Origin of the sequence: Citrobacter sp. C13 (genome assembly GCF_014596815.2) — a bacterium.
In the GTDB taxonomy this organism is placed as follows: domain Bacteria; phylum Pseudomonadota; class Gammaproteobacteria; order Enterobacterales; family Enterobacteriaceae; genus Citrobacter; species Citrobacter portucalensis.
Map to the genome: position 1 here is coordinate 1665853 of NZ_CP115024.1, position 922746 is coordinate 2588598.

A 922746-nucleotide genomic window follows, 5' to 3' on the forward strand; every position below is an offset into this window, starting at 1 on the left:
AAACACCTGATTTTGCATCAGCTCGGCTAAAAATTGCTGCAACAACCACTGACTGCCGTTGTTATTGAGCGCTTTCATATTCTGTACCGCCGGAAGCAGTTCATCAGGGCAAATAAGATAGCCAAGCCGTGCGCCTGGCCCCAGCGTTTTAGAAAATGTCCCCATGTAGATAACCCGGTTGTGATAATCCATGGCTTTCAGCGCGGGAAGGGGATTTTCCCCATAGGTAAAAACGGCATCGTAATCATCTTCAATGATGTAAGCGCCGACGCGTTGCGCCCACGTTAATAATGACTGACGGCGCTCCAGCGAAAGTACATTTCCCATCGGATACTGATGCGCTGGAGTAACATAACAAAGCTGGGTTTCATACTCGGGTAAATTATCTGTTTGCAGCCCGAGGTTATCTACGGCGATTGACGTAATGTCTGCACCGTAATAATTGAAAAGATGCCATGCGCCAGAATAACAAGGGGATTCGGTCACAATATGGCACTTTTTTTGCTGACTGACAGCATGGTGAATAATAAATATTTGGCTGAGCAGTGATAATCCTTCCTGAATCCCGTTGGTAATGATGATGTTCTCTGCTCGGGTATTAATTCCGCGGGATAAATTAAGGTATCTGACCAATTGCTCACGCAATGAAAATAATCCATTTGGTGAATGATATCGGGTAAATAATTGTTCTTTAAGTATGCTTGGAGCATTATTCCATTTCCGCCAGCTTGACCAGGGAAAAGCGTTGGGATCGGGGACGCCCATCCGGCAGTAGCACTCTCGTCCAGGCTCGGCGTAAACATCGGTAGAGACCCCGGCAGCTTTAGGTTTTGTGGGCGGAGAACCCTGGGTAACGGGCACAAGTGTTGGTGTTATACGTACAGGCGTTGTGAATATCACTTCATAGCCAATACCGTGTCGGCTCTTGATTAACCCTGCAGCCATAAGCTTATCATAGGCCATCACTACCGTTATTTTGGCTACGTTCAATACCTGAGCCTGCTCGCGAATAGAGGGAAGCTTATCGCCACAAAGCAAATCTCCCCGCTGAATAGCCTGGAAATAAAATTGAAAAATTTGCAATTGCAGCGGAGTGCGGAGTTCTCTATTGAGCGTTAATGTAAGCATGAGGAATTCCTTATTAATATATGGCCACTATATTACGAATTTCTCGTTTTTACTATTTGATACACCTCATGGAGTAGTGGCTGTTCCTATAACTTGCTATCGCTGTCTCTATTTTTGGTTTTTATTATCCCTTAGCGTGTCGCTATTAAAAAAATGGAGGCAAGCATGTCGTGGATAAGAAAGAACGCATTGTGGTGCGTATTGGCTGGGGCGGTGGCAATGGCCCTGGCTATTTGGGGAACGTGGCAAGGCGTTCATTACACCAGTACCACCGAATTTTGTTTATCGTGTCACTCGATGCGCACGGCTGGAGAGGAATATAAAACCAGCGTGCATTTTCGCAACGCATCTGGCGTGCGGGTTGAGTGTAAGGATTGTCATATTCCACCGGGCGTTATTCCAACGCTTATTCGTAAAACTGAAGCCTTAAACGACCTCTATCACACCTTTATTTCTCCTTCTATCGATACTCCTGAAAAGTTTGCTGCCAAACGCCCGGAGCTGGCCCAGCGGGAGTGGGCGCGCATGAGCGCGAATAATTCAGCGGCGTGTAAATCCTGCCATAGCTATGAGGCAATGGATCATGGCAAGCAATCGGCAAATGCGGCGGCGCAAATGACCGCAGCGGCAGCAAAAGACAGTAACTGTATCGATTGTCACAAAGGAATTGCCCATCACAAACCCGATATGAGCAGCGGTTTTCGCGATCGCTATAAGCAACTACAGCGTCAAGGAGATACGCCAACGGATGCGACCACGCTGTTCTCATTAAGCGAAAAATCACTGGCGGCAACGGCAGAGAGTCCGGCCGGGAAGGCGCTGTTATTTCCCGCCACCGAGGTCAAGGTGCTGAAAAAAGAAGGCCGTAACGTGCAGCTCGAAATCACGGGCTGGCGTGAAAGCAAAGGACGCGGACGGGTGATCACCCAGTATATGGGGAAACGCGTTTTCTCCGCCGTTCTCGATGAGCCCCTGATGGCGAACGTAAAAGTGCTACAAACCCAGGTCGATCCTGACTCACATCAGGAATGGCAGCAGGTGAGCGTCACCGCCTGGACCACCGATCAGGACTTTATCAACACGCTCGCGCCAATCTGGGAGTACTCAGATCAAATGCTGCAATCCACCTGTAGCGCCTGTCATAGCACTCCTCCTACAACCCGATATACCGCTAACGGCTGGATCGCCGGACTGAAAGCCATGTCGACCTATTACCGGCTTAATCCGGTGGAGGAACGTACGTTGTTGAAATACCTCCAGACCCACGCCAGTGATGTGTCTGAAACCAACAAAAAGTAAGGATAATGTATGGATATTCATGACTTTAATCCGTCCCGCCGCCGTTTTCTTAGCGGTATGTTGGCGGTGGGTGCTGCCAGCGCACTGGCGCCTAATCCGCTGATATCAAAAGTGTGGGCGGCGGGGGAAAATCCCGAACAGTGGATTCAATCTGGTTCGCACTATGGCGCTTTTGAAGCCAAAGTGGTCAACGGTGAGTGGACCGAAACCCGTCCGTTCAAACATGACAAATACCCCTGCGATATGCTGAACGCGGTGCGTGAAGTGGTTTACAACCCGTCGCGGGTGCGCTACCCAATGGTGCGTCTGGACTGGTTGCGTAAGCGTGAGAAGTCGGATCGCAGCCAGCGCGGAGATAACCGTTTTGTACGGGTTAGTTGGGATCAGGCGCTGGATCTGTTTTACGAAGAGCTGGAGCGGGTGCAAAAAACCTATGGCTCATCAGGCGTATTTACCGGGCTTGCCGACTGGCAGATGGTGGGCAAATACCATAAAGCGGGCGGGGCGATGGACCGGGGACTTGGCCTGCATGGTAGCTATGTGACAACCGTCGGCGACTATTCTGCGGCAGCGGCACAAGTCATTTTACCGCATGTGATTGGTTCGCTGGAAGTTTATGAGCAGCAGACGTCGCTTCCGCTGGTGATTCAAAACAGCAATACCATCGTGCTGTGGGGCTGCGATCCGATCAAGAACCTGCAGATCGAGTTTTTGGTTCCCGATCACGATGCGTTTGGCTACTGGCAGCAGATTAAAGAGGCGGTAGCGCAGGGTAAGATGCGCGTTATCAGTGTCGATCCGGTGCGTAGCAAGTCGCAAAACTTTCTTGGCTGCGAGCAGTTGGCGTTGCGGCCACAAACCGATGTGGCGTTAATGCTGGCGCTGGCGCATACCTTGTACGAAGAAAAATTGTACGACACGGCGTTTATTACCGATTACACCGTCGGCTTTGAGCAGTTTTTGCCGTATCTGCTGGGCGAAGCCGATAAACAGCCGAAAAATGCCGAATGGGCGGCAGAAATCTGCGGCCTGACGGCAGAGCAGATCCGAGACTTCGCCCGCCTGTTGGTGAAAGGCAGGACACAGTTTATGGGCGGTTGGTGCGTACAACGCATGCACCATGGTGAGCAGTATCCGTGGATGCTGGTGGTGCTGGCCAGCATGGTCGGTCAAATTGGTTTGCCCGGCGGCGGGGTAGGATTTGGCTGGCACTACAACGGTGGAGGTACGGTAACATCCGCCGGGCCTGTGCTCTCTGGACTGGGAGGGATCACGAATCCCCCGCAGGCAAAGTACAACGCGGATTTTCGCGGCGCATCGGAGCATATCCCCACTTCACGTATCGTTGACTGCCTGCTTGAGCCGGGCAAAAAGGTTGCCTTTAACGGCGAGACGTTAACATGGCCTGACATCAAAATGGCGATCTACAGTGCGGCAAATCCATTTCATGCGCAGCAGGACAGGAATCGCATGATCGACGCGTGGAAGAAGCTGGAAACCGTGGTGGTGTTGGATCATCAATGGACCGCGTCGTGCCGATTCGCCGATATCGTCCTGCCCGTTACCACCCGCTTTGAACGTAACGATATTGAGCAGTTCGGTACGCATTCGAATAAAGGGTTGATGGCGTTGCATCAGATCGTCAAACCGCAATATGAAGCGCGACATGATTTTGATGTGTTTGCCGGGCTGTGTAAGCGCTTTGACAAGGAAGCGGTGTACCGAGAAAACCGTGATGAAATGCAGTGGATACAGGTGCTTTATGATGAAGGCGTGAAGATGGGAGCGTCGCTCGGTGTCTCATTACCGGATTTCACAACGTTCTGGCAGGGTGACGGATATATTGAATATCCGCCGGGTCAGCCGTGGGTACGGCACGGTGAGTTTCGCGACCAGCCAGACCTGAATCCGCTGGGAACGCCGTCAGGTCTGATTGAAATCTACAGCAAAACCATCGCGGGCTTTGCCTATGAGGATTGTCCGGGGCATCCGGTGTGGATGGAACCCTTTGAGCGTACCCATAGTGGCAAAAAAGATAAATACCCGCTGCATCTGCAATCCTGCCATCCGGATAAACGTCTGCATTCCCAACTGTGCTCTAGCGAGGCGTTTCGCAACACCTATGCGGTTGCCGGAAGAGAGCCGCTTTATATCAGTGAACAGGATGCCACCGCTCGTGGCTTAAAAGCCGGTGATATCGCCCGCGTTTATAACGCTCGTGGTCAGGTACTGGCTGGCGTGGTTGTCAGTCCGGATTTTTCCCCTGGCGTGATTCGTATTCATGAAGGCGCATGGTATTCCCCGCAGGAAGGAGGGAAAGCCGGGACATTATGCACCTATGGCGACCCGAACGTGCTGAGCGCGGATATCGGTACTTCACAGTTGGCCCAGGGGCCTTCAGCACATACTGTGCTGGTGGAGGTCGAGCGTTATCAGCAGAAAGCCCCGCAGGTGACGGCTTTCGGTGGTCCGCAGATTGTGAAAGAGGAGGGGACCAGTGCAGCATAAGCAAATTCATCAGCAGCGGGCGGCTGTGTACCAGTGGTTTTCGCAACTGTTATTTCGTGAGCTGGATGAAAAACAGCTCGCCAGTCTGGAAAACGGCGATAGCCAGGCTTGGATTGCCTCACTGGCGGCGGTTCCTGGAGTGTCTGCCGAGGTTAAACGTTTTGAGCGTAGCCTGGGCCGGGTTTTGCGGCGCGACTCCCGTCAGCTGGAGCTGGCAGCAGATTTTGCCTCGCTGTTTCTGCTGGCCCCGCCGGCTAGTGTTTCTCCCTATGCAGGGCACTATCCACACACGACAGCGGCAGAAGAACGTCGGCAAATGAATGTGTTGCTGATTGAGCAAGGTCTGGCAGCGAGAGAGAATGAGCCCTCCGATCATATTGCCGTGCAGTTGGCATTAATGGCGAGGATGGTTGCTAAAGAGGAGAGGCTATCGGCGCAATATTACTTTTTGCATCATCATATTCTGTGCTGGGCACCGTTATTTCGCGACGCTTGTCTGGTGCGGGATAACGAGGGGTTTTATCCTCAGGCGGTTAATCTGATAGTGCGTTTTATGCAAGAGGATGAACAGTATCTGGAGTCATTGTTGATGGATGATTTTTATCTCAGCAGCCAGCGCTGAAAATGAAAAAAGGGACAGCCTGCGCTGTCCCTTGCCGTCACTGCGCAGCAGAAAATTAATCTGCACGGCCCATATAGCGACGTTCTTCGATATGAATACGGATTTTTTCACCCGCACTTAGATACTCAGGAACCTGGATCACCAGACCGGTGCTCAGGGTTGCTGGCTTGTTGCGCGCGCTCGCTGAAGCGCCTTTAATACCCGGTGAGGTTTCAACGATTTCCAGGTCTACAGTCTGCGGCAGTTCAAGCGCCAGCAGTTGGCCGTCCCAGGTCAATACCTGCATGTCCGGCATACCGCCTTCCGGCATGAACAGCAGCTCTTCTTCAATCTGGTCTTTGGTGAAGGTATACGGGGTATAGTCTTCTTTATCCATAAAGATGTATTCGTTGCCATCGACGTAGGAGAAATCAACGCCACGACGGCTCAGAGTGACGGTATCCACGATATCGTCGCCTTTGAAGCGCTCTTCAACTTTCAGACCGGTACGCACATCAGAAAAACGCATTTTGTACAGCGTGGCAGCACCACGTGCAGACGGTGATTGAATATCGATATCTTTTACAATCAGCAGTTTGCCGTTGTAGTTCAGTACCATACCTTTTTTAATTTCGTTCGCTCTTGGCATCGAAAAAATCCTGTAGTGAGGAGTGTCTAAAATATCGCGTAAAACTACTCGCGCCGGGGCATTCAGGCAAGCGGAATTCATGCTTTTGCTGGTGCAAAAAAGGTGGTACTGTGCCCTTCCCGCACAATCCGATGGTTTACGATAAAGAGAGTACTGTATGGAATGCCGTCCGGATTGTGGTGCATGCTGCACCGCGCCTTCAATCTCCAGTCCCATCCCCGGTATGCCTGATGGCAAGCCCGCTAATACGCCCTGCGTTCAGTTGGATGAATCCCTGCGCTGTAAAATTTTTGCTTCACCGCTGCGACCAAAAGTGTGCGCCGGTTTACAGCCCAGTGCGGAAATGTGCGGGCGGACGACGCACCAGGCCATGGTTTATCTCATCGAGCTTGAAGCGCTGACCGCGCCTTAAACGTCCTTGATGCGCGCCAGGCATACGACGGTGGCGACGATCATCACCAGCGCAAACCAGAACACCGCGTGATAGTTCCAAATTTCAGCGGCAATTCCCGCCAGCGATCCGGCAATAATCCAGCCCACGCGAATGGTATTCGTATAGAGGGTGGTGGCTGAACCCGCCTGTCCCGGCATCAGGTCCTGGAAATAGAGCATACCAATCCCGCCGAGAATACCGATGTAAATCGCGTTCAGCAGCTGTAAGCCAAGCAATATCGCCGGAGAGTGAGCCAGCAGCATACCGGCATAAAAGAAGAATCCGGCAACGACGGCAATTCTCATCAACAGACGTTTACCCAGACGCTTTGCAAAATAGCCAGCAATCAACATGGTCGGGATTTCCAGACCGGCTGCGGTGCCCATCATGATGCCAGCCAGTTTTTCCGGCAGATGCAGTTCGTTGATGATAAACAGCGGCATATTAATGATATAGAGACTATTGGTTCCCCACATTAATGTGCAGATAACAAACAGCAGCAACGTGTCGCGTCGATTGCGGCGCGGGGCCTCAACTGCGCCTGTCGCGAGAGGCACGTTTTTACTCATTGAGGGTAAAAACAGCCAGACCATTACGCCGCAGACAACAAACGCCACCGCCGCGCTGAGATACATCACTGTAAAGCTGAATCCCATGGCCAGCGCGTAGGCCAGCGGCGGGCCAATTACCCAGGCTAGCGAAACCTGCGCACGTAATATTGAGCTGAACATGACGGCTTCCCGACCTGTGCGGTCGGCGTGTTCACGGGCGAGAGCAAACATTTGCGGGTTGGCGGTCGATCCAAAGCTGCTGAGGAATACCCCGACAAACAGCAAGATAAAATAATTACGATTCCAGGCAAACAGCACGCAGGCCAGCATCCCCAGCACGCAGCAAAACACAATCAGGTTCTTGCGATCGCCTTTTCTATCTGAACGTCCGGCCAGAAACTGACTTACCAGAATGCCGATCACAGCGCTACCGGTAAAAAAGAACCCGACCATGCCGGGACGGGCGTGGACTTCATCCGTCAGAAAAAGGCTGAGCGTTGGCGTCTGCAACGCACCGGCGATACCCGTCAGAAATGCGACAAGCAGGAACGCCGAAGACGTTAAATCAAACGCCTTGGGTGTGGCGGCTACGGGGGTGTTATGCATGTTTTGATATCAATGATGTGAAGAGACGCGGAGTTTACGCCGCTTGTCAGAAAATAAACAGGGAGCCAAATCAAAATCGGCATCAAAAATCAAAATAGCATTTCAGTCAAAGAATGCTGCTTGCTGACGTTGCTGAATCTGACAAGCTGACGGCGTTTTTGCGTCAGCAATTTTTTCTCCTCCGCAGAGAAAATGTGCGTTATCTCTAAATTCAGCAAGTAATTTGTCAACTTTACTTGTGTGCTGAAGAAAAAAGAGCAAGACTTCTTGAAACGTTTCAGCGTCATCTTGCCTTAACTGATGGAGTCGGGTGACGCCTTTTTTCTCATGTTGGCTGAATCGTTTCAATTCAGCGGGAGAGGAGAATCATGTTCCAGTTATCTGTTCAGGATATTCACCCGGGCGAACAGGCCGGGAATAAAGAAGAGGCTATTCGCCAGGTTGCCGCTGCCTTAGTGCAGGCGGGTAACGTCGCGGAAGGCTACGTCGATGGCATGCTGGCGCGCGAACAACAGACGTCCACGTTCCTCGGCAACGGTATTGCGATTCCTCACGGTACGACGGACACGCGCGATCAGGTACTGAAAACCGGTGTGCAGGTATTTCAGTTTCCGCAGGGCGTGACCTGGGGCGAAGGGCAGGTTGCTTATGTGGCAATCGGCATCGCCGCAAGTTCTGATGAACACCTCGGTTTACTGCGTCAGCTGACACACGTGCTGAGCGATGACTCCGTCGCTGAACAGCTGAAATCTGCGACCACGGCGGAAGAACTGCGTGCGCTGCTGATGGGTGAAAAGCAAAGTGAACAGCTGAAGCTTGATAACGAAACGCTGTCGCTGGATGTCGTGGCCAACTCGCTGGTGACGCTGCAGGCACTCAACGCGGCACGGCTGAAAGAAGTCGGTGCGGTTGACGCCACCTTTGTGGCCAGAGCAATCAATGAGCAACCGATGAATCTCGGTCAGGGGATCTGGCTGAATGACTGTGCTGAAGGTAACGTGCGTAGCGCCGTTGCGGTTAGTCGTGCAGCAACAGCGTTCGATGTACAAGGTGAAGCGGCAGCCTTGCTGGTGACCGTCGCCATGAATGACGATCAACCGGTTGCGGTGCTGAAGCGCCTTGGCGATCTGCTACTGAATAATAAAGCTGACCGTTTGTTGAAAGCTGATGCGGCAACGGTGCTGGCGTTGCTGACCAGCGATGACGCCTTAACTGATGATGTACTGAGCGCCGAATTTATTGTGCGCAATGAGCATGGTTTACATGCCCGCCCGGGCACCATGCTGGTGAATACGATTAAACAATTTAACAGTGAAATTACCGTGACAAATCTTGATGGAACCGGCAAACCGGCGAATGGACGCAGTCTGATGAAAGTTGTGGCATTAGGTGTGAAGAAAGGACATCACCTGCGTTTTACTGCACAGGGCGAAGATGCTGAACAGGCGCTGAAGGCGATTGGCGAAGCCATCGCAGCAGGTCTTGGGGAGGGCGCGTAATGAGCAGACGTGTTGCTACTATCACCCTTAACCCGGCCTACGACCTGGTGGGTTTCTGCCCGGAAATTGAACGCGGTGAAGTGAACCTGGTTAAAACCACCGGTCTGCATGCGGCAGGGAAAGGGATCAACGTCGCTAAGGTTTTGAAGGATTTAGGTATCGATGTCACTGTGGGTGGCTTCCTGGGTAAAGACAACCAGGATGGTTTTCAGCAGTTGTTCAGCGAGCTGGGCATTGCCAACCGTTTTCAGGTCGTGCAGGGCCGTACCCGTATTAACGTCAAGCTGACCGAAAAAGACGGTGAAGTATCTGACTTCAACTTCTCCGGCTTTGAAGTCACCCCGGCTGACTGGGAACGCTTTGTAAATGATTCGCTGAGCTGGCTAGGCCAGTTCGACATGGTGTGCGTCAGCGGCAGTTTGCCAACCGGCGTGAGCCCGGAAGCCTTCACCGACTGGATGACGCGCCTGCGTAGTCAGTGTCCTTGCATTATCTTTGATAGTAGTCGTGAAGCGTTGGTAGCAGGTCTGAAAGCGGCGCCATGGCTGGTGAAGCCAAACCGTCGCGAACTGGAAATCTGGGCCGGTCGTAAGCTGCCGGAAATGAAAGATGTGATTGAAGCGGCGCATGCGCTTCGCGAGCAGGGGATCGCTCATGTGGTGATTTCACTCGGCGCGGAAGGTGCGCTGTGGGTTAACGCCTCAGGCGAGTGGATTGCTAAACCGCCGTCAGTTGAGGTGGTCAGCACCGTCGGTGCGGGTGATTCAATGGTTGGCGGTCTGATTTACGGCCTGCTGATGCGTGAGTCCAGCGAACATACCCTGCGTCTGGCGACGGCTGTTGCCGCCCTGGCGGTAAGCCAAAGTAATGTAGGCATTACCGATCGTCCTCAGTTGGCCGCAATGATGGCGCGTGTCGACTTAAAACCGTTTAACTGACAGCAGGAGAGGCATAATGAAAACGCTGCTGATTATTGACGCTAATCTCGGCCAGGCTCGCGCTTACATGGCGAAAACCCTGCTTGGAGCGGCGGCACAGAAAGCACATCTGGAAATTATTGATAATCCGAATGATGCCGAACTGGCAATTGTTCTGGGCGATACGCTTCCTGCCGACAGTTCGCTGAATGGCAAAAAAGTCTGGCTGGGCGACATTGGTCGTGCGGTTGCGCATCCTGAACTCTTCCTTAGCGAAGCTAAAGGCCATGCAAAACCCTACAGCGCCCCGGTTACAACAGCACCTGTGGCCAGCAGTGGTCCAAAACGCGTGGTGGCGGTGACGGCGTGTCCGACCGGTGTTGCTCATACGTTTATGGCCGCTGAAGCGATTGAAACTGAAGCGAAAAAACGTGGCTGGTGGGTGAAGGTTGAAACCCGAGGTTCTGTTGGCGCAGGTAACGCTATTACGCCGGAAGAGGTGGCTCAGGCTGATCTGGTGATTGTGGCAGCTGACATTGAAGTTGATCTGGCGAAGTTTGCCGGCAAACCGATGTATCGCACCTCTACCGGTCTTGCGTTGAAGAAAACAAAGCAGGAGCTGGACAAAGCGCTGGAAGAAGCAACACCGTACCAGCCAACCGGTAAAGCGCAGACTTCAGCAACCGAAAGTAAGAAAGAGAGCGCGGGGGTGTATCGTCACCTGCTGACGGGCGTCTCTTATATGCTGCCGATGGTAGTTGCTGGCGGCCTGTGTATTGCACTCTCGTTCGCTTTTGGTATCGAAGCGTTTAAAGAGCAGGGTACGCTGGCGGCGGCGCTGATGCAGATTGGCGGTGGTTCAGCCTTCGCGCTGATGGTGCCGGTACTGGCAGGTTATATCGCGTTTTCCATCGCTGACCGTCCGGGTCTGACGCCGGGTCTTATCGGCGGTATGCTGGCGGTAAGCACCGGTTCCGGCTTTATTGGCGGGATTATTGCTGGTTTCCTTGCCGGTTATGTGGCGAAGCTTATCAGCACGAAGCTGAAACTCCCGCAGAGTATGGAAGCGCTGAAACCGATCCTGATCATTCCGCTGTTCTCAAGCCTGGTGGTTGGCCTGGCCATGATTTACCTGATCGGCAAACCGGTGGCGGGTATTCTGGAAGGTTTGACTCACTGGCTGCAAACCATGGGTACGGCCAATGCGGTGCTGCTTGGCGCGATTCTCGGCGGCATGATGTGTACCGACATGGGTGGTCCGGTTAACAAGGCGGCGTATGCTTTCGGTGTGGGTCTGCTGAGTACACAAACTTATGCGCCGATGGCGGCCATCATGGCTGCGGGTATGGTACCTCCGCTGGCTCTGGGTCTGGCAACGCTGGTTGCGCGTCGTAAGTTCGACAAAGCGCAGCAGGAAGGCGGAAAAGCTGCGCTGGTACTGGGCCTGTGCTTTATCACCGAAGGGGCAATCCCGTTCGCTGCCCGTGACCCAATGCGCGTTCTGCCTTGCTGTATCGTTGGTGGTGCGATTACCGGGGCTATCTCGATGGCGGTGGGTGCGAAGCTGATGGCGCCACACGGCGGGCTGTTTGTCCTGTTAATCCCAGGTGCAATCACGCCGGTGTTGGGATACCTGCTGGCAATTATTGCCGGTACGCTGGTAGCCGGTCTCTCCTACGCGGTGCTGAAGCGCCCGGAAGCTGAGGTTGTGGCAAAGGCGGCCTGATTTAACGTCAATACCAGGGGCAGAGAATTCTCTGCCCCTTTTTTATGCTTTTACCTATACCGTTGCAGCATCGCCACAATAATCCATCCAGCCTTAATAAAACGGGTCAGGTAATCATTGGCGCGATGATAAAACCAAAGGCAACGCCAGCAATGATCCCACCCAGTCCTGGCAGCATAAACGGATGGTTTAAGACATACTTGCCCACGCGCGTTGTCCCTGTGGTGTCGAACTCCATTGCCGCCAGCGAAGTTGGGTATGTTGGTAGAACAAACACCCCGGTTACCGCCACATAGGAGGCCAGAATTGCCCATGTAGGCACGCCGAGCGCAACGGCCAGAGGGATGATCAGCGGCGTGGTGGCGCCTTGCGAGTAGAGAAGCGCACAGGTACCAAACAGCACCAGTGCCAACAGCATGGGATAAGCCCGTAGAATATCGCCTGCGATATCCTTAATCTCCGCTAAGTGGGCATCAATGAAGGTCGTTCCCAGTGTAACAATCCCGAGAATGACCGCCAGTGAACTCATCCCTGATCTAAACGTGGATGTCAGGACAATAGCATCGGTTGATGTTTTGCATAACACCACCATCAGGCAAGCGGCAGCCAACATACAGATAATGATGATATCCCGGGTATTCATTGGGTTGCCTGCATCGAATCCAGGGCGTAGCTGCGGGCAGGCGGCAAGAATAACGATGACGACCGTTGCCAGCATAAACAGGGCGACCGAGAGTTTGGCACCCGGCGTGGTGCTGTTTTGCCCTTCATATTTACGCACTAATCCTTTTTGCAGGCGTTCCAGATAGACTTCATCATCCTGAAGCTCGCATCCCTGACGTGAGGCGATAAAAGCGGCAACCATCGCGGCGACAAACGAAGCTGGTAGACATACCGCCATGACCTGAATAAAGGTGATACCGTTGCCCTCCATAATGGTCAGCATCGCCGCCATTGCGGCACTGATCGGCGAACCGGATATCGCCACCTGGGAGGCGACTACGGATCCGGCGAGCGTACGAGAAGGGCGGATACCGGACTCTTTGGCGACTTCGGCAATCACTGGCAGGGTAGAAAATACAATGAACCCTGTTCCGGCCATTATGGTCATCGACCAGGTGATAATCGGTGCAATAATATTGATATATTTAGGGTTACGCCGCATGAAATTACCGGCAACACGAACCAGATAGTCCATACCTCCTGCGGCCTGTAGCGCCGATGCTGCCACGACAACTGTCATAATAATAAGGATAACGTCAACGGGTGGCGAGCCAATTTGCAGATCAAATCCCAACGTTAAAATAGCCAGCCCCAGACCACCGCATAAACCGATACCTATTCCGCCGAGGCGGATACCAAAAAATATTGCACCCAACACGACGATAATTTCTAACCAAACCATAATGGCCTCCGCCAGAGAATAATTTGTTATTAAAATAAGTGGTTGTTTAATGCTTTATTAATCTGGTAATGGCTGTTATTGCGCCAGAAGATGATGTTTGCCAACTCGTTTTTCGTACCATTTAATACCGGCGCGAACTAATGATCCGGTTGAGTCAATATATTTATCTGGAGACTTTCTGACTGCGTCGGCAAGAATGACGGGGACTTCAGTACATCCCAGTACAATGATTTGTGCGCCGCGTGAGAAGAGCACTTCAGCCTGTTCACTCATCAGCGTTTGTGCCCGCTTAAGGTCGCCGGCTTTTAAGCAATAAATACTTTCCATGACCTTTTCCTGATCGGATGAATCAGGACTGATGCAGGTTAAACCAAGAGATTCTATGCCTTTTTGGTAGAGTCCCATGTAAAGGGTGGCGTTAGTAGCAAGTAAACCGATACGTGATTTTCCGCAGTTTTTGACCTCATTCATGGTTGTTTCAACGATACTGAGTAACTCTGTATGACAGCACTCTTTTAATTCATTAAACCAAAAATGGGCGGTATTACAGGGGATCACAATACACTCCGCACCAGCATCTTCCAGTTTGTGCATATAATCACGCATTGCCGGAAGTGGGGAATGACCATGATGCATTAACGCATCAGTTCGGTCTGGAATATCAGGGATGGATGAAATAATTAATGGGATATGTTCCTGATCGCGTTGCGCTGCGGTAAAGATGACGAATTTATTAAAAAGATCGACGGTTGCAGCAGGCCCCATACCACCAAGTACGCCAATTAAACCTTTCACGATATATACCTCTAATTTACCGATATTTAATATTCAGAGCTGGTGTCTATCTGGTGCTTATGTTTAACAGCAGAGTGTCGTGAGGAGAAATGCAATAATGTTTGGTTTAATGCAAAAAACGCATGAGTGTGATGTCTTTTACCACCTCAGCAGGCCGGTAATCAGCCAGAGGCCCGACGTTACGCGGTGGGTGAGCGGTCGTGGTCGATGAGTAAAGAAACATGTTAATGTCAAAAATGAAGGCATTATGCAAAAAACGAATCACCAGATACTGATGTTGAATATCATCTCCGGGAATATTCAGGCATGATGCTTAAGACTAATCGACATATTTAAACATCCGCGTGACAGGCATGAAAAATATCGAGACAAAATGGTTATATGATTTTCTGACGCTGGAAGCGTGTCGTCATTTTTCCCAGGCCGCGGAGGAGCGCAACCTATCCCAACCGGCATTTAGCCGGCGGATCAAGGCGCTCGAATCCGCTGTTGGGGTGCTGCTGTTTGACCGTACGACGAGTCCACTGCAGCTGACGGAGGAGGGTAAGTTATTCCATTCGCAGACCCGTAGCCTGCTGCAACAACTGGAATGCAATTTAGATGAGCTAAGTGGTCACAACCTGCTTGGCGTTCCCAATATCAAAATAGCGGCGGCACATTCTTTGTCGCTGACGATGTTGCCCAGATTAGTACATTCAATGTCGGCATGGGGCGAGGAGTTTGTTTACCACGTCGAAGCGATTGACGTAGTCCAGGCGGTGAATACGCTGCGCGAGGGGAAAAGTGATTTTATTATCTCCTTTCGCGATGAAGACTTAATGCAGTCACCTTTCTGCGGCTTGAAGGTTTTTGAGTCTGAGCTGTATCCCGTCTGTGCTGCGGATGCACAGGGTAAGGCGTTGTTTGATATCTATCAGCCGCAGGTGCCGATTCTGAACTATACCAGCACTTCCTACATGGGAAGATTGGTTAACCGTCACCTGGCGGAGGTGGGCAGTATTTCTGCGCGTACGCTGTTTATGTCTTCGATGAGTGAGCTATTGAAGAATATGGCATTAGATGGTCATGGTATCGCCTGGCTGCCAGCGTGGACGATCGTGAACGAATTGCGCGATAAGCGCCTGGTTTGTCTGGACACGCCGGAGTTGATGGTGCCTATTCAGGCCTATATTTACCGAATGGATACCCGCTTGAATAAAACGGCTGAGCATTTCTGGCGGATTTTGTACAACCATATGCCAGAGAATCTGGTTACGCTCACTTGATACGCGCCAGCTTGTCTGGCGCGCGGAGATCGTTACGCCACTGCTTTTTCTGTTTGCTGGGCTTTCAGCCAGGCAATCTCTTCGGCCCAGATATCCGGATTAATGGTTTCCAACACCATTGGAATACCGTCAAAACGATTATCCTGCATAATCCAACGGAAGGCATCATGGCCAATATTGCCCTCACCCAGGCTGTGATGACGGTCAACGCGACTGCCAAACGCGATCTTGGCGTCGTTCAGGTGCATACCGCGTAGATACTTGAAACCGACAATACGTTCAAATTCCGCAAACGTTTTTTCGCACTCTTCTGCGGAACGCAAATCGTAACCCGCCGCGAAAGCGTGGCAGGTATCAATACAAACGCCAACACGGGACTTATCTTCGACGCCGTCGATAATGGCGGCCAGGTGCTCAAACTTGAATCCCAGATTACTACCTTGTCCGGCGGTATTTTCGATAACTGCCGTAACGCCCTGGGTCTGAGCGAGGACGATGTTGATGGATTCGGCAATGCGCGCCAGACACTCATCTTCCGGGATCTGCATCAAATGGCTGCCAGGGTGAAAGTTCAGCAGGGATAAGCCAAGCAGTTCACAGCGTTGCATTTCATCAAGAAACGCATCACGCGATTTTTCCAGCGCATCGCTGACCGGGTGACCGAGGTTAATCAGGTAACTGTCGTGAGGCAGGATTTGTGCAGAGGTGTAGTGGTACTTCTCACAGGCAGATTTGAAATCATCAATGATTTCGGTGGTCAGCGGCGCGGCACGCCACTGGCGCTGATTCTTGGTGAACAGGGCGAATGCGGTCGCTTCGATTTCTGCGGCTCGAATAGCGGCGTTAGCCAGACCGCCAGCGGCGCTTACGTGCGCTCCGATGTATTTCATAAATTTAACCCGCCATACTCAAATACAAAAAGGGAGAGTATAGCGGGTTAATGGAGGTGAGTCGTGATCGTTTATGCCATCAGGGCGTGGACAGCGACGTTAATCGCAGCACCACCGACAATCAACCAGACAAACAGCAGCAGGGCCATCAGTAACGGTTTGGCACCGGCTTTTTTCAGTGCGCTAACGTGAGTGGTTAACCCCAGTGCAGCCATTGCCATTGCCAGCAAAATGGTGTCCAGCGTTACCAGCATGTTCACAACCGACTGCGGCAGCAGGTGGAACGAGTTAAAAATCGCGACCACAATGAACAGGATGGCAAACCATGGAATAGTGATTTTGCTTTTCTCACCACCCGTAGCCGGAGACAGTTGTTTAACGCGAGCTGCCAGCAGGATGAGGAACGGTGCCAGCATCATGACGCGCAGCATTTTGGCAATAACCGCGGCGTTTTCTGCATCCGGGTTAATGGCGTGCCCGGCAGCCACTACCTGCGCCACTTCATGCATGGTGGAACCAATGTAAATGCCGTAGGTTTCTGGGCTAAACCAGTGTGCCAGCAGCGGATACATTGCCGGATACAGGAAGATAGCGATGGTACCGAAGATCACCACGGTGGCGACAGCGACGGTTACCTTACTGGCTTCCGCTTTCACTACCGGCTCGGTTGCCAGCACGGCGGCGGCACCGCAAATGCTGCTCCCCGCGCCAATCAGCCAGCTGGTGTGGCGGTCCAGACCAAACACTTTTTGCCCCAGGAAGCAGGCAATCATAAAGGTACTGCTCAGCGTTAACACATCAATCACGATACCGCTGACGCCGACGTCAGCAATTTGCGCGAAGGTGAGGCGGAAGCCGTAGAGGATGATCCCCAGACGTAATAAATGTTGTTTAGCAAACAGCACGCCGCCGTCACAGCTTTTCCAGATGTGCGGATAGACGGTGTTGCCGAGGACCATCCCCAACAAGATTGCTAAGGTGAGGGCGCTGAACCCGGCACCTGCGACGGCGGGAATAGATCCACCCCATAAGGCGACCCCAGTGATAACTGCACTCAGGGCAAGCCCCGGAATAAAATGCCACGCTGTACGACGATGAGTCTGCAAGGTGAGTTCTGTCATATCCTTCTCCTTTATCTGGGTAAAAGAGTACGGCGAAGTGGTTTAAAAATAAAATTGATTATATATTTATAATTAATCTATATAAGTGGTATACCCGTCATACTTCAAGTTGCATGTGCGTTGGCTGCGCTCGTTCACCCCAGTCACGTACTTAAGTACGCTCCCGGGGATGCTCTCTCTTACCGCCTTCCTGCAACTCGAATTATTTAGGGTATAAGTAACGGATATCCGGTGGAAAACGACTATGCATATCACCCTGCGACAACTTGAAGTGTTTGCTGAGGTACTAAAAAGCGGTTCAACGACCCAGGCGTCTGTCATGCTGGCATTGTCGCAGTCGGCGGTGAGTGCGGCACTTACCGATCTGGAAGGGCAACTCGGCGTGCAACTGTTTGACCGTGTCGGTAAACGACTGGTGGTCAACGAGCACGGGCGTTTGCTCTACCCACGAGCGTTGGCGTTACTTGAGCAAACAACCGAAATCGAACAGCTTTTTCGTGAAGATAATGGTGCTATCCGGGTTTATGCCAGTAGCACCATTGGCAACTATATTTTGCCGGCGATGATCGCCCGCTATCGTCAGGACTTTCCTGATTTGCCGCTCGAGCTAAGCGTGGGAAACAGTCAGGACGTGATCAATGCGGTGCTGGATTTTCGGGTAGACATTGGGCTTATCGAAGGGCCGTGTCACAGTACTGAAATTATCTCTGAACCGTGGCTAGAAGACGAGCTGGTGGTGTTTGCCGCACCATCGTCACCGCTCACAAAGGGGCCTGTTACGCTGGAACAGCTGGCTGCTTCGCCGTGGATCCTGCGTGAACGAGGATCGGGTACGCGCGAACTGGTGGATTACCTGCTGCTGTCTCATCTGCCGAGATTTCAGATGGCAATGGAGTTGGGTAACTCCGAGGCCATTAAGCATGCGGTGCGTCATGGTCTCGGGATCAGCTGCTTGTCGCGTCGGGTTATTGCGGAGCAGTTGCAGGCGGGAACGCTGAGCGAAGTTCCCGTGCCGCTGCCGCGTTTAGTCCGTACTCTCTGGCGCGTGCATCACAGGCAAAAACACATCTCCAATGCCATTACGCGTTTTTTACATTACAGCGATCAGGTCGAGCTGGGCGAATAGGGCGCTTACTGTCGTAATGTCACCTCTGTAGAACGGCGGTTATAACTTAACCGCCTTACACCGCATATTTTCTGCTTTACTTATAATCCGCGGCCAGTCATGAAGGTCTCTTATAACAGCGTATTTGTGCCGGAAGAATGCCATTTCGTCTGCTACAATCGCGCCTCATTTTTTGGATGGATAGCATTTTCACATGGTTTCCGAAACTAAAACCACAGAAGCGCCCACGCTACGTCGTGAACTGAAGGCGCGTCACCTGACGATGATTGCCATTGGAGGCTCCATCGGTACAGGTCTTTTCGTTGCATCTGGTGCAACTATTTCTGCAGCGGGTCCAGGTGGCGCGTTGTTCTCTTATATTCTGATCGGTCTGATGGTGTACTTCCTGATGACCAGCCTCGGTGAACTGGCTGCCTATATGCCGGTTTCCGGCTCGTTTTCCACCTACGGTCAGAACTACGTAGAAGAAGGCTTTGGCTTCGCGCTGGGCTGGAACTACTGGTACAACTGGGCGGTAACGATTGCCGTTGACCTGGTGGCCGCACAGCTGGTGATGAGCTGGTGGTTCCCGGACACGCCGGGCTGGATCTGGAGTGCGCTGTTCCTCGGCGTTATCTTCCTGCTGAACTACATTTCCGTTCGTGGATTTGGTGAAGCGGAATATTGGTTCTCACTGATCAAAGTTACCACCGTCATTATCTTCATCGTGGTTGGTGTGATGATGATTTTCGGTATCTTCAAAGGCGCTCAGCCGGTGGGCTGGAGCAACTGGACGACCGGTGATGCACCGTTTGCCGGTGGTTTTGCTGCGATGATTGGCGTGGCGATGATAGTCGGCTTCTCCTTCCAGGGGACAGAGCTTATCGGTATCGCGGCTGGCGAATCTGAAGATCCTGAAAAGAACATTCCACGTGCGGTACGTCAGGTATTCTGGCGAATCCTGCTGTTCTATGTGTTCGCAATTTTGATTATCAGCCTGATCATTCCGTATACCGATCCAAGCCTGCTGCGCAACGATGTAAAAGACATCAGTGTTAGCCCGTTCACGCTGGTATTCCAACATGCGGGTCTGCTGTCTGCGGCGGCGGTGATGAACGCGGTTATCCTGACGGCGGTGCTGTCTGCAGGTAACTCCGGGATGTACGCCTCCACGCGTATGCTTTACACCCTGGCATGTGACGGTAAAGCGCCGCGTATTTTCGGTAAACTGTCTCGTGGCGGCGTACCGCGTAACGCGCTGTATGCGACCACCGTGGTGGCGGGGCTGTGCTTCCTGACCTCGATGTTTGGCAACCAGACCGTGTACCTGTGGCTGCTGAATACTTCCGGGATGACGGGCTTTATCGCCTGGCTGGGGATTGCTATTAGCCACTATCGCTTCCGTCGCGGTTATGTGCTGCAGGGTCACGATGTGAAGGACCTGCCGTACCGTTCTGGCTTCTTCCCGCTGGGTCCGATCTTCGCCTTTGTGCTGTGCCTGATTATCACCCTGGGTCAGAACTACGAAGCGTTCCTGAAAGACAGCATTGACTGGGGCGGCGTGATGGCTACCTATATCGGTATCCCGCTGTTCCTGATTATCTGGTTTGGCTACAAGCTGACCAAAGGAACCCGTTTTGTTCGCTACAGCGAAATGAAATTCCCGGGCCGCGTAAAGAAGTAACAGTATAAAAAAGCATAACAAAAACCCCGGCATGATGAGTGCCGGGGTTTTTTATTGCGCCTAACTTAGAAGCTGTAAGTCATGCCAACCGTGTAACGACGTCCATCAAGGACGGTGTCGTAGGTATCGTAATCGATTTGTTTATCCAGCACGTTATACACGCCAGCGGTCATCAACAGATCCTTGGTAGCATAGTAACGTAAACCAACGTCGACCTGAGTATAGGACGGGGTGCCCTGTGCCATGGAGGTACGGCTCAGGTATTCAGACGTTTTCCCGCGCAGATTCAGACGGCTCCAGAAACCGAGATCCTGCGTAGCCTGCCAGTCCAGTGTCGTGTTAAACATATGCTTCGGCATTTTGTTCAACGGTTGGCCTGAGAACTGACCGCTTTTCTGCTCAGATTCTGTGTAGGTGTAGTTCGCGGTCCAGTTGACGTCAGAGGTTATTTTCCAGCCGAAGGTGGATTCTACGCCGCGCATATTGGCTTTATCGACGTTAACGCGATCGCTGACGAAGTCATAATGGGTGCCGCCGATGGTGCAGGCCGGATCGGAACTGCTGTTACAACGGCGAACTTCGGTGATTTTGTTTTTAAAGTCGGTATTGAACAACGTAACGCCTGCGTTGAGGTCGTTGCCGTTATCCCACAGTAAACCGATCTCTTCGCTGAGGCTTTTCTCCGGTTTCAGGTCCGGGTTGCCGACAATGATTCCGTTCAGACGACCGCCGCCGGTGACCTGTCCCCAACTGGCAGAAGACTGGCGCAGATCCGGTGCGCGATAGCCCGCGGAAACGCCGCCTTTTAAGGTCCACTTCACGCCCTGAGACATTCGACAAGCTTTTTATGGCTTCAGTAAGGGCGAGTGTCTCGCTTCGAGAGCCAGCAAATATTTCGCTTCGTCATAACAGGTTCTGGCCTTCCAGCAGCGGTAAATGATCCTTATCCATTTGAACGCCAGTGCCCGGATCGCAGACTGATGAGATTTGCCCTTTTCTCTGAGGCCCTGATAATACAGTTTGGCCCAGTATGATGAATTAACCGTCTTGGCAGCCCATTCAACAAAGGTCTGCCTGACGAACTTGGCACATTGCCATCGCCAGTGAACCCAGGATTTTTGGCCGCTTCGTTCGGTCACCGGTGCTATACCTGCGTAGTTTTGAATTTCTTCAGCGCTGTTAAACCGGTCACGGTTATCACCAAGTGCAGCAAGCATCCGTGGGCCCATGCACGGTCCCATGCCCGGAAGTGATTTGAACAGCCCCGCATCTGGCAATGTGTCAAACAGCGTTTCGATTCGTTCGTCATAGGTTTTGATGATTTCACTCACGACTTTAATTTGTGTCGCCAGTGCTGCTGCCATCAAAGCATTAGCCTCTATAACACTCGGGTCTGTAGTCAATGGGATCGCATTATCAATACTCGCAACACGTTGCTCGGTAAGGGCCATAGCGCGACCACCTTTGGCATTCAGAAAGTTGCGGATCGTGTCGCGTCTGGCTCGTTTCAGTTGTTGCAGACTGGGCCACCGGATAATCAGCTCACACAACAGTAAGCTACCCCGATGTGAGAACCACTCCAGTGGCTGAGGATAATACTGTTTAAGCGTGTTGATTATCCGGTTCACAAAGCGTCGTTTATCTTCAACCAACTGACGACGTTGCTCAACCAGTTGCTGAAGTAAGCGAATATCCGCATTGTCGGGTTCAATAGCTTTTATCTTCTGGGGGTAACGCAGCATTAACTCTAATGCCAGCTCGGCATCCTGCGGATCATCTTTAGCGCCGCTGGGCGAGAAGGCTTGCCGATAACGAGCCAGGGACAATGCGTGGACGGGGAAAACGGTGATAAAGGGGTATTTTTGAAGAGCATATACCACGGGGCCCTTCTTCAGTTCGAGAGCTATTGCGATTCTACCTTTTACTTTCTGGTGTAACTCAGTAAGCCAGGCATCAAGCGCTTCTGCTGTATGTTCAATCACATCGAATACGCGTTCACCGTTTTTAAACTGAACACAGACATCGTGTTTTTTATCAGCCCAGTCCAGACCAACGTGCGCAGCAAATTGATTAGTCACAGTCATCACCAACTCCTTTTTATCGGGGATTGGTATGCATTCCACGCTCTTCGAAAGAAATATAGCCAGCAGTTTATCTGCATGCCCTGAGTATTCGTTAGCGAACGTGGAGCACCTACTGGCTCGAAAGAAAAGCGGCGATCATCACATGATTCTCGCTCAATATTCGTAACCAGTAAGCGCATACCCTGAATCACTTCAAAGTGTAATTCTCAGGGTACGAATGACTATAGATCGCTCAGATGCCATACGCCATAGCCGCGCGGCGTCCAGTTGTCACCGTAGTTTTCATCCTTATCCATACGCAGACCGCCGGTCAGCGTGAAGGTATCGGTAACGGCCCATTCATCTTCAGCAAACAGCGCCCAGCTCCAGCGAGTCAGTTTGTTCAGTCCATCAGCAGCTTGCAGCTGGTTGCCATTATCGCGCAGTTTTTCATAACGGTATTGCCCGCCCAACGTCAGGGTGTGCGCCCCAAGGAATATCTGGTTCTGGTTATTGAAAATCGTGTTGTAGGACTTCATCTGGCGACCGGGGTTGTCGGTCTCTTCCTGCTGGACATAGCTGGTGGAGTTGAAGTCGTCGTAATAACCGCTGTGGGTTATTGAGTACGTGGTGTGCACATACTTGTTTTCGCTTTTACTGTTGGGCTTACAGCTTCCGTTGCGGCAGTTTTCCTCGGCCATGGATTTGCCCGGCGTACTGTCGCGATCCTGCAATTCACGTGCATAATCGAAATCGATGTCGTTTTTATCATCTGGCGTAAAGTTCAGGGTTAATCCCCCGCTACGCATACGCTGTTCATTGTAGCCATTAACGATTTCATCTTCCGCGCGGTGGGAGAATAATCCGGTCACCTTCGCACCAAGTAATCCGTCAATCAGTGGCCCAGACGCATAGGCGTTGGTCTGGTAAATATCGCCGGAGTCTCTGTCTTCCTGGAAAGTGGCATCGCCGTGCAGAGAACCAGTCCAGGCTTTAGTATTCGACACTTTCTTGGTGATGACGTTAATGACGCCGCCCATCGCGTCGGAGCCGTACAGGGATGACATCGGGCCACGGATTACCTCGATACGCTCGATGGATTCCAGCGGCGGCAGCCAACCTTGCTCAATACCTGAGTTGTCGCTGTTAGGACGTGTACCGCGGGTGCTGATGCGTTTACCGTTGACCAGGAAGAGTGTGTATTGCGAAGCCATACCGCGAATACTGATATCGCTACTGCTCCCCCCGCCAGTGACGACGACGCCAGGGACATCTTTTAGCGCATCGGTGACATCTCGATAGGCTTTGTCCTCAATCTGCTGCTTGGTAATAACAGATATTGAAGCCGGGGCATCCTGAATTTTCTGCTCGAAACCGGTAGCGGTAACGACCACGGTGTCTTGTTCAGCGGCATGGCCGAGTGATGGGAGGCAGGCGACGCATACTGCGGCAGCTACAGCCTTAACGTGAGGTATAGTCATTTGTATCATTCCATTTAAATGAATCAAACTGCGCGTCATGTGAAAGGCCATGACAATTGTATGTATTTGTCTTTTAAGGACTCTTTTCAGTAAAGAAGCGAGTGGATTGTACAAAAGTATGAATATTTGTAAACACAAATGATAATAGAAATCATTTGTGTTTGATGTGATTTGGAGTGAAATTCTTTTTTAATCAATAAGATAGTTGGGGAAGAAAAAAGGAGAAAAAGTGAAGGAATGATGGAGAAATGAAGAGGGCTTCCGCCCTCAACTAAGAAATTACTTCAGCAAATTCTGGGCGTGGAAGCGCAGGTGATCCTCAATAAACGACGCAATAAAGTAATAGCTGTGGTCGTAACCAGGCTGGATGCGTAGCGTCATTGGCCAAGCGGTCTGACGGGCAGTTTCGGCCAGTACCGCGGGCTGCAACTGATCGGCAAGAAACTGATCGCTGTCTCCCTGATCGATTAGCGTCGGGATCGCGTCTGCGGGTTTGCTGGCCAGCATCAACGCGCAGCTATCCCACTCTGCCCACTGTGTTTTATCTTCGCCCAGATAAGCACTAAAAGCCTTCTCACCCCACGGAACACGACAAGGGTTTACGATCGGCGCAAAGGCGGAAACGCTGGTGTATCTCCCGGGATTTTTCAGCGCCATAATTAATGCGCCGTGGCCGCCCATGGAGTGTCCGCTGATGGCGCAGCGATCGCTGACGTTAAACTGCGACTGAATCAGTGCCGGAAGCTCATCACGCAGATAGTCATACATACGAAAATGCGTTGCCCACGGCTGCTGGGTGGCATTGAGGTAAAATCCGGCCCCTTGACCTAAATCGTAGCCATCATCGTTGGCAACCTGTTCGCCACGCGGGCTGGTGTCCGGCATCACGAGAACAATACCCAGCTCAGCTGCAATGCGCTGCGCGCCTGCTTTGGTGGTGAAGTTTTCATCATTACAGGTCAGGCCCGACAGCCAGTACAGCACCGGAGGCGCGGCGTTATCACGGGGTGGTGGAAGAAAAATACTGAAGGTCATGGCGCAATTTAACGTGGCGGAGTCGTGACGCCAGCGTTGCTGCCAGCCTTCAAAACAGCGGTGCTCTTCAAGCATTTCCATGCGTGGCTCCTTGTTGTGTTGAACCTGAATGTGTTTGCGAACTCATCATAATACAGATTATTCATAGCACTGTGAGTAACTTTCACTTCCGCATTGAGCAAACATACTTCATCATCTATATAACTTTACATTAACACTCGACGTCACCGGGCTGAACGACAAGTGAAATCAGCGACGCTGAAAGGCTGTGCCAATTTCAATAATTATCACGGTGAATACTGGATTATGTGCGCCGCCTCACGCACAATGTTCTGGCTGTGACACAGCCTAAAAACTTTGCCCCATGCAGGGCAGAGGCGCCCCACCTGCAGGAGAAGAAGAAATGTCATCACTCAGTAAAGAAGCGGCACTGGTTCATGAAGCGCTGGTTGCGCGTGGTCTCGAAACCCCGCTGCGCCCGCCTGTGCAAGAGATGGATAACGAAACACGCAAACGTCTTATCTCTGGCCATATGACCGAGATTATGCAATTGCTCAATCTCGATTTGAGCGATGACAGTCTGATGGAAACTCCGCATCGCATTGCGAAAATGTATGTCGATGAGATTTTCTCTGGTCTCGATTACGCCAACTTCCCGAAAATCACCGTCATTGAAAACAAAATGAAGGTGGACGAGATGGTCACGGTCCGCGATATCACGCTGACCAGCACCTGCGAACACCACTTTGTCACTATCGATGGCAAAGCGACGGTGGCGTATATTCCGAAAGATTCGGTCATTGGTCTGTCGAAGATTAACCGCATTGTGCAGTTCTTTGCACAGCGTCCGCAGGTACAGGAACGCCTGACCCAGCAAATTCTCACCGCGCTGCAAACGCTGCTCGGGACGAATAATGTGGCGGTATCGATTGATGCGGTGCATTACTGTGTGAAAGCGCGCGGCATTCGCGATGCGACCAGTGCGACCACCACCACTTCTCTTGGCGGATTGTTTAAGTCCAGCCAGAACACGCGTCAGGAATTTCTGCGCGCAGTACGTCATCACAACTGATTAGGGCAGGAACCATGGAGCGTAATGTCACGCTGGATTTTATTCGTGGCGTTGCCATTCTTGGTATCCTGCTTCTCAATATTAGCGCCTTTGGCCTGCCGAAGGCGGCATACCTCAATCCCGCCTGGTATGGCGACATTACCTTATCTGACGCCTGGACCTGGGCGCTGCTCGATCTCTTCGCGCAGGTAAAATTCCTTACCCTGTTTGCTCTGCTGTTTGGTGCTGGTCTGCAAATGCTGCTCCCGCGTGGTAAACGCTGGATCCAGTCGCGGCTTACGTTGCTGGTGCTATTGGGATTCATTCACGGTTTACTCTTCTGGGATGGCGATATCCTGCTGGCATATGGCTTGATCGGCCTGATTTGCTGGCGGCTGATCCGGGATGCGCCGTCGGTGAAAAGCTTGTTTAACACCGGCGTGGTGCTTTATTTGGCGGGCGTTGGTGTATTGCTGCTGTTGGGTGTGATCTCCGGGAGCGAAACCAGCCGGGCCTGGACGCCGGATGCTTCAGCGTTGCTGTATGAAAAATACTGGAAAGTGAACGGCGGAATGGAAGCAATCAGCAATCGCGTGGATATGATGTCCAATAGCTTGCTGGCGTTAGGTGCGCAATATGGCTGGCAACTGGCGGGGATGATGCTGCTCGGCGCGGCATTAATGCGTAGCGGCTGGCTAAAAGGGCAGTACAGTTTGCAGCATTATCGTCGCACTGGCGTTCTGCTGGTTATTATCGGCATGGCGATTAACCTGCCTGCTGTCATCGCCCAGTGGCAACTGGACTGGGCCTACCGCTGGTGTGCCTTCCTGTTGCAAGCTCCGCGAGAACTGGGGGCGCCGTTGCAGACCATTGGTTATGCCGCGCTGATGTTTGGTTTCTGGCCACAGCTTAGTCGCTTAAAATGGGTCATTGCCGTCGCCTGTGTGGGTCGCATGGCATTAACCAACTATCTGTTACAGACCTTAATCTGCACCACGTTGTTTTATCAGGCCGGTTTATTTATGAAATTTGACCGGCTGGAGCTGCTGCTTTTCGTCATCCCGGTCTGGGCGATTAACTTACTTTTCTCTGTCATATGGCTGCGTTTCTACCGGCAGGGCCCGGTGGAATGGCTGTGGCGTCAATTAACCCTGCGTGCTTCGGGGACATCATTACCACGAACATCCAGATAACGATCTGGATCACATTCATTAACAAAATGGATGTAAGCGCTTTCATTCCTGTGACATCACTCACGCAGTCCGTTTCATTGTGCTGACAAAATACCCAGCCTGGGGTGTCTGCGGGCAGCCGCAATCTAAAACAGGGCAGTGAATATGGTAACCATTCGTGATGTGGCACGGCAGTCTGGCGTTTCTGTAGCGACCGTTTCCCGCGTACTGAACAACAGTGCGCTGGTGAGTCCCGATACGCGTGAAGCGGTAATGAAGGCAGTCACTCAGCTTGGCTATCGACCTAATGCCAACGCACAAGCGCTGGCGACGCAGGTAAGCGACACGATTGGTGTTGTCGTCATGGATGTATCAGATGCGTTTTTTGGCGCGCTGGTAAAAGCCGTGGATATGGTTGCTCAGCAGCATCAGAAGTATGTCCTGATTGGCAACAGCTACCATGAGGCGGAAAAAGAACGTCATGCCATTGAGGTGTTGATTCGCCAACGCTGTAACGCGCTGATTGTACACTCTAAAGCGCTGAGCGATCGGGAACTGGCCGAGTTTATGGATCAAATCCCCGGCATGGTACTGATCAACCGCCTTGTTCCTGGCTACGCCCACCGTTGCGTCTGCCTGGATAACATCAGCGGTGCCAAAATGGCTACCCGAATGCTGCTAAATAATGGTCATCAACGCATCGGTTATCTGGCATCAAGCCACCGCATTGAAGATGACGCCATGCGCAAAGAAGGGTGGTTAACTGCTCTGAAAGAGCAGGGGATTGTTGCGGCAGAAAGCTGGGTCGGCACCGGTTCGCCCGATATGCAGGGCGGAGAGTCCGCGATGGTGGAACTGCTGGGGCGTAACTTACAACTGACGGCGGTCTTCGCTTATAACGACAATATGGCAGCCGGCGCGCTGACCGCGCTAAAAGATAACGGCATCGCTATTCCATTACACCTTTCTATCATTGGCTTCGATGATATTCCCATCGCGCGTTACACCGATCCGCAGCTAACCACTGTGCGCTATCCCATTGCTTCAATGGCAAAAATGGCGACGGAGCTTGCGCTACAGGGGGCGGCTGGCACGTTGGATCCGCAGGCGTCGCATTGTTTTATGCCAACGCTGGTGCGTCGCCATTCAGTAGCGCTGCGGCAGAATGCGGCACCGATCACTAACTCATAACGTTGCGCGATGTAACCGCTTTCAATATGTGAGTAAATTCACAGTATATTAACAATGCGATAGCTATGATGACACTGTTTGTTGCGCTGTAACTACTATGTAACGGTGAATAATCACTTTCATCGAGGTATAGGTGCCTTAAACAAAAATTAAAGCCTGTTTTTGGAGCGTTGCCAGACACGGAAGAAATATTTTTTAAAAGTGAGCTTCGGCGTTCAGTAACACTTCAGTAACGTTCTGCCTGCCGAGCATTTATCTCAAGTACTACCCTGCATAAGAAAACCGGAGATACCATGAATAAGAAGGTGTTGACCCTGTCTGCTGTAATCGCAAGCATGTTATTCGGCGCGGCTGCGCACGCTGCTGATACCCGCATTGGTGTGACTATCTATAAGTATGACGATAACTTTATGTCTGTAGTACGTAAGGCTATTGAAAAAGATGCCAAAGCGGCACCAGATGTACAGCTGCTGATGAACGACTCGCAGAACGACCAGTCCAAACAAAACGATCAGATCGACGTGCTACTGGCAAAAGGCGTTAAAGCACTGGCGATTAACCTGGTTGACCCGGCAGCTGCTGGCACGGTCATTGAAAAAGCACGCGGACAGAACGTACCGATCGTGTTCTTCAACAAAGAACCTTCTCGTAAAGCGCTGGACAGCTATGACAAAGCGTATTACGTCGGTACCGACTCTAAAGAGTCCGGCATTATTCAGGGTGATTTGATTGCCAAACACTGGGCAGCTAACCCGAACTGGGACCTGAACAAAGACGGCAAAATTCAGTTTGTTCTGCTGAAAGGCGAACCGGGACACCCGGATGCTGAAGCACGTACCACTTACGTGATTAAAGAGCTGAACGACAAGGGCATTAAAACTGAGCAGCTGCAGTTAGATACTGCAATGTGGGATACCGCTCAGGCGAAAGATAAGATGGATGCGTGGATGTCTGGTCCAAACGCGAACAAAATTGAAGTGGTTATCGCTAACAACGATGCGATGGCAATGGGTGCAGTTGAAGCGCTGAAAGCGCACAACAAAACCAGCGTACCGGTATTTGGTGTGGATGCGCTGCCTGAAGCGCTGGCTCTGGTGAAATCTGGCGCCATGGCCGGTACCGTCCTGAACGATGCCAACAACCAGGCGAAAGCCACCTTCGATCTGGCGAAAAACCTGGCTGACGGCAAAGGTGCGGCAGATGGCACTAACTGGAAAATTGAGAACAAGATTGTTCGCGTTCCGTACGTAGGTGTCGATAAAGATAATCTGGCAGAGTTCACCAACAAATAAATACTCCGTATGTGGGCGCAATTTCATTGCGCCCTTAATAATGCACTCTGCAAGGCCAACAAGGTATAATTATGGTCAGCACACATACTCAGTCGTCAGGCGAATACTTGTTGGAAATGACCGGCATCAACAAGTCCTTCCCCGGCGTTAAGGCGCTTGATAATGTCAATTTAAAAGTTCGCCCGCATTCTATTCACGCCCTAATGGGAGAGAATGGAGCGGGGAAATCAACATTATTGAAATGTCTTTTCGGCATCTATCAAAAAGATTCCGGCAGTATTTTATTTCAGGGTAAAGAAATCGATTTTCATTCTGCTAAAGAAGCGCTTGAAAATGGTATTTCGATGGTACACCAGGAATTAAACCTGGTATTACAACGTTCTGTGATGGACAACATGTGGCTGGGACGCTATCCCACCAAAGGCATGTTTGTCGATCAGGAAAAAATGTACCGCGATACCAAAGCGATATTTGATGAACTGGATATTGATATCGATCCGCGTGCGCGCGTCGGTACATTATCCGTTTCACAAATGCAGATGATTGAAATTGCGAAAGCATTCTCCTATGACGCCAAAATCGTCATCATGGATGAACCAACTTCATCGTTAACTGAAAAAGAAGTTAACCATCTGTTCACCATCATCCGTAAGCTGAAAGAGCGTGGATGCGGTATTGTTTATATCTCTCACAAAATGGAAGAAATCTTCCAGCTGTGCGATGAAATTACCGTACTACGCGACGGTCAGTGGATTGCGACCCAGCCGCTGGAAGGGCTGGATATGGATAAGATCATCGCCATGATGGTCGGACGTTCACTGAACCAACGTTTTCCGGATAAAGAAAACAAACCTGGTGAAGTCATTCTGCAAGTGCGTAACCTGACCTCGCTGCGCCAGCCGTCGATTCGTGATATCTCGTTTGATTTGCACAAAGGGGAGATTCTTGGGATTGCAGGTCTGGTAGGCGCAAAACGCACGGATATCGTTGAAACGCTTTTTGGTATTCGTGAGAAATCATCAGGTACGATTACGCTACACGGCAAAAAAATTAATAACCACAGTGCAAATGAAGCCATCAACCATGGTTTTGCACTGGTCACGGAAGAGCGCCGCTCAACCGGTATTTATGCATATCTGGACATTGGTTTTAACTCGTTAATCTCCAATATCCAAAACTATAAAAACAAAGTTGGTCTGTTGGATAATTCCCGCATGAAGAGTGATACCCAGTGGGTAATTGACTCCATGAGGGTAAAAACACCGGGTCATCGTACGCAAATCGGTTCACTTTCTGGCGGTAATCAGCAAAAGGTGGTTATTGGTCGTTGGTTATTAACCCAGCCAGAAATTCTGATGCTGGATGAACCGACGCGTGGAATCGATGTTGGCGCGAAATTTGAAATTTATCAGTTGATTGCCGAACTCGCGAAAAAGGATAAGGGGATTATTATTATTTCCTCTGAAATGCCGGAGCTGCTGGGTATTACCGATCGTATTCTGGTGATGAGCAATGGTCTCGTTGCTGGAATTGTTGACACTAAAACAACAACGCAAAACGAAATCCTCCGTCTTGCGTCTTTGCACCTTTAAGATTAGGGGCTCCTCATGAGTGCGTTAAATAAGAAAAGTTTTCTTACTTACCTGAAAGAAGGCGGAATTTACGTTGTTCTTTTGGTTTTGCTGGCGATTATTATTTTCCAGGATCCCACTTTCTTAAGCTTACTGAACCTGAGTAATATTCTCACGCAATCCTCGGTGCGTATTATTATCGCATTGGGTGTGGCTGGACTGATTGTTACCCAAGGGACCGACCTGTCGGCGGGGCGTCAGGTTGGCCTGGCGGCAGTGGTGGCGGCAACTCTGTTGCAGTCGATGGAGAATGCCAACAAGGTATTCCCGGAAATGGCGACGATGCCAATCATTGTAGTGGTGCTGATTGTTTGCGTGATTGGCGCCATTATCGGTCTGGTGAACGGTATTATCATTGCTTATCTGAACGTAACACCGTTTATTACCACACTGGGTACGATGATTATCGTTTACGGGATCAACTCCCTGTACTACGACTTCGTCGGCGCATCGCCAATTTCTGGCTTTGACAGCGGATTCTCAACCTTTGCGCAGGGCTTTATTGCACTGGGCAGTTTCCGACTCTCCTACATCACTTTCTATGCGCTGATTGCGGTGGCTTTTGTGTGGGTGCTGTGGAACAAGACCCGCTTCGGTAAAAACATTTTCGCCATCGGCGGAAACCCGGAAGCTGCGAAAGTGTCCGGGGTAAACGTTGCGCTGAACCTGCTGATTATCTATGCGTTGTCTGGCGTGTTCTATGCCTTCGGCGGTTTGCTCGAAGCCGGGCGTATCGGCTCGGCGACCAACAACCTCGGCTTTATGTATGAGCTGGATGCGATTGCGGCGTGCGTGGTTGGCGGCGTGTCGTTCAGCGGCGGGGTAGGTACCGTGTTTGGCGTAGTAACCGGTGTGATCATCTTCACCGTCATCAACTACGGTTTGACCTACATCGGCGTGAACCCTTACTGGCAGTATATTATCAAGGGCGGCATTATTATCTTCGCGGTCGCGCTGGACTCACTGAAGTACGCGCGTAAGAAGTAATCTGGGAAGAGAAAAATAAAACCGGTGCAGAGGCGTTCTGCATCGGTTTTTTTATTTGATAAAGAGTAACCAGATACCAGTGAACAGTGCACCAATGGCCATACCGAAATAAACGATGATATAGCTCCAGTAAGTGCTGGGTTCTTTAGCGCGAGAAATGATCATTGGCGTCTGCGAACCTTTCACTGTTTTCTCGACGATACCGGAACGCAGTCCCTTCAGGCCTTCTCTGCACGTCCAGAGAACAATCATCAGTACGCCAATAACGATAAAGATCGTTTTTCCTTCCATGCTTATTTTCCTTGTTTCTTTTGTAATTCGAGTAATTGTTCAGGCGTGACCGCCGGATACCCCTGCGCATCGTCCGGTACCTGATGCATAGTAGGGATGGGCACCAGTGGGCCTAAAAAACGGGGCTCACGTTTGAAAATGTAGAGATCGGCGAGTGCGCCAAAACGGGCACCAAATTCACGTACCCGCACGGTGAGCATATCTTTTGGCGAAGGTACGGCGTAGCACTGGGCCTGAATACCCATATGCAGCGCAATAAACAAGGCGCGCTCACAGTGGAATCGTTGAGTAATAATGATGAAATCGTTGGTATCAAAGACCTTGCGGGTACGCACGATGGAGTCGAGTGTCCGGAACCCTGCGTAATCAAGCACGATGTCAGCGGGATCGACGCCTGCGGCAATCAGATCCTTACGCATCGTCATGGGTTCGTTGTAGCTTTGCTGGGCATTATCGCCGCTTAACAGCAGATAGTTTACCTTCCCGCTGTTATAGGCGTTCAATGCGCCCTGAATGCGGTAACGGTAATATTGGTTGATGACGCCGGTGCGGTAATACTTCGCCGTGCCCAGAACCACACCTACCTGGCGGTAGGGTAAATCCTGCAGTTCGTCGTAAATGTAGGGAGCCGTCTTCCAGCTCATCCAGCGATCGAGTCCAAGCACAGTCAAAAGCAGCAAGCCTAGCAGGACTAACAGGCTGTAAAACACGCGCTTTAACATGCAGAAAACTCGTTATTTGGATGGAATTTCAATCAGGCTACTGTACCGGAAGACGTAGCGCAAGAAACAGCAGTCTGATTGAGGGGATTTTAGGCATTGCGCATAGTGCCGGATAGCGGTGTAAACACCTTATCCGGCCTACGAACTGGCGTTATTGAGTCGATTAACCCAGAAGTACGCGCTCTATATTGTCGCAGCCTAGTGCTTTCAGCGTGGCGGAGGTTGCATCCCACTGAATCAATGGCGCGTCGGCTTTTTCAGCAAGTACAGCACGTTGGATATCTGGATAATCATAACCGTTGAGATTCAACAGGTTTAACGCGCCCTGCAGCGGTGGCAGGGTCGGGTTAAAGGCGGCATTTTCAGCATAGCTGCCGCTAAAAATACGACCATCTTTACACTCCAGCGCCACGCCGCTTGGGGATTTGCTGTACGGCATATGGCATCTGTTGGCAGCGGTGATTGCCGCCTGAGTCAACGTATCGCCCTGCAGCGCGAAGCCGTGATCCTGATCGTCCATCAGCAGCGTTTTAATCTCCAGATCCTTCGGGCCGAAGGCATCTGGCAGGTAATCGCGCAGCGCGTGTGGCGCACGTCCCGGCAGATGAATCCGTAAATCCAGTCCGCTGTTTAGTTCGTTCATAAACTGGCGACAGTGGCCGCACGGCGTGTAGTTGACGGTGATGGCAGCGAGTCCTTTTTCACCGCGCAGCCAGGCGTGGCTGATAGCGCTTTGCTCGGCATGAACGGTTTGCTGCATGGTCGCGCCCAGGAACTCCATGTTCCCACCGAAGTACCAGTTGCCGCTGATGCCGCGAGAAATTGCCCCAACGTTGAAGTTGGACAGCGGAGTACGCGCGCAGGCCGCAGCCAGCGGCAGCAGAGCGAATGCCAGCGCGTCTTCGTCCAGTCCCGATTCGCGTTTCAGCAAAGAGACCTGCTCAGCAGTCAGCATGGCGGGGAAATGTGCATCCGCCAGAACAGGGGCCAGGGCTGATTGCAAGTTATCCGCGAGTTGGGCAAAAGCAGTTTGAAAACGTGGATGCATGGCGATGCCTCATAACAATGTAATGGAATCGTAGTTTACGGGCCTGTTATGGCTTTATATGTGATCCAAATCTCATTGTGTATGCAACTTATGAAACTTAAATGAAAAATGTGCAACGCATCGCAAATAAATAGCTAAAAAATGAAGGTTAACCCACTACTGCCAGAATAATCGGGAACAGGAACGGGGCTACCAGCGAGGTAATAATGCCGCAAATGACCAGTGCCAGTGAGCTAAACGCACCTTCCTGATAGTCCAGTTCCGCACAGCGCGCGGTGCCCAGGGCGTGTGACGCGGTGCCCATTGCCAGCCCACGAGCGGCCTTGGTGCGAATACGCATGGCATTGAGTAACGTATGACCAAATACCGCCCCGAGAATGCCGACAAAGATGACGCATACGGCGCTGATAGCCGGAATGCCACCAATACTGCCTCCCACCGCCATAGCGATAGGCGTGGTGACCGATTTTGGCATGATAGACGCGGCAATTTGCGGCGATGCGCCCATCAACAAGGCGATTGTTGTACCTGTTACCATCGCCACAACGCTCCCGGCAAAACAGATAGCAATGATTGATTTCCAGCGGGCGCGAATCTGGTGCAGCTGTTCGTATAACGGATAGGCCAGCGCGACCACGGCAGGTTGCAGTAAATCGTTCAGTACTTCGCTACCTTTGAAATAGTGATCGTAGGGAATACCGGTCAGCAGCAGAATGGGAATTATCACCACCATGGCAACCAGCAGCGGGTTCAATAGCGGCATTTTAAATCGTGCAGCCAGCTTACGTGCGCCAAAAAATACCGCCAGCGTAAGAGGTAACGACCACCAGATATACGACATCATTCTTTAGACCCTTTTTGCCCAACGATTTTGCGTTCACCGTGCACAATGTGCGAGCTCCAGCTCACCACCAGGAAAACGACCAGCGTACTGATGGTACAAGACACCACCACCGGACCAAATTGTGCGCGGAGCAGGTCAAAGTACTGCATGATCCCCACGCCAATCGGGACAAACAGCAGGGCCATATAACGAATCAGCACGTAGCAGCCAGGGTTAACCCATTTTGCCGGTAACACCTGCAAAGCCAGTAAAACAAACAGAATCAGCATGCCGATAATGCTGCCCGGAATGGTGATAGGAAGTAGCGACGCAAGAAAAATACCTGCATAGAGGCAGGCATAAATCAGGACGAACGCGCGCAAATATTGCCAGATAATGTTCAGTGCTTTGCTCATAGTTGAAACCCTTGACGAGACTGATTCATCATACAATTAAACTTAAAAACGTGCTACCGATCACATCATGAATTCTAAGCATAGAAGAAATAGATATCTGGAACATCGGGCGGTGGCCCTAACTCTCCGCGCTAAACTTGTGCCAGATAATACAAAAAACGATTCAGGGCAGTAGTCGGCGTTTCGTTGTTGCGCCAGAATACGCCGACGCTGCCTTTTTGTTCAATCTTCGGCAGATTCAGGATAGCCAGCTGTCCCTGGGCAGCATACCGTTGTGCCAGGCGTAGAGAGAGAATAGAGATCATGTCGCTACTTTGCAGCAGATTGGTGCTGACGTTGATCGATGCTGATTCAATGATGTTTTCCGGCAACATGACACCGTTATCAACCAGCGCGTTATCAATGCTTATCCGGATAGGGGTTCCTGTCGGCCAGACAATCCAGCGCCAGTTCGCCAGATCGTGCCAGGTGAGCAGGGGATATTTTGCCAGGGGATGGTCGGGACGGGCGACGAAACACACCGGTTCGGTATACAGCACCTGATAATTGAGCGGCAACTGAAGCGCCCGGCCACCGACGCGACCGACGACGACATCCACAGAACCCGCTAGCAGATCGTGCAGCAGCGGGGTCATCACTTTCTCTTCAATATTAAGATGCAGGGTTGGTAACTCTTTAAGCAACCCCAGTATTGCCTGAGAAACACAGTCGGTCGCTACCGGCGAGCAGCCAATCTTCAGACTCCCTACAAGGCCGCCTTGCTTAAAACGGGCGATCTCATACTGCGAACGTTCCATATCATTGATCAGGCGTTGGGCATGTTGCAGTAGCAGTTTGCCGCCTTCGGAAGGACGCAAGCCTTTGCTATGACGTTCAAAGAGCGTGATGCCAATATCATCTTCGAGTTGTGATAACCATTTCGACAACGCGGGCTGGGTGATATTCATCATCCGGGCAACGTGAGTCAGATTTCCCTGTTCGCCCAGCGCGATAAGTGTTTGCAGGTGGTGCAACTTAAGTTTCTGCGCCCAGTTTGCCATTTGCTATAACCTCCAGGTTATGCCTCTGCATGAAAAGCCATTGTACATTTCATCTCCAAACATACAAAGTCGCAACATACCTAAAACAAAACAGACATCTACTCTACCTGCACTGAGGCATTCACTATGACTCAACAACGTGATCTACAAGCGCTGATCGATTCCGCCCCCGTCGGTAAGACCCAGTGGCGCGTTATCATCTGCTGTTTTCTGGTTGTCATGCTCGACGGATTTGATACCGCGGCGATTGGTTTTATCGCACCCGACATTCGCACTCACTGGCAGCTGACTGCCGGCGATCTGGCCCCGCTGTTTGGCGCAGGCCTGCTGGGACTGACCGCTGGCGCGCTGCTCTGTGGCCCGCTGTCCGACCGTTTTGGCCGCAAAAGAGTGATAGAACTCTGCGTGGCATTGTTCGGTGCGCTAAGTCTGATCTCGGCTTTTTCACCCGATCTACAAACGCTGGTTATTTTGCGCTTCCTGACCGGTTTAGGTCTGGGCGGCGCAATGCCAAATACCATCACCATGACGTCTGAATACCTGCCAGCGCGTCGGCGTGGGGCACTGGTCACCATGATGTTCTGCGGATTCACCCTGGGATCGGCAATGGGCGGCATCGTCAGCGCGCAGCTGGTGCCGGTGATTGGCTGGCACGGCATCCTGGTGCTGGGAGGCGTTCTACCGCTGATGCTGTTTGTGGCCCTGCTGTTTGCGCTACCGGAATCCCCACGCTGGCAGGTTCGTCGTCAGCTGCCGCAAAACGTGATTGCCAGAACCGTTAGCGCCATCACCCGGGAACGTTATGACAATACCCATTTTTATCTCAACGGGGGCGCCGCAATTGCTAAAGGCAGCATTCGCCAGCTGTTCGTCGGGCGACAGCTGCCCATTACCCTGATGCTATGGGTAGTGTTCTTTATGAGCTTGCTGATTATTTATCTGCTCTCCAGCTGGATGCCAACGCTGTTAAACCACCGTGGAATTGATCTGCAGCATGCCTCCTGGGTGACCGCTGCCTTCCAGATTGGCGGTACGCTTGGCGCGCTGGCGCTGGGCGTGCTGATGGATAAATACAATCCTTTCCGCGTGCTGGCCGTGAGCTATGCGCTGGGCGCGGTATGCATCGTCATGATTGGTCTGAGTGAGAACGGCCTGTGGCTGATGGCGCTGGCCATTTTTGGCACCGGCATTGGTATCAGCGGTTCTCAGGTTGGTCTTAATGCGTTAACCGCCACGCTTTATCCGACACAAAGCCGGGCGACGGGCGTCAGCTGGTCTAATGCGGTGGGACGCTGCGGCGCGATTGTCGGCTCGCTTTCCGGCGGCGTGATGATGGCGATGAATTTCTCATTCGATAACCTGTTTTTCATTATTGCCGTCCCGGCGGCCATCAGCGCGGTGATGCTTACGCTGCTGACGGTTGTTATCCGCCAGTCGGCCTCTGCCTCGAATACTCTGCCTCGCGCAGGTGTTGTGAATGAATAAGGAGAATCCCTATGTCTGAACTGAATCAGGATGTTAAGAACAGCCGTCAGCAGTTTTACCAGCATATTTCCGGGCAGAATCTGACCCCGCTGTGGGAGTCGCTGCATCGTCTGGTGCCGCCAACTCCGAACGCACATTGCGCGCCAGCGTACTGGAACTATCAGGAGATCCGTCCACTACTGTTAGAAAGTGGCAATCTGATTGGCGCGAAAGAGGCGATTCGTCGCGTGCTGGTGCTGGAAAACCCAATGCTGCGCGGACAGTCTTCAATCACCCCAACGTTGTACGCGGGATTGCAGTTAATTATGCCGGGCGAGGTTGCGCCGAGTCACCGCCACAACCAGTCTGCGCTGCGCTTTATTGTCGAAGGGAAAGGGGCATTTACCGCCGTGGATGGCGAGCGCACCCAGATGCAAGAAGGCGATTTTATTCTGACGCCGCAGTGGCGCTGGCACGATCACGGCAACCCGGGCAGTGAACCGGTGGTGTGGCTGGACGGTCTGGACCTGCCGTTGGTGAACCTGCTGGGCTGTGGCTTTGCGGAAGACTACCCGGAAGATCAGCAGCCGGTCACGCGCAAGGAAGGGGATTATTTACCGCGCTACGCGGCCAATATGCTGCCGCTGCGTCATCAGAAAGGTAACTCATCGCCGATTTTTAACTATCGCTACGATCGCAGCCGTGAGGCACTGCATGACCTGACCCGCATGGGAGACGCCGATGAGTGGGACGGTTACAAGATGCGTTACGTCAACCCGGTAACCGGCGGTTATCCCATGCCTTCGATGGGAACCTTCCTGCAACTGTTGCCGCAGGGCTTTTCCTCACGAATGGCGCGTACCACTGACAGCACTATCTACCACGTGGTGGAAGGAAGTGGGCAGGTCACCATCGGCAACGAGACCTTCAACTTTTCGCCAAAAGATATCTTTGTGGTGCCGACCTGGCACGGCGTGTCGTTCAAGACCCGCGAAGATACCGTCTTATTCAGTTTTTCGGACCGACCGGTTCAGGAAGCGCTGGGGCTGTTCCGCGAAGCACGTTATTAATTTGGGAGAGAGAAAATGACGCAATACGTATTTGAACCACAAGCGCCTGTTACCGTTCCGGTTGTTGGCTGTGATGAACAATTTCCTGTGCGCCGAGTTTACTGTGTGGGCCGTAACTATGCCGCTCATGCCCGTGAAATGGGCTTTGATCCGGATCGCGAACCGCCGTTCTTTTTCTGTAAACCTGCCGATGCGGTAGTCCCGGTGGCGGCTGGTCAGACCCTCGAACTGCCGTACCCATCGCAAACCGATAACTATCACTATGAGATAGAGCTGGTGGTGGCGATTGGCAAAAAGGGCAGTGATATTCCGCTGGAAAAAGCGCACGAATATATCTGGGGCTATGCCACCGGTCTGGATATGACTCGCCGTGATCGGCAGATGGAGATGCGCCAGATGGGGCGTCCGTGGGAAATTGGCAAAGCGTTTGATCTCTCCGCGCCCATCGCGCCGCTGCATAAAGCCAGCGAAAGTGTGGATGTTAACCATGCGCCAATCTGGTTGCAGGTCAACGGCGACGATCATCAGCGTAGCGATATTCGCCACCTCATTTGGTCTGTGAATGAAACCATCAGCTATCTGTCTGGCTTCTTCGAACTGCAGCCGGGCGATCTGATCTACACCGGTACCCCTGAAGGCGTGGGGGCGGTAGTGAAAGGGGATGTGATCACCGGAAACGTAGACGGTTTAACCCCCATCGCCGTGAAGATTGTCTGAGGTGGATGATGAAGCTGTACAGTTTCTTTAATAGCTCGGCGTCATATCGGGTGCGCATTGCGCTGGCGCTGAAGGGGCTGGATTACCAGACGGTGGGCGTCAACATTCGCATTGGTCAGCAGAACGAACTGGCCTACCGACGGATGAACCCGGTGGGACTGGTGCCGACGCTGGTGACCGATGACGGAGAATCACTTGGGCAGTCGCTGGCAATAATTGACTGGCTGGATGGCCACTTTCCGCAAACGCCGCTGCTGCCTGCCGACTTCCCGGTGCGCAGTAAGGTGCTGGAAATTGTCTATGCCATCGCCTGTGATATCCACCCGGTGAATAACATGCGGGTACTGCGCTACCTGAGCGAAGAGTTAAAGGTCAGTGAAGAAGATAAAAAACGCTGGTATGCACACTGGATCCAGCAAGGGTTAAGCGCGGTGGAACAGATGCTGCGCCAGAGTCATTCGGGTAAGTTCTGCGTGGGTGATGCGCCGACGCTGGCGGATTGCTGTCTGATCCCACAGTGGGCGAACGCGTTACGTATGGGCTGCGATCTGAGCGGATATCCGCGCTGTAAGGCGGTATATGATGCCTGTACTCAGCTTCCGGCGTTTATCGCCGCCGCGCCCGAGAATCAACAAGATAAAATTCCAGCCTGATAAGGAGAACGACAATGGCTAAAGTGACACGCGCAATTATCGTGGGTGGCGGGATTGGCGGCGCGGCAACCGCGCTATCGCTGGCCCGTCAGGGCATTAAAGTGATGTTGCTGGAGAAAGCGCACGAGATTGGTGAAATTGGCGCGGGTATTCAGCTCGGGCCGAATGCATTCTCTGCTCTGGACAGCCTTGGCGTGGGGGAAGTCGCCCGTCAGCGTGCTGTTTTTACCGATCATATCACGATGATGGATGCGGTAAACGCAAAAGAGGTTGTGCGCATTGAAACCGGGCAGGCGTTCCGCGATCACTTTGGCGGTCCTTATGCGGTTATCCATCGGGTTGATATTCACGCCAGCGTTTGGGAAGCGGCGCTGGTGCATCCTAACGTTGAGTATCGCACTTCAACTAACGTGGTTGATATTCGCCAGACAGAGAATGACGTGACGGTATTTGATGAGCACGGCAACAGCTGGACGGCGGATATTTTGGTGGGCTGTGACGGTGTAAAATCGGTCGTTCGTCAGTCTCTGATTGGCGATGCGCCACGGGTTACCGGACACGTGGTCTATCGCGCCGTGATTGATTGTGATGATATGCCGGAAGATTTACGCATTAACGCACCGGTGCTGTGGGCCGGACCACACTGTCACCTGGTGCACTATCCGCTGCGCGGAGGTAAGCAGTATAACCTGGTGGTGACCTTCCACAGTCGTCAGCAGGAAGAGTGGGGCGTGAAGGATGGCAGCAAAGAGGAAGTGCTCTCCTATTTTGCGGGTATCCATCCGCGCCCGCGCCAGATGCTGGATAAACCGACATCATGGCGGCGCTGGTCCACCGCCGACCGCGAGCCGGTAGAAAAATGGGGATCCGACCGCATCACGCTGGTGGGAGACGCCGCGCACCCGGTGGCGCAATATATGGCGCAGGGTGCCTGTATGGCGTTGGAAGACGCGGTAACGCTCGGTAAAGCGCTACAGCAGTGTGATGGCGATGCGGCTGATGCCTTTGCGCTGTATGAGTCGGTGCGTATTCCGCGTACCGCACGCATCGTCTGGTCAACGCGTGAAATGGGCCGTGTCTACCATGCTGCAGGCGTCGAGCGGCAGGTGCGTAATCTGCTGTGGAAAGACAAATCGCAGGCGGAGTTTTATCGCGGTATGGAATGGCTGTACGGTTGGAAAGAAGATAACTGCCTGTTGCCGCGCTGAGCCTCTTTAATCTCCCGAACGGAGGCGCTACCATAGCGCCTCTTTTTTTGCGGGTGACGATATGCGTGTTTTACTGGCGCCGATGGAAGGCGTGCTCGACTCACTGGTGCGCGAGCTGCTGACTGAAGTGAATGATTACGATCTGTGCATCACCGAGTTTGTGCGCGTGGTGGATCAGCTCCTGCCGGCAAAAGTATTTCATCGACTCTGCCCGGAACTGCATAATAACAGCCGGACGCCATCCGGCACGTTGGTTCGCATTCAGCTGTTAGGACAGTATCCGCAGTGGCTGGCGGAGAATGCCGCACGCGCGGTAGAACTGGGCTCGTACGGTGTCGATCTGAACTGCGGCTGTCCGTCGAAGCTGGTGAACGGTAGCGGCGGTGGCGCAACGTTATTGAAAGATCCTGAGCTTATCTACCGGGGCGCAAAAGCTATGCGTGAGGCGGTCCCGGCTCATCTTCCGGTGACGGTGAAAGTTCGTCTGGGCTGGGACAACAGCGACCGGCAGTTTGAAATTGCCGATGCCGTCCAGCAGGCCGGTGCCAGCGAACTGGCGGTGCATGGCCGAACCAAAGAGCAGGGCTACAAGGCCGAACATATTAACTGGCAGGCGATTGGCGAGATCCGCCAGCGGCTGACCATTCCGGTTATTGCGAATGGCGAAATCTGGGGCTGGCAGAGCGCCCAGGATTGTATGGCCATCAGCGGATGCGATGCGGTGATGATCGGACGTGGCGCATTAAATATTCCGAACCTGAGCCGCGTGGTGAAATACAACGAGCCGCGTATGCCGTGGCCTGAAGTCGTGACGCTGTTGCAAAAATATACCCGCCTTGAAAAGCAGGGGGACACCGGGCTGTATCATGTAGCGCGGATTAAGCAGTGGTTAGGGTATTTGCGCAAAGAATATTCAGAGGCAACAGAACTGTTTCAGGAAATTCGTGCGTTAAATAATTCGCCGGATATCGCACGAGCGATTCAGGCTATCGAGATTACTGCCTGATCTCAGCTCCAGTAGGCCGGATAAGGCGTTTACGCCGCCATCCGGCATCAGAGAGAATAATAGCCTGAGATTTCTGCTATCAGGCCTGGGCGAAATGACGACATCAGAAAATCATCTTAAACACGCCTGTTACCACCAATAGCCCAATCAGAAAAATAATCAGAATTACCCACAGCAGAATTTTCATTAACTTTCCTTTTTTTGGTAAGTTCAGATTGAGTATAGGAAAGTATCAATCATTCTGCCTGGGGGCGTTGTTATGCTGGTTTACGTGCGCTGAGCAGAAACACCATCGGCCGCTCTTTTTCTTCATCTAAAGCCGGGTTTTCAGCAATCTGTTGCCCGGAAGGTCCCCATTCATCGAGACAAACGATCTCGAATCCGGCGGCAATCAGCGCATTAATCCAGGTCGCCAGCTTACGGTGCTGTTTTTTGACGCCTTCAGCAAACCAGTTACTGATGCGCTCACCTTCCTGCTGATAATGATTAACCGGCCAGGACAGCTGCCCGGTTTTATCTTTTATCCAGCCCTGATTAAGCGGTGCGGTATAAATTGGATGCTCGGCAGAGAAAACTAACATACCGCCTGGTGTTAATGAGTGGTAAATGGTTACGAATAATCGTTCTATATCGTGCAAATAGTGCAGGGCAAGCGAGCTATAAATCAGGTCAAAAGAATTTGGGGACAGGGTTAGCGTTTCGAGATCTTCACGCTGATAAACGATGCCATTACCCTGCGTCATACTGTGTGCCTGGGTTAACATTTTTTGTGAAATATCCAGTCCCATTACGCTGGCTGCCTGATTATCGCGCGCGTAGCGGCAAAACCAACCATATCCACAGCCCAAATCAAGAATGTTTTTGCCTTGAAGAGAGGGGAGCATCGCTTGTATTGTCGGCCATTCTGGCGCACCGTCGAGTCCCTTTACTGAACGATCCAGCGTGGCATATCCGGCAAAGAACTCAGGATCGTCATAGATATTCTGTGACATAACATCTCCATCCATTAATTATTAAAATTATTTAATCTATATTATTCACGAGGTGTATATTTTTCTGATTATATATTTTTATTGCCAAAGATGTATTGCCACGCGTAACTAAAAAAGCAACAGCGACAAGTCGTAATCTCTGCACATCTTTTCTTACCTGTATATCTCCATGAATCGTAATTCTGTGTTTGTCACGACGGCATTGTTGCCACTTTTTGTTCTGATGTCTGGCTGCGCGCCGATGCATGATGACCGCCAGTCTCTGTCACAGCAGACGCCTGCCGCAAATGTCGATACCACATTGCCTGCCGCGTTAAAAAATGGCTGGCCGGACAGCCAGTGGTGGAAGGCATATCACGACCCCCAGCTTAATGCGTTGATTGACAGCACGTTGCGAAATTCTCCTGATATGCAGGTCGCGGAACAGCGCATTCAACTGGCGGAGGCGCAGGCTAAGGCCGTGGAAGCGCAGGATGGCCCGGAGATCGACTTCTCCGCAGACGTTGAGCGTCAGAAAATGTCAGCCGAAGGGCTGATGGGACCTTTCGCCATAACCGATCCCGCAGCAGGAACCACGGGGCCGTGGTACACCAACGGTACCTTTGGTTTAACTGCAGGCTGGAATCTGGATCTGTGGGGTAAGAATCGGGCCGAAGTGACTGCGCGCATTGGAGCCGTTAAGGCGCGTGAGGCTGAGCGCGAGCAAACCCGACAGCTGCTGGCGAGCGGTGTCTCCCGTCTTTACTGGGAATGGCAGACGCAGGCCGCGCTGAAAACCGTGTTGACGCAAATCGAAAGCGAGCAGCAAAATGTGATAACCGTCGATCGTCAGCTATATCAAAACGGCCTCACTTCTTCGGTGGAAGGTGTTGAAACCGATATCGATTCCAGCAAAACAGAGCAGCAGCTGAACGATGTCAGCGGTAAAATGAAGGTGATTGAGGCGCGCCTAAGCGCGTTGAGCAACTCGCAGTCCGTTGCCCTGAAGCTCCATTCGACCAAACTGCCCGTGGTTGAAAGTCAGCTCCCATCCCAATTGGGCTACTCGCTTCTGGCCCGTCGACCAGATTTGCAGGCGGCACACTGGTACATTGAGTCATCGCTGAGCAGCATTGATGCGGCGAAAGCGGCGTTTTATCCCGATGTGAATCTGATGGCATTTTTACAACAGGATGCGTTACATCTGAGTGACCTGTTCCGCCATTCCGCGCAGCAAATGGGCGTAACCGCCGGGTTGACGCTGCCAATCTTTGACAGTGGCAGGCTGAATGCGAATCTCGATATAACGAAAGCGCAAAGTAATCTGACGGTGGCGAATTACAACAAAGCTGTGGTGGATGCGGTGAATGACGTGGCACGTGCGGCATCGCAGGTAGAAACACTGGCGCAGAAAAATCAGCATCAGCAGCAGATTGAACATGACGCTCAGCGCGTAGTGGGGCTGGCACAGGCGCGCTTTAATGCGGGTATTATTGCGGGCTCCAGGGTCAGCGAGGCAAAGATCCCGGCATTACGTGAGCAGTGCAACGGTCTGCTTTTACAAGGACAGTGGCTGGATGCCTCAATCCAGTTGACCAGCGCGCTGGGTGGCGGTTATCACGCATCCTGATTGTTCGGCCCGCCGGTGTTCCGCTGTCGGGCCATCTTCATTGCGCTTTACGCGTGCTTCGACGTTTCATCCACCAGCGGACGCCCGCGACTATCCCGATAACCAGCACCAGCCAGATGCCATGCTTGATATGCTGGTCGAGGCTGTGCAGCCACGGCGCGATCACTTCGCCACCGACGTAGCCGAGGGTGGTAAATAGCAATGCCCAGACAAACGCGCCAAGAATATTCAGCGGTAAAAAGATCTTCGGCGGCAGGTGACTGGCGCCAATCAGTAAGGGACCAATAACGCGAAAGCCGTACATAAAGCGCGTACCGACCACAAACAGGTAAGGACGTCGCTGGATCATCTTCTGTGCGTAATCAATTTTTGCCTGGTGGCGCGAGAAACGACGCAAAATTTTGCCGCCAAAACGGCGTCCGAGTAAATAAAGCAACTGATCGCCAATCATCCCGCCCAGCGCGACCGAGAGTACCACCAGAGGAAATTTCAGAACGCCCTGATGCACCGCAACGCCGCCTAACAGGGTAATGGTTTCGCCTTCCGCCAGACTGCCGATGATTAACGCAGCATAGCCGTATTGCGCAACATAATGATTTATATCCATACGATTGTATGACCTCCACTGCTAATAGCATACACCCTAAGATTATTTGATGCCGGAAAAGCCGCGTAGTCGCGCTTAACGTCGTTCAGCTCTCCAATGCCTGATGGCGCTTCGCTTATCAGGCCTACGGCTTACACACTTTTTACCCGGCGTTTCGGTATTTTTCCTGTGTACATAAAATAATCAAAAGCTGAATTATACTTGAAGTGTTGAGGTCCGGAGCTGACAAGAAGGGGGCGGTATGAACCATGTCTGGGGGCTGTTTTCCCATCCCGATCGTGAAATGCACGTGATCAACAGCGAAAACGAAAGCGTTTCGCATCACTATACCCACCATGTACTGCTGATGGCGGCAATCCCGGTTGTTTGCGCGTTTATCGGCACAACGCAAATCGGCTGGAATTTTGGCGATGGCAATATCCTGAAGTTATCTCTGTTGACCGGATTTGCGATGGCGATTCTGTTTTACGGGGTGATGCTGGCAGGCGTCGCCGTCATGGGCCGGGTTATCTGGTGGATGGCGCGAAATTATCCGCAGCGTCCGTCGCTGGCGCATTGTATGGTGTTTGCCGGATATGTCGCGACGCCGCTATTTTTAAGCGGACTGGTCGCACTTTATCCGCTGGTCTGGCTGTGCGCATTGGTGGGAACCATCGCGCTGTTCTACACCGGCTATTTGCTTTATCTCGGCATACCGACATTCCTGAATATCACTCGTGAGGAAGGGTTAAGTTTTTCCAGTTCAACGCTGGCGATCGGGGTGCTGGTCCTGGAAGTTTTGCTGGCTATTACGGTAATCCTGTGGGGTTACGGCTATCGGTTATTCTGACGGATAAACCTGTCAGCGCTGCGTTGTTGACGTAAAAGTCAGCAACGCAGCATTTCGAGACGATTCTCCTGTGGCGGCAAACCTGCCGGATCGCTATGATGCCTGAGCTAGCTTGAGATAATACTTAGTCTCAGGCGGTGTGCGTTGTGACGTGCGTGAATCATTATCAGAAATCTCATCATGCTGAAATTCCGAGTTTCATTATTAAGCCTTGCCCTGGTGCTGGCCGTTCCTTTTGCACCCCAAGCCGTGGCTAAAACGGCAACTACCGCAGCGGCTTCTCAACCTGAGATAGCGTCCGGTAGCGCGATGATTGTTGATCTGAATACCAACAAAGTTATCTATTCGAACCACCCGGACCTTGTGCGTCCGATTGCGTCGATTACCAAATTAATGACGGCGATGGTGGTGCTTGATGCGCGGCTGCCGCTGAATGAAAAGCTGAAAGTTGATATCAGTCAGACGCCGGAAATGAAAGGCATCTACTCCCGTGTGCGACTGAACAGTGAAATTAGCCGTAAAGACATGCTGCTGCTGGCGCTGATGTCATCAGAAAACCGCGCGGCGGCGAGCCTGGCGCATCATTATCCGGGCGGGTATAACGCGTTTATTAAAGCCATGAATGCCAAAGCGAAAGCGCTCGGCATGACTCAGACACGCTTTGTGGAACCGACTGGCTTATCGATTCATAACGTCTCGACCGCCCGTGATTTAACCAAGCTGCTGATCGCCAGCAAGCAGTATCCGCTGATTGGCCAGTTAAGCACCACGCGTGAAGATATGGCGACCTTTGCCAACCCGGCTTATACGCTGCCATTCCGTAACACCAACCATCTGGTGTATCGCGATAACTGGAATATTCAGTTGACCAAAACCGGATTTACCAATGCGGCAGGCCACTGCCTGGTGATGCGCACCGTGATCAATAACAAACCGGTGGCGCTGGTAGTGATGGATGCGTTCGGTAAATATACCCACTTTGCCGATGCCAGCCGTTTACGCACCTGGATCGAAACGGGCAAGGTGATGCCGGTTCCGGCGGCGGCGTTGAGCTATAAAAAGCAAAAAGCGGCGCAGATGGCTGCGGCGGGTTCAGCGACGAGCGAGCAAACTGCACAAAACGATTAAATAAGACACCTTATCCGGCATGCACATAGCTAATGTAGCGGTAGGCCGGGCAAGCGAAGCGCCCCCGGCAACATGCCCGGTGGCGCTTATCTTTTTCTGGTTTACGACTCTTTCCAGAACTTTTGCTTACTCGTTTTACCAATCCCCGGATTCATACTGTTGGTGGGGTCATTCTCGCGGTAAAAACGGGTTAATGTTTCCGGTGCTTTATACAGATGTCCGACGTTATGCTCTGCCGGATACTGTGCTCCGCGCTCGTGCAGAAGCTCCAGCATCTGCTCTTTCAGCGCATGCGCATCCACGCCTTTTTTCACGATGTAATCCTGATGGAAGACGTAGCACATAAAGTGGCCGTAATAGAGTTTGTGCACCAGTTGGCTGTCGATCTCTGCAGGCAGATGCTCGTACCATTCGGTATCGTTCCGACGCAGTGCGATATCCAGCGCCAGAATATCTTCCACTTCATCGGCATGCACGGCCTGATAACGAATCGCCGCGCCAGCCGCCGCAAAGCGATGCAAAAACGCCTTGCTGCCTTCTTCTGGCGTACAGGCAAAGAAGTCGCCTTCAGCAGTTTTGAAATATTCGCTGAGCCAGTTTTGCGCTTCAGCCACGCCGCCACCGGCCATTTTTAGCAGCAGGTGATGTTCGTACTTATCGCGCCAGCTTTTCATGCGTGCCGGTAAGTGGCTGGGGAACAAATGGCCAAATTTCTGCATTGCCCGGTCGGTAAAGTGAGGACGGAAAATTTTCACTTTTTCCAGCATCGCATCGGTGCGACCTTTCAGGGTGAAGAAGAACGGCATTTTGTCGGTGCCGAGCTTGTCGATCATCAGAAATGTATCTTTGCCGTATTGCTCAGCGATGTCATAAATATCGCGGTGCATATATTCACCGGCGACCGGCAGGTGCTCAAATTTTGCCAGAATATGACGGCGGATCTCCGTCAGCACCTCTGGTTGGTTGGTACCGATGTAAAAGACCTGCTGGTTTTTTTCGGCTTCGAAGGTGTCCAGACGCACCGCAAAAACCGCGAGCTTGCCTGCACAACCGGATGATTCAAACAACCGATCCGGGTCGGCGTTATAGCGAGCTGGCGTGTCCGCCTCAATATCTCTGACGCGGGTAACGTAGTCGTGATCGTGTGCATGACGGCCATCGTGGCGCACATCGTCATCTTTAATCCGCTCGTCATCAAGTTTGCTCAGGATCTGTTCCGGGGTCTGGCCCAGTTCGATACCCAGATGGTTAACCAGCTGCAATTTGCCCTGTTCGTCAATACGCGCAAACAGCGACATCTCTGTGTATGCCGGACCGCGCTGAACCAGCGAGCCGCCGGAGTTGTTACAAATACCGCCAATCACCGAAGCGCCGATACAGGAAGATCCGATCACCGAATGCGGCTCACGGCCAAACGGTTTGAGCGCTTTTTCCAGCGAATAAAGCGTGGTGCCTGGATAGGCCAGCACCTGTTCGCCTTTGCCGATGACGTGCAGCTTATCAAGACGCAGGGTGCTGATAATGACAATCTCGCGGTCGTAATCATTACCGCTCGGCGTAGATCCTTCGGTCAGGCCAGTATTGGCGGCCTGCATCAGGATAATTTTATCTGCGGCGACGCAAGCGTTCAGGACGCGCCACAGTTCTAAAAGCGAGCCTGGGAATACCACGGCGAGCGCATCGCCCTGACCGGAGCGGAATCCCTTGCGATAGCGGGCGGTTTTAGCAGGGTCTGTGAGCAGGTGTGAATGACCTACCAGACGGGTCAGTTCATTCAGAAAAGCTTTATTATCTGTTGTAATGGAAGACATTCTCCACTCCTTGTGGTGGGACTCAATATCAGGAACAAGCATAGCGCTTTGTATGACAATACGCTTTCTCATTCACATTGTCTCTGGTTCGTCTTCTACTGATTCGCGCTGGTTTTGAAAATTAGGAGAATAACCTTAGCTTTCTTTATCGCTCCCGTTTAGTCTTACGGCAAACTGCGGTTTTTGTTATATTTTCGCTGCCTCGTCGGGAAAAAATAAAGAGAGAATCAACATGAAATGGCTATGTTCTGTAGGTGTCGCGGTGAGTCTGGCGTTGCAACCAGCGCTGGCGGACACGCTGTTTGGTAACCATCCGCTGACGCCAGAAGCGCGGGATGCATTCGTTACCGATTTACTTAAACAGATGACCGTGGATGAGAAAATTGGGCAACTCCGTTTGATAAGCGTCGGGCCAGATAACCCGAAAGAAGCCATCCGCGAGATGATCAAAGACGGGCAGGTTGGGGCAATTTTTAACACCGTCACGCGCCAGGATATCCGCAAAATGCAGGATCAGGTGATGGAACTCAGCCGCCTGAAAATTCCTCTCTTTTTTGCCTACGACGTATTGCACGGCCAACGTACCGTGTTCCCGATAAGCCTCGGTCTGGCATCCTCTTTTAATCTCGATGCGGTCAGAACCGTTGGTCGTATTTCCGCGTATGAAGCTGCTGATGATGGTCTGAATATGACCTGGGCGCCAATGGTCGATGTCTCTCGCGATCCACGCTGGGGCCGTGCCTCGGAAGGCTTTGGTGAAGACACGTATTTAACGGCTACGATGGGTAAAACCATGGTGGAAGCGATGCAGGGGAAAAGCCCGGCGGATCGCTATTCGGTGATGACTAGCGTCAAGCACTTCGCCGCCTATGGCGCGGTTGAAGGTGGCAAGGAATATAACACCGTCGATATGAGCCCACAGCGTCTGTTCAACGACTATATGCCGCCGTATAAAGCCGGGCTGGACGCCGGTAGCGGTGCGGTGATGGTGGGTCTTAATTCGCTGAACGGTACACCAGCAACCTCAGATGCATGGCTGCTAAAAGACGTGCTGCGAGATGAATGGGGCTTTAAGGGGATTACCGTTTCCGATCACGGCGCGATTAAGGAACTGATTAAGCACGGTACCGCCTCTGATCCTGAAGATGCGGTGCGTGTGGCGATCAAGTCCGGCATCAACATGAGTATGAGTGATGAGTATTACAGCAAATATCTGCCGGGCTTGATTAAATCCGGCAAAGTGACGATGGCGGAGCTGGACGACGCCGCGCGTCATGTGCTGAACGTGAAATATGATATGGGGTTGTTTAACGATCCGTACAGCCATCTGGGGGCCAAAGAATCTGACCCACAGGACACCAACGCAGAAAGCCGTTTGCATCGCAAAGAGGCGCGTGAAGTGGCGCGCGAAAGCCTGGTGTTGCTGAAAAACCGTCTGGAAACGTTGCCGCTGAAAAAATCCGCCACCGTGGCGGTTGTCGGACCGCTGGCCGACAGCAAGCGTGATGTAATGGGCAGTTGGTCCGCCGCCGGTGTTGCCGATCAGTCGGTAACGGTGCTGACGGGGATTAAAAATGCCGTCGGCGAACAGGGCAAAGTGCTGTACGCCAAAGGGGCGAATATCACCAACGACAAAGGCATTGTCGATTTCCTCAACCTGTATGAAGAAGCGGTAAAGGTTGACCCGCGTTCGCCGCAGGCGATGATCGATGAAGCCGTTAACGCCGCGAAGCAATCTGATGTGGTTGTCGCGGTAGTCGGTGAAGCGCAGGGCATGGCGCATGAAGCCTCCAGCCGCACCGATATCACCATTCCGCAAAGTCAGCGTGACCTGATTGCTGCGCTGAAAGCCACGGGTAAACCTCTGGTTCTGGTGTTGATGAACGGTCGTCCGCTGGCGCTGGTGAAGGAAGATCAACAAGCCGATGCGATCCTCGAAACCTGGTTTGCCGGGACGGAAGGCGGTAACGCCATCGCCGATGTGCTGTTTGGTGATTACAATCCGTCAGGCAAGCTGCCGATGTCTTTCCCGCGCTCTGTTGGACAGATCCCGGTCTATTACAGCCATCTCAATACCGGCCGTCCGTATAACGCCGATAAGCCGAACAAGTACACGTCGCGCTACTTTGATGAAGCCAATGGTCCGTTGTATCCCTTTGGTTATGGCCTGAGCTACACCACGTTTACGGTTTCTGATGTGAAGCTCTCTTCTCCGACGATGAAGCGTGACGGAACCGTGACGGCCAGCGTGCAGGTGACCAACACCGGCAAACGCGAAGGTGCAACGGTGATTCAGATGTATTTACAGGATGTGACCGCCTCCATGAGTCGTCCGGTAAAACAGCTGAAAGGTTTTGAAAAAGTGAATCTTAAGCCTGGTGAAACCCAGACCGTCAGCTTCCCGATTGATATTGAAGCGCTCAAATTCTGGAACCAGCAGATGAAATACGATGCAGAACCTGGCAAATTTAACGTTTTCATCGGCGTGGATTCCGCCAGAGTGAAGCAGGGCGAATTTGAACTGCTGTAATAGATGAATAAAGTCATGCAGCATGCCTGATGGCTCTACGCTTATCAGGCTGACAAAGTCGTATAATCCGGCAAATTCACATTGGGTTTGCCGGATTTTTTTTATTTTATTATCGCCTTACCGCTAATAACTCTCAGCGTTACCACCCAATTGCCAGGTTAAGGCTTGATTTTTCGACTATGCTTTTTCCTCAAGTCTCTGAAAAGGGCCGTAAAAGGATGAGGAGTACAGCATGATAATCTCAAAAGTATCGGTGGGTTCGCTGGTGCTGTTAGCCGCGATAAGCCTACCCTTACAGGCCGCGTCACCCGTCACGGTTGGTTCAAAAATAGATACCGAAGGGGCGCTGCTCGGCAACATTATTTTGCAGGTGCTCGAAAGCCATGGCGTGAAAACTGTCAATAAAGTACAGCTGGGCACCACCCCAGTAGTACGTGGGGCAATCACCTCCGGTGAGCTGGATATTTATCCGGAATATACCGGTAATGGCGCATTCTTTTTTAAAGATGAAAATGATCCGGCGTGGAAAAATGCGCAGGCCGGTTTCGAGAAAGTGAAAAAGCTGGATGCAGAGCAAAATAAGCTGGTCTGGCTAACGCCTGCTCCTGCCAACAATACCTGGACCATTGCGGTACGCCAGGATGTCGCGCAAAAGAACAAGCTTGAGTCCCTTGCTGATTTAGGCCGCTACCTGAAAGACGGGGGAACGTTCAAACTTGCTGCCTCTGCTGAATTTATCGAACGGGCTGACGCGTTGCCTGCGTTTGAAAAAGCCTATGATTTCAAACTGAATCAAAATCAGCTGTTGTCGCTAGCTGGGGGAGATACCGCGGTGACGATTAAAGCAGCGGCGCAGCAGACTTCTGGCGTCAATGCGGCGATGGCTTATGGCACAGATGGCCCGGTTGCGGCGCTCGGTCTGCAAACTTTAAGCGATCCAAAAGGTGTCCAGCCCATTTATGCGCCAGCACCCGTCGTACGTGAATCGGTGCTGAAAGACTACCCGCAAATGGGAGAATGGCTACAACCGGTTTTTGCCAGCCTGGATGAAAAAACGTTGCAGCAGCTGAATGCCAGTATTGCCGTGGAGGGGCTGGATGCGAAAAAAGTTGCAGCAGACTACCTGAAGCAAAAAGGATGGGTGAAGTAACGGAGTTTGCAGCAGGTGGGTGTTTTGTCAAAGATTTCAGTTAATCGGGTGCTGTTGTTACTGGTACTTCTTACCTTCGCGGCGGCAGCGCTGCCTTTCATTAGCTATGCGCCTAATCGCCTGGTCTCCGGTGAGGGGCGCCAACTCTGGGATATCCGGCCCGACATGGCGTGGGGATTGGCAGTAGCCTGTTCGCTGCTGTTTCTTCTGTGCTTTGTACCGGGAAAGCCCGGCAATATATTGACGCTTGTTATTAGCCAATTGCTGGTGATTGCGGCGCTGGTAACCGCAGGAACAACGGCAACGTATCTGGCCCAGACGGGAAGTCCACTGGCCAGAACCAGCCTGGGCAGCGGGTTCTGGTTGGGGCTAGGACTAATGTTGCTGGCCGCCAGTGACGCTATTCGTCGCATAACCGAGCTGGCATCATGGCGTTGGCTGTTGCACGCGCAAATGTTTATTTTTCCGCTGGTGCTTTTGTTCTCCGGCACGTTTAACGATCTTTCCCTGCTTAAAGAATATGCCAACCGTCAGGATGTCTTCAACGACGCCCTGGCGCAGCATCTGACAATTCTGTTCGCTACCGTGGTGCCCGCGCTGCTTATTGGTGTGCCGTTGGGCATCTGGTGTGCTTTCTCTGTCTCCCGTCAGGGGCCGGTTTTTGCGGTACTGAATATCATCCAAACCATTCCCTCAGTCGCGCTGTTTGGCCTGTTAATTGCGCCCCTTGCCGGGTTGGTGAAGCACTTTCCTTTGTTGGGTTCGCTCGGCATCGCCGGAACCGGCCTGACGCCTGCGCTTATTGCGTTAGTGCTATATGCGCTGTTACCGCTGGTACGTGGCGTTGTGGCTGGGTTGAATCAGGTGCCGCAGGAGGTACTGGAAAGCGCCCGGGCGATGGGAATGAACACTTTCCAGCGATTTGTCTCGGTGCAGTTCCCGCTGGCATTGCCGATCTTCTTGCGCAGTTTACGGGTAGTGATGGTGCAAACGGTGGGAATGGCGGTGATTGCTGCGCTGATTGGCGCAGGGGGATTTGGCGCGCTGGTCTTTCAGGGATTGCTCAGTAGCGCCGTCGATTTAGTGTTGCTGGGCGTGATCCCGGTTGTGGTACTGGCAGTATTGATTGATGCGCTGTTTGATTTAGGGCTCGCGCTGCTAGAGGTATCGAATAATGATTGAATTTCGCCATGTCAGTAAAACCTATGGCCAGCAAAAAGCCGTTGACGACCTTAATCTGCGGTTGGGGGAGGGCAGCTTTTCGGTGTTAATTGGCACGTCAGGTTCCGGGAAATCCACCACGCTGAAAATGATCAATCGGCTGGTTGAACATGACAGCGGACAGATTCGCTTTGCCGGGGAAGAGATCCGCAGCCTGCCTGTGCTGGAGTTAAGGCGGCGCATGGGATACGCGATTCAGTCTATTGGCTTGTTTCCCCACTGGACCGTCGCGCAGAACATCGCCACGGTGCCGCAGCTACAAAAGTGGTCGCGTTCTCGTATTGATGACCGAACAGACGAACTGATGGCGCTGCTGGGTCTTGAGGACAGTTTGCGCCATCGTTATCCGCATCAGCTGTCTGGCGGGCAACAGCAGCGGGTCGGAGTGGCGCGTGCCCTGGCGGCAGATCCGCAGGTTCTGCTGATGGATGAGCCTTTTGGCGCGCTGGATCCGGTCACCCGCGGTGCGCTGCAGCAGGAGATGACGCGTATTCATCGTCTGCTCGGGCGTACCATTGTGCTGGTGACGCATGATATCGACGAGGCGCTAAGGCTGGCGGAGCATCTGGTTCTGATGGATGCAGGAAAGGTAGTACAGCAAGGCACGCCGCTGTCGATGCTGACAGCACCGGCGAACGAATTCGTGCAAACATTCTTTGGCCGTAGTGAACTGGGCGTACGTCTGTTGTCGCTTCGTACGGTAGGGGATTTTATCCGTCGCGGTGAACACGCAGCCGGTGAACCGTTGGTAGATGAAATGACGCTGCGTGATGCGTTGTCGGTGTTCGTAGCGCGCGGTTGCGACGTCTTGCCGGTCGTGACCCCGCAGGGGTTGTCCTGCGGGACGCTTCATTTTCGTGATTTGCTTTCGGAGATGCCGACCCGTGAAACGTCTTGCTGATCCGTTGTTATGGCTTATTGTTCTGTTTCTGGTCCTGTTAGTTGGGTTGCCTCATAGTCAGGCCTTGTTCAGTGCGCTATTTCCGGCGCTACCGCGTCCCGTGTATCAGCAGGAAAGTTTTGCGGTGCTGGCACTGAGCCATTTTGGTCTGGTGGGGATTTCAAGCCTGATTGCCGTACTCATTGGCACCGGGGCCGGTATAGCGGTAACCCGGTCCTGGGGCGCGGAATTCCGGCCGATGGTGGAAACCATTGCCGCCGTGGGGCAGACCTTTCCGCCAGTTGCGGTGTTGGCGATAGCTGTACCGGTGATGGGATTTGGTCCTGAACCGGCAATTATCGCGTTGATCCTGTATGGCGTATTACCGATCTTGCAGGCAACGCTGGCCGGACTCGGAGGAATTTCACCCAGCGTGATGGATATTGCCAGCGGAATGGGAATGAGTCAGGGGCAGCGGCTGCGTAAAGTCGAGTTGCCGCTGGCGGCCCCGGTGATTCTGGCCGGGATTCGCACGTCGGTGATTATTAATATCGGCACTGCAACCATCGCCTCAACCGTTGGGGCGAACACGCTGGGTACGCCGATTATTATCGGGCTAAGTGGGTTCAATACCGCCTATGTGATTCAGGGGGCGCTGCTGGTCGCGCTGGCGGCGGTAATTGTTGACCGCGGGTTTGAGAAATTAGCGAGACATCTTACCCGGCACGTAAAATAAAGGTATAGCCTGCCAGCATGACACCGCCGATACCGCCGATAGCCATTAGCAGAAAGAGGGTGATAACACCGATTTTAGCTGCGCTCATTATGCACTCCTTATGTGAATTCAAGGATTGTACACGTTTGTTAATAGAATATTAAATACCGAGTGGATAAATATCGTGACCTAACGCGCGCCATTCATTCAGCTGTTGCTGCTGAGCGGGCGTTTGGTTCTCGCCGCACCAGACAAGCAAGGTGCGACCTTCAAACAGCTCCGGTCGCAGTTGGTTCAGCGAATGGGCAAGGACGTCAATGCGCCATCCCTGCTGGCTGGCGACCCAACCTTCCAGCCATAAACGGGTCGTATCATGAATGTTCCAGCCAACCACCAGAGCATCTTTCCCCTGTTTCTTACGTGCTGAGGCAAGACAAATCGCGATGTAGTTGATCAGTACGCCGTCGAGGATCCCCAGTAACGCCTGCAGGATCGGCTGTTGGCATTGCAGACGTCGGCGCAGCGGAATGAACAAATGGGTGTTGAGCGTTTGCGCGGGATAATCCTGGCCGCGCTCTTTGATCCACAGTCTGAGGCTATGCAGATTATTACTTTGCAAATAGCTCAACAGCGTCTCTTGTTGTTCACGCCAACCGTTATGCACATCAATGCTCTCATTGCTGAGCAACATTTTAACCTTGCTGACCTGAACACCGTTGTTTATCCAGCGTTTTATCTCGCGGATCCGGTCGATATCCGCATCGTTAAACAGGCGATGCCCGCCGTCTGTCCGCTGCGGTTTAAGTAATCCGTAACGCCTCTGCCACGCGCGTAAAGTGACAGGGTTGATATCACAAAGCAAAGCCACTTCACCTATTGTGTAAAGCGCCATCGTCGTCTCACTCTTGCTCGCGAGGTCCCAGTTTTACTTTAGACGCTCTTTTGCGAACCAGGTAGTTTTGTCTGTTTTTTGATCTATGAATGGGTGAATTTGTAACCATGCTCGCGCTTTCGAGTGATCGTTCTCACAAATTCGTCTTTTTTTGCAACACTTCAAAGAAAGTTACACGCAGCCCATGTATGTTACGCGCTTTTAAGTGATGTGTGGTTGGCGGGTATGTACGAGTTTAATCTGGTGTTGCTGCTGCTTCAGCAGATGTGTGTGTTCCTCGTTATCGCGTGGCTCATGAGCAAAACGCGTTTGTTTATCCCGCTGATGCAGGTGACTATCCGACTCCCGCACAAACTGCTTTGCTATGTTACTTTTTCCATTTTCTGCATTTTAGGCACCTATTTCGGGCTGCATATCGATGACTCTATTGCTAACACTCGCGCTATTGGCGCGGTGATGGGCGGGCTGCTTGGCGGCCCGGTGGTTGGCGGTTTAGTTGGTCTTACCGGCGGTTTGCATCGTTATTCGATGGGGGGGATGACTGCGCTTAGCTGCATGATCTCGACCATTGTGGAAGGGTTGCTCGGCGGGCTGGTGCACAGCGTGCTTACCCGTCGTGGTCGTACCGATAAAGTCTTTAGTCCGCTGACCGCGGGAGCGATTACCTTTGTTGCCGAACTGGTGCAGATGCTGATCATCTTATTAATTGCGCGTCCGTTCGATGATGCGTTTCGGTTGGTCAGCAATATTGCCGCGCCGATGATGGTGACCAATACCGTGGGCGCCGCCTTATTTATGCGTATTTTGCTCGATAAACGGGCGATGTTTGAAAAATATACCTCCGCTTTTTCCGCCACAGCACTCAAAGTTGCCGCCTCAACGGAAGGTATTTTGCGCCAGGGATTCAACGAGGTTAACAGCATGAAGGTTGCTCAGGTGCTGTATGAAGAGCTGGATATCGGTGCGGTGGCGATTACCGATCGTGAGAAACTGCTGGCATTTACCGGTATTGGTGACGATCACCATCTACCCGGAAAACCTATTTCATCGTCATATACCCAACGCGCGATTGAAACCGGAGAGGTGGTGTATGCCGATGGGAATGAAGTTCCTTACCGTTGCTCTTTGCACCCGCAATGCAAATTAGGCTCGACGCTGGTGATCCCCCTGCGAGGTGAAAACCAGCGGGTAATGGGGACCATCAAACTTTATGAAGCCAAAAACCGCCTCTTTAGTTCGATCAACCGTACGCTGGGGGAAGGGATCGCCCAACTGCTTTCGGCGCAAATTCTGGCCGGGCAGTATGAGCGGCAAAAAGCGATGCTCACGCAGTCGGAAATAAAACTCCTGCACGCCCAGGTCAATCCCCATTTTCTGTTTAATGCACTCAACACCATCAAAGCTGTGATCCGACGCGATAGCGAGCAGGCCAGCCAACTGGTGCAGTATCTGTCGACGTTCTTTCGTAAAAATTTAAAACGCCCGTCGGAAATTGTGACGCTGGCCGATGAAATTGAACACGTTAATGCTTATCTGCAAATTGAAAAGGCACGATTCCAGTCACGTCTTCAGGTGACCTTGACGGTGCCAGAAGAACTTTCGCATCAGCAATTACCCGCCTTTACTCTGCAACCCATCGTGGAGAATGCCATCAAACACGGTACTTCTCAGTTACTGGATACCGGTGAAGTATCGATTACCGCCCGTCGCGAAGGGCAATATCTGATGCTGGATATCGAAGACAATGCCGGGCTGTATCAGCCAACCTCAGAAGCCAGTGGACTGGGTATGAATCTGGTCGATAAACGACTGCGCGAGCGGTTTGGTGATGATTTTGGCATCAGCGTAGCGTGTGAACCTGACCGCTTTACCCGAATCACTTTACGACTTCCTCTGGAGGAACTGGCATGATCAAAGTGCTGATTGTCGATGACGAACCGTTAGCCCGGGAGAATCTGCGGATCCTGTTGCAAGAGCAAAGCGACATCGAGATTGTCGGTGAATGTTCGAATGCGGTGGAAGCCATTGGCGCGGTGCATAAATTGCGTCCGGATGTTCTGTTCCTTGATATTCAGATGCCGCGAATCAGCGGCCTGGAAATGGTTGGTATGCTTGATCCTGAGCATCGTCCATACATTGTTTTTCTGACCGCCTTTGATGAGTATGCGGTGAAAGCCTTCGAAGAACATGCGTTTGATTATCTGCTCAAGCCGATTGAAGAAACACGGCTGGAAAAAACGCTGATCCGTTTGCGTCAGGAGCGCACCAAGCAGGATGTATCACTGCTACCAGAAAATCAGCAGGCACTGAAGTTTATTCCGTGCAGCGGCCATAGTCGGATTTATTTGCTGCAAATGGATGATGTGGCGTTTATCAGCAGTCGCATGAGTGGTGTGTATGTGACGAGCAGCGATGGTAAAGAAGGCTTCACTGAGTTGACGCTCAGGACGCTGGAGAGCCGTACTCCTCTGCTGCGTTGTCATCGGCAATATCTGGTGAATATGGCGCAATTGCAGGAGATCCGTCTGGAAGACAACGGTCAGGCGGAACTGATTTTGCGTAACGGACTGACCGTTCCGGTGAGTCGTCGTTATCTTAAAAGTCTAAAAGAGGCGATTGGACTGTAAAACTGATACACTGCGCGCCATTGCATCACCGACAGTTGAAGGCTCTATGCTAAGTAACGATATTCTTCGTAGCCTGCGCTACACCCTAAAAGCGAACAATAACGACATGGTGCGTATTCTTGCGCTTGCTGACATGGAATCCACCTCCGCAGGTTTCGATACCTGGATGACAAAAGAAGATGAAGCAGGGTTTGTTCGTTGCCCGGATATCATTCTCTCCGGTTTTTTAAACGGCCTGATTTATCATCTGCGTGGTAAAGATGATTCTGCACCGGAACTGGCGCTGGAGCGTCGTGTTAATAACAATACGGTGCTGAAAAAGCTGCGTATCGCTTTTTCGCTGAAAACCGACGATATTCTGGCTATTATGACCGAGCAGAAATTCCGTGTGTCGATGCCGGAAATTACCGCCATGATGCGTGCACCTGATCATAAGAACTATCGCGAATGCGGCGATCAGTTCCTGCGTTATTTTCTGCGTGGTTTGACATCACGGGTACATAACGCGAAGCCATAAAGAAAAAATGGGCGACGCCGATTAACATCGGGTCGCCGATGGTTTACTTCACTTCTTTAAAACCCGCCGATTCCATTACCGTTTGCATTTGCTTCATGCTGATGTTTTTATCGGCGTTTTCAGATAGCTTCATCCCTGAAATAGCCTGCAACGCTTTTATATCAACTTTTTCCATATCGATAGTGACATTTTCTTGCGCGTAGGTATCTGAATAGGTGAGTTTTTCTTCTATGCCAGTAATGTTTTGATATTTGGCGCTTAATGCGTCGAATACTTTTGCTGCCTCCTCTTTATTGCTGGCACCGACTGACGCATAGCTAATTTTACTTTCGGAGATTTGCTTCAGGACTTTATCACCTTTATAGGTGTAAGAGACGGTGATATCAGAACCATTAAGGTTGGCATTGAATGTTTTTGTCTCTTCTTCATCACCACATCCCGCCAGGGAAAAAACCACAATCGATGCCACGGCGAGAAAAAATAATTTTTGTAACGCTTTCATGTAAAACTCCATTTCATGAATATCGGATGTTAAATAATAACGTCCACGAATCTGGTGAGCTCAGACTACCTTGATACCAGAGCAGTATAGAATAAATCTAATATTAACAACGAAGCAGTCCGAAAATGGAGCAGGGGTTGAGATTAGAGGAAGCACTTGCGTAGCAAAAAAAAAGCGCTGCAGTTGCAGCGCTTGAGATGTTTGATTTACTTCACCTGTTGGCCAGGTTTTGCACCTTCATCCGGGCTTAACAGGAAGATATCTTTCCCGCCAGGACCTGCGGCCATCACCATCCCTTCGGAAATGCCGAAGCGCATCTTACGAGGAGCCAGGTTGGCAACCATAATGGTCTGGCGGCCAATCAGGACCTGCGGATCTGGATACGCAGAACGAATACCAGAGAAGACGTTACGTTTCTCACCACCGAGATCCAGCGTCAGACGCAGCAGTTTGTCGGAACCTTCCACGAACTCGGCGTTTTCAATCAGCGCTACGCGCAGGTCAACTTTGGCGAAATCGTCAAAGGTGATGGTTTCCTGAATCGGGTCATCAGCCAGCGGGCCGGTAACCGGTGCAGCTGCTGCTTTCACTTCTTCTTTCGATGCTTCAACCAGCGCTTCAACTTGTTTCATGTCGATACGATTGTAGAGCGCTTTAAAGGTGTTGACCTTGTGGCCGAGCAGTGGCTGCTCAATGGCATCCCAGCTCAGTTCGCTGTTCAGGAAAGCTTCAACACGTTCAGCAAGCGTTGGCAGAACCGGTTTCAGGTAGGTCATCAGCACGCGGAACAGGTTGATACCCATAGAGCAGATCGCCTGCAGGTCGGCATCGCGGCCTTCCTGTTTAGCCACGACCCACGGTGCCTGTTCGTCAACGTAGCGGTTTGCCACGTCGGCTAGCGCCATGATTTCACGGATCGCTTTACCAAATTCGCGGCTTTCCCATGCTTCGCCAATCACCGCTGCGGCGTCGGTGAAGGTTTTATACAGCGCCGGGTCGGCCAGTTCATTCGCCAGAACGCCGTCAAAACGCTTAGCAATAAAGCCGGCGTTACGGGATGCCAGGTTGACTACTTTGTTGACGATATCGGCGTTAACGCGCTGGACAAAGTCTTCCAGGTTCAGGTCGATGTCATCAATACGTGAAGAAAGCTTCGCGGTGTAGTAGTAGCGCAAGCTGTCGGCATCGAAGTGCTTCAGCCAGGTGCTGGCCTTAATGAAGGTGCCGCGAGATTTGGACATCTTCGCGCCGTTCACCGTCACATAACCGTGTACAAACAGGTTGGTCGGCTTACGGAAGTTGCTGCCTTCCAGCATGGCAGGCCAGAACAGGCTGTGGAAGTAAACGATATCTTTACCGATGAAGTGATACAGCTCGGCGTCGGAATCTTTCTTCCAGTATTCGTCAAAACTGGTGGTGTCACCGCGCTTATCGCACAGGTTTTTGAATGAACCCATATAGCCAATTGGCGCGTCCAGCCAGACATAGAAGTACTTGCCAGGCGCATTCGGGATTTCAAAACCGAAGTACGGGGAATCGCGAGAGATATCCCACTGTTGCAGGCCGGATTCGAACCATTCCTGCATTTTGTTGGCGACCTGCTCCTGCAACGCGCCACTGCGCGTCCATGCCTGCAGCATTTCGCTGAATGACGGCAGATCGAAGAAGAAGTGTTCGGAGTCACGCATCACCGGCGTTGCACCAGACACGACGGATTTCGGCTCGATAAGTTCGGTCGGGCTGTAGGTTGCGCCGCAGACTTCACAGTTATCGCCGTATTGATCCGGAGACTTACATTTCGGGCAAGTGCCTTTAACGAAACGGTCCGGCAGGAACATGCCTTTTTCCGGATCGTAAAGCTGGGAGATTGTACGGTTCTTAATAAAACCGTTCTCCTTCAGGCGCGTATAAATCAGCTCAGACAGCTCACGGTTCTCTTCGCTGTGCGTCGAGTGGTAGTTGTCGTAGCTGATGTCAAAACCTGCAAAATCAGTCTGATGCTCCTGACTCATTTCACCGATCATCTGCTCTGGCGTGATCCCAAGCTGCTGTGCTTTCAGCATGATTGGCGTACCGTGTGCGTCGTCCGCGCAGATGAAGTTAACCTGGTGGCCGCGCATTCGCTGGTAACGGACCCAGACATCAGCCTGGATGTGCTCCAGCATATGGCCGAGGTGGATTGAGCCGTTGGCGTACGGCAGCGCGCACGTTACCAGAATTTTCTTCGCGACTTGAGTCATAGTGGGCAATTACTTCTTTTGTAGTGAAAAGGGCTTTGATAGTACCAAAATGGTAATTACTGCGCCAAGCGATAAGGGCATTTATCCGTAAATGAATAATTGTTGCGGTTGGAGTAAACTACCTGGTGACTATTGTATATTCAGAACAACAAAAAGGAGTCGGGATGAACGCACAATCCCAGGCCAAATCACCAGAGACCCTGCGCGCCATGGTTGCCGGGACGCTGGCGAATTTTCAGCATTCAACCCTGAAGCATAATCTGACGACGCTTAAAGCGTTGCACCACGTCGCCTGGATGGATGACACGTTGCACGTTGAGCTGGTCATGCCGTTTGTCTGGCATAGCGCGTTTGAGGACTTAAAAGAGCAATGTAGCGCCGATCTGCTGCGTATTACCGGTGCGAAAGCGATCGACTGGAAACTGTCGCATAACATCGCGACGCTGAAACGCGTGAAAAACCAGCCGGGTATTAATGGTGTGAAAAACATCATCGCCGTCAGTTCAGGTAAGGGTGGTGTGGGTAAATCCTCTACCGCCGTGAACCTGGCGCTGGCGCTGGCTGCAGAAGGGGCGAAGGTGGGGATTCTGGACGCCGATATTTATGGTCCGTCTATCCCGACAATGCTTGGCGCGGAAAACCAGCGTCCAACCTCGCCAGATGGTACCCACATGGCACCGATCATGTCTCATGGTCTGGCAACGAATTCCATTGGTTATCTGGTCACTGACGATAACGCAATGGTATGGCGCGGCCCGATGGCCAGTAAAGCGCTGCTGCAGATGTTGCAGGAAACCTTATGGCCGGATCTTGATTATCTGGTACTGGATATGCCGCCGGGCACCGGTGACATCCAACTGACACTGGCGCAGAACATTCCGGTAACGGGCGCGGTTGTTGTCACTACGCCGCAGGACATCGCGCTGATCGATGCGAAAAAGGGCATCGTGATGTTCGAAAAAGTCGAAGTGCCGGTACTGGGTATTGTTGAGAATATGAGTATGCATATTTGCAGCAACTGCGGTCACCATGAACCGATCTTCGGTACCGGTGGGGCACAGAAGTTGGCGGAACAGTATCACACCCAACTGCTGGGACAGATGCCGCTGCATATTTCTCTGCGTGAGGACCTCGATCGTGGTACGCCGACGGTGATCAGCCGTCCTGATAGCGAATTTACTGCTATTTACCGCGACCTGGCAGGACGAGTGGCTGCACAGCTCTACTGGCAAGGAGAAGTTATTCCGGGCGAGATTGCCTTCCGCGCGGTGTAATTTATAGCATTACAGATATTCACCGTATCAATGTATTATTGATGCGGTGAATATATTAAATTTAAAAATCTTACGATATTGTTCATTCTGCGTTTATAATTCATGCCTTTTTCCGAATAAATCACCTCGATGCATCATTATAATTGATCAAATCTATCTCATTAATCTACAATTTCAATTGGTTCAAATAGGGTGTTATGCCCATAATCTGCTGAACAGGTCCTCTGTATGCTATTTGATGCTAACCACAGGAATAACGATTAAAATGAAAAAAAGTTTACTGATGGGAATTATAGCTCTGACTTATGGAATGAGCGCCCCTACCTTCGCTTCCGATACTGCGACCTTAACAATCAGTGGGCGAGTCGTTGAACCAACCTGTAGTGCTGACGTCGTGAATAACAACGTTCAACAGAAATGTGGTCAATCTCTTCATCTTTCAAATGTCAGTCATGTGGATCCTGTTCCGGCGAAGGGTGTCGTGACCGAGGTCGTTTCTGTGCCTGGAGATTCTTTGCGGCAAATAGTGTTAAATCGTTACGACTAGACTAAGAATCTCAGCGTTAATATTAAGCACTCATCATTTATATGAATGATGAGTGCTTTTTTATTATCATCACAAATAAAAATCAACAATTAATAACGCTAATTTATTAAATGTATAAATAGTGTTTATCTTCACTTATTTGTTGCAATTATATTGCAATTCGTAACTTGTTTTAAATCAACAAAACAACGCGTTCACATTGCGATAACGTTTTTGTTGTGCGAATTTAAATCCAAGAGTTAACCCTCTTAACAAATAGAAATTATTTTATTAAGGAAGATATTATGAAACGTTCAATTATTTCTGCTGCTGTGCTGTCTGCTGTATTTATGAGTGCTGGGGCTTTTGCTGCCAATGAAATTGGCACGTTAACCATCAATGGTACGGTGGAAAATAGTTCCTGTTATTTTAAAAATAGCGATGCGAAAAGCACTATTACACTGCCAAATATTGATGCTTCACGTTTTTCTGGTTTGTCTACTGGTGCTACCGTAGGTGACGAAAAGAGGGATGATGATTCAACACCAATGGTTATTGTGTGTCCAGTAGGTACAGAATTAAATACTGTAAGAATTACTGGTGCACAATTTACATCCGGAGTTCTGAATAAAACGTCTGGTGATGCAAACGGTGTTGGTTTTAATTTAGCATTGGGTGATAAGCAAATTACAGATGCTGAAGAGAGTAATCTAAAAAATGAGCTTACAGCAAAAGAAACCAATGATGGAATTGAGTATACTCTGGATTTCAAAGCAAAATATGCTCGTCTTAATTCTGATATCCCGGTAACCGCAGGGACATTGTCTTCGGTTTTAACCATTTCCGTTTCTGCAGACTAAATTTCTATGCCGGTGTCTTCACCGGCAATTTATTAAAAAGGACGAACGCGAAATGAAATGGATTCTAACGGCTTTATTAATTGCATCTACGCACCCCGTCCATGCTGGTATAGTGATTTATGGCACTCGCGTTATCTACCCGGCAGAAAAAAAAGAAGTATTGGTTCAATTGATGAATCAGGGGGTGCGGTCTTCACTGGTACAGTCATGGATTGATGATGGATATACATCGTTACCACCGGAAAAAATTCACGTACCATTTATGCTTACTCCTCCAGTGGCTAAGATAGCAGCGGACTCTGGCCAGCAGTTGAAAATTAAAAAAATGCCGAATATGTTGCCAAATAATAAAGAAAGTTTGTTTTATCTTAATGTACTGGATATTCCACCAAACAATCCAGACAGTACTGGTAAAAATGTATTGAAATTTGCAATGCAGAATCGCATTAAATTATTCTATCGGCCTAAAGGAATTGCCCCAGTTAATAGAGGTACATTTCAGAAACTTTCCATGAAACGTAGCGGTAGTATTTATTCCATTAAGAATGATGCCGCTAACTGGGTCACGGTGACGGAAGTAAAAGCTAATAATGTTAAAATTAATAACGAAAGTATTATGCTTGCACCGCTCTCCAGCACAGACGTGGCATTAAAAAGTGCTAATGCCAATCAGTATAAAATGACTATTATTGACGAACACGGTAATTATATTAGCCATAACGTCAGCCTAAAATAACAGGAGCTGGTTATGTTAAGGATGACTCCGATTGCTTCGGCGGTATTACTGTTGCTACTTGGCATTGATGCCCATGCCGCAGAAGAAACGTTTGATACAAATTTTATGATGGGTGGAATGAAGGGTGAGAAAGTTTCTGATTTTCGCCTCGATGATAATCAACCTCTGCCAGGCCAATATGATATTGACATCTACGTCAATAAACAGTGGCGTGGTAAGTATGATATTACTGTTAAGGATAATCCGGATGACACCTGTCTATCCCGCGATGCATTAACGCGTCTGGGGATAAATATACAAGCATTGGACAAGCAGAATGAATGCCCAACCCTAAAGCAGGTGGTGCAAGGGGGCAGTTATGCCTGGAATATCGGCACGTTTCGTCTGGATCTCAGCGTTCCGCAGGCGTTTGTCGATGAACTTGAGCAAGGGTATGTTCCTCCTGAGAATTGGGATCGTGGCATCAATGCTTTCTATACTTCCTATTATGCCAGTCAGTATTACAGCGACTATAAGGATTCTGGTAACAGCAAAAGTACCTATGCGCGTTTTACCAGTGGGTTAAACCTGCTGGGCTGGCAGCTGCATTCTGATGCCAGCTATAACAAAACCGATGACAGCAGCGGGGAGTGGAAAAGCAACACCCTGTATCTGGAACGCGGCATCCCGCAAATTTTGGGCACTCTGCGTGCCGGGGATATGTATACCTCATCAGATATTTTTGATGCTGTGCGCTTTCGTGGCGTACGGTTGTATCGCGATATGCAGATGCTGCCAAACTCAAAGCAGAATTTTACGCCGCTGGTTCAGGGGATTGCGCAAAGCAATGCGTTGGTCACCATCGAGCAGAACGGCTTTGTGGTTTACCAGAAAGAGGTTCCGCCTGGCCCGTTCTCAATTGCTGATTTGCAGTTGGCTGGTGGCGGTGCGGATCTTGACGTCAGTATCAAAGAGGCGGACGGATCGGTAACAACCTATCTGGTGCCCTATGCTGCGGTGCCCAATATGTTGCAGCCGGGTGTCTCAAAATATGATTTTGCCGCCGGGCGTAGCCATATCGAAGGCGCCAGTAACCAGACCGACTTTGCACAGATGAGCTATCAGTACGGGCTGAATAATCTGTTAACGCTGTACGGCGGTACCATGCTGGCGGATAACTACAATGCGTTTACGTTGGGTACCGGCTGGAATACGCGTATTGGCGCGATTTCCGTTGATGCAACACAGTCCCACAGTAAGCAGGATAGCGGTGATGTGTTTGACGGGCAGAGCTACCAGATTGCCTACAACAAGTATTTGACGCAAACCGCCACCCGTTTTGGCTTAGCGGCGTATCGCTACTCTTCAAAAGACTATCGCACGTTTAACGATCATGTCTGGGCCAATAACAAAAATAGCTACCGTCGTGATGAAAACGATGTGTATGACATTGCAGATTATTATCAGAATGATTTTGGTCGTAAGAACAGTTTTTCGGGGCTTTGTTGAATAAATCGAACTTTTGCTGAGTTGAAGGATCAGATCACGTATCTTCCCGACAACGCAGACCGTTCCGTGGCAAAGCAAAAGTTCAAAATCACCAACTGGCCCACCTACAATAAAGCCCTCATCAACCGTGGCTCCATAACTTTCTGGCTGGATGATGAAGCTATTCAGGCCTGGTATGAGTCAGCAACACCTTCTTCACGAGGCAGACCTCAGCGCTATTCTGACCTTGCCATCACGACTGTGCTGGTCATTAAACGCGTATTCAGGCTGACCCTGCGCGCTGCGCAGGGCTTTATTGATTCCATTTTTTCTCTGATGAACGTTCCGCTACGCTGCCCGGATTACAGCTGTGTCAGCAGGCGGGCAAAGTCGGTTAATGTCAGTTTCAAAACGCCCACCCGGGGTGAAATCGCACACCTGGTAATTGATTCCACCGGGCTGAAGGTCTTCGGTGAAGGCGAGTGGAAAGTCAAAAAGCATGGCCAGGAACGCCGCCGTATCTGGCGTAAGCTGCATCTCGCCGTTGACAGTAAAACACATGAAATCATCTGCGCTGACCTGTCGCTGAACAACGTTACGGACTCAGAGGCCTTCCCCGGGTTAATCCGGCAAACCCACCGGAAAATCAGGTCAGCCGCCGCCGATGGCGCTTACGATACCCGGCTATGTCACGATGAACTGCGGCGTAAGAAAATCAGCGCGCTTATCCCTCCCCGAAAAGGTGCGGGTTACTGGCCCGGTGAATATGCAGACCGTAACCGTGCAGTGGCTAATCAGCGAATGACCGGGAGTAATGCGCGGTGGAAATGGACAACAGATTACAACCGTCGCTCGATAGCGGAAACGGCGATGTACCGGGTAAAACAGCTGTTCGGGGGTTCACTGACGCTGCGTGACTACGATGGTCAGGTTGCAGAGGCTATGGCCCTGGTACGAGCGCTGAACAAAATGACGAAAGCAGGTATGCCTGAAAGCGTGCGTATTGCCTGAAAACACAACCCGCTACGGGGGAGACTTACCCGAAATCTGATTTATTCAACAAAGCCGTTTTTCGGCCAACGTCAGCCAGTCTCTGCCGCAAGGCTGGGGTTCATTCTCGCTCAGTACGCTGTGGCGAGATTACTGGGGGCGTAGCGGTAGCAGCAAAGATTATCAACTGAGTTATTCCAATAGCTGGCAACGGATTAGCTATACCTTTTCAGCTAGTCAGACTTACGATGAAGATCATCACGAAGATAAACGTTTTAACATCTTTATCTCCATTCCGTTTGACTGGGGAGATGATATTAGCGCTCCGCGCAGACATTTGTATGTGTCTAACTCAACGACTTTTGATGATGATGGTTTTGCGTCTAACAATACCGGGCTTTCCGGTACTGCAGGCAGTCGCGATCAGTTTAACTATGGGGTGAATCTCAGTCATCAACGGCAGGACAGCGAGACAACAGCGGGCGGCAATCTGACGTGGAATGCGCCAGTTGCTACGCTTAACGGCAGCTACAGCCAGTCGTCTAAATATACGCAAGCTGGCGGCAGCATTTCGGGTGGCCTTGTGGCCTGGTCTGGTGGTGTGAATTTAGCCAATCGATTATCAGAAACGTTTGCTGTAATGCATGCACCGGGTCTGGAAGGGGCTTATGTAAATGGGCAAAAATACCGTACGACCAACCGTAATGGTGTGGTGGTCTACGACGGTTTAACGCCGTTTCGTGAAAACCACCTGACGCTGGATGTGTCTAACACCAATAGTGAAACCGACCTGCAAGGCAACCGCCGCAGCGCCGCCCCGTACCGCGGAGCGGTAGTGCTGACAAGGTTTGATACCGACCAACGCAAACCCTGGTATATCCGGGCGCAGCGCCCTGATGGTTCACCGCTGACGTTTGGTTACGAAGTAGAGGATATTCATGGACACAATATTGGGGTGGTAGGCCAGGGAAGCCAGCTTTTTATTCGCACCAATGAAGTACCGCCGGAAATAAAAGTAGCGGTCGATAAACAACAGGGACTTTCATGCTCAATCACCTTCGGCAAAACGATTGATGAAAGTAAAGTTTATATTTGTCGGTGAGGAGGAGATATGAGATTTATCCTGGGATTAATTTTGGTTATGATGTCAAGTTCAGTATTCTGCAATTGTTTTCCGGTTTCATTTAAATTTTTGGATTTTAATCCAAGTACTACTGGTGCAACAGCTGAAAGTGACGTGATTGAGTTGGATTTGAATGATGCCTCTCTTAATTCATTTCAATCAACAGAAGACATTCCTCTTAATTTTACGGGAGGAAATAGTACCTATCATTGTGATTTTGGAATGTCTAACCCAGGCTCACTTTATAAGTTAACAGCCAGAAGTCAAGAATCTGGCACCTCTGAATACTATCAGATATTAACAACTGGAAATAATGATGGTGTATATGTTAAAGTTCAGCTGTCTGTTAATAGTTTACTCGGTTCTTATAGCGTTGAGAATAGTCTTTATGGTTTTGCTCGTTATTATTTTAATTTCCCAAGAGATGATCTTAATTCTAAGGTAACCTATGCAATTAAATACAGATTAACGAAAAATAAACCTGTTTCATCTGAAACAAAAAACATAGGGGATACAGTGACTCTTAAAGATCATGTGCGTTTTAATGAAAGTCCTGGATCGAATTCTTATAATTTAAAACAAAATATAAGAGTTAAGTTTAATTACACTCCAACCACGTGTTCTTTTAATGATACTACCGTTAAAGTTAGCAACATAAGTTACGGAGATGTAAGTAAAGGGCTTGCGCATGATGCTGATGCCGAAGTAAAAATTGATTGTGACCAAACTGTGGCCTATGCCACAAGATCTGTTCATTACAGATTCGTTTCTGATAATGCTGTAGGTAATGTTTTGCCTAATGAATATACGAATAGTGATAGCGCGGGAAATATTGGCTTTGAGTTAATAAAAGATGGTTCTGTAGTGAATTTAAGCAATAACCGTTATGATCTGATAGCATGGGGAGATTTAAAAGAAAACGTGGCCAGAAATACGATTATACCGCTGAAATATAAATATACTCCTTATGGAAATAAGATATTTAAAGCCGGGCAGGTACTAAGCCGTGTAAAAATTGTTATCGATTATGATTGATCATGCTATGGTATTTTACGCACTCCCTCATCAGAGCGAGTGCGTATTTTTTCACCGATGATAAAAAATCTCGCCATCGTAGGCTTTAATGATCTTTGCATCGGCATCATTGACCAGCACATACGCGCCGCCCATGTAGGTCCAGTGGGTGCCTGCCGTCGGCGCGGGCAGGTTGCGCAGATTCCACTGTTTAATGGTGTATTCTTCGGTGAGATACAGTGGTGGAACCTTGTCACCGGGTTTGAAATGGGTGAAGTCAGCAATAAAGCTGCTCAGTTCATACTTATCGATACCGGTGGGGGCAGCTGTTGCAGCAGGTGCGGCCCAGACGACGCTGCTTGCAAGCAGAAGTGCACCCAGCAACATTTTATTCTTCATACCCATCCTCTCTACCTCTTCGGGTCATCAAAATCAGTCATGTATCATTCCTGGCATACCGGATGTCTGACAAGCACTATTTTGTGATCACTCCAGTCATTTCGTAAAAAGTGTAAATGAAAGTACAGAATTGCAGCAACCTTGACCAGTAGTTTCACTGCGGGAGTGGGGAGTGCGCCAATTTACATCGTTAAGCACAGGCAGTATCCTGTTACTGAAACCAGCATATTACGTTTGTGTTTCAACGACTCGGGGTGCCCTTCTGGTGAAGGCTGAGAAATACCCGTACCACCTGATCTGGATAATGCCAGCGTAGGGAAGTCTGACACTGCTCGTGTCCCTTCTTCGCGCGGGCAGGAGCTGAACCATGCAGCCTGACCTGCACAGCCGCGCACTCGCGGCTCACACTTTGCACCAATTTAGAACCTTATCCCCGCTCACACACTGTATGACCAATGAGGTCGTGCAAAGCTTTACTGCCAATACATTACTGGCGCTGGGCGCATCGCCTGCGATGGTGATCGAGCCTGAGGAAGCCAGCCAATTCGCCGCTATTGCCAGTGCATTGCTGGTTAATGTCGGCACCTTAACTCGGGAACGGGCCGCGGCGATGCGTGCCGCAGTTAAGCAGGCTCATCATGCTAAAACCCCGTGGACGCTCGATCCCGTTGCCATAGGTGCGCTTGAGTTTCGCCGTCACTTCTGCCTGGAATTATTGTCACTACAGCCTGCTGCTATTCGTGGCAACGCTTCGGAAATACTTGCTCTGGCCGGCATGAACGGTGGTGGACGCGGCGTGGATACAACCGATACGGCTGTTGCTGCGCTTCCGGCAGCGCAGGCGCTGGCTCGTCAGATTGGGACCATTGTCGTGGTTACCGGCGAAGTGGATTACGTCACCGATGGTCAGCGTACCGTCCGCGTTGACGGCGGTGACCCATTGATGACTCGCGTGGTGGGCACTGGATGCGCTCTTTCAGCGGTTGTTGCGGCCAGTTGCGCTTTACGTGGTGACAGACTTGATAACGTCGCCTCCGCCTGTAGCTGGATGAAACAGGCCGGGCAAATCGCCACCGAGCAATCAAACGGACCGGGCAGCTTTGTCCCGGCATTTCTCGACGCCCTCTATAACCTGAACGCCCAGGAGCAAGCATGAAACGGATTAACGCATTAACGATCGCCGGAACCGATCCTAGCGGTGGCGCGGGTATTCAGGCTGATTTAAAAACCTTCTCGGCGCTGGGCGCTTACGGCTGTTCGGTTATCACGGCGTTGGTGGCGCAAAATACGCGCGGGGTGCAGTCGGTGTATCGTATTGAACCTGATTTTGTCGCCGCGCAGCTGGATTCGGTGTTGAGTGATGTGCGTATTGATACGACTAAGATCGGTATGTTGGCGGAGACGGACATTGTCGAAGCTGTCGCCGAACGTTTACGTCGCCATCGGGTACAAAATGTGGTGCTGGACACGGTGATGTTGGCGAAAAGCGGCGATCCGTTGCTGTCTCCCTCGGCGGTAGAGACGCTGCGTACCCGTTTGCTGCCGCAGGTTTCGATTATCACCCCTAATTTACCCGAAGCTGCTGCACTGCTTGGGGCATCGCATGCGCAGACTGAGCAGGAGATGTTAGAGCAGGGAAGGGCGCTACGGGCGTTGGGCTGCGAGGCGGTGTTGATGAAGGGCGGTCATCTGGATGATGCACAAAGCCCCGACTGGCTCTTTACTCGCGATGGTGAGCAGCGTTTTACCGCACCAAGGGTGATGACCAAAAATACCCATGGCACCGGTTGTACGCTATCGGCGGCGTTGGCAGCCCTGCGTCCGCGCCATAACAACTGGGCCGATACCGTACAGGAAGCCAAACTGTGGCTTTCAGCGGCGCTGGCACAGGCCGACACGCTGGAAGTTGGCGAAGGAATCGGTCCGGTCCATCATTTCCACGCGTGGTGGTAATGGGTATACTGGCTGCAGAAACGGCGGCCAGGAAAAAGATAAATGGAACAAGCGCATACCCAGCTTATCGCACAACTGAATGAACGTATTTCAGCGGCGGATAACACGCCGCTGTATATGAAATTTGCGCAGACGGTGAAGAATGCTGTGCGCAGTGGGATCCTGGAGCACGGCAATATCCTGCCCGGCGAGCGCGACCTCAGCCAGTTGACCGGCGTTTCTCGGATTACGGTACGTAAGGCGATGCAGGCCCTGGAAGAAGAAGGTGTAGTAACACGTGCCCGCGGTTACGGAACGCAAATTAACAATATCTTCGAGTATTCGCTTAAAGAAGCGCGCGGTTTTTCTCAGCAGGTGGTGTTGCGCGGTAAAAAACCGGATACGTTGTGGGTTAACAAAAGAATTGTGCCTTGCCCGGAAGAGGTGGCACAGCAGTTGGCTGTTGTCGCAGGGAGTGATGTTTTCCTGCTCAAACGCATTCGTTACGTTGACGAAGACGCAGTCTCTATTGAAGAGTCCTGGGTACCCGCACATCTAATTCATGACGTGGATGCCATCGGTGTTTCGCTGTATGACTATTTTCGTAGCCAGCATATTTTCCCGCAGCGTACGCGCTCACGTGTTAGCGCCAGAATGCCTGACGCAGAGTTCCAGGCGCACATTCAAATGGATAGCAAAGTGCCGGTACTGGTGATCAAGCAGGTAGCGCTTGACCAGCAGCAACGGCCTATTGAATACAGCATCAGTTACTGTCGTAGCGATCTATACGTTTTTGTATGCGAGGAGTAGCTCCTCGCGTGACGGGGCGCAATCGCCGCCGCGATGCCCAACTACCCAGGACGCTACCGCGTTACCTAACAGCACTGAGTCGGCCAGCGTCCAGCCAGATGCCAGCCCAGCCAGCATGCCGCCAGCGTGGCTGTCACCTGCGCCGATAGTATCAACGACCGCCGTTGCAAATGCCGGTACGCAGCCGGATGTCTGTGCGCTGAAATACCATGCGCCGTCTTTATCGTGCCGCACGACCAGCGGTGCGGTGAAACGCTGCACCCATTCTGCGCCAAAACCTTCCACATCCTGACTTAATGCAAACCGCTCGGCAGCAATTTCCGCCTCCTGGCGATTGAGGGAAACCAGCGGACGACAGGCCATAATTCTTGCCAGTAAGGGCTCGGGAATGTCGCCGATGCGCGGGCCAAAATCGATAAACGGTGTCACCTCTTCCAGACCTTCCAGCCACTGCACCAGCAATTCACCGCACGGGGACGCTAGCTGATAACCCGAAAGATACACCAGGCTATGACGCGGGATATCCAGCTGTGCCAGCCAGGCGGCATTCCACTGATTCTCAACGCCGCTAAAAGACATAAAGGTACGCTCGCCATCCGGCTCCACCAGCGCCAGACACCAGCCGTTATCGCCTTCGGCATCGTCGATCCGGCTGTGCAGTCCCTCTTTTGCCATCCGGTTGCGGATAATGTCGGCCCACACTCCCTGACCCAGCGGTAGAGCATTGCAGGCATCGATACCTAAACGCTTAAGCGTGACGGCGATATTGAGCGCGCAGCCGCCAACGTTAACACCTTGCTGCTTGAGCTCGATGTCACAGCCGCGCCAGGGGAGGGCATACGCATCGGCAATGACATCAATCACCGCCGCACCCACCACCGTTACTGGCCGCTGTGTACGTAACTGCGAGAGAAGTTGTTGCAGATGCGTGTTGCTCATAGCGCCTCCCGCTGCTCACGCAGTCGCATTAACCCACTGGCGTAGCGGGTAAAGTCCAACTGATTAACCGCATCCAACTCCTGCTTCAATGCTGGGTTGATCGCGCTCACGCCGTGTAATGCACCACAAATGGCGGTTGCCATCGCCCCGATGGTGTCGGTATCACCGCCGAGGTTCGCGCACAGAATGGCGCAGCGGTTAGGATCGGTCTGCGCCAGTTCAACCATGGCGATGGCGCAAGGCACGGACTCAATGGTGCTGGTTCCGGCACCTACAACCTGATACAGCTGCTCGCTGGCGGACTCGACGCCATCGGCGTTACGGACGATTTTTAGCGCCAGTTCAAGGCGTGCACAAAGCGATGCGCTAAAAGTGGTGATTCGTTTTTGCTGCGCATGCAGGGCAATGGCAGGTAGCGCGTCGACAATCTCTGACCATTTTCCTCCGTCGATAGCGCGCGATACCGCCCACGCGACGACAACGGCTCCCGCGATAGCCAGATCCGATTTATGCGTCGGGCTGGAGGCCAATGCCACATCATCGATAAAGGCATCAAGATTGCGAGCGGGCAGCAGGCATCCCAGCGGGGAAACGCGCATTGCCGCGCCATTGGTCACGCCGTTGTTTTCCAGTTCGGCGACCGGTTTACCGTCACGAATAGCTTTCAACGCAATTTTCGAGGTCGGGCCGAGCACGTTTTTATTAAAGGCATCAAACTGCTCGGCCCAGGCCAGAATATTGCGACCAATAACGTCAGGCACAATTTCGCCGTCGCACTCAAGCAGGGCATCTGCCAGACACAGTGCCATGGACGTGTCATCAGTGAACTCCGCCTGGTTAAAATAGCAGGCGGCATTATTTTCCGCAGAGCCGGGCAAAAAACGGTCGATCCAACCGAAGTGTGCTTTTACCCGGGTTCTTGGCCACAGTTCCGACGGCATGCCCATCGCATCCCCTAACGCCTGCCCATAAAGAGCACCGAGAATACGTTCTGCTTTCATTTTACTTCCCCTTGTTTCAACGCTATATCGCGATCGTCCACCTTAATGGCGGTGATTTCTTTGTCTGATTCGCGAAAGAAAATCATGAACAACACGGCAATGATGGCAATCATGACCGCGCCAAATCCCCACATGCCAGCCCAGTTAAAGGTGAGACCATTAACCGGTTCCTGATAAGCAAACATTTTTTCCATCATCATGCCGCCCAGACGGTAACCGAGCAGGCTGCCGAATCCCTGACAGCAGAGGGTGATAAGCCCTTGCGCTGCGGTGCGCATGTGGACCGGCGCTTTTTTATCGACATAGATGTAAGCCGTGACGTAATAGAAGTCGTAACTGACGCCGTGCAGCAGAATGCCGAGAAACAGCAGGGCGTAAGTGAAATATTCTTCCGCACCGCCGTAAACGAAAAATCCGTAGCGGATCGCCGCAGTAATAAGACCAAGCAACAACACCTTTTTAATACCAAAGCGTTTGGTGAAAAACGGTAGCGCCAGCATGAAGAAGATTTCAGAGAACTGGCCCAGCGTCATCCAGCCGGTGGCGTTTTTCATTCCGACTTCTGTCAGATAGCCGTTGGCGAAGATGTAATAGAACGCCAGTGGCATCGCAAACAGGAAAGAGCAAAAGAAGAAGACGAGGAAGTTCTTATCGCGCAGCAGGATCAGCGCATCCAGACCCAGCATAACTTTGAAATCCATTTTGCCGGTACTTTTTGGCGGCGTATCCGGTAAAAAGAAGGCAAAAACGCCTAATAATGCGGAGCTTCCGGCAGTGATAAGCAGGGGAATATTGGTGGGTGAGATGTCGTTATAGCCAAGCATTTGCGGTAAGAAACCGCAGGCCAAACCGGAGGCAATCCAGCCAATGGTCCCCATCACGCGGATGCGCGGGAAATCACGTTCAACATCCGGTACGTTGGCAAAAGCAATACTGTTGGTCAGCGCAATCGTCGGCATATAGGTCAACGAATAGGCCAGTAACAGAGGGAAGAATCCGCTAAAGGTGGTTTGCTGGGCGGCGAAGTACATCAGAATAGCGCCGACGAACATCAACACCGCCAGCACTTTTTGCGCGGAGAAAAAGCGGTCAGTGATTGAACCGACCAGAATGGGCGACAGGATCGCCGCAATGGCTGTGCAGGCGTAGGACCAGCCGATCTCTCCGGCACTAAAGCCACTTTTACTCAGCCACAGCCACAGTGGTACAAACCAGGCGCCCCAGATAAACCACTCTACAAACATCATGAACGACAGCTTAACTGTAGTTTTCATCTTTAAATCCTTCATGACAGGTAAGGTACGCGCTGATAGTACCATTCAGTAATACCTTTAAAATACCTTTGGGGTTAAACTTTGACCGTCTTAACATTATTTTTTCCTGAATCGAGCCAGCAGAAGTTGCTGAAAAGTGCGCTAAAGATGGAAAAAAAGTGCAGTCGGTACCAGGCTTAATGCTGCCCGCAAAAAGGCGGGTCAGGACAATCCATATTCCGGTTTTAAACTGGAACTTACGGGAGCATAGCTATGACTGATATTGCGCAGTTGCTTGGCAAAGATGCCGACAGCCTTTTACAGCATCGTTGTATGACCATTCCTTCTGACCAACTTTACCTGCCTGGACATGATTACGTCGATCGCGTAATGGTGGATAACAACCGGCCGCCTGCCGTGCTGCGTAATATGCAGACGCTGTATAACACGGGGCGACTTGCCGGGACAGGGTATCTGTCGATCCTACCGGTGGATCAGGGGGTAGAGCATTCTGCTGGGGCTTCGTTTGCCGCTAACCCGCTGTACTTTGATCCGAAGAATATTGTGGAGTTGGCTATCGAAGCAGGGTGCAACTGCGTGGCATCAACTTACGGTGTGCTGGCTTCTGTCTCCCGCCGCTACGCGCACCGTATCCCGTTCCTCGTTAAAATTAACCACAACGAAACGCTCAGCTATCCGAATACTTTTGACCAGACGCTGTATGCCAGCGTAGAGCAGGCGTTCAATATGGGTGCGGTTGCGGTAGGGGCAACTATCTATTTCGGTTCTGAGGAATCTCGCCGCCAGATTGAAGAGATTTCAGCAGCGTTTGAGCGCGCCCATGAGTTGGGTATGGTTACCGTGCTGTGGGCGTATCTGCGTAACTCCGCGTTTAAAAAAGATGGCGTGGATTACCATGTTTCCGCCGATCTTACCGGGCAGGCTAACCATCTGGCTGCCACTATCGGAGCGGATATCGTTAAGCAGAAAATGGCGGAAAATAACGGCGGGTATAAAGCGGTTAATTTTGGCTATACCGATGATCGCGTCTATACCAAGTTGACCAGCGAGAATCCAATTGACCTGGTGCGTTACCAACTGGCGAACTGTTATATGGGGCGTGCCGGGTTAATTAACTCTGGCGGGGCGGCCGGCGGCGACACCGACCTGAGCGATGCAGTACGTACGGCGGTTATTAACAAACGTGCGGGTGGTATGGGGCTGATTCTGGGGCGTAAAGCGTTCAAGAAAACCATGGCCGACGGCGTTAAGTTGATTAACGCCGTACAGGACGTTTATCTGGACAGCAAAGTTACTATTGCCTGATCCTCGGATTGTCGTTGGGTTAGCGCAATAGCGGACAACCTGGCGGCAGTCTGCAACGTAGCGCAGCGGGCAGGATTTCAATATGAAACTCTTGTCCGCTGAGTGGTTCACCATCGAGATTAAAGGTAATTTCGTGTGGGGCGCGGATATCAAACCACGACGATGCGCCGTCAATAATGTTAGGGTTGTCTTCGGATTGCGTTAACGCCGAAAGCAGTCCTGGCAGTAGTTCTTCGCCGGTAAAAATGCGCAGTTGCAGCAGGCCGTCGTTGATCAGCGCCGTCGGGCAAAGCTGTTGCCCACCACCGGCCTGGCGACCGTTACCGATACCAATCACCAGCGCTTTACCCTGCCAGTGAAAATCCTCCCCACGAATGTCACAGATGTCGGGCTTGAGCGTATCCATGCGCATTAATCCGTGAATAAAATACGATACACCGCCCAGTGCGGCCTTGAGTTTTTCCGGCGTTTCGGTGGTGATGCGCGTGCCAAATCCCCCGGTCGCCATGTTGATAAAACAGGTTTTATCGTTGACCTGCACCATATCGATCGCAGTCGCATTTGCAGCGATAGCCAGCTTTAACGCCTTATCAAGGTCGTCGGGTATACCAACGCTGGTGGCAAAGTCATTCGCCGTTCCCAACGGTAAAATACCCAGCGCTGGAATATTGCCACCCTGCGACTGAATCAGCGCTGTCGAAACTTCGTTGATGGTGCCGTCACCGCCGCCGGCTATCACCGTAGCAACGCCTAGCTGACGAGCTTCATCAACGTAGCGTTGGGCATCGCCTTTTTCCCAGGTCACGCGAACATGGATTTCCACGCCTTCATCGCGAAGCTTCGCAATGGCATCACGCAGGGGGAGATTATCAGCACTTTTTCCATTGAGGATCAGTAAACTGGCAGGGAACGCTATCATCCGTTTGCCTCACTTTTTTTCGTTTTAACAAGTGTATGCCAGGAAAGCGTTTATGGCGTAAGAACTGACTGAAAGCGCAGGCGAAGAGATAAAAAAGCCGCAGAGCGCGGCTTTTCAGATTGGGCAGACGTTACTGCGGGAACCACTGATCGCTGATTTTCTGGTATGTGCCGTCAGCTTTGATTGCCGCCAGCGCGCTGTTCAGTTTTTCCAGCAGGGCTTTGTTATCCGGGCGAACCGCGATGCCAAGGCCAGTACCGAAGTATTGCGGATCGGTTACTTTGTCAGTGGCAACGCCTAACTGCGGGTTGGTTTTCAGCCATTCGTTAACCACAGCGGTATCGCCAAATACGCCATCAATACGGCCATTTTTCAGGTCGATAATCGCATTCTGATAGCTATCGTAGGCCACGGTTTTCACTTCAGGATGTTTGTCCTGCAGGTATTTCTGGTGCGTGGTGCCGTTTTCCATACCGATGCGTTTTCCTTTCAGATCGGCAAAGGTTTTATAGGTATCTTTTTTGGCAATAACCAGTGCGGAGTTAGCATAGTAAGGCTGAGTAAATGCAACCTGCTTGCTACGTTCAGGTGTGATATCCATTCCGGAAATTACCGCATCATATTTCTTGAATTTCAGCGCGGGGATCAGGCTGTCGAAAGCGTGATTGGTGAAAGTACATTCTGCCTGCATTTGTTTGCACAGCGCCGTTGCCAGGTCGATGTCAAAACCGACAATTTTATTGCTTGCGTCCAGTGATTCAAATGGCGGATATGTGGCTGATACACCGAAACTAATTTTATCAGCAGCTGAGGCGCCAGCGGCGAAAGTAGCAAGTAATGCGGCCAGTACTAACTTTTTCATGGTGGAACTCCCGTCTGTCAATCTTATGATTATTACCGTGTCTGCGGCGTGGAGTAACAATGCCATCTAATGAATTTATATGCAATAAAAATGATTAAGTATTTTTGCTGGTTTAAAAAAAGACGGCCAATTTAGGTTGTTGTCCGTCTTCATTATTTTGCTTTATGCATATTTGCCGGATGGCGGTGCTAGCACCTTATCCGGCCTACAAAAGGTGCATGAACCGTAGGCCTGATAAGCGTAGCGCCATCAGGCATATGCTTAATTCCGGTGTTCAAACGCCAGCGCTTTACGTTCGATTAAGCGCATCATCAGCGTCAGCAAGCCGTTGACGATCAGGTAAATCACACCCGCGGCACCGAAGACCATAACGTCATAAGTACGACCGTACAGCAGCTGGCTATAGCCCATGACTTCCATCAGCGTGATAGTGTAAGCCAGTGAGGTACTTTTAAATACCAGCACCACTTCGTTGGAATACGAGGAGAGGGCGCGTTTAAAGGCATACGGCAACAGAATCGCCAGCGTATCCTTTTTGCTCATCCCTAACGCTCCGCAGGACTGCCACTGGCCTTCCGGGATTGCACGAATAGCGCCATAGAACAGTTGCGTAGTGTAGGCCGCACTGTTTAACGACAGCGCAATTAAGGCGCATAACCAGGGTTCAGAGAGCAGATGCCACAGTACCGGATATTCTTGCAATGCCGGAAACTGCCCTGGTCCGTAGTAGATCAGGAAGATTTGCACCAGCAGCGGTGTACCGGTAAACAGCGTGATATACGCGCGTACCAGCCACACCAGCACCGGCGTTTTCAGCGTCAGGATGACGGTGAAGATTAGCGCCAGCACCAGAGCAACCACGATGGAGGCGACCGTCAGCGTCAGGCTGGTATGCAGCCCTTTCAACAATTCAGGTAAATACTCAAGCATCAGCCTGGTCTCCGCTCAAAACGTGTCGCGCGCAGGTCAATGCGTTTGAGAATGTACTGACTCACCAGCGTAATCACCAGGTAAATAGCGGCCGCCACAATGTACCAGGTAAACGGCTCCTGGGTGCGGGTGGCAATACTCTTGGTTTGCAACATCAGATCGTTCACGCTGATAAGGCTGACCAGCGCGGTATCTTTCAGCAATACCAGCCACTGGTTACCCAGTCCCGGTAAGGCATGACGCCACATCTGCGGCATCACCAGACGAAAGAAGATCGCGGCTTTAGACAAACCCAACGCCTGACCTGATTCCCATTGTCCGAGTGGCACGGCCTTCAGCGCGCCACGCAGCGTTTGCGACGCGTAAGCGGCGTACAATAATGACAGTGCAATGACACCGCACAGGAACGGGCTGACGTCGAAGTTTTCGATCTGCATCTGAACCGGGATTTGTACAAACCCGAGATTGATCGTAAAGCCATCGGCCAGCGTCAGCAGCAATTGTGAGGAACCGAAATAGATAAACAGAACCACCAGGATTTCTGGCAGACCGCGCAGGATGGTGACCAGGGCCGAGCCCGCCCATGCCACCGGGCGCCATTTTACTGACTCCCAGACGGCAAAAAACATGGCGAGTGCAAGGCCAATGATCAGCGCACAAACGGCAAGGCCGACGGTCATCCCGGCGGCGCTTGCTAAAGGAAAAAATTCATTCATCAAATATTACTTCTGGAACCATTTGTTGTAGATGGTCTCGTAAGTCCCATCTTTCTTCACTTTTTCCAGCGCAGCGTTAAATTTCTGCTGCAGCTCGGTATTGCCCTGGCGTACCGCGATGCCCAGACCTGTACCGAAGTAATCTTTATCCGTGACTTTGTCACCAACCGCGGCAAGCTTAGGATTGTCTTTCAGCCACTCGGTTACTACTGCGGTATCACCAAAGACGCCGTCAATACGACCGTTTTGCAGATCGAGTTTGGCATTCTGGTAGCTGTCATACGGCACAGTGGTCACTTCCGGATGTTTATCCATGATGAATTTCTGGTGCGTGGTACCGTTTTGAACGCCGACTTTTTTACCTTTCAGCTGGTCGATGCTGGTGTATTTACCCTGCTGGCCCACAAACAGCGCAGAGTTGTCGTAGTAAGGGGTGGTGAACAGCACCTGTTTTTCACGCTCAGGCGTGATGTCCATACCGGCCATCACCGCGTCAAAACGACGGAATTTCAGGCTCGGAATCAGGCTGTCGAAGGCCTGATTGGTGAAGGTACAAGTAGCGTCAATCTCTTTACACAGCGCGTTTGCCAGATCAACGTCAAAACCTACGATCTTGTTATTCGCATCGATAGATTCAAACGGAGGATAAGACGCTTCGGTGGCGAAACGAATGGTTTGGGCTGCGGTAGCGGAAAGACTAAAACCTGCGATTAGCGCGGCAATCAGAACTTTTTTCATTGTATTGTCCCGAATCTTAGTGAGAAAGATAGTTTTTAAACGCTTCGGTTTGCGGGTTGGCAAAGCAGCTCGCATCCCCAAACTCGACGATGTGACCGTTTTCCATATACACCACACGACTGGCCGTTTTACGTGCAACTTCCACTTCGTGGGTGACGATCACCTGAGTAATATTGGTTTCCGCCAGTTCGCGAATGATGCTGACGATTTGGGCGGTAATTTCCGGGTCAAGCGCGGCGGTCGGTTCATCAAACAGCAGCACCTGCGGCTCCATCATCAACGCGCGGGCAATGGCTACACGCTGTTGCTGGCCACCGGAAAGATGTAATGGGTAACGATCGCTGTAAGGCTTGAGGCGCAGACGTTCCAGCAGTTTCTCGGCGCGCGCCATCGCTTGCTCTTTTGTCAGACCCAGTACGCGGCAGGGCGCTTCAATCAGGTTCTGCACCACCGTGAGATGCGGCCAGAGATTATATTGCTGAAAGACCATGCCCACGTTCTGACGCAGATCCCGAATGGCTTTATCTGACGGGGTCTTCGTGAAGTCGAAACGGTTGCCCGCAATAGAGAGCGTGCCCGAGCGCGGCATCTCAAGCAGGTTGAGTACGCGCAGCAGCGAGCTTTTCCCGGCTCCACTTGGGCCAAGTAACACCAGTGTTTCACCCTGAGGGCAATCCAGCGTGATATCGAACAGCGCCTGATGTGCGCCGTAGAAGCAGTTAATGCCGTTTAATTGAATACTCATTGACACTCGATACTGGCAGTCTGATAGCTATTGAAGCCGCAGATACTACCTTTGACAGAATAGTTATGCAATATTTATGCGTTAAAAGTTAAATGCAAACCGCATTCTTCTCTAAACATAGCACAAAATAGCGAGGTCACCAGTGGGTAAGAATAATTGTCGGCATTCTATGCAGAATGCCAGACAATTTATGGGGGTTATGATTTAAGCGGGTGAATGGGGCGGTTAGCGGTTTTCGACAGACTGGCGCAACGTCCCGGCTGGCGCGTGTACGCTGCCGCCCAGATAGCGTACATCATCAACGACCCAGCACTGACCTTCACGGATCATCAGCACTTCATCACGCCAGCTTTGGTCACCCTGTTTCAGCTCTACGCGCAGTGGAATGTTGCGTGCATCACTATTCGGAATAGTCGATGCGCTAGCGACACTGGCGCTGTCTGGTAACGTAGCGCGACTGGAGAACGGATCGCTGTTAAACAGGTCGCGGTGTGCATTATCGCGGCTGGCGTCGGTCAGCAGTTTAGCCAGATTGTCGCTCAGGTACGGACGAAGGGCGGTAATGTCATTGTTTCGATGCTGAATACGGTAATCATAGAATTGTTGAGCCACGCTGTCTGGCCCACCTTCTATGCATGAACCACTACGTGTGCCGTTATCTTTATAGACCGGCGTCACGGTAGTACAGGCGCTGAGAAGAAGTGCACAGGGAACCAGCAGAGAGAGTTTCGAGTAGCGCATAATGATTTCCTTATTAGCTTTCTATGATTAGTGTTCTACGTTGATAGAATATATCCTTTCAATGATAGTGGATCGGTTCGATAATGCTTTTGAGATCGTGCTCTTAGCGCAAAAAGGAGATTAACCATGCAGTTTTCGACAACCCCTACGCTGGAAGGACAGAGCATCGTGGAATACTGCGGTGTTGTTACCGGTGAAGCCATTTTAGGCGCGAATATCTTCCGCGATTTCTTCGCCGGCATTCGCGATATTGTCGGTGGTCGCTCCGGCGCGTATGAAAAAGAGCTGCGTAAAGCGCGTGAAATTGCTTTTCAGGAGCTGGGCGAACAGGCGAAAGCGCTGGGTGCTGATGCGGTGGTCGGTATCGATATCGATTACGAAACCGTAGGCAAAGACGGTAGCATGCTGATGGTGAGCGTCAGCGGTACCGCGGTGAAAACTCGCCGATGAAACGTCTGTTGTGTCTGCTGGCATTTACGCTGTTGCTGGTGGGATGTGCTGGCGAAAAAGGGATTGTCGACAAAGACGGGTATCAGTTAGATACCCGCCGACAGGCACAGGCTGCTTATCCGCGCATTAAAGTGCTGGTTATCCATTACACGGCCGATGATTTTGACTCTTCTCTGGCTACGCTGACCGATAAAAACGTCAGTTCGCACTATTTGATCCCAGCAGTGCCGCCGCTTTACCATGGTAAGCCGCGTATCTGGCAACTGGTGCCGGAAAAAGATCTGGCCTGGCATGCGGGGATTAGCTTCTGGCGCGGCGCTACGCGTATTAACGATACCTCAATTGGCATTGAGCTGGAAAACCGCGGCTGGCAAAAATCAGCGGGCAGCAAGTATTTTGCGCCGTTTGAGCCCGCGCAGATTCAGGCGTTAGTCCCATTGGCGAAAGATATCATCGCCCGCTACGACATAAAACCGCAAAACGTGGTGGCTCATGCAGACATTGCGCCGCAGCGTAAGGACGATCCCGGTCCGCTGTTTCCGTGGCAAGCACTGGCCGTTCAGGGCATTGGCGCATGGCCGGATGCTCAGCGTGTGGCATTTTATCTCGCTGGACAAGCGCCCCATTCGCCGGTAGAAACCGCGTCATTGCTCGATCTACTGTCACGCTATGGCTATGAGGTAAAACCCGAGATGACGCCGCGTGAACAGCAGCGGGTGATTATGGCGTTCCAGATGCACTTCCGCCCGACGTTGTGGAATGGCGTGGCGGACGCGGAAACGCAGGCGATTGCCGAAGCGTTACTGGAGAAATACGGGCAGGGTTAACGCAGACACCAATGCCTGATGGCGCTTCGCTTATCAGGCCTACGGTTAATTTGGCAGGTATTTGTGGCGCTTGTGCCGCCACCCTGCAATGGATATCAGCCTAACGCGGCAGCTTACCGTGGTCGCGCAGCCAGGCCGCGGTACGCTCAATCCCTTCATCCAGCGTCACAACGGGCTGATAACCTAACTCTTCCTGAGCGCGGCTGGTATCCAGCGTAAAGTCAAAATTTAGCTTCGAAACGCCGTAATGCGTAAGCTTTGGCTCTTTCGCCGATTTATTGCCTAAGCGCTCCATGCTGCGGGCAATCATGTCCAGCATCGGGTAGGGCACGGAGCGGATACGGCAGTCAATATTCAGCTCGTCGATAAGTTTCTGCACAATACTGCGCAGGGTGCGATGTTCACCGTTGGTTATATTGTACGCACGACCCGACGGCAGCTTATCGCAGGCTTCCTGACTCGCCAGCCACATCGCGTGAACTGCGTTCTCGTAATAGGTCATATCCACCAGCGCACTCCCGCCGTGCGGCAACAGGATACTGCCGTAGTGGTACATCATATGGGCGAGGCGGGGAATAAAGACTTTATCGTGAGGTCCGAACAAGCTTTGCGGGCGCAAGACAGTAAAGCGAGTCTGCGGATTGGCCTGGGCGAGCAGCGCAATCACCTCTTCTCCAGCCGCTTTGCTGCGGGCGAATTCATTGGCGAAGCGATGGGGACGGAAGTCTTCTTTGATATCGCGATGATGGTGATAATCAAAATACAGCGACGGAGAGGAGATATGAATAAAGTTACGTACGCCCCAGGCTACGGCCCACTCGCCCAGACGGCGGGTAGCACGAACGTTGGCCAGATCAAAAGCTTCCTGAGTTCCCCATGGAGAGGTGAAGCTGGAGCAGTGCCACAGCGTGTCAATGCTGGCAAGCATCACTTTTGCCTGCGAAGAAACCAGCTCGGTCAAATCCGCATGCACAAATTCTGCGCCCATTTTCTCCAGCAGCTTGCCCATCGCTTCGTTGCGACCGGTGGCTCTGACGCTGACGCCTTTGCTGCATAAAAACTCAACCGCGTTTCGGCCCAAGCCGCTGGTGGCTCCGGTAACCAGTACCTTCATATCAATCCACTGTGTTTAAAAAACGTCGTGCGCATTCTTCCGTGAATTACGCCTGTATGCAATGGGAAACATGAAAGAATACAGGCTCTTTTTATCATTAGTCTGTGATTTGTTCTGCAAGTTTGGCTATACGCTTCGCCATCCCCCTGAAAATGAACAGGTGGGCGGGGATCATCAACAGCCAGTAGAAGAGGCCAGGCATACCGTGCGGATGCCACCACGCGCGTACATCAATGCGTCGGTGGTCACCTTTATCTTCCAGTGTGAAGCTCAGACGACCCAGTCCCGGCGCTTTCATCCCAAACAGCAGTGTCAGCTGTTTCTCCGGCTCAACGATGATGACTTTCCAGCTATCAACGGTATCGCCAACTTGCAATAGTGGGTGTTTGGGACGACCTTTTGCCAGCTTATGGCCGACCAGCAGGTCCAACGCCGCGCGCGTCTTCCATAGAATATTGCCAAAGAAATAGCCTTCTTTGCCGCCGAGTCGATTCACAACCTGCCACAGAGCCTTTTTGCTGGCGGAGGTTTCAACGCTAAAGCCAGCTTGTTTAGCAAAATAGCCATATTCTGGACGCCAGCGGGCAAACGCCTGTGCGTCGTAACCCCAGTCGCTGGAGTTGACCAGCTTCTCTTCTTCCTTCAAGGTGCTGCGCACCGCGTCATCAAAGGCAATCAGCTTTTGCGGGATCAGCGCACGTAATTCGGTGTCATCAGCCAGCAGGTCGTGTTTTAAGCCCTGGATCAGCGCTTTGGCCGTGGTCGGCGGCACTGACGTAATGACGTTCAAAAACCAGACCGAAATCAAGCGGGTAGGGAAGGGGATGGGGATGAGCAGGCGATGTTTACCGCTGACCGCCATAAAATGCTCGAACTGTTCCTGATAGCTCAACACCTGCGGCCCGGCGGCTTCGAGGACGCGGTGATGCTGTGTGGGATGATCCAGCAACGCCACCAGGTAGTACATTAAATTCTCCAGCGCGATAGGTGTGGTACGCGAGCGTACCCAGCGTGGAGGGGTGAGAACCGGCAGGTTGTAAACCATATCGCGCATGACTTCAAAGGCAGCGGAACCCGCTCCCACGATAATGCCCGCGCGCAATTCCGTCATTGGCACGCCTGACTCGCGCAGGGTGTCTGCGGTTATCTGTCGCGCACGCAGATGATCGGATTGTTCATGCCGGGGAGCCTGCAATGAGCTCAGGAAAATAAGCTGTTTAACTGGCGTATTACGCAGCGCATCGCGCACGTTCATCGCCACCTGACGTTCGTGGGCGATAAAATCACCGCCTTCGCCCATACCATGAACCAGATAATAAACCGTATCAACACCCGTCAGCAGCGGGGTGAGGTTTTCTGGCCAATTCAAATCGACCTTGTGGCAACTGACATTGGGCAGTTGCTGCTTTTCCAGCCGTTCAATGCGACGTGCCGCAGCCAACACCTGATGCCCTTGCTGACTGAGCGCCTGTACCAAATGCTGACCAATGTAGCCACTGGCGCCAAGAACCAAAATCCGTTGCGGCACGCCCATCTCCTTATTGGGTTAAAAAAGCGCGCCAGTGGGCGACGACTTCAGCAAGTTGTTCACGTGATACGTCCAGATGCATCACCAGGCGCACAATCGGGGAGGCGTTAATCAGCACACCTTGCGTTTTCATATACTCACCCAGCGCGGCAGCGTGCTCTTCGCCAACGCGAACAAACAGCATGTTGGTGTCGTGGCGCATGACGTCCGCCCCTGCTTCGCGCAGTTGCTCCGCCATCCAGGCGGCGTTGTCGTGATCTTCCTGTAACCGCGCCACGTTATTTTTCAGCGCATACAGTCCCGCCGCTGCCAGAATACCGGCCTGACGCATTCCGCCGCCGGTCATTTTACGCCAGCGAATAGCGCGTTTGATGTACTCGTGGCTGCCGACCAGCAGTGAACCAACCGGCGTTCCCAGACCTTTGGAGAGGCAAATGGTGAACGAATCACAATATTGCGTGACATCTTTAAGTTCACAGCCGTAGGCGACGATGGCGTTAAAAATACGTGCGCCGTCGACGTGCAATGCAAGATTACGCTCACGGGTGAATTCCCAGGCGTCTTTCAGATACTCACGCGGCAGCACTTTGCCGTTATGGGTATTTTCCAGACTGAGCAAGCGGGTGCGGGCAAAATGGATATCGTCCGCTTTGATTTTCGCTGCTACCTTGTCCAGAGGCAGGGAGCCATCCGGTGCGGCGTCGATAGGTTGTGGTTGAATGCTACCGAGCACCGCTGCGCCACCCGCTTCGTAGAGATAGTTATGCGCACCCTGACCGGCAATGTACTCTTCGCCACGCTGACAATGGCTGAGCAGCGCCACCAGGTTAGCCTGAGTACCGGTAGGTAAGAAAATAGCGGCTTCTTTACCAGAAAGCTCTGCGGCGTATTGCTGGAGGGCGTTAACGGTAGGGTCGTCTCCATACACGTCATCCCCGACCGGGGCTGCCATCATCTCTTCCAGCATGGCGCGACTCGGCCGAGTGACGGTATCACTGCGTAAATCAATCATGGTGTCTCCTTATTACACTTCATCCTTCAAGCTGCTTCGGCGTTGGCCGCACCCTTAAACCCCAGTCACATAGTATACCTATGCTCCTGGGGATTTTCGGGCTAGCCGCCTAGATGCATCATGAATGATTTTGTGTGTGATTTAATAAGGATGTTTTACCTGAGCCAGTTCGTTTTCGCCAGTTCGATCACTTCATCACCGCGTCCGCTGATGATTGCGCGCAGCATATACAGGCTAAAACCTTTGGCCTGTTCGAGTTTGATCTGCGGCGGGATCGCCAGCTCTTCTTTCGCCACGACTACATCGACCAGCACCGGGCCGTCAATCGACATCGCCCTTTGTAGCGCTTCATCAACCTCTGAGGATTTTTCCACGCGAATGCCTGTAATGCCGCAGGCTTCGGCAATCCGCGCGAAGTTGGTGTCGTGCAGTTCGGTGCCGTCGGTCAGATAACCGCCCGCTTTCATCTCCATTGCGACAAATCCCAGCACGCTGTTGTTGAAGACAATAATCTTCACCGGCAGCTTCATCTGGACAACCGACAGAAAGTCTCCCATCAGCATGCTAAAGCCGCCGTCACCGCACATTGCCACAACCTGGCGTCCTGGTTCTGTGGCTTGTGCGCCGAGTGCCTGCGGCATGGCATTCGCCATCGACCCGTGGTTAAACGATCCGAGCAGGCGACGTTTGCCGTTCATTTTCAGATAGCGTGCTGCCCACACCGTTGGCGTGCCAACGTCGCAGGTAAAGATGGCATCGTCAGCGGCAAAGTGGCTGATCTGCTGCGCCAGATATTGCGGGTGAATGGCTTTATCGCTGGGTTTGGCTAAATCATCCAGCCCTTTGCGCGCCTCGCGATAGTGCTCCAGCGCTTTGTCCAGGAACTGCCGCTCGGTTTTCTCTTCCACCAGAGGCAGTAGGGCCCGTAACGTGGATTTAATATCGCCTACCAGCGCCATATCAACTTTACTGTGCGCGCCAATACTCGCCGGATTGATATCAATCTGAATAATTTTGGCGTCGGTGGGGTAGAACGGGCGATAAGGGAACTGGGTACCGAGCAGGATCAGCGTGTCGGCATTCATCATGGTATGGAAGCCGGATGAAAAGCCAATCAGCCCGGTCATACCCACGTCATAGGGGTTATCGTACTCAACATGCTCTTTACCACGCAGGGCGTGAACAATCGGCGCTTTAATTTTAGCCGCAAACTCAACCAGTTCTTTATGCGCACCAGCGCAGCCGCTGCCGCACATCAGGGCGATATTGCTGGAGTAGCGCAGCAGTTGCGCCAGTTTTTTCAGCTCTTCTTCTTGTGGAGTCACCACCGGGAGCGGCGCATGATACCAGTGCGTGGTGGCGCTTTCAGGCGCAGGCTTTAGCGCCACATCACCAGGTAAAACCACCACGGAAACGCCACGGTTGAGCACCGCCTTACGCATGGCAATTGCCAGCACCTGTGGGATCTGTTCTGGGCTGGAAACCAGCTCGCAATAGTGGCTACATTCACGGAACAACTCTTGCGGGTGGGTCTCCTGAAAATAACCGCTGCCTATTTCACTGGAGGGAATATGTGCGGCGATTGCCAGTACCGGAACGTGGTTACGGTGACAATCAAACAGCCCATTAATCAGGTGCAGGTTGCCTGGCCCACACGAGCCTGCACAGACAGCCAGCTCGCCCGTTAACTGCGCTTCAGCGCCCGCGGCGAAGGCTGCAACCTCTTCATGACGGGTTGGCATCCAGTCAATTGTTCCCATACGATTCAGACTGTCACTCAGACCATTTAGCGAGTCACCCGTTACACCCCAAATACGTTTTACGCCAGCCTGTTCGAGTGTTTTAGCAATAAAAGCGGCAACCGTTTGTTTCATGGTTTTCCTTCTCCTCTAATGTGATACCGGTTACAAGTTTAGATCAAGATAATAGTTATGCTTCTCATTTCCCCCTTATTTCCGGCAGGTTTCATTTAACCTGTATTAAGCGTAGTTTGTTATTGGACATGGTGAAACAAGGAATAAATTCAAATGGTTATAAAACTATTAAATTCAGTTAACCGAGTATTGACTCACGAAGATTTTGGCAAGTTATTGTTACGCTTTGCCGTCGGTGGGCTGATGCTGTTTCATGGGCTGCATAAACTCTTTGCGGGTATTGATGGCATCAGCGGTATGTTGATCGCGAAAGGTTTCCCTGGCTTTATTGCTTATGGCGTTCTGTTGGGAGAGGTCGTGGCACCGTGCCTGATTATTCTTGGCATCCTGACGCGTCCGGCGGCGTTGGGGCTGGCGTTTACGATGGTTGTGGCATGGCTGATGGTCGGGATGGGTGAAACCTGGACACTGGATAAAACCGGTGCATGGGCGATTGAAAGTCTGGTTTATTTCTTCATCGGCGCGCTGGCCGTGGCGTTTTTGGGGGCGGGGCGTTACTCCGTTGCCGGAAATTCAGCCTGGCGATAGTTACCATCTGAGAGTCAATACCGAGGCGGGAAAGCGTAGCATTGCTCCGCCTCGTCGTTCAATCTGTCGCTAATCTATGTCGTCACTGTTCCATAGTTTGTGCCGACGTCTCAGCGCTCGCTGCGTCAATGCCCTTGCCATCGCGGCGCCTATTTCAGCGCTGACCACTAATCCCTGAATAAACGGACGATCGTGCATCAACCACGGCAGCCCGCCAAAAGCGATGCGATTGCGGGCGTTTTCCGGCGCTTGCAGCGTGTAATCTTCGCCGACATCCGGGATCTCATCGCCACAGGCCAGCAGTTGATCGCGTAGCGTTGGGAATGGGATATCTTTGCTCTGCAATGCCCGTTGTCCTCGGGCGTCAATAAACACATCAAATTCGCTGCGCTGACCGTGGTGGGAAATTACCGTCATTTCCTGTTCATTCATACGCTCATAATCTGTGCCAAGCGCGAGGATCTCAATCAGCCCGGCTTCGTGCAGCGCCAGCATTCGGCGAACTGACTCTGACGGGATTGCCGCATAGTTATCAATAAATACCCGCGCCAGTCCGCACCTGAAACGTTTTTCGTCGCGGGTATCAAGATGAGGGACTATCTCCTCGATAACCTCGTGCAGGCGCAGCAAGGTATAGCGCCAGGCGACGGTATGTTGTTTTTGCTTGTTGCGCTCAACTTCTACCAGGTTACGTCTCGCCCAGTCAAAAGGGTCATGTCTGAGCCTGTCGGCGAAATAGACTTCGGGGAACGTGTCGGCGTTAAGCGTCGCAAGCGCCACCTGTTGGCACCAGCCTGGCGCTGCGTCTTGCAGTTGTTGCGCCATAAGCTGAAAGATGCGGTCCAGTAATCCGTTTTGGCCATGGGCAATGGCATCTTCAATCGCTTCTGGCGTCGCGATATTCAGCGATTCATACGGAAGGGGGCAGTAAAAATCCGCTTCAGGCAGTACCCCGCTGCGCGACATCAGGGTCAGTTTCAGGTTTTGACTGTCGGATGTAGGTGTGAATTGCAGTGAATGGTCGGTATTGGTAGTGAAGGTGCCATGCTGACTGGCCACAGCCATCGCGGCGTCGATAGCACTTAACGAGGTGCCCAGAATCCCTACCCGGCAAGCACCAATCTGCGCGTCCATCAGACCGGTCCACGGACTGGGGAAAAATTTGCGTGCCTGAGCATCCGTTTCAGGCCACAGATGACCAGTGGCGATAGCGGCGAAATCCACCTCAACGGGCTGTGACGCGTGGTTGATCCACAAAGAAACCCCATTCGGGTCTGCTCGCAGGTCGGTGACTTCGCTTGATTCATGTACGCGAATCGTGAAACCGGCTTGTTGCACTTTCTCGACAATGGCTAAGAAACGATCGCGATAATAGTCGCCGAGGATCACGCGGGGCAAAAATTGCCGCTCATGCAAAGACGCGCGTTCAATCTGAAACTGAGCCAGATATTCATCACTTTGATTCTGAAGCCACGTCAGATAACTGATATAGATCGGCGGGATCTCAATGCTGGCTATATTTGCCAGCATGTGGTCTGCGTTGTTATCGCTATTGTAAGGCATGCCAACGCCCGCCTCTTCAGCTTGTTCATAAAGCACTATTTCCAGCGGTTCACCGCGCTCAACCAGGGCATGAAACGTATAAATCCCGGTGGGACCGACGCCGACAATGGCCACTTTTTTCATGAGGATCCTTGTAGAAAGTTCGACGTGCTAGTCGGGGATTATGTTTAATCTGCGCAGGGTAAGTGTGGTCGATAATTTGCGGGGAGAGTGAAAACATCAGAATTTTTCAACGCCTGACAGCATAAAAAAAGGCCACCCGGTACAGCCAGGCAGCCTTTTGTACATCAGATACCGGCCAATTACGCCAGCACTAAATCACCCTGCGGATGACAGGAACAAGCCAGCACATAACCTTCAGCGATTTCTGCGTCGGTCAGCGTCATGGTGCTGCTGACCGTGTAGTTACCGTCAACCACTTTGGTTTTGCAGCAGCCGCAAACGCCTGCACGGCATGCGGCGACAACCGGAACTTTGTTGCTTTCCAGCGCATCCAGCAGCGTACTGCCCACCGGCGCGTAGAACTCTTTCGCCGGCTGTAGCTTGGTAAACTTCAGACCGCTGGTGGCGGCTTCGGCAACAGGTGTGAAGAACTGCTCCTTAAAGAAGCGCGTCACGCCCAGCGCTTTGACTTCTTTCTCGACCAGATCCATATACGGTGCCGGGCCACAGGTCATCACGGTACGCGAGGTCAGATCCGGTACGCTTTTCAGCAGTTCAGTCGTCAGTCGGCCGGAAACAAAACCTTCTGTGGCATTGTTTTCAGCAACTAATGTCACCGGATATTCGCGCCACTCGTCGGCAAAAATGACATCTTGCGGCGAGCGAACGTTAAAGATTACCTGTACATCCGCTTGTGGGCGGTACTTTGCCAACCAGCGACGCATTGACATGATTGGCGTGACACCACAGCCGGCGGCCAGCATCAGGAACTTGTCTTCCGCTTTATCTTCACAGGTGAACTCACCCATTGCATCCGACAGCCAGATATAGTCGCCGCGCTTCACGTCGCGGGTTAGCCACTGTGAACCTGCGCCATCGTCAATCCGGCGGATGGTCAACGTGATGTACTCGCTAACGCCCGGCGTTGAAGAAATGGTGTAAGCACGCAGCGTATCCGCTGAATTACGTACGCTGACCAGTGCATACTGCCCGGCGCGGTAAGGATAATAATCGTGGCACAGCAACGAAATTGTCCATACATCCGGCGTTTCCTGATGGATGTGGTGAACCTGCATCCGCCATGGGCACTGATGAGTTGGCATTGTCATTCTTTACTCCTTACGCGCTCAGCAGTTGCTTCATGTCTTCTTCAACGGTGGTCACGGAACGCAGACCAAATTTCTCGTTGAGAACTGCCAGCAGATCCGGTGTGAAGAAACCAGGTGCAGTCGGGCCAGTGACGATGTTTTTCACGCCCAGAGACAGCAGGGTCAGCAGAATAACAATCGCTTTCTGTTCGAACCAGGAGAGCACCAGAGACAGCGGCAGATCGTTCACGCCACAGCCCAGTTTCTCAGCCAGGGTTACCGCCAGGATGATGGCAGAGTAAGCATCGTTACACTGACCGGCATCCACCAGACGCGGCAGACCTTCGATATCGCCGAACTCCAGTTTGTTGAAACGGTATTTACCGCAAGCAAGGGTCAGGATCAGGCAGTCATCCGGCACGCTGGTGGCGAAGTCGGTGAAGTAGTTACGTTCACCACGTGCACCGTCACAACCGCCAACCAGGAATATGTGACGCAGTTTTTCGCGGCTCACCAGGTCGATCAGGGTATCAGCAGCGCCCAGCAGGGTCTGACGACCGAAACCTACGGTGATCAGGTGCGGGATTTCGCTGTACGGGAAGCCAGCCATCTGCTGTGCCTGAGCGATAACCGGACCGAAGTTGTCGCCTTCGAGGTGGCTGACACCCGGCCAACCGACGATGCTACGGGTCCAGATACGGTCGTCGTACGCGCCAACGGTCGGGTCGATGATGCAGTTAGAGGTCATGACGATCGGACCTGGGAAGCGGGCAAACTCTACCTGCTGGTTCTGCCAACCGCTGCCGTAGTTACCGATCAGGTGTTTGAACTTACGCAGTTCCGGGTAGCCGTGTGCCGGCAGCATTTCACCGTGGGTATAGACGTTAACACCGGTACCTTCGGTCTGCTCCAGCAGGTTGTACAGATCTTTCAGGTCGTGACCGGAGATCAGGATGCACTTACCTTCGGTTGCTTTTACGTTGACCTGGGTCGGGGTCGGGTGACCGTATTTGGTGGTTTCACCGGCATCCAGAATGCTCATTACTTTGAAGTTCATCTGGCCGATTTCCATTGAACACTCCAACAGAGCGTTCATATCGGAAGGCCAGGTACCCAGCCACGCCATGATTTTGTGGTACTGAGCATAGATATCGTTGTCGTACTGACCAAGAACGTGCGCGTGCTCCATGTAAGCTGCCGCACCTTTCAGGCCGTACAGACACAGCAGGCGCAGGCCGAGAATGTTCTCGCCGATGGTTGCTTTGTCTTTGTTCGGGGTAAATTCAGCGGCCTGACGTTGCAGGTCGCCCAGATCGTCGCTGACCAGTTGCAGATCGGCCATTGGGTTGGCGACCGCCGCATTCGCATCGATGTTCAGGCATTGCGCTTTCAGGGCGTCGCGCATGGCGATAGCTTCACGGGCATAGCCAACAATACGCGGGGAATCGAAGTTAACGTTAGTCAGCGTGGAGAAGAACGCACGCGGCGCAAAGTTATCAACCTCATGGTCGATGATGCCGTATTCACGTGCTTTAACAGCCCATGCAGACAGACCTTGTAGGGAAGCAATCAGCAGATCCTGCAAATCGGAGGTTTCAGCCGTTTTACCGCACATACCCTGCGCGTAAGAGCAGCCGTTTCCTGCCGGAGTACGGATGGTTTGTTCACATTGCACACAAAACATGGTCACACCTTTTAAAGTTATATTTAATATACATGTTTAAGGTTATGCCTGTGCGCGTAGGGATAAAAGGGATTTCTGCTACTACTTGCAGGGAGATTGATTTAGCGCAATTTTGGCGGTAGCTGACTACCGCCAGAGAGGTATTTGCCCGGGCGTCAGGCGGAGAAAAACGCCATCAGCAGAGGCACTAAAAGACTCAGAATAAAGCCGTGGACGATGGCTGCCGGGACCATTTCCAGACCGCCGCTGCGTTGTAAAACGGGCAGGGTGAAATCCATTGATGTCGCGCCGCATAATCCCAGCGCGGTAGAGCGGCTGCGGCCCACCATTCCTGGAATCAACATAATGGCGATCAGCTCACGGGCCAGGTCGTTAAAGAAGGCGGCACTACCAATTACGGGCCCGAATGATTCGGTTAACAGAATACCGGATAGGGAATACCAGCCAAAACCTGATGCCATCGCCAGCGCGGTTTTCAGCGGTAGACCGAGGATCAAGGCATTGATAACCCCCGCCAGCATCGAACTGGCGACGACGACGACGGCCACGATCATCCCCCGACGGTTCAGCACAATTTGTTTTAAGGTCATGCCGCTGTTGCGCAGTTGAATCCCCACCAGGAACAGTAAAAAGATTAACGTATATTCGCTGGCTTCGGTGGCATGTTGCAGAATGGGAAGCCCAGTGAGGCCGAGCAGGAAACCGATGACGACGACGCCGCAAAGCTGAAGCGACTCAAGCGCCATTGCAATTCGCGAAGGGAGCTTTTCTTGCTTGTGGTTGTGTCTCCAGGGCAGCGAACGTTCCAGCCAGAACAGCGCCGCAATATTACACAGTATAATGACTGTCACGCTGACCGCAGAATAATGAAGAATGGCTAACAGGTTGCTGGCGAGATTATCCAGAAACGCCAGGCTAATACCCATAAAAAAGAGAATAAGGTAGACGATCCAGCTTAACAGGCGATTGATAAGTTGTAATGCAGTCCTGTGCCGGAGCGGAATAAGGTAGCCCACAATAAGGGGAACCAGAATGATTAACAGCCCTGAAAACATGAAAATCAGATCCTTGCTGAGAAGTAAGACGAAATGCGCTAGCACACACTACTCAATGCAAAGAGGGGAGTAAAGTTGCAAATAAAAGGAAATATAGCGTGGAGAAAAAAGACCTGACAATAGTCAGGTCTTTTTGTTAGCGATTAATCGCGTTTTTCCAGCAGAGTGCGGTAAATAAGACCGCCGAGTACCCCACCGATGATCGGCATAACCCAGAAGAACCACAATTGTTGCAGTGCCCAGCCGCCCTGGAAGATGGCGACTGCGGTACTACGTGCCGGGTTTACGGAAGTGTTGGTGACCGGAATACTGATCAAGTGAATCAGTGTTAACGCCAGACCAATTGCGATAGGTGCAAAACCTGCCGGAGCATGTTTATCGGTCGCGCCGTGGATCACTAATAAGAAACCTGCGGTCAGAATAATTTCAATGACGACGGCAGAAAGCATGGAATAACCGCCTGGAGAATGTTCACCAAAGCCGTTCGAAGCAAAACCACTGGCCGTTGCATCAAAACCAGCTTTACCGCTGGCAATAAGATACAGGGCCGCAGCTGCAACAATACCGCCCACAACCTGAGCAATAACGTAACCAATAACGTCTTTTGCCGGGAAGCGACCGCCAGCCCATAAACCGAAGGTTACCGCTGGGTTAAAGTGTCCACCGGAAATATGACCCACAGCGAATGCCATGGTTAATACTGTCAGGCCGAATGCCAGCGCGACACCGGCAAATCCAATACCCAACTCCGGGAATGCTGCGGCCAGTATTGCGCTACCGCACCCGCCAAAGACGAGCCAAAACGTACCGAAGAATTCAGCTGCTAATTTCCTGAACATAACCACCTCAATTAAAAGTTCCGGGTTCGAGTTCCTTGCCCGGTAATTCATCGCTAAAAAGGGACGATGATGAAAGAGCGGGTATTTTAGAAAAAAACATCATCCCTTCGCCAGTTAAATTGATGAAAAAATTTGATTTAAGGCAATATGTTGTTATTCCTTTATGAATATTGGATGAATGAAGCATAGTTCAATTAGGAAAAGGTGATGATTGAGTTCTGAAATAATATTCCGAGGAAAACATAAGAAGAATATTCTTATATTTTTCAATTTCTGCTACTAACCTCCTGATCATACCGGGTGTCCTGAGCGCCCGCTTGCCGTTATACTCCTGATAACTTGAAGGAAAAAGTTAGCATTTCCGGAGGCTATATGATTCTCGAACGCGTTGAGATTGTTGGATTTCGTGGTATTAACCGTCTGTCGTTGATGCTGGAGCAGAGCAACGTGCTGATTGGGGAGAACGCGTGGGGTAAATCCAGTCTGCTGGATGCCTTGACCCTGCTGCTGTCGCCGGAGTCAGACCTGTATCATTTTGTCCGCGAGGATTTCTGGTTCCCGCCGGGTGATATACAGGGCCGGGAACACCACCTGCACATTATCCTGACGTTTCGTGAATCCCAACCAGGTCGTCACCGGGTGCGTCGCTATCGTCCTCTGGAAGCCAGCTGGACGCCGTGCCAGGATGGCTATCACCGCATTTTTTATCGCCTGGAAGGCGAGTGTGCGGATGACGGTAGCGTTCTGACCTTGCGCAGTTTTCTTGACGGCGACGGCCATCCATTACCTCTCGATGACATTAACGATCAGGCGCGACACCTCGTGCGCCTGATGCCGGTACTGCGTCTGCGTGACGCGCGATTTATGCGACGGATCCGCAACGGTACGGTGCCAGATTCGGCGGATGTCGAAGTCACCGCCCGCCAACTGGATTTTCTGGCGCGTGAGCTGGCTACCCGGCCGCAAAACCTGACAGACGGGCAGATCCGTCAGGGTTTATCGGCCATGGTACAGCTGTTGGAGCACTATTTTTCCGAGCAGGGGGCTGGCCAGTCCCGCTACCGTCTGATGCGCCGTCGCTCCAATAACGAACAACGGAGCTGGCGCTATCTGGACATTATTAACCGCATGATTGATAAACCCGGCGGACGTACGCACCGGGTTATTCTGTTGGGCCTGTTTTCGACCTTGTTGCAGGCCAAAGGCACGCTAAGGCTGGATAAAGACGCCCGACCTTTATTGCTGGTGGAAGATCCAGAAACGCGTTTACATCCCATCATGCTGTCGGTGGCCTGGCACTTGTTGAATTTACTGCCTCTGCAGCGAGTGGCGACCACCAACTCCGGTGAGCTGCTGTCCCTTACGCCTGTTGAACATGTTGTTCGTCTGGTACGTGAATCATCCCGCGTCGCTGCCTGGCGGCTGGGGCCGGGTGGGATCAGTGCAGAAGATGGTCGGCGAATCGCATTTCATATTCGTTTTAATCGTGCGTCATCGTTGTTTGCCCGCTGCTGGTTGCTGGTAGAAGGTGAAACGGAAACCTGGGTGATTAACGAACTGGCCCGCCAGTGCGGACACCACTTTGATGCGGAAGGGATTAAAGTCATTGAATTTGCCCAGTCCGGTCTTAAGCCGCTGGTTAAATTCGCCCGCCGGATGGGAATAGAGTGGCATGTGCTGGTCGATGGAGATGAAGCCGGGAAAAAGTACGCGGCCACGGTACGTAGCTTATTGAATGACGACAGAGAGGAAGAGCGCGAGCATTTGACCATGCTCCCCGCGCTGGATATGGAACACTTTATGTATCGCCAGGGGTTTGCTGACGTCTTTCACCGGGTGGCGCAAATTCCGGAGAACGTGCCTATGAATATGCGCAAAATAATCTCCAAGGCGATTCATCGGTCGTCAAAACCGGATCTGGCGATCGAGGTGGCGATGGAAGCCGGGCGGCGGGGCGTTGATGCGGTGCCAACGCTGCTGCGAAAAATGTTTTCCCGCGTGCTGTGGCTGGCACGCGGCAGAGCGGATTAGTGGCGAAACATCGACGACAGCTGCGAATGGATGCTGTCCAGTAGCTGATAGCGGCGGCGGTATTCTGCGCGTTTTTTGCTCGCAATATCCGCCTCGCTTTTTCGCGCCAGCGTGCGCGGAATATGATAGTACCCGTTGCTGTCGCACTCACCGCCAACCGACTCCCAAAAAGTGTTGTAGTCGGAAAGGATTACCTTGTTTTTATCGTCGTAGCGCGGGCTGCGAAAAATATGCTGTTCATTGCTTACAGCCAGAATTTGTTCGATATTTAATTGTTCCGCAAAACAGCAAATGGCTTCCATCACAATACGTTTTGGGAAAATCCCATGGCATGATTTGGTCGCTTTTTGAATTTCTTCATGTGGCAGTAATCGGCTGCCTCCCTGTAACCCGCCAATAAACAGTGTACTGCTCCCTTCATAATTGCAAAGCGTAAACGTCATTTCCGCTAAAGTCTCGCCAGTGCAATTGCGTACCAGAATGGTGCTTTCACCTTCTTTATCCAGTATGATGAATGAAGTCATTATTACGCTAAATACTTCGCTATTTTTTCCCTCAATTTGTGCTAGTTGTAATCCATCTTCACTTAAATAATTCTTAAATTCAGTGGCTGAAAAAAAGCTACGGATAGCATTGTAATGATAACGCACGGCATCCAGTTTCGTTTTGTGGTCAAGATTTTTCGCGAGATAGGCGCGATGCAAACGAACCGGCAATCGTGGCTGGCGTGCAAGTATGCTATCAAGGTCAGGCCATTGCGCCAACTCGGTCATCCATTCACGCGTTAATCGCGGCATAAGCGCTGAGCGCAACAAAAACTTACGACGAAAGCTACGCTGATGCCAAAATTGTCCGGGGCGCCAATGTCCGGTCATCAGGCTACAAAAGAGGCTAAAACTTGTGACTGGTTTTGAAGAATGAAAAGTGCTTTCAGTTAGCTGGCTCATAATATAAATCCGATTGATACCCTTGTACTAATTTCAGCACAGCGGATCTTAACCATTCATCAATAACTCTGTTATTCTTGCGCTTTTCAACGGCGATTTATTTAACGTTGATGTTTAGCACTCCACTCTGGTGGACGTATTGGGGGAATTGGGACATTTATGAAGCTCAAGGGAAAAATCAAAAAACGCTATTTTCTGTTCGCCATCATCCTTATTGTGGCGGTAATTGCACTTTGGCGAACGCTTAATGCGCCTTTACCTCAGTATCAAACATTAATTGTTCGTCCTGGCGATCTGCAGCAAAGCGTGTTGGCTACCGGTAAGCTGGATGCGCTGCGTAAAGTTGACGTCGGGGCGCAGGTCAGCGGGCAGTTAAAAACGCTGTCGGTTGCGATTGGCGATAAAGTAAAAAAGGATCAGTTGCTCGGCGTTATCGATCCTGAACAGGCGCAAAACCAAATTAAAGAGGTTGAAGCAACGCTGATGGAATTGCGCGCCCAGCGTTTACAAGCCGAAGCTGAGTGGAAGCTGGCGCGGGTTACTCTTTCCCGCCAACAACAGCTGGCGAAAACCCAGGCTGTTTCACAGCAGGATCTCGACACGGCGGCCACCGAAATGGCGGTCAAACAGGCGCAAATTGGCACAATTGACGCGCAAATTAAACGTAATCAGGCCTCACTCGATACGGCAAAAACCAACCTTGATTACACCCGCATCGTTGCGCCAATGGCTGGCGAAGTAACGCAAATTACTACGCTGCAAGGGCAAACCGTTATTGCCGCCCAGCAGGCCCCTAATATTCTGACGCTGGCGGATATGAGCACCATGCTGGTAAAAGCGCAGGTTTCTGAGGCTGATGTAATTCACCTGCATCCAGGGCAAAAGGCCTGGTTTACCGTGCTGGGCGATCCGCAAACACGCTATGAAGGTAAACTCAAAGATGTTCTTCCGACGCCAGAGAAAGTGAATGATGCGATTTTCTACTATGCCCGCTTCGAAGTTCCAAACCCGAAAGGGATCCTGCGTTTGGATATGACCGCGCAGGTCCATATCCAGCTCACGGATGTCAAAAATGTCCTGACCATCCCGCTGTCGGCTCTGGGCGATCCTATTGGCAATAATCGTTATAACGTCAGGCTGCTGCGTAACGGCGAAACCCGCGAACGTGAAGTGGTTATCGGCGCGCGTAATGACACCGATGTGGAGATCGTGAAAGGGCTGGAAGAGGGGGATGAAGTCATTACCGGTGAGGGCAACGCTGGAGCTGCAAAATGACAGCATTGCTTGAGCTGAGCCATATCCGCCGCAGCTATCCGTCAGGTGAAGGCCAGGTTGAGGTGTTGAAGGACGTATCCTTGAGCATTCAGGCCGGGGAAATGGTGGCGATTGTCGGGGCGTCGGGTTCGGGTAAATCGACGCTGATGAACATTCTCGGCTGTCTGGATAAGCCAACCAGCGGTACGTATCGCGTTGCCGGACGCGATGTCTCTACGCTGGATAGCGATGCGCTAGCGCAACTCCGTCGTGAGCATTTTGGTTTTATCTTCCAGCGCTATCACCTGCTGTCGCATTTAACCGCCGCACAAAACGTTGAGGTACCCGCGGTCTACGCTGGCACTGAACGTAAGCAGCGCCTGGCGCGTGCGCAGGAATTACTCCAGCGGCTGGGGTTGGGTGACCGGGTTGACTATCAACCTTCCCAGCTCTCCGGTGGTCAGCAGCAGCGGGTCAGTATCGCGCGTGCGCTGATGAACGGGGGGCAGGTTATTCTTGCCGACGAACCCACCGGTGCACTGGATAGCCATTCCGGCGAAGAGGTGATGGCGATTTTGCATCAGCTGCGCGATCGCGGGCATACGGTAATTATCGTTACTCACGACAGCCAGGTCGCCGCGCAGGCCGAACGGGTCATTGAAATTCGTGACGGCGAGATTGTGCGCAATCCACCGCCACAGAAACCCTCTGGCGGACGCGATATCGCGGAGCCAACGGTGAAAACGGCATCCGGCTGGAGCCAATTTGTCAGCGGTTTTCGTGAAGCGCTTACCATGGCCTGGCTGGCAATGGCCGCGAATAAAATGCGAACGCTACTGACCATGCTTGGGATCATCATCGGTATTGCTTCGGTGGTGTCGATCGTGGTGGTAGGCGATGCGGCTAAACAACTGGTACTGGCAGATATTCGCGCTATTGGTACTAACACCATTGATATCTATCCTGGCAAAGACTTCGGCGACGACGATCCGCAATATCAACAGGCGTTGAAGTATGACGATTTGACGGCGCTACAGAAGCAGCCCTGGGTCAGTTCAGTAACGCCTGCAGTGTCGAAGAACCTGCGGTTACGCTATGGCAACATCGATGTTGCTGCCAGTGCTAATGGCGTTAGCGGCGACTATTTCAACGTCTATGGCATGACATTTAGCGAAGGGACCACCTTTAACGCCGAGCAACTGGCGGGGCGTGCTCAGGTGGTGGTGCTCGACAGCAATACCCGTCGTCAGTTGTTCCCCAACAAAGCGAAAGTTGTTGGCGAGGTCGTGCTGGTGGGGAATATGCCTGCCACGGTGATTGGTGTTGCAGAAGAGAAACAGTCGATGTTTGGCAGTAGCAAGATCCTGCGTGTCTGGCTGCCTTACAGCACTATGTCCGGGCGCATAATGGGACAGTCGTGGCTGAACTCGATCACCGTGCGGGTGAAGGATGGTTTTGACAGTGCCCAGGCCGAACAGCAACTGACCCGACTGTTGACGTTGCGCCACGGTAAGAAGGATTTCTTCACTTGGAATATGGACGGTATCTTGAAAACCGCCGAAAAGACCACACGTACATTACAACTCTTCCTGACGCTGGTGGCGGTGATTTCGCTGGTGGTCGGTGGGATTGGCGTGATGAATATTATGCTGGTTTCGGTAACCGAACGAACGCGTGAGATTGGCATTCGTATGGCGGTTGGCGCTCGCGCCAGTGACGTGCTGCAACAGTTCTTAATTGAAGCAGTGTTGGTGTGTCTGGTTGGCGGCGCGTTGGGCATTAGCCTGTCGATGCTGATCGCCTTTACGCTACAGCTATTTCTGCCGGGCTGGGAAATTGGATTTTCACCCGTCGCGCTGTTGACGGCTTTCCTGTGTTCGACTGCAACCGGGGTGTTGTTTGGCTGGCTACCGGCGCGGAATGCGGCACGTCTGGATCCGGTAGATGCTCTGGCGCGGGAATAATGCCACAGAGATAAAAATGCCAGCCGCAAGGGCTGGCATTTTGACTGCGGGATGTACACAATGAGACAGAAGAGCTATGCGACAGCTTCTGCTTCAATGACAGGCACGATGACACTGGCATGATTGCCTTTTGGCCCCTGGTGGACATCAAACTGGACAGACTGTCCGGCTTTTAGCGTTCTGTAACCATCCATCTGAATGGTGGAGTAATGGGCGAAAATATCTTCGCCGCCGCCTTCGGGGCAAATGAAACCAAACCCTTTGGCGTTGTTGAACCACTTAACAGTACCCGTTTCCATACTTCGACATCCTTCGTAAATCTTATATAAGTAAGATGGAATGAACCGGTGGCGGAGTGGGGGCTGTTCAAAACCTCGCCAACTCTCGAAACTACAATTTAGAGAAATCAGGCGGGGCGTCAAGCGCCATACAGACGGAATAGGGTAAAAATGCATCAAAATTTGAAGCAGTTAACGCTATTGTCGGTTATGTGACAGATGTCGCGGATGGCACTAATAGATGATAGTTATCTAATACTTGAGGTAGATTGATTGTGCGCATAGGCTGCTTGTCAGCGGCAAGATTTTCTGCCGGAAACCGTAACTGAAGATGACGACTGACAATGGGTAAGACGAACGACTGGCTGGATTTCGATCTGCTGGCGGAAGACAAATTGCGCGACGCGCTAAAACCGCCATCTATGTATAAAGTGATATTAGTCAATGATGATTACACTCCGATGGAGTTTGTTATTGACGTGTTACAAAAATTCTTTTCTTATGATGTAGAACGTGCAACGCAACTGATGCTTGCAGTTCACTATCAAGGTAAAGCTATCTGCGGTGTGTTCACTGCCGAAGTGGCTGAAACCAAAGTAGCGATGGTGAACAAATATGCGAGGGAGAACGAGCATCCGTTGCTGTGTACGCTGGAAAAAGCCTGAATGCAGGCATAAACATTGGGGGAGGTGCCTATGCTCAATCAAGAACTGGAACTCAGTTTAAACATGGCTTTCGCCAGAGCGCGCGAGCACCGACATGAGTTTATGACCGTCGAGCACTTGTTACTGGCGTTGCTCAGTAACCCATCGGCCCGCGAAGCGCTGGAAGCGTGTTCTGTGGATCTGGTGGCGCTCCGTCAGGAACTCGAAGCCTTCATTGAACAGACCACACCTGTATTGCCTGCCAGTGAGGAAGAGCGCGACACGCAGCCAACGTTGAGTTTTCAGCGTGTACTGCAACGCGCGGTCTTTCATGTTCAGTCCTCCGGGCGCAATGAAGTTACCGGCGCAAATGTGCTGGTCGCTATCTTCAGCGAGCAGGAATCTCAGGCGGCTTATCTGCTGCGTAAGCATGAAGTAAGTCGTCTTGATGTGGTGAATTTTATTTCTCATGGCACGCGCAAAGACGAACCCAGCCAGTCTTCTGACTCTGGGAATCAGCCAAATAACGAAGAGCAAGCTGGCGGGGAGGACCGTATGGAAAACTTCACGACTAACCTTAACCAGCTTGCCCGAGTGGGCGGAATTGATCCGCTCATTGGCCGGGACAAAGAGCTGGAGCGCGCCATTCAGGTACTGTGCCGTCGCAGAAAAAACAACCCGCTGCTGGTGGGAGAGTCTGGTGTCGGTAAAACCGCCATTGCCGAAGGTCTCGCCTGGCGTATCGTCCAGGGTGATGTGCCTGAAATTATGGCTGATTGTACTCTTTACTCCCTGGATATCGGCTCGCTGCTGGCAGGCACCAAATATCGCGGTGATTTTGAAAAACGCTTTAAGGCGCTGTTGAAACAGCTGGAACAGGATACTAACAGCATTCTGTTTATCGATGAGATCCACACCATTATTGGTGCGGGTGCGGCATCGGGCGGCCAGGTGGATGCGGCTAACCTGATCAAGCCGCTGCTCTCCAGCGGGAAGATTCGTGTGATAGGGTCCACAACCTATCAGGAATTCAGCAATATCTTTGAAAAGGATCGTGCCTTAGCGCGCCGTTTCCAGAAAATCGATGTCACTGAGCCATCGGTAGAAGAGACCGTGCAGATCATCAACGGTCTGAAGCCGAAATACGAAGCGCACCATGACGTCCGCTATACCGCCAAAGCGGTGCGTGCAGCAGTCGAACTGGCGGTGAAATACATTAACGATCGTCATCTGCCGGATAAAGCGATTGACGTGATTGATGAGGCGGGCGCGCGTGCGCGTCTGATGCCGGTCAGCAAGCGCAAGAAAACCGTCAACGTGGCGGATATCGAGTCCGTTGTGGCCCGCATTGCGCGGATCCCGGAGAAGAGCGTTTCGCAGAGCGATCGCGACACGCTGAAAAACCTGGGCAACCGTCTGAAAATGCTGGTATTCGGACAGGATAAAGCCATTGAGGCGCTGACTGAAGCGATCAAAATGAGCCGTGCCGGTCTGGGACACGAGCATAAACCGGTCGGTTCGTTCCTGTTTGCCGGGCCAACTGGCGTCGGTAAGACCGAAGTTACGGTGCAGTTGTCCAAAGCACTCGGTATTGAACTGCTGCGTTTTGATATGTCCGAATATATGGAACGCCACACCGTCAGCCGCCTGATTGGTGCGCCTCCGGGGTATGTCGGTTTCGACCAGGGCGGTTTGCTGACCGATGCTGTTATTAAGCATCCGCATGCGGTACTGCTGCTGGATGAAATCGAAAAAGCACACCCGGATGTCTTTAACCTGCTGTTGCAGGTGATGGATAACGGCACGCTGACCGACAATAACGGGCGTAAAGCGGATTTCCGCAATGTGGTGCTGGTCATGACCACCAACGCCGGTGTGCGTGAAACTGAGCGTAAATCGATTGGGTTGATTCATCAGGACAATAGTACTGATGCAATGGGCGAAATCAAAAAAGTGTTTACGCCGGAATTCCGTAACCGCCTCGACAACATTATCTGGTTTGATCATCTCTCTACCGAGGTGATTCATCAGGTTGTTGATAAGTTTATCGTCGAGCTTCAGGTTCAGCTGGATCAGAAAGGTGTCTCTCTGGAAGTGAGCCAGGAAGCACGTGACTGGCTGGCAGAGAAAGGCTACGACCGCGCAATGGGCGCACGTCCAATGACGCGTGTTGTCCAGGATAACCTGAAAAAACCATTGGCTAACGAACTGCTGTTCGGTTCGCTGGTGGATGGTGGCCAGGTGACCGTTGCGCTGGATAAAGAGAAAAATGAGCTGACTTATGGTTTCCAGAGTGCGCAAAAGCACAAGCCAGAAGCTGCACATTAATCTTTAATCACCTAATCAGCCGGGCGTAATGCCCGGTTTTTTTTCGCCTGATAAAAGTGATTTGAATTGGGATATTCAGGGAGTTTAAACGGCAGGCAAAAAATAAGCCTGCGTAAGGGAGATTACGCAGGCTAAGGAGGTGGTTCCTGGTACAGCTAGCATTTATGGGTTATGTTTTTCAGCGGAGGGGATAATACCCTTAATGAACGAAACGGTATGTGATCGATTTCTAAGAATCTTCCGAACGCTGAAAAATAACCGTAATTAACTACTTAGCATGCGGGTCGCGCGTGGACTCACCGGTAAAATTACGCATCAACAATGCATAATTCAGATCTATATCCTCCGGTACAGGCATCCACACGGTGTAACCATCGCCCGGCGCAACCGGCATCGCTTCGCCTTTCGCGTTTTCCATCTGTTCGAGGGTAAAGTTGATGTTGCCCTGTGGGGTCATCAGCTCCAGGCTGTCGCCGACGGTGAATTTGTTTTTCACCAGTACGGCTGCCAGTTCACCTTTACGTTCGCCGGTAAACTCGCCGACAAACTGCTGACGCTCGGAAACTGAGAAGCCGTATTCGTAGTTCTGATAGTCGTCATGCGTATGGCGGCGCAGGAATCCTTCGGTGTAACCACGATGCGCCAGACCTTCCAGCGTTTCCAGCAGTTGCGGGTCGAACGGTTTACCGGCTGCGGCATCATCAATGGCTTTACGATAGACCTGCGCGGTACGTGCACAGTAATAGTATGACTTGGTGCGGCCTTCGATCTTCAGGGAATGCACACCCATCTGCGTCAGACGTTCAACGTGGGCAATGGCACGCAAATCCTTCGAATTCATGATGTAAGTGCCGTGTTCGTCTTCGAACGCGGTCATGTACTCGCCCGGGCGCTGGGCTTCTTCGATCATAAAGACTTTGTCTGTCGGTGCGCCAATACCCAGCGTAGGCTCAACGTTTTGTACCGGGATAGGCTCGTACTTATGCACGATATTGCCCACCACGTCTTCTTTGCCTTCCTGCACGTTGTATTCCCAGCGGCAGGCATTGGTGCAGGTACCCTGGTTAGGGTCACGTTTGTTGATATAGCCAGAAAGCAGGCAACGGCCGGAGTAGGCCATACACAGCGCACCGTGAACGAAGATCTCAAGCTCCATATCCGGCACCTGGGTGCGGATCTCTTCGATTTCTTCCAGCGACAGCTCGCGGGAGAGGATCACGCGGGTCAGCCCCATCTGCTTCCAGAATTTCACCGTCGCCCAGTTTACGGCGTTAGCCTGTACTGAAAGGTGAATGTCCATGTCAGGGAAGTTTTCGCGCACCAGCATAATCAGACCAGGGTCTGACATGATCAGTGCATCCGGCCCCATTTCCACCACCGGTTTCAGATCACGAATGAAGGTCTTCAGCTTGGCATTGTGTGGGGCAATGTTAACCACCACATAGAATTTTTTACCCAGTTCATGAGCTTCATTAATGCCGAGCTGCAGGTTTTCGTGGTTGAATTCGTTGTTGCGTACGCGCAGTGAGTAACGCGGTTGGCCCGCATACACAGCGTCTGCGCCATAGGCGAAAGCGTAACGCATGTTTTTCAGCGTTCCCGCCGGGGAAAGGAGTTCCGGTTTAAACATAATTTTCTCGTTCTGATGACAGGTCAGACTCGCCTCACTCAATGAGGCGGTTAGGGGAGTGCCCCCATATTAAGGGCGGGCATTGTAGCGCTGCGAGGAAGTCAGGTAAAGAAAAACGCCGGGCGACAGCGTTGCGTTACCCGGCTGAGCGAGTAATTATCAGGTCTTATCTTTTATCGTCTGACTGGCACCATTGGTCTTAACTGAAGCAATACCGGTCTCGCGTGACTGTTCATTCGCATACAGTTGACTGCTACCAATAATCTGGTGGTTTGCAGCTTTCAGGTTGAAATGTAATTTGCCATTAGCCGCTGTTTTTTTCTCATAACGCTCATCCAGAGGGCTGTTAGCCTGGACAGATGCGATCCCTTTTTCTGCAGCGCCTTTTGTAGTGTAAAGCTCACTGGTAAGGATTATTTCCCCGTTCCCAGCTTTAAGAACAAAGCGGTACTGATCATCGCTACTCTTACTTAATTCAAACCAACCAGCCATATGAACTCCTTGATTAAAAGTTTTATATCAAACAGTTATTGACGACAGTATTGTCAGAAACAGTATGAGCGATATTTGGAGAGTTGCTAGTTACCAGGGCTCACGGAGCCCTGAAGGGCAGGAGAGTTTAAGCAATTCGGCAGGCGTCGGCTTCCCAGCGATACCCCACGCCATAGACCGCGCGGATAAACGACTGCTCGGCATCCAGCGACTCCAGCTTGCGTCGCAGGTTCTTAATATGGCTGTCGATGGTGCGGTCGGTAACGACGCGGTAATCGTCATAGAGATGATTGAGCAACTGTTCACGGGAGAACACTTTTCCCGGCTCATGTGACAACGTTTTAAGTAAGCGGAATTCGGCGGGCGTTAAATCGAGCATCTTCCCACGCCAGGAGGCCTGAAAACGGCCTTCATCGACGATAAGCGGGCTTTCTGCATCCATTTGTTGCAGTTCGCGCTGCGGTTTGCATCGGCGCAGGATCGTTTTTACGCGCGCGACAACTTCACGCGGGCTGTAAGGTTTACAAATATAATCATCAGCACCGATCTCCAGCCCCAGCAGGCGATCAATCTCTTCGATTTTAGCGGTTACCATCATGATGGGGACTTCTGAGAAGCGGCGGATTTCCCGACACAGGGTCAGACCGTCGGTACCGGGCAGCATCAGATCCAACAAGATCAGATCGGGCGGCGTTTGGCGCACGTAAGGCAGAACCATGTCGCCGTGGTTGATCAGCGTAGGGGCATAGCTCGCTGCCCGCAGGTAGTCGATCAGTAGTTGCCCCAGCTTAGGCTCATCTTCCACGATCAGAATACGCGGTGTGTTTTCATCAATGGGTAACTCAGTCATACATCTCTCTGTAAATCGCGTTCCAGCGGTAACTCTACTGTAATGCTAACCCCACCAAAAGGCGAATGGGCGGCACGAATCAGACCATTATGCGCCTGTACGATATTGACGCAAATCGCCAGCCCCAATCCGGAACCTCCGCTGGCGCGGTTGCGCGAGCCTTCGGTGCGATAAAATCGTTCAAACAGCTTCTGTAACTGCTCGTCACTTACGCCAGGAGCGGAATCTGCGAAGGTTAATAACACCATGCGTTCGCGTTGTTCGGCGCTGATATGCAACCCGCCACCGCTATCGGTGTAGCGCAGACTGTTTTCCAGCAGGTTGTTGAACAGCTGCATCAGACGATCCCTGTCACCAAATACCGTCATGCTGTCGGGGAGCGAAAGTTGTATGGTCAATCCACGGCTGGCGAAGCGTTCACGAAATGCGCCGCTTGCCACTTCCAATAGGGGGATGAGGTCCAGCGATGTTTTCTGATAGGCCAGCGCGCCTTCATCTGACATGGAGAGCTGATGAAGGTCGTCAACCAGTTTGGTGAGCGTACCGACTTCAGCCTGCAACGAGGCAACGGAGTCAGGGGTAAACTGGCGTACGCCATCCTGAATGGCCTCCAGTTCACCGCGCAACACCGCCAACGGCGTACGCAGTTCGTGAGAAATATCGGCCATAAAGTCACGACGCATCTGCTGGTTTTTTTCCAACGTACTGGCGAGCTGGTTGAAGTCCTGCGCCAGCTTGCCCAGCTCATCCGTACTGGTTGGCGTAACGCGAGTGGTGAAATCGCCCGCTGCCAGTTTGTGCGTGCCTTCCACCAACCGCTTAACCGGGGCCAGCAGGCTGCGCGCCAGCGTAAACGTCGCCAACGCGGCCAGGATCGTGGAGAGCGCAACGATAAGCCAACTGGATCGTCTTTGCTGCATGTCGAAATTGATATCCGTATTCCGCGTTAAGCGTTCTACAGGAGAGGCGATCACGGCGCCCACTTCGCTACCGTTAACGCGTATGGGATGGCGCATGCCGTCGCGAGGAACTGGGCCGCGCGGGCCGACCAGCACGCGGGCATTTTGGTCGACAACCCAAAACTGTGTACGCCAGCCGTGTGGCGGCATGCCTGGGCCCGGTTTATCATCGTCGTTATCGTGTTCAAAAGAGCGCAGGATCTGGAAAACAAAACGATCGTTATTGCGTAAGAATCGCCAGTTGCCGTGCTGCTCGTACTGCTCGCTTAATGCGTCGCTGAGCATTTGCAGCCGCTGCTCGTTGCCGTGCTTGATATAGTCAATAAAACCACGTTCGAAGCTAATGCGTACGGCCCAGTGCATGCTGATCAGCAACACAATGCAGGTGGCGAAAATTGCCAGAAACAGTTTGCCGGTGATACCGGGCCGCCAGAACTTCATCAGGTGCTCCTTTTGCGCCGTGAAATCACCGCGTTGGTTTGCGTGTCGTTCGGCACGCGGGCAAAAATAATGGCGGGCAGCGCAATAATGAAGGCGATGCACAGCCAGGTATACATAAAGACGGTATGCGTACTTCCGCTGTCGATGGCGATATGCTGTTGGCCGAACATGCCCAGCAGCAGGCCTGCGATGGTCACACCAATACTCATCGATAGCTGCATGATCATAGACAGCAGGCTGTTACCGCTGCTGGCCAGATCGTCAGGCAGATCTTTTAACGTAAGCGTGTTCATGGATGAAAAACGCGTTGAGTTGACCATTCCTTGTAAAAACAGCACGAAGGGCAGGGCGTAATACCAGCCCAGCAGTGCCGTGGTCATTAGCAACAGACTGACCAGCGAAAGGCCAAGCGTAGTGGTAATCAGCACACGACGGTAACCAAAGCGGTTCACGACCTGCACCACAATGCGCTTCATGCCCATACTGCCCAGCACCATCGGGATCATCATCTGCCCGGCATGAAAAGGTGAAAAACCGAGGCCAATCTGTAAAAACACCGGTGTCATAAACGGCAACATGCCGCTGCCGATGCGTCCGGCAAAACTGCCGAACAGACCTAGCGAGAAGGTTGGTGTGCGAAACAGATTCAGGCTGAATAGTGCACGCGGATTACGATGGGCGTGTTTCAGATACAGCGCAATAGCCAATACCCCGCAGATAACCAGCGCCGCCAGCGTGATACTGGAGAGGCCGGTTCCTTTGCTGCCATCGAGCGCCAGCGTCAGTACCGCCATGCCGACCGCCAGCATCGCGAACCCTGAGAGGTCGAAACGTCGGGTTTGCATGGTGTAGTTGGGCATCAGCATTAACGTCGCTATTGCGCCGACAATGCCTACCGGAATGTTAATCAAAAATATCCAGTGCCAGGAGGCGTATTCAACCAGAATCCCGCCTAACGCTGGGCCCAGCAGCGGGCCGATTTGACCGGGTAAAGTGACAAACGTCATTGCCGCCATATATTGCTCACGCGGGACGATTTTCATCACCGTTAGCCTGCCGACCGGCACCATCATCGCGCCGCCAACGCCTTGTAAGACGCGCGCCATCACCAGCTCGTTGAGCGTGCTGGACCCGGCGCAAAACAGCGAGCCAAGCGTAAACAGGATGATGGCGGTGAAGAAGATATTACGCACGCCAACTTTGTCCGCCAGCCATCCGCTGGCGGGCAGCATCACGGCAACGGTTAAAACATATGACACAATGACCATATGCATGTGTAACGGGCTTTCCCCGAGGCTTGCCGCCATCGAGGGAAGCGCGGTGTTAACGATAGTGGTATCCAGCGACTGCATAAAAAAGCCAAATGCCACAATCCAAAGTTGCCAGCGGGTGCTGTCGGGAAGTTCTGTCATAACTCTGCTACCGGTTTGCTGTTTTTACGCGAAAAACGCAGACGCAGACGGTCGAAAAAGAGATAGACCACGGGCGTGGTGTACAGCGTCAGGAGTTGGCTCACGACCAGCCCACCGACAATGGTTATCCCCAAAGGCTGGCGCAGTTCAGAGCCATCCCCTGCGGATAACACCAACGGCAACGCGCCAAACAACGCCGCCAGCGTGGTCATCATTATTGGGCGAAAGCGCAACAGGCAGGCCTGGAAAATAGCTTCTTCCGGCTGCAGCTTACCGTTTCTCTGCGCTTCCAGCGCAAAATCGACCATCATGATGGCGTTTTTCTTCACAATGCCAATTAATAGCATGATCCCTATCAGGGCGATTAGGCTGAACGGGGCATTGAACAGTTCCAGCGCCAGCAACGCCCCGACGCCAGCCGAAGGTAGCGTGGAGAGGATGGTCAGCGGATGGACATAGCTTTCATACAGCATACCCAGCACGATATAGACCGTGGCGATGGCGGCGATAATCAGGATCACCTGCGAATTCATGGTGTCCTGAAATACCTGTGCGGTACCGGCAAAGCTACCGCGAACCGTGGAAGGGACGCCGAGCTGGGTCATGGTTCTGTTGATGGCCTCTGTCGCTTCTGACAGTGAAGAACCTGTCGGCAGGTTAAACGACACGGTTGAGGCGGCAGACAAGCCCTGATGGTTCACAGACAGTGGCGCATTCGCCGGCTGCCATTTGGCAAAGTACGATAACGGGATCGCTTTACCGTTATTGTTGATGACGAACATTTTGTCCAGTGCGCTGATGTCCTGGGTGTAACGTCGATCGACCTCCATCACCACTTTGTACTGGTTCATCGGCTGATAGATGGTTGAGATCTGTCGTTGTCCGAAAGCATTATTCAACAGGCTGTTGGCGGCTGCCACGTCGATCCCCAGACGAGACATGGTGTCGCGATCGTAAATCAGATTCATCTCCGCGCCATTGTCCTGCTGATCGGAGTTAACGTCTGCCAGTTGGGGCAGGGCGGCAAGCGCCTTACGGATCTTCGGTTCCCACTCACGCAGCGCCGCGAGATCGTCGGACAGCAATGTGTATTGATAGCTGGCGTTGGCCTGGCGTCCACCAACGCGAATATCTTGCACCGCCATTAAAAACAGATTCGCACCTGGCTCTTTTGAAAGCGCGACGCGCAGGCGGTCGATCACCTGCTGAGCGGTTTCACGGCGCTCATCGCGTGGCTTGAGGGTAATAAACATCATCCCGCTGTTAACCCGCGAACCACCGGTAAAACCGGTGACGTTATTCACCGCCGGGTCGTCGCGGATGATCTTCATAAAGTCCTGCAGTTTGCCGCGCATGGCCTGAAATGAGATGCTCTGGTCGGCCTGGATCCCACCCATCAATACACCCGTATCCTGCTCCGGGAAGAAGGTTTTGGGGATGGAAATATAAAGCCAGATATTCAGCGCAATGGTACCGAGTAACACCACGCCTACCAGTCGCGTATGACGTAGCACCCATTTAAGCGAGGTGCCGTAACTCTGTTGCAGCGCCACCAGCACACGACCAAAACCCCGTTTGCGAGACTGTTCGCGTGGGGTGCTGGATTTAAGCATCCAGCCGCACATCATTGGCGTTAATGTCAGCGACACCAGCAGTGAGATGCCGATAGCAACTGACAGCGTGACGGCAAATTCGCGCAGCAAGCGCCCAGGCAATCCGCCCATTAATAGCAGTGGCAGGAACACCGCCACCAGCGACAGACTCATGGAGAGCACGGTGAATCCCACTTCGCGCGTACCCTGTAACGCTGCCTGGAGAGGCTTCATTCCTGCTTCCAGGTGGCGGGCAATATTTTCCAGCACCACGATGGCGTCATCGACGACAAATCCCGTGGCAATGGTTAACGCCATCAACGACAGGTTGTTCAGGCTGAATCCGCACAGATACATGGCGGCAAAGGTACCGATCAGCGAGACCGGGACTGCTACCGCGGGGATCAGCGTCGCACGCCCGGAGCGCAGGAAAACAAAGACCACCAGGATAACAAGCGCCACGGAGATAATCAGAGTCTGTTCGACTTCCTCCAGTGAAGCGCGAATGGTCGGCGAGCGGTCCTGGGCGATTTGCAGATCGATGGCGGCCGGTACCAGCGTTTGTAGCTCCGGTAATTTGGCGCGAATGCTGTCTACCGTCTGAATGATATTGGCTTCCGGTAGCTTGCGGATCATCAACAGAATGGCCGGTTTGGCATTGGTCATCCCCGCGTTGCGTACGTCCTGCACCGAGTCGGTTACAGACGCAACGTCGCCCAGCCGCACTGCCGCGCCGTTGTTGTAGTGGATGATAATCGGCTGGTATTCGGCGGCGGTTTTCAGCTCGTCGTTGGTCTGGACCTGCCAGCGGTGGGTATCATTCTCGATAGCGCCCTGCGGCTTACGCACGTTGGCGTTGTCAATTGCGCTACGCACGTCGTCCAGCGACACGCCCTGGTTAAACAGCGCTTGTGGATTAAGCCCTACACGCACGGCAGGCAGAGAGCTGCCTCCAACGTCCACGTCGCCCACGCCATCAATTTGCGCGATGGTTTGCGCCAGTTGAGTTGATGCGAAATCGTACAGTTCACCTTGCGAGTACGTATCTGATGTGAGCGTCAGGATCATGATTGGTGCATCGGAAGGGTTGGCTTTGCGATACGTTGGTCGGCTCGGCATCCCGCTGGGTAGCAGACTTTGCGCGGCGTTAATCGCGGCCTGAACGTCCCGCGCCGCGCCATTGATGTCACGGTCGAATTTGAATTCGAGAATAATACGCGTACTGCCAAGCGAACTACTCGAAGTCATTTCGTTCACGCCCGCGATGCGGCCCAGCGAGCGCTCCAGCGGAGTTGCGACCGAAGACGCCATCGTTTCAGGAGAAGCGCCGGGTAATGATGCGCTGACCATGATCACCGGAAAATCCACCTGCGGCAGCGGAGCGACCGGCAGCAGACGAAATCCGAGTATGCCGCACAGGGTGATGGCCACCGAAATGAGAATGGTCGCCACCGGACGATGAATGAAAAGCGCGAAAAATTTCATTTACGCTTCCTCTTCCTGACGCGGGAAGCGGCTTTTCACGTACAACGACAGACGGTCAAACAGCAGATAAATCACCGGGGTGGTAAACAGGGTTAATACCTGACTCACCAGCAGCCCACCGACCATGCCAATACCTAATGGGCGACGTAACTCTGCGCCCACGCCGGTACTCAACATCAGCGGCAACGCGCCGAGCAGTGCCGCCAGTGTAGTCATCAGGATCGGGCGAAAACGCAGCAGACAGGCCTGGAAAATGGCATCGCGTGGTGACATTCCCTGTTCGCGCTCCGCGGCAAGGGCAAAATCGATCATCATGATGGCGTTTTTCTTGACGATACCGATGAGCAAAATAATGCCGATAATCGCGATGACGTCCAGTTCGCTGCCGGCAATCATTAACGCCAGAAGCGCCCCGACACCCGCCGTCGGCAACGTGGAGAGAATAGTAATTGGGTGAATAAAGCTCTCATACAGCACGCCGAGGACGATATACATCGCGACAACCGCAGCCACAATCAACCAGATGGTATTTCCCAGCGCGGCCTGGAAAGCGAGCGTACTGCCCTGGAACTGGGTGGTAATATTTGCGGGCAAGTTAAGCGTTTTTTCGGTATCCAGAATGGCCTGTACCGCATCGCCCAGCGAATGTTCGTCTGGCACGTTGAACGAGATGGTGGTGACCGGGAACTGATCGAGGTGGTTAATCGACAGCGGGGCAAAACGCTGTTCAACACTGGCGATCGCGCTGAGCGGTACTATGCCACCGTCGCTACTGGTCAGACGTATTGTATCCAGTGCCGCAAGCCCCGGTGTATTGTTGGTGTCATGTTCTAACACCACGCGATACTGATTTGCCTGGGTGTAGATGGTTGAAATCAGTCGCTGGCCGAAAGCGTTGTACAGGGCGTTGTCGACATCTGACATGCTGATGCCCAAACGGCTGGCGCTGTCGCGATTGACGTTCACATACGCCACCAGCCCTTTGTCCTGCCAGTCGCTACTGACATCGGACAGTTGCGGTAGCTGATTTAGTTTTGCTATCAGTTGTGGAACCCAGGTGCTGAGGGCATCAAGGGATGTCGCTTGCAGCGTGAACTGATATTGCGTCCGGCTGACCTGAGTATCAATCGTCAGGTCCTGAGTGGGCTGAAGATAAAGGTCAACGCCGGGAACTCTGTCAACCGCGTCCTGTAGGCGCGCAATCACTTTCTGCACCCGATCGTCGCGTTCATCCAGCGGCTTAAGGTTGATTTGTAAGCGCGCGCTGTTCAATGCCGTATTAGTGCCGTCCACACCGACAAAAGCGGTCAGGCTTTCTACTGCCGGATCTTTCAGAATGACATCTGAAACCTGACGCTGGCGCTGGGCCATGCTGGCAAATGAGCTGGACTGTGGCGCCTGCAGCGTTCCCTGGATAATGCCGTTATCCTGGATCGGAAAGAAGCCTTTGGGGATAAAGACCCATAGCATAACGCTCAGCGCCAGCGTGCCGAGCGCTACGCTGAGCGTGAGCCACGGATGGTTGAGCACTTTCGCCAGCCAGTGTCCGTACCCGGCAATAACGCGTTCAAACATTCGCTCTGAGGCACGGGAGAAGCGGTTTTGCTTACGTAATGAGGCCTGATTCAGCATACGCGCGCACATCATCGGCGTAAGAGTGAGCGAGACAACGGCGGAAATCAGAATCGCTACGGCCAGCGTCACAGCGAACTCACGGAACAATCGACCTACGATATCTCCCATAAACAGCAGTGGGATCAGTACGGCGATCAGTGAAAATGTCAGAGAGATGATGGTAAAACCAATCTCGCCCGCGCCCTTCAGGGCAGCAGTCAGCGGTTTTTCGCCTTTTTCGATATAGCGTGAAATATTCTCGATAACCACGATAGCGTCATCCACCACAAAACCTGTCGCAATGGTTAGCGCCATGAGGGTCAGGTTGTTGATGGAGAAATCAAGGAATACCATCACCGCGAAAGTACCGATTAACGATAACGGTACGGCGACCGCAGGAATAATGGTTGCCGGAATATTGCGCAAAAACAGGTAGATAATCATGACTACCAGCGCAATCGCCAGCATCAACTCAAATTGGGTATCCGCTACGGACGCACGGATATTGGTCGTACGATCGGAAAGTACGCTGACCTTAACCGATTTGGGCAGGCTTTCGGTAAGCTGCGGCAGCATCTGGCGGATACTGTCTGCCGTGGAGATGATGTTCGCGCCAGGTTGGCGCTGAACATTCATCACTATAGCTTGTTGCTTATTGGCCCATGCGCCTAGCCAGCTGTTTTCTGCTCCTTGTTCGACGGTGGCGACATCACCCAAACGAACCGGCGCACCGTTTTTATAGGCAATAATGAGCTGACGATATTCGTCTGCGGACTGCATCTGGTCGTTGGCTGAAAGGGTAACGGCACGCGTTGGGCCATCAAGACTCCCTTTTGCTGAATTGACGTTGGCACCGGTAATGGCCGTACGGATGGTTTCGCTGGTCAGACCGAGTGCGGCAATGGCCTGAGCGTTAAGTTTCACGCGGACCGCCGGACGTTGCCCTCCGGAAAGTGTTACCAGACCCACGCCGGATACCTGAGAGATTTTCTGCGCGACGCGGGTTTCGACCATATCTTCCACCTGCGTCATCGGCATGGCGCTGGAAGTGACCGCCAGTGTCATGATCGGCGGATCTGCCGGGTTTACCTTGCTGTAGACCGGAGGGTTAGGGAGATCGCTGGGTAATAAATTGGTGGCGGCGTTAATCGCGGCCTGAACTTCCTGCTCGGCAACATCCAACGGGAGCGTCAGTTGAAACTGTAACGTAACGACCGATGCGCCACCGGAACTTTGTGATGACATCTGTTTTAAGCCAGACATCTGCCCGAACTGACGTTCAAGCGGTGCGGTGACCGCCGAGGTCATGACGTCCGGGCTGGCGCCGGGGTAGAGCGTAACGACCTGAATCGTGGGGTAATCCACTTCAGGTAAGGCGGCGATTGGCAGGAAGCGATAGCCGATAATACCGGCAAGCAAAATCGCGACCATCAGCAGAGTGGTGGCGACGGGGCGCAGAATAAACAGGCGCGATGGTCCGCCTGTGCTGTCCGGAGGTAACACCTGCATCAGGAGTTGGCTCCTTTTTTGCCGTATCCGCGTGGCGCTGTTTTCTCATCGGAAACAGAGGCGTCGTGCGCCTCAACGACTTCGACTTTTGCGCCTTCCGTCAGACGATCGATACCGTCGGTCACGACTCGATCGCCCGCAGACAGCCCGGCGGCGATCACCACTTTTTGGCTATCCTGAATACCCGGTTTCACCAGATGTTTGCTCACTTTGTTATCGCTATTCAGTACCCAGACAAAGTGGCCTTCGTTGCCCATCTGCAGGGCGGCAGTTGGGATCACAACGGCATTTTGTTGTGTGTCGACCAGCATGCGGGCGTTAACGAACTGGTTAGGGAATAAGGCATCATCCTGATTGGAAAAACGAGCCTTAACTTTGATTGTTCCGGTGGTGGCATCAATCTGATTGTCGAGACTGAGCAGGACGCCTTCGCTGAGCTTTTGCGAATTGGTTCGGTCCCAGGCTTCGACCTTCAGCTGGCTCCCCGATTTTTGTGCCTGCAACACGGTAGCAATGTCGTTTTCAGGCAAAGTAAATATCAGGTCGATGGGATGCGTTTGCGTAATGACGACGATTCCGGTGGTATCGCCGCTGGAAATTTGGTTACCGACATCGACCTGTTTCAGGCCGACACGACCATCGACAGGCGCGGTTATCCGACTCCAGTCGAGCTGCAACTGAGCGCTGGCGACGCTGGCTTCATCCGCTTTGATTGTGCCTAACGTCTCGTTGACCAGCGCCTGCTGGGCATCCAGTTCCTGGCGGGAGACCAGATTGGTTTTAACCAACTGTTGATAGCGGGCAAGATCGCGACGGGCATTCGCCAGCGTGGCTTTATCTTTTGCCAGTTGTCCCTGCGCCTGAGCCAGAGCAACTTTGAACTGGCTGGGATCTATCTCTGCCAGCAGGTCGCCGGCTTTCACCTGTTGTCCTTCCTCAAAGTGTAAGGCGATGAGTTGACCATCCACCCGACTACGCACCGTGGCGGTATTTGCGGCAGTAACGGTCCCCAGCCCTGTCAGATAGCGTGGCACGGCTTCCTCGGTGGCGGTGGCAGCCTGCACGGGAGCCAACGGTCCGGAGCGCATTCCACGCCGTCCTGACCCCGCCGTGTGCTGCGCGGGTTTGGTCGCGCCTGGTGCGGTTTCCTGGGATGCACTGCGGCTTTGCCAGAACCAGATGGCGGCGACGGCGGCCACGACGATCACGACGATCACGATTGCTATCACCCAGCGGGATTTATTACTGCCTTTCATTGTTATGAGTTTCTCATCCTGAAACGATTCGCGGAATGATACTAGTTTAGCCAGTGAACAAGGGAGAAAAATGGAGGAATTATGAAACACTGTCGGGATTCGTCTGAATGCTGACGCGGCTTTGCGAGGCGTTACGCAACAATCGGTGGTGAAGATAGCGAATGCGCAATTGTGCGATAGAGTGCTGACAGGGCAAAAAGGAGGAAAGCCAGAGATTTCAGCGGGACGCTGGAACGGGAAAGCCCTCCAGAGGAAGGGGCCAAAATAAGGAAAGGGTTATGATGAAGTACGTCATCATACTGGTGATACTCTTAGTCATTAGCTTACCGGCTTACTAAGACACCAGGGGGAGGGGAAACCCTCCCTAACCCTCACTCCTGAAAATAAGCCACAGCAAGGATGATGTCAATATGCACACTTTTCAGCATGCGAGCGGCTTAGCGGAAAACAACGTCAGCCCAGCGGGCCAGTCCGGCGGTAACTGAACCGAAATCATCGCCACCCGCGATAGGGATTCCGGGAAGCTGCTGGGCGAGGGCTTTTTTAATCAGCGGTGAACGCGCGCTGCCGCCGGTCAAATAAATCACGTCCGGTTTTTCCTGCGCGTTGTCCAGCGCCAGCTGGACCTGCTCCAGAATGCGCGCCAGGGGCTGATTGAGCGCGGCTTCCAGTCCGTGTTGATTGATATCGGTTGCCAGCGTGTCGCTGATAAACGGTATCGCCGCCGTTACAATGGTTTGGTCAGAAAGCGCGATTTTGCTCTCTTCTGCGCTGCGCACCAGGCGGTAGCTCAGACGCTCGCGCCAGACTTTAAGCAGAAAAGCGACTTTATCGGCTTCTTTCGCGTCGCGGACAAGATCGTTCAGTAAACGACCATTGGCGCTGCTGTAGAAATCACTTTGCGCGGGAACGTCGTTGATTGCGACCGCGTTCCACCAGGGGAGAATCGGTAAGGCGATACCTTTTTCAGTCTCACCGCCCATACCCAGCAGCGGCATCAGGTGTTTAAACGCCAGCGCGATATCCAGATCGTTCCCGCCTACGCGGCAGCCACTGTGTCCCAGCAGGCTGTTTTCGCGATCGGCACGCTGATGCCATTGCTGCCCCATCAGCAGCAGTGAACAGTCGGTCGTCCCCCCGCCAATATCTACCACCAGCACGCGTTTTTCTTCCTGCAGCGTCGCTTCGTAATCCAGTCCCGCCGCTACCGGCTCGTACTGGAAGACGACATCCTGAAAACCGGCGCGTTTGGCCGCACGTTCAAGAATACCCTGCGCCTGGGTGTTGGCGTCATCGCCACCTAATCCCTGGAAGTTGATGGGCCGACCAATCACGGCCTGAGTGATAGCTTCCGGCAGCTGGCTTTGCGCCTGGTTGCGAATGTGCAGCATCATTGCACAGACCAGATCTTCAAACAGCGCAACCTGCTGCGGCTTCAGACCGCTGGCGCCCAAAAATGATTTTGGCGATTTAACGAAATACACCTCTTCCGGGTCTTCAATATACTGACCCAGCGATGCCAGACCGAACTGCACGCTGTTGGCGTTAACGTCGATGTCTTCTTCGCGGTTGTAGCGCATCGCGCGGCGAAGCAGCGCCTGCGTTTCATCGTCCGTAGTTGGGATGTCGTGATGGCGATACAGCCACTCGCTAACCGCTTCGCGCGTTGGTGCGCACAACATTGAGGGTAGCAGCGTGCTGTTATTTTCCATTTTGAGCAGGTGAGGCTGCCCGTCACGCATAACGGCCACTGAACAGTTTGCCGTACCGTAGTCAAAACCAATAAACACCGTAAAAATCCCCATGCCAGTGAAGAAGGGGCGTGACTTTAACGAATAGTTGACGCCCCGACAACTGGAATATGAAAGCAAGGCGTACTGATTGAATACCGTTTATGCTGTAGGTTTGCGTAAAAAGGAAAACTGAATGTTCACGCTGAGCTGGCAACCGCCTTATGACTGGCCCTGGATGCTGGGGTTTCTTGCCGCCCGTGCGGTTGAAGGTGTCGAAACCGTAGGAAAGCTGGATTATGTCAGAAGCCTGTCCGTAGGGGGACATCGTGGTCTGGTGCGCGTTGTCCCGGATCTGCACGCCAACGTGCTACACGTGACATTGAGCACAGGGTTACAGCCGGTAGCTTCCGAGTGCCTGGCAAAAATAACGCGCTTGTTCGATCTTGGCTGTTGCCCGCAGCAAATTATCGCCGCGCTGGGTAGCCTCGGTGCGGCGCGTCCTGGACTGCGCCTACCGGGATGTGTCGATGCGTTTGAGCAAGGGGTGCGGGCGATTTTAGGGCAGTTAGTCAGCGTATTGATGGCCGCGAAACTGACGGCGAAAGTGGCGCATGCTTACGGGGAAGCGCTGGAGGATGCACCCGAGTATGTGTGTTTTCCTACGCCGGAAGCGCTTGCCAATGCCGATCCGCTGCACCTGAAAGCGTTAGGAATGCCGCTCAAACGCGCTGAAGCGTTGATTCATCTGGCTCGCGCAATGCTTGAGGGAGCGCTCGCGACAACAGCCCCTACCGATATCGAACAAGGCGTTAAGCAGCTACAAACGTTTCCCGGGATAGGACGCTGGACCGCCAACTACTTTGCACTGCGCGGCTGGCAGGCGAAGGACGTTTTTCTGCCGGATGATTATCTGATTAAGCAGCGTTTTCCCGGCATGACACCGGCCCAGATCCGACGGTATGCAGAGCGCTGGAAACCCTGGCGCTCCTATGCGCTGTTGCATATCTGGTATACGGATGGCTGGCAGCCGTCAGTTGATGGCGAAATTACTGGTATTCAGTAGCAGATCCAGCGGTTGGGCGTCGGCAATAATATCGCCATAAATCATATCAATACCGATGCCAGAAAGCGTATCCATGATGAGTGGCAACTGCACCGGGCCGGCGATAGTTTTTATGTCCAGGCGCTGGGCATGACCCTGGATAATGGACACCCACATTTCGTCGATCAGGTTGCCGGGAGCGCTGGCACTTAGCTCGCTGTCGAGCAACAGGTAATCGACAATGTGATATTTCAGGTTGTCAAAAAGCTCTAAATCGCGACCAACCTGACTTAACACAATTCGACAACCGTACTGACGCAGTCGATGCAGGGCGGATATCGCCTGCGTTGGGTTGGTTTTGATGACGCTTGCCGGAACGGTCAGATGCAGCAATCGCGGCGGTAGTGGACTGTGTTGCAAGTGCTCCAGCAGCTCATCGATAAGTTCTGTGTTGAGCAGGCCGGCGGCGGAAAGGGGCAGGGCAATACTGAGACCCTTGTTGGCGACGGCTGGGGCAGCATTCTGGAAGAACTCGCTAAATACCCGACGGTCAAGCGCCTTGCTTAACGCGGGATCGACCAGCCCGGCGCGGAAGGCTTGCTCCTCAATGGCTTCACCTTCAGCGGTGCCTAAGCGAAGCGAGAGAAGCCAGAAGCTAAACGTCTCCGGTATACGCGGGGAAGCCACACCTCTGGCGATCATCAGCATTGGGTTGTGCATAATGGTGTGTCTTTGCTCATCCAATGTCAGTTGACTACGCGCGGCATGACCCTGGCTTTGCTGCGGTTCATAAACGCAGACGCGTCCACGCCCACTGTTTTTCGCCGCATAACAGGCAATATCGGCCTGAGACATCACATCGGTCGCGACATGGTTTTTCTCATCAATGAGCGTAATCCCTGCGCTGGCGCCAATACGGTGTAAGCGGCCTTCCCACATGAAGTGGTAATCATTAATGGCGCTGATGACGCGACCTGAAATAAAGCGGGCGCTTTCGATATTACAATCCGGTAGCAACAGACCAAACTCGTCGCCGCCCAGGCGCGCCAGCATATCGCTGGATCGCAACATGCTGAGCATAAGCGCTGAGAGTTCACGCAGCAGGGCATCGCCAGCGGCATGACCCGCGCTGTCGTTCACCGCTTTAAAACGATCCAAATCGATAAAAACCAGCACATGACGCTGGTGCGTATCGTGTACCGAATGCAGCAATTGTTTTAGATGGTTTTCGAAACTGACCCGGTTTGCCAACTGCGTCAGGTCATCATGCGAGGCGCTGTAGCTAAGCTGGCGGAGCATCTTCCGTGACTCTGTGACGTCCTGAATAACCAACACTGAGCCAATGCTGCCGCCGTCGAGGGTGCTGAGAGACGTGATGCTGTACTGAATGTCATAACTGTTGCCGTTACGGCAATGCAGGACCACTTCCTGTTCGATTGCCGTACGCGACATGTCAGCACTGTAGATATTTTCCATCAGCGGACCGTTCTCGCCAAAAGTAATATGTAGTACCGTCAATAGCGGAATGCCGATGGCACTGTCCTGCTGCCAGCCGCTCATTTTCTCAGCGACCGGATTCATAAAGGTCACGTTCATATCGACATCAATACAAATCACCGCTTCGCCGATTGAATCCAGCGTAATGTGCAGGCGCTCTTTTTCCTGATACAGCGCTTCGTTAAGCTGCTTCACTTCGGTCATATCCATATTGATACCAAGTAAGCGTTCAACCTCACCGTCTTTATTCAGCACTCGGTTGGCCAACGAACGGATATGGCGAATGCCATCTTTCACCGCGATACGAAACTCAAGCTTAAACGGAGCCCGTGCTGCCAGAGAATCACGAATCACATTTTCGGCGTACTCGCGATCTTCGGGTACAACGCACTCATACCAGACCTGCCAACTGGGCTTGATATGTGCAGGAACTTCGTAGAGATCGAACATCCGTTTATCCCAGCTGATCACGTCAGGCTGGAGTTCCCATTCCCAAATCCCAATCCCCCCGGCTTCATTGGCGAGGGTGATGCGCTCCATCAACCGTTTGTTGATCCATTCGGTATGCTTCAGGTCGTTAATGTCCTCAACCTGCGCAATAAAGTAGAGTGGGGTATTGTCGCTATGACGCACTAACGAAACCGCCAGCAACGCCCAGACGACGTCGCCTGCGCGGGTGTAATAGCGTTTTTCCATGGAATAGCTATTAATCTCTCCGCGTGCCAGCATGTTCAGCTGTTCAATGTCGTTGTTCAAATCTTCCGGCCAGGTCAATTGCTGGAAGGTCAGTGAACGTAACTCCTCCTGGCTATAGCCCAGAAACTGGCACAAGGCTTTATTGGCCTGTAACCATTGCCCCTCGGTACCGACTAAAGCCATGCCAATCGCGGAATATTCCATGGCGTTACGAAAGCGTGACTCGCTTTCTGAAATGTGCTTGCGTTCGGCTCGAAACGCGTACATCACCATGGTCATCATATTAGCGGGCAACAGGATCATCAAAAACGGCAACCAGGGGATGTCCGTCATCATGTTCGGTTTCGGGGTGTAAAGCAGCGAAGGGTCGGCAGCCAGCATCAGCGAAACCATCATCACGGTGCTGAGGAATATTAAAAACGCCTCCATACGCGGCAGACGGACAGCGCTCCACATCAGCAGGACAATAACGCAGGTAAATGGCCATGGAATGTACATCATGGACAGCCAACTGAGCGTTAAGGTCACCAGCAGGGTAATCAGGGTCTCAAGCAATAATCGCGGGTCGCGATGGCGCAACAGGTAATGTGGTTTAAACAGTAAACCTAACGGCACCAACGCCAGTGCGCCAATGGATTCTGACAGTACCCAAATGAGAAAGGTATTTAATGACGTGTCCTTCGGCAGCAACAACCACATCAATATGCCGCCCAACAGTGGCGGAACAACCGCGCTACCAAATGCCAGGCGCGCCCAGTCATTCAAATTTTGTAAGGGATTGTACCAGGGCAGCAGTTTACGCAATAACATTGCGCCAACAACAGCCTCAATAATGTTAATGACCGTATAGGAGAAATTAAGCGACTGTCCGGGGAAAAAAAGTAAAGAGGCACCGATGCTACCGAATGAGCAAGCCAGCGCGATCCCTGGCCACATCTTTCCCGCGTGACGGTAAAAAGCCACCATCATGATAGAGGTTGGAAACCACAGCGGTGCAAGCTGTGCGCCGTAACGTGACAGTTCCAGCGAAAACAACGTAAAGATGAAAGCCACCAGACCTAAACTGGCCAGGCGCAGTAGAGGATGGGGTAAGGTAACTAAAACATGTTGGGATTGTTTACTCATTACCACTCTACCCAAATAGCCGTTGTCGCCCAGCAGAGATGCCGAACGCATCACATTTAATCTGGGATTATGCTAGTACAAACAATTTACAATTTATACGCCAGCTGCTCATAAATTAACACTCCCAAGCTATTAATTCCTAAGGCAGGTGAATAAATATAGCGGCTGTTCTAAATCTGACCATTTTAATTTGCGACAGGGACAGCATTGGTGCAGCCTGGGGTGGCATCGCGCCGCTGAAATCCCTATAATTGCCGCGTTTGGCGTTTCGGCGCCGCCCTTCCTTACATCCAGGTTAATCAGGTCGCTAAATTTATGACTGATCAGTCCCATCAGTGCGTCATTATCGGCATTGCCGGCGCATCGGCTTCCGGCAAGAGCCTTATTGCCAGTACTCTTTATCGCGAATTGCGTGAACAAGTCGGTGACGAACATATTGGCGTTATTCCCGAAGACAGCTATTACAAAGATCAAAGCCATCTGTCGATGGAAGAACGCGTAAAAACCAACTACGACCATCCGAACGCGATGGACCACAGCCTGCTGTTTCAACATCTGCAAACGCTGAAACGCGGCTCTGCCATTGAGCTGCCGGTTTATAGCTATGTTGAGCACACGCGTACGCAAGACACTATTCATATCGAACCGAAGAAAGTCATCATCCTGGAAGGCATTTTGCTGCTGACGGATGCGCGTTTGCGCGATGAGATGAACTTTTCTATTTTTGTTGATACGCCGCTGGATATTTGTCTGATGCGCCGTATCAAGCGCGATGTGAATGAACGTGGTCGTTCAATGGATTCGGTGATGGCGCAATACCAGAAAACCGTCCGCCCAATGTTCCTGCAATTTATTGAGCCTTCAAAACAATACGCCGACATCATTGTGCCGCGCGGGGGTAAAAACCGCATCGCCATCGATATTCTGAAGGCTAAAATCAGTCAGTTCTTTGAATAAGTTCAGCGAATTGTGTACCGTTCAGTGATAACCTGGTTCACCCTTAACGCACCTGGCATTAAGGGTTTGAAGCACGAAAGGAGAAAGTGCCATGCGTTTATGTGACCGAGATATTGAAGCCTGGTTGGATGAAGGTCGCCTGTCGATCACTCCACGCCCTCCTGTCGAGCGAATCAATGGCGCCACGGTAGATGTGCGTCTTGGCAACAAATTCCGTACGTTCCGCGGTCATACAGCGGCGTATATCGATTTGAGCGGACCGAAAGATGAAGTCAGCGCCGCGCTGGATCGCGTGATGAGTGATGAAATCGTCCTCAAGGACGGCGAGGCATTCTTCTTGCATCCGGGTGAGCTTGCGCTGGCAGTAACATTTGAATCTGTGACGCTGCCTTCCGATCTCGTCGGTTGGTTAGATGGCCGTTCTTCGCTGGCTCGTCTGGGACTGATGGTACACGTCACCGCACACCGTATCGATCCGGGCTGGTCTGGCTGTATCGTACTGGAGTTTTACAACTCCGGAAAATTACCCCTGGCTTTGCGTCCGGGCATGCCGATTGGCGCGTTAAGTTTCGAACCGCTTTCTGGTCCGGCAGCGCGACCATACAACCGTCGTCAGGATGCGAAGTATCGCGACCAGCAGGGCGCCGTTGCCAGCCGGATCGATAAAGACTGAGTGTTTATCAGTCCATTGGGGATAGCATGAGACGATTTCTGACGACGCTGATGATTCTTCTGGTCGTGCTGGTGGCCGGCTTTTCTGCGTTAGTACTGTTGGTGAATCCGAATGATTTCCGCGCGTATATGGTCAAGCAGGTTGCCGCACGTAGCGGGTATCAGCTGCAGTTGGATGGCCCCCTGCGTTGGCACGTATGGCCGCAACTGAGTATCCTCTCAGGGCGAGTGATGTTAACGGCTGAAGGCGCCAGCGAACCCCTGGTTCGTGCCGATAATATGCGTCTCGATGTTGCATTGTGGCCGCTGTTGAGCCACCAGCTCAGCGTGAAGCAGGTGATGCTCAAAGGCGCAGTGATTCAACTGACCCCGAAAACTGAGGCGGTGCGCGCTAAAGATGCGCCCGTTGCCCCAAAAGACAATATGTTGCCCGATCTGGCGGAAGACAAAGGGTGGTCGTTTGATATCGCCCGTTTGCGGGTTGCCGACAGTGTTCTGGTATTCCAGCATGAAGACGACGAACAAGTTACCGTTCGTGATATTCGTCTGGAGATGGAACAAGATAGCCAGCACCGCGGCACGTTTGATTTTTCCGGGCGTGTGAACCGCGATCAGCGCGATCTCGCGTTATCCTTTAACGGTACGGTCGATGCCTCCGATTATCCGCACAACTTATCTGCGAATATTGCGCAGTTAAGCTGGCAACTGCAGGGGGCCGATCTGCCGCCGCAGGGAATCAACGGTCAGGGACATCTTCAGGCGCAATGGCTGGAAGAGAAAAAACAGCTTTCGTTTAGCCAGATAAATTTGACCGCTAATGACTCTTCTTTCTCTGGGCAAGCGCATGTGGCCTTGTTGGAAAAACCGGAATGGGCCGTCGACCTAAAATTTGGCCAGCTCAATCTGGATAACCTGCTCGTACAACATGACGCAGCGGCGACAGCAAACGGTGACGTTCAGCAAGGTCAGAGTCAGCCAACGCTGGTGCGCCCCGTCATTGCTTCCCAGGTTGATGCCGTTTCGTATCAGGGACTCAAAGGCTTTTCGGCCGACATCGCTTTGCAGGCTGACAAAGTGCAGTGGCGGAAAATGGCGTTTGAGAATGTCTCGGCAAAAATAGACAACCGGTTCGGCTTACTGAACATTGCGCAGTTGCAGGGAAAAAGTGATGGCGGGCTGATCTCACTGCCCGGCACGCTGGATGCCAGAAAGGGAGAACCGCGAGCGGTCTTTCATCCGCGCCTGGAAGGTGTGGAAATTGGCACTATTTTGAAGGCCTTTGATTACCCCATCGCACTCACCGGCAAGCTGTCGCTGGCAGGGGATTTTTCCGGCTCAGATATTGATGCCCAGGCGTTTCGCCATAGCTGGCAAGGGCAGGCTCATGTCGAAATGAACGATACGCGAATGGAAGGGATGAACTTCCAGCAGATGATTCAACAGGCTGTAGAACGCAGCGGTGGGGATGTTAAATCTCAGCAAAACCTCGATAACGTGACCCGGTTGGATCATTTTGTAACCGATATGACGCTGGATAACGGAGAGGTGACGCTGGATAACATGGCAGGGGAGTCCGCGATGTTGGCGCTAACCGGCAAAGGAACGTTAGATCTGGTGAAGCAGAATTGCGACACGCTGTTTAACATTCGCGTGCTGGGCGGTTGGGATGGCGAAAGTCAGTTGATCAATTTCCTGAAGGCCACCCCGGTTCCTCTCAGGGTCTATGGCCAGTGGCAATCACTGAACTACAGTCTGCAAGTTGATCAGCTTTTGCGTAAGCATCTGCAGGATGAAGCAAAACGTCGTCTGAATGACTGGGCAGATCGCAATAAAGATTCCCGCAACGGCAAAGATGTTAAAAAGTTGCTGGATAAGCTCTGATTCATATTGCCGGATGGTGGCTAATGCCCCATCCGGCTCGTGACTTACACCTCGTAATCCATCTCTTCTTCACCGTGTAGCGGTATCAGCTGGACCTTTTGCACGCGATGATTTTCCACCTGCAGGGTTTTTAGCCGATAGTCGCCAACCTGAACTTCCTCCCCGGTTTTCGGGATGCGCTGCAAATACTCCATTAACAGCCCGGCAATGGTGTGATACTCACGCTTTTCGTCTAACGGGATAGGGACGTACTGCACCAGGTCTTCCAGCGGCATATGTCCGTTAGCGGTCCACGAACCATCGGCGTTTTTCTGAATATCATGGCGGGCGTCGATTTCCTCTACCTCGTTTGGCAGATTGCCGGCGATGGTTTCCATCACATCACTCAGCGTCACAATCCCTTCGACGGAACCAAATTCATCGGCTACAAACGCGAAATGCGTGCGGGCATTACGGAACTGCTCAAGCGCAGGAAGCAGCGGCAGAGTTTCTGGGAACACCAGCGGCTGGCGAATCAATACGCGCAGGTCGAGCGGCTCGCCGCGCAGAGACTGTTGCAGCAAATCGATGACATGCACCACGCCCAGCAGTTCCTCCTGCTCGTCTTCGCCAGTGACCACCAGACGCGTATGCTGGTTTTTTTCCAGTAAGGCGCGGATTTCTGCTTCGGGCGCATTGAGGTCGATATGTTCAATATCGTGGCGCGAGGTCATGATACTGCTGACGGTACGCTGATTGAAGTTCAGCACACGTTCAATCATCCGCCGCTCCTGAGGCGCAAAAATTTGACCTTCATGATGATCCGCCAGCATCGCCACGGTTTCGGCATCCAGTTCAGCATCTTCTTTTTGCCCGCTCAGCAGTCGCATTACCGCCTCGGCGGTGCGCTGGCGCAGAGTATGGTTGGCTGAGAGGAAGCGACGACGGTTAAAGATAGCCAACTGGTTCAATGCTTCGATCATGACCGAGAAGCCGATGGCCGCGTACAGGTAACCTTTCGGGATATGGAAACCAAACCCTTCGGCCACCAGACTGAAACCAATCATCAGCAGGAAGCTCAGACACAGAATAACAATAGTTGGATGGCTGTTAACAAAGCGCGTCAGCGACTTGCTGGCCAGCAACATCAGGCTGATGGCAATAATGACTGCCGCCATCATCACCGCCAGGTGATCGACCATGCCAACAGCGGTAATGACGGAATCCAGAGAGAAGATGGCGTCCAGCACCACGATCTGTGCGACCACCCCCCAGAACTTAGCGCCTTTACGCTGGGTGGGGTTATCGCTGTCTTTCCCTTCCAGCCGTTCGTTGAGCTCCATAGTGGCTTTAAACAGCAGGAAGAAACCACCGAACAGCATGATCAGATCGCGGGCGCTGAAGCTGAGATCGCGAATGCTGAACAGCGGCGTGGTCAGCGTTACCAGCCAGGATATTGATGCCAGCAGCAGCAGGCGCATAACCATCGCCAGCAGTAGCCCGGTAATACGCGCCTTATCCCGCTGGGCAGGAGGCAATTTCTCCGCGAGGATGGCAATAAAAACAAGATTATCAATGCCAAGAACAAGTTCGATCACGATTAACGTGACCAGTCCGGCCCAGATTGACGGATCGGCAATCCATTCCATAGTAAATGCTATACCCATAGTTGTATGACAATTGTCACAATTCGATCATGGGTAAAACTGGCGAAAAATGCAATGGCGAGAAGGGATTTCTCTGTCGGTTATATCAGAACAAACGCAGGATAATAGCCTTAATGTAACTACAGGAAATGATTTTATTAATCTAAACATATTTAGGAAATATCGCAGGTAGAATATTTCTATATCAATATTGTCAATATCAATAAAATCCTAAAAATATATAAACCCGACGCTTAATATTAATCTTAAAAGCCGGGTATCGGCGGTTTGTTATCTTGCCTGATATTCGCATAGCTGCAACAATTCTTGCGGTAATAATCAAAAGATAAATATTTCCTCATCAATCAGTGACGCCATTCCCGATGCGTTAACGCTGTAAAAGTGATGAAAATAAAGGAGAAGATAAAAATCTAAATTAATCAGTGCATTGGTAGCTAGTGAAGCCAGGGGCGGTAGCGTGTCTGGAAGCCTGAAACAAGCCTAAATTATTCTGTCAAGAGACCGCAGATGAATACATTTTTTTAGGACTGATGCCAGTTAAATTCCATTTCAATTAACGGCAAGGTAAATACGTACAGGCGAAGTCGCTATTTAGATTGCATGTGATAAATACTCTGCCAAAGTGATAAATAATCAATGATGAAATCCAAACTTAAATTGATGCCAGTATTGGTATCGGTGATCTTGATAAACGGTTGTACCGTGCTTCCGGGCAGCAATATGTCTACGATGGGCAAAGATGTGATTAAACAGCAGGACGCTGATTTTGATATCGATCGCATGGTGAATGTTTATCCACTCACGCCACGGCTGGTCGAACAATTACGTCCTCGACCAAATGTTGCACAGCCTAATATGTCGCTGGACCAGGAGATTTCCGGATATCAGTACCGGGTCGGCCCGGGGGATGTCCTGAATGTGACCGTCTGGGACCATCCTGAACTCACCACGCCAGCCGGGCAGTACCGTAGCTCAAGCGATACCGGCAACTGGGTGCAGCCTGATGGCACCATGTTTTACCCCTACATCGGCAAAGTCAGCGTGGTAGGGAAAACGTTGGCAGAGATTCGTAGTGATATTACCGGGCGCTTAGCGAAGTACATTGCTGACCCGCAGGTGGACGTTAATATCGCCGCTTTCCGCTCGCAGAAGGCCTATGTCTCCGGGCAGGTGAACAAATCCGGCCAGCAGGCCATCACCAACGTGCCGCTTACCGTTCTCGATGCCATTAACGCCGCTGGTGGTCTCACCGAGGCAGCAGACTGGCGCAACGTTGTGCTGACTCATAAAGGGCAGGAGCAACGTATTTCACTGCAAGCGCTGATGCAAAATGGCGACCTGAGCCAGAACCGTCTGCTCTATCCTGGCGACATTCTGTTTGTTCCGCGTAATGACGATCTGAAAGTCTTCGTCATGGGGGAAGTGAAAAAACAGAGCACCCTCAAAATGGACTTCAGCGGCATGACGCTTACCGAAGCGCTGGGCAATGCCGAAGGTATTGACCTGACCACCTCCAACGCCAGCGGCATTTTCGTTATTCGACCATTGAAAGGCGAGGGCGGGAACAACGGCAAGATCGCCAATATCTATCAGCTTGATATGTCCGATGCGACGTCGCTGGTGATGGCAACATCATTCCGACTTCAGCCATACGATGTGGTGTACGTCACTACCGCGCCGGTTGCTCGCTGGAACCGTTTGATCAATCAGTTGCTGCCGACTATTAGCGGTGTTCGCTATATGACGGACACGGCCAGCGACCTTCACAACTGGTAATCATCATGTTTAACAAAATCTTAGTTGTCTGTGTGGGGAACATTTGCCGTTCCCCGACGGCAGAGCGCTTGTTAAGGCAATTTCACCCGGCATTGACGGTCTCTTCTGCCGGTCTTGGGGCGTTGGTGGGGAAAGGCGCGGATCCGTGCGCTATTAGCGTGGCGCAGGCGCACAACCTGTCCCTGGATAATCATTGTGCCCGGCAGATCACGGGACGAATGTGCCGGGAGTATGACCTGATCCTGACCATGGAAAAGCGCCATATCTCTGCCCTGTGTGAAATGGTGCCGGAGATGCGCGGCAAAGTGATGCTTTTTGGTCACTGGGATAGCGAGCGCGAAATTCCCGATCCGTATCGTAAAAGCCGTGATGCGTTTGACGCGGTGTACGCATTACTTGAACGGTCTGCCCGCCAATGGGCTCAGGCACTGAACGCAGAGCAGGGAAAACAATGACAGAAAAAGTAAAACAGTCTGCTGCGCCGGTAACGGGCAATGATGAAATCGATATTGGCCGTCTGGTCGCAACGGTGGTGGAAGCCCGCTGGTGGGTACTTGGCATTACCGCGGCTTTTGCATTGTGCGCCGCGGTCTACACGCTGTTCGCCACACCCATCTACAGTGCGGACGCGCTGGTGCAAATTGAGCAAAATACCGGAAATTCACTGGTGCAGGATATTGGCTCGGCGTTGTCGAACAAACCTCCGGCCTCGGAAGCGGAAATTCAGCTCATTCAGTCACGACTGGTATTAGGGAAAACGGTAGACGATCTCAACCTCGATATCGCCGTAACCAAAGATACGTTCCCCATTTTTGGCGCGGGCTGGGACCGGCTGATGGGCCGTCAGAACGAAACGGTTAACGTGACCACCTTCACGCTGCCAAAGGCAATGAATGAACAGACCTTCACGCTCAATGTGCTGAATGACACAAGCTATCAACTGGTGAGTGACGGGGGTTTTAGCGCCCGGGGGCAAGTCGGCAAGGTGCTGGAACACGATGGCGTGACGATGCTGGTTGAGGCGATTCATGCCAGCCCGGAGAGCCAATTTACCGTCAGTAAATTCTCCACGCTGGGCATGATAAACACCCTGCAAAATAATCTGATGGTGGCGGAAACAGGCAAAGATACCGGCGTATTAAGCCTGACCTTTACCGGCGAAGACCGCGAGCAAATCCGCCAGATCCTCGACAGTATTACCCGCAACTATCTGCAACAAAACGTGGAACGTAAATCCGAAGAGGCCGCCAAAAGTCTGGCGTTTCTGGCAAAGCAGTTACCCGAAGTGCGTAATCGACTGGACGTTGCTGAAAACAAGCTGAACGCCTTCCGTCAGGATAAAGATTCCGTGGATTTGCCGCTGGAAGCCAAAGCGGTGCTGGATTCGATGGTGAACATTGACGCTCAGCTGAATGAACTGACCTTTAAAGAAGCGGAGATTTCCAAGCTGTTCACCAAAGCGCATTCGGCGTACCGCACGCTGCTGGAAAAACGCCAGGCGCTGGAAGATGAGAAAAGTAAGCTGAACGGGCGCGTAACGGCAATGCCGAAAACGCAGCAGGAAATTGTTCGCCTGACGCGTGATGTGGAGTCCGGTCAGCAGGTCTATATGCAGTTGCTGAACAAACAACAGGAACTGAAGATTACCGAGGCCAGTACAGTCGGCGATGTGCGCATTGTCGATCCCGCGATTGCCCAGCCAGGCGTACTGAAGCCGAAAACGGCGCTGATTATTCTCGGCAGTATCATTCTTGGATTGATGCTTTCCGTGGTGGGCGTACTGCTGCGTTCTCTGTTTAATCGCGGTATTGAAAGCCCACAGGCGCTGGAAGAGCATGGTATCAGCGTGTATGCCAGTATTCCGCTGTCTGAATGGCAAAAAGCACGTGATAACGTTCAGACCATTAAAGGTGTGAAACGCTACAAGCAAAGCCAACTGCTGGCCGTGGGGAATCCAACCGATCTCGCGATAGAAGCGGTCCGTAGTCTGCGTACTAGCCTGCATTTTGCCATGATGCAGGCGCGTAACAACGTATTAATGCTGACCGGCGTCAGCCCGTCGATTGGCAAAACATTTGTCTGCGCCAACCTCGCGGCAGTCATTAGTCAGACCAACAAACGCGTGCTGTTGATCGACTGCGACATGCGCAAAGGCTATACCCACGAACTGCTGGGGACCAATAACGTCAACGGCCTGTCTGAGATCCTCATCGGCAAGGGGGATATTTCATCCAGCGCCAAACCGACATCGATTCCGCATTTTGATCTGATCCCTCGTGGTCAAATTCCGCCCAATCCTTCCGAGCTGTTGATGAGCGAGCGCTTTGGCGAACTGATTGCCTGGGCCAGCGCGAACTATGACCTGGTACTGATCGACACCCCACCAATTCTGGCGGTGACCGATGCGGCTATCGTGGGGCGCCACGTCGGAACCACGCTGATGGTAGCGCGTTATGCGGTCAATACGCTGAAAGAGGTGGAAACCAGCCTGAGTCGCTTCGAACAAAACGGCATTCAGGTGAAAGGGGTGATCCTCAACTCTATCTTCCGCCGCGCCAGCGGGTATCAGGATTACGGCTACTACGAATACGAATACACGTCGGATTCGAAATAACTCACAGCAACGCATATCGAATGTAGGCCTGATAAGCGTAGCGCCATCAGGCAACTTTTTTTGGAAACGAAAATGACCACAGAAAACCCGCTAATTTCAATTTATATGCCAACCTGGAACCGCCAGCAGCTGGCCATTAGGGCGATTAAATCGGTGCTGCGCCAGGACTACCCTCACTGGGAGATGATCATTGTGGATGATTGCTCCTCCTCATATGAGCAGTTGCAGCAGTTTGTTGAGGAACTCAACGATCCGCGTGTGTCGTATACGCATAATTCCACCAACTCCGGGGCCTGCGCGGTGCGTAATCAGGCCATTATGCAGGCCAACGGGCAATACATTACGGGGATTGATGATGATGATGAATGGACGCCGAACCGCCTGAGCGTATTTCTCAACTATCGCCATCATCTGGTCACGCGGGCGTTTCTGTATGCCAATGACTATGTCTGTGAGGGCGAAGTGTATTCGCAGCCGACCAGTCTGCCGCTCTATCCGAAGTCCGTTTATTCACGTCGCAGGTTTTATAAGCGCAACATCATTGGTAATCAGGTATTTACCTGGGCATGGCGGTTTAAAGCATGCCTGTTCGATACCACGCTGAAAGCGGCGCAGGATTACGACATCTTTCTGCGCATGGTGGTGGCGTATGGCAAACCGTGGAAGGTCAAAGAGGCGACGCAGATCCTGCATGTCAATCACGGCGAGATGCGTATTACCTCATCGCCGAATAAATTCTCCGGCTACTTTCAGTTTTACCGCAAGCACAAAGGCAAATTTGACCGGGCCAGCAAGAAATATCAGCTGTTTACCCTATATCAGATCCGCAACAAACGGATGAACTGGCGCACGCTGCTGACGCTGCTTTCTGTTCGCAACAGTAAGCGTCTGGCCGACGGACTGCGAGGACGCTAATTATGCTGGAAGATTTACGCGCGAACGGCTGGAGTCTGCGCCCCTGCTGTATGGTGGCGGCCTATCGGATTGCCCATTTTTGCTCCGTCTGGCGTAAAAAAAACATCTTAAACAACCTGTGGGCCGCCCCGGTGCTGGTGATGTACCGCCTTATTACCGAATGCCTGTTTGGCTATGAAATTCAGGCTGCTGCATCAATCGGTCGTCGTTTCACCATCCATCATGGTTATGGGGTGGTTATCAATAAACACGTGGTGGCGGGGGATGATTTTACCCTACGCCACGGCGTTACCATCGGCAATCTTGGCACCAACGATTTGTCCTGCCCGGTCATCGGTAACAGCGTTGAGCTGGGGGCCAATGTCACTCTGCTTGGCGACGTTGCTATTGGCGATAACGTGACGATTGGCGCCGGGAGCGTCGTGGTGGATAGCGTTCCGGCCAATACGCTGGTCGTGGGCGAGAAGGCACGGGTGAAGGTAATAAAATGAAGATATTACAGTTTAATGTGCGACTCGCAGAAGGTGGGGCGGCAGGCGTGGCGTTAGATTTGCATCTGAGGTCGCTGGAAAAAGGGCTGTCGTCACGGTTTGTCTATGGCTATGGCAAAGGCGGTAAAAAAAGTGTCAGTCATGCGAAATACCCGCAGGTTATCAAATATACGCCGCGCCTGACGTCGGCGGCGAACATTGCGTTGTTTCGTTTCGCGAACCGCGACATGTTCGGCAATCTCGACAAGCTATATCGCACGGTTACCCGCACTAACGGCCCGCTGGTACTGCATTTTCATGTGTTGCACAGCTACTGGTTGAACCTGGAAGAGGTGGTCTCCTTTTGCCAAAAAGTGAAGGCGCATAAACCGGATATCACCTTCGTCTGGACGCTGCACGATCACTGGAGCGTGACCGGGCGCTGTGCCTTTACCGATGGCTGCGAAGGCTGGAAAACGGGCTGCCAGAAATGCCCAACGCTCAGCAACTATCCGCCGGTAAAAATCGATAAAGCCCATCAGCAGCTGCCCGGTAAGCGGCAGATGTTTCGCGCCATGCTGGCGCTGGGTTGCCAGTTTATCTCGCCCAGTCAACATGTGGCCGACGCATTCAACAGCCTGTATGGCGTGGGACGCTGCCGTATTATCAATAATGGCATTGATGTGGCAACTGAAGCCATTCTTGGCGAACTGCCCGCGATGCCTGCGGAGAGCGGTCGGCCGAAAATTGCCGTGGTGGCTCATGACCTGCGCTATGACGGCAAAACCAGTCAACAACTGGTGCGAGCGATTGCCGCGCTTGGGGACAAAATTGAGCTGCATACCTTCGGCAAATTTTCTCCATTTGCGGGAGATAACGTCATCAACCACGGTTTTGAGAGCGATAAGCGCACGTTGATGAGTGCGCTTAACCAGATGGATGGACTGGTGTTCAGCTCCCGTGTCGATAACTACCCGCTGATTCTGTGCGAAGCACTTTCCATCGGCGTACCGGTAATTGCTACACACAGCGATGCCGCGCAGGAAGTGCTGGCTAAATCAGGCGGCAAAACGTTCAGCGAAGCGGATGTATTGCAGCTGGTGCAGCTGAAAAAATCAGACATTGCGCAGGCGGTATTTGACACGTCCCTTACCGCGTTCAGCCAGCGCAGTCGGGTGGCATACAGTGGGCAACAGATGCTGGAGGAATATGTCTCGTTCTATCAGAATCTGTAGCTATCTGGTGCTACCGCTGCTTTATCTGCTGGTTAACGTCAAACTTGCCCAGCTTGGCGAGAGCTTCCCGATAACCATCGTCACGTTCTTGCCCGTTCTGCTATTGCTGTTTGTCGAGCGCATCAATATCAAAAAATTAATGATCGCACTGGGCGTGGGGGGCGGGCTGACGGCGTTTAACTACCTGTTCGGTCAATCACTGGATGCCAGCAAGTACGTAACGTCAGCGATGCTGTTTGTTTATACCGTGGTGATTATTGGCATGGTGTGGAGTATTCGCTTCAAAACCATTTCACCGCATAACTATATTAAGATTTTGCGTTTTTTCTGGCTGGTGGTGGGGCTGGTGGTGGGGTTAGCTGCGGTTGAAATGGCACAGATAATTCTCAGCGGCGGCAGCAGTTTAATGGAAGTTATTTCGAAATATCTTATTTACAGTAACAGCTATGTTCTGAACTTTATTAAGTTTGGTGGGAAACGTACCACCGCACTCTATTTCGAACCGGCATTCTTCGCTCTGGCGTTAATCTCAATTTGGCTCAGTATCAAACAGTTTGGTATCAAAACACCTAAGTCCGATGCTATGATTCTGGCAGGGGTAATATTATCAGGATCTTTTTCAGGGGTAATGACGTTTATTTTGTTTTATCTCCTGGAGTGGGCATTCCAGTACCTGAATAAGGATGCGATAAAAAAGAAGCTACCGCTGGCGATAATCTCATTAAGCGTGTTTTTAGTTGGGGTGATATTTGCTTTTCCGTACATCGCAACGCGGCTTGGTGATTTAGGAACTGAAGGTTCGTCATCGTATTATCGTATCGTAGGACCATTGGTGATGGTCGGTTATTCATTACTGAATGTTGATGGCGTAGTGAGATTTGGCTCACTTTATGAATACGTCGCGTCATTCGGAATTTTTAACGGTGCAGATGTCGGTAAAACAATAGACAATGGTTTGTATCTGCTGATTATTTATTTTTCATGGTTCGCGGTGATATTAGCCCTATGGTACATGGGGAAGGTCATGAAAATGATGGTTAATGCGTTTGGCGATAATCAGAATTATCGGGTGCAGCTTTATCTTTTTACGCCGTTGTCCCTGTTTTTTACAGGTTCAGTATTTAGTCCGGAATACGCGTTTTTAATTGTGTGTCCGTTTATATTGCGCAAGGCGCTGAATATCGCGAGGTAACTCACATGCTGCTCAGTATCATTACCGTCGCCTTTCGCAATCTGGAAGGGATCGTCAAAACTCACGCATCGCTGGCACATCTGGCGCAAGCGGGTGATATCAGTTTTGAGTGGATTGTTGTTGATGGCGGCTCCTCGGATGGTACGTCGGCGTTTCTTGAAGGACTCAGTGGGGAACACCGGTTAAGGTTTGTCAGCGAGCCGGATAACGGCATCTATGATGCGATGAACAAAGGCATCGCGATGGCGCGCGGGCGGTTCGCGCTGTTCCTCAACTCCGGGGATATTCTGCATGCAGATGCGGCACACTTTATCCGCCAGCTAAAAATGCAGAGCGACCAAACCATGGTCATTGGCGATGCGTTGCTGGATTTCGGCAATGGCAACAAAATTAAGCGTCGGGCAAAACCGGGTTGGTATATTTATCACAGCCTGCCCGCCAGCCATCAGGCGATATTCTTTCCGCTCTCAGGACTGAATGTCTGGCATTATGATTTGCAATATAAAATATCGTCAGATTACGCGTTGGCAGCCCAATTATACAAGTCCGGTTACGCTTTTAAAAAGCTGAGCGGGTTGGTATCGGAGTTTTCTATGGGCGGAGTGTCAACGACGAATAATCTGGAATTGTGCCGGGATGCCAAAAAAGTACAGCGCCAGATATTACACATGCCAGGTTTTTGGACCGGTTTGTCAGAATATTTACGTCTGCGCACAACCGGTAAAACAAAAACCTTATATGGGAAAACGTAAGGGCACATTATGCAAGATTTAAGCGGATTTAAAGTGCCTGGAGGTTTTCGCGGCGGCGGCGCTATTAAAGTGCAATTATGGTGGGCGGTGCAAGCAACATTATTTCGCTGGTCTCCACAGGTCATGTATCGCTGGCGTGCATTTTTATTACGAATGTTTGGCGCAAAAATAGGAAAAAACGTAGTCATTCGGCCTTCAGTAAAAATTACTTATCCGTGGAAACTAACCCTGGGCGATTATGCCTGGGTGGGTGACGACGCGGTTTTATATACGTTAGGTGATATTACGATTGGTGCCCACGCGGTTATTTCGCAAAAAAGTTATTTATGCACCGGGAGTCATGATTATGCCAGTCAACATTTTGATATTAACGCCACGCCGATTGTGGTTGGCGATAAATGCTGGCTGGCGACAGATGTCTTTGTCGCGCCTGGCGTGACGATTGGCGATGGCACCGTCGTTGGAGCACGAAGCAGCGTATTTAAATCGCTGCCAGCAAATGTCATTTGTCGGGGAAATCCCGCAGTAGTCACGCGCGAACGCGTCGAGAAAGTTACTCCCTGAGGGGATCACTGAAGAGGTTATAACATGTCAAAAGTCGCTCTCATTACTGGCGTAACCGGGCAGGATGGTTCTTACCTGGCAGAACTCCTGCTGGAAAAAGGGTACGAAGTACACGGTATTAAGCGTCGCGCTTCATCATTCAACACCGAACGTGTGGACCACATCTACCAGGATCCGCATTCAGGCAATCCCAAATTTCATCTGCACTATGGCGATTTGACCGACTCCTCCAACCTGACCCGTATTTTACAGGAAGTCCAACCGGATGAGGTCTATAACCTGGGCGCCATGAGCCATGTCGCGGTGTCGTTTGATTCACCGGAATACACCGCAGACGTTGATGCGATCGGCACCTTGCGTTTGCTGGAGGCGATCCGCTTCCTTGGTCTGGAGAAAAAGACCCGTTTTTATCAGGCGTCCACCTCTGAGCTGTACGGTCTGGTACAGGAAATCCCGCAGAAAGAGAGCACGCCGTTCTATCCGCGCTCGCCGTATGCCGTTGCCAAGCTGTACGCCTACTGGATAACCGTCAACTACCGCGAGTCTTACGGGATGTATGCCTGTAACGGCATTCTGTTCAACCACGAGTCTCCGCGCCGTGGCGAAACCTTTGTTACTCGCAAAATTACCCGGGCGATCGCCAACATCGCTCAGGGGCTGGAGTCTTGCTTGTACCTGGGCAACATGGATTCACTGCGCGATTGGGGGCATGCCAAAGATTACGTCAGGATGCAGTGGATGATGCTGCAGCAGGATAAGCCGGAAGATTTCGTGATTGCCACCGGCGTGCAGTATTCCGTGCGCCAGTTTGTAGAAATGGCGGCCGCTCAGCTGGGGATTAAATTGCGCTTTGAAGGTGAGGGCGTGAATGAGAAAGGCATCGTGGTTTCTGTGACCGGACACGATGCGCCGGGGGTGAAACCCGGGGATGTCATGATTGCCGTTGATCCGCGCTACTTCCGTCCGGCTGAGGTGGAAACGCTGCTGGGCGATCCGGCCAAAGCCCATGAAAAACTGGGCTGGAAACCGGAAATCACACTGCGCCAGATGATCTCGGAAATGGTTGCCAACGATCTTGATGCGGCGAAGAAACATTCCCTGCTCAAGTCGCACGGTTACGAGGTCGCTATCGCGCTGGAGTACTAAGGATGAAGACACAACGTATTTTTGTGGCGGGCCATCGCGGGATGGTGGGGGCCGCCATCGTCAGACAATTGTCGCAGCGAAATAACGTAGAGCTGGTGCTGCGTACCCGCGACCAGCTTAATCTGCTGGACGCCGGTGCGGTGCAGGCGTTCTTCGCCACTGAACACATTGATCAGGTTTATCTGGCGGCGGCAAAAGTAGGGGGGATTGTGGCAAACAATACTTATCCTGCTGATTTTATTTATGAAAATATGATGATTGAGAGCAACATTATTCATGCAGCGCATCTGCATAACGTGAATAAACTGTTGTTCCTCGGGTCATCCTGTATTTATCCCAAGCAAGCTACCCAGCCAATCGCCGAAAGTGAACTGTTGCAGGGGACACTTGAACCGACCAATGAGCCGTATGCGATTGCCAAAATTGCCGGTATCAAGCTGTGCGAATCGTATAACCGACAGTATGGCCGTGATTATCGCTCGGTGATGCCGACCAATCTGTACGGACCGCATGACAACTTTCATCCGAGTAATTCGCATGTGATCCCGGCGCTGCTGCGCCGCTTTCATGAGGCTCTCGAGCAAAATACGCCGGATGTGGTGGTGTGGGGAAGCGGGACGCCAATGCGTGAATTTCTGCATGTCGACGATATGGCGGCGGCCAGTATCCACGTGATGGAGCTGGCTCAGGAAGTGTTGCAGGAATATACCCAACCAATGCTGTCGCATATCAACGTGGGCACCGGTGTGGACTGCACCATCCGTGAACTGGCCCAGACCATCGCGCAGGTTGTGGGTTACAAGGGGCGCGTGGTGTTTGACGCCAGCAAACCGGACGGCACGCCGCGCAAATTGCTCGACGTTACGCGTCTGCATCAGTTGGGCTGGTATCACGAGATATCTCTGGAAGCGGGGCTTGCCAGTACATATCAGTGGTTCCTTGAAAACCAGCAGCGTTACCGGGGGTAAGCATGTTTTTACGTCATGAGGATTTTGCCACCGTTGTACGTTCAACCCCGCTGATTTCCATCGATTTGATCGTGGAAAACGCCCACGGCGAATTTCTGCTTGGCAAGCGCCTCAATCGTCCGGCGCAGGGGTATTGGTTCGTGCCCGGTGGTCGGGTGCAAAAAGATGAACCGCTGCGCGCAGCCTTTGAGCGGCTGACTGAAGCTGAGCTGGGGTTACGTTTACCGCTGTCCGCTGCAGAGTTTTACGGGGTCTGGCAGCACTTCTATGACGACAACTTTTCCGGGGAAGATTTCTCAACGCATTACATCGTGCTGGGATTTCGTCTGCGGGTGTCGGAAAACGACCTACAACTGCCTGACATTCAACATGACGCGTACCGCTGGCTGGCAATTGAAGAGATTCTGACCAGTGACCATGTGCACGACAACAGCCGGGCTTACTTCCGTGAGAAGAGTCAGGCCGGAGTACCCGGGCTATGAAGATCCTTGTGTATGGCATCAACTATTCGCCGGAGTTGACCGGTATCGGTAAATACACCGGTGAAATGGTGGAGTGGATGGCGCAACAGGGGCATGACGTACGGGTGATCACTGCGCCGCCTTATTATCCGCAGTGGAAGGTCAACGGTCGCTACTCATCCTGGCGCTACCGTCGTGAAGAAGGCGATGCCATCGTCTGGCGTTGCCCGCTGTATGTACCTGAGCAGCCTTCTACGCTCAAGCGCGTGCTGCATTTAGGTAGTTTCGCCCTGAGTAGTTTCTTCCCGTTGCTGGCGCAGCGCCGCTGGAAACCGGATCGCATCATTGGGGTAGTGCCGACGCTGTTTTGTACGCCGGGCATGCGCCTGCTGGCGAAGCTGTCCGGGGCGCGCACGCTGCTGCATATTCAGGATTACGAAGTCGATGCCATGCTGGGGCTTGGTATGGCGGGCAAAGGCAAGCGTGGCGCGGTGGCAAAACTGGCCAGCGCCTTTGAGCGCAGTGGGCTGTTGAATATGGATCATATTTCGACCATTTCTCGCTCAATGATGAATAAAGCGCAGGAGAAGGGCGTTGATGCACAGAAGGTCATTTTCTTTCCGAACTGGTCAGAAGTAGCGCGTTTTCGTGACGTGAACGATGCCGATGCTCTGGCGTTGCGCCAGCAACTGGGCTTGCCTGATGATAAAAAAATCATTCTCTACTCAGGCAATATCGGTGAAAAGCAAGGGCTGGAGAGTGTGATCGACGCAGCGGCCCTGTTGAGCGAACAGCCCTGGCTGTTTGTGATTGTCGGGCAGGGCGGGGGGAAAGCGCGGCTGGAGAGTATGTCTAGTGAACGCGGCCTGAACAATGTGATGTTCTTTCCGCTGCAATCTTATGACGCGCTGCCTGCGCTGCTCAAGATGGCGGACTGCCATCTGGTGGTACAAAAGCGCGGTGCGGCGGATGCCGTATTACCCTCCAAACTGACCAATATCCTCGCCGTTGGCGGTAACGCGGTGATTACCGCCGAACCGGAGACCGAGTTGGGTCAGCTGTGTGACGCTCACCCAGGCATCGCGGTGTGTGTCGAACCTGAATCAATGAATGCGCTGGTTGGCGGGATTCAACAGGCGTTAACCATGCCAAAAGTGAACACGGTGGCACGTGAGTATGCCGAACGCACGTTGGATAAAGAAAACGTGCTGAGCCAATTTATTGCAGATATTCGGGGTACATGATGAGTCAAACCAAACTCTTTCCGGTGGTGATGGCCGGTGGCTCGGGTAGCCGTTTATGGCCTCTGTCCCGCGTGTTGTATCCAAAGCAGTTCCTGTGCCTGAAAGGCGACCTCACCATGCTGCAGACAACGATTTGTCGTCTGAACGGCGTGGAGTGCGAAAGCCCGGTGGTTATCTGTAATGAACAACACCGTTTCATTGTGGCGGAACAGCTACGACAACTGTACAAGCTGACTGAGAATATTATTCTCGAACCCGCCGGGCGCAATACGGCACCGGCGATAGCACTGGCCGCGCTGGCGGCAAAACGTCAAAGTCCGGGGGAAGATCCACTGCTGTTGGTATTGGCGGCCGATCACATGATTGCCGACGAGGAGGCATTTCGCGAGGCGGTTCGCAATGCAATGCCCTACGCCAGCGCGGGTAAGCTGGTGACGTTTGGTATCGTGCCGGACCAGCCGGAGACCGGCTATGGTTATATACGTCGCGGCGAGGTTTCGCCATCCAATACTGACGCCGTGGCTTTTCAGGTGGCGCAGTTTGTTGAAAAGCCCAATCTGGAAACCGCGCAGGCTTACGTGGCGAGCGGCGACTACTACTGGAACAGCGGTATGTTTCTGTTCCGGGCCGGGCGCTATCTGGAAGAACTGAAAAAATATCGCCCCGACATTCTTGAGGCCTGCGAAAACGCCATGAGTACGGTTGACCCCGATCTTGATTTTATCCGCGTTGATGAACAGGCGTTTCTCGCCTGCCCGGAAGAGTCTGTGGACTATGCGGTAATGGAACGTACGGCCGATGCGGTGGTTATGCCCATGAACGCAGGCTGGAGCGATGTTGGCTCCTGGTCATCATTGTGGGAAATCAGCGCCCATACCGCTGAAGGCAATGTGCATCATGGTGACGTCATTAGCCATAAAACGGAAAACAGCTACGTGTATGCCGAGTCTGGCCTGGTGACGACCGTCGGGGTGAAGGATCTGGTGGTGGTGCAGACCAAAGATGCGGTGCTGATAGCCGATCGCAACGCGGTGCAGGACGTCAAAAAAGTGGTGGAGCAAATTAAAGCTGACGGACGCCATGAACACCATATTCACCGTGAAGTTTACCGTCCATGGGGCAAGTACGACTCTATTGATGCCGGAGACCGTTACCAGGTGAAGCGGATTACCGTTAAACCCGGTGAGGGATTGTCCGTGCAGATGCATCATCACCGGGCTGAACACTGGGTTGTGGTGGCTGGTACCGCGAAGGTGACAATCAATGACGACATTAAACTGCTCGCTGAAAACGAGTCTGTCTATATTCCGCTGGGGGCGACCCATTGTCTGGAGAACCCGGGGAAAATCCCGCTCGATCTGATTGAAGTGCGCTCCGGATCTTATCTCGATGAGGATGATGTGGTGCGGTTTGCGGACAGATACGGGCGTACCTGATGCCGGATGCGCTGCGCTTATCCAGCCTACAACACCGTAGGCCCGATAAGCGAAGCGCGCCGGAAAATGCATTTAACACTCATTAAAAGGCTCATTAAGAGTCAGGGCCTCCTGTTGCCTGAAGAAGGGTAAATTATGACGAAATTAACCTGTTTCAAAGCCTACGATATTCGCGGCAGGCTGGGCGAAGAGCTGAATGAAGATATCGCGTGGCGTATTGGCCGCGCTTACGGCGAGTTCCTGAAGCCAAAAACCATCGTCCTCGGCGGCGATGTGCGCCTGACCAGCGAGACGCTGAAGTTGGCGCTGGCGAAAGGACTGCAGGATGCAGGCGTGGATGTGCTGGATATTGGTATGTCGGGCACCGAAGAGATTTATTTTGCCACTTTCCACCTGGGCATTGACGGCGGTATTGAAGTCACTGCCAGCCATAATCCGATGGATTACAACGGCATGAAGCTGGTGCGGGAAGGGTCGCGGCCCATCAGCGGTGATACCGGTCTGCGCGACGTGCAGCGCCTGGCGGAAGCCAATGACTTCCCGGCGGTTGATGAGACAAAACGTGGCCGCTACCAGCGCATTACTACCCGTGATGCCTACATTGACCACCTGCTGGGTTACATCAATCCAGCCAACCTGAAACCAATGAAGCTGGTGCTCAATTCCGGCAACGGCGCGGCAGGTCCGGTGGTTGACGCCATTGAAGCCCGTTTTAAGGCGCTGGGCGTGCCGGTCGAGTTCATCAAAATTCACAACATGCCGGATGGCAACTTCCCCAACGGTATTCCCAATCCTCTGCTGCCGGAATGCCGGGCCGACACGCGCAATGCAGTGATTGAACACGGCGCGGATATGGGGATTGCCTTCGACGGTGATTTTGACCGCTGCTTCCTGTTCGATGAAAAAGGTCAGTTCATTGAAGGCTACTACATTGTCGGCCTGCTGGCGGAAGCGTTTCTGGAGAAGAATCCGGGGGCGAAAATTATCCACGACCCACGCCTGTCCTGGAACACCGTGGATGTGGTGACGGCGGCAGGCGGTAAACCGGTGATGTCTAAAACCGGGCACGCGTTTATCAAAGAGCGGATGCGCCGTGAAGATGCCATTTATGGCGGTGAAATGAGCGCGCACCACTATTTCCGAGATTTTGCCTATTGCGACAGCGGAATGATCCCGTGGCTGCTGGTGGCGGAGCTGCTGTCTCTGAAAGGGCAGTCGCTGGGCGAACTGGTTCGTGACCGGATGGTGGCCTACCCGGCGAGCGGAGAAATAAACAGTACGCTGGCAGAGCCGACGGCGGCGATTGCGCGCGTGGAGCAGCATTTTTCCCGTGAGGCGTTGTCGGTGGACAGAACGGACGGTATCAGCATGTCGTTTGTCGACTGGCGCTTTAATTTACGCTCATCCAATACCGAACCGGTGGTGCGCCTGAACGTGGAATCGCGCGGAGATATTCCGTTGATGGAAGCGCGAACGCGCACTCTTCTGGCGTTACTGAATCAGTAATGCTGGTGCTTCCTTTGCCCGATGCTGGGCAAAGGGTGACTAACAGGAACCACGATGACACATCTAAAAAAGCGCGAACGCGCCAAAACCAATGCGTCGTTAATTTCGATGGTGCAACGCTTTTCAGATATCACCATCATGTTTGGCGGGTTGTGGGTAATCTGCGAATTAAGCGGTTTGCCTTTCCTGTACATGCACCTGCTGGTGGCGCTGATCACGCTGGTCGTTTTTCAGATGCTCGGTGGCATAACGGATTTTTATCGCTCCTGGCGTGGTGTCAAAATTTCCACTGAGCTGGTGCTGTTACTGCAAAACTGGTCGCTGAGTCTGATTTTTTGCGCAGGTCTGATCGCCTTTAATAACGATTTTGACAACCGTCTCGCCGTCTGGCTGGCGTGGTATCTGCTATCCAGCGTTGGCCTGGTGTTGTGCCGTTCGTTTATTCGCTACGGCGCGGGATGGATGCGCAATCGCGGGTACAACACTCGTCGGGTGGCGGTGGCAGGTGAGCTGCCAGCCGGACAAATGCTACTGGACAGTTTTCGCCATGAACCGTGGCTGGGGTTTGAAGTAGCAGGTGTCTATCACGATCCTATCCCTGGAAAAAACTCCCGCGACTGGGCCGGTAATCTGCAACAACTGGTGGATGACGCCAAAGCCTCACGCATTCATAACGTTTATATCGCCATGTCGATGAGCGATGGCGCCAGCGTCAAAAAACTGGTGCGTGAGCTGGCCGATACCACCTGTTCTGTGATCCTTATTCCTGATGTCTTTACCTTCAACATTCTGCATTCACGGATTGAAGAGATGAACGGCATTCCGGTGGTGCCGCTGTATGACACGCCGCTCTCGGGGATTAATCGTCTGTTAAAGCGCGCGGAAGATATCGTGCTGGCTTCGCTGATCCTGCTGCTTATTTCTCCGGTGCTGTGTGGCATAGCGCTACTGGTAAAACTGACCTCCAAAGGACCGGTGATTTTCCGCCAGACCCGCTATGGCATGGACGGCAAACCGATCAAAGTCTGGAAGTTTCGTTCGATGAAAGTGATGGAAAACGACGCGGTGGTGACGCAGGCGACGCAAAACGATCCGCGCGTTACCCCTGTGGGGAATTTCCTGCGCCGAACATCGCTCGATGAACTGCCGCAGTTTATTAACGTGCTGACCGGAGGCATGTCTATCGTCGGGCCACGCCCGCATGCGGTAGCGCATAACGAACAGTATCGCCAACTGATCGAGGGGTACATGTTACGCCATAAGGTGAAACCGGGGATTACCGGCTGGGCGCAAATCAACGGCTGGCGGGGTGAAACCGATACGCTGGAAAAAATGGAAAAACGTGTGGAATTTGACCTCGAATACATTCGCGAGTGGAGCGTGTGGTTCGATATCAAAATTGTTTTTCTGACGGTATTCAAAGGCTTTGTCAACAAAGCGGCGTATTAACATGAGCTTACGAGAAAAAACGCTGAACGGCGCAAAGTGGTCGGCGATTGCCACGGTGATCATCATTGGTCTGGGGCTTATCCAGATGACCGTACTGGCAAGGATTATTGATAACCACCAGTTCGGGTTGTTAACCGTGGCGCTGGTAATCATCGCGCTGGCCGATACGCTGTCTGACTTTGGTATCGCTAACTCAATTATTCAGCGCAAAGAGATTGGCTATCTAGAACTGACCACGCTGTACTGGCTCAACGTTGGGCTGGGTATCGTGGTATGCGTGGCGATGTTTCTGCTGAGCGAGACGATTGCCCATGTGCTCAACAACCCAGAACTGGCACCGCTCATCAAAACTTTATCACTGGCGTTTGTGGTGATACCACACGGGCAGCAGTTTCGCGCGCTGATGCAAAAAGAGCTGGCCTTCAACAAAATTGGCATGATTGAAACCAGTTCGGTGCTGGCCGGTTTTACCTTCACCGTAGTCAGCGCCCATTTCTGGCCGCTCGCGCTGACGGCCATTCTCGGGTATCTGGTGAACAGTTCGCTACGCACGCTGCTGTTCGGCTATTTTGGTCGCCGGATTTACCGTCCGGGGCTGCATTTTTCGCTGGCATCGGTTTCGTCGAATCTGCGTTTTGGTGCGTGGCTGACGGCAGACAGCATTATCAATTACATCAATACCAACCTTTCCACGCTGGTTTTAGCCCGCACGTTGGGAGCTGGCGTGGCTGGTGGATTCAATCTCGCCTGGAATGTGGCGGTTGTCCCCCCGATCAAACTGAACCCGATTATCACCCGCGTGCTGTTTCCGGCGTTTGCCAAAATCCAGGATGACAGCGAAAAGCTACGGGTGAATTTTTACAAGCTGCTGTCGGTGGTTGGGATTATCAACTTCCCGGCGCTGCTGGGACTGATGGTGGTGTCGAATAACGTGGTGCCGCTGGTATTCGGCGAGAAGTGGAACGGCATTATCCCCATCCTGCAACTGCTGTGCATTGTTGGGCTGCTGCGCTCGGTGGGGAATCCAATAGGATCGCTTTTGATGGCGAAAGCGCGGGTTGATATCAGCTTTAAATTCAATGTGTTCAAAACCTTTCTGTTTATTCCGGCCATTTTCATCGGTGGGCATCTGGCGGGGGCGATTGGCGTGACGCTGGGCTTTTTGTTGGTCCAGGTGATTAACACCGTCCTCAGCTACTTCGTGATGATCAAGCCTGTTCTTGGCCCCAGCTACCGCCAGTACATGCTCAGTCTTTGGCTGCCGTTGTATCTCTCCTTGCCAACCCTTGTGGTGAGTTATGCGCTGGGTGTGTTGCTGCATGGGCAACTGTCGTTGGGCGTGTTGTTGGGGAGCCAGATAGCGGCAGGGGCGCTGGCGTTTGCGCTAATGATGGTGCTGTCGCGTCATCCGCTGGTGGTGGAAATAAAACGCCAGCTCTGTCGCAGTGAAAAAATGAAAACCTTGCTCCGTGCAGGATAAGAACAACGCTTTAAGAGGTCATAATGAAACTATTAATTTTGGGCAACCATACCTGCGGGAACCGAGGGGATAGCGCGATCCTGCGCGGTTTGCTGGATACCATTAACGCGTTGCGTCCTGAGACTGAAGTGGATGTTATGAGCCGTTACCCGGTGAGCTCCTCATGGTTGCTGAACCGCCCGGTGATGGGCGATCCGCTGTATTCGCAGATGAAGCAACACAACAACGCAGCGGGTGTTATGGGGCGCGTGAAGAAAGTGCTGCGTCGCCGCTATCAGCATCAGGTACTGCTCTCGCGTGTTACCGACTCCGGTAATCTGCGCAATATCGCTATCGCCCAGGGTTTTACCGATTTTGTTCGTCTGCTGTCGCGCTATGACGCCATCATCCAGGTCGGCGGATCGTTCTTTGTCGATCTGTATGGCGTACCGCAGTTTGAACATGCCCTGTGTTCGTTTATGGCGAAAAAACCGTTGTACATGATTGGTCACAGCGTGGGGCCATTCCAGGATGAGCAGTTTAATCAACTGGCGAACTACGTGTTTGGTCACTGTAATGCGTTGATTTTACGTGAATCCGTCAGTCTTGATCTGATGAAGCGCAGCGCAATTACCACGGATAAAGTTGAAACAGGCGTGGATACGGCCTGGCTGGTCGACAATCATCATGAGGATTTTGAGCCAGGTTATGCGGTACAGCACTGGTTACACATGGCGGCTAAACAGAAGACTGTTGCCATTACATTGCGTGAACTGGCTCCTTTTGATAAGCGTCTGGGGACAACGCAGCAGGCCTATGAGCAAGCCTTTGCCGGAGTGGTGAACCGCATCCTCGATGAAGGTTACCAGGTGATAGCGCTGTCAACCTGCACCGGTATTGATAGTTACAACAAAGATGACCGCATGGTGGCGTTAAACCTGCGCCAGTATGTTAACGACCCGGCCCGATATCACGTGGTGATGGATGAACTTAACGATCTGGAGATGGGGAAGATTCTGGGGGCATGCGATCTGACGGTGGGTACTCGCTTGCACTCGGCCATCATCTCGATGAATTTTATGACGCCAGCCATCGCCATTAACTACGAGCATAAATCGGCAGGGATTATGCAACAGTTGGGGTTGCCGGAGATGGCTGTCGATATTTGCCATCTGCTCGATGGCAGTCTGGAAGGAAAGGTCGCCGATACCCTCGGACAGTTACCTGATCTGAACATACGGCTTGGGGATGCTGTGACACGCGAACGCGAACGCGGGGTACACATGGTGCAGTCGGTTTTAACGCGTATTGAGGGGGAAAAATGAAGATTGGCTTTTTCCTGCTTAAATTTCCGCTCTCTTCTGAGACCTTTGTACTCAATCAGATAACCGCATTTATCGATATGGGCTACGACGTGGAGATTGTCGCTTTGCAGAAGGGCGATCTTGAAAATACGCATGCCTCATTTAATACCTACCGGCTGGGTGAAAAAACGCGCTGGTTGCTCAATGAACCGGAAAGCAAACTGGCGAAGCTGAAATATAGGGCCGCGGCGGCTCTGCACGGTCTCACCCGCGCAGCGACCTGGAAGGCGCTTAATGTTGCACGCTATGGCGAGGAGGCGCGCAATCTGATTTTGGCGGCTATTTGCGGCGGGAATCCGCAGGCGTTTCAGGCAGATGTCTTTATTGCTCATTTTGGGCCAGCAGGCGTAACGGCCGCCAAGCTGCGTGAGCTTGGGATGATCCGCGGAAAAATCGCCACGGTATTTCACGGCGTCGATGTTTCGCATCGGGATGTGCTTACCCGCTATACCCCTGAGTATCAGCAACTGTTTCAACGTGGAGATTTGATGTTACCCATCAGCAATCTCTGGGCCGGACGTTTAAAAAACATGGGATGCCCGCCGCAAAAAATCACGGTTTCGCGGATGGGTATTGATATGACGCGTTTTACCCCTCGCCAACTAAAAGCCCCAGCCGCACCGCTGGAAATTATCTCTGTCGCCCGGTTAACCGAGAAAAAAGGACTGCACGTCGCCATCGAAGCCTGTCGTCAGTTAAAAGAGCAGGGCGTCTCATTTCGTTATCGCATCCTGGGTATCGGCCCGTGGGAGCGTCGTTTACGTACGCTGATCGAACAATATCAACTTGATGACGTGATTGAGATGCCCGGCTTTAAGCCCAGTCATCAGGTAAAGGAGATGCTTGAGCAGGCGGATGTTTTTTTGCTGCCGTCGATTACCGGAAGAGACGGCGATATGGAGGGGATCCCGGTGGCGCTGATGGAGGCGATGGCGGTAGGTATTCCGGTGATTTCTACCGTTCACAGTGGGATCCCTGAGCTGGTCGAGTCGGGCAAGTCTGGCTGGCTGGCACCGGAAAATGACGCGCAGGCACTGGCAGAGCGTTTAGCGGCATTTAGCCTGCTCGATAGTGAGCAGGTACAGCCGATTGTGCTGTGTGCGCGCGAAAAAATTGAAACTGAATTTAATCAGTTAGCAATCAATAAACAGTTAGCCAGCCTGCTGCAAACGATGTAAATCGAGGTCGTATGTCAGAGAATAAACTCTCACGCCGTACTTTTCTGACGGCAGGTTCTGCGCTTGTTGTGCTGAATTCTCCCGTGGTCCGGGCGCTTGAATCATCGGATAGCGTCAACATTCAGGATTACAACCCAAAGGATTGGGTCGCTTCTTTCCGGCAGGCGTTCAAAGAAGGACAAACGGTAGTCGTACCAAATGGACTGGAATGTAAGGATCTCAATACCGCTATCGTTATTCCTCCTGGCAAAACGCTACACCTGCAAGGCAGAATCAGCGGCAATGGCCGTGGTCGCTTTGTTCTGCAGGATGGATGCAGGGTAGTGGGTGAGAAGGGCGGGAGCCTGAGGAATGTTACCCTCGATGTGCGCGGTTCGGATTGCGTGATAAAAGGGATTGCCATGAGTGGTTTCGGGCCAGTGACGCAAGTCTATATCGGCGGTAAGACACCGAGGCTGATGCGCAATCTGGTTATCAATGATATTACCGTCACGCGCGCTAACTATGGGATCCTGCGTCAGGGCTTTCATAACCGAATGGATGGCGTAAAGATTACAAACTGCCGTTTTAGCGATCTTCAGGGGGATGCCATTGAGTGGAATGTGGCGATAAACGACAGCAACATCCTCATTTCTGACCATGTCATTGAACGTATTAACTGTACCAATGGCAACGTGAACTGGGGCATCGGCATCGGGCTGGCGGGCAGTACCTATGACAATTCCTATCCCGATGAACTGGCGGTAAAAAACTTTGTCGTGGCGAATATCACCGGTACCGACTGTCGACAGCTAGTCCATGTAGAGAATGGCAAACATTTTATCATTCGTAATATCACTGCACGAAATATTACCCCAGATTTTAGTAAGAAAGCGGGCATTGATAATGCGACGGTCGCTATTTATGGATGCGATAATTTCGTGATTGATAATATCAATATGGAAAATAGCGCAGGTATGCTCATTGGCTACGGTGTTATTAAAGGACGATATTTATCCATTCCGCAGAACTTTAAGTTAAATAATATCCATCTGGATAACACAAAACTTGAATATAAATTACGCGGCATTCAGATCTCATCAGGTAATGCAACGTCGTTCGTGGCCATCACCAACGTTGAGATGAAGCGAGCCACGCTTGAGTTGCACAACCAACCGCAGCACCTTTTTTTACGTAACATCAGAGTGATGCAGCAATCCGCAACAGGACCCGCGCTCAAGATGCACTTCGATCTACGCCAGGATGTGCGCGGCAAGTTTATGGCTAAGCAGGACACCTTGCTATCACTGGCGAATATCCATGCGGTAAACGAAAGCGGGCAAAGTTCAGTTGACATCGATCGGGTAAACCATCAGGTGGTGAATGTCGAAGCGGTGAATTTTCGACTGCCGGGGCAGAGGAGGTAACTTTGCGACCATTCCTGGCAAAAGTTGTACCCGCCTGGGATTAAGATTACTGCATTTCGCAGTTAAGCGGCGTAACATACGCGGCATCGGAGTAATGTAATTCATACTGGCTAAAACAAGCTAAAAAGCTATAATTCAACAACAATTGAATAGGTGAATGACTTAATGATTAATTTGAAAGCAGTTATTCCGGTAGCGGGTCTGGGGATGCACATGTTGCCTGCCACGAAGGCAATCCCTAAAGAGATGCTGCCGATCGTAGACAAGCCGATGATTCAATACATTGTCGACGAAATTGTAGCTGCCGGTATCAAAGAAATCGTTCTGGTGACTCATGCGTCTAAGAATGCAGTTGAGAACCACTTCGACACCTCTTACGAACTCGAATCACTCCTTGAGCAGCGTGTTAAGCGCCAGTTATTAGCCGAGGTTCAGTCTATCTGTCCTCCGGGCGTGACTATCATGAACGTTCGTCAGGCTCAGTTGCTGGGTCTGGGGCATTCCATTCTTTGTGCTCGCCCTATCATTGGCGATAACCCGTTTGTAGTGGTATTACCTGACGTCGTTCTGGATACCGCAAGTGCGGATCCGTTGCGCTACAACCTCGCTGCTATGGTTGCTCGTTTTAATGAAACCGGGCGCAGTCAGGTGCTGGCTAAGCGTATGGAAGGTGATCTCTCTGAGTACTCTGTTATTCAGACCAAAGAGCCTTTAGACAATGAAGGTAAAGTCAGCCGCATCGTTGAGTTCATCGAAAAACCGGATCAGCCGCAAACGCTTGATTCCGATCTGATGGCTGTAGGGCGCTATGTGCTTTCTGCTGATATCTGGGCAGAGTTGGAAAAAACCGAACCAGGTGCCTGGGGGCGTATTCAGTTAACGGATGCCATCGCGGAGCTGGCAAAAAAACAGTCCGTTGATGCCATGTTGATGACGGGCGACAGCTACGACTGCGGTAAGAAAATGGGCTATATGCAGGCTTTCGTTAAGTATGGGCTGCGTAACCTGAAGGAAGGTCCGAAGTTCCGTAAGAGCATTGAGAAGTTGCTGAGCGAGTAGAGATTTACAGGTCTTTGTGACGGTAAGCCAGAAAAAATAACGGCAGTTAACATTCCACCGCCTATGATTTATGCAGCGGAGTGTTACTGTCGTTTTTCATATAAAAACAAAGAATTACAATAAGTTAACCTACCAGATTTAATCTGTTTTTTGTTGGATTTTTTCTTGTTTCTGGTCGCATTTGGTAAGACAATTAGCGTTTGAATTTTAGATAGCTTCGCGCTAACTGGCGGGGGCTAGTTACATCATTATCATTCAAGTAGTGCTCTGGTTGCTGCAAAGCCAGGGGCGGTAGCGTGCGTAATGCCCAGAAACGTGCATTATGTGCCAGCATATTAATAGTATTCGTATAAACGATATTCGGAATTAAACGTGAAAATACTAGTTACTGGTGGAGCGGGTTTCATTGGATCTGCAGTAGTTCGTCATATTATTAAAAATACTCAGGATACCGTTGTTAATGTTGATAAACTAACCTACGCCGGTAACCTGGAATCTCTTGCCGAAGTCAGCGAAAATAATCGCTATTATTTTGAACACGCGGATATCTGTGATAAAGCGGCAATGGAGCGTATTTTTGCCACTCATCAACCGGATGCGGTGATGCATCTGGCAGCTGAAAGTCATGTTGACCGCTCTATTACAGGGCCAGCAGCGTTTATCGAAACGAATATCGTCGGTACTTATGTACTGCTGGAAGCTGCTCGTGGCTACTGGAACGAGCTGGATGCAGATAAAAAACAGGCATTTCGTTTCCATCATATCTCCACAGATGAAGTATACGGCGACCTGCCACATCCAGATGAAGTGGCTGCCGGTAATGTGTTGCCTCTGTTCACTGAAAAGACAGCTTATGCGCCGAGTAGCCCATATTCTGCTTCAAAGGCCTCAAGCGATCATCTGGTTCGTGCATGGTTGCGCACCTATGGCTTCCCAACAATTGTCACCAACTGTTCCAATAACTACGGGCCATATCACTTCCCTGAAAAACTAATCCCGCTGGTGATTCTGAATGCGCTGGAAGGTAAAGCATTGCCAATTTATGGCAAAGGCGACCAGATTCGCGACTGGCTTTATGTCGAAGATCACGCCCGAGCGTTGTACACCGTAGTGACCCAGGGGATTGTAGGTGAAACATACAATATCGGTGGCCATAACGAGAAGAAAAATCTGGACGTGGTCCATACTATCTGCGACTTGTTGGACGAAATAGTGCCAAAAGAAGGTTCTTACCGCGATCAACTTACCTACGTAGCCGACCGCCCAGGACACGATCGCCGCTATGCGATTGATGCAGCGAAAATCAGCAATGAACTGGGGTGGAAGCCGCAGGAAACCTTTGAGAGCGGGATCCGTAAGACCGTTGAATGGTATCTCTCGAATACGCAGTGGGTTGAGAATGTGAAAAGCGGCGCCTACAAGACGTGGATCGAACAGAATTACGGAGAACGCCAGTAATGAATATTCTGCTGTTTGGTAAAACGGGCCAGGTTGGTTGGGAATTGCAACGTGCGCTAGCCCCGCTGGGGAACCTGATTGCGTTAGATGTACATTCGACTGACTATTGTGGTGACTTTAGTAATCCACAAGGTGTGGCAGACACCGTACGCCGTATCCGGCCTGACGTTATCGTCAACGCGGCAGCCCATACGGCTGTAGATAAGGCTGAGTCCGAAGTTGAATTTGCCCGGTTGCTTAATGCGACCAGTGTGGAGGCAATTGCCAGAGCTGCCGCAGAAATCGGGGCGTGGGTGGTGCATTACTCCACGGACTATGTTTTTCCCGGCACTGGCGAAACACCATGGCGCGAAACGGACGCTACAGCGCCGCTTAATGTCTACGGTGAAACCAAACTGGCGGGAGAAAAGGCGCTTCAGACGCACTGCGCCAACCATTTGATTTTCAGAACCAGCTGGGTGTATGCAGGTAAAGGTAATAATTTTGCGAAAACGATGCTGAAACTGGCAAAAGAGCGCGCAGAGCTTTCGGTGATTAACGACCAGTTCGGTGCGCCAACCGGGGCTGAACTTCTTGCGGACTGTACGGCGCATGCTATCCGTGTTGCGATGAACAAACCCGACGTGGCTGGACTCTACCACCTGGTTGCGGGTGGAACCACGACCTGGCATGACTATGCTGCACTGGTGTTCGACGAAGCCCGTAAAGCAGGAATTAAACTGGCATTGACCCAGTTAAATGCAGTGCCGACTAGTGCGTATTCTACACCTGCACGCCGCCCAACAAATTCTCGCCTGAATACTGATAAATTCCAGAAAAACTTTGAACTGGTATTACCGCAGTGGGACGTTGGTGTAAAACGTATGCTGAATGAGTTGTTCACGACAACGGTGATTTGAACCTTGTTAATGCCCGTGAGCGGGCATTTTGTACACAAAGAGATGATGAAATGAAAACGCGTAAAGGGATTATTTTAGCTGGTGGCTCAGGTACTCGTCTTTATCCTGTCACTATGGCGGTCAGTAAACAGCTTCTGCCTATCTATGATAAGCCGATGATATATTATCCGCTGTCGACACTGATGCTGGCAGAAATTCGTGATATCTTGATCATCAGTACGCCTCAGGATACCCCGCGGTTTGAGCAATTGCTTGGCGATGGTAGCCAGTGGGGATTGAACCTGCAATATAAAGTGCAGCCGAGTCCGGACGGGCTGGCGCAGGCTTTTATTATTGGGGAAGATTTTATCGGCAATGATGATTGCGCACTGGTTCTGGGCGACAACATTTTCTATGGTCACGATTTACCTAAGCTGATGGAAAAAGCGGTGAATCAAAAAAGCGGCGCCACTGTTTTTGCCTACCATGTTAATGACCCTGAGCGTTATGGCGTGGTGGAATTTGATAAGAACGGAACGGCCATTAGCCTTGAAGAAAAACCGCTTGAGCCAAAAAGTAACTACGCAGTGACAGGGCTTTATTTTTATGACAACAGTGTTGTCGAAATAGCGAAAAACCTTAAACCATCAGCCCGCGGCGAGCTGGAAATTACTGATATCAACCGTATTTATATGAAAAATGGACATCTGTCTGTTGCCATGATGGGCCGCGGATACGCCTGGCTGGATACAGGTACACATCAAAGCCTGATTGAAGCGAGCAATTTTATTGCTACCATCGAAGAACGTCAGGGATTGAAAATATCTTGCCCGGAAGAGATAGCCTATCGTAAAGGATTTATCAATGCAGAGCAGGTCAAAATAATGGCAGCGCCACTATCGAAAAATGCTTATGGGCAATACCTGCTGAAAATGATTAAAGGTAACTAAGCAATGAACGTGATTAAAACAGCTATTCCTGACGTGCTGATTTTTGAACCGAAGGTATTTGGCGATAATCGTGGATTTTTTTTCGAAAGTTTTAACCAACGTATTTTTGAGGACGTCACTGGCCTAAAGGTTGGGTTTGTCCAGGATAACCACTCTAAATCCAGCAGGGGTGTGCTGCGCGGCTTACACTATCAGTTACCTCCTCATGCACAGGGTAAACTTGTTCGCTGCGTCGCAGGCGAAGTTTATGATATTGCAGTCGATATTCGTAAATCATCTATTACGTTTGGGCAGTGGGTTGGGTTTAATCTTTCTGCTGATAACAAACGGCAACTGTGGATCCCCGAAGGGTTTGCCCACGGCTTTCTGGTGCTGAGTGAGACAGCAGAGTTTGTGTATAAAACCACTAACTACTATGAGCCGCAATCGGAAAGAGCCATCAGGTACGACGATCAGCTCCTCAATATCCAGTGGCCGTATAATGTCCATCTGAAGCTCTCGCCCAAGGATGAAGCCGCTCCACTGCTGAATACTATTCCGGTGAATGAGCTATTTGAATGAGCATAATAAAAAATAGCATCTGGAACCTGATGGGATACGTTATCCCGTCGCTTGTTGCGATACCAGCACTGGGCTACCTGGCACGCGAGTTGGGGCCAGAACTTTTTGGCATCTACACCATCGCAATTGCGGTGGTGGGTTATGCGGGTATTTTCGATATGGGGTTAACCCGAGCAATTACCCGGGAAATTGCTATTTATCGACACAATATTGCCGAGCGGAAAAAAATCATAGCCAGCGCAACCATATTCCTGTTGGCGTTAAGTACCCTAGGGGGATGCGCAGTATTGATTTTTTCTGCCTCTATTGTTCATTTCCTCAATATTTCACCGGCAGACTTTGTTGATATCAACAACTCTTTTAAACTGTTGGCGTTGTCTATCCCACTTTTTCTACTCAATCAGCTGTGGATAGCCATTCTTGAAGGTGATGAGAAGTTCAAAGTCGTCAATATCCAGAAGTCATTTAGCAGCACTTTCATTGCGGGAATGCCTGCGCTGTTTGTTATGTTCAACGGGACGCTCTTCTCAGCAATAGCAGGGCTGGTTGTTTCCCGTGTCATTTCGCTAGTTATAGCTTTCATATTGGTTCGAAAAGAGATCGTTCAGTCAGGGATGCGACTCGATCTGGTTACCTTTAAGCGGCTTATTTTCTTTGGCGGCTGGATCACAGTCAGTAATATTATTAGTCCCGCGATGGTCTATTTTGACCGATTTATCATTTCGAATATGCTGGGTGCAAAGCATGTCGCTTACTACTCCGGTCCTTCGGAAGCTATTGCGCGGTTGGCTATTCTGCCAGCTGCGGTAGGTAGGGCCATCTTCCCCAAATTAAGCTGTGTAGTGCATAAAGACGAACTGAAAAAAAATATTACTATCTCGTGGCTACTGATGTTTGCCGTTTGTGCTCCAATAGTTATTCTCGGGATAGTTTTTGCTGAAAAAATATTGAATCTGTGGTTAGGTGCTAGCTATTCAACACATTCGAAAAATATATTGATTATTTTACTGGTAGGATTTCTGTTCAATGCACTCGCTCAGGTTCCCTTTACAGCTATTCAGTCGGCGGGTAAAGCTAAAATCACAGCCTTGCTTCACTGTTTTGAGATCGTGCCCTACTTTATTTTGCTCTATTTTTTAGTACAGCATTATGGGCTGATTGGGGTCGCTTTCGCTTGGAGCATAAGGGTTATTGTGGACTGCGCTATGCTGACGCTTATCAACCAAGTGATACTTAAACGGCAATTGCGTACCGACTTTGCCTAAACATTAAAACTGGTAAAATTGCCACTGATTATATTTTTTATAGATAAAAGAAAACTATGAAAGTTAATATTATTGTTGCTCTTTATTATCCACACTATTATGAAAAAGTTAGAAAAGAGATATTTTCCATCTTTAATAACGCTAATTTTCATCTTTTATTTGTAGATAACAGCGGTAAGATTATCCCTGAAAACGAACCTGATGCGAACGTACAGTGGCTCAAAGGAAGCAACACCGCTGGCGAATTCTCTGCTTGGGATGAAGGTTATACACTCCTTGCGACCAACGATACTCTGGGCAACGATGATATCGTTATTTTTATGAATGATACCTTCTGTCATCATCGCTTCTTTACTTTCTACGACAGAATACTCTACCGCAAGATTGTTGCGCGCTGTACTTTCAAAGGTATCTATGGTGAGTTAAACAGCACAGGAACAAGATTTACTATTAATCAATTGCCGCTTACCACATGGATCTCCTCTTATGTTTTCCTGAGTCGTAAGGAAAACATCGATAGGCTACTGCCCTTGAATACCGCGTCGGTCATGGGTGATGAAGTTCTTGCTCAAATCGAGAGTGGTCTGGCGAATCGTAAAGTGGATGTCTCTCTCTTTTCGGACAACCTGAACCAGCATCTTAGCAACTGGCTTTTCCCGGTGAACGGTAACGGCTGGTACAATGCAGGTAAAACTTCTCCGGCTGTTATACTCTTTAAACTTAAAGCAATTATAAATGAAAAAATGCTGACTCATAAGGCGTTGGAAAACGATCTCGATGTAAACGATATCTATCAGGGAAAAGCAAACAGAATTTATAACTCGGTGCGTAACAGACTCTATACTTTTTACAAACGCCATTAATGAGTATAAGTGACATTAATTTATGAATGCCAATAATCTTGAAATTAGCGCTTCGGGTAGAAAGTATTACAGATTCGCATCGCTATGCTTACTGATTATCCTTCTGGCTATGACCCTGAATGACTTACCCATACAGAAAGTATTAGGCACGTTAGGTGCAAGTCCAATTTGGGCAGTGTCAGCGGTTATATTTCTTTTTTTTCTTGTTCATAATCGGTTCTGTCTGTACTTAGACAAGTATAGTAGACTTTTTATAATCTACTTTTTTTGGACGTTCAGTGTCTCATTGGCCCAGTGTGTCTGGTACTACTTTGCTGAAGGGACAATATTAAATCATTACGGTGCATCCGTATTCAATAAACATTTTTTTGCTTCTTCTTATTACCTTTTCTACTTTTTAGTTATCTATTGTGCAAGTTATGCATTACGCCTAGTGCCGGGAGTTTTTTTCAAGAAGGCGATTATTTTAATTGCGTTTTTTCTGACCTTGGTTATTGCTGTCGAATACGTTTTGCCTGATATTCTCGCTCCTTTTCACTTGAGTATGGAGGGGTATGGCATTGGATCGCGCCTGCGCCTGCTGTCGCCCGAACCTTCGATAGCTGCTTTTACATTTAATATCTTTTTGCTTCTTGCGATTACCCTCAGCAATGTTAGCCTTGTCAGACTCATTCTTTGGGGGACACTGGTGGTAGGGAATTTGCTAATCGGATCTAAGTCCTCACTGGTGTTGATTATGTCTGGCGGACTACTGGTATTCTATTTCAATATGTCGCTTATACAGAAACTGAAGTCTTTGGTTATGCTTATTCCGGTTGTCGGGGTCGTAGTGTATATTTTCCTTCATACGGTTCTGCCTGCATTGGCTATCGACATTGAAAATTTCTCTAGCGTTAGCACACGTATGATTACCTCGTTATGGGCCGTCTGTAGTTTATTCTATTATCCTCTTGGTGAGGGGTATGGAACATATACCGTCTGGTTTTTTCATCCCTTGGATACAGCAACAAGCTTGGCTGATAGTCTGGTGCCATTTCAGCTTAATCTACTTGAAATTAATGATATGGCAGATACTGGAGATTATCTATCGGCGAAGTCAGGTATTTTATTCTCAATTATTCATAGTGGTTTTATGGCAGTCATTTTCTACTTTATCCTTTTTAGAAGTTCTTTTAAGGATGTACAAAAGATTAATATTGGATATTATCAAAAAACATTATTAAGGGTGACCCTGTGGTACTCACTGCTGTCAATCTTGTTTGCTGTAAATATGGAAGTATTATATGCGTTTTTATTGCCTTTTATTGTTGTAAATTATCTAAAAATAAATCATAAACGGTAAGTGATGATAATGGAAAAACTTCTTTATATCTCAATGTCTCTGGAAAAATCTAACTATGGTGGAAGCATTGTATCCCGAGCAAACTTAAAGGCATTGCAGGCTAATGAACGTTTACAGGTTAAAGAGATTGCGATCGTCAGGGAACAAGAAGGTAGTTATGCTTGGGAGCTACTGGCTAAGAGTTCAAAAGTTCAGACGGCGGTTAACAATCTACGCGGTTATGCCGGCAAGCTGAATGCGAATATTATAAGCAGAATAAAAGGGATTGTTAAGGAATATCAGCCAACTACGCTCTATCTTGATTCAAGTCTGCTCGGCTGTGTGGCAGAATGGTGTAAAAACGCGTTCCCGGCTATCCGGATAGTGACCTTTTTCCACAATGCTGAAATCGATTTTGAAAAAGATCGCCTGAAGAGCGGGAAAGTATATTTTCTACCATCTCTGTTTTCCACGATTATTGCTGAAAAAAAAGCGGTCAAATATAGTGATGTGATGATCGCCCTGCATCAGGCCGATTCGGAGCGGCTTTTCCAACTTTATCAGAGAAAAGCAGACTATTGCGTACCTGTTTGCATTGTAGATGAGCCAATTGCTGATGAGGTTCTCTATAACTCGACTACGGTTAAGGAGAGTCCTTTTACTGTTGGTTTTATAGGAACGGCCTTTTATGCTAATACCGAGGCGGCGAAATATATCTCCCGGAAAATAGCACCAGCATTTATCAATGATAATCAGGTGCAGTTTGTTATCGCCGGAAATGGGTTTGAGGGCTACACGGCAAAACTTAACAAACCTAACTTGAAAACTGGTGGCTTTGTGGAGTCTCTGGATGATTTTTATCAAGGGGTTGATGTGATTTTATCGCCGATTTCAATTGGTGGCGGTATGAAAGTAAAGGTTGCCGAAGCACTAAAGTATAATAAAAAAATTATCGCATCTCCCTTTTCACTGATTGGTTACGAGCATGCGCTGAGCAGCCCTGATATTATTAGTTGCAATAGCTTGAAAGAATATATAACAGCGATTAAAAAATTAAAGGATTTGCGCACTACAGCATCTTCAACGAGAGTGCTTTTCCAGCAACATTACTCTGATCAAGCATGTGCAGAATATTTTAGAATAATATTTAAATAATATATATGATAAAAGTCGGATTTCATTTTTATAACGAGGTTATAAGTGCGTATTCTCGAAGTAAGTAAACTGTATCCCCCGTTTTGGGGCGGAATCGAGACGGTAGTGTATGATATATCAACAGTATTAAAACAAGAAGGTTACGACGTTGATGTATTGTGTGTATCAGAAAATAATAACTCTACTGAAGAGTTTATCGATAACGTTAAAGTATATCGATGTGCGAGTTTTGCTCATTTGGCAAGTACCTATCTATCCTTCGAATTCATAAAAATATGGCGCAAAATTAGAAATGATTATGATGTTATTCATGTTCACTTGCCAAACCCACTCGCGCTGCTTGCCTTTTACTTATTCAAACCGCGAAAGGACTGTAAAATCATTGTTCACTGGCACAGCGATATCGTAAAACAAAAGTATCTGAAAATACCTTTTATCCCTTTACAGAAAAAATTACTTGCCTGCTGCTCCAAGATTATTGCGACCAGCCATGTCTACGCTGATGCTTCGCAGGATCTTAAAAAATTCCTCAACAAGATTGAAGTCATACCAATTGGCATTGATGAAGAGAGAATGGTCGCTGCGCCGGAGGCGTTTGAGCAGATTAAAGGACGTTATGCCGGTAAGTTTGTCATTTTCTCTTTGGGTCGTCATGTGTACTACAAAGGTTTTGAGTATCTCATCGAAGCAGCTAGGTATCTTGATGAAAGTTATATCATTTTGCTGGGTGGGCAGGGGGAGCTAACCCCGGAGCTAAAAGAAAAAATAACAGAATATAATCTTGATAGCAGAGTTAAAATGCTGGGACGGATCTCCGCCCAGGAATTGCCAGCCTACTTCAGCGCAGCGGATGTATTCTGCTTACCCTCTATTGAACGCTCTGAAGCCTTTGGCGTGGTGCAGCTTGAGGCAATGGCTTGCGGTACGCCTGTTATCTCCACCGATATTCAGGGTTCCGGTGTCTCGTGGGTCAATAAGCATGGCGTTACAGGGCTAATAGTACCGGTTAAAAATGCTCAGGCACTAGCAATTAGTTTTAATAATTTACGTGAACATCCAATCAATAGAAGTCAAGTGCAAGAGTATTTTACTCAGCATTATACTAGGTCCAAAATGGTTAATTGTCTCATCAAGGTGGTAGAGGGAGCATAATATGAAAATATTACCTGTTGTTATGGCTGGTGGCTCAGGAACACGACTTTGGCCTCTTTCCCGCTCTCTGTACCCAAAACAATTTTTGTCATTAGTTGACGACTCTTCGTTATTGCAGGCTACTCTCCTCCGGCTCGAAAGTCTTGAGTGCACTATCCCGCTGATTATCAGCAACAATGAGCATCGTTTTATCGTCGCTGAACAGCTCCGACAGGTGGGGATTGTCGATTTTGACATCATCCTTGAGCCTGTTGGTCGCAACACCGCCCCGGCTATCGCCCTCGCGGCGCTCCACGCATTAAGGGATGGAGACGATCCTATTATGCTGGTGCTGGCTGCCGATCATGTCATCCAGAACGTAGAGGCGTTTTGCAGTAGCGTAACCCAAGCGCAGACCCAGGCGGTAAACGGCAAAATGGTGACCTTTGGCATCGTACCATCGCGTGCGGAAACGGGTTATGGCTACATTCGTCAGGGCGATGCTGTGGCCGAGGCGGTCTACAAAGTTGATGCGTTTGTTGAAAAACCTGATCAGACGACGGCAGAAACCTATTTTCGTGACGGCCACTATCTGTGGAATAGTGGCATGTTTATGTTCAAAGCCAGCGTCTACCTGGCCGAACTGGAAAAATTCCGTCCGGACATCCTCGACGCCTGTAAGTTGGCGATGGCAGGTGCCTCAATTGACCTTGACTTTATCCGCCTTGAAAAAGATGTTTTTGCCGCTTGCCCGGACGACTCTGTTGATTATGCCGTGATGGAAAAGACCGGTCATAGCGTCGTCGTGCCTATGGATGCCCAATGGTGTGACGTCGGCTCATGGAACTCACTGTGGGATATCTCCATTAAAGATTATAATGGTAACGTAACTCATGGTGATGTGATCTATCACAACAGCAAGAACAACTATGTTTATGCTGAAAACTCTCTTGTAACAACCATTGGTGCGGACGATCTTGTCATTGTCCAGACTAAAGATGCTCTATTAATTGCGAAACAAGATCAGGTTCAGGATATCAAAAAAGTTGTTGATGTTCTCAAAAGTGAAAATCGCAGTGAGCATATTTTCCACCGTGAAGAGTACCGCCCTTGGGGACGCTATGATTCTGTTGACCAAGGTAGTCGTTACCTGGTTAAACGAATTACTGTTAAGCCAGGAGAGCGCATCTCAACGCAAATGCACTACCACCGTGCAGAACATTGGGTTGTCGTCGCCGGAACAGCAAAAGTAACGCGAGGCGAAGATAGTTTCCTGGTATCCGAAAATGAATCGACTTTTATCCCGGTAGGAGTAGTACATACCCTAGAAAACCCGGGTAAAGTTCCGCTGGAAGTCATTGAAATTCAGTCAGGGGCCTATCTTGGTAGTGACGATATTGTGCGAATTGATGATAAGTATGGACGAGTTAAGGACAATAAATAATGTTAAATTCCAGACATGTAATTGAAAACAGCAATATTGCGTTTGGAACCAGCGGAGCGAGAGGACTAGTAGTCGATTTTAAACCTGAGGTGTGCGCCGCTTTTGCACATTCATTTATTGATGTAATAGCAAAGGATTTCACCTTTGATACCGTTGCCTTAGCCATTGATAACCGTCCAAGTAGCTATGCTATGGCGCAGGCCTGTGCTCGTGCCATTATAGATAAGGGAATGACAGCAGCCTATTACGGCGTGGTCCCAACGCCTGCGCTGGCTAATAAATCACTGCAAGATAAGATCCCGGCCATTATGGTCACTGGGAGTCATATTCCATTCGATCGTAACGGTCTGAAATTTTACCGTCCGGATGGTGAGATCACGAAAGCCGATGAACTCAGCATCTTGCAGTGCGAGTCTTCTTTTAACCTGACACTGCCGCTACCCGACTTGATTACGTCGCCGCTGGCGGCTAGCAGTTATATTGAGCGCTATACCTCATTGTTCTCGGCTACTACGCTCGCCGGCAAGCGAGTAGGAATTTATGAGCACTCCAGTGCCGGACGCGATCTCTATGCTAAAATCTTTACCCAACTTGGTGCAGAGGTGATCAGTATTGGTCGTAGCGATGAGTTTGTGCCTATTGATACCGAAGCTGTGGCGGAGGAGGATAAGGTTAAAGCGCGCAAATGGGCGGTAGAATTTAATCTCGATGCAATCTTTTCGACTGATGGCGATGGTGATCGCCCCTTGGTGGCTGATGAAAAGGGCGAATGGTTGCGTGGAGATATCTTGGGTCTGCTCTGTGCTAGGGCACTAGGCATTGAAGCACTGGCTATACCGGTAAGCTGCAATACAGCAATCGAAAAATCTGGTCTGTTCAAACATATCGAACTCACAAGAATTGGCTCGCCGTATGTGATTGCTGCTTTTAGCGGACTGAATGCTAATTTTGACCGTGTTGCCGGTTTTGAAGCTAACGGCGGGTTCTTGTTGGGCAGCAGTGTCTCCTTCGGTGAAAATACGATTAACGCATTGCCGACACGTGATGCCGTGTTGCCTTTCCTTATGGTATTTACCCGCGCAGTGACGGCAAATAACACGGTTTCGCATCTCCTACTTGATCTGCCACAGCGGTTCACCCATTCAGATCGTATCCAAAACTTTGCAACGGCACTGAGCAAAAAGATTATTGCTGATGCACAGGATGATCCACTCGCGTTTGTGAAATCCCTCGGCTTTAACGAAAGTGTTAAAAGCGTGGACTGCACCGATGGCATACGTATTACCCTTAGCGATGACGACGTGATTCATCTGCGCCCGTCGGGCAATGCGCCAGAACTGCGCTGCTATGCAGAGAGCAACAGTGCGGTAGCCGCTGTCACACTTGTAGAAACTACGCTCACCCAACTAAAAGAACTATCGTCGTAGTACTTATTCAGCGATGTATTTAATCTAAATAGGGCAACAGTATTTGTTGCCCTATTTGTTATTAGTCCAGATAGATAAAATTTATATGAACGCAAAAAGAATGCAAGGTATTGAGGTACTTAGAGTCTTTGCTATATTCATGGTGGTTTTAATTCATTCGACTCCTGAGTATACACGCGGCGCAGATACGAATGTTGCTGCATTGATATTACAGTCGGTATCACGTGCGGGATTTATCTCATTTTTCATAATTAGTGGGTATTTTGCGCTTAATGAACAGATCGTTAGTCTGAAAAAGTATTACTACAACAGATTTGTGGCTATTATCATACCTTTTTTGATCTATGCCTATATTCATTACTTTATGGTGCACTTTAACTTTGGACGAGCCGATTATGCTTTGTCGGGTTTCTTTTCGTTGACTACTGTTACTAATTTCCTGCATGCGGTCATTATCGGTCCGGCATTTAATGGTTCAATGTTCGTTTCTCTCCACTACTGGTTTGTATACTGGATCATTGGCGCTTATGCTGTTGCACCCTTTGTTGGCTATGTTATACAGCGTATTGAGTTAGGCGTTCGCCTCAAAGCGATTGCTTTCTTGCTGGGTATTAGTTGGTATCAGCTTTATATCAACCGCTACTTTCCCTCGGCTAATATTATTTCTATACCTTATATCGCGGATGGTTGGTTTATCTATTTTCTAATTGGTGGATTACTCAACGGCCTGAAACTCTCTAAATATAGAAAGTACGCTTACGCGCTCTGTATCGCAGGGTATACACTCACGCTCGTGATAACGTGGGTTAATTTTAACGTACTGAGTAATAATCAACCACCCTATGGTATTGATATAAATATGGTGCTCTGTGCAAGCGGGTTTTTTATTTTATTTCAAACTATGCGCGAATCGACGTTAACGCGTTGGATTACAAAGTCTTCTAAACATACCTATGGCATCTATTTAACTCATGTTTTTATGATGTACTATGTCAGTGGCTTCACAAAAACCGCTACAAGCAGCGATGTTATTAATTCAGTATTAACCGCAGTAGCTGCTTTTGTACTGGCATTGATATTCTCCATTATACTAGATAATCTACTCATTCTAAGATTGTTAAAAAAACTAAAGTTAAGTAAGAATTGATGATTGTATTTAATATCATCATATATAACGATACTTCACGCGTAGTAAATGTAGAATGATGCTATTCAAATGAGCCTAAGATGGGTTAACATTACAAGAGTATTTACCTGCGTAATGATTCGCAGAACCACACCTGACAGGAGTATGTAATGTCCAAGCAACAGATCGGCGTCGTCGGTATGGCTGTGATGGGGCGCAACCTGGCGCTCAACATCGAAAGCCGTGGTTATACCGTCTCCATCTTCAACCGCTCTCGCGAGAAAACTGAAGAAGTTGTTGCCGAGAACCCGGGTAAGAAACTGGTTCCTTATTACACGGTGAAAGAGTTCGTCGAGTCTCTTGAAACCCCACGTCGTATTCTGTTAATGGTTAAAGCAGGGGCGGGAACTGATGCTGCTATCGATTCCCTGAAGCCGTACCTTGATAAAGGCGACATCATCATTGATGGTGGTAACACCTTCTTCCAGGACACTATCCGTCGTAACCGTGAACTGTCTGCTGAAGGTTTTAACTTCATCGGTACCGGCGTGTCCGGCGGTGAAGAGGGAGCCCTGAAAGGTCCATCTATCATGCCTGGTGGCCAGAAAGAAGCGTATGAGTTGGTTGCGCCTATCCTGACCAAGATTGCTGCGGTTGCTGAAGATGGCGAACCATGTGTAACTTACATCGGCGCTGACGGTGCGGGTCATTACGTGAAGATGGTGCACAACGGTATCGAATATGGTGATATGCAGCTGATTGCTGAAGCCTATTCCCTGCTGAAAGGCGGCCTGAACCTGTCTAACGAAGAGCTGGCTACCACCTTCACCGAGTGGAATGAAGGCGAGCTGAGCAGTTACCTGATCGACATCACCAAAGACATCTTCACCAAAAAAGATGAAGAGGGTAAATACCTGGTTGATGTTATCCTGGACGAAGCGGCGAACAAAGGTACCGGTAAATGGACCAGCCAGAGTTCTCTGGATCTGGGCGAACCGCTGTCGCTGATCACCGAGTCTGTATTCGCGCGCTACATCTCTTCTTTGAAAGACCAGCGCGTTGCGGCATCTAAAGTGCTGTCTGGCCCGCAGGCTAAACTGGCTGGTGGTAAAGCAGAGTTTGTTGAAAAAGTTCGTCGCGCGCTGTACCTGGGCAAGATCGTCTCCTACGCACAGGGCTTCTCTCAGCTGCGTGCCGCGTCTGACGAGTACAACTGGGATCTGAACTACGGCGAAATCGCGAAGATTTTCCGCGCGGGCTGCATTATTCGTGCGCAGTTCCTGCAGAAAATTACTGACGCGTATGCTGAAAACAAAGGCATCGCGAACCTGCTGCTGGCTCCGTACTTTAAAAATATCGCTGATGAATATCAGCAAGCGCTGCGTGATGTAGTGGCTTATGCTGTGCAGAACGGTATTCCGGTACCGACCTTCTCAGCAGCGGTAGCCTACTACGACAGCTACCGTTCTGCGGTACTGCCGGCTAACCTGATCCAGGCCCAGCGTGACTACTTTGGTGCACATACGTATAAACGCACAGATAAAGAAGGTGTATTCCACACCGAATGGATGGAGTAAGTCTTCTGACGTACACTAGCCCGGTTTTTTGACCGGGCTTTTTTTTATCTCAAATTCTATTGATTTAAGTTGATTGCTTAATCTTTTCTTAATATTCCTGGCGTAATCTGATAAAGAAAATCTTAATTGTTTTAACCTTCGTTGACATGATATTTAAAAAAAAGTTAAAACATTATCCTCTTATCAAGATGTACGGCATCATGATTAAATATTAAGATAATACTGAGAGCATGAAATGAAAATCACCATTTCTGGTACTGGGTATGTTGGTCTGTCAAATAGTCTTCTTATCGCCCAACATCATAAGGTCATTGCTCTGGACATTGTTCCCTCACGTGTCGAGATGCTAAATAATAGGATATCTCCGATAGTTGATCAAGAAATTGAACAGTTTCTGCAATCAAAAGATATAAAATTCGAAGCTACACTAGATAAATACTACGCTTATCAGAGTGCTGAGTTTATCATTATTGCAACCCCAACAGACTACGATCCTAAAACTAATTACTTTGATACTAGCAGTGTCGAGTCAGTCATAAGGGATGTTATTGAAATAAATCCAGATGCCATAATGATAATAAAATCGACAGTTCCTGTCGGTTTTACTCAATCAATGCGTCAAAAATATAGAACAAATAATATCATCTTCTCCCCTGAATTCCTGCGTGAGGGTAAAGCTCTATACGACAACCTGCATCCGTCTCGTATTGTTATTGGTGAACGTTCTGAACGTGCCGAGCGCTTTGCCGGGTTGCTGCTGGAAGGGGCGGTGAAGAAAGATATCCCGACCTTATTTACTGACTCGACTGAAGCCGAAGCCATCAAGTTGTTTGCTAACACCTATCTGGCGTTACGTGTGGCCTACTTTAACGAGCTGGATAGCTATGCCGAAAGCCTTGGTCTGAACTCACGACAGATTATTGAAGGCGTGTGCCTGGATCCCCGTATCGGTAATCACTACAACAATCCGTCATTCGGCTATGGCGGCTACTGTCTACCGAAAGATACTAAGCAGCTATTGGCGAATTATGCATCTGTGCCGAATAACATTATTGGCGCAATCGTTGATGCTAACCGTACGCGTAAGGACTTCATTGCAGACTCTATTCTTGCCCGTCAACCTAAAGTAGTTGGCGTATACCGTTTAATTATGAAAAGCGGTTCCGATAATTTCCGTGCATCATCCATTCAGGGCATCATGAAGCGCATTAAGGCAAAGGGCGTGCCCGTGATTATTTACGAACCCGTCGTAGAAGAGGACGAATTTTTCCACTCTCGGGTAGTGCGTGATCTTAATACGTTCAAAAATGAAGCAGACATTATTATTTCTAACCGCATGGTGTCAGAATTAGCTGATGTTGCAGAAAAAGTATATACCCGCGATTTGTTTGGTAGTGATTAATCTCGTCTCCATAAAAAAGGCCTTAATATAAGGCCTTTTTTATTTTAATCAGGCCAGTAATAAAACTTTGTAGAAATCACGGTACCAGCCAACAAAGTTCTTCACCCTATCTTTTATCGTGGTTTCAGGTTTAAAACCAATTACCTCATACAGTGCTTTAGTGTCCGCGCTGGTTTCCAGAACATCACCTGGCTGTAGCGGTAGCATATTTTTCTTCGCTTCAATACTCAGTGCATCTTCCAGAGCCTGGATATAGTCCATTAGATCAACCAGTTAACTATTGCCGATATTGTCAACGGGATAGGGCGCATGCTGGCCGCGGGCTTGCGCGTCTCTACGGTCCATTGCGTGTCTGCATCAGTCCACTTTATAAACGTATCGTATTCCAGTAGTGTTTGAAAAACCAATCAAAATCCCTGAAACAATTTGATTTTTTTATCATTAATCCTATGGCATTGCCTCAATTTATAGCTAAACTAATCCCAGTTTAAGTCTTTCCTTATCTAGGGTTTCTATGTCTGTAAGTGATAACAACATGTCCGGGCGCAGTCACGATCCGGAACAGATTGATCTGATTGATTTACTGGTACAGTTATGGCGTGGGAAAGTAACAATCGTTATCGCGATTGTTATTGCCATAGTGCTTGCTGTGGGCTATCTGGCAGTTGCTAAGGAGAAATGGACCTCAACAGCCATTATTACTCAACCGGATGTTGGTCAGATCGCCACATATAACAACGCCCTCAATGTGTTGTATGGTGTCAGCGCCCCCAAGGCTACTGAACTGCAGACAAACGTGGTTGGTCGGTTCAGTACTTCTCTCTCTGCATTGGCTGAAACGCTTGATAATCAGGAAGAACCACAGAAACTGTCAATTGAACAATCTGTTAAAGGTCAACCGCTGCCGTTGGCGGTTTCTTATGTGGGTAGCTCACCAGAAGACGCTCAGCGTCAGCTCGCCGAATACATTCAACAAACAGATGAAAAGGTTGCTAAAGAGCTGGAGCTTGACCTGGTTGATAATATCAAGTTGCAAACAACCACGTTGCAAGACTCTCTGAAAACTCAGGAAGTGGTCGCTCAGGAGCAAAAAGATCTGCGAATTAAGCAAATTCAGGAAGCGCTGCGTTATGCAGAGCAGGCCGGGGTGATTAAGCCGCAAATTCAGCAGACGCAGGATGTGACGCAGGACAGTATGTTCCTGTTGGGTAGTGATGCCCTGAAGTCCATGATTGAGCACGAATCTACACGCCCTTTGATATTGTCTGATAACTACTTCCAGACCAAACAAAAGCTGTTGGATTTCGAAAGTCTTAAGCTTGAAGGGGCTGAGTTACACGCCTACCGCTATGTGATGAAACCAACGTTACCGATTCGTCGTGACAGCCCGAAAAAAGCGATTACCCTCGTGCTGGCGGTTCTGCTCGGTGGGATGATTGGTGCAGGCGTAGTGCTGGGGCGAAATGCTCTGTGCGGTTACAAAGCCAAAGCTGAGTAAGTTTGAACCTGACAACAAAAAACCGGGCAGCGCCCGGTTTTTTCATATCTGCACCTTACTGATGACGCTTACGTAAATTCTCAATCACCGTCGTCAGGTCGAGGTCCTGGTCCTGCAGCAGCACCAGCAGGTGATACATCAGATCAGAAGCTTCATTTGTCAGCTCAAAACGGTCGTTCACCGTCGCGGCCAGCGCGGTTTCTACGCCTTCTTCACCCACTTTCTGTGCGATGCGTTTGGTGCCGCTGGCATACAGTTTCGCGGTGTAGGAGCTGGCTGGGTCAGCATTTTTACGTTCGGCCAGCAGTTGCTCCAGCTGATACAGGAACAGCCACTGGTGGCTAATGTCGCCAAAGCAGCTTGAAGTGCCTTTATGGCAGGTCGGGCCAATCGGGTTAACCAGCACCAGCAGGGTGTCGTTGTCGCAGTCAGGCGCAATGCTCACCACATTCAGGAAGTGACCGGAGGTCTCTCCTTTGGTCCACAGGCGCTGCTTGGTCCGCGAGAAAAAGGTTACTTTGCCGCTTTCGAGCGTTTTATCCAGCGCCTCCGGGTTCATATAACCCAGCATCAATACTTCACCGGAAACCGCATGCTGCACGATGACTGGCATCAGTCCGTCGGTTTTTTCCCAGTCCAGCTCGCGGCATTGTTGCTTCGTTAACATATCCTGATCTCCACGCCCTGTGTTGCCAGGTACGCTTTTAATTCGCCAATATTGATAATTTGTTTGTGGAAGACGGAGGCGGCAAGCGCGCCGTCAACGTCGGCATCCCGGAAGGCTTCGAGAAAGTGTTCCATGGTGCCCGCACCGCCGGAGGCAATCAGCGGGACGTGGCAAACGTCACGCACTTTTTTCAGTTGTTCCAGGTCATAACCGTTACGTACGCCGTCCTGGTTCATCATGTTCAGGACGATTTCGCCCGCGCCGCGTTTTTGGACCTCCTGCACCCAGTCCAGTGTTTCCCACTGCGTGACGCGGGTACGGCTTTCATCTCCGGTATACTGATTTACATGATATTTGCCGGTTTCGGCGTCATACCAGGTATCAATGCCCACCACGATGCACTGCACGCCGAAGCGGTCCGCCAGACGGGTGATAAGTTCCGGTTCGGCCAGGGCCGGGGAGTTGATGGAGATTTTGTCCGCCCCGAAGGAGAGAATGCGCGCCGCATCGTCGATGGATTTAATGCCACCGGCAACACAGAATGGAATATCGATCACTTCCGCCACGCGTGATACCCAGCTTTTATCCACTACGCGGCCATCGCTGGAAGCGGTGATATCGTAGAACACCAGTTCATCTGCGCCTTCATCGGCATAGCGTTTTGCCAGCGGGACAATGTCGCCAATAATCTCGTGATTGCGGAACTGGACGCCTTTTACCACCTGCCCATCACGGACGTCCAGACAAGGAATTATGCGTTTTGCCAGCATTGAATAGCCTCCTCAACGGTGAACTTTCCTTCCAGCAGGGCTCGTCCGACGATAACACCACGAACACCGGTCCCGCGCAGGGCCGCTACGTCCTCGATTCCACCAATACCACCAGATGACTGAAACGCCACCTGCGGATATTTGGCGCACACTTCTTCATACAGCGCGACATTTGAGCCTGCCAGAGTACCGTCGCGGGAGATATCGGTGCACAGCACGTGCTTCAGACCGACGGGCAAATAGGTCTCAACCAGTTCTTCCAGTGAAACCCCGGAATCTTCCTGCCAGCCGCTGACCGCTACCTGTTTATTACCGCGCTCGTCAATGCGAACGTCCAGCGCCAGCACCAGCGCGTCGGCGCCAAAACGGGCAAACCAGCTCTTGACTATCTCGGGGGATTTTACCGCCGTCGAACCCACCACCACGCGCGCCACACCTGCGTCAAGAAGCGCCGCCACGTCTGCTTCTGTACGCACGCCGCCGCCAACCTGAACCGGAACGTTGACGCCAGCGACCAGCGTTTTGATCAGCGGGATCTGGCGCTGTGCCGGGTCTTTCGCGCCGGTTAAATCAACCAGGTGCAGCACTTCAGCACCCTGGGCTGCATAATCCTGCAAACGGGGGAGAGGATCGTTGCCGTAATCACGTTGCTTAGCGTAATCGCCCTGATGAAGACGCACCACCGTGCCGTCGATTAAATCTAATGCCGGAATAATCATTACATCTCCAGAAAGTTTTTCAGCAACTGTGCCCCAGCCGCGCCCGAACGTTCCGGGTGAAACTGTACGCCAAAGAAATTGTCCTTTTGTACTGCCGCGGTAAACGGTTCGCCGTAATTGCACCGGGCGATGGTCCACGGGTTTACCGGCATAGCGTAGCTGTGTACAAAGTAGAAATACGCACCATCTTCAATGCCCTGGAACAGACGGTTCCCCGCCTGCGGATAGACGCGATTCCAGCCCATATGCGGCAGCGGCAGACCGAAATCGGTCATCTTCGGGACGTCCTGTTCAATAATGCCCAGTAGTGAGACACCGTTACTCTCTTCGCTGCGACGGCCCAGCAGTTGCATACCTAAACAGATCCCCAGTACCGGTTGCGTACAGGCTTTAATCAGTTCAATCAGTTCGCGCTCGTGCAACTGGTCCATAGCCGCCTGCGCGGTGCCGACGCCCGGCAGAAACAGTTTATCGGCGCGCAGCACCACGTCCGGGTCACGGCTGACAACGGGATCATATCCGTGGCGTGCGACGGCGGATTTTACCGAGTGCAGATTGGCGCAGCCGGTGTCCAGAATCACCACGTTCATTACAGCACTCCTTTTGAAGAGGGCAGCGTGTCGCCTTCTACACGAATCGCCTGACGCAGCGTACGGCCAAAGGCTTTAAACAGGCTCTCCACACGGTGATGGTCATTTTTGCCTTTGGTTTTCAGGTGCAGGGTGACGCCCATGGTGTAGGAGAGTGAACGGAAGAAGTGTTCGATCATCTCCGTGCTCAGATCGCCAACGCGCTGGTAGGTAAACTCCGCGCGGTACTCCAGGTGTGGACGGCCGGAGATATCCAGCGCGCAACGTGCCAGGCATTCGTCCATCGGCAGTACAAAACCAAAACGGTTGATGCCGCGTTTATCGCCTAACGCCAGCTTTAAGGCTTCGCCCAGCGCCAGACCGGTATCTTCAACGGTGTGGTGATCGTCTATATACAGATCGCCCTTGACGGCAATCTCCATGCGAAAACCGCCGTGGGTGGCGATTTGATCCAACATGTGGTCAAAGAAGCCAACGCCAGTATTGATTTTGCTGCGGCCTTCGCGGTCCAGCCAGACTTTGACGTCAATCTGCGTTTCTTTTGTATTACGCTCAACGTGTGCGTAGCGGTCACGTTTGGTCAACTGCTCGCCGATCATCGCCCAGTTTAGGGTGTCGCGATGGTAACGCAATCCGCTAATGCCCATGTTTTCAGCGAGCTGGATATCGGTCACCCGATCGCCAATGACGTAGCTGTTCGCCATATCCATGGCCTGTTCAACCAGATACTGTTCAACCAGATACTGTTCAACCAGCTTCACTTTTGGCTTACGGCAATCACACTCGTCCGCTGGCAGGTGCGGGCAGATCAATACTTCATCAAACGTCACGCCCTGAGAGGTGAAAATTTGCATCATCAGGTTATGCGGACCGTCAAAATCAGTCTGTGGGAAACTCTGGGTTCCGAGTCCATCCTGGTTAGTAATCATAACCAGCTTAAAACCTGCTTTTTGCAGTTTCAGCAAAACGGGAACAACTTCCGGCTCGAAGGCGAGTTTGTCAAAGCGATCGACCTGAAAGTCACTTGGCGGTTCGGAAATCAGGGTTCCATCACGGTCAATAAAAAGATACTTCTGGCTCATACTTGCTCCGCACGTAAGGCGTCAATGACGCGCTGGCTCTCTTCACGGGTTCCGACAGTAATTCGCAGGCAGCCGCTTAACGAAGGTTGTTTATTCTGATCTCGTAAGATAATGCCCTGATCCCACAAAGATTTAAATACGCTACTTGATGCGGTGAAGCGCGCCAGAACATAGTTGGTTTCAGAATCGAATACCTGCTCTACACAGCGAATTGTTTTCAGGTTATCTACCAGATACTGACGCTCTTCCAGGATCTGCTCTACGCGTTTACGCATGGCGGAAATCCCTTGCGGCGTCAGCGCCTGGGCGGCGATATCTGCCACCGGCGTAGAGAGTGGGTAAGGGGCAATCACTTTTAACAGCAGATTGATAACCTCTTCATTCGCCAGCGTAAACCCGCAGCGTAAACCGGCGAGCGCAAACGCTTTGGACAACGTGCGTAATATCACCAGATGCGGATACTCAGACAGCCAGCCTGCCAGCGTGGCCTGCGGGCAAAACTCGATATACGCTTCATCGGCAACCACGATAGCTTTACCCTGCGTCATGTCGAGCAGCGAACGCAGATCCTGTGGCTTGATCAGTTGGCCGGTTGGGTTGTTCGGGCTGCATACGTAAACAACTTTCACGCCATCAAGCTTGTCCGCGATGCCTTGCAAATCAAGTTGCCAGCTATCAAGGGTTGGAACGGTGCGGCACTCAACGCCAATCGTTTCGGCGCTGACGCTGTACATGCCATAAGTCGGCGGGCAGTACAGAATCGCATCTTTACCGGGTTCGCAAAACGCGCGCACCAGCAGTTCGATCCCTTCATCTGCGCCGCGGCTGACCAGCACCTGCTCCGGTTTGACGCCAGCATACTGCGCGTAATTTTCAATCACCGCTTTCGGCTGACATTCCGGGTAGCGGTTCAGCGTTTGCTGAGTGAGCTGGAACTCAACGGCGGTGGGGTATTCATTCGCGTTGAGCCAGACATCTCCGTTACCGCCGAGACGACGGGCAGACTGATAGGGCGTTAATTCGCGAACATTCTTACGGGCTAAATCAGTGACGCTGAGAAAGTTGTCAGTGCTCATGCTTGCTCCTTCAGGGCGTTAACGCGCAGGGTGACGGCATTTTTGTGGGCAGTCAGTCGTTCAGCAGCGGCCAGTGTTTCAATGGTTGAGGCCAGGGCAGAGAAACCTTGTGGGGTTAATTCCTGTACGGTCATCCGTTTCTGGAAATCAGCCAGTCCAAGGCTTGAGCAGGTCGCGGTATAGCCGTAGGTCGGAAGAACGTGGTTGGTGCCAGAAGCATAGTCGCCTGCGGATTCCGGCGACCAGTCGCCGAGGAACACCGAACCGGCGCTGGTGATCTCATCAACCAGTTCACGCGCGTTGCGGGTCTGAATAATCAGGTGTTCCGGACCGTAGGCGTTAGATATTTCAACGCACTGCGCCAGATCTTTCGCCACGATTAAGCGGCTGGAGGAGAGTGCCTGACGTGCGGTCTCAGCGCGGGAAAGCTCAGCAAGCTGGCGTTCAACGGCTTTGGCAACGCCTTCGGCAAGCGTAGCGTCTGGCGTCAGGAGAATAACCTGCGAGTCGGGACCGTGTTCTGCCTGAGAAAGCAGGTCAGAGGCAACAAAGTCCGGCGTCGCGCCGCTATCGGCGATAACCAGCACTTCGGACGGGCCAGCAGGCATGTCGATGGCCGCGCCGTCAAGACGCTGGCTGACCTGGCGTTTGGCTTCGGTCACATATGCATTGCCTGGCCCGAAGATTTTATCGACCTTAGGAATAGATTCGGTGCCCAGCGCCAGCGCGGCAATGGCCTGCGCGCCGCCCACATTAAACACCTCTTTTACGCCACATAGCTGCGCGGCGTAGAGGATTTCATCGGCAATCGGCGGCGGTGAGCACAGCACCACTTTTTTGCAGCCAGCGATGCGCGCCGGGGTCGCCAGCATTAATACGGTAGAAAACAGCGGCGCCGAACCTCCAGGAATATACAGGCCCACGGAAGCGATAGGGCGGGTAACCTGCTGGCAACGCACGCCTGGCTGGGTTTCGATATCCACCGGCGGCAGGATCTGCGCGGTGTGGAAAGTATCAATATTTCTCACCGCCGCCTGCATCGCTTGTTTTAGCTCGTTGCTCAGGCGACTGCTGGCTTGCTGGATTTCTTCCTCGGTCACGCGCAGCGCGCCAACCTCGGTTTTATCGAACTTTGCGCTGTATTCACGCAGCGCCCGGTCGCCGTTATTTTTGACGTTCTCAAGGATCTCGGCCACCGTACGGCTGATGCTTTCAGAGGCGGAAATTGCCGGGCGCATCAGCAGTTCGCGCTGCTGCTCAGGGCTACAGCTATTCCAGTCAATCGGGGTATTGAAGCTCATGGTCGTTACTCCATCATCGGGTGTTGCCGGATGGCGTCGCTGCCTTATCCGGCCTACAAGACCCGTAATATCAATAATTGTGACAATTCTTGTAGGCCTGATAAGCGAAGCGCTATCAGGCAACAGATCACTCCATCATCTTCTCAATCGGCAACACCAGAATTGAGCTGGCACCGAGCGCTTTCAGTTTTTCCATTGTTTCCCAGAACAGGGTTTCGCTGCTGACCATGTGCATGGCAACGCGCTGCTGGTCTCCTGCCAGCGGCAGAATAGTAGGGCGCTCAGCGCCGGGCAGCAGGGCGATGACCTCGTCCAGACGCTCGCTCGGCGCGTGCATCATGATGTATTTGGATTCGCGGGCCTGAATAACCCCCTGGATACGGGTCAGCAGTTTGTCGATCAGTTGTTGCTTGGCTTCGGCCATTTCGCCGTCGCGCTGAATCAGACAGGCTTTAGAGCGGTAGATCACTTCTACTTCGCGCAGACCGTTGGCTTCAAGCGTTGCGCCGGTGGACACCAGATCGCAAATCGCATCAGCCAGACCCGCACGGGGAGCGACTTCTACTGAGCCGTTTAACAGACAAGATTTAAACGAAACTCCTTTCTGATCGAGATAACGTTTGAGCAGGTGTGGGTAAGAGGTCGCGATACGTTTACCGTTCAGCGCTGCCGGGCCATCCCAGGCTTCATCAACCGGGGTTGCCAGCGAAAGACGGCAGCCGCCGAAGTCCAGACGGCGCAGGGTAAAATAGCGAGGGTCTTCACCCTGGGCCCGGCGGTTGAGCAGTTCCTCTTCCAGAACGTTTTCCCCGATGATGCCGAGGTCAACGACGCCGTCCATCACCAGACCTGGGATATCGTCATCACGCACGCGCAGAATATCGATCGGCATGTTCTCCGCCATCGCAATCAGGCGCTGGGTGTGAAGATTAATTTTAATGCCGCAACGGGCCAGTAATTCGCGTGAATCATCGCTTAAGCGGCCTGATTTCTGCATAGCTATGCGTAAACGGGTGTTGTCTAACATTCTTTATTCCTCGTTATCCTGTCTGAATCAGTTTGGGTCACGCACAAAAAAAAGCCCCCGGAAGAAATCTTCCGGGGGCTTTCTCATACGCTCATGCACCGCTGGAAGATTTAAATGTCTCCCAGCACACATCGCCTGAAAGACTAGTCAGGATGATGGTGATGATGGTGTTTGAATTGAGCGCGTGTCATAAATTTTCTCGATGAATGTTTATTCATTTGATGTCTTTTAACCTAAACCACTTTAGCTACGGAAAGCAAGGGCTTTTTTTGATCATTAATTCATTTCATATTGATACTATGAATTGTCAGCCACCGTGGGCTGGCGTAGCCTTGCGTTATAGGCCAAAAGTCAGGAGAGAAGGCATGAAAAAGGTCGCAATTGTCGGGTTAGGTTGGTTAGGCATGCCGTTAGCCATGTCGCTGGCGGCGAGAGGCTGGCAGGTTACCGGCAGCAAAACCACATTGGATGGGGTGGAAGCGGCCCGCATGAGCGGTATCGAGAGCTACTCGCTGCGCCTGGAACCTGAACTGGTCTGTGAGGCTGACGATCTCGATGCACTGATGGACGCCGATGCGCTGGTTATTACGCTGCCTGCACGCCGCAGCGGTCCTGGGGAAGCATTTTACCTGCAGGCAATGCAGGAACTGGTCGACAGCGCGCTGGCGTATCGCATCCCACGAATTATTTTTACCAGTTCGACGTCAGTCTATGGTGACGTTCAAGGAACAGTGAAAGAGGGAACGGCGCGTAATCCGGTCACGGCGAGCGGTCGTGTCCTGAAAGAACTTGAAGACTGGTTGCACAATTTGCCAGGTACGTCGGTGGATATTTTGCGTCTGGCCGGGTTGGTCGGTCCGGGAAGACATCCTGGTCGCTTCTTCGCTGGCAAGACAGCACCTGACGGACATCATGGCGTCAATCTGGTGCATCTGGACGATGTAGTTTCTGCCATCACGTTACTGCTGCAAGCGCCTAAAGGGGGACACATCTATAATATATGTGCGCCTATGCATCCGGCGCGTAACGTGTTCTATCCGCAGATGGCCCGCCAGTTGGGGATGGAGCCGCCGGAATTTCGCGGCGGTACGGATAACGGTAAAGGTAAAGTCATTGATGGCAACCGTATTTGTAATGAGCTTGGGTTTGAGTACCAGTATCCTGACCCGCTGGTGATGCCGATGGAGTGACAATCCAGCAGAGTGCCGCTGTATACCGCCAGGGGGCGAGTATGAAACCACTGCTGGACGTTCTTATCATCCTCGATGCATTAGAAAAAGAGGGCAGTTTCGCGGCGGCGTCGGCAAAATTGTTTAAGACGCCGTCTGCGCTTAGCTACACCGTCCATAAGCTGGAAAGCGATCTTAATATTCAGCTACTCGATCGCAGCGGACACCGGGCTAAGTTCACCCGCACCGGACAGATGCTGCTGGAAAAGGGGCGGGAGGTGCTGCACACCGTCCGTGAACTCGAAAAACAGGCGATTAAACTTCACGAAGGCTGGGAGAATGAACTGGTTATTGGCGTAGATGATACGTTTCCCTTTTCACTGCTGGCCCCACTCATCGAATCTTTCTATCAACACCACAGCGTGACGCGCCTGAAATTTATCAATGGCGTGCTGGGCGGCTCCTGGGATGCCCTCATTCAGGGCCGGGCGGATATTATCGTTGGCGCCATGCATGAACCCCCAGCAGCGAGCGAATTTGGTTTTGCACGGCTGGGAGTTTTGGAACAGGTGTTTGTGGTTGCGCCGCATCACCCGCTGGCGCAGGAACAGGAACCGTTAAATCGTCGTACCATTCGCCGTTTTCGCGCCATTGTGGTGGGCGACAATGCGCAGCATGCCAACGTCTCAGGTTCCCAGGTGCTTGACGATCAGGAAGCTATTACCGTTTTTGACTTCAAAACCAAGCTGGAATTGCAAATCAGCGGTCTGGGATGTGGTTATATTCCGCGCTACCTGGCGCAGCGATTTCTGGAAAGCGGCGCACTGATTGAGAAAAAAGTGGTCGCACAAATTGTCTTTGAACCCGTGTGGATAGGCTGGAATGAACAGACCGCCGGGTTGGCCAGTGCCTGGTGGCGGGATGAAATTTTAGCAAATAGTGCTATTGCAGGGGTGTATGTGAAAACGGCTGCTGATAAATCAATCAGTTAAGAAAAAATATTCTTTTGTGGCTACTTCAATCTCTTGTTATTTCTCCCCAATTTAGTGCAAAATACGCCGCTTGCAAAAAATGACATTAACCGACGTTTTAATACGCGTCGGTTATTTTTTTGCATCAAACCAATCATTCATAAAAGAGGCCGGGCTTCGTACCGGATAGATACTTACTTAAAAATCGACAGTTGTTGTCGCTGAGGATTAACAAAAAATGGGGCAATTTTTTGCTTACGCGACGGTTTTCGCCGTAATGGGGGATAACCATGTCGCATAACGCTACTCCAAACACCTCTCGCGTGGAATTACGTAAAACGCTTACGCTGGTTCCGGTTGTCATGATGGGCCTTGCCTATATGCAGCCGATGACGCTGTTCGATACATTCGGTATCGTATCAGGAATGACCGATGGTCACGTCCCGACAGCTTACGCCTTTGCACTGATCGCCATCCTCTTTACCGCACTGAGCTACGGTAAACTGGTGCGTCGCTATCCGTCTGCAGGCTCTGCCTACACTTACGCCCAGAAATCCATTAGCCCGACCGTTGGCTTTATGGTGGGTTGGTCATCACTGCTGGACTACCTGTTCGCTCCGATGATCAACATTCTGTTGGCAAAAATTTATTTTGAAGCCCTGGTGCCGTCGATACCGTCATGGATATTCGTGGTGGCGCTGGTGGCCTTTATGACCGCCTTTAACCTGCGCAGCCTTAAATCCGTTGCGAATTTCAACACCGTAATCGTGTTGTTGCAGGTGGTGCTGATTGCAGTGATCCTCGGCATGGTCGTTTATGGCGTGTTCGAAGGGGAAGGTGCCGGTACGCTGGCGAGCAGCCGTCCGTTCTGGTCAGGTGATGCACACGTGATCCCGATGATCACGGGCGCGACCATCCTGTGCTTCTCGTTCACCGGTTTTGACGGTATCAGCAACCTGTCAGAAGAAACCAAAGACGCTGAGCGTGTGATCCCGCGTGCGATTTTCCTGACTGCGCTGATTGGTGGCCTGATCTTTATCGTCTCCACCTATCTGTTGCAGCTGTACTTCCCGGATATCTCGCGCTTCAAAGATCCAGACGCTTCACAGCCGGAAATCATGCTGTACGTCGCCGGTAAGTTCTTCCAGGTTGGCGCGCTGATTTTCTCTACCATTACCGTACTGGCGTCCGGTATGGCGGCGCATGCTGGCGTAGCGCGTTTAATGTACGTGATGGGGCGTGACGGCGTGTTCCCGAAAAGTTTCTTCGGTTATGTACACCCGAAATGGCGTACTCCGTCTATGAACATCATTCTGGTTGGTGCGATTGCTCTGCTGGCAATCAACTTCGACCTGGTGATGGCGACGGCGCTGATTAACTTTGGTGCGCTGGTGGCGTTTACCTTCGTTAACCTGTCAGTGATCTCCCAGTTCTGGATCCGTGAGAAGCGTAACAAGACGCTGAAAGACCACTTCCAGTATCTGTTCCTGCCGATGTGCGGTGCGCTGACAGTTGGTGCGCTGTGGGTTAACCTGGAAGAGAGCTCAATGGTTCTGGGTCTGATCTGGGCCGGTATTGGTCTGATTTACCTGGCTTGTGTGACCAAAAGCTTCCGCAACCCGGTACCGCAGTACGACGAAGATGTCGCGTAATAACAGCATTTTACTAAAAAAAAACGGAGACATGTTCTCCGTTTTTTTATACGTGGGATTTATACAATCTCTTCGGCATACTGCCAGAGTGATTTCAGCAGCATCAACTTTTCTTTGTTATCCGCATATTGCTGGCTCAATAACTGCAGTTCATTGGCGTAATTTTGCAAAAACTCCGGTGTGAATACCTGGCGGCGATGGTCCAGCCAGCGTTGCTGTTCTGCTTCGTCCAGCGTTCCCGGGAAGTTACGTGCACGGTAATTAAACAACAGTTTTTCAATGCGCTTATCGACAAAGGAGATATCCAGCGCCGGTAAATTGCGTGGTTCGGTTTCCAGAACGATTTTCATCGCCGCACGGTCGGCATCGCTGAAAAAGCCGTTGTACAGCTGGGCATCCACGTTTTCTGATGGCGTAAAGGGTTCTGCATCGGCAAAGATCGCGACCACTTTGTCGCGTATTTGCGGATTTTCGCGCAGAATTTTGAGATTATCCAGACAGTGCTGGCGGTTAATGCCAAGACGGTCGGCATCTTCCGGACGCAGGGTATTCGCCTGTGCCAGGACCGGGCATTTGTTGATGTGCACCAGTTTAACCGGTACGGCCGGGTTATCACCCAGATCCGCTTTAGACGTGTAAAGCCTCTCGCGCAGGGCGTCACTGTCGAGTTCGAGCAGCGGCGAAATATCACCGGCTAAGTCGACCATAATAACCGCGTTGCGATTCTCCGGATGCCACGCCAATGGCGCTACCCAGCTGGTGTTGCCGCGCCATGCGCCGAACATACCAGAGACATGGACCAGCGGCTTCATTTGCGGGACATCAATCAACGCGGCCAGCTTGTGCTTATTACGATGGCTGTAGAGATAATCAAACAGTCGCGGCTGGCGCGACTTCACTAATTGCGCCATTGCAATTGTGGCGTATACGTCCGCCATCGCATCGTGAGCATTGGCATGCTCAATACCGTTGGCTTTGGTCAAATGCTCCAGGCGAAAGCTGGGTAAGCCGTCGTCGTTTTCCGGCCAGTTAATGCCTTCAGGGCGCAGGGCATAGCAGGCGCGCATCACATCCAGCAGATCCCAGCGCGAATTATCGTTCTGCCAGCTCCAGGCATAGGGATCGTAGAAATTGCGATACAGGATGTTGCGCGTCACCTCATCATCGAAGCGCACGTTGTTATAGCCCAGGATACAGGTTTTCGGCACGGTGAACAGGGCGTGGATGCGGGCAGCAAAAGCGGCTTCATTCTCTCCCTTTTCACGTGCTTCCTGCGGTGTGATACCCGTAATCAACACCGCCTCAGGCTGCGGTAGATAGTCGTCTGCGGGTTTGCAATAAAAGACCTCTGGCTCGCCTATGATGTTGAAATCATTATCTGTGCGAATAGCCGCAAATTGCGCGGGTCTGTCCAGCGCCGGATGGGTACCAAAGGTCTCGTAATCGTGGAAGAGAAAACCAGGTTGCTGCTTGCCGTCATTCATTGTTCAGTTATGTCCGGGATCAATTTAGCGCTCGTCCAAGAATACCAAAAAATAGCGAGATAATCAGCTATGGCATTATCGAAGCTGGATTGTGTACGCAATAAAATTGAGATAAACAGGACTTTAATAGAATTAATAAATAAATTCCGCACTGTTAAAATAAATTACGGAAATAAAATATCTTGAAGTTGCGGATTTGTAAATAATCTAACTGATAACCATTATTGTTATTTTATTCTTCTTTGTTGTGTTCTGGAAACTTTAAAAGTCTTTTATAAACAATGGTTTTTTATTTATGCCAATTCGCTGTCATGCATTGTAATGAAATGTGATTGATGTAAAAAATAAATATTCTAAACGCCATATAATTATTGGATATATCTAATAACAGGAGGTTATATGAGCATTAGTCGGCGTAATTTTTTGCGAGGCGTGGGTATAGGCTGTTCAGCCTGCGCGATAGGCAGTTTCCCGCCCGGGGCACTGGCACGAAATTCTCCGGAGAGTATCAAAGGGAAAACATCCCTGACGCCAAGTTTGTGCGAGATGTGTTCTTTTCGCTGCCCAATTCAGGCTCAGGTGATTAATAATAAGACGGTTTTTATTCAGGGAAACCCTAATGCGCCACAGCAGGGGACACGTGTCTGCGCTCGCGGCGGCAGCGGCGTTAGCCTGGTCAACGACCCTCATCGCATTGTTAAACCCATGAAACGCACAGGACCTCGCGGGAGCGGTGACTGGCAGGTTATTAGCTGGGAACAGGCGTATAAAGAAATCGCCGAAAAAATGACGGCAATAAAAACGCAATATGGTCCCCAGGGAGTCGTCTTCTCGTCTAAATCCGGCTCGCTGTCTGGCCATTTATTTCACCTCGCAACAGCTTTCGGGTCACCGAATACCTTTACTCATGCCTCAACGTGTCCTGCCGGTAAAGCCATTGCCGCTAAAGTTATGATGGGTGGCGATTTAGCCATGGATATCGCCAATACCCGTTATATGGTCTCTTTTGGCCATAACCTCTATGAAGGGATCGAGGTTGCTGATACGCATGAGCTGATGACCGCGCAGGAGAAGGGTGCGAAGATGGTCAGCTTCGATCCCCGTTTGTCCGTATTCTCCAGCAAGGCGGATGAATGGCATGCGCTCAAACCGGGCGGCGACTTACCGGTGCTGATGGCCATGTGTCACGTCATGATCAATGAAAATCTGTATGACGCGGAATTTGTGGCGCGCTACACCACGGGGTTTGAGCAACTGGCAGAAGCGGTACAAGAGACCACGCCGGAATGGGCGCAGCAGCTCGCGGATGTGCCTGCTGATGTCATTGTTCGGGTCACCCGCGAAATGGCCGCCTGCGCGCCTCATGCCATCGTCAGTCCGGGCCATCGAGCGACGTTTTCGCAAGAAGAAATTGATATGCGGCGCATGATTTTTACCCTCAATGTGCTGCTTGGCAATATTGAGCGTGAAGGCGGTTTGTATCAGAAAAAAGCGGCGGCAACTTACAATAAGCTGGCTGGAGAGAAGGTCGCTCCGGTGCTGGCAAAACCCGATGTCAAATTACCCAAGCCTACGGCGCAGCGTATCGATCTGGTAGCCCCGCAGTTTAAGTACATCGCGGCGGGCGGTGGTGTGGTGCAAAGCATCATTGATGCTGTGTTAAACCAGACGCCTTATCCGGTGAAGGGATGGATTATGTCCCGACACAACCCTTTCCAAACCGTAACCTGTCGACCAGATCTGGTCAAAACCGTTGAACAGCTCGACCTTGTGGTCAGTTGTGATGTCTATTTAAGCGAAAGCGCGGCGTATGCCGACTACCTTTTGCCTGAATGTACTTACCTTGAGCGCGATGAAGAAGTTTCAGACATGTCGGGCCTGAATCCCGCCTATGCCCTGCGTCAGCAGGTAGTAGAACCTATTGGGGATGCGCGTCCGAGCTGGCAAATCTGGAAAGAGCTGGCCATGCAGTTAGGCCTTGGCCAATTCTACCCATGGCAGGATATGCAAACGCGTCAGTTATACCAGCTTAATGGCGATCATGCGCTATCGGCTGAGTTGCGTCAGAAAGGGTATCGGGCGTGGGGTGTTCCGTTACTGCTGCGTGAACCTGAAGCGGTGCGTCAGTTTGTGGAACGCTATCCGGGCGCGGTGGCGGTTGACAGCGACGGTACCTATGGCGAGCAACTGCGCTTTAAATCTCCGTCAGGAAAAATCGAACTCTATTCCGAAGAGCTGGAAACGCTCCTGCCTGGCTACGGTATTCCACGCGCGCGCAATTTTGCTCTCAAAGGCGACAGTGAACTCTATTTTATCCAGGGAAAAGTGGCGGTTCATACCAACGGTGCGACGCAATATGTGCCACTGCTTAGCGAGTTGATGTGGGATAACGCGGTGTGGATCCACCCGCAAACGGCCCGTGAAAAAGGCATCAAAAGCGGCGATGACATCTGGCTAGAAAATGCAACGGGCAAGGAAAAAGGCAAAGCGCTGGTCACCGCCGGAATTCGGCCCGATACGCTGTTTGTTTATATGGGATTTGGCGCCAAGGCGGGAGCCAAAACCGCAGCGACAACGCACGGTATCCATTGCGGTAATTTGCTTCCGCATGTCACCAGTCCGGTTTCCGGTACGGTGGTCCACACCGCTGGCGTTACGCTTCGTCGGGCATGAGAAAGGAGAACATCATGAATCAATCTACAAACCCTTATGTCATGCTGCATGACGAGAAACGCTGTATCGGCTGTCAGGCATGTACGGTTGCCTGCAAAGTTTTGAATGATGTGCCAGAGGGATTTAGCCGCTTACAGGTGCAGATCCGTTCACCCAAACATGAACCCGAGGTGCTGTCCCACTTCCAGTTTGTTCGCGTTTCCTGTCAGCATTGTGAGGATGCGCCGTGTGTCAGCGTTTGTCCGACCGGGGCGTCATTTCGCGACGAAAATGGCATTGTACAAGTGGATAAGTCTCGCTGTATTGGCTGCGACTACTGCGTTGCCGCTTGTCCGTTCCATGTCCGTTATCTCAATCCGCAAACGGGAATTGCCGACAAATGTAACTTCTGTGCAGATACCCGACTCGAGAGCGGTCAATCGCCCGCCTGCGTTTCCGTTTGTCCGACGGATGCGCTGAAATTTGGTCGTCGCGACGACCCGGAAATTCAGCACTGGATAAATCAAAAAGAGGTTTATCGCCAACAGGATACGCGTAGCGGCCCGGTGAGTGTTTATCGGCGTAAAGAGATCCATCAGGAGGGTAAAGCATGAATTCTATCTGGGGAGCAGAGCTTAACTATGCGCCGGACTACTGGCCGCTGTGGCTCATTTATGCAGGCGTTGTTATTGTGCTGATGATTGCGGGCCTGGTTATGCACGCGCTGTTACGTCGGATGCTGGCACCCAAAACAGCAACCGGAGAAGAGCACCGGGATTACCTTTATTCTCTGGCAGTCCGCCGCTGGCACTGGGGTAATGCGCTGCTTTTTATCCTGCTTCTGCTGAGCGGCCTGTTTGGTCACTTCTCTCTCGGACCGGTGGCATTGATGGTGCAGATACATACCTGGTGCGGTTTCGCCTTGTTGGCCTTCTGGGTTGGTTTTGTGCTAATCAACGCAACCAGCGGCAACGGTTGTCATTACCAGGTGAAGTTTAACGGGTTGATATCACGCTGCTTGTTGCAAACGCGCTTTTATCTGTATGGCATCATGAAAGGTGAGCCGCACCCGTTTGCCGCAACGGCAGAGAGTAAATTTAACCCGCTACAACAGCTGGCTTATCTGGCCATCATGTATGCGCTGGTTCCGCTGCTAATCATCACCGGGTTGTTATGCCTCTACCCGCAGGTGGTAGGGGCTGGGCCTTTGATGCTGGTGCTGCATATGGTGTTGGCGATTGTCGGCTTACTGTTCATCTGTGCACATATTTACCTGTGCACGCTGGGTGACACACCGGGGCAAATTTTCCGCAGCATGATAGATGGCTATCATCGTCATCGCAGCCATCACGCAGAGACAGCACCGCGCAAAGGGTAACGCCAGACGCGGTCGATATCTGAAATCCTTTCCTTACAGCAAGAAAATGTGCCTTATGTCACATTTTCTTGCAATTTATCCATGTTTGTTCGCCAGAACTTCCGTAAAAAGAACGGCTATTTCTCCATTTCCTGAGGACATGCTGTTGAAACGCCGTTTGTTTATTGCCGCTTCACTATTTGCGATGAGTTTTTCGCCCGCGTACGCGACCGACGTCGCCAGTTTCGCTCCACAGCCTCCGGCAATTAATGCCGGGGCGTGGGTATTAATGGATTACACCACGGGCCAAATCCTGACAGCCGGAAATGAACACCAGCAGCGCAACCCTGCCAGCCTGACCAAGCTGATGACCGGCTATGTTGTCGATCGCGCAATCGACAGTAAGCGTATTAGTCCGACAGATATTGTCACTGTAGGACGAGATGCCTGGGCGAAAGATAATCCGGTATTCGTCGGTTCATCCTTAATGTTCCTGAAAGAAGGGGATCGCGTTTCTGTGCGCGATCTGAGTCGCGGGTTAATTGTTGATTCCGGTAATGATGCCTGTGTGGCGCTGGCGGATTACATCGCCGGAGGGCAGCCGCAGTTTGTCGCGATGATGAACAACTATGTGCAAAAGCTGAACCTGCGGGACACGCATTTTGAAACGGTACATGGTCTGGATGCGCCAGGTCAGCATAGCTCAGCTTACGATCTGGCTGTGCTGTCGAGAGCTATCATCCATGGAGAGCCGGATTTCTACCATATGTACAGTGAAAAAAGCCTTACCTGGAACGGAATTACGCAGCAAAACCGTAACGGTTTGTTGTGGGATAAAACCATGAACGTCGATGGTCTGAAGACAGGACATACCTCCGGCGCTGGATTCAACCTGATTGCTTCTGCCGTTGACGGGCAGCGCCGCCTGATTGCGGTCGTGATGGGGGCGGAGAGTGCGAAAGGGCGTGAAGACCAGGCGCGAAAACTGCTGCAATGGGGACAACAGAACTTCGATACCGTGCAGGTTTTACGTAGCGGTAAGCAAGTTGGTATTGAACGGATCTGGTATGGCGATAAAGAAAAAATTAGCCTTGGCACAGAGCAGGATTTCTGGATGGCCCTGCCAAAAGCCGAAGTCGCTAATATCAAGGCAAAATATGTTCTTGATAAGAAAGAACTGGTTGCCCCCATTGCTGCCCATCAACGTGTGGGGGAAATTGAACTCTACGATCGGGATAAACTGGTGGCGCACTGGCCTCTGGTTACGCTGGAGTCTGTCGACGAAGGCGGCGTCTTCTCGCGTTTGAGCGATTACTTCCACCACAAGGCGTAGTTTTTCCTGATGTGCCTGACTGGCAAGAGTGCGAATCTGCTCACATAATAATCACTGATTCCTTGTGGCCGTCATACCTAAAAATTACACTGTATATAAATACAGTGTAATAGCGGAGGTTATATGGAGTACGAGATAAAGCAGATCGAGAGACGCATAATTGCCGGTTTCCATATGGTTGGACCGTGGGAACAAACGGTAAAGCAGGGTTTCGAGCAGTTAATGATGTGGGTCGACGGTAAGCAGATCGTACCGCTGGAATGGATAGCCGTTTATTACGACAATCCTGACGTTGTTCCGGCGGAAAAACTGCGTTGTGATACCGTGGTGTCTGTGCCTGAAGGTTTTGAGATCCCAGAAAACAGCGAAGGGGTGATCCAGACCGAACTGGCGGGGGGCGACTATGCTATCGCCGTTGCGCGCGTTGAAAATCATGACTTCGCGACGCCGTGGTATCAGTTCTTTGAGCGCCTGCTGCAGGATTCGACGTATGCGATAGCCGCTAAACCCTGCTTTGAAGTTTATATGAACAATGGCATGGAGGACGGCTACTGGGACATTGAAATGTACGTGCCGGTACAGTCGAAGTAACTGTTTTTGGTGTAAATCAGGATGAATGTCCTGGTCATCAGGGTGATGTTTTCACTCAAAAAACAGGTACAATTCTGTTCTTTGCAATTCCCTGACGGAGTGCATGAGTGCGTGCAGATAAGTCACTGAGTCCTTTTGAAATTCGTTTGTATCGTCATTATCGTGTGGTGCATGGTGTTCGCATTGCGCTGGCGTTTCTTTTTACTTTTCTGTTGGTTCGCCTGTTGAACATTCCTGAAGGTACATGGCCTCTGATTACGCTGGTGGTAATCATGGGGCCTATTTCCTTTTGGGGGAACGTTGTCCCCAGAGCATTTGAGCGTATTGGCGGAACAATTCTGGGATCGGTACTTGGGCTGGTGGCCCTTCGTCTGGAGCTCTTTTCACTTCCGCTAATGCTGATATGGTGTGCGGTGGCGATGTTTCTCTGCGGCTGGCTGGCGTTGGGTAAAAGGCCGTATCAGGCGTTGCTGATTGGTATAACGCTTGCGGTCGTTGTGGGTGCCCCCGCTGGAGATATGAACACAGCGTTATGGCGCGGTGGCGATGTTATTTTGGGTTCATTACTGGCAATGCTGTTTACCGGTATCTGGCCGCAGCGGGCATTTATACACTGGCGAATTCAACTGGCGCATTGTGTAACGGGGTACAATCGGGTGTATCAGGCTGCGCTATCTCCCAACCTGCTGGAGCAACCGCGACTGGAGAAGCATTTACAACAGCTTTTAAGCGATGTTGTCAAAATGCGTGGGCTCATCGTCCCCGCCAGCAAGGAAACCCACATTCAAAAATCAATCTTTGAAGCTATTCAAACGGTTAATCGTAACCTGGTCTGCATGCTTGAGCTGCAAATCAATGCGCTTTGGGCCAGCCGTACCAGCCACTTTGTTATGTTGAATGCCCATACTTTGCGTGAAACGCAGCTCAGGACACAACAGGCGCTACTGACGATAACCCACGCATTGTATGAAGGTAATCCACAACCGGTGCTTGCCAATACGGAAAAACTCAATGACACCGTGGTGGAGTTACGTCAGCTTATTGCTGAGCATAAGGGCGATAATGTCGCTGAAACGCCCATTCACGGCTACGTTTGGCTAAATATGGAAATGGCGCGACAGCTGGAGTTGCTCTCTCATTTGATCTGTCGCGCGCTGCGCAAATAAAGAGCAGATGAGGGGATTGGTTCTACTGCTGCTTCGATTCAGCAACGATTAGAGGTATGATACTGAAAAAGGCTAAAACCATTGGTAACTGCAATGGCTTTACCCTCGATAATTCAGGTTTCAACCATGCATGGTCGATGCAGATGCAACTTGAAGTATGGCGGGCATGAAAGTAATGTTGACCCACTTTAGCCGTTGTTTTAACGAATCCGAATCTCACATTATCAGGGGTGTAAAAATGGAAACTACCAAGCCTTCTTTCCAGAACGTGCTGGAATTTGTTCGTCTGTTCCGTCGTAAAAACAAACTGCAACGTGAAATCCAGGACGTTGAGAAAAAGATCCGTGACAACCAGAAACGTGTTCTGCTGCTGGACAACCTGAGCGACTACATCAAGCCTGGAATGAGCGTGGAAGCGATTCAGGGCATTATCGCCAGCATGAAAAGCGATTATGAAGATCGTGTTGATGATTACATCATCAAAAATGCTGAGATCTCTAAAGAGCGCCGCGATATCTCTAAAAAGCTGAAAGCGATGGGCGAAGTGAAAAACGGCGAAGCGAAAGCCGAGTAACGATTTTATGCTTGTTCGGGTCGCTGCTTAGCGGCGGCCCTTATTGCAGTTCGACCCCGCCAGTTACCATCCGCAACAAATGCTGTTCCGGCCAGTGCTCCGTCAATTTTTTCTGCGTCAGCATCCATTTAATGTAGTCCACATCATGACGCTTTCTGTCGAGCATCAGACCGACTACGCTGCCACTGTGCGCAACGTTGACACCGTATAAATCACATTCTTCTACCAGCGCTAAAAGTGAATCAAAATTTGGTTTAGGTAACAGCAACTGGCTGGCGATCGCGCTCAGCGTGGCGGCTTCACCCATCCGATAGGGATTTTGACTGATACAGGCTTCCTGTACCTTTTCCCATGCGCGTTTCAGCGCTGGAGCGCCTGCCAGTAATCCTGACTGGCGTGGAGTACGGTGATAATCAGCAGTAAGCAAGGTTTCCGGACTTTCGAGAACCAGCAGATCGAGTTGAGGCTGGGCTTCACAGGCAATTTGCGTGGAGGCGTCGTTATGATCGAACAGCGTAAGCTGGCGGAAAACGGTGCTGTCGGTAGGTTCCAGCGAAACGCAAAGCTGCGCCAGAGTGGATTCGTCTAGCTGATGCCCCAGATACTGCGCCGTGGCGATTGCCGTGGCGGCGATATCCGCTGTGCTGCTGGCCATCCCTTTAGCGACAGGAATGGTTGACTGGACATCAATTCGAATATCCTGACTCATTTGTGCCGGGTATTGCCAGTGCAGCAATAACCTCTCAACCATCGCCCGCGAAAGTGGACGTTCATCTGTCAGCGGTGAACCTGAAGTGACCTCAACGGTGCTATACCATTCAACCGGGCAGGAGACCAATTTCTCACTGCCCAGTATCCAGCCCTGGATAAGTTCTCCGCACGATGCGGGACATTGCGCAACAGCCACGTCTTCACCTATGTGATCAGCAATCCTCGGCGCATAGTGTCATGGCGATCGCGCTATTACCATGATTTGCCGCAATTTGCGGTGCGGCAGTATTATGCAGGAATGCCCAATGTCACAGTTTCAGATATCGCTAAACGCATAACGTCTTGCGCAATCATTAGCTCTTCATTGGTATTAATCACTGCTACTTTGACCATCGCATTTTCTGTCTGAATGAAGGTGGCATTACGCTGATTTTTTTCCTCATCAACGGCCAGACCCAGGAAATTCAGATTACGACAGATCGCAGCGCGCGCCCGTGCGGAGTTTTCGCCAATACCACCGGTAAACACCAGGGCATCCAGACCGCCCATCTGCATAATATAGCTACCAATGGTGGCACGAATGCGCTCAGCAAAAAGCGTCAACGCCAGCGCAGCCTGGTGATTGCCCGTATCTGCGGCATGTTCAACGTCGCGGTAGTCAGGTGAGATACCAGAAACACCGAGCAATCCGGACTCATTGTTGAGCAATTGGTTGAGCTGCTGCGGTGTTTTGCCTTCTCGCAGGGCAATCCACGGTAAAATGGACGGATCGATATCGCCACTTCGCGTGCCCATCATCACGCCAGACTGCGGCGTAAAGCCCATTGACGTATTTACCGATTGTCCGCCTTTGATGGCGCAGATGCTGCTGCCGTTGCCCAGATGACAACAAACAACGCGCAGGGCGCTGAGTGGTACCCCCAGTTTTTCAGCAAGCTGCGAGCTAACGTATTTGTGGCTGGTACCATGAAAACCATAACGACGAATACCCAACTCTGCATAGTAACGCCAGGGCAGGGGATAGATAAAAGAAGTCTCATCAAGCGTTTGATGAAACGCCGTGTCGAACACCGCAACGGCTGGCGTTTTGGGCAATAGCTGGCGGAATACCGCGATCCCCAACGCATTTACCGGGTTATGCAGAGGTGCCAGTTCCGCGAGGCGCTCGATTTCTGCCAGCGTTTCATCAGTTACCAGCGCGGAGTCTTTAAAGGATTCTCCGCCGTGCGCGACGCGATGTCCCACGCCGTCAATCTCTTCCAGGCTGCTGATAATGTGGTGGTTGAGCAGTTTTTCCAGGAGCAACGTTACTGCTTCACGGTGATCGGCTACGGGCAAAGTTTCCTGCCATTTATGTGCTGGCGTTTTTAGGGTGACCTGTGCATCAGACAAACCGATACGTTCAATCAACCCCTGGCAGATCATTTCACCCTGCGGCATCGCCAGTAATTGAAACTTAAGCGAGGAACTACCTGCATTAATGGCCATTATTTTGTGAGACATGAAGGTTCCTTTGCATTCAGAAAAATGAACATCTCATCGACCCCGGTATTCTCCAGCGCGCTGGTGACAAATACTTTTTGCGCACCAGCCTGAACTAACCAACTCTCCACAAGAGAAATACGCTGCGGGTTGGCTAAATCGGCTTTGGTAACGAGGCCAATAACGGGTCGGTTCATTGGTCCGGTAAAACCGGGAGAAAATGGTGACCACGGCGCGTCAGCATTGAGTACCAGCGCAATAATGTCTGCTTCACAGGCGCTGGCCAGCAGCGCACTGTACAGGCAGCGGTTCTCAAGATATTCACCCGGCGTGTCTATTGTCGTAGGAGACCAGACTATGGCCTGGGTCTTCTGATAGTGAAGTGCCTCTCCCCGCATGCACTGCGTGAGCGACGTTTTACCGCACTGGCTGGGGCCAATTAGCATGATACGTTTCATGAGATTACGTCCGGGTGATGGGACACGCGGTAAAACGCATCATTTCGCCCAGCGTTCGGGTTACCTGTTTCAGTGCGTACTCAACGGCAGAAACATCACCCGTCAGTACCACCGCGCCGGTAAACCGGTCGAGAAAACCAATCTCTACCGCCCCGGATTTCGTGGCGATATCACAGGCGATGATTGAGGCTTCGCTGGGGGTAATGGTCAGAATACCGATTGCGGAAAGCGAATCGGGTAATCCCAGTTTCTTGAACAAATCTTTACCTGGATTAGCAATAAGATGCGCCAGCGTGACCTGTTTGCCAGGTACATATTCCTGAATCATCCGATCCGTGGTGGGTTGTCTTTCCATTATCCCTCCACCATTTGTCGCCACATGCTTTCATGCGGGCGGGGTATGACCGAGCGGTAAACCAGCAGGCCTTTTTCACCCGCACTTTCACTGGCAACCGTCACCGCGTTATTCACATCGGATACATCGCCAGCAACGACCATGTAGCACTTGCCGCCAATACCAAATGCCATATGGACGCGTACCAGCGTGACGTTGGAGGCTTTAACCGCCCGGTCGGCGGCGCAGATGCAGGCAGCAACGCTCCATGTTTCGACAATACCAATAGCCTGACGCTTATCCACGCTGTTTAGTCCGCTGATTGCGGGGAGTACGCTGGCATGAATGTTGGGGAGTACCAGACTGTCAACGAGCATATCGCCAGCAAGAGATGTTCCAGTGGCAATCGCCTGTTGTACGGCACCTACGTCACCACCGAGCATGAGTAGAAATTTTCCCGGGCAGATGGTCTTGCTGACCAGTAAATTCACATTCGCGCTTTTTAACATGGCATCGCCAGCTTCCATTCCTTTGGCAATGCTGGTGAGTTCTAAAATCCCTATAGCCTGAGACATGATTAACCTCTAATTACCGTGATGGATTGCTCAGTGATTTCGCTGACAATACCGTCAATACTGGCGTGAACAGGCGCGCCTAATGCACCGGAGGGCACATCGGCAACACATTGACCGCGAACAACGCGTTCGCCTTGTTCTACACATGGGATGGCGCTGGTACCTATATGCTGGCGTAACAACAGCGTCGTTTTATCTGTGGAATAATCAGTTTCAGCCAGTGGCGCATCGTGATACCAGTCGCTAAGACCCAGTTTTGTAATAAGGCGTTTAACTGGGATCAGTCGGTACTTCGCCATTTCATCCTCAGGATTTAGCGGCCCTTCATAACGGTGGTTGAGCGCCCGCAATTCACGTTTAAGCATACGGTTGATGCGCATCGGTGAAATCCCAACCGGACAGGCTACGCTTTCACACACATTGCATTCTGAACAGGTCAGGGCCGTGAGCAGCAGTTGCGGTGTGGCCGCCTGCTGATAATTAACCGCACGAACCAGCAGATGCGGGGATAATTCATGACCGATCAAATGCCTCGGGCACAAATCCGTACACAAACGGCACTGCTCGCAAACGGTCTTTGCTACAGAAAGCACGGTGCGTTCATCCTGCATCCGCCGCTGAATCAACGCATGAGACTTAGGCAAAACCAGCAGGCCCCCGGTGGTCTTGCTGACAGGGGTACCCAGTGAAGTAATCAGGCCGCCCATCATCGGACCACCGTTAATAAAGCCGGGATCGTCAACGGTTGCACCCCCGGCCAGCGCCAGAACGTCACGTAAAGACATTCCGATAGGGACAGTGAGTGTGATGGGACTGGCGACTGCGCCGTTAACGGTCAGGGTACGACGCGTAACAGGGTACTGCTGCTCAACTGCTCTGGCGATGTTGAGCACGGTCTGGACGTTATTGACCACCACGCCGACGCTGACCGGCAGCGCGGCAGGCGGAACTCTCCGACCTGTTGCCATCCAGATGGTCAGAACCTCGTCACCAGCCGGGTAGACATCAGGCAAAATATGTAAGCGGATCCCGGTAGGCAGAAGGGGCGTTAATGCATTGATAGCCTTCTGGTATTTCTCTTTGAGTGCAATAATTCCGGCACTGGCTCCGGTAGCCGTCATGGCATATTGAACGCCGCGGATAAGTCGCTCAGCCTGGACGGCCATCAACTGCTGGTCAACTTTCAGCATTGGCTCACATTCAGCCGCATTGACCAGAAAGGTATCGACCTGCGCCTGTAATTTTACGTGAGCAGGAAAGCCTGCGCCTCCGGCTCCGACAACACCCGCTGCGCGAACGCGTTCACGAATGGTCTGCGCATCATAGAGCGTGGACTCTGCCGTCATGGCTGTCTTCATAATAATTCCTCAAGCAGTTCCTGCATGGCACTAGCGTCGGCAACACGAGGATTGGTTTGCAGCGTGACGTCAGCCAGCGCGGCCTGAACCATCGACGGGATACGTTGTGACCAGACTCGCTTTCCGTCTTTAAGCGCGTCAACAAAAGAAGGCAACGCACACTGTTTTTTGAGTAACTCGATGTGATGGATGAGCGCATTCAATGCCGCTGTATCGTTCGCGTTATCCGGGCATAAATGGCAGGCTTTAGCAAAACGGGCATAGCGCTTCGCAGCCCGCGGATCGCGGGCATTAAAATGAATGACATGGGTCAGCAGCAGCGCATTGGCAAGTCCATGCGGCAGATGAAACTGACCACCCAACTGATGGGCAATCGCATGATTGATCCCCAGTCCAGCCTGACTAAATGCCATTCCCGCGAGCGTTGACGCATTGTGCATTTTCCCTCTGGTTGCCAGACAGTCGCCTTTGCTGACGGCGACAGGCAGGTACTGGAAGACGATTTGAGCCGCTTTTTCAGCCAGTGCGTCTGTGAAGTCGCTGGCCTTCGTGGATACGTAAGCCTCCAGCGCATGCGTTAACACGTCCATGCCGGTATTCGCGGTGATGGCAGGTGGTACGCTGACGACCAACGTTGGATCAAGGATGGCCATGTCCGGGTAAAGCGCATTATTGAACAATGGGTATTTAATGCCTTTATCCGGATCGCTAATCACGCAGGCGCTGGTTACTTCAGAGCCTGTGCCGCTGGTGGTGGGAATTGCGACACAGGTTTCAATTTCAATACCGAACTGTCGGCTGAACCAGACGATGGCTTTTGCGGCGTCCAGTGCTGAGCCGCCACCAAAACCCATCACGACGTCCGGTCGCAGGGACTGCATTTGTGCAATCCCTTGAACTACCGTACCGATGGTGGGATCGGGGGTGATATCGCTGAAAATGCTGATGCGGTTATCCGCTGGCAGAGCGTTGCGCAGCTTTTCAATCAGGAGAGAACGCGCGAGAAAAGCATCGCAAATAATCCAGATATGCTTATTCGTGAAACGCTTGAGCACATCCAGACTTCCCTGGCCGCTGTACAATCGAGTTTGCAGTGAAAAGCTATTCATAACGGCCCCATTAGCGAATAGAAAAACCGTTTGTCAGCACGCAACGACGAGAGCGTGCGAAAGTGCGCGCAGATGTTGTTCCTTCACCGGTTGGCGTCGCAATAGTGAAGGTGGTAAAGCCTTCACCACCAACGCCAATCCCGGCGTAAGAGGGGCCATTTTTCACAAAGATGGAGGTCTGAAGCGTGCGCGCGGCAAGGTTCAAACGTGACACATTTTGCGAATGCATAATGGCGGTGTGATGCAATCCCTCTTCAACCTCCAGGGCCAACGTTAATGCACTGTCAAAATCGCTCACTGTTACGACGGGGAGCATTGGCATTAATTGCTCGCTGGTAACCCACGGGTCATCAGCCTTGACGATGCCTATCAGTAATCGAGGTGCTTTTACCGGAACCGGTATTCCTGCTGCTTCCAGTAAGGTTGCCGGGCTTTTACCCACCAGTTTTTTATTGGCTATGCCTTCTGGTAGACAGACAGCGCGCAGTTTGTCTACCTCTTCGCTATTGAGAAGCATCGCACCAAAAGACTGCATCTGTTGAACCAGTCGTTCGGCAACGGCATCAACAACAATCAGGCTCTTCTCAGCAATGCAGGGGAGGTTGTAATCAAAGGATGCGCCATTGATGATATCTTCCGCCGCCTTAACCAGGTCGGCCGTTTCATCAACAATGCAGGGTGGATTTCCTGCGCCTGCGCCGATGACTTTTTTCCCGCTTTTCATGCCCATAGCAACAATGCCTGGGCCACCGGTAATCGCCAGAACTGCGATTTTAGGGTGCGCCATCATCTGCTGGGTAGCCTCAAAAGTGGGTTCTGTGACCGTGACGACAAGATTACGAATTCCGCAGCAACGGAAAGCAATATCTTCAATCATGGCAATCAGCTTGAGTGAAACCTTTTTAGCACCCGGATGCGGACTGAAATAAACGCTATTCCCTGCCGCCAGCATGCTGATGCTGTTGTTAATAATGGTCTCTGTCGGGTTAGTACTGGGGGCGACAGAGCCAATCACGCCAAACGGTGAATACTCGAATAACACCATGCCGCCGTCGCCGGTTAACGCCGTGGTGGTGAGATCTTCGATACCTGGAGTGTTGTCCAGCGCGGCTTTATTTTTAAGGAACTTATCCTCTTTGTTGCCCATCCCCGTTTCGGCAGCGCTCTCAGCGGCCAGTGAAGCAAGATGAGGCGTCAGTTCTTCGCGTAGGGCGTTTATGATGGCGCTGCGGGTTTTCAATGGACATTGCTGGTAACGCAGAAAAGCCTGATGCGCTGCATCGATAGCTTCGTCAACGGACGGAAAAATACCGTTACCCTGAACTTCTGCTTTTGCCGGGGCGAGTTGTTCACTCAAAATATTACGAATAAGGGTTTCAAGTTCTGAAGTATTCATTGATGTGTTCTCACGTTAATCGCCGCAATGGCCGTTTCTGCAATGTCCATATCCTGTTCAACGCTTCCTCCGCTGATGCCAAGACCCCCGAGGAGTAAACCCTCACGCCATAATGCGTACCCGCCACCGAAGGTGACGACTTTTCCCTGCATATGGCTTTCCAGACCGTAAAGCGCAGCACCGGGTTGAACTGCTGATGTCAGCTTATGTGTGGCGGTTTTCATCGCCACGGCAGTCCAGGCTTTTTTGGGTGCCAGTTCGCTACTCACGAGTAATGCGTCAGGCATGCGCCAGGTCACCATTTGGGTCCCGTTCGCATCAACAATGCTAATGACGATCGGAACCTGAAGTTCTTCTGCTCTCGTCACCGCAGCGCGAGTGAGTTGGTGGAGCTCCTGAAAAGACAGAGACATAGTCGGCTCCTTTATGGCTGGTGCTTGAACGGCAGCGAGATAGCGCTCAGCCACTTTCTGAATGATGTCGTTTTGATGGGCGTCATGATCTTCTGCTCGTGCAAGCGCATATAAGCAGTCGGACAGGCGATTGATATAACGCATCAGCACGTGTCTGACGGATATCTCGGTGGAGAGCTCGACCAGTCGTCTCTCTGCACGGCGTGCCAGCGTACGGGCAAAGTGCAGTCGGCTGGCGGCTTCGCTGCGGCCAGGTAGAATAAAGCTGCGCAGGGGCGGAACTCTTCCCATTGCGGTATCGATGGCCGCTTCCAGTGCCGCAATTTCTTCCGAGCTGATATAGCGCTGCTCTGGCGTTGGTTCTTCGCTTTCGCTTGCCAGTTCGGCGCTGAACCAAAAAAGCTGCAGCTGGATATTTTCAAGTAACTGCCGGTGCTGCGGGTTTTTCGCTGCACAAATGCACAGACTTAGCGCCGCATTCAGTTCGTCCAGCGTACCGTAGGCTTCCACGCGTGGATGCGTTTTGCTCACGCGCTGTCCGGTAAAGAGGGCTGTTGTTCCGGCATCACCAGTGCGGGTATAAATCGCCATAGTTCCTCCTAACGAGAAAGCGTGTCGACAATGCCGACGATAGCCAGATCGATGGCCTCATTAGGGCCAGAAAAAACGTGCCTGGCGCTGGAGCCGCTGCTGAGTAATACCAGTTCGCCAGTTCCCGCGCCGACAGAATCAACAGCGACTTCATCTCCACTCGCAGGGGACGCAGGAAGCTCTCCGTCAGCACTTACCCGACGTACCAGCAACAGTTTTTTTCCCACCAGTGATGGGGATTTTTGCGTGGAAACCACAACGCCTGTAACCCGTGCCAGATGCATAGCTCACTCCTGCTTAATTAGTTGGACATTTCGCAGACTGACTGCTTCCTGAGCCAGAGCCGTCACGACACACCGACGGCGCAACACCAGTACGCCATCCCTTAATTGGGCGACGTCGGCATAGCTGAGAAGCTTCTCAGGATGCAAAAAGATGATTCGTCCCCGTTCGTCATTGAACTCCAGCGGCAGACGTGCGAGTTTTTTCACGGGGATTGCGGGTAATAATCGGTGTTGTAGTGAAATTTTCACGCGGACTCCGCATGCCAACGCGTCGTGAATCTTTCCCACCGACATGTTGGCTGGGCAGCCTTCGGCAATTCGTTCCAGTAATGGCAGATCCACTTGCTGGAGATGGAGCGACGAGTACTGGCAGCATACTGTCCGTGAATCGATTTCCCGTAACTGCGCGACGCTAAGAGTGAGCGTGCTTTCCGCGCGTTTTTTTAATCGGGAAACAACCTCCTCGATAATGCGTTGCAGCAGTTCGTTGTTCATCGTGAGGTCACCAGTGTGGCGAATGCCTGGGGATTATCAGCGCCTGCAGCATTGGCTTCGTCTGTATCGATATGCATTTCGAGGCGCATATCCGGCGAAACGCGTACGGCGACGTTATCGAAAATCAGTCGACGTTCATCGCCATTAATGGCGACCGAGACTCTATCACCATGGGAAACCCGCAGAATCAGAGCATCGAGCGGCGACATATGGATATGCCGTTGGGCGACGATCACCCCGGATGCTAAGTCCAGTTCAGCAAATGGGCTGACGAGACGAACACCGGGTGTGCCCTGAATATTGCCCGACATCCGCAGCGGAGCAGCAATTCCCAACGTGCGGGCGTCGGTACGAGAAATTTCGACCTGGCTGGTACTGCGCAGCGGGCCGAGTAAACGCACATTTTTTAACTGACCTTTTGGCCCCACCAGCGTGACAGTCTGCTCTGCTGCATATTGTCCTGGCTGCAATAGCCCTTTTTTCTCACTAATGGGGTGATTGGGAAACAAGCGACCGTAATCTTCAGCGCACAGATGAATATGACGATTAGAGATCCCCAGCGGAATCGGGCGCTCGCGCATTTCATCCAGAACCTTAGCGACAGTGGTCTCCAGTTGCTGTTTATCCATTACGCTTCACCTCGTTTGCCAGAGTGAAGACAAAGCGTGCGCGGCTCGCCTTTTTGGCGAGGGCAGGCAGGATCAAGACACAAATTGCAGCTAATCAACTCTGCATCTTGCGGGGCTTCGGGTACATCATGGACTACAAATATCTCTTCATGCGGTACGGCTGGTATGGGTTCTGGCGTTGGCTCAGGCTCCAGGGCAACGCTATGCGACAGGATCCCGTCCCCGGGTCTGGAAATGACTTTGTGAGCCACCAGTCCATCTCGCTGGTCAGCGAAACTGACACCGGTGGAAATGGCCGCCTGGACGGAGGCCACATCCCCGATTATCTTGATCACCGTCCAGCCTGAGCCGTTGGTTTTTTCGAGGCCCACCAGCGTGATGGAGGCGGCTTTCGCCATGACGTCCGCGCAACTGATGGCTAATGCCAGACCACTAACTTCAAGTAATCCCAGTGATTGCTTCACGCTGTGCTCCTTGGTTGCAACGACTTATGCGGATTTAGGTAAAATGGCTTCAACGTCGCTGTGCGGACGCGGGATAACGTGGCAGGATTTCACCTCACCAACGGCGCTTGCGGCTGCGCTTCCAGCATCTACGGCTGCTTTCACCGCGCCGACATCACCGCGAACCATAACGGTGATAAGGCCAGAGCCGATTTTTTCGTAACCAACCAACTGCACGTTTGCGGATTTCACCATGGCATCAGCGGCTTCAATAGCGCCGACAAGCCCTTTTGTTTCAACCAGTCCCAGTGCGTTATTCATACTGCTTTTCTCCTATGGGTTATGAGTGGCATTCCCGGAACGGAATGCCTTTAACCAGCCGCGCAGCGTTGTTACCAATGCTGCGGCGATCGTGGCTATTTTGTTGATACGTCAGCGTAAAAAGTGGTGCTGACGTGGGTAAGTTTTTGTAGTGCACGACCAGTTTTTCGCGGCTACAGCCAATACCGACCAGCAATGGAGACTGGCAGGCGGCCAACCATGCGTTGTGGATAACGTCAGCTGAGCCACTCTCCTGAATCACAAAGGGGATCCCTTCTTCTTCAATACCCAGCAGTACGTCATTCCAGACGTCAGCACAGTCAGCACTGGTGAAGATAACGATGGCTGGTGTGGTGAGATTACTTTCCATGAGCGAATGCCTTATGCCAGGAGAGAATCAGTCCTGTCGCAACCGCATTGCGCGGACCTTCGGTACCACGAATGTTGCCGCGCCCGGCAACCAGTCGATAATGCGCCAGAGCATCGGTGACCAGCTGTGGAACTTCAAAATCCAGAGATGAGCCGCCAACCAGCACCACAAAGGGAATATCCCGAATGTTCCCGGTCGGACTGACCTGACGTAGCGCTCTGAGTGCGTTAGTAACGAAAACGCGCTCCTTGGCGCTTCGACGAATGGCCCGTACTTTCTCCAGCGCCAGTTCACCAGGCAGTGGCACCAGTTCATCGGGTTTCACTACGCACACGCGCGCAAAAACCGTTGGTGGGAGAGGCGTAGGGAAGAACTGAACGCTGCCGTCTTCGTGGCGAAGGTGGAACAAGCTCTCAACTTTCGCCAACGGATACTTTTTAATCTCTTCAGCGAGATAACGGTCATCCAGACCCAGTTCACGGGCAATGATCATCGTGACCATATCGCCTGCGCCTGCCAGGTGCGTGGCAATAATTTCGCCCTTAGGATTGATGATAGAAGCGTCGGTTGAACCCGCGCCGAGGTCCAGAATTGCCAGTGGTCGCGTTGTGCCCGGAGTAGTTAAGGCCCCCAGAATGGCAGCTTCGGCTTCGGCGCCGCCAACCTGGACGTCAATGTTGAGCTTTTGCGTGATCTCCTGGGCAATCATCGCCATTTGCAGGCGGTCTGATTTCACCATGGAGGCTATGCCGACAGCCTGTTCCAGCGAGAATTCACCGGCAAGCCCACCCGTCACGCTGACGGGAACCGAGGTATCGACCGCCAGCAGATCCTGAATAAAAATTTCATGACTGGGTTTGTTGGTTAATTCAGCCATTGTCTGGCGCACATGCTCCAGCATGCCGCCAATATTGGTGCCAGCTTCTCCGGTAACGTTATCCAGTTTCGGGCATTCACCAACCGCTTTCATAATCGCTTCGGCGCCCGCGGCAACGTCGACCCGTACGGTACGCCCCTGAGACTGTAGCTCCAGATTTCCGGCAGGAATCGCTCGCGCTTTCACATCACCTGACGGCGTTTTCACCACCACGGCTGAACGGTTGCCGATCAGCGCCCGTGCCATCGGAACAATGTTTTTAGTCTCATCGGCATTGAGGCCAAAGACAGTTGCAATGCCGTAGGGGTTAGAAAGGGTTTCAATGACCTTTCCTGGTACAGCGACCTCAATGGCAGCCAACATCCCCAACGGGATACGGTCGATATGAAGGACTTCATCGACGATGGGCAGGGGGTGAGTCAGACGATTGCTGACCAACACGCCATCGTCCTGTTGTAAAATAACACCAGTCAACTGGTATCCAGCACGGACGGAGGCATTAATCATCGTAGCGACATCGGCGAAATCAAATGCCGATGACACCACCAGAATATAGGGCGTATCCGCCGGGCGACTGAGAAGGTCTTCCGGCGTAATAGTGACGCCCACGCCTAACCCGACACCGCCCGGTGTTTTAGGGTTATGGCCGATCATGGTGGATTCAGTGATGATGGTTTCGGTTATTGTTTCCATCGCCACATCGCCAATGACCGGAGTGGCTTCGTTAATGCGGATGAGCGAAATATCACTGACATTGATACCGGCGTTTTTTGCCGCCAGCGTCAGGGCCTCCTGAATGCCAAACACATTACGTAATGTGCCCTTAATTCCGGTGGTTTCTGCCAGCGCGCTGCCGGTGATGCTCAGCACGCCAGACTCATCGAGAGTAGCCAGAGCGACTTCCGTTGATGAGTTGCCTATGTCAATGCCAGCTATATATCGCATGATCCTTTCCCTGAGTTAGTCGTCGCCTTTGAGTTTTTTACGCTCAACGTACAGCGCTGCCGCTTCACGAACGAAAGCTGCACAGATTTTTGCCTGATAACGATTTTCGAGATCGTCGGCGATAGCCATCAGCTCATCTTTTGTTGAGCGGTACGGGCGCAGCGCGTTGTAGATCTCAAGAATGCGATCGTCAGGAACAGCGGTTAGCTCGGCTGCGCGCTCGAAGTTCATCGCCAGCCTGTCACGTCCGGCATCTTTGGCGATTTCCGCCTGCAGGCGCAGTGTTTCAGGGGTGATGCGCATGTCCTGCGCGGTCACTTTGTTGCTCAGAACATTTTCAAGCGTGAAGTCGTCCAGCGTTTTGTTGGTCGCAGTTTTTACCCACTCAGGATGTTTATTCGCGAGAGGGTAATCCGTGACTTTCGCGGTATGTGCTGATGAACTCACCGCGGGCGGAGTCGCGGACTCGCCTTGCAGGCTGTTCATCCGGCTCAACACATCCCGAACCATCGATTCAATTGCGTCGGTATTCATGGAGGTATCCTTTATCAAAGCGCCACGCGCAGTTCCTGCGGGTTTTTGCCTGTCACAACGTATTTGGTCTCTTTAATGTGCAGAATGGCTGATTTCGCCTGGTACTTAGGACGGGCCATCTGGTCATTCAAAGTAGGGACCGGTTGCGGAGATTCACGCTTGGCATAACGCGCGGCGTTTTTACCGATCTGACGATAGGTTTCCAGCGTCAGAAGAGGTGCCTGAGGGAACAGCTCCAGGTTTGAAAGCGGCGGTAACCCCTGCTGGTGGATAACCGTGGTACCTTTTGACTGGATGCCGATAGAGATCCCGGAACCGCTCAGACGGTTCCCCTCAACGGCGACAAACGCCACATCGGAGGATTTAAAGCAGCGGATAACGCGCGCTTTAATGCCTTCTTCTTCAATACCGGCAATCACTTCGCGCAAGATATTCTTATGCGGGATCCCTACGATATTGACGGTTTGCGAGAGCCCGAACGCCGGCCCTACGGCAATAATCACTTCGTCCTGTTGCTGGCCTTGTTTGGCTTCACCAATCTCGGTCAGAAAGCTGTCTCCCTGTGTCGCCGCAGCCTGAGGTGCGCTTGCCGCTGTAGATGCGCGGAAAGAGACGGGTTTGTCGCTGGTCTGCATTTCAGACAACACATCTTCAATTATCTGGCGCAGCAGTTTTTCATTAATTTCCATTTTTCACCCCTTAGCCAAGCTCGTTGGGATCAAGTGCGCCAGGGATGTTTTTGATCTCTTCCCAGCGTTCGCCCTGCAGGCGATAACCTGTTGCCGGACCGGCATAGTCGTTAACATCATTGACAGCGGATAGCACCTGTCCGTCGCCAACGATAATGGCGGAGGTATGCAGGTAATCCCCGGTTAACTTGGCTTTCTGGATGTTGAGCATGTCCTGAGCGACATCGGTAAATCCGCCCTGAGCAAGGGCTTTCACCACTTCCAGACCGTTACGGTTCTTATTGATGATCTCTTGTGCAAACTTGATGTCTTCAACGATGTTACGTTCCGGCATATCTTTCGAACCGTGGGCGTAGGTCGCAGCTTCCACTTCTGCATCAGTGATTGGTGGTAATCCCATCCCGGCAAAGACGGCCTGCAGCGCACGTGCCGCTTTGTTACGAATGGCGATAACGTCTTCTTCCCGAACAGGGCGCAGACCACCGTCTACTTTCAGGTCACGCTGGAGAACGTTGTAGTCGTCAAAATCTTCAGCATCTTCGTTCGAACCCGCAAACATGTTGTCGTAGTTCGGCACCGCGGAATAACCAGAAGAAATGAAGTCAGTACCCGGCAGGAACTGCATCAGCAGACGAGCAGTACGACGCATATCCGAATGGGTAAAGGTTTGGTCGTTGCTGGAGGCGCATTCCAGATCCAGAGAGGAACAAATCAGGTTTTCAGCCAACACTGCACGAATGCCTGACGGCACGGCGGAAGGGACACCGATGCAGCTTACTGAACCGTTTTGCAGGCCCTGTACGCCCGCAGCTTTGGTGATGTAAATGCAGCGGGCTTCCAGATAAAGCATTGATTTGCCTTCGGCGTAACCCATCTGAACTTCTGAGCCAGAGCCGGAGGTAAAGCGCATTTTCAGACCACGGGAAGCATAGGACGAGGCGAGGAAGCCTTTAGACCATGGCGTGTCATCGCCGTCGGTAAAGACGGGTTCAGTACCATAGACGGAGATGGTTTCCGCGTAGCAGGTGTGGCCTAGCATGCCGAGTTTAAGTTCGGTAGCTTCTTCCAGCGAGCACTGGGTTAATACGCCAGGGCGTCCAACCTGCGAGCCGACTAACAGCGCAATGGCGTTAAATGGCGCATAACGTGCAACGGCAACGGTTGTTTCCTGTTCGTCAAACCCGCGCCATGCGCCTTCAGCGGCATCAGCGGCAATCTGCACCGGGTTATCTTTGACGTTAGTGACGTGCGCTTGTTGAGAGGGTGTACGACGAGCACGCATTTTCTGCATCGCCATCATCATCTCAACGACGTTCATATGGGACACCACTTCGACAATTTTTGCCGGCGTCATTGCGGTGGTCAGCGGCACTATGTCTTTGCGCTTCACGTTAGGGTCGCAAAGCATATTGGCCAGTTTGACCGAATCCATCGCCATGACTTCTTCAGCGCGCGCCAGGTTAATGCCGTAGCGGGCAATGAAATGGTCGATTAAGTCAAATTCACTGGCGGATTTACCGTCCAGTTCAGTGACTGTACCGTTGACGATTTTAATCGACGGTTTGGGGTCGTTCGGGCTTTCCATCGCAATGAAGCCTTCTTCGATCCACTCCTTAACGAAACCATCCTGATTCACAGGGCGCTTCGCCAGTGCTTCAAATCTTTTCGATCTCATGAATCAGCCTCACTGATATCAGATGTAGGACGGACGATCGTTTTTCGGCTCTGAGCCGAGGGTCCCGAGTACGGTTTTACCGATTTCACGGGCGGAGATAACGGCCTGACGAACAGCGCCAGAGTCACCCGAAATAACCAGAATGGCTTCGTTACTGAAGCTGGTGCCATGGGCAGGGGAGCTGTAGGCCACAACTTCCACGTTGGCGGATTTCAGGGCCGTATCGGCCATCAGGACACCAACGGATGCTGGTGCACCGACGATAACGCCACAGGCACGGCCAATCGGTGCGCCAAAGGCTTTTTCAAGTGCGTAGCTGGCGCGTGCGGTGTACTGCATTTCGATGTGACCCGCTTCATTGGCATAAACATCGCCAAAGGTGCGATCCAGTTCTTTCAGTGCGACTTCAATGCCGCGTTTCACGTCGGAAACATCGTTGCCGCCAAGAATAATCAGCGAACCATGACCTGCGCCGCCTTTGGTATCACGTGGTAACTCAATACTGACGACTTCAGTATTGGTGGCTTTTACCGCTTCATCGGCGGCCATGATGTGCGGGCCTGCGCCAGTACGGGCGCCAAGGATGCCAATGGAGCGATACCGTTTTTCAAGTTTCATTGCGTCCAGTAGGGCGCTGTCTACGTTGGCGATTACCAGACCGACGGTGTCGCCAATCGCGGTACCGACAAACTCCGTTAAACTGCAGCTTTTCTCTGCCATAGCCGTTTCTCGTGTTGGAGGATTATTTTCAGGGATAGCCTGCTGTTCCGGCGTTGCCACGCGAGCAATCACCTGCGCCATGATCTGTTCAACCAGCTCATTGCTGCTCATTAGCTAATTCCCTTCGGTAAGATTTTTTCTACATCGGTATGCGGGCGTGGGATGACGTGTACGGCTTTCACTTCTCCCACATTACGGGCTGCGGCGGCACCTGCATCTGTTGCTGCTTTGACTGCGCCGACATCTCCACGAACAATGACTGTTACCAGCCCCGAACCAATTTTTTCGTAGCCGACCAGCATTACATTGGCTGACTTCACCATTGCATCTGCGGCCTCTATGGCTGCAGTTAAGCCTTTGGTTTCTACCATTCCTAACGCTTCTTGTTGCATAAAGACCTCGCCTGGGTTGTCCCGATTTTCATGACTATAAAAAGAAGCGAGGAAAAAGAATGGCTGAGTTGAAAGTAAGAGTGAAAAAATAGTGGGGTTATGGTGAGATAAAATTGCTATGCACAATTATAACAATTTGTTTTTATTGGTTGTTTCTAGTCTTAACAATGTGACTATTTGGTTATGTTAATTCCATATTTACACTTTTCCGAGTGACAGTTTAAATATCATTTGCTATGCGAGAAAAATGAAATTGTGATGATCGTTTGAAAATGGAATTCTGCTGTTCGCAATATTTTATTATTTTGAAAATGTACTTTTAATAGGGTAAATCCTCGTTTTACCGCCTGCTTTATTAAAGGTGATGGCAAGAATTTGCTATCACAACACGATTTTTAAGGGCATGTGGCTTGCAGATTGCCAACAATTTGCCGATACAGATTTTTATAGTAAGCCTTGAAGTAATCTTCCTGCCAGCAAGGAGTCCGCTGGTAAAGACACGAACTCTGCTTAGAAGGTGTCACAATGAACGATTCACTAAGAGCGCAATGTATTGCTGAGTTTTTGGGTACCGGACTATTTTTGTTTTTTGGTATTGGGTGCCTGAGCGCCCTGAAGGTCGCGGGTGCCAGTTTGGGATTGTGGGAGATCTGCATCATATGGGGCTTGGGGATCTCGCTTGCAGTTTACCTGACAGCCGGGATTTCTGGGGCCCATCTCAACCCCGCGATTACCATCGCACTTTGGTTGTTTGCCTGTTTTCCGGGGCGTAAAGTACTGCCTTATTCTGTCGCTCAAATAGCGGGTGCCTTTGGTGGCGCTATGCTGGCCTATTTGTTGTACGGCAGCTTATTTATTGAGTATGAATCAGCCCACCAAATGGTACGCGGCAGTCTGGAAAGCCTGCAACTTGCCAGCATTTTTAGTACGTATCCTGCCGCCGCACTGAGTGTCTGGCAGGCCGCACTGGTCGAAGTGGTGATTACCTCCATTCTGATGGGGATGATTATGGCGCTAACGGACGACGGTAACGGTGTTCCCAAAGGCCCGTTAGCACCACTGCTGATTGGTATTCTGGTTGCTGTTATCGGCGCATCAACCGGTCCACTTACCGGCTTTGCGATGAACCCGGCACGTGATTTTGGTCCTAAATTGTTTGCCTGGATGGCCGGGTGGGGTGATGTTGCGATGACAGGTGGGCGTGATATCCCTTATTTCATCGTGCCGATTGTGGCACCCATCATCGGCGCCTGTGCGGGCGCAGCAATTTATCGTTATTTTATTGGCAAAAATTTACCGTGTAATTCGTGTAAGTTGGAGGAAAACGAGAGCTAGCTTCACGAAAGATGTTTATTATTGAAAGGTAAAAACTGTTTTCGTGATCCGGTTTCCTGAACGGCTTAAAAAGTCTCCCAACAATGGGAGACTTTTGTTATGTTCAATGCTGACTTTCATCAGCGCGCCGGATCGCGAGATGAAAATGAATGTGTGAATAATATGTTTTATTTATAACAATAAATTAACTGAGAGGTTTTATCATGATTTCTGCGAGTGCCCTGAACTCAGAACTCATTAATAAAATCGCACAGGATTTTGCACAGGCCACCAGTCTGGCTGTTGTGGTTGTCAATATTCACGGTGATGAAATTTCTGAGCTTTTTAATTTCACTCCTTTTTGCCAGTTGATGCGCCAGCATCCTCAGCATAGTACGCGTTGTCGTATGAGCGACCGCTGTGGAGGGTTGGAAGCCTCTAAATCCGATCAACCCTGCATTTATCGCTGCCATGCCGGGCTTACCGATTTCTCAATTCCGCTGGTCATCGCGGGACACCTGGTAGGGTTCGTGCTTTGTGGACAAGTACGCTTAAGTAACGATGTAGGCCTCGTTGATATTCTGAACGTCGATGACCGCTGGCAAGCCGATCCCGAACTGGTAAACGAGTTCCGTAATGTACCTGAAATGGACTATTCTCGAGTCATTGCTTCAGCGGATTTACTCAAGCTCATCGTCGAAAATTGCCTTAAGAAACAACTTAATTTTGTTGTTATCAAAGATAACCCGCAGCAGTCAGAGCCGGTACGCGCTAACCGTAGTACCAACCCTCATGACAGTAAAATGAAAAAAGCCCTGCGCTATATTGATGCACATTTATCAGACGATCTGCGTCTGGAAGATGTTGCCTCTCATGTTTTCCTTAGCCCGTACTATTTCAGCAAATTGTTCAAAAAATATCAGGGTATTGGTTTTAACGCATGGGTAAACCAGCAAAGAATGGCCAGTGCCAAAGAGCTGCTTTGTCACAGTGACTGGAGCATAGCCAGCATTGCGCGTAATTTAGGCTTTTCGCAAACAAGTTATTTTTGCAAAGTTTTCCGCCAGACCTATCAGGTTACGCCGCAGGCATTTCGCCAGCAAATAAATGTCATTTCACGCGGTGAATCCGCTTAAATAGCAATATTTTGCTATTGCCGATTTTTGATATCGGGTGCTATGTCAGTCATTATAAAATGAAATGTGACAACAGCAGTCAATAAATTGTCATAGCGCAACAAAATAATGGTATTAGAGGGATAAACTGCACCAGTTTTTATTTTTGTGATGAGATACAGTGTCTGTGTGAATGACTTTCTTTATTCTTAGCTGATACTTTCATTCAAAAAGTGAACGTATGAATAAGTGGGTTAAGGCCAGAAAATTGGCTGAATGAACTCGGAAAGATATTAAATTGAATTATTGTCATGAGGTTGTGAAATTACCTCATAACAGAGAGCTTAATTAACCAGGCTCTTGAACTGACAGGTTTGCCACATTTGTGGTAGGGAAGGGGGTGAGAATCCCCCGCAGCCCCCGCTGCTGTGATGCTGACGACCCCGTATGGACCACTGATCGCAAGATTGGGAAGGACGGGTGAGGATGACGCTAAGCCAGAAGACCTGCCTGTCAGTGACTACCAACAACTTCGGTGGGAAGTGGGTGGTTCAGATGCATACAGTCGAGAGACTGGGTATCTCTACATCCCTACCACCCTGAACAGGATCAGGGTATGGCGGCCAATTTTCACGCATTTGTTCTTGCAGGTACCGGAAGCGGCTGTGGTAAAACCACGGTGACGCTGGGCTTGTTGAGCTTGTTGAAAAAACGCGGTTTGCGCGTCCAGCCTTGCAAAGTAGGTCCTGATTACCTTGATACCGGCTGGCATACAGCGGTATGCGGTACCGCTTCCCGCAATCTTGATAGCTTCATGCTTCCCGTCCCCACGCTGAACGCTCTATTCAACGAGCAGATGCAACATGCGGATATCGCCGTTATTGAAGGTGTGATGGGGCTGTATGACGGCTATGGTACCGACCCAAACTACTGCAGCACCGCCGCGATGGCTAAACAGTTAGGCTGTCCGATCATCTTACTGGTTGATGGTAAAGCCGTTTCCACTTCAATCGCCGCAACGGTAATGGGGTTTCAGCATTTTGATCCCACCCTGAACATCGCCGGGGTTATTGTTAATCGGGTTAACAGCGAAACGCATTACCAGTTACTGAAAGTCGCAATCGAACGTTACTGCGATGTACCCGTCTTGGGCTACGTACCCCGTATGGAGGGCGTTGCCCTTCCCGAACGTCATCTGGGTTTAGTAACCGCACGTGAGTCGGTTATCAATCAGCTACCGTGGCAGGCTTTTGCCGCGACACTGGAGCAAACCCTTGATATTGACGCGCTGCTGACATTAAGCCAGTCAACCAATCTTCCTGCTGGCGAATGGCCAACGCTGCCCGCCGCAGACGCCGGAGCAGGGCTAACGGTTGCAATTGCCGATGACGAAGCCTTCAACTTCTACTACCCGGATAACATTACGCTGCTGGAACGTACGGGGCTAAATATTGTTCGTTTTAGCCCGTTGCACGACACCTGTTTGCCGGACTGTCAGATGATCTGGTTAGGTGGCGGATATCCTGAGCTACACGCTGCGGCGCTGGCTCGCAATGTCTCGATACTGAATCAACTGCGAGAGGCACATCAACGTGGCGTCGCGATTTATGCAGAGTGCGGGGGGCTGATGTATCTCGGCAGTTCGCTTGAGGACAGCAACGGCGATACCTGGCTGATGGCGGATATCATTCCCGGCCACAGCAAAATGGGGAAACGTCTGACCCGATTTGGCTACTGCGAAGCGCAGGCCGCGCAGCAAACATTGTTAGCTGCAGAAGGTGAAGTGCTGCGCGGACATGAATTCCACTACTCCGATTTTACTCCTGAAACGCCAGCGGTGATGAACTGTCGCAAAGTTCGCGATGGTAAAACGCTGCAAGCCTGGTCCGGCGGCTGGCAGGTCGGAAACACCTTCGCCAGCTATCTACACGTTCATTTTGCTCAACGTCCGCAGATGCTTAACCATTGGCTGGCAGCCGCGAGGAGTGCGCTATGACGATCTTTGCGTGGTGTGTTGCCTGGCTGCTTGATTTTATCATCGGCGATCCGCAGAACTGGCCGCATCCGGTGCGCTGGATTGGCAATCTGATTTCTGCCGTGCAGCGAATTGTTCGGCGTTACTGTCATAGCGACCGTGCGCTGCGCATTGGCGGTGCGGTGATGTGGATTGTGGTGGTTGGTCTGACCTGGGCTGTGTCCTGGGGCGTGCTGGCACTGGCAGAATCTGTTCATCCCTGGTTGGGTTGGGTGGTAGAGGTATGGATGATCTTTACCGTGCTGGCCGGGCGCTGCCTGGCAAAGGCCGCGCAGGATGTCGAACGTCCGCTGCGGGCCGGTGACCTTGCTCAGAGTCGGGAAAAATTGTCATGGATTGTGGGGCGTGATACCTCACAACTGCAACCGCAGCAGATCAATCGCGCGGTGGTGGAAACCGTGGCTGAAAACACCGTAGACGGCATTATCGCGCCGTTGTTCTTTCTCCTCCTCGGCGGTGCGCCCCTGGCGATGGCCTACAAAGCGGTAAACACCCTTGACTCCATGGTGGGCTACAAACATGAAAAATACCGCGCTATTGGTATGGTCAGCGCGCGTCTGGACGATGTTGCGAACTTTATTCCTGCAAGACTGAGCTGGCTGTTGCTGGGCGTGGCGGCATTTTTATGCCGTAAAGACGGCTCGCGAGCTTTACAGATTGGCTGGCGCGATCGCTACAACCACAGCAGCCCAAACTGTGCGTGGTCAGAGGCATCCGTAGCCGGGGCATTAGGCATTCGTCTGGGTGGTCCTAATGACTACTTTGGCGAGCGCGTTGAGAAACCGTGGATCGGTGATGCACAACGCGACATTTCGGTAGACGACATTTCCCATACGATTCGACTGATGTGGGTGGCATCGACGCTGGCACTGGCGCTGTTTATTGCGCTGCGGTGGCTGTGGGTCGGTGTAGCCTGAGGACAACATAATGCAATATATCCAGCAACCCCAGGCGATTGAAGCCAAAAGTTTCGACATTATTGGCGAGATCATCCGTGAAACCCGTCCGGACTATCAGTTTGCCAGTCCGTTACATGAAGCCATTATCAAGCGGGTCATTCACACGACGGCGGATTTCGACTGGCTGGACATTCTGTGGTTTTCCAGTGATGTGCTGGAGCAGTTTTGTGCCGCGCTTAGCCGTTCGAGCGTGATTTATACCGACACCACGATGGCGCTTTCCGGGATCAATAAAACGCTGCTGGCACAATTCGGCGGTGAATGCCGCTGCTACATCAGTGACCCGCGGGTCGTGCGTACGGCAAAAGAGCAGGGTATTACCCGGTCCATGGCGGCGGTTGACATTGCGGTGAAGGAAGAGGGGGAAAAGCTGTTTGTCTTTGGCAACGCGCCGACTGCGCTGTTCCGCCTGCTTGAGCATGATGTTGCCGTCAGCGGTGTGGTGGGTGTACCGGTCGGGTTTGTTGGTGCTGAAGAGTCGAAAGATGCCCTGACCCAAAGCAATTTGCCCGCCATTGCAGCGTTAGGCCGCAAAGGGGGAAGCAATGTCGCCGCCGCTATCGTCAACGCCATGCTTTATCACATGCAGGGGGCGCGATGAGCGAGGCCTTCGATACGCCGGTGTGGCACAACGGTAAAGCGCTGCGTAAAGGATATACCACGGGATCGTGCGCCACGGCTGCGGCAAAAGTTGCCGCGTTGATGGTATTGCGCCAACACCTCATCCATCAGGTTTCCATCGTGACGCCTTCCGGGGTGACGCTGTGCCTGAGCGTGGAGTCACCGCATATCGAAGGGCAGCAGGCAATAGCGGCCATCCGCAAAGACGGTGGAGATGATGTGGACGCCACCCACGGCATGCTGATTTTTGCCCGCGTGACGTTAGACGATAGTGGCGTGATTGCCTTACAGGGCGGTGAAGGGGTCGGTACGGTAACCCGCAAAGGGATTGGCCTGCCGGTGGGCAGTTCGGCGATTAACCGTACACCTCGCCAGACCATTGAATCTGCCGTCCGCGAAGCGATTGGTCCAAATCGTGGGGCGCAGATTGAAATCTTCGCGCCAGAAGGCAAAGAACGGGCGCAAAAAACCTACAACTCGCGCCTTGGCATTTTGGGCGGCATTTCGATTATTGGCACCACGGGTATTGTCACGCCGATGTCGGAAGAGAGCTGGAAGCGTTCACTGTCGCTGGAGCTGGAAATTAAGCGGGCGGCGGGGCTGGAGCGTGTCGTACTGGTGCCTGGAAACCACGGCGAGCGTTTTGTTCGCGAGCAGATGGGTATCGACACCCAGGTTGTGGTCACCATGAGCAACTTTGTCGGTTACATGATTGAAGAAGCCGTACGTCTGGGGTTCCGGCAAATCGTGCTGGTGGGGCACCCCGGTAAGCTCGTCAAAATCGCGGCGGGGATCTTCCACACTCATAGCCATATTGCCGATGCCCGCATGGAAACGCTGGTGGCCCACCTCGCGCTACTTGGCGCACCGCTGGAACTGCTGACGCTGGTCAGCGACTGCGATACCACCGAGGCGGCGATGGAACACATCGACGCATACGGTTTTCAGCACATTTATAACCACCTGGCTAAGCGCATCTGTATGCGTGTCCTGCAAACGCTGCGCTTTACCAAAAATCCCCCGACCTGCGACGTCATCATGTTTTCTTTTGATAATCAGGTGCTTGGCAGTAATCGCCCGGTCGCAGAGATTGCTGAGGAGATGCAATGTTAACCGTTGTAGGGATGGGGCCAGCCGGTTTGCATTTGATGACGCCTGCGGCGCGTGAAGCGGTCGCGACGGCGGATGTTCTGGTCGGTGGAAAGCGGCATTTGCAGCAATTCCCGGATTTTGCCGGTGAACAGTTTGCTCTTGGCGCCAATATCCCGGAACTCCTGAGCTGGATTAGTGCGCACCAGGAGAAGCATGTTGTGGTACTGGCGTCTGGCGACCCGCTGTTTTACGGCATCGGGACGCGCATGGTGGCGCATTTTGGCATTGAGAATGTGCGGATAATTCCCGGTATTAGCGCGGTGCAGTACCTGTGCGCGCAGTCCGGTATTGATATGAACGATATGTGGCTGACCAGTAGCCATGGCCGCAGCGTCTGTTTCGACGAGCTGGCGCGGCATAACAAGGTGGCGATGGTGACTGATGCGCTGTGTGGCCCGCGTGAAATCGCACAGCAGCTCATTGCCCGAGGCAAGGGGCATCGCTGGATGGTGATTGGCGAAAACCTGGCGATGGAAAACGAACAGATCCATTTCCTGCCTGTGCGTGAAGTTAACGCTGACTATGACATGAATGCAGTGGTGATCCTTGATGAAAGATGAGCTGTTTCTGCGTGGAGAGAAAGTGCCGATGACCAAAGAAGCGGTACGCGCACTTGCCCTCTCAAAACTTGAATTACACCGCGCCAGTCACCTGATTGATATTGGCGCCGGAACCGGCAGCGTGTCGATAGAAGCCGCGTTGCAATATCCCGGATTACGTGTAACGGCCATCGAACGTAACCCGGCGGCTCTCAGGTTGCTGGATGAAAACCGCCAGCATTTTGCCTGCGCAAATATCGATATTTTTCCCGGTGTCGCACCAATGACCATCACGGAAAAGGCTGATGCCATCTTCATGGGCGGCAGCGGCGGCCATCTGACCGAACTGATTGACTGGTCGATGCGCCAATTGCATCCCGCAGGGCGTTTGGTGATGACGTTTATCCTCCAGGAAAACCTCAACACCGCGCTGGCACATCTGGACCATCTTGGCGTACAGGGAGTGGATTGCCTGCAGTTACAGGTTTCCTCGCTTGCCACGCTTGGCAGTGGTCACTATTTCAAACCGAATAACCCCGTATTTGTTATCGCCTGTCAGAAGGAAGGAAACCATGTCTGAGATTTTTGATCCCCGTAGCGTGTGGTTTGTTGGCGCAGGTCCTGGCGATCGCGAGCTGATTACCCTCAAAGGTTACCGGTTGCTGCAGCAGGCGCAGGTTGTTATCTACGCCGGATCGCTGATTAACACTGAACTGCTGGAGTATTGCCCTGCCGGTGCTGAATGTCACGACAGCGCTGAACTGCATCTGGAGCAGATCCTTGATCTGATGGAAGCTGGAGTGAAAGCGGGCAAGACCGTTGTGCGCCTGCAAACCGGCGATGTCTCGTTGTACGGTTCCGTACGCGAGCAGGGTGAGGAGCTGACCAAACGCGGGATTGACTGGCAGGTGGTGCCTGGCGTCAGCGCGTTCCTCGGCGCGGCGGCGGAGCTGGGTGTGGAGTACACCGTACCTGAAGTTTCACAGAGTCTGATCATTACGCGCCTGGAAGGCCGCACCCCGGTACCGGAACGTGAACAGTTGGAGTCTTTTGCCAGTCACCAGACATCTATGGCGATTTATCTTTCCGTCCAGCGCATTCATCGGGTGGCTGAGCGTCTGATTGAAGGCGGCTATCCGGCGACCACGCCCGTGGCGGTGATCTATAAAGCGACCTGGCCGGAAAGCCAGACTGTGCGCGGGACCCTGGCGGATATTGGCGACAAGGTTCGCGATGCGGGCATCCGTAAAACGGCCCTTATTCTGGTCGGTAATTTCCTGGGCTCGGAGTATCACTACTCCAAACTCTATGCGGCGGACTTTAGCCATGAATACCGTAAAGCCTGAGTCAATTGCGCTTTTTTGCCTGACTCCTGGTGGCGTTGTGCTGGCGAAACGTCTGGCAGCCATGCTGCCGGTTACCTGTTTTACCAGTGAAAAGCTGCTGGAGGAGGGGTTTATTCCCTTTGAAAACGGTTTTGCGAATACCGCCCGCGAAGCGTTTACGAATTACTCGGCGCTGATTTTTATCGGTGCGACCGGCATTGCGGTGCGCGTACTGGCCCCGCTGGTCAATGACAAATTCTGCGATCCGGCAGTGGTGGTCATTGATGAACGTGCCCAGCATGTCATCAGCCTGCTCTCCGGCCACGCGGGCGGTGCCAATGCGTTGGCGCGTTATCTGGCGGGCATGTTGGGCGCTGACCCGGTTATCACTACCGCGACGGATGTGAACGATATGGCGGCACTGGATACGCTGGCATTTCAACTGAATGCCCGGATGAGTGATTTCCGTTCGGCGGTGAAGATCGTGAATCAGATGCTGGTCAGCAATAAACGGGTTGGTCTGTGGTGGGATGACGAACTGACGCAGGATGTCAGCCATTGCGACCGGCGCGGATTTATTACGGTTACCGATCTTAACCAGCTCCCCGAACTGGATGCGTTGGTGTGCATCACCTTACGCACCAATTTACCTGACCTGCCTGTTCCGCACTGGAAGTTGGTGCCACAGCGGGTTGTGGCCGGAATTGGCTGTCGCCGTGATACGCCGTTCCCTCTGCTGGCTGCGCTGCTTGCCCGGCAACTTGAAGCTCAACAGCTCGATCCGTTGGCGCTAAAAGCGATTGGCAGCATCACGCTGAAAAAAGATGAACAGGGACTTATCCAACTGGCTTCGTGCTGTCGCGTTCCTTTCGAAACCTTTACCGCTGACGCGCTGCGTGAGCATGAGCACCGTTTTCCGGCCTCATCGTTTGTTCGCAAAACGGTAGGTACAGGAAGCGTTTCCGGTCCTGCAGCCTGGCTGTTGAGCCACGGAAAACTGTTAGGCGAGACCCTGCGAGAACAGGGCGTCACCATCACTTTGGGAGTTTCACACTGATGTTAAGCGTAATTGGAATTGGCCCTGGCTCGCAGGCAATGATGACCATGGAAGCCGTTGAAGCACTGCAGGCAGCGGAAATCATCGTTGGCTATAAAACCTACACCCATCTGGTAAAAGCGTTCACGGGCGACAAGCAGGTGATCAAAACCGGAATGTGCAAAGAGATTGAACGCTGCCAGGCGGCGATCGAACTGGCACAGGCGGGTCATAACGTGGCGCTGATCAGTAGCGGTGACGCGGGGATTTACGGTATGGCCGGGCTGGTGCTCGAACTGGTCAGCAAGCAAAAGCTGGATGTTGAGGTCAGGCTAATACCTGGCATGACCGCTAGTATTGCCGCGGCCTCTTTGCTGGGCGCGCCGCTGATGCACGACTTCTGCCACATCAGCTTAAGCGATCTGTTAACGCCATGGCCGGTTATTGAAAAACGCATCGTTGCCGCCGGTGAGGCAGACTTTGTTATCTGTTTCTACAACCCGCGCAGTCGGGGTCGCGAAGGTCATCTGGCGCGCGCATTTGAGCTGCTTTCCGCCAGCAAAAGCGCGCAAACGCCGGTTGGTATTGTGAAGTCTGCCGGACGTAAAAAGCAGGAAAAATGGTTAACCACGCTCGGTGAAATGGATTTCGAACCGGTTGATATGACCAGCCTTGTGATCGTGGGTAACAAAACAACCTATGTTCAGGACGGCCTGATGATCACGCCACGAGGTTATGTGCTGTGAATTACGGTGATGTGCTGGTCATGGGCGGTACGAGCGATGCGCGCATGCTGTGCCAGCAACTGGATGCGGCAAACGTGGCCTACACCCTGTCAGTTGCCACCCCAACGGGGAAACAACTGGCGGGAGACATCAAAGGCCAGGTGCGCTGCGGGCGTCTGGAGCGCGAACAAATGATTGCCTGGCTACAGGAAAATCGGACGCGCTGGGTGATCGATGCCTCGCATCCGTACGCCGAGGTAGTGAGCCGCAACATCATGAGCGCCTGCGAAGCGGCGGGCGTACTGCTGAGCCGCTACCAGCGCCCTGAGCAGTTGAGCGGATTAACTCACCCGCACCTGTATACCGTACAAAGTATTCCGCAAGCCTGTGAGGTGGCGCGACGCTTTGGCGATCGCGTGCTGCTGACGACCGGCAGTAAAGATCTGGCCATCTGGCGCGAAGGGTTGCCTGAAAAAACGCTGCTGGCGCGCGTTCTGCCTGTTCCTGAGGTCATTCAGCAATGCGCGGATCTGGGATTTGGTGTCGGTGAAATCTTCGCACTGTGCGGACCGTTCAGCGCCGAGTTCAACGCCGCGTTTTATCGCCAGTGTCAGGCTGATGTGGTGATCACTAAGGCTTCAGGCGCTGAAGGTGGTTATCAGGAAAAGGTTCAACCCTGTCTGGATGCCGGTATCCCCTGCATCGTGATTACACGTCCGGCACCGTTGGTGACGGGAGAAGAGTTACTGGAAAGTCAGGCCGCCTTTGGGGCGCGTTTAACGCGCTGGCTGGCCGCTGCTTAAGGAGTTAGAGATGAAAAAGGCGCTTCTGGTGGTCAGCTTTGGCACCAGCTATCACGACACCTGCGAGAAAAATATTGTGGCCTGTGAGCGCGATCTCGCAGCCAGTTGCCCCGACCGCGACCTGTTCCGGGCGTTTACCTCCGGGATGATTATCCGCAAGCTCAAGCAGCGCGACGGCATTGAAATCGACACGCCGCTGCAGGCTCTGCAAAAGCTGGCGGAGCAGGGGTATCAGGATGTGGCTATTCAGTCGCTGCACATTATCAATGGCGACGAATACGAAAAAATTGTCCGCGAAGTGCAAAGTATGCGTCCGCTGTTTTCACGCCTGACGCTGGGTGTACCGCTGCTGAGCAGCCATGAAGATTACACCCAGTTGATGCTGGCGCTGCAACAGCAGATGCCGGCGCTTGGCGAAAGTGAAAAAGTGGTGTTTATGGGACACGGCGCCAGCCACCATGCTTTTGCCGCCTATGCCTGTCTCGACCACATGATGACGGCGCAGCGCTTTCCCGCGCGGGTTGGGGCGGTGGAAAGCTATCCGGAAGTGGATGTGTTGATTGAAAGTTTATCTCAGGAAGGGGTGACGGCGGTGCATCTGATGCCGCTGATGTTAGTCGCTGGCGACCATGCCATCAACGATATGGCCTCCGACGAAGATGATTCCTGGAAAACGTTGTTCAATGCAGCAGGGATACCGGCTACGCCGTGGCTTAGTGGTCTGGGTGAGAACCCGGCGGTTCGCGCCATGTTCGTGGCACATTTACAGCAGGCGCTTAATGTGGCGCTGGAGGAAGCAGCATGAGCGGAAAACTGTATGCACTGAGCACCGGGCCAGGTGCTTCCGACTTGATTACCGTGCGTGCCGCACGCACGCTGGGCGCGCTGGATATTCTCTATGCGCCTGCCGGGCGTAAAGGCGGTGACAGTCTGGCATTGTCGATTGTACGTGAGTATATCGGTGAACAGACCGAAGTCCGCTGCTGTCATTTTCCTATGAGTGCCGATAGCGTTGAAAAAGAGGCCGTCTGGGATGAAGTTGCTGCCGCGCTGGTTCAGGAAGTCGAGGCCGGTAAGCAGGTGGGGTTTATCACTCTCGGCGATGCGATGCTGTTCAGCACCTGGGTCTTTTTACTTCAGCGTATTGGTTGTCCTGACTGGCTGGAAATCGTTCCTGGCGTCACGTCTTTCGCCGCGATTGCCGCGCGTTCCAAAACGCCGCTCGCTATGGAGCAGCAGTCACTGGCGGTGGTCTCCTGTACCGCACCGGAAGCGGAAATCCAGCAAGCGTTAAAACAGCATGACAGTCTGGTGTTGATGAAAGTGTACGGTCGTTTTGCGCGTATTAAAGCGCTGCTACAACAAGAGGGTTTGTTGGACTGTGCATTAATGATGTCTGAAGCCACGCTGCCAGGTGAACAGTGCTGGCGTCATCTCGATGAGGTGAGCGACGATCAGCCGCTGCCTTATTTCTCGACCATTCTGGTCAATAAACAGTGGGAGTATGCACAATGAAGCTTGAACAACAGCTAAAACAGCTGTCTTTCAGCGGGTTGGCTGCGGCGCTATTACTGATGATTGTTCCTGAACAAGCGTTCGCCATGCACATTATGGAAGGTTTCTTGCCGCCGATGTGGGCGCTGGCCTGGTGGCTGCTGTTTTTACCTTGCCTGTGGTACGGGCTGGTACGTCTGCGCCAAATTGTGCAGGAGGATAACCACCAGAAGGTTTTGCTGGCCCTGTGTGGCGCTTTTATTTTTGTGCTGTCGGCGCTGAAAATTCCTTCCGTTACAGGAAGCTGCTCACATCCTACCGGTGTAGGCCTGGCGGTTATCCTGTTTGGACCGGGCGTGGTTGCCATCCTTGGGGCGATTGTCCTGCTGTTCCAGGCTCTGCTGCTGGCACACGGTGGTTTAACGACGCTCGGCGCGAACGGCATGTCGATGGCGGTAATTGGCCCGGTAGTGGGTTACATGGTGTGGAAAATGGCCTGCCGCGCAGGGCTGCGTCGTGATGTCTGCGTCTTCCTGTGTGCGATGCTGGCGGATCTCGTCACCTATTTTGTGACCTCGGTACAGCTGGGTGTTGCGTTCCCGGATCCCTCTGCTGGTGCTACCGGCTCAATCATTAAGTTCATGGGGATTTTCTGCCTGACGCAGATCCCAATTGCGATTGCGGAAGGGTTACTCACCGTGCTGATTTACGATCAGCTAACCAAACGCCAGTTGATAACCGCGCAAGGGCATTAACGATGAAAAAGACGCTGATTATATTGGGCATGGTAGTGGCGCTGGTGATCCTGCCGTTCTTTATCAACCACGGTGGGGAGTACGGCGGTTCAGACGGTGAGGCGGAAAGTCAGATTCAGGCTATTGCCCCGCATTATGAACCCTGGTTCCAGCCGTTGTATGAACCTGCAAGCGGTGAAATTGAAAGTCTGCTGTTTACGCTCCAGGGATCGCTGGGCGCAGCCGTGATTTTCTACATCCTGGGTTATACCAAGGGCAGGCAACGCCGTGATGACAGGGCTTGACAGGCTTAGCTATCAAAGCCGTTGGGTTCATGTCTCGCCGGTGCGGAAATTTCTGCTCTGGCTGGTGATGATGATTCTGGCGTTTACTCTGCCCCCATTGGGGCAGGGTATTGAGCTTTTACTTATTGCCGCGCTGAGCTGCTGGCTGCTGCGTATTTCCTTCTGGCGCTGGTGCCGTTGGATGGCATTACCGTTTGGTTTTCTCACGGTTGGCGTGGTGACCATTTTGTTTAGCATCAGCCGCGATCCACAGACGCTGTTGGCCAGCATACCTGTGGGAAGTTACTGGTTGGGGATCAGCGCACCAGGTCTGGTAACCGCCAATGAAACCTTCTGGCGCAGCCTTGCCGCGCTGGCGGCAACTTTCTGGCTGGTGCTGAATCTGCCGTTTCCGCAATTAATTATCTTACTCAAACGCGCGCATGTTCCTCGCCTGCTAACTGAGCAGATCCTGCTGACCTGGCGGTTTATTTTTATCCTGTTAGACGAGGCGCTGGCTATTCATCGCGCACAAACGCTGCGTTTTGGTTATCGTAGCTTGCCGTTGGGCTACCGCTCTCTGGCAATGCTGGTGGGATTGCTGTTTACCCGCGTGTTGATCCGCTACCAGCAAATGACCACCACACTGGATATCAAACTGTATCAGGGTGATTTTCACCTGTAAGGAAAAGTATGCTTGCCACCTCAGCGCTTTGGTTTCGCTATCAGGATGACCCGATCCTCAAAGGGCTAACGCTGGATTTTTCTACGCATGCCGTCACCGGGCTGGTAGGCGCTAATGGTTGCGGGAAATCCACGCTGTTTATGAACCTGAGTGGCTTATTGCGCCCACAGCAAGGGGCGGTGATGTGGCAGGGCAAACCGCTGGATTACAGCAAGCGCGGCCTGCTGGCGCTGCGTCAACAGGTGGCAACGGTATTTCAGGACCCCGATCAGCAAATCTTTTATACCGATATCGACAGCGATATCGCCTTTAGCCTGCGCAATCTTGGGGTGGATGAAGCTGAAATCGCTCGCCGCGTGGAAGATGCGCTTACGCTGGTCGACGCCCAGCATTTTCGCCATCAGCCCATTCAGTGTTTAAGCCATGGGCAAAAAAAACGCGTAGCGATTGCCGGGGCGTTGGTGTTGCAGGCGCAGTATTTGCTGCTGGATGAACCTACTGCTGGTCTTGACCCATCAGGCCGCACGCAGATGATTGAGATTATCAAACGCATCGTAGCGCAAGGAAATCACGTCGTAATTTCCAGCCATGATATCGATCTTATCTATGAAGTCAGCGATGCGGTGTACGTTTTACGCCGGGGCGAAGTGCTCACGCACGGCGCGCCAGGCGACGTTTTCGCCCGTACGGATCTTATTGAACAAGCGGGATTAACTCAGCCCTGGCTGGTGAAGCTGCATACCGAGCTGGGCTTCCCGCTGTGTAAAACAGAGGCTGAATTTTTTAGCTGTATGCGAGAGAACGCACTGAAGGAGGCGTCATGACGCAGGCAATAATGTTGCAGGGAACGGCATCTGATGTGGGTAAAAGCGTATTGGTCGCCGGGCTGTGTCGTATTTTTTATCAGGATGGACTGCATACCGCGCCGTTCAAATCGCAGAACATGGCGCTGAACTCTGGCATTACGCCAGAGGGAAAAGAAATGGGCCGCGCGCAAATTTTTCAGGCTGAAGCCGCAGGTATTACGCCAGATGTGCGTATGAACCCGGTGCTGCTTAAACCGACCAGCGATCGAAAAGCGCAGGTGGTGCTGATGGGCAAAGTGGCGACCAATATGGACGCGGTGAGTTACCACGAGTACAAGCCACGTCTGCGGGAACAGATCCTGTCAGTTTATAACAGCCTGGCGCAGGAGTTTGATGTGCTGGTGCTGGAAGGTGCGGGGAGCCCGGCAGAGATTAACCTGCGCGATCGCGATATCGTCAATATGGGTATGGCAGAGATGGCTCAGTGCCCTGTCGTTTTGGTGGCGGATATCGATCGTGGCGGAGTGTTTGCTTCCATCTACGGCACGCTGGCGCTGTTGCACGATCACGAACGCGCGCGGGTAAAAGGGGTGATCATCAATAAGTTTCGCGGTGATGTGACGCTGCTGCACTCTGGTATCGAGCAAATTGAAGCGCTGACCGGTGTTCCGGTACTGGGCGTGATGCCATGGCTGGATGTTGATCTGGAAGATGAAGATGGCGTTGCGCTGCAAAAGGGCAAGTATTTGCGCACTGACAAACGCGACATCGACATCGCCGTTGTTCAAATTCCACACATATCTAACTTTACTGATTTTAATGCGCTTGCTGCGCAGCCGGATGTGCGCGTGCGCTATGTTCGTCAGCCTGAAGAGTTGGCGGGGGCCGATCTGGTGATTTTGCCGGGTAGTAAAAATACCCTTGGCGATCTGGTGTGGCTGCGTGAAAGCGGGATGGCACATGGCGTCGTGCAATTACATCGTAATAACGTACCGGTGGTGGGGATTTGCGGCGGCTATCAAATGCTCGGTGACACCATCATTGATGAAGTAGAGTCGGGACTCGGTACGCTGCCGGGGCTGGGCTTGCTCAATACAGTCACCCATTTTGCCCAGCACAAAACCACGACCCTGGTTGAGGGAAAAATGTCCTCATCGCTTCCTGACTGGTTGGCGGGCACGGCGGGGTTATCCGTTCGCGGTTATGAAATTCATATGGGCGAAACAGCATTAACCGATGAATGCCGGTCGGTGATGACGTTGCACAAAGACGGCGGCAACGTTGCTGACGGCGCGGTCACTCCGGATGGCCTGGCGTTCGGCACCTATCTTCACGGTCTTTTCGACAGCGATGATTTCACCCGAGCGTTGATCAATGGCCTGCGAGAACGTAAAGGGTTAGCTCCGCTGGATTCCACCTTCCATTACGCGCAATATAAATCGCAGCAGTTTGATCTGCTGGCGGATGCGATGCGGCAACACATCGATATTGAGAAAATTTATACCATCATGCAGCAACACCGGGAGCCAGTATGATGATTCTGGTTACTGGCGGCGCGCGAAGCGGTAAGAGTCGGCATGCGGAAGCGCTGATCGCTGATTCCCCAAACGTTTTGTATATTGCGACTTCGCAGATTTTTGATGAGGAGATGGCTGCGCGAATTCAGCATCATCGCGATGGACGTCCTGCGCACTGGCGGACAGCCGAACGTTGGCAACATCTTGATGAACTGATCACGGACATGAACGATCCTCAGGAAGCTATTCTGCTGGAATGCATCACCACGATGGTGACCAACTTGCTGTTTGCGCTGGGCGGTGAAAGCGATCCGGACAGCTGGGATTACGCGGCGATGGAGCAGTCTATCGAAGGTGAAATCCGTTCGCTGATCGCAGCCTGTCAGCGCTGCCCGGCAAAGATCGTGTTGGTCACAAACGAAGTGGGAATGGGGATTGTGCCGGAGAACCGTCTGGCGCGGCATTTTCGTGATATTGCAGGACGCGTGAACCAGCGACTGGCGGCGGCAGCGGATGAGGTCTGGCTGGTGGTATCAGGAATTGGAGTCAAAATTAAATGAGTAAGTTGTTCTGGGCAATGCTCTCTTTTATCAGTCGCTTGCCCGTTCCTGCTCGCTGGTCGCAAGGACTGGATTTCGAGCATTATTCCCGCGGTATTGTGATGTTTCCCCTGATTGGCGTCGTGTTGGGAGGGCTGACGGGGCTGGTCTTTATGGCGCTCCAGCCCTGGTGCGGTATTCCGTTGGCGGCCCTTTTTGCGGTGCTGACGCTGGCGTTGCTGACCGGGGGATTTCATCTGGATGGTCTGGCGGATACCTGTGACGGCATTTTTTCGGCGCGCCGACGCGAGCGGATGCTGGAAATCATGCGCGACAGTCGTCTGGGCACCCACGGTGGACTGGCGTTAATTTTCGTTTTACTGGCGAAGGTGCTGGTGGTGAGTGAACTGGCTTTGCGTGGCACGCCGATGCTGGCCGCGCTGGCAGCTGCATGTGTCGCCGGGCGAGGAACGGCGGTGTTGCTGATGTATCGGCATCGCTATGCCCGCGAAGAAGGGCTGGGCAACGTTTTTATTGGCAAAGTCACCGGGCGTCAAACCTGCGTTACGTTGGGATTAGCGGCGATCCTTGCCGCCGTGCTACTTCCCGGCATGCGCGGCGTGGCAGTGCTAGTTGTCACAATAGTGGCGATTTTTATTCTTGGGCAGTTATTAAAACGCACGTTGGGTGGGCAAACCGGCGATACGCTGGGCGCTGCCATTGAACTTGGCGAGTTGATTTTCTTGCTGGCTCTGCTCTGAGTCAGCCCACATACTGGAACCCTTATGCAGACTTTAACCTCTTTACTCCGCACGATCCCATCACCCGACAGTGCCGCGATGCTGCGTGCACAGCAGCATATCGACGGCTTGCTTAAGCCGCCGGGAAGTTTGGGGCGACTCGAATCTCTCGCCGTACAATTGGCCGGGATGCCTGGCCTGAAGGGTGTGCCGCATGTGAATGGCAAAGCGATGCTGGTGATGTGCGCCGATCACGGTGTGTGGGATGAAGGGGTTGCCGTTTCGCCTAAAGTTGTCACGGCTATTCAGGCTGCCAATATGACGCGTGGAACGACCGGCGTCTGCGTCCTGGCCGCTCAGGCGGGGGCGAAGGTCCATGTGATAGATGTTGGGATTGATGCTGAACCTATTCCCGGTGTGGTGAATATGCGTGTGGCACGCGGCTGCGGCAATATAGCCGAAGGTCCGGCAATGAGCCGTTCGCAGGCAGAAGAGCTGTTGCTGGAAGTCATCCGCTATACCCATGAACTGGCAAAAGACGGCGTAACGCTGTTTGGTGTCGGTGAGCTTGGTATGGCAAATACCACACCTGCGGCGGCCATTGTCAGTGTGCTGACCGGCAGTGATGCTGAGGAAGTCGTGGGTATTGGCGCTAACCTCCCTCTTTCTCGGGTGGGGAATAAGGTAGACGTTGTGCGCCGGGCAATTGCCGTCAATCAACCGGATCGCCTTGACGGTGTCGATGTGCTGGCTAAGGTTGGCGGGTTTGATCTTGTCGGTATGGCGGGGGTGATGCTTGGTGCGGCCTCCTGTGGCCTGCCGGTCGTGCTGGATGGTTTTCTTTCGTATTCTGCTGCTCTGGCGGCCAGCCAGATTGCACCGCAGATTAAACCCTACCTAATCCCGTCACACTTCTCCGCTGAGAAGGGTGCCCGCACCGCGCTGGCGCATCTTGAATTAGATCCTTATCTGAATATGGGGATGCGTTTAGGTGAAGGTAGCGGGGCCGCGCTGGCGATGCCGATTATTGAAGCTGCCTGCGCTATGTACAAAAATATGGGGCAGTTAGCCGCCAGCAATATTGTGCTTCCAGATGGTAAGGAAGCGTAGTTACCGCTCAACCTGAACCTCGCCTGATGGCGAGGTTTTTTTATGCGCAGATATGTCGTAACCCACTAAAACAGATAATAAAAGCTATACTTAACGGATATCTGTTGCGACGAAGGAAAGGAAAAAGATGCGTCGTGTAAAACTGCTTTGTTCACTCATTATGCTGCTTGCGAGTCAGGGCGCACAGGCGGTGAGTTATCCGCTGCCGCCAGAGGGGAGTCGCCTGGTGGGTAGTCCTTTGACTATTACGGTTCCACCAGGAAACACCAAGCCGCTGGAGGCATTTGCCGCTCAGTACGGGCAGGGGTTGAGCAATATGCTTGAAGCCAATCCGGGCGTCGATGTTTTTCTGCCTAAATCGGGTTCAACGCTGGTTGTGCCGCAGCAACTGATACTTCCGGATACCGTGCGCGAGGGGATTGTCATCAACGTCGCCGAGATGCGGCTTTACTATTATCCTGCTGGCAGCAATACGGTTGAGGTTTTACCCATTGGCATTGGTCAGGCGGGTAGAGAAACGCCGCGTAACTGGGTGACGGCGGTCGAACGTAAGCAGGAAGCACCAAGCTGGACGCCGACGCCAAATACCCGACGGGAATACGCTGCACGCGGGGAAAGCTTGCCAGCATTTGTGCCTGCCGGGCCAGAAAATCCGATGGGCCTGTATGCAATTTATATTGGCAGGCTTTATGCCATTCACGGGACAAATGCCAATTTCGGTATTGGTTTGCGGGTAAGTCAGGGGTGCATCCGTTTGCGGAATGATGACATCAAGTACCTGTTTGATACGGTGCCTGTAGGGACGCGTGTACAATTAATTGACCGACCGGTGAAATACAGCGAAGAGCCGGACGGTAGTCGCTGGGTGGAAGTACATGAGCCGCTGTCACGAAACCGTTCGGAATGCGAGTCTGACAGAAAGGTGCCTTTACCAGTCACTCCCGCTTTGCGCACCTTTATCAGCGGGAATGACGTGGATGTGAGCCGCGGGAGCCAGGCGTTGGAAAGACGTTCCGGTATGCCGGTGAACATCAACCTGGTACAGAAGCATTTTTAATTTTCAGGGCGACTTTGTTGACCTTCAGGTCGGATGGGTCGCTTTTTTAATTTGATACTGCCCCATTTTTACCACGCCAATATGGTCAGCCATTAGTTGGGCTTCGTGTTCACTGTGGGTAACCAACAGCGCCGTTTGCCCGGCGGCGCGCAAAATATCCCGTACCTCGTTGCCAAGACGCTCACGTGTGCGCTTATCCAGGCTGGAGAAGGGTTCATCCAGCAACAGGATTTCCGGATGTGGCGCCAACGCGCGCGCAAGGGCGATACGCTGTTGTTGCCCGCCGGAAAGCTCATGCGGATAGCGGTTGGCATGGCTGTGTAACTCCACCATTTTCAACAGCTCAGTCACTCTGGCCTGTTGTTCCTCACGCGGCATGCGACGCAATCCAAAGGCCACATTTTGCTGTGCAGTCAGATGGGGGAATAACGCATATTCCTGGAAGACCATGCCGACATGACGTTTTTCCGGTGGCAGATGAACGCCGGGACCGGCAACACGGCGCTGTGACACATAGATCTCTCCGTTTTTCAGGCGTTCAAATCCGGCAACTGCGCGTAGTACCGTGGTTTTCCCGCAGCCTGAAGCACCCAGCAGACAGGCAATTTCACCTTTACGTACCGACATTGAAAATCCGCTCAGTACCGATTGCTGGCTGTTGCCATAAGCAACGTGTACATCCTCGAGTCGTAATGCAATTTCTGACATTGTTGCTCTCTTAACCACGGCGAGTCATTTGGTGACGCACCAACAAAATAACCGGTAGCGTGCCAGCTAAAACAATCATTAGCGCGGCGATAGCACCTTCTTCATAGGTTCCACGTGCGGCTTCCGCATACAGTAACGTTGCCAGCGTTTCAAAATTGACCGGGCGCAAAAGCAACGTTGTTGGCAGCTCTTTCATGGCATCAGCAAAAACCAGCAGGGCACTGCTGACTAATGCCGGGCGCAGCAGGGGAAAATGGACTCGTGCAAACGTCCCCGCACCATTCTCGCCCAACAGACGAGACGCCTGTTCCAGCGAAGGTGGAATGCGGCCCAGACCAGAATCCAGCGCGCCAATGGCAATCGCCTGGAATCGCATGGCACAACAAATTACCAGCAGGATCCCTGCGGACATCAGCGGCAGACCGCGAACATCCAGTAAATCGGCCAGCCAGCGGTCGACAGCCATGGCGGGGAGTAAAAAACCAATCGCCAGAATTGTGCCGGGAACCGCATAGCCTAAAGAGGCCAGACGCATCACGCCGCGACGAAATCCCGGCATGGCGTTGTCTGCGGCGCTATGGCGCGCGCTCCAGGCCACCAGCATACTGACACAAACCACCACCAGCGTGGTTCCCGCTGCCAGCGATAGCGTATTTTGCAATGCTGACAGTAACGAAGAGGAAAGGGGGTTCTCATCGCCTATGCGTTTGGCGCTTTCCCACATTAAAAACAGTACCGGTGCCAGAAAACCCAGTACAACCGGCAGTGAAATAACGCCACCGAGCAGCCAACCGCGCCAGCCCTGCACGCGCGAAGGTTGAATTTCCCGCAGGCTGCGGCTGCTGAATCCTTGTTTTCTGCGACCATAAAATTCCAGTGTCAGAATCAGGAATATAAACATCAGCATCATGCAGGCAATTTGCGCCGCAGCAGATAAATCAGAACGCGAGATCCATGTGGTGTACACGGTAACGGTTAACGTCTGTACCCCGAGAAACTCCGATGCGCCAATATCGTTGAGCGTTTCCAGCAGTGCCAGGCTGATCCCAACGGCCAGTGCCGGACGGGCCATGGGCAAAGCAACACGAAAAAAAGTTCCGGTTGCGCTGCATCCCAGCGTGCGTGCGGCTTCCAGTAAATGGGCGGGCTGGCTGATAAACATAGCGCGGGTTGTCAGATACACGTATGGGTAAAGCACTAATCCGAGCAGGATGATTGCGCCGGAAAGTGAGCGTAAATCTGGCAGCCGGAACTGTCTTGGGCTGTCAAAGCCCAGTAAAAAACGGATAAAGGTTTGCAGGGGGCCAATCGGATGCAGCAGATCGAGCCACGCAAAGGCCACAATGTAGGTTGGCATTGCCAGCGGCAACAGTAACGCCCAGCTAAGAATTTTACGTCCAGGAAAATCCCATGCCGTTACCGCCCATGCGCTGCCTACGCCAATCACACCGACCATCACCGCGACACCGGCTAATAACAGCACGGTATTTTTTAGTGCGGCAGGCAGTACATACGTCAGGAGATTATCCCAGTGAGATAAATCGGCCTGGGTAGCCTGCCAAATCAGCGCAATGATCGGTGTCAGAACGCCAAGCGCTACGCACAGCGCGCCAAGATGTAGCGGCGTTAATAATGACTGCGGCCCGGAAACCAGGCCGCGTAACGTCGGAAACTGCAGAGGTTTATTGATCGAATCCAACTTTATCTACCAGCAGACTAGCTTGTTTACGATATTTAACGATTTCGGTTAACGGCGTTTTATCGACGTTGATTTCACCAATAGTTGCGCTGATAACCGGATCAAGCGTCACGCCTTTCAGTACCGGGTATTCGAAGTTCGCTTTCGCATACTGCTGCTGGGCAGGTGCGGAAACCAGATATTCCATCAGCTTAACGGCATCGGCTTTATTTGGCGCATAGCGGGCTACAGCTGCGCCACTGATGTTGACGTGTGTACCGCCATTTTCAAAGGTGGGTTTAACGACTTTAATCGCATCGCCCCACTGACGTGCATCACTGCCTTCTTTGGCGTTTTTCATATGGCCGACGTAATAGGAGTTGGCGAGACCAATATCGCAAATTCCGCCGAGAATATCGCGAGCAACATCGCGGTCGCCACCGGTAGCTTTACGCGCCAGGTTAGCTTTCACACCGCGCAGCCATTCTTCGGTCTTTGCTTCACCGTGATGAGCAATCATTGCGGCGATCAGCGCCGTGTTATACGGGTGCTGTCCGGAACGAATACAGACTTTACCTTTGTACTCAGGGCTGGCGAGTTGTTCGTAATGCCAGTTATCGATTGGCAGTGACTTCTCGGCATACAGCACGCGGGCACGCATCGACAGCGCAAACCACTGATTATCTGCGCCGCGCAGATTAGCCGGAATAGCGGTTTTCAGTGCTTCAGACTCTACTGGCTGAGTTACACCCGCTTCCACTAAATCAATGAGGTTACCGGCATCGACGGTCATCAGCAGGTCGGCAGGTGAATTTTTACCTTCAGCTTTAACGCGCTCAAGCATACCGTCCTTGATATAGACCGTACTGACTTTGATGCCGCTGGTTTTGGTCCAGCTATCAAGCAAAGGCTGGATCAGACCCGGTTCACGGGTGGTATAGAGCGTTAACGTTTCCTGAGCGAAAGCCGGTAGGCTAACAGAGAAGACCAGGGCAGAGGCAAGTGTGATACGGCGCAGTCCGGCGCGAGGCAGAGAATTCATCGTTTATATCCCAGAGTAATTGGAACGTACAGTGAACCGAGCGGGGGCTCGTTCCTTTGGCTCGCGTACAATAAATGATAATCACTAGCACTTACAATAATTGCAAAGTTTAAACGATTTACATTTACATAACTTTAATCAACGTTGTGATGTGGCATGTAACAGCGGTGCAGAGCAGGCAGGGGGCTTATTAGAGTGTTTTTATAGCGAACGGAAAAGCAAAAAGCCTGCTTAGTTTCCTAAGCAGGCTTCTTAAAAATGGCTCCTCTGACTGGACTCGAACCAGTGACATACGGATTAACAGTCCGCCGTTCTACCGACTGAACTACAGAGGAATCGTGTGAACGAGGCGCATATTACTGACCTCACCATGAGGTGTCAACAGTAAAATTAGCACGTCATTTCAATTGGTTAATTAATCTTCAAATTCAGCGTTAATGCACATTTGGTGAGCGACAATGGCCACCTTAGCGGGTATCGCGTAACCGCTCCATGGGGTTCTGGCGGTAAAATTGAATGAAACGTTGCCATAAGGCCGGAAAACGTGGTGCAAATAATTCAGGGGCACTGAAGAAATACTCCGATAGAACGGCAAAGCATTCGGCAGGATCGGTCGCTGCGTAGGCATCTATACTGCACGCGGTTTCACCGACCAGATCAATTTCATCCTGAATGTTATTCATTGCGGCATGCAGGTCGTGCTCCCAACTGGCGATATCGCGCAGGGGGATTGCCGGAACACCGCTGGCACGGTCGCCATTACGCATATCAAGCTTATGTGCCACTTCATGGATGATCAGATTAAAGCCGGAGGCATCAAAAGAATCCTGAATGTCGAGCCAGTTAAGGATTATCGGACCTTGTTGCCAGCTCTGCCCGGACTGTACAACGCGTTGATTATGCACCAGCCCAATATCGTCCTCCCATTCATCGTCTACGACAAACGGGGCAGGGTAGATGAGAACTTCATGAAACCCGTCGAGCCACTCGATCCCTAATTCCAGAACAGGTAAACAGAAAAGCAGCGCAATGCGCGCACTTTTCAGTGGGTCAAGTTCAAACCCCTGAAGCGCTACCAGTCTTTTTTGCTGTAAAAAGCGCTCGGCCAGGGCGATAAGCCTGGCTTGTTCTTGCTCGGTGAGATTCACCAGAAGAGGAATAGCCAGGGCGTCGTCCCACGGCCAGTCGTCACTCCGGGTTGTTTCTTGCTCTTTCCAGGGCCACTTAATCATCGTTTTGCTCGCAAACTCGTCACTTGAACGAAATTGACGGAACGGGGTCTGTTAAAATGCCAAATTACCTGGCATCATGGCAACCGCCAAAACGGAGAGATGCCAGAGCGGCTGAATGGACCGGTCTCGAAAACCGGAGTAGGGGCAACTCTACCGGGGGTTCAAATCCCCCTCTCTCCGCCACTATTCAAGCACTTGCACGCCTCGCTTTCAACGACAGTTCTCATGGATGTTTTTTTCTTTGAGTATCCTCACAAGTTTATCGTTGTAATGCCCGTGTGATAAAAAAATACGTTTCGTATAAATAAAAAGCCCGCTTCATATGAAGCGGGCTTGCTTGTTTTTGCGTCAATTAGAACTGGTAGACTAAACCAACGGCAACGATGTCGTCAGTTGCGATACCATTGCTTTCATAGAAGCTGTCGTCTTCGTCCAGCAGGTTGATTTTATAATCGACATAGGTGGACATGTTTTTGTTGAAATAGTACGTCATGCCCACATCAACATATTTTACCAGGTCTTTGTCGACATAACGCCAGTTACCACGACTGACTTCCTGACCACCTAAATCGCTACCTTTAGATTGCAGGTAAGCGATGGAAGGGCGCAGACCGAAGTCGAACTGATACTGTGCAACAACTTCAAAATTCTGCGTTTTGTTGGCAATACCGCCTTTCGCGGAGCCATCATCATTTTTTCCGCTACCGTATGCTGTCATGTTACGGGTTTCTGCGTACATAGCAGCCAGGTACACGTTGTTCGCGTCATACTTCGCACCAACAGTCCATGCATCTGCTGTTTCACCGCCTGCATAGCTGTTGCGATGATTAATTCCATCTTGATAACCTTTAGCAACCTGGTTATTTGAACGGTCAGAGCTGGAGTATGCTGCCCCGAGGCTTAAACCGAAGTCGAAATCATAGGAGGTTGACAGGCCGAAACCGTCGCCGTTCTCTCTAGATAATTTACGGTTCTCACCGTTACCAGTACCTTCGCCTGCTCCTGCACTTTCATTATTACCCTGGTATTGCAGGGCGAAGTTCAGGCCATCAGCCTGGCCAAAGAAACCATTATTGCGGTAGGTGGCCACGCCGTTGGTACGACCAGTCATATAGACGTCGGTCTGGGTGTAGCTATCGCCACCGAATTCCGGCAGCATATCGGTCCAGGCTTCAATGTCGTAGACCACGCCATAGTTACGACCGTAGTCGAAAGTACCGTTTTGGCCAAAACCTAAACCGGCAAAGGCCAGACGGGTCGCAGAATTTGCGCCTTCACCTTCAGCTGTGTTGGCCTTAATGTTATATTCCCACTGGCCATAGCCAGTCAGCATCTCATTAATCTGTGTTTCGCCCTTAAAACCCAGACGGGCATAGGTCTGATCGCCATCGTCGCCAGGGTTATCAGAGAAATAACGCAGACCATCGACTTTACCGTACAGATCCAGTTTATTGCCGTTCTTATTATAGATTTCAGCCGCATTTGCTGCGCCTGCAGCTAATAAAGCAGGGAGAAGCAGTGCCAATACTTTTCTTTTCATTATGTATTCCCTTTGCATGATAATTAAAATGAATATGTAGTACTATCCGAGTGACTACATTTGGATACTATCTATGAAGTTCATTTAATTTAAAATATAACATGTAACAAATATATTTAAAATATTCCAAATGTTTCTTTTGCATCTTTATATAATTATGCGTGTGTGTTAGTTACATTGGTATTCGCCATGTCAATTGTTTTTAATCAGTTAGTTATATGTGTTTATCTATTTATTTGTTATGTGTATTTTATTTGTTTTAGATGTTTGTTTTTAATATTCATATAAATTATTTTTCGATATTGGCGTGGTGGGCTTTATAAATTCATGTGGATTTTATTTTTAGTGCAATAATAAAAGATGATTATGTAATGGGGCGGGCAGTGGTCTGCAATGAAAATTATTGCTAAGGTGATTTTCTTTCTACAAAGGGAGATAGCATGGAACTGCACGACTGGCAGTCGCGATTTGAAGCCTGGTTAGCTGATAACCATTCCGGACAAGATGCTGCGCATGACATCTTTCACTTTCGACGTGTGTGGATGACGGCGCAAAAGCTGGGTACAGATGCCCCCGTGGACTGGCTGGTGGTGCTGACCGCATGCTACTTCCACGATCTCGTCAGCCTGCCGAAGAACCATCCTGAGCGTTATCGTTCGTCGGTACTGGCAGCTCTGGAAACACGTCGCGTTTTGATGCGCGATTTTCCGGATTTTCCACGACAGCGGTTATCGGCAGTGTGTCATGCCATTGAGGCGCACAGTTTTAGCGCCAAAATCGCGCCAGAAACCCTTGAAGCGAAAATCGTGCAGGATGCAGACCGGCTTGAGGCGCTGGGTGCAATTGGTTTAGCGCGCGTATTTGCCGTTTCAGGGGCGTTAGGGGTTGCGCTGTTTGATGCGGAAGATCCGTTTGCCCGCAAGCGTAGCCTTGACGATAAACAGTACGCGCTCGATCACTTCCAGACCAAGTTATTGACGTTGCCGTTGACGATGCAAACCGAACGAGGGCGGCATTTGGCACAACATAATGCGGATTTTTTACTGACGTATATGGCGAAGCTGAGTGCGGAGTTAAAAGGAGAATACGAAATGCTGGATCTTGACGCGATTCAACCCTTTAAAGCGCGCTAGTCGTCAATACGGCTGAAACGTCAACCGTGCTAATTTATGTTAATCTGTCGGTTATCCATTTCTGCCGGTTAAATGTATGCAGGATAATTTTTCAGTAGCAGGCTCCATGAACCCGATGACAGATGAAAACGAGACCGACGTGCAGGTGATGTTGGCCAAGTTGCTTGAAATATATGACGTGAAAACGCTGGTTGCTCATCTGAATGGCGTTGGCGAGAACCGCTGGAGCCCGGCCATCTTTAAGCGAGTGGTTGCTAATGAAACATGGCATCGCCTCAGCGACCGCGAGCTCATTCATCTGAATACTTTGTTGCCGAAACCACCTGCGCATCATCCGCACTATGCCTTTCGCTTTATCGATCTTTTTGCTGGCATTGGCGGTATTCGTCGCGGCTTTGAAGCGATTGGCGGGCAGTGCGTGTTTACCAGTGAGTGGAACAAGCATGCGGTGCGCACCTATAAAGCGAACAACTACTGCGATCCGCTCCAACACCGCTTTAATGAAGATATTCGTGATATCACACTCAGCCATCATGACGGGGTGAGTGACCAGCAGGCGGCAGAACATATTCGCCAGCATGTTCCTGAACACGACGTGCTGTTGGCCGGATTCCCTTGCCAGCCATTTTCTCTGGCTGGTGTATCAAAGAAAAACGCGTTAGGGCGGGCCCATGGTTTCGCCTGTGATACGCAAGGCACGCTATTTTTTGACGTGGTGCGCATTATCGATGCGCGTCGGCCAGCCATATTTGTGCTCGAAAACGTCAAAAACCTGAAGAGTCACGATCAGGGCAAAACGTTTCGCATCATTATGCAAACGCTGGACGAGCTGGGTTATGACGTGGCGGATGCGGCGGATAACGGTCCGGACGATCCGAAAATTATCGATGGGCAACATTTTTTGCCTCAGCATCGCGAACGTATCGTGCTTGTCGGCTTCCGACGCGATCTAAATCTGAAATCAGACTTCACGCTGCGGGATATCGTCACGCGTTATCCGCCGCGGCGTACCACGCTGGCGGAGCTGCTTGAGCCGACCGTCGATGCGAAATATGTGCTGACGCCGGTGCTGTGGAAATACCTCTATCGCTATGCGAAAAAGCATCAGGCGCGGGGCAATGGATTTGGCTATGGCATGGTGTATCCCGGTAACCCTGATAGCGTAACGCGCACATTATCTGCGCGTTATTATAAGGATGGGGCGGAGATCCTGATTGACCGTGGCTGGGATATGGCGCTGGGTGAAAAAGATTTTGACGATCCGCAGAATCAGCGCCACCGCCCACGCAGACTTACGCCCAGAGAGTGCGCGCGTCTGATGGGGTTTGAATCTCCGCAGGGCTATCAGTTCAGGATCCCCGTGTCGGATACCCAGGCTTATCGCCAGTTTGGTAATTCGGTGGTCGTTCCGGCATTTGCGGCGGTGGCCAGGCTGCTGGAGCCGAAAATCAGGCAGGCAGTTGCTATTCGCGAGAAAGAGAATCAGCGTGGCAGACGTTCACGATAAAGCAACACGCAGTAAAAATATGCGGGCGATAGCTACCCGCGATACCGCAATTGAAAAACGCCTTGCCAGCGTGCTGACAGAGCAGGGGGTAACTTTTCGCGTGCAGGATGGGACGTTACCCGGTCGCCCCGATTTTGTGGTGGATGATTATCATTGTGTGATTTTTACTCACGGCTGTTTCTGGCACCACCACGATTGCTATTTGTTTAAAGTCCCCGCGACACGAACGGAATTCTGGCTGGAAAAAATAGGCAAAAATGTCCAGCGCGATGCGCGGGATTGTGAAAAGTTGCAGGTTCTGGGCTGGCGCGTACTGATTGTCTGGGAGTGTGCCCTGCGTGGTCGCGAAAAGCTGGACGATGAAGCGTTATCTGAACGTGTCATCGAGTGGATCTGCGGCGGTGGTGACACCGCGCAGATCGACACTCTCGGTATTCATTTACTGTAACGTTTTTTCCGACGGGGTAGCAACGGCATCCGCTTTAACAGGGAACAGGTATTTCCCCAACGTCACCAGCACCACAGCAAACACGATCACGCCGAGTGCCAGCCATTCGATAGGAGCCAGTCTTTCTCCCCCCAGACCGGTACCTAACAGCACGGCAACAACCGGATTGACGTAGGCATAGCTGGTGGCTAGCGCCGGGCTGACATTGCGGATCAGGAACATATACGCATTAATGGCAATAATGGAACCAAACAGGGCCAGGTAAGCCACCGCCATAAAGCCTGAAAATGTTGGCATGGTGGTCAGTTTTTCCCCGGAGAGTAGCGATGCACACATCAGCACTATACCGGCGGCTAACATTTCAATGGCTCCGGCCATCATGCCAACGGGTAGGGTAATGCGTGAACCGTACACCGAGCCAAACGCCCAGCTTATCGAACCGATCAGGATTAAAATAGCGCCCCACGGATTGCCACTTAAATTGCCTCCGCTGTTTAGCATGATGATCCCTGCTAGCCCAATCGCTATCCCCAACCATTCCAGCTTGCGCGTTTTGATGCCAAAAAAGTGGCTAAAACACAGCGTAAATAGCGGGACGGTGGCGACCACCACGGCGGCAATACCAGAAGGGACATTTTGATGTTCTGCGACGGTGACCAGCCCATTACCCACAGCCAGCAGCAGGATACCAATTAGCGCGGCGTTCAGGATTAGGCGTAAGGGGGGCAGCTTATGCCCACGAATAAGTAAGAAACTTGTTAATAAAACTCCCGCGGAGAGAAAACGTACGGCTGCCATCATTAACGGCGGCCAGCTTTCAACGCCAATGCGAATAACGAAGTACGTGGAACCCCAAATGATGTACAGCGCGAATAGCGCACTGAAAAGCGGTAACAATTGCCTGAAACGCATAATCCCTCACGGTGGAAATAAAAAGGTGCAACATAGTAAACGTCAAAACTATCTTACTGGCGAGATTTATAATTACGTGTTGATGTTAAAAACTTGTTGACCAGAAAGGTCAGTTTCAGCATGGCGTGTTTTACTTCATACTTATGACTGCAAAAAAATAATATTGAGGGTGAAAATTTTGGCAGGAAGTAGCTTACTGACCTTACTCGATGATATCGCCACGCTGCTGGATGATATTTCAGTGATGGGAAAACTGGCCGCGAAAAAAACCGCGGGCGTGCTGGGGGATGATCTGTCGCTTAATGCGCAGCAGGTGTCGGGCGTGCGGGCTAACCGCGAACTCCCGGTAGTCTGGAGCGTGGCGAAAGGATCGTTTGTTAACAAAGTTATTCTGGTGCCGTTGGCGCTATTGATAAGCGCATTTATCCCCTGGGCGATCACCCCCTTATTAATGGTAGGCGGGGCGTTTCTCTGTTTTGAAGGGGTGGAAAAGGTTCTGCATACCCTGGAGGCGCGTAAGCACAAAGAAAGCCCGGAAGAGCGTCAGCAGCGTCTGACTGCTCTGGCCGCACAGGATCCACTCACCTTTGAGAAAGATAAAATCAAAGGGGCAATACGTACCGACTTCATTTTGTCTGCCGAGATTGTCGCGATTACGCTGGGTATTGTCGCGGACGCACCCTTGCTGAATCAGGTGTTGGTACTATCTGGTATCGCGTTAGTGGTGACCGTGGGCGTGTATGGCCTGGTTGGGATTATCGTTAAGCTTGATGACATCGGGTACTGGTTGGCAGAAAAGCGTAGCCTGCTTGCCCAGTCGCTGGGCAAAGGGTTGCTGGTGGTTGCCCCCTGGCTTATGAAAACACTTTCTGTGGTCGGCACACTGGCGATGTTTTTAGTGGGAGGCGGCATTGTGGTACACGGAATATCGCCGCTGCATCATGCGATTGAACATTTTGCTCAGCAGCAAAGTACATTGATTTCGCTAATGCTTCCGACCCTGCTTAACCTGGTGCTCGGCTTTATCATCGGTGGGATTGTCGTTCTGCTGGTAAAAGCTGTCGCCAGAGTGCGCGGAGTTTCGCACTAATTGTTACAGGACTGATTACGCAAAACGCCTCTTTGTCATCTAAGGTGTAAAGGTTTCTCTTGATACAGGAGGCAGGTATGGTCTTTTCTGTCAGTGAGGAAGTCACCTCCAAAGAGGGTGGCCCACGTATGATCGTTACCGGGTATGCCAGCGGAATGGTGGAGTGTCGCTGGTACGACGGCTTTGCCGTTAAACGGGAAGCATTCCGTGAAGATGAACTGGTGGTGCCTGGCGAGCGAAGACAGCTCTCCCAGGATGCCTGAACATTTGGCTCGACCGTAACCTGGTGATCTCTCACCCATTAGTTATATTTATCATTCCGGTGAGAATTATTTACTTGTCAGGCAAAAAAATTGCAGATAAGGTTTGGTTCACATCAGATTTTCTGGTGTAACGAATTTACAAGTGCTTCTTGCATAAGCAAGCTTGATCCCGACCCGATAAGGGCCGGGATTTTTTTCGCCCTCAGTCAGCGATTGATCTCCGACACGCTAAAGTCATGGATATCAAGCTCGAACGCATCGGCCAGTTCATGCCATGTATGGTAATCACGCCCGTCAACGCTGACGCGCTCCGGGTCATCCTGGCTACGATGAATTTCACTCTCGCAGATTTCGTTGATTGCCTTTAGCAGCGCGTCGACATCGACGCTGACTTCACGTTTGGCCGTATCGCTGTACTCTTTCGCGGTTTTCATCCTCATACCTCTCAACCGTTAAGGATACCGGGGGAGCGTACCCAAACATCAGATACGCACAACTTAAGTATAGACCGTCGATAAAACCCGCAATCGCGCGTGCACAGCGCTGCCAGAAAAAGGAATTTGTTCTACACTGGCACAAAGCCACAGGAGGAAAACTATGAAGGTGAATGATCGGGTCACAGTCAAAACGGACGGCGGTCCTCGTCGACCGGGCGTGGTACTGGCAATCGAAGAGTTTAGTGAAGGCACCATGTACCTGGTTTCGCTGGAAGACTACCCGCTCGGTATCTGGTTCTTTAATGAATCAGGTCATCAGGATGGTATCTTTGTGGAAAAAGTGGAGTGACATGAGTTCTGCTGTTTGATTCTGACTGGTGGAGTCGCCACCAGTCAGAACGTCTTAGCGCATATTCACAAAGATACCATTGGTGACGTTATCCGTAAGCCTCACAACGTGATAGATAACTTGCTTATTATGCGTTTTAATCTTTCGTTTTATATTCCCCTTATGGGATGACACCGTCTTGGCTTTGATATTCATTTGATCTGATATCTGTATTGTTCCCTGACCCTCCATCCACATACGCAGCATGCTGGATTCGGTTCGACTTAATGATAATGTCGGCAGATTCACATCAATAGCAATATCTACTTCCTTTTTCAGAATATCGCCAAGTAGTTTATCCAGTGAGTCAGGTTTAATCGATTTAGAACTAATCAATAAATTTTTTCTGACGAGTAGATATTCATCAAAATGCACGTTGGCAATTGCCATAAACACAATAAATAATGTGCTGGGATGCTGATTAATGATTTGCTTTATTTGCTGGCTATTAGCAGGATCGTGGATAAAGCAGTCCTCATTAATAAACACCACAGCAGGTTGTTGAGAGACACAGGCGAGACTGAGTTCATCAACGTTGGAAATGTTGTTGATTTCCCTTTTTTTCACTCCCCGACTTACCAGATATCCGGTTAACCCTAGTCGGGTGTAACTGCATAAATCCATAATAATCGTTGACATGGCATACCCTCACTCAATGCGTAACGATAATTCCCCTTACCTGATTATTTCATCACAACTAAACGGAATAATAACGACCCAAGATGACGCTTTCGCTGTTTTTCAGGCGAATTTACTATCCCGTAAAGTTGCGTATAATTTGCCAGGAAACATCTTAAAGTAAAGTGAATGTTGCGTTATGTGAGTGAGGCAAAAACAAATAAGCCGCGACAGAGATATCCTGGTGGATGTTGTCACTTTTTAAATTTAGGACAATCCTTAGTAAAACAGGATAAAAAATAAGGTTTATTATTTTCCAGGCATTTCGCTGACGATATCGGCCAGTAAATTAAAAATTTCACTGAATAATCGTTCGCAGAATGGCGCAATTAATGGCATTAGTGCCGCCATTAGTGAAATACCTACGGTCAGAGTGAGAGGAAAGCCGATGACGAAAACCGACAGCTGTGGCGCCATGCGATTTAACAAACCAAGTGCGAGGTTCAGCGTGAGCAGCAGCGTCATTACCGGCAGGGCCAGCATTAGCCCATTGAGGAAAATCAGGCTGCCCGCCCGTGCCAGCGCGAGAAACGCATTGCTGTTCACCGGATTGCCGCCGATGGGCAGAGTATGAAAAGTATCTACCAGCAGCGATATCAGCCATAAATGGCCGTTAAAGGTCAGGAACAGCAGCATGGCGAGCATGTCGATCAGTCGAGCCAGTACCGGCATATTCAGACGGCTACCGGGATCGAAGAACGTCGCGAAGGAAAGGCCCATTTGCAGGCCAATTAATTCCCCGGCGGTACGTACTGCGGCAAACGCAAACTGCATGGTGAAGCCTAAAGCGATACCGATCAGGATTTGTTGCATTGCCTGCCAAAGCGCGCCAACAGAAAAGATGGGGACGTCAACGGCGGGAATCGACGGGGCAATAACGACGGTAATCATCAATCCCAGCCCCAGCTTTACCCGTTTAGGGATGGCTCGTTCACTGAGGATGGGGGCCGTTGAGATGAGCGCCAGTATGCGCAGCAAAGGCCAAAAGTATAAATTCAGCCAGTGGAGCCACTCAACGCTGGACACCTGCAACATAACGTTGTCTACCCGATGATATAGGGGATATTGCTGAACAGCGTACGCACGTAGTCGAGCAGCAGGTTAAGCATCCACGGGCCAGCAACAATGATGGCAATAAACACCGCGACAATTTTGGGGATGAAAGACAGCGTCATTTCGTTAATCTGGGTCGCCGCCTGCAGAATACTGATGATAAGACCTGTGACCAGAGCGACCAACAGCAAAGGTGCAGCAAGGGCCAGGGCGACTTTCATCGCCTCTGTGCCCATCATCATGACCGATTCAGGAGTCATTTCGCGCCTCTAACTGTAAAAGCTTTGTGCCAGCGAGCCGACAAGCAGCTGCCAACCGTCTACCAACACAAACAGCATCAGCTTGAACGGCAACGCGATTGTGGCGGGCGGTACCATCATCATCCCGAGCGCCATCAGCACGCTGGCAATCACCAGGTCGATAATCAGAAACGGGATAAAAATGGTAAAGCCTATCTGGAATGCTGTTTTCAACTCACTGGTGACATAAGCAGGCAGCAAAATTCGCATCGGCACGGCTTCTGGTCCCTGTAACGGACCGCTGTTTGCTAAGCGCGCGAAGAGTGCCAGATCGGCTTCACGGGTCTGGCGCAACATAAACTCACGCAGCGGCTGGGCGCCTTTCTCCATTGCTTCCTGCATGGAGATCTTCTCTTCGCTGAACGGTTGGTATGCGTCAACGTAGATTTTATCGATCACCGGCGACATGATGAAAAAGGTCAAAAAGAGCGCCAGGCCCAGGAGCACCTGGTTAGGCGGTGCAGAGGGGGTACCCAGCGCATTTCGCAGTAGACCGAAAACGATGATGATGCGGGTGAAGCTGGTCATCATCAGTAAAATTGCAGGCAGGAACGTCAGCGAGGTGATGAACACCAGCGTCTGCACGGGCAACGTCCAGTTTTGTCCGCCGCCCGGCAATGGCTGACTAACCAGACCCGGGAGTTGGGCGAGGGCAACGGGGCTGAAAAGCCACAAGCCTGCCAGCGTGAGGGATAACAAACGGCGCATCAGGATCTCCCAGGACGCTTAAGCAAACTCTTCATCATGGCCTGGAAATCCGCAGGGGAGGCCGTTTTTTCTTCTGCATCGGCAGGTGCCGGGGGCAGGGTGTGCAGGACGTTAATCTGTGAGGCTGTGACACCCAGTACCAGGCGGGCATCTTCGACCTCGACAATCACCACTCGCTCACGTGGGCCCAATGAGGTGCTGGCCGTGACTTTCAGCCCGCGCGTACCGGCACTTTTGGGGGCAAACCCCAGACGTTTAATGACCCAGGCCGCCGCCAGGATCAAGACGATGATCCCGAGCAGCGCGCCGCTTACCTGCACCAGCGGTGAGCCGGGAACGGCGGCGGGTTGAGAAACGGTAGCCTGGGTATTCATGATTAACGGCTCAGACGGCGCATACGTTCAGACGGGGTGATAATGTCAGTGATACGCACACCGTATTTATCCGCTACCACGACGACTTCGCCCTGGGCAATCAGATAACCGTTGATCAGGATATCCAGCGGTTCGCCTGCCAGACCATCCAGTGCGACAACCGACCCTTGCGTCAAACGCAGCAGTTCTTTGATGGTCATGCGGGTACGGCCCAGTTCGACGGTCAGTTTGACCGGAATGTCCATGATCAGGTCGATGTCCTGCAAAGCACCGCTGACGTCGCCGCCACCTAACTGCTGGAATACCGCATCGGCCGCACTTTTGGTGGGCGTGGTTTTTTGCTCGTTTAACGCGTCAGCCCACAGATCGTCCAATGCGCCAGTGTTCTCATCGGACGGATTATTCATATCACTCATTTGGGCTGTTCCTCATTCAGCGAATTCAAAATCGGGTTTATCAGATGTTCTACGCGTAACGCATACTGACCGTTTACGGTGCCATACTGGCTGGTCAGCACAGGCACGCCGTCCACATGAGCAATAATGCGGTCGGGTTTTTCAATCGGCAGTACATCGCTGGGTTTCAGTTTTAAAATCTGGGATAGCCGCAGCGGAATGTCGGCAAAGTTTGCCACCAGCTCCAGCTCAGAATGCTGAACCTGACGCACCAGATTATTGCGCCAGTTCTGATCTTCATTACGTGAGTTTTCCAGCGGCGGATTCACCAGCAGCTCACGCAGTGGTTCAATCATGCTGAATGGCAGACAGATGTTAAATTCACCGGTCAGGTTGCCAATTTCAACGTGGAACGGGGTATTCACCACGATGTCGTTCGGAGAGGTGGTGATATTGGTAAATTTCACCTGCATCTCGGAACGAACGTATTCCACTTCCAGCGGGTTGATGGCCTTCCACGCGTCGCTATAGCTTTCCAGCGCCAGCTTCAGCATGCGGTTGATAACGCGCTGTTCCGTGTGTGTAAATTCGCGACCTTCGACTTTCGTCGGAAAACGACCGTCACCGCCAAACAGGTTGTCTACGGCGATAAATACCAGACTCGGTGAGAACACAACCAGACCCGTACCGCGCAGCGGCTTCAGGTGGATTAAGTTCAGGTTGGTCGGAACCGGTAAGTTGCGCGCAAATTCATGGTATGGCTGGATACGGATCGCACCCACGGTAATATCTGGGCTACGGCGCAACAGGTTAAATAACCCCATACGGAACTGGCGCGCAAAGCGTTCGTTAATGATCTCCAACGCCTGTAAACGCTCACGTACCACGCGACGCTGAGTGTTGGGATCATAAGGACGAATATCGCTTTCTTTTGCGATACCTGAAATGGGTTCGTCTTTGGTTTCGCTATCGCCGTTGAGCAATGCGTCGATTTCAGCCTGAGAAAGAATACTGTCGCCCATGTCTTTACCGCAGAATAAAAGCTGTATAAAGAACGTCGGTGACAACCTGTTTCGGCTGTCCAACAACGAGCGGAGTCGCCAGCGTCTCTTTGATGGCGGTAATCAGCTGTTGCTTACCTTCCTCGGTGGCGAGTGTGGCTGCATTCTGACGAGAGAACAGCAGCAGCAAGCGGCTGCGCACTTCCGGCAGATATTCATTAAGACGTGAACGTGTCGCCTCATCTTTCATGCGCAACGTGATACCGATATACAGCACACGGTCTGCATCACCCAGATTGACGGTAAAGGTATCCAGCGCAAAGAACACCGGGGCTGGCGGTGGAGGCGGTTCCGCTTTGACGCTGGCGGACGGCTGCTGCTGCATGCGCCAGTAGCTATAACCCGCAGTTGCGCAGGCGGCGAGGGTAATTAATACCAGCAGAGGGATCCAAATAGCGCGTTTACTTTTTTTGTTAATCGCGGAGTCAGTCATCAGATACGGGCTTCCTGTTTCGGTACAGCTTATGGGCTGATTATCCCGTGTCCTGTCCACGACAAAGCGTGGAAAAGACGCGGATAATCATGCTACCTCTGGCGTTAGGCGAAGATGTCTACTGCGCCATCGCCGCGGGCAGCGGCTTGCAGTGAGGCTGGGGTTGCCAGTATTGCGTCATCTTCAGCAGCAAAAATGTCTTGTCCCTGAGCGCGACCCGCCTGCTGTTGCTGCCCGGAAGACTGCTGTTGTCCGGCGAAGCTTTCACTGCTGATGTTGCTTTGCCCCAGTTGGATCCCGCTTTCAGCCAACTGCGTACGCAGCATCGGTAATGCGGCTTCCAGTGCGGCGCGCACGTGACTGTGCGGTGAAACCATTTGCAACTGTGCGAGGTTGTCGTCCATCTTGAGGGAAATATGTACCTGACCCAGGTCCTGCGGATGCAGACGCAGCTCTGCGCTTTGCTGGCCCTGGCGCGTGAACAATGTGACGTGCTGGCTCAGCGATTGCTGCCATTCATGGCTACCTAACGGAGCGCTTAACACCGGCGCGGCCGTCGGTAACGGTTGTGCGTGTGTTTGCGGACCACTTAGCGGGGCCGCAGTCATGCCAATGCTGGTTGGTGATGGGGTGCTGTCGATTTCAGCTCTGGCGTTCGCCGCCGCCGTCAGCGGGGTTAATGTTGGATTGTTTGCCTGATTTGCACCACCGCCAGCAATCGTGACATCCGCTTTGCCTTTTTTGGCATCACCCGCCAGCAATTCGCCAGCGTTATCGGCGATAGCACCGTGTGCAGCGCCACGTGACAACGCCGAAAGCGTGGCATCAACTGGGGCTGGTGCGCTGTCGACGGCAGGCGTAGCCAGCGGTTGTCCTGGTAGCATGGCGAACAACGCACTCAGGTTGGCGAGATCGTCATCACTCAGCGTGGTGTTTTTTTCGTCCTGCTGAGCAACTTTACCCAGTGTCGTCAGGGCATTAGCTTTTAGTGAAGGTGTGAGAGCAGACAACAGTTGCTGAGCGTCCGTCATGTCGGCAAGAGAAGCCTCGGTTTGTAGCTCCTGTTGCGCCAACAGATCGGTTAATTTGACCGACTGCGCGGCATCGCCATTTTTTTGCAGTAACCCTTTTTGCAGCTTACTGCTGGCCGCCTGTAAGTCGGCAAGCGACAGAGGTGCGTCTTTACCTTGCGCGTCGCCCGCGCCTAATGCGCCAGCCAGCAGCGCTAAAAAATCCTCGGGTGAATCTACCGCTTTGCCTGACTGAAGACCTGCGGCTACGTCGGTGTCGGTGGTAATCAGTTGGGGTAAAGTAATCATTCGGGTTTCCTCATAGCTGCGCGCTGAGCAAATTCATCCATTTTTTTCTGATCCAGACGGTTTTCGGCCAGTAACGCCGCCGAGGTTTGTCTGTCCTGCAACGTCTGCCACGCCTGTAATCGTTGTTTTTTGTCGCGCCAACTGTTCAAAGCCATGTCCACTTTTTGCGTCCACTGATTGAGCTGTTGGCGGTGTTGCTCAATCGCTTTTTCCAGCGTCTGTATAAATTGCTGGTAGTTAATCCAGCGATTGCTGGTAATACCCTGGCCCATATCGGTATTCAGATTGTTGCGATACTCATGCTGATAATCGATCAGCATTTTTAACTGTTCTTCCGCCTGCTGACAGCCACGACGCATCTCTCCTAATAAGACAGCGGCGTCATCTACCTCTTTTTCAGCCAGGTCTTTCAGTGTTGCTAACGCACCATGTTGTGCCATGACCTATGCTCTCCTGCTTAATCACACACCAGGGAAAATCAGTTCCAAAGCTTGTAGAGAATCTTCCCAGTCAGCCCGTTCAAAGATGCCTTGCTGTAAGAACGCTTCCAGCTGTGGCCATAAGGCGATGGCTTTATCCAGCATCGGATCGCTGCCTTTGGCATACGCCCCCACGCTGACCAGATCGCGGTTACGCTGGAAGCTGGACAGCAGCTGTTTAAAGTTACGTACCCGTGCATAGTGTTTTTCACTAATGAGCGCGGTCATGGCGCGGCTGATCGAGGCTTCAATATCGATGGCCGGATAGTGACCCGCTTCGGCTAAATGACGAGACAGCACGATGTGCCCGTCCAGTATCGCGCGCGCGGAATCGGCAATCGGGTCCTGCTGGTCGTCACCCTCGGTCAGTACTGTATAAAACGCGGTAACTGAACCGCCGCCGTGGATACCGTTCCCGGCCCGTTCAACCAGCGCCGGTAATTTGGCGAATACTGACGGCGGATAACCTTTGGTTGCCGGCGGCTCGCCGATTGCCAGGGCTATCTCACGTTGCGCCATCGCATAGCGGGTGAGGGAATCCATAATCAGCAATACGTGCTGTCCACGATCGCGGAAATCTTCGGCGATGCGCGTGGCGTAGGCCGCGCCTTGCATACGTAACAGCGGCGAGACATCCGCCGGAGCGGCAATCACTACCGAGCGTGCGCGACCGTCAGCGCCGAGAATATTTTCAATAAAATCTTTAACTTCGCGGCCACGCTCGCCAATCAGGCCCACGACGATGACGTCGGCCTGGGTATAGCGCGCCATCATGCCGAGCAGGACGCTTTTACCGACGCCGGAGCCTGCGAAAAGTCCCATACGCTGGCCGCGACCTACGGTTAACAACGCGTTGATGGGGCGTACGCCGGTATCCAGGACGTGTTCTATTGCGGTACGTTGCAGCGGGTTAAACGGCGGTGTAATCAGCGCGCCGGTTTCGGTGGTGTCCGGGGCGGGCAGTCCGTCGAGCGGTTTGCCGCTGCCGTCCAGCACACGCCCCAGCAGAGCAGGGCCAAGCGGTAATTGCTTCCCGCTTTGCAGACCTTCTCCGGCAATGTTCTTCGCGTAGACGCGCGCGCCGGGCAGAACGCCTTCGACCTCTTCGAGCGGCATCAGAAACAGACGTTGACCGTTAAAGCCTACGACTTCGCTTTCAACTTCCTGGGTTTCGTTGCCATCCTGGCGTTCAATGACGCAGGTGGCACCCAACGGCAGCTGTAACCCCGTGGCTTCCAGCACCAGCCCGGTTGCGCGGGTCAGGCGACCGTAACGACGCACTGCAGGCAGCAGCGACATTTTCTCTTCAAAGTTGTCCAGCGTATTGAGCCAGCGAGTCAGTCGAGTGGTCATTACACGACTCCCGGCGCTGCCAGACGGCAGAGTTCTTGCCAGCGAGTGGCGACGCTGGCATCCAGATCGCCTTCGTCTGCTGAGACTTTACAACCGCCGTGATGCAGCGTGGGATCGCCGCGCAGCCGCCAGCCGTGCAGGCTGAGAGTGGCACCGAGCATCTCCTCAACACGCTGGAGATCGTCCGGATGGACGCGCAGCTGCGGTTTACCGCTAAACAGCGGTTCCTGTTGCAATAACTGTTGAATCTGCTTAATCAGCGCAGCGTTATCCACGATAGGCGTCTGACCAATCACCTGACGCGCAGCTTCCAGCGCCATTTGCATCAGGCGCGAGGCAATGACGCTGTCCAGTGCGTCCAGCGTATTCTGAAACTCGCTCACCAACTGCTGCATGCGGGCATGGATCGGCGCATGCTGCGCGCGCGCCTGGTTCTGGCCTTGCTCCAGCCCCTGACTCAGACCTTCCTGATAACCTTGCTCGTGACCTTTTTGTCGACCTTCTGCCAGCCCCGCGTTATACCCTTGCTCATGGGCCTGCATTTGCAGCTGTGCGAGCTGTTGTTCAAGCTGTTGCTCTGCTGAAAGCTCGGGTTCTTCCGTCTCTTCGGACAGCGGCGTTTCGCTGTGGTCAGCCAGCACGAACTCTGCCATTGGTGGGGCGAGATCGTCCGGAGTCCAGACTTTCCACGGCAGTTCGTTAGACATAGGTATCCTCGCCGCTGCCGATCACCATCTCGCCGGTTTCCGCCAGACGGCGCACAATAAGCAGAATCGCTTTCTGTTCGTTTTCCACCTGCGACAAGCGCACCGGACCGCGGTTGGCAAGGTCGTCGCGCAGAATATCGGCAGCACGTTGCGACATGTTGCGCAGGAACTTCTCGCGTAGTGGCTGTTCGGCACCTTTCAGCGCAATCAGCAGCGATTCGGAATCCACTTCCTGCAGCAGACGCTGGATACTGCGATCGTCGACTTCCACCAGGTTTTCGAACAGGAACATCTCGTCGATAATTTTCTGCGCCAGTTCGCCGTCAAATTCGCGTACGGCGGTAATAACCGCTTCTTCCTGCTGGGTTTTCATCAGGTTGATAATTTCTGCCGCCGTTCTCACGCCGCCCATTTTGCTGCGCTTGAGGTTCTGGCCATCGAGCAGACCGTTCAGTACCTCGGTCAGTTCTGCCAGCGCGGCAGGCTGCACGCCGCCGAAGGTGGCGATACGCAGCATCACGTCGTGACGTAAACGCTCGTCGAACAGCGCCAGAATATCGGCGGCCTGGCCCCGTTTGAGGTGTACCAGAATGGTGGCGATAATCTGCGGATGCTCGTCGCGGATAAGGTCGGCGGCGCTTTGCGGTTCCATAAAGTTGAGCGTTTCAATGCCGCTGGTGGTATCGCGGGTTTCCAGAATATCTTCCAGCAGGCTGGAGGCGCGTTCCTCGCCCAGCGCTTTCACCAGCACGGAGCGCAGATATTCGTTGGCGTTGATATTCAGCGCGGCAAACTGTTCTGCTTCTTGCTCAAACTCGGCCAGCACTTCCGTCAACTGTTTGTTGGAGATCTGGCGTACGTTCGCCATCGCTGTACTCAGCGCCTGAACCTCGCGCGTGGAAAGGTGTTTAAACACCTCTGCCGCGCGATCTTCGCCAATGGTCATCAGCAGGATGACGCTTTTATCGGTACCGGTAAGGGCATTACTCATGGTCGTTACTCATCCACTGGCGAATGACCAGCGCCACGACGCGCGGATCGTTATCTGACATTTCACGAATACGCTGGCTCATCACTTCTGCACCCAGACGCTGATTCGTACGACGCTGCTGGGTCTGTTCGTCTTTGCTGAGGCGAACTTCTACCGCTTCTTCGGTTTCCTGACGGATCCGCGTTTGTTCTTGTACCGCTTTTGCTTCTTCGCTGCGGCGAACCAACTGCGGGCGAACAGCTTTGCGCCACAGGATCCAGGCAACTAGCAGAACCAGTAACCAACGGCCTGCGGTCATCAACTGATCAATAAAGAACGGCTGTTTCCAGAACGGCAGCTCGCCAATGGAATCGTCGGTCGCCGTGAACGGAGAGTTCACCACGTTCAGGGTATCGCCACGTTTGTCGGAGAAGCCCATCGCTTCGCGGGTCAGGTCCTCAATCTGTTTCATCTGATCGGCGGTTAACGGCAGCGGTTTGCCGTCCGGCAACGTTTTATAGTTGACCACCACAGCCACCGAGAGACGCTGCACATCGCCGACGTTCATTTTGGTGTGGCGAATGGTACGGTCGACTTCATAGTTGCTGGTTTCATTGCGCTGCGTACTGCGTGGACCGGCATTATTGCTGTTATTTGCCGTCTGCGTGGTTTGCGCATTTTGCTGATTAGCCGGAGGGTTGGCGATTGGCGCGGTATTCGCCGGTGCTGGCTGATTAGACAATGCGCCCGGTACGCCGCCTGGCGCTCCGCTCCCGATCTGCTCGCTGACGTTTAACTGGCGTGAACGCAGCACGGCCTGGGAATCATCACCGTTTGGGCGGTACTGTTCTTCGGTTTGCTCTTTATTAGCAAAATCCAGCTGCGCGGTGACCTGCGCATGTACGTTACCGTTGCCGACAATCGGCGACAGGATCGATTCGATACGACGTTGAACGCGGCCTTCGACATCGCTGGCGTATTTCAACTGCGCATCGTTAAGATCGCGGCTGCTGGTGTTCGACTGAGTTAACAGATGACCAGCCTGGTCGACCAGCGTAACGTTGCCCGGTGGCAAGCCTGCAACAGCGCTGGAAACCAGATGCGTGACCGCGCTGATTTGACCTTCATCCAGTGCGCGGCCCGGCTCAAGGTTAACGGTCACGGAGGCTGAAGGCGCTTTTTGCTCACGCACAAACAGCGACGGTTTCGGCATTGCCAGATGCACGCGGGCGCGTTTTACCGGTCCCAGCGTTTCAATGGTACGGGCTAATTCACCTTCCAGCGCACGCTGGTAGTTGACCTGCTCGCTAAACTGGCTGATACCAAACTTTTCCTGATCCAGCAGTTCAAAACCAACGGCGCCGCCTTTCGGCAGACCTTGCTGCGCCAGACGTAAACGCAGTTCGTGGACTTTATCGGCAGGAACTTCTATAGCACCGCTTCCCTCAGTAAAACGATAGGGAACGTTCATCTGCGTCAGTTGGGTGACAATCGCGCCACCATCCTGATCGGAAAGATTGCTGAACAGCGTGCGATAGTCAGGCGCTTTGGCCCACAGGACCATCGCCACGATGATAGCGACGGCAGCGGCTCCCGCCACAATCAAAGGAATTCTGGGATTCGCGCGCAGGCGGTTTAACCACTCGAGAGGTTTAAGCTGGGTTGCAGTCGATGCTGTCGCACTCATCTCGCACCTCGTGGCTTATCGTGGACGGCGTTTTTTGCAAAGTGGAACAAGACTCACTCCCGGGTCAGCAAACTCGAAAAATTGACGGTCTCATTATTTGCGGTTTCGAATTTTTCTATGCGTTAAAAACCGTGGTTTTTTATCGTTATTTAACGCCTTTATCTTATTGACTAACTGGTAATCTCAGCTACGTAAAAAATCATCCAGGGGATCAGAATGTCGGCAATACAGGGGATTGAAGGGGTCATCAGCCAGTTACAGGCCACGGCGATGTCAGCAAAAATGCAGGATATGCAGCCACAACCGACCGTGAGTTTTGCCGGACAACTGCATGCTGCGTTAGACAGGATCAGCGATGTGCAAACCGCGTCCCGTACGCAGGCTGAGAAATTTACCCTGGGTGAGCCGGGTATTGCGTTAAATGATGTGATGACCGATATGCAAAAAGCGTCGGTATCGATGCAGATGGGTATTCAGGTGCGTAATAAACTGGTGTCGGCCTATCAGGAAGTAATGTCGATGCAGGTGTAGGGACAACGTGCAGAAAATGTTTGCCGGATAAGCGCAGTGCCATCCGGCAACCAGTTACTTCTGAATCAAATAGCGGATCGTTGGGCCATCCTGCTGAATATCCAGCACCGTATAGCCGTGATTACGCGCATCCAGTGGAATATTGTTGATTGACTGCGGGCAATCGCTCACCACTTCCAGAATTTCACCTTTCTTCAATTGCGGCATCGCTTCCAGCGTGGCTACAGCCGGATATGGACACGGTTCGCCGACCATATCGAGGCGATAATCAGGCACGATATTTTTCATACAGACTCCTTGGCAGGCGTCAGCCCTGCGCGACGGAAGAAACGTTTTTCCCAGCCAATAATGAGCATCAGCGCGGCAAACAACAGCAGATAGGTCACCAGCAGACCGCCGAGAGGACCGAAGGTGTTGAGCAGATTCACTTTGTCCCAGTTGGTGGCAAGCGCGGGAGCAAAATCATCCCAGTAGTAGGCCAGAATGGTCGAGCCAATAACGTTGCCCAGACCAACCCACCAGTAATGCACCTGGCCTTCAACGGCGCGGTACATCCAGCCGGTTTCACATCCGCCCGCTAAAACGATGCCAAAGCCGAACAGCAAACCGCCGATCACCGCATTTGGACCCGCCCACATGATTTTAGGCTCGACGCCCAGTTGCACGTAGCTAAAGATACCGATGGCGCTGACCGCCATCCCGAAGATGATCGCTTTTGCCATATGGGTGCGACCGGAAATCCACAGGTCGCGGAAGGCGGAGGTGAAGCATATTTGCGCCCGTTCAATCAGCAGACCAAACCCGACGCCGAACAGCATCGCCAGACCGAGCTTGGGTTTATCCATCGCGGTGAGTAGCGCCCAGCCGATCATGCCGATAAACACCAGCATGCCCAGGCGGAAACGGCGACGGGCCTGATCCGGCTTTTGCGTTAACGGCGAAGCGGCGGAGACTTTCTGCATTTTGACCGGAATACGAAATATTGGCAGCAGGGTAAAGCGTGCACCAAACCAGGAGCCAATGGCCGTGGCCAGCGCAAAAAACCAGGCGTGTAGTGAGAACTGCGGAATGCCGGTGAAGAATGCGGCCAGGTTACAGCCCATTGCCAGCCGTGCGCCGAATCCGGCGATTGCCCCGCCGACTATCGCCTGCATAATGCGCACCCGACTGCGCGGCATGCGTAACTTGACGTTGTTGGCCCACAGTGCGGCAGCAAAACAGCCGCCGAACATACCGAGGATCATCATGCCGTCGATGCGGGTCAGGGGCGAGCCTTCGAGATGGATCAGCTTGTAGTATCCCCACTCTTCGGCGTGCACACCAAACAGTTGCAGGATTTGACCACCCCAGCGGGTGAATTCACCGGTAACGGCCCAGAAGGTTCCCGTAATGCCGAAATAGTAAGTGGAGAGAATACCCGCTGCGATGACCGCAGGGGCGGGGGCCCAAAATTTAATTAACCAGGCCTGTTTGAAGTGTTGCCATGACATGCGTTGTGCCTCTGAACTCAGAAGGTATGTAACAAGAAGTGTGGATACTACACCGTTCAGAATTTTTGACTATGAGTAATAAGAGGTAACACCGTCTGGATCAATCTTTCTCAACGCTGCCGAAAGGCTGGCGACATCAGGCCTTTAATGCCACAATCCCATTTTCTTCGCATGCAGGATGAATGATGAAAAAATTAGCAATCGTTGGTGTATTTCTGGCGCTTACCGGATGCGCCGAAGTAGAAAATTATAACGACGTGGTGAAAACGCCAGCGCCAGCCGGTCTGGAAGGATACTGGCAGTCAAAAGGTCCACAACGCAGTCTGGTCAGCCCGGAAGCCATTGCCAGCCTGGTGATAACGAAAGAGGGCGATACGCTGGATTGTCGCCAGTGGCAGCGGGTGATCGCGCTGCCGGGGAAACTGACGATGCTCTCTGGCGATCTCACCAACGTGACGGTGAAACGCGAGCTGTACGAGATCGAGCGTGAAGGCAATACGCTGGAATATGACGGTATGACGCTGCAGCGGGTGGATCGCCCGACGCAGGAATGTGCTGACGCGTTAAAGAAAACGCCGCTGGCCACGCCACTGCCATAAGCCGTACGCCCCGGTAACCATCGGTCACCGGGGTTGAGCTTTACAACACGTCTTCAATCACCCATACGCTGACGCTCCCGCCGTTACAGAAAAACGTCGCTTCACCGTTTTCATCGGTGACCACGCTTTCTTCACGATTCCCCAGATAGTCCCGCCAGGTTTTATTACCATAATTGGCGCCGAGATTGATGGTCTTTTCTCCGTCATCGCCGTTAGACAGTACCACCACACAGCCGGGATCCTCATCCGTACCGCTGCGGCTAAAAGCGATACAGTTAGGATGATCGAAAAAGAGCGTTTGTACCCCATGCGCGAAGCGCTGGCGTGCGAGGATCAGTTCATCAAGTTGTTCAATGATCGGCATGTCAATAGGATAGGTTTCGCCATCGCCACCGGTGTCTTCGTAATGCGCTCCGTAGAGGTCAGGGTAAAACACCGACGGTACGCCGTTTTCGCGTAACAGGATCAGCGCATAGGCCAGCGGCTTAAACCATGCCTCGACCGGGGCTTCCAGCGCCTGTAACGGCTGGGTGTCATGGTTCGCAACCAGCGTCACCGCATGAAAGGGATCGGCCTCCACCAGCGTATCGGTGAAAATCTGGCTCATGTCATAATCGCGCCCCTGGCGGGACGCTTCGTGAAACTTCATTTGCAAAGGGGCATCAAACAGCATGGTTTTCCCCTCGACCTGGTTAATATAGGTTTGCAGTTTATCGACCTCATGGGACCAGTATTCCGCCACGATAAACAGCGGCTTCGGGGCGACTTCCTGGACGTGCTCGATCCACTCTTTATAGAACCATGCCGGGATATGTTTGACGGCATCCAGGCGAAAACCATCGCAATGGGTTTGATCCATCACCCAACGCGCCCAGTATTTGAGCTCCTCAGTCACCGCGTGATTGCGAAAATCAATGTTTTCGCCCATCAGATAATCAAAATTACCCAACTCATCATCAACCTGATCGTTCCAGCCTTCGCCAGTGTAGTCGTTAACGATTTTAAAAATCCCGTCTTCGGTTGGATTCTCGATATGGTCAATGCCGCTGAAGCATTTAAAATCCCAAATGAATTGCGAGTACTGGCCAGCGCGGGCAGGGAAGGTATAGCGCGTCCAGCCCTCACATTCGATAATCTCATCATCTATTTGCGTGCGATCTTCGGCGTTAACGCGCTGGACGCGGATCTTTTCTTTCTCATCAGCGCCCATTTTGTGGTTAACCACCACGTCCAGCAGTACGGCAATATCATTGTGTTTTAGCGCGTCTATCGCCGCCAGCAGCTGGTTTTTATCGCCGTATTTGGTGGCGACGGTTCCCTTTTGGTCGAATTCGCCCAAGTCAAACAGATCGTAGGAATCATAGCCAACGGAATAGCCGCCAGACGCGCCTTTATAGGTGGGGGGCAGCCATACCATATTGATGCCGATATCATTGAGTCCGCCTGCGCGTTCGGCAAGTTCGGGCCAGAGTTGACCGCCATCAGGGTAATACCAGTGGAAGTACTGCAATAACGTGGGATTTTTCATCTTCCGTGCTCCAGAAGTCGTTTGGCCGACCTCTGGAGTATGGAAGATAATTCAGACGAGACGGGAAATTATTGTGGCGAGGTGGGGGCGTCGGGTACCAGCAGCATACCGGAAAGACGACCATAGGCGTTATTCAGCGTCTTTTGGCGTGTCGACTGGCCGATGAGGTTGCTGAGCTCATCCAGGCGCTGCTGCAACAACGTTTTAAGTAATTGTTCGTTATCCAGCGTCTGTTTAATATACCCGGCAACCAAGTCCTGAATACTTCGCGTAATGCCCGGTGGAGTTTGCTCTTCCATGACCACTTCAATACTTTGCAGATAAGTAACTTCCTGTTCCAGTAAAAGGTCCCATTCACCGCGCTGCGCCAGTTCCAGCAGCGAGTGACTGAGTAGCGCAATGCGCTGCCAACGGTTGATAAACTCCACGGCTGAGGTCATTAACGAGACTCCTGGGACGACGCTTTCGGTGAGATCTGTTTCCAGGCATCTGCAATGTTGCCGAGTAACTCTTCGACTTCTTCAATGGCCTGACAATCATTACGCAAGTTAGCTTGCAGTAAACGGCGGATCATATAGTCATACAGCGAAGACAGGTTGGTGGCGATTTCACCGCCAGTTTCCTGATCCAGGCCTGCTTTCAGACCATTGTCGATAATGTTAATGGCTTTGCTTATAGCCTCGCCTTTGGCGACGATATCACCCTGCTGCATAAACAGGCGAGCGCGCACCAGGGCGCTGTTCGCGCCATCAAACAACATTTCAATCAGCTGATGCGGATTGGCGCTCATTACGCCACTCTCTATGCTGACCTGTGCATAGGCTTTGGTACCGCTCGCGGTATACATACTTACCTCGTGTTATCAGGATTTATTCATCGCTGTAAATTGTTGGCCCAGATAAGTACTGGTGTTATTCAGTTTGCTCATCATGCTATCCAGCTGGGTAAACTGCGCCGTATAGCGCGCAACCATGTCATCAATGCTGGCGCTCACAGACAGGTACTGTTTGGTCAGCTTTTTCAGCGTGGCATTAATGCTGTCCTGTGCGCTGTCGATAATGCCGTCATCAGCCAGGTAGCTTTTAACTTCAGCTGCAATCTTGGTAGTAATACCGGTTTCTTTACCATCGCCGGCCAGCAGTTCGCGAACAGAGGCGGTGTTTTCGTCCAGCGCTTTTTTCAGTTTGGTATCATCAATGGACATCTTGCCGGTTTTGCCATCTTGTTTGATGCCAATTTCATTCAGCGTTTTAAAGGTACCTTCAGTACCAGCGTTGGCAAATTGTGCGCGAATACCGGTCTGGATCATACGCACTACGCTATCACCCACCAGCGCGCCGTTGTCTTTGTCTTGTCCTTCAGCACCTTGATCAACGGCTTTATACTTGGTTAGCGTATTAAAAGTATCGATCAGCGAGTTATAGGCATCCACCCAACCTTTAATGGCTTCCGTGGCTTTGTCATTGCTTTTGGTCACTGTCACACGGGCGTCGGTGACTTTTTTGGTCAGCTCCAGCGTAACACCTTGCGGGGCATCGGTGACTTTGTTGCTTTGACGTTCAATATCGATACCGTTCATCGTGAGCTTAGAGTTTTGGGCTTTAACCAGCTCGGTCATTTTTCCAGTACCGGTATTACTGTCGTAGGCCAGTATATCGTTCAGCTTGCTGTCGCCGTCTACGGAGATGGTCATTTTACTGTCCAGACCTTCTGCTGCGGTAAGTACCAGTTTGAACTCGCCGTCTTTCACCTTCACGATACTGGCGGAGATACCGCTGTCGGTATCGTTAATTGCCTTGCTGATATCATCCAGCGTGGTCTTATCTTGCGACAGTTTAATCTCCAGCGGCTCTTTCCGACCCGTCTGTTCAATTTTAATAGTACGAGTACCAGAACCATCACCCAGAGCCTCTTTGCTGGAAGCAACCGATGAGGTGCTCAGAGACTGTGCCTGGGCCAGCTGCGTGACGCTGATGGTATAAATACCCGGTGCCGCGCCGGCTTCGGTGGTAACTTTCAGGTCTTCGCTACTGCTGGTCACATTACTGCTTCTGAACAGTTCTGGTTTATTTAACGCAGTATTGGCCGTCTGGAATTTTTCCAGCGCACTCTTCAGCGTACCGTAGGCCGTCAGGCGGGCGGTATTGTCGGTTTGTTGCTGAGTGATTGGGTTTAAACGTTTTTTTTCCGCGATAGTCAGGTTGTTTAGCAACGTGTCCAGTGGTAAGCCTGAGCCTACGCCCAATGATGTAAATGAAGCCATGCCCGATTCCTTGTGATTGCAAACAATTGTTAAATGGGGTATCGGCAATTTGCGCACAAAGTTTAATGATAGTTTGGTGAAAATAATGCGCGGAATAGTGGGGCATATAGCGGGTATTTCGCGGGCTAAGAAAAAAACGGGCGGAAAGTAAAAATTTTCTAAAGTTCGAATTTAAGGTGCCGATACATGGGTTACGGTGAGAAACCGTGGGCAACAGCCCAATAACATCAAGTTGTAATTGATAAGGAAAAGATCATGGCACAAGTCATCAATACAAACAGCCTGTCGCTGTTGACCCAGAACAACCTGAACAAATCTCAGTCTTCCCTGAGCTCCGCTATCGAGCGTCTGTCTTCCGGTCTGCGTATCAACAGCGCGAAAGATGATGCGGCTGGTCAGGCGATCGCTAACCGCTTCACTTCTAACATCAAAGGCCTGACTCAGGCTTCCCGTAACGCCAACGATGGTATCTCCATCGCGCAGACCACTGAAGGTGCGCTGAACGAAATCAACAATAATCTGCAGCGTGTACGTGAACTGGCTGTTCAATCTCAGAATGGGACAAACTCTGATTCAGATGTTCAATCCATTCAAGAGGAAATTCAACAACGTTTAGCTGAAATTGACCGGGTTTCTGGTCAAACTCAATTTAACGGCGTTAAGGTATTAACAACAGACTCAAAACTTAGCATCCAAGTTGGCGCTAACGATGGAGAGAAGATTGATATCGATTTGAAGAAAATTGACACAGGTACTCTCGGCTTAGCAAACTTCTCAGTTGATTCAAAATTTGATTCAACAAGCACTAAAACTGTTGCTAATGGCGGTGATATCGTTCTGTCCTCTAAAACTATTAAAGCAGAAATCCAGATTGATAGTCATAGCGCAGATCCAAAAGCGGCAAACGGTTTGTATGCATTGAAGGATGGTAGCGGATATGCAGTAAAAGATGAAGATGGTGTATATCACGCTGCTACTAAAAATGCTGATGGTAAGGTCACTTGGGATTCAAATAGTGCTGCTGTGACAGCAGGTGATGTTGACGAAACCACAAAGGTTACAGAATTCAAGGAAGTAGATAAAAAGGTTACTGCAAATACATCTGGACTTGCTGCTAACCAAACATTTAAATCTTACAAAAAAGATAATGGCGAACTTGGATATGTAGTTGAAAACGCTGATGGCACTTTTAACCGTGCTAACGTCGATTCAAAAACGGGTGTTGTTTCTGTAGGAACTAAAATTTCCACAAGTCCTGATGTGTTAGCAACTATCGATAATGCTTTGAAGATTGTTGACTCTCAACGTAGCTCTTTAGGTGCCATCCAGAACCGTTTCGATTCAGCTATTACCAACCTGGGCAATACCGTTAACAACCTGTCCTCTGCCCGTAGCCGTATCGAAGACTCCGACTACGCAACCGAAGTGTCTAACATGTCTCGTGCTCAGATCCTGCAACAGGCGGGTACTTCTGTTCTGGCACAGGCTAACCAGACCACGCAGAACGTTCTGTCTCTGCTGCGTTAATTAACGCTTATCGCGCAAACCCCGCTCCGGCGGGGTTTTTTACATTTAGCTTTACCCGTAACCCCCAAATAACCCCCCATTTCACCCACTATTCACCCGATTAAAACCCCTGCAGAAACGGATAATCATGCCGATAACTCATTTAACGCAGGGCTGTTTATCGTGAATTCACTGTATACCGCTGAAGGTGTAATGGATAAACACTCGCTGTGGCAGCGTTATGTACCGTTGGTGCGTCACGAAGCATTGCGCCTTCAGGTGCGTTTGCCGGCGAGCGTAGAACTGGATGACCTGCTACAAGCGGGCGGCATCGGGTTATTGAATGCCGTTGACCGATATGACGCTTTGCAAGGAACGGCATTTACCACTTACGCAGTGCAGCGTATTCGTGGAGCAATGCTGGACGAACTACGTAGCCGGGATTGGGTGCCGCGTAGCGTTCGGCGCAATGCTCGCGAAGTGGCACAGGCGATGGGACAACTGGAGCAGGAATTAGGGCGCAACGCGACGGAAACCGAAGTGGCGGAGCGTCTGGCTATTCCTGTGCAAGAGTATCGTCAGATGTTGCTCGATACCAATAACAGCCAACTCTTCTCTTATGACGAGTGGCGGGAAGAGCATGGCGATAGTATCGAGCTGGTGACGGAAGAACATCAGCAGGAAAACCCGTTACAACAGCTTCTTGAGGGTAACCTCCGTCAGCGCGTGATGGACGCGATTGAGGCGTTGCCGGAGCGCGAAAAGCTAGTGTTAACGCTGTACTACCAGGAAGAGCTGAATCTGAAAGAGATTGGCGCGGTACTGGAAGTCGGGGAATCACGGGTCAGCCAGTTGCACAGTCAGGCCATCAAACGTCTACGCACCAAGCTGGGTAAGCTATAGGGGTACATTATTACCCCTGAACAATGCCGCATTACGAATTGACTACCAGGAGTTCTCATGACGGTGCAGCAATCAAAAAGACGGCCTCTAAGCCGCTACCTCAAAGATTTCAAACACAGCCAGACGCATTGCGCCCATTGCTTTAAGTTGCTCGACCGGATCACGCTGGTTCGTCACGGGCAAATTGTGAATAAAATCGCCATCGCTCGACTGGACACTTTGTTGGATGAAGCCGAGTGGGAGCAGGAGAAAAAAGAGTGGGTGGCACTGTGTCGTTTTTGCGGTGATTTGCATTGCAAAGAGCAGAGCGACTTTTTCGACATTATCGGTTTTAAACAGTTTTTATTTGAGCAGACCGAAATGAGTCACGGCACGGTACGTGAATACGTTGTCCGCCTGCGTCGCCTCGGGAATCACCTGACCGAACAAAATATCTCTCATGACCTGCTGCAGGATGGGTTCCTCGACGAAAACCTTGCCCCGTGGCTGCCGGAAACCAGCACCAACAATTACCGCATCGCCTTGCGTAAGTATGAGCAGTTCAAAGCCCATACCCATATGGGACATATGCAGAAATCCTCCTGGACAGCCAGTTCTGATATATATTAAAAACGAATAAGGTGTAACAGAGTCGTGTTTGTGGAACACAGCAAACGCTTTACACTATGCTCATAAATAGCAGTCACTAATGACAATATTCGGGGTAACTATGAAATTAGCACTTCTGGGACGTCAGGCTCTGATGGGTGTAATGGCTGTTGCACTTGTCGCTGGAATGAGCGTAAAGACTTATGCAGATGAAGGTCTGTTAAATAAAGTTAAAGAGCGCGGCACGCTGCTGGTGGGCCTGGAAGGGACCTATCCCCCGTTTAGTTTTCAGGGTGACGACGGCAAGCTGACCGGTTTCGAAGTGGAGTTCGCTGAGGAACTGGCCAAGCACCTTGGGGTGAAAGCTAACCTGAAGCCGACCAAGTGGGACGGTATGCTGGCCTCTCTTGATTCTAAGCGCATTGACGTGGTCATCAACCAGGTGACTATCTCTGACGAACGTAAGAAAAAATACGATTTCTCTACCCCGTATACGGTTTCTGGTATTCAGGCGCTGGTGAAAAAAGGCAATGAAGGCGTTATTAAGACCGCTGCCGATCTGAAAGGTAAAAAAGTCGGCGTTGGTCTGGGCACCAACTATGAAGAGTGGCTACGCCAGAACGTGCAGGGCGTGGATATTCGTACCTATGATGATGACCCGACCAAATACCAGGATCTGCGTGTAGGCCGTATCGACGCCATTCTGGTTGACCGTCTGGCGGCGCTGGATCTGGTCAAGAAAACCAAGGATACGCTGGCTGTAACCGGTGAAGCATTCTCCCGCCAGGAGTCCGGCGTGGCGCTGCGCAAAGGCAATGAAGATCTGCTGAAAGCGGTTGATGCGGCCATTGCTGAAATGCAGAAAGACGGTACGCTGAAAGCCCTGTCTGAAAAATGGTTTGGAGCGGATGTGACGAAATAATCGGCATCCGATGAAAAAAGGCGCCTTTAACAGCGCCTTTTTTTATTCCATTGCGCCTGAACGTGCATAATAAAAAGAACATCACAACAACGAATACCGGAGGCTGTATGCCGCTGCATAACTTAACGCGCTTTCCACGTCTGGAATTTATTGGCGCGCCAACGCCGCTCGAATATCTTCCACGCTTCTCCGACCACCTCGGGCGCGATATTTTCATCAAACGCGATGACGTCACGCCGATGGCCATGGGTGGCAATAAGCTGCGTAAGCTGGAATTCCTGGCCGCAGACGCACTTCGTGAAGGCGCTGATACGCTGATAACCGCGGGTGCCATCCAGTCTAACCATGTTCGACAGACGGCGGCGGTAGCGGCTAAGCTTGGCCTGCACTGCGTGGCGCTGTTGGAAAATCCGATTGGTACCACGGCGGAAAACTATCTCACCAATGGCAACCGTCTGCTGCTGGACCTGTTTAATACGCAGATCGAAATGTGCGATGCGCTGACCGACCCGAATGCGCAGCTTCAGGAACTGGCGACGCGCATTGAAGCACAGGGCTTCCGCCCGTATGTGATCCCGGTTGGCGGTTCTAACGCGCTGGGCGCACTGGGTTATGTGGAAAGCGCGCTGGAAATTGCCCAGCAGTGTGAAGGGGCCGTCGCGCTCTCTTCCGTAGTGGTTGCCTCGGGCAGTGCGGGAACGCATGCCGGACTGGCCGTGGGTCTGGAACAATTGATGCCAGACGTCGAACTTATCGGCGTGACTGTCTCGCGCAGCGTGGCGGATCAAAAACCCAAAGTTGTTACGCTGCAGCAGGATATTGCCCGAGAACTGGAACTGACGGCCTCCGCGGATATCCTGCTATGGGACGATTATTTTGCGCCAGGCTACGGTACGCCAAACGAAGAGGGCATGGAGGCGGTAAAACTGCTGGCGCGCCTGGAAGGCATTTTGTTGGATCCGGTGTATACCGGTAAGGCGATGGCGGGTTTGATTGACGGTATCAGCCAGAAACGCTTTAAAGACGAAGGGCCAATCCTCTTTATTCATACCGGTGGGGCACCAGCACTGTTTGCCTACCATCCTCATGTGTAACAACCAGGTCGAAAACGCTAATGCATGAAAGTATCCAACTGGTAATTGATTCTCTGCCGTATCTGCTCAAAGGCGCGGTTTTTACGCTGCAACTGAGTATCGGCGGGATGTTTTTTGGCCTCGTGCTGGGGTTTATCCTGGCGCTGATGCGTTTGTCACCGCTGTTGCCTGTGCGCTGGCTGGCGCGTTTTTATATCTCTATTTTTCGCGGAACACCGCTGATTGCCCAGCTGTTCATGATCTATTACGGTCTGCCGCAGTTTGGTATTGAGCTTGATCCCATCCCGGCGGCGATGATTGGCTTGTCGCTGAATACGGCTGCCTACGCTGCGGAAACCCTGCGTGCGGCAATCTCTTCCATCGACAAAGGACAGTGGGAGGCGGGTGCCAGTATTGGTATGACGCGCTGGCAGACCATGCGCCGGGCAATCCTGCCGCAGGCTGCGCGCGTTGCGTTGCCGCCGCTGAGCAACAGCTTTATCAGTCTGGTGAAAGATACTTCTTTGGCCGCCACTATTCAGGTACCGGAACTGTTCCGTCAGGCGCAGCTGATTACCTCGCGTACGCTGGAAGTCTTTACGATGTATCTGGCGGCCTCGTTGATTTACTGGGTGATGGCGACGGTGCTTTCTGCGCTGCAAAACTATTTTGAAGAACAACTGAATCGCCAGGAGAGAGAGCCGAAATGAGTGCTATCGAAGTCAGAAACCTGGTCAAAAAATTTCATGGGCAAACGGTGCTGCATGGGATCGATCTTGACGTCAAACCTGGTGAAGTAGTCGCGATTATCGGGCCGAGCGGATCGGGCAAAACCACGCTGCTGCGTAGCATTAATTTGCTGGAGCAACCGGAGGCGGGCACCATTAAAGTGGGTGAGATTACCATTGATACCGCGCGTTCGTTGACCCAGCAGAAAGGGCTGATTCGTCAGTTACGTCAGCACGTCGGTTTTGTTTTCCAGAACTTTAATTTGTTCCCGCACCGGACGGTGCTGGAAAACATTATTGAAGGGCCGGTGATAGTCAAAGGTGAACCAAAAGCTGAAGCGACAGCTCGTGCGCGTGAATTGCTGGCGAAAGTTGGGCTGGCAGGTAAAGAAACCAGCTATCCGCGGCGTTTATCGGGCGGACAGCAGCAGCGAGTAGCGATTGCCCGAGCGCTGGCGATGCGACCTGAGGTTATTCTTTTTGATGAGCCGACCTCTGCGCTTGATCCTGAACTGGTTGGCGAGGTACTTAATACCATCCGCCAACTGGCGCAGGAAAAACGCACCATGGTGATTGTGACGCATGAAATGAGCTTTGCTCGCGATGTTGCCGATAGAGCGATATTTATGGATCAAGGACGGATTGTAGAGCAGGGACCCGCAAAATCCTTATTCACGCATCCGCAGCAGCCGCGTACCCGTCAGTTTCTTGAAAAGTTTTTGATGCAATAAATAGTACATATAGCGCTCGCTGGGATTGTTTCTGGCGAGTGCTCTTCGCATAACTATTTATAATTATTGCTTTATTATTAGCATTTGATTCTGTTACTTCCTTCCGCTGTTGAGTAATACTCAAGTAATTGTTCATTTGTCCGATAATTTGCATATATAAAATACATTTATGTGTTAGCTTGTTTCATATGTTTGGATGATTATCAATCTCAGGGGCATTACCACTTAGTATGCAGGATCATGATTTCTTCACCTGGCGACGGAGCATGCTGTTACGCTTTCAGGAAATGGCGGCGGCAGAGGATGTCTATAATGAATTACAGCAACAGACGCAGCACTTAGAGTTTGATTTTTACGCGCTCTGTGTTCGTCATCCGGTACCTTTTACCCGACCTAAAACGTCACTTCATACGACCTATCCCAAAGCATGGGTGGCGCATTATCAGTCCGAAAATTATTTCGCCATTGATCCGGTGCTGAAACCTGAAAACTTCAGTCAGGGGCATTTACCCTGGAACGATACTCTGTTTCGCGATGCGCAACCTTTGTGGGACGCCGCACGCAATCACGGTTTACGCAAAGGGATGACGCAATGCTTAATGTTGCCTAATCGGGCGTTGGGTTTTTTATCGGTATCGCGGGCGAGTATCCGTAATAGTCGCTTTGCAAACGATGAAGTGGAGCTCAGGATGCAGCTTCTGGTACGGGAAAGCCTGTCTGTACTGACGCGGCTGGAAGATGACATGGTTATGGCGCCAGAAATGCGCTTTAGCAAGCGGGAAAAGGAAATATTGAAATGGACGGCCGAGGGCAAGACCTCTTCAGAGATAGCCATCATTCTGTCGATTTCCGAAAATACAGTGAACTTCCACCAGAAGAATATGCAAAAGAAATTCAATGCGCCAAACAAAACGCAGATAGCCTGTTATGCCGCGGCAACCGGGCTTATCTGAGTAAATTATCGTTCTGAGTGTCAGACGCAAAACCGGCTGAGAGCATTGCTATCAGCCGGTTTCTTTTTTACTGGCGGTAAGCTTGTTTAATTTGCTTAACCGTGTTGGAAAATACCGCCGCCTGTGATTGATCTTCAATCAGCGCGAGCTGTTTTTCCATTTTAAGAATCACGCGGCCTGCATCGGCTTGACCCATTGCCTGCAGCATCAGCGTTAACATGGCTTTCAGGCAGGTGACTTCATTGGCCAGTTCCTGGTTATTCTCAGCAGTGGAAAAGTCAGGCGTACTCATTTATTTTCCTCGTTATGTTTCAATGAAAAAGTGCGATGTCAAATCTTAAGGCGGCGGAGTATACCATAAGCGAGGCTAAAAATATCTGTGGTTGTTTTTTGCGCGGATTAATGTTGTGGACATTAAAATAAACAATATGTTGCAGTGCATATATTTTCTCCACATGTTGTTTATTTCGAGTATTTTCCTCGTTAATTATTGTTACAACTTTGACTGCCTATTTTGCATTCAGCGGGGGAATATGAATTTTTTGTCACTATTCTGAAACAGCTATGCAGATATAACCGTGGCAGAAGGCTGTCAGGACTGAAAGTTTCCACTCGTCGTACAATCTAATTTCCAAAAACGAGAGCAAAATCGAAAGTCGGGCGTTTTTTACATTTCAAAGTTGAGATAAAACCCGTTAACATAGGACCGATTAACTATCGGTAGCGTTATCCCTATTCTGGAGATATTCCTTTGATCAACGTTTTTCTTGTTGATGACCACGAACTGGTGCGCGCAGGGATACGACGCATTCTGGAAGATATAAAAGGCATAAAAGTTGTCGGCGAAGCGTGCTGCGGTGAAGATGCGGTAAAATGGTGCCGCTCAAATTCCGTTGACGTTGTGCTGATGGATATGAATATGCCCGGTATTGGCGGTCTGGAAGCAACCCGCAAAATTGCGCGTTCCACTGCAGACATTAAAGTGATCATGCTGACGGTACACACCGAAAACCCATTACCTGCAAAAGTTATGCAGGCAGGGGCGGCAGGGTATCTCAGCAAAGGCGCCGCCCCCCAGGAAGTAGTGAGTGCGATTCGTTCGGTTTATTCCGGGCAGCGTTATATTGCCTCCGATATCGCTCAGCAAATGGCGCTCAGCCAGATTGAGCCTGAGAAAACGGAAACCCCGTTTGCCAGTTTGTCTGAACGCGAGTTGCAGATTATGCTGATGATCACCAAAGGTCAGAAGGTCAATGAGATCTCAGAGCAACTGAATCTTAGTCCTAAAACGGTGAACAGCTATCGCTATCGAATGTTCAGTAAATTAAACATTCACGGCGATGTAGAGCTGACTCACCTGGCAATTCGCCATGGCCTGTGTAATGCGGAGACATTAACAAGCCAGTGACCGATCAGTTTGATGCCAAAGCGTTCCTGAAAACCGTGACCAGTCAGCCCGGCGTCTATCGTATGTATGATACCGCCGGGACGGTTATCTATGTCGGGAAAGCGAAAGACCTGAAAAAAAGGCTTTCCAGCTACTTCCGTAGTAATCTTGCGTCACGCAAGACCGAAGCGCTGGTCGCGCAAATCCAGCAGATTGATGTCACGGTAACGCACACTGAAACCGAAGCGTTATTGCTTGAGCACAACTACATCAAGCTGTATCAGCCGCGCTATAACGTATTGCTGCGCGATGATAAATCCTACCCTTTTATATTCCTTAGCGGCGATACCCACCCGCGTCTGGCGATGCATCGCGGGGCAAAGCATGCCAAAGGCGAGTACTTTGGACCGTTCCCTAACGGTTATGCGGTGCGTGAAACGCTGGCGCTGTTGCAGAAAATATTCCCTATCCGCCAGTGCGAAAACAGCGTTTATCGCAACCGTTCTCGGCCTTGTCTGCAATATCAGATTGGCCGCTGTCTTGGTCCGTGTGTTGCGGGTCTGGTGAGTGAGGAAGAGTATGCTCAGCAGGTCGAGTATGTTCGTCTGTTTCTGTCCGGAAAGGACGATCAGGTATTAACGCAGCTGATCGCCCGCATGGAAAAGGCCAGCCAAAATCTCGAATTTGAAGAGGCTGCGCGCATTCGTGACCAAATCCAGGCCGTACGCCGCGTGACAGAAAAACAGTTTGTCTCTAATAACGGAGACGATCTGGACGTCATTGGCGTGGCGTTTGACGCCGGTATGGCCTGTGTGCACGTTCTGTTTATTCGCCAGGGTAAAGTGCTGGGCAGCCGCAGCTATTTCCCGAAAGTACCCGGTGGCACGGAACTCGGCGAGGTCGTCGAAACCTTTGTCGGGCAGTTTTATCTGCAGGGGAGCCAGATGCGTACCTTACCCGGGGAAATCCTGCTCGATTTTAATCTTAGCGATAAAACCCTGCTGGCAGACTCTCTGTCTGAACTGGCCGGCAGAAAGATTAACGTGCAGACGAAACCGCGAGGAGATCGCGCACGTTATCTCAAGCTGGCGCGGACCAACGCGGCAGTGGCGCTCACCACAAAACTTTCTCAGCAGTCGACGATTACGCAACGTCTGACGGCGCTGGCATCGGTATTGAAGTTACCTGCGGTGAAGCGTATGGAATGCTTCGACATCAGCCATACGATGGGTGAGCAGACGGTAGCCTCCTGCGTGGTCTTTGATGCCAATGGCCCGCTTCGCGCAGAATATCGCCGCTACAACATTACCGGTATTACGCCGGGTGATGATTATGCGGCGATGAATCAGGTCTTACGTCGGCGTTACGGGAAGGCGATTGAAGAAAGTAAGATTCCGGACGTCATATTGATCGATGGTGGTAAAGGCCAACTGGGGCAGGCGAAAGCCGTTTTTGCTGAGCTGGACGTTCCCTGGGACAAACAGCACCCACTCTTGCTGGGGGTGGCAAAAGGGGCCGATCGTAAAGCCGGTCTGGAAACGCTGTTCTTTGAGCCGGAAGGTGAGGGCTTTAGTTTGCCGCCGGATTCGCCTGCATTGCACGTTATCCAGCATATCCGCGATGAATCTCACGATCATGCGATTAGCGGGCATCGTAAAAAGCGGGCGAAAGTGAAAAGCACCAGTACGCTTGAGACCATCGAAGGTGTCGGGCCAAAGCGTCGCCAGATGTTGTTGAAATATATGGGAGGTTTGCAAGGCCTTCGTAACGCAAGTATCGAAGAAATTGCAAAAGTGCCGGGTATTTCGCAAGCTCTGGCAGAAAAGATCTTCTACTCGTTGAAACATTAGGCCCTCTGTAGCAACATAGGGGTAATTTCACTGACAACAGATAGTTATCCGTCATATGCAATTTAATATCCCTACGTTGCTCACGCTGTTTCGCGTCATCCTGATCCCATTCTTTGTATTGGCTTTTTACCTGCCATTCACCTGGGCTCCCTTTGTTTGTGCGCTGATCTTCTGTATCGCAGCGGTCACTGACTGGTTTGACGGTTTTCTGGCGCGCCGCTGGAACCAAAGCACGCGTTTTGGCGCCTTCCTCGATCCGGTCGCTGATAAAGTGCTGGTGGCAATCGCGATGGTCCTGGTGACAGAGCATTACCACAGCTGGTGGGTGACGCTTCCTGCCGCAACAATGATTGCGCGTGAAATTATCATCTCTGCACTGCGTGAATGGATGGCCGAACTGGGTAAACGCAGCAGCGTAGCCGTATCCTGGATCGGTAAAGTGAAAACCACTTCGCAAATGGCTGCTCTGGCCTGGCTGCTGTGGCGTCCAAATATCTGGGTAGAGTATGCTGGGATCGCACTTTTCTTCGTCGCCGCGATACTGACTTTGTGGTCAATGTTCCAGTATTTGAGCGCTGCGCGTGGAGATTTGCTTGATCAGTGATCGTTTCGACGCAAATTTCAGCAAACGATCGTCAGTGGTGAAAAATATCGTTGACTCATTGCGTCAGGTAAGTAGAATGCAACGCATCGAACGGCAGCACTGATTGCCAGACGATAACAAAATCAAGTGATTAACAAAGTTACTTGGTGATGCGGGAATAGCTCAGTTGGTAGAGCACGACCTTGCCAAGGTCGGGGTCGCGAGTTCGAGTCTCGTTTCCCGCTCCAAATTTAAGACATCGGCAATAGCGGATGTTGGCTGTAAAGCCAGAAGATTTCGGCGCGTTAGCAAAGCGGTTATGTAGCGGATTGCAAATCCGTCTAGTCCGGTTCGACTCCGGAACGCGCCTCCAATTTCTTCCCGAGCCCGGATGGTGGAATCGGTAGACACAAGGGATTTAAAATCCCTCGGCGTTCGCGCTGTGTGGGTTCAAGTCCCACTCCGGGTACCATGGGAAACATCAGAATAATCAAAGCAATAAGCAGTGTCGTGAAACCACCTCCGGGTGGTTTTTTTTGTGCCTGAAATTCATGTCCTGTGCATATCCTGTGCTCACGGGGTGCGATGAGCTGCAATCTTCAGCCCGGCAATGCCGAATCGAACGTGTCGCCTCCAGCATAGAGAACCAGGCCGCTTTGCCTGTTTTCCGGTACGCTTCCGGGAAGGGGGGCCTGCTGAGCAAGCTGTAATGCTCTAGCCACCCTGAGTACAAAGTTGCTTAATTCGTGCAATCACCTCATCTCTGTACTTCTGGTGTCCGCGCATAGCCCGTGGATGGGCAATTCTGAAACAGATTGCATTACCTGTTTTGAACTCCCATAGCTTCCCCGGAATGACTGAAGAAGTCTCATAGCCGCCCAGCTCAGTAAGCACCTGTTTTATGATGTAGTCTGTTCTCCGGGCTCCGGATGCAAAGATGATGAAATCAGGCTCAAGGTGTTTAATTTGTACCGCCAGCAGCTTCAGCGAGGCTAATATGACTTCCTGCAATTCATTTTGAGGGCGATTGAGAGGGGTCAGTCCGTCGTAATCCCACGCCAGTAGATTGGCATACACGATTGCCTGGGGAAGAATATTAAGCTCCCGGGCCAGCCTGAAATGATATTGCGTGAAGCGGCTACGTGATTTGAGGTTGGTGGTGCCATCATTTTGTACCGGAAGATGTTTCCTGTAACGATCTACAGCTTCTTCAACCACCTGCCCGATGGTGACGTCAGGCATAAGTCCCAACACCCGTGATATCGTATTCTTACCATTCAGCGTATTCCAGCCAGCGGTTTCACGTCCAACCAGCATGATTTTTACCGGTGAATGCCAGTATTCTTCAAACGGCACGGGTAAAAAGACGCCTGAGTATTTATCTTCATTCAGGTTAAATGACTGGGCGTCAACTTCCTGTAATATCCGTTTGTACGCGTCTAATAGCCTTTCCATTCTTCAATCCTGCCCCGTAATAAAAACACCTTCAGATATATATTATCTCCATGATATCAATCAGATACATGAGGATAAATATGCAAAAATCCTTCCGATTCACCAATTCATCCATCAAAGCCCTTCCGGCAAACACAGATACCCGATCTACAGAGCTTGAGGTATCTGATACCGAGGTCATTGGCCTCAAATGCCTCTCAGGTCGAACGGGTAACAAACGTTTCCTCCTGCGCTACACATTCCACGGTACCAAAAAAAGTATCAGTATTGGCAGATTCCCTGAAATTGATGTGGGGACAGCCCGTCAGATAGCCCGTCGTCACAAGGAGGCGATTGCACTGGGAAATGACCCCAAGGCAGAGCGCGATAATTATCGTGCGATGCCAACGCTTAGTGAGTTTTTTCACCTGACCTATGTTCCGTTCATCAAGCGCCATAAAAAGTCCTGGGATAAGGATGTTCAGCGTTTCACGCAATACATTGAACCTCGTCTGGGGAAGATACGTTACTGCGACCTTCGGGCCCGGGAAGTCCAGCAGTTGCTTTTCGACATGCTTGAGGGTCGTATTCACGGCCAGCAGTATGCACCGTCTACCTGTAACAGGGCACTGGCTATTCTGAAAACTATGGGGCGTTATGCGCTACGACAGGATGTCCTGGAGAAGAATGAAGCCGATAAGATCCCTTTGCTGAAGGAGAATAATCAGCGGACGCGCTTTTTTGACGCCGATGAGATCAGAAGGATCCTCGACGCTGCGGCACGATACCCCAATAAGGCAGCCGGGGGACTGATAGCCATGCTGCTGTTAACCGGTACACGCAAATCAGAAATGCTGAATGTCATGCACAAACATATTGATCGGGATAACAGGTCGTTATTCATTCCTTATACTAAGAATGGTCGCAGCAGAACTGTGTATCTCAGTGATGTTGCATTATCCATTATTGATTCGATCCCACGGGCTGGCAGCAACCCCTATCTGTTTGCCGTAAAAGATAATGGAAAACCAATATCAGAACCCCGGTGGGCCTATGAAAAAATACTGGCAGAGTGCGGGATAGATAAAAGTGAAGTCTGTTTCCACACTACGCGCCATTCCGTCGCATCATTACTTGTCTCCAGCGGACAGTACAGTCTGTATGACGTTAAAGCCCAGCTTGCGCATGCCAGTATTCAGAGTACGGAGCGCTACGCAAAACTGACACCAGAGCGAATGCGTCAGACCGGGCAGGGTGTTACCGACCTTCTTTTACCCCCCGTAGCTACCAGTAAAGAACAGTGATTTTTGCGTCTCTTAAACGTGGAGAATGATTATGCCGTTAAAGTGCCCTAAGTGCGGTAGTCGGAATACAGTCACAGAAACTGCCGGAAATATAGCAAAGGTGACTCGCGATGACCGGTTTCTGACATCGACATCCGGTTATATTAGCCCGGAGCAATTACCAGAATTGCTTAAAGAAATCATCAGGGCGATACAGCGTCTATTTGGATTCCTTAAACAGCGTGAAAGAAATAATGCGCCAGTGCTTATCTGCAAGGATTGTGGATATTATGAAAGAATATAGATGACGCCTGAAGGCAATTCCAGATTCTTTACCCTGTCTGTGTAACCCCGATACTTAAAACGTATCGGGTTTTTTGTTTATGAGGATTATTCAATGAAATTTATCTCGAACTGGCAAGACCTGCCGTCGCTCCTTCTTCCCGATTCAGTTATGACTGTCCTGAGAAAAGAGCTGATACTCCCATTTGATGATGAATCTTCTGCAATGAATTTCTGGGGAGAGGTCGGAGTAACATTAATGTACATTGAACCCGGTGATGTTCCCGAAGATATTAAACGACAAGTACTGGATGTAATTTATCATTTAATTGCAAACCCTGAGTTCGTGGTCCATCTGACAGATGAATATTACTTGATGCTATCAATTACAGAAGATAATGGAAATGGTATTTATCTGTTGTTTCATCCCAATTGTCCTCTGGGCGGGATTGATAAATTAATGTCTATGGCGGAATCCCGTCTGTAAATCAGATTAAAACCAGGAGATGAAAATGAGAAAATCAAAGTTAGAGAAAAATAATAATGAACACGAGAAGCTGGAGTTAAATAATGATTTAAGTGATATTGAAAAAGGTATCACTGAAGATGGCCAAATATTACCTGAAGAGAGTTATAAGCTGCTAATTGAATCAGGTCAGGCGGAAAAAATCAGCCCTAAAGCCAGCGGTATTCTGACATGGCAACTGGCTATGTCTGAAACGGATAATGAACTTTACCTGCGTCTCATGGCAAATGGCAGCGGTGGATTGTTCTCTAAAGACTGGGTCCCACTTTCTAAGATTGAAAGTGTACTCGAAGTTCAACCGACAACGGGCTTCACATCAGGCGTATTCAGATCATTATTTAAAGGAGCAAGTGCCAATAATGCCGGTTTTCTGGCTGCTGTTTTACGCTCCCCGGATATATGTCTGCTTGAGGCGCACCCTGAGAAGTTGTTTACGCATGTTTTATATGCTGACTGGCGGGCGCGTCTTAAAACACTCGGTAAGGTTGGCGATTGAGAAAGGATTGCGAAGAATTAATTCTTTACCAGAACTGTTATACAACCAGAAACTACTACACACCTCTACTCACCTTTTACAGGAAAATCTATTATGCAAACCCAGTATGCCTTAAAACAGGCAGGATTAACGCTGCCTGTCACTAAATTATTTCAGCAGCACATCGTTACGCTTCTGGCAGAACAATCTCAGCAAACATCGGTCAGGGCAGTAGTCATTAATTTTCGTGACCCGGACTACAGTGCAGAATCCGGCGGATTTCATCCGGTTGAAATGCGGTTCATCCGCCAGGATAACGAATGGTATTTCGATTATGTCACAGACTTTAGTTACATGGGACGAGTCTATCCGGAGCTGGAAAAGGAAATGGACTTTTGTTGGTCAGGTCAATACGTCTTCCATTATCTGGCTGGGGATATTTCACTGGCGGCAGAGAGGAATGAACTCTGGTCCTTATGGGAGGGTAATTTTATGGATTACCTGTCTATGGGGATTTACCGGGTAACGGTAACTGTGGAAAGTTGTTGACCTGTTATGAACAGGAAGAAAACGGGCATCTTTGTAATCCTCTTCATGCGCAGTACATCGCAGCATGATGATGATACTGGTTGTACCGGACCGTTCGCATAAACATGTGCAGACGCGGGGGATCTCAGATCCCTCGTGGTTTAGCCCTAAATGGCGCATTCATCAGTGACATGGTGATAACGATTACTCTATTACCCCAACGGCAGTTTTACACCGCATAAAGAATATCGAAATTACAGCATGTTAGGTGATGAATTGTCCGATGGATTGTTAAAACGAAACCATAAAGGTACCCATGATGCGTCAGTCACGAGGCGAGAAGATCGCTGAAAGACTGGGGTGGATATTGCTCCAGCTCTATACCGGTAATTCTCTGTCGGTTAATGATATTTGCCAGCAGTTTTCGGTTTCCCGTCGGACAGGGCGACGGGACTTATTGAGGGTTGAAACAGTAACTGAAACAGTTTCTCCCGGGAAAGTGAAGTTGGCTCCCCTGATAAGAGATCGAGTCAGGCAAGGAATATGCAAATAATTTTCTCTACATGGACATAACCTGTCCTCGCATTGCATTAGGCTCTGAAATGAACCAAATAAATCCCATTAATTAAGGATGTAGGATGAAAAGAAAAATAATTGTGGCTATGTTGTTCACAGGTTTTCTGTCACAGGCGCATGCCGGGCTTGTTCAGGTAAATAATCGTGTGGCCTGTTATCTTGTGATGGACAATACAAACAGGCAACTCATGCAGTCAGATAAAAAACTTACAGCTGAAATTTATGAATATTTGGGAGGAGAGCTACAGCGTTATGGCGTTGACGAAGAGTCGATTAATGAAAATACCATAGCGCTGGAGAATGATCTGCCTCGGGCATACCAGCAGGCAGCGTTTGCAGATAAGTGTGTAGCATTCTACCAAACCCCATCAAACAGAAAGTAGCCAGAACAGATAACTTCGCGCACCTAAGTGGATAATCATGATATGAAAAATATAATTACGGGAAGTCTTGTGGCCATTATACCTGTCACCTCAATAGCCGCTTCTGTTTCGCTTGATACAGCAGGACGTTGTTATGAAGCAACCCGCCAGTCAACCCAAATGGCGATGTTACTGGATCCAAATGCAGCGGAATACAAAAATCTCAACAGCAATGCCAAAGAGCTATTTGGAACGCTCTCCGGTGGCGTAGGTGAAAAAGACTCAAAGAAAGTTCGGGATGCCTGGAAGGCCATTCTTGATAATGCCGGAATGGAAGGCAGTATGGCTAAATCTGATGGGTATAGGGAAGTGAACAGATATCCGCAGGACGTCATTATGCAGGAGGCTAATAAATGTGTCCGTCTTGCAATTAAAGCAGGGATTGTAAAATTCTGATGAATAACGAGGTGTAAACAATTCGGGAGCAGCTGCTCCCGTTACTTTTTTTAGCGATGTTAGTCAAAGATCCAGTTCCAGGCTTTTTTCAATCCACTGACTACAGCTTTTTTGGCAGCTTTCACCACCACGCGCAAAGGCGCTGGCAGGGTATTATCAATAATATCATCAAGAACGCGATCAACGGTATCACCAAATCCTTCCGTTGCCTCTTCTGTAACTGTACGGGTTTTGTGCTCGTCTCTCACCTGAGAAGCGACGCCGCTTTGAGCGTGCTTTGGGAGCGCACGAACCATTGCCTCCACCAAATGGGTCACATTGTATCCCTCACTGGCGGCGACAGCGATCACCGGATGGTCAGTAAACCCAAATCGCTGTGTGATATATGCTTCTTTATCGAGGATATTTTGCATCTGGGATGGAGAAGGCCGGGCGTTGTCAACATCCCACTCACGGAATGGCTCAATTTTGTCGACCTGATTAAGCACAAACAGTGTTTTAGCCTCACCGCCAGCAGGGGCCAGCACATTTTTGTAGAAATGTTCATCCGCAGAAAAGGCGCGATCATCGCCTTTAATCACCCAGAGAACCAGATCCAGCTGTGGTAACAGATCACGATAAAGTTGTTCATATTCAGCGTCACGCTCAGCATTTTCGCCCACACCCGGAATATCAATCAACCGCACTGAGCGTTTGCCAAACTGGATGCGCATTTCCTGCGTTTCACGGGTACAGGCGGCGACATCGCTGACTGCACAAATATCACCCTTAAAAATCGCATTACATAAGCTGGACTTCCCGGCTCCGGTCTTTCCCATAATGCCAATGACCGGCTCATAACTGATAACGTCATTGATGCGTCGGGCAATACTGTCCCTGATATTTTCAGGTAATATTTCAAGAGCATCCTTCACAGGATTTCGATTTTTAGTTTCTGTATTATTCATCTTGAGCACCATTCTCCATTCTCGCTTTAATTAACGCACACTCGTAATAAGAAATAATTACTTTTAGCAAGGCATTCACTTTTTCCAGATCACGGGGTGCCGCGTAACCGACGATCCCTTTTTTCATAGGGCTGAAGCGTTCCTTGCGGGAAAGGTTCATTGCGGCCAGTTGATCATCAATACCGTGCATTAACAAATGACCGTTTTCACCAGCACTGAAGTGATTGCAAATCATCTCGGCATGCCTGAGTAGGTTTTCGGGAACTACATTGAATGGCGCGTCAAGCCAGGCTTTAAGATGCGCATTCTGTTCATTATCATTGGCGTCAAGAAGACCGCTGAGTAAGTCCGTTGCTATGTTTTCGAAAAAATTCTCGAGCGCTTTTTCATCTTTATTCATTAGAGGTATCTCCGGTTGATTCCGTACTTTCATTCTGCTCGTATCGTTTCAGGGCAAGGCGTATGTCTTGCGTAACCTGATTACGAATCGATGCTGGTTTTAGAACTTCAACCTCGGGCATCCAGTATTTGATGAGAGGGATAATTTGGCCGAAGTGAGCCACCCGTGAAATCACGAGCAAATCACCGCTTGCGGAAGTGTGAATAATTTCCTGACCCGGCAACAGCGCGCGGCGCAAGAACCACGGGGCTACACGTGCAGAAACTGACATCAGTACTTCAGTAAGCTCTGCGCCATACCAGATACTTTCCGCATTCTCGATTTGCAGATGAATTTCCGGCGACATGGCAAATGACATGTTACTGGGGAGAACCTGTTTCATCGCTGAAATGACGAAACTTTTCAGCACTCCTCCCTCAATGGCAGCGAGATACCAGATCCCTCTGTCACTGACGAGACGATAGGGTTCAATGGCGCTGTAACTTTTCGCTTTATACATAAAGCTTATTTTTTTGCTGCCGCGAATCGCGTCTGACAATGTATTCAACGTAGACATAAAAACCCCACAATTTTCGTAGGGACGCTGTTTGATCAGAAACGGATTATTTTCGGCATTGCCCAGCAATATGCCTAACAGGCGGTCATCCCAGCGTGGAAATAACCCTTCAATACCCAGAATACACGTAAAGCGGCGCAAGTCAGTATTGCTGCGCTGTCCCAGAACACCAACGGGAAGATGATATTTCTTACCACTGCGAAGAAGGTTGAGATAAGCCAGTCGCTGCGTAAGGTCACGCCGGATGGTCTTATCACAGACATTAAACTCTTCAGCGAGCCCACTCACCGTGACTGATTCACCGTTGTTAAGGCGAGTCAGTATCAATCCAAGGCGATACCCAAGTTTGTCATGCTTATCCATTCAGGCATCCAATCAATTGAAGCTGGAAGGATATTTTCAGCAGGGTGCTGGACAAGATGAGTCCAGGCTGAAGCAGGATTTCTAAAAAATAAAAACCATAAAATTCAGTGATATATTTTCTGTATGGTTTTTGTGGACTCAACCTGTCCATGTTGTGGTGGTTGCGGGAAGCAGCTTTATTACCAGTGCCTCATTACCCCCAAACAGTAAAGCCCACGACAGGGAGAGTGGGCTTAGCAAACAGGTATTCAGCGTGAAGGATTTACAACACGGCCGAGGGCAATGCGAAGCCGGGATATACCAGCTTTATAAGGTCCATCAGGAGATTCATTCGGGCAGTCAGGGAATCAAAGATAATGGGTGGGAGCTTAGCCCGACCTGCATTTTTTACATCGCTGGGTGTCACAGAGTAGCCTGCCTCGACCAGCCATGCAGCTATCTCCACACTGGTTTGTCGCTTTCTGTCGTCCGGCGTAAGCCCCCATTGATATTGAGCCAGGGCCCGCAGGAAAAGGCGAACAAGGACGTCATCGCTTCGATTTTGTCCTACTTTCAGTTTCAGAGGGGTAAAAATGTTTCTGCAATAGAGAAAATCACACCAGTCCTCCCAGTCGGATTCGTCTTTCAGGGTATGTGTCTGCCGCCAGTCATCAAAAAGCTGGCGTTGCTTAAGTGCCTGCGCTATATCATTCCACGGACGGGAATACATCAACAAATGGCCATCATTCATCGTTGGGGCGATCAGTTGGCGCTTAAAGTCGAACTCAAGATTTAACCGGATATCCGATTCAACGGCGACAAGGTCGCTTTCATTCAACCACATGTCACGGGTTGAAATGAGAGAGCCCCTGCGAAGCTTCTGACCCGGAGCCCTGTTAAGATAGAGGTCCACCATATAGCGGTTATAGTCGTCGCGTGGAATATCAGCAGGGGGTTTAACTCCTGCACGGGCGTGTACGATTGGGTAGCCTGCAAGTTCTTTATAGGTCAACTGTCCCCGGGTTTTCATGGCGACAAGTTGTCGGACCTGATGTTTACAGGTCAGCATAGACGAGCCCGGATCCGCAATGTCACATAACGCCTGAAAACGTGACGATAACGGACCAGACATATCGATATTCTCGGTAGAGGCATCTGTCAGAAAACCATCTGTAGTCACACTGACCACGGTTGTATTCGGGGGAAGTGTATTCATCAACTCGCCCACCACCGCGCGGACAAATCCCGTGACATGTGCAGCAAAGAATGGCTGGGTGACTGACGAAGGCGGCAGAGGGCTGTTCAGCCCACGGGCGGTATCAAATGCAGTCTTTGCGTGAAGACCCTGAGCAAGTTTTCCATACAAAGAATTTCCGATCTCTTTCCAGAATTTCTCCTCCAGAGACCCTTTATCATGGCGATTACGATTTTCGCGAACCTGTTGCACAAAGGGTAAAAACACGGAGCTTGCTGGTTTTGTCGGGGACGAGGCATTATCAGATTTATATTGACGCCATGGGATTATAATACCGTGCTGAATAGCTATTTCCGCACCCAGAGACAGTGCGAGGGCTATTTCCGGGGCGGTCGCCCAAGACTCGCCTGTCAAAGGGAAAAACAATCCGTACTGGTCGGTTCTGACAGGCAGACAGGGGTAGCGTACCATGTCGGGGAACCGAAAACTGACCAGCGCAAATCCCATGGTATGTCCGCAAAATTCCTCAGGATTTTGGCTCGTATAAAGATTGTCATAATCGGGTTGCAAAACATCTAACAGGCCAGTGGTGTATGCGCCTGCCAAATCGTAGTCATACCATTGGCTTTCAGGGGTGATGCCCATCATAAAGCACTCATTTCGACCGCCGTGATAGCAGTTGATGGCGAACGTCTCATAGAGTTCCCTTGCGGGTATACTCTGCGTCGATTTTAACGTTCTGAATCCATGAGTATCCGGATTCCAGCACTGTTGCGATATTGTCCGGGTACCCATACAGACTTCAGGAGACTGGCCGCTTTCCTTAATGGTCTTGAGAAACCGGGAAACAGCCATCGCACCAATCGTGGTGGGGACGCGCTCAATCATCAGACTTTCAGTGCAGAACGATTTCACCTGTAAGGCATAGCGCACGGCAATTTCGGCATCACGAACTGCATAAGCTTCGAAACCGCGTCGATCGCCTTTTAAATACTGGCGCATATCGCTGATTGAATAAGGTGCTGGGATGGTGAGTTTCGGCAGGCCAAGTAATTGGCCACATTCCGCCAGCCCCATCCCACCCGGCGTGATCAACAACGTATCGGTGAACGTCACATTGCTGCAACGGGGCGGGCTGGTCCGTTTATCAAACATGATTAGGCTGTTTTTTTCACGACGAGTTTCGACTTCATCAAAATCAATACCGTAGCGATTTTTAAAACTGCTGACAGTGCTGCGAATTCCTTTCAGCAGTATTTTGTGATCGCTCCAGAAATCGGAAAACGAGGCAACATCAGCCCGCAGGAAATGAGCATACAGCGTAATCGAACCCGGCCATTCGTTAATCTGCTCATTCTTCAATAGCGGCGTCAGGGTTTTCGCGAGAAAGTTTTTCAGCGACAGGCGATCTTTTTTGTGGGCGCTGGCGGGGTACAGGATTCCGGGAACACCCGTTCCATCAGGCAGCACGACATAACTCTGATAAGACAGAATGTCGTTTTGTTTTGTTGCAGGGTTATAGACGTATTCAGTGTCAAAGCCGATATCAAGATGTAACTGGCTGCTGACGTCCAGCCGTTTTTTTGATTTTTGCGGTATTAACGGGAAACTATCAAGTGTTTTAGCAGGTCTGGAGCCAGATTGCGTCACGCCAGCCGCATTCGCGAGCAGTGCATTCATGTCAAACATAAGTGTTTTTCTTATTCAGGTGAGCGGTGTCACTATCGACACCGCTAATTAAGGGGAAATCAGGCAAGGGCTGTGCGAATATCCGCAAAAAGTTGCTCTTTATGTCCATCATCAATGGTCGCGACGAATGAAACGAAGTTATCGTTTACCTTGATAACCACGCCATTCGGGGTCTTTTCTACCATCGGCAGGAGTCGCGAGGAGAGAAGGCAATTTGCATGTAACCAACGGAAGCGCATTGATTCATATTCGCGACCGCCAAGAGCGGTAGCCAGTTCCTGAAATGCATCATCAAGAGTGTCAGATTTGGCTGATTCACTGACGAGGGTGCCGCCATAGCGGTTAATCAGCATCAGGATAGCCTGCTCGTCTTTCTGAAACAGGCTGATGCCGTATACGAATCTCAGTCGGGCAATGCAGTGATTACCTTCGTAAATAGCCTCGTCAGACAGACCGCTTTTGAAAATGCTGGCATAGACGGTAAATGTGGCTTTCGCAGCCTCGTCCGAATCAAAATGCTCAATGTGCAGTGCGCGGCTTGCCCGGCCAATAAAGTACAGACGGTTTTCAACGATACCGATGCCACTGACATCAGAGACAGGGATGAGCTTATCGCTTGAGTTCACCAGGTAATCAGTGCTGAGTGTTGTTGAGGTTGTCATAATTTTTTCGCCTTATCAGGAAGTAATGTTATTAACGTGAAATTTGGATGTTCGTGAGTTGCTGCCGTTCCCAGGCCTCCACCTCAGCTATGGGAAAGCGGATGGCTCGACCCAGTCGGATAAACGGAGGGAGCTTGGTCGGGTTACGGGTGATGTCGCTGGCAATCGTGCTGGGTGAAATACCCCAGCGGGCGGCAAGTTGCCTGGAGTTGATATACATGAGTTGTGCTTCCTGTTCTCGGGTTTATTGAACCGGTTATTCGGTCCTGCAACTTGCTGCCGGGCCTGGCAGCAGTGCGCACATCAACGATATGCGCACAGCTAACCAATTTCATTCACAGCTCATATCGTCAATATTTTTTCTTATTGAACTAAAGTTTTTACTCATATTTATCAATAACCTGACTGGCAATGCTCTGCATTGCCGTGGTGTTGTGGAAAGCATAACGCCGGGTGACCGAGAGCGAATGATGATTCAGCAGGCGGGAGGTCATGTCGATGTCACCGGTTTCGTGCAGCACACGAGTCGCAAAGGTCCGGCGGAGATCATGTATACGTAAACCACTTATTCCAGCATCCCGGCATATACGGGAAAAGGTTCCACGCGGATAACCCAGTGGTCTGGTGGTATCTGTAATTTGCGGAAAGATATACGTTGTACTGAGTGCCAGTTGTTGTTGTTTTCGAATCAGATTAAAGGCAGGAGTTGCAAGTGGGCAGGTAAACGGGTGCCCCGATTTGGTATCGGGCAGGATCAGCTGATTCTGGTCAGGGTACCAATAATCCCAATTCAACGTACAGACTTCACCAATACGCATGCCGGTATAGAGCGCAAGTAGGATCGCATCGGCGGCCGGGGTTTGCAGGTTTTTTGCAGCGTCTATAAATAACCGGATCTCGGTGTCAGAAAGGGTGCGATAGCGAATATTATTTTCTTTAAGATAGCGAACGTGCCCCATTGGGGAGTGGGTGATCCAACCGGCTCTGACAGCAAGAGTGTATATTTTTGACAGAATGGCCAGAATGCGGTTGATGGTTGCCGGGCGCAATTGTTCTCGAAGGGATGCAGCATACAACTCTATTTCGCCAGCAGTAATATCGTGCAGCTGGCGGCTACCCCAACTGGGCAGGATATAGCGATGGAGTTTGGAAAGTTCAGACTGGGGGCTTTTTTTATACAAGCGCATATCAGGAAGCCACAGGCTATTAACAGCATGCTCAATAGTATGCGAATGTGATTGCATTTGAAGCCGGTGCTTATCAGTCAGCAGTTGTTGAACGTATTGACGGGCAGCATCCACACTGAGAAGAGGGAAAGTACCGAGGGTTTCGTAGATGCGTTTGTTTTTAATTGTACAGCGAAGGGCGAGTGTGATCCGTTTTGGATATACGAGTGCCCTGAGATGGGGACACAAAGTATCGCGGTATTCCTGACACCCGGCAGGTGGATGAGGTAGCTGAGACAGTGATTTATGGCTGAAGCGGATATCGATAATGGGCATTGTATCTCTCCTGTAAATTTTCAAGGAAAAATACACAATAATCATCTGTATGGCTTTCACAGCTCATCGTGTGAATTTTTACGGGAGAGAGGTCTGGTAAGTAAAAATGACAAAGCAGGCAATGACGTGCACCGTTCTATACAGTCATTGCTTCTGTGCTTATTTGTTTTTCGCCCTTTTGAGCAGTTTTTTTGTATATTCGGTCCTGCCCAGTGAGCTTATATTATTGGTTTTCGAGTTGAGATTTCTGGATGTGGATTTAAAATTAAGTGATCCTGTTATTTTCTCGTTGCTACCTTTAAGAAAAGAGATTAATTCATTAGCGGTAGGAGCCCATTTCGGGTTGATGAGCAAAGCTATATAAATATAGAGCTTACGAAAGAGTTGTTCAGTATCTTTTTTATAGCCTGTCAAATTGGCTTTGCCGAACGGGATCACATTTTTTACAATGAATTCATCAGGACAGGTAATCGTAATGTTGTATTGGTTTTTTGATATGACAGGGACCATTACGATATAAGGTAGTATCGCTAATGTAATTAACGGAATCATCTTATGATGATGAAGTTTAGTGGTACATATAATATCTTTGCGCTGCATGGAATCAAGAGTTGAAATGATTAAATGAAAATAATTTTTTGCACAAAAAATAGAGAATACCAGCCAGGAAACTCGCATGCGTTCCTCACGCTCCTTGCATTTATTGCACATTCCAACGTTCTCACGTTCGTTGCGGCTCTTAGCCTTAAGGAGCAGGTCTTTGGGAATGCTATTCAACCAGATTTCAGAAGTTAAATACTCAGTGACTGCTTTAGGATGTTCTTCTACGAATTTATTGAATGTATTAATGCCAGTTTTATTGTCAGGATAATCATGGAAGGTATGGGGATCCTGCATATCATCCAGTACATTCAGAAAAGAACGTAAAAGAGGGTGGGGAATATGATCATTAGCCCATCCCCTGTCTATGAATTTTTTTATCCGTCTTATTACTCTTCCAGGTATTCTATTCTGATACTCTGATTCATCAGCATAAATCTTTAGTGCTAATTGATAAAATTCCCGGCTTTGTTGCGTGCACCATTCTTTCAGAATAGCCACATCCTGAAAAAAACTAATCTGATTAGAGTTTTCGGCCAATGAGCTGATGACATCAACTATCCCACTGGCGGGTTTCATCTGCCTGTCGTTATTTTGATCAGTTACGGTCATCAAATTTAGCAAGCCTTCTTTAGAGAAGCGTTCACACAGGGCGTCAATATCCGGCTGATACTTTTCGAGAAGACTGGCATTTTTGGCGTCGCGGTTGGTAAGGCCCAGATAAGTTTCGAACATAGTTAAGCCCCTTGTGATGCAATGCCGAGTAGGGCGGCTGGTGAGAGTTAAGGGAGTATAACATTACCCCAACGGCAGTTTTACACCATAGTTTACATTGAGTCTATCCTGCTAATATCATTAGAATTTACAAGCTTGTAAGCATAAGGGCATCCGTAAGTCATCTGTCGGTATCAGGTGGACAATTCCCGTAAAGATACTGTGATTCAGGTGTGTCCAGGGGCGTTTCTTGAGGTATCATTTACCACAATTTTTTAGGATGCAAAGCCCTGCATCGCTAGCTTTTCTTCATACCAGGATGATTCATGAACGACAAAATCAGTCAGGACACGATCAACAAAGCCCTGTGGGCCGCGTGCGATACGTTCCGTGGCACCATCAGTGCTGACACCTATAAAGACTTTATCCTTACCATGCTGTTCCTCAAGTACATTTCAGATGTCTGGCAGGATCACTATGATGATTATAAAGAACAGTATGGTGATGCGCCGGAGCTGATTGAAGCCATGATGGCGAATGAGCGCTTTGTGTTGCCGAAAAGCGCCAGTTTTTACGCACTTTATGAGCGCCGTCATGAGCCGGGTAACGGTGAGCGTATCGATCAGGCATTGCATGCCATCGAAGAAGCCAACGGCACCAAACTGAAAGATGCCGGGAAAAGCGTGTTCCAGGATATTTCGTTTAACACCGATCGTCTTGGCGAAGAAAAACAGAAAAACACCATCCTGCGTCAGCTACTGGAAGACTTCGCCGGTGAAGATCTCAACCTGAAGCCGAGTCGTGTCGGTACGCTGGACGTTATCGGCAATGCTTACGAATACCTGATCAAAAACTTTGCCGCCAGCGGTGGGCAGAAAGCCGGGGAGTTCTATACCCCGCCGGAAGTTTCGGACCTGATTGCAGAACTGCTCGATCCGCAACCGGGTGATACCATCTGCGATCCAGCCTGTGGTTCCGGTTCATTATTGATGAAGTGTGGGCGTAAAATTGTCTCCGGGCATGATAGTCGTAACTATGCATTGTTCGGTCAGGAAGCGATCGGTTCTACGTGGTCGCTGGCGAAAATGAATATGTTCCTGCACGGGGAAGACAACCATAAAATCGAGTGGGGCGATACCATTCGTAACCCGAAGCTGCTCGATAAAAATGGCGACCTGATGCTGTTTGATATCGTGACCGCTAACCCACCGTTCAGCCTCGATAAGTGGGGCCATGACGAGGCCGAGAACGATAAGTTTGGCCGTTTTCGTCGCGGTGTACCGCCGAAGACTAAAGGAGATTACGCTTTTATCTCGCATATGATCGAAACCCTGAAACCGGGAACTGGCCGTATGGGCGTGGTGGTGCCACACGGTGTGCTGTTCCGTGGCTCCAGCGAAGGCAAAATTAGGCAGAAACTGATTGATGAAAATCTGCTGGATGCGGTGATTGGTCTACCAGAGAAATTGTTCTACGGTACGGGGATTCCTGCTGCGATTCTGATTTTCAAAAAGCAGAAAGTTGATGACAAGGTGCTGTTTATCGATGCCAGCCGTGAATTCAAGGCAGGTAAAAACCAGAACCAGCTTAGCGAAGAAAACATTAAGAAAATCGTCAAGACCTACCGTGATGGCGATAACGTCGAGAAATACGCCTATCTTGCCAGCCTGAAGGAGATTCAGGACAACGACTATAACCTCAATATCCCTCGTTATGTTGATACCTTTGAGGAAGAGGAAGAGATCGATTTGCTGGACGTTCGCGCTGAGCGGGAGGAATTGAAAACGGAACTGGCGAAACTGGAAACAGAGATGGCAGGTTATCTGAAGGAGTTGGGTTATGGCGTTTAATTACGAGATAAATCAACTAGAATTGATGCAGGCAAGAATTAAAAGCGTGCCTCACGGGTGGCAATTCACTTATGTAGGTAAGGCGTTTTGCATCCGTAATAACTTACGGAAGCCGATTAGCGAAGAAGAACGTAGTATGAGTCCGGGCAACTATCCTTATTACGGACCGACTAAGATCCAAGGTTATATTGGCACTTTTGAACAAGATGGAAGTTATGCTTTGATTGGAGAAGATGGTGATCACTTCCTGAAGTTTGAAAAACATTCAATGACGCAGTTGGTGGATGGGAAATGTACAGTTAATAACCATGCTCATATTATTGAAGGAACGAAAGAGGCCTCAAGAGAATGGTTTTACTACTATTTTATGCATAGGGACATTTTCAGTTTCTTGAGTCGGCAAGGGGCGGGTAGGTACAAGCTAAACAAAGCATCCCTTGAAAAAATGCCTTTGTTGCTCCCTCCTATCGTTGAGCAAAAGAAAATCGCCCAAATCCTGTCAACCTGGGATAACGCGATTTCAGTGACGGAAAAGCTGCTCGCCAATAGTCAGCGGCAGAAAAAAGCCCTGATGCAACAATTGCTTACCGGGAATAAACGGTTGCTGGATGAGAATGGGGTGAGGTTTAGTAGGGAGTGGAAACAAGTTGAACTTGGAGATGTTTTCGAAAAAGTGAGTAATGGACTTACTTATGATGCCAACAGTTTGGACGGATTACCTGTTACTCGTATTGAAACCATCTCTACTGGTAGAGTTAACTTTGAAAAAGTGGGCTGGGCACCTGATTGTGATAACACCAGACGCTTCAAACTCAATTTAGGCGATATCCTATATAGTCATATTAATAGCTTGGAACATATAGGTCGAGTGGCATATTTTAATGATGATAAACCCCTTTATCATGGTATGAATCTTCTCCTTCTCAGAACCAAAATGCAAAATAACAGTTTGTTTTTATTCCATCTTCTAAATTCACAAGTTGGAAAAAAATATGCTAAAACTTATGCCAAAAGTGCTGTAAACCAAGCAAGTATATCGACTACAGATATCAAAACTTTCAAAGTCTTTATACCTGAAAGATTAGAACAACAAAAAATCGCCTCCGTCCTGTCCGCTGCCGATGCTGAAATCTCCATCCTGGAGAAAAAACTCGCCTGCCTCAAAGACGAGAAAAAAGCGCTGATGCAGCAGTTACTGACCGGGAAACGTCGGGTGAAAGTGGATGAGGCGGTTGCCGTATGAAACTGACGAAAAGCGGGCCGCTGATTGACCGGGAAATCGACTGGCTGGAAGAGGTGTTGCTGAAATACGGCAATGATGACTCTGTACTCTGTTTCTCTGAGCTGGATGGCTTCCTGACGGCGGTTGTCTCTGGCCCGAATACGATTTCCCCTAATACCTGGCTCAGTGCTATCTGGGGGCGAGGTGATTACCACCCTCGCTGGACCACCGAAAAAGAGATGACGCGTTTTGTGGGGCTGTGTTTTCAGCATATGAACGATATCGCTGGTTGCCTTTATGACGCCCCTGAACTGTTTGAGCCGATTTTCAATGAGCGTGAGGTAAAGGGGGAAAAATATACCATTGTGGAAGAGTGGTGTTTTGGTTATATGAAAGGAAAGTCACTGGATGACTGGTCTGGTCTTCCCGGTGAGTTACGGCCTTCTCTGGAAGTGATCGCTCTTCATGGCGTGGAGAAGAATTTTCCTGTACTTGAGAAAATGACCGGAGAGCAGTTTGAGAAAAGTATTTCCCTTATTCAGCCTGCTGCACTGGCACTTTATCAGTACTGGTTGTCAGTGAGAATGTCAGAGGCATCATCCCGGCCTGTTCCAGTGAAGGGGGCAGAAAATATGCCCGGGCGAAATGACCCGTGTCCGTGTGGCAGCGGTAAAAAATTTAAGAAGTGCTGTCTGCATTGATGAATCTTCATGTGACCAGTAGCGAGTAGCGCCAGAAAGAAAAGGATTAATGATGAACCAGACGTACACGCCAAAATTCCAGGAAGAATACAGCGCCAAAATTCCGGCACTGACGTTACTGACCAGCCTCGGCTGGACGTTTTTATCTCCGAAACAGATTATGGATTACCGGGGCTATAAACAGGATGAGGTGGTGCTGCGTCCGGTTCTGCGTGAAGAGCTGTCGAAGCGTTCCTTTATGGCGGGTGGCAAAACCTGCCAGTTATCGGAAAAAGCACTGGATAACCTGATATCACAGGTCTGTTCTCCGGCGCTGAATGAAGGGCTGCTCAAAGCCAATGAACGGATGTATAACCATCTGCTCTACGGTATCGCCGTCACGGAGTTTGTCGATGGCAAGAAGGTCAACCCCACCATTGCGCTGATCGACTGGGAACATCCGAAAAATAACCAGTTCCATTTTACTGAAGAATTTACGGTATTGCGGTCAGGTGGTGTTGAAACCCGGAGGCCAGATATTGTCTGCTTTGTTAATGGTATCCCGCTGGCTGTTATTGAAGCGAAAAGCCCGGCTGGTCATGGCAAGAAAGGGCCAACCATTGACGAGGGGATATCCCAGAGTATCCGCAACCAATTCAACGATGAAATCCCGCAGCTGTTTGTCTACAGCCAGTTATTACTTTCGATTAACGGTCATGACGGGCGCTACGGTACCTGTCATACACCAATGAAATTCTGGGCGGCATGGCGCGAAGAAGATATTACTTACGCGCAGATGTATGCGCTGCGCAACCATAAGTTATCGACTGAACAAATTCATGCGTTGTTTGATCATCGTCCTTCAGTCGATCTCAAATGGTATCAACAGTTAATCGATGGGGGGGAACTGGCAGTCAGCGGGCAGGATAAGCTGCTCATCAGTCTGCTTTCACCGGAACGTCTGCTGGAGATGACCCGCTTCTTCACCCTGTTTGATAAAAAAACCGGAAAAATTGTTGCCCGCTATCAGCAGGTGTTCGGGATAAAAAGACTGCTGGAACGCATCAGTACCCGCAGACCAGACGGGGGCAGGGAAGGTGGGGTGATCTGGCATACCACGGGGTCAGGTAAATCTTACACCATGGTGTTCCTCAGCAAGGCGCTGATTCTTCATGACAGCCTGAAGCGGTGTCGTATCGTGGTGGTGACGGACCGTATCGATCTTGAAGAACAGCTCAGCAATACCTTTGCATCCGGCGGCGAGTTGGCCGGGAAAAAAGACAAAGCCAATGCAATGGCGACATCCGGGCAGATGCTGGCGAAACAGATTGGCTCCGGTAAAGAACGCATCATTTTCACCCTAATCCAGAAATTTAATTCAGCGACAAAACTTCCTGAATGCGTCAATACCAGCCCCGATATCATCGTTCTGATTGATGAAGGACACCGTAGCCAGGGTGGTGAGAACCATGTGCGAATGAAACTGGCACTGCCGAACGCCGCCTTTGTGGCATTTACTGGTACGCCATTGCTAAAAGAAGATAAGACCACCAATAAATTCGGACCGATTGTCCACGCTTATACCATGCAGCGAGCGGTAGAAGATAAAGCCGTTACACCTTTGCTGTATGAAGAACGTATTCCCGACCTTGAGGTTAACGATCGGGCAATAGATGCCTGGTTTGATCGTATTACCGATGGGTTAAGCGAAGCGCAAAAAGCCGACCTTAAGCGTAAATATGCCCGTAAAGGTGAGGTTTATAGTGCAGATGATCGCATCCGTCTGATCGCACTCGATATCGCCACGCACTTCTCGAAGAATATTGATGAGGGACTGAAAGGCCAGCTTGCCTGCGACAGCAAGATTTCCGCCATCAAATATAAAAAGTATCTTGATGAAGCCGGGTTGTTTGAGTCAGCTGTAGTTATCAGCCCGCCGGATACCCGGGAAGGGAATACTGAGGTGGATGAAAGCAAACTGCCGGAAGTGACGAAATGGTGGAAAGATAACGTCGGCACGCAGGATGAGTCTGTGTATACCCGCAATATCATCAGTCGTTTCGATACCGATGAGAAGCTCAAATTGCTGATAGTCGTTGATAAACTGCTCACCGGGTTTGATGAGCCGAAGAATACCGTGCTGTATATCGACAAGCCGCTTAAGTCCCACAACCTTATCCAGGCGATTGCGCGGGTGAACCGACTGCATCCACTAAAAAAGTTCGGTCTGCTGATTGATTATCGCGGTATTCTGGCTGAGCTGGACACGACTATCGGCAAATATCAGGACCTCGCCTCCCGAACTCAGGGCGGATACGACATCAAAGATATTGACGGGCTGTACAGCGCCATGAGCTCTGAATACAAGCGCCTGCCGCATCTGTATAACCAGCTGTGGGCCATATTTGCTGGTGTCAAAAACAAAAATGATACTGAGCAGTTACGTGCGGTACTGGTGCCTAAAATGGAAGAACGTGACGGAGAGATGGTCGATATCCATCAGAAAACCCGTGATGATTTCTTCGAGGCGTTAACGGCCTTTGCCGGATGCCTGAAAGTGGCACTGCAGTCCGCTACCTTCTTCACCGACAAGAGCTTTACGGAACAAGACCGAAATCTCTATAAAGAAACCGTAAAACAGATGTCCAGCCTGCGCCAGTGGGCGATGCAGGTCAGTGGAGAGCAGGTCAATTATGACGACTACGCGGAGCAGGTGAAAAAACTGCTGGATAAGCATGTCACCGGCGTTGAGGTTCGTGAACCGGATGGCGTGTATGAAGTCGGTAAAATGGGCAAGAGCGAAAAGCCCTCAGAGTGGGACAACAATAAAACCCGCAATGAAACCGACATCATTAAAACCCGCGTGACGAAGATGATTGAGCAGGAATTGCGTGATGACCCGTATGCTCAGGAGGCATTTTCAAAACTCCTGCGTATGGCTATCGAAGAGGCTGAAAAACTGTTTGACCATCCGCTGAAACAGTACCTTTTGTTCCGTGAATTTGAAGAACAGGTTGAAGCCCGTAAGCTCAGCGATATCCCGGATGCACTGGCGGTAAACAAGCATGCTCAGGCGTATTACGGTGTATTTAAAAAAGAGCTACCTGAGGTTTTTGCGGTAAACGACGTTCAGGTGCAGGATAAGTGGACGAAGCTGGCTTTTGAAGTGGACAACATTATCGTCAAAGCGGTGGCAGAAAACTCCCTGAACCCACAGGATATTGAAAAAGCCGTTAAGACAAGTCTTTTGCCGCTGCTGTTTACGGCCTGCCGGGAGATGGGTGCCGGAATGAATCAGGTAAACCGTATCGTGGAAAACATCATCCAGATCCTGCGTGTTGGTTTGATGAAATCATGAGTGAAAAAGAGTCGCCAGCAATGAAAACGTTACGCATTGTTTATGGTGATGAGGTCATCGTCGTACAGTGTGTTCCGCGTCAGGTCGTAAAGGGCAGGGTGCTCATCAAGGTGCATCCCGACTGCCGGGTAGTGGCCTCTGTACCGCCAGAAACACCGGAGCACGAGGTGTTGTCTGCGCTGAAAAAACGAGGGCGCTGGATATACCAGCAACTGCGTGATTTCAGGGAGCAACAGACACACATTGTTCCGCGTCAGTATGTCAGCGGAGAAAGCCATTATTATCTCGGTAAGCAATATCAGTTGAAAGTGACAGAAGACGCTACTGTGCCGCAACGAGTGAAAATGTTGCGTGGGCGTCTGGAAGTGACTGTCAGACACAAATCGGCAGAAAAGATTAAAGCCTTGCTGGCTGAATGGTATCGGGAACGTGCCAGAGATGTTTTTCAGCGCAGGCTTGATTTACTGATTCCGCAGACCCTTTGGGTTAGTGAGCGTCCGCCGATACGTTTGCGAGCGATGCAAACGCAATGGGGAAACTGTTCTGCGAAAGGTTGTCTGACCCTGAATCCATGGCTGGTTAAGACATCCTCAGAATGTATCGATTATGTCTTGCTACATGAGTTATGTCATGTTGCTGAGCACAACCATAGTGAGGAGTTTTACCGCTTGATGGGGCAGGTTATGCCGGGGTGGGAAAAGGTCAAGAAGCGACTGGATGGTATGGCTGGGATGTTGTTGGCGGATATGTGATTTTGGGGCTAATTTTCATTTAGGGAAGGTGCGAATAAGCAGGTCATTTCTTCCCAAGCTGACTCGCTGATTAAAATTTCGCGGATCTGGGCCGATTTTTTTCCCGCAAACACATCGAATCAGCCTATTTAGGCTATTTTTTCCACCATTTCTGGCGTTATTTCCGGTTTTTACTGAGATCTCTCCCACTGACGTATCATTTGGTCCACCCGAAACAGGTTGGCCAGGGTGAATAACATCGCCAGTTGGTTATCGTTTTTCAGCAGCCCCTTGTATCTGGCTTTCACGAAGCCGAACTGCCGCTTGATGATGCGAAACGGGTGCTCCACCCTGGCACGGATGCTGGCTTTCATGTATTCGATGTTGATGGCCGTTTTGTTCTTGCGCGGATTCTGCTTCAAGGTTTTTACCTTGCCGGGACGCTCGGCGATCAGCCAGTCCACATCCACCTCGGCCAGCTCCTCGCGCTGTGGCGCTCCTTGGTAGCCGGCATCGGCTGAGACAAATTGCTCCTCTCCATGAAGCAGATTACCCAGCTGATTGAGGTCATGCTCGTTGGCCGCGGTGGTGACCAGGCTGTGGGTCAGGCCACTCTTGGCATCGACACCAATGTGGGCCTTCATGCCAAAGTGCCACTGATTGCCTTTCTTGGTCTGATGCATCTCCGGATCGCGTTGCTGCTCTTTGTTCTTGGTAGAGCTGGGTGCCTCAATGATGGTGGCATCCACCAAAGTGCCTTGGGTCATCATGACGCCTGCTTCGGCCAGCCAGCGATTGATGGTCTTGAACAATTGACGGGCCAGTTGATGCTGCTCGAGCAGGTGGCGGAAATTCATGATGGTGGTGCGATCCGGCAGGGCGCTATCCAGGGATAATCGGGCAAACAGGCGCATGGAGGCGATTTCGTACAGGGCATCTTCCATGGCACCGTCGCTCAGGTTGTACCAATGCTGCATGCAGTGAATACGCAGCATGGTCTCCAGCGGATAGGGCCGTCGGCCATTGCCCGCCTTGGGATAAAACGGCTCGATGACAGCGGTCATATTCTGCCATGGCAAAATCTGCTCCATGCGGGAGAGGAAAATCTCTTTTCGGGTCTGACGGCGCTTAGTGCTGAATTCACTATCGGCGAAGGTGAGTTGATGGCTCATGATGTCCCTCTGGGATGCGCTCCGGATGAATATGATGATCTCATATCAGGAACTTGTTCGCACCTTCCTTAGTGCTTCGGCGAAAATTCCGATTAACCTTCGCCATCTTTCCCTATAAAACAATGCTGTAGCATGTCATTCGCTATTAACCGGCAATATTAATGATTTGCTTCAGAATGATTTCATTTAAACTGTGACTGAATTATCGATTATTCATCCGAACAGGCAATATTTGTGACTGATATTGGATTTATGGATCATTTTCTTGAAGCATGGAATCGATTCCATATATCGTAGTTCTAACGGGCGCAGAGGCAGTGATTGGAGAGCCCCGTAACCCAAATCCCCTACATTTATTCATGTCGTACGGATGGAAAACTATACATATGAAGAATACCAGAGCGTTTTTTAAAACAACCCTTATTGCTGCCAGCTTATCTTTGATTTCTTTCACCTCTCAGGCTGCCGATATCAGTTCCCGAAACCTGAAAATGCCTATTGTTAACGCGATTGACCACCCCCAAGGAATCGGTGCCAAAGTTTTTGTTGATGAAGTGGCTAAACACTCAGACAACAAAATTAAGATTAAAATTTTCCCTAACGGCACGCTGGGTGGCGAGCAACAAGTCGCTTCCGCCATGCAAGGGGGCACAATTGAAATCTCCATGATGTCACCGGCGCAAATTGTCGGCACTATCCCGGAGTTTGTGGCTTTGGATTTCCCGTTCTCGTTTAAAAATACCGCACAAGCGGACGCTGTTTTAGACGGTCCGTTTGGACAGAAACTGCTGGATTACATGCCAGCAAAAGGGTGGGTGGGATTGGCCTATATGGAACAGGGCTACCGTAGTATCAGTAATAACAAACACCCGATCACAAAACTGGAAGATGTGAAAGGATTGAAGATCCGTACCATTCTTAACCCGCTGTATGTCGACATGTTTAATGCGCTGGGTGCAAACGCAGTGCCGCTGCCGATGCCGGAACTTTACACCGCCATGGAAACCCGCACGGTCGATGGCCAGGAAAACCCGGAAACGTCTGTTGATGCCAACAAATACTATGAAGTTCAGAAGTATTTCAGCGGCACTCGTCATATCTATAACCCACAGTTGCTGATGGTCAGTAAAAAGCTGTGGGACAAGCTGTCTGACGATGAGAAGAAAATCTTCAAAGATGCGTCAATTGTGGCCCGTGATGCTCAGCGTAAGGCCGCTCGTGATATGACCGAAGTTTCCCGTAAGAACCTGATTGAAAAAGGTATGCAGCTCAATGAATTGTCACCGGAAGAAATCGAACGCATGCGTGTTGCTGTCGAGCCAGTGACACAAAAATATGCGGCGAAGCTGGATCCGGCACTGCTCAAGCAATTCAAGGATGAGCTCGAAAGAACAAAAGACTTGTAATTTATCTCTTCAGCGGCGCGTTTGCTTTCGCGCCGCTTGCAGGTTTTCGTTCAAGGAAAATACTCCATGGCAACCCTAGAAAAATATATTCTCCGCATTATCAACTTTATCATCGTTTTTTGCCTGGCCTCTATGATGTTAATGGTCTTTGTTAACGTCGTTCTGCGATACGGATTTAATTCAGGCATTACTTTTTCCGAAGATGTCTCACGACTGTTTTTCGTCTGGTTGACATTTTTAGGGGCTATCGCCGCGATGAAAGATGGTACTCACATTCGGGTCGATTCTCTGGTTGAAAAAATGCCTCGCTGGGGAAAGCAGGCCTGTGAATTAGTCGGCAACGCGTTGATATTGTTCGTATGCTGGCTCCTGTTTCAAGGGGGTTGGCAGCAAACTGTCATTAATATCGACACCGTTTCGCCGGTCACTGGCTGGCCGATGGCTGTATTGTATGTAACCAGCGTTGTCGCCAGCATTGGTATTGCACTTTACGCATTTAAAAACATTATTTGTCTTTTCCTCAACAGCAAACATTAATCTGAGGATACGTTAAACATGACAGTCCTTATTTTCCTTGGGATCCTGCTGAGCGCTATTGCTATCGGCATTCCTATTTCTTTTGCGCTGTTTCTGAGTGGTGTCGGTTTGATGTGGCATCTCGATCTGTTTGATGCGCAGTTAATTGCGCAAAACTCAGTAGATGGCACAAACAATTTCGTTCTGCTTGCTGCGCCGTTCTTTATGCTGGCGGGGGAGTTTATGAACGCCGGTGGCCTGTCACGGCGCATTGTTCGTATGGCGCTGGCACTGGTTGGTCACATTCCTGGCGGACTGGGTTACGTTGCTGTATTCGCCGCGATCCTGATGGCCAGTCTTTCTGGTTCGGCGCTGGCTGATACCACCGCACTGGCCGCCATGCTGTTACCGATGATGCGCGAAGCCGGGTACAACCTGAACCGCTCTGCGGGGCTAATTGCCTGTGGTGGCGTCATCGCGCCGGTTATTCCTCCCAGTATTGGTTTGATTCTGTTCGGTGTTGCGGCTCAGGTTTCCATCACCAAACTGTTTATGGGAGGTATCGTACCGGGGATCCTGATGGGGTGCAGCATTCTGATTACCTGGTGGTTTGTCTCCCGTCGTGACAAGGTTGTCACGTTCGAAAAACCTACCCGTGCAGAAGTGTGTCAGGCCTTTAAAGAAGGCATCTGGGCGATGATCCTGCCATTCATCATTCTGTTTGGTCTTAAATTTGGCATTTTCACACCGACGGAAGCCGGGGTTGTTGCTGCCGTATACGCACTGTTTGTCGGCAAATTTATATACAAAGAGCTGAAATTTAGCGATCTGTATGGCTTGTTCCTGAATGCCGGGAAAATGACCGCTGTCGTCATGTTCCTCGTTGGCGGAGCGATGGTCACCTCATGGTTGATCACGGTAGCTGATTTACCGGGTGAGCTAATCACCTTGCTTGAGCCATTTATGGACCATCCAACCCTGTTCCTGCTGATTCTGGTCACGCTGTTGTTTGTTATCGGCACCGCAATGGATCAGACGCCAATTATCCTGATTCTGGCGCCGGTACTGATGCCGGTGGTGAAAGCTGTGGGTATCGATCCCATCTACTTCGGGGTGATCTTTGTGATGATTACCGCGCTGGGACTGATTACCCCGCCTGTGGGCACATCCCTGAATGCCGTCTGTAGTGTAGGGAAACTCAAGATAGGTGACGTGACCTGGGGGATGATGCCATTCCTGCTGGCTGAATTTCTGGTCGTCGTTCTGCTGATTATCTTCCCCGCACTGGTGACGGTTCCACTCGAATGGTTTAGTTAATTAACGGCTGTGTTATTCCGTGTTTCTACATGCTAACCGGCAATAACACATGGATAAAAACCCTGAGATAACAGCCCATTATGTCTGTCGTCTCAGGGCGTTGAGTCTTTATGGAGTACGATTACTGTGACAGTGAACCTTATATCCCCACGTAATACCCATAATAATCTGGATCTGGTCACTATTGGTGAAGCCATGGCGATGTTTGTTGCCGATGAGTATGGCGATTTGGCAGATGCGGAACACTTCACGAAACGCATCGCTGGCGCGGAGATGAATGTGGCTACCGGCATCGCCAGAACAGGACTTCGGGCAGGTTGGGTAAGCAGAGTCGGTAATGATGCGTTTGGTCGCTATGTTCTGAACTGCCTGGCAAAAGAAGGCATCAATTTTCAGCAGGTCACGACCGATACGGGGTACTCCACTGGGTTTCAAATCAAGTCACGGGAAAAAGAAGGAATGGATCCTGTTGTGCAGTATTTTCGCAAAAATTCTGCCGCCAGCCATCTTTCGCTGGCCGATTTTTCCGCCGACTATTTTCTCTCTGCGCGCCACCTTCATCTGACGGGGGTTGCTGCCGCACTCTCGGAAAGTGTTCTGGCGCTGTGCCACCATGCCGCTGATACGATGATTGCCGCCGGGAAAAGCGTCTCTTTTGACCCCAATCTGCGGCCCGTATTGTGGCGTGATACAGCCACGATGGTGAATACCTTAAATGCCCTGGCTTTTAAGGCAACGCTGGTGATGCCCGGCCTGGGAGAAGGGAAGATACTCACCGGCCTCGAGCATCCGGAAGCGATTGCCGATTTTTACCTTAAGCAGGGTGTGAAGGCCGTGGTCATTAAACTTGGGCCCCAGGGCGCATGGTTTAAATCTGCCGATGGCGAGCAGGCAACCATTCCGGGTTTTCCGGTCACGAACGTTGTGGATACGGTCGGTGCCGGAGACAGCTTTGCGGTTGGTGTACTGAGCGGATTAATTGAAGGAAAAAACCTATCTGAAGCCGTGCGACGAGGCAATCTTCTGGGGTCTCTGGCCGTTCAGGTATCGGGTGATAGCGAGGGACTACCTAATCGCGAAAAGTTAAATTTACTTGAACAGGAGAGTGCTCATTGAAACCTGCCATCGTATTGTACAAACGTATACCGGATGCGTTGTACCACAAACTGGAAAGCTATTTTGAGGTGCGCTTTTTCGATGGGATCAACGACACGAATCGGGACGCAGTAAAAGCAGCTCTACAGGATGCCCAGGGGATGATCGGTGCCAGTGTGCCGGTTCGTGACGCATTACTGGATTGTGCACCCCATCTGAAAGCCATTTCAACAATCTCCGTCGGCGTCGATCAATTTGATATTCATGACCTGACACGGCGCGGTATTTTGCTGATGCATACCCCGTCTGTATTAACCGAAACGACCGCAGATACAATTTTTATGCTGTTGATGATGGCTGCTCGCCGAGCCAGCGAACTGGCAGAATGGGTGAAAGCCGGAAACTGGACGAGAAGCATTGATGCGTCAATGTACGGTGTGGACGTCAATCATAAGACGATAGGTATTGTCGGCATGGGCCGTATTGGTGCCGCCCTGGCGCGTCGGGCGAATGCCGGATTTGGTATGCAGGTGTTATACGTCAACGAAACGACACATAGCGAAGTGGAACAACATTACGGAGCACGTCGTTGCCCGTTGGATCAGTTGCTGGCAGAAGCAGACTTTGTCTGTCTGACGTTACCGCTGACACCGCAGACAGAAAAAATGATCGACGCTCGCAGCCTGGCACAAATGAAATCCGGCGCAATCCTGGTCAACGGTGCCAGAGGCAAAATTGTGGATCAGCAGGCGCTAATTCATGCGTTAAAACAGGGTGTTATCCGCGCCGCGGGACTTGATGTCTTTGAAACCGAACCGTTGCCTGCCGACTCGGAACTGTTGCAATTACCCAATGTTGTCGCGTTACCGCACATTGGTTCTGCGACTCATGAAACCCGTTACAACATGGCAGCCTGCGCCGTCGATAATCTGATTACCGCCTTAACCGGTACGGTCACGCAAAATGGGTACAATCTGCACCAACTGGTTCAGCGATAACCGACTGTCCGAATAAAGAAAGCATTAACCATTTTGCCAGGATGAGTGTCCTGGGATGGCATTAGCAAAACGACGTTAAGAATCAGTGTCGCTAAGCCCTCAGAGGCACCTTTGAACAATACGGATATGACTTCAGGGCGTTTGTAGATAATGACGAGAAAAGTACCTATGGAACCCGCACCGCGCCCTACCATTAAAGATGTTGCCAAAACGGCGCAGACAGGAAAAACCAGCATTTCACGTTATTTAAATGGTGAAAAACATCTTCTCTCTGCGGCGCTGCTGGCACGGATTGAAAAAGCCATTGCCGACCTTGGTTACCGCCCAAGCCTGATGGCGCGCGGTTTAAAGCATGGGCGAAGTCGTCTTATTGGTCTGCTTATCGCCGATATTACCAATCCCTATTCGATCGATGTTCTCAGCGGCATAGAAGCAGCATGCCGTAAAAATGGATTTACCCCACTGATTTGTAATGCCAATAATGAGGGCGTTCAGGAGCAACACTATCTCGATTTACTGCTCAGTTATCAGGTTGAAGGGATGGTAGTCAACGCGATACACATGCCTGAGGATATGCTGAACCGTCTTAAGCAGTCGGCGCTACCGATGGCGCTGATTGACCGTAAGATCCCCCATTTCATCTGTGACAGGGCCGCTCTGGACAATGATCAGGCAACAACGCTGGCAACCGAACACCTTGTCACACAAGGATTTGAAGCCATTCTTTTTCTGAGTGAGCCGATCGGGACCGTCAATACCCGTCGCGAACGCCTGGATTACTTCAATGCCACTCTCGCCCGTTATCCTGAGATTGTGGCGGACAGTGCCGAAATACCCCTGACACAAGGCGACCTTCTTGATGACACATTGCGTCAGTTTCATACCCGTTACCGTGGCATGCGCAAAGCGGTTATTTCCGCTAACGGCGCCTTAACGTTACAGGTTGCCCGCTCCCTGAAACGTATTGGTCTGCAATGGGGGAGCGATATCGGCTTGCTGGGATTTGACGAACTGGAATGGGCTGAACTGGCAGGCGTTGGTATCACCACACTTAAACAGCCCACGTGGCAAATTGGTTATGCTGCCGCCGAACAGGTTCTCCGGCGTATTGACGGTGCCAGAGGCCCCGTCAATGAACAGTTATTTCCTGGTGAATTACTGGTGCGCGGTTCAACGGTCTGTTAGCTTTCGTTTATAACAGTCAACACGGGTGAAATATAACCTTTCTGGGATCGATTCCATTTAGTGCAAAAATCAGGTTTTGGAAGCAACGGAACGGTGGTAATCGCTGAATCGCCACAGGCTTAAGGAAGGTGCGAATAAGCAGGTCATTTCTTCCCAAGCTGACTCGCTGATTAAAATTTCGCGGATCTGGGCCGATTTTTTTCCCGCAAACACATCGAATCAGCCTATTTAGGCTATTTTTTCCACCATTTCTGGCGTTATTTCCGGTTTTTACTGAGATCTCTCCCACTGACGTATCATTTGGTCCACCCGAAACAGGTTGGCCAGGGTGAATAACATCGCCAGTTGGTTATCGTTTTTCAGCAGCCCCTTGTATCTGGCTTTCACGAAGCCGAACTGCCGCTTGATGATGCGAAACGGGTGCTCCACCCTGGCACGGATGCTGGCTTTCATGTATTCGATGTTGATGGCCGTTTTGTTCTTGCGCGGATGCTGCTTCAAGGTTTTTACCCTGCCGGGACGCTCGGCGATCAGCCAGTCCACATCCACCTCGGCCAGCTCCTCGCGCTGTGGCGCTCCTTGGTAGCCGGCATCGGCTGAGACAAATGTAAGCGTGCAGCAAGAACCGTATTGACGGGGATGTGTTATTCAGTCGGCAGTGCTACGCGCCAGGGGAGCAGTTCGCCGACCCGGTTTATCGGCCAGTCGGCTATGACGTCAAGGACATAGCGGAGGTAGCTTTCTGGCTCCACTCCGTTCAGTTTGCACGTCCCGATCAGGCTGTACAGCAGCGCTCCCCGCTCTCCTCCATGATCCGAACCGAAGAACAGGTAGTTTTTGCGGCCCAGACTGACCATCCGCAGCGCATTTTCAGCGATGTTATTGTCCGCCTCAGCCCAGCCATCATCTGCATAGTACGTCAGCGCCGGCCACTGGTTCAAGGCGTATGCGAACGCTTTCGCCAGTTCTGAGTGTCGCGACAGGGTTTTCATCTTTTCACGCAGCCAGCTTTCCAGGGATTTCAGCAGCGGTTTCGTTTTCAACTGACGTTCGGCAAGGCGCTGCTCCGCCGTCATTCCCCTTATCTCTGCCTCGATGGCGTACAGTTCGCCGATCCGTTTCAGCGCTTCCTCCGTCAGGGCTGACGGGGTGCGAACGTGCACATCGTGGATTTTACGGCGGGCGTGAGCCCAACAGGCGGCTTCCGTTATCCGACCATCCCGGTACAGCTCGTTGAACCCAGCGTATGCATCCGCCTGCAGTACACCACTGAACCCCGCAAGATGGGTCTGCGGATGGATGCCTTTTCTGTCCGGGCTGTAAGCGAACCACACCGCCGGCGCCAGCGTTGACCCGGCGTTACGGTCGTCACGAACGTAGGTCCATAACCGCCCGGTCTTCGTTTTCTTATTGCCTGGCAACAGCACCGGGACAGGCGTGTCATCAGCATGGAGCTTACCGTCAGTCAGCACATAGTCCTGAAGCGCTTCTTCCAGCGGTGACAGTAGCCGGCAGCATGCATCCACCCAGCCCGACAGCAGTGAACGACTCAGCTCCACGCCCTGGCGGCCGTATATTTCAGACTGGCGGTACAGCGGGGTGTGCTCTGCATACTTTGAGATCAGCACGCGGGCCAGCAGCCCCGGTCCTGCGATACCCCGCTCGATGGGCCGTGAAGGCGCGGGGGCCTGCACGATGGCATCGCACTGAGTACAGGCATGCTTTTCACGTACAGTCCGGATAACCCGGAAGGCGTTGCGCATCAGCTCCAGCTGTTCGGCGGCATCCTCACCCAGATAGCTCAGCGAGCCTCCACATTCCGGGCAGCATGACGCTGCCGGCAGTAGTCGTTTTTCATCGCGGGGGAGTGATTCGGGGAACGGTTTGCGGGTGCGGGTTTGACGCAGCGGGCGCTGCACGGCCGGGTCGTCAACCCGACCGGTAAGGGTATCACTTTCTTTCTGAAGTGCCTTCAGGTCAGCTTCCATCTGTGCGATACGACGGGAGACTTTTTCGGAGCGGCTGCCGAAGTTCATCCGGCGCAGCTTATCCAGCTGTGCCTGCAGATGGTCTATTTCGCGTTCACGCTCGTTCAGCTTTTCCAGCAGGGCACGGTTCAGCGCCTCCTGTTCGGCAAGGGGACGTTTCAGTGCATTGATATCGTCAGGAAGTGAGCTGCTCATACCGGGTATATTACCAGGCTCATTCAGCGTCGACCAGGATAAAGAGGCTTACAACATAGTCAGGGACGTAAGCAGTCTTTTAGGCTGCCGCCAGTCGATACCTTCAAGGAGCATCGCCAGCTGTGCCGGTGTGAGGAACACTTTGCCATCCCGGGCTGACGGCCAGGCGAAGCGGCCGCGCTCCAGCCGTTTGGTCAGCAGACACAGTCCATCGCCGGTAGACCAGAGGAGCTTTATCTGACTGCCATTACGCCCACGGAAGATAAAAACGTGACCTGACATCGGATCGTCTTTCAGCGTCGTCTGCACCTTTGCCGCCAGGCCGTTGAAGCCGTTTCTCATATCGGTGATGCCAGCGACCAGCCAGATCTTTGTCCCTGATGGTAATGGGATCAACGTTTGAGCTCCCGTATCAGCAGGTTCAGGATATTTTCGCTGATGGCACCATTCAGACGGAGTGATCCGTGCCGGAACGTTACTTCACAGCTGATATTGAGTGATTCAGGTGCCGCAGCAGCTACAGGTTGTGACCGGGGGGAGGTTGTAGGGACAACATCTTCGGCATCAAGTGTTATCGGGAGCAGCTCAGGCACGTTGTTTTCTGTTGTTGAAGGAGGACGTAGTTTTCCTTCGCGCCAGTACTGGCGCCACTTGAACAGCAAATTATCGTTGATCCCATGCTCACGAGCGAGTTGCGCTACGGAGATCTCTGGTAGATGCGAGAGTTCAACCATTTTGATTTTGAACTCAACGGGATAATTAGGGCTTTTTTTACGCACTGCGGTTAATGATTTCATGGATAGCGTCCACCATATTTGGTGTCCACTATCCTCTCAGGAATATCAGGATCTGCCAGACGGTGCTGAGACGACGCTTACAGACAAATTGCTCCTCTCCATGAAGCAGATTACCCAGCTGATTGAGGTCATGCTCGTTGGCCGCGGTGGTGACCAGGCTGTGGGTCAGGCCACTCTTGGCATCGACACCAATGTGGGCCTTCATGCCAAAGTGCCACTGATTGCCTTTCTTGGTCTGATGCATCTCCGGATCGCGTTGCTGCTCTTTGTTCTTGGTAGAGCTGGGTGCCTCAATGATGGTGGCATCCACCAAAGTGCCTTGGGTCATCATGACGCCTGCTTCGGCCAGCCAGCGATTGATGGTCTTGAACAATTGACGGGCCAGTTGATGCTGCTCGAGCAGGTGGCGGAAATTCATGATGGTGGTGCGATCCGGCAGGGCGCTATCCAGGGATAATCGGGCAAACAGGCGCATGGAGGCGATTTCGTACAGGGCATCTTCCATGGCACCGTCGCTCAGGTTGTACCAATGCTGCATGCAGTGAATACGCAGCATGGTCTCCAGCGGATAGGGCCGTCGGCCATTGCCCGCCTTGGGATAAAACGGCTCGATGACAGCGGTCATATTCTGCCATGGCAGAATCTGCTCCATGCGGGAGAGGAAAATCTCTTTTCGGGTCTGACGGCGCTTAGTGCTGAATTCACTATCGGCGAAGGTGAGTTGATGGCTCATGATGTCCCTCTGGGATGCGCTCCGGATGAATATGATGATCTCATATCAGGAACTTGTTCGCACCTTCCCTAGGCGATTGGCACACGCGTCCTAACAACCGTAATGTTGAGCCTGATTTGCTCAGTCATTGGTTGATTGACCGTGGTGTGCCCATATGCTCCCCCTATACTCAAACTATAGGGCAGGATCGTCTACCGGGGTGGGGTCAGTCCAACTATAGGGCAGGATCGTCTACCGGGGTGGGGTCAGTCCATTACTAACTGACAGTTGTACCGAATACTGGGGGCAGGTCAAGCGCTTTAGCTTGTGTGGCAACAACCTCCTTTACAGGACCAGGTAGACGATTACCCTGTGCTGTTTCTGTGCTCAACGCAATCTACGGCTATCCATTTTCTGCCAGTGGTTGCAAAGACGACCATTCAACGTCAGCAAAGTTTCGCAATGCACTGCTATGTAACTCATTGATCCTACGTAGAATTTAAAATCCCTCGGCGTTCGCGCTGTGTGGGTTCAAGTCCCACTCCGGGTACCATGGGAAAGAACAGAATAATCAAAGCAATAAGCAGTGTCGTGAAACCACCTACGGGTGGTTTTTTTGTGCCTGTTTTTTACAAGTCATAGAACTCACTATTGCTAACGCCGAATCGGCGCGTTAAACATAAAGCCCCCTCGGGCAGGGTTGTTGATAAACCCATCGCGGGCGGGATTATAGTTGTGGTCCTGGAAACCATTCATCAGGATGGGATCGCCAAAGCCATCCTGTATCGCCAGCTGTCTGTGGATTCGGTTTCGTGCTCTGAACGTGAAAGCGAAATCATCCGTCCCGCCAATGATGAACACACCATTACCAGCTCGAAGTGCCGCGCTCAACTCTTGCTCTCTGACGGCCTGGTTTTGTAACGCGCTGGCTGTGGCAGACGATGACGCCAGCAGCAGTAATATGAGAACGGCGCATGAAAATACCGATGGCAGTTTCATGATTAATACCTATAAAAAGCATGGCTATTAAAGTATAGCTTTATGTTGTCATCTTAACTGAAAAGAAAACCAATATTTTAAACCTGCTGTCCATACTGTATTTAAAAGACCGGAAGAGTAGTGCTGCGCAGTTAAGAACTATAATAAAAACAGTCAACAGGTGATTACATCTGTTTGCAGACAGTGCTGGTTCAGGGGGCTGCTATGAACATTTCATCTTTTCCGATAGTCATGTTCGCAGCATTGCTCACCCTTAGTGGCGCAGCATATTCGGTGGAAAAAGAAGATATCTTTTCGCAGAATGCCAGGGCTACGGATCCCATCGAATTTTCTCAACAGTCATTTAATAACCTGAGGTCTTATCAGGTTATGATGCGCTCCTCGTCGCCATCCGATGAAAGCAAAATTATTCGCTATAGCTTTCAAAAGCCTGGGTATGTGCGGATGGATTTTACCCAACCGCATTCAGGTGCGGTGCTTATCTTTAATCCTGTCAGCGGTAAAGTGACGTTATGGCCATTTGGTGTGGGTACATTGCCCATTTTGCACCTGTCGCCTACTAATTCATTGATCCAGGATGAGCGTGGTCATCGGGTGGATCGCTCTGATATCGGCGTGTTGTTGGGCAATATTCGTCATCTGCAACGCGAAGGGACAACAACCACAGTTGGTACGGAAAACCTTGCAGGACGGGCGACAATGCACGTATCTGTGGTTGGGCCAGGAACAATGGTGATTGATGGAGTACATCGTTATGACGTCTGGCTGGATAATTATCACGGACTCCCTGCCAAAGTGATCAGCTATGCGCCAGATGAGCAGCGATTAGAAACCGTGCTTCTGGATGCTATGGTCATTAACATCCGTTTTCCCGCCAATTTCTTCTCGCCTTGAGGGAGTCTGTATTATGGCTAACTATCGGTTTTCCACTGTCTGGCGGGTTGAGGCTTCTATTCAGGAGGTATGGGATGTTTTTTCTCATCCCGATCAGTGGCCTGAATGGTGGGAAAGTCTGGAACGCATTGTTGAGATTAAAAAAGGTGATATACAGGGCATTGGGGCGCTGCATCGTTATACCTGGAAAGGAGCGCTTCCTTATCACTTAACCTTTGACATCAACGTGTTGAATATTTTGCCCTGCTCGCTGCTTGAGGGGCAAGCCAGCGGGGCGGTTGAAGGGCGAGGCGTGTGGTCTTTTTCTGCCAGTGGCGAAGAAACCATCGTCAGATATGACTGGAATGTTCGCACCACGATTCGCTGGATGAATTACCTGGCTCCGCTGGCGGCACCCGTTTTTCGCTGGAATCACGATATGGTTATGCGCGAAGGGGCCAGAGGGCTAGCCCGTAAGCTTGCAACGAATGTCTATATTTTCTGAACTCGCCCTCACGGCTGTACTTTTTGCCTGTCTATGGCTTACTATCTGTCGCGCAGTTTCTTATTTCATTCACAGTTAACAGGTCTGTTATTGATGAATAACCTCCATCGGCTCACCTTTTTATGTCAGCGTCTGTCTGCTGTGATGATCGCATACGGTTTTTACCTTCTTAGCCGTAGCTCAACTCTTATAACATGGACAGACAGCAATGCAACGTCGACAATTTCTCAAAAATAGCGTTCTCCTTTCCGCCGCCGGTTTAGTCGGTCCTGCGGTTATTAGCCAGACGGTTCACGCCGCTGAGCCATCCGTTGCACCAGCCGTGCGTCGGCGCTTTGTATTATCCCAGACATATAAACTTAACCCTCCTAAGGGGTCGAGCGGCGTGGTAAAACTGTGGATCCCGCTTCCGGTAGATACCGCGTTTCAACAAATGACGGCGCTTGCCTTTAGCGGAAACTACAAGCAGGCGTACGTTACCACTAATAATACTTATGGCGCGAAAACGCTGTTTGCCACCTGGCCTGACTCGCAGGGCGAACTGTTGATTAACGTTGATATCGACATTGAAACCGCCGACTGGGAGCCGCTGAAGCAGGACGCGCTGAAAACCTGGCAAGCGCCGGAGCAGATTATTTATCCGCTGGATGTAAAACCGTACCTGCTGCCGACGACACATACCCCAGTTGATGGGCAGGTTCTGGAAACCGCACGTAAAATTACCGGTAATGAGCAGGATCCGCTGAAAAAAGCGCGCCTGATTTACGAGTGGGTGAGTAGCCATATGGAGCGCGATAACGACGTCATCGGCTGCGGCACGGGGGATGTGGCGGAGATCTTAAAAAGCGGTAAGCTCAAAGGAAAATGCACTGACATGAGCTCCGTTTTTGTGGCTCTGGCGCGGGCCAGCGGCATTCCAGCGCGCGAACTGTTTGGCATCCGTCTGGGTAAAGCCAATAAGCTCGAACGCTACTCGAAAAGCGCTTTTGGCAAAGCTGACAGTGCAGGTGTCGCTGATGTGAGTGGCGGACAACATTGTCGCGCCGAATTCTATCTGGCCGGTTACGGCTGGTTACCGTGCGATCCTGCTGATGTGACCAAAATGCGTCTGGCAGAGAAAAAGTCGCATCAGGACGCCGATGTCCAGGCGGTAAACACTTACCTGTTTGGTAACTGGGAAATGAACTGGGTTGGATTCAACTACGGGCGTGATTTCGAGCTGTATCCGGCAACGGAGCAGGGCGCGATGAACAACTTTGGCTATCCTTACGCTGAAGTCGATGGCGACCCGATCAATTTCTATGATCCTAAAGCGTTCTCCTACAGCTATGTCGCCACAGAACAACGCTAAAGGGGCGGGACTCACCCTGTTGACGGCCGCTGCGGCTGCCGTCACCGCCGGCTTATGCTGCGTTGGACCGCTGCTCTATCTGTTGTTTGGTATTTCGGCGGCGAGCTTTGCTGTCTTCACCCGGTTCGAGTTCTTGCGAATTCCCCTGATGCTGGTGTCATTGGGCTTATTACTGCGCGTTTTCTGGCGGCTCTATTTTTCCAAACGACTGTGGTGCTCCGGGTGGTTAACGCTGAAGCAAGCGCGCATTCTCTACTGGTGCGCGTTGGCGTTGATTTTGCCGGTGCTATTTTATCCAACGCTCGTTGCCTGGTTTTATGAGGTATTTGAATGAAAATCTTCACATTAGTTGCATGCTTGTTGCTGCCGCTGTGGGCCCAGGCGGCCAATCAAAAAGTGGTGCTGGATATACAAAATATGACCTGCTCGCTGTGCGTTATTTCGGTCAATCAGGCGCTACGTGAAACCGACGGTGTGATTAAAGCAAAATCCTCCCTAAAAACCCGACAAGCAGAAGCGATTGTACCGGAAGGTTTCCCAACCGATACTTTACTTAACGCGGTAGCGAAAACGGGCTATACCGCAACGCTCAACCGTATTGAACGACAGTAAACCACCTGCGGGTGGTTTTATTGTTTTTTCCCGGTATGATGCCCGGCGGCTTAGTGTTCTCTTTTGTGCGTTAACTTCCGGAATTCCCCTCGTTTCCTGTTAACCTGAACAGGCGGCAGCTGTATGCCGCATATGCCCATTTGTATCTGTTATCCCTCCAGCCATGTAGGATGATCACAGGCAAGATTTTTTGACTAAGGAAAAGCGTTATGAAAACGGGACCATTAAACGAGAGCGAACTGGAATGGCTGGATGATGTACTGACTAAGTACAATACGGACAAGGCTATTCTGGATGTGTCAGAACTGGATGGTTTGCTGACGGCGGTGCTGAGTTCACCGTATGAAATTGAACCAGAGCAGTGGCTGGTCGCGATTTGGGGCGGTGCGCAGTATGTCCCTCGCTGGTCTTCCGAAAAAGAAATGACGCGTTTCATGAACCTGGCGTTTCAACATATGGCGGATACGGCCGATCGTCTGGATGAGTATCCTGAGCAGTTTGAGCCGCTGTTTGGTTTGCGTGAAATTGACGAGCATGAACTGACCATCGTTGAAGAGTGGTGCTTTGGTTATATGCGCGGCGTCGCACTGTCAGACTGGTCCGCGTTACCGGACACGTTAAAACCAGCACTTGAAGCTATTGCGCTGCACGGTACGGAAGAGAACTTTGCGGTGGTTGAGAAACTAACGCCGGAAGCGTTTGAAGAGAGCGTGGACGCCATCCGCCTGGCTGCGCTGGACCTGCATGCTTACTGGATAGCGCATCCTCAGGAAACGCCGGTCAAAGTACCGGTGAAAGTGGATGCCAAAGTAGGGCGAAATGACCATTGTCCGTGTGGCAGCGGCAAGAAATATAAGCAGTGCTGTTTGCACTAACAGAAAGGGGCGAAAGCCCCTTTGTTTTAACCCACTTCTGGTAGTAATCCTGCTGCAATAGAAAACTGTACTGCTATCACCACAATGCCGCACAAAAATACCAGCGCCAGCGCCGGAGCACCGCCTGCTACGCGGTAGTTGGCCTGCGGATTATGTTTTCTGCTCTGCCAGGCCAGCATCGAGGGAATGAGCAGCGCCAGCACCGCCAGGGCAACGCCCGCATACCCTAATGCCATGACAAAACCACGCGGATAGAACAGCGCAAATGCCAGCGGCGGCAGGAAGGTCACCGCGCCGGTTTGCATTCTTCCCGCTACGGTATTGCGGCGCTGGAAGAGGTCGGCCAGGTAGTCAAATAATCCCAATGCAACGCCGAGGAAAGAGGTCGCCAGCGCGAGGTCAGCAAACAGATGCACCGCCAGTTCGACGTGCGGCGAAGCCACGACTTCACGCAATGCCTGCAATAAGCCATTTAAGCCTGCGTGGTTGGCTAATAGCCCCATGAACGTTGTCGAGTTAATGCTGCCAAGCGTCGCCAATTGCCAGAAGATATAGGCGACCAGAGGAATAGCGCTACCCGTAATAAACACCCAACGCAGTTTACGAATGTTACCGTTCATATAGCTGACGATACTGGGAACACTGCCGTGAAAACCGAATGAGGTGAAGATGACCGGGATTGCGGAGAGCGCCAGCCCCTGTTGCAGCGGCAGCGTAAGCAGGTTCACTTTATGAATATGCGGCATTAACAGAGCCAGCATCGTCACCAGGAAGATTATCTTGGCACTGAATAGCAGACGGTTGAACAGATCGACCAGCGAGGTCCCAACGCAAACCACGCCACCGGCAACAAAGGTGAACAGCAGTACGCCTGTTGTCGGGGATACATTTGTTCCGGTCCAGTCACTGATGCTGGAAGCCAGCAGTTCACCTGCACCACTGATGTACGCCGCCGTCAGGGCATACATTAAAAACATCATGCTAAAGCCCGTTACCCATTGTCCGTAACGACCAAGATAACGTTTTGCCAGCGTGCCCAGCCCGGTGTCTGCCGGAACATGTTGATACACTTCAAGCAGCAACAGCGCGGTGTAGCACATCAACGCCCAAAGACTGACTAACAATACCAGCGTGACGCTAAACCCCACGCCTGCCGCAGCCAGCGGCATTGCCAACATACCGGCACCAATCGTGGTTCCCGCCACGATAAAAATACTACCCAGGGTTCTGTTTTTCACGCTTTCCTCTGTCCCAGAGATAATCAATGGTTATATCTGCGGCGCAGATTAAGGCAAAACGCTATTTTCGTCAAATCACCGTTACAATGACTGTACATTAATGTTTACGATGCTTTGACCGTTAAGGTGTATAACAAATGACATTTATCTGCTGATAAACCTGCGTTAGCGCAAAGCGACGATGTGCGGTTCACATTAGGCTACGGACTTTATTAAGGAGGTAGTATGGAATCTATTCACGGTCACGAAGTGCTCAACATGATGATTGAATCTGGCGAGCAGTATTCAAATGCCAGCCTTGAAGCGGCGATTACGGCACGTTTCGGCGAGCAGGCGCGTTTTCACACTTGTTCTGCGGCGGATATGACAGCAGGCGAGTTGGTGGCGTTTTTAGCGGCGAAGGGAAAGTTTATTGCAAAAGAAGACGGCTTCTCTACGCACGAAAGCAAGATCTGCCGTCACTGATTTCAAGGGGTAATGATGGCGGGCTGCCATCATTGCCCTAAAATATTAATTCTGTGTATCAAGCGTAGCCAGTTCTTTGTCGATGAAATAAAGACCTTCGCCGCTTTTTCCTGCCAGCGACAGCTTATCAATAACAGATTTAAATAATTTCTCTTCTTCATGCTGCTCGGCAACATACCATTGCAGGAAATTAAAGGTTGGATAATCCTGGTGGGTCATTGCCGCGTGTGCCAGCTCATTAATTTTCTGGGTGATTAGCTGCTCGTGTTCGTAAGTAACACGGAACAGTTCATCCAGAGACGCATATTCAGCAAAGGGTGAAGAAACGGTATTAATACGCGGCAAACTGCCGGTATCGGTCAGGTAGTCGAACAGACGCTGCATGTGCGTCATCTCTTCCTGAGCGTGACGGCGCAAAAATGCGGCGGCACCTTCGAAGCTGTGATAGCTGCACCACGCGCTCATCTGTTGGTAGAGCAGAGATGAATATAATTCAAGGTTCATTTGCTCATTCAGTTGCTCGATCATTTCTGTTTTCAGCATGGTTCTGCTCCACAAACGTTATTATATATTGACGTGGCGTCACTATAATTTGTTATTTAATTATTTGCAAAAGGTAAAATAATAAATTTATTTATTAAAAATGCGAATGGGAATAAAACGCATTAACTCTATTAAACAGAGGAAATAAATAATAAAAAGGCAGAAGACCAGCAATAATGTGCTGGTCGGAAATATTAATAACTCAAGGAAGGCGACTGGGGTACCGCGACGCCGTGGCACTGCCACGCGAGCGTAATTTTGGTATTCAAACATAAAGAACCGGCATATACGCTACAGGTTGACACCGGCTGACCAAACGCTTCTGCGCTGGCATAGCCCAGGCGCTGACACTCTTTGGTGGCTGTCCCTTGGGTAACGTAGTCATCGGTACGTGCTGTTTGTAACATGGCCTGATTATAAGTCAGGCGAACCACACCAGTGATGGCGCTGGCTTCGCTGACCTGTGCCTGTTTTGTGATTGTGCATCCTGTCAGCATGAGCGGCAAAAGCGCCAGGATAAAAGTCTTCATGAGATCGCTCTGAAAGTTCGAAGATACACTATCATGGCATACAGAGACCCTCATCAATGGCTTGAATAGCCCGAAGATCACCTGCGATTAATCACAACGAGGTCATTTGTTTGCGGCAATTCTGAACTGTTCAGACAGGAATGTGAGCGCAACTTTGTTTTTTAAAACTAAATTTCATTAAATTTGAAAGTGTGATTGCAAAATAGTAATGTGGCTGAATGTTATGACTTTCAGCGGGCTACCGCAGCGCATTCAGGAGAGTACAGAATGAAAATTGCATTGATGATGGAAAACAGCCAGGCAAGCAAAAACGCCATCATCCATAACGAGCTTAAGGCCGTTGCGGATGAGAAAGGTTTTCCGGTCTATAACGTTGGGATGAGCGACGAAAATGATCATCATCTGACTTACATCCATTTAGGAATTATGGCCAGCATCCTGCTTAATTCCAAAGCTGTAGACTTTGTTGTTACAGGTTGCGGTACGGGCCAGGGGGCAATGATGTCACTGAATATCCATCCGGGTGTGGTGTGTGGTTATTGCCTCGATCCTGCAGATGCGTTCTTGTTCTCTCAGATTAACAACGGCAACGCGCTTTCTCTGGCATTCGCCAAAGGTTTTGGCTGGGGTGCTGAGCTGAATGTGCGCTATATGTTTGAAAAAGCGTTCACCGGGCGTAACGGTGAAGGCTACCCACCGGAGCGTAAAGAGCCGCAGGTGCGTAACGCCGGTATTCTGAATCAGGTGAAAGCGGCTGTGGTAAAAGAAAATTATCTGGACACGCTGCGCGCGATCGATCCTGAACTGGTGAAAACCGCTGTATCAGGCCCGCGCTTCCAGCAGTGCTTCTTTGAAAACTGCCAGGACAAAGCAATCGAAGCGTTTGTACGCGAGGTGATTGGCTAAATCCTGTTGGCCCGGCGGCGTTCACCCTCCGGGCTACCTGTTCTTGTTCGATACTGCGCTTCCTGCATCACGGGTGAGCCGCAGCGTATCCACCATACCTACCAGACAAATAATGGCAATAGCGACAAAGGCCAGCCGGAAACTGATCCCCGGAACATTGCCCAATGCCAGCTTTTCACTGACCACATCGCCAATGCGGATGCCAATAGCGGCTAAAGAAATGCCCAACCCCACCGCTAATTGTGTCGCCGTACTGAACAGCGTATTAGCGTAGCTCATTTGTGCCGCGGGGACGTCAGCGAAGGCAAGTGTGCTGACGCCGGTAAACTGAATTGAGCGGAACACGCCGCCCAGATACAACACCAGCAAAATAACCCACACGGGGGTCTGTGGCGTAATTAATGCACAGGCCAGCAGCGCCAGAACGTTAAGTGCACCGTTAATCAACAGCAGTTTCTTAAAGCCCAGCCAGCGTATCAACGGTGTGGTGGCAGGTTTAATCGTCAGATTGCCGACAAATACCGCCAGTACCAGCGAACCCGCGTGAAAAGCGTTCATGCCAAAACCTACCTGAAACATTAACGGCAGCAGAAACGGCACGGCGCTGATAGAGGCACGAAACAGCGATCCGCCATACATGGTGACGCGAAAAGTAGGGACGTTCATGGCATCAAGGCGAATCATTGGCCAGGCGGTGTGATGAAAATGATGCAGGGCAAACAGAAAGGTCACTGTTCCTAGCGCCAAAAGTCCGGCGGTCAGCCAGCCCTGAGGCTGTTGGGTCCCCAGTAACTCCATGGCATACACCAGGCTCACCATCGCAACAGAGGTTGCGATAAATCCCGTTATATCAAATCGGCGGCGCTCGTCGTCATGTATATCGGGGATAAAACGTAGCGCTAGCGCAATCGCCAGTATTCCGAGCGGTACATTAATGAAGAAGATCCAACGCCAGTTGGCATAGCTGGTAATGAATCCGCCAAGGGGAGGGCCAATGATGGGCGCGACTAATGCGGGCCAGGTCAGGGTCGCAATAGCGGTGATCAACTGATGTTTAGGCGTGGTACGCAATACCGCGAGTCGGCCAACCGGAACCATTAACGCACCACCTACACCCTGTAAGATTCGCATGGCGACAAAGCTCTCAAGGCTTTCGGACAAACCGCATAAAACCGAGGCGAGAGTAAATATCGCCAGCGCCAGGGTAAACACCTTTCGGGCGCCGAAGCGATCCGCAATCCAGCCGCTGGCGGGGATCAGTACCGCGAGGGTGATCAGATAGGCGCTGATACCTATGTTTAGGTCAACTGCCTGCACGCCAAAACTTTTCGCCATGTCGGGCAGTGCGGTGGCAATCACCGTGCCGTCAATAAACTCCATAAAGAAAGCCCCGGCAACCAGTAATGCTGCCGGGGATAGACCGCGTTTGTTCTCAACCGCAAAATGTTCACTCATGTTGTGCTTGCCATCTCAAAAGAAACTGACTGGAACTATTTTTATTTTCAGCGCATTCGGAAGGCATGCGCGGCTATCGTTTCGTTCGTTGAATGGGTACTATGACGACCTTTCTATAAGGAGCTCACTATGTCCCAAACACTGAATGCCGATCAGGAACTGCTCTCGGACGTTGTTGCCTGTCAGCTGGTTATCAAGCAGATTCTGGATGTTCTTGATGTTATTGCCCCAGTAGAAGTTCGGGAGAAAATGTCCAGCCAGCTGAAAAGCATCGACTTTTCCAGCCATCCTGCAGGTGCCGATCCGGTCACTATGCGCGCAATACAAAAAGCGGTTGCCTTGATCGAGTTGAAATTCACGCCGCAGAATGAATCTCACTAAAATAAACCGTTGTTTCAGGTTTTAGAAAGGTTTTTTTGCGCCTCGCAGAATGAGAGGCGTGAGCGTAGAGAAAATTAAGCACCAGCCGGATAAGGTGCGTCGCATCGTTATCCGGCATTAACACGATGAAAATTGAAGATTAGTGATGTTGATAGTTCACGACGTTCAGAAGGTGCTTATCGGTTTGCGCCATGCACAGTCCCGCACGTTTAGCGCTGCGGACTTCATCAAGAATCGTCTGTAACAGCACGCCATCCTGCTGCTGCTCTTTTTCCAGATCGTGAAGAAAATCAATGGTTGTTGCATCATTCAAAGCTTCTGCTTCATTAGTTAAGCGTGATAGCTTGCTGTAGCGCTGTTGGTATTCATCCAGCGTTTTCTGAAACAGTTCTTCAAGGGAAGTTAGTTCATCACCCGGAACATCAATAGCCTTGACGATAGGGTTAGCCCCGGCACTTTTCATAAAATTAAACATACGCATCATTTGAGTCACGTTACCTTGCGCCTGGGTGCGTAGAAAGGTTGCGGTGCCAGTCAGGCTGTGTTCGTAGCACCATTCACTGAGATGCAGGTAAAGATTCGATGCGTAGAACTCGAGGTTCATTTGTGTGTTGAGTTTATGAACAATTCCAACTGCAGCCATATCAATATCCTTATTTCCAGAAAGGGGGATGTACGTTACTAACGTCAGTGCAACGGGCTGCCGCTACACGTCACCACTACGTACAATTAAAACTGTTAGCAGAATAAATCCGTTCCGCCGGTCCTTTAGTGATCACGAATTATATTCGCTCCCGATCGAGATTCAGCATAACTCCAGTCCCGACATAAGAAAATCCTTAAATCTGCGTATTTATGATTTTTTACATATTGTCATAGCAATATTAGTGATTTTTCCGCTTGTGCATATAAATGCTGTGAATATAACAGATTGATATTTATGGGATTAAATTAAAATATTGATAATGAAATGATGTTTCATATCACGAAATGGAATTTCACAATCAGGTATTGTCTGTCGCCAGATGATTATCTTGTCTTCGGATGAAGAAATTTCACCATTGACCCGCGTCGGTGAACGTTATCTGCTGGCTAATTTTTTGCGCCAGATCAGTTTTGTGGAAATTAATAAAGTTAAGCGCCTGAATGATTCGGCATTTATTGTTTGGTGTATTTGGAAAAATCGAGGAGTGTGTATGAAAAAGGTTGCCGTGCTACTGGCACCTGGTTTTGAAGAGGCGGAAGCCATTGTTACCATTGATATTCTGCGTCGCCTGCAGATCGAAGTTGAAACACTGGCCTGCGCCGAATCCTGTGCGGTGGTGAGCTACCATGACGTGCCGATGATGACGGACAGCACGCTGGCTGCGCGTCAGACGGATCTTTATGATGCCGTTGTGTTACCCGGCGGGCCGCAGGGCAGCGTTAACCTTGCCGCCAGTGAGGCTGTCATCCAGTTTATCGCTCGCCATGACGATGCAGGAAAACTCATTTGCCCGGTGTGTTCTGCGGCGGCGCGTGTGCTGGGCGGCAACGGCCTGCTGAAGGGGCGCCGCTATGTATGTTCGGGAGATCTGTGGCAAAACGTCGCGGATGGAGAATATATTGATGCGCCGGTTGTTGAAGATGGCAACCTTATTAGCGGCAAAGGGTTAGGGCATATTTTCGATTTTGCTTTCACACTTTCAGCGCGTCTGCTGGAAGATGACATTCCGGTTCGCGATCATGCTGACCACATTTATTACAGATGGTAATCATTGTGCTCCCGAATGCTTCGGTATTCGGGAACAAGGATTCGTTGGCTGATGTTATGGACTAATCTGCTATCCCTCTTTTTTCCCGTCGACAAAACCGCGTTTTTTTATGTCATTTCCCGCTGAATTTATGTACGCAATTACTGTAATTCTGTGGTGTGATGCCGCTCTCTTATGGAGAATCAATTTCCCGCTAAAAATACTCTCAGCACTGGCATTGATCTTATCAATAAAAGGTAATGCCTTGTTTTACGTCCGAATTACAAAAAATCGTCTGATTTTACCCTACATAAAAGAACGTTAAAGCTGGAGTTAACCATGCACAAATTCACTAAAGCGCTGGCTGCCATCGGTCTGGCTGCCATTATGTCACAATCCGCTATCGCTGAATCCATGAAGCTCGGTTTCCTGGTCAAACAGCCGGAAGAACCGTGGTTCCAGACTGAATGGAAATTTGCCGATAAAGCCGGTAAAGACCTTGGTTTTGAGGTGATTAAAATTGCCGTTCCGGATGGTGAGAAAACCCTGAACGCCATCGACAGCCTGGCTGCAAGTGGAGCAAAAGGGTTTGTGATTTGCACGCCAGATCCAAAACTGGGGCCAGCCATTATGGCTAAGGCGCGTGGCTACGATATGAAAGTCATTGCCGTCGACGACCAGTTTGCCAACGCTAAGGGTAAGCCGATGGATACCGTGCCGCTGGTGATGATGGCGGCAACCAAAATTGGTGAACGCCAGGGCCAGGAGCTGTACAAGGAGATGCAAAAACGCGGTTGGGATGTGAAATCCACCGCCGTAATGGCCATTACCGCCAACGAACTGGATACCGCACGTCGTCGTACTTCTGGTTCAATGGAAGCGCTTAAAGCCGCAGGCTTCCCGGAAAAACAGATTTACCAGGTCCCAACAAAATCGAATGACATCCCCGGCGCATTTGACGCCGCCAACTCCATGCTGGTTCAGCATCCTGAAGTCAAAAACTGGCTGATTGTCGGCATGAACGACAACACCGTGCTGGGTGGCGTACGTGCTACCGAAGGGCAGGGCTTCAAAGCACCAAACGTGATTGGTATCGGGATCAACGGCGTTGACGCGGTTAGCGAGCTGTCTAAAGGCGAAGCGACCGGATTCTACGGTTCACTGCTGCCAAGCCCGGATGTGCACGGCTATAAATCCAGTGAAATGCTCTACAACTGGGTAACGAAAGGTGCAGAGCCACCGGCATTCACTGAAGTGACGGATGTGGTGCTGATTACCCGCGATAACTTCAAAGAAGAGCTGGCGAAGAAAGGCTTAGGCGGTAAGTAACAGAAATGCTGCGATGTTGTAGGCCGGATAAGGCGAAGCCGCCATCCGGCGCAATGCCCGGCGGCGCTGTGCTTACCGGGCCTACGTCCGGCGGTTTTCCAGGCCGGTAAAATCCTGACTCACGGAGACGTTATGCAACAGTCTACCCCGTATCTCTCATTTCGCGGCATTGGCAAAACGTTCCCGGGCGTTAAGGCGCTGACGGATATCAGTTTCGACTGCTATGCCGGACAGGTGCATGCGCTGATGGGCGAAAATGGCGCCGGGAAATCAACACTCTTAAAAATTCTCAGCGGTAACTATGCGCCAACAACGGGATCTCTGACGATCCGCGGACAGGAAGTTTCGTTCGCGGATACCACTGCCGCACTCAACGCCGGTGTCGCCATTATTTATCAGGAACTGCATCTCGTCCCGGAAATGACCGTTGCCGAGAATATTTACTTAGGGCAGTTACCGCACAAAGGCGGGATTGTGAACCGCTCGCTGCTGAACTATGAAGCAGGAATCCAGCTGAAGCATCTGGGGATGGATATTGATCCCGATACCCCACTGAAATACCTCTCCATTGGCCAGTGGCAGATGGTGGAGATTGCAAAAGCGCTGGCGCGAAACGCCAAAATTATCGCCTTTGATGAACCAACCAGCTCCCTGTCGGCTCGCGAGATTGAGAATCTGTTTCGCGTTATCCGTGAGCTGCGCAACGAAGGACGTATCATTCTGTACGTTTCGCACCGTATGGAGGAGATTTTTGCTCTCAGCGATGCCATCACTGTGTTTAAAGATGGTCATTACGTCAAAACGTTCTCGGACATGCAGCAGGTCGATCACGATGCGCTGGTGCAGGCGATGGTCGGGCGTGACCTCGGGGATATCTATGGCTGGAAATCCAGACCGTATGGCACAGAGCGTCTGCGGCTGCATGAAGTCAAAGCTCCTGGCGTGCGTACGCCAATCAGCTTATCTGTGCGAAGCGGTGAAATTGTCGGGCTGTTTGGCCTGGTGGGGGCCGGACGTAGCGAATTAATGAAAGGGCTGTTCGGCGGTACGCGTATCACGGCGGGCCAGGTATTTATTGATGAACAGCCTATCGATATCCGTAAACCAAGCCATGCCATTGAAGCGGGTATGATGCTGTGCCCGGAGGATCGCAAAGCCGAAGGGATCATTCCGGTCCATTCAGTGCGCAACAACATCAACATTAGTGCACGGCGTAAGCATGTTCTGGGGGGATGCGTGATCAACAACGGCTGGGAAGAGACCAATGCCGATCACCATATTCGTTCACTCAACATCAAAACGCCGGGTGCAGAGCAACTGATCATGAACCTCTCCGGCGGTAATCAACAGAAGGCTATTCTCGGTCGTTGGTTATCGGAAGAGATGAAAGTGATTTTGTTGGATGAGCCTACACGCGGCATTGATGTGGGCGCCAAGCATGAAATTTACAACGTGATTTATGCCCTCGCAGCGCGCGGTGTGGCCGTATTGTTTGCTTCCAGTGACCTGCCAGAAGTGCTCGGTGTCGCCGATCGTATCGTGGTGATGAGAGAGGGCGAAGTTGCCGGTGAGTTGCTTCATGAACAGGCGGATGAGCGCCAGGCGTTGAGCCTTGCTATGCCTAAAGTCAGCCAGGCTGTAGCCTGAATAAGGAGAGTATGATGTCTTCCGTTTCTACATCGGGTTCTGGCGCAGCGAAGTCGGCGCTAAATCTGGGCCGCATTTGGGATCAATACGGCATGCTGGTGGTGTTCGCCGTGCTGTTCCTGGTTTGTTCCCTCTTTGTGCCAAACTTTGCGACTTTCATCAACATGAAGGGGTTAGGGCTGGCGGTATCGATGTCGGGCATGGTTGCCTGCGGGATGCTGTTTTGCCTGGCATCCGGTGATTTCGACCTGTCTGTCGCATCTGTGATTGCCTGTGCTGGTGTTACCACTGCCGTAGTTATTAACATGACCGAAAGTCTGTGGATTGGTGTGGCTGCCGGACTGCTGCTCGGTATTCTGTGTGGCCTGGTGAATGGGTTCGTGATTGCGCGGTTAAAAATTAACGCCCTGATCACTACTCTTGCGACAATGCAGATTGTACGTGGTCTGGCCTATATTATCTCCGACGGTAAGGCAGTCGGGATTGAAGACGAGCGTTTCTTCACACTCGGCTATGCTAACTGGTTTGGTCTGCCGGCGCCTATTTGGATCACGGTCGTTTGTTTCATTGTCTTTGGCTTACTGCTGAACAAAACCACGTTTGGGCGTAATACGCTGGCCATTGGGGGCAATGAAGAGGCGGCGCGCCTGGCTGGGGTTCCGGTTGTTCGCACCAAGATTATTATCTTTATTCTTTCCGGTCTGGTATCCGCCATTGCCGGGATTATCCTCGCATCGCGTATGACCAGCGGCCAGCCAATGACCTCAATCGGTTATGAGTTGATCGTTATTTCGGCCTGCGTGTTAGGGGGCGTTTCGCTTAAAGGCGGCATCGGAAAAATCTCATATGTGGTGGCCGGGGTGCTGATCCTGGGTACAGTTGAGAATGCGATGAACCTGCTGAATATCTCTCCGTTCGCGCAGTATGTGGTACGTGGCCTCATCCTGCTGGCGGCGGTGATCTTCGACCGTTATAAGCAAAAAGCGAAGCGTACCGTTTGATGATTTAAACCCCAACTTTTTAGTCTAGCTTCTGCCCGTCGCCAGCCGCTACCCGGCTGGCGATTGTTTTTTCAAATGGCGAGCATGGTCACACTGTCTATACTTATATCCGTCATACATCATCTATATGCCGCGATCCGCGTGGCGTTCTGACCATGATGAGGAGGATAACCGGGTGACAGCATCACTGACTTTACCCCCTGAACAATCTGCAAACTGTGCTTACTTTTTTGATCTCGATGGGACACTTGCTGAGATTAAACCCTTTCCCGACCAGGTCGTTGTCCCGAAGACAATCCTGCAATGTCTACATCAGTTAGCGACGCAGAATGCGGATGCGCTGGCATTGATTTCAGGGCGCTCAATGGTTGAGCTTGACGCACTCACTACTCCGTTTCGTTTTCCGCTTGCCGGAGTACATGGGGCAGAACGCCGTGACATCAATGGTCAGACGCACATAGTAAACCTGCCTGAAGGTATCGAACGTGAAGCCGGGGCGTTATTACACGCAGCGTTGGTGACGTTACCGGGGGCAACACTTGAAACCAAAGGCATGGCCTTCGCGTTGCATTATCGCCAGGCACCCGAACACGAAGCGGCGCTGGTTACCCTGGCTGAAGGCATCACGCGCAGATGGCCGCAGCTTGCTCTGCAGCACGGAAAATGTGTCGTGGAAATAAAGCCTAAGGGCAGCAATAAAGGCGACGCGATAGCTGCATTTATGCAGGAAGCGCCTTTTGCTGGCCGGATCCCTGTGTTTTTCGGTGATGACCTGACAGATGAAACAGGATTTGCTGTGGTTAACCGCGCTGGCGGTATTTCCGTGAAGGTGGGGATCGGGCCGACGCAGGCGACATGGCGTCTGGATGGCGTCAGGGATGTCTGGCACTGGCTGGAGAAAAATAACTCTTCGCAGCAAGAACCGAAAGCAACGAATAACAGAAGAGGTGGCTATGAGTCGTTTAGTCGTAGTATCTAATCGTATCGCCTCACCAGATGACAAAGGGAGCGCGGGTGGGCTCGCGGTCGGTGTACTGGGCGCGTTAAAAGCTGCTGGTGGTTTATGGTTTGGCTGGAGTGGTGATACAGGTAATGAGGATAAACCGTTAAAAAAGGTCACGCGTGGCAATATCACCTGGGCCTCGTTTAATTTGAGTGAGCAAGATTACGAAGAGTATTACTGCCAGTTTTCAAATGCGGTTTTATGGCCCGCGTTTCACTATCGACTGGATTTAGTTCAGTTTCAGCGCTCTGCCTGGGAAGGCTACCAACGGGTTAATGCCTTATTGGTGGATAAACTTCTGCCGTTGCTTGGCGATGACGACATTATTTGGGTTCATGATTACCATCTGTTGCCGTTTGCCTGCGAGTTACGTAAGCGCGGCGTGCGCAATCGCATCGGTTTTTTCCTGCATATTCCTTTTCCGACGCCGGAAATTTTTAATGCGCTCCCGCCACATCTGGCGCTGCTTGAGCAAATGTGTGATTTTGATTTGCTTGGTTTCCAGACCGAAAACGATCGCCAGGCTTTTCTGGACTGTCTCGCAGCCCAGACTCGGGTGACCACGCATAAAGATAAGCAGCACCTGGCATGGGGAAAAGCGTTTCGCACTCAGGTCTATCCCATCGGTATTGAACCGGATGAGATTGCTCGACAGGCGTCCGGTCCGCTGCCGCCAAAACTGGCACAGCTAAAAGCGGAGCTTAAAAATGTGCAGAATATTTTCTCCGTGGAGCGTCTGGATTACTCCAAAGGCTTGCCGGAGCGCTTTCAGGCCTATGAGGCCTTACTGGAACATTATCCGCAGCACCACGGTAAAATTCGCTATACGCAGATAGCACCGACCTCGCGTGAAGAGGTGCAGGCCTATCAGGATATTCGCCACCAACTGGAAACAGAGGCAGGGCGAATCAACGGCAAATATGGGCAACTGGGCTGGACGCCGCTTTACTATCTGAACCAGTATTTTGATCGTAAATTGCTGATGAAGATCTTCCGCTACTCGGATGTAGGGTTGGTGACCCCGTTGCGCGATGGTATGAACCTGGTGGCGAAAGAGTTTGTGGCCGCACAGGATCCTACTAACCCTGGCGTGCTGGTTTTATCGCAATTTGCCGGGGCGGCGAACGAGCTAACCTCCGCGCTGATTGTTAATCCTTATGACCGGGATGAAGTGGCAGGCGCATTAAACCAGGCGCTGACGATGCCACTTACCGAACGTATCTCGCGCCACGCTGAAATGCTTGAGACTATCGTTAAAAACGATATCGACAACTGGCAGGCGACGTTCATTTGCGATCTTAAAACGGTCACGCCGCGTCGGAGTCAATGCCAACTGCCAGACAATATCTCTTCCTGTTCTAAACTCGCATGAAGTCGTGGCACCGTGGATTAATCTCCAGCTAGCGGAACCAGAAGAACGTCCACCTGGCTGGTATGAATCACGCTTTTCGCTGAACAGGCAGCGCGCGAAAAAAAACTGTGGTTATGGTTGCCGTAAATGACCAGATCAACGGCGTGTTTGCGGCATACATCCAGGATATGTTCATTCAGAGCCCCATAGGTAATAAAGGTATGTTCAATGGGGTATTCTGCTTCTTTGCTAAGTTTGTCGATAAAATCCTGAGTCTCTTCCTGCATGACTTCACGCAGGTCTTCCAGCATGGGGGCAGCAAACTGGTTATACAGTTCGGGGTCTGAGACCAGTGTAATCAGGCTAATTCGGGCGTTGACAGGGCGAGCGATAGAAACCGCCTTGTCTAACAACTGCTGACTTTCAGGGGTGGCGGCAACAGCAACAAGAATGTGCGAATAGCTCATAACTCGCTCCTTTTTTTCAAGAATTATGAGAGGGCTTTTCAGCTTTACTCAGCTTACTCCATACTGCAACGTTTCCTTCCTTCATAGTGTGAATGTCATCATGATTATTCATTAATTATTCTTATAAATAGAATAATCGATTCATATTAGTTGCAGATATGTTCAAGTTACTTAAGTGAAACCCACTGCTAATGAAAACAATGTGTTAATAGAAATTAAACATATATTAACATTTGCAAGGTCGTCACATCGCGGTATTAATTAATCACTCTAAATATTTAACTTATTGTTTATAAAGAATTTAATTAAAAAAGTTTTTTGAGTTAAATATGTGATCCAGCTCGCTATTTCACGGCGTGATATTAACGGATGTGAACAAAATACTATTCGCTTTTATTGCAAGAATATTCGTACATCAGGAATTGAAATGGATGATGGCAGAGTAAAAAATAAGCAAAGTAAAAGCTACGCTGATGGATTTATGTTAAGTGTTTGGCTGGTTTATGTGATCTTGATCACATATTCTTTAAATTCGCAGCATAGCTCCGTTGTATGTGTAACTGACGGCGGGTAGAGTTGCGTCGAATTAGGAAAAATCTTAGACATTTGTAAGAATTGATGTGAGCTTGTAAGGGACGCTGCCTTCTTAAAAGGGAATGTTTAGACAACGCGTAAGTGTCGTCACGCTGCTATGTATTTGACCTTTTGCTTTTTTTTACCGGGCCTTCCCGGCGACATCACGGGGTGCGGTTTTACCGCATGAAAACAATGTTGGTTATTATGGATGCAAATAATGCATACATCCGAGTTGCTGAAACACATCTATGACATCAATTTGTCATATTTATTGCTTGCACAGCGTTTGATCGTTCAGGACAAAGCATCTGCGATGTTTCGCCTTGGTATCAGCGAGGAAATGGCGGACACGTTGGCAACATTAACACTTCCTCAAATGGTCAAACTGGCCGAAACAAACCAACTGGTATGTCATTTCCGTTTCGACGATCACCAGACTGTTACTCGCCTGACGCAAGACTCCCGCGTTGACGATCTTCAGCAAATTCATACTGGTATCATGCTTTCAACACGCCTGTTAAGCGACATCGATGATGCAGCACGTAAGAAAAGGGCTTGATGATGAGCGAAAAAAGCATTGTTCAGGAAGCGCGTGATATCCAGTTAGCAATGGAATTAATCACATTGGGCGCCCGTTTGCAAATGCTGGAAAGCGAAACGCAATTAAGCCGTGGTCGATTAATCAAGCTGTACAAAGAATTACGCGGTAGTCCTCCGCCAAAAGGGATGCTCCCGTTTTCCACCGACTGGTTTATGACGTGGGAACAAAATATTCATGCGTCGATGTTTTGCAATGCATGGCAATTCTTGCTCAAAACGGGTCTCTGTAGCGGCGTGGATGCCGTGATCAAGGCGTATCGGTTATATCTTGAGCAGTGCCCGCAGCCTGAAGAAGGGCCACTGCTGGCGTTAACCCGCGCGTGGACGCTGGTGCGATTTGTCGACAGCGGATTGCTGGAGTTGTCTCAATGCAATTGCTGCGGTGGGAATTTTATCACCCACGCGCACCAACCCGCAGGCAGCTTTGCCTGTAGTTTATGCCAACCGCCATCACGGGCCGTAAAAAGACGTAAACTTTCCCAGAATGCTGCCGATATTATTCCACAACTGCTGGATGAACAGATCGAACAGGCTGTTTAACTGATACGGTGTGGATGAACACTCCAGCAGCGGTAAGCAATTACCGCTGCTTTTTTTTGTCCTGGCCTTACGTTAATTGCCCGACTGCGCATCCTGTCATAGTCAATTGCGAAAGGATGATGTCGTGCTTATCTTATTAGGTTACCTGGTTGTTATTGGTACAGTTTTCGGCGGTTACATGATGACCGGCGGACACCTTGGGGCACTCTATCAACCGGCTGAGCTGGTGATTATCGGTGGTGCGGGTATTGGGGCATTCATCGTCGGCAATAACGGGAAAGCCATCAAAGGGACGATGAAAGCGATCCCGTTGCTTTTCCGTCGTTCGAAATACACCAAAGCGATGTATATGGATCTGCTGGCGCTCTTGTATCGCCTGATGGCCAAGTCACGTCAACAGGGCATGTTCTCGCTTGAGCGCGACATCGAAAACCCAAAAGAAAGTGAAATCTTCGCCAGCTATCCGCGCATTCTTGCGGATGCTGTAATGCTTGATTTTATTGTCGATTATCTGCGCCTGATCATCAGCGGCAACATGAATACGTTTGAAATTGAAGCGCTGATGGACGAAGAAATTGAGACTCATGAGAGTGAGGCTGAAGTCCCGGCGAATAGTCTGGCGATGGTCGGCGACTCACTACCGGCATTCGGGATCGTCGCGGCCGTTATGGGGGTTGTGCATGCGCTGGCTTCTGCCGATCGCCCAGCAGCAGAGCTGGGTGCGTTGATAGCGCATGCGATGGTGGGAACATTCCTCGGTATTTTGCTGGCCTATGGATTTATTTCTCCGCTTGCCAGCGTTCTGCGACAGAAAAGCGCTGAAACAACCAAAATGATGCAGTGCGTGAAGATAACGCTGCTCTCCAATCTGAATGGTTACGCGCCGCCGATTGCCGTTGAATTTGGTCGTAAAACACTGTATTCCAGCGAACGTCCTTCGTTTATCGAACTGGAAGAACATGTTCGTGCGGTGAGAAATCCAACTGCGCAACAGACGACCGAGGACGCATGAAAAATCAGGCCCATCCCATTATCGTTGTAAAGCGACGCAAGCATAAGAATCACGGTGGTGGGGCGCATGGCTCGTGGAAAATCGCCTACGCCGATTTTATGACCGCGATGATGGCCTTCTTTCTGGTGATGTGGCTCATTTCTATTTCCAGCCCTAAAGAATTGATCCAGATTGCCGAATATTTCCGTACACCGCTGGCCACCGCAGTGACTGGGGGAAATCGTATTTCGAATAGCCAAAGCCCGATTCCAGGCGGCGGGGATGATTACACCCAGCAGCAGGGCGAGGTGAACAAGCAGCCGAATATTGATGACCTGAGAAAACGTATGGAACAGAGCCGCTTGAGCAAACTTCGCGGCGATCTCGATCAACTGATTGAATCCGATCCCAAACTGCGAGCGCTGCGTCCGCATTTAAAGATTGATTTAGTTCAGGAAGGTCTGCGGATACAGATTATCGACAGCCAGAATCGCCCGATGTTTAAGACCGGTAGCGCTGAAGTTGAGCCGTACATGCGCGATATCCTGCGCGCGATTGCACCAGTGCTCAACGGGATCCCTAACCGGATCAGCCTTTCCGGTCACACGGATGATTACCCTTACGCGAATGGTGAGAAAGGGTACAGCAACTGGGAATTGTCTGCCGATCGCGCAAATGCATCGCGTCGCGAGCTGGTTAGCGGCGGTCTGGATGATGGAAAAGTATTACGTGTGGTAGGTATGGCCGCCACGATGCGTCTGAGCGATCGCGGTCCTGAAGACGCTATCAACCGCCGTATTAGCCTGCTGGTTCTCAATAAGCAGGCAGAAGAGGCCATTTTGCATGAAAACGCTGAAAGCCAGAATGAGCCGGTAAGTGTCTTACAACGGCCAGCGGAACTCCCGCCGGTAAGCGTTCCCACATCGCCACCAGCCAATCCGAGGTGATAGCGTGAGCATGGATATTAGCGATTTTTATCAGACATTTTTTGATGAAGCTGACGAACTGTTGGCTGATATGGAGCAACACCTGCTTGATTTGGTTCCTGAAGCCCCAGATTCCGAACAGCTGAATGCCATTTTTCGTGCAGCGCACTCGATTAAAGGCGGGGCGGGCACCTTCGGCTTTACCATTTTGCAGGAAACGACCCATCTGATGGAAAACCTGCTGGATGAAGCGCGGCGTGGCGAGATGCAGCTCAATGCCGACATTATCAACCTGTTTTTGGAAACGAAAGATATTATGCAGGAACAGCTCGACGCCTATAAAAGCTCAGTGGAGCCTGATGCCGACAGTTTTGAGTATATCTGCCAGGCGTTACGGCAGTTAGCGCTCGAAGCGAAAGGTGAAACCGCACCGGCAGTTGTCAACCCAGCAAAACTTAGCGTTATTGACAGCGCCGCGATGCAGGAAGAGGCGGTTGCAAAGCCTGAACCCGCCAGTGAAGAGAGCAAAAAACGCATTACTCTCTCGCGCCTGAAAGCCAGCGAAGTGGATTTACTGGAAGAGGAACTGGGGAATCTGGCGACCTTAACCGATGTGGTAAAAGGAAGCGACACGTTATCAGCAACGCTTGATGGCAACCTCGCAGAAGATGACATCATCGCGGTGCTTTGCTTTGTCATTGAAGCTGACCAAATTGAATTCGAAACCGTCAGCGCAGCGCCTGTGGCAGCTGAAGCTGAAGAGGTAGCTGTTGTCACTGGGCCGCAGCCGGTTGCTGTGGCACCTGCGGTGAAAGCTACCACCAGTGAAGCACCACATAGCCGCGCGGAACGTGAAAAACCCGCCCGCGCCAGCGAGTCGACCAGTATCCGCGTAGCGGTTGAAAAGGTTGATCAGCTTATTAACCTGGTTGGCGAGTTGGTGATAACCCAGTCGATGCTGGCCCAGCGCTCTAACGAACTGGATCCTGTCAATCATGGCGATCTCATCACCAGTATGGGTCAGTTACAACGTAACGCCCGAGATTTGCAAGAGTCGGTGATGTCTATTCGTATGATGCCAATGGAGTATGTTTTCAGCCGTTTCCCTCGTCTGGTGCGCGATCTGGCCGGTAAGCTGGGTAAACAGGTCGAGCTGACGCAGGTAGGTAGCTCAACCGAACTCGATAAGAGCCTGATTGAACGCATCATTGATCCGTTGACGCACCTGGTGCGTAACAGCCTCGACCATGGTATCGAATTGCCGGAAAAACGCCTTGAATCCGGCAAAAGCCCAATCGGCAATCTGACGCTTTCCGCGGAGCATCAGGGCGGGAATATTTGTATTGAAGTGACCGATGATGGCGCTGGCCTGAACCGCGAACGTATCCTGGCTAAAGCTGTCTCTCAGGGCATGCCGATCCACGAAAACATGAGCGATGACGAAGTGGGTATGCTGATCTTCGCTCCAGGCTTTTCGACCGCCGAACAGGTGACGGATGTTTCCGGACGCGGCGTGGGTATGGATGTGGTGAAGCGAAATATCCAGGAGATGGGCGGCCATGTTGAGATCCAGTCTAAACAGGGACAGGGGACCACTATTCGCATTCTGCTGCCGCTGACGCTGGCGATCCTCGACGGGATGTCCGTGCGTGTGGCCGATGAGGTCTTCATTCTGCCACTGAATGCCGTTATGGAATCGCTGCAACCGCGCGAAGAAGATCTCCATCCGCTGGCCGGAGGAGAGCGCGTTCTGGAAGTGCGTGGCGAATATTTACCGCTGGTTGAGTTGTGGAAAGTCTTTGAGGTTGAAGGCGCTAAAACTGAAGCGACTCAGGGCATAGTGGTCATTTTACAAAGTGCAGGGCGTCGCTATGCGCTGCTGGTGGATCAGTTAATTGGCCAACACCAGGTGGTGGTCAAAAACCTGGAAAGCAACTACCGCAAAGTGCCAGGTATTTCTGCTGCAACGATCCTCGGCGACGGCAGCGTCGCGCTGATTGTCGATGTCTCTGCATTGCAGGGGTTAAACCGCGAACAACGTGTGGCGATCACAGCCGCCTGATTGAGTGAGAAGGGAATAATATGACCGGTATGAGTAATGTAACTAAACTGGCCGGCGAACCGTCAGGTCAGGAATTCCTCGTGTTTACGCTGGGGGATGAAGAGTACGGTATCGATATCCTGAAAGTGCAGGAAATCCGTGGTTATGATCAGGTGACGCGCATCGCTAACACGCCAGCGTTTATCAAAGGCGTCACAAACCTGCGTGGTGTGATTGTGCCTATCGTCGACCTGCGCGTGAAATTTAGCCAGAGCGATGTGGATTACAACGAAAACACCGTGGTGATCGTGCTGAATCTGGGTCAGCGGGTGGTTGGCATTGTGGTAGATGGCGTCTCGGATGTGCTGTCGCTGACAACGGATCAAATCCGTCCGGCACCGGAGTTTGCGGTCACGCTGTCAACGGAATATTTGACGGGATTGGGTGCGCTGGGTGACCGGATGCTGATTCTGGTCAACATTGAGAAGCTGCTGAACAGCGAAGAAATGGCGCTGCTGGATATTGCCGCTTCCCACGTCGCATAATCGCCATAACTCATCCGGCCTACAATGATTGCTGTTGCAGGCCGGATGAGCGTAGCGCATCCGGCAGATTTCTCTCTTACGCTTCCCGCTCAACCAGCTCGGGTTCTTCTTCCAGTAAACCTTCATCCTGCGCCAGCATCGCCGTTGCAATCCCGTTACCTAATACGTTGATTGCTGAACGTCCCATATCCAGGAAGTGGTCAATTCCCATCAGCAACAGGATCCCGGCGACCGGAATGTTAAAGCTCGGGATGGTTGCAGCCAACACTACCAGTGCTGAACGTGGCACACCGGCAATCCCTTTGGACGCCAGCATCAGCGTCAGCATCAGGACGGTGATTTCTGCGAAGGATAGGTGGATGTTATAGGCCTGCGCGATAAACATAGAGGCAAATGAACAATAGACCATGGAACCGACCAGGTTAAACGAATAACCGATAGGTAGCACGAATGACACGATGTTGGGTGAGCAGCCAAATTTGGTTAATTGCTCCAGCGTTTTCGGATAAGCGGCCTCAGAGCTGCTGGTAGTGAATGCGACCAGAACCGGGTCTTTCAGCATGCTCACCAGACGGAATACCTCTTTTTTCAGCATGACATAACCCACAGCCAGCAGAACCAGGCAGGTCAGCAAAATCGCCACATAGTAGCCGCCGATAAACGACGCATAGTTAAGCAGGATCCCCAGCCCTTGGGTGGAGATGACGGAAGAGATGGCGGCAAAAATAGCCAGCGGCGCAACGTACATCACGTAGCCGGTCACTTTCAGCATAATGTGGGAAACCACATCCAGCGCGGCAACCAGTGGAGCGTTAAATTTCTCTCCGAGCGATGCGCCACCAATACCGAAGAACATTGAGAACACCACAATTTGCAGGATCTCATTGTTAGCCATCGCTTCGGCGATGCTGGTTGGAATGGTATGCGTCAGAAAACCTTTCAGGCTCATGCCGCCCACGGCCAGGCCGGTGTCGGTGGCTTCCAGCGGGATCGCCAGGTTCAGCCCGCTGCCGGGTTGCTCAAGGGAAACCACAAACAGACCGACCAGGATAGACAATATAGAAGAACTGATAAACCAGATCATCGCTTTGCCGCCCACGCGTCCGATGGTGGACGTTTCTCCCAGGCGCATAATACCAACTGTCAGGGTGCTGAATACTAAAGGCGCGATCACCATTTTAATCAGGCGTAAAAAGATGTCGGTAAGAAGCGTAATGTTATCGGCCCAGGCGGTCACAACGCCGGGGGAGGCATAAGAGTGGATCACCGCACCCGACAGGATCCCCGCCAGCATGAAGATCACGATAAACAACGTGAGTTTGTTTGCATTTGCCACTAAAAAGCCCTCAGTAAGGATTTAACATTTATTGATCGGTTACTCATTTTTTATACTTATTAAGTGGTAACGAAGTATTCATCATATAAATTGGATTAAAGCGTAAACGGATACAACTTTTTTTAATTTTTTATCCATTTTGTTGTGGTATTTACGATGCGTATGTGTGATCTCAATCACATAAAAATGCGTACTTCGGCCATTCTGGCCGTGCTCATCGATGAAAATAAATGTTATTTACATGATAATTATGGTGTTTTTATGTGAATGATTTGTGGTTGCTGCGCACCCGTTTTATTTTCCCCTCGCCAGGCTTCACATCCCTTCAGGATTTCCTTTTCGCAAACGTAAAGTTATCTCAGCGAGTGCCGATAACGTTGATAACTCGTTTTCAGGAAGGTGCCTTATGTTTAACCGTATCCGCGTTGTCACAATGCTGATGATGGTGCTGGGGGTTTTCGCACTGCTACAGCTTGTTTCCGGTGGTCTGTTGTTTTCTTCATTGCAGCAGAATCAGCAAAGTTTTGTTATTTCTAACGATCTTCGACAGCAGCAAAGTGAACTCACCTCAACATGGGATCTGATGCTGCAGACACGAATCAATTTAAGCCGTTCTTCTGCGCGCATGATGATGGATGCGTCTAACCAGCAAAGCAGCGCTAAAAACGATCTGCTGAAGAATGCGAAAGCATCGCTGGCGCAGGCCGAAACGCATTACGCAAAATTTAAAAACATCACACCGTTGCCGGAAATGGCAGAAGCCAGCGGCAACGTTGAGGAAAAATACCAGCAGTACCATGCGGCCCTGGCAGAACTGGTTCAGTTTCTGGAAAGCGGCAATATGGACGCCTACTTCGCGCAGCCTACGCAGGGAATGCAAAACGCGCTCGGCGAGGCGCTGGGCAAGTACGCCAGCGTTAGCGAAAAGCTTTACGTCCAGGCATTTGATCAAAGCGCGCGGGATTACCATTTTGCCCAATGGCAGCTTGGCGTGTTGGCCGTCGTGCTGGTGCTGATTCTGGTGGTGGTCTGGTACGGCATCCGTCATACCCTGCTTAATCCTCTGTCCCGTGTCATTGCCCATATCCGGGAAATCGCCAGCGGTAACCTGACCGCAACTCTCGCTGTTAGCGGTCGTAACGAAATCGGCGAGCTGGCCAGTACGGTTGATCATATGCAGCGCTCCTTGACGGAAACTGTCACCCTGGTGCGTGAAGGCTCTGATGCGATTTATTCCGGTACCAGCGAAATTGCCAGCGGAAACACTGACCTTTCATCTCGTACGGAACAGCAGGCGTCTGCACTGGAAGAGACCGCAGCCAGCATGGAACAGCTGACCGCAACCGTGAAGCAAAACGCGGACAACGCGCGTCAGGCCTCGCAACTGGCGAAAAGCGCGTCCGATACCGCGCAGCATGGCGGCAAAGTGGTTGATAGCGTGGTGAACACCATGCACGAAATCGCCGATAGCTCGAAGAAAATCGCCGACATCATCAGCGTCATCGATGGCATTGCCTTTCAGACCAACATTCTCGCACTGAACGCGGCGGTTGAAGCAGCGCGTGCCGGTGAGCAAGGCCGCGGCTTTGCTGTGGTGGCGGGTGAAGTGCGTAATCTGGCAAGCCGCAGTGCGCAGGCGGCGAAAGAGATTAAGGCATTGATTGAAGATTCCGTTTCCCGGGTTGATACCGGTTCCGTACTGGTAGAAAGCGCTGGCGAAACGATGAACGATATCGTCAATGCCGTGACGCGGGTGACAGACATTATGGGCGAGATTGCCTCGGCATCTGACGAGCAAAGCCGGGGGATTGATCAGGTTGCGCTCGCGGTCTCTGAAATGGATCGTGTTACGCAGCAGAACGCCTCTTTAGTACAGGAGTCAGCTGCCGCAGCGGCCGCTCTTGAAGAACAGGCCAGTCGCTTAACGCAGTCGGTATCGACTTTCCGTCTTGCGTCACGTCCGGCCTCGACAAAACCGCGCGATACACGATTACCTGCAGCCCCGAGCGCATCCTATCCGCGCCAGAGCATTGAACAAGATACGAATTGGGAAACATTTTGACTGATAGTTAAACCGCGGCCAGTGCCGCCCGATGGGAGCGTTGATGTTTAATCGTATTCGAATTTCGACCACGCTGTTTTTGATTTTGATCCTCTGCGGAGTTTTGCAGATTGGCAGTAATGGCTTGTCCTTCTGGTCATTTCGGGACGGTTTTCAGAACCTGAATCAGGTCGAACGGAGTAATCAGCAACGCGCTGCGCTGGCCCAAACCCGCGCTGTGTTATTACAGGCCAGTACGGCCCTTAATAAGGCAGGGACGCTGACTGCCCTGAGCTATCCGCCAGAGGACATCAAAACGCTGATGACCCTCGCGCGCGATAGCCTGACGCAGTCTGAATTGATGTTTAAACGCTTTATGGCGACGTCGGATTCGACGGAGCAAGGCAAGGCGCTGTTTGGCGCAACGGAGAATAGCTTCAGCCAGTGGCACAGCGCTCTCGCGCATCAGGCAACCTGGCTTGAAAACAATCAGTTGTCAGATTTTCTGACCGCGCCGGTGCAGGCGGCTCAGGATGCTTTTGATGCGAATGTGAATGCGTGGCAGAGCAACATTGACAGCGTGTTGCAAACGGCGGGGGAGCAGAGTCAGCGTAATTACCATATGTCGGGGGTGATTTTCGCCACCATGGTGGTACTGGCGGCACTGCTCACCAGCGGTGCGCTGTTCTGGTCACGCAAGATGATCGTTCAGCCGCTGGCGATTATTGGCAGCCATTTCGACAGTATTGCCGCGGGGAACCTAGCACGACCGGTAGCGGTTTATGGGCGCAATGAGATCTCGGCTATTTTTGCCAGCCTGCAGAAGATGCAAAAGGCGTTACGCGAAACGGTAAGTGACGTTCGTCAGGGCAGCTCAGCCATGCATAGCGGTATTTCAGAAATCGCGATGGGCAATAACGATTTGTCTTCACGGACTGAACAGCAGGCGGCTGCGCTGGCGCAAACGGCGGCCAGCATGGAACAACTGACCGCCACCGTCGGCCAGAACGCTGATAACGCACGCCAGGCGTCAGGAATCGCCAAAAGTGCGGCAGACACAGCGCATAAAGGTGGCGAGCAGACGTCCCGGGTCGCCAGCACCATGCATGAGATTTCTGCCAGCTCGCAGAAAATCGGCGACATTATCGGGGTGATTGACAGCATTGCCTTCCAGACCAATATCCTGGCGTTGAATGCCGCGGTAGAGGCCGCCAGAGCGGGGGAGCAAGGGCGTGGTTTTGCCGTCGTCGCCGGAGAAGTGCGCAATCTGGCAAGCCGTAGCGCACAGGCGGCGAAAGAAATTAAGGGACTGATTGAGGAATCCGTCATCCGGGTGCATCAGGGATCGCAACTGGTGGATATGGCGTCGCGCACGATGACGGAAATTGTCAGTTCGGTGACCCGGGTTAACGACATCATGGGCGAGATTGCCTCGGCATCCGATGAACAGCGCAGAGGCATTGAGCAGGTGGCGCAGGCCGTCAGCCAGATGGACTCCGTGACGCAGCAAAACGCCGGTCTGGTGGAAGAAGCCGCATCCGCCGCCGGACAACTTGCGACGCAGGCCGATCATCTTTCTGCTTGTGTCGCATTTTTTAAACTTGAAGAGCAAACCGTAGCAAAACAAGAGTTGGCGCAGCCTCAGGTTGCGCCCGTTGTATCCTGAATGTGATTGAGAAGGCGCTATGACATCATCTCTGCCCTCCGGGCAAACGTCATTATTGTTACAGATGACACAGCGCCTCGCGCTGTCTGACGCGCATTTTCGTCGGATATGTCAATTAATCTACCAGCGTGCGGGGATCGTACTGGCCGACCATAAGCGGGACATGGTTTATAACCGCCTGGTTCGTCGTCTGCGTACCCTGGGGCTGGATGACTTTGGTCGCTATCTCAGCATGCTGGAAGCTAACCAGAACAGCGCTGAGTGGCAGGCTTTTATTAACTCCCTGACTACCAACCTGACCGCGTTTTTTCGCGAAGGGCATCATTTTCCGGTGCTGTCAGATCACGCTCGTCGGCGCAGCGGTGAATACCGCGTCTGGAGCGCGGCGGCGTCAACCGGAGAAGAACCCTACAGCATTGCGATTACGCTTGCCGATACCTTAGGTATGGCACCGGGCCGCTGGCGTGTTTTTGCCAGCGACATTGATACCGAAGTGCTGGAAAAGGCCAGAAACGGCATTTACCGCCTCGATGAGCTAAAGACGCTGTCACCCCAGCAGTTGCAGCGTTATTTCATGCGCGGCACCGGGCCGCATGAAGGGCTGGTACGCGTTCGGCAGGAACTGGCAGGGCATGTTGAATTTTCCAGCGTGAATTTACTGGATAAGCAGTACAACGTGCCCGGACCGTTCGACGCCATATTTTGTCGTAACGTTATGATCTATTTCGATAAAACGACGCAGCAGGACATTTTGCACCGTTTTGTTCCTCTTCTTAAACCCGATGGGCTGCTGTTTGCAGGTCATTCAGAAAACTTTAGCAACCTCGTGCGCGAGTTTAGCCTGCGTGGACAGACCGTGTATGCGCATGCGCCAGGTAAGGATAAAGCATGAGTAAAATCAGGGTGTTGTCGGTAGATGATTCTGCATTGATGCGTCAAATCATGACCGAAATTATTAATAGCCACAATGATATGGAAATGGTGGCGACGGCGCCGGATCCGTTGGTCGCCCGGGATTTAATCAAAAAATACAATCCCGACGTCCTGACGCTGGACGTGGAAATGCCGCGCATGGACGGCCTCGACTTTCTTGAGAAGTTGATGCGTCTGCGTCCGATGCCGGTAGTCATGGTTTCTTCGCTGACCGGTAAAGGTTCAGAGGTCACGCTGCGGGCGCTGGAGCTGGGGGCGATTGATTTTGTCACCAAACCGCAACTGGGGATCCGCGAAGGAATGCTGGCGTATAGCGAGATGATTGCGGAGAAAATCCGCACCGCATCGCGCGCAAAACTGGCGGCCCATAAGCCCATGGCGGCACCCACAACCTTGAAAGCGGGGCCATTACTCAGTTCAGAAAAACTGCTGGTCATCGGCGCCTCAACCGGAGGAACAGAGGCAATTCGCCATGTACTCCAGCCATTGCCGCTTTCAAGTCCCGGTATTCTTATTACTCAGCATATGCCGCCAGGATTTACCCGTTCGTTCGCCGAACGTCTGAACAAGCTGTGTCAGATAACCGTGAAAGAGGCAGAAGACGGAGAACGTGTGCTTCCAGGGCATGCGTATATCGCGCCGGGTGACAAGCATATGGAACTGGCGCGCAGCGGCGCGAACTATCAAATCAAAATTCATGACGGTCCGCCAGTTAATCGGCATCGGCCCTCAGTGGATGTGCTGTTCCATTCGGTGGCGAAACATGCGGGGCGCAATGCCGTCGGGGTGATCCTGACCGGTATGGGCAACGATGGCGCAGCCGGAATGTTAGCGATGAACCAGGCGGGTGCCTGGACCATTGCGCAAAACGAAGCAAGTTGTGTGGTGTTCGGCATGCCGCGCGAGGCCATCAATATGGGTGGCGTAAGCGAAGTGGTCGATCTTAGCCAGGTGAGCCAGCAAATGTTGGTGAAAATTAGTGCCGGACAGGCAATACGTATTTGAATCAGGAGTTTATTTTTATGGCGGATAAAGAGCTTAAGTTTTTGGTTGTGGATGACTTTTCCACCATGCGTCGCATCGTGCGTAACCTGCTCAAAGAGCTGGGATTCAACAATGTTGAAGAGGCTGAAGACGGCGTAGATGCGCTGAACAAGCTGCAGGCTGGGGGATTCGGTTTTGTTATTTCTGACTGGAACATGCCGAACATGGATGGGCTGGAACTGCTGAAAACCATCCGGGCCGATGGCGGGATGGCTTCTCTGCCGGTGCTGATGGTCACGGCAGAAGCGAAAAAAGAGAACATCATTGCGGCAGCACAAGCAGGCGCCAGTGGCTATGTCGTGAAACCGTTCACGGCGGCGACGCTGGAAGAAAAACTGAATAAAATCTTTGAGAAACTGGGCATGTGAGGGTGTGATGATGATGCAACCACAAATTAAACCTGCTGACGAACACTCTGCAGGGGACATCATCGCGCGCATCGGCAGTTTGACCCGAATGCTGCGCGACAGCTTGCGTGAACTGGGGCTGGATCAGGCCATTGCCGAAGCGGCAGAAGCGATTCCCGATGCCCGCGATCGTCTCGATTACGTTGTACAGATGACCGCTCAGGCGGCAGAGCGCGCGCTGAACAGCGTAGAAGCTTCGCAGCCGCATCAGGACGCGATGGAAAAAGGGGCCAAAGATCTGACCAAACGCTGGGATGAATGGTTCGAAAATCCGATCGAACTGTCTGATGCCCGTGAACTGGTCACCGATACCCGTCAGTTCCTTGGTGATGTGCCCGGACATACCAGCTTTACCAATGCCCAGTTGCTGGACATCATGATGGCGCAGGATTTCCAGGATCTCACCGGACAGGTCATCAAGCGCATGATGGATGTTATCCAGGAAATTGAACGTCAGCTGCTGATGGTTCTGTTGGAAAACATTCCGGAACAGGGCGCTCGTCCAAAACGTGAAAACGAAAGCTTGCTTAACGGCCCGCAGGTTGACGCCTCGAAAGCTGGCGTAGTGGCAAGCCAGGATCAGGTTGACGACCTGCTGGACAGCCTCGGGTTCTGATGCGTATTTGCCGGATGTGAGGCGTGGACCTCTCATCCGGCTTACGCGCAATTCTGCTTAAAGCCATAAATCCCGTCTTTTTTACCGCTTACTCTTCCCATTGCTGGATAGCTGTTCTGGCATCATTCTCGCCTATATCTCTATCCAGGGTCTGATGCGTGGCAGAAGAAAGCGACGACGACAAAACAGAAGCCCCCACACCCCACCGACTTGAAAAAGCACGGGAAGAAGGGCAGATCCCCCGATCCAAAGAGCTGACCTCACTGCTTATTTTGCTGGTGGGTGTGTGCATTATCTGGATTGGTGGGGAGTCGCTTGCCCGCAGACTGGCTGGCATGCTGTCGACCGGATTACGTTTTGACCACAGTATGGTCAACGACCCGAATCTGATCCTCAGCCAAATCATCCTGCTGATTAAAGACGCGATGATTGCGCTGTTGCCGTTGATTACCGGCGTCGTTCTGGTGGCACTAATCTCCCCGGTGATGCTTGGTGGCTTGATTTTCAGCGGTAAATCCCTGCAACCCAAATTCTCTAAGCTGAATCCGTTACCGGGCATTAAGCGCATGTTTTCCGCGCAAACCGGCGCAGAACTGCTCAAAGCGATACTGAAGTCCACGTTAGTGGGAAGCGTGGCCGGATTTTATCTCTGGCATAACTGGCCGGCGATGATGCGTCTGATGGCGGAGTCACCGATTACGGCGATGGGCAACGCCCTGGATTTAGTCGGTATGTGTGCACTACTGGTGGTACTTGGCGTTATTCCGATGGTGGGGTTCGACGTCTTTTTCCAGATCTATAGCCATGTGAAAAAGCTACGTATGTCGCGTCAGGATATCCGCGATGAATTTAAGCAAAGCGAAGGTGACCCGCACGTTAAGGGCAAAATTCGTCAAATGCAGCGCGCGGCCGCTCAGCGTCGCATGATGGCGGATGTGCCGAAAGCAGACGTTATTGTCACTAACCCTACGCACTACTCAGTGGCGTTGAAGTATGACGAGAACAAAATGAGTGCCCCGAAAGTTGTTGCGAAAGGGGCCGGGCTGGTTGCGCTGCGCATCCGTGAAATTGGCGCAGAGCACCGTGTCCCGACATTAGAAGCGCCGCCACTGGCGCGTGCGCTCTATCGCCATGCTGAAATTGGTCAGCAAATACCTGGTCAATTGTATGCCGCCGTTGCTGAAGTACTGGCATGGGTATGGCAGCTAAAACGCTGGCGTCTGGCTGGCGGCAAGCGTCCACCACAACCTGAAAACCTTCCGGTGCCTGAAGCACTGGATTTCATGAACGAGAAGAATACTGATGGCTAATCTGGTCGCGATGCTGCGTCTGCCCAGCAACCTGAAATCCACGCAATGGCAAATCCTTGCCGGACCGATCCTCATCCTGCTGATCCTGTCGATGATGGTGCTGCCGCTGCCGGCTTTCGTCCTCGATTTGCTGTTCACATTTAATATTGCGCTGTCGATCATGGTGCTGCTGGTGGCGATGTTCACCCAGCGTACGCTGGAGTTTGCCGCATTCCCGACGATTTTGCTGTTTACCACATTATTACGTCTGGCCCTGAACGTCGCGTCTACCCGTATCATTTTAATGGAAGGACACACCGGCGCGGCGGCGGCGGGGAAGGTGGTTGAAGCCTTCGGCCACTTCCTGGTGGGCGGTAACTTCGCGATCGGCATCGTGGTCTTCGTGATTCTCGTCATCATTAACTTTATGGTAATCACCAAAGGTGCCGGACGTATCGCCGAGGTTGGCGCGCGCTTCGTTCTGGATGGTATGCCCGGCAAGCAGATGGCGATTGATGCAGATTTAAATGCCGGTCTGATTGGCGAAGATGAAGCTAAAAAACGACGCTCGGAAGTGACCCAGGAAGCGGATTTTTACGGCTCAATGGACGGTGCGAGTAAATTCGTCCGTGGAGATGCCATCGCTGGTATTTTGATCATGGTAATCAACGTGGTCGGCGGTCTGTTAGTTGGGGTGTTGCAACATGGTATGAGCATGGGCAGCGCTGCGGAAAGTTATACCCTGCTGACCATCGGTGACGGGCTGGTGGCACAAATTCCTGCGCTGGTTATCTCTACCGCGGCGGGTGTTATCGTGACCCGCGTGAGTACCGACCAGGACGTAGGCGAACAGATGGTGACCCAACTGTTCAGCAACCCCAGCGTCATGTTGCTCAGTGCGGCGGTACTTGGACTTTTGGGTCTGGTTCCGGGCATGCCGAACCTGGTGTTTCTGATGTTTACTGCCGCATTGTTGGCCCTGGCATGGTGGATGCGCGGTCGTGAGCAAAAAGCGCCAGATGAACCGCAGCCGGTGAAAATGCCGGAAAACAACTCCGTGGTGGAAGCCACATGGAACGACGTGCAGCTGGAAGATTCGCTGGGCATGGAGGTTGGTTACCGCCTGATCCCAATGGTAGATTTTCAGCAGGATGGCGAGTTACTGGGGCGAATTCGCAGTATTCGTAAGAAATTTGCCCAGGATATGGGCTTCCTGCCGCCGGTGGTACACATTCGAGACAATATGGATCTGCAGCCGGCCCGCTATCGAATTTTGATGAAAGGGGTAGAGATTGGCAGCGGTGACGCCTATCCGGGACGCTGGCTGGCCATTAACCCGGGTACTGCCGCCGGGTCGCTGCCGGGCGAGAAAACGGTCGATCCGGCTTTCGGACTGGACGCTATCTGGATTGAAAGCGCATTGAAGGAACAGGCGCAGATTCAGGGCTTTACGGTGGTTGAAGCCAGTACTGTTGTCGCTACGCATCTTAACCACCTGATTGGCCAGTTCGCCGCCGAGCTGTTTGGCCGTCAGGAGGCGCAGCAGCTACTGGACCGTGTGTCGCAGGAGATGCCAAAGCTGACGGAAGATCTGGTGCCGGGCGTTGTGACGCTCACCACGCTGCATAAAGTGCTGCAGAACTTACTGGATGAGAAAGTACCGATTCGCGATATGCGCACCATCCTTGAGACGCTGGCGGAACATGCGCCGCTGCAAAACGATCCGCATGAGCTTACCGCGGTGGTCCGTGTTGCGTTAGGACGCGCTATCACTCAGCAGTGGTTCCCGGGGAATGAAGAGGTTCAGGTTATCGGCCTTGATACTCCGCTCGAGCGTTTGCTGCTGCAAGCGCTGCAGGGAGGCGGCGGCCTGGAGCCTGGGCTGGCAGACCGCCTGCTGGCGCAGACTCAGGAAGCGCTGTCCCGGCAGGAAATGTTGGGCGCGCCGCCGGTCTTGCTGGTTAATCACGCGTTACGTCCGTTACTGGCGCGGTTTTTACGTCGCAGCATCCCGCAGCTGGTGGTGTTATCGAACATGGAGCTTTCCGATAACCGCCATATCCGTATGACGGCGACCATTGGAGGTAAATAATGCGTAAGCTACTGTGGTTGTTGTTTTTTCCTCTGGTGGCGCAGGCCGCTGGAGAAGGGGCCTGGCAGGCAAGTGGCATGGGGATCACCTTAAATCACCGTGGCCAATCAGCCTCGTCTGATCCTTTGGTTCCCAGCCAGCCGGTCTCAGGCTTGATGACGCTGGTGGCCTGGCGCTATGAGCTGAATGGCCCCACGCCCGCAGGTTTGCGGGTGCGTTTATGTTCTCAGTCCCGTTGTGTCGAGCTGGACGGGCAAAGTGGGACCACCAACGGGTTCAATAACGTTCCGGCCATTGAACCGATGCATTTTGTCTGGGAGGTCCCCGGCGGTGGTCGCCTGATCCCCGCGTTACGCATTCAGAGCAATCAGGTGATTGTGAACTACCGTTAACACCCTCTGTCATTCAGAGCAGCAGTTGAAACTGCTGGTTGTTTCAACATTTCAGTCTCTCACTCAATTAAATAGAAACGCCGTTTTATAAAATAAGTGATGTACGTTGCCGGACTCTTTGTATTCTTGCCATTTCACGAATCCTTCTGGCAGAAATAGAAAGGTTTCACTTCCTGTTAGCTTTTACTGTGACCCTATAAGGATGCCCATTGTCAAAGCGAGGATTGCGGGGCCTCCAAAAAAGCTGCTGCGCCGTAACAGGGGCAAGTCTCAGCATTGAATCCGACATTGACAGAGGTTAAGTAAATGATTGTTTACCCGGTTAAACATAGCCCGTTATTGCGCCAGCCAGAACATTTTATTGCCAGGGATGAATTAAAAACGCTGATCAAAAAGGTGACGCATAACCTGGTCAATATTCATGACGAAACCGGCGAGTTCTTGCTGCGTCTGGACGATGGACGCGTAATTGATACTAAAGGCTGGGCGGGATGGGAGTGGACACACGGCGTCGGCCTGTACGGGATGTATCAGTACTATCTGCAAACCGGCGATGAAACGATGCGCGATATCATCGATAGCTGGTTTGCCGAGCGTTTTGCTGAAGGTGCGACCACCAAAAACGTGAACACCATGGCGCCATTTTTAACGTTGGCGTATCGCTATGAAGAGACGCGTAACCCAGCGTATCTGCCGTGGCTCGACAGCTGGGCTGAGTGGGCAATGCATGAGATGCCGCGTACCGAATTTGGTGGTATGCAACACATCACGCTGGCGGAAGAAAACCATCAACAGATGTGGGATGACACGCTGATGATGACGGTTTTACCGCTGGCGAAGATTGGCAAGCTACTCAATCGCCCGGACTACATCGAAGAGGCAACGTATCAGTTCCTGCTGCACGTGCAAAACCTGATGGATAAAGAAACGGGGCTGTGGTTCCACGGCTGGAGCTATGAAGGAAATCATAACTTTGCTAATGCCCGCTGGGCGCGTGGCAACAGTTGGTTAACTATCGTGATCCCGGACTTCCTCGAATTACTTGATTTACCGGAAAACAATTCTGTTCACCGCTATCTGGTTCAGGTCCTGAACGCGCAAATCGCGGCGCTGGCGAAATGCCAGGATGAAAGTGGGTTGTGGCATACCTTGCTGGACGACCCTCAGTCGTATCTGGAGGCATCGGCAACTGCCGGATTTGCCTATGGGATCCTCAAAGCAGTACGTAAACGCTATGTTGGGCAAGAGTATGCGCTGGTGGCCGAAAAAGCCATTCGCGGCATTGTGCAGCATATTTCACCGGAAGGTGAACTGCTGCACACCTCGTTTGGTACCGGGATGGGACATAATCTTGATTTCTACCGCAACATCCCTCGGACCTCCATGCCTTACGGACAGGCGATGGCGATGCTGTGCCTTACCGAATACTTGCGAAAGTATTTTTGATATCGGTATTCAATGGCGATACCGCTATCGGACCTGATTGTTCAGTCGTCACTGTTTGTACCGTGTTGTCCTGCGGGGCAAACAGATGATCCATGATTTGACGCATAACCGGCGCGGCGGTGACACCATCGCTGCCGCCGTTTTCCAGAATTAAGGCCACCGCGACCTTCGGGTTCTTATAGGGTGCAAATGCGGTATAGAACACGTGGTCGCGCAAGCGGACAGGGATCATCTTCGCATTGTAGGTCTGATTTTCTTTCAGGCTAAAGACCTGCGAGGTGCCGCTTTTTGCCGCAATGCCGTAAGGCGCGGTGTGAAAGAACTTATAACCTGTACCATTTGGTTCATTCGCCATGCCGAACATCGCCTGACGCACCAGTCCCCAGTAGGGCGATGAGGCCGAGGCGATTTGTGAAGGTGCTTCTGGAGCCTGATACGGCGTGATGGTTTTGCCGCTCTCTTCATCGAGCAGCAGGTGAGGGACGATAACCTTGCCGTTGTTAATCAGTGCGACCATGGCTTTTACCATCTGGATAGGCGTGGCAATCCAGTAGCCCTGACCGATGCCAACTGAAATAGTGTCCCCCTGATACCAGGCTTTTTTGTGTACTTTTTGCTTCCATTCGCGGCTCGGGAGCAGGCCGTTATACTCCTCATCAAGATCGATGCCGGTCGGTTTACCGTAACCAAACTGGCTGAGCATGCTGTTAATCCGGTCGATCCCCATCATATACGCCACCTGATAGAAGAACGTATCGGCAGACTCTTCTATCGCTTTGGTGACATCCAGCATACCGTGGCCCGTTTTTTTCCAGTCACGGTAATGTCGCTCGGTGCCGGGTAGCGTCCAGGTAGGGGCACCGAAGAAACTGGTCTGCGGCGTGATCACACCGTTCAGTAATGCCGACATCGCCATATACGGTTTGACCGTTGAAGCGGGAGGGTACAATCCCTGCGTGACGCGGTTGATTAATGGCAGGTCTTTATCCTGGAGTAGCTTGTTATAGTCCTGATAGCTGATGCCTTTGACAAATGGATTAGGGTCGTAGCTGGGGTTTGAGACCATCGCCAGTACGGAACCGTCGTGTGGATCTTCAACCAAAACGGCGGCACGCTGGCCAGCCAACAAGCTCTCAATGTATTGCTGTAAATGTAAATCCAGCGTCAGATGGATATCTTTTCCGGCAACGGGCGGCACATCTTTGATCAGGCGTACGATGCGTCCGTGGTTATCTACTTCCACCTCCTGATAACCGGTCTTTCCATGCAGTTCGTTTTCGTAATAGCGCTCAATACCTTGCTTACCGATGTTGTGATCGGCGGCGTAGTTCTCCGCCAGACCTTTTTGATCCAGTGCTTTCAGGTCGTTGTCATTGATTTTTGAAACATAACCCAGGACATGCGCCAGCGCCGCGCCATAGGGATACTGGCGGTCTTCGTAACTATTGATGTTGACGCCGCTAAAATGAAACTGGTTTACCGAGAAACGGGCGATTTCGACATCGGTTAGCGCATTTTTTAGCACCACAGGACGATAGCGGCTGCTGGTTTTCAGCTCATGGCGAAACTGGTCTATGTCATCAGGAGTGAGGTCAACGATCGGCGTGAGCTGCTGGAGTAACGCATTCATATCGCTGATTTTATACGGCGTAACAGAAATATCGTACCAGGTAACGTTGCGCACCAGCGGGATGCCGTTGCGATCGTAAATCATGCCGCGCGTTGGGGCGACGGGCAGCATTTTGATGTCGTTTGCATTCGACCGGGTGGTGTAATACTGGTGCTGACAGATTTGTAAGTTATACAGATTGTAAATCAGGATGCCAAAACAGATGACTACCAGGCCAAAGGCCACCAATACACGCCGCTGGAAGAGCTTTTCTTCCGCCTCAAAATCTCTGAATGTCATTGACCCGTACCCGATTAATTCGCCGCCTAATGATACGGAGGCTTAGACGGGATGACAGGCAAAAGATGTTCCATATCTCTAGGGAAATGTGTCATTCCTTGTGGGTTGTTACAATTGTAGATAAGTAATCATCTGTAAAGTCCATCAGGAAGGATTGTAGTTGGAGATAATTTTTACGTCTAAACCATATTCTCCTTCATTCTTAATAGGATTTAGCGAGTATGAACATAGGTTCGATCCACCCTCCAGTCCAATCGGATTCTGGGTGATATACCGTCCCTGTCCCGGATTGTAGTAGCGGTGGTGGTTGTAGTGCAGCCCGGATTCGTCGTCATACTGCTGTCCCGGCAAGCGAATAGGCTGTTGAAGATTGTGTCGATTATCCTCCCGCAGCATGTTGCCCCATTCGTCATACTCCGCACGCCAGTTGATGGCGCTGTCCTGGCTAATCAGTGCCAGCGGCAGGCTGTGGTGGGAGTAGACTCCTTGCCCTGTTGCATAGAACGCTTTTAATTGGAGCATAAAATATCGTTTAAATTATTTATGTTCTCATCTGAGAGGCCACCACAGACAATTTCACACCATTCAATCTCATTTTTTGACAAGCATGGAATCGGGTTCTCATCCAAGGTTTTTATTTCTTTATTAGAACTACCATTGAGCAAAAGCCAGACATTATTTTTCTTTAAAAAACAATGCCCATCAATATCAATTGCATTTGGGGTATTTTCCCCATTGGTGAGTTTATCATGCAGACTCACATATTGAAGGACGCTGTAATCCTTATAATCCGTAGCTGCATAATAATAATCGCATGCAACTAAAAAAATCGTAAACAGCAATGTCAATCGCTTAAAAAATCTCATTTTCCACCGCTGCTAAAACCATTTAACTCGGGAGGTAAGCTAAGGAAATTACCTTTAGGTATCATTATATGCTGAGAGCCGTAGAGCCCACCTAACACTTGCAAGCTAACGGGTGAATTAGTGTTCATATGTGGATTGATAAAACCACAAGCTTCAAAAATAGCATTTGTTCGACTATAGCAGTTATCAACAAAGAGACCTTGGTGTCTATCCATTTCTTTTGCTTTGTTGAACATACACCCTTCTTCTTCGGAAGTTGTATCAACGACCCAAATCCAGCTGTCTCTTCGCGGCTGCATTTTATTAAAGTAAGAATTCAAGGAGGTAGTGCCTATACTATCCCCAGTGCCAAAACTCATAACACCATCTCTCGTTGTTGCTAGAGCCGCATGACCAAAAGGATTATCAGGCACTGGTCCATTACCAATAATTATAGAAGTTAATCCCAACGGATCTATCTCTATGAGCGGATTTAATGGATACGTATACAGGTTTAATCCTCCTCTCAGCCCAATAGGATCCTGGGTGATATACCGTCCCTGTCCCGAATTGTAGTGCAGCCCGGATTCGTCGTCATACTGCTGTCCCGGCAGGCGAATAAGCAGTTGAAGATTGTGTCGATTATCCTTCCGCAGCACGTTGCCCCATTCGTCATACTCCGCACGCCAGCTGATGGCGCTGTCCTGGCTAATCAGCGTCAAGCCCCGGTGGTACAGGTGGAGTTTACGCAGCGGGATATATAACGGCGTCAGCTGGTTCAGCATCCGCTCCAGCGTTAACCCGCACTGCGCTAGCCAGTGCTGGTTTGTCTCGCTGATTTCACCGAGCCGCAGTTCCTGCTCTATCCCATCTTGTGATAATTAACTATATCGTGTTGGGAACACACAACCTTGTGTTTCCGCCCAAAGACTGACGCCAAAAGTTATAAGTCCAAGCAACGCACCGCCATATATACAAACCAACATTAAAATAGAGAAATATTTATTTTCAAACATGAAAATACGCCGATACATTTCAAGCATGCCTGAAAAAGTATTCATGTCTATATTGTTTTTTTTACAAAATCTTACCCCGTAAAAAACAACAAATAAAGCCATTGAGAATACACAAAAAAATACAACAATTCTGGCAATTCTGATTTCTTCACACATATCATCCTCTACTAAAATACTGGAACAGATACACTTGGTGTATATGGTATTTTTACTTCGGGACCGATACCTGCACCAACACCAATATATACTTCAGGCCATGTTGATGTTTGAGCTATCTCAATACTAAAGATCCCCAATCCAAAAGAAGCCCCTGCGTTAACTTTTAAATCTTTGGCATCAGGGTCTCTAAACTTCAATCCACAGGTAGCAGAAGCTCGGGCACCAACAGCAGCTACTGGAAAGCTCATTAGTCCCCCCGGACCTGTCTTTTCATTAGCCGAAATTGTTCCAGATATACCACTACCTGCCGCTGCAAATGCTGAAGCCCGGCACTCTCCCGTAGCAATAGGTTTTGCAGATGGTGGAGACATAGCTTTAGCAATATCTTCGGGAGATTCGCCATTTTCACACATATGCAAACCGAGTGAAGATCGCTCACTGACTCCATAACCCATATTGCTAATAAATGATGATAATCCTAGCGCATCCACTTCCATAACTGGATTTAACGGATACGTATAAAAATTCAACCCGCCTTTCAACCCAATCGGATCCTGGGTGATATACCGTCCCTGCCCCGGATTGTAGTAGCGGTGACGGTTGTAGTGCAGTCCGGATTCGTCGTCATACTGCTGTCCCGGCAGGCGTATCAGCTGTTGCAGATTGTACGGATTATCTTCCCGCAGCACGTTGCTCCATTCGTCATACTCCGCACGCCAGCTGATGGTGCCGTCCTGGCTTATCAGCGCCAGCGGCAGGCCCCGGTGGTCGCAGTGGTACAGATGAAGCGTCCTTTCCGGGACCGGCTCCATCTGCGTCGCCATCTGTTCGCACCCGGCCAGCCACTGCCGGTTTTATCGCTGAAGCACTATTAGCATGTATCTCTATTAGTTATTGCCCCGCCATTATGTGGAGAACCAGATAATGGCAGGGCTTCAATATCTGCCATTGCTGTCTCCACTAAAGAAGAAGTGTGAGCTTGGAAAAAACCTAATTGTCACTATCATTATATACAGCGCCATTTAATGTAGGATCAAAACCATCTGGCCATAGTGTATATTTATCAAATAACGCATTTGTGACATTCATGCCATCATATCTCTTGAACAATAAGTTCGCTCCACACAAATTAGCACCAGAAAAATTGGCATGCCAAACATCTGCATTATTAAAATTTGCTTTAACCAATATAGATAGTTCAAAGTTTGCACCTATTGGCTTTGACTCTCTAAAATCCCCTCCACTTATGTCTGAATTATTAAGGAGAGCGTTCATTAATGCCGCTTGATAAAATATTGCATTCCTGGCAGATGTATATTGAATGAGAACATTTCTTAAATGAGCATTTTTAAATACAGTGCCATCCAGACAAAATTCATTGAGAATAGCTCGATGCAAATTCATTCCACTGAAATCATATCCGGTCAATGTTGTCGCATCGATATCAAGAAAATTATCTGTTACAAAATTTACTCTTATCATCTGTTCCCCCAGTCATCAATATCAGGATTAATCTGGCTAAATGGATGTATAGGTACTGTTAAGGGACGAGTTCCTGGCGTTACTGGAGGAAAAGTATCACATAATAAGCCAGCAACCATCCGGTGATTACCTTCAACAATAACGTCTTTATCCATTTCCACTGGAGGCGGCACACTTCCATTTTCCAGCATTTCTGTATATGCGGCTATGGCAGGAACTGAAACGTTTTGTTGCAAAGTCATTAAAGGGCTATCAGCTACAACCATTCTAATGTTTGCCGGGGTTGCAGGTAAACATTTTGCGTCCCCTTTGTTGAAAGTATTACTCCACCATTTTGTTAACGCTTGTGCAGCCCTGTTATTAAGCTCGCTTGTTGAGTTTGACATACCTGGCGCAAGGACTGGTGGAAATGGAAGTACATTCAGCCCCAGCGGATCCATATATATCACCGGATTTAACGGATACGTATAAAGATTCCATCCCCCCTCCAGCCCTATCGGATCCTGGGTGATATACCGTCCCTGTCCCGGATTGTAGTAGCGGTGGCGGTTGTAGTGCAGTCCGGATTCGTCGTCATACTGCTGGCCCGGCAGGCGTATCAGCTGTTGCAGATTGTACGGATTATCTTCCCGCAGCACGTTGCCCCATTCGTCATACTCCGCACGCCAGCTGATGGCGCCATCCTGGCTTATCAGCGCCAGCGGCAGGCCCCGGTGGTCGCAGTGGTACAGATGAAGCGTCCTTTCCGGGACCGGCAGCGGCTCCATCTGCGCCGCCATCTGTTCCGGCGTCAGGCCGCACCCGGCCAGCCACTGCCGGTTCTCATCGCTGATAACCCCGGCGCGCAGCTCACCTTCCAGGCGGTCCAGCATCTGTACCAGCGCCGGCGGGAACACCACGCCAGCGCCATCCTCGCTGCCTTCCTGCCGGAGTTTCTCCGCCAGCGTCCGGTGACGGCGCAGGGTATCCAGCTCCTCCGTGGCGGTCGCCACCCGGATGAGCGGCGTGAAGCTGCCGGGTTCGTAAATCGTCTGGACACGGTGTTGCGCCGTCTGCGTGGTGGTCAGCCGGTCGCCGTCCCAGCCGTACCAGGTGGTGTACGGCCTGTGCGACAGCGCCATCTGGTCATGGTCCGGATGTTCACGCTCCCGTTTCCACACCTGCTTTCCGATACGCCTGCCCAGCGGGTCGTGGAGATACCCTCCTTCCGCCTGCTTTTTGCCGTACTGTGTGCGGAGGTAGTGCACCAGCCGGTGCTGGTTGTCGTAGCTGTAGCGGTGTGTGCGTTCATCGTACATGCGGATGGCCCCGTCCGGGATACGGTCCGTCTTCTCCGTCAGCCTGCCGTAACGGTCATAGCGGTACAGGTACTGTGCATCCTGCACGATACGGTTATCCGGCCATACTGTGAGGAGGCTGTCCGGGTACAGTTCCGGGTCCGGCAGACGGTTGCCCGCCGGGTCGGTGGCGTAAGGGAGGCGGATATCCAGGCCGTCCGCAGTCATGCGCACGCCGGTGAGCCTGCCGGTCTGGCTGTAGTCGTATTCCCGGGTCTGGCGCGGGGTGCTGATGCGGGTCAGATGCCCGGCCCCGTCATACCCGTAGTCGCGGTTCAGAAGCGGACTGTTCAGGTGCCGGCTCAGCAGCTGTCCGGCCGCGCTGTAGCCGGTGGTGAGCGTGTATTCGCCGAAAAGGCGTTGTGTCTCCCGGTGCAGGCGGTCGCGGGTGAAGTCGATGAGTGGGGTGCTGCCGAGTTTCATTCCAGCCAGATAACCGGAGCCGTAAGTCAGCCACTCCACGGCAGGCAGTTTGTCTGATGTCATGCGGTGCGCCAGGCCAGCGTCGCTGTAGTCGTGCCGGGTCTCATGCTGCCAGAGCGGTTCGTCCGTTTCCGGGTGATGCACCACCTGTTGTTCGTGGATGAGACGGCCTTTCTCATCGTAGCCGTAGTGCACGGCGACCCGGTGGCCTTCACTGAGGTGGCTGATTTCCGCCAGCCAGCCGCGTTCGTTGTACTGCCACTGTTCCGCCGGTTCGCCGTTCACCGTGCGGTGCGTCAGGCGGTCAGCGTCATCGTAATACCACACCGTGACGAGGTCTTCGTCCTTACTGCACACCCTTTTCCCTGTCAGGTCATAGTCATACTGCTGCGTTCTCCCGTCAAAGCCGGTCTGCTGCGTCAGCCTGTCCAGTGCATCGTAAGTGAATTCAGTGTGGCTGCCGTTCTCATTGGTCAGCTGCGTCACCCGTCCGGCGGCATCGTACTGCATCCGGCGGGTCAGGCCGCCTGCGGTGATACTGACCGGTCTGCCGCCCGCATCGTACTGCGTTTCAGTGCGGTTGCCGTCCGGGGTAATCACTGCCGTCAGGTCGCCGGCCTCACTGTATTCATAGCGGGTCTCGCGGCCTGCCGCATCTCTCTGGCTGACAGGCCGGCCCCGGGTATCGTAAGCGCGATACTGGCTGAGACCTTCTTCCTGATGAACGGCTGTGACCTGCCCGAAACGGTCATAGTCATAGCGGGTTTCATACCCCGAACAGTCGGTGAAGCTCAGCAGTTGCCCGTGGCGGCTCCACACCATCTGCTTTTTGCTGCCGGTGGCGTCTTCGCTGGTGCAGGGGTATTCACTGTGCGGGTCATCATACACATAGCGGGTGATGCTCCCCTGACGGGAAGTCTGCGCAGTCAGGCGGCCATATTCATCGTATTCGTGCTTCTCCCGTAAACCGTCCGGGTGGGTGATACCGGTCAGCTGACGCCCGTCATTGTAATAAAACGCCGTCTTCCGGCCGTCAGGGGAGATAATTTCGGTGATGTTACCGGAAGCGATACTGTACCGGTATTCGGTTTTCCGGCCTGCCGCATCCGTCTGCGCGGTGAGCCAGCCCGGGGGGCTGTATTCACTGCGGGTCACGCTGCCGTCGGCGTATTCCTTTTTCACCACCCGCTTCAGGCCACCTTCGCCTTCGGTGTGCAGCACTTCCCGGCGGTGCAGGCTGTCGGTAATGGTGACGGCGTTTTTCCCGTATTCATAGCGGTAGCTCAAGCCTGCCGGATTATGCTGCTCCACCACACGGCCCGCTGCATCGTGGCGGTAGGTGGTCTGCGGGCGTCCGGCGTACTGGTGTGCCACCATCCTGCCCGGGGTATCCGCGGCATAGTCAAAGCGGCGAACCTGCACCCCGCCCCGGTCATACACCGCTGCCAGCTCCCCGCGCGGGGAATAGTCATAGCGCGCCAGCGGGGATGCCGGCAGGTTGTCCGGGTATTCCGGGTCGTGCGTCAGCCAGACGGCACCGAGGCGGACCCCGTCATCCTGGCCGTAGCGGGTGGCGGGCAGTGTGTTCATCTGCTTCAGCACCAGCCGGAAACGGCGGCCTGCGCCATCGGTCACCCCGGTGATATGGCCGCTGAACGGCCCGGCGGCATCACGGTGATATGAGAGTCTGCGCCCGAAACTGTCCACCAGCCCGGTCAGCACCCGGTACGGCGGCAGCGGGGCAGGAAGTACCTCATCCGGCTCCGGTACCCGTTCAGGCCACCCCAGTATCCACCATGGTCCCTGTGGGCTGTTTGCCGCCAGGTACTGATGCGGGCTCAGGCGGGTGTCTTCCGGCAGCGCCTGCCAGAGACGGTGCAGGGGATGACTCTCGTGCCGCTTCGCCACGCCGCCACGGGCGAGCCAGAAGCGTTCGCTGCGGCTGAAGGCCACTTCCCCCGGGAGCAGGTGTTCAAAGTGAATACTGCGCCCGCCGTTATCATTGAGGATAAGTTCCTCATCACGTATCTGTAAGCGAATATCGAATGGTGCTTTCCAGCCGGGGCCGAAGATGCCGGCCGGTGCCGGGGTACGGGTCCGGTAACTGCTGTAGGCGCGGGTGAGGACAAAGGGCAGCGGGCCGGGCAGGGCGAAATCGGTCTCACCGGGCAGGACCTTGGCGCCGAGCAGCGGGTTAACCGGGGAGCCGTAGGTGACACCGCCGGGACACACCGAGCAGGCGACGCCGGTGGGGGCGCCAATCATCACGCCCATGGAGCCCTGGGCTATCGGGCCGCCGAACTTCGTCATGTCGCCCAACCGGGCTGCCGGTTTACCGCCGCTCATGATTCAAATCCTTTTGTAAAACATCAGGATTTGCAGATTACGCCTGTTTGAGAATGTATTGCAGTGGTATCTGGGGGATAGGGAGAATATTCAGAAATCGTTTAGATCAGAAACAAAAAAGGCCTGAGTCCGGATTACAGACTCAGGCCTTATTGTTAGCTAACTTACATACGTTCTACGGTTTCGATACCCAGTGTATCCAGACCCAGCTTCAGCGTTTTCGCCGTCAGCTGTGCCAGTTTCAGTCGGCTGTTACGAATCTCTTCGTTTTCAGCGCTGAGAATAGGGCAGTGCTCGTAGAAGCCGGAGAACAGACCAGCAACGTCGTACAGGTAAGCACACATCACGTGTGGCGTACCTTCACGTGCAACGACGGTCAGCGTTTCTTCAAACTGCAGCAGACGTGCCGCCAGTTGAGCCTCGCGATCTTCGCTGATGACGACCTGCGCATTTGCCAGCGCGCTTTCGTCGATATCTGCTTTACGGAACACGGACAGTACGCGGGTATAAGCGTACTGCATATATGGCGCGGTGTTACCTTCGAACGCCAGCATGTTGTCCCAGTCGAAGATGTAGTCGGTAGTACGGTTTTTGGACAGATCCGCGTATTTCACTGCGCCGATACCGACCGCATTTGCCAGTTTTTCCAGTTCGTCGGCAGGCATGTCTGGGTTCTTCTCCGCGACCAGACGACGTGCGCGCTCCAGCGCTTCATCCAGCAGATCGGCCAGTTTTACCGTGCCGCCCGCGCGGGTTTTGAACGGTTTACCGTCTTTGCCCAGCATCATACCGAACATGTGGTGTTCCAGTGGCACTGAATCCGGCACATAACCAGCTTTACGTACGATGGTCCAGGCCTGCATTAAGTGCTGATGCTGACGGGAGTCGATGTAATACAGTACGCGGTCGGCATGCAGGGTTTCGTAACGATATTTGGCGCAGGCGATGTCGGTTGTGGTGTAGAGATAGCCGCCATCTTTCTTCTGAATGATAACGCCCATCGGTTCGCCTTCCTTGTTCTTATACTCATCAAGGAATACGACGGTAGCGCCTTCGCTTTCAACAGCCAGGCCTTTAGCTTTGAGATCGGCCACGATACCAGGCAGCATCGGGTTGTACAGGCTTTCGCCCATGACGTCGTCACGGGTCAGAGTAACGTTGAGGCGATCGTAGGTTAACTGGTTTTGCGACATGGTAATGTCGACCAGTTTGCGCCACATCTCGCGGAAGTATTCGTCGCCGCCTTGCAGTTTCACGACATAACTACGGGCGCGTTCCGCGAAGGCTTCATCTTCGTCGTAATGTTTTTTCGCATCACGGTAGAAACCTTCCAGGTCAGCCAGCGCCATCTCTCCGGCATTTTCCTGCTGCTGTTTTTCCAGCCACGCGATGAGCATACCGAACTGAGTACCCCAGTCGCCGACGTGGTTGGCGCGGATAACTTTGTGACCGAGGAATTCCAGCGTACGCACCGCCGCGTCACCAATGATGGTGGAACGCAGGTGACCAACGTGCATCTCTTTCGCTACGTTAGGCGCGGAGTAGTCAACCACGACGGTTTGTTTAGCCGGTTGAGTGACGCCCAGACGATCGGAAGCCAGCGCCTGCTGAACGTGCTGCGCCAGAAATGCCGGATCGAGAAAAATATTGATAAAGCCCGGGCCTGCAATTTTAACTTTGCTGGCAATCCCGTTGAGATCCAGATGAGTCAGCACCTGCTCAGCCAGTTGTCGCGGCGCCATACCCAGTTTTTTAGCGACAGCCATCATGCCGTTAGCTTGATAGTCGCCGAACTGTACTTTTGCTGACTGACGAACCTGCGGTTCGCAATCTGCAGGCGCACCTGCAGCAATCATGGCCTGACTGACTTTTTCTGAGAGAAGAGCCTGAATATTCACCGGAATACCTTACATTTATGAAGCGGCCTAAAATTCACCGCACCAGTTTAAGAATTAAGGGCGGGAGTATACTGCAAATGCCCGTTGCCGTCAGCATTGTGTGTACCGCCAGTAGCCTGAAATATAAACAATGCAATGGCGTAAATTTATTCATGATGTGTTCGGAGAAAACAGCGGTTGGATGGCGCAGCGCAACAGAGTAAATTAGCGACTTTGAACATGGATATGAGCTTTTAATATGGCGAACTGGCAAACCGTTGCAGAACTACAGGATATTTCTGCAGATTTACCGCATTTCACGCAGGCATTAACGGAACTTTCTACCCGTCTTGGGCTGGATATCACAGGCCTGGAAGCCGATCACATTTCCTTGCGTTGCCATCAAAATACCACCGCAGAGCGCTGGCGTCGTGGGTTTGAACAGTGCGGTGAATTGTTGTCAGAAAACATCATTAACGGCAGACCTATTTGTCTTTTTAAACTGCATGAGCCGGTTTGTGTGCAACATTGGCAATTTTCCATCGTCGAACTGCCGTGGCCGGGCGAAAAACGCTACCCACATGAAGGCTGGGAACATATTGAAATTGTTCTGCCGGGAGAGGCGGAAACGCTGAATGCGCGCGCGCTGGCGCTGCTTTCCGATCACGGTCTGAGTCAACCGGGCATTTTTGTGAAAACCAGCTCGCCAAAAGGAGAGCGTGAGCGTTTACCGAATCCGACGCTGGCGGTTAGCGATGGCAGCGTGACGATAAAATTCCATCCGTGGTCGATTGAAACCATTGTGGCAAGCGAACGTCAGGAGTGAGCATGGCTATACTGGAAATCTGCTGTTACAGCATGGAGTGCGCGCGCACGGCGCAGCAAAAAGGCGCGGATCGCATTGAACTATGCTCGGCACCCAAAGAAGGGGGCTTAACGCCGTCACTGGGCGTCTTGCGTTCCGTTCGCCAGCACATTTCGATTCCCGTCAATCCCATTATTCGCCCACGTGGAGGCGACTTTTACTACACCGAAGGTGAATTTGCTGCAATGCTGGATGATATTGCGATGGTCAGGGAACTGGGATTCTCAGGGCTGGTGACCGGCATTTTAGATGTGGATGGCAATGTCGATATGCCGCGCATGGAGAAAATAATGATTGCCGCCGGTTCGCTGCAAGTCACTTTTCATCGGGCCTTTGATATGTGTGCTAACCCACTCAATGCGCTTAAAAAATTAGCTGATTTGGGTGTTGCCAGAGTACTCACTTCAGGGCAAAAATCAGATGCGGCGCAAGGTTTAACAAAAATAATGGAACTTATTGCGCAGCCCGGTGCTCCAATCATTATGGCCGGAGCGGGGGTTCGCGCCTCGAATTTGTCCCTGCTCCTTGATGCTGGAGTGCAGGAAGTCCACAGTTCTGCCGGAGTATGGCTGGCTTCACCAATGCGTTATCGCAATTCGGGGTTGTCGATGTCTTCGGATGCGCAGGCGGATGAGTATTCGCGCTATGCGGTAGACGGGACGGCGGTTGCTGAAATGAAAGCAATCATTGCACACCATCAGGCCAACTGATTTTACCGTTGCATCATGTCGCCCAATATGATGCTTGCTCGTACCAGGCCCCTGCAATTTCAACAGGGGCCTTTTTTTATCCTTCTCCTGCATATTTCGGTCTGCTACTGCGTTGGCTTTCCTCGCGCACCCCGGTCACGTAGTTATCTACGCTCCCGAGGATTTGCTGCGTCGCCGCCTTGTCGCAAACCGAACTATTTTGGAGAAAATGTGCCACCAGTCAAAAATGACTAGGGCTTACGCGCAATTAAGACTGCACGCAGCGGGGCGGGGTAACCTTCTACCGTTTTGCTGTGGTCGTTCGGGTCGAGGAAGTCGGCCAGTGACTCGGTTACCATCCACTCGGTGCGGCGCTGCTCTTCGGTGGTGGTGACGCAGACATCGGCGATGCGCACATCAACAAAACCGCATTTTTCCAGCCAGTTTTTTAAAGCCAACGCAGATGGAATAAAGTAGACATTACGCATTTGCGCGTAGCGATCGCCCGGCACCAGTACGGTATTTTCATCACCTTCGACGACCAGCGTTTCCAGCACCAGTTCGCCATCTTTTACCAACTGATCCTTTAACTGCCACAGGTGTTCCAGCGGCGAGCGGCGGTGATAAAGCACGCCCATGGAGAACACAGTGTCAAAGGCGTTGAGCGCTGGAAGTTGCTCAATGCCCAGCGGCAGCAGGTGAGCGCGCTGGTCATTGCCCAGCAGTTTACGCACTGCCTCAAACTGGCACAGGAACAGTTGCGTAGGATCGATGCCAACCGCCAGATGCGCCCCCGCGCCAATCATGCGCCACATGTGATAGCCACTGCCGCAGCCGACGTCAAGAATGGTCCGCCCGGTGAGATCAGACAAGTGCGGCAGGACACGATCCCATTTCCAGTCGGAACGCCATTCGGTATCGATGTTGACGCCGTACAGCGAGTACGGTCCTTTACGCCATGGCATCAGGTTCCGCATCAGGGTGTCGATGCGTTTAAGCTGGCCTTCGCTGAGCGGTTCTTTACTTTCTGCGGTAACGCTGTGTAGTAAGTCCAGACGATGCGGCATCAGCTCGGGCAGAAACTCGACGGCGTTTGACCATTGCTTAAAAAGACCGTGCTGATCGCGCTGCCAGGCAGCGATTTGCGCCGGAAGCGTTTCCAGCCAATGGGACAGATGATTTTTGGCAATCAACTGATAAAAGTTACCAAAATCGATCATGCGCTAACCTCAGCTTTCAACGCCACCAGAGAGCCAAAGTTGAAGCACTGGAACCACAATTCGCTGTGCTCAAAGCCGGCCTGATGCAGTCGCGCTTTGTGCGTTTCTACCGAGTCGGTCAGCATCACGTTTTCCAGCATGCTGCGTTTCTGGCTAATTTCCAGTTCGCTGTAGCCATTGGCCCGTTTGAAGTCGTGGTGCATGTTGAACAGCAGCTCGCCAACGTTAGCGTCTTCGAAACTGAATTTTTCAGACAGCACCAGCGCGCCGCCGGGATTCAACCCTTGATAAATCTTATCCAACAATGCCTGGCGCTCAGGTGGCTCAAGGAATTGCAGGGTAAAATTCAGCACCACCATCGAGGCGTTTTCGATAGTAATGTTGCGAATATCGCCTTCGACAACCTCAACCGGGGTCGGTGCCTTATAGGCATCAATATGACGACGGCAGCGCTCAACCATCGCCGGGGAGTTATCGACGGCAATAATTTTGCAATTCTCGTGATAAATATTGCGACGCACCGAGAGCGTCGCCGCGCCCAGAGAACAGCCCAGATCGTAGACCTGCGTGTTGGGTTGTACGAAACGTTCGGCCAGCATGCCAATCATAGATATGATATTGGAATAGCCAGGAACGGAACGCTGGATCATATCCGGGAAGACTTCAGCTACCCGTTCATCAAAGGTCCAGTCACCCAGACTGGCGATAGGCGCAGAAAAAAGCGTGTCGCGGTGAGACATAACGTAAAAATCCGGGAAAAATAAAGTGGCGTATTGTGCGCTAATGCAGGGAGAAAACCAACTCCCAGGGCATATACCAAAGATTCGCCAGCACCATTAGCAACAGCGAACACCAGGTTGCGCTCATGCCCGAACGGCGCCAGCGGAATAGTCGGTGGTGGAATCCGTAATAATGCATCAGACGTCCGGCAATCAACATCAGCCCGCAAATATGCACCATCCACGTCTCTGCGCCGTTCATTTCCATAAATAACAGCAGCACTAATGCGACGGGAATATATTCCACTGCATTACCGTGAATGCGGATAGCGCTTTGCAGCTCGCTAAAACCTCCATCGCCATAGGCAACGCGGTATTGCATGCGCAGGCGAACGACGTCAAAGGAGAACTTTATTAACAATAACGCACCCAATACGGCATAAAGCGCGCTTACCATACAAACTCCCTTTTAAAATGGCTGCTGGCATTGACTATGATAGGTGGCATTTTCAGAAAAGAGAAGATTGCTGTGGAATAGAGGGAGCTGATCCGATCTCTGGCAGAGCACTGTGTAAATCTGCCCATAGCGTATCAACAAGCTCTGGGGCTTGCGCGATGTCCGGCGTATGCAAAAACAGATACGGCGTCGTGGTGCGTTGCCATAGCGGCAGCTTGGTCAGCCAGACGGCAAAAAGGGCGCTGTTTTGTGCCATATCATCGCTACCGATAAAGCGTACCATCGGATGGTTTGCCGTCACCACAGCATGCACCGGAACCTTCGGTTTTTTGCGCTGAGCGTCACGTATTGCTTCAGTATGTGGGATTGCGGCATGCACCGGGCGGCTGTCCAGAATCACCCGGTTTACTCCACGCTCGTGTAAACCGCGATTAAATAGCTGTTCGGCTTCGCCTTTGGCAAAGAAGTCTGGATGGCGAACTTCCACACCGTAGGTAAAGGGTTTCGGGAGCGCATCGAGAAACTGCCACAGGGCAGGCAGGTCGCGTGGGCTAAAGGTCGCGGGTAATTGCAACCAGTATTGTCCAATGCGCGATTCCAGCGGCGACATACGCGTAAAAAATTCCTGTACCAGGTCATCACAATTACGCAGCGCGGCCTGGTGCGAGATGGTCGCCGGAAACTTAAAACAAAATCGAAACGCATCGGTGGTCTGTGCCTGCCAGCGGGCAACAATATCGGCTTTAGGCAGCGCATACAGCGTAGTGTTGCCCTCCACGCAGTTAACATGACGGGCGTTAGGGGTTAACTTACTGATTTTAATAATCCTCCCGTACTGCTCTCGTGGCTATGGGGCATCAATGGGGCAAAATCTGCCAGCTTCTGATTCAGCATTGCGATCTGCTCTGCGCTGCTGTCAGCCATCCATGCACCGTAAACATTGAACACCATCTGCGCGCTCGCATGCCCCATCTGACTGGCAATAAAACTAGGGTTTGCACCAGCTGATAATGACCAGCACGCATAGGTGTGTCGTGACTGGTACGCCTTTCTGTGTCTGATCCCCGCACGCTTAAGTGCCGCTTCCCATGAGTCGCCTACTGAATCGACCCGGTAGATAAATCCGACCTGCTTACTGCGTCTGACCACATGCGGATTAAAGACGAATGTACACTCATGGTTCACCGAACGGCCGTACTCACGTAACTGCACTTCAATGTGATATTGCCTGCCCAGCCTTGTCATTTCAGCCTGATTTTTCAGGATACTGATTGCGGGCTGGATAAGATGCACCACTCGATCTGTGCTTGCCTCGGTTTTCGGTAGAGTGAACTCACCAAGTTTCGTATAATTACGTCTGACGGTAATTGTTCCAGCCTTCAGGTCGATATCTTCCCAGGCCAGGGAGACCAGTTCCCCGTGACGCATTCCTGTGTACACTGCTAATGACCACAGGTTTTTCGTCTGCTGATGCCGGCATGCATCTATCAGGCGAATAAATTCATCACGAGACAGAGGATCTGGTTCTGCCCTGGCTTTTTTCAGAGGCTTAATTCCCTCGAATGGGTTCACCTCTAAGTAACCGTGATCCGCAGCAAACTGAAACATTCCGGCCATTGTCGTCATGTAATAGTTCACAGTAACAACGCTTCGCCCTTTTGCCGGGGCTTTGTTTTTCGTCGGATTCTGATAACCAGTTAGCAAATATTTCCTGAGATACAGCAATTCCTCTTTGGTTACTGCTGACACCAGGCGATTACCTCCGATCCTCGGCACCATATTCCTTGCGACAGATTCATAGCGATTAAATGCGTTCGCGCAGATTTCCATCCGTTTCAGATCCAGCCATTTTTCTTCAAGTTCTTTCACTGTAATGTCTTTTTTACTTACACCAAAAGCCTTGAGGTTAGGGGAGTCAGGAAACTGGGTTGCATAATCAAAGGTTCCTGTGCGGATGGCAAAACATACTGATGTCCGCAGTTCCCCGGCTATCTTCCTGTTCTTAGCGGTGTCAGGGACACCGAGACTTTCCCTGACACGCTTACCTTTAAAATTAAACCAGATGCGTAATGTGCCACCGTGGTTTTCGACGCCTGTTGGATATGTGACTTTATCCATTGGTGTTACCTCCAGACGCCCAAGAGCGATACGAGCTTACCTTTTTCATGGCATCAAATCACCCTGGTTGCTTGCTTTTCATTGAAGCGACCCAGGCATCTACAGCCTTTCTGTTATACATGCACTCACTGGAAGGTTTAGGATTTCCGTCAGGCGATACGTGGATATACTCCCTCCCAATCATCCAGCATTCTTTTCTGGCACGGAGGATGGTTCCGGGTTTGAGCCCAGTAACCGCGATCAAAACGCTTTCACAAACCCAATCGTTGGGAGCTAACTGGAAAATATTGCTCATAGTTATTTCTCCATTATCCCGGCTGCACCCGGGGAAAACTTTAGCTGTTGCTGGTGGTTGGGATTAGTTTCTGCCAAATCGCTGAAACATATTTCGCCTGGTGGCGGGCATCAGCCAGTGCGTTATGTGCAACCCCATCAAATGGCATATCACGCTTAGGATCGAAACCTACAGCTCTGCCTAATGTGACGATGGTTCTGACGTCGTGATCATTCCAAAATTGCCACGGGCAAACCTGGCCGGCACGCTCATATGCGCCGCGCAATATAACGTTGTCGAAAGTAGCTCCATTGCCCCAAACTTTTAAATATTTAGGGTTATCAGAATGCCGATTAATGAAATGGCTCAGTTCAGATAGGGCAGATGATATCGGCATCGCATCATCAACACAGATTGCTGATCGTGCTTCTGAGCTTTGTCTTAACCACCACAGAATAGTGTCACCATCCGGCACCGCTCCCTGCTCCATAGCGCTTTCAAGATTAACAGCGGTGTAAAACTCCTGACCCAGTTCACCGCTTTGCGGATCGAAGAATACGGCACCAATGGAGACAATAGGGGCATTCGGTTTTTTGCCCATGGACTCAAGGTCGATCATTAAGTTGTTCACGTTAAATATTCTCCTGTTTGGCTATTCAGTAATCTTGCCGCGACGCATCGCACGTAGGTTTTTCAGGTTTGTTTCCTGCTCTATTTCGGCACATATTTTGCGATACTCATCATGCTCCACTCGTTCAAAATCTTCGTTAAAGCGTTTGATGCTAATCGTTCTCAGCTCGCCATCATTGCGTTTAATTCGGACCGAGTGATCACTACAGCTATGGATAATTACGGGCCAGTTGCTACTGTCCGTGTAGATTTGACCGCGCCGAATCAGGCTAAACATTCTTATTTTTTCTCCTGCTCTGACTGTTCTTTGATATGCAATCGAGGTTCCCCGTCTTTCGGCTCAGGCCATTGGCGAACCTTATTTATAGCCAGCTTTTTTATCATTGCCTGGGTAATCTGCTCATCACTGATACCGGCACGACGTTGCGCATCCCATAACAGGAATTGCATGTCAGCCCATTCGCTAAGGTCGCCTGGTTCAGCAGCAGCCTCGAGCGCTTCTTTGGAAAGGTGCTTCAGCGGACCAACTGGACCGACATCGCCGAAAGTAGCCTGTGACCACGCTGCATGCTCACGGCGTACCAGCTCGCGGGCAATAGCCCCATCAATCACCTTCAATACATCAGCGAGAATGTAGGCTCTGTTCCCGCCGTTTGAGTATTGGGTATCATGCAGCAGGTGTTCGCGTATCTGGTGCGGGCGATCGAGTGATACAGGACCGTGCGCCGGGTGGTTAGTTGTCATGCCGTAGCCCCTTCTTGATATTTTTCAAACCAGAACACCACTGGGTCAGATTTCATTTCAACCAATCCCATACGAACCAGCGCTTTTCCTTTCCCGGACACAAGGAATTCACGACGACCATCACCGATAATTCGCCGGTAATCTTCCAGGCTACTGCAATGCTTGTGCAGATTGCATGGGTGGCATGCTGGAACCATGTTTGATATATCGTCACGTTCCTGGTGAAGCATATTCCCATCAAAACGAATGACAGGCTTAACGTGGTCGGCATGCCACTTATCACCAAGCTCGCACCCGCAATAAGCACAGCGACCGCCAAACTTCATGCGTAGCTCTGCGCGTTGTTTTTTCGTCAGCGCCATCTCACTCCCCCTTCACGCCAATGCCAGCGGCTACAAGTTCTGCGGTGTTGGCATCCTGCTGTCGGCAGTCGCATTCAATCTCAATCGGCTCGCCCCATGGCTGCGTGCCGCCACTATCAGTCATTCCTGTGTCGTTGCATTTCGGGCATGGTTTTTCCTCAAGCGCATTCAGCAACATACGGATCTCATGTTGTTGTGCTGCTATCGTTGAGTCTTTGGCTTCCAACTCATCCAGCAGCGCCTCCGCCTCGATGTAAATCACCTGCCGATCGTGGTCTGCCGGGTCGCTATAGTTGTCCTGCATGAACTGGAATTCTTCACGCAGCGCCTGTTTGTTGAGTGCTGTCATTGGGCTGCTCCTTGTCTGGCTCTGCTCAAGAGCTGGTTAAACATCATGGTTAGGCTGTTACTGCAACCAAACGGCATATCGTTAATGCGGTATGTTGGAATACCCTTGCGAACACCAGACTTCACGATCCGACCGGTGCCATAGAGCTGAGATAATGCTCCGGCGACCGCTGGGGTCTTTTTGTTCATACCTTTGGCGATTTCACCGCTGGTGGTATTCGGATTAGCCTGTAGATATTCAAATACAGTCATGGCGTTTTATCTTTACGTTCCTGTTCCAGTTGCACCAGAGACTCTTTTAATGCTGCGAACGTAGCGTCCAGTCTGGTGGCGACTTCGCGCATAAGCGGCGCATGCTTTGGTGGCAATTCAGCAACGGAGGCAAACGCCTCCGCTACGAGTTCTTTTACCTTCATGCGGCGCATTGGCGCTGCTCCATCAACTCGTTAAAGCGATTGATGAACATGCCGTATGACTGGCCAGGACGAACTGGGTTGATAATGAATAAATCCGTTGGGACAACTCCCTCGAGGCATGGCCAAATGGAACCTTCGTCAATCTCAAAATCGCGGCGTTCGCTGGCGAGCATCACCAGGTCGGCATATTTCACGGTTGGGTGTTGCTCAGTTGGTAGACCGAACTTCTGCCGAATGGCTGCGTCCACACGAGCTTCGATTGCCTGGTAATCCGGAAGCAGGCGCTTAAGTGGGGAGGGGATGTCCTGCAGGTAGGCTTCAGCAGCATCATGAAGCAGTGCTTCTAATGCAAACTCCTGCGGAACGAGGTGGCTGGTTAAAACGCTATGCTGGCCGACACTGTAAAACTCAGGAAGATGCCCTGCAAAGCGGCAGATATGAGACAACGCGGTAGCAATATCCTCGATCACGATATCGTCCTGTTGGATATCGAGGTAATTAAAATGTTTGCCGGATAATGTCTGAATGTAGCTCATGGTTTTCTCCATATTGGCGCGCTGCACCGCGCCATTAAATTAATGAATTGCTGAATTTAGCGTGCAGCAACCCAACCCATGCTTATGGGGGTAATTGTTGCCTGGTGTTTATCGCTTGGCTTCGCCGCCGAGAGAGGTTGTTAATCCGTTAATGAGAGAGATAAGCTCGCCGGTCATCAGAACAAAGTCAGCGTCGAACCGCTGAGCCGCATCCTCACGGTCGATATCGTCGTTTTGTTCTGTAATCTCATTAGAGAACTTAAGGCGTTTGATGCTGCCGTCATCGCAAAGAACGAACTGAATGCGCTATTGCCAGTCGATAGACAGCTTTGTAACTACTTTGCCAGCTTCCAGATGCACATGAATTTCGTCACTGACCAGAGTCTGTTTTTTAAAGCGTCCAATACCGCCATCTTCAAGAATAGCTTTCAGTTCGGCTTCATCACCCAGGCCAAAGCCAGCAGGCGCACTACCGGAACGAACCCAGTCGGTCATAGTTAGTTCGATCGGCGTTTCCATAGTCAGCGGTACCACCGGGAGAGAACCGAGAGTTTTACGAAGCAGGGCCAGTGAGTCTTCGGCACGTTTAGCGCTGGCTGCATCAACCATGATCAGACCGTCGGTGACGTTGATCCACAAACTAACAGTCGAGTTTTTGGAGAACGCCCGAGGAAGCAGGGAGTGCAACACTTCATCACGCAGCGAATCTTTCTCAGTTTTTTTGAGGCGACGCCCCTGATCGGATTCCAGATGCGACACACGCTTGCGCAGTTCTTCAGCAATGACAGGAGATGGCAGTATTTTTTCTTCCCGGCGAATAACCAACAACACTTGATTATTGACAGTGTGATGCAAGCGATCTGACAGCTGACCAAGTGGTGATACCCAACCGGTTTTTGCCATATCCTGGCTACCGCATGGAGTGAAGCGAAATAGTTCAAGCTGCTGTTCCAGCTCTTCCTGGTTGATGGTGAAATCGCGACTAATGCGATACACCAACATATTTTTGAAAAACGGATTATTCATTCTCGGTTCCTCAGCGCATCTGCACAGACGCTAAAAAGTTAGTTTCTCCATACACAACAGAGAAGGGCACCTGCATTGGTCGGCGGCTTGAGAGACCGCTTTCTTTTTGCCCGGGTGGATTGGGTTATGAGCCCGTCGCCCGGTGATGCCCTTTTCTGTTGTGCCCTGAAAAAGGCTGGCGGTTACCGGAAATACACGGGAAAACACCGTGCCGCCAGAACAGGGAGTTACTTGTTATTGCTTTAGCCTGCTTTTAACCACATCAGGCGCGGTGGTATCTTGGTGTTCTCACACAACCAAGAGGGATGTTTATGGGCGCTTTTGATAACCAGGAAATTACGTTACCCGCATGCCCTAAGTGCGGCACTAAGACGAAGAAGAAAATCGCTTGGCTCAAGTCGAACAAAAGTTTCACTTGTCGATGTGGAGCTACTATCAATGTCAACAGCAGCCAGCTTACTTCCGAAATCAGGAAGGTTGAGGACAAGCTGAAGAAGCTCTTTAAATAGTTTTTTATCGACTGATATTATTTCGTTATCAGAGGTTGGTTTTTCAGCCTCTGATTTTTTAGTCAGGATCATTTTTTCTACACATGTGACTACGCATTCCGAACAGATGGCAGGTTCGTCCTTACCACCTTTTGCGACGATCTTTATCGCTCCCAGTTCGGTTGCTCCGCAAAATGAGCATGTGAATAAATGATTCATGTAAACCTCTACCCCCAACCTAAGTTTTCTGTCAGCGAATCATCCGGTTATTCATATGCCACCGGCGGCTACTTCGTGGGCGTCCTGCCTGTTCGCTGTTGATGAATAAAATCTAACTTAACTTAGCTTTTAGATCAAGAAAAAACATCAAACTATTCTTAGCTTGATGTTAAGAGGAAGGTTAGAGGTGGGTTAAAGTTCGTACTGAACGCCTTTGACAACTCCGATAATCAGGCAATTACCGTTTATTGAAATGTTTGGATAGCGTGGATTCAAGGGAACTAAGAACTTTTGAGGCCCATCGATGACGAGTTTTTTTACAGTAGCCTCGTTTGTCCCATCAAGCCTAGCTACGACTATCTTTCCATTAAGTGGCTCTGCATCAGGATCTACTATGACCGTTGCCCCTTCAGGGATTGTGGGGAGCCCATTAGGGTTTGTCATCGAATCACCTTTGACCTCCAATGCAAAGGAGCTATCACCTATCCTGAGTGATGTTTCTACCCACTTATCTACTTCACTGAAAACTTCTGCTGCTTTACATTCTGTAAACTGTCCAGCCTGAACCCAAGATATCACCGGAATCCTTCGCATCTTGGTTATCAGGTTCCCTTCGAATTCAGTGCCATAAAGTATGTAATCAATTGATGTGTTGAAATACTTTGCAAGTTTCGCAAGTGACTCACCGCCTGGCACATTAATGTCTTTTTCCCAATACCCAACCGCCACATCGCTAACACCACAGAACTTACCCAGTTCTTTCTGCGAGGTTTTAGTTATGCGCCTGAGAGCTTTGATGCGCTGACCGACAGTTTCCATTTGAACACCATAAAAAATTAAAAGGCTAAGCAATCTTAGTTTTTATTGACCAAAGTTAGATTGGTTATTAATATCTAATCAAACTTAGCTAAGGAGGCATTATGACAACCGATGATATTGAAAACTACTTCGGCAGTACTGAGAAAGTTGCCGAGTTTTTTGGAATAACAAGCGAGGCCGTTTACCAGTGGCGTAATAGAACTGGTCGCCTAATCCCGAAAGGACGTGCAGCAGAAGCAGCCTATCGGACTGGTGGAAAATTGGTTTTCCATCCCGACCTTTACGAAAAGCGTAGCGAAGCTTCAGTAAAACTCAAACCACAGGAATAAGGGGGGAACTGTGGGTAACGAACCTATTTGGAAAGTCGAACGTCAGCCTTCTTGGCTGGTGGTAGCGATTAAAAAGACGATTACCGACCTGCCTGGAGGCTATGCCGAGGCGGCGGAATGGTTGGGGGTAACAGAGAATGCGCTGTTTAACCGCCTTCGTGTGGATGGGGATCAGATCTTCCCTATGGGGTGGGCGATGGTGCTACAGAAAGCTGCTGGTGTTAGCTACATAGCTGATGCGTTTTCTCGTCAAACCGATAACGGGATCCATATCCCGGGCGCGGCACCAGAAACAGAGAACGAAGAGATTGGTTTAAAGCTGGCTGAGCTGGTGGGCAGGCTTGGTGACCTGGTTAACGCATATCGTCGATACATCGATGATGGTGTGGTTGATAAAGGGGAGTGGGACAGTCTGAACGAAATCGCCTACCAGTTCCGGGTAACGCTTATGACGTTTCTGAACCTGATTTCACGAGTCTATTGCCTTCCAGAAAAGAGTGACGCCCGCGAGTGTGCAGCTCCGGGCGCCTTGGCGAACAACTCTTCGAGTATGGAGAAATAATCCGCATGAGCAATTTAATCGTAAATCCTCACTTACCGCAACTACGAATGATCCCGGTGCCGGGTCTTCCGCTGTTTCGGTATGAATGCAAAGTATCAAATCGCTGGGTGTCATGTAACCACAGCCAGGCTGCCGTAATTGTGGGGGTCTACTATCGGAGGGCAAAACGCCTGTGCGCGAACTTAACCGAAGGTTCAAAGATCACCGCGGAGTGCCAGTCCGTGTTATCCGCTGGGAGCCAGAAACACAGCGCGTTATCTACCTGCGAGATGGCTATCCACACGAATGTTTCAGGCCGCTTGAGCAGTTCAGGCAAAAGTTCAGGGAGATAGAGGATGAGAGCTAACCCAATGAAAAAAAACTTAACTAAGAATTTATCCTGCCAGGGCATTAATCCTCAATTTGATAGCCTTTTCTTCAACTTTGAACCTCTTTTTCAGGTCTTCGAGTTCTTTGGCGAGAGCAATGTATTGATCCGCAACTCCATATTGAGCAATCAGTCCGGTTGCCAGTTTAGCATCGGCGTTTTCTGGATCATCAACATCGATGATTTTTCCATATTTTCCGGTAATAACGGCAATACGGTGCTTGCACATCGTGCCCATTTCACCAGCAATGCAAGTGCATTCTATTTCGAGGTTACCGCTCTGATCGCTGATGGTTACATCGTAAAAACCATCACCGCTGCTGCTGTTAGCCAAAAGTTGGTAGATCACGTTGTATCTCCTTATTTTTTTGTAGCGGTTAACGCTCATCCCAACCTCATTATTGATCATGCTTTATTCCAGGTATACACTGTCTCGGCAGCGGCAAAATCCGTTGCCGGGATTGGCGTCCTGGAATTGATTAAAGAGCACAACCGCGCTCTGGCGGTTTTTTTGTGCGAAATGCATTGCTACACCCTGATTATGGTGGGGCGTGCAGGGGCATCGAAAGATGCGCCGGCTTCTTTAGTCACCGGTTACGCCAACCCTGCACGTCTCACCACCAATGAGATTGGCGTCTCTTGTGGTGAGTTGTTAAAACTGACTAAAGAGGCAGCCATCATGGCTACGATCCCAACCCTCGTTCAACCTGAAATTTCCGTAATTAACGGTCAGGCCGTTACCTCCTCTCTGGCTATTGCCGACTTCTTCACTAAGCGTCACGATGACGTACTGAAAAAAATCCGCGCTCTGGAGTGTTCGCTAGAATTCACTGCCCGCAATTTTGCGGTGAGTGAATACACCGACGCTACAGGCCGCAAACTTCCCTGCTATCAAATCACCCGCGATGGCTTCGCGTTCCTCGCTATGGGCTTCACTGGTAAGCGAGCAGCACAGTTCAAAGAGGCATACATCACAGCCTTCAACAGGATGGAAAATGCGCTTCACGGGGCAAGTGATAATTTCTGCGCAGCGCACAATGCCCACGTTGTTTACCTCTACATGTCTGAAATTCACCGCGTCTGGTTAGAACAACTTTATCCGATGTTGGTTTCTGTTCAGTCTCCGCTAGCTTCATCACTCTACGACTACATCAACGATGGTGTATTCGTGGCTGGGTTGGTGGACTCGGAACTGAACAAAAAGCACAAGGAGGTGCGAAAGTGAGCACTAAATTAACCGGCTACGTATGGGATGGTTGCGCATCGTCGGGCATGAAGTTGTCTAGTGTTGCGATCATGGCTCGTCTTGCTGACTTCAGCAGCGATGAAGGTGTGTGCTGGCCGTCAATTGAAACTATCGCTCGCCAGCTTGGCGCAGGGCCGAGCACTATCAGAACGGCAATCGCAAAGCTTGAAAAAGATGGCTGGCTCACGCGCACACAGCGCCGTAATGGTAACCGTAATGCTTCGAACGTGTACCGCCTGAATGTGGCGAAACTTCAGGCTGCCGCATTTTCTCAACTGTCAGATTCTGACACATCAAAATCTGACGCATCAAAATTTGACGCCTCAAAAACTGACCCGTCGAAATCCGTCAAAAACGGTGGTTTTGACCCGTCAGAATCTGGCGGGGATCCGTCAGTAAAATCAAAACAAGATCCACAAGTAACTTCAAAACCCTCTTGTCCGGTTGCGGCGCAACCAGACCCTGAAGTCGTGATTACTGATCAGGCCAGACAGGTCTTGTCTTACCTGAACCAGACAACTGGCTCACGCTACCAGGTATGCAGTACGTCGCTGGAGAATATTCGCGCCCGTCTTCGGGAACAATTCACGGTTGATGACCTGTGCCTGGTAGTGGATTACAAAAATGCCGATTGGCGTGATAGCGAGCAGGCGCAATACCTCCGCCCGGCAACTCTGTTCATTCCAAAAAACTTCCCTGGTTACCTGCAAAGCGCGACCAAATGGTCCAGTGCTGGCCGGCCTGAACGCGTTAACGGCAAATGGGAGACTAACTCAGCCAGCCGCGCAAACTTCCAGAGTGTTGATTACTCACTGCCAGAAAATTCGGGGTTCCGTTCATGATGACCAATAAATATTGCCAGGCGCTGGCGGCACTGCGTAGCAAACCAGCTCACGAATTGAAAGAAGTTGGCGATCAGTGGCGGACACCGGATCTGCTTTTTTGGGGGATCAACGCGCTATTTGGTCCATTAGTTCTGGACTTGTTTGCTGACGACGACAACGCGAAGTGCCCGGCATGGTACACCGCCGAAGATAACGCGCTGACGCAGGACTGGTCTGAACGTCTGGCAGAACTGGGCGGCGCTGGTTATGGCAACCCTCCGTATAGCCGTTCGCAGTACCACGAGAAGCAGGCGATCACTGGTATGACGCACATCATGAAGTACGCAGCAGCCCAGCGCGAGAAGGGCGGTCGCTATGTATTCCTGATAAAAGCCGCGCCGAGTGAAACGTGGTGGCCGGAAGATGCCGATCACATTGTATTCATTCGCGGGCGCATTGGGTTCGATCTGCCTGTGTGGTTTGTACCTGCTGACGAAAAACAGAAGCCCACCAGCGCGTTTTTTGCCGGTGCTATAGCTGTATTCGATAAGTCATGGCGTGGTGAGCGGTTCAGCTATATCAACCGTACCGAACTGGAGGCAAAAGGGCGGGCGTTTATGACTTTGGCGCAATTTGCTGCCAGCAAGTCTCAACCTGCAACTGCCACACCATCTGTAGCTGACAAGCCAGAAGCAGAGTTGCCACTTACCCAGAAAGATATTTTTGATGTCAGCGGTGTAGAGGCGTGGGCATGCGTAAGAGCTGCGTTTGGCGATAAAGAAGAATACACATTCAGTGAATCGAAGTTTGGGCATACCTGGGCCGCGGATTCTGTCGAAGCACCGGAATTCACTCAGGTATCACCATTAACGATCGACAAAGCGAAGCTGCTTATTCGTGAGAGTATTTTGTTCGGTGTGGATGAGTGGCTGTTGTCGATTGAATTCGATGACGCTGCTGTGCGCCTGGATATGTCGGAACGTATTCGCACTGTTGCCCTTGAAGCATCTGGTGAATATGGAATGAACAGTACTGATTTCATAGCAGCTATGGGAAGCCTGGATGTTTCCAGTTGGTCCAATATTCGCCAGATCCGCATGCACATCCGTGAGAAAGCTAAACCAGTCGCGGATCCGCTTCCCGAGTCCCGTATCTGGCCGCTGGAGGTTGGAATTGTATTCGATCAGGTAGACGGCGCTGACATGCTGGATGAGTCACAGCAACACAAGCTGAAAGCCAATATCAATCAACTCTGGCTGGAGCGGACTGCCACCAGCGAAATCATTACTGCTGCTTCTGAACTTGTTCGCAATATGCGGGGAGAGGCCGCGTGAAACTGGTCCTGCCTTTTCCTCCGAGCGTGAACACTTACTGGCGCGCCCCTAACAAGGGGCCGCTGGCCGGTCGTCACCTCATTAGCGCTGATGGCCGTAAATACCAGAGCGCTGCCTGCGTGGCGATCATTGAGCAATTACGACGTCTCCCGAAGCCATCGACTGAACTGGCAGCGGTAGAAATCACTCTGTACCCGCCGGATGCGCGCCGCCGGGATATCGATAATTACAACAAAGCCCTGTTTGACGCGCTGACGCATGCGGGTGTCTGGGAAGACGACAGCCAGATTAAGCGCATGCTGGTGGAATGGGGGCCAATAGTACCGAAGGGAAAAGTTGAGATAACCATAACGGCATATAAAAAAGAGGTGGTTATATGTCCAGCTGTGGGTTGAATATTGGTCGATATGGCAGTAATGTCGGAAAGTGCAAGCGAAACGGGCGTGCAGGCCCTTCGCAACAATCAGAGTATGGAGATAATATGAGCAATCATCATGTTATGGGCACCGCTACGCCCAAAAATAGCACTTCATCAGTAATTTCCGTTAATCACTCATCGGTGCCGGTGATCACTTATCGCAATCAGCGCGTAGTGACTACGGAATCTTTAGCAAGCGGCTACGGTACAACAGCGCAAAACATCACGAATAACTTTAACCGCAATAAAATGCGTTTTGTTGAGGGTAAGCATTACTTTCGAATTGAGGGTGATGAAGTCGAAAATTTGCGCAACTCTTTCAGCAGTGTGCAAATATTATCAAAGGCTCGCAGCCTTTATCTTTGGACTGAGCGCGGCGCCTCCCGCCACGCAAAAATGCTTGAAACCGAATTAGCCTGGGACTTCTTTGAACAGCTTGAAGATCATTACTTCAATCTTCGTGAGGTCCACGGTGTCATGCTGCCGAATATGTCTGATCCAATAACCCTGGCGCGTGCGTGGGCGGATGCCATGGAGGCAAAGCAGCAAGCTGAGGCGCTTACCCACCAGCAAGCCGAATATATCGAGCATCTCGAGAGCCTCTTCACTGATGGGCTTTCCCCGGTACAGTTCTGTAAACGTCTGAATGGCGTTAATACCTCAAAAATTAGCGCCTGGCTTGTTTTGATGAACTGGTTATATGACGACAATCCGGAAGGGCGCAGCGCACAATGGCGTGTCCGGTCATACGCGCGCGATAAATACCTCACTGAGAAAAGCAGCAAAGTCTCTCCAAATTCAGCAGTCAGCTTTACCACCTATCAGCCGGTTCTGCTTCGGGAAGGGGCCACCTGGAGCTACAAAAACTATCTGAAAGGGAAGCTTCCGATGAAGGTGACCTGGAACGGGAGTTTCACCCACGATAAAGAACTGGCTGGTGGCGACAATTGAGGGCATTACTCACACCTGAAATAGCCCCCCGTATGGGGATTGTGTTGTTCCGTCCCGGTGCGGAACTGATGCACCTCTTCATGCGTGGTCGCGTTCTGCTTGAGCCTGAACCAGAAGAAATGGCGTCATTCAGTACCGGGGCTGTTCCGGCAGTCATTCAGCCGCTGGCTGATGATCCGGTAATGCGGCAGGTCTTCGGGAATGAGCGGGTTATACAGCGTGCCGGTGGGCTTTCTTCCCTTGAGCAGTGGCTGAGTTCACGGTTTGAATGCCAGTGGCCCCATTCATCGTGGCACGACAAGAACTTCACAACAATGCGGCACGAGCCTGGAAGCATTCGACTGTGCTGGCATTGCGATCACACTTTGTCCGGGCAGCATACCGAGCAGCTTGCAGGTATAGCGGCCGGAAACCTGGTATCCTGGATTCTGGAAGTCATTCGGCGTGATTCTGGTTTTCCCGAGTCGCATATCCTGACGCTACCGGAACTGTGCTGGTGGATGGTCAGGAACGACCTGGCTGATGTTATACCGGAAAGCGTCGCGCATAAGGGGTTACGGCTTCCGGATGAGAAGATCCGCTCAGTCATGAGGGAAAGCGACATTGTGCCTTCAGTGTCTGCAACCAGCATCGTGCAGGATAAGGCGAAGAAGATCCTCACGCTCTCTGTTGATCCGGAGTCGCCAGAGTCTTTTATGCTCAGGCCAAAACGTCGCCGCTGGGTAAATGAGACGTACACCCGCTGGGTTAAAACACAAGCGTGTGAGTGTTGCCGACGGCCAGCAGACGACCCCCACCACCTGATTGGCCACGGGCAGGGGGGAATGGGTACAAAAGCACACGACTTATTTGTGATACCGCTGTGCAGAGCACATCACAACGAGTTGCATGCTGATCCCGTGGCATTTGAAGCGAAATACGATGACCAATTGGTGATGGTTTTTCGGGTTATAGATCGAGCGCTGGCAATCGGCGTACTGGCGTAAGTGGAGAAAGCTTAATGATTAATCCTTCTGAAGTTGGCAAGGCTGGTGAAATGGTGCGCCTTCGTACTCTGGAAAGCATCTGGGTGCAGGGTAAGTTGCGCATGTGGGGGCGCTGGTCTTATATCGGCGGTGGTAGTGGAGGGAACATGTTTAACCAGCTACTGGCATCCGGGAAAATCACCAAGACGGCAATCAACGAAGCGCTACGCCGCATGAAGAAGGCGGGCATCAGCAAACCCGAACTGGAAGCATTCTTCAATGAGATCCTCGAAGGCAAAAACAAAAGCGGCCTGGCGTTCTGTACCGATGAAGAAGCGCTGACCATCAACGCTGTACTCAGCGGTGTCCTTGTGCAGTCAGGACAGAAGAAGTTATACGCTCTTATTGAAGATCGTTATATCAAGCGGCTGAGCAAAAAGGCGATGGCAAGAGACCTAAATGAAAATCATCCTGAATGGTGCCTGAGAACGTGTGAGAGTCGCATTGACGTTTGGCTAAATGTAGCAGAATCGATGCTATACAAGCCAATGTGTGACGCATTCGGCACAAATAGCGACAGATTCTACTTGAATAGTTGCGCGGAAAGTGCTTAAATTATGTTAAGCTCGGGACGTTAAAGCGAACTGAGCAACAGAACAAAAAGAAACCCGCCACTGTGCGGGGTTTGTTATGCACTATCGTTGACTAGTGTCTTTGTCACATGTAAATTTGATTAATATCCAGTTTTGGGAATGAAGAGGCGGCTCCCAAATATTAACCGCCGAGTTGGTCACTTCGGCTAAGGCCTGGGACTCCAACCATGTCGGCTGAGAGGTCGGCACTCACCTACTGCCATTTCGTTCAGGTAACGGATTTTTCAATTTAACTGGTTTAGTTTCGATATCGCGAAAACCACGGGTTTTGTCATAAAATAACCAGATATTAAACTTCCGCTCAGTGGGCCAAGTATCATACGTAAGAGCGTCCCATCCGAGATTTTCTGCAATTTTTCCAGCCAAAGTAACTTTTGCTTCGGATGATATCTTTCCTTGGTATGCGCTCATTATTGCCCCCAAGAAAAAATCAGAGATCTGAATATTCTCAGATGATTTAGAGTCTTTGCTGACAACGGATGTTATGAGATTTTTCGCCCCGTGCTGAAGAAATAGCATGTTATTGGCAATCACATGGAATGCCTCATCAGCTTTCTTGTACCGAGACGCTATTGGATCAACTTCTACTCGGAAGCAGCAATCTCGTTCCGGATGAGCTCGCAAGATACTTGAAATCTTAGTTGTCATAAGTTTGGTGAAATGCTTTCGCATGGCCAGATCATAGTCACCATTATGAAAACTTTTATTGACCATAGATTTTTCAACGACAATGCAGTGAAACGCGAGCCACTGATGTTTGAAGAAAAGATCAATCAAGTCTGTATGAAACGGCAAATACTTTTTTGAGTTTGCTTTTTGCCATTTTATTTCCTGGAAGAAACCGTGCTTTTCGCGGACATCACGTATTAGTTTTGCAAAATCGCCACGGCGTTGATATTTCATCCATAGGCTACCGAAGCCATAAAATCGCTGCCCATCAATTCCTGATTCATCACAGGCAACATGCCAAATTACTCGGCCAGGATTATCTTGCTCAGCCATACGCTTTAGTCACTTGTTTAGTGTGGAATGTGTGATATTTAATCACAAGTGTAAGTCATTGATAAGGATCGTTTTGCTAAAAAACACAAGCTTATTGGTGTCTATCGGGGACCTGAATGTGGTTTTCTGCCTTATGGCACATTCTGCTTCGGCTTATACTTCCTGCTTGGTTTTGCGGGGGTGCGAATGAAAGAAGGATATTACTGGATTCGGCATTGCGGTTGTGTACAGGTGGCGTACTACACGAATGACACTGTTGATGATCTGGAAACGGGAAAAACAATCACAGGTGTCTGGCATCTGACCAGAGGCGATGACATTTGCCATAACGGTGAAGCGGAAGTTTTAGAAGGACCTCTCGCTCCACCTATATAAACAAGTTAACTCACTTCGAGGCTGCCAACTGGTGGCCTTTTTCATTTCAGGCTCACGGGAATCAATTACTACGTGCTTTGTTGATAAATCCAGCCCGTGAAGCCTGATCCTCCTTTCATCACACAGCGCCATCCGAACTATCGGAGGTGAGAGACCATGAAAATGCACAACGACCCTCACTCCTGGACGGAGTTAATTGAGTTACTTCATAGCTGGTGGCGCGGTGATACGCCAATGGGCGCAGTTCTTTTATCGGTAGCGATGGCTGTACTGCGGATTGCGTATGACGGCGGCAAAATTTCGTGTTTACCACGACCTCGACAAAAAAGAGAACATCCGTGACTACCTGACGCCGGAGCAGATCCACTGCGTAACTGAGTTGCAGCGGGCCAATACAGTTTTCATTGGCATGGGCTGGGACTTTGAGCAGCGCAAAGAGGCGCTAAAGGGTGTATTTGATCGCAATCATCGCCAGCCGCTGATTGAAGAACAGCACAGTTTAGCAGCGTAATGAGCGTCACTTCGACACACAGACTAATCATCGGAACCCTGCCAGTCGGCGGGGTTTTTGCTTTTCGCACTCAGTGTAAGTGAAATATAACCATGTGCTTTCAGGGAGAGTTACTATGCAGATTCCTTTCAAAAGTTGTCTGGAGAGTGGCATGGAATTAACATTTAAGGATCTGAAAGAAAAACGCACTAAACTGGTCGAGGCGCAATGGAAGTTACAGGATAAACTTCAGGAGAAGGCGAGCGAACTACTACGAGAGTATTCAGGTTCTCTTGATCTTACATCTCGTGAGTGGACTGGTTCTGACGGAACAAGATGGCCTTATGTGGACATTGGTATTTGGGAGGAGGAGGGGAAGTTCTTTCCTGTCTTAATCCCCCAACTCAATATGGACAGCCGTTACCACTTGAATTTCGTGATTGCAACCACTCTTGATGATTCTCCGCTAACAGGTGGCTACAGGCAGGGCGTAAGCATCTCACTCTGGTATGAGAACTCATCATTTTATGCTGAAGTAGGCTCAGGAGACGACGTCTCCCGTTTTTCTGTCTCATCTCAGCTGGGTGGATTTTATCAGGTATGCAACGCTATTAAGGCGTTAATTAGCTCTTCTATGGATCGCGCCATGCCAGATATTCCAGCGAATTAATAAAGCATAAACATCTTTCAGGGCTATGCAAATGCATGGCCTTTTCTATATCCCGTTGTGAAATGTTCGTGAGGCATGGGTTGTCAGCCAAAGGATCACCGGGAGACACCCAGCACCACGCATCCATTATTGCATAGCAAAAAGGCTCACAACGGTGGAACTTTTAGCAGGGCGAAAAAAAGCCCGCATTGGGTTGCGGGCATAACAGAGAACAAATAGCTAATATTCAAGTTGTCTTTCATCAACTTGTCAGAAGAATTTAACCTTAAGAAAAATTGATGTAAAGACAATATTGATTTCTGGCTACGGGCTGCGCATTTGCGTGGCCTTTTTCGTATTCAGGCTCACGGGAATCATCCGCTACGTGCTTTGTTGATAAATCCAGCCCGTGAAGCCTGACCTTTTCATCACACACAGCGCCATCCGAAAAATCGGAGGTGAGGCTATGACCAGAATGAGCACCATTTACAGCAGACTTTCATATGGAACAGGAACCACGCTGACCGGCTGCGGTGTATCAGCGAAGGCATATGCCGAAACAGCTAAAACAGCAAAAGAGGTGTCCTGGATGTTGGCCGACAGAATTGCAGGGTTAAGCCTGAGCGACTGGGCAATTATTGTCGGTATCGCATGCACCGTTATCACCTGTGCAGTGAACTGGTATTTCCGCTGGAAAGAACGGGAGGATCGGCGCAATGGCTATGCCACCAAAGCTGAAGAATAAACTGAGTGCAGCGGTCGTTGGTTTAATTCTTGCGGGGGCTTCCGCGCCCGTGATTCTCGATCAGTTTCTGGATGAGAAAGAGGGTAACAGCCTGACGGCGTATCGTGACGGCGGCGGAATCTGGACCATTTGTCGTGGCGCCACGATGGTTGATGGCAAGCCAGTAGTTCAGGGCATGAAGCTGTCTGCTGAGAAATGCGATCAGGTAAACGCCATTGAGCGTGATAAGGCACTGGCGTGGGTTGACCGAAATATCAAAGTACCACTGACCGAACCACAGAAAGCCGGGATCGCGTCTTTCTGCCCATATAACATCGGCCCCGGAAAATGCTACCCGTCCACGTTCTATAAGCGCATCAATGCTGGCGACCGTAAAGGAGCCTGTGAAGCGATTCGCCGGTGGATAAAAGACGGTGGCCGCGACTGTCGCCTGACCAAAGGCCAGAAAAACGGCTGCTATGGTCAGGTAGAACGGCGGGACCAGGAAAGCGCACTGACGTGCTGGGGGATAGACCAGTGAGCCTGCGCTATCAGTTTATTGCCATTTCGCTGCTGGTGGCCGTCGCATTTATCGCCGGGAACGAGTGGAGTAACTGCGGTTGGGAAAAAAGGTGGGCGGAACGTGATAGCGCGGAATCATCGCAAACAGCGAACGCACAAACAGCAGCCCGCATGATTGAACAAGGGCGCATAATTGCCCGTGATGAGGCCGTAAAAGATGCACAAGCGAAAGCCGCAAAATCTGCTGCCACTGCTGCTGGTTTGTCTGCCACTGTTAGCCAGCTGCGCGCCGAAGCAACAAAACTTGCCACCCGCCTGGACGCCGCAAAGCACACCGCAGATCTTGCCGCTGCCGTCAGAAGCAAAACAGCCGGAGCCGACGCCGCAGTGCTCGCCGACATGCTCGGACGCCTTGCAGAAGAAGCTCGATATTATGCTGGACGAGCTGACGAAAGCTACCGCGCTGGAATGACGTGTGAGCGGATTCATGACTCGGTGAGAGAGTCAAATAGCCAACAATGAGCTTCGCAATCAGCAGTCGCCAGATGAAAGAGAATAAGCATGTACTGGCTGTTGAGCATGAGTACATTATGCATCCACGTTTGCTAGTTGGATGACAGAAATTGGTTAATAATTGAACGGAATGCGGTATGATAAACCACATTCATTAAAAGGTCAGCCATCATGTCATTCTTCGATTACGCAATGCAGCGTGTTGGGCTTGTAGCCAATATGACTGTCACGTGTCCGATATGTGGACATAAATCTACTCAGTCGACCACGAAAGTACGTCAGCAACAGGTATTACTTTGCCCAAAGTGTAAATCGCTTTTTATCATTCACAGGTAGTCGGTCGCGATACAAATAACCCTAGGCCTCGCAATAGCGGGGCTTTTTAACAACTGAGGTATGCGCATGACAGTAGTTCTTACAGCTACGCAGATTGAAGACCTGGCAGCATTCGCGAAAGAAGATGGCCAGCCACAATACACTATCACTACCGGGACAATCCCTGAGTTCGAAGCTGATGATGGTGAGGTTATCCCCGAATATAAAGGACTACTCGCTTACTCAGATTCACTGGATCACGGTGTATTGCAGCTTGACGACTAACGGCATTACAGCAGGCATTCCATGAGTGTCTGCGATAATGCTTTATTATCATTGTTAACGACGGGGTAAAAATCATGAAAATTTTAGTTGAACACAACTCCAAAGTTATCTGGATGCGTGATAATGAAACATCTGAAGGTGTGGCCTGCAGGAGTTATATTAAGGACGGCGTACAGCAAAAGATTATTGCCGCCCTTGAGGATGCCTTAGCTCAGGCAAAGGGTGAGTTATTATGCTGGAATGACTCTGATGCTGTGAGTGACATTTCCTGAGCCACCACCTAAATCAATCGTAACGTTCCAGTATCCCATATGAGGCGCAACCAACCGGGCCGGAAGTCTCTCGAAGAAACCACCACCACCATGATGATGAAAACCCCGGTTATTTTTATAACTATTGAAGTTACTGTCGGTAGTGAGAAGGATGTTGCACTGGTGCGAGCAGTCAACAACAACGACATCACCTGCATTCAGGTGCATTCGTTTGTGAAGAAATTGCATAAGTCTCCTTATCAAGAGGCAATCAGCCACTCCTCTCAAGGCTGGTACGCCAACGTCCCACCGCTGACGGGCTGAGCCATTACCTTACCCAGACTCAACGATAAGTAACATCCTGATATTCAGACAGTAACTGTAATCGATAATGCTGAAGAATAGGCAGTAAATACAGGTGACTGATATGGCAACACTGAAGGATTTATCAAACCAGTTAAAGCAACTGCAAAAGCAAATCCCGTTTGCCACAGCTCAGGCGATGACAAAAGTTGTACGCCAGATTGAGTTGGCTCAGAAGACGGCATTCGAACGACATCTGGAGAGCCCCACGCCGTTTACCGTTAAATCAGTTGGTTCGGTGGCGGCAAGAAAGAACAATCTGACCGCAAAGGTTTTTGTCCGTGATACCGCTGCTGGTTATCTGGAACCATTCGAGTTTGGCGGAGAGCACAAGCTCAATAGCCAGGCTCTATTAAATCCCAAGAACGTTAAGCTAAACAAATACGGCAACATGCCGCGTAATAAGCTCTCACAGCTTAAAGCAAAGGAAAATGTATTCGTAGGTGAGGTTGATGGCGTTAACGCTGTCTGGCAGCGTAAGAAGCCGATGAAAGCTAAGAAGCGACGGGCCAAACGTTCCGCTAACGGGACGCGAAGACCGAAACGCAAACAGCGTTCTCCAAAGCTTTTGATCCGGTTTGGTGATGCGCTACCTGTGACTCCAGTGCTGGGGTATATGGATAGGGCCCGTACCATGGCGAACGCACTGCTACCGTCTGCTTTAAATCAGGCGATAGCAGAAGCCATCAGGACGGCAAAATAAAAGCAGTAACTTATAAGTTAATTTCGCAAGCTTTTATGAAGCTGTTTACTGCAGTTGTCGATCCAGAAACATTGGCTGACATGGAATGCTGGTTTCCGCCATCCTTTGTTTGCACACCAACTAACACTTTGGATTTCGCCCCCTGAAGCTGCTTAAGCACTGTTTTTAGTTGGTCCGCGTCATCCGATTGAATCTGGAGGCTCTGAACATTACGTCTTGAAAGGGTAGCATCGAGCTTCACTGCGGTATTCCCGTCGACCTTCATTATCAGGTCCATTGGTACCTCTGATAGTGATTCGGTGCTTTTATCCATTTCAACGTATGCCGCCGATAGCTTTTCTTTAGTGCAGTCAAACACAATGGCGCCATTGTCGGATGAAACCTCGCCAAGCATCATTGCTTTCTTACCACCAGAGAAAAGGTCATCTTCAGTATTAGTTACCCACTGGGCATGAGCAATTGGTGATGCCAGCACTGCGGCTACGAAAGTTATTTTGATTATATTGTTACCCATTACATTCTCCTTGTATTGAATAGGAATAATCATAGTCGGAGCGAATGGTCGAAGCCATTAAAAAAATGGGTCCTTCCTGAGACTTTTGTAAGGCACGGGCATTGCGCGCCGCGGTGTTTTCCTAGCTACAACTTTCAGATTTGTGTCCCATGTCCCACCTCTGGCGATCATTACGGACACCTCGCCAGCTCTGGCTATTCCAGTTTATTCCAGTGGGACATTCTGGTGGGACATGGCAAAAATGTCCCAGGCGAATGTCCCACCCCAGAAAATGTCCCAGGTGATGTCCCATGACCACGATGAACCAGAGTCAGTACGCACAACATTCAGGTGTGGATCGCAAAACAATTGGTCGGTGGATTAAAGCCGGGCGCTTCATTGTGATGGACGGAGACCTGATTGACGTAGAGGCCAGCGATGCGGCATTGAAGAAAAACCGCGATGGCAAAGACCCGCGCGCCTCGAACGCGAAGAAAAAGAAAACTCCCGTCGTTAGCGATAACGATGATGACGGTGATGAAATCAATAAAACTGTCCGCCAGATAATGCTCACTGAAGGGGCAGATCTTTCGAGAGAGGAAGCGGGACGTATCCGCGAGAATTACATGGCCCTGCAGGCAAAGCTGCAGTATGAAAAAGACAGCGGCCAGCTTATTGAGCTGACAGCAGCCGAGGAGGTTTTATTCAACGCCTTTCGCCAACAGCGTGATGCCTGGCTTAACTGGCCGTCCAGGGTGGCGCCGCTAATGGCTGCTGATCTGGATGTACCGGCGGACAGGATGACAGAGGTGCTGATTGAACATGTCCACAAACACATCTCAGTCCTCGGAGAGCCAGAGTTTAACCCGGCAGAAGATTGAGCGTCTTGAATTAAGCGTCCGCAAAGGCTGGACACCCCCGCCGCGTATCAGTGTGCCGCAGTGGGCAGATGACTATCGTAAGCTGGCAAAAGAGGCTGGGAGCACTTCGGGAAACTGGGAAACATCGACGGTAGAAATTGCCCGCGGACCGATGCTTGCCGCGACGGAGTCCGGGGTTCATATCATCACTGTAATGTGCTGTACCCAGTTGATGAAGACAGCACTGCTGGAAAACCTTTTTGGCTATTTTGCCCACCTCGATCCTTGTCCGATACTGCTGCTGCAGCCGAAAGAAGAAGCCGCTGAACAGTTTTCGAAAGAGCGTATTAGCCCGCTGGTAAGGGTGACGCCGGTACTGCGTAAAATCATCGGTGATTCGAAACAGAAAAGCTCGAAAGAAACCATTCTTTACAAGGCGTTCACTGGCGGATTTCTGGCGCTGGCGGGTGCTGGTAGCCCTGATAACCTTGCGCGTCGTCCGATTCGTGTCCTGCTGGCGGATGAAGTGGACAAGTACCCGATAACCCGCGAAGGCGATCCAATTGCGCTGGCCGAAGAGCGTACAGCGACATTTGGCCTGACCTGGCTGTCTGTACGCGCCTGTTCGCCGACGGTGGAGGATGAGAGCCGCATTGCTGACAGCTACGCCGACTCCGATCAGCGCCGGGCATCTGTGGTTTGCCCGCACTGTGGCCACCGCCAGTTCCCCGACTTTTTCAAACACGTTCAGTGGCCGAAAGAGGGAGATAAACACCTGACTAAATCGGCGATGCTCTATTGCGAATGCTGTGGTAGTGGCTGGTCCGAAGGACAGCGCCTCAGAGCTCTGCAAACTATTCGATGGCATCAGACGCGCCCATTTGAGTGCTGCGGGGAGCGGCACTCACCGCTGATGGATTATGACCTTGCCTGGCGGGCGGCAGACGAGGGCAGCGTTGAAAAGGTCTGGCAATGGTCAGAGTCGGAACGGCATGCGGTCTATCGCGCAATCTGCCCCTCCTGTGGAAAGGAGGCAGTCGATAACCACCACGTGGGGTACCAGGCATCCAAGCTTTTCAGCCCCTGGCAAAAAGATAAGCCGTCGGATATTGCGAAAAAATATATCGATGCGAAGGGCGATCCGGATAAGGAACAGGCGTGGTGGAATACCCAGATGGGGCTTCCGCACCGACCTAATCATGGGAAACAGCTCCCTGTTGATGTTCTGCTGGCGCGCCGGGAAATATTTCCGGCCCTCGTTCCGGACGGGGTGGCATTGTTAACAGCTGGAGTTGATACCCAGGACGATCGCTTCGAAATTACGATCACCGGCTGGGGGAGAGATGAAGAATCGTGGTCGGTCGCGCATGACGTTATTTATGGTGACCTTGAGACGGAAGAACCCTGGAAGCGACTGGATGCATACCTGAAACAGATCTGGCGACGTGGTGACGGGCGCGGCCTGAATATCATGGCAACGTGCATGGACTCCGGCGGCCACCATACGCAGAAGGTATACGAATTCGCCAAAGAGCGTCTTGGCCGTCGTGTCTGGGCAATTAAGGGGGAGTCTGCACAGGGAGGCAAACGCAATCCTGTCTGGCCGACCAAACGACCATCATCGAAAAGCAAAGCCAGTTTCCGCCCTGTCATTCTGGGGGTTAACTCAGCGAAAGACGTGATACGCGGTCGCCTGCATCTTGAGCCACCCAAACCTGGCGCCGCCGCTGCGGGTTATATGCATTTTCCTGACGATCGCGATCTCGGGTACTTCAATCAGCTGCTGGCGGAGCGACTGGTTTACAAAGTCATTTCCGGGCAGCGGTACAGTATCTGGGAAGCAATACCAGGACGAGCTAACGAAGCGCTTGACTGCCTCGTTTACAGCTATGCCGCGCTGTGCGGTCTCAAACATATGGGGTTAAAACTCAACGTCCGGGCCGCCAACCTCGAAGCCGATCCGGATAAGTTCCTGCCAGCGCCAGTTGGACAGGAAGAAAAAATCAATTACGAGCTGCCCGGTGCGGTTATTGAAGAACCAGCGCCGGTCAAACGTAAGCGAATATCGCAACTCCTGCCGAAATAAGGAAAATCATGTTCAACCGGAACACCAGCCTGCTTGCCGGCGCAATGACTGACGATCAGCTCAGGGATGCGCTTGCGAAAGCTCAGCAGGCGTACATTGATTTAGCAACCGGGAGCCACGGTGTTTCATTTTCCTATACGCAGGGAGACGGGACGCGATCAGTGTCCTATCAGCAAAGCACCCTGGCTGATCTGCTGGCCCTGATTCAACTTCTGCAGGCGCAACTGGGGATTATCTCTCGTCCCCGGAAACCAGCGAGGTTTAGATTCTGATGAATAAAGTACAGATACTGGGCTCTGATGGGCAGCCGTTGCGACAGCAGCGTCCCTCTATGCTGGTGGGGGGGAGCCGCGTACCTTATGACGCAGCTGACTCTTTCAGCGATCAACTGGCGAACTGGCAACCCGCGCTGTGGTCCCCGGACAATGAAATTAACATTTACCGGGATCGCATCGTGTCCCGCGCACGCGATCTGGTCCGTAATGACGGCTGGGCAAACGGTGCGGTCACACGTCTGCTGGATAATGCGGTTGGTGCCAACTTCCGCCCCATCATGAAACCCGATTACCGTGTTCTCAGAATGATCACCGGAAACAAGGCGTTTGATGCGTCCTGGGCGAAAGAGTACGGAAAAGCACTGGACGGGCACTGGCGGACCTGGAGTAACGATCCTGGCCGGTATTGTGATGTTGAACGAAAACTCACCGTGTCGCAGATGTTACGCCTGGGATTTCGTCACAAGCTTATTGACGGGGATGCTCTGGCCATTCTCCAGTACAGAACTGACAGGCTTGGTCCCGGAAGAGGGCGTTACGCCACCACGGTACAGATTGTCGATCCTGACCGCCTCAGTAATCCTCAGCAGAATTTCGATATGCCAAATGTCCGTGGTGGCGTTGAAATTGATGCGGACGGTGCGCCGGTTGCTTACCACATCAGGGAGGCCCATATCGGTGACTGGTGGAGCGGGGCTAAAACCATGACGTGGCAGCGTATCCCGCGTGAAACTGACTGGGGCCGCCCGCATGTGGTTCACGATTTTGATCATGAGCGTGGCGCGCAGCACCGCGGTAACGGCATCCTGACTCCGGTTATTCAGCGTCTGAAAATGCTGGTGAAGTATGACCAGAGTGAGCTTGAGGCAGCAATTCTTAATGCCATATTTGCCGCTTACATTGAGTCACCCTATGACCCTGCGATGGTTCAGTCTGCCCTGGGCGAGACCTATGACGAGTCGGAGTTAGGCACTTATCAGGACGGGCGTGTTGAGTTCCATAACGATCGGCGTCTGACACTTCAGAATGGTGCCCGAATGCCCATTCTTTATCCTGGTGAGAAAATCACGACGGTTAACGCGGCGCGGCCCTACAGCAATTTTGAAGTCTTCGAATCTGCTGTTCTCCGTAATTTTTCTTCAGGAACAGGGTTGTCCCCACAGCAGGTCACCCAGGACTGGTCTGACGTTAACTACAGCTCTGCACGCTCCTCGTTGCTGGAGGCATGGAAAACACTGACTCGCCGCCGGGACGATTTTTCTACCGGCTTCGCTCAGCCCATTCTCACCGCCTTTGTTGAAGAAGTTCACGACAATGAGGATTTACCCCTGCCCGCAGGCGCACCTGATTTTGTTGACGCCAGAGCCGCGTATTCTCGCGCGCGCTGGATGGGGCCAGGGCGCGGCTGGGTGGATCCGGTTGCAGAGAAAAAAGGCGCCATTCTTGGTCTGGATGCCGGACTTTCCACCCTCGAGATTGAGGTGGGTGAAAACGTCGGTGAAGACTGGGAAGAAGTGCTTGATCAGCGCCAGAGAGAAATTGAGTCATGTCTTAAACGCGGATTACCGCTTCCGAGCTGGGCACAGGCTGACCAGTTTGCGAGCCAGACCATTACCGATCCGGAGGAAAAGTGAATCTACCCCATCTGGCCCAGCGATTATTTAACACCCCGCTGGCGCTGCACCCGAGTAAAGCCGAAGTCATCATGGCATCCGTAATGGACCGATTTGGTATCAGTAAAATCGAATCTTCTCTTGCCATGGAGGATGACTGGTACGGATATGACGATAACCGGGGACGTGAATCCCGTAGTGATCCGGGTTATGACAATGTGCTGGGTGTCGCCGTCATCCCGATATGCGGAACGCTGGTGCAAAAACTGGGCAGTCTGCGTCCGTACAGTGGAATGACAGGGTATGACGGCATTCGTCAGGCGTTTCTTACTGCGATGGAAGATCCCGACATTTCGGGCATTTGCCTGGATATCGACTCACCCGGCGGCGAGGTCGCTGGATGCTTCGATCTGGTTGATGTCATTTACGGCTCCCGGGGGAAAAAGCCTATCCATGCCATTCTGACGGAAAGCGCTTATTCCGCTGCGTATGCCATTGCCAGTGCAGCGGACCGGATTTCTGTTCCGCGCACCGGCGGAGTGGGTTCTGTGGGTGTGATCACCATGCACCTTGACTGGACGCAGCGGATTAAAGATGACGGTCTTAAAGTTACGATCATCACCTATGGATCCCGCAAGGCTGAAGGTTCGCCGCTGAGAGAGTTGTCAGATGAAGCGCTGGCCGCCATCCAGCAGGACATTAACACCATGGGCGAATTGTTTGTGAACACTGTTGCCAGAAACCGGGGGATTAGCGCAAAGGTTATAAAAAGTACCCAGGCCGCCTGTTTTATGGCTGCTGATGGCGTTGAAATTGGACTGGCTGATGAGGTGTGTCCTCCTGACGCTGCGTTCAAAAACTTACTTGAAAAAACAGGAGCCTGAAATGGCAAAGAAAAAGACGTTTAGTTTTGCTCACCTCATTGGTCTTGGCCCTTCCGCTTCTGAGGAAGAAGAGGATAAAAAAGCCAAAAAAGCGAAAGCCCGTCGCGCGGAAGAGGACGAGCGCGAAGATGATGCCGATGATGATGAGCGCGACGACGACGCGGAAGAAGACGAACGCGACGATGATGCTGAAGATGACGGCGATGATCCGGATGCGTCAGAAGATGATGATTCTGAAGACGACGGCGACGACGATCGCAAAGAGAGTAAGGCGGTAAAAAATGCACGCGCTGCTGAGCGTAAACGCTGCGCCCGTATTTTCGGCAGTAAGCATGCAGCTGCGAATCCTTCACTGGCCGCGTCACTGGCTTTCAATACCGGGATGAGTTCTGCGGCAGCAATTAATGTCCTAGCCTCTTCGGCTCCGGCCGCAGCCGCATCTCAGCCATCCCGTAAACGCTCTCTCGATCAGCGTATGCAGGAAAGCCACCAGGTCCGGCTTAATCCGGATAGCGGACAGAAAGAGACCGGAAAGTCTGCGCTGGTAAGTAAAATGACCAGCCTCTACAACTCCACAAGAGGAGAGAAATAATGGATCAGTTTGGTCAGAATGCGTTTGCGCCTGGCATGAAGAGCGCGCTGTTTGTTCCGGATCAGCTTGTCGCTGGCACGCTCCAGCTGGTGACTGACACCGGGATCATTACGGGCGGTGCCTTTAAGCGTGGTACTGTCCTGGGCCTGGTGGCTGCCAGCGGGAAATACACGCAATGTGTGAAAACGGCTGTAGATGGCAGTCAGTTACCCGTTGCTATTCTGGTTGATGATGTTGATGCATCGTCTTCCGATCAGAACGGCGGCCTGTATCTGATGGGGGAATTCAACCAGCACCGAATTATTTTTGATAACTCCTGGACGACCGCTGACCTGAAAAAAGCGCTCCGACCGCTGGCTATCTTCCTGAAAGACAGTGACCAGGCACCTGTAACCACCTCCTGATTTCCCCCACGGCTCTCCTGACGAATGCTTTAACCGGCAGGGGCTGGCTCGTTTAAATTTTTTGCCAGCTGCGGCTGGCACTATCAAGAGACTGAATATGGAAAATATTTTTGATACCAGCGTGCTGGTGCAGGTTGTTCCTAACCTGAAAACCAGTCAGAACTGGCTGCTCGATCGCTTCTTCCCGAATGTCGTGACTTACGAGACTGAAGAAGTGGCGATTGATGTTGATGTCGGCCTGCGTCGTATGGCGCCGTTCGTCTCCCCGCTGGTGGAAGGTAAGCTGGTCGAATCCCGTAAATACCAGACCAATACCTTCAAACCGGCATACATCAAAGATAAGCGCGCGCCGGACCTGCGCAAACCTATCCGCCGCCAGATTGGTGAGCGTATTGGCGGGGAATATACCGCTGCCGAGCGCGAAATGCTGAACCTTCAGTTTGAAATGACTGACCAGATTGACATGATCAACCGTCGTCTGGAATGGATGGCGGCGAGTGCGCTGGTGTCTGGGACCGTAACCGTCGCCGGGGAGGGCTATGAAACTAAGGTGGTGGATTTCGGGCGTGCTTCGGATCTGACCATCACTCTTAGCGGCTCGGATAAATGGCCACTGACCGTTGCAGCTGGCGCTACCAATACCCAGCCATCAGATGACATTGAAATCTGGCAGACTACTTTCCTGAAAGAGTCCGGCTCTGTCGCCACGGATCTGGTCTTTACGAATAAGTCATGGCGTGCATTCCGACTGGATACCACCATCAAGGATAACGCCATTACATTCCCGGCGCTGAGCCCGTTTGGTAACCAGATTAACGCCGGCCCACAGGTAATGAAGGGCGCAATTTATAAAGGGCGCTGGGGTAACTTTGACCTCTGGTTATATAACGACTGGTTTATTGATCCGCTGGACAACGTCGAGAAGCCTATGATCCCCGATGGCGCTGTCATTATGAGTGGTGCCGATCTGATGGGTACCCGCGCCTTTGGCGTTATCCTGGACCCGGCTTTCAACTACGGTCCGCTGGCTTATGCGCCAAAATCCTGGGTGAAAGAAGATCCAGCCCAGCGTCTTATCCTGATGCAATCCTCCCCGCTGGTTATTCCGAGCCGGGTAAATGCATCCCTCTGCGCAACGGTGGTCTGATATGGCAAAACAACCTAATACCGGGCTGGCTGATGATCTGAATGCAGAAGGATCTGCCAAAGACGGCCTGAGCGTTGACGACCTGAATGCTGGCGATAACACCCAGGAAAAACAGCCTTTGAGCAAAACAGATGATGCCGAATTGTCTGTTGATGACGATGGTGGTGACGAAAAATCCGGAGACACTGAATCGCAGGAGTATGTGGTGTTGAAAGGGAATTGCATTCGTCATGACGGGGAGATGTACCGCGAAAATATGCGCATCCCTGTAACCGGCAAAGATGCTGAGCGTCTTCTGCAGTCCGGCGTTATTGCTGATGTTGATGTGCTTCGTAAGCGAGTTCTTGCTTCTCAGCCATCAGTTTCAGTTACGACAGGGTAATGACATGGGCGTGGACTGGGATTCTCATCTTCTGAGTCCGCTGCATGATGTCTTTGGCGATGAGCACGAGTACCGCCCACGTAACGGTACTCCTTTTACAATTAACGGGATTTTTGACCGTGGTTATGCGCAGGTTGCTGAAAACCTTGATGGCGATTCAGAAATTAACACCTCCAGCCCGATGTTGGGTGTGCGCGATGCTGAATTTCGCAAGCTGGGTAAATCGCAACCTGCTGTATCTGACCGGGTATTTATAAAGACGGTCGGTGGTCACATCATCAATCAGTTATTTGTTGTGTCAAACGTCGAACCCGACAGTCATGGCGGATCTCGTCTTGTCCTCAATGTGGTAAAACCGCGATGAATTCAGCAGCGATACGGCAAATGGTTGTCACTGCACTAACCGGGACAACCAGCGCGGGCGACCGCGTATTCTCTCCACGCGACTGGTCAACTTCACCAGATATGTATCCTGTGTTGTTGGTTCAGACGCCTTTTGAACAGAAAAAATCACAGGGGCGTAATACCCCTGCTTTTACCACCCTCACCACTGTCAGGATCACTGGGCGCGTTCAGGAGTATGACGGCGATACAGTGGATGATGGAGCCATGCGGGCAGAGCTGGCGCTTGAAAGCCTTCGCGAGCAGGTGGAGCGCGCGGTGATCAACAGCTACGAACTGACGCGGAATATTCAGAAATACGCGGAAGTTCGTTCAACCATCAATGTTGATTCAGAAGGAGAGGCCCATATGGGGCAGCTTCTTTTCGAGATCGACATAGAGCATTACCAGGGGCCGGAAGATTTTTATCCTGTCCAGTCGGTTCCCCTTGAGGGCATGGATATTGCGGTCGACATGCCAGACGGCACAGTTAAACCGGGTATCAGCCTCAATCTTCAGGAGTAATCCATGTTTGTTAAGCCGAACAACGGGCTCAGCGTTCGCTGCCCCGTCAAGGGCATCCCATTGCCTAAAGAGGGTGCTGAAGTACCTGACAATATTTTCTGGCGTCGCCGTCTGAGCGATGGGGACGTGATCCTCTCTAAAAAGGATGAGGGCGCGCCAGAGAAACAATCATTACCTAAAAAAGCGGGAGAAAATGAATGACCGTACCTTTCGCTCGTGTTCCCGATAACCTGCGGGTAGGGCTTTTCTTCGTTGAGTTTGATAACTCAATGGCGAATAACGCCACTGCCACGCAGCGCACCCTGCTTATCGGTGGGATGCTCAGTACCGGCTCAACCCCCCCTGGTATTCCGCAGCGAGTTTCCTCTTCGGATACCGTCGGTGAGCTGACAGGAAAAGGGGGAATTCTGCAGGCCATGATGGCGGCGTATCAGAAAAATGATACCGCAGCCGAAGTCTGGATCCTGCCGCTGGAGGAAGACTCCGATTCCATGGTGGCTGCAACCGGCACCATTAAAGTGAGCAGCGCACCGACGGCAACCGGAGTGATCTCCCTTTATATTGCTGGTGAGCGCATTCAGTTGACCGTTGTAGCAACAGATACGGTGGCAGCGATCGCCACCTCTCTGGCCGCGGCGATTAACGCAAAAACCACGCTACCTGTAACCGCCAGTGCGACTACGGATACCGTAACCCTGACCGCGAAGAATCTTGGTGCTACGGGTAATGGGATCGACATTCGCCTGAACTTCCTCGGCTTACCTGGAGGCGAGTCCACACCTGCAGGCCTGGAACTGACGATTACTGCTATGTCTAACGGAGTCGGGGCTCCGGATATTACCGGCGCGCTGGCAAACCTGCAGGATCGAACATTCGATTTCATCATCAACCCTTACGACGATACAACCTCGTTGAATGTGATGAAGGAGTTCCTGTCAGACACTGGCGGTCGCTGGGCATGGGACAAGCAGCTTTATGGCCATTCCTTTGGTACCACCACCGGGACTTACGCCCAGCTCGGTACCAAAGGTGAGCTGCGCAATAACCAGCATGAGACCCTGCTGGGCGTAAATAAATCGCCGTCCCCTTCCTGGGCATGGTCTGCAGCTTACACCGGCGCAGCTGCGGTGAGTCTGCGTAATGACCCCGGCCGCCCGCTACAGTCGCTCGCTGTTCAGGGGGTGCTTGCGCCAGAACTGCAGGATCGCTTTGAGCTGACCGAGCGTAACAATCTGCTGTACAGCGGCATTTCGACATTTACGGTCGATGACGATGGCACGGTGCGCATTGAAAACCTGATCACCACCTACCAGAAAAACAGCTATGGCGATGCAGATGACAGTTATCTGGAAATGGAGACGCTGTTCAGCCTGATGTTTGTGACCCGCTACCTGCGCACAGCGGTGACCAGCAAGTTTGGCCGTATGAAGCTTGCTGCGGATGGAACCCGATTTGCACCTGGCGCGGCGATCGTCACGCCAAACATTATCAAGGCCGATCAGATTGCCGAGTACCAGACTCTGGTATGGAACGGTTATGCGCAGGATGCGGAGGCATTCGCAAAAAATATCATCGTCGAGCAGAACGCCAAAAATCAGAACCGCGTCGATGTGCTGTGGCCGGGAACCCTCATGAACCAGTTGCGCATTTTCGCGCTGCTCAATCAGTTCCGCACTCGGGCTGAATCAACAGGAGCTTAAACGATGGCAGGTGATACTACTAACCGCCTGGCGGGAACCGCCTATGTCACTGTTAACGGTGTGACGGTAATGGTGGAGGGCTCGTTTAAATACCAGGCTGCCACCGTAAACCGTACCACCCTGACAGGGATGGATGGTGTGCACGGATATAAGGAAAAACCTGTGGCGCCATACATTTCTGCCCGACTGCGTGACAGTAGCGGAACGAATGTGCAGGGCTTTAACCAGCAGACGAACGTCAACGTGATCGCCGAGCTGGCTAACGGGAAAACTATCATTGGCCGTTCACTCTGGACGGTCAACGTCCAGGAAGTGGAAAGCGAAGATGCAGTATTTGATGTTCGCTGGGAAGGCCGCGACGTAACGGAGAACTAAGATGGCTGAGATTGAACGCGTTAAAACCATTCCATTAACCGTAGCGCTGGATGATGCTGCGGAGAAGACCACTTATACGCAGCTGGAGCTGAAAGCACCCACGCTAAGCCAGGCTGAGCAGTTTTACGAGAAACAGGCTGCATCAACGTCGCTCGCGGCGATGCGCCTGCTTATTGCGCTGGTTTCCGGTACGCGTGAAAGCGTACTGCAGCCGATGGATTTTCTCGACTTCCGTAAGTGTGAGGAGTATCTGCTCAGTTTTTTGACCTGGAAGCCCTGACAACCTGGCAGGAAATGGCCGCTGACGTCACCTTCTATTTCCGCTGGTCTGAGGACAGGGCGTGGGGAATGACCCGCGCCCGGCTGAAATGGTGGGTGGCGCAGGCATCCCGGATAAACAAGCTTAGGAAACCTGAAGACGATGAGTAATTCTTTTGATTTTGAGCTGGTGGCCAGCGACCAGGTTAGCGAGGCTATAGACCGCATTAATGAGGCTGCCCGTGACCTGGAGCCGAAGCTAGATAAAACTAAAGAAGGGCTCAAGTTAGGCGGTCAGGAAACAGCCGACGGACTGAGCGGTTTTATTTCTCGCCTCGAGAATATGTCGAAGAGCGCGCGGGATAACGTGCAGTTTATTGGCGACATGGTTCCCCCACTGAAAATGGTGGGGGAGCTCACGGGGAAGATGGGGGCGCTGGGGTTAGCCGGTGCTGCCGGCTACGGACTGAAACAGGTCGCTTATGGATTTCGGGAGGCATCCCGTCAGGCCTATAATCTTGATGTCTCGGCAAAAAATGCGGGAATGCGCGTTGACGATTTTACCCGACTTTCCGGGGCAATGCGTATTCTTGGGGCAGACAGCGAGAGCGCTAATGCATCAATAGAAGGTATTTTCAAAGCATTCAATGAGGCTGCCAGTGGTAAAAACGAGGGGGTTATGGCAGCGATGGCGCAAATTGGTGCTCAAATCCAAAAAAACAGCGATGGTTCAGTAAATACCCTTAAAACACTGGAGTCTATCGCAAAAATTTTTCCAACCTTGCGACCTGAACAGCAGAAGTCCGCCGCTGATGCACTTGGGCTGACGCCCGAATTGCTGGCGCTAATGCGTGACGGTGAGCGCATGAAAAAGCTGCTGGCGAAATCGGATGAATTTGGTCTGACTGTGGATCCGGCACTAAATCAGCAATTGAGTGAAGTGAACGGCACTATGAATGAGCTCAGCGCATCCTGGGATGGTCTGTGGCAACGTTCAAAAAACAAGGCACTTAAGACCATTCTTTCGGATGGTTCAGTCAAAGACGGCCTTGAAGGTGTTACCGATCTGTTCACTAATGGTGATTTTACTGGGCTGTCTCATGCTCTCGGTTTTATCAACAGCAATGATGCTGAGAAACTACGGCGCATTCAGAACGATAAGGAACTTTATAACAGCTTACCCCGCAGTGAACGTGGGCAGGTTGACGCGGGTTTCATGACTGATGCTGTAAGAAAGCGGTACGATGCGAATTACCGCGCGACCGATTCTGCGATTCAATTGCAGAATGACTTATCCGCTATCAGCCAGCCACAATCCAACGTTGCACGCGGCAATGTTCCTTACGGGGAAACAAGGAATAACGCAATTGGCTTCAGAAATAATAATCCCGGTAATTTGAGGGTTGCAGCAAACGCAACGGGTAAAAATGGCGGATTTTCTACCTTTGCGAATGATGCCGACGGAAGAACTGCAATGGCGAGACAGCTGATGTTGTATGGTGACAGGGGGAATAATACTCTGGATGGGATTATTCATACCTATGCTCCGCAATCAGAGAATAATACTCGTGCATATATTGACTCCGTCTCAAAAGCCACTGGATATGGAGCCAAAGAGCAAGTAAATCTGCACGATCCGGAAACATTAAAAACGATAATGGCAGCTATGATTAAACATGAGAATGGCGCACAACCTTATACTGAGGAACAACTGCTAAACGCCATCCAGACCGCCATTACTGATGATCGGTGGTCAGGGAAGAGAAATCCGGATGTGCTGGCCCAGCAGCGGTATGACATTATCTCTGGATCACGCGGCGTGGATCAAGAACCCACGATACTCAGAACACAACAAGGGAAAAGTGATGAAGTTGCCCTTAGTGAAAATCTGGCGCGGTCGTTTAAGGAGGCCATGTCCGATCAGTCTCTCAAGCTTGAAATCACGATGGTCAATGATAAGGGGGAGCGTAAAACCTATAATGCGGAAAATAATGGCAGAATAACAACGGCCATGAATTACTGATCACTGTCGTCATTTCGTTAAGGAAGAAGTTATGAATGAAAAAGTTTTTGGAGCAAAAGCCATTTAGACTCCAAAGGTTTTTGCGCTTGTTTACCTGGTAATTGGCATTTACCTCGTTTTTTCTGTTGTCTCAATGAATTTCACGGCGATTACGATATCGGTGGTAAGTGCATTGCTTTTACGTGTGCTTTATGAGTTCCTAATGAACTCATTCAAGGCGACTGAGCATCTTTACAGGATCGCCGAATCTCTTGACCGTAATGGATCCAGCGATAAATAGATAAGTCATTTCAGTGCATATGTAAACCGCCGACATGGCGGTTTTTTTATTTCCGGAGGCGTGATGCCGTCAATTATCCAGGACGCAATAACTTCTCTTTTGGGGGGAGATACCAGCGATGACTGGCAGGGGCAGTTACGGCCCAGCTCATTCAGAGGTGTGCCATTTGCAATTGTTGCTGAGGAAGGGAGCCACGGCCGACGCCAGGCGGTACATGAATATCCCTACCGTGATACAGCCTGGATAGAGGATATCGGGCGGGCAACACGGCGATTTGTTATTCGCGGTTTCTTGATCCAGAACAGCCAGGTTTACGGCGGCGGCGATGCTATCACGCAGCGCCAGTCACTGATTGAAGCCTGTGAACAAAAAGGTAGCGGTACGCTTGTCCATCCGACACTGGGCGAATTAACGGTTTCCATCCCTGAGAATGGTTTGCGTATTTCCGGTTCGATGGAGAACGGGCGAGTATTTGAATTTACCCTGATGGCAATTGAATCAGGGCTTAAAGTGTTTGCTGTCACGGGCAGTACCGTTGCAGGCGCCACGGTGAAAACCAACTATCTGAAACTGGTCAGCACTGCTGTGCTGAGCACGATTGCCAGGGTTAAGAGTGAAATCCGCGGTGTCACACAGGCTATAAACACCATCAGAGGCACGGTCACGTTCTGGACTAACATGGTTGACAGCACCATCAGTCAGGTCACGAATCTCAGCAATGTCCTGAACTCCACGTTCGGGAATACCCGGTACGGACGTTACAGTAAAGGCTCTGTGGGCGGTAGTTCCTCTGCTGTTGCTGGCAAATCGTCAGTTGCTGATGTGGATGATGAGAGAGCACTGGCTGACAAGGTAACAGCCCAGTCGGTAATGGACCGGAAAAATGTTACCGACAGGTCGAGCCAGCTTAGCAGCTCCAACACACCTGATGAGTTTGTCCAGGGCGTCGCCGACGTGGTAAACGCAATTCTTAACAGCGCCGGCAGCGTTAATGACCGAATCACAGCGCTGGAAAAACTGGCTAATTCAATCAGCACGGAGTACCAGCAGTCCGACAGCAGCAAAGCGATTTCGGCGACCATGAACACGCTGATTGTTGTGCTATGTACTGGTGCCATGACCAGTGCCGCTGCGGACTCCAGACCAGCCAGTACAGACGAGGCAGAAGAGTTAACTCAACGAGTTTCTGTGCAACTTGATACGGCGCTGGTTCTGGCTGGAGACCGCGCGGACGATGATATGTATAACGCGCTTCTCGCCGTCAGATCGGCATTCCTTTCTACGATGAGTGAGCGTGCTTCTGGTCTGAGCGAGCTTCTGCAGGTTACTACCGCTCAGCCGCTTCCGGCGCTGACGCTGGCAAACCGATTATACCAGGATGCCACCCGTGCAGATGAACTGGTACAGGAAGCGCGCGTACCGCATCCGGCGTTTATGCCGACAACCATGAAGGTACTGAGGCAATGAATGCAGACAGCGATCTGGATGTTGTTTCTTTGACGGTCGACGGCAAAATCATCGAGGGGTGGGATTCTGTCCGGGTAACGCGGGGTATTGAGCGTTTTCCCTCTGATTTCGATCTTGGGCTAATGGATTACTTCCCTGGCAACGAAGATCGTCAACTCGTTGAAGAGGGAATGTCTTGTGAAGTTCGTATCGGAGATGATCTGACACTGACGGGATATGTTGATGACTGGGAACCCGCACTATCGCGCTCCCGCCATGAGGTCCGCGCCACGGGCAGGAGCAAATGTCAGGACCTGGTGGATTGCTCAGCTGAGTGGCCTAACAACGTCATTAATGCCAGTAATGCACTTGAAATTGCTTCTCGCCTGGCATCCTACTACGGCATCACCGTAACCACGGATGTTGATGAGCTTGTGAAGGTACCCCAGTTCACTCTGAACTGGGGTGAGTCTCCGCAAGAAGTCATCGATCGGGTGGCCAGATGGTCTGCTCTGCTTTACTACGATCAGCCCGATGGAAACCTGTTACTGACCCGGGTGGGAACACGTCGTGCGGCGAGTGGGATAGCCGAAGGGGTAAATGTCGAGCAGGCATACTACCGCAAATCGATGGCTGACAGGTTTTCAGATTATGTCGGTGTATCAATGAGCGTTTCTCCAATTGCAGGGTATTCGCCTGATACGGCCTATGACGCTGTGACTCTGGCAACGGCGAGAGATCCGGAGGCCGCCCGTATGCGGTACCGAAAACATATATCGATTGTGGAAAGTACCCTGATGGCTACTCAACAGGCACAAAGTGCGATCGACTGGGAAATGAACCGGCGGTACGGACGTTCAAAACAGCTCTCGGTAACCATCGATTCCTGGCGGGATAAAGACGGGAAACTGTGGGAACCAAACACATTGATCCCCGTTGATCTTCCCAACTTACGGTTGCCGGAGACTGAATTGCTACTGGCAGAAGTCACCTATATGCGCGATGACTACGGCACCCATGCACGCATGACGCTGATGCCGCCTGAAGCATTCGCCGTTCAGCCATATGCCTTCTACCAGAACCTGGCGGGATTCAATACATGAAGCAACTATTTAAACATGCAGCGACCAGGATCGCCGGCATGCTGGGGATTGGCCGGATCACGGCTATGAAAGATGGTGGGGTGGTGCAGTCAATCCAGTACCAGACTCCGCTGGAGGTGGCCAGCGCACCGCGGATGGCTGAATTTGGTTTTTCATCCGGCCTGCCGTCAGGGACTGACGTGGTTCTGGCTTTTATTGGCGGTGATCGTTCCAGCGCGGTGGTAATTGCGTCCAACCATCAGGGGTTCCGTCATACAGGCCTGAAAGCGGGCGAAACGGTCATGTATAACCAGTGGGGTCTTAATATTCTCCTGACGGAGAAGGGGATCTTCCTGGATGCAAAAGGCCAGAATGTTGAGGTCAATAACGCCACTAACGTGACCATCAATGCCAGCCAGGGGATTCTTGCAAATACCCCGATCCTGAGGTGCACGGGTGACATTGTTGATAACTGTGAAACCAATACCCGAACACTGAAAGAGCTGCGGGATGCACATAATGACCATGATCATGTGGTTAAAAATGCCCAGAGTGGCAATGACAATATCCGCAGCCAAAAAACAGAGGATCAGGTGACATGAGTGACATCGCTTCATTCTGGAATGTGGATGAGATGTTTGCTGACTGGCAGAAAGGGCTGGGTGAACTCACCACGGGGAACGATTTACAGACTGCAATACTGGACAGCCTGTTTACCGACAGGCTGGCGCGCGCTGACGATGATTATGAGGATAGCGATCGCCGCGGCTGGTGGGGGGATTCCGGGGAGGAATCCCAACTGGGATCCCGGCTGTGGCTGCTACGGCGGAAAAAACTGACCCCGGATGTAGCAAAAAAAGCGGAGGAATACTCGAGTGAAGCGCTCAACTGGTTAAAGGTTGATGGCGTTGTCAGCGAGGTTATTCCTGTTGCAAGGATCGTCCTGCCTGACCGGCTCAATCTCATTATCCGCTATCAGGCACCGGGGAAGGACTGGCAGGAATTCAGGTTTTACTGGATATGGGAGCAACGTTAATATGCCGTTTAAACGACCGACGCTGAGCGAACTCCGCGACGGAAACCGGAAATTTATGCAGGCGGAGCTTGAGGATGTTGGTGCGCTCCTGCGCTTCGCGAACCTGAAGGTACTGGCTGACATGGATGCGGGGATGGGGCATCTGCATTACGCCTACCTTGACTATATTGCCCTGCAGACAAACCCGTTTACCTCTACCGATGAGTATCTCGCCGGGTGGATGGCCCTTAAGCAGGTATTCAGAAAACCAGCTGCAGCGGCGAAGTCGCCTGCGGTACAGGCTAGTGGCAGTGTTGACTGTATTATCCCTGTTGGCTCGATCATTAACCGCGGGGACGGATACCAGTACCGGACGGATGCAGATCTTAAAATTCAGGCAGATGGATTTGGTATCGTCGCGGTGACGGCCATACTGCCGGATATTACCAGTGATGTAACGGGTGGAGGCGCGCGCGGTAACGCTGATGCCGGGACCATAATGACCCTGGACGCGAATATTGCTGGCGTGGATCCACAGGTAACGTTACTGTCCGCTGCGACCGGCGGAGCCGATATTGAAACGGAAGAGGATTTTCGCAGTCGTGGCTTGCTGGCATGGCAGAATCCGCCTCAGGGTGGAAGCGACGCCGATTATAAAAAATGGGCGCTTGAGGTTTCGGGCGTCACCCGCGCGTGGGTAAAGCGGCGTCTGAACGGGGCCGGGACCGTTGGCGTGTATATCATGTGTGATCGGAATGACAATGGTGGGTTTCCGGTCGGTACCGACGGAATATCCCAACTTGAGGACTGGGGGGCTGTTAAAGCCACCGGAGACCAGCTCGCTGTCGCCGACCACATCTATCCGCAGCAGACAGACACTGCCATTGTTTTCGTATGTTCCCCGATCAAGAAAGTCATCAATATTGAAATCTCTGGGATCAAAAATGCCGACAGCACCACAGTTCAGGGGATAAAAGACGCGCTGACGGCGCTGTTTTTTGATGAAGCTAACCCTGATGGTTCCGGGAAAGTTTACCTCTCTGATATTAACGGGAGTATCGGCGGTGTTAGCGGCACGACGGGCTATATTCTTAACTCTCCGACGGCCAATATCACCTTTGCTGTTGGCGAAATTCCGGTGCTTGGCGGGGTGAATTTTGTATGAGCCTCTTTTCAAAAAATGATTATGCCGGTGCGCTTGGTGCGCTGCTACCGACGGGCAGGGCGTGGCCCCGGTCGCAAAGAACGGTACAGGCTGCGGTATTACGGGCACTGGGCAGCGCGTTTCAGCGTTCTGACAACGATGCGCAAAGCCTGATTACTGGTGCTTTTCCCCCTACAGCGACGGTAATGTTGTCAGAATGGGAAAGCTCTCTGGGGTTACCAGATGATTGTGCGATTGGTGAATCCGGTGGCGTCAGCGATCGCCAGCGCGCCGTGGTGGCAAAGTTAATCAGCACCGGCGGCCTGAACCGCGATTATTACATCCGGGTGGCTGCAGCTCTTGGTTATACCATCACTATCACACAGTTCCGGCCCGCTATGAGTGGCATGTCAGTATGCGGTGATACGCTTAACGGTGACGAGTGGCCATTTACCTGGCGGATAAATGCGCCACAAACAACGATCAAGTATTCGCTTGCTGGCGCGTCCTACTGCGGAGATCCGCTCGCATCGTGGGGCAATAAACAACTGGAGTGTTCAATCAACAAAATTGCCCCATCCCATCTGAACATCATTTTCAATTATTCATAACTGATATTTCCCCCTCTGATTTTATCGCTTAACACTAAGTGAGGATTAACTATGCTCCGAATCGGGCAAGTCGAAGCCACTGCAACGCAGGATGGCAAATATACTGATGGAAGTGTTGCTGGTGGTATTGCCGCAACGAGGCTGCGGGCAGCAGCGTTTAATGCCATGCAGGAAGAGTTAGCGCATATCGTAGAGTCAGCAGGATTGGCGCTCGACATTAACGATATGACTCAGGTTTTAAAAGCCATTCAAAAACTCACACTGAGCCGTGCAAACCCATTTGCCGATATCAAATCAGATGGTGCAGCGGCGATTTCTACGGCTCTCACAAACCTTGGTTTCTCATCATATATAAAAGGCTTGATTGGCCAGGCTGATCAGTGGTCTACCTGGCAATATTTGGGACTGGTTGACGCACTTAACAGCAAGCAACAGGCGGATGCAACATTGACGGCACTTTCCGGGTTAGTTAATGGCGCAGATAAACTCCCGTATTTCTCGGGAGTTGACCAGATGGCGGCAACTGACCTGACAGCTTTCGCACGAGGGCTTTTGGGGAAAGCAGATGCTGCGACAGCCAAGGGGCACCTTGGTGTGGGGAGTGCAGGTGGCAGAAATGTTGGGGCTGGTTTTAGCTCCGGTGGAAGTGAAATTCCTGATATGACGTTTTTTGCGGGGTTGAAAGGCGCTGCGGGATATCAGTATTTTCCAAACGGCACGCTTCTGCAGTGGGGAAACGTTGGATTGATGTCCGCTCCGGCAGGAACCTCGATAGGGACATTTCCTATCGCATTTCCCGAGGCCGGGCAGCAGATAGTTGTTACTCATGATAATCCCATCGACAGTGTGATGGCATATGGTGTTGCCAGCATTATCAATGAGTCGCACTTTAGAGTTAATGCCCTGGCTATTAACGCTGGCACATTCACGATGGTACCGGGATATGACCTCAACCTGCGCTGGTTCGCTATTGGGAGTTAATAATGACAATTAAATTTAGTGTTAATAAACAGGCATTTTATGATGAAAATACAGATGTTATACCCGAGGATGCAGTGGTTATTACCAATGAGCAGCATCTATCGCTGATTAGTGGTATGAACGATGGTGAGAGACGTGTTTACATCGGTAAGAATGGTGAACTAACGCTATCAGACAGCAAGCCATCTCAATGGCATACCTGGGATAGTGGCAGCGGCAGCTGGACTATTTCAGATGATGCGCGGGTCCAGCTTGCAGAAGGTGAGAGATATCGTCGAATCCAGGAGGCAAACGACTTTATCAACAGACAGCAATGGCCGGGAAAAGCTGCTATGGGAAGGCTGAAGGATACCGAAAAAGCCCAGTACAATTTGTGGCTGGATTATCTTGACGCGCTGGAAGCGGTGGACACCTCCAGCGCTCCAAAAATTAACTGGCCTGTTCCCCCGGAGGTGTAGGCCATACGGGTTTTGCTGTATCAACTCGGACAGCAAGACCCGGTATTTTCCCATCTAAGCAACATTGCCATTCATAGCCCAGGGCTATCCTTCCGGTTCGAAACGAACCTTTTTAAAACCCTCAAGTATCTGGCGATCTCTCGCCGTTTCTCCTGTTTTCACAACAGGAGAAATACCCATGATTTACGGCTATGCCCGAGTATCAACAAACCACCAGGACACCGAACTTCAGCGAATCGCGCTCGAATCAGCAGGGTGCGAACACATAATGGAAGAGCATGCCAGCGGTAGAAAATCAAACCGCCCCGTACTGAAGCGCCTAATTACGGCGATGCATACGGGAGATGAGTTGGTGGTCTGGAAGCTGGACAGGATTGGGCGTAACGTTTTACATGCGCTGCTGATGTTTCAGCAACTACAGGAGAAGGGCATTAACTTCCGAAGTATTACCGATGGTGTTGATCTCAAAACAGCCAGTGGTCGCTATAACTTTCGCAACATCCTCTCTGCGGCACAATACGAATCCGACCTTAATAGTGAGCGCACTTTGGCGGGTTTAGCTGTTGCCAGGGCAAAAGGTCGTGTTGGTGGCAGAAGACCAAAGTTTACTGACGATCAGTGGAAGGAAATTGGTGAACTGATAGCTGCCGGAGAATCCAGACAGATTATTGCCAGCAGGTATAATGTTGGCATGTCCACGCTGTATAAGAAGTTTCCCGCTGGATGCTAGATAGTTGCTGTGGGCCGTGATTTTACGCCACGACCCACAGCTGTAGGCCAGGTGTTCATGCCGTGGCGCTGGCGCAAGTATAGGGAGAATCACTCATTCAGCAACAAGCCAGAACTCTGCTTCTTCAAACATTTCCTGAACCACACGGCTAATCTGCTCCTTCTCATGCTTGCTGGCGTCAGTATTGATCGCCGGCAACGTCATCATAGGTTTCACCCTCACATCAGCATCAGGGAAGATGCGCTGCACCCTTTTGCTCAACTCCCCCAGAATGATGTCTTTCGCACCGGGCAAACCATCAAAATTCCTTTTGTCATAAACGAGTTCCACAAACATTGCTTATTGCCTCTTTACTGGTTGGATATACAGTATTTATACTGTGTTTTTATCCAGTACTCAAGAGAGGGAGTAATGATGCCACGACGCAGCGATATTGAAATAGCCTGGCATGCTTCGATACAGCGAGAACCGAATGGCCGGAAGACTGTCACCACACAGCGGTTTGTCCAGGAACTGGGTAAGGTTAACTGGCACTGGACGATGAAGCAGGCCAACGATTGGATAGAATGTTATGTGACAACATTCCGCGATGTATCAACGCAGGAAGGCGAGAACCGAACCTTTCAACTGTTCAATCCAAACGGAGGACTTTAGCCATGGGCTTCCCTTCACCGGCCAGCGATTACGTTGAAACGAGGATCTCCCTCGATCAGCAGCTTATCAGCCAGCCAGCAGCGACTTACTTTATGCGGGCATCGCGTTCACATTTCAGGGAAGGGATACTCCTGGGTGCGCTGCTTGTGGTAGATGCGTCACTTACTGCCTGCGATGGTTCACTGCTGATATGTGCAATCGACGGGGAATTCAGGATCAAGCGATATCGGACTCATCCTCAGCCGCACCTGGTTAATCTGGATAACGGGAGAAGGGAAGCGCTGCCAGCAGATGATGATGGTTACAGTTCTGCACCCGCTATATTTGGAGTGATCACGTACATCATTAATGATGCCAGGAATGCGGAGTTTGATGACTGCCCGGTGATGTGAGCACTTCACTGTTAAGTGAAGTATGAAGTATGAAGTATGAAGTGTGGTTACGTGGTTGAGGTTAATTATCATTTCTGTCTGGATTGTTAGACAAACCAATCCCTACTTTTACCGCAGCGAACACCATGATACATAGAGTGACTATTACAGAAGATATCAATGAGAGGCTAGTGATCATAACGCTTCTTAATGTTAGATGGATTCGACTATTAGACTACTACATTGTGGAAAGGTTCCTGGTAATTCTCGCACACTCAATAAAGTAGGTATTGTCGACACCCCGGATGCAAGAATGTAACTCGGTATGCTATGGATATAGACGACTTGAAGACGTGACTTGTGGGGCATACTTGGGGCAAAAATGTCTGCTTTGGGGCATTTTGGGGCATGAATGGGACATTATTGCACACATGAAGTTTACCGAATTTCATGCGAAACTATTTTTTAATGCATTGAATAAACTAAAGAAAACACATGCTCTTGGGCGTTCTTTAGTGATTTTTAAAATGCCCGCGTCACGCAGTTAAAGTGGCGGGCATACTCTTCAAGGCTGGTGATCCCCAGACGCACCCATTTTGGATGCGACCACTGGGGTAAACCGATATAGATCATAGCGCTTGCAGAATCTCCTCCACGCTGCGAACGCGCGCAATGCGCGGGAAAATGTGAGTCATGCTGCCCTGGTGTTGTTCAGCACTGGCGGCGCTACAGGCATCCTCTGCAATGATCAGACTGAAACCCAGCTCCCACGCATTTCGCGCCGTTGACTCCACGCCAATGTTCGTAGAGATGCCGCACAGGACGATGGTATCGATGCCCCGGCGACGCAACTGCAATTCCAGATCAGTGCCATAGAAGGCTCCCCACTGGCGTTTAGTCACTTCGATATCGCTGGCGCATTTCCCCAGAGCCGCCGGGTAATCCCACCAGTTTTCGGGCAACGCTTTTGCCGGAGTCTGAGCATCTACGGGTTGTTTCAGCGCTTCGGCGTAATCGTCAGACCAGCCGACGCGCACCATTACCACCGGGGAACCGTGGGCACGGAATTTTTCCGCCAACTGCGCGGCGCGGGTAACCACATCATGTGCCGTATGAGGCCCGCCAGCGAAAGGCAGGATCCCTTCCTGTAAATCAATCACGACAAGGGCGGTTGTTTTAGCGTTCAATTCCAGCATGGTCACTCCAGTAATAAAAGAATTCCGTTACACCTTAATCGCGAATCAGTGTGAAAGGGGCGACAATTTTTGTTATTTTTTGTGAGATTACGCAATGCCCGTCCAGGAAACAGGCGTACAGTCAGTACCGGACTGAGAGTCTATCCCAGTAGGCTCTTATCGTGCGGCAGAATTTCCAGTATAATAGCCGCCTTTTTTCATTCAGTTGTGACATTCAGCTAAAGCTGCGACTTCGTCATCTGCGAGACAGGTGACAATCCGCCTGCGGCAAAGTTAAGGGATATCTCATGCGTACAGAATATTGCGGACAGCTACGTCTGTCCCACGAGGGGCAGCAGGTGACTCTGTGTGGTTGGGTCAACCGTCGTCGTGATCTTGGTAGCCTGATCTTTATCGATATGCGCGACCGCGAAGGTATCGTGCAGGTATTTTTCGATCCGGACCGTGCGGACGCGTTAAAGCTGGCCTCCGAACTGCGTAATGAGTTCTGCATCCAGGTTACGGGCACTGTGCGTGCGCGTGACGCGAAAAACGTCAACGCCGATATGGCGACGGGCGAAATTGAAGTACTGGCCTCCGATCTGACCATCATCAACCGTTCAGACTCGCTGCCGTTGGACTCTAACCACGTCAACACCGAAGAAGCGCGACTGAAGTATCGCTATTTAGATCTGCGTCGCCCTGAAATGGCGCAGCGCCTGAAAACGCGTGCTAAAATCACCAGTCTGGTGCGTCGTTTTATGGACGACCACGGCTTCCTCGACATTGAAACACCGATGCTGACCAAAGCGACGCCGGAAGGTGCGCGCGATTACCTGGTACCTTCTCGCGTACATAAAGGTAAATTCTACGCACTGCCGCAATCACCTCAGTTGTTTAAACAGCTGCTGATGATGTCTGGCTTTGATCGCTACTATCAGATCGTAAAATGCTTCCGTGATGAAGACTTACGTGCTGACCGTCAGCCAGAATTTACCCAGATCGACGTTGAGACTTCCTTCATGACCGCACCGCAGGTGCGTGAAGTGATGGAAGCGCTGGTGCGTAACCTGTGGCTGGAAGTGAAAGGTGTCGATCTGGGTGATTTCCCGATCATGACCTTTGCCGAAGCTGAGCGTCGTTACGGTTCCGATAAGCCAGACCTGCGTAACCCGATGGAGCTGGTTGACGTCGCCGATCTGGTGAAAGACGTTGAGTTCGCAGTGTTCTCTGGTCCGGCAAACGATGCGAAAGGCCGCGTAGCTGCTCTGCGTGTACCGGGCGGTGCTGCACTTAGCCGTAAGCAGATCGACGATTACGGTAACTTTATTAAGATTTACGGCGCGAAAGGCCTGGCTTACATCAAAGTCACCGAACGTGAGAAAGGTCTGGAAGGTATCACCAGCCCGGTTGCTAAGTTCCTGAACGCAGAAATCGTGGAAGCGATTCTGGCGCGTACCGGTGCGCAAGACGGCGACATGATTTTCTTCGGTGCCGACAACAAGAAAGTAGTTGCCGACGCGATGGGCGCGCTGCGTCTGAAACTGGGTAAAGACCTGAACATCACCGACGAAGCCAAATGGGCGCCGCTGTGGGTTATCGACTTCCCAATGTTTGAAGACGATGGTGAAGGCGGACTGACCGCAATGCATCACCCGTTCACCGCGCCGAAAGATATGACGGCCGCTGAGCTGAAAGCAGCGCCGGAAGACGCGGTTGCCAACGCGTACGATATGGTCATCAACGGTTACGAAGTAGGCGGCGGTTCCGTGCGTATTCACAACGGCGACATGCAGCAAACCGTATTCGGTATTCTGGGCATTAACGAGCAAGAGCAGCGTGAGAAATTCGGCTTCCTGCTGGATGCGCTAAAATATGGTACACCGCCGCATGCGGGCCTGGCGTTTGGTCTGGACCGTCTGACTATGCTGTTGACCGGTACTGACAACATTCGTGACGTTATTGCTTTCCCGAAAACCACGGCTGCAGCGTGTCTGATGACTGAAGCGCCAAGCTTTGCCAACGCAGCTGCGCTGGCGGAACTGAGCATTCAGGTTGTTAAGAAGGCCGAGAATAACTGATATGACATATAAACAGCCTGTCTCGGTGTTAGTCGTGATTTATGCAAAGGACACCGGGAGAGTGCTGATGTTACAGCGACGCGACGATCCTGATTTCTGGCAGTCGGTCACCGGCAGCCTTGAAGAAGGTGAAACCGCGTCGCAAGCCGCTATGCGCGAAGTAAAGGAAGAGGTCGCCATTGATGTTGCATCTGAGCAACTGACCTTAATTGACTGTCAGCGCACGGTGGAGTTTGAGATTTTTAGCCATTTACGTCATCGCTATGCACCGGGAATTGAACGTAATACTGAATCCTGGTTTTGCCTGGCACTTCCCTCAGAACGAAAGATCGTGTTCACCGAACATCTGACCTATCGTTGGGTTAATGCGGTTGAAGCCGCCCAATTAACCAAGTCGTGGAGTAACCGGCAGGCGATTGAAGAGTTTGTAATTAACGTCGCCTGAAAAGGCGCGCTTTTTGGAGATATTATTTATGGCAGGTCATAGTAAATGGGCCAACACCAGACACCGTAAAGCAGCGCAGGATGCTAAACGCGGTAAAATTTTCACCAAAATAATTCGTGAGCTGGTGACGGCGGCTAAACTGGGCGGCGGCGATCCGGATGCTAACCCGCGTCTGCGTGCAGCGGTTGATAAAGCGCTGGCTAACAACATGACCCGTGACACCCTGAACCGTGCAATCGCGCGCGGTGTGGGTGGTGATGAAGATTCCAACATGGAAACCATCATCTATGAAGGTTACGGTCCTGGCGGTACAGCCGTTATGATTGAATGTCTGTCTGACAACCGTAACCGTACCGTTGCGGAAGTGCGTCACGCGTTCACGAAAACGGGTGGTAACCTCGGTACCGACGGTTCCGTGGCTTATCTGTTCAGCAAAAAAGGCGTAATCTCCTTTGAACAGGGCGACGAAGACGCCATCATGGAAGCGGCGCTGGAAGCAGGTGCTGAAGACGTTGTGACCTTCGACGACGGCGCAATTGACGTTTACACCGCGTGGGAAGAGATGGGCAAAGTACGTGACGCGCTGGAAGCGGCTGGTCTGAAAGCGGACGCAGCTGAAGTGTCTATGATCCCATCCACCAAAGCGGATATGGATGCAGAAACAGCGCCGAAGCTGATGCGTCTGATCGATATGCTAGAAGACTGCGACGACGTGCAGGAAGTTTACCACAACGGTGAAATCTCCGATGAGGTTGCTGCCACCTTAGAATGATGTGGTTAAGCCATAAAATAACAGGAGATGCGTGATGTCTATTATTCTCGGCATTGACCCGGGGTCGCGCATCACCGGTTATGGTGTTATTCGTCAGGTCGGCAGGCAGCTGACCTACCTCGGCAGCGGTTGTATCCGCACCAAAGTCGACGATCTTCCGTCGCGTCTGAAGCTGATTTACGCAGGCGTGACGGAAATCATCACCCAGTTCCAGCCGGACTATTTTGCCATTGAGCAGGTTTTTATGGCGAAGAACGCCGACTCGGCGCTAAAGCTGGGGCAGGCTCGCGGCGTGGCAATCGTTGCGGCGACCAATCAGGATCTACCGGTCTTTGAATACGCGGCCCGCCAGGTAAAACAGACCGTGGTGGGGATCGGTAGCGCGGAAAAAAGCCAGGTCCAGCATATGGTACGCACGCTGCTAAAACTCCCGGCGAATCCGCAAGCGGATGCCGCGGATGCACTGGCGATAGCCATTACCCACTGCCATGTCAGTCAGAACGCCATGCAAATGAGCGAGTCGAGGCTGAATTTGGCGCGAGGTCGATTACGTTAGTGACAAATGAGGCTGGATATCTATCCAGCCTTTTTTTATGATAGCGCATTACCTTTTAGCCCTTAACGCAGGAGCGTCACGTGATAGGCAGACTCAGAGGCATCATTATTGAAAAACAACCCCCGCTGGTCCTTCTGGAAACGGGCGGGGTAGGCTATGAAGTGCATATGCCGATGACCTGTTTCTACGAGTTGCCGGAAGCCGGGCAAGAAGCGATTATTTTCACCCATTTTGTGGTGCGAGAAGATGCTCAGCTATTGTATGGCTTTAACAACAAGCAAGAGCGCACGTTGTTTAAAGAGTTAATCAAAACCAATGGCGTGGGGCCGAAGCTGGCGCTGGCGATCCTCTCCGGTATGTCTGCTCAGCAGTTCGTTAATGCCGTGGAGCGCGAAGAGCTGGGCGCGCTGGTGAAATTACCGGGTATTGGTAAAAAAACCGCAGAACGCCTGATTGTAGAAATGAAAGACCGCTTTAAAGGTTTGCATGGTGATCTCTTTACACCAGCAGCGGATCTGGTCCTGACGTCTCCGGCAAGTCCGACAACGGACGACGCCGAGCAGGAAGCGGTTGCTGCGCTGGTGGCGTTGGGCTATAAACCACAGGAAGCCAGCCGCATGGTGAGCAAAATTGCCCGCCCTGATGCCAGTAGTGAAACCCTGATTCGTGAAGCGCTTCGCGCGGCATTGTGAGGTAACGGATGATTGAAGCAGATCGCCTGATTTCGGCTGTCAGCACTACCCCTGAAGATCTGGTGGATCGTGCGATTCGCCCAAAATTGCTGGAAGAGTACATTGGCCAGCCTCAGGTCCGTTCGCAAATGGAGATTTTTATCCAGGCGGCGAAGCTGCGCGGTGACGCTCTCGATCACCTGCTGATTTTCGGTCCTCCTGGTCTGGGTAAAACTACGCTTGCCAATATTGTCGCCAATGAAATGGGTGTTAACCTGCGCACCACGTCCGGTCCGGTACTGGAAAAAGCGGGTGACCTGGCGGCAATGCTTACCAACCTTGAACCCCACGATGTGCTGTTTATCGATGAAATTCATCGTCTGTCACCGGTGGTGGAAGAGGTGCTGTATCCGGCGATGGAAGATTATCAGCTGGATATCATGATTGGTGAAGGGCCGGCTGCCCGTTCGATTAAGATCGATCTGCCGCCGTTCACGCTAATCGGGGCGACGACGCGCGCCGGGTCGTTAACCTCTCCGCTGCGTGACCGTTTTGGTATTGTGCAGCGCCTGGAGTTCTATCAGGTGGCAGACCTGCAGCACATTGTTGGGCGTAGCGCACGCTTTATGGGCCTGGAAATGAGCGATGAAGGCGCGCTGGAAGTGGCACGCCGCGCCCGCGGTACGCCGCGTATCGCCAACCGTTTATTACGCCGGGTACGCGATTTCGCTGAAGTGAAGCATGACGGCACGATTTCGGCTGATATTGCCGCCCAGGCGCTGGATATGCTCAATGTGGATGCGGAAGGATTCGATTATATGGACCGTAAGCTGCTGCTGGCGGTTATCGATAAATTCTTTGGCGGACCGGTAGGGCTGGATAACCTGGCGGCGGCGATTGGGGAAGAGCGTGAAACCATTGAGGACGTGCTGGAGCCGTATCTGATTCAGCAAGGTTTTCTGCAGCGTACGCCGCGTGGACGTATGGCAACCGTGCGCGCCTGGAACCATTTTGGCATTACACCGCCACAGATGCCTTAGTGCCTGATGTCGTGACGCTCATCAGGCCTGGGCGATTTTGTAGGCCCGGTAAGCGCAGCGCCACCGGGCAACGCATGCTTAGTTCGCCTGCTTTTTCATCATGCTGAAAATAAACAGCAGCGCGGCGCACAGCACCACGGAAGGACCTGCCGGGGTGTCATAGAAGGCCGAGAAGGTCAGCCCGCCTGTAACCGCTATCATTCCCACTCCAACGGCAACCCCTGCCATCTGCTCCGGCGTACGGGCAAAGCGACGGGCGGTCGCCGCAGGGATGATAAGCAGTGAGGTGATAATCAGCGCCCCGACAAACTTCATCGCCACACCAATCGTTAACGCCGTAACCAGCATCAACAGCAGCTTCACGCGTTGCAGCTTCACACCATCGACAAATGCCAGATCAGGACTGATGGTCATCGACAGCAGGTTACGCCACTGCCAGAACAGAATCGCCAGAACAATAACCACGCCGATGGCGATGGAGATAAGATCTTCTGGCGTCACGGCGAGCAAATCACCAAACAGGTAAGCCATCAGATCCACACGGATGTTGGACATCAGGCTGACAACAACCAGCCCCAATGACAACGCGCTGTGCGCCATAATACCCAGCAAGGTATCGATCGCAAGGTGAGGGCGCTTCTCCAGCCATACCAGACCGCCAGCCAGCAACAGGGTGACGGCGATAACCGCATAGAAAGGGTTTACATCCAGCAGCAGGCCAAAGGCGACCCCCAGCAGCGAAGCGTGGGCCAGCGTATCACCGAAATAAGACATTCGACGCCAGACTACAAACGAGCCGAGTGGGCCAGCGGCACAGGCCAGCATGATCCCGGCTAACCAACCGGGTAATAACAATTCAATCATGAGTGACCATTTCCCCGGCGTAAGACGATACGACCCTGTAAATCGTGGCGGTGATTGTGATTATGACGGTAAATTCCGAGTTGTTCGGCGCCGCGTTGCCCGAACATGGAGATGAATTCCGGGTGCATAGAAACCACTTCCGGCGCACCGGAACAGCAAATATGATGGTTCAGGCACAGTACCTCATCGGTTTTGGCCATCACCAGATGCAGGTCATGGGAAACCATCAGCACGGCGCAATCCAGTTCACGTCGCAACTGGTCGATAAGGTCGTACAGTGCGACCTGCCCATTGACATCCACGCCCTGGGTTGGTTCATCGAGCACCAGTAGCTGAGGTTTATTCAATAAAGCACGGGCCAACAGGACGCGTTGTGTTTCCCCGCCAGAGAGCTTTTGCATCGGCGCATCCATCAGATGCCCGGCCTGAACGCGCTTCAGTGCCGGAAGGATATCCTCTTTTTTGGTACCGGGACGTAAGCGCATAAACCGACTTACCGTCAGTGGCAGCGTAGTATCGAGGTACAGTTTTTGCGGTACATAGCCAATCCGCAATTGACCATTACGCTTGATTACTCCCTCATCAGCCGCTACCAGCCCTAATACAACGCGCACCAGCGTAGACTTCCCGGCGCCATTTGGGCCGAGAAGCGTTAAAATTTTACCGGGTCGAAGTTCAAGCGATACGTCAGACAGGACGCGGCGTTGACCATAAGAGACCGAGACATTTTCCAGTGAAACCAAAGTCGTCATATCAATTTTAGTCTTGCAGAAGTTATAGAATGTTATAATATCACATTTCTTACATTCATTACGATGATTGGTCGCATTATGTTACATAAAAATACGCTTCTTTTCGCAGCATTATCCGCTGCTCTTTGGGGTAGTGCAACACAGGCAGCAAATGCCGCTGTGGTGGCCTCGCTCAAGCCGCTGGGGTTTATTGCTTCAGCTATTGCAGACGGGGTAACAGACACTGAGGTTCTGTTGCCTGATGGGGCTTCCGAACATGACTATTCACTGCGTCCATCAGACGTAAAACGCTTACAGGGCGCGGACTTAGTTGTTTGGATTGGACCTGAGATGGAAGCGTTTATGGAGAAGTCAGTCAAGAATATTCCTAACGCGAAACAGGTAACGATTGCGCAGCTCAATGACGTGAAACCGTTACTCATGAAAGGTGCCGATGACGACGATGACGATCATGGACACGATGATGCTGGCAGTGAAAAAAGTGACGAGCATCACCATCATGGCGATTACAACATGCATCTTTGGCTTTCCCCAGAGATAGCGCGGGCCTCAGCGGTTGCAATCCATGAAAAATTAGTGGAACTTATGCCGCAAAGTCGAGCCAAACTTGACGCCAACCTGAAGGATTTTGAGGCACAATTAGCCGCAACCGATAAGCAGGTAGGTAACGAGCTCGCACCGCTCAAGGGAAAAGGTTATTTCGTTTTTCATGACGCCTATGGCTACTACGAAAAACACTACGGACTAACACCGCTTGGTCACTTTACCGTGAACCCTGAGATTCAACCTGGTGCGCAGCGTTTACATGAAATAAGAACACAGTTGGTTGAGCAAAAAGCAACCTGCGTTTTTGCTGAGCCACAGTTCAGGCCAGCGGTCGTTGAAGCCGTCGCGAGAGGGACATCCGTTCGAATGGGAACGCTGGATCCGCTCGGAACGAATATCAAACTGGGTAAAACAAGCTATTCAGCGTTTTTGAACCAATTAGCCAACCAGTATGCGAGCTGCCTGAAAGGAGATTAATGAGGAAGTGAATACGTGCAACAGATAGCCCGCTCTGTCGCTCTGGCATTTAATAATCTGCCGCGACCCCATCGCGTTATGCTGGGGTCGCTTACCGTACTGACATTGGCCGTCGCCGTCTGGCGGCCTTATGTTTACCATCCCGATTCTGCACCCATCGTTAAAACTATCGAGCTGGAAAAAAGCGAGATTCGTTCGCTGTTGCCTGAGGCCAGTGAACCTATCGATCAGGCCGCGCAGGAAGACGAAGCCATTCCGCAGGATGAACTGGATGACAAAACGTCTGGTGAAGCCGGCGTGCATGAGTATGTCGTCTCCACAGGCGATACGCTGAGCAGTATTCTTAATCAGTACGGCATCGATATGGGCGACATCAGTCAGCTCGCTGCTTCCGATAAAGAACTGCGCAATCTGAAAATTGGTCAACAGTTATCCTGGACGTTAAGCGCGGAAGGTGACCTGCAGCGCCTGACATGGGAAGTGTCCCGCCGTGAAACCCGCACTTACGATCGCACTGCGACAGGTTTCAAAATGAGCAGCGAAATGCAGCAGGGCGATTGGGTTAACAGCCGTATCAAAGGCACGGTGGGCGGAAGCTTTGTCGCCAGCGCCAAAGAGGCCGGACTGACCAGCTCTGAAATCAGCGCGGTGATTAAGGCCATGCAGTGGCAGATGGATTTCCGCAAACTGAAAAAAGGCGATGAGTTCTCAGTGCTGATGTCTCGCGAAATGCTGGACGGTAAGCGCGAGCAAAGCCAGCTGCTGGGCGTGCGTTTACGTTCTGAAGGCAAAGACTATTATGCCATCCGTGCTGCAGACGGTAAGTTCTATGACCGTAACGGTACCGGGCTGGCGAAAGGCTTCATGCGTTTCCCGACGGCGAAACAGTTCCGTATTTCCTCGAACTTTAACCCGCGTCGCCTGAATCCGGTGACTGGACGCGTAGCACCGCACAAAGGTGTCGATTTTGCGATGCCGCAGGGGACGCCGGTACTGTCGGTGGGCGATGGTGAAGTGGTTGTGGCGAAGCGTAGCGGCGCCGCCGGATACTATGTTGCGGTTCGTCATGGTCGCACCTACACCACGCGTTATATGCACCTGCGTAAGCTGTTGGTGAAACCAGGTCAAAAAGTGAAACGTGGCGATCGTATCGCGCTGTCAGGTAACACCGGGCGTTCAACCGGTCCGCACCTGCACTACGAAGTGTGGATCAACCAGCAGGCCGTGAACCCTCTGACGGCGAAACTGCCGCGTACAGAAGGTCTGACCGGCTCGGATCGCACCGATTATCTGGCGCAGGTGAAAGAAGTTATGCCTCAGCTACGTTTTGATTAATTAGCACACTGATAAAGCCGGTACGCGATGCGTACCGGCTTTTTTTATTTTGTACGGCGCATCGTGCGCCGCTACACTATCAGCAGATCTACTTTTCGCCGCACCAGACACTGGAAGAGCATGGAAACGAAAAAAAAGAATATTGAGTATATCCCTGAGTTTGATAAATCATTTCGCTATCCGCGCTACTGGGGCGCCTGGCTGGGTGTAGCGGCGATAGCTGGGATTGCGTTAACGCCGGCGTCACTTCGCGATCCTATTCTGGCAAAGCTCGGACGGATGGTTGGACGTTTGGGAAAAAGCTCACGTCGCAGAGCACTGATCAATTTATCCCTTTGTTTTCCTGAACGCAGCGAAGCTGAGCGCGAAGCCATTGTCGATGAGATGTTCGCGACAGCCCCTCAGGCGATGGTCATGATGGCGGAACTGGCCCTGCGCGGTCCGGAGAAAATTCAGAATCGGGTTGACTGGCAGGGCCTTGAAATCATCGAAGAGATGCGCCGCAACGATGAAAAAGTGATTTTTCTCGTTCCTCATGGCTGGGGCGTAGATATCCCGGCGATGCTGATGGCTTCCCAGGGACAGAAAATGGCAGCAATGTTCCACAATCAGGGGAACCCGGTATTTGATTACGTCTGGAACACGGTGCGCCGTCGTTTCGGAGGCCGATTACATGCACGTAATGATGGCATCAAACCGTTTATTCAGTCTGTACGTCAGGGATATTGGGGATACTACTTGCCGGATCAGGACCATGGGCCTGAGCACAGCGAGTTTGTCGATTTTTTTGCTACCTATAAAGCAACGTTACCGGCAATTGGTCGCTTGATGAAGGTTTGCCACGCGCGTGTAGTGCCGCTGTTTCCGGTGTATGACGGTAAAACGCACCGCCTGACGATTAAGGTCCGTCCTCCGATGGATGACATCCTGACAGCGGATGACCACACCATTGCCAGACGAATGAACGAAGAGGTGGAAATTTTTGTCACGCCTCATGTCGAACAATACACCTGGATACTGAAACTGCTTAAGACGCGTAAACCCGGCGAGATTGAGCCCTATAAGCGCAAAGATCTCTATCCGAAGAAATAAAAAAAAGCCTCTCAAACGAGAGGCTTTTTTACATCAAACGCTGGCGTTACTCGACGGTCAGAATACGCGTGGTGTTAGTTGAGCCAATAGTGCTCATCACATCGCCCTGTGTCACAATCACCAGATCGCCGGAAACCAGATAGCCTTTATCGCGCAGCAGGTTCACTGCTTCATTGGCGGCAACGACGCCATCTGTTTCGCTGTCAAAGTGAACCGGGGTGACACCGCGATACAGAGAGGTCAGATTCAGCGTACGTTCATGACGAGACATCGCGAAAATTGGCAGACCGGAACTGATACGAGAAGTCATCAGCGCAGTACGACCAGACTCCGTCATAGCGATAATAGCGGTGACCCCTTTCAGGTGGTTAGCAGCGTACATCGCTGACATCGCAATCGCTTCTTCAACGTTATCAAACTGCACGTCAAGGCGGTGTTTAGAGACGTTGATGCTTGGGATCTTCTCTGCACCCAGGCAAACGCGCGCCATTGCCGTGACGGTTTCCGCCGGGTACTGACCTGCTGCTGTTTCGGCAGAGAGCATCACGGCATCGGTACCGTCGAGGACGGCGTTAGCCACGTCCATCACTTCCGCACGAGTCGGCATTGGGTTGGTGATCATCGACTCCATCATCTGTGTGGCGGTGATGACCGCACGGTTCAGCTGACGCGCACGGCGAATCAACGCTTTCTGAATACCTACCAGCTCAGGGTCACCGATTTCAACACCCAGGTCGCCACGGGCTACCATCACTACGTCAGAAGCCAGGATGATGTCATCCATCGCATTCTGGTCGCAGACGGCTTCTGCACGTTCTACCTTGGCGACAATTTTCGCATCGCAACCGGCGTCGCGTGCCAGACGGCGGGCATAGTTTAGATCTTCGCCGCAGCGCGGGAAGGAGACAGCCAAATAGTCAACGCTGATTTGCGCTGCGGTAATGATGTCGGCTTTGTCTTTTTCGGTGAGGGCTTCAGCAGAGAGACCGCCGCCCAGTTTGTTGATGCCCTTGTTATTGGACAGCGGGCCACCGACAGTGACTTCGGTGAAGACTTTCATGCCCTGAACTTCCAGCACTTTAAGCTGTACGCGACCGTCGTCGAGCAGCAGGATATCGCCAGGCACGACGTCTGCAGGCAGTCCCTTATAATCAATGCCGACTTTTTCTTTGTCGCCTTCGCCTTTACCGAGGTTGGCGTCTAACAGGAACTTGTCGCCAACATTAAGAAAAACTTTACCTTCTTTAAAGGTAGATACGCGGATTTTAGGTCCCTGCAGGTCACCCAAAATAGCTACATGACGTCCCAGTTTTGCGGCAATTTCACGGACCTTATCCGCCCGCAGTTTGTGATCTTCTGGAGAGCCGTGGGAAAAGTTCATACGTACGACGTTCGCACCCGCGGCAATAATCTTCTCAAGGTTGTTATCGCGGTCAGTTGCCGGGCCTAACGTGGTAACGATTTTGGTTCTGCGAAGCCTTCTGGACATGTAATACTCCGTTGACTGAAACAACTAGGTGTTGCGTGAACATTAATCCGGCCGTTCTCAAACATTAACGGTAAAATGAACGACCCGGATGATAAAAGGGTAGAACATTGTTATTGCTTTTAGCGGTCATCACTCTTGATGAGTAATTCTTTATCAAAACGCGATTCCTTGAGCGCTTCCTTGACACGCTTCAAGTTATCTCTAAATTTTGCCCCTCGGCGCAAAGTAAATCCTGTAGCCAGCACATCTATCACGGTCAGTTGAGCAAGTCGAGAGACCATGGGCATATAAATGTCAGTATCTTCCGGTACATCGAGGGTAATAGCCAGCGTGGCTTCACGCGCCAGTGGCGTGCCGGGAGAAGTGAGGGCGATAACCATAGCGTCGTTTTCCCTTGCTAACTGCGCCAGTTCAACCAGACTTTTGGTTCTTCCGGTATGAGAAATAAGCACAATGACGTCGTCGTCGCTACAATTCATACAACTCATCCGTTGCAGGACAATGTCGTCGGAATAGATTACCGGTACGTTAAAGCGGAAAAATTTGTTCATCGCGTCGTGCGCGACCGCGGCGGAAGAACCTAAACCAAAGAAGGCGATTTTCTTCGCCTGGGTTAACAAATCTACCGCCCGGTTTACCGCCGTGTTATCCAGCGACTGACGAACGTGGTCAAGGCTTGCCATCGCCGATTCGAAGATTTTCCCCGTATAAGATTCTACGCTGTCATCCTCATCCACATTGCGATTAACATAAGGGGTACCATTTGCCAGACTTTGTGCCAGATGCAGTTTAAAATCAGGGAAGCCGCGCGTATCCATGCTACGACAGAAACGGTTCACCGTCGGTTCGCTGACGTTGGCTTCTACAGCAAGCGCAGCGATGCTTGAGTGAATTGCCCGCTCGGGAGAGGCAAGAATAATGTCGGCGACTTTACGCTCTGACTTGCTCAAATGTTCCAGTTTTAACTGGATTTTTTCCAGCATATTCATGATGTAGGTAGACTCATGGGTCATGGGCAAAAACGATTTCAACGATAAGGGGAAATCGAGTGGTAACTCTGGTAGATAGTACCCCTGCTAGTGCATCAACGGGGCAAAATGGACAAAATAGTTGTTGTTTTTTTTCATTACATGATCGGAGTCGGATTTTCATACTTCTTCATGGGTACGAAAAAGACGACTTTTTTATCCATTTTGATGGGTTATACGCCAATAAAGCGGCTGTTCGCGGTAACAGCACGGCTGGATAAGCGTTTACGGTTTCCGGATTCACGTAAAAGCAGTACAGTGCACTGTAATAAAATTACAACCAGTGTCTGGCAAAAGCACCAGGCACTTAATTGAGGAGAATGACATGGCGGTAACGCAAACAGCCCAGGCATGTGATCTGGTCATTTTCGGCGCGAAGGGCGACCTGGCGCGACGGAAATTGCTGCCTTCCCTGTATCAACTGGAAAAGGCCGGCCAGATTAACCCGGATACCCGCATCATTGGGGTTGGGCGTGCCGACTGGGACAAAGCAGCCTATACCAAGGTTGTGCGCGAAGCGCTCGAAACCTTCATGAAAGAAAAAATTGATGAAAGTTTGTGGGAAACCCTCAGCGGTCGTCTTGAGTTTTGTAACCTGGACGTCAACGACACCGCCGCGTTTAAGCGTCTGGGCAAAATGCTGGATCAAAAATCGCGTACCACCATCAACTATTTTGCAATGCCGCCTAGCACCTTTGGCGCGATCTGCAAAGGTCTGGGTGAAGCAAAGCTGAATGCTAAGCCTGCCCGCGTGGTGATGGAAAAACCGCTGGGTACATCACTGGCAACATCCCGTGAAATCAACGATCAGGTTGGCGAGTATTTCGAAGAGTGCCAGGTTTACCGCATCGACCACTATCTCGGCAAAGAGACGGTACTGAACCTGTTGGCACTGCGTTTTGCCAACTCCCTGTTTGTGAATAACTGGGATAACCGCACTATCGACCACGTAGAAATTACCGTGGCGGAAGAAGTGGGCATTGAAGGGCGCTGGGGCTACTTTGACCAGGCCGGTCAAATGCGCGACATGATCCAGAACCACCTGCTGCAGATCCTGTGCATGATCGCGATGTCTCCGCCGTCCGATCTGAGCGCCGACAGCATCCGTGATGAAAAAGTGAAAGTACTGAAATCACTGCGTCGCATCGATCGTTCGAACGTACGTGAAAAGACAGTTCGTGGTCAGTACACTGCCGGTTTTGCCCAGGGCAAAAAAGTTCCGGGATACCTGGAAGAAGAAGGCGCGAACAAGAGCAGCAACACGGAAACGTTTGTGGCGATCCGTGTGGATATCGATAACTGGCGCTGGGCGGGCGTACCGTTCTACCTGCGTACCGGTAAGCGTTTACCGACCAAGTGCTCTGAAGTGGTGGTTTACTTCAAAACGCCTGAGCTGAACCTGTTCAGAGAATCCTGGCAGGATCTGCCGCAGAACAAGCTGACTATCCGTTTGCAGCCTGATGAAGGTGTCGATATCCAGGTACTAAACAAAGTGCCGGGGCTGGATCACAAGCATAACCTGCAAATTACCAAACTTGATCTGAGCTACTCCGAAACCTTCAACCAAACGCATCTGGCCGACGCTTATGAGCGCCTGCTGCTTGAAACGATGCGCGGCATTCAGGCGCTGTTTGTGCGTCGAGATGAAGTTGAAGAAGCATGGAAGTGGGTCGATTCTATTACTGAAGCCTGGGCAATGGACAACGACGCACCTAAACCGTATCAGGCCGGGACCTGGGGACCGGTTGCCTCTGTGGCCATGATTACCCGTGATGGTCGTTCCTGGAACGAATTCGAGTAAAATATCATCTAGCCCATAGGTGTTATTTTACCGGTAACATGATCTAACACAGATTGTAGAATAATTTTTGCACTTTTAAGCTCCGCGTGGATTCACCCGCGGGGCTTTTTTTATTACACTGCCTGAAACGATTTTGCCCCTGAGCTACGGCTAACAAGCGATTCAGCTGCTTTTAACCCAACTGAAACACATTGTTGATCCAACGCTCTGACAGATAAATTTTAGGAGCCTCTATGAATCCGAATTTGTTACGCGTAACAAAACGTATTGTCGAACGTTCTCGCGACACGCGTTCCGCCTACCTTGCCCGTATTGAACAAGCGAAATCGACTACCGTTCATCGTTCACAACTGGCGTGCGGTAACCTGGCGCATGGTTTTGCTGCCTGCCAGCCAGATGACAAGGCCTCGCTGAAAAGCATGCTGCGTAACAATATCGCGATCATTACCTCCTATAACGACATGCTTTCCGCGCATCAGCCGTACGAACATTATCCGGACATCATTCGTAAAGCGCTGCATGAAGCCAATGCGGTAGGCCAGGTCGCTGGCGGTGTTCCTGCGATGTGCGACGGTGTGACCCAGGGACAGGATGGGATGGAGCTTTCGTTACTGAGTCGCGAAGTGATTGCGATGTCGGCTGCTGTCGGCCTCTCACACAATATGTTCGACGGCGCGTTATTCCTTGGCGTGTGCGACAAAATTGTCCCGGGTCTGGTGATGGCGGCACTGTCATTTGGTCATCTGCCTTCGATCTTTATTCCCTCCGGCCCGATGGCGAGTGGTCTGGCGAACAAAGAAAAAGTGCGTATCCGTCAGTTGTATGCTGAAGGCAAAGTCGATCGCATGGCGCTGCTTGAATCCGAAGCGGCGTCTTATCACGCACCGGGGACCTGTACGTTCTATGGTACGGCAAACACCAACCAGATGGTGGTGGAGTTTATGGGGATGCAACTGCCTGGCTCCTCATTCGTACACCCGGATGCCCCGCTGCGCGAGGCGTTGACCGCTGCGGCTGCTCGTCAGGTAACGCGTCTGACCGGTAACGGCAATGAATGGATGCCGATCGGTAAAATGATCGATGAAAAAGTAGTGGTGAACGGTATTGTCGCGCTGCTGGCGACCGGGGGGTCAACCAACCATACAATGCACCTGGTTGCGATGGCGCGCGCAGCCGGGATTCTGATTAACTGGGACGACTTCTCCGATCTGTCCGATATCGTGCCGTTGATGGCGCGTCTGTATCCGAATGGTCCGGCAGACATTAACCACTTCCAGGCAGCGGGTGGCGTGCCGGTGTTAATGCGCGAACTGCTGAATGCGGGTCTGCTGCATGAAGATGTGAACACCGTTGCTGGGTTTGGTTTGTCGCGTTACACCATGGAACCTTGGCTCAACGATGGTGAACTGGACTGGCGCGAAGGGGCAGCGAAGTCGCTGGACAGCAATGTGATTGCTACCATCGATCAGCCATTCTCCCACCACGGCGGTACCAAAGTGCTGAGCGGTAACCTCGGACGTGCGGTGATGAAAACGTCGGCGGTTCCGGTAGAAAATCAGGTAATTGAAGCGCCCGCGGTTGTTTTTGAAAGTCAGCATGATGTATTGCCGGCCTTCGATGCGGGACTGCTCGACCGTGATTGCGTAGTCGTTGTGCGCCATCAGGGACCAAAAGCAAACGGAATGCCAGAATTACATAAACTCATGCCGCCACTTGGTGTATTATTGGACCGTTGTTTCAAAATTGCGTTAGTTACCGATGGACGACTTTCAGGTGCTTCAGGTAAAGTGCCTTCAGCAATCCATGTAACCCCAGAAGCCTACGATGGCGGGCTGCTGGCAAAAGTACGCGATGGCGACATCATTCGTGTGAATGGACAGACAGGTGAATTGACGCTGCTGGTTGATGAAGAGGAACTTGCTTCTCGTCAGCCTCACATTCCTGACCTCAGCGCATCGCGCGTGGGCACAGGCCGTGAAATGTTCAGCGCGTTGCGTGAAAAGCTGTCCGGTGCGGAACAGGGCGCAACCTGTATCACTTTTTAAGACTTATTTTGTAATCAGGCGAGAGAAAACTCTGATGAAAAACTGGAAGACAAGTGCAGAAGCAATCCTGACCACTGGCCCGGTTGTACCGGTTATCGTGGTTAATAAACTGGAACACGCAGTGCCGATGGCAAAAGCGCTGGTTGCAGGCGGCGTGCGCGTTCTGGAAGTGACCTTACGTACAGCATGTGCGATGGATGCCATTCGCGCGATCGCAAAAGAAGTTCCGGACGCTATCGTTGGTGCAGGTACTGTACTGAATCCACAACAGCTGGCTGAAGTTACCGAAGCCGGTGCACAGTTTGCTATCAGTCCGGGTCTGACCGAGCCGCTGCTGAAAGCCGCAACGGAAGGTACTATTCCGCTGATCCCTGGTATCAGCACCGTGTCTGAACTGATGCTGGGTATGGACTACGGTTTGAAAGAGTTCAAATTCTTCCCTGCTGAAGCAAATGGCGGTACCAAAGCGCTGCAGGCAATTGCGGGTCCGTTCTCTCAGGTGCGTTTCTGCCCAACCGGAGGGATATCTCCGGCGAACTACCGCGACTACCTGGCTCTGAAAAGCGTGCTGTGCATCGGTGGTTCCTGGCTGGTTCCGGCGGATGCGCTGGAAGCGGGCGATTACGATCGTATTACCAAACTGGCTCGTGAAGCAGTAGAAGGCGCGAAGCAGTAAGCCGTTATGTATAAACCGTAGGCCCGATAAGACGCGCCAGCGCCGACATCGGGCTTTGCCGGATGCGGCAAAAATGCCTTATCCGGCCTACGGGTCTGGTTTTTATCCTGCGACTTTCACCTGTGCGGCTGCGTCTTTCGCGCGTATCACCGCATCTTCAATGCTCTGTGCTGTGGCCAGCACAACGCCCAGACGACGGCTCCCGTCGATTTCCGGCTTGCCAAAGAAACGCACTTGCATACCCGCACCTACAGCGGCTTGTACGTTATCAAATGTGATATTCTGGCTGGTAAGTTGCGGCAGAATAACGGCGGAAGCAGAAGGTCCATACTGGCGGATTTCGCCAACGGGCAGACCGAGAAATGCACGTACGTGCAGGGCAAACTCAGACAGATCCTGCGAAATTAAGGTCACCATACCCGTGTCGTGAGGGCGAGGGGAGACTTCGCTGAAAATCACCTCATCACCGCAGACAAACAGCTCCACGCCAAACAGTCCGTGACCGCCCAGCGCCAGTACCACCTTGCGGGCTATTTCCTGCGCGCGCGCCAGCGCCAGATCACTCATCTGCTGCGGCTGCCAGGACTCGCGATAATCGCCATCTTCCTGACGATGACCTACCGGCGCGCAGAAATGCACGCCATCAACGGCGCTGACGGTTAGCAGGGTGATTTCAAAATCAAACTTCACTACGCCTTCGACGATAACGCGCCCGGCACCTGCACGGCCTCCCTGCTGAGCATAGTTCCACGCCTCGGTGAGCTGATCGGCTGAACGGATAAAGCTCTGCCCCTTGCCGGAAGAACTCATGACCGGCTTCACAATGCAGGGATAGCCGATTTCGGCAACGGCCTCACGAAAGCGTGTTTCGGTGTCTGCAAAACGGAAAGATGATGTGGGTAAAGACAATTCTTCGGCGGCGAGACGACGGATTCCTTCCCGGTTCATGGTCAGTTGGGTCGCTCGTGCGCAAGGCACAACGTGTTGACCTTCCTGTTCGAGTTTGACCAGCATATCCGTGGCAATCGCCTCTATTTCCGGCACGATGTAATGTGGTTTTTCACGCTCGACAAGCTGGCGTAATGCCTCGCCATCCAGCATGTTAATTACGTAGGAGCGATGGGCAACGTGCATGGCTGGCGCGTCGGGGTAACGATCCACGGCAATGACTTCCACACCCAGGCGTTGGCATTCAATCGCCACTTCTTTACCCAGTTCACCTGAACCTAATAACATCACTCGCGTTGCTGCGGGACGCAGCGCTGTGCCTAATAACGTCATAAATTAATCCCCTGTTTTATCTGGGCGCAGTATATACGAAAACGTTTGCGCCTGTCTTTATCACCAGGTTGATTTCAGGGCTTAAAAAGAATATACTGTACATAAATACAGGTAATTTAAGAGGCTGCAAAAATGGCGGTTGAAGTTAAATACGTAGTCATTCGGGAAGGTGAGGAAAAAATGTCGTTTACCAGCAAAAAGGAAGCCGATGCGTATGACAAAATGCTGGATACAGCAGATCTGCTCGACACATGGCTGGAGCAATCGCCGGTAGCGCTCGAAGACGAGCAGCGTGAAGCTCTCTCCCTGTGGCTGGCTGAGCAAAAAGATGTGCTGAGCGCCATTCTGAAAAACGGCAAGCTGCCTTCGCCACAGGCTGTCGAAAACGATGCACACACTGAGGATGATACTCAGGCTGCCTGAAACGACTTGCGCTCCTGACGTTTTGTACCATGCTTTTCCCTGAATCATTGTGCAATCCCTGACGTTATTTTACGTTGCTGCAGGCAACCTGAAGGACGAAGGGGAGATTAAGGAGAAAAGAATGTATAAAAAAAGAGCGTTATTGAGCCTGCTGTTATTGTCTGCCAGCGTATCGGTATTTGCGGCAAATACGGAAAGCAAGAATGTTCAGTTCCCCAAGTGCGAAGGACTGGATGCTGACGGTATTGCGGCAAGCGTGAAACGTGACTATCAGCAAAATCGCATCGCGCGCTGGGCTGACGATCAAAAACTCGTCGGGCAAGCCGACCCTGTCGCCTGGGTCAACACGCCCGATATTACGGGCAAAGACGGGAAATGGTCAGTTCCTCTGACGGTTCGCGGTAAAAGCGCGGATATTCACTATCAGGTAAAAGTCGACTGCAAAGCCGGAACGGCGGAGTATCAGCCGCAGTAACGTAGGTATTTGCACATCTTTTGATGACCTGAACACTTCCTGACATCCCCTCGGGTACGCTTTGATGATTATTCGTCTGTACTTGAGGGGCAAAATGGCTAATTGGCTGAATCAACTACAATCTCTTCTTGGGCAAAAAGGATCCTCCGCGTCATCTTCTGGCGAGCAAGGGCTGAGTAAACTTCTGGTTCCAGGCGCGTTAGGCGGTCTGGCAGGATTACTGGTTGCCAACAAATCTTCACGAAAATTGCTGAGCAAATACGGCACCAGCGCGCTTCTGGTGGGCGGCGGTGCGGTTGCCGGTACCGTGTTATGGAACAAATACAAGGATAAGGTTCGCGCTGCGCATCAGGATGAGCCGCAGTTTGGCGCACAAAGTTCACCGCTGGATGAGCGCACCGAGCGTCTGATCCTGGCGCTGGTTTTTGCGGCGAAAAGCGATGGACATATTGATGCCAAAGAACGAGCGGCCATTGAACAGCAGCTCCGTGAAGCGGGCGTGGAAGAGCAGGGCCGCGTTCTTATTGAACGTGCTATTGAACAACCGTTAGATCCTCAGCGCCTGGCGCAGGGCATCCGCAACGAAGAAGAAGCGCTGGAAATTTACTTCCTGAGCTGTGCGGCGATTGATATCGACCACTTTATGGAGCGTAGCTATCTCAATGCGCTGGGCGATGCGTTGAAGATCCCGCTGGATGTTCGTGAAGGCATTGAACAGGATCTCAAAGAACAAAAACAGGCTTTACCGGGTTAATTACTTACCGCTAAGGCGCATGTTTCGCTTGCATCATTGCTGTCTTTTGCCACCCTTATAGGATGTTTAAGCAAAAGAACAATGACATGCTACCAAAAGCTTCTCGTATTCCTCACGCCATGACGCAGCATGGCGATACTCGTGTTGATAATTATTACTGGCTGCGAGATGACACCCGCTCGCAGCCAGAAGTGCTGGATTATCTGCAACAAGAAAACGCGTATGGCCGCCAGGTTATGGCCTCGCAGCAGGCTTTGCAGGATCGTGTCCTGAAAGAGATTATCGACCGTATCCCGCCTCAGGATGCATCAGCCCCCTATGTGAAGAATGGTTATCGCTACCGGCATATTTATGAACCGGGGTGCGAATATGCTATTTATCAGCGTCAGTCCGCTTTCAGTGAAGAGTGGGATGATTGGGATACTCTATTGGATGGGAACCAGCGCGCGGCACACAGCGAGTTTTATACGCTGGGAGGGCTGGCGATATCACCGGATAACACCATCATGGCGCTGGCCGAAGATTATCTCTCTCGCCGGCAATATGGCGTGCGTTTTCGCAACCTGCAAAGTGGCAACTGGTATCCGGAAGTTCTGGAAAACGTCGAAGCGGATCTGGTCTGGGCGAATGATTCTCAGACTTTCTATTACGTGCGCAAGCACGAAACGACGTTATTGCCGTATCAGGTGTGGCGACATACAGTCGGCTCGCCATCGTCACAGGATGAGCTGGTATATGAAGAAGCTGATGACATGTTTTATGTCAGTCTGCATAAAACCACCTCGCTACACTATGTTGTTATTCATATTGCCAGTGCGACTACCAGTGAAGTTTTGTTGCTTGATGCAGAACTGGCAGATGCCGAACCGTTGGTCTTTTTAGCGCGACGCAAAGACCATGAATACAGTCTCGATCACTATCAACACAATTTTTATCTGCGCTCCAACCGTCAGGGGAAAAATTTCGGCCTGTATCGTACCCGCGTTCGTGATGAGCAAGCCTGGGAGACGCTGATCCCAGCGCGCGACAACGTGATGCTGGAGGGCTTTACGCTATTCACTGACTGGCTGGTGGTAGAAGAGCGTCAGCGGGGCTTAACCAGCCTACGACAGATTAATCGTAAAACGCGCGAAGTGGTCGGGATCGCCTTTGACGATCCGGCTTATGTGACCTGGCTTGCCTATAATCCAGAGCCTGAGACATCGCGCCTGCGCTATGGCTATTCCTCCATGACCACCCCGGACACGTTGTTTGAACTGGATATGGACACCGGGGAACGTCGTGTGCTTAAGCAGACGGAGGTCCCCGGATTTGATGCGGCGAATTACCGTAGCGAACACCTATGGATAACTGCGCGTGATGGCACCGAGGTTCCGGTTTCGCTGGTTTATCATCAAAAGTATTTCCTGAAAGGAAAAAATCCGTTACTCGTTTATGGCTATGGCTCATATGGCGCCAGCATGGATGCCGATTTCAGCAGCAGCCGTTTGAGCTTACTGGATCGCGGCTTTGTTTATGCTATTGCCCATGTGCGTGGTGGTGGTGAATTAGGACAACAGTGGTACGAGGACGGTAAGTTTCTGCACAAGAAAAATACTTTTAATGATTACCTCGACGTCTGTGATGCGCTGCTAAAAATGGGCTATGGCGCGCCTGAGTTATGTTATGGCATGGGCGGAAGCGCCGGAGGCATGTTAATGGGCGTCGCCATTAATGAACGCCCGGAACGCTTCCATGGTGTTATTGCTCAGGTGCCGTTTGTCGATGTGGTAACCACTATGCTCGATGAATCAATTCCCCTGACGACCGGTGAGTTTGAAGAGTGGGGTAATCCGCAGGACGAAGAGTATTACACCTATATGAAAAGCTACAGCCCGTATGACAATGTAACCGCGCAGGCATACCCACATCTGCTGGTCACGACGGGATTACACGATTCCCAGGTGCAATACTGGGAACCAGCAAAATGGGTAGCAAAACTGCGTGAGCTGAAAACGGACGATCGTTTGCTGCTACTTTGCACGGATATGGATTCCGGACACGGTGGTAAATCCGGGCGTTTTAAATCTTACGAAGGCGTGGCCCTTGAGTACGCTTTTTTGATTGGACTGGCGCAGGGAACACTGCCTGCTCAGGCGTGATCCAAATAGTGTTTTAGCGTTAATCGCAGTTCCGGGCTCATATTGTCAAGGTTATTAAATAACCAGCGCAGATAGCCCGGATCGCGTTCAGCCACTTCTGATACCGGTTTTCCGCGGTACTTCCCAAAAGTGAAAGTAGTGAGTAAGGCCGGACGGCCGGTAATATCGACCATTTGATCGGCTGTCCAGCCTGACGTCTGCATGATGTCGATCAGCAGTGCCGCAGTGATGTAGCAATCGTACAGGGCGCGGTGATGGTGGAGACCCGCTGGCGTCTGGACGCTCAGCTTACGCGATTTATACAGCGCCATGTTGCTGTATTTGATCCCCGGCCACAACCGACGGGAGAGCTTCATGGTGCAAATCCATTCCCCGGGCATGTCGGGCAATACGCGGCGGTCAAAGCTGGCATTGTGCGCCACGTACCACTCGCTGCCGTAATACTGCGGGATGACGTCTTCAATCCACGGCTTATCGGCCACCATTGCTTCTGTAATGCGATGGATAGCCATCGCCTGTGGGCTGATGGGGCGGTCAGGGCGTACCAGGTGGCTCATGGGGTTGACTATTTTTCCGTCAACCACGTCGACAGAAGCAATTTCAACAATGCCTCCCTGTAGACCACAGGTTTCTGTATCTATTATGCGCAACATGCCATGCTCCTGACCCAAAACGACTAGCGTAATGGAATGATATCACCTTGCCAACCCCGTGGCGTGCGTTGGCCGGTTAACAGCAACGAACCGCTGTCTGCGCGAACAATCAATCGACCTCGTTCATCCCATAACGCACTGCTACCCCGCGCATTGGCCATTAATACCGCGATGGCGAATTTATGTGAGAAACTTTGTAGGCGAGATGTAGAGGAGAGCAGTTCCGGTTCACTGACTGACTGGCAGCTGGTGAACAGCGTAAAAGCCGGGTCGATATCAATGCCTTCCGGTTGGCTATCTACAACGCTGATGGCATTTCGCTGTCTGGCAATACAGGCCCCGTGGCTCTGATGGAAGGTTAATGGCGAAGTCATCCAGGGAGAGAAAAGCGCAATGCCTTTCACGAACCGGTTGTTATGTTCTACCGGTAGTCCCGCAATTATCGTCATGCGATAAGTCGCGGCGGCATGTGCGAGAGGTTCTAACAGCGCTTCATCGGGTGGGGCAGGAAGCGCGTCATTCTCATCAACACAACCCAGCAATGAGAGGGAAGGGAAGACCAGCAATTCACATTGGCATTGAGCTGCCGCATGAATGAATTGCAGGTGATGCGCGACATGTTCGGTAACTGAGGTGTGAAGAGGTTCGTATTGTGCTGCTGCGATTTTCCAGTATGACATAATGATTTCCTTTTCATAGTGTCTACAACCATCCTTAATGTGTGGATTAAGAATATGCTTATACTGTAGCAGGCGTCATGTAAGGAATCGTAACGTAATATAAGTTTTATTTAACTTTAGGCTCGTATGGTAAACGTGAAAGCGTAACGGATGCCAGACGGTGCGCGATGAGTCTTTCGCGGAACCAGTCGCGTAAATGCTCTGGCTGTTCGCGTTCAACAACTTCTGCAACAACGGGCATATTGTATCGCTCCTTAAATGCCACTCCAGCCGCAGCCAGATCGACATTGACCTTATCCATTTCCGCTTGCTCAAGTTTGGCCAGATTGATGTTCATGGGCTTTTCCTTTTCTCTGTCTTTCGGCGCGCAAAGTTACTAAGAGTGTGCGTTAATGGCAAGACAGAAATGATGATTCTCGACTCGACCATTGTAGAAGGTTATTCTCTACAGGTTAGACATAACAAAAAGGAATAGTTGAAATGGCTTCATCTGCATCTATGCTTCGCAACGCGCTCATCGTACTCGCCAGCGTTCTGGCAACACCTGCGGCATTGGCGCATGCCCACCTCACAAAACAAAGTCCGGCGGCTAACGCTGAAGTTGCGGCATCTCCTCAGGCGTTGACGCTGAATTTTTCTGAAGGCGTAGAGCCGGGATTCAGCGGTGCAACGCTGACCGGTCCTAACAAAGAACAGATCAAAACGGGCAAGGCATCGCGCAGTGAGCAGGACAAAACGCAGCTGATTGTTCCGCTTGATCAAACACTTGAAGCAGGAAAATATACGGTCGACTGGCACGTTGTCTCCGTGGATGGTCACAAGACGAAGGGGCAATATACCTTTAGCGTGAAATAACCAATGCTGGCATTTACCTGGGTTGCACTACGGTTTATCCATTTTACCGCTTTGATGCTGGTGTTTGGCTGTGCGCTTTACGGCGCATGGCTGGCTCCCGTTTCGGTTCGTCGTTTAATGATGCGTCGTTTTTTACGTCTGCAACGGCATGCTGCGACGTGGAGCTTTATCAGCGCGACGCTGATGCTGGCGATTCAGGGTGGGTTAATGGGCTCAGGCTGGCGGGATGTTGTCTCTACTGACGTTTGGCTCGCCGTGTTGCAAACGCAATTTGGTGGCGTCTGGTTATGGCAGATTATCCTCGCCTTGGTCACGCTGGTGGTGACCATCATGGTGCCGCGCAGTATGCCGCGACTACTGTTAATGCTGACTATTGCGCAGTTTATTTTGCTGGCTGGCGTCGGACATGCGACGCTGCACAGCGGTATCCCTGGCGCAATCCAGCAGGTTAACCACGCTTTACATTTGGTATGCGCTGCCGCCTGGTTCGGTGGTTTGCTGCCCGTACTTTACTGTATGCGAATGGCGCAAGGTCGCTGGCGGGAACAGGCCATCAGTACCATGATGCGCTTCTCACGCTATGGACATCTTTTCGTTATCGGTGTTTTACTAACCGGTATTATGAATGCGCTGTTTATTGTCGGTTTTTCTGTTCCCTGGCACATGGCTTACGGGCGACTGCTTTTGTTAAAAGGTGCCCTGGTCATGCTAATGGTGGCGATTGCGCTGGTGAATCGGTATGTTCTGGTACCACGCATGCGGCAGGATAACCGCGGCATGACTCTCTATTTTATTTGGATGACCAAGCTGGAATGGGGTATAGGAGCCGTTGTTCTGGCGATTGTCAGCCTGTTTGCAACCCTCGAACCTTTCTGATTGATGGACTGGCGAAACGCATGAAAAAAATCATTATCTCTTTATTACTCCTGGCAAGCTCCGGAGCCGCGCTGGCTGCGCCGCAGGTCATTACCGTCAGCCGTTTTGAGGTTGGCAAAGATAAGTGGGCGTTTAATCGGGAAGAGGTGATGCTGACCTGCCGTCCAGGTAACGCGCTGTATGTCATCAATCCCAGTACGCTGGTGCAATACCCGTTGAACGATGTCGCCAGACAGCAGGTGGAGAGCGGAAAAACCACGGCAAAGCCGATAGAGATTATCCAGATTGATGATCCGGCGAAACCGGGCGAAAAAATGAGCCTGGCACCGTTTGTAGAGCGTGCAGAAAAGCTCTGTTAATTGTCAGATGTAGCGCTCTGATTTCCAATAAAAAACCGCAAGGATCTCGCAGGAGAACTTGCGGTTTTTGCGTTTGGATGCGTAACAAACGTCCTTTTTTTCCGGCCACTTTAGCCGCGGACTGGAAAACCTGGCGCTGTCATCTATTCTTAAATGGCAGGGTAACTTAGCCTGCATTAATGCCAACTTTTAGCGCACGGCTCTCTCCCAAGAGCCATTTCCCTGGACCGAATACAGGAATCGTATTCGGTCTCTTTTTATGTGGCGAATGCGATGCCATCCAGGGCAAAACACGGCGTATTGCATGCTGCATTCTCCATAAACCATACCATACTCCTGCCCACGATCGTCCAGGCTTTTTTACCATCATTGCTAAAATTATAATCAGGTACCCTTGTAATCTGGAGGCAACATGGGACGACCTGGCAATATCTATCAACGAATCGACGGTACGCAGTGGCGTCACGTCTGGGTGGTTGGGGATATCCACGGATGCTTCTCGATGCTGATGGCTAAACTGCGCCAGTACCGTTTTGATCCCTGGCAGGATCTGCTGGTTTCAGTGGGGGATGTTATCGACCGTGGACCAGACAGTTTGCGTTGTCTGAAACTACTGCGTAAACGCTGGATTGTCGCGGTCAGGGGGAACCATGAACAGATGGCGCTGGACGCGCTGGCGACGGGGGATCAATTCATGTGGTTTATGAATGGTGGCTCGTGGTTCGAGCAGGCGGAGCAACCGGCAGCGAAATTCGCTCTTGAAGCGTGTTGGCAGTTACCCTGGATTCTGGAGCTGCATTGTCAGAACGGTATACACGTTATTGCTCATGCCGATTACCCGGATGATGATTATCAGTGGCTAAAAGAGATCGATTTACAGCGCGTGCTGTGGGACCGATCGAGACTGATGAACAGTGGTTGTGCGATTCGCGGCGCGGATCACTTCTGGTTTGGCCACACGCCGTTGCGCCATCGGCTGGATCGCGAGAATCTACACTATATTGATACCGGCGCTGTATTCGGCGGCGAGTTAACGCTGGTACAACTGCAATAATCAAAAATCGTTGTATTCCTGGGCCGGATACCAGAAACTGTCGATGTAGTCGTCCGCAGGTAAACATCCGCCGTTACGAATACGTTGATCGTCCATCGATATCAGGCACTGCCGCTCAGTTTTGTAGACATCAACCACGATATCTTCACAACCGCCATCCAGATAGCACACAAAAAGAACCAGCGTGAACATTCCATCCTCAAATGGTAAAGCCATACCTGTAGTGTAGAAGGTGTTGATAGATGAGGGAAATTAACCAAGAAATAACCCGTCTGGCGACGGGTTCTTTTTGAATCAGGCAAGGCGCATGATCCAGGCATCTGACTTACGATCGTAGTGTTCGCGAAATAGTACTGAATGTTCTCCGTTCAACAGGGCCGGGACGCTGGTGTCGGCATCCCAGGCATCCAGTTGCATACATAAATCTGGATCGGATTTACACGGAATGGTTAACGTTCGGTCCCCCGGCGATTCGCCATGTAACTCGGCGTCGTCGATTTCAAAAGCGCCAATGCGCACACTGGTTTTCATCATCGTGCTCTCCGTTAATTTGCTGGTTGTGGTACGACCAGTTAGGCCGTCCATTTTTCAGCGTAGTCAACGTTAGCAAAAGCGCCAGTAAAAACGTGCGTTATCCCATAAAGAGTTTGCCATCCCGGACAAGATCGCGCGGATAGCTATTCTTCAGTCGCGATCCAATGCGTTTTGCCAGACCGATCGGCTGATGCTGGAACGTAACCAGTACGTCGTCACTCGTCGGTGCGGTTTGCGGGTAAACATCTCTACCGCGATACCACTCTTCCGCTTCGGCAAGGGTCAGCTCGAATGCATGGCTGTGGTTCGGATCGGCGAGGGCGATAACGGCCTCATGCTGCCAGCGATACCCTTTATTGTGGGTTTCAGCCAGTTTGATCCCGAGTCGAGAAAAGCGAACCTTGCCAATCAGAGGTTCAATGTCAGTCGGGAACAGCCAGATCTCTTTATCGCGCTGCCACAGGCGTAAATTATCTTCCCACTGCAGTCCACAAGCGCTCGCGGCTTGCGCGACAAGCGCAGACTCGCGTCCCTTCAGCGGGCTAAACGGGAAGTTGCCGACTTTATATGTCGGCGCTGGTAGTGCAGGGATTGCAGCTGTTTTGCGCAAACGCGCCACGAAGAATCCTTCGCAATCGTAGATCTGCGGGAACACATGCAGGAACCCTTCCGGCGTCTGGGCGCGTTCGGCCTGCGGAAATAAATCGCCCAGAGGTAAAAACTCGACGGCATCCGGGTAAGTTTCAATCAACCACTGCATGATATTTTCATTTTCGTCACGATTAAGCGTACAGGTCGAGTAAACCAATGTGCCACCGGGACGCAGGGCGTGGAAGGCGCTGTCGAGTAGTTCGCGTTGGGTCGCGGCAATTTCCAGATTACTTTCTACAGACCAGTTTTTTAGCGCATCGGGGTCTTTACGCACCACGCCTTCACCGGAACACGGTGCATCGAGCAATATGGCATCAAATGATTCCGGCAACGCGGCACCAAATACGCGTCCGTCAAAATGGGTCAGGGCGACGTTGGCTATCCCGCAACGGCTGATATTGGCATGCAGGACTTTGACGCGACTGGCAGAAAACTCATTCGCCAGAATGGCACCTCGATTATTCATTTTTGCGGCAATTTGCGTGGTTTTGGAGCCGGGGGCGGCCGCAACATCCATTACGCGTTCCGGGGTATTGCCTGCGGCAAACAGCGCAGCGACTGGCAGCATTGAGCTGGCTTCCTGAATATAAAACAGGCCGCTTAAATGTTCTGCTGTGCTGCCGAGCGGCACTGACTCTTCATCATCGCGTTCGATCCAGAAACCTTCCGTACACCAGGGAATCGGAGTGAGAGACCAGTTGTAAGGTGCTGTCAGCGCGAGGAAATCGGCAACGGAGATTTTCAGCGTATTGACGCGAATGCTGCGGCGCAACGGGCGCTGACAGGCAGCGAGAAATTCATCGAATGAGAGCGTGGAAGGCATTGCTTCACGCATTTGAGTCAGAAAGGCGTCGGGAAAATAAGCCACTTGGTACCACCGGCAAAAAAACAGGTGCGCAGTGTAGCATAACTGCTCCGGCGTACGTACTCGCGCCGGAGCAGTGGATACATTAACGTGGCAGGGCGGTGCCCCATTCACGCCACTCTTTCGGTTCGCTTTCCAGCAACAGGAAGTGTTTACCTGCCTGTGCTTTAGGTGCCAGCGGTGTACCCGGTGGTGTCGCGAAGGCGATGCCGCCGCGGATGAACTGATTGAAGGTACCAGTCTTCACGACACCGCCGGTCAAACCGAAGTCGAGATTGTAGCCGGATGCCAGCCAGAACACCGAGTTGTTGCGTACCAGATGCTGATAGCGTTGGCTAATGCGCATGGCAACCATCACACGATCGGAAAGCGAGCCCAGCGTCAGCCCGGTGACGGTCCCCACTTCAATACCTCTGAACAACACCGGGGTTCCGATATTCAGCGAACCTGCTTCTGGTGCTTCAACCACAATACTCAGACCATCGAGGTAACGAGAGTCGGTAATGGTGGCTTCCTGCAGCTCAAAATCACGGCGCGGATTACCGCGTCCGGGTTCAACGTTGATATACGGCTGCAGGATTGTATCCAGATGCTCCACGCCCGCTGCCGAAATTTGTGGGGTGATCACAGAGAAACGGGTACCGCTTCGCGCAAAAGTCTGCACGTATTCCGGGTACAGAACCGCTTTTGCCTGAACTTCGTTACGGGCGGTGATCAGCTCAAGCGTTTGGATCTGGCCGATATCGATTCCCAGATAGCGAATCGGCATGCCGGCAGCGAGTTTACCGGCATCGAACGCATGCAGAGTTATCTGGCCGCCTACCGCACGCGCGGCGGTTTCTGAAGCATACAGAATACGCTTGTCACCTTTGCGTTGGCTGGCGCTGGCACCGCTTAAATTATCGAAGCTGATCGCCCCTTTGAGCGCGCGTGAAAGGGGAGATGCCTGTACGGTTAATCCGCTGCCGTTAAGCTGAACTTTTGCTCCGCCTTCGGCCCAGAATACGCTGTTGCTGGTCAACAGGTTGCGATATTCCGGTTTGATATGCAGATCGATATCAAACGCATCGGCGCGAGGACGAACGCTAATCACTTCACCGACCTCGAATTTGCGGTAAAGCACCACCGAACCGGCCTGCACATCAGGCAGCGTTTCGGCGCTCAGGCTGACCGTGGTGGTTGGCAGATCGCTCAGGCTGTTTTCAATCGCTTTCTCCAGGTTAGCGTACAGCGGGTAGCTTTTTTTCATTTCACCCTTAGTACCGGGCAAAATACGAATGCCGCCGCTGAGCCACTCACTGGCGCTGGCGCCAAGGAACTCCACGCCATCAAGTCCGACTTTGACATCCACGCGGCTGTTAACCACGAACTTACTGTCACCTTGCACCAGGTCACGATGCTGTGGTTCAACAGCAACGGTAAATGAGACGCCTTTGCTGGAAAGCGTACGCTCAATCACCTGACCGACCTGTACGCCGTGGAGAATCAGCGGCTGGCCAGCATCAATACCGTAACTCTCCGGTGCGGTCAGTGTAAACGTCATGACGCCTGGGTCGTGTAACAACGACTTCTCAGCGGGAATAACGACAAACTGGTTACGCGGCTCGCCTTCGCCAGGTACCAGCTCGAAAGTTTTACCTGTCAGCAGCGAACTGAGATTCGCATCGCTTAACGATAATTTAGGGCTGTGTAATTCAATTCGTGTGTTGTCACGCAGCAGCGTTACGACGCTGGGATCGACCGTCATTTCGCCGGTGACTTTACCGCCTGGGTTTAAATCCAGTTTTGTGAGCTGACCGACTTCTAATCCTTGATACATCAGCGATGTTGAGCCTGCTTTGAGTCCATCTCCGCTGGGTAAATCAAGCTTGACGATCACTCCACGTTGGCTGTGTGCGAGATCCTGATATAGACCAAACGTGTCGTCTGCCGCAGCGGGTTTTGAGTCTTCGGGTGAATCAAAAGCAATGGCGCCGTTGACCAGCGCCGCCAGACTCTCCAGTTTTACCTTCGCACCGCTAAGGCTGACATCCGCATCCACACCGGAGACGTTCCAGAAGCGGCTGCCTTTTTTCACCAGATTGGTAAAACGGCGTTCGATCAGCACGTCGATGGTTACACCTTGGTTATTTGGGTTAATGGTGTAGTCATAGACCCGGCCCACCGGAATCTTACGGAAATAAACCAGCGAACCGCTATTAAGCGATCCGAGATCAGGGGCGCGCAGATGCAGCATTAAATCGCCATTATCCAGGCGATACTTGGGCTGAGTGTCGAGGGCGACGAAATGATCCTCGGCCTCGCCAGTACCGGGCATCATGCCGATATAGTTGCCACCAACCAACGCATCCAGACCAGAAACTCCAGCCAGCGACGCCTTTGGCGTCACCAGCCAGAACTGGGTATCTTTGCGCAGAGCATCTTTCATGCTCGATTTGATGCTGACGCGAACTTCAATTTTGCGTAGATCTTTGCTGAGGTTGATATCCTGTACCGTGCCCACTTCAACGCCCTGATAGCGAACGGGAGTACGGCCTGGCACAATGCCGTCCGCAGACATAAAGTCAATGGTCACGGTATTGCCGCGATCTTCATAGCTTCCCCAGATAAGCCATCCTGCGATCATCAGCGCGATGAACGGCAGCAGCCAGAACGGGGAGATACGGCGTTTTGTTTTAATCTGCGCTTCAGTCTGCGAAGCGGGCGTTTCCTGACTCATGTGCATCCCAAAGTAAGCGGCTGTCCAGCCATTCCACAGCAAGAATAGTCAATATTACCGCTGCGCCGAAATAAAACGCAGCCGGTCCCATAGTAAAAGCAAGTATCTGATCGCGATTTATCAGCGACATGGTTAACGCGATAACAAAGAGATCCAGCATCGACCAGCGGCCAATCCAGGTCACCATACGCAGTAGTTTTATACGGGTGCGCAACCCTTGTTCACAATTAAAGTGGATGCTGAATAGCAACGTAAACATCACAATCACTTTGGTAAATGGCACTAATATACTGGCGATAAACACGATCGCCGCTACGCCGACATTACTGTTTGCCAAAGACATTATGCCTGACAGGATTGTGTCTTCCTGCCGGCCGCCGTTGACATAAATTACCGAGATGGGCAGCAGGTTAGCGGGTAAAAGCAGGACAATCGAGGCCAGCAGAGCCGCCCAACACTTTTGGATACTTTGATTTCTGCGCCAGCGCAACGGAATATGGCAGCGGGGGCAGCGACCGCGGGCGTCCGGATAACCTGTAAAATGGCAGCCAAGGCAGACGCGGAGCTTATCATCGGGCCGACGAGCCGGTCTTTGCGGGTAGAAACGGTCCCAAAGCTGCTCAACGTTAAGATGCGACAGCGTCAAAATACTGAGGATCACCAGCGCAATAAAAGCAAACAGCCCCACGCCAGGCTGCAAAAAAGCATAGTCCTGAACCTTGATTGATGCGACACCGATACCCACCAGGTAAATATCGAGCATCACCCACTCTTTGAGTCTTTCCAGCATTAGCAGCACCGGGCGCAGGTTCATCCCGAGAATATTACCAAACCACAGATAAGCGATTGAAGTCACGAGAATTAGCGGCGCGCCAGCGACGCAAAAAAGCACGAAGGAGGCGGTAAGGGGGTCACCTTGTCGGGTCATTTGCCAGATGCCTTGCATCACATTGGCATCAATGCGCACGCCTAATAAATAGATGTGCAGGAGTGGCTCTCCCCAGGCAAAGGGCATCAGCAGCAACATGGTGAAAGCCATTGCCGCCAGTCGCGTTAACGACCAGTCGCGTCCGTCACGAATTTTTGCCTGGCAGCGTGGGCAAAAGGCACTTTGGTGCGAACGCATTTTAGGCAAGCTAAATATCAGGTCACATTCAGGGCAGCGATGATAATGTGCACGAGGTAGTGCCTCACCGATGGACCTGATGGCTATTTTTTTAGTTGGCGTGATGCGTGGTGTCGTTAAGGCCATGTATCGCGAATCAAATTGTTGAAGTAATGTTATCTTAACTCATGACGGGAATGATCTTGAGCATTAACGCATTTAATGTTTATTTTAGTAGGCTGCAGTTTTAAGTAAGACAACTAAGTGATTATATAATGAACAAAATAGAGCTATACACGGATCTGAACCGTGATTTTCAGGCATTGATGGCAGGTGAAACCAGTTTTCTGGCAACGCTGGCGAATACCAGCGCATTGTTGTACGAGCGTCTTGCAGAAGTGAATTGGGCCGGTTTTTACCTGCTTGAGGACGATACGCTGGTGCTTGGTCCCTTCCAGGGCAAAATTGCCTGCGTGCGGATCCCGGTAGGGCGCGGTGTGTGCGGTACCGCAGTGGCGCAGAACCAGGTTCAGCGTATTGAGGACGTACATGCTTTTGATGGGCACATCGCCTGTGATGCCGCCAGCAATGCTGAAATCGTCCTGCCGATCGCTGTCGACAATCAGATAATAGGCGTGCTGGATATTGATAGCACGGCATTTGGCCGCTTTACTGAAGAAGATGAACAAGGTCTGCGTACGCTTGTGGCACAGCTTGAAACCGTGCTTGCAACGACGGATTACAAAAAATTCTTTGCGCGCGTCGCAGGATAATCAACGGATAACGTAGCAATTACTGATGACGTCATTATAATGTCGCCTGTTCATGCCTGCGCTTGTTGGCTACGTCCGTTGTAATCAGGAAATTTCATGGAAAATCAACCTAAGTTGAATAGCAGTAAAGAAGTCATCGCGTTTCTGGCCGAACGCTTCCCGCAGTGTTTTAGTGCGGAAGGCGAAGCGCGCCCACTGAAAATTGGCATTTTTCAGGATCTGGTAGAGCGTGTTGAGGGTGAAATGAACCTCAGCAAGACTCAGCTCCGTTCTGCCTTACGTCTCTATACTTCAAGCTGGCGCTATCTGTATGGCGTTAAATTGGGCGCAACGCGTGTTGATCTCGACGGCAACCCTTGTGGTGAGCTGGATGAACAACATGTTGAACATGCTCGCAAACAGCTGGAAGAAGCTAAAGCCCGTGTTCAGGCGCAACGCGCAGAGCAACAGGCGAAAAAACGCGAAGCGGCCGCTGCCGCCGGTGAAAAAGAAGACGCACCGCGTCGCGAGCGTAAGCCGCGTCCTGCACCGCGTCGTAAAGAAGGTGCTGAGCGTAAACCTCGCGCTGAAAAACCAGCAGCAAAAGCACCGCGTGCTCCTCGCGAAGAACAGCATACCCCGGTATCTGATATTTCAGTACTGACGGTAGGGCAGTCTCTGAAGGTGAAAGCAGGAAATAATGCGATGGATGCCACCGTATTAGAAATCACCAAAGATGGCGTCCGTGTACAGCTGAATTCGGGTATGTCTTTGATTGTACGCGCAGAACACCTGGTGTTCTGAAACGGAGGCCAGGCCTGGCATGAACACTTTTTTTAGGCTTACTGCGTTAGCTGGTCTGCTTGCATTAGCAGGCCAGGCACTTGCTGTGGAAGACATCACGCGTGCCGATCAAATCCCCGTTTTAAAGGAAGAAACCCAGCATGCGACGGTAAGCGAACGTGTGACGTCGCGTTTTACGCGATCACACTATCGCCAGTTCGATCTGGATCAGGCGTTTTCGGCAAAAATTTTTGACCGCTATTTGAATTTGCTCGACTACAGCCACAACGTGCTGTTGGCGAGCGATATCGAACAGTATGCAAAAAAGAAAACGGTCCTCGGCGATGAACTGCGCACCGGCAAGCTGGATGTCTTTTACGATCTCTATAATCTGGCGCAAAAACGCCGATTTGAACGTTATCAGTACGCATTAAGCGTACTGGCACGTCCAATGGATTTCACCGGTAACGACACCTTTAACCTCGACCGAAGCAAAGCGCCGTGGCCGAAGAGCGAAGCAGAGCTTAATGCGCTGTGGGACGGCAAGGTTAAATTTGACGAACTCAGCCTGAAGCTGACCGGTAAAACCGATGCGGAAATCCGCGAAACGCTGACGCGCCGCTACAAATTTGCGATTCGCCGTCTGGCACAGACCAACAGCGAAGATGTGTTCTCACTGGCGATGACAGCTTTCGCCCGTGAAATCGACCCGCATACTAACTATCTCTCTCCGCGCAATACCGAGCAGTTCAATACTGAAATGAGCTTGTCTTTGGAAGGTATTGGCGCGGTTCTGCAGATGGATGATGACTACACCGTCATTAACTCCATGGTGGCAGGTGGTCCGGCAGCCAAGAGCAAAGCGATCAGCGTTGGCGATCGTATTGTCGGCGTCGGACAGACGGGCAAGGGCATGGTCGATGTGATTGGCTGGCGTCTGGATGATGTCGTGGCACTGATCAAAGGGCCTAAAGGCAGCAAGGTACGCCTTGAAATTCTGCCTGCCGGTAAAGGTACCAAGACGCGCACCGTGACGCTAACGCGTGAACGTATCCGTCTCGAAGACCGCGCCGTTAAAATGTCCGTGAAAACCGTCGGCAAAGAAAAAGTTGGCGTACTGGATATTCCTGGCTTCTATGTAGGCCTGACTGATGATGTCAAAGTCCAGTTGCAGAAACTGGAAAAACAGAACGTCAGCAGTATCATCATAGATCTGCGTACCAACGGCGGTGGAGCGCTGACCGAAGCGGTTTCGCTTTCCGGTCTGTTCATTCCTTCCGGCCCGGTGGTTCAGGTTCGTGACAATAACGGTAAAGTGCGTGAAGACAGTGATACCGACGGCGTTGTGTACTACAAAGGCCCGCTGGTGGTATTGGTCGATCGCTTCAGCGCCTCAGCTTCAGAGATTTTCGCTGCGGCAATGCAGGATTATGGCCGAGCGCTGATCGTTGGTGAACCCACCTTCGGTAAAGGCACCGTTCAGCAGTATCGCTCCCTGAACCGTATTTACGATCAGATGCTGCGTCCGGAATGGCCTGCGCTGGGTTCTGTTCAGTACACGATCCAGAAATTCTACCGCGTAAACGGTGGCAGCACGCAGCGTAAGGGTGTTACGCCGGATATCATCATGCCGACAGGTAATGAAGAAACTGAAACTGGCGAGAAGTTTGAAGATAACGCGCTGCCGTGGGACAGCATTGATGCGGCGACCTACACCAAGTCAGATAATCTGACGCCGTTCGGACCTGAATTGCTGAAAGAGCACAATGCACGTATTGCGAACGATCCTGAGTTCCAGTACATCATGAAGGACATTGCGCGTTTCAATGCGATGAAGGATAAGCGCAACATCGCTTCTCTGAATTACGCTCAGCGTGAAAAAGAGAATAACGAAGATGACGCAATGCGTCTGGCGCGTATTAACGATCGGTTCAAGCGTGAAGGCAAACCGCTGCTGAAGAAACTGGACGATCTACCGAAGGATTACCAGGAGCCGGATCCATACCTGGATGAAACGGTAAAAATCGCGCTCGACCTGGCGCATCTTGAAAAAGAAAAGCCAGCGGAACAGCCCGCAACCAGTCAATAACCTCGAACAGGCACAAGAAATTGTGCCTGTTTTTTTAACAAGTGCATGAAGACGTCAGTCTGATACGATAAAATGTAAAGTTGTGTCTTTCTGGTGACTTAGCACCTATGGATGCTTGAAAATAGTCATAAGACCCATACGATATGGGTAATCGCATAGTGCGTTTTGTTAAATTGAGGTTAAAAGAAAATTATGATGCGAATCGCGCTTTTCCTGCTGACGAACCTGGCTGTGATGGTCGTTTTCGGGCTGGTATTGAGCCTGACAGGGATTCAGTCAAGCAGCGTTCAAGGCTTGTTGATCATGGCACTGCTGTTTGGTTTTGGTGGTTCCTTCATTTCGTTGCTGATGTCCAAATGGATGGCGTTAAAGTCCGTTGGCGGGGAAGTGATCGAACAGCCTCGCAATGAAAGAGAACGCTGGCTGATGAATACAGTTGCGAACCAGGCCCGCCAGGCCGGGATCGCTATGCCGCAGGTTGCAATCTACCATGCGCCAGATATTAACGCGTTTGCTACCGGTGCGCGCCGGGATGCCTCGCTGGTGGCTGTAAGTACTGGCCTGTTGCAAAACATGAGTCCGGATGAAGCCGAAGCGGTTATCGCGCATGAGATCAGCCACATTGCTAATGGCGATATGGTTACCATGACGCTAATTCAGGGTGTGGTGAACACCTTCGTTATCTTTATCTCACGTATTCTGGCGCAGATTGCCGCTGGGTTTATGGGCGGTAACCGCGATGAGGGAGAGGGTAGTAACGGTAACCCGTTAATCTACTTTGCGGTAGCGACGGTACTGGAGCTGGTATTTGGTATTCTGGCGAGCATTATTACGATGTGGTTCTCACGTCATCGTGAATTCCATGCGGATGCAGGCTCAGCGAAACTGGTGGGTCGTGAAAAAATGATCGCCGCGCTACAGCGCCTGAAAACCAGCTATGAGCCGCAGGAAGCGACCAGCATGATGGCGTTCTGCATCAACGGTAAATCCAAATCGTTGAGTGAGCTGTTTATGACTCACCCGCCGTTGGACAAACGTATTGAAGCGCTGCGCAGCGGTGAATACCTGAAATAATTGGCAGCAGACTAAAAATAAAAAGCGCGTCGACAGACGCGCTTTTTTTATGCCTGAACTCGCGGTTGTGTGATACGTAAGCCACTCACGATTGCGGCCAGCGAAGCCAGAATACCCGCTGTTATCAGCGAGACGTGTGTTCCGCTGTCACCAAACTGATTTAGCATCAGCGCAACCAGTGCGGCCCCGGTACTCTGGCCCAGTAAACGCGCCGTTCCGAGCATACCGCTCGCGCCTCCGCTACGATCACGCGGCGCGGAGGTGATGATGGTGTGATTATTCGGTGACTGGAACAAGCCAAAACCCGCACCGCACAAAATCATTGGCCAGATGATATTAAAATCAGAAGGTGATGCGGGCAGCAACACCAGCGAAAACAGCCCACACGCCATTACTGCCATGCCCAGCGCGCCCAGCAGACCCGCATGAACACGTTCAATCAGATATCCCGCCAGTGGGGCCATCACCATGGTTGCCAGCGGCCACGGCGTCAGTAGCAGGCCCGTTTCAACCTCGCTGCGCCCGAGAACCGTTTGCATGAAAAAGGGGAGAGAAACCATTGCCAGCATTTGTGCGCTGAATGAACAGATTGAGGTGCAAATAGAGAGTGAAAACAGCGGAATGCGTAGCAGATCAACCGGCAATAACGGTACTGGCAATGCGAGTTGGCGGCGGATAAAGAAAAACCCTACCACGAGAAGCCCCACCAGTTCAGCACCAATCAATTTTAGCGACTGTCCCTGTGCAAACCCGCTGAGTGCCGTGATTAACAAACCGAATGTTAAGGCGTTCATTACTGCGCTGGGCAGATCAAAGCGCGGTTTATTGCCACGTGAAGAATTGGGGGGCAAAAAACGCATAGCCAGTAGCAGGGCGATGATCCCCAGCGGGACGTTAATCAGAAATAGCCATTTCCACGAGGCAATAGAGAGAATTGCCGCCGCAATAGTCGGACCCGCTGCCGAGGAGGCTGCCACAATAAAGGAGTTAATACCCATTCCGCGGCCAAGCTGGCGCTGAGGATAAATGAGTCGGATCAATGCCGTATTAACGCTCATCAGCGCCGCGCCGCCAAACCCCTGAGCCACGCGCGCTAACGTCAGCATATGTAGCGAGTCTGACAAGGCACAAAACAGCGATGCCAACAGAAACACGACCAGACCACACTTATAAATGCGTCGGTAGCCAAACATATCACCTAAAAAAGAGAGCGATAACAGCGAAACAACGATCGCAATTTGGTAGGCGTTCACAATCCAGATTGAGCTGGCGGGTGAGGCCTGAAGATCGGTGGCGATAGTGGGGAGGGCAACGTTCGCTATTGCGCCATCGAGTACTGCCATAGAGATGCCAATAACAATGGTTAAAATTGCGCCATATCGCTGGGGCAATGGCAGACCATCGGTCTGAGTTTTTTCCATAGGAAGTCAATATTGTCGGAATTTATGATGAGAATAATAATTTTAGCATTGATATTCAGGCGTTAGGTCGCAGATTTGTAACTAAGTAAGCAAAGAGCGATTGCGAGGGCTGATACGTGAAATTATAATAAAAACCGGTTCTGATTTTTATAAAACACTCGAAAGGGGTGATAAATGGCAATCGCAGATCTGGATAAACAACCCGATTCTGTATCTTCCGTGCTGAAGGTTTTTGGCATCCTGCAGGCGCTGGGTGAAGAGCGCGAAATTGGTATTACCGAGTTGTCGCAACGCGTCATGATGTCAAAAAGCACCGTTTATCGCTTTTTGCAGACCATGAAAACGCTGGGTTATGTGGCACAAGAAGGGGAATCTGAGAAATACTCACTGACCCTGAAACTATTCGAGCTGGGTGCTCGCGCGTTGCAAAACGTCGATCTTATCCGTAGCGCTGATATTCAGATGCGCGAACTTTCGCGCCTGACCAAAGAGACAGTACACCTTGGCGCACTGGATGAAGACAGCATCGTCTACATTCATAAAATCGACTCCATGTACAATCTGCGCATGTATTCTCGCGTAGGTCGCCGTAATCCACTGTACAGCACGGCTATCGGTAAAGTTCTGCTGGCATGGCGTGACCGCGATGAAGTGAAGCAAATTCTGGACGGTATTGAGTACAAACGCAGCACCGACCGTACTATTACCAATACTGATGAACTGCTGGTACTGCTGGATAAAGTCCGTGAGCAGGGCTACGGTGAAGACAACGAAGAACAGGAAGAAGGTCTGCGCTGCATCGGTGTGCCGGTGTTTGACCGTTTCGGTGTAGTAATTGCGGGCTTGAGTATTTCATTCCCGACGCTGCGTTTCTCAGAAGAACGTTTGCACGAGTATGTGGCGATGCTGCATACGGCTGCGCGTAAAATTTCAGAACAAATGGGTTATAACGACTATCCGTTCTAATCTGACGTAATAGCGTCAACGTAAAAACCCCAGGTATTTTTGTATCTGGGGTTTTTTATGAACAGTCATAAAGTTAGTTGGTGCAAATAACGTAGCGTATGTATTGTTGCTATATTAACCGTTATCAATAATGACCGTACTTTTTCTTAACAAAGGACAATCCGACAGGCCAATGATACCGCTGTTTGTGTGGACGTATTGCGCGGTGCTGGTTCCGCGGGCGGTCAGATATTGGCATTGCAAGCCCAGACCCGCTGCATTCTCCTTACTTCCAATCAAAATTCCGTAGCCGCTCAGTAATAAACCGATCCAAACCAGAGCTAACAACACAATAGCGCGGATTATCAGACGCATTACAACCTCTTATCTTTTCTCGTTATTATTAGATTAGCCTGTACATGGGATGAAACAAGTGAATCATTCCTAAAAAGATTGAATGCCGATACAGTTAACGCTGGGTTTAGGTAACGCATGATAATTTATAGACATAAGATGTAGATTCGAAGAGTGGAGCTGGAGTGAAAAAAATTCGCTGGGTGGTGCTGATAGTTGTCGTGCTGGTATGCATACTGATGTGGGCGCAAGTGTTCAACATCATGTGCGATCAGGATGTACAATTTTTCAGCGGTATTTGTGCCATTAATAAATTTATTCCCTGGTAAGCGCATTTTTGCCACAGTTGATTACCTTCTTGTGCGGCAGTGGTAAACTACGCTGTCTACATTGAGGTGGTAAAATGAACGAAGTTTTGAATTCTGGCGCGTTGAGTTTGGCGTCTTTGGCTGTATCGGTGGTGATTCTGGTTGTCGGGCTTGTACTGTGGTTTTTCGTCAATCGGGCAAGTTCGCGTACTAATGAGCAGATTGAGCTGCTCGAAGCATTGTTAGATCAACAAAAAAGACAGAACGCATTGCTCCGTCGCCTTTGCGAAGCTAACGAACCTGAAAAAGCGGCAGGGCCTGCTGCGGTCACAGCGAAGGATGAAGATGATGACATCATCCGCCTGGTAGCTGAGCGTTAAAAGCGGTATGACAGGGTGAAGATCTGTTGCTTTTGTTCTCAGATGCTTCATCCTGTCGCCAACGTGCCAGATTATTTTCTTCTGCACATGTCGTGTAATTAGCACTCTGATACGCGTGTAAACTCAGTATTTTCAGATGCTCCAACCAATTAATATCTTATCCCCGGTCTGATATAAATATAATTTCCCATACGATAAAAATATGATTATGTCATTTTTGTGATAGCGATCGTTTTATTAACAGCGAAACGTTTCTCTTACTTTTTTTGTGCATTGTCATCATTCTTTCATTATTTTGGTGCAAAAGCAGAAGGCGGATCTCATTTTTACGCTTGTGACATTTTATGCATTACTAAGCATAAAAAATGATATCCGGCACACCCTGTAACAGCTAATCTGGAATAACCGAAGCTATTGAGCTATGGTAGAAATGTCCCGGCAATGGTGCAAGCCAGGCGGGGGATGGGGCGAGCGGCGGGAATATAACACTACTCGGTGTGGCGCATAACTGTGCAGTTGCTGTTTGATGAACGACGGGATTTGTGCGACCGATCGAGACACGTTTAAAAATGGCTTGCCATTATTAACGTTGTATGTGATAACACGTTTTGGGTTAAACGAGGTACAGTTCTGTTTATGTGTGGCATTTTCAGTAAAGAAGTCCTGAGTAAACACGTTGACGTTGAATACCGCTTCTCTGCCGAACCTTATATTAGTGCCTCAAGCAGTAATGTCTCAGTTTTATCTATGTTATGCCTGCGGGCGAAGAAAATACTCTAAGGAATTTTGCAAATGGCAAAGATTAAAGGTCAAGTTAAGTGGTTCAACGAGTCTAAAGGTTTTGGTTTCATTACTCCGGCTGATGGCAGCAAAGACGTGTTCGTACACTTCTCCGCTATCCAGGGTAACGGCTTCAAAACTCTGGCTGAAGGCCAGAACGTTGAGTTCGAAATTCAGGACGGCCAGAAAGGTCCGGCTGCTGTTAACGTAACAGCTATCTGATCGACACCACTGATTTGAAGCGCATATGCGCAACCATCTCAGATATAAAGCCTCGCCTATGCGGGGCTTTTTAATTCAAAATACGTCTAAATATTTCTAAATGCCCTTCCATTAGCGCTTTGTTGCAAAGGCGTGATGTTCGTAGCATAGTTTTACCCGCTTTCTTACGACATTTCTCGTTAAATCAGACACCTGAAAAACTATCTTGCTGGAGACCAGGTGAAAAAGAAAAACGACGGCGACGCGCGCAATTTTACTCCCGTACGTTTTGCCCTGCTTTGTGTGGCAATATTATTGAGTCTGGGATTGCTGCTGGGTCGGGTTGCGTGGCTGCAAATTGTCACGCCGACGAGTCTGGTGAAACAGGAAGACATGCGTTCGTTACGTGAGGTAACTATTGCCTCGCCGCGCGGGATGATTACCGATAGAGAAGGGCGACCGCTGGCGGTAAGTGTTCCGGTTAACGCCGTATGGGCCGATCCTAAGACCATCATCAGCAAGGGAGGCGTGGGTTACAACGAACGTTGGCAGGCTCTGGCAAGGACTCTGCATTTGTCACTTAGTACGCTGGCGGAACGCGTTAACAGTAATCCTGGCGGACGTTTTATTTATCTGGCACGACAAATTTCCCCTCAGCAGGCTGAGTGGGTCGATGATCTTAATCTCCCGGGCATCAACCTGCGCGAGGAATCCCGCCGGTTCTATCCCGCAGGCCACGTAGCGGCGAATCTCATTGGTTTTACCAACATTGATGGACAAGGCATTGAAGGGCTGGAAAAGAGCTTTAATAACCAGCTGATGGGTAAACCTGGCTCCCGTCTGGTACGTAAAGACAAATTTGGCCATGTCATCGAAAATATCACCGAAGTTACGCCTGTACCTGCACACGAATTACAGCTCAGCATCGACGAGCGTCTGCAGACGGTCACCGAAGATGCGTTGGACAATGCCGTTACGTGGAATAAAGCGGAATCAGGAGCCGCAGTGCTGGTCAACATTGCTACCGGTGAAATACTGTCCATGGCGAGCTTTCCTGACTTCAACCCCAATAATCGTGATGGCGCGGTACTGGATGATTTTCGTAACCGTGCAATTAGCGATACGTTTGAACCCGGTTCAACCGTTAAACCGCTGGTGATCATGACTGCACTCCAGCAGGGGATAGTACAACCCGACAGCGTGATTGATACCCATCCTTTTTACCTTGATGGACATCGCATTCGCGACGTCGGATTTTACCCGGAACTGTCGCTGACCGGGATTTTACAGAAATCGAGCGATACCGGCGTGTCGCACCTTTCATTGGCTATGCCTGTCCAAAAATTGCTGGATACCTATAAAAGCTTTGGTTTTGGCGACCCAACCGGACTGGGATTAACCGGTGAAAGTAGCGGTTTAATGCCTCAACGCCGCTACTGGAGCGATTTGGATCGCGCGACCTTTGCATTTGGTTATGGATTAATGGTAACGCCGCTGCAGTTGGCGCACGTATATGCAACCATTGGTAGTTTTGGTATCTATCGGCCCCTTTCGATTACCCGTATTGACCCGCCGGTAATCGGTACCCGAGTGATGCCGGAGGCGCTGGTTCACCAGGTTGAACATATGATGGAAAGCGTTGCGTTACCCGGTGGTGGGGGAACTAAAGCCGCGGTCAGAGATTATCGCGTGGCGGTTAAAACAGGAACGGCAAAGAAAATTGGTGATGACGGTAAGTATGTCGATAAATACGTGGCCTACACGGCAGGTGTTGCGCCAGCGAGCGACCCGAAATTCGCATTGGTTGTCGTCATCAATAATCCGCAAAACGGTGCTTATTATGGTGGGGCTGTCTCTGCGCCTGTCTTCAGCCAGATAATGGGTGATGTCCTGCGTCTGGAGAACGTTAAACCGGATGGCATGCCTGCTGACTCCGATCATCTGCTGGTGATGCACGGCAGCAACGTATCCTCGCCGTCGCTGTAAGTTATTTTCCCAGGGCGCAATTCGCGTTACACTTGCGCCCTTAAGTCACCTGCCGGAGTTGTCATGTCGTTTTCCTGTCCTCTTTGCCACCAGCCTCTTACTCAAGCGAATAACAGTTTTGTCTGCCCCGGGCGGCACCAGTTTGACGTGGCGAAAGAAGGGTATGTCAACTTACTGCCGGTTCAGCATAAACGATCGCGCGATCCGGGTGACAGCGCTGAGATGATGCAGGCGCGACGGGCATTTCTTGATGCCGGGCACTATCAACCGTTGCGTGATGCGATTGTGAATGTGCTGAAAGAGAAGTCGACTTCAGAAGATGCAGCGATCCTGGATATTGGCTGTGGGGAAGGGTATTACACCCATGCATTTGCCGACGCGCTGGCGGGCTGTACAACCTTTGGTCTTGACGTCTCCAAAGTGGCAATTAAAGCCGCAGCCAGACGCTATCCGCAGGTGACCTTTTGCGTTGCCTCCAGCCATCGTCTGCCGTTCGCAGACGAGTCAATGGATGCCATCATCAGGATCTATGCGCCCTGTAAAGCGCAAGAGCTGGCTCGCGTGGTTAAACCGGGGGGATGGGTTATCACCGCCACGCCGGGACCGCGTCATTTAATGGAACTGAAAGGGCTGATTTATGATGAGGTGCGTTTGCATGCGCCCCATACTGAGCAACTGGACGGTTTTGTTCTGCAACAGAGTATTGCGCTGGGGTATCAGATGCAGCTTCAGGGCAGCGAGGCCGTTGCCTTACTGCAAATGACGCCGTTCGCCTGGCGGGCAAAGCCGGAAGTGTGGGAAACGTTAGCGGGGAAAACGACGTTTGACTGCCAGACCGACTTTAGTATTCATGTCTGGCAGCGCCTGAATTAACCGTGGAAGTGTGCCCAGAGGATCTGGGCACCGATACCAATCAGTACCACTCCACCCAAAATTTCTGCTCGTTTGCCCAGCATCGGGCCAATGAAACGACCGATCATCATGCCGAGCGTGGACATTATCAATGTGGCGCAGCCGATGGCCAGAGCGGTGGCAATAATGTTGACCTGCAGGAAAGCCAGACCCACCCCGACGGCCATTGCGTCAAGACTGGTGGCAATGGCGGTGGTAACCAGCAGCCAGAAACCATGACGGCGCTGCGGCTCTTCATCTTCATCACCGTTGTCGCGAAAACCTTCGATTATCATTCGCCCGCCTAAAAAGATCAGCAGAATGAAGGCGATCCAGTGGTTCCACTCCAGCACGAATTTGCTGGCCAGCATCCCCATGCCCCAGCCAATCAGTGGCGTAAGTGTTTCAACTGCGCCGAATATCAGACCGGTGCGCAATGCTTCAGAAAATTTGGGTTTATGCAGGGTGGCGCCTTTGCCAATTGATGCGGCGAAAGCATCCATCGACATGCCGAAAGCGAGAAAAACGGTAGCGGTGAGATTCATAACAGCGTCCTGACCGGGGTATCCATAAAACACATCACTGCCCCCAGTAACCATGCACATAAGCTGGAATCACTGTAAATACAGCGCCATTCAAATATGCATTGCAGTTGATGTGCCTATGGTCTCGCCTGACTGAACCTGTAAGTTCAGTCCGTACGCGCCACGTTTTTCAACGAGTATGTTGACACGTACATTTCCGGAGTCTGGAAATCGGCTACTCCCCAACGACGGGCGCAACCTTAACATATTTTGAGAATATAAAACAAGAAACGCAGAAATAATATTTGACTTCTAATTGAAAACGATTTTCATTTAGATTTATTTTTAAATAAAACGTTAAAATAAATAACATTGCGGACAGTGAAATATAGCCTTGGCTATGTTTATTTTTATGCTGATATATAAAAAACATAGTTCAGGCTATATTTATAACTTATTGATTTGAAATTAAAAGTTTATATATTCTCTCAAGATCGTCTATATTTCGTACGCGAATCAACAATCTTCGATGTTCTAATTGCATCACTAATACACCGTCTTCAGATAAATTCATCTCTTTAATGCGGTTATATTCAATCCAGACGTTGGCGAAGAAAAAACCTTTCTGCTTGAAGATGATTTTTGGCGTACGGATCCAGAACAGATACAACCCCATCAATACCAGTGCACATAATAACCATGTGGTAAATTGCGCGCCGTGGCTGGTGATGTTGTTGTAGATAAGAATAGCTACCAAGCCAAGGAAGATAACGCTGTCGACTCTGCTGCGGGGAAGCAGGGCGACAGTAAGCAGAGTAGGGCCATTACGGCGGGGCATGATGAACTGATCGTAAATGGCATACGCCAGCAGCGAAAAGATAAATAGAACCAGCACCAGGTCCGTGATAGTCATGAATCCTCAACCCTCTAAATAGAAAAACCGGGGGCAAGCCCCCGGTGATGTACAACAGTCTTACAGGCCGAGCAGTCCGACAGCGTAGCCCGCGATACCGATGACGAAGAAGCCAACGATGATCCACAGCGGGTTCACTTTCTTACGCAGCAGCCACATACAGGCGAATGTCAGCAGCAGAGGAACCAGACCCGGCATCAGCTGGTCAAGGATAGTCTGCACGGTGGTAACACGAGTCTGACCATCCTGACCGGTGATAGTAGAAACCACCAGTGGGATGTTTACGTGCGTCCACTTGTTAACCAATGCTCCCATGACAAACAGGCCGAGGATTGACGCCCCCTCAGTCAGTTTCTGCAGGAAGCCGCCGCCCATATCTTTAACGATATCGACACCTTTACGGTAGCCATATGCCACACCGTAATAACGGGTTGCCAGACGAACCAGGTTAAACAGGATGAAGAACAGCAGTGGCCCCAGCAGGCTACCGCTCATCGCGATACCTGCGCCGAGTGCGGCGAATACCGGACGAACGGTACCCCAGAAGATCGGGTCACCGACGCCTGCCAGCGGACCCATCAGACCAACTTTGATACCGTTGATGGCACCATCGTCAATCTCTGCGCCGTTTGCACGCTGTTCTTCCATTGCCAGCGTAACGCCCAGTACTGGAGCCGCTACGTACGGATGGGTGTTAAAGAATTCCAGGTGACGCTTAATCGCTTGCTTACGTGCATCGTTGTTTTCCGGGTACAAGCGGCGGATCGCCGGTACCATGGAGAAACAGAAACCCAGCGCCTGCATACGTTCGAAGTTCCATGAACCCTGAAACAGGTTAGAACGAATGAACACGCCACGAATGTCACTCGGAGTGAGTTTTTTCTCGGTGGTAGTTTTAGTCATATCAACCATTTCGCTCACCTGCTAGTCCAGTTCGTTATCGAGATCGTTATTGCCAGCCGCCGCAGCAGGTGCACCGGCTACGCGGTTATATTTCGGGCTCAGCTGAATGTAGAGGATGGCCATGACTGCGCCAATCACACCCAGAGCAACCAGGTTGAAGTTAGTAAATGCCGCGGTGACGAAGCCGAGGTAGAAGAATGGCATCAGATAGCCTGCGCGCATCATGTTGATGACCATCGCATAACCAACCACTACGATCATACCGCCTGCGATGTTCAGACCACCGGTTACGACTTCCGGAATGGCGTTAAGCATGCTCTGAACTTCACTGGTACCAACAGAAATCGCTACGATTACCGCCGGGATAGCGATACGCATAGCCTGCAGGAACAGAGAGGATACGTGCAGCCAGGAGAGCGCCGTCAGGTTACCGTTTTCGGCCGCCTTATCCGCTGCGTGCTGGAATGCTACGGTGATAGTACGAACGATAATGGTCAGTACCTGGCCTGCTGCTGCCAGTGGGATAGCCAGCGCGATACCGGCACCAATGCTTTGGTGACCCGCGATAACCAGAACGGTAGAGATAATTGAGGCCAGCGCGGCATCTGGTGCAACCGCAGCACCGATGTTCATCCAGCCCAGGGCGATCATTTCCAGGGTACCACCGATGATGATACCGGTTTTCATATCCCCGAGAACGGCGCCAATCAGCGTACAGGCCACCAACGGACGGTGGAACTGAAATTCATCGAGTACCGACTCCATACCCGCGATACATGCGACGATGAACACCAGCACAATCTGAAGAGTGGTAATCTCCATTGTACTTCTCCTATTGCTATACAGACTTAAGTGTGAAAACTAAGTAAATGCCAGGGAATTATTTCACCTTGGCAATCAAATCCATCATTTTCAGTTTCTGATCGGTAGAAACCTTACGGGCCTCAAGCTCAATACCGCGTTCGTTGAGTTTCTTGAAGGCTTCGATGTCTTTGTCATCGACAGAAATTGCGTTGTTTACCTGCGTTTTACCCTGACGGAAAGCCATACCGCCAATGTTTACGGAGGTAATTTTCACACCACCTTCAACGATACGTTCTACGTCGGTTGGGTTGGTGAACAACAGCATCACACGCTCACCTGCATATTTCGGGTTGTTGTAGACGCGGATCATTTTCGCGACATCAACCACATGCGCCGTCACACCCGGAGGTGCTACCTGAGTCAGCAGCGTTTTACGCACGGTATCGGCGGCAACTTCATCACTGACGACGATAATGCGCGTTACGTTGGTTTCTTTGGTCCAGCGAGTTGCCACCTGACCATGGATTAAGCGGTCATCAATACGCGCCAGGCCGATCTGCATATAATCGTTCGGCCCCATCGGTTTCGCGGGGGTTGCTGCTTTCGGTGCCGCGACGGGGGCAGGAGCGGCTTTTTCCACCGGTTTCGCTTTCAGCGCTTTCACGCCTTCACTACCGGTTTCAACGGCCAGTGCCACTAATTCATCGAAGCTCGGGTTGTCATCACGCGCCATGAAGGTTTCAACCAGCATGGGAATGTTCACACCGGCGATTACTTCGTAATGCTCTTTATCGACGACAATGCGGCTCGCAGCGTTAAACGGGCTGCCTCCCCATGTGTCAACGAGAAACAGCACGCCTTTACTGGTATCGAGTTTTGCCAACTGAGCGTTGTACTTTTCGATCAGCGTTTCAGCATTTTCGCCTGGAACGAAATCGATCCAGCCGACGTTTTCCTGCTCGCCTAACAGCATCTCTGCCGTCTTAAGTAACTGCTCTGCAGCCCAACCATGTGTGCCTATTACAATAGCAATGGTCACTTGCTACCTCCTTTATTATCGTTAACACATCAACGTGAAGATGTATTTGAATCGTCGTCCGCAATCGAATCGATTCAGATAAGGGTTACAAAGAAAAACCTATGATTTTCGTGAATTATTTTAGATATCGAAAAAAATATTTTATGTGATGAAGATCCGTAATTTAACTTCCGATAAAAAGAAATTTCGAAGGGTAAAATATCTCCGAAACAACTTATTGCAAAGGAAGGTAAATCTTTGCTAAAAACCGGTTGTCTCTGTTATGTTTAGCATCTGTTTAATTACTCAGGAGTATAGGGCAGTAGCCCACCATATGGATCGTCACCGACGTCATTTCACCTTCAGGCCGTATCAAGCCTGTCAGATTGGCACTTTTTGCCACAAATTTTCTCTGCATATCGCTTTAACGCCTGAGATCCTCAGCGCGCAGTTTGGTCATTCCTTAAGCAGGAGCTTGTCATGGAATTATTAATGGACCCGCAGATTTGGGTGGGTTTGCTCACGCTTGTCGTTCTCGAAATTGTTCTGGGTATTGATAACCTGGTCTTCATTGCGATCCTGGCTGATAAGCTGCCGCCGAAACAGCGTGATAAAGCGCGTTTAATCGGTTTGTCACTGGCACTGATTATGCGTCTGGGCTTGTTGTCCGTGATTTCGTGGATGGTGACGCTGACAAAGCCGCTGTTCACGGTAATGGACTATGCGTTCTCGGGGCGCGATCTGATTATGCTGCTGGGGGGTATCTTCCTCTTGTTCAAGGCTACGACAGAGCTGCATGAGCGGCTGGAAAACCGTGAACATGATACCGGGCAGACGAAAGGGTATGCGAGCTTTTGGGTTGTCGTAACGCAGATTGTCATCCTCGATGCGGTGTTCTCGCTGGATGCCGTGATTACGGCGGTCGGCATGGTCAACCATCTGCCAGTGATGATGGCGGCAGTAGTGATTGCCATGGCCGTGATGCTGCTGGCCTCTAAGCCGCTGACACGATTTGTGAACCAACACCCGACGGTGGTGGTGCTGTGTCTGAGCTTCCTGTTGATGATTGGTCTGAGCCTGGTTGCCGAAGGGTTTGGCTTCCATATTCCGAAAGGTTATCTGTATGCGGCGATTGGTTTCTCGATCATCATCGAGCTGTTTAACCAGATTGCCCGTCGTAATTTTATTCGCCACCAGTCGACGCTGCCGCTGCGTGCACGTACTGCCGATGCAATCCTGCGTCTGATGGGCGGTAAACGTCAGGCCAGCGTGCAGATGGAATCCGATAACCCGGTGCCGGTTCCTGTCCCGGAAGGCGCGTTTGTGGAAGAAGAACGCTATATGATCAACGGCGTCCTCTCCCTGGCGTCGCGTTCGTTACGCGGCATTATGACGCCACGTGGTGAAATCAGCTGGGTTGATGCCGACCTGAGCGTGGCGGAAATTCGCGAGCAGTTGCTCTCTTCACCTCACAGCCTGTTCCCGGTGTGTCGTGGCGAACTGGATGAGATCATCGGTATCGTGCGTGCTAAAGAGCTGCTGGTGGCGCTGGAAGACGGTGTGGATGTGGCGGCGATTGCCTCTGCTTCTCCGGCTATTGTTGTTCCGGAGACGCTGGACCCGATCAATCTGTTAGGCGTACTGCGTCGTGCCCGCGGTAGCTTCGTTATCGTCACTAACGAGTTTGGCGTAGTACAGGGTCTGGTCACGCCGCTGGACGTATTAGAAGCCATTGCCGGTGAATTCCCGGATGCCGATGAAACACCTGAAATTATTGCTGATGCAGGTGGTTGGTTGGTCAAAGGCGGTACCGATCTGCATGCGTTGCAACAGGCGCTGGACGTGGATACGTTAGTGAATGAAGACGAAGACATCGCCACGGTGGCAGGTTTAGTCATTGCGGCTAACGGCCATATTCCACGTGTAGGTGATGTTATCGAAGTCGCACCGCTGAGCATTACGATTGTCGAAGCGAATGACTATCGTGTGGATTTAGTTCGCATTGTTAAAGAACAACCCGCTCACGACGAAGACGAGTAACCGGGTTTAGCGAAACGGCATGACGGGCATACTGTGTCGCCCGTTATGTCGGGTGGGCGGCGGCGTGCTGCCCGCCAGCCATTTTGGGAAATCACGCAGCGGCATTGGCTTTGCGTACAAAAAACCTTGCAACAAATGTACGCCGTGTCGGCGCAAATGCTGAGCCTGCGCCTGGGTTTCAACGCCTTCCGCCACCAGTTCTATATTCAATTTTTTCCCCAAAGCGATAATGATGTCTGTGACGGTTGAGTTCACGGCGTCTGTTCCTATGGCCGAAGTAAATGATTTATCGATCTTCAGCACATCCGGGCGTAGTTTTTCCAGCCAGGAGAGCGAGCTGTTACCGGTACCGAAATCATCAATCGCCAGTTTTACGCCAAGCCGATTTAATTCGCGTACGACCCGATAATCCACATCCAGTAACGCATCGCGTTCGGTCAGTTCGATAACCAACTGCTGGATTGGGTGCTGGCTGAACCAGTACTGATTAAGATCTTTTAGCAGCGTGCCGTTACGAAAATGGCTGGCGGCGACATTAATCCCAATATGAAACTGACTGCTCATCGGGAAAACGTGTCTTTGCTGAATGGTTTCTGCGATGACATGACGGGTTAGCGGCACAATCAGGTTGTGCTCCTCAGCGATGGGAATAAACACTTCCGGAGAGATCCAACCCTGGCGTGGGTTATTCCAGCGTAGAAGAATCTCCACGCCCATGCATTGCTGGGTTTGCGCATTAAGCAGCGGCTGGCAAAATAGCTCGAATTCCCGAGCAGCAAGGGCCAGATTAATCTCCCAGGAAAAACTCATTCTGCTGGCGGTCGCCAGCCATGCCAGGTAACCCACTAATAAACTTAGGATCACCGCCAGCGGCAGCTGTGTTGGCAGATGTTTAATCGCCAGTTCACTGGGACCGGGGCCGGTGACGCTAATGGTAAACGGGAAATGTTGAGATGACAGCTGGTAGCGTTTTTCATCATTTAGCTTAGGCAGAGTATCGACCACACCTTGATCATACAGTAGATGCCGATTACCAACGGTTAAGCTGGCATCGGTGATCTGCGGCGGCTGGGGTTCAAGCAACATAGACGACAATAAATCAATATTGACGATTTCCAGCACGCCATCTTCACCATCAGCAGAGGACGGGTACCACTGCGTCAAAATCGGACTCCCTTTAATCAGCGAATGGTCAGTAGACAGCAGCAGTTGCGGTTCCCGGCTGGGTAATTCGGGCTGTAGTTGACGAATGGGGACATTGCGATACCCAAAAATGCTGGAGCAATAGAGGATCCCGCTTTGAATCAGATTAATAGAACGCACCGTTTGCAGTCTTGCGGCATGTTTGCTTAAGGGTAAACGCGCCACTGAGCAGGGGAGGCCAATTAACGGCAGCAATACATCACGTCCGGTCTGCAAGGGTAAAAGCACGTCATCCAGTTCTTCTACAGCATGGTTGGCAAAGGTGACGATATTTCGGTGATTTAAATTACGCTCCGAAATAAATCGGACAGTTAATGTGAGGATGAGCGTCAGTAGTGCACATACTGTGCAGACGATTAAGCGATTCCGGCGATAATTTTTAATGATCCGTTGTGCTGTTTGCATGCGGGCCGCCCGATAAGCCGTTGGTCACAGAAGCCAACAGCAACAGAGCAAGTGTAGTGGGGAAAATTACAGTAGACGAGGGAGAGGGGGCAAATTCGCCCATCCGTCGCAGATGGGCGAAAATTAAGTATTAGTCACATTGAACTTTGATTGCCAGGCCACCGCGTGACGTTTCGCGGTATTTGGCGTTCATGTCTTTACCTGTTTCGTACATGGTCTCAATGACTTTATCCAGCGAGACGCGCGGCGCGCTGGTACGGCGCATTGCCATACGCGCAGCGTTGATCGCCTTCACTGAAGCAATGGCGTTACGCTCAATGCACGGAACCTGTACCTGACCGGCAACCGGATCGCAGGTTAAGCCGAGGTTATGTTCCATGCCGATTTCGGCAGCAACACACACCTGCTCAGGGCTCGCGCCCAACAGTTCAGCCAGACCAGCGGCAGCCATGGAGCAGGCTACGCCCACTTCACCCTGACAACCTACTTCTGCACCAGAGATTGAGGCGTTCATTTTGTACAACGCGCCAATTGCACCGGCCGCCAGGAAATAGCGGGTATAGATATCCGGGCTGACGGACTCGATGAAATGATCGTAATAGGCCAGTACCGCAGGCACGATACCGCAGGCACCGTTGGTTGGCGCTGTCACTACGCGACCGCCTGCGGCGTTTTCTTCGTTAACGGCCAGCGCGAACATGTTAACCCAGTCGATCACGTTCATCGGATCGTTGGACAGCTTATCGCTGGAAACCAGCATACGACGCAGAGCTGAAGCACGACGAGGAACGCGCAGCGGACCCGGCAACACACCTTCGGTGTTCATGCCACGATCGATACAGGCCTGCATGGTTTGCCAGACGTGGCCAAAGTACTCTTCAATCTCTTTTTTGCTGTGCAGAGCAAGTTCGTTCTGCATCGCCATGCCAGAGAGAGACAGGCCGGTGCTGTTGCAGTACTCCAGCATTTCAGTCGCGGATTTGAACGGATAAGGCACGCTGACCTCGCCCGCGGCATCCTGACCAAAATGTTCTTCATCAACGATGAATCCACCGCCGATTGAGTAGTAGGTTTTGCTATAAATGACGGTTTCGCCATTGTACGCATGGATCTGCATTCCGTTTTCATGCAGCGGCAGGTTGCCGTTGTGAAAACGCATCCCGTCATTCTGCGGGAAATCCACTTCGTGCTGACCCTGCGCAAGCAGCAGGCGTCCACGCGTTTCTACGTCGCGGATAAATCCGGGGATGCTATCAATATCCACGGTAGCAGGCTCATTGCCTGCCAGACCCATAATAATGGCGATATCGGTGTGGTGACCTTTACCCGTGAGCGACAGTGAACCATACACGTCGACGGCGACACGAGTAACGCTGTCCAGTAATCCTTTTTCGACCAGGTCATCGACGAACTGTTTACCCGCCTTCATAGGCCCTACGGTATGGGAAGATGAGGGACCAATCCCCACCTTAAACATGTCGAATAGACTAATCACGATAATACTCCTACAGGGCGACTGGGCTTTCCAGTAACGATGTTATAACTGCGCATAGTGTAAGAGGGAACGCGGCGATCGGCTTAACTATTCACATGAATTAAACTAATAGATAACCGCGGTTTTACTAATGTTGTGACCTGAGTTTCAAGTTGTCTATGGCGCGCGTAAAGATAAGTATAGTCAGGGCTTGACGCCAATTTGCAGCGCCAGCTCACGAATTATTCCGGCAGTCATTCCCCAGACGAAATATTGCTCATACCAGGAAAGCCATACGCGATGTGAATCGCCACGACGGTAAATATCCAACGGGTGGTAACGACCTAAATGCAGGGCCTGGGCCAGCGGCATTTCGAACACTGCTGAAACTTCATCTTCACTGGCGCGATACGGCAGATTAGGTGGGATAATGCCTACCACTGGGGTGACCTGGAAACCGGTCACGCTGTCGACCGGTGGCAGAACGCCGATCACTTCTACGCATGAAGGTGGGATCGCCACCTCCTCCTGTGCCTCGCGAAGGGCGGCGGCAATTAACGAGGCATCACTGCTATCCACCGCCCCACCGGGGAAGGCGACCTGTCCGGCGTGCTTGCGTAGGTGAACGGAACGCTGGGTTAACAACAACCCCGGCTGTGGACGACGCACGACGGGGATCAGTACGGCGGCCTGGCGCAGGTTTAACGCGGCATGATTGACCTGCGGGCGCAGGAGTTGAAAGCGCGATAAGAAATCATCAAGCGTCAGGCTGCTGTATTCCACGTCTCAGTTCTCCAGTTGGTGCAAAATACGATTCACTTTATCAAATGTTTCCTGATATTCAGCGTCTTCCTGACTGTCCGCCACTATGCCGCCGCCAGCGGAACAATAAATTTGCCCGTTTGTGGCTGTCAGCGTGCGAATGGTGATGCTGGTATCCATATTGCCGCAAAAACTCAGATAACCGATGCTGCCACACCAGGCATTACGTCTTTGTGGCTCCAGTTCGTCAATAATTTCCATCGCCCGCACTTTCGGCGCACCGGTAATAGAGCCGCCGGGGAAGGCTGCGCGTAGCAGATCGGTGGCGTGTAATGACTCTGGCAGACGTGCGGTAATGGTGCTGACCAAATGATGAACGGCAGGGAACGGTTCTACGACAAACAGCTCCGGAACCTGTACCGAACCCGGTACGGCAACGCGGCCAATATCATTACGCATCAAATCGACGATCATCAGGTTCTCCGCACGATCCTTCGGCGAATTCGCCAGCCGCCGGGCCTGCTCACGATCGGCATCGGCATCTTCAAGCCTGGGCAACGTACCTTTAATAGGACGCGTCTGGATATGCTGATTCTCCAGCAGAATAAAACGTTCCGGCGAAAGACTGAGGATAACGCCTTCCTCAAGACGAATAAACGCGCTGAACGGGGCGCGGTTAGCGTGATTGAGTTTGACGAATGCCTGCCACTCATCCCCCTCGTAATGCGCTTGAAAACGCTGCGCGAGGTTGACCTGGTAACAATCGCCGCTGTGCAGATAGCCCTGCACCTGGCGGAATTTTTCGCCGTACCGGGCGCGGCTCATATTGGACTGCCACGCCGAGGTCAATGTAAACGGCTCACGCGTTGGCGGTTGTTGCGCATCGAGCCACTTCAGGCGAGCCTCGACATCGGTATGGCTGAGCAGGGATACAGTCTGCAACTGGTGATCGACAATCAGCGCCCAGTCGTAAATGCCAACGGCCATATCCGGTAGCGTAATATCGCGCTCAGCAATAGTCGGCAGAGATTCAAAGCGTCGGCCAAGGTCGTAGCCAAACAGACCTAACGCGCCGCCCTGAAACGGCAGATCCGGGTGATACTCGGGGTGAATCTTGTGTGCAGCTAGCGCGGAATGTAATACCGTCATTGGATCATCAAGCGAGCGCGTGATTGCGTGCCCGTTCTGCACTACGGTCTCTTCAGCGCGTGTAACCAACGTGGTGACGGGGTCCGCCACCAGAATATCAAAGCGGTTATGCGGATGGTCGGCTTGACCTGAATGCAACAGCATCGCCCAGGGCAGATGGCTTAATGTCGAAAAATAGCGTTCAGCGGCGTCCTGACGCCAGGGTAATGTGATTACTGCGGGAGATAACGTCTTCATCAGTCCTGACTCGTTGCTACTCTACTGGCTAACTGCCCGGTAGCATGAAATAATTAGCGCAGACAATTTAGCAGGAGTTAACAATGTTTGCAGGTTTACCTTCACTCAGTCATGAGCAGCAGCAAAAAGCGGTAGAGCGTATTCAGGAGCTGATGTCACAGGGGATGAGCAGCGGACAAGCCATTGCTCTGGTTGCTGAAGAGTTACGCGCCAGTCATACCGGTGAGCGGATCGTGGCGCGTTTTGAAGATGAAGACGAATAACGCCGCTTAAACTGCAGCGATTATCTTAATCTCAACTTTGTATTTCGGGTTCATCAATCCGGCCTGAACGGTACAACGTACCGGCGCGTGGCCAGCAACGACCCACGCGTCCCAGGCTTTGTTCATGGCGGCAAAATCGTTTTTGTCTGCCAAAAACAGGGTGGCATCAAGAATACGTGACTTGTTGCTGCCTTGTTTTTCCAGCACCGCATCAATTTGTGCCAGCGTATTTGCCGTCTGCTCAAAGGCGTCTGCATCCAGATTTTCCGGCACGCCGGTGTAATACAGCGTGTTGTTGTGGATTACCACGTCGGACCAACGCGCTTCGGCATCAATGCGCACAATCGTCATAAATCATTCCTCGTTTACGTTTTTTCATAATAGCTTTGGGTTGCGCCAAGACTGCCATAATGTTGTGCCCACGTCACCTCTTCAACTGGCGAAAGACCCGCTGGCCTGACATAATCCCTGTTCAAATGAACAGGGGGCAGTGTGACGGACGATTTTGCAGCAGACGGTCAGTTGGCTAAAGCGATACCGGGTTTTAAACCGCGAGAACCACAGCGGCAGATGGCCATCGCCGTCAGTCATGCCATCGAAAAATCACAACCGCTGGTGGTAGAAGCCGGAACCGGAACGGGTAAAACCTACGCTTATCTTGCCCCAGCGCTGCGTGCCGGAAAGAAGGTCATTGTCTCCACGGGCTCGAAGGCGTTGCAGGATCAGCTATACAGCCGCGACCTCCCGACTGTCGCTAAAGCACTGAAGTTCACCGGTAAACTGGCGCTGCTGAAAGGGCGTTCAAACTATCTGTGCCTCGAACGTCTCGAACAGCAGGCGCTGGCGGGTGGCGACTTGCCGGTACAAACGTTAAGCGACGTCATTCTGCTGCGCTCCTGGTCAAATCAAACCCTTGATGGGGACATCAGCACCTGCGTCAGCGTGGCGGAAGACTCGCAGGCCTGGCCGCTGGTGACCAGCACTAATGACAACTGTCTGGGCAGCGACTGCCCGCTGTATAAAGAGTGTTTTGTCGTTAAAGCGCGTAAAAAAGCGATGGATGCGGATGTCGTCGTGGTTAACCATCATCTGTTTCTCGCCGATATGGTGGTAAAAGAGAGCGGGTTTGGCGAACTGATCCCGGAAGCTGATGTGATGATCTTCGATGAAGCGCATCAGTTACCGGATATCGCCAGCCAGTACTTTGGTCAATCGCTCTCCAGTCGCCAGCTGTTAGACCTGGCGAAAGACATCACCATTGCCTATCGCACCGAGCTGAAAGACACTCAGCAGCTGCAAAAGTGCGCCGATCGCCTTGCACAAAGCGCTCAGGACTTCCGCTTGCAGCTTGGTGAGCCGGGTTATCGCGGAAACCTGCGGGAACTGCTGGCCGACCAGCGCGTACAGCGCGCGTTTTTGCTGCTCGATGACACGTTGGAGCTGTGTTATGACGTGGCGAAGCTGTCTCTCGGGCGTTCGGCGTTGCTGGATGCCGCGTTTGAGCGCGCCACGCTTTATCGTGCGCGTCTGAAGCGCCTGAAAGAGATCAACCAGCCAGGCTTCAGCTACTGGTATGAATGCACCTCCCGCCATTTCACCCTCGCGCTGACGCCGCTTACGGTGGCGGATAAATTCAAAGAAGTGATGGAACAAAAGCCGGGCTGCTGGATTTTTACTTCCGCGACGCTGTCGGTAAACGATGACCTTCATCATTTCACTGCACGACTGGGTATTGAAGATGCCGAGTCGATGCTGCTGCCGAGCCCTTTTGATTACACGCGCCAGGCGCTGCTGTGCGTACCGCGTAATCTCCCGCAAACCAACCAGCCGGGGGCTGCGCGTCAGCTGGCATCCATGCTGCGACCTATTATCGAAGCGAACAACGGTCGCTGTTTTATGCTGTGCACTTCGCACGCGATGATGCGCGATCTGGCGGAACAATTCCGCGCTACTATGACGCTTCCCGTACTGCTGCAGGGCGAAACCAGCAAAGGACAACTGCTACAGCAGTTTGTCAGCGCAGGTAATGCGCTACTGGTTGCCACCAGCAGCTTCTGGGAAGGCGTGGACGTGCGCGGCGATACCCTGTCGCTGGTGATAATCGATAAACTGCCGTTTACCTCGCCGGACGACCCGCTGTTAAAAGCCCGAATGGAGGATTGTCGACTGCGCGGCGGCGATCCGTTTGAAGACGTCCAGTTGCCGGATGCGGTAATCACCCTGAAGCAGGGGGTAGGGCGTCTGATACGTGATGCTGACGATCGCGGCGTGCTGGTGATTTGCGACAATCGTCTGGTTATGCGGCCATACGGCGCCACCTTCCTGGCGAGTCTGCCACCTGCTCCACGGACGCGTGACATTGCTCGCGCGGTTCGCTTTCTTGCCATACCAACGGCTGAGTAATTTGTTACGGAGTGTGGTAAGATGCGCGCCAAATTTATTGATCTGATCACAAACACCCATGCGAATTCTGGCTATCGATACCGCCACAGAGGCGTGCTCTGTTGCCCTGTGGAATGACGGTACTATCAAGGCTCACTTTGAGCTTTGCCCACGAGAACACACCCAACGAATTTTACCGATGGTTCAGGAAATCCTGGCCGCTGGCGATCTCACGTTAACCGATATCGACGCCCTGGCGTTTGGTCGCGGTCCCGGCAGTTTCACCGGCGTGCGTATCGGTATTGGCATTGCTCAGGGGCTGGCGTTAGGCGCAAACTTACCGATGATCGGCGTCTCCACCCTGGCGACCATGGCGCAGGGCGCCTGGCGTAAGTCGGGCGCGACTCGCGTACTGGCGGCGATTGACGCGCGAATGGGCGAAGTCTACTGGGCCGAATATCAGCGTGATGACAACGGTAACTGGCACGGTGAAGAAACCGAAGCGGTGTTAACCCCCGAGCAGGTACATGAGCGTTTACTGCAGCTGTCTGGAGAGTGGGTAACTGTCGGGACGGGGTGGCCGGCCTGGCCTGAGCTTGGTAAAGACAGCGGTCTGACGCTCAGCGATGGTGACGTGCTGCTTCCTGCGGCTGAAGATATGCTGCCTGTCGCCACGCAAATGCTGGCTGCGGGTAAGACCGTAGCGGTCGAACACGCTGAACCGGTTTATTTACGTAACACCGTGGCGTGGAAGAAACTTCCCGGTAAAGAATGAATCTTAGTAGTAGAACCCCGGCTAAGACCTACAGTCGTCAGTGAACAGCATTGTGAACAGGCCGGGCAGAAGCTAAGAAAAGGGAGTCACAATATGGCGGTGCAAAAGCAGTTAATAAAGGGTGTGTTGGCGGGGGCCTTAGCGTTAATGCTTAGCGGCTGCGTCACCATTCCGGATGCGATTAAAGGTTCGAGCCCGACGCCGCAGCAGGATCTGGTGCGGGTGATGAATGCGCCGCAGCTGTATGTCGGACAGGAGGCGCGTTTCGGCGGCAAAGTGGTGGATATTCAGAACCAGCAGGGAAAATCCCGTCTGGAAATTGCCACCGTTCCGCTCGATAGTGGTGCGCGTCCAGTGCTGGGTGAAGCCTCTCGCGGGCGGATATATGCTGATGTAAATGGCTTCCTCGACCCGGTGGATTTTCGCGGGCAACTGGTCACCGTCGTCGGTCCGATTAGCGGTACGGTGGACGGAAAAATCGGTAATACGCCGTATAAATTCATGCTGATGCAGGTAACCGGTTATAAACGCTGGCATATTACTCAGCAGATTATCATGCCGCCTCAGCCTATCGACCCCTGGTTCTACGGTGCGCGTGGCTGGCCTTACGGTGGCTACGGCGGATGGGGCTGGTACAATCCCGGCCCGGCACAGGTTCAGACCATAGTAACAGAGTAACTCTTTGTTTTATTGGTAAAAGAAACAGCGGCTCGTCCGCTGTTTCTGCATTAACGTGGATATAAGAAAAATAAATAGTGACGTGCTTCGCAACCTTGTCGTTGTGTAATAAACAAACTGGTACGCTGAGTTAATATTATGTTAACAGTTTGTTTATTGCCTGGGGTTGTGATGACGACGAATACGCATTTTAGAGGTGATGTATTGAAAAAGGTTTGGCTTAACCGTTATCCCGCTGGTGTTCCTGCGGAGATCAATCCTGACCGTTATCAATCCCTGGTGGAACTCTTTGAACACTCAGTAAGACGGTATGCCGATCAGCCCGCGTTTGTAAACATGGGGGAGGTGATGACCTTCCGCAAGCTTGAAGAGCGGAGCCGGGCATTTGCGGCCTATTTACAACAAGGCCTGGGGCTGAAAAAGGGCGATCGCGTCGCGCTGATGATGCCGAACCTGCTGCAATATCCGGTCGCACTGTTTGGGATTTTACGTGCCGGCATGATCGTCGTGAACGTTAACCCGCTTTACACGCCTCGCGAGCTGGAACATCAGCTCAACGATAGCGGCGCGTCGGCGATTGTCATCGTATCTAACTTTGCTCATACGCTGGAAAAGGTGGTCGACAAAACGTCTGTGCAACACGTGATCCTGACGCGTATGGGCGATCAGCTGTCGACCGCCAAAGGAACGCTGGTTAACTTTGTCGTCAAGTATATCAAACGGCTGGTGCCGAAATATAACCTGCCGGATGCCATCTCGTTTCGCAGTGCGCTGCAAAACGGTTACCGCATGCAGTATGTGAAACCCGAAGTGGTGTCGGAAGATCTGGCGTTCCTGCAATATACCGGCGGGACAACCGGCGTGGCGAAAGGCGCGATGCTCACGCACCGCAACATGCTGGCTAACCTTGAGCAGGTTCATGCTACCTACGGTCCGTTGCTGCATCCGGGTAAAGAATTGGTGGTGACGGCGTTACCGCTGTATCACATTTTTGCGCTAACGATGAACTGTCTGCTGTTTATTGAGCTAGGCGGTCAAAACCTGCTGATTACTAACCCGCGTGATATTCCGGGGTTGGTAAAAGAGCTGGCGAAGTATCCGTTTACCGCGATGACCGGCGTCAATACGCTGTTTAACGCGCTGCTGAATAACAAAGAGTTCCAGCAACTGGACTTCTCGTCACTGCATCTCTCGGCAGGTGGCGGAATGCCGGTTCAACAAGCGGTAGCTGAACGCTGGGTGAAGCTGACGGGGCAGTATCTTCTGGAAGGTTATGGCCTGACGGAGTGCGCCCCGCTGGTGAGTGTTAACCCTCACGATATTGACTACCACAGCGGAAGTATCGGTTTACCGGTTCCCTCCACTGAGGTCAAGCTGGTGGACGACGACGACAACGAAGTGCCACCGGGAGAACCGGGTGAGCTGTGTGTGAAAGGTCCACAGGTGATGCTGGGCTACTGGCAGCGACCAGACGCCACTGACGAAATCATCAAAGACGGCTGGTTGCACACTGGCGATATTGCGGTGATGGATGACGAAGGCTTTCTGCGTATTGTCGATCGTAAGAAAGATATGATCCTGGTGTCCGGCTTTAACGTCTACCCTAATGAAATTGAAGACGTGGTTATGCAACACCCTGGCGTGCAGGAAGTGGCTGCGGTTGGCGTTCCGTCTGGCAGCAGCGGTGAGGCAGTGAAAATTTTCGTGGTGAAGAAAGACGCCTCGTTAACCGATGAAGCGCTGGTCACTTTCTGTCGTCGTCACCTGACGGGCTATAAAGTACCGAAGCTGGTGGAGTTTCGCGATGAGTTGCCGAAATCTAACGTCGGTAAAATTTTGCGACGAGAATTACGTGACGAAGCGCGCGCCAAAGTGGACAATAAAGGCTGAGCGTTAAGTCAGCCAGTAGAAAACGCCGGGTAATCCGGCGTTTTTTTTGGCGCAAACCTAAGAGAGCACGATTTGAATTATCAAATGATCACCACGGACGACGCGTTGGCCACGCTGTGCGAAGCCGTCCGTGAATTTCCGGCGATAGCCCTGGATACAGAATTTGTTCGCACGCGTACCTATTATCCGCAGTTGGGGCTGATCCAGCTGTTTGATGGCAAACACGTTGCTCTGATTGATCCGCAGGGGATCACCGACTGGTCGCCGCTGCGCGATATTCTGCGTGATACTGCCATCACCAAATTCCTGCATGCGGGTAGCGAAGATCTGGAAGTGTTTCTCAACGCTTTTGGCGAACTGCCGCAGCCGTTGATTGATACACAAATTCTGGCTGCTTTTTGCGGTCGTCCGCTGTCGTGGGGGTTTGCCGCGATGGTGGAAGAGTTTACGGGGGTGGCGCTGGACAAAAGCGAATCCCGCACCGACTGGCTGGCCAGACCGCTGACCGAGCGTCAGTGTGAGTACGCGGCGGCTGATGTCTGGTATCTATTACCGATCACTACAAAACTGATGGTTGAAACTGAAGCCAGCGGCTGGCTGCCAGCCGCACTGGACGAATGCCGCTTAATGCAGCAGCGTCGCCAGGAGGTTCTGGCGCCTGAAGACGCATGGCGCGATATCACTAACGCCTGGCAGCTGCGTACCCGGCAGTTGGCCTGCTTGCAACTGCTTGCCGACTGGCGACTGCGTAAAGCACGTGAGCGCGATCTGGCAGTGAACTTTGTGGTGCGTGAAGAACACCTGTGGTCGGTCGCTCGTTATATGCCGGGGAGTCTGGGTGAACTGGACAGCCTCGGCCTTTCCGGCAGTGAAATTCGCTTCCATGGCAAAACGCTGATTTCTCTGGTAGAAAAAGCGCAGGCTTTACCGGAAGAATCACTGCCACAGCCGCTGCTGAATTTGATGGATATGCCAGGATACCGCAAAGCGTTCAAAGCCATCAAGGCGCTGGTTGCCGAGGTGAGTACTGAGCATAATCTTAGCGTCGAACTGCTGGCTTCACGCCGTCAAATCAACCAGCTACTCAACTGGCACTGGAAATTAAAGCCGCAGCAGACCCTGCCGGAGTTGGTTTCCGGTTGGCGTGGCGAACTGATGTCCGATCGTCTCAACGCGCTGCTGCAGGAATATCCGCAGTAAGTCACCAGGCTCGCCGGGTTGCGCCATTGCTAACCCGGCCTGCGCAACGCTACAAATCAAGCACCAGGCGCTTACCTTTGGCGCGAGAGCAGCAAATGAGCATGCTCTGCTGGCTGGCTTTTTCGTCGTCGCTGAAATACTGATCGCGGTGATCCGCTTCCCCTTCAAGAATCGTTGTTTCGCAGGTGCCGCACACGCCTTCCCGGCACAGGCACTCAACGCGCGCGGCTTTGTTATTTTCGATAACCTGCAAAATGGTCATCTCTTCCGGGACCACAAACTCGCGTCCTGAACGCGCCAGCACCAGGGTAAAGGCATCACCGCTTTTATCTTCCAGCGCAAATTGTTCGAAATGTAGCGTATTGCTGTCCAGTCTATGGAGGGAAGCCGCTTCTCTGACGGCATCGTTGAGCACTGCTGGCCCGCAGGTGTAAATATGTGTGCCGGGTTCGACATCGGCCAGCAGGCGAGATAAATCAAGGCGGGTTCCTGCGCTTGACAGATGCAGATGAATACGATCGACGCTGGGGTGCTGCAGGAGTTCGTCATAAAACGCGCAGTTGTCCTGACTGGGAGAGCAATAATGTAGCTGCCATTCTGCCTGAGAGTGTTCCAGCTCCGGGATCTGCGATAAAAACGGTGTGATGCCGATACCTCCGGCAATCAACAGATGTTGTTGTGCCTGAGGGGCGAGGGCGAACAGATTGTTAGGCGTAGAAATCGTGAGCGTGTCGCCGGGTTTCACCTTTTGATGCAGATAACGTGAGCCGCCTTTGGACGCCTCTTCCAGTCGTACGGCGATTTGCCAGGCGCTGGTATCGAAGGGTGAACTCATCAGCGAGTACGCATTGCTGTATAGATTCTCGCCATCGCGAATCTGCACGATGATATGGCTGCCACCCTGAAACGCAGGCAACGGCTGGCCTGAGGTCGCCATTAGGGTGAAGCGTTTTACCTGCGCGGTAATGGTCTCAATCCGACTGACCCGGACTTCTTGCATTTGATAATCAGACATTGCGGCACTCCCTAAAAAATCTGTCCGGCGCGGCTTAACGATGCGCCGGAACCTGTCGTTACAGCCTCTGGTTATTCCTGAAACACCTGCGCGACCAGATTATGGAAATGGGCAATGCCATGTTCGGAGATACCGCTGCCGCTGGTGTCGGCCATAATGCGGCCCTGACCGCGATACCCGCGCGATTTCAGCCCCTTTTGCACGCTTTCTACCAGACGTAAATCTTCAGGACGAAAGACGTTGCGATACCATTCGATCAGTTGTTTCTGCTCTTCGGTCAGCTCTTCGTTGGTGAAGTAAATGTCATAGTTTTGCAGCGTAGTTTCTGCATCCACTGGAAATTCATAGATAACGGTCATCATGCCTTTGATTGGCGTAACGTTGAGCATGGTGCACGGCCACAGCCAGAAACCGTGGAAGGCGGCATCAACACCTTCTTCGAACTTAAATGACTGCTCTGACGGTTTGGCGAAACCGTATTGTAGCGTCCAGTTGCCGTGCATAGTATGCCAGTAACGATCAACCTGAACCGAGTCGGAAAAACCAGGGTGAGCCGGGCCGCAGTGGTAGCACTCCAGATAGTTATCGACAATATTCTTCCAGTTGGCTGGAGTTCGGGTCGTAAAGCGCGCCGCCAGCTTCAGGTCATGCACATCAGGGCAGGCTTCGATAACTTTGTCTGCAAGACCTGGGAGTTGTTCTTCCACGCTGCCCGCGTTCGGATCCATGTTGATAAACACGAATCCGGCATACTCTTCCAGACGTACAGGAGTAAGGTGCGCTTTTTCGCTGTCGAAGTTGGCGACATTTTCGCAGTTACGCGCATGCGCCAGATTGCCGTCAAGTTTGAACGCCCATGCGTGGTAAGGGCAGGTAATTACATTTTTCGCTTTCCCTTCGCCGCTCAACAGCTGATGACCACGATGCGGGCAAACGTTGTAGAACGCGCGCAGCACGTTATCGCGACCCCGTACCAGCACGATGTTCTCGCCAATCACTTCCCGGGTAACATAATCATTGGGCTTTGCCAGCTCGCTACTGTGGGCGACGCAATTCCAGCTTTTAGCAAACACTTTCTCTTGTTCGTGCTCGAAGGCCTGATGGTCAGTATAGAACCGGGCAGGGATAGTCCAGGCGTCCTGCGGGTTGGCACAGAAATTTTGCGGCAGAATAAACTCAGGGCTCAGATTGCTCATTGGAATACCTTTAATTTGTGAGTAAGAGGATTTTTTACTGGCGCTTAATTGTCGCCTTTGAGTAATGTCCCGGCCGGTGGCGCAACGGGGGCGTTAACTGGCGTTTCGGGAAGATGACTTTCAATTTGATGCGCAGGAACGTGGGCATAGTCCTGCCGTACCCAACGAAGAAAACCGCCAACCTTCACCAACAGAATGGCGAGGAAGGGAAGTGCGGTCAGAACCACCGTGGTCTTCATGGTTTCCAGGGACGCGCCGGTGAATAAAATCGATAAGGGGATCAGGGTGATGACCACGCACCAGAACAGACGTAAGCTACGCTGCGGATCTTCCCCTTCCTGCAGGTTACGCGTGCTGGTGGCCGCCATGGTGTAGGCGACGGCATCCATATGCGAGGCGAGAAAAATAATCATGATCGCCAGATACGCCACCAGGAACAGTTTCCCGGCAGGCAACGACATCAACACTTGCTGTACGGCTGTTTCGCCGCCTAGCGTGGCCATAACCTGCGGTACGTCGATCACACCGTTCACAAACTGGTGAATGGAGTAGCTTTCCATCACGCCAAAGAAGAACCAGCAGCCAACGGTACTACCTAAGATTAATGCCCAGATAACCTCTTTGATTTTGCGACCACGGGATACGCGAGTGACAAACATTGCCACGCCAGGGGTGTAGGAGATCCACCACAGCCAGTAGAACACCGTCCAGTTGCGGGTGAACTCACCGTTGCCAAGTGGATCGGTGAACAGGCTCATCTGCAAAAAGTTTTGTGTCGTCAGACCAATGGCGTTGATGATGTTATTGGTGATGAATTCGGTCGGGCCGACAATCAGCACCAGCAGCGGCAGTAAAAACGCCCCCCAGCCGACCATTTTGCTCAGACGTTGCAAGCCGTTGTTGATGCCAATCCAGGAGCTCAGACAGAAAATGCCGCCAGAGAACAGGATAACAAACGCCTGTACGGTGAAGTTATCCGGTAAACCCGTGAGAGCAGATAAACCACGGGTAAAGGTGGCGGCGGTGACAACCAGAGAGATGGTTAACGCGCCAACTGTGGCGATCAGGAACATCAAATCAACCAGCCGGCCCCACACGCCCTGCGGATGCACGCCGGTGATAGCGGCGATTATTCCGGACAGGCTCAGCCCTTTGTTTTTCCGCACATGAAAGTGGTAGGCCATGGTTAATGAAGCCAGCGTATAGGTCGCCCAGGCGCTGATTCCCCAATGGAAAAAAGAGTAGGGTAAGCTGTATTCCAGCGCTTTTTGCGAGTGCGGAGCGATATTCAGACCCGGGGTCTGGTAATAATAGGCCCACTCAGCAACGCCCCAGTAGAGCGTGGAGGAACCTAGTCCGGCACAAATAAACATAAACAGCCAGGACAGCGTGCTGTATTCCGCTTTTCCTTCTCCCAGACGAATGTTGCCGTATTTGCTGGTGGCCAGCCAGACGACCAGACCCATCGCCATCAGAACGAGGATCTGCACGGCGGAACCCAGCATCCGGGTAACGCCGTTAAAAAGGGTATTTGCGACTTGTGCAGACTGCTGAGGGAAGAGACTAAGTGTGGCGGCGATGAAAAGAATAGCCACCAGGCTGATGGCTATCAGCGGCATGTCTTTTTTCTTTACGTTGCTCAACATGGGATCTCCTGGGCACAGTTGCCCGCGTATGGCATTAGCCTGTCGTTGTTATCATGCTGTAGGGAATTAGTGATTTTGTATTTAACAATTTTATTATTTGTTCTTTACATGAATTAAACAATTGCCCGATACGTGAAGCAATAAAACACGGAACGGAAATAATAAAAGGTGAATTGGCGCAGGTTTTTGGCGACATAAAACGCATAAAAAAGCCGCGTCAGTGACGCGGCTCATATTTCGTGGTTTGACCTCTAACGCAGTGCCTGAGCGATGGCTTCACCTACCTGTTGGGTGGTGGCGTTGCCTTTCATATCTGGCGTTTTCGGGCCGCTGGCAATAACCTGCTCAATTGCTGCCAGAATACCGTCGTGGGCGGCTTTATAGTTGGCATCACCGTTGCCAAGGAAGTCGAGCATCATGGCGCCAGCCCAGATAGTCGCTATAGGGTTGGCGATGTTCTTGCCGTAGATATCGGGGGCCGAACCGTGTACTGGCTCGAACAGGGACGGGAAGGTGCGTTCCGGGTTTAAGTTGGCTGAAGGCGCAATGCCAATCGTTCCGGTACAGGCTGGACCCAGATCGGAAAGGATGTCGCCAAACAGGTTGGAGGCAACCACCACGTCAAAACGCTCCGGCTGCATCACAAAGCGGGCGCAGAGTATATCAATATGCTGTTTATCCCAACGGATCTCGGGATAGTTAGCCGCCATTGCTTCCACGCGCTCGTCCCAGTACGGCATGCTGATGGCCAGTCCATTGGATTTAGTCGCCGAGGTCAGGGTTTTGCGCGGGCGGTTTTGCGCCAGCTCGAAAGCGTAACGCAATATACGATCCACGCCGCGACGGGTGAAGACCGACTCCTGGATAACCACTTCGTGTTCTGTACCTTCGCTTACGCGTCCGCCGAGTGAAGAGTATTCTCCCTCGGTGTTCTCGCGCACCACATAGAAATCAATGTCGCCAGGCTGCTTGCCTGCCAGCGGGCAAGGTACGCCTGGAAACAGGCGTACCGGGCGCAGGTTGACATACTGGTCGAATTCGCGGCGAAACTTAAGCAGTGAACCCCATAATGAGATGTGGTCCGGTACGGTTTCCGGCCAGCCAACGGCACCAAAATAGATAGCATCGAAGGATTGTAACTGCTCATGCCAGTCATCCGGCATCATCTTCCCGTGATGGGCGTAGTACTCGCAGCTGGCCCATTCCATTTGCTCAAAGCTGAGTGACAACCCCCAACGCTCGGCGGCTGCCTGCAACACCTGAATGCCTTCAGGCAGGACTTCTTTACCAATGCCATCTCCGGGGATAGCGGCAATACGACAGGTTTTCTTCATAGCAGCTCTCACTTGTACGCCATCAAAATTGACTTTCCCCGTATCCTATAATTGACTGATTAATAGTTAATCCCCCTAACTGGTGAAACATAAAACACAGATCATGAATAATCTGCCGCTGTTAAATGATTTACGCGTCTTTATGCTGGTTGCCCGTCGTGCGGGATTTGCCGCCGTTGCCGAAGAGCTGGGCGTATCTCCGGCTTTTATCAGTAAGCGCGTTGCCATGTTGGAACAAACGCTGAACGTGGTGCTGTTGCACCGAACAACGCGGCGCGTAACCATCACGGAAGAGGGGGAGCGGATCTACGAATGGGCACAGCGGATCCTGCAGGATGTCGATCAGATGATGGACGAGCTGTCCGATGCCAGGCAGATCCCGCAGGGGATGCTACGAATTATCAGTAGCTTTGGTTTTGGCCGCCGGGTGGTCGCTCCGGCGCTGTCTGCGCTGGCAAAAGAGTACCCGCAGTTAGAACTGAGGTTCGATGTTGAAGATCGTCTGGTAGATATGGTCAATGAGGGCGTCGATCTTGATATTCGTATCGGGGATGATATCGCGCCGAACCTGATTGCCCGCAAGCTGGCGACTAACTACCGTATTCTGTGCGCCTCGCCGGAATTTGTGGCGCAGCATGGAGTGCCGAAACAACTGAACGATCTTTCTACTTTTCCCTGCCTGGTTATTAAAGAACGCGACCATCCGTTTGGTATCTGGCAAATGCGTAATAAAGAGGGCGCACACTCAATAAAGGTTACGGGGCCGCTGTCGTCTAACCATGGCGAAGTGGTACATCAATGGTGTCTGGATGGGCAGGGAATTGCTTTGCGTTCGTGGTGGGACGTTTGCGACAACATTGCCAGCGGACATCTGGTGCATATATTGCCTGAGTATTATCAACCCGCCAATATATGGGCGGTTTATGTCTCCCGGCTGGCGACGTCGGCAAAAATCCGTATTACGGTTGAGTATTTGCGCCGCTATTTTGCCGAAAACTACCCAAAGTTTACTTTGGAATAAATGCTCGATAGGTTAGTCAGAGATAGAAAATAAAAAAGGCAGAATAATCTGCCTTTTTCGTAACCATGATTTAGCGACAAAAGAGCTTATTTAGACTCTTCCGCTTCAGGTAATGTCACGTTAAGTTCGAGGATCGAAATATCGCCGTCTTTTTGTTCAAGTTGTACCGTGACCATTTCGGGATCAATTTGTACATACTTGCAGATAACGTCGAGAATATCCTTGCGCAGCTGCGGTAAATAATGTGGCTCGGCGTCACTACGACGACGTTCCGCAACAATAATCTGCAGTCGCTCTTTAGCGATGTTCGCTGTGCTCTTTTTCCGCGAGAGAAAAAAATCCAGTAATGCCATAACTTATCCTCCGAACAGGCGTTTGAGGAAACCTTTCTTCTCTTCTTCAATGAAGCGGAAAGGACGTTCTTCTCCCAACAGACGGTCTACGGTATCAGCATAGGCTTTACCGGCATCAGCATTGATGTCGAGAATAACCGGCTCACCCTGGTTAGACGCGCGCAGGACTGACTGATCTTCAGGAATCACGCCAACCAGCTTGATTCGCAGAATTTCCAGTACGTCTTCCATGCTCAGCATGTCACCTTTATTTACGCGGCCAGGGTTGTAGCGCGTAAGCAGCAGATGCTCTTTAATTGGATCTTCACCGTTTTCCGCGCGACGAGATTTCGACGCCAGAATACCCAGAATACGGTCAGAGTCACGTACAGAGGAGACTTCCGGGTTGGTGGTAATAATCGCTTCATCGGCAAAATAGAGGGCCATCAGCGCACCGGTTTCAATACCCGCCGGAGAGTCGCAGACGATGAAGTCGAATTCCATCGTTTTCAGATCGTCCAGAACTTTCGCGACGCCTTCACGCGTCAACGCGTCTTTATCGCGAGTTTGTGAGGCCGGAAGAATAAAGAGATTTTCGGTACGCTTATCTTTGATTAGCGCCTGATTTAACGACGCATCGCCCTGAATAACGTTGACGAAGTCGTAAACGACGCGGCGTTCACAACCCATAATCAGATCAAGATTACGCAGGCCGATATCAAAATCAATAACGACAGTTTTCTTTCCCTTCTGGGCCAAACCTGTAGCGATGGCCGCGCTGGAGGTGGTTTTGCCAACGCCCCCTTTACCCGAAGTAACAACAATAATGCGTGCCATAGAAATTCCTTGTTAAAAAGGGATCAATTCAACGGTTGAACTGTCAAAGCGTTTTCTGCTAATTGCAGACGTGCCGCTTTGCCATAAAATTCTGCTGGGATTTTATCACTCAGCCAATAAACACCTGCGATAGACACCAGTTCTGCCGTCAGATGGGTACAAAAAATTTGCGCTTCCCGGTCACCGCTTGCGCCTGCCAACGCACGGCCTCTCATCATTCCATAAACATGAATATTGCCATCAGCGATAAGCTCTGCGCCTGCACTGACGTGGCTTGTAACAATCAGATCACATTGTGGTGCATAAATGCGCTGACCGGAACGAACCGGCACATTTATTAATCGTGTTTTTGTGATGGGAGTAACGTTTTGTGGCGGAGCGACGGGAGCCGGGGCCTCAACGGGCGCAGGACGAATAGCTTTTTCTTTACCTTCAGTCAGTAAAGGAAGACCCATTTCGTCGATTTCAGCCTTGAGTCTGGCGTCTTTGCATCCGCTAACGCCGATAATGCGCAATCCGGTAGACGCGACAACCTTCTGCAGCGCTGACCAGTTTACCGGGCTTTCAAGACCACTCACGTTAACCACTACGGGAGCATGTTTTAAAAAAGCAGGTGCCTGCGCGATTTTGTCTTCCAACGCCTGACGAATAACCTCGGGTTCTGCTTCATGTAAATGAACCACTGATAAGGTGAAGCTACTGCCTTTAAGCTCGATTGGCGTGTTTGACATCCTGGCCTTACTCAATTTGCTATTTATCATCCCCAGCGCGGGGTGATATTCCGAAGACTATAAGGCATGTTATAGTCAGTATTATATTGAGGCAAGCCACCATTCCGTGAATTCAGAGTAAAAGATATGTTTTGTGTGATCTACCGAAGCAGTAAACGTGACCAGACCTATTTATATGTCGAAAAAAAAGACGATTTCTCGCGAGTTCCTGAAGAACTGATGAAAGGATTTGGTCAGCCGACGCTGGCAATGATGTTGCCGCTTGATGGCCGTAAAAAGCTGGTTAATGCCGATCTGGAAAAAGTAAAACAGGCACTCACCGAGCAGGGCTATTATTTACAAATACCACCGCCGCCAGAAGATTTACTTAAACAGCATCTGGCCGCGACGAAACAAAATACACCAGACGATAAACGTTAAACTGCATCCGGCAGCAGCACGCCCCATCGATGCAGTACCTGAAATTGATAACTACGTTAGGGGAAAGTAATGTATCAACATCATAACTGGCATGGTGCTCTGCTGGATTATCCGGTGAGTAAGGTGGTTTGCGTAGGGAGTAACTATGCCAACCATATTAAAGAGATGGGTGGAACGCCTCCGGAAGAGCCGGTGCTGTTTATTAAACCGGAAACCGCGCTGTGCGATTTGCGTCAGCCGCTGGTTATCCCATCTGATATGGGTTCGGTTCACCATGAAGTTGAGCTGGCTGTTTTGATTGGCGCGACCTTACGTCAGGCGACGGAAGAACATGTGCGCAAAGCCATCGCGGGCTATGGCGTCGCGTTGGATCTGACCCTGCGTGATATTCAGGGCAAAATGAAGAAGGCGGGGCAGCCATGGGAAAAAGCGAAGGGTTTTGATAACTCTTGCCCGCTGTCAGGGTTTATTCCGGTGGCGGAGTTTAACGGCGATCCACAGGATACGATGCTCGGATTAACGGTCAACGGTGAACAGCGTCAGCACGGCACCACGGCGGATATGATCCATCAAATCGTTCCTTTGATTGCCTACATGAGTCGTTTCTTTACCCTCAAAGCGGGCGATGTTGTGTTGACGGGGACGCCAGCGGGCGTTGGGCCGTTAAACAGCGGTGATGAACTGGCTATCAGTTTTCATGGTCAAACGCTGACGACACGCGTGCTGTAATCTCTTCTTGCCGCCTTTTCGGGCGGCAAAACTTGCATCAGTGTGCCAGACTGGTTATAAGGTGCAGCTTTATTGCAATAGCGGATACCCTGATGAGCGACATACCTTTCTGGCAAAGTAAAACCCTGGATGAAATGACCGATGCCGAGTGGGAGTCATTATGTGACGGGTGTGGTCAATGCTGCCTGCATAAGCTGATGGATGAAGACACCGACGAAATCTATTTTACTAACGTCGCGTGTAAGCAGCTCAATATCAAAACCTGTCAGTGCCGTAATTACGAACGTCGATTCGAGTACGAGCCTGACTGTATCAAACTGACGCGCGATAATCTGCCTACCTTTGAATGGCTGCCGATGACCTGTGCGTATCGTCTACTAGCGGAAGGTAAAGGGCTGCCGGAGTGGCATCCACTGCTGACGGGATCAAAAGCGGCGATGCACGGTGAACGTATTTCAGTACGTCATATTGCGGTGAAAGAATCGGAAGTGCGTGACTGGCAGGATCATATTCTGAACAAACCTTCATGGGCGGACTAAGCCGCCCATCGATTAGCAGGCGTTAAGGCTTAAGACTTTTTCGCCTGATACATCTCATCTCCATGGTTGTCATCTTCAACCCAGAAATTGATGTTGAATTGGGCGTCGTCGCTTAATTCAACGCGATGCCAATACTGCGGTGGACTGGTCGCAAACTGACCGGCATTAATCACCACTTTTACTTCAGGCTCTTTTGCGTCTTCATTGGCAAAGCCGTAATACGTTACCGTACCTTCCATCACACAAAGCTGGCCAAAAACGCCTGCTGCAGTGTTATGGTGAGAAAGCAGTGCTGCAGGGACGTTGTCTTTGGTAAAGAAGGGAGTAGAGCGTTTAACTTTCCAGTTTGCCGGGATGCGTAAATGGGACATAAGACATCTCCTTGGTGTGGCATCTATAAGATGTATTTAATATACATCTTATAGATGCCAGCAGGCAATGAATTTAAGGCAAAAAAAACGCTCCCGAAGGAGCGTCTCTATTAGCGACCGAAGAGGTCACGTTTTTTCGGCTTGAACGGCTGTGCTATCACCACCAGCACGGCGACCACCAGGTAGGCGGCGAAGATCCCCAACAGCCACTGCGGCATTTCCAGGGTTAAAAAAGACCACTGGCGCTCAGCACAGTCACCGGACGCTAAAAACACCTGCGGCAGCCATTTGTCCAGTGGCAGCCAGCTTGGGAAGCGTGCGGCAAAATCACAGGTCATAAACGGTGATGGGTGCAGCTGAATCATGGTGTGCTCATACGCTAACTGAAGTCCGCGCCAGGCACTGTAAATCCAGATTATCATCGCCACATAGCGCAGCGGTGTTTTTGGCGCGATAGCACCAACCAGCCCTGCACCCATCACGCCGAATAATGCGCTACGTTCGTAAATACACAACACGCAAGGTTTTAGCAGCATGACGTGCTGGAACCACAGCGCGACGAGCTCCAGCGCAAAGGCGGTTAACGCCAACAATAACCATGCTCCACGACCTCGGGAGCACTGGTTTAAAAATCGCAACATAATCATTTCCCTGCAACATGCGTAGAGACCGCAGTTTAAACCAATTCACTTTATGCGCCACTAGCGGGAATTGAAAATTTGCGTAATCGGATATTTATCATGCAAAAAGTCAAACCGGGCAGTGATTTGCCCGGTTAATTGTTATGAAAGTGTAGCTAACCAGCCCGATTGGGTCATCCACTCGGTCACCGGGACAAGCGAGAACTCGACGCAAAGCAGACCGACAAGCGTCAGGACTAGAGTATAAGGCAGAGCCATCCACACCATGCGACCATAAGAGAGGCGAATTAATGGCGCCAGTGCAGAGGTCAGCAGGAACAGGAATGCGGCCTGGCCGTTTGGTGTGGCCACGGAAGGCAGGTTGGTCCCGGTATTGATTGCCACCGCCAACAGCTCATACTGGTTGAGACTGATAGTCCCTTGTTCCAGTGCGGCTTTGGCTTCGTTAATGTAAATAGTGCCGACAAAAACGTTATCAGAGATCGAAGACAGCAGGCCGTTGAAGAGATAAAACAGCGTCAGTTGAGCATGCTCAGAAGACTGCAAAACAAACTGAATTATCGGCGAAAAGAGCTGTTGATCGATAATCACCGCGACAATTGAGAAGAACACGGTGAGCAGCGCGGTGAAGGGTAGCGACTCGGTAAAGGCTTTACCTATCGCATGTTCGTCGGTGACGCCGGTCAACGAGGTTGCCAGAATGATGACCGACAAACCGATCAATCCGACTTCTGCCAGGTGCAGGGCCAAAGCAACGACCAGCCAGACGCCAATAATCGCCTGGACAATCAGTTTGATTTTGTCCTGACGGGTACGTTGTTGGCGGCTCTGATCGTCAAACTGTTGCAGGACATCACGGACGGTCTCCGGCAGCGTTTCGCCATAGCCAAACCAGCGTAATTTCTCGACCAGCACACAGGTTAACAGGCCGCAAATCAGTACCGGGACGGTGACAGGCGACATGCGCAGGAAGAAGTCGCCAAAATGCCAGCCAGCCGCTTTGGCGATAATCAGGTTTTGTGGCTCGCCCACCATGGTCATTACGCCGCCTAACGCCGTACCGACTCCCGCGTGCATCATCAGGCTACGCAGAAAACCCCGGAACTGCTCAAGAACGACCTTATTGTGCTGATCGATATGGCTGTCATCGAGCATGTTGTTGTCTTCCGCGCGGGAAGAGGCAACGCGATGATAGATGCCATAAAAACCGACCGCAACGCTGATTACCACGGCCACGACGGTAAGCGCATCAAGGAACGCCGAGAGGAAAGCGGCCGCAACACAAAATGCCAGCGACAGCAGCGTCTTGGAGCGAATAGTGAGCAGCAAACGCGTGAAAATAAACAGTAGCAACTGCTTCATAAAATAGATGCCTGCCACCATAAACATCAGCAGCAATAACACCTCAAGGTTTGCGGCAACCTCTTCACGAACATGCGTGGCACTGGTCATGCCAATAATGACAGCTTCGATAGCCAACAGCCCGCCCGGCAGCAATGGGTAGCATTTTAACGCCATCGCCAGCGTGAAAATGAACTCGGCCACCAGCAACCAGCCGGCGATAAAAGGATTGATGAAAAAAATAATCGGGTTAATGACTAAGAAGACAAGCAGTGCAAGTTTGTACCAGTCTGGTGATTGACCTAAAAAATTGCGCCACATCGCGCGGCCCCATGATAGCTCCATGGTGATTTCCCTACCTTTAAAAATGAAATCATGTTTTTATGTTTGACCGCAAAGCTTAGCGGGAGGAGGGAGTACAGGCAAGCTATTCACGAGACTGGCAAGGTTGGCTGTACTGTAGCGTTATTTGGAAAATGAAGCCTTGATCCACTTTTTCTTCATTGCGTCAGCTATCAGCTAAGATACCCATCTGGTATGATGTGTGTAACTATGTTTTGCTGTGTAATGGAATTTTTACTATGGTCATTAAGGCGCAAAGCCCGGCTGGGTTCGCGGAAGAGTACATCATTGAAAGTATCTGGAATAACCGCTTCCCACCTGGCACTATTTTGCCCGCTGAACGTGAACTCTCCGAACTTATTGGGGTGACACGTACCACGCTACGCGAAGTATTGCAGCGGTTGGCGCGAGATGGCTGGTTGACCATTCAACACGGCAAACCGACGAAGGTGAATAACTTCTGGGAAACCTCCGGGCTGAATATTCTTGAAACGCTGGCGCGTCTCGATCACGAGAGTGTCCCGCAGTTGATTGATAATCTGCTGTCTGTGCGTACCAATATTTCGACGATCTTTGTTCGTACTGCGTTTCGCCAGCATCCTGATAAAGCACAGGAGGTTCTGGCGACGGCAAATCAGGTGGCCGACCACGCTGACGCATTTGCCGATCTGGATTATAACATTTTTCGCGGTCTGGCATTTGCCTCCGGCAATCCGATTTACGGTTTGATCCTCAACGGTATGAAAGGATTATATACCCGCATTGGTCGTCATTATTTTGCCAATCCGGAAGCGCGCGCGCTGGCGCTGAGCTTCTACCGTAAACTGTCAGAACTCTGCGAGCAGGGCGCTCATGAGCAGGTGTATGAAACGGTGCGCCGCTATGGTCACGACAGTGGCGAAATTTGGCATCGCATGCAAAAGAGCCTGCCGGGCGACTTAGCTATTCAGGGCCGTTAATCGCTCCATGCCGGATGGCGACGCCAAAGCGTCTTATCCGGCCTACAATACGTGCACTTCGTAGGCCGGATATGGTGTTTACACTGCCTCCGGTAATAAGATTTACAGACCGTTCATCCTTGGCGGGCAACGCTCCAACAGCTCCACGCTGCCATCTTCATTCTGTTGCTCCAGCATCACGTCAAAACCCCAAAGCCGGTGTACGTGCTTGAGCACTTCTTTGCGTCCTTTATCCAGCGGCGCGCGGTTATGCGGAATGTAGCGTAAGGTGAGCGAACGGTCGCCACGCAGATCTACATTCCAGATTTGAATATTCGGCTCCAGGTTGCTGAGGTTGTATTGCGACGACAACCTGTTGCGGATCTCACGATATCCTTCCTCGTTATGAATCGCTGAAATTTCCAGATAGTTGTGACGATCGTCATCCAGCACGGTGAACAGACGGAAATCACGCATTACCTTCGGTGACAGGAACTGGCTGATAAAGCTCTCATCTTTGAAGTCGCGCATCGCGAAATGCAGGGTTTCCAGCCAGTCGGAACCCGCTATATCCGGGAACCAGTATTTGTCCTCCTCGGTCGGCGACTGACAAATACGTTTGATATCCTGGAACATGGCAAACCCCAGGGCATAAGGGTTTATCCCGCTATACCACGGGCTGTTGTAGGGCGGCTGAAATACCACATTGGTATGGCTATGCAGAAACTCCAGCATAAACCGTTCGGTGACTTTACCTTCATCATAAAGGTGGTTCAGGATGGTGTAATGCCAGAAAGTGGCCCAGCCCTCGTTCATCACCTGCGTCTGTTTCTGCGGATAAAAATATTGGCTGACCTTGCGTACAATGCGCAACACTTCGCGTTGCCAGGACTCCAGCAGCGGGGCATTCTTCTCCATGAAGTACAGCAGGTTCTCCTGTGGCTCAGAGGGATAACGGCGGGCTTCCGCCACGGTTTTCTCTTCCTCTTTCTTCGGCAGTGTGCGCCACAACATATTCACCTGGCTTTGCAGATACTCTTCACGGCTTTTCTGACGGGCTTTCTCTTCCTGTAGGGAGATTTTTTGCGGACGTTTGTAACGGTCAACGCCATAGTTCATCAGCGCATGGCAGGAGTCGAGCAGCTTTTCGACTTCATCCACGCCGTAACGCTCTTCACACTGGGTTATATAGTTTCGCGCGAAGATCAGGTAATCGACAATGGAACTGGCATCCGTCCAGCTTCGGAACAGGTAGTTGTTTTTGAAGAAGGAGTTGTGTCCGTAGCAGGCATGCGCCATCACCAGCGCCTGCATGGTGATGGTGTTCTCCTCCATCAGATACGCGATACACGGATTGGAGTTGATAACGATCTCATAGGCCAGCCCCTGCTGACCATGTTTATACAAGCGCTCGGTTTCAATAAACTTTTTACCAAACGACCAGTGAGGATAGTTGATCGGCATCCCGACGCTGGAGTAAGCGTCCATCATCTGTTCGGAGGTGATCACCTCGATTTGGTGCGGGTAGGTGTCTAGTCTGTAGAGTTTCGCCACGCGGTCTATCTCTGCCAGATAGACATCCAGCAGATCAAACGTCCAGTCGGGTCCATCGCTTAACCGTGTGCTGTCCTTGTTCATGGAATCAATCGTAGCCATTCGCGCACCCTCATTGTTGGCGGCACTCTCTGTCTGGAGTACCTCATGTCAAGCATAGATCATGGTGTTAAAAAACGTGCTGCGGCAGAAATTTTTTCTTTGCGATTTCACGTTAGCGAGGCGTCGAAAAATGGCATGGCCGCAAAATTTTATGCTGGATAAAAATAACGCACAGCAGGAGATGCCAAAGCGGAGAGTCCCCAGCCATCACCGCTATATGTGAGGTAAGTCACCATAAAAAAGCCATATGTTGAATAATATTTTCAACTGAGTTATCAAGATGTAATTAGATGATTGTTCTTTTACTGTTAACGGAGTGGCTATGCGAGTTGTCATACTGGGAAGTGGTGTCGTTGGCGTGACCAGCGCCTGGTACTTAAGTCAGGCTGGACACGATGTCACCGTCATTGATCGTGAGCCCGGTCCGGCACTGGAAACCAGTGCGGCGAACGCGGGGCAAATCTCTCCAGGTTATGCAGCACCATGGGCGGCACCAGGCGTACCGCTAAAAGCAATTAAGTGGATGTTTCAGCGCCACGCTCCGCTGGCCGTCCGTCTTGACGGAACCCAGTTCCAGTTGAAATGGATGTGGCAGATGCTGCGCAACTGCGACACCAGCCACTATATGGAAAATAAAGGACGCATGGTGCGGCTGGCGGAATACAGCCGTGATTGCCTGAAAGCGCTGCGCGCCTCTACCGGTATCGAGTACGAAGGACGTCAGGGCGGAACCCTGCAACTTTTCCGTACTGCCCAACAGTATGAGAACGCCACTCGCGACATCGCCGTGCTCGAAGACGCTGGCGTGCCATATCAACTGCTGGAAGCAAACCGTCTGGCGGAAGTCGAACCCGCACTGGCAGAAGTGGCGCACAAACTGACCGGTGGTCTGCGCTTACCGAATGATGAAACCGGCGACTGCCAGCTGTTTACCCAGCGTCTGGCGCAGATGGCGGAGCAGGCAGGCGTTAAGTTTCGCTTTAATACCCCGGTCGATAAGCTGCTGAGCGATGGTGAGCAGATTTATGGCGTCCAGTGCGGCGAAGAGATAGTTAAAGCCGATGCCTATGTGATGGCGTTTGGTTCGTACTCCACGGCAATGCTGAAAGGGATCGTTGATATCCCGGTCTATCCGCTCAAAGGCTATTCGTTGACCATTCCGGTGGCGCAAGACGACGGTGCGCCGGTTTCTACTATCCTTGATGAAACCTACAAAATCGCTATTACCCGCTTTGACAATCGTATTCGCGTAGGCGGTATGGCGGAGATTGTCGGCTTTAATACAGAACTGCTACAACCTCGTCGTGAAACGCTGGAAATGGTCGTACGCGATCTCTTCCCGCGCGGCGGTCATGTGGAGCAGGCAACCTTCTGGACCGGACTGCGTCCGATGACGCCGGACGGAACGCCGGTGGTGGGGCGCACCCGCTTTAAGAATCTGCTGCTCAATACCGGCCACGGCACGCTGGGTTGGACCATGGCCTGCGGCTCCGGTCAGCTGCTGAGCGATATCCTTTCTGGCCGCACGCCAGCCATACCTTATGACGATCTGAGCGTGGCGCGTTACAGTCCGGGGTTTACCCCCTCTCGTCCACGGCATTTACATGGCGCACATAACTGATAAGGACGTGAGATGACCCGCCCGATACTGGCCAGCATTGACCTGCAGGCGTTGAAACAAAATCTGACCATTACCCGCCAGGCCGCGCCGGACGCCCGCGTCTGGTCGGTGGTAAAAGCCAATGCGTATGGACACGGTATTGAACGCGTCTGGAATGCGTTGGGCACAACCGATGGTTTTGCCATGCTCAATCTTGAAGAGGCGATAACCCTACGCGAGCGTGGATGGAAAGGCCCGATACTCATGCTGGAGGGGTTTTTCCACGCTGAAGACCTGACTGTATATGACAATTATCGACTAACCACCTGTGTACACAGTAACTGGCAGCTAAAAGCATTGCAGAATGCGCGCCTGAAGGCACCGCTCGATGTTTACCTGAAGGTGAACAGTGGTATGAACCGGCTTGGGTTTTTACCGGAAAGAGTTCCCACGGTCTGGCAACAGCTGCGGGCGATGCCCAACGTCGGTGAAATGACGCTGATGTCGCATTTTGCCGATGCAGAGCACCCGGAAGGTATTCAGGAAGCTATGGCGCGTATTGCGCAGGCAACTGAAGAGCTGGAGTGCAGACGATCGCTGTCGAATTCGGCCGCCACGCTGTGGCACCCTGAAGCGCATTATGACTGGGTTCGTCCGGGCATTATTTTGTATGGCGCATCGCCTTCGGGACAATGGCGAGACATCGCTAACACCGGCCTGAAGCCAGTGATGACTTTGAGCAGCGAGATAATCGGCATACAAACACTGAAAGCTGGCGATCGGGTGGGCTACGGTGGACGTTACACTGCCAGCGGCGAACAGCGTATTGGCATTGTAGCGACCGGTTATGCAGATGGTTATCCGCGCCATGCGCCAAGCGGAACCCCGGTGCTGGTGGACGGTGTACGTACCGGGACGGTGGGGACAGTCTCAATGGATATGCTGGCGGTAGATCTGACGCCGTGCCCGCAGGCAGGGATCGGGACGCCGGTAGAGCTGTGGGGCAAAGAGATTAAAATTGACGATGTGGCCACCGCCGCAGGTACGGTAGGCTACGAGTTAATGTGTTCTCTGGCGCTGCGCGTGCCAGTTGTGACGGTGTAACTTTATTTAGTGCATTTTGTAGGCCGGGTAAGGCGCAGCCGCCACCCGGCAAAAACATCCGCTTTACTCATCCTCATCTTCAGCAACGCGAACACCAACCTTCAGCACTGCATTATCTTCTTTCTCGGCCACCGTCCAGATCATACCAGCGAATTCCACCTGGTCACCGACGACCGGCGCGGCACCAAGCAGATGCTGGACAATTTCACCCAGCGTTTGCTGCTTATCACGATACTCGGTGCCATCATCCAGGCCATAAATCAGTGCCACATCGGCATATTTTGCGCTGGCTTCAAGAATAAAATCACCGAAGAAGCGCTGGTCTAACGACACAGGTGGCGACTGGCTGAACAGCTTGCCAAGAGCCGGGAGATCGCGCTCGCGGCCAATAACACACAATACATCGCCTTCGCGAAGACGCGTACTGCCGGAGGGGTGAAACAGCACGTTGTCACGAAACAGGGCGGCTATTCGCGTTTCTTCCGGCATATGCAGGTCGCGCAGTGCGGCGCCCACACACCACTTATCCGCGCTGAGCTGATAAACAAACTGCTCCCACGGGTTATCCGGATGAATATCCAGACCAATGCGCGACACGGGCCAGCCGACGGGAGGGACCACCACTTTGGCTTTTTTAGCAGCCCATGAAAGCGACGTTCCCTGAAACAGCAACGAGATAAGTACCACGAAGAAGGCGACGTTAAAGAACAGGCGCGCGTTCTCCAGACCCGCCATCATTGGGAAGACGGCGAGGATGATGGGTACCGCACCGCGCAGACCCACCCAACTGATGAAAATGCGCTCGCGCAGATTAAAGCCACGAAACGGCAGCAGTCCCGCGAAGACCGAAAGCGGGCGGGCAATGAATATCATCCACGCAGACAAAATCAGTGCCGGGATTGCGATAGGCAGCAGGTCGGATGGCGTAACCAGCAGTCCGAGCACCAGGAACATGGCGATTTGCGCCAGCCATGCCAGACCGTCGAAGTTTTGCAGAATGCCAAACCGGTTGCGAATAGGGCGATTACCCAGCAGGAAACCACACAGATAAACCGCCAGAATACCGCTGCCTTCCAGCGCAGTGGTCAGGGCAAAAATCAGGATCCCACCGCTTAACGCCAATAGCGGATACAGTCCGGCAGGCAGAGAAATGCGGTTAATCATCTGCTGGAGCATATATCCACCGCCCAGACCGATAACGATGCCTAAGCCAAACTGCTGGATAATGTGCACCGCGAAAATCCAGCTTAAACCGGTCTCGTGGTTTTGGATCATGGCGATGAGCGTGATGGTCAAAAACACGGCCATCGGGTCATTACTGCCGGATTCAATTTCCAGCGTAGAGCCAACGCGTTCGTTAAGCCCCTTACCGCCAAGCAGGGAAAAGACCGCCGCGGCGTCGGTTGAACCAACAATCGCGCCAATCAGGAGTCCTTCGATAAGATCCAGATGAAACAGCCACGCGGCCATCATGCCGGTGAGTCCGGAAGTAATCAGCACACCGACCGTCGCCAACGATAGCGCCGGGCCTAACGCAACGCGAAAAGAGCTGGCCTGGGTGCGCATCCCGCCGTCGAGCAGGATAACCGCCAGTGCCAGGTTACTCACCATGTAGGCGAATGGATAGTTATCGAAAGGTATGCCGCCTATACCATCCACGCCCGCTAACATACCGATAGCGAGAAATATCACCAGAATTGGGATACCGAGACGTGATGAGAATGAACTGAGTAAGATACTGCAGGTGACGAGAACGGAACCCAAAATAAAAAGGCTAATAATTGCTGCGGCATCCAACGTTCGGTTACTCCTGAATTACGCTGTTTCGTATTAATAAACCCTACCATAATAACGACAGAAACAGCGTTTTACTTAGCCCTATTAGCCGCTTTTTTTACGATTTTAGTACCGGATGCTCACTTAAGGTGAGCTGAGTGCCGTTTTTATCATTTTTCAGCACCGCATTGGCTCCCAAAGGCAAGGTGACAGTGCGTTGTTCATGGCCAAAATCGAGGCCGCAGATCAACGGTACTGACAATCTGGCGCGCAGAAAATCACAAACTGAATCAAGATTGTAACCGGCATCGTAATCATTGGGTGCGCTACCGCTAAAACTGCCAAGAATAATGGCGTTTTGCTGGGCCAGTATTCCGGCGTGGTACAGCTGCAGCAGCATACGCTCGACACGGAATGGATGCTCGTTAATGTCTTCCAGCACCAAAATGCCGTTTTTGATAGCCGGCATCCACGGTGTACCCATCAGCGAAATGATCATCGCCAGATTTCCGCCCCACAGTGTACCTTCAGTTGCGCACTGCGGACCCTCACCCTGCCATTCGAGGGTAAATTGGGCATTACGCAAAGCCTGCCAGAAATGGTACTCGGTGAATGCGTTCATTTCTTCGGCGCCGAAGTTCGCCGCCAGCATCGGGCCGCTGAAGCTAATCACATTCCCCTGTGCCAGCAGACCACACTGGATCGCCGTAAAATCGCTGTGTCCGCACAGCAGCAACGGATCTTGTTGCTGGCGGGCTGCCAGCCCCTGCCAGTCAATTTCTGCCAGTAAACGGCTCGCGCCATAGCCGCCGCGTACCGCCATCACAATAGTATCGGGGGTTTTCAGATTAACGAGCGAGTTAACATCAGCAAGCCTTTCTGCCTCTGTACCTGCAAAACGCTGGCAGCGGCGCGCAATGACTGCTGAATTGTCGACCTGATGACCGGCCTCAGTAAGACGCGCAAGCCCACGTAAGGCAGCCTGCTGATTGATACAGTAGCCCGACGGGGCAATTAAGTGAAACCGGGACATGGCATTTCCTTGCTACAACTAAAACCAAATGTATATCATGCCGCGTAGGTATGTCGTTGTCACCTCAGCGACAGGTTCCGGCTATAAGGATAGATGACGTGAAATTGAGATGGTTTGCTTTTTTGGTTGTATTACTTGCGGGCTGTAGTTCAAAACATGATTACAAAAACCCGCCGTGGAATGCTGAAGTTCCGGTTAAACGCGCAATGCAATGGATGCCGATCAGTGAAAAAGCCGGTGCGGCCTGGGGTGTCAGTCCACAATTGATTACCGCTATTATTGCCATTGAATCAGGCGGAAATCCGAATGCGGTCAGTAAGTCCAATGCGATTGGTCTGATGCAGTTGAAAGCCTCAACTTCAGGACGCGATGTTTATCGCCGCATGGGTTGGAGCGGAGAGCCGTCGACCAGCGAGTTGAAAAACCCCGAACGCAATATCTCCATGGGGGCCGCATACCTGAGTATTCTCGAAACCGGGCCGCTGGCCGGGATTGAAGATCCGCAGGTGATGCAGTATGCGCTGGTAGTATCGTACGCCAACGGCGCGGGCGCATTGCTGCGAACGTTCTCTTCCGACAGGAAGAAAGCCATCAATAAGATCAACGATCTCAGCCCGGATGAATTTATTGAACATGTTGCGGACAATCATCCGGCGCCGCAGGCCCCGCGCTATATCTGGAAGCTTCAACAAGCGCTGGATGTGATGTAGTTCGTGTGAGTTTACTCGCGCACCTTATTCGATTTTTCCCGGGCCTCGCGTTCAAGGGAAAAAATAATCCGCTGTAAGTTCCGCTCCACCGCCGGGCCGACGTTGAGAAAACGAAAGCTCAGGCGGGGAGTGGTAATGGTTTCGTTTTTGCTGTCGATAACTTTGCGCTCGCTAATGGAAATGAGCTGGGCGTCAACGTGATACACCCCCCATTGCTCCATATTCAGTTCAACCTGCGCGAAGCGTATACCTTCTACCAGTCCTTCTGGTTTTGCCGTTTCTAACAGCCCGCCCATACCGCCAAGCGATAAATCGAATAAGCGAAAGCACAGCGTGCTGTTGTCCGGCATTTTTGCCGTGCAGCGATAGGGAGGGTGCAGCGGAGCGCCGATGCGGAAATATTCGCGACGCTGCACAAACCACAGAGAAGGCGGCAAGGATGAAATAAACGCCGGCAGTTGCTGATACTCGCCTTTTTTCAACTGTGGCAGGGTGAATTCTACTTTGGCTCCCTGCGTTTCGGCGATAATCGAGATCTGGCTGGCCCGCTGTACGGCCTGGTTTTCATATTCCTGGCTGCCAAAATCCATGACCAGCTCGTCCGGGCTGACGGCCAGAACTTTGCTGATGAACTGGCCGCCCGACCAGGAGATACGCAGTGGAACCTGCTGCGACTTTAAGTCCCGAAGTACACCTAACACCGCTAACGGATTTTGCTTCAGGAACTGCTCATTGTAGTTACTCACACCTAATGACTCCTGGATGCCTGGTTTGTCGTTGGGTTATCGGCATCAATCGACGGAACTTAATACAAATGGATGAAATTTTTTACCAAACCCAATGAATTAAGTCTGCGTGATAAAAGCATGTCGCGACGGCTTGCCTATACTTTAAGTGCTGGCGCAGGAATGTCTTGCGCGTGCGTTCACTGGAAAGAGGGCCTGAAAATGGGAATTATTGCCTGGATTATTTTTGGTCTGATTGCGGGGGTTATCGCCAAACTGATTATGCCGGGGCGCGATGGCGGGGGATTTATCCTGACCTGTATTCTGGGTGTCGTCGGTGCTGTGGTCGGTGGATGGCTGGCAACGATGTTTGGTATTGGCGGCGATGTCAGCGGGTTTAATCTCCACAGCTTCCTGGTGGCCGTGGTCGGCGCGATTGTTGTGCTGGGAGTTTTTCGGCTTGTACGACGAGATTAATCGAACGGCGCCCGAGCAGTAATGCTGTTCAGTTAAGCATGTCTGGTGAACATGTGATTCTTGCTTAGCGTTCCGTTCACCTTAGTTGTGCCATTTCTCTGAAGCGCAGATACCCGTGAACGTGCAAGGGTGGCTCACCGCCGCCTCCCTTGCATCCCAGGCTCCCGGCGGGAAAATCGTCGCTACGCGAGCTATTCGTCTTATTCCGTCTGCCTGTCGGGTCGGGGCCGAGCCTGCATCCGTGCAGGCCGTCCCCTCTGCCCGCATCCCTGCGGGCAGACCCGGTCAGTCGTCAACGCCTCATCGATTTTCAGCCGGACCGGGGTCATCGCTTCAACGCACTGACTTCCAGTTAAATCTTTTTTGCTGTTTAAACAAAAAAACGCAGATGGTCAGGTGTGGGCTGGTCCGGCTGAAAATTGCCGACGTGATTCCGTAAGGCCGGGAGAGCCAGCATGGATGCTGGCTCAGGGCGCGCTTTGCATGGATGCTACCTCGCGCCCGGCCCGGTAGCCTGAAGGAATAAGCGGAGGGTATTGCGCAGCAACAATTTTCCCGCCGGGAGCCGGGATTGTAAAGGGCGTGGCGGAGAACGCCCTTTACACGTTCACAGGAGCCGGCGTTTCAGAGAAGCGATGAACATGAGGTGAACGGAACCCTTTCTCTGAGAGTGCATATTCATAACTTCTACCCTCACAGGTGATACTTTCTGAAACTGAGGCGTTAACTGAACAGCATTACCCCGAGCGGGGCCGTTTCTCTGTATCGCTAAGTCAGAACTGGTACTCAATCCCAGCCCAGTAATTACGGCCTTCTTCGATAAATCCTTCGCTGTACACGTATTGTGTATCGAACAGGTTATTGACCGAAGCGTTGACGCTAAACCCGTGACCGATGGCGTAGTCGGCGCGTAAATGGGTAATGGCGAAACCTGCGGCTTTCTGCGAGCCGTCGCTATTGCTATAGCTCGATGAGCGGGCCTCTTCAGACAGCGTAATGCTCAACGGATCCCACGGTTTCAGCGTCATCCATGCGGTGAGGGTTTGCGTCGGCAAATCGGTTATTTTGCCGATGTCGCTGCGTTTGACATCCGCATGAATCAGGCCATAGCTCAGCCCAACATCCAGCATATCAAAGACTTTACCTTTAACGCCTGCATCCAGACCGGTGTAATCCACCCGGCCGCTGTTCTGATTCTGGATGGTATCGGCATCAATATTGTGCGAAAGAATGGCATCGCTGATGCGATTGTAATAGACGCTGGCTTCGAATCCCCAGTCTTTGCCAAGTGAACCATTCCAGGTCAGATCCACGCTGCGAGCGCGTTCCGGTTTAAGCTGCGGATTGACCAGCGCCACCTGGTTATAGGCCGGTTTCGAGGTGGTGTAGCGCTCTTTCAACGTCGGGAAACGCGTTCTGTCAGAGTAGGACAGCGCTAATGTGTCAGCATTATCGAAGTGATATTTGGTCATCATCTGCCAGTTGAAAGCTGACTGATTGTTGTCATCATAGTGGGTGACGCTGCCATTTTTCTCGTGCTTCATGCCTTCCAGACTGTCGCGCCAGTCATAGCTTATTCCCGCCACTACATCGACATTATCCGCCGCTGCCCACTGATATTCACTGGCAACGGACCAGGTGCGGTCTTCGTAACGGTCGTAAGCCGCATTAGGTGCGCCTTTCTCGCGGTGAACATCATCCTTCCAGTTCACCGCGAAAGAGAGCTGGTCGTTTTCACGCATATCCGCAGCGAGCTGCAGACCAGCTCCATCGCTATAGTCTGAATAATGACTGTAGCTGCCTTTTTTGTTTTTCAGATCGGCAAGCGAGTTGTACATCATCAACGTATTTTCAAAGGTATCGCGATACAGACGGCTTTTCAGGGTAAAACGGTCGCCCAGATGGGTAGTGCCCTGATAGTAATAGCTCTCTTTATCGTACTGTGGCCATTGCCAGTAGCGTGATTTCTGACTGCTGGTTCCAGCGTACGGCGGGTTATCTTTTTCACCGTCCTGATTAATATAGGTCAGCACATATTCGTCATCACCACGTGGGGTAAAGCCCAGCTTCACGATGCCGCGTTTGTCATCGGCAGAGGAGTTGATCATTTTGCCGTTGCTGCCCGCAACAGGGTTGTCCACGCCGTGCGGTAACCCAAGGAAATCCTGCTTCAACTGACTGCCACTGAGCTGGATGTAGCCGAGATCGTTGCTGGCGCCAAATGAAGCGTGCATATCGTGGGCATTGTCTTTGCTACGACTCCAGCCCTGGCGATAGCCAATGCTGCCTTCAATCGGTTTGGTAGGTCTTTTGGTGGTGATATTGATGGCGCCGCCCATCTGGTTCGGCCCTTGTAGCAGAGACGAGTAGCCTTTGGATACTTCAACCGAAGCGATATCGGAGGTCAGAAAACGGCCTAAATCGAGGTTGCCGTCATAGGGGATGTATACCGGCACGCCGTCAAAATAGACGGGAACCTGACGGCTGTCAAAACCGCGGACTTTCACCTGCTGCTCATTGCGGTTGCCTGACTTTTGCAGCACGACGCCGGGGACAACGCTCAGCGCCTGCGCCACGTTTTGCTTATCCAGTTGCTGCATCGTTTCCTGGCCGAGAACCGTAGTGGTTGCCGCGGAGGCCGGGCTTGACCAGACGGTCATGGTTTCGCTTTCCTGCCCAGCAAAAGCACTGTGCGCGAAAGCAAACGACAGGGCTGTGTAAAGACAACTTTTGTTGAAATTCATTATTTTTAGTCCATTTATTAATGTTATATGCCACGTGTGTCCGGGCTCAGGCTAACTTTGATATCCGCAGGCGGAGCGTAGTAAGGCGCGGAAGTGATGAAAAGTCTGATGCCACAGTCGAGATAACTCGCCAGCGAGGCGAGGGTAATGCCGCCAGTCAGCGCCAGCGTACAATGGGGGGCCAGAGAAGGGGCCTGGCGGACAATTTCTGTTGCTTGCTCAGGGGTAAATTTGTCGAGTTGCAGGACATCGGGCGCGGCGCGTAGCGCGGCTAATGCCTCATCTGGCGTATCTGCTTCAACCACGATCTTTTTTTCTGGCGCATGGCTGCGTAAGCGCGCAATCGCACCTGACCAGTCGTTTGGATTGGTAAGAAAATGGCGGTGATTAGCAAACAGCAGTACCGTTTCGGCGCATCCTCCGCGATGGATAATGCCTCCCGCGGCGAGTATTGCCTGAGTCGCCAACAAACGCGTGCCGGGAATGGCTTTGCGGGTGCAGGCAATCTGCCCATCAGGATAGCGTTGGCGCAGTTGGCTCAACATGCTCTCAAGATAGCCCGAAACCCCGCAGCTCCATTCCAGGACATTTTGTACCGCTTTCCAGCCCTGGTGCAGCGCCGCCGCATTCCCATGTGCGCAAATCAATCGCTGTCCTGCACTTACCTGTTCACCATCGGCCACCATGTCGCTGACGGTCAGCCCTAATGAGGTGAGCATTTGTCTGGCAACGGCGGTGCCGCTAGCGCACCCGCCCTGGCGATGGTAAAACGCCATAACGCCCGGCTTTGCGCCAATACCCAACGCGCGGGTAGTCAGGTCGCCGCCCTGAATATCTTCCAGCAGCAGCGCATCAGTTTGTGCCTGCGAAAAGTAGATCATCGCAGCGCCTCCCGCGGAACGCTGTCCCACCAGATAAGTGCCCAGTCACGGCTGGCGGGGGCAATTGCGCGCGGATCCTGCTGCTGATACCAGCTTTCCAGACGTTCGACCTCGTCGGCGCTTAGTTCGCCCATACTCCAGCGCACGTTTTCCAGAAAACGCGTCCAGGTGCTGTTGTCCTGCTGACAGTTGGGGCCACGGATAAAATCAACGTGCGCGTGGATCCCCATCTGATACAGGACATTAAGCGCATAGATATAGTTGGGAAGCTCAATCACCTCGCGGCCCAGTGCGCGCTGAATGGTGGGGGAGACGAAAGACGAACTGACGAGATGAGTGGTATAAACCCGCAGCCGGGCCTGATTATTCAGTTTGGTCATCGCCTGGCGCATATCGGCAACCAGCGTAGAGCGCGAAGCGACGGCGATATCGCACTGGGGTAAATCATCCCAGTGTTCCTCCCAGGCCCGCTGCACCCACTGTACGTGACGGGCGTTCATTTGCGCAGCGCGGCGGGCAGCTACGCTAAGCATGCCCTGGCTGTAATCTACGCCGTAAACTATTGGCATCTTTTTAGCCAACGCCAGCGAAACCGTACCGGGACCGCAGCCCATATCAAACAGCGACTCCGCCCCTTTCAGGTCGATTTTTCCCAACAGCTGTAGCAGATAGCTGTCGGTTAATGAGGCGCAATTCTCTGCCATTTTTTCCGCACGCTTATCCCAGTGCTCCGGTTTTTTCTCGGTTCTGTTCGCCAGCTGTAACTGTTTACGGTAAAGATCGGCAAAATCAATGTCGTCAATGAGCATTCTTATTCCTTAGTTGTGTGAGCCAAAGAGGTGATGGGCGATTTGTGACGGTGTAACGCGATACAGCGCTGCCAGACGATCGGTGGCTAGCTGCTGTTCAGGAAGCCCCTGCGACACTGCACCGTTCGGTTCAACGCGTACCACGCTGTCGGCGATTGCCCGGGCGTGCAACGGATGATGGGTCGACATCAGCAGGGCCATACCCGAGTTTTTCAGTGTCACTAGCGTGTCGAGCAGACGGATTTGATGCCCAAAATCCAGGCTGGAAGCGGGTTCATCCAGCAACAAAAGACGCGGACGCTGCGCCAGCGCGCGGGCAATTAACACCAGTTGCCGCTCTCCGCCGCTCAGCGTGTTCCAGCGTCGGGGTGCCAGGTGAGAGATTCCCAGCATCGTCATCTGCTGGTGCGCATTTTCACGCTCTTTAGCGCCGGGAACCGCAAATGCCGCCAATTGCGGGGCCAGCCCCATCATCACCATGTCCAGCGCAGTGAAGGCAAACGCGCCGTCATGTGCCTGAGGAACCCAGGCAATAGCGGCGGCGCGTTGCCGATCGCTGAGATGATTTATGGCGACGCCATCAAGCAGAATGTCACCGTGAAGCGGCGAAAGAACGCCGAGAATGGTGCGCATCAGGGTGGTTTTTCCACTGCCGTTGGCCCCAATCAGACAACAGACGGAGCCGGGCGAAACCTGAAATGAGACATCGCGTAACACGGGCTGGTGACTGTGGTATCCCAACGACGCATGGCGGAGGGTCAGAAGCGTCATGGGCGATTTCCCCGTAGCAAAAGCAGCAAAAAGAACGGTGCGCCAATAAATGCCGTCAGGATCCCCAGCGGGATTTCTGTGCTGCTCAGCGTGCGGGCAAGAGTATCGGTGAGCAGTAGCAAAATGGCGCCGATCCCCATGGAAACTGGCAGCAACTGCTGGTGGTTATTGCCACTGAGGAGTCTGCCGATGTGCGGTACAACCAGCCCAATCCAGCCGATAATGCCCGCGATGGCAACGGTACAGGCGGTGATTAACGTAGCGCAGACGATCAGTCCCAGCCGCAATCGCGAGACGTTGATCCCAAGCGATCGTGCTTCATCATCCGACAGGGTGAGCAGGTTCATGCGCCAGCGCAGCAGCAATAGCGGGACGAGTCCTGCGAAGATCAGCGGTGCCGAGAACCACAGGTCGTGCAGCGTGATCGTCGATAAACCGCCAAGCAGCCAGAAAGTGATAGAGGGGAGTTGGGTATACGGGTCGGCCAGCGTTTTGATGAGTGAAATTCCCGCACCGCATACCGTACCCAGCGCAATCCCGACCAGCACCAGTGTTAACACCGGGTCGTGTCGCTTGACTCGTCGGGTAATTAACCAGACACCGGCGACCACGAATAAACCGCCCATGAACGCATACAGCTGAATGAATAGGATCGGTAAACCTAACAGGATTGCTAAACAGGCACCTAAACCCGCACCCGCTGCCACGCCGAGAATATCCGGCGAGACCAGCGGGTTGCGGAACATGCCCTGATAGGTGGTTCCTGCGCCCGCCAGCGCCGCGCCGAGCAGCAATGCAGCCAGTATGCGTGGCAGGCGGATTTGCCAGAAGACGATTTTGTCCTGCATTGGAACGCCATCTGTACCGGCCACGAGATTCAGAACCTGCTGTGCATCCAGGTGATACGCGCCTGATACCGCGGCGACGCTCGCGCAAAGCACCACCGCAGCAATCATCAGAAAACCGAGGGTTGATGTTTTCATCAGACTGCCACCAACCTTTGATACTGTGCGTCGCTTAGCGTGGTGTGCCAGAACAATTGACTATAGCGTTGCATATCGGTTTTAAAGCTCGCTTCAACCTGCGGATCAAGCCAGGCGTGCAGGCGGCGTAACCCCAGTAAACGGTTGATGCCAGGAGGTGCATCCAGCCAGCCAAACGGCAGACCGCTGAGAAACAGAATGCGCCGGTCAGCAACCGCTTTGACCCCTTGCCAGACCGGATCTTCTCGTAGGAACTGCGCTGTCACCGCATCCTGCACCAGAATAATATCCGGCTGCCAGCTGAGCAGATTTTCCATTGAAACCTGTGTGAGTCCCTGTCGCCCGGGGATGTGCGCCACATTGTGCAACCCCAGTAGTTCTGCCGCTTCGGTATGCAGAGAACCTTGTAAACCAGTCTCCAGTCCTCTGGCACCGCGCGCGGCATAAAAACGCAGATTCGCCGCGGGTGAATGCGAGAAAGCTATTGCATCATCGATAAATCGACGGGCCAGCGCGGCTTGCATTGCGGTTCGCGAGACGACGCCCAATACTTCACCGACTGCGCGCAGCTGTTCTGGGGTATGGCGCAATTCGCCGTTAATCAGCAGCCAGGGAATGTGTGTTTGTGCGCTCACTTGTCTGGCCTGAGAAAGCCAGGTTTCATCGGCATTACCGCAGTCAATAACCAGGTCAGGTTTGAGCGCCAGGAGTGCTTCAAGCGAGAGTGTGCTGGCGCGCCCCGCCAGCCTGCCGAGTTTCAGCAAAGTCCGAATGTTATCGTTAAACGGGATGGCGGTCTGGTGAGAGAAATCAAAGGAGGAAAGCCCCACCAGTTTTTCCGGTGCGACGGCCAGCAGCAGCATGTCAGCAGGTGCGCCCGCGCTGACCACGCGTTGGGTCATTTCTGGCTTCGGAGAGTCTCCAATAGCCACAGTCAGCGAGGTTTGAGCAAACGCGGGAAGATGGCGGAGCAGCAGTGCAGATGCCACGAGTTGGGCAAACATCCGTCTTGTCAGTGGCATTATTGTTATCCTGAAGGTTACAAAATCGCTATATATTTACATATACAGCGAATAAAAACATGTTCAGAATCAATTTCTCACGGATGAAAACCCCGGATACCCCATAAGGGCTAGAGGCCATAGAGACAGCTGGAAGGGGGAAATATAAGAAAGAAAAATCCGCGACGAAGCGCGGATTCAGGAAGTAAAACGGCTCAGGCTATGATGTTATGGCGTCGGTTGAGTCTGTTTTTTAGACTCGACTGGCGCTGTACTTGCCGGGGTAGGTCGCGACGCGGGTACGTTGTCACAGGGCTTTTCTTTGGCGCAAATCAGGTCGAGCATTTTCAGCGTTACGCCGTTGGTCCAGCCGAAACCATCCTGCAACGGATACTCACCGCCGCCACCGCCGGTTCCAGTAGTGCTCACGTCATACTTCTCAACCAGCTTTTTCTCGCGATCGTAGGTGTGTTGAACATTGGTGAGGAATCGCCAGGTCACGTCCATGGCGACAGTATCCTGACCGTAATTCTGTAACCCGGATGCTGCGACCCACTGGAGCGGGGCCCAGCCATTGGGGGCATCCCACTGCTGGCCGCTTTTCACCGACGTGGTAGCAAGGCCGCCCGGTTGCAGCAGATGTGCCTGGGTGGCCGTGGCGACTTTACTGGCGCGATCTTTTGCCGCTGCTTTGACATATAGCGGGAACAGGGCGGCAGCCGTGAGCTGGTTGCGTACTTTGTGGCTTTTCAGATCGTAGTCGGCATACCAGCCTTCTTTGTCGTTCCACAGGTACTTCTCGATCCCTTTTTGTCGGGCATTAGCGAAGCCATCGTACTGCGCCGCTTTGGCATCATCACCGGCAGCCTTGCTGGCGAGGGCGATCATTTTTTCCATTTTGTACATCAACGCATTGAGATCGACCGGAACGATGCTGGTGGTGCGCAGAGTGCCCAGCTGATTAGGATTGTCCATCCAGCGGGAACTAAAATCCCAACCGGACGCGGCAGCTGAACGCAGGTCGCGGTAGATTTCTGTGGCCGGGCGGTTTGGGTTGCTTTTAGCGGTGGCAATATCCTCTACCCACGACTCTGGCCGAGGCGAATCGCGCTCATCCCAGTAGCGGTTCAAAATGGTGCCGTCATCCAGTTTAACCACGCGCTTATTTTGCTGACCGGGCTGGAGTGTTTCGATGCCCTCCATCCAGTAGCTGTACTCTTTGAGCATCTGCGGGAGGTATTTTTTCAGCGCATCATTCCCGTCGTGCTGCGCCAGCAGTTCAACCATAAAGGCAAAGAACGGCGGTTGCGAACGGCTCAGGTAGTAGGTGCGGTTACCGTTAGGAATGTGTCCCCAGGAATCAATCTCGTAAGCGAAGTTTGCCACCATGTCCGAGACTTTATCCCAGTGATTGCTCTCGGCAAGCCCCAGCATGGTGAAATAGCTGTCCCAATAATATATTTCGCGAAAACGCCCGCCAGGTACCACATACGGCTCCGGGAGCGGCAGCAGCGAATCCCATTTTTCAGCGGTGGTGGTCGAACGAGTGAGTACTGGCCACAGTCCGTCAATATGTTCGCGTAGTGATTGCCCGGCTGGGGGCACGTATTTCTCGCCGTCTTTCGGCAAGGTGAAATTCACTTGCACAAAATGGCGTAAGTCGAATCCGGACTGGTTTTTCTGCATCCGGTAATCGGCAAGGATCATTAATGGATCGCTGTTTGGCACCGCGTCGGCAAAGGTTTTCTGGTCAGGAAACAGTTTGGCTGTTTGTACATCGTTAAACAGGGGGCCAAGCAGAATATCAGGCGGCGCAGGCGTAGCGGCTGGTGCGTCCTCGCCGTTGACGGTAAAAGAGGAAAGGGCAAAAAAGGTGCTTGCGAGCGTCAGTTTTATTGCAACAGAGAGCAGGCCAGGATGGCGAGTTGCTGGCGTTATCATCGGTTAATCTCCTTAGCGGCGTGCCGAAGTAGCGGCATTTACCATGAGAAAACCTTAGTTCAGGAATGACCGTTGCGCGTGATCGGCTCCCCATTTTGCGAATAAACAGACATTTCCCGACGTGAATAGAGAAGAAGCACACCCTTTGTTGGAAAGGGTGTGCTTCGGAATCAGTTTGCGCGGGTTATCCGCTGTGTGACACAGTCAATGGTCAGTGTATCGCCCATCTTGATGCTATCGAGAGCCGCGCCTTGCTGACACATCCAGCACAGATCCATTTCACGAGCGATAATCGCCGGATGCGAGGCTTCGCTGCCGTCCCGCAGGCAGATACCTTTGATGGTCTTCGGATCGAGTTGCAGTACCGTAGACGGATAAATGACATCAGCGACCAGGATAGTGGGGCGCAAAAATGCGGGAATTTGTGCGCTCTCTCCCGTCAAATGCTGCAGTGAACGAGACAGCAAATCTTCAATATCAATGTATCGCGCCTGCAGATAAGGATCATCGAGCTGTAAATACTGCTGGCTGAGATCGCTCAGCACCTGATGCCAGGCCCAGGCGGCGCTGCACTGCTTTTCGCGCATTACATCGCAGGCCATTTCAAAAAGTTCAGGATCGTCCAACAGCGTGTGGTGACCGGAGAAGATGGCAGCGATATCTGCGGAATATCGTTCTTCAGCAAGTGCGGTGAGTTCGCTCAGATCGTTCAGCGTACTTTGGATGGCGGTCTGTAATCGCTGCTGCTCAGCCTGGAGTGATGCGGCTAACTGCGGGTTTACCTCGGGTGAGAACGGCGTGTAACAGAATGCCGTCCCCGTGACTTTTGAGGGAGCCTGAGCTGCCTTGTTATCAGCATTAGCGGACTCGAGCGATTCACCAAAATTCTCTGCTGCCAGCTGTTTAAATGCGGCTAGCGCATCCTCTGCCTGTTCGCCTTTGGCAATCAGGCGCAGCGTGTCATTACAGCGAACCTGCAGCAGAGCTATCTGATTCAGGCTATCAGGAACCACACACTTGCCGTTTTTCTCCAGCCACATGTCGGCGTTAAAACCAGACAACGCGGAAACCAGCCGCGAAGCCGGGCGAACGTGGATGCCGTTAGGGTTTTTCACCACAATGGCAACAGAACGGGCATCTGCATCGGGAGACTGTACAGCAGATGCGGGTTTCGCTGCGGATGGCGAAGGTAAACCCAGTTGCTCACATTTGGCGTCGAGGGCGTTCATGGCATCACTGATGACCCGATCGATATCAGCACCCGCGGCGGCGCTAACCGTCGCGGCCAGTGTGCCTTCAACCAGTGGTGCTGCGCACAAACGCACTTTGGCGGCAATGCCAGGGTCGAGCAGTTCCAGCGCGGTTTCCGCACTCAGTAATGCACTACCGATATCCATCATCACCAGCACGTGGTCCGTATCGGCCACGGACTCGATGGCTTCCATCACCTTGATCGGATCGGTGCCAATCGGATTCTCAGGATCATCAATGCCTGCGGCAATGGCGATTTTGCAATCACCGCCCATTAACATCTGCCGGGCCAGCGCACCGACGCCTTCGCCCAGTTGGGCGCTGTGAGAAACAATAACCAGGTTTACCATCGCTTTATCCTTACTCTCTGGACGCCTGAGCCAGCATTTGCATCATAAACATCACCGATGTTGCGCCGGGATCCTGATGCCCAATACTGCGCTCACCAAGATAGCTGGCACGGCCTTTGCGAGCCTGCATGGTGATGGTGCTTTGTGCTGCGGCTTCCGCTTGCTGGCTTGCCGCTTCCAGCGCTGCTTGTACACTCAGTTTCTGCTCGCAGGACTGGCGTAAGGACTCGACTACTGGCAGCCAGACGTCGCACATGGTTTTGTCGCCAGGTTCAGCCTTACCGCGGCTAATCACACCTTCTGCGCCATCACGCATCATTTGATACAGCTCTTCAAGCGTCAGGCTTTGATGAGCCTGAGTCACCTGAGCGGCGCGAATAAAAAAGGTGCCAAACAGCGGTCCACTGGCCCCGCCGACGCTTGAGAGCAGCACCATACCGGTGTTTTTCAAAATAAAGCCGATGTCTTTGTCTGCGATGGACGGCAGCTTTTCAACGACTTTGCTGAAACCACGATGCATGTTCAGACCGTGGTCGGCATCGCCGATCTCCCGGTCAAGTCCGGTGAGAAAATCACTTTCTGTGGTGAAGATCTCGCCGCAACGATAGAGCCAGTTAACAATTTGCGTTCTGTTGAGGGACATCATAAATCTCCTTATTTACCCCAGTTGAGAGCAGGGGTGTGAACCGGTGCATCCCATAAGCTCAGCGTTTCGTCATCTACCTGTAACAGGGTGATCGAGAAACCGGTCATATCCAGAGAGGTACAGTAAGAGCCGATCAGGTTGCGCTCAATGACAATGCCTGCATCCTGACAACGGCTTTCGAGGCGGTTATATACGCCGAAGAGTTCAGACAACGGCGTCGCGCCGAGATTATTGACCAGCGCAATAACGCGATCGCCACTCTGTAACGCCCGCTTGCTTTCTTTACCTTCCTGCCACGCGCCCTGGACGTTGTCCCAGTGGCGGAGTGTACGGCTGTAGTTACCGTTTTCCAGCAGGGTATCGAACATTTCATCAACGGTCTGATCGAGAGAGGTGAAGGGGCGACGGTCTATGCCCGGTTCCCCGTGGATACCTACGCCAAATTCCATTTCGTTATCCTGCAGCGTGAAAGACGGTTGTCCGGCGGCTGGAACGGTACAGGCACCAATGGCTATGCCAATGGAGTGGCCCTGGTTATTCAGCTTACGGCCCAACGCCGCACAGGCTTCCAGCGAATCACCACGTTCGGCGGCCGCGCCGACCAGTTTTTCGATCAATACGGTATTCGCCACGCCACGTCGACCGGCGGTATACAAACTGTCTTTCACCGCCACGTCGTCATCCACCACCATGGTGGTGACTTTGACACCGCTTTCGTGCAGCAGCTCGGTAGCGGTTTCGAAATTAAGAATGTCGCCGGTGTAATTTTTGATTATCAGCAGCACGCCTTCGCCACCGTCAATTTGCATGGCGCATTCGAACATTTTATCCGGCGTGGGTGAGGTAAAAATCTCACCCGGGCAGGCGCCAGAGAGCATGCCCTGACCAATGTAGCCGCAGTGCATAGGTTCGTGTCCGCTGCCGCCACCGGAAAGCAGTGCCACTTTGCCCATCACCGGCGCATCTGCGCGGGTGACATATACCGGATCCTGATGCAATGCCAGGGAAGGATACGCTTTCGCCAGTCCGGCGAGTTGTTCATTCAGTACGTCTTCAACACGGTTGATCAATTTTTTCATTATTTATGCTCCGCAGACAGTCCTGGATGGCTGCCAAATTCGGGCAGGCATCTGATGTAGGGTATCGGTTGGTTCAACGTCACGGCGACCGCTCGCTGCCGATAAGGTAATTTTGCACACGGGTACGCAAAAGAAAATTGCTGTGAAGGGCGTTTCAATACGGAACATTAGCATCTTTTAATGTTCCATATTGAAACGTAGTGGTGCATAAAACAGCGGAAGTGAGAGATGCGGCAAAGTTTATGCTGACGGCATCATGAGTAAAACGTTATTCCTTACTCTTCTTTGCCATTAAAATCGAAAAACCAGAACAAGATAAAACCAATAAAACCAAAAATTAGCAGAATAGCCAGGGTATAGACTTCATATCGCGCGGCATCTGCAGCAATCGCCTGTAACTTGTCCATTGCTGGGGCTGGCTGCTCTTTGAATAGCATGAGTTGCCATTCATAAAGGTTTGTTGTTTTTATCTCTTTAATCGGTTCCCAAATATGGTTAGCCGCCGCGCCGAGTGCTAAAGCAGAAAACAGTGCGCCGTAAATACGTTGGCGTTTTTCCTGACGCTGACTAATAGCCTGGCGCATGAGCTGATCCAATTGCTCTATCTGCGTCATGAGCTCCTGACGTTGCTCAGACAATCCCCACTGCCGAGAGAGATCTTCACTCAGCTGGTTATGTAGGGCATCGTTGCCGACTAAAGCACCTTTATTCATGGCTTTTAGCGCCTGGGCTTTGGTTTCCAGCATCATTTCGGACCAGTCAGATAGACGACGAATTTTTCCCTTTCGGTTGTGTTTTTGCTGCGACTCGAGCAGATCCTTGAGCCACTGTCCAATCTGTTGGGCAGAGTTCGCCAGAAAATTTTCATACTCATGGCTTACATCCGCTACAGAAATGGCCGCTTTAATCAGTATCGCCAGATGTTTATCCTCTTCTTCGCGACAGAAGATTGTGACGCCATGACGGTGAGCGACAACCAGAATATTGCTGTACCATTGGCAGTGGTACTCGCTGGTGGGGGGGAGATCCGCAGGACTCCTAACGACGCGCGTGCTATCGCTCTGTGCTGCCAGCCAGGCATGAAAGGTGGGGGTATCGATCATTCGCATCAGCGGGACGATCGTAATATCACCACCCTCCGGGATGCGATGCTGATAGACACGAATGCATTTACCTTTTGTGCGGCAATCAAGTTCGGGTAAAGCTATTGGCACAATGGCGTTATCAAGATAACGGGTAAAATAATTTTCCCAGATTGCGGGCAAAACGTCTTTTTGCCAGGTCAGTTTCGAGCCGGGCTCTCCGGGCGCAAGCTGCTTCGGTGCCGCAATTAGCGTCATTCTGCCTTGATCGTCGTACCAGGGTTGGTTCGGTGCGCCTGGGATCAATTTATCGCTTCCGGCCAGGCGATAGCTTTCGAGAAAACGCGGAGTATCGTGCGGGCGTAGTCCTTGCCAGGCCACATCTTCACGTTGTTCCAGAGCGGACCACAGGGCATCAAGGCGTGTCCCCTGAATCGGGTTGAGCGAAATAACGATATCATTTCCCGTACCCACTTCTCGCGGTCGATAAATGGCCAGCAACCCAAATCCATTGTGCGTCCAACTGCGTTCTTTATCGCAGCGCGCGAGAATTTTCAACATCCCAGAAGGGAGCGTTTCGGTAATAAACAATGCATCAACCACCGTTTGCCGCCGGCCTGTGCCGAGATCCAGCAGGAGTTGGCAGGTAACCGAACGCTTGATCACGTGTTGGTAAATCTGTTGCTCATACGCCAGACTTGCGACCGCACTTGCATAACATTGCGTGTGCATGGGCATAATGCCTGCGGTGGGGTCTGGGTTGGCTATCATCATATCGCTCAACAGGCGAAGGCAGGCCAGCATGTTGTGGCGAACAACGACAGTATCATCCATGGATTGCTCGCACAGTCTGCTATGCGCGAGTGCGGATAACAAGCAAGCGGCAGAACGAGTTGTATCATCACCGTCCAGATAAATACCGCTTTCCCATGCGGTGACGTATTCCAGCCACGGATGTGTTGATAGCGACAGCGAACCAGCGGCATCGAGATGGTTCAAAAACAGCAACAGCGTAAAACAGGTATCCAGAGAGAAATCTTCGATAACGATTCGTTGTATTCCCTGGACACTTGAGAGTTTACTGCGCCATATAGACCATTGACGATCGTCGGCATTTGCCACCAGTTCACTCACCGAATTGTAGTGACCTGCACGGTATCCTTTGTTATTGAGCGCGACACCCTTATGGCTTTCCGTATCATTGCCGTCGCCCAATCCGATCAGTAGGCTGCCTGCCGGTGCATCACGCTGCGACGGATTGAACTCGAAAGTAAACAGCGGCCATGCATTATTGAATGCGAACATAAAATTCTCTTTCGATGAATGTGTTGTTGGATCGCTCATTATTTGACTACGTTATAAATGACCCGTTGTGAGCGACTCCAGTTATCGCCAATCGCAATATTGGGTTCATGGTTTTCTTGTTTTACGCAGTAGTTCTTAACCAGGCTTTTTAACTCTGCCTCGTTGAGTGTGCCGAACATCAGACGCGTATTCAGTTCTTTCAATAACACATCATGGAGTGAATAAGTGGTTGGTCTTTGCAGTGAAAATTGCGCCGCGTCAGCCAGTAACTCACGCGCATTATCGGCCATCAGACGGCGCTCACAGCGACCTGCAGGTTCATTTTTGGCCATTTCTTCATCGTAAGCTTTCTTCTGGGCTTTCTCAAAATTAAGCGCTCTGTCGAGTTCCGCTTTAATACCCTGAACATCCTTGGCAGAAGAACAGAATGTTTTTAAATAACGAATCTGTATGGGGGTCAGCGTGCCATTGTGGTCCGCTTGCTGACGTAATTTACCGGCCATTCTGAGGCAGCCGTTTTTTTCATCCATCAACGATGCTGATTGTAATAGGGCATTCAACGTTTCCTGGCGATCTTCCAGTAATGCGGCTTCGGCATAATACAGTTTCCAGCGCATGCCTCCGGCAAGAAACAGATTGACAACCTGGGTATCACCGCGATCGATAGCGGCGCGAAGATTTTTTTCATCCCAGGCAATGCCGATATTCGCCAGTTCTTTACGCGGATCGTTACTGGTTTCTTTTTTCGCCCCAGCAACCGTTTTACCCACTTCCCCGAGATCGCTACGGATGGACTCCGTATTCACCAGCGTCTTGGTTGAGGTTCCGAAAGTCAGTACTGAGCCAACAATAATGACGACGATACCGCCCAGCACCCAGGCTACTCGATTGCGAATGATGCGCGTATCAATTTTGATTTTTCCAATATCCTGAGCCTGAGCCACCAGATCATCCTTTATTTCCTGAACGTCACCGCCGAGATCTTCAATTTTTTGGGCTGTCTGTTCGAAATAGTGAGCAACCTCAGCATTGCTGTCATCAAAAAAGCGATCAGGGTTAACTTTTACCCGGCCTTCGTCGAAGGCCTCCTGTACCGGCTCAGTAATTTCTTGGTAATAGTAATTCACCAATGTTGTTTGGACGGAGGTTACCCGCTTATGATGCGCCAGACGGTTGCGAATTACGCGAATATCGTCAAGAAAGGTATTCAGTGTTCTACGTTTATCGTTAACAAAGCTGAGCAAAGGGGTATATTGATAAAGTGGAGAGTAGTGGATGGGATATTCGTCTTTATCAATAAATAGTGAGGCGAGTTCACTGAAAAGGGTACCGCTCAATACGTCATCACGATCGGCAACGTTGAGCCATTTTTTTACACGTTCCTGACCAAATAGTTTGTTTAAGTGCTCAAGTAGGGCTTGTTGGTTATTGTACGCTTCATTAATTAAACTACGAATGGTCAGCTCTAATGCTCGTACCTGCTGCAAACTACGTAACTGCTTTTCTTCGCCTTCGTTATGCAGCGTCGTTGAATAAGTTAATTGAGGCTGTTTTTCTCGCAAATATTCGAGCTGCCACAAAAAACGCAACGCGGCAATGGTCAGATTTCTGTCGGCAGGCTGGCCATCTGTATTTCTGCCGAGCCATTTGTTCAAGGTGCGTAATGCCGCAAGAAAGCTCGCCATTTCCTGCTCATTATAGTTAAACCGGGCCGCTACACTGCTCCAGTTGCCCAATCTCTCTCGGGCTTTATCAAGTGAATAATAAAACGTATCAGGCGAAAGTTGCGTGGGGGCTGGCATACCCAGCAGGGATAAGATTTGTGGAAATGCGCTGTCGAAAAGAGACAGGCAACGAGTAAAATCGTTGTGCTCAGAAGCAGATGAATGATCGACCATTATATTCTCACGTGGTTATTCGCTGAGTTTTCCCGGCCCGATCTAATCGCACTGTGTCAGGCAACTTTCCCTGCAGCCAGAATGCCATAATTCGACAATTATTCGGGATTTTTAATCAGTTCGTCAATATATATGGGGGGCGTAATATTGGTAGTAGACATTGCAACCAATAATGCGTTGCTATGGGTTCTTAACGCAAATTATGGTTGCAGCGATGGAATTTAATGTTTATTGGCTAACAAAATGCGCAGATATTGGGTAAGTAAAATGCAGAAAGCGGGGCAGATGAATCAGGCTACTACACGCCAATAATGCCACAAATAATGCAGCATTATTGGCGTAACTCACGACTGGCGTTTATCGTCGGTCAAAAACGTTGGCGTATCTGACGTCGTATTAGCCCGGATAAATTCCGCGATCTTTACGTGCCAGCAGAATGCGTTCGCAGGCAACAATGTAGGCTGCGGTACGCAGGGAGCAGGATTTCTCAGCTGCTTTTTCCCATACGTGCACCATCGCATCAGTCATGATTTTGTCCATGCGATTGTTGATCTCTTCTTCACTCCAGAAGAAGCTTGCCATGTCCTGGACCCATTCGAAGTAGCTGACGGTTACGCCGCCTGCATTACATACGACGTCAGGTACCACGATGATACCGCGGCTTGCCAGCATATCATCGGCATCCGGGTAAGTCGGGCCGTTAGCGCCCTCAAGTACCAGTTTGCAGGTCAGCATTTCTGCACGCTGACGGGTAATCTGTCCTTCCAGCGCGGCAGGGATTAGGATATCCATCTCCACGCTCCAGAAGGCTTCGCTGGCGATGGTTTCAGCGCCCGGGAAACCGGCAATCTGTTTGTGCTCTAACTGCCAGGCAGACAGCGCGGTCATGTCGATACCCGTGGAGTTAAACAGCGTTGCGGTGTGATCCTGAATAGCGACGACACGCGCACCCGCTGCGGCGAACAGGCGGGCGGCTTCGCTGCCGACGTTACCAAAACCTTGTACCGCCACGCGAGCGCCTTCAACTTCAATGTTCGCACGACGCGCAACTTCCAGACCGCTGACGAAAACGCCGCGACCGGTGGCTTTATCACGGCCTAACGAGCCGCCGAGGTGAATAGGTTTACCGGTGACCACACTGGTCACGGTGGTGCCGTGGTTCATGGAGTAGGTATCCATCATCCAGGCCATGACTTTTCCGTTAGTACCTACATCCGGGGCAGGAATGTCTTTCTGCGGCCCAATGATAATGCCGATTTCGCTGGTATAACGGCGGGTTAAACGCTCCAGTTCACCTTCAGAAAGTGAGAACGGATCGACGCGCACACCGCCTTTGGCTCCGCCGTACGGCAGATTCAACGCTGCGCATTTGATGGTCATCCATGCAGACAGGGCCATCACTTCATTAAGATCAACATCAGGATGATAACGCACACCGCCTTTGCCCGGACCGCGGGAAAGGTTATGTTGCACGCGATACCCTTCAAAATGACGGATAGTGCCGTCATCCATCTGCACTGGGATATCGACAATCAGCGCGCGTTTTGGGTGGCGCAGGGTGTCCACCCAATGGGAAAGTTCGCCCAGGTAAGGGGCCACACGCTCGATTTGTTGCAGGTAGGTATTCCAGGCAGATGTGCTGCTATCTGAAGCGTAAGATAACTTATCCATGATAAACCTTAGTTATAAAAGTAATATGTTCTTAATTTGGCCGTGGTATACAGTGAATCTCACCATATAAACCTAAATTTAACATTTTTTTCATAGAACAGCCTGCCTGGCTAACACGGATTATCAGTGTGAGTAGTGTGGGCTTTGGCTTGGAGGTGAATAGTTATTCTTTATTTTGGCTGTCATAGCGGTTTTTTTGCGGTTTATGTAGTTTAATATGCATAACTTGTAAAAATCGCAATTTGTCAGATTTATGACGCACCTCTAAAAGTAAATAATATGATAATAAAATGTGTTTGCTTTATTGCTGTTAAGCTGGGCGTCAGTAGGTCACGGCGATGGTGACAGTATCGGCATAGTTGTCTGGCGTGTAGTTCGCGCTGGGAACGGTGGCGTAAACCGGGTAGGTAGTCGTTGTCCCCGTGCCGCTGCCCGCAACGGTATTAAGCGCAGTATTGCCCCAGATCGTACCGGAAGGACCTGGCGTCGAACTAAGCTGGTAGGGGACTTTATCCGTATTTGACCCCGTGCCTGCCATCACGCCGCTGCCTGCAGTATTGCCGTTGGAGGGTTGAAGTCCGATGGTGTAAGGCGTGTTATTAGAGCAGGCTACGCCTACGTTATTTGACGCCGTGAGATTACGACCCGTTCCGCTGGTGGGAGCAAAGCTGATGTTAGTCGCGGAGGTGATATTACACTGTTTGCTGACAGCAGCTGTGACGGTGAAAGGAAACCTGGCGGCAACGGTATCACCACAGGTGGTCGGCGGGAAAAGCAATCCAGGATTAAGGGTGACAAGGGCTGTCGCCGCCGTATAGCTATCCTGATAGTTTCCGGGGACGGCGGCGATTTGTGGCGTGACGATCTGCGCCGATACCGTGAGTGAACCTGTCACTGGCGTCAGATTCAGCAGGTTAAGCTGTACCATGGGAAAAGTGGTTCCCGACTGATACTGGCTGCCCCAGACTTTGGTGCGCCCGCTATCCTGGTAAAGCTGGTATGCCAGCGTTCTGGCGGGGTTTCCGCTTAACGACATATTTCGCGGTGTCACCTGGCCACTGACGGCCGAGGCGCCAATATTAAAACAGAGATTGATCCCTGCCAGCACGTCACCAAGCTCTTTGGTGCAAGTGTAACTGAACGTCATTGATGACGTTGCGCCTGTCGCAGACAGTGGATTGACCGAACCTAAATTTATGGGTTGCACATTGCTCACCGAACAGGTTACCGCATGGCTAATTGCCGGACAAAAAAGTACGGCAGCGATGAGTAGCAAATCTCTTAACCTCATGAGCGCACTCCTGTTAGTGTGGGCGACAAACCAGTGGGCCTATTTGCGTAATCCCCTTTGCTGACGCGGGATAGTCAAATTGCACGCGACAACTACCGGTGTCCGTCTCAACGCGCAGCGTGTTGTGCTGCTCCAGGGTGTCGAACCATGTCATTCCATCAAAGCCAACGACAGACGATTGTCCTTTTCCGTTGATGGCGTAAGCCATGCTGCCTTCAGGAATTGGCTTACCCTGATTATCGACGAGGATAATCTGCGCAGCGCGGACGGGGGTGATGCCAAAGCTAACCAAAGTACCGGAACGATCGGCTGGCGTGGCATTCGTCTCAACGCGTGTGATCCGCACATTGGTGGGGAGATCCATCGGGTCAATACTGATCAGGTTTTTTTGATAACTGTTGAGCGGCGTGACCAACAGTAGTCCCTGGTCATCGCTTCGACCAATCAGGTTATTTTGCAATTTGACCGGAACATCAGGCACGCCGTCAGTTGAAACCACGGCAAAACCATTATTGATTTCTCTTGCTGCAAACAGGCCGCCTCCCATGGTCACCAGCGATCCGGTTGCGCCTGCATAACCGTAATGGTTATCCGGTAAACGGCTGAATCCCGCGTACGCTTTACCATAACGTCCCAGATATCCCACTTCTCCCTGGCCACTTTGCCGGGAAGCCTGCTGACTGGCGGCCAGATTCCAGCCCCAGCCGCCGTCGGCAGGGGGCGTCAGGCTGGCATTGAGCTGGTAGCCGGTTTCGTCGTTGGTACGTTGTAGGGTGCTGCTGGCGCTCAGATTGTTGTCGGTCGTGATCGTCACCATCAAATAGAAACTGCGATCTCGGTTATCGTCAATGTTCTGATTGAATCCGGCATTCAGTGAAATGTTGTCTGTAACAGACTTAAACCAGCTGGCGTTGGCGTAGCGCACCGCATTTTCGTGTGGATAACGAAACTGCAAATAGCTCAGGCTGACATTACCGGCTGCTTCCAGCGAATAGCCAATAACAGTGTTGCTGTTAAGCGTGGGGGGCGGCTCGCCGTAATGGGTGGCGACATCGCGATAATCTCCGGAAGTTGCCGTGGTACTGGTACTGAAATTAAACCGTTCGCCGGACCAACGGTAACCAAAACTGTACAAATAACCGTTCTTTCCTGAGTCGGTACTTGCGGCAAGTGAGGTCGAAAACGTGCCGCTGCGGGGTCCCGGGATCCAGTCGTTACTGAAGCCCGCGTTAATCAGTCCATCGCTGGTTTCCGCGTGAGTCCCGGCGGTGAACGTATTGCGAAACCCGCGACGCCACGTAGCGCTCAATACCGGTGCGCTGGCATAATCAAAAGAGGAGTAACCATAATTTTCGCGTACCGTGCCTAATTCTGCCGACCAGGCGGTTAATCCTTCCCGCAGGAGTTGCTGATCGTTGTAGAACGAGAAATTTTGTACGCTCGTTCTGCCCAACGCATCTGTCATCATCACCTGACCCGTTCCCGCGCCGCTGATGTTAGGCATTGTGTTGATCTGAAAGCTACCTGCGGGGACTTCTCCGTTGTAGTACCTGACGCCGTCGACGTACAGCTCAACGTTTGACGGTAACGTCGCGGATCCCAGATATGCTGGAAGCGGGGTGGTTGGCATATAGGGCTGCAACCCAAAATCGGTGCCTATCTGAATGCCGCCGATTCGCGTCGGTCGGGACCAGATGAGTGAACTTGTCAGGGTATCGCCAACGGTTAACGCCAACATCGAATCAGGAAATGACGTACGCCAGCTGGTATCAAGGCGCTCTACGCTGTTATCGGCATATTCCTCGGTAGAGTACTGCGTCAACTGGGTGGTGCTGAGCACGCCGGCCGCATTGAAGGCGCGAATTTCGCTGAAGGTATTGATTGCGCTTTCATCCCCCTGTTGCGTATAGATATCATAATTGAGCAGCGCCCCGCGTGATGTTGTTGCCGTTGGCACGGTTTCGGTGGGCGAGTTAAGCTGCGTGGTCGCAAGATCGAGTGAACTGAGTGGCGCAGTAAGCGAGAGCGTTTGCAACTGAACGTTGTAGTCAATGGTTAGCTGGGGGATATCGTTCAGGCCGACGGCGTTAGTGGCGTCTGGAGCAAAGCGAAAGCCCATTTTACGCAGAGTATCTGCTCCTGCATAAAGCTTTCCATTATCGTAGCCAAAATGTACCAGCCCAACGGGATTTCCATTTAAGGTGACGTCGAGATACAAATCGACACCCGTAATCTGCGAGGCGCTATTAATAACACCACTTTCATTCTGGTTATTATTCAGCGTTTGTGCGCAAACCATTCCCGATATTAATACTCCATTGAGAAAGCAATATTTCACCAGAAGCCAGGATCTGTTACAGATCTTGTACTGTTTTTTGGCCATTGATTGTGACTTCAACTTTCCCGCCATAATGATTATTCCTGGCTGACGGGGAGACTATCCAGCGCATTGTTGAGCCGGGTAAAACGTAGCCTAATAGTCCGGGTGTAATGACTTTTTTAGTACCATCAGGGCTTATAAATGTTGCAGCAGATAACTGTGCATGCCCATTTCCCTGATTACTGACTTCAATAAATTTTTTGCCATCCAGTTGTTGTAATTTCCATTGTAGTTTTGCCTGCGTTTGTGCCGCTGATGTTGGTTGAATGAAAACAGGAACAGAATAATGCAGCACAAACTGAAGCTTGTTTTTTTCTACTTTTACAGGCGGTAACTCATCTATCGACAAACGATAAGCGTCTTCGGCATGTGACGAGGGAGGGCTTGTGCGAATAACTCGAATCAACTGACGTTCTCCTGGGGCTAATGCCAACATCGGCGGGCTAATCACCAGCCCCTGAGAGGGGGAAAGTTTGTCGTCATAAGCGCTTTGACTCCAGCGAAAAACCCGAACCTGGGCATTGAGCACATTTTCACCCGCGTTACTCAGCCAGATACCATCGGCATTTTGCGTCGCTTGCAACGTTAACGTGACCGGGGCTATTTGCAGTCCGCTGGCGGTGGCTAGATTGACGCTCGCAACCATCCCTAGCAGGCATGCGCAGGCACACTGCTTTACAGGCAGTTTTACTCTCATATGGCTTCCAGAAGTTAGTAGTTAACGTTAACCGTTATCGTATCGGCATAGTCGTCAGGAGTGAAGTTGGCGCTCGGTGCGGTGGCATAAACAGTATACGTTTGCGCCAGACCTGTACCCGTCGCCGCTACCCCATTTCCTGGTGCGGTGTCGGTGGCGGTATTCCCCCACACCGGACCTGTTGCTGACGTACGATTTAGCTGATAGGGCACTTTATCGGTATTGGTGGCAGCGTTAGCTACGGAGGACATGGCGCCCGAACCCGTTGTCGTCCCTCCATTGGCAGCCGACGGTGCCAGACCGATAAAATAGGGCGTGGTTTTTGAGCAATTAATTGAAATAGTGTTGCTTGCACTGGTATTTGTCGCCGTGGTATTCACCGGACCAAGTGTAATATTTGAAGCCGAACCAGCAGTCACGGTACAGGCTTTCTGAATCGTCATCAGTACCTGAAATGTTCCGTTAACGGTTGCTGCATTTGCCACTGATATAATGGAAAAGGCGCAGCAACAAAGAATTAAGCGTTTGTCTAAGACTTGAATCGCCACGGGTTTAACAGACACCTCAGAGTCATTTAAGATGGCTTAAAGAGAGGTGCCCATGAGCGGTAAGCGTTATCCCGAAGAGTTTAAAACTGAAGCAGTCAAACAGGTTGTTGATCGCGGTTATTCTGTTGCCAGCGTGGCAACACGTCTCGATATCACCACCCACAGCCTTTACGCCTGGATAAAGAAGTACGGTCCGGATTCTTCCACTAATAAAGAACAGTCAGATGCTCAGGCCGAGATCCGTCGTCTCCAGAAAGAGCTGAAGCGGGTTACCGACGAACGGGACATATTAAAAAAAGCCGCGGCGTACTTCGCAAAGCTGTCCGACTGAGGTACGCCTTTATCCGTGACAACACCTGTTGCTGGCCTGTTCGCCTGCTCTGTCGGGTGCTGGATGTTCATCCCAGTGGTTTTTACGCCTGGCTTCAGCAGCCGCATTCTCAACGCCATCAGGCAGACCTGAGACTGACAGGACAGATTAAACAGTTCTGGCTGGAATCGGGATGCGTCTATGGTTATCGCAAAATCCATCTGGATCTGCGGGACAGCGGGCAACAGTGCGGAGTGAACAGAGTCTGGCGACTGATGAAACGTGTCGGGATAAAGGCTCAGGTCGGATACCGGAGCCCGCGGGCACGTAAAGGCGAGGCCAGTATCGTGTCGCCCAACAGGCTCCAGCGACAGTTCAATCCGGATGCTCCTGATGAGCGTTGGGTAACAGACATAACCTACATCAGGACCCACGAAGGCTGGCTGTATCTTGCTGTGGTTGTTGATCTGTTCTCACGCAAAATTATCGGCTGGTCCATGCAATCCCGGATGACAAAGGACATTGTCCTGAACGCACTGCTGATGGCTGTATGGCGGCGTAATCCCCAAAAACAGGTGCTGGTTCATTCGGATCAGGGCAGTCAGTACACAAGCCATGAGTGGCAGTCTTTCCTGAAATCACACGGCCTGGAGGGCAGCATGAGCCGTCGCGGTAACTGCCATGATAATGCGGTTGCAGAAAGCTTTTTCCAGTTGTTGAAACGCGAACGGATAAAGAAAAAGATCTACGGAACGCGGGAAGAAGCCCGCAGTGATATTTTTGATTACATCGAAATGTTTTATAACAGTAAGCGTCGGCATGGTTCTAGCGATCAGATGTCACCGACAGAATATGAAAACCAGTATTATCAACGGCTCGGAAGTGTCTAGATTATCTGTGGCGATTCATTGTTTACGCGCTTGCTCACATTTTTCGCGAGCTTCGGCAAGTTTGACCGTTGGGTACTCACCCAACGCGAACATGCTGGATTTGCCGTTGAGTTTAAACCGATAGCGCCATGCCTTTTTGCCGTTGGGTTTCACTTCGAGGTAGAGACCATTGAAGTCGTTGAGTCGATAGAGTTTTTCTTTCGGCTTAGCAGTGCGGCATTGCGTATCAGTGAGCATAGCGAGTCCTTGTCTATTTCTTATACCGCTATTGTACTCACTTAAAATGAAGATGGAAGAATGTTGTACTCATCAATGTACTCATTTTTGACAGCGTTTTTACGAGATGAGTTGAGACGCTATGAAATGAAAAATCCACGCAATTGCGTGGATTTTATAGGGTTTTATAGTTGTTATGAGATTCAGTGAAACCTCACGAGACAACAAATTTTATTTTAGACGTTGAACAGGAAGTTCATGATATCGCCATCTTTGACGATATAGTCCTTACCTTCGGCACGCATTTTCCCAGCTTCTTTCGCACCTTGCTCACCTTTATAGGTGATGAAATCTTCAAACGCGATGGTTTGTGCGCGGATAAAGCCTTTCTCGAAGTCGGTATGGATTTTACCGGCTGCCTGCGGAGCCGTGGCACCGACAGGAATGGTCCAGGCACGGACTTCTTTCACGCCAGCAGTGAAGTAGGTCTGCAGGTTCAGCAATTCGTAGCCAGCACGGATAACGCGGTTCAGGCCCGGCTCTTCCAGACCCATTTCAGCCATGAATTCTTCACGGTCAGCATCATCGAGTTCAGCGATGTCAGCTTCAACGGCAGCGCAAACGGCAACCACAACAGAACCTTCGGCAGCCGCGATTTCGCGCACTTTATCTAGGTATGGGTTGTTTTCAAAACCGTCTTCGTTGACGTTGGCGATGTACATTGTTGGCTTCAGCGTCAGGAAGCTCAGGTATTTGATGGCCGCTTTGTCTTCGTCAGTCAGCGTTTTCAGCGCGCGCAGCATGCCAGCGTTTTCCAGCTGTGGCAGGCATTTTTCCAGCGCAGCCAGCTCTGCTTTAGCGTCTTTGTCGCCGCCTTTGGCCTTCTTCTGCACGCGATGGATAGCGCGCTCACAGGTATCGAGATCGGACAACGCCAGCTCGGTATTGATAACTTCAATGTCGTCAGCCGGATCCACTTTGTTATTAACGTGGATGATGTTGTCGTTTTCAAAGCAACGCACCACGTGGCCGATAGCTTCGGTTTCACGGATGTTGGTCAGGAATTGGTTACCCAGACCTTCACCTTTGGACGCACCTTTTACCAGGCCGGCGATGTCGACGAATTCCATCGTTGTTGGCAGGATACGCTGCGGTTTGACGATTTCGGCCAGCTGATCCAGACGCGGATCGGGCATCGGGACAACACCGGTGTTCGGCTCGATAGTACAGAACGGGAAGTTTGCCGCTTCAATACCCGCTTTTGTGAGCGCGTTGAACAGGGTGGATTTGCCTACGTTTGGCAAACCGACGATACCGCATTTGAATCCCATGTTTAAATCACCTTAATCTTTTGATATTCAACCTGTTATGGAAAACAGATTGTAGAAATGTAAATAACTTTGCCTATTATACACAGCACGCGAGAAAAATGCCGCACATCGCTGCTTATTGCGCTTTAAAGGTGTGTAACCGGCTCGTCGCTTTGGTCAGGCCGTCTTTGAACAAAATCTCGGTACAACGTGCCGCTTCGTCAATTGCTTCATCAATTAACTTCTGTTCTGAAACAGGCGGTTTGCCTAAAACAAATCCGACAACTTTGTTTTTATCGCCCGGATGGCCAATTCCAACGCGTAAACGATGAAAGTTGGGGTTATTACCTAACTTGCTGATGATGTCTTTCAGGCCATTATGTCCGCCATGACCGCCGCCAAGCTTAAATTTGGCCACGCCAGGGGGCAGGTCTAACTCATCGTGTGCGACCAAAATTTCATCGGGGTTAATACGATAAAAACTGGCCATCGCACCGACAGCCTTGCCGCTCAGATTCATAAATGTGGTTGGCACCAGCAGACGGACGTCTTCACCTTCAAGCGTAACTCTGGAGGTGTAGCCGAAGAATTTCGGCTCATCGCGCAGGGGAGCGCGTAATCTTTCTGCCAGCAGATCGACATACCATGCGCCTGCATTGTGTCGCGTTGCCGCATACTCTGCGCCGGGGTTCGCCAGGCCAACAATCAATTTAATCGCCACGTGTTTTGTCCTGAGTGTTTCGATAAACGACGTGTAGTTTACTGTCTGACGCTGCTGTTGACAAAAAACTGCGTGCTTATCGCAAAAAGCTGAATAATTGCAGAAATGGACTATTAGAAAATGAGTGTGTTCAGTGGCTTATTTGTAAAGTTTTGTTGCGTGAGTGTTTGTAATTGTGATCGCTCCCGCACTTGCGAACGGCAGTGTTGTCTATACTTTACACATAAGGATTAGGGGTATTCCCTGTAACAACCCAAAGTTCCGGAGGTGACACATGAAACGCAAAAACGCTTCGTTACTCGGTAACGTGCTCATGGCTTTAGGGTTGGTGGTGATGGTGGGTGGTGTTGGTTACTCTATTTTAAACCAACTGCCGCAATTTAATCTGCCACAGTTTTTCGCACATGGTGCCGTGCTCAGTATTTTTGTTGGTGGTGTCCTTTGGTTGGCGGGTGCCAGAGTGGGGGGGCACGAACAAATCAGCGATCGTTACTGGTGGGTGCGCCATTATGACAAACGCTGCCGTCGCGGTGATACCAATCATCGGCATAACTAAATAGCTCTCCCAACTCGGAGTGCGGTTGTTTGAACACAAAGTCCTGGTTTAAAAACCAGGGCTCTGCTTGTTCGTCAGTACTGGATTAAACGACTTCTACCTTTGGTGGCATACTACAAAGAAACGTTATTCGAATAACCAATAATGTAACGCTTTGATCGCGCTGTCTGCATTGTCAGCCGGTAACAGGATGCTCAGGTTGTCGTTTGACGCCCCATGGCAAATCATTCGTACCGTATGCTCTTCAAGCCAGGCAAAAACGTCTTTGCAAACTCCCGCAGCCTGTGTGAGTTGATTCCCCACCAAAGTGACCAACGCCAGTCCGGTTTCCACTTCCACACGACAGTGGGAGGACAAGGCGGTAAACAATGCGGTGGTCAGCACATGGTCTTCACCTGAGGTTGCATGAGTGGCGTCCAGCGCCAGCGCAATACTATTCTCTGAGGTTGTAACCAAATCCACCGCGACCGCATGGCGAGCTAAAATGGCGAAGGACTGCGCCAGGAAAGAACAGGAAGGTTGCTTCTCCAGACTGTGTAACCGCAACAGCGTCTGTTTACGACGAACTGCGAGCGCACGATAGCGAGGTGGATTATCGGTGGTGTTGTGCACCAGCGTACCTCCGGCGGCAGTATCCTTACTTGAGCCAACAAAGACCGGAATGCTTTTACGCATTGCCGGGAGCAGTGTCGCCGGGTGGAGGACCTTCGCACCGTAGGCGGCCATATCGCTGGCCTCGGAAAATGAGATATGGTCGATTCGTTTGGCCCGCGGCGCAATGCGTGGGTCGGTGGTGTAGATCCCTGCGACGTCGGTCCAGATGTCAACGCGTGCGGCGTGAAGTGCCTCACCGAGAAGTGTTGCCGTGTAATCACTACCGCCGCGTCCAAGCGTTGTGGTGTGTCCTGCGGCATCACGCCCGATAAATCCCTGAGTCACCATAATCGCTTGCTCAAGACGAGGACGCAGGTGAGTCTCCACCTGGTGGTGCAGTGTGCCAAGCTCGGGTTCGGCACAGCCGAAGTTCGAGTTAGTACGCATCACACTACGGGCGTCAAACCACCCAGCCTCGGCATGCCGTTCACGTAAGACTTCAGTAAAAAGTAGCGAGGACATCAGCTCGCCATGGCTGACTAATTCATCGCTTAACGCATCAGACGGCGAAACCATCGCCGTTTGTGCAAGACGACGTATGTTGTTGAGAAGATTATCGATTTCCGTACTGATAACGGACGGCTGCTTCAGGCGGGAAATAATGTTGTATTGAATGGCGCGTAAAGTCTCAATCTTATCTAATTGTTGATGTGTTTCCAGACCTTCAGAAAGCTCAACCAGTAAGTTTGTCACGCCTGCTGAAGCAGACAAAACGACTAAACGGACATCTTGATCAGCAAGGACAATGCTGGCGCTTCGATTCATCGCATCAAAATCAGCGACGCTGGTGCCGCCAAATTTGGCAACGACGGATGGTGGATAAATGCGAGTCATAACAATCTCATATCAGGGCGCCATAAAAGTATGGCTAGAAAATTTTCATTCTCGGCATAAGGGAACGAAGTTCGCCTTACGAAATGTCCGCCCGCGAACATTTCTGCTGACAACCCAGGGAATACCTGTTGTCGATAACGCGTGTCGCCTGTACGCGTTATCGGGTGCTGCGCATTAATTTTATCTACATAGCCTGTAAATAAGCGCGCCATACTAAGTGATTTATATTTAGGGATCGACTTTTTTATTCGATTTATCGACAAATAAGTGAAAAATCATGTCATCACAAGATATCGCGAGCATCATTAATGGTAAAAACGTGTAAAAAAATAATAAAAACACGAAAATCTCATGGTTTTTATTAGATTGTCTGCGTTGCAATTAGCTACAACATTGTTAATTAAATAGATATGTTTCTTTAGGATTTAGTAATGGCAAATGGTTGTTACGCTTTGAATTTTAAGGGGAAAGTTGTTATTTTTAATGCCGAAAAATAAATGATTGAGTCCTAAGCTAAAACAACATATATTAGCCGCGCTTTTTTACAGGTAATCCTTATAACCATTTATTCAATCAGGTGTTAATCTACACCTGGTTGTAGGAGTGATATGATGACGGATAAAGTCCGTATTGATACTTTAAGTGCTAATTCATTACCACAGAGCAATGATACCTTTTTAGCAAGACAGGCTGAGTTTGAATCTAATGTCCGCAGCTATCCACGTAAACTGCCATTAGCGATCGCTAAAGCGCAGGGCGTCTGGATTACTGATGTAGAAAATAATCAATATCTTGATTGCCTGGCAGGTGCCGGAACCCTGGCGCTTGGTCATAACCATCCTGAAGTGCTGCAGAGCATTCAAAGTGTCATCACAAGCGGCTTACCGTTACATACGCTTGACCTTACCACGCCGTTAAAAGATGAATTCTCATCATATTTACTTTCTTTATTACCGGGTCAGGGCAAAGAATATTGCCTGCAGTTTACCGGGCCGTCCGGTGCCGATGCCGTTGAAGCGGCGCTGAAGCTGGCGAAGAAAGTCACCGGCCGTTCCAGCATCATCAGTTTCTCCGGCGGCTACCACGGGATGACCCACGGCGCGCTGTCCGTGACCGGCAACCTGTCGCCGAAAGAAGCGGTCAGCAACATGATGGCGGAAGTGCAGTTTATGCCGTATCCGCATCAGTACCGTTGCCCGCTGGGTATCGGCGGCGACGCTGGCGTCAAAGCATTAACCTACTACTTCGAAAACCTGATCAACGACGTTGAAAGCGGCGTGCGTAAACCGGCTGCCGTGATCCTCGAAGCGGTGCAGGGTGAAGGTGGCGTGAACCCGGCTCCGGTCGAGTGGCTGCAACGCATTCGTAAAGTGACGCAGGAGCACGGCATTCTGCTGATCATCGATGAAGTTCAGGCTGGCTTTGCACGTACCGGTAAACTGTTCGCCTTCGAACATGCCGGTATTGAGCCAGATATCATCGTGATGTCCAAAGCGGTTGGCGGCGGTCTGCCGTTGGCGGTGCTGGGTATTAAGAAGAAGTTCGATGCGTGGGCTCCGGGCCACCACACTGGCACCTTCCGCGGCAACCAGCTGGCGATGGCGACCGGTCTGACAACGCTGAAGATCCTCAAAGACGACAAGATTGCCGATAAAGTTGCTGCCCAGGGCGAGTGGCTGAAAGGCAAACTGGCTGACCTGCAGAAACGCTACCCGGTTATCGGCCAGGTGCGCGGTCTGGGTCTGATGATCGGTCTGGAAATCGTGAAGCCGAACGAAGCGCAGGATCACATGGGCTGCTACCCGGCCGATGGCGAACTGTCCGCGTTGCTGCAGAAAAAATGCTTCGAAAATGGGCTGATTCTGGAGCGTGGTGGCCGCAACGGTTGCGTGCTGCGCCTGCTGCCGTCACTGCTGATCACCAACGCTGAGCTGGAAATCTTCCTCGATAAATTCGAAAACGCCCTGCTGGGCGCTGGCGTGAAGCCGGTTTAAACGGAGTTGGATTGAATGTCAGACGTAAACCCGATTCTGTCCGGCTCGGCGCAAAGCATTGCAGCTTATCAGGACGCTATCGAGCAGAGTACGCAAGCGGTCGTTGAATGGTTGAAGCAGCCTGAGATGTATAAGGGTAAAACCGTTGAGCAACTGCGTGAACGTATCAACCTGAATTTTACGTCTCAGGGCCTGGGCAACCAGGCCGCTATTGAGCGTGCGGTTGAATACTTTCTCAAAGACAGCTTGTTGGTTCACCATGCGCAGTGCGTGGCGCATCTGCACTGCCCGAGCCTGGTAATAAGCCAGGCGGCGGAAGTGCTGATCAACGCCACCAACCAGAGTATGGACTCCTGGGACCAGAGCCCGTCGGCCACCATCATTGAGATCAAGCTGATCGAGTGGTTGCGTGAGCAGGTTGGATACCCGACAGGCGATGCGGGCGTATTCACCAGCGGCGGTACACAGAGTAACCTGATGGGCCTGATGCTGGCGCGTGATGCTTTCTTCGCTCGCCAGGGGCACTCCATTCAGCAGGAGGGTCTGACCGGTGATCTGAGTAAAATCAAAGTGTTCTGCTCTGAAAGCGCGCACTTCTCAGTGCAGAAGAACATGGCGCTGATGGGGCTGGGCTACCGTTCCGTCACCCAGGTGAAGACCGATGCGTTTTCACGCATGGATCTGGCTGACCTGAAAGACAAGCTGGCCCAGGCGAAAGCCAACGGCGAGCAGGTGATGGCAATTGTCGCCACTGCCGGTACTACCGATGCGGGCGCAATCGATCCGTTAGCGGATATAGCAGCGCTGGCGGCAGAACATCAGATCTGGATGCACGTGGATGCAGCATGGGGCGGGGCGTTACTGCTTTCTGAGAAGTACCGTGACTTCCTGAACGGCCTTGAGCTGGCCGATTCCGTGACGCTGGATTTCCACAAGCAGTTCTTCCAGACCATCAGCTGCGGTGCGTTCCTGTTAAAAGATGCGCGCCACTACGAGCTGATGCGTTACCAGGCGGCGTACCTGAACTCTGATTTCGATGAAGAGGCTGGCGTACCAAACCTGGTATCGAAGTCGCTGCAGACCACGCGTCGTTTCGATGCGCTGAAGCTGTGGATGGGCCTCGAAGCGCTGGGCAAAAAGCAGTATGCCGAGATCATTGATAACGGTGTGACGCTGGCGCGTGATGTTGCTGAGTTTGTCAAAACCCAGCCGCATCTTGAACTGGTGATGGAACCACAGCTGGCAAGCGTGCTGTTCCGCTTCCGCCCGCAAAGTGACGACGTGGCATTTGTCGCGCTGCTGAACCAGCGTATTGGCGACGTTCTGCTGGCTTCTGGTAGCGCCAACGTCGGCGTGACCGAAGCCGATGGTGTCACCTGCCTGAAGCTGACGCTGCTGAACCCTACCGTGTGCCTGGAGGACGTTAAAGTCCTGCTGGCAAGCGTGAAGGCAACGGCTGAGCAACTGCTGAACGCGTAAGCAATAAGCTTATTATAAAAAATGGCTCCCACGTACGGGAGCCATTTTTTTGTCTGTCATTTGTAATCCGGTGGCGTTTCGCCTGGCCGGGCTACACGTTAGCGGATATCTGCTAGCGCAGCATCTTTATTCGGGAAGAACGTCAGACGCCCGGCAATCGGCTGAATACCCGCGCGCGCCATGGTACGTAGCGGCTGGAATTCCAGATTACTGATGCGTAATTCACAACCTTCCGGCAGACGTTTTACAAAGCGCTGGAAAGCGTCCAGACCACCGGCATCCAGTACCGGGACCGCGTCCCACTTCAAGACTACGATGCGTTTACCTTCAATACGCGACTCGAGATCGGTAAATAATCCTTCCGCCGCGGCAAAGAACAGCGGACCAATAACGCGCAGCACCAGCACATCGTCCGGTACGTCTACGTTGACCGGCGCCAGACGCGTCATGCGCGCAATACGACGCATAAACAGCAGAGAAGCGAGAACGATACCGACGCTGATGGCAATAACCATGTCGAACAGCACCGTCAGCGACATACACATCAGCATGACAATGATGTCGTCTTTCGGCGCATGACGCAGCAAATCCACCACTTTATGCGCTTCACTCATGTTCCATGCCACCATCAGCAGTAGGGCGGCCATGGCGGAAAGCGGTAACCAGGAAAGCAGCGGTGCAAGTACCAGCAGGGCGAGGATCACCAGAATCGCGTGGATAACCGCAGAGATTGGCGAGGTCGCCCCAGCGCGGACGTTTGCCGCAGAGCGGGCAATTGCTGCTGTGGCGGTGATGCCGCCAAAGAACGGTGCCACGATGTTACCCAGCCCCTGGCCAATCAACTCGCTGTTAGCTTTATGCTTGGTGCCGGTCATCCCATCGAGTACGACGGCGCACAGCAGAGATTCAATTGCCCCCAGCATCGCCATCGAGAAGGCTGCCGGTAACAGCGCCTGTAACGAGCTCCAGCTCAGGGTAAAGTTTGATTCCGGCATATTCCACGGCAGGACCAACTGCGGCAGCAGTTGTGGGATACCGTTACCCTGTGAGCCGTCAGCCAGAATATAGTGGAACTGCGAACCAATGGTGGCGACATGGCCGCCGGTCAGGTTCACGATACCCATTACCGCACAGCCAGCCAGCAGCGCGGGAAGGTGGCCCGGCAGTCGGATCCCCAGGCGCGGCCAGAAAATCAAGATCCCTAGCGTCACTACGCCAATGGCGGCATCACCGAAGTTAATGGTTGGCAAGGCCATAAACAGCGCGCCAACCTTCTGCAGATAGTGCTCCGGGACATGGGCCATCTGCAGGCCAAGAAAATCTTTAATCTGCATGGTACCGATGGTAATACCAATACCCGATGTAAAACCTAACGTTACCGACACGGGGATATATTCGATCAGGCGGCCAAAACGAGCGAGGCCGAAAAGGATCAGGAATATCCCGGACATCAGCGTGGCAACCAGCAGGCCTGCCAGCCCAAACTGTTGCGACACCGGATACAGAATGACCACGAAGGCGGCGGTCGGGCCAGATACGCTAAAGCGTGAACCGCCGGTAAGGGCGATAACAATCCCAGCGACGGCTGAGGTATACAGGCCGTACTGTGGCGCAACGCCACTGCCTATTGCCAGGGCCATCGCCAGCGGAATGGCAATGATCCCAACGGTTATCCCGGCGATCAGGTCACGGGTAAAGCGAGAGGCAGTATATTTTTCTTTCCAACAAGCGTCGATGAGGGCGCGGAAAGGCATCACATGTGAGGAAAATAATCTGTTCACAATAATGTTTCATCCATGAGCGCATCATCTGTCAACTAAATGGCAGGTGAAGGAGGCATAAGTCATACAAATAAGTATTGCAGATAAAAAAACCCGCCGCAGCGGGTTTTTGAGCCGGGCTCGATTAATGCTCGAACATAGCAGAGATGGATTCTTCGTTGCTGATACGACGAATCGCTTCGGCCAGCATACCCGACAGGGTCAATGTACGCACGTTTGGCAGTGCTTTGATTTCGTCAGTCAGTGGAATAGTGTCACAGACAACGACTTCATCAATCACTGAGTTGCGCAGGTTGTTTGCCGCATTACCTGAGAAGATCGGGTGAGTAGCGTAAGCAAATACGCGTTTAGCACCACGTTCTTTCAGTGCTTCTGCTGCTTTGCACAGCGTACCGCCGGTATCGATCATGTCATCAACCAGAACACAGTCACGACCTGCAACGTCACCAATAATGTGCATCACCTGAGAAACGTTCGCACGCGGGCGACGTTTGTCGATGATAGCCATGTCGGTATCGTTCAGCAGTTTAGCGATAGCGCGGGCACGCACGACGCCACCGATATCCGGAGAAACCACAATCGGGTTGTCCAGGTTCAGCTGCAGCATGTCTTCTAACAGGATCGGGCTACCGAATACGTTATCAACCGGTACGTCAAAGAAGCCCTGGATCTGTTCAGCATGCAGGTCAACGGTGAGGACGCGGTCAACGCCAACGCTGGACAGGAAATCAGCGACGACTTTAGCGGTAATCGGTACACGAGCGGAACGTACGCGACGATCCTGACGTGCATAGCCGAAGTAAGGAATAACGGCGGTGATACGGCCTGCGGAAGCACGGCGCAGCGCATCAACCATAACGACCAATTCCATCAGGTTGTCGTTAGTAGGGGCACAAGTGGACTGGATGATGAAAATATCACCACCGCGTACATTTTCATTAATTTGTACGCTGACTTCGCCGTCGCTAAAGCGACCTACAGCGGCGTCGCCGAGTGAAGTGTACAGGCGGTTGGCAATACGTTGTGCTAGTTCCGGGGTGGCGTTACCAGCAAAAAGCTTCATATCAGGCACGAGAAGAACCTCAGGCATGCGTCCATTGGTGGAAAGAATCTGCCGAAAACTGTGCGGGCCAGGCAGTATCCTCTCCATGCGGTGTATTAAAGAGCGCGATGCAACGTCTGGAACAGGGTGACGTTGTCACCGCAACTCAGCTTGCCCGGCTTACTCTTTATCTTCCGCGTTTCATTTGCGCTGGCATCAATTCCTCACACCAGTTACATACTGAAGTTGTATGCACCTGGCGATTCGTCGTTTCGCCATTTTCCTGAAACCCGAAGGATTTAGAGTAACGCTCTGTGCAATGGGGAGAGGTTGACGCCTTTCGCCACAAAGCCTTTGAGCCATTCCGGGGCTTGCTCAAGCACCTGGCGAGCACGAGACTCAGTGTCAAATTCAGCAAAGACACAAGCCCCTGTACCAGTCAGGCGCGACGGCGCGTATTCTAACAGCCAGGAAAGCGCCGCATCAACCTCGCGAAAACGTTTTCTTGCGATAACCTCGCAATCATTGCCGAATTCACATTTTAGTAACGTTTTTATTGACCTTTTTGGCGTGTTGCGCGGGAGGTCGGGATCGTTAAAAATCACCGGTGTCGGAATACTGACTCCCGGATGTGCAACCAGATACCACTTTTCCTCAGGCTCGACCGGCGTCAGAATTTCGCCAACACCTTCGGCAAAGGCCGCATGGCCGCGCACGAATACGGGAACATCCGCCCCCAGCGTTAAGCCGAGTGCCGCCAGTTCATCAACCGAAAGTCCGCACTGCCAGAGATGATTCAGCGCCACCAGAACGGTTGCCGCATTAGACGAACCTCCGCCAAGACCGCCGCCCATCGGCAGGCGTTTGTCGATACTGATGTCCGCACCACTCCCTTTGGGAAGGCGATTGCTTTCAGATGCCGCTTTCATCAGCGAACGTGCCGCACGGACGATCAGATTGTCTTCATGCGCAACGCCTTCCACTGGGGTTAACAGGTGAATTTCGCCGTCGCTACGCGGTGTAATATCTATCGTGTCGCCATAATCAAGAAACTGAAATAAGGTCTGCAGCGTGTGGTAACCGTCCGCACGCTGTCCGGTGATGTATAAAAACAAATTCAGTTTCGCCGGAGAGGGCCAGTGGGTCATCATTTCACAATCCAGTTATCCATTTTCAGCTTAATACGCTGGGAACCGTCGGACAGCTCCATGTTTGCTGGCATCGCAGGCTGGGTTTTGCTGTCGTAGGCGCTATAGACCACTTTCCAGTTTTTACCGTCTTTGCTGTAGTTCACTTCACTCAGACGATATTGGTCGTCGAGCTTATAATCGGTGGCGTCACCTGGCAGACCAAGGATCCATTGGCGCAAGCTGTTTAATGGGATAGGCATGCCGGTCAGTTTGCCAATCATCTCTTCAGCGTCGTCGGCGGTGTAATGCTTGCCTTTGTTATCGACCAGTTCGACGTTGCCAGGCTGCGCATTAAGTTCCAGTTCCGTGCTGCCCAGTGGGTTGGTCAGCAGGAGACGATAGCGATCCTGACCGGTTTGCTGCCAGAAAAAGCGGGCATACACTTTCTGTTGATCGGAAATATAGGCAAACGCACCACGCGTCTGATACTGGTTCAGGGCGCGAACTTCCTGTTGGTGCTGGCGCCACTGCGGAGAATCGGGGCTTTTACCGGGACCTTTAGGCGCGTTGAGCGTACAGGCAGTAAGAACCAGGGCCGCCAGCGGCAGCAGGCGAATCAGGCGAAAATCAGGCAGGGTCATAATGATGACAAATCCTTGAGATACGTTGCAGTTATAACTCTTAATGCTAGCGCCGCCATCAGACATCGTCTACGTTCAAGTTATCTTAAATCGCTTAAATTTGTGCACTAAGCTATTACTCCAAAAGGGGTCAGTCTCTTTTATTGACCGCACGCATCCTGTATGATGCACCCAGTCTAACCTTATCAACGCTGGTACTATTCCCGCACACATGACCCTTTTAGCGCTTGGTATTAACCATAAAACGGCACCTGTATCGCTGCGAGAACGCGTAACGTTTTCGCCGGATACGCTCGATCAGGCGCTGGACAGCCTGCTCGCGCAGCCAATGGTGCAGGGCGGGGTAGTGCTGTCGACGTGTAACCGCACGGAGCTGTATCTCAGCGTTGAAGAGCAGGATAACCTGCAAGAAGCGCTGGTTCGCTGGCTGTGTGAATACCATAACCTCAATGAAGAAGATCTGCGCAACAGCTTGTACTGGCACCAGGACAACGACGCAGTCAGTCATTTGATGCGTGTTGCCAGCGGTCTGGATTCACTGGTGCTCGGTGAACCGCAAATTCTGGGGCAGGTGAAAAAAGCGTTTGCGGATTCGCAAAAAGGTCACCTGAACGCCAGTGCGCTGGAACGCATGTTCCAGAAATCATTCTCTGTCGCAAAACGTGTACGTACAGAAACTGACATCGGCGCCAGCGCCGTGTCGGTGGCGTTTGCCGCCTGTACCCTGGCGCGGCAGATATTTGAATCGCTCTCCACGGTAACCGTGCTGTTAGTCGGTGCGGGCGAAACCATTGAGCTGGTAGCGCGACATCTGCGCGAGCACAAAGTCAAGAAGATGATCATCGCCAACCGCACTCGCGAGCGTGCGCAGGTGCTGGCGGATGAAGTCGGCGCCGAGGTGATTTCACTGAGTGATATAGACGCGCGTTTACAGGATGCCGATATCATTATCAGTTCTACCGCCAGTCCGCTGCCGATTATCGGCAAAGGAATGGTGGAACGTGCGCTTAAAAACCGCCGCAATCAGCCTATGTTGCTGGTGGATATCGCCGTACCGCGCGATGTCGAGCCGGAAGTGGGTAAATTGTCTAACGCCTATCTGTACAGCGTTGATGACCTGCAAAGCATTATTTCGCATAACCTGGCCCAGCGCAAAGCGGCGGCGGTGGAAGCCGAAACGATAGTGGAGCAGGAAGCCAGCGAGTTTATGGCCTGGCTACGCGCCCAGGGCGCAAGCGACACTATCCGCGAGTATCGCAGTCAGTCAGAACAGATCCGTGATGAACTGACCGCCAAAGCGTTGGCCGCTCTTCAACAGGGCGGTGATGCGCAAGCCATTATGCAGGATCTGGCCTGGAAACTGACCAATCGCCTGATTCATGCACCAACCAAATCACTTCAACAGGCCGCCCGTGACGGGGATAGTGAACGCCTGAATATTCTGCGCGACAGCCTCGGGCTGGAGTAGCAGCACACCAATCTTATTTTTTACAGGGTGCATTTACGCCTATGAAGCCTTCTATCGTTGCCAAACTGGAAGCCCTGCATGAACGCCATGAAGAAGTTCAGGCGCTGCTCGGTGATGCGGGGACTATCGCAGACCAGGATCGCTTTCGTGCGCTGTCGCGCGAATATGCGCAATTAAGCGATGTATCTCGCTGTTTTACGGACTGGCAACAGGTTCAGGAAGATATCGAGACGGCTCAGATGATGCTCGACGATCCTGAAATGCGTGAAATGGCGCAGGATGAACTGCGCGAAGCAAAAGAGAAATGTGAGCAGCTGGAACAGCATCTGCAGGTCCTGCTATTACCTAAAGATCCCGATGACGAACGTAACGCCTTCCTCGAAGTGCGCGCGGGAACCGGTGGTGATGAAGCGGCGCTGTTTGCCGGCGATCTGTTCCGCATGTACAGCCGCTACGCTGAATCGCGTCGCTGGCGGGTTGAGATCATGAGCGCCAGCGAAGGCGAGCATGGCGGGTTTAAAGAAGTCATTGCCAAGATTAGCGGCGAAGGCGTTTACGGGCGACTGAAGTTTGAGTCTGGCGGCCATCGCGTGCAGCGCGTACCTGCGACGGAATCGCAGGGGCGTATTCATACCTCTGCCTGTACGGTCGCGGTTATGCCGGAACTGCCGGATGCCGAACTGCCGGACATCAACCCGGCCGATCTGCGTATTGACACCTTCCGTTCATCAGGCGCGGGCGGTCAGCACGTTAACACCACCGACTCCGCAATCCGTATTACCCACTTACCGACCGGTATCGTGGTGGAATGCCAGGACGAACGTTCACAGCATAAAAACAAAGCCAAAGCGATGTCGGTGCTGGGGGCGCGTATTCGTGCCGCCGAAGTGGCAAGACGTCAACAGGCGGAAGCCTCTGAACGTCGTAACCTGTTGGGCAGTGGCGATCGCAGCGATCGTAACCGTACCTATAACTTCCCGCAGGGTCGTGTGACCGATCACCGCATTAACCTGACGCTCTACCGTCTGGATGAAGCGATGGAAGGCAAACTGGATATGCTCATTGAGCCGATTGTCCAGGAATACCAGGCCGACCAACTGGCGGCGTTGTCCGAGCAGGATTAATGGATTATCAGCACTGGCTGCGTGAAGCAATTAGCCAATTACAGGCAAGCGAAAGCCCGCGCCGTGACGCCGAGATTTTACTCGAGTTTGTTACTGGCAAAGGGCGCACCTTTATTCTGGCTTTCGGCGAAACGGAGTTAACCGAGGCGCAGCGTCAACAGCTTGATACGTTACTGGAGCGGCGTCAGCGGGGAGAGCCGGTGGCGCACTTAACCGGCGTGCGTGAGTTCTGGTCGCTGCCGCTATTTGTGTCTCCAGCCACGCTTATTCCGCGTCCGGATACCGAGTGTCTGGTGGAGCAGGCGCTGGCTCGCCTGCCGGCCTCAGCGTGTCGTATTCTTGATTTAGGAACCGGCACGGGTGCCATTGCGCTGGCGCTGGCAACCGAGCGTCCGGATTGTGCAGTGACTGCTGTAGACCGCATGCCTGATGCCGTGGCACTGGCCATTCGCAACAAGCAGCAACTGGGCATCGACAATGTTTGCGTGCTGCAAAGCAACTGGTTCAGCGCATTGCAGGGACAGCAGTTTGACATGATTGTCAGCAATCCGCCGTATATCGACGAGCAGGATCCGCACCTGGCACAAGGCGACGTTCGCTTTGAACCGCTGTCGGCACTGGTGGCGAGCGATCAGGGGCTGGCGGATATCGTGCATATCATTGACCAGTCTCAGCGCGTATTAACGCCCGGCGGCTATCTGTTGTTGGAACATGGTTGGCAACAGGGCGAGGCCGTCCGTGACGCTTTTACTCGTGCAGGTTACCTGGCGGTTGAAACCTGTCGTGACTATGGCGGCAACGAGCGAATTACGCTTGGACGCATCCCATCATGAGTACCTTCGGTGTGTTACTCAACGTCCATCTCATCAGCATTGCGCTTTCGGTTGGTTTGCTGACGCTGCGATTTTGGTGGCGTTACACCGACTCGCGCCTTGCCTGCGCGCGCTGGACGCGCATCGTGCCGCCGGTTGTCGATACCGTTTTATTACTCAGCGGCGTAGCGTTAATGGTTAAAGCGCACGTCCTGCCATTCACTGAGCACGGGACATGGCTGACTGAAAAGCTGTTTGGGGTTATCATTTACATCGTTTTGGGTTTTATTGCGCTCGATTATCGTCGGGCGCGCAGTCAGCAGGCGCGATTAATCGCTTTTCCGCTGGCGCTGGTGGTGCTGTACATCATCATTAAACTCGCCACCACAAAAATACCGTTACTGGGGTAAGCATGAGGTCGTTAGCTGATTTCGAATTTAATAAAGCGCCATTGTGTGATGGGATGATCCTGGCGTCGGAGTCTATCCGTCTGGATTTTCCAACACAAACTGTCTATGACGAACTGGAACGTCTGGTCAGTCTGGCGCAAGAAGAAATTAGCCAGCTCCTGTCTCAGGATGAGCAACTGGAAAAACTGCTGGCACTTTTTTACGGCGAATGGGGGTTTACGGATACCCACGGCGTCTATCGTCTTTCTGATGCACTATGGCTTGATCAGGTACTGAAAAATCGTCAGGGCAGCGCCGTATCTCTGGGCGCTATCTTATTGTGGATTGCCAACCGACTGGAACTGCCGCTGGTGCCGGTGATTTTCCCGACACAACTCATCCTGCGTATTGAATCGCTCGATGGCGAAATGTGGCTAATCAATCCGTTCAATGGCGAAACGTTAAATGAGCACACGCTAGAAGTGTGGCTGAAGGGGAATATCAGCCCGGTTGCGGAGCTGTTTAACGAAGACCTGGATGAGGCAGATAATGCAGAAGTAATCCGCAAGCTGCTCGACACGCTGAAATCATCGTTGATGGAAGAGCGGCAAATGGAGCTGGCGCTGCGTGCCAGCGAAGCACTATTACAGTTTAATCCTGAAGATCCGTATGAAATACGCGATCGTGGATTAATTTACGCGCAACTGGAGTGTGAACATGTTGCGCTGACCGATTTAAGTTATTTCGTTGAACAGTGTCCGGAAGACCCGATCAGCGAAATGATTCGTGCGCAGATTAATACTATTTCGCACAAGCAAATTGTATTGCATTGATTAATGACACTTTACCTACCGTTTAAGGCGATCCTATGAAACAAAAAGTGGTTAGCATTGGCGACATCAACGTGGCAAATGACCTGCCGTTCGTGCTGTTTGGCGGAATGAACGTGCTGGAATCCCGCGATCTGGCGATGCGCATTTGTGAGCACTACGTAACCGTTACTCAAAAGCTGGGTATCCCTTACGTGTTCAAAGCCTCCTTTGATAAAGCCAACCGTTCTTCCATCCACTCTTACCGTGGACCGGGCCTTGAAGAAGGGATGAAAATCTTCCAGGAACTGAAGCAGACTTTTGGCGTAAAAGTGATCACCGACGTTCATGAAGCCAGCCAGGCTCAGCCTGTTGCTGACGTGGTGGATGTGATTCAGTTGCCGGCCTTCCTCGCTCGTCAGACCGATCTGGTGGAAGCGATGGCGAAAACCGGTGCCGTTATCAACGTGAAAAAACCGCAGTTCGTAAGCCCGGGCCAGATGGGCAATATCGTGGATAAATTCCATGAAGGTGGCAACGACAAAGTAATTCTGTGCGACCGTGGCGCGAACTTTGGTTATGACAACCTGGTTGTGGATATGCTGGGCTTCAGCGTGATGAAGAAAGTCTCCGGCAACTCGCCGGTGATTTTTGACGTTACCCATGCGCTGCAATGCCGTGACCCGTTTGGCGCAGCAAGCGGCGGTCGTCGTGCGCAGGTTACCGAACTGGCGCGCGCAGGTATGGCGGTAGGTCTGGCCGGTCTGTTTATTGAAGCGCATCCGGATCCAGCCAATGCGAAATGCGATGGTCCATCCGCGCTGCCGCTGGCGAAACTGGAACAGTTCCTGACCCAGATTAAAGCGATTGATGACCTGGTAAAAAGCTTCGACGAGCTGGATACCGAGAACTAAGAAAGTATTGCAGTCCGGAGAGATATCTCTTCGGACTGCTGTTTGAGAAAAGTGTTAAGGGTGGCCGTCAGGCGCCAAACGCACCGTCAATTGTATGCATTGCCCCCGTCACAAACCCAGCCTCAGGGCCTGCAAGCCAGGCAACCATTCCCGCAACTTCCTCTGGACGGCCATGTCGTTTTAGCGCCATAAAACTGTGCATCACCTCTTTCAGTGGGCCATCTTCCGGGTTGGCATCGGTATCAATAGGACCCGGTTGAACCACGTTTACCGTAATACCGCGCGGGCCAAAATCACGTGCCAGCCCCCGGGCCAGCCCTTGCAGCGCTGATTTGCTCACTGCATAAGAGGCCAGGCCAGCAAGAGGCATACGGTCGCCATTCACAGAGCCAATAATGATAATGCGTCCGCCGTCAGGCATCTGTCGTGCCGCTTCCACGGCCGCATAGTATGGGGAGTGAATGTTAATTCGGAACAGGCGCTCAACGTCATCCGGATCCTGCTCCAGCGCATCACCAAACAGAATAATGCCTGCATTAACTACCAGCACGTCCAGCGGGCCGCTTTCGCGTACCCGGTTGATTACGGCGTTACGATCGGCGCTATCGGTTTGCGCTGTCTGGGTACCCGTCTCATCAGCAAGCGCTTTGGCAGCGTCAGGGGAGCCTGAATAGGTAAAGGTAACCGATGCGCCATCCGCGGCAAAACGGCGCACGATAGCCGCGCCAATCCCACGACTGCCGCCAAGAACCAGAACTGACTTGCCGTTAAAAGAAGACATGAGGTACTCCTTGAACAATTATGTAGTGATCGATATATAATGGGTGCACAGTTTTCTGTCAATGGATTTGTAATGAACACTACAAAATGCACTCGTGCACCTGGACGCCCACGTAATTTTGATCCAGAAATGGCCGTTGCCAAAGTACAACCCTTGTTTCACGCACATGGCTATGACGCAGTTAGCGTGGCGGATGTCACCGCGGCGTTGTCGATCAAGCCCCCCAGTTTCTATGCTGCTTTTGGGAACAAAATCGGTCTTTATAAACGTGTTCTTGACCGCTACGTACAAACTGAGGCAATCCCTTTTGATGACATTCTGCGTCCCGACAAACCGGTTTCTGAATGTCTTACCGATCTGCTTGAAGAGGCGGCGCGACGTTATGCCGCAGATCCGCATGCGCCGGGATGTTTGGTCCTGGAGGGCACGCACAGTAACGATCCGCAGGCGCGGACAGTCGCGCGGAATTTCTACTCGGCTGCCGAACATAAAATTTACGACTTTATCGCACAGCGCTACCCTCAAGAAGCTGACAGCCTGACTGATTACATCAGTACCACAATGCTTGGCCTGTCGGGAAAAGCGCGTTGCGGGCATTCGTTCGAGCGTCTGCTAGCCAGCGCACGAATCGCCAGCGTAGCGGTGCAACATCAGCTTTCCTGATGATCATCACATGAAAAAGTAGATAAATATGATGGGGAAAATGGGAACTTAATCAGGCGGTGCCTCATATCAACCCGCATCAGAGCAGGGGGTTATCGTTGTAGGTGGTACGAATGCGACGCGGATTGGCATTGCTGGAGTTTGCGGGCAGGTAAGCTCGCCGATATTGCGGTGCTTAATCAGGATATTATGGCTATTCCGGCAGACAAATTGCACCAAACGGAGTCGTTATTAACGTTTGTCGATGGTCAACAAGTTTATCCGGAGCCGTGAGCGGTAAAAGAAAACGGCCCTGCGAAGGGCCGTGGGTTCTACCAGAAAAACTAATCAGGCAAATATCGTCATCAGATAGGCGATAAACAGCGCCAGATGCGCCGCACCGTTAAGCACGTTGGTGCGTCCGGTGGAGAAAGAGATGTGGCACAGTACCAGTGATGAAACCATCACAATCATCTCTGGCGCGCCCAGCGCAAAGACCAAGTCATTCCCGGTTGCCCATGCGATCAGGGTCACTACCGGAACGGTCAGTGAAATGGTGGCTAATACTGAACCGAAGAACAAATTCATCGCCCGCTGTACCTGGTTGCTCAGAACCGCTTTCAGCGCACCCAGCCCTTCAGGGGAGAGGATCAGCAATGCGACCAGGAAACCGGTAAATGCCACTGGGGCATTCAGTTCAGTCAGCAATGTCTCCAGCGGGCTGGCGTTCATTTTGGTCACGGCAATAACAGCGATCAGATGAATGATAAGCCAGGCGGCATGCCACATATTGCTGTGGGCTGACGGTTTACCGTGATGCGGATCATCGTCGTCACCCTCGTCTTCATGCTCATAAATGAACAGACTCTGATGCGTTTTAGTTTGTATCAGCAAAAATACGCCGTACATCGCCGCAGAAATTAATGCCACTAATAGCGCCTGCGCGGTAGTGAAATTTGCACCCGGTAAAGCCATCGGGAACACCAGTACAATAATGGCCAGTGGAAACAGGGCGATTAAATACTGCTTAATACCAAACAGATTCATATACTGAGTGGCAAATTTACGGCCACCTAACAGTAATGAAAAACCGACCAGGCCGCCGGTTACGATCATAATGATTGAATATAGCGTATCGCGCATGAGCGTAGGCGCTGCATCGCCGGTCGCCATTAATGCGGAGATTAAGCTGACTTCAAGAATAACAACGGACAGGCTGAGGATCAGCGACCCGTAGGGTTCGCCAAGTCGATGTGCTAATACATCCGCATGACGGACAACGCTGAATGCGCTGCTTAATATACCAATAAGGGCCAGCGCATTAATACCGATGACCACTGGTAGTGACTGACTGCTCCCCCAGAAGAACAGTACTACCAGCGCCAAAATCGGGAAGACGAGAGAGGTCTCCTTGTGGCGGGTTTTTACCGCCTCATGTACATGTGTCATTGAACTAATTCTCCATCTCTGCAGGTATTTATAATTATAAAAGTATTAAAGAATGTAAAAAATAACAGAACTTTCGGTATTTCCGATCTGATTTTACGTAATTTTACGGCATGGACCATTTTTTGCATCCGAGCGAATGAAATTGCATATCTTGTTTAGAGAATATTTAAATAACAACACATTAGATTTTAGCATCCACAAAAATTGATGATCGTACTGATACAAATGATAGTGCAGGACGTACCACCACGAGAGGATATAAAGTGCCGTTGACACTTTGTTCCCTTGCAAGCGAGCGGTGAATTGCCTATTGTCCAGATATTGGTTTCAAAATGAGCAGTAAAAAAGCCCGGAAGGCGTCAAAAAAGTTGTCGCAGGGAAGCAGCAGTGGCGGAGGTGTAAGGTGTTAACGCGTGATTTTTTATTGAATGCCGACTGTAAGACGGCATTTGGTGCTATTGAAGAATCACTACTCTGGTCAGCGGAACAACGTGCAGCCTCACTGGCTGCCACGCTCGCTTGCCGACCAGATGATGGACCGGTGTGGATCTTCGGTTATGGATCATTGATGTGGAACCCGGCCTTAGAATTTGAAGAGTCTTGTACCGGGACGTTAGTCGGCTGGCACCGTGCCTTTTGCCTGCGTCTGACGGCGGGGCGAGGAACGGCGTGTCAGCCAGGACGTATGCTGGCCCTGAAAGAAGGCGGACGCACCACCGGTGTGGCCTACCGTTTGCCGGACGCGTCCCTGGAACAAGAGCTTTCACTGCTGTGGAAGCGAGAAATGATCACCGGCTGTTATCTGCCGACCTGGTGTCAGTTGGCGCTTGATGACGGCAGGACGGTGAACGCACTGGTCTTTATTATGGATCCGCGTCATCCGCTGTTTGAGTCAGACACGCGCGCGCAGGTGATTGCGCCGCTTATCGCCACGGCGAGCGGACCTTTAGGCACCAACGCCCAGTATCTGTTCTCGCTGGAACAAGAGCTGGTCAAGTTGGGGATGCAGGATGATTGTCTTAACGATCTGGTGATCACGGTCAAACGATTGTTGGGAGAGAATCTGCCGGAAGGTGTTATGCGTCCAGGGTTTGCCTGAATCCAGCCAGGAACTGAATGCCCGAAAGCCATGCGCTTTTCGGGCAATTAACGCTTAGGCTGCAATATAACTTATTGAATGCTCGAGCGACTGGCTATGGCTGTCGATCAGCACATTCCATACGCCGGTATACGGTACGGTTAACCATGCGTTATCACGATCCTGCACGCTTAAAATGTCGGACTGCGTGTCTTTGACGTGATTTTTCTCGCTCATCAGATGGATGTGACAGCGCTCGGAACAGCGCACAACCACCGTATCGCCACCAAATAACTTTAAACTCGCCTTCACTAATGCCATTTTTCACCCCGTTCTTGAAAACAACGTACTTTCTGTCGAAAGTGCTGCGTGATGTTGTTCACATTTCACTCATTGCATAACACCAAAGGGGGAGCAACAGGATGCTGATTTTGATCAAAAAATGGCATAACGATTAAACAAAAGTGACAAAATCCCTCAAAAGGGTTGAAAGGGCGTGCTAACGTTCAACGAAACCGCGCCCATCTACGATTAAATCCGGAAATTATCGACACTTTCAGTGAGCTTGCCTGAAGCGGTGTATCAGAAGGTCAGCACTTTATCTGCAGCCAGCGTCCATTGAGCCAGTTCTACCAGCGTGCCGACGGCTACTCCGTCAATTAATGGCAGCGTCGTGATCCCACGGCCATCGGTGCAGGTTTTGCACAGTTTGACCGGCACATTTTGCGCCGTCAGGATCTCCAGCATTTGCTGAATATTGTATCCTTCTGCAGGTTTCTGACCTCGTAATCCCGCGGTTACCGCGTCCGACATTAAAAACAGACGCAGGTCGAGATCCGCTTCCTGTTCGCGCAGGGCGATGGCCAGACGCAGGCTGTTAAATAACGATTCGCTTCCATAGGCCGCACCGTTCGCGACGATCACTATCTTTTGCATTTTTACTCCTGTTGTCAGGGGGGCATGGATATTGCTTGTCCTCAGGGATAACCCGTTATCGGTGAGGGCAGAGATGATGACAAATGCACAAAATTCCGGCGCGACGCAATGGTTTCGCCATGCCCGCCAGCTTGAGAACACCCAGCTTCGCCAACTGGCACAGTCCGGTAAGTTGGTGATGCGCATTAGCCATCTGGTGCATATGCTACAGTGCGAACGCGGTGCATCCAATATCTGGTTGTGTTCTCAAGGTACGCTTTATGATCGGGAGGTCCGTGCCAGTCGGGCGCTGGTGGATGAAGAGTGTCGGCAACTGCATATCCTTTTCCAGCACATTATGCCGGTGGCGGGCAGTGCATTGTGCCACCGTATTGCTGGCACCGTCTGGTGCCTCGATCAGCTAACGACGCTGCGTGAGTCTGTCAGCGGGCAGACTATCGATGCACAGCAGGCGATGGAGCAGTACAGCCGGACGTTACGCCATCTGCTGGGTATTGTGCCGCAGCTTAACGACAGCATTGATTATCCCCATGTCGCAGGTGGGCTGGTGGCGCTGTACAGTTTTATGCAGGGTAAAGAGCTGGTAGGACAAGAGCGGGCGTTAGGGGCCATTGGCTTTACCCAGGGCGAATTTAACCCTCAAATGCGCCAGGAGCTGGTGGACAGAATAGACGGGCAGCAGCCGTGCTTTGATACCTTTATCTCCCTGGCTTCGCCTGTACTGGTGCAGCATTTTCGTCAGCAATGCGAGGCATCGGGCGCCATCGAACAACTGCGACGCCAGGCCTGTACGCGACAACCCCAACTCGATAACGGTGAACGCGCGCTACGCTGGTTTACCCTGCAAACGCAGCGGCTTGAACAATTACGACATCTCGAAGAGATGTTGATTACCGAATTGCTGAATGTCGTGGCGCGTCGGCTGGCGGAAGAAACCTACGCTTTGCCGCTCGACAACTGGCTTGACGACCGTGCTGACGAACCCCTCTCGCTGCGCCGGGATAAACAATTATTGCGGGTTGTTCGCCAGCAGGCTCGCCAGCTGGAGCAAATGAGCGCCCAACTTGCCTCATTGCAGGACGCCTTAGAGGAGCGCAAGGTGATTGATAAAGCAAAAAGCATCCTGATGAATCACCAGCAGGTCAGCGAAGAACAGGCGTGGCAGCTATTGCGAAAAATGGCGATGGATAAAAACCAACGGATGGTCGATATCGCCCGGGCATTGCTTACCGTTAAATCCCTGATGCAGGGATAGCGACTGCACAACAGGCGGGCAGTGTCTGCCATATTTGGGTGCACCGCGGCGTCTGGTACGCGTCGAACCCGCTAAAACCGCCAGTGTAATTCTGGCATCTGAATTGCATTCACTCATACAGACAATTTAGCAGCAGGCCAACGGCGGTCTGACTGTTTTGAGGATAAAGGCGTCCCGCAATGCTTAGGCATTGTTGGACGCCTTTTTTTATGGGGAGCATGTATGGGTGACAGAACAGTTTCGTTAACGCGGCGGCGGTTTTTACAGGCAAGTGCCGTGATGGGGGCCAGCTCGCTGATTCCAGGACTGATGTCTTCGGTCTGGGCGGCAGGGTCTGATGCGCCGGAGATGACTACCGTTCGGGTCGGTTTTATTCCGCTAACCGACTGCGCGCCGCTGGTTATCGCCACGTTGAAAGGTTTTGATAAAAAATACGGCATTACGCTGGTGCCGACCAAAGAGGCCAGTTGGGCCGCAGTGCGTGACAAACTGGTCTCTGGAGAGCTGGATGCGGCTCATGTTCTGTACGGCCTGTTGTATGGCCTGGAACTGGGTATTGCCAGTAAAGCGCAGCCCATGGCCAATCTGATGACGCTCAATCAGAACGGTCAAGCGATCACGCTCTCCGCAACGCTGCTGGAGCAGGGCATTACCGATGCGTCTGCGCTGAAGAAACGGATCGTCTCGCAGGCGCCCGGAACCTATACCTTCGCGCACACCTTTCCCACAGGCACACATGCCATGTGGCTCTATTACTGGCTGGCCAGCGCTGACATCAATCCTTTCACCGATGTTCGCACCGTTGTGGTACCGCCTCCGCAAATGGTGATGAACATGCGCATTGGCAATATGAGTGGCTTCTGCGTCGGCGAGCCGTGGAATGCGCGGGCGATCAACGACCGCATTGGTTTTACCGCGGCGACGTCCCAGGATATCTGGCCCGACCATCCGGAAAAAGTACTCGGTACGCGCCGGGAGTGGGTAGAAAAATATCCACATACTGCCCGGGCACTGGTTAGCGCGCTGCTTGAGGCATCGCGCTGGATAGACGCCAGTGAAGCCAATAAACGCGAAACAGCACAAATTCTGGCGCGCCGGGCCTGGCTCAATACCAAAGAAAGCTATCTGACGGCGAGAATGCTGGGCGAGTACGACAACGGTGCCGGTCGTCGCTGGCAGGATCCGCATGCCATCCGCTTTTTTCGCGACGGCGAGGTGAGTTTCCCCTGGCATTCCGATGGCATGTGGTTTCTGACCCAGTTCTGCCGTTGGGGATTGTTGAAGCAGCAACCGGATTATGCAGCCATTGCCGCGCGCATCAACCGGACCGACATCTGGCGCGATGCGGCAGCGGCGGTTGGTGGGATAACACCTCCTGCGAAATTGCTACGAACCAGTACGCTGATGGACGGTTCCGTATGGGATGGCCGCAATCCAGAAGCCTATGCCAACAGTTTTACCCTCCACCGTACAGGAGCCTGAGATGAAACAAAATACGCAGCTTAAATCCCCTGAGCCGGTAGTCGGTGAGGTCATCACGCTATCAACGATGAAGGTCAGAAAGCGCAAAATGCCATGGTCAATGTGGCTTAGTACATGGCTAAGACGCGCCGTACCCGCTCTGCTGGGGATTGCCTTGCTGGTGGTGTGCTGGCAACTTGCCGCCATCAACAGCAAAGGATTTCCTACGCCGCTGAGCACTCTGGATTCAGCCCTGACGCTGTTTGCCGCTCCGTTCTATAACGGCGGGCCGAATGATATGGGGATCGGCTGGAACGTGCTGGCGTCGTTGCAACGGGTCGCGATCGGTTTCGGATTAGCGGCGCTGGTGGGGATTCCGCTGGGCTTTCTGATTGGGCGTTTCACCTTCTTTTCGCACATGTTTTCGCCGCTGATTGCGCTGTTGCGCCCGGTCAGTCCGCTGGCCTGGCTGCCGATTGGACTGCTGTTGTTTCAAAAAGCGGAACCCGCATCGAGCTGGACCATCTTTATCTGCTCTATATGGCCGATGGTGATCAACACCGCCGAAGGGGTGCGGAGAATCCCTGACGATTACCTCAACGTAGCTCGCGTATTGCAACTCTCTGAGTGGACGGTGATGCGGCGGATACTTTTCCCCGCCGTGCTTCCGGCGATCCTCACTGGCGTACGCCTGTCGATTGGTATCGCCTGGTTGGTGATAGTGGCAGCAGAAATGCTCACCGGCGGGTTAGGGATTGGTTTTTGGATCTGGAATGAGTGGAACAACCTTAACGTCGAAAACATTCTCATCGCTATCGTCATCATCGGCGTTGTAGGTCTGCTGCTTGAGCAGGGGCTAATGCTGGTGGCACGTCGTTATAGCTGGCAGGAAAAATAAGGAGACAACATGAAACCCATTATTCAGGTCCAGGCGGTCAGCCAACGTTTTTCGACCGCCAGCGGTGAGTTCCTCGCGCTACATAATGTCTCTTTTGATATCCATGAAGGGGAGACAGTGAGTTTGATTGGTCACTCCGGTTGCGGAAAGTCGACGCTTTTGAATCTGATTGCCGGCATTACGTTACCAACTGAAGGTGGCCTGATTTGCGATCACCGCGAAATCGCCGGGCCGGGGCCTGAGCGGGCGGTCGTTTTCCAAAATCATTCGCTGCTGCCGTGGCTGACCTGTTTCGACAACGTAGCCCTGGCCGTCGATCAGGTATTTCGCCACACCATGAGTAAAGCCGAGCGACGTGAGTGGATCGAATACAACCTGCACCGCGTCCAGATGGGGCACGCGATGCACAAACACCCCGGTGAAGTCTCTGGTGGGATGAAGCAACGCGTGGGTATTGCCCGGGCACTGGCGATGAAACCCAAAGTCCTGCTTATGGATGAACCGTTTGGCGCACTGGATGCGCTCACCAGGGCACATTTGCAGGATACGGTGATGCACATCCAGCAGTCACTGAATACCACCATTGTGCTGATCACTCACGACGTTGATGAAGCGGTGCTACTTTCCGACCGGGTTCTGATGATGACCAACGGGCCAGCGGCGACGGTGGGCGAGATCTTGACGGTTGATTTACCGCGCCCGCGCAATCGGGTCCAGCTTGCCGATGACAGCCGATACCACCACCTGCGACAACGCATTCTCCATTTTCTGTATGAGAAACAGCCGAAGGCGGCGTAAGGAGGGGAAGATGACGCGACTGGTCATTGTGGGTCATGGCATGGCGGCAACTCGTCTGATTGAGGCGCTTGTTATGTACAAAAACGGCGGCATTTCCGTCACCGTTATTGGTGAAGAGCCGCAGCTTGCCTACAACCGGATCCAACTTTCACCGGTGCTGGGGGGAGAAAAGCCCTTTGCGCAAACTTTGCTTCATCCGGCGCAGTGGTATCTCGATCACGGCGTGACGGTTCTGAGCGATGAAGCTGTGTTGGCCGTTGATGCCACCAGCCGCAGCCTGACCACCACAAAACGGCTTTTGTTCTGGGATGAACTGGTATTTTCCACCGGATCGTATCCGTTTATTCCGCCCATTCCAGGCGTCCAACAACCGCATGTTCATGCTTTTCGCACGATGCAGGATGTCGAGGCGATTCTCCAGCAGTCTGGGCCAAAGGTGGTGCTGGGTGGTGGCGTTCTCGGCGTGGAGGCCGCGGCAGCCTTACGTCTTCACGGTGACGATGTCACGTTGATTCATCGCGCGGGAAGGTTGATGGAACAACAGCTTGATCAACAGGCCAGCGATCTGCTGCAGGCGCAACTAACAGGACGTGGTATTCGCTGCGAGCTTAGTTCTGGGCTCGTCAGTATCGAAGCCGACTGCGTAACGTTGCTGGATGGCCAGCGTATTGCGGCGGATGGCGTGGTGATTGCCACGGGGGTTAAACCCAATATCTCCCTGGCGCAGGAGTGCGGTGCTGTTTGTCAGCAGGGGATTGTGGTGGATGAACAGCTTCGCACCTCAATGCCCGGCATTAGCGCCGTCGGGGAATGCTGCGAGATTAACGGCCAGACGTGGGGACTGGTTGCGCCGTGCCTGAAACAGGCTGAGGTGTTGGCTGCGCGACTAGCGGGTTTTATCGGTGCCGGATTTGGTTGGCAGGCGAGTGGAACGCGCCTCAAGGTGACGGGAATTGATCTGTTTAGTGCAGGCGTAACGGACACGACGGCGACGGATGCCACCCTGAGCACATACGATCCGCTCAGCGGGCACTATCGCCGCTTGCTGACGCGTGATGGAAAACTCCATGGTGTGCTGCTGATGGGCGATTGCCATAGCGCAGCGCCATTAACCGATTTGCTGGCCCAGGGGGCGACAGCACACTCCGACTGGCTCTTCGACCGCTTTGATACGCAGCCATCGGCTGCAGGACAGATGACGATGACAAAACCGACACTGGCTGTTGTGGGACACGGTATGGTTGGCCACCATTTTCTTGAGCAATGCGTTAGCCGTAATCTGCATTTGCATTATCACATTGTGGTGTTTGGCGAAGAACGTTATGCCGCCTATGACCGGGTGCATCTGTCAGAGTATTTCGCCGGGCGCAGCGCGCAATCACTTTCGCTTGTCGCTGATGATTTCTTTGCCCGTAATGGCATAGAGCTACGTTTGGGGCAATGCGTGACCGAGATCGATCGTGAGATGCACGTCATCCGCAACGCCGACGGACATGAAACCCACTGGGATTCGCTTGTACTTGCCACCGGATCGTATCCATTTGTCCCCCCTGTGAAAGGTGGGGACTCACCCGCCTGCTTTGTTTATCGTACGTTGGACGATTTAGATGCCATTGCAGCGAAAGCGAAAAGTGCGCGCCGCGGGGTGGTGATCGGCGGTGGCCTGCTTGGTCTGGAGGCTGCGAACGCGCTGCGTCAGCTTGGGCTGGAAACGCATGTTGTTGAGTTTGCCGCTAATCTGATGGCGGTGCAGCTGGATAACGCCGGTGCCGCGATGTTACGAGAAAAGATAGAGGCGCTTGGCGTTGGCGTCCACACCGCAAAATCAACCACGGAAATTGAAAGTACCACTGACGGACTGGTACTGCACTTTGCCGACGGCGAAAAGCTGGAAACCGAAATGGTGGTTTTTTCTGCGGGTATTCGTCCGCAGGATGCGCTGGCGCGTCACAGCGGTTTAGATATTGGCGAACGCGGTGGGATTTGTATCGATAGCCACTGTCGCACGTCAGATGACGCCATTTTTGCAATCGGCGAATGTGCGTTGTGGGAAGGGCGAGTCTTTGGCCTTGTCGCGCCGGGATATCAAATGGCGCGGGTAGTCGCCGCACAGCTGGCCGGAGAAGATGTCAGCTTTAGCGGGGCGGATATGAGCACCAAGCTCAAGCTGCTGGGCGTTGATGTTGCTTCTTTTGGCGATGCGCATGCCCGTACGCCGGGCGCGAAAAGCTATCAATGGACGCATGGTCCTGAGCAGATCTACAAAAAGATCGTCGTCAGCGCAGAGGGCAAAACGCTGTTGGGCGGAGTGCTGGTTGGCGATGCTGGCGATTACGCCACGCTATTGCAAATGATGTTGAATGGGATGCCGCTTCCTGGTCAGCCGGAATCGCTAATCCTGTCCGCGCTGGCGGGCGGGGCGCCAAAAGCGCTTGGGGTTGCGGCATTGCCCGATACTGCGCAAATCTGCTCTTGTCATAACGTCAGTAAGGCCGATATATGCCGGGCGGTAAGTGCTGGTGCGACGGACATTGGCGCCATCAAACAGTGCACTAAAGCAGCGACCGGTTGTGGCGGATGCAGCGCGCTGGTGCAACAAGTAATGGAGCACCAACTTGCGGCCCAGGGCGTTGAGGTCAAAAAGGATATCTGTGAACATTTTCCCTGGTCGCGCCAGGAGATTTATCACCTTGTACGGGTGAACCATATCCATACTTTCGAACAGTTGATTAGCCGTTACGGCCATGGTCACGGCTGCGAAATCTGTAAACCTCTGGTGGGGTCAGTGCTGGCGTCCTGCTGGAATGAGTATCTGCTTAAACCTGCGCACTTACCGCTGCAGGACACGAACGATCGCTATTTTGCCAATATTCAAAAAGACGGTTCCTATTCTGTGGTCCCGCGTATGCCTGCGGGAGAGGTCACACCGGACGGCCTGATCGCCATAGGACAGATTGCGAAACGTTATCAGCTGTACAGCAAAATCACCGGCGGGCAACGGGTGGATCTTTTCGGCGCGCGTCTGGAACAGTTACCTGATATCTGGCGCGAACTGGTGGCTGCGGGGTTTGAAACAGGGCATGCGTACGGGAAGTCGTTGCGAACGGTGAAGTCTTGCGTTGGCTCGACCTGGTGTCGCTACGGCGTACAGGATTCAACGGCAATGGCGGTGATGCTTGAAAATCGCTACAAAGGGTTGCGTGCACCACACAAAATTAAAATGGCGGTGTCCGGTTGTACCCGGGAGTGCGCCGAGGCACAGAGCAAGGATGTGGGCGTCATTGCGACGGATAAAGGCTGGAATCTCTATCTGTGCGGCAATGGAGGAATGAAACCACGCCATGCCGATTTGTTTGCCAGTGATTTAGATGATACCGCGCTGATGCGCACTATCGACCGTTTCCTGATGTTCTACATTCGCACCGCGGATCGTCTGCAACGTACCAGCACCTGGATGGATAATCTGGAAGGGGGCATTGCGTATTTGCGTGAAGTGATCCTCGACGACAGTTTAGGGATTGCCAGTGAACTGGAACAAGAGATGGCGCGGGTTGTGGAAAGCTACCAGTGCGAATGGCAAACCACGCTCAGTAGCCCGCAGCGTCTGGCGCTGTTTCGTTCATATATCAATAGTGATGAGGCGGATGAGACGGTTGCCCGCGCGCCTTTACGCGGGCAACCGCAGTTGGCTAAACCTGCATCCAGGGGCCGTGAGTCATTACCGACAAAACCCTGGCAGGAGATATGCACCCTTGATGCAATCCCTGAGCAGGCGGGTATTGGCGCACGTCTGGGAGATGTGCAAATTGCATTATTCCGCTTTGGGCAGACGATTTATGCCCTTGATAACCTTGAACCCGGTAGCGCTGCGCAGGTGTTATCGCGCGGTATTCTGGGGGATGTGCAGGGTGAGCCGATTGTTATCTCGCCGCTGTATAAACAACGTATTCGTCTGCGCGATGGCCGCCAGTATGACAGCGGAGAACAGGCGGTACGCGCCTGGCCGGTGAAAGTGGAGGCGGGCAAAGTGTGGGTGGGAACTCAGGCGCTGATCCTGCGGGCGGAGGCATCATGAGTGAGACTCGTACAACGTGCCCGTACTGTGGAGTTGGCTGCGGCGTGATTGCGCAGGTAGACAATAATGGCGTCACCGTCAGAGGTGACCCCGAACATCCGGCAAACTTTGGCCGCTTATGCGTCAAAGGCGCGGCGCTGGCTGAAACCACAGGACTTAGCGGCAGGTTGTTGCAACCGATGGTGGATGGCGAAACGGCGAGTTGGTCGCAGGCGCTGGACACCGCCGGTGAACGTCTGCGCGCTATCATCGCTCAGCATGGCCCGCATGCCGTAGCCTTTTATGCCTCCGGGCAACTGCTGACGGAGGATTACTATGCGGCGAATAAGCTGATGAAAGGCTTCATTGGCGCGGCCAATATTGATACCAATTCGCGGCTTTGTATGTCGTCTGCGGTGACCGGATACAAGCGGGCGCTAGGAGCGGATGTCGTGCCCTGCAGTTATGAGGACATTGAATGCAGTGATTTGGTGGTATTGGTGGGATCGAATGCAGCATGGACGCATCCGGTGCTGTATCAGCGTCTGGTGCAGGCGCGTAATGCTAATCCGTCGATGAAAGTCGTGGTTATCGATCCTCGCTGCACCGCAACCTGTGATATCGCCGATCTGCATCTTTCCCTGCTGCCCGGTAGCGATGCTGGGCTGTTTGTTGGTTTACTGAACAGGATTGTGGCTGAGGGTAATGCGCAAAGTGAATTTGATGACGCTGCAGAAACGTTTGCTATTGCGCGCGACTGGAGCCTCGCGCGTGTGGCGCAGTTTTGCGGGCTGGATGTTGCCGATATTGTCACCTTCTATGACTGGTTTATGCGCGCGCCAACAGCCATCACGCTATACACCATGGGCATTAACCAGTCTGCCAGCGGTAGCGATAAGTGTAATGCGATTATTAACGTGCATTTGGCCAGCGGTAAGTTTGGTCGACAGGGGTGCGGCCCATTTTCGCTGACCGGGCAACCCAATGCGATGGGCGGCCGGGAAGTTGGCGGGTTGGCGACGCAGCTGGCGGCGCATATGAATTTTGAACCCCAGGATCTTGCCCGCCTGTCCCGCTTCTGGGGCACTGAAAGGTTGGCGCAGACGCCTGGTTTGATGGCCGTGGATTTGTTTGAGGCGATCGGTAAAGGCGACGTTAAAGCGGTATGGATCATGGGGACAAACCCGGCGGTGTCATTACCGGACAGCCATGCCGTGTGTCAGGCGTTGGCAGCCTGTCCACTGGTGATTGTCTCTGAAGTCGTGGCAGACACGGACACCAGCCGCTACGCGCATATTCGGTTTCCGGCTCAGGCCTGGGGCGAAAAAAACGGTACGGTGACGAACTCAGAACGACGGATCTCGCGCCAGCGCGCATTTTTACCAGCGCCGGGTGAGACGAGGGCGGACTGGTGGATCGTCGCGCAAATAGCGAAACAGTTGGGTTTTGCCCATGCGTTTGGCTGGCAAAGCGCATGGGAGGTATTTTGTGAACATGCGGCGCTTTCCGGTTATGAAAACAGGGGGGAACGTGCATTTGATATTGGCGCGTTAGCGGAGCTGACGCATCAACAGTGGGATGAGATGACGCCGGTTCGCTGGCCAGTGAGTACCGGCTCATCAACGCTAAATTTTTGGCAGGGGTGGCGTGGTAACCAACGTTTACGCCTGGTATCTGTTACGCCACAGGGGATGAAAACTGCCTGTGATGCCCTCTATCCATTGGTGCTAAACAGTGGTCGCATTCGCGATCAGTGGCACACTATGACGCGGACGGGGACGATTTCACGCCTGATGCAGCACATCAATGAACCGCTGGTAGAAATTGCACCAGAGGATGCCTATCGCTTAAAGCTGAATGAAGGTGCGCTATGCCGGGTTAACTCCCCGCGCGGCGTAATGGTTGGTAGGGTGACCATTCACCGTGGGCAGCGGCCAGGGAACGTCTTCACTTCAATGCATTGGAATAATCATTTTGCCCGTCAAGGACGGGTAAATGCATTGGTGGCGCCGATTTGTGACCCTGACTCTGGACAGCCGGAAAGCAAACAGACAGCGGTGCGCATTATGGCATGGCAGCCCCGGTGGCAGGGAGAGCTGTTTTGTCGCTCCGTGCTGACGTTACCGGGGTTCGTTCACTGGTGGCGCAAAAGTGCTGACAATGCCGTGCGTTATACGCTGGCGGGCGACAGCGATATTTCTGCGTGGCTGCAACAATATTGTGTGACGCAAGGCTGGCAACTTCAGCAGGCGAAATGGGAGCAGGGACTGAATCTGTTGGCCTGGCATGAAGGAAAGCTGGTGCTTGGGCTCTGGTCAGCGGCAACGCTGCCGCAGATTGATGATGCGGCGATCCTCTGCGCATTCATGCAAACGCCGGAAAACGCTCAGACTCGTCATGCCCTGTTGGGCGGGAAACCCGGTGGTATTACGGCTGATAAGGACGCGACTATTTGTAGTTGTTACAGCGTAGGAGAAAAGGCCATTACCCAGGCTATCGCTAACGGTTGTGATACGGTTCAGGCATTGGGAAAAGCGTTACGTTGCGGGAGTAATTGCGGCTCGTGTATTCCGGAACTGAAGACATTACTGGCACAAAAAATCACACTCAATGATTAAGGATATTCCTGAAAATTTGAGAAAAAGCTGCAAAGGGGACGTCGGACAGGTAGGATTTACGCTGTGGTCCCCAAATTCAATGATATAAAAGCCAGTAACGATTTGAGCCGTTTTGTTTGCTGCAGATTTTCTCTTCTCCTACTCTTGCCGCTGGCAGGCGGTATTGCCAGCGCACGGACATCTTTTATTTACCAGGCCGAAAACCCTTTCGATAACAATAGTGATGGTTTACCCGATCTCGGTCTGGCGCCGGAGTCGCGGGCAGGCGAAAAGCACTTTGCTGAAATGGTCAAAGCGTTTGGTGAAGCCAGCATGACCGATAACGGGCTTGATACGGGTGAACAGGCGAAGCAGTTCGCATTTGGTCAGGTGCGTGACACGGTCAGCGAACAGGTTAATCAGCAACTGGAATCCTGGCTCTCTCCCTGGGGAAACGCCAGCGTTGGATTGCAGGTGGATAACGAAGGCAGCTTTACCGGAAGTCGGGGAAGCTGGTTTATCCCATGGCAGGACAATCCACGTTATCTTACCTGGAGCCAGTTGGGGCTGACGCAACAGGACGAAGGTTTAGTCAGCAATGCGGGGATTGGGCAGCGCTGGGTACGCGACGGCTGGTTTCTGGGTTACAACACCTTTTATGACAACCTGTTGGATGAAAATCTGCCCCGGGGAGGCCTTGGCGCCGAGGCGTGGGGCGAATACTTGCGCTTATCCGCTAACTATTACCAACCGTTGTCCTCTTGGCAGGAGCGTTCCGCAACCCAGGAACAACGGATGGCCCGCGGCTACGACCTGACTGCGCAAATGCGCATGCCGTTCTATCAACACCTCAATACCAGCGTCAGCGTGGAACAGTATTTTGGCGACCGGGTGGATCTGTTTCATTCCGGAACCGGGTACCACAATCCTGTGGCGGTGAATCTGGGATTGAGCTATACGCCGGTGCCGTTGATTACCGTGACGGCACAACATAAGCAGGGCGAAAGCGGAATCAGCCAGAATAACCTCGGCTTAACGCTGAATTACCGATTTGGCGTACCGCTAAAAAAACAACTGATGGTCAGCGAGGTGGCAAACAGCCGATCGCTGCGCGGCAGTCGTTATGACGATCCGCAGCGTAACAATCTGCCGACGCTGGAATATCGTCAGCGTAAAACATTGTCGGTATTTTTGGCCACGCCGCCCTGGGATCTCAAGTCTGGTGAGTCGGTGGCGCTGAAGCTGCAGGTGCGTAGTTTGCATGGGATCCGCCATTTAACCTGGCAGGGTGATACCCAGGCGTTGAGTTTAACGGCGGGTAGCGATAACCGAAGCGTGCAAGGTTGGACGATTATTATGCCGAAGTGGGACAGCAGCGAAGGCGCGACAAACCGCTGGCGGTTGTCTGTGGTGGTAGAAGATGAGCAGGGTCAGCGTGTCTCTTCCAATGAGATCACGCTATCACTGACCGAACCGTTTATTACCGTTTCGGAAAATGATCCTCGTTAGCAATGAAGCATCAACGCGTTATCAGAAAATGCGTTCCTGATGTACCCATACCGCGGCTTCGACGCGTGATTTGAGCTTCATTTTCTTCAACATATGCTTCACATGGACTTTTACCGTACTTTCAGTGATGTCCAGACGACGGGCGATCATCTTGTTCGGCAGCCCCTGGGCAATGAGCTTGAGAATGTCGCGCTCACGCGGTGTCAGTTGGGTGACATCACGGTCCGACGTTGCACGATTAGCACGCAGGCTGGCGGCCAGAACCGGTGTTAAGGCTTCACTCAGCACCATTTCACCGGCCGCTGACTGCTGTAAGGCTTTGAGTAAATCTTCAGGCTCCATATCTTTCAGCAGATAACCGTCAGCGCCGCGTTTCAGTGCGGTAACTACGTCTTCTTCATGATTGGATACGCTAAACACAACGATACGGCCCGACAGTGACTTTTCACGCAGCTTATCGAGAGTTTCCAGGCCGTTCATGCCGGGCATGTTGAGATCAAGCAGGATCAGATCGGGATCAAGGGATTCAGCCAGCTCGATACCCTGCTCACCATTGCTGGCTTCGCCGACAACGGTAATATCGGGCGCCATGCTGACAAGCTGTTTTACACCGGTTCGCAGCATCGGATGATCGTCGATCAACAGGATGGTTGCCGGTTCCAGATTACTCATGGGTATCTCCTTGGACTTCTGTGAAGTTTGTTTCGGGAATAAAAGTGACAGCAACTTCAGTACCGCCCGTCTCGCGACGGCGTACGCGGCAATCGCCGCGCAAGCTCTGCGCACGGTCGCGCATTATAATCATGCCGTAGTGGTTACTGCGTTCGGCGTTTTCCGGTACGCCGCAGCCGTTATCTTGCACTGTTAGTTTGACCTGCTTGCCATTTTGCACCACCGTCACGACCACTTCATTGGCCTGAGAGTGTTTAAGTGCATTACTCAGGGCTTCGCGCGCAATTTGTAGCAGGTGAATCGCCTGATGCGAAGGGACCAGGCGTGGCGGTAGCTGATAATCCAGCTTAACCGTAAATCCAAAACGGGCGCTGTACTCCTGACAGCTGGCTTCCAGCGCCGGCCGTAATCCAGGTTCTGTGAGCTGTAAACGGAAGGTGGTTAACAGCTCACGCAGTTGTGCCCACGAAGCATTCAGCTCGTTACGAATCTGGCTGAGCAACTCGCGACAGTTATCTGAAAGCGCATCGCCCTGCATCTGCAAACAGCTAACCTGCATCTTCATACAAGAGAGCGATTGTGCAATAGAATCATGAAGTTCGCGTGCAATGGTGGCACGCTCTTCCATCACGATCAACTGCTGCTGACGCTCCTGATGTCTGTCGAGCGCGAGCGTTGCGGTCAGTTGCTCAACCAGGGTATCAACCAGTTGCTGCTGATCGTGGCTGAGATGGCGTCCGTTCGGCAAGGTGGCGAGCAGAATACCATACTGGGTATGCGCGTCGGTCAGCCGCCATTTCAATGTGATTCCGCCGTCAATCGCGGGCAGCGTTCCGCGAGGACAAAGATGGCAACCTTTCTCATCACAGCTGGCATTGGACTGACAGGTAAATTCCTGATGATTGTCTTCATCTTCCAGGTCGTAAACCCGGAGTTCAATATCATGCAGCAAGGTCAAATTTTGCAGACCATTCAGTACCGGAGAGAGGCGTTCGCACAACGGCACCTGAGAGTGCAGGCGGCGGTTGGCTTGCCACAGAAAAGAAAGGATCTGATTTTTGTGCTCCAGACCCGCCGTTTTCTCCTGTACCCGCTGTTCCAGCACGGCGTAACTTTCGGCCAGTTCTTCCGACATATTATTCAGTGCCGAGCCCAGAGCGGCCATCTCATTACGCCCGCTGATACGCGCGCGTTGGGTAAAATCACGTTGGCTGACGGCTCGCGCCATCGCCAGCAGCTGTTTCCACGGCTCTAACAGGCGCACGCGCAGCCAGATAATGGTGAAAACCAACAGCAATGCCATAAATATGGCCATCAGGCGATGCAGCAGGACGACGCGTTCAATGCGTAATTCAGTGGTATGGTCAAAGGCGGTAACCAGCTTATCCAGACCGCCTACAAAGCGTGTCACATCCTGCGCTACCGCATCAGGCGTTTGCGCATGCGCAAGCCCCGGCGCCAGTTCAGTGTGCCAGTAATCCTGTAGTGCTTTTAACTGCGCCTGTTGTCCGTCTCGCTTTGCGGCACGCGTCAACTCCGGGCTAAACGCCGTTTTCTCCATTTCATCCAGAAGCGGTTGATCGCTAGCGTCCAGCGGTACGGCTGCCAGCAGGCGATAACTCTGCATGCGCAGCGATCCCGCTTTGTTGATTGCATGGGCGCTACCCTGAACGCCCTGAACCAGCCAGCCGGAGACAGCCATACCCGCCACGCCGATGGCTGTGGACAATAAAACAATCAGCGCCACCTGGTTGACCAGCGTAAGCGGGGAGAGACAACGTTTAAACATGGTGACTTGTTCCTTCGGGTTTTCGCCGAACAGAAAACCTTATTGAATGACGATTCTGCTGCAGGCAGTGGCGTTATTCTCGGCGATACACTGGAGTATACCCATACCTCAAACGGGCTACCTCTTAATTGCCAGTGGAGGGAGAGATCCTGGGCGAGGGGGAGTAGGGGGCGACAGAAGCGTGAAAAACCACATCTTTTTTACCGAAGTTATGTACTCATTTAGGGTAATGATAAATTTTAGGCATGAATAATGACACCTTTTCCTTTGATTTATATCAACTTACCTCCAGCTGTAAACCCTAATGTTGCAGGCATCGAAACAAGTATCAGAGGTGTCTATGAGTCACTCATCTGCCCCGGAAAGGGCATCTGGAGCTGTAATTACCGAATGGCGGCCGGAAGATCCCGCCTTCTGGCAGCAGCGTGGTCAACGAATCGCCAGCCGTAACCTGTGGATTTCCGTCCCTTGCTTGCTGCTGGCGTTTTGCGTGTGGATGTTATTTAGCGCCGTGGCGGTGAACTTACCGAAAGTCGGATTTGATTTCACCACTGAACAGCTGTTCATGCTGACGGCATTACCTTCTGTGTCCGGCGCGCTGCTGCGTGTTCCGTACTCCTTTATGGTTCCCCTGTTTGGTGGACGTCGCTGGACAGCGTTTAGCACCGGTATCCTGATCATTCCTTGCGTATGGTTAGGTTTTGCGGTGCAGGATACTTCCACGCCGTTTAGTACCTTTATTATTATCTCTCTGTTGTGCGGTTTCGCCGGTGCGAACTTTGCGTCCAGCATGGCAAACATCAGTTTCTTCTTTCCAAAACAGAAACAGGGTGGTGCGCTGGGTCTGAACGGTGGCCTGGGCAACATGGGCGTCAGCGTGATGCAGTTGGTTGCGCCGCTGGTGGTTTCACTGTCAATCTTTGCCGCATTTGGTAGCCACGGGGTTGAACAACCGGATGGTACACAGCTGTATCTGGCAAACGCCGCATGGATTTGGGTACCGTTCCTTGCGGTGTTAACGCTGGCTGCATGGTTTGGTATGAATGAACTGGCAACCTCAAAAGCGTCGCTGAAAGAGCAATTGCCGGTGCTGAAACGTGGGCATCTGTGGATTATGAGCCTGCTGTATCTGGCAACCTTCGGTTCATTCATCGGTTTCTCTGCCGGTTTTGCCATGTTGTCAAAAACGCAGTTTCCTGAGGTACAGATCTTGCATTACGCCTTCTTTGGACCGTTGATTGGCGCGCTGGCTCGTTCAGCGGGCGGCGCAATCTCTGACCGTCTGGGCGGAACCCGTGTAACGCTGGTGAACTTCGTGCTGATGGCAATTTTCAGTGCCTTACTGTTCCTGACGCTGCCATCAAACGGCGTTGGCGGCAACTTTATCGCCTTCTTCGCGGTGTTCCTGGCATTGTTCCTGACGGCTGGTCTGGGGAGTGGTTCAACCTTCCAGATGATCTCCGTTATCTTCCGCAAGCTGACGATGGACAGAGTGAAAGCTGAAGGCGGTTCAGAAGAGAAAGCAATGCGCGAAGCAGCAACAGACACTGCGGCAGCGTTGGGCTTTATCTCAGCCATTGGTGCGATTGGCGGCTTCTTTATCCCGAAAGCATTTGGTACCTCCCTGGCGTTAACCGGTTCGCCGGTCGATGCGATGAAAGTCTTTCTGATCTTCTATGTCGCTTGTGTGGTCATCACCTGGGCGGTATACGGACGTCATTCTAAAAAGTAAAAAAGTATTAGCAGTTGATTATCCATTGCGCGGTGTTAGACCGCGCTTTTTTTTGTTCTAAATTAGTTACAACATACTTATATGTGAGCTCATGACGAAAGTCTGCGAAAACGGTGCTGGTAATATGCCTGGCAGGGGGGATACCCCTTAATACCCACTTATAAAGAATTTAACATTTGTATGATAAGTGATTTTAATAAAATCATTTAAATTCAATATGTTGAATGTTTTATTAATATCCTACTAAGGGGGTATGTGAAAATCGACCCTCTGTTTTCATCCCTGCATGCCTTGATCGTTATCAATTCTCACGCCCTTTCAGAGCGTTACCTTCGCTCTCAATCAAGCAATGTCGATTTATCAGAGAGCCGTCAGGCTCCTACAGGAGAAAACCGATGAGTAAATTCCTGGACCGGTTTCGCTACTTCAAGCAGAAGGGCGAAACCTTTGCCGATGGGCATGGCCAGCTTCTCAATACCAACAGGGACTGGGAGGACGGATACCGCCAGCGTTGGCAGCATGACAAAATCGTGCGTTCAACCCACGGGGTAAACTGCACGGGCTCATGCAGCTGGAAAATCTATGTGAAAAATGGTCTGGTGACCTGGGAGACCCAGCAAACTGACTACCCACGCACGCGTCCAGATATGCCTAACCACGAGCCTCGCGGCTGCCCACGTGGTGCAAGCTATTCCTGGTATCTCTACAGCGCTAACCGTCTGAAATACCCGCTGATGCGCAAACGTCTGATGAAGATGTGGCGTGAAGCAAAAAGACTGCACAGCGATCCGGTAGACGCATGGGCATCCATCATCGAAGACGCCGACAAAGCAAAAAGCTTCAAACAAGCGCGCGGTCGTGGTGGGTTTGTTCGTTCTTCCTGGCAGGAAGTGAATGAACTGATTGCTGCATCTAACGTTTACACCATCAAAACCTATGGCCCTGACCGAGTTGCAGGCTTCTCTCCGATCCCAGCGATGTCGATGGTTTCTTATGCTTCCGGCGCACGCTATATGTCGCTGATTGGCGGTACCTGCCTGAGCTTCTACGACTGGTACTGTGACCTGCCGCCGGCTTCCCCGCAAACCTGGGGCGAGCAAACCGACGTACCGGAATCTGCCGACTGGTATAACTCCAGCTACATTCTTGCATGGGGCTCTAACGTACCGCAGACCCGTACTCCGGATGCACACTTCTTTACTGAAGTTCGCTATAAAGGCACCAAAACGGTAGCGATTACTCCGGACTACGCAGAAATTGCCAAACTTTGCGACCTGTGGCTAGCACCGAAGCAGGGAACCGATGCGGCGATGGCAATGGCGATGGGCCATGTCATGCTGCGCGAGTTCCACCTCGATAACCCGAGCCAGTACTTCACCGACTATGTTCGTCGTTATACCGACATGCCAATGCTGGTGATGCTCGAAGAGCGTGACGGCTACTATGCTGCTGGTCGTATGCTGCGTGCGGCGGATCTGGTCGACTCTCTGGGCCAGGAAAATAACCCAGAATGGAAAACCGTCGCTATCAACAGCAACGGCGAAATGGTTGCGCCAAACGGTTCAATTGGTTTCCGTTGGGGCGAAAAGGGCAAATGGAACCTTGAGCAACGCGACGGTACGTCCGGTGATGAAACTGAACTGCAGCTCAGCCTGCTGGGTAGCCAGGACGATATCGCTGAAGTGGGCTTCCCGTACTTTGGCGGCGAAGGCACCGAGCACTTCAGTAAAGTAGAGCTGGAAAATATTCTGTTGCACAAACTGCCGGTTAAACGCCTGCAGTTGGCCGATGGCTCTACCGCGCTGGTGACCACCGTTTACGACCTGACCATGGCTAACTATGGCCTGGAACGTGGTCTGAACGACGAAAACTGCGCGACCAGCTACGATGACGTGAAAGCGTACACGCCGGCATGGGCAGAAAAAATCACTGGCGTATCTCGCTCTCAGATCGTGCGCATTGCCCGTGAATTTGCGGATAACGCCGATAAAACACACGGTCGTTCGATGATCATCGTCGGAGCGGGCCTGAACCACTGGTACCACCTCGATATGAACTATCGTGGCCTGATCAATATGCTGGTGTTCTGCGGTTGTATCGGTCAGAGCGGCGGCGGTTGGGCCCACTATGTCGGCCAGGAAAAACTGCGTCCGCAAACCGGCTGGCAGCCGCTGGCGTTTGCTCTTGACTGGCAGCGTCCGCCTCGTCATATGAACAGCACTTCCTACTTCTATAACCACTCCAGCCAATGGCGCTATGAGACGGTTACTGCGCAGGAACTGCTTTCCCCGATGGCAGACAAATCCCGCTACAGCGGTCATTTGATTGATTTTAACGTTCGCGCTGAACGTATGGGCTGGTTGCCATCTGCGCCGCAGTTAGGGACTAACCCACTGCGTATCGCCGAAGAAGCGCAGAAAGCAGGCATGACGCCGGTGGATTACACCGTTAAATCCCTGAAAGAAGGTTCAATTCGCTTTGCGGCAGAGCAGCCGGAAAACGGTAAAAACCATCCGCGCAACCTGTTTATCTGGCGTTCTAACCTGCTCGGTTCTTCCGGTAAAGGCCACGAGTACATGCTCAAGTATCTGCTGGGTACTGAACATGGTATTCAGGGCAAAGATCTCGGCCAGCAGAGCGGCGTGAAGCCTGAAGAAGTGGAATGGCAGGATAACGGCCTGGACGGCAAACTGGATCTGGTTGTCACGCTGGACTTCCGTCTGTCGAGCACCTGTCTGTATTCCGACATCGTGCTGCCGACCGCAACCTGGTATGAAAAAGACGATATGAATACCTCGGACATGCATCCGTTTATTCATCCTCTGTCTGCGGCCGTTGACCCGGCCTGGGAATCAAAGAGCGACTGGGAAATCTACAAAGCCATCGCCAAGAAATTCTCTGAAGTTTGCGTGGGTCATCTCGGTAAAGAAACCGACGTCGTTACGCTGCCAATTCAGCATGACTCTGCCGCAGAACTGGCACAACCGCTGGACGTGAAGGACTGGAAAAAAGGTGAATGTGACCTGATTCCTGGTGTTACCGCACCGCACATCATGACCGTTGAGCGTGATTATCCAGCAACCTACGAGCGTTTCACCTCCATCGGCCCGCTGATGGAAAAAATCGGTAACGGCGGTAAAGGGATTGCCTGGAATACCCAGAGCGAAATGGATCTGCTGCGTAAGCTCAATTACACCAAGGCTGAAGGTCCGGCAAAAGGCCAGCCGATGCTGGATACCGCAATTGATGCAGCCGAGATGATCCTGACGCTGGCGCCGGAAACTAACGGTCAGGTAGCCGTTAAAGCCTGGGCTGCGCTGAGTGAATTTACCGGTCGTGACCATACGCATCTGGCGCTGAATAAAGAAGACGAAAAAATTCGCTTCCGCGATATTCAGGCGCAGCCGCGCAAAATTATCTCCAGCCCGACCTGGTCAGGACTGGAAGATGAACACGTGTCTTATAACGCCGGCTATACCAACGTTCACGAGCTGATCCCATGGCGTACGCTGTCTGGTCGCCAGCAGTTGTATCAGGATCATCAGTGGATGCGTGACTTTGGTGAAAGCCTGCTGGTTTACCGTCCGCCAATCGACACCCGTTCGGTGAAAGCGGTGATCGGCGAGAAATCAAACGGTAACCCGGAAAAAGCGCTCAACTTCCTGACGCCGCACCAGAAATGGGGTATCCACTCCACTTACAGCGACAACTTGCTGATGCTGACGCTGTCACGCGGTGGCCCGATTGTGTGGATGAGCGAAGTCGATGCGAAGGATCTGGGAATCGAAGATAACGACTGGATCGAAGTCTTCAACAGCAACGGTGCGCTGACGGCACGTGCAGTTGTCAGCCAGCGTGTACCGGCCGGGATGACCATGATGTACCACGCGCAGGAACGTATCGTTAACCTGCCGGGTTCAGAAATCACCCAGCAGCGTGGTGGGATCCACAACTCGGTGACCCGTATTACGCCGAAACCGACCCATATGATCGGCGGCTATGCGCAGCTGGCCTACGGCTTTAACTACTACGGTACCGTCGGTTCAAACCGTGATGAGTTCGTAGTTGTACGTAAGATGAAGAACATTAACTGGTTGGATGGCGAAGGCAATGACCAGGTACAGGAGAGCGTAAAATGAAAATTCGTTCACAAGTCGGCATGGTGCTGAATCTCGATAAGTGCATCGGCTGCCACACCTGTTCAGTGACCTGTAAAAACGTCTGGACCAGCCGTGAAGGTATGGAGTACGCCTGGTTCAACAACGTCGAAAGTAAGCCTGGCGTTGGCTTCCCGAACGACTGGGAAAACCAGGAAAAATGGAAGGGCGGTTGGATCCGTAAAATCAACGGCAAACTGCAGCCGCGCATGGGTAACAAAGCGCTGCTGTTGGGTAAAATCTTTGCTAACCCGCATCTGCCGGGCATGGATGATTACTACGAGCCGTTTGATTTTGACTACCAGACGTTGCATAACGCCCCGGCAGACAGCAAAGCACAGCCAATTGCTCGTCCACGCTCGCTGATCACCGGTCAGCGAATGGATAAAATCACCAGCGGTCCGAACTGGGAAGAAATTCTGGGCGGTGAGTTTGAAAAACGCGCCAAAGACCAGAACTTCGAAAACATGCAGAAGGCGATGTACGGTCAGTTCGAAAACACCTTCATGATGTACCTGCCGCGTCTGTGTGAGCACTGCCTTAATCCGGCGTGTGTGGCGACCTGTCCGAGCGGCGCTATCTACAAGCGTGAAGAAGATGGCATCGTGCTGATCGACCAGGACAAGTGCCGCGGCTGGCGTATGTGTATCACCGGCTGCCCGTACAAGAAGATCTACTTCAACTGGAAGAGCGGGAAATCTGAGAAGTGCATCTTCTGCTACCCGCGTATCGAAGCCGGTCAGCCGACCGTTTGCTCCGAAACCTGTGTAGGTCGTATCCGTTACCTCGGCGTACTGCTGTATGACGCAGATGCGATCGAAAGTGCAGCAAGCACCGAGCACGAGAAAGATCTGTACCAGCGTCAACTGGACGTGTTCCTCGATCCGAACGATCCGGCTGTTATTGAACAGGCGCTGAAAGATGGTATTCCGCTGAGCGTCATTGATGCCGCACAGCAGTCTCCGGTTTACAAAATGGCGATGGACTGGAAGCTGGCGCTGCCGCTGCATCCGGAATACCGCACACTGCCGATGGTCTGGTACGTGCCGCCATTGTCACCGATTCAGTCAGCTGCTGATGCGGGCGAGCTGGGCAGCAACGGTATTCTGCCGGATGTTGACAGCCTGCGTATTCCGGTTCAGTACCTGGCGAACCTGCTGACCGCAGGTGACACCCAACCTGTACTGTTGGCGCTGAAACGTATGCTGGCAATGCGTCACTACAAACGTGCGGAAACTGTTGACGGCAAAGTTGATACCCGTGCACTGGAAGAGGTGGGCTTAAGCGAAGCACAGGCACAGGAAATGTATCGTTACCTGGCAATCGCGAACTACGAAGATCGTTTCGTGGTACCGAGCAGCCATCGTGAACTGGCGCGTGACGCGTTCCCGGAGAAAAGCGGTTGTGGCTTTACCTTCGGCGACGGTTGCCACGGTTCTGATACTAAATTCAATCTGTTCAACAGCCGCCGCATCGACGCTGTCGATGTGACCAGCAAAACGGAGCCGCACCAATGATTGAACTCGTCATTGTTTCGCGTCTGCTCGAGTACCCGGATGCTGCCTTGTGGCAGCATCAGCAGGAACTTTTCGATGCACTCGCGTCATCTGAGAACCTGGATAAAGAGGATGCCCAGGCTCTGGGCGTTTTCCTGCGCGATCTAACCGCGCAGGACATGCTGGATGTGCAGGCCGCCTACAGCGAACTGTTTGACCGTGGCCGCGCGACATCGCTGCTGCTGTTTGAACATGTTCACGGTGAATCCCGCGATCGCGGTCAGGCTATGGTTGACCTGATGGCACAGTATGAGCAGCACGGTTTGCAGCTCGACAGCCGCGAACTTCCCGATCATCTGCCGCTGTATCTGGAATACCTTGCGCAACTGCCGAAAAGCGAAGCGCTAGGTGGCTTACAGGATATTGCGCCGATTCTGGCGCTGCTCAGCGCTCGTTTGCAACAGCGTGAAAGCCGTTATGCGGTGCTGTTCGATCTGCTGTTAAAACTGGCGAATACCGTTATCGACAGCGATAAAGTGGCTGAAAAAATTGCGGATGAAGCCCGTGACGATACTCCACAAGCGCTGGATGCGGTCTGGGAAGAAGAGCAGGTGAAATTCTTCGCCGATCAGGGGTGTGGCGAGTCGGAAATCTCCGCTCACCAGCGTCGTTTTGCCGGGGCCGTTGCGCCGCAGTATCTGAATATCACCACCGGAGGACAGCAATAATGCACTTCCTGAATACGTTCTTCTTTGACATCTATCCGTACATCGCGGGTTCTGTCTTTCTGATCGGCAGCTGGCTGCGTTATGACTATGGGCAATATACATGGCGTGCGGCTTCCAGTCAGATGCTGGATCGCAAAGGGATGAATCTGGCGTCAAACCTGTTTCACATCGGGATCCTGGGTATCTTTGCAGGGCACTTCCTTGGCATGTTGACGCCGCACTGGATGTATGAAGCCTGGCTACCGCTTGAAGTGAAACAAAAGATGGCAATGTTTGCGGGCGGTGCCAGTGGCCTGATGTGTCTGATTGGTGGCGTACTGCTGCTGAAACGTCGTCTGTTCAGCCCACGCGTGCGGGCCACCACCACCGGAGCGGATATTCTGATCCTCTCACTGCTGGTGATCCAGTGTGCGCTGGGCCTGCTGACCATTCCGTTCTCCGCCCAGCATATGGACGGTAGTGAGATGATGAAGCTGGTGAACTGGGCGCAGACAGTGGTGACCTTCCAGGGCGGAGCGTCTCAATATCTGGATGGTGTTGCGTTCATTTTCCGTATGCACCTGGTGCTGGGTATGACGCTGTTCCTGTTGTTCCCATTCTCGCGTCTGGTACACATCTGGAGCGTCCCGGTCGAATATCTGACACGCAAATACCAGATTGTTCGCGCGCGTCACTAATCGTATATTTGAGAATGACAAAACCCTGCTTCGGCGGGGTTTTTTTATGCCTGTTTGCCGGATGGCGGCGCAAGCGCCTTATCCGACCTACGAAGGTATCAGCGAGTGCTGTAGGCCTGATAAGCGCAGCGCAGCAGACAAATAGCGGGCACGTGTCGAGTTCGTAGGCCTGATAAGCATAGCGCATCAGGCAAATAAAGGGCATTGCAGAGGAATTGAGTGTGGTGCTTTATGACGTGATGGTGGTGGGGGAAGGATTACTCAGCGCAGTGCGCTTCGCCCTTCGGGTCGTTGCCTGCGGCAACGCTTTCTCGCTTCGCTCGAATCGAACCTTAGTCGATTCCCGCATGGGCAGAATATGGGGCATTAGAGATTGATTTGCTGTTGGTGCTTTATGAAGTGATGGTGGTGGGGGAAGGATTCGAACCTTCGAAGTCGATGACGGCAGATTTACAGTCTGCTCCCTTTGGCCGCTCGGGAACCCCACCAGGGGTAATTCAAATTGTAGGCAGTGCTAGAAGATGGTGGTGGGGGAAGGATTCGAACCTTCGAAGTCGATGACGGCAGATTTACAGTCTGCTCCCTTTGGCCGCTCGGGAACCCCACCACGGGGTAATGCTAATTACTGGCCTGCTTCCGTTGGAAGCGGGGCGCATCATATCAAATGATGCGCCCCTGTAAAGCATTCCGTTGATAAAAAAGAACTGGTTGCCTGATTTTTACACGTAAAGATGTAAAGGTAACCAATTAACTTATCAATCGATTACAGAATAATCGTTCGGTTACCGTAAACAAAGACGCGTTGAGCCAGAACCTGATACAGCGCACGGCTTAATACATTTTTTTCAACGTCGCGACCCGCGCGCATCATGTCTTCGGCAGTGTAGGTGTGATCAACATGGATCACGTCCTGCATAATGATTGGGCCTTCATCGAGGTTATCATTCACGTAGTGGGCCGTCGCGCCGATGATCTTCACGCCACGCTCATAAGCTTGATGGTACGGACGAGCACCAATGAATGCTGGCAGGAATGAATGGTGAATATTGATAATTTTATTCGGAAAGCGTGAAACAAATGTCGGGGTCAGAACGCGCATGTATTTGGCCAGCACGACATAGTCCGGCTGGTGGGCGTCGATAGCATCAGCCATTTTCTGATCATGTTCGTCACGTGTTAAACCTTCATGGCTCACCAGCTCAAACGGAATATCAAACCGTTCAACCAGAGGACGCAAGGTCTCGTGATTGCCGATCACCGCGGCGATTTCAACATCCAGCCCGCCATAATTGGCCTTCATTAATAAATCGCCCAGGCAATGCGCTTCCTTGGTGACCAAAATGACGATGCGGCGTCGGCCTGCTGGGGTTAATTCACGAATCGAGCCTTCAGGTAAGGCGCTGTCCAGATCGGCAAGCAGCGTGACGTCGTTAAAAATGCCCTCCAGTTCGGTGCGCATAAAAAAGCGTCCGGTACGGTGGTCCACAAACTCATTGTTCTGCACGATGTTCAGTTCATGCTTGTAACAGATATTCGTAATGCGCGCGATCAGACCTTTTTGGTCCGGGCAAATAGTACGCAGCACTTTTCGTTGTAATGAATGCATTTGCAGCGGTGATCCTGTTGAGAATGTTTGCAAAATTGATACTGTCGGGCGTTGATTAGCCGCAGCACTTTTTAAATTTTTTACCTGAGCCACAAGGGCAGGTATCGTTTCGTCCAATTTGAGGGCGTGTACCATCTATATAGTACCACTGACCGTTTTCTTTTAAAAAACGAGAGCGCTCGATAATTGCACCTGTTTTACCTTGTTCAGAAAACCGTGCGACAAAACTGACATAGCCGATATTTTCTGTGTCTGCCGTCTCTTGTTCAAAAACGGTCAGTCCAAGCCATTCGGTATGAGTAAATCCTGCGATAATGTCGTCGCGAAACTCGGCCGCATGACAATTCGGATGCCAGGTCCTGATAAGGTAATCTGCGTCTTTCATCACAAAAGCACAGTAACGAGAACGCATGAGGTGTGACGGCGTAGGTGCTACTTGCGCGCCGGACACATAACGGTAGCAACATAGGCTATACTCGACAGCGCTACCACAGGGACAAAGCTGAGACACAAAGTACTCCCTGGAATATAAAAACGGCGTAAAAACGCCAGAGTGGCACTATGTTAACTGAGCGGTAGCGATGTTGCTACGTCTGCAAGCCAGGGGAAGTTTGTACGTATAATGAGAAAAATAAAAATTGGGCTGGCGCTAGGTTCCGGCGCGGCGCGAGGTTGGTCGCATATTGGCGTTATTAAAGCCCTTAAGCATATGGGTATTGATGTTGATATCGTGGCAGGGTGCTCCATCGGTTCGTTGGTTGGCGCTGCCTACGCCTGCAATAAGCTGCCTGCTCTCGAAAAGTGGGTCTGTTCTTTCAGCTATTGGGATGTTTTGCGGTTGATGGATCTCTCGTGGCGCAGGGGAGGTTTACTGCGCGGTGAACGGGTATTCAATCAGTACCGTAATGTGATGCCGGTAGAAGCAATTGAGCAATGTACTCGCCGTTTCGCAACAGTGGCCACCAATCTGAGTACGGGTCGGGAACTTTGGTTCACCGAAGGTGATTTACATCTGGCTGTCCGGGCCTCCTGCAGTATTCCTGGCCTGATGTCACCTGTGGCGCACAATGGTTACTGGCTGGTCGATGGTGCGGTGGTGAATCCTGTCCCTGTCTCCCTGACTCGCGCGTTGGGGGCCGATATTGTTATTGCGGTCGACCTGCAACACGATGCGCATCTCATGCAACAAGATTTACTCTCCTTCAACGTCAATAGCGATGCCGAATCGGGTGATGATGGTGACGAACTCTCATGGCATGCCCGTCTGAAAGAACGCTTGAGCAACATTACGGCCAGGCGTGCAGTAACTGCGCCCACGGCGATGGAGATTATGACGACGTCTATTCAGGTTCTGGAAAACCGACTGAAACGTAACCGCATGGCCGGTGACCCTCCAGACATTCTGATTCAGCCGTTTTGTCCACAAATATCCACGCTGGATTTTCACCGCGCCAGTGCGGCAATTGCTGCCGGGCAGTTAGCGGTCGAGAAGAAAATGGATGAGCTTCTACCCCTGGTGAAAACCAACGTCTAACGCATTTTTTATCAACACTTAAGCTAATTCTGACAGGCGTGAGTGGCAATAGCATGCCACTATTTATTAAAGCCAGTCAGGGGGGAGAATATGACGCAGCCATTGGTCGGAAAACAGATTCTTATCGTTGAGGATGAGCCGGTATTTCGCTCACTCATGGACTCATGGTTTTCCTCTTTGGGAGCGACAACGGCGGTAGCTGGTGACGGACTTGAAGCACTGGACTTGCTTGGGCATTTTAAACCCGACCTGATGATCTGCGACCTGGCTATGCCAAGAATGAACGGTCTCAAACTGGTTGAGTATTTACGCAATCGTGGCGATCAGACCCCGATACTGGTGATTTCTGCGACGGAAAACATGTCCGACATAGCCAAAGCGCTACGACTCGGTGTGGATGATGTCCTGTTGAAGCCGGTGAAAGACCTTAATCGCTTGCGAGAAACCGTCTTTGCCTGTCTTTATCCCAACATGTTTAATTCACGCGTGGAAGAAGAAGAACGGCTGTTTCGCGACTGGGATGCGATGGTGGACGATCCAGCTGCTGCTGCGAAGTTGCTAAAAGAATTACAGCCTCCAGTGTCGCAAGTGCTCTCGCACTGTCGCATTAACTATCGACAATTGGTGGCAGCCGACCAACCGGGGCTGGTGTTGGATATTGCGCCGCTGTCGGATCATGACCTTGCATTCTATTGCCTTGATGTGACGCGGGCAGGGGATAATGGCGTGCTGGCTGCATTATTACTGCGAGCGCTATTTAATGGTTTACTGCAGGAGCAACTGACACAACAAAATCAACGGTTGCCAGAGCTAGGTACGTTATTGAAACAGGTAAATCATTTGTTGCGGCAAGCCAATTTACCAGGGCAGTTTCCCTTGCTGGTAGGGTATTACCACAGCGGATTAAAAAATCTAATTCTGGTATCAGCAGGGCTGAATGCGACATTAAATACCGGTTCCCACCAAGTGCAAATCAGCAATGGCGTTCCGCTGGGTACCTTAGGTAATACGTATCTTAATCAGCTGAGCCAACATTGTGAGTCATGGCAATGCCAGATTTGGGGGGCGGGAGGTCGCCTGCGCTTGATGTTGTCTTCGGAATGAACAATTGAGAGGCGTGGAAATGAAATTGGTTCACCCTCCCCATGTTGTGAGTGCTACTATCAGCGCCAGATTTATTCGTATTTATCTTAATTATACCGACGCGCGTCCTTTTCAGACCAGAAGCTTGTCGCTGTACTGATATACTCGGATGCGATACAGAATGATGAACACGTTCAATACATGAACAGTCCAGGAGAGTTTTAAATGGCTGCCCTTAATTCAAAAGTCAAAAAAGCCGTTATCCCAGTTGCGGGATTAGGAACCAGGATGTTACCGGCTACGAAAGCAATCCCGAAAGAGATGCTACCGTTGGTTGATAAGCCATTAATTCAGTACGTCGTAAACGAATGTATTGCTGCGGGCATCACTGAAATTGTACTTGTAACTCACTCGTCTAAAAATTCCATTGAAAACCACTTCGACACCAGTTTTGAACTTGAAGCGATGCTGGAAAAACGTGTAAAACGTCAGCTGCTGGAAGAAGTGCAATCTATTTGTCCGCCACATGTGACTATTATGCAGGTGCGTCAGGGGCTGGCTAAAGGTCTGGGCCACGCGGTATTGTGCGCGCACCCTGTGGTTGGCGATGAACCGGTAGCTGTAATCCTGCCGGACGTAATTCTTGACGAATACGAATCTGATTTATCCCGCGACAACCTTGCCGAAATGATTCATCGTTTTGATGAAACAGGTAGCAGCCAGATTATGGTTGAACCGGTAGAAGATGTTACGGCTTATGGCGTTGTGGATTGTAAAGGCGTTGAATTATCCCCGGGCGAAAGCGTCCCGATGGTTGGCGTGGTTGAAAAACCAAAAGCTGATGTTGCGCCTTCTAATCTGGCCGTTGTGGGTCGTTACGTTCTTAGTGCCGATATCTGGCCTCTGCTGGCTAAAACCCCTCCGGGAGCGGGTGATGAAATTCAGCTGACAGATGCTATCGATATGCTGATTGAAAAAGAGACGGTTGAAGCTTATCACATGAAGGGCAAAAGCCACGACTGTGGTAATAAACTGGGCTATATGCAGGCGTTCGTTGAATATGGTATTCGCCATAATACTCTCGGCGCCGAATTTAAAGCCTGGCTGGAAGACGAGATGGGTATTAAGAAGTAACCTTCTGGTATTATCTGGTCAGAACGGCGCTGTATTAACAGCGCCGTTTTTTTATACCTAATCCGGGTAGGTTTGAGCGAAGTACCGGTAAAAAAAATCCCGCCAGTGGCGGGATTTTAAACAAACTATTTCTGAATTATTCCTTGATCAGGAAATCGTCCAGTTGTTTACCTTGTTCTTCCATCGCTTTTTTGATCACTGCCGGTGTACGACCCTGGCCAGTCCAGGTTTTAGTTTCACCGTTTTCGTCAACATAGCTATATTTAGCCGGACGTGCAGCGCGCTTAGCTTTGGTGCCAGATTTAACAGCAGCCATGCTATTCAGCAATTCGTTCGGATCAATGCCGTCAGCGATCAGCATTTCACGATATTGTTGCAGTTTACGAGTACGTTCTTCAACTTCAGCAGCAGCAGCGCTTTCTTCTTCGCGACGCTCGCTAACTACAACTTCTAATTTTTCCAGCATTTCTTCAAGCGTTTCCAGAGTGCATTCTCTTGCCTGCGCACGAAGAGTACGGATGTTGTTCAGAATTTTAAGTGCTTCGCTCATTGTAGTAATCTCAAACTTATATTGGGGTGGTTTGTTGAGCTAATAATAGAGCGATAAATTCAGTTGTGCAATAGCCAGGAATGTAAGGAATTCAAAATTGCGCTTTATTTAGTATCAGAATTAATTCTCCTGTCTTAAATTCCCCATGATGTTGGGCATAAAAAAGGCTTATTGGCGAGGGGGCTTCTCAGCGGCTGAGAGTAAAAATTCAAGATTCAGGTCACATTTTATGGTGTACAAATAGTATCTCTTTGCAGTGATTTCAACCTTTTGTATTAGTTTTGCTTACGTGAATTCGCTAATACATGGCGACAGTAGGTAGATTCAATAACAATATGGGAAGGGGTTCTTTATTGCCGTATGATGATAAGTGACATTGATAAATTTCATGAGCACTATTTGTGAAAGAGTGTGTATATACGCGTCCGAGCTCAGGCTGTTTGGTCGATGGTTGTATGCTCTCTCACTACCCGTTACTTAAATTCAGGTGGCACTGTGCGAGCTTGCCCGCTCATTTATACGCCTTTGCGGCCAACGCTACACCGACATGTTCGTGAAATATGATACAATCCAGCCCATATTTATTTCCCCGGGTGAGGGCCTTCGGTCAATGGCACAACTATATTTTTACTATTCTGCAATGAACGCAGGTAAGTCGACTGCATTGTTGCAATCTTCGTACAATTATCAGGAACGTGGGATGCGTGCCGTTGTATATACAGCGGAAATTGATGACCGTTTTGGTGCTGGAAAAGTAAGTTCACGTATAGGTCTGTCGTCACCTGCAAAATTGTTTAACCAAAATTCATCATTGTTCGAAGAGATTCGCGCCGAGAATGCGCAGCAAAGAATTCACTGTGTACTGGTCGATGAGTCTCAGTTTCTGACCCGACAACAGGTTTATGAATTATCTGAAGTTGTCGATCAACTGGATATTCCTGTTTTGTGTTACGGCTTACGCACTGATTTTCGTGGTGAGTTATTTGGTGGCAGCGAATACCTGCTTGCGTGGTCAGATAAACTGGTTGAATTAAAGACCATTTGTTTCTGTGGCCGTAAGGCCAGCATGGTATTACGCCTTGATCAGGCTGGAAGACCTTATAACGAGGGCGAGCAGGTGGTTATCGGCGGGAATGAACGCTATGTGTCGGTATGTCGTAAACACTACAAACAAGCGCAGTCTGAGGGCTCTCTGACGGCGATACAAGAACGACACAGCCACGATTAACCCTGTACGCTTCTGAGCGCTTATAAACACAGGGTAGGCCGGAACCTTCGTCAATGTTCTCTACCCTGTCAGACTCTCTTCTGACGGCTAGTCTCACATCTTCCTGAATACATCTCTTACACTGCCATTCTATTCACATGGTTAAATTGTGTATTCCCCGATTTTCATAACACAAGACGAAAAAAAACGGCCCCAATTCAATTGGGACCGTTTATGATGAAACTAAAACTTATCTGAGCAAATTAAGCGGATTTCTTCGCTTTCTTTTCTGCTTTCGGTGCAGCTACTGCTTCAGTCTTAGCGGCGGTCTGACCTTCGCTATACTCACGACCGTAGTAGGTATCCAGCAGGATCTGTTTCAGTTCAGAAATCAGCGGGTAACGTGGGTTAGCACCAGTACACTGGTCGTCAAACGCATCTTCAGACAGTTTGTCCACGTGTGCCAGGAAGTCAGCTTCCTGAACGCCAGCTTCACGGATAGACTTAGGAATACCCAATTCAGCTTTGATTTCTTCCAGCCAGCCCAGCAGTTTCTGGATTTTCGCGGCAGTACGGTCGCCCGGTGCGCTCAGACCCAGATGGTCTGCGATTTCAGCGTAGCGACGGCGTGCCTGCGGACGGTCGTACTGGCTGAATGCAGTCTGTTTAGTCGGGTTGTCGTTCGCGTTATAACGAATAACGTTGCTGATCAGCAGGGCGTTCGCCAGACCGTGAGGAATGTGGAACTGAGAACCCAGTTTGTGCGCCATTGAGTGACATACACCCAGGAAGGCGTTAGCAAACGCGATACCGGCGATAGTTGCTGCACTGTGTACACGCTCACGTGCTACCGGGTTCTTAGAACCTTCATGGTAAGACGCTGGCAGGTTTTCTTTCAGCAATTTCAGCGCTTGCAGAGCCTGACCGTCAGAGAACTCAGAAGCCAGTACTGAAACGTAAGCTTCCAGAGCGTGAGTGACGGCATCCAGACCACCGAACGCACACAGTGACTTCGGCATATCCATAACCAGGTTGGCGTCAACAATCGCCATATCCGGAGTCAGCGCGTAGTCTGCCAGCGGGTATTTCTGCCCAGTTGCATCGTCGGTAACGACCGCAAACGGAGTCACTTCAGAACCGGTACCGGAAGTGGTGGTAACTGCAATCATCTTCGCTTTTACGCCCATTTTCGGGAACTTGTAGATACGTTTACGGATGTCCATAAAGCGCAGTGCCAGTTCTTCGAAGTGAGTTTCCGGGTGCTCGTACATAACCCACATGATTTTCGCGGCGTCCATCGGGGAACCACCACCCAGTGCGATGATTACGTCTGGTTTGAAGGAGTTAGCCAGCTCAGCACCTTTGCGAACAACGGTCAGAGTCGGGTCAGCTTCAACTTCAAAGAACACTTCGGTTTCAACGCCAGCAGCTTTCAGAACGGAGGTGATCTGGTCTGCATAACCGTTGTTGAACAGGAAGCGGTCGGTCACGATCAGCGCACGTTTGTGACCATCGGTAATCACTTCATCCAGTGCGATTGGCAGAGAGCCACGACGGAAGTAGATAGATTTCGGAAGTTTGTGCCACAACATGTTTTCAGCTCGCTTAGCAACGGTTTTCTTGTTGATCAGGTGCTTAGGACCAACGTTTTCAGAGATGGAGTTACCACCCCAGGAACCACAACCCAGAGTCAGGGAAGGTGCGAGTTTGAAGTTGTACAGGTCACCGATACCACCCTGAGAAGCCGGGGTGTTGATCAGAATACGTGCGGTTTTCATCATCTGACCGAAGTAAGCAACACGCTCTGGCTGGTTGTCCTGGTCAGTGTACAGGCAAGAGGTATGACCGATACCGCCCATCGCAACCAGTTTTTCAGCTTTGATGACTGCGTCTTCGAAGTCCTTCGCACGGTACATTGCCAGCGTCGGAGACAGTTTCTCGTGAGCAAACGGTTCGCTTTCGTCAACAACCTTCACTTCACCGATCAGAATCTTAGTGGTTTCTGGTACGGAGAAGCCTGCCAGTTCAGCAATCTTGTATGCCGGCTGACCAACGATAGCTGCGTTCAGCGCGCCATTTTTCAGGATAACGTCCTGGACTGCTTTCAGCTCTTTGCCCTGCAGCATGTAGCCGCCGTGAGTCGCAAAACGCTCACGTACTGCATCATATACGGAGTCAACCACGACGACAGACTGCTCAGAAGCACAGATTACGCCGTTATCGAAGGTTTTAGACATCAGAACAGATGCAACAGCACGTTTGATATCAGCGGTTTCGTCGATAACAACAGGGGTGTTACCTGCGCCTACGCCGATAGCCGGTTTACCGGAGCTGTATGCCGCTTTAACCATGCCTGGACCACCGGTCGCAAGGATCAGGTTGATGTCCGGGTGGTGCATCAGCGCGTTAGACAGTTCAACGGAAGGTTGATCGATCCAGCCGATCAGATCTTTCGGTGCGCCAGCAGCGATAGCGGCTTGCAGAACGATGTCAGCTGCTTTGTTAGTTGCATCTTTTGCGCGCGGATGCGGAGAGAAGATGATGGCGTTACGGGTCTTCAGGCTGATCAGTGATTTGAAGATCGCAGTAGAGGTAGGGTTAGTGGTTGGAACGATACCGCAGATGATACCAATCGGTTCAGCAATGGTAATGGTACCAAAAGTGTCGTCTTCAGACAGCACACCACAGGTTTTTTCATCTTTGTAAGCGTTGTAAATGTATTCAGAAGCGAAGTGGTTTTTAATCACTTTATCTTCGACAATACCCATGCCGGATTCGGCAACGGCCATTTTCGCGAGAGGAATTCGAGCGTCTGCGGCAGCCAGAGCGGCGGCACGGAAGATTTTGTCAACCTGTTCTTGAGTGAAACTGGCATATTCACGCTGGGCTTTTTTTACGCGCTCTACAAGTGCGTTAAGTTCAGCGACATTAGTAACAGCCATGATGCTCTCCTGATAATGTTAAACTTTTTTAGTAAATCATCTGCTCGATACGAGAGTATAGACAGACCGACGAAAATTTGTGTAATGGTTTGAAAATCAAACGGTTAATTAACGTCCACTTTACTTTGATTTACTAAAAGAGCTTATACGCTAGCGCCTGTTAACTCTAACGCGTTACCTCCAGGTGGCGTAAGCAAGATTACTCACTTCTGAGTAGTAATTGCGTGATCTGGATCAAAAATTCGCAAAGCTGACACCTTTCAGCAGGCCCTTTTAGCGTTTCTCGTTAAGTGTTAATAAATTGGCGTGATGAATGCTAATAACATTAGCATATTTAATACATATTAATAACACTGAGTATTGGTAGCGTATTTACATTGATATACGCAGATAGAAGGTGAAGTATGCTGACAAAAGGCGTATCTTCAGCGCGGAATTTATCAATTTTTATGACTCATTTTATCCGGCTAACGCTTCGGAGCTAACCGTGATCCAAACGCTATTTGATTTTCCTGTCTATTTTAAATTTTTCATTGGGTTATTTGCGTTGGTCAACCCGGTAGGGATCATCCCCGTCTTTATCAGTATGACCAGCTATCAAACTGCCGCAGCACGAAACAAAACCAACCTCACGGCAAACCTTTCTGTCGCAATCATCCTGTGGACTTCGCTGTTTCTTGGTGATGGTATTCTGCAACTCTTCGGCATCTCAATTGACTCGTTCAGGATCGCTGGCGGCATTCTGGTTGTGACTATCGCGATGTCAATGATTAGCGGAAAACTAGGGGAAGATAAACAAAACAAACAGGAAAAATCAGAAACCGCAATTCGTGAAAGTATCGGCGTTGTGCCGTTGGCATTGCCGTTGATGGCGGGGCCGGGGGCGATAAGCTCAACTATTGTTTGGGGTACGCGATATCATAGCGCGATTAACCTGTTTGGCTTTTTTGTAGCGATTGCGTTGTTTGCCCTGTGCTGCTGGGGGCTGTTCCGCATGGCACCATGGTTAGTGCGCCTGTTGGGCCAAACCGGTATCAACGTCATTACGCGTATTATGGGGCTGCTGTTAATGGCTTTGGGTATCGAATTTATCGTTACAGGCATCAAATCCATTTTCCCTGGTTTGCTGGCCTGAAACCTCTCTTCTGTGCAAACGGAGTCGTGTCCGGCTCCGTTTCATTTCATTATCAGTAAAACTTCTCACTAAAGTTGAAAATCAGCAGAGCAATAATAAAAAATGCTGATGATTAACTCTCCTGTTAGTCATTGATTCTAAAGATATAACACGTCTCAGTACGCCCGGTGAAGACCGATACTGCTGTTATTTTATTAACATCATACTCTGGGGCTTGCTGAAGGATTATCGAAATGTTATTAGTTATTTCAGCCTTTATTTCAGATGAATGTGCTAATTAATAACCAATTGTTAAATTTATGTGCATTTTGACATGGCGTTGACTTCGGACAGGATGGTTAACACCATAGTCGACATAATGTATTGATTTTTGTGAATTTCCCATAACGAATCTTCATTCGTAAGACTTTTTAAGTGAGATTTATTTCCAATAAAAGAGAATTGGTTAACAAATTTGTAAAATGTATTGGCGGTTAAGAAACGCATTTGATACTTTCCGGCCAGATATTATGCAGAAGAATTCACATTGATGAGAATCATTTGCAGTTAGTTTCTCTCAACAGGGTAATAGCGTGTTTCCGGCAGGGGAGGCACGTAGAGAATCGACGCAAGGCGGTCATACGAATCGCCAGAATAAATAAAGTCGGTGATAGCAAGCAGTAAAACAATAAACCACCTGACGGCAGAAAATCTCCGGTGCCGTACAGGGATCCTGACAGGATTAACAGTCTGGTTAAAAAACCAGCCATAATAATGAGGGAGTACAACACAATGACTAACATCACTAAAAAAAGTTTAGTAGCTGCGGGGATCTTAACTGCGCTAGTCGCTGGAAATGTTGCCACGGCGGCAGTCGTGCCAGCGGGTGTGCAGCTTGCTGAAAAGCAGACTCTGGTGCGCAATAACGGTTCGGAAGTGCAGTCACTCGATCCCCACAAAATCGAAGGTGTACCTGAATCCAACATTAACCGTGACCTGTTTGAAGGTTTATTAATCAGTGATGTCGATGGCAAACCATCGCCTGGCGTGGCTGAAAAATGGGAGAATAAAGATTTTAAAGTCTGGACATTCCATCTGCGTAAAGATGCAAAGTGGTCTGACGGCACGCCTGTTACCGCGCAAGATTTCGTGTATAGCTGGCAACGACTGGCTAACCCAAATACCGCTTCACCGTATGCCAGTTATTTGCAGTACGGTCATATTGTCAATATTGATGATATTATCGCCGGTAAAAAACCAGTCACCGATCTGGGTGTAAAAGCTCTCGACGATCATACTTTTGAAGTTACCCTCAGCGAACCAGTTCCTTATTTCTACAAACTGCTTGTGCACTCCTCCGTTTCACCGGTTCCCAGAGCGGCTGTTGAAAAATTCGGCGAGAAGTGGACCCAGCCCGCTAACATCGTTACTAACGGTGCGTATAAACTGAAAGACTGGGTTGTCAACGAGCGCATTGTGCTTGAGCGTAATACCAACTATTGGGACAACGCCAAAACGGTTATTAACCAGGTAACCTACCTGCCTATTTCTTCTGAAGTGACTGACGTTAACCGCTATCGCAGCGGTGAAATCGACATGACCTATAACAACATGCCGATTGAGTTATTCCAGAAACTGAAAAAAGAGATCCCGAACGAAGTCCACGTTGACCCCTATCTGTGCACCTATTATTACGAAATCAACAACCAGAAAGCACCGTTCAACGATGTTCGTGTTCGTACCGCCCTGAAGCTGGCGTTGGATCGTGACATTATCGTCAATAAAGTGAAAAACCAGGGTGACCTGCCGGCATATAGCTTTACTCCTCCATACACTGATGGTGCGAAACTGGTTGAGCCAGAGTGGTTCAAGTGGTCTCAGGAAAAACGTAATGAAGAAGCGAAGAAACTGCTGGCTGAGGCCGGATATACCGCTGAGAAACCGCTGACCTTTGATCTGTTGTATAACACCTCAGACCTGCATAAGAAGCTGGCTATTGCCGCGGCATCTATCTGGAAGAAAAATCTGGGTGCTAATGTGAAGCTGGAAAACCAGGAATGGAAAACGTTCCTCGATACGCGCCATCAGGGCAACTATGATGTTTCGCGTGCGGGCTGGTGTGCAGACTATAACGAACCGACGTCCTTCCTGAATATGGTGCTGTCCGACAGCTCCAATAATACCGTCCACTATAAGAGCCCGGCATTTGATAAGCTGATTGCGGATACGCTGAAAGTGACGGATGAAGCGCAGCGCAGCGAACTGTATTCGAAAGCGGAACAGCAGCTGGATAAAGATTCTGCGATTGTACCGGTTTATTACTATGTTAATGCCCGCCTGGTGAAACCATGGGTTGGCGGATACTCCGGTAAAGACCCGATGGATAATATCCACGTTAAAGACTTGTATATTATCAAGCATTAATGGCAAGACGTGGGGCGATCATGTTGCCCCACAGTGTCTTTTTCTTCGAACTATAAATACCTCTTTAGACAAAGAGAGGTATACCCTAAACACTTCACGTTGCAGGAAGGCGGCAACGCAGCGAATCGCCAGGAGCTTACTTAAGTAAGTGACTGGCGTGAGCGAGTAAAGCCAACGCACTTGCAGCTTGAAGTATGACGGGTATAAAGGCACACGCCAGAAGGTACGGGCAATGTTAAAATTTATATTACGTCGCTGTCTGGAAGCGATTCCGACGCTGTTTATTCTTATTACGATTTCATTCTTTATGATGCGCCTTGCGCCCGGAAGCCCATTCACCGGGGAACGCGCGTTACCGCCAGAGGTGCTGGCGAATATTGAAGCGAAATATCATCTTAACGATCCCATCTCGACGCAGTACTTCAGCTATCTGAAACAGCTGGCGCACGGCGATTTTGGACCATCCTTTAAATATAAAGACTACACGGTTAACGACCTCGTTGCCTCGAGCTTTCCGGTTTCTGCGAAGCTGGGTGCGGCAGCCTTTATTCTGGCGGTACTCGTCGGTGTTAGCGCCGGAGTGATAGCCGCGCTGAAGCAAAATACACGTTGGGACTATACGGTGATGGGGGTGGCTATGACCGGGGTGGTTATCCCCAGTTTCGTGGTCGCTCCCTTATTGGTCATGATATTTGCCATAACCTTGAAATGGCTACCCGGCGGGGGCTGGAACGGCGGGGCGCTGAAATTTATGATCCTGCCGATGGTGGCCTTGTCACTGGCCTACATCGCCAGTATCGCACGTATTACTCGCGGTTCGATGATTGAAGTACTGCACTCTAACTTTATTCGTACCGCGCGCGCTAAAGGGCTGCCGATGCGGCGGATTATTTTCCGTCATGCGTTAAAACCAGCGCTGTTGCCAGTGCTGTCCTATATGGGACCGGCATTTGTCGGCATTATCACCGGTTCGATGGTTATTGAAACCATTTATGGTTTGCCGGGTATTGGCCAGTTGTTCGTCAATGGGGCGTTAAACCGCGACTATTCGCTGGTTCTTAGTCTGACCATACTGGTGGGTACGCTGACCATCGTGTTTAACGCGATTGTCGATGTGCTGTATGCCGTTATCGACCCGAAAATTCGTTACTGATACTGGAGCTCGCTATGATGTTAAGTAAGAAAAACAGCGAGGCGCTGGAGAATTTCAGTGAAAAGCTGGAGGTTGAAGGCCGTAGCCTGTGGCAGGACGCGCGTCGACGCTTTATGCATAACCGCGCGGCGGTAGCAAGCCTGGTGGTGCTGGTAATTATTGCGCTGTTCGTAACGCTGGCACCGATGTTGTCGCAGTTTACCTACTTCGATACCGACTGGGGCATGATGTCCAGTGCGCCGGATACGGAATCAGGCCACTATTTCGGTACTGACTCGTCGGGACGCGACCTGTTGGTGCGTGTGGCAATTGGCGGGCGCATTTCGCTGATGGTCGGCATTGCGGCGGCGTTAGTCGCGGTGGTTGTTGGTACGCTGTACGGTTCTCTGTCGGGCTACCTCGGCGGAAAAATCGACTCGGTGATGATGCGTCTGCTGGAAATCCTCAACTCCTTCCCGTTCATGTTCTTCGTGATCCTGCTGGTCACCTTCTTTGGGCAAAATATTCTGCTGATTTTTGTCGCTATCGGGATGGTCTCCTGGCTGGATATGGCGCGTATCGTGCGTGGGCAAACGCTAAGTCTCAAGCGCAAAGAGTTTATTGAAGCGGCGCAAGTGGGTGGGGTGTCTACCGTGCGTATCGTTATCCGCCATATTGTGCCGAACGTGCTGGGTGTGGTGGTGGTTTACGCTTCATTGCTGGTGCCGAGCATGATCCTGTTTGAATCCTTCCTGAGCTTTTTGGGATTAGGTACGCAGGAGCCGTTAAGTAGCTGGGGCGCGTTGCTCAGTGATGGTGCCAACTCTATGGAAGTCTCACCATGGCTGCTGCTGTTCCCGGCTGGTTTCCTGGTGGTCACTTTGTTCTGTTTTAACTTTATTGGCGATGGCCTGCGTGATGCCCTCGACCCGAAAGACCGTTAAGGAGTGCAGCCATGAGCGTAATTGAAACCTCAACCGCGCCGCTCGCGCAACAACAGGCTAACGCACTGCTGAACGTAAAAGATCTGCGCGTGACGTTTGCTACCCCCGACGGCGATGTTACTGCGGTCAACGATTTAAACTTTTCTCTGCGAGCCGGAGAAACGTTGGGTATTGTCGGGGAGTCCGGTTCGGGTAAATCGCAAACGGCCTTTGCCCTGATGGGCCTGTTGGCGACAAATGGTCGTATCGGGGGCTCCGCAACGTTCAACGGGCGTGAAATTCTGAATTTACCGGAACGTGAACTGAACAAACTGCGCGCCGAGCAAATCTCGATGATTTTCCAGGACCCGATGACGTCCCTCAATCCATACATGCGGGTCGGGGAGCAGTTGATGGAAGTTCTGATGCTGCATAAAGGCATGAGCAAAGCGGAAGCTTTTGAAGAGTCAGTCAGAATGCTGGATGCGGTGAAGATGCCGGAAGCGCGTAAGCGTATGAAAATGTATCCGCATGAATTCTCCGGTGGTATGCGTCAGCGCGTAATGATCGCCATGGCACTGTTGTGCAGGCCCAAATTACTGATAGCCGATGAACCGACCACTGCGCTTGATGTAACGGTACAGGCGCAAATTATGACGCTGCTGAATGAACTGAAAAGCGAATTCAACACCGCGATTATCATGATCACCCACGATCTGGGGGTTGTTGCCGGTATTTGCGATAAAGTCCTGGTGATGTACGCCGGACGTACTATGGAATACGGCAGTGCGCGGGATGTCTTTTATAAGCCCGTTCATCCGTATTCGATTGGTTTGCTAAATGCCGTACCTCGTCTGGATGCAGAAGGGGAAGAGATGCTCACTATACCAGGTAACCCACCGAACCTGCTGCGTCTACCAAAAGGCTGTCCATTCCAGCCGCGTTGCCCGCATGCGATGGAAATCTGTAGCAGTGCTCCGCCACTGGAGGAGTTTAGTCCAGGCCGCCTGCGTGCCTGCTTTAAGCCGGTGGAGGAACTGGTATGAATGCGGTGACCGAACAACGTAAAGTGCTCCTTGAGATTGCCGACCTTAAAGTCCATTTTGATATTAAAGATGGCAAACAGTGGTTCTGGCAACCGACTAAAACCCTGAAGGCGGTTGATGGCGTAACCCTGCGACTGTATGAGGGCGAAACCCTGGGCGTGGTCGGTGAATCAGGCTGCGGGAAATCGACCTTTGCCCGTGCGATTATCGGCCTGGTGAAGGCCACCGATGGAAAGGTTGCCTGGCTGGGTAAAGATTTACTGGGCATGAAACCCGATGAGTGGCGGGAAGTTCGCAGCGATATCCAGATGATTTTCCAGGATCCGCTGGCATCGTTAAACCCGCGCATGACCATTGGTGAAATCATTGCCGAACCGCTGCGAACTTATCATCCGAATCTTCCTGGTCAGGAAGTCCGCGACCGTGTGAAGGCGATGATGATGAAGGTAGGATTACTGCCCAACCTGATTAACCGCTACCCACATGAGTTTTCCGGTGGCCAGTGTCAGCGTATTGGTATTGCCCGCGCGCTGATCCTCGAACCGAAGTTGATTATCTGCGATGAACCCGTTTCGGCGTTGGACGTGTCAATCCAGGCCCAGGTGGTTAACCTGCTGCAACAGCTTCAGCGAGAAATGGGATTATCGTTAATCTTCATTGCCCACGACCTCGCGGTGGTTAAACATATCTCTGACCGTGTGTTGGTTATGTATCTCGGACATGCGGTGGAATTAGGGACCTATGATGAGGTGTACCATAACCCGCTGCATCCTTATACCAAAGCGCTGATGTCTGCGGTGCCGATCCCCGATCCGGATCAGGAAAGGAATAAGGTTATTCAGTTGCTGGAAGGCGAGTTACCGTCCCCGATTAATCCTCCTTCCGGTTGTGTGTTCCGTACGCGCTGCCCGATTGCTGGACCGGAATGCGCAAAAACGCGCCCGGTTCTGGAAGGAAGTTTCCGACATGCAGTTTCCTGCCTGAAAGTAGACCCGCTATAATCCTGAGGGCTGACAAAGGTCAGCCCTTTTTTTGGTGAGGTATCTGTGCCAGGTTTAGTCTCTTCTGTCCGCCGTGCGCTCTATCGCAAATTATTTGATTTAAATACCCGTTCAGGGCGTCGCTTTGAAGGTATGTGCGCACTATTTGCCTTGCTCAGCGTTATCGTTATCTTCATTGAGTCCGGAGTAGGGACGCAATACCATTTAACCTTTGAGGAATGGCGCGTTTTTGTCTGGCTGGAGATCTTTATTACTCTGGTCTTCACCCTCGAATATCTTCTGCGCTTATGTTGCTGGGCCAACCCCGCTAAATATGTGTTCAGCTTCTGGGGGATAATTGACCTTGCTACCATTCTGCCGCTGTATGTGATGTGGCTATGGCCGGAAATCAGTCTGAGTTATGTTTTCGCCTGGCGGGCGATGCGTGTCCTTCGCGTCCTGCGTATTCTCAAGCTGCTGCGCTTTATGCCTTCTTTACGGGTGTTCTGGAATGCGTTAAAAAGCGCCCGACATCAGCTGATGTTGTTCTATTCCTTTATCGCCATTCTGATGGTGGTTTTTGGCGCGATGATGTATCTGATTGAAGGGCCAAAATATGGGTTTACTACGCTGAATGCGTCGGTGTATTGGGCGATTGTTACTGTAACCACCGTCGGCTATGGCGATATCACGCCACACACACCGTTGGGGCGCATGGTGGCGTCTGTGCTTATCCTGATTGGTTACTCGGTGATTGCAATACCGACGGGATTGATTACCACGCACATGAGCAGTGCGTTCCAGCAGCGCGGGCACCAACGAAAATGTCCGCAGTGCCAGCAGGCGCAGCACGAACATAGTGCGCAATTTTGTAACCGCTGCGGAAGTAAACTACCGGGCTAAAAATGAAAAAAGCTGCGAGAGCAGCTTTTTTGTTTGATTATTCGCGCCAGAGAATATGGCAGAGCTTATGATCTTTTTCGCGACATAATAAAACGCGCGCAAAAATATCGTTAATCTCGCCGTCTTCTGTATCTGCCAGACCAATCACCACCTCGGCAAAGAAGTCAGGGTTCAGGTCAAAATCTACATGCTCCTGCCAATCTTCTGCCGGATCGAACAACTCGGCACCGCCACGCTCTTCAAACTGCAAATTGAACAGAATGATGTCGGCTGGATCCAGATTGTCCGCAGCCAGTTCGAGAAAAATGTCGTAAGCCTGCTCAAGCGTTTCGTCTTCGGTCAGGCGATTGTTCAAATCCATATCCATAATGACTACCTGTTTACTGTCTGATGGGCACGTTTTACAGCAACGGACTAAAGAAGTAAAACAGTCGCTCTGCTATCCTCTGCCAGAGTGGTCGTTTTACCCACAAACGGGCATCAAGCAGGCGTGAACGCGAAATATAATCATCCTGCACTGCCGCGAGATCGCCACCGAATCCGGCATCATCAATGACCAGCGTGATTTCAAAATTGAGCCACAGGCTGCGCATATCCAAGTTAACCGTCCCGACCAGGCTCAGCTCGCCATCGACCAGTACGCTCTTGGTGTGCAGCAAGCCACCTTCGAACTGATAAATTTTAACGCCAGCTGCCAGCAGCTCGGTGAAAAAGGCCCGGCTTGCCCAGCCAACCAGCAGGGAGTCATTTTTACGTGGAAGAATGATACTGACGTCAACCCCACGCTGCGCTGCCGTGCAGATCGCGTGCAACAGATCGTCGCTGGGGACGAAGTAGGGGGTGGTCATAATTAAATATTCACGCGCTGAATAAGCAGCGGTTAGCAGCGCCTGATGAATCAAATCTTCAGGGAAACCAGGTCCCGAGGCGATAGTGTGAATGGTGTGGCCGCTGGCCTGCTCAAACGGCATGATATTGACGTCTGGTGGCGGAGGCAAAATGCGCTTTCCGGTCTCAATTTCCCAGTCGCAGGAATAGACAATGCCCATAGCAGTGGCGACAGGACCTTCCATTCTCGCCATTAAATCAACCCATTGCCCGACACCCGCATCCTGTTTGAAGAAACGCGGGTCGACCATGTTCATGCTGCCGGTATAAGCAATGTAGTTATCTATCATGATCATTTTGCGGTGCTGACGCAGGTCCATACGGCGTAAAAATACACGCATCAGGTTCACCTTCAGCGCTTCTACAACCTCGATACCTGCGTTACGCATCATCGCCGCCCAAGGGCTGCGAAAGAACGCCACGCTGCCAGCGGAGTCCAGCATCAGGCGACAGTGAATGCCACGTCTCGCGGCAGCCATTAACGACTCGGCTACCTGATCGGCCATACCGCCAGGCTGCCATATGTAGAACACCATTTCGATGTTGTGGCGCGCCAGTTGAATATCACGGATCAGCGCCTGCATCACGTCATCTGAACTGGTGAGCAACTGCAGTTGGTTTCCCTTAACCCCGGCTATTCCCTGACGGCGCTCGCACAGTTTAAATAACGAAGAGGCTACGCTGCTGTTTTCCTGGGCAAAAATATGCTTGCAGGCTTTGAGGTCGTTCAGCCATTTGGCCGTTGACGGCCACATGGCCCGGGCGCGTTCGGCACGTCGCTTACCCAGGTGGAGTTCACCAAAGGACAGATAAGCAATGATCCCTACCAATGGCAGAATATAGATGATCAACAGCCAGGCCATTGCGGAGGGCACTGCGCGTCGTTTCATTAGAATGCGTAATGTTACGCCAGCAATGAGTACCCAGTAACCCAGAATGACCAGCCAACTCACCACGGTGTAGAAGGTTGTCATAAATTTAAAAATCCTTTTGAAAGCGTATTGTTAAGAGTTTACGCATCAGGATTAATCTGGCAAATAAAAACAAGGGAAAACCACTGGTCTGCATTCGGTCTGGCGTTATAATGGCCGCTCAGTGACTGAAAGAGTAGTAAACATGAAGCGTAGTAGAACGGAAGTGGGACGCTGGCGGATGCTGCGTCAGGCTAGCCGCCGTAAAGCACGTTGGCTTGAAGGACAATCGCGTCGTAATATGCGTATCCACACTATCAGAAAGTGCATTCTCAACCACCAGCGTAACTCGTTGTTGTTTGCGATCCACAGCATCTGATCCCAAAAGGGCACCGCTGGCGGTGCCCAATGTCTGCTTTGCGTTCTGTTTTTAAAATACTTTTTTGTACGGTTTTACTGAAACCTGCGCATACACGCCCGCCGCGACATACGGATCGGCTTCCGCCCACGCCTGTGCCGCCTCCAAAGATTCAAATTCGGCAATCACCGTCGAGCCGGTAAAACCCGCCGCACCGGGATCGTTACTATCGACCGCTGGCATGGGGCCCGCCGTGAGCAACCGACCTTCGTCATGAAGGAGTTGCAGGCGAGCCAGATGAGCAGGGCGCACGGAGAGACGTTTTTCGAGAGAGTCTGCGATATCTTGAGCGTAAATAACATACAGCACGGGTAGAGCTCCTTGAACGGTAAAAGTCGTTAATAACGTTATTGGAAAGGCCTAACAACTGCAACGGAAAGATAACTGATATGTTAAGGCCATACTCTGAAAGCGGTTTTTTATCATAAAATCGCGTTTTAAATGTCAGTTACCGCCACGGGCTTATTGAATATGATTGCTATTTGCATTTAAAATCAGGGCCTGGTTTTTTTACTGAAACGATTATGACTTCAATGACCCTTGATTTACCTCGTCGCTTTCCCTGGCCAACGTTACTGTCTGTCGGCATTCATGGTGCCGTAGTGGCTGGTTTGCTGTATACCTCGGTACATCAGGTTATTGAACTGCCTGCGCCAGCGCAGCCGATCTCTGTCACGATGGTCGCGCCTGCCGACCTTGAACCGCCTCAGGCCGTTCAGCCGCCGCCGGAACCCGTTGTCGAGCCTGAACCGGAACCAGAACCGATTCCAGAGCCACCAAAAGAGGCACCGGTGGTGATTGAAAAACCGAAGCCCAAGCCTAAACCGAAGCCAAAACCGGTGAAAAAGGTGGAAGAGCAACCGAAACGCGATGTTAAACCAGCAGAACCGCGCCCGGCCTCCCCACTGGAAAATACGGCACCTACTCGCACAATGACCAATACCGCGCCGGCAACTACCAGCAAACCGGTGGTCAGTGCGCCATCAGGTCCACGCGCTTTAAGCCGTAATCAGCCTCAGTATCCGGCGCGAGCTCAGGCGCTGCGCATTGAAGGACGGGTAAAGGTCAAATTTAACGTAACGCCGGATGGTCGGGTTGAAAATGTGGAGATCCTGTCTGCACAGCCTGCCAATATGTTTGAGCGTGAAGTGAAAAATGCGATGCGTAGATGGCGTTATGAGGCAGGTAAACCCGGTTCCGGACTCGTGGTGAATATTGTTTTCAAATTAAACGGCACAACGCAAATCGAGTAAGCATCAGGCCGTCCGGCAATGATCAAGAGTGATGATTGCCGGATAGCATTACTGGCGTGTGCTATCAGGCCAACGTGGGAATTGGACGCGGTTTCCCGTCTTTATCAACGGCAACGTAGATAAACAGAGCTTCGGTGGCTTTATAGCGCTGCCCAATAGGTTCAGAAGCGACTTTCTTCACCCAAACTTCAATATTGATGCTGATTGAGGTTGTCCCGCGTTTCACACAGCGCGCGTAACAACACACTACATCACCTACGGCGACCGGCCGCAAAAAGCTCATTCCTTCAACCCGCACCGTTACCACACGACCATGTGCGATCTCTTTGGCCTGAATCGCGCCACCTATATCCATTTGTGACATCAGCCAACCGCCAAAAATATCACCATTCGCGTTGGTATCTGCAGGCATGGCCAGAGTACGTAAAACCAGTTCACCCTGGGGAGTGTTATTCGTTGTTGTCATTGTAGAACCGACTATAGAGAAAGATTACAGGCGCGATGCTACTAGAATTTGTGCGTTGAGAATAGAGGGGATGCGGCGTGCAGAGCAGATGTAAGCCAGGTTGTCAGCACAATGGAACGCGAGGGGATAAAAATTCGCCAGATCCGCAGATCTGGCGAGCATGTATTACGATTTATCTTCTTGCGGCAGATGACGGTAAATATAGACTCCACTCAGCAGCGTAAAGAATAAAGTCAGGGCGGTCAGGCCGAACACTTTGAAGTTGACCCAAATGTTCTGCGGTAGCCAAAATGCAATATAGATATTCGCCAGACCACACAGGATGAAAAAGACGGCCCAGGCTAAATTAAGTTTCGACCACACCGGCTGCGGCAGGGTCAGCTCTTTACCTAACATGCGCTGAATTAGCGGCTTTTTCATTACCCACTGGCTAACCAGCAGAGCACCAGCAAACAGCCCGTAAATCACCGTTACTTTCCACTTAATGAATTCATCGTTGTGGAAAAAAATAGTCAGGCCACCAAATACGGCCACCAGGACAAAGGTGATTAACGCCATCTTCTCGACCTTGCGATAGCGAACCCAGCTGTAAATCAACACTACAGCCGTCGCGACAATCAGCGCCGAGGTCGCCGCATAGATGTCATAAAGCTTATAAAAAGCAAAAAAGACAACCAGCGGTAAAAAATCAAGAAACTGCTTCATTCTTCGATTCCGTCATCAAAAGCACCGGGTACAAGCCCGGAATGCGTTCAGGGTTTATTGGCGAATCAGCATGTACAGGCGGAACAAATAGATCAGCAACACGGCGGAGATCATATTGCTCAGCGTATTCGCCAATACCGCGCCTACATTCGGCGTAAGTACTGCAAAACTTGGCGCAAAAAGCAACAGCAGCGTTTTTGCCAGCAACCAACCGATCACTGCCGGCGCAACCAGTCGCATATTCGACCACGCCAGACGCATACTGTTGCGCATCGCGGCAAAGACACCCATTTTGTCCTGTACCAACATCACCGGTGCGAGTGCCAGCAGGATCGCCAGCAGAATACCGGGAACAACAACCAGCATAATACCGATTTGCACCAGCAGAGTAGTCAAAAAAATCAGAATAAACAGCTTTGGCAACACTGGCGCACTGGCACCGATGGCGCGTAATGCGCTGACCCGATGACCTGCTGAAATCAGCTGAATCATCAGGATGACTCCCCCGGCGAGAATGGCATTACCAATCAGACCGGAAAACGTCGACGCCGCGGAAGCGCGTAGCAAAATTTGCTGCTGCTCCGGGGTCATGTTTTGCACCAGATCGAACAGCCCCACGCTACTGGTTAACTGATCGCCTTCACTGAGTTGCGCAATTTGTGCGTCAGTGGGGGAAAAGGCATGCCCTAACACCACTGTGATAAACGCGCACAACAACGATACCAGCAAGATGGTAATGAATTGATTACGGAAAAAGTTTCCCGTGTCACGGTAAACGGACTTCGCCGTGATAGACATGCACTCTCCTTGAGTTTTGCAGGTGTTCATTTGCGGGCAATTGTACCCTGGATAACTCTACAGTGGCAGCATCGCGCGATGTATGGAAAAGCATATCTTTGTAAAGCTGCAGTAATTTTTAGCTATGACTTCAGCGTCGTGCATGAACGCTGTTTGTTATCTGCGCATCACGAGCAGATATCCATCACCCATCAGCAATGAGCTGGAGGTACTTGCACATTGAAAATATATCAAAATTGATCTGAATTAATTTAACCAGGATTTTGAATGCAAGTTCTAACTTAATCTGGATCAATAAATGTTAAATTATCAAAGTCAATGTGATCCATGTTAGATCACTTATTACTCCAATGTGGGTATATTCGTTCCGCTTTTATAACCATAACGATGGAGCGGACATGAAAAAATTAACAGTTGCAGCATTGGCTTTAACAACTCTTCTCTCTGGTAACGCATTTGCGCATGAAGCTGGAGAGTTCTTTATTCGTGCAGGTTCTGCCACCGTCAGGCCGACGGAAGGTGCAGGTGGTACGCTGGGCAGCTTAGGTGGCTTTGATGTCAGCAATAACACGCAGTTGGGTCTGACATTTACCTACATGGCAACCGACAATATCGGTGTTGAATTACTGGCAGCTACGCCGTTCCGCCATAAAATCGGCACTGCTGCAACGGGTGATATTGCCACCGTACATCATTTACCGCCGACGTTAATGGCGCAGTGGTACTTCGGTGACTCCAGCAGTAAACTGCGTCCGTACGTAGGTGTTGGGGTGAACTACACGACCTTCTTCGATGAAGGCTTTAACGATAACGGTAAAGAAACAGGGTTATCGGACCTGAGTCTGAAAGATTCCTGGGGCGCAGCAGGGCAAGTTGGTATGGACTATCTGATTAACCGTGACTGGCTGATTAACATGTCGGTGTGGTACATGGATATCGACACCACCGCAAGCTATAAAATGGGCGGTGTACAGCAGCGAGACAGCGTACGCCTTGATCCGTGGGTGTTTATGTTCTCTGCGGGTTATCGTTTTTAAGTTTTTCTGCAAACCCCCTGCAAAACTGGTCATCAAATGGCCAGTTTTTCCATTCTTTTCCACACGTGTCGTTGTCTTGAACGGCCATTATTTTGCGCCTCTGGCCTGACAAAATTTGTGTGTCGATACCTCGCTATAAGCAGTACTGCGCTAACTTTAATAGCAAGTGTGTTTATCTGGAATATCACTTTTGTTTCTCTTCTCTTATGCATTATTGTTGCGGTTCATTTATTACGCACAAAAAACCTGAAGATAGTCAGGGGATAATTTATCCAAAATGTTAACTATTGATAAAATTAAAGTAACATATCGTAAAATTTGGATATTTTATTTTTCATGGACGAGGATTTATACGCCATGATATAATGTAATGCTAGGTTATTTACCTGTCGGCTATGTAAATGAATTTTTGAGGAGATCATTCCAGTGGGACGTAAGTGGGCAAATATTGTTGCTAAAAAAACAGCTAAAGACGGAGCAACGTCTAATGTATATGCAAAATTCGGTGTAGAAATTTATGCTGCTGCTAAACAAGGCGAACCAGACCCAGAATTAAATACATCTTTAAAATTCGTTATTGAACGTGCTAAACAAGCGCAGGTTCCAAAACACGTTATTGATAAAGCTATTGATAAAGCCAAAGGCGGCAGCGATGAAACGTTCGTGCAAGGGCGTTATGAAGGCTTTGGTCCCAGTGGCTCACTGATTATCGCTGAAACATTGACTTCAAATGTTAACCGTACGATTGCTAATGTCCGCTCAATTTTTAATAAAAAAGGCGGGAATATCGGAGCGGCTGGTTCTGTCAGCTATATGTTTGACAATACCGGAGTGATTGTATTTGAAGGGACAGATCCTGACCACATTTTTGAAATTTTGCTTAATGCTGAAGTAGATGTTCGTGATGTAACCGAAGAAGAAGGAAACATCGTTATTTATACGGAATCTACAGATCTTCACAAAGGCATTGCTGCTTTAAAAGCCGCAGGGATTACTGAATTCACTACCACAGAATTAGAGATGATTGCTCAATCAGAAATTGAACTTTCACCAGAAGATTTAGAAGTCTTTGCAGGGCTTGTTGATGCCCTTGAAGATGACGATGATGTTCAAAAAGTATATCATAACGTTGCAAATCTCTAATGATAGATTAAAAGAATCTGTCATTATGGCAGATTTTTTTAACTCATAGGGTTGTTATGAAGAAGAATGTCTGGCCTTAACTTCTTAGGTACGCGATAAACGTTATACGTCCAATACGCCCCGCGATATCCTGCATCCACTCAGCGCCGCTATGAACAATTGAGATGTTAACTCCATCATTCCAGGTCATCCTGATGCAAGCACAACGTGAGTTCCTCGCTTATCGCTGTCCCGACAGTATGAGTGAAGCTTTTCATCAGACTTTTCATCAGATAGTCTGGTCCGCTTCACGCTCAGAGTCGTCCAGCGATTGACAGTCTCAGGCAGTATGGAAACAATGAGTACAAGTACACTGTTATTACAAACTCGGATATTTTCCATCGTCATCAACTAAAAAGATCTGAGATAGATACCAGGTATCATTTTCTTTGGACAATTGATATTCATAAATAGGTGAATAATACTGCCTTGATAATTTGGTCGTTACGACCGCTATTTTTTCAGTAATCTGAACCGATATGATCTTCTCTTGCTCAGGGTCATGACTAGACTCAGAACCAAAAGCTATAGGCTCGCCCTGAAAACCAGGTTTTGTATATTTTTTCAAAAGCTCATTCCAACCCTTCTGGGCCTGGAGCATAACTTCTTGCTTTCCATCGTTCTGATTTCTCTGGAATGACTGGTCATTCCAATATTTATAATCCCTCTGGAAAGCGGTGACTACCTGTTCCGGAGTATTTGCCAGTATGTCCCCAGCGCTTAAAAATCCAACGCTTAACACAACTAATTTAATCAACAGATGTCTCAACAAGTTCACCCATATTTGGTATGCTTTAAAGCAGTGTCTCGCAAGGGACTTTTTGAAGTCAACTTAATTAATAGCTGCACAACCAGGATGATTGAACTGTATAGATTCCGAGCATGCCTGACAGTAGTTAGCAACCAGGAAACATTCCCCTCGTTCTTCATTTAAAAATTCTGGGGAAAACATCGAGCCTTTCTCCCCTTTGATGTAGTGCTACTCTTTAAGCAAACCAACTTTGAGGGTAGTGCTGATGATGTTGACCCGCCATCTGCTACAGCAAAAAATCACACTTCTGGAACCGTTCTCCGAAGATCAAACGGCAGCGTTTGCCGTGAGTGCTGCACGTGAGTTATTGCTTTACATGGATAAAATTGAGGCGCTGGAGAAAATTATTGCGACTCCGGTTACACTACCTTATTGCAGCGCAAGTCCGGTTTGTGAGATTGAGGCGGGCTATGCCGCAGGCGTAAACGACTGCCGCGAGGCCATCCGGCGGGCAGGATATCCTATCGAAGGTGATGATTAGTTTGCGCTTATGTTAACAAATATGTGTTTTTAATGTATAAATCTGTAACCTAAGCGCGCGACTGCGGGCTACATCAACTTACCTGCTTCGGGGTGGCAAACATTCTCTATCAACGTACAACGCTGTTATGCAACAACATAAACGGGTAACCGATTTGGCAATACTGTTAACTATCAGGGTGGACTCGTGAAGATTGTGCAGGATAAGCTCAGAAACAGGCAGGCACTGCTGGTATCAGGGCTCATTACGTTGATATTTACTTCGTTGTTTCTGTTTATTATTTATGAACAGCGAATGGCTGCAGCCAGTGAAGGTGTTAACCGCCTGCAAGCGCGTATGATGGACATTTTTAACGATAACGAGCTGATCGCCGATGCGATTGGTGAGCGTTATCACCATATCAAAACGGGGGAACAATGCGGCGATATTTCAAAATTTGTTCTCCGGGATGAGGATGAATGGGGAATTAACGCCGATCCAAAGCGACTGCATTCGGCGACGGGGACAATGGTTGCCCAGCAAACCAGTCACAACGCGCTGTGTATGTATACGGCGGCTGAATTTATTCGCGGTATGGTCAATGAGCTAAACCCGGGCAGCTTCGATGCACATCGTTATATCATCGCCAAAAATTCAGATTATTTTTACTGGTTTATGGCTTCCGATTCACGCAATTTCAGTTTCTCAAATTCTGAAATGGCGCGGGATATCACTCAATTTTTCTACCCGCCCGTCGATTTCTATACCCGATTACTGCAAAAAAACGTCAAAAACAAAGCGCTTAGTTCGACGAATTTTTATACCGATAAAATTACCGGTGAAAAAGCTTACAGCGTGGTGAGTTATATCTACGATCTGTCTGGCAAAGAGATATCAGACCAAATCGTAGCCTATCTGGTCTATGACCATTCAAAGCCCGAATTGCAGGAAGCGTTAGCCCAGGCATTTGACAACCAAATTCCACCGGAGCTGAACGTGGAGTTGGTGAATTTAACAAACCATGAGAGTCTCTGTTTATCCGGCAAATGTACAAGTCAATCCCGCTTTATGGTGCGCAATTTTTCGGAGAAATATGCACTGCACTATTCGCTATCATTAGGTCGTTTTATGGTACGCGACACACATGCTGGGATCGTGATTCTGCTGGCGCCGTTCTTTTTCATCATGATCAGTTTCTCACTCAAATCATGGCTGAATGAAAGCGACCTCAAGGTTTATATCGATACTCTGACCGGCTGTTTTAACCGCCGAATACTCGACATTATCAAGCGTCGGGATTTATCACACTGTTCGGTGGTGCTACTGGACTGCAATAAATTCAAGGCCGTCAATGATACCTGGGGCCACGCGGCAGGCGATCGCGCGCTGCAAATTATCGCCAACAGGATGCTGTCAAACACCCGCACCAGCCACGATATTGTGATTCGTACCGGCGGGGATGAATTTATGATCCTGCTGTTTCGATCATAGGCAACTGACGCTATAGCAATCGCGCAACGTATTAGCGGGCAGGTGACCAGTCATGTGTTCGTTGTGGACGGCCATACCGTGCCATTGTCAGTATCGTGGGGAATTGCAGAGGTGAACGATGAACTGGATGTGGCCATTCAGAATGCGGATAGCGCTATGTATAGAATGAAGCACACGAAAGAAGGGTGAAACCGCCAGCTGTCACTGGCGGTTGATTTAACTTACTGCTGGGTGGCGGTTTTCATCGCGCTGACAAACGCTTTCAGCTCAGCCAGCATCTGATCCGGTGCCGCAACATTTTTCTCAATGATCTTCACAATTGCCGAGCCGGAAATTGCGCCGGCAGCACCGGCTTCAATAGCACCAGCGACCTGTTCAGGCGCAGAAATACCAAAGCCCTGTAAAGAAGGCGGAGCATCATATTGTTTCAGCTTTTCAACCAGATGATGCAGCGGTAATGCCGCACGATTTTCTGCACCGGTCACACCTGCACGTGAAAGCAGATAAGTGTAGCCACGGCCATAAGAGGCAATCTGGCGTAGCAGTTCTTCATCAGCGTTCGGAGGGCAGATGAAAATTGGTGCAATATTGTGGCGGAGCGCTGCAGTTCTGAACGGAGCTGACTCCTCAACAGGCACATCGGCCACTAACACAGAATCCACACCCACTTTTTCGCACTGGGCATAAAACTCGTCAATGCCCTTGCTGAAGACCAGGTTGGCATACATCAGCAACCCAATGGGAATCGTCGGATGCTTCTGGCGAATCAGCGCCAGCATTTCAAAGCATTGCGACGGTGTAACGCCGGCGGCAAACGCTCGCAGGGTGGCTTCCTGTATGGTCGGACCGTCTGCCAGCGGATCGGAGAAAGGAATGCCGAGCTCAAGCGCGTCGGCACCGGCCTCAATCAGCGTATCAATGATTTTCAGTGACTGCTCAACAGACGGATCGCCCAGGGTTACGAAGGGGACAAAAGCACCTTCTTTGCGGTCCTTCAGCTGTGCAAACAGGTTTTTGTAACGTTCCATCAGATTTCCCCTCGCGCTTTCAGAATATCGTGTACGGTGAAAATGTCTTTGTCGCCGCGACCGGAGAGATTAACCACCAGTAACTGCTCTTTTTCCGGATTTTCACGCATCATTTTCAACGCGTGCGCCAGGGCATGGGAGGACTCCAGTGCCGGAATAATTCCCTCGTGCAGACACAGCGTTTTGAAGGCTTCCAGTGCTTCATCATCGGTGATTGAAACATAATCTGCGCGGCCAATGCTGTTCAGGTACGCGTGCTGTGGCCCAACCGATGGGAAGTCCAGCCCTGCAGAAATAGAGTAAGACTCTTCGATCTGTCCTTCTTCGGTCTGCATCATCGGGGACTTCATGCCGAAGTAAATCCCGACACGACCATGCTTCAACGGTGCGCCGTGCTCTCCAGACTCAATTCCGTGACCGCCCGGCTCTACGCCAATCAGACCTACGCTGGTTTCATTAATAAAATCGGCGAACATACCGATGGCGTTAGAACCGCCGCCCACGCAGGCGATAACGGCGTCCGGCAGACGACCTTCTTTTTCCAGAATCTGCGCCTTGGTTTCTTCACCGATCATGCGCTGGAACTCACGCACAATGGTCGGGAAGGGGTGCGGGCCAGCCGCCGTACCGAGCATGTAGTGCGCGGTATCGTAGCTGCCAGACCAGTCGCGCAGCGCTTCGTTACAGGCATCTTTCAGGGTGGCGGAACCGCTGTGAACCGGGATGACTTCAGCACCCATCAGACGCATACGGAAAACGTTAGGCGACTGGCGTTCAACGTCTTTCGCACCCATATAAATACGGCATTTCAGACCCAGCAATGCGCTGGCGAGAGCAGATGCAACCCCGTGCTGACCCGCGCCGGTTTCGGCGATAATTTCCGTTTTACCCATGCGCTTCGCCAGCAACGCCTGACCCAGCACCTGGTTGGTTTTGTGCGCGCCGCCGTGCAGTAAATCTTCACGCTTGAGATACAGCGTTGTGTTGGTGCCTTGAGTAATGTTCTGGCACTTGGTCAGTGCGGTTGGGCGACCCGCATAGTTTTTCAGCAGGTCTGTAAACTGCGCCTGAAATTCAGGATCTTTTTGCGCGCTGACAAAAGCTTCTTCCAGCTGGCGCAGGGCAGGCATCAGAATCTGTGGCACATACATACCGCCAAATTCGCCAAAGTACGGATTGAGTAATGTTGTCATGTCCTTTTCCTTAATATGCGCGCAGCGTCTGAAAGACCGAAGCCAGAAGACGTGCATCTTTGATGCCCGGCTGTGACTCTACGCCAGAATTGAAATCGAGACCGGCACAGCCGGTTTTTGCTGCGTCAACGCAGTTATCTGCACCAAGTCCGCCTGCCAGTAAAACGTTATCCAGCGATTGTCCGCCTAAAAGTGACCAGTCGAAGCGTTGACCGCTGCCGCCCTGGCCGTTGTCGAAGACGTATTTATCGACATGCTGATAATCACGGGCTGGCAACGTCTCGCTGACGCTGAGCGCCTTCCAGATTTGTACCTGTGCGGGCAGTACCTCGCGCAGGGCGTCAACATAGGCCTGGTCTTCGTTACCGTGCAGTTGCACGGCAGCTAGTCCCAGCTCTGCCGCTGTTGCGCCCACGTCGGTAATATCTGAGTTGCGAAATACCCCGACGTATTGCAGTGGCGCGCCGGTCATGACCTCTCGCGCCTGTGCAACGTTGACCGCGCGCGGCGATGTGGGTACAAAAATCAAGCCGCCGTAAATGGCGCCCGCTTCGTATGCTGCGTTTGCATCCTGAGCCCGGGTTAAACCGCAGACTTTATTCTCGCCGAGCAGTACGCGACGCACGGCGGCGTGCAGATCATCATGCGACATCAGCGCGGAGCCAATCAGAAAACCGTTGGCGAAGTGGCTGAGCTCGCGCACCTGACCATAGGTGTTGATCCCGGACTCGCTGATGACGGTAACACCGTGACCCAGTCGCGGCGCCAGTTGACGGGTACGATTCAGATCAATCGACAGGTCGCGTAAATCACGGTTGTTGATACCAACGACTTTGGCGCCCAGTGCGATAGCACGCTCCAGCTCTTCTTCGTTGCTGACTTCGGTCAGTACGCCCATTTTCAGACTGTGGGCGACGGCGGCGAGTTGACGATATTGCTCATCATCGAGCACCGACAGCATCAATAAACAGGCGTCCGCCTGGTAGAAACGTGCCAGGTAAATCTGGTAAGGATCGATAATAAAGTCCTTGCACAGAATCGGCTGCGGTGCGATGCGGCTGACGATGGGCAGGAAATCAAAGCTCCCCTGGAAATACTTCTCATCGGTCAGTACAGAGATCGCGGAAGCATAATGTTTATAGACGCCAGCAATTTGTGCCGGGTCGAAGTCATCACGGATCACGCCTTTTGATGGAGACGCCTTTTTGCACTCCAGAATAAAGGCGGTGCGTGTACCTTGCAGCGCATCGTAGAAATCACGAGAGCCAGGCTGAACATCATTTTGAAAGCTGGCCAGCGGTTGTTGCTGTTTGCGGGCTTCTACCCAAATCGCCTTGTCTGCGACAATTTTCGCTAAAACGGTTTGCATCATTTACCCTCTTGCTGCCAGTGCAGTGACGCGGTCATAAGCCGCACCGCTACGCAGTACATTAATCACGGTTTGCGCATTGGCTTTTAAATCTTCTTCACCGTGCAGGCGCATTAACATGGCGACATTCGCGGCAACAGCAGCTTCATGAGCGGCTTCACCTTTACCTTGTAACAAGCGACTAAGAATGTCACGGTTTTCTTCCGGCGTGCCGCCAGCCAGCTGTTCCTGGTGGTAAGGCGTCAGACCAAAGTCTTCTGCCGTCAGTTGATAACTCTTGATTTCCCCATCGTGCAGCTCTGCCACAATGGTCGGTGCATGCAGCGAAACTTCGTCCATGCCACCACTGTGAACCACGGCTGCCCGTTGATATCCCAGCACGCGCAGCGTTTCAGCAATCGGTAGCACCAGTTCCGGACTGTAAACGCCGATCAGCGCCAGCGGCGGATGCGCCGGGTTAATCAACGGGCCGAGCACGTTAAACAGCGTGCGGGTTTTCAACTGCTGGCGTACCGGCATGGCATGGCGAAAACCGGTGTGATATTTCGGCGCAAACAGAAAGCACACGCCGAGGTCGTCAAGCGCCTGACGGGATTTATCGGCGTTCATATCCAGATTGATGCCAAATGCCGCTAACAGATCCGAAGAGCCAGACTTGCTGGAGACGCTACGATTTCCGTGTTTGGCCACTTTCAGTCCGCAAGCCGCCGCAACAAAGGCGCTGGCGGTAGAAATATTGATACTGTTGCTGCCGTCGCCGCCGGTACCGACAATATCGGCAAACAGATAATCAGGGCGTGGGAACGGGGCTGCGTTTTCCAGCAGCGCGGTTGCCGCACCGGCAATTTCATTCGGGTGTTCGCCACGAATTTTCATGCTCACCAGCGCCGCAGCCAGTTGTTCCGGCTTCAGTTCACCACGAACCACGGCAGAGAACAGCTGGTGGCTTTCCTGCTGGGACAGCGTCTGGGCCTGATACAGTTTCTCCAGAATGGGTTGCAGCGTATTGGTTTGTTCAAGCTTCTGTTGCGCCCAGGCCAGCGTTTGTTCCAGCAAACGCGCGCCCTGGGTGGTCAGAATTGACTCCGGATGGAACTGGAAGCCGCAGACGCGATCGGTATCGTGACGCACCGCCATCACCATGCCGTTAAAGTGGGCGTTAATGGTCAATCCAGCAGGAACGTTGCTGCCAACCAATGAATGATAGCGAGCCACCGGCAGCGGATTCGCCAGACCAGCAAACATCGCCTGACCGTCGTGTTCAATGCTGGACGCTTTGCCGTGCAGGATTTCTCCAGCCTGGCCCACATAACCGCCATAGGCCTCAACAATGGCCTGGTGTCCCAGACAAATACCGATGATCGGCAGCTTGCCGCGCAGGCGGGTTAACAGCTCCGGCATGCAACCTGCTTCGCTTGGCGCACCAGGCCCTGGAGAGAGCATCAGTACCGGATTTTTCATCGTTGCTAAGCGGTCAATCAACGTCTGGGCCGGAATATGGTTGCGGTAAATCACCACGTTGTGACCATTAGTACGCAGCTGATCTGCCAGGTTATAGGTAAATGAGTCGATATTATCGAGCAGCAGAATGTCAGCCATTAGAAGGTCTCCTGTGCGTGGTGCGCGGTGGCGATAGCACGCAGAACCGCGCGCGCTTTATTACGGGTTTCATCGGCTTCAGACTGCGGTACAGAATCCAGAACAATCCCGGCACCGGCTTGTACGGTGGCAATACCGTCTTCCACGAGGGCGGAGCGAATGACAATACAGGTATCCAGATCGCCATGCGCCGTGAAGTAACCTACCGCGCCGCCGTAACTGCCACGGCGACGACCCTCTGCCTCGGCGATAAGCTGCATGGCGCGAACTTTTGGCGCTCCGCTTAACGTGCCCATATTCATACAGGCGCGGTAAGCGTGCAGCACATCCAGATCGCTACGCAGTTCACCAACCACGCGCGAAACCAGGTGCATAACGAAGGAGTAACGATCGACTTTGGTGAGATCAGCAACGTAGCGACTGCCCGGCGTACAGATACGCGCCAGGTCGTTACGCGCAAGGTCAACCAGCATCAGGTGCTCAGAAAGCTCTTTATGGTCGGTACGCATCTCCAGCTCGATACGGCTGTCGAGGTCGCGGTCAAGCGAACCGTCCGCACGACGACCGCGCGGGCGAGTGCCAGCAATCGGGTAGATCTCAATCTGGCGGCTGGTGGCATCGTATTTCAGCGAGCTTTCCGGGGAGGCGCCAAACAGCGTGAAATCGTTGTCCTGCATGAAAAACATGTATGGGCTGGGGTTACTTTTCTTCAGCACATAGTAGGCCGCCAGCGGTGATGGGCAGGGGAGCGAGAAACGGCGGGATGGAACAACCTGGAAAATTTCGCCCGCGCGAATCGCTTTTTGCATGCCACGAACTACGGCGCCAAACTCTTCATCACTCTGATTGCACTCACAGCGCATCTGTGGGACTTCAGTGACCGGCAACGGCGGCGCAGGCTCGGTAAGCTGCTGGCTCAACTGCGCCAGACGAGCGTTAAGACGCTGTTTTTCCGCATCATTGGGGGTAAAAACACTGGCCTGAATACGAGTGCTTTTTTTCTGGTGGTCGATAACCATCAGCGTTTCTGCCAGATAGAAGCAGTAGTCAGGGCAACGGTTGCCCGCTTCAAGCTGAGGTAAATCTTCAAAACCGGCAACCAGGTCGTAGGAAAACAGACCGCCGAAGAACATCGCTTCACGATCTTGTACAGGAACATTCACCAGCTCCTGCAGTAAGCGGAAAGCGTCAAATACGGAAAGAGAACATAAGCGGGCGTCTTCATCCAGCAGCGGGCTGACAGCGGGGAATCGCAGATGACGACCATTCGGCTGTTTTTCATTCTCAACGCCAGCGGGCAGGGCTGCATCCAGTAGGGGCAGCAGCGATGCGCCGTTTGCGGATAATGCCTGAATGGTGACAGTGTCACCGAGAGCGGTAATGCGTAATGCGCTATCGACCAGCAGCAGGCTCTTCAGATCGTCTTTGCTGTCGATATCTGCAGATTCCAGCAGCAGCGTTGCCGGACGTGCGCCACACACCTGATGAAACAGCGCTGTCGGATTCTCACGGTAGGCGGCATCGCAGGCAAGCAGTTCGAGTGTCGGTTTTTGAGTTTGCATCGTTATTCTCATAAATTTTGTTCAAAAAAAAGCCCGCTCATTTGGCGGGCCGGGTATCTGGTTGCATATTGCAGACGTAAGACACTGCCCGAAATCAGGAAGTGCGCCACCAACCGTGCAGAACAAATGTTGCTTTCATCTCAGATACCTTCTTCATGTGAACTTGCGTACTAGTTAACTAGTTCGATGGAATAAAGTCAACACCTGATTTCAGTATATTTGTCGAAACCGCTATGATGAGCGTGTTACGACATTTATTGAAACGGGAGCCGCCTTGAGCGACACGAATTACGCAGTGATTTATGACCTGCACAGTCATACTACAGCCTCCGATGGGCGATTAACCCCAGAAGCCTTAGTACACCGTGCGGTAGAGATGCGAGTCGGTACACTGGCGATCACCGATCATGACACCACGGCGGGCATTGCGGCGGCAAGAGAAGAAATTTCACGTTCGGGTTTAGCGTTAAATTTGATCCCTGGCGTCGAGATATCAACGGTTTGGGAAAACCATGAGATCCATATAGTGGGTCTGAACATTGATATCGACCATCCAATGATGTGCGAATTTCTGGCGCAACAAACGGAACGTCGTCAGCAGCGTGCGCGCCTGATTGCCGAACGACTCGACAAAGCGCATATCCCCGGCGCGTGGGAAGGGGCGTTACGTCTGGCTGATGGCGGGGCGGTTACGCGGGGCCATTTTGCGCGTTTCCTGGTGGAATGCGGAAAAGCCACAACCATGGCGGATGTCTTTAAAAAATATCTTGCTCGTGGGAAAACCGGTTACGTTCCGCCACAGTGGTGTACAATAGAACAAGCTATTGATGTCATTCATCATTCTGGCGGTAAGGCTGTTCTGGCTCATCCTGGGCGGTACGATCTTAGCGCTAAGTGGCTGAAAAGACTGGTTGCACATTTTGCTGAACATCGCGGCGACGCGATGGAAGTGGCACAGTGCCAGCAGTCTCCCAATGAACGCACCCATCTGGCGACGCTTGCGCGTTCGCATCAACTGTGGGCATCGCAAGGGTCCGATTTTCATCTACCCTGCCCATGGATTGAGTTGGGGCGTAAACTTTGGTTGCCCGCAGGCGTAGAAGGCGTCTGGCAACTTTGGGAGCAGCCCGAGATCACAGAGAGGAAAGTATGAGCCAGTTTTTTTATATTCATCCCGAAAACCCGCAGCAGCGACTGATCAATCAGGCCGTTGAAATCGTGCGTAAAGGTGGGGTGATCGTCTATCCAACCGATTCCGGCTATGCGTTGGGCTGCAAAATTGAAGATAAAGGCGCCATGGAGCGCATTTGCCGCATCCGTCACCTGCCGGACGGGCACAACTTTACGCTGATGTGCCGTGACTTGTCTGAACTGTCGACCTATTCGTTTGTCGACAACGTGGCCTTTCGTTTAATTAAAAACAACACGCCGGGCAACTACACCTTCATCCTGAAAGGGACGAAAGAAGTTCCGCGCCGTTTGTTGCAGGAAAAACGAAAGACCATTGGCCTGCGTGTGCCTTCGAATCCGATAGCGCTGGCGCTGCTGGAAGCGCTGGGCGAACCGATGCTCTCTACATCGCTGATGTTGCCTGGCAGTGAATTTACCGAGTCAGATCCGGAAGAAATTAAAGACCGCCTGGAAAAACTGGTGGATTTGATTATCCACGGCGGCTATCTCGGCCAGCAGCCGACCACGGTCATCGATTTAACCGACGATTCTCCGGTGGTGTTGCGTGAAGGCGTCGGTGACGTTAAACCTTTCTTATAAGGGCGCGAACCGCTATACTACGCGGCCTTAAAATGGCGCTGACTGGCGCCGTTGATTCTCCTGTTCGACGCCTGTGAAGGCGACATCTAAAGGAAGCTCTATGAGCGAAAAGTTACAAAAAGTGCTGGCGCGCGCTGGCCACGGTTCTCGCCGTGAAATCGAATCTATTATTGCCGCGGGTCGCGTGAGCGTTGATGGCAAAATTGCCACGCTCGGCGATCGCGTTGAAGTCACTCCGGGCCTGAAAATCCGTATCGACGGTCATCTGATTTCGGTTAAAGAGTCTGCGGAGCAAATCTGCCGCGTTCTGGCCTATTACAAGCCAGAAGGTGAACTGTGTACCCGTAACGACCCGGAAGGTCGTCCGACCGTGTTCGATCGTTTACCAAAACTGCGTGATGCGCGCTGGATTGCCGTAGGGCGTCTGGACGTGAATACCTGCGGTTTACTGCTGTTTACCACCGATGGTGAACTGGCTAACCGTCTGATGCACCCAAGCCGTGAAGTTGAACGTGAATATGCGGTACGTGTTTTTGGTCAGGTTGATGATGCAAAACTGCGCGATCTGAGTCGTGGCGTACAGCTGGAAGATGGTCCGGCGGCATTTAAAACGATCAAGTTCAGCGGTGGTGAAGGGATCAACCAGTGGTATAACGTCACGCTGACCGAAGGGCGTAACCGTGAAGTCCGTCGCCTGTGGGAAGCTGTAGGTGTGCAGGTAAGCCGTCTTATTCGTGTTCGTTACGGTGATATCCCGCTGCCGAAAGGCCTGCCGCGTGGTGGCTGGACCGAGCTTGACCTCGCGCAGACCAACTATCTGCGTGAACTGGTGGAGCTGAAGCCGGAAACGACATCTAAAGTTGCCGTCGAGAAAGATCGTCGTCGCATGAAGGCAAATCAGATCCGTCGTGCGGTTAAGCGCCACTCACAGGTCGGTAGCAGCCGTCGTCCGGGTGGTCGTAGCAACAACGGTTAATCATGACCAGGCCTGATAAGCAAAGCGCTATCAGACGTTAGCGTGGAGCCGGATGCGGCGCAAGCGCCTTATCCGGCCTGGTGTCAGTAATCGATCCCTATCTGGGCCTTCACGCCCGCTTCAAACGCATGCTTGACCGGGCGCAGCTCGCTGACCGTATCCGCTAACTCCAGAATATCGCGATGACATCCACGGCCGGTGATAATCACCGTTTGATGGGCAGGGCGCGCATTTAGGGCAGTGATGACCTCTTCAAGCGGCAGATAGTCGTATGCCACCATATAGGTCAGCTCGTCCAGCACCACCATATCCAGTTCATCGTCGGCCAGCATCCGCTTGCCGTGTTCCCACACTGCCATACAGGCCGCGGTGTCGGACTCACGGTTTTGCGTTTCCCAGGTAAATCCTGTCGCCATAACCTGAAACTCTACGCCGTGGGGTTCAAGTAAATTACGTTCTCCGTTTGGCCACGTACCTTTAATAAATTGTATGACGCCGACTTTTTTACCATGGCCCACCGCGCGCGTGGCGGTACCGAATGCGGCGGTGGTTTTACCCTTACCATTTCCGGTGAACACGATGATGATCCCGCGCTCGTCCTTCGCTGCGGCAACGCGTGCGTCAACCCGATCTTTTACGCGCTGTTGACGTTGCTGATAGCGTTCTTCACTCATTGGGCTATTCCTGGTTTACGGCCCGGCTGGGCGTCAAAAGTCATACCGGTTTTACGGCGGCTGTCATCGCCCATCAGCCACAGGTAGAGCGGCATAATATCGGCGGGAGTTTTCAATTTTTGTGGATCTTCCGTTGGGAATGCGCTGGCTCGCATGCCAGTTCGCGTCCCACCAGGATTGATACAGTTTACGCGCAGATGACGGTTTTGATACTCATCCGCCAGAACCTGCATCATCCCTTCGGTAGCAAATTTTGAGGTGGCATATGCTCCCCAGTTGGCGCGTCCCTGGCGACCGACACTGGAAGAGGTAAAGACCAGCGATCCGGCATCGGATTTGAGTAACAACGGCAGCAATGCCTGAGTCAGCATAAAAGTGGCATTCACATTTACCTGCATCACATCCTGCCAGACCTGCGGGTTTTGTTCACTCATTGGACAAATATCGCCGAGTAATCCGGCGTTATGCAGTACGCCATCCAGACGCGGGAAATGTGCGGCAATGCGCTGCGCAAGCTGGTGACATTCTTCAGAAGTACAGGTGAGTAGATCCAGTGTAAACCACTGTGGTTGTGTTCCGTTTTCATCGGCGATAGTGCGGGCAACCTGACGCAGTTTTTCTTCGTTACGCCCAAGCAGGATAACGGTCGCGCCATAGCGTGCATAGGTCTGCGCTGCTTCGCGTCCGATACCATCGCTGGCACCGGTGACAAGAATAATGCGGCCCTGTAAAAGGTCTTGTTTAGGTTGGTAATGCACAGCTACTCCTCGGCGACGTCATGGTCATCTCGTTCGCGATAACTTTTGGGCTTTATGCCTTAAACCCTGTACTTTTTCAATCAGCCAAAGGCAATAACACCGCAAAATGAACGCTTTGTCATGCTTTTTACTGATTCAGCACTGGATGTATGAAGCAAGACGAGGTGACACGCCTGTTGTACACTGAGCGGAAGTCGCGTTGTTTAACCAAGGTGGGTCTTGTGGAATTGTTGTCTGAATATGGGCTGTTTTTGGCAAAAATTGTCACTGTCGTGGTGGCTATTGCAGTGGTGGTGATGCTGATCGTAAACGCGACACAACGCAAACGTCAGCGTGGGGAGTTGCGGGTTATTAACCTCAGCGATCAATATAAAGAGATGAAGGAAGACTTGTCGCTAGCTTTATTGGATGGGCATCAGCAAAAATTCTGGCGTAAGGCGCAGAAAAAGAAACAGAAGCTGGAAGCGAAGGCCGCCAAGGCAAAAGCGAAACTGGGTGACAGCACGTCATCTGATAAACCTCGTGTATGGGTGCTTGATTTTAAAGGCAGTATGGATGCCCATGAGGTCAGCGCATTACGCGAAGAGGTGACGGCGGTGCTGGCGGTTGTTAAACCTCAGGATCAGGTGGTGGTTCGTCTGGAAAGCCCGGGTGGTGTGGTACATGGCTATGGCCTGGCTGCATCGCAATTGCAACGTCTGCGCGATAAGCAGATACCGTTGACCGTCACGGTGGATAAAGTCGCTGCGAGCGGCGGATATATGATGGCCTGCGTGGCAGATAAAATTGTCTCGGCGCCGTTTGCTATCGTCGGCTCAATTGGCGTGGTGGCGCAGATCCCGAACTTTAATCGCTTCCTGAAAGGGAAAGATATTGATATCGAACTGCACACCGCCGGACAGTACAAACGTACGCTGACGCTGCTTGGCGAGAATACGGAAGAAGGGCGGCAGAAATTCCGCGAAGATCTGAACGAAACGCATCATCTGTTTAAAGACTTTGTGCATCGCATGCGTCCGACTCTGGACATTGAACAGGTTGCCACGGGTGAACACTGGTTTGGTCAACAGGCGCTGGCAAATGGGCTGGTGGATGAGATCAATACCAGCGATGAGGTGATCCTCGGGCTGATGGAAGGTCGTGAAGTGTTGAACGTTCGCTATCTGCAGCGTAAAAAGCTGATGGATCGTTTTACCGGTAGTGCGGCGGAGAGCGCCGATCGTTTGCTGATGCGCTGGTGGCAGCGGGGGCAGAAGCCACTGATGTAAAATTGTCATTGCCGGATAGCGCTGCTCACATATCCTATCCGGCCTACAAATATGCATCAATGTAGGCTGGATAAGGCGTTGCTGCCATCCGGCAAATTATTTCTCGTATTAATCGATCAAGTGATACTTTTCAGAAAGTACGTGCGCCAGGTGTTTAAACATATTAAACACAGCCGTACTTTTGGGCGTTGGTAGCCCTTGCTCGTCTAAAAAGTAATCTCCGCTGAAAACCAGCACGCCGTTTCGCTGCGTAACGCCGGTGGCGACAATCCCCGCCAGCGTGTCCTCATGCTCACGAATGATTTTGTTGGCTTCAATCAGCAGTGTTTCGCGATCGATGGGTTGAGTGTCTTTATGCATGATTTACTCCTTAAACAAGGACATTAGTCTACGCTGAGCCCGCCTTATGGGCAAATATTCCCTGACATAAATGAAGGTTTTACGACAGTGTTACAACTGGCGAGATTTGTTTTTGCATGCTAATAAAGTTGCGTAACGCATTTTATCAGGTACAGTGTGACGCTTTCGTCAATCTGGCAACAGATTTGCTTGACATTCGACCAATACTTCGTCGTGCTAGAGCGTTTGTGAGAAAAAAAGCCTGTTAACTCAGTTACATGAGAGTTACATTACAAGCGCGAATCAGTTTAAGGGGTTGATATCCGCCGACGCAGAGACCATATCGATGTCTCGTCGCCAGTGGAAGGTGAATCAACGTGCGACGCATTCTGGAAGAATCAAATTAGGTAAAGGTGAATATGGGTAAAGCTCTTGTCATCGTTGAGTCCCCGGCAAAAGCCAAAACGATCAACAAGTATCTGGGTAATGACTACGTGGTGAAATCCAGCGTCGGTCATATCCGTGATTTGCCGACCAGTGGCTCAGCAACTAAAAAGAGCGCCGACTCAACCTCCACCAAAACGGCTAAAAAGCCCAAAAAGGATGAACGTGGCGCTCTCGTCAACCGTATGGGTGTTGACCCGTGGCACAACTGGGATGCGCGTTATGAAGTGCTGCCTGGTAAAGAGAAAGTTGTTTCAGAACTGAAGCAACTGGCTGAAAAAGCCGACCACATCTATCTCGCAACCGACCTTGACCGCGAAGGGGAAGCCATTGCATGGCACCTGCGGGAAGTTATCGGCGGCGACGACACCCGCTACAGCCGCGTGGTGTTTAACGAAATTACCAAAAATGCTATTCGCCAGGCGTTTGAAAAACCGGGCGAGTTGAACATCGACCGTGTAAATGCGCAACAGGCGCGCCGCTTTATGGACCGTGTTGTGGGCTATATGGTGTCGCCCCTGCTGTGGAAAAAAATTGCACGTGGTCTGTCTGCCGGTCGCGTTCAGTCTGTGGCTGTGCGTCTGGTGGTTGAGCGTGAACGCGAAATCAAAGCATTTGTTCCAGAAGAGTTCTGGGAAATTGATGCCAACACGACCACGCCGGGCGGCGACGCGTTGCCGCTTGAGGTGACGCATCAAAATGATAAACCGTTCCGTCCCGTAAATCGGGAACAAACGCTTGCCGCCGTTAGCCTGTTGGAAAAAGCGCGCTATAGCGTCCTGGAACGTGAAGATAAGCCGACCAGCAGCAAGCCGAGCGCACCGTTCATTACCTCCACGCTACAGCAGGCTGCGAGCACGCGTCTGGGCTTTGGTGTGAAGAAAACCATGATGATGGCGCAGCGCTTGTATGAAGCGGGTTACATCACTTACATGCGTACTGACTCAACCAACCTGAGCCAGGATGCTGTCACCATGGTTCGCGATTACATCAGCGATAATTTTGGCAAAAAATATCTGCCGGAAAACGCGAACCAGTACGCCAGCAAAGAGAATTCGCAGGAAGCGCACGAAGCTATCCGTCCTTCCGATGTCGCCGTACTGGCGGAATCGCTGAAAGATATGGAAGCCGATGCACAAAAACTGTATCAGCTGATCTGGCGCCAGTTTGTTGCCTGTCAGATGACGCCTGCTAAATATGATTCCACCACGCTGACCGTTGGCGCGGGTGATTTCCGTCTGAAGGCGCGTGGTCGTATTCTGCGCTTTGATGGCTGGACGAAAGTGATGCCAGCGCTGCGTAAGGGCGATGAAGATCGCATCCTACCGGCGGTGGACAAAGGCGATACCTTGACGCTTATCGAGCTGACACCTGCGCAGCACTTCACCAAGCCGCCAGCACGCTTCAGTGAAGCTTCGCTGGTTAAAGAGCTTGAAAAGCGTGGCATTGGTCGTCCATCCACCTATGCGTCGATCATCTCTACGATTCAGGATCGCGGTTATGTTCGCGTTGAAAACCGTCGCTTCTACGCTGAAAAAATGGGTGAAATCGTCACCGATCGTCTGGAAGAAAATTTCCGTGAACTGATGAACTACGATTTTACCGCGCAGATGGAAGACAGCCTCGACCAGGTGGCGAATCACGAAGCCGAATGGAAGGGCGTACTCGACAACTTCTTCACTGATTTTACTCAGCAGTTAGATAAAGCCGAGAAAGATCCTGAAGAGGGCGGTATGCGTCCGAACCAGATGGTACTGACCAGCATTGATTGCCCGACCTGCGGACGCAAGATGGGTATTCGTACCGCCAGTACCGGCGTTTTCCTTGGTTGCTCTGGCTACGCACTTTCCCCGAAAGAGCGTTGTAAAACCACCATTAACCTGGTGCCGGAAAACGAAGTATTGAACGTGCTGGAAGGCGACGACGCGGAAACGAACGCATTGCGCGCCAAACGCCGCTGCCAGAAGTGCGGTACGGCAATGGACAGCTATCTCATCGATCCTAAGCGTAAATTGCATGTGTGTGGTAATAACCCAACTTGCGATGGCTACGAGATCGAAGAGGGTGAATTCCGTATCAAGGGTTATGACGGTCCGATCGTAGAGTGCGAAAAATGTGGTTCTGAAATGCACCTGAAAATGGGACGTTTCGGCAAGTACATGGCGTGTACCAACGACGAGTGTAAAAACACCCGTAAGATCCTGCGTAACGGTGAAGTTGCTCCGCCGAAAGAAGATCCGGTTCCGCTGCCGGAACTGCCGTGTGAAAAATCTGACGCGTATTTCGTGTTACGTGATGGTGCTGCAGGTATCTTCCTGGCGGCCAATACGTTCCCGAAATCACGTGAGACTCGTGCGCCGTTGGTGGAAGAGTTGTATCGCTTCCGCGATCGCCTGCCGGAAAAACTGCGTTATCTGGCAGACGCACCGCAAACTGACCCGGATGGTAACAAGTCCATGGTTCGTTTCAGCCGTAAAACCAAGCAGCAATACGTTGCCGCTGAGAAAGACGGTAAGGCGACTGGCTGGTCCGCGTTCTTCGTTGACGGCAAATGGGTAGAAGGGAAGAAATAACAGCATTCTGGCTGAGTTCCTCCTCAAAGGGTCGCGTAAGCGGCCCTTTTTGTTTATGGCATATTATTTTTTGTCATACCTATACAGCGTACATATAAATGATATAGTGGTTATAGTTAACAAGCTTTTTATTATTAAATCGTATTAGCAGCGCCCACGAGCCTGCACTGGAACGATGATTTGATGGCGCGAATCGGGATGGCATAACATGAAATTACAGCAGCTTCGCTACATTGTTGAGGTGGTGAATCACAACCTTAATGTCTCCTCAACGGCGGAAGGGCTTTATACCTCTCAGCCCGGTATCAGTAAGCAAGTTCGTATGCTGGAAGATGAACTTGGCATCCAGATTTTCGCCCGTAGCGGTAAGCATCTGACCCAGGTTACGCCAGCGGGGCAGGAAGTCATCCGTATTGCGCGCGAAGTTCTGTCTAAGGTGGACGCCATTAAGTCTGTTGCTGGTGAACATACCTGGCCGGACAAAGGTTCGCTGTATATCGCCACCACGCATACTCAGGCACGTTACGCATTACCGAACGTGATTAAAGGTTTTATTGAGCGTTATCCTCGTGTTTCATTGCATATGCACCAGGGATCGCCAACGCAAATTGCCGAAGCCGTCTCGAAAGGGAATGCGGATTTTGCTATCGCGACGGAAGCCTTGCACCTGTATGACGACCTGGTGATGCTACCTTGCTATCACTGGAACCGTTCGATTGTCGTCACGCCGGATCATCCGTTGGCGGGCAAATCCTCGGTTTCTATTGAGGAACTGGCACAGTATCCACTGGTGACCTACACCTTTGGATTTACCGGGCGTTCGGAGCTGGACACCGCGTTTAACCGTGCGGGTCTGGAGCCGCGTATTGTCTTTACCGCGACCGATGCTGATGTCATTAAAACCTATGTTCGTCTGGGGCTCGGCGTGGGTGTGATTGCCAGTATGGCGGTTGATCCTGTTTCCGATCCTGACCTGGTACGTGTGGATGCGCATGATATTTTCAGCCATAGCACCACCAAAATTGGTTTTCGTCGCAGCACCTTCTTACGTAGTTACATGTATGATTTCATTCAACGTTTCGCGCCGCATCTGACGCGTGATGTGGTGGACACGGCGGTGGCACTGCGTTCCAACGATGATATTGAAGCCATGTTTAAAGATATTAAATTGCCTGAGAAATAATAACGGCCATAACCTCGTCGGTATCCATAAGCATAAAGCGATACCGACGGGAGAGTTTGAATTTATTCATTATTTCTCACCACATATATTAACCATATATTATTTATGGAAAAAGTTCTCTAAAGTAGTTTCAAATTAGTCAGCTTGCCAAAAATCACTCTCAAATATTCATAACTGATCAAACAATTGATTTATTTATCAGATCGAGTCCGAAAATTAACTGGCTTTTTTCCGCCTTTTTTATTAGGATTCCTCCTATCTGATGATTAATTGTACCAATTGTTTGGTGCCTAAATGATAAGTGATTTCGATAGTATGAGGTTAGCGATGCCTTCAGGAAACCAGCCTGCACGCCGGGATCCCGCGATGAAACGTAAAGCCTGGTTCGCCGTATTTCTTGGTTCTGCGATATTCTGGATTATTGTCGCACTCGTGGCCTGGAATGTGTGGGGGTAAGTATGTCCGCACCGGAGCAGCAGTCTACCGTGGCACCATCGCCTCATGAACAAGAGAGCAAAACCGTCGCAGAGAAGGGGCCAAAGATACCCGAATCCTGGAACCTTTCTCCTGAACAACGGGCGTTTATTGATCTGTTAACTGATGATGATGAACAGAAACAATAATTCGTACGTATTTTATAATAATAACGATTACCTCGTGGTCTTAAATATCGAATCGTTTATCCCATGTATTCACCATCAGCCACCTAATCAACGTATTATCGATTGCGCTATTGCCTGCTGAATATCCATCCTATTAATCTACACGGCTAGACCTTCCTCCCTACCATTGACCTCACTTCGCGCTTTTGTATCGCGCGCTACTTTTATCAATTTGAGTTGTTATCAAAGCGTTACATTTTGTTTGTGTTATCTTTAATACTAACCCTGAGGAAATCAGGGGATCCAACCCTGTCATTTAAGGAGGAGCTATGTCGTCGACCCTACGAGAAGCCAGTAAGGACACATTGCAGGTTAAAGATAAAACCTACCGCTATTACAGTTTACCTCTGGCCGCTAAATCACTGGGTGATATCACCCGACTACCCAAATCGCTGAAAGTGTTGCTGGAAAACCTGCTTCGTTGGCAGGATGGTAATTCCGTTACCGAAGATGATATTCATGCGCTCGCGCATTGGCTGAAGACCGCCCATGCCGATCGTGAAATTGCCTATCGACCCGCTCGTGTTCTGATGCAGGATTTTACCGGCGTGCCGGCGGTGGTCGATCTTGCCGCTATGCGTGAAGCGGTGAAACGTCTGGGAGGAGATACGGCAAAAGTGAATCCGCTTTCGCCAGTGGACCTTGTCATTGACCACTCGGTAACGGTGGACCGTTTTGGTGATGATGATGCTTTCGAAGAAAACGTTCGCCTGGAAATGGAACGTAACCATGAGCGTTATGTGTTCCTGAAATGGGGACAGCAGGCATTTAGTCGCTTCAGTGTTGTACCGCCGGGAACGGGGATTTGCCACCAGGTTAACCTTGAATACCTTGGCAAAGCCGTCTGGAGCGAGTTGCAAGACGGTGAGTGGGTGGCTTACCCTGACACGTTGGTCGGAACCGATTCCCATACGACAATGATTAATGGTCTCGGTGTGCTGGGATGGGGCGTTGGAGGCATTGAGGCTGAAGCAGCAATGCTTGGTCAACCGGTCTCTATGCTTATCCCGGATGTTGTGGGCTTCAAACTGGTGGGCAAACTGCGGGAAGGCATCACCGCTACCGACCTGGTTTTAACCGTCACCCAGATGCTGCGTAAGCACGGCGTGGTCGGTAAATTCGTTGAATTCTACGGTGATGGCCTGGACACCTTACCGCTGGCCGATCGGGCAACCATTGCTAACATGTCACCGGAATACGGCGCAACCTGCGGTTTCTTCCCGATCGATGACATCACTCTTGAATATATGCGTCTGAGTGGACGCAGTGAGGAGCAGGTTGAGTTGGTCAGCGCCTATGCCAAAGCGCAGGGAATGTGGCGTAATCCAGGGGATGAACCCGTATTTACCAGTTCACTGGAGCTGGATATGGGCAGTGTGGAAGCTAGCCTTGCCGGACCGAAGCGTCCGCAGGATCGGGTAGCACTGGCTGATGTCCCGAAAGCGTTTTCGGCGAGTAATGAACTCGAAGTAAATAGCTCGCTGAAAGATCGTCAGCCAGTGGACTATACAATGAACGGTCATCAGTACAAGCTGCCGGATGGTGCGGTGGTTATTGCTGCGATCACTTCCTGTACCAACACCTCTAACCCAAGCGTATTGATGGCAGCGGGTCTGCTGGCGAAAAAAGCAGTGACGCTTGGTCTGAAACGTCAGCCGTGGGTGAAAGCCTCGCTGGCGCCAGGATCGAAGGTGGTGTCTGACTATCTGGCGCAGGCTGGGTTCACGCCGTATCTTGATGAGCTGGGATTTAACCTAGTGGGCTACGGCTGTACCACCTGTATTGGTAACTCGGGTCCGTTACCCGATCCTATCGAGACAGCTATCAAAAAAGGCGATCTTACCGTTGGCGCCGTGCTTTCCGGCAACCGAAACTTTGAGGGGCGTATCCATCCGCTCGTGAAGACCAACTGGTTGGCGTCTCCGCCGCTGGTGGTGGCCTATGCGCTGGCGGGGAATATGAATATCAATCTGACGAAAGATCCGTTAGGGCATGACAGAAAGGGCGATCCCGTATATCTGAAAGATATCTGGCCGACGGCTCAGGAAATTGCACGTGCCGTGGAGCAGGTTTCTACCGCCATGTTCCATAAGGAGTACGCTGAAGTCTTTGAAGGCACGCCGGAATGGAAAGCTATCCAGGTAGATCGTGCTGATACCTATGGCTGGCAGTCTGACTCAACCTATATCCGCTTGTCGCCGTTCTTCGATGGTATGCAGGCGACGCCGGATCCGGTCCAGGACATTCATGGTGCGCGTATCCTTGCAATGCTTGGAGATTCCGTCACCACCGACCATATTTCTCCTGCCGGCAGTATCAAGCCGGATAGCCCGGCAGGTCGTTATCTGCAAAGCCACGGCGTGGAGCGTAAAGATTTTAACTCCTACGGTTCACGGCGCGGGAATCATGAAGTAATGATGCGCGGTACTTTTGCCAATATTCGTATTCGCAATGAGATGGTGCCCGGCGTTGAAGGTGGGATGACGCGTCATTTGCCGGGAACTGAGGTAGTGGCTATCTATGATGCGGCTATGCAATATCAACAGGAGAATATCCCCCTGGCGGTTATTGCCGGGAAAGAGTATGGCTCTGGCTCCAGTCGCGACTGGGCGGCAAAAGGCCCGCGCTTACTGGGGGTTCGCGTGGTTATCGCAGAGTCCTTTGAGCGAATTCACCGTTCTAACCTGATTGGTATGGGGATTTTGCCGCTGGAATTCCCACAGGGCGTCACGCGTAAAACGCTGGGACTAACCGGTGAGGAAGCGATCGATATTACGGATCTGCAAAACATCAAACCGGGTGCAACAGTGCCGGTGAGTATGGTTCGCTCGGATGGACGTAAAGAGGTGGTTTTATGCCGCTGCCGTATCGATACCGCGACGGAGCTAACGTACTACCAAAACGATGGCATTCTGCACTACGTGATTCGTAATATGTTGAGCTAGAATGTAAAAAGCCTGCGAGAGCAGGCTTTTTTATCGGCGGTAACAACTATTACTTGCCCAGCAAATGTCCCATCTTGGCGGCTTTGGTGTCCAGGTAATGTTCATTGTTCGGGTTACGACCCACAATCAGCGGCACGCGTTCAACAATATTGATTCCCGCTTCGGTCAGAATTTCCACTTTTTTCGGGTTATTGGTCAGCAAACGAACTTCGTCCACGCCCAGCAGCTTGAACATATCCGCACACAGCGTGAAATCACGCTCATCTGCCGCAAAGCCCAACTGATGGTTAGCTTCAACGGTATCATAACCCTGGTCCTGCAACGCGTAGGCGCGGATTTTATTGAGCAGGCCGATATTGCGTCCTTCCTGACGATGATAAAGCAGGATACCGCGCCCTTCTTCAGCAATATGGGTGAGAGCCGCTTCGAGCTGGAAGCCGCAATCGCAACGCAGGCTAAACAATGCATCGCCAGTCAGACATTCGGAGTGGACACGCGCCAGGACAGGCGTTTGGCCTGTGATATCGCCAAAAACCAGTGCGACGTGATCGTGTCCGGTTGCCAGTTCTTCAAATCCCACCATCAGGAAATCACCCCAGGGGGTTGGCAGTTTGGCTTCTGCCACACGTTTAAGCTGCATGTAATTCTCCAGATTATGCTGGCACTGTCGTGCCGTCGCCTGTTGGCTTCTGTTCTATATTGCACTATTTTGCCATAAGGCAACGATGTTCACCTAATCGCGACAACGGATTCGCTTTTGGAATGGCACAAAATTGTCAATTTCCCCGGCATGCGCTTTTTTCAGTTATGATTGTGAGACTTATCGACGAAAGGAGAGGCAATGCTGTCAATTGCAAAGCGCACTGCGGTCGGGGCCGGGCTGCTACTTATTATGCCGGTTGCTGTATGGGTATCAGGCTGGAGCTGGCAGCCGGGACATAACGTTTGGTGGCTAAAATCTCTGTACTGGATAACGGAAACGGTGACGCAGCCGTGGGGTATTATCACTCACGTTGTTCTCTGCGCATGGTTTCTGTGGTGTCTGCGTTTTCGTCTGAAAGCTGCGGTAATGCTGTTTGCGATCCTGGCTGCGGCAATTTTAGTCGGTCAGGGCGTAAAGTCCTGGGTTAAAGACAGGGTGCAGGAACCTCGGCCCTTTGTCGTGTGGCTGGAAAAAACGCACCATATCCCTGTTGATGAGTTCTACACTTTAAAACGTAAAGATCGTGGTCACTTAGTTAAAGAGCAATTGGCCGAACAACAGGATATTCCGACGTTTCTGCGTAAGCACTGGCAAAAAGAAACAGGGTTTGCCTTTCCGTCAGGGCATACGATGTTTGCCGCCAGTTGGGCTTTACTGGCCGTAGGGCTGTTATGGCCACGCCGACGTACGCTGACGATTGTGTTTTTACTTATCTGGGCTACGGGTGTTATGGGCAGTCGCTTGCTATTAGGCATGCACTGGCCCCGTGATTTGGTCGTTGCAACGCTGATTTCATGGTTGCTGGTAACACTGGCGACATGGCTTGCGCAGCGGGTATGCGGACCATTAACGCCGCCTGTGCAGGAGGAAAAAGAAATCGCTCAGCGTGAACAAGAAAGTTAGCCATGATTGATTTTTCGAATTTTGCCCTTAAATCAGAAAGGGGAAAGCGCTTTTCCGTTTCGCACTCGTTGTGAAAATGGTAATTTAAAGGGCTCAACGCGGTAAGTTGTACACGATTTATTCGCTCAAACCACATAACGGGAAGTAATGTGAAATATTTACTCATTTTCTTACTGGTGTTGGCGATTTTTGTTATTTCGGTGACATTAGGTGCGCAAAACGATCAACAGGTTACGTTTAATTACCTGCTGGCTCAGGGTGAGTATCGTATCTCTACGCTGCTTGCTGTATTGTTTGCCGCAGGTTTTGCGATTGGTTGGTTAATTTGCGGCCTTTTCTGGCTGAAGGTTCGTGTGTCTCTTGCGCGCGCCGAACGTAAAATCAAACGACTGGAAAACCAGCTTACGCCTGCGACCGACGTTGCGGTTTCTGCCGATTCGTCGGTTGTGAAGGAATAATTATTTATGTTGGAGTTGTTGTTTCTGCTTTTGCCTGTAGCCGCTGCCTATGGGTGGTATATGGGTCGCAGAAGTGCGCAACAAACCAAGCAGGATGAAGCTAACCGTCTTTCCCGTGACTATGTCGCCGGGGTTAACTTCCTCCTGAGCAACCAACAAGACAAAGCGGTGGATCTGTTCCTCGATATGCTAAAAGAGGATACGGGCACCGTTGAGGCTCATCTCACCCTCGGAAACCTGTTTCGTTCGCGCGGTGAAGTCGACCGCGCAATCCGCATCCATCAAACGTTAATGGAAAGTGCTTCGCTGACCTACGAGCAGCGTTTGTTGGCCGTACAACAGCTGGGGCGCGACTACATGGCCGCAGGTCTGTACGACCGCGCGGAAGACATGTTTAATCAGCTTACCGATGAAACAGATTTTCGCGTCGGTGCATTACAGCAACTGCTGCAAATTTATCAGGCGACCAGCGAATGGCAGAAAGCGATTGATGTCGCAGAACGCCTGGTGAAGCTCGGTAAAGATAAACAGCGTATTGAGATAGCTCACTTCTACTGCGAACTGGCCTTACAGCAGATGGGTAGCGACGATATGGATCGCGCCATGACGCTGTTGAAAAAAGGGGCTGCGGCAGACAAAAACAGTGCCCGTGTTTCCATCATGATGGGCCGTGTGTACATGGTGAAAGGCGATTACGCGAAGGCCGTCGAATGTCTACAACGCGTGATTTCTCAGGATAAAGAACTGGTCAGCGAAACGCTGGAAATGCTGCAAAGCTGCTACCAGCATCTGGGGAAAAACGATGAGTGGGCCGAGTTTTTACGTCGGGCTGTTGAGGAGAATACTGGCGCCGCCGCCGAGCTGATGCTGGCCGATATTCTTGAAGCGCGTGAGGGGACTGATACCGCTCAGGTTTATATTACCCGCCAGCTACAACGCCATCCTACGATGCGCGTGTTCCACAAGTTGATGGATTACCATCTTAACGAAGCAGAAGAAGGGCGCGCGAAAGAGAGCCTGATGGTTCTGCGCGATATGGTCGGGGAGCAGGTGCGCAGCAAGCCTCGGTATCGTTGCCAGAAGTGCGGATTTACCGCATATACACTGTACTGGCACTGCCCATCCTGTCGCTCATGGTCAACCATTAAACCTATTCGCGGACTTGATGGGCTGTAATTTTTAAAAAACCTCACTTTAGTTACAACATACTAATGATCTATAACAGATCCTTCCTCAACCTCCGTTGCCAAATTTGCCTGGCAGAAATGTAATCGCGCCTGTTAATTTTCTATTGCCGCAGGTAGAATGCACGCCGTTTACCCATTTTGCGCCGCCGATGGCGCCCATCCTCAGGAAGGTCTGGTCATGACGTTTACTGCTTCATCTTCTTCTCGTGCTGTTACTGATTCTCCTGTCGTTGTCGCTCTCGATTATTCCAATCGTGATAAAGCATTAGCTTTTGTCGACAGAATTGATCCTTGTGATTGCCGTTTGAAAGTGGGCAAAGAGATGTTCACGCTTTTTGGACCTCAGTTGGTTCGCGATTTACAACAGCGTGGCTTTGACGTTTTTCTTGATTTGAAATTTCATGATATTCCCAATACTACCGCGCATGCCGTTGCGGCGGCGGCTGAGCTTGGCGTATGGATGGTTAACGTTCATGCTTCTGGTGGGGCGCGTATGATGACCGCCGCACGTGAAGCCCTGGTGCCTTTTGGCAAGGATGCGCCGTTGCTGATTGCAGTAACAGTTCTGACCAGTATGGAAGCCAGCGATCTTGCCGACCTTGGCGTGACGTTGTCACCTGCGGAGCATGCGGAAAGGCTGGCGCGCTTAACCCAACATTGTGGTTTGGATGGCGTCGTATGCTCCGCGCAGGAAGCAGTGCGATTCAAGCAGGCATTTGGCCAGGCATTTAAACTGGTAACGCCCGGTATTCGTCCTGAAGGCAGCGAGGCAGGCGACCAGCGTCGTATTATGACGCCGGAACAGGCACAGTCAGCTGGCGTCGATTATATGGTTATTGGTCGTCCGGTCACACAGTCGGCAGATCCGGCTCAGACGCTGAAGATGATCAATGCCTCCCTGAAACGAGGTGCGTAAATGAACGACTCAAATTCTCGTCTGGTCTACTCAACTGACACCGGGCGTATTGATGAACCAAAAGCCGTCCCAGAGCGTCCCAAAGGCGATGGCATTGTCCGTATCCAGCGACAGACCAGTGGCCGCAAAGGTAAGGGCGTGTGTCTGATTACTGGAATAGATCAGGACGATGCTGAACTGACCAAATTAGCTGCGGAACTGAAGAAAAAATGTGGTTGCGGCGGGGCAGTGAAGGATGGCGTGATTGAGATACAGGGTGATAAACGCGACCTGATTAAATCGCTGCTGGAAGCCAAAGGAATGAAAGTTAAATTGGCTGGCGGTTAATAAAAAAAGCCACGGAATTTTTCCGTGGCTTTTTAATAATACAGACCTGAAAAAGTAAACGTATTATTATATCGAGCCGTTTAACCGTAAATTATTTACCCACCTGGTGGCCAATAATACCACCTACTGCAGCACCACCCAGCGTGCCCAGCGTGCTGCCGTCAGTCAGGACTGCACCACCGATTGCACCAGCACCAGCACCAATTGCGGTGTTACGGTCACGTTTGGACCAGTTAGAGCAGGCACTCAGCGACATTGCCAGAGTAATCGCCAAAATGGCAGCGGTCATTTTTTTGCTCGTTACTAACATAATACTTTCTCCTGAATTATTGATTCACGGAATCCAGTGTTCTTTAAGAATAGCGCTAAATTTAGGCTAACGAAGATATTTCCGTGAAACCGTTTAGCGAAGGCATGACAAACACTATCCTGAGATTGGAGGTTCGTTCCTGTTATATCGCTAACATTAATTTTACGACTTAATCCTGTTAACGACAGGTAAAAAGTCTTAATTGGACTGTCAGATAACTCTCAGAGAGGAGATGATTTGCCGACTGACAAATCATCTGCTGAAGATTTTATGCGTGCGCATCAATGATATTGACGGTTAAACCCGAGTGCTCGAGCTGCATTTGTACGCTGGCGCTGAGTCTGGAATCCGTGACTACGCGGCTGAATCGCTCTAATGGACCCAGCGTGTAAGGGTGAATGGCTTCGAATTTTGAGCTGTCAGTAAGCACAATAACTTCTGCACCTTTTTCCAGCACCGCGTTAACCACATCAGAACGCATCATGTCGCGTCCGGTGAAGCCGGTGTCAGCCTGCCAGCCATCAATGCCGATAAAGGCCTTGCTGAAGTGTACCTGCTGGATAAACTGGCGAGTTAAGGGCCCCACCATGCTTTCGCTTTTTTTCTGATAGATGCCGCCAAGGAGAATCACTTCGCAGGGGGTTTCTTTCAGCAGATGGGCTATATAGCTGCTGACGGTAATGATGGTGACATCTTTTTGCTCCGCCAGCGTTCTGGCCAAGAGCGCATTGCTGCTGCCGTTTTCAATGAATATGGACTCGCCTGGGCTTACCAGCGATGCGGCGAATTCGGCCAGCTCACGCTTCAGCGTAAAATTAGTCATCATGCGCGTTTCCACATCATCGCTGTTCAATGAAACAGCAAAACCGTGCGCACGGCGTAAATAACTCTGTTTTTCCAGTGTGTTCAGATCCTGTCGAATCGTCACTTCTGAGACTCCGGTGATTTTTGCCAGTTCGGCAACGCTCATCTGACCTTTATCAGTCACCATCTGTAAAATAGATTGTTGTCGAGAATTCATAATATTAATTTTATTGCGATATCGTATCGGAAATTAAACGGAAACTGCCTCATATGCAGTTTGCTGATAGCCGCGACATTAAAGGGTTAATGTCATCAGATCTCCCAGGGAGCCTTGTGCTTTTTGGGCAAAGACTCGGCATCTTCTTTGGCCGTGTCTAGCAGCTCAGCCTTCAGAATTTCGAGATTGTGGATGGCTGAGTGGTAATCACCTGCAACGAGGATATCCAGCACGGTATCAATGCGTTCGGCCAGACGCTGAGCGTCGATATCAGACATGGTTATCATCCTAATGGCAATAGAGTTTGAATTTCATGATGCAGAATTTCATGGCAAAAGAGAAGGGAAAAATAGTATTAACTTCAATGATAGAAGAATATTATATATTCTGTGATTACATGCAGATAGGATCGTTAGGTAATGTCCATTTATGGCTATTTTCAACGTTTGATCCCACTGCATTAGCGTGTTTTTTTATTCAGGTGCCGTCGATACCAACGTTCAAATGCAACAGCTGGCATTGGTTTGGCAAACAAAAAACCCTGACGCTCGTTGACACCATTTTTGGTTAAAAACGCATCCTCTTTCGCGCTTTCAACACCTTCGGCGATGACCTGCAGATTGAGTGCCTGTGCGACCGCAACAATGGCACGTACCAGCGACTGCGAAATAGGTTGTTTGTGTACATCCCTGACAAAGGTTTGATCCAGTTTAATTGCATCAAGCGGGAAGCGGGCCAGTTGAGACAGTGACGAATATCCGGTACCAAAATCATCCAAATGGATTTGTGCCCCCAACTGGCTAAACTGCTGAATGACGGACAGTGCCAACTGCTCATTTTCAATCAAACTGCTTTCCGTTAACTCGACATCAATGGGGCAATATTCAAAGTCGAGTTCATGAAGCACCTGTTTGAGATCGGTAAATAGCGTCTGATCGGCGAGTTGGCGGGCAGAAACGTTTACCGCCACGCGCAGATTGATTCCCTTGGCGCGCCATTTTGCAACCTGACGCACAACGTCCAGAATAACCCAGCGCCCCAGCGGAACAATAAGCCCTGATTCTTCGGCGTAGGAGATAAATTCCAGTGGTGGAATGAGGCCGCGTTCCGGAGACTGCCAGCGTACCAGCGCCTCCAGGCTGCGCACTTCGCCTCGCCAGGTTATTTTTGGCTGATAATGGATAACCAGTTGATCGTTTTCCAGCGCCTTGCGCAGGTTAGTATCCAGCCACAGGTATTCAAAAACCCGCTGATTCATTTCCGGAGAGAAAACACAAAACTGTCCGCGGCCGCCTTCTTTCGCGGTGTACATGGCGGTATCGGCGTTACGAATGACGCTTTCGCAGTCCTGACCATGCTGTGGAGCGAGGGAAATACCAATAGAGCAGCCTGTATAGACTTCAATCAGGCCAATGCGAAAGGGTTGACGCAGGCGTGTCAGAATGCGCGATGCGGTAGCCTCCAGTGTGCTCTGGGACGTTTCGGTGGCAAGGACGATAAATTCATCACCGCCAAACCGAGCCAATAGCTGGTTGTCGTCAAGACAACTGAGGATTGCAAGCGACACACTCTGTAGTAGCTGATCGCCAAACATATGCCCGTAGGCATCGTTCACCTTTTTGAAGTTATCAAGATCGAGATATACAATCCCAACCTGAGTATCACCTGCGTTCTCAATCGCGTCGCTTATCAGCTCATGAATGGCGTTACGGTTCGGTAATCCGGTGATGGAGTCGGTATTAGCCAACATCCGCAGGCGTTCCTGCGCGCGGCGTTCTTCAGTGATATCGGTGCCGGAACAGATCAGAAATATTTCGTTCTTGCCGCTACCGTTATGTACAAACTTATTGCGAAAAAGAAACAGGCGCTGACCTTTGCAGGTCTTCACCCAACGTTCGACCTCATATGAGTTGCCTTCGCGAAAAAAGACCTCGATGTTACGTCTGGAGGCTGCGGCTTCACGTCGACTCATAAACAGTGTGAATACGCTTTGGCCAATGACTTCACGTTCTCTGAGTCCGGTGTACTCTTCGCACAAACGGTTAAAACGCTGAATGTTGCCCATTCGGTCAAGAATGACAATAACGGAATTGGCTTCTGAAACCACCTGTTCGGCAAAAGAGAGACCTTGAGCCAGGTCGCGAGCGACGGAAGGGGTGTCATCCCAGGCTGATGCGCTGCCGGCCCATTCGCGCTTATTGATTTTCCGTCCAACCAAATGTACCGGAATATCGTCATCTTCAATGGGTAACGTCATCAACAGGCTTGACGTAATCACCGTCATCTCGCGAATGCGGTCGGCTTGCTCGGGTGATAATTCGATGGTCTGCTCAGCTTCTGCTGTTTCATCAATAGAGAAATGCAGGATGTTGCAATCCTCTGACAAACGCCAGTAGGGGTTATGAGTGCCCACATAGCTATACAACGTAACCAGCTCCCGGACGTCTTTCATGATGTGTACTATCCCGTTTAAAGCGCATAAAGCCTCAAAAGTAAGGGTAGCCATGATTCATTCAGGGTGATTATGGCTGAACGTATTGTTTTATTTATATATTTATATGTAATCCAGAATCCATAAAAAGCAAAGCCAGCGGAACTGAAAAATAGTAAAAAAAAATTTTGACTGGATGAGAGAAGTGTAGTGTGTGGTTGAAATTTGGTCGGTAAAAAAAGAAAACGACCTTTCAAAAAAGAGAAAGGTCGTTGAATTTGTCAGTTTACGCTGCTGGACGCGCGATAACGCTACGGGTTTCCATGCGAACTTCGGCGATAGTTACGTCAATCACATCAGTGACTTTGTAAACCACTTCACCTTTGATTTGTACGGTACCACTTTCCTGGCTGCAGACCAGTTCGTCACGCACGGCGTGCAGGAAGGGGGCAGGAATAAAGGCAACAGCGCCATTATCAACCAAACGTACGCGCATGCCGCCGCGGCTGACGTCGATGATCTCGGCCGCAAAGCGGGTGTCGGTTCCGGCTTTATCACTCAGGAAACGGGCGTATAGCCAGTCACCCACATCACGCTCAGCCATCCGGTTCAGGCGACGACGTTCTGCCATCTGCACGGTGGTATCATCCTGAGGTCGGGCGACGGTTTCGCCTTTGATGACGGCCTTAAGCAGACGGTGGTTGATCATATCGCCATACTTACGGATTGGGGAAGTCCAGGTGGCATATGCCTCCAGACCCAACCCAAAGTGTGGACCTGGCTCAATACTAATTTCAGCGTAAGACTGGAAGCGGCGAATTCGGCTGTCGAGGAAACCGGATGGCTGTGCATCCAGTTCGCGGCGCAGTTTGCAGAAACCTTCCAGTGTCAGTACTTCTTCGGCATCGACGTGCATACCGTGGGTTTTCAGCAGCGCGGCCAGAGCGTCGGCGTTGGCCGGGTCGAATCCCATATGGACGTTATAAATACCGAAGCCCAGCTTGTCGCGAAGCACACGGGCGGCGCAAATATTTGCCGCAATCATGGATTCTTCCACGATACGGTTTGCGATGCGGCGTGGCTCAGCGACGATGTCCAGTACTTCACCTTTTTCACCGAGAACGAAACGGTAATCCGGGCGATCTTTAAAGACCAGCGCGTGGTTATGACGCCACTCTCCTCGGCTCAGGCAAATACGATGCAGCAGACGGATTTGTTCCGCAATCGCGTCGTTTTCTGGTTGCCACTCGCCTGTACCTTCCAGCCAGTCGGAAACATTGTCATAGGCCAGCTTCGCTTTAGATTCGATGGTTGCGGCGAAGAAGGTGATGTTGTCTTCAATCGTGCCATCGGCAGTAATGCTCATACGACAAGCTAAAACCGGGCGCACTTCGTTCGCGCGCAGAGAGCAGAGATCGTCAGACAATTCACGTGGTAACATCGGGATATTGAACCCCGGTAAATAATTGGTGAACGCGCGAATTTTTGCCGTTTTATCCAGCTTGCTGCCTTCTGCAATCCAGGCTGTTGGGTCGGCAATGGCGACGGTTAATTGTAGTGTGCCGTCAGCTTGTTCTTCAGCATACAGCGCATCGTCCATATCTTCGGTGCTGGCGCTGTCGATGGTGACGAAATTGAGGGCGGTTAAATCTTCACGAACCAGGCCTTCGTCCAGCATTTCGGTTGCTACACCGTCTGGGGCTTCTTTTTCCAGATTATGGCGTGCCAGTGTGACCCACCACGGGACAAAGTGGTCATCAGCAAAAGTGATAAATTGGGTTAACTCGGCGTAGAAGGTGCGATCGCCTTTCAGCGGATGGCGGCGCATTTCTGCAACAGCCCAGTCGCCTTCTTTAAATTCATGTTCAACGCCGCGGGCTGCACGACAAGGAATAGCATCTTTCAGTAACGGATGATCCGGCACAATGGACAGACGGTCATTTTTGCCCTGAACTTTACCCACGAAGCGCGTCAGGAAGGGTTCGATCAGTTCTTCCGGCTCAGCAGACTCACGATCTTTTTCTGTATGGATAACCGCAACAATACGGTCGCCATGCATCACTTTTTTCATCTGCGGCGGTGGAATGAAATAGCTTTTTTGTGCATCGACTTCCAGGAAGCCAAAGCCTTTTTCCGTGGCTTTTACCACCCCTTCAGCACGTGGCGTCTGGGAATGTAGTTGCTGTTTAAGCTGCGCTAGCAGCGGGTTGTCCTGAAGCATAATTGTCTATTTTCGTGGCTAAAAGAGCGGCTGACAGTTTTACGCGATTCTGCCAGTGGCAGCAAGCGCTCTTTCAGTAAGTGGATCGGTTAATCAGTGTCGCCCAGCGCGATTTTCAAGCGATTCAACCATCCGCACAATCCACTCCAGGCTAGCAGGTTAATGGCCTGCTCTGAAGAGATTCCCTGATCGAACAAAGGCGTTAACAGTGCGGTGCTAAAGCGGTCGGGCGCCCGGGTCAGCCATTGTACCGCCTGTAGGGTAACGCGCTCAACCGGATGTCGTTGTTCCCAACGTTGTAATTCACGTTCATCCTGACGAAGAACGGTAATGGCCTCGGTTAATTCATGAGCTGAATACGCATGTTCATTAAAACAGGAAACGCTGCCATTAATCCGTGAAGTCGTCAGCGTCGCCAATGAAAATGCCTGTACCGGTATCCCGCTACGTTGCGTGCTGGAAATGAGCGACCCGAGTAAATCCAAAATGACGGGGGAATGTATCAGTAATGGCAGTAACGCTTGCAGTTCCTCGGGATAACGTCTGTCTATCGACTCATCATGATTAAGATGTTTTTCTATCGGGAATGGCGCAGCGTGCCAGGTTGTGTTTGTTGCATTAAATGGCGCAGCGTGAGCGAATTGTTGTATATCGAGACCCGGAATTCGGCGCACCGGATGTCCACACCAGGCCTGAAACAGGGCCACGGCCCGCGCCTGAAAACCGACGAATCCGATAATTTGATTCATCAGAATGCTATCGCTGGTGGTTAGCCCGACAGCATCCAGATGCTGGCGATCGCGCGCGCCTATCACGGCAGGAGAGCTGGCAAGTTGACGAGCATATTGGGTGATTTGCGCCAGTCGATGGTTACTTTCCCGCGAGGAGTCCGGCCCAGGAAGCGGTGTTAGACGCGCGGCATAGTGATTACATAATCGCTGGACGCCATATACCTGAGCGACGGTTAACGCCGTACTCATCCGTTCATAGGCGCTGAATGTGTGCATCTGACTCTGGTTTACGTGGGTCGGGAAGAGAATCTGTGCAAGTTTACGGGCAGGGATTAACCAGGATTGAAAAGGTAAAAGGGCGTCATCAGATATCGCCAGATCCAGTAAAAAGCAGTCGTCGACATGAGCGGCTTCCGGCACCAGCGGCAGAACATCTTGTGGATACATGCTGGATTGCGTCTCATGATACCAGTGGCTTTTGCCTTCAATTCGGCGTTGTTCCATGGGCGGTCCTTGGTCTAAAAAGTGGCGACCCGGACACGTCGTCATACCACTCGCCGGATCGTTTGCGCTGCAATATCCTGACGTAAGCAGAAGAGGGGATGAAAGATTGTTACGTGATAATAAATATCAGAAAAGCATATATGGGACAGGGTAGAGGGGAATTAAAAACGAGCATCATGGGCGACAGCGGGCCGCCCAGAGAACAGTGGAAGATTATTTCAGTTCTAGTTCATTCATTGCAGCGATGCTGAAACCACCGTCAACGTGTACGACCTCACCAGAGATACCGGCAGAAAGATCGGAACACAGGAATGCCGCAGAGTTGCCCACATCTTCAATGGTAACAGTGCGGCGAATCGGCGTAACAGCTTCGCAATGGGCCAGCATTTTACGGAAATCTTTGATACCGGAAGCGGCGAGGGTGCGGATTGGACCTGCGGAAATTGCGTTTACGCGTACGCCTTCAGGCCCCATTGCGTTAGCCATATAACGGACGTTTGCTTCCAATGAGGCTTTCGCCAGGCCCATCACGTTATAGTTAGGGATTGCACGCTCTGCGCCCAGATAGGACAACGTCAGTAGCGCAGAGCCAGGGTTTAGCATGGAACGACATGCTTTTGCCATCGCAACAAAGCTATAAGCGCTAATGTCATGCGCAATTTTAAATCCTTCGCGGGTAACTGCGTTCACATAATCGCCATCCAGTTGGTCAGCAGGTGCGAAGCCGATGGAATGTACGAAACCGTCGAATTTCGGCCAGGCTTTGCTCAGTTCAGCAAACATGGCGTCAATGCTGGCATCTTCAGCCACATCACACTGCAAAACAATGTTGGAGCCTAATTGCGCTGCAAATTCTTCCACACGACCTTTCAGCTTGTCGTTCTGGTAGGTGAACGCCAGTTCGGCACCTTCGCGATGCATCGCCTGAGCGATTCCCCATGCGATAGACAATTTACTGGCAAGGCCTGTCACCAGAATGCGCTTACCTGATAAAAAACCCATGGCTTTAATCCTTTTGGCTAACACTTATCTTATATCAATCAATTAGTTATGATTGACGCATTAAACACACTCGAAATTGGCCTGAAATTATATCCCACGCTTTTTCCCTGGAGAATGGTTATCCGCCTCACGTGACCTGTCACGTCATTACATGTGAGGAGTATATCATCCCCCTCCGCTTGTGCTTCGTTCAGGCATCTAACGTCGGTGAATCAGAGAAAATACGAGGTTTCAAAGGCATTGAAATGGTATTATTTCATTGCTAGCTGATGTTAATAAACATAGCAAGGTAGGAACTTTCTTAAAACAATAAATGTGACAATATTCAGCTTGTTATGATATATTGTTTTTATCGATCAATATCGAATCATTGATCGATATTATTGATTGATTGTGATTAGAAGTGCATTATCAGGATGTTATGATCAATTGGAGTGGTCTTATGCACTATCATTTCATCGCGGAACCGATGAGAGACACAACAGATAAATTACTGGGTGTGGAGATTAACGCCCGGTTTACTTCAGATACGGTTCACCCGTTGCATCCAGATTTCATCATTTCAGCGTGGGATAGCGAACAAAAGCGTAATTTCATGCTCGAGCAAATTCGATTAATTGCCGAAAAGCGTGACTGGTTTGAGCACAACAGCCTTATTTGCACCCTGAACCTCATTGACGAAATGGCACTGCTGGCGATTGGTGATCCAGCCATCAAGTCGGCCTTACATGCTCTACCATTTATTGCACTGGAACTTTCAGAACGTTTTCTGTCGAATACCATGTGCCTGAATAATCTGCTGATTAATTCACTTCGCGACGGCCCAAACGCATTGTGGTTGGGCGATCTTGGCTCCGGCAGCGTAGGGGCCAGTCCGCTGGTTTGCGGTCATTTTGACGTTGTGAAACTGGATCGCGGTTTCTTCCTGGAACAGGTAGAAAAACCGATGTTCCCGGTGCTGATCAAAAATATCAGGGAATATTGCGACCGTGTTGTGGTGAAGGGAGTAGAAACAGTACGACTTATCGACGAGGCCAGTACCGCAGGTGTCTGGGCAATGCAAGGTGGTGCCCTTTACCCGTCAGTCGCGTTTACCGAAGTTGATACGCTGCTCTTACCCACATTGTGTCACTGATGGCAGAATGCCCCCCGGTTGAGGAGGGCAGCCGTTTGTTAACGATCTTTTCGCCAGGCATCAGCGGTAAGCGCTTCGCCGAAATGACCTGCAATCAGGCGGCGGGTAAGCTCATGAAGAGGGGACGCCAGAACATCCGCTGTACTGCCGCGCTCAACTACTTCGCCCTGGTGCATGACTAATACCTGATCGCTGATGTGCTTCATCATGCCAATATGTTGGGTCACATAGATATACGAAATCCCCTGTTTTTCCTGCAATTCCAGCATCAGATTGATGAGCTGCGAACGCATCGACATGTCCAGAGAAGCCAGGGCTTCGTCGGCGATAATGACTTTGGGTCGTAAAATGAGCGCACGGGCAAGGCCCAGACGCTGTTTTTGACCCGGCGCTAACATATGCGGGTAATAGCTCACATGGTCAGGCAGCAGACCGACCATGCGCATAGTTTCTATAATCTGTTTACGACGCTGCTCAGGCTCGAGGTCGGTATTCAGACGTAGCGGGAAATCGAGGATCTGCGAGATACGTTGCCGCGGATTAAGCGATGTTGACGGATCCTGGAAAATCATACGGATCCGCTGACTACGAAATGAATAATCGCCATATTTTAACGGATGATCGTCAATCAGCAGCTCACCGCTGGTGGGTTCAATCATACCCGCCAACATTTTTGCCAGCGTAGATTTCCCCGAGCCGTTTTCACCAATGACGGCGAGCGTCTGACGTTCGCGCAGGGTGAAACTTAGGGGCTTAACGGCCTCAACGGTCTGGCGGCGAAATAAACCTGTCCGGTAGCGAAAGGTTTTGCTCAGATTACGAACTTCGAGCAGGGTTTCTACCATCTCACTCTCTCTCCATGTTCAGCGGGAAATGACAGGCGTAGAGATGATTCTTTGCTCCGGTCAGTCTTGGGGTTTCAATACATTCGCGTTGTGCATAAGGGCAGCGTGGCCCCAGACGACAGCCGATGGGTAATTGTTCCAGCAATGGAATAGCTCCTGGCATGGTATTCAGGCGGCTTTTGTGCGGCATTGCGCTACCAAAATCAGGAATAGCGCGAATCAACGCTTGAGTATAAGGATGATGTGGAATGGTGACCAAATCTTTACTTGGCGCAGTTTCGACCGTTTGTCCGCAGTACATCACGTTGATTTTGTCAGCCCACTGGCTGAGCATTTGCAGGTCATGGCTTATCAACAAAATGGTGGTATTGCTGTTTTGATTCAGACGGGTTAGCAGACGGAAAATTTGCGCCTGGGTGGTTGGCTCCATCGCGTTCGTTGGTTCATCGGCAATCAGCAAACGCGGCTGATTCGCTAATGCAATAGCGATCATGACCTTCTGGCATTCGCCATCGGTCAGCTCATATGGGAAGCTGCGCATGGCATCTTTATGGTCTTTTATCCCGACGCGGTGCAAGAGTTCAATCGCACGGCGTTTGCGCCAACCGATGCGCTGCCACCAGCGACCTTTGTAGGTCCATGCCGGAATATTTTGCATCAGTTGACGTCCGATACGCTCGGACGGATCGAGACATGACTGCGGCTCCTGAAAGATCATGGAGACGTTATGACCGACCAGTTTGCGTCGTTCACGCGCGGAAAGGCGTAGCAGATCGATATCATCAAAACGCATACGGTCTGCGGTTACGCGCCAGTTATCTTTAGCGACACCGCAAATGGCCTTAGCGATCAGACTCTTGCCGGATCCAGATTCGCCGACGAGCCCGCGGATTTCACCCTCATTCAATGTCATGCTGACACGATCAACAGCCTTTACCCAGTCGTCACCGGTCCTGAATTCAATGGTTAGGTTGCGGATATCCAGTAATGGCATTACTCCACCCCCGCAATAATTGCGCGGCGTACGCCGTCACCCAGTAGGTTAACCAGCAACACGCTTATCATAATTGCCGCGCCTGGCAGCATCACCGTCCAAGGTGCGACATAAATCAGCTCCAGCGCGTCGCCGAGCATGGCTCCCCATTCCGGGGACGGCAGCTGTGCGCCAAGGTCGAGAAAACCCAGCGCGGCGATATCCAGAATCGCCATCGACAGTGCGCGGGTGATTTCAGTAATAAGGCCAGCGGTGATATTGGGCAGAACGGCGAACCACAGAATATTCAGTGTGGTTGCACCGTCCAGGCGAGCGGCAATGACGTACTCTTTCTCCAGCTCGTCATGCACCATGCTGTAAACGGAGCGCACCATGCGCGGCAGCAGCGCCAGCCAGACGGCAAACATGGCGTGTGTCAGATGCGGCCCGGCAAAGGCCACCACAATAATCGCCAGCAGCAGAGAAGGGATCGACAGTAGGGTGTCCAGAATGTGGTTCAGCACCGCAGAGCGCAATCCGTGCGTCGCACCGGCAACTACGCCCAATACCAGGCCACACAGCGTGGCGGCAAGAGTAACGACAAACGCGCCGCCAACGGTCGGGGCCGCGCCGCTGAGCAGACGACTTAAAACGTCACGTCCCAGATCGTCAGTCCCGAGGAAGAATGAGACTTCGCCATAGCGCGACCATGACGGCGGTAAAAGCTGATAGCCGAGAAATTGCTGATCGATGCCGTAAGGGGCAAACCAACCACCAAAAATACACAGAATAGCCAGTCCCGCACAGCCGTACAGGCCGATCATCGCAGTCGCATCACCATAGAAATTGCGCCATGCGGTGCGCAACGTACCCGGCGGGCGTTTTTCGCTATAGACGCTATCGTAAGGCATACCATTCCTTATGTTTCAGAGGGTTAGCCATAGCACCCAAAATATCAGAGATGACGTTAACGATGATAACCAGGGAACCAATCACCATCACGCCCGCTGAAATCGCCGCGTAATCCTGCTGGCGAATCGCGTTAATCAGCCAACGGCCAAGACCTGGCCAGCTAAAGACCATCTCGGTGATCATCGCCAGCGTCAACATGGTGGAAAACTGTAAGCCCAGACGCGGGATCACCGGCGGAAGGGCGTTGTGCAGGACGTGACGACGCAGAATCGTTAATCGTGACAAACCGCGTGTGGCCGCCGCTTTGACGTAGTTCTGGTCAAAGACCTCAATGGTGCTGATACGCATCAGGCGGATGACTTCGGTGGTGGGCGCAACGGAGAGCGTCAGCACCGGGAGCACCATATGACGGATAGCGCTGACCAGCATTTCATCGCGCCAGGGCGAGTCGGAGATCCACGCATCAATAATGGCAAAACCGGTAACAGGTTTCACCTCGTAGAGAAGATCAAAACGCCCGGAAACGGGTAACCAGCCGAGGGTCAGTGAGAAGAGCAATGTTAGCAGCAGCGCCAGCCAAAAAACGGGGATAGAAAACCCCATCAGAGCCAATGCGCTGATGCAACGGTCCTGCCATTTGTTCCGCGTGATACCGGCCAGCATACCAACGGGGATCCCAACCATTAGTGCAAAACCAAAGGCAAGAATGCACAGTTCCATTGTGGCCGGAAACACCTCTTTCAGCTGCTCTGAGATCAACTGACCGTTAATACTGGATACGCCGAAATCCCAGTGGATGAGACCATTGAACCAGAATACCCAGGCGTTCCACAGCGATGCACCCTGCAACGGCGCATGAGGCGTGAAGTAGCTCAGGCTGAAGCCAATAAAGGTCAGGAAGAACAGGGTTACCAGTAGCAATAAAAATCGACGCAAGGTGAAGATAATCATGGTTTTTTCACCTCATCTTTCTTTTCCCTGGACACGCCGGCAAAAGAGGCATTACCGAATGGACTGAGCACCAATCCTTTGATGTCGTAGCGATAAGCCTGTAGACGCAGTGAAGAGGCCAACGGCAGAATAGGTAACTCTTGTGCAAGAATATTTTGCGCTTCGTCATAGGCATCTATTCGCGATGAAAGCTGCTGCGAAGAGAGGGCCTTGCGCAGAATGCTGTCAAACTGCGGATTACACCAGTGGGCAAAGTTGGTCTGCGAATTGATGGCGGCACAGCTGAGCAACGGCCGGAAAAAACTGTCAGGATCGTTACTGTCCGTCGCCCAGCCGGATAACGTCAGATCATGGTTCATATCCATTAATCTCGCCTCCTGAAAACGACCTTCTACCGGAATGATCTTCACTTTCACACCCACCTGAGCCATATCTGCCTGAATCAACTCGGCGGTTTTCAGCGGACTGGGGTTCCAGGCCTGAGAGCTGGTAGGGACCCAAAGTTGTAATGTCAGATTCTCCAGCCCCAGCGCTTTTAGCTGCTCGCGCGATTTTGCCGGGTTGTATTCTGTAATTTTAGCTTCGTTATCATAAGCCCACGAGGCGCGAGGCAAAATAGATGCCGCGGTTTCTGCCGTCCCGTAGTAGATAGACTGCATTAAGCGCTGGTTGTTAATGGCCAGCGCCAGCGCATGCCGCACGGCAGGGTTATTCAACGGCGGTTTATTGGTGTTGAACGCCAGATAGGCAATGTTCATCCCCGGGCGCAGCGTCAGACGCAGGCGAGGGTCATCACGCAATATGCTGAGCTGGCTGGCGGCAGGCCAGGCCAGGACGTCGCACTCGCCAGTGAGTAATTTCGATAAGCGTCCGGTTCCACCAGAGCCGAGATCCACTACGACCTGCGGCATCAGGGGGGTACCACGCCAGAATTTTTCATGTCGCTGCAACCGAATATATTGGCCGGCACGATTCTCCGAAAGCTGGTACGGGCCTGTGCCGACGGGTTGTCTGTCGAGCAACTCCTGGCGATCCTGTTTTGCCAGATTAGCGGCATATTCGGCCGACATTACGGAGGCATAGTGTGTGGCAAGGTGCCACATAAAGGAGGCATCCGGTTGCGTTAAGCGGAATTCAACGGTGTTGTTGTCCAGTTTGCGCACGCTTTGGACGTTATCGGCAAACTGCAGGCTGTCGAAGTAGGGGAAACTGCTACCGTTCACATTGTGCCACGGATGGTGGCGATCAAAGATGCGCTCGAAGGTAAACACCACATCGTCCGCATTTAGTTTGCGGGTGGGGGTGAACCAGGCAGTCTTCTGAAACTGAACGTCACGACGCAGATGGAAGCGGTAGGTTGCGCCGTTATCCAGCACTTCCCAGCTTTCAGCCAGCTCAGGCACCAGCCGATAGGTGTAGGGATCTACATCAAGCAGTCGGTCATACAATTGGGCCGCTAACGTGTCGACGATGAGACCGCTGCTCGTTTTTTGTGGGTTGAACGTATTGACCTGCCCGCTGACGCAATAGACAAACCCACTGTCACGGATATCAGCGTGCGGAGCTTGCTCAGGCGCAGCAGCAGCCTGACCACTCAGAAATCCAGCCATCACGATCAGAGATGATAAAACCAGGCGCATAATTTTAATGGATTATATAAAGAGGCTATCTTACTAATACTTAATGACATTTGCCATTACCGTTTGTTTTTGGGAGTAACAGGCTCGATAAGCGCGAGTTCAACACCGCGACATGGTCAAAATTCATACCTGCTATCTACTTTGAATCTTCTCTGTTAACTATCTTAGCATTTTCATGGCCCATCTGACTTGCTATAAACGTGGGGGCGTTCCTGTCGTTGTTTACTGATTGATATCAGTGTGTACTCGGAAGATGGAGTATGGCATCGATAACGAAGTGTGGAGCGAGCATTTAGAGTGTCACTATCAATGCTGAACTATAATCATTCAGGAAGTAGTACACGTTATGTGAGTTGTAATAGCTAAAGTATCTATAATTATTTCAATATGTTAATTCCATTTTTTCTTCATGGCATCTTAATCTTCTCACCCATTTATGGTGATGATTTCCATTGGTTATTAAATGCATTTTGGCTTTGATCCTGGTTATGAACAGTTTTCTGTTGCCATATAACCTCTAATGGAATGAATTGTATGAATAAATTACTGAGCCTTGTTGTTTCACTTGCCCTATTGCCTGGAGCCGTTTTTGCTGCGTCGACTCCAGACTGTGTGAAGGTGAATAAAGCGCAAATCGAAGCGCTATTTGATAAGTGGAACGAGTCATTGAAAACAGGTAACGCGCAGACGGTATCTGAAAATTATCTTAGCGATGCGGTATTGCTGCCTACTGTATCCAATAAAGCGCGTTTAACGGACGCTGAGCGTGTTGATTATTTCGAGCATTTTCTTGCGAAAAAGCCGACCGGGAAAATTGACATGCGTACCATTCGCCTGGGGTGTAATAAGGCGATAGACACCGGTACCTACACATTTACCTTCGCGGACAAATCAACGGTTTCAGCCCGCTACACATTCACTTATGCATGGGACGGTAAAGAGTGGAAAATTTCCACACACCACTCTTCAGCGATGCCTGAGGGGTAAAAAGCAGTGCAGGGGGCGGAATATTCACCGCTCCCTGAAGACTAGCCAATAATCGCGATGCCAAGACGTTCCATGAGCAACGATGCCTGGTAGTTGTCCAACTTAACGCCTTGTAAATCAACGCCCCGAATATCTAAGTCACCCAACTCCGAATTGGTCAGATCGCAATGTGTGAAGTTTGCTGCTCGCCAGTCGAAAGTCGAAAACTCGCCGCCGGAGAGATCTGAACCACTGAACGTCGCGCCCAGTACCTGGGCACCCATCCAACGGTTTTCCCACAGCTCACACTGAATCGCCACGGGTTTAACAGACACCTCAGAGTCATTTAAGATGGCTTAAAGAGAGGTGCCCATGAGCGGTAAGCGTTATCCCGAAGAGTTTAAAACTGAAGCAGTCAAACAGGTTGTTGATCGCGGTTATTCTGTTGCCAGCGTGGCAACACGTCTCGATATCACCACCCACAGCCTTTACGCCTGGATAAAGAAGTACGGTCCGGATTCTTCCACTAATAAAGAACAGTCAGATGCTCAGGCCGAGATCCGTCGTCTCCAGAAAGAGCTGAAGCGGGTTACCGACGAACGGGACATATTAAAAAAAGCCGCGGCGTACTTCGCAAAGCTGTCCGACTGAGGTACGCCTTTATCCGTGACAACACCTGTTGCTGGCCTGTTCGCCTGCTCTGTCGGGTGCTGGATGTTCATCCCAGTGGTTTTTACGCCTGGCTTCAGCAGCCGCATTCTCAACGCCATCAGGCAGACCTGAGACTGACAGGACAGATTAAACAGTTCTGGCTGGAATCGGGATGCGTCTATGGTTATCGCAAAATCCATCTGGATCTGCGGGACAGCGGGCAACAGTGCGGAGTGAACAGAGTCTGGCGACTGATGAAACGTGTCGGGATAAAGGCTCAGGTCGGATACCGGAGCCCGCGGGCACGTAAAGGCGAGGCCAGTATCGTGTCGCCCAACAGGCTCCAGCGACAGTTCAATCCGGATGCTCCTGATGAGCGTTGGGTAACAGACATAACCTACATCAGGACCCACGAAGGCTGGCTGTATCTTGCTGTGGTTGTTGATCTGTTCTCACGCAAAATTATCGGCTGGTCCATGCAATCCCGGATGACAAAGGACATTGTCCTGAACGCACTGCTGATGGCTGTATGGCGGCGTAATCCCCAAAAACAGGTGCTGGTTCATTCGGATCAGGGCAGTCAGTACACAAGCCATGAGTGGCAGTCTTTCCTGAAATCACACGGCCTGGAGGGCAGCATGAGCCGTCGCGGTAACTGCCATGATAATGCGGTTGCAGAAAGCTTTTTCCAGTTGTTGAAACGCGAACGGATAAAGAAAAAGATCTACGGAACGCGGGAAGAAGCCCGCAGTGATATTTTTGATTACATCGAAATGTTTTATAACAGTAAGCGTCGGCATGGTTCTAGCGATCAGATGTCACCGACAGAATATGAAAACCAGTATTATCAACGGCTCGGAAGTGTCTAGATTATCTGTGGCGATTCACACTTTTCCAGCACGACTTTCGAAAAATTGGCGTAGCTTAGATTTGTGTTAGTGATATATGCGCTGCAAAACCAGGTGCGTGTAGTGATCATATTCATAAAGCTTGCGCCGCGGAAATCTGCGCCTTGTGCGCGGCAGTGGCGAATTTCAATGCCCAGCGCACTGGCATTGCGAAAATCCGCCATGGATAAATCACAGCTTTTAAAAATGGCATCTTTCAGCATTGCACGACTAAAATTGCACCCTTTCTGGCTTTCACGATCATAGAACTGACAGCCGATAAATTCAGTACCACTTAGGTCGGCACCTGAAAAATCACAGTTAAAAAATGTACTATTTTCAATTTTCTCACCGGTGAAACGGTTTCTGTCAATTTTTTCGCCAACGAGTGCCAGAGCCATATTTGTACCTGTTTTTTTGTACAGTAATGGCGTCATGGTAAACCCTGATGAGGTTATGCGTCAAATCCGCCAATATGACATCTGCAAATGTGCTTTAAATCTGGTGTTTTTTCAGCAAAGCGCGAAGCTGATGGTAAGTCAGACCCAGTAATTCAGCGGCTTTTTTCTGGTTAAATTTTGCCTGCTGTAAGCTGGTTTGTAGAAAGTCTTTCTCTTGCTGCTGCTGGAATTCACGCAGATCCAGCGGTAACCCTACAGACATCGGTTTAGTTTCCGGCGCCTGCGGCTGCGTAGTGTGGCGGCGGAAGGGGTCAATGATTATCTCATCCAGTGGGTAATCACTGGTTCCATGCCGGTAAACGGATCGCTCCACGACGTTTTTCAGTTCACGAATATTGCCCGGCCAACGGTAGTGGAGAAGCGTTTCTCTGGCCTCGGCACTAAAACCCGGAAACAGAGGTAACCCGATCTCGCGGCACATCTGAATGGCAAAATGTTCGGCCATTAACATAATGTCACTTTGACGCTCGCGTAACGGTGGGAGTTGCACCACGTCAAAGGCCAGGCGATCCAGCAGGTCCGCGCGGAAAGTGCCTTCGCTGACCATGCGAGGTAAGTCGGCATTGGTCGCACAAACAAGTCGTACGTTAACTTGCAACGGCTGGCTGCCACCAACGCGCTCCAGCTCGCCATATTCAATAACCCGCAGTAATTTTTCCTGTACCAACATCGGGGCGGTTGCCAGTTCATCGAGAAACAGCGTACCGCCGTCGGCGCGTTCGAAACGTCCCGGATGGCGTTTTTGCGCGCCGGTAAAGGCACCCGCTTCGTGACCAAACAGTTCGGAATCAAGCAAATTTTCGTTTAGCGCCGCGCAGTTAAGCGAAATAAACGGGCCTTGCCAGCGGGTGGAGAGGTAGTGCAGGCGGTTGGCAATAAGTTCTTTCCCGGTCCCGCGCTCACCTATAACCAGTACAGGTTTATCCAGCGGTGCCAGATGAGAAACCTGCTCCAGCACTTCAATAAAGCTGTTCGCTTCACCCAGAAGATTATCTTTGTATCCAGCCATGATGAAATTCACCATTTGTTAGTGTTATTCACCAATTTACGCTAATTAGCCTGGCAGGTAAAATTATATAATTACAATAAAATCAATTGCATAAAAAGTTGGCACGTCAAGTGCATAATGAAAGCAGCAGGGCATAGCCCGATATCAGAACAGTAAGTGAGGATTACATTATGGGTATTTTTTCTCGTTTTGCCGACATCGTGAACGCCAACATTAATGCGTTGCTGGAAAAGGCTGAAGATCCGCAGAAACTGGTGCGGTTGATGATCCAGGAAATGGAAGACACGCTGGTTGAGGTACGTTCTAACTCAGCGCGTGCGCTGGCAGAAAAGAAACAATTATCTCGCCGTATCGAACAGGCCAGTGCCCAACAGGCAGAGTGGCAAGAAAAAGCAGAACTTGCGCTGCGTAAAGAGAAAGAAGATTTGGCGCGTTCTGCGTTAATTGAAAAGCAGAAACTGACCGATTTAATTGCCTCTCTGGAGCATGAGGTGACGCTGGTTGACGATACGCTGGCGCGTATGAAAAAAGAGATCGGTGAGCTGGAAAATAAACTCAGTGAAACCCGTGCTCGTCAGCAGGCGTTGATGCTGCGTCATCAGGCAGCGAGTTCTTCGCGTGATGTTCGTCGTCAACTGGACAGCGGTAAACTCGATGAAGCGATGGCGCGCTTTGAATCTTTCGAGCGTCGTATCGATCAGATGGAAGCCGAGGCTGAAAGCCATAACTTCGGTAAACAGAAGTCTCTGGATCAGCAATTTGCTGACCTGAAAGCAGATGATGAAATCAGCGAGCAGCTGGCGCAACTTAAAGCCAAAATGCAGCAAGACAAGCAATAATAACATCTGGCGGCGCCCGAACGCGCCGCCGCTCATCACCTGTAAGGAGTACTCATGAGTGCGCTATTTCTGGCTATCCCGTTAACCATCTTTGTGTTGTTCGTTTTACCGATTTGGCTCTGGCTGCATTACAGCAACCGTTCCAGTCGCGGCGAACTGTCGCAAAGTGAACAGCAACGTCTGGTCGAACTCAACAATGACGCACAGCGGATGCGTGAGCGCATTCAGGCGCTGGAAGACATTATTGATGCTGAACATCCAAACTGGAGGGACCGCTAATGGGAGGCGTTAACCTGAACAAAAAACTGTGGCGTATTCCGCAGCAGGGCATGGTGAAGGGGGTTTGCGCAGGTATTGCGCATTATCTCGATGTGCCTGTGAAGCTGGTACGGATCCTGGTGGTGTTGTCAGTCTTTTTTGGCCTGGCCTTTTTTACCTTCGTCGCTTACATCGTGCTGACGTTTGTGTTGGATCCGATGCCGGATAATGTGGTTTCCGGCGAGCAGCAGCCATCAAGCGGTGAGCTGTTGGATGCCGTCGATCGCGAGCTGGCGGCAAGTGAAAAGCGTTTGCGTGAAATGGAGCGTTATGTGACGTCCGATACTTTTTCCTTACGTAGTCGCTTCCGTCAATTGTGAGGACAGAAATGAATAATCGCTGGCAACGTGCCGGGCAAAGGGTTAAGCCGGGCTTTAAAATAGTAGGTAAGCTGGTGCTTCTGACCGCGCTGCGCTACGGCCCGGCGGGTGTAGCAGGGTGGGCGGTGAAGTCCGTCGCCCGACGCCCGCTAAAAATGCTGCTGGCGTTGGTTCTGGAACCGGTGTTGAGTCGGGCTGCGGCAAAATTGTCGAAACGTTATTCAGGTAATCAACCCTGATATTTGAATCAGCAAAAGCAAGCAACAATTAATCAACATTCCCTCAGTTAATTTGCGGCAGCTCACAAATATAATTTTGGGGCTGTCAAAATTCTTTTGGGTCGTTACCACGGGTATTGAAGGTGAACTAAAAAATCTATTTCGCAGGGCATTAATACCCAGGTTTTATATCAGGAAGTCGGTCAGCAATATTTGTGTTCCTATAGTGATATTCTGTAATCCTTTCTCACCTGCAATCAGATTAAATAATAAATTACAGCTTTGCTCACCTAATTGTTGGGAAGGAACATCAAATGCGGGTAGAAAAATCAACAGGCTAACTGCAGCATGGGTAACCTGAGGAACAATCGTCCGCGCCTGCAGACGGTGATAATGCGGTCGCAATATTTTCTTAAGAACTGGCGTATAGTGTAGAGGTAAATCCAACTATCAGTCAGGAAGATATTATGTTGAAAAAAGGTGTATTAGCGTTGGCTCTGGTCATCGGCATGCCGGTTTATGCTGCGGAACATTGGATCGATGTTCGCATTCCTGAACAGTATCAACAGCAGCATATTCAGGGGGCCGTCAATATTCCGTTAAAAGAGATGAAGGCACGTATTGCAGCTGAAGTTCCTGATAAGAACGACACTGTGAAGCTGTACTGCAACTCCGGGCGTCAATCGGGACAAGCGAAGGATATGTTGACTGAAATGGGCTATACGCAGGTGACGAATGAAGGTGGCATCAACCAGATCTCGCTTCCTAAAGTAGAGAATAAATAAGCCGTACGCAGTTCTTCTGCTCCTGGCGGTAAGAATAATGCCGCCAGGAACTGCCCAGGTAGTTGATAAGTAAGAATTGACCCCTATCTTTACTTCCTGTTTGTTATAATTTCTTCGGTTCCTTCAGCAAAACGGGATGGCGATGAAGCGACTTAAAAATGAACTCAATTCGCTGGTTAATCGCGGCGTAGACCGGCATTTACGCCTGGCTGTCACCGGACTTAGCCGCAGCGGTAAGACGGCGTTTATCACCGCGATGGTAAATCAGTTACTCAATATTCATGCCGGTGCGCGTCTGCCGTTGCTCAGCTGCGTGCGCGAAGAGCGTTTGCTCGGCGTGAAACGGGTTCCTCAACGCGATTTTGGCATTCCGCGCTTTACCTATGATGAGGGACTGGCTCAGCTGTACGGTTCTCCGCCGACCTGGCCGACCCCTACGCGCGGCGTGAGTGAAATACGTCTGGCGCTACGCTATAAATCCAATGACTCTTTACTGCGCCACTTTAAAGACACCTCCACGCTGTACCTGGAGATCGTCGATTATCCGGGGGAGTGGCTGCTCGATTTACCGATGCTTGCCCAGGATTATCTGAGCTGGTCGCGGCAAATGACCGGATTATTGCAGGGGCAGCGGGGCGAATGGTCGGCAAAATGGCGGCAGTTATGCCAGGGGCTGGATCCGTTGGCGCCTGCTGATGAAAACCGTCTGGCGGAAATTGCTGCCGCCTGGACGGAGTATCTGCATCAGTGTAAACAGCAGGGCCTACATTTTATTCAACCGGGCCGTTTTGTCCTGCCCGGGGATATGGCGGGCGCGCCTGCGCTGCAATTCTTCCCGTGGTCGGATGTCGATGCCTGGGGGGAATCAAAGCTGGCGCAGGCTGACAAACACACCAACGCGGGCATGTTGCGCGAAAGATTCAATTATTACTGCGAAAAGGTCGTCAAAGGGTTTTATAAGAATCACTTCCTGCGCTTTGATCGCCAGATTGTGCTGGTCGATTGCCTGCAGCCGCTCAACAGCGGGCCACAGGCGTTCAACGACATGCGCCTGGCGCTTACTCAGTTGATGCAAAGCTTCCATTACGGGCAGCGTACGCTGTTTCGTCGGCTATTTTCTCCAGTGATCGACAAGCTGCTGTTTGCCGCCACCAAAGCCGACCACGTCACGGTGGATCAGCACGCCAATATGGTGTCGTTATTGCAGCAGCTGATCCAGGACGCATGGCAAAACGCTGCGTTCGAAGGTATCAGCATGGATTGTCTGGGGCTGGCATCGGTGCAGGCAACCACCAGCGGCTTGATCGATGTGAAAGGTGAAAAGATCCCGGCGTTGCGTGGTAATCGTCTGAGCGATGGCGAACCGCTGACAGTCTATCCGGGGGAAGTGCCCGCGCGTTTACCTGGGCAGGCATTTTGGGACAGCCAGGGCTTTCAGTTTGAGGCGTTTCGCCCGCAGGTTATGGATGTCGATAAACCCTTACCACATATCCGCCTCGATGCCGCGCTGGAGTTTTTAATAGGAGATAAATTGCGATGAGCGAGCCGTTAAAACCGCGTATCGATTTCTCAGGTCTGCTGGACGTGGAACAAAACACGGCGTTTAAAGCGCAGCAAATGTTCAACGAAATGGAGGCGCAGACTTTTTCTCCGGCGAAAGTGGATGAACCCCTGGAAGACGAAGGTCAGGCGGAGGCCGTCATTGATGCGGCCTTACGCCCCAAACGCAGTCTGTGGCGCAAGATGGTGATGGGCGGGCTGGCGCTGTTTGGCGTAAGCGTTGTTGCTCAGGGTGTGCAGTGGACCATGAACGCCTGGCAGACTCAGGACTGGGTCGCGCTGGGAGGATGTGCCGCAGGCGCATTGATTATCGGTGCAGGTGTCGGATCGGTGGCGACCGAGTGGCGCAGATTGTGGCGATTGCGTCAGCGCGCGCACGAACGTGATGAAGCGCGAGACTTGCTCCACAGCCATGGAACCGGAAAAGGTCGTGCATTTTGTGAAAAACTGGCGCAGCAGGCGGGTATCGATCAGTCGCATCCAGCATTGCAGCGTTGGTATGCCTCAATTCATGAAACGCAGAACGATCGCGAGGTGGTCAGTCTGTATGCCCATCTTGTGCAGCCGGTACTGGATGCGCAAGCCCGGCGTGAGATTAGCCGTTCTGCGGCAGAGTCCACGCTGATGATTGCCGTCAGCCCATTGGCGCTGGTGGATATGGCGTTTATCGCCTGGCGAAATCTACGGCTGATTAATCGCATTGCATCGCTGTATGGCATTGAACTTGGTTATTACAGCCGTCTGCGTCTGTTCCGCCTGGTGCTGCTGAATATCGCTTTTGCCGGGGCCAGTGAGCTGGTGCGGGAAGTAGGGATGGACTGGATGTCGCAGGATTTAGCCGCCCGCTTATCAACGCGTGCCGCACAGGGCATTGGCGCGGGGTTGTTAACGGCGCGTCTGGGCATTAAAGCTATGGAACTTTGCCGACCGCTGCCGTGGATCGATGCTGATAAGCCACGACTGGGCGATTTTCGCCGTCAACTGATTGGTCAGGTGAAAGAGACCTTACAAAAAAACAAATCTCCGCGCGAAAGTTAGCTAAAAAACAGGCGCCGATCGTATAACTTTACGCCCCGGCGCCCAATTTTCCAGCGCGCTGTCAATATTTGTTGACAGAGTTCTTCCTGCGAACCAAATACTGTCTTATCATTTACTACATAATCCCTTGTCCTGATGAAGGTTCCTATGCGTTTGGAAGTCTTTTGTGAAGACCGTCTTGGTCTGACCCGCGAATTGCTCGATTTACTGGTGCTGAGAAGCATTGATTTACGCGGCATCGAAATTGACCCCATCGGGCGGATTTACCTTAATTTTGCGGAGCTGGAGTTCACCAACTTCAGCAGCCTGATGGCTGAAATTCGCCGTATTTCAGGGGTTACGGATGTGCGTACCGTGCCATGGATGCCTTCCGAACGTGAACATCTGGCACTAAGTGCGCTGCTTGAAGCGTTGCCAGAGCCGGTCCTTTCTCTTGATATGAAAAGCAAAGTTGAGATGGCGAACCCTGCGAGCTGTCAACTTTTTGCGCACACCCAGGAGCGGATGCGCAACCATACCGCAGCCCAGTTAATCAATGGGTTTAACTTCCAGCGCTGGCTGGAAAGCAATCCGCAGGATTCCCATAGCGAACATGTCGTGATTAACGGGCAGAATTTCCTGATGGAAATTACGCCCGTCCATTTGCAGGGCGAAAATCAGGAGCAGATGTTGACCGGCGCGGTGGTGATGTTGCGCTCCACCATCCGAATGGGACGTCAGCTGCAAAATATGACAACGCAGGATCTCAGTGCGTTTAGCCAGATTATTGCCGTCAGCACCAAAATGAAACACGTCGTAGAACAAGCGCGCAAGCTGGCGACGCTGAGCGCGCCGCTACTGATTACTGGTAATACCGGCACCGGCAAAGATCTCTTTGCTCATGCCTGCCATCTGGCAAGCCCGCGTGCGTCGAAACCGTATCTGGCGCTGAACTGTGCGTCAATCCCTGAAGATGCGGTTGAAAGCGAGCTGTTTGGCCATGCGCCGGAAGGTAAAAAAGGGTTCTTTGAGCAGGCGAATGGCGGTTCGGTTCTGTTAGATGAAATTGGCGAAATGTCGCCGCGTATGCAGACCAAATTGCTGCGTTTTCTCAATGACGGTACGTTCCGTCGCGTGGGAGAAGATCACGAAGTTCATGTTGATGTCCGTGTGATTTGCGCCACGCAAAAGAACCTTGTGGAGCTGGTGCAGAAAGGACTTTTCCGTGAAGACCTCTATTATCGTCTGAATGTACTGACGTTAAACCTGCCGCCGCTGCGCGATTGCCCACAAGATATTATGCCGCTCACCGAACTGTTCGTGGCGCGTTTTGCCGATGAGCAGGGCGTGCCGCGTCCGAAGCTGTCCGCCGATCTCAGCACGGTGTTAACCCGTTACGGTTGGCCGGGCAACGTGCGTCAGCTTAAAAATGCTATCTACCGGGCGCTGACCCAGCTTGAAGGCTATGAACTGCGGCCACAGGATATTTTGCTGCCGGATTATGATGCGGCAACGGTTGCGGTCGGAGAAGAGGTAATGGAAGGGTCGCTGGATGAAATTACCAGCCGCTTTGAACGCTCCGTGCTGACGCAGCTGTATATGAATTATCCCAGCACGCGCAAGCTGGCCAAGCGCCTCGGCGTTTCGCATACCGCGATTGCCAATAAATTGCGCGAGTACGGCCTGAGCCAACAGAAAAAAAGCGAAGAGTAATGCCGTAAATGAAAATGCCTCCATGTGGAGGCATTTTTGTATGCAAACGCAGCTTACGCTTTCAGTACGTCCAGCGCCGCTGTGTAGTCTGGTTCGTTGGTGATTTCATTGACCAGTTGGCTGAAGACGACGTTGTCATTTTCATCGATAACAACTACGGCACGTGCGGCCAGACCTTTCAGCGGGCCTTCAGCGATTTCAACACCGTAGTTTTTCAGGAATTCTGCGTTGCGCAGGGTGGACAGCGTGATAACGTTGCTCAGACCTTCCGCGCCGCAAAAACGAGAGTGGGCGAATGGCAGGTCGGCCGAAATACACAGTACGACGGTATTGTCGATTTCTGTCGCCAGTTGGTTAAACTTACGTACCGATGCCGCGCAAACGCCAGTATCGATGCTTGGGAAAATATTCAGCACTTTGCGCTTGCCTGCAAACTGGCCCAGCGTAACGTCAGACAGGTCTTTAGCCACAAGGGTAAAAGCCTGAGCTTTGCTTCCAGCCTGAGGAATGGAGCCGGCAACTGCAACCGGGTTGCCCTGGAAATGAACGGTTTGTGACATGGTTATCTTCCTGTTTACATATAGTTAACGTCGAGGCTAGTTTATGCCATCAACAGTTAACACGGCAAACGCTATTTGCGGATATCCGCTTCAGGGACTGCATTAAGGAAAACAAATGAGAACAGTTAAGGTATATGAGGAAGCCTGGCCGCTGCACACTCCCTTTGTCATCGCCCGTGGGAGCAGGACCGAAGCGCATGTGGTTGTCGTCGAATTGACAGAAAATGGCGTCACAGGTATTGGCGAGTGCACACCGTACCCGCGCTACGGTGAAAGCGATGCCTCTGTCCTGGCGCAAATTATGAGCATTGCGCCACAACTGGAAAACGGACTGACGCGTGAAGAGCTGCAAAAGCTGCTGCCAGCAGGGGCTGCGCGAAATGCCGTAGATTGTGCGTTGTGGGATCTGAGTGCGCGTCAACAGCAGACGTCGCTGGCGGAATTGGTGGGAAGTGAACTGGCGGAAGTGGTGACGACGGCGCAAACCGTGGTGATTGGCTCGCCGGAACAAATGGCCGCGAGCGCGGCTGCGCTGTGGGGAAATGGTGCGAGACTGCTGAAAGTTAAACTGGATGCTCGCTTGATTAGTGAGCGGATGGTTGCCATTCGTGCGGCTGTTCCTGACGCCACGATTATTGTCGACGCCAACGAATCCTGGCGGGCAGAAGGCCTTGCGGCACGCTGTCAGCTGTTGGCTGATTTAGGGGTGGCGATGCTGGAGCAGCCGCTGCCGGCTCAGGATGATGCCGCGCTGGAGAATTTTGTGCATCCGCTGCCCATCTGCGCAGATGAAAGTTGCCACACTCGCAGTAGCCTGAAAGCGCTGCACGGACGCTATGAAATGGTCAATATCAAACTGGACAAAACAGGCGGTCTGACGGAAGCACTGGCGCTGGCAACGGAAGCCCGCGAGCAGGGATTTGCGCTGATGCTGGGCTGCATGCTGTGTACCTCCCGGGCGATCGGTGCGGCGTTACCGCTTACGCCGCAGGTTAACTTTGCCGATCTTGATGGCCCGACCTGGCTGGCCAGCGATGCGGAGCCAGCCCTGCATTTTACGACCGGGCAGCTCCATCTCTAGGGTGCCAGCGCAGCAGATTGGACATGGCCAGCAGGTATTTTTCGCTCGCTTCATCCGATGAAATGGGCGGAAATTCGGCGGTTATGCAGTGTAAATTCAGGTCTGCGCACCAGCTCCCAAAAGAGCCGGGCGTTTCATAACCTACGCTGGTGACCAGAGGCAATTCAAACGACTGTGCCAGCCACGAACCCAGCTCGCTGCTTCTGGGATCTTCAATACAGGCCAGTGGATCGTGGAAAGAGACTACCCAGGCGGGATGAATTCGGTGAATAAGCTGACACAACGCCTGGGTTTCTGGTTCCGAACCCGGACTTTCGCCGGTCAACAACACCACATCACGCTCTTCTGCACTACTGTTCCAGCGATACACCGTTTCGCCCGCTCTCCAGTTTGCGGCGGGAAAATTACGGTTCAGATCGACGCCGTTCGCATTTGCGCGCAGCCCAAGCTGGCAACCGTCAGGGTTTACGGCCAGCACCACATGGTGGCGACGCAGGGAAGGGCTAAGCGTACGCAATGCGCAGGAAAGGGTAACGACCGAGGAGTTTTCGTCGCCGTGCGTTCCCGCCAGTATCAGGCCGCTTTCACGATCGGCTGCCAGTGCAGGAAACCAGATTAGCGGTGCGCCTAACAAGGAACGTCCGTAATGTTCGGTTCCAGGTGGGAATGCGCCGCGCTCGGCACGGGGACGGGTAACGGTCATAGTCATCTCTGAATGCTTGGATTGTTACTCGCAGTGTTGTGCAAAATGTACGGATAATCAAATCGTTTTCACACACTTATCTTTTCAGGTGTAATATCACTTTCTTGTCGGAAGTTAATTGCATTTCCTGCTGGCGATACAAATAATTACACATTCACTTAGTAGCCGGAATTGAGGGTACCTTATGCAGCATTCTGTTTCAGTAACCTGTTGTGCGTTGTTGGTTAGCAGCATTTCTTTATCCTGGGCTGCTGATGTTCCCAGCGGAACGGTACTGGCAGAGAAACAAGAACTGGTGCGTCATATAAAAGACGAACCGGCGTCGCTTGATCCGGCAAAAGCCGTTGGGCTGCCTGAAATACAGGTGATTCGTGATCTATTTGAAGGGCTGGTCAACCAGAATGAGAAGGGTGAGATCGTGCCTGGCGTCGCTACCCAGTGGAAGAGTAACGATAACCGCATCTGGACGTTTACGCTGCGTGACAATGCGCAATGGGCGGATGGTACGCCGGTAACGGCGCAGGATTTTGTCTATAGCTGGCAGCGTCTGGTTGATCCAAAAACGCTGTCGCCGTTTGCCTGGTTTGCTGCGCTGGCGGGTATTAATAATGCTCAGGCTATTATCGATGGCAAAGCCACGCCTGATAAACTTGGCGTTAGTGCTGTCGATGCACGGACATTGAAAGTTCAACTGGATAAGCCGCTGCCCTGGTTTGCCAATCTGACGGCGAGTTTTGCATTCTATCCGGTACAAAAAGCCAACGTTGAGAGCGGCAAAGAGTGGACCAAACCAGGCAATCTGATTGGTAACGGCGCCTATGTGCTCAAAGATCGCGTCGTAAACGAAAAACTGGAAGTGGTGCCGAACACGCATTATTGGGACAACGCCAAAACAGTGCTGCAAAAAGTCACCTTCCTGCCGATCAACCAGGAATCAGCTGCGACCAAGCGCTATCTTGCTGGTGATATTGATATTACCGAGTCCTTCCCGAAAAATATGTACCAGAAACTGTTGAAGGATATCCCGGGTCAGGTTTACACCCCGCCGCAGCTTGGTACTTATTATTATGCCTTCAATACCCAGAAGGGACCGACTGCCGACTCACGCGTGCGCCTGGCGCTCAGCATGACTATCGATCGTCGTCTGATGGCGGAGAAAGTTTTGGGTACCGGTGAGAAACCAGCATGGCATTTTACGCCGGATGTAACGGCAGGATTTGTGCCGGAACCTTCACCGTTTGAGCAAATGAGTCAGGAAGAGCTGAACGCGCAGGCGAAAACGCTGCTGCGCGCGGCGGGCTATGGCCCGCAGAAACCGCTTAAACTGACGCTGCTGTACAACACCTCAGAAAATCATCAGAAGATTGCTATCGCAGTGGCTTCTATGTGGAAGAAGAACCTCGGTGTTGACGTAAAACTGCAGAACCAGGAATGGAAAACGTATATCGACAGCCGTAATACCGGTAATTTTGATGTGATCCGCGCCTCATGGGTGGGTGACTACAATGAGCCTTCTACGTTCTTGTCGCTATTAACATCGACCCATACGGGCAATATCTCCCGCTTTAATGATCCGGCGTACGACAAAGTGTTGACCCAGGCAACTCTGGAGAATACAGAGAAAGCGCGCAATGCCGATTATAACGCCGCGGAGAAAATTCTGATGGAACAGGCACCTATTGCACCGATTTATCAGTATACCAACGGGCGTTTAATTAAACCGTGGCTGAAAGGGTATCCGATTACTAACCCTGAAGATGTCGCATACAGCCGCACAATGTATATCGTTAAGCACTAAACCTAGTGAAATAGCGGGAATTGCTTATCGGGGAGAAGGTTTTCTGTATTGAGGGCGGTCAGGCGGTGACCCGCAGGTCGTTACGGCATGAGCATAGCGTGCGAGAGCTGCCTTTGCAGGAGCGTTTGTACACCGAAGGATCGTCATGAAGGTTATTGCCCGGTTAGGTTTCAGAAGGACCGGCAGGCAGCCGGTCCTCAAGGACGGCTATTTCAGCTCCAGTGTGGTTATCACACGGGCAATATCCGCGATATCACCTGCTGACAAAGGCTGCAGGGGGCGAGGGAGGCAGTCCGTATCGGTAAGTCCAAGCACGCCTGCGGCAGCAGCAATAACGCGGATGCTTCCGCCATGTTTACGGAACAGCGCCCAAAATGGCTCAAGGCGCGTTGTCAGGGCAGTAACGCGTTCATGATCGTTCGCCGCCGCTGCGTCAGTAATTTGTTTCGCCATCACCGGAAACAAACCACCGCTAACGGAGTACCACACTTCACAGCCGGCGTTTAATCCCAGCCCGGCATAAGTATCCCCACTGATACCGATGGTTACGCCAGGACGCAGGTGTTGACGTAATGCCTCGACCCGCTCTCTCGCTGCAGTCGGGCTATCCGGGACACCAGGAAGCTTGACCGAGCGAACCCCCTCCAGTGAGGATAGACGCCCGTGCAGTTCATCCGTAAAGGTAAAATGTGTGGTGCCCGGGTTATCATAGATGCACACCGGCACTGACGCGTGTCGGGTAACGGTCTCAAATAGTGCGAAGACTTCTTCGTCACGGAGCGGCTGGTAGCTGACAGCCGGGAGCAGCAGGGCATTTGCGCCCGCGGCTTGCGCATCGTCTGACAGATGCAGGATGGCTTCCGTGCTGACAGCTCCCACACACACCATGACAGGGATCTCTCCGGCGTGCTGTGTTGCCAGAGTCGCGATGCGCTTGCGTTGCTCCCGGGTCAGATAAGCGTAGCTTCCGGTTGACCCCAGGATACCCATAGAATCAACCCGGGCTTCTGTTAGGCGAGAAAGAATATGACTGAAGCCCTTTTCATCCACGCCGCTGGTGGTGACTGGAGTTAAGGGAAACGCAGACAAGCCAGTAAACATAGGTGTTTGTCCTGAATAAGATTACTGGTGCTGATCTTCGATGAGAGTAATTTCACACCATAGACCTGGCATCATTTCTTCCAGACCGTCAGTCAGCATTCTTCCTGCTTCATGAAGCTTTTCCAGCGGCATCTGTGGCAGACTTTCCAGAATAAACCACATTTGCTGCGCTTCAACACTTAAACGTGTCCTTATCCCTTGCCTCCAGTTCCAGCGACGGCAGGTGACGCCAGCATTGTCACGCCAGATAACCTCTCCGGGGGAGGGATACTCGATAACAGGTGCGCCTTCTTTCATCGTGTCAAAGGGCTCGGTACCTTCCGCAATGGTCAGACGCGGAGCGCCCTGGTAAGCGGAAATATTCTCGCCACCAACCGGAACGGCATAGCGGAGGCTGACGGCGTTATAAAGATCAACAACAGGATCCAGTGCTGGCATCATCCCATCACGAAGCACGCGCTTACGTAGCGCATCAGCTGAACAAGGCGTGCGCTTTGGTTTGGCGCCAAATGATTGAAAAATGCCAGCCCATGCGGCCAGATGAGACTCCGCCCATTCCGGTCTGCCTGCCATAACCGCCTCACAAGCTTCCAGCAAGGCTGCCCTGCCAACGTCAGGATTCAGTACCGGCGAGGCTTTTACGTAGATACTAAGCGCTCGAAAACCGGGAGCAGTACGATAAACTTCCGGGGCAATTGACGGAGAATGTGTTAACACGGGATAATCCTGTAATGACCAATTTATTTTATGATATCGACCAATGACCAAAAAAGTCAACTTAATGACCGATGCGGGTGCAGATGTCAGCACCGTCAATGAAGCTGTTTCGCAGCGAATTAAGCAGTACCGTAAACAAAAAAAAATGTCGCTTGATGAGCTGTCCAGGCAGGCAAATGTCAGTAAGGGAGCGCTGGTCGAGATTGAAGGATGTAAGGCCAATCCCAGTATTGCGCTGTTATGCCGTCTGGCAGCCGCAATGGGGGTATCGGTGGCTGATTTTGTCGATGTAGGGACAAAACCAACCGTCCATCTTATTGCTGAAGGTGAGATCCCTGAACTCTGGAAAGGCGACAAAGGAGGAAGAGCAAGGCTTCTTGCTGGTTCCGGGGGGCCGGATATGACAGAGCTCTGGATGTGGGAAATGCAGCCAGGAGAAAAGTTTGCTTCGCCCGGTCACTCTACGGGAACACTTGAATTGTTTTATGTACAAACGGGGACGCTCACGCTTGGCGTACAAGAGCATATGTATCTGGTTAATTCCGGTTGTTCTGCAACGGCCAGAACGGATGTCCCTCATTTCTATGAAAACCGGGGTGAGAGCCCACTGATATTTATCATGACAGTGAATGAGAAAGCATCATGAGTAACTCGTAAGAGTGAGATGTGTAGGGATAAAAATCGTCCGGACATACGCTCAAGATCTATTTCTCAGAGATAACTACGGGCTGGCTTTGTTCCCGGTATACCTGTCTGTCAGATCCCGTGCTTTATCATCTCCGGAAACTGAAGGCTGGTGAAGGATACCGGCCTCCCAGGCATTTTCATCGCATAGCGATGCTGTTCAATCACTGACCTGCTTTGTTTTGACTATCCCCAGACAACAGTACCTCCCTTATAGCTGTGATGATTAATATAACCATCTGATTTTATAGATTTTCATCGTTATACCTATTCTGTCATTAGCGTCTCTGACTTGCTGAGTCATACATACATAATCTGCGTTTATTGGGTTCACCTTTCAAAAGATTTATAGATCTTAGTCAATATAGCGACCTTTTTATACCAATAATATGACCGACAGATCCTGATGATCACACTGGCTGAACCCCAGGATCAAGGTACTTTATACAAAGATATTTGGACTAATAAGGCAATTTGAAGAAGAAAACGCAGCCACTGGTCTTACTGCTCTGTCAGTTTGACTCACTGGCACGTATTCAAAAATCTCAGCAAAAGCCATAACAGAGATAACATAGATGATAAAACCAATGGACTATGAACCTGAACCAGGTCTGGGGAAACATAGCTGGCCACAGGTAATCAAATGGCTACTCATCATTCTGGTCATTTATGCAGTATGCAGTGTTTTTATTTCAAATCCTTTTTCTATTTTTGTGGACAGAGTAACTCCCGTAGATTACTCAAGAATAATGTATTTTCATGGCTTGTCTGTAGGTCTTGCTGGTCTGACTGCTCTACTGGTTAGTCAGATTTATGGTCTTGACGGAAAATTCAAAAAAATTATTTTCTATTGCACAATCGCCACAATTTTAATTGGTGTAAGTGGTGGTGCGATCAATCGTTCTATGGAATACAGCAAGCTTGCATTGTGGTACCAAATTCTTTCTTTTTTATCGCTTGATGTGATACTGATAACAATGTTATCAGGACTTATTCTGTCAAAAAATAAAGAATTAAAGTCATCACGAACATATTATCTGGTTATAGCCGCATCCTGCACAGCTGTCATTGCCGCACTGATTGGCGATTTAGCCGGGTTCATTCTTGATTTTGGCGATTGGCTGGGAATATTAGGTTGGTATGCTGGTAAGATTGGTTATACCCTACCGGAATGGCAGGACAATTTACTACGCTCTCACTCAGACATGATGGTAGTGGCTGTCATTGGTCTTATACTGTCGGTAGTGACCTGGAGATACGGGAGATATTTATCCGGAAATACTGCAAAGATAAAAGCAACTAGTGAATGGCTGGTTATTTTTGGGCTGGTTGCTGTTGTTATTATTTTAGTAGTATCAGGTTTCGGTGGTTCTCATTTACAGATCCCTCATATATTTACAGAAAAAGGATTCTTTGAACCCAGAGGCCATAGTGTGGCTGGTATTGATTTAGGTGATTTCACAATCGGTATCTTTATTTTATGTGGCGGTTTACTTCTGATTGGCGCAATACTTTTCGGAAAAGGGAAAAATGGCGTCAAACTAAACAAATCCAGCAAGTACACTCTTATGGGGATCTTTCTTACATGGTGTAGCATAGTGATTACCGTAGCAGGTATGGGGTTCCTAGAAGAGTATCGAGCCGATCTTTATAACTCAGCTAACCCTGTGCCACTAGGGGAGTATGGTTTTGCATTCCGCATGCTGCATCTTGATGTCAGTTTGATATTATTTCCGGCTATTATGGTTGTTATGTTGTTTGCCCAGCATTTACTGAAGGATGAACAGACAAAATTTATCCAATGGGTTTTACGCACAGGCGTCTTGCTTTGCTCTATTGGATCCCTGATATACATGATACTGAACCCCCAGACCTTTGGTCCCGGTTACTGGGTCGTCGGCTCCGGTTTCATATTTGTTGTAATGGGGATGTGCTACTTTTTTGTTAAAAGCGATAATCACATTAAAGAAAGATTTAATCAGTAAAACCATCATCTGGATCCTTTAAACGGATACAGACGATGGCTGATGGTTACGTATTACAGATCAGGTGCCACCATTAAAGGTGGCATCATTAGTTTGATCTCACCTGAATGTTGTAGTCTGTTATGCAGACTACAACATTACTCAGAATTTATAGTGTCGACCTGAAGGAGCCATGTCCGGAACCATGAATTAGGTTCATATGCTATGTTGGTTCCGTAGAGCCAGTCCTGTCCTGATGCGTTCATAAAGGCTGATATCGCAGCCTTTATCCTTTCTTACCCTCATCTTTAACAGAACAACCTCATCTGTATTAATGAATGCCATGCATAGGTCAAATCAGAGATGACTGGGTAATCACGGTGGGGTTTCTGGCCTAATATGGTGTTTTAACATGACAGGGGGCTTGGCCGTGGAATACTCCATACTAAGTAACAATCGCAAAATGCCGATGGTTGGTTTTGGCGTTTTTAAGGTCACCGATAAAGAAGAGTGTAAGCAGTCTGTATTAAGCGCTATTCGTACCGGTTACCGCCTCATCGATACCGCAGCCGTGTACAGCAATGAAGATGCCGTGGGTGAGGCGGTTCGTGCAGCCATTGCCGAAGGTCTGTGTACCCGTGAGGAGTTATTTATCACTTCTAAGCTGTGGGTCCAGGATATGGCCAACTACGATATGGCTCAAGCCGGTATTGAGGCGTCGCTGAAAAAATCGGACCTGGAATATATTGATCTTTATTTATTGCATCAGGCCATGGGCGATTATTTCAGCGCCTGGCGTGCGCTGGAAGAGGCTTATGAAGCCGGTAAACTGAAGGCCATTGGCGTCTCCAACTTCTATGCGCATGTATTAGCTAACTTCTGTGAAACCGTCAGAATTAAGCCGATGGTGAACCAGGTCGAATTACATCCTTACTTTGCGCAACCTGTAGCCATTGAAACTATGAAGCGCTATAACGTTCAGCCTGAAGCCTGGGCGCCGTTATGCGGTGGCAGGCATAAACCGTATGAAGATGAAATCCTCCAGGGGATTGCGGATGCCCATCAAAAAACGGTTGCTCAGGTCGTTCTGCGCTGGAACGTGCAGCGCGGCGTCACGGTGATTCCTAAATCCACCCGGCAGGAGCGTATTGCAGAGAACTTTGCCATCTGGGATTTCTCACTCACGGATAGCGAAATGGCGCATATCAGCTCGCTGGATTTAGGCTATGTGGGTGAGGCGGTGAAGCATTTTAATCCTGAATTCGTCCGCGGCTGCCTTGGCGTTAAAATCCATGACTAAGCGTGGAGAAAACGTCGCGAGCTCGTAAAACGGACAACTTTTTTGCCTGCGTTAAAATGGCTGGTGTGATTTTGCACCAGCCATTTTATGTTTCCGGCGGCTGATGCTCCCGGCAAATCAGCAATGAATCTTCTTCACTCAATCTCTCTTTCGTCAGATTACAAAATCCCTGACCATCAATTTTTTGGTGGAACCGACAGCTATGGCAAAGACCAAAGCCAGGCACATTGTTGGTTCTCTGGATCCCGCGTAACAGTTCTAACAGCAGCTCTCTGAGCACGATCGCCCGTTCACCCATTGCCGATTCACCCTCCACTAAAAACGTTGGCGGGAGCAGGGCGTCCAGTAAGGTATTGGCCGACTCACTTAAGTGTAGATGGACGCTACGTTTATCACGGTCATCCGGCTTGCGAACAATCAACCCTTTGTTTTCCAAAAGCTTCAGCGATTGTGACACGGTACCTTTGGTGAGCCCAAGGTAGTCTGTCACGCCAAGCGGCGTATTGGAATATCGGTTGCAACGGGCCAGATACATTAACGCGCTAAGTTGCACTGGCTGGAGATCCGCCAGTAAAGGATGCTGGCGAAACCACATCCTTGTCAGGCTGGAAAGCCGGTCAAGTACGTCGAAAAGTGACATGTCGGGCATAACAAATCCTCCTCGGCATATAGTATCGATTAAAAACTATATTGACAAAGAATAAAAGCAGCGTAGCATAATTTATAGTATCGATTCGATACTATAAATTAAAGGAGATGTATCATGACTAAAGCTCGTTTCTATCATGCAGGTTGCCCGGTTTGTGTTTCCGCAGAACAGACACTTCTGCAACACTTGTCCCCCGATGTTGAAATAGATGTGGTTCATCTGGGAGAGCAACCTGATCGAGTTGCTGAGGCTGAAGTGGCTGGCGTGAAATCTGTGCCAGCGCTGGTGATTGAAGGCAATGTGCTGCATATTAATTTCGGTGCTCCCATTGAAGCGCTGAAATAGCTGGATCGTTCGGGAAGTTGCATTGGCGATTTCCCGGATATACAAGTTGTTGGGGGACGGTAGCGTGATGAAAACGACCGAAGAGTATCACCCGATAGATTGCGATCTTCATGATTATCTGGAAATCGCCTGCATGTACCACTATTGGTTGCACATTGAACTAACAGATGGCACATGTTTTGATGCTAAAGCGCTGACGACGTGTACCACAGTGGAAAAAGAAGAATTTCTGGTAGTGGAGCAATCTGAAAATCAGCAAAAAATCCGTCTGGATTATCTGTCAGCGATCACCGCGCTGACGCCAGGAGCGACGTTTAGCACAGTAAATTTTCAGTGAGCCTACCGCGGTTAGACGGTATAAATTCGAATGTCATGTGCCTGGAACGCTGTGGCGTACTCTTTGCTGATGTTGTCCTCTACAACAATCACATCGATATTGCTGCTTTCGGTCACGACATATCGGGCGACGGCTGGGATTTTTTCAGCCGTTAGCGCGACGATAGCTTCATTACATTGTTTTATCACCGCTTTTTTGAACTCACAATCCGCATAATCAAATCCCGTTAAGCCGGATTCAGGCGACATCGCGCAGCCGCCAATAAATCCCTGATCGAATAAAATGTCCTGCACTTGTGCGATGGCGGAAGCTCCCACGCACCCACCTGAAGATCTCTGCACCACGCCACCCAGCATAATGACTTCAAACAGCGGTTTCTTTAGCAAAACGGCGGCAATCTCCGGTGAATTTGTCACCACGGTTAACGCCAGCTCGGCGGGCAGAGCTTCTGCCATCGCCAGATTGGTACTACCTGTGTCGATAAAAATACAGCTTCCGGATTTGACCAGTCTGGCACATCGCTGCGCGATGTTGCTCTTTTTGGCCACATTAATACCCTTGCGCACGGTGATGTCTTCGGATTCAGGGAGTGCAATAACCGCGCCGCCATAGACCTTTTTGCACACGCCATCTTTGCTCAATTCATGCAAGTCACGGCGAATTGTATGTTCAGAAACGCCTAATCGGTTTGCGAGTTCAGAACAAATGACCCTGCCGTTTTCTTGCAGGATCTGATAGATAAGCGCCTGGCGCTGTTCCGGGAATGCGGCGTAATCGAGCATGGATACTCCAGGTAAAATAAACATCGAGCAATAAAGTGCATGATCGTGCATTATGATTAACGATGTCAACATCCCATATAGGGGTCGTACTATTCTGGATACAACGGGAAGAGGTTTGCTATGAAGATTGCGCATATGGCGTTATGGACACAGGATCTCGAGCAGCAAGCTCACTTCTGGGTCTCGTTTTTTGACGGTAAGATCAACGAAAAATACTGCAGTAGAACCAACCCTGGGTTTGAATCTTATTTTGTCAAAATTGGCGAGGATATTGCGATTGAATTAATGACCAAACCGGGTCTTGTCGGGCAGCAACCTGACAATAATCGTTGCGGATGGGTGCATCTCGCCATTTCAGTTGGCAGTAGTGAAAATGTTGATGCCATGGCGAAGCGTGCAAAAGAACAAGGGATATTAGTCTCTGGCCCGCGCACCACAGGTGATGGCTATTACGAAGCGGTAATACATGATCCTGACGGTAACTTGATTGAAATCGTAGCGTAAGGCTTCACGCGATCTCCAGCCGATAAATTGTACCCTCATTATTAATGAGCACGATTCATAAGTTTGTCCTTTTTTCTCCCTCTAATCACCGGCACGTAGAGTCTCTATAATTTTACTGTTTTCAGCATCCGGTGGCACATGTCGCCACAGTTTTGGAGAGTCGAAATGCAAAATCAACTGAATACCGCGCCCAGCGCCAGCGCGGAGATTATGAATCAACAATTTGATGGTAACAGCGTTTTTCCGCGTGGAGAGAAAAATGAAGCTTATGCGAAGTATTTCACTGGCGACAGCTATCTGACCATGCTCTCCATGGAAGGCGTGGTAATTGGCAATGTCGCATTTGAACCGGGTTGTCGTAACTTCTGGCATGTTCATCATGAGGGTGGACAAATATTGCTGGTGACCGGTGGCAGAGGCTGGTATCAGGAATGGAATCAACCGGCGCGCGAGCTGAAAACCGGTGATATCGTGCACATTCCGGCGGGAATGAAACATTGGCACGGCGCTGCGCGTGATAGTTGGTTTGCCCATATCGCCGTGGAAATCCCGGCCCCTGGCGCGTCGAACGAATGGCTGGAACCGGTTAGCGATGCTGAGTACAACCAGCTGCCCTGAACTATGCTGGTTCTGGTAATACCTAATCCCTGATGAGATCTCAATGGTCATGAATGTGAAGGGTTATGCTGCTCTGGCGGTGAAAGAGGATTTAGTCCCTCATAATTTTGTTCGTCGCGATCCGCGTGAAGATGATGTGGTTATCGATATTTTATACAGCGGTGTATGCCACTCGGATATCCATAACGCCTACAACGATTGGGGCGGTGCTAAATATCCGATGGTACCTGGGCATGAAATCATTGGCCGCGTGGTGCATGTTGGTAAGTCGGTAACAAAATTCAAAGTGGGCGATCTCGCAGGGGTCGGCTGCATGGTTGATTCGTGCCAACACTGTAGCGCCTGCGAGCAGGGGCTAGAGCAGTATTGCGAAGAAGGTAACACGCTAACGTATAACGATATCGACCGTCATGACGGTCTGCCTACTTTCGGCGGCTATTCTGACAAAATTGTCGTTACCGAAAAGTTTGTGGTGAAGGTCCCTGAAGGGATCGATTTACGCGGTGCGGCGCCGCTACTTTGCGCCGGGATCACAACATGGTCGCCTTTGAGCCACTGGCAGGTAGGTGAGGGCAGTAAAGTCGCGGTTGTCGGACTGGGCGGCCTCGGGCATATGGCAATCAAACTTGCAAATGCGCTGGGCGCGGAAGTTACGCTGTTTACGCGTTCACCTGGCAAAGAAGCTGATGCCAGACGATTGGGTGCCAGTCATGTTGTGCTTTCCACTGACAGTGAGCAGATGAAAGCGACAGCGAATCAGTTTAATCTGATTATCGATACTGTGCCCTACGTTCATGATCTGAATCCCTATATCCCAACCCTGGCGCTAAGCGGTACGCTGGTGCTGGTTGGTTATCTCGGTGCGTTGGATCCGTTTCTGAATACGGTTCCCCTGATCCTTGGACGTAGGTCGGTGGCGGGTTCAGTTATCGGTGGCATTGCCGAAACGCAGGAGATGATGGATTTTTGCGGTCAGCATGGTATTACCGCTGATGTCGAAGTTATCAATATTCAGGATATTAATCGTGCCTGGCAGCGGATGTTGAAAAGCGATGTGAAATACCGCTTTGTAATTGATATTGCCTCATTGAAATAAGTACAAAAAAGACGCGGATTTCCGCGTCTTTTCTTTTGTTAGTGTGTCGATGGCGATGTTTCAGGATTATCCATATACAGCGTCTGGCTGGGGAACGCAAAGTCGGCGCCGTTTGCCTGGACTATCGTGATAATCTTTAAATAAACGTCTTGCTGTACCGCGAGCCATTCCTTCCAGACGGTGGTTTTCGTGAAGCAATACACCATGATATTCAACGATGAATCGGCAAATTCATTAAAATAGACCAACAGAGTTTGTTTCTGGTCTATTCCTGGATGGCTTTGCAGCATTTCTCTAACCGACTCGACAACGGCACCGACTTTATCGGCATCCTCATATCGTAACCCGATCACCGTTTTAATTCGCCGGTTGGTCATGCGCCCTGGGTTTTCTACGCTGATGGAGGAGAAAATCGAATTTGGCACATACAACGGACGATGGTCGAAGGTGTTTATTTTAGTCATTCGCCAGCCAATTTCTGCTACCGTGCCTTCAATATTGCGGTCCGGGGAGCGGATCCAATCGCCTATGCTAAACGGTCTGTCGAAATAGAGCATAATGCCTGAGAAAAAGTTGCTCAGAATATCTTTCCCCGCCATACCCACTGCGATACCGCCAATACCGCCAAAGGTTAACAGGCCGGATAAGCTCATACCGAAGTGTTCGCCATACAGTAAAATGATGGCAACCACGATGGTAATCTTGATGATACGCGACAGGATCCTCGCGCTGGTGATATCTCTGCCTTTATTAATCTGCGTCTTTTCAAACTGATTAATCACCAGAAAAAGTTTGATGGTCAGGATCAACGCTATCAACGAGGTGCAGATAAAGTCGACCACGCTGGGGGAGATAAATTTCAGGCTGTAACTTTCGATAACGTTATTAGCAATGCTGCCAAACGTCCCAATGATAATGGCATAGACAAAAAATTGTGCGGCATGAAATATGAATCCTTTGCAACGACGCTCTCCACGATGATACCAGACGCTCATCAGGACCAGCGCGGCACAGCAGCTAAGAATTACCGTCAAATTAAACGCATTATTCATAAACAGTTCAGCGATCATGATTCTTCCTGGCAACTCCGTGTTAGCTAAATATCATCTGACATCCTAATCCCCAGATATTTTACCCAGTTAAGGAGGTCAGATCATTAATCAAAAGGAGAGATAAATAATGCAATCAGCGCTATTTTCAGCGAAATAACGCTGACGTCAACCCTGTATGCGGTTTATGTAGCAGACAGTCAGTTGATGTCATGGTATTGTTAGCGCAAAGTGACAAGGTTTTCATCTGCAAAAGGACAGTACTATGATCATGGCTAAGCTGAAAACAGCGAAGGGACGGAAGTTTCTGTTGTGCCTGCTTGGAGTGTTTATTATCGCAGCGTCGGTCGTGACGCGAGCGACGATCGGTGGCGTTATTGAACAGTATGACATTCCGCTATCCGACTGGACCGCTTCAATGTACGCCATTCAATCGGCAATGATTTGTGTCTACAGCATGGTGTTTACGATTCTGTTGGCTATCCCGCTTGGTATCTATTTCCTCGGCGGTGAGGAGCAACACTAGGCGTTTAAAATGCCGGATGATATCGCCATCCGGCATTTCATTGTGTGGTTAATCGTCTTCTTCGTCGTCCAGTTCAACTGGTGTCTGATATTCATCCGGCTTGATGACCAGCAGGTCACAGCGTAGATGATCGATAACCTGTTCCGCGGTATTACCAAGAAACGCAGCAGAAATACCGGTACGTCCGACGGTCCCCAATACCACAATACCCGCCTGCAAGTGCTCGGCTAAATCAGGAATGACCTCTTCAGGTAAGCCTTTTTCAACGTGCGTCACTTTCTCATCAATACTGAATTTCTGGCGTAGCGCCTTCATGGCCAGCAGGTGCTGTCCACGAATTGCGTCGTTATAAACGCTGGGATCAAATTCAGGCAGTTCAATCGCGATGTTGATTGGTGTGACAGGGTAGGCGCCAACCAGATGCACTTCGGTATGGTTAACCTGTTCTGCAAGCTGTAGCGTCTCCTTGACCAGTTTTTCATTGAGCGCGTTGTGATAAGCCTCTTCACTGGCGAGGTTTACGGCAACCAGTGCTTTACCCCCTTCAGGCCATGGCTGGTCTTTCACCATCCATACCGGACTTGGACATTTACGCAATAAATGCCAGTCGGTTGGCGTAAATATTACGGCTTCGAGGCGGTCGTGTTGGTGCGCCATCTTGAGGACCAGATCATGCCTGGCACTGATGACTTCCTGGATGATGGCTTCAAAGGGTCGGTTATGCCAGACCACTTTAATCTCCAGAGGGATCCCTGCTTCGATGTAGTATTTCGCTTGTTCACGTATCCATGCAGTTCGCTGGCTGATGACCCCCTGACGCATTGCCGTACGCTCATCAGGCGACAGCAGGGTAGTCATCTCATAGGAAAAGTCATAGATCGGCAAAAAGGCTTTAATTTTGCCACCAATCCGTTGATGCAAATAAACAGCTCGCCGTAATGCTGGTTGATCGTCCTGGTTAGGGTCGATGACGACCAGCATATTTTTATACATAGCCATACAGGGTCTCCTTACAACTGTCATCGCAGTTTGTAACTAAAAGAGTAACCCAATAATGAAGATTGAAACAGGGAATAACCTCCTGCCAGATCAATAAATCGGGAAAATTTAGCGATTTGACAGAAGGATAACTGAGAGGCTTGCGGAAAGATTACGCAACGTTACGCGTGTGGCCGGCAAGAACTGCCAGCGCGTCGCTGTTCTCAATAGTGATATATTTGCCTTTCACCGCCAGCATGCCGCTTTTCTGGAAACGACCCAGCAGGCGGCTGATGGTTTCAACCGTCAGACCGAGGTAGTTACCGATGTCGCCACGAGTCATGGTCAGGCGGAATTCACGAGGCGAGAACCCACGCTGGGCGAAGCGACGAGACAGATTGTAGATAAAGGCCGCCAGGCGCTCTTCAGCGTTTTTCTTCGACAGCAACAGGATCATATCCTGATCGCCTTTGATTTCGCCACTCATCAGACGCATCATCTGCTGACGCAGGTTCGGCATCTTACCGGACAGGTCATCAAGGGTTTCGAAAGGAATTTCGCATACCATTGAGGTTTCCAACGCCTGAGCAAAGCTCGGGTGATGACCGCTGCCAATGGCGTCAAAACCTACCAGGTCTCCCGCCAGATGGAAACCGGTAATTTGCTCATCGCCTTGTTCGGTAATGGTATAGCTTTTTATCGTTCCGGAGCGGATAGCATAGAGTGATTTAAGCTCATCACCTGCTTTAAAGAGCGTCTGCCCTTTTTGGATAGGCTTTTTGCGCTCGATGATGTTATCGAGCTGGTCAAGCTCATGCTCGTTAAGTGTGAACGGGATGCAAAGCTGGCTGATGCTGCAATCCTGGCAATGGATAGCACAACCGCCAGACTGAATGCGCCGTATAATTCGCTTTTCCGGGATCATAGGTCTGCTCAAGCCGTAATTGATATTTGTCAATTTTAACATCTTTTTGGTGAGCACGTAAGCCTGAGCTACTCCCAATAGAGAATAATTCAGGCATAACTGGAGCGAATGTTTGTATCTGCTTGATTAACCACACTTAATTTGGGGGCGCATTATGCGGAAGTGTGATGAATAAGGCATTAATTGCCTGGAATCTAGAGTAGCAAATAACCTTCGTGGCGCAATAACCACTCTTTTCGTTGTACGCCGCCGGCATATCCGGTCATGGTGCCGTTACGTCCAATGACGCGATGACAGGGAACCACAATGCTTACTGGATTGGAGCCATTAGCTGCGCCGACGGCTCTTGCAGCGCCGGGGCGTCCCAACTGTTCGGCCAACTGACCATAATGCATGACCTGCCCGCAGGGGATAGTGCGTAATGCTTGCCAGACTTCACGCTGGAAAGGTGTCCCAGCGGTTGCCGTTTCCAGCGAGTCAATGATGCTGAGGTTTCCGGCAAAATACTCAGAGAGTTTGTCGCTTAATCCACCTGGATTGTTGGCGGTAATGCGCTGATAACCTTCTGTACGGTAATGAATATCAAGCAATTGTTCCATGCGATCGCTGTGCTGATCCCATTCCACTGCGCGCAGGCGAAATTGCTCATCACAAATAACCCACAGCGGGCCCAGCGGCGTGTCTATGGTGTCTTCCAGTAAGTTAAGCATCCGTTTCTCTCATTACAGCATTCAAGCGAGGCTACACATTATCACGCCAGTGACCGTCGCAGCTATACCCCTAAAAACGGATATCAACTTGTCGTGAGTAGATCGATTCAGCGCGGTGGATCCGGCTAATTATTGGAAATAACCGTAAACCGTTACCGGTATAGTTGTCGGTATAATAGTGCGCGGTTATGATAATGCTCGTCGCAATATGCTGGAGGATGAAACATGAACCTTGATGATGCATCGCTGTTTCTTGACGCTATGGGGGATGTTCAACCGCTGAAAAACCATGCCGATGTACACTGGCAGCCTATGCGCAATCTTCGCACTCCGGCGCGTGTCGATACGCTTCAACTGGATAATTTTCTCTCGACGGGATTTCTCGATATTGTCCCGTTGAATGTGCCGCTCGAGTTTCGTCGCGAAGGTTTACAGAACGGCGTGACCGACAAGCTGCGAAACGGAAAATACCCGCAGCAGGCGAGTCTCAATCTTATTCGCCAACCTGTTGAAACATGTCGCCAGATGCTCTTTAGCTTTATTCTGCAGGCGCAGCAGGAAGGGTTGCGTAACGTGTTGGTGATACACGGCAAGGGACGTGACGATAACTCCCATGCCAATATTGTTCGCAGCTACGTGGCGCGCTGGTTGACGGAATTTGACGATGTGCAAGCATACTGCGCCGCACTGCCGCATCACGGCGGCAGCGGGGCATGTTATGTGGCATTGCGTAAAACCGCACAAGCAAAACAAGACAACTGGGAGCGTCACGCTAAACGTAGTCGCTGAACGACGTAAACATCAGGCGGCCAGCACTCTGTTCCTGCCTTCGTTCTTGGCTTTGTACAACGCGTCGTCAACGCGTTTGAATAACTCATCGATGCTTTCATTTGTTTCGTGCCGAGCTACGCCAATGCTGACGGTAAAGCGGGGAAGGCCAGGGAGAGTCACTTTGGCCACCGTCGCCCGTATCACTTCTGCGAGATTGAGGGCAGTGTCCAACGAGGTTCGCGGCAGTAGCAGCACAAATTCTTCACCTCCCCAGCGAAAAATCAGATCGTCCTTTCTCGCACAAGATTCCAGTGTGCGTGCCAGAGCGCAAAGTACCTCATCACCTTTTAAATGACCAAAAAGATCGTTAATGCTTTTAAAGCGATCGGTGTCGATCAACAGCAGGCTGTAATCCTGTGTCAATGACAACGCGTGGGTCTGTTCCGGCTCGGTTACCTGATAAAAATGTCGGCGGTTAAGCAATCCCGTTAAGGCGTCACGCAGGGCCGCACGCTCAAGCTCCTGTTCCAGCCGCTTTTGCTCGGTAATATCATGAATAATGCACAACATGAGCTTATTACCGTAGATTTCGATTGGACCGGCGTAGGTTTGTACGTGACGGGAGGTGCCGTCTGCCAGTTTATGCACAAAATGCAAAGGTTTATGGCCACCGGGAAGATGGGCGATTTCATGCATCACCGGGAGTATATGACGGCCTAGTGTATTGATTTCCCATGTATGTTTCTGGCACATCGTATCATGGCTATAGCCATAAAAATTTAGCGCGCTGAGATTTGCATCGACGATCAGCCCATCACGGGACGGATCGATAAGCAACATTGGTGCCGAGTTGGTCTGGAAAAAACGCGCGTAAAATCCCTGTTTTTTTCGCTGATAATTCGCTGAACGGCTCGCTTTCAGACCTTGCGAAGTCGGTGTTTCAATGCCTTCGAAAAGAATGACGTCACCTGATTCCGGCAGAGAGCGGATGGACAGGCGACATGCCATTGCGACGGCTTCACCTTCGCGGCAAACCGTAAGGATTTCCACAATATCGTGATGATTTCTCAAATCGCTGAGATACATGGTTAAATCATTCTGGGCATGAGTTGAAAATATACCCTTGCGGAGTAGAGAAAAGCAGGGGGCCTGCATCAGTTCCCGTGCAACGGTATTTGCGAACACCAGTTCTTCGGTATGCGGCGAAACAATCCACACCGGCAGGGTTAATAAATCCAGTGAATGCAGCTCGGTTGTGCTCATCGATAATCCCGTTATCTTTATCTGCTGTGTTGCCCGTTTAATGGCATCTGTTTTTTATATTACAGTCTCATAATGTTATCGATTGTTGAGGAGATAAAGACTGTACGATTCGCTGCTGCTTAATGTTGCTTTCCGTTGGAATCAATTCATGGATCTGATGCGCAGGCAACGGTTTTGCAAACAAGAAACCTTGCAGCACGCCACATCCCATCTGGGTCAGGAGTATTTCCTGCTCCTGGGTCTCTATTCCTTCAGCCACCACTTGCATATTCATGGAGTGGGCTATGTCAATAATAGTAGACACAATCTTTGTATTTTTGCTGTTCTCGTTGATATCTTTAACAAATACTCTGTCAATTTTTAATTCCCGTGCCGGAAGAGACTTTAACATCAATATATTTGAATAACCGGTACCGAAATCATCAATAGAAACGGTGATCCCTAAAGCTGAAAATGCATTCAAGACTTCAGCGCTACGTTTTAAATTTTTAAGCGCTGTACTTTCAGTCAGTTCCAGCGTGAGATATGCAGGTGATAGTTGATATTGTGCAAGGGCGCTGCAAACCACATCAACGATATCATGTTGTTCAAACTGGGAAGGGGAAAGATTAACGGCGAGGGTCCATTCCGCATAGCCCTGTAACTTCCATTGATGTAACTGCTGGCATGCCTGCTGGATAACCCATTTCCCGACCGGAATGATAAGACCTGTGTCTTCCAGCGCAGGCAGAAACTCTGCGGGTAACAGCATGCCGCGTTCCGGGTGATGCCAGCGTAATAACGCTTCAAAACCGGTCAGAGAATGATCTCCGGCGGTGTATTTGGGTTGATACCAAAGCTCAAACTGATCGTGTTCCAGTGCTTGTGACAGTTCCTGTAAAAATGTCGGCGGTGTATCGGCGATAGCTTCCATTTCCGGGCTATAAATAGCCCAACCGTTTCTGCCAGCCTGTTTGACATGATACATCGCCATATCAGCCTTTACTTTTAACTCATGCAATGTGGAACCATGTTCAGGATAAATACTGCTTCCCGCACTTAACGAAACCCGAATGGTGTACCCAAACAGCGTGAAAGGATCGCCAATCGCAGCCGCAATCCGGGTCAGCAGAGCGGTGATAGCCTCTTTATTACAGTCAGGAACCAGAAGAATAAACTCATCTCCCCCCAGCCTCGCCAGCGTCATGGTGTCATCAAGGCAGCTGTAGATTCGCTGCGTACTGGCGATCAGCAACTGATCGCCGATGTGATGTCCCCAGGTATCGTTAACGACTTTGAAGCGATCGAGGTCGATGAATACCAGAGCAAATTGATGCTGATGCAGTTTGGAATGTTGCAGACAGGCCTGTAAGCAGGCATCTATTTGTGTGCGATTGGCAAGTCCGGTCAGTGCATCGAAGTGGACCTGATGCTCAAGCTGGCAGTTAAGTTGATGTAGGTTGTCAGCCAGTCGGGAGGTGCGCAGTTGCGAATCCACCATCGAGACCACCAACATGATACCCAAAATAACCAGCGTGACGGCGCAGACCCAGACAGAGAGTTCCAGCGAGCTGAGTCCATCGTGTGCAGTGTGTCCAAAATGGGTGAACGTTGCCGCTCCCATCCCAGTGTAATGCATAGAAGCAATCGCCAGCGCCATAATAAGGGCGGCGACAAGCCGGTTGATCAGGGCGCTACGGGTATTTTGGCGCAAATGAAAAGCCAGCCACAAACCCACACCAGATGCAACGATGGCAATCATTACTGAGAGCAGTATCAGCGAATGACTCCATAGGATGGCAACATGCTCAATGATGGCATACATGCCAACGTAGTGCATGGTGACGACACCGGCGCTTAATATTCCCGTGGCAACGACTAATCGTTTTGTTGAAAGCGTATTACCTGAAATAGCGATATTAATGGCGAGAGTTGCAGAAATGAGCGCAATAAAGAAAGAAAATGCCGTGAGCGAAAAATGGTAATTGATCGGCATACTCATTTTCATGGCCAGCATACCGATAAAATGCATTGACCAAATACCCATCCCTAGCGTAGCCCCGCCAGACAGGCGCCAGAAGGTTGATTCACGTCGATTGGAGATTGCCACTTTGCCCGCACTATCGAGAGCAATAAAAGAGGCAATAAACGCGACAACAAAGGAAATCCCAATCAATACAGGGTCCCACGACACGTTCAACATCATACTACCTATCGAAAAAAAGCCGTGGTAATAAATCTAGCAGGTTTTGTCCAGTTAACATGATAAAACCGGGAATGTTCTTATGTTTTTACACTGGTATTAGAGGAAACAGGAAGATAGTGAAAATAACGAGCCATTACTTATATAAACATTCACCAAATTTATAGTTCTGTGTGTTTTATGCTCTCCATGTGCTTGTCATCACAATAATCTGATGCCTGACGTCATCACAGTAACTTGATGAGATAAAATACTGAACTAATAGAAATAAAAGGTGTAATTTATCGCCTTAAGTAAAAGGGCTGCAGACTCTCATTGAAAGTACAGCTTTCGTCGCAGGGCAATGGCATTCTGCATTGCAGGTGCTATAAAAAATAATATCTACGTAATTTCTTTGTGAACAGGCCTAAAATGTTAAATGATATTAGCGTCAGAACCTTTATTATTTTATTTCTGCTGATTACGGCAGTTGCTCTCAATATTGTTGAATTGATTTTTTCGGCCACTCCGGAAATTATAATTGGTACAAATGCGGTAAGCGTTATTTCTATATTATGCTTGTGGTGGTACATGACGAAATATCTGGTCATGCCGATCAATACGGTTAAAAGAAGCATTGAAGAAGTGACATCTGGGAATCTGGCGATCAGTATTCCAGAGTTTGGTAATAATTGTGCGGGTAGACTAATACCGGGCATCAATAGTTTATCGAGTAATATTTCAACACTCGTTAATGAGATCAGAACATCCTCGCAAACGGCGATGGCGCTCTCTGAACAGCTTGCGGAACGCAGCGCTGCGCTTTCAGTGAAAACGGAACAACAATCCGGAGCATTGATGCAGACGGCTGCTAATATGGATGAAATAGCCGTTAATACGCGAAATAATGCTGACAACACGCAAATCGCCAGCGTCCAGGCAACAGTTGCCACGCAATGCGCCATTCAGGGTGGAGAATTAATGGTGCAGGTTGCAACAAATATGCGATCAATCACCGAATGTGCCCAGCAGATGACGGAAATTATTACGCTGATCGATGGTATCGCATTCCAGACAAATATTCTGGCATTGAATGCTGCCGTGGAAGCGGCGAGGGCCGGTGAACATGGCAAAGGTTTTTCCGTGGTGGCCGGTGAGGTAAGAATGCTCGCACACCGTAGTGCAGATGCTGCTAAGAATATTAAGCAACTGATTGCCCAAACCCATCACAATGTTCAGCAAGGTGCAGCTATTGTCCGTGAAGCAGAAAAAAATATGCATGACATTGTCGGTGGTGCCGGTCAATTAAACCAATTGATGGGCGAGATATTAACCACTACACAGGAGCAGGAGAAAGGAATTATCAGAATTACTCATGCACTGGCCGAACTGGAGAATGTAACCCAAAGTAATGCCATTATGGTTGATGAGCTTTCTGATTCCTCAGGTATCCTGAAAAACCAGGTGATTGATCTCCAGTCGCGAACGCATAAATTTCGCTTAAGTAACACTCTTGAGTCAGAGAGATGGCAGCGGGCTTAACAGGCCATCTAGATGCAAGCGTCGCATTCGTCGGCGCTTTTTGTATTACCTGATACTTTTATGAATCATTTCAGCACAATGGGACAATGAGATATTGCTTAACATATTCTGACGGCTAGACTAACGAAAAAAGCTGAATGATTGTGGAGGCGCTGTGGAAGCCATTAAGGGAACGGATGTTAATGTGCCGGATGCCGTGTTTGCCTGGCTGTTGGATGGCCGGGGTGGGGTGAAACCCTTGGAAGATAACGATGTTATCGACAGTCAGCATCCCTGTTGGCTACATCTTAATTATACCCATCCTGAAAGCGCGCAATGGCTGGCGACAACGCCTTTACTTCCCAATAATGTGCGTGATGCGCTGGCAGGCGAAAGTACGCGCCCACGCGTCAGCAGAGTCGGGGAAGGTACGTTGATTACACTGCGCTGTATCAACGGCAGCACCGATGAGCGACCTGACCAACTGGTGGCGATGCGTTTATATATGGATGAACGTCTGATTGTCTCAACCCGCCAGCGCAAAGTGCTGGCGCTGGATGATGTGGTCAGCGATCTCCAGGAAGGGACAGGACCGGCTGATTGTGGCAGTTGGCTGGTGGATGTTTGTGATGCGCTCACCGACCATGCCAGCGAATTTATCGAACAACTGCACGACAAAATTATCGATCTGGAAGATAACTTGCTCGATCAACAAATTCCCCCACGCGGCTTCCTGGCATTGCTGCGCAAACAGTTGATTGTAATGCGACGTTATATGGCTCCTCAGAGAGATGTTTATGCGCGTCTGGCGAGTGAACGTTTACCCTGGATGACCGACGACCATCGGAGACGGATGCAGGATATCGCTGACAGGCTGGGGAGAGGGCTGGATGAAATAGACGCCTGTATTGCCCGGACCGGTATTATGGCGGATGAAATTGCGCAGGTGATGCAGGAGTCTCTGGCTCGCCGAACGTATACAATGTCATTGATGGCAATGGTTTTTCTTCCCAGCACATTTTTAACTGGGCTTTTCGGCGTCAACCTCGGCGGTATCCCCGGCGGTGGTTGGCAGTTTGGTTTCTCACTCTTTTGTATTCTGTTAGTGGTCCTGATTGGTGGTGTTACTTTATGGTTGCATCGTAGTAAATGGTTGTAACAACAACGTTTTTTAGTGGCTTTTGCGCATGAAAACGTCCTGATTTTTGAGCGAAGTCAATAAACCATCTACCTATTCGGGGCAATATCTCTCTCGCAGGTGAATGCAACGTCAAGCGATGGGCGTTGCGCTCCATATTGTCTTACTTCCTTTTTTGAATTACTGCATAGCACAATTGATTCGTACGACGCCGACTTAGATTAGTCGGCTTTTTTTTGCCTGCAGGAAATCAGCGTATACCCTAAAAGAGTCAACCTGAATGACTGGAGGGGTATATGACCTGTCTGATTGCAACGTCGCACACTGATTCGCTACCGACCGATCCGGTTCCCATTCCCGATCCCATACCTCGTCCGCAGCCGATGCCGGATCCGCCGCCGGATGAAGAACCGATTAAATTGTCGCATCACGGGCACAGATCTGCGAGGATACGCGCCTGCTGAATGTGAGTTTTTACCGCGAGATTAAATTGTGACCGCTTTTTCAACCCTGAATGTTTTACCTGCTGCTCAACTCGAGAACCTTAACGAGCTGGGTTATCTTGAAATGACGCCTGTTCAGGCTGCTGCATTACCGGCAATTCTGGCGGGTAAAGATGTTCGCGTGCAGGCTAAAACCGGCAGTGGCAAAACGGCCGCTTTTGGTCTTGGGCTATTACAGCATATTGATGCTGCGCTGTTTCAGACGCAGTCTCTGGTGCTGTGCCCAACGCGAGAGCTTGCCGACCAGGTAGCGGGTGAACTGCGTCGTTTAGCGCGCTTCCTGCCAAACACCAAGATCTTAACGCTGTGCGGTGGGCAACCTTTTGGTGCACAGCGTGACTCCCTGCAACATGCACCACATATTATTGTTGCCACACCGGGTCGTTTACTTGACCACCTGCAAAAAGGCACCGTTTCTCTGGATGCCCTGAATACGCTGGTTATGGATGAAGCCGACCGCATGCTGGATATGGGCTTTAGCGATGCGATTGATGATGTGATCCGCTTTGCGCCAGCGTCACGTCAGACCCTACTATTTTCCGCAACCTGGCCGGAAGCCATTGCTGCAATCAGTGGCCGGGTACAACAAAATCCATTAACGATTGAAATTGATACAGTCGATGCGTTACCGGCGATTGAACAGCAGTTTTTCGAAACCTCCAGCCACGGAAAAATTCCGCTGCTGCAAAAGCTACTCAGCCAGCATCAGCCTGCCTCGTGCGTGGTTTTTTGTAATACCAAAAAAGATTGTCAGGCCGTTTGTGATGCACTGAATGCGGCAGGGCAAAGCGCACTGTCATTACATGGCGACCTGGAGCAGCGCGATCGCGATCAGACGTTGGTTCGTTTTGCCAACGGTAGCGCGCGCGTCCTGGTTGCCACCGATGTAGCCGCACGTGGCCTGGATATCAAATCGCTTGAGCTGGTAGTTAACTTCGAACTGGCGTGGGATCCGGAAGTCCACGTCCATCGTATCGGACGTACCGCGCGTGCCGGTAACAGCGGTCTGGCGATTAGTTTCTGTGCGCCGGAAGAAGCACAGCGTGCCAATATTCTTTCTGAAATGTTGCAATTGAAGCTGAACTGGCTGCCTGCGCCAGCTAACGTGTCAATTCTGCCGCTGGAAGCAGAGATGGCGACGTTATGCATTGATGGTGGTAAAAAGGCTAAAATGCGTCCTGGCGATGTTCTGGGGGCTTTGACCGGTGATATTGGCCTGGATGGCGCCGATATCGGCAAAATTGCCGTTCATCCGGCACACGTCTATGTCGCCGTTCGCCAGAACATAGCGCACAAGGCGTGGAAGCAATTACAAAACGGTAAGATTAAAGGCAAGACTTGCCGGGTTCGGTTACTGAAATAACTGCCCGTTGGGGCGCCTGATGGCGCTCCGCTTATCAGGCCTACAGGCGCTTATGCACGTTGTAGGCCTGACAGACGCTTACTTCACTTCCACCACGTTCAGGCGTAATTCATCCAGTTGAGCATCATCTTCTTCTGGCTGCCAGCCCGCAGGTTGCAGCGGGATCTCTTCACGATCGAACGCTAAATCACCGCCGTCCACAACCTCTGAACCGTGCTTAATGCCTTTAAAATCGAACAGATTGATATCGCTCAGATGTGAAGGTACAACGTTCTGCATCGCACTGAACATAGTTTCAATACGACCTGGATAGCGTTTATCCCAGTCACGCAGCATGTCAGCAATGACCTGACGCTGTAGGTTAGGCTGTGAGCCGCATAGGTTGCACGGAATAATTGGGAAACCTTTCGCTTCGGAGAAACGCCCGATATCTTTCTCACGACAGTAAGCCAGCGGGCGGATCACGATGTGCTTACCGTCATCACTCATCAGCTTCGGCGGCATGCCTTTCATTTTCCCGCCGTAGAACATATTTAAAAACAGCGTTTGCAGGATGTCGTCGCGATGGTGGCCGAGCGCAATCTTGGTGGCACCTAATTCGGTTGCCGTACGGTACAGAATGCCGCGACGCAGGCGAGAGCAGAGCGAGCAGGTCGTTTTGCCTTCAGGGATTTTATCTTTGACGATCCCGTAAGTGTTTTCTTCTACAATCTTGTACTCAACGCCCAGCTGTTCCAGATACTCCGGCAGAATGTGCTCCGGGAAGCCGGGTTGTTTCTGATCGAGGTTAACCGCAACTAAGGAAAAACTGATCGGGGCGCTTTGCTGCAAATTACGCAGGATCTCCAGCATGGTATAGCTGTCTTTCCCGCCGGAAAGACACACCATAATGCGATCGCCGTCTTCGATCATATTGAAGTCGGCAATGGCTTCGCCGACGTTACGACGCAGACGTTTTTGCAATTTGTTCAGGTTGTATTGTTCTTTCTTACTAATATCTTGATTTTGCGACATTTAATAGAGGCTCAATTCATAGTGTGGCATCAGAAGAGTATGCATCACGCCGGATCGTCCGGCAAAAGAAGTCTGATATAAAAACTGTGGCGTGTATGGTACGGATAAGCGGGAAAAATGTCAGCACATTTAGGGCAGGAATTGTGGGAGATAAGAGGTAGAAACAAAAAGCCCGCAACAATGTGCGGGCCAGACAGTTTAGCGGACTACCAGTACCGAACACTCCGCATGACGCACCACGGCTGCGGCGTTAGAGCCCAGCAGGTAGGTGGTGATGTCAGGTCGGTGTGAGGCAATAATGACCATATCGGCCGGTAATTTTTTGGCGATCTCAAGAATCTTGTCTTTCGGCGCACCTTCTGCGACATGAACGTGCACTCGGTCCGTTGGGATATTGAACTTCTTGATAATCTCTTCCAGTTGAGATTTCGCTTCGGCTTTCAGATCGTCCATGGCCGGTAACTCTGCCGAGTAGGCCAGTCCCAGGGAAGCGTAATAGGGCAATGACGGAATGACGGTCAAAAAATGAACCTGCGCATCGTCAATCTTTGCTTCTGCTTCAACATGGGCAATAACGCGTTGAGTTAATTCTGAGTCTGAAATATCGATGGGTACAAGAATCGTTCTGTTCATAAAACCTCCTGTTTAAGTATCCACCTAAAGCTTACCGCGTAATGGCACTTTATGTACAATGACAACGATCACATTTTGGCATCACTTTATTTTGATTTCAGGAAATTTGCCTTTTATTACCCCATCGTAAAATCGGCCTTTAGAGACCACGATCAGGAAATCACGAAAAATACGGGCAGGGACCTGTTGATATTGCAGCGTAGCCAACTGGTGAAAGCGAATTTCTAGCGTGCAAGAGGATTCGTCATAGCCGACGGATGCAATACGGGATGATTTTACAGGATGATGATTCATTGCAGGTATCCTCTACTGCAGACCTTAATGCAAGATATCATCTATCAGAGATGTGTTTTAGCGCAACAGATATAATGTTTTGATCTGGATAAAACAGAATTGTTAGAACATAAAGAGAGCCCGCTGTTGCCAGCGGGCTGACGGATTAGAACTGGTAACCCATACCCAGTGCTACAGTGTCATCAGTAGAGATGTCATTGCCAGCATAGAAGCTGTCGTCTTCGTCCAGCAGGTTGATTTTGTAATCAACGTAGGTGGAGAAGTTTTTGTTGAAGTAGTAAGTAGCGCCTACAGAAGCATATTTAACCAGATCTTTATCGCCGCTAGTTCCTGCAGGATTTGCCGCATTTCCGGACAAGGACAGATCCTTACCTTTAGACATCAGGAAAGAAACCTCCGGACGCAGAACGAAGTCGAACTGGTATTGCGCAGTCACTTCAAAGTTCTGAGTTTTGTTGGCAATAGTATTATCACTACCGTCAGAACCACCATACGGAGTCATATTGCGGGTTTCAGAGTACATAGTTGCCAGGTAGATATTGTTCGCGTCGTATTTCAGACCAGCAGTCCATGCGTCAGCTTTATCACCCCCTGCAGTCGAATGGTTTACCTGCTCGTTAGTACGGTCAGAAGAAGTGTATGCGGCACCGAAGCTCACGCCCATACCCAGATCGTAGGTAGAGGAGATACCGAAGCCGTCACCGTTAGAGTTCTTCATGTTACGATCGTCGCCACCGTTATTGGTGCCTTCTTGCTCTGGTGACTGATTTTCGTTCGCACCCTGGTACTGCAGCGCAACGTTCAGACCGTCAACCAGACCAAAGAAGTCGGTGTTACGGTAGGTTGCAACACCGTTTGCACGACCGGTCATGAAGTTGTCTGCTTTGGTGTAAGAGTCGCCACCGAATTCTGGCAGCATATCGGTCCAGCCTTCAACGTCGTACATGACGCCGTAGTTACGGCCGTAGTCGAATGAACCGTAGTCGCCGACTTTAATACCTGCGAATGCCAGACGAGTCCAGGAGTCGCCTTTATCGCCTTCGGTGCCGTTGGCCTGAATCTGATATTCCCACTGGCCATAACCGGTGATCATATCGTTAACCTGAGTTTCGCCTTTGAAGCCCATACGCATATAAGTCTGATCGCCATCGCTGTTAGCGTCGTCAGAGAAATAATGCAGGCCGTCTACTTTGCCATATAGATCTAATTTGTTGCCGTCTTTATTGTAAACTTCAGCAGCGTGAGCCGCGCCTGCAGCCAGCAGGGCAGGAATTACGAGAGCCAGTACTTTTCTGTTCATTGAAATAATCCTTTAGTTTTTTTATTAACCTGTGACTACCCATGTAGGGAGTAAAAGCATGCTAAAGGAGAAGTTCCGTAAAGAGATAAATATGAATTGTTACGTCTTAAGTAAAACCTTAAATAAATAATTCTACGGAAATAATGATAATTTTCGTGAATGTGTATATCGGATATATATAAAATAAAAATTATACAAGTGAATTGTGTTGGGCTATTCTGCGCGTGTTATATGCCTTTATTGTCACGTTTTATTTTTCGTTGGTATATTGATGGGAATTATTAATTAGCCAGCGAATAAATTGACAAGCCCGAACAACTGTTCGGGCTTTTTTTTGATTCCAGCTTAATGCTGAACGAAAGGTGTTACTCGGTACCGCTCTTTTCTGCTTTACCCGCCAGTTGGGCCAGGAAGTCATAGCGTTTTTGCAAATCAGCTGCGGCGTCTTTCCAAAGTTGTTCTGCAACTTCTGGCTGTTGGGCATTCAGGCGGCGGAAGCGCTGCTCGTTAAGCAATGTTTCAGCCAGCGCGTCTGACGGTGGGCGAGAGTCCAGCGCCAGCGGCAATTTACCGTCGTCTGCACGACGCGGGTCAAAGCGGTATAGCGGCCAGAATCCGGTTGCCGTCAGCTGACGCATCTGATCGTGGCTTAGCGCGAGATCATAGCCATGCTCTTCACATGGGCTATAGGCGATAATCAGCGACGGACCCGGATAGGCTTCCGCTTCCTGGATAGCTTTTACCGTCTGATTCAACTGGGCACCCAGAGAAATCTGCGCGACATAAACATGTCCGTACATCATCATACTGACGCCCAGATCTTTGCGTGCCTTGCTCTTGCCATGTTCACCAAATTTGGTAACCGCCCCGAGCGGCGTGGCTTTCGACGCTTGTCCGCCTGTGTTGGAGTAACACTGAGTATCAAGTACCAGAATATTGACGTTCTCGGTCAGACTCAGGACGTGATCCAGCCCGCCAAAACCAATATCGTAAGCCCAGCCATCGCCGCCAATCAGCCAGATGGACTTCTCAACTAACGCGTCGGCATCGGTTAACAGTTGCTGCGCACCTTCAACATCTTTCAGATGCTGGCGCAGCGCTGCAACTTGTTCACGACGTACTTCTGGCGTCGCTTCAGCATGCAGGGCATCGTTCAGTTCAGCCGGAATATTATCGGCAAACTGTTCCAGTAACCGCATGACGCGCACACGGTGTTGATCCACCGTCAGACGGAAGCCCAGACCAAACTCGGCGTTATCTTCGAACAGAGAGTTTGCCCACGCAGGTCCACGGCCGTTGGCATCGGTGGTATACGGCGTTGAGGGGAGGTTACCGCCATAAATTGATGAACAGCCGGTCGCGTTAGCGATCAGCATGCGGTCGCCATATAGCTGCGTAAGCAGTTTGATATACGGCGTTTCACCACAGCCAGAACAGGCGCCGGAATATTCAAACAGCGGAGTGATTAACTGCGAGGTACGGATATCAATGCGTTCAAGCTTGCTGCGGTCGATCTCCGGCAGATTGAGGAAGAAGTCATAGTTAACTTTTTCTTCTTCAACATGCTCAAGGCGCGACATCATATTGATAGCCTTGATTTCCGGGTTCTGGCGATCTTTCGCCGGGCAAACTTCGACACACAGATTACAGCCGGTGCAATCCTCTGGTGCAACCTGCAGGACATACTTCTGACCGCGCATATCGCGAGATTTCACATCCAGAGAATGCAGGCTGGCAGGAGCGTTTTCCATCGCTTCAGGTGAAACCACTTTGGCGCGGATTGCCGAGTGCGGGCAAGCGGCAACGCAGTGGTTACACTGGGTACACAGCTCTTCCTTCCAGATGGGGATCTCTTCGGCGATATTGCGTTTTTCCCAACGCGTGGTGCCCATTGGCCAGGTGCCGTCTGGCGGCAGCGCGGATACGGGAAGGGCATCACCCAGACCGGCGAGCATTGCCGCGGTGACGGTTTTCACGAAATCAGGTGCGGCATCAGAAACCACCGGTGGGCGGTTTGCGCTGTGCGGATCAACCGGCTGGAGTGCCACTTCGGCGACGGATTCACGCGCCAGGGCCAGAGCCTGCCAGTTACGTTCAACCAGGTCCTGTCCTTTACTGCTGTAACTTTTTGCAATCGCACCCTGCAATTCAGCCAACGCGCTGTCGCCGGGTAAGATTTGTGTCAAATGGAAGAATGCCATTTGCATAACGGTGTTAATACGCGCTGCCAGACCGCATTCGCGAGCGATTTTGGCCGCATTAATCACATAGAAACGGGCCTTCTTCTGATTCAGTACTGCCTGAACTTCCTGCGGCAAACGCGCCCAGACTTCATCCACGTTGTAAGGGGTATTAAGCAGGAAGATACCGCCTGGTTTCAGGCGCTCGACCATCTGATACTTATCGATAAATTGCAGCTGGTGACAGCCAACAAAATCGGCTTGCGACACCAGATACGCCGATCGAATAGGCTGCTCGCTGACGCGCAGGTGGGAAACCGTCAGACCGCCTGCTTTTTTCGAGTCATAGACGAAATAACCCTGTGCATACCATGGCGTAGAGTTACCAATAATCTTGATATTGTTTTTGGTGGCTGACACGCTACCGTCGCTGCCCAGCCCGTAAAACAGCGCTTCGAGCTTAGCTGTACCGGGCAGGGTGTTTTCTGGTAACGGTAGCGACAAGTTGGTGACATCATCATAGATACCGACAGTAAAGCGAGGTTTCGGCTTCGCGCTGCTCAGCTCATTAAAGACCGCCATCACGCACTCTGGACCAAACTCTTTGGAAGAAAGGCCATAACGTCCGCCAATCACTCGCGGTAGCGTTTCTCGCTCGCCACAGTTGAAGGCTTCCGCCAATGCGGTCATCACATCCAGATATAACGGTTCTGCCTGTGCGCCGGGCTCTTTCGTGCGATCCAGGACGGCGATGCTGCGTACGGTTTCCGGCAGCGCGCGCAGTAAATGTCTGGCAGAGAATGGACGGAACAGACGCACTTTCAGAACGCCAACTTTCTCGCCACGCGCCAGCAGATCTTCAACGACTTCTTCACAGGTTCCAATCGCCGAGCCCATTAAGATAATGACGCGCTCAGCCTGAGGATGGCCGTAATATTCAAATGGCTGGTACTGGCGACCTGTCGCTGCGGCGAAATCATTCATCGCCTGTTCTACATGATCGTAAACCGCGTTGTACCACGGGTTTGTTGCCTCGCGTGACTGGAAATAGGTGTCCGGGTTCGCAGACGTACCGCGAATAACTGGATGCTCAGGATTAAGCGCCCGAGCGCGATGAGCATCGATTTCCGCCTGCGGCATCAGTCCGAGGATCGTGTCGTCGGCCAGTGGCACAATTTTATTGATTTCATGGGATGTCCGGAAACCATCAAAGAAATGAATAAACGGAACCCGGCTTTTCAGGGTAGCTATTTGCGAAATCAGCGCAAAGTCCTGTGCCTCCTGAACGCTGCTGGCACACAGCATCGCACATCCTGTCTGGCGCACCGCCATCACGTCGGAATGATCGCCAAAGATTGATAATGCGTGAGTAGCAATTGTACGAGCCGCAACGTGCAGTACAAACGGGGTCAACTGACCGGCCAGTTTGTACAGCGTTGGGATCATCAGCAACAGGCCCTGCGATGAGGTAAACGACGTAGAGAGCGCACCTGTCTGCAACGCGCCATGAACGGTTGCGATCGCGCCGCCTTCTGACTGCATTTCTACGACGCGAGGGGTATCCCCCCACACGTTCTTAAGCCCGTTCCCGGCCCAGGCATCCGCCTGCTCAGCCATCGTCGAACTGGGCGTAATCGGGTAGATGGCGATAACCTCGCTGGTACGAAATGCGACTGAAGCAACCGCACCATTACCGTCAATTGTGATCATACTGACACCCTTACATTGCGCAAAAAGAGGGACTCGCATAACGGCGGCGAATCCTGGTTGTTATCTTTCTATTTTAGCAAAAGCGCTAAAGAGAGATTTTCGCTTTTGTGTCCTTGGAATAAACAGAATGAATGGTTTGATCAAAGGAGCAGGCAAAAAATTGCCAGAAAATGTAAACAGTGCGCATAAATGCGTATTTTGCCTCTCGACGGCGGTGTTTCCGCTGCCTATTATTTATGGCTGTGTCGTTTGGTTAATATTCAGAGGGGAGTAAGATGCGCGCAGCGTTTTGGGTAGGATGTGCCGCGTTATTATTATCGGCTTGTAGCAGCGAACCTGTTCAGCAGGCAACCGCCGCGCATGTCGCACCGGGCATGAAGGCAGCAATGTCCAGTTCTGGAGAAGCTAATTGCGCCATGATTGGCGGTTCGCTCTCTGTTGCTCGTCAACTGGATGGTTCAGCCATCGGGATATGCGCGCTACCCAACGGCAAACGCTGTAGTGAGCAGTCGCTTGCCGCCGGAAGTTGTGGGAGCTACTGAGTCTCCGCGTTTCCTACATTAAATCCGCGAGTTTATACGTCAGCGTTTGTTCTGCTGTCGCCAGCGTTAACTGGTCAGCAGTTAGATCGACCTGTGCGCCTTGCTTAAACATTTCGCTGACGATCCCGTCGAGCGCGTTAAGCTGCGGATCGGCGCACATCATACGCGTCATAGCCATATCTTTTACCTTCAACTCACCGTCGGACAGCTTGCCCTGGCCGTGGAATTGATTACACATCTTGCCTGATACCGTCATGTTTTCGCCAAAACTTAACTCAGGTGGGTTGTTGGTGGCGGTGACGGCTTTACCATTCACGCTTTGCAAAACGAAGCGGTGATGCTGCAACTGTTCGCGATTGACGGAAACTTTTCCATTGCTCACACAGCCAGCCATCAGCATGCTGAGCGCAATCAACGTGACAACTTTCTTCATTAAATTTCTCTACGTTTGTGACGGGAATATATTCAATATAATAATGATACTGAATGTTTTATCATCGGTGATTGTCTGAAAATGCCCCCCTGACGTCAGGGGAGCACAGAGATTAGAAGAGGGCGTTTGGACAGGTCTCGCCTTTGGATATTTGTGCCAGATTCTGTAGCGTAGTCTCAGAAATACTGGTCAACGCTTCAGCTGTCAGGAATGCCTGATGTCCGGTGAACAACACGTTATGACAGGCTGAGAGACGACGGAATACATCATCCTGAATGACGTCATTAGATTTATCTTCAAAGAACAGATCGCGTTCGTTCTCGTACACGTCCATACCCAGAGAACCAATTTTCTGGTTTTTCAGCGCATCGATAGCGGCTTGTGAGTCGATCAATGCACCACGACTGGTGTTAATGACCATCACGCCGTTTTTCATTTGCTCAAAGGCTTCGTGATTGAGCAGATGATAATTCTCCGGTGTTAACGGGCAGTGCAGAGAGATGACATCGGACTCGGCAAACAGCGTTTTAAGATCGACATATTCAACGCCTAGCTCCAGCGCAGCAGCGCTCGGGTAAGGATCGAACGCCAGCAGACGCATACCAAAACCTTTCAGGATCCGCAGCGCAGCAATACCGATTTTGCCGGTACCGATCACCCCAGCGGTTTTGCCATACATAGTAAAACCGGTCAGTCCCTCAAGAGAGAAGTTAGCATCACGGGTACGCTGATAGGCGCGGTGAATACGGCGATTCAGCGTCATCATCATGCCAATCGCATGCTCAGCGACGGCTTCTGGTGAATAAGCTGGAACACGCACCACCTGCAGACCCAGCTCTTTTGCTGCGTCGAGATCGACGTTATTGAACCCGGCGCAGCGCAGCGCGATATATTTCACGCCATGCTTTTTCAGTTCTTCCAGAACGGGGCGGCTGCCATCGTCGTTGACGAAAATGCACACGGCTTCGCAGCCATTGGCGGTTTTGGCTGTTTTTTCCGTCAACAGAAAGTCAAAGAATTCAAGTTCAAAACCAAAAGCCTCGTTAACCTGCTGCAGATACTTCTTGTCGTACTGTTTTGTACTATAGATGGCGAGTTTCATAAGACTTTCTCCAGTGATTTTGACGTCACATTAATTCAATTCAAATTATTTTACAAAATCTAAAAAGTTATTGATAGTCATAGGCGTAATGAATAATTTCAGCGTATCTGTTGTTAGTGTGGGCAGGTTACACAATTTCAACAACCGGATATTTTTCTATCCAACTCAACACCCGAATATCGCGGCAGGTAAAAAGCCAGCCGAATCACATCCGGACAGCTACGCTTATACAGGTAGCAATTATCGGGAGGGGTTATGCTGACTCACTCTGAAGCAAAACGATGGGCCACCCTAATGCTCAAGGCGGCATTATGCGATGGTATGAAACCTGATGAGATTTCCCGGCAGGTACATCTGGTCTGCGATCATCATGGTAGGGAGTGCCTCGAAGAACTCATTGAGGAAATTCTGATAGAAGCAGGTCGTATCGGACCTAAACATAGCGATGGACAACTGAGGCCTCATTGAGTCTGAATCTTAATATCCCCGACGGCACGTGTAACAGCGTGCCTGTAAATCGGTTATCTATCCTTAATGTGGGCATATCCAGTTAAACATGCCACAATACAGGCCTAAACCGGCTTAAATTTTCGCTAAATCAGGATATTAACTACCCATGAAGGGTAAATATAAAGCCGTTCTGGCACTCCTCTTATTATTGATTCTCGTGCCGCTGACGCTAGTGATGACGCTTGGCCTGTGGGTGCCTACGTTGGTGGGTATCTGGTTACCCGTTGGAACACGCATCGCGCTGGATGAGAGCCCGCGGCTGACACGGCATGGGTTGCATATACCTGAACTCCGCTATCTGGTTGAAGATTGCCCGCTAGCACGCATCACTCAGGCGGATCTGTCTCACCCCAGCCGCTGGGCGCTGAATGTCGGTACCATTGAGTTGGATTCAGCTTGCCTGGCCAAATTGCCGCAGGCAGAGCCATCGCCGGTAGCGCCTAAAACGCTGGCTGAATGGCAGTCAATGCTGCCCAATACCTGGATTAACATCGACAAACTTATCCTTTCTCCATGGCAGGAATGGCAGGGAAAACTGTCACTCTCGCTCACTCCCTCTACTCAACAGCTGCGTTACCAGGGTGAAAAAGTTAAATTTCAGGGGCGTTTGCACGGGCAAAACCTCACGGTAACGGAGCTGGATGTTGCGGCATTTGAAGGCCAGCCGCCAGTAAAACTGGTCGGTGAATTTACGATGCCACTGGTGCCCGATGGACTACCGGTAAGCGGTCATGCGGTTGCGACGTTAAGTTTGCCGCAAGAGCCTACGCTTGTGGACGCCGAACTGGAGTGGCAACAAAACAGCGGACAACTGATCGTGATGGCGCGGGATAATGCCGATCCGCTGCTTGACCTTCCGTGGGAAATAACACGCCAGCAACTGACCATCAGCGACGGACGCTGGAACTGGCCTTATCAGGGATTCCCGTTAAGTGGCCGGCTGGGCATGAAGGTTGAAAACTGGCAGGCCGGACTGGAAAACGCGGTGGTGAGCGGGCGTCTGAACATTCTGACGCATGGCGATGCCGGTAAAGGAAACGCCGTATTAACGCTGGGGCCAGGTAAGCTTGGTATGGATAGTAGCGATATGCCGCTACAGTTGACCGGTGAAGCGAAACAGGGCGATCTGATCTTCTACGCGAAATTACCCGCCAGACTCACCGGAAGTCTGTACGATCCGCAATTGGCTTTCGAGCCAGGGGCGCTGCTGCGCTCACGTGGGAGGGTGATTGATTCGCTGGATATTGACGAGATTCGCTGGCCGTTGGCAGGTGTAAAAGTCACACAACGCGGCGTGGATGGCCGTCTGCAGGCTATTTTACGTGCGCATGAAAACCAGATGGGGGGCTTTGAACTGCATCTGGATGGCCTGGCAAATGATTTTCTTCCTGATGCCGGGCGTTGGCAATGGCGATATTGGGGTGAAGGCAGCTTTACGCCGATGCATGCGCGCTGGGACGTGGCGGGTAAAGGGGAATGGCATGACAACACCCTGAAGCTATTTGATCTTTCCACCGGATTTGATCATCTGCAATACGGCACGATGAAGGTGGAAAACCCACGTCTGGTGATGGACGAACCGATAGTCTGGGTGCGTGATGCAACCAAACCAACATTTAGCGGCGCACTGTCGCTGGACGCAGGGAGCACCACCTTCACCGGGGGAAGCGTGTTACCACCATCGACGCTGAAGTTCAGCGTGGAAGGTAGCGATCCGACAATTTTCCAGTTCAAAGGCCAGCTTCACGCGGGGGCGATTGGGCCCGTACAGCTGAATGGTCGTTGGGACGGTATCCGCCTGCGCGGACAGGCCTGGTGGCCAAAACAATCGCTCACCGTATTCCAGCCTCTGGTCCCACCTGACTGGAAAATGAAGCTACGAGAAGGTGAGCTGTATGCGCAGGTCGCGTTTTCGGCAGCCCCGGAGCAGGGCTTTGAAGCGGGCGGTCATGGAGTGTTAAAAGGCGGTAGCGCCTGGATGCCCGACAACCAAATCAACGGTGTCGATTTTGTATTGCCTTTCCGGTTTAGTGAAGGTGCATGGCAGCTGGGTACGCGTGGACCTATTTCACTGCGTATTGCGGAAGTGGTCAATCAGGTGACGGTGAAGAATATCGCCGCCGATCTGCAGGGGGCGTACCCCTGGAGTGAAAACAACCCGTTACTGTTGAGCGATGTCAGCGCCGACCTGCTGGGGGGCAAAATCATCATGCAGCAACTGCGAATGCCGCAGCACGACCCGGCCTTATTGCGAGTGCAGAATATCTCTTCCAGCGAGCTTATCAGCGCGGTTAACCCCAAACAGTTCGCCATGTCTGGCCCGGTCAGTGGCGCGTTGCCATTATGGCTGGATAACGAAAAATGGATCATTAAAGACGGCTGGTTGACTAATCCAGGGCCGATGACGTTGCGTATTGATAAGGACACTGCGGATGCGGTTGTCAAAGATAACATGGCTGCGGGGGCGGCCATTAACTGGCTGCGTTATATGGAAATAAGCCATTCGTGGACGAAAATAAATCTGGATAACCTCGGTGTCTTAACCATGCAGTCAACCGTGACTGGCAATAGTCGGGTGGATGGCAAAGTAGGTACGGTTAATTTGAATTATACCCACGAAGAAAACGTCTTTACGCTATGGCGCAGTTTGCGTTTTGGCGACAATTTACAGGCATGGCTTGAACAAAATGCAGCGCTGCCGGAAACCCATTGCCCGGAAGGCAAGGAATGTGAGGAACAACAATGAAAACGATAGCTGCCATGCTGGGTCTGCTGGCTTCATCTCTGCTGGTAGGGTGCACTCCCAGAATCGAAGTGGCTGCGCCAAAAGAGCCCATCACCATTAATATGAACGTCAAAATCGAGCATGAGATCCATATCAAAGTTGATAAAGACGTCGAAAGCTTATTGAAATCGCGCAGCGATTTGTTCTGAGGTCATGATGAGAAAACAGTTTGCAGTGGCGCTGGTCGTCCTGAGTTTACTCAGTAGCAATGCGTGGGCATTGACCCTGAATGAAGCCAGAACGCAGGGTCGAGTAGGGGAAACGCTCAATGGCTATCTGGTTGCATTGCAAACCGATGCCGAAACGCAGGCGCTGGTGAGTGAGATTAATAAAGCGCGCCACGCCAGCTATCAGCAACTGGCTGAGAGCAATAATATTCCTCCAGATGAAGTGGCAAAAATGGCCGGGCAAAAGCTGGTTGCTCGCGCTAAACCGGGTGAATACGTCCAGGGTATAAATGGTAAGTGGCTGAGAAAAGAGTAAACCTTCTCTTCACACAGCCAGAGGGACACGACGCTGAATTATTCATCGACATCGCAATAGTTGCCACACGGCATAAAATGGATGCTGGTATAGTCCAACACCGGTCGCGTCGTGGGGTGAAATCATGTGGCTTCTCAAGTGGTACGTCTGGAATCGTTGGGTATTCAAGCTGTTAAGCCGGGATGTCGCGGAGCCTGAACAATTTTTGCTTCATTGCTGGGAAGAGAATCTGGCGAAATGCAGGGATTATGCAACCATCTGGCGTGATATTAATCGCATTCACGGCAAACAGATACAGATGCAGGGAAAGAAGTAAGTGTCGGAGAAACCCTCCCACCGGATGGTGAGAGGGGGAATTATCAGGCAGCTACCACGCTGTCGATAGCGGCTTTCGCGTCGGACTGTGCTTTAGACGCCACTTCCGGGCCGTAAGCAATACCTTCAGCAAAGACGACATTCACGTCGGTGATGCCGATAAAGCCCAGGAATACGTTCAGGTACGGCGTGATCAGGTCGGTTGGTGTGTCTTTATGAATACCACCACGGCTGGTCAGCACCACCGCGCGTTTACCTGTCACCAGACCTTCCGGGCCTTTCTCGGTATAACGGAAAGTCACACCGGCGCGGGCAATCAGGTCAAAGTAGTTTTTCAGCTGCGTTGGGATGTTGAAGTTGTACATCGGCGCGGCGATAACAATCACATCATGCGCTTTCAGCTCAGCAATCAGCTCATCGGACAGCGCCAGCGCTTCTTGCTGACGCGGTGTCAGCGGTGTATCGCTCGGGCGCATCGCACCCACCAGTTCGCCATCCAGTACCGGTACAGGATTTGCAGCCAGGTCACGGACAGTGATTTCATCAGCAGAGTGCTTTTCACGCCACTGTTCAACAAAATAATCAGACAACTGACCAGACTGAGAGTACCCTGCCAGAATACTGGATTTAAGAACTAATACCTTGCTCATGGGTGTTTCCTTTTATGTGTTTGAAGGGGGAGTGCCCCGTTGCTTGTTGACACTTTATTCACAATCCTGTCGCAGTGATAGCGCAATATATCGAATCCTATGTTCGAAATTATTGAACAACACATGAAAAGCGCCGATGTGGTACTCTATACCCATCATCTAAAAGAGATTTAACCCGGCAGAGCACTGCCTTTTAACGCTATGACAGAACAACAAAAATTAACCTTCAACATGTTGCAGCAACAGCTGGACTCACTGATGCTGCGTGACAGACAGCGTTTTGCCCGCCGTCTGCATGGTGTGAAGAAGGTTAAAAATCCTGATGCACAACAGGCCATTTACCAGGAGATGGCGAAAGAGATTGAACAGGCAGCCGGTAAAGTTGTGCTGCGTGAAGCGGCGCGTCCGGAAATCAGCTATCCGGAAAACCTGCCCGTAAGCCAGAAAAAACAGGATATTCTGGAGGCAATTCGCGATCATCAGGTGGTGATTGTCGCCGGTGAGACCGGATCGGGGAAAACCACCCAGTTACCCAAAATCTGTATGGAACTGGGGCGCGGGGTAAAAGGGCTGATAGGCCATACCCAGCCGCGTCGTCTGGCGGCGCGCACCGTGGCGAACCGTATTGCGGAAGAGCTGCAGACCGAGCCTGGCGGCTGTATTGGTTATAAAGTTCGTTTCAGCGATCATGTCAGTGATAACACTATGGTCAAGCTGATGACGGACGGTATCCTGCTGGCGGAAATCCAACAGGATCGGCTGCTAATGCAGTACGACACCATCATCATCGATGAAGCGCATGAACGCAGTCTGAATATCGATTTTCTGCTCGGCTATCTGAAAGAACTTCTACCGCGTCGCCCGGATCTAAAAATTATCATCACGTCGGCGACCATCGATCCTGAACGTTTTTCAAAGCATTTCAATAACGCGCCGATTATCGAAGTCTCCGGCCGAACGTATCCAGTGGAAGTGCGCTATCGCCCGATTGTTGAAGATGCAGATGACACTGAGCGTGACCAACTGCAGGCAATTTTTGATGCCGTAGATGAACTGGGACGTGAAGGGCCTGGCGATATTCTGATCTTCATGAGCGGCGAACGTGAAATCCGTGATACCGCCGATGCCCTGAATAAGCTGGATTTACGCCACACCGAAGTGCTGCCGCTGTATGCGCGTCTTTCAAACAGCGAACAGAACCGCGTGTTCCAGTCGCACAGCGGTCGCCGTATCGTGCTGGCGACCAACGTGGCGGAAACGTCGCTGACCGTTCCGGGAATCAAATACGTAATTGATCCGGGCACCGCGCGTATCAGTCGCTACAGTTACCGCACTAAAGTTCAGCGCTTGCCGATTGAACCAGTGTCGCAGGCCTCTGCCAACCAGCGTAAAGGCCGTTGCGGTCGTGTTTCGGAAGGGATCTGTATTCGTCTGTATTCCGAAGACGATTTCCTGTCGCGTCCGGAGTTTACCGACCCGGAGATCCTGCGTACCAACCTGGCATCCGTTATTTTGCAGATGACCGCGTTGGGGCTTGGCGATATCGCGGCGTTCCCGTTTGTTGAAGCGCCGGATAAGCGCAATATTCAGGACGGTGTACGTCTGCTCGAAGAGCTGGGGGCGATAACCACCGACGAACAGGCAACCGCTTACAAGTTAACGCCGTTGGGCCGTCAGCTGTCGCAACTGCCGGTGGACCCGCGCCTGGCACGCATGGTGCTGGAAGCGCAAAAACATGGCTGTGTGCGTGAGGCGATGATCATTACCTCGGCGCTGTCCATTCAGGATCCGCGCGAGCGTCCGATGGACAAGCAGCAGGCTTCCGACGAGAAACATCGCCGCTTCCACGACAAAGAGTCTGATTTTCTTGCATTTGTGAATCTGTGGAACTATCTCGGCGAGCAGCAAAAAGCACTGTCGTCAAACCAGTTCCGTCGCCAGTGCAAAGTCGATTTCCTGAACTACCTGCGCGTGCGCGAGTGGCAGGATATCTACACGCAACTTCGCCAGGTGGTGAAAGAGTTGGGTATTCCGGTTAACAGCGAACCTGCTGAATATCGGGAGATCCACGTCGCGTTGCTGACCGGTTTACTGTCGCATATCGGGATGAAAGATACCGATAAACAGGAGTTTACCGGGGCGCGTAACGCTCGCTTCTCGATCTTTCCGGGGTCGGGTTTATTCAAAAAACCGCCGAAGTGGACGATGGTGGCAGAGCTGGTAGAAACCAGCCGCCTGTGGGGACGTATTGCCGCGCGTATCGATCCTGAATGGGTGGAACCGGTAGCCCAGCATCTGATCAAACGTTCATACAGTGAACCTCACTGGGAGCGCGCGCAGGGTGCTGTGATGGCGACAGAAAAAGTCACCGTCTACGGCTTACCGATTGTTGCGGCCCGTAAGGTGAATTACAGCCAGATTGATCCGGCGCTGTGCCGTGAGCTGTTTATCCGCCACGCGCTGGTGGAGGGCGACTGGCAGACTCGTCACGCCTTCTTCCGCGACAACCTGAAACTGCGCAATGAAATCGAAGAGCTGGAGCATAAATCGCGCCGCCGCGACATTCTCGTCGATGACGAAACGATGTTTGAGTTCTACGACCAGCGCATCAGCCATGACGTAGTTTCTGCTCGTCACTTTGATAGCTGGTGGAAAAAGGTCAGCCGTGAAACACCGGATCTGCTCAACTTTGAAAAGAGCATGCTCATCAAAGAGGGCGCAGAGAAAATCAGTAAGCTGGATTATCCGAACTTCTGGTATCAGGGTAACCTTAAGCTGCGCCTGAGCTACCAGTTCGAACCCGGAGCCGATGCGGACGGTGTGACCGTACATATTCCACTCCCGCTGCTCAATCAGATCGACGAGAGCGGTTTTGAATGGCAAATCCCGGGACTGCGCCGCGAACTGGTGATAGCCCTGATTAAGTCGTTACCAAAACCGGTACGCCGTAACTTTGTGCCCGCGCCGAACTATGCGGAAGCGTTTTTAGGCCGCGTCACACCGCTGGAACTGCCGCTGCTGGACTCGCTGGAGCGTGAACTGCGCCGCATGACCGGCGTTACCGTTGACCGTGAAGACTGGCACTGGGAACAGGTGCCCGATCACCTAAAAATCACCTTCCGGGTGGTGGATGATAAGAACAAGAAGCTGCAGGAAGGGCGTTCGCTACAGGATTTGAAAGATGCGCTGAAGGGCAAAGTTCAGGAAACATTGTCTGCGGTGGCCGATGACGGTATCGAACAGAGTGGATTGCACATCTGGAGCTTCGGCCAGCTTCCGGAAAGTTACGAACAAAAACGCGGTAACTATAAGGTGAAAGCGTGGCCGGCGCTGGTCGATGAGCGTGACAGCGTTGCCATCAAACTGTTTGATAATCCGCTGGAACAACAGCAGGCGATGTGGTGCGGTTTACGCCGCTTATTGCTACTGAATATTCCTTCACCAATCAAATACTTGCATGAGAAGCTGCCCAATAAAGCCAAGCTGGGGCTGTACTTTAACCCGTACGGTAAAGTTCTGGATTTGATTGACGACTGTATCTCCTGCGGTGTGGATCAGTTAATTGACGCCAACGGTGGTCCGGTGTGGACCGAAGAAGGCTTCGCGGCGTTGCATGAGAAAGTGCGGGCTGAACTGAACGATACGGTGGTGGAGATTGCGAAGCAGGTCGAACAGATCCTGACCGCAGTGTTTAATATCAACAAACGTCTGAAAGGGCGCGTGGATATGACCATGGCGCTGGGTCTTGCGGATATCAAATCGCAAATGGGCGGACTGGTGTATCGCGGGTTTGTTACCGGCAACGGTTTCAAACGCCTGGGCGATACGTTGCGTTATTTGCAGGCTATTGAAAAACGTCTGGAAAAACTGGCTATCGATCCGCACCGTGACCGTGCACAGATGCTGAAAGTGGACAGTGTGCAGCAGGCCTGGCAGCAATGGTTCAATAAACTGTCTCCCGCGCGCCGTCAAGATGCCGATGTCAAAGAGATCCGCTGGATGATAGAAGAGCTGCGCGTCAGCTATTTTGCCCAGCAGCTTGGTACACCGTATCCGATCTCCGATAAACGTATTCTGCAGGCGATGGAGCAGATTTCGGGATAAATCGGTGCAGGGCCGTAGGCCGGATGAAGCGTAGTCGCCATCCGGCATCTGTACCCGGTAAAGATAAACACCAGGAGTCATCAATATGAGTCAGTTTCCGACACTTTCCGCAACCACTCTTGCGGCTATCAATACCGTAGGGCGATGGCTGGCGCAGAATGATTTTACGGGGAATATCTCCGTTCAGTCAGATTGCGTGATTCTGGCAGGGAACGCGGTTATTCCGACCATCGACGCTGCTTGTCGGATCGCGAAAGAGCAACAGGTTCCCTTGCTGATTAGCGGTGGTATCGGTCATTCCACGCGCTTTCTGTATGATGCGATTGCCCAGCATCCGCGTTATAACATCATTCGTACTACCGGGCGCGCGGAAGCGGCAATCCTTGCCGATATTGCTCACCAGTTCTGGCAAATTCCAGGTGAGAAAATTTGGGTGGAAGATCAGTCGACAAACTGCGGTGAAAATGCCCGATTTAGCTGTGCGTTACTGAATCAGGCGGCAGAAAGCATTCATACCGTCATTGTGGTGCAGGATCCCACTATGCAACGCCGCACAATGGCCACGTTTCAGCGCGTAACCCGCGATGAGCAACATGCGCCGCGCTGGTTGAGTTTCCCTGGTTTCATTCCTGAACTGGCCCAACAGCACAACGGCGTGGATTTTGTGCCCGCGGCAGAAGGTCTGTGGTCGGTAGACCGCTATCTTTCTCTCATTACCGGTGAACTTCCGCGCCTGCGGGATGATGCTGCCGGGTATGGGCCCTGTGGACACGATTTTATCGTACATGTTGATATTCCCCAGGACGTTGAGCAAGCCTGGCAGCAGCTAAAAAATGATACCGCGCTGACCGACTTACTGGAGAGCCGTTCTCTGTAATTTTTGCTGCCCGTTTGTCGGCGTTTTATGGCAAACGGGCAGAAAGCCCACCCGTTTTTTCTCTTCATCATCACTTTTCCAGATGCTTTTATGAAGCAGTTCACAGAACCGCCACTCCAGCGATAATGCGTCATGCATGATTGATATTAATTAACAATAGTTTTACTTGTTAAAAACAAATCAATCACAGGAGAGCCGCATGTCAGTACCCGTACAACATCCTATGTATATCGATGGGCAGTTTGTGACCTGGCACGATGACGCCTGGATTGATGTCGTCAATCCGGCCACGGAAGAGATTATCTCGCGTATTCCCGATGGGCGTGCCGAAGATGCGCGTAAAGCGATCGATGCTGCGGATCGCGCTCAGCCGCAATGGGAAGCGTTGCCTGCCATTGAACGGGCAAACTGGTTACGCAAAATTTCTGCAGGTATCCGCCAGCGAGCCGATGAAATCAGTGCGTTGATTGTGGCGGAAGGTGGAAAAATTCAACAACTGGCTGACGTTGAAGTCGCGTTTACCGCCGACTATATCGATTACATGGCGGAGTGGGCGCGTCGCTATGAAGGCGAGATCCTGCAAAGCGATCGCCCGGGTGAGAATATCCTGCTGTTTAAGCGTGCACTGGGCGTGACGACGGGCATTCTACCGTGGAACTTCCCGTTTTTCCTGATTGCCCGCAAACTGGCTCCCGCCTTGCTGACGGGGAATACCATCGTCATTAAGCCGAGTGAATTCACACCGAATAACGCCATCGCCTTTGCCAAAATTGTTGATGACATTGGTTTACCGCGCGGAGTCTTTAACCTGGTGCTGGGACGCGGTGAAACGGTCGGTCAGGAGCTGGCCGGAAACCCGAAGGTCGCCATGGTGAGCATGACCGGTAGCGTCGGCGCAGGTGAGAAAATTATGGCTGCAGCGGCCAAAAACATCACTAAAGTTTGTCTGGAGTTGGGTGGTAAAGCTCCGGCTATCGTGATGGACGATGCTGACCTTGAGCTGGCGGTGAAGGCCATTGTTGACTCGCGGGTAATCAATACCGGACAGGTATGCAACTGTGCCGAGCGTGTGTACGTTCAGAAAGGTATCTATGACCAGTTCGTTAATCGTCTGGGCGAGGCGATGAAAGCAGTGCAGTTTGGCAATCCGGCCGAACGCAATGACATTGCGATGGGGCCGCTGATTAATGCCGCTGCGCTGGAGCGTGTAGAGCAAAAAGTCGAGCGAGCGGTGCAGGAAGGCGCCCGTGTGGTGCTGGGTGGTAAAGCAGTTGCCGGTAAAGGTTATTACTATCCGCCGACGTTACTGTTAGACGTGCGCCAGGATATGGCGATTATGCACGAGGAGACGTTTGGTCCGGTGCTGCCGGTGGTGGCATTTGATACGCTGGAACAGGCGCTGACGATGGCCAATGACAGCGACTACGGACTGACCTCATCGATCTATACGCAGAATCTGAATACGGCAATGAAGGCGATTAAGGGGCTGAAGTTTGGCGAAACCTATATTAATCGCGAAAACTTCGAGGCGATGCAGGGCTTCCACGCTGGCTGGCGCAAGTCCGGGATTGGCGGGGCAGATGGTAAACACGGTCTGAATGAATACCTGCAAACACAGGTAGTGTATTTGCAGTCTTAAGTTTTTCGCCGGGTGAGCCTGTACGCCACCCGGCGCAATTCTCACACTTTGGTGGCGATCCAGTTCATCATCATTTCTGGCCAGATGGCCAGCGGTAACCCTTGCGCATCGCGAATACCAAATCCGTGCTTACCGCGTTCAAACAGATGCATTTCGACCGGAACGCCCTGCTCACGTAGCGCATTAAAGAAAACCAGGCTGTTTTCCACCTTCACCGCCGGATCGTCGATGGCGTGTAGCAGGAACGTCGGCGGCGTTGTGCTATCCACGCGTTCTTCCAGAGAATAGTGGCGCAGATCTTCCTTTTCGGGCGTAGCGCCAACCAGCTCAAGACGAGAGCCCGGGTGACCGATGTCTTCGCGCAGAGTAATCACCGGGTAGACCAACGCCATGAACGCAGGACGCGTTGGTTGCTCGTCTATGCTATCAATCGGTGTATAAACCGGTTCGGCAAACCGGGTTCCCAGACTGGCGGCCACGTGACCACCGGAAGAGAAGCCCAACACACCGATACGATCAGGGTTAATTTTCCATTCATGGGCGTTGGCACGAATGTAGCGCATGGCGCGCTGGGCATCGGCCAGCGGCGCGTTTGCACCTTCCTCATGGCCATCACCCGGCATGCGGTAGGTCATCACAAACAGGGTATAACCGCGGGCGTTAAAGAATGGTGCCAGTACGCTGCCTTCTTTATCCATCACCACGCGACGGTAAGAACCTCCCGGTGTAACAAGGATCCCTACGCCGTTAGGTTTTTCGGGGGCATAAACGGTAATTTCCGGGGCGCGAATACCGGTGACAGCACGATCATACTGAGATGTTCCTGTATGTCGGGGTTCTGGCGTAAAGATCGCATCGCTGTTTTTTGCTCCGGGGGCTTCACTCTGCGGCCAGAATGAGACGGTGGTTGCGTGGGCAACGGCTTGTTCCATCATGTTTTCTAACGTTTCACGACTCAGTGTTTCCATTACTATGCTCCCTCAGTGGCAAAGGTTAGCTATAGCACAGTCAGTGAATCGAAAACGGGGAGAGACTCACAACGTATTGAATTCGCGGGAAATGAAAGAGGGCGGAGGCGGACCTCCGCCAGAATATTAGAGCTTGATAAATTTATCCAGCGTACGAATAAGCTGGGTGACAAAACCGTATTCGTTATCGTACCAGGCGACGGTTTTTACCAGTTGCAGATCGCCCACTTCGGTAATCTCGGTTTGTGTTGCATCAAATACCGAACCGAAATGCGAGCCAATGACATCTGACGAGACGATTTCCTCGTCGGTATAACCAAACGACTCATTATTTTGCGTGGCTTTTTTCAGCGCGTTGTTGACCTCTTCAGCAGTGACTTTTTTCCCCAATATCGATACCAGTTCCGTGACAGATCCTGTTTTCACCGGAACACGCTGGGCATGGCCTTTTAATTTTCCGCTCAACGCCGGAATAACCAGACCAATGGCCTTGGCGGCACCTGTGGTATGGGGAATGATGTTCTCTGCTGCTGCCCGCGAGGCGCGCAGATCTTTCCCGCGTGGACCATCAACCAGCGACTGCGTTCCTGTGTAGGCGTGGATGGTGGTCATAGTGCCAAGCTGAATACCGAAGCTGTCGTGCAGCGCTTTCGCCATCGGTGCCAGGCAGTTGGTGGTGCACGATGCGACCGAGATAATCCGATCGTTCGCATCCATTGTGTCGTCGTTGACGTTAAAGACAATGGTCTTCATGTCGCCAGCCGGGGCGGATATCAGCACTTTTTTGGCCCCTGCATCCAGGTGCGCGTTGGCTTTTTCTGTCGAGGTATAAAAACCGGTGCATTCGATGATTATCTCAGCGCCAGTGGTTTTCCATGGGATATTTTTGGCCTCTTTTTCCGCGTAAACCGCGATTTTTTTACCGTCGACAATCAGCGCGTCTTCGGTAAAGTCGATGCTCCAGGGAAACGGGCCGTAGTTTGAATCGTGCTTTAACAGATAGGCGAGAATTTTAGGTGAGGTGAGGTCATTAATGGCCACAACCTCCACGTTGCTTTTGACTTCCAGTAGTCGACGCAATACCAGACGACCGATACGACCAAAACCGTTAATGCCAATTTTACTCATGGTTTTCTCCTGTCAGGATGAGGCGGTACGACATATTTTCCCTACCAGGCTTAGTCCAGACAGGCATCCTCGGCAATAGCGGTTCTTGCGGTTAAGCGTAAGCGACTGAAAATGGGTGAACAAAAGTTAATGAATTTTTAACAAAAGCCCGTTATGTTGACGCATTATTGTTTTTATTCAGGAAGTGTTATGGGGAATAAGTATTCTGGCCTGCAAATCGGTATTCACTGGCTGGTCTTTTTGTTGGTTATTGTGGCCTACAGTGCCATGGAGTTTCGCGGATTTTTCCCGCGCAGCTATCGCCCCTTGTTCAACATGGTGCACGTCTCCTGCGGTATCACTATTTTAACGCTGATGGTGGCGCGTTTGCTGGTCAGGCTGAAATACCCGGCTCCGCCGATTGTGCCGAAACCGAAGCCAATGATGACCGGCATGGCGCATCTGGGGCATCTGGTTATCTATCTGTTGTTTATTGTCCTGCCGATTATTGGGCTGGTGATGATGTACAACCGGGGTAACCCGTGGATTGCATTCGGCATCGTTATGCCGCATGCAGCAGAGGCCAACTTTGATTTAGTGGATATGCTGAAGTCCTGGCACGTGACGCTGGCAAACCTGGGTTATTTTGTTATTGGTCTGCATGCCGTTGCCGCCCTGATGCATCACTATTTCTGGAAGGATAATACGCTGTTGCGCATGATGCCGCGTAAACGCTCCTGATATAACGCCCCGCAATGTGGGGCATTTTTTTAGCCGATTAATTTTCGCAGGGTGGTGCTTTTCGTACGCTTTGAACCTGGGAGACGCGTTTTTTCAGGCTGACGATAGCTAGCGCAACAACAATCAGCACAATACCGCAGCCTTCAACAACACCAGGCTCTTCACCCAGCAACCACCAGGAAAACAGAACGCCACAGACAGGTACCGCCAGCGTACTTAAGCTGGCAATACTGGCTGGTAAGTTACGCAACACAAACAGCCATAAACTCCATGCCAGCGCCGTCGCCAGCACGGCGCTATAAGCTAATGCCCAGAAAACGACAGGTTGCCAGTCTGGATCTCGCTGTGGAACCAGCCAGGCCACCAGGCTCATCACCAGCGCGGCATACAGCATCTGCCATGCGGTCAGCGCTAACAGATCGATATTCGGATGGCGGGTATACATTCGCTTGGCGACAATCGCGCTGGCCCCCCAACTGATCCCAGAAAGGATCGCCAGTAGCGCGCTCTGCATTGAGGCAAAGTTCAGTTGCCATGGCTGTAAAACCAGCAATAATCCCGCAGCTGCCACGGCAATGGCGAAATACTGTAAACGCCGCATGCGTTCACCGAGGAAAATGGCGGCCATAATCACCACCCAGAATGGCATGGTATAACTCAGTATGGCTACTTTACCTGCGCCGCCGCTGACTAGCGCCCATTGTGATAATCCAACCATGCCGCATGTTTGTAGTAAGGCGATCGCTAACGTATAGCCGAAAGGTGTCGGGCGCATTCCTCGGCCACGCAGTAACAGAACGATGAATAACAATAATGCGCCAAAAGAACAGCGTAGTGCGGTGAAGTCGAACGCGCCGATGTAGTGCGTGACCTGTTTCATCGCGATCCAGCTGTAGCTCCAGATGAGCGTTAAGGTGATGAGGCCGCCAATGGCCAGCGGATGACTTTTCCCTGCGGTGGTCATAATGTGTCCGTTTTAATGATTTTAGTACGCCACTATACGCGCTTTCAGGGCGCCGTAGTCGTTATCATTCCGGCTGAGTACATGTCGCGAAAATTTGTACTTTCTTCTGTGGAATAAAACCGAAAATTATTTTTCCAGATAGCATAAACGCTTACCGGCAAGATGATTAAACAACGCTCAGTTCGCCACGTCTGTCACTTGATCACTGTCCTCATTAAAACTACTGTATATAAATACAGTTGCATGAGAGGCAGATTATTATGTTGTTTTTCCAGCCAGTAGAACATCGCGAAATCAAACAATTCCCGCTATTTAGCGATCTCGTGCCCTGCGGTTTTCCTTCTCCGGCGCAGGATTACGTTGAGAAACGTATCGATCTTAACGACCTGTTGGTGCAGCATCCCAGCGCAACCTATTTTGTTAAATCGTCTGGCGACTCCATGATGGGGGCAGGGATCGGTGCTGGCGACTTGCTGGTAGTCGACAGTGCCAGAAAAGCGGCCCACGGAGATATTGTGATTGCTGCTATTGAAGGCGAATTCACCGTTAAGCGCCTGCAATTGCATCCGGTGGTGATGCTGAAGCCAGAGAACAGCGCCTACGCGCCGATCATGATCGGCAGTGAGGACACGCTGGATATATTTGGCGTTGTGACATTTATCATCAAAGCCGCGGGCTGATTATGTTTGCGCTGGTGGATGTTAATTCGTTTTATGCCAGTTGTGAATCGGCATTCCGACCGGACCTGAAAGGTAAACCCGTTGTTGTTCTTTCAAATAACGATGGCTGTGTCATTGCCAGCAGCGCGGAAGCGAAGGCGCTTGGCGTCAATATGGGCGCGCCATACTTCAAACAGAAAGATCTGTTCAGGCGCTGCGGCGTGTTCTGCTTTAGTTCGAACTACGAGCTGTATGCGGATATGAGCAGCAGGGTGATGTCGATTCTGGAGGAGCTGTCTCCACGCGTGGAAATATACAGTATCGATGAAGCCTTTTGTGATTTAACCGGCGTGCGAAACTGCAGGGATCTTACGGATTTTGGTCGGGAAATCAGAGAAACCATTTTACAGAAAACACATCTTAAGGTTGGGGTCGGTATCGCCCAGACCAAAACCCTGGCCAAGCTGGCGAACCATGCGGCCAAAAAGTGGCAGGAACAGACTGGCGGGGTGGTTGATCTCTCGAATATTGAGCGCCAGCGTAAGCTGATGGCTGCGCTTCCGGTTGATGAAGTCTGGGGTGTCGGGCGCCGTATCAGTAAAAAACTGGATGCTATGGGCATTAAAACGGTCTGCGACCTGGCGGATACCGATATTCGCTTTATCCGCAAACATTTCAATGTGGTGCTTGAGCGCACTGTGCGGGAGTTGCGCGGTGAACCTTGCCTGGCGCTGGAGGAGTTTGCGCCAGTTAAGCAGGAGATCATTTGTTCAAGATCGTTTGGTGAAAAACTTACGGATTACAATGCGATGAGAGAGTCTATTTGTACCTATGCTGCACGTGCTGCGGAAAAGCTACGCAGAGAGCACCAGTTCTGCCGGTTTATCTCTACGTTTATCAAAACCAGCCCATTTTCCCTGAATGAGCCGTATTACGGTAACAGCGCATCGATAAAACTGCTGACACCAACCCAGGATAGTCGGGAAATTATAAGGGCGGCCACACGTAGCCTGGACGCAATATGGCGAGAGGGACAACGTTATCAAAAAGCAGGGGTCATGCTGGGCGATTTTTTTAGCTCAGGCGTTGCACAGTTGAATCTTTTTGATGACAACGTTCCACGGCATAACAGCGATAAGCTGATGGCCGTTCTGGATACACTCAATGCTGAAAAGGGTAAAGGAACACTCTATTTTGCCGGACAAGGTATACAACAACCGTGGGCAATGAAGCGAGATATGCTTTCACCGCGTTATACAACGAGATATAGCGATTTACTGCGGGTGGGATAGCCATTGTTATCGTAAATAAGCGTCCAGAGCGATTCTAAAACTGTCCAGAAATAAATAAAAAAACGATTATCAGCCTTCATTAAAAATCTTATTGTAGCGCCGACTAACAGATAACTAACTGACAAACGGCAAGTCTATAATAGGAAATTTATGAAAAAGACGCTTATTACACTCATTATTGCAAATGCGCTGACCGCGACTACGGCATTTGCCGCCGCGGATGCGGGAACCTGGTATGCTGGTGGGAAATTTGGTTGGTCGCATTACTTTGATACCAGCGCAAGCCAGCAAACGGGGGCTAATGGTAATAAATATGGTGATGTTGGTTTTGATAGCGATAACGTCGGTGGTGGTGTATTTACAGGCTATCAGATTACTCCATGGCTGGCAGTTGAAGGCGGTTATGACTATTTAGGCAATATGCAATTCAACGGTAAAAATGGCGCATCTGGTTCTCAAATGAAAAGTCAGGGCCTGCAATTATCTTTGAAGGCAAGTTATGGTCTGACAGATAATTGGGATCTCTACGGCCGTGCAGGGGCAATGGGATATCGCGCGGAGTCAGATATTAAAGGCAATAACCGCTTTGATACCGGTGTGCGTCCGGTTGTGGCTGTCGGTACGGAATATGCCTTTAACAAGAACTGGGCTGGTCGCGTGGAATACCAATGGGTGAGTAACGTGGGTAATGAAAACCAGATTGGCGTATCGAGTGATGTTAGTTCCGTTACCGCTGGGTTGTCATATCGCTTTGGCCAGCATGACGACGCGGAGGTTACGCCTGCACCGGCAGTTGCCGCAACTCCTGCGCCTGAACCTCAGCGTTTTAACTTAAAATCTGATGTGATGTTTGGTTATGATTCAGCAGCATTAACCCCAGAAGGGAAAGCGGCGATTGCGCAGTTATACCGAAATCCCGGTCTGCAACCGGCCAAAGACAAAGCGACCGTTGTTATTGGCTATAGCGATCGCACCGGAGCCGCAGATTATAACCAGCAACTGTCAGCCCAGCGCGCTCAGGCTGTTGCCGATGAATTAGTCGCGTTAGGCATGCCGGCTGCAAATATTACTGCACAAGGACATGGTTCGAGTGATTCTGTCACAGGATCCAGTTGTGATGGGCAGACCGGACAGCAGCTGATTAATTGCCTTGCTCCAGATCGCCATGTCGTTGTTGAGATCACTGATAGGCACTAAATCGGTGTACAAAAGCCCTCCACATTATCGAATGGGGGAGGGCTTTTTTATTCGCACAGTGAACTATCATTAACTGTGACAAATTAAAGATGTTAGAGCGCAATTATGTTCATAGAATCCTTAGTTTCGAGAGCTAAAGGTAGATTATGGCGTTATTTTCTGCCACGGTTTACTCTGAAAAATCATGTGGATGATCAAGTATATAATTACTATGGTGTTTATTTTTCGGATGTAAAACAAGAAAAATATCAGCTTGTGAGTCTAAGAGGCAAAAATGTTGTGCTTGAAAAATGGCATGCTGAGCAGCACGCCTATATGGAGAAAATAAACCTTCCACTCAATGATATTGAAAAAATGAATGTTGAGATTATTCATTGGAGAAAGCAAGGTCCGTTAAGGTTTGATTCGATTTTTCTTTTTGCAATAAATTATTTTACACGTATTGCTTATGTAAAAAATGCTCTGACGAGAGCAAAAAGCAATCTCTTTTCTTCATTCGCCAGTAACAAGGCGTTGAGTGGACTTGATCGTATAATGTTGCTACAGATGCTGGTGAACGAATATGTACATCAATCGCCAGAGAAAACTCACACTGGAGTAACATGTGATGAGGTTGTTGATCTATTGTACGGGACGCTTTGGTATAAACATATCAAGAATGAAGATTTCAGGAGGAAGGTCTTTCTGCTGCTCCAGTCACTTGTAATTACAGAGGATGTCAGATTTAGTGATGAAAAATATTATATACAAGGCAAGGCTATTTCAACAATTGTTTCATGGGAATCTGAAGATAAACGGGAAAAGCAGCAGATCAGGATCCAGAAAAATATTAGTCGTTTGATGCTTGTGATTACCGCGTCCACATTGATGATCACCCTGGCAATACTGGCTCAGGCAGGCCTTATTAATCTACATAATCTTTGGGAGCATCTGACACAGTTAAAGCCAATCAGAGTGTTGTTCAAACTAATATAATAAAAATCAATGCGTTAACATAATCAGTAGTCATATATTTTACAGCCAAATAACAAATCTGATAGTATACCCCCCTATAGTATTTGGAGGGCGTATGCCGCATTCACCTGAAGACAAGAAACGCATTCTCACCCGTGTACGCCGTATTCGCGGTCAGGTTGATGCGCTTGAGCGCGCACTGGAGTCCGGCGAACCGTGTCTGGCTATCCTGCAGCAAATTGCCGCCGTGCGCGGTGCATCCAATGGCCTGATGGGCGAAATGGTTGAGATCCATCTGAAAGACGAGCTGGTCAGCGGGGAAACTACGCCAGATCAGCGTGCTGTGCGCATGGCTGAAATCGGCCATCTTCTGCGTGCTTATCTAAAATAACACCATCACCTCGCAATAATGGGAAGAGACAAATGAAATCACGTGCAGCAGTTGCATTCGGCCCCGGCCAACCGTTAAAAATTGTCGAAATCGACGTCGCACCGCCAAAGAAAGGTGAAGTGCTGGTTAAAATTACCCATACCGGCGTGTGCCACACCGACGCCTTTACGCTCTCTGGCGACGATCCGGAAGGCGTATTCCCGGCGGTACTTGGCCATGAAGGTGGTGGCATTGTGGTTGAAGTAGGCGAAGGCGTTACCAGTCTGAAACCGGGCGATCATGTGATCCCGCTGTACACCGCAGAGTGCGGCGAGTGTAAGTTCTGTAAATCGGGTAAAACCAACTTGTGCCAGGCCGTACGTGCGACCCAGGGCAAAGGTCTGATGCCGGATGGCACAACGCGCTTCTCGTATAACGGTGAGCCGATTTATCACTATATGGGCACCAGCACCTTCAGCGAATACACCGTTTGCGCGGAGATCTCTCTGGCGAAGGTTAACCCGCTGGCTCCGCTGGACAAAGTGTGTCTGCTGGGTTGTGGCGTGACCACCGGTATTGGAGCAGTCCATAACACCGCAAAAGTGAAAGAAGGCGACACCGTAGCCGTATTCGGTCTGGGCGGTATTGGCCTGGCGGTAATTCAGGGCGCGGTGCAAGCGAAAGCCGGGCGTATTCTGGCCGTTGATACCAATCCGGAAAAATTTAAGCTGGCAGGTGAAATGGGCGCGACCGATTTCATCAACCCGAAGGATTACGACAAACCGATTCAGGATGTGATCGTCGAGCTTACCGACGGCGGCGTGGATTTTAGCTTTGAATGTATCGGCAACGTTAACGTGATGCGCGCAGCGCTGGAATGTTGCCATAAAGGATGGGGCGAAAGCATCATCATTGGCGTGGCGGGAGCAGGGCAAGAGATCAAAACGCGTCCGTTCCAGTTGGTTACCGGGCGTGTCTGGCGCGGTTCCGCGTTTGGCGGCGTGAAAGGGCGCACTCAGCTTCCTGGCATGGTTGAAGAAGCAATGAGCGGGAAAATTCAGTTGGATCCGTTTATCACCCACCGTTTACCGCTAGAGCAGATTAACGAAGCGTTCGATTTAATGCATCAGGGTAAGTCCATCCGTACCGTTATCCACTTTGGCGATAACTGATTCATTGGCCAGCGGATTTAACCGCTGGCACTTTCCTGAATTTTTTAGAATTATGTTGTGAAAGTGTGACGAATCCGGCGCTTTTCACGGTAAGTAAACTTCCCGGATTGCCGATGACTATCTAACGGGCGTGTTTTCACGCATAAACCCTACAAGAGAGTCGACGGTCATGGACAACACTACATCGATGCAAGCCCAGCATAAACTGGGCTTTCTGCATCAAATCCGGCTGGTTCCGCTGTTTTCCTCCATTCTCGGTGGCATCCTTCTGCTGTTCGCCTTAAGTTCCGGGCTGGCAAGCTATTTTCTTATGCAGGCCGATCGCGATCAGCGCGATGTGACCGATGAGATTCAGGTCAGGATGGGGTTATCTAACAGCTCTAACCACTTACGCACCGCGCGTATCAATATGATCCACGCCGGCGCGGCGAGCCGTATTGCCGAAATGGATGACATGAAGGCCAATATTGCCGAGGCAGAAAAACGGATCAAGCAGTCGCAGGACGGTTTTAACGCTTATATGTCACGCGCGGTAAAAACGTCTGCTGATGAAGCGCTAGATGCTGAACTGAGCGCCAGCTTCAAAGCCTATACCGACGGCTTACAGCCCATGCTGAAGTACGCTAAAAACGGCATGTTTGAAGCGATCATCAACCATGAAAATGAACAGGCCCGACCGCTGGACTCTGCTTACAATAAGGTATTGTTAAAAGCGATCGACATTCGTACCGCAAGGGCGAACCAGTTAAGCGAACAGGCGCATCAGCGTACACAACTCGGCATGGCTTTTATGCTGGGTGCATTCGTTCTTGCGCTGGCGCTGACCGTAATGACGTTCATTGTTCTGCGCCGCACGGTCATTCATCCTCTGTTACGCGCGGCCAAGCGTATTGAGCAAATTTCCGAGGGCGATCTGACGATGCAAGATGAACCGACCGGGCGTAGCGAAATTGGTCGCCTGAGCCGTCACCTACAGGCAATGCAACGATCGTTGGGGAAAACGGTGGGCACGGTACGTCAGGGCGCGGAAGAAATCTACCGCGGTACCAGTGAGATTTCGGCGGGTAATACCGATCTGTCTTCACGTACTGAACAACAGGCTGCGGCGATTGAACAAACGGCAGCCAGCATGGAAGAGCTGACCGCCACGGTGAAGCAAAACGCCGACAACGCGCATCACGCAAGCAAGCTGGCGGAAGATGCGTCCGGCAAGGCCAGTCGGGGCGGTCAGATGGTTTCTGGCGTGGTGAAAACCATGGGCAATATCTCAACGAGCTCGAAGAAAATCTCCGAAATCACAGCCGTGATTAATAGCATTGCTTTCCAGACCAATATCCTGGCGCTGAACGCGGCGGTTGAGGCGGCGCGGGCAGGAGAGCAGGGGCGTGGATTTGCAGTGGTGGCCAGTGAGGTCCGTACGCTGGCAAGCCGCAGCGCTCAGGCGGCAAAAGAGATTGAAGGATTGATCAGCGAATCGGTCCGACTGATTGATCAGGGCTCCGGAGAAGTCGTCGCGGCGGGCAATACGATGACGGATATTGTCGATGCGGTAAAACGCGTCACCGACATTATGTTAGAAATTGCGGCGGCTTCTGATGAGCAGAGCCGGGGCATCGTACAGGTGAGCCAGGCGATATCAGAAATGGATAAGGTTACGCAGCAAAATGCCTCGCTGGTTGAAGAAGCATCGGCTGCGGCGGCATCTCTCGAAGAGCAGGCGGCGCGCTTAACGGAAGCCGTAGGTACATTTCGCTTAACGGGAACGAGTGCAATTAAACGCCCTCCCGTAACCACTACGCCTGACCAATCGCGTCCGCAGACGGCAACGGCCAGTGGCGATAACTGGGAAACGTTTTAACAATAAATTAAGGGACCTGATGGTCCCTTAATATTTGGCATCAAAACGGTACGGTTTTGCGTATTGCGGCGATAAGGATCTGCGCGGCCTGAGAGAGTTGCACATCGACACGGGTAAGAATACCGATGGGTTCACCCGCACCGTGGGTAGGTATCGGCAACGACACCAGCGTCGCCTGGCGTAAATCTTCTCTAACCGCGCCTGAAGGGACAAACCACACATAGTCGTAATCAACCGTCAGCTGGCGGGAAAGCGATGCTGACAGTGTTTCAATGCAGCCTGGCGGCATTTTACAACCCTGACTTTGCAACAATGCTTCTGCGTGCTGGCGAGGTGCAGTTCCTTTTGGCGAAACCACCACCGACCACTCCATTACCCGACTTAACGTGATGGTTTCCTGCAACAGCGGATGGTTAGGGCGCACGACCAGTTTAAGTGATTCCAGAAACAACAATTCATAATTCAGACCGACCATCAATTCTGGATCGGCCATGCGACCAATGCCAAGGTCGATTTCCCCGGATTTTAAACCTGCCAGAATCATCGGATTGCTCATGGTGGCGACCTGTAGCGTGGTCTCCATTTGCTGCTTGTGGAAAGGACCAATTACCGCAGGCAGAATGCCCAGTGCCGCGGTGGGTAAGGCCCCGATCCGTACTACATCAGTCTGCGACTCTTCGCGCTGATTTAACGCTTGTCCGGCGGTGTTGAGCGCATCCAGCACTCTTACCGCGTGGGTAAGAAACTGTTCTCCGGGCAGCGTTAACTGCGCGCCAAGGCGGCCACGCTCAAAGAGCCGGGTCCCGGTCAGTTGCTCCAGTTCATTTAGCGTTTTGGAGAGAGCCGGTTGGCTCAGGTTAAGGGTCTCAGCCGCGCGCCCCAACGTTCCCTGCTGTGCAACGGCGACAAAAGTATGAAGGTGGCGCAAGCGAATGCGCTGATTGAACAGAACATTTTTTTCCATAAGCGATGTTAAAAACAGAGCCGTATCGGTGACAAGTAAAGTTGTTTGTTTTTGATAACCTGATAGCAAAATATTATTAACATTTATCATGTTTTACTTACAACTGATTTATTTTGCTTATGTTTTGTACAGCATTGCTGGGGAGTGGGATCATGGAAGGGAGTGTGCCCAGTCGTTATACTTTGGTGATTGTTTACTTTTGAACGATTTCTCTTCACAAGGCACTGATGAATGATACATGTAATAGGGCACCTTAATCCCGATAGTGATGCCATCTGCACCGCCGCAATGACGGCACGTTGGCTTAGTTTACGTGGCCAGCAGGCGACGGCATGGCGTTTGGGCGAGCCTAACCGCGAAACGCAGTTTATCTTTGAACATGCGGGGCTGACGATGCCTGAACGGTTGACGTTTGAACTGACCGATCGTGATGTCTGGCTGGTCGATTTCACCGAGCCTACCCAGGGGCCGGAATCGTTGACCGAAAGTAACGTGGTGGGAATTATCGATCATCACCGACTCGGTGGGTTAGTCACCCGTCTGCCACCGGAAGTGTGGGTGAAGCCCGTCGGCAGTAGCGCAACCCTGCTGTGGCAACTGATGACGGAGGATGAACGCAACCAGTTATCTTCCTCTGAGGCTGTTATACTGCTCGGTGCTGTATTGAGTGACACTGTCACGCTACGTTCACCAACGACCACCTCTGACGATCGTCAGGCGGTTGATGCGCTGGCCCAAAAAACCGGAGTGGATCTTGACGCTTTCAGCCGCGACCTGCTGTCAGCCAAAACAAGCGTGGAAGGGATGAGCGCCCGCGAACTTCTGCAGAAAGACATTAAAACCTTCACCATCCATGGACATTCAGTCTGTGTAGCGCAGCTTGAACTGTATGCGCTGCAACAGGTGGATGCGGTGCTGGACGATCTCCGTCAGGAAATGGCGAGCTATGCAGAAGAAAAGAATGCTGCGTTAGTCGTGCTGATGCTCACCGACATCAATCTGGGTGACACCAGCCTGTGGTTTGCTGGATCAGAACTTTCAGACATCCCGCAGCCTTGCAAGGTAGAAGGTATGCTTAGCCGTAAAAAACAGATGCTGCCCTGGCTGGAAAGTCATTTGAAACCACGCCAGTAGGTACTGTTCATCTTTTGTATGGGTGGGAAGTTTACGCGGGGTCACACTTTGTAAATTCTTCCCACCGGAGTCAGCGGCGTTTTCTACACTCCAGGTAATATTCACTGGAGGCATGACATTATGGCGAACACCATCACGGCAGATGAGATTCGGGAACAATTTTCGCAGGCAATGTCAGCAATGTACCAGCAGGAAGTCCCGCAGTACGGCACGTTGCTGGAACTTGTCGCTGATGTGAATCTGGCGGTACTGGAAAATAATCCGACGCTGCATGAAAAACTGGCGAATGCGGATGAACTGGCCCGGCTAAACGTTGAGCGTCATGGCGCCATTCGAGTGGGTACCGCGCAGGAGCTTTCTACGCTGCGCCGGATGTTTGCCGTTATGGGCATGTATCCGGTGAGTTATTACGATCTCTCCCAGGCGGGCGTCCCCGTACATTCCACAGCCTTCCGTCCCATCGACGATGCCTCGCTATCGCGCAACCCGTTTCGGGTATTCACCTCGTTATTACGGCTCGAACTAATCGAAAACGCCGCGCTGCGGCAAAAAGCCGCTGAGATCCTCGCGAAACGCGATATTTTCACCCGCCGTTGCCACGAGCTGCTGGATGAATTTGATGCGCAGGGCAGTTTTACAACTGAACAGGCGCAAGAGTTTGTGCATGAAGCGCTGGAAACATTCCGCTGGCATCAGCACGCCACGGTCGATGAAGAGACCTATCACGCATTACATAACGAACATCGGCTGATTGCTGATGTGGTGTGCTTCCCCGGTTGTCATATCAACCATCTGACACCGCGAACGCTGGATATTGACCGGGTGCAGTCGATGATGCCGGAATGCGGCATTGAACCGAAAATACTGATTGAAGGGCCGCCGCGCCGCGAGGTGCCCATTTTATTGCGTCAGACCAGTTTCAAAGCGCTGGAAGAACCGGTGTTGTTTGCCGGTGAAATGCGCGGCACTCACACGGCACGTTTTGGTGAGATCGAACAGCGCGGCGTGGCCCTGACGCCGAAAGGTAGGGCGTTGTACGACGAATTGCTGAATAAAGCGGGAACGGGGAAAGACAATCTGACGCACCAGCTACATCTTCAGGAGGTGTTCAAAGCCTTCCCGGACAGCGAATTCCTGCTGCGCCAGCAGGGGCTAGCCTGGTTCCGCTATCGTCTGACGCCATCGGGTGAAGCGCATCGGCAGGCGATTCGCCCTGATGACGATCCGCAGCCGCTTATTGAACGGGGCTGGCTGGTTGCGCAACCCATCACCTACGAAGATTTTTTACCGGTGAGCGCCGCAGGAATTTTCCAGTCCAATTTGGGCAATGAAACACAGGCTCGCAGCCACGGAAATTCCAGCCGCGACGCGTTTGAACAGGCGCTGGGTTGCGCGGTTTATGATGAGTTTGCGCTATATCAGGAGGCTCAAGAGCGAAGTAAACGTCGGTGTGGTTTACTTTAATGGAATTTACATGGGATTCAGCCTGTTCCCATCGACATAAAATATTTTCGATTTTGTACAGATAATCGGCGACCAACAATTGGATTATTAATGAATTTTGTCTAGAGTGAGCGGTCAGAAATGTGCACTCTCTTGCCGCTGATTTTGACCGGCGCGGGACCATTTACACGACCAGAAGGACTCACTTTCAGGCATGAATCGCAGACGATTTATTAAAGGTTCAATGGCAATGGCCGCCGTGTGCGGAACCAGTGGTATTGCATCACTCTTTTCCCGCGCCGCCTTTGCGGCAGAGTCTGACATTGCAGACGGAAAAACCGTACGTTTTGATTTTTCCGTTCTGCAATCGATGGCCCATGACTTAGCACAGAAGCCCTGGGGCGGCGCACCGCGCGCGTTACCGGAAACGCTGGCGAAACTGACGCCGCAGGCCTACAACAGCATTCAATATGACGCAGAGCAGTCTCTGTGGAACAATGTTGAAAATCGTCAGCTTGATGCGCAGTTCTTCCACGTGGGAATGGGCTTCCGTCGTCGTGTACGCATGTTCTCGGTTGATGGTAGTACGCATATGGCGCGTGAAATTCACTTCCGTCCGGAACTGTTTAAATACAACGACGCGGGTGTGGATACCAAACAATTGGAAGGGCAGACTGACCTCGGATTCGCTGGATTCCGCGTGTTTAAAGCGCCAGAACTGGCCCGCCGCGATGTCGTTTCTTTCCTGGGCGCCAGCTATTTCCGCGCCGTGGATGACACCTATCAGTACGGTTTATCGGCCCGTGGTCTGGCGGTAGATACCTACACCGACAGTAAAGAAGAGTTTCCTGATTTCACCTCTTTCTGGTTCGAAACGGTTAAACCGGGCGCAACCTCTTTTACCGTGTATGCGCTTCTCGACAGCCCAAGCGTAACCGGCGCATTCAAGTTCGTGATCCACTGCGAGAAAACGCAGGTGATTATGGATGTACAAAACCACATCTATGCGCGCAAAGACATCAAGCAGCTCGGCATTGCGCCGATGACCAGCATGTTCAGCTGCGGCAACAATGAGCGTCGGATGTGCGACACTATTCACCCGCAAATCCATGACTCAGATCGTCTGGCGATGTGGCGGGGCAATGGCGAGTGGATCTGCCGTCCGCTGAATAACCCGCAAAAGCTGCAGTTCAACGCCTATACCGATAACAACCCGAAAGGGTTTGGCTTGCTGCAACTCGATCGCGACTTCTCCCATTATCAGGACATCATGGGCTGGTATAACAAGCGCCCAAGTCTGTGGGTCGAACCGCGCAACCAGTGGGGCAAGGGGACCATCGGTTTGATGGAGATCCCGACGACCGGCGAAACGCTGGATAACGTTGTCTGCTTCTGGCAGCCGGACAAGAAGATCAAAGCCGGCGATGAGCTGGAATTCAAATATCGCCTGTACTGGAGCGCTCAACCGCCGGTGCGTTCACCGCTGGCTCGCGTGATGGCGACCCGGACAGGCATGGGCGGCTTCCCGGAAGGATGGGCACCGGGCGAGCATTACCCGGAAAAATGGGCGCGTCGTTTTGCCGTTGACTTCGTTGGTGGCGATCTAAAAGCGGCTGCGCCGAAAGGCATTGAACCGGTGATTACGCTCTCCAGTGGTGAAGCGAAACAGATTGAGATCCTCTACGTGGAGCCTATCGACGGTTATCGCATTCAGTTTGACTGGTATCCGACTTCTGACTCAACCGATCCGGTAGATATGCGTATGTTCCTGCGTTGTCAGGGTGACGCCATCAGCGAAACCTGGCTGTATCAGTACTTCCCGCCAGCGCCGGATAAACGTCAGTACGTTGACGACCGCGAGATGCGTTAATCACGCCCTTTACGGCTCTCCTGATGGGGAGCCGTATCTGCATTCATCCTCGTAACGACTCTGTACACTATTTACTCGATCCTGTTCGCATTTTTCTGTATAGCAAATGGGTACTCTGTGGGTGTGTATTTCTTATACACGTTCTTGTCCACTAACAGGGAGAAAGTATGTTTCCAGAATACAGAGACCTTATTTCCCGACTGAAATCCGAGAACCCTCGCTTTCTGTCCTTATTCGAAAAACACAACAGCCTTGATCATGAGATCTCCAGACTGGAAGGTTCGGATGGTCGGGGGTATAGTTTGGACATTGTTCGTCTTAAGAAACAGAAACTCCACCTGAAGGAAGATCTGCTCAAAATATTGCGAAAAGAGAGTGTCAGTGAGAGCTAAGTAGAACGGCGCTTGCTGTGTAAAAGGGCTTCCTGCGAGAAACGGAAGCCCTTCCTGTTTTAGGTGTTAATCGACCATCACGCGTTTGTTCGTCGCCCCCCAGAGGATCGACATTTCAGTGAACAACGCGCCGCTAATTTCTTCGACTTCTTCTGCACTAACCTGCGCATTTCCCTGTTTACCGAACAGCACCACTTCATCACCGGATGCAACCTGCGGCAAATCGGTTACATCGACGATCACGGTATTCATGGATGTTTTACCCAGTACCGGAACCCGCTGGCCGCGGATCAGCACGTGCCCCGCATTACTGAACACACGGCGATAACCATCGGCATAACCTGTCGGGATATTGGCCAGAACGGAATCACGTTTAAGGGTATAGGTTCTGTCATACCCGACGGTGTTTCCTTTGGGGTAATGGTTTACCGACGCGATGGCAGATTTAAACGTCATGACGCGTTTGTATTCGGTGCTGGCGATGGTATCGCCATAGAAAATACCGCCAACACGCACCATGTCGAGCCAGGATTCTGGAACGGTCAGGGTAGCGAACGTATTCGCGACATGCAGGGTGACATCTTCGCGCTTAAGCCCGGAAATTTTCAATACCTGGGCTGATTGCGTATTGAAACGGGCCAGATCGCGTTTTACCACTGCCGCATCTTCTTCCGGGAAATGCGACATGATGCCGACAATTTTCAGGCCGGGTAATGCGGAAATAGCGCGTGCTTCTTCCAGACCTGCGGCGGTACTGACTTCCAGACCGTTACGCGACATACCGCCAGAGTTCAGCGCCAGATGGATACGAATAGTTTTACCTTTCTCCTGAGCGATTGCACTTAGACGCTTAGCCATATCCAGATTACCGATAAGCTCTTCGGTATCGAAATCCGCCGCCTGGCGCATCTCTTTTTCCGTCGCGTTACGCACGCGCATGAGCTGCGATGTATAGCCTGACTGGCGAACGGTACTGATTTCCTCGTTACTGGCGATGCCAATACATTGCACGCCGTTTTGCATCATCACCGGCGTTACCAGTGAGAGATCGTGGCCGTACGCGTCGCCTTTAAGAATGGCGCACATCCGGGTTTTATCTCCCAGCAGTTGCTGAACTTTATGGATGTTATATTCCAGCGCGCTGCGGGAAATTTCCAGCGTGGTATTATCCACAACCTGTTGCTTATTGACCGCAAAGGGAACGGGGCCAGCTTGCGTGGTGGAAACAGGTTGGTGACAGGCGGTAATCAGTAAAAGCGGAATAAGTGCTAAACGACCCAAAGGTGCTGCCATGCTTGCTCCTTAGCAATAGAATGAAAGTGTTATTGTCATCATTACGGTCTATCCATGAGGGGATACCCGGATCACCAGAGTAACGGGTTCCACGCCAGAGATTCTTTCTAAGTGATTGCTGTTACAGCATAAAAATAAGACATCCTCGGTGCTAAACAGAGTAATATCGGCTACTGCCAGTCAGAAATGCCCCGTTTACGATCGCAAAGGAGATAAACATGTCAGAAATAATTATCGTTAGTGACGCGCTGGAACTGCGGGCGGTAGAAGAACAACACGTCACCCCTCTGCATCAGTTGGTGCTTAAAAATAAAACCTGGCTCCAACAGTCACTGAACTGGCCGCAGTTTGTCGAATCTGAGGACGACACGCGCAAAAACGTGCAGGGGAATATGATGTTGCACCAGCGCGGCTACGCCAAAATGTTCCTTATTTTCGAACAAGGGGAGGTGGCTGGCGTTATCTCGTTTAACCAGATAGAGCCGCTGAACAAAGCCGCTTATATTGGTTACTGGCTGGACGAAGAGCACGAGGGCAAAGGCATTCTGTCTCAGGCGCTACAGGCAATGATTCGTCATTATGCGCAGCGCCAGGAGATTCGCCGTTTCGTGATTAAATGTCGTGTAGATAACGTCAGGAGCAACCAGGTTGCACTGCGCAATGGCTTCCGACTGGAAGGATGTATGCAACAGGCGGAATTCCTTAATGGCGATTACCATGACGTGAATCTCTACGCCCGCATCATTGATGGTTCTTCAGAATAAACCGGCGATAGGGGTGCGCGTGATACGTTGTTCGCCGTTGATCACTTTTGGCCCGCGCAGATGGATCGCATCGCCATCAAAGGCTTCAACTTGGGCCTGATCGGTTATCTCAATATGATGCTCGATCAACACTTCACCCAGAATACAGGCATAGCCTTCAATAAGGATGTGACCGTCAAGCTGGAGCGGTCCGCCACGTAATTGCGCATGCCCCCCAACCAGCACGTGGTGTTTCAGCACGCAGTTACCTTCAACCACCGCGTGTTCCGCCACCTGCGAGCTGTAGCGCAGGGTAGGAATGGCGTCTTCATCCGTTCCGGCGATGACGCGTGCATGCCCATAGACTTTGGCGCAATCGCAGATCCAGACATTATTCTCTTCGTTGCCTTCTATCCGTGCAAAATCAAAAACTTCAGCCCGATGTTCTATAAAAGCATAATTGATCATCGCATCGCCATAGATTTGCGCCTGATGCACCACGCGTGAATTGCTGACTGCCGCCCGCTCGTAAATTTGCAGGAGCTGGTCGCTTTCACGGGTTAACCCTCTGGCCGCAATGATTTCAGAGTCACACACAATGCGTGCATCACCGCAGATGAGGCACTCACCGCGAACAACAGAATCCTGAATGGTGACGTTGTCACGCACTTGCGCGTTATGGCTGATTTCTGCTCGGTCAATCCAGACGGCATCACCAATCTGCGCGCCATCTCTGACCACGCTTGCCTGTGTAATACGGGCGTCTCCGGTTATCGTCGCGCCGGAAAACGCGAGCGCATTCTCATCGTATATCCAGCAATTACCGCTTTGCGACAGAACGCTTTCATCATCAATCCAGCCACCGAGCGTACCGGATCTAACATCATTAAAATCAATGAGTGCGATGATTTGGCGTAGTAATACACTTTTTTTATTGCCATTATCCAGGTAACTAAAGGAGCGAGATTCATCGCTTAGACGGTATTTGGTCATAGCTCATTTCCATGTTGCGCACCTTAGTTAAACGTAGCAAAGTTTTCTGCACTGGCTAAACCGGCAGATATTCCATAAAATGCATTTCAAATATACTTTAAAAAATAAACAAAATGAGTAAGAACAAACAGAGTGAACGGGTCCTCAATCTTCCGGCCGGTTATTTTGGCATGGTACTGGGTACCATCGGGATGGGATTTGCGTGGCGCTACGCCAGCCAGGTATGGCCGGTGAGCCACTGGATTGGTGATGGCTTAGTGATCCTCGCAATGGTCATTTGGGGATTACTGACGCTGGCATTTGTGAATCGCTTACTACGTTTTCCGCACAGCGTACTGGCGGAAATTCGTCATCCGGTGATGAGCAGTTTTGTCAGTCTGTTTCCAGCAACAACGATGCTGGTCGCGATTGGTTTTGTACCTTGGTATCGACCGCTGGCGCTAGGATTGTTCAGCATTGGCGTGGTGATACAGCTGGCGTACGCCGCCTGGCAAACGGCAGGGCTGTGGCGCGGCGAGCATCCGGAGGAGGCCACCACGCCGGGTCTGTATCTGCCGACCGTTGCCAATAACTTTATCAGCGCCATGGCCTGTGGTGCACTTGGGTTCAACGATGCCGGGTTGGTGTTTTTGGGCGCCGGGGTATTTTCCTGGCTTAGCCTGGAGCCGGTGATTCTGCAGCGTTTACGTAGCTGCGGTGAACTACCGACGGTTTTACGTACTTCACTTGGTATACAGTTGGCACCCGCGCTGGTCGCCTGTAGCGCCTGGCTTAGCGTCAACGGCGGCGAGGGGGATACGTTAGCTAAAATGCTATTTGGTTATGGTCTGCTGCAACTTCTGTTCATGCTACGCCTTATGCCGTGGTATTTGTCACAGCCATTTAATGCGTCTTTCTGGAGCTTCTCGTTTGGCGTGTCTGCGTTGGCGACAACGGGATTGCATCTTGGACACGGCAGTGAATCAGGATTTTTTCATACTCTGTCTATCCCACTGTTTATTTTTACCAATTTTATCATTGCATTATTACTGGTACGTACGTTTGCATTGCTGATGCAGGGGAAACTGCTCATCCGCACGGAGCGTGCTGCATTACTGAAATCTGAGGATAAATAATGACCCTTTGCGACGAAAACTACTTTACTGAAAAATATGATTTAACCCGTACGCATTCCGATGTCGTTGAAGCGGCAAAAGTGGTTGCACCAGGTAAAACGTTAGATCTGGGCTGCGGTAACGGCCGAAACAGCCTGTACCTGGCGGCAAACGGCTATGACGTTACCGCATGGGATAAAAACCCAATGAGCATCGCTAACCTTGAGCGCATCAAAGCGGCTGAGGGGCTGACCAACCTCAACGCGAAGGTCGCTGACCTTAATGCGTTACGTTTTGAGGGTGAATACGATTTTATTCTTTCTACCGTTGTACTGATGTTCCTTGAAGCTAAAACGATCCCTGGCCTTATTGAGAATATGCAACGTTGTACTAAACCGGGTGGATATAACTTAATCGTCGCAGCGATGGATACTGATGATTTTCCGTGCACAGTAGGTTTTCCGTTCGCGTTTAAAACCGGAGAATTACGCAACTATTACAGTGGGTGGGATCTGCTGAAATATAACGAAGACGTAGGTGAACTTCATCGTACAGATGAAAACGGTAATCGAATTAAACTGCGCTTTGCCACCATGCTGGCACGCAAAACTTCCTGAACCTCCCGTTTGGGTTAACTCTTTCTGCGTTCAGCATTTTTTGTGCTGAGCGCAGAGATAAAATTGTGCGGTGCTTACCATTTTTAGTACATCCAAAATGAAACTGTTTTGCTATCCTTTTTAGGCATCATTGCGAAAACTAAAGGGATCGTTTCATGCGTACTCAAACTTTATTTAAAGTTGCAGTGCTTACTGGCTTGTTGGCATTATCCGGCTGTGCGTCAAAAGTGACCGAGCCGGATAAATATTCTGGGTTTTTAAAAAATTACTCTGATCTGAAGGAAACAAAATCAGCATCGGGACAAACGGTACTCCGTTGGGTTGACCCGAGCTACAACGAATCCAAATATGACAACATTGTTTATAACCCGGTAACGTATTATCCGGTTCCTAAACCTACTACGCAGGTAGGGCAGCAGGTTCTTGATCAATTACTGACCTATACCAATACGAAGTTGAAAACGGCGATCGGTCAGCGTAAACCTCTGGTTACAACCCCAGGGCCACGTAGTCTGATTTTCCGCGGGGCGATTACCGGTGTAGCAACCAGCAAAGAAGGACTGCAGTTCTATGAAGTGGTCCCGGTTGCACTGCTCGTTGCAGGAACGCAAATGGCGACGGGTCACCGTACCATGGATACCAACCTCTATTTCGAGGGTGAGTTGATTGATGCAGCGACCAATAAACCGGTGATTAAAGTTGTACGTAAGGGTGAAGGTAAAGACCTGAACAACGAAAGCACGCCGATGGCGTTCGAAACGTTGAAGAAAGTTGTTGATGACATGGCGACCGATGCCTCCATGTTTGATGTGAACAAAAAACCACAATAAAAATGATGAACGCACCATCTCAGGATGGTGCGTTTTTTTATGCCACACGACGACGATAGAGTATTTTACCCATCAATGCTTCCGGTCGGGCAAACATCACCAGATTTCCCAGTAAGATCAACACCAATCCGGCAATCGCATTAACTTGCCAGATGTATCCTTCATACAATGTTGACAACGTCAGCGCCACCAGCGGGAACAGCAGCGTGCTGTATGCCGCCTTACTGGGACCAATGCGACCTACCAGCGTGAAATAAGCGCCAAAGGCAATCACTGAGCCGAAAATAGCCAGATATAACAGCGCGCTAAGATAGCTGAATGTCCACTGTGGCGTGAAGTTGTCGCCGCGCACCAGCGCAATGGCCGCGATCAGCAATGTGCCGTACAGCATGGCCCAGCTGTTGGTCGTTAACACTTCTAACCCTTTTTTCTGGTGACGCAGACTGATCATATTGCCCAGTGAGAAGCCGAAGGTTCCCAGAGCGCTCAAACCGATGCCCAGTAACAGTGAATGATTAAACCCGCTGTTGAGCAAATCCTGCCAAAACAGAGTCACGATGCCCGTCAGTCCCAGACCCGCTGCAATATAGAAGCGCAGCGGTGGTTTTTGCCCAAAAAAGATGAAGCTATTAACTGCATTGAACAGGACGGCCATCGAGAAAATCACCGACTCCAGGCCGGTATTAATCCACGCCGCAGCCGTATAAAAACACCAGAAGTTAAAGCAAAAAACGCATCCGCCCTGTAACAGACAAAACAGATGATCGCGGCCAGACAGTTTGCGTAATTTACCGCTTAGCAACAGGATCACTATCATCACCGAGCTGGCAACTGCGAAGCGCCAAAAGATAGAAACCGGTGCAGAAACCGGACCTTGCTGCAAATAAATCGCAATCCATGTCGTTCCCCAAATAACCACCACCAGGCAGTACAACAGTGCGTTCATACAACTCTCTCTTTTTGTCGTCAGACTTACACTGTGTCACGACGGAATGCAGGAGACTTTCATCGGCTTGCGGTGTACTTGCAAAATCTTGCGCTTTTTTTAGCGTAATAGTGAAAAGGCAGCTGTTAACGATATGTAGCTGATATAGACTGAAAGCCTGCTAACTTATTTTGAATGTGATGGTATGTCTCAGCCCTACGGTGCCTTTGAAAACTTGCGCAAACATAATGCCGTGCTGCATGAATCGGTTGCGTTACATTCAGGGATCCAACTGGCGGCCTGGTCGAACAAGCGCGATACCATCACCCAATATTGCGATCACCATACGCTCAGTTTATACATCGCAGATGGTTACGAGAGTTACCACAAGACGGCGGGAGGATGGAAGAATGGCGGGGGACCAGACCGTTTTTGCCTGATGCCGAAAGAGAGTGAGTCCAGTTGGGATATTCGTGACGATCTTTCCTTTGTTCATCTCTATTGTACGGACGCGCATTTGCGAGAAGTGGGTGAAAAAGTTTGGGACAAAAGCCCCTATAGTTTCACGCTGGACGAGCATACGTTTGGCAGTGACCCGGGGATCACGGCGGTTTACCGTCAGTTTTTGCTTGGTAACGACTGGCAGCAACCGGCCAATCACCTCACGCTTAGCGCGGCATCTTCACTACTGTTAACGCATCTGATCCAGCATTACAGCAATGTGCAATGGCGACTTCCCGTTGTCACCGGAGGGCTTGCGCCTGCCACATTGCGCAACGTGCTGGCCTATATTGAAGCACATCTGGCGTATCCCATAACGTTGAGCGATCTGGCAAGCGAGGCAGCGCTAAGTGAATTCCATTTTGCCAGAATGTTTCGCCAGTCGATGAATATGGCGCCTCATCAGTACGTCATGCAACGCCGTATGGCGCTGGCGCAGCAACTGGTCTGTTATTCATCACGCAGCCTGTCGGATATTGCAATGGCCTGTGGGTTCAGTTCGGCGAGCCATTTCAGTAACCGGTTTAAACAAGTGACGGGTAAAACGCCAACGCAGCTACGCGCGGCGAAATAATGTCAACACTGAGTAGCAGATACCGCCGACGACCAGCCCCCAGAATGCAGACCCAACACCAAATACCGTCAGACCACTGGCCGTAACCAGAAAAGTCACGATGGCCGCATCGCGTTCTGCTTCATTATGTAAGGCTTGGAATAAACTACCGCTAATCGTGCCGAGTAATGCCAGACCAGCAAGCATCTGGATCCAGCTTACGGGGAGGGCTGCCATCAGTCCTGTGACCGAACCGCCAAACACTCCAGCCAGAATGTAAAAGACACCCGCTGCCGCTGCGGCAAGCCAGCGTCGATTTGCATCTGGATGGGCTTCGGGGCTTTGGCAAATTGCGGCGGTTATGGCGGCGATGCAGATGGAATAGACGCCAAACGGCGAAAATAGCAGTGCCAGCAGACCCGTAAAAACAATCAGGGGTGAAACGGGTAACGAATATCCAGATGCTTTCATGGTCGCAATACCGGGGGCATTTTGCGAAGCCATAGTAACCAGAAACAGCGGTAGCGCAATGCTGATACTGTGGGCTAATGAAAAGTGTGGGGCAATAAACGCTGGCAACACCGGTGACAGATTAACACCATCGGTGACAATGTCACCTTTAACCAGGGCGATGGCTATGCCTACCAACATTGCGGCGATTACGGCATACCGTGGGGCAATCACTTTTAGTACTAACCACGCCAGCAGCATGCTGCCGCACAAGATAAGCTCACTGTTCAGGCTATTGAACGCCTGCAAACCAAAACGCAGCAAGATCCCGGCCAGCATGGCTGATGCCAGCGAGTGGGGAATAATTTTCATCAGACGGGCAAACAGCCCGGTTATACCGCACAGCACAATCAACGCATTAGCTACGATAAAAACACCGATAGCATCCTGAATCGATACCCCTTGCAGGCCCGTCACCAGCAGCGCGGCACCAGGCGTTGACCATGCGGTGAGTACAGGGGCGCGATACCACAATGTCAGCGCCAGCGTACTGACCCCCATTGCTAGCCCAAGTGCGGTCATCCAGCCTGCGATTTGTCCGGTCGTCGCACCTGCGGCGAGCGCCGCTTGCCAGATAATGGCCGCTGAACTGGCGTAGCCGACCAGGACCGCCACAAAACCCGACAAAACTGTAGGCAGGGGGATGGAAAATGTGCGCATAGCAACTCCGCGTGCGTTATAACGGTCAGTTACTGTAGCACTGTGCGTTATAGCGTACAAGTGCTAAGCTGTAGCCCCGAGAAAGGAGAGCGACGAAGGAGAAAAATGGACAACTTAACCCACTATCTGGCCACAACGCTCAAGACGCTACGTCACCAGCGTGAATGGAGCCTTTCGCGTCTGGCGGAGGAAACTGGCGTCTCAAAAGCGATGCTGGGGCAGATTGAGCGCAACGAATCCAGTCCAACGGTGGCAACATTGTGGAAAATTGCCACCGGACTGAACGTCCCGTTTTCAACGTTTATTTCACCACCAGAGTCAGACGGCACGCCAACATTCGATCCCCAGCAGCAGGCGATGGTCGTCACGCCGTTGTTCCCGTGGGATCCGCAACTGTGCTTCGATCATTTTTCGATACTGCTGGCACCCGGCGCGCTCAGTGAATCTACTCCGCATGAAACCGGCGTAATTGAGCACGTGGTGGTGATTAGTGGTCTGCTGGATATGTGTATTGAGGGGCAGTGGCGCACCTTTAAATCCGGTGAGGGTGTCCGTTTCGCCGGAGATACGGCACATAGCTACCGTAACAGTAGCGAGCAAACGGTTCATTTTCACTCGCTGATCCATTACCCACGCGGTTAATCGGGAAAACTATTCCGAAACGCCGCGCTTGTGACTACAATAACCGCCATTTTTACCGCTTGTGGATGGTAACAACTGTATGCGCCAGCAGCCTCATCACCTTGAATTGTTAAGCCCGGCTCGGGATACCGCCATTGCGCGCGAAGCCATTTTGCACGGCGCAGACGCCGTTTACATTGGTGGACCAGGTTTTGGCGCGCGTCATAACGCCAGTAATAGCCTGAAAGATATTGCCGAATTAGTGCCTTTTGCCCATCGTTACGGGGCAAAAATCTTTGTGACGCTAAACACGATCTTGCATGATGATGAGCTGGAGCCCGCACAACGGTTAATTACCGATCTGTATCAGACCGGCGTTGATGCCCTGATCGTGCAGGATATGGGGATTCTTGAACTGGATATTCCCCCGATTGAACTGCACGCCAGCACCCAGTGCGATATTCGCAGCGTTGAGAAGGCGAAATTTCTATCTGATGTGGGATTCACCCAGATTGTGCTGGCGCGCGAACTGAGCCTTGAGCAGATTAACGCTATCCATCAGGCTACCGATGCGACCATTGAGTTTTTCATTCACGGTGCGCTGTGCGTTGCCTATTCAGGGCAGTGTTATATTTCACATGCACAAACCGGACGCAGCGCTAACCGCGGCGACTGTTCCCAGGCTTGCCGTCTGCCGTATACCCTGAAAGACGATCAGGGGCGCGTGGTGTCCTATGAAAAACATCTGCTGTCGATGAAAGATAACGATCAGACCGCCAACCTGGGTGCGTTGATTGACGCAGGTGTGCGTTCCTTCAAAATTGAAGGGCGCTATAAGGACATGAGTTATGTGAAGAATATTACCGCGCATTATCGCCAGATGCTCGACGCCATCATTGAAGAACGCGGCGATCTGGCCCGTTCATCAGCGGGACGTACCGAACATTTCTTTATCCCATCCACAGAGAAAACCTTCCATCGCGGCAGCACCGATTATTTTGTGAATGCCCGTAAAGGGGATATCGGCGCATTCGACTCGCCAAAGTTTATCGGTTTGCCGGTCGGCGAAGTCCTGAAGGTGGCGAAAGATCATCTCGATGTTGAGGTGACTGAACCGCTGGCAAACGGGGATGGCCTGAACGTGTTAATCAAACGCGAGGTTGTTGGATTCCGCGCCAACACCGTGGAAAAAACGGGGAACAATCGTTATCGGGTATGGCCGAATGAAATGCCCGCCGACCTGCACAAAGTGCGTCCGCATCATCCGCTGAATCGCAACCTCGATCATAACTGGCAGCAAGCGTTAACAAAAACTTCCAGCGAACGCCGTGTTGCGATCGATATTGAGCTCGGCGGCTGGCAGGGGCAGTTGATTCTGACGCTCACCAGTGAAGAGGGCGTGAGTATCACCCATACGTTGGACGGCCAGTTTGAGGAAGCGAACAATGCGGAAAAAGCGTTGAGTAACCTACAGGACGGACTGGCAAAACTTGGTCAGACGATGTACTACGTCCGTAATATTCAGGTGAATCTGCCGGGCGCGCTGTTTGTGCCAAACGGTCAACTAAATCAGTTCCGGCGTGAAGCCGTTGATATGCTGGATGCAGCGCGCCTGCAAAGCTATCAGCGCGGTAGCCGCAAACCGGTATCTCAGCCAGCGCCGGTTTATCCACAAACGCACTTGAGTTTCCTGGCTAACGTCTACAACCAAAAAGCGCGTGAGTTTTATCACCGTTATGGCGTTCAGTTGATTGATGCAGCCTATGAAGCTCATGAAGAAAAGGGCGAAGTGCCGGTGATGATCACCAAACATTGCCTGCGTTTCGCCTTTAACCTGTGTCCGAAACAGGCGAAAGGGAATATTAAAAGCTGGAAAGCCACGCCGATGCAACTGGTTAACGGCGATGAAGTCCTGACACTGAAATTTGATTGCCGACCGTGCGAAATGCACGTGATCGGCAAGATGAAACATCACATTCTGAAGATGCCGTTGCCGGGCAGCGTCGTGGCTTCCGTCAGCCCCGAAGAACTGATGAAGACACTGCCGAAGCGTAAAGGTTAATCGTTAGCTCAGATGCGTATCGGGTTTGCGTGATTTTTGCCAGTGATGGTGTTCTCGAAGATCGGCGGCGGATTCTTCCGCCGTCACTCGCAGCTCATCGCTGTCGGCCGTGTGTCGTAGTAAGTGATCGGCATCCTGTACCTGAAGATATTCATGTCCCTGATTAGTAGCGAAAAGTTGACCGGAAAAAAGCGCGCTGGTCAGCAATAACACCGTTAACCCTTTCTTAAACATCATGCACCCTCTGGTACGTTAGCTGCGGAATTGGCGATAATTTCGCCTGGTGACTATTCAATATTTTAATCGGGATAATGACAATCTCTGTTTTGTCATTTCGATGTTTTTTACATTTTTGTTTAGTCAATGTTGGGATTTGTAACACCCGGGCAGTGCAGCGCGCTGACCGGGTGTTATCAGGGCGAGATTCAGGACTTAAATCCGGCGGCCGTCATCAGGAGACGAAAGAACATACCAACGGCGGCCAGGGCCAGCACGCTGCCGCCCCAGAGGATCACCAGCCACATCAGGCGTTTCCAGATTGTTTGTTGCATCAATGATACCCCTCACCATGTTGAACTTTGCCGCGGAAAACGTAGTAGCTCCAGAAGGTGTACACCAGGATTATCGGGATAATCAGCAGTGCGCCAACCAACATAAAGCCCTGACTTTGTGCCGGAGCCGCCGCCTGCCAGAGCGTAATAGACGGTGGAATGATATGTGGCCAGATACTGATCCCCAGCCCGCTAAACCCGAGAAAAATCAGCCCCAGCGTTAATACAAAAGGCAGCGTATGGCAGTTATGTTGCCCCAGCGATCGCCACAGCCAGAGACTGATAAGCGCAACCAGCAGCGGAACCGGCATCAGGAACCAAAGGTTGGGCAGGCTAAACCAACGCTCGGCAATCGCGCTATGTGCCAGTGGTGTCCACAGGCTGATAATGGCAATCACAACCAACATTGCCAGCAGCAGTTTTTTGGCCACACTGCGCATTTTATCCTGCAACGGATTTTCGCTTTTCATCACCAGCCATGTCGCCCCCAGCAGGGCGTAAGCCACGACCAGACCAACGCCGCAGAACAACGTGAACGGGGTCAACCAGTCGAAAGAACCGCCGCTGTAGCTGCGTCCGGTAACGGAAAATCCGTTGAGTACGGCACCCACCACGACACCTTGCGTGAATGTCGCGAGGATTGAACCGCCGATAAAGGCTTTATCCCAGAATGGTCGGTGAGCCGGTGTGGCTTTGAAGCGAAACTCGAACGCGACGCCGCGAAAAATCAGGCCGATTAGCATCAGGGTCAACGGGATGGTCAGCGCATCGACGATCACCGCATAGGCTAGGGGGAAAGCGCCGAATAATCCTGCGCCGCCCAACACCAACCAGGTTTCATTGCCGTCCCATACCGGGGCGACGCTGTTGACCATCACATCGCGGTCGTCAGCGTCCTGAATCGCTGGGAATAAAATGCCAATCCCGAGATCAAAACCGTCCATCACGATATACATCAGCGTGGCGAAGACGATAATTACAAACCAGATAACTGATAAATCGATACCCATTAGCGATGTGCCTCCGGTTGAGAATCGAGGACGGCGGCTGAAAGCGGCCGGGCAGGCGTGCCTGTTGGCGGAATAGTCGGGTCATCTTCCTGTGGCCCTTTACGGATCAGGCGGATCATGTAGCTGTAACCCACGCCAAACACTGAGCTGTACACCACAAAGAAGGACAGCAGGCTGATGCTCATATGTAAATCGCCATGTGCAGAAACCGCATCCGCCGTACGTTGCAGACCGTAAACCACCCACGGCTGACGGCCAACTTCAGTGGTCACCCAACCGGCAAGGATGGCAATCAGACCGGAGGGGCCCATCCATAAGGCAAAGCGCAGAAAAGGGCGTGAGGTGTATAAACGCTGCTTATAGCGCAGCCACAGGGCAAAAGTACCCAGCAGGATCATCAGCATGCCTAGCCCGGCCATTATGCGAAACGACCAGAACACCATGGTGGAGTTGGGCCTGTCTTCTTTAGGAAACTCTTTTAGGGCCGGGACCTGTTTGTCCAGACTATGGGTCAGGATCAGACTGCCCAGCGCCGGGATTTCCAGCCCATAGCGGGTGCGTTCCTGCTCCATATCCGGCCAGCCGAACAGCAGCAGCGGAGTCGGTTCACCGGGGCGATTTTCCCAGTGTCCTTCAATCGCAGCAATTTTTGCCGGCTGATGCTTCAGCGTATTCAAACCGTGCATATCGCCAATCAAGGCCTGCAGTGGAGCGACGATTAATGTCATCCACAGCGCCATCGAAAACATCGCTCGAATTGCTGGTGTGTTATTCCCGCGCAGCAAATGCCACGCCCCAGAGGCGGCAACAAACAACGCGCTGCTCAGGAAGGCGGCAACCGACATATGCAGCAGACGATAGGGGAATGAAGGATTGAAAATAACGGCGAACCAGTCGACGGGAACGACCTGTCCGTTAACTATTTCATAGCCTTGCGGTGTCTGCATCCAGCTGTTGGAGGCGAGGATCCAGAAGGTTGAAATAATGGTACCCAGTGCGACCATGCAGGTGGCAAAGAAATGAAGTCCTGGACCAACCCGATTCCAGCCAAACAACATCACCCCAAGGAAACCAGCTTCGAGGAAGAAGGCGGTTAATACTTCATAGGTCAGTAACGGCCCAGTGATACTCCCGGCGAACTCGGAAAAACCACTCCAGTTGGTGCCGAACTGATAAGCCATCACCAGCCCGGAAACCACGCCCATCCCAAAGTTAACGGCGAATATTTTCGACCAGAAATGGTATAGCGATCGCCAGGTGGGATTTTTCGTTTTTAGCCATAGCCCTTCAAGCACAGCCAGATAACTGGCGAGCCCGATAGTAATAGCCGGAAAGATGATGTGAAAGGATACCGTAAACGCGAACTGGATCCTTGCCAGGTGAAACGCGTCAAGACCGAACATGCTTAACTCCGCAGGCAAAATTGATTTAGCGCAATTCTAAGTCTGAGGAGCTGTAGAAGGCAGAAACAGAACAGTTCTTTTTAACCATAACAGTTGCAGCGCTGTTATAGGTTGTACTCGCTGATATGAAATCTGGAAGCTGGATTCCTGTTATTGAATAGCGTTCTCTTCTTGAAATACGCGCCGTAGGCAAAGAACTGTCATTACCGATGTTGTAAAACTGTTAACTATAACAGTTAAATAAAATACCCTGATTATGTAAACTGATATATACAGTGGTTGTCACCGACACCGGTAATCAGGACGAAAAATGAAAAAATACCAGCGACTGGCAGAGCAAATTCGCGATCAAATTGCGTCTGGCGTATGGCAGCCGGGCGATCGCTTGCCATCTTTGCGTGAGCAGGTGGTCAGCAGCGGCATGAGTTTTATGACCGTCGGACACGCATACCAGTTGCTGGAAAGCCAGGGGCGGATTATTGCCCGACCGCAGTCTGGTTATTATGTCGCCGCGCGCCCCGAACGTGAACTTGCTGCGCCGCAGGTGCAGGTCATGCGCGATGAAGCAGTGGATATCAATACCTACATTTTTGATATGTTGCAGGCCAGCCGGGATGCGTCAGTGATGCCCTTTGCCTCCGCATTCCCCGACCCGCGGCTGTTTCCACTTCAGCAGTTGAATCGCTCGTTGGCGCAGGTGAGTAAAACTGCCACCGCCATGAGCGTGATTGAAAACCTGCCGCCGGGGAATGCTGAGCTGCGTCATGCCATTGCCCGTCGCTATGCTCAACAGGGGATGACCATTTCACCTGACGAAATCGTCATCACCACCGGCGCGCTGGAAGCCCTTAATCTGAGCCTGCAAGCGGTCACTGAACCGGGTGACTGGGTGATTGTCGAAAACCCCTGTTTTTACGGGGCGTTGCAGGCCCTGGAACGATTACGTCTGAAGGCGTTGTCGGTGGCCACCGACGTTAACGAGGGGATCGATCTTGCTGCGTTGGAGCAGGCGTTGCAGGAGTACCCGGTAAAAGCCTGCTGGCTAATGACCAACAGCCAAAACCCACTGGGTTTTACGCTCAGCGCAGAGAAAAAGGCGCGTCTGGTCGCCTTGCTGGAAAAATACCACGTAATGTTGATTGAAGATGATGTTTACAGCGAGTTGTACTTTGGCCGCGAAAAACCGTTGCCTGCCAAAGCCTGGGATCGCGCCGACAGCGTTCTGCATTGTTCGTCTTTCTCGAAGTGCCTGGTGCCAGGATTTCGTATTGGCTGGGTAGCAGCAGGGAAACATGCCCGGCGTATTCAGCGACTCCAGCTAATGAGCACCTTATCTACCAGTTCACCCATGCAGCTTGCCCTTGTTGATTATCTTTCAACCCGGCGCTATGACGCGCATTTACGGCGCTTGCGTCGGCAACTGGCGGAACGTAAACAACAGGCCTGGCAAACGCTGCTGCGTCATCTTCCGGCGGAAGTCAAAATTCACCACAACGACAGCGGTTATTTTCTGTGGCTGGAGCTGCCGGAACCGCTTGATGCCGGTGTGCTCAGTACCCATGCGCTGGCACACCACATCAGTATTGCGCCGGGGAAAATGTTCTCGACCTCGGGAAGCTGGACACGTTTTTTTCGTTTTAATACTGCATGGCACTGGGGAGATCGCGAAGAGCAGGCCGTAAAACAGCTTGGTAAATTAATTCGTGAAATGATGAAATAAACCATAACGCGCTATTCAATATAAATGAATAGCGTGTTCTTATTTTCGAAATAGTGAATGCTGAACCACGGTATTATTTATATCGGGTGCGTCCATACAAAATATCAATAGTTAATACTATTGCCACCTCTGCGTCTAACTCCTTGTCTATACTCCAGAAGATTACCCCCTGGTCAGAGTCTGTAGCGTAATGAGCGTTAGCTCACAACCTGATTAAATTTCCTTGCGCCAGCAGGAACGCTTACAACACCCCGACTATTTTTAGAAAAGGACATATATTTACGGCAAGGCTGCCGCTCAATATTTTTTAGACAGGAGTAAGACGTTATGAGCAAGCAGTTTGCCCTCAGTAGCCTGTGCGCACTCAGTATGACGCTGATGACTGCGCAGGCAGCCGAACCCCCCACATCATTAGATAAACCGGAAGGCCGCCTGGATATTATTGCCTGGCCGGGTTATATCGAACGTGGGCAAACCGATAAACAATATGACTGGGTCTCACAGTTTGAGAAAGATACCGGCTGCGCGGTTAATGTAAAAACGGCAGCCACATCTGATGAAATGGTCAGCCTGATGGCAAAAGGCGGCTACGACCTGGTTACCGCTTCTGGTGATGCCTCACTGCGCCTGATTATGGGAAAACGCGTTCAGCCAATTAATACCGCGCTGATCCCTAACTGGAAAACCATCGATCCACGCGTGGTAAAAGGCGAATGGTTTAACGTTGGCGGAAAAGTTTATGGCACACCGTACCAGTGGGGACCAAACCTGCTGATGTATAACACCAAAATTTTCCCAACGCCGCCGGATAGCTGGAGCGTGGTGTTTGTTGAGCAAAAACTTGAGGATGGGAAAAGCAATAAAGGGCGCGTTCAGGCCTACGATGGCCCGATCTATATTGCCGATGCCGCGTTATTCGTTAAAGCCACTCAGCCGCAGTTGGGTATTACCGATCCCTATCAGCTCACTGAAAAACAGTATCAGGCGGTGATCAAAGTCCTGAGCGATCAGCACGCGCTGATCCATCGCTATTGGCACGATACCACCGTGCAAATGAGCGATTTCAAAAACGAAGGCGTGGTAGCGTCAAGCGCCTGGCCTTATCAGGCTAACGCCTTGAAAGGCGAAGGTCAGCCAATTGCCACGGTCTTCCCAAAAGAAGGGGTTACCGGATGGGCTGATACCACCATGCTGCACAGTGAAGCGAAACACCCGGTTTGTGCTTACAAATGGATGAACTGGTCATTAACCCCGAAAGTACAGGGCGACGTAGCGGCCTGGTTTGGTTCTCTGCCAGTAGTGCCTGAAGGTTGTAAAGCCAGCCCGTTACTGGGTGAAAAAGGCTGTGAAACCAACGGCTATAGTTATTTCGACAAAATTGCCTTCTGGAAAACGCCGATTGCCGAAGGTGGAAAATTCATTCCTTACAGTCGCTGGACGCAGGATTACATCGCCATTATGGGCGGTCGTTAATTCCGCTGGGGGTTTTATGACGTACGCAGTGGAGTTTCATAACGTCTCGCGTTTGTATGGGGATGTTCGAGCAGTTGATGGGGTAAGTATTGCGATTAACGACGGTGAGTTTTTCTCTATGCTGGGGCCATCCGGCTCCGGCAAGACCACCTGTCTGCGCCTGATTGCTGGGTTTGAACAACTGTCAGGCGGCGCAATCACTATTTTTGGTAAACAGGCCAGCGAATTGCCGCCCTGGGAGCGGGATGTAAATACGGTATTTCAGGATTACGCGTTATTCCCGCATATGTCGATTCTCGACAACGTCGCTTACGGGCTGATGGTCAAAGGCATCGATAAAAAACAGCGCCACGCCAAAGCGCGAGAGGCGCTGGATAAAGTTGCGCTCGGTTTTGTTTATGAACGCAAACCGTCGCAACTTTCCGGTGGTCAGCGGCAGCGCGTGGCGATTGCCCGGGCGCTGGTCAATGAGCCGCGCGTCCTGCTGTTGGATGAACCGCTCGGGGCATTGGATCTCAAACTGCGTGAGCAGATGCAGCTGGAGCTGAAGAAATTACAGCAATCCCTTGGTATCACCTTCATTTTCGTCACTCACGATCAGGGGGAAGCTCTGTCGATGTCCGATCGTGTGGCGGTGTTTAATAACGGTCGCATCGAACAGGTGGATTCTCCGCGCGAACTGTACATGCGTCCGCGGACACCGTTTGTGGCAAGTTTCGTCGGGACGTCCAATGTCTTTGATGCCACGATGTCAGCGAACGTTTGCGGGCTACAGGGGATGTTCTCCCTGCGTCCGGAACACATTCGCTTGAATGATACCGGAGGAGAAGTTCAGGCCAGGGGTGTTATCCAGGCGGTGCAGTATCAGGGGGCGGCGACGCGGTTTGAACTAAAACTCGCCGGAGGGGAAAAATTGCTGGTTAGCCAGGCGAATCTGACGGGCGAAATGCTACCGTCAACGTTGTCGCCAGGTCAGCAGGTGATGGCATCCTGGTCACGCGACGTGATGGTACCGCTGGTTGAGGAGAGGTGAATGGCTATGAACGTCTTACATTCGCCTCCACAGTCGACCAACCTGAATCGGATCTCAGGTTACTTCTGGCGTAATCCGGGGCTGGGGCTGTTTTTGCTGCTCCTCGGACCGCTGATGTGGTTTGGCATCGTCTACTTTGGCTCATTACTGACGTTGTTGTGGCAAGGTTTTTATACCTTCGACGATTTCACCATGTCGGTCACACCAGACCTGACGCTGGCGAATTTGCAGGCGCTGTTTAATCCCGCTAACTACGACATCATTTTGCGCACTCTGACGATGGCGGTAGCGGTCACCATCGCCAGCGCGATTCTGGCGTTTCCGATGGCGTGGTATATGGCTCGCTATACCAGCGGCAAAATGAAGGCTTTTTTTTACATTGCCGTAATGTTGCCAATGTGGGCCAGCTACATCGTTAAAGCCTATGCGTGGACGCTGCTGTTGGCTAAAGACGGCGTGGCGCAGTGGTTTTTAACCCACCTTGGGCTGGAGCCGTTGCTGCTTTCGTTCCTGACATTACCTGCGGTAGGCGGCAATACGCTGTCGACTTCAGGGTTAGGGCGTTTCCTGGTGTTCGTCTATATCTGGCTGCCGTTTATGATCCTGCCGGTACAGGCCGCGCTGGAGAGACTTCCGCCGTCGCTGTTACAGGCTTCTGCTGATTTGGGCGCGCGTCCGCGTCAAACCTTCCGCTATGTGGTGCTTCCATTGGCGATACCGGGCATTGCAGCGGGTTCGATCTTTACCTTCTCTCTGACGTTGGGCGACTTTATTGTGCCGCAACTGGTGGGACCGCCGGGCTATTTCATCGGCAACATGGTGTATTCACAACAAGGGGCGATCGGCAATATGCCGATGGCGGCGGCATTTACTCTGGTGCCGATTGTGTTAATCGCACTGTATCTGGCGTTCGTGAAGCGTCTGGGAGCTTTCGATGCACTCTGAACGCGCACCCTGGCTACTCAAACTGGCGGCATGGGGCGGGGTTATTTTCCTGCACTTTCCCATCCTCATCATCGCCACCTATGCTTTTAATACTGAGGAGGCTGCTTTTAGTTTTCCACCCCAGGGATTAACGCTGAAGTGGTTTAGCGTTGCTGCGCAGCGTAGCGATATCCTGGAGTCTGTGACGTTGTCACTTAAGATCGCTGCGTTGTCCACAGCTATTGCCCTTGTTCTGGGGACGCTCGCCGCGGCCGCGCTGTGGCGTAGGGACTTTTTTGGCAAAAGTGCAATATCGCTGTTGCTACTGTTGCCGATCGCGCTGCCGGGCATTATTACCGGCCTTGCGCTGTTGACGGCGTTTAAAACCATCAACCTGGAACCGGGTTTTCTCACGATCGTGGTGGGCCATGCGACGTTTTGCGTGGTGGTGGTGTTTAACAACGTTGTGGCGCGTTTTCGCCGTACCTCATGGAGTCTGGTCGAAGCGTCTATGGATCTTGGCGCCAATGGCTGGCAAACCTTTCGTTATGTCGTGCTGCCAAATCTGGCATCGGCACTTCTGGCGGGGGGGATGCTGGCGTTTGCCTTGTCGTTTGATGAAATCATCGTGACAACGTTCACCGCCGGACATGAAAGAACACTTCCTCTGTGGCTGCTCAATCAATTGGGTCGTCCACGGGATGTGCCGGTCACCAACGTTGTGGCATTGCTGGTAATGCTGGTGACAACACTGCCAATTTTAGGGGCCTGGTGGCTAACGCGTGAAGGCGACACTCTCGCCGGAAACGGTAAATAAACGACGATATGGGAAATTGCTATGCAACATCAATTACTGATTAATGGCGAGCTGGTCAACGGTGAAGGTGAAAAGCAGCCAGTCTATAACCCTGCCACTGGTGAACTCATTCTGGAGATTGCTGAGGCGTCAGCCATGCAGGTTGATGCCGCTGTACGTGCAGCAGACGCCGCGTTTGCCACCTGGGGGCAAACCACGCCGAAAGTCCGCTCTGAACTGCTGCTGAAACTGGCGGATGCTATTGCTGATAACGCGCAAACCTTCGCTGAGCTGGAATCACTTAACTGCGGTAAACCGCTGCACTGTGTTCTCAACGATGAAATTCCCGCTATTGTCGATGTTTTCCGCTTCTTCGCCGGTGCGGCGCGTACCCTGCAAGGACAGGCGGCCGGTGAATATCTGGAAGGGCATACCTCGATGATTCGCCGTGATCCACTGGGCGTGGTGGCCTCTATTGCGCCGTGGAACTATCCGCTGATGATGGCGGCGTGGAAGCTGGCTCCAGCGTTGGCTGCGGGAAACTGCGTGGTGATTAAACCGTCAGAAATTACCCCGCTGACGGCGCTTAAATTAGCCGAATTAGCCAAAGACATTTATCCGGCTGGCGTGATTAACGTGCTGTTTGGTCGCGGTAAAACGGTGGGCGATCCGCTGACCGGCCATGAAAAAGTGCGTATGGTTTCGCTGACCGGCTCCATTGCAACCGGCGAACACATTATTCAGCACACCGCGCCGTCAATTAAGCGTACGCATATGGAACTGGGCGGAAAAGCTCCGGTGATCATTTTTGATGATGCCGATCTGGATGCAGTGGTGAGCGGCGTGCGGACCTTTGGTTATTACAACGCCGGGCAAGACTGTACCGCCGCTTGTCGAATTTATGCCCAGAAAGGCATTTATGATGCACTGGTCGAAAAACTTGGCGCCGCCGTTGCCAGCCTGAAAATCGGTCCGCCGAATGATGAATCGACCGAGCTGGGACCGGTGAGCTCGCAGGCACATCTCGATCGCGTGACTAAAGCGGTCGATGAGGCTAAAGCGTTGGGCCATATTAAGGTCATCACCGGCGGTAAAAAAGTGGATGGTTCAGGCTACTATTTTGCCCCGACGCTGCTTGCTGGGGCGAAGCAGGACGATGCCATCGTACAGCGGGAAGTTTTCGGTCCGGTGGTCAGCGTGACCGTATTTGATGATGAAGATCAGGTGCTGGCATGGGCCAACGATTCGAAATACGGACTGGCATCCTCTGTCTGGACCCGGGATGTTGGGCGAGCGCATCGCTTTAGCGCTCGCCTGCAATATGGTTGCACTTGGGTCAATACCCATTTCACGCTGGTTAGCGAGATGCCGCACGGTGGGCAAAAACAGTCCGGCTATGGAAAGGATATGTCGGTTTATGGGCTGGAGGATTACACGGTTATTCGCCATGTTATGATCAAGCATGAGTAATATCTTAAGCGCGATCGGCGAATGGGGCACGGATAGCTAAATATTGGCATACGTGTGTCTATACTATTCGCGCCACTGGCCTCGTCGCCATCGGACGGCGGTAAGTTGGAAATATCCGCGAGGTCAGGCTAATTGATACAACAAAGCCCCAGCATATAGCCGGGGCTTTGTGCTTTCAGGATCGCCATCGGGTTTATCTACGGCCCAGACTGCAAAGCCAGGCGAGTAGGGCACAGACGCTCAGAACCAGCCCCAGTTGCTGCACCATGCCTGCTAAACCCAGCATCATCCCAAGTAACAGGTAATAGCTTAATCCGAACAAAGCACCGGCGGCACCGGCCTGTTCACGGTAGTGACGCAGCGCCTGACTCAGCACATTGGGAATGGCGATACCATAGGCAATCACCACGCCGAACACCGGAATCAGGATCCACGCGGAGTGCTGTAAACACCACGCGACGAGACCTGACAACGCTGCCAGCACACAGGCATAACGTACCAGTCGCTCCGGCGTCAGACCAGTCGTTAACAGTCTTCGGTTCAGCAGGCTACCTGACAGAGAAGCAAACGCAAGTAGTAACCCCGTCCAGCCAAAGGCTCTGGAGCTCCATCCTAATTGCCCGAAAAGAAACGGCGCCAGACTGTAATAGCTAAACAGCATGGTGTTCAGTAGGGCAACCAGCATGGCGTTTTTCCGCAAATCATTGTCCCGCATCATGCGGGAGAACAATCCGGCAAGCTTCGGGCTGAGCGTATGTTCGGGCCGGGTTTCTGGCAGCATGGTCGCTGTCAGTATTAGCAGTAGCAACGCCAACAGCACAAGGGCAACAAAGACACCGGTATGGCCATACAGGCTTACCAGCCAACCGCCGCTTAGCAGGCCAAAAACTGGACTCAATGCCAGCGCAGCACCCATTACAGAAAATATGCGGGATAGCGCAGTTGATTCATAACAGTCCCTTAGCATGGTCTGTACCACGACCGACCCGGCAGCCGCACCGATGGCGGAGATCATCCGCGCCAGCAGCAAAACGCTGAAGTCGGTGGCAACAACAGCCGCTGCGCAGCCTGTTCCATAGCAGATAAGTCCTGCCAGCATCGCCCAACGTCGTCCGATGCAGTCGCTCAGCCAGCCCCACATCGCTACGCCGACGGCGAAAGCAACAAAATAAACGGAGAGCGTTTGAGCCGCGCGCTCACTGCTTACGTGAAAAGAGATAGCGATACCCGGCAATGCCGGGCTGTAAATGGTTTCCACCAGTTGTGGAAACATAATCAGAAGCGTAAGAAGCAACAGCGGTGGGCGACGAAGTGTGTTCATAGCAATATCCAGACAGATAGAAAACAGGCGGGCATTATTGCTGAAAGGAATATGTCGTATTACCATTATCATGACTTTAAATATCAAATATCAGACAGATAATGAAAATTGCCCCCGATGATGCTTTTGATGCGGATAGCTTTGATAAACCGGTAATCGGTATTGCTGCCGATATGGGCGTACATGATTCCGGGCGGCACAGTCATCTTCGTCATCAGCTACTTTTTTCGGCAGCGGGAAGTATTACGATTGAACTGGAGCAGGCCCTGTGTCTGCTACCGCCACGTCGTGCGGTTTGGATCCCGGCAGGCACGGTACATCGCGCCATAATGCGTGGTGTGATGGCTTATCGCTCTTTGTATTTTTCAACCACATTGCCGTTATCTGAGTTACCACTGCAGATAGTCGAAGTAAATCCGCTTTTTTTTGAAGTGATAGAACGTATGGCATTCTGGCCATGGGAAATGCCAGCCGCACAGCAGTCCAGCCTCATTACTGTTTTTTGTGAGGAAATGCGTGCCGCCCGCAGTGAAAACTGGACATTGCAGTATCCCTCAGATCCGCGGCTTAACGTGTGGCTCAAGGGATTACGCATGGGCGAACTGCCACCACGCCTGAATCAATTGTCCCGACAGGTTGGGGCCTGCGAGAGGACGATCAGTCGAATATTTATCAGGGATACCGGGATGAATTATCAGGACTGGCGGCAGCAATTTAGGCTGTTAAAAGCCATGGAGATGTTGGCTGACGGAGGCCATATCAGCCAGGTTGCGCAATATCTGGAGTTTGTCAGCGACAGTGCTTTTATTGCGTTCTTTCATCAGCATACCGGCACAACACCAGGCCGATATTCGGGCAATATAATGCCGCAGAAGGATTAGGGGTATTACATATTAAGGATAATTTACCCAGTGATAGCAGAGTGGGAAGATCGTTTACTGATGGCAGAGAGAAGATCCTCTCTGCCAGCGGACGCTGCAATTAATCAAGAAGAGTTACATCAAGCAAACCAGCCGAACCTTGCGGATATCAGACTGAAAAGTCCTACAGCAGCAAATATATTTATCAGCACCACAGTTTTACTGGAAACATTCATTTTTGCCACCTTTCGTTTTAACCCTTATGGGTATAGTACGGCTTATAACTATCCGCAATAGTACGAATTCTGAACATAATGAAAATGGGTTGTTTTACAGCCGTTTTTCTTAAATTAATTAATAAAACTTGATGTGAGTCATGAAAAAGAGCATATTGCGCGCGATTTTCCCTTCTGGCCAGGATGCCTTAAATGTCCCTATACCAAAAAATGTTGGTTTTTTATGCGGTGATGGCCGTCATCACGGCAATCATCACCTGGTTTCTTTCCCGCGATAAAAAGCGGATTCGCTTTCTTAGCGCGGTATTAGTCGGGGCGACCTGGCCGATGAGTTTTCCCGTTGCGCTGATGTTTTCTCTTTTCTGATGACGGCGTATTCGCCGTTTCAGGAGAAAAGCAGGGCATCTAATCGTTTTTTGTCGGTTTCAGTGACATCCTGTGGGTGCTGATATCCCGCATTCTCATTCGCACGGGTGTACAAGGCAACCAGCCAGTCGTAAACGTAACGGCTTGCACCATGCGAGGGTTGTTCATCCAGCTTCGTCAGGCGTAGCATCGGCGATTGCTTCGGCGCGCTAAAAATAGCCGATCCTTTTTGGATCCTGCTGGCAGGGCGCTGTTCCTCAGCAACGTCGGCAAATCCAAGCCAGGTAATAAAATCACCAATATCGGCGTGTAGCTGCGCGGCACAGACGTTTTCTCGCTGCATAATGCGCTGTAAGCGTTGTGGCATCTCCAGGCGATAACTGGTGGTGACGAGAATGTCGGCAACCTGCCTTAACGTACGGGGATCGAGTCGTAAACGACGGGCATTATTTTCATCGCGACACCACTGGCGCATGTGGTTAATCCACATTTTGTGTGCCTGATATCCGGTTTCCTGGCTTTCTGGCGAGTGCAGTGTGTCACGCACCTCGGCAAAAAGATCAATCTCTTCATTAAATAAACCGCTTACCTGCTCCTCGCGCGGTTGCTGAATACGCAGCAGCGACTCAAAAATGCGCATCGGCGGGAGCAAACCATCCAGCAGTTCGCCATGTTTTGCCGCTTGCGCCTGTAACTGGCGGATCACCGACTCGTGGCTACCCGATTCGGCTTGCGCGGGATTAATCCAGATTATCAGGGTTTCGCGGATGCGCTGTTGATGCTGCTCGCGTAGAGAGGTCAACCTGGCCTGGCGCTGCTGTGGTGAAGTTGCCTGAGTCAGCCATTCGACAAGGCGTTGTAAGCTATGTTTATCCAGCGCCTGCAACGTACCCCAATGCAGCCCGGGCTTGCCCATTAATTGCTGCACGGATTCATCAAGGTTTTGCTGGGTACTAAAACGCGCATCCTGCGGGGTAATGGCCCAAACCACGCCCGGTAATGCGGCATCATGAACGGGTTGGGTATCGTTGACCCAGCCCAACAGCTTGCGGGTGATGGCGGGCGTCTGGGCGCGGGTAGAGACCGCGTTGCAGATTAAGAGCACATCCGGTTGCAGATGCTGGCGATAATGTTCCAGCATCCAACCTAATTTTGCCTGCCACAGTGGATGCGGATGAGCATCCGGGGCGAGGGGAATATCGAGCAGATCGACATTCTCCAGCACCGCGTCTTCAACCGTCAGGACCAGCTCGCGCGTGAGCAGCGCCAGTGACGGCAAAGAAAGGCTGACCGCATTGAGCAACTGATGATTTTCAATCGGATGAACCACCACATCGCTTTGCGCCTCATTATTGCCGGTCAATGCCACCTGGGTCAGGAAACTTTCGGCAGGTAAACCAAAATGATCAACCAGCAGGCTCAGCGGGGCCGCTAATTCTTGCGCGTGTCCGGTTTGTTGCAACGTGTGCGCCAGCGCCAGCCACTGCTGCGTCAGCTCCGGTTGTTCTCCCCACAGTAACGCCCAGGCGTTTGCCCGGGTAGTCAGATCCAGTGCGGGTAGCAACGTGGCAAACTGGTGCCATAGCGCATCGTCAATTTGCTGCTGGTTTGCCGGTACGCAGGAACGCCAGAAACGACCGATTGCCGCGACATCATGTGCGGTAATGCCCGGGACCGGGTGACGCTGACGCAGCGTTTGCCATTTTTCCAGGCGCGCCTCAATAATCGATTTCTCGACCTGTCGGTTGTCCGGGAGCGCACTGAACTGGGCGATAAATAGCTGTACCAGTTCGGCTTCACTGAGCAACCGCAGACGCAACGGCCATTCGCTATCATGCGGATTTTCATCGCGCGTAAAGCGGATCGCCATATTGGTTGGTGCATGGCCCGGATTAATATGCGAGAAATAATCAAAGCTGCGATCCGGGGTAACAATATTCACTTTGCCAGCGGCATTGCTGCACAATGCCGCAAGCAGATGTGCTTTTGCCGATTGTGAATGTCCGTATAACCCTATACATCCTTGCGATGAAAAGGTCGTCTTCAGCGCAGATTCACTCACTACGGCTAGCGTAAGCTGTGCCAGCAGGGCATCCGCTTCATCATCAAGACGCGCTGCACGTTGACGGGTATCTACCACCCACTCGATGGCGGCCTGCGCGGTATTTAACATCTTACTCATTTCAGGTACACGCTCCCGCTATCAATCCAGTAATGGCTTCCGCTATGGCGACGGTCTGCCAGCGTATTCAGTTTTAACGTTAAGGCATTGGCGGCAACGGGGGTGCCATCCTGTAACCAGGCATCACTCAGGATGAAGAATTCCGGGCCACTTTCTTTGCTGCCGCCGCGTAGCTGCAGCCGAACATTCAACACGCCATCTCCGGCGATAGTTTTTGCCAGTTCGGCAGAGTTTATGCTGAGCGTATACAGCGGCGTGGCAGGCCAGCGGCTGTTTGCCAGTTGCCGGAATCCTAACGTCACGTTGCCACGTAACGGGAAATGCAACCGGGCATCCAGCTTCGCCCCAGGTTTATCCAGATCAATATCGTGATACCAGATGTTCTCATCACGCAGGGTATTGACCGTATTATCCAGCACACCGAGAAAGCGTACGGTCGAGTAAGCTCCGATATCGGCAGCTTTAAAGTTAAAGCGTGGCAAACGCAAATCCAGCGCCAGGCTGCACAGCATAGCGCCTACAGCAGCGGTGGATTTAGGGTTACCAATTCGCCCCTGTTGGCTGAACGGATACCACTCATGCACGCGGTAGTTATCCATCCAGATCATACGGTTAACCGGGACAGGTTGCAGATGGCGGATCAACGCCTGTACACCCGGTAAACAGGCGGGCCTGCCGGTCACTAATAAGATATCGCAGCGATAATGTGAAATGGCCTCACAAACCGCGTGCAGCGGGGAAGTCAGGGTAAATTGCCCCGCCAATAGTGCTTCTTGTAACTGCCTGAACTGTACCTGTAACGGCACGCTCAGAACATCAAACGCAGGCGACCCTGCTGGCAACGCATGGTCGATAGCTTGTTGGATGTAGTTCATCACGTTGCGCGTGGGTTGTTGACTCAGGAGTTCCCCAAAGGTGGCATGTAGCCCGGCGACCGGGTCGTTAATATCGCTTTGTTCCCAGGCAGAGAGGACCGCATGACCGAGCGGCATAAAGAGCTGCAACGCCGTTTGTTGACGCAGAATTGCCTGAGTATCGATGCGCCCGGAATCGCCAAACAGCGTGGCCAGCAATGCGGCGGCGTCGGTCACGCCAGCCTGTTGTAAGCGGGTTTGCAGCGCAGGCAACACGCAGCGCTGAATCACGTCCAGCAGCATGTCATCGCCCGCAACTTTAAAACCTTCACGGAACAGCAGATGCGGGGTAATTTTGACATTCGCGCCAACGCCGTCATCAAGCTGGTAATGAACGACGGCCATATCCGTTGTCCCGCCGCCAATGTCGATCGATGCTACGCGCAGCGCACGGCCTTTAGTCTCACCAGGCTCCGGCAAACGGTCCGGGCGGGCAAGGGCGTTAAAGAACGATTCGGTGTGGCCATCGTAGTGTGAGATAGCCTCGTTATACAGCCACACCAGCTGCCCGCAACTGGCTTCATCCCATTCCATCTGAATTTCAGGTACGGGAACCACACTTTTTTCCTGCTGCTTACGGGTGGTGAAGTCTTCATCCTGCGGGTGCCAGCCCATCGCTTTCCAGACCAGGGCAATAGCTTCAAACATGCGCAGGCGGAAAATCTCGCGCTCCTGTTTGGGCATCGCCGACGGTAGGGTCAGGATCAGCGTCCGCAACTGACGCGGAGACGCCGGGAATCCGAGGCGCAAACGCGTCGCTACGCTGTTAATTTGCCCCAGCGCCTGGGCCAGTATTTCGCACAACATATGAGTCATCAGCGTGCTGCGGCTGTATTGTGGTGAGAACACTGGTAGACGATCGTCCTGCGGCAGGCTGAACAGCGGTTGCCCGTCATCGTTCATCAGGTTCATCAGCGGGAAGGCGGTAGCCAGCGGTTCGCGCTGGGTTTTGCCATTCATCTGGCTAAAGCGCCAGTCATGCAGTACCGGCGTTTCGTCCCACAGATAACGGCGCGGGCTGGAGATCCCACTGTTGCCCTCGGTGCCCATACGCTGCATCGCCAGCTTACGGGCTTCATCACCCACACGCACAATCGACGGCCAGATAAAGGCGTCATCACGTCCGCTTTCAACGGAAAAATGTTGCTTACCAAAGCGCGCTTCGGAAAACTCCAGCCGACTGGTGAATAGCGGATCGTTGAGGAACTGCGGCTCGCTTAACGAACGGACCTGCAATTCAGCGGTCTGACGCAGCCCGTCATTGGCATCCCCGTGATCTTCAATCAGGACACCACAGGTATGGGTATTACCGATATCCAAAATAAGATCGACGGGAATGGCGGGTGTGCTAAGGGTGTGCGTAACCAGTTTCACTTCCGGGACAGAAAGCTGCTCACCTAACAGGGTCAGCACATTCAGCCAGTGCGCCTGGTATTCAAAGTTACGCAGCGCCTGCTGGATCTCTTGTTCTGAGCGGTTCTCATGTTGGGTGACATGGTGCATAAAAGATTCGCGCAACCAGCCGTCAATCCAGGTCTGGTCAAGGAAATCAGCAATTTCGTTGTCATGCCAGGCCAGCGCAAACCGTGTACCGTTAAGCAGATCATTTTCGTTGGGAGTTAACGCCGCAGGGGCATTTTCAGTAAGTTGGCTGTCCAGCGCTACGGTAACACGGTGGGTGTTACCCGCGCTGTCCGGCTGCGCAAGCTTTCGCACCTGCACGCGTGCCCAGTTATCCGGGCCTTCAACAAACGTACGCGGCGGGTTAAAGCGCAGAAACGGCAGCGGCAGCCAGACGCCGTCGAGCACGTCCAGCGAATAATGTAACGTCTGGGTACTTTCCGGCTTCACCACTTCGGGTTGTGCGCCGGTGCTGCCCGGTAGGGTATAGCGTCCTGACGTCAGATCGAAGTCCAGTCGCAGTAGCGGACCGTTTGCCGTTTTGCGCACAAAGCGTCCATGGTGCGCAGATTCCTGCGGCGTGAGGCCGAAATCCAGAAATTGTACACCGCTATTGGCGATGAGCGTCACGCTCTGTTTGTAATCACACAGATTCACCAACATAAAATCAGGCACCTATCTTTTTGATCGTCAGAGGGATTTCCGCGTGATCGTCATAACGCGCGGTACAGGCGGCGACGTCGTTGGTTCCCGCTTTACAGGTAATTTCAGGCATCGGATAACGTGACCCGTCGGTACAACGGGCATTGCCGCGACTCTTAATCATTAATTCACCCGACTGGTGCAAACCGGAGAAAATCTCGGCACGACAAACAATATTGTCACCATGAACCACGCGTGCAGTGCCTTTATTGGCCTGGATCTGATAGCGCAGGGACGGCGCTTTGCCGCTCACCGGATCTTTAACATCGACCATGACGCGCCAGTTACCGTTGAGAAAACGTGTCGTTCCTGCCTTCATCTGGTTGGCATCCATCACCAGTGCATCTTTTGGAATTGCGGCAATCACCACCGGTCCTTCGACAGGTTTCTCTTTCTTCACAGCGGGAGTCACTTCAGCACGATGCAGGGGCAGTGCAGATGTCAATGCTGGCAGCGGTGCCATATCAACCTTAGCGACTTCAACAGCGGCGACTGCGGGTCCGGGCTGGGCGGTCTGTTGCTTCCACAGCAGCGGCCCAACGATGGCTGCAATAATCACTGCGGCAACGGGCAGGCTCCACAGCGGCAGGCGGCGTATGGGCTTCTCCTGTACCGGCGGCGCAGTAACTTCAGGTTCGTTAACAATGACCGGGGGTTCAGGTTCAGTCGGTTTTGGCAGATCAACGACCGGCGTCAGTAAGGGGACATCGGCCTCGGCAAAGGTAATTTCCGGTGCGATTTCTGCTTCCTGTTCTGGCTCTGCTACGGTAACCACAGGAGGAACATCGGCAATGCGCAGGCAGTCGAGGACATCGTCGCGGGGATTTTCATTCAAATTGACGAAGCCCCAGAACGTAATAACGGGTTTGCCATCAACCAGAAATACGTGGTTTTCACCGGGAAACTGGATGGCTTTTTCGAGCAGCGAGCCAAATAGCTGTAGCGAGGTTTTCCCCGATTGCAGACTTTTACGGCTCAGGGTCGCCGCATTTTCCAGCGTGCTTCCCAGATAGCGCAGCGCACGAAAACGTGCCTCTTCATCAGCGGCTTTCCACGCCACGGCTTTCCCTTCTATCGGGGAATACCAGTCAACCCGATCGCCGCTGTCGTTAATTTGTGGGATTGCCAGACAATCCACCATCGCCTGCTGTTTACGCAGACGAAGCGTTTCACGAATTTGCAATGCTGAATCAAACACGGCCTGACCACCGCCGCCCACGGCCTGATAGTCATCCAAATTGCCGCTGCGCAAGAGAGTTTTTGCCACGTTGTTACCCCTTAGACTTCTTCACGTATCTACTTTACGTTTTATAAAAACGAGCAAACGGCGAAAGAGAGGCAAAAAGGGGCTAATTTTCATGGCATAGAGTGCCGGGAAAAATCTTGACGTTTTGAAAAAGACTTAAGGGAAATTAATTCGCTTAGGGTGATGAATTATTCAGCGAAATACACCGGATTAGAATAACCTGATAGTGATTTGTTATTGGTCAGTTTTTGTCAGCTATGCTCTGATATCCCTGTTAATAATAAAATAAGAAGGCTTATAACCATGATTGCAAGGAAAACGATACTCGCGCTGGCTCTCAGCGCCGTCTTACCGTCAGGCGCTGCGTTCGCGGCCAATACTGACACCATCATCTATTGCTCTGAAGCATCGCCGGAGTCATTTAACCCGCAAATTGCCAGTTCAGGTCCTTCATTTGTGGCCAGTTCACAGGTGCTCTACAACCGACTCATCAACTTTGATCCGGTAAAGAATACCCCGATACCGTCTCTGGCAACGGACTGGACGATTTCCCCGGACGGTAAGACTTACACGTTTACCCTGCGTCAGGGCGTGAAATTCAACAGTAATAAATTCTTTAAACCGACCCGCGACTTCAACGCTGATGACGTGATTTTCTCGGTATTACGGCAGAAAGATGCCGATCATCCGTATCACAAGGTTTCTCAGGGAAGCTACGAATACTTTAACGATATCGGTCTGGATAAACTGATTAAAGAAGTGAAGAAGGTTGATGATTTTCACGTTCAGTTTGTCCTCAATGAACCTAATGCCGCGTTTCTTGCCGACTGGGGTATGGATTTTGCCTCCATCCTTTCTGCGGAATATGCCGACGCGATGCTGAAAAAAGGCACCCCGGAAAACGTCGATAACTGGCCGATTGGCACCGGGCCTTACGTGTTGCAACAGTACAAGCAGGACTCGCAAATCCGCTATCTTGCCAACCCTAACTACTGGGATGGCGCCGTTCCAACGAAGCACCTGATCTTCTCAATCACGCCAAACGTCCAGACGCGGCTGGCAAAACTGCAAACCAATGAGTGCCAGATAATCCCGGCGCCAGCCCCCGTACAGTTTGACGAGATTAAAAAGAATAAAGATTTGACGCTGCATTCGGTTGAAGCGCTGAACGTCGGATATCTGGCGTTTAATACCGAGAAAAAACCGTTTGATAACGTATTGGTGCGTCAGGCGCTAAACTACGCGACCGATAAAAAGGCCATTATTAACGCCGTCTTTTTAGGTTCCGGTACGGTGGCAAAATCGCCGATTCCGCCGAATATGATGGGCTTCAATAAAGATCTGCAGGATTACACTTACGACCCGCAAAAGGCGAAAGATCTGCTGAAGCAGGCGGGGCTGGAAAACGGCTTTGAAGCGACGCTGTGGTCAATGCCGGTTCAGCGCCCTTACAACCCGAACTCCCGACGGATTGCTGAGATGATCCAGAGCGACTGGGCAAAGGTGGGCGTGAAGGCGAAAATTGTGTCGTACGAGTGGGGGGAATATCTCTCCGGAATGCGTAAAGGTGAGCATGACACCGCGTTGTTTGGCTGGATGTCAGACAACGGCGATCCGGATAACTTCGCCGATGTGCTGCTGGGCTGCGACAGCATAAAAACCGGATCTAACGCCGCGCGCTGGTGCGATAAAGAGTATAATTCGCTGGTTCAAAAGGCGAAGCTGGTGAGTAAACCGGAAGAGCGCGCCGCGCTTTACCAGCAATCGCAAGAGATTTTCTACCAGCAGGCTCCGTGGATAGCCCTGGCAAACGGTAAAACGTTCTACGCTACGCGCAGCAATGTCAGCGGATACAGCGTCAGCCTGATGGGCAGTGATTTTTCAAAAGCAAAATTAAATTAATGAGTTAAGGAGAGGTTATGTCGCATCTGGATGAGGTCAGCGCACGTGTTGATGCCGCCATTGAAGAGAGCGTCATTACGCATATGAATGAATTGCTGATTGAGCTCAGCGATGATGTCGCGTTGAGCCGGGAAGATCGCTATACCCAGCAACAGCGTTTGCGTACGGCGATCGCACATCATGGCCGTCAGCATAAAGAAGATATGGAAGCCCGTCGAGAACAGTTGACCAAAGGCGGCACAATCCTCTGATATTTCCCTTATCCGACCTACAGGCACGTTCTGTAGGTCTGATAAGCGAAGCGCCATCAGGCAATTAAAACGAACGTCTCGCCACCAGCCACGCCCCGATGACCAACAGCACCGCGCCACAGACCGGACCTACCAGCGCCCGCAGCGGCACGCCGTGACTACGTAGAATATCCAGCACCAGCCCGCCGATTAACTGGCTAGCCACCAGCACCGCGATAGTGGTAGCGGCCCCCACATTTTGGTACCCATTGATGCTGGCAAAAACAAAGAACGATCCCAACAAGCCGGGGATGAGCGTCCACCAGCGCACGCTGGATACCAGTTCTCCAAATCCCGCAGCTCCTTGCTTAAACCACAGTATGCTGACAAACAGCACGATCCCGACCAGCGAGTTAAGTAACATGGCGATAAGGATCGTCGAAGACGTCTGCGTGATGCGTACCATCAAGGTATTTTGCACCACCAGACCAATACCCGCGGCAATCAGAAAGGAGAGGGTCAGCGTCTGGTTCATCTAAGGGCATCCGGTTCGCGGCGATTGTCTAACTGTAACTGCATGAAGGTTAGATCCAGCCACCGCCCAAATTTAGTGCCAACCTGCGGCATTTGCGCGGTGGTTTTAAAGCCCAGCAAGCCGTGCAGATGCAGTGATGCCTGATTTTGAGACTCAATACCTGCCACCATTACATGCTTGCCGCATGCGCGGGCTTCGTCTATCAGTCTGCTGAGCAGTGCCCGTCCTAGCCCTTTTCCCTGATGTTCAGGATGAACATACACCGAATGTTCAACGGTATGACGGAAGCCATCAAAGTTACGCCAGTCGCCAAAGGAGGCGTATCCCGTAACCACGCCATTCTCTTCACTCACCAGCACCGGATACCCCATCAATTGTCGGGCTTCATACCAGGAAATACGGTTTTCGGCATCGACCGTTTGATCGTTCCAGATAGCCGCCGTATGCAGTACCGCATGGTTGTAGATTTCTGCAATGGCGGCGCAGTCTTCTTTGCTGGCAAATCGAATTGACATGTTGAACCTCAGGGCTTGTTCACTATAGTATTACAATATGAATACTATTGAAGACAGCATAAATCAACGGATCAGTGCAAGAATTCGCATTGAGCGGGAATCCCGAGGTTGGTCACTCACGGAACTTGCCGAGCGCGCGGGTGTGTCGCGGGCGATGATCCATAAAATAGAGCGCGGCGAGAGTAGTCCAACGGCTACGCTGCTGGGCAGGCTTTCCGGTGCGTTTGGCATCAGCATGTCTACCCTGATTGCGCGGGCTGAAATGCAGGAGGGCAAGCTGCTGCGCTTCGTCGATCAGCCCGTCTGGCACGACCCGCAAAGTCACTATCTGCGCCGCCATGTTTCACCGCGCAGCGATCTGCCTATCGATCTGGTACAGATCGAATTACCCGCCGGAAGCGACATCCCGATGCCAGCCTCTTCCTATGTGCAGGCCAGACAACTTATCTGGTTACAGCAGGGTGAATTAGTCTTTGTCGAAGGGGACGTACGCCATGAAATGCAGGCAGGTGATTGCCTGGAACTAGGCCCGCCGAATGACTGTCGGTTTATCAATGAAACCGCGCAACCCTGCGTTTACCTGGTTGTGCGGTTAAACCACGTCGTCAGCTAAATAGCAGGCACAGACTGCTACTATTGATGGATTCATGCCAAAAGCAGAGGAGCACATCATGGGTCAACAGACTAATCGTAACCGTCGCTGGGTACTGGCTTCACGCCCGCATGGCGCGCCAGTCCCGGAGAACTTCCGTCTTGAAGAAGATGAGGTGGCAACGCCAGGTGAAGGCCAGATTTTGCTGCGCACCGTTTATCTTTCCCTCGATCCCTACATGCGTGGCCGTATGAGCGATGAGCCATCTTACTCACCACCAGTAGAGATTGGTGGTGTTATGGTGGGGGGGACCGTAAGTCGCGTGGTGTCATCCCACCATCCGGACTACCAGCCAGGCGAATGGGTATTGAGCTACAGCGGTTGGCAGGACTATGACATCTCCGACGGTAACGGGCTGGTGAAGCTTGGCGATCATCCCGAACATCCCTCCTGGGCGCTGGGTGTTATGGGTATGCCGGGGTTTACCGCTTATATGGGCCTGCTGGATATCGGTCAGCCGAAAGCGGGAGAAACGCTGGTGGTAGCCGCCGCAACCGGGCCGGTTGGCGCAACGGTCGGGCAGATCGGTAAGCTTAAAGGTTGTCGGGTGATCGGTGTGGCGGGTGGGGCAGAGAAATGCCGACATGCCACCGAGGTATTGGGCTTTGATGTTTGCCTCGATCACCACGCACAAGATTTTGCGCAACAACTGGCAAAAGCCTGCCCGCAGGGGATCGATATTTATTACGAAAACGTCGGCGGAAAAGTATTTGATGCCGTTCTGCCACTGCTCAATACCTCAGCGCGGATTCCACTTTGTGGCCTTGTCAGTGGTTATAACGCCACGTCGCTTCCGGCCGGACCTGACAGATTACCGCTGTTAATGGCAACGCTGCTGAAAAAGCGTATTCGCATGCAGGGTTTTATCATTGGTCAGGATTATGGGCACCGCATTCATGAATTTCAGCGGGAGATGGGGCGCTGGGTTAAAGAGGGCAAAATCCACTACCGCGAGCAGGTGACCGACGGTCTGGAAAATGCGCCACAAACCTTTATCGGTCTGCTGACCGGCAAAAACTTCGGCAAGGTAGTGATTCGTCTTGCTGAGGATTGATACGTAAAGGTGGAAGACGGTGAATGCCTGTAACCAGGCCTGCTTCGTACAAAATGTAGGCCTGGTAAAATGCCAATGACGTTATCTGGATGAAAAGCGATTATTCATGGAGAAATAAGAAGGTTACTACACGAAAGCGAATAAACACTCCACATTGAGATAAATAATGATTACTATTCTCATTCTTAAAAAGGCAAAACCATGATTTTGCTCATTGAAGCTATGTGAAGCAGTAACAAACGAATTTATCAAAGGGAGTCGTCATGTCTTTACGTCATCTGTTTTCACCGCGTCTGCGTGGTTCTTTACTGTTAGGTTCACTGCTCGTTGCATCATCTTTTACTACGCAGGCCGCAGAAGAACTGCTGCGCAAAGCCGTCGGCAAAGGCGCCTATGAAATGGCGTACAGCCAGCAAGAGAACGCGCTGTGGCTGGCGACCTCACAGAGCCGCAAACTGGATACCGGCGGGGTGGTTTATCGTCTTGACCCGGTCACCCTCGAAGTGACCCAGGTGATTCATAACGATCTCAAACCGTTTGGTGCCACCATCAACAACGCCACGCAAACGCTGTGGTTCGGCAACACGGTAAACAGCGCGGTTACGGCGATGGATGCCAAAACGGGTGCGGTGAAAGGACGTCTGGTGCTGGATACGCGTAAGCGCTCTGAAGACGTTCGCCCGCTGCAGCCGCGTGAGCTGGTCGCCGATGATGCTACCAACACGGTATACATTAGCGGTATTGGTAAAGAGAGTGTGATTTGGGTGGTGGACGGTGAGACGATCAAGCTGAAGGACACCATCCAAAATACCGGCAAAATGAGCACCGCTCTGGCTGTCGACAGCAAGGCTAAACGCCTGTACACCGCCAATGCCGACGGTGAATTCATCACCATCGATACCGCCACTAACAAAATTATCAGCCGCAAAAAACTGCTGGATGATGGGAAAGAGCATTTCTTTATCAACCTGAGCCTGGACACCGCTGGCAACCGTGCATTTGTCACCGACTCTAAAGCGGCGGAAGTGCTGGTCATCGACATCCGTAATGGCAACGTACTGGCAAAAGTCGCCGCGCCGGAATCCCTGGCCGTGTTGTTCAACCCAACGCGTAATGAAGCCTACGTGACTCATCGCCAGGCCGGTAAAGTGAGTGTGATCGACGCGAAAAGCTATAAAGTCGTCAAAACATTCGAGACCCCAACGTTCCCGAATAGCCTGGCGCTCTCCGCCGATGGCAAAACCCTGTACGTCAGCGTGAAACAGAAATCTACCCGCGAGCAGGAAGCCACCCAACCGGACGATGTTATTCGTATTGCGCTATAAAATATCAGGAGGGGGAAACCCCTCCTGTCATTTCTCTAAACCCCACGATACGCCTCGTTACACCCCGGCGGTAGCCCGACCCACTTCAGGGACTTACACTACGCCCTCAACGGCTAACTGAATAACACGGGAATACCATGAAAAAGCCATTTATCTGTCTTTGTGCAGGCGTAATGCTGTTTACCCTGGCAGGATGCACCACCGATTACGTCATGACGACCAAAAGCGGACAAACCATTACCACCCAGGGCAAGCCAAAACTGGATAAAGATACGGGAATGACCAGCTATACCGATCAGGATGGAAATGCGCGGGAAATTAACAGCAGCGATGTAGCGCAGTTGATTGAAGCGAACTAAAAAAGAAGGCCTGAAGGGTTAACCTGTCAGGCCTTCAGCCATTACGGCGCGGTGCGGTGGATTTCCGCGACGCGTTTACGCACACCGAACCAGCCTGCAACCAGCAGGATGGCAATCAACGGTAACGACGCGATGGTGTAGGTGCCGTTTGGATAGTCAAACGCCATCAGCACCAGCACGCTCAGCAGGAACAGTAGGGTTAGCCACGAGGTAAACGGAGCGCCCGGCAGTTTAAAGCTGACGTCTGCCGTTTTACCTTCTTTTATGGCCCGGCGCAGACGCATCTGACAGACCATGATAAAGCCCCACGACGCAATAATGCCCAACGACGCGAAGTTCAACACGATCTCAAACACCTGCGACGGCACCAGATAGTTCAGGAATACCCCGACGACATAGACGACCAACGTGGCGAGGATCCCAGCCCAGGGTACTTGTTGACGGCTCATTTTAGCCATGAATTTAGGCGCCGATCCGCCCATCGACATGGAACGTAAAATACGCCCGGTGCAGTACAGCCCAGAGTTAAGGCTGGAAAGCGCCGCGGTGAGCACCACAATATTCATGATACTGCCGATATACGGCACGCCCAGTTTGGAGAAGAAGGTAACAAACGGGCTTTGCCCCGCCTGATAGGCATTCCACGGCAGTAACAGAACCAGCAGCACGACAGAACCGACATAGAACAGACCAATACGCCAGATAACGCTATTGATCGCTTTTGGCACCATGGTTTGCGGATCTTTGCACTCACCAGCGGCAGTGCCCACCAGTTCAATAGAGGCAAATGCGAAAACCACCCCCTGAACCAGTACCAGCGCCGGCAGCAGGCCATGTGGGAAGAATCCACCGTTGTCGGTGATCAGGTGAAAACCGGTGGCGTTACCATCCAGCGGCTTTCCAGTGCCTAAAAAGACGGTACCCACCACCAGGAAAATCACAATCGCCAGCACTTTGACCAGTGCAAACCAAAACTCCATCTCCGCGAACCACTTCACGCCGATCATGTTCATGGTGCCGATAATAGCCAGCGCGCCGAGGGCGAACACCCACTGCGGTACATCCCCAAATGAGCCCCAGTAATGCATATACAACGCCACCGCGGTGATATCGACAATGCCGGTCATCGCCCAGTTGATGAAGTACATCCAGCCAGCCACATAGGCGGCTTTCTCACCTAAAAATTCACGAGCGTAGGAGACAAAGCTGCCGCTGGAAGGGCGATTTAAAACCAGTTCGCCAAGCGCGCGCAGTATAAAGAACGAAAAAATACCGCACACCAGATAAACCAGCGCCAGAGCAGGGCCAGCCATCTGCAAGCGTGCGCCAGCCCCTAAAAACAACCCGGTACCAATTGCGCCGCCAATGGCGATCATCTGTACCTGTCGGTTTCCCATTGCTTTGTGATACCCCTCTTCGTGGGCATTCAACCAGCGTCGTTTCGCCGCATGTTGTTCCGCGGCTTGCGTGTTGTTTGTGTTCATTACTTTTCCTGTTGACCTGACAAAAATACAAAATCCTTTTTGCCGCACCTGCTGCGGCGAAAACAGCCTTACCCTTCATTGTGTTATGGGGGAAAACTGCCGGCCGAGCATCCTACATTCAATTGTTCGGTTCCGCAAAGCCCCGATAACAAGAATTCAGCATTTTGTACAGCCAGCACTGGCGCGGTGTGGCCTCGATTCAGCCAATAAAAGAGAAGGGTGTAAATACGTGGAGAGGTGTGCGCTTATCGAGACATTCATCCGATAAGCGCCATAAGGTTATGCTGATACGCCAAAGACCTGAACGGCCTGCTGTAAGCGCGATGAACGTTGAGTCAGATCGGCGGTAGCATCGGTGACACGCTCCACCATCTCGGCGTTATTGTGTGTCATGGTACCAACGCGTGAAATCGAATCGTTAATCAGATCCAGCGCCTGGGTTTGCTCACGCGTCGCCAGACTAATATCTTTGATCATCATCGACATCTGCAGGACATCGCCAATCATCCCGGTAAGATGCGTTTCCGTTTGCTCCACCATTTTGACGCCGCTATTGACGTTGGCGACATTCTTCTCAATCAGCTGTTTGATCTCTTTTGCTGCAGACGCCGAGTGCTGCGCCAGATTACGGACCTCTGCCGCTACAACGGCAAAACCACGCCCGGACTCCCCGGCTCGCGCGGCCTCAACCGCGGCATTGAGCGCCAGAATATTAGTCTGGAAAGCAATACTGTCGATAACGCCGATGATGTCGACTATCTGCCCGTTGTCACGCGATATCGCCTGCATCATGGCGATAGTTTGTTTCATGATATCGCCGCCTTCTGCCGCATTGGCGCTGGTTTTATCGGCCATGGTCATAGTATGTGCCGCAGTTTCAGCTGTTTGCTGTACCGCACTGCCAATTTCTTCAATGGCGGCTGCGGTTTGTTGCAGGTCGGCGGAGGTTTCTTCTGAACGCTTGTGCAGCGCCGTACCTTCTTTTGATACCCGCTGACTGATGGCGCGAATACCGGATATTTGCGTACTGACATCATCGACCAGGGAATTCAGATTAAGCCCGGACTGATTAACCAGACGCATCAGCATTCCGATCTCATCCACCCGATTTAAATGACAGTTATCAGGTTTTCTCCCGGAGACCACTTTCTTCATTTGCGTCAGTAGCGTATTAACTGGCTGACAAATTTGATACTTAAGGTAAATAGCAAGCATCAGAAATAAGAACAGCAACCCTCCCGCCTGAATAAATGGATTAACAGGAGCAAAGAGAAATAGAACAGCGAGCAGGGCGATTACCCCTAAAGAATAATTAACGCGCTGGCTAATGCTCAGCCATTTAAACATTGATGCCCATGACAATATTCCGCGACGAATGACAATGCCTTTAAAAAGTCGAAATCCTTTAAGCTGCTGATTATTAATTTTATGATATAAGCTTTCGCTTTGAGTTATTTCATCGCGCGAAGGAACGGTACGCACCGAGATGTAGCCGGTGAGTTTTTCATTGTGCCAGACCGGCGTAACGTTGGCGCGAACCCAGTAATGGTCGCCATTCTGCCGGCGATTTTTCACCATCCCCGTCCAGCTGTCTCCCTGCTGTAGCGTGTACCACATATCGGCGAACGCCGCGGGAGGCATATCGGGATGGCGAATAATATTATGCGGTTCGCCCATTAATTGCTGTTCGTTAAATCCGCTGGCATCAATAAACGCGGAGTTAGCGTAGGTAATATGACTTTCTTTATCCGTCGTAGAAAGCAGCGTCGCTTTATCGTTAAGTGCGTGCTCAATTTGTGTAACGGGCATGTTACTTTTCATAGAGGTCCCATGGTGCTATGTATAATCCATACAAAAATCCCCGCAATAAAATCGGGGGATATAAAAATCTGTTGTAGACCGTTTTAATAAGAAACGTTGCATTCTCTACTAATCATCAATTCTGTGGAAGTAGTTAAAATAAAAATTTCTATGTAAATCATTCATCCTGTGTCATAAAAATGAAACAATTAATACAAGCGTATAACGTGACAAGTCGTTTAAACTGACTTAACGTAAATCGCGTTAAAAAACCTTTTTGTAAAAAGAAAACTGGCATGAAATGATTTTAATGTTATTACCGTGATAGCAACGACCCTATTATATTTTGTAGGCTATTAATTGCGGGTGTTTTTCAGTTTGGCGTTACAACCTGTACTGGGCGATCCAAATTTTAACCCTGGCAGCGACAGGGGTTGTTATCTACTTTTTAGCTGAGCAAATGTGAATTAAATGTTTCAGTATGGCTATTTGATAAATTAATAATAAAGACATGTTAACAAACATAGGCTCGTAACATGTCATATCGCCTGAGTATTCTGGATAAAAGCCCCATCGGGGAAGGTGAAACTGCCGCAACCGCGCTTTCCCGGACGTTGCGCCTGGCGCAACTGGCAGAAGAGTGGGGGTATCATCGTTTCTGGATCGCGGAACACCATAATACGCCACAGCTGGCCAGCCCATCGCCAGAGCTGGTGATCGCCTGGATCCTCGGGCAAACCCAGCATATCCGCGTAGGTTCCGGCGGCGTGATGCTGCAACATTACAGCCCGTACAAAGTGGCGGAAAACTTCAATCTTCTGGCATCGCTGGCTCCTGGACGTGTCGATCTCGGCGTAGGGAAAGCCCCTGGCGGCTTACCGCTGTCGACCCAGGCGTTACAGCATGGGCTGCATCAGGAAGAAAAAGGCAGTTTTGCCGACCAGCTTTCTTTGCTTAACGATTGGCTGGCGCTGAGCGGAACGGAAAGCGGGGAGACGGTATTCCCGACGCCAATTCCACCGATACCACCGGAAAAGTTTGTTCTGGGAGCCAGTGTGCAAAGCGCGCAGTTAGCAGCGCAATCCGACTGGAATTTCATCTTCGCAGCGCACCTCAATGGTGACAAAGCGTTATTGCATGACGTTTTGTCCTTCTGGCAGACCCACAGTGCACGCCCGACGATCGTCGCCGTGCAGGTGATTGTGGCTGACAGTTACGACACCGCTGCGCAACTGGCGGAAAACGTACAACTCTGGGGCGTGGAGCTGGAAGATGGTCAACGTGTTACGGTAGCCAGCGAAGAACAGGCGCTGGCGTTTGCCGCTCAGTCTGGCAGCCCACCACGCAAAATCGCGCGTCGTGAACAGGCGTTGTTACACGGCACCGCTCAGGAGGTGATGGCAAAGCTGAATGCTCTGCATACGCAATTTGGTATTGACGAGTTCATTATCGACACCCCAGTGGCGCAAGGGCATGCGCGTCTGACATCGCTGCGTTTGTTGGCGCAAGCCCATAACACCGTGGAGGTGCTCTGATGACCCTGGGCTCAACGCTTATCGACTGGCGTCGTGAACTACATCAGCATCCGGAGCTTTCTCTGCAGGAGGTAGCAACCACGGCGCGCATTCACGCCTGGTTGCACGCTGCGGACGTCGACATTCTTCCGTTCGAGCTGAAAACCGGTCTGGTCGCGGAAATCGGCCAGGGGGAAGACGTCATCGCGCTGCGGGCGGATATCGACGCGCTACCGATAGAAGAAAGCGCCGACGTTCCGTTTCGCTCCCTCACGCCGGGCGTGATGCATGCCTGCGGGCATGACGTCCATACCAGCGTCATGCTTGGTGCAGCACTGCTGCTAAAACAACAGGAAACAACCTTACCGGGGCGAGTACGTATTTTGTTTCAGCCAGCTGAAGAGAGTTTCGGCGGCGCAAAAACGTTGATCCGCGCCGGTGCGCTGCAAAACGTAGCGGCTATTTTCGGTATGCACAATGAGCCCGGTTTGCCGGTGGGCGAATTTGCCACACGCGGCGGCGCATTTTATGCCAATGTCGACCGCTTCGTACTGCGCATTAATGGCAAGGGCGCACATGCGGCGCGTCCGCATGAAGGTAAGGATGCCATCCTGCTCGCCAGCCAACTGGTAACGGTGCTGCAAAGCGTTGCCAGCCGCGACGTTAACACGCTGGATTCGGTGGTGCTCAGCGTGACCCGTATTCAGGGGGGAAACACATGGAACGTACTGCCGGAGTCCGTTGAGCTGGAAGGGACACTCAGAACGCACCGAACCCAGGTACAGCAGCAGGTTAAGGCTCGGGTTAATGACATCGCCGCCGGATTTGCCCACGCCTTTGGCGCACAAATCGACGTAATCTGGCATGCGGGACCAACCGCATTGGTAAATGACGATCGTTGGGCCAATATTGCCACCGCGGTGGCGAAACAGTCAGGCTATACCACCCACCATGCCGACCTGCATATGGGCGGGGAGGATTTTGCCGTCTACCTGCAAAATACGCCTGGCGCATTTGTCAGTATTGGCAGCGCCAGTGAATACGGATTACATAACCCGGGATTCAATCCGGACGAGCGTTTAATTGAACCTGCCGCGCATTACTTTACGCAGTTAGCAAAAACGGCATTCGCACACCTTTAAGTTTACCTGTTGGGTAGGGGTTATTATGGCTGAAAATCGACAACTACGGCTCGGCACTATTCTGCATGGCGCATCGGGAAATATGTCCGCATGGCGCCATCCGGCGGCTCAGGCTGATGCCAGTATTAATTTTGATTTTGTCAAAGAGACGGCGCTTATTGCGGAAAAAGGGAAGCTGGATTTTATTTTTGTCGCCGATGGTCTGTATATTAATGAAAAATCAATCCCGCATTTTTTAAATCGTTTTGAGCCGCTGACAGTATTATCCGCTTTGGCCAGCATCACTCAGAATCTGGGGCTGGTTGGCACTGTGTCCACATCATACAGCGAGCCGTTTACGACCGCTCGGCAGTTCGCTAGCCTGGACCATCTCAGCCAGGGGCGCGCCGGGTGGAACGTGGTTACGTCACCTCTGGAAGGATCGGCAAAAAACTATTCTCGCGCTCAGCATCCAGAGCATGCCCAGCGTTATCGTATTGCTGATGAATATTTACAGGTAGTGAAAGGGCTGTGGGATTCCTGGGAAGACGATGCTTTTACCCGTAATAAAACAAGCGGGGAATTTTTTAATCCGCAAAAACTGCATACGCTTAACCATCATGGAGATTATTTCCAGGTTGCCGGGCCGTTAAATATTGGGCGTACGCCACAAGGCCGTCCGATTATATTTCAGGCGGGAGCTTCAGCAGATGGCAAAAAATTAGCGGCGCAGCATGCTGATGCCATTTTTACCCATCAGGAGTCGCTGGCAGAGGCTAAAGCGTTCTATCAGGATGTAAAAAGCCAGCTGGAAATCGCCGGACGACATCCCGATCAACTGCATATATTCCAGGGCGTCAGCGTTATTGTTGGCGACAGCGCAGAGGACGTGGAGCAGCAGTATCAGACTACCGCTGCGCTGGTCTCCGTTACTGACGCGCTGAACTATCTTGGCCGCTACTTTGAACATCATGATTTTGCCCAATATCCGCTGGACGCACCGTTCCCGGATCTGGGTTCCCTCGGACAAAACAGCTTTCGCAGTACGACTGATGAGATCAAGCGCAACGCGCGCGAGCGAGGCTTAACACTTCGTCAGGTTGCTCTGGAAGCGGCAAGTCCTCGTCCGCGTTTCAGCGGCACGCCACAACAGGTTGCCGACGGCCTGCAGCAGTGGTTCGACGAAAAAGCCGCAGACGGTTTTATCATCCAGGGAGGTACGCCGGATACCTTCCCGCGTTTTGTCGAACAGGTTGTCCCTGTGCTTCAGACGCGAGGCCTGTTCCGCCATGAATATCCCGGTACGACCCTGCGCGCAAGCCTGGGATTAGCGACACCTGCAAATCAATTCACACAATAAGAGAAAAACGCTATGCAGAAAAAATCAGTATTTCTCGCGCTGTCACTGGCTTTCAGCGCGACCGTTTGGGCAAATGAGGTGACGATTAACGGCACCGGCGTAAGCCTGGAAGCCAATAAAGCGCCGATCAATACGGCAAAGAATCCGCAGGCGATTGCGCAGTTGCCCGCAAACCTGCACCTGGCCGTACCGGGTAAATTCACCGTGGCGATTGCCGGGCTCAGCCAGCCGCCGCTGACCGTCTTTGCCGATGACAATAAGACGTTGATCGGCAGCGAGGCGGACATCGCGCGTCTGGTGGCGGACAGCCTGGGACTGGAACTCAACGTTGTACCTACGTCATGGGAAGACTGGCCGCTGGGCGTCACTTCCGGCAAATACGATGCCGCGATCAGCAATATTACCGTCACCAAAGCACGCAAAGAAAAATTCGATTTCGCGACGTATCGGAAGGACTCTCTTGGCTTTTATGTCAAAACCGGCAGCAAGCTGAAGAAAATCGAGCAGGCGGAAGATATCGCCGGACTGCGCATTATCGTCGGTTCGGGGACTAACCAGGAAGCCATCCTGCTGGCCTGGAATGATGAGAACGTGAAGAAAGGGTTACAGCCGTTTACGCCGGTGTATACCAAAGATGATGCCGCGCAAACCCTGGCCCTACAGTCAGGCCGCGCCGATGCCTACTTCGGGCCTAATGTAATCGGCGCGTGGAAAGCAGCACTCAACGGTAAAACGCAATTAGTGGGTAGCGTTGATGGCGGTTGGCCAAAAGCGGCACACATTGCTGTGACGCTGAAAAAAGACAGCGGTCTGGTTCTGCCGGTACAAACCGCCCTCAACGGTGTGATTGGCAACGGCGACTATGACAAGGTGCTGAATCGCTGGGGGGAAGGGGTGGAACGCATTCCACAATCTGAAATCAACCCGGCCGGTTTAGGCGACTAAGGAGGTCATCGTGAGCGATCAATTTCGTGTGGTCTCACCTGAAGCCAGCGAGCTACAGCCCATTTTGAACGGTTTGTTCGGTGAGTATGCTGCCCGCTATGGCGATTATTTTTCTCGCGACGCTGAAGTGGAACTGACCGAATGGTATCTGGCGCCGCAGGGACTTTTTGTGGTGCTGGAGCGCCATGGCGAGATTATCGCCACCGGAGCTTACAAACCTTACGATAAAGACACCGCTGAGATTAAGCGTATCTGGACAAAAAGCAGTCTGCGTCAGCAGGGGTTGGCGGCGCGCGTGGTGCAGGAACTGGAACGTAGAGCACTGCTCACGGGCTATAGCCGGATTTATCTGACCACGGGATTTCGCCAGCCGGAGGCCGTCAGACTCTATTTAAGCCAGGGCTACGATCCGCAATTTGATACGACGCGCAATCCCGAAGAGTACAGCCTGCCACCGTTTGATGGACGGCTGCGCTTTACCAAACTGCTGACTATTGCCGGTCAGGCCAGAATCGCCTGAGGAGAGAAAATGAAAACGACAGATAGCATTAGAGTCGTACCGGCACGTTATCCCATGCGTACCGTAGGCGCGGTCATTGCCTTATTTGCCCTTGCGGTAATTCTCCAGTCCGTGGCGTTTAATCCGCGCTGGGAATGGAGCGTGTTTGCCCGCTGGTTCTTTGATCCGGTTATCTTGTCCGGCCTCGGGCAAACGCTGTTACTGACGCTGATCGGGACGCTGTTGAGTATTGTCATCGGCGGTCTGCTGGCGTTGGCACGGCTTTCATCTTCCTGGCTGTTGAACGGTCTGGCATGGGGATACATCTGGCTGTTTCGTTCGTTACCGCTGATTGTGGTGCTGATCGTTTTATACAACTTTTCCTATCTGTACGACACATTGACGATTGGTATTCCGTTCACTCCCATTCAGTGGGGCAGTTTTGAGACCATCAATGTGCTCGGCCAGTTTTCTACTGCGGTGGTTGGCCTGACGTTGGTACAAAGCGCCTATACCGCTGAAATTATTCGCGGTGGATTTTTAGGGGTCGATCACGGTCAGTACGAGGCAGCGGCAGCGCTGGGCTTACCGGCATGGCGACGTACGCTGCGGATTATTCTGCCGCAGGCGCTGCGCACCATTTTGCCTGCTGGCTTCAATGAAATCATCAGCCTGGCGAAAGGGACGGCGATGGTATACGTGCTGGCAATGCCGGAGCTGTTCTACACCATCCAGATGATCTACAACCGCACGCAGGAAGTGATCCCGCTGTTGATGGTGGGTGCGGTGTGGTATCTGGTGATCACCAGCGTCCTGTCGTTAATTCAGCACCTGGTCGAACGTGTGCTGGCACGCAGCGAACGACGTTCAGCCATCAATACCGCCCGGGTAAGTCGTGCAGAAAAACGCAGTCGTCAACGCCCACAGCAGGAGGCCGTCCATGTCCCACTCGCCTGAAGGCCATATTTCTATTACCGGCGTCAGCAAACACTTTGGTCGCCACAAAGCGCTGGATAATGTGTCGCTGGAGATCCCTCCCGGTACGGTAACGGTTATTCTTGGCCCGTCCGGTTCAGGGAAATCCACACTCTTACGAACCATCAACCATCTGGAACGCGTCGATGAGGGGTTTATTCAAATCGATGGCGATTACATTGGCTATCGTCGGCAGGGAGACAAACTGTATGAGCTGAAAGAGGCGGAAATTTTGCGCCAGCGCGTTAACGTCGGCTATGTGTTCCAGAACTTTAATCTGTTCCCGCACTTAACGGTTCTGGAGAATCTGATTGAAGCGCCCATTGCGCACGGACTGGCAACGCGTAAAGCCGCCACCGAGCGGGCATTAACACTGCTTGATGCGGTAGGGTTACGGAATAAAGCCGATGCCTGGTCGCGTCACTTATCCGGCGGTCAGCAGCAGCGTATCGCTATTGCCCGTGCGCTGGCGCTAAATCCGCGCGTCATGCTGTTTGATGAGCCTACATCTGCACTGGATCCTGAACTGGTCGGTGAAGTACTGGATGTCATTAAAGCGCTGGCGAAGTCGGGAACCGCGCTGGTTGTGGTAACGCATGAGATTGGCTTCGCCCGAGAAGTCGCAGATCAGGTGGTGTTTATGGTCGATGGCAAAATCGTCGAGCAGGGCAGCAGCGAGCAGGTGCTGAATCATCCATGCCACACGCGCACTCAGCAGTTTTTGTCGAAAGTGCTTTGAGATACATTGCGGCACAATGCTGTGCCGCACAGAGGTTATACAGTGACGACGATTTTGCCTACCTGGCCGTTGGCTTCCATGTATTGATGTGCTTCGACGATATCATCAAAGGCAAAGGTTTTATCAATCAGCGGCTTGAGCTGGCCAGACTGCAATCCTTCAAAGATAAACCGTTTCGCCCGCGCAAGTTTTTCTGCATCCGTGGTGATTTCGAAAATCTCATAGCCGCGGAAGGTCAGATGACGGCCGAGTATCTCAATGACCGGGATAGAAAGGTCACGTGAATCAAGCGAACCATACTGGAAAAAGAGCCCACCGGCTGGCATCACTTGGGCAATTTTTGCCACCGCTGGGCCACCGACCGGATCGAACACCACGCGGGTTCCTTTACCCTCAGTAATCCGCTGAATCTCGGCCACCAGATCCTGCTCCTGGCTTGCAATAACCTCTGCCGCGCCCAGTTGCAGCAGCTGATCACGTTTCTCACTGGTCCGTGTCATCGCAATCGGTTTTGCTCCCCGCATGTTAGCAATCTGAATTGCCGCCAGTCCGACGCTGCTGGAAGCAGCATTGATCAGCACGTTATCACCGGGCTTAATATCCGCATATTCAACCAGCGCACCGAAAGCGGTCACATACATCATCCAACTGGCAGCAGCCTCAGTAAAGCTCAGGTTTTGTGGATGCTTTACGACCGCGTGAGCGGGGGCATTAACGACTTCACCATACATTCCATATTGATGAAAGCTGAATGCCGGGATGACGCTAACGTAATCGCCAGGTGCAAACTCACGTACGTTGTCTCCCACTGATTCAATGACTCCAGCGGCTTCATAACCCAGTCGCGCCGGGAAATTAGGTTGGTAAATATACTGTCCGGTGCGGTACATAACTTCAGCACGGTTGATACCAATAGCCCGCACGCGGATCTGAACCTCATTTGCATCAGGCGCGGGAACCTGCATCTCCTGAATCTTCAGGGTTTCAGCGCCACCAATTTGATTAAAAACTACGACCTTAGACATAGCAGACCTCAGTAAATTGTTCTGTATTGGGTCTGCACAATTTAACGACTCAGATGAGAGTGAAAAACCGCTGTTGCGGAACTTCACTATTACTTATTTTGTAATAATCCCTGAAGCCGCGGTTTTTGTTGGCTAAAAAGTTCGCATAACCAGTCAATGAATACCCGAACCCGAGGGGCGAGATGACGTCTGTCCGGGTAAAGCACCGAAACTGGTTTTGATTCTCCGGTATAATCGGCCAGCACCTCAACAAGCTGGCCTGACTGAAGATAGGGCGCAAGGACAGCATGAACGCCACGAATAATGCCGAGTCCAGATAAGCAGCCGGTTAACAGAATATCGGAGTTATCAACGCTTATCCGCCCTGCGGGGGTGAACGATTCGGTTTTACCTCTATTGATGAAGGTCCATTCCAGCGCTTCGCGATGACGCTCGCTAAAAAAGTTAAGCGCCTGGTGTCGGGATAAATCCTCTGGCACCTGCGGCACCCCCTGCCTTTGCAGATAATCAGGTGAAGCACAGGTCACCATTTTGACCTCACCAAGCCGCCTGGAGATCAAGGTCGAATCTTGTAGCTCGCCAATACGGATCATGCAGTCGATGCCTTCGGCAAGCATATCGATTCTACGGTCGGTGGAGGTGAGTACCATCTCGATGTCAGGATATCGCGACTGGAAATCTTTCAGCGCAGGAACTAACACGGAGTGCGCAAGCGACAGAGGAGCATTAACCCTGAGTTTTCCGCGTGGCGGGCGAGTAGGTGAAAAAGAAGCCATGATGTCATCAACATCGCTGAGCAGTATTTTTGTGCGTTGGTAAAAGGCATCACCTTCTTCTGTCAGACTCACTTTACGAGTCGTGCGGTTAAGCAACTTTGCCCCCAGATCGTCTTCAAGATGTTGGATAGCTTTGGTGACCGCAGGGCGGTGCAGGTGTAACACATCTGCGGCTCTGGCAAATCCACCTTGCTCAACAACCTGTACAAAAATGTTCATGTATTCAAACATACTGGAACGCATTGCTTATTCTCCCCCGGTATTCGACCATTGTTATTATGAAAGTAATAATCATGCCTGCATAGGTTGTCGAATGCTGCTCTACACTTAGGGTTTTAACTTTGGGGATTGCAGCATGATTAAGGTCTATGGGGTACCGGGCTGGGGATCGGCCATCAGTGAAGTGATGCTCACACTGGCGGAGATCCCTTACAGCTTTATTGATGTGGACGGTTTTGACAGCGATGGTCCTTCGCGGGAGTTGCTTAAAACAATGAATCCACTATGCCAGGTGCCTACGCTGGTACTGGAAAATGGCAGCGTGTTGACGGAAACGGCAGCGATCGCGCTGATGATCCTCGATCGTCGCCCCGAACTTTCACCACCCGTTGGACACGCCGAACGCCAGCAGTTTCAGCGTCTGCTGATATGGTTGGTCGCAAATGTCTATCCCACGTTTACCTATGCCGATTATCCTGATCGATGGGTACCGGACGCCCCGGCTCAGTTGAAAAAGAACTGTATCGAGTACCGTAAATCCCTCTATATGTGGCTGAACAACCAGCTAAGCGCCGAGCCGTACGCATTTGGGGATCAGCTAACACTGCTGGACATTTACATTGCCGTTATGCGCACCTGGGGACCAGGGCATGACTGGTTTCAGGACAACACGCCGAATATTAGCGCCATCGCCGATGCGGTTTGTCAGCATCCGAGACTGCGTACTGTACTGAAAAGCAATAAGATTATTTGAATAAAAAAACGCTGTTCCGCAGGAGTGCAAATCCCGGAACAGCGGGCGAACTATCGCCATAAGTTTAAATTACGCGACAGAAGGGGTCAGCGTAATACGATCCAATGGACCCACGATAAACAGATAAGAAATCAGGCCAATCAGCCCCATCGAACCGACGTACAGAATGGCGTAATCAAAAGACTGGGTATTCGCCAGAATGACGCCAATTACCAGTGGCGTGATGATACTGGCCATATTGCCGCACATATTGAATACGCCGCCTGCAATACCGAGCACTTCTTTTGGCGAGGTATCGCTAAGTACGCACCATCCCAGATTGCCAAAGCCTTTGGCGAAAAACGCCAGACTCATCGCCGCGATCACCACAAATTCTGACGAAGTGTAGTTGGCGATAACGATGACGCAGGAAAGTAACATCCCGCAGATAACCGGGAGCTTACGGGCAATCGTCAGGCTGTAGCCGCGTTTTAAAAGCCAGTCGGAGAAAACGCCGCCTAATAATCCACCGATAAAACCGGCAATGGCCGGGATACTGGCGACAAATCCCACTTTGAGGATCGACATGCCTTTCGCCTGATACAGATAGGTAGGGAACCAGGTCAGGAAGAACCAGGTAATTGACGTTACGCAGAACTGTCCGATGTAAACGCCAATCATCATGCGGTTGACGCAGACGCTTTTAATTTGCGCAAAGGTAATCTTCTGTGGCTCTTTTTTATTACCCAGCGACGGTTCACCACCGCCTTCCCGGATATAGTCAATTTCCTGCTGGTTCACCTTTGGATGATGCATGGGATCTCTGACTTTGACCAACCAGAAGATGCCAAGAAGAACGCCTATTGCCCCAATGTAATAAAACACAAAGTGCCAACTGAGATTATGCAAAATAATCGTCATTAACGGCGTAATAATCCCTAACGAGATATATTGCGCGGCCTGATAGACTGAGGTAACAAAGCCCCGTTCGTTATTAGGAAACCACTGCACGCTTAATCGGCTATTGGCCGGAAAGGCCGGAGCTTCAATCGCCCCCATCAGTAATCGTAAGATAATCAATACGACAAGCGGGCTGGCGTACAGATAAATGGTGCCCTGAAACATAGTCACCAGCGACCAGCCAATCAGTGCGCAGCCGTATACCAGACGCGAGCCATAGCGATCCAGCAGCCAGCCGCCGGGTAGTTGCATAATGACATAAGAAATACCGAAGGCAGAAAAGGCCAGCCCCATAGCTTCAGGATCAAAACCTAATTCTTTGCTCATAATCGGCGCCACGACGGATAACGTCGCGCGATCGGCATAATTAAATACGGTCGCAAGAAACAGAAATATCAGAATGCCGTAACGCACTTTTGTGCGCTTTATTATTGTGTTCATCACCCACTCCTTTCATAAGGTTGAGAGCGTTTTTGTAGGGGAGGAGGGCGGGTATTGCTTACCCGCCAAATACATTAAGGTCGTTTGCCAAACTCGCAGGTTAATTGCGTCCAGCGGCGCGCCTGCTCGCTGATGCTGAAGCCCAGACCGTGACGATCGGAAACCCACATCCGGCCATCACGCAGCTCAAGTTGTTCATTAAATAACGGGTTCAGCCATTCGAAATGCTCCAGCCATGGTTCAAGTGGATAAGCGGCGGACAGATGCAGGTGAACTTCCATAGCGAAGTGCGGAGCCAGTTTGCGACCATGTTTAGCCGCCAGGTCCATAATTTTCAGGAACGGTGAAATCCCTCCCACACGCGGTGCATCGGGCTGCACAAAATCGCTGGCATTGCCGAGGATCAGCTGTTCATGTTCGCGGAAGCTGGTCAGCATTTCACCGGTGGCAATCGGGGTATCAAGCGCGGCGGCCAGTTGGGCGTGGCCTTCAACATCGTAGGCGTCCAGCGGCTCTTCAATCCAGATTAGATTGAACTGCTCCATTTTGCGTCCCATACGGATGGCGGTTTCCCGATCCCACTGCTGATTGGCATCGACCATTAGCGGGAAGTCATCCCCCAGCGCTTCACGAACCGCGGTCAAGCGGCGAATATCCTCAGCGCAGTTTGGCTGACCAACCTTGAGTTTGATACCACCAATGCCATTTTCACGGGAAATAACCACGTTTTTTAGCACCTGATCCAGCGGCGTATGCAGGAATCCGCCGGAGGTGTTGTAGCACTGCACAGAGTCCCGATGCGCGCCAAGCAGTTTTGCCAGCGGCAATCCTGCACGCTTGGCTTTCATATCCCATAATGCGATATCAATAGGGGAGATGGCTTGTACCGCCATGCCGCTGCGCCCCACGGAAGCGCCAGCCCAGAGCAACTTGGTGTAGATCTTGTCGATATCGTTTGGATCTTCGCCTAACAGGTTATCGGCAATTTCTTTGGCATGCGCATAGATTCCCTGGCCGCCAGCCCGCTTGGAGTAACTAAATCCCACGCCTTCAAACCCGTCACGACTGCGGATCTCGGCGATGATTATGGCGACTTCGGTTAGCGGTTTCTGGCGACCGGTCAGCACTTTGGCATCGCTCACGGGTGTTGCCAGCGGAAGGAAAGCCAGAGACAGTTTTACCCATTCAATACGGTCACCGGTTTCTGCTGCGGTTTTGGCGTTGGCCGATTTGGCATAGGTCACGGCATCGGAATTGGCACTTAAAGACATATTGTTCTCTCCTGGTGATAACAAATGATTGCGCTATCATTTTTAATGTTAGCGCAATCACTGTGCCAGCGAATTGACTGCGATTTGAACAATTGCTCACAAATACAGAGAGAAAAGGGTGGTAAATTATAAACGACGTCACATTCCAGTACTTTATGGAGAAATGCACAAACTGTTGTGATTGCGCTATCATTTTAATTAACGATAATTAACTAAGCTGCTGTTTTCTCAGCGTTATCGCCGAGAGTCGCTGGCAATAGCCCAAATCATGATGAATAATGCCAGCATAAATCAGCGATTTTTGACAAGGGCATCGACAGTGAAAAATCCCAAACCTCCGCGCGCCCCCACGCTGGAAGATGTTGCCCGTACCGCGGGATTGTCACCCATGACGGTGAGCAGGGCGTTGAATACCCCGCAGATGGTGCGCCCGAAAACGGTTGAAAAAGTGATGCAGGCGGTGCGCGCCACCGGCTATATTCCCAACGCACTGGCTGGGGGACTGGCGTCACGTCGCAGCAAGCTTATCGCCGTGGTTATTCCGCAAATTAACAACAATATGTTTGTCGATACCATCCAGTCATTAAGTGATGAACTGGCAGAACGCGGATACCACATTTTGCTCTGCGTGTCGGGTTATACGCCGCAAACAGAGGCGGAGCTGGTGGCGACGCTGCTTTCTCGTCGCCCGGATGGCGTAGTACTTACCGGTATTCATCATACCGCCGAGCTGAAAAAGGTGATTCTTAATGCGGCCATCCCGGTCGTGGAAATCTGGGATTTAACCCCAACACCCATCGATATGCTGGTCGGCTTTTCGCATGAAAAGGTCGGGCAGGCGGTGGCAGACTATCTGTTGGAAAAAGGTTATCGACGTCCGGGGTTGTTATGGACAGCCGATCGTCGGGCAGGCCAGCGTAAACAAGGACTGTGCGATGCGCTGAGTCGTCATGGTATTGCGGCTGACGCACAGGTGGATGTCCCGCTTCCGGCCTCTCTGGCATTGGGGCGCAGCGGATTAACTCAGCTATTGGCTGATCGCGAGTTTGATGTCATTGTCTGTAGCTCAGATACGTTAGCTCAGGGGGCGATCATGGAAGCCGAGAGCCGCGGTATACGCGTGCCGCAAGAGTTAGCGGTAATCGGTTTTGGCGATCTGGATTTTGCTGCCAGCAACCGGCCCGCCATCACCACCGTCAGCGTCGACAGACGGGCCATCGGGCAACGCGCCGCCTCACTGCTTGCCGATCGTATCGAACAAATTCCGCGTGAAGACGATATTATTGATGTCGGTTTTCATCTGGTAGAACGAGAGTCCGCATAAGTTACCTGCAATCCAAAACTATAAGGAATCTGCTATGCCGCACGTTGATATTAAATGTTTTCCTCGCGCTCTTACCGACGAACAAAAAACCGCCCTGGCGGCGGATATTTCCGAGGTTATTATTCGCCATTTGCAAAGCAAAGACAGTTCAGTCAGCGTGGCGCTCAATGAAGTTGAGCCAGAGGCGTGGCAGGGCGTGTGGGATGCGGAAATTGCGCCGCAGATGGCGAGATTAATTAAAAAACCTGGCTACAGCATGTAAGAAAAAACGGGCGGATTTCCGCCCGTTTTCGTTGTGCTTATGGTGTAACGATGTTGAACCAGAATTCGAATTTATCCATATAGCCGAGCATGGCATCAAGCTTGGCGCCGTCACCGGTAATCTTCACATCACCACTGTCTTGTGCCTGTTTCAGCGTCACTTCTTTGAGGATGATTTTGTTCAGCGTATCGCGATTAAGCGTGACAGTTGCGTCGGCGTCTTTCGCTTCGGCATTGGCGGTATGGTTCAGGACGCCATTCTCCAGTTCAAGCTTATATTTACCGCCATCACTGCCAAGATCGATGTTAAATACAGACTTCGCATCACCCGCTTTTTGTCCGTTAATATGCACTGCCAGATAATCGAAGAACATTTCCGGCGTCATAGCACGAACGGTATCCGGGCTGGCGGTATTCGGGGTTGGGCCTTTGACTACGCCGTTTCGCAGCTCTTGCGCGCCGGTCAGATAGAAGTTACGCCACGGGCCGGATTCAGCCTGATAACCCAGTTGCTCCAGCGCATCCGCTTCCAGATTACGCGCGGCCTGGTTATTTGGATCGGCAAATACCACTTTGCTCACCACCTGAGCCACCCAGCGATAGTTACCCTGGTCATAGTCGGTTTTGGCTTTCTGCAAAATGGCGTCAGCGCCGCCCATGTAGTCGACAAATTTCTTCGCAGACTCTTCCGGCGGCAGCTCATCCAGCGTTGCCGGGTTGCCGTCAAACCAGCCGAGGTAGAGCACATAGGTCGCTTTTACGTCATGGCTCACGGAACCATAGTAACCGCGGTTAGCCCAGGTATGGGCCAGTGAGTCCGGCAGCTTAAAGTTGGCGGCGATTTCATCGCGGGTCAGACCTTCGTTAGCCATGCGTAACGTCTGGTCGTTGATGTAACGATACAGATCGCGCTGGCTTTTCAGCAGGCTGACCACCTTGTCATTACCCCAGGTTGGCCAGTGGTGCTGCGCCATCAGCACTTCGGCTTTATCACCCCAGCGCACAATCGCTTCGTTGATGTATTTGGACCACGGCAGCGGCTCACGAATTTTGGCCCCGCGCAGGGAGTAGGTATTGTGCAGGGTGTGGGTGACATCTTCAGCGGATTCAATCAGTTTCTTCTCTTCGATGTACCACAGCATTTCCGACGGTGCTTCTGAACCCGGGGCCAGCATGAAGTCATAGGTCAGGCCGTCGATGACCTCTTTTTGTCCATCTTTCTCAATGATATTTGTTGGCGCAATCAGGGTAACGGTTCCCGCGGAGGTCGTGGTTCCCAGTCCCGCGCCGACCTGGCCTTTGGCATCAGGTTTTAACAGGTTGCCGTACATGTAGCTCGCGCGTCGGCTCATGACGTTACCGGCCATGATATTCTCAGCGACCGCGGCTTCCATAAAGCCGGCTGGCGCATAAACTTTCACTTTGCCCGCTTTAACGTCGGCTTCATCGACAACGCCGCGTACGCCGCCGTAATGGTCAACGTGGCTGTGGGTATAAATCACCGCAACAACTGGTTTTTGACCGCGGTTTTTAAAGTAAAGATCCATCCCGACTTTGGCCGTTTCTGCCGAGACCAGCGGGTCAACAACGGTGATGCCTTCTTTACCTTCAATAATGGTCATGTTTGACAGATCGAGGTTACGAATCTGGTAAACGCCATCCGTTACTTCAAACAGCCCGCTGATGTTGATCAACTGAGATTGACGCCACAGGCTCGGGTTTACCGTATCCGGGGCTTTATCGCCTTCTTTGATGAACGCGTACTGCTGCGGATTCCAGATAACATTTCCCTGCTCGCCCTTGATCACGTCCTGCGGGAGTGGGGCGATAAAGCCTTTGTGGGCGTCGGTAAAGTCGGTGTTATCGGAGAAGGGCAGTTGATTGTAAAGCGCGTTGTTGGCTTGTTGCGTGGCGGCTGTAGCGTCTTTGGGGGCTTCAGCGGCCATAAGGGGAACAGAAAACGATGTGAGTAACCCAGCAAGTATAAAACTTTGTGCGATTCTATTAAGTTGCATCGTAAAACCTCTCTGACACTTCAAAAGTACAGTTGGGGATGCTGCTTTGACGGATAGCGTTTTGATTAGGTATTTGAGTTAGTGCAAGATTAACTATAATTCACATGAATGATTAGGCAAGGAAGGCAGAGTAATTTATCTAACTGGTTTTTCAGAGGTTTTAAGAAAACAGTTGCGGATGACAGAGCAGAACTGCCATCCGTTAGCATACTATCATTCACCTGCGATAATACGTTTCCCGCTGGAGATAAACGTTCCGGCCCCAAGGTGATGCAGAGTATTGAGCTTGCCATCATCAAACTGCCAGCGTCCTTCCACGAAGGCTCGCTCATCAGCGGCAGCGGAGACCACTTCCCCAAACAGAGTGTCATATTTTTCCTGTGCCGCCGTGGCTGGCAACAGGCGACACTCCATCCAGGCCAGACATTTCGCTTCTATCAGCGGTAAACCTAGCACGGGTCCTTGCACCACGGGAATGCCGTAACAGTTGAATTTATCTTCCACGCGACCGGAAACGCTGCCTACGGCCCAGGTCCAGTTGACGGCGGCGATACCCGGAATAACGATGCCGAATTTACCGCTACGTTCAATGAGATCCCGCGACCAGGCGGTCTTATCAACAACAATTGCTACCCGCGGCGGCTCAAATTCCACGGGCATTGACCATGCCGCAGCCATCACATTTCGCCGCTCGGTATGCTCATCCCGGCTGGTTATCAATATCGTTGGGCCATGATTGAGTAGCCGGCTGGCATGTTTTAATTCGATCGGACGAAAATGGCTCATGGATGCTCCTTGGCTGAGAGATAACACACCACAATAAACATAGATATTAACGGTATTAGCGATTTTGTCGCCTCACAGGAATTAACAACGCACAAAATCGACAGCGTAAAACGAAAAATACGTTATAAGTACTGCATTAATCGAACAGGAACTCCGTATGACGCCTTTTTTAACCGCTTACTTTGCCCGTATTGGCTGGTCAGATTCGGCCAACGTCAACATTGAAACCTTGCAAGCGCTGCATTTACTGCATAACGCCGCGATCCCATTTGAAAACCTGGACGTATTGTTGCCAAGAGAGATGCAGCTAGACGATTTGTCGCTGGAAGAGAAGCTGGTAACGGCGCGTCGTGGCGGTTATTGCTTTGAACAGAACGGCGTGTTTGAACGCGCGCTACGCGAAATCGGTTTTAACGTACGTAGCCTTCTCGGTCGCGTGGTACTGGCAAATCCGTCAAGCCTGCCGCCGCGCACGCATCGTCTGTTGCTGGTTGAATTGCAGGGAGAGCAGTGGATTGCCGACGTTGGTTTCGGCGGACAAACGCTGACGGCGCCGATTCGTCTGCAGGCTAACACTGAGCAGAAGACGCCACACGGCGAATATCGGCTGATTCAGGAAGGTGAAGATTGGATCCTCCAGTTCCGTCATCACGAACACTGGCAGTCAATGTATCGTTTCGATCTGGTCGTGCAGCATCAGAGCGATTATCTGATGGGCAACTTCTGGTCCGCACACTGGCCGCAATCACATTTTCGCCATCATCTGCTGATGTGCCGTCATCTGCCCGACGGCGGGAAATTAACGTTAACCAATTTTCACTTTACCCATTATCAGGATGGACATGCGGTAGAGCAGATTAATTTGCCTGACGTCGCCAGTTTGTATGCGTTGTTGCAAGAACGATTTGGACTGGGTGTGGATGACGTGAAGCATGGGTTTACCGAAGATGAGTTAGCGACGGTAATGGCGGCGTTTGATACGCATCCGGAGGCGGGGAAATAGGGGCATCGGAAGTCATGCCGGATGCGGCGTCATCGCCTTATCCGGCTTTCGGGAACAATTAAAAATCTATCGCCCATTCTGCGTGAAACAGGATCACCGCCGAACCGGTAATGGTGACTTTTTTCGGCTGGTTTTCACAGATAGTCACCGTCACATCAACAATCCCGTCGCGCCCGAGCGCACGGCCCTGATGCCCCTGAACACGTAACGTTTTCCCATCATGCGCCATCAGCCCATGGTGGACCAACCATGCGCCCATTGGACCGTTGGCATTGCCGGTAACCGGGTCTTCCACAATACCAATAGCAGGTGAAAACATGCGGCCATCAGTGGCGTTTTCGCCCTCGCGGATTTGAAAAGGGAAGAAACCGTTACAGCCAATTTGTTGGCTGATGGCGGTCAAAGCCGGTAAATCAGGGGAAAGGGCGTCGAGATCCACCTCGGGTTTCAGTGGAATCATCACTTTCGAATGCCCGGTCGTGGCAACCTGAATGGGTAAGCCTGCCAGCATATCGTCTTCGCTCAGGTGCAACGCATCGAGAATCGCAGTACGAACAGCGCCCTCCAGCGGAGGTTCAAAACCCGGTTCACCTTGCTCAAGGCTAATGCGATAGTCGTTCCCGGTAGCGTCAATATCCACCCGATGACGTCCGGCCAGCGAGGTTTGCCAGACCGTGCAGTTACCCAGACTCAGCACCCTGGCCCGCACGTAATGCGCGGCGACGGTAGCATGCCCACAGATAGGAACTTCGACCGTCGGGGTGAAATAGCGGATGCGAACATCGCTGTCGTCACTGGTCAGCAGAAATGCGGTTTCTGAATGACGCAGCTCGCGAGCGATGAGCTGCATCTGCGCGTCGCTCAGTCCATCAGCATGTAAAACCACACCTGCTGAGTTGCCGCGAAAAGGGACCGGGGTAAAGGCATCGACGTGGTAAACCTGTGGTTTCATTAGCGTTCTCCCTGAAATGGAGAAGCATCATAACGCACAAAAAGCAGGATAGCGATGCAGGCCCGGTAAGCGCAAGCGCTACCGGGCATCAGAGTTCAATTATCGGCGGGAACGCACTATCTGATAGCGGCGAGTGAAGTACTCAAACGGCGCACTCCATACGTGGACCAGACGGGTGAACGGGAATAGCAGGAAGATAGTCATCCCCAGAACCAGGTGCACACGGAAAATCAACGCCACACCATCCAGATGCGCAGATGCGCCGCCCTGGAAAGTCACCACCGACTGCGCCCAACCGACCAGTTTCAGCATTTCACTGCCGTCTGGATGCTGTGCGGAGAACGGGATGGTGGTTAAGCCGAGGATACACTGAATCAGCAGAACGCAAAGGATCAGAATGTCAGCGGTGGAAGACGTTGCACGAATACGCGGGTTGGTCAGACGGCGCACCAGCAAACCTGCGCCACCAACCAGCGTCAGTACGCCACAAAGCCCACCGGCAATCATCGCCATCTGTTGTTTCACCGCAATCGGCAGGAACCAGGCATACATCCAGTGCGGCGTTAGCATGCCGAACAGGTGACCGAAAAAGATCCCCAGAATGCCGATGTGGAACAGGTTTGACCACAGCACCATGCCGCGTTTGTCCAGCATCTGGCTGGAAGAGGCGCGCCAGGTATATTGCCCGTAGTCATAGCGTAGCCAACTGCCGAGGATAAACACCGTACCGCACAGGTACGGGTAGATATCGTAAAAAAAGACGTTCAGGTACTGTATCATTTCGGGCCTCCCGCGCTGACGTCGACATACTGCGGCGCCACGTCCTGGCTAAAGCGTCGTTGATAGTTTTGTAACGGTGAACTGTCGCAGGCGGTGGCGTTATCCTCGATAAACTTCACCTGTTCCTCTTCCCACACCGCATCCAGCGCCTGACGGGTATCATCGCGGGTTTCAGCACCAACCTGCTTAGTGACGCTGTCACTCGAAAGAGGGCTTCCGGCAAGCAGCAGCAGGGCGTCAAACAGTTGATACCACGGCGTATCGCGCTGTTTTAAGCGCCCGCCCAGCAGAGCCAGAATCGGTGCAACGTTCAGCAGTCCTTCTTTGGCCTGGTCCTCCGGCAACACGCTCAAATACTCCAGATACAACGGCAGATGATCCGGTAGTTCGCGGCAGTCGAGCTGTAGCCCGACCTTTTCATACTGCGCCAACAGATCCACCATCGCCTGACCCCGGTCACGGGACTCGGCGTGGACGTGCTCAAACAACAGCAGAGAGGTGGCCCGGCCCCGGTCAAAGATTTCGCACCATTCCGCTTGTTTATCCAGCAGTGGTGCATTGAGCAATCCCTGGCTAAATTCGGTAAGCATGGGGGCATCGCTGGCCACAAGCGCCAGCGCGTCGTCTTTACATTCCCACAGCAGTTCGTCGGGATATTCCATCAGCAGGCCGATAACCTTCAGGATTTGCATTATTCACCCTCCGCTTTATCGCGTACTTCGGTGATGTCGATGGCATCAATACGACTACTGTTAAACAGATTGAATTTGGTATCTGAGCCATGGCAGCCGTCACCGAAGGTAAATCCGCAGCCGTTTTTCTCCGGGAAGGCATCACGCGCCATTTCTCGATGGCTGGTCGGGATCACAAAGCGGTCTTCATAGTTGGCGATGGCCAGATAGCGATACATCTCCTCAACCTGCTCAACGGTCAAACCCACTTCCTCAATCGCGCTGGTGTCCGTCACGCCTTCCACTGTTTGTGCACGCATATAGTGACGCATAGCCATCATACGTTTCAGCGCGCGCAGCACTGGACCGGTATCACCCGCACTGAGCATGTTAGCGAGGTACTGTACCGGAATTCGCAGCGACTCAACCGCTGGCAAAACGTTGCCATTGTGCGGCAGTCCGCCCGCATCGGCGACCGACTGAATCGGTGACAACGGCGGTACATACCAGACCATCGGCAGGGTGCGATATTCCGGGTGCAGCGGCAGCGCCAGTTTCCAGTCCATCGCCATTTTGTAGACTGGAGAACGTTGGGCCGCTTCGATGACGTTGTGCGGAATACCTTGTTTTAACGCCTCTTCAATGACCGCCGGATCGTGCGGATTGAGGAACACATCGCACTGACGCTCATAGAGATCGGTCTCATGCTCGGTGCTGGCCGCTTCTTCGATGCGGTCGGCGTCGTACAGCAATACGCCGAGATAACGGATACGTCCAACGCAGGTTTCCGAGCATACCGTCGGCTGGCCGGACTCAATACGCGGGTAGCAGAAAATGCACTTCTCAGACTTACCGCTCTTCCAGTTAAAGTAGATTTTTTTGTACGGACAGCCGCTGATGCACAAGCGCCAACCGCGACATTTGTCCTGGTCGATCAGCACAATGCCGTCTTCTTCACGCTTGTAGATGGCACCGCTCGGGCAGGTGGCGACACAGCTTGGGTTCAGGCAGTGCTCGCACAGGCGCGGTAAATACATCATGAAGGTGTTTTCGAACTGGCCGTACATCTCCTTTTGCATCTTCTCGAAGTTACGGTCGCGGGCACGTTTTGAAAATTCGCCGCCAAGCAGTTCTTCCCAGTTTGGACCCCAGATAATCTTGTCCATCCGCTTTCCATCAATCAGCGAACGCGGACGCGCGGTGGGCTGATTCTTGCTTTCCGGCGCGCTATGCAGATGCTGATAATCATAGGTAAACGGCTCATAGTAATCATCGATTTGCGGGATCACCGGGTTGGCGAAAATTTTGGTGATGACGCCCATCTTACCGCCCAGACGCGGTCTTATCTTGCCGTTAACATCGCGAACCCAGCCGCCTTGCCACTCTTCCTGATCTTCCCAGTTTTTTGGATACCCAATCCCCGGTTTAGTCTCGACGTTGTTAAACCACGCATATTCCATCCCTTCACGTCCGGTCCAGACGTTTTTACAGGTGACGGAGCAGGTGTGGCAGCCGATGCACTTATCCAGATTAAGAACCATGCCTACCTGTGAGCGTATTTTCATTTTTTCGCCTCCTGTACCTGATCGCGACCTTCATCATCCAGCCAGTTAATATTTTTCATTTTTCTAATCATGATGAACTCATCGCGGTTAGAGCCGACCGTACCGTAATAGTTGAAGCTGTATGCCAGCTGCGCATAGCCACCTATCATGTGCGTGGGTTTCGGGCAGACGCGGGTCACCGAGTTATGGATCCCGCCGCGCATCCCGGTCACTTCTGAGCCAGGGATATTCATGATTCGCTCCTGAGCGTGATACATCATGGTCATTCCCGGCGGCACACGTTGACTCACCACTGCACGTGCGGTGAGCGCACCGTTGGCGTTGAAAGCTTCAATCCAGTCGTTATCCTCAATGCCCAGCTCTTTGGCATCGGTCTCGCTGATCCAGACAATCGGTCCGCCGCGCGACAGCGTCAGCATCAGCAGGTTTTCGCTATAGGTAGAGTGGATCCCCCATTTCTGGTGCGGCGTCAGGAAGTTGAGCGCTTTTTCCGGGAAGCCGTTAGGCGGAACCTCGCGCATTTCACTGACGCTGCGGGTATCGATAGGCGGACGATACGCCACCAGACTTTCACCGAACGCTCGCATCCACGCGTGATCCTGGTACAGCTGCTGGCGACCGGACAGGGTACGCCATGGGATCAGCTCGTGGACGTTGGTATAGCCTGCGTTATAGGAAACATGTTCACTTTCCAGCCCGGACCAGGTAGGACTGGAGATGATTTTGCGTGGTTGCGCCTGGATATCGCGAAAGCGGATCTTCTCGTCTTCCTTGTTCAACGCCAGATGCGTATGGTCGCGTCCGGTCATCGCCCCCAGCGCTTCCCAGGCTTTCACCGCCACCTGACCGTTTGTTTCCGGTGCCAGGGCGAGGATCACCTCAGAGGCATCCAGCGCGGTGTCAATCAGCGGGCGTCCTTTTGCCGGGCCTTCGCGTTTGGTGTAGTTCAGCTTGCCGAGGAAATCGACTTCCGCCTGGGTATTCCACGCAATGCCTTTCCCACCGTTACCAAGCTTGTCCATGAGCGGACCGAGTGAAGTAAAGCGTTCGTAGGTGGCGGGGTAGTCACGCTCCACAACGGCGATATTCGGTGCCGTTTTCCCCGGCAGGAGATCGCATTCGCCTTTGCGCCAGTCCAGAATGTCAAACGGCTGTGCCAGCTCTGCCGGAGAGTCGTGTTGCAGCGGTTGCAACACCACATCCGTTTCTTGTCCAAGGTGTCCGACGCAAACCTCAGAGAATACTTTGGCGATGCCTTTGTATATTTCCCAGTCGCTCTTCGATTCCCATGCCGGATCGACCGCCGCGGACAAAGGGTGAATAAACGGATGCATATCCGAGGTGTTCATATCGTCTTTTTCATACCAGGTCGCGGTTGGCAAAACGATATCGGAGAACAAACAGGTGCTGGACATACGGAAATCGAGGGTAACCAGCAGATCGAGCTTGCCCTCTATCGCCGCGGACTGCCATTCAACTTCTTCAGGTTTAATCCCCTCACTTGAACCGAGCGCTTCCCCCTGGATCCCGCTTTCGGTACCCAGTAAATACTTGAGCATGTATTCATGCCCTTTACCGGAGGAACCGAGCAGGTTAGAGCGCCAGACGAAGAGGTTGCGAGGATGGTTTTTGCCGTTATCCGGCTGCTCGCAGGCAAAACGAATATCACCCGACTTCAGCGCCTGTGCGGTGTATTGCGCAGGAGATAGCCCCGCTTGTTCGGCTTTTGCTTTGACTGTCAGCGGGTTGAGGTTAAGCTGCGGCGCAGACGGCAGCCAGCCCATTCGTTCAGCACGTACGTTAAAGTCAATCAAATGTCCGCTAAATTTCGACGCATCGGCCAGCGGAGAGAGGAGTTCCTGCGCGGTGAGTTTTTCATAACGCCACTGACTGGAGTGGTTGTAGAAAAACGAGGTGCTGTTCATCTGACGCGGCGGACGGTTCCAGTCCAGCGCAAAGGCCAGCGGCAACCAACCGGTTTGCGGACGCAGTTTCTCCTGACCCACATAGTGCGCCCAGCCGCCGCCGCTTTGTCCCACGCAACCACAGAACACCAGGATGTTAATCATCCCACGGTAGTTCATATCCATGTGATACCAGTGGTTAACGCCAGCACCGAGAATGATCATCGAACGGCCATGCGTTTTGTGTGCCGTATCGGCAAACTCACGGGCGATCTGTTCGATATGACGGCGTGGCACGCCGGTGATTTGCTCGCCCCAGGCCGGGGTGTAGGCTTTCACTTCGCTGTAATCTTGTGCGCTATGGACGTCATCCAGACCACGATCGAGGCCATAATTCGCCAGCACCAGATCATAGACGCTTACCACCGGGCAACGGCTACCATCAGCGAGGGTAAGATGTTTTACCGGTAGTTGGCGGATCAGCACCGGTTCTTGTTTTACACTGCGAAAATGTGGGTTTTCGTTGCCGCCAAAATAGGGGAATGCGACGCCGGTCACTTCATCATGCAGACCGAGCAACGAAAGAGAAAGTTCAGTTTCAGCGCCAGCCGCCAGTGGTTCCAGGTTCCATTTGCCTTTCTCCCCCCAGCGAAAACCGATAGATCCGTTCGGGACAACCAGTTCACCTGCGCTGTTAAAGGCTACCGTTTTCCACTCTGGATTGTTGCTTTCGCCCAGACCATCGACAAGGTCTGAAGCACGCATCATGCGTCCAGGCACGTAGCTGCCATCTTCCCGGGCATCCAGTAAAACCAGCATCGGCATGTCGGTATAGCGACGGCAGTAATTGAGGAAATAATCGCTGGGATTGTCGAGGTGGAACTCTTTCAGGATGACGTGGCCCATCGCCATTGCCAGCGCGCTGTCGGTCCCTTGTTTAGGTGCCAGCCACTGGTCGCATAGTTTAGCGACTTCCGAGTAGTCCGGCGTAATGGCAATCGTCTTGGTGCCTTTGTAGCGTACTTCTGTGAAAAAGTGCGCATCCGGGGTACGGGTCTGCGGCACGTTAGAGCCCCAGGCGATGATATAGCTGGAGTTATACCAGTCGGCGGATTCAGGAACGTCGGTCTGCTCGCCCCAGGTCATCGGTGACGCGGGCGGTAAGTCGCAGTACCAGTCATAGAAGCTCAGACAGGTTCCGCCGATTAGCGAGAGATAGCGTGTGCCGGCGGCATAGGAAACCATCGACATCGCAGGGATCGGGGAGAAGCCGACCACGCGATCCGGGCCGTAGGTTTTCACCGTCCAGACGTTGGCGGCAGCAATCAGCTGATTAAGCTCTTTCCAGTTGGAACGGATAAACCCACCGCGCCCGCGTACCTGCTTGTAGCTCTGGCATTTTTGCGGGTCGTTCATAATGGATTCCCAGGCCAGCACCGGATCGGGCTGGCGGGAGAGGGCGTCGCGCCACAATTCGATTAAGCGTTTACGCACCAGCGGATATTTCAGGCGGTTCGCGCTATAGAGATACCACGAGTAACTGGCGCCGCGTGGACAGCCACGGGGCTCATGATTTGGCAGGTCAGGACGGGTACGCGGGTAGTCGGTTTGCTGCGTTTCCCAGGTCACCAGCCCGTTTTTAACGTAGATTTTCCAGCTGCATGAGCCGGTACAGTTAACGCCGTGGGTAGAACGCACAATTTTGTCGAACTGCCAGCGCTGACGATAGCTGTCTTCCCAGTCCCGGTTGGTGTGCATTACTTGCCCATGCCCCTCGGCAAACGTATCGCCCTTTTGTTTAAAGTAGCGAAAGCGGTCTAACAGTTTACTCATGACATAACTCCTGCTTCGATAATATTGCCGACGGTGAATCGAACGCCAGGCCTGATCCGGCCTACCTAAATGTCCGATCCTGCGGTATCCATTTTGTTATTTTTTTTGTGATTTACGGCCATAGACCAACCAGGTCACCAGCACGCAGACGATGTAAAACACGAGGAATATTTTCATGGCACCCACAGGAGAGCAGGTCAATGCCAGCGATGAGCCAAACGCTTTAGGAATGAAGAAGCCCCCCACAGCGCCAATGGCGGAGATAAATCCCAGGGCGGCTGCGGTATCGGTTACCGCTTCCCGCTGAGCTTGCTCTTCAGTACCGCCATGCAGCTTCACCCGATAAATTGTGATTTTGCGAAAGATCACCGCAATCATCTGGAAGGTTGAACCGCTGCCCAGACCCGCGGTCAGGAACAAGCCCATAAACACCAGGTAAAACGCGATAAAGCTTCCTTCGCCCGAACCGGGCAAAGTGAGAAACAGCAGGGCGCTGAACAGAGCCATAAAGATGAAGTTAATTAAGGTGACACGCACACCACCAAACTTGTCAGAGATAACACCACCTGCGGATCGCGCAAGCGCACCGATGAAGGGACCGAAGAACGCCAGTTGCAGGATATTCACGTCGGGGAACTGGGTTTTCGCCAGCATGGCAAAGCCTGCCGAAAAACCGATAAATGAACCGAAGGTGGCGAGATACAACAGACTTAATAACCACAGATGAAAACGTTTGAGGACCGGTAACTGAGAGGCAATTGAGGCCTTCGAACTGGCAATGTCGTTCATTCCCATGCCCGCTGCCACGGTGGCTATCAACAGTAACGGCACCCAAATCCATGCGGCATTGGCCAGCGACAATAACGAGCCGTCAGCTTGCGGTACGCCCTGAACGCCCAAAAAGGTAAAGATGGGCAGAAAGATCACCAGTGGCGCGATCAACTGCATCACGCTGACGCCGAGGTTGCCGAGACCACCGTTAACGCCTAATGCGCTACCTTGCTTCGCTTTGGGGAAGAAAAAGCTGATATTGCCCATGCTGGAGGCAAAGTTAGCGCCAGCAAAACCACACATCAGCGCAATGATAATAAATACACCGAACGGAGTAGTGGTATTTTGCACGGCAAATCCGAGCCAGACGCAGGGAATAACCAGAATAATCGTACTAAAAATGGTCCAACGACGCCCACCAAATATAGGTACCATAAAGGAGTAGGGAACGCGCAATATTGCACCAGAAAGAGAAGGGAGTGCCGTTAATAAAAACAGTTGGTCAGTGGTGAAATTAAAGCCAATTTTATTCAGATTTACGGCAACAGCGCTGAACAACATCCAGACGCAGAACGCAAGCAGCAGGCAACTTACTGATATCCAGAGATTTCTGCGCGCAATGTGCTTGCCTTTATTTTCCCAAAAGCCGGGGTTCTCTGGTTTCCAGTCCGTTAAAAGATAACGATTATTTTTCTCATTTGATGATGACATATTATTCTCCATGCACATGCCGTTCATGAAAAAGAAATAAACGCATGCAGCGCCGCGCGGCTTCTTTTTAGAAACTATTGAAAAGTTTTAGGAATATTGACTGAAAGAATAGATAAAAAAGTGCAATAACGCGGCGTGATAGGAGAATTACACGCTGCTTAAGTGTTACTAATTGTAAACATAAAAGATGTATTGTTAATTCATCTATTACATCAAATAAATAACTCCTGCGTAATCATACGATCAAGATGACGATCGAATGCAGGATCGGCCATTTCCTCAATACCTAATATGTACATACCATCCAGGCCGCAGACTAATGCGATTAAACGCCATGCGACGTCGGCGGCATCAGGCGTGGATGAGAATTCACCGGCTTTCTGTCCTTGGGTAATAATGTTGGCGGTTTCTTCGTGCCACATTCGCATGGTCAACAGATAGGCGCTTTTAATTTCTGGATCTTTACCCGCAACAACCTGCGCTTCACGCCATAGCTTAATATAGGGTTCCAGACCACCATCTTCACTGCCTAGCATCGCATGCAGTCGCTCACGGAAACTGGCGTCTTCGCTGACCAGTTCGGCATCAAGTAGGGTGCGGATAAGGCGCACAAATGCCTGGGATTTGAGCTCACCGGCAGAGGCGAAATGGTGATGTAGCTGGCCCGTCGCGACGTGAGCTTCGGCAGCAATGCGTCGAACCGTCATGGCGGAAAATCCTTCTTCAAGTGCGACACGCATTGCCGCTTGCAGAATCACTTCCCGACGTTCATCCCGATTTAGATAGCTCATCATTCCTCCTGTATCCGTATAGATCGCAGTCTAACAAAAAGTTGGACATATGTTCAATTTTCCGTAGGATCGCTAAAGCTGGACATGTGTCCAGTTTTGGTTTCGTTAGGGAGTTTTATGTTTCGTCAGTGGTTAACGTTAGTCATTATTGTGCTGGTCTACATCCCTGTTGCGATTGATGCAACGGTGCTGCACGTTGCCGCGCCCACGCTGAGTATGACGCTGGGTGCCAGTGGTAACGAGCTGCTGTGGATCATTGATATTTATTCCCTGGTAATGGCCGGTATGGTATTGCCAATGGGCGCGCTAGGGGATCGCATCGGCTTTAAACGTCTGCTGCTGTTAGGCGGTGGATTATTTGGTCTCGCATCGCTGGCGGCCGCTTTTGCTCATAGCGCAAGCTGGCTGATTGCCACCCGGGCGGTATTGGCGATTGGCGCGGCGATGATTGTTCCGGCAACGCTGGCGGGTATTCGCGCCACATTCTCTGAGCAACGGCATCGAAATATGGCGCTCGGCGTCTGGGCAGCGGTCGGTTCCGGCGGTGCGGCGTTTGGCCCACTGGTTGGCGGGATGCTGCTGGAGCACTTCTACTGGGGGTCCGTATTCTTAATTAATGTACCAATTGTCCTGGTGGTAATGGCCTTAACCGCACGCTTAGTGCCACGCCAGGCCGGACGTCGCGATCAATCGTTAAATTTTGGTCATGCGATCATGCTGATTGTTGCCATTCTGCTGTTGGTTTACAGCGCCAAAACCGCGCTAAAAGGGCATACGGCGACCGTTGCCATCGCCCTGACGCTGTTAACCGGCGCTTTACTGTTGTGGCAGTTTGTCCGTATCCAGCTTGCGGCAGCCCGCCCGATGATTGATATGCGTCTGTTCACGCATCGCATTATCTTAAGTGGCGTAGTGATGGCGATGACCGCGATGATAACGCTGGTGGGTTTCGAGTTGCTGATGGCACAGGAACTACAGTTTGTTCACGGTTTAACACCGTATCAGGCAGGGTTGTTCATGCTGCCGGTGATGCTGGCCAGTGGTTTCAGCGGACCGATTGCCGGTATGCTGGTTTCACGCCTGGGATTACGTTGTGTGGCAACGGCGGGCATGGCGCTGAGCGCCGTTAGTTTTTACGGCCTGGCGATGACGGATTTCAGTAGCCAACAGGTACAAGCCTGGATTTTGATGGCTTTGCTTGGTTTTAGCGCCGCCAGTGCGCTCCTGGCTTCAACAGCGGCTATCATGGCAGCAGCGCCGGCGGAAAAAGCCGCGGCCGCGGGCGCCATTGAGACAATGGCTTATGAACTGGGGGCAGGACTTGGGATCGCTATCTTTGGTTTGCTGTTGAGCCGTAGCTTTTCTGCATCGATTCTGCCGCCAGCCGGGCTTAATCCGCAGGAAATGGAACGTGCCTCATCGTCAATGGGGGAGGCGGTACAACTGGCGCACTCGCTCCCGCCGTCACTGAGTGAAGCATTGCTGACGGCTGCCAGAGAAGCGTTCACCTGGTCACATAGCGTGGCATTAAGCAGCGCCGGCAGCATGCTTATCGTATTAGCGATAGGAATGTGGTTCAGTCTGGCAAAGGTACAACGTTAATAACTAGTGAGCTAAATGACAGGGGTAATCCATCTCTTCGACTTCTTTCCCACTCAGTCGAGCGTATTGCCCCGTCAGTCTCCAGAACGCAGGCTGTGTTTCCGTATAGATTTCTGCCGCTAATATCAGGCGGCGGCGATCTACCTCATTAAGTTCCAGAAGTGTCCACGGAATAAAGTAGCGATCGCTGTCCGTCAACGTAAACCACAGTGGGCATCCGCAGCCGGAACAGAAGAACCGTTCACCACGATTTGAAGAAGGGAAGTGCGAAGGTTCTGCCGATTCTGGCGACATCAGCGGGTGAGCGCTGGCTTCCAGATACATGGCGATGCCGCCTGACCATTTCTGACACAGCGTACAGTGGCAGGCATAGACATCCAGCATTTCGACGTCAACGGTAAAATGACTCTGTCCGCAAAGACAACGACCAGTGAATGTCTGCACGGCATACTCCTTATGACCGAGTCTACATTAAGAGAAAAAGCCAGCCCTGGAAGGACTGGCTTTGTATTCAGACTACAACAAAATTAGAACTGGTAGTTCAGACCAACAGCCACGATGTTGTCAGTGCTGATCTGCGCAACATTTTTAGTGAAGTTAGTGTCATCCAGCAGGTTGATTTTGTAATCAACGAAGGTGGACATGTTTTTGTTGAAGTAGTAGGTAGCACCCAGGTCTACGTATTCAACCAGATCCTGGTCGCCGTATGCACCCAGATCTTTACCTTTGGATTTCAGGTAAGCGATGGACGGACGCAGGCCGAAGTCGAACTGGTACTGTGCAACAGCTTCAAAGTTCTGAGTTTTGTTAGCAATACCGTCGATTTTACCGAATGTGGTCATATTGCGGGTTTCGGAGTAGGTGGTCGCCAGGTAGATGTTGTTCGCATCATACTTCAGACCAGCAGCCCACACTTCCGCATTCTGACCTGAAGCGTAAAGACCGTTGGTGCCGTTGCGCACCTGACGATCGGTACGGTCAGATTTCGCATAGGTAGCACCAACGCCGAAACCTTCGTATTCATAGGTAGTAGACAGACCGAAGCCATCACCGTTCGCTTCAACTTCATCGGTACGATCGTTTTTGCCCTGGTACTGAGCGGCAAAGTTCAGACCTTCAACCAGACCGAAGAAGTCGGTGTTACGATAGGTTGCAACGCCGGTAGCACGCTGGGTCATGAATACGTCGGTCTGGGTCCAGGTATCACCACCGAACTCAGGCAGGACGTCGGTCCATGCGCCGATGTCGTAAGCTACGCCGTAGTTACGACCGTAGTCGAAAGAACCGTATTCAGCGAATTTCAGGCCAGCGAATGCCAGACGGGTTTTGTCTGCTTCGGAACCCTGGCTTTCGGAACGGTTGCCTTTGAATTCATATTCCCACTGACCAAAACCAACCAGTTGGTCGTTGATCTGAGTTTCGCCTTTGAAGCCCAGACGTGCGTAGGTTTTGTCGCCATCGCTGCTGGTGTCGTCAGAGAAGTAATGCTGAGCGTGAACTTTACCTTAGATATCCAGTTTGTTTGCGTCTTTGTTATATACCTCAGCTGCGTTTACCGCACCTGCCGCCAACAGGCTAGTCACTGCCACTGCAACTAATTTAAGTTTCATTCTAAATAATCCTTATAATTTTTTCTTGGTGTGTTTCCTAAACCATTGCTAAACGAAGGGGTTCGTCAATGGCAAACTATTTTTAAATGACGCAGTGGTATAAGTTCAATAATAAGTTTCATAATATTGCGAAATATTTGAGTTTGTGTGATCCAGATCTACATAATATAGCTGATTGTATTAATCTTTATATGTGACAAATCTGAATGGGTATATTTACGTAGGGGACTATTGTGCCGCCTATGGTTTAAATGACGTTAGTCACGCAGGTGTAATATATACATATCGAGGATTATAGATAAGCATGAAATATTTTCTAGAGTTAATTAATTACCAATTATTAACATTTAATTAAACAAAAATAAACATAAGCCACAAGTGGAATGAACATTTATTATTCATTAATTTGATTACAGTGTAGCCGGGTTTTAGATTTGCGCGATAAAACCCGGATTTTTTTCAGGCGCGGCGTGTTGCCAACCAGCAAAGTAGCGAACCCGCACAAACCATCAATGCCCCCTGCCAGAAAGATAGCGACAACGGGGCGCTGAGTAACACAGCAGCCAGGGCGGAGGAGAGCACTGGGGTAAAATAGGAACCTACGGCCATGATGGTCACGTTGCCATGCAAAATGCCAATATTCCACGCCGCATAGGCAAATCCTAACGTTAATGCCGCTGAGAACATTTTAATAGTCACCGAAGTGCTGAAAATCATTTCTGGTTGCGGAGTCATAAAATAGTAAACCCACAAACTTGCGGCCGTCAGTAAAACGAATATCGTAATGCCGTTAAAGCCTTTTGCATATTTATTGGTCACCGTGCAATACGTTGCCCAGATAAATGCGCCCAAAAAGGCGAGGAAATAGCTCAGCGGACTGCTGGCAACGTTGTTTATAATTTCACCAAGATTAAGGCCGTTTTCACCACCCAATACCCAACAAACCCCGGTCAATGCGATAATTAATCCAGGGATCACCAGCCAGGTTGTTTTTTGACCATTAAATAAAATAGCAAACAATATCGTTAAACTCGGCCATAGATAATTGACCATACCGACTTCAATAGCCTGGTGACGAGTAGCCGCATAACCGAGAGCCAGCGCTAAACATATTTCATAGGTAACAAAAAGCACGCTACCCGCGATTAAATAACGCACAGGAATCTTTCTTATATTCGGAAAGCCGACGGTAAAAATCAGCAACAGGCCACTTAACGAAAAAATCATTGCTGCGCCGCCCGCAGGACCCAGTCCTTCACTTACCCCACGCATGAGTCCGACCATCGTACTCCAGAGCACAATGGCAATGAGCCCAATTAACGTTGCTTTTTGTTTTGTCATTCTGATTGTCTGTCCATGGTACTGGCAAAAATTTAAGCTGAAATTTATAGCACCTTTACACCGTAGCGCGCTAATTAATTGCTTTTCACATACTCCCTTATGGGTACAAAGGTTAAACAAAGTGCACTATTTAGTAGCGGAACCGTTTCGTTATTGATTTGACGCAAAAAAAATATGGATATAGCTGATAGTTTCGTCGCGAAGTTGTACATGTCATCTTTCAATTATGCCGCGCTGGCGCGATTTGAGAGATGTCCTGTACGAATCCCTGCAAAAAAGAGGAAAGCAATGGACGTCAGCCGCAGACAATTTTTTAAAATCTGCGCGGGCGGTATGGCGGGAACAACAGTAGCCGCTTTGGGTTTTGCACCCAAAATGGCACTGGCTCAGGCGCGAAACTATAAGCTGTTACGCGCCAAAGAGATCCGAAACACCTGCACATACTGTTCCGTAGGTTGCGGGCTATTAATGTATAGCCTGGGAGATGGAGCAAAAAACGCCAAAGAGTCGATTTACCATATTGAAGGGGATCCGGATCATCCGGTGAGCCGCGGGGCATTATGTCCTAAGGGCGCAGGATTACTGGATTACGTGCACAGTGAAAACCGTCTGCGTTACCCGGAATATCGCGCTCCTGGTTCCGACAAATGGCAGCGTATCAGCTGGGATGAAGCATTCACCCGTATCGCGAAGCTGATGAAAACTGACCGTGACGCCAACTTTATTGAGAAGAATGAGCAGGGCGTAACGGTAAACCGCTGGCTTTCAACCGGGATGTTGTGTGCATCTGCGGCAAGTAATGAAACCGGCATGCTGACGCAAAAATTTGTGCGCTCACTCGGCATGCTGGCAGTAGACAACCAGGCGCGCGTCTGACACGGACCAACGGTAGCAAGTCTTGCTCCAACATTTGGTCGCGGTGCGATGACCAACCACTGGGTTGATATCAAAAATGCTAACGTCGTGATGGTGATGGGCGGTAATGCCGCTGAAGCACATCCGGTGGGATTCCGCTGGGCGATGGAAGCCAAAAACAACAATGATGCCACGCTGATTGTTGTTGACCCTCGTTTTACACGTACAGCTTCGGTGGCGGATATCTATGCGCCAATTCGTTCCGGCACGGACATTACGTTCCTGTCCGGCGTCTTGCTGTACCTGATTGAAAATAACAAAATTAACGCTGAATACGTTAAGCATTACACCAACGCCAGCCTGCTGGTGCGGGATGACTATGCTTTTGAAGACGGTCTGTTCAGCGGGTATGACGCGAAAAAACGCCAATACGATAAATCGTCCTGGAACTACCAGTTCGATGAAAACGGCTACGCGAAACGTGATGAAACGTTAAGCCATCCTCGCTGTGTCTGGAACCTGCTAAAACAGCACGTTTCCCGCTACACGCCGGATGTGGTGGAAAACATTTGCGGTACGCCGAAAGAAGACTTCCTGAAAGTCTGCGAAGTGCTGGCCTCCACCAGCGCCGCCGATCGCACCACCACATTCCTGTATGCGCTGGGCTGGACACAGCATACCGTAGGGGCACAGAACATCCGCACCATGGCGATGATCCAGTTGCTGCTCGGCAACATGGGGATGGCAGGTGGCGGTGTCAACGCCTTGCGTGGTCACTCCAACATTCAAGGGTTAACCGACTTAGGTCTGCTCTCTACCAGCCTGCCGGGCTACCTGACGCTGCCGTCAGAGAAACAGACAGATCTGCAAACCTATCTGGCCGCGAACACGCCAAAAGCGACATTGGCAGATCAGGTTAACTACTGGGGCAACTATCCGAAGTTCTTCGTCAGTCTGATGAAGTCTTTCTACGGCAATGCTGCGCAGAAAGAAAATGACTGGGGCTTTGAGTGGCTGCCGAAGTGGGATCAGTCCTACGACGTCATCAAATACTTCAACATGATGGATAGCGGGAAAGTCACCGGCTACATCTGTCAGGGTTTTAACCCGGTTGCGTCCTTCCCGGACAAAAACAAAGTGGTGCAGAGTCTCAGCAAACTGAAGTATCTGGTGATTATCGATCCGCTGGTGACCGAAACCTCAACGTTCTGGCAAAACCACGGCGAGTCAAACGACGTTGATCCGGCATCGATTCAGACTGAAGTTTTCCGTTTGCCTTCTACCTGCTTTGCGGAAGAGGACGGTTCCATCGCCAACTCCGGCCGCTGGCTGCAGTGGCACTGGAAAGGTCAGGATGCCCCGGGCGAAGCCCGCAACGACGGCGAAATTCTGGCCGGTATTTACCATCGTCTGCGCGATATGTATCGCACTGAAGGCGGTAAAGCTGTAGAGCCCGTTCTGAAAATGAGCTGGAACTATAAGCAGCCGGACGAACCGCATTCCGAGGAAGTGGCAAAAGAGAACAACGGCTATGCGCTGGAAGATCTCTATGATGCCAACGGCGTGCTGGTTGCGAAAAAAGGTCAGTTGCTCAACAGCTTTGCGTTACTGCGTGATGATGGTTCTACCTCATCATCCTGCTGGATTTATACCGGTAGCTGGACCGAGCAGGGCAACCAGATGGCCAATCGCGATAACGCCGACCCGTCAGGTCTCGGTAATACGCTGGGCTGGGCCTGGGCATGGCCGCTGAACCGTCGCGTACTGTATAACCGCGCTTCGGCGGATCCGCAGGGTAAACCGTGGGATCCAAAACGCATGCTTATCCAGTGGAACGGTACGAAGTGGACGGGGAACGATATCCCGGACTTCAACACCGCGGCACCGGGCAGTGGCACCAATCCGTTTATCATGCAGCCGGAAGGGCTGGGGCGTCTGTTTGCTATCGATAAGATGGCGGAAGGTCCGTTCCCGGAACACTACGAGCCGATGGAAACGCCGCTGGGTACTAACCCGCTGCACCCGAATGTGATCTCCAACCCGGCAGCTCGTCTGTACGAAGCGGATAAACTCCGTATGGGCACGAAACAGGACTTCCCGTACGTCGGGACGACCTATCGTCTGACCGAACATTTCCATACCTGGACCAAGCACGCATTACTGAATGCGATTGCCCAGCCAGAGCAGTTTGTGGAAATCAGCGAAACGCTGGCGGCAGCGAAAGGGATCAACAACGGCGATCACGTGAAAGTTAGCAGCAAGCGTGGATTTATTCGCGCAGTTGCCGTGGTCACTCGTCGTCTGCGTACCCTGAACGTCAACGGTCAGCAGGTTGAAACGGTTGGGATCCCAATCCACTGGGGCTTTGAAGGAGTCGCGCGTAAAGGCTTTATCGCCAACACCCTGACGCCGAATGTCGGTGATGCAAACTCGCAAACGCCGGAATACAAAGCGTTTTTAGTTAACATCGAGAAGGCGTAAGGGAGGCGAACATATGTCTATGGAAACGCAGGACATCATCAAACGGTCCGCAACAAACTCCATCACGCCGCCGCCTCAGGCCCGTGATTACAAAGCAGAAGTCGCGAAGCTGATCGACGTTTCCACCTGTATAGGTTGTAAGGCCTGTCAGGTGGCATGCTCAGAGTGGAACGATATCCGCGATGAAGTTGGCCACTGCGTCGGGGTGTATGACAACCCCGCCGATCTCAGCGCCAAGTCCTGGACGGTGATGCGGTTTACCGAAACCGAACAGAACGGCAAGCTGGAGTGGTTGATTCGTAAAGACGGCTGTATGCACTGTGAAGATCCGGGCTGCCTGAAGGCGTGCCCGTCTGCCGGGGCCATCATCCAGTACGCCAACGGGATTGTCGATTTCCAGTCAGAGCACTGCATCGGCTGCGGCTACTGTATTGCCGGGTGTCCATTTAATATTCCGCGCCTCAATAAAGAGGATAACCGCGTGTATAAATGTACGCTGTGTGTGGACCGAGTCAGCGTCGGGCAGGAACCTGCCTGCGTGAAAACGTGTCCGACCGGGGCAATACATTTCGGCACCAAGAAGGAAATGCTGGAAATGGGCGAACAGCGTGTGGCAAAACTGAAAGCACGCGGTTTTGAACATGCCGGTCTTTACAACCCGGAAGGTGTGGGCGGCACGCACGTCATGTACGTTCTGCATCATGCCAACCAGCCTGAACTGTATCACGGTCTGCCAAAAGACCCGCAGATAGATACCTCTATCAATCTGTGGAAAGGGGCGCTGAAGCCGCTGGCCGCTGCCGGATTTATCGCCACCTTCGCCGGACTGATTTACCACTACATTGGTATTGGTCCGAATAAGGAAGTGGACGACGACGAGGAGGATCATCATGAGTAAGTCGAAAATGATTGTGCGCACGAAATTTATCGACCGCGCCTGTCACTGGACGGTGGTGATCTGCTTCTTCCTGGTAGCGCTGTCGGGGATTTCATTTTTCTTCCCGACTCTGCAATGGCTGACGCAAACCTTCGGTACGCCGCAGATGGGACGCATTTTGCACCCGTTCTTCGGCATACTGATCTTCGTGGCGCTGATGTTCATGTTTGTACGCTTTGTGCACCACAACATCCCGGATAAGAAAGATATTCCGTGGCTGAAAAACATTGTGGAAGTACTGAAAGGCAATGAACACAAAGTGGCGGATGTGGGCAAATACAACGCCGGGCAGAAAATGATGTTCTGGTCGATTATGAGCATGATTTTCGTGCTGCTGATTACCGGTATCATTATCTGGCGTCCGTACTTTGCGCAGTTCTTCCCGATGCAGGTCGTGCGCTATAGCCTGCTGATCCATGCGGCTGCGGGGATTATCCTGATGCACGCCATCCTCATCCATATGTATATGGCATTCTGGGTGAAAGGATCGATTAAAGGCATGGTTGAAGGGAAAGTGAGCCGTCGCTGGGCGAAGAAACATCACCCGCGTTGGTATCGCGAAGTTGAAAGACAAGAAGCGAAAAAAGAGAGCGAGGAGGGGGTTAACTAATCCCTGATGTTCCCTCTACGCAATGGCGCTACATTGGTAGCGCCATTTTTTTGCCAAAAAAACGTCATGTTTCTGTCATCTGCTGAACGTAAGGTGTTGTCTTTCCGATAATAGAAGAGTTACAAGACAATGCATCTGGTGAAAAAATTACTCGCAGTCAGCGTGTTTCTTTGTGCTTCAGCTCAGGCGCAGAACATCCTCGAATTTCCTCAGCCGGAGAACAACCCGGAAGAGTTTTATGCCGTAACCGAAATCCCGGCAGGCGGAATGATTAAATATGAAACCGACGCCAAAACCGGTTTTATCGTTGCCGATCGCTTCCAGTCAATGCCGGTTGCCTATCCCGCCAACTACGGTTCACTCACCCAGTCTTTAGCCGGTGACGGCGACCCGCTGGATGTCATTTTTTATACCCGTGCGCCGCTTGCTCCGGGAACGTTGATTAAGCTGCGCGCTATTGGCGTACTGAAGATGATCGACGGCGGTGAAAAGGACGACAAAATTGTCGCTGTTCCGGCCAGTAAAATTGACCCCACTTATGACGACATCAAAGAGTTAAGCGATCTGCCCAAGATTGAAGTTCAACGTCTGGAATCTTTCTTCCGCGTATACAAAGATCTGCCGGGAGGGCGCAAGAAGGTCGAATTAAACGGTTTCAATGATGCCGCTACGGCAAAGCAAGAGATCAAACAGGCCTGGGATGCCTGGAAAGAGAAAAAACCGCAGCAATAACGCATTGCCGGATGGCGCTTGCGCTTATCCGGCCTACGTTTTTGTAGGCCCGGTAAGCGTCGCGCCACCGGGCGTTGCTATCAGAGTTTCGCCGTTATCTCCTCTATCTCCTTGCGCCATTGCGCCTGTAACAACGGTTTTTGATGTTTCGGCTTGCGGGCGAGATCGTCGGCCAGACGCTGCTCAAGATCGAGAAGTTGTTCCAGTAATCTATCGCTGTCACCGCTTATTTCAGTTTTCTCTACGACCGCCGTTTTGGGAACGGTTATCTCCGCAGACGTTTCCCGAATACGCGCATTGACCGCCTCCAGATCGTGCCATTCACTGAGTTCGCCATTGTCGATTAACCAGAACCGATTACAGCTTTGGCTGATAAGCTGCCGGTCGTGACTGACCAGCAACACGCCGCCGTTATAGCTTTGTAGCGTTTCTGCCAGCGCCTCTTTGCCTTCCATATCCAGATGGTTGGTCGGTTCATCGAGCATCAGCAGACTGTAGCGTGCAAGCGTCAGCCCCACAAACAGTAGCCGGGAGCGCTCACCGCCGCTTAATGTACTGACCCGCTGCGCATGACGAACCCACGGAAATCCCGCGCTAATCAGCGCCATCTTGCGAATCTCTGGCTGCGGGGCAAACGCTTCCAGCGCGTCAAACAATGAATCGTTATCGGCAAGCTGATGCAGCGTCTGGTCGTAATAACCCAGCGTAACGCGCGGGTGTAACACCAGTGAAGTTGATGCTATCTGTGCCTGGAACTGTTGCCAGATAAGCCTTAACAGCGATGATTTCCCGCAACCGTTACGCCCGACAATCGCCACGCGATCGCCGCTTTTTAACCGGATACCGGCAATGGAAAACAGTGTATCTGCACCAGGAGCAGGGGCTACAGACAGATTGGTCATCTCCAGCAAACGATCTGCACGCAGGGCATCACCCTGCAATGTTAGTGTCCACTGACTTCCTGACGTCACTTCTGTTTGTACCTCTTTCAGGCGCTGTGCCTGTTTTTCCATCTGCTTGGCCTTGCGGGAGAGATCTTCGTTGTCGTAGACCCGCCCCCAGGTTGCCAGCCGTTTGGCGCTGGCAGTCACCCGGTCTATTTCTTTTTGCTCAGCCTTGTGGCGCAGAGCATCGCTGACATCTCTTTCTGCCAGAGCCTTACGCGCTGCACTACAGGGTAGATCAAACGCATGGAGGGTGCGATCGCGCAAGATCCAGGTTCCGTGAGTCACCGCATCCAGCAGTTGCGGGTCGTGGGAGACCACCACAAAACTGCCAGACCAGTTCTGTAAGAACTGCTCAAGCCACAGTAATGTAGGCAAATCCAGGTGGTTACCCGGCTCATCCAGCAGCAGCAGGTCAGGATTACGCATCAGTGCCCGCGCTAATAGCAAGCGCGTGTGCTGGCCACCGCTCAACGTTTGCGCTGTAAGAGATAAATTCTCTGGCGTAAAACCCATTTCGGCAAGCAGTGCTTCAACTCGCCACTGCTGAGCTGCGCGTTCATGCTCGGGAAATTGAGCGAGAACGGCTTCCTGCAGCGTAAGAGGCAGTATATCGTCAGGTAGATGTTGTTCTACACGCGCGAGATGGCAGTGATTCGCCTGCGCGATTGCCCCACTGGTGGGCGAGATCGTACCATCGAGCAGTTTTAACAGCGTGCTTTTGCCGCAGCCGTTGTAACCGATAAGCCCGATGCGGTCGCCTTTTTTCAGGGTAAAGGAAAGATCGTCGAATAGCGTGCCGAATGCCGTATCAACGTGTAAGGATTGTGCGGTTAGTAATGTGCTCATTGTTGCTTACTCAAGAGTTACAGGCGTAAAAACGCCTCGTCAAACATCGCTGACGATAACCCGGTAAGCCCGAGAGAAGGGGATTTAGAAGTTAGCTTCGCTCAAGCAGAAGTTATCGCAGCACGATACCGATAACGCTTGAGCACTGGCGATCGCCAAAAGCATGTGAAACGATAAAACGTTCACAGTACAGCATAAGTATCCTCCTTTTGTTTTTCAGAATGTTAATCGGTGGTGAAAGTGTAATCGTAAGTTGCGCAAAAGCGCAAGTGTTGAACGCCCGGCAGCAGTTTGCCGCCGGGCAAAGCGTCAGATAGAGGTACGACGGTAGTCGCGATATTCTGCTTGCCAGAAATTATCGTCAATCGCCTGTTGCAGCGCTTCGGCGGAGGTTTTCACCGCCACACCTTGCTGCTGCGCCATTTTACCGACGGCAAAGGCAATGGCGCGAGAAACGGTCTGAATATCTTTCAGTTCCGGTAGCACCAGGCCTTCGCCGTTGAGCACCAACGGTGAATACTGTGCCAGCGTTTCACTCGCCGACATCAGCATTTCATCAGTGATGCGCGACGCGCCAGACGCAATCACACCCAGACCAATACCCGGGAAGATATAGGCGTTGTTACACTGGGCGATTGGGTAAATTTTATCTTTCCACAGTACCGGTGCGAACGGACTACCGGTCGCAACCAGCGCGTTACCTTCGGTCCAGGCGATAATATCCTGTGGCGTAGCTTCAACACGGGAAGTGGGGTTAGACAACGGCATGACGATCGGACGCGGACAATGCTTGTGCATTTCGCGGATGATCTCTTCGGTAAACAGGCCGGTTTGTCCGGAAACGCCGATCAGGATGTCAGGTTTAACGTTGCGGACCACGTCGAGCAACGACAGCACATCTTCTTGTGTATCCCAGTGCTGGAGATTTTCGCGTTTTTGCACCAGTTTGGTCTGGAAGGAGAGCAGGTTCGGCATTTTGTCTGTTAACAGGCCGAAGCGATCGACCATGAATACGCGTTGACGCGCCGCTTCTTCGCTTAAACCTTCACGCTGGATCTGCGCAATGATCTGCTCGGCAATCCCGCAACCGGCGGAACCCGCACCGAGGAAGACGATGTTCTGTTCGCTCAACTGGCTACCGGCCGCGCGGCTAGCCGCAATCAGCGTACCGACGGTAACCGCCGCGGTGCCCTGAATATCGTCGTTAAACGAGCAAATTTCATCACGATAACGGGTCAGCAGCGGCATGGCGTTTTTCTGGGCGAAATCTTCAAACTGCAACAGCACGTCCGGCCAGCGATGCTTCACGGCCTGGATGAATTCATCAACGAATTCGTAGTATTCATCATCAGTGATACGCGGATTGCGCCAGCCCATATACAGCGGATCGTTCAGCAGTTGCTGGTTGTTGGTCCCCACGTCCAGTACCACCGGAAGAGTATAGGCCGGGCTAATTCCGCCACATGCGGTATACAGCGACAGTTTACCGATTGGAATGCCCATCCCGCCGATCCCCTGATCGCCAAGACCTAAAATACGTTCGCCATCGGTGACAACGATGACCTTGATATTGTGGTTAGGGACGTTTTGCAGGATATCGTCCATATTGTGGCGGTTCTGATAAGAGATAAACACGCCGCGCGCACGACGATAAATCTCAGAGAAACGCTCACAGGCCGCGCCGACCGTTGGGGTATAGATAACTGGCATCATCTCATCCAGGTGATTATGCACCAGTCGGTAAAACAGGGTTTCGTTGGTGTCCTGGATGTTGCGCAGGTAAATATGTTTGTCGATTTCGGTTTTGAATCCCTGATATTGGATCCAGGCGCGTTCAGCCTGTTCCTCAATCGTCTCGACCACTTCCGGCAGTAACCCCAGCAGGTTGAAGTTACGGCGTTCTTCCACACTGAAGGCGCTCCCTTTATTCAGTAAAGGGAATTCCAGCAGTACCGGGCCAGCGTAGGGGATGTAAAGGGAACGCAGTTTTTTGGTTTCGTTTTCCATGTCACTCACTCTTTTTTGAATAACCGTCCCTGGCGCTCTTTATGATCGTATGTGGCCTGTCCGCCAGGGAAACGGGCGAAGTATAAAGCATTGTGAATGGGTTAAGGGGTTTTATAAGCAAAAACACCACTGCGGTTGCAATGGTGTTTATCTCGTTACTCAGTCAGACGTGCGAAAGGCTACTTGCCGTCAGTGCGGCGCTTTCTTCCAGTAGGATTATTGACCACGTTGGTTTTGTCACCTTCGGTCACGATTTTACGTTGATTTGAGATTTTGTGGTCCAGTCCGAGAATATGACGGGCCTGACGGTTCGATTTCATTCTAACTCCTTAATCCTGTTACTGGTTTCAAGGGCGAGCCCGTATGAGAACGGACGAAATACAACCTGATATAAAGCCGATGTTCAACATAACGGCTTTCTGGATGGTCGGTCATTTTATCTGAAAGGTCAATGCTTAAGCGGCAAATGAGAACTATCCCGTATGTAACATGCTTTTTCCCGGGCGTCCTATACTAGTAACTCCGACGACAACACAGGAGAGCGGTAATGACTATCCATAAGAAAGGTCAGGCACACTGGGAAGGCGACATTAAGCGCGGCAAAGGCACTGTGTCGACCGAAAGTGGCGTGTTGAATCAGCAACCGTATGGGTTTAATACACGGTTTGAAGGTGAGAAAGGCACCAATCCTGAAGAATTGATTGGCGCGGCCCATGCAGCCTGTTTCTCGATGGCGCTTTCGCTGATGCTGGGCGAAGCGGGGTTTACCCCAGATGCCATTGATACCACTGCCGATGTTTCTCTGGATAAAGTAGATGCCGGGTTTGCGATCACTAAAGTCGCGTTGCATAGCCAGGTGAGCGTGCCGGGGATTGATGCCGCCACGTTTGATGGCATCATCCAGAAAGCAAAAGCCGGATGCCCGGTATCTCAGGTTCTGAAAGCGGAAATAACGCTGGATTATCAGCTGAAGTCTTAATCGTGGCGTGCCGGATGCGACTGTGTCTTATCCGGCCTACGACTGTGCCGGATGTAAGTCAGTCTTATCCGGCACCTGATGATGTTATTGCGCTACCCAACCGCCATCCATATTCCACGCCACGCCACGCACCTGCGCCGCACCGTCTGAACACAGAAATAGTGCCAGCTCACCTAACTGTTCCGGCGTGACGAATTCGCGCGACGGCTGCTTTTCCGACAGCAGGGCGTCACGCGCAGCCTCAGGCTCTGCGCCTTCGGCAATACGCTTATCAATCTGTTGCTGAACCAGCGGCGTGAGCACCCAGCCGGGACACAGCGCATTGCAGGTGACACCCGTCTGCGCGGTTTCCAGCGCGATGGTCTTGGTGAATCCCACCACACCGTGCTTCGCCGCTACGTAGGCAGATTTCTCTTTTGAAGCCACCAGGCCGTGAACAGAAGCGATATTAATGATTCGACCCCAGTTACGCTCGCGCATACCAGGAAGCGCCAGACGCGTGGTGTGAAAAACGGAAGAGAGGTTAATAGCGATAATCGCGTTCCATTTATCAACCGGGAAGGTTTCCACCGGGGATACATGCTGGATCCCCGCATTGTTGACCAGAATATCCACACCGCCAAATTCGCTCTCGGCATAGCGCATCATATCGGCAATTTGCGCTTCATCGCTCAGATCCGCGCCATGATAACCTGGCGTTTTGCCATATTGCGCAACAGCGTCTTTGGCGGCATCCACATCACCAAACCCGTTAAGGATCAGGGTAGCGCCCGCTTGCGCCAGCACCTGTGCGATACCTAATCCGATACCGCTGGTCGAGCCGGTAACCAGAGCGGTTTTTCCCGTTAAGTTCATGATGATTCTCCTTAAACAATTCCGGTGGTGTAGAAGACGCCGATGACAAACAGTACGGCCAGACTTTTAATGACGGTAATAGCGAAAATTCCCCCATACGCCTGACGATGGCTGAGACCGGTGATAGCCAATAAGGTAATGACCGCGCCGTTATGCGGCAGGGTGTCCATACCGCCGCTGGCCATAGACGCCACGCGGTGGAAGACTTCAAGTGGGATATTGGCAGCGTGAGCGGCCGCGATAAAGGTGTCAGACATGGCGGCAAGGGCAATACTCATCCCGCCAGACGCCGAACCGGTGATCCCGGCGAGCGTAGTGATACTGATAGCTTCATTGAGCAGCGGGTCAGGAATAGCCGCCAGTGCTTTTGACAGTACAAGGAAACCTGGCAGGGCGGCGATCACTGCGCCAAAACCGTACTCTGACGCGGTGTTCATCGCCGCGAGGATCGCGCCGCCAACCGCCGTTCTGCTGCCTTCCGCCAGGCGACCTTTTATGTTGCGGTAGCCGAAGAGCACCACCAGCAGGATCCCAGAAATCAGCGCCGCTTCCACTGCCCAGATAGCGGTGATTTTACCGACTTCGGTGGTAATCGGCTTGGCAAGGCCCGGAAGTTCAAGCTGATGCGTGGCGCCATACCATTGTGGGATCCAGCGAGTAAACAGCAGGTTAAATACCCCAACCAGGATCAGCGGAGAGATCGCGATGATCGGGTTCGGCAGATTAATGTTATCCGGCGTTTCCGGCTCGTTTAACAGTTCAGTGCCATAACCCTCATTCTTAGCCTGTGCTTTACGACGCTGACGTTCGAGATAAACCAGACCAACAACGATGATAAATACGGAACCTATCAAACCCAGCCACGGCGCGGCCCAGGCGTTGGTACCGAAGAAACTGGTCGGAATAATGTTCTGGATCTGCGGTGTGCCTGGCAGGGCATCCATGGTGAAGGAGAAGGCACCCAGCGCAACGGTTGCCGGGATCAGGCGTTTAGGAATATTGCTCTGACGAAACAGTTCAGCCGCGAACGGATACACCGCAAAGGCCACCACAAACAGCGATACGCCGCCGTAGGTCAACAGCGCACATACCAGCACAATCACCGGGATGGCATGACGACGACCGAGGATGTTGATAGCGGCGGCAACAATGGAACGTGAAAATCCAGATAACTCGATTAACTTGCCAAACACTGCCCCCAGCAGGAACACCGGGAAGTACAGCTTCACAAAACCGACCATTTTTTCCATAAACAGGCCGGTGAAGGCAGGGCCGACGGCGCTGGGTTCGGTAAGCAATACAGCACCTAATGCCGCGATGGGGGCAAACAGAATGACGCTGTATCCGCGATAGGCTGCCAGCATCAGCAGGCCCAGCGCTGCCAGGGCGATTAATACACTCATCATGACTCCTTATTATTATATTGGGGTACAGAAAGAGACGTTATGGTTTCAGGGCAAAACGCAGCTGATGCTCTCTGCGTTGCTGGATGTACTCCTTGCGCGAATCATCCCAGCGATAAAATCCCTGACCGCTGCGTAAACCGGTATCACCGTTGGCAACCTTGTCAGCGACCAGCGACATCATGTCGCTGCCGGTTGCCAGTTCCGGAAGCAGATGCCGACAAATGTCCTGCACCGTAGAAAGTCCGGTCATATCAGCAGCCTCCAGCGGACCGACCATTGCATAGCGACGTCCGAGCGAGGCGCGCATCACCTGATCAACCACTTCTGCGCTGGCGATGCCGCTTTTAACGATATGTAGCGCTTCGCGTAGCAGGGCAAACTGTAGTCGGTTGCCGACAAACCCTGGGGCAGCGCGGTCGAGCACCACGGCCTCAAGTTGCATCGCGATCAGTTGTTGCTGTAATTCATAGAGATATTCCGGCTTCGTTGCGGTACCAGGCACAATTTCGACCAGCGGAATAAAATGTGGCGGATGCCAGAAATGGGCGATCAGTAACCGCTCGGGATGGGCGAGTTTTTCTGCCAGTGCATCCGGCGGCAGGCCGCTGGTGTTACTGGCAATAACGGCTTCAGGTGCGATCAGCTCTTCCAGTTGCGCATACAGTGCGTGCTTGAGTTCAAGACGCTCGGGGATCGCTTCAATCAGTAACCGGCATGCGGCAATATCCTGTAGCGAGGTGGTGCCATGCAGACGGCTCACAACCTGTGTTTTATGGTCTGCAACAAACTGTTCGGTGGCTATCAGCTCATCCAGAATTCCGCTGGCAACTACGCTAATTTCTGCAATTCGGCTGCTATCGGTATCGTATAACCAGACATCGTGACCAAAACGGGCGAAGTGGGTAGCAATGCCGACGCCCATTAACCCCGCGCCCAGAACGCAGATAGGTTTACTTTGCATGAGATACCTCCTGTGAACGCTCTACTGCCAGCGCCACACCTTGACCGCCGCCCACGCACAACGTAGCCAGCCCTTTTGCGGCGTTGCTGCGAGCCATTTCGTGCAGCAGTGTTACCAGAATTCGGCAACCTGATGCGCCAATCGGGTGCCCCAGCGCAATCGCACCGCCGTTCACGTTCACCCGGTTGCTGTCCCAGTTCAGGGATTCGCCAACCGCCAGCGCTTGTGCGGCAAATGCTTCGTTGGCTTCGATAAGATCCACGTCATTCAGCGTCCAGCCAGCACGTTTCAGGCACTGGAGTGATGCTTCTACCGGCCCAATCCCCATAATGGCGGGATCGACGCCAGAAACCGCGTAGCCTGCCACCCGGGCAAGCACCTGCAAATTGAGTTCTGCGGCTTTGGCTGCGCTCATCAACATCACCGCGGCGGCACCATCATTGATGGATGAGGCATTTCCGGCGGTCACCGTACCGTTACCTGGACGAAATGCTGGTTTAAGTTGCGCCAGCTTGTCGGCCTGAGTATCCGGGCGAGGCTGTTCGTCACGATCCACCACACGTGGCGGTTTTTTGCCCTGCGGGACGCTAACCGGCGTGATTTCCGCGCTAAAACGACCCGCTTCAATGGCGGCGGCGGCTTTTTGCTGGGAGCACAGGGCAAAAGCATCCTGCTGCTCACGGCTGATAACAAACTTATCCGCCAGATTTTCGGCAGTAATTCCCATGTGATAGTCGTTGAACGCATCCCACAGGCCGTCATGCACCACGCTGTCTTTCATGCTGGCATGACCTAACCGCAGACCGGCCCGCGCGCCGTCGAGATAATAGGGCGCATTGCTCATGCTCTCCTGGCCTCCGGCAATCACGATTTGCGCATCGCCACAGCGAATCGCCTGTACCGCCTGATGCACCGCCTTCAGACCCGAACCACACACCAGATTAATGGTTAACGCGGGCGTGGTGACCGGCAGTCCTGCCCGTAACGCTGTTTGCCTGGCCGGATTCTGACCGCAGCCCGCAGTCAGAACCTGACCTAAAATCACTTCATCAATTTGCTCAGGCGCCACAGCCGTTTTTTCCAGCAGCGAACGGACTACCGCTGTACCTAACTCCACAGCGGAAAGTGGTGCCAGCGCACCATGAAAACTGCCAATCGGGGTGCGCGTTGCCGCGACAATGACAACATCCAGCATGGTCAGCTCCTCAGTTAAATTGCATTTCGGGGACAGTTTCGGGAACGATCAGCTTGCCTGCGGTTCTGGCGACAATCTCATCCACGCTAATGCCCGGTGCGCGTTCACGCAGAATGAACGCACCGTCGGCAATTTCCAGCAGAGCCAGGTCGGTAAGCACGCGTTTGATGCAGGCCACGCCGGTCAGCGGCAGGGTGCAGGCGGGAAGCAATTTGGACTCACCGCTTTTGGAAGCATGGGTCATTACCACGATGATGTTGTCGGCTCCGGCAACCAGATCCATCGCGCCGCCCATGCCTTTCACCATTTTTCCGGGGATCATCCATGAGGCGATATTGCCGTTAACATCGACTTCAAACGCACCGAGCACCGTCAGATCAACGTGGCCGCCGCGGATCATGGCGAAGGATTGCGCAGAGTCGAAAATCGCCGCGCCTTTGCGCGCTGTCACGGTCTGTTTCCCGGCGTTGATCATGTCGGCATCAATTTCGTCTTCTGTGGGAAACGGGCCCATCCCCAGCAAACCGTTCTCTGATTGCAGCATCACGTCCATGCCATCAGGGATGTAGTTCGCCACCAGCGTGGGAATGCCGATCCCAAGGTTGACGTAATACCCGTCGCGCAGCTCGCGGGCGACGCGCATCGCCATTTGTTCACGCGTTAACATGGTCAGGCTCCTTTCTGGCGCAGGGTGCGTTGTTCAATACGTTTTTCAAACTGCCCCTGAATAATGCGGTTAACGAAAATTCCAGGAGTGTGAATCGCAGCAGGATCCAGTTCTCCGGGAGGGACAATCTCTTCGACTTCCACGACGGTAATGCGCCCGGCGGCGGCCATCAGCGGATTAAAGTTCTGTGCGGTGTGGCGATAAATGACGTTGCCGTACCAGTCGGCTTTCCAGCCTTTAACCAATGCAAAATCGCCGGTTATCGCCTGCTCAAGAATGTAAGGGCGTCCGGCAAACTCGCGAACCTCTTTACCTTCCGCCACGGGAGTTCCATATCCGGTCGCGGTAAAAAATGCAGGGATCCCCGCGCCGCCCGCGCGCAACTGCTCTGCCAGCGTACCCTGCGGCGTCAGGATGGCTTCCAGTTCGCCGCTAAGCACCTGTTTCTCAAACAGGGCGTTTTCCCCTACATAGGACGCGACCACTTTGCGCACCTGACGCGTTTCCAGCAGCACGCCAAGACCAAAGCCATCCACACCACAGTTGTTAGACACAACGGTAAGTCCCTGAACCTCCCGACGGCGGACTTCGGTAATCAGGTTTTCAGGGATCCCACATAAACCAAAACCGCCCGCCAGCAGCGTCATGTTGTCGGTCAGTCCTTCCAGCGCCTCTTGATAAGTGGCAACACGTTTATCCAGTCCAGCCATACACTTGCCTCCCAAGTTGTCCTTGCCGACATCATTGGGGGTGAAAAATGATTTGTTAATTTTAAATTTGTGACTCACTCATTGGGTTTTTTTATCAATTTAATGTTAATTAAAGGTATTCAACAAGTTAAGGGAATGCGAAATGGGAATGAGCATCAAACAGTTACGCGCGTTTTTAGCGGTAGCTCACACTCTGAATTTTGCTCATGCCAGTGAACGACTGAATATGTCGCAACCCGCACTAAGTCTGGCGATTAAAGGACTGGAGGATTCGCTGGGCGGGGCGTTACTGTTGAGAACCACACGCAAAGTGACCCTGACGCAAGAGGGCGAAACGCTGCTGAACATGGGGCGACAACTGCTGGCGGACTGGGAAAATACGGAAGAGGCAATGCGCCAGCGCTTTACGCTACAGCGCGGGAAAATCTCTATTGCCGCTATGCCCTCATTCGCTGCTAACGTCCTGCCATCGGTACTAAAAACGTTTCGTGACTCCTACTCCGGTATCAACGTAACGGTTCACGATGTGATTAACGAACACGTAATTGAAATGGTCAGTGAAGGGCGGGTAGAGATGGGGATTGCCTTTGAGCCGGACTATTCAGGTCATCTGCATTTCACGCCGCTCGGTGTGGATCGTTTTATCGCCATTGTGCCGCCAACGTGCCGGCTGGCGGGCAGGGATCGTATTGCGTGGCGCGAACTGTTAACGCTGGATTTCATCACCCTGCAACGTCCTTCTGCCGTGCGCCTGATGCTGGAAGAACAACTGGTGCAAAGTGGACATACGCTGGAGGTGGCGCTGGAGAGCCATCAACTGGTGACCATTGGCCGGCTGGTAGCCAACGGACTGGGCGGCAGTGCCGTACCCGCCCTGTGCCGCACGCAAATGACAGAGTTAGGCGCAACCTGTATCGATCTGGATACGCCGGTGATCCAGCGTCGGATCGGGGTTTTGCGTTCGGCGCATCATAAATTATCTACCGCTTCCGAGGTGCTGGTGGATTCACTGAAAAAGGCGTATCGCACCTGACTTTTCTCAACGGCTCTGGTCATGTAACCGCCCGCCAGCAGCGAACCTCACATCCGGTGTCACTTTTCAGCAATGGCTGTTTCTGCTCACAACCGCGGGTTGCCAATGGACATCTGTCACGGAAAAAGCAGCCCTGGGGCAACGTTCGGTTTCCCGGTAGCTCAGTCTTACGTAACACCAAATCTTCCGCCAGCGGTGCGCCCGTTTTAGGGACCGAGTCCAGCAATAATCGTGTGTACGGATGGGCGGGGTGAGTGAGAACCTGTTGGGCATCGCCCAGCTCAACAATTTGCCCGAGATACATCACCGCCACACGGTCACTCATATGGCGGACCACCGACACGTTATGCGATATCAATACGTAGGTCAGGTTTCTACGCGCCTGTAGCGACACCAGCAGGTTGAGAATTTGCGCCTGCACGGAGATATCCAGTGCTGAAGTTGGCTCATCAAGGACGATAACATCCGGCTCTGACGATAGCGCCCGGGCAATAGCAATACGTTGGCGCTGTCCACCGGAAAACGCGTGCGGCAAGCGGTCGAGATATTCAGGACGAATCCCCACCTGCCGTGCCAAATCCTCGGCAAGCATGCGTCGTTCACGCTCCGGACTCCGTTTTTGGATCCACACCGGTTCGGTAATTATCCGCCACACCGGTAAGCGCGGATCCAGCGATGAAAGAGGGTCCTGAAAGACCATTTGCATACCGTTATGCTGTTTTTCACCACGGCGAGAATAGCTTCCCTGGCTGGGTTTCAACATGCCCATCAGCAGTTGCGCCAGCGTACTTTTTCCACAGCCGGATTCGCCAACAATCCCCAGCGTTTCACCCTGGTGAATCTGTAAATCCAGACCGTTGAGCGCATGCACCCGTTCCGTAACCTTGCCAAGCCAGTTTTTACGCGCAGGAAAGTTGACATGAACATCCTGCAGCGCCAGTAAATAATCAGACATGTGTTGTCTCCAGTTGCGGATACCAGCAGGCAGATTGTTGATCCGCGCCTCCCTGACTACTTAACGCAGGCATCTCTTCACAACGAGGACCAGCGGCAAAGCAGCGTTCGCGAAACGCGCATCCGGCAGGTAAGCAGGTTAGGTTCGGCACGGTGCCGGGAATGGCGGGCAGCAATGCGCGCGGTTCGCCGTGTTCCGGTGCACATTTCAGCAAGCCAATGGAATAGGGGTGCGTCGGGCGTTGAATAACGGTTTGCGTCGGGCCACTCTCAATCACGCTCCCGGCATACATGACATACAACCGGTCGCATAACTGTGAAACCACCGCCATATCATGGCTGATAAATAACACCGCTGTTCCGCTGGCGCGCGCTTTTAACTTCAGCAAACGCAGCACCTGCAGTTGCACCGTGACGTCCAGAGCAGTGGTCGGTTCATCGGCAATGATAAGCTCCGGCTCGCACGAAAAGGCCAGCGCAATCATCACGCGTTGGCGCATCCCACCTGAAAGCTCAAACGGAAATCGTTTCATGACCTCCGGCGCGTCCGGAATTTGCATCTCTTCGAGTAGAGCGACAGCTTTCTGGCGGGCATCCGTGCGGCTTAATGCCTGATGATGGCGGATCACCTCCACCATTTGCTGGCCGATGCGCCGGGTTGGATTCAGTGCCGTCATGGGCTCCTGAAAGATCATCGCGACGCGTGCGCCGCACCATTGCCGCATTTGTTTCTCACTGGCGTTGAGCACATCTTCACCCAGCAGCGAAACGCGTCCCTGGTGAATACGATAGCTTCCCTCTGGTAGCAGACGCATGGTGAGCATGGCGGTCACGGACTTACCGGAACCGGATTCACCCACCACACCAACGATTTCTCCGCGGTTAATATGCAGCGATACATGGTTCAGCGCATGCACGTCAGCTTTATAGCCGGGGAAACTCAGATGCAAATCTTCGATTTCCAGTACGGGTTGTGTCATGACTGTTTTCCTCCGGCTTTCGGATCCAGCAGATCGCGAATACCATCGCCAAAGAGATTAAAGCCCACGGCGGTAATCAGAATGGCGGCACCGGGAAAAGCGCAATACCACCACTGATCAAGCACGTAATTGCGGCCAATTGCGACCATCGCGCCCCATTCAGCGCTGGGCTGCTGCGCGCCCAGACCGATAAACCCGAGCGTGGCGGCCATCAGGATCGCACTGCCGATATCCAGCGATGCCTGCACAATGAGCGGCGGCAGAGAATTGCGTAAAATGTGCCAGCTAATCAGATGCCAGCGTGAAGCTCCGTAGGTCCGGGCAGCCTGTACATAAGTAAACTGGCGCACCACTAACGTCTGACCGCGGGCGAGGCGGACATAGAAAGGGATACGGACGATGGCAATCGCCAGCATGGCGTTAAACAGGCTGGGGCCCAGCGCGGCGGCTAACGCCATTGTCAGCACCAGCGAGGGAATGGACAGCATAATGTCCATCATCCGCATAATTATCGCGTCGGCGCGCCCGCCCATGACACCCGACAAGCAGCCCAACAGCGATCCTAATCCCCCGGCGATACCCACCACCACCAGACCCGCAACGACAGATTGCTGACTTCCTACCAGAACGCGGCTGAACAGATCGCGGCCGACTTCATCGGTACCAAACCAGTGAGCGGTTGACGGAGGCAGCAGGCGCGCACTCAAATTGATGGCATTCGGATCGTGTGGTGTTATCCACGGCGACAGCACCATCAACAGCAGTATCAGTATGATGATGACCCCGCCAACCAGCGTCAGCGGGCTACTTTTCATCATCCAGAACAGTTTGGCCCAGTCCGTGCGGCGGCGTGCTGTCTGAGGGGCGGTCGGTGTTTCTTGAGTGAGCATCATTCAGCACCTCCACGTCCAATTCGAGGGTCTACCCACAGATAGAGTAAATCCACCACCAGGTTGACCAGCACATAGGCAAACGAGACCACCACCGCAAATCCCATTACCGCCGGGAAGTCGAGTGCCTGAATTGAGGTCACCACCCAGGCGCCCATGCCAGGCCAGGCAAAGACCGTTTCGGTCAATACCGCACCGTAGAGCAGATCGCCTAGCGCCAGGCCGAGGACGGTGATTGATGGGATAAGTGCGTTAGGCAATGCATAGCACAGCACGATGTACCAGCCCGGGAGCCCGCTGGCGCGGGCGGTACGTATGTAATCTTCACTCAGTTGCTCCAGCATGGCGGAACGAATCTGACGGGCAACGATCCCAAGATGTACAAAAGCCAATGTCAGTGATGGCAAAATCAGGTGCTGAAGCGCATTGAAAAAGACTTCGCCGTTGCCTTCCAGCAGAGCATCAATCAGGTAGAAACCGGTGACGTGAGCAGGTGGATCCAGCCAGTCGTCTAAACGCCCACCGCCTGGTAAAATTTGCAGATGACCGTAAAACAGCACGATAACCCCCAGCCCCAGCCAGAATGCAGGCGTGGAGATACCGGTAATTGCCATTAGCCGAACAAGGTGATCAAGCCAGCGGTTACGCCAGACCGCAGATAAAATACCCAGCGGGATACCTATCACCAGCGCCAGCAACAAAGAACAGAAAGCCAATTCAAGGGTCGCGGGGAAGAAAATGCGCAGCTCATCCAGTACCGGACGCCCGGTGCGAATGGAGGTGCCTAAATCGCCGTGAAAAATATCGCTGACATAGCGAAAAAACTGGACATACAGCGGTTGATTCAGCCCCAGCTGTTGGCGAATATTTTCGACAATTTCATCGCTGGCACGGTCACCCGCCAGCAGCCGCGCGGGGTCGCCAGGTATCAGGTGTGAAATAATAAAGGTGATTACGCAAACACCGATAACCACCAGAATAAGTCCCCAGCATCGCTGGCGTAAAATACTCCAGAACGTCATTAGCTTCCCCTTGCGGAGCCAGAACGGCTCCGCATAAACGTGGCTTATTTACTCATGGTGGAGATATTGAAGACCTGTTCCAGCATGGGGTTGAATACAAATCCTTTGACGTCTTTGTTCATCGCCAGCTGATAGTTTTTCTGGAATAAATAGACGTAGGCTGCTTCATCAATCACGATGGTTTGCGCCTGCTGGTAGTCATTGGTTCTGGCCACCTGATCGGTCGTGGCCAGCGCGCTGCGCAGCAGTTTATCGACCTCACCGTTTTCATAGAACGAACGGTTACCCGGCAAGCCTTTCTTATCTGACTCAAACCAGTAGTTCATAAACATGTACGGGTCGGCAAAATCCGGACTCCAGTTGCCAATGGCAATGTCGTAATCGCCTTTGCCCACGCGGTCGCGCATGGTGGCGTTTGCCAGTTTTTCCAGTTTCACCTTAATACCCAGTTTGCCAAGGCTTGCCTGGGTGGCGAGCGCGATAGGTTCCCAGTTAGGGTCATTATCGGAGTACAGGAAGCTCAGGCTTTCAGGTTTGGTGGCAACTTTGTCCCACGCGGCTTTGGCTTTGGCTTCATCGAAACTGTACTGCATGGCTTTATCGTCAAAACCCCACATGCCTTCAGGGATCGGGCCACGCATTTGCTTTCCGTTGCCGCTCAGGATCCCGTTGACCATGCCCTTATAATCGGTGGCCCACGAGATGGCGCGGCGTAAATCCACCTGATTAAGCGGGGCCTTACTGTTGTTGAGATACAGATAGGTCACGCGCAATGAGGGATAATCCGCCACGTTCACTTTGCCTTCCTGTTTTAAAGCGGCAAGCTGGTCAACAGGCAGCGCATCGGCAATGTCGATATCGCCACGCGACAGTTGCAGGCGACGGGAGGCGCTTTCACCAATGATTTTGACTGAGACACGCTTAAATGTCGGTTTTGTACCGGGATAATGCGGGTTAGGCACCAGCACCAGCTGTTGTCCCTTTTGCCAGCTCTTCAGCATGAATGGCCCGGAACCTGCCGTGTTCTGCGCCAGGAATCCGCGGGCATCGTCTGCGGCATGCTCTTTTAAGATGACCGGGTTAATGATTGAGGCACCGTCATTTGCCAGCGTATACAGAAACGGGGCAAACGGCTGGCTGAGGGTAAACTTCACCGTGTTGTTATCAATGACGTCGACCTTCAGATCCTTCGGGAAAGCCTCCGCAGGTCCCTGACCAATTTTGAGCAAACGTTCAAAGGATTGCTTTACCGCATCTGCCGTTACCGGCGTTCCGTCGGCGAATTTGGCATCGTTTTTCAGGGTAAACGTCCACTCTTTCTGATCGTCAGAGGCCTTCCAGCCGCTGGCTAAATCACCTTCAACTTCCGTGGAGCCTTTACCTCCGTCGGTTTTGTATTGGACCAACCGCTGGTAAGAGGGATAGGTGACCGTCCAGTCGTTGTTATCGATGGTTACGGCGGGGTCGAGCGTCTGCGGATCGGCGGCTTTACCAATCACTAACATATCTTTGGGAACGGCAGCCTGAGCGGCGGGCAGGGCAAATGCTAACGCAGCGGCTATCAGAGCGGGGCGAAAAAACGCGTTTAACGCAGGTGTAGTCTTCATAACCAGGCTCCAGAATTAAAGGGGATGTTGTGTTGTTATATACGTGACAGTGTAACAATCTATTTGATCGTCAAGCAGCGGATAGCGAGCGGCATCAGGTAATTCAAAATGCCACCATTCACTGTTAATACCGACAAAACCACCGCCAAACATAATGGCATTGAGCAGCAGGCGGTTACGCTGCGCTGCCGGAGGTACAGACGGGTGCCAGGCATGGGAACGGTCGTGCATTTCATCAAAACCGGCCCCCATATCAAGGAGATGGCCGCGATCGTCCATCAACGTAACGTCAATGGCCGTTCCGCGACTGTGATTGGAACCAATTGCGACATCGACAACATACTGCGGGTCGGGACAGGCATTCCACAGTATCGCCTGCGCCTGCTGGGGGCGATACGCGTCGTACACCACAAGCTGCAGGCCGGCCAGTTGCGCAATGCTGATGCTTTTAGCCAGCGCGGTTACCGCCTCGGTGTGCAACAGACAACGCGCTTCCCGGTAGATAGGTGCGCCGGTAATGTTGTCGGCAGTGGCGTATTTAAGATCGATATGCAGCGACGGAAATATCACCGACAGATCGACCAGTTCTGGGAGTTCTGACATAGCACGTTTCCTGTTTATTGTTCGAATTGACCAAATTGTTGTTGTAACTGGCGATTGGTTTGCAGGCGTCCTGCGAGGGCGTCACCCAGTTGCGCCACCACCGCAGAAAGTAATAAGTTGAACAGACAGCTCACAGGCGCCAGTGAGTCCCAGAAATGTCCGGTGTCGGTTTTTACCTGTAGTAAATCAATGGAATAATCCCTGGCCCATGGGCACCACACATCGGTAATGAGCGCCAGCGGAATGCAGCGCTCTGTGGCAACACGGCAATATTGTCGCGAAATAGCGGAGTAGGCACGCATATCGGTAATAACCACGTAAGGCTGGCTGAATCCCGAGTTCAGCGACTCTACCCAACTGCCGGAAAGGCCTTCGGAGTAGCTGACTTTAGGTCGCAGGTATTCCAGGTGACTAAAAAAGGCGTTGGCGATCCCGCGGGTGGACTGGATCCCGAGGATGTACACGGCTTCCGCATGCGCCAGCTGCTGTGCAATGCGTAAAAACGTTTCGCCTTGTGCGAGCTGGTAGACGTGGGTAATAGCGTCGATCTCCAGCAACAGCGACTGATGCGCCCGATCCGGCAGGCTTTGTTGCTGGTGCCAGGAGTCCAGTCGTTCGTTCATTCCCCAGGGCTGATAGGGAACAACGGGAAGCTCACGCAGACTGGCTTTTGCATCCTCCAGGTTACGAAAGCCCAGTTTACGCAGATAACGTCCGACGGTAATGCCGCTGGTGCCGGTTGCTTTGGCGATGCCATCTGCGGTTTCAAATGGGATCTGCACAGCATGGGCTAACAGCCACCCGGCCACGCGCTTTTCGCTGGGCGTCAGCTGGCTAAAGGTTTGCTCTATGCGGGTAAATAACTCTGGTTTGGCTGTCATTACCTTCTCGCTGTTAGTTGCCTGTCAGATACCGTATTTCTGTTAGCGAATTAACAATGCAGGACGCGTGCCATGTGCGTAACAGCGGCACGCCGGCTGTTTTTGTTAAAAACCAACCGATATTCATTAACCAATGATCAACATTTGTGCAGCGTAGTTCAGTTTTGGTGCAACGGTAGAGGAAGAGGGGTATGAATCTGCTGATTTCGTCGGAACGATCACATTGTGGGCAACATTTATCCCTCAGACATAAGAATCAGTAATGGGAAATATAAATTTCAGCCATATCAATAACAGCAATCTTTATTCTTATGACGGTAGGGGTATTATTTTTCGCGAGCTACATTAACGGTGTTAAGCGCAAGTGTAGATATTATTTATATTATAAATGGAGTACTACAATAAATAAATTCTCCCTTTCTACAGCAGGTATTCTGGTCGCAGCGCTGTTAACCAGTGTCAGCGTCAATGCAGCAACAGATAACGCTAAAACTGAAGTGACTCCGAAAGGCATGAACTGCCAGGAGTTTATTGATTTAAACCCACAAACTATGGCTCCGGTGGCCTTCTGGGTGCTCAATGAAGACGAAGACTTCAAAGGTGGTGACTACGTCGACTATAACGAAACCGTTACGACTGCAGTTCCTCTGACCGTTGAACTTTGCAAGAAACATCCGCAGAGTGAATTAAGTAAAATAAAAGACGAAATCAAAAAAGAATTATCTAAATAAGATTTAACTGTTATTAAAACCCAGCCAAAGTGCTGGGTTTTGTTATTTGTGACACTGTCACTAATTTGTTTTGCAATACTTAAGAAAACTTTATAAAGATATAAACACCTGTGCCGATACTGGATAAAAGTTAGCCTTTTGCAGAAGGAGTTTGTATGGCCTGGTATCCTACTCGTATTTCAACGCGTTTAACCATCGGCGGCATTCTGCTGCTTGCAGTAACGAGCCTTGTTATCGTGGTGATTATGCTCTGGCGCGGTCAGCCGCGCGTCGTTGAAATCAACACCGCTCTGATCGAAGAAACAGGGCAAGGTTTAACCCGTCAGTTGAGTACCGTATTGTCCCGAATTGAAGGTGAGACCGTCAGCCTGTCGCGACTGGCTGAAGTGTTGCCTAACGATGAATCACTGTACCAAAGCGTTGTTCCGCATCTTATTGGTGAAGGTAAAGACTCGATTATTACCGGCGGCGGCATCTGGCCAGAACCAGACGCCTTCACCGCAGGTGTGGAGAAAAGAAGCTTTTTCTGGGCGCGTAATGCTGAAGGAAAGCTGGTGTATTCCAATGATTATAACGTCGAAGGATCGAGTGGATACCACAATGAAAGCTGGTATCAACTGGCCAAAGGCCATTCACAAAACAGCTGTTTATGGTCTGACGTTTACCAGGATGCCAGTTCAGGCGTCAACATGGTGACATGCAGCGTGCCTTATCAACAGGCGGGCAAGTTTGCCGGTGTCGCTACCACCGATATCCGTCTGGATAACGTCGCCACTTTTATGCAGCAGCAGGGAAACAGCACCGGTGGTTACGCGTTTGTGGTAGACAAGCAGGGACAAATTCTCTATTTCCCGCAGGCCGACCTGGCAAAATATAAAACCATTAACGATTTGGCGCAAAGCGCACAGTGGCTTATCCCGGTGCAAAACGGTCTGAAATCCTTGCGCCCGGCGGATGGAGTGAAGACGATTACGCTTGCGAACGACAACGTGTTGAATACGCCATCCCGGGTAATGCTGTTCCCGATGGCGGATACCGGCTGGGTCGTGGGGCTGGTGACACCTGAATCACGCATCGTCGGTCTCGCCAAAGTGATGATGCAGGATGTTCTGGAAGTATTGATCCCTATCATGACGCTGTTGCTGGTGGGATCATGGCTGGTGGTTCGTCGACTGATTTCACGTCTTGATGATACCCGGCAGGCACTTGATGACATCGCGCAGGGCGAAGGCGATCTTACCCGTCGTCTGGATGTTCGTGGCAAAGACGAGATTTCAGCTATCGCCGAGGCGTTTAACCTGTTCGTCGATAAAATCTCGGCCATCCTGATCACCGTCAGAAGCAGTAGCACAGTGGTAGCGAATAACGCCGTTAGCCTGGCTGACAGTAATATGGAGCTTTCATCTCGCGTCACGCAGCAGGCCGCTGCGCTGGAAGAGAGTTCGGCGGCGATGGAACAGTTAAATGCGACCGTTCATCAAAACGCCAGTAATACACAACTGGCGGATGAGCTATCCGATAGCACCGCGCAAACGGCCAACCGCTGCGGCGATGTGATGCAGGGCGTGATCTCAACAATGGATAACGTCAGCGCCTCATCCGGCAGAATGGTGGAAATTGTCGCAGTCATCGACAGCATTGCATTTCAGACCAATATTCTCGCCCTGAATGCCGCGGTTGAAGCCGCCAGAGCGGGGGATGCTGGCAGAGGGTTTGCCGTCGTGGCCTCCGAAGTGCGCACGCTGGCTCAGCGCAGTGCTACCGCCGCCCAGGAAATTAAAACGTTGATTGATGAATCCGTTTCTCATGTAGGTAGCGGAAGTCAGCAAATCCACACTGCCGGCGAACGTCTGGGAGAACTGGTCAGCAATGTGCGTCAGGTGCGCCAGTTGATGGGGGAAATACGCGTTGCGGGTGAAGAACAACGTAAGGGCGTTTCCGAAGTCACGCTGGCCGTTACCGAAATGGACAGCACCGTTCAGCAGAATGCCTCGTTAATTGATGATGCCGCAGCACGGACGCAGGCGCTGAAAGAGGAGGCGGAACAGCTGGCACTGCTGGTCTCATCCTTCAGGTTACCTGAGCCTTCCGTTGCCTGATAACCACACCATATCCGGGTACAGACCTTGTGCCCGGATAACTCCAGTATAATGGCTTTTAAGTAAATTTTTCCGGTTTAACTCCCTTTTATTGTGTTTTATAAGATTTTGAATTCCCCATAATTTAACTCTATAATATTGGGTGTAAAGTAGCTTTTATTCTTATAAGGGCCAATATTATGGATTTAACGCTCAATACAGCTGCTGATATCGTCAAACTACTTTGTGACAGATTGCGTAAAGAACGACTCGCGCGGCAAATGACGCAGGCTGATGTTGCCGCGCGTTCAGGTGTCGGTGTGAATACCGTTTCAAATCTGGAAACAGGTAAGAATGTAGGATTTGAGAATCTGGTCAAAGTCGCAATGGTGTTAGGCTATGGCGATGCGCTTGAGGAGTTATTCAAACCCAGGATTGATAGTCTGGATGATATTTTGCGTTACGAAAAGAGCGCAACGCGCCAGCGGATCAAAAGGAAAAATTCTGATGCCTGAACAAGTTGATGTCTTCTATGAAGGTTGGGGTGAAAAATGGCTGTGGGGAAAACTGGTGTCTTCCACAGCCCTGACCGGACGTCCGTTGATCGCCTTTGAATACAGTGAAGACGCCTTACGTAGGGGCCTGGAGCTGTCCCGTCTGATGTTACCGCTGAACGGTCCTCGTTTGCGCAGGGATTTCCCGGCTCATCAGTTAGGATTACCCGGACCGGTCTATGATTCGCTGCCTGACGGCTGGGGCATGCTGTTGATGGACCGATTATTTAAACGCCGCGGACTCAACGCAGCACGCATAGGTCCATTAGAGCGTTTAACCTGGGTCGGCAACAACGCGATGGGCGCCATGACATTCCAGCCCGTTCAGTCAGATGTCGAGATGCTTTCAAAAGAGGATGTTCCTCTCGAACAACTGGCCGCTGAGGTTCAGGAAGTCCTGAGCGGTGAAGGCGGGGAATTTTTGCACAAACTGCTCCAGATGGGCGGTTCGCCACAAGGAGCAAGGCCTAAGGCGCTACTTTATCGTGACACTGTCACGTCTAACTTCACCACGGTGCCGCTACCCGGGAGCGAAAGCTGGTTGATTAAATTTCCCGCCAGGCATGAGCATGCTGAGGTATGCGCCATCGAAGCGGTTTATGCTGAATGCTTGCGCCAATGTGGGATCACCACGCCCGATACGGCGTATTTCAATCTGCCCGGCGGACAGGCGGCATTTGCCACTCGCCGTTTCGACCGTGACCAGTCGACACGAATTCCTATGCAGAGCCTGGCGGCACTTACCGGGGCAAATTACCAGATACCCGGCGCTTTAGACTACCGGGATTTTCTGCGCGCCACGCAGATTTGTACCAATGATGTCAGAGAAAAGGCAAAAGCGTTCGAACGCGTGGTTTTCAACGTGGCTTTTAACAACCGCGACGATCATCCGAAGAATTTTGCCTATTTAATGTCAGCCGATGGAAACTGGACTCTGGCTCCGGCTTACGACGTCACCTGGTGCGAAGGGCCAGGTGGGTATCACCAAATGGACGTGCTGGGAGAGGCGCTGGATATCGAAAGAAAGCACCTTCAGTCGCTTGGCGTTCAGGAAGCTGAGTTATCTGCTGACCATGTGAACGGCATAATCGAAAAAGTCTGTCACTTTGCCACTGCATTGAGCGCTATCGCCAGGGACAAATACCCCGATCAGATAACGCTATCTACGCTGAAGACGATTCAGAAACAAATTAATGATAATGTCCGCCGGCTAATGTCCCGGTGACGCAGATACGGCCGCAACACTTCCCGGAAAATTAAAGCTGAGCGGGGCAAGGTTTCCCCGCTACATTTCCCCGCTAAACTGACCAGAGGACAACCATTAACGTCCCCAACGATTGCGAATATAGGTCACAGCTTCCTGCGTTTGCGGTTGATTAAGATAATCTTCGCGAAACAGGATCGTGCCGTTGATGTACGGTTCGGATTCGTTTAAATCGAGCTGCTTTTTCAGTTCCGGCACACCGCCTTTTACCGTCCAGTCCGGCTCTTTTCTCGATGGTTCACCGACTTTATACAGAGCTACACCAATGTAGAGGCGAGTGTTGGTTGATTTCACGACATCTGCCCACCATTTTGCCAGTACATCGTAACGCGCTGCGTCACGGGCAAAAGGCCAGTAGAGTTGCGGTGCAATGTAATCCAGCAAACCTAATTGCACCCAACGGCGGGTGTCTGCATACGACTCATCATACGCTGCGGCGCCGCGCGTGTCGGAGCCCGCTGGATCGTGCGAACGGTTGCGCCACACGCCCGCAGGACTAACGCCAAACTCGACTTCAGGCTTGAGTTTCTTGATGGTCCGCGATACCTGGGCAATCAACCTTTGCGTGTTATCGCGCCGCCAGTCAGCTTTGGAAGCGAACCCCTGACCGTATCTTCTGAAGGTCTGGCTGTCGTTGAGCGCAGAGCCGGGAGATTCGGTATAGAAGTAATCATCAAACTGCACACCGTCAACCGGGTAATTCTCAACCACTTCCGCCACGATGCTGGTGATCCAGTCGCGCACGTCGGGAATACCGGGGTCTAACACAAAACGCTCGCCCGCAGTGCGGATCCAGTCCCAATGCAGGACGTATACGCTGGACGGCGTCTGTGACAGCGTGCTGTTTAATTCAGTGACCGTCGAAGGTTTGGTGTTTACGGACACGCGATAGGGGTTAAGCCAGGCATGAACTTTCATTCCGCGCTTATGCGCTTCATCGAGCATAAACTGCAGCGGATCGTAACCCGGATCCTGGCCAATCGTGCCGGTCAGGGTATCTGACCACGGTAGAATTTTTGACTTCCACAATGCGGTCCCATCGGGCTTAACCTGGAAAAAAACGGTGTTAATACCAAGCCGTTTCAGGTTGTCCAGCTTATCCGTCAGCGCTTTTTGCTGCAGGCTGATGCGTAGGGCAGGCGAACTGATGTTCACGGATGAAATCGGCGGCCAGTCAAGACGTGAAACCGTCGCCAGCCAGATCCCGCGCACTGGCTCCTTGCTCTGCTGGGGTTTGCTCACCGGAGGTAGCGGAGTGGTCTTGTAACCGGGTGGCTGTGAAGAACAGCTGCCAAGTAACAACATACTGCCCACAAGTACAGCAAACCATTTCATGTTGGTCAGCGGTAGTCTGGCACGAGAACGGGCGAGAATCTTCGCCAGTTTTTTCTGATAATTTCCTGAAAAGAAACCGGATGCTGCCATCTGATTTTGCTCTTATTTCTTTTTATTGCGGCTGTTAGCCCAGGGATCGAAGGCCGGTTCGGGGGTGTTGTTTGAGGCCAGGTCATGCAGCGAATCAAGGTACAGCGCTTCAACTTCTGTCCGCGCCCACGGCGTACGGCGCAGAAACTTCAGACTGGATTTAACGCTCGGTTCATTTTTAAAGCAGTTGATATTAATGCGTTGCGCCAGTTCAGCCCAACCATAACGTTCAACCAGGGCATTGACCTGCATTTCAAGCGTTACGCCATGTAAAGGGTCTTTAGAAATATGAGCATTCATATGAAGTCCAGTTCAGTGGTTCCAGATTTTGTCAGTAGTGAGACGGGAAGAAGGTTACAAGAAAGCGCAGCTGCCAGCAACGGCAGAAAGCGGTATGGCGCGACAAGCCGTACGCCATACTGGCAATGGATGGATCAATACTCTTTAAAAGCCAGTTCCAGACGGGCAATCAACGGTTTAAACAGATAACTCATCAGGGTTCGTTCACCGGTCTTGATCGTCACGCTGGCGGGCATTCCCGCTTTTATTTTGTAATCGCCCAGCAAACGCGCGCCCTCTGCTGAAACCTGTACTTCCGCAAGGTAGTAAGGCTGCTGAGTGGCTTCATCAATTAAGCGGTCCGCAGAGATAGTCAGAACCCGGGCCGGAACCGACGGTAACAGCGCGTGGTTAAGGGCAGGGAATAGCACATCAACGGTTAAACCGGGGACCAGTTTATCAATGGCATGCACGGGTATTTTGGCATCGATTTGCATCGGTTGTCCGGCGGCAACGATATCCATAAGATGTTCGCCGGGTTGAATGACGCCGCCCACGGTACTGACTTTAACATCCAGCACGATACCGTTAATCGGCGAGCGGATCTCGGTGTTATCCAGCTCGTGACGGGTGGACGCCAGTTCATCCTCCAGCATTGCCACTTCTTTTTGGTTTTCCGTCAGTTCAGACTCAACTTCACGTAAATATTGATGACGCACCTGGTAGGCTTTAATTTTTAATTCGTTTTGCTGCGATTTCAGTTTGGCAATGTTAAGAATATCTTCTGAAACGCTGCCAGATATTTCTGCCGCCTCGCGCTCGAGCACCAGTAATTGCGCTTTGGGATAATAGTTTTTTTCGCTCAGCGCGCGAATAGCCCCTAACTCCCGGTTAATCAGAGAAAACTGGTGGTCGCGATAGCCTTTTATTTTATTGAGATTATCCGTTTGTCCTACCAGACCATCGAGCGTTTCCTGAATCATCGACAGTTCATCCTGAATCGTTTTGCGACGGGTATCGAAAAGTTTAGCCTGCAGATTTCTGACTTCTGCCAGCCGTTTATTGCCAGATAATTGCTGCGTCAGCGTCGTATTAAAGACGATCGCATCCAGGCCATCGCGTTCTGCCAACAGGCGATCTTCGATACTTTTTGCAGAAATATACTGGGCATTTAACGCACTGAAACGCATTTCAAGCTGCATTTTATCCAACCGGACGAGGACCTGATTTTTCTTCACGAAGTCGCCTTCTTTGATAAAGATATCCGTTACCCGACCGCCGCTCAGATGCTGAATGGTTTTGCGGTTACTCGATACGGTTACCGTACCATCGGCAACCACGCCCGCATCTAACGGCGCTTGCACTGCCCAGAGGATAAAACTACCGACACCAAGCACAATGACGATCACGCCCCGGATAATCGGCGACCAGATATTAGTATCAACGCCAGCAGAGGCCGCGTTCTCAGATTTCTTTTTCATCATCAGGCCTCACGTTGCTGTTCAGTCGTGGATGGAGAAGGCGTAGCCACTGGTTTCAGTACGTTGGCCTGACGCAAATGGGCAAAAACCTGATCGCGGGTACCAAACTCCTGTATAGCGCCATCGTTAAGCAGCAAAACCTTATTGACCACGCCGAGCAGCGTCGGGCGGTGTGAGATAATGACAGTGGTTTGTCCCTGGGTACGCAGGATATTGATGGCTTTAACGAGTGCGAATTCGCCCGCGTCGTCAAGATTGGCATTCGGTTCATCAAGCACGATGAATGCAGGATTGTTATACACGGCGCGTGCCAGCCCGATGCGCTGCCGCTGCCCGCCGGAGAGCTGGTATCCGCCTGCGCCCAACAGCGTGTCATAACCTTGCGGCAAGCGCAGGATCATCTCATGAACGCCTGCCAGTAATGCGGCGGCGACGATAAGCTCACTGTCATTCTGCGAGAAGCGGGCAATGTTTTGCGCGATGGTACCGTCAAACAGTTCCACATCCTGCGGCAGATAGCCAATAGACGGGCCCAGCAGCGCTTTATCCCACTGGCAAATATCTGCGCCGTCTAATCTGACTTTCCCTGATAACGGTTTCCAGACGCCAACCAGAACCTTTGCCAGCGAGGTTTTCCCTGAGGCTGAGGGGCCGATAATCCCCAGAACTTCACCTTGCTCCAGCTGGAATGAGATATTACGCAGTAGCGGGGAAGGCTGGCCGGGGGCTGCGGCGAAGACGCTTTCGACGCTGATGTTGCCGTTAGGACGCGGCAGGGTCAGTACCTCTTTCGGAGCCGGATACTCCTTCAGCAAGGTTGAGAGCTGATGCCACGCGCTACGAAACTGCACGAACTGCTTCCAACTGCCAATGACTTGTTCTACCGGGTTGAGGACGCGGCCAAGAATGATCGAGGCGGCGATCATCAGGCCCGGAGTAATATGGCCGCCGATCACCAGTAAAGCCCCGGCGCCCAGCGCAATAGATTGCAGCAACACCCGCACAAAGCGGCTGAGACTGCTTAACCCGGCCGTTTTGTCGGCAATCTGCGTTTGTAGCGCCAGCACTTTGTTATGTTGCTCCTGCCAGTTGGACTTCAGGGTCGAAAGCATCCCCATCGCTTCAATGGCATCGGCGTTTTGCAGCTGTTTATTCAGTTTGCTGGCATTGTTAATGGTTAAGGCGTGCGCTTGCTGAATCGGGCGCTTGGTAGAGATTTCAGATACCAACGTCAGAATAAATAATAATGTTATTCCGCCGAGAGAAAGATATCCCAGCAGGGGATGGACCAAAAAGGCGATGAACAGATATATTGGCGTCCAGGGAATATCCAGTAAGGCGAACAGGCTATTCCCGGAAAGAAACTGACGAACCTGATCTAATTCGGCTAAAGATTGCGCCGGATTGTTATCACCGGTAACCATCTTTCTTTTAAAGGCTGCGTTAAAAACCAACTGGCTTAGCTTTATATCAAGCCGGTTGCCAAGCCTGACCATAACCTGCGCGCGGGCAGATTCAATCATGGCAATAACGATGTACAAGCCGACAATCAATAAGGTCAACATTAACAGCGTGGTGGTATTTTTACTGACCAGCACACGGTCGTAAACCTGTAGCATATAAATTGCCGGCGCCAGCATAAGCATATTAATCACACAACTAAAAAACAACAGCATCAGAAAAGTGGGTTTCGTTCCCTTTAATGCATCATTCAGTTCTGTTGGCGTATGCTGGCGCGACATAGTCATCTCCTTATACGATCAATGAACTATTGCCATTGTTACTGGCAAGGGTAGTGGGCATTTCCAGATAAAAGTCACCAATATTCACGGTGTTCGAATTGACGCCCACCAATGTGATGGTATCTGTACCGATAGTCACAATTGTGTTGCCATTGTTTCCGGTGATAGACACGCTGCTGGCAAAATTACCCGCGTTGATACCTAACAAGACGAGATCAAGGAAGTCCTGCCCGCCGTTGGGGTTACTGTCAAAACCGGTAATTCGGTCCTGCCCAAAGTTGGCACCAAAGGCGAAGATATCGCTCCCGGCACCACCGTCCAGAATGTCGTTACCTTCCTGACCATTAAGAATATCGTCCCCGCTACCGCCGGAGAGGGTATCCGCTCCCGCACCGCCAATCATGACGTCGTTACCAACTCCGCCTTGCAGGTTATCAGCGCCATCTCCGCCATCGAGGAAGTCATTCCCGATACCACCAAACAACTGGTCGTTACCGCCCATACCGAACAGATAGTCGTTACCGGTCCCTCCCGTAATGGTGTTCGCAATGGCATTACCGGTACCGATAAAACTGCCGCTGCCGGTAAATACCAGTTCTTCCACGTTATCGGTGAGGTCGTAGCTGCTAAGGTTGGTTCGGACAACGTCCGTGCCGCCATTCACACCTTCGATAACTACATCACCGAAATCATCAACAATGTAGGTATCATCGCCCGTGCCGCCGGTCATACTGTCGGCACCAAGCCCGCCATCAAGCGTGTCATTACCGGCATCACCTTGCAGAATATCTTGCCCCGCCTGACCAGAGAGGTTGTCGTTTCCCGTACCGCCGATGAGCAGATCGTCACCTGCACCGCCGAGTAAGGTGTCATTACCGCCTTCACCGCGTAGGATATCGCTCCAGGCAGTGCCGACGAGGGTGTTAGCCCCGTTGGTACCCACAATCAGATCGCCCACGGGCTGGGTGGTGGTCGACGTCAGGACAACAGGGGGGTTGCCTTCATCGTCGACGACGGTAACGACCACCTGCAACGTTCTGCCAACCATAGCCTGACCCGGCGTATAGGTGGCGGAAGTCGCACCGTTAATGTTGACGAATCCGGTTGGCGAACTCATTCTCCATTGATAAGTGAAATTACCGCCGCTCAGACCATCGGCGTCAGCAATGCCTGAAACCACCGCGGTCAGCGTCAGGCTTTCAGTTGGGGTGAGGTCGTTAATTACCGGCACACCGGTCGTGGCCTGATTTCGCGGTAGGATCGCCTGAGTTTGTGCCGACACCAGGGTTTCAGCGTCACCCATGCGGTCGTTAAAGCTGGCTACCACACGCAGCGGAGCACCCTGAATAGCGCCAGGCACTCTGAACTCAACACCGGTTGCCTGGTCTCGCCATTGGCCGTTGACGAATGCCTGCCAGGTCATGGTGATGGCCACATCCGCCGCCAGGCCGTTACCATCCAGCAAGTTCGCCACGTTGACGCGCAGCAGGTCGCCCACCGAAGGGTTAGGATTGCTGATGGTCAGATCGCCCGTCGCTTGCTGCGCCGTCACCCACAGCTGCTTCCCATCGCCAAACTCCAGTTTTTCGATGTTCAACAGACGATCGATGCCATCATTCAGGTTCAGCGCGGCATCCGGCGTGGCGTGATCGACGCGCAGGCTACCGTCCGCCATACGGGTAAAGACATAGTTGCTGCTGACATCACGGTACACCGCGACGTCAGTTTCCGTGCCGTTACCTTCATGCAGGATTTCTCGCACAATCGACAGCTGATTCGGTTTCAGCGTGCCGGCCAGCATGTACGATTTCAGTTCGGCCATACCTTCGGCGCTGGTGAGTCCCGCCATACCTGTAACGGCAATACGCACGTTGAGCCATGCATCACCATCAATGATATCGTTACCGGCTTTACCCATAATGCGGTCGCTACCGCCACCGCCGAGTAAAATATCGCTACCATCATCAGGGTTCAGTAGCACCGCGTCCGGATTTGTAGAACGCTCTACGCCGAGAATAGCCTGTAAACCGGTGATCCTGTCCGCACCTTCCTGGGTCAGGTTGTTAGAGAGGGGAACGCCCTGAACAGGCGCAGTACCTATCGGCTGTTCTGTCCCGGTCAGGATATCGTCGTATTTCCAGCCCGACAGCCCTTCAACAAGATCAAAACGGTCGCGTAGAATAAACTCCTGCTGGTTGACGAAAATAGGGATCCCAAGGTCAGAGTTAGCGCCATTTGGGTCGCCTTTATGGATAGCCCAGTCGAAACCGGCCATGCCATTATTGCGCTGGATCCCCGCGCCCTGAACCATGATGTCATCACCGGCTTCGCCATCGTAGTCGGTGTCGTTACCCTGACCGTTGAGGACATCGTGACCGATAATGGTACTGTTGAAGAACAACTCAGAGTTGTCGCCCGCCAGTGTGTCAAACCCATCGCCGCCTTCCAGCCAGTCATCGCCTTCGTTGCCCATCAGGAAATCACCACCCGAGCCGCCAAGCGCAAAGTCGTTATCCTGACCCGAGAAGACTTCCTGCGCATCTTCGCCGACCACCACGAAGTCGCTACCGCTGCCACCAAAGACCAGATCGTTTCCGTTACCGGAGAAGATAACGTCATGTCCGGCATCACCGTGCAGGAAGTCCGCATCACCAACAGGCGTACCGGTATCGGTAATAATGTCATCACCGTCACCACCATGGACCACGTCTGCTTCGTCGCCGCCGTCCAGTCGGTCATCTCCGCCATCACCCCACAGACTGTCGATCCCTTTACCGCCGATTAACGTATCATTGCCTGCCGTCCCTCCAAGCACCACATGCCCATCGCCGGTATATTTCAGATACCCGCCATCGGCAAAACTATCGCCGTCAACATCCACTCCTGGGTCGCGACGCACCAACAACGGCGAGAGCAGATCCTTCAGCGGATTACCCCATTTCGGGTCGATTTCCGTTTGCAGCACGCGGTTCACTTCAAAAATATGGTCCGGTGTCTGGAACAGATTAGCGGGCAGGTGGGAGGATCCCTCATCACCAAGATCGCTGTTACGCATTACCAGCGCGGAAAACGAGTTGGCCTCCAGTTCATTGAGTAAGTTCAGTCCCTGAACGCGGCTCAGATAGTAGAAACGATCGCCGTCCTGAAGCATTTCCATTTGTGTTTCAAAGACGAAGTTGAAGGTTGAGCCGAGCATGCCGCCAAATTCATTTTTGCGCTCTGCCAGCCCGCCAATCCAGAAATCGACCATATTCAGGCCGGTCTCTTTGGTTGCCCACGCTCCGGTACTGTTAAAGAAATCCATCGCATCCGCAGGCGGGGCATTGTTAGCATCACCAAACAACAGGAAGTTTACCGCTGCACGCTTACCTTCAAGGCTGGTGGCATTGAGGATCAGCTCATGCTGACCATAGGCGGCCATAAAGTTAATGATTGAAGCGGGATTTTTCAGGTAGGTAGTAAAGTCAGCCCAACTGGTATAAGGCTTCAGTTGACTATCACCGCTTAATGCAAAAAACTGCTCGCGGGCCTGGTTCAGCGTCGGCATTGCGGTGTCACGGCCACGGGCTATATTAAGCGCGCCTAAATCGAGGGGCAGGCCGATGAGATTATTACGCAGCGCATCGGTAATAAATTCATCAATTTCGTTACCCACCTGACGCGTCATACCACGCACAATTGCGCCAATAGCCTGATCGTCCGTGACGGTGGCCCCGTTGATTTGATTAAATGCTACCGGATTCAGGAATGCTGAAATCAGGTCAATATCACCGCTTTGCATATCAATGTCGGTGCGCGCCACGGTTTCTGTCAGCATTGAATGCCCGAAACGGTAAACCACATGCGCAAACTCGGCAAAGATCATCGGGTTTATATCCGCCGTGTTGGAGAAAACAAACGGATCGACGGCGGGTTGTACGGTACGGGCAAACTCCTCGAATACGAGGTGCTGATATTGCATTTCCGTGGAGAAGCGGCCTGCCTGGAATAAGTACTCACCGTTCCATACCAGCGTACTGGTATCGGCAGGTAATTCCGTGATTTGATGATTGGGCATCAACCACTGATTAATGAGGTCGATATCACCGGTTTCCAGCAGTGTTGTTTTATATTGCTCAACCAGACGGTTATGCTCGCTGTGAAAAACGGCGTGCACCGCGGTTAAACCTATATTTTCGTTCCCACGCCCGTCACCGGTAATAAAGTGACGATCGAGCAGTTCGTTATCATAGGTTCCTGCCGGTTGCGCTCCTTCGCCCCCAATCGCAGTGTCATCATCTGCCAGCAGACCCGCTTTTGGCGCGGCAGTATGCGCAATATCATCAAGAAACGCATGGCCGGTGCGGAATGTTCCCTCAGGCAACAGACCGCCGTTGGCTTCAACCAGTCCCCCGGTGGTAACAATCTGTACCTTTCCATTTTCACTTAAAATCAAATTACCGTAGCGATCCGTTGCCAGCAGGGGAACATTAAACACATCCTGATCGGTGAGTTTAATGTCTAGCAGAGTTTCAGCCTGGTTTTTAACGTCGGCCCAGGTCGCCAGTCCACCGTTCGCACCGCCTAATAAATTCCCGGTAGGCTCTGGTTTCCCATCAATAATGACGTATTCGCGGATGAAAATCTGATGTGAAGGATGGGAGGTGTAGGTTTGGTTTTGGTCGATGAAGGGGGTCGTCAGGTTTACTGTCTCTCGGTTTTCATCCACCGTTGCCCGGGTTAATAGCATAAAGTTTGTCGACGACCCTTCCACATATAAAGGGTCATCCGGCTGTAGCGGAATGAAAACGATACCGTTGCCGCCTTTGGGAATCAAATCCAGACCGTGGTCAAAAAACTGGCCAAAGAAGGTCATCCAGCCGTTAAAAGCAGGGGAGAGACCGATATCGGGAGACTGGTTAGGAATGGATAACGTTTCTCCGTCTCCTGTAATAGTCCCCCCGCCGGGAGCATCTTTTAACGCGTTAAATACCTCCAGTGCGGCTGGGTTAGATGCCGTTTGATCGGAAATTAAGTTACTAATAATACGTGGGTCGGCATCAATAACGGTGCCACCAATTTGGATATAACTGGTCATTTGGTCCGCATCTTGCCAGTTTAACGCGGTTAATCTCGGCATTGTCTGGTCGGCAGAGCCATATAACTCCTGGCCTGGTAGAAGATTATTCCATGAACCATCTACCGTGCGAAGTCCATAAGGCAATAGCGGACTGGAAACTAATTCTCTAAGCAATTCAGCATTAACGCTATCATCCGGGTTAGTTGCCGCTTCGGATATTTTGATCTGCTTAAGAATAAAAGCAAGATCGTGCAGAGTGACAGTAAAGTCATATTGTGAGGCCATAAGTCATTACCCCTATCTTTACCTGTATTAGCTATCATCACTCTTTTCTTCCACTTACAAAAACTGACAGAAGAATGAGTCGTATAAGATACCTGATTGTTATTACATGATTAAAACTCCATATTTAAAAAAATGAAGTATCTACGACTTGATTAGCATTATTCTCCTGAAATTTAGTTAGCACAGTAAGATATGCACCTCACTTATATATTAGGTTTGAGCGGTTGATGACCATCGTGCCCGTTGAAATTAAAGGTATATTCGAGACACGCAGTTTTGAGAAGACAAGGTCTCCTCAAGGCTGTAAAGGTTTTACTTTTTAAAACGCATATTACAGTTATGTGATGATCATAACTATGGTTTTTCCGTTGGCGACTTCACTCATACTTTATTATGAAAAGATTAAATTTTCATTTCTTTACATTAGAATTTATGTCAAATCTCTTCTTAAGAAGAATTCTCATTAAGTCGACTTTTAAGATGTCATTGTGTTGAATTATAAAATTTAATATTGGATGAAATTTAACACGACATCATTCCTGATGCCTGATTATGCTATTAGCATAAATCAATACAGTGTGATAGCTGACCCTACGTTTAGTAAAGAACGCCCCCTCCAAACAGGTAATGCAATGAAAAAAAATATAATTTTTCTCTCCGGGATGATTTTTTCGTCAGTCGGTCACGCCAGTGCGCTCTACTTCTATGAAGTCGGAACGGAGGATACCGCACTGGCTGGTGCAGGGCAGGCCGCTCGTGCTCAGGATGCCTCTACGCTGTTAACGAACCCTGCGGGGATGACCCGTTTACCTGACCATATGGTCAGCGGAGGGTTACAGGCGATGGGCGGAGATATTCCCTATACGCTGAACAATACGACAGATGGAAGGCAAAGCCCCGGTAATGTAATGACGCTTTTCCCCAATGCCAGCATGTTTTATACGCAACGGCTGAGTGATACCGTTTCTGCCGGTTTGGGTTTGTACGGCAACTATGGGTTAGGTATCGACTTCGGCAACTGGGCAGGGGATCGGTTAATTAAACAAAGTACCATGGTTGCGATGACGCTGAGTCCCGCCGTTGCATGGAAACTAAGTGATAAGGTGTCGGTTGGCGCAGCTGCAGGGCTAAACTATGGTTTTCTGTCGCTAAGCAGAGATGTCGATGGCCACGATGAGAAACAAAGCGATCATGATTGGGCGATGAATTACCACCTTGGCTTATTAATGGATTTAACCGACAAAACGCGGGCGGGAGTAACCTGGACCAGCAAGACTGATTATCATTTCAATATTGACGGGACGGCACGTTTCCCCAATATACCTAATATTGGATATGATCTGCCAATCTCCACACAGGTCCGTGCTCCGCAGCAGGTGATGTTTAGTCTGGTTCACGATATCAACAGTCAATGGTCAGTGATGGGCGATCTTGGCTGGCAGGACTGGAGCCAGTTTGGCAGCCCGCAGATTACAATAAATGGTCAGCAAAGCGATCGTGATAATCGTCTGAAAGATACATGGCATACAGCGCTGGGCGTGCAATATCATCCCGATGAGCAGTGGCGCATTAATGCCGGTATTGCCTATGACAGTTCACCGTACAAATCGCAAAGTGATGTAGCGCTTTCGATGCCAACCGGCGATGAATGGCGACTTGCCACCGGTGCACAGTACCAGATTACGCCAGCCAGCAATATTGGCGTTGCCGTTGAGTATTTGCACATGCAGTCGTCTAACGTCAAATCTGATATCTTTGCAGGCCAGTATAAAAAACCGTGGTTATGGTTTGCTAGCGTCAACTATAGCTATCAATTCTAGCGCCGTTATTCCCGATTAACTATCTCACGCATTGTTAATAGTCACCATGGCGGATTATCTATCCGACAGTGTCTGGTAACCGTCTGCTGGTGGTCTTATCACACACGCTCGTTTAAATAAAAATAAATTTCTACTTTTATTATTGAGCAATTTATGGTTTTAATATGAATCTGTACTACCTTCATGGAATATAGGTAAAAGCATATTGTTTTCAATCTAAATAATACAGGTTTGATTATGCAAATTTCACCTCCGGTACGCCCAGAACAAAGCATACAACGCTTAATGCAAGCACTTGAACCGATTGCAGAAAAGATGAAGGTTGTGCCGCGGCGGCGTATCATGTGGAAATACAAGAATAAGCCTCAACTCTACCTTTTTTTGCAAGGGGAGCTGTCTATTTTACGTTCTTCTGATGGTCTGTTAATCGTGACCGTCTATGAACCCCATCTGTTCGGTATTGCCGAAATGATCCAACCGGTACACGGCCATTTATTGCGCGCTGAAGCTGAGTCAACATTATTACGCGTCGATGCCGATAAAGCACGAGAACTCTTTCATCAACAAGGCTTGTGGGAAGATGCGGCGGCAGTGCTTTCATATCATACGGGCTATCTCTTTTATCGTGATGATTTAGTCGTACAGCAGCGTACTTATTCAGTGATACGTAACCACCTCGAAGAGATGATTTTGTTGCCGGAAGAGACGCGCACGCGAGTCTCTATTTTAGATTATATTCAGGATCGGACCCACTTATCGCGCAGCAGTGTTTTAAATGTTGTATCTGCGTTAAAAAAAGGAGGGTATATTGATTTTGAACGCGGAGGGTATCTTACTTCCATCAATAAATTGCCTGAGCGATTTTAAATAAACCCACAAACAAGTTACAAATCGATTATCTAAATTTAATATTCTATTGTTGTGGTATGCCATATATCAATCGTAAGAAATCCTCCTCATCATTTTCTGAGGAGGATTTCTTGTTATTCAATAAGAGAGTTCACGGACTGATTAATGCTTAACAGTCCTGTTTGATTATGCTCCTTATAATAAAAATTGTTCATTTGCTGCATTTGTTCGAGCTTGGTTAAAGAAGCATAAACCTGGTATGCCTGGCTATGAACGTCAAACATCTCTCTTGGCTTAACCTCATGAAGATATTCATTTTTTAATGAACTCGCGACGTTTTCAATTTGCTGTTTATTATCTTGATATAAGGACAGGGATGCCGAGTCACTACTTGATTTTGACTCGGGTTGTGCCTGAACAACAGGGATCACCATTTTATTGATTTTAACAACTTTTTCTGGGGGAGAAGTATTACAGCCAGAAAGTATCCCAACGATGAGAAGTAGATAGAGAGTGCGCATATATAGTGTTCTAAAGACAATGGATGCCAGCCATTATCTTTTTATACAGTCAGGTGTCTACAGCTATTTTGTTTAAATAAAAACAAAAGGAAATTTAAAATTAAATGCCATTGCATTACATTGTTTCATAAGACCATGTTAGCCTACGAGCATTAGATCATAGAAACCTGATAAGTACAGTATTACGGAAGCTTCTCAACAATCAGAACTGCAGGATTTCTTTCTTCTGGATAATATATTATTAGCGAGGATTTATGAAACTTAATAAACTAGTAAGTTATCTGACTTTAGCTAGCGTGTGTTCAACATCATTAATATCACTACCTGTATTGGCACAGGAAGGAGCAAAAGATGCGACTGCTCAGACCAAAAGTGCGAATGACGCCTTATATGGTCAATTGCCATTCACTGATAAAACCGATTTTATGAACGCACATAAAGGTTTTATTGCTCCGCTTCCCAGTGAATTGATTAAAGGGAAGCAGGGAAATGTTGTCTGGGACCCTCAGCAATATGCCTTTATCAAAGAGGGCGAAAAAGCCCCCGACACGGTTAATCCAAGCCTGTGGCGTCAGTCGCAGTTGATCAATATTGGCGGTTTGTTCCAGGTCACTGATGGCGTGTATCAAATCCGTAATCTTGATCTCTCGAATATGACAATTATGGAAGGGAAAGAGGGTATTACGGTCATTGATCCGCTGGTATCTGCAGAAACCGCGAAAGTGGGAATGGACCTTTATTATAAGAATCGCGGTAAAAGACCCGTTGTTGCCGTCATTTATACGCACAGCCATGTTGACCACTACGGTGGTGTCCGCGGCGTGATTGATGAAGCGGATGTGAAATCCGGTAAAGTGAAGGTATATGCACCGGCTGGTTTTATGAAGGAAGCTGTATCTGAAAATATTATGGCAGGTAACGCCATGAGTCGCCGAGCTAGTTACATGTATGGCAATCTGTTGAAACCGGATGCAAAAGGTCAGGTCGGTGCGGGTCTGGGGACGACAACCTCCGCCGGTACGGTCACGCTGATTGAACCCACTAACTATATTACCCACACCGGGCAGAAAGAAGTTATCGACGGTCTAACCTATGATTTCATGATGGCGCCGGGATCGGAAGCACCTTCTGAAATGCTGTGGTATGTAGAAGAGAAGGGAATGATCGAAGCTGCAGAGGATGTCACCCATACGCTGCATAACACTTATTCATTACGTGGCGCGAAGATCCGCGATCCGCTGGCATGGTCAAAATATATCAATGACGTTATTGGCCGCTGGGGGGGAAAGGCAAACATTATTATTGCTCAGCATCACTGGCCGACCTGGGGTAATGAAAATGTGGTGAAGTTAATGAAAAGTCAGCGTGATATGTACCGTTACATCAACGATCAGACGCTGCGCATGGCTAACCAGGGGCTGACCCGTGACGAAATCGCCGCTAACTTCAAACTGCCGCCTGGTCTGGAAAAATCATGGGCCAGCCGCGGATACTATGGTTCTGTCAGCCATGATGTGAAAGCAACGTATGTCTTTTACCTCGGCTGGTTCAACGGTAATCCGGCAACACTGAATGAATTACCGCCCGTTGATGCCGCGAAGAAATATGTCGATTATATGGGCGGCGCCGATGCAATCATGCAAAAAGCGAAAACTGATTACGCCCAAGGCAATTACCGTTGGGTGGCGCAAGTCACTAACAATATCGTCTTTGCTGATCCGAGCAATAGAGAAGCCCGTAATCTGGAAGCAGATGCCCTTGAGCAAATGGGTTATCAGGCTGAGTCCGGTCCATGGCGTAATTTTTATCTGACTGGTGCACAAGAATTACGCAACGGTGTGGTGAAAGGCGCGACACCAAATACCGACAGCCCGGATACCGTTAAAGCCATGTCACCTGGGATGTTCTTTGATTATCTCGCGGTACATATTAACGGAGAAAAAGCGGCAAATGCGCAGGCAGTCTTCAACGTCGATTTAGGTGCTGACGGCGGTAAATACAAACTGGAACTGGAAAACGGTGTTCTTAACCATAGCGCTGATACACAGGCCAGCAATGCTGACGCCTCCATTACGCTTAACCGTGCAACGTTGAACAAAATCATTCTCAAGGAAGAATCGCTGAAACAGGCAGAAGAGAAGGGTGATGTACAAATTTCCGGCAATCATGCCAAGCTTGATGAGTTCCTCGGGTATTTAGATAGCTTTGATTTCTGGTTTAACATGGTAACGCCTTAACTGTAGAGACAAACCATGCCATAACCCGCCAGCACTGGCGGGTTTTTTATTGTTGCTTATCAGAGTATTGAGTTGAACGATGCTGTATAGCAGTTGCTATACATAAGCCTTATGATATGCTTGTAAAGCAATTGCTATACAAGAGGCTTAATAATGAAATCAGATGTCCAGCTCAACCTTAGAGCTAAAGAATCCCAACGCGCGCTTATTGATGCGGCCGCAGAGATTCTACATAAATCGCGTACAGACTTTATTCTGGAAATGGCCTGCCAGGCGGCAGAGAACGTCATTCTCGATCGCCGAGTGTTTAATTTTAATGATGAACAATACGCTGAGTTTATCGAGATGCTTGATGCTCCGGTTGCCGAAGATCCCGCTATCAGGAAGCTACTGGCAAGGAAACCACAGTGGGATTTGTAACCGCACCGGAACCACTAACTCACATTCATCAATTAGCGGAATTTGTCAGCGGAGAAATTGTTCTCGATGATTGGTTAAAGCAAAAAGGGCTAAAAAATCAGGCTCTCGGCGCAGCCAGGACGTTTGTTGTCTGCAAAACAGACACGCGACAAGTCGCTGGCTTTTATTCACTGGCCACAGGTAGCGTCAACCACACAGAAGCAACAGGCAATCTTCGGCGTAACATGCCAGATCCAATCCCCGTAATTATCCTTGCCAGATTGGCCGTAGATCTTTCTGTTCGTGGAAAAGGGTTAGGGGCCGATCTGCTTCACGATGCGGTACTGCGGTGTTACAAAGTGGCAGAAAATATTGGCGTGCGTGCCGTTATGGTACATGCGCTCACAGACGAAGCTAAACGTTTTTATCTTCACCACGGATTCAAAGCATCTCAACTGCAGGAACGAACTCTGTCCCTCAGGCTTTCATGATTGTAATGAGCAGAGGAGGTCAATGGCCAAACGTGGGCCACATGGAGTCTCAACTGAGTACGCAGCAATTGCATTTAACATAATATACATTATGCGCACTAACATAGATAAAGGCGGAATCTGCTGTTTTATGGTCATCCTTGTGCTGCTCAATAATGACGCCTCAAAACTCTTTCAAGCGCAGTTGCCTCAACAGCGCTAACAGTTTTGGATGATGGCTCTCGACTACAGCTGGTTATGCAGTACCGTTTTACGTTCCGCCACCGCCAAACGCGCTCATGGCCGGGGGAATAAACTGCCCATCAACCTGTCGTCCCTTGCCATGCAGAAACAGACCGAACAGGCCGCCGCCATAACCAACGGCCGGTTCGGTAATAACCAGCGGAATCGGTAGAAAACCGTACGGGTTTTCTTGTAAATAACGGCTCATGTCCACCATGCCGTCTTCAGGTTCGATAAGCCCTGTCGCCATAGCGCGCCAGCACAGCAGAGGAATTAGCAGAAAAAGCCAACGCATTACAGCACCAGTCCCACCAGACCAGCCACCGTTTTCACCGCCGACAGCGCCAGCCAGCCGCTGTTATACTGATCGCTCAATGCAGACCGCAGCGCCTCCATGCGCGCCAGTACGCGCTGCGCCGCCTGGTCGAGCGTAAGATCGTCTCCTTCGTCGAGATCACCTTGTGTCAGCAACATCACCGGTTTACCGTTCATCACGATAAGCCTTCCCGGCTGGTTATAACGCGTGACCGACACAACCTGTAGCGGTTCGCGAACATCGGCTTCAGTGAAATTTCGTAGCGTATTGCGGATGCGCAGCACCCGCTCTTCTGGCGTGGTAAGGCCGAATTTCGCCTGGAGCATGACAATCGGTTGATGAAAAATATAAACCGTCCGCGCGCGTTCCTTTTCGGTGGGCTCCTGACGAGGTTCCGCCGCATATGTGTTAACAACCAAAGAGGAAAGAAAGCACATTAAAAAAGCGATCACAATCCTGTTCATATTCGCCACCGAAAACGCGAGAATTATCGTTATTATTCAAAAAGCCAACGCAAATTTGATTGCTTTTTTAGCATAGACCAGCCTTTCACTTACGCAATGTTAGTGAGAATGAGATCTTCATTTGATGTGAAAGATGACATTTCTCTGGGAAGGCTCTTATCTTCATCGTCGCTAATTTGAAATGCATATCTCTGACCAAAAGTACATAGTCTCAATTATTACGTCATGAGATTCTGTCTTTAGTAGCTTTCATTTAAAAATATAAAGCCGCACATCTGTGATTTTTAAGCAATGGTATGTAATCGTTCGTTATATACTGAACCAGGTGACTTCACTTACTTTCAGAAATACGATAATAAAATTGAGTACATATCGGACAATGCGAAACAAAAAAAGCAAAACCATCCTACGCTTCGCGCTCTTGCTACTAATTGCGCTAAACCTCGTATCGACTAAAGGACGCTATCTTGCTCATCAGAATCATCATCGTAATGATCGCATTTGCTGGAAATTCAGTGCTTTGCCGACTCGCATTGAAGGGGATGCATGCTGATGCTATTTCATTCAGCAGCATCAGATTGATAAGTGGCGCAATTGCCCTTTTTTTATTTATCGCGATAACATCTGACAGCAGAAAATTTGAGTTCAAGTGGTTAAATGCCCTGCTCCTTTGCATCTATGTTTTTTCATTCTCCATTGCCTATGTTTCTCTTAGCACCGGCGCGGGTGCCCTGCTGCTCTTTGGTACCGTTCAGCTCGTCATGACGGTATGGGGAATAGCCCAGGGAGAGAAACTCGTAATTTTAAAAATAACAGGAATACTCGGGGCATTGGCTGGAATAGCGATTTTGCTATTTCCTGGTGTGGAGCGTCCTTCCTTTTATGCCGCAATAATGATGGTTATTGCTGGGTTAGCCTGGGCTTTCTACAGTATCACAGGGAAGAAAATCACGGATGCTGCTGCCTCAACCGGGGGGAATTTCATCCTGGCAATCCCGGTCGCATTGATTATTCCTCTGTTCTTCCGCTCTCATCTTCATATTGATATATATGGATTAGTTCTGGGCGTGCTTTCTGGTGCAATTACATCGGGAGGTGCATATCTGCTCTGGTATTCATTGCTCCCCTTACTCCGGTCCACAACGGCCAGTACTATTCAACTCAGCGTACCTTGTCTGGCCACTCTCGGTGGGATCATATTTTTGGGCGAAACGCTCACCGTCAGAATCCTTCTCGCAAGCGTCATTATTTTGGCTGGAATTGGCTTAGTTATTTTCTCTGATATGAGAAAAGGAGCAAAATAGACTGATTAATTATCGGCAAAGACGATACAGAACATGTTGTGCCAATCGATGATCTGGCGGCAACGCGGGGTGCACAAACTCTTCTGTTTTATTCATACCAATTCGTATCATCAGATCCTCTGACGGTTTATTCAGCACAGAAGTAAATGAAACGACTTCATTTAGCGCCAGTACGTCAAAAGCAAATGTAAGACTCGCTTGCGCGGCTTCTAACGCCAGACCCTGGTGCCAGTATGCTTTAGCAAGGCGCCAGCCTATTTCGGTGCAGGGTGAAAAATGAAATTTATCAGGTTGTGGATGTAACCCCACACAGCCCACAAACTGGTGTGTTTCTTTTAGCTCTACGGCCCAAAATCCCCAGCCGCGCTCTGCAATACCTTCACTAAATCTATCGGCCAGGTTATCGCTTTCAGCTTTCTCTAGCGGCGCGGGGAAAAAGCGCATCACGTCAGAATCGGCATTGAGTGCAGCAAAAGGGGCCCGGTCTTTAGCCTCCCATTGTCGTAATATCAACCTTGATGTTTCCAGCATATTCCTGCCCTTATCATTCATTTTCATATAATCTTCTAAAATAAGTGGCTCATCGGCAAGGTCTTATACCGTCCTTTTCCGACTTTTCCTCTCATACTGGAGATTTATACATGGCCGACTGGAACCCTTCGCTTTATCTGCAATATGCAACTGAACGTTCAAGACCCGCAGCAGAATTACTCAGCCGTGTGGCGTTAGAAAATGTCCGCTCAGTTGTTGATCTTGGTTGTGGTCCGGGAAACAGTACGGCATTGCTGCATCAGCGCTGGCCTACGGCAAAGACAACAGGTGTCGATTCTTCACCTGCTATGCTGAATGAAGCGCGCAACGCATTACCTGACTGCCATTTTATCGAAGCGGATATTAGCCAGTTTAAGCCCGAGCATCCCGTGGATCTGCTTTATGCAAATGCGTCGTTACAGTGGGTGCCCGATCACTATGACTTATTCCCACATTTGGTCTCACAACTCGGTCACAACGGCGTTCTGGCCGTGCAAATGCCGGATAACTGGCTGGAGCCCACGCATGTACTGATGCGCGAAGTGGCTTATGAACAAGATTACCCCGACCGGGGGCGTGCTCCGCTTCCTGGCGTTCACGCCTACTATGATATTTTGACCGAAGCGGGTTGTGATGTGGATATCTGGCGTACAACGTATTATCACATTATGGATTCGCATCAGGCGATTATCGACTGGGTAAGCTCAACGGGACTCCGCCCCTGGCTGCAGGATTTGAGCGAAAGCGAGCAACGTCATTACCTGGCTCGCTACCATGAACTGCTCCAGGAACAATATCCGTTGCAGGAAAACGGCAATATTTTGCTGGCATTTCCGCGGTTGTTTATTGTTGCCAGACGCAATAGTTAAGCGTTTATCATCAGACAGATCACAGGACTGGGCTACCGAGTATGCGCGCCCTCGCCTTTTTATCATAAGGATCTAGTGGCTATGTCAGGCATCTGCTAGTGTCTTGCCACATGTTTCTGACGGGAGTTGTTATGTCTAAAGTCTACATTGGTGGGTGTCTGTGTGGCTCGATCCGTTTCACAGCCAGCAGTCCTAATAATTCCCATACCTGCTCCTGCGATATATGCCGGAAACATACTGGTGCCCCGACCGTCGTCTGGATTGAGTTTGATGCAGAAAATGTAGAATGGACGGGAAAAGCCGGAAAACCGACAACCTGGCGCTCATCTGAAACCACCAGTCGGGCTTTTTGCCCTCAGTGCGGGAGTTCCGTGGGCGCCATCGATGACGCTCCGGTCATTGCGCTTTTAGCCGGCGCTTTTGACGATCCTAATGATGAAGATCTGGCGCCGGAGTTTCATTCGTTTTCTGATATGCGGCCAGCATGGTGGGAAACAGAACGAAACTAAGTTAGTTGGTAATGTTTATCCGGCATATGTTTTGCTGGCACATTGGTTTCATCGTTCATTTGCAGTAAATCGATTTCGATTGCATTGCAAATCGCATCCAGCGGCAGGTCATTGTTCTCAGTACCAAACGGATCTTCAAGCTCTTCCGCAAGCGCATCGAGCGAGATAAAAGTATAGGAAATAAGCACTGAAATAAACGGCGTCATGTAGTGAAGATCCACCACTAACGCGAATGGCAGCATGATACAAAACAGATAAACAGTGCGATGAAGGATCAAAGTATAAGCAAACGGCACTGGCGTATTCGCAATTCGCTCACAACCTGCCAGTACTGCCGACATATCATTTAATCTGTTGTTTAAACTATGAAATAATATATCGGACAGCTGTCCATCACGTCTGCGCACGGCCAACCACTCCCCCATCAGCAACAAAATGCGGTTTGCTGGCGATTGTGCGGAAAATACCGTCTGCAGATCTTTCTCGCTGAGATATTTCGCCAACGGCTCTGCCTGTGGGTTTCGACGTAACGTCATGCGTAAACAGTGGGCAAATGCGATTTGCAGACGAACAAACTGCCCCAGTTCGGCGTCATCCGGTAAGGTGGTTTTCACCTCGCGAAGTAGTGATCGGGAAGCAATCATCAACTGCCCCCACAGGTGTCGGGCTTCGACATAACGTGAATAGCAGGCGTTATTGCGAAAACCTAAAAAGATAGCAATCGCCACGCCCAGAATACTGAACGGTGCCAGGGTAAATTTGATACCCAACATCGTATACCAGGGCAACATGATGATAACGGCGATGGAGAGCAGGAAGTTCAGCAGCAGTCGTGAAAATATTTTAGATAATACGGAACCATGCCAGACGAATATCAGGCTCAGCCAGTGTTGTTGGGGACGAACGATCATGGTTATCTTCGGGAAAATGTGAAATCCGTCACATTAGACGCGATAGCGATCAATGTTGCAAGTTAATCGCAACATTATCCCAACAACTTTTGTTCTGCTTAAAATGAAGCCGCACCTAAGTCACAGACCGGGTTTATGATATAAACCACACAGTATGTTGTAACTAATGTATATCAAGAAAAAACCCGGCCTGAGCCGGGTTGTCGGTAGTCGTCTTAGCACAGTGGCTTAACGGCTTCACGCATACCTTTTGCCAGAATGGTATCCAGATCGGTAGAGACCTGTTCCACCAGTCCAGAAACCTGCGTCAGATCTTGTTCCCAGTGTTTATACGGGTGCGGAACTTGGTCATGCCATTCAGGGCAATAGACAGCAGCTGATGTTTTATATACGGGTTGCAGAATCGACCGGTTACCGCGCTGGCAAAAGAAGCTAACTCATCACGTGGCAAATCCAGTACCGGAATGATCTCTTCATAGATCGCTTTCTCCACGAAAGCACAAATCTCAGCGTCATTCATCGAATCACCTACGGTGTCCAACCCTGCCTGCCAGGCAACAGGGACCAGCGCGGTGTGAGCACCGTTGAGAATCGCCACTTTGCGCTCTTTGTACGGTTTGATGTCATCCACGATCAGGACATTCAGCGGATACTTATCCAGACGTAGTTCTGCGGCTAATGACTTCGGCCCCTGAATGACAAACAGATAGAAATGTTCTGCGGTATCGAGGAAAGCATCATGATAGCCCAGTTCAGCTTCGAGCTTAGCTACCTCATCACGCGGATAGCCGGTAACAATACGGTCCACCAGCGTGGAGCAAAATGCATTGGCCTGATCCAGCCACTGAATAAACGCTTCCGGCAGCGCCCATTCCTGAGCGTAGCGCAGAACCAGTTCACGCAGCGCATCACCGTTATAGTCAATCAGTTCGCAAGGGATGATAATCCAGCCTTTATCCAATGCGCCGTTAAAATAGCTGAAGCGTTCGAACAGCAGACGCGTCAGTTTAGCCGGATAACTAACCGCTGGCGCGTCGTCAAACTTATCGCCCGCGTGGTAACTGATACCTGCTTCCGTGGTGTTAGAGAACACAAAACGCATATCAGGATTATGCGCCAGCTTCAGGAACTCATCGTATTCGCTATAGACGCTGATTTCACGGTTAACTGAACGAATTAGACGGGCATCACTGACGGCCTCGCCCTTCTCATTCAAACCACGAATGATAGTGGTATAGAGGCCATCCTGCGTACTCAGCGATGGCGGGAAGGAACTTTCGATAGGACGAACAATGACCACACCAGCGTTCAGATCGGTATGTTCGTTGAGCAGATCTACCTGCCAGTCTACAAAGGCGCGCAGGAAGTTTCCTTCACCAAACTGAATAATGCGTTCAGGATACTGAGCACCGGGGAAATCGCGACGATTTAGTGTTTGCACAATGGGTTCCCTTTATGATTAGTCATACAACCTGATTGAATTGGTCCAATAGGTTAGCAAACTTTGATACATTGAAACCCTGTTTTGATCAATCCCCGGCGACAAATTAGAGCGTTTTGTAGAAAAGTGTGGTTCCGGTCAGCGTCCCATCGGGCATTTGGGCATAGTCAGGTATCACCCCTACCTTTTTCCACCCACAATTGTGGTAGAACAACTCCGCACCACTGCCCGTCGCCGTATCAAGCACCAGCAGCGTTTTACCTTGTTGACGCGCGCAACTTTCCAGTTCGTTCATCAATTCACGGGCCAGGCCACCGCGTCGCGCTGAGGGGTGAACCAGCAGTTTGGCGACATCAGCACGATGAGGTTGATTTTCGGGTTGATCGATAATGAGTTGGACGGTACCGACAAGCACCCCCTGCGCATTCTGCATACCAAGAACGATCCGTTCTCCGCGAGAAACACTTTGCGCGACCTTCATCCAGAAAGGCTCTGATTTTTCGCGATTAAAGGGCAGCATAAAACTGATGGAGGCGCCGTCATTGACGCACTGTTCAAGAACATCGCTGAGCTCGTCGATTCGCGACAGAATCTGTGTTGCGCTCAGCACAAAGCAGGGTTTGCCGGAAGCCATGGTTTCTCCTTAGATTGACCCCTTCATACTGCTTTTAACAATTACACAACACAAGGGGGCATATCATAGGATAATGTTATCTATGGCTTATTCATTTGGAGCACTAACCAGTGGTAAATAATCGTGACAACGTAACGTTGCTGTTCATCGTTTAGCGCTACACCCTGAGGTATATCATGCCATTTCGCCAGACACCCTCGACAGCACGTCGCCGTAGCATGTTGAGCGATAAATACCGGGTGACCACGCATAGGAGTCTGTTTACCATCATTGGCGGGAAACGCAGGTGCCAGTCGTTTAGTTATAAAATCCGCAGCATGTTGTTCGATAACTGGCGCCCCTTTATCCAGACAATACTGCCTTTCTTTCTGACCAAGACGAAACCGCGAGCGAAACGTTGATTTCGCCAGCCGGGCAAAAAGAGGATCGAGCGTTTTCATCAGTAAACCGAGCGCCCCAGCTGTTGTGTTAATTGTTCCAGCACGGCGATACCGGCCAGTGAATTTCCCGCCGGATCCAGTTCCGGACTCCAGACAGCAATCGCCATCTCGTGTGGCACGATCGCCACGATGCCGCCGCCGACGCCAGATTTCGCCGGAAGCCCAACCCGCCAGGCAAATTCCCCTGCGTTCTGATACATGCCGCTGGTCGCCATCAGCGCATTGATCTGCCGGGCCTGCATTGGTGTGACCACTGGCTCCGCAAGATGAAAGGCATGCCCTTGATTTGCCAAAAAGACAAAAGTCCGCGCCAGTTCCACACAGCTCATTTTCAGCGCGCAGTAGTGAAAATAGTTCTGCAAAACGGTGGGCACGTCATGGTGAAAATTGCCGAAGGATTTCATCAGCCAGGCAATAGCGGCGTTACGCGCCGAGTGCTCAAACTCCGATCGCGCGACCGTCGCATCATAGGCGATATCCGAAACGCCGCTTAATGCCCGCACCACTTCCAGCATCCGTTGACGAGGTGCGCTTAGACGCCCTTGCAGCATATCGCAAACCACCAGCGCCCCGGCATTAATAAAGGGGTTGCGAGGGATACCCTGCTCCATTTCCAGCTGCACCAGGGAGTTAAATGGATGACCGGAAGGATCTTTGCCGACGCGCTGCCAGATCTCCTCTTCCTGATAGTGACGCATCGCCACGACCAGACTGAGCACCTTTGAAATTGACTGAATAGAAAAACGTTCTTGCGCATCTCCCGCCTGATAGTGCTGCCCATCAACGGTACAGATAGCAATACCCAGTTTTGAACCGTCGACGGAGGCTAATGCCGGAATGTAATCAGCGACTTTACCCTGACCAATCAGCGGACGAACCTGCTGCACAATGGTCTCTAAAATTGAATTGTCCATGGCCCTGGCCACAACATGCTCCTTGCTCGCAGGTATGAAAGGCCTGCGAGTATAACAGAGCTGAATACGCAACGTCAGGCCGGAAGGCGGAATCTGGCCACGGCCTGCATAAGCTGGTTAGATTCATGGTGAAGCTGTAAGGAAGAATCAGATGCAGCATTCACCAAATCACTGGTTTGTCGGGCTTCGCCGTTCAGGACATGGAGCTGACGGGTTAACTGGTGAATACTGTTCCCCTGATTTAACGTTGCAGTCGAAATATCGTTCAGTAACGCGCCGAGGTTTTCCACCAGTGCGATAACCTGCTGCAAATTCTTATCCAGTCCGTTAACCGCGTGAAAGCCCTCTTCAATGCCCTGTAACGAGTGTTTAATCAGTGTCTGAATGTTTTGCGTAGACTGACCGCTTTTTCGCGCCAGCAGCCCAACTTCTTTCGCAACCACGGCAAACCCGCGCCCTTGCTCCCCGGCATGTGCTGCCTCGATTGCGGCGTTGAGAGCCAGGATATTTGTCTGAAATGCAATGTTGTCGATAAGCGTTGTAATCCCTCGCATTTCAGACGAGCGAGTCACAATCGCCTGCATTGACGCATTTACCGTCGCCATCATTCGGTCTCCACCTGCCGCAATATCACGCGCCTGCACTGCGCGTTGATTCGCCAGTTCAGCAAAGCCACTGTTATCCTCAACATGCGTTTCCAGAACCGAAATATGCGATGTCACAGTGCTCAACTCTTCACTTTGTTTTGCCGACTGCTGGTATAGCTGTTTATTGTTCTGCGCAAGTTCGTTGATATTTCCTACCATTGCGGTGGTGGCATCATTCACCTGCCGTACCAGCGCGCAGAGCCCCTGCTGCATTGCAGCAATACGCGAACTTAATTGCGTCACTTCCCGATTAAACTGACTTACCTGCGGGGCTGGCCGGGAAAGATCACCCGCCGCTAAAATATCGATATGATCGATCAGCCGTCGCAGCGGCATAATCACCCAACGGAACATACTACGCCAGACCAGAAAGGCGATAACCACCAGTACCAGAGGAATAAACAAAAATAGATTCTGTAAACGCTCAAGACTGGTCAACAGCTGCTGACGCCCAGCTTCCGCATGTCGCCCACTGCCCTGCTGAAAGCGCGCGTAATTACCGTTAAAGTCTGTCTGAAAGGCCTGCACGGGTACGGCAAAAAATGCATCAATAGAACCTGACTGCATCAGCCCGTCCGCCTGCTCCTTAATACCGCTATAAAAACGCTGATAGCTCTCCGTTAGATCCGGATCCGACTGCGGCTTCATATCCCGCCAGGCCTCCCATGCACTTTTTGACTGCGCCAGCGTCCGATACGCCTCTTCCATTAACGGACGCCAACTCCCGTCCGATCCGGTGGCGGCATCCTGCATAAAATAAATCCCCGCACGGTTAAGTAAATCGCTGGCAGATAATAACGCCACCCGCGCTTCATCAACCTTTGCCTGCTGCAAAAGCGCGAGTTGATTACGCCCTTCATTCTGCTGTGCGTCACTGACTGAGGCCGAGAGCATCAAGGAGGACACGACCTGCAAAACAGAGAACAGCGCAATAATGCAAAAAATGCCGGTTAACAGACCGAACTGACGGGGTATTAGACGATGGGAAATTTGCGTTATGTTCATATTACTCTTCTGTATCAAAGCGTTAGTCGCGAGTGTACGGAGAGTAAATGACAGAAAAATTGCAGAAATAAGACAGGTGCCCCCAGCGGAGGCACCCACACCATCAAAGGCGGTTTTTCCAGACGGTCTGCACGTTACAAAACTCATGCAGGCCAAAGTGAGAAAGTTCGCGGCCAAAGCCACTTTTCTTCACACCACCAAACGCAACGCGAGCATCGCTGGCGCTGTAACCATTGATAAATACGCCACCACACTCCAGGCGTGACGCCATCTTCTGCGCCAGCGCTTCATCCGCAGTAAACACCGTGGCGGATAAGCCGAAATCACTGTCATTCGCCAGCGCTAAGGCATGTTCAGCATTCTTCGCCACGGTAATTGCCGCAACCGGACCAAACAGCTCCTGGCGGAACGCCGTCATTTCCGGAGTGACATCGCCCAGTACCGTCACGGCATAGTAATTGCCCTGACCCGCAATTTTTTCCCCGCCGAGCAGTAACCGTGCCCCTTCGGCAAGGGTGGCTTCTACCTGCTGGTGTAGCTCATCACGCAGATCAAATCGCGCCATCGGCCCCAGATCGTTTTCTTCGTTTAGCGGATCGCCCATTTTGAGCGCACTCGCAGCGGCCACAAAGCGTGAAGTAAATTCTGCCGCAATCCCTTCTTCGATAATAAAGCGCTTGGCTGCCGCACAAACCTGCCCTGTGTTCTGATAACGCCCAGCGACCGCCGCCTTAACGGCCAGATCGAGGTCAGCATCATTGAGGACAATAAACGGATCGGAGCCGCCCAGTTCAAGCACACATTTTTTCAGCGCGGCACCCGCCTGGGCGCCAATCGCCGCACCGGCACGTACGCTTCCCGTTACCGTTATCGCCGCGATACGCGGGTCATTGATCATCTGACTGACCCCGGCGTTATCGGCATTCACCCAACCGTAAACCCCCGCGGGTACACCAGCATCAGCGAAAACCTGCGCAATAATTGCAGCACAGCCGGTTACGTTAGGCGCATGCTTTAACAGATAGCCATTTCCGGCCAACAGAATCGGGACGGCACCTCGCATTACCTGCCAGAGCGGGAAGTTCCACGGCATGATCGCCAGAATGGTTCCTAGCGGACGATACTCAATCACCGCCTGGTTATTCTCCACCAGCGTGGGTTCCGGATTGAGCATCGCCGGTCCATGCTCGGCGTACCAGTCACACAATGCAGCTGACTTGACGACTTCAGCACGCGCCTGCTTAATGGGTTTACCCATTTCACGTGAGATACACTCCGCCATCTCTTCCGCACGATGGCGCAGAGCTTGCCCGATCTGGCGCAGCGTTTGCGCACGGTGCTCAACGGAAGTATGTTTCCATTCGTTATAGCCATTCGCGGCAAGGTTCAGCGCATGATCAATCTCTTCCGCGCTGGCCCACGGCGTTGCCGTCAGCCTTTCACCGCTGGCAGGGTCAATGGAAATCGCATGTGTTGCTGCTGTGATAGTCATAAGTGCCTCTCTTTATCGCAGGGTATGGTTATATCATGAGCATATTTACTCTTTCTGAAAAATGAATAATATTAACCATACCATTCACGAATAGAGAATATTATGGATCTGACGCAGTTGGAAATGTTCAATGCCGTCGCGGAGACTGGCAGTATTACGCAGGCCGCCGCGAAGGTGCATCGCGTGCCATCCAATCTCACCACCCGTATACGTCAGCTTGAAGCCGACCTGGGTGTTGATCTGTTTATTCGTGAAAACCAGCGCCTGCGGCTTTCCCCATCCGGGCACAACTTTTTGCGCTACAGCCAGCGGATCCTGGCACTGGTTGAGGAAGCCAGGATGGTCGTCGCCGGGGATGAGCCGCAAGGACTCTTCTCTCTCGGCTCGCTTGAAAGTACAGCAGCAGTTCGCATCCCCGCCACGCTGGCTGAATATAACCAGCGTTACCCCAAAATTCAGTTCGCGCTGGCGACAGGTCCTTCAGGCACAATGCTGGACGGCGTGCTCGACGGTACATTGAACGCTGCCTTTGTCGATGGTCCAATTACCCATCCGGGACTTGAAGGAATGCCGGTCTACCGTGAAGAGATGATGATTGTCACGCCTAACGGTCATCCCCCCATTAAGCGGGCCAGTGACGTCAACGGTTGCAGTATTTACGCCTTTCGCGCCAACTGTTCCTATCGCCGCCATTTTGAAAGCTGGTTTCATGCCGATCGCGCCATGCCCGGCACCATTCATGAAATGGAGTCATATCACGGCATGCTGGCCTGCGTCATTGCCGGCGCGGGTATCGCACTGATCCCGCGTTCGATGCTGGAGAGCATGCCAGGGCATCATCAGGTCAACGCCTGGCCGCTAAGCGAGAACTGGCGCTGGCTGAATACATGGCTGGTCTGGCGCAGAGGTGCAATGACACGTCAGCTGGAAGCGTTTATTGAGGTGTTGAACCCTCAGTTATCACAGAGCGCGGAGTAACTGGCGCTCCTCAAAGAACATGAATACCTGTAAATCCGGGTGAAGTCATACGCCCGGAATTTCATTATTATTGAAATAGTTAAAAATACGAGGAATGTTCGGCAGCAAATTGTGGCGCCCTGCCAATGAAATGAGATCCGCATCACAAAATGATTGTATTTTCGCCAGCAAACGTTTTAAGATCGTGGCCTTACCTTTTCGCAGCTAATCCTCTTATTTGATATGACAACAGACACTGTTTCCCGCAAGGTCGCGTGGCTACGGGTAGTTACGCTTGCCATTGCCGGTTTTATTTTCAATACCACAGAGTTTGTCCCTGTCGGCTTGCTGTCCGACATCGCACAAAGCTTCAATATGCAGACTGCTCAGGTCGGGATCATGCTGACGATCTACGCCTGGGTTGTCGCCCTGATGTCGCTCCCTTTTATGTTACTTACCAGTCAGGTGGAGCGCCGAAAACTGCTGATCTGTCTGTTTGTTGTGTTTATCGCCAGTCATATTCTCTCTTTCCTGGCATGGGATTTTACCGTGCTGGTAATTAGCCGTATTGGTATTGCCTTTGCGCACGCTATTTTCTGGTCGATCACCGCATCGCTGGCGATCCGCCTGGCTCCTGCCGGTAAACGTGCACAGGCTCTCAGCCTGATTGCCACCGGCACCGCGCTGGCTATGGTATTGGGTCTGCCCATCGGGCGCATTGTCGGTCAGTATTTTGGCTGGCGCACCACCTTCTTCGCCATCGGCATGGGGGCGTTAGTTACCCTGCTTTGCCTGATTAAGCTCCTGCCCAAACTACCCAGTGAGCACTCCGGCTCTTTAAAAAGCCTGCCGGTGTTATTCCATCGTCCGGCATTGATGAGTCTGTATCTACTGACGGTGATTGTGGTCACCGCACATTACACGGCCTACAGCTATATCGAGCCGTTTGTGCAGACCGTCGCGGGTCTGAGCGCAAACTTTGCTACCGTGCTGTTGCTGGTTCTGGGTGGCGCGGGAATTGTCGGTAGCGTCATTTTCGGTAAGCTGGGGAATCTGCATGCTTCCGTACTGATTAGCAGTGCCATTGCCCTGTTGACGGTATGCCTGGTGTTGTTACTTCCCGCTGCTGACAGCGAAATGCACCTTGCTATCCTGAGTATTTTCTGGGGTGTCGCCATCATGCTGATAGGTCTGGGTATGCAGGTGAAAGTGCTGGCGCTTGCTCCTGATGCGACTGACGTCGCAATGGCACTGTTCTCAGGCATCTTTAATATCGGTATTGGCGCTGGCGCGCTGGTAGGCAATCAGGTGAGTTTGCAGTGGTCAATGTCTACGATTGGTTACGTCGGCGCAGTGCCTGCCGTGGTGGCGTTGATATGGTCGGTGATTATCTTTCGTAAATGGCCGGTATCGCTGGAAGAACAGCCTCAGCATTCGTAAAAAATGAGCCCGGTAGACATTACCGATTACCGGGCACAGTGTTCTAAGCGTAGGTTTTAATAATTTCCAGCACGCCGTTAATAATAAACTGCACGCCCATACACACCAGCAAGAAGCCCATCAGACGAGAAATCGCTTCGATACCACCTTTGCCGACCAGGCGCATGATCCCCCCGGAACTGCGCAAACAGCCCCACAGGATAATCCCGACAACCGCAAAAATAATCGGCGGCGCGATCATGATCACCCAGTCCGGAAATTCGGAGCCATGGCGCACGGTTGACGCGGAACTGATGATCATCGCAATCGTCCCCGGACCGGCAGTGCTTGGCATAGCCAGCGGTACAAAGGCGATATTGGCAGTCGGCTCGTCTTCCAGCTCTTCTGACTTGCTTCTCGCTTCCGGAGAATCATGCGCCTTCTGCTGCGGAAACAGCATCCGAAAGCCGATAAACGCAACGATTAACCCACCCGCAATACGGAGTCCTGGAATCGAAATCCCGAAGGTATTCATCACCAGTTGCCCGGCATAGTACGCCACCATCATGATGGCAAACACGTAAACAGATGCCATGAGTGACTGACGGTTACGCTCTGCGCTGTTCATGTTGCCAGCAAGGCCAAGGAACAACGCCACGGTGGTTAACGGGTTTGCCAACGGTAACAGGACTACCAGCCCCAGCCCTATTGCTTTAAACAAGTCCATCATAATGTCATCTTTCCTGTGCGTTAATCGTCAACGGCAAGTATACGGTGAAATCCAGAAGATAAGCCATTTTCGCGATGTAAGGATTCATTTTTCATCTGCACGTATAAACCATAATTATCAGATCGTTAAATTTCCACATTCCAGGTATTGAGTCTGATGATTTAGCAAAACGTGGCATTTGCGGATTCATTCGTTTGACTTATATTTGCCTAAGCAATAATATCAGCCGTGACTAACTACTTGCCAGGGCAATCATTGTGAAAAACACCAGTGATCTGTTTAACGAAATCATCCCACTGGGTCGTTTGATCTATATGGTTAATCAGAAAAAAGATCGTTTGTTAAACGACTATTTGTCACCGCTGGATATCACGGCATCGCAGTTCAAGGTGCTCTGCTCCATCCGTTGCGCGGTGTGCATCACCCCTGTCGAATTGAAAAAAGTGCTGTCTGTCGACCTTGGCGCCCTGACGCGGATGCTGGACAGACTGGCCTGTAAAGGCTGGATAGAAAGGCTTCCGAATCCACATGATAAGCGTGGCGTGCTGGTGAAACTCACCGAGCATGGCGCAGCAATTTGCGAGCAGTGTCATCAATTAGTAGGGCAAGACCTGCACCAGGAACTAACAAAAAACTTAACGGCGGATGAAGTAGCCACACTTGAGCACTTGCTTAAGAGAATCCTGCCGTAACCAGAAAGAGGTATGACGATGTCCAGACGCAATACTGACACAATCACTATTCATAGCATTTTGGACTGGATCGAAAATAACCTTGAATCGCCGCTCTCACTGGAAAAAGTGTCAGAGCGTTCAGGTTACTCCAAATGGCACCTGCAACGGATGTTTAAAAAAGAAACCGGTCATTCACTGGGTCAATACATTCGCAGCCGTAAAATGACTGAAATAGCGCAAAAACTAAAAGAAAGTAACGAACCTATTCTTTATCTGGCAGAGCGTTACGGTTTTGAGTCTCAGCAGACGCTGACCCGGACATTCAAAAACTATTTTGATGTTCCGCCGCATAAATACCGTATGACGAATATGCACGGCGAATCACGCTATTTGCTCCCACTTAATCAATGTAATTGCTAAACGCCAGTTAACGACGTAACCGAGGAAATCATGAAACTTCTGTCTTATGCAATGCTGGCCCTGCTGTTTGTTGTTTCGGGCCAGAGCATGGCGGAACAGACCGCGCAACCTGCCACCCAGAACAGTCGCGACGCGATGATTATGCCCCCTGCGCACGATCAGTCCCCGTTCGATTTTAATCATATGGGTGCAGGCAGCGACAAGTCCGACGAATTAGGTGTGCCTTATTACAATATGCGCAACCTGTAATTATATTGCCCCGCCACTGCGGGGCTTTTTTTAGCCCCTCACCGACGCAACCTTACGCAACCGAAAGCCAAACACATTGATATACAACCCAGCCATGATCAGTAGCGCACCGAGCAGTTGCAATCCGGTCAGCGTTTCATCCAGCAGCACGACCGCACTCGCCAGCCCAACGACCGGCACCAACAGCGATAGCGGCGCTACCCGCCAGGTCTCATAGCGTCCGAGTAACGAACCCCAGATGCCATAACCCACAATGGTCGCCACAAACGCCAGATAAACCAGTGACAGAATGGTGGTCATATCTATCGCCACCAGACTTTGGGTAATTTGCGTTGGACCATCGAGAATTAATGAAGCAAGGAAGAACGGAGCAATAGGGATTAACGCGCTCCATACCACCAACGACATAACGGCTGGGCGCGAGGTATGCTGCATGATTTTTTTGTTAAAGATATTGCCGCAGGCCCAGCTTAGCGCCGCCGCCAGCGTCAGCATAAAACCGAGCATGCCAACATGCTGCCCGTTCAGACTGGCCTCAATCAGCACCAGCACGCCAAATACCGCCAGCGCAATGCCTACCAGCTGTTTACCCTGCAGACGTTCGCCAAAGGCGAATGCCCCCAGAATGATGGTGAAAAACGCCTGAGCCTGTAATACCAGAGAAGCTAACCCGGCAGGCATACCGAATTTGATAGCGCTAAAGAGAAACGCAAACTGCCCAAAACTGATGGTCAGCCCATAGCCGAGCAACAGCGAAAGTGGGATTTTCGGCCTGGCAACAAAGAGTATTGCCGGGAACGCCACCAGTAAAAAACGCAGCCCTGCCAGCATTAAGGGGGGCATATTATGCAGCCCAACTTTGATGACCACAAAGTTCAGTCCCCAAACCACAACGACCAGTAACGCTAATAACCCGTCTTTACGCGACATACCACCGCCCCTGCAAATATTAAATTTTTGTAAACAAGTTAAAGTAACGGAAATCGTTGTGCCGTAACAGATCATTATTTCAGGTAGGCCACGCAAGGCATTTTCGGACAACTTATTGAGTGTACATCACAGTTTTAGCATGCTATTTGTTTCTTATATCTAAAAAAAACATAACAACATGCATTGTCGGGCAGGAAAATGAATATCTCTCTGAGAAGGTCCACTCTCGCGTTACTCGCGTCATCTTTGTTATTAACAATTGGCCGTGGCGCCACTCTGCCATTCATGACGATTTACCTCAGTCGTCAGTATGGCCTGGGTGTCGATCTGATCGGTTATGCAATGACAGTAGCACTGACTATTGGCGTCGTTTTCAGTCTTGGATTCGGCATCCTGGCCGATAAATTTGAAAAAAAACGCTTTATGCTGCTGGCAATTTGTGGCTTTGCGTCCGGCTTTATTGCGATCCCACTGGTGCATAACGTGGTGGTCGTGGTTTTGCTCTTTGCTCTGATCAACTGTGCCTACTCCGTCTTCGCCACGGTGCTGAAGGCCTGGTTTGCCGATAATCTGTCTGCTACCAACAAGACTAAAATTTTCTCGCTTAACTATACCGTGCTGAATATTGGCTGGACCGTTGGTCCACCGCTGGGCACGCTGCTGGTGATGCAAAGCATTAACCTGCCATTCTGGCTGGCTGCCGCCTGTTCAGCATTGCCACTGGTGTTTATCCAGACCTGGGTAAAACGTTCAACAGCACCATCAGAAGGTTTAAACGCCGCGGTGTGGTCCCCTTCGGTACTCCTGCGCGACCGGGCATTATTCTGGTTTACGTTATCGGCCTTTCTGGCATCGTTTGTTGGCGGTGCTTTTGCGTCCTGTATTTCGCAATACGTTATGGTGGTCGCCGATGGCGATTTTGCCGAGAAAGTCGTGGCGGTGGTCCTGCCCGTGAACGCCGCCATCGTAGTATCACTGCAATACGCACTTGGTCGCAGGCTCACTGCCACGAATATCCGCCCGTTAATGACAATGGGTACAGTCTTCTTTGTCGTTGGCCTGATCGGTTTCGCCTTTTCCGGCAACAGTCTGTTGTTATGGGGGATTTCTGCTGCCTTTTTCACTATCGGCGAAGTCATTTACGCGCCGGGCGAATATATGCTTATCGACAACATCGCGCCAGCAGGCATGAAAGCCAGCTATTTTTCCGCCCAGTCGTTGGGCTGGCTTGGCGCAGCGGTTAACCCATTAGTCAGCGGCGTCATTTTAACCACATTGCCGCCATGGTCGCTGTTTGTCGCGCTGATAGTGGCGATCGTTCTTGCCTGGACGCTCATGATAAAAGGCATGCGCGCCAAGCCCTGGGGACAGACGGCAGTCTGCTGATGAGTATAGCGACAGAGCCGAAACCGCTCTGTCGCATACCTCAGATAGCAACCAGTCCCCGTACGCCCTCGGCCTCCATATTTTTACCGTCGCCGCGTTGAATAATGCTGCCCCGCGACATCAGCAGGTATTTGTCGGCTAGCTGCTGCGCAAAATCATAGAACTGCTCCACCAGCAAAATGGCCATATCACCCCGGTGCGCCAGTTGAGAAATAACCTGACTAATCTCTTTAATTACCGAAGGCTGAATCCCCTCGGTGGGCTCATCGAGAATCAACAGCTGTGGGCGACTTGCCAGCGCTCGCCCAATCGCCAGTTGCTGCTGTTGCCCGCCGGACAAATCTCCGCCTCGCCGATGCTTCATCTCCTGTAAAACCGGAAAGAGCGCGTAAATATCATCTGGCACATGCCGGGCCTCCGGTGCTGAAAAACGGGAAAGACCGAGCAGCAGATTCTCTTCTACCGTCAAACGCGGAAAAATATCACGCCCCTGTGGGACATACGCCACACCGGCCCTGACCCGCTGATGCGGCTTCCAGTGAGTGACATTTTTATCCTGCCAGAGCACGCTTCCGCTACGGGCCGGAATAATCCCCATCAGACACTTTAGTAGTGTTGTTTTCCCCACGCCGTTACGCCCCAGCAGGCATGTCACCTCGCCGATACGCGCTTCAAAGCTCACCCCGCGCAGAATATGGCTGCCACCATAATATTGATTCAGTTCTTTCACCTGCAGCATATGAACTCCTTAACGCCCGAGATAGACTTCAATAACCTGCTCGTTGGCCTGCACATCGCGAAGGCTCCCCTGAGCCAGGACACGTCCCTGATGTAATACTGTGACGCGATCGGCAATGGTTTCAACAAATCCCATATCGTGCTCAACAACCATCAGAGAGTGCTTACCGGCAAGCTGGCGAAACAGCTCCGCCGTGTATTCCGTTTCCGCATCCGTCATCCCCGCCGCGGGTTCATCCAGTAGCAGTAAATGCGGCTCCTGCACCAGCAGCATGCCAATTTCGAGAAACTGTTTTTGCCCATGCGAAAGCAGTCCGGCGCGGCGGGTCCGCTCATTACCCAGCCGCAACAGCGCCAGTACTTCATCAATATGATCCCGTTGTTCGCCTGAGAGTCGTGCCCGTAGAGAACCCCAGACAGATTTATCATTTTTCAGCGCCAGCTCCAGGTTCTCCTCCACCGTTAATGCTTCAAATACCGTGGGCTTCTGAAATTTCCGTCCAATCCCCTGACGCGCGATGGCGATGGGATCCAGCGTTGTTAAATCGGTCGACTGGTCGTATATCGCACGACCACTTTGCGGTCTGGTTTTACCGGTTATGACATCCATTAACGTCGTCTTCCCGGCGCCGTTGGGGCCAATAATACAGCGCAGTTCCCCGACGCCAATATTGAGCGAGAGATCCGTTAACGCCTGGAATCCGTCGAAATTAACGTTAATTTTTTCCAGTTGTAGTACCGGGTCCGTTTGTTCGCGAAACCGATCGCCCGGCATCTGGCGTGTAAAAAGTCCTTCATCCGGCTGCATTATTTGTCTCCTTTGCGAAACAGGCCAATCACACCACTAGGTAAAAAAAGCGTAACGCCAATAAAGATCAGGCCAAGAAACAGCTGCCAGTATTCCGGCATAATGACGGTAAACAGGCTTTTAGCACCGTTCACCAGTACTGCGCCAAATACCGGGCCGATCAGGGTTCCACGTCCGCCCAGAGCAACCCAAATCGCCGCTTCAATCGAGTTGGTCGGCGACATTTCGCTGGGGTTGATAATCCCTACCTGCGGGACATAAAGCGCCCCGGCCAGGCCGCACAGTACAGCTGAAAGCGTCCACACCAGTAACTTGAAACCTTTCGGATCGTAACCACAGAACATCAGACGGTTCTCGGCATCGCGCACGGCGGTCAGAATACGACCAAACTTACTGCGGGCCAGCGCAAGTCCCAGCCATATTGCCAGCACCAGCAGCATAACCGTCGCCAGAAACAGCGCGATCCTGGTGGACGTCGCGGTCACCGGAAATCCCAGAATGGTGGTAAAACCGGTAAAGCCGTTATTTCCACCAAAGCCGGTTTCATTGCGGAAAAACAGCAACATTCCGGCGAAAGTCAGGGCCTGGGTCATGATGGAGAAATAGACACCTTTGATTTTTGAACGGAAGGCAAACCAACCAAATACCAGCGCCAGCAGGCCCGGCACCAGAACAACCAGCAGCATCGCCCAGAGAAAATGTTGCGTCCCCCACCAAAACCAGGGCAGCTCGCTCCACGACAGGAATGACATAAAGGCCGGTAATCCTTCGCCGGAAGCCTGCCGCATCAGGTACATTCCCATCGCATAGCCCCCCAGCGCGAAGAAGATACCGTGTCCCAGCGAGAGCATTCCGGCATAGCCCCACACCAGATCCAGCGCAACGGCCACAATGGCATAGCAGAGAATTTTCCCGGCCAGCGTCAACGTCCACACCGATATGGCCAGCGGATGCTCCGCAGGTAACAGCGCAAGAAACGGCAGAATAATCAACGCCAGCAGTAAGCCCAGACCCAGCACGCGTGTTGCACGCGGCGCTTTACGCGCCAGCGTTATTGTCATTGGCATCGTCATCAGTCAATAACCCTCCCTTTCAGCGCGAACAGTCCCTGAGGTCGTTTCTGAATAAACAGAATGATCAGCACCAGGATCATGATTTTGCCGAGAACCGCCCCCACCTGAGGCTCCAGAATTTTATTGAAGATCCCCAGCCCAAATGCCGCAGCCACGCTCCCGGCAAGCTGTCCAACGCCGCCCAGTACCACCACCAAAAACGAATCGATAATGTAGCTTTGCCCCAGCTCCGGTCCTACGTTACCTAGTTGCGAGAGCGCCACGCCTCCCAGTCCGGCAATTCCTGAACCAAGGCCAAAGGCCAGCATATCGACTCGTCCGGTGGGTACGCCGCAGCAGGCCGCCATATTGCGATTTTGCGTCACGGCACGCACGCGCAGCCCGAGGCGCGTTTTATTCAACAGCAGCCAGGTGAAGAACAGCACCAGCATGGCAAAGCCAAGCACCACTATTCGGTTCCATGGCAATATCAGATTGGCATAAACCTGAATACCGCCGGAAAGCCATGCCGGATTGGCGACTTCCAGGTTTTGCGCGCCGAAAGTCATTCGCACCAGTTGGATGAGCATCAGGCTGATACCCCAGGTCGCCAGTAGCGTTTCAAGCGGACGGCCATATAAATGGCGTATCACCCCTCGCTCGAGCAGCATTCCTACTGCCGCAGTCAGCAAAAAGGCGACCGGAAGTGCAATAACCGGATACCAGGCTAACCCGTGCGGGAAAAACTGCCCCATCAACTGTTGCACCATCCAGGTACAGTACGCCCCGAGCATTAACATCTCGCCATGCGCCATATTGATGACGCCGAGCAATCCATAGGTTATCGCCAGACCCAATGCCGCCAGCAGCAAAATAGAACCCAGTGACAGTCCCATGAAAGCCTGCCCTAGAAGATCCCCAACCTTCATGCGATGCGAGATGGAATTCAGACTTTCGTCAGCGGCAGCACGCACTCGGGCATCGGGTTCATGTTCAGCCCGGGTGAATGGCTGCAGGCGCACCTGAGTTTCAGGATCATTTGACGCCCCTAATAGTTCGATTGCCTGAAGCCTGACCTCCGGCGAGGTACTACTCAGTTGCAGATTTGCCAGTGCAATAGCGAGTGCGGATTTCACATCACCATCTGACTCCTGAGCCAGTCGTTGTTGTAAAAACGGCAGCATGCCCGGCTGCGCCTCACGCTGTAATGTACGAGCTGCCTCCCCCCTTGCCGTGACACTGTCACTTAAAAGCTGATGGACAGCCAACGCTCCGGCTACCAAATTACGCAGGCGGTTAGTCAGGCGAGTTTTTTTTAGCTCGCCGTTTGGGGCTGTCGCTGTTCCTAACGGCTGTACGTGCGAGCCGTTCATGATGAAGGCATTTTTCGTGTTATCGGTCAGCAGGTTCTCATCTCGCAGCGCGCTGAGCAGCGGGATGCGCTGAACGTCGGGATTCGCCGCCCATTGTTCAAGCAAGGCGGCCTGCTGAGCACGGTTGGCGGCGGTAAAGGAATCAGCATCTGCGGCCTGGGCTATCCACGGCAAAAACCACATCAGCAACAACACACCACGAATCAAGCGCATAGCTTTCATGAGCGTTCTCCAAAGCATTACCCTCCCGCAGGAGGGCGTTAGATCAGTTGCTGGCGGTTTTCACAGGCTGTTCAGATTTTTTATCATTACCAGCGATGTACGGACTCCACGGCTGGGCGCGGACCGGCTCATCGGTTTGCCACACCACGTTAAACTGGCCGTTGCCTTCAATCTCGCCAATCATGACGGGTTTATGCAGGTGATGGTTGGTCGCATCCATGGTCAGGGTAAAACCTGATGGTGCAGCGAAGGATTGCCCCGCCATAGCAGCACGAACTTTATCCACATCGGTAGTTCCGGCTTTTTCTACCGCCTGCGCCCACATGTGCAGGCCAACATATGTGGCTTCCATTGGGTCGTTCGTCACTACCGAATCAGCATTCGGTAATTTGTGCGCTTTGGCATACGCCCGGTAATCCGCGACAAACTTCTTGTTGGCCGCATTATCGACAGACTCAAAGTAGTTCCAGGCGGCAAGGTTACCCACCAGCGGTTTGGTATCAATACCGCGTAGCTCCTCCTCGCCCACGGAAAAAGCCACCACCGGCACATCGGTGGCTTTCAGCCCCTGATTCGCTAACTCTTTATAGAACGGTACGTTAGAATCCCCATTGATGGTTGATACCACCGCCGTTTTTCCCCCTGCGGCGAATTTTTTAATACTGGAGACAATGGTCTGGTAATCGCTATGTCCGAATGGGGTGTACACCTCTTCGATGTCTTTATCGGCGACCCCTTTTGAGTGCAAAAAGGCGCGTAAAATTTTGTTGGTCGTGCGCGGATAAACATAATCCGTGCCCAGCAGGAAGAAGCGTTTCGCGCTACCGCCATCCTCACTCATCAGATACTCAACCGCAGGGATCGCCTGCTGGTTGGGGGCTGCGCCGGTATAGAAGACGTTAGGCGACATCTCCTCACCTTCATATTGCACCGGGTAAAACAGCAGACCATTCAACTCTTCAAATACCGGTAAAACTGATTTACGCGAAACCGATGTCCAGCAGCCGAAAACTGCCGCCACCTTGTCCTGACTCAGCAGTTGTCTTGCTTTTTCAGCAAATAACGGCCAGTTCGAGGCCGGGTCAACCACCACCGGTTCCAGCTTTTTACCCAACACACCGCCCTGAGCATTTATTTCATCGATGGTCATCAACGCCACATCTTTTAGCGGCGTTTCGGATATGGCCATCGTGCCGGATAACGAATGCATGATGCCAACCTTAATGGTGTCGGCTGCCTGAACGCTAAAACTCACGCCCATTGCAACAACAGAGGCAGAAAGTGCAAAAGCTTTTAAAAATGTACGACGCTGCATAGTTTCACTCCTGAAATTAGACTTGCTGAAAGCTCCGGTGCAGCCGGGCAGACAAAACGGTGCAAATTAAGGGTGTTCAGAAGTGATAAGGCAAAAACGATGCCAGATATTAAAACCTCATATAAAATCAATAAATTAGCATCCCGCACACAAAAATCAGTATTACATTTTCCCGCCAAAAGGATTAATCACACGAAAAAATGAACCACCATGAGACAACTCTGCATTATAAACGTGCAACAATCTGTGTCAGCATCACACCGTCATAACAGCGTCTCAGGGTTTAAAAACAAGGTTATTTGTGCGCAGATAAATGTGTCTCGTCACTATTATTTATTTTATTCGACGTGATCATGTCAAAAATTTACTTTTCAGTCGAAATAATCACACAGTTCAGCCTTTGTTTAAGATTGAATTGCTACTATAGTCATAAGCGAGGTGAACTTAAGGTAAGAGAGGAAACTCACAGATAAAGGAGCATTTACTATGCTGGATAATATGAATATTTTTATGGCTGTTCTGGGAATTATTTTATTTTCCGGTTTTCTGGCCGCGTATTTTAGCCACAGATGGGATGATTGATGAACGGAGATAGTCCTGCACCGACCCGGCCCCTTGTTGCGTAGCTGCACAAGGGGCCATTTTTTTACCTGAATCGCGCTCGCTGTGCCTTTATCCTGATTTACAGATAAAAAAAACCGCCGGATATACCAGCGGTAAATGCTTGCATGGATAGATTTGTGTTTTGCTTTTATACGCTATCTGGCAATTCCCTGCGAAGATAACGGATAGTCAGCTAACCTATCATCGACAACCCCAATGAAAGTTAAACGAAACGCAACTACCTCAAAACGTTTTTCGAAAACTCACGCACTGAGGGGATACGAGGTTCCGTCATTGGTGTCCACCAACGCGATCCGCTCATTTTCATCCATAAACATGCAGCGATTCCTGCCAGTCTGTTTCCCCTGATACATCGCCCTGTCGGCCCGACCAAGCGCGGTATCCAGCGTTTCACCCTGTTGAACCCGGGTTATGCCTGCCGTCACCGTGATACCGATCTCTCCATCAGCGTAGGGAATTTTTTTCTGACCAATCAGACGACAAAGTCGCAAACCCGCCAGGCATGCCTGCTCGTCCGTTTTTGTTCTGATGATGATAATGAACTCTTCTCCACCGTAGCGGTACGCCGCCTCATCATATCGCGTCCATGACAATAAATTTGATGCCAGAGCGCGCAATACCACGTCACCGACCAGATGACCGTATGTATCGTTAACGTATTTAAAACGATCGATATCCAACAACAATATATAGAGATTAAGCGGTTCGGCGTCGAGCAACTGCCGATCAAAAGACTCATCGAGCATTCTTCTGCCAGGTAAACCTGTTAATACATCGATATTACTGCGGATACTCAATAAATATATTTTGTAGTCCATTACAGATGAGGTAAATGCCAGAAGCGCGTCCTGGAAACTGTCGAAATGCCATGAATGGCTACGTTTCTCCACTATAGCCAATAGCAACTCCTTGCCTAATAAATGCATCTTTTCGTGAGTGGCACTTATCTTGCTCACGTAACTACAATCATCCTCATTGTACCGCGATTGATTATTAAGCCACAGTCCAAATCGACAAACAAAATGCGAGTTTTCACCCATAATATCAGGCTGTGTTACATCTGAAGACACCACGCAGCGGAACATCTTTACCAGCCATTTGTAGTGGGCATCAATGGACTTGTTCAACTCAATCAAAATTGTATCTATTTCCTTCGTATTTCTCATCATCACGTTCTCTCTCCCTGTTCGAGCGTTTCTGATGGAATTATCTTAACGATAAAAAAGAAAATTTATGTAAATTTTTTAATAGTAATTAATAAGCTGCGATTAACAATAGCATTGCGCTATGCCACTGGTCGCGGCATAGCGTACATCACTCAGTTCATACCAGACTCAAATTGAACACGGTCATTGAGCCTTTTATTTTCGCGGATAGATAAAAACCGCTAAGAAAGCTGATGTGTATGCTTTAAGCTTTTTATAGCTATCTTTTTCCGGTTAGAGACCTAAATTGCAAGGTTATTTCTTAGGTAATATAAAAACCGGGCGTTACACCCGGTTGGGGATGCACGAAACGATAGTGAGCAGTAGGCCGGATAAGGCGTTTACGCCGCCATCCGGCAATCTGTTACAAGCAGCGGATGGCGCTTCGCTTATCCGGCCTACAGCGTAATTCCCTTTTCAGCACAATGATGAATTTATCGGCGTCATTATGTTTAGCTAAGCTGAATTGAGGACTTTCCCCCTCTGAACAAACCTTACGCGCTCAAACCACGATGTTCCAGCATCGGCTCCCTTCGGGGATCGCGCCCGCTCCACTGGTGATAGAGTTCAGCTAAATCAGTACTGTTACCGCGGGACAAAATAGCTTCACGGAACTTTTGCCCGTTTTCACGAGTTAATCCGCCCTGCTCTACAAACCACTGATAGCCATCATCGGCCAGCATTTGCGTCCACAAATAGGCGTAATAACCTGCGGCATAACCGCCGCCGAAGATATGGGCAAAATAGCTGCTACGATAACGAGGCGGCACAGCCTTGAGTTCCAAACCTTCTGCTGCCAGCGCCTGCTGTTCAAATTGATCAACCGAAAGAGATAACGCGCTATTTTCCAGACTGTGCCAACGCATATCCAACAATGCGGCACTGAGCAGTTCGGTCATGTCGTAACCTTTGTTAAACAGGCTGGCCCGCTGCATCTTATCCCGCAACGCCTGCGGCATTTGCTCCCCGGTATCAACATGACGAGCAAAACGAGCAAAGACCTGCGGATGACTCGCCCAGTGTTCGTTGATCTGCGAAGGAAACTCAACAAAATCCCGCGGAGTATTGGTTCCTGAAAGTGTGGCATAACGCTGAGTGGCAAACAGGCCGTGCAACGTGTGCCCAAACTCATGAAATAACGTAATAACATCATCCCACAATAACAATGCAGGCTGACCCCTTGCCGGTTTTTGATAATTACACACGTTGTAAATAACCGGCCGGGTTTCATTGAGTTGCGATTGCTCAACAAAATTACCCATCCAGGCACCACCGCTTTTCGATTCCCGGGCAAAGAAATCGCCGTAAAATAACGCCAGCCCTACGCCATCGTGATCGAATATTTCCCATACCCGAACATCCGGGTGATAAACAGGAATGTCGAACCGTTCTATAAATTTTATGCCAAAGAGTTGATTAGCTGTCCAGAAAACGCCCTCGTTCAGCACCGTATCAAGGGCAAAGTAAGGTTTGAGCTGCGCCTCATCAAGAGCATATTTCTCACGACGAACCTGCTCGGCATAAAATGCCCAGTCCCAGGCCTCGACGTTAAATTGCCCCTGTTCGTGATTGATAACATTCTGGATTTCGGCCTGTTCATCCAATGCCCTGGCTCGCGCAGCGGGAACAATCGCCCGCATGAAATTCAGTGCCGCCTCCGGTGTTTTTGCCATCTGATCGGCAATTTTCCATGCAGCGTAATTGGCAAAACCGAGTAGTTTCGCCTGCTGCATCCGGATCTCGACCAGTCGCTGAATAATCGCCCGAGTATCGTTAGCGTCATTGTTTTCTGCTCTCGTCCATGCGCGGTTGAACAGATTCTCACGGGTCTGGCGATCGCGTAACCCCGCAAGCGCCGGTTGCTGAGTCGTATTCAATAGCGGGATAACCCAACGCGCTTCAAGCCCTTTCTCCTTTGCAGCTTCGGCGGCAACAGCAATTTCCTCTGCGCTAAGTCCGTCCAGGTAACGTGCATCATCCACCACCAGAGCACCGGACTTGTTCGCCGCCAGCAGCCGTTGATTAAACTGGCTGGTCAACGTGGCGGACTCTGTATTGAGCGCTTTAAGGTTTGCTTTATCGACCTCATTCAGACGCGCGCCGGCTAATACAAAACGCTGGTGGATGACCTCCAGCAAGCGTAATGATTCGTTATCCAGCCCCAGCGAACCTCGCTGTTGCCAGACCGCTTCAACGCGCGAAAAAAGCGCGCCATTGAGATAAATATCATTGGCAAGGCTCGCCAGTTCAGCGGAAAATTCTTCGTCAAGGCGCTGTAGTTCATCGTTGGTGTGTGCCGCCGTCATCGCGAAGAAAACGCTGGTTACACGTGTGAGCAGCGTGCCGCTTTGTTCAAGCGCCAGCAACGTATTGGCAAAATCAGGGGCCTGCGGGTTTTGCACAATCGCCTCGATCTCTGCACGTTTTTGCCGCACGCCTTCATCGAACGCTGGGCGATAGTGCTGCACCTCTATCTGATCAAACTGCGGGGCCTGATACGGCAATGTGCTGTGGTGTAAAAAGGGATTCGTTAACGACATCTTCCACTCCTGAAAACGATTTGTTTAGCAGAGTAGACTTCCCGGGAATCAACCGCAATCGCGTTACGCAGGAATAGCTCTGAACGGAAATGACGTGCTATGGTAGTACGACATAAAAAGCGTTGAGGAACAGTGAGATGATCGTTTTAGTAACCGGAGCAACCGCAGGTTTTGGTGAGTGCATTACGCGTCGTTTTATTGAGAATGGGCATAAAGTTATTGCCACCGGACGCCGCCAGGAGCGCCTGCAGGAACTGAAAGAGGAATTGGGTGACCGCCTCTATACCGCGCAACTGGACGTACGTAATCGTGCATCGATTGAAGAGATGATGGACGCCTTACCCGCAGAATGGCGCAATATTGATGTTCTGGTCAACAACGCAGGTCTGGCGCTGGGCCTTGAGCCTGCTCACAAGGCCAGCATTGAAGACTGGGAGAATATGATCGACACCAACAACAAGGGGCTGGTTTATATGACCCGTGCCGTTCTGCCTGGTATGGTTGAACGCAACCGCGGTCATATTATCAATATCGGTTCTACCGCGGGCAGTTGGCCATACGCTGGCGGTAACGTCTACGGTGCGACTAAAGCGTTTGTTCGCCAGTTTAGCCTGAATTTACGTACTGATTTACACGGCACTGCAATTCGCGTTACCGACATCGAGCCGGGTCTGGTTGGCGGTACGGAATTCTCTAATGTCCGTTTCAAAGGTGATGACGCCAAAGCTGAAAAAGCCTACGAAAATACCACGGCGCTGACTCCGCAAGATGTTACAGAAGCGGTATGGTGGGTGGCTTCTTTACCGGCTCATGTCAATATCAACACCCTTGAAATGATGCCTGTCACACAGTCTTTTGCCGGGCTGAGTATCCACCGAAGCTAATTTCTCTGCCCGGCCTTGCGCCGGGTATAGATAGCCTGAAAGAAGTGATAAAATATCCGGGTTAACTCTCTAAAAAGTAAGAATGAATGACCGTAGAAACGCAGCTCAACCCTACACAGCCAGTAAATCAACAGATTTACCGTATTCTTCGCCGTGATATCGTGCATTGTCTGATTGCACCCGGTACACCGCTGTCGGAGAAAGAGGTTTCCGTACGCTTTAATGTGTCACGCCAACCGGTACGAGAAGCATTCATCAAACTGGCAGAAAACGGCCTGATTCAGATCCGCCCGCAGCGTGGCAGCTACGTGAACAAGATTTCGCTGTCGCAGGTGCAAAATGGTTGTTTTGTCCGCCAGGCGATTGAATGTGCCGTGGTACGCCGCGCCGCATCGCTGATCAACGATCAGCAGTGCTATCAGCTTGAACAGAATTTGCATCAGCAGCGCATCGCAATTGACCGAAAACAAATCAATGATTTCTTCCAGCTTGATGATGAGTTTCATCAGAAACTGGCTTTAATCGCCGAGTGCCAACTCGCCTGGGATACCGTCGAGAATATTAAGGCAACAATTGACCGAGTTCGTTATATGAGCCTGGATCATATTTCCCCGCCTGAAATGCTGCTACGCCAGCATCACGATATTTTTGCCGCCCTTGAGAAGCATGATGGCGATGCGGTCGAGCGCGCAATGATGCTCCATCTCCAGGAAATCGGTGAGTCCGTTCAGCTTATTCGTCAGGAAAATAGCGACTGGTTCAGCGAAGATTAATACTACGCTCACCTCACTCCGGGGTGAGTTTCTCCTGCGTTTTCCCCTCTCCCGCATAACTGCATAAAAAAAGCTGTGATTTTGATCGAAAACAAAAAAAATCATTAACGAGAAGCGTATTTATATTGCGCCCGTTACGTGGGACTAAAAGCCCACGGGCTTTGACGGTAAGTTGGAAAGGAGAAAACACCATGAAAACATACGATCGTAACCGTAACGCAATCACCACTGGCAGCCGCGTCATGATCAGCGACACCGGACTCACAGGCCGCATTACAGCGATAGATACCGATGGCCTGACCGCTGAGCAGATCCGCCGCGGGAAAACAGTGGAAATCGAAGGATGTGAAGGCAAATACGCCCCCCTCGAGCTGATTCGTTTAGGCATGAACTAATTGGTGTGAATGCCAGAAAACACAGCGCCATCTGGCCGTTGCAAGCCAGATGGCGACATAAAGCATAATCTTCGTTACTTCAGTTTTGCTGCATACTTCGCAACCGTCGCCTTCGCCCCTTCAGCCAGTAAAGTAAGATACGCTTGTGTGACCTGCCGATTGAACAGTTCAACCTGTGGCAGTTCACGGCCAAAAATAGCATCGATTGCCAGCAGCGCCTGAACGCGCTCTTCGCCCTCGTTGCTGCTACGCACCGCATTCTGGATCACCGGCAACAGTGGATCGCTAATTTCAATCGCCTGGCCCTGTTCATCCACACCACCGACGTAACGCATCCAACCAGCGACACCCAGTGCCAGCAGCGCAAAGTCACTACCGTGCACAATGTGCCAACGAATGGAATCAAGCATACGCTGCGGCAGTTTTTGGCTACCGTCCATGGCGATCTGCCAGGTACGATGACGCAGCGCCGGATTGCTGTAGCGTTCAATTAACAGATCGGCGTAGCGCTGTAGGTCAACACCTTTTACTTTCAGCGTAGGTGCTTGTTCCTGCAACATCAGCGCACGTGCAGCAAGACGATAGTTTTCATCACCCATGCAATCGTTAATATGTTGATATCCCGCCAGATACCCAAGATACGCAAGGAAAGAGTGGCTGCCGTTGAGCATACGCAGTTTCATCTCTTCAAACGGAATGACATCAGCCACCAGTTCCGCCCCGGCCTTTTCCCATTCAGGACGGCCGGCAACAAAGTTATCTTCAATTACCCACTGGCGGAACGGTTCGCATGCCACGCCTGCCGGGTCGCGTACACCGGTGATATGTTCAATTTTGTCCAGCGTCTCCTGCGTAACCGCCGGGACAATGCGGTCAACCATGGTTGATGGGAATGTCACATGTTGTTCGATCCACGCGGCCAGTTCCATATCCACCGCTCGGGCATATGCAGTGACAACATTGCGCATCACATGACCGTTTTCTGGCATGTTATCGCAGGACATCACGGTAAAGGCGGCTAAACCCGCAGCTTTGCGACGAGCCAGGGCTTCAACCACCACACCCGGCGCAGTTTTAGGCTGTTTGGGGTTTTGCAGATCGGCTGCAATCATTGGATTGTCTAACATCAGTTGGCCGGTCGCCGGAGAATGGCAGTATCCTTTCTCGGTGATGGTCAGGGAAACGATCGCGACCTGAGGTTCACACATCGCTGCCAGTACGCTTTCCAGACCATCAACCTGCGCATGCAATGCGTTTTTCACCACGCCCACGACTCTCGCGGTCCAGGCATCAGCAGACATCTCTGCAACGGTATACAGATTATCTTGCTGTTTCAGATCGAAAATCTGCTGCTCGCCGCCAATCAGGTTCACTTCGCAGTAGCCCCAGTCACTGCCGTGATCGGCGGCCAGAATGTCTGCGTAAACACCCTGATGTGCGCGGTGAAACGCGCCAAACCCCAGATGAACAATACGCGGAACCAGTTTTGAACGATCGTAGTCAGGAAGTGCAGCCTTTGCCGCTAAGAGCTTATTTTGCATGGTATGGCCTACTTATAAATGAAATCAGGACTGTTCCAGAGTAACGCCTGTATGGTTGTATGTTTTGATTTGCATTAAGCTTTTTATGATTGGTATGACATCATTTATTGAGTTATGAACCAAAATCGGTGAGTTTGGCGGCATACTGCCGCCAATCGATATTAGTGTTTCTGCCACTGCTGATATTCACGTTTAAGTCTTTGCGGTGCAGTTTCCGGCATCATCAACAAACCAATAATTGAAATAACTCCAAGCACAATCACATAGGTTGCAAGTCCATAGTAATGTCCACCTGTTACTTGCAGAATTTTTACTGCTACTAAGCCAAGAATCCCGCTGCCTATTAGCGACCCCAGTTGCCAAATTAATGCTATTCCGCTACAGCGAATATGAGTTGGGAAAAGCTCTGGAAAATAAGAGGCCTGAGGTGCGTAGCACATACTATGCCCAATACTCAGAACCAGGATCATTACTATTTGTGTAAGCCAAAAACTATCCTGATTAATCGCAAGAAAGAAAGGAATAATCATAACGACCTGCAGCAACGCGCCGATAATATAAACTGGTTTACGTCCAATTTTATCGCATAGCGACCCCATCAACGGTATTGCAATGATTTCTATTATGACCGCAACGATCATTGTCTCCATCAAAATATTAGCATCAAGATTGTTTGCCTTACCGTAAGCCAAAACAATCACTGTGAACATTGCAAATGTGCAAGCTTCAATTAGTTTCGCACAGACCCCCTTGACAACAATGCCAGGAAAATCGCGGATAACTTCAACTAATGGACGTGATTCTTCTGCTTTTGTCTCCCTAATCTGAGCAAAGACCGGTGACTCATCAATTTTTAAGCGGATAAACAGCCCTACAATAACCAGTAACAGACTCAAAAGGAACGGTATACGCCACCCGTAATCCATCATTGCCTCTGGAGAAAGTGTGGCATTTAACAGCGCAAAGAGTGCTAACGGCAGAAGAAAACCAACCGGGGCACCAATTTGAACCCAACTGGAAAAAAATCCACGATTTTTGGGTTCAGAATATTCAGCAGTCATCAGTACTGCACCGGCTTGCTCTCCTCCAACACCAAATCCCTGTAATACACGAATAAAAATAAGTAAAGCTGGAGCCCAGACACCAATTTTCTCATATGTAGGTAATAACCCGATACAAAACGTCCCCAAACCTACAATTAATATGGTAATAACCAGTGCTTTTTTACGCCCAACCTTATCGCCAATATGACCAAAGACAATTCCTCCTAATGGTCTTGCGAGGAAACCAACAGCATAGGTTGCAAAAGCAGCGAGAGTACTTATTAACGGATCATCACTTGGGAAAAATAAATGACCAAAAAAGAGTACAGCAGCTGTCCCGTATGCAAAAAAATCATAATACTCAGCTGCTGTACCAATTGCGGATGCTGAAGCCACTCGGCGAATAATGGGCTTATTATCTACGTTATCTTTAATATCGACTGAACTAACCATAAGTTTAACCTTCTGTAGGGTATTGGGTTAATCAACATCTTTCGTACGTAAAATTTATATTTACCAGTTCCACAGCGTGCCATCTTCCAGGCGAGCAACGGGCAGATATGCAGGGTCATACGGATATTTCGCCGCCAGTTTTTCGTCAAACTCGATCCCAAGACCAGGTTTGTCTCCTGGGTGCATATAGCCGTTATCAAAGGTCCAGTTATGTGGGAACACTTCCAGCATTTGCTCGGAATAGCCCATATATTCCTGTACGCCGAAGTTCGGCACCCACAGATCAAAATGCAGCGCGGCGGCCATGCACACAGGCGACAGATCGGAAGGTCCATGTGAACCGGTACGAACCTGATACAGCGACGCGAAATCGGCAATCCGGCGCATACCGGTGATACCACCCGCATGGGTGATGGTGGTGCGGATATAGTCGATCAGTTGTTCTTCAATAAGCTGTTTACAGTCCCAGATACTGTTGAACACTTCCCCTACCGCAATCGGCGTGACCGTATGCTGGCGGATCAGGCGGAAGCACTCCTGGTTTTCAGCTGGCGTTGGGTCTTCCATCCAGAACAAACGGTACTGTTCAATGCTTTTGCCAAAACGGGCCGCTTCAATTGGCGTCAGGCGGTGGTGCATATCGTGCAGGAGATGTTCGTTGAAACCAAACTTGTCACGCACGGCAGCAAACAATTTTGGTGTGAAATCCAGGTATTTCTCCGTTGACCACAACTGCTCTTCCGGCCATTGCCCTTTGGTGGCGGGTTCGTAGGCCAGTCCTTTGCCTTTAGACATACCGTAAGTGGTTTTCATACCCGGCACGCCGCACTGCACGCGAATAGCTTTAAAGCCCATTTCTTTATGACGCGCATAATCTTCGAGTACGTCATCAACGGTATGGCCTGTGGTGTGACAGTAGACCATAACCCCTTCACGAGAAGCACCGCCGAGCAACTGGTACAACGGCATATTCGCCGCTTTCGCTTTGATGTCCCAGAGAGCCATATCCACCGCAGAAATCGCCGACATGGTGACCGGACCACGACGCCAGTACGCACCTTTGTAGAAAAACTGCCAGATGTCCTCAATACGATGCGCATCGCGACCAATAAGCTGCGGACACACGTGATCTTTCAGATACGACGCCACGGACAGCTCGCGTCCATTTAACGTGGCATCTCCCAGCCCGGTGATCCCATCTTCTGTCGTAATTTTCAACGTTACAAAATTACGCCCAGGACAGGTGACAAACACTTCAGCCCCAACAATCTTCATTTCTTATTCCCTACATCTGTTCTTGTGATGCAGGAAACTTACTCAACTGAGCTACTACCATACAAGTATAAAGATCAAAAAAACGCTGTTTGATCACAAAAAAGGCGCTATGCGCGCCCCCATCCAGCCACAATGATCAACATGCCGCACAATGCCACCAGCGCGCCAGACCAGTCATATAAACTGAGTTTTACACCATCGACAATGCGTAGCCATAGCAGCGCGGTCACCACGTAAACACCGCCATAGGCTGCGTATACACGCCCGCTGGCTGCCGGATGCAACGTCAGCAACCAGACGAATACAGCCAGTGATACCCCGGCGGGTATCAGCAACCAGGCTGTAGCCCCTCGCTTAAGCCAGAGCCAGGGTAAAAAGCAGCCAATGATTTCGCATAACGCGGTGACGAAAAAAAGAAATGTGGTCTTAAGCATTGATGTTATTCAGTTACCTTCGGTTTAACCATGATACGACAGAATCTCGTTAGCGTATCCATATCTACCGGGTGGGTATGCCCGCAAACTGGAATAGTGTAGAATTTAACCCTGTTTTATCGTTTTTACCCTTTCCCATAAAAGGAATTCACCATGAAAATTACACTGACCAAACGCCTGTGCCTGACGGCTATGCTGACGCTGGCTGCGGCTGTGTACACCTCTTCCGCATTTGCTGAAACCAGTAAACTGATCATTGAATCCGGAGACAGTGCGCAAAGTCGTCAACAAGCCGCAATGGAAAAGGAACAATGGAACGATACGCGCCAGCTTCGCCAGAAAGTCAACAAACGTGCAGAGAAGGAGTGGGACAAAACCGACGCTGCCTTCGATAGTCGTGATAAGTGCGAGCAGAGCGCTAATATTAATGCGTACTGGGAACCTAACACCCTGCGCTGCCTTGACCGCCGTACTGGCCGCACCGTTGCTCCATAATCATTGCACTTTGAAGGATATTGAAAGGATACGATATGACTAGCGCCCTCAGTGTTAAGTTGCGCCCGCTGGAGCGTGAAGATTTACGATTCGTCCATCAGCTTGATAATAATGCCAGCGTAATGCGTTACTGGTTTGAAGAACCTTACGAAGCGTTTGTTGAGCTGTCAGACCTGTATGACAAACATATCCACGACCAAAGCGAACGTCGCTTCGTGGTGGAGTGCGACGGTGAAAAAGCCGGGCTGGTGGAGCTGGTTGAAATTAACCATGTGCACCGCCGGGCCGAATTTCAGATCATTATTTCGCCGGAATATCAGGGGAAGGGTCTGGCCTCACGGGCGGCTAAGCTTGCGATGGATTACGGCTTTACCGTGCTCAACCTCTATAAGTTGTATCTGATCGTCGATAAAGAGAACGAAAAGGCTATCCACATTTACCGTAAACTCGGTTTTATGGTGGAAGGTGAGCTGATTCATGAATTCTTTATCAACGGCCAATACCGCAACACTATCCGCATGTGCATCTTCCAGCAGCAGTATCTGGCAGAACACAAAACGGCAGGCCCTAACCTGTTGCAACCTACCGCTCAGTAAAGGCGATTAGTAGTAATCGATAGTGTTTTCAATCGAGTAATGATGTTCAACTGCCGGCTTCACGCTCTCGTCAACGATAACGAGCTGGCAGTTGACCGGATTTGCGTATTCATCGTATTTGCACGTTTGTTTTACATTGCCTAACGGATGATTGTTGAGCAGACTCACCGCGGTGTAATCCAGCTTCTTCAACGGGTCGACCGACGGTTTGGCATCAACCTGTAAGGTATTGTCCTTATTGACGGTTGTTTTACCCAGCGGGTAGCCTTCCGCATCATATCGATACTGCACCTTCATCTCTTTCCCCGTGGCAGAAACGACAAAACCGTTATCGTCGGTATCCCACACCACTCCTGCCGCTGGCAGTTCCGCCAGTTGGCATTTGCCCTGTAAACGGATCCGTTTTTCCAGCGTTTCGGCATCCCGGTAGTAGTTTGCATCCAGGACCAGCGCCATACCGGTATTGTTTTCAATATCGTGCAGTTCAAGCGTATCGAAACACCCTTCCTGTGACAGCGTACCAACAACGCGCTTAGTGACCTCACCTTTATCATTAAGCAGCGTCTGACTGAAATCTTTCACCGGCCCGCGCAGCGGATCGAAATCAAATTCATTGGAAAAACTGGCCATTTCCGGCGTAAAGGAAACCAGCCCTTTGGCATTATCACACCCAACCAGCACGACACACAGGAAACCTAACAGGGTCTGTTTCTTCACATTTTTCACCGGGATAAGAAGATAATTCTCAATCATATTAGCAAATACAGTTATTTACACCAGAAATGCTAATCTTAGTCTATGTCGATCATAAAGGAGCTGATGATGAAATACGTAACAGGAATTGCCACGATCTTACTGGCAGTTGCATCCCCACAGGTTCTGGCGGCACCTGCGTCATGTGAACGCGTGAAAAGCGATATCGAGCAGCGCATCATCAATAATGGCGTCGCAGAGTCCAGCTTTACGCTGAACATTGTCCCCAACGATCAGGCCGATCAACCTGATTCACTGGTGGTAGGACATTGTGCAAACGATACGCACAAAATTCTCTACACCCGGACTAACAGTGGAAACGCCCCTGCCAATAGCTCGCCTGCACAGGACGGGCACGTCGCCGAACCGCAATAAATCATACCCTCCGTATGCGGAGGGTTACTCCAGTTTGATATGCATTAAAATGCCATACTCATAAATGGGTAAACTCACTCCATTATTAGCATGCTATTAATTTCGCTATAGAGATTAATATATAGCGATAACTATAATGGAGTGAGTTATGTCTGATACTGAGCAATATGGAGGTATTAGCCGCAGGATGTTAGTGAAATCCTCGGCTATAGGTTCGTTGGCGCTTGCCGCTGGCGGGTTATCGTTACCTTTTGGGATGCGCACCGCAGCTGCTGCTGCGGTACAACAGGTGATACAACCGGCTGAAGAGAAAGTGGTTTGGGGTGCTTGTTCCGTGAACTGCGGAAGTCGTTGTGCCCTGCAACTCCACGTCAAAGATGACGAAGTCGTATGGGTGGAGTCTGATACGACCGGAGACGATATTTATGGTCAGCACCAGGTGCGCGCCTGTTTGCGTGGACGCTCAATCCGTCGACGGATCAATCATCCGGATCGCCTCAATTATCCTATGAAGCGCGTGGGCAAACGCGGTGAGGGTAAATTCGAACGCATAACCTGGCAGGAAGCACTGGATACCATCAGCACCAGTTTAAAAAATACCGTACAGAAATACGGTAATGAGGCCGTGTATATCAACTACACCTCTGGCATTGTCGGCGGCAACATTACTCGCTCCTCCCCTTATGCCTCGCTGGTTGCTCGCCTGATGAACTGCTATGGCGGATTCCTGAGCCATTACGGCACCTACAGTACCGCACAAATCGCGGCGGCAATGCCTTACACCTACGGCTCAAATGACGGCAACAGTACCTCCGACATTGAAAACACGAAGCTGGTGGTGATGTTCGGCAATAACCCTGCCGAAACGCGCATGAGCGGCGGTGGCATAACATACTTCCTTGAGCAGGCCCGGGAGCGTTCTAACGCCCGCATGATCGTCATCGACCCGCGTTATACCGATACCGCTGCGGGTCGTGAAGATGAGTGGATCCCTATCCGTCCGGGAACCGATGCCGCACTGGTGGCGGGAATCGCCTGGGTCCTGATTAACGAAGATCTCGTCGACCAGGCGTTCCTCGACACATATTGCGTCGGTTATGACGAGAAAACCCTACCCTCTGACGCTCCCGCTAACGGACATTACAAGGCCTATATACTTGGCAATGGCGATGACGGTGTCGCTAAAACGCCCCAATGGGCCTCGCATGTCACAGGGATCCCGGCCGAGCGCATCATTAAACTGGCACGGGAAATCGGTAGTACAAAACCGGCGTATATTTGTCAGGGTTGGGGTCCACAACGTCAGGCTAACGGCGAACTGACTTCGCGCGCGATCGCAATGCTGCCAATCCTGACCGGCAACGTTGGCATCAACGGCGGCAATAGCGGTGCGCGAGAATCAACCTACACCATCACGATTGAACGCATGCCGCTGCCGGATAATCCCATCAAGACCCAGATATCCTGCTTTAGCTGGACCGACGCCATCGCCCGGGGTCCGGAAATGACCGCAACCCGCGATGGCGTGCGCGGTAAAGATAAGCTTGATGTACCGATTAAATTTATCTGGAACTTCAAGGACTTGAAGCGGACCCTTAGTAGGCCTGAGGTCCTGCATTGAGTCAAGACCTTGTGTCATTCTTTGTGCCAGACTTGTGTCATTAGACGGGATGTCTAGACGGCTGGTCAGGACCCCCGGTGGCCTCGGTCTGGACTTGAGGTGGGCCTATGGGGGGAAGTCTGCTGGCTTAATGTATTAGATGGTCATTCACATTTTTCTGTCAGAAACCATCGGTCCCACTGTGAGTCCAAACCTAAGCCCCCAGAAGCCCACCCACAGCCTTAGGCAGAGTGTCGAATACATTTACACCGAGTCGACCGGAGAGGACCATATAGAGGCCCACAGAGAGGAACACGAGTTTATAGACCAGAGTCAGGAGGGACCTTAGGTCTGCGGAAGTCATAGACATTGGCTCCTCCTTCGCCTGTATACTACCATACCAGTAATAAGGCCCAGACCATTAGTCCAGACCGTAGTTAGTTAATCACAGTGACAGGCCACCACCTGAAGTCCTGCTGATATTCAGTCCAGACTTACCTCTTACCCATTGGTCTTACCTCCCTCGGTCTCCTGACCTTGGGTATCGACTACAGCTTGCTGAGCGTCATCTGGAGGAGCTACAGGAGGAGCTACAGGAGGCGGGACCGAAGCCCCACCTTGAGTCCCACCACCACCTGTCAGGCCCTTGGCGATGGACCTGAAGCCTTTACTAATGCTCTTACCCATTGGTCTTACGCTTCGGTCTTGGTGAACTTCAGGCGTTTGACTACAGGCAGGACGGCAGTAGCTGAGCCAGTGCCCATCTTGATGGTCGTAGCAGCTTCAGCGACAACGAACACTTTACCGAGGATTTCCAAGTCGTGGGACTGAGAGTCGCCATCACGTGAAAGGACGACCGTAATATTCTCACCGTCGTGACGGAAGCAGCCGAAGCTCAGGGCCGTGAAGCGTTTAGCCAGCATGAACACACCTTTGTCCTCACCGTTGTAATACGCGATGTCGGTACCCAGCATATCCACGATAGCGTCTTCACCAGAGAAGCCCTGTTTAGCAGCCAGACGGGACAGCGCTTTCAGTTGGGACTCATGGGCGATGATGCCGTAATCAGACACTTCAGAGCCGAAAGAGGACTCGGTGTTCTCAAACAGAGCGTCCATGATAGCGTCTGCCTTAGTGGTCAGGCTTCCAGTCAGGACTGGCAGCTCTACGGTCTTCAGCAGCTTGGAGGACTCCAGAACGTCAACCATGCGAGCGTTGATGGTACGGACCACATTCTCACAGATGTTCATAGCGTCCTGCTGGAGTGTGCCCTGAGTGAATCCGGTGGATGACTTGGCGTCCCAGAGCTTGGTCTGCTCAGAGATGAGAATAGCCTGCTCGATTGGTTCGACCACGATTTCTTGTCCAGACGGAACGGTCACGACTTCAGGTCGCTTACCACCACGGACAGGAACGACCACAGAGCGGTCAGCCAGAGTGTGGGCGATGATTGGGGTAGGCAGGCTATTGCGGGTAGGCAGGACTTCTACAGGGAACGGAATGTTATCCTGAGCGTCTTTAAGTACACCGTTCAGCATAGCCTTAACCGTCTTAGCTAACTGGAGGGCATAGACCTGTGGGTCAGCGTTAGTTGGCAGACCTTCGTTAACCTGAATGTTGTCGGTGTCGGTGATACGTACTGGCTCAATGCCGAACTGATAGCTATCTTTAATCATGGTCATAATAATCAATCTCCTAAATTAGTTTTAGATACTGTGGGTCCCGACATCGGGTCAGGACCACTTGTGTGTCTGTGTCTTAGAGGCTGTCCATCCAGTTACCGCCTGACTCAATGTCAGCGACGATAGCGGCACGGGAGCGACCAGCGGAATGGGTAGCACTGCGCAGGTTCTCACCATAGGTCCGGCGTTCAGCTTTGACCTGTTCGCGGCGCTGTAGCTCTTTCTGCCACTCTGCATCGGTCATGTTCTCTTCACGCATACGCTCAGCCTGAATGCGCTGCTCTTTAGCGATACGCTCAGCCTCGGCTCGCTTGTTCTGCTGGCGACGTTGGTAGGCGATCATCAGGTCATTACTGAAGAAGTTACCAATAGCTACGCCAGCTTCAGCCAGAGCTTCCAGTAACTCCATAGACTCACGGCTGGTAGACGGCAGGCCTGACAGGTAGCCCGGAATGAGGGTCTTGATAGCGAGCGACAGCGGATAGGACTGACCGTCCAGACTCACAGTATTTTCATAGAGATTGATGTCGGTGACTGACAGTTTCCAGTCTTGGTTATTGAATAACGCACTAGCTTTGCTAGACATAGTAATTACTCCCCTTGAGGGTTGAGACTATCGGTCGACCACAGGCGTGTTTAGTCCTGCGGCGTCTCCCCGCATCGGTCATCTCAAAAGGTTTAAAATTAGGTATTGAGCAGGTGAGCTGCTAACGGTTAGGCGGCAGTTTCATAGCGACCAGTTGGGCTATTAGCTCGTCTCGTGATTGGTGCTGGCGGGTCTCATCTTCCGGGTCTAGACCAAGCTCCTTCAGGATGACTTCAGTCCGATAACCACGGTAACGGAGAGTCATGCGACCCTCAGGTGTGCGCGGGTCAATCATCTTAGAGTCCCTCCAGCTTGCCGGATTGGGCCTGCTTCAGGAGGTGCTCTTGCTTCTGCTGGTCGGTGCCAGTGAAGGCAATAAGGATGCCTCGCAGTTTATCGACTATCGCAGGCTTACCGAAGACCTCCAATCCCTTAGCGTTGAAGCGAAAGTTATAACCACCCGCTGAGAACTTCTGGTCTGACGGCTTAATGATACGAAAGCAGTCGGAATACTTCGGATTTACAGACCACTCGTTACTGATAGGGTTCTTACGAAAGAGGCCACGATGCTGAAGAAGTGCGGACATTAGCTTCTGAGCGGGTAGACCATAGGTTTTGCAGTAGTCGCCCCAAGTCACGCCTCGACGGTTAGCGGACTGAGTGGCTGCTCGCGTCTTCTGGTCTTCCAGTAATTGCTTGTCCTTCTCAATTCGTCGGATGTAGTCAAGGACTTTGCGACGCACAGCTTTAGACTCGCGCATACCGACCAGTAACAATTGGTCTCCGGTCAGCGTGATTGATTCCATCTGACGACCACCACCTGTAGGTGTAATCAGAGCGGTCGCAAAAGTTTTGCAATCGTCCAGCTCATCGCGGACACGGGCTAAGAATTGGTCATTACGGACCGGAGCCTCGCCAGCTTCTGAACGAGCAGGATTGATAACAGTCGTCAGGAACTCATAGGAAGACATAGAGAATTCATTGTTAAAGATGACTACTTGTTGAGACATTTACGTGTACTCCTTTTGTTTGCACCCTGAAGTCGCACCCTACTGACCTACTCAAGCCCCCACGTAAAGGGAGACCAGCAGGCAACAGGACGCAAACAGAATGACTTGAGGTAATTGGGGTTAGTGGTCTGCGATGACCATAGAGATGAAGGTTCGACAGCATGTCCGAGCGTGTGTGGTGATAGACTTAAGTCACGAGACCAAAGAACACACAGGCTGACCAGAGGTTGTCTTGCCTTAGGCTGGTGGCTAGCTTGCTAGCGTGGACCACGGTTTCTCGCTTGCCGTCTCTCAGGAGGTCAGAGGCGAGATATGGTCCCTATAGTGATAGTTTAGTCAAACAGGAATGAACTTCGGAGAACTTGACGCGAAAGTGTTCAGTACTTCCAGTGAGACCCGAAGCGTGGAGACCACATCATAGCGACCATAGTTTACTTCGGGCTGACAGGACTGGAGGCTGGACTTAAAGTTCTTCTTATTGGAATTGTGATAACACAATCCATAACAAGATAAACTCATGGTCTCCTCAAGCCTGCTGGTCAGACTCAAAGTTCCAACCTCAGACACCACCACTGGTCTAACCTCTTTGAGTTTCCGCCTGTCCACAAATGGATGGCAGACCTCAGCAATGGTGTCTTGGTTCTTCAGTTATCCGCGCAGCGATTATCACAGAGCCAACTTAAAGTCGGATGTGGTCTTCTGCTCCCCGCCTGTCAAAAGGGAAGATAACCTACGTTAAAGGGAATGGTCTCAGACAAAGGTGATTTAACACTAGGCGTATGCGGATGGTTTCCAATCGGTCCGCTACCGGAAGCCTGAGACTAAATGAATGTGTGTATGGGTCGAGGGCTAGGGGTCCCCTATAGTGATAGTTTAGTCCCCTTCCCTATAGTGAGGTATAATGCCCGCTAATTGTAACCCTTGTAAACTATATCAATTATAATATTTCGCAGAACCATATCTATCCTTAAAATGCTAGTTAAGCCCCTACGTTCAGACGCTAGGCCACATTGACACCCCACTGACCCCGAAAGCTAACATCAGGTTTCTACGCTCGGCTGCCGGAAGGTCCTCTTCAGAAGGCCTGTAACCGTTATCATAAATCTCATGGTCAATATGCTTTGCCATCTCAATGTATTTCTTAAGGAGGTCGGCAGTTAATCCCCGGAATTGTTCGGAGTTTACCGCCAAGACACCTCTTGCAATATCGTCTTGGTTATCCAAATGATCCGCTGAGAAATTATAGCTGGAAGTGTACGAATCGCCGTGAGCAATTGCATCTCTTACCTCAAGACACTCTTTGATAATTTGATAAGGTTTTGTCCCCATATAATTAGTAAAGCCGCACAATTTTAACGTTTTCTTGTGCATTGTCTTTCTGCACTCTGGTTTCGTCTTATCGTAACCGGGGTCAACCTGTTTTCTATAGAAGATGAACATAGCCTCAATAGTAAAGGCAGTGAATATGATACCTGTACGATAATGGTGCTCACGCTCCCACTCCTCGGTCGCCAGACCTGCTAACCCCAAACAGGTTTCAGCAGTAATCATACATTCATATGACGGCTTATTTTCTTTACGGACTTTAAACTCTTTAACCATTACGATTCTCCACTCACATCCCTACCAGTGCCAGATTTAGCGCATCAGCCAGACGTCCAACCGCGTGCCCCTTCCCGTACAGGTCGTAAGTGATTGACTGCGAGCTATGACCTAAGATGCCCTGAGCGTCCACCAGATTGACACCACGCTCTTTCATACGGGTCGCCAGCCAATGCCTCAGACTATGAAGCGAGACGTTATCGGCGTCTGGCAGGGCCTCAGTCAGGACCCGAGAGTTAAACCAGCTAGAGTAGGCGCTCGGTGTCATCCCGAAGAGAGGACCATCATCAGGCTGAGCGTCTACCCACGACAGAAAGGACGTCAGGTCAAACCCATAAGCGCCATCGGTCAGCGGTACAAGTCGGACTGAATGCTTGTTCTTTACGGACTTCCCGTCCCCATCTTCATTAATGTCGATACAGACCATCTTATCAATCGTTACAATGTCACGTTTAATCAGGTGGCAGACCTCAGCAGACCTAGCTCCAGTGACCACAGATACCAGAGTCGCCCATCTGCGAGCCTCAGAGGTCGTGTGAGCGGTGTGTCGCGTGAACTGATACTCAGCCTCTACCCGGACAAGAAGTCTCTCCAGCTCCTCGTCAGTGAATGCTCTACGCTTGGAGTCTACATCCTTAGTTAACTTCATGCGCTCAATCGGGTTGCGGCCCTCAAGTTGCCCATTCATCAGGCCATAGTCCAGACACATCTTCGCCTTAGTCAGCAGCTTGTTAATCGTCGACGGTCTCACCTCAGAAGCCAGCATAGCGTCCCTGACAGCCAGCCACTCAGAGCGAGACATCAGGTCCATGTCTTCAGGCAGGAACCGGGAGACGGTATTCAGTGAGGACGAGAGGTCCTTGTAGCTGGAGGACTTCAGGGTCTGGACCTTCTCAGCCAGCAGCGAGGACACTAGCTCAGAAAAACTACAGATAGTGACCTCAGGTTGGCGCTCCTGTGTGAAAACTACTGGTCTATCCCCCTGCTCATTCTTCAGAATTGACGTAGAGTCGCCTATAGTTGAGTAATCAGTATGGTTATTATCATCAATCAGCTTAATCAGACCAGAGGTATCACCAGTGTCTACCCTCTGCTGTGCTGCGGTCAGGACTTCAAGCGCTAACCTTATGCCCTTCTGCTGGTCCAGACTTAAGGCTTGCGTAGCGGCTAGCTCCTTCAGGTTGGACTTCTCGTCGACCAAAGTAGCGACCTCAAGTCCATTCCAGTAATCGTCACTAGCGTCTGTCAGGAACTGCTCAGCCATAGACCGGAGGTGCTCTGTAAGCTCCTGTAGCGAGACTTCAGGTCTATCCAACATGAAGGCCTTAGCTGTGGCTGCAAGCTCTCTCTGACGCATTGTGGCTACTCTCCTGTTTGTGCTGCGGGTCGATACTGAAAGAAACGGTGTGGTCTGTCCCTTGAGTCTGAAGCGGATAGTATATCGACCATTGGCTCTACGGACTAACTGAGGCTTAGCTACGCCGAGTAGATTGATTTGTGTCAGCCTTGTGTCAGGACTTGGGGTGTAGACTTGCTGATACAGATAGGGAGACCCAGAGAAAGAACTGGATGGATATACAGTATTGTCATGGTTAATGTCAGTCATATCAGGACCTTAAGTAGCGTTGAGTCAACTACTTCAAGTCCGTCCATCCGTCTGACAGTGGAGTCTATCTGGAACTACGCGGGCAACACCATTACTAATCAGCACTCAGATATCAATAAAACGCATGAGATCCTTCAGGATGATACGAAATGCGAAATGATAGTGGTCATCGAAAATTTCATGACATCTTCGGCGAAATATGCCGATATTCTGCTGCCGGACCTAATGACCGTCGAACAGGAAGACATCATTCCTAACGACTATGCAGGCAACATGGGATACCTCATTTTTATTCAACCCGCGACGTCACCGAAGTTCGAACGCAAACCGATCTACTGGATAATGAGCGAAGTCGCCAAACGCCTTGGCAATGATATCTATCAACGGTTTACGGAAGGCCGTACTCAGGAACAGTGGCTCCAGTATCTGTATGCAAAAATGCTGGCCAAGGACCCCGCGCTCCCTTCTTATGACGAGCTGAAAAAAATGGGGATCTATAAACGCAAAGATCCTAACGGGCATTTTGTCGCTTATAAAAAATTCCGCGACGATCCGCAGGCAAATCCACTAAAAACTCCGTCAGGAAAGATTGAAATTTACTCCAGCCGACTGGCAAAAATTGCCAGCACCTGGGAATTGCAGAAGGACGAAGTAATTAGCCCGCTTCCCGTCTACGCCTCCACTTTTGAAGGGTGGGACGATCCCAAACGCAGCGCATTTCCGCTGCAGTTGTTTGGCTTTCATTACAAATCCCGTACGCACTCCAGCTACGGCAATATCGATGTTCTGCAGGCGTCCTGTCGTCAGGAAGTGTGGATCAATCCCGTCGATGCCCAAAAGCGTGGTATTGCAAATGGCGATATGGTGCGGGTCTTTAACGATCGCGGGGAAGTACGTATTCCGGCCAAAGTGACGCCACGGATCCTGCCTGGCGTCAGCGCAATGGGCCAGGGTGCATGGCACGATGCAGATATGGCCGGCGACAAGATTGACCATGGCGCCTGCGTCAATACGCTGACAACACAGCGCCCTTCACCGCTGGCAAAAGGCAACCCACAGCATACTAATCTGGTCGAGATCGAGAAGGTTTAAGGACTAACCCATGACAACTCAGTATGGATTTTTTATTGATTCCAGTCGTTGCACCGGGTGCAAAACCTGCGAGCTGGCCTGCAAAGACTACAAAGACCTCACTCCTGACGTCAGTTTCCGGCGGATTTACGAATACGCAGGTGGTGACTGGCAGGAAGACAACGGCGTCTGGCACCAGAACGTTTTTGCCTACTATCTCTCTATCTCCTGTAACCACTGCGAGGATCCGGCCTGCACCAAGGTTTGTCCTAGTGGGGCTATGCATAAGCGTGAGGATGGTTTTGTGGTGGTCGATGAAGACGTTTGCATTGGCTGTCGCTACTGTCATATGGCCTGCCCATACGGTGCGCCACAGTACAATGCTGCGAAAGGACATATGACCAAGTGCGATGGCTGTCATGACCGCGTGGCAGACGGCAAAAAGCCCATCTGCGTCGAGTCCTGTCCGCTGCGTGCGCTGGATTTTGGCCCCATCGACGAACTGCGCAAAAAACATGGTGAACTGGCTGCCGTCGCCCCGCTGCCGGGTGCGCACTTCACCAAACCAAATATTGTGATCAAACCAAACGCCAATTGCCGCCCGACCGGGGATACCACGGGTTTTCTGGCTAATCCAAAAGAGGTGTAAAATGGGAAATGGATGGCATGAATGGCCGCTGGTACTGTTCACGGTGCTGGGCCAGTGCGTAGCAGGGGCGCTGATCGTAAGTGGTTACAGCTGGCTGACCGCTAAAGACGAGCTGGTAAAACAGCGTATCGTTCGCAGTATGTTTTTTCTCTGGCTGGTGATGGGTATCGCCTTTCTCGCCTCGGTCATGCATTTAGGTTCGCCGCTGCGCGCGTTAAACTCGCTGAACAGAATTGGCGCATCGGCGCTGAGTAACGAAATCGCCAGTGGTTCACTGTTTTTCGCCGTCGGTGGCTTGTGGTGGCTGGTGGCATTTCTCGGTAAAATGCCCGCAGCGTTAGGTAAAATCTGGCTGCTATTGAGCATGCTGCTGGGCCTGGTATTTGTCTTTGCGATGACCAACGTCTACCAGATAGACACCGTCCCAACCTGGTATAATGGCTATACCACACTGGCATTTTTCATGACGATGCTGCTCACTGGACCGCTTTTTGCCGCTCTGCTGCTGCGTGCTGCAGGTGTTTCTTTTAACGCCGCCAGATTCGCCGGTATCAGCGTGCTGGCCCTGCTGGTGACCGTGGTGGTTATTGTGCTGCAGGGACTGTCACTCGGCGAGATCCACAGTTCGGTACAATATGCCAGCGCACTGGTTCCCGACTACGGCAGTTTACAGGTCTGGCGTGTCCTGCTGCTGGCTGCGGGTCTGGGTTGCTGGATATGTCCGTTGATCCGTCGCAAAGGACCGTCCGTTGGCGGGTTGGCGCTCGGGTTAATTCTGGTGCTTGTCGGTGAAATCATTGGCCGCGGATTGTTTTACGGTTTACATATCACAGTCGGAATGGCTGTTGCAGGTTAACTTTCGGGTGCGGGGCAACCCGCACTATTCAGGATTGTTTGCATGACCCATTTTTCACAACGAGACAACTTTTCTACTGCAGCGCGTGTGCTCGGCGCGCTGTTTTATTATGCCCCAGACAGTGCCGAAGCTTCGGCACTGGTCAGTGCGTTAAGAACCGATGGCTGGCAGGCGCAGTGGCCGCTTGAAAAGACAACGCTTTCGCCGTTGGTCGCACAGTTTCAGGCTGAGGCCGATGAGTCTCTCCCACAGGCCTGGCAACGTCTGTTTGTTGGCCCCTATGCGCTCCCTTCTCCGCCCTGGGGATCCGTCTGGCTGGATCGTGAAAACGTGTTGTTTGGCGACTCCACGCTGGCTTTGCGTCAGTGGATGCGGGACAACGGCATCCAGTTTGCCATGCAGCAAAATGAGCCAGAAGATCACTTTGGTTCACTGCTGTTGCTGACGGCCTGGCTTGCTGAGAACGAAAGCCACACCGAGTGCGAACAACTGCTGGCCTGGCATCTGTTCCCATGGTCATCGCGCTTCCTTAATGTGTTAATCGAAAAAGCCGACCACCCGTTCTACCAGGCGCTGGGTGAGCTGGCGCGTCTGACGCTGGCACAGTGGCAATCACAGTTACTGATCCCGGTAGCCGATAAGCCTTTGTTTCGTTAATTTCGTCACAGGTAGGATGCGTCCTGCCTGTGGTGCATCCTGTTGCGCACGCTGAGCTTTTGCTTCTGTTGCCTAATAGCCGCAAAATAGAGCGTCTGAATTTTCCAGTCTGGCCACTCATGCATCATTTACATGCTTACCCTGACCTGCGTGCCATGTTCCGCCGCCTGCTGATCGCCGCGTTGATTGGCGTCCTTGCTGCGCTGGCCGTCGCAGGATTTCGTCATGCCATGCTGCTTCTCGAATGGTTGTTTCTGAGCAACAACACGGGGAGTCTGGTCAACGCAGCGACAAACCTTTCGCCTTTAAGGCGTATGCTGACACCTGCGCTCGGCGGTCTGGCAGCGGGATTACTACTGTGGGGCTGGCAAAAATTTAACCGTTTACGTCCACAGGCTCCCACTGATTATATGGAAGCCCTGCAAACCGACGGGCAATTTGACGTCAGTGCAAGTCTGGTGAAATCGCTGGCATCGTTACTGGTCGTCGCCAGCGGGAGCGCCATCGGACGTGAAGGTGCCATGATTTTACTGGCGGCCCTGGCGGCCTCCTGCTTTGCTCAACGCTTTACCCCGCGTACAGAATGGAAGTTATGGATTGCCTGCGGCGCCGCTGCAGGTATGGCTGGAGCCTATCATGCCCCGCTGGCGGGCAGTTTATTTATTGCCGAAGTATTGTTTGGCACGCTGATCCTCGCCTCACTGGGACCGGTAGTGGTATCCGCCGTAGTCGCATTACTCACCACCAATCTGCTTAGCGACAGCAATGCGCTGCTGTATACCGTGCACCTGTCGCGGGAATTACATGCTCTGGAATACGTTATGATTGTCAGCACCGGTCTGGCTGCTGGCATCTGCGGACCGCTCTTCATGTGGTTGATGACTGCCAGCCATAATGTATTTTTGCGCTTAAAACTCTCGCCGCCGTGGCAACTGGCGCTTGGCGGGCTGATCGTTGGCCTGCTTTCATTGCTCACGCCAGCGGTCTGGGGTAATGGCTACAGCGTGGTGCAGTCATATTTACTTTCGCCACCGCTGCTGGCCGTGGTTAGCGGGATTTTTATCTGCAAATTACTGGCGGTGCTTGCCAGCAGTGGATCCGGTGCGCCGGGTGGCGTGTTTACGCCAACGCTGTTTGTCGGCTTATCGGTGGGCATGCTGCTGGGTCAGGTATGGGGATTATGGCTTCCGGGCTCGGATGAAATTGCCATTTTGCTGGGATTAACGGGGATGGCCACGCTGCTGGCGGCTACCACGCATGCACCAATAATGTCGACGTTGATGGTTTGTGAAATGACCGGGGAGTATCGCCTGCTCCCCGGATTACTGATTGCCTGTGTCCTGGCGTCGGTGCTGTCGCGTACGTTACGCCACGACTCTATCTACCGACAGCACGCTGCCGAGCATTGACAGGCGGATGTACTGCGACAGTTCACGCTGCTCTGCACGAGGCAGATAAGGCAGTTCACCGATCAGCGGTGCAGGTAATTTTTTACCCAGCACATCAATGATTTCCGCATAATGCGCCAGCCCAGGATTAATGCGATTCGCAACCCAGCCAATCAACGGCAGTCCGTCGCTGGCTATCGCCTGCGCGGTGAGGATCGCATGATTAATACAGCCTTCCTGGATACCCACTACCATCAGCACCGGCAGTTGTTCCTGCACCACCCACTCCGATAACGGACGCAGATCGTTCATCAAGCTCCGCCAGCCTCCGGTGCCTTCCACGACAACGTGATCGACTTTTTCGCTGAGGCTTGCGAGACCGTTGGATAACAGGGTGTAATTGACCGGACCACTATGCGCCACGCTACTTTCATCTTCGCTCAACGCAATTGGGTTAATCGCCTCATAGGGCAGCTCGATAGATGACACACTTTGCAGTACCAGTGCATCTTTGTTGCGCAGACCTTCAGGCGTCTCTTTGCTGCCTTTGGCTACAGGTTTGTAACCTGCAACGCTTTTACCCCCTGACGCTAACGCTTGTAGTAATGCGCGGGAAACCACGGTCTTCCCAACAGAAGTGTCTGTACCTGTAATAAAGAAACGCTTCAGCATCACTAACTCCACCGTTATGCTTTGAAAATATAAGTCAGGAAAATAAAACAGTGGAGAAAGTCTAAGGTATGACGACCAGGATCAGCTTGAGATAGCGCAATTTTTCGTACAACAGTTAAAAAATGTTAACCCTGTAATAGACGAATCAACAAAGAACCGTTATACATCGCGTCCTTCACGAGTGCCGCCCCTGCCATCGTCCCCTGATTGGTAAACTGGGTACTTTCAACGACTATATGCTGACTGTAAGCCGGAAGCGCCTGCTGACGAATGCTGTCAGCGATGGTTGGGAACAAGATATCTGCCGCTTTACTGAGCGGAGAGCCAATCAATATCTTTTGCGGGTTGAACAAATTCACCATGATGGCAAGAATTCGACCGACGTGGGTCCCGACGCCGCTAATGATATCTTTCGCCAATAAATCACCCTGCATGGCCGCCAGACACAGCGCGTCTACCGTTAACGGTTGTCCATGTAGAGAAGAACTCATTGACTGCTTCAGCCGCACCTGCGCCAATTCGAGCACGCTGTCGACGCTGGCGATTGTTTCCAGACAACCATGGTTGCCGCAGTAGCAGCGTTTACCGTAGGGATCGACCTGCGTATGGCCAATCTCCACCAGGCTACTGCTGCCTGCATGCAGCAAATGGCCGTCAGTGATCACCCCGGCACCCACGTTATGATCGATCACCACCTGAATGACGTCACGCGCACCGCGCGATGCGCCAAAAAGCGCCTCGGCCATCGTCCAGGCGCTGATATCGTGCTGAATATACACCGGCACACCGGTATGGTTCTCAAGCGCTTCGCCCAACGGCATCTCTTTGACATCTTCGTAAAATGGCATGCGATGAACGATACCGTTTTCAGTATCAATAATGCCGGGTAAGGTGATGGCAATGGAGGTTAAGCGCTCCAGCTTTTGCTGGTGGCGGATGAAAAACTGATCGACCTGCGTTATCACGCGATCCAGCAACGGTATTTCGCTGACCAGCGCCATTTCAAGACAATCTTCAACCACCAGTTTGCTGCTCAGATCGCGTAGCGCCAGAAAAATCTCGCCGCGACTGATACGAATGGATAAGTAGTGCCAGGCCTCCGTTTCGACAACCAGCCCAACGGCTGGACGCCCACGGCTCCCCGCTTCCTTGATTTCCAGCTCTTGCACCAGATGCGCTTCGAGCATTTCGCGGACAATTTTGGTAATGCTGGCAGGCGCCAATTGTGCCAGGCGAGAGAGATCAATACGCGATACCGGACCCAGCTGATCAATCAGGCGATAAACCGCGCCCGCATTGGTCTGCTTAATTTGATCGATATGCCCAGGCTGACTATCAGCAACCACCACTTACTCCCTTTATTTTCGCGCTCCGAAATAATCTGCGGGCTATGGTGAAGCACTTCAATGGCTTCCGTCAACTTTTTACTTAGCCTTGTGATTTACTGCACATTTTCGCCCATTTTTAAACTAAATTAACCGCTCTGAACGGCCGCCAGAAGCTGCTCGCGAAAGCGTTGCGCGGCGTGACTTTGCTCATGATGCTTTGGCCACACTAACCACATTTCCGAGACAGCATCTTCTTCCGCTATCGGGATCCAACACATTTCATACAGCTGCACCCGTTTAAAAGAAGCAGGAAGTATAGAAACCCCTAATCCTGCGGCCACCAGCCCAATGATAGTCATCGCCTCACCAACCTCCTGCGCAATCGTCGGTTTCAGTCCATAGCGACGCATCAGGCCCAGAATATCGTCATACAACCCTGTCCCCACATGGGGGTCAAAAAAGACAAATGGCTCATTCGCCAGTTCGGCCAACGTAACCACGGGTTTTTGCGCCAACGGATGCGCACGTGGGATCATTGCCATCAGTGGTTCATGCAGAATGATTTCACGCTCCAGCGTATCCGGTAGCTGCGTATTGCGCAGAAGTCCCAAATCCAGCGTTCCTTCATTGAGCGGGGCAATTTGCTCACGTGTGTTCATTTCACGGGTTTGCATATGCACTGCCGGGTAGCTTTGGCGAAACAGAGATAACGTATCTGAAACCGCTTTGATAAACGGCGCGGACGACGTAAAGCCAATACGCAATTCCCCTGCTTCTCCCAGATGCAAACGCTCAGCCCTGGCGGCGGCTTCATTAACCAGCCCGAGGATCTGCCGACTGTCCGCCAGAAACTGCTTTCCGGCAGAGGTCAGCGCCACGCTACGGTTAGTTCGGGCAAGTAACCGGGCGCCAACCTGCTGTTCAAGGATCTGGATCTGCTGGCTTAGCGGCGGTTGCGAAATGTTTAACCGCGCCGCCGCCCGACCAAAATGCAGCTCTTCGGCAACGGCCACAAAGTAACGTAAATGACGCAGTTCGATATTCATATTTTTAAAATATTATTTGAGATTATTAATATATTAGACAGAATATTGTGATTTTCATACTCTTATGGCTGGTCCTGTAGACGTAATTGAATGAGCAAGGATTTCAAGTGAGCCGTACAACAACTGTCGATACCGCGCCAACAAGCGATGTTGATGAACAGATAGTTACCCCGCCGGATGGTTTTATCAAACGCGGAACATCCCCATTTATGCGCGTCACGCTGGCGCTGTTTTCCGCCGGGCTGGCGACTTTTGCCCTCCTCTATTGCGTACAACCCATACTGCCAGTGCTTTCGCACGAGTTTGGGGTCTCTCCCGCCAGCAGCAGTATTTCGCTTTCCATCTCAACGGCGATGCTGGCGATAGGGTTGCTGTTTACCGGCCCACTTTCAGATGCTATTGGCCGCAAGCCGGTGATGGTTACCGCGCTGCTGCTCGCCTCTTGTTGTACGCTGCTTTCAACGATGATGACCAGCTGGCACGGTATTTTAATCATGCGTGCTCTGATAGGACTTTCACTGAGCGGCGTCGCGGCGGTAGGGATGACCTATCTGAGTGAAGAAATTCATCCCAGTTTCGTCGCCTTCTCAATGGGCCTGTATATCAGCGGTAACTCGATTGGCGGAATGAGTGGTCGCTTAATTAGCGGCGTGTTTACCGACTTTTTTAACTGGCGTATCGCGCTGGCGGCGATCGGCTGTTTTGCCCTTGCCTCTGCACTGATGTTCTGGAAAATCTTACCGGAATCCCGTCATTTCAGACCTACGTCGCTGCGCCCGAAAACGTTGTTTATCAACTTCCGCTTGCACTGGCGCGACAAAGGTTTGCCGCTGCTGTTTGCGGAAGGTTTTTTGTTGATGGGGTCGTTTGTCACGCTGTTTAATTACATCGGCTACCGCCTGATGCTCTCCCCGTGGGAGCTCAGCCAGGCGGTTGTAGGTTTGTTATCTGTGGCGTATCTGACTGGGACCTGGAGTTCGCCAAAGGCGGGTTCTATGACCACTCGTTATGGCCGTGGCCCGGTAATGCTCTTTTCAACAGGCGTGATGCTGGTTGGACTGTTAATGACCCTGTTCACATCGCTATGGCTGATCTTCGCCGGGATGCTGCTCTTTTCAGCCGGGTTCTTTGCCGCGCACTCCGTAGCAAGCAGTTGGATTGGACCACGAGCAAAACGCGCTAAAGGCCAGGCTTCTTCCCTGTATCTGTTCAGCTATTATCTGGGATCCAGTATTGCCGGTACGCTGGGCGGTGTGTTCTGGCACAGCTATGGCTGGAACGGTGTGGGCGGATTTATCGCCCTGATGCTGGTGTTGGCGTTGCTGGTCGGTGCGCGTTTGCACCATCGTCTGCACGTATAATCCACGATGCCCGGGTTCCGGGCATCACCTTCATCACCCTGGCTGTAACGTCTGAGCCGCCATCTGCAGAGCAACAACCGTCCCGTTCATCACTATATGCAGCAAAATTGGCATCAACAGACCGTTGCTTTTCAGTCTGGCCAGGATCAACACCTGCGACACAAGAAACAACATCAGCAACGTGCGTAGATCCACATACTGCGTATGCATGATGGCAAAAATGACCGATACCACCACTGACGACAGCCAGGTTTTATTATTGAACCAGTACTGGAACGCGTTGAATAAACAGCCTCTGAAAACAATTTCTTCATAAACTGGCGCGATAAATATCAGGGTCAACGTAGATAACCACAACGCATAACTACTTAAGGATATTTGGCTGGTCACCCACGCTTCAGTTTGTCTGAGACCCAAAATCAATGGCAGGATAAGCTGAATAAACAGCAGCGCCGCGAACAAAATGGCAAACCACCTGGCGTTGAAAATGCCTTTGCCCAGTCCCTCTCTTTTTCTAAAGAAGAAATAATACAGCGGAACCAGCACAACAAATTCCAGCGCAAACAGCAGCGGAAAAAGTAACCCTTTGGCAAGCAGGTCCTGACTCGCGGGGAAAAACAACGGGGTAAACGTGAGGCCAAACATCAGTAAAAACATTGAAAAGCAGCCAGCAACTGCTTTGGTCCTGGCGATATACAGGTTGTCGGCATCCTGTGACATACGATCTCCTTGCGCTCATCGAAGATAAGTTGATGAATTACCTATGTATGATAAAAATTCTCATTATCACTGACAACCTACCAACTTTTACGCAATGCCCATGGGTACAATGCCAAAACCCTCTTTACTCCGGAATTTCACCGTCAGCTACTCAGAGGAGAATCCGCCAGCGGCAACGAGAAACGGAAGCAAGCCCCTGCCGTTGAGCTAACCAGATGGATATCCCCTCCATGCAGCTCGAGCATTCTACGCACGATCAGTAAGCCCAGACCGCCGCGCTCAGCCCGCTGCTCACGGGGAATTAACGCGGTCGGGCGCTGAAACAATACTTCTCGCACAGCTTCTTCTACCCCTGGCCCACTGTCCTGCACTTCGGCTAATAAACGGTCTTCATCACGCCAGACTTTTAGCCGTACTTCGCCTCCGTCAGGCGTATGACGGATAGCATTATCCAGCAAATTCGTCACGACTCTTTCTATCATCGATAAATCGGCATTCACCAGCGGTAACGGCCCCGTTACGTCAAGGTGCAACTGCAAATGACGCGTGGCAACAGGGAGATCAAATTTCTGTGCCACGTCCTGGATCAATTCACCAATAGCAAAACGTTCACGCTGCGGTTTTATACCGCCATGCTCCAGCCTTGCCAGCTCAAACAGCTGTTGTGACAGATGGCGAACTTTATGCCCCTGGCGCAGCGCGATGCTAAGATAATGCCGATTTTCCTCAGGCGTCATCGTATCGGCTTTCAGCGACAGCATTTCCAGATACCCCAACAGTGAAGTCAACGGCGTGCGTAAATCGTGCGAAATATTGGCAATAAACTCTCTGCGCTGACGATCGCTGTCTGCTAATAAATCCCACTGCTGGGCAATTTTCTGCGCTAACTCGATAAACGCATTGTTCAGCAGCGCTATTTCATTCTCCGGTACCGGTTCGGGATTTTTTTGCGCCAGCTGTTTGATGACGCTAATGCTGTCCTGTTCCAGTTTGACCACCTGCCCAGTCAGCCTTTTCACTGGATTCGTCACCCATCGCCACACTAGGAATCCAGCGATTGCACCAGCTAATAAAACCAGTATTAACGTCCAGGCCACGGTATTCCAGAGCGTTTTTTGCCAGGCGGTATTCGCCAGCATATTCAGGTCTTCACCCTGCAGAATAATGTACAAATAGCCATGTAGCTCACCGTTATATAAAACCGGCGCTGCGCTGAATACCTTTTGCTGGCTGCTACGCGGATCGTTGCCATAGACGGGCAACGCATCTGAGTTAAGGAAATCCTGGATCGGCTGCACGCTAATTTTCTGCCGCTGGATATGCCCGGGCGGTGCGGCATCAGCAAGTATTTCACCTGACGGTGAAATCAGATACAGCTCCACGCTGGGGTTGAGCGTCATCAGGTGATTAAACAATCCTTTTAAGGTCTGGCGATTAATCTGCCCGCTGGTATCAATAAGCGACTCACTTTTGACAATCTTGCTCGCCAGCTCCAGCGAGAGCCTTTGCACCATGGCGTCACCATACTGTTTACTGCTGCGGATCTGGACAACACTGACGGTAACCGCACAAATCAGCATAATGGAGGTAAAGACGAGGGTCAGACGCTGGCTCAGCGACAGGCGATAAATCATGGCTGATGCTCCGCGTTAACCGCAGCAAGCTTATAGCCTCGTCCCCAAACCGTGAGAATAATTTCCGGCTCCGCAGCATCCTTTTCAATTTTGGTCCGCAGGCGATTAATATGACTGTTCACCGTATGCTCATACCCTTCATGCTGGTAGCCCCACACCTGATCTAACAGCGCCTGACGCGAAAAGACCTCGCCTGGATGACGGGCGAAAAAATAAAGCAGATCGAATTCGCGCGGCGTTAAATCGAGCGATTTACCATGCAGCCGGACTTCCCGGGCTAATGGGTCAATCTCTACGCCATGAACGGTGATAATCCCCGCCTCCATACGTAAGTTCTGACTCATCGCTTCCTGACGGCGAAACAACGCCTTTACCCGGGCCATCAACTCCAGCACCGAGAAAGGTTTGGCCAGATAATCATCGGCACCCATTTCCAGCCCCAATACACGGTGCGTTTCGCTGGTGCGGGCGCTGATGATAATGACGGGCAAATAAAAACTCATTTGGCGAATGCGACGACAAATCTCCAGCCCGTCGACACCCGGCAGCATCAGATCGAGGATAACGGCATCCCAGACGTGTTTCTCCAGTTGTTCAAGCGCACGAGCTCCGTCTGCCTCATGAACAATTTCGTAACCCTCATCCTTCAGGCTAAGCTGCAAAAGTGAGGCAATATCGCTGTCATCTTCCACCAAAAATATCTTTTTCGCGCCTGCCATCAGTGTCATCCCCCTCTCGTCGTGCTGAAAGCTTACCTCAGGCAAGGGGCGGAAGTTATCACAAAATTTTTAACTTTTCGTGAGGATCCAGGGATACGCATGCGAGCAGTATGTCGTTACAGACACGTCAGACATCAACAGGGAAACGTCGCTTTGTTTTCCTTAACATGAAAATAAGAAGGAAAAGTCATGCTAAAAAAACGTCCACTTCGGGAAGCAGATGTTACAGCCGAGTCAGTATTTTTTATGCAACGACGACAGATCCTCAAAGCACTTGGGATAGGTGCTGCTGCGGCCACGCTGTCCTCCCCTACACAGGCTAATTTGCTGGATTGGTTTAAAGGCAACGATCGTCCACCGGCCCCCGCAGGCAAAGCGCTTGAGTTCACAAAGCCCGAGCGCTGGCAAAACAGCCTGTCACTGACGCCAGAAGACAAGGTGACGGGCTACAACAATTTCTACGAATTTGGTCTGGATAAAGCCGATCCTGCCGCCAATGCCGGTAGCCTGAAAACCGATCCCTGGACGTTAACCATCAGCGGTGAGGTCAACAAACCTTTAACCTTGGATCATGATGCGCTGACCACACGCTTTCCATTAGAAGAGCGTATTTATCGGATGCGTTGCGTTGAGGCCTGGTCGATGGTTGTGCCGTGGGTGGGTTTTCCGTTGCATAAATTACTGGCGCTGGTTGAGCCAACCAGTCACGCCAAATACGTCGCTTTTGAAACACGCTACGCCCCTGATGAAATGCCGGGTCAGAAAGACCGCTTTATTGGCGGTGGGTTGAAATATCCCTATGTCGAAGGTCTGCGGTTGGATGAGGCCATGCACCCACTCACACTTCTCACCGTAGGCGTATATGGCAAAGCATTGCCACCGCAAAACGGGGCGCCGATACGCCTGACCGTACCCTGGAAATACGGCTTCAAGGGCATTAAATCGATAGTCAGTATTAAGCTGACGCGTGAGCAGCCGCCGACGACCTGGAATATGTCAGCACCAAATGAATACGGATTTTACGCCAACGTAAATCCGCAGGTTGATCACCCTCGCTGGTCTCAGGCTACTGAGCGTTTTATCGGTTCCGGTGGCATTCTTGATGTACAGAGACAGCCCACGTTACCTTTTAATGGTTATGCCGATGAGGTGGCATCGTTATATCAGGGCATGGATCTTCGGGAGTATTTTTAAGTGAGGTTGACTGCAAAACAGATAACCGGCCTGAAAGTGCTGCTGCATCTCACCGGTTTTTTACCCCTGCTATGGCTCTTCTGGGCCGCGCAGCATGGCTGGTTGGGTGCCGACCCGGGAAAAGATATCCAGCACTTTACGGGAATTACCGCGCTGAAGTTTTTGCTTGCTACCCTGCTGGTATCGCCGCTCGCACGCTATGCAAAGCAGCCTTTGTTATTTCGTACCCGGCGGTTGTTAGGTTTATGGTGCTTTGCATGGGCCACACTGCATATTACCAGCTATGCTCTGCTGGAACTGGGTATACAAAACCTGGGATTGTTGGGTCGTGAACTGGTTTCACGCCCATGGCTAATGCTGGGTATGTCCGGTTGGATTATCTTATTCCTGTTGACGTTGACCTCGACACAAGCCGCTCAGCGTAAAATGGGCAAACGCTGGCAAACATTGCACAACTACGTCTACCTGGCCGCCATTTTGCTACCGCTGCATTATCTGTGGTCGGTAAAAGTGTTATCACCGCTCCCTATTATCTACGCCATCTGTTTTGTGGTTCTGCTGGCTTTTCGCTATAAAAAGCTGTTACGGAAAACCGGGTACAAAGGTGTGTTTATGAAAAGTGAGTGAATCACGGTAAACTTCTTAACCACACCTAAACAGAACGAGAACAAAAAATGAGTAACAATGATAATTACCATCAGCTCACCCGCACGTTCCAGCGGCTCTCTCGCTTCTCCCACCTCTCGGCAATCGCCAGTTGGGACATGTTTACCATGATGCCGCCAGGAGGCAGTAAAGCCCGAGGCGAAGCGCTGGCCGAGCTGAGCGTGCTTGAGCACCAACTGTTAACCGATCCGAAAGTGGCAATGTGGATTTCCGCAGCGCAACAGGAAGATCTCAACGATGTAGAACAGGCGAACCTGCGCGAAATGTCGCGATTGCATCACCAGGCATCCTTGTTACCCGAATCGTTGGTAGAAGCAAAATCACTTGCGGGAAGCCGCTGTGAGCATGCCTGGCGTAGCCAGCGACCAGCTAATGACTGGGAAGGATTTTCCGATAACCTGAAAGAGGTTGTGAAGTACAGCCGCGAAGAAGCCCGACTGCGCGCAGAAGCTAAAGGTTGTTCGCCGTATGACGCGCTACTGGACATCTTTGAACCAGGAATGACCAGCACTCAGTTGGATGTCCTTTTCGCGGACGTTAAAAGCTGGCTGCCCGATCTGCTGAACAAGGTGGTGGCAAAGCAGTCTCAGCAGTCGCTCATCGCCCCGGTAGGTCCCTTCCCAACAGCTGTACAGCGAGAGCTGGGTCTTGAAACAATGGCACAGCTAGGTTTCGACTTTACCGCTGGTCGGCTGGATATCAGTGCACATCCTTTCTGTGGCGGCGTACCAGAAGATGTTCGCATTACCACCCGCTATGATGAAAACGAATTACTCAGCGCGCTGTTTGGCGTGATCCATGAAACCGGTCACGCGCGCTACGAGCAAAACCTGCCACGCAGCTGGTCTGGGCAACCTATTGCTCTGGCACGCTCAACCGCCATTCATGAGTCCCAGAGTCTGTTCTTTGAGATGCAGCTGGGACGCAGTAAAGCCTTTCTGATGCGGTTGATTCCGGCTGTAACGCGCCACTTTGGCGATCAGGCAGCGTTTGAAGAAAGCAATTTCATCGCCTGGAACCAGCAGGTCAAGCCCGGGTTTATCCGTGTTGATGCCGACGAGGTAAGCTATCCCGCTCACGTGATCCTGCGTTATGAAATCGAACGTGCGCTTATTAATGGCGATATTGAAGTGGATGATATCCCGGCATTGTGGAACGAAAAAATGCAGTCCTGGTTGGGGCTGTCAACGATCGGAAACTATCGTAACGGCTGTATGCAGGATATTCACTGGACCGATGGCGGCTTTGGCTACTTCCCTTCCTATACCCTGGGCGCCATGTATGCGGCGCAGTTGTTCAGTGCCGCTAACCGCGCATTGCCTGATTTGAATCAGTCTATTGCACAAGGTGAGTTTGGTCCCCTGTTTGACTGGCTACGTCAGAACATCTGGCAGCATGGCAGCCGTTTTACCACTGAACAGCTTATTACCCAGGCCACCGGCGAACCGCTCAGCAGCCGTTATTTCCGCGCTCATCTGGAAACCCGCTATTTGTAATCTCATACCGTGAGTCATTGTACATATCGTTACACGCCGAAACCAATGACTCACGGAAGCCCTCTGATTACAGCGATATAGTTATTTCAACGGCCCCGCAGTGGGGTTGAATGAAAAACCAAATCGAGGGTATGAGAATGAAAAAAGTATTAGCTCTGGTTGTTGCCGCTGCTATGGGTCTGTCTTCTGCCGCGTTTGCTGCTGAGACAACTGCTACTACCGCTCCGACTGCTGCTGCAACCACCAAAGCAGCGCCGGCAAAAACCACGCATCATAAAAAACAGCACAAAGCAGCGCCGCAGAAAGCGCAGGCTGCCAAGAAACACGCTAAAAAATCCACCACTAAACCGGCTGTAGAACAAAAAGCGCCAGAGCAAAAAGCTCAGGCTGCTAAAAAACACACCAAAAAAGCGGCAACCAAGCCAGCAGCAGAACAAAAAGCACCAGAGCAGAAAGCTCAGGCCGCTAAAAAACACACCAAAAAAGCCGTAAAACACGACACCGCTAAACCAGCAGCTCAACCTGCAGCATAACGCATTTGTAGTCACTATGGCGTCCCCCACGCCATAGCATACGGCGCTAGATCGACCTGATGTAGCGCCGCCTTTCGGAGGGTAAAATGGTGTCACATTACCGCTTTGAGTTCATTCTTATTACTCTGATAATTTGCGCCCTCATCGCCATGCATTTTTATCTTTCCTGAGTGTAGTTATCTGATTTTACTCCCACTTTCTCGCCGTCCCGTCTATAGTATTAACTGAGGTTTTGCTGTTTATAATCATAATTCCCCACCAGAGTGTGATATGCATAAAACCATTGCTGTATTACTGGGCTCAATTTGTTTTTTTCCCGTTGTTGCGCATGCGGATCAGCCAGCAACGACCACCGCTGAAGCAGAAAACATAAAAACGCTGTTTTTTGGTCATGACGATCGCACAAAAGTGACTGATCCAACGCAATCACCATGGGACGCTATCGGACAACTGGAAACAGCCAGTGGTAATCTGTGTACCGCCACGCTCATTTCACCGCATCTGGCCCTGACTGCCGGACACTGCTTGCTCGCCCCACCGAAAGGCAAACCGGATAAAGCCGTCGCGTTACGCTTTGTGTCGAAAAAGGGTGTCTGGCGCTATGAAATCCATGGAATCGAAGGACGGGTTGATCCCTCACTCGGTAAGCGTTTAAAAGCCGATGGCGAAGGCTGGATTGTGCCGCCATCCGCTGCCCCGTGGGATTTTGGTCTGGTGGTGCTGCGTTACCCGCCTTCCGGGATCACCCCCCTACCGTTATTCGAAGGTGATAAAGCGGCGTTAACCGCGGCACTGAAAACCGCCGATCGTAAAGTCACACAGTCGGGCTATCCGGAAGATCATCTGGACGATTTGTACACCCATCAGGATTGTGTAGTGACCGGCTGGGCGCAGAATACCGTCTTGTCACACCAGTGCGACACGCTCCCGGGCGACAGCGGTTCACCGTTGATGCTGAAGACAGATTCAGGCTGGCAGTTGATTGGCGTACAAAGCTCCGCTCCAGCGGCGAAAGATCGCTGGCGAGCCGATAATCGCGCCATATCCGTGACCGGTTTTCGCGATAAGTTGGAAGCGTTGGCGAAGGAGTAACACATGCTGCCCGCATTAACGGGCAGCACGGATATCAGGCAAGTTTAATCATCACCATTCCGGCCAGCAGCAGCGCCACGCCAATCCAGCCTTTATTATTCAGGCGCTGACCAAACAACACCCAACCAGCCGCTAACGTCGCGGCAATCCCAAACCCGCCCCACAAGGCGTAGGCAACAGAAAGGTCAATACCTTTTACCGCCTGCGACAGCGCGCTAAAGGCCGCTAACACGGCAGCTAGCGACAGCACGCCATAAATCTTGCGGCGAAATCCATCTGAAAACTTCAAAAAGACGTTAGCGACTATTTCCAGCACGATGGCCATGCCAAGCCAGGCACCATGAACCCACTCAAACTGCTGCATGGGTCACCTCTTTGCTCGTTTTGGCAGGTTTTCGAGTACCAGACTTGATCAGCACAATGCCTAATACCAGCGAGACCAGTCCAGCCACTTTCATCGTGGACAAGGTTTCGTCAAATAACAACACACTAAACAGCGTAATAAATAAAATACCGATACCTTCCCACAAGGCATAGGCCACACCAAGGGCAATTTTTTTAACGGCGAAACTGAGAAAAATATACGATAAGGCGATCATTACCAGCATTAAAATAAAGCCCGAATTACCATGACCGACGCTTGCCCATTTCATTGACAGCGTGCCAGTAATTTCAGCCGCGATGGCCAGACCTAATAATATCCAGTAAAACATGATGCTTCTCCTGCTTGAGAATATAGTCCTTTAGGCCTACTGCATGCAGTAAACCAAAAAATAAAATTAGTTAGCTAAGCGCACAGCGCCAGCTCAGGCAGAAGAAGGGACTAAAGCGCGTTGCGCCAGTGTTGCTCACCCGCAAGCAAGAAAGTGGAGGAGGTACGAAGAAGTGTAGGTAAACGCAAAAACATCCTGAACATATTGTCCATAATATTACAATTATCCGCAGTGTTGCTTCTCATCATCGCGGATGATAATTGTCCTCGGTAGTTAAACACAGATGATTTGTATCATAGCTTCAAGACGAACTCAAAGTCTTTTCACTTCTTTACCTGCCCCGTTTGATTTTTGTTATAACGGCTCGACGCAAATCACATTATTATGCAGATTCAAAAATGAAAAATGCGGGAATACACATGGCGAAACCGATCATCACGCTTAACGGTCTAAAAATAGTCATTATGCTGGGCATGCTGGTTATCATCCTGAGCGGTATTCGCTTTGCCGCAGATATCATCGTCCCCTTTATTCTGGCGTTATTTATAGCCGTTGTGCTCAATCCCGTTGTGCAGCGGATGGTCAAGCTTCGCATACCGCGCGTAATTGCGGTGTCATTGCTTATCGTTATTATTGTAATGTTAATGGTGCTGCTGTTGGCGTATTTAGGTACATCCTTAAATGAACTTGCGCGAACGCTACCGCAATATCGCTCTTCACTGGTTATCCCACTGAAAAATCTTGAACCATGGTTACAACGCGCAGGGATCGGCGTTTCCGTGGACGAACTCGTCAAATATATCGATCCGAACGCGGCAATGACGCTGGTGACCAATTTACTGGCGCAGCTTTCAAATGCTATGTCATCGATATTTTTACTGCTACTGACGGTAGTTTTTATGCTGCTGGAAGTACCGCAACTGCCCAACAAACTCAAACAAATGATGAGTCGCCCCATTGAAGGTATGGCGGCGATTCAACGCGCCATCGACAGCGTCTCCCACTATCTGGTGCTTAAAACGGCAATCAGCATTGTGACCGGGTTGGTCGCCTGGGGCATGCTTGCTGCATTGGATGTGCGCTTTGCCTTTGTCTGGGGATTACTGGCCTTCGCCCTGAACTACATCCCTAATATCGGTTCTGTATTGGCGGCCATTCCCCCTATTGCTCAGGTGCTGGCATTCAGCGGTCTTTACGATGCGCTGGTGGTTCTGGCAGGCTATCTGGTCATCAACCTGGTATTCGGGAATATCCTCGAGCCGCGGATCATGGGCCGCGGGCTGGGGCTGTCCACGCTGGTAGTATTTCTGTCGTTAATCTTCTGGGGCTGGTTGCTCGGTCCCGTGGGGATGCTGCTTTCTGTGCCGCTGACCATCATCGTGAAAATCGCGCTTGAGCAAACCAACGGCGGTCAAAGCATTGCCGTGCTGCTTAGCGATCTGAACAAAGAATGAGTTTTCGCCCCGCCATCGCGGGGCATTTCCTTTATCGTTTCGCGCGAAAAGCCAAAACGGCGCTTAACAGCGTAAATAACGCTATTATCCACGCCATGGTCCAGGGCGTACCATCACTGAAGGCGGCCAGCAGCAACGATGAGATAATACCGCTGCCATATTGCAACGCGCCAATCAGCGCCGAAGCTGAACCCGCAATGTTCGGTACCGCATCCAACGCCGCAGCAGTCGACGTTGCAGCAATAATGCCATTCATCGAGAAAAACAGAAAAACAGTGATGATAATGGCAACGACGCCACCTGATTCCAGCTTAACCAGCAGCGCAAGCACAACCGCAGCCAGCGCCGCCAGCAGCGTCGCATATTTCAGCAGCTGTTCCAGAGCGTGCCGTTGCACCAGACGGCGGTTAACCACGCTCATCGCCATAACACCGATAATGTTTAGCGCAAACAACCAGCCGTAATGCTGTGGATCAACATGGTAATAGCTAATATAAACAAACGGTGACCCGGTAATAAACGCGTACGCACCGACGTAATAAAACGTCAGGCTCAGGGTATAGCGCATAAAACGCCCATTCGTTAACAACGAACGGTAATTACGAAATGCGCCAGCCAAAGAGGCTTTCACCCGTTTATCTTCCGGCAATGTTTCGGGCAGCCAGTTTAGGGAGATAAACATCAGCGCACCAATCACCACCAGCAGCCAAAAAATAGAGTGCCAGGTGCTCAGGCGAATAATTTGCCCGCCAATCAACGGTCCGGCGATTGGCGCAATCGCCATAACCAACACCAGGGTTGAGAGCATTTGCGCCGCACGAGTACGTGCAAAGAGATCGCGGATCATCGCTCGCGCCAGCATAGGCCCGGTACAGGCTCCAAGCGCCTGAAATACCCGCCAGAAAACAATTTGCGTGATGCTTGTAGACAGCGCACACCCTGCGGAACCAATGATAAATAGCACCATGCCGATAAACAGCGGCTTACGCCGCCCCATATGATCGCTAATCGGCCCCCAAATCAACTGTGCGATAGTAAAACCAATTAAGAAACCAGTAATCGTCAGCTCAACATTGCCATGTAAATCCTCGGCCATCGTCGGCATTGCTGGAAGATAAATATCGGTAGAAAGCGATGTAAAGGCCATCAGGCCACTGAGGATCAGAATAAAAGTAAGACCGGTCTGGCTTGCGGTAGTTACCGGTGAGGCATGTTCACGTGTACGCATAGTGCCCTGTCATGTTCTAAAAAGTCAGGTCGCAGTATATAGACAACGTATTGCCGTGATTAGACGGTTAAAACCGCATGAGTTTATGAACTGAAATCATGAATGGTGAAATCATAGGCGTCATATTTTGTGACTGACTTCCAACAATTACCTTTCAGAAATGAATTCTACTCATAGGTCCATGCGAATTTCACAGACTAATCGTATCAACACAGATTTGCTAATCTGCAGCCAATGCAACGATGATGCTCAGGAGAACCCAATGAATACAACAGTTCTGAATAACGGTGTTGAGATGCCCCTGCTCGGATTTGGCGTTTATCAAATGACCGATGCCAGCGAATGTGAGCAAGCCGTACGGGATGCCATTGATACAGGATATCGCCTGATTGATACCGCTGCCTCCTACCAGAATGAAACTCAGGTCGGCAACGCACTTAAGCAAAGCGGAGTCCCCCGCGAGGCGCTTTTTGTGACTACCAAACTGTGGTTACAGGATACCAACTATGCAGGCGCAAAGGCGCAATTCGCACGTTCTCTGCAACGGCTTCAACTGGATTATATTGACCTTTATTTGATTCATCAGCCCTATGGCGATGTACACGGTGCCTGGCGTGCGATGGAAGAATTATATGAAGAAGGGAAAATCCGCGCGATTGGCGTGAGTAACTTTCATCCGGATCGTCTGGCGGATTTAATCGCTTTCAATCGCATTATCCCAGCCGTTAACCAAATTGAGGTGAATCCTTTTCATCAGCAGCCGCATGCAGTAGCCTGGATGCAGAGCCGGAATATTCAACCGCAAGCCTGGGCACCGTTCGCTGAAGGACGCAATGACCTGTTTCAGAACCCAGTCTTATCGGCTATTGGTGAAAAATATGGCAAAAGCGTTGGTCAAGTCGTGCTGCGCTGGATTTATCAACGTGGGATTATTTCGCTGGCGAAAACCGTGCGTAAAGCGCGGATGGCCGAGAATATTCAGGTGCTGGACTTTGCCCTAACGGCGGAAGAGATGACGCAAATTGCCGCGATGGACAGCGGAACCAGCGCGTTCTTCTCGCATCGCGATCCGGCTCGTGTGGAATGGATCACCCAGCGTAAACTGGATGTTTAAAAAAACGGCCTCCGCAGAGGCCGTCTTACTTTTACTGGCAATTACAGCGCTTTCAGGATCGCATCCACGCTAGCTTTGGCATCACCAAACAGCATATGGGTGTTATCTTTAAAGAACAGCGGGTTCTGCACACCTGCATAGCCGGTGTTCATCGAACGTTTGAACACGATGACGTTCTGCGCTTTCCACACTTCCAGTACCGGCATGCCGGCGATTGGGCTGCGCGGGTCATCCTGCGCCGCCGGGTTTACCGTGTCGTTGGCACCAATAACCAGTACGGTATCGGTATCGGCGAAATCATCGTTGATCTCATCCATTTCCAGCACGATGTCATAAGGTACTTTGGCTTCCGCCAGCAGCACGTTCATATGACCTGGCAAGCGCCCTGCTACCGGGTGAATACCAAAACGCACTTTGATGCCGCGCGCGCGCAGTTTCTCAGTGATTTCCGCGACCGGATACTGTGCCTGAGCCACTGCCATGCCGTAGCCCGGGGTGATGATCACGGAGTGCGAGTTCTTCAGCATTTCTGCTGTGTCTTCCGCAGTAATCTCACGATGTTCACCCACTTCTTCATCAGACCCGGTAGAAGAACCGTCAGAACCAAAGCCACCCGCAATAACGCTGAAGAATGAACGGTTCATCGCCTTACACATAATGTAAGACAGGATCGCACCAGAAGAACCGACCAGAGCACCGGTAACGATCAGCAGATCGTTGCTCAGCATGAAGCCCGCTGCCGCCGCCGCCCATCCTGAATAGGAGTTAAGCATTGACACGACAACCGGCATATCCGCACCGCCGATGGAGGCCACCAGATGCCAGCCAAAGGCCAGTGCAATAATGGTCATCACCAACAGTGCCAGAACCTGCAGGCCCACGCTTTCGGTACGAACAAACACCACCAGCAGCAGGAAAGAAACAACCAGCGCCGCCAGGTTCATTTTGTGACGATTCGGCAGCATCAGCGGTTTAGAGGAGATCTTGCCGCGCAGTTTGCCAAAGGCCACCACAGAACCGGTAAAGGTTACCGCACCGATGAAGATACCCAGGAACACTTCCGTCAGGTGAATGTTCACCAGAATCGGCTCCAGGCCCGTATCGTGATACAGGTAGCTGTTGAAACCAACCAGTACCGCAGCCAGACCGACGAAGCTGTGCAGAATTGCCACCAGCTCCGGCATCTCGGTCATTTCGACTTTCTTCGCCAGACGAATACCAATCGCGCCGCCGATGATCATCGCTACCAGGATCCACGCAACGTTGCCGGTATCCGGACCAAAAATCGTAGCAATCAGCGCAATCGCCATCCCGGCGATACCGTAGTTGTTACCCTGCTGAGAGGTTTCGTGTTTCGAAAGCCCCGCCAGACTAAAAATAAACAGGATCGCGGCAACAATGTATGCAGCTGTAACTAATCCTCCAGACATATGTTACCCCTTAGTTTTTCCGGAACATTTTCAGCATGCGCTGAGTCACGGTGAAGCCACCGAAAATATTAATGCTGGCAATAAGTACCGCGATAAAGCTCAGGAAACTCACCCAGCCACCCTGGCCAATTTGCAATAACGCCCCAACCACGATAATCCCCGAGATGGCGTTAGTCACAGACATCAGCGGAGTATGCAACGCATGTGACACATTCCAGACCACGTAGTAACCCACCACGCAGGAAAGCGCGAACACCGTAAAGTGACCAAGGAACTCTTTCGGCGCGACGTCGGCGAGCCAGCCAAACAAAATCACTACCAGCGCCATCAGCGCATATTTGCGCCACGGAGAGACAGGTTTTTTCTCTTCTTTCGGCGCAGGTGCGGCTTTTGGCGCTGCCTGCGGCTGAGCAGAAACCTGGATCGGCGGCGCAGGCCAGGTGATTTCACCCTCGCGAACCACCGTGACACCACGCACAACCACGTCGTCAAAATCGACTGTGATATTGCCGTCTTTCTCTTTGCACAACAGTTTGAGCAGGTTGACGAGGTTTGTACCGTACAGCTGGGAAGATTGCGTTGGCAAACGGCCAGGCAGATCGGTATAGCCGATAACCTTCACCCCGTTCTCGGTGGTGGTCACCTGGTTAGGCACGGTATATTCGCAGTTACCGCCGTTTTGCGCGGCAAGATCGACAATTACGCTGCCCGCTTTCATCGAATCGACCATTTCACGGGTGATCAGTTTCGGAGCCGGTTTGCCCGGAATCAGCGCAGTGGTAACGATAATGTCGACGTCTTTCGCCTGCGCGGCGAAGAGTTCCATTTCGGCTTTGATGAACGCTTCGGACATCACTTTGGCATAGCCATCGCCGCTGCCCGCTTCTTCTTTAAAGTCCAGTTCAAGGAACTCTGCGCCCATACTCTGCACCTGTTCCTTCACTTCCGGACGGGTATCAAAAGCACGCACGATAGCGCCCAGGCTGTTTGCCGCACCGATCGCCGCAAGACCAGCCACCCCCGCACCAATCACCATGACCTTGGCAGGTGGAACCTTGCCTGCGGCGGTGATCTGGCCGGTGAAGAAGCGACCGAATTCATGTGCAGCTTCAACAATAGCGCGATACCCGGCGATGTTCGCCATCGAGCTTAAGGCATCCAGCGACTGTGCGCGCGAAATACGCGGCACGGAGTCCATCGCCATAACGGTCACGTTGCGCTCTGCAAGTTTTTGCAGCAGCTCAGGGTTTTGCGCGGGCCAAAGAAAACTCACCAGCGTCGTGCCCGGATTAAGTAACGGAATTTCCGCCTCCTCCGGCGCATTGACCTTCAGGATAATCTCTGACTGCCAGACTGCATTTTCATCAACAATTTCTGCGCCTGCTTGTACAAACGCCTTATCGTCAAAACTCGCCAGTTGACCTGCACCGCTTTCAACCACGACGCTGAAACCCAGTTTAAGCAGCTGCTCAACCGTCTTCGGCGTGGCTGCAACGCGGGTTTCATTGGTTAACCGTTCTCTTGGTATGCCAATTCGCATAATGTTCCCTTCCATCTGTAATTATGATGATGGTTTATCAATGTTCGCACGAGGCATGCGCGCACTCTCGAGAGAGGTCAGTGTTACCTCAATAAAATAAAACAGTAACAAACTCTGTATAACCTACTGAAAATGACGCCTGTGATCTAGCGCCAAAAAACAGTATTTATTATGAAATTCGCGAAATAGAGATGAATCGAACCTCAGACAGATAAAATGCCCTAAAAATAGCCCACAAAGGCTGATAATTCGCTCAAGCGAAGCGGCAAAACATGATTACCTACCTGTCAAAAACAATTGATTAACATTAAATTAACTTATGAAATTCAACTGCTTTATCAGTTTTGGTCACCAAACGCCGAAATTTTCGGCATATCACAAAATGTTATCGCTGTTGTTACCTAACGTGACACGATGAGTGAAAAATGACGCAGACACTGACACAATTTAAATGCAATAATCAGCGACGTTTCTAGTCAATAACAATACCAGTACCTGGTTTGCGCAAGGCGAAGGATTATTTTTATGAAGCTTAAGAACACTCTCCTGGCGTCCGCACTAATTTCTGCGACTGCTTTTTCTGTAAATGCAGCGACAGAATTGACGCCGGAGCAAGCGGCTGCCCTGAAACCCTATGACCGCATTGTGGTCACCGGTCGTTTTAATGCTATCGGTGATGCGGTTGCTGCCGTTTCGCGCCGTGCAGATAAAGACGGTGCAGCCTCCTTTTATGTTGTTGATACTTCAGATTTTGGCAGCGGCGGTAACTGGCGCGTTGTTGCTGACGTCTATAAAGCTGACGCTGAAAAAGCAGAAGCGTCAAAAAACCGTGTCATTAACGGCGTTATGGAATTGCCTAAAGATCAGGCCGTTCTGATTGAACCTTACGATACCGTTACGGTACAGGGTTTCTACCGTAGCCAGCCTGAAGTAAACGATGCCATCACCAAAGCTGCGAGAGAGAAAGGTGCATATTCCTTCTATATCGTGCGCCAGGTCGATGCCAACCAGGGCGGCAACCAGCGTATTACCGCATTCATCTATAAAGCTGATGCGAAAAAACGCGTTGTGCAAAGCCCTGATGCGATCCCAGCTGATTCTGATGCCGGACGCGCCGCATTAGCAGCAGGTGGCGAAGCCGCGAAGAAAGTTGAGATCCCAGGCGTTGCGACTACCGCTTCTCCGAGTGCTGAAGTCGGTCGCTTCTTCGAAACGCAATCCACCAAAGGCGGACGTTACACTGTCACGCTACCGGATGGAACCAAAGTTGAAGAACTGAACAAAGCGACCGCCGCCATGATGGTACCGTTCGACAGCATCAAGTTCACCGGTAACTACGGCAACATGACGGAAGTTTCTTATCAGGTAGCAAAACGCGCTGCGAAGAAAGGCGCGAAGTACTATCACATTACCCGCCAGTGGTCAGAACGTGGTAACAACGTGACGATCAGCGCCGATCTGTATAAGTAATCCCTAATGCATTATCAGGTCTACAGTCCTTGTAGACCTGATAATTTCGCGCAGTTCTGTTCCCAGACCAAACAAAAACAGCAGTATTAAGACAACTTTTCACACTATTAGTCACAAATCTCTCTATCCCCATTGCATGCGTTCTCTTCTCTCCGTAAAATCCCGCGCCTTAGTGGCTTTCACCATTTTTATGCGGTTTGCCAAAATAATTATTCTCTCACTCTCGTTTTTGTCACTGGATACAAATGGAAAAGAAATTGGGTCTGAGCGCACTGACCGCGCTGGTTTTAAGCTCAATGCTCGGCGCTGGCGTTTTCAGCCTGCCACAAAATATGGCGGCAGTAGCCAGCCCGGCTGCATTACTGATTGGTTGGGCGATTACCGGTGCGGGTATTCTTTTGCTCGCCTTTGCCATGCTGATCCTGACGCGTATCCGTCCTGAACTGGACGGCGGCATCTTCACCTATGCACGTGAAGGTTTCGGTGAGTTGATTGGCTTCTGCTCCGCGTGGGGATACTGGCTGTGCGCTGTTATCGCTAACGTTTCGTATCTGGTCATTGTCTTCTCTGCGCTCAGTTTCTTTACCGACACACCGGAATTACGTCTGTTCGGCGACGGTAATACCTGGCAGTCGATTGTCGGCGCATCGGTATTGTTATGGATAGTCCATTTTCTGGTGCTGCGGGGAGTACAAACCGCGGCCAGCATTAACCTGGTTGCTACTCTGGCAAAACTACTGCCGCTAGGCCTGTTTATCGTGCTGGCGTTCATGCTGTTCAAGCTCGACACCTTTACTCTCGATTTTACCGGCGTCGCGTTGGGCGTGCCTGTCTGGGAGCAGGTCAAAAATACCATGCTCATCACCCTGTGGGTTTTCATCGGTGTGGAAGGCGCGGTGGTGGTATCTGCCCGCGCCAGAAATAAACGCGATGTAGGTCGCGCCACGCTGTTGGCTGTACTCGCCGCACTGGGCGTTTACCTGTTAGTCACCCTGCTATCTCTCGGCGTTGTCGCGCGGCCAGAACTGGCGGAGATCCGCAATCCATCAATGGCCGGTCTGATGGTTAAAATGATGGGGCCATGGGGCGAAATTATTATTGCTGCGGGTCTGATTGTTTCCGTGTGCGGGGCCTATTTAAGCTGGACGATTATGGCGGCGGAAGTGCCGTTCCTCGCCTCCACGCACAAAGCGTTTCCGCGTATTTTTGCGCGACAGAATGCACAGGGTGCGCCATCGGCATCGCTGTGGCTAACCAACATCTGTGTACAAATCTGCCTTGTGCTAATCTGGCTCACAGGCTCAGACTACAATACGTTACTGACTATCGCCTCAGAGATGATTCTGGTGCCCTATTTGCTGGTCGGCGCATTTCTGTTAAAAATTGCCACCCGTCCAATTCATAAGGCTGTCGGTATCGGCGCGAGTATTTATGGCATATGGTTATTGTATGCGTCAGGTCCGATGCATCTGTTGCTGTCTGTGGTGTTGTATGCGCCAGGGCTGTTGGTCTTCCTTTATGCCCGTAAAACGCACACGCATGAAAACGTATTAAAACGCCAGGAAATGGCGCTGATCGGCCTGCTGCTTGTTGCTGCTGTGCCGGCTACCTGGATGCTGATGGGGTAACGTTATACCCATCGTTCGCGACATATGGAGATTACGATGGGTAAAAAAAACCCTTTGCCAATTCTTATCACCGGAGGTGGTCGTCGTATCGGCCTCGCCGTCGCATGGCACTTTCTGAATCAAAAACAGCCAGTTATTGTCAGCTACCGTACTCACTATCCTGCCATTGACGGCCTGCGAGAAGCAGGGGCGATTTGTATCCCGGCTGACTTTTCCACGGATGAAGGTGTGCTGGCCTTTGCTGATGAGGTCAAAGCACAGACGGATGGCTTGCGCGCCATTGTGCATAATGCCAGCGCCTGGGTAGCCGAAAAACCCGGCACACCGCTTAGCGAAGTACTGTCACGCATGATGCAGATCCACGTCAATACGCCCTACCTGCTCAACCACGCGCTGGAAGGATTGCTACGCGGTCATGGGCACGCTGCCAGCGACATCATCCATTTCACGGATTATGTTGTGGAGCGCGGCAGCGACAAGCACATTGCTTATGCTGCCAGCAAAGCGGCACTGGACAATATGACCCGCTCGTTCTCGCGCAAACTGGCACCGGAAGTGAAAGTGAACGCGATTGCCCCCTCACTTATCCTGTTTAACGAGGGTGACGATGCAGAGTATCGCCAGCAGGCACTGAACAAATCACTGATGAAAACTGCGCCTGGTGAAAAAGAGGTCATAGATTTAATTGACTACCTACTAACCAGTTGTTTTGTCACCGGACGTAGTTTTGCCCTTGATGGCGGGCGTCATCTGCGTTAGTGCAGTTTGATCCAACAAAAGATCAGCAACCACGCGCTCAGGCTCCAGCACACTACTGCACCGCCGAGCGCGACGGGTAAGCGCATAAACCCGGTGAAATACCACAGTGAAACAAGGTAGACAAAATAGGGAATAATCGACCACATACTGAATACAATGGTTGTACGTAACGCCTCGATCCCACGCTCACTGGCCACGATGTAGTGGGCAATCAACGCAAACGTCGGGAACAGTGGAATTAATCCAGCAATATAGTAATTCTTTGTTTTCGCCAGCAAGCCAATCAACACCACCACCAGCGCACCAAGCGCCGCTTTTATAACGAGTCCCATCACTCTGCCTTAACACATCAATAACATCAGCCTCTAGCATAACGGAAGCGTTCTTGTTTAGAAAAGATTAATGGAAGGAAAAACCGGGGCGGTGTATGTTGGCGTTTTATATTCAAAATGAATGATATGAACACCATCGTATTTGTTGAAGATGATCCCGAAGTTGGCTCACTGATTGCAGCCTATCTGGCCCGGCATGATATTGAGGTTATCCTTGAACCTCGTGGTGATTTGGCCGAGGAGAAAATCCTGCACGTTCAACCCGATCTGGTGTTATTAGATATCATGCTGCCGGGCAAAGACGGGATGACTATCTGCCGCGATTTACGCGGGCGCTGGCAAGGCCCGATTGTCCTGCTCACCTCGCTGGACAGCGACATGAACCATATCCTTGCGCTGGAAATGGGCGCCTGTGACTACATCCTGAAGACAACGCCGCCAGCTGTGCTGCTGGCTCGCCTGCGCCTGCACCTGCGCCAGAATGAACACTCAGCACAGTCTAAAGGCATTCAGGCGGCAACCATCACACCGCACACAACGCTGCGCTTTGGCACACTCGCAATCGATCCCACCAACCGCTCCGTGCTGCTCGGCGGCGAGCAAATCTCTCTTTCCACCGCTGATTTTGAATTACTGTGGGAGTTGGCAACCCATGCCGGGCAGATTATGGACCGTGATGCGTTGCTAAAGAACCTGCGTGGCGTAAGTTATGACGGTATGGATCGCAGCGTCGATGTCGCGATTTCCCGCTTACGCAAAAAACTTCTCGATAACGCGACTGAACCCTATCGAATCAAAACGGTACGCAACAAAGGTTATCTGTTCGCACCGCACGCCTGGGACGACTAGCCGCAGAAGTAATGCCACCGGGCCGATCTCATTGGTCGGCTGGATTATTCGCAATACGTTACACTGTCACGTGCAATCGTCTACAGAACAGGCATATAAACGCCATCCGAAGCCGTTCCACACTTTTTGTGTGGCTGTAGCCCTCCCCCCTCCCTATAATCCGTCGCGGTCCTGAACCCTTATGGTTCATAGGTTTTTTTCGCACTAACAAAACTCTTTCCGGCATTTCAGGTGCTGAATGAGGCAAGAGGCTACAATATGTTCGTAACGCTTGCGTATATCGCGTTCTTTTTGGTTTGTTCATGGGCAATTTTTAGAATCAACCAAAAAAGTCACTCTCTTTCAAAAAGCGTCTTCATCGCTATTTTTATGGGTGCCGTTATCGGCTTATCCCTGCATCTCATTGCTGCTGACGAAAGTAAAACAGTTATCGACTGGTATAATGTTATCGGCAACGGTTATGTTAATTTACTGAAACTGGTTGCGGTTCCGCTGATTTTCATCTCTATTCTCTCAGCCATTAATAAGCTCGAAAACAGCGCTGGCATTGGGAAAATGTCGTTAACCATTGTCGGATGCATGCTCTGTCTGGTAATGATTGCCGGTTTTATTGGGCTGTTGACTGCGCATGTATTAGGTCTGGACGCCAGTGCGTTTGTTCATATGCAGTCCACACTGACTGCAGACGATGTGAGTAAAACTGCCGCCATTTCACTACCTAAACTGGTTACATCTCTGATCCCCACGAATATCTTCCTCGACCTAACAGGAGCCAGAAGCGTTTCCGTCATTGGCATTGTTATCTTCACCCTGCTTGCCGGCGTGGCATTATTAAAGGTCAAACAAGACGCCCCGCAAGAAGGTGAAAAATTAAGTGCTGGTATTAACGCTATCCAGATTTGGGTGATGAAAATGGTGCGCATCGTTATTGCCCTCACCCCTTATGGTGTGATGGCATTAATGGCAGGCGTATTTTCCGCATATCGATTTGAACAATTTGCCAGTTTGTTAGGCTTTATTGCTGCCTGTTACCTTGCGATTCTGATGATGTTTATCGTCCACGCACTGATACTGGTTCTGAGCGGAAATAATCCCGTTCACTATTTTAAAACTGTCTGGCCAGTATTAACTTTTGCATTTGTTTCACGCAGCAGTGCAGCATCTATTCCACTGGCTATTTCCGCACAGGAAAAATTTGGCGTGCAAAACACCATTGCTAATATTGCGGCTTCATTCGGCTCCAGCATGGGGCAAAACGGCTGCGCCGGGATCTACCCGGCTATTATGGTGGCGATGATTGCTCCAACAATTGGGATTGATCCGCTATCAGTACATTTTTTGCTCGCCATGCTACCTGCGATTGCGCTGGGTTCTATTGGGGTGGCGGGTGTAGGCGGTGGCGGAACATTTGCTGCACTGATCGTCCTTTCAACGCTGAACTTCCCGGTCGCGCTGGTGGGGATTTTCATTGCTATCGAGCCTGTCGTCGATATGGCCAGAACGGCATTAAACGTGAACGGTTCGATGATGTCTGGCGTGCTGGCTAACCGGATCCTGAAAAAGAGTACTGAAAAACCACAACCCGTGAACGCGAATTAGTCAGTCTTAAAAAGATCAAAGCCTTCCTGTTCCTGGAAGGCTTTCTTTTGTGTCAACTAAACGTCAGTCCGTCGTATTTTTTCCAACGGTAGTTTACGGCGGAGATAATCCAGCAGCCGATAAAGACGCCAATAATCGCAAACCCGACATTCCCCATATGGTCACTCAAATTGCTGACGGTATCCCACAAACCACCCTGGAGCGAAAACGCGTCAGAGAGAAGTCCCAGCGCCTCCAGCCCGCCAATAAATAGAGCAACAATCACGGAAGTCCCGGTAATGGTCATATTGTAATAGAGCTTGCGTTGCGGCTTATTGAACGCCCAGCCGTAGGCCTCAACCATCAGAATACTGTCGAGACAATCAATTAACGCCATACCGCAGGTAAACAGCGCCGGGAACACGAGAATTGACCAAACCGACATGCCACTGGACGCGCTTGAAGCAGAAATTCCCAGCAAAGAAATTTCAGTGGCGGTATCAAAACCCAGACCAAACAGAAAACCGACAAAATACATATGCCAGTCTTTACCTACCAGCCGAAACGCTGAGCGGAAAAGCCAGTTTAGAGGGCCTGAAACCGTAATATCTTCCGTGGCGCCATCGTAAGCACCGGTGCGTTTAAGATGGCGGAATGCCTTCCAGACCTGGCAGAAAATAATGAGATTAATGGTAGCCAGAATCAGCAAAAATACGGCAGAGACCGTAGTTCCTATCAGACCGCCGACATTCTGAAACCATGCCATATGTTGCTTAAACACGCTGGTGGTCAGTGCAATGCCAATGCTTGCCAGTACCACAATGGTGGAGTGCCCCAAAGAAAACCAGGCTCCCGTCGTCAGGGCGCGTTTTTTCTGCTGCATAAGTTTACGCGTAGCGCTGTCTATCGCGGCGATATGATCGGCATCTACGGCATGGCGCAAACCATAGCACCACGCAATCAGACTCAGTGCCAGTAATGACGTGTTGTTGCCAAACGCGGTGAAAGCCCATAGCCACGCCACAATGTTTGCCCCGATGAGTAAGACCATCAACAAAACAATATTCGGGCGTTTTTTAAATAATGAAAACAATGCGTTCATTGTTTCCCGCCGATTACATTTGAGCTAAACAACACACCACACCACCGTTCACTGATTAATTAATATAACGTTTATCAGGCTAATGATAACTCTTAAGAATTACTAACCCAGTGTCGTAGATCAAAGTTGATTACCACCTGAAGCAAGTTCCGCCATCGCTAGCTCCGCAATACGCAGAGGTACCGTTGCGCTGTCGCCCTCTTGCAGAAACCAGACGGACGACAACCCGCACCAAGCAACAATCCACATCAGTAAACGCTGCCGTTCAATTCTGGCGATTTCAGACACAATGTTGACTCGTTGCGTGAATCTTTCCGGCTCAATGGCGACAGGTCTGGTGGGCTCGGCAAGATCGGGGTTAGTAAAAATATTGGCGTAATCAAAGCCACGCTCGCCCAGCAGTCCTTTGGGATCGATAGCCAGCCATCCTCTCGTTCCAAAATCAAGAATATTGCCGTGGTGTAGATCGCCATGTAATACGACTTCATCATGGGGTGAAGATAGCAGTACGTTTGCCACCGCAGCACAACGCGTCAGGATACCGCCATGCTTTTTCGCGGCAGGAGCCAGATCGCGAAACCAATGGTGCAGAGGTGTTAACGCAGGCGTAGACGCATTTCGGGTGTGATGGAGTCTACTGGCAGCATGGCAAATAATGCGACAGGCCTGCGCATCGTTGCCAGTCCAGGACATGTCCGCTAAAGACTCTGTCCCTGTCGCACGTTCCAGCAGAATCGCCCCTGCTGCATGAGCAAGTACTTTCGCTGCGCCATTTCCGTTCCACCAGACCATGAGTTCACAGCCGATCCGTTCACTGTCATCGCCGGTGATCTTTAGTATGGCTTTCTGCCCGTCCTTGACCACCACCACAGGCAAAAGCTGCGATGTGTGCGTTTCAAACGGTTCACCATCTGGAGTGAGCCCCCAACGGTTGAGCCAGGTGTTGAACAGACGATTTTCCAAACAATATCCTCATTTTTCTCTGGAAGATGGTAATCAACAAGATCCGTGTCGGCATTATTCCTGTTTTCTTTTGGTTGAGCCACAACCCCCACTTCCATCATCACTGACTTATCGGGTAGAGCACTAACAGGCACATCCTTGTGTATCTGTGTGCCATGCTGACTGTGTTCGGTATATGAGGAGGACACGATGATCACGTTATGCAAAACCTGTGGAACATCCTATGAGGTAGCTGGCGCCCATCCGGAACATTGCGATATCTGCCTGGATGAACGTCAATATGTCCCCACAAGCGGGCAGAAATGGATCGATTTTGGCACCCTGTGTGCATCACATACAAATAAGTGGAAGCAACACGACAGTACTCTCCTCAGCATCCGCACCGTTCCTGATTTTGCAATTGATCAGCGCGCGTTTCTTGTGCGCACCCCAGAAGGAAATATTCTGTGGGACTGCATTGCCACGCTCGACGATGCCACAAAAACGCTAATAACGTCCCTTGGCGGCCTTAAGGCTATCGCGATTTCGCATCCTCATTACTACACCACCATGCAGGACTGGGCTGCGGAATTTAACGCGCCGATTTACCTTCATGCCAGCGACAGAAGGTGGGTAATGCGCGACAGCCCGTGGATTAGATTCTGGGATGGCGACACCATTGAGTTAACCCGTGACGTCAAGGTGATACGTCTCGGCGGGCACTTTGCTGGCGGCTGCGTCCTGCACTGGGCGCGTGACGAAGGCGTCGTGCTTTCTGGCGACATCGTTCAAGTTACACCAGGTGCCCATGCAGTCTCATTTATGTGGAGCTACCCCAATATGCTACCGTTGCCAGCCGCCACCGTCAGCGACATCATCCAACGCCTGAGAACAGTGAAATTTAAGCAACTTTACGGCGCATTTGAAGGAAAAAATATTACGCAAAATGCCGATGAAATTGTGCGCCGTTCAGGTGAAAAATATATTTCCTGCCTCAAATAAACCGGCAGTTTATTCACCAACCATGCTCAGGAAGGTAAAAATGGATAGAACTTATAAATCACGCCCATCACAGAAATACTCACTATCACACTGATAATGAAGTAGGTTTTGAAAGGCTGCTTTTGTGTTTTATGGCGAAAGATTTGTTGACCCGCTATCGCGCCGCCCCACCCGCCCACAACGCCAAACACCAGCAATGTGGATTCCGGCACTCTGCGCCAGTCCTTACGTGCCGCCATTTTGTCCACGCCGTATAACAGCAGCGTCAAAACGTTGGCGAGTAGAAACCATATAACAAGAGGATAAGCGGTGAAAATGCAGCCGACCGCTGCGAAAATGAGTAGCGAATAACAACAGCGATTGAGATTCATATTTTCAGTCACAGCGCTTTTCAGGAAGTATCGACACGCATTATACGCAAGGTCAGTCATCCCTGCCACGGGTGAGAATATCCCTTTTATTATTATGCCTATATCCCCAAAGATAGCGCAAATTCTCTGGTCTGCGGCGTACCTAACAATTCAAACAAGAGAGCCGTTTTCATTATTCAAAACAAATGGTAATTTATTAAACCCAAATGGAGAAATTGTTCTGGAGTCACAAGGATGAGAAAATACTCATATCCATATTTGTTTATTGTTACCGTCTCATCTCTCGGCGCAATTTTTCTCTTTTATTGGTGGAGGGTAACGATATACAGAGCGACATTTCTCTACCCGCTCACATCCAAATACCTCATGCTTATTTCTCTGGCAGTGTCATTGTTAATTACCTTATTTCTGGTAGGTAATGGGATAATGAAAAAAAGTCCCTTCCAAACTTATCTAAAATTATTTGGTGGTATCAGCATTGCCATGGTGCTGTTTTCAGTGATCATGGTTATGGCGATAACCTGGTTCATTCCGGGTGTCCCCTCGTCCTATACCACCACATACGTCTATGCTACAGGAAGTTCGAAAAGCTGTTCGGGGGCTGATGTTGACGATCCAGACCTTGGGACTAATATCAGAATTTGCTATCCCGAAGGTAACTACGAATATAACAACACCATCTACGTTGAGAAACGAAGTAACCTTTTAGGTGCGGTCGTGACGTACGCCAGAACAACCCCATCCCGATTTTGATTAACTTACAGCATAGAAAGCAATGCGTGATCCAGCGAAAGGTCATTCTGCGCCCGTAGGGGCCATAAGAATGCAGAAAAGAGATATACAGTGTACTCTGCGTGGACAAGCACGCCGGATGGTGATCGGAGAACCTTTCTGAACCCACGCATCGGCGGATACTGCTGTGCCCACTTTTCCCCTGAGGGACACGTGCACTCGCTAACTTATTGAGCGTTCGGTGATTTTTTATGAAGAAACTGTTTGTGCAGTTTTACCTCCTGCTGTTTGTCTGCTTTTTGGTGATGACCCTGTTGGTCGGTCTGGTATACAAATTCACCGCAGAACGCGCAGGCAGACAGTCGCTCGACGATTTGATGAAAAGCTCGTTGTACCTGATGCGCAGTGAACTACGCGAAATCCCGCCACGCGACTGGGGTAAGACGCTGAAGGAGATGGATTTAAACCTCTCATTTGACCTTCGCGTTGAACCGCTAAATAAGTACACACTGGATGCCCCAACCATGCAGCGTTTGCGCGAAGGCGATATTGTGGCACTTGACGATCAATACACCTTTATTCAACGCATTCCTCGCAGCCATTACGTGCTAGCCGTCGGCCCGGTTCCTTATCTCTATTTTCTTCATCAAATGCGCTTGCTGGACATCGCGCTGATGGCGTTTATTGCTATCTCACTGGCCTTCCCGGTACTGATCTGGATGCGCCCGCACTGGCAGGAAATGCTCAGACTCGAATCCGCCGCACAACGTTTTGGTGAAGGACATCTGAGTGAACGCCTTCATTTTGACAGTGGTTCCAGCTTTGAGCGCCTGGGCGTAGCGTTTAATCAAATGGCCGACAATATCAATGCGCTGATCGCCAGTAAAAAACAGCTCATCGATGGTATTGCCCATGAGCTTCGTACCCCGCTGGTACGTTTACGTTACCGGCTGGAAATGAGTGATAACCTCACCGAGCAGGAATCTCAGGCTCTGAATCGTGATATCGGCCAACTGGAAGCGTTGATCGAAGAGTTACTGACCTACGCCCGCTTGGATCGCCCGCAAAATGAACTGAAACTCAGCGTACCGGACCTACCTGCTTGGTTAACCACCCATCTGGAGGATGTGCAAAGCGTGAATCCTGACCGTGTGGTGCAATTACGTCATCTCGAAACTGGCGACTACGGCGCGTTGGATATGCGCCTGATGGAGCGGGTCCTGGATAATTTGCTGAACAATGCCCTACGCTATTGCCAGTCTACAGTGCAAGCCAGTCTGCTGCTGAGCGGCAATCAAGCCACGCTGGTAGTGGAAGACGACGGTCCCGGTATTGCACCAGACGCACGCGAACAGGTTTTTGAACCGTTTGTACGCCTTGATCCCAGCCGTGATCGGGCGACCGGGGGTTGTGGGCTTGGGTTAGCCATCGTCCACTCAATAGCGTTGGCTATGGGAGGGACGGTCGTCTGTGGTGAAAGTGAACTTGGCGGTGCCCGTTTTACTTTCCGTTGGCCCGTCTGGCATAACATTCCTGAAATTTCAGCTGCCTGACCTATTCTGCTCGGTGGTCAGGCGATGGATGTTGTGTTATAAAAAAGTATGTTGTAACTAAAATGGTAAACCTATGGCCCGTTACGATCTCGTTGACCGCCTGAACGGCACCTTTCGCCAGATGGAACAAGAACTGGCGCTTCTGAACGAAAACCTGTTGCAGCAGACGCTGCTTATTGCCCGCGTATTCTCGTTACCGGAAGTGGTCAAAGAGGCAGAGCATGCCCCTCTGCAAAACATTGATGTTAAGCAGCACTTAGGCAAAGAGGCTGAAGCGCTGGCATTGCGTCATTACCGTCACCTGTTTATTCAGCAGCAGTCCGAAAACCGCAGCAGCAAAGCGGCCGTCCGCCTACCGGGTGTATTGTGCTACCAGGTTGATAATGCAGCGCAATGTGCTCTGGAAGAACAAATCCAGCGTATAAACCAGTTGAAAACCACCTTCGAGCGCATTGTTACAGTTGAATCAGGGCTGGCGCCGGCAGCACGTTTCGAATGGGTGCATCGCCACCTGCCGGGGCTGATTACACTGAATGCCTATCGCACTCTCACCGTTGTCAGAGATCCTGCCACCCTGCGATTCGGCTGGGCTAATAAGCACATCATAAAAAACCTGAAACGCGATGAAGTGCTGCAGCAACTGGAAAAAAGCCTGACGTCACCGCGCAGCGTACATCCCTGGACTCGTGAAGAATGGCAGCAGAAGCTTGAACGCGAATATCAGGATATCGCCGCCTTACCGCAGCAGGCCCGCCTGAAAATTAAAAGGCCGGTAAAAGTGCAGCCTATTGCCCGCGTCTGGTACAAAGGAGAGCAAAAACAGGTGCAATATGCCTGCCCGACGCCTCTGATTGCTCTGCTTAACAACGACAACGGAATGACCGTACCGGATATCGGCGAGTTACTGAATTACGATGCCGATAACGTTCAACATCGTTTTAAACCTCAGGCGCAGCCGTTGAGATTGATTATTCCCCGGCTGCACCTGTACGTTGCGGATTAACTGCCTGGCCGCATGCTGCCAACCATCAACTCCGGACGTACCCAACTGTCGAACTCCGCTTCGGTTAGATATCCCAGCGCCAGAGCGGAGGCTTTTAGCGTCAGCCCTTCTTTATGCGCTTTTTTGGCAATTTCAGCCGCTTTATCGTAACCGATATGGGTGTTGAGCGCGGTCACCAGCATCAGCGACTCATTGAGCAGTTGATCTATTCGTTCACGGTTGGGCTCGATTCCCGTCGCACAATGTTCATTGAAGCTTTCCATACCGTCCGCCAGCAGGCGTACCGACTGCAGGAAGTTGTGGATGACCATCGGTCGATAGACGTTGAGCTCAAAGTTACCTGACGCCCCGCCCATATTGATGGCGACATCGTTGCCCATCACCTGGCAGCAAAGCATAGTCAGCGCTTCACACTGGGTAGGATTGACTTTACCCGGCATGATCGAGCTGCCCGGTTCGTTTTCCGGAATTGAAATTTCGCCAATACCACAGCGCGGGCCAGATGCCAGCCAGCGTACATCGTTGGCGATTTTCATCAGTGATGCTGCCAGCCCTTTTAGCGCTCCGTGGGCATGAACCAGCGCATCGCAGGTGGCCAGCGCTTCAAATTTATTCGGAGCGGTAACGAACGGCGCGCAGGTAATGACTCGCAGTTCATCCGCGACCCGGCGGGCGTATTCGGGATGAGTGTTCAGTCCTGTACCTACCGCGGTTCCCCCCAACGCCAGTTCTGCCACATGCGGTAAACTGTTTTCAATGTGTCTGAGGTTATGTTCAAGCATTGCTACCCAGCCGGAAATCTCCTGGCCAAGCGTAAGTGGAGTTGCATCTTGCAGATGTGTACGACCAATTTTAACGATATCGGCGAAAGCGTGGGACTTATCACTGAGCGTTTTGGTCAACACATTTAATTGTGGGATCAAAGATTTACGCAGCGCCAGCAGTGCGGCAACGTGCATTGCCGTCGGGAAGACATCGTTCGAGCTTTGGCTTTTATTGACATCATCGTTGGGGTGTACTTTCCGCTCCATTCCCCGCTCACCGCCCAGCAACTCGCTGGCCCGGTTTGCCAGCACCTCGTTCATGTTCATATTGCTTTGCGTGCCGGACCCAGTTTGCCAGATGGCCAGCGGAAACTCATCGCGGTGTTTATCTGCCAACACTTCATCTGCAGCCTGCATAATAGCCCTGGCTTTATCCTCCGCCAGCAGCCCCAGATCCTGGTTAACCTTTGCCGCGGCGCGTTTCGTCAGCGCCAGCGCATGGATCAGCGAGACCGGCATTTTCTCCGTTGAGATACGAAAATGCTCCAGTGAACGTTGGGTTTGCGCGCCCCAAAGCTTATCGGCAGGAACATCAATCGCCCCCATTGAATCATTCTCGCGGCGTACCGTTACCATTACCTGCTCCTTACATTAACAGTTGATTAGGTTATGTTTCGACATTGCCCATTTGCATTGGTCTTATGAGTATTAACGAGGATAAAGCTGTCGTTTGGTGGTTCGTGCGGTAAAAAAAACCGCCCCGAAGGGCGGCTGACGTTACTTAACGCAGCGTGCGCACTGCGACGTCTGAATTTGCTTGAAGAAATCGTTGCCTTTGTCATCCACCAGGATAAACGCCGGGAAATCTTCCACTTCAATTTTCCAGATGGCTTCCATCCCGAGTTCCGGGTATTCCACGCACTCCAGACTCTTGATACTGCCCTGGGCCAGCACCGCGGCGGGGCCGCCAATACTGCCTAAATAGAAGCCGCCATGCTTATGGCAGGCATCGGTCACCTGCTGGCTGCGGTTGCCTTTCGCCAGCATGATCATGCTTCCACCAGCAGCCTGAAGCTGGTCAACATACGAGTCCATACGCCCGGCCGTGGTTGGCCCCAGCGAACCCGAAGCATAGCCTTCCGGCGTTTTTGCCGGACCTGCGTAATAGATCGGGTGATCTTTAACATACTGCGGCAAACTTTCGCCGTTATCCAGACGTTCTTTCAGTTTCGCATGCGCAATATCACGGCCAACGATAATTGTACCGTTGAGCGACAGTCGCGTGGAAACCGGATACTGGGAAAGCTGAGCCAGGATCTCTTTCATCGGACGATTGAGGTCAACGCGTACCGCTTCGCCCTCTCCCGCCTGGCGCAGCTCTTCCGGTATAAATTTGCCAGGATTATGTTCCAGTTTTTCGATCCAGATACCTTCACGGTTGATCTTGGCTTTGATATTTCGATCGGCTGAGCAAGAAACACCCATACCAACCGGACATGACGCGCCGTGACGCGGCAGGCGGATCACGCGGATATCATGCGCGAAATACTTCCCGCCAAACTGCGCGCCCAGTCCCAAATTCTGCGCCTCAATCAGCAGCTCCTTTTCCAGCTCTACATCGCGGAATGCCTGACCATGTTCGTTACCTTCTGTCGGCAGTTCGTCGTAGTATTTTGCAGAAGCCAGTTTGACCGTTTTCAGCGTGGCTTCTGCCGATGTTCCACCGATTACGAACGCGATGTGATACGGCGGACAAGCCGCAGTGCCCAACGTACGCATTTTCTCAACCAGGTAATTTTTTAATTTGCCCGGCGTTAGCAGCGCTTTGGTTTCCTGGTACAGATAGGTTTTGTTCGCCGAACCACCACCTTTGGCAATACACAGGAATTTGTATTCATCGCCGTCGACGGTATATAAATCGATTTGTGCTGGCAGGTTGGTACCGGTGTTCACCTCTTTATACATATCCAGCGCTGCGTTTTGTGAATAGCGCAGGTTGTCTTCGATGTAGGTGTTATAGACGCCTCGTGCCAGCGCCTCCTCATCGCCCCCACCGGTCCAGACGCGCTGACCTTTTTTACCCACGATAATCGCAGTTCCGGTGTCCTGACAGGTCGGCAAAATGCCTTTTGCCGCGATGTCAGAGTTACGCAGGAATTGCAGAGCCACATACTTGTCGTTTTCACTGGCCTCCGGGTCGCGAAGAATATCGGCTACCTGCTGTTGATGTGCGGGACGCAGCATAAACGACGCATCATGAAAGGCCTGACGAGCCAACAGGGTTAAGGCTTGCGGTGCAACTTTAACAATCTCCTGCCCTTCAAATTCGGCAACAGAGACATAGTCGCTGGTCAGCAGATAGTATTCGGTATCATCCTTTTTGAGGGGGAAAGGATGCTGATAATGAAAGGGTTTGTTTGACATTGTGCTCTCACTTACTGCTCGGTCTGGTTATTCTCTGGGCAGATGTTCCATTGCCCTGCTTCCCTGCCGCAGATCCGGTTGTAGAAGGAAGAGCTTTCTGCAACCGGAATTACTCAGGGTATTAAAAGCGAGTCACCATATCCTACACATTTTTTTAACAAAAACTGAGACAAGTACGACTTTTTACATGTGCAGGTTACTTCGCTCAGGGTTTCTTGGTTTAATAGCCGTAGAAAATTCAACATTGAAACAGGGCTTGATAATGCAAAAACTCATCAACTCAGTGCAGAACTACGCCTGGGGAAGTAAAACGGCGTTAACGGAACTCTATGGCATTGCCAACCCCACTCAGCAACCGATGGCTGAGCTGTGGATGGGGGCGCATCCGAAAAGCAGTTCGCAGGTTCTCGGCGCTGACGGTCAGACGGTTGCTCTGCGCGACGTTATCGAGCACGATAAATCCGCACTGCTGGGCGATGCCGTTGCCCAACGTTTTGGTGAACTGCCCTTCCTGTTTAAAGTGCTCTGCGCTGCTCAACCGCTTTCGATTCAGGTTCATCCTAACAAGCACAACTCTGAAATTGGATTTGCCAAAGAAAACGCCGCAGGGATCCCGATGGATGCGGCCGAGCGCAACTACAAAGATCCTAATCACAAACCAGAACTGGTATTTGCTTTGACGCCTTTTCTGGCGATGAACGCATTCCGCGAGTTCTCTGAAATTGTTGCATTGTTACAACCCGTTTCCGCCGCACATCCGGCTATTGCGCATTTCCTGGAAGAGCCGAGTGCGGAACGTCTGAGCTATCTTTTCGCCAGCTTGCTGAATATGCAGGATGAGGAGAAATCCCATGCGTTGGCGATCCTGAAATCAGCGCTGAACAGCCAGCAGGGAGAACCCTGGCAAACCATCCGTCTGATCGCCGACGTCTACCCGAACGACAGTGGGCTCTTCTCCCCGCTGCTGCTCAATGTGGTGAAACTCAATCCAGGCGAGGCTATGTTCTTATTTGCCGAAACCCCGCACGCTTACCTGCAAGGTGTGGCGCTTGAGGTGATGGCTAACTCGGACAACGTGCTGCGTGCCGGACTGACGCCAAAATATATTGATATCCCGGAACTGGTCGCCAACGTGAAGTTTGTCGCCAAGCCAGCAAACCAGTTACTGACCACGCCGGTTGAATCTGATGGTGAACTGGACTTCCCAATCCCGGTTGACGATTTTGCGTTCTCCCTGCATGACCTTACTACCAATGGCGCAGATATCAGCCAGCAAAGTGCAGCCATTTTGTTCTGCATAGAGGGTGAAGCTGTATTGAGCAAAGGTGAGCAACGCCTGGTGCTGCTACCGGGTGAATCGGCCTTTATTGGCGCGAATGAATCGCCGGTTTACATCAGTGGCGCAGGTCGTTTAGCACGGGTTTATAACAAGCTATAGCAAGATACTGATATTTTTAACAACTCTTGCTAAGCTGTAGTGAGTTAAAGACATGTCACTCCTCCAGGCGTCTTCAAACGCCTGGTTTTATTTTATGGATATCGAAATGAAAAAATCGCTGGTAGCTGCGGGTGTGGTGGTTGCGCTGGGTATCGTCTGGACGGGCGGTGCCTGGTACACAGGTAAGAAACTTGAAACGCATCTCGCCGAGATGGTGACGCAGGCAAACGATCAGTTAAAACGTTTCTCCCCTGAGGCGGGTATTGAACTGAGTTATCAAAACTACCAGCGCGGGGTGTTCAATAGCCAACTGCAAATGGTGGTGAAACCCATCGCCGGGCAGGCAGATTCCTGGCTAAAACCGGGGCAAAGTATCGTCCTGAATGAAACCGTCGATCACGGTCCATTCCCGCTGGCTCAACTGAAATCACTGAATCTGATCCCGGCTATGGCCTCCGTGAAAACGACGCTGGTCAATAACGACGTTACCAAACCGCTGTTTGATATTGCCAAAGGTGAGTCGCCATTTGTCATTAACTCCCGTATCGGCTACAGCGGCGATACCCGTTCCGATCTCTCCCTCAAACCACTGAACTATGAGAAAGGCGACGAAAAAGTAGCCTTCAGCGGCGGGGAATTCCAGTTTACAGCAGACAAAGAAGGTAACGCTGTCTCGCTGACAGGCAATGCGCAAAGCGGCGTGGTCAATGCGGTCAACGAGTATGACCAGAAAGTACAGATGACTTTCAATAACCTGAAAACTGAGGGTTCCAGCAGTATTGCCAGCTTTGGTGAGCGCATCGGCGACCAGAAATTGTCACTCGATAAACTGTCAATTTCCGTCGAAGGTAAAGAGTTGGCGGTTCTGGAAGGCATGGGTATTGATGGTAAATCCAATCTGATCAACGACGGTAAAACTGTCAACAGCCAGTTGGATTACACGCTGAACAGTCTGAAATTGCAGGGTCAGGATATGGGTAGCGGTAAACTGACGCTGAAAGTTGGCCAGATTGACGGTGAAGCGCTACACCAGTTCAGTCAGCAATATAGTGCCCAAACCAAGGCACTGATGGCGCAGATTGATGTGGTACAAAATCCTGAGCTTTATCAGCAAAAAGTCACTGAAGCCTTCTTCAATGCGCTGCCGATTCTGATGAAAGGCGAGCCGGCTATCACCATTGCCCCACTGAGCTGGAAAAATGCAAAAGGTGAAACCGCATTTAATCTGTCACTGCTGCTAAAAGATCCGACAGCGAATACTGAGGAACCACAAACGCTGGCTCAGGAAGTGGATCGTTCGGTCAAATCGCTGGATGCTAAACTGACGATTCCGGTCGATATGGCGACTGAGTTCATGACGCAGGTTGCCAAGATTGAAGGTTATCAGCAGGAACAAGCGGCCGATCTGGCGAAGCAACAGGTGAATGGCCTGGCGGCAATGGGTCAGATGTTCCGTATTACAACGATGCAGGACAACGTCATCGGTTCCAGCCTGCAATACGCAAACGGCCAGGTAACGTTAAACGGACAAAAAATGTCGCTGGATGAGTTTGTTGGCATGTTCGGTATGCCTTCTCTCGGCGAACCGGATGCCCCGGCTATCCCGCAACAGTAAATACGCGTGACAACAGGCCCGATAACCGTGTGCTTATCGGGCCTGTTTTATTTTGCCACCACCAGCCGGGCGGAAAGCGTCAGGTTACGCGAATGACCATCATCGTGCCCAATGCGCTGTAGCATGCGCTCAGCAAGGGTATATCCCATTTCACGCGCGGGCGTGCAGGCCCAAATAATGGGGATATCGTCCAGTGCATTTTCCGCTACATCGGCAAATCCGGCTAACGAGATCTGCTGTTCGAAGTAGCGATCTACGCCAATTTCACCACTCTGACGCCCTGCTCTCATCAGGCCAAACCAGGCACCAGCGGCTATGGTTTCGTTGTAGCATACCACTGCGCTGATCGTTGGGTTACGACGTAACAGCGCAGTCACCTCTTCTGCGGCCTGCTTTTGGCTGGATGAACACTCCAGCACCCAGTCGCTATGAAACGGTAAACCATACTTTAGCAACGTCGTACAATAGCCGCCGACACGCTCCGCGCGGGTCAATGAAGAACTCTGCCCCCCCAACCACGCGATTCGCTGATGCCCATGGCGTATCAGATGCTCAACCAGCAATTGCGCAGCCTGCATGTTGTCAGGTCTGACGGTGTCGACATCATCCAGGTAGCTGGCCCGAGACGCAAACACTACCGGAATCCCCTTATCGGCGGCAAGTTGTTGCAGGTCGTCGCTACTGCCGGCAGCCCCGGCGATCACCACACCATCAACCCCTTGATTAAGCAGCATAGCGAAACGCTGCGCCAGCTGTTCGCCATCTCTGCCACCATGTAATAAAAAAACCATGCGCCCCTGCGCTTCTAATGCTTCCGTCAGACCCGCCGTCAATTCGGCGTAAAACGAGGTGGAGAGGTCGCGCACGATCAAACCAATTACCCCGCTCTGCCCACCACGCAGCGCTGATGCCTGGCGATTACGCACAAACCCCAGTTGCTCAATAGCGGCATTCACCCGTTCGCCGGTCGCTGATGAAATACGGCCTTTTCCACTAAGCACCAATGAGACGGTACTAACCGAAACGCCCGCGGCCAGCGCAACATCATGGATAGTTATTTTTTTGGCTATAGCCATAAAAACGGAAAACTCCCTGATAACGTGACGGATAAAACGTTTTATCAATCACTTATATTTATACGCTCTATTATCGTTCGATAATGTGATTTGTACCGCACTAAAATTAGGTAAAACGTTTTATCTTCTCGCCATCATTAGTCAGCTAGCTTTTACGAGGAGTCGTTTGATGACGACGAGAACCACACCAAAAATTACGTTATGGGAATTTTTCCAGCAGTTGGGCAAAACCTTTATGCTGCCCGTGGCTCTGCTCTCATTCTGCGGGATCATGTTAGGGATCGGCAGCTCGTTAAGTAGTCATGATGTCTTAACGCTGATCCCGGCATTGGGTAATCCGGTACTGCAGGCTATTTTTACCTGGATGAGCAAAGTAGGCTCATTTGCGTTTAGCTTCTTACCTGTGATGTTCTGTATTGCCATACCTCTCGGCCTGGCTCGCGAGAACAAAGGCGTAGCGGCATTTGCCGGTTTTGTTGGTTATGCGGTGATGAACCTTGCCGTCAACTTCTGGTTAACTGCGAAAGGTATCTTACCTACCACAGATGCCGCGATCCTGAAGGCCAACAACGTGCAGAATATCCTGGGGATCCAGTCGATCGACACCGGGATCCTCGGCGCTGTAATTGCCGGGATCATCGTCTGGATGCTGCATGAACGTTTCCACAACATCCGCCTGCCGGATGCACTGGCCTTCTTCGGCGGTACCCGCTTTGTACCAATTATCTCTTCGGTGGTGATGGGACTCGTCGGCCTGGTCATTCCCCTGGTTTGGCCGGTTTTCGCCATGGGCATTAACGGGCTCGGCCACATCATCAACAGCGCGGGTGAATTTGGTCCAATGCTGTTTGGTACCGGTGAACGTCTGCTGCTGCCGTTTGGTCTGCATCATATTCTGGTGGCGCTCATTCGCTTCACCGAAGCTGGCGGCACGCAGGAAGTCTGCGGTCACAGCGTAAGCGGCGCACTGACTATTTTCCAGGCTCAACTGAGCTGTCCGACAACTCAAGGCTTCTCTGAAAGCGCAACCCGCTTCCTGTCGCAGGGTAAAATGCCGGCGTTCCTCGGTGGTTTGCCGGGGGCAGCGCTCGCTATGTACCACTGTGCTCGCCCTGAAAATCGTCATAAAATTAAAGGGTTGTTAATTTCTGGTCTCATTGCCTGCGTGATCGGCGGTACAACCGAACCACTCGAGTTCTTATTCCTGTTCGTTGCCCCTGTTTTGTATGTGATCCACGCCCTGCTGACCGGTCTTGGTTTCACCGTGATGGCGGTGCTTGGCGTCACCATCGGTAACACGGACGGTAACCTGATTGACTTTGTGGTGTTCGGCATCCTGCACGGGCTCTCAACCAAGTGGTATCTGGTCCCTGTTGTGGCGGCGATCTGGTTCGCGGTGTACTACGTGATCTTCCGTTTCGCCATCACACGTTTCAATCTGAAGACCCCGGGTCGTGACGTCGAAATTGCCAGCAATATCGAAAAAGTCATGGCGGGTGCACCGGGTAAATCCGGTTACAACGTCCCTGCCATTCTGGCGGCGCTGGGCGGTGCGGAAAACATTGTCAGCCTGGATAACTGCATTACCCGTCTGCGCTTGTCAGTGAAAGATATGTCGCTTGTTAACGTACAAGCGCTGAAGGACAATCGCGCCATTGGCGTAGTACAACTCAATCAGCATAACCTTCAGGTCGTTATTGGTCCGCAGGTCCAGTCAGTGAAAGACGAGATCGCCGTTCTGATGAACACCGTACAGGCATAAGGACAACAGTATGTTTGATTTTTCAAAGGTGGTGGACAGGCACGGTACCTGGTGTACCCAGTGGGATTACGTTGCCGACCGTTTTGGTTCAGCCGACCTGCTGCCGTTCACCATCTCCGATATGGATTTTGCCACCGCACCTTGCATTCTGGAGGCGCTGACTCAGCGCCTGTCACATGGCGTGCTGGGTTACAGCCGCTGGAAAAATGATGAATTTCTGGCGGCAATTAGTCATTGGTTTCTTACGCGTCATAATACCCAAATCGACCCTCAGTCGCTGGTTTATGGCCCCTCGGTCATCTATATGGTGTCGGAGCTGATCCGCCAGTGGTCTTCTGCGGGTGATGCGGTGGTAATTCATACACCGGCGTACGACGCGTTTTACAAAGCGATTGAAGGTAATCAGCGCCAGGTATGCGCTGTCGGACTTGAAAAGCGCGCTGACGGCTGGGTTTGCGACATGGTTGCGCTGGAAAAAGCGCTCTCCCGGCCTGAAAGTAAAATTCTTCTGCTTTGCAGTCCGCACAACCCAACCGGTAAGGTGTGGACGCGCGATGAACTGGAAACCATGGCGGAACTGTGTCAGCGCCACGGTGTAAAAGTCATCTCTGATGAGATCCATATGGATATGGTATGGGCAGACCAGCCGCACATCCCGTGGAGTAACGTCGCGCGCGACAGTTGGGCGCTGTTCACCTCCGGTTCAAAGAGCTTCAATATTCCGGCGTTAACCGGGGCTTACGGGATTATTGAGGATGAGCAGAGTCGCAACGATTACCTCAGTGCGTTAAAGGGTCGGGATGGTCTTTCCTCACCTGCAGTGCTCGCGCTTAGCGCACATATCGCAGCCTACCAACAGGGCGCTAGCTGGCTTGATGCGCTGCGGGATTACCTTGTCAGTAACCTGCATTACATCGCGCATGAGCTGAATAACGCATTCCCCGAACTGAACTGGCAGGTTCCGCAATCCACCTATCTGGCATGGATTGACTTGCGTCCACTCAACCTTGATGACCATGCACTGCAGGAAGCACTCATCCATCAGCAGAAAGTCGCCATCATGCCCGGATACACATACGGAGAAGAAGGACGAGGTTTTGTGCGCCTCAATGCCGGATGTCCACGTTCCAAACTTGAAAAAGGCGTTCAGGGGTTGATTAACGCCATCCGCACAATACGTTAAATAGTCTTGCGCAATGAAGAACTCATTGCGCAACTCCTTATATAAAAAAACAAATCTGTTTTCTATCGTTTTTTTAATACCAATTCCTCCCTGACTTTTCCTGCCAGTAAAAATCAACAGCAATAAAAATCAAAAAGACAAAATACAAAGCTGAGAAGATAGCCGAAATATAGCGCTGTTTTATATACATAAAAATCATGAATACAACACAAATAAACATTCACAAAAAGAATTTAACTTTTTTTTTACTCCTGTCCCTAACGACATCCATTTTTCTTTGGTATATCCCTTTTAGTAATCAGCGTTATAGCCTCTCTTTTTATCCGGTTATTGCAACCTTTGCTGGTGTATTGCACATTCAGACGGGGTGCTTTATGACGATGAATTACATGAGTTATCGGCGCAAAAAATATCTTTTACCCCTGGCCTGCGCGTTTTATTTCTCGGGGGTTTTCTTATTTCTTGCGCTCTATATTTATTTTTATAAAAACGGCCTTCCTGGTGTCATCTACAATGACATTGCTGTTTTATACTTTATGAGGAACATGTTAATTACGGGGCTGTTTTTTGCAACATACTATTTATATACGTTTAAGAATAAAAAAGAAAAGCATGGTAAAACAGTTATTTACGCCACTTATTTATGGTGCATGTTGCATCTGGTAATGGCTATCCTCTACTCCATCCGTATTACGCCAATATCGTTTCAGTTGGTTGATACAGAAACGTTTGAATGGCTTAGACCCTGGCGTGGTAGCTTTATTTAGACTTTGTTGAATAAATCGAACTTTTGCTGAGTTGAAGGATCAGATCACGCATCTTCCCGACAACGCAGACCGTTCCGTGGCAAAGCAAAAGTTCAAAATCACCAACTGGCCCACCTACAATAAAGCCCTCATCAACCGTGGCTCTATAACTTTCTGGCTGGATGATGAAGCTATTCAGGCCTGGTATGAGTCGGCAACGCCTTCATCACGGGGAAGACCTCAGCGCTATTCTGATCTCGCCATCACCACCGTTCTGGTCATTAAACGCGTGTTCAGGTTGACCCTGCGGGCTGCACAGGGTTTTATTGATTCCATTTTTACACTGATGAATGTTCCGTTGCGCTGCCCGGATTACACCAGTGTCAGCAAGCGCGCAAAGTCGGTTAATGTCAGTTTCAAAACGTTCACCCGGGGTGAAATCGCGCATCTGGTGATTGATTCCACCGGGCTGAAGGTCTTTGGTGAAGGCGAATGGAAAGTCAAAAAACACGGCAAAGAACGCCGTCGTATATGGCGAAAGTTGCATCTGGCAGTTGACAGCAAAACACATGAAATCATCTGTGCAGACCTGTCGCTGAACAATGTGACGGACTCAGAAGCCTTCCCGGGTCTTATCCGGCAGACTCACAGAAAAATCAGGGCAGCATCGGCAGACGGCGCTTACGACACCCGGCTCTGTCACGATGAACTGCGGCGTAAGAAAATCAGCGCGCTTATCCCTCCCCGAAAAGGTGCGGGTTACTGGCCCGGTGAATATGCAGACCGTAACCGTGCAGTGGCTAATCAGCGAATGACCGGGAGTAATGCGCGGTGGAAATGGACAACAGATTACAACCGTCGCTCGATAGCGGAAACGGCGATGTACCGGGTAAAACAGCTGTTCGGGGGGTCACTGACGCTGCGTGACTACGATGGTCAGGTTGCGGAGGCTATGGCCCTGGTACGAGCGCTGAACAAAATGACGAAAGCAGGTATGCCTGAAAGCGTGCGTATTGCCTGAAAACACAACCCGCTACGGGGGAGACTTACCCGAAATCTGATTTATTCAACAAAGCCCTTTATTTATGTCCTCATTATCTTGTGGACCTGTATCGTTTTATTAGGGGCAAAATTAACCCAGCTAAAAACACAGTTTTGGGTAAGTATGTTACTAGTTGCCCTGAGCAATCTGTTAAGTGTCATCATTATGCTGAAGTACACGCATATAGACTCCGCTGGATGGTATCTCGCCAGAGGCCTGGAGTGCCTTAGCGCAATGGCCGTGATGATCGTGCTCATGTCTGATATTTTCAAGCGCTACAAAGCCTCACGTCAGGCCTATGAATTATCCTATGAAAATTCAGTCCGCGACCCGATGACCCGACTTTTCAACCGTGGCTATTTTTATAACGCACTCAGCAATGAGATTAAAATGACAGCAACCCATAAACCCCTGAGCATTGTCTTTTGCGACATTGATTTCTTTAAGTCGGTCAATGACACCTGGGGACATTTGCAGGGTGACAGAGTGATAATTAAACTG

General features: G+C 51.4%; 862 protein-coding genes, 7 tRNA genes, 1 other RNA gene, 34 pseudogenes, 3 riboswitches and 2 other annotated features (2 of these 909 cut by a window edge). Of the genes and pseudogenes, 491 read left to right on the forward strand and 413 right to left on the reverse strand.

Features of this window, described 5'->3' with window-relative positions; translation table 11 throughout:
* Positions 1–1128 carry the 5' portion of a PLP-dependent aminotransferase family protein gene (locus IB222_RS07810; RefSeq protein ID WP_149385114.1) on the reverse strand. Its footprint begins 345 nt before the window's first position, so 1128 of the gene's 1473 nt are visible here — the first part of the coding sequence; the start codon lies at positions 1126–1128; the stop codon falls past the left edge of the window.
* A 165-nt stretch (positions 1129–1293) separates the two neighbouring features.
* On the opposite strand from IB222_RS07810, the gene torC reads away from it, so the two are divergent.
* The 3 genes from torC to torD are packed head-to-tail and all read left to right on the forward strand — an operon-like array spanning position 1294 to position 5557.
* Entirely contained in the window at positions 1294–2427 is a 1134-nt protein-coding gene (torC, locus tag IB222_RS07815) for a pentaheme c-type cytochrome TorC (protein WP_149385115.1), read from the forward strand.
* A gap of 9 nt (positions 2428–2436) precedes the next feature.
* Complete coding sequence (gene torA, locus IB222_RS07820; RefSeq protein WP_149385116.1) at positions 2437–4935, forward strand: trimethylamine-N-oxide reductase TorA; 2499 nt, start codon at positions 2437–2439, stop codon at positions 4933–4935.
* On the forward strand, positions 4925–5557 hold the full coding sequence (gene torD / locus IB222_RS07825; protein ID WP_063940528.1) for a molecular chaperone TorD: 633 nt from the start codon (positions 4925–4927) through the stop codon (positions 5555–5557). The genes torA and torD overlap by 11 nt, the downstream gene beginning before the upstream one ends.
* A gap of 55 nt (positions 5558–5612) precedes the next feature.
* Here the strand turns inward: torD and yeiP are convergent, their stop codons facing one another.
* A complete protein-coding gene (gene yeiP, locus IB222_RS07830; RefSeq protein WP_003027452.1) occupies positions 5613–6185 on the reverse strand; it encodes an elongation factor P-like protein YeiP in 573 nt (190 codons plus the stop codon).
* A 157-nt stretch (positions 6186–6342) separates the two neighbouring features.
* On the opposite strand from yeiP, the gene IB222_RS07835 reads away from it, so the two are divergent.
* A complete protein-coding gene (locus IB222_RS07835) occupies positions 6343–6597 on the forward strand; it encodes a YkgJ family cysteine cluster protein (RefSeq protein WP_081364641.1) in 255 nt (84 codons plus the stop codon).
* On the opposite strand, the gene setB is transcribed toward IB222_RS07835, so the two are convergent.
* On the reverse strand, positions 6594–7775 hold the full coding sequence (gene setB / locus IB222_RS07840) for a sugar efflux transporter SetB (RefSeq protein WP_057066526.1): 1182 nt from the start codon (positions 7773–7775) through the stop codon (positions 6594–6596). The two genes, IB222_RS07835 and setB, sit on opposite strands and share 4 nt — an antisense overlap.
* A 102-nt stretch (positions 7776–7877) precedes the next feature.
* The gene (locus tag IB222_RS07845; protein ID WP_166465285.1) at positions 7878–8123 is read right to left on the reverse strand and encodes a hypothetical protein; all 246 of its coding nucleotides are present in this window, start codon (positions 8121–8123) and stop codon (positions 7878–7880) included.
* Positions 8124–8143: 20 nt separating this feature from the next.
* Between IB222_RS07845 and fruB the strand changes: the two genes are divergently transcribed.
* The 3 genes from fruB to fruA are packed head-to-tail and all read left to right on the forward strand — an operon-like array spanning position 8144 to position 11917.
* The gene (fruB, locus tag IB222_RS07850; protein ID WP_003834546.1) at positions 8144–9274 is read left to right on the forward strand and encodes a fused PTS fructose transporter subunit IIA/HPr protein; all 1131 of its coding nucleotides are present in this window, start codon (positions 8144–8146) and stop codon (positions 9272–9274) included.
* Positions 9274–10212, forward strand: coding sequence for a 1-phosphofructokinase (fruK, locus tag IB222_RS07855; protein WP_003834544.1), 939 nt, complete (start codon positions 9274–9276; stop codon positions 10210–10212). The genes fruB and fruK overlap by 1 nt, the downstream gene beginning before the upstream one ends.
* A 16-nt stretch (positions 10213–10228) precedes the next feature.
* Positions 10229–11917, forward strand: a complete 1689-nt coding sequence (gene fruA, locus IB222_RS07860) for a PTS fructose transporter subunit IIBC (protein WP_149385117.1) — start codon at positions 10229–10231, stop codon at positions 11915–11917.
* Positions 11918–12023: 106 nt separating this feature from the next.
* Here fruA and IB222_RS07865 read toward each other — a convergent pair whose 3' ends face one another.
* Positions 12024–13322 carry an anaerobic C4-dicarboxylate transporter gene (locus IB222_RS07865; RefSeq protein ID WP_063940523.1) on the reverse strand — a complete coding sequence of 433 codons (1299 nt, stop codon included), beginning with the start codon at positions 13320–13322 and terminating at the stop codon, positions 12024–12026.
* A gap of 75 nt (positions 13323–13397) precedes the next feature.
* Positions 13398–14117 (reverse strand): amino acid racemase, encoded by a 720-nt coding sequence (locus tag IB222_RS07870; protein ID WP_149385118.1) that lies wholly within the window; start codon positions 14115–14117, stop codon positions 13398–13400.
* A 353-nt stretch (positions 14118–14470) separates the two neighbouring features.
* On the opposite strand from IB222_RS07870, the gene hypT reads away from it, so the two are divergent.
* The gene (gene hypT, locus IB222_RS07875) at positions 14471–15382 is read left to right on the forward strand and encodes a hypochlorite stress DNA-binding transcriptional regulator HypT (RefSeq protein ID WP_149385119.1); all 912 of its coding nucleotides are present in this window, start codon (positions 14471–14473) and stop codon (positions 15380–15382) included.
* A 32-nt stretch (positions 15383–15414) separates the two neighbouring features.
* Here the strand turns inward: hypT and nfo are convergent, their stop codons facing one another.
* Together nfo and IB222_RS07885 are read right to left on the reverse strand one after the other, a co-directional pair.
* Positions 15415–16272, reverse strand: a complete 858-nt coding sequence (nfo, locus tag IB222_RS07880; RefSeq protein ID WP_149385120.1) for a deoxyribonuclease IV — start codon at positions 16270–16272, stop codon at positions 15415–15417.
* 71 nt (positions 16273–16343) lie between these two features.
* Positions 16344–17393, reverse strand: coding sequence for a YeiH family protein (locus IB222_RS07885; RefSeq protein WP_043016967.1), 1050 nt, complete (start codon positions 17391–17393; stop codon positions 16344–16346).
* Between the two features lie 244 nt (positions 17394–17637).
* Here IB222_RS07885 and yieE point away from each other — a divergent pair, with 244 nt between their 5' ends.
* Together yieE and lysP are read left to right on the forward strand one after the other, a co-directional pair.
* The gene (gene yieE, locus IB222_RS07890; RefSeq protein WP_003834519.1) at positions 17638–18519 is read left to right on the forward strand and encodes a DNA-binding transcriptional regulator YeiE; all 882 of its coding nucleotides are present in this window, start codon (positions 17638–17640) and stop codon (positions 18517–18519) included.
* A gap of 193 nt (positions 18520–18712) precedes the next feature.
* Positions 18713–20182: a lysine-specific permease gene (gene lysP / locus IB222_RS07895; RefSeq protein WP_003834517.1), complete on the forward strand. Its 1470-nt coding sequence runs from the start codon at positions 18713–18715 to the stop codon at positions 20180–20182.
* 65 nt (positions 20183–20247) lie between these two features.
* On the opposite strand, the pseudogene IB222_RS07900 reads toward lysP, so the two are convergent.
* From IB222_RS07900 to fghA, 4 genes and pseudogenes are all read right to left on the reverse strand, one after another.
* Positions 20248–21000: pseudogene (locus IB222_RS07900) on the reverse strand (TonB-dependent receptor); the annotation flags it as partial.
* 27 nt (positions 21001–21027) lie between these two features.
* Complete coding sequence (locus tag IB222_RS07905) at positions 21028–22266, reverse strand: IS110-like element ISEsa2 family transposase (RefSeq protein WP_000219087.1); 1239 nt, start codon at positions 22264–22266, stop codon at positions 21028–21030.
* A 227-nt stretch (positions 22267–22493) separates the two neighbouring features.
* Positions 22494–23726: pseudogene (locus IB222_RS07910) on the reverse strand (TonB-dependent receptor); the annotation flags it as partial.
* Between the two features lie 279 nt (positions 23727–24005).
* A complete protein-coding gene (gene fghA, locus IB222_RS07915) occupies positions 24006–24842 on the reverse strand; it encodes an S-formylglutathione hydrolase (RefSeq protein WP_149385219.1) in 837 nt (278 codons plus the stop codon).
* A 322-nt stretch (positions 24843–25164) separates the two neighbouring features.
* On the opposite strand from fghA, the gene folE reads away from it, so the two are divergent.
* From folE to mglC, 6 genes are all read left to right on the forward strand, one after another.
* The gene (gene folE, locus IB222_RS07920) at positions 25165–25833 is read left to right on the forward strand and encodes a GTP cyclohydrolase I FolE (protein WP_003027410.1); all 669 of its coding nucleotides are present in this window, start codon (positions 25165–25167) and stop codon (positions 25831–25833) included.
* A 14-nt stretch (positions 25834–25847) separates the two neighbouring features.
* Positions 25848–27005 carry a DUF418 domain-containing protein YeiB gene (yeiB, locus tag IB222_RS07925; RefSeq protein ID WP_148361742.1) on the forward strand — a complete coding sequence of 386 codons (1158 nt, stop codon included), beginning with the start codon at positions 25848–25850 and terminating at the stop codon, positions 27003–27005.
* A 144-nt stretch (positions 27006–27149) separates the two neighbouring features.
* Positions 27150–28175: an HTH-type transcriptional regulator GalS gene (gene galS / locus IB222_RS07930; RefSeq protein WP_032943995.1), complete on the forward strand. Its 1026-nt coding sequence runs from the start codon at positions 27150–27152 to the stop codon at positions 28173–28175.
* 293 nt (positions 28176–28468) lie between these two features.
* Entirely contained in the window at positions 28469–29467 is a 999-nt protein-coding gene (mglB, locus tag IB222_RS07935) for a galactose/glucose ABC transporter substrate-binding protein MglB (RefSeq protein ID WP_149385218.1), read from the forward strand.
* 71 nt (positions 29468–29538) lie between these two features.
* Positions 29539–31059, forward strand: coding sequence for a galactose/methyl galactoside ABC transporter ATP-binding protein MglA (gene mglA / locus IB222_RS07940; protein WP_003027396.1), 1521 nt, complete (start codon positions 29539–29541; stop codon positions 31057–31059).
* A gap of 15 nt (positions 31060–31074) precedes the next feature.
* Positions 31075–32085 carry a galactose/methyl galactoside ABC transporter permease MglC gene (gene mglC / locus IB222_RS07945; RefSeq protein ID WP_003027393.1) on the forward strand — a complete coding sequence of 337 codons (1011 nt, stop codon included), beginning with the start codon at positions 31075–31077 and terminating at the stop codon, positions 32083–32085.
* A gap of 51 nt (positions 32086–32136) precedes the next feature.
* Here mglC and IB222_RS07950 read toward each other — a convergent pair whose 3' ends face one another.
* From IB222_RS07950 to IB222_RS07975, 6 genes are all read right to left on the reverse strand, one after another.
* Complete coding sequence (locus IB222_RS07950; RefSeq protein ID WP_003834502.1) at positions 32137–32376, reverse strand: DUF2542 family protein; 240 nt, start codon at positions 32374–32376, stop codon at positions 32137–32139.
* A 2-nt stretch (positions 32377–32378) separates the two neighbouring features.
* Positions 32379–33098, reverse strand: a complete 720-nt coding sequence (gene sanA / locus IB222_RS07955) for an outer membrane permeability protein SanA (protein WP_003027383.1) — start codon at positions 33096–33098, stop codon at positions 32379–32381.
* 163 nt (positions 33099–33261) lie between these two features.
* On the reverse strand, positions 33262–34146 hold the full coding sequence (gene cdd / locus IB222_RS07960; RefSeq protein WP_148361743.1) for a cytidine deaminase: 885 nt from the start codon (positions 34144–34146) through the stop codon (positions 33262–33264).
* Between the two features lie 148 nt (positions 34147–34294).
* Entirely contained in the window at positions 34295–34990 is a 696-nt protein-coding gene (locus tag IB222_RS07965) for a CidB/LrgB family autolysis modulator (protein ID WP_003027380.1), read from the reverse strand.
* Complete coding sequence (locus tag IB222_RS07970; RefSeq protein ID WP_016153711.1) at positions 34987–35385, reverse strand: CidA/LrgA family protein; 399 nt, start codon at positions 35383–35385, stop codon at positions 34987–34989. Before IB222_RS07970 ends, IB222_RS07965 begins: the two co-directional genes overlap by 4 nt.
* 131 nt (positions 35386–35516) lie before the next feature.
* On the reverse strand, positions 35517–36425 hold the full coding sequence (locus tag IB222_RS07975; protein WP_149385217.1) for a LysR substrate-binding domain-containing protein: 909 nt from the start codon (positions 36423–36425) through the stop codon (positions 35517–35519).
* Positions 36426–36551: 126 nt separating this feature from the next.
* On the opposite strand from IB222_RS07975, the gene IB222_RS07980 reads away from it, so the two are divergent.
* From IB222_RS07980 to dusC, 6 genes are all read left to right on the forward strand, one after another.
* A complete protein-coding gene (locus tag IB222_RS07980; protein ID WP_149385216.1) occupies positions 36552–37910 on the forward strand; it encodes an aromatic acid/H+ symport family MFS transporter in 1359 nt (452 codons plus the stop codon).
* A gap of 11 nt (positions 37911–37921) precedes the next feature.
* Positions 37922–38959 carry a gentisate 1,2-dioxygenase gene (gtdA, locus tag IB222_RS07985; RefSeq protein ID WP_149385215.1) on the forward strand — a complete coding sequence of 346 codons (1038 nt, stop codon included), beginning with the start codon at positions 37922–37924 and terminating at the stop codon, positions 38957–38959.
* A 15-nt stretch (positions 38960–38974) separates the two neighbouring features.
* A complete protein-coding gene (locus tag IB222_RS07990; RefSeq protein ID WP_063940516.1) occupies positions 38975–39676 on the forward strand; it encodes a fumarylacetoacetate hydrolase family protein in 702 nt (233 codons plus the stop codon).
* 8 nt (positions 39677–39684) lie between these two features.
* A complete protein-coding gene (gene maiA, locus IB222_RS07995; RefSeq protein ID WP_003834489.1) occupies positions 39685–40329 on the forward strand; it encodes a maleylacetoacetate isomerase in 645 nt (214 codons plus the stop codon).
* 14 nt (positions 40330–40343) lie between these two features.
* On the forward strand, positions 40344–41537 hold the full coding sequence (locus IB222_RS08000; RefSeq protein WP_126317688.1) for a 3-hydroxybenzoate 6-monooxygenase: 1194 nt from the start codon (positions 40344–40346) through the stop codon (positions 41535–41537).
* A 61-nt stretch (positions 41538–41598) separates the two neighbouring features.
* Positions 41599–42543 (forward strand): tRNA dihydrouridine(16) synthase DusC, encoded by a 945-nt coding sequence (gene dusC / locus IB222_RS08005; protein ID WP_149385214.1) that lies wholly within the window; start codon positions 41599–41601, stop codon positions 42541–42543.
* 257 nt (positions 42544–42800) lie between these two features.
* Here the strand turns inward: dusC and IB222_RS08010 are convergent, their stop codons facing one another.
* Entirely contained in the window at positions 42801–43535 is a 735-nt protein-coding gene (locus tag IB222_RS08010) for a class I SAM-dependent methyltransferase (RefSeq protein ID WP_149385213.1), read from the reverse strand.
* Between the two features lie 169 nt (positions 43536–43704).
* Between IB222_RS08010 and mdtQ the strand changes: the two genes are divergently transcribed.
* Positions 43705–45144 (forward strand): multidrug resistance outer membrane protein MdtQ, encoded by a 1440-nt coding sequence (gene mdtQ, locus IB222_RS08015; protein WP_057066537.1) that lies wholly within the window; start codon positions 43705–43707, stop codon positions 45142–45144.
* Positions 45145–45181: 37 nt separating this feature from the next.
* On the opposite strand, the gene IB222_RS08020 is transcribed toward mdtQ, so the two are convergent.
* Positions 45182–45751 carry a DedA family protein gene (locus IB222_RS08020; protein ID WP_149385212.1) on the reverse strand — a complete coding sequence of 190 codons (570 nt, stop codon included), beginning with the start codon at positions 45749–45751 and terminating at the stop codon, positions 45182–45184.
* 241 nt (positions 45752–45992) lie between these two features.
* On the opposite strand from IB222_RS08020, the gene IB222_RS08025 reads away from it, so the two are divergent.
* Together IB222_RS08025 and pbpG are read left to right on the forward strand one after the other, a co-directional pair.
* Positions 45993–46580, forward strand: coding sequence for a Yip1 family protein (locus tag IB222_RS08025; RefSeq protein WP_003840142.1), 588 nt, complete (start codon positions 45993–45995; stop codon positions 46578–46580).
* A 180-nt stretch (positions 46581–46760) separates the two neighbouring features.
* Positions 46761–47708 (forward strand): D-alanyl-D-alanine endopeptidase, encoded by a 948-nt coding sequence (gene pbpG / locus IB222_RS08030; RefSeq protein WP_079937616.1) that lies wholly within the window; start codon positions 46761–46763, stop codon positions 47706–47708.
* 101 nt (positions 47709–47809) lie between these two features.
* On the opposite strand, the gene dld is transcribed toward pbpG, so the two are convergent.
* The gene (gene dld / locus IB222_RS08035) at positions 47810–49519 is read right to left on the reverse strand and encodes a D-lactate dehydrogenase (protein ID WP_149385211.1); all 1710 of its coding nucleotides are present in this window, start codon (positions 49517–49519) and stop codon (positions 47810–47812) included.
* Between the two features lie 232 nt (positions 49520–49751).
* Here dld and bglX point away from each other — a divergent pair, with 232 nt between their 5' ends.
* From bglX to IB222_RS08060, 5 genes are all read left to right on the forward strand, one after another.
* A complete protein-coding gene (bglX, locus tag IB222_RS08040; protein WP_075551243.1) occupies positions 49752–52049 on the forward strand; it encodes a beta-glucosidase BglX in 2298 nt (765 codons plus the stop codon).
* A gap of 232 nt (positions 52050–52281) precedes the next feature.
* Complete coding sequence (locus tag IB222_RS08045; protein ID WP_008785251.1) at positions 52282–53199, forward strand: ABC transporter substrate-binding protein; 918 nt, start codon at positions 52282–52284, stop codon at positions 53197–53199.
* Positions 53200–53214: 15 nt separating this feature from the next.
* Positions 53215–54381: an ABC transporter permease gene (locus IB222_RS08050; protein WP_275388405.1), complete on the forward strand. Its 1167-nt coding sequence runs from the start codon at positions 53215–53217 to the stop codon at positions 54379–54381.
* Positions 54374–55321 carry an ABC transporter ATP-binding protein gene (locus IB222_RS08055; protein ID WP_148361753.1) on the forward strand — a complete coding sequence of 316 codons (948 nt, stop codon included), beginning with the start codon at positions 54374–54376 and terminating at the stop codon, positions 55319–55321. Before IB222_RS08050 ends, IB222_RS08055 begins: the two co-directional genes overlap by 8 nt.
* Positions 55305–56036: an ABC transporter permease gene (locus IB222_RS08060; RefSeq protein ID WP_128316781.1), complete on the forward strand. Its 732-nt coding sequence runs from the start codon at positions 55305–55307 to the stop codon at positions 56034–56036. Before IB222_RS08055 ends, IB222_RS08060 begins: the two co-directional genes overlap by 17 nt.
* Here IB222_RS08060 and IB222_RS08065 read toward each other — a convergent pair.
* Positions 56017–56124, reverse strand: coding sequence for a protein YohO (locus IB222_RS08065; protein ID WP_003027354.1), 108 nt, complete (start codon positions 56122–56124; stop codon positions 56017–56019). The genes IB222_RS08060 and IB222_RS08065 overlap by 20 nt on opposite strands.
* Before the next feature lie 51 nt (positions 56125–56175).
* The gene (gene mlrA, locus IB222_RS08070) at positions 56176–56907 is read right to left on the reverse strand and encodes an HTH-type transcriptional regulator MlrA (RefSeq protein WP_048224569.1); all 732 of its coding nucleotides are present in this window, start codon (positions 56905–56907) and stop codon (positions 56176–56178) included.
* 225 nt (positions 56908–57132) lie between these two features.
* On the opposite strand from mlrA, the gene IB222_RS08075 reads away from it, so the two are divergent.
* The 3 genes from IB222_RS08075 to IB222_RS08085 are packed head-to-tail and all read left to right on the forward strand — an operon-like array spanning position 57133 to position 60051.
* Positions 57133–58818, forward strand: coding sequence for a sensor histidine kinase (locus IB222_RS08075; RefSeq protein WP_003834458.1), 1686 nt, complete (start codon positions 57133–57135; stop codon positions 58816–58818).
* Positions 58815–59534, forward strand: a complete 720-nt coding sequence (gene btsR, locus IB222_RS08080) for a two-component system response regulator BtsR (protein ID WP_003834456.1) — start codon at positions 58815–58817, stop codon at positions 59532–59534. The genes IB222_RS08075 and btsR overlap by 4 nt, the downstream gene beginning before the upstream one ends.
* A gap of 46 nt (positions 59535–59580) precedes the next feature.
* Positions 59581–60051, forward strand: coding sequence for a DUF1456 family protein (locus IB222_RS08085; protein ID WP_003834454.1), 471 nt, complete (start codon positions 59581–59583; stop codon positions 60049–60051).
* 43 nt (positions 60052–60094) lie between these two features.
* Here the strand turns inward: IB222_RS08085 and IB222_RS08090 are convergent, their stop codons facing one another.
* On the reverse strand, positions 60095–60553 hold the full coding sequence (locus IB222_RS08090) for a YehR family lipoprotein (RefSeq protein WP_126317696.1): 459 nt from the start codon (positions 60551–60553) through the stop codon (positions 60095–60097).
* Positions 60554–60759: 206 nt separating this feature from the next.
* Positions 60760–62793, reverse strand: a complete 2034-nt coding sequence (gene metG / locus IB222_RS08095; protein WP_048224563.1) for a methionine--tRNA ligase — start codon at positions 62791–62793, stop codon at positions 60760–60762.
* A gap of 164 nt (positions 62794–62957) precedes the next feature.
* On the opposite strand from metG, the gene apbC reads away from it, so the two are divergent.
* From apbC to IB222_RS08135, 8 genes and pseudogenes are all read left to right on the forward strand, one after another.
* Positions 62958–64067, forward strand: a complete 1110-nt coding sequence (gene apbC / locus IB222_RS08100) for an iron-sulfur cluster carrier protein ApbC (protein WP_003027343.1) — start codon at positions 62958–62960, stop codon at positions 64065–64067.
* Between the two features lie 265 nt (positions 64068–64332).
* Positions 64333–64614 carry a DUF2574 family protein gene (locus IB222_RS08105; RefSeq protein ID WP_126317697.1) on the forward strand — a complete coding sequence of 94 codons (282 nt, stop codon included), beginning with the start codon at positions 64333–64335 and terminating at the stop codon, positions 64612–64614.
* Between the two features lie 284 nt (positions 64615–64898).
* Positions 64899–65453, forward strand: a complete 555-nt coding sequence (locus IB222_RS08110; protein ID WP_008785243.1) for a fimbrial protein — start codon at positions 64899–64901, stop codon at positions 65451–65453.
* A gap of 52 nt (positions 65454–65505) precedes the next feature.
* Positions 65506–66189 (forward strand): fimbria/pilus periplasmic chaperone, encoded by a 684-nt coding sequence (locus IB222_RS08115; protein ID WP_149385210.1) that lies wholly within the window; start codon positions 65506–65508, stop codon positions 66187–66189.
* A 12-nt stretch (positions 66190–66201) separates the two neighbouring features.
* Positions 66202–67665 (forward strand): annotated as a pseudogene (locus IB222_RS08120) (fimbrial biogenesis outer membrane usher protein); the annotation flags it as partial.
* A 78-nt stretch (positions 67666–67743) separates the two neighbouring features.
* Positions 67744–68667, forward strand: coding sequence for an IS5-like element IS903B family transposase (locus IB222_RS08125; protein ID WP_001118619.1), 924 nt, complete (start codon positions 67744–67746; stop codon positions 68665–68667).
* A gap of 46 nt (positions 68668–68713) precedes the next feature.
* Positions 68714–69748, forward strand: a pseudogene (locus IB222_RS08130) (fimbria/pilus outer membrane usher protein); the annotation flags it as partial.
* 9 nt (positions 69749–69757) lie between these two features.
* Complete coding sequence (locus IB222_RS08135; protein ID WP_149384344.1) at positions 69758–70804, forward strand: hypothetical protein; 1047 nt, start codon at positions 69758–69760, stop codon at positions 70802–70804.
* 51 nt (positions 70805–70855) lie between these two features.
* On the opposite strand, the gene IB222_RS08140 is transcribed toward IB222_RS08135, so the two are convergent.
* Complete coding sequence (locus tag IB222_RS08140; RefSeq protein WP_003834436.1) at positions 70856–71188, reverse strand: RcnB family protein; 333 nt, start codon at positions 71186–71188, stop codon at positions 70856–70858.
* A gap of 234 nt (positions 71189–71422) precedes the next feature.
* Positions 71423–71518: riboswitch (TPP riboswitch) on the forward strand.
* 31 nt (positions 71519–71549) lie between these two features.
* Between IB222_RS08140 and thiM the strand changes: the two genes are divergently transcribed.
* Genes thiM through IB222_RS08155 form a run of 3 tightly spaced genes read left to right on the forward strand, consistent with a single transcriptional unit; the run spans position 71550 to position 73924 of the window.
* Positions 71550–72338: a hydroxyethylthiazole kinase gene (gene thiM / locus IB222_RS08145; protein WP_149384343.1), complete on the forward strand. Its 789-nt coding sequence runs from the start codon at positions 71550–71552 to the stop codon at positions 72336–72338.
* Entirely contained in the window at positions 72335–73135 is an 801-nt protein-coding gene (gene thiD / locus IB222_RS08150; protein ID WP_003844369.1) for a bifunctional hydroxymethylpyrimidine kinase/phosphomethylpyrimidine kinase, read from the forward strand. Before thiM ends, thiD begins: the two co-directional genes overlap by 4 nt.
* A 42-nt stretch (positions 73136–73177) precedes the next feature.
* Complete coding sequence (locus IB222_RS08155; protein ID WP_008785236.1) at positions 73178–73924, forward strand: GntR family transcriptional regulator; 747 nt, start codon at positions 73178–73180, stop codon at positions 73922–73924.
* Here IB222_RS08155 and IB222_RS08160 read toward each other — a convergent pair.
* The 3 genes from IB222_RS08160 to IB222_RS08170 are packed head-to-tail and all read right to left on the reverse strand — an operon-like array spanning position 73898 to position 77138.
* A complete protein-coding gene (locus IB222_RS08160; RefSeq protein ID WP_149384342.1) occupies positions 73898–74863 on the reverse strand; it encodes a PfkB family carbohydrate kinase in 966 nt (321 codons plus the stop codon). The two genes, IB222_RS08155 and IB222_RS08160, sit on opposite strands and share 27 nt — an antisense overlap.
* Positions 74860–75864: an ADP-ribosylglycohydrolase family protein gene (locus IB222_RS08165; RefSeq protein ID WP_149384341.1), complete on the reverse strand. Its 1005-nt coding sequence runs from the start codon at positions 75862–75864 to the stop codon at positions 74860–74862. Before IB222_RS08165 ends, IB222_RS08160 begins: the two co-directional genes overlap by 4 nt.
* Positions 75861–77138, reverse strand: coding sequence for a nucleoside permease (locus IB222_RS08170; protein ID WP_149384340.1), 1278 nt, complete (start codon positions 77136–77138; stop codon positions 75861–75863). The genes IB222_RS08165 and IB222_RS08170 overlap by 4 nt, the downstream gene beginning before the upstream one ends.
* Before the next feature lie 252 nt (positions 77139–77390).
* On the opposite strand from IB222_RS08170, the gene fbaB reads away from it, so the two are divergent.
* Entirely contained in the window at positions 77391–78443 is a 1053-nt protein-coding gene (gene fbaB / locus IB222_RS08175) for a class I fructose-bisphosphate aldolase (protein ID WP_003834421.1), read from the forward strand.
* A gap of 19 nt (positions 78444–78462) precedes the next feature.
* Here the strand turns inward: fbaB and yegS are convergent, their stop codons facing one another.
* The 7 genes from yegS to IB222_RS08210 form a co-directional block, all read right to left on the reverse strand.
* Positions 78463–79362, reverse strand: coding sequence for a lipid kinase YegS (gene yegS, locus IB222_RS08180; RefSeq protein WP_048215937.1), 900 nt, complete (start codon positions 79360–79362; stop codon positions 78463–78465).
* A gap of 130 nt (positions 79363–79492) precedes the next feature.
* A complete protein-coding gene (gene artJ, locus IB222_RS08185) occupies positions 79493–80224 on the reverse strand; it encodes an arginine ABC transporter substrate-binding protein ArtJ (protein ID WP_003027308.1) in 732 nt (243 codons plus the stop codon).
* A 261-nt stretch (positions 80225–80485) separates the two neighbouring features.
* Positions 80486–81154: an arginine ABC transporter permease ArtM gene (artM, locus tag IB222_RS08190; RefSeq protein WP_003840185.1), complete on the reverse strand. Its 669-nt coding sequence runs from the start codon at positions 81152–81154 to the stop codon at positions 80486–80488.
* Positions 81154–81870, reverse strand: a complete 717-nt coding sequence (artQ, locus tag IB222_RS08195) for an arginine ABC transporter permease ArtQ (RefSeq protein WP_003027301.1) — start codon at positions 81868–81870, stop codon at positions 81154–81156. The genes artM and artQ overlap by 1 nt, the downstream gene beginning before the upstream one ends.
* Positions 81871–81876: 6 nt before the next feature.
* Positions 81877–82608, reverse strand: a complete 732-nt coding sequence (gene artI / locus IB222_RS08200) for an arginine ABC transporter substrate-binding protein ArtI (RefSeq protein WP_003027298.1) — start codon at positions 82606–82608, stop codon at positions 81877–81879.
* A gap of 16 nt (positions 82609–82624) precedes the next feature.
* Positions 82625–83353, reverse strand: a complete 729-nt coding sequence (gene artP / locus IB222_RS08205; RefSeq protein ID WP_003027295.1) for an arginine ABC transporter ATP-binding protein ArtP — start codon at positions 83351–83353, stop codon at positions 82625–82627.
* Between the two features lie 225 nt (positions 83354–83578).
* Positions 83579–84094, reverse strand: coding sequence for a lipoprotein (locus IB222_RS08210; RefSeq protein ID WP_003834409.1), 516 nt, complete (start codon positions 84092–84094; stop codon positions 83579–83581).
* A 126-nt stretch (positions 84095–84220) separates the two neighbouring features.
* Here IB222_RS08210 and IB222_RS08215 point away from each other — a divergent pair, with 126 nt between their 5' ends.
* On the forward strand, positions 84221–84544 hold the full coding sequence (locus IB222_RS08215) for a heavy metal-binding domain-containing protein (protein WP_001160725.1): 324 nt from the start codon (positions 84221–84223) through the stop codon (positions 84542–84544).
* On the forward strand, positions 84541–85371 hold the full coding sequence (locus IB222_RS08220; RefSeq protein ID WP_149384339.1) for an N-acetylmuramoyl-L-alanine amidase: 831 nt from the start codon (positions 84541–84543) through the stop codon (positions 85369–85371). The genes IB222_RS08215 and IB222_RS08220 overlap by 4 nt, the downstream gene beginning before the upstream one ends.
* A 100-nt stretch (positions 85372–85471) precedes the next feature.
* Here the strand turns inward: IB222_RS08220 and IB222_RS08225 are convergent, their stop codons facing one another.
* From IB222_RS08225 to poxB, 4 genes are all read right to left on the reverse strand, one after another.
* Positions 85472–86485 (reverse strand): NAD(P)-dependent oxidoreductase, encoded by a 1014-nt coding sequence (locus IB222_RS08225; RefSeq protein WP_149384338.1) that lies wholly within the window; start codon positions 86483–86485, stop codon positions 85472–85474.
* Between the two features lie 97 nt (positions 86486–86582).
* Positions 86583–88013, reverse strand: a complete 1431-nt coding sequence (locus IB222_RS08230; protein WP_149384337.1) for an SDR family oxidoreductase — start codon at positions 88011–88013, stop codon at positions 86583–86585.
* Between the two features lie 10 nt (positions 88014–88023).
* Positions 88024–89025 carry a low-specificity L-threonine aldolase gene (gene ltaE / locus IB222_RS08235; protein ID WP_148361763.1) on the reverse strand — a complete coding sequence of 334 codons (1002 nt, stop codon included), beginning with the start codon at positions 89023–89025 and terminating at the stop codon, positions 88024–88026.
* A 155-nt stretch (positions 89026–89180) separates the two neighbouring features.
* On the reverse strand, positions 89181–90899 hold the full coding sequence (poxB, locus tag IB222_RS08240; RefSeq protein WP_149384336.1) for a ubiquinone-dependent pyruvate dehydrogenase: 1719 nt from the start codon (positions 90897–90899) through the stop codon (positions 89181–89183).
* A gap of 153 nt (positions 90900–91052) precedes the next feature.
* Here poxB and IB222_RS08245 point away from each other — a divergent pair, with 153 nt between their 5' ends.
* A complete protein-coding gene (locus IB222_RS08245; protein WP_003834302.1) occupies positions 91053–91487 on the forward strand; it encodes a DoxX family protein in 435 nt (144 codons plus the stop codon).
* 69 nt (positions 91488–91556) lie between these two features.
* On the opposite strand, the gene IB222_RS08250 is transcribed toward IB222_RS08245, so the two are convergent.
* From IB222_RS08250 to aqpZ, 5 genes are all read right to left on the reverse strand, one after another.
* Complete coding sequence (locus tag IB222_RS08250) at positions 91557–93173, reverse strand: FAD-NAD(P)-binding protein (RefSeq protein WP_149384335.1); 1617 nt, start codon at positions 93171–93173, stop codon at positions 91557–91559.
* A gap of 179 nt (positions 93174–93352) precedes the next feature.
* Positions 93353–94321: an NADH oxidoreductase gene (gene hcr, locus IB222_RS08255; protein WP_003834299.1), complete on the reverse strand. Its 969-nt coding sequence runs from the start codon at positions 94319–94321 to the stop codon at positions 93353–93355.
* 10 nt (positions 94322–94331) lie between these two features.
* On the reverse strand, positions 94332–95984 hold the full coding sequence (hcp, locus tag IB222_RS08260) for a hydroxylamine reductase (protein WP_079937585.1): 1653 nt from the start codon (positions 95982–95984) through the stop codon (positions 94332–94334).
* Positions 95985–96139: 155 nt separating this feature from the next.
* Entirely contained in the window at positions 96140–97039 is a 900-nt protein-coding gene (locus IB222_RS08265; protein WP_016150624.1) for a lysine exporter LysO family protein, read from the reverse strand.
* Positions 97040–97182: 143 nt separating this feature from the next.
* Complete coding sequence (gene aqpZ / locus IB222_RS08270; RefSeq protein WP_003834293.1) at positions 97183–97878, reverse strand: aquaporin Z; 696 nt, start codon at positions 97876–97878, stop codon at positions 97183–97185.
* A 372-nt stretch (positions 97879–98250) separates the two neighbouring features.
* Here aqpZ and IB222_RS08275 point away from each other — a divergent pair, with 372 nt between their 5' ends.
* Positions 98251–99909: an ATP-dependent endonuclease gene (locus tag IB222_RS08275; RefSeq protein ID WP_003834292.1), complete on the forward strand. Its 1659-nt coding sequence runs from the start codon at positions 98251–98253 to the stop codon at positions 99907–99909.
* On the opposite strand, the gene IB222_RS08280 is transcribed toward IB222_RS08275, so the two are convergent.
* Positions 99906–100856 carry a VirK/YbjX family protein gene (locus IB222_RS08280; RefSeq protein WP_003834290.1) on the reverse strand — a complete coding sequence of 317 codons (951 nt, stop codon included), beginning with the start codon at positions 100854–100856 and terminating at the stop codon, positions 99906–99908. The two genes, IB222_RS08275 and IB222_RS08280, sit on opposite strands and share 4 nt — an antisense overlap.
* 159 nt (positions 100857–101015) lie before the next feature.
* Here IB222_RS08280 and macA point away from each other — a divergent pair, with 159 nt between their 5' ends.
* Both macA and macB read left to right on the forward strand, forming a co-directional pair.
* Positions 101016–102131: a macrolide transporter subunit MacA gene (gene macA, locus IB222_RS08285; protein ID WP_148361767.1), complete on the forward strand. Its 1116-nt coding sequence runs from the start codon at positions 101016–101018 to the stop codon at positions 102129–102131.
* Positions 102128–104074 carry a macrolide ABC transporter ATP-binding protein/permease MacB gene (gene macB / locus IB222_RS08290; protein WP_048215946.1) on the forward strand — a complete coding sequence of 649 codons (1947 nt, stop codon included), beginning with the start codon at positions 102128–102130 and terminating at the stop codon, positions 104072–104074. Before macA ends, macB begins: the two co-directional genes overlap by 4 nt.
* 74 nt (positions 104075–104148) lie before the next feature.
* Here the strand turns inward: macB and cspD are convergent, their stop codons facing one another.
* Positions 104149–104373, reverse strand: a complete 225-nt coding sequence (cspD, locus tag IB222_RS08295) for a cold shock-like protein CspD (protein WP_003036813.1) — start codon at positions 104371–104373, stop codon at positions 104149–104151.
* 323 nt (positions 104374–104696) lie between these two features.
* On the opposite strand from cspD, the gene clpS reads away from it, so the two are divergent.
* Together clpS and clpA are read left to right on the forward strand one after the other, a co-directional pair.
* Positions 104697–105017 (forward strand): ATP-dependent Clp protease adapter ClpS, encoded by a 321-nt coding sequence (gene clpS / locus IB222_RS08300; RefSeq protein WP_003036810.1) that lies wholly within the window; start codon positions 104697–104699, stop codon positions 105015–105017.
* A gap of 30 nt (positions 105018–105047) precedes the next feature.
* Positions 105048–107324, forward strand: a complete 2277-nt coding sequence (clpA, locus tag IB222_RS08305; RefSeq protein WP_003036804.1) for an ATP-dependent Clp protease ATP-binding subunit ClpA — start codon at positions 105048–105050, stop codon at positions 107322–107324.
* Positions 107325–107592: 268 nt separating this feature from the next.
* Here the strand turns inward: clpA and yegQ are convergent, their stop codons facing one another.
* The 8 genes from yegQ to IB222_RS08345 all read right to left on the reverse strand — a co-directional run bounded on the left by yegQ (position 107593) and on the right by IB222_RS08345 (position 120564).
* The gene (gene yegQ / locus IB222_RS08310; RefSeq protein ID WP_003834280.1) at positions 107593–108954 is read right to left on the reverse strand and encodes a tRNA 5-hydroxyuridine modification protein YegQ; all 1362 of its coding nucleotides are present in this window, start codon (positions 108952–108954) and stop codon (positions 107593–107595) included.
* Between the two features lie 159 nt (positions 108955–109113).
* Positions 109114–109446, reverse strand: a complete 333-nt coding sequence (locus IB222_RS08315) for a YegP family protein (RefSeq protein WP_003834279.1) — start codon at positions 109444–109446, stop codon at positions 109114–109116.
* A 127-nt stretch (positions 109447–109573) separates the two neighbouring features.
* The gene (gene baeR / locus IB222_RS08320) at positions 109574–110296 is read right to left on the reverse strand and encodes a two-component system response regulator BaeR (RefSeq protein ID WP_121367814.1); all 723 of its coding nucleotides are present in this window, start codon (positions 110294–110296) and stop codon (positions 109574–109576) included.
* A complete protein-coding gene (gene baeS / locus IB222_RS08325) occupies positions 110293–111696 on the reverse strand; it encodes a two-component system sensor histidine kinase BaeS (protein ID WP_003834277.1) in 1404 nt (467 codons plus the stop codon). Before baeS ends, baeR begins: the two co-directional genes overlap by 4 nt.
* A complete protein-coding gene (locus tag IB222_RS08330) occupies positions 111696–113108 on the reverse strand; it encodes an MFS transporter (protein ID WP_149384334.1) in 1413 nt (470 codons plus the stop codon). The genes baeS and IB222_RS08330 overlap by 1 nt, the downstream gene beginning before the upstream one ends.
* Positions 113105–116185: a multidrug efflux RND transporter permease subunit MdtC gene (mdtC, locus tag IB222_RS08335; protein WP_148361768.1), complete on the reverse strand. Its 3081-nt coding sequence runs from the start codon at positions 116183–116185 to the stop codon at positions 113105–113107. Before mdtC ends, IB222_RS08330 begins: the two co-directional genes overlap by 4 nt.
* Positions 116186–119308: an MdtB/MuxB family multidrug efflux RND transporter permease subunit gene (locus tag IB222_RS08340; RefSeq protein WP_148361769.1), complete on the reverse strand. Its 3123-nt coding sequence runs from the start codon at positions 119306–119308 to the stop codon at positions 116186–116188. It lies immediately after the preceding gene.
* The gene (locus IB222_RS08345) at positions 119308–120564 is read right to left on the reverse strand and encodes an MdtA/MuxA family multidrug efflux RND transporter periplasmic adaptor subunit (RefSeq protein WP_148361770.1); all 1257 of its coding nucleotides are present in this window, start codon (positions 120562–120564) and stop codon (positions 119308–119310) included. The genes IB222_RS08340 and IB222_RS08345 overlap by 1 nt, the downstream gene beginning before the upstream one ends.
* Before the next feature lie 278 nt (positions 120565–120842).
* On the opposite strand from IB222_RS08345, the gene IB222_RS08350 reads away from it, so the two are divergent.
* Positions 120843–120902 carry a type I toxin-antitoxin system Ibs family toxin gene (locus tag IB222_RS08350; RefSeq protein ID WP_106672390.1) on the forward strand — a complete coding sequence of 20 codons (60 nt, stop codon included), beginning with the start codon at positions 120843–120845 and terminating at the stop codon, positions 120900–120902.
* A 99-nt stretch (positions 120903–121001) separates the two neighbouring features.
* On the opposite strand, the gene yegD is transcribed toward IB222_RS08350, so the two are convergent.
* On the reverse strand, positions 121002–122354 hold the full coding sequence (gene yegD / locus IB222_RS08355) for a molecular chaperone (protein WP_149384333.1): 1353 nt from the start codon (positions 122352–122354) through the stop codon (positions 121002–121004).
* A 136-nt stretch (positions 122355–122490) separates the two neighbouring features.
* On the opposite strand from yegD, the gene alkA reads away from it, so the two are divergent.
* Positions 122491–123360, forward strand: a complete 870-nt coding sequence (gene alkA, locus IB222_RS08360) for a DNA-3-methyladenine glycosylase 2 (protein ID WP_003834271.1) — start codon at positions 122491–122493, stop codon at positions 123358–123360.
* On the opposite strand, the gene IB222_RS08365 is transcribed toward alkA, so the two are convergent.
* Positions 123328–126657 (reverse strand): diguanylate cyclase, encoded by a 3330-nt coding sequence (locus IB222_RS08365; RefSeq protein ID WP_149281538.1) that lies wholly within the window; start codon positions 126655–126657, stop codon positions 123328–123330. The genes alkA and IB222_RS08365 overlap by 33 nt on opposite strands.
* Positions 126658–126972: 315 nt before the next feature.
* On the opposite strand from IB222_RS08365, the gene udk reads away from it, so the two are divergent.
* The 3 genes from udk (at position 126973) to asmA (ending at position 130167) form a co-directional block, all read left to right on the forward strand.
* Positions 126973–127614, forward strand: coding sequence for a uridine kinase (gene udk / locus IB222_RS08370; protein WP_003036776.1), 642 nt, complete (start codon positions 126973–126975; stop codon positions 127612–127614).
* A 91-nt stretch (positions 127615–127705) separates the two neighbouring features.
* Positions 127706–128287, forward strand: a complete 582-nt coding sequence (dcd, locus tag IB222_RS08375; protein WP_003834269.1) for a dCTP deaminase — start codon at positions 127706–127708, stop codon at positions 128285–128287.
* 26 nt (positions 128288–128313) lie between these two features.
* A complete protein-coding gene (asmA, locus tag IB222_RS08380; protein ID WP_149384332.1) occupies positions 128314–130167 on the forward strand; it encodes an outer membrane assembly protein AsmA in 1854 nt (617 codons plus the stop codon).
* A 44-nt stretch (positions 130168–130211) separates the two neighbouring features.
* Here the strand turns inward: asmA and IB222_RS08385 are convergent, their stop codons facing one another.
* On the reverse strand, positions 130212–131795 hold the full coding sequence (locus IB222_RS08385; protein WP_149384331.1) for a TerC family protein: 1584 nt from the start codon (positions 131793–131795) through the stop codon (positions 130212–130214).
* 654 nt (positions 131796–132449) lie between these two features.
* On the opposite strand from IB222_RS08385, the gene IB222_RS08390 reads away from it, so the two are divergent.
* The 35 genes from IB222_RS08390 to ugd all read left to right on the forward strand — a co-directional run bounded on the left by IB222_RS08390 (position 132450) and on the right by ugd (position 172565).
* A complete protein-coding gene (locus tag IB222_RS08390; RefSeq protein ID WP_003834266.1) occupies positions 132450–133589 on the forward strand; it encodes a polysaccharide export protein in 1140 nt (379 codons plus the stop codon).
* Between the two features lie 5 nt (positions 133590–133594).
* Positions 133595–134044 carry a low molecular weight protein-tyrosine-phosphatase Wzb gene (gene wzb, locus IB222_RS08395; RefSeq protein ID WP_148361772.1) on the forward strand — a complete coding sequence of 150 codons (450 nt, stop codon included), beginning with the start codon at positions 133595–133597 and terminating at the stop codon, positions 134042–134044.
* On the forward strand, positions 134041–136203 hold the full coding sequence (wzc, locus tag IB222_RS08400; RefSeq protein ID WP_149384330.1) for a tyrosine-protein kinase Wzc: 2163 nt from the start codon (positions 134041–134043) through the stop codon (positions 136201–136203). The genes wzb and wzc overlap by 4 nt, the downstream gene beginning before the upstream one ends.
* Positions 136204–136275: 72 nt before the next feature.
* Positions 136276–137118 (forward strand): colanic acid biosynthesis glycosyltransferase WcaA, encoded by an 843-nt coding sequence (gene wcaA / locus IB222_RS08405; RefSeq protein WP_003036760.1) that lies wholly within the window; start codon positions 136276–136278, stop codon positions 137116–137118.
* A 2-nt stretch (positions 137119–137120) separates the two neighbouring features.
* Positions 137121–137609 (forward strand): colanic acid biosynthesis acetyltransferase WcaB, encoded by a 489-nt coding sequence (wcaB, locus tag IB222_RS08410; RefSeq protein ID WP_048240725.1) that lies wholly within the window; start codon positions 137121–137123, stop codon positions 137607–137609.
* Positions 137606–138823, forward strand: a complete 1218-nt coding sequence (wcaC, locus tag IB222_RS08415; protein ID WP_148361774.1) for a colanic acid biosynthesis glycosyltransferase WcaC — start codon at positions 137606–137608, stop codon at positions 138821–138823. Before wcaB ends, wcaC begins: the two co-directional genes overlap by 4 nt.
* A complete protein-coding gene (gene wcaD / locus IB222_RS08420; protein WP_148361775.1) occupies positions 138798–140015 on the forward strand; it encodes a colanic acid polymerase WcaD in 1218 nt (405 codons plus the stop codon). The genes wcaC and wcaD overlap by 26 nt, the downstream gene beginning before the upstream one ends.
* Positions 140016–140020: 5 nt before the next feature.
* Complete coding sequence (wcaE, locus tag IB222_RS08425) at positions 140021–140767, forward strand: colanic acid biosynthesis glycosyltransferase WcaE (protein WP_008785198.1); 747 nt, start codon at positions 140021–140023, stop codon at positions 140765–140767.
* A 9-nt stretch (positions 140768–140776) separates the two neighbouring features.
* Positions 140777–141331, forward strand: coding sequence for a colanic acid biosynthesis acetyltransferase WcaF (gene wcaF, locus IB222_RS08430; protein WP_003036750.1), 555 nt, complete (start codon positions 140777–140779; stop codon positions 141329–141331).
* Positions 141332–141355: 24 nt separating this feature from the next.
* Complete coding sequence (gmd, locus tag IB222_RS08435; protein WP_003036748.1) at positions 141356–142477, forward strand: GDP-mannose 4,6-dehydratase; 1122 nt, start codon at positions 141356–141358, stop codon at positions 142475–142477.
* A 2-nt stretch (positions 142478–142479) separates the two neighbouring features.
* On the forward strand, positions 142480–143445 hold the full coding sequence (locus IB222_RS08440) for a GDP-L-fucose synthase (RefSeq protein WP_149384329.1): 966 nt from the start codon (positions 142480–142482) through the stop codon (positions 143443–143445).
* Between the two features lie 2 nt (positions 143446–143447).
* On the forward strand, positions 143448–143927 hold the full coding sequence (locus IB222_RS08445; RefSeq protein WP_148361777.1) for a GDP-mannose mannosyl hydrolase: 480 nt from the start codon (positions 143448–143450) through the stop codon (positions 143925–143927).
* Positions 143924–145150 carry a colanic acid biosynthesis fucosyltransferase WcaI gene (gene wcaI / locus IB222_RS08450; protein ID WP_069219550.1) on the forward strand — a complete coding sequence of 409 codons (1227 nt, stop codon included), beginning with the start codon at positions 143924–143926 and terminating at the stop codon, positions 145148–145150. Before IB222_RS08445 ends, wcaI begins: the two co-directional genes overlap by 4 nt.
* Positions 145150–146586: a mannose-1-phosphate guanyltransferase gene (gene cpsB, locus IB222_RS08455; protein ID WP_148362664.1), complete on the forward strand. Its 1437-nt coding sequence runs from the start codon at positions 145150–145152 to the stop codon at positions 146584–146586. The genes wcaI and cpsB overlap by 1 nt, the downstream gene beginning before the upstream one ends.
* A gap of 135 nt (positions 146587–146721) precedes the next feature.
* Complete coding sequence (cpsG, locus tag IB222_RS08460; protein WP_148361778.1) at positions 146722–148092, forward strand: colanic acid biosynthesis phosphomannomutase CpsG; 1371 nt, start codon at positions 146722–146724, stop codon at positions 148090–148092.
* Positions 148093–148146: 54 nt separating this feature from the next.
* Entirely contained in the window at positions 148147–149541 is a 1395-nt protein-coding gene (wcaJ, locus tag IB222_RS08465; RefSeq protein ID WP_126317720.1) for an undecaprenyl-phosphate glucose phosphotransferase, read from the forward strand.
* 1 nt (position 149542) lies between these two features.
* Entirely contained in the window at positions 149543–151021 is a 1479-nt protein-coding gene (gene wzxC, locus IB222_RS08470; protein WP_148361779.1) for a colanic acid undecaprenyl disphosphate flippase WzxC, read from the forward strand.
* 23 nt (positions 151022–151044) lie between these two features.
* Positions 151045–152325, forward strand: a complete 1281-nt coding sequence (wcaK, locus tag IB222_RS08475; RefSeq protein WP_149384328.1) for a colanic acid biosynthesis pyruvyl transferase WcaK — start codon at positions 151045–151047, stop codon at positions 152323–152325.
* Entirely contained in the window at positions 152322–153542 is a 1221-nt protein-coding gene (gene wcaL / locus IB222_RS08480; RefSeq protein WP_149281552.1) for a colanic acid biosynthesis glycosyltransferase WcaL, read from the forward strand. Before wcaK ends, wcaL begins: the two co-directional genes overlap by 4 nt.
* Before the next feature lie 11 nt (positions 153543–153553).
* Positions 153554–154948, forward strand: coding sequence for a colanic acid biosynthesis protein WcaM (gene wcaM, locus IB222_RS08485; RefSeq protein ID WP_149384327.1), 1395 nt, complete (start codon positions 153554–153556; stop codon positions 154946–154948).
* A gap of 165 nt (positions 154949–155113) precedes the next feature.
* Positions 155114–156007, forward strand: a complete 894-nt coding sequence (gene galF, locus IB222_RS08490; protein ID WP_003841818.1) for a UTP--glucose-1-phosphate uridylyltransferase GalF — start codon at positions 155114–155116, stop codon at positions 156005–156007.
* 372 nt (positions 156008–156379) lie between these two features.
* The gene (gene rfbB / locus IB222_RS08495; protein ID WP_149384326.1) at positions 156380–157465 is read left to right on the forward strand and encodes a dTDP-glucose 4,6-dehydratase; all 1086 of its coding nucleotides are present in this window, start codon (positions 156380–156382) and stop codon (positions 157463–157465) included.
* Complete coding sequence (gene rfbD / locus IB222_RS08500; RefSeq protein WP_148361784.1) at positions 157465–158364, forward strand: dTDP-4-dehydrorhamnose reductase; 900 nt, start codon at positions 157465–157467, stop codon at positions 158362–158364. The genes rfbB and rfbD overlap by 1 nt, the downstream gene beginning before the upstream one ends.
* 50 nt (positions 158365–158414) lie before the next feature.
* The gene (gene rfbA, locus IB222_RS08505; protein ID WP_148361785.1) at positions 158415–159293 is read left to right on the forward strand and encodes a glucose-1-phosphate thymidylyltransferase RfbA; all 879 of its coding nucleotides are present in this window, start codon (positions 158415–158417) and stop codon (positions 159291–159293) included.
* Between the two features lie 3 nt (positions 159294–159296).
* A complete protein-coding gene (rfbC, locus tag IB222_RS08510; RefSeq protein WP_148361786.1) occupies positions 159297–159854 on the forward strand; it encodes a dTDP-4-dehydrorhamnose 3,5-epimerase in 558 nt (185 codons plus the stop codon).
* Positions 159851–161119 (forward strand): flippase, encoded by a 1269-nt coding sequence (locus tag IB222_RS08515; RefSeq protein ID WP_148361787.1) that lies wholly within the window; start codon positions 159851–159853, stop codon positions 161117–161119. The genes rfbC and IB222_RS08515 overlap by 4 nt, the downstream gene beginning before the upstream one ends.
* Positions 161120–161175: 56 nt before the next feature.
* Entirely contained in the window at positions 161176–161982 is an 807-nt protein-coding gene (locus IB222_RS08520) for a hypothetical protein (RefSeq protein WP_148361788.1), read from the forward strand.
* Positions 161983–162004: 22 nt separating this feature from the next.
* Positions 162005–163324: a hypothetical protein gene (locus tag IB222_RS08525; protein ID WP_148361789.1), complete on the forward strand. Its 1320-nt coding sequence runs from the start codon at positions 162005–162007 to the stop codon at positions 163322–163324.
* A gap of 9 nt (positions 163325–163333) precedes the next feature.
* The gene (locus tag IB222_RS08530; RefSeq protein WP_188055329.1) at positions 163334–164458 is read left to right on the forward strand and encodes a glycosyltransferase family 4 protein; all 1125 of its coding nucleotides are present in this window, start codon (positions 163334–163336) and stop codon (positions 164456–164458) included.
* A 45-nt stretch (positions 164459–164503) separates the two neighbouring features.
* Entirely contained in the window at positions 164504–165610 is a 1107-nt protein-coding gene (locus IB222_RS08535) for a glycosyltransferase (protein ID WP_249415418.1), read from the forward strand.
* A 1-nt stretch (position 165611) separates the two neighbouring features.
* Positions 165612–167033: a mannose-1-phosphate guanylyltransferase/mannose-6-phosphate isomerase gene (locus IB222_RS08540; protein ID WP_148361791.1), complete on the forward strand. Its 1422-nt coding sequence runs from the start codon at positions 165612–165614 to the stop codon at positions 167031–167033.
* On the forward strand, positions 167033–168460 hold the full coding sequence (locus IB222_RS08545; protein WP_148361792.1) for a phosphomannomutase: 1428 nt from the start codon (positions 167033–167035) through the stop codon (positions 168458–168460). The genes IB222_RS08540 and IB222_RS08545 overlap by 1 nt, the downstream gene beginning before the upstream one ends.
* Positions 168461–168545: 85 nt before the next feature.
* Positions 168546–169607 carry an acyltransferase gene (locus tag IB222_RS08550; RefSeq protein ID WP_149384323.1) on the forward strand — a complete coding sequence of 354 codons (1062 nt, stop codon included), beginning with the start codon at positions 168546–168548 and terminating at the stop codon, positions 169605–169607.
* 149 nt (positions 169608–169756) lie between these two features.
* On the forward strand, positions 169757–171163 hold the full coding sequence (gene gndA / locus IB222_RS08555; protein ID WP_148361794.1) for an NADP-dependent phosphogluconate dehydrogenase: 1407 nt from the start codon (positions 169757–169759) through the stop codon (positions 171161–171163).
* 235 nt (positions 171164–171398) lie between these two features.
* Positions 171399–172565 carry a UDP-glucose 6-dehydrogenase gene (gene ugd / locus IB222_RS08560; RefSeq protein WP_148361795.1) on the forward strand — a complete coding sequence of 389 codons (1167 nt, stop codon included), beginning with the start codon at positions 171399–171401 and terminating at the stop codon, positions 172563–172565.
* Between the two features lie 48 nt (positions 172566–172613).
* Here the strand turns inward: ugd and IB222_RS08565 are convergent.
* Positions 172614–172921 (reverse strand): annotated as a pseudogene (locus IB222_RS08565) (protein CapI); the annotation flags it as partial.
* Positions 172922–173079: 158 nt separating this feature from the next.
* Between IB222_RS08565 and wzzB the strand changes: the two are divergent.
* Positions 173080–174063, forward strand: coding sequence for an LPS O-antigen chain length determinant protein WzzB (gene wzzB / locus IB222_RS08570; RefSeq protein ID WP_149384322.1), 984 nt, complete (start codon positions 173080–173082; stop codon positions 174061–174063).
* A 55-nt stretch (positions 174064–174118) separates the two neighbouring features.
* Here wzzB and hisIE read toward each other — a convergent pair whose 3' ends face one another.
* From hisIE to hisL, 9 genes are all read right to left on the reverse strand, one after another.
* Complete coding sequence (gene hisIE, locus IB222_RS08575; RefSeq protein WP_148361797.1) at positions 174119–174730, reverse strand: bifunctional phosphoribosyl-AMP cyclohydrolase/phosphoribosyl-ATP diphosphatase HisIE; 612 nt, start codon at positions 174728–174730, stop codon at positions 174119–174121.
* The gene (hisF, locus tag IB222_RS08580) at positions 174724–175500 is read right to left on the reverse strand and encodes an imidazole glycerol phosphate synthase subunit HisF (RefSeq protein ID WP_019077116.1); all 777 of its coding nucleotides are present in this window, start codon (positions 175498–175500) and stop codon (positions 174724–174726) included. The genes hisIE and hisF overlap by 7 nt, the downstream gene beginning before the upstream one ends.
* Positions 175482–176219, reverse strand: a complete 738-nt coding sequence (gene hisA / locus IB222_RS08585) for a 1-(5-phosphoribosyl)-5-[(5-phosphoribosylamino)methylideneamino]imidazole-4-carboxamide isomerase (protein ID WP_148361798.1) — start codon at positions 176217–176219, stop codon at positions 175482–175484. The genes hisF and hisA overlap by 19 nt, the downstream gene beginning before the upstream one ends.
* Entirely contained in the window at positions 176219–176809 is a 591-nt protein-coding gene (gene hisH / locus IB222_RS08590) for an imidazole glycerol phosphate synthase subunit HisH (RefSeq protein ID WP_148361799.1), read from the reverse strand. Before hisH ends, hisA begins: the two co-directional genes overlap by 1 nt.
* Complete coding sequence (gene hisB, locus IB222_RS08595) at positions 176809–177891, reverse strand: bifunctional histidinol-phosphatase/imidazoleglycerol-phosphate dehydratase HisB (RefSeq protein ID WP_149384321.1); 1083 nt, start codon at positions 177889–177891, stop codon at positions 176809–176811. The genes hisH and hisB overlap by 1 nt, the downstream gene beginning before the upstream one ends.
* The gene (gene hisC, locus IB222_RS08600; protein ID WP_008785164.1) at positions 177888–178967 is read right to left on the reverse strand and encodes a histidinol-phosphate transaminase; all 1080 of its coding nucleotides are present in this window, start codon (positions 178965–178967) and stop codon (positions 177888–177890) included. Before hisC ends, hisB begins: the two co-directional genes overlap by 4 nt.
* A complete protein-coding gene (hisD, locus tag IB222_RS08605; RefSeq protein ID WP_149384320.1) occupies positions 178964–180268 on the reverse strand; it encodes a histidinol dehydrogenase in 1305 nt (434 codons plus the stop codon). The genes hisC and hisD overlap by 4 nt, the downstream gene beginning before the upstream one ends.
* Positions 180269–180395: 127 nt before the next feature.
* Entirely contained in the window at positions 180396–181295 is a 900-nt protein-coding gene (hisG, locus tag IB222_RS08610) for an ATP phosphoribosyltransferase (protein ID WP_003834191.1), read from the reverse strand.
* 45 nt (positions 181296–181340) lie between these two features.
* Positions 181341–181463, reverse strand: a sequence feature (His leader region).
* Positions 181439–181486: a his operon leader peptide gene (gene hisL / locus IB222_RS08615; RefSeq protein WP_100250077.1), complete on the reverse strand. Its 48-nt coding sequence runs from the start codon at positions 181484–181486 to the stop codon at positions 181439–181441. (Overlaps the previous feature by 25 nt.)
* Positions 181487–181660: 174 nt before the next feature.
* Here hisL and IB222_RS08620 point away from each other — a divergent pair, with 174 nt between their 5' ends.
* The 3 genes and pseudogenes from IB222_RS08620 to plaP all read left to right on the forward strand — a co-directional run bounded on the left by IB222_RS08620 (position 181661) and on the right by plaP (position 185087).
* Positions 181661–182485, forward strand: a complete 825-nt coding sequence (locus tag IB222_RS08620) for an SDR family oxidoreductase (RefSeq protein ID WP_003834190.1) — start codon at positions 181661–181663, stop codon at positions 182483–182485.
* Positions 182486–182526: 41 nt separating this feature from the next.
* Positions 182527–183511 (forward strand): annotated as a pseudogene (locus IB222_RS08625) (LysR family transcriptional regulator).
* Between the two features lie 214 nt (positions 183512–183725).
* Complete coding sequence (gene plaP / locus IB222_RS08630) at positions 183726–185087, forward strand: putrescine/proton symporter PlaP (protein WP_003834188.1); 1362 nt, start codon at positions 183726–183728, stop codon at positions 185085–185087.
* Between the two features lie 59 nt (positions 185088–185146).
* Here plaP and sbcB read toward each other — a convergent pair whose 3' ends face one another.
* Complete coding sequence (sbcB, locus tag IB222_RS08635) at positions 185147–186571, reverse strand: exodeoxyribonuclease I (RefSeq protein ID WP_149384319.1); 1425 nt, start codon at positions 186569–186571, stop codon at positions 185147–185149.
* 399 nt (positions 186572–186970) lie between these two features.
* Here sbcB and phsA point away from each other — a divergent pair, with 399 nt between their 5' ends.
* The 7 genes from phsA to IB222_RS08670 all read left to right on the forward strand — a co-directional run bounded on the left by phsA (position 186971) and on the right by IB222_RS08670 (position 194244).
* A complete protein-coding gene (gene phsA, locus IB222_RS08640) occupies positions 186971–189244 on the forward strand; it encodes a thiosulfate reductase PhsA (protein ID WP_149384318.1) in 2274 nt (757 codons plus the stop codon).
* 14 nt (positions 189245–189258) lie between these two features.
* The gene (gene phsB, locus IB222_RS08645) at positions 189259–189837 is read left to right on the forward strand and encodes a thiosulfate reductase electron transport protein PhsB (RefSeq protein ID WP_149384317.1); all 579 of its coding nucleotides are present in this window, start codon (positions 189259–189261) and stop codon (positions 189835–189837) included.
* Positions 189834–190601, forward strand: a complete 768-nt coding sequence (gene phsC / locus IB222_RS08650; RefSeq protein ID WP_148361803.1) for a thiosulfate reductase cytochrome B subunit — start codon at positions 189834–189836, stop codon at positions 190599–190601. The genes phsB and phsC overlap by 4 nt, the downstream gene beginning before the upstream one ends.
* A 139-nt stretch (positions 190602–190740) precedes the next feature.
* On the forward strand, positions 190741–191913 hold the full coding sequence (gene dacD, locus IB222_RS08655; RefSeq protein ID WP_148361804.1) for a serine-type D-Ala-D-Ala carboxypeptidase DacD: 1173 nt from the start codon (positions 190741–190743) through the stop codon (positions 191911–191913).
* A gap of 123 nt (positions 191914–192036) precedes the next feature.
* Positions 192037–192504 carry a DNA gyrase inhibitor SbmC gene (gene sbmC, locus IB222_RS08660; protein WP_148361805.1) on the forward strand — a complete coding sequence of 156 codons (468 nt, stop codon included), beginning with the start codon at positions 192037–192039 and terminating at the stop codon, positions 192502–192504.
* A 107-nt stretch (positions 192505–192611) separates the two neighbouring features.
* Positions 192612–193670 (forward strand): FUSC family protein, encoded by a 1059-nt coding sequence (locus IB222_RS08665; protein ID WP_003834178.1) that lies wholly within the window; start codon positions 192612–192614, stop codon positions 193668–193670.
* A gap of 238 nt (positions 193671–193908) precedes the next feature.
* The gene (locus tag IB222_RS08670) at positions 193909–194244 is read left to right on the forward strand and encodes a DUF496 family protein (protein WP_149384316.1); all 336 of its coding nucleotides are present in this window, start codon (positions 193909–193911) and stop codon (positions 194242–194244) included.
* A gap of 40 nt (positions 194245–194284) precedes the next feature.
* Here the strand turns inward: IB222_RS08670 and IB222_RS08675 are convergent, their stop codons facing one another.
* From IB222_RS08675 to pduA, 21 genes are all read right to left on the reverse strand, one after another.
* On the reverse strand, positions 194285–195151 hold the full coding sequence (locus IB222_RS08675) for an L-threonine kinase (RefSeq protein WP_003834174.1): 867 nt from the start codon (positions 195149–195151) through the stop codon (positions 194285–194287).
* A gap of 92 nt (positions 195152–195243) precedes the next feature.
* Positions 195244–196458 carry an acetate/propionate family kinase gene (locus IB222_RS08680; protein ID WP_149384315.1) on the reverse strand — a complete coding sequence of 405 codons (1215 nt, stop codon included), beginning with the start codon at positions 196456–196458 and terminating at the stop codon, positions 195244–195246.
* Complete coding sequence (gene pduV / locus IB222_RS08685) at positions 196443–196895, reverse strand: propanediol utilization protein PduV (protein ID WP_008785152.1); 453 nt, start codon at positions 196893–196895, stop codon at positions 196443–196445. Before pduV ends, IB222_RS08680 begins: the two co-directional genes overlap by 16 nt.
* A 4-nt stretch (positions 196896–196899) precedes the next feature.
* The gene (gene pduU, locus IB222_RS08690; RefSeq protein WP_003834168.1) at positions 196900–197250 is read right to left on the reverse strand and encodes a propanediol utilization microcompartment protein PduU; all 351 of its coding nucleotides are present in this window, start codon (positions 197248–197250) and stop codon (positions 196900–196902) included.
* A complete protein-coding gene (gene pduT / locus IB222_RS08695; RefSeq protein ID WP_063940456.1) occupies positions 197250–197804 on the reverse strand; it encodes a propanediol utilization microcompartment protein PduT in 555 nt (184 codons plus the stop codon). Before pduT ends, pduU begins: the two co-directional genes overlap by 1 nt.
* Before the next feature lie 2 nt (positions 197805–197806).
* On the reverse strand, positions 197807–199162 hold the full coding sequence (gene pduS / locus IB222_RS08700) for a cobalamin reductase PduS (protein WP_149384314.1): 1356 nt from the start codon (positions 199160–199162) through the stop codon (positions 197807–197809).
* Positions 199159–200271 (reverse strand): 1-propanol dehydrogenase PduQ, encoded by a 1113-nt coding sequence (locus IB222_RS08705; protein WP_149384313.1) that lies wholly within the window; start codon positions 200269–200271, stop codon positions 199159–199161. The genes pduS and IB222_RS08705 overlap by 4 nt, the downstream gene beginning before the upstream one ends.
* A gap of 10 nt (positions 200272–200281) precedes the next feature.
* The gene (gene pduP, locus IB222_RS08710) at positions 200282–201667 is read right to left on the reverse strand and encodes a CoA-acylating propionaldehyde dehydrogenase PduP (protein WP_126317742.1); all 1386 of its coding nucleotides are present in this window, start codon (positions 201665–201667) and stop codon (positions 200282–200284) included.
* Positions 201664–202671, reverse strand: a complete 1008-nt coding sequence (gene pduO, locus IB222_RS08715; protein ID WP_148361808.1) for a two-domain cob(I)yrinic acid a,c-diamide adenosyltransferase PduO — start codon at positions 202669–202671, stop codon at positions 201664–201666. Before pduO ends, pduP begins: the two co-directional genes overlap by 4 nt.
* Before the next feature lie 8 nt (positions 202672–202679).
* The gene (locus IB222_RS08720; RefSeq protein WP_006683973.1) at positions 202680–202955 is read right to left on the reverse strand and encodes a EutN/CcmL family microcompartment protein; all 276 of its coding nucleotides are present in this window, start codon (positions 202953–202955) and stop codon (positions 202680–202682) included.
* A 3-nt stretch (positions 202956–202958) separates the two neighbouring features.
* Positions 202959–203450 (reverse strand): microcompartment protein PduM, encoded by a 492-nt coding sequence (gene pduM / locus IB222_RS08725; protein WP_003834149.1) that lies wholly within the window; start codon positions 203448–203450, stop codon positions 202959–202961.
* Positions 203447–204079, reverse strand: a complete 633-nt coding sequence (locus IB222_RS08730) for a phosphate propanoyltransferase (RefSeq protein ID WP_003834146.1) — start codon at positions 204077–204079, stop codon at positions 203447–203449. The genes pduM and IB222_RS08730 overlap by 4 nt, the downstream gene beginning before the upstream one ends.
* Positions 204079–204543: a BMC domain-containing protein gene (locus tag IB222_RS08735; RefSeq protein ID WP_148361809.1), complete on the reverse strand. Its 465-nt coding sequence runs from the start codon at positions 204541–204543 to the stop codon at positions 204079–204081. Before IB222_RS08735 ends, IB222_RS08730 begins: the two co-directional genes overlap by 1 nt.
* A 24-nt stretch (positions 204544–204567) precedes the next feature.
* Entirely contained in the window at positions 204568–204843 is a 276-nt protein-coding gene (pduJ, locus tag IB222_RS08740; protein WP_001057752.1) for a propanediol utilization microcompartment protein PduJ, read from the reverse strand.
* A gap of 19 nt (positions 204844–204862) precedes the next feature.
* Positions 204863–205213 (reverse strand): glycerol dehydratase reactivase beta/small subunit family protein, encoded by a 351-nt coding sequence (locus IB222_RS08745; protein ID WP_111465407.1) that lies wholly within the window; start codon positions 205211–205213, stop codon positions 204863–204865.
* Positions 205203–207035, reverse strand: coding sequence for a diol dehydratase reactivase subunit alpha (locus IB222_RS08750; RefSeq protein WP_003839013.1), 1833 nt, complete (start codon positions 207033–207035; stop codon positions 205203–205205). The genes IB222_RS08745 and IB222_RS08750 overlap by 11 nt, the downstream gene beginning before the upstream one ends.
* A gap of 15 nt (positions 207036–207050) precedes the next feature.
* Positions 207051–207569 (reverse strand): propanediol dehydratase small subunit PduE, encoded by a 519-nt coding sequence (gene pduE / locus IB222_RS08755; protein WP_003834133.1) that lies wholly within the window; start codon positions 207567–207569, stop codon positions 207051–207053.
* 14 nt (positions 207570–207583) lie between these two features.
* On the reverse strand, positions 207584–208258 hold the full coding sequence (pduD, locus tag IB222_RS08760) for a propanediol dehydratase medium subunit PduD (protein ID WP_003834131.1): 675 nt from the start codon (positions 208256–208258) through the stop codon (positions 207584–207586).
* A gap of 10 nt (positions 208259–208268) precedes the next feature.
* Positions 208269–209933 carry a propanediol dehydratase large subunit PduC gene (pduC, locus tag IB222_RS08765; RefSeq protein ID WP_148361810.1) on the reverse strand — a complete coding sequence of 555 codons (1665 nt, stop codon included), beginning with the start codon at positions 209931–209933 and terminating at the stop codon, positions 208269–208271.
* A gap of 18 nt (positions 209934–209951) precedes the next feature.
* Positions 209952–210764 (reverse strand): propanediol utilization microcompartment protein PduB, encoded by an 813-nt coding sequence (gene pduB, locus IB222_RS08770; protein ID WP_003834129.1) that lies wholly within the window; start codon positions 210762–210764, stop codon positions 209952–209954.
* A complete protein-coding gene (pduA, locus tag IB222_RS08775) occupies positions 210764–211045 on the reverse strand; it encodes a propanediol utilization microcompartment protein PduA (RefSeq protein WP_003030255.1) in 282 nt (93 codons plus the stop codon). Before pduA ends, pduB begins: the two co-directional genes overlap by 1 nt.
* 525 nt (positions 211046–211570) lie before the next feature.
* Here pduA and pduF point away from each other — a divergent pair.
* From pduF to ldtA, 23 genes are all read left to right on the forward strand, one after another.
* Positions 211571–212380, forward strand: coding sequence for a propanediol diffusion facilitator PduF (pduF, locus tag IB222_RS08780; protein WP_003030258.1), 810 nt, complete (start codon positions 211571–211573; stop codon positions 212378–212380).
* 203 nt (positions 212381–212583) lie between these two features.
* On the forward strand, positions 212584–213495 hold the full coding sequence (gene pocR / locus IB222_RS08785) for a regulatory protein PocR (RefSeq protein WP_003834122.1): 912 nt from the start codon (positions 212584–212586) through the stop codon (positions 213493–213495).
* Positions 213496–213827: 332 nt separating this feature from the next.
* Positions 213828–214003, forward strand: a riboswitch (cobalamin riboswitch).
* Between the two features lie 87 nt (positions 214004–214090).
* Complete coding sequence (locus IB222_RS08790) at positions 214091–215470, forward strand: cobyrinate a,c-diamide synthase (protein ID WP_148361811.1); 1380 nt, start codon at positions 214091–214093, stop codon at positions 215468–215470.
* Entirely contained in the window at positions 215467–216426 is a 960-nt protein-coding gene (gene cbiB, locus IB222_RS08795) for an adenosylcobinamide-phosphate synthase CbiB (RefSeq protein WP_148361812.1), read from the forward strand. Before IB222_RS08790 ends, cbiB begins: the two co-directional genes overlap by 4 nt.
* A 10-nt stretch (positions 216427–216436) precedes the next feature.
* On the forward strand, positions 216437–217069 hold the full coding sequence (locus IB222_RS08800; RefSeq protein WP_063940447.1) for a cobalt-precorrin-8 methylmutase: 633 nt from the start codon (positions 216437–216439) through the stop codon (positions 217067–217069).
* Positions 217066–218202 carry a cobalt-precorrin-5B (C(1))-methyltransferase CbiD gene (gene cbiD, locus IB222_RS08805; protein ID WP_149384312.1) on the forward strand — a complete coding sequence of 379 codons (1137 nt, stop codon included), beginning with the start codon at positions 217066–217068 and terminating at the stop codon, positions 218200–218202. Before IB222_RS08800 ends, cbiD begins: the two co-directional genes overlap by 4 nt.
* Positions 218196–218801: a cobalt-precorrin-7 (C(5))-methyltransferase gene (locus IB222_RS08810; protein ID WP_003834111.1), complete on the forward strand. Its 606-nt coding sequence runs from the start codon at positions 218196–218198 to the stop codon at positions 218799–218801. The genes cbiD and IB222_RS08810 overlap by 7 nt, the downstream gene beginning before the upstream one ends.
* Positions 218791–219360 carry a decarboxylating cobalt-precorrin-6B (C(15))-methyltransferase gene (locus tag IB222_RS08815; RefSeq protein WP_003834109.1) on the forward strand — a complete coding sequence of 190 codons (570 nt, stop codon included), beginning with the start codon at positions 218791–218793 and terminating at the stop codon, positions 219358–219360. The genes IB222_RS08810 and IB222_RS08815 overlap by 11 nt, the downstream gene beginning before the upstream one ends.
* The gene (locus IB222_RS08820) at positions 219353–220126 is read left to right on the forward strand and encodes a cobalt-precorrin-4 methyltransferase (RefSeq protein WP_003030275.1); all 774 of its coding nucleotides are present in this window, start codon (positions 219353–219355) and stop codon (positions 220124–220126) included. Before IB222_RS08815 ends, IB222_RS08820 begins: the two co-directional genes overlap by 8 nt.
* A complete protein-coding gene (cbiG, locus tag IB222_RS08825; RefSeq protein ID WP_003834107.1) occupies positions 220107–221162 on the forward strand; it encodes a cobalt-precorrin 5A hydrolase in 1056 nt (351 codons plus the stop codon). The genes IB222_RS08820 and cbiG overlap by 20 nt, the downstream gene beginning before the upstream one ends.
* Positions 221162–221887, forward strand: a complete 726-nt coding sequence (locus tag IB222_RS08830; RefSeq protein ID WP_003030278.1) for a precorrin-3B C(17)-methyltransferase — start codon at positions 221162–221164, stop codon at positions 221885–221887. Before cbiG ends, IB222_RS08830 begins: the two co-directional genes overlap by 1 nt.
* Positions 221884–222669, forward strand: a complete 786-nt coding sequence (locus IB222_RS08835) for a cobalt-precorrin-6A reductase (protein ID WP_123267447.1) — start codon at positions 221884–221886, stop codon at positions 222667–222669. The genes IB222_RS08830 and IB222_RS08835 overlap by 4 nt, the downstream gene beginning before the upstream one ends.
* Before the next feature lie 10 nt (positions 222670–222679).
* Positions 222680–223474 carry a sirohydrochlorin cobaltochelatase gene (locus IB222_RS08840; RefSeq protein ID WP_003834103.1) on the forward strand — a complete coding sequence of 265 codons (795 nt, stop codon included), beginning with the start codon at positions 222680–222682 and terminating at the stop codon, positions 223472–223474.
* A complete protein-coding gene (locus tag IB222_RS08845) occupies positions 223471–224184 on the forward strand; it encodes a cobalt-factor II C(20)-methyltransferase (RefSeq protein WP_063940443.1) in 714 nt (237 codons plus the stop codon). The genes IB222_RS08840 and IB222_RS08845 overlap by 4 nt, the downstream gene beginning before the upstream one ends.
* On the forward strand, positions 224181–224918 hold the full coding sequence (cbiM, locus tag IB222_RS08850; RefSeq protein ID WP_003834098.1) for a cobalt ECF transporter S component CbiM: 738 nt from the start codon (positions 224181–224183) through the stop codon (positions 224916–224918). Before IB222_RS08845 ends, cbiM begins: the two co-directional genes overlap by 4 nt.
* A gap of 2 nt (positions 224919–224920) precedes the next feature.
* Positions 224921–225202, forward strand: a complete 282-nt coding sequence (locus IB222_RS08855; RefSeq protein WP_003030289.1) for an energy-coupling factor ABC transporter substrate-binding protein — start codon at positions 224921–224923, stop codon at positions 225200–225202.
* Positions 225189–225866 carry an energy-coupling factor ABC transporter transmembrane protein gene (locus tag IB222_RS08860; RefSeq protein ID WP_003834087.1) on the forward strand — a complete coding sequence of 226 codons (678 nt, stop codon included), beginning with the start codon at positions 225189–225191 and terminating at the stop codon, positions 225864–225866. The genes IB222_RS08855 and IB222_RS08860 overlap by 14 nt, the downstream gene beginning before the upstream one ends.
* An 8-nt stretch (positions 225867–225874) precedes the next feature.
* Complete coding sequence (locus IB222_RS08865; RefSeq protein WP_048224333.1) at positions 225875–226690, forward strand: energy-coupling factor ABC transporter ATP-binding protein; 816 nt, start codon at positions 225875–225877, stop codon at positions 226688–226690.
* A complete protein-coding gene (locus tag IB222_RS08870) occupies positions 226687–228207 on the forward strand; it encodes a cobyric acid synthase (RefSeq protein WP_149384311.1) in 1521 nt (506 codons plus the stop codon). Before IB222_RS08865 ends, IB222_RS08870 begins: the two co-directional genes overlap by 4 nt.
* A complete protein-coding gene (gene cobU / locus IB222_RS08875) occupies positions 228204–228749 on the forward strand; it encodes a bifunctional adenosylcobinamide kinase/adenosylcobinamide-phosphate guanylyltransferase (protein WP_003834083.1) in 546 nt (181 codons plus the stop codon). Before IB222_RS08870 ends, cobU begins: the two co-directional genes overlap by 4 nt.
* Entirely contained in the window at positions 228746–229489 is a 744-nt protein-coding gene (gene cobS, locus IB222_RS08880) for an adenosylcobinamide-GDP ribazoletransferase (RefSeq protein WP_149384310.1), read from the forward strand. The genes cobU and cobS overlap by 4 nt, the downstream gene beginning before the upstream one ends.
* A gap of 24 nt (positions 229490–229513) precedes the next feature.
* A complete protein-coding gene (gene cobT / locus IB222_RS08885; protein ID WP_003834080.1) occupies positions 229514–230578 on the forward strand; it encodes a nicotinate-nucleotide--dimethylbenzimidazole phosphoribosyltransferase in 1065 nt (354 codons plus the stop codon).
* Positions 230579–230705: 127 nt separating this feature from the next.
* Positions 230706–231635 carry a L,D-transpeptidase gene (ldtA, locus tag IB222_RS08890; RefSeq protein ID WP_149384309.1) on the forward strand — a complete coding sequence of 310 codons (930 nt, stop codon included), beginning with the start codon at positions 230706–230708 and terminating at the stop codon, positions 231633–231635.
* Positions 231636–231659: 24 nt separating this feature from the next.
* Here the strand turns inward: ldtA and IB222_RS08895 are convergent, their stop codons facing one another.
* The 5 genes from IB222_RS08895 to mtfA all read right to left on the reverse strand — a co-directional run bounded on the left by IB222_RS08895 (position 231660) and on the right by mtfA (position 236295).
* Positions 231660–232343, reverse strand: a complete 684-nt coding sequence (locus IB222_RS08895) for an ABC transporter ATP-binding protein (protein WP_149384308.1) — start codon at positions 232341–232343, stop codon at positions 231660–231662.
* Between the two features lie 10 nt (positions 232344–232353).
* Positions 232354–234042, reverse strand: coding sequence for an iron ABC transporter permease (locus IB222_RS08900; protein ID WP_149384307.1), 1689 nt, complete (start codon positions 234040–234042; stop codon positions 232354–232356).
* Positions 234026–235063 (reverse strand): extracellular solute-binding protein, encoded by a 1038-nt coding sequence (locus IB222_RS08905; RefSeq protein WP_148361817.1) that lies wholly within the window; start codon positions 235061–235063, stop codon positions 234026–234028. Before IB222_RS08905 ends, IB222_RS08900 begins: the two co-directional genes overlap by 17 nt.
* A gap of 259 nt (positions 235064–235322) precedes the next feature.
* Positions 235323–235398 (reverse strand) — tRNA-Asn (locus tag IB222_RS08910).
* Positions 235399–235530: 132 nt separating this feature from the next.
* Positions 235531–236295: a DgsA anti-repressor MtfA gene (gene mtfA, locus IB222_RS08915; protein WP_126317759.1), complete on the reverse strand. Its 765-nt coding sequence runs from the start codon at positions 236293–236295 to the stop codon at positions 235531–235533.
* 93 nt (positions 236296–236388) lie between these two features.
* Between mtfA and IB222_RS08920 the strand changes: the two genes are divergently transcribed.
* Positions 236389–236478 (forward strand) — tRNA-Ser (locus tag IB222_RS08920).
* Between the two features lie 169 nt (positions 236479–236647).
* Here the strand turns inward: IB222_RS08920 and ompC (IB222_RS08925) are convergent.
* Positions 236648–237835, reverse strand: coding sequence for a porin OmpC (gene ompC, locus IB222_RS08925; RefSeq protein ID WP_148361818.1), 1188 nt, complete (start codon positions 237833–237835; stop codon positions 236648–236650).
* A 440-nt stretch (positions 237836–238275) separates the two neighbouring features.
* On the opposite strand from ompC (IB222_RS08925), the gene IB222_RS08930 reads away from it, so the two are divergent.
* The 3 genes from IB222_RS08930 (at position 238276) to IB222_RS08940 (ending at position 240923) form a co-directional block, all read left to right on the forward strand.
* On the forward strand, positions 238276–238968 hold the full coding sequence (locus IB222_RS08930; RefSeq protein WP_148361819.1) for a phosphohydrolase: 693 nt from the start codon (positions 238276–238278) through the stop codon (positions 238966–238968).
* Between the two features lie 106 nt (positions 238969–239074).
* Positions 239075–240475, forward strand: a complete 1401-nt coding sequence (locus IB222_RS08935; protein ID WP_187392921.1) for a DNA cytosine methyltransferase — start codon at positions 239075–239077, stop codon at positions 240473–240475.
* Entirely contained in the window at positions 240456–240923 is a 468-nt protein-coding gene (locus IB222_RS08940) for a very short patch repair endonuclease (protein WP_003834064.1), read from the forward strand. Before IB222_RS08935 ends, IB222_RS08940 begins: the two co-directional genes overlap by 20 nt.
* On the opposite strand, the gene yedA is transcribed toward IB222_RS08940, so the two are convergent.
* Positions 240915–241835, reverse strand: coding sequence for a drug/metabolite exporter YedA (gene yedA / locus IB222_RS08945; protein WP_148361821.1), 921 nt, complete (start codon positions 241833–241835; stop codon positions 240915–240917). The genes IB222_RS08940 and yedA overlap by 9 nt on opposite strands.
* Before the next feature lie 178 nt (positions 241836–242013).
* Here yedA and IB222_RS08950 point away from each other — a divergent pair, with 178 nt between their 5' ends.
* Together IB222_RS08950 and IB222_RS08955 are read left to right on the forward strand one after the other, a co-directional pair.
* Positions 242014–242925 (forward strand): DUF808 domain-containing protein, encoded by a 912-nt coding sequence (locus IB222_RS08950; RefSeq protein WP_003834061.1) that lies wholly within the window; start codon positions 242014–242016, stop codon positions 242923–242925.
* Between the two features lie 77 nt (positions 242926–243002).
* A complete protein-coding gene (locus tag IB222_RS08955; RefSeq protein ID WP_148361822.1) occupies positions 243003–243188 on the forward strand; it encodes a DUF2158 domain-containing protein in 186 nt (61 codons plus the stop codon).
* Between the two features lie 206 nt (positions 243189–243394).
* Here the strand turns inward: IB222_RS08955 and yodD are convergent, their stop codons facing one another.
* Positions 243395–243622, reverse strand: coding sequence for a YodD family peroxide/acid resistance protein (gene yodD / locus IB222_RS08960; protein WP_003030417.1), 228 nt, complete (start codon positions 243620–243622; stop codon positions 243395–243397).
* A 163-nt stretch (positions 243623–243785) separates the two neighbouring features.
* Between yodD and dsrB the strand changes: the two genes are divergently transcribed.
* Positions 243786–243974 (forward strand): protein DsrB, encoded by a 189-nt coding sequence (gene dsrB / locus IB222_RS08965; protein WP_003030419.1) that lies wholly within the window; start codon positions 243786–243788, stop codon positions 243972–243974.
* A gap of 54 nt (positions 243975–244028) precedes the next feature.
* Here dsrB and rcsA read toward each other — a convergent pair whose 3' ends face one another.
* The 14 genes from rcsA to fliF form a co-directional block, all read right to left on the reverse strand.
* Positions 244029–244652: a transcriptional regulator RcsA gene (gene rcsA / locus IB222_RS08970; protein ID WP_003030421.1), complete on the reverse strand. Its 624-nt coding sequence runs from the start codon at positions 244650–244652 to the stop codon at positions 244029–244031.
* Between the two features lie 288 nt (positions 244653–244940).
* Entirely contained in the window at positions 244941–245726 is a 786-nt protein-coding gene (fliR, locus tag IB222_RS08975; RefSeq protein ID WP_003834057.1) for a flagellar biosynthetic protein FliR, read from the reverse strand.
* A gap of 8 nt (positions 245727–245734) precedes the next feature.
* Positions 245735–246004 carry a flagellar biosynthesis protein FliQ gene (gene fliQ / locus IB222_RS08980; protein WP_003030425.1) on the reverse strand — a complete coding sequence of 90 codons (270 nt, stop codon included), beginning with the start codon at positions 246002–246004 and terminating at the stop codon, positions 245735–245737.
* Positions 246005–246013: 9 nt separating this feature from the next.
* Positions 246014–246751, reverse strand: coding sequence for a flagellar type III secretion system pore protein FliP (fliP, locus tag IB222_RS08985; protein WP_003834056.1), 738 nt, complete (start codon positions 246749–246751; stop codon positions 246014–246016).
* Complete coding sequence (fliO, locus tag IB222_RS08990; RefSeq protein ID WP_103014243.1) at positions 246751–247128, reverse strand: flagellar biosynthetic protein FliO; 378 nt, start codon at positions 247126–247128, stop codon at positions 246751–246753. The genes fliP and fliO overlap by 1 nt, the downstream gene beginning before the upstream one ends.
* On the reverse strand, positions 247128–247541 hold the full coding sequence (fliN, locus tag IB222_RS08995) for a flagellar motor switch protein FliN (protein WP_003030433.1): 414 nt from the start codon (positions 247539–247541) through the stop codon (positions 247128–247130). The genes fliO and fliN overlap by 1 nt, the downstream gene beginning before the upstream one ends.
* Positions 247538–248542 carry a flagellar motor switch protein FliM gene (fliM, locus tag IB222_RS09000; RefSeq protein WP_149384306.1) on the reverse strand — a complete coding sequence of 335 codons (1005 nt, stop codon included), beginning with the start codon at positions 248540–248542 and terminating at the stop codon, positions 247538–247540. Before fliM ends, fliN begins: the two co-directional genes overlap by 4 nt.
* A gap of 4 nt (positions 248543–248546) precedes the next feature.
* Positions 248547–249014, reverse strand: a complete 468-nt coding sequence (gene fliL / locus IB222_RS09005; RefSeq protein ID WP_003834054.1) for a flagellar basal body-associated protein FliL — start codon at positions 249012–249014, stop codon at positions 248547–248549.
* A 104-nt stretch (positions 249015–249118) separates the two neighbouring features.
* Positions 249119–250333 (reverse strand): flagellar hook length control protein FliK, encoded by a 1215-nt coding sequence (gene fliK / locus IB222_RS09010; protein ID WP_149384305.1) that lies wholly within the window; start codon positions 250331–250333, stop codon positions 249119–249121.
* Positions 250330–250773, reverse strand: coding sequence for a flagellar export protein FliJ (gene fliJ, locus IB222_RS09015; RefSeq protein ID WP_003834052.1), 444 nt, complete (start codon positions 250771–250773; stop codon positions 250330–250332). The genes fliK and fliJ overlap by 4 nt, the downstream gene beginning before the upstream one ends.
* Positions 250774–250794: 21 nt before the next feature.
* A complete protein-coding gene (gene fliI / locus IB222_RS09020) occupies positions 250795–252165 on the reverse strand; it encodes a flagellar protein export ATPase FliI (RefSeq protein WP_003030440.1) in 1371 nt (456 codons plus the stop codon).
* Positions 252165–252872, reverse strand: a complete 708-nt coding sequence (fliH, locus tag IB222_RS09025; RefSeq protein WP_003834049.1) for a flagellar assembly protein FliH — start codon at positions 252870–252872, stop codon at positions 252165–252167. Before fliH ends, fliI begins: the two co-directional genes overlap by 1 nt.
* A complete protein-coding gene (gene fliG, locus IB222_RS09030; RefSeq protein WP_003834047.1) occupies positions 252865–253863 on the reverse strand; it encodes a flagellar motor switch protein FliG in 999 nt (332 codons plus the stop codon). The genes fliH and fliG overlap by 8 nt, the downstream gene beginning before the upstream one ends.
* Positions 253856–255529, reverse strand: a complete 1674-nt coding sequence (gene fliF, locus IB222_RS09035) for a flagellar basal-body MS-ring/collar protein FliF (RefSeq protein WP_071445475.1) — start codon at positions 255527–255529, stop codon at positions 253856–253858. Before fliF ends, fliG begins: the two co-directional genes overlap by 8 nt.
* A 216-nt stretch (positions 255530–255745) precedes the next feature.
* Here fliF and fliE point away from each other — a divergent pair, with 216 nt between their 5' ends.
* Positions 255746–256060, forward strand: coding sequence for a flagellar hook-basal body complex protein FliE (gene fliE / locus IB222_RS09040; RefSeq protein ID WP_003030448.1), 315 nt, complete (start codon positions 255746–255748; stop codon positions 256058–256060).
* Positions 256061–256114: 54 nt separating this feature from the next.
* Here fliE and yedF read toward each other — a convergent pair whose 3' ends face one another.
* Complete coding sequence (gene yedF, locus IB222_RS09045; protein WP_000790504.1) at positions 256115–256348, reverse strand: sulfurtransferase-like selenium metabolism protein YedF; 234 nt, start codon at positions 256346–256348, stop codon at positions 256115–256117.
* Positions 256345–257550, reverse strand: coding sequence for a selenium metabolism membrane protein YedE/FdhT (gene yedE / locus IB222_RS09050; RefSeq protein ID WP_063940428.1), 1206 nt, complete (start codon positions 257548–257550; stop codon positions 256345–256347). Before yedE ends, yedF begins: the two co-directional genes overlap by 4 nt.
* Before the next feature lie 185 nt (positions 257551–257735).
* Here yedE and yedD point away from each other — a divergent pair, with 185 nt between their 5' ends.
* Entirely contained in the window at positions 257736–258149 is a 414-nt protein-coding gene (gene yedD, locus IB222_RS09055) for a lipoprotein YedD (RefSeq protein WP_003030454.1), read from the forward strand.
* Positions 258150–258189: 40 nt separating this feature from the next.
* Here yedD and amyA read toward each other — a convergent pair whose 3' ends face one another.
* From amyA to fliD, 4 genes are all read right to left on the reverse strand, one after another.
* Complete coding sequence (gene amyA / locus IB222_RS09060) at positions 258190–259677, reverse strand: alpha-amylase (protein ID WP_148361825.1); 1488 nt, start codon at positions 259675–259677, stop codon at positions 258190–258192.
* A 68-nt stretch (positions 259678–259745) separates the two neighbouring features.
* Entirely contained in the window at positions 259746–260117 is a 372-nt protein-coding gene (gene fliT, locus IB222_RS09065) for a flagella biosynthesis regulatory protein FliT (protein WP_008785101.1), read from the reverse strand.
* Positions 260117–260524 (reverse strand): flagellar export chaperone FliS, encoded by a 408-nt coding sequence (gene fliS, locus IB222_RS09070; RefSeq protein ID WP_148361826.1) that lies wholly within the window; start codon positions 260522–260524, stop codon positions 260117–260119. The genes fliT and fliS overlap by 1 nt, the downstream gene beginning before the upstream one ends.
* Before the next feature lie 15 nt (positions 260525–260539).
* A complete protein-coding gene (gene fliD / locus IB222_RS09075; protein ID WP_148361827.1) occupies positions 260540–261940 on the reverse strand; it encodes a flagellar filament capping protein FliD in 1401 nt (466 codons plus the stop codon).
* A gap of 255 nt (positions 261941–262195) precedes the next feature.
* Here fliD and IB222_RS09080 point away from each other — a divergent pair, with 255 nt between their 5' ends.
* From IB222_RS09080 to sdiA, 8 genes are all read left to right on the forward strand, one after another.
* On the forward strand, positions 262196–263467 hold the full coding sequence (locus IB222_RS09080; RefSeq protein ID WP_148361828.1) for a FliC/FljB family flagellin: 1272 nt from the start codon (positions 262196–262198) through the stop codon (positions 263465–263467).
* Between the two features lie 162 nt (positions 263468–263629).
* A complete protein-coding gene (gene fliA, locus IB222_RS09085) occupies positions 263630–264349 on the forward strand; it encodes an RNA polymerase sigma factor FliA (RefSeq protein WP_016153479.1) in 720 nt (239 codons plus the stop codon).
* Positions 264350–264406: 57 nt separating this feature from the next.
* Positions 264407–264958, forward strand: coding sequence for a flagella biosynthesis regulatory protein FliZ (fliZ, locus tag IB222_RS09090; RefSeq protein ID WP_148361829.1), 552 nt, complete (start codon positions 264407–264409; stop codon positions 264956–264958).
* Positions 264959–265058: 100 nt separating this feature from the next.
* Positions 265059–265859 (forward strand): cystine ABC transporter substrate-binding protein, encoded by an 801-nt coding sequence (gene tcyJ / locus IB222_RS09095; RefSeq protein WP_003030469.1) that lies wholly within the window; start codon positions 265059–265061, stop codon positions 265857–265859.
* Between the two features lie 107 nt (positions 265860–265966).
* A complete protein-coding gene (dcyD, locus tag IB222_RS09100) occupies positions 265967–266953 on the forward strand; it encodes a D-cysteine desulfhydrase (RefSeq protein WP_118262559.1) in 987 nt (328 codons plus the stop codon).
* A 20-nt stretch (positions 266954–266973) separates the two neighbouring features.
* Entirely contained in the window at positions 266974–267642 is a 669-nt protein-coding gene (gene tcyL, locus IB222_RS09105) for a cystine ABC transporter permease (protein WP_003030474.1), read from the forward strand.
* Positions 267639–268391 (forward strand): L-cystine ABC transporter ATP-binding protein TcyN, encoded by a 753-nt coding sequence (tcyN, locus tag IB222_RS09110; protein ID WP_003030477.1) that lies wholly within the window; start codon positions 267639–267641, stop codon positions 268389–268391. The genes tcyL and tcyN overlap by 4 nt, the downstream gene beginning before the upstream one ends.
* A 230-nt stretch (positions 268392–268621) precedes the next feature.
* Positions 268622–269344, forward strand: a complete 723-nt coding sequence (gene sdiA, locus IB222_RS09115) for a transcriptional regulator SdiA (protein WP_032934487.1) — start codon at positions 268622–268624, stop codon at positions 269342–269344.
* A gap of 67 nt (positions 269345–269411) precedes the next feature.
* Here sdiA and IB222_RS09120 read toward each other — a convergent pair whose 3' ends face one another.
* Positions 269412–269636 (reverse strand): DUF2594 family protein, encoded by a 225-nt coding sequence (locus IB222_RS09120; RefSeq protein ID WP_003030482.1) that lies wholly within the window; start codon positions 269634–269636, stop codon positions 269412–269414.
* 459 nt (positions 269637–270095) lie between these two features.
* Between IB222_RS09120 and uvrY the strand changes: the two genes are divergently transcribed.
* The 6 genes from uvrY to IB222_RS09150 all read left to right on the forward strand — a co-directional run bounded on the left by uvrY (position 270096) and on the right by IB222_RS09150 (position 273636).
* Complete coding sequence (gene uvrY, locus IB222_RS09125) at positions 270096–270752, forward strand: UvrY/SirA/GacA family response regulator transcription factor (protein ID WP_006684079.1); 657 nt, start codon at positions 270096–270098, stop codon at positions 270750–270752.
* Positions 270749–272581, forward strand: coding sequence for an excinuclease ABC subunit UvrC (gene uvrC, locus IB222_RS09130; protein WP_126317802.1), 1833 nt, complete (start codon positions 270749–270751; stop codon positions 272579–272581). The genes uvrY and uvrC overlap by 4 nt, the downstream gene beginning before the upstream one ends.
* A 55-nt stretch (positions 272582–272636) precedes the next feature.
* Positions 272637–273185 (forward strand): CDP-diacylglycerol--glycerol-3-phosphate 3-phosphatidyltransferase, encoded by a 549-nt coding sequence (pgsA, locus tag IB222_RS09135; RefSeq protein ID WP_003030490.1) that lies wholly within the window; start codon positions 272637–272639, stop codon positions 273183–273185.
* A 151-nt stretch (positions 273186–273336) separates the two neighbouring features.
* A tRNA-Gly gene (locus tag IB222_RS09140) sits at positions 273337–273412 on the forward strand.
* A 51-nt stretch (positions 273413–273463) separates the two neighbouring features.
* Positions 273464–273537 (forward strand) — tRNA-Cys (locus tag IB222_RS09145).
* Positions 273538–273549: 12 nt separating this feature from the next.
* Positions 273550–273636 (forward strand) — tRNA-Leu (locus tag IB222_RS09150).
* Between the two features lie 242 nt (positions 273637–273878).
* On the opposite strand, the gene IB222_RS09155 is transcribed toward IB222_RS09150, so the two are convergent.
* Complete coding sequence (locus IB222_RS09155; RefSeq protein ID WP_149384304.1) at positions 273879–274619, reverse strand: hypothetical protein; 741 nt, start codon at positions 274617–274619, stop codon at positions 273879–273881.
* Between the two features lie 80 nt (positions 274620–274699).
* On the opposite strand from IB222_RS09155, the gene IB222_RS09160 reads away from it, so the two are divergent.
* The 6 genes from IB222_RS09160 to IB222_RS09185 all read left to right on the forward strand — a co-directional run bounded on the left by IB222_RS09160 (position 274700) and on the right by IB222_RS09185 (position 279086).
* Positions 274700–275902: a site-specific integrase gene (locus tag IB222_RS09160; RefSeq protein ID WP_149384303.1), complete on the forward strand. Its 1203-nt coding sequence runs from the start codon at positions 274700–274702 to the stop codon at positions 275900–275902.
* A 376-nt stretch (positions 275903–276278) separates the two neighbouring features.
* On the forward strand, positions 276279–276650 hold the full coding sequence (locus IB222_RS09165; protein ID WP_223240802.1) for a hypothetical protein: 372 nt from the start codon (positions 276279–276281) through the stop codon (positions 276648–276650).
* A gap of 25 nt (positions 276651–276675) precedes the next feature.
* Positions 276676–277185 (forward strand): hypothetical protein, encoded by a 510-nt coding sequence (locus tag IB222_RS09170; RefSeq protein ID WP_001721485.1) that lies wholly within the window; start codon positions 276676–276678, stop codon positions 277183–277185.
* A 93-nt stretch (positions 277186–277278) separates the two neighbouring features.
* On the forward strand, positions 277279–277713 hold the full coding sequence (locus IB222_RS09175; protein ID WP_063135756.1) for a DUF2787 family protein: 435 nt from the start codon (positions 277279–277281) through the stop codon (positions 277711–277713).
* A 617-nt stretch (positions 277714–278330) separates the two neighbouring features.
* Positions 278331–278651 carry a hypothetical protein gene (locus tag IB222_RS09180; protein WP_097428801.1) on the forward strand — a complete coding sequence of 107 codons (321 nt, stop codon included), beginning with the start codon at positions 278331–278333 and terminating at the stop codon, positions 278649–278651.
* Between the two features lie 42 nt (positions 278652–278693).
* The gene (locus IB222_RS09185) at positions 278694–279086 is read left to right on the forward strand and encodes a hypothetical protein (protein ID WP_097428800.1); all 393 of its coding nucleotides are present in this window, start codon (positions 278694–278696) and stop codon (positions 279084–279086) included.
* A gap of 59 nt (positions 279087–279145) precedes the next feature.
* Here IB222_RS09185 and IB222_RS09190 read toward each other — a convergent pair whose 3' ends face one another.
* The 8 genes from IB222_RS09190 to IB222_RS09225 all read right to left on the reverse strand — a co-directional run bounded on the left by IB222_RS09190 (position 279146) and on the right by IB222_RS09225 (position 287714).
* Complete coding sequence (locus IB222_RS09190; RefSeq protein ID WP_149384302.1) at positions 279146–280033, reverse strand: GTPase; 888 nt, start codon at positions 280031–280033, stop codon at positions 279146–279148.
* Complete coding sequence (locus IB222_RS09195) at positions 280026–280433, reverse strand: hypothetical protein (protein WP_021536926.1); 408 nt, start codon at positions 280431–280433, stop codon at positions 280026–280028. Before IB222_RS09195 ends, IB222_RS09190 begins: the two co-directional genes overlap by 8 nt.
* Positions 280426–281352 (reverse strand): WYL domain-containing protein, encoded by a 927-nt coding sequence (locus tag IB222_RS09200; RefSeq protein ID WP_149384301.1) that lies wholly within the window; start codon positions 281350–281352, stop codon positions 280426–280428. The genes IB222_RS09195 and IB222_RS09200 overlap by 8 nt, the downstream gene beginning before the upstream one ends.
* A gap of 262 nt (positions 281353–281614) precedes the next feature.
* Positions 281615–284206 (reverse strand): DNA polymerase, encoded by a 2592-nt coding sequence (locus IB222_RS09205; RefSeq protein ID WP_223240805.1) that lies wholly within the window; start codon positions 284204–284206, stop codon positions 281615–281617.
* Between the two features lie 68 nt (positions 284207–284274).
* Positions 284275–284877, reverse strand: coding sequence for a hypothetical protein (locus tag IB222_RS09210; RefSeq protein WP_149384299.1), 603 nt, complete (start codon positions 284875–284877; stop codon positions 284275–284277).
* A 31-nt stretch (positions 284878–284908) separates the two neighbouring features.
* Positions 284909–285097: a helix-turn-helix domain-containing protein gene (locus IB222_RS09215; RefSeq protein WP_071701764.1), complete on the reverse strand. Its 189-nt coding sequence runs from the start codon at positions 285095–285097 to the stop codon at positions 284909–284911.
* Between the two features lie 160 nt (positions 285098–285257).
* Positions 285258–286379: a site-specific integrase gene (locus IB222_RS09220; protein WP_023314381.1), complete on the reverse strand. Its 1122-nt coding sequence runs from the start codon at positions 286377–286379 to the stop codon at positions 285258–285260.
* Positions 286380–286538: 159 nt separating this feature from the next.
* Positions 286539–287714, reverse strand: coding sequence for a hypothetical protein (locus IB222_RS09225; protein WP_149384298.1), 1176 nt, complete (start codon positions 287712–287714; stop codon positions 286539–286541).
* A gap of 305 nt (positions 287715–288019) precedes the next feature.
* Here IB222_RS09225 and IB222_RS09230 point away from each other — a divergent pair, with 305 nt between their 5' ends.
* The 5 genes from IB222_RS09230 to IB222_RS09250 are packed head-to-tail and all read left to right on the forward strand — an operon-like array spanning position 288020 to position 295555.
* Positions 288020–289543, forward strand: a complete 1524-nt coding sequence (locus tag IB222_RS09230) for a type I restriction-modification system subunit M (RefSeq protein ID WP_149384297.1) — start codon at positions 288020–288022, stop codon at positions 289541–289543.
* Positions 289533–290786: a restriction endonuclease subunit S gene (locus IB222_RS09235; protein ID WP_149384296.1), complete on the forward strand. Its 1254-nt coding sequence runs from the start codon at positions 289533–289535 to the stop codon at positions 290784–290786. The genes IB222_RS09230 and IB222_RS09235 overlap by 11 nt, the downstream gene beginning before the upstream one ends.
* The gene (locus IB222_RS09240) at positions 290783–291466 is read left to right on the forward strand and encodes a YecA family protein (RefSeq protein WP_149384295.1); all 684 of its coding nucleotides are present in this window, start codon (positions 290783–290785) and stop codon (positions 291464–291466) included. The genes IB222_RS09235 and IB222_RS09240 overlap by 4 nt, the downstream gene beginning before the upstream one ends.
* A gap of 52 nt (positions 291467–291518) precedes the next feature.
* Entirely contained in the window at positions 291519–294803 is a 3285-nt protein-coding gene (locus IB222_RS09245) for a type I restriction endonuclease subunit R (RefSeq protein WP_149384345.1), read from the forward strand.
* Positions 294800–295555 (forward strand): SprT family zinc-dependent metalloprotease, encoded by a 756-nt coding sequence (locus tag IB222_RS09250; RefSeq protein ID WP_149384294.1) that lies wholly within the window; start codon positions 294800–294802, stop codon positions 295553–295555. Before IB222_RS09245 ends, IB222_RS09250 begins: the two co-directional genes overlap by 4 nt.
* Positions 295556–295725: 170 nt before the next feature.
* Here the strand turns inward: IB222_RS09250 and IB222_RS09255 are convergent, their stop codons facing one another.
* Entirely contained in the window at positions 295726–296706 is a 981-nt protein-coding gene (locus tag IB222_RS09255) for an IS5-like element ISKpn26 family transposase (RefSeq protein ID WP_000019448.1), read from the reverse strand.
* Between the two features lie 272 nt (positions 296707–296978).
* On the opposite strand from IB222_RS09255, the gene IB222_RS09260 reads away from it, so the two are divergent.
* The 6 genes from IB222_RS09260 to IB222_RS09285 all read left to right on the forward strand — a co-directional run bounded on the left by IB222_RS09260 (position 296979) and on the right by IB222_RS09285 (position 303223).
* Positions 296979–298112: a TRAP transporter substrate-binding protein gene (locus IB222_RS09260; RefSeq protein WP_223240947.1), complete on the forward strand. Its 1134-nt coding sequence runs from the start codon at positions 296979–296981 to the stop codon at positions 298110–298112.
* A 66-nt stretch (positions 298113–298178) separates the two neighbouring features.
* The gene (locus IB222_RS09265; protein ID WP_119174345.1) at positions 298179–298649 is read left to right on the forward strand and encodes a TRAP transporter small permease; all 471 of its coding nucleotides are present in this window, start codon (positions 298179–298181) and stop codon (positions 298647–298649) included.
* 18 nt (positions 298650–298667) lie between these two features.
* Positions 298668–299945: a TRAP transporter large permease subunit gene (locus IB222_RS09270; protein ID WP_149385184.1), complete on the forward strand. Its 1278-nt coding sequence runs from the start codon at positions 298668–298670 to the stop codon at positions 299943–299945.
* A gap of 195 nt (positions 299946–300140) precedes the next feature.
* Positions 300141–301061, forward strand: a complete 921-nt coding sequence (locus IB222_RS09275; RefSeq protein WP_240437931.1) for a sugar kinase — start codon at positions 300141–300143, stop codon at positions 301059–301061.
* The gene (locus tag IB222_RS09280) at positions 301058–302038 is read left to right on the forward strand and encodes an NAD(P)-dependent oxidoreductase (RefSeq protein ID WP_119174343.1); all 981 of its coding nucleotides are present in this window, start codon (positions 301058–301060) and stop codon (positions 302036–302038) included. Before IB222_RS09275 ends, IB222_RS09280 begins: the two co-directional genes overlap by 4 nt.
* Before the next feature lie 168 nt (positions 302039–302206).
* The gene (locus IB222_RS09285; protein WP_149385183.1) at positions 302207–303223 is read left to right on the forward strand and encodes a LacI family DNA-binding transcriptional regulator; all 1017 of its coding nucleotides are present in this window, start codon (positions 302207–302209) and stop codon (positions 303221–303223) included.
* Positions 303224–303493: 270 nt separating this feature from the next.
* On the opposite strand, the pseudogene IB222_RS09290 reads toward IB222_RS09285, so the two are convergent.
* The 6 genes and pseudogenes from IB222_RS09290 to IB222_RS09315 all read right to left on the reverse strand — a co-directional run.
* A pseudogene (locus IB222_RS09290) lies at positions 303494–303829 on the reverse strand (transposase); the annotation flags it as partial.
* A 38-nt stretch (positions 303830–303867) separates the two neighbouring features.
* Positions 303868–305406 carry an IS66-like element ISEc22 family transposase gene (locus IB222_RS09295; protein WP_149385182.1) on the reverse strand — a complete coding sequence of 513 codons (1539 nt, stop codon included), beginning with the start codon at positions 305404–305406 and terminating at the stop codon, positions 303868–303870.
* Between the two features lie 48 nt (positions 305407–305454).
* Positions 305455–305802 carry an IS66 family insertion sequence element accessory protein TnpB gene (tnpB, locus tag IB222_RS09300; RefSeq protein WP_004196919.1) on the reverse strand — a complete coding sequence of 116 codons (348 nt, stop codon included), beginning with the start codon at positions 305800–305802 and terminating at the stop codon, positions 305455–305457.
* Entirely contained in the window at positions 305799–306203 is a 405-nt protein-coding gene (locus IB222_RS09305; protein ID WP_348925892.1) for a transposase, read from the reverse strand. The genes tnpB and IB222_RS09305 overlap by 4 nt, the downstream gene beginning before the upstream one ends.
* Positions 306204–306285: 82 nt before the next feature.
* Positions 306286–306936, reverse strand: a pseudogene (locus IB222_RS09310) (IS5-like element ISKpn26 family transposase); the annotation flags it as partial.
* A 633-nt stretch (positions 306937–307569) separates the two neighbouring features.
* Positions 307570–307914, reverse strand: coding sequence for a hypothetical protein (locus tag IB222_RS09315; RefSeq protein WP_149282016.1), 345 nt, complete (start codon positions 307912–307914; stop codon positions 307570–307572).
* A gap of 204 nt (positions 307915–308118) precedes the next feature.
* Between IB222_RS09315 and IB222_RS09320 the strand changes: the two genes are divergently transcribed.
* From IB222_RS09320 to IB222_RS09345, 6 genes are all read left to right on the forward strand, one after another.
* Positions 308119–308808, forward strand: coding sequence for a DUF1571 domain-containing protein (locus tag IB222_RS09320; RefSeq protein WP_148361838.1), 690 nt, complete (start codon positions 308119–308121; stop codon positions 308806–308808).
* A gap of 13 nt (positions 308809–308821) precedes the next feature.
* Entirely contained in the window at positions 308822–309292 is a 471-nt protein-coding gene (locus IB222_RS09325; RefSeq protein WP_149385220.1) for an SRPBCC family protein, read from the forward strand.
* A gap of 208 nt (positions 309293–309500) precedes the next feature.
* Positions 309501–310643, forward strand: coding sequence for a transglutaminase domain-containing protein (locus IB222_RS09330; protein WP_149282013.1), 1143 nt, complete (start codon positions 309501–309503; stop codon positions 310641–310643).
* The gene (locus IB222_RS09335) at positions 310621–310977 is read left to right on the forward strand and encodes a hypothetical protein (protein ID WP_079939955.1); all 357 of its coding nucleotides are present in this window, start codon (positions 310621–310623) and stop codon (positions 310975–310977) included. Before IB222_RS09330 ends, IB222_RS09335 begins: the two co-directional genes overlap by 23 nt.
* Complete coding sequence (locus tag IB222_RS09340; RefSeq protein ID WP_149385221.1) at positions 310974–311255, forward strand: heavy metal-associated domain-containing protein; 282 nt, start codon at positions 310974–310976, stop codon at positions 311253–311255. Before IB222_RS09335 ends, IB222_RS09340 begins: the two co-directional genes overlap by 4 nt.
* Positions 311256–311464: 209 nt before the next feature.
* Positions 311465–312130, forward strand: a complete 666-nt coding sequence (locus IB222_RS09345) for a YecA family protein (RefSeq protein WP_149385222.1) — start codon at positions 311465–311467, stop codon at positions 312128–312130.
* A 26-nt stretch (positions 312131–312156) separates the two neighbouring features.
* Here the strand turns inward: IB222_RS09345 and tyrP are convergent, their stop codons facing one another.
* Entirely contained in the window at positions 312157–313368 is a 1212-nt protein-coding gene (gene tyrP, locus IB222_RS09350; protein WP_149385223.1) for a tyrosine transporter TyrP, read from the reverse strand.
* A gap of 225 nt (positions 313369–313593) precedes the next feature.
* On the opposite strand from tyrP, the gene IB222_RS09355 reads away from it, so the two are divergent.
* On the forward strand, positions 313594–313833 hold the full coding sequence (locus IB222_RS09355; protein WP_003034586.1) for a YecH family metal-binding protein: 240 nt from the start codon (positions 313594–313596) through the stop codon (positions 313831–313833).
* A gap of 45 nt (positions 313834–313878) precedes the next feature.
* Here the strand turns inward: IB222_RS09355 and ftnA are convergent, their stop codons facing one another.
* Both ftnA and yecR read right to left on the reverse strand, forming a co-directional pair.
* Positions 313879–314376 (reverse strand): non-heme ferritin, encoded by a 498-nt coding sequence (gene ftnA, locus IB222_RS09360; protein ID WP_125112500.1) that lies wholly within the window; start codon positions 314374–314376, stop codon positions 313879–313881.
* Between the two features lie 194 nt (positions 314377–314570).
* Positions 314571–314906 carry a YecR family lipoprotein gene (gene yecR, locus IB222_RS09365; RefSeq protein WP_149282011.1) on the reverse strand — a complete coding sequence of 112 codons (336 nt, stop codon included), beginning with the start codon at positions 314904–314906 and terminating at the stop codon, positions 314571–314573.
* Between the two features lie 267 nt (positions 314907–315173).
* Between yecR and IB222_RS09370 the strand changes: the two genes are divergently transcribed.
* A complete protein-coding gene (locus tag IB222_RS09370) occupies positions 315174–315812 on the forward strand; it encodes an RpiB/LacA/LacB family sugar-phosphate isomerase (protein ID WP_003034591.1) in 639 nt (212 codons plus the stop codon).
* Between the two features lie 33 nt (positions 315813–315845).
* Here IB222_RS09370 and IB222_RS09375 read toward each other — a convergent pair whose 3' ends face one another.
* On the reverse strand, positions 315846–317267 hold the full coding sequence (locus IB222_RS09375) for an MFS transporter (RefSeq protein ID WP_149385224.1): 1422 nt from the start codon (positions 317265–317267) through the stop codon (positions 315846–315848).
* Between the two features lie 129 nt (positions 317268–317396).
* Between IB222_RS09375 and IB222_RS09380 the strand changes: the two genes are divergently transcribed.
* Positions 317397–317648, forward strand: coding sequence for a DUF2766 family protein (locus IB222_RS09380; protein ID WP_003034595.1), 252 nt, complete (start codon positions 317397–317399; stop codon positions 317646–317648).
* A 139-nt stretch (positions 317649–317787) separates the two neighbouring features.
* Here IB222_RS09380 and IB222_RS09385 read toward each other — a convergent pair whose 3' ends face one another.
* Positions 317788–318291 (reverse strand): non-heme ferritin-like protein, encoded by a 504-nt coding sequence (locus tag IB222_RS09385; RefSeq protein WP_003034597.1) that lies wholly within the window; start codon positions 318289–318291, stop codon positions 317788–317790.
* Positions 318292–318844: 553 nt separating this feature from the next.
* Here IB222_RS09385 and IB222_RS09390 point away from each other — a divergent pair.
* The 6 genes from IB222_RS09390 (at position 318845) to otsA (ending at position 325733) form a co-directional block, all read left to right on the forward strand.
* Positions 318845–319402 carry a DJ-1/PfpI family protein gene (locus IB222_RS09390; protein WP_148361845.1) on the forward strand — a complete coding sequence of 186 codons (558 nt, stop codon included), beginning with the start codon at positions 318845–318847 and terminating at the stop codon, positions 319400–319402.
* A 318-nt stretch (positions 319403–319720) separates the two neighbouring features.
* The gene (locus tag IB222_RS09395; protein WP_003833897.1) at positions 319721–320710 is read left to right on the forward strand and encodes an arabinose ABC transporter substrate-binding protein; all 990 of its coding nucleotides are present in this window, start codon (positions 319721–319723) and stop codon (positions 320708–320710) included.
* Positions 320711–320842: 132 nt separating this feature from the next.
* On the forward strand, positions 320843–322357 hold the full coding sequence (gene araG / locus IB222_RS09400) for an arabinose ABC transporter ATP-binding protein AraG (RefSeq protein WP_063940899.1): 1515 nt from the start codon (positions 320843–320845) through the stop codon (positions 322355–322357).
* 14 nt (positions 322358–322371) lie between these two features.
* Positions 322372–323358 (forward strand): L-arabinose ABC transporter permease AraH, encoded by a 987-nt coding sequence (araH, locus tag IB222_RS09405; RefSeq protein WP_003034609.1) that lies wholly within the window; start codon positions 322372–322374, stop codon positions 323356–323358.
* 175 nt (positions 323359–323533) lie between these two features.
* Positions 323534–324337, forward strand: coding sequence for a trehalose-phosphatase (gene otsB, locus IB222_RS09410; RefSeq protein ID WP_003833895.1), 804 nt, complete (start codon positions 323534–323536; stop codon positions 324335–324337).
* Entirely contained in the window at positions 324312–325733 is a 1422-nt protein-coding gene (gene otsA, locus IB222_RS09415) for an alpha,alpha-trehalose-phosphate synthase (RefSeq protein ID WP_148361846.1), read from the forward strand. The genes otsB and otsA overlap by 26 nt, the downstream gene beginning before the upstream one ends.
* A 17-nt stretch (positions 325734–325750) precedes the next feature.
* Here the strand turns inward: otsA and uspC are convergent, their stop codons facing one another.
* The gene (uspC, locus tag IB222_RS09420; RefSeq protein WP_063940887.1) at positions 325751–326179 is read right to left on the reverse strand and encodes a universal stress protein UspC; all 429 of its coding nucleotides are present in this window, start codon (positions 326177–326179) and stop codon (positions 325751–325753) included.
* A gap of 793 nt (positions 326180–326972) precedes the next feature.
* Between uspC and flhD the strand changes: the two genes are divergently transcribed.
* The 6 genes from flhD (at position 326973) to cheW (ending at position 332398) form a co-directional block, all read left to right on the forward strand.
* The gene (gene flhD / locus IB222_RS09425) at positions 326973–327314 is read left to right on the forward strand and encodes a flagellar transcriptional regulator FlhD (protein WP_003034622.1); all 342 of its coding nucleotides are present in this window, start codon (positions 326973–326975) and stop codon (positions 327312–327314) included.
* Positions 327311–327895, forward strand: coding sequence for a flagellar transcriptional regulator FlhC (flhC, locus tag IB222_RS09430; RefSeq protein WP_008785071.1), 585 nt, complete (start codon positions 327311–327313; stop codon positions 327893–327895). The genes flhD and flhC overlap by 4 nt, the downstream gene beginning before the upstream one ends.
* A gap of 124 nt (positions 327896–328019) precedes the next feature.
* Positions 328020–328907 carry a flagellar motor stator protein MotA gene (motA, locus tag IB222_RS09435; protein WP_003034628.1) on the forward strand — a complete coding sequence of 296 codons (888 nt, stop codon included), beginning with the start codon at positions 328020–328022 and terminating at the stop codon, positions 328905–328907.
* The gene (motB, locus tag IB222_RS09440; RefSeq protein ID WP_003034631.1) at positions 328904–329833 is read left to right on the forward strand and encodes a flagellar motor protein MotB; all 930 of its coding nucleotides are present in this window, start codon (positions 328904–328906) and stop codon (positions 329831–329833) included. Before motA ends, motB begins: the two co-directional genes overlap by 4 nt.
* Positions 329834–329837: 4 nt before the next feature.
* The gene (gene cheA, locus IB222_RS09445) at positions 329838–331874 is read left to right on the forward strand and encodes a chemotaxis protein CheA (protein ID WP_148361847.1); all 2037 of its coding nucleotides are present in this window, start codon (positions 329838–329840) and stop codon (positions 331872–331874) included.
* Between the two features lie 20 nt (positions 331875–331894).
* Positions 331895–332398, forward strand: a complete 504-nt coding sequence (gene cheW / locus IB222_RS09450) for a chemotaxis protein CheW (RefSeq protein ID WP_003034638.1) — start codon at positions 331895–331897, stop codon at positions 332396–332398.
* 76 nt (positions 332399–332474) lie between these two features.
* Here cheW and IB222_RS09455 read toward each other — a convergent pair whose 3' ends face one another.
* Positions 332475–333734: a dicarboxylate/amino acid:cation symporter gene (locus IB222_RS09455; RefSeq protein WP_003833882.1), complete on the reverse strand. Its 1260-nt coding sequence runs from the start codon at positions 333732–333734 to the stop codon at positions 332475–332477.
* A 406-nt stretch (positions 333735–334140) separates the two neighbouring features.
* Between IB222_RS09455 and tar the strand changes: the two genes are divergently transcribed.
* From tar to IB222_RS09505, 10 genes are all read left to right on the forward strand, one after another.
* Positions 334141–335796 (forward strand): methyl-accepting chemotaxis protein II, encoded by a 1656-nt coding sequence (gene tar, locus IB222_RS09460; protein WP_003833879.1) that lies wholly within the window; start codon positions 334141–334143, stop codon positions 335794–335796.
* Positions 335797–335839: 43 nt separating this feature from the next.
* On the forward strand, positions 335840–337441 hold the full coding sequence (tap, locus tag IB222_RS09465) for a methyl-accepting chemotaxis protein IV (protein WP_148361848.1): 1602 nt from the start codon (positions 335840–335842) through the stop codon (positions 337439–337441).
* 19 nt (positions 337442–337460) lie between these two features.
* Positions 337461–338333, forward strand: coding sequence for a protein-glutamate O-methyltransferase CheR (cheR, locus tag IB222_RS09470; protein WP_032943796.1), 873 nt, complete (start codon positions 337461–337463; stop codon positions 338331–338333).
* On the forward strand, positions 338330–339379 hold the full coding sequence (locus IB222_RS09475; RefSeq protein WP_148361849.1) for a chemotaxis response regulator protein-glutamate methylesterase: 1050 nt from the start codon (positions 338330–338332) through the stop codon (positions 339377–339379). The genes cheR and IB222_RS09475 overlap by 4 nt, the downstream gene beginning before the upstream one ends.
* A gap of 17 nt (positions 339380–339396) precedes the next feature.
* Positions 339397–339786 carry a chemotaxis response regulator CheY gene (gene cheY / locus IB222_RS09480; protein WP_003034656.1) on the forward strand — a complete coding sequence of 130 codons (390 nt, stop codon included), beginning with the start codon at positions 339397–339399 and terminating at the stop codon, positions 339784–339786.
* 10 nt (positions 339787–339796) lie between these two features.
* On the forward strand, positions 339797–340441 hold the full coding sequence (gene cheZ, locus IB222_RS09485; protein WP_003034659.1) for a protein phosphatase CheZ: 645 nt from the start codon (positions 339797–339799) through the stop codon (positions 340439–340441).
* 158 nt (positions 340442–340599) lie between these two features.
* Positions 340600–341751 carry a flagellar biosynthesis protein FlhB gene (flhB, locus tag IB222_RS09490; protein ID WP_126317818.1) on the forward strand — a complete coding sequence of 384 codons (1152 nt, stop codon included), beginning with the start codon at positions 340600–340602 and terminating at the stop codon, positions 341749–341751.
* Positions 341744–343822, forward strand: a complete 2079-nt coding sequence (gene flhA, locus IB222_RS09495; protein ID WP_003833865.1) for a flagellar biosynthesis protein FlhA — start codon at positions 341744–341746, stop codon at positions 343820–343822. The genes flhB and flhA overlap by 8 nt, the downstream gene beginning before the upstream one ends.
* Complete coding sequence (flhe, locus tag IB222_RS09500; protein WP_003833862.1) at positions 343822–344214, forward strand: flagellar protein FlhE; 393 nt, start codon at positions 343822–343824, stop codon at positions 344212–344214. Before flhA ends, flhe begins: the two co-directional genes overlap by 1 nt.
* Before the next feature lie 306 nt (positions 344215–344520).
* Positions 344521–345660: a glycoside hydrolase family 105 protein gene (locus tag IB222_RS09505; protein WP_148361850.1), complete on the forward strand. Its 1140-nt coding sequence runs from the start codon at positions 344521–344523 to the stop codon at positions 345658–345660.
* Here IB222_RS09505 and mrdA read toward each other — a convergent pair.
* From mrdA to argS, 10 genes and pseudogenes are all read right to left on the reverse strand, one after another.
* Positions 345632–347569, reverse strand: a complete 1938-nt coding sequence (mrdA, locus tag IB222_RS09510; RefSeq protein ID WP_003833859.1) for a penicillin-binding protein 2 — start codon at positions 347567–347569, stop codon at positions 345632–345634. The genes IB222_RS09505 and mrdA overlap by 29 nt on opposite strands.
* Positions 347570–347713: 144 nt before the next feature.
* Positions 347714–348091, reverse strand: a complete 378-nt coding sequence (locus tag IB222_RS09515; protein WP_148361852.1) for an RHS repeat-associated core domain-containing protein — start codon at positions 348089–348091, stop codon at positions 347714–347716.
* Positions 348079–348435: a hypothetical protein gene (locus IB222_RS09520; RefSeq protein ID WP_148361853.1), complete on the reverse strand. Its 357-nt coding sequence runs from the start codon at positions 348433–348435 to the stop codon at positions 348079–348081. The genes IB222_RS09515 and IB222_RS09520 overlap by 13 nt, the downstream gene beginning before the upstream one ends.
* A pseudogene (locus IB222_RS09525) lies at positions 348432–349253 on the reverse strand (RHS repeat-associated core domain-containing protein); the annotation flags it as partial. The gene IB222_RS09520 and the pseudogene IB222_RS09525, both read right to left, overlap by 4 nt.
* 42 nt (positions 349254–349295) lie before the next feature.
* A complete protein-coding gene (locus tag IB222_RS09530; protein ID WP_148361855.1) occupies positions 349296–349586 on the reverse strand; it encodes a hypothetical protein in 291 nt (96 codons plus the stop codon).
* Between the two features lie 500 nt (positions 349587–350086).
* Positions 350087–350443, reverse strand: a pseudogene (locus IB222_RS09535) (RHS repeat-associated core domain-containing protein); the annotation flags it as partial.
* A gap of 136 nt (positions 350444–350579) precedes the next feature.
* Positions 350580–351071: a pentapeptide repeat-containing protein gene (locus IB222_RS09540; RefSeq protein WP_149385226.1), complete on the reverse strand. Its 492-nt coding sequence runs from the start codon at positions 351069–351071 to the stop codon at positions 350580–350582.
* 422 nt (positions 351072–351493) lie between these two features.
* A pseudogene (locus IB222_RS09545) lies at positions 351494–354202 on the reverse strand (RHS repeat-associated core domain-containing protein); the annotation flags it as partial.
* A 663-nt stretch (positions 354203–354865) separates the two neighbouring features.
* Positions 354866–355177 (reverse strand): annotated as a pseudogene (locus tag IB222_RS09550) (DUF6531 domain-containing protein); the annotation flags it as partial.
* Positions 355178–355341: 164 nt separating this feature from the next.
* The gene (gene argS / locus IB222_RS09555) at positions 355342–357075 is read right to left on the reverse strand and encodes an arginine--tRNA ligase (protein ID WP_149385080.1); all 1734 of its coding nucleotides are present in this window, start codon (positions 357073–357075) and stop codon (positions 355342–355344) included.
* Between the two features lie 238 nt (positions 357076–357313).
* Between argS and IB222_RS09560 the strand changes: the two genes are divergently transcribed.
* Positions 357314–357880: a VOC family protein gene (locus tag IB222_RS09560; protein WP_003833855.1), complete on the forward strand. Its 567-nt coding sequence runs from the start codon at positions 357314–357316 to the stop codon at positions 357878–357880.
* Positions 357881–357882: 2 nt separating this feature from the next.
* Positions 357883–358629, forward strand: a complete 747-nt coding sequence (gene cutC, locus IB222_RS09565) for a copper homeostasis protein CutC (protein WP_063940881.1) — start codon at positions 357883–357885, stop codon at positions 358627–358629.
* Between the two features lie 230 nt (positions 358630–358859).
* Here the strand turns inward: cutC and cmoB are convergent, their stop codons facing one another.
* From cmoB to IB222_RS09650, 17 genes and pseudogenes are all read right to left on the reverse strand, one after another.
* Complete coding sequence (gene cmoB / locus IB222_RS09570; RefSeq protein WP_125112494.1) at positions 358860–359828, reverse strand: tRNA 5-methoxyuridine(34)/uridine 5-oxyacetic acid(34) synthase CmoB; 969 nt, start codon at positions 359826–359828, stop codon at positions 358860–358862.
* Positions 359825–360568 carry a carboxy-S-adenosyl-L-methionine synthase CmoA gene (cmoA, locus tag IB222_RS09575; RefSeq protein WP_148361858.1) on the reverse strand — a complete coding sequence of 248 codons (744 nt, stop codon included), beginning with the start codon at positions 360566–360568 and terminating at the stop codon, positions 359825–359827. Before cmoA ends, cmoB begins: the two co-directional genes overlap by 4 nt.
* Before the next feature lie 40 nt (positions 360569–360608).
* Positions 360609–361004 carry an MAPEG family protein gene (locus tag IB222_RS09580; protein WP_003833847.1) on the reverse strand — a complete coding sequence of 132 codons (396 nt, stop codon included), beginning with the start codon at positions 361002–361004 and terminating at the stop codon, positions 360609–360611.
* A gap of 52 nt (positions 361005–361056) precedes the next feature.
* Complete coding sequence (locus IB222_RS09585; RefSeq protein ID WP_166465560.1) at positions 361057–361830, reverse strand: DUF72 domain-containing protein; 774 nt, start codon at positions 361828–361830, stop codon at positions 361057–361059.
* The gene (locus IB222_RS09590) at positions 361809–363122 is read right to left on the reverse strand and encodes a site-specific integrase (protein ID WP_149385082.1); all 1314 of its coding nucleotides are present in this window, start codon (positions 363120–363122) and stop codon (positions 361809–361811) included. Before IB222_RS09590 ends, IB222_RS09585 begins: the two co-directional genes overlap by 22 nt.
* Positions 363123–363180: 58 nt before the next feature.
* Positions 363181–363417: an excisionase family protein gene (locus IB222_RS09595; RefSeq protein ID WP_003839185.1), complete on the reverse strand. Its 237-nt coding sequence runs from the start codon at positions 363415–363417 to the stop codon at positions 363181–363183.
* Positions 363418–363457: 40 nt separating this feature from the next.
* Positions 363458–364027, reverse strand: a complete 570-nt coding sequence (locus IB222_RS09600) for a 3'-5' exonuclease (RefSeq protein WP_057064719.1) — start codon at positions 364025–364027, stop codon at positions 363458–363460.
* 21 nt (positions 364028–364048) lie between these two features.
* Positions 364049–364303, reverse strand: coding sequence for a DUF4222 domain-containing protein (locus tag IB222_RS09605; protein WP_000492059.1), 255 nt, complete (start codon positions 364301–364303; stop codon positions 364049–364051).
* Positions 364304–364326: 23 nt separating this feature from the next.
* A pseudogene (locus IB222_RS09610) lies at positions 364327–364596 on the reverse strand (DUF550 domain-containing protein); the annotation flags it as partial.
* Positions 364597–364766: 170 nt separating this feature from the next.
* Positions 364767–365132: an HNH endonuclease signature motif containing protein gene (locus IB222_RS09615; RefSeq protein ID WP_001229290.1), complete on the reverse strand. Its 366-nt coding sequence runs from the start codon at positions 365130–365132 to the stop codon at positions 364767–364769.
* 1 nt (position 365133) lies between these two features.
* A complete protein-coding gene (locus tag IB222_RS09620; RefSeq protein ID WP_000126106.1) occupies positions 365134–365481 on the reverse strand; it encodes a hypothetical protein in 348 nt (115 codons plus the stop codon).
* Positions 365478–365732 carry a hypothetical protein gene (locus IB222_RS09625; RefSeq protein WP_149385084.1) on the reverse strand — a complete coding sequence of 85 codons (255 nt, stop codon included), beginning with the start codon at positions 365730–365732 and terminating at the stop codon, positions 365478–365480. Before IB222_RS09625 ends, IB222_RS09620 begins: the two co-directional genes overlap by 4 nt.
* Complete coding sequence (locus tag IB222_RS09630) at positions 365729–365905, reverse strand: hypothetical protein (RefSeq protein WP_001253785.1); 177 nt, start codon at positions 365903–365905, stop codon at positions 365729–365731. The genes IB222_RS09625 and IB222_RS09630 overlap by 4 nt, the downstream gene beginning before the upstream one ends.
* Positions 365893–366432 carry a hypothetical protein gene (locus IB222_RS09635; protein WP_000120456.1) on the reverse strand — a complete coding sequence of 180 codons (540 nt, stop codon included), beginning with the start codon at positions 366430–366432 and terminating at the stop codon, positions 365893–365895. The genes IB222_RS09630 and IB222_RS09635 overlap by 13 nt, the downstream gene beginning before the upstream one ends.
* A gap of 108 nt (positions 366433–366540) precedes the next feature.
* Positions 366541–367458, reverse strand: a pseudogene (rdgC, locus tag IB222_RS09640) (recombination-associated protein RdgC).
* A 341-nt stretch (positions 367459–367799) separates the two neighbouring features.
* Positions 367800–368165 (reverse strand): ClpX C4-type zinc finger protein, encoded by a 366-nt coding sequence (locus IB222_RS09645; RefSeq protein WP_016240143.1) that lies wholly within the window; start codon positions 368163–368165, stop codon positions 367800–367802.
* Between the two features lie 192 nt (positions 368166–368357).
* Positions 368358–368984: a LexA family transcriptional regulator gene (locus tag IB222_RS09650; RefSeq protein ID WP_046669973.1), complete on the reverse strand. Its 627-nt coding sequence runs from the start codon at positions 368982–368984 to the stop codon at positions 368358–368360.
* Between the two features lie 101 nt (positions 368985–369085).
* Between IB222_RS09650 and IB222_RS09655 the strand changes: the two genes are divergently transcribed.
* From IB222_RS09655 to IB222_RS09700, 10 genes are all read left to right on the forward strand, one after another.
* Complete coding sequence (locus tag IB222_RS09655) at positions 369086–369313, forward strand: Cro/CI family transcriptional regulator (protein WP_046669972.1); 228 nt, start codon at positions 369086–369088, stop codon at positions 369311–369313.
* A 10-nt stretch (positions 369314–369323) separates the two neighbouring features.
* Positions 369324–369875: a YmfL family putative regulatory protein gene (locus IB222_RS09660; protein WP_071698280.1), complete on the forward strand. Its 552-nt coding sequence runs from the start codon at positions 369324–369326 to the stop codon at positions 369873–369875.
* A 172-nt stretch (positions 369876–370047) separates the two neighbouring features.
* Entirely contained in the window at positions 370048–370221 is a 174-nt protein-coding gene (locus tag IB222_RS09665; protein WP_072161089.1) for a DUF4222 domain-containing protein, read from the forward strand.
* Between the two features lie 4 nt (positions 370222–370225).
* Positions 370226–371467, forward strand: a complete 1242-nt coding sequence (locus tag IB222_RS09670) for a Rha family phage regulatory protein (protein WP_081000502.1) — start codon at positions 370226–370228, stop codon at positions 371465–371467.
* Complete coding sequence (locus IB222_RS09675; protein WP_149385085.1) at positions 371464–372330, forward strand: conserved phage C-terminal domain-containing protein; 867 nt, start codon at positions 371464–371466, stop codon at positions 372328–372330. The genes IB222_RS09670 and IB222_RS09675 overlap by 4 nt, the downstream gene beginning before the upstream one ends.
* Complete coding sequence (locus IB222_RS09680; protein ID WP_149385086.1) at positions 372327–373646, forward strand: phage N-6-adenine-methyltransferase; 1320 nt, start codon at positions 372327–372329, stop codon at positions 373644–373646. Before IB222_RS09675 ends, IB222_RS09680 begins: the two co-directional genes overlap by 4 nt.
* The gene (locus tag IB222_RS09685; protein WP_000780154.1) at positions 373643–374041 is read left to right on the forward strand and encodes a RusA family crossover junction endodeoxyribonuclease; all 399 of its coding nucleotides are present in this window, start codon (positions 373643–373645) and stop codon (positions 374039–374041) included. The genes IB222_RS09680 and IB222_RS09685 overlap by 4 nt, the downstream gene beginning before the upstream one ends.
* Before the next feature lie 86 nt (positions 374042–374127).
* A complete protein-coding gene (locus IB222_RS09690) occupies positions 374128–375015 on the forward strand; it encodes an ORF6N domain-containing protein (RefSeq protein WP_223240886.1) in 888 nt (295 codons plus the stop codon).
* Positions 375012–376001: a DUF968 domain-containing protein gene (locus IB222_RS09695; RefSeq protein ID WP_149385087.1), complete on the forward strand. Its 990-nt coding sequence runs from the start codon at positions 375012–375014 to the stop codon at positions 375999–376001. Before IB222_RS09690 ends, IB222_RS09695 begins: the two co-directional genes overlap by 4 nt.
* A 14-nt stretch (positions 376002–376015) precedes the next feature.
* Positions 376016–376594 (forward strand): DUF1133 family protein, encoded by a 579-nt coding sequence (locus IB222_RS09700; protein ID WP_149385088.1) that lies wholly within the window; start codon positions 376016–376018, stop codon positions 376592–376594.
* A gap of 228 nt (positions 376595–376822) precedes the next feature.
* Here the strand turns inward: IB222_RS09700 and IB222_RS09705 are convergent, their stop codons facing one another.
* Positions 376823–377635 carry a DUF3800 domain-containing protein gene (locus IB222_RS09705; RefSeq protein WP_149385089.1) on the reverse strand — a complete coding sequence of 271 codons (813 nt, stop codon included), beginning with the start codon at positions 377633–377635 and terminating at the stop codon, positions 376823–376825.
* Positions 377636–377821: 186 nt separating this feature from the next.
* Between IB222_RS09705 and IB222_RS09710 the strand changes: the two genes are divergently transcribed.
* The 10 genes and pseudogenes from IB222_RS09710 (at position 377822) to IB222_RS09755 (ending at position 381780) form a co-directional block, all read left to right on the forward strand.
* A complete protein-coding gene (locus IB222_RS09710; protein ID WP_149385090.1) occupies positions 377822–378010 on the forward strand; it encodes a hypothetical protein in 189 nt (62 codons plus the stop codon).
* A 156-nt stretch (positions 378011–378166) separates the two neighbouring features.
* Positions 378167–378304, forward strand: a pseudogene (locus IB222_RS09715) (phage holin family protein); the annotation flags it as partial.
* Positions 378294–378521, forward strand: a pseudogene (locus tag IB222_RS09720) (hypothetical protein); the annotation flags it as partial. The pseudogenes IB222_RS09715 and IB222_RS09720, both read left to right, overlap by 11 nt.
* Before the next feature lie 151 nt (positions 378522–378672).
* Complete coding sequence (locus IB222_RS09725) at positions 378673–379170, forward strand: hypothetical protein (RefSeq protein ID WP_000423994.1); 498 nt, start codon at positions 378673–378675, stop codon at positions 379168–379170.
* Positions 379171–379615: 445 nt separating this feature from the next.
* Positions 379616–379894 carry a phage holin gene (locus IB222_RS09730; protein WP_001568784.1) on the forward strand — a complete coding sequence of 93 codons (279 nt, stop codon included), beginning with the start codon at positions 379616–379618 and terminating at the stop codon, positions 379892–379894.
* Positions 379866–380414 (forward strand): lysozyme, encoded by a 549-nt coding sequence (locus tag IB222_RS09735; protein ID WP_149385092.1) that lies wholly within the window; start codon positions 379866–379868, stop codon positions 380412–380414. Before IB222_RS09730 ends, IB222_RS09735 begins: the two co-directional genes overlap by 29 nt.
* The gene (locus tag IB222_RS09740) at positions 380411–380917 is read left to right on the forward strand and encodes a DUF2514 domain-containing protein (RefSeq protein ID WP_188055438.1); all 507 of its coding nucleotides are present in this window, start codon (positions 380411–380413) and stop codon (positions 380915–380917) included. Before IB222_RS09735 ends, IB222_RS09740 begins: the two co-directional genes overlap by 4 nt.
* A 210-nt stretch (positions 380918–381127) precedes the next feature.
* Complete coding sequence (locus IB222_RS09745) at positions 381128–381244, forward strand: YnfU family zinc-binding protein (protein WP_229046080.1); 117 nt, start codon at positions 381128–381130, stop codon at positions 381242–381244.
* Positions 381245–381310: 66 nt separating this feature from the next.
* Entirely contained in the window at positions 381311–381508 is a 198-nt protein-coding gene (locus IB222_RS09750) for a hypothetical protein (RefSeq protein WP_072667363.1), read from the forward strand.
* Positions 381509–381582: 74 nt separating this feature from the next.
* Positions 381583–381780, forward strand: a complete 198-nt coding sequence (locus IB222_RS09755) for a hypothetical protein (RefSeq protein WP_001548474.1) — start codon at positions 381583–381585, stop codon at positions 381778–381780.
* On the opposite strand, the gene IB222_RS09760 is transcribed toward IB222_RS09755, so the two are convergent.
* On the reverse strand, positions 381739–382008 hold the full coding sequence (locus tag IB222_RS09760) for a DUF1883 domain-containing protein (protein ID WP_072667362.1): 270 nt from the start codon (positions 382006–382008) through the stop codon (positions 381739–381741). The two genes, IB222_RS09755 and IB222_RS09760, sit on opposite strands and share 42 nt — an antisense overlap.
* A gap of 178 nt (positions 382009–382186) precedes the next feature.
* Between IB222_RS09760 and IB222_RS09765 the strand changes: the two genes are divergently transcribed.
* Positions 382187–382825 carry a hypothetical protein gene (locus IB222_RS09765; RefSeq protein ID WP_072667361.1) on the forward strand — a complete coding sequence of 213 codons (639 nt, stop codon included), beginning with the start codon at positions 382187–382189 and terminating at the stop codon, positions 382823–382825.
* A gap of 10 nt (positions 382826–382835) precedes the next feature.
* Here IB222_RS09765 and IB222_RS09770 read toward each other — a convergent pair whose 3' ends face one another.
* Positions 382836–383339, reverse strand: coding sequence for a hypothetical protein (locus IB222_RS09770; protein ID WP_001472855.1), 504 nt, complete (start codon positions 383337–383339; stop codon positions 382836–382838).
* A gap of 290 nt (positions 383340–383629) precedes the next feature.
* On the opposite strand from IB222_RS09770, the gene IB222_RS09775 reads away from it, so the two are divergent.
* The 25 genes and pseudogenes from IB222_RS09775 to IB222_RS09895 all read left to right on the forward strand — a co-directional run bounded on the left by IB222_RS09775 (position 383630) and on the right by IB222_RS09895 (position 404570).
* Entirely contained in the window at positions 383630–384199 is a 570-nt protein-coding gene (locus IB222_RS09775) for a hypothetical protein (protein ID WP_000210383.1), read from the forward strand.
* Positions 384141–386264, forward strand: coding sequence for a terminase gpA endonuclease subunit (locus tag IB222_RS09780; RefSeq protein ID WP_149385094.1), 2124 nt, complete (start codon positions 384141–384143; stop codon positions 386262–386264). Before IB222_RS09775 ends, IB222_RS09780 begins: the two co-directional genes overlap by 59 nt.
* A gap of 8 nt (positions 386265–386272) precedes the next feature.
* Positions 386273–386536, forward strand: coding sequence for a gpW family head-tail joining protein (gpW, locus tag IB222_RS09785; RefSeq protein ID WP_000483309.1), 264 nt, complete (start codon positions 386273–386275; stop codon positions 386534–386536).
* Positions 386536–388173 (forward strand): phage portal protein, encoded by a 1638-nt coding sequence (locus IB222_RS09790; protein WP_149385095.1) that lies wholly within the window; start codon positions 386536–386538, stop codon positions 388171–388173. The genes gpW and IB222_RS09790 overlap by 1 nt, the downstream gene beginning before the upstream one ends.
* Positions 388170–389036 carry a S49 family peptidase gene (locus tag IB222_RS09795; RefSeq protein ID WP_001052909.1) on the forward strand — a complete coding sequence of 289 codons (867 nt, stop codon included), beginning with the start codon at positions 388170–388172 and terminating at the stop codon, positions 389034–389036. Before IB222_RS09790 ends, IB222_RS09795 begins: the two co-directional genes overlap by 4 nt.
* A 1-nt stretch (position 389037) precedes the next feature.
* Entirely contained in the window at positions 389038–389628 is a 591-nt protein-coding gene (locus IB222_RS09800) for a hypothetical protein (protein ID WP_032652432.1), read from the forward strand.
* Positions 389628–390032, forward strand: a complete 405-nt coding sequence (locus tag IB222_RS09805) for a head decoration protein (RefSeq protein WP_149385096.1) — start codon at positions 389628–389630, stop codon at positions 390030–390032. The genes IB222_RS09800 and IB222_RS09805 overlap by 1 nt, the downstream gene beginning before the upstream one ends.
* A 97-nt stretch (positions 390033–390129) precedes the next feature.
* Positions 390130–391179 carry a major capsid protein gene (locus tag IB222_RS09810; RefSeq protein ID WP_001472190.1) on the forward strand — a complete coding sequence of 350 codons (1050 nt, stop codon included), beginning with the start codon at positions 390130–390132 and terminating at the stop codon, positions 391177–391179.
* A 1-nt stretch (position 391180) separates the two neighbouring features.
* On the forward strand, positions 391181–391561 hold the full coding sequence (locus tag IB222_RS09815) for a hypothetical protein (RefSeq protein ID WP_001118869.1): 381 nt from the start codon (positions 391181–391183) through the stop codon (positions 391559–391561).
* Between the two features lie 4 nt (positions 391562–391565).
* Positions 391566–391925, forward strand: coding sequence for a hypothetical protein (locus IB222_RS09820; protein WP_000537794.1), 360 nt, complete (start codon positions 391566–391568; stop codon positions 391923–391925).
* Positions 391922–392467: a hypothetical protein gene (locus tag IB222_RS09825; protein WP_001083242.1), complete on the forward strand. Its 546-nt coding sequence runs from the start codon at positions 391922–391924 to the stop codon at positions 392465–392467. The genes IB222_RS09820 and IB222_RS09825 overlap by 4 nt, the downstream gene beginning before the upstream one ends.
* Before the next feature lie 3 nt (positions 392468–392470).
* Positions 392471–392668 (forward strand): DUF2635 domain-containing protein, encoded by a 198-nt coding sequence (locus IB222_RS09830; protein ID WP_000497745.1) that lies wholly within the window; start codon positions 392471–392473, stop codon positions 392666–392668.
* On the forward strand, positions 392665–394167 hold the full coding sequence (locus IB222_RS09835; RefSeq protein ID WP_149385097.1) for a phage tail sheath subtilisin-like domain-containing protein: 1503 nt from the start codon (positions 392665–392667) through the stop codon (positions 394165–394167). Before IB222_RS09830 ends, IB222_RS09835 begins: the two co-directional genes overlap by 4 nt.
* A 3-nt stretch (positions 394168–394170) precedes the next feature.
* Positions 394171–394542 carry a phage tail tube protein gene (locus tag IB222_RS09840; RefSeq protein WP_149385098.1) on the forward strand — a complete coding sequence of 124 codons (372 nt, stop codon included), beginning with the start codon at positions 394171–394173 and terminating at the stop codon, positions 394540–394542.
* A gap of 1 nt (position 394543) precedes the next feature.
* Positions 394544–394822 carry a phage tail assembly protein gene (locus IB222_RS09845; protein WP_000807719.1) on the forward strand — a complete coding sequence of 93 codons (279 nt, stop codon included), beginning with the start codon at positions 394544–394546 and terminating at the stop codon, positions 394820–394822.
* 141 nt (positions 394823–394963) lie between these two features.
* The gene (locus tag IB222_RS09850; RefSeq protein WP_149385099.1) at positions 394964–396823 is read left to right on the forward strand and encodes a hypothetical protein; all 1860 of its coding nucleotides are present in this window, start codon (positions 394964–394966) and stop codon (positions 396821–396823) included.
* Positions 396824–397166: 343 nt separating this feature from the next.
* Positions 397167–398570: a DNA circularization N-terminal domain-containing protein gene (locus IB222_RS09855; RefSeq protein ID WP_001139208.1), complete on the forward strand. Its 1404-nt coding sequence runs from the start codon at positions 397167–397169 to the stop codon at positions 398568–398570.
* A complete protein-coding gene (locus tag IB222_RS09860) occupies positions 398567–399652 on the forward strand; it encodes a phage baseplate assembly protein (protein WP_149385100.1) in 1086 nt (361 codons plus the stop codon). The genes IB222_RS09855 and IB222_RS09860 overlap by 4 nt, the downstream gene beginning before the upstream one ends.
* Positions 399649–400233 carry a phage baseplate assembly protein gene (locus tag IB222_RS09865; protein WP_023568807.1) on the forward strand — a complete coding sequence of 195 codons (585 nt, stop codon included), beginning with the start codon at positions 399649–399651 and terminating at the stop codon, positions 400231–400233. The genes IB222_RS09860 and IB222_RS09865 overlap by 4 nt, the downstream gene beginning before the upstream one ends.
* Positions 400230–400667, forward strand: coding sequence for a phage GP46 family protein (locus IB222_RS09870; protein WP_001279799.1), 438 nt, complete (start codon positions 400230–400232; stop codon positions 400665–400667). The genes IB222_RS09865 and IB222_RS09870 overlap by 4 nt, the downstream gene beginning before the upstream one ends.
* 1 nt (position 400668) lies before the next feature.
* Entirely contained in the window at positions 400669–401811 is a 1143-nt protein-coding gene (locus IB222_RS09875; RefSeq protein WP_001116110.1) for a baseplate J/gp47 family protein, read from the forward strand.
* Positions 401808–402401 carry a YmfQ family protein gene (locus IB222_RS09880; protein WP_149385101.1) on the forward strand — a complete coding sequence of 198 codons (594 nt, stop codon included), beginning with the start codon at positions 401808–401810 and terminating at the stop codon, positions 402399–402401. The genes IB222_RS09875 and IB222_RS09880 overlap by 4 nt, the downstream gene beginning before the upstream one ends.
* Before the next feature lie 51 nt (positions 402402–402452).
* A pseudogene (locus IB222_RS09885) lies at positions 402453–402740 on the forward strand (hypothetical protein); the annotation flags it as partial.
* A gap of 644 nt (positions 402741–403384) precedes the next feature.
* Positions 403385–403840: a tail fiber assembly protein gene (locus IB222_RS09890; protein ID WP_188238263.1), complete on the forward strand. Its 456-nt coding sequence runs from the start codon at positions 403385–403387 to the stop codon at positions 403838–403840.
* 178 nt (positions 403841–404018) lie between these two features.
* Complete coding sequence (locus tag IB222_RS09895; protein WP_000639143.1) at positions 404019–404570, forward strand: recombinase family protein; 552 nt, start codon at positions 404019–404021, stop codon at positions 404568–404570.
* Between the two features lie 93 nt (positions 404571–404663).
* Here the strand turns inward: IB222_RS09895 and IB222_RS09900 are convergent, their stop codons facing one another.
* The gene (locus tag IB222_RS09900; RefSeq protein WP_149384873.1) at positions 404664–404906 is read right to left on the reverse strand and encodes a DinI-like family protein; all 243 of its coding nucleotides are present in this window, start codon (positions 404904–404906) and stop codon (positions 404664–404666) included.
* Positions 404907–404999: 93 nt separating this feature from the next.
* Positions 405000–405080, reverse strand: a pseudogene (locus tag IB222_RS09905) (DinI family protein); the annotation flags it as partial.
* Between the two features lie 30 nt (positions 405081–405110).
* Here IB222_RS09905 and IB222_RS09910 point away from each other — a divergent pair.
* Positions 405111–405616, forward strand: a pseudogene (locus IB222_RS09910) (S24 family peptidase).
* A gap of 516 nt (positions 405617–406132) precedes the next feature.
* Here IB222_RS09910 and IB222_RS09915 read toward each other — a convergent pair.
* Positions 406133–406228: pseudogene (locus IB222_RS09915) on the reverse strand (hypothetical protein); the annotation flags it as partial.
* Entirely contained in the window at positions 406225–406791 is a 567-nt protein-coding gene (locus IB222_RS09920; protein ID WP_126317822.1) for a hydrolase, read from the reverse strand. The gene IB222_RS09920 and the pseudogene IB222_RS09915, both read right to left, overlap by 4 nt.
* A gap of 287 nt (positions 406792–407078) precedes the next feature.
* Here IB222_RS09920 and aspS point away from each other — a divergent pair, with 287 nt between their 5' ends.
* The 6 genes from aspS to ruvB all read left to right on the forward strand — a co-directional run bounded on the left by aspS (position 407079) and on the right by ruvB (position 412335).
* On the forward strand, positions 407079–408851 hold the full coding sequence (aspS, locus tag IB222_RS09925) for an aspartate--tRNA ligase (protein WP_148361859.1): 1773 nt from the start codon (positions 407079–407081) through the stop codon (positions 408849–408851).
* A gap of 1 nt (position 408852) precedes the next feature.
* Entirely contained in the window at positions 408853–409296 is a 444-nt protein-coding gene (gene nudB, locus IB222_RS09930; protein WP_003833839.1) for a dihydroneopterin triphosphate diphosphatase, read from the forward strand.
* Between the two features lie 28 nt (positions 409297–409324).
* Complete coding sequence (locus IB222_RS09935) at positions 409325–410068, forward strand: YebC/PmpR family DNA-binding transcriptional regulator (protein ID WP_003833836.1); 744 nt, start codon at positions 409325–409327, stop codon at positions 410066–410068.
* A gap of 34 nt (positions 410069–410102) precedes the next feature.
* Positions 410103–410624: a crossover junction endodeoxyribonuclease RuvC gene (gene ruvC / locus IB222_RS09940; RefSeq protein WP_003034867.1), complete on the forward strand. Its 522-nt coding sequence runs from the start codon at positions 410103–410105 to the stop codon at positions 410622–410624.
* 80 nt (positions 410625–410704) lie between these two features.
* A complete protein-coding gene (gene ruvA / locus IB222_RS09945; RefSeq protein WP_003034869.1) occupies positions 410705–411316 on the forward strand; it encodes a Holliday junction branch migration protein RuvA in 612 nt (203 codons plus the stop codon).
* A gap of 8 nt (positions 411317–411324) precedes the next feature.
* Positions 411325–412335, forward strand: coding sequence for a Holliday junction branch migration DNA helicase RuvB (gene ruvB / locus IB222_RS09950; protein WP_003034872.1), 1011 nt, complete (start codon positions 411325–411327; stop codon positions 412333–412335).
* A 78-nt stretch (positions 412336–412413) separates the two neighbouring features.
* Here the strand turns inward: ruvB and znuB are convergent, their stop codons facing one another.
* Together znuB and znuC are read right to left on the reverse strand one after the other, a co-directional pair.
* Complete coding sequence (gene znuB, locus IB222_RS09955) at positions 412414–413199, reverse strand: zinc ABC transporter permease subunit ZnuB (RefSeq protein WP_003833831.1); 786 nt, start codon at positions 413197–413199, stop codon at positions 412414–412416.
* On the reverse strand, positions 413196–413951 hold the full coding sequence (gene znuC / locus IB222_RS09960; protein ID WP_003833829.1) for a zinc ABC transporter ATP-binding protein ZnuC: 756 nt from the start codon (positions 413949–413951) through the stop codon (positions 413196–413198). Before znuC ends, znuB begins: the two co-directional genes overlap by 4 nt.
* Before the next feature lie 78 nt (positions 413952–414029).
* Between znuC and znuA the strand changes: the two genes are divergently transcribed.
* The 3 genes from znuA to lpxM all read left to right on the forward strand — a co-directional run bounded on the left by znuA (position 414030) and on the right by lpxM (position 417401).
* A complete protein-coding gene (gene znuA / locus IB222_RS09965) occupies positions 414030–414974 on the forward strand; it encodes a zinc ABC transporter substrate-binding protein ZnuA (protein WP_063940898.1) in 945 nt (314 codons plus the stop codon).
* Between the two features lie 15 nt (positions 414975–414989).
* A complete protein-coding gene (gene mepM / locus IB222_RS09970; RefSeq protein ID WP_149384875.1) occupies positions 414990–416309 on the forward strand; it encodes a murein DD-endopeptidase MepM in 1320 nt (439 codons plus the stop codon).
* Positions 416310–416429: 120 nt separating this feature from the next.
* On the forward strand, positions 416430–417401 hold the full coding sequence (gene lpxM, locus IB222_RS09975; RefSeq protein WP_126317825.1) for a lauroyl-Kdo(2)-lipid IV(A) myristoyltransferase: 972 nt from the start codon (positions 416430–416432) through the stop codon (positions 417399–417401).
* A gap of 46 nt (positions 417402–417447) precedes the next feature.
* Here the strand turns inward: lpxM and pyk are convergent, their stop codons facing one another.
* Both pyk and IB222_RS09985 read right to left on the reverse strand, forming a co-directional pair.
* A complete protein-coding gene (pyk, locus tag IB222_RS09980; RefSeq protein ID WP_003833821.1) occupies positions 417448–418890 on the reverse strand; it encodes a pyruvate kinase in 1443 nt (480 codons plus the stop codon).
* Positions 418891–419009: 119 nt separating this feature from the next.
* Positions 419010–419879 carry a MurR/RpiR family transcriptional regulator gene (locus tag IB222_RS09985; protein WP_126319786.1) on the reverse strand — a complete coding sequence of 290 codons (870 nt, stop codon included), beginning with the start codon at positions 419877–419879 and terminating at the stop codon, positions 419010–419012.
* Positions 419880–420243: 364 nt separating this feature from the next.
* Between IB222_RS09985 and zwf the strand changes: the two genes are divergently transcribed.
* The 3 genes from zwf (at position 420244) to kdgA (ending at position 424440) form a co-directional block, all read left to right on the forward strand.
* Positions 420244–421719, forward strand: a complete 1476-nt coding sequence (gene zwf / locus IB222_RS09990) for a glucose-6-phosphate dehydrogenase (RefSeq protein WP_003833817.1) — start codon at positions 420244–420246, stop codon at positions 421717–421719.
* A gap of 233 nt (positions 421720–421952) precedes the next feature.
* A complete protein-coding gene (edd, locus tag IB222_RS09995) occupies positions 421953–423764 on the forward strand; it encodes a phosphogluconate dehydratase (RefSeq protein WP_008785050.1) in 1812 nt (603 codons plus the stop codon).
* A gap of 34 nt (positions 423765–423798) precedes the next feature.
* On the forward strand, positions 423799–424440 hold the full coding sequence (gene kdgA / locus IB222_RS10000; protein ID WP_003034901.1) for a bifunctional 4-hydroxy-2-oxoglutarate aldolase/2-dehydro-3-deoxy-phosphogluconate aldolase: 642 nt from the start codon (positions 423799–423801) through the stop codon (positions 424438–424440).
* Between the two features lie 102 nt (positions 424441–424542).
* On the opposite strand, the gene purT is transcribed toward kdgA, so the two are convergent.
* Positions 424543–425721, reverse strand: a complete 1179-nt coding sequence (gene purT, locus IB222_RS10005; protein WP_149384876.1) for a formate-dependent phosphoribosylglycinamide formyltransferase — start codon at positions 425719–425721, stop codon at positions 424543–424545.
* Between the two features lie 132 nt (positions 425722–425853).
* On the opposite strand from purT, the gene yebG reads away from it, so the two are divergent.
* The 4 genes from yebG (at position 425854) to ptrB (ending at position 429514) form a co-directional block, all read left to right on the forward strand.
* Positions 425854–426144, forward strand: a complete 291-nt coding sequence (gene yebG / locus IB222_RS10010) for a DNA damage-inducible protein YebG (RefSeq protein ID WP_032943780.1) — start codon at positions 425854–425856, stop codon at positions 426142–426144.
* 121 nt (positions 426145–426265) lie between these two features.
* Complete coding sequence (yebF, locus tag IB222_RS10015; protein WP_126317828.1) at positions 426266–426619, forward strand: protein YebF; 354 nt, start codon at positions 426266–426268, stop codon at positions 426617–426619.
* Between the two features lie 94 nt (positions 426620–426713).
* Positions 426714–427373 (forward strand): tellurite resistance TerB family protein, encoded by a 660-nt coding sequence (locus IB222_RS10020; RefSeq protein WP_063940875.1) that lies wholly within the window; start codon positions 426714–426716, stop codon positions 427371–427373.
* Positions 427374–427459: 86 nt separating this feature from the next.
* Complete coding sequence (gene ptrB, locus IB222_RS10025) at positions 427460–429514, forward strand: oligopeptidase B (protein WP_188055394.1); 2055 nt, start codon at positions 427460–427462, stop codon at positions 429512–429514.
* Here ptrB and exoX read toward each other — a convergent pair.
* From exoX to IB222_RS10040, 3 genes are all read right to left on the reverse strand, one after another.
* A complete protein-coding gene (exoX, locus tag IB222_RS10030) occupies positions 429505–430167 on the reverse strand; it encodes an exodeoxyribonuclease X (protein WP_003833802.1) in 663 nt (220 codons plus the stop codon). The two genes, ptrB and exoX, sit on opposite strands and share 10 nt — an antisense overlap.
* A gap of 23 nt (positions 430168–430190) precedes the next feature.
* Positions 430191–430847: a carbon-nitrogen hydrolase family protein gene (locus IB222_RS10035; RefSeq protein ID WP_149384878.1), complete on the reverse strand. Its 657-nt coding sequence runs from the start codon at positions 430845–430847 to the stop codon at positions 430191–430193.
* A 106-nt stretch (positions 430848–430953) separates the two neighbouring features.
* Positions 430954–431184, reverse strand: coding sequence for a DNA polymerase III subunit theta (locus IB222_RS10040; protein ID WP_003833800.1), 231 nt, complete (start codon positions 431182–431184; stop codon positions 430954–430956).
* 143 nt (positions 431185–431327) lie between these two features.
* Here IB222_RS10040 and yobA point away from each other — a divergent pair, with 143 nt between their 5' ends.
* The 4 genes from yobA to pphA all read left to right on the forward strand — a co-directional run bounded on the left by yobA (position 431328) and on the right by pphA (position 433991).
* Positions 431328–431702, forward strand: coding sequence for a CopC domain-containing protein YobA (yobA, locus tag IB222_RS10045; RefSeq protein WP_003833799.1), 375 nt, complete (start codon positions 431328–431330; stop codon positions 431700–431702).
* A gap of 3 nt (positions 431703–431705) precedes the next feature.
* The gene (gene copD / locus IB222_RS10050; RefSeq protein WP_008785042.1) at positions 431706–432578 is read left to right on the forward strand and encodes a copper homeostasis membrane protein CopD; all 873 of its coding nucleotides are present in this window, start codon (positions 431706–431708) and stop codon (positions 432576–432578) included.
* A gap of 20 nt (positions 432579–432598) precedes the next feature.
* Positions 432599–432937, forward strand: coding sequence for a YebY family protein (locus tag IB222_RS10055; protein WP_003833793.1), 339 nt, complete (start codon positions 432599–432601; stop codon positions 432935–432937).
* Between the two features lie 412 nt (positions 432938–433349).
* The gene (gene pphA / locus IB222_RS10060) at positions 433350–433991 is read left to right on the forward strand and encodes a protein-serine/threonine phosphatase (RefSeq protein ID WP_149384879.1); all 642 of its coding nucleotides are present in this window, start codon (positions 433350–433352) and stop codon (positions 433989–433991) included.
* Here pphA and IB222_RS10065 read toward each other — a convergent pair whose 3' ends face one another.
* The 5 genes from IB222_RS10065 to yebS all read right to left on the reverse strand — a co-directional run bounded on the left by IB222_RS10065 (position 433992) and on the right by yebS (position 440012).
* Positions 433992–434183 (reverse strand): YebW family protein, encoded by a 192-nt coding sequence (locus tag IB222_RS10065; protein ID WP_149384880.1) that lies wholly within the window; start codon positions 434181–434183, stop codon positions 433992–433994.
* Positions 434184–434285: 102 nt separating this feature from the next.
* On the reverse strand, positions 434286–434522 hold the full coding sequence (locus tag IB222_RS10070; RefSeq protein ID WP_029139506.1) for a YebV family protein: 237 nt from the start codon (positions 434520–434522) through the stop codon (positions 434286–434288).
* A 100-nt stretch (positions 434523–434622) separates the two neighbouring features.
* Positions 434623–436011, reverse strand: a complete 1389-nt coding sequence (rsmF, locus tag IB222_RS10075; protein WP_197971216.1) for a 16S rRNA (cytosine(1407)-C(5))-methyltransferase RsmF — start codon at positions 436009–436011, stop codon at positions 434623–434625.
* Positions 436012–436126: 115 nt separating this feature from the next.
* The gene (locus IB222_RS10080) at positions 436127–438760 is read right to left on the reverse strand and encodes a PqiB family protein (protein ID WP_148361869.1); all 2634 of its coding nucleotides are present in this window, start codon (positions 438758–438760) and stop codon (positions 436127–436129) included.
* Positions 438729–440012, reverse strand: a complete 1284-nt coding sequence (gene yebS, locus IB222_RS10085) for a membrane integrity lipid transport subunit YebS (protein ID WP_003833783.1) — start codon at positions 440010–440012, stop codon at positions 438729–438731. Before yebS ends, IB222_RS10080 begins: the two co-directional genes overlap by 32 nt.
* A 128-nt stretch (positions 440013–440140) precedes the next feature.
* On the opposite strand from yebS, the gene IB222_RS10090 reads away from it, so the two are divergent.
* From IB222_RS10090 to htpX, 4 genes are all read left to right on the forward strand, one after another.
* On the forward strand, positions 440141–440638 hold the full coding sequence (locus tag IB222_RS10090) for a GAF domain-containing protein (RefSeq protein WP_003833782.1): 498 nt from the start codon (positions 440141–440143) through the stop codon (positions 440636–440638).
* A gap of 96 nt (positions 440639–440734) precedes the next feature.
* Entirely contained in the window at positions 440735–441421 is a 687-nt protein-coding gene (gene proQ / locus IB222_RS10095; protein ID WP_003833781.1) for an RNA chaperone ProQ, read from the forward strand.
* A gap of 19 nt (positions 441422–441440) precedes the next feature.
* Positions 441441–443489: a carboxy terminal-processing peptidase gene (prc, locus tag IB222_RS10100; RefSeq protein ID WP_048235216.1), complete on the forward strand. Its 2049-nt coding sequence runs from the start codon at positions 441441–441443 to the stop codon at positions 443487–443489.
* Between the two features lie 192 nt (positions 443490–443681).
* Positions 443682–444563 carry a protease HtpX gene (gene htpX, locus IB222_RS10105; protein WP_003034964.1) on the forward strand — a complete coding sequence of 294 codons (882 nt, stop codon included), beginning with the start codon at positions 443682–443684 and terminating at the stop codon, positions 444561–444563.
* Between the two features lie 47 nt (positions 444564–444610).
* Here htpX and IB222_RS10110 read toward each other — a convergent pair whose 3' ends face one another.
* Positions 444611–445984, reverse strand: coding sequence for an MFS transporter (locus IB222_RS10110; RefSeq protein WP_149384881.1), 1374 nt, complete (start codon positions 445982–445984; stop codon positions 444611–444613).
* A 174-nt stretch (positions 445985–446158) separates the two neighbouring features.
* Between IB222_RS10110 and kdgR the strand changes: the two genes are divergently transcribed.
* Complete coding sequence (gene kdgR / locus IB222_RS10115) at positions 446159–446950, forward strand: DNA-binding transcriptional regulator KdgR (protein WP_003833778.1); 792 nt, start codon at positions 446159–446161, stop codon at positions 446948–446950.
* Between the two features lie 114 nt (positions 446951–447064).
* Here the strand turns inward: kdgR and IB222_RS10120 are convergent, their stop codons facing one another.
* Positions 447065–447304: a YobH family protein gene (locus IB222_RS10120; protein WP_003034975.1), complete on the reverse strand. Its 240-nt coding sequence runs from the start codon at positions 447302–447304 to the stop codon at positions 447065–447067.
* A gap of 164 nt (positions 447305–447468) precedes the next feature.
* Here IB222_RS10120 and mgrB point away from each other — a divergent pair, with 164 nt between their 5' ends.
* The 6 genes from mgrB to rlmA all read left to right on the forward strand — a co-directional run bounded on the left by mgrB (position 447469) and on the right by rlmA (position 451811).
* Positions 447469–447612, forward strand: coding sequence for a PhoP/PhoQ regulator MgrB (mgrB, locus tag IB222_RS10125; RefSeq protein WP_003034977.1), 144 nt, complete (start codon positions 447469–447471; stop codon positions 447610–447612).
* Positions 447613–447686: 74 nt separating this feature from the next.
* Entirely contained in the window at positions 447687–447971 is a 285-nt protein-coding gene (locus IB222_RS10130; RefSeq protein ID WP_148361873.1) for a YebO family protein, read from the forward strand.
* A gap of 636 nt (positions 447972–448607) precedes the next feature.
* Entirely contained in the window at positions 448608–448751 is a 144-nt protein-coding gene (locus IB222_RS10135; protein ID WP_003034983.1) for a DUF2627 domain-containing protein, read from the forward strand.
* A 12-nt stretch (positions 448752–448763) separates the two neighbouring features.
* A complete protein-coding gene (gene cspE / locus IB222_RS10140) occupies positions 448764–448973 on the forward strand; it encodes a transcription antiterminator/RNA stability regulator CspE (RefSeq protein WP_001062678.1) in 210 nt (69 codons plus the stop codon).
* Between the two features lie 219 nt (positions 448974–449192).
* Positions 449193–450938: a peptidoglycan glycosyltransferase FtsI gene (ftsI, locus tag IB222_RS10145; RefSeq protein ID WP_003833773.1), complete on the forward strand. Its 1746-nt coding sequence runs from the start codon at positions 449193–449195 to the stop codon at positions 450936–450938.
* Positions 450939–451001: 63 nt separating this feature from the next.
* Positions 451002–451811 carry a 23S rRNA (guanine(745)-N(1))-methyltransferase gene (rlmA, locus tag IB222_RS10150; protein WP_148361874.1) on the forward strand — a complete coding sequence of 270 codons (810 nt, stop codon included), beginning with the start codon at positions 451002–451004 and terminating at the stop codon, positions 451809–451811.
* On the opposite strand, the gene mntP is transcribed toward rlmA, so the two are convergent.
* The 5 genes from mntP to manX all read right to left on the reverse strand — a co-directional run bounded on the left by mntP (position 451808) and on the right by manX (position 456012).
* Positions 451808–452374, reverse strand: coding sequence for a manganese efflux pump MntP (gene mntP, locus IB222_RS10155; RefSeq protein ID WP_149384882.1), 567 nt, complete (start codon positions 452372–452374; stop codon positions 451808–451810). The genes rlmA and mntP overlap by 4 nt on opposite strands.
* 130 nt (positions 452375–452504) lie before the next feature.
* Positions 452505–452609: riboswitch (yybP-ykoY riboswitch) on the reverse strand.
* Positions 452610–452807: 198 nt separating this feature from the next.
* Positions 452808–453266, reverse strand: a complete 459-nt coding sequence (locus IB222_RS10160; protein WP_003021010.1) for a DUF986 family protein — start codon at positions 453264–453266, stop codon at positions 452808–452810.
* 60 nt (positions 453267–453326) lie between these two features.
* Positions 453327–454178: a PTS mannose transporter subunit IID gene (locus IB222_RS10165; protein ID WP_003833769.1), complete on the reverse strand. Its 852-nt coding sequence runs from the start codon at positions 454176–454178 to the stop codon at positions 453327–453329.
* Between the two features lie 12 nt (positions 454179–454190).
* Complete coding sequence (locus IB222_RS10170) at positions 454191–454991, reverse strand: PTS mannose/fructose/sorbose transporter subunit IIC (protein WP_003021004.1); 801 nt, start codon at positions 454989–454991, stop codon at positions 454191–454193.
* A gap of 58 nt (positions 454992–455049) precedes the next feature.
* Entirely contained in the window at positions 455050–456012 is a 963-nt protein-coding gene (manX, locus tag IB222_RS10175; RefSeq protein WP_003833768.1) for a PTS mannose transporter subunit IIAB, read from the reverse strand.
* A gap of 459 nt (positions 456013–456471) precedes the next feature.
* Between manX and yoaE the strand changes: the two genes are divergently transcribed.
* Positions 456472–458031 carry a CNNM family cation transport protein YoaE gene (gene yoaE / locus IB222_RS10180; protein ID WP_008785026.1) on the forward strand — a complete coding sequence of 520 codons (1560 nt, stop codon included), beginning with the start codon at positions 456472–456474 and terminating at the stop codon, positions 458029–458031.
* A gap of 6 nt (positions 458032–458037) precedes the next feature.
* Here yoaE and IB222_RS10185 read toward each other — a convergent pair whose 3' ends face one another.
* The 4 genes from IB222_RS10185 to pabB form a co-directional block, all read right to left on the reverse strand.
* The gene (locus IB222_RS10185; RefSeq protein WP_008785025.1) at positions 458038–459639 is read right to left on the reverse strand and encodes an EAL domain-containing protein; all 1602 of its coding nucleotides are present in this window, start codon (positions 459637–459639) and stop codon (positions 458038–458040) included.
* 130 nt (positions 459640–459769) lie between these two features.
* A complete protein-coding gene (gene sdaA / locus IB222_RS10190) occupies positions 459770–461134 on the reverse strand; it encodes an L-serine ammonia-lyase (RefSeq protein ID WP_003833765.1) in 1365 nt (454 codons plus the stop codon).
* Positions 461135–461317: 183 nt separating this feature from the next.
* Positions 461318–461896: a CoA pyrophosphatase gene (locus IB222_RS10195; RefSeq protein WP_149384883.1), complete on the reverse strand. Its 579-nt coding sequence runs from the start codon at positions 461894–461896 to the stop codon at positions 461318–461320.
* 3 nt (positions 461897–461899) lie between these two features.
* Entirely contained in the window at positions 461900–463261 is a 1362-nt protein-coding gene (gene pabB / locus IB222_RS10200; protein WP_003833764.1) for an aminodeoxychorismate synthase component 1, read from the reverse strand.
* Positions 463262–463344: 83 nt separating this feature from the next.
* On the opposite strand from pabB, the gene IB222_RS10205 reads away from it, so the two are divergent.
* Positions 463345–463524 (forward strand): YoaH family protein, encoded by a 180-nt coding sequence (locus IB222_RS10205; RefSeq protein ID WP_003020986.1) that lies wholly within the window; start codon positions 463345–463347, stop codon positions 463522–463524.
* Between the two features lie 6 nt (positions 463525–463530).
* On the opposite strand, the gene IB222_RS10210 is transcribed toward IB222_RS10205, so the two are convergent.
* The gene (locus IB222_RS10210; RefSeq protein ID WP_003020984.1) at positions 463531–463875 is read right to left on the reverse strand and encodes a RidA family protein; all 345 of its coding nucleotides are present in this window, start codon (positions 463873–463875) and stop codon (positions 463531–463533) included.
* A 141-nt stretch (positions 463876–464016) separates the two neighbouring features.
* Here IB222_RS10210 and IB222_RS10215 point away from each other — a divergent pair, with 141 nt between their 5' ends.
* The 5 genes from IB222_RS10215 (at position 464017) to rnd (ending at position 470449) form a co-directional block, all read left to right on the forward strand.
* Positions 464017–465927, forward strand: coding sequence for an ATP-dependent DNA helicase (locus tag IB222_RS10215; RefSeq protein WP_003833760.1), 1911 nt, complete (start codon positions 464017–464019; stop codon positions 465925–465927).
* A 58-nt stretch (positions 465928–465985) separates the two neighbouring features.
* Positions 465986–466681 (forward strand): tRNA (adenosine(37)-N6)-threonylcarbamoyltransferase complex dimerization subunit type 1 TsaB, encoded by a 696-nt coding sequence (gene tsaB, locus IB222_RS10220; RefSeq protein ID WP_032949466.1) that lies wholly within the window; start codon positions 465986–465988, stop codon positions 466679–466681.
* Positions 466682–466774: 93 nt separating this feature from the next.
* On the forward strand, positions 466775–467359 hold the full coding sequence (locus IB222_RS10225) for a Slp family lipoprotein (RefSeq protein ID WP_149281068.1): 585 nt from the start codon (positions 466775–466777) through the stop codon (positions 467357–467359).
* A 204-nt stretch (positions 467360–467563) separates the two neighbouring features.
* Positions 467564–469249 carry a long-chain-fatty-acid--CoA ligase FadD gene (gene fadD / locus IB222_RS10230; RefSeq protein ID WP_122973958.1) on the forward strand — a complete coding sequence of 562 codons (1686 nt, stop codon included), beginning with the start codon at positions 467564–467566 and terminating at the stop codon, positions 469247–469249.
* 84 nt (positions 469250–469333) lie between these two features.
* Positions 469334–470449: a ribonuclease D gene (gene rnd / locus IB222_RS10235; protein ID WP_003833751.1), complete on the forward strand. Its 1116-nt coding sequence runs from the start codon at positions 469334–469336 to the stop codon at positions 470447–470449.
* Between the two features lie 49 nt (positions 470450–470498).
* Here rnd and IB222_RS10240 read toward each other — a convergent pair whose 3' ends face one another.
* The 4 genes from IB222_RS10240 to IB222_RS10255 form a co-directional block, all read right to left on the reverse strand.
* Complete coding sequence (locus IB222_RS10240) at positions 470499–471464, reverse strand: PDR/VanB family oxidoreductase (protein WP_003833748.1); 966 nt, start codon at positions 471462–471464, stop codon at positions 470499–470501.
* 71 nt (positions 471465–471535) lie between these two features.
* Complete coding sequence (yeaW, locus tag IB222_RS10245; protein ID WP_149384884.1) at positions 471536–472660, reverse strand: carnitine monooxygenase, oxygenase subunit YeaW; 1125 nt, start codon at positions 472658–472660, stop codon at positions 471536–471538.
* A 44-nt stretch (positions 472661–472704) separates the two neighbouring features.
* The gene (locus tag IB222_RS10250) at positions 472705–474306 is read right to left on the reverse strand and encodes a BCCT family transporter (protein WP_003833745.1); all 1602 of its coding nucleotides are present in this window, start codon (positions 474304–474306) and stop codon (positions 472705–472707) included.
* Between the two features lie 251 nt (positions 474307–474557).
* Positions 474558–475640, reverse strand: coding sequence for a tartrate dehydrogenase (locus tag IB222_RS10255; RefSeq protein ID WP_126317861.1), 1083 nt, complete (start codon positions 475638–475640; stop codon positions 474558–474560).
* Between the two features lie 103 nt (positions 475641–475743).
* On the opposite strand from IB222_RS10255, the gene IB222_RS10260 reads away from it, so the two are divergent.
* A complete protein-coding gene (locus IB222_RS10260; protein ID WP_149384885.1) occupies positions 475744–476661 on the forward strand; it encodes a LysR family transcriptional regulator in 918 nt (305 codons plus the stop codon).
* Positions 476662–476747: 86 nt separating this feature from the next.
* Here IB222_RS10260 and minE read toward each other — a convergent pair whose 3' ends face one another.
* Genes minE through minC form a run of 3 tightly spaced genes read right to left on the reverse strand, consistent with a single transcriptional unit; the run spans position 476748 to position 478561 of the window.
* Entirely contained in the window at positions 476748–477014 is a 267-nt protein-coding gene (gene minE / locus IB222_RS10265) for a cell division topological specificity factor MinE (RefSeq protein WP_003833739.1), read from the reverse strand.
* A gap of 3 nt (positions 477015–477017) precedes the next feature.
* Positions 477018–477830 (reverse strand): septum site-determining protein MinD, encoded by an 813-nt coding sequence (gene minD, locus IB222_RS10270; RefSeq protein ID WP_003020956.1) that lies wholly within the window; start codon positions 477828–477830, stop codon positions 477018–477020.
* Positions 477831–477853: 23 nt separating this feature from the next.
* Positions 477854–478561 carry a septum site-determining protein MinC gene (minC, locus tag IB222_RS10275; protein WP_003833736.1) on the reverse strand — a complete coding sequence of 236 codons (708 nt, stop codon included), beginning with the start codon at positions 478559–478561 and terminating at the stop codon, positions 477854–477856.
* Positions 478562–478687: 126 nt separating this feature from the next.
* Here minC and IB222_RS10280 point away from each other — a divergent pair, with 126 nt between their 5' ends.
* From IB222_RS10280 to IB222_RS10290, 3 genes are all read left to right on the forward strand, one after another.
* Positions 478688–478981, forward strand: a complete 294-nt coding sequence (locus tag IB222_RS10280) for a YcgL domain-containing protein (protein ID WP_003833735.1) — start codon at positions 478688–478690, stop codon at positions 478979–478981.
* 69 nt (positions 478982–479050) lie between these two features.
* A complete protein-coding gene (locus tag IB222_RS10285) occupies positions 479051–479710 on the forward strand; it encodes a fumarylacetoacetate hydrolase family protein (RefSeq protein ID WP_003833734.1) in 660 nt (219 codons plus the stop codon).
* Positions 479711–479802: 92 nt separating this feature from the next.
* Positions 479803–480249 (forward strand): YcgN family cysteine cluster protein, encoded by a 447-nt coding sequence (locus IB222_RS10290; protein WP_003020944.1) that lies wholly within the window; start codon positions 479803–479805, stop codon positions 480247–480249.
* Positions 480250–480278: 29 nt separating this feature from the next.
* Here the strand turns inward: IB222_RS10290 and IB222_RS10295 are convergent, their stop codons facing one another.
* The 3 genes from IB222_RS10295 to nhaB all read right to left on the reverse strand — a co-directional run bounded on the left by IB222_RS10295 (position 480279) and on the right by nhaB (position 482947).
* Positions 480279–480620: a DUF1971 domain-containing protein gene (locus tag IB222_RS10295; protein WP_003020940.1), complete on the reverse strand. Its 342-nt coding sequence runs from the start codon at positions 480618–480620 to the stop codon at positions 480279–480281.
* A 110-nt stretch (positions 480621–480730) separates the two neighbouring features.
* Positions 480731–481261 carry a disulfide bond formation protein DsbB gene (gene dsbB / locus IB222_RS10300; RefSeq protein WP_003844060.1) on the reverse strand — a complete coding sequence of 177 codons (531 nt, stop codon included), beginning with the start codon at positions 481259–481261 and terminating at the stop codon, positions 480731–480733.
* Positions 481262–481402: 141 nt separating this feature from the next.
* A complete protein-coding gene (gene nhaB / locus IB222_RS10305) occupies positions 481403–482947 on the reverse strand; it encodes a Na(+)/H(+) antiporter NhaB (protein ID WP_149384886.1) in 1545 nt (514 codons plus the stop codon).
* A 236-nt stretch (positions 482948–483183) separates the two neighbouring features.
* On the opposite strand from nhaB, the gene fadR reads away from it, so the two are divergent.
* Positions 483184–483903, forward strand: a complete 720-nt coding sequence (gene fadR / locus IB222_RS10310; RefSeq protein WP_003833559.1) for a fatty acid metabolism transcriptional regulator FadR — start codon at positions 483184–483186, stop codon at positions 483901–483903.
* 102 nt (positions 483904–484005) lie between these two features.
* Here the strand turns inward: fadR and IB222_RS10315 are convergent, their stop codons facing one another.
* Positions 484006–485538 carry a SpoVR family protein gene (locus IB222_RS10315; protein WP_003833557.1) on the reverse strand — a complete coding sequence of 511 codons (1533 nt, stop codon included), beginning with the start codon at positions 485536–485538 and terminating at the stop codon, positions 484006–484008.
* A gap of 322 nt (positions 485539–485860) precedes the next feature.
* On the opposite strand from IB222_RS10315, the gene IB222_RS10320 reads away from it, so the two are divergent.
* Positions 485861–487159, forward strand: a complete 1299-nt coding sequence (locus IB222_RS10320; protein WP_003833553.1) for a D-amino acid dehydrogenase — start codon at positions 485861–485863, stop codon at positions 487157–487159.
* A gap of 12 nt (positions 487160–487171) precedes the next feature.
* Positions 487172–488242: a catabolic alanine racemase DadX gene (dadX, locus tag IB222_RS10325; protein ID WP_008785012.1), complete on the forward strand. Its 1071-nt coding sequence runs from the start codon at positions 487172–487174 to the stop codon at positions 488240–488242.
* A gap of 63 nt (positions 488243–488305) precedes the next feature.
* On the opposite strand, the gene IB222_RS10330 is transcribed toward dadX, so the two are convergent.
* Both IB222_RS10330 and ldcA read right to left on the reverse strand, forming a co-directional pair.
* Positions 488306–490039 carry a potassium/proton antiporter gene (locus tag IB222_RS10330; protein ID WP_149384887.1) on the reverse strand — a complete coding sequence of 578 codons (1734 nt, stop codon included), beginning with the start codon at positions 490037–490039 and terminating at the stop codon, positions 488306–488308.
* Between the two features lie 97 nt (positions 490040–490136).
* The gene (gene ldcA, locus IB222_RS10335; RefSeq protein WP_149384888.1) at positions 490137–491051 is read right to left on the reverse strand and encodes a muramoyltetrapeptide carboxypeptidase; all 915 of its coding nucleotides are present in this window, start codon (positions 491049–491051) and stop codon (positions 490137–490139) included.
* Positions 491052–491149: 98 nt separating this feature from the next.
* Here ldcA and emtA point away from each other — a divergent pair, with 98 nt between their 5' ends.
* On the forward strand, positions 491150–491761 hold the full coding sequence (gene emtA / locus IB222_RS10340) for a membrane-bound lytic murein transglycosylase EmtA (protein ID WP_003020914.1): 612 nt from the start codon (positions 491150–491152) through the stop codon (positions 491759–491761).
* Positions 491762–491772: 11 nt separating this feature from the next.
* On the opposite strand, the gene IB222_RS10345 is transcribed toward emtA, so the two are convergent.
* Entirely contained in the window at positions 491773–492507 is a 735-nt protein-coding gene (locus tag IB222_RS10345) for a flagellar brake protein (protein WP_003833545.1), read from the reverse strand.
* Between the two features lie 201 nt (positions 492508–492708).
* On the opposite strand from IB222_RS10345, the gene IB222_RS10350 reads away from it, so the two are divergent.
* Positions 492709–492963, forward strand: a complete 255-nt coding sequence (locus IB222_RS10350) for a GlsB/YeaQ/YmgE family stress response membrane protein (protein WP_003020908.1) — start codon at positions 492709–492711, stop codon at positions 492961–492963.
* 773 nt (positions 492964–493736) lie between these two features.
* On the opposite strand, the gene IB222_RS10355 is transcribed toward IB222_RS10350, so the two are convergent.
* The 17 genes from IB222_RS10355 to IB222_RS10435 form a co-directional block, all read right to left on the reverse strand.
* A complete protein-coding gene (locus IB222_RS10355) occupies positions 493737–495707 on the reverse strand; it encodes a TonB-dependent receptor (RefSeq protein ID WP_149384889.1) in 1971 nt (656 codons plus the stop codon).
* A 23-nt stretch (positions 495708–495730) separates the two neighbouring features.
* Positions 495731–496588, reverse strand: a complete 858-nt coding sequence (gene modD / locus IB222_RS10360; protein ID WP_149384890.1) for a ModD protein — start codon at positions 496586–496588, stop codon at positions 495731–495733.
* Positions 496585–497397 (reverse strand): class I SAM-dependent methyltransferase, encoded by an 813-nt coding sequence (locus IB222_RS10365; protein ID WP_149384891.1) that lies wholly within the window; start codon positions 497395–497397, stop codon positions 496585–496587. The genes modD and IB222_RS10365 overlap by 4 nt, the downstream gene beginning before the upstream one ends.
* Positions 497398–497406: 9 nt before the next feature.
* On the reverse strand, positions 497407–498168 hold the full coding sequence (locus IB222_RS10370) for an ABC transporter ATP-binding protein (protein WP_003833537.1): 762 nt from the start codon (positions 498166–498168) through the stop codon (positions 497407–497409).
* Positions 498165–499151, reverse strand: a complete 987-nt coding sequence (locus IB222_RS10375) for an iron ABC transporter permease (protein ID WP_126317866.1) — start codon at positions 499149–499151, stop codon at positions 498165–498167. Before IB222_RS10375 ends, IB222_RS10370 begins: the two co-directional genes overlap by 4 nt.
* Positions 499151–500173, reverse strand: a complete 1023-nt coding sequence (locus tag IB222_RS10380; protein WP_149384892.1) for an ABC transporter substrate-binding protein — start codon at positions 500171–500173, stop codon at positions 499151–499153. The genes IB222_RS10375 and IB222_RS10380 overlap by 1 nt, the downstream gene beginning before the upstream one ends.
* Positions 500174–500380: 207 nt before the next feature.
* Positions 500381–502093 (reverse strand): alpha,alpha-trehalase, encoded by a 1713-nt coding sequence (locus tag IB222_RS10385; RefSeq protein WP_149384893.1) that lies wholly within the window; start codon positions 502091–502093, stop codon positions 500381–500383.
* Between the two features lie 170 nt (positions 502094–502263).
* A complete protein-coding gene (gene dhaM, locus IB222_RS10390; protein WP_149384894.1) occupies positions 502264–503694 on the reverse strand; it encodes a dihydroxyacetone kinase phosphoryl donor subunit DhaM in 1431 nt (476 codons plus the stop codon).
* 10 nt (positions 503695–503704) lie between these two features.
* Positions 503705–504337: a dihydroxyacetone kinase subunit DhaL gene (dhaL, locus tag IB222_RS10395; RefSeq protein ID WP_020996617.1), complete on the reverse strand. Its 633-nt coding sequence runs from the start codon at positions 504335–504337 to the stop codon at positions 503705–503707.
* Between the two features lie 11 nt (positions 504338–504348).
* Positions 504349–505419, reverse strand: a complete 1071-nt coding sequence (dhaK, locus tag IB222_RS10400; RefSeq protein ID WP_003833521.1) for a dihydroxyacetone kinase subunit DhaK — start codon at positions 505417–505419, stop codon at positions 504349–504351.
* A 275-nt stretch (positions 505420–505694) separates the two neighbouring features.
* A complete protein-coding gene (locus IB222_RS10405) occupies positions 505695–507806 on the reverse strand; it encodes a hypothetical protein (RefSeq protein WP_149384895.1) in 2112 nt (703 codons plus the stop codon).
* Between the two features lie 38 nt (positions 507807–507844).
* A complete protein-coding gene (locus tag IB222_RS10410; protein WP_126317872.1) occupies positions 507845–509704 on the reverse strand; it encodes an STY4199 family HEPN domain-containing protein in 1860 nt (619 codons plus the stop codon).
* 396 nt (positions 509705–510100) lie between these two features.
* Positions 510101–511375 (reverse strand): Glu/Leu/Phe/Val dehydrogenase, encoded by a 1275-nt coding sequence (locus tag IB222_RS10415; RefSeq protein ID WP_020996616.1) that lies wholly within the window; start codon positions 511373–511375, stop codon positions 510101–510103.
* A 322-nt stretch (positions 511376–511697) separates the two neighbouring features.
* Positions 511698–512666, reverse strand: coding sequence for a spore coat protein U domain-containing protein (locus IB222_RS10420; protein WP_149384896.1), 969 nt, complete (start codon positions 512664–512666; stop codon positions 511698–511700).
* 13 nt (positions 512667–512679) lie between these two features.
* Positions 512680–514965 (reverse strand): fimbria/pilus outer membrane usher protein, encoded by a 2286-nt coding sequence (locus IB222_RS10425; RefSeq protein WP_149384897.1) that lies wholly within the window; start codon positions 514963–514965, stop codon positions 512680–512682.
* A gap of 55 nt (positions 514966–515020) precedes the next feature.
* Positions 515021–515743: a molecular chaperone gene (locus IB222_RS10430; protein WP_149384898.1), complete on the reverse strand. Its 723-nt coding sequence runs from the start codon at positions 515741–515743 to the stop codon at positions 515021–515023.
* 14 nt (positions 515744–515757) lie between these two features.
* Positions 515758–516186: a spore coat protein U domain-containing protein gene (locus IB222_RS10435; RefSeq protein ID WP_348925920.1), complete on the reverse strand. Its 429-nt coding sequence runs from the start codon at positions 516184–516186 to the stop codon at positions 515758–515760.
* A 157-nt stretch (positions 516187–516343) separates the two neighbouring features.
* On the opposite strand from IB222_RS10435, the gene IB222_RS10440 reads away from it, so the two are divergent.
* Positions 516344–517491 (forward strand): IS3 family transposase gene (locus IB222_RS10440; protein WP_113772681.1). Its coding sequence is split into 2 segments (ribosomal slippage): positions 516344–516581 and positions 516581–517491, totalling 1149 coding nucleotides; the frame shifts between segments, so codons are not numbered across the junction.
* Between the two features lie 18 nt (positions 517492–517509).
* Here IB222_RS10440 and IB222_RS10445 read toward each other — a convergent pair.
* The 3 genes and pseudogenes from IB222_RS10445 to pth all read right to left on the reverse strand — a co-directional run.
* Positions 517510–517728, reverse strand: a pseudogene (locus IB222_RS10445) (Arm DNA-binding domain-containing protein); the annotation flags it as partial.
* 215 nt (positions 517729–517943) lie between these two features.
* Entirely contained in the window at positions 517944–519038 is a 1095-nt protein-coding gene (ychF, locus tag IB222_RS10450) for a redox-regulated ATPase YchF (RefSeq protein WP_003020818.1), read from the reverse strand.
* Positions 519039–519153: 115 nt separating this feature from the next.
* A complete protein-coding gene (gene pth, locus IB222_RS10455) occupies positions 519154–519738 on the reverse strand; it encodes an aminoacyl-tRNA hydrolase (RefSeq protein ID WP_003020814.1) in 585 nt (194 codons plus the stop codon).
* Between the two features lie 274 nt (positions 519739–520012).
* On the opposite strand from pth, the gene ychH reads away from it, so the two are divergent.
* A complete protein-coding gene (gene ychH, locus IB222_RS10460) occupies positions 520013–520294 on the forward strand; it encodes a stress-induced protein YchH (RefSeq protein ID WP_003833480.1) in 282 nt (93 codons plus the stop codon).
* A gap of 126 nt (positions 520295–520420) precedes the next feature.
* On the opposite strand, the gene lysC is transcribed toward ychH, so the two are convergent.
* Positions 520421–521782, reverse strand: a complete 1362-nt coding sequence (gene lysC / locus IB222_RS10465; protein ID WP_149384842.1) for a lysine-sensitive aspartokinase 3 — start codon at positions 521780–521782, stop codon at positions 520421–520423.
* Between the two features lie 608 nt (positions 521783–522390).
* Here lysC and IB222_RS10470 point away from each other — a divergent pair.
* Positions 522391–523776, forward strand: a complete 1386-nt coding sequence (locus IB222_RS10470; RefSeq protein ID WP_126957259.1) for a diaminobutyrate--2-oxoglutarate transaminase — start codon at positions 522391–522393, stop codon at positions 523774–523776.
* Positions 523777–523791: 15 nt separating this feature from the next.
* Positions 523792–525255, forward strand: coding sequence for an aspartate aminotransferase family protein (locus IB222_RS10475; RefSeq protein WP_149384843.1), 1464 nt, complete (start codon positions 523792–523794; stop codon positions 525253–525255).
* Between the two features lie 98 nt (positions 525256–525353).
* Here IB222_RS10475 and dauA read toward each other — a convergent pair whose 3' ends face one another.
* The 4 genes from dauA to lolB form a co-directional block, all read right to left on the reverse strand.
* A complete protein-coding gene (gene dauA / locus IB222_RS10480; protein ID WP_003833472.1) occupies positions 525354–527009 on the reverse strand; it encodes a C4-dicarboxylic acid transporter DauA in 1656 nt (551 codons plus the stop codon).
* Between the two features lie 151 nt (positions 527010–527160).
* A complete protein-coding gene (gene prs / locus IB222_RS10485; protein WP_001518537.1) occupies positions 527161–528108 on the reverse strand; it encodes a ribose-phosphate diphosphokinase in 948 nt (315 codons plus the stop codon).
* A 269-nt stretch (positions 528109–528377) separates the two neighbouring features.
* On the reverse strand, positions 528378–529229 hold the full coding sequence (gene ispE / locus IB222_RS10490; protein WP_003833423.1) for a 4-(cytidine 5'-diphospho)-2-C-methyl-D-erythritol kinase: 852 nt from the start codon (positions 529227–529229) through the stop codon (positions 528378–528380).
* Entirely contained in the window at positions 529226–529849 is a 624-nt protein-coding gene (gene lolB, locus IB222_RS10495; RefSeq protein WP_003833422.1) for a lipoprotein insertase outer membrane protein LolB, read from the reverse strand. Before lolB ends, ispE begins: the two co-directional genes overlap by 4 nt.
* A 211-nt stretch (positions 529850–530060) precedes the next feature.
* On the opposite strand from lolB, the gene hemA reads away from it, so the two are divergent.
* Genes hemA through kdsA form a run of 6 tightly spaced genes read left to right on the forward strand, consistent with a single transcriptional unit; the run spans position 530061 to position 535365 of the window.
* Positions 530061–531317 (forward strand): glutamyl-tRNA reductase, encoded by a 1257-nt coding sequence (gene hemA, locus IB222_RS10500; RefSeq protein WP_003833420.1) that lies wholly within the window; start codon positions 530061–530063, stop codon positions 531315–531317.
* A 41-nt stretch (positions 531318–531358) separates the two neighbouring features.
* On the forward strand, positions 531359–532441 hold the full coding sequence (gene prfA, locus IB222_RS10505; protein ID WP_003020786.1) for a peptide chain release factor 1: 1083 nt from the start codon (positions 531359–531361) through the stop codon (positions 532439–532441).
* Positions 532441–533274, forward strand: coding sequence for a peptide chain release factor N(5)-glutamine methyltransferase (gene prmC / locus IB222_RS10510; RefSeq protein WP_003833416.1), 834 nt, complete (start codon positions 532441–532443; stop codon positions 533272–533274). The genes prfA and prmC overlap by 1 nt, the downstream gene beginning before the upstream one ends.
* On the forward strand, positions 533271–533663 hold the full coding sequence (gene sirB2 / locus IB222_RS10515) for an invasion regulator SirB2 (protein ID WP_003833414.1): 393 nt from the start codon (positions 533271–533273) through the stop codon (positions 533661–533663). The genes prmC and sirB2 overlap by 4 nt, the downstream gene beginning before the upstream one ends.
* A gap of 2 nt (positions 533664–533665) precedes the next feature.
* A complete protein-coding gene (gene sirB1, locus IB222_RS10520; RefSeq protein ID WP_003020775.1) occupies positions 533666–534475 on the forward strand; it encodes an invasion regulator SirB1 in 810 nt (269 codons plus the stop codon).
* Between the two features lie 35 nt (positions 534476–534510).
* Positions 534511–535365 (forward strand): 3-deoxy-8-phosphooctulonate synthase, encoded by an 855-nt coding sequence (kdsA, locus tag IB222_RS10525; RefSeq protein ID WP_003020772.1) that lies wholly within the window; start codon positions 534511–534513, stop codon positions 535363–535365.
* A gap of 67 nt (positions 535366–535432) precedes the next feature.
* Here the strand turns inward: kdsA and bdcA are convergent, their stop codons facing one another.
* Positions 535433–536146 carry an SDR family oxidoreductase gene (gene bdcA / locus IB222_RS10530; RefSeq protein ID WP_048216243.1) on the reverse strand — a complete coding sequence of 238 codons (714 nt, stop codon included), beginning with the start codon at positions 536144–536146 and terminating at the stop codon, positions 535433–535435.
* Positions 536147–536218: 72 nt separating this feature from the next.
* On the opposite strand from bdcA, the gene IB222_RS10535 reads away from it, so the two are divergent.
* Together IB222_RS10535 and IB222_RS10540 are read left to right on the forward strand one after the other, a co-directional pair.
* Complete coding sequence (locus IB222_RS10535) at positions 536219–536809, forward strand: TetR/AcrR family transcriptional regulator (protein WP_148361897.1); 591 nt, start codon at positions 536219–536221, stop codon at positions 536807–536809.
* 189 nt (positions 536810–536998) lie between these two features.
* Complete coding sequence (locus IB222_RS10540; RefSeq protein WP_223240911.1) at positions 536999–537082, forward strand: hypothetical protein; 84 nt, start codon at positions 536999–537001, stop codon at positions 537080–537082.
* 54 nt (positions 537083–537136) lie between these two features.
* Here IB222_RS10540 and chaA read toward each other — a convergent pair whose 3' ends face one another.
* Positions 537137–538237: a sodium-potassium/proton antiporter ChaA gene (gene chaA, locus IB222_RS10545; RefSeq protein WP_003833407.1), complete on the reverse strand. Its 1101-nt coding sequence runs from the start codon at positions 538235–538237 to the stop codon at positions 537137–537139.
* A 403-nt stretch (positions 538238–538640) separates the two neighbouring features.
* On the opposite strand from chaA, the gene IB222_RS10550 reads away from it, so the two are divergent.
* Positions 538641–539336 carry a gamma-glutamylcyclotransferase gene (locus IB222_RS10550; RefSeq protein ID WP_003833406.1) on the forward strand — a complete coding sequence of 232 codons (696 nt, stop codon included), beginning with the start codon at positions 538641–538643 and terminating at the stop codon, positions 539334–539336.
* Between the two features lie 54 nt (positions 539337–539390).
* On the opposite strand, the gene IB222_RS10555 is transcribed toward IB222_RS10550, so the two are convergent.
* Positions 539391–539636, reverse strand: coding sequence for a DUF1883 domain-containing protein (locus IB222_RS10555; RefSeq protein WP_003833405.1), 246 nt, complete (start codon positions 539634–539636; stop codon positions 539391–539393).
* A gap of 261 nt (positions 539637–539897) precedes the next feature.
* Positions 539898–540251 carry a DsrE/DsrF/TusD sulfur relay family protein gene (locus tag IB222_RS10560; RefSeq protein ID WP_003833402.1) on the reverse strand — a complete coding sequence of 118 codons (354 nt, stop codon included), beginning with the start codon at positions 540249–540251 and terminating at the stop codon, positions 539898–539900.
* Between the two features lie 73 nt (positions 540252–540324).
* Between IB222_RS10560 and nasR the strand changes: the two genes are divergently transcribed.
* From nasR to IB222_RS10595, 7 genes are all read left to right on the forward strand, one after another.
* On the forward strand, positions 540325–541506 hold the full coding sequence (gene nasR, locus IB222_RS10565) for a nitrate regulatory protein NasR (protein ID WP_126317883.1): 1182 nt from the start codon (positions 540325–540327) through the stop codon (positions 541504–541506).
* A 222-nt stretch (positions 541507–541728) separates the two neighbouring features.
* Complete coding sequence (locus tag IB222_RS10570) at positions 541729–542988, forward strand: CmpA/NrtA family ABC transporter substrate-binding protein (protein WP_003833398.1); 1260 nt, start codon at positions 541729–541731, stop codon at positions 542986–542988.
* 1 nt (position 542989) lies between these two features.
* Complete coding sequence (ntrB, locus tag IB222_RS10575) at positions 542990–543865, forward strand: nitrate ABC transporter permease (RefSeq protein WP_149384844.1); 876 nt, start codon at positions 542990–542992, stop codon at positions 543863–543865.
* A gap of 9 nt (positions 543866–543874) precedes the next feature.
* Complete coding sequence (locus tag IB222_RS10580; protein ID WP_148361898.1) at positions 543875–544663, forward strand: ABC transporter ATP-binding protein; 789 nt, start codon at positions 543875–543877, stop codon at positions 544661–544663.
* A 10-nt stretch (positions 544664–544673) separates the two neighbouring features.
* A complete protein-coding gene (gene nirB, locus IB222_RS10585; protein ID WP_148361899.1) occupies positions 544674–548738 on the forward strand; it encodes a nitrite reductase large subunit NirB in 4065 nt (1354 codons plus the stop codon).
* Positions 548735–551335 (forward strand): nitrate reductase, encoded by a 2601-nt coding sequence (locus IB222_RS10590; RefSeq protein ID WP_149384845.1) that lies wholly within the window; start codon positions 548735–548737, stop codon positions 551333–551335. Before nirB ends, IB222_RS10590 begins: the two co-directional genes overlap by 4 nt.
* 84 nt (positions 551336–551419) lie before the next feature.
* The gene (locus tag IB222_RS10595; RefSeq protein ID WP_122973954.1) at positions 551420–552823 is read left to right on the forward strand and encodes a YchO/YchP family invasin; all 1404 of its coding nucleotides are present in this window, start codon (positions 551420–551422) and stop codon (positions 552821–552823) included.
* 21 nt (positions 552824–552844) lie between these two features.
* Here the strand turns inward: IB222_RS10595 and narL are convergent, their stop codons facing one another.
* Together narL and narX are read right to left on the reverse strand one after the other, a co-directional pair.
* Positions 552845–553495: a two-component system response regulator NarL gene (gene narL / locus IB222_RS10600; protein WP_003833392.1), complete on the reverse strand. Its 651-nt coding sequence runs from the start codon at positions 553493–553495 to the stop codon at positions 552845–552847.
* Positions 553488–555284, reverse strand: a complete 1797-nt coding sequence (gene narX, locus IB222_RS10605) for a nitrate/nitrite two-component system sensor histidine kinase NarX (protein ID WP_003833391.1) — start codon at positions 555282–555284, stop codon at positions 553488–553490. The genes narL and narX overlap by 8 nt, the downstream gene beginning before the upstream one ends.
* A 340-nt stretch (positions 555285–555624) precedes the next feature.
* Here narX and IB222_RS10610 point away from each other — a divergent pair, with 340 nt between their 5' ends.
* From IB222_RS10610 to narI (IB222_RS10630), 5 genes are all read left to right on the forward strand, one after another.
* Positions 555625–557016, forward strand: coding sequence for a NarK family nitrate/nitrite MFS transporter (locus IB222_RS10610; RefSeq protein ID WP_003833390.1), 1392 nt, complete (start codon positions 555625–555627; stop codon positions 557014–557016).
* Positions 557017–557411: 395 nt separating this feature from the next.
* Positions 557412–561155, forward strand: a complete 3744-nt coding sequence (locus IB222_RS10615; protein ID WP_063940833.1) for a nitrate reductase subunit alpha — start codon at positions 557412–557414, stop codon at positions 561153–561155.
* Positions 561152–562690 (forward strand): nitrate reductase subunit beta, encoded by a 1539-nt coding sequence (narH, locus tag IB222_RS10620; protein WP_003833388.1) that lies wholly within the window; start codon positions 561152–561154, stop codon positions 562688–562690. The genes IB222_RS10615 and narH (IB222_RS10620) overlap by 4 nt, the downstream gene beginning before the upstream one ends.
* Entirely contained in the window at positions 562687–563397 is a 711-nt protein-coding gene (gene narJ / locus IB222_RS10625) for a nitrate reductase molybdenum cofactor assembly chaperone (RefSeq protein ID WP_063940832.1), read from the forward strand. The genes narH (IB222_RS10620) and narJ overlap by 4 nt, the downstream gene beginning before the upstream one ends.
* The gene (gene narI / locus IB222_RS10630) at positions 563397–564074 is read left to right on the forward strand and encodes a respiratory nitrate reductase subunit gamma (RefSeq protein ID WP_003833386.1); all 678 of its coding nucleotides are present in this window, start codon (positions 563397–563399) and stop codon (positions 564072–564074) included. Before narJ ends, narI (IB222_RS10630) begins: the two co-directional genes overlap by 1 nt.
* Before the next feature lie 240 nt (positions 564075–564314).
* On the opposite strand, the gene IB222_RS10635 is transcribed toward narI (IB222_RS10630), so the two are convergent.
* The 5 genes from IB222_RS10635 to IB222_RS10655 all read right to left on the reverse strand — a co-directional run bounded on the left by IB222_RS10635 (position 564315) and on the right by IB222_RS10655 (position 566191).
* A non-coding RNA gene (locus IB222_RS10635) (RtT sRNA) lies at positions 564315–564433 on the reverse strand.
* A 44-nt stretch (positions 564434–564477) separates the two neighbouring features.
* A tRNA-Tyr gene (locus tag IB222_RS10640) sits at positions 564478–564562 on the reverse strand.
* 34 nt (positions 564563–564596) lie between these two features.
* Positions 564597–564681 (reverse strand) — tRNA-Tyr (locus IB222_RS10645).
* A gap of 156 nt (positions 564682–564837) precedes the next feature.
* Entirely contained in the window at positions 564838–565680 is an 843-nt protein-coding gene (gene purU, locus IB222_RS10650) for a formyltetrahydrofolate deformylase (RefSeq protein WP_003020737.1), read from the reverse strand.
* 55 nt (positions 565681–565735) lie between these two features.
* Positions 565736–566191: a YchJ family protein gene (locus tag IB222_RS10655; protein ID WP_003833385.1), complete on the reverse strand. Its 456-nt coding sequence runs from the start codon at positions 566189–566191 to the stop codon at positions 565736–565738.
* 111 nt (positions 566192–566302) lie between these two features.
* Between IB222_RS10655 and rssA the strand changes: the two genes are divergently transcribed.
* The 3 genes from rssA (at position 566303) to galU (ending at position 569431) form a co-directional block, all read left to right on the forward strand.
* The gene (gene rssA / locus IB222_RS10660) at positions 566303–567214 is read left to right on the forward strand and encodes a patatin-like phospholipase RssA (RefSeq protein ID WP_003833384.1); all 912 of its coding nucleotides are present in this window, start codon (positions 566303–566305) and stop codon (positions 567212–567214) included.
* Positions 567215–567304: 90 nt separating this feature from the next.
* The gene (gene rssB / locus IB222_RS10665; RefSeq protein WP_148361901.1) at positions 567305–568318 is read left to right on the forward strand and encodes a two-component system response regulator RssB; all 1014 of its coding nucleotides are present in this window, start codon (positions 567305–567307) and stop codon (positions 568316–568318) included.
* A gap of 204 nt (positions 568319–568522) precedes the next feature.
* Positions 568523–569431 carry a UTP--glucose-1-phosphate uridylyltransferase GalU gene (galU, locus tag IB222_RS10670; RefSeq protein ID WP_003020727.1) on the forward strand — a complete coding sequence of 303 codons (909 nt, stop codon included), beginning with the start codon at positions 568523–568525 and terminating at the stop codon, positions 569429–569431.
* 136 nt (positions 569432–569567) lie between these two features.
* Here galU and hns read toward each other — a convergent pair whose 3' ends face one another.
* Complete coding sequence (hns, locus tag IB222_RS10675) at positions 569568–569981, reverse strand: histone-like nucleoid-structuring protein H-NS (protein WP_003020723.1); 414 nt, start codon at positions 569979–569981, stop codon at positions 569568–569570.
* Between the two features lie 610 nt (positions 569982–570591).
* On the opposite strand from hns, the gene tdk reads away from it, so the two are divergent.
* A complete protein-coding gene (gene tdk / locus IB222_RS10680; protein ID WP_008784954.1) occupies positions 570592–571209 on the forward strand; it encodes a thymidine kinase in 618 nt (205 codons plus the stop codon).
* A 242-nt stretch (positions 571210–571451) separates the two neighbouring features.
* Here tdk and adhE read toward each other — a convergent pair whose 3' ends face one another.
* The gene (gene adhE / locus IB222_RS10685; protein ID WP_003833375.1) at positions 571452–574130 is read right to left on the reverse strand and encodes a bifunctional acetaldehyde-CoA/alcohol dehydrogenase; all 2679 of its coding nucleotides are present in this window, start codon (positions 574128–574130) and stop codon (positions 571452–571454) included.
* Between the two features lie 487 nt (positions 574131–574617).
* Here adhE and ychE point away from each other — a divergent pair, with 487 nt between their 5' ends.
* The 7 genes from ychE to IB222_RS10720 all read left to right on the forward strand — a co-directional run bounded on the left by ychE (position 574618) and on the right by IB222_RS10720 (position 582652).
* Complete coding sequence (ychE, locus tag IB222_RS10690; RefSeq protein WP_003020714.1) at positions 574618–575265, forward strand: NAAT family transporter YchE; 648 nt, start codon at positions 574618–574620, stop codon at positions 575263–575265.
* A gap of 771 nt (positions 575266–576036) precedes the next feature.
* Complete coding sequence (gene oppA / locus IB222_RS10695; protein WP_048216252.1) at positions 576037–577668, forward strand: oligopeptide ABC transporter substrate-binding protein OppA; 1632 nt, start codon at positions 576037–576039, stop codon at positions 577666–577668.
* A gap of 232 nt (positions 577669–577900) precedes the next feature.
* The gene (gene oppB / locus IB222_RS10700; RefSeq protein WP_003020708.1) at positions 577901–578821 is read left to right on the forward strand and encodes an oligopeptide ABC transporter permease OppB; all 921 of its coding nucleotides are present in this window, start codon (positions 577901–577903) and stop codon (positions 578819–578821) included.
* Positions 578822–578835: 14 nt separating this feature from the next.
* Positions 578836–579744 carry an oligopeptide ABC transporter permease OppC gene (gene oppC / locus IB222_RS10705; protein WP_003020701.1) on the forward strand — a complete coding sequence of 303 codons (909 nt, stop codon included), beginning with the start codon at positions 578836–578838 and terminating at the stop codon, positions 579742–579744.
* Between the two features lie 11 nt (positions 579745–579755).
* On the forward strand, positions 579756–580769 hold the full coding sequence (gene oppD, locus IB222_RS10710) for a murein tripeptide/oligopeptide ABC transporter ATP-binding protein OppD (protein WP_149384846.1): 1014 nt from the start codon (positions 579756–579758) through the stop codon (positions 580767–580769).
* Positions 580766–581770, forward strand: a complete 1005-nt coding sequence (gene oppF / locus IB222_RS10715; RefSeq protein ID WP_003833363.1) for a murein tripeptide/oligopeptide ABC transporter ATP-binding protein OppF — start codon at positions 580766–580768, stop codon at positions 581768–581770. Before oppD ends, oppF begins: the two co-directional genes overlap by 4 nt.
* 45 nt (positions 581771–581815) lie before the next feature.
* A complete protein-coding gene (locus tag IB222_RS10720; protein WP_003833361.1) occupies positions 581816–582652 on the forward strand; it encodes an ion transporter in 837 nt (278 codons plus the stop codon).
* 37 nt (positions 582653–582689) lie between these two features.
* Here the strand turns inward: IB222_RS10720 and IB222_RS10725 are convergent, their stop codons facing one another.
* Together IB222_RS10725 and cls are read right to left on the reverse strand one after the other, a co-directional pair.
* Entirely contained in the window at positions 582690–583019 is a 330-nt protein-coding gene (locus IB222_RS10725; RefSeq protein ID WP_003020691.1) for an HI1450 family dsDNA-mimic protein, read from the reverse strand.
* 34 nt (positions 583020–583053) lie between these two features.
* The gene (gene cls, locus IB222_RS10730; RefSeq protein ID WP_003020687.1) at positions 583054–584514 is read right to left on the reverse strand and encodes a cardiolipin synthase; all 1461 of its coding nucleotides are present in this window, start codon (positions 584512–584514) and stop codon (positions 583054–583056) included.
* A gap of 142 nt (positions 584515–584656) precedes the next feature.
* Here cls and IB222_RS10735 point away from each other — a divergent pair, with 142 nt between their 5' ends.
* On the forward strand, positions 584657–584830 hold the full coding sequence (locus IB222_RS10735; RefSeq protein WP_003020684.1) for a YciY family protein: 174 nt from the start codon (positions 584657–584659) through the stop codon (positions 584828–584830).
* Positions 584831–584881: 51 nt separating this feature from the next.
* Here IB222_RS10735 and IB222_RS10740 read toward each other — a convergent pair whose 3' ends face one another.
* A complete protein-coding gene (locus tag IB222_RS10740; protein ID WP_003020675.1) occupies positions 584882–585178 on the reverse strand; it encodes a YciI family protein in 297 nt (98 codons plus the stop codon).
* Between the two features lie 215 nt (positions 585179–585393).
* Between IB222_RS10740 and tonB the strand changes: the two genes are divergently transcribed.
* Positions 585394–586122, forward strand: a complete 729-nt coding sequence (gene tonB / locus IB222_RS10745; RefSeq protein ID WP_168150127.1) for a TonB system transport protein TonB — start codon at positions 585394–585396, stop codon at positions 586120–586122.
* A 64-nt stretch (positions 586123–586186) separates the two neighbouring features.
* Here tonB and yciA read toward each other — a convergent pair whose 3' ends face one another.
* The 4 genes and pseudogenes from yciA to IB222_RS10765 form a co-directional block, all read right to left on the reverse strand.
* Complete coding sequence (gene yciA / locus IB222_RS10750) at positions 586187–586588, reverse strand: acyl-CoA thioester hydrolase YciA (RefSeq protein WP_003020670.1); 402 nt, start codon at positions 586586–586588, stop codon at positions 586187–586189.
* Positions 586589–586753: 165 nt separating this feature from the next.
* Positions 586754–587293 carry a septation protein A gene (locus tag IB222_RS10755; protein WP_003020667.1) on the reverse strand — a complete coding sequence of 180 codons (540 nt, stop codon included), beginning with the start codon at positions 587291–587293 and terminating at the stop codon, positions 586754–586756.
* Positions 587294–587347: 54 nt separating this feature from the next.
* Positions 587348–588091, reverse strand: coding sequence for a YciC family protein (locus IB222_RS10760; protein WP_003020663.1), 744 nt, complete (start codon positions 588089–588091; stop codon positions 587348–587350).
* Positions 588092–588119: 28 nt separating this feature from the next.
* A pseudogene (locus IB222_RS10765) lies at positions 588120–588197 on the reverse strand (YkgJ family cysteine cluster protein); the annotation flags it as partial.
* Between the two features lie 292 nt (positions 588198–588489).
* Here IB222_RS10765 and ompW point away from each other — a divergent pair.
* On the forward strand, positions 588490–589128 hold the full coding sequence (ompW, locus tag IB222_RS10770; protein WP_003833354.1) for an outer membrane protein OmpW: 639 nt from the start codon (positions 588490–588492) through the stop codon (positions 589126–589128).
* Positions 589129–589554: 426 nt separating this feature from the next.
* Positions 589555–590271, forward strand: coding sequence for a YebC/PmpR family DNA-binding transcriptional regulator (locus tag IB222_RS10775; RefSeq protein ID WP_063940825.1), 717 nt, complete (start codon positions 589555–589557; stop codon positions 590269–590271).
* A 358-nt stretch (positions 590272–590629) separates the two neighbouring features.
* Here IB222_RS10775 and IB222_RS10780 read toward each other — a convergent pair whose 3' ends face one another.
* Positions 590630–591067: a hypothetical protein gene (locus tag IB222_RS10780; protein WP_223240868.1), complete on the reverse strand. Its 438-nt coding sequence runs from the start codon at positions 591065–591067 to the stop codon at positions 590630–590632.
* A 259-nt stretch (positions 591068–591326) separates the two neighbouring features.
* Between IB222_RS10780 and IB222_RS10785 the strand changes: the two genes are divergently transcribed.
* Together IB222_RS10785 and IB222_RS10790 are read left to right on the forward strand one after the other, a co-directional pair.
* Positions 591327–591602: a hypothetical protein gene (locus tag IB222_RS10785; protein ID WP_003833349.1), complete on the forward strand. Its 276-nt coding sequence runs from the start codon at positions 591327–591329 to the stop codon at positions 591600–591602.
* Positions 591603–591788: 186 nt separating this feature from the next.
* Positions 591789–593261 (forward strand): annotated as a pseudogene (locus IB222_RS10790) (GGDEF domain-containing protein).
* Between the two features lie 32 nt (positions 593262–593293).
* On the opposite strand, the gene trpA reads toward IB222_RS10790, so the two are convergent.
* From trpA to trpL, 6 genes are all read right to left on the reverse strand, one after another.
* Positions 593294–594100 carry a tryptophan synthase subunit alpha gene (gene trpA / locus IB222_RS10795; protein WP_149384847.1) on the reverse strand — a complete coding sequence of 269 codons (807 nt, stop codon included), beginning with the start codon at positions 594098–594100 and terminating at the stop codon, positions 593294–593296.
* Positions 594100–595293 (reverse strand): tryptophan synthase subunit beta, encoded by a 1194-nt coding sequence (gene trpB / locus IB222_RS10800; RefSeq protein WP_003020645.1) that lies wholly within the window; start codon positions 595291–595293, stop codon positions 594100–594102. Before trpB ends, trpA begins: the two co-directional genes overlap by 1 nt.
* 10 nt (positions 595294–595303) lie before the next feature.
* On the reverse strand, positions 595304–596662 hold the full coding sequence (gene trpCF / locus IB222_RS10805) for a bifunctional indole-3-glycerol-phosphate synthase TrpC/phosphoribosylanthranilate isomerase TrpF (protein ID WP_149384855.1): 1359 nt from the start codon (positions 596660–596662) through the stop codon (positions 595304–595306).
* A 3-nt stretch (positions 596663–596665) separates the two neighbouring features.
* A complete protein-coding gene (gene trpD / locus IB222_RS10810) occupies positions 596666–598261 on the reverse strand; it encodes a bifunctional anthranilate synthase glutamate amidotransferase component TrpG/anthranilate phosphoribosyltransferase TrpD (RefSeq protein WP_003020639.1) in 1596 nt (531 codons plus the stop codon).
* Positions 598261–599823: an anthranilate synthase component 1 gene (locus tag IB222_RS10815; RefSeq protein ID WP_149384848.1), complete on the reverse strand. Its 1563-nt coding sequence runs from the start codon at positions 599821–599823 to the stop codon at positions 598261–598263. Before IB222_RS10815 ends, trpD begins: the two co-directional genes overlap by 1 nt.
* 23 nt (positions 599824–599846) lie before the next feature.
* Positions 599847–599941 (reverse strand) — a sequence feature (Trp leader region).
* The gene (gene trpL / locus IB222_RS10820; RefSeq protein ID WP_012905981.1) at positions 599918–599962 is read right to left on the reverse strand and encodes a trp operon leader peptide; all 45 of its coding nucleotides are present in this window, start codon (positions 599960–599962) and stop codon (positions 599918–599920) included. Its footprint overlaps the feature before it by 24 nt.
* 135 nt (positions 599963–600097) lie before the next feature.
* On the opposite strand from trpL, the gene rnm reads away from it, so the two are divergent.
* The 3 genes from rnm (at position 600098) to rluB (ending at position 602569) form a co-directional block, all read left to right on the forward strand.
* A complete protein-coding gene (gene rnm, locus IB222_RS10825) occupies positions 600098–600976 on the forward strand; it encodes an RNase AM (protein WP_149384849.1) in 879 nt (292 codons plus the stop codon).
* Positions 600973–601593 carry an L-threonylcarbamoyladenylate synthase gene (locus tag IB222_RS10830; RefSeq protein WP_003833336.1) on the forward strand — a complete coding sequence of 207 codons (621 nt, stop codon included), beginning with the start codon at positions 600973–600975 and terminating at the stop codon, positions 601591–601593. The genes rnm and IB222_RS10830 overlap by 4 nt, the downstream gene beginning before the upstream one ends.
* A gap of 100 nt (positions 601594–601693) precedes the next feature.
* Positions 601694–602569: a 23S rRNA pseudouridine(2605) synthase RluB gene (gene rluB / locus IB222_RS10835; RefSeq protein WP_003020625.1), complete on the forward strand. Its 876-nt coding sequence runs from the start codon at positions 601694–601696 to the stop codon at positions 602567–602569.
* Positions 602570–602652: 83 nt separating this feature from the next.
* Here rluB and cobO read toward each other — a convergent pair whose 3' ends face one another.
* Together cobO and IB222_RS10845 are read right to left on the reverse strand one after the other, a co-directional pair.
* Entirely contained in the window at positions 602653–603243 is a 591-nt protein-coding gene (gene cobO / locus IB222_RS10840) for a cob(I)yrinic acid a,c-diamide adenosyltransferase (RefSeq protein WP_149384850.1), read from the reverse strand.
* Positions 603240–604001: a YciK family oxidoreductase gene (locus tag IB222_RS10845; protein WP_008784935.1), complete on the reverse strand. Its 762-nt coding sequence runs from the start codon at positions 603999–604001 to the stop codon at positions 603240–603242. Before IB222_RS10845 ends, cobO begins: the two co-directional genes overlap by 4 nt.
* A gap of 221 nt (positions 604002–604222) precedes the next feature.
* Between IB222_RS10845 and sohB the strand changes: the two genes are divergently transcribed.
* On the forward strand, positions 604223–605269 hold the full coding sequence (gene sohB, locus IB222_RS10850; RefSeq protein ID WP_149384851.1) for a protease SohB: 1047 nt from the start codon (positions 604223–604225) through the stop codon (positions 605267–605269).
* Positions 605270–605377: 108 nt separating this feature from the next.
* On the opposite strand, the gene IB222_RS10855 is transcribed toward sohB, so the two are convergent.
* Positions 605378–605629, reverse strand: coding sequence for a YciN family protein (locus IB222_RS10855; RefSeq protein WP_003020616.1), 252 nt, complete (start codon positions 605627–605629; stop codon positions 605378–605380).
* 398 nt (positions 605630–606027) lie between these two features.
* Between IB222_RS10855 and topA the strand changes: the two genes are divergently transcribed.
* The 5 genes from topA (at position 606028) to acnA (ending at position 613415) form a co-directional block, all read left to right on the forward strand.
* Positions 606028–608625, forward strand: a complete 2598-nt coding sequence (gene topA, locus IB222_RS10860) for a type I DNA topoisomerase (RefSeq protein ID WP_149281022.1) — start codon at positions 606028–606030, stop codon at positions 608623–608625.
* A 208-nt stretch (positions 608626–608833) separates the two neighbouring features.
* Entirely contained in the window at positions 608834–609808 is a 975-nt protein-coding gene (cysB, locus tag IB222_RS10865; RefSeq protein ID WP_003020610.1) for an HTH-type transcriptional regulator CysB, read from the forward strand.
* A 315-nt stretch (positions 609809–610123) separates the two neighbouring features.
* On the forward strand, positions 610124–610264 hold the full coding sequence (locus IB222_RS10870; protein WP_213732144.1) for a YmiA family putative membrane protein: 141 nt from the start codon (positions 610124–610126) through the stop codon (positions 610262–610264).
* A gap of 2 nt (positions 610265–610266) precedes the next feature.
* Positions 610267–610431: a hypothetical protein gene (locus IB222_RS10875; RefSeq protein ID WP_188055390.1), complete on the forward strand. Its 165-nt coding sequence runs from the start codon at positions 610267–610269 to the stop codon at positions 610429–610431.
* A 308-nt stretch (positions 610432–610739) separates the two neighbouring features.
* Positions 610740–613415, forward strand: coding sequence for an aconitate hydratase AcnA (gene acnA / locus IB222_RS10880; protein ID WP_149384852.1), 2676 nt, complete (start codon positions 610740–610742; stop codon positions 613413–613415).
* Between the two features lie 49 nt (positions 613416–613464).
* On the opposite strand, the gene ribA is transcribed toward acnA, so the two are convergent.
* The gene (gene ribA / locus IB222_RS10885) at positions 613465–614055 is read right to left on the reverse strand and encodes a GTP cyclohydrolase II (RefSeq protein ID WP_003020601.1); all 591 of its coding nucleotides are present in this window, start codon (positions 614053–614055) and stop codon (positions 613465–613467) included.
* A 201-nt stretch (positions 614056–614256) separates the two neighbouring features.
* On the opposite strand from ribA, the gene pgpB reads away from it, so the two are divergent.
* From pgpB to yciH, 5 genes are all read left to right on the forward strand, one after another.
* Entirely contained in the window at positions 614257–615021 is a 765-nt protein-coding gene (gene pgpB / locus IB222_RS10890; RefSeq protein WP_003833318.1) for a phosphatidylglycerophosphatase B, read from the forward strand.
* A 149-nt stretch (positions 615022–615170) separates the two neighbouring features.
* On the forward strand, positions 615171–615479 hold the full coding sequence (locus IB222_RS10895; protein ID WP_003020595.1) for a LapA family protein: 309 nt from the start codon (positions 615171–615173) through the stop codon (positions 615477–615479).
* 6 nt (positions 615480–615485) lie between these two features.
* The gene (lapB, locus tag IB222_RS10900; protein WP_003833317.1) at positions 615486–616655 is read left to right on the forward strand and encodes a lipopolysaccharide assembly protein LapB; all 1170 of its coding nucleotides are present in this window, start codon (positions 615486–615488) and stop codon (positions 616653–616655) included.
* A 189-nt stretch (positions 616656–616844) separates the two neighbouring features.
* Complete coding sequence (pyrF, locus tag IB222_RS10905) at positions 616845–617582, forward strand: orotidine-5'-phosphate decarboxylase (RefSeq protein WP_126319799.1); 738 nt, start codon at positions 616845–616847, stop codon at positions 617580–617582.
* A complete protein-coding gene (gene yciH / locus IB222_RS10910) occupies positions 617583–617909 on the forward strand; it encodes a stress response translation initiation inhibitor YciH (protein WP_003833315.1) in 327 nt (108 codons plus the stop codon).
* 91 nt (positions 617910–618000) lie between these two features.
* Here the strand turns inward: yciH and osmB are convergent, their stop codons facing one another.
* The 7 genes from osmB to fabI form a co-directional block, all read right to left on the reverse strand.
* Entirely contained in the window at positions 618001–618219 is a 219-nt protein-coding gene (gene osmB / locus IB222_RS10915; protein ID WP_003020583.1) for an osmotically-inducible lipoprotein OsmB, read from the reverse strand.
* A gap of 268 nt (positions 618220–618487) precedes the next feature.
* Positions 618488–619240, reverse strand: coding sequence for a DNA-binding transcriptional regulator YciT (locus tag IB222_RS10920; RefSeq protein ID WP_149384853.1), 753 nt, complete (start codon positions 619238–619240; stop codon positions 618488–618490).
* Between the two features lie 95 nt (positions 619241–619335).
* On the reverse strand, positions 619336–619518 hold the full coding sequence (locus IB222_RS10925) for a hypothetical protein (protein WP_003833313.1): 183 nt from the start codon (positions 619516–619518) through the stop codon (positions 619336–619338).
* Positions 619519–619700: 182 nt separating this feature from the next.
* Positions 619701–621692 (reverse strand): cyclic di-GMP phosphodiesterase, encoded by a 1992-nt coding sequence (pdeR, locus tag IB222_RS10930; RefSeq protein ID WP_063940813.1) that lies wholly within the window; start codon positions 621690–621692, stop codon positions 619701–619703.
* Between the two features lie 265 nt (positions 621693–621957).
* A complete protein-coding gene (locus tag IB222_RS10935; protein ID WP_057067367.1) occupies positions 621958–623892 on the reverse strand; it encodes an exoribonuclease II in 1935 nt (644 codons plus the stop codon).
* Positions 623893–623981: 89 nt separating this feature from the next.
* A complete protein-coding gene (locus IB222_RS10940) occupies positions 623982–625127 on the reverse strand; it encodes a CMD domain-containing protein (RefSeq protein ID WP_149384854.1) in 1146 nt (381 codons plus the stop codon).
* Positions 625128–625340: 213 nt separating this feature from the next.
* Positions 625341–626129, reverse strand: a complete 789-nt coding sequence (fabI, locus tag IB222_RS10945; protein WP_020996373.1) for an enoyl-ACP reductase FabI — start codon at positions 626127–626129, stop codon at positions 625341–625343.
* A gap of 442 nt (positions 626130–626571) precedes the next feature.
* Between fabI and IB222_RS10950 the strand changes: the two genes are divergently transcribed.
* Positions 626572–627264: an EAL domain-containing protein gene (locus tag IB222_RS10950; RefSeq protein WP_003833297.1), complete on the forward strand. Its 693-nt coding sequence runs from the start codon at positions 626572–626574 to the stop codon at positions 627262–627264.
* A 38-nt stretch (positions 627265–627302) separates the two neighbouring features.
* Here IB222_RS10950 and sapF read toward each other — a convergent pair whose 3' ends face one another.
* The 5 genes from sapF to sapA are packed head-to-tail and all read right to left on the reverse strand — an operon-like array spanning position 627303 to position 632585.
* Positions 627303–628109 carry a peptide ABC transporter ATP-binding protein SapF gene (gene sapF / locus IB222_RS10955; protein WP_016153235.1) on the reverse strand — a complete coding sequence of 269 codons (807 nt, stop codon included), beginning with the start codon at positions 628107–628109 and terminating at the stop codon, positions 627303–627305.
* Position 628110: 1 nt separating this feature from the next.
* Complete coding sequence (gene sapD / locus IB222_RS10960; RefSeq protein WP_003020556.1) at positions 628111–629103, reverse strand: peptide ABC transporter ATP-binding protein SapD; 993 nt, start codon at positions 629101–629103, stop codon at positions 628111–628113.
* Positions 629103–629993 (reverse strand): peptide ABC transporter permease SapC, encoded by an 891-nt coding sequence (gene sapC / locus IB222_RS10965; protein WP_003833291.1) that lies wholly within the window; start codon positions 629991–629993, stop codon positions 629103–629105. Before sapC ends, sapD begins: the two co-directional genes overlap by 1 nt.
* Positions 629980–630945, reverse strand: coding sequence for a peptide ABC transporter permease SapB (sapB, locus tag IB222_RS10970; RefSeq protein WP_003020545.1), 966 nt, complete (start codon positions 630943–630945; stop codon positions 629980–629982). The genes sapC and sapB overlap by 14 nt, the downstream gene beginning before the upstream one ends.
* Entirely contained in the window at positions 630942–632585 is a 1644-nt protein-coding gene (sapA, locus tag IB222_RS10975) for an ABC transporter substrate-binding protein SapA (RefSeq protein WP_003833288.1), read from the reverse strand. Before sapA ends, sapB begins: the two co-directional genes overlap by 4 nt.
* A gap of 534 nt (positions 632586–633119) precedes the next feature.
* Between sapA and IB222_RS10980 the strand changes: the two genes are divergently transcribed.
* Entirely contained in the window at positions 633120–633572 is a 453-nt protein-coding gene (locus tag IB222_RS10980; protein ID WP_003833285.1) for an SgcJ/EcaC family oxidoreductase, read from the forward strand.
* Between the two features lie 41 nt (positions 633573–633613).
* On the opposite strand, the pseudogene IB222_RS10985 reads toward IB222_RS10980, so the two are convergent.
* A pseudogene (locus IB222_RS10985) lies at positions 633614–633862 on the reverse strand (pentapeptide repeat-containing protein); the annotation flags it as partial.
* 61 nt (positions 633863–633923) lie between these two features.
* Between IB222_RS10985 and IB222_RS10990 the strand changes: the two are divergent.
* Positions 633924–635071, forward strand: a protein-coding gene (locus IB222_RS10990; protein WP_113772681.1) for an IS3 family transposase whose coding sequence is annotated in 2 segments (ribosomal slippage) — positions 633924–634161 and positions 634161–635071 — 1149 coding nt in all. Because the reading frame shifts where the segments join, the coding sequence is not laid out codon by codon here.
* A gap of 14 nt (positions 635072–635085) precedes the next feature.
* On the opposite strand, the pseudogene IB222_RS10995 reads toward IB222_RS10990, so the two are convergent.
* Together IB222_RS10995 and pspF are read right to left on the reverse strand one after the other, a co-directional pair.
* Positions 635086–635490 (reverse strand): annotated as a pseudogene (locus tag IB222_RS10995) (pentapeptide repeat-containing protein); the annotation flags it as partial.
* 94 nt (positions 635491–635584) lie between these two features.
* Entirely contained in the window at positions 635585–636574 is a 990-nt protein-coding gene (pspF, locus tag IB222_RS11000; RefSeq protein ID WP_161495982.1) for a phage shock protein operon transcriptional activator, read from the reverse strand.
* A gap of 155 nt (positions 636575–636729) precedes the next feature.
* Here pspF and pspA point away from each other — a divergent pair, with 155 nt between their 5' ends.
* The 4 genes from pspA to pspD are packed head-to-tail and all read left to right on the forward strand — an operon-like array spanning position 636730 to position 638275.
* Positions 636730–637398, forward strand: coding sequence for a phage shock protein PspA (gene pspA / locus IB222_RS11005; protein ID WP_003020532.1), 669 nt, complete (start codon positions 636730–636732; stop codon positions 637396–637398).
* A 54-nt stretch (positions 637399–637452) separates the two neighbouring features.
* Positions 637453–637677: an envelope stress response membrane protein PspB gene (gene pspB / locus IB222_RS11010; RefSeq protein ID WP_149384187.1), complete on the forward strand. Its 225-nt coding sequence runs from the start codon at positions 637453–637455 to the stop codon at positions 637675–637677.
* Positions 637677–638036 (forward strand): envelope stress response membrane protein PspC, encoded by a 360-nt coding sequence (pspC, locus tag IB222_RS11015; protein ID WP_003020497.1) that lies wholly within the window; start codon positions 637677–637679, stop codon positions 638034–638036. The genes pspB and pspC overlap by 1 nt, the downstream gene beginning before the upstream one ends.
* A gap of 8 nt (positions 638037–638044) precedes the next feature.
* Positions 638045–638275: a phage shock protein PspD gene (pspD, locus tag IB222_RS11020; protein ID WP_149384188.1), complete on the forward strand. Its 231-nt coding sequence runs from the start codon at positions 638045–638047 to the stop codon at positions 638273–638275.
* A gap of 165 nt (positions 638276–638440) precedes the next feature.
* On the opposite strand, the pseudogene IB222_RS11025 reads toward pspD, so the two are convergent.
* Positions 638441–638566 (reverse strand): annotated as a pseudogene (locus IB222_RS11025) (LacI family transcriptional regulator); the annotation flags it as partial.
* Positions 638567–638721: 155 nt separating this feature from the next.
* Here IB222_RS11025 and pspE point away from each other — a divergent pair.
* The 4 genes from pspE to tyrR all read left to right on the forward strand — a co-directional run bounded on the left by pspE (position 638722) and on the right by tyrR (position 643329).
* On the forward strand, positions 638722–639039 hold the full coding sequence (gene pspE, locus IB222_RS11030) for a thiosulfate sulfurtransferase PspE (RefSeq protein WP_004201265.1): 318 nt from the start codon (positions 638722–638724) through the stop codon (positions 639037–639039).
* A 142-nt stretch (positions 639040–639181) separates the two neighbouring features.
* Positions 639182–640579, forward strand: a complete 1398-nt coding sequence (locus IB222_RS11035; protein WP_148361918.1) for a YcjX family protein — start codon at positions 639182–639184, stop codon at positions 640577–640579.
* Complete coding sequence (locus tag IB222_RS11040) at positions 640576–641637, forward strand: YcjF family protein (RefSeq protein WP_149384189.1); 1062 nt, start codon at positions 640576–640578, stop codon at positions 641635–641637. The genes IB222_RS11035 and IB222_RS11040 overlap by 4 nt, the downstream gene beginning before the upstream one ends.
* Before the next feature lie 147 nt (positions 641638–641784).
* Complete coding sequence (tyrR, locus tag IB222_RS11045) at positions 641785–643329, forward strand: transcriptional regulator TyrR (RefSeq protein ID WP_003833259.1); 1545 nt, start codon at positions 641785–641787, stop codon at positions 643327–643329.
* A 53-nt stretch (positions 643330–643382) separates the two neighbouring features.
* Here the strand turns inward: tyrR and tpx are convergent, their stop codons facing one another.
* A complete protein-coding gene (tpx, locus tag IB222_RS11050; protein ID WP_003020437.1) occupies positions 643383–643889 on the reverse strand; it encodes a thiol peroxidase in 507 nt (168 codons plus the stop codon).
* A gap of 115 nt (positions 643890–644004) precedes the next feature.
* On the opposite strand from tpx, the gene ycjG reads away from it, so the two are divergent.
* Positions 644005–644970: an L-Ala-D/L-Glu epimerase gene (gene ycjG, locus IB222_RS11055; RefSeq protein ID WP_126317911.1), complete on the forward strand. Its 966-nt coding sequence runs from the start codon at positions 644005–644007 to the stop codon at positions 644968–644970.
* Here ycjG and mpaA read toward each other — a convergent pair.
* On the reverse strand, positions 644945–645673 hold the full coding sequence (gene mpaA / locus IB222_RS11060) for a murein tripeptide amidase MpaA (RefSeq protein WP_149384190.1): 729 nt from the start codon (positions 645671–645673) through the stop codon (positions 644945–644947). The two genes, ycjG and mpaA, sit on opposite strands and share 26 nt — an antisense overlap.
* A 184-nt stretch (positions 645674–645857) precedes the next feature.
* Here mpaA and mppA point away from each other — a divergent pair, with 184 nt between their 5' ends.
* Positions 645858–647471: a murein tripeptide ABC transporter substrate-binding protein MppA gene (mppA, locus tag IB222_RS11065; RefSeq protein ID WP_008784907.1), complete on the forward strand. Its 1614-nt coding sequence runs from the start codon at positions 645858–645860 to the stop codon at positions 647469–647471.
* Positions 647472–647678: 207 nt separating this feature from the next.
* Here the strand turns inward: mppA and IB222_RS11070 are convergent, their stop codons facing one another.
* Complete coding sequence (locus tag IB222_RS11070) at positions 647679–648572, reverse strand: dihydrodipicolinate synthase family protein (RefSeq protein WP_149384191.1); 894 nt, start codon at positions 648570–648572, stop codon at positions 647679–647681.
* A gap of 21 nt (positions 648573–648593) precedes the next feature.
* A complete protein-coding gene (locus IB222_RS11075; protein WP_149384192.1) occupies positions 648594–649289 on the reverse strand; it encodes a B3/4 domain-containing protein in 696 nt (231 codons plus the stop codon).
* Positions 649290–649332: 43 nt separating this feature from the next.
* On the opposite strand from IB222_RS11075, the gene IB222_RS11080 reads away from it, so the two are divergent.
* The 3 genes from IB222_RS11080 (at position 649333) to IB222_RS11090 (ending at position 653237) form a co-directional block, all read left to right on the forward strand.
* Entirely contained in the window at positions 649333–649935 is a 603-nt protein-coding gene (locus IB222_RS11080; protein WP_149384193.1) for a helix-turn-helix transcriptional regulator, read from the forward strand.
* Between the two features lie 625 nt (positions 649936–650560).
* Entirely contained in the window at positions 650561–651958 is a 1398-nt protein-coding gene (locus IB222_RS11085; RefSeq protein WP_188055300.1) for a hypothetical protein, read from the forward strand.
* A 409-nt stretch (positions 651959–652367) separates the two neighbouring features.
* The gene (locus IB222_RS11090) at positions 652368–653237 is read left to right on the forward strand and encodes an aldo/keto reductase (protein ID WP_149384195.1); all 870 of its coding nucleotides are present in this window, start codon (positions 652368–652370) and stop codon (positions 653235–653237) included.
* An 85-nt stretch (positions 653238–653322) separates the two neighbouring features.
* Here IB222_RS11090 and IB222_RS11095 read toward each other — a convergent pair whose 3' ends face one another.
* Positions 653323–653886 carry a MarR family transcriptional regulator gene (locus IB222_RS11095; RefSeq protein WP_008784906.1) on the reverse strand — a complete coding sequence of 188 codons (564 nt, stop codon included), beginning with the start codon at positions 653884–653886 and terminating at the stop codon, positions 653323–653325.
* Positions 653887–654000: 114 nt separating this feature from the next.
* Between IB222_RS11095 and IB222_RS11100 the strand changes: the two genes are divergently transcribed.
* Together IB222_RS11100 and IB222_RS11105 are read left to right on the forward strand one after the other, a co-directional pair.
* Complete coding sequence (locus IB222_RS11100; protein WP_148361920.1) at positions 654001–654231, forward strand: glutaredoxin domain-containing protein; 231 nt, start codon at positions 654001–654003, stop codon at positions 654229–654231.
* Between the two features lie 67 nt (positions 654232–654298).
* Positions 654299–654568, forward strand: coding sequence for a Rho-binding antiterminator (locus tag IB222_RS11105; RefSeq protein ID WP_148362670.1), 270 nt, complete (start codon positions 654299–654301; stop codon positions 654566–654568).
* Positions 654569–654579: 11 nt separating this feature from the next.
* On the opposite strand, the gene IB222_RS11110 is transcribed toward IB222_RS11105, so the two are convergent.
* Positions 654580–655350 carry a DeoR/GlpR family DNA-binding transcription regulator gene (locus IB222_RS11110; protein WP_149384196.1) on the reverse strand — a complete coding sequence of 257 codons (771 nt, stop codon included), beginning with the start codon at positions 655348–655350 and terminating at the stop codon, positions 654580–654582.
* 120 nt (positions 655351–655470) lie between these two features.
* Between IB222_RS11110 and IB222_RS11115 the strand changes: the two genes are divergently transcribed.
* The 3 genes from IB222_RS11115 to IB222_RS11125 all read left to right on the forward strand — a co-directional run bounded on the left by IB222_RS11115 (position 655471) and on the right by IB222_RS11125 (position 657568).
* Positions 655471–655854: a VOC family protein gene (locus IB222_RS11115; protein ID WP_149384197.1), complete on the forward strand. Its 384-nt coding sequence runs from the start codon at positions 655471–655473 to the stop codon at positions 655852–655854.
* A 210-nt stretch (positions 655855–656064) separates the two neighbouring features.
* Entirely contained in the window at positions 656065–656472 is a 408-nt protein-coding gene (locus IB222_RS11120) for a cupin domain-containing protein (RefSeq protein ID WP_188055321.1), read from the forward strand.
* A gap of 43 nt (positions 656473–656515) precedes the next feature.
* The gene (locus IB222_RS11125) at positions 656516–657568 is read left to right on the forward strand and encodes an NAD(P)-dependent alcohol dehydrogenase (protein ID WP_149384199.1); all 1053 of its coding nucleotides are present in this window, start codon (positions 656516–656518) and stop codon (positions 657566–657568) included.
* A 38-nt stretch (positions 657569–657606) separates the two neighbouring features.
* On the opposite strand, the gene IB222_RS11130 is transcribed toward IB222_RS11125, so the two are convergent.
* Complete coding sequence (locus IB222_RS11130; RefSeq protein ID WP_063940805.1) at positions 657607–658638, reverse strand: mechanosensitive ion channel family protein; 1032 nt, start codon at positions 658636–658638, stop codon at positions 657607–657609.
* A gap of 244 nt (positions 658639–658882) precedes the next feature.
* On the opposite strand from IB222_RS11130, the gene IB222_RS11135 reads away from it, so the two are divergent.
* Entirely contained in the window at positions 658883–659143 is a 261-nt protein-coding gene (locus IB222_RS11135; RefSeq protein ID WP_003020403.1) for a DUF2534 family protein, read from the forward strand.
* 48 nt (positions 659144–659191) lie between these two features.
* On the opposite strand, the gene uspE is transcribed toward IB222_RS11135, so the two are convergent.
* From uspE to ogt, 3 genes are all read right to left on the reverse strand, one after another.
* On the reverse strand, positions 659192–660142 hold the full coding sequence (gene uspE, locus IB222_RS11140) for a universal stress protein UspE (RefSeq protein WP_003833229.1): 951 nt from the start codon (positions 660140–660142) through the stop codon (positions 659192–659194).
* Positions 660143–660293: 151 nt separating this feature from the next.
* The gene (gene fnr, locus IB222_RS11145; RefSeq protein WP_003020397.1) at positions 660294–661046 is read right to left on the reverse strand and encodes a fumarate/nitrate reduction transcriptional regulator Fnr; all 753 of its coding nucleotides are present in this window, start codon (positions 661044–661046) and stop codon (positions 660294–660296) included.
* 194 nt (positions 661047–661240) lie between these two features.
* Positions 661241–661756: a methylated-DNA--[protein]-cysteine S-methyltransferase gene (gene ogt, locus IB222_RS11150; protein ID WP_003833227.1), complete on the reverse strand. Its 516-nt coding sequence runs from the start codon at positions 661754–661756 to the stop codon at positions 661241–661243.
* Positions 661757–661981: 225 nt separating this feature from the next.
* Here ogt and smrA point away from each other — a divergent pair, with 225 nt between their 5' ends.
* Positions 661982–662545, forward strand: a complete 564-nt coding sequence (gene smrA, locus IB222_RS11155) for a DNA endonuclease SmrA (RefSeq protein ID WP_003833225.1) — start codon at positions 661982–661984, stop codon at positions 662543–662545.
* 12 nt (positions 662546–662557) lie between these two features.
* Here smrA and IB222_RS11160 read toward each other — a convergent pair whose 3' ends face one another.
* Both IB222_RS11160 and IB222_RS11165 read right to left on the reverse strand, forming a co-directional pair.
* Entirely contained in the window at positions 662558–663790 is a 1233-nt protein-coding gene (locus IB222_RS11160) for a sensor domain-containing diguanylate cyclase (RefSeq protein ID WP_126317930.1), read from the reverse strand.
* A 67-nt stretch (positions 663791–663857) separates the two neighbouring features.
* A complete protein-coding gene (locus IB222_RS11165) occupies positions 663858–665972 on the reverse strand; it encodes an EAL domain-containing protein (protein WP_148362671.1) in 2115 nt (704 codons plus the stop codon).
* A gap of 411 nt (positions 665973–666383) precedes the next feature.
* Here IB222_RS11165 and IB222_RS11170 point away from each other — a divergent pair, with 411 nt between their 5' ends.
* From IB222_RS11170 to dbpA, 4 genes are all read left to right on the forward strand, one after another.
* Positions 666384–667493: a methyl-accepting chemotaxis protein gene (locus tag IB222_RS11170; protein ID WP_149384200.1), complete on the forward strand. Its 1110-nt coding sequence runs from the start codon at positions 666384–666386 to the stop codon at positions 667491–667493.
* A gap of 154 nt (positions 667494–667647) precedes the next feature.
* Positions 667648–668631, forward strand: a complete 984-nt coding sequence (zntB, locus tag IB222_RS11175) for a zinc transporter ZntB (RefSeq protein WP_032943570.1) — start codon at positions 667648–667650, stop codon at positions 668629–668631.
* Between the two features lie 275 nt (positions 668632–668906).
* Positions 668907–669074 (forward strand): hypothetical protein, encoded by a 168-nt coding sequence (locus tag IB222_RS11180; RefSeq protein WP_003833213.1) that lies wholly within the window; start codon positions 668907–668909, stop codon positions 669072–669074.
* A 28-nt stretch (positions 669075–669102) separates the two neighbouring features.
* Positions 669103–670476, forward strand: a complete 1374-nt coding sequence (gene dbpA / locus IB222_RS11185) for an ATP-dependent RNA helicase DbpA (RefSeq protein WP_149384201.1) — start codon at positions 669103–669105, stop codon at positions 670474–670476.
* A 78-nt stretch (positions 670477–670554) separates the two neighbouring features.
* Here dbpA and ttcA read toward each other — a convergent pair whose 3' ends face one another.
* The 5 genes from ttcA to nifJ all read right to left on the reverse strand — a co-directional run bounded on the left by ttcA (position 670555) and on the right by nifJ (position 677607).
* Entirely contained in the window at positions 670555–671490 is a 936-nt protein-coding gene (gene ttcA, locus IB222_RS11190; RefSeq protein WP_149384202.1) for a tRNA 2-thiocytidine(32) synthetase TtcA, read from the reverse strand.
* Positions 671491–671688: 198 nt separating this feature from the next.
* Entirely contained in the window at positions 671689–672123 is a 435-nt protein-coding gene (gene uspF / locus IB222_RS11195; RefSeq protein WP_003833207.1) for a universal stress protein UspF, read from the reverse strand.
* Between the two features lie 81 nt (positions 672124–672204).
* The gene (locus IB222_RS11200) at positions 672205–672417 is read right to left on the reverse strand and encodes a KTSC domain-containing protein (protein ID WP_003833205.1); all 213 of its coding nucleotides are present in this window, start codon (positions 672415–672417) and stop codon (positions 672205–672207) included.
* Positions 672418–672562: 145 nt separating this feature from the next.
* The gene (ompC, locus tag IB222_RS11205) at positions 672563–673717 is read right to left on the reverse strand and encodes a porin OmpC (RefSeq protein WP_149384203.1); all 1155 of its coding nucleotides are present in this window, start codon (positions 673715–673717) and stop codon (positions 672563–672565) included.
* 365 nt (positions 673718–674082) lie between these two features.
* On the reverse strand, positions 674083–677607 hold the full coding sequence (gene nifJ, locus IB222_RS11210) for a pyruvate:ferredoxin (flavodoxin) oxidoreductase (RefSeq protein ID WP_149384204.1): 3525 nt from the start codon (positions 677605–677607) through the stop codon (positions 674083–674085).
* Positions 677608–677882: 275 nt separating this feature from the next.
* On the opposite strand from nifJ, the gene IB222_RS11215 reads away from it, so the two are divergent.
* A complete protein-coding gene (locus IB222_RS11215) occupies positions 677883–678149 on the forward strand; it encodes a DUF333 domain-containing protein (RefSeq protein WP_149384205.1) in 267 nt (88 codons plus the stop codon).
* Between the two features lie 13 nt (positions 678150–678162).
* Here IB222_RS11215 and hslJ read toward each other — a convergent pair whose 3' ends face one another.
* Positions 678163–678582: a heat shock protein HslJ gene (gene hslJ / locus IB222_RS11220; RefSeq protein WP_048216300.1), complete on the reverse strand. Its 420-nt coding sequence runs from the start codon at positions 678580–678582 to the stop codon at positions 678163–678165.
* 112 nt (positions 678583–678694) lie between these two features.
* The gene (gene ldhA / locus IB222_RS11225) at positions 678695–679684 is read right to left on the reverse strand and encodes a D-lactate dehydrogenase (protein ID WP_126317941.1); all 990 of its coding nucleotides are present in this window, start codon (positions 679682–679684) and stop codon (positions 678695–678697) included.
* 616 nt (positions 679685–680300) lie between these two features.
* Here ldhA and IB222_RS11230 point away from each other — a divergent pair.
* From IB222_RS11230 to IB222_RS11245, 4 genes are all read left to right on the forward strand, one after another.
* Complete coding sequence (locus IB222_RS11230) at positions 680301–682940, forward strand: YdbH family protein (protein WP_149384206.1); 2640 nt, start codon at positions 680301–680303, stop codon at positions 682938–682940.
* Positions 682937–683128, forward strand: coding sequence for a YnbE family lipoprotein (locus IB222_RS11235; RefSeq protein WP_003020350.1), 192 nt, complete (start codon positions 682937–682939; stop codon positions 683126–683128). The genes IB222_RS11230 and IB222_RS11235 overlap by 4 nt, the downstream gene beginning before the upstream one ends.
* Before the next feature lie 7 nt (positions 683129–683135).
* Positions 683136–683462 (forward strand): YdbL family protein, encoded by a 327-nt coding sequence (locus IB222_RS11240; protein ID WP_126319807.1) that lies wholly within the window; start codon positions 683136–683138, stop codon positions 683460–683462.
* Between the two features lie 124 nt (positions 683463–683586).
* A complete protein-coding gene (locus IB222_RS11245) occupies positions 683587–683778 on the forward strand; it encodes a hypothetical protein (RefSeq protein ID WP_008784880.1) in 192 nt (63 codons plus the stop codon).
* Positions 683779–683821: 43 nt separating this feature from the next.
* Here the strand turns inward: IB222_RS11245 and azoR are convergent, their stop codons facing one another.
* A complete protein-coding gene (gene azoR, locus IB222_RS11250) occupies positions 683822–684427 on the reverse strand; it encodes an FMN-dependent NADH-azoreductase (protein WP_003020341.1) in 606 nt (201 codons plus the stop codon).
* Positions 684428–684628: 201 nt separating this feature from the next.
* Here azoR and hrpA point away from each other — a divergent pair, with 201 nt between their 5' ends.
* The 3 genes from hrpA (at position 684629) to aldA (ending at position 691047) form a co-directional block, all read left to right on the forward strand.
* A complete protein-coding gene (gene hrpA / locus IB222_RS11255; RefSeq protein ID WP_149384207.1) occupies positions 684629–688531 on the forward strand; it encodes an ATP-dependent RNA helicase HrpA in 3903 nt (1300 codons plus the stop codon).
* An 85-nt stretch (positions 688532–688616) separates the two neighbouring features.
* Positions 688617–689408 carry a YdcF family protein gene (locus tag IB222_RS11260; protein ID WP_149384208.1) on the forward strand — a complete coding sequence of 264 codons (792 nt, stop codon included), beginning with the start codon at positions 688617–688619 and terminating at the stop codon, positions 689406–689408.
* A 199-nt stretch (positions 689409–689607) separates the two neighbouring features.
* Positions 689608–691047, forward strand: coding sequence for an aldehyde dehydrogenase (gene aldA / locus IB222_RS11265; protein ID WP_063940795.1), 1440 nt, complete (start codon positions 689608–689610; stop codon positions 691045–691047).
* Between the two features lie 41 nt (positions 691048–691088).
* On the opposite strand, the gene IB222_RS11270 is transcribed toward aldA, so the two are convergent.
* Both IB222_RS11270 and gap read right to left on the reverse strand, forming a co-directional pair.
* Positions 691089–692015: an alpha/beta hydrolase gene (locus tag IB222_RS11270; protein ID WP_149384209.1), complete on the reverse strand. Its 927-nt coding sequence runs from the start codon at positions 692013–692015 to the stop codon at positions 691089–691091.
* Positions 692016–692141: 126 nt separating this feature from the next.
* Positions 692142–693143, reverse strand: a complete 1002-nt coding sequence (gene gap / locus IB222_RS11275) for a type I glyceraldehyde-3-phosphate dehydrogenase (RefSeq protein ID WP_008784871.1) — start codon at positions 693141–693143, stop codon at positions 692142–692144.
* A 189-nt stretch (positions 693144–693332) separates the two neighbouring features.
* On the opposite strand from gap, the gene cybB reads away from it, so the two are divergent.
* Complete coding sequence (gene cybB, locus IB222_RS11280; protein ID WP_008784870.1) at positions 693333–693863, forward strand: cytochrome b561; 531 nt, start codon at positions 693333–693335, stop codon at positions 693861–693863.
* A gap of 37 nt (positions 693864–693900) precedes the next feature.
* Here cybB and IB222_RS11285 read toward each other — a convergent pair whose 3' ends face one another.
* Entirely contained in the window at positions 693901–694827 is a 927-nt protein-coding gene (locus IB222_RS11285) for a DMT family transporter (RefSeq protein ID WP_048214133.1), read from the reverse strand.
* A gap of 260 nt (positions 694828–695087) precedes the next feature.
* Here IB222_RS11285 and IB222_RS11290 point away from each other — a divergent pair, with 260 nt between their 5' ends.
* The 7 genes from IB222_RS11290 to IB222_RS11320 all read left to right on the forward strand — a co-directional run bounded on the left by IB222_RS11290 (position 695088) and on the right by IB222_RS11320 (position 702329).
* A complete protein-coding gene (locus IB222_RS11290) occupies positions 695088–695507 on the forward strand; it encodes a translesion error-prone DNA polymerase V autoproteolytic subunit (RefSeq protein WP_148361930.1) in 420 nt (139 codons plus the stop codon).
* A 2-nt stretch (positions 695508–695509) separates the two neighbouring features.
* The gene (locus IB222_RS11295) at positions 695510–696778 is read left to right on the forward strand and encodes a Y-family DNA polymerase (RefSeq protein WP_149384210.1); all 1269 of its coding nucleotides are present in this window, start codon (positions 695510–695512) and stop codon (positions 696776–696778) included.
* A 150-nt stretch (positions 696779–696928) separates the two neighbouring features.
* Entirely contained in the window at positions 696929–697975 is a 1047-nt protein-coding gene (gene ompA / locus IB222_RS11300) for a porin OmpA (protein WP_149384211.1), read from the forward strand.
* 186 nt (positions 697976–698161) lie between these two features.
* Positions 698162–698950, forward strand: a complete 789-nt coding sequence (locus tag IB222_RS11305) for a hypothetical protein (RefSeq protein ID WP_149384212.1) — start codon at positions 698162–698164, stop codon at positions 698948–698950.
* A gap of 94 nt (positions 698951–699044) precedes the next feature.
* Complete coding sequence (locus tag IB222_RS11310; RefSeq protein ID WP_003833178.1) at positions 699045–699320, forward strand: metal/formaldehyde-sensitive transcriptional repressor; 276 nt, start codon at positions 699045–699047, stop codon at positions 699318–699320.
* Positions 699321–699352: 32 nt separating this feature from the next.
* Positions 699353–700471, forward strand: coding sequence for an S-(hydroxymethyl)glutathione dehydrogenase/class III alcohol dehydrogenase (locus IB222_RS11315; protein WP_149384213.1), 1119 nt, complete (start codon positions 699353–699355; stop codon positions 700469–700471).
* A 169-nt stretch (positions 700472–700640) separates the two neighbouring features.
* The gene (locus IB222_RS11320; RefSeq protein ID WP_149384214.1) at positions 700641–702329 is read left to right on the forward strand and encodes a methyl-accepting chemotaxis protein; all 1689 of its coding nucleotides are present in this window, start codon (positions 700641–700643) and stop codon (positions 702327–702329) included.
* A 40-nt stretch (positions 702330–702369) separates the two neighbouring features.
* Here IB222_RS11320 and IB222_RS11325 read toward each other — a convergent pair whose 3' ends face one another.
* Complete coding sequence (locus tag IB222_RS11325) at positions 702370–703293, reverse strand: LysR substrate-binding domain-containing protein (protein WP_149384215.1); 924 nt, start codon at positions 703291–703293, stop codon at positions 702370–702372.
* 231 nt (positions 703294–703524) lie between these two features.
* On the opposite strand from IB222_RS11325, the gene IB222_RS11330 reads away from it, so the two are divergent.
* The 4 genes from IB222_RS11330 (at position 703525) to IB222_RS11345 (ending at position 708132) form a co-directional block, all read left to right on the forward strand.
* On the forward strand, positions 703525–704427 hold the full coding sequence (locus IB222_RS11330) for a manganese-dependent inorganic pyrophosphatase (RefSeq protein ID WP_149384216.1): 903 nt from the start codon (positions 703525–703527) through the stop codon (positions 704425–704427).
* A 120-nt stretch (positions 704428–704547) separates the two neighbouring features.
* Positions 704548–705891, forward strand: a complete 1344-nt coding sequence (locus tag IB222_RS11335) for a VOC family protein (protein WP_003833171.1) — start codon at positions 704548–704550, stop codon at positions 705889–705891.
* A 193-nt stretch (positions 705892–706084) separates the two neighbouring features.
* Entirely contained in the window at positions 706085–707740 is a 1656-nt protein-coding gene (locus IB222_RS11340) for a glucan biosynthesis protein (RefSeq protein ID WP_103015377.1), read from the forward strand.
* Between the two features lie 167 nt (positions 707741–707907).
* Positions 707908–708132: a YdcH family protein gene (locus tag IB222_RS11345; RefSeq protein ID WP_149384217.1), complete on the forward strand. Its 225-nt coding sequence runs from the start codon at positions 707908–707910 to the stop codon at positions 708130–708132.
* Between the two features lie 66 nt (positions 708133–708198).
* Here IB222_RS11345 and alr read toward each other — a convergent pair whose 3' ends face one another.
* The gene (alr, locus tag IB222_RS11350; RefSeq protein ID WP_149384218.1) at positions 708199–709425 is read right to left on the reverse strand and encodes an alanine racemase; all 1227 of its coding nucleotides are present in this window, start codon (positions 709423–709425) and stop codon (positions 708199–708201) included.
* Positions 709426–709643: 218 nt separating this feature from the next.
* Between alr and rimL the strand changes: the two genes are divergently transcribed.
* The gene (gene rimL / locus IB222_RS11355) at positions 709644–710189 is read left to right on the forward strand and encodes a 50S ribosomal protein L7/L12-serine acetyltransferase (protein WP_149384219.1); all 546 of its coding nucleotides are present in this window, start codon (positions 709644–709646) and stop codon (positions 710187–710189) included.
* On the opposite strand, the gene ydcK is transcribed toward rimL, so the two are convergent.
* Entirely contained in the window at positions 710181–711161 is a 981-nt protein-coding gene (gene ydcK / locus IB222_RS11360; RefSeq protein ID WP_149384220.1) for a YdcK family protein, read from the reverse strand. The genes rimL and ydcK overlap by 9 nt on opposite strands.
* A gap of 113 nt (positions 711162–711274) precedes the next feature.
* Here ydcK and tehA point away from each other — a divergent pair, with 113 nt between their 5' ends.
* From tehA to IB222_RS11375, 3 genes are all read left to right on the forward strand, one after another.
* Complete coding sequence (gene tehA, locus IB222_RS11365; protein WP_149384221.1) at positions 711275–712276, forward strand: dicarboxylate transporter/tellurite-resistance protein TehA; 1002 nt, start codon at positions 711275–711277, stop codon at positions 712274–712276.
* Positions 712276–712872: a tellurite resistance methyltransferase TehB gene (gene tehB, locus IB222_RS11370; RefSeq protein WP_003833160.1), complete on the forward strand. Its 597-nt coding sequence runs from the start codon at positions 712276–712278 to the stop codon at positions 712870–712872. Before tehA ends, tehB begins: the two co-directional genes overlap by 1 nt.
* A 155-nt stretch (positions 712873–713027) precedes the next feature.
* Positions 713028–713702, forward strand: coding sequence for a DUF3313 domain-containing protein (locus IB222_RS11375; protein WP_003833157.1), 675 nt, complete (start codon positions 713028–713030; stop codon positions 713700–713702).
* A gap of 37 nt (positions 713703–713739) precedes the next feature.
* On the opposite strand, the gene IB222_RS11380 is transcribed toward IB222_RS11375, so the two are convergent.
* On the reverse strand, positions 713740–714648 hold the full coding sequence (locus IB222_RS11380) for a DMT family transporter (RefSeq protein ID WP_003833155.1): 909 nt from the start codon (positions 714646–714648) through the stop codon (positions 713740–713742).
* 184 nt (positions 714649–714832) lie between these two features.
* Between IB222_RS11380 and IB222_RS11385 the strand changes: the two genes are divergently transcribed.
* Positions 714833–715702 carry an AraC family transcriptional regulator gene (locus IB222_RS11385; RefSeq protein WP_003833154.1) on the forward strand — a complete coding sequence of 290 codons (870 nt, stop codon included), beginning with the start codon at positions 714833–714835 and terminating at the stop codon, positions 715700–715702.
* On the opposite strand, the gene IB222_RS11390 is transcribed toward IB222_RS11385, so the two are convergent.
* Positions 715685–716851: a benzoate/H(+) symporter BenE family transporter gene (locus IB222_RS11390; protein ID WP_126317998.1), complete on the reverse strand. Its 1167-nt coding sequence runs from the start codon at positions 716849–716851 to the stop codon at positions 715685–715687. The two genes, IB222_RS11385 and IB222_RS11390, sit on opposite strands and share 18 nt — an antisense overlap.
* 105 nt (positions 716852–716956) lie before the next feature.
* Between IB222_RS11390 and IB222_RS11395 the strand changes: the two genes are divergently transcribed.
* Positions 716957–717493, forward strand: coding sequence for an XRE family transcriptional regulator (locus IB222_RS11395; RefSeq protein WP_149384222.1), 537 nt, complete (start codon positions 716957–716959; stop codon positions 717491–717493).
* A 79-nt stretch (positions 717494–717572) separates the two neighbouring features.
* Positions 717573–719534, forward strand: a complete 1962-nt coding sequence (rlhA, locus tag IB222_RS11400) for a 23S rRNA 5-hydroxycytidine C2501 synthase (RefSeq protein ID WP_149384223.1) — start codon at positions 717573–717575, stop codon at positions 719532–719534.
* A gap of 3 nt (positions 719535–719537) precedes the next feature.
* On the opposite strand, the gene IB222_RS11405 is transcribed toward rlhA, so the two are convergent.
* The 4 genes from IB222_RS11405 to IB222_RS11420 form a co-directional block, all read right to left on the reverse strand.
* Positions 719538–719768 (reverse strand): DUF2554 family protein, encoded by a 231-nt coding sequence (locus tag IB222_RS11405; protein WP_003833147.1) that lies wholly within the window; start codon positions 719766–719768, stop codon positions 719538–719540.
* Positions 719769–719959: 191 nt separating this feature from the next.
* Positions 719960–720085, reverse strand: coding sequence for a DUF2474 domain-containing protein (locus tag IB222_RS11410; RefSeq protein ID WP_003020230.1), 126 nt, complete (start codon positions 720083–720085; stop codon positions 719960–719962).
* The gene (gene cydB / locus IB222_RS11415; protein WP_126318001.1) at positions 720085–721095 is read right to left on the reverse strand and encodes a cytochrome d ubiquinol oxidase subunit II; all 1011 of its coding nucleotides are present in this window, start codon (positions 721093–721095) and stop codon (positions 720085–720087) included. The genes IB222_RS11410 and cydB overlap by 1 nt, the downstream gene beginning before the upstream one ends.
* Complete coding sequence (locus tag IB222_RS11420) at positions 721095–722498, reverse strand: cytochrome ubiquinol oxidase subunit I (protein ID WP_126318004.1); 1404 nt, start codon at positions 722496–722498, stop codon at positions 721095–721097. Before IB222_RS11420 ends, cydB begins: the two co-directional genes overlap by 1 nt.
* Before the next feature lie 310 nt (positions 722499–722808).
* On the opposite strand from IB222_RS11420, the gene IB222_RS11425 reads away from it, so the two are divergent.
* The 6 genes from IB222_RS11425 (at position 722809) to patD (ending at position 729914) form a co-directional block, all read left to right on the forward strand.
* On the forward strand, positions 722809–724218 hold the full coding sequence (locus tag IB222_RS11425; RefSeq protein WP_149280979.1) for a PLP-dependent aminotransferase family protein: 1410 nt from the start codon (positions 722809–722811) through the stop codon (positions 724216–724218).
* 327 nt (positions 724219–724545) lie between these two features.
* Entirely contained in the window at positions 724546–725691 is a 1146-nt protein-coding gene (gene ydcS, locus IB222_RS11430; RefSeq protein ID WP_149384224.1) for a putative ABC transporter substrate-binding protein YdcS, read from the forward strand.
* A gap of 16 nt (positions 725692–725707) precedes the next feature.
* Entirely contained in the window at positions 725708–726724 is a 1017-nt protein-coding gene (locus IB222_RS11435; protein WP_063940776.1) for an ABC transporter ATP-binding protein, read from the forward strand.
* Complete coding sequence (locus IB222_RS11440) at positions 726725–727669, forward strand: ABC transporter permease (protein ID WP_003833133.1); 945 nt, start codon at positions 726725–726727, stop codon at positions 727667–727669. It abuts the gene before it with no gap.
* The gene (locus tag IB222_RS11445; RefSeq protein WP_003020204.1) at positions 727659–728465 is read left to right on the forward strand and encodes an ABC transporter permease; all 807 of its coding nucleotides are present in this window, start codon (positions 727659–727661) and stop codon (positions 728463–728465) included. Before IB222_RS11440 ends, IB222_RS11445 begins: the two co-directional genes overlap by 11 nt.
* A gap of 21 nt (positions 728466–728486) precedes the next feature.
* Entirely contained in the window at positions 728487–729914 is a 1428-nt protein-coding gene (patD, locus tag IB222_RS11450) for an aminobutyraldehyde dehydrogenase (RefSeq protein ID WP_149384225.1), read from the forward strand.
* Positions 729915–730107: 193 nt separating this feature from the next.
* Here the strand turns inward: patD and IB222_RS11455 are convergent, their stop codons facing one another.
* Positions 730108–731235, reverse strand: a complete 1128-nt coding sequence (locus IB222_RS11455) for a multidrug effflux MFS transporter (protein WP_149384226.1) — start codon at positions 731233–731235, stop codon at positions 730108–730110.
* A 101-nt stretch (positions 731236–731336) separates the two neighbouring features.
* Here IB222_RS11455 and IB222_RS11460 point away from each other — a divergent pair, with 101 nt between their 5' ends.
* Entirely contained in the window at positions 731337–732116 is a 780-nt protein-coding gene (locus IB222_RS11460) for a helix-turn-helix transcriptional regulator (protein WP_148361944.1), read from the forward strand.
* Between the two features lie 119 nt (positions 732117–732235).
* Here IB222_RS11460 and yncL read toward each other — a convergent pair whose 3' ends face one another.
* A complete protein-coding gene (yncL, locus tag IB222_RS11465) occupies positions 732236–732331 on the reverse strand; it encodes a stress response membrane protein YncL (RefSeq protein ID WP_071524268.1) in 96 nt (31 codons plus the stop codon).
* A gap of 192 nt (positions 732332–732523) precedes the next feature.
* Here yncL and IB222_RS11470 point away from each other — a divergent pair, with 192 nt between their 5' ends.
* Positions 732524–732697, forward strand: coding sequence for a GhoT/OrtT family toxin (locus IB222_RS11470; RefSeq protein ID WP_003020198.1), 174 nt, complete (start codon positions 732524–732526; stop codon positions 732695–732697).
* 19 nt (positions 732698–732716) lie between these two features.
* Here the strand turns inward: IB222_RS11470 and IB222_RS11475 are convergent, their stop codons facing one another.
* The 3 genes from IB222_RS11475 to IB222_RS11485 are packed head-to-tail and all read right to left on the reverse strand — an operon-like array spanning position 732717 to position 739163.
* The gene (locus IB222_RS11475; RefSeq protein WP_149384227.1) at positions 732717–734879 is read right to left on the reverse strand and encodes a virulence factor SrfC family protein; all 2163 of its coding nucleotides are present in this window, start codon (positions 734877–734879) and stop codon (positions 732717–732719) included.
* Entirely contained in the window at positions 734876–737857 is a 2982-nt protein-coding gene (locus IB222_RS11480) for a virulence factor SrfB (RefSeq protein WP_126957581.1), read from the reverse strand. Before IB222_RS11480 ends, IB222_RS11475 begins: the two co-directional genes overlap by 4 nt.
* Before the next feature lie 4 nt (positions 737858–737861).
* Entirely contained in the window at positions 737862–739163 is a 1302-nt protein-coding gene (locus IB222_RS11485) for an SrfA family protein (RefSeq protein ID WP_149384228.1), read from the reverse strand.
* A 282-nt stretch (positions 739164–739445) separates the two neighbouring features.
* Here IB222_RS11485 and IB222_RS11490 point away from each other — a divergent pair, with 282 nt between their 5' ends.
* Positions 739446–741044, forward strand: coding sequence for an ABC transporter substrate-binding protein (locus tag IB222_RS11490; RefSeq protein WP_149384229.1), 1599 nt, complete (start codon positions 739446–739448; stop codon positions 741042–741044).
* A 17-nt stretch (positions 741045–741061) separates the two neighbouring features.
* Positions 741062–741295 (forward strand): YdcY family protein, encoded by a 234-nt coding sequence (locus IB222_RS11495; RefSeq protein WP_003020183.1) that lies wholly within the window; start codon positions 741062–741064, stop codon positions 741293–741295.
* 64 nt (positions 741296–741359) lie between these two features.
* Here the strand turns inward: IB222_RS11495 and IB222_RS11500 are convergent, their stop codons facing one another.
* Both IB222_RS11500 and mddA read right to left on the reverse strand, forming a co-directional pair.
* Positions 741360–741809: a DMT family transporter gene (locus IB222_RS11500; protein WP_148361949.1), complete on the reverse strand. Its 450-nt coding sequence runs from the start codon at positions 741807–741809 to the stop codon at positions 741360–741362.
* Positions 741806–742324, reverse strand: coding sequence for an L-methionine sulfoximine/L-methionine sulfone acetyltransferase (mddA, locus tag IB222_RS11505; protein ID WP_149384230.1), 519 nt, complete (start codon positions 742322–742324; stop codon positions 741806–741808). The genes IB222_RS11500 and mddA overlap by 4 nt, the downstream gene beginning before the upstream one ends.
* A gap of 37 nt (positions 742325–742361) precedes the next feature.
* Between mddA and IB222_RS11510 the strand changes: the two genes are divergently transcribed.
* The 4 genes from IB222_RS11510 (at position 742362) to IB222_RS11525 (ending at position 745714) form a co-directional block, all read left to right on the forward strand.
* A complete protein-coding gene (locus IB222_RS11510; RefSeq protein WP_003833097.1) occupies positions 742362–742937 on the forward strand; it encodes an XRE family transcriptional regulator in 576 nt (191 codons plus the stop codon).
* Positions 742938–742995: 58 nt separating this feature from the next.
* Positions 742996–744030, forward strand: coding sequence for an NADP-dependent oxidoreductase (locus IB222_RS11515; RefSeq protein WP_148361950.1), 1035 nt, complete (start codon positions 742996–742998; stop codon positions 744028–744030).
* A gap of 263 nt (positions 744031–744293) precedes the next feature.
* Complete coding sequence (locus IB222_RS11520) at positions 744294–745355, forward strand: YncE family protein (protein WP_149384231.1); 1062 nt, start codon at positions 744294–744296, stop codon at positions 745353–745355.
* 137 nt (positions 745356–745492) lie between these two features.
* A complete protein-coding gene (locus tag IB222_RS11525) occupies positions 745493–745714 on the forward strand; it encodes a YgdI/YgdR family lipoprotein (protein ID WP_003833091.1) in 222 nt (73 codons plus the stop codon).
* A 41-nt stretch (positions 745715–745755) separates the two neighbouring features.
* Here IB222_RS11525 and ansP read toward each other — a convergent pair whose 3' ends face one another.
* Both ansP and IB222_RS11535 read right to left on the reverse strand, forming a co-directional pair.
* Positions 745756–747198, reverse strand: a complete 1443-nt coding sequence (gene ansP, locus IB222_RS11530; RefSeq protein ID WP_149384232.1) for an L-asparagine permease — start codon at positions 747196–747198, stop codon at positions 745756–745758.
* Between the two features lie 279 nt (positions 747199–747477).
* On the reverse strand, positions 747478–749019 hold the full coding sequence (locus IB222_RS11535; RefSeq protein WP_079937291.1) for a PAS domain-containing methyl-accepting chemotaxis protein: 1542 nt from the start codon (positions 749017–749019) through the stop codon (positions 747478–747480).
* Positions 749020–749534: 515 nt separating this feature from the next.
* Here IB222_RS11535 and IB222_RS11540 point away from each other — a divergent pair.
* From IB222_RS11540 to IB222_RS11565, 6 genes and pseudogenes are all read left to right on the forward strand, one after another.
* Positions 749535–750533: an MsnO8 family LLM class oxidoreductase gene (locus tag IB222_RS11540; protein ID WP_149384233.1), complete on the forward strand. Its 999-nt coding sequence runs from the start codon at positions 749535–749537 to the stop codon at positions 750531–750533.
* Positions 750533–751654, forward strand: coding sequence for an amidohydrolase (locus tag IB222_RS11545; protein WP_149384234.1), 1122 nt, complete (start codon positions 750533–750535; stop codon positions 751652–751654). The genes IB222_RS11540 and IB222_RS11545 overlap by 1 nt, the downstream gene beginning before the upstream one ends.
* Positions 751655–751679: 25 nt before the next feature.
* Positions 751680–753938 (forward strand): annotated as a pseudogene (locus IB222_RS11550) (NtaA/DmoA family FMN-dependent monooxygenase).
* Positions 753939–753948: 10 nt separating this feature from the next.
* Entirely contained in the window at positions 753949–754458 is a 510-nt protein-coding gene (locus IB222_RS11555; RefSeq protein WP_149384235.1) for a GNAT family N-acetyltransferase, read from the forward strand.
* Between the two features lie 9 nt (positions 754459–754467).
* Positions 754468–755394: an amino acid ABC transporter permease gene (locus tag IB222_RS11560; protein ID WP_149384236.1), complete on the forward strand. Its 927-nt coding sequence runs from the start codon at positions 754468–754470 to the stop codon at positions 755392–755394.
* Positions 755378–756151, forward strand: a complete 774-nt coding sequence (locus tag IB222_RS11565; RefSeq protein WP_149384237.1) for an amino acid ABC transporter ATP-binding protein — start codon at positions 755378–755380, stop codon at positions 756149–756151. The genes IB222_RS11560 and IB222_RS11565 overlap by 17 nt, the downstream gene beginning before the upstream one ends.
* Before the next feature lie 35 nt (positions 756152–756186).
* Here IB222_RS11565 and IB222_RS11570 read toward each other — a convergent pair whose 3' ends face one another.
* Entirely contained in the window at positions 756187–757176 is a 990-nt protein-coding gene (locus tag IB222_RS11570; protein ID WP_149384238.1) for a zinc-dependent alcohol dehydrogenase family protein, read from the reverse strand.
* Positions 757177–757265: 89 nt separating this feature from the next.
* A complete protein-coding gene (locus IB222_RS11575) occupies positions 757266–758195 on the reverse strand; it encodes a LysR family transcriptional regulator (protein ID WP_126318048.1) in 930 nt (309 codons plus the stop codon).
* A 112-nt stretch (positions 758196–758307) separates the two neighbouring features.
* Here IB222_RS11575 and IB222_RS11580 point away from each other — a divergent pair, with 112 nt between their 5' ends.
* The gene (locus IB222_RS11580) at positions 758308–758925 is read left to right on the forward strand and encodes a glutathione S-transferase family protein (RefSeq protein WP_126318050.1); all 618 of its coding nucleotides are present in this window, start codon (positions 758308–758310) and stop codon (positions 758923–758925) included.
* A gap of 69 nt (positions 758926–758994) precedes the next feature.
* Here the strand turns inward: IB222_RS11580 and IB222_RS11585 are convergent, their stop codons facing one another.
* Positions 758995–760305, reverse strand: a complete 1311-nt coding sequence (locus tag IB222_RS11585) for an MFS transporter (protein WP_003833063.1) — start codon at positions 760303–760305, stop codon at positions 758995–758997.
* Between the two features lie 74 nt (positions 760306–760379).
* The gene (locus IB222_RS11590; RefSeq protein WP_032943493.1) at positions 760380–761576 is read right to left on the reverse strand and encodes an L-talarate/galactarate dehydratase; all 1197 of its coding nucleotides are present in this window, start codon (positions 761574–761576) and stop codon (positions 760380–760382) included.
* A 319-nt stretch (positions 761577–761895) separates the two neighbouring features.
* Between IB222_RS11590 and IB222_RS11595 the strand changes: the two genes are divergently transcribed.
* Together IB222_RS11595 and pptA are read left to right on the forward strand one after the other, a co-directional pair.
* The gene (locus IB222_RS11595) at positions 761896–762900 is read left to right on the forward strand and encodes a LacI family DNA-binding transcriptional regulator (protein ID WP_188055306.1); all 1005 of its coding nucleotides are present in this window, start codon (positions 761896–761898) and stop codon (positions 762898–762900) included.
* A gap of 34 nt (positions 762901–762934) precedes the next feature.
* Positions 762935–763162 carry a tautomerase PptA gene (pptA, locus tag IB222_RS11600; RefSeq protein WP_148361961.1) on the forward strand — a complete coding sequence of 76 codons (228 nt, stop codon included), beginning with the start codon at positions 762935–762937 and terminating at the stop codon, positions 763160–763162.
* Between the two features lie 37 nt (positions 763163–763199).
* Here the strand turns inward: pptA and IB222_RS11605 are convergent, their stop codons facing one another.
* On the reverse strand, positions 763200–765176 hold the full coding sequence (locus tag IB222_RS11605) for an alkyl sulfatase dimerization domain-containing protein (protein WP_149384240.1): 1977 nt from the start codon (positions 765174–765176) through the stop codon (positions 763200–763202).
* Between the two features lie 213 nt (positions 765177–765389).
* The gene (locus IB222_RS11610) at positions 765390–765962 is read right to left on the reverse strand and encodes a flavin reductase family protein (protein ID WP_003833054.1); all 573 of its coding nucleotides are present in this window, start codon (positions 765960–765962) and stop codon (positions 765390–765392) included.
* Between the two features lie 157 nt (positions 765963–766119).
* Here IB222_RS11610 and nhoA point away from each other — a divergent pair, with 157 nt between their 5' ends.
* The gene (gene nhoA, locus IB222_RS11615; RefSeq protein ID WP_126318064.1) at positions 766120–766965 is read left to right on the forward strand and encodes an N-hydroxyarylamine O-acetyltransferase; all 846 of its coding nucleotides are present in this window, start codon (positions 766120–766122) and stop codon (positions 766963–766965) included.
* A gap of 58 nt (positions 766966–767023) precedes the next feature.
* On the opposite strand, the gene IB222_RS11620 is transcribed toward nhoA, so the two are convergent.
* The 7 genes from IB222_RS11620 to IB222_RS11650 all read right to left on the reverse strand — a co-directional run bounded on the left by IB222_RS11620 (position 767024) and on the right by IB222_RS11650 (position 776943).
* A complete protein-coding gene (locus tag IB222_RS11620; RefSeq protein WP_126957202.1) occupies positions 767024–767917 on the reverse strand; it encodes a PhzF family isomerase in 894 nt (297 codons plus the stop codon).
* A gap of 99 nt (positions 767918–768016) precedes the next feature.
* A complete protein-coding gene (gene narI / locus IB222_RS11625) occupies positions 768017–768697 on the reverse strand; it encodes a respiratory nitrate reductase subunit gamma (RefSeq protein WP_003833047.1) in 681 nt (226 codons plus the stop codon).
* Positions 768694–769389, reverse strand: a complete 696-nt coding sequence (gene narW, locus IB222_RS11630; RefSeq protein ID WP_149384241.1) for a nitrate reductase molybdenum cofactor assembly chaperone — start codon at positions 769387–769389, stop codon at positions 768694–768696. Before narW ends, narI (IB222_RS11625) begins: the two co-directional genes overlap by 4 nt.
* A complete protein-coding gene (gene narH / locus IB222_RS11635; protein WP_149384242.1) occupies positions 769389–770933 on the reverse strand; it encodes a nitrate reductase subunit beta in 1545 nt (514 codons plus the stop codon). The genes narW and narH (IB222_RS11635) overlap by 1 nt, the downstream gene beginning before the upstream one ends.
* Positions 770930–774670: a nitrate reductase subunit alpha gene (locus IB222_RS11640; protein ID WP_149384243.1), complete on the reverse strand. Its 3741-nt coding sequence runs from the start codon at positions 774668–774670 to the stop codon at positions 770930–770932. The genes narH (IB222_RS11635) and IB222_RS11640 overlap by 4 nt, the downstream gene beginning before the upstream one ends.
* A 96-nt stretch (positions 774671–774766) precedes the next feature.
* On the reverse strand, positions 774767–776152 hold the full coding sequence (locus IB222_RS11645) for a NarK family nitrate/nitrite MFS transporter (protein ID WP_149384244.1): 1386 nt from the start codon (positions 776150–776152) through the stop codon (positions 774767–774769).
* Between the two features lie 212 nt (positions 776153–776364).
* A complete protein-coding gene (locus IB222_RS11650; protein ID WP_003833036.1) occupies positions 776365–776943 on the reverse strand; it encodes a TetR family transcriptional regulator in 579 nt (192 codons plus the stop codon).
* A 117-nt stretch (positions 776944–777060) separates the two neighbouring features.
* Between IB222_RS11650 and IB222_RS11655 the strand changes: the two genes are divergently transcribed.
* The gene (locus IB222_RS11655; RefSeq protein WP_149384245.1) at positions 777061–778545 is read left to right on the forward strand and encodes an MFS transporter; all 1485 of its coding nucleotides are present in this window, start codon (positions 777061–777063) and stop codon (positions 778543–778545) included.
* Positions 778546–778548: 3 nt separating this feature from the next.
* Here IB222_RS11655 and IB222_RS11660 read toward each other — a convergent pair whose 3' ends face one another.
* The 3 genes and pseudogenes from IB222_RS11660 to yddG form a co-directional block, all read right to left on the reverse strand.
* Positions 778549–778929 (reverse strand): GFA family protein, encoded by a 381-nt coding sequence (locus tag IB222_RS11660; RefSeq protein WP_088732456.1) that lies wholly within the window; start codon positions 778927–778929, stop codon positions 778549–778551.
* A gap of 143 nt (positions 778930–779072) precedes the next feature.
* Positions 779073–780155 (reverse strand): annotated as a pseudogene (ompD, locus tag IB222_RS11665) (porin OmpD).
* A gap of 459 nt (positions 780156–780614) precedes the next feature.
* Positions 780615–781496 (reverse strand): aromatic amino acid efflux DMT transporter YddG, encoded by an 882-nt coding sequence (yddG, locus tag IB222_RS11670; RefSeq protein WP_149384246.1) that lies wholly within the window; start codon positions 781494–781496, stop codon positions 780615–780617.
* A 288-nt stretch (positions 781497–781784) separates the two neighbouring features.
* Between yddG and fdnG the strand changes: the two genes are divergently transcribed.
* The 4 genes from fdnG (at position 781785) to IB222_RS11690 (ending at position 787111) form a co-directional block, all read left to right on the forward strand.
* The gene (gene fdnG / locus IB222_RS11675; protein WP_149384247.1) at positions 781785–784832 is read left to right on the forward strand and encodes a formate dehydrogenase-N subunit alpha; all 3048 of its coding nucleotides are present in this window, start codon (positions 781785–781787) and stop codon (positions 784830–784832) included.
* Positions 784833–784845: 13 nt separating this feature from the next.
* Positions 784846–785730 carry a formate dehydrogenase N subunit beta gene (gene fdnH / locus IB222_RS11680; protein ID WP_149384248.1) on the forward strand — a complete coding sequence of 295 codons (885 nt, stop codon included), beginning with the start codon at positions 784846–784848 and terminating at the stop codon, positions 785728–785730.
* Positions 785723–786379, forward strand: coding sequence for a formate dehydrogenase-N subunit gamma (gene fdnI / locus IB222_RS11685; protein WP_003020054.1), 657 nt, complete (start codon positions 785723–785725; stop codon positions 786377–786379). The genes fdnH and fdnI overlap by 8 nt, the downstream gene beginning before the upstream one ends.
* Before the next feature lie 129 nt (positions 786380–786508).
* Positions 786509–787111: an inorganic diphosphatase gene (locus IB222_RS11690; protein ID WP_149280952.1), complete on the forward strand. Its 603-nt coding sequence runs from the start codon at positions 786509–786511 to the stop codon at positions 787109–787111.
* Positions 787112–787191: 80 nt separating this feature from the next.
* Here the strand turns inward: IB222_RS11690 and IB222_RS11695 are convergent, their stop codons facing one another.
* The 3 genes from IB222_RS11695 to sra form a co-directional block, all read right to left on the reverse strand.
* On the reverse strand, positions 787192–788904 hold the full coding sequence (locus tag IB222_RS11695) for an ABC-F family ATP-binding cassette domain-containing protein (protein ID WP_149384249.1): 1713 nt from the start codon (positions 788902–788904) through the stop codon (positions 787192–787194).
* A gap of 309 nt (positions 788905–789213) precedes the next feature.
* The gene (gene maeA / locus IB222_RS11700; protein ID WP_003833011.1) at positions 789214–790911 is read right to left on the reverse strand and encodes a malate dehydrogenase; all 1698 of its coding nucleotides are present in this window, start codon (positions 790909–790911) and stop codon (positions 789214–789216) included.
* A gap of 179 nt (positions 790912–791090) precedes the next feature.
* The gene (gene sra / locus IB222_RS11705) at positions 791091–791231 is read right to left on the reverse strand and encodes a stationary-phase-induced ribosome-associated protein (protein ID WP_003833009.1); all 141 of its coding nucleotides are present in this window, start codon (positions 791229–791231) and stop codon (positions 791091–791093) included.
* Between the two features lie 227 nt (positions 791232–791458).
* Between sra and osmC the strand changes: the two genes are divergently transcribed.
* A complete protein-coding gene (osmC, locus tag IB222_RS11710) occupies positions 791459–791890 on the forward strand; it encodes a peroxiredoxin OsmC (RefSeq protein WP_149384250.1) in 432 nt (143 codons plus the stop codon).
* 84 nt (positions 791891–791974) lie between these two features.
* On the opposite strand, the gene IB222_RS11715 is transcribed toward osmC, so the two are convergent.
* From IB222_RS11715 to IB222_RS11740, 6 genes are read right to left on the reverse strand one after another with little or no spacing between them, the layout of a single operon-like run.
* Positions 791975–792745, reverse strand: coding sequence for a 3-hydroxybutyrate dehydrogenase (locus tag IB222_RS11715; RefSeq protein ID WP_149384251.1), 771 nt, complete (start codon positions 792743–792745; stop codon positions 791975–791977).
* A gap of 11 nt (positions 792746–792756) precedes the next feature.
* Positions 792757–794151 (reverse strand): GntP family permease, encoded by a 1395-nt coding sequence (locus IB222_RS11720; protein WP_196776256.1) that lies wholly within the window; start codon positions 794149–794151, stop codon positions 792757–792759.
* Positions 794152–794188: 37 nt separating this feature from the next.
* Positions 794189–795112 (reverse strand): 3-hydroxyacyl-CoA dehydrogenase family protein, encoded by a 924-nt coding sequence (locus IB222_RS11725; RefSeq protein WP_149384252.1) that lies wholly within the window; start codon positions 795110–795112, stop codon positions 794189–794191.
* Positions 795102–796307: an acetyl-CoA C-acetyltransferase gene (locus IB222_RS11730; protein ID WP_149384253.1), complete on the reverse strand. Its 1206-nt coding sequence runs from the start codon at positions 796305–796307 to the stop codon at positions 795102–795104. Before IB222_RS11730 ends, IB222_RS11725 begins: the two co-directional genes overlap by 11 nt.
* 10 nt (positions 796308–796317) lie before the next feature.
* The gene (locus IB222_RS11735) at positions 796318–796974 is read right to left on the reverse strand and encodes a CoA transferase subunit B (RefSeq protein ID WP_003020022.1); all 657 of its coding nucleotides are present in this window, start codon (positions 796972–796974) and stop codon (positions 796318–796320) included.
* Positions 796975–796976: 2 nt separating this feature from the next.
* On the reverse strand, positions 796977–797684 hold the full coding sequence (locus IB222_RS11740) for a CoA transferase subunit A (RefSeq protein WP_003020020.1): 708 nt from the start codon (positions 797682–797684) through the stop codon (positions 796977–796979).
* A gap of 142 nt (positions 797685–797826) precedes the next feature.
* On the opposite strand from IB222_RS11740, the gene IB222_RS11745 reads away from it, so the two are divergent.
* On the forward strand, positions 797827–798717 hold the full coding sequence (locus IB222_RS11745) for a LysR family transcriptional regulator (RefSeq protein WP_126318086.1): 891 nt from the start codon (positions 797827–797829) through the stop codon (positions 798715–798717).
* Between the two features lie 19 nt (positions 798718–798736).
* Here the strand turns inward: IB222_RS11745 and IB222_RS11750 are convergent, their stop codons facing one another.
* From IB222_RS11750 to IB222_RS11780, 7 genes are read right to left on the reverse strand one after another with little or no spacing between them, the layout of a single operon-like run.
* A complete protein-coding gene (locus IB222_RS11750; RefSeq protein ID WP_149384254.1) occupies positions 798737–799672 on the reverse strand; it encodes an ABC transporter ATP-binding protein in 936 nt (311 codons plus the stop codon).
* Positions 799665–800651, reverse strand: a complete 987-nt coding sequence (locus IB222_RS11755; RefSeq protein ID WP_149384255.1) for an ABC transporter ATP-binding protein — start codon at positions 800649–800651, stop codon at positions 799665–799667. Before IB222_RS11755 ends, IB222_RS11750 begins: the two co-directional genes overlap by 8 nt.
* Positions 800648–801544, reverse strand: a complete 897-nt coding sequence (gene ddpC, locus IB222_RS11760) for a D,D-dipeptide ABC transporter permease (protein WP_149384256.1) — start codon at positions 801542–801544, stop codon at positions 800648–800650. The genes IB222_RS11755 and ddpC overlap by 4 nt, the downstream gene beginning before the upstream one ends.
* Positions 801541–802563 carry an ABC transporter permease gene (locus IB222_RS11765; protein WP_003020008.1) on the reverse strand — a complete coding sequence of 341 codons (1023 nt, stop codon included), beginning with the start codon at positions 802561–802563 and terminating at the stop codon, positions 801541–801543. The genes ddpC and IB222_RS11765 overlap by 4 nt, the downstream gene beginning before the upstream one ends.
* A 44-nt stretch (positions 802564–802607) precedes the next feature.
* Positions 802608–804170, reverse strand: coding sequence for an ABC transporter substrate-binding protein (locus IB222_RS11770; protein WP_149384257.1), 1563 nt, complete (start codon positions 804168–804170; stop codon positions 802608–802610).
* 15 nt (positions 804171–804185) lie between these two features.
* Positions 804186–804773: a D-alanyl-D-alanine dipeptidase gene (ddpX, locus tag IB222_RS11775; RefSeq protein WP_149384258.1), complete on the reverse strand. Its 588-nt coding sequence runs from the start codon at positions 804771–804773 to the stop codon at positions 804186–804188.
* A 14-nt stretch (positions 804774–804787) separates the two neighbouring features.
* Positions 804788–805654 carry a MurR/RpiR family transcriptional regulator gene (locus tag IB222_RS11780; RefSeq protein WP_003020002.1) on the reverse strand — a complete coding sequence of 289 codons (867 nt, stop codon included), beginning with the start codon at positions 805652–805654 and terminating at the stop codon, positions 804788–804790.
* A 401-nt stretch (positions 805655–806055) separates the two neighbouring features.
* On the opposite strand from IB222_RS11780, the gene hdeB reads away from it, so the two are divergent.
* The 4 genes from hdeB (at position 806056) to IB222_RS11800 (ending at position 810242) form a co-directional block, all read left to right on the forward strand.
* The gene (gene hdeB, locus IB222_RS11785; RefSeq protein WP_003019999.1) at positions 806056–806385 is read left to right on the forward strand and encodes an acid-activated periplasmic chaperone HdeB; all 330 of its coding nucleotides are present in this window, start codon (positions 806056–806058) and stop codon (positions 806383–806385) included.
* Positions 806386–806540: 155 nt separating this feature from the next.
* Entirely contained in the window at positions 806541–808484 is a 1944-nt protein-coding gene (locus IB222_RS11790; protein ID WP_148361974.1) for a methyl-accepting chemotaxis protein, read from the forward strand.
* Positions 808485–808663: 179 nt separating this feature from the next.
* Entirely contained in the window at positions 808664–808978 is a 315-nt protein-coding gene (locus tag IB222_RS11795) for a helix-turn-helix transcriptional regulator (protein ID WP_126318102.1), read from the forward strand.
* The gene (locus tag IB222_RS11800) at positions 808971–810242 is read left to right on the forward strand and encodes a type II toxin-antitoxin system HipA family toxin (RefSeq protein WP_149384259.1); all 1272 of its coding nucleotides are present in this window, start codon (positions 808971–808973) and stop codon (positions 810240–810242) included. Before IB222_RS11795 ends, IB222_RS11800 begins: the two co-directional genes overlap by 8 nt.
* 96 nt (positions 810243–810338) lie before the next feature.
* Here IB222_RS11800 and IB222_RS11805 read toward each other — a convergent pair whose 3' ends face one another.
* The 5 genes from IB222_RS11805 to IB222_RS11825 form a co-directional block, all read right to left on the reverse strand.
* Positions 810339–811706, reverse strand: coding sequence for a glycoside hydrolase family 10 protein (locus IB222_RS11805; RefSeq protein WP_149384260.1), 1368 nt, complete (start codon positions 811704–811706; stop codon positions 810339–810341).
* A 12-nt stretch (positions 811707–811718) separates the two neighbouring features.
* On the reverse strand, positions 811719–812006 hold the full coding sequence (locus tag IB222_RS11810; protein ID WP_149384261.1) for a VF530 family protein: 288 nt from the start codon (positions 812004–812006) through the stop codon (positions 811719–811721).
* Between the two features lie 134 nt (positions 812007–812140).
* A complete protein-coding gene (locus IB222_RS11815; RefSeq protein ID WP_188055309.1) occupies positions 812141–813469 on the reverse strand; it encodes an HlyD family type I secretion periplasmic adaptor subunit in 1329 nt (442 codons plus the stop codon).
* The gene (locus tag IB222_RS11820) at positions 813469–815208 is read right to left on the reverse strand and encodes a type I secretion system permease/ATPase (protein ID WP_149384262.1); all 1740 of its coding nucleotides are present in this window, start codon (positions 815206–815208) and stop codon (positions 813469–813471) included. Before IB222_RS11820 ends, IB222_RS11815 begins: the two co-directional genes overlap by 1 nt.
* A gap of 10 nt (positions 815209–815218) precedes the next feature.
* Entirely contained in the window at positions 815219–820552 is a 5334-nt protein-coding gene (locus tag IB222_RS11825; RefSeq protein WP_149384263.1) for a peroxidase family protein, read from the reverse strand.
* A 632-nt stretch (positions 820553–821184) separates the two neighbouring features.
* Here IB222_RS11825 and IB222_RS11830 point away from each other — a divergent pair.
* Both IB222_RS11830 and IB222_RS11835 read left to right on the forward strand, forming a co-directional pair.
* Positions 821185–822372, forward strand: a complete 1188-nt coding sequence (locus IB222_RS11830; protein ID WP_149384264.1) for an outer membrane protein transport protein — start codon at positions 821185–821187, stop codon at positions 822370–822372.
* Between the two features lie 237 nt (positions 822373–822609).
* Positions 822610–823239 (forward strand): winged helix-turn-helix transcriptional regulator, encoded by a 630-nt coding sequence (locus tag IB222_RS11835; RefSeq protein WP_003832974.1) that lies wholly within the window; start codon positions 822610–822612, stop codon positions 823237–823239.
* Positions 823240–823355: 116 nt separating this feature from the next.
* Here the strand turns inward: IB222_RS11835 and IB222_RS11840 are convergent, their stop codons facing one another.
* Positions 823356–823742, reverse strand: coding sequence for a hypothetical protein (locus IB222_RS11840; RefSeq protein WP_063941972.1), 387 nt, complete (start codon positions 823740–823742; stop codon positions 823356–823358).
* Between the two features lie 254 nt (positions 823743–823996).
* Here IB222_RS11840 and IB222_RS11845 point away from each other — a divergent pair, with 254 nt between their 5' ends.
* From IB222_RS11845 to IB222_RS11855, 3 genes are all read left to right on the forward strand, one after another.
* Positions 823997–825979: an alkyl sulfatase dimerization domain-containing protein gene (locus IB222_RS11845; RefSeq protein WP_149384265.1), complete on the forward strand. Its 1983-nt coding sequence runs from the start codon at positions 823997–823999 to the stop codon at positions 825977–825979.
* Between the two features lie 153 nt (positions 825980–826132).
* Entirely contained in the window at positions 826133–826399 is a 267-nt protein-coding gene (locus IB222_RS11850) for a DUF1778 domain-containing protein (RefSeq protein ID WP_008784769.1), read from the forward strand.
* Positions 826387–826869 (forward strand): GNAT family N-acetyltransferase, encoded by a 483-nt coding sequence (locus IB222_RS11855; protein ID WP_149384266.1) that lies wholly within the window; start codon positions 826387–826389, stop codon positions 826867–826869. Before IB222_RS11850 ends, IB222_RS11855 begins: the two co-directional genes overlap by 13 nt.
* A gap of 253 nt (positions 826870–827122) precedes the next feature.
* On the opposite strand, the pseudogene IB222_RS11860 reads toward IB222_RS11855, so the two are convergent.
* Positions 827123–827341: pseudogene (locus IB222_RS11860) on the reverse strand (glyceraldehyde-3-phosphate dehydrogenase); the annotation flags it as partial.
* A gap of 47 nt (positions 827342–827388) precedes the next feature.
* Positions 827389–827871 (reverse strand): annotated as a pseudogene (locus IB222_RS11865) (mechanosensitive ion channel protein MscS); the annotation flags it as partial.
* Between the two features lie 491 nt (positions 827872–828362).
* On the opposite strand from IB222_RS11865, the gene IB222_RS11870 reads away from it, so the two are divergent.
* On the forward strand, positions 828363–829175 hold the full coding sequence (locus tag IB222_RS11870; protein ID WP_072025572.1) for a DMT family transporter: 813 nt from the start codon (positions 828363–828365) through the stop codon (positions 829173–829175).
* 9 nt (positions 829176–829184) lie between these two features.
* On the opposite strand, the gene IB222_RS11875 is transcribed toward IB222_RS11870, so the two are convergent.
* On the reverse strand, positions 829185–829706 hold the full coding sequence (locus IB222_RS11875; RefSeq protein ID WP_149384293.1) for a GNAT family N-acetyltransferase: 522 nt from the start codon (positions 829704–829706) through the stop codon (positions 829185–829187).
* 110 nt (positions 829707–829816) lie between these two features.
* Between IB222_RS11875 and tam the strand changes: the two genes are divergently transcribed.
* Together tam and IB222_RS11885 are read left to right on the forward strand one after the other, a co-directional pair.
* Positions 829817–830575: a trans-aconitate 2-methyltransferase gene (gene tam, locus IB222_RS11880; RefSeq protein ID WP_126318110.1), complete on the forward strand. Its 759-nt coding sequence runs from the start codon at positions 829817–829819 to the stop codon at positions 830573–830575.
* Positions 830576–830706: 131 nt separating this feature from the next.
* The gene (locus tag IB222_RS11885) at positions 830707–831084 is read left to right on the forward strand and encodes a GFA family protein (protein WP_003832953.1); all 378 of its coding nucleotides are present in this window, start codon (positions 830707–830709) and stop codon (positions 831082–831084) included.
* Here the strand turns inward: IB222_RS11885 and IB222_RS11890 are convergent.
* The 7 genes and pseudogenes from IB222_RS11890 to sad form a co-directional block, all read right to left on the reverse strand.
* On the reverse strand, positions 831081–831995 hold the full coding sequence (locus IB222_RS11890; protein ID WP_149384268.1) for a bestrophin family protein: 915 nt from the start codon (positions 831993–831995) through the stop codon (positions 831081–831083). The genes IB222_RS11885 and IB222_RS11890 overlap by 4 nt on opposite strands.
* A 215-nt stretch (positions 831996–832210) precedes the next feature.
* A pseudogene (locus tag IB222_RS11895) lies at positions 832211–833436 on the reverse strand (tagaturonate reductase).
* 106 nt (positions 833437–833542) lie between these two features.
* Positions 833543–834070 carry a GNAT family N-acetyltransferase gene (locus tag IB222_RS11900; RefSeq protein ID WP_149384269.1) on the reverse strand — a complete coding sequence of 176 codons (528 nt, stop codon included), beginning with the start codon at positions 834068–834070 and terminating at the stop codon, positions 833543–833545.
* A gap of 80 nt (positions 834071–834150) precedes the next feature.
* Positions 834151–834510 (reverse strand): DUF4186 domain-containing protein, encoded by a 360-nt coding sequence (locus IB222_RS11905; protein ID WP_149384270.1) that lies wholly within the window; start codon positions 834508–834510, stop codon positions 834151–834153.
* Positions 834510–835436 (reverse strand): glutaminase B, encoded by a 927-nt coding sequence (gene glsB / locus IB222_RS11910; protein ID WP_003832944.1) that lies wholly within the window; start codon positions 835434–835436, stop codon positions 834510–834512. Before glsB ends, IB222_RS11905 begins: the two co-directional genes overlap by 1 nt.
* A 62-nt stretch (positions 835437–835498) precedes the next feature.
* Positions 835499–837076, reverse strand: a complete 1578-nt coding sequence (locus IB222_RS11915; RefSeq protein ID WP_149384271.1) for a methyl-accepting chemotaxis protein — start codon at positions 837074–837076, stop codon at positions 835499–835501.
* 103 nt (positions 837077–837179) lie between these two features.
* On the reverse strand, positions 837180–838568 hold the full coding sequence (sad, locus tag IB222_RS11920) for a succinate-semialdehyde dehydrogenase (protein ID WP_149384272.1): 1389 nt from the start codon (positions 838566–838568) through the stop codon (positions 837180–837182).
* A gap of 102 nt (positions 838569–838670) precedes the next feature.
* Here sad and IB222_RS11925 point away from each other — a divergent pair, with 102 nt between their 5' ends.
* Both IB222_RS11925 and IB222_RS11930 read left to right on the forward strand, forming a co-directional pair.
* Positions 838671–839546 (forward strand): LysR family transcriptional regulator, encoded by an 876-nt coding sequence (locus IB222_RS11925; protein WP_149384273.1) that lies wholly within the window; start codon positions 838671–838673, stop codon positions 839544–839546.
* A gap of 222 nt (positions 839547–839768) precedes the next feature.
* Positions 839769–840965 (forward strand): sugar transporter, encoded by a 1197-nt coding sequence (locus tag IB222_RS11930; protein ID WP_149384274.1) that lies wholly within the window; start codon positions 839769–839771, stop codon positions 840963–840965.
* 43 nt (positions 840966–841008) lie between these two features.
* On the opposite strand, the gene IB222_RS11935 is transcribed toward IB222_RS11930, so the two are convergent.
* Positions 841009–841674, reverse strand: a complete 666-nt coding sequence (locus tag IB222_RS11935) for a MarC family NAAT transporter (protein WP_063941584.1) — start codon at positions 841672–841674, stop codon at positions 841009–841011.
* A gap of 257 nt (positions 841675–841931) precedes the next feature.
* Between IB222_RS11935 and marR the strand changes: the two genes are divergently transcribed.
* The 3 genes from marR to marB are packed head-to-tail and all read left to right on the forward strand — an operon-like array spanning position 841932 to position 843017.
* On the forward strand, positions 841932–842366 hold the full coding sequence (gene marR, locus IB222_RS11940; protein WP_003832935.1) for a multiple antibiotic resistance transcriptional regulator MarR: 435 nt from the start codon (positions 841932–841934) through the stop codon (positions 842364–842366).
* An 18-nt stretch (positions 842367–842384) separates the two neighbouring features.
* The gene (marA, locus tag IB222_RS11945) at positions 842385–842768 is read left to right on the forward strand and encodes an MDR efflux pump AcrAB transcriptional activator MarA (RefSeq protein WP_003032424.1); all 384 of its coding nucleotides are present in this window, start codon (positions 842385–842387) and stop codon (positions 842766–842768) included.
* 30 nt (positions 842769–842798) lie between these two features.
* Positions 842799–843017 carry a multiple antibiotic resistance protein MarB gene (marB, locus tag IB222_RS11950; RefSeq protein WP_003832934.1) on the forward strand — a complete coding sequence of 73 codons (219 nt, stop codon included), beginning with the start codon at positions 842799–842801 and terminating at the stop codon, positions 843015–843017.
* 30 nt (positions 843018–843047) lie between these two features.
* On the opposite strand, the gene eamA is transcribed toward marB, so the two are convergent.
* A complete protein-coding gene (gene eamA / locus IB222_RS11955) occupies positions 843048–843947 on the reverse strand; it encodes an O-acetylserine/cysteine exporter (RefSeq protein WP_149384275.1) in 900 nt (299 codons plus the stop codon).
* A gap of 198 nt (positions 843948–844145) precedes the next feature.
* Between eamA and ydeE the strand changes: the two genes are divergently transcribed.
* Entirely contained in the window at positions 844146–845333 is a 1188-nt protein-coding gene (gene ydeE, locus IB222_RS11960) for an efflux MFS transporter YdeE (RefSeq protein ID WP_149384276.1), read from the forward strand.
* A gap of 40 nt (positions 845334–845373) precedes the next feature.
* Here the strand turns inward: ydeE and urtE are convergent, their stop codons facing one another.
* Genes urtE through urtA form a run of 5 tightly spaced genes read right to left on the reverse strand, consistent with a single transcriptional unit; the run spans position 845374 to position 850841 of the window.
* The gene (gene urtE / locus IB222_RS11965; RefSeq protein ID WP_003832931.1) at positions 845374–846072 is read right to left on the reverse strand and encodes an urea ABC transporter ATP-binding subunit UrtE; all 699 of its coding nucleotides are present in this window, start codon (positions 846070–846072) and stop codon (positions 845374–845376) included.
* A gap of 9 nt (positions 846073–846081) precedes the next feature.
* Entirely contained in the window at positions 846082–846879 is a 798-nt protein-coding gene (gene urtD, locus IB222_RS11970; protein WP_063941582.1) for an urea ABC transporter ATP-binding protein UrtD, read from the reverse strand.
* Entirely contained in the window at positions 846879–847952 is a 1074-nt protein-coding gene (gene urtC / locus IB222_RS11975) for an urea ABC transporter permease subunit UrtC (protein ID WP_003832929.1), read from the reverse strand. The genes urtD and urtC overlap by 1 nt, the downstream gene beginning before the upstream one ends.
* Positions 847952–849526, reverse strand: a complete 1575-nt coding sequence (urtB, locus tag IB222_RS11980) for an urea ABC transporter permease subunit UrtB (protein ID WP_149384277.1) — start codon at positions 849524–849526, stop codon at positions 847952–847954. The genes urtC and urtB overlap by 1 nt, the downstream gene beginning before the upstream one ends.
* Before the next feature lie 43 nt (positions 849527–849569).
* A complete protein-coding gene (gene urtA, locus IB222_RS11985) occupies positions 849570–850841 on the reverse strand; it encodes an urea ABC transporter substrate-binding protein (protein ID WP_148361994.1) in 1272 nt (423 codons plus the stop codon).
* A 486-nt stretch (positions 850842–851327) separates the two neighbouring features.
* On the opposite strand from urtA, the gene mgtS reads away from it, so the two are divergent.
* Positions 851328–851423, forward strand: a complete 96-nt coding sequence (gene mgtS / locus IB222_RS11990; protein ID WP_149384278.1) for a protein MgtS — start codon at positions 851328–851330, stop codon at positions 851421–851423.
* Between the two features lie 284 nt (positions 851424–851707).
* Here mgtS and IB222_RS11995 read toward each other — a convergent pair whose 3' ends face one another.
* A complete protein-coding gene (locus IB222_RS11995; RefSeq protein WP_003832923.1) occupies positions 851708–852634 on the reverse strand; it encodes a diguanylate cyclase in 927 nt (308 codons plus the stop codon).
* 530 nt (positions 852635–853164) lie between these two features.
* Entirely contained in the window at positions 853165–855210 is a 2046-nt protein-coding gene (gene dcp, locus IB222_RS12000) for a peptidyl-dipeptidase Dcp (RefSeq protein WP_149384279.1), read from the reverse strand.
* A gap of 137 nt (positions 855211–855347) precedes the next feature.
* Between dcp and ydfG the strand changes: the two genes are divergently transcribed.
* The 3 genes from ydfG (at position 855348) to ydfZ (ending at position 857262) form a co-directional block, all read left to right on the forward strand.
* The gene (ydfG, locus tag IB222_RS12005) at positions 855348–856094 is read left to right on the forward strand and encodes a bifunctional NADP-dependent 3-hydroxy acid dehydrogenase/3-hydroxypropionate dehydrogenase YdfG (protein ID WP_020996406.1); all 747 of its coding nucleotides are present in this window, start codon (positions 855348–855350) and stop codon (positions 856092–856094) included.
* Positions 856095–856180: 86 nt separating this feature from the next.
* Positions 856181–856867, forward strand: coding sequence for a GntR family transcriptional regulator (locus tag IB222_RS12010; RefSeq protein WP_003032396.1), 687 nt, complete (start codon positions 856181–856183; stop codon positions 856865–856867).
* Between the two features lie 191 nt (positions 856868–857058).
* Positions 857059–857262 carry a putative selenium delivery protein YdfZ gene (ydfZ, locus tag IB222_RS12015; RefSeq protein WP_003032393.1) on the forward strand — a complete coding sequence of 68 codons (204 nt, stop codon included), beginning with the start codon at positions 857059–857061 and terminating at the stop codon, positions 857260–857262.
* Between the two features lie 74 nt (positions 857263–857336).
* On the opposite strand, the gene IB222_RS12020 is transcribed toward ydfZ, so the two are convergent.
* The 4 genes from IB222_RS12020 to IB222_RS12035 all read right to left on the reverse strand — a co-directional run bounded on the left by IB222_RS12020 (position 857337) and on the right by IB222_RS12035 (position 862008).
* A complete protein-coding gene (locus tag IB222_RS12020) occupies positions 857337–858803 on the reverse strand; it encodes a mannitol dehydrogenase family protein (RefSeq protein WP_149280924.1) in 1467 nt (488 codons plus the stop codon).
* A 161-nt stretch (positions 858804–858964) separates the two neighbouring features.
* Positions 858965–860299: an MFS transporter gene (locus IB222_RS12025; RefSeq protein ID WP_063941577.1), complete on the reverse strand. Its 1335-nt coding sequence runs from the start codon at positions 860297–860299 to the stop codon at positions 858965–858967.
* 60 nt (positions 860300–860359) lie between these two features.
* Complete coding sequence (gene rspA, locus IB222_RS12030) at positions 860360–861574, reverse strand: starvation-sensing protein RspA (RefSeq protein ID WP_003832907.1); 1215 nt, start codon at positions 861572–861574, stop codon at positions 860360–860362.
* Between the two features lie 107 nt (positions 861575–861681).
* Positions 861682–862008 (reverse strand): YnfA family protein, encoded by a 327-nt coding sequence (locus IB222_RS12035; protein ID WP_003832904.1) that lies wholly within the window; start codon positions 862006–862008, stop codon positions 861682–861684.
* A 153-nt stretch (positions 862009–862161) separates the two neighbouring features.
* Between IB222_RS12035 and IB222_RS12040 the strand changes: the two genes are divergently transcribed.
* On the forward strand, positions 862162–862503 hold the full coding sequence (locus IB222_RS12040) for a DUF1283 family protein (RefSeq protein WP_003832903.1): 342 nt from the start codon (positions 862162–862164) through the stop codon (positions 862501–862503).
* Positions 862504–862538: 35 nt separating this feature from the next.
* Positions 862539–863099: a spermidine N1-acetyltransferase gene (gene speG / locus IB222_RS12045; protein ID WP_003832900.1), complete on the forward strand. Its 561-nt coding sequence runs from the start codon at positions 862539–862541 to the stop codon at positions 863097–863099.
* 6 nt (positions 863100–863105) lie between these two features.
* On the opposite strand, the gene IB222_RS12050 is transcribed toward speG, so the two are convergent.
* On the reverse strand, positions 863106–863816 hold the full coding sequence (locus IB222_RS12050; RefSeq protein ID WP_149384280.1) for a YnfC family lipoprotein: 711 nt from the start codon (positions 863814–863816) through the stop codon (positions 863106–863108).
* A 102-nt stretch (positions 863817–863918) separates the two neighbouring features.
* Between IB222_RS12050 and IB222_RS12055 the strand changes: the two genes are divergently transcribed.
* Together IB222_RS12055 and IB222_RS12060 are read left to right on the forward strand one after the other, a co-directional pair.
* Positions 863919–864227: a DUF1161 domain-containing protein gene (locus IB222_RS12055; RefSeq protein WP_122973942.1), complete on the forward strand. Its 309-nt coding sequence runs from the start codon at positions 863919–863921 to the stop codon at positions 864225–864227.
* Positions 864228–864375: 148 nt separating this feature from the next.
* Positions 864376–865803 (forward strand): annotated as a pseudogene (locus IB222_RS12060) (molybdopterin-dependent oxidoreductase); the annotation flags it as partial.
* A 716-nt stretch (positions 865804–866519) separates the two neighbouring features.
* Here the strand turns inward: IB222_RS12060 and IB222_RS12065 are convergent.
* The 5 genes from IB222_RS12065 to IB222_RS12085 form a co-directional block, all read right to left on the reverse strand.
* On the reverse strand, positions 866520–867509 hold the full coding sequence (locus IB222_RS12065; RefSeq protein WP_149384282.1) for a hypothetical protein: 990 nt from the start codon (positions 867507–867509) through the stop codon (positions 866520–866522).
* Between the two features lie 76 nt (positions 867510–867585).
* On the reverse strand, positions 867586–868095 hold the full coding sequence (locus IB222_RS12070; RefSeq protein ID WP_149384283.1) for a hypothetical protein: 510 nt from the start codon (positions 868093–868095) through the stop codon (positions 867586–867588).
* A 296-nt stretch (positions 868096–868391) separates the two neighbouring features.
* Complete coding sequence (locus IB222_RS12075; protein WP_149384284.1) at positions 868392–869105, reverse strand: hypothetical protein; 714 nt, start codon at positions 869103–869105, stop codon at positions 868392–868394.
* A gap of 993 nt (positions 869106–870098) precedes the next feature.
* Positions 870099–870707, reverse strand: coding sequence for a hypothetical protein (locus IB222_RS12080; protein WP_188055312.1), 609 nt, complete (start codon positions 870705–870707; stop codon positions 870099–870101).
* A gap of 13 nt (positions 870708–870720) precedes the next feature.
* Complete coding sequence (locus tag IB222_RS12085; RefSeq protein ID WP_188055315.1) at positions 870721–872313, reverse strand: site-specific integrase; 1593 nt, start codon at positions 872311–872313, stop codon at positions 870721–870723.
* A 57-nt stretch (positions 872314–872370) separates the two neighbouring features.
* On the opposite strand from IB222_RS12085, the pseudogene IB222_RS12090 reads away from it, so the two are divergent.
* The 5 genes and pseudogenes from IB222_RS12090 to clcB all read left to right on the forward strand — a co-directional run.
* Positions 872371–873405 (forward strand): annotated as a pseudogene (locus IB222_RS12090) (molybdopterin dinucleotide binding domain-containing protein); the annotation flags it as partial.
* Positions 873406–873415: 10 nt separating this feature from the next.
* Complete coding sequence (gene dmsB / locus IB222_RS12095) at positions 873416–874033, forward strand: dimethylsulfoxide reductase iron-sulfur subunit DmsB (RefSeq protein WP_008784727.1); 618 nt, start codon at positions 873416–873418, stop codon at positions 874031–874033.
* Position 874034: 1 nt separating this feature from the next.
* A complete protein-coding gene (locus IB222_RS12100; RefSeq protein WP_149384286.1) occupies positions 874035–874889 on the forward strand; it encodes a dimethyl sulfoxide reductase anchor subunit family protein in 855 nt (284 codons plus the stop codon).
* 42 nt (positions 874890–874931) lie between these two features.
* Positions 874932–875546, forward strand: coding sequence for a Tat proofreading chaperone DmsD (gene dmsD, locus IB222_RS12105; RefSeq protein WP_149384287.1), 615 nt, complete (start codon positions 874932–874934; stop codon positions 875544–875546).
* A 119-nt stretch (positions 875547–875665) separates the two neighbouring features.
* Positions 875666–876955, forward strand: coding sequence for a voltage-gated ClC-type chloride channel ClcB (clcB, locus tag IB222_RS12110; protein ID WP_032934569.1), 1290 nt, complete (start codon positions 875666–875668; stop codon positions 876953–876955).
* Here the strand turns inward: clcB and bioD are convergent.
* The 3 genes from bioD to IB222_RS12125 all read right to left on the reverse strand — a co-directional run bounded on the left by bioD (position 876911) and on the right by IB222_RS12125 (position 879980).
* Positions 876911–877606, reverse strand: coding sequence for a dethiobiotin synthase (gene bioD / locus IB222_RS12115; protein ID WP_020996409.1), 696 nt, complete (start codon positions 877604–877606; stop codon positions 876911–876913). The genes clcB and bioD overlap by 45 nt on opposite strands.
* A 125-nt stretch (positions 877607–877731) precedes the next feature.
* Positions 877732–878952 (reverse strand): sugar metabolism global transcriptional regulator Mlc, encoded by a 1221-nt coding sequence (mlc, locus tag IB222_RS12120; protein ID WP_048226542.1) that lies wholly within the window; start codon positions 878950–878952, stop codon positions 877732–877734.
* A gap of 128 nt (positions 878953–879080) precedes the next feature.
* Complete coding sequence (locus IB222_RS12125) at positions 879081–879980, reverse strand: LysR family transcriptional regulator (RefSeq protein WP_149280920.1); 900 nt, start codon at positions 879978–879980, stop codon at positions 879081–879083.
* Positions 879981–880087: 107 nt separating this feature from the next.
* Between IB222_RS12125 and IB222_RS12130 the strand changes: the two genes are divergently transcribed.
* Entirely contained in the window at positions 880088–881341 is a 1254-nt protein-coding gene (locus IB222_RS12130; RefSeq protein WP_003832886.1) for an MFS transporter, read from the forward strand.
* A gap of 33 nt (positions 881342–881374) precedes the next feature.
* On the opposite strand, the gene IB222_RS12135 is transcribed toward IB222_RS12130, so the two are convergent.
* The 3 genes from IB222_RS12135 to IB222_RS12145 form a co-directional block, all read right to left on the reverse strand.
* Positions 881375–882061: a type II CAAX endopeptidase family protein gene (locus tag IB222_RS12135; protein WP_003832885.1), complete on the reverse strand. Its 687-nt coding sequence runs from the start codon at positions 882059–882061 to the stop codon at positions 881375–881377.
* Positions 882062–882204: 143 nt separating this feature from the next.
* Positions 882205–883695, reverse strand: coding sequence for an ATP-binding protein (locus IB222_RS12140; protein WP_063941572.1), 1491 nt, complete (start codon positions 883693–883695; stop codon positions 882205–882207).
* Positions 883692–884414, reverse strand: coding sequence for a response regulator transcription factor (locus IB222_RS12145; protein ID WP_008784719.1), 723 nt, complete (start codon positions 884412–884414; stop codon positions 883692–883694). Before IB222_RS12145 ends, IB222_RS12140 begins: the two co-directional genes overlap by 4 nt.
* Before the next feature lie 189 nt (positions 884415–884603).
* On the opposite strand from IB222_RS12145, the gene msrP reads away from it, so the two are divergent.
* The 5 genes from msrP to IB222_RS12170 all read left to right on the forward strand — a co-directional run bounded on the left by msrP (position 884604) and on the right by IB222_RS12170 (position 889395).
* Positions 884604–885608 (forward strand): protein-methionine-sulfoxide reductase catalytic subunit MsrP, encoded by a 1005-nt coding sequence (gene msrP, locus IB222_RS12150; RefSeq protein ID WP_003832879.1) that lies wholly within the window; start codon positions 884604–884606, stop codon positions 885606–885608.
* Positions 885609–886235 (forward strand): protein-methionine-sulfoxide reductase heme-binding subunit MsrQ, encoded by a 627-nt coding sequence (gene msrQ / locus IB222_RS12155; RefSeq protein ID WP_149384288.1) that lies wholly within the window; start codon positions 885609–885611, stop codon positions 886233–886235.
* 47 nt (positions 886236–886282) lie between these two features.
* Positions 886283–887770: a carboxypeptidase M32 gene (locus IB222_RS12160; RefSeq protein ID WP_149384289.1), complete on the forward strand. Its 1488-nt coding sequence runs from the start codon at positions 886283–886285 to the stop codon at positions 887768–887770.
* Positions 887771–887907: 137 nt separating this feature from the next.
* Positions 887908–888303, forward strand: a complete 396-nt coding sequence (gene asr / locus IB222_RS12165) for an acid resistance repetitive basic protein Asr (protein WP_048214236.1) — start codon at positions 887908–887910, stop codon at positions 888301–888303.
* A gap of 270 nt (positions 888304–888573) precedes the next feature.
* The gene (locus IB222_RS12170; RefSeq protein WP_148362003.1) at positions 888574–889395 is read left to right on the forward strand and encodes a serine protease; all 822 of its coding nucleotides are present in this window, start codon (positions 888574–888576) and stop codon (positions 889393–889395) included.
* Between the two features lie 34 nt (positions 889396–889429).
* Here IB222_RS12170 and mdtI read toward each other — a convergent pair whose 3' ends face one another.
* Together mdtI and mdtJ are read right to left on the reverse strand one after the other, a co-directional pair.
* Positions 889430–889759 (reverse strand): multidrug/spermidine efflux SMR transporter subunit MdtI, encoded by a 330-nt coding sequence (mdtI, locus tag IB222_RS12175; protein WP_003832870.1) that lies wholly within the window; start codon positions 889757–889759, stop codon positions 889430–889432.
* Positions 889746–890111, reverse strand: coding sequence for a multidrug/spermidine efflux SMR transporter subunit MdtJ (gene mdtJ, locus IB222_RS12180; RefSeq protein WP_162623449.1), 366 nt, complete (start codon positions 890109–890111; stop codon positions 889746–889748). Before mdtJ ends, mdtI begins: the two co-directional genes overlap by 14 nt.
* Before the next feature lie 416 nt (positions 890112–890527).
* Between mdtJ and IB222_RS12185 the strand changes: the two genes are divergently transcribed.
* Positions 890528–891562, forward strand: coding sequence for an AI-2E family transporter (locus IB222_RS12185; protein ID WP_003832866.1), 1035 nt, complete (start codon positions 890528–890530; stop codon positions 891560–891562).
* Between the two features lie 31 nt (positions 891563–891593).
* Here the strand turns inward: IB222_RS12185 and IB222_RS12190 are convergent, their stop codons facing one another.
* Entirely contained in the window at positions 891594–892790 is a 1197-nt protein-coding gene (locus IB222_RS12190; protein ID WP_126957137.1) for a multidrug effflux MFS transporter, read from the reverse strand.
* A 262-nt stretch (positions 892791–893052) separates the two neighbouring features.
* On the opposite strand from IB222_RS12190, the gene IB222_RS12195 reads away from it, so the two are divergent.
* Entirely contained in the window at positions 893053–893904 is an 852-nt protein-coding gene (locus IB222_RS12195) for an aldo/keto reductase (RefSeq protein ID WP_063941566.1), read from the forward strand.
* A gap of 41 nt (positions 893905–893945) precedes the next feature.
* Here IB222_RS12195 and pntB read toward each other — a convergent pair whose 3' ends face one another.
* A complete protein-coding gene (gene pntB, locus IB222_RS12200) occupies positions 893946–895334 on the reverse strand; it encodes a Re/Si-specific NAD(P)(+) transhydrogenase subunit beta (RefSeq protein WP_003832859.1) in 1389 nt (462 codons plus the stop codon).
* A 10-nt stretch (positions 895335–895344) separates the two neighbouring features.
* Positions 895345–896874: a Re/Si-specific NAD(P)(+) transhydrogenase subunit alpha gene (gene pntA, locus IB222_RS12205; RefSeq protein WP_148362004.1), complete on the reverse strand. Its 1530-nt coding sequence runs from the start codon at positions 896872–896874 to the stop codon at positions 895345–895347.
* 525 nt (positions 896875–897399) lie between these two features.
* Here pntA and ydgH point away from each other — a divergent pair.
* The 3 genes from ydgH (at position 897400) to folM (ending at position 900731) form a co-directional block, all read left to right on the forward strand.
* Positions 897400–898344, forward strand: coding sequence for a DUF1471 family protein YdgH (gene ydgH, locus IB222_RS12210; RefSeq protein WP_148362005.1), 945 nt, complete (start codon positions 897400–897402; stop codon positions 898342–898344).
* 245 nt (positions 898345–898589) lie between these two features.
* A complete protein-coding gene (locus tag IB222_RS12215) occupies positions 898590–899972 on the forward strand; it encodes an amino acid permease (RefSeq protein WP_126957135.1) in 1383 nt (460 codons plus the stop codon).
* A 36-nt stretch (positions 899973–900008) separates the two neighbouring features.
* The gene (folM, locus tag IB222_RS12220; RefSeq protein WP_126318172.1) at positions 900009–900731 is read left to right on the forward strand and encodes a dihydromonapterin reductase; all 723 of its coding nucleotides are present in this window, start codon (positions 900009–900011) and stop codon (positions 900729–900731) included.
* Here folM and IB222_RS12225 read toward each other — a convergent pair.
* Positions 900728–901063 carry a GlpM family protein gene (locus tag IB222_RS12225; RefSeq protein ID WP_003832844.1) on the reverse strand — a complete coding sequence of 112 codons (336 nt, stop codon included), beginning with the start codon at positions 901061–901063 and terminating at the stop codon, positions 900728–900730. The two genes, folM and IB222_RS12225, sit on opposite strands and share 4 nt — an antisense overlap.
* Positions 901064–901180: 117 nt before the next feature.
* Between IB222_RS12225 and rstA the strand changes: the two genes are divergently transcribed.
* Entirely contained in the window at positions 901181–901912 is a 732-nt protein-coding gene (gene rstA, locus IB222_RS12230; RefSeq protein WP_126318176.1) for a two-component system response regulator RstA, read from the forward strand.
* Positions 901913–902170: 258 nt separating this feature from the next.
* The gene (locus tag IB222_RS12235; protein WP_063941562.1) at positions 902171–903511 is read left to right on the forward strand and encodes an L-cystine transporter; all 1341 of its coding nucleotides are present in this window, start codon (positions 902171–902173) and stop codon (positions 903509–903511) included.
* 52 nt (positions 903512–903563) lie between these two features.
* Here IB222_RS12235 and IB222_RS12240 read toward each other — a convergent pair whose 3' ends face one another.
* Together IB222_RS12240 and IB222_RS12245 are read right to left on the reverse strand one after the other, a co-directional pair.
* Entirely contained in the window at positions 903564–904592 is a 1029-nt protein-coding gene (locus IB222_RS12240) for a HoxN/HupN/NixA family nickel/cobalt transporter (RefSeq protein WP_149280911.1), read from the reverse strand.
* Between the two features lie 120 nt (positions 904593–904712).
* On the reverse strand, positions 904713–905555 hold the full coding sequence (locus IB222_RS12245; protein WP_148362007.1) for an aminoglycoside phosphotransferase family protein: 843 nt from the start codon (positions 905553–905555) through the stop codon (positions 904713–904715).
* 189 nt (positions 905556–905744) lie between these two features.
* On the opposite strand from IB222_RS12245, the gene IB222_RS12250 reads away from it, so the two are divergent.
* The gene (locus IB222_RS12250; RefSeq protein WP_148362008.1) at positions 905745–906536 is read left to right on the forward strand and encodes an MBL fold metallo-hydrolase; all 792 of its coding nucleotides are present in this window, start codon (positions 905745–905747) and stop codon (positions 906534–906536) included.
* 26 nt (positions 906537–906562) lie between these two features.
* Here the strand turns inward: IB222_RS12250 and IB222_RS12255 are convergent, their stop codons facing one another.
* On the reverse strand, positions 906563–906907 hold the full coding sequence (locus tag IB222_RS12255) for a DUF1294 domain-containing protein (protein WP_032934568.1): 345 nt from the start codon (positions 906905–906907) through the stop codon (positions 906563–906565).
* Positions 906908–907141: 234 nt separating this feature from the next.
* On the opposite strand from IB222_RS12255, the gene IB222_RS12260 reads away from it, so the two are divergent.
* From IB222_RS12260 to tus, 3 genes are all read left to right on the forward strand, one after another.
* Positions 907142–907660, forward strand: coding sequence for a hypothetical protein (locus IB222_RS12260; protein ID WP_148362009.1), 519 nt, complete (start codon positions 907142–907144; stop codon positions 907658–907660).
* A 230-nt stretch (positions 907661–907890) separates the two neighbouring features.
* Complete coding sequence (rstB, locus tag IB222_RS12265; protein ID WP_003832829.1) at positions 907891–909192, forward strand: two-component system sensor histidine kinase RstB; 1302 nt, start codon at positions 907891–907893, stop codon at positions 909190–909192.
* Between the two features lie 73 nt (positions 909193–909265).
* Positions 909266–910195: a DNA replication terminus site-binding protein gene (tus, locus tag IB222_RS12270; RefSeq protein WP_148362010.1), complete on the forward strand. Its 930-nt coding sequence runs from the start codon at positions 909266–909268 to the stop codon at positions 910193–910195.
* On the opposite strand, the gene fumC is transcribed toward tus, so the two are convergent.
* Together fumC and fumB are read right to left on the reverse strand one after the other, a co-directional pair.
* The gene (fumC, locus tag IB222_RS12275) at positions 910192–911595 is read right to left on the reverse strand and encodes a class II fumarate hydratase (RefSeq protein ID WP_003832824.1); all 1404 of its coding nucleotides are present in this window, start codon (positions 911593–911595) and stop codon (positions 910192–910194) included. The two genes, tus and fumC, sit on opposite strands and share 4 nt — an antisense overlap.
* 141 nt (positions 911596–911736) lie before the next feature.
* Positions 911737–913383, reverse strand: coding sequence for a class I fumarate hydratase (gene fumB, locus IB222_RS12280; protein ID WP_003832822.1), 1647 nt, complete (start codon positions 913381–913383; stop codon positions 911737–911739).
* Positions 913384–913645: 262 nt separating this feature from the next.
* Between fumB and manA the strand changes: the two genes are divergently transcribed.
* Together manA and IB222_RS12290 are read left to right on the forward strand one after the other, a co-directional pair.
* Positions 913646–914821, forward strand: a complete 1176-nt coding sequence (manA, locus tag IB222_RS12285; protein WP_126956320.1) for a mannose-6-phosphate isomerase — start codon at positions 913646–913648, stop codon at positions 914819–914821.
* A gap of 106 nt (positions 914822–914927) precedes the next feature.
* Positions 914928–916436: a YdgA family protein gene (locus IB222_RS12290; RefSeq protein ID WP_148362011.1), complete on the forward strand. Its 1509-nt coding sequence runs from the start codon at positions 914928–914930 to the stop codon at positions 916434–916436.
* A 47-nt stretch (positions 916437–916483) separates the two neighbouring features.
* Here IB222_RS12290 and IB222_RS12295 read toward each other — a convergent pair whose 3' ends face one another.
* Positions 916484–917512: a Mal regulon transcriptional regulator MalI gene (locus IB222_RS12295; RefSeq protein WP_149384290.1), complete on the reverse strand. Its 1029-nt coding sequence runs from the start codon at positions 917510–917512 to the stop codon at positions 916484–916486.
* Between the two features lie 169 nt (positions 917513–917681).
* Here IB222_RS12295 and malX point away from each other — a divergent pair, with 169 nt between their 5' ends.
* The 6 genes and pseudogenes from malX to IB222_RS12325 form a co-directional block, all read left to right on the forward strand.
* The gene (gene malX, locus IB222_RS12300) at positions 917682–919274 is read left to right on the forward strand and encodes a maltose/glucose-specific PTS transporter subunit IIBC (protein ID WP_048226592.1); all 1593 of its coding nucleotides are present in this window, start codon (positions 917682–917684) and stop codon (positions 919272–919274) included.
* 10 nt (positions 919275–919284) lie between these two features.
* The gene (locus IB222_RS12305; RefSeq protein WP_003832814.1) at positions 919285–920457 is read left to right on the forward strand and encodes a MalY/PatB family protein; all 1173 of its coding nucleotides are present in this window, start codon (positions 919285–919287) and stop codon (positions 920455–920457) included.
* A gap of 374 nt (positions 920458–920831) precedes the next feature.
* Complete coding sequence (locus IB222_RS12310) at positions 920832–921224, forward strand: MASE4 domain-containing protein (RefSeq protein WP_348925346.1); 393 nt, start codon at positions 920832–920834, stop codon at positions 921222–921224.
* A 76-nt stretch (positions 921225–921300) separates the two neighbouring features.
* A complete protein-coding gene (locus IB222_RS12315) occupies positions 921301–922224 on the forward strand; it encodes an IS5 family transposase (protein ID WP_032624899.1) in 924 nt (307 codons plus the stop codon).
* Between the two features lie 78 nt (positions 922225–922302).
* Positions 922303–922464, forward strand: a pseudogene (locus IB222_RS12320) (MASE4 domain-containing protein); the annotation flags it as partial.
* 36 nt (positions 922465–922500) lie between these two features.
* On the forward strand, positions 922501–922746 hold the start of the coding sequence (locus tag IB222_RS12325; RefSeq protein WP_348925946.1) for a GGDEF domain-containing protein. The gene runs 324 nt beyond the window's last position; the window shows 246 of its 570 coding nt (coding positions 1–246); it begins with the start codon at positions 922501–922503; its stop codon lies off the right edge, out of view.

Coding starts and splice junctions, on each gene's coding strand:
- torC (WP_149385115.1), top strand. CDS start 1,294: ATGTCGTGGATAAGAAAGAACGCATTGTGGTGCGTATTGGCTGGGGCG.
- torA (WP_149385116.1), top strand. CDS start 2,437: ATGGATATTCATGACTTTAATCCGTCCCGCCGCCGTTTTCTTAGCGGT.
- yeiP (WP_003027452.1), bottom strand. CDS start 6,185: ATGCCAAGAGCGAACGAAATTAAAAAAGGTATGGTACTGAACTACAAC.
- IB222_RS07835 (WP_081364641.1), top strand. CDS start 6,343: ATGGAATGCCGTCCGGATTGTGGTGCATGCTGCACCGCGCCTTCAATC.
- setB (WP_057066526.1), bottom strand. CDS start 7,775: ATGCATAACACCCCCGTAGCCGCCACACCCAAGGCGTTTGATTTAACG.
- fruB (WP_003834546.1), top strand. CDS start 8,144: ATGTTCCAGTTATCTGTTCAGGATATTCACCCGGGCGAACAGGCCGGG.
- fruK (WP_003834544.1), top strand. CDS start 9,274: ATGAGCAGACGTGTTGCTACTATCACCCTTAACCCGGCCTACGACCTG.
- fruA (WP_149385117.1), top strand. CDS start 10,229: ATGAAAACGCTGCTGATTATTGACGCTAATCTCGGCCAGGCTCGCGCT.
- IB222_RS07865 (WP_063940523.1), bottom strand. CDS start 13,322: ATGGTTTGGTTAGAAATTATCGTCGTGTTGGGTGCAATATTTTTTGGT.
- hypT (WP_149385119.1), top strand. CDS start 14,471: ATGAAAAATATCGAGACAAAATGGTTATATGATTTTCTGACGCTGGAA.
- nfo (WP_149385120.1), bottom strand. CDS start 16,272: ATGAAATACATCGGAGCGCACGTAAGCGCCGCTGGCGGTCTGGCTAAC.
- IB222_RS07885 (WP_043016967.1), bottom strand. CDS start 17,393: ATGACAGAACTCACCTTGCAGACTCATCGTCGTACAGCGTGGCATTTT.
- yieE (WP_003834519.1), top strand. CDS start 17,638: ATGCATATCACCCTGCGACAACTTGAAGTGTTTGCTGAGGTACTAAAA.
- lysP (WP_003834517.1), top strand. CDS start 18,713: ATGGTTTCCGAAACTAAAACCACAGAAGCGCCCACGCTACGTCGTGAA.
- IB222_RS07905 (WP_000219087.1), bottom strand. CDS start 22,266: ATGACTGTGACTAATCAATTTGCTGCGCACGTTGGTCTGGACTGGGCT.
- fghA (WP_149385219.1), bottom strand. CDS start 24,842: ATGGAAATGCTTGAAGAGCACCGCTGTTTTGAAGGCTGGCAGCAACGC.
- folE (WP_003027410.1), top strand. CDS start 25,165: ATGTCATCACTCAGTAAAGAAGCGGCACTGGTTCATGAAGCGCTGGTT.
- yeiB (WP_148361742.1), top strand. CDS start 25,848: ATGGAGCGTAATGTCACGCTGGATTTTATTCGTGGCGTTGCCATTCTT.
- galS (WP_032943995.1), top strand. CDS start 27,150: ATGGTAACCATTCGTGATGTGGCACGGCAGTCTGGCGTTTCTGTAGCG.
- mglB (WP_149385218.1), top strand. CDS start 28,469: ATGAATAAGAAGGTGTTGACCCTGTCTGCTGTAATCGCAAGCATGTTA.
- mglA (WP_003027396.1), top strand. CDS start 29,539: ATGGTCAGCACACATACTCAGTCGTCAGGCGAATACTTGTTGGAAATG.
- mglC (WP_003027393.1), top strand. CDS start 31,075: ATGAGTGCGTTAAATAAGAAAAGTTTTCTTACTTACCTGAAAGAAGGC.
- IB222_RS07950 (WP_003834502.1), bottom strand. CDS start 32,376: ATGGAAGGAAAAACGATCTTTATCGTTATTGGCGTACTGATGATTGTT.
- sanA (WP_003027383.1), bottom strand. CDS start 33,098: ATGTTAAAGCGCGTGTTTTACAGCCTGTTAGTCCTGCTAGGCTTGCTG.
- cdd (WP_148361743.1), bottom strand. CDS start 34,146: ATGCATCCACGTTTTCAAACTGCTTTTGCCCAACTCGCGGATAACTTG.
- IB222_RS07965 (WP_003027380.1), bottom strand. CDS start 34,990: ATGATGTCGTATATCTGGTGGTCGTTACCTCTTACGCTGGCGGTATTT.
- IB222_RS07970 (WP_016153711.1), bottom strand. CDS start 35,385: ATGAGCAAAGCACTGAACATTATCTGGCAATATTTGCGCGCGTTCGTC.
- IB222_RS07975 (WP_149385217.1), bottom strand. CDS start 36,425: ATGGCAAACTGGGCGCAGAAACTTAAGTTGCACCACCTGCAAACACTT.
- IB222_RS07980 (WP_149385216.1), top strand. CDS start 36,552: ATGACTCAACAACGTGATCTACAAGCGCTGATCGATTCCGCCCCCGTC.
- gtdA (WP_149385215.1), top strand. CDS start 37,922: ATGTCTGAACTGAATCAGGATGTTAAGAACAGCCGTCAGCAGTTTTAC.
- IB222_RS07990 (WP_063940516.1), top strand. CDS start 38,975: ATGACGCAATACGTATTTGAACCACAAGCGCCTGTTACCGTTCCGGTT.
- maiA (WP_003834489.1), top strand. CDS start 39,685: ATGAAGCTGTACAGTTTCTTTAATAGCTCGGCGTCATATCGGGTGCGC.
- IB222_RS08000 (WP_126317688.1), top strand. CDS start 40,344: ATGGCTAAAGTGACACGCGCAATTATCGTGGGTGGCGGGATTGGCGGC.
- dusC (WP_149385214.1), top strand. CDS start 41,599: ATGCGTGTTTTACTGGCGCCGATGGAAGGCGTGCTCGACTCACTGGTG.
- IB222_RS08010 (WP_149385213.1), bottom strand. CDS start 43,535: ATGTCACAGAATATCTATGACGATCCTGAGTTCTTTGCCGGATATGCC.
- mdtQ (WP_057066537.1), top strand. CDS start 43,705: ATGAATCGTAATTCTGTGTTTGTCACGACGGCATTGTTGCCACTTTTT.
- IB222_RS08020 (WP_149385212.1), bottom strand. CDS start 45,751: ATGGATATAAATCATTATGTTGCGCAATACGGCTATGCTGCGTTAATC.
- IB222_RS08025 (WP_003840142.1), top strand. CDS start 45,993: ATGAACCATGTCTGGGGGCTGTTTTCCCATCCCGATCGTGAAATGCAC.
- pbpG (WP_079937616.1), top strand. CDS start 46,761: ATGCTGAAATTCCGAGTTTCATTATTAAGCCTTGCCCTGGTGCTGGCC.
- dld (WP_149385211.1), bottom strand. CDS start 49,519: ATGTCTTCCATTACAACAGATAATAAAGCTTTTCTGAATGAACTGACC.
- bglX (WP_075551243.1), top strand. CDS start 49,752: ATGAAATGGCTATGTTCTGTAGGTGTCGCGGTGAGTCTGGCGTTGCAA.
- IB222_RS08045 (WP_008785251.1), top strand. CDS start 52,282: ATGATAATCTCAAAAGTATCGGTGGGTTCGCTGGTGCTGTTAGCCGCG.
- IB222_RS08055 (WP_148361753.1), top strand. CDS start 54,374: ATGATTGAATTTCGCCATGTCAGTAAAACCTATGGCCAGCAAAAAGCC.
- IB222_RS08065 (WP_003027354.1), bottom strand. CDS start 56,124: ATGAGCGCAGCTAAAATCGGTGTTATCACCCTCTTTCTGCTAATGGCT.
- mlrA (WP_048224569.1), bottom strand. CDS start 56,907: ATGGCGCTTTACACAATAGGTGAAGTGGCTTTGCTTTGTGATATCAAC.
- IB222_RS08075 (WP_003834458.1), top strand. CDS start 57,133: ATGTACGAGTTTAATCTGGTGTTGCTGCTGCTTCAGCAGATGTGTGTG.
- btsR (WP_003834456.1), top strand. CDS start 58,815: ATGATCAAAGTGCTGATTGTCGATGACGAACCGTTAGCCCGGGAGAAT.
- IB222_RS08085 (WP_003834454.1), top strand. CDS start 59,581: ATGCTAAGTAACGATATTCTTCGTAGCCTGCGCTACACCCTAAAAGCG.
- IB222_RS08090 (WP_126317696.1), bottom strand. CDS start 60,553: ATGAAAGCGTTACAAAAATTATTTTTTCTCGCCGTGGCATCGATTGTG.
- metG (WP_048224563.1), bottom strand. CDS start 62,793: ATGACTCAAGTCGCGAAGAAAATTCTGGTAACGTGCGCGCTGCCGTAC.
- apbC (WP_003027343.1), top strand. CDS start 62,958: ATGAACGCACAATCCCAGGCCAAATCACCAGAGACCCTGCGCGCCATG.
- IB222_RS08105 (WP_126317697.1), top strand. CDS start 64,333: ATGAAAAAAAGTTTACTGATGGGAATTATAGCTCTGACTTATGGAATG.
- IB222_RS08110 (WP_008785243.1), top strand. CDS start 64,899: ATGAAACGTTCAATTATTTCTGCTGCTGTGCTGTCTGCTGTATTTATG.
- IB222_RS08115 (WP_149385210.1), top strand. CDS start 65,506: ATGAAATGGATTCTAACGGCTTTATTAATTGCATCTACGCACCCCGTC.
- IB222_RS08135 (WP_149384344.1), top strand. CDS start 69,758: ATGAGATTTATCCTGGGATTAATTTTGGTTATGATGTCAAGTTCAGTA.
- IB222_RS08140 (WP_003834436.1), bottom strand. CDS start 71,188: ATGGGTATGAAGAATAAAATGTTGCTGGGTGCACTTCTGCTTGCAAGC.
- thiM (WP_149384343.1), top strand. CDS start 71,550: ATGCAGCCTGACCTGCACAGCCGCGCACTCGCGGCTCACACTTTGCAC.
- thiD (WP_003844369.1), top strand. CDS start 72,335: ATGAAACGGATTAACGCATTAACGATCGCCGGAACCGATCCTAGCGGT.
- IB222_RS08155 (WP_008785236.1), top strand. CDS start 73,178: ATGGAACAAGCGCATACCCAGCTTATCGCACAACTGAATGAACGTATT.
- IB222_RS08160 (WP_149384342.1), bottom strand. CDS start 74,863: ATGAGCAACACGCATCTGCAACAACTTCTCTCGCAGTTACGTACACAG.
- IB222_RS08165 (WP_149384341.1), bottom strand. CDS start 75,864: ATGAAAGCAGAACGTATTCTCGGTGCTCTTTATGGGCAGGCGTTAGGG.
- IB222_RS08170 (WP_149384340.1), bottom strand. CDS start 77,138: ATGAAAACTACAGTTAAGCTGTCGTTCATGATGTTTGTAGAGTGGTTT.
- fbaB (WP_003834421.1), top strand. CDS start 77,391: ATGACTGATATTGCGCAGTTGCTTGGCAAAGATGCCGACAGCCTTTTA.
- yegS (WP_048215937.1), bottom strand. CDS start 79,362: ATGATAGCGTTCCCTGCCAGTTTACTGATCCTCAATGGAAAAAGTGCT.
- artJ (WP_003027308.1), bottom strand. CDS start 80,224: ATGAAAAAGTTAGTACTGGCCGCATTACTTGCTACTTTCGCCGCTGGC.
- artM (WP_003840185.1), bottom strand. CDS start 81,154: ATGCTTGAGTATTTACCTGAATTGTTGAAAGGGCTGCATACCAGCCTG.
- artQ (WP_003027301.1), bottom strand. CDS start 81,870: ATGAATGAATTTTTTCCTTTAGCAAGCGCCGCCGGGATGACCGTCGGC.
- artI (WP_003027298.1), bottom strand. CDS start 82,608: ATGAAAAAAGTTCTGATTGCCGCGCTAATCGCAGGTTTTAGTCTTTCC.
- artP (WP_003027295.1), bottom strand. CDS start 83,353: ATGAGTATTCAATTAAACGGCATTAACTGCTTCTACGGCGCACATCAG.
- IB222_RS08210 (WP_003834409.1), bottom strand. CDS start 84,094: ATGCGCTACTCGAAACTCTCTCTGCTGGTTCCCTGTGCACTTCTTCTC.
- IB222_RS08215 (WP_001160725.1), top strand. CDS start 84,221: ATGCAGTTTTCGACAACCCCTACGCTGGAAGGACAGAGCATCGTGGAA.
- IB222_RS08220 (WP_149384339.1), top strand. CDS start 84,541: ATGAAACGTCTGTTGTGTCTGCTGGCATTTACGCTGTTGCTGGTGGGA.
- IB222_RS08225 (WP_149384338.1), bottom strand. CDS start 86,485: ATGAAGGTACTGGTTACCGGAGCCACCAGCGGCTTGGGCCGAAACGCG.
- ltaE (WP_148361763.1), bottom strand. CDS start 89,025: ATGATTGATTTACGCAGTGATACCGTCACTCGGCCGAGTCGCGCCATG.
- poxB (WP_149384336.1), bottom strand. CDS start 90,899: ATGAAACAAACGGTTGCCGCTTTTATTGCTAAAACACTCGAACAGGCT.
- IB222_RS08245 (WP_003834302.1), top strand. CDS start 91,053: ATGGTTATAAAACTATTAAATTCAGTTAACCGAGTATTGACTCACGAA.
- IB222_RS08250 (WP_149384335.1), bottom strand. CDS start 93,173: ATGAAAAAAGTGGCCATTGTCGGCGTCGGTCCCACCGGGATTTATACG.
- hcr (WP_003834299.1), bottom strand. CDS start 94,321: ATGACAATGCCAACTCATCAGTGCCCATGGCGGATGCAGGTTCACCAC.
- hcp (WP_079937585.1), bottom strand. CDS start 95,984: ATGTTTTGTGTGCAATGTGAACAAACCATCCGTACTCCGGCAGGAAAC.
- IB222_RS08265 (WP_016150624.1), bottom strand. CDS start 97,039: ATGTTTTCAGGGCTGTTAATCATTCTGGTTCCCCTTATTGTGGGCTAC.
- aqpZ (WP_003834293.1), bottom strand. CDS start 97,878: ATGTTCAGGAAATTAGCAGCTGAATTCTTCGGTACGTTTTGGCTCGTC.
- IB222_RS08275 (WP_003834292.1), top strand. CDS start 98,251: ATGATTCTCGAACGCGTTGAGATTGTTGGATTTCGTGGTATTAACCGT.
- IB222_RS08280 (WP_003834290.1), bottom strand. CDS start 100,856: ATGAGCCAGCTAACTGAAAGCACTTTTCATTCTTCAAAACCAGTCACA.
- macA (WP_148361767.1), top strand. CDS start 101,016: ATGAAGCTCAAGGGAAAAATCAAAAAACGCTATTTTCTGTTCGCCATC.
- macB (WP_048215946.1), top strand. CDS start 102,128: ATGACAGCATTGCTTGAGCTGAGCCATATCCGCCGCAGCTATCCGTCA.
- cspD (WP_003036813.1), bottom strand. CDS start 104,373: ATGGAAACGGGTACTGTTAAGTGGTTCAACAACGCCAAAGGGTTTGGT.
- clpS (WP_003036810.1), top strand. CDS start 104,697: ATGGGTAAGACGAACGACTGGCTGGATTTCGATCTGCTGGCGGAAGAC.
- clpA (WP_003036804.1), top strand. CDS start 105,048: ATGCTCAATCAAGAACTGGAACTCAGTTTAAACATGGCTTTCGCCAGA.
- yegQ (WP_003834280.1), bottom strand. CDS start 108,954: ATGTTTAAACCGGAACTCCTTTCCCCGGCGGGAACGCTGAAAAACATG.
- IB222_RS08315 (WP_003834279.1), bottom strand. CDS start 109,446: ATGGCTGGTTGGTTTGAATTAAGTAAGAGTAGCGATGATCAGTACCGC.
- baeR (WP_121367814.1), bottom strand. CDS start 110,296: ATGACTGAGTTACCCATTGATGAAAACACACCGCGTATTCTGATCGTG.
- baeS (WP_003834277.1), bottom strand. CDS start 111,696: ATGAAGTTCTGGCGGCCCGGTATCACCGGCAAACTGTTTCTGGCAATT.
- IB222_RS08330 (WP_149384334.1), bottom strand. CDS start 113,108: ATGACAGAACTTCCCGACAGCACCCGCTGGCAACTTTGGATTGTGGCA.
- mdtC (WP_148361768.1), bottom strand. CDS start 116,185: ATGAAATTTTTCGCGCTTTTCATTCATCGTCCGGTGGCGACCATTCTC.
- IB222_RS08340 (WP_148361769.1), bottom strand. CDS start 119,308: ATGCAGGTGTTACCTCCGGACAGCACAGGCGGACCATCGCGCCTGTTT.
- IB222_RS08345 (WP_148361770.1), bottom strand. CDS start 120,564: ATGAAAGGCAGTAATAAATCCCGCTGGGTGATAGCAATCGTGATCGTC.
- alkA (WP_003834271.1), top strand. CDS start 122,491: ATGTTCACGCTGAGCTGGCAACCGCCTTATGACTGGCCCTGGATGCTG.
- IB222_RS08365 (WP_149281538.1), bottom strand. CDS start 126,657: ATGAGTAAACAATCCCAACATGTTTTAGTTACCTTACCCCATCCTCTA.
- udk (WP_003036776.1), top strand. CDS start 126,973: ATGACTGATCAGTCCCATCAGTGCGTCATTATCGGCATTGCCGGCGCA.
- dcd (WP_003834269.1), top strand. CDS start 127,706: ATGCGTTTATGTGACCGAGATATTGAAGCCTGGTTGGATGAAGGTCGC.
- asmA (WP_149384332.1), top strand. CDS start 128,314: ATGAGACGATTTCTGACGACGCTGATGATTCTTCTGGTCGTGCTGGTG.
- IB222_RS08385 (WP_149384331.1), bottom strand. CDS start 131,795: ATGGAATGGATTGCCGATCCGTCAATCTGGGCCGGACTGGTCACGTTA.
- IB222_RS08390 (WP_003834266.1), top strand. CDS start 132,450: ATGATGAAATCCAAACTTAAATTGATGCCAGTATTGGTATCGGTGATC.
- wzb (WP_148361772.1), top strand. CDS start 133,595: ATGTTTAACAAAATCTTAGTTGTCTGTGTGGGGAACATTTGCCGTTCC.
- wzc (WP_149384330.1), top strand. CDS start 134,041: ATGACAGAAAAAGTAAAACAGTCTGCTGCGCCGGTAACGGGCAATGAT.
- wcaA (WP_003036760.1), top strand. CDS start 136,276: ATGACCACAGAAAACCCGCTAATTTCAATTTATATGCCAACCTGGAAC.
- wcaB (WP_048240725.1), top strand. CDS start 137,121: ATGCTGGAAGATTTACGCGCGAACGGCTGGAGTCTGCGCCCCTGCTGT.
- wcaC (WP_148361774.1), top strand. CDS start 137,606: ATGAAGATATTACAGTTTAATGTGCGACTCGCAGAAGGTGGGGCGGCA.
- wcaD (WP_148361775.1), top strand. CDS start 138,798: ATGTCTCGTTCTATCAGAATCTGTAGCTATCTGGTGCTACCGCTGCTT.
- wcaE (WP_008785198.1), top strand. CDS start 140,021: ATGCTGCTCAGTATCATTACCGTCGCCTTTCGCAATCTGGAAGGGATC.
- wcaF (WP_003036750.1), top strand. CDS start 140,777: ATGCAAGATTTAAGCGGATTTAAAGTGCCTGGAGGTTTTCGCGGCGGC.
- gmd (WP_003036748.1), top strand. CDS start 141,356: ATGTCAAAAGTCGCTCTCATTACTGGCGTAACCGGGCAGGATGGTTCT.
- IB222_RS08440 (WP_149384329.1), top strand. CDS start 142,480: ATGAAGACACAACGTATTTTTGTGGCGGGCCATCGCGGGATGGTGGGG.
- IB222_RS08445 (WP_148361777.1), top strand. CDS start 143,448: ATGTTTTTACGTCATGAGGATTTTGCCACCGTTGTACGTTCAACCCCG.
- wcaI (WP_069219550.1), top strand. CDS start 143,924: ATGAAGATCCTTGTGTATGGCATCAACTATTCGCCGGAGTTGACCGGT.
- cpsB (WP_148362664.1), top strand. CDS start 145,150: ATGAGTCAAACCAAACTCTTTCCGGTGGTGATGGCCGGTGGCTCGGGT.
- cpsG (WP_148361778.1), top strand. CDS start 146,722: ATGACGAAATTAACCTGTTTCAAAGCCTACGATATTCGCGGCAGGCTG.
- wcaJ (WP_126317720.1), top strand. CDS start 148,147: ATGACACATCTAAAAAAGCGCGAACGCGCCAAAACCAATGCGTCGTTA.
- wzxC (WP_148361779.1), top strand. CDS start 149,543: ATGAGCTTACGAGAAAAAACGCTGAACGGCGCAAAGTGGTCGGCGATT.
- wcaK (WP_149384328.1), top strand. CDS start 151,045: ATGAAACTATTAATTTTGGGCAACCATACCTGCGGGAACCGAGGGGAT.
- wcaL (WP_149281552.1), top strand. CDS start 152,322: ATGAAGATTGGCTTTTTCCTGCTTAAATTTCCGCTCTCTTCTGAGACC.
- wcaM (WP_149384327.1), top strand. CDS start 153,554: ATGTCAGAGAATAAACTCTCACGCCGTACTTTTCTGACGGCAGGTTCT.
- galF (WP_003841818.1), top strand. CDS start 155,114: ATGATTAATTTGAAAGCAGTTATTCCGGTAGCGGGTCTGGGGATGCAC.
- rfbD (WP_148361784.1), top strand. CDS start 157,465: ATGAATATTCTGCTGTTTGGTAAAACGGGCCAGGTTGGTTGGGAATTG.
- rfbA (WP_148361785.1), top strand. CDS start 158,415: ATGAAAACGCGTAAAGGGATTATTTTAGCTGGTGGCTCAGGTACTCGT.
- rfbC (WP_148361786.1), top strand. CDS start 159,297: ATGAACGTGATTAAAACAGCTATTCCTGACGTGCTGATTTTTGAACCG.
- IB222_RS08515 (WP_148361787.1), top strand. CDS start 159,851: ATGAGCATAATAAAAAATAGCATCTGGAACCTGATGGGATACGTTATC.
- IB222_RS08520 (WP_148361788.1), top strand. CDS start 161,176: ATGAAAGTTAATATTATTGTTGCTCTTTATTATCCACACTATTATGAA.
- IB222_RS08525 (WP_148361789.1), top strand. CDS start 162,005: ATGAATGCCAATAATCTTGAAATTAGCGCTTCGGGTAGAAAGTATTAC.
- IB222_RS08530 (WP_188055329.1), top strand. CDS start 163,334: ATGGAAAAACTTCTTTATATCTCAATGTCTCTGGAAAAATCTAACTAT.
- IB222_RS08540 (WP_148361791.1), top strand. CDS start 165,612: ATGAAAATATTACCTGTTGTTATGGCTGGTGGCTCAGGAACACGACTT.
- IB222_RS08545 (WP_148361792.1), top strand. CDS start 167,033: ATGTTAAATTCCAGACATGTAATTGAAAACAGCAATATTGCGTTTGGA.
- IB222_RS08550 (WP_149384323.1), top strand. CDS start 168,546: ATGAACGCAAAAAGAATGCAAGGTATTGAGGTACTTAGAGTCTTTGCT.
- gndA (WP_148361794.1), top strand. CDS start 169,757: ATGTCCAAGCAACAGATCGGCGTCGTCGGTATGGCTGTGATGGGGCGC.
- ugd (WP_148361795.1), top strand. CDS start 171,399: ATGAAAATCACCATTTCTGGTACTGGGTATGTTGGTCTGTCAAATAGT.
- wzzB (WP_149384322.1), top strand. CDS start 173,080: ATGTCTGTAAGTGATAACAACATGTCCGGGCGCAGTCACGATCCGGAA.
- hisIE (WP_148361797.1), bottom strand. CDS start 174,730: ATGTTAACGAAGCAACAATGCCGCGAGCTGGACTGGGAAAAAACCGAC.
- hisF (WP_019077116.1), bottom strand. CDS start 175,500: ATGCTGGCAAAACGCATAATTCCTTGTCTGGACGTCCGTGATGGGCAG.
- hisA (WP_148361798.1), bottom strand. CDS start 176,219: ATGATTATTCCGGCATTAGATTTAATCGACGGCACGGTGGTGCGTCTT.
- hisH (WP_148361799.1), bottom strand. CDS start 176,809: ATGAACGTGGTGATTCTGGACACCGGCTGCGCCAATCTGCACTCGGTA.
- hisB (WP_149384321.1), bottom strand. CDS start 177,891: ATGAGCCAGAAGTATCTTTTTATTGACCGTGATGGAACCCTGATTTCC.
- hisC (WP_008785164.1), bottom strand. CDS start 178,967: ATGAGCACTGACAACTTTCTCAGCGTCACTGATTTAGCCCGTAAGAAT.
- hisD (WP_149384320.1), bottom strand. CDS start 180,268: ATGAGCTTCAATACCCCGATTGACTGGAATAGCTGTAGCCCTGAGCAG.
- hisG (WP_003834191.1), bottom strand. CDS start 181,295: ATGTTAGACAACACCCGTTTACGCATAGCTATGCAGAAATCAGGCCGC.
- IB222_RS08620 (WP_003834190.1), top strand. CDS start 181,661: ATGAAAAAGGTCGCAATTGTCGGGTTAGGTTGGTTAGGCATGCCGTTA.
- plaP (WP_003834188.1), top strand. CDS start 183,726: ATGTCGCATAACGCTACTCCAAACACCTCTCGCGTGGAATTACGTAAA.
- sbcB (WP_149384319.1), bottom strand. CDS start 186,571: ATGAATGACGGCAAGCAGCAACCTGGTTTTCTCTTCCACGATTACGAG.
- phsA (WP_149384318.1), top strand. CDS start 186,971: ATGAGCATTAGTCGGCGTAATTTTTTGCGAGGCGTGGGTATAGGCTGT.
- phsB (WP_149384317.1), top strand. CDS start 189,259: ATGAATCAATCTACAAACCCTTATGTCATGCTGCATGACGAGAAACGC.
- phsC (WP_148361803.1), top strand. CDS start 189,834: ATGAATTCTATCTGGGGAGCAGAGCTTAACTATGCGCCGGACTACTGG.
- dacD (WP_148361804.1), top strand. CDS start 190,741: ATGCTGTTGAAACGCCGTTTGTTTATTGCCGCTTCACTATTTGCGATG.
- sbmC (WP_148361805.1), top strand. CDS start 192,037: ATGGAGTACGAGATAAAGCAGATCGAGAGACGCATAATTGCCGGTTTC.
- IB222_RS08670 (WP_149384316.1), top strand. CDS start 193,909: ATGGAAACTACCAAGCCTTCTTTCCAGAACGTGCTGGAATTTGTTCGT.
- IB222_RS08680 (WP_149384315.1), bottom strand. CDS start 196,458: ATGTCTCACAAAATAATGGCCATTAATGCAGGTAGTTCCTCGCTTAAG.
- pduV (WP_008785152.1), bottom strand. CDS start 196,895: ATGAAACGTATCATGCTAATTGGCCCCAGCCAGTGCGGTAAAACGTCG.
- pduU (WP_003834168.1), bottom strand. CDS start 197,250: ATGGAAAGACAACCCACCACGGATCGGATGATTCAGGAATATGTACCT.
- pduT (WP_063940456.1), bottom strand. CDS start 197,804: ATGTCTCAGGCTATAGGGATTTTAGAACTCACCAGCATTGCCAAAGGA.
- pduS (WP_149384314.1), bottom strand. CDS start 199,162: ATGAAGACAGCCATGACGGCAGAGTCCACGCTCTATGATGCGCAGACC.
- IB222_RS08705 (WP_149384313.1), bottom strand. CDS start 200,271: ATGAATAGCTTTTCACTGCAAACTCGATTGTACAGCGGCCAGGGAAGT.
- pduP (WP_126317742.1), bottom strand. CDS start 201,667: ATGAATACTTCAGAACTTGAAACCCTTATTCGTAATATTTTGAGTGAA.
- pduO (WP_148361808.1), bottom strand. CDS start 202,671: ATGGCGATTTATACCCGCACTGGTGATGCCGGAACAACAGCCCTCTTT.
- IB222_RS08720 (WP_006683973.1), bottom strand. CDS start 202,955: ATGCATCTGGCACGGGTTACAGGCGTTGTGGTTTCCACGCAAAAATCC.
- pduM (WP_003834149.1), bottom strand. CDS start 203,450: ATGAACAACGAACTGCTGCAACGCATTATCGAGGAGGTTGTTTCCCGA.
- IB222_RS08730 (WP_003834146.1), bottom strand. CDS start 204,079: ATGGATAAACAGCAACTGGAGACCACTGTCGCTAAGGTTCTGGATGAA.
- pduJ (WP_001057752.1), bottom strand. CDS start 204,843: ATGAATAACGCACTGGGACTGGTTGAAACAAAAGGGCTTGTCGGCGCT.
- IB222_RS08745 (WP_111465407.1), bottom strand. CDS start 205,213: ATGGAAAGTAATCTCACCACACCAGCCATCGTTATCTTCACCAGTGCT.
- IB222_RS08750 (WP_003839013.1), bottom strand. CDS start 207,035: ATGCGATATATAGCTGGCATTGACATAGGCAACTCATCAACGGAAGTC.
- pduE (WP_003834133.1), bottom strand. CDS start 207,569: ATGAATACCGACGCAATTGAATCGATGGTTCGGGATGTGTTGAGCCGG.
- pduD (WP_003834131.1), bottom strand. CDS start 208,258: ATGGAAATTAATGAAAAACTGCTGCGCCAGATAATTGAAGATGTGTTG.
- pduC (WP_148361810.1), bottom strand. CDS start 209,933: ATGAGATCGAAAAGATTTGAAGCACTGGCGAAGCGCCCTGTGAATCAG.
- pduB (WP_003834129.1), bottom strand. CDS start 210,764: ATGAGCAGCAATGAGCTGGTTGAACAGATCATGGCGCAGGTGATTGCT.
- pduA (WP_003030255.1), bottom strand. CDS start 211,045: ATGCAACAAGAAGCGTTAGGAATGGTAGAAACCAAAGGCTTAACTGCA.
- pduF (WP_003030258.1), top strand. CDS start 211,571: ATGAACGATTCACTAAGAGCGCAATGTATTGCTGAGTTTTTGGGTACC.
- pocR (WP_003834122.1), top strand. CDS start 212,584: ATGATTTCTGCGAGTGCCCTGAACTCAGAACTCATTAATAAAATCGCA.
- IB222_RS08790 (WP_148361811.1), top strand. CDS start 214,091: ATGGCGGCCAATTTTCACGCATTTGTTCTTGCAGGTACCGGAAGCGGC.
- cbiB (WP_148361812.1), top strand. CDS start 215,467: ATGACGATCTTTGCGTGGTGTGTTGCCTGGCTGCTTGATTTTATCATC.
- IB222_RS08800 (WP_063940447.1), top strand. CDS start 216,437: ATGCAATATATCCAGCAACCCCAGGCGATTGAAGCCAAAAGTTTCGAC.
- cbiD (WP_149384312.1), top strand. CDS start 217,066: ATGAGCGAGGCCTTCGATACGCCGGTGTGGCACAACGGTAAAGCGCTG.
- IB222_RS08810 (WP_003834111.1), top strand. CDS start 218,196: ATGTTAACCGTTGTAGGGATGGGGCCAGCCGGTTTGCATTTGATGACG.
- IB222_RS08815 (WP_003834109.1), top strand. CDS start 218,791: ATGAAAGATGAGCTGTTTCTGCGTGGAGAGAAAGTGCCGATGACCAAA.
- IB222_RS08820 (WP_003030275.1), top strand. CDS start 219,353: ATGTCTGAGATTTTTGATCCCCGTAGCGTGTGGTTTGTTGGCGCAGGT.
- cbiG (WP_003834107.1), top strand. CDS start 220,107: ATGAATACCGTAAAGCCTGAGTCAATTGCGCTTTTTTGCCTGACTCCT.
- IB222_RS08830 (WP_003030278.1), top strand. CDS start 221,162: ATGTTAAGCGTAATTGGAATTGGCCCTGGCTCGCAGGCAATGATGACC.
- IB222_RS08840 (WP_003834103.1), top strand. CDS start 222,680: ATGAAAAAGGCGCTTCTGGTGGTCAGCTTTGGCACCAGCTATCACGAC.
- IB222_RS08845 (WP_063940443.1), top strand. CDS start 223,471: ATGAGCGGAAAACTGTATGCACTGAGCACCGGGCCAGGTGCTTCCGAC.
- cbiM (WP_003834098.1), top strand. CDS start 224,181: ATGAAGCTTGAACAACAGCTAAAACAGCTGTCTTTCAGCGGGTTGGCT.
- IB222_RS08855 (WP_003030289.1), top strand. CDS start 224,921: ATGAAAAAGACGCTGATTATATTGGGCATGGTAGTGGCGCTGGTGATC.
- IB222_RS08860 (WP_003834087.1), top strand. CDS start 225,189: ATGACAGGGCTTGACAGGCTTAGCTATCAAAGCCGTTGGGTTCATGTC.
- IB222_RS08865 (WP_048224333.1), top strand. CDS start 225,875: ATGCTTGCCACCTCAGCGCTTTGGTTTCGCTATCAGGATGACCCGATC.
- IB222_RS08870 (WP_149384311.1), top strand. CDS start 226,687: ATGACGCAGGCAATAATGTTGCAGGGAACGGCATCTGATGTGGGTAAA.
- cobU (WP_003834083.1), top strand. CDS start 228,204: ATGATGATTCTGGTTACTGGCGGCGCGCGAAGCGGTAAGAGTCGGCAT.
- cobS (WP_149384310.1), top strand. CDS start 228,746: ATGAGTAAGTTGTTCTGGGCAATGCTCTCTTTTATCAGTCGCTTGCCC.
- cobT (WP_003834080.1), top strand. CDS start 229,514: ATGCAGACTTTAACCTCTTTACTCCGCACGATCCCATCACCCGACAGT.
- ldtA (WP_149384309.1), top strand. CDS start 230,706: ATGCGTCGTGTAAAACTGCTTTGTTCACTCATTATGCTGCTTGCGAGT.
- IB222_RS08895 (WP_149384308.1), bottom strand. CDS start 232,343: ATGTCAGAAATTGCATTACGACTCGAGGATGTACACGTTGCTTATGGC.
- IB222_RS08905 (WP_148361817.1), bottom strand. CDS start 235,063: ATGAATTCTCTGCCTCGCGCCGGACTGCGCCGTATCACACTTGCCTCT.
- mtfA (WP_126317759.1), bottom strand. CDS start 236,295: ATGATTAAGTGGCCCTGGAAAGAGCAAGAAACAACCCGGAGTGACGAC.
- ompC (WP_148361818.1), bottom strand. CDS start 237,835: ATGAAAAGAAAAGTATTGGCACTGCTTCTCCCTGCTTTATTAGCTGCA.
- IB222_RS08930 (WP_148361819.1), top strand. CDS start 238,276: ATGGAACTGCACGACTGGCAGTCGCGATTTGAAGCCTGGTTAGCTGAT.
- IB222_RS08935 (WP_187392921.1), top strand. CDS start 239,075: ATGAACCCGATGACAGATGAAAACGAGACCGACGTGCAGGTGATGTTG.
- yedA (WP_148361821.1), bottom strand. CDS start 241,835: ATGCGTTTCAGGCAATTGTTACCGCTTTTCAGTGCGCTATTCGCGCTG.
- IB222_RS08955 (WP_148361822.1), top strand. CDS start 243,003: ATGGTCTTTTCTGTCAGTGAGGAAGTCACCTCCAAAGAGGGTGGCCCA.
- yodD (WP_003030417.1), bottom strand. CDS start 243,622: ATGAAAACCGCGAAAGAGTACAGCGATACGGCCAAACGTGAAGTCAGC.
- dsrB (WP_003030419.1), top strand. CDS start 243,786: ATGAAGGTGAATGATCGGGTCACAGTCAAAACGGACGGCGGTCCTCGT.
- rcsA (WP_003030421.1), bottom strand. CDS start 244,652: ATGTCAACGATTATTATGGATTTATGCAGTTACACCCGACTAGGGTTA.
- fliR (WP_003834057.1), bottom strand. CDS start 245,726: ATGTTGCAGGTGTCCAGCGTTGAGTGGCTCCACTGGCTGAATTTATAC.
- fliQ (WP_003030425.1), bottom strand. CDS start 246,004: ATGACTCCTGAATCGGTCATGATGATGGGCACAGAGGCGATGAAAGTC.
- fliP (WP_003834056.1), bottom strand. CDS start 246,751: ATGCGCCGTTTGTTATCCCTCACGCTGGCAGGCTTGTGGCTTTTCAGC.
- fliN (WP_003030433.1), bottom strand. CDS start 247,541: ATGAGTGATATGAATAATCCGTCCGATGAGAACACTGGCGCATTGGAC.
- fliM (WP_149384306.1), bottom strand. CDS start 248,542: ATGGGCGACAGTATTCTTTCTCAGGCTGAAATCGACGCATTGCTCAAC.
- fliL (WP_003834054.1), bottom strand. CDS start 249,014: ATGACTGACTCCGCGATTAACAAAAAAAGTAAACGCGCTATTTGGATC.
- fliK (WP_149384305.1), bottom strand. CDS start 250,333: ATGATTACTTTACCCCAACTGATTACCACCGACACCGACGTAGCCGCA.
- fliJ (WP_003834052.1), bottom strand. CDS start 250,773: ATGGCACAACATGGTGCGTTAGCAACACTGAAAGACCTGGCTGAAAAA.
- fliI (WP_003030440.1), bottom strand. CDS start 252,165: ATGACCACTCGACTGACTCGCTGGCTCAATACGCTGGACAACTTTGAA.
- fliH (WP_003834049.1), bottom strand. CDS start 252,872: ATGTCTAACGAACTGCCGTGGAAAGTCTGGACTCCGGACGATCTCGCC.
- fliG (WP_003834047.1), bottom strand. CDS start 253,863: ATGAGTAATGCCCTTACCGGTACCGATAAAAGCGTCATCCTGCTGATG.
- fliF (WP_071445475.1), bottom strand. CDS start 255,529: ATGAGTGCGACAGCATCGACTGCAACCCAGCTTAAACCTCTCGAGTGG.
- fliE (WP_003030448.1), top strand. CDS start 255,746: ATGTCGGCAATACAGGGGATTGAAGGGGTCATCAGCCAGTTACAGGCC.
- yedF (WP_000790504.1), bottom strand. CDS start 256,348: ATGAAAAATATCGTGCCTGATTATCGCCTCGATATGGTCGGCGAACCG.
- yedE (WP_063940428.1), bottom strand. CDS start 257,550: ATGTCATGGCAACACTTCAAACAGGCCTGGTTAATTAAATTTTGGGCC.
- yedD (WP_003030454.1), top strand. CDS start 257,736: ATGAAAAAATTAGCAATCGTTGGTGTATTTCTGGCGCTTACCGGATGC.
- amyA (WP_148361825.1), bottom strand. CDS start 259,677: ATGAAAAATCCCACGTTATTGCAGTACTTCCACTGGTATTACCCTGAT.
- fliT (WP_008785101.1), bottom strand. CDS start 260,117: ATGACCTCAGCCGTGGAGTTTATCAACCGTTGGCAGCGCATTGCGCTA.
- fliS (WP_148361826.1), bottom strand. CDS start 260,524: ATGTATACCGCGAGCGGTACCAAAGCCTATGCACAGGTCAGCATAGAG.
- fliD (WP_148361827.1), bottom strand. CDS start 261,940: ATGGCTTCATTTACATCATTGGGCGTAGGCTCAGGCTTACCACTGGAC.
- IB222_RS09080 (WP_148361828.1), top strand. CDS start 262,196: ATGGCACAAGTCATCAATACAAACAGCCTGTCGCTGTTGACCCAGAAC.
- fliZ (WP_148361829.1), top strand. CDS start 264,407: ATGACGGTGCAGCAATCAAAAAGACGGCCTCTAAGCCGCTACCTCAAA.
- tcyJ (WP_003030469.1), top strand. CDS start 265,059: ATGAAATTAGCACTTCTGGGACGTCAGGCTCTGATGGGTGTAATGGCT.
- dcyD (WP_118262559.1), top strand. CDS start 265,967: ATGCCGCTGCATAACTTAACGCGCTTTCCACGTCTGGAATTTATTGGC.
- tcyL (WP_003030474.1), top strand. CDS start 266,974: ATGCATGAAAGTATCCAACTGGTAATTGATTCTCTGCCGTATCTGCTC.
- tcyN (WP_003030477.1), top strand. CDS start 267,639: ATGAGTGCTATCGAAGTCAGAAACCTGGTCAAAAAATTTCATGGGCAA.
- sdiA (WP_032934487.1), top strand. CDS start 268,622: ATGCAGGATCATGATTTCTTCACCTGGCGACGGAGCATGCTGTTACGC.
- IB222_RS09120 (WP_003030482.1), bottom strand. CDS start 269,636: ATGAGTACGCCTGACTTTTCCACTGCTGAGAATAACCAGGAACTGGCC.
- pgsA (WP_003030490.1), top strand. CDS start 272,637: ATGCAATTTAATATCCCTACGTTGCTCACGCTGTTTCGCGTCATCCTG.
- IB222_RS09155 (WP_149384304.1), bottom strand. CDS start 274,619: ATGGAAAGGCTATTAGACGCGTACAAACGGATATTACAGGAAGTTGAC.
- IB222_RS09160 (WP_149384303.1), top strand. CDS start 274,700: ATGCAAAAATCCTTCCGATTCACCAATTCATCCATCAAAGCCCTTCCG.
- IB222_RS09165 (WP_223240802.1), top strand. CDS start 276,279: ATGAAATTTATCTCGAACTGGCAAGACCTGCCGTCGCTCCTTCTTCCC.
- IB222_RS09170 (WP_001721485.1), top strand. CDS start 276,676: ATGAGAAAATCAAAGTTAGAGAAAAATAATAATGAACACGAGAAGCTG.
- IB222_RS09175 (WP_063135756.1), top strand. CDS start 277,279: ATGCAAACCCAGTATGCCTTAAAACAGGCAGGATTAACGCTGCCTGTC.
- IB222_RS09180 (WP_097428801.1), top strand. CDS start 278,331: ATGAAAAGAAAAATAATTGTGGCTATGTTGTTCACAGGTTTTCTGTCA.
- IB222_RS09185 (WP_097428800.1), top strand. CDS start 278,694: ATGAAAAATATAATTACGGGAAGTCTTGTGGCCATTATACCTGTCACC.
- IB222_RS09190 (WP_149384302.1), bottom strand. CDS start 280,033: ATGAATAATACAGAAACTAAAAATCGAAATCCTGTGAAGGATGCTCTT.
- IB222_RS09195 (WP_021536926.1), bottom strand. CDS start 280,433: ATGAATAAAGATGAAAAAGCGCTCGAGAATTTTTTCGAAAACATAGCA.
- IB222_RS09200 (WP_149384301.1), bottom strand. CDS start 281,352: ATGGATAAGCATGACAAACTTGGGTATCGCCTTGGATTGATACTGACT.
- IB222_RS09205 (WP_223240805.1), bottom strand. CDS start 284,206: ATGAATGCACTGCTCGCGAATGCGGCTGGCGTGACGCAATCTGGCTCC.
- IB222_RS09210 (WP_149384299.1), bottom strand. CDS start 284,877: ATGACAACCTCAACAACACTCAGCACTGATTACCTGGTGAACTCAAGC.
- IB222_RS09215 (WP_071701764.1), bottom strand. CDS start 285,097: ATGTATATCAACTCCAGGCAACTTGCCGCCCGCTGGGGTATTTCACCC.
- IB222_RS09220 (WP_023314381.1), bottom strand. CDS start 286,379: ATGCCCATTATCGATATCCGCTTCAGCCATAAATCACTGTCTCAGCTA.
- IB222_RS09225 (WP_149384298.1), bottom strand. CDS start 287,714: ATGTTCGAAACTTATCTGGGCCTTACCAACCGCGACGCCAAAAATGCC.
- IB222_RS09230 (WP_149384297.1), top strand. CDS start 288,020: ATGAACGACAAAATCAGTCAGGACACGATCAACAAAGCCCTGTGGGCC.
- IB222_RS09235 (WP_149384296.1), top strand. CDS start 289,533: ATGGCGTTTAATTACGAGATAAATCAACTAGAATTGATGCAGGCAAGA.
- IB222_RS09240 (WP_149384295.1), top strand. CDS start 290,783: ATGAAACTGACGAAAAGCGGGCCGCTGATTGACCGGGAAATCGACTGG.
- IB222_RS09245 (WP_149384345.1), top strand. CDS start 291,519: ATGAACCAGACGTACACGCCAAAATTCCAGGAAGAATACAGCGCCAAA.
- IB222_RS09250 (WP_149384294.1), top strand. CDS start 294,800: ATGAGTGAAAAAGAGTCGCCAGCAATGAAAACGTTACGCATTGTTTAT.
- IB222_RS09255 (WP_000019448.1), bottom strand. CDS start 296,706: ATGAGCCATCAACTCACCTTCGCCGATAGTGAATTCAGCACTAAGCGC.
- IB222_RS09260 (WP_223240947.1), top strand. CDS start 296,979: ATGGAATCGATTCCATATATCGTAGTTCTAACGGGCGCAGAGGCAGTG.
- IB222_RS09265 (WP_119174345.1), top strand. CDS start 298,179: ATGGCAACCCTAGAAAAATATATTCTCCGCATTATCAACTTTATCATC.
- IB222_RS09270 (WP_149385184.1), top strand. CDS start 298,668: ATGACAGTCCTTATTTTCCTTGGGATCCTGCTGAGCGCTATTGCTATC.
- IB222_RS09275 (WP_240437931.1), top strand. CDS start 300,141: ATGGCGATGTTTGTTGCCGATGAGTATGGCGATTTGGCAGATGCGGAA.
- IB222_RS09285 (WP_149385183.1), top strand. CDS start 302,207: ATGGAACCCGCACCGCGCCCTACCATTAAAGATGTTGCCAAAACGGCG.
- IB222_RS09295 (WP_149385182.1), bottom strand. CDS start 305,406: ATGAGCAGCTCACTTCCTGACGATATCAATGCACTGAAACGTCCCCTT.
- IB222_RS09305 (WP_348925892.1), bottom strand. CDS start 306,203: ATGAAATCATTAACCGCAGTGCGTAAAAAAAGCCCTAATTATCCCGTT.
- IB222_RS09315 (WP_149282016.1), bottom strand. CDS start 307,914: ATGAAACTGCCATCGGTATTTTCATGCGCCGTTCTCATATTACTGCTG.
- IB222_RS09320 (WP_148361838.1), top strand. CDS start 308,119: ATGAACATTTCATCTTTTCCGATAGTCATGTTCGCAGCATTGCTCACC.
- IB222_RS09325 (WP_149385220.1), top strand. CDS start 308,822: ATGGCTAACTATCGGTTTTCCACTGTCTGGCGGGTTGAGGCTTCTATT.
- IB222_RS09330 (WP_149282013.1), top strand. CDS start 309,501: ATGCAACGTCGACAATTTCTCAAAAATAGCGTTCTCCTTTCCGCCGCC.
- IB222_RS09335 (WP_079939955.1), top strand. CDS start 310,621: ATGTCGCCACAGAACAACGCTAAAGGGGCGGGACTCACCCTGTTGACG.
- IB222_RS09340 (WP_149385221.1), top strand. CDS start 310,974: ATGAAAATCTTCACATTAGTTGCATGCTTGTTGCTGCCGCTGTGGGCC.
- IB222_RS09345 (WP_149385222.1), top strand. CDS start 311,465: ATGAAAACGGGACCATTAAACGAGAGCGAACTGGAATGGCTGGATGAT.
- IB222_RS09355 (WP_003034586.1), top strand. CDS start 313,594: ATGGAATCTATTCACGGTCACGAAGTGCTCAACATGATGATTGAATCT.
- ftnA (WP_125112500.1), bottom strand. CDS start 314,376: ATGCTGAAAACAGAAATGATCGAGCAACTGAATGAGCAAATGAACCTT.
- yecR (WP_149282011.1), bottom strand. CDS start 314,906: ATGAAGACTTTTATCCTGGCGCTTTTGCCGCTCATGCTGACAGGATGC.
- IB222_RS09370 (WP_003034591.1), top strand. CDS start 315,174: ATGAAAATTGCATTGATGATGGAAAACAGCCAGGCAAGCAAAAACGCC.
- IB222_RS09375 (WP_149385224.1), bottom strand. CDS start 317,267: ATGAGTGAACATTTTGCGGTTGAGAACAAACGCGGTCTATCCCCGGCA.
- IB222_RS09380 (WP_003034595.1), top strand. CDS start 317,397: ATGTCCCAAACACTGAATGCCGATCAGGAACTGCTCTCGGACGTTGTT.
- IB222_RS09385 (WP_003034597.1), bottom strand. CDS start 318,291: ATGGCTGCAGTTGGAATTGTTCATAAACTCAACACACAAATGAACCTC.
- IB222_RS09390 (WP_148361845.1), top strand. CDS start 318,845: ATGAAAAAGGTTGCCGTGCTACTGGCACCTGGTTTTGAAGAGGCGGAA.
- IB222_RS09395 (WP_003833897.1), top strand. CDS start 319,721: ATGCACAAATTCACTAAAGCGCTGGCTGCCATCGGTCTGGCTGCCATT.
- araG (WP_063940899.1), top strand. CDS start 320,843: ATGCAACAGTCTACCCCGTATCTCTCATTTCGCGGCATTGGCAAAACG.
- araH (WP_003034609.1), top strand. CDS start 322,372: ATGTCTTCCGTTTCTACATCGGGTTCTGGCGCAGCGAAGTCGGCGCTA.
- otsA (WP_148361846.1), top strand. CDS start 324,312: ATGAGTCGTTTAGTCGTAGTATCTAATCGTATCGCCTCACCAGATGAC.
- uspC (WP_063940887.1), bottom strand. CDS start 326,179: ATGAGCTATTCGCACATTCTTGTTGCTGTTGCCGCCACCCCTGAAAGT.
- flhD (WP_003034622.1), top strand. CDS start 326,973: ATGCATACATCCGAGTTGCTGAAACACATCTATGACATCAATTTGTCA.
- motB (WP_003034631.1), top strand. CDS start 328,904: ATGAAAAATCAGGCCCATCCCATTATCGTTGTAAAGCGACGCAAGCAT.
- cheW (WP_003034638.1), top strand. CDS start 331,895: ATGACCGGTATGAGTAATGTAACTAAACTGGCCGGCGAACCGTCAGGT.
- tar (WP_003833879.1), top strand. CDS start 334,141: ATGTTTAACCGTATCCGCGTTGTCACAATGCTGATGATGGTGCTGGGG.
- tap (WP_148361848.1), top strand. CDS start 335,840: ATGTTTAATCGTATTCGAATTTCGACCACGCTGTTTTTGATTTTGATC.
- cheR (WP_032943796.1), top strand. CDS start 337,461: ATGACATCATCTCTGCCCTCCGGGCAAACGTCATTATTGTTACAGATG.
- IB222_RS09475 (WP_148361849.1), top strand. CDS start 338,330: ATGAGTAAAATCAGGGTGTTGTCGGTAGATGATTCTGCATTGATGCGT.
- cheY (WP_003034656.1), top strand. CDS start 339,397: ATGGCGGATAAAGAGCTTAAGTTTTTGGTTGTGGATGACTTTTCCACC.
- cheZ (WP_003034659.1), top strand. CDS start 339,797: ATGATGCAACCACAAATTAAACCTGCTGACGAACACTCTGCAGGGGAC.
- flhA (WP_003833865.1), top strand. CDS start 341,744: ATGGCTAATCTGGTCGCGATGCTGCGTCTGCCCAGCAACCTGAAATCC.
- flhe (WP_003833862.1), top strand. CDS start 343,822: ATGCGTAAGCTACTGTGGTTGTTGTTTTTTCCTCTGGTGGCGCAGGCC.
- IB222_RS09505 (WP_148361850.1), top strand. CDS start 344,521: ATGATTGTTTACCCGGTTAAACATAGCCCGTTATTGCGCCAGCCAGAA.
- mrdA (WP_003833859.1), bottom strand. CDS start 347,569: ATGACATTCAGAGATTTTGAGGCGGAAGAAAAGCTCTTCCAGCGGCGT.
- IB222_RS09515 (WP_148361852.1), bottom strand. CDS start 348,091: ATGCTCCAATTAAAAGCGTTCTATGCAACAGGGCAAGGAGTCTACTCC.
- IB222_RS09520 (WP_148361853.1), bottom strand. CDS start 348,435: ATGAGATTTTTTAAGCGATTGACATTGCTGTTTACGATTTTTTTAGTT.
- IB222_RS09530 (WP_148361855.1), bottom strand. CDS start 349,586: ATGTGTGAAGAAATCAGAATTGCCAGAATTGTTGTATTTTTTTGTGTA.
- IB222_RS09540 (WP_149385226.1), bottom strand. CDS start 351,071: ATGATAAGAGTAAATTTTGTAACAGATAATTTTCTTGATATCGATGCG.
- IB222_RS09560 (WP_003833855.1), top strand. CDS start 357,314: ATGGCGAACTGGCAAACCGTTGCAGAACTACAGGATATTTCTGCAGAT.
- cutC (WP_063940881.1), top strand. CDS start 357,883: ATGGCTATACTGGAAATCTGCTGTTACAGCATGGAGTGCGCGCGCACG.
- cmoB (WP_125112494.1), bottom strand. CDS start 359,828: ATGATCGATTTTGGTAACTTTTATCAGTTGATTGCCAAAAATCATCTG.
- cmoA (WP_148361858.1), bottom strand. CDS start 360,568: ATGTCTCACCGCGACACGCTTTTTTCTGCGCCTATCGCCAGTCTGGGT.
- IB222_RS09580 (WP_003833847.1), bottom strand. CDS start 361,004: ATGGTAAGCGCGCTTTATGCCGTATTGGGTGCGTTATTGTTAATAAAG.
- IB222_RS09590 (WP_149385082.1), bottom strand. CDS start 363,122: ATGGATAAAGTCACATATCCAACAGGCGTCGAAAACCACGGTGGCACA.
- IB222_RS09595 (WP_003839185.1), bottom strand. CDS start 363,417: ATGAGCAATATTTTCCAGTTAGCTCCCAACGATTGGGTTTGTGAAAGC.
- IB222_RS09605 (WP_000492059.1), bottom strand. CDS start 364,303: ATGTTTAGCCTGATTCGGCGCGGTCAAATCTACACGGACAGTAGCAAC.
- IB222_RS09615 (WP_001229290.1), bottom strand. CDS start 365,132: ATGGCGCTGACGAAAAAACAACGCGCAGAGCTACGCATGAAGTTTGGC.
- IB222_RS09620 (WP_000126106.1), bottom strand. CDS start 365,481: ATGACAGCACTCAACAAACAGGCGCTGCGTGAAGAATTCCAGTTCATG.
- IB222_RS09625 (WP_149385084.1), bottom strand. CDS start 365,732: ATGACTGTATTTGAATATCTACAGGCTAATCCGAATACCACCAGCGGT.
- IB222_RS09630 (WP_001253785.1), bottom strand. CDS start 365,905: ATGCGCCGCATGAAGGTAAAAGAACTCGTAGCGGAGGCGTTTGCCTCC.
- IB222_RS09635 (WP_000120456.1), bottom strand. CDS start 366,432: ATGAGCTACATTCAGACATTATCCGGCAAACATTTTAATTACCTCGAT.
- IB222_RS09645 (WP_016240143.1), bottom strand. CDS start 368,165: ATGAATCATTTATTCACATGCTCATTTTGCGGAGCAACCGAACTGGGA.
- IB222_RS09650 (WP_046669973.1), bottom strand. CDS start 368,984: ATGGAAACTGTCGGTCAGCGCATCAAAGCTCTCAGGCGCATAACTAAA.
- IB222_RS09655 (WP_046669972.1), top strand. CDS start 369,086: ATGACAACCGATGATATTGAAAACTACTTCGGCAGTACTGAGAAAGTT.
- IB222_RS09670 (WP_081000502.1), top strand. CDS start 370,226: ATGAAAAAAAACTTAACTAAGAATTTATCCTGCCAGGGCATTAATCCT.
- IB222_RS09680 (WP_149385086.1), top strand. CDS start 372,327: ATGATGACCAATAAATATTGCCAGGCGCTGGCGGCACTGCGTAGCAAA.
- IB222_RS09690 (WP_223240886.1), top strand. CDS start 374,128: ATGAGCAATCATCATGTTATGGGCACCGCTACGCCCAAAAATAGCACT.
- IB222_RS09700 (WP_149385088.1), top strand. CDS start 376,016: ATGATTAATCCTTCTGAAGTTGGCAAGGCTGGTGAAATGGTGCGCCTT.
- IB222_RS09705 (WP_149385089.1), bottom strand. CDS start 377,635: ATGGCTGAGCAAGATAATCCTGGCCGAGTAATTTGGCATGTTGCCTGT.
- IB222_RS09710 (WP_149385090.1), top strand. CDS start 377,822: ATGAAAGAAGGATATTACTGGATTCGGCATTGCGGTTGTGTACAGGTG.
- IB222_RS09725 (WP_000423994.1), top strand. CDS start 378,673: ATGGAATTAACATTTAAGGATCTGAAAGAAAAACGCACTAAACTGGTC.
- IB222_RS09730 (WP_001568784.1), top strand. CDS start 379,616: ATGACCAGAATGAGCACCATTTACAGCAGACTTTCATATGGAACAGGA.
- IB222_RS09735 (WP_149385092.1), top strand. CDS start 379,866: ATGGCTATGCCACCAAAGCTGAAGAATAAACTGAGTGCAGCGGTCGTT.
- IB222_RS09745 (WP_229046080.1), top strand. CDS start 381,128: ATGACTGTCACGTGTCCGATATGTGGACATAAATCTACTCAGTCGACC.
- IB222_RS09750 (WP_072667363.1), top strand. CDS start 381,311: ATGACAGTAGTTCTTACAGCTACGCAGATTGAAGACCTGGCAGCATTC.
- IB222_RS09755 (WP_001548474.1), top strand. CDS start 381,583: ATGAAAATTTTAGTTGAACACAACTCCAAAGTTATCTGGATGCGTGAT.
- IB222_RS09760 (WP_072667362.1), bottom strand. CDS start 382,008: ATGCAATTTCTTCACAAACGAATGCACCTGAATGCAGGTGATGTCGTT.
- IB222_RS09765 (WP_072667361.1), top strand. CDS start 382,187: ATGGCAACACTGAAGGATTTATCAAACCAGTTAAAGCAACTGCAAAAG.
- IB222_RS09770 (WP_001472855.1), bottom strand. CDS start 383,339: ATGGGTAACAATATAATCAAAATAACTTTCGTAGCCGCAGTGCTGGCA.
- IB222_RS09775 (WP_000210383.1), top strand. CDS start 383,630: ATGACCACGATGAACCAGAGTCAGTACGCACAACATTCAGGTGTGGAT.
- IB222_RS09780 (WP_149385094.1), top strand. CDS start 384,141: ATGTCCACAAACACATCTCAGTCCTCGGAGAGCCAGAGTTTAACCCGG.
- gpW (WP_000483309.1), top strand. CDS start 386,273: ATGTTCAACCGGAACACCAGCCTGCTTGCCGGCGCAATGACTGACGAT.
- IB222_RS09790 (WP_149385095.1), top strand. CDS start 386,536: ATGAATAAAGTACAGATACTGGGCTCTGATGGGCAGCCGTTGCGACAG.
- IB222_RS09800 (WP_032652432.1), top strand. CDS start 389,038: ATGGCAAAGAAAAAGACGTTTAGTTTTGCTCACCTCATTGGTCTTGGC.
- IB222_RS09805 (WP_149385096.1), top strand. CDS start 389,628: ATGGATCAGTTTGGTCAGAATGCGTTTGCGCCTGGCATGAAGAGCGCG.
- IB222_RS09810 (WP_001472190.1), top strand. CDS start 390,130: ATGGAAAATATTTTTGATACCAGCGTGCTGGTGCAGGTTGTTCCTAAC.
- IB222_RS09815 (WP_001118869.1), top strand. CDS start 391,181: ATGGCAAAACAACCTAATACCGGGCTGGCTGATGATCTGAATGCAGAA.
- IB222_RS09820 (WP_000537794.1), top strand. CDS start 391,566: ATGGGCGTGGACTGGGATTCTCATCTTCTGAGTCCGCTGCATGATGTC.
- IB222_RS09825 (WP_001083242.1), top strand. CDS start 391,922: ATGAATTCAGCAGCGATACGGCAAATGGTTGTCACTGCACTAACCGGG.
- IB222_RS09830 (WP_000497745.1), top strand. CDS start 392,471: ATGTTTGTTAAGCCGAACAACGGGCTCAGCGTTCGCTGCCCCGTCAAG.
- IB222_RS09835 (WP_149385097.1), top strand. CDS start 392,665: ATGACCGTACCTTTCGCTCGTGTTCCCGATAACCTGCGGGTAGGGCTT.
- IB222_RS09840 (WP_149385098.1), top strand. CDS start 394,171: ATGGCAGGTGATACTACTAACCGCCTGGCGGGAACCGCCTATGTCACT.
- IB222_RS09845 (WP_000807719.1), top strand. CDS start 394,544: ATGGCTGAGATTGAACGCGTTAAAACCATTCCATTAACCGTAGCGCTG.
- IB222_RS09850 (WP_149385099.1), top strand. CDS start 394,964: ATGAGTAATTCTTTTGATTTTGAGCTGGTGGCCAGCGACCAGGTTAGC.
- IB222_RS09855 (WP_001139208.1), top strand. CDS start 397,167: ATGCCGTCAATTATCCAGGACGCAATAACTTCTCTTTTGGGGGGAGAT.
- IB222_RS09860 (WP_149385100.1), top strand. CDS start 398,567: ATGAATGCAGACAGCGATCTGGATGTTGTTTCTTTGACGGTCGACGGC.
- IB222_RS09865 (WP_023568807.1), top strand. CDS start 399,649: ATGAAGCAACTATTTAAACATGCAGCGACCAGGATCGCCGGCATGCTG.
- IB222_RS09870 (WP_001279799.1), top strand. CDS start 400,230: ATGAGTGACATCGCTTCATTCTGGAATGTGGATGAGATGTTTGCTGAC.
- IB222_RS09875 (WP_001116110.1), top strand. CDS start 400,669: ATGCCGTTTAAACGACCGACGCTGAGCGAACTCCGCGACGGAAACCGG.
- IB222_RS09880 (WP_149385101.1), top strand. CDS start 401,808: ATGAGCCTCTTTTCAAAAAATGATTATGCCGGTGCGCTTGGTGCGCTG.
- IB222_RS09890 (WP_188238263.1), top strand. CDS start 403,385: ATGACAATTAAATTTAGTGTTAATAAACAGGCATTTTATGATGAAAAT.
- IB222_RS09895 (WP_000639143.1), top strand. CDS start 404,019: ATGATTTACGGCTATGCCCGAGTATCAACAAACCACCAGGACACCGAA.
- IB222_RS09900 (WP_149384873.1), bottom strand. CDS start 404,906: ATGTTTGTGGAACTCGTTTATGACAAAAGGAATTTTGATGGTTTGCCC.
- IB222_RS09920 (WP_126317822.1), bottom strand. CDS start 406,791: ATGCTGGAATTGAACGCTAAAACAACCGCCCTTGTCGTGATTGATTTA.
- aspS (WP_148361859.1), top strand. CDS start 407,079: ATGCGTACAGAATATTGCGGACAGCTACGTCTGTCCCACGAGGGGCAG.
- nudB (WP_003833839.1), top strand. CDS start 408,853: ATGACATATAAACAGCCTGTCTCGGTGTTAGTCGTGATTTATGCAAAG.
- IB222_RS09935 (WP_003833836.1), top strand. CDS start 409,325: ATGGCAGGTCATAGTAAATGGGCCAACACCAGACACCGTAAAGCAGCG.
- ruvC (WP_003034867.1), top strand. CDS start 410,103: ATGTCTATTATTCTCGGCATTGACCCGGGGTCGCGCATCACCGGTTAT.
- ruvB (WP_003034872.1), top strand. CDS start 411,325: ATGATTGAAGCAGATCGCCTGATTTCGGCTGTCAGCACTACCCCTGAA.
- znuB (WP_003833831.1), bottom strand. CDS start 413,199: ATGATTGAATTGTTATTACCCGGTTGGTTAGCCGGGATCATGCTGGCC.
- znuC (WP_003833829.1), bottom strand. CDS start 413,951: ATGACGACTTTGGTTTCACTGGAAAATGTCTCGGTCTCTTATGGTCAA.
- znuA (WP_063940898.1), top strand. CDS start 414,030: ATGTTACATAAAAATACGCTTCTTTTCGCAGCATTATCCGCTGCTCTT.
- lpxM (WP_126317825.1), top strand. CDS start 416,430: ATGGAAACGAAAAAAAAGAATATTGAGTATATCCCTGAGTTTGATAAA.
- pyk (WP_003833821.1), bottom strand. CDS start 418,890: ATGTCCAGAAGGCTTCGCAGAACCAAAATCGTTACCACGTTAGGCCCG.
- IB222_RS09985 (WP_126319786.1), bottom strand. CDS start 419,879: ATGAATATGCTGGAAAAAATCCAGTTAAAACTGGAACATTTGAGCAAG.
- zwf (WP_003833817.1), top strand. CDS start 420,244: ATGGCGGTAACGCAAACAGCCCAGGCATGTGATCTGGTCATTTTCGGC.
- edd (WP_008785050.1), top strand. CDS start 421,953: ATGAATCCGAATTTGTTACGCGTAACAAAACGTATTGTCGAACGTTCT.
- kdgA (WP_003034901.1), top strand. CDS start 423,799: ATGAAAAACTGGAAGACAAGTGCAGAAGCAATCCTGACCACTGGCCCG.
- purT (WP_149384876.1), bottom strand. CDS start 425,721: ATGACGTTATTAGGCACAGCGCTGCGTCCCGCAGCAACGCGAGTGATG.
- yebG (WP_032943780.1), top strand. CDS start 425,854: ATGGCGGTTGAAGTTAAATACGTAGTCATTCGGGAAGGTGAGGAAAAA.
- yebF (WP_126317828.1), top strand. CDS start 426,266: ATGTATAAAAAAAGAGCGTTATTGAGCCTGCTGTTATTGTCTGCCAGC.
- IB222_RS10020 (WP_063940875.1), top strand. CDS start 426,714: ATGGCTAATTGGCTGAATCAACTACAATCTCTTCTTGGGCAAAAAGGA.
- ptrB (WP_188055394.1), top strand. CDS start 427,460: ATGCTACCAAAAGCTTCTCGTATTCCTCACGCCATGACGCAGCATGGC.
- exoX (WP_003833802.1), bottom strand. CDS start 430,167: ATGTTGCGCATAATAGATACAGAAACCTGTGGTCTACAGGGAGGCATT.
- IB222_RS10035 (WP_149384878.1), bottom strand. CDS start 430,847: ATGTCATACTGGAAAATCGCAGCAGCACAATACGAACCTCTTCACACC.
- IB222_RS10040 (WP_003833800.1), bottom strand. CDS start 431,184: ATGAACATCAATCTGGCCAAACTTGAGCAAGCGGAAATGGATAAGGTC.
- yobA (WP_003833799.1), top strand. CDS start 431,328: ATGGCTTCATCTGCATCTATGCTTCGCAACGCGCTCATCGTACTCGCC.
- copD (WP_008785042.1), top strand. CDS start 431,706: ATGCTGGCATTTACCTGGGTTGCACTACGGTTTATCCATTTTACCGCT.
- IB222_RS10055 (WP_003833793.1), top strand. CDS start 432,599: ATGAAAAAAATCATTATCTCTTTATTACTCCTGGCAAGCTCCGGAGCC.
- pphA (WP_149384879.1), top strand. CDS start 433,350: ATGGGACGACCTGGCAATATCTATCAACGAATCGACGGTACGCAGTGG.
- IB222_RS10065 (WP_149384880.1), bottom strand. CDS start 434,183: ATGTTCACGCTGGTTCTTTTTGTGTGCTATCTGGATGGCGGTTGTGAA.
- IB222_RS10070 (WP_029139506.1), bottom strand. CDS start 434,522: ATGAAAACCAGTGTGCGCATTGGCGCTTTTGAAATCGACGACGCCGAG.
- rsmF (WP_197971216.1), bottom strand. CDS start 436,011: ATGCGTGAAGCAATGCCTTCCACGCTCTCATTCGATGAATTTCTCGCT.
- IB222_RS10080 (WP_148361869.1), bottom strand. CDS start 438,760: ATGAGTCAGGAAACGCCCGCTTCGCAGACTGAAGCGCAGATTAAAACA.
- yebS (WP_003833783.1), bottom strand. CDS start 440,012: ATGGCCTTAACGACACCACGCATCACGCCAACTAAAAAAATAGCCATC.
- IB222_RS10090 (WP_003833782.1), top strand. CDS start 440,141: ATGAACAAAATAGAGCTATACACGGATCTGAACCGTGATTTTCAGGCA.
- proQ (WP_003833781.1), top strand. CDS start 440,735: ATGGAAAATCAACCTAAGTTGAATAGCAGTAAAGAAGTCATCGCGTTT.
- prc (WP_048235216.1), top strand. CDS start 441,441: ATGAACACTTTTTTTAGGCTTACTGCGTTAGCTGGTCTGCTTGCATTA.
- htpX (WP_003034964.1), top strand. CDS start 443,682: ATGATGCGAATCGCGCTTTTCCTGCTGACGAACCTGGCTGTGATGGTC.
- IB222_RS10110 (WP_149384881.1), bottom strand. CDS start 445,984: ATGGAAAAAACTCAGACCGATGGTCTGCCATTGCCCCAGCGATATGGC.
- kdgR (WP_003833778.1), top strand. CDS start 446,159: ATGGCAATCGCAGATCTGGATAAACAACCCGATTCTGTATCTTCCGTG.
- IB222_RS10120 (WP_003034975.1), bottom strand. CDS start 447,304: ATGCGTCTGATAATCCGCGCTATTGTGTTGTTAGCTCTGGTTTGGATC.
- IB222_RS10130 (WP_148361873.1), top strand. CDS start 447,687: ATGAACGAAGTTTTGAATTCTGGCGCGTTGAGTTTGGCGTCTTTGGCT.
- IB222_RS10135 (WP_003034983.1), top strand. CDS start 448,608: ATGTGTGGCATTTTCAGTAAAGAAGTCCTGAGTAAACACGTTGACGTT.
- cspE (WP_001062678.1), top strand. CDS start 448,764: ATGGCAAAGATTAAAGGTCAAGTTAAGTGGTTCAACGAGTCTAAAGGT.
- rlmA (WP_148361874.1), top strand. CDS start 451,002: ATGTCGTTTTCCTGTCCTCTTTGCCACCAGCCTCTTACTCAAGCGAAT.
- mntP (WP_149384882.1), bottom strand. CDS start 452,374: ATGAATCTCACCGCTACCGTTTTTCTCGCTTTCGGCATGTCGATGGAT.
- IB222_RS10160 (WP_003021010.1), bottom strand. CDS start 453,266: ATGACTATCACGGACCTGGTGCTGGTTCTATTTATCTTTTCGCTGCTG.
- IB222_RS10165 (WP_003833769.1), bottom strand. CDS start 454,178: ATGGTTGATATGACTAAAACTACCACCGAGAAAAAACTCACTCCGAGT.
- IB222_RS10170 (WP_003021004.1), bottom strand. CDS start 454,991: ATGGAGATTACCACTCTTCAGATTGTGCTGGTGTTCATCGTCGCATGT.
- yoaE (WP_008785026.1), top strand. CDS start 456,472: ATGGAATTATTAATGGACCCGCAGATTTGGGTGGGTTTGCTCACGCTT.
- IB222_RS10185 (WP_008785025.1), bottom strand. CDS start 459,639: ATGCAAACAGCACAACGGATCATTAAAAATTATCGCCGGAATCGCTTA.
- pabB (WP_003833764.1), bottom strand. CDS start 463,261: ATGAAGACGTTATCTCCCGCAGTAATCACATTACCCTGGCGTCAGGAC.
- IB222_RS10205 (WP_003020986.1), top strand. CDS start 463,345: ATGTTTGCAGGTTTACCTTCACTCAGTCATGAGCAGCAGCAAAAAGCG.
- IB222_RS10210 (WP_003020984.1), bottom strand. CDS start 463,875: ATGACGATTGTGCGCATTGATGCCGAAGCGCGTTGGTCCGACGTGGTA.
- tsaB (WP_032949466.1), top strand. CDS start 465,986: ATGCGAATTCTGGCTATCGATACCGCCACAGAGGCGTGCTCTGTTGCC.
- IB222_RS10225 (WP_149281068.1), top strand. CDS start 466,775: ATGGCGGTGCAAAAGCAGTTAATAAAGGGTGTGTTGGCGGGGGCCTTA.
- rnd (WP_003833751.1), top strand. CDS start 469,334: ATGATCACCACGGACGACGCGTTGGCCACGCTGTGCGAAGCCGTCCGT.
- IB222_RS10240 (WP_003833748.1), bottom strand. CDS start 471,464: ATGTCTGATTATCAAATGCAAGAAGTCCGGGTCAGTCGGATTGAGACC.
- yeaW (WP_149384884.1), bottom strand. CDS start 472,660: ATGAGCAATCTGAGCCCTGAGTTTATTCTGCCGCAAAATTTCTGTGCC.
- IB222_RS10250 (WP_003833745.1), bottom strand. CDS start 474,306: ATGTTGAGCAACGTAAAGAAAAAAGACATGCCGCTGATAGCCATCAGC.
- IB222_RS10255 (WP_126317861.1), bottom strand. CDS start 475,640: ATGAAGAAAACCTGTCGTATTGCCGCTATCCCCGGAGATGGCATTGGT.
- IB222_RS10260 (WP_149384885.1), top strand. CDS start 475,744: ATGAATAATCTGCCGCTGTTAAATGATTTACGCGTCTTTATGCTGGTT.
- minE (WP_003833739.1), bottom strand. CDS start 477,014: ATGGCATTACTGGATTTTTTTCTCTCGCGGAAAAAGAGCACAGCGAAC.
- minD (WP_003020956.1), bottom strand. CDS start 477,830: ATGGCACGCATTATTGTTGTTACTTCGGGTAAAGGGGGCGTTGGCAAA.
- minC (WP_003833736.1), bottom strand. CDS start 478,561: ATGTCAAACACGCCAATCGAGCTTAAAGGCAGTAGCTTCACCTTATCA.
- IB222_RS10280 (WP_003833735.1), top strand. CDS start 478,688: ATGTTTTGTGTGATCTACCGAAGCAGTAAACGTGACCAGACCTATTTA.
- IB222_RS10285 (WP_003833734.1), top strand. CDS start 479,051: ATGTATCAACATCATAACTGGCATGGTGCTCTGCTGGATTATCCGGTG.
- IB222_RS10290 (WP_003020944.1), top strand. CDS start 479,803: ATGAGCGACATACCTTTCTGGCAAAGTAAAACCCTGGATGAAATGACC.
- IB222_RS10295 (WP_003020940.1), bottom strand. CDS start 480,620: ATGTCCCATTTACGCATCCCGGCAAACTGGAAAGTTAAACGCTCTACT.
- dsbB (WP_003844060.1), bottom strand. CDS start 481,261: ATGTTGCGATTTTTAAACCAGTGCTCCCGAGGTCGTGGAGCATGGTTA.
- nhaB (WP_149384886.1), bottom strand. CDS start 482,947: ATGGAGCTATCATGGGGCCGCGCGATGTGGCGCAATTTTTTAGGTCAA.
- fadR (WP_003833559.1), top strand. CDS start 483,184: ATGGTCATTAAGGCGCAAAGCCCGGCTGGGTTCGCGGAAGAGTACATC.
- IB222_RS10315 (WP_003833557.1), bottom strand. CDS start 485,538: ATGGCTACGATTGATTCCATGAACAAGGACAGCACACGGTTAAGCGAT.
- IB222_RS10320 (WP_003833553.1), top strand. CDS start 485,861: ATGCGAGTTGTCATACTGGGAAGTGGTGTCGTTGGCGTGACCAGCGCC.
- dadX (WP_008785012.1), top strand. CDS start 487,172: ATGACCCGCCCGATACTGGCCAGCATTGACCTGCAGGCGTTGAAACAA.
- ldcA (WP_149384888.1), bottom strand. CDS start 491,051: ATGTCCCGGTTTCACTTAATTGCCCCGTCGGGCTACTGTATCAATCAG.
- IB222_RS10350 (WP_003020908.1), top strand. CDS start 492,709: ATGGGAATTATTGCCTGGATTATTTTTGGTCTGATTGCGGGGGTTATC.
- IB222_RS10355 (WP_149384889.1), bottom strand. CDS start 495,707: ATGAATTTCAACAAAAGTTGTCTTTACACAGCCCTGTCGTTTGCTTTC.
- modD (WP_149384890.1), bottom strand. CDS start 496,588: ATGATCTACTTTTCGCAGGCACAAACTGATGCGCTGCTGCTGGAAGAT.
- IB222_RS10365 (WP_149384891.1), bottom strand. CDS start 497,397: ATGCTCATTGACGACATTGATTTTGCCGATCTTTACCGTAAACAGTTA.
- IB222_RS10370 (WP_003833537.1), bottom strand. CDS start 498,168: ATGACGCTTCTGACCCTCCGCCATGCGTCGTTGGGATACCACAGTCAC.
- IB222_RS10375 (WP_126317866.1), bottom strand. CDS start 499,151: ATGAAAACATCAACCCTCGGTTTTCTGATGATTGCTGCGGTGGTGCTT.
- IB222_RS10380 (WP_149384892.1), bottom strand. CDS start 500,173: ATGCCACTGACAAGACGGATGTTTGCCCAACTCGTGGCATCTGCACTG.
- IB222_RS10385 (WP_149384893.1), bottom strand. CDS start 502,093: ATGATAACGCCAGCAACTCGCCATCCTGGCCTGCTCTCTGTTGCAATA.
- dhaM (WP_149384894.1), bottom strand. CDS start 503,694: ATGGTAAACCTGGTTATTGTTTCTCACAGCGCCCAACTGGGCGAAGGC.
- dhaL (WP_020996617.1), bottom strand. CDS start 504,337: ATGTCCCTCAACAGAACGCAAATTGTTAACTGGCTCTATCGTTGCGGC.
- dhaK (WP_003833521.1), bottom strand. CDS start 505,419: ATGAAAAAATTGATCAACCGTGTTGAAGACGTACTGAATGAACAACTC.
- IB222_RS10405 (WP_149384895.1), bottom strand. CDS start 507,806: ATGTTCGCATTCAATAATGCATGGCCGCTGTTTACTTTCGAGTTCAAT.
- IB222_RS10410 (WP_126317872.1), bottom strand. CDS start 509,704: ATGGTCGATCATTCATCTGCTTCTGAGCACAACGATTTTACTCGTTGC.
- IB222_RS10415 (WP_020996616.1), bottom strand. CDS start 511,375: ATGGATAAGTTATCTTACGCTTCAGATAGCAGCACATCTGCCTGGAAT.
- IB222_RS10420 (WP_149384896.1), bottom strand. CDS start 512,666: ATGAGGTTAAGAGATTTGCTACTCATCGCTGCCGTACTTTTTTGTCCG.
- IB222_RS10425 (WP_149384897.1), bottom strand. CDS start 514,965: ATGGTTTGCGCACAAACGCTGAATAATAACCAGAATGAAAGTGGTGTT.
- IB222_RS10430 (WP_149384898.1), bottom strand. CDS start 515,743: ATGAGAGTAAAACTGCCTGTAAAGCAGTGTGCCTGCGCATGCCTGCTA.
- IB222_RS10435 (WP_348925920.1), bottom strand. CDS start 516,186: ATGACGATTCAGAAAGCCTGTACCGTGACTGCTGGTTCGGCTTCAAAT.
- ychF (WP_003020818.1), bottom strand. CDS start 519,038: ATGGGATTCAAATGCGGTATCGTCGGTTTGCCAAACGTAGGCAAATCC.
- ychH (WP_003833480.1), top strand. CDS start 520,013: ATGAAACGCAAAAACGCTTCGTTACTCGGTAACGTGCTCATGGCTTTA.
- lysC (WP_149384842.1), bottom strand. CDS start 521,782: ATGACTCGCATTTATCCACCATCCGTCGTTGCCAAATTTGGCGGCACC.
- IB222_RS10470 (WP_126957259.1), top strand. CDS start 522,391: ATGATGACGGATAAAGTCCGTATTGATACTTTAAGTGCTAATTCATTA.
- IB222_RS10475 (WP_149384843.1), top strand. CDS start 523,792: ATGTCAGACGTAAACCCGATTCTGTCCGGCTCGGCGCAAAGCATTGCA.
- dauA (WP_003833472.1), bottom strand. CDS start 527,009: ATGCCTTTCCGCGCCCTCATCGACGCTTGTTGGAAAGAAAAATATACT.
- ispE (WP_003833423.1), bottom strand. CDS start 529,229: ATGATGACCCACTGGCCCTCTCCGGCGAAACTGAATTTGTTTTTATAC.
- lolB (WP_003833422.1), bottom strand. CDS start 529,849: ATGACCCTGCCTGATTTTCGCCTGATTCGCCTGCTGCCGCTGGCGGCC.
- hemA (WP_003833420.1), top strand. CDS start 530,061: ATGACCCTTTTAGCGCTTGGTATTAACCATAAAACGGCACCTGTATCG.
- prfA (WP_003020786.1), top strand. CDS start 531,359: ATGAAGCCTTCTATCGTTGCCAAACTGGAAGCCCTGCATGAACGCCAT.
- prmC (WP_003833416.1), top strand. CDS start 532,441: ATGGATTATCAGCACTGGCTGCGTGAAGCAATTAGCCAATTACAGGCA.
- sirB2 (WP_003833414.1), top strand. CDS start 533,271: ATGAGTACCTTCGGTGTGTTACTCAACGTCCATCTCATCAGCATTGCG.
- sirB1 (WP_003020775.1), top strand. CDS start 533,666: ATGAGGTCGTTAGCTGATTTCGAATTTAATAAAGCGCCATTGTGTGAT.
- kdsA (WP_003020772.1), top strand. CDS start 534,511: ATGAAACAAAAAGTGGTTAGCATTGGCGACATCAACGTGGCAAATGAC.
- bdcA (WP_048216243.1), bottom strand. CDS start 536,146: ATGTCTTCTTTTAACGGCAAGTCAGTTCTGGTTCTTGGCGGCAGTCGT.
- IB222_RS10535 (WP_148361897.1), top strand. CDS start 536,219: ATGAACACTACAAAATGCACTCGTGCACCTGGACGCCCACGTAATTTT.
- IB222_RS10540 (WP_223240911.1), top strand. CDS start 536,999: ATGGCTATTCCGGCAGACAAATTGCACCAAACGGAGTCGTTATTAACG.
- chaA (WP_003833407.1), bottom strand. CDS start 538,237: ATGACACATGTACATGAGGCGGTAAAAACCCGCCACAAGGAGACCTCT.
- IB222_RS10555 (WP_003833405.1), bottom strand. CDS start 539,636: ATGGCATTAGTGAAGGCGAGTTTAAAGTTATTTGGTGGCGATACGGTG.
- IB222_RS10560 (WP_003833402.1), bottom strand. CDS start 540,251: ATGCAAAAGATAGTGATCGTCGCGAACGGTGCGGCCTATGGAAGCGAA.
- nasR (WP_126317883.1), top strand. CDS start 540,325: ATGATGACAAATGCACAAAATTCCGGCGCGACGCAATGGTTTCGCCAT.
- IB222_RS10570 (WP_003833398.1), top strand. CDS start 541,729: ATGGGTGACAGAACAGTTTCGTTAACGCGGCGGCGGTTTTTACAGGCA.
- ntrB (WP_149384844.1), top strand. CDS start 542,990: ATGAAACAAAATACGCAGCTTAAATCCCCTGAGCCGGTAGTCGGTGAG.
- IB222_RS10580 (WP_148361898.1), top strand. CDS start 543,875: ATGAAACCCATTATTCAGGTCCAGGCGGTCAGCCAACGTTTTTCGACC.
- nirB (WP_148361899.1), top strand. CDS start 544,674: ATGACGCGACTGGTCATTGTGGGTCATGGCATGGCGGCAACTCGTCTG.
- IB222_RS10590 (WP_149384845.1), top strand. CDS start 548,735: ATGAGTGAGACTCGTACAACGTGCCCGTACTGTGGAGTTGGCTGCGGC.
- narL (WP_003833392.1), bottom strand. CDS start 553,495: ATGAGTAATCTGGAACCGGCAACCATCCTGTTGATCGACGATCATCCG.
- narX (WP_003833391.1), bottom strand. CDS start 555,284: ATGTTTAAACGTTGTCTCTCCCCGCTTACGCTGGTCAACCAGGTGGCG.
- IB222_RS10610 (WP_003833390.1), top strand. CDS start 555,625: ATGAGTCACTCATCTGCCCCGGAAAGGGCATCTGGAGCTGTAATTACC.
- IB222_RS10615 (WP_063940833.1), top strand. CDS start 557,412: ATGAGTAAATTCCTGGACCGGTTTCGCTACTTCAAGCAGAAGGGCGAA.
- narH (WP_003833388.1), top strand. CDS start 561,152: ATGAAAATTCGTTCACAAGTCGGCATGGTGCTGAATCTCGATAAGTGC.
- narJ (WP_063940832.1), top strand. CDS start 562,687: ATGATTGAACTCGTCATTGTTTCGCGTCTGCTCGAGTACCCGGATGCT.
- narI (WP_003833386.1), top strand. CDS start 563,397: ATGCACTTCCTGAATACGTTCTTCTTTGACATCTATCCGTACATCGCG.
- purU (WP_003020737.1), bottom strand. CDS start 565,680: ATGCATTCATTACAACGAAAAGTGCTGCGTACTATTTGCCCGGACCAA.
- rssA (WP_003833384.1), top strand. CDS start 566,303: ATGAGAAAAATAAAAATTGGGCTGGCGCTAGGTTCCGGCGCGGCGCGA.
- rssB (WP_148361901.1), top strand. CDS start 567,305: ATGACGCAGCCATTGGTCGGAAAACAGATTCTTATCGTTGAGGATGAG.
- galU (WP_003020727.1), top strand. CDS start 568,523: ATGGCTGCCCTTAATTCAAAAGTCAAAAAAGCCGTTATCCCAGTTGCG.
- hns (WP_003020723.1), bottom strand. CDS start 569,981: ATGAGCGAAGCACTTAAAATTCTGAACAACATCCGTACTCTTCGTGCG.
- tdk (WP_008784954.1), top strand. CDS start 570,592: ATGGCACAACTATATTTTTACTATTCTGCAATGAACGCAGGTAAGTCG.
- adhE (WP_003833375.1), bottom strand. CDS start 574,130: ATGGCTGTTACTAATGTCGCTGAACTTAACGCACTTGTAGAGCGCGTA.
- oppA (WP_048216252.1), top strand. CDS start 576,037: ATGACTAACATCACTAAAAAAAGTTTAGTAGCTGCGGGGATCTTAACT.
- oppB (WP_003020708.1), top strand. CDS start 577,901: ATGTTAAAATTTATATTACGTCGCTGTCTGGAAGCGATTCCGACGCTG.
- oppC (WP_003020701.1), top strand. CDS start 578,836: ATGATGTTAAGTAAGAAAAACAGCGAGGCGCTGGAGAATTTCAGTGAA.
- oppD (WP_149384846.1), top strand. CDS start 579,756: ATGAGCGTAATTGAAACCTCAACCGCGCCGCTCGCGCAACAACAGGCT.
- oppF (WP_003833363.1), top strand. CDS start 580,766: ATGAATGCGGTGACCGAACAACGTAAAGTGCTCCTTGAGATTGCCGAC.
- IB222_RS10725 (WP_003020691.1), bottom strand. CDS start 583,019: ATGGATATGGATTTGAACAATCGCCTGACCGAAGACGAAACGCTTGAG.
- cls (WP_003020687.1), bottom strand. CDS start 584,514: ATGACAACCTTCTACACCGTGGTGAGTTGGCTGGTCATTCTGGGTTAC.
- IB222_RS10735 (WP_003020684.1), top strand. CDS start 584,657: ATGAAGCGTAGTAGAACGGAAGTGGGACGCTGGCGGATGCTGCGTCAG.
- tonB (WP_168150127.1), top strand. CDS start 585,394: ATGACTTCAATGACCCTTGATTTACCTCGTCGCTTTCCCTGGCCAACG.
- yciA (WP_003020670.1), bottom strand. CDS start 586,588: ATGACAACAACGAATAACACTCCCCAGGGTGAACTGGTTTTACGTACT.
- IB222_RS10755 (WP_003020667.1), bottom strand. CDS start 587,293: ATGAAGCAGTTTCTTGATTTTTTACCGCTGGTTGTCTTTTTTGCTTTT.
- IB222_RS10760 (WP_003020663.1), bottom strand. CDS start 588,091: ATGTCTATCACGGCGAAGTCCGTTTACCGTGACACGGGAAACTTTTTC.
- ompW (WP_003833354.1), top strand. CDS start 588,490: ATGAAAAAATTAACAGTTGCAGCATTGGCTTTAACAACTCTTCTCTCT.
- IB222_RS10785 (WP_003833349.1), top strand. CDS start 591,327: ATGATGTTGACCCGCCATCTGCTACAGCAAAAAATCACACTTCTGGAA.
- trpA (WP_149384847.1), bottom strand. CDS start 594,100: ATGGAACGTTACAAAAACCTGTTTGCACAGCTGAAGGACCGCAAAGAA.
- trpB (WP_003020645.1), bottom strand. CDS start 595,293: ATGACAACATTACTCAATCCGTACTTTGGCGAATTTGGCGGTATGTAT.
- trpCF (WP_149384855.1), bottom strand. CDS start 596,662: ATGCAAACCGTTTTAGCGAAAATTGTCGCAGACAAGGCGATTTGGGTA.
- trpD (WP_003020639.1), bottom strand. CDS start 598,261: ATGGCTGACATTCTGCTGCTCGATAATATCGACTCATTTACCTATAAC.
- IB222_RS10815 (WP_149384848.1), bottom strand. CDS start 599,823: ATGCAAACTCAAAAACCGACACTCGAACTGCTTGCCTGCGATGCCGCC.
- IB222_RS10830 (WP_003833336.1), top strand. CDS start 600,973: ATGAGCCAGTTTTTTTATATTCATCCCGAAAACCCGCAGCAGCGACTG.
- rluB (WP_003020625.1), top strand. CDS start 601,694: ATGAGCGAAAAGTTACAAAAAGTGCTGGCGCGCGCTGGCCACGGTTCT.
- cobO (WP_149384850.1), bottom strand. CDS start 603,243: ATGAGTGAAGAACGCTATCAGCAACGTCAACAGCGCGTAAAAGATCGG.
- IB222_RS10855 (WP_003020616.1), bottom strand. CDS start 605,629: ATGCATAAAGACACTCAACCCATCGATCGCGAAACACTGCTGATTGAA.
- topA (WP_149281022.1), top strand. CDS start 606,028: ATGGGTAAAGCTCTTGTCATCGTTGAGTCCCCGGCAAAAGCCAAAACG.
- cysB (WP_003020610.1), top strand. CDS start 608,834: ATGAAATTACAGCAGCTTCGCTACATTGTTGAGGTGGTGAATCACAAC.
- IB222_RS10870 (WP_213732144.1), top strand. CDS start 610,124: ATGAGGTTAGCGATGCCTTCAGGAAACCAGCCTGCACGCCGGGATCCC.
- IB222_RS10875 (WP_188055390.1), top strand. CDS start 610,267: ATGTCCGCACCGGAGCAGCAGTCTACCGTGGCACCATCGCCTCATGAA.
- acnA (WP_149384852.1), top strand. CDS start 610,740: ATGTCGTCGACCCTACGAGAAGCCAGTAAGGACACATTGCAGGTTAAA.
- ribA (WP_003020601.1), bottom strand. CDS start 614,055: ATGCAGCTTAAACGTGTGGCAGAAGCCAAACTGCCAACCCCCTGGGGT.
- pgpB (WP_003833318.1), top strand. CDS start 614,257: ATGCTGTCAATTGCAAAGCGCACTGCGGTCGGGGCCGGGCTGCTACTT.
- lapB (WP_003833317.1), top strand. CDS start 615,486: ATGTTGGAGTTGTTGTTTCTGCTTTTGCCTGTAGCCGCTGCCTATGGG.
- pyrF (WP_126319799.1), top strand. CDS start 616,845: ATGACGTTTACTGCTTCATCTTCTTCTCGTGCTGTTACTGATTCTCCT.
- yciH (WP_003833315.1), top strand. CDS start 617,583: ATGAACGACTCAAATTCTCGTCTGGTCTACTCAACTGACACCGGGCGT.
- osmB (WP_003020583.1), bottom strand. CDS start 618,219: ATGTTAGTAACGAGCAAAAAAATGACCGCTGCCATTTTGGCGATTACT.
- IB222_RS10920 (WP_149384853.1), bottom strand. CDS start 619,240: ATGAATTCTCGACAACAATCTATTTTACAGATGGTGACTGATAAAGGT.
- IB222_RS10925 (WP_003833313.1), bottom strand. CDS start 619,518: ATGTCTGATATCGACGCTCAGCGTCTGGCCGAACGCATTGATACCGTG.
- pdeR (WP_063940813.1), bottom strand. CDS start 621,692: ATGAAAGACGTCCGGGAGCTGGTTACGTTGTATAGCTATGTGGGCACT.
- IB222_RS10935 (WP_057067367.1), bottom strand. CDS start 623,892: ATGCTTCAGGACAACCCGCTGCTAGCGCAGCTTAAACAGCAACTACAT.
- IB222_RS10940 (WP_149384854.1), bottom strand. CDS start 625,127: ATGGAACAACGCCGAATTGAAGGCAAAAGCCACTGGTATCATGAGACG.
- fabI (WP_020996373.1), bottom strand. CDS start 626,129: ATGGGTTTTTTATCAGGTAAGCGCATTCTGGTGACAGGCCTTGCCAGT.
- IB222_RS10950 (WP_003833297.1), top strand. CDS start 626,572: ATGCACTATCATTTCATCGCGGAACCGATGAGAGACACAACAGATAAA.
- sapF (WP_016153235.1), bottom strand. CDS start 628,109: ATGGTAGAAACCCTGCTCGAAGTTCGTAATCTGAGCAAAACCTTTCGC.
- sapD (WP_003020556.1), bottom strand. CDS start 629,103: ATGCCATTACTGGATATCCGCAACCTAACCATTGAATTCAGGACCGGT.
- sapC (WP_003833291.1), bottom strand. CDS start 629,993: ATGCCTTACGATAGCGTCTATAGCGAAAAACGCCCGCCGGGTACGTTG.
- sapB (WP_003020545.1), bottom strand. CDS start 630,945: ATGATTATCTTCACCTTGCGTCGATTTTTATTGCTACTGGTAACCCTG.
- sapA (WP_003833288.1), bottom strand. CDS start 632,585: ATGCGCCTGGTTTTATCATCTCTGATCGTGATGGCTGGATTTCTGAGT.
- IB222_RS10980 (WP_003833285.1), top strand. CDS start 633,120: ATGAATAAATTACTGAGCCTTGTTGTTTCACTTGCCCTATTGCCTGGA.
- pspF (WP_161495982.1), bottom strand. CDS start 636,574: ATGGTGAATTTCATCATGGCTGGATACAAAGATAATCTTCTGGGTGAA.
- pspA (WP_003020532.1), top strand. CDS start 636,730: ATGGGTATTTTTTCTCGTTTTGCCGACATCGTGAACGCCAACATTAAT.
- pspB (WP_149384187.1), top strand. CDS start 637,453: ATGAGTGCGCTATTTCTGGCTATCCCGTTAACCATCTTTGTGTTGTTC.
- pspC (WP_003020497.1), top strand. CDS start 637,677: ATGGGAGGCGTTAACCTGAACAAAAAACTGTGGCGTATTCCGCAGCAG.
- pspD (WP_149384188.1), top strand. CDS start 638,045: ATGAATAATCGCTGGCAACGTGCCGGGCAAAGGGTTAAGCCGGGCTTT.
- pspE (WP_004201265.1), top strand. CDS start 638,722: ATGTTGAAAAAAGGTGTATTAGCGTTGGCTCTGGTCATCGGCATGCCG.
- IB222_RS11035 (WP_148361918.1), top strand. CDS start 639,182: ATGAAGCGACTTAAAAATGAACTCAATTCGCTGGTTAATCGCGGCGTA.
- IB222_RS11040 (WP_149384189.1), top strand. CDS start 640,576: ATGAGCGAGCCGTTAAAACCGCGTATCGATTTCTCAGGTCTGCTGGAC.
- tyrR (WP_003833259.1), top strand. CDS start 641,785: ATGCGTTTGGAAGTCTTTTGTGAAGACCGTCTTGGTCTGACCCGCGAA.
- tpx (WP_003020437.1), bottom strand. CDS start 643,889: ATGTCACAAACCGTTCATTTCCAGGGCAACCCGGTTGCAGTTGCCGGC.
- ycjG (WP_126317911.1), top strand. CDS start 644,005: ATGAGAACAGTTAAGGTATATGAGGAAGCCTGGCCGCTGCACACTCCC.
- mpaA (WP_149384190.1), bottom strand. CDS start 645,673: ATGACCGTTACCCGTCCCCGTGCCGAGCGCGGCGCATTCCCACCTGGA.
- mppA (WP_008784907.1), top strand. CDS start 645,858: ATGCAGCATTCTGTTTCAGTAACCTGTTGTGCGTTGTTGGTTAGCAGC.
- IB222_RS11070 (WP_149384191.1), bottom strand. CDS start 648,572: ATGTTTACTGGCTTGTCTGCGTTTCCCTTAACTCCAGTCACCACCAGC.
- IB222_RS11080 (WP_149384193.1), top strand. CDS start 649,333: ATGACCAAAAAAGTCAACTTAATGACCGATGCGGGTGCAGATGTCAGC.
- IB222_RS11085 (WP_188055300.1), top strand. CDS start 650,561: ATGGACTATGAACCTGAACCAGGTCTGGGGAAACATAGCTGGCCACAG.
- IB222_RS11095 (WP_008784906.1), bottom strand. CDS start 653,886: ATGCCCGACATGTCACTTTTCGACGTACTTGACCGGCTTTCCAGCCTG.
- IB222_RS11100 (WP_148361920.1), top strand. CDS start 654,001: ATGACTAAAGCTCGTTTCTATCATGCAGGTTGCCCGGTTTGTGTTTCC.
- IB222_RS11105 (WP_148362670.1), top strand. CDS start 654,299: ATGAAAACGACCGAAGAGTATCACCCGATAGATTGCGATCTTCATGAT.
- IB222_RS11110 (WP_149384196.1), bottom strand. CDS start 655,350: ATGCTCGATTACGCCGCATTCCCGGAACAGCGCCAGGCGCTTATCTAT.
- IB222_RS11115 (WP_149384197.1), top strand. CDS start 655,471: ATGAAGATTGCGCATATGGCGTTATGGACACAGGATCTCGAGCAGCAA.
- IB222_RS11120 (WP_188055321.1), top strand. CDS start 656,065: ATGAATCAACAATTTGATGGTAACAGCGTTTTTCCGCGTGGAGAGAAA.
- IB222_RS11125 (WP_149384199.1), top strand. CDS start 656,516: ATGGTCATGAATGTGAAGGGTTATGCTGCTCTGGCGGTGAAAGAGGAT.
- IB222_RS11130 (WP_063940805.1), bottom strand. CDS start 658,638: ATGATCGCTGAACTGTTTATGAATAATGCGTTTAATTTGACGGTAATT.
- IB222_RS11135 (WP_003020403.1), top strand. CDS start 658,883: ATGATCATGGCTAAGCTGAAAACAGCGAAGGGACGGAAGTTTCTGTTG.
- uspE (WP_003833229.1), bottom strand. CDS start 660,142: ATGGCTATGTATAAAAATATGCTGGTCGTCATCGACCCTAACCAGGAC.
- fnr (WP_003020397.1), bottom strand. CDS start 661,046: ATGATCCCGGAAAAGCGAATTATACGGCGCATTCAGTCTGGCGGTTGT.
- ogt (WP_003833227.1), bottom strand. CDS start 661,756: ATGCTTAACTTACTGGAAGACACCATAGACACGCCGCTGGGCCCGCTG.
- smrA (WP_003833225.1), top strand. CDS start 661,982: ATGAACCTTGATGATGCATCGCTGTTTCTTGACGCTATGGGGGATGTT.
- IB222_RS11160 (WP_126317930.1), bottom strand. CDS start 663,790: ATGAGCACAACCGAGCTGCATTCACTGGATTTATTAACCCTGCCGGTG.
- IB222_RS11165 (WP_148362671.1), bottom strand. CDS start 665,972: ATGTTGAACGTGTCGTGGGACCCTGTATTGATTGGGATTTCCTTTGTT.
- IB222_RS11170 (WP_149384200.1), top strand. CDS start 666,384: ATGTTAAATGATATTAGCGTCAGAACCTTTATTATTTTATTTCTGCTG.
- IB222_RS11180 (WP_003833213.1), top strand. CDS start 668,907: ATGACCTGTCTGATTGCAACGTCGCACACTGATTCGCTACCGACCGAT.
- ttcA (WP_149384202.1), bottom strand. CDS start 671,490: ATGTCGCAAAATCAAGATATTAGTAAGAAAGAACAATACAACCTGAAC.
- uspF (WP_003833207.1), bottom strand. CDS start 672,123: ATGAACAGAACGATTCTTGTACCCATCGATATTTCAGACTCAGAATTA.
- IB222_RS11200 (WP_003833205.1), bottom strand. CDS start 672,417: ATGAATCATCATCCTGTAAAATCATCCCGTATTGCATCCGTCGGCTAT.
- ompC (WP_149384203.1), bottom strand. CDS start 673,717: ATGAACAGAAAAGTACTGGCTCTCGTAATTCCTGCCCTGCTGGCTGCA.
- nifJ (WP_149384204.1), bottom strand. CDS start 677,607: ATGATCACAATTGACGGTAATGGTGCGGTTGCTTCAGTCGCATTTCGT.
- IB222_RS11215 (WP_149384205.1), top strand. CDS start 677,883: ATGCGCGCAGCGTTTTGGGTAGGATGTGCCGCGTTATTATTATCGGCT.
- hslJ (WP_048216300.1), bottom strand. CDS start 678,582: ATGAAGAAAGTTGTCACGTTGATTGCGCTCAGCATGCTGATGGCTGGC.
- ldhA (WP_126317941.1), bottom strand. CDS start 679,684: ATGAAACTCGCCATCTATAGTACAAAACAGTACGACAAGAAGTATCTG.
- IB222_RS11230 (WP_149384206.1), top strand. CDS start 680,301: ATGAAGGGTAAATATAAAGCCGTTCTGGCACTCCTCTTATTATTGATT.
- IB222_RS11235 (WP_003020350.1), top strand. CDS start 682,937: ATGAAAACGATAGCTGCCATGCTGGGTCTGCTGGCTTCATCTCTGCTG.
- IB222_RS11240 (WP_126319807.1), top strand. CDS start 683,136: ATGAGAAAACAGTTTGCAGTGGCGCTGGTCGTCCTGAGTTTACTCAGT.
- IB222_RS11245 (WP_008784880.1), top strand. CDS start 683,587: ATGTGGCTTCTCAAGTGGTACGTCTGGAATCGTTGGGTATTCAAGCTG.
- azoR (WP_003020341.1), bottom strand. CDS start 684,427: ATGAGCAAGGTATTAGTTCTTAAATCCAGTATTCTGGCAGGGTACTCT.
- hrpA (WP_149384207.1), top strand. CDS start 684,629: ATGACAGAACAACAAAAATTAACCTTCAACATGTTGCAGCAACAGCTG.
- IB222_RS11260 (WP_149384208.1), top strand. CDS start 688,617: ATGAGTCAGTTTCCGACACTTTCCGCAACCACTCTTGCGGCTATCAAT.
- aldA (WP_063940795.1), top strand. CDS start 689,608: ATGTCAGTACCCGTACAACATCCTATGTATATCGATGGGCAGTTTGTG.
- IB222_RS11270 (WP_149384209.1), bottom strand. CDS start 692,015: ATGGAAACACTGAGTCGTGAAACGTTAGAAAACATGATGGAACAAGCC.
- gap (WP_008784871.1), bottom strand. CDS start 693,143: ATGAGTAAAATTGGCATTAACGGTTTTGGTCGTATCGGTCGTCTGGTA.
- cybB (WP_008784870.1), top strand. CDS start 693,333: ATGGGGAATAAGTATTCTGGCCTGCAAATCGGTATTCACTGGCTGGTC.
- IB222_RS11285 (WP_048214133.1), bottom strand. CDS start 694,827: ATGACCACCGCAGGGAAAAGTCATCCGCTGGCCATTGGCGGCCTCATC.
- IB222_RS11290 (WP_148361930.1), top strand. CDS start 695,088: ATGTTGTTTTTCCAGCCAGTAGAACATCGCGAAATCAAACAATTCCCG.
- IB222_RS11295 (WP_149384210.1), top strand. CDS start 695,510: ATGTTTGCGCTGGTGGATGTTAATTCGTTTTATGCCAGTTGTGAATCG.
- ompA (WP_149384211.1), top strand. CDS start 696,929: ATGAAAAAGACGCTTATTACACTCATTATTGCAAATGCGCTGACCGCG.
- IB222_RS11310 (WP_003833178.1), top strand. CDS start 699,045: ATGCCGCATTCACCTGAAGACAAGAAACGCATTCTCACCCGTGTACGC.
- IB222_RS11315 (WP_149384213.1), top strand. CDS start 699,353: ATGAAATCACGTGCAGCAGTTGCATTCGGCCCCGGCCAACCGTTAAAA.
- IB222_RS11320 (WP_149384214.1), top strand. CDS start 700,641: ATGGACAACACTACATCGATGCAAGCCCAGCATAAACTGGGCTTTCTG.
- IB222_RS11325 (WP_149384215.1), bottom strand. CDS start 703,293: ATGGAAAAAAATGTTCTGTTCAATCAGCGCATTCGCTTGCGCCACCTT.
- IB222_RS11330 (WP_149384216.1), top strand. CDS start 703,525: ATGATACATGTAATAGGGCACCTTAATCCCGATAGTGATGCCATCTGC.
- IB222_RS11335 (WP_003833171.1), top strand. CDS start 704,548: ATGGCGAACACCATCACGGCAGATGAGATTCGGGAACAATTTTCGCAG.
- IB222_RS11340 (WP_103015377.1), top strand. CDS start 706,085: ATGAATCGCAGACGATTTATTAAAGGTTCAATGGCAATGGCCGCCGTG.
- IB222_RS11345 (WP_149384217.1), top strand. CDS start 707,908: ATGTTTCCAGAATACAGAGACCTTATTTCCCGACTGAAATCCGAGAAC.
- alr (WP_149384218.1), bottom strand. CDS start 709,425: ATGGCAGCACCTTTGGGTCGTTTAGCACTTATTCCGCTTTTACTGATT.
- rimL (WP_149384219.1), top strand. CDS start 709,644: ATGTCAGAAATAATTATCGTTAGTGACGCGCTGGAACTGCGGGCGGTA.
- ydcK (WP_149384220.1), bottom strand. CDS start 711,161: ATGACCAAATACCGTCTAAGCGATGAATCTCGCTCCTTTAGTTACCTG.
- tehA (WP_149384221.1), top strand. CDS start 711,275: ATGAGTAAGAACAAACAGAGTGAACGGGTCCTCAATCTTCCGGCCGGT.
- tehB (WP_003833160.1), top strand. CDS start 712,276: ATGACCCTTTGCGACGAAAACTACTTTACTGAAAAATATGATTTAACC.
- IB222_RS11375 (WP_003833157.1), top strand. CDS start 713,028: ATGCGTACTCAAACTTTATTTAAAGTTGCAGTGCTTACTGGCTTGTTG.
- IB222_RS11380 (WP_003833155.1), bottom strand. CDS start 714,648: ATGAACGCACTGTTGTACTGCCTGGTGGTGGTTATTTGGGGAACGACA.
- IB222_RS11385 (WP_003833154.1), top strand. CDS start 714,833: ATGTCTCAGCCCTACGGTGCCTTTGAAAACTTGCGCAAACATAATGCC.
- IB222_RS11390 (WP_126317998.1), bottom strand. CDS start 716,851: ATGCGCACATTTTCCATCCCCCTGCCTACAGTTTTGTCGGGTTTTGTG.
- IB222_RS11395 (WP_149384222.1), top strand. CDS start 716,957: ATGGACAACTTAACCCACTATCTGGCCACAACGCTCAAGACGCTACGT.
- rlhA (WP_149384223.1), top strand. CDS start 717,573: ATGCGCCAGCAGCCTCATCACCTTGAATTGTTAAGCCCGGCTCGGGAT.
- IB222_RS11405 (WP_003833147.1), bottom strand. CDS start 719,768: ATGTTTAAGAAAGGGTTAACGGTGTTATTGCTGACCAGCGCGCTTTTT.
- IB222_RS11410 (WP_003020230.1), bottom strand. CDS start 720,085: ATGCAACAAACAATCTGGAAACGCCTGATGTGGCTGGTGATCCTCTGG.
- cydB (WP_126318001.1), bottom strand. CDS start 721,095: ATGGGTATCGATTTATCAGTTATCTGGTTTGTAATTATCGTCTTCGCC.
- IB222_RS11420 (WP_126318004.1), bottom strand. CDS start 722,498: ATGTTCGGTCTTGACGCGTTTCACCTGGCAAGGATCCAGTTCGCGTTT.
- IB222_RS11425 (WP_149280979.1), top strand. CDS start 722,809: ATGAAAAAATACCAGCGACTGGCAGAGCAAATTCGCGATCAAATTGCG.
- ydcS (WP_149384224.1), top strand. CDS start 724,546: ATGAGCAAGCAGTTTGCCCTCAGTAGCCTGTGCGCACTCAGTATGACG.
- IB222_RS11435 (WP_063940776.1), top strand. CDS start 725,708: ATGACGTACGCAGTGGAGTTTCATAACGTCTCGCGTTTGTATGGGGAT.
- IB222_RS11440 (WP_003833133.1), top strand. CDS start 726,725: ATGGCTATGAACGTCTTACATTCGCCTCCACAGTCGACCAACCTGAAT.
- IB222_RS11445 (WP_003020204.1), top strand. CDS start 727,659: ATGCACTCTGAACGCGCACCCTGGCTACTCAAACTGGCGGCATGGGGC.
- patD (WP_149384225.1), top strand. CDS start 728,487: ATGCAACATCAATTACTGATTAATGGCGAGCTGGTCAACGGTGAAGGT.
- IB222_RS11455 (WP_149384226.1), bottom strand. CDS start 731,235: ATGAACACACTTCGTCGCCCACCGCTGTTGCTTCTTACGCTTCTGATT.
- IB222_RS11460 (WP_148361944.1), top strand. CDS start 731,337: ATGAAAATTGCCCCCGATGATGCTTTTGATGCGGATAGCTTTGATAAA.
- yncL (WP_071524268.1), bottom strand. CDS start 732,331: ATGAATGTTTCCAGTAAAACTGTGGTGCTGATAAATATATTTGCTGCT.
- IB222_RS11470 (WP_003020198.1), top strand. CDS start 732,524: ATGTCCCTATACCAAAAAATGTTGGTTTTTTATGCGGTGATGGCCGTC.
- IB222_RS11475 (WP_149384227.1), bottom strand. CDS start 734,879: ATGAGTAAGATGTTAAATACCGCGCAGGCCGCCATCGAGTGGGTGGTA.
- IB222_RS11480 (WP_126957581.1), bottom strand. CDS start 737,857: ATGTTGGTGAATCTGTGTGATTACAAACAGAGCGTGACGCTCATCGCC.
- IB222_RS11490 (WP_149384229.1), top strand. CDS start 739,446: ATGATTGCAAGGAAAACGATACTCGCGCTGGCTCTCAGCGCCGTCTTA.
- IB222_RS11495 (WP_003020183.1), top strand. CDS start 741,062: ATGTCGCATCTGGATGAGGTCAGCGCACGTGTTGATGCCGCCATTGAA.
- IB222_RS11500 (WP_148361949.1), bottom strand. CDS start 741,809: ATGAACCAGACGCTGACCCTCTCCTTTCTGATTGCCGCGGGTATTGGT.
- mddA (WP_149384230.1), bottom strand. CDS start 742,324: ATGTCAATTCGATTTGCCAGCAAAGAAGACTGCGCCGCCATTGCAGAA.
- IB222_RS11510 (WP_003833097.1), top strand. CDS start 742,362: ATGAATACTATTGAAGACAGCATAAATCAACGGATCAGTGCAAGAATT.
- IB222_RS11515 (WP_148361950.1), top strand. CDS start 742,996: ATGGGTCAACAGACTAATCGTAACCGTCGCTGGGTACTGGCTTCACGC.
- IB222_RS11520 (WP_149384231.1), top strand. CDS start 744,294: ATGTCTTTACGTCATCTGTTTTCACCGCGTCTGCGTGGTTCTTTACTG.
- IB222_RS11525 (WP_003833091.1), top strand. CDS start 745,493: ATGAAAAAGCCATTTATCTGTCTTTGTGCAGGCGTAATGCTGTTTACC.
- ansP (WP_149384232.1), bottom strand. CDS start 747,198: ATGAACACAAACAACACGCAAGCCGCGGAACAACATGCGGCGAAACGA.
- IB222_RS11535 (WP_079937291.1), bottom strand. CDS start 749,019: ATGAAAAGTAACATGCCCGTTACACAAATTGAGCACGCACTTAACGAT.
- IB222_RS11540 (WP_149384233.1), top strand. CDS start 749,535: ATGTCATATCGCCTGAGTATTCTGGATAAAAGCCCCATCGGGGAAGGT.
- IB222_RS11545 (WP_149384234.1), top strand. CDS start 750,533: ATGACCCTGGGCTCAACGCTTATCGACTGGCGTCGTGAACTACATCAG.
- IB222_RS11560 (WP_149384236.1), top strand. CDS start 754,468: ATGAAAACGACAGATAGCATTAGAGTCGTACCGGCACGTTATCCCATG.
- IB222_RS11565 (WP_149384237.1), top strand. CDS start 755,378: ATGTCCCACTCGCCTGAAGGCCATATTTCTATTACCGGCGTCAGCAAA.
- IB222_RS11570 (WP_149384238.1), bottom strand. CDS start 757,176: ATGTCTAAGGTCGTAGTTTTTAATCAAATTGGTGGCGCTGAAACCCTG.
- IB222_RS11575 (WP_126318048.1), bottom strand. CDS start 758,195: ATGCGTTCCAGTATGTTTGAATACATGAACATTTTTGTACAGGTTGTT.
- IB222_RS11580 (WP_126318050.1), top strand. CDS start 758,308: ATGATTAAGGTCTATGGGGTACCGGGCTGGGGATCGGCCATCAGTGAA.
- IB222_RS11585 (WP_003833063.1), bottom strand. CDS start 760,305: ATGAACACAATAATAAAGCGCACAAAAGTGCGTTACGGCATTCTGATA.
- IB222_RS11590 (WP_032943493.1), bottom strand. CDS start 761,576: ATGTCTTTAAGTGCCAATTCCGATGCCGTGACCTATGCCAAATCGGCC.
- pptA (WP_148361961.1), top strand. CDS start 762,935: ATGCCGCACGTTGATATTAAATGTTTTCCTCGCGCTCTTACCGACGAA.
- IB222_RS11605 (WP_149384240.1), bottom strand. CDS start 765,176: ATGCAACTTAATAGAATCGCACAAAGTTTTATACTTGCTGGGTTACTC.
- IB222_RS11610 (WP_003833054.1), bottom strand. CDS start 765,962: ATGAGCCATTTTCGTCCGATCGAATTAAAACATGCCAGCCGGCTACTC.
- nhoA (WP_126318064.1), top strand. CDS start 766,120: ATGACGCCTTTTTTAACCGCTTACTTTGCCCGTATTGGCTGGTCAGAT.
- IB222_RS11620 (WP_126957202.1), bottom strand. CDS start 767,917: ATGAAACCACAGGTTTACCACGTCGATGCCTTTACCCCGGTCCCTTTT.
- narI (WP_003833047.1), bottom strand. CDS start 768,697: ATGATACAGTACCTGAACGTCTTTTTTTACGATATCTACCCGTACCTG.
- narW (WP_149384241.1), bottom strand. CDS start 769,389: ATGCAAATCCTGAAGGTTATCGGCCTGCTGATGGAATATCCCGACGAA.
- narH (WP_149384242.1), bottom strand. CDS start 770,933: ATGAAAATACGCTCACAGGTAGGCATGGTTCTTAATCTGGATAAGTGC.
- IB222_RS11640 (WP_149384243.1), bottom strand. CDS start 774,670: ATGAGTAAACTGTTAGACCGCTTTCGCTACTTTAAACAAAAGGGCGAT.
- IB222_RS11645 (WP_149384244.1), bottom strand. CDS start 776,152: ATGTCATCATCAAATGAGAAAAATAATCGTTATCTTTTAACGGACTGG.
- IB222_RS11650 (WP_003833036.1), bottom strand. CDS start 776,943: ATGAGCTATCTAAATCGGGATGAACGTCGGGAAGTGATTCTGCAAGCG.
- IB222_RS11655 (WP_149384245.1), top strand. CDS start 777,061: ATGTTTCGTCAGTGGTTAACGTTAGTCATTATTGTGCTGGTCTACATC.
- IB222_RS11660 (WP_088732456.1), bottom strand. CDS start 778,929: ATGCTGGATGTCTATGCCTGCCACTGTACGCTGTGTCAGAAATGGTCA.
- yddG (WP_149384246.1), bottom strand. CDS start 781,496: ATGACAAAACAAAAAGCAACGTTAATTGGGCTCATTGCCATTGTGCTC.
- fdnH (WP_149384248.1), top strand. CDS start 784,846: ATGTCTATGGAAACGCAGGACATCATCAAACGGTCCGCAACAAACTCC.
- fdnI (WP_003020054.1), top strand. CDS start 785,723: ATGAGTAAGTCGAAAATGATTGTGCGCACGAAATTTATCGACCGCGCC.
- IB222_RS11690 (WP_149280952.1), top strand. CDS start 786,509: ATGCATCTGGTGAAAAAATTACTCGCAGTCAGCGTGTTTCTTTGTGCT.
- IB222_RS11695 (WP_149384249.1), bottom strand. CDS start 788,904: ATGAGCACATTACTAACCGCACAATCCTTACACGTTGATACGGCATTC.
- maeA (WP_003833011.1), bottom strand. CDS start 790,911: ATGGAAAACGAAACCAAAAAACTGCGTTCCCTTTACATCCCCTACGCT.
- sra (WP_003833009.1), bottom strand. CDS start 791,231: ATGAAATCGAACCGTCAGGCCCGTCATATTCTCGGACTGGACCACAAA.
- osmC (WP_149384250.1), top strand. CDS start 791,459: ATGACTATCCATAAGAAAGGTCAGGCACACTGGGAAGGCGACATTAAG.
- IB222_RS11715 (WP_149384251.1), bottom strand. CDS start 792,745: ATGAACTTAACGGGAAAAACCGCTCTGGTTACCGGCTCGACCAGCGGT.
- IB222_RS11720 (WP_196776256.1), bottom strand. CDS start 794,151: ATGATGAGTGTATTAATCGCCCTGGCAGCGCTGGGCCTGCTGATGCTG.
- IB222_RS11725 (WP_149384252.1), bottom strand. CDS start 795,112: ATGCAAAGTAAACCTATCTGCGTTCTGGGCGCGGGGTTAATGGGCGTC.
- IB222_RS11730 (WP_149384253.1), bottom strand. CDS start 796,307: ATGCTGGATGTTGTCATTGTCGCGGCAACGCGCACCCCGATTGGCAGT.
- IB222_RS11735 (WP_003020022.1), bottom strand. CDS start 796,974: ATGTTAACGCGTGAACAAATGGCGATGCGCGTCGCCCGCGAGCTGCGC.
- IB222_RS11740 (WP_003020020.1), bottom strand. CDS start 797,684: ATGGCTGGACTGGATAAACGTGTTGCCACTTATCAAGAGGCGCTGGAA.
- IB222_RS11745 (WP_126318086.1), top strand. CDS start 797,827: ATGGGAATGAGCATCAAACAGTTACGCGCGTTTTTAGCGGTAGCTCAC.
- IB222_RS11750 (WP_149384254.1), bottom strand. CDS start 799,672: ATGTCTGATTATTTACTGGCGCTGCAGGATGTTCATGTCAACTTTCCT.
- IB222_RS11755 (WP_149384255.1), bottom strand. CDS start 800,651: ATGACACAACCCGTACTGGAAATCGAAGATTTGCATCTGAGTTTCCCC.
- ddpC (WP_149384256.1), bottom strand. CDS start 801,544: ATGATGCTCACTCAAGAAACACCGACCGCCCCTCAGACAGCACGCCGC.
- IB222_RS11765 (WP_003020008.1), bottom strand. CDS start 802,563: ATGACGTTCTGGAGTATTTTACGCCAGCGATGCTGGGGACTTATTCTG.
- IB222_RS11770 (WP_149384257.1), bottom strand. CDS start 804,170: ATGAAGACTACACCTGCGTTAAACGCGTTTTTTCGCCCCGCTCTGATA.
- ddpX (WP_149384258.1), bottom strand. CDS start 804,773: ATGTCAGAACTCCCAGAACTGGTCGATCTGTCGGTGATATTTCCGTCG.
- IB222_RS11780 (WP_003020002.1), bottom strand. CDS start 805,654: ATGACAGCCAAACCAGAGTTATTTACCCGCATAGAGCAAACCTTTAGC.
- IB222_RS11790 (WP_148361974.1), top strand. CDS start 806,541: ATGGCCTGGTATCCTACTCGTATTTCAACGCGTTTAACCATCGGCGGC.
- IB222_RS11795 (WP_126318102.1), top strand. CDS start 808,664: ATGGATTTAACGCTCAATACAGCTGCTGATATCGTCAAACTACTTTGT.
- IB222_RS11800 (WP_149384259.1), top strand. CDS start 808,971: ATGCCTGAACAAGTTGATGTCTTCTATGAAGGTTGGGGTGAAAAATGG.
- IB222_RS11805 (WP_149384260.1), bottom strand. CDS start 811,706: ATGGCAGCATCCGGTTTCTTTTCAGGAAATTATCAGAAAAAACTGGCG.
- IB222_RS11810 (WP_149384261.1), bottom strand. CDS start 812,006: ATGAATGCTCATATTTCTAAAGACCCTTTACATGGCGTAACGCTTGAA.
- IB222_RS11815 (WP_188055309.1), bottom strand. CDS start 813,469: ATGATGAAAAAGAAATCTGAGAACGCGGCCTCTGCTGGCGTTGATACT.
- IB222_RS11820 (WP_149384262.1), bottom strand. CDS start 815,208: ATGTCGCGCCAGCATACGCCAACAGAACTGAATGATGCATTAAAGGGA.
- IB222_RS11825 (WP_149384263.1), bottom strand. CDS start 820,552: ATGGCCTCACAATATGACTTTACTGTCACTCTGCACGATCTTGCTTTT.
- IB222_RS11830 (WP_149384264.1), top strand. CDS start 821,185: ATGAAAAAAAATATAATTTTTCTCTCCGGGATGATTTTTTCGTCAGTC.
- IB222_RS11835 (WP_003832974.1), top strand. CDS start 822,610: ATGCAAATTTCACCTCCGGTACGCCCAGAACAAAGCATACAACGCTTA.
- IB222_RS11840 (WP_063941972.1), bottom strand. CDS start 823,742: ATGCGCACTCTCTATCTACTTCTCATCGTTGGGATACTTTCTGGCTGT.
- IB222_RS11845 (WP_149384265.1), top strand. CDS start 823,997: ATGAAACTTAATAAACTAGTAAGTTATCTGACTTTAGCTAGCGTGTGT.
- IB222_RS11850 (WP_008784769.1), top strand. CDS start 826,133: ATGAAATCAGATGTCCAGCTCAACCTTAGAGCTAAAGAATCCCAACGC.
- IB222_RS11870 (WP_072025572.1), top strand. CDS start 828,363: ATGATCGCATTTGCTGGAAATTCAGTGCTTTGCCGACTCGCATTGAAG.
- IB222_RS11875 (WP_149384293.1), bottom strand. CDS start 829,706: ATGCTGGAAACATCAAGGTTGATATTACGACAATGGGAGGCTAAAGAC.
- tam (WP_126318110.1), top strand. CDS start 829,817: ATGGCCGACTGGAACCCTTCGCTTTATCTGCAATATGCAACTGAACGT.
- IB222_RS11885 (WP_003832953.1), top strand. CDS start 830,707: ATGTCTAAAGTCTACATTGGTGGGTGTCTGTGTGGCTCGATCCGTTTC.
- IB222_RS11890 (WP_149384268.1), bottom strand. CDS start 831,995: ATGATCGTTCGTCCCCAACAACACTGGCTGAGCCTGATATTCGTCTGG.
- IB222_RS11900 (WP_149384269.1), bottom strand. CDS start 834,070: ATGGCTTCCGGCAAACCCTGCTTTGTGCTGAGCGCAACACAGATTCTG.
- IB222_RS11905 (WP_149384270.1), bottom strand. CDS start 834,510: ATGAAAACGCTCGATCCTCTTTTTGCCCGGCTGGCGAAATCAACGTTT.
- IB222_RS11915 (WP_149384271.1), bottom strand. CDS start 837,076: ATGAACATAACGCAAATTTCCCATCGTCTAATACCCCGTCAGTTCGGT.
- sad (WP_149384272.1), bottom strand. CDS start 838,568: ATGACTATCACAGCAGCAACACATGCGATTTCCATTGACCCTGCCAGC.
- IB222_RS11925 (WP_149384273.1), top strand. CDS start 838,671: ATGGATCTGACGCAGTTGGAAATGTTCAATGCCGTCGCGGAGACTGGC.
- IB222_RS11930 (WP_149384274.1), top strand. CDS start 839,769: ATGACAACAGACACTGTTTCCCGCAAGGTCGCGTGGCTACGGGTAGTT.
- IB222_RS11935 (WP_063941584.1), bottom strand. CDS start 841,674: ATGATGGACTTGTTTAAAGCAATAGGGCTGGGGCTGGTAGTCCTGTTA.
- marA (WP_003032424.1), top strand. CDS start 842,385: ATGTCCAGACGCAATACTGACACAATCACTATTCATAGCATTTTGGAC.
- marB (WP_003832934.1), top strand. CDS start 842,799: ATGAAACTTCTGTCTTATGCAATGCTGGCCCTGCTGTTTGTTGTTTCG.
- eamA (WP_149384275.1), bottom strand. CDS start 843,947: ATGTCGCGTAAAGACGGGTTATTAGCGTTACTGGTCGTTGTGGTTTGG.
- ydeE (WP_149384276.1), top strand. CDS start 844,146: ATGAATATCTCTCTGAGAAGGTCCACTCTCGCGTTACTCGCGTCATCT.
- urtE (WP_003832931.1), bottom strand. CDS start 846,072: ATGCTGCAGGTGAAAGAACTGAATCAATATTATGGTGGCAGCCATATT.
- urtD (WP_063941582.1), bottom strand. CDS start 846,879: ATGCAGCCGGATGAAGGACTTTTTACACGCCAGATGCCGGGCGATCGG.
- urtC (WP_003832929.1), bottom strand. CDS start 847,952: ATGACGATGCCAATGACAATAACGCTGGCGCGTAAAGCGCCGCGTGCA.
- urtB (WP_149384277.1), bottom strand. CDS start 849,526: ATGAAAGCTATGCGCTTGATTCGTGGTGTGTTGTTGCTGATGTGGTTT.
- urtA (WP_148361994.1), bottom strand. CDS start 850,841: ATGCAGCGTCGTACATTTTTAAAAGCTTTTGCACTTTCTGCCTCTGTT.
- mgtS (WP_149384278.1), top strand. CDS start 851,328: ATGCTGGATAATATGAATATTTTTATGGCTGTTCTGGGAATTATTTTA.
- IB222_RS11995 (WP_003832923.1), bottom strand. CDS start 852,634: ATGATGAGAAATACGAAGGAAATAGATACAATTTTGATTGAGTTGAAC.
- dcp (WP_149384279.1), bottom strand. CDS start 855,210: ATGTCGTTAACGAATCCCTTTTTACACCACAGCACATTGCCGTATCAG.
- ydfG (WP_020996406.1), top strand. CDS start 855,348: ATGATCGTTTTAGTAACCGGAGCAACCGCAGGTTTTGGTGAGTGCATT.
- IB222_RS12010 (WP_003032396.1), top strand. CDS start 856,181: ATGACCGTAGAAACGCAGCTCAACCCTACACAGCCAGTAAATCAACAG.
- ydfZ (WP_003032393.1), top strand. CDS start 857,059: ATGAAAACATACGATCGTAACCGTAACGCAATCACCACTGGCAGCCGC.
- IB222_RS12020 (WP_149280924.1), bottom strand. CDS start 858,803: ATGCAAAATAAGCTCTTAGCGGCAAAGGCTGCACTTCCTGACTACGAT.
- IB222_RS12025 (WP_063941577.1), bottom strand. CDS start 860,299: ATGGTTAGTTCAGTCGATATTAAAGATAACGTAGATAATAAGCCCATT.
- rspA (WP_003832907.1), bottom strand. CDS start 861,574: ATGAAGATTGTTGGGGCTGAAGTGTTTGTCACCTGTCCTGGGCGTAAT.
- IB222_RS12035 (WP_003832904.1), bottom strand. CDS start 862,008: ATGCTTAAGACCACATTTCTTTTTTTCGTCACCGCGTTATGCGAAATC.
- IB222_RS12040 (WP_003832903.1), top strand. CDS start 862,162: ATGAAAATTACACTGACCAAACGCCTGTGCCTGACGGCTATGCTGACG.
- speG (WP_003832900.1), top strand. CDS start 862,539: ATGACTAGCGCCCTCAGTGTTAAGTTGCGCCCGCTGGAGCGTGAAGAT.
- IB222_RS12055 (WP_122973942.1), top strand. CDS start 863,919: ATGATGAAATACGTAACAGGAATTGCCACGATCTTACTGGCAGTTGCA.
- IB222_RS12065 (WP_149384282.1), bottom strand. CDS start 867,509: ATGACCATGATTAAAGATAGCTATCAGTTCGGCATTGAGCCAGTACGT.
- IB222_RS12070 (WP_149384283.1), bottom strand. CDS start 868,095: ATGTCTAGCAAAGCTAGTGCGTTATTCAATAACCAAGACTGGAAACTG.
- IB222_RS12075 (WP_149384284.1), bottom strand. CDS start 869,105: ATGTCTCAACAAGTAGTCATCTTTAACAATGAATTCTCTATGTCTTCC.
- IB222_RS12080 (WP_188055312.1), bottom strand. CDS start 870,707: ATGGTTAAAGAGTTTAAAGTCCGTAAAGAAAATAAGCCGTCATATGAA.
- IB222_RS12085 (WP_188055315.1), bottom strand. CDS start 872,313: ATGACTGACATTAACCATGACAATACTGTATATCCATCCAGTTCTTTC.
- dmsB (WP_008784727.1), top strand. CDS start 873,416: ATGACAACTCAGTATGGATTTTTTATTGATTCCAGTCGTTGCACCGGG.
- IB222_RS12100 (WP_149384286.1), top strand. CDS start 874,035: ATGGGAAATGGATGGCATGAATGGCCGCTGGTACTGTTCACGGTGCTG.
- dmsD (WP_149384287.1), top strand. CDS start 874,932: ATGACCCATTTTTCACAACGAGACAACTTTTCTACTGCAGCGCGTGTG.
- clcB (WP_032934569.1), top strand. CDS start 875,666: ATGCATCATTTACATGCTTACCCTGACCTGCGTGCCATGTTCCGCCGC.
- bioD (WP_020996409.1), bottom strand. CDS start 877,606: ATGCTGAAGCGTTTCTTTATTACAGGTACAGACACTTCTGTTGGGAAG.
- IB222_RS12125 (WP_149280920.1), bottom strand. CDS start 879,980: ATGAATATCGAACTGCGTCATTTACGTTACTTTGTGGCCGTTGCCGAA.
- IB222_RS12135 (WP_003832885.1), bottom strand. CDS start 882,061: ATGTCACAGGATGCCGACAACCTGTATATCGCCAGGACCAAAGCAGTT.
- IB222_RS12140 (WP_063941572.1), bottom strand. CDS start 883,695: ATGATTTATCGCCTGTCGCTGAGCCAGCGTCTGACCCTCGTCTTTACC.
- IB222_RS12145 (WP_008784719.1), bottom strand. CDS start 884,414: ATGGCAGGCGCGAAAAAGATATTTTTGGTGGAAGATGACAGCGATATT.
- msrP (WP_003832879.1), top strand. CDS start 884,604: ATGCTAAAAAAACGTCCACTTCGGGAAGCAGATGTTACAGCCGAGTCA.
- IB222_RS12160 (WP_149384289.1), top strand. CDS start 886,283: ATGAGTAACAATGATAATTACCATCAGCTCACCCGCACGTTCCAGCGG.
- asr (WP_048214236.1), top strand. CDS start 887,908: ATGAAAAAAGTATTAGCTCTGGTTGTTGCCGCTGCTATGGGTCTGTCT.
- IB222_RS12170 (WP_148362003.1), top strand. CDS start 888,574: ATGCATAAAACCATTGCTGTATTACTGGGCTCAATTTGTTTTTTTCCC.
- mdtI (WP_003832870.1), bottom strand. CDS start 889,759: ATGCAGCAGTTTGAGTGGGTTCATGGTGCCTGGCTTGGCATGGCCATC.
- IB222_RS12185 (WP_003832866.1), top strand. CDS start 890,528: ATGGCGAAACCGATCATCACGCTTAACGGTCTAAAAATAGTCATTATG.
- IB222_RS12190 (WP_126957137.1), bottom strand. CDS start 892,790: ATGCGTACACGTGAACATGCCTCACCGGTAACTACCGCAAGCCAGACC.
- IB222_RS12195 (WP_063941566.1), top strand. CDS start 893,053: ATGAATACAACAGTTCTGAATAACGGTGTTGAGATGCCCCTGCTCGGA.
- pntB (WP_003832859.1), bottom strand. CDS start 895,334: ATGTCTGGAGGATTAGTTACAGCTGCATACATTGTTGCCGCGATCCTG.
- pntA (WP_148362004.1), bottom strand. CDS start 896,874: ATGCGAATTGGCATACCAAGAGAACGGTTAACCAATGAAACCCGCGTT.
- ydgH (WP_148362005.1), top strand. CDS start 897,400: ATGAAGCTTAAGAACACTCTCCTGGCGTCCGCACTAATTTCTGCGACT.
- IB222_RS12215 (WP_126957135.1), top strand. CDS start 898,590: ATGGAAAAGAAATTGGGTCTGAGCGCACTGACCGCGCTGGTTTTAAGC.
- folM (WP_126318172.1), top strand. CDS start 900,009: ATGGGTAAAAAAAACCCTTTGCCAATTCTTATCACCGGAGGTGGTCGT.
- IB222_RS12225 (WP_003832844.1), bottom strand. CDS start 901,063: ATGGGACTCGTTATAAAAGCGGCGCTTGGTGCGCTGGTGGTGGTGTTG.
- rstA (WP_126318176.1), top strand. CDS start 901,181: ATGAATGATATGAACACCATCGTATTTGTTGAAGATGATCCCGAAGTT.
- IB222_RS12235 (WP_063941562.1), top strand. CDS start 902,171: ATGTTCGTAACGCTTGCGTATATCGCGTTCTTTTTGGTTTGTTCATGG.
- IB222_RS12240 (WP_149280911.1), bottom strand. CDS start 904,592: ATGAACGCATTGTTTTCATTATTTAAAAAACGCCCGAATATTGTTTTG.
- IB222_RS12250 (WP_148362008.1), top strand. CDS start 905,745: ATGATCACGTTATGCAAAACCTGTGGAACATCCTATGAGGTAGCTGGC.
- IB222_RS12255 (WP_032934568.1), bottom strand. CDS start 906,907: ATGAATCTCAATCGCTGTTGTTATTCGCTACTCATTTTCGCAGCGGTC.
- IB222_RS12260 (WP_148362009.1), top strand. CDS start 907,142: ATGAGAAAATACTCATATCCATATTTGTTTATTGTTACCGTCTCATCT.
- rstB (WP_003832829.1), top strand. CDS start 907,891: ATGAAGAAACTGTTTGTGCAGTTTTACCTCCTGCTGTTTGTCTGCTTT.
- tus (WP_148362010.1), top strand. CDS start 909,266: ATGGCCCGTTACGATCTCGTTGACCGCCTGAACGGCACCTTTCGCCAG.
- fumC (WP_003832824.1), bottom strand. CDS start 911,595: ATGGTAACGGTACGCCGCGAGAATGATTCAATGGGGGCGATTGATGTT.
- fumB (WP_003832822.1), bottom strand. CDS start 913,383: ATGTCAAACAAACCCTTTCATTATCAGCATCCTTTCCCCCTCAAAAAG.
- manA (WP_126956320.1), top strand. CDS start 913,646: ATGCAAAAACTCATCAACTCAGTGCAGAACTACGCCTGGGGAAGTAAA.
- IB222_RS12290 (WP_148362011.1), top strand. CDS start 914,928: ATGAAAAAATCGCTGGTAGCTGCGGGTGTGGTGGTTGCGCTGGGTATC.
- IB222_RS12295 (WP_149384290.1), bottom strand. CDS start 917,512: ATGGCTATAGCCAAAAAAATAACTATCCATGATGTTGCGCTGGCCGCG.
- malX (WP_048226592.1), top strand. CDS start 917,682: ATGACGACGAGAACCACACCAAAAATTACGTTATGGGAATTTTTCCAG.
- IB222_RS12305 (WP_003832814.1), top strand. CDS start 919,285: ATGTTTGATTTTTCAAAGGTGGTGGACAGGCACGGTACCTGGTGTACC.
- IB222_RS12310 (WP_348925346.1), top strand. CDS start 920,832: ATGACGATGAATTACATGAGTTATCGGCGCAAAAAATATCTTTTACCC.